Raw genomic sequence first — 763,113 nt, 5'->3', positions numbered from 1 at the left:
TTCAGAACGTCGTGAGACAGTTCGGTCCCTATCCGTCGTGGGCGCAGGAAATTTGAGAGGAGCTGTCCTTAGTACGAGAGGACCGGGATGGACGCACCGCTGGTGTACCAGTTGTCTTGCCAAAGGCATCGCTGGGTAGCTATGTGCGGAAGGGATAAGTGCTGAAAGCATCTAAGCATGAAGCCCCCCTCGAGATGAGATTTCCCATAGCGTCAAGCTAGTAAGATCCCTGAAAGATGATCAGGTTGATAGGTCAGAGGTGGAAGCGTGGCGACATGTGGAGCTGACTGATACTAATCGATCGAGGACTTAACCAAAACGAAAAGCGGAGGCGACTGTTCAACTTCGAGAGACGTTGGAGAGCCGTTCATTCAAATCCTGGTTTTGGGTTTGGAGGGACGGATCGAAACGGCCGAGAAGTTAGGAGCCGAAGCTAGACAAGTCATTGGTGAATACTCGGTAAATACTTCTTCATACATTATCTAGTTTTGAGGGAACGAAAAAAAGTAAATTTCCTCTTGAAAAATGATAAAAAGACGGTATAATAATACTTGTCTTTGAAAAATAGTCTGGTGGCGATGGCGAGAAGGTCACACCCGTTCCCATACCGAACACGGAAGTTAAGCTTCTCAGCGCCGATGGTAGTTAGGGGCTGTCCCCTTGTGAGAGTAGGACGCTGCCGGGCTGTTTTAAAAATACCACTTTTCCGCAGTAGCTCAGTGGTAGAGCATTCGGCTGTTAACCGAACGGTCGCAGGTTCGAATCCTGCCTGCGGAGCCAAAAATGGAGAGCTGTCCGAGTGGCCGAAGGAGCACGATTGGAAATCGTGTATACGCTAACCGCGTATCAAGGGTTCAAATCCCTTGCTCTCCGCCATATAAATTTCATATTGGCCCCTTGGTCAAGCGGTTAAGACACCGCCCTTTCACGGCGGTAACACGGGTTCGAATCCCGTAGGGGTCACCATTTTGGAGGATTAGCTCAGCTGGGAGAGCATCTGCCTTACAAGCAGAGGGTCGGCGGTTCGATCCCGTCATCCTCCACCATATTATTATCGCGGGGTGGAGCAGTCCGGTAGCTCGTCGGGCTCATAACCCGAAGGTCGCAGGTTCAAATCCTGCCCCCGCAATCTGGTCCGGTAGTTCAGTTGGTTAGAATGCCTGCCTGTCACGCAGGAGGTCGCGGGTTCGAGTCCCGTCCGGACCGCCATTTTTACAAAATTAATACAAAATGCCTCAGTAGCTCAGTCGGTAGAGGATTTTAAAAGAATGCAGCTGCGAAGCTTTTCATCATCGAATAGCATGCTTTTAAAATCTGCGACAAAGAACGCAGGGCTTTGAAGCACATGTGTTTAGATTTAGGGATATAATATTATTTTGGCTCAGTAGCTCAGTCGGTAGAGCAAAGGACTGAAAATCCTTGTGTCGGCGGTTCGATTCCGTCCTGAGCCACCTTTTAATTTGATTAGCCGGTGTAGCTCAATTGGTAGAGCAACTGACTTGTAATCAGTAGGTTGGGGGTTCAAGTCCTCTCGCCGGCACCATCTTTTCATGTTAATATGGAGGGGTAGCGAAGTGGCTAAACGCGGCGGACTGTAAATCCGCTCCTTCGGGTTCGGCAGTTCGAATCTGCCCCCCTCCACCATTTATATAGGGGTATAGTTTAATGGTAAAACGAAGGTCTCCAAAACCTTTGATGTGGGTTCGATTCCTACTACCCCTGCCAATATGATTATGGCGGCTGTGGCGAAGTGGTTAACGCATCGGATTGTGGCTCCGACACTCGTGGGTTCGATTCCCATCAGTCGCCCCATAATTTTTAGGAAACAGTACAAGGGTACTCTCATATAAATGTACTAAGAAATGATCATTGGGCTATAGCCAAGCGGTAAGGCACCGGACTTTGACTCCGTCACTCGCAGGTTCGAATCCTGCTAGCCCAGCCATTTTGCGGAAGTAGTTCAGTGGTAGAACATCACCTTGCCAAGGTGGGGGTCGCGGGTTCGAATCCCGTCTTCCGCTCCAGAATTTCTTATCTTTATGGCGGCATAGCCAAGTGGTAAGGCAGAGGTCTGCAAAACCTTTACCACCGGTTCGAATCCGGTTGCCGCCTCCATAATCTAAATCTTGATACGCTGATATACGCCGGGGTGGCGGAACTGGCAGACGCACAGGACTTAAAATCCTGCGGTAGGTGACTACCGTACCGGTTCGATTCCGGTCCTCGGCACCACAAGATTTAATTCATTTTAATATGCCGGTGTGGCGGAATTGGCAGACGCGCACGACTCAAAATCGTGTTCCTTCTGGAGTGTCGGTTCGACCCCGACCACCGGTAGTACCTATAAGGCTCAAAACCTTATGAAAAGAGACTTTCAACGTTCTGTTGAAGGTCTTTTTTTGTGTAGTTTACTAAGTAAAAATCGTGTGCCTTGAATCGTGTGCCTTGAGGTGAAATTATGGGTAAAAGACGAGGAACATTATCTGAGGAAGAATTAAATCTAATAAGAAACACAGATACTGAGGAAGAGGCATTTAAAGCATTCTTTCGTGATTGCCAACTTAGAAATTTGAGACCAGCAACCATTGTGTATTATCGAAGAGAAATTGAAGCTGCAAAGAAGAGAATGGGAAAGCCGTTAACATCCTGGAAAGAAAAAGATGTTGAAGAATTTATCCTGGCTAGTAAAAATACTACGAGTGTAACTTCTATTAATACTCGGCTGAGAGCGCTCCGTTCATTCTTTAATTTCGTACATAAAAAGAAAATCATCAAGAAGAATCCTATGAAGAACATTAAACTTTTAAGAGATCGAAAGAAGGAAATTGAAACGTTAGATAATAAAGAAATTGAACTATTGCTAAATACCATTAGAAAGAAGAAAACATTTGTTTCTTTTCGTGATGAAGTAATCCTTCTGGTCTTTCTTGATACAGGTGTTAGATTATCTGAACTTGTTGGAATTGAAGTTGATGATATTCAAGGAAATAAAATACGGATCAGAATGACAAAAAACTTATTTGAAAGAACTGTATACATATCTGAAATTACACAAGAGCAAATAAGTAAGTATTTGAAGCTGCGAGGGGAAGTTAATACAAATAAACTATTCATCAGTCAGGATGACAAGGTATTGAATCGACACAGTATTCAAACAAGGTTCCAAAAGTATGGAAAGGAAGCTAACATCGGAAAGCGAGTAAGTCCTCATACATTCCGGCATACCATGGCTAAACGAATGATTATGTCAGGGGTAGATGCATTCACATTAATGACCATATTAGGCCATAGTGACATGACAATCACTAAGAGATATGAAACCTATGGGGACCTGATATTGAGAAGAAACACAGGCAATATGGAGCTTTAAATGGATTGAAAATTTAAGGATAATATTACCAACTTATATTTTACGTTATTACTTTAAAGTGTTAAAATATAATTATAAATAAAAACCTTGTTCATTATAGAGCTGGAACTCTAGAACAAGGTCTATACATATACAGAAGAATGTTCTTCTACTTTTATAGTAGCAAGTTTCTTCTTCTGTGTCAAAAGGAGAAGAGGGGAAAAATGAACTTATTATCAATTCTTGGTGGTAACGCATTCGTGATGTTCAACAAAGAAGTAGCAAGAGAAGTATCAGTCAATGGAGCAATCATCTTTGGTCAACTATGCAGCAGCTATGAAAGTTTCGGAAGTAAGGATATGCTTACTATTCGTGATGGAAAAGAGTTCTTCTACTTAACAAGTGAAGTAATTGAAGAAGAAACAGCTCTATCTTACAAACAGCAAGTGAAAGCAATCAAGGATTTAGAAGAAGCTGGCTACATCGAGTCTGTAATCATGGGTACACCAGCGAGAAAGTACTTCCATATTACAAACAAAATTCTGAAGTTGTATCTTCCAAAAGAAAATAGCAGCTCTGACAAAAAGGAAGAACTGAACGAAGAACAAGAGCCTGAAAACATAGTAAAGGAGCAGCCTGCTGTTTTCTCCAGCTATGACCAAAGGGAAAACCTTGCGAGTAACAAAGGTCAAGACAAGCCTAACCAAAAGAGACAGGCATATAAAAATATAAATGAAAAAGAACAATTTAAAAATAAAAAGAATAATTTTGTTAACAAAGAAGGTAACAATCAAGATATTATCAATTCTTTAGTTCTTGAATTCATGGATAAAGGGCTCAGTAAATCTGTTTGTTTTCGAGTTTTAGACGAGATAGGAAATAAAGACGATATTTGGAATTTTGAATTATATTTTAGAAGCTGCTTACAAAATACGCTGTATCGTTCTAATGTTAAGCATGGAAGAATAAATCCTATTGAAAAGATTAAGAAAAATGCTGAAAGTAGTGGAATTTCATTCTATAACTGGCTTGAAGAATGAATTAGACCGTATAAACATTCACTTATTTTTAAATCAGGTTTAGGATATACTTCCATATTTTTCTTGAATATAAATTTGGAACTTGTTACCATAAAAATATGGAGGTATGTTTAACATGAAAAAAATTCTTCTTACTAGTCTATCTGTTGTCGTTGCTGGAACTGTTTGGTTTGGTGTAAGTAATCAAAAACCTTCCGAAGCTAATGCTGATGAAGAAGTAAATGAGCCACTTGTACTTACTGTAGCTGATGAAAATTTAGAAGAGAACGGAACTATCTCTGATGCAATTCATAACGCTTCAATCTTCTTAGATGGAGCAATTGCTACTGCTTCAAACTTCTCTGAGGTTCTAAATATTGAAGTTGTGGAAGAGTATTCTAATGATGCAGTTGAAGTTGCTGAGAATCGTTCGGCCCATCCAAAAGTATTGGATAAGCTAAAACAGTCAAAGGAGCTTGTTCAACAAGCTGTTGCAGATCAAGATCTTTCTAAACTTCAAAAAGCTAACCAACTTCTCTTAGGCCTTGACCTGGAGTTCAACTCTGATATATTTACCGACAAGATGATTGAAGATATTGAATCAAAACTTAAATAAGGGTGATGTTCTTGGAAGACAAGAAATGGACCGCAGAGAGAATATTGGATGATATCAAGCAGTTTCAAAAGGAAATGAATGAACGATTTGATAAAGTTGAAGAGAAGATTGACAGATTGGAAGAAGTCAACAAAGAGGAAGTAAAATCGACAGCGGAAGAAATTTTAAAATTGATCGAGACAATGGACAATTCTGAAAGATGGAAGCTGCTTAATGAACTTTATGATAAGCACTACAATGTAAGAAATCTTCCAAAAGCAAAGATTGATGAAGATTATTGATTTTTAATGTTTTCCTGAAGCCTAAAATCAGCCCAAGTTTAATTTTAAAAGAATATTAATAAATGAATTTTAATGTCATATGGGCTGATAGACACTAATGAACGACTGTCAGAAAAATTATGCTGAACAAAACCATATTATGATTTGCTGTTAAATTAATATGAAAGCTAAAATAAGATAAAAGGCTGGAATAAGTCTCCTTCTTCTTTGGAAAAACGATAAAGTTCTGTATCTGGATATTTTTCAGAAGGTTTTTTCATTTTTATATAGTCATTCATTTTAACACTTAATTCAACATACTTACTGTTCATAATTCCATTGGCGCAAGACCAAATGTAAGCTTGTCTCAAGTTGATAAAAGCAGCTACTTTTCTTTCTTGGTCTCCTTCTTTTTTGTAAAGGACGATCATATGTAATCACCTCATTGTACGTATCTTAATATTATAGCAGATTAGTAAATTTGTCGGGCATCTTAATGTCCGATTTTTTATTTATAAAATTCTCATTTTATACTATTTTTAGTGTAGTATACTTTTTATTCTAGAGTAGTATAAACTTTGGTCAAAAGTAGTATACGGATTATACTCTAACTAACTTTATTAAACTACCTTTATATATAACTGTGACTGCTAAACTAAAGTAGACAGTTTTTGCTAGATAAGATGAAACACTTATTTACCCTAATATACCAGTAAAATATATAGCTCCTCCATTGTATGATGATGGTTTGATTCTTAAATCATTGGAGGGCTGAGAAAAGGTGGATAAGTGGGAAATGTATATGGAAATTCAGCAGTTACTCAAGAAAGGTTTTAGTAAATCCAAAGTAGCAGATAAACTGGGGGTATCCAGGGCAACTGTATATCGGCATCTTAAGAGATCTCCTTCGGAGATGGCAGAATGGGTTGAATCTTTACAAACAAGAAAGAAAAAGTTGGATCCTTATAAAGAGTTAATCTTGAATTGGTTAAGGGAACATCCTGATCTTTCAGCAGCACAAGTAGAAGATTGGTTGATGGAAAGGTATAAGGAACAACTTGAAGTGGGTGAAAGCACAGTCCGTGCTTACGTAAGGGAGCTAAGAGTTGAATATAAAATAGCTAAGGAATCTTCACCAAGGGATTATGAAGCAATACCTGATTCACCAATGGGGGAACAGGTCCAAGTTGACTTTGGGCACACCAAGCAGAAAACGTCTGATAATAAAGAAGTAAAGCTGAACTTTATTGCCTTTGTGCTATCTAACTCGAGATACAAATATAAAGAGTGGTTAGATCGCCCCTTTACAACTCAAGATGTCATTCAAGCTCATGAAAATGCTTTTCAATGGTTTTGTGGGATCCCAGGAGAACTCGTGTATGATCAGGATAGCTTAATTGTGGTGAGCGAGAATGGCGGAGATCTCATTTTAACGAAAGAGTTTCAGCACTATAAGCAAACTCGAAATTTAAACCTTCGGGTTTGTAGGAAAGCCGATCCAGAAAGCAAAGGGAAAATAGAGAACGTTGTAGGATTTATTAAGTACAATTTCGCCAAGTATAGAGTGTTCAATAATATTGATTCTTGGAATGAGCAAGGATGGGAATGGCTAAATCGTACAGGTAATCGAAAAATCCACAACACAACAAAAAAAAGACCGGTCGAAGTGTTCTCCTTGGAAAAGCAACACTTAAGACCAGTCTCAGGAAACATTAATTTCCTAAACAATCATGAAAATAGTATAACAAGAAGCATCCATAAGGACAATACCATACGGTATTTATCCAATAGGTACTCCCTTCCACTTGGAACTTTTCATAAGCATGAAATGGTCTCAATAAAAGAAACAAAAGACAGAGAACTATTAATCTATAACTCTGAGACAGGAGAACTCCTGGCCAAACATCAGATTCCGGATGGTAAAGGACAATTAATTAAAGACAGAAAGCATACAAGAGATCGCTCAAAAGGAATCGATACATTTATTGATACTGTGGCAAAACGATTCGAAGAAACAGAAACGGCCTACGATTACTTGGATAAACTTCGTGAGAAGTACCCACGGTATATTCGTGATCAGTTACAAATGATACTAAAAGAAACAAAACAAAATAACGAGCAGCTTCTAACAGCAGCCCTCTCGGAATGTATCAAGAGAAACTTATATAGTGCAACAGATTTCAGCGATATCATTTTATACCTCAAGCGACAACGACAGGTTCATGATACAACAAACGACAAAGCTGAGACTGTTTCACCATTAAATAGCATATCCGGTTGGATAATAGAAACAGAAGCACAAAAGAGAAATGTAGATGCCTATACGGTTTTACTGGAAGAAGGTGATCAAAGTTGAATCAGCTTCAGGAGGTCCAAGATAAATTAAGGTCCCTTCGGTTAGCTGAAACAGCTGATCGATTGCCAGAGTTAATAAGAGAAGCTGAGAAAAGGGACTTGTCCTTTACTCAGTTTCTACTAGATGTAGTAACCTATGAACAAAAACGCAGAGATGAAAAGCAGCTGGAAAGGCGATTTAAGTGGGCGACGTTTCCCTTCCATAGTACTGTGGATGAGTATAATGTGAATGAGCAAAAGTCTTTGAGCAGTAAGAAGTTAAACCAGTTAAAAGATTTAACATGGATTGAGCAGCTATATAACATCATTTTTCTAGGACCGCCAGGTGTCGGTAAGACCCATCTTTCGATAGGTTTAGGAATAGAAGCTTTAAACCAGGGATATAAAGTGATCTTTACCACTATGGGAGATTTAATTCAGGCATTAAAGACTGAAGAAATAACGAGGAAATCCAAAACAAGAATGAAGCGAATAAGAGAGGCAGATTTGGTTATTATTGATGATTTGATGTTTATGGCAATGGATAAACAGGAAGCTAATATGTTCTTCCATCTCATTAACACCCTTTATAACCAAACCTCGATTATACTTACATCTAATAAAGGGCCTAAAGAATGGGGTGAGCTATTGGGCGACCAAGCCATCACGACAGCTATACTGGACCGGATCTTACATCGAGTGGAAATAGTTCATTTAAATGAAGATAGTTGGAGAATGAAACATCGAAAAACGATTTTTGGTGAACAAAGTGTCTCAAATTAATCAGCAAAAATTGTATCATTCTACTTGACGGTCACAATAACTTGATTTATTGCTCGAAAGCAAGCTTTCTCACAATAGCAAACAAGTATAAAAAATATACTACAAGTAGTTTACGTTTTATACACCCACGATATAAAAGAATTGTGAGTTAAATCACAATACAATATTCGGGGGAATTTAAAATGGAAAAAAAATCAAGCTACTTTGAAGTATATTATGAAATGTTCACAAATGAAAGAACAAAAGAATTAAAGTCCAATGGAATTATTCTTTACTCAATGATGGCAAATCAAGTCAGCCTTTCTAAGCGACCTGAGAACGTCAAAAAGTATACTAATGAAAATGGTCAAGTATTCATTCTTTTCACAGAACTTCATGCAAAAGAAAAACTAAATATAAGCAAGGGAACTTTCTTCAAATTAAAGAAGCAACTGAAAGACTTGGGATTGATAGATTATAAGGAGCAAGTTGAAAAGAAAAATGGAATCAGCACTCCGATCTATGTAACACCTTACGAGATTTGGAAAGATGGTCAAAGAAACCACGAGTATCCAGACATGAACTAAAATTCTAGCAGCCTCAATGGTTGCTATTTTTTTTATATTTTTATTGAAAAAATTTTTGAAATCTCATTTACGAATTAATTCTTCAAGATATAAATGTATTATAAATAACCAATAAATTGGAGGTTGTTATTATGTTCGTAACTATTGAAAACTATCAAAATACACCATCATTTGCTTCTATTCCAAGAATCATGATGACTAACGTTTATTATAAAGATCAATTAAATGCTAATGCTTTAATTCTATATACTTACATTCATGACCAAGTAAGAGCTGCTGCTTATCACGAGCAAGTTACTAAAAACGGAATTGCTTACATCAAAAGCTATCCAAAATCTTTTTCAACGATGTTAGGAATCTCAGTTCCAACAGTTAGAAGCTCTTTAGACAAACTAATCAAAGCAGAATTGATAGTTGAACAAAAAGGAAAGAAAATTTCTTCTGCGAAGTATGACCCAAGCATTTACTTTGTTAAGTATCCAAAGACTCAACAAGAAATAGATAAGCTTACAATTATTGAACCAGCAATATAAAAAATCGGAGGTAATGAAAATGGAAAAGAAATATTATGTCTACACTCATTCTATCAATGGAAAAGTATTTTATGTTGGTTCAAATTATAGAGCGGGCAATCCTTATAGAGCCTATGAAAAATCAGGTCGATCAAAAAAGTGGTATGAAATTGTTAATGAAAATAATGAAAATTATGATATAGAAATCATTCAGTATTTCGATACTTCAACAGAGGCGATTAATTACGAAAGGCAGCTGATACGTTATTATCACGATATCGGATTAGCTCAAGCAAGTGGGGAAGATTATCGGGGTGAACGTAATGGGATGTATGGGAAAGAAAACAAATGGGGGAAACATACTGAAGATTCAAAGAAGAAAATTTCTAAAGCTAATTCCGGAGAAAAAAATGGCATGTATAATGTAACCGGCAAAAATCATCCAATGTTCGATAAGGGTTATTTGCTATCTGGAGAAAACCACTGGCTGTACGGCAAAGGGGAATTAATCTCCGGAAAAAATAATCCGATGTATGGTAGAACTCATTCAGAGGAAGCTAAAAAGAAAATTGGTCAATCAAGTTCCAAAGAAATAATAGTATTTAAAGACGGAAAATTCTATGGAAAGTATTCTTCAAGCTTTGAGTTTGCAAAAGAGATGGGCTCACAATTTACTGATGACTCTGTAGGAAAAGCAGTTCATTCTCTTTCTAATGGTTGGGTTCCAACTAAAAGAAGTAAATGGCATGGATGGAAAGTTATTCGAGACATAACTACAAGAGCTAATTCACAGCAAGTTTCGCTATAAAATTATTGAATATTCTTACATTAAAGGGTTTTTAAGTATAATATTACTAGAGAGATAAAAAGTTGCAGAAAAGTGCAATTTTTCGTCTAGCAACTTCTTTTTGTATATATATAAATTAGAGAGAGTTATTCAGAAAGGTCCCTTCATTCCTGAGTTCGATAGCTCTCTCTTGAGAAACGCTTCAGCAACGTTTTTCTTTTAAGGCTTTTAGATCATTGTTGAGCACTTTATCAGAACTCAAATTTTTACCTTATTCCATGGGGTTCCTCCTTTTCTATTGAGTTCTGTAAAAGTGCTTGACCTCCTATTTTTATCATGTCCAGTAATGGGGCACCAAACAGTATCATAATTAGCTAACAACAATTCGTGGCAACACTCCTTATCAGTAGTTGGGTTATAAGATTCCCCCTTAATTAATGCAGGTTGTTGTTAGTAGAATGTTTTATTCAAGGCATAAAACATTCCTCCTTAGAAACCAGGTCCGTCATAGCCTGGTTTTTTCATTTTGAATTTAAGCAACTTATATAAATGAGTGCTGAAAAGCACTTACAATGAATACGAAATTAGATGACGTTTGACGTTCCTTTTCCTGAAGATTACATTCATCTCGATTCTTAAGTATTCGAATGGTTTTGGCACAGGTTCGAGGGTTGGGGCTCCCTCGAGCCACTACATAAGACAAATAATTAAAAGTAAATAAATAGCATCCGAAAAGATGCTCACATTTTATGTATGTTAAAAGAAGGGGAGACAGACAAGTTTTTCGTGAATTTTACTTGTCTGAAAAGTTTTGATCTAATACAACAGGACGAATACCAATTCTTGTAACGATTTCTCTTATCTGTCTTCGAATTTCAAAGTTGTATTTTACGGCGGAGAGAAAGTTGACTATTGTACTTAACTGAGCACAGGAAGTCGAACATGAGTCATACCTACGGGTATGGCTCTATTTTTTTTATCAATTAAAAGTTTTGCAGTTTTCTGCAACAAAATAAAGACTTTACAAGGAGGAAAGCTAATGGGACTTTTTACTTTTGGTAACACGTCTAAGGCTGCTACAAAAGATTATTTTTCTACTACTATTTTTTCTAGTAGACCGCCAGCTTTAATTGATGAAGACAAAGCTTTATCAATTCCAGCTGTAAAAGCTTCTGTTGAATTGATTTCTTCTTCTATTTCTCAACTACCGATCTATTTAAAAGTTGAAAAGGACGAAGGCATCAGTAATATCGAAGACAGCAGAGTTTCTGTCTTGAATCATGAAGCAAATTCTTTTGATTCAGCTCAAGTCATCAAGAAGAAGGTCGTTCAAGATTATTTACTTCGAGGAAAAGCTTATTTATACAACAAAGAAGATAAGCTTTATCATCTACCAGCTAAGAACGTTCAAGAAGAGTCTTATACAGAAGATAACATTACAATTGCTCAAAAGAAGTATATTTTTGAAGGCTTAGAAACAGTCGAGCTTGAAGAACATGAAGTAATTGAAATTGACTCCGGTACAAATGGACTTCTTCATGATGCAGGAAAGTTATTCAATACTGCTTATGAACAGCTAAACTATCAAGAAACATTGCTACAAAATGGAGCAATTCCAACAGGATTATTGAAAGCAACCTCCAGATTAACTGAGACAGCGATCAGCCGTCTTCGTTCAAGTTTTGAAAACTTGTATCAAGGAACAAGAAATTCTGGAAAGACAGTTATTCTGGAAGAAGGTCTTGATTACAAACAATTATCTCTTAAACCAGATGAGCTCGGTTTACATGAAGGAAATAAACATACTATTTCTGAGATTGCACGAGTGTTCAATATTCCTGAATCCATGATAAACAGCTCAGCCAATAAGTACGATAGTTTATCTCAAAACAGTGCCCAATACTTAAGAGCTACTCTTACTCCAATCATTACTTCTATTGAGGCATCATTTGATAAGAATTTACTATCTCGAGTCGAAAAAGACTTGGGTTTTTTCTTTAGATTCGATACTTCTGAACTCCTTCGAACCACCGAAGAAGAAAAAGTTAAAACGGTATCAGAAGAATTCAAGTCAGGTTTAATCAGCTTCAACGAAGCTCGATACAAACTTGATCTTCCTAAAGAAGAAAAAGATTTCCGACTTTTATCTATTGGAAATGTTGTTAATTATTCCGATGGCCAAATGGTTTTCTTAAATCTTGGGCCACAAGAAAACAAAGCGGAGGTGAAAGTTCCAAATGAGTAAGCAAAAAGAAATTGATGAACTGAAAAAAGAAGCTGAACAAGTTCTCAGCTATCTTAAAGAGCTTTCTGAAAAACGCTCAGGAAATATGAGCGAAAGATTTAAAGAACTTTATGATGAAAATTTGGCCAAAGGAAACAAACTTTTGGATCAGATTGAAAAATTACAAAAAGAAGAAAGAGGTAATCAAGATATGAAAAAGATGGAAACACGCACAATGGGAAATTTTGAAACAGAACTTCGTAATCTATCAACAACATCTAATGCTACAGCATTAATTCCTGAAAACGTTCAAGGTGAAATTATTAAAACAATGGAAGAAGTATCTCCTGCCTTCCAACACGCACGTAAACTTCCTTCAGTAAACGGAACTTTGAAAGTTGCTCGTGAAAATGATGGTGTACAAGCCGGTTTCTTTGGTGAAGGAGAAGAAATTCTTGAGAGCTCAATCAACTTCAAACATGTCGAGCTTAAACAGAAACGCTTAGGTGCAGCAGTAAGTCTCTCTAATCAATTAATGAACGATTCAGCAGTTGATATTGTTGCTTATGTAAATGAATTACTTGGCCGCCGCGTTGGTAAGACTGCTGAACACGCTATTTTCAACGGAGATGGAGATAAACAGTTTTCAGGGGTTATCGGTGATACTGAAGTAAAAAGTAAAGAAATTTCAGGAGCTGTCTCAGTTGATGGACTACTAGATTTATATACTGAACTTCATCCAGCATTCTTGGAAGATGCAGCATTTTATATGTCTCGTAGCTTCTTCAATAAAGTAGTTAAGCTTAAAGATGAGAACGGTCACTTCTATATGCAAAATGGAATTGTTAATGGAAAGCCAACTTACACTTTATTTGGTCGACCGGTATTTGTAACAGAAGCGCTCGATGCTGGCGAAGCTGCTGGTGAGACTCCTGCCGTATTTGCTAACATGAAGCAAGCATACAGCATTCTAGTGAAGAAAGAAATGTCAATCAAGCAAATCATTGATGGTCCTAATGCACTTCGTGGTTCTCAGCTGCTTGTTCTTGATGGTTATATGGATGGAGCAGTTACAAATCCACAAGCTGCCATTAAGTTAGTTGTCACTTCTGCTTAATTATACGCCTATATGTGAAAATGTTCACAAATTTTGGAGGTTAGAATATTTTTTCTGGCTTCCTTTTTTCTTTTAAATCTGAGAAATAAACGAAACGAGGTAATATACATGAGCAAGATCTCGGGCATGAAAGTAAAGCTATATATTCATGATGATACGTCAGGAAAGGTGCTCGCGGGGCAAAGGAACGCTACGCTCAATCGTTCAGCCGAATCAATTGACGCAACATCTAAAGACACAGAAGGTTTCTGGCAAGAATCTCTACAAGGCTTCAAATCGTTCAGTATTGATTGCGATGGAGCATTCGTTCAAGATGATGCTGCATACAAGATTCTAGAGGATAAGTTCTTGAATAGCGAGAACGTCAATGTTTATCTTGAAATGCCATCAGGTACGAAATATCGAGGAAATTGCACCATCACAGATTTTTCACTCGAATTTCCATACGATGATTTGGTAACATACAGCATTTCATTGCAAGGTAACGGTGCGTTAGTAGTCGAAACAGCAAACTAATATCTGAATTGAAGGCTAAGACTTCTCTTAGTCTTCTTCTTACTACATAGAAAGGAAGGATAGTAATGAAGGTAATTGAAATCAATCAACCATTGAGTAAAGAAGAGAAGATGGATGTTCTTCAAGAACTAAGAGGGGACATTGGGGAAAGTGCATTCAGACGAGCAATTGCAACAGTTCAATCGAAACATATCGTTGAATTGATGTACTACAAAGGAAAGAAGATCACAAGGATGGGTCTTTGTGACAAAGTGAATCTTACTTTACGTGACTTTGGATGTGAACCAATGTCATATTCTTATTTTCGGGATTGGTTGTAGTTGACGTACCCGCCTATCTTTTTTGAAAAAAAGCCTTTTTGTCTAGTAATAACGAGGGAGGTGTCTCTTTTACTACCTGCATTTTTTGTAAAAACTATTTTTATGTAAAAAATTGTAAACGGGAGGTCGCTCATGAAAGCTCCAGGGCATTTTAATGATACAGCTAAAAGATATTTTAACCATGTTGTAAATGAACTTGAGAAGATTGGAAAGGTTGATTCAACTAACCAAATCATAATTGAACGTTTAGCTTTCAATCTTGCAACCGTAGAAGCTTGTGAAGGTGAACTTCTTCAAGATGGCTATACAATAAAGGGTCCTCATGGAAAGAAGGAACATCCTTCAGTAAGTACAGCAATGAAAGCCCAGGCAAAAATAATAGAAAACTTTAAATTACTTGGATTGGATGCAACGCAGAAATTCAAAGAGGAACAAGCAAAACCTGTGGATTTAAGTGAAGATCCCCTCCTAAAGATTCTTGGTAGAGTCTAATATGGTCATATCCGATTAAAGGATGTGGCCATACTATTTTTTTTGCTTGTTTTATTGTAAACGAATTTTAAATTATCACTTTTGATTATATTTTACTATAATAGAGGGGAAACTATATCTTATGTCATTTATTAAAAAAATTAGATGGAGGGAGGATACTTTGATAACAAACAATATACGGAGTATTCTCTTATTGTTGAAACAATTTGGTTTTAGTGATAAGACATTACGAACAATTTACCAGAATGAAGAGTCAATTATTGATATCATTTTTAATCCAAATCACCCTTTTCACAATAAGTATTTAGATATTTATACATCAAAAGAAAAGGCACTTTCCGAAGACTATAAGTCCTTACTTGATTTTTCTGTAAAGTTTACAGAAAAAATGAAAAAGTATAAAAGTGATGGAGTCAAGATTTACTGTAGCTTAATGGAAGATTTTCCAAAACATTTGTTTGAATACAATAATGAGCCATTATTTCTGTATTGTTATGGGAATTTAGAGTTGTTGAAGCAAATAAATAAAAAAGTTGGCATTATAGGGACCAGGAATTCTTCATACAGAGCTGAAGCAAAGACGAGGGAGTATGTAAAAAAGTATGTTGATAAAGGTTGGATTACAGTAAGTGGTTTGGCGAAAGGGATTGACACAATTGTACATCAGGAAACAATAGTCCATAAAGGAAACACAATTGCTGTACTGCCAACCTCATTCGAAAAGATATATCCTGCAGAAAATAAAGGACTATTTAAAGATATTATAGAAAATAACGGATTAGCTGTCACAGTAACCGGCCCCTTTGAAAATACATACAAGTCAAATTTCACTGATAGAAATTCTATAGTGGCGAAAATGAGTGATGAAATATTTGTTATAGAAGCGTCAATTAAAAGTGGCACGCTAAATACTGTCCGTAAAGGTAATGAATATAATAAAAAAATTTATTATGATTCATCTCTGTTAACTGATGAAGTTATTGAATATATTGGTAGGTTTAATGCTATTGATGTTAATAACTAAGGGGGGACAAGAATGTATTATCTTTTAATTTCAAGAAATGTCTTTTTCGATAGTGATGATAATATAAGAAAAGAAATATTTGAATTAGCTGAATTAGTAAAAGAAAAGGATATTCAGATTGTTCTTGTTACAAGAAGCCAACAGAAGTACAAAGAGATAATAGAGGCAGATCTTCCTGGGGCTAGTATAAAATATGGACAGCGGGGGGAATTGTCCAGAAAATTTGTTGACAACCCTAAAAACATCATGTTAGTTGGGGCCGTTGATGAAGATATCAGGATTGCCGCAAATAATAAAATACTTTTGATCAATCCATTATGGTTATCCGATGTTGAAGCAAATATAGAAAAGTATGGATTCCAATTAAAGAGCTTTAAACAAATAATTCAGTGTATAGATATTTTACGCCTTGATACTGAGTTGTTTTATGATTTTAAAGTAGATGATTTCACGAGACTGATTGCTGTTTCTAATGCAAATAAATATTATGCAGTAAAAAATGAAGCTGAGATGATTGAAAAATATAAACGTACTCTTAAATATGGAAACGAAGATTACAAGTATGCAGTTTACTTTCACTATTTAACTATGATAATAGGAATAGAGGATTTCCATGATGTATATTATTGGATGAGTGTGCCTTCATCCAGCGGCTCTAATGACAATAATATATATGATATTGTTAAGCGGACTCGTTACCTGCTCAAAAATAGTAGAAAAGATGAGTTGTTTATTCGACACACACCTGCCGAAAAATCTACATATATGGATAGCAATGATAGGATTAGGCAGGGGGCCAAGAGACACTTTGACACGATAAGTTTGAACCCGAAATATAAAGGTAAATTGAAAGGAAAAAAAATATGCGTCATTGATGACTATGTTACCTATGGATCATCATTTGAATGTATAAGAAATCTGTTAATCAATGAAGGAGTTACCGAGATTATTCTTGTTGCAATTGGATCATTTAAAAAGCCATATTACAAAGAAGATTATACATTTTCCGGTAATGTTTTTGAACCAGGATATAAATATCAATTGGTAGATAAAAAGAGAATTCAGGTGGAAGCTAATGAAAAGTCATCTGACATAATTAATGAAATTCATAAAATTATAAAAAAATAAGCAGAAATCATTGCCCCTTTTCAGAAATGAGAAGGGGTTTTTGTGACAATAAAAAACCGAGGGGGATGCCCTCGGAAAAAACTGAAGTATAGACTCCGTTTTTATTTAATTATGCAGCGTGCATTCATACCCTCGGCTGAAGTGAAATTTATCCCTTGTACGAGATTAAATGATACTTTTGTACAACGAGTTGACGTCACATCTAGAGGACGGTTCGAAACAATTACATAAGTTGTTAGCACTACTGCGAGGGCAATAATAAAAAATACCCCAGTTATTACAGTTTTCTTAAACATATGTATCCACCTTCTTTATGAAAAAGAACAACACCACCTTTTCAGGTAGCCCCCATCGTGAATCCCCACATGGGTGATTCCGATCCCCTCTTGCTGCCGCCAGCGTTCAAATTCAAATTTGGTAGTCTACATATGTTGCAGGGAGGTTTTACTCCCCCATACATTTTATACCATGAAAAATTTCATAAATAAATAGGGGTATCACTGTTTTTTAGTAATTTTTTTTACAAATTATATAAGACTGATAGAAATGCACTAGGAGGTTGATATAACTTGTTACCAACTAAAAAAGAACTTGAGCAGCATCTATCAGATAAAATGACAAACCAAGACATAGCAAAGATTTATGGAACGAACTTTCAGAAAGTTCAACAGCTTATTAAGAAGTATAATCTGAAGCCGGATAAACTTAGAAAAGTTGATAAACAGACAGTTTACTTACATCTTAATGGAGAGGAAGTCATATACGTTGGAAGTGGTAATTGGTATAGATGTAGAAGGTATACTAATAGAAGAAACAAAGAACATAAACAGCTTCTGAAGGAAGGAAAAGTTGAATTTATGTTTGTAGAGGAATTTGATGATGTGAAAGAAGCAAGAGCTTATGAGGCAAAATTGATAAAGAAGTATAAAAGGCTAGGACAAGCAAAGTTTAATAAGCAGGTAAACATTTCTTGACTCTTAATAATAATCTGAGGCATAATTAAGGTAATCTTGTGCACCGATTTTATACGAAATTAATAGAACGTTGATATATCAGGTACTGGTAAGGAGTTTACCCAAAATGGTGACTCAAAATCGTGTTCCTTCTGGAGTGTCGGTTCGACCCCGACCACCGGTATCTAAAAAAAGGTTTCCCATTAGGGAAACCTTTTTTATTGTTTAATTTCTATCCTTGTGAATATTGGCGGAGATTGATCCTCATTAATGCAGCCAATTTCTTTACTGGGATATCAGTGTTCAACCAGAGTTTCGAACGTTTCAGAGGATGGTTTCGAAAGTGGGTTCTGAACTGTTCGGAAGTAAATTAAAATGGCATTTTCCTGTTTGGGCAGGAGTAATAAAAGGGATCACTTTTAAAAATGTCAGGTAAGCTAATGCATTAGAATAGAGCCCTTAAGTTTTGAGAAATGTCATGTGAACAGCCCTAATGCGACTGAATAGAGCTGTTCAGTTTCGGAAATCCCATGTAAACGGCACTAAAATTCAGCCGAAAAGAGCTATTCTGTTTTAAAAGTAACTGTTGATCTTTAGAAGTAAGTTTCATTCTGCACTGTAAACATCGAAGCAGCTTTAATTCCTCTGGTTCATACCGAATTTTTACTATCATAATTCACATCCTTATATTCAAGATAGTTTCATTTAATGCAAGGATTTTCATGAAAACAAGTTGCAGATTTTGAAAAAGTCAAAATATTACACCATCTAGTCAATTCAGTCACCTATATATGCAAACGGTTTCAAATATAATGTAAGAAAGCGTTTGCAGGAAATTAGGGGGCGGTGAAGAAAGTTGGAGACAAAGATCGAGATCGGGGAACCGGCAATTAAGTCAGAGGTTAAAGCAGTTCCCAGGAAAAAAGTAAATTTGAAAAAGATTTTAACGTACCTTGCTTTTGTAGGGCCAGCATTAATTTTTTTCCTGGTGATACAGATCATTCCTTTCCTGATGGGAATATATTATTCGTTTACATCCTGGAATGGAGTCAGTTCTGTGGTGGAGTGGGTTGGACTTGAGAATTATATGAAGATCTTTAGAAATGATCCTAAGTTTTTTGATTCCTTTATTTTTACCACTAAATTTATGTTAGCTTCTGTTATTATTAGTAATTTATTAGGGTTTGGACTTGCCTTATTATTGAATGCAGCCTTGAAGTCCAGGAATCTGCTGAGGACTGTGTTTTTCATTCCGAATGTTATTGGAGGTTTATTGCTTGGATTCATCTGGCAGTTTATCTTTGTCAAAGGGTTCGCTGCTATCGGTAATCTTACGGATCTTTCGGTTTTTAAGCTTCCGTGGCTTGGTGATGAGATAACAGCCTTTTGGGGAATTGTCATTGTGTTTGCCTGGCAGATCAGCGGTTATATGATGGTTATTTATATTGCAGCACTGCAGGGTGTTGATCAGTCGCTGCTGGAGGCAGCAAGAATCGATGGAGCATCAAGCTGGACACTCCTGTCAAAAATTATCGTTCCGCTCATATTACCGGCATTTACGATTTGTTTCTTTTTAACTATATCAATGGCATTTAAGATTTTTGACTTGAATATTTCGCTCACAGGCGGCGGACCATTTAACTCGACTCAATCGGTTGCGATTAATATTTATCAGGAAGCATTCCAGAATAACCGCTATGGTCTTGGTACCGCAAAATCGATTTTATTTTTTATTGTGGTAGCTATTTTTACAACTGTTCAGGTGATGATGACGAAGAAAAGGGAGGTTGAGGCCTAATGAATCCCAGATATACGAAGGTTACGTTTCTGCTGGAGATCATCGGAATCATATTAGGAATCATATTCCTCATTCCTTTTTACTTTGTGTTTATTAATTCAGTAAAGGGTTTTGCTGATATCTTGATTGATGCTGCAGCATGGCCAAAGGAGTTTTTATTCTCCAATTATATGAAGGTATGGGATATCATTAATTTCCCGCGCGCCTTCTGGAATTCTCTTATAATAACCGTAATCAGCAATATTGGACTGGTTATTATTAGTTCTATGGCTGCCTGGAAGATGGTCAGGACTCGGGGGAAATTCAGCAAAATCCTGTTTGTCTTATTTGTATCTGCAATGGTTATTCCATTTCAGACAGTCATGATTCCTCTGATGAAGCTCGGAGGCACACTGAATCTGACAAACAGCATACCTGGTCTCATCATTATGTATTTTGGTTTTGGTGTACCATTATCGCTTTTCCTTTATCATGGCTTTATAAAAACTGTTCCAATCGAAATAGAAGAATCTGCCCGAATTGATGGGTGCAGCCAGTTTGGCGTCTTTTGGAGAATTGTTTTTCCACTTCTGAAGCCAATTACTGTAACAGTTGTCATTTTAAATACATTGTGGATCTGGAATGACTATCTGCTGCCGCTTCTCGTGCTTCAGGATGCAGAGCTTAGGACGATTCCTCTGGCCACAAGCTCATTCTTTGCACAATATACAAAGCAGTGGGATATGGGACTGGCTGCCCTTGTGATGGGCATTACACCGGTCATCATTTTCTTCCTGTTCCTGCAGAGACACATTATTAAAGGCATTGCCCAGGGTTCCATAAAGTAGTTATAGAGACTTTTGCCGCCAAAAGGGCTGTGAAAGTTTATATAAAAAATTATCAGGGGGGAAACAAAATGAAACGCTTTGCTCTATTATTGCTGTCATTTGTTCTAATGGCAGGCATTATGGCAGGCTGTTCTTCTTCCAGCTCTTCAGGGGATGAAAAGCCTAAGGATGATTCAAAAAACGGGGATGAAGTGGTAACACTGAACATGTTCCAATTTAAAGTGGAGATTGCCGATCAGCTTCAGGAAATGATTGGCGAATTTGAAAAAGAGCATCCAAATATTAAAATAAAGCTTGAGTCAGTCGGAGGCGGAGCTGATTATGGTGCCGCATTAAAAGCGAAGTTTGCATCCGGTGAACAGCCTGACATTTTTAACAATGGAGGATTTAAGGAATTAGAGCTTTGGAAAGAGCATCTTGCTGACCTTTCAAATGAGCCGTGGGCAGAGCATGTGCTTCCTATTGGCAAGGTTCCAACCACCGATGCAGATGGCAAGCTTTATGGAATGCCAGTAAACCTGGAAGGCTATGGTTTCATTTATAACAAAGATTTATTTGAAGAGGCAGGAATTACTGAGCCGCCTAATACGATCTCTGAGTTAAAGGATGCTGCTAAAAAGCTCAAAGATAAAGGGATTACCCCTTTCTCAGCTGGTTACGGTGAGTGGTGGGTCATTGGGCAGCATTTGTTAAACATCCCATTTGCACAGCAGGAGGACCCTGTTGCATTTATTGAAGGCTTATACAGCGGGTCTGAAAAGTTAACTGGAAATGATAAATTTAAAGAATTTAAAGAAGTTCTGGATACTGAAATTAAATTTGGTAATGACAATCCTTTAACAACTGATTACAATACTCAAGTCACACTATTTGCTTCCGGCAAAACAGCTATGCTTCAGCAGGGTAACTGGACGGAGAACATGATTCTTGAAATCGACCCTGACATTAATATGGGATTCCTCCCGATTCCGATAACTGATGATGAAGCCGAAGCTGACCGTTTGCCAGTAGGCGTGCCAAACAACTGGGTTCTAAACAAAAACTCAGAGCATCTTGAAGAGGCTAAGTTATTCCTTGACTGGATGGTTTCCTCTGAAACAGGCAAGCGTTATATCACAGAAGAGTTTGCTTTCATTCCAGCCTTTGACAATATTGAGCCAACCGGTTTAGGGCCGCTTGGAAAGCACATTCTTGAGTATTCTAAGGAAGAGAAAACAATTCCTTGGACATGGTTCAGATGGCCGGATGGCGCCAATAAAGAATTTGCTGCAACAATCCAGGAATATGCTGCAGGAAAGATTGACTATGATACGGTCGTTGAACGCTTCCAGACATCCTGGGATAATTTGAAATAAATTTGGTGAAACGGGAAGCATGTCTGCGGAAGATATGCTTTCTGTTTTCTATTTTTATATCTATTAGATTCCACAGCAAAAAAGCCCCCCAAAAAAAAGGAAGTTACTTTATACTATTGTAAAAGAGAAAGCAGCGGGGGATGTACATGTTCAAAAAGAGTATCAGGAATAAACTGATCGTTCTATTAATGATAGCTACGATCGTTCCCTTTGGAGCGTCCATTATCATCACCTACTACCATACAGCGGAATCATTGAAAGATCAGGCCATTGAAGAAAACAGCAACCTATTATATCAAGGAAAAGTAAACCTGGAGGGGTATATAAATGAGTTGGACGGTTTGACACTTTCCCTCTACAATAACCCGGGTTTAATAAACTTTTTAAAAGATCCCAGGAAGGAAAATAATTATCAGGCTGTCGAAGCAGTAAGAAATGTAATTTCTACCATCCTGTATGCTGAGGAAAATATCAAACGAGTCAATATTGCTGTTGCAAAGGAAAATCGGCTCATAACTGCGTCCCGCCGCTCTACAGTTGTTTTTTCGAAGAGACTGCCAACTGCGAGCCAAAAATATTACGATAAAGCAAAAGAAAGTCCAAACAATATGTACCTTGAGCCCATCCATAAGATTAAGAATCCTGAAGATAAAAAGCCTGAAAATGTCATTACGCTTCACAGGTCTTTAATCAATATTCCGGCAGATGATATATTGGCCTATATTTCATTGGAGTTTTCGCCGGATCAAATAACCAATATCAGCCGTAATCTTTATTCGGGGGATAATGAAGAATTCTATATTATATCTCCTGAAGGGGACATAATTTATCGTTCAACGGATGATAAAGGAGATAAAGCGCCTGATTGGATGGATTGGGTAATACAAACAAATAAGGAAAATGGCACGGTTGAATGGAAGGAAGAAACGTTCAATGGTGTAATGATATATGATCAATTATCGCAAAATTCGGGCGGCTGGTATCTTGTAAAGCGAGTTCCATATGCCACTTTATATGAAAGTGCATTCAGTGTGGCGAAAATAAATATCATATTTGGCGTAATAGGGCTGTTCCTTGTTATCCTCGCCACGCTATTTATCTCTTTCAGAATTACCTCTCCCATCAGAATCCTCCTGAGTAATATCGATCAGGTTGAAAAGGGAAATCTTGATGTCCGCTTTAAATCTTTCGGCAATGATGAGATTGGTTATCTCGGTGATCGATTCAGGCAAATGATCGATAAAATTAATGATCTCATCAATAGGGAGTATAAACTTCAGCTTGAAAACAAGACCAATCAGCTTAAGGTTCTGCAGTCACAGGTTAATCCGCATTTTTTATATAATGCATTGCAGTCAATTGGAACAGCGGCTCTGAAAAATCAAGGTCCGCAAATATATTCTTCTGTTACCCGCCTATCAAAAATAATGAGATACAGCATGAATATGGAGGAGGGTATGGTCTCTCTTCAAAAAGAGATTGAACATACCAGGGCATACCTTTTACTGCAAAAGGAACGGTTCGATGATCAGCTTCAGTTCAATTTCCAGCTTGATGAAGAAGCATTGGGGTTTCCTGTTCCAAAAATGATTTTACAGCCTTTAGTGGAGAATTACTTTAAACATGGCTTTGATGCACGCGAAAAAACTGGAGAGATTAACATAACATGCAGACAGGATGAATTTTATCTTGATATTCTTATTGAAGATAATGGCACAGGGGTTTCGGAAAATCGGCTAAAGGAAATCCGGATGCATTTGATGAATGACAGGATAAGACAAAAGGGAGAGTTAATGAATATCGGCCTGAAGAATGTTTATGTCCGGTTAAAACTTTATTATGGCAGCCGCGCTTACCTGCAGCTTAAGAACCTTGAGCAGGGAGGGCTGCAGGTTTCTATTAAACTTCCAAAAAGGATGGAAGGTGGAAAAGATGAAAGCAATTATTGTGGATGATGAACAGCATGTTCGGGAAGGCTTAATGCTTCTGGGAGAGTGGAGCCGCTTTGGGATTGACACGATCATGGAGGCGGCAGATGGAAATGAGGCAATAAAGCTGATAAAAGAGCATCGCCCGGAAATCATATTCACAGATATGAGCATGCCAAAGAGAGATGGCATAAGCCTTTTAAAATGGATACATTCTTCGGACCTTTCCAGCAAGACGATTGTTGTCAGCGGATATGATGATTTTGATTATATGAGGAATGCCATTTGTTATAAAAGCTTTGATTATATCTTGAAGCCTATCGACCCTGATATACTGAATGAAATCCTGGAGAGAGCCATTAATGAATGGAATCAGCAAAATACTTCATTGGAATGCACGCAGGAGCAAAACAGGGAGTTGAATGTGATTCAGCAAATAGAACAATTTCTGCTGGAAAGCTATAACAAAGATATTAACCTCCAGGAAATTGCAGACAGATTTTATTTAAGCCGGGAGTACATTTCCAGGAAATTCAAACAGGAATATCAGGCTACTATTACAGACTTTATCACAAATGTCCGAATTAGCAAGGCAAAGGAGCTCTTGCTGAACCCTAAACTGAAAATCTATGAAATTGCTTTCCAGGTTGGTTATCAGGATGAAAAATATTTTAGCAAAGTGTTTAAAAAGACAGAGGGGATTTCCCCAAATGAATATAGAAGCATGCATTAAGAAGGAGGAAGATTCATGATTAACGTACTTGTCTGGAATGAGAACCGCCATGAACAAAAGGAGGAAAAGGTAAGGGCTGTCTATCCCAATGGTATACACGGTGCCATAGCCGATTTTTTAAATGGAGAAGAATTAAAAGTGAAGACAGCAACATTGGATGAGCCTGAACATGGACTGAGTGATGCCGTTTTACAGGAAACAGACGTACTAGTCTGGTGGGGGCATCTGGCACATGGAGAAGTTGAGGATTCAATCGTTGAAAAAGTTAAACAAAGAGTTCTCGATGGAATGGGATTGATTGTTCTTCATTCCGGGCATTTTTCTAAAATTTTCAAAGTGCTGATGGGAACCTCCTGTGATTTAAAGTGGAGAGAAGCGGATGAAAAGGAGCGAATTTGGATAGTAGACCCGAGCCATCCGATTACAGAAGGCCTTGGAGAATATATTGAACTTGAAAAAGAGGAAATGTACGGAGAACATTTTGATATTCCTGCACCGGATGAGCTTGTCATGCTGAGCTGGTTTGAAGGCGGGGAAGTTTTCCGGAGCGGCTGTACATACAAGCGCGGAAAAGGGAAAATCTTTTATTTCCGCCCGGGACATGAAACGTATCCAACCTATTATCATAAGGAGGTTCAGCAGGTTATAAAAAATGCTGTAAAGTGGGCTAAACAGGCTGATCTTCCGGTACCGGTCTATGGAAATGCGAAGCCGCTGGAGAAAATCAGTGTGAAACATGAAGGAGTGGTGAAGTAGGATGAGAAAACTCAAAATTGGAATAATTGGATGCGGAAGTATTGCCAGGCACAGGCATATGCCTGAATATCATGCCAGCAGCGGGGCTGTCATTGAAGCAGTTTGTGATATTAATGAAGAGCGTGCAAATGTGTTTGCTGACCTTTACGAGGCTAAGGCGTATACCGATTATAGCGAATTGTTGGCTGACAAGGAAATAGATGCAGTGAGTGTCTGCACCCCGAATTATCTGCATGCCCCTGTTTCGATTGCAGCATTGAACGAGGGCAAACATGTTTTATGTGAAAAGCCGATGGCCACTTCTAAGGAAGAAGCAGAGGAAATGATAGAAGCAGCGCGTAAAAGTGGAAAGCAATTAATGATTGCTCATAATCAGCGCTTCGTTCCGTCTCATAAAAAAGCAAAAGAATTAATTGCAAAGGGTGAAGCGGGAAAAATCTACAGTTTCCGGACTGCCTTTGGCCATGGCGGACCAGAAGGATGGAGTGCAGATGGCAAAGATAGCTGGTTCTTCAAGAAAGATCAGGCTTTTATTGGTGCTATGGGTGACCTTGGTGTCCATAAGACAGACCTCTTGCGCTATCTGCTGGGTGAAGAGTTTGCTGAGGTTGGGGCATTTGTTGAAACTAGTTCCAAAACGGATGCTGATGTCGATGATACAGCCGTATGTGTCTTGAAAACGGAAAGCGGTGTGATTGGTACTTTGGCTGCAAGCTGGTCTTATGTTTCTAAAGAAGACAATTCAACTATTATCTATGGTGAGAAAGCCATTTTAAGATTAGAAGATGATCCTTTGCACTCTCTCATTGTTCAGTATGCTAACGGTGAAACAGTGAAGTATGAGCTCGGCGGAATTCAGACTAATGAAGAAGGCGGGCAAAAGAGTTCAGGTGTCATTGACCATTTTGTTGAAAGTATACTAAAAGGCCAGGAGCCTGCCATCCCTGGATCTGAGGGGATGAAATCGCTCCAAGTGATTCTAGCTGCCCTTGAGTCAAGTGAAACAAAGCAGATTGTCAGAATTAATTGAGGTGTACCCCCATGATGAAACTTCGGATCGGAATTATCGGTGCTGGAGGAATTGCCCAATCCAGGCATATTCCAGTTTTATTAAAACTTTCGGATAGTGCTACCATAACAGCTATCTGTGATGTGAATGAGGATACAGCAAAGCTTGCTGCCAGGAAGTTTGGAATTAGCCGCGTTTTTACAGATTATAAGGAAGTATTCACTGAAACAGATGCCGTAGTCATTTGTACACCGAATAAATTTCATGCTGAAATTACCGTTGCTGCACTGGAGGCTGGGCTGCATGTTTTGTGTGAGAAGCCGATGGCGATGACAGCAGCCGAATGCAGGAAAATGATCGAGGCTAGAGACAGGTCCGGGAAGGTATTGGCCATTGCCTATCACTACCGGTTCATGAAAGAGGCACAGGCTGCCAAAAAGCTCATTACAGAAAATGAAATTGGCATTCCGTTTATAGCCAGAGCAAGAGCCATGAGAAGAAGAAAGGTGCCTGGCTGGGGTGTTTTTACCAATAAAGAACTCCAGGGCGGCGGAAGTTTGATAGATTACGGCTGCCATTTGCTTGACCTCTCGCTTTGGCTTCTTGGTAACCCGGCCGAAACGGAGGTATCCGGTACAGCATACAACACGTTAAGTAAAATGCCTGATCAGGTGAATCTATGGGGAAGCTTTGACCATCAATCCTTTGATGTAGATGATCATGTGACAGCTTACATAAAATTTGCGAATGGTGCTTCCCTGCTTTTTGAAACTTCCTGGTCTGCCAATATTGAAAAGGATGATGAAAGCCTCAGTCTTTCGGGGCAGCTTGGAGGAATTGATTTATTCCCCTTCCGTTTGAATCAATCTAAATATGGTATGCTCCTGAATACACGTTCAGAATGGCTCCCGGGAGAAGATGACTATGCATTAACACAGGCACGGAACTTTATTAAAAGCTGTTTGGGAAAGGAAGAGTTTATGGTTAAAGCAGAAGAAGCTCTGCAGACAACCAGAATTATTGATGCGATTTATAGCAGCAGCAAACAAGATAATAGTAGTAGCCAGGAGGGGATTTTGTGAAGCTCGGCGTATTTACAGTATTATTTGCTGACAAAAATTTTGAGGATATGCTCGATCATGTGAAAGCTGCAGGTCTTAAGGCTGTGGAAATCGGAACGGGTGCATATCCCGGCAACGCTCACTGCAGACTGCAGGAGCTATTGGGAAGCGATGAAGTCCGGGAGGATTACCTGAATAAGGTTTTATCGAGGGGGCTTGAAATCAGTGCATTCAGCTGCCATGGCAACCCGATTTCACCTGATAAAGCATTTGCTGAGGAATCTGATCGCGTACTATACGACACGATTAAGTTAGCCAGCTTAATGAATGTTCCAGTTGTGAACTGTTTTTCCGGGACTGCAGGTGACGGGGAAGAGGCCAGGCATCCGAATTGGCCGGTCGCTCCGTGGCCAAATGAGTATGGAGAAGTGCTTAAATGGCAATGGGAGGAGAAACTCATTCCTTATTGGAAAAAAGCCGGGCAGTTTGCCAAAGACCATAATGTGAAAATCGGGCTCGAGCTGCATGGTGGATTCCTTGTACACACTCCCTACACACTTTTAAAATTAAGGGAAGAAACATGTGACGCCATTGGGGCCAACCTGGACCCAAGCCATTTATGGTGGCAGGGCATTGACCCAGTTGCAGCCATAAAGATACTGGGAAAAGAAAATGCCATTCATCATTTTCATGCAAAAGACACCTATATTGACCAGGAAAATGTCAATATGTATGGGTTAACGGATATGCAGCCGTATGGCAACGTACAGACCAGGGCGTGGACCTTCAGGTCAGTAGGATGCGGACACAGCCTGCAGGAATGGTCTGATATGATGAGCGCACTGCGCACATTTGGTTATGACTACGTTGTCAGCATTGAGCACGAAGACCCGCTGATGTCCATTGAAGAAGGGTTTACAAGAGCCGTAAGGAACCTTAAGTCCATTTTAATCGAAGAACAGCCATCGGAAATGTGGTGGGTATAAACAGGGAGGGAAAACCCCTCTCTGTTTTTTCGACAATTTTTTTAAAAAAGGGGTTGACCATTTACGCTGAATTTAGTACTATTAAATAGTTGATTCGACACAATGTTTATTTTGCTGTAGAGAAAAATCGACATTCTATTTAATCATAATTACGTTAATGATTAAATATAAATAAACAAATGCGGGTGTAGTTTAGTGGTAAAACCTCAGCCACGAGCGATACTTCCATGAATCAGCTTCGAGTTGCCTCGACGCATAGGCTTCCTTGAAAAAGCTCTTAGAGGAAGAGGCATGAAAGTACGGGAAAAAATAAGCAGGCGGTAACTTCATAATAATGCGGGTGTAGTTTAGTGGTAAAACCTCAGCCTTCCAAGCTGATGATGAGGGTTCGATTCCCTTCACCCGCTCCATACATAGCCAACGCAGTGTTTCGTTCAACAAGAACGAGGTATTGCGTTTTTTCATTTTCATGGCTATATAAAAAATCGGGCGGCATCCGCAGATCCCACTCGATTTTTTATAGAAGTGTTTAACATCCAATGACCTTAAAGCTTCCTTCTCCCCCGTGCACTTGAGTGTACATGTTCATTAATGACTCAACCATTTTTTCGGCCATATTAGTTTCCAGAGAAGGGCGCAAATAAACAATTTGCACGGCATTTTTAGTCTGTTCCGTGACAGCTGTTCTTTCAGAGTCCACAAACGGACTGCCAAAGGGGCCTGCTATATCTTCACTGATTATTAAATTGGCAAGAGAATTGGGTCTTCCGTTTAAACCGTTATATTCTTCGCTTTCTTTGCCAAACCTGATAGTCAATGGACCTGAAAGCTTATCAGCATCATATACGCCGATTGGTATTTGATATTCCAGGGAAAAGAAGTTGTTAATATCTATGGAGCTGTTGACCGGCTGCAGGTAATTTTGTTTTTTTATTCTTCTGTACAGTGCTTCTGCAGAGTGGCGGTAACGATTTGGATCTTTGCCTGCTGTTTTGAAAATCTGTCTCCATTCATTGATTCCTTCCAGATCTGTAACACTCTTGTCCTCTAAGTCAAAATAAATGGATTCCTGAAATAACTGGAGTCGGCCCTTTACCATTTGAGGAGACTGTCCGACTTCTATATTTTTATATATAATAAATCCAATTTTAAATTGGGGAATTAACCTGCACAACTCGGGAGCAATTATAATTTCCAAGCTTTCCACCTCCAAAATTACTTTAAAATAGTTTATCATAATAAGCGGTGATTCAATAAATATTAGACTTTCAGGTACCTATCACCCGTGATGGGTGAATAAAAGGTATCTAACCAACGCTTTGACACCGTCTATTTTGACTTTCACCAAATAAAGGGCCCAAAACGAGCGCTCAGACGCACCATATATTCACTTTAGCGGAGTAAATGGTAACTAATCAGAAGTTTGACGCAGTTAATTTTCCAAAGCCGAAAAAAAGCAGTCTTACACGCATCTTATATCCCTTTTGTCCGAATAAAAGGTATCTGCCACCAACGTTAATACAGCACGTTTTCATATAAAATTTCATTTTCATACAGAAAGGAGGTTATCCAATGGACTTTACACAATTCAAGCAGGAAGTGATTGAGTACAGCAAGACAATTGGCATTGATAAAATCGGTTTTACAACAGCAGGCACTTTTGATGAAATGAAGAATAGACTGATTCGCCAGCAGGAGCTTCAATATCAGTCAGGGTTTGAAGAACCTGATATTGAGAAAAGGGTGAATCCCGGTCTGCTAATGGATAAGCCGAGATCCATTATCTCAATTGCGGTTGCTTATCCTTCCAAAATGAAGGTAAGGGTTGTCAGCAAAAGAGGTGAACGAAGGGGGATATTCTGCCGGGCTTCATGGGGAAAAGACTATCATCATATCCTTAGGGAACGTCTTCAGAAGCTTGAGGAGTTTATTCAGTCAAGAATTCCTGAGGCCATATGCAAATCCATGGTGGATACAGGAGAGCTGGTGGACCGGGCTGTAGCGCAGCGTGCCGGAATCGGCTGGAGCGGAAAAAACTGTTCCATCATCACACCGGAGTTCGGATCATATGTGTATCTCGGAGAAATGATAACAAATCTGCCTTTTGAGCCTGATATGCCATTGGAAGACAGATGCGGAAGCTGCAATAAATGTGTTGATGTCTGCCCGACTGGTGCTTTAATTCAGGGAGGTCAGCTTGATGCACAGAAATGCATCGCATTTTTAACACAGACAAAGGGCTTTCTTGCAGAGCCATATAGAGAAAAGCTGGGAAACAGGCTTTATGGGTGTGACACCTGTCAAACTGTTTGTCCTGAAAATAAAGGCAAGGATTTTCACCTGCATGATGAAATGGAGCCTGATCCGGAAGTGGCAAAGCCGCTTTTAAGGCCGCTGCTCTTTATCAGCAACCGTGATTTCAAAGAAAAGTACGGCCCGGTCTCAGGCTCCTGGAGAGGGAAAAAGCCGATCCAGCGAAATGCTATTATCGCCCTTGCTCATTACAAAGATGAGACAGCGGAAGAAGACCTGATCAAGGTTATGACAGAGGATCCGAGACCGGTGATCCGGGGTACGGCAGCTTGGGCACTCGGGAAAATAGGAGGAGAACAATCTCTTCCTGCATTAAGACAGGCATTGAAACAGGAGAAGGACGGAGAAGTCATTGCTGAAATCGAAAAAGGAATCAGCTTTTTTGAACAATGATGATGGGGGAGGAATCTCTCTCTTTTTTGTGGCTTTTTTTACCCGATGCCAGCAGAAAAACACTCTTGCGCCTGCTGAATGCGCGAAAAATTAAGCAACGTCCTCTGCTTCCTCTCATATGTATTGTATAGAGAGGAGTGAGGTGCGTGAGGGACCAGCTTCATGAGCTGTTAAAGAAAAGAGTGCAGCAGTGCGTTTCCCATTCAAGAAGTTCAATTCATACATGCCCTAAAATTGAAAAAAAGAAAGAATCTCTTTCCAGCCGCTCCGGTGAGATTGTGAAAGCACAGGCAACTGGAAAAGTGATCAATGTCGGCAGGGAGAAGGATGATGTGACTCCGGTTGAATATAAGGTTCACTTCAAATATTTGATTAAACAAAAAGGCGTCTTCTATATGGAAGAAGAGATCGAGGAGCGGACAGCCGACTTTTATAAAGGAGTATTTGTTGAAGACCGGGAGAAAAATCCTTTTAAAGATATAAAAAAAGAAGAAGTGTCTCTGGACCGGGAAATTGAAGAGGAAGAAAGATACGAGTATGAATATGACCGCATTAAGGCTGTTCAGTATGCAGAAAAGTGGTGGAACAGCTTTAATCCGGCTTATAAGAAATTTGATGTGGATTGCACCAATTATATTTCGCAGTGCCTTCATGCTGGCGGCAGCCCAATGAGGGGGTATCCCCACCGAGGAAAAGGCTGGTGGATGAGAAGCGGGAATTGGAGCTACAGCTGGACAGTTGCGAATTCAATGCGGTGGTATCTGCCAAGTTCAAAAACGGGGTTAAGGGCTCAGGAAGTCTCCAGTCCAGACCAGCTTTTAATTGGAGATGTCATTTGCTATGATTTCCAGGGAGACGGGCGATTTGACCATACAACGATCGTGACGGGCAAGGATGCATCGGGAATGCCCCTTGTCAACGCCCATACCTATAACAGCCGAATGCGCTATTGGGCGTATGAAGATTCTACAGCATATACACCCAATATAAAGTATAAATTTTTGACTATTACTGATGACCAGTAATTTGTATGGTGATTTCAAAGTGATATAATTACACATGCAGATTTAATTTAGAGGTGAAAAAATTGGGATTGCATGTAGTATTATATCAGCCGGAAATTCCGGCCAACACAGGCAATATAGCCCGCACCTGCGCGGCTACTGATACGACATTGCATATGATCAGGCCGCTCGGCTTCTCAACAGAGGATAAAAGGCTGAAGCGGGCAGGATTGGATTACTGGCAACATGTCAAAATCGTTTTTCATGATTCATTGGATGATTTCTTTAAAAGAACTGAAGACAGTGAATACTTCTATGTAACGAAGTATGGCACAAGCCCATATTCCGAATTTGACTATAGCAGCGTCGAGAAGGATTATTACTTTATTTTTGGCAAGGAAACATCCGGACTTCCAAAGGATTTAATTGAAAGAAGCAAAGAGCGCTTATTAAAGGTTCCAATTAATGATAATGTCCGTTCGCTTAACTTATCCAATACGGCTGCCATTCTTGTCTATGAAGCTCTGCGCCAGCAGGAGTACTTACATTTAAAATAGGAAAACAACACAAGGCCTGTGAGATGATCAGGTCTTTTTCTTTGGAGAAAACATTCTTCTCTGGGTAAAATGAAAAAGTACATATGGAAAGGATGAGATGTGATGAATGAAGTTACCAAATTGCTGATGGATCATCGTTCTGTCCGGAATTTTGAAGACAGGCCGCTGTCAAAAGAACAGGTTGAAACAATTGTACTTTCTGCTCAAGCTGCATCCACTTCAAGTTTTGTCCAGGCTTATTCAATTATCGGAGTGACAGATAAAGAAAAGAAAAAGAAGCTTGCTGAATTTGCGGGAAATCAGAATTATGTAGCTGAAAATGGCCATTTTTTCGTATTTTGTGCTGATCTGCATCGTCATGAAATCATCGGCCAGATGGAAAATAAAAATGTAATTCCATCAATCGAAAGCACAGAGAAGTTCATGGTGTCTGTTATTGATGCAGCATTAGCTGCGCAGAATGCTGCTATTTCGGCAGAATCGATGGGGCTTGGAATCTGTTATATTGGCGGAATAAGAAACAATCTTGAGGCAGTGGCAGAGCTTTTAAAAACACCTGATCGTGTGATTCCTTTGTTTGGAATGGCTGTTGGCTATCCTTCCAAAAAGAACGATAAAAAACCGCGGCTTCCTCTTCACCATATATATCATGAAAATGAATACAACCAGGATGAAGCATCTTACTGCGAAGAGCTGGAAGTTTATAATAAGATTATTTCCGAGTATTATGATGAGCGTACAGGCGGCAAGCGGAAGGACACGTGGACGAGTCAAATTGCCGGCATGCTAGAAAAGCAGACAAGGATGTATATGAAGGATTTTGTTCAGAGTAAAAAGATGGATTTAAGGTAGGATTAAATTGTAAATAAGAAAAAAGCTGCTGATAGGTTCAGCAGCTTATTTTTTGCTTATGCCTGGCTTGTCATCGTAACCAGCAGTGAAAATAGCAGCAAGGAAAGCAACCATTACACCGATAATAATAATTGTACCCATGTATATGTAATCCTCCTTTAGCGGTATCTCAATAGGCAAGCATGTAAATATAAGCTTATTATAGCCCAAAAATGTCTAACTGTGAATGAAAAGTATGGAGTTTTTTTTACAGCTGGATCCTGGCAGCGAAGTATTCCTAATAATTAATCCCCGTAAAAAGTACAAACCAAACTATTAATAGTTTACGCATGTTCGATTGCCGGTGCGCATAGAGTATATTAATCGTCTCTGATAATGCGACAGGGGGAGGTCCTTATGGATATTCTAAAAAAAATTGAGATGTACAGACACGAGGAAGAAAAGCTGAAATGGGAAGGGACTTTTGGGGAGTATTTAGAAATTGTTAAAGAGAAGCCTTGGGTTGCTCAGTCAGCACATTCACGGGTATATAATATGATTAAGGATGCCGGTGTCGAAGAAGTGAAGGGGCAAAAACGATATCAATTTTTCAGCAACCAGCTCTTTGGTTTAGAAGAAGCCTTGGAAAGACTCGTGGAAGAGTATTTTCATCCTGCTGCCAAACGGCTTGATGTCCGTAAAAGAATTCTTTTATTAATGGGACCTGTCAGCGGCGGTAAATCAACATTAGTGACAATGCTAAAGAGAGGTCTGGAGCAATATTCTCACTCAGAGAGGGGTGCGGTTTATGCTATTAAGGGCTGTCCGATGCATGAAGATCCGCTTCATTTGATTCCGCATCACCTCCGCAAAGACTTTTATGATGAGTATGGAATAAGAATTGAAGGAAACCTATCGCCTTTAAATAGTATGCGTCTCGAACAGGAGTATGGCGGCCGGATAGAAGATGTTCTAATTGAAAGAATCATTTTCTCGGAAGACCGCAGGGTGGGGATTGGAACCTTCAGCCCGTCAGATCCGAAATCACAGGATATTGCCGATCTGACTGGAAGCATTGATTTTTCAACTATTGCTGAATATGGTTCTGAATCAGATCCACGGGCCTATCGTTTCGATGGAGAGCTGAACAAAGCAAACCGCGGTATGATGGAATTTCAGGAAATGCTGAAGTGCGATGAGAAATTTTTATGGCATTTATTGTCACTCACTCAGGAAGGCAACTTTAAAGCCGGACGCTTCGCTCTTATTTCGGCAGATGAGCTAATTGTCGCTCATACGAATGAAACTGAGTATCGTTCATTCATTTCCAATAAAAAGAATGAAGCATTGCATTCCAGAATAATCGTCATGCCAATCCCATATAATTTAAAGGTTTCAGAGGAAGAGAAAATTTATGAAAAGATGATCCGTGAGAGCGATGTTTCCAACGTGCACATTGCACCGCATACTCTGAGAGTTGCAGCAATGTTTACGATTTTAACCCGTATGAAGGATCCGAAAAAGGGCGATATAGATTTAGTAAAGAAAATGCGTTTGTATGATGGAGAGAGCGTTGAAGGCTATAACAGAGCAGATGTGGAAGAATTGAAAAAAGAGCATGCAGATGAGGGCATGAGCGGAATTGACCCGCGGTATGTCATTAATAGGATTTCTTCTACAATTATCCGAAAAAATATTACAAGCATCAATGCGCTGGATGTACTGCGTTCACTTAAAGAAGGATTGGATCAGCATCCTTCGATTACTGCCGAACTGAAAGAAAGATACCTGAACTTTATTTCTCTGGCCAGAAAAGAGTACGATGATATTGCGAAGAAAGAAGTACAAAAGGCATTTGTTTACTCTTATGAAGAATCTGCGAAGACGCTTATGGAGAACTATCTTGATAATGTTGAAGCATACTGCAATAAAGCAAAGCTGCGCGATCCATTAACTGGTGAGGAAATCAGTCCTGATGAAAAGCTGATGCGTTCAATCGAAGAACAAATTGGAATTTCGGAGAATGCCAAGAAAGCATTCAGGGAGGAAATCCTTATCCGCATCTCAGCTTATGCAAGGAAAGGCAAACGCTTCGACTATAATTCGCATGACCGTCTGCGTGAAGCTATCCAGAAGAAGCTTTTCGCTGACCTGAAAGATGTCGTGAAGATTACAACATCATCAAAAACGCCTGATGAGCAGCAGCTGAAGAAGGTGAATGAAGTTGTTGCAAGATTAATTGACGAACATGGCTATAACTCAACATCAGCAAACGAACTGCTCCGCTATGTGGGAAGTTTGCTGAATCGATAAAAAAAGGGCCTGGCAGGAAAGCTGCCAGGCTCCTTTTTTTGATGGTCCACAGTCATGGAAAGATGGCGAAGAATTGGGAAGGCTCGAAAAAGCCCGGCCAAAATGCAGGCAGCCGGACACCAGCATAATTCGAAGGCGCATCAGCAAAGGACTGAGAGTCTGAACCCCAAATGGCCAAAGAACCAAAATAATAGATTTCTAAAATACCCAAATAAAAAAGAGGCTTCAAAAAAGCCTCTTCATCCATTTTTCTCTATTTTTAATGCTGGTTCCTTCTTTTTGTTCTGACATTCAGGACAGATTGGCTTGTTTTCAAGAAAAACGGTCCGCTCATACAAAGATAATTCACCGCACCAGCTGCAGCAAAGGATTTCGCTCATAAAATCCCCCCTTTGTATCATCCTATTTACGTTTGGCCATATTTATTCTGCAGATTCAGTATAAAGTTTGGATAAGCACAATTTCGGGTATAAATACAGCAGAGGTGATATTCATGAAAAAGAAAGAATTAGATAAGGATTATACACCGAGAAACAGCTCAATGGCCGAAAATATTGAAGAGATGGAAAACCTGGGCAAGCAGATGGAAAATTTGCGGACCAATAAAGAATTAAAAGAGGATTATAATAAATATCCGGATCCCATTCAGAATAAGGACAAAGACAAGAACCTTCGCTAATCGCGGGGGTTTATTTTTGTTTAATTAGGAATATCCCATATTAAAAAATGGGCTTGTCCAAAAGATACTACGAACGTCTTATTGTCAAAATTATTTGTAAATTATTTTGTCTTCTCGCATATGATAGAGTAATAAACACTTATTTATATTGGCTCATTAATAACAGAATGACTGCCGGAAAATGAGTCTATGAAAAGAAGGCAGACGGCTGAATTGGGGATGTTTCATCTTTTTTGACACTCGCGATATTGTATGTTGGAAAGCTGTAATGTGTGAGATTTAATTTAAAAGGAGGGGTTAACATGACGAATGTCAATAACCATCAGTTTGTGATTTCCCAAGAAGATTGGTCCCTCCATCGCAAAGGCTATGATGACCAGCAGCGTCATCAGGATAAAGTCCAGGAAGCAATCCGCAACAATTTGCCTGATTTAATAACGGAAGAAAACATTGTAATGTCGAACGGGCGTGAAGTGGTGAAGATACCGATTCGCTCATTGGATGAATACAAAATCCGTTATAACTATGATAAAAACAAACATGTCGGCCAAGGCGATGGAGATAGCCAGATTGGAGATGTAGTGGCGCGTGACGGATCCGGCAGCCAGAAAGGACCCGGAAAGGGGCAGGGGGCAGGCGACCAGGCAGGCGAGGATTATTTTGAAGCAGAAGTTTCATTGATGGAAATTGAAGAAGCTTTATTTAAACAATTGGAATTGCCTAATTTAAAGAGAAAAGAGCAGGATGAAAATATTATTGAGGATATTGAATTTAATGATATTAGAAAGACTGGATTAATGGGTAACATTGATAAGAAGAGGACCATGATGTCTGCATTCAAGCGCAATGCAATGAAGGGAAAGGCGGCATTCCACCCGATTTATAAAGAAGATTTGAAGTTTAAAACCTGGAATGAGATAATAAAACCTGATTCTAAGGCTGTCGTACTTGCAATGATGGATACGAGCGGCTCAATGGGGATCTGGGAAAAGTATATGGCCAGAAGCTTTTTCTTCTGGATGACGCGGTTCCTGAGAACCAAATATGAAACTGTCGAAATTGAATTTATTGCTCATCATACTGAAGCAAAGGTAGTTTCAGAGGAAGATTTCTTTTCCAAAGGAGAAAGCGGAGGAACGATTTGTTCATCTGCCTACCGAAAAGCGCTTGAATTGATTGATGCTAAGTATGACCCGCGCAAATACAATATTTACCCTTTCCACTTCTCAGACGGTGATAACCTGACCTCTGATAATGCACGCTGTGTCAAGCTGGTGGAAGAACTGATGAAGGTCTCCAATATGTTTGGATACGGTGAGGTCAACCAGTATAACCGCCACTCGACCCTGATGTCCGCCTATAAAAATATTAAGAATGAAGATTTCCGATATTATATTCTTAAGCAAAAAGCAGATGTATTCCATGCGATGAAGAGCTTCTTTAAAAGGGAAGAGGATAACAAGAAATATGCGTAAGAGAGGGGAAACCTCTCTTTTCGTTTCAGCAAAAAGCCCCCTTTTCAGGGGGCTATGCTATTTAAGCCTTTCCTTGGCAAGCTGCTCATCTCTATTTAATTCTGAGCTGATTTTTATCGCTGAATTAGTTGAAGTCTGAACACGATTATGATTCTCATTGACACAGCATGTACCTGCGGATTTATCTGCAAGTGTCTTGATATCCGATTCATGGACAGCCTCCCGGGCTGAAGCACTCTCCAAATATCCTTCAGAGTGTTCAGCATTGATCCTCTGATTGTCCTGAGGGGACCCAGGATATTGCCCATAATAGTCAGCGATTAAAACATATTTTCCATCAAAAACCATGCTTGCGTACTGATCCAGATCATGTTCATCAAACCGTGTACCATCTTTTTTATCAGGATCAATTCCGGAACTTGTGTCCGGGTCTTCCCCCATGAAAAGAGCTTTAACTGAATCAAGAAAACGCTGATTGCCCAGTTCCTGAGATCCGACTATTCGCAAGTTTACTCCGTAATTGTCTGCAAAGGCTTCAAGGTTTGCTCCATCCTTTGAGACGATCACAAGATTTTCCTTCTGATACCCATTTGACCCTGCGCCTTCAATGGCCTCTTTAAGCTCTTGCTGTGTATCGTATCCGCCTATTAATATATTCTTCTGCATATTTTTCACTCCCATTGTCATTTGATATTTTTTTATTTTCCCTGAATTGCAGGCGGGGAAACTTTCTTTTACTTTTGAAGGGCAGGGACCATTAATACAGCAGATGGGCCTTAATCTTTATATGGGACAAGCCGTATATATTAATAAAACGCAAAGAATACAGTATGATAAGGATATAAAAACTGAAATGTATTGCTGCTGGAGGTGGGCAGAAATGGAGATTGAGAAACTGGCTAAAAGGCTGAGGAACAGAACCCCCATCATTTTAGGGAGTGAGCGATATTCGAAATTCGCTATTTTGCTTCCGCTGGTTGAGATCAATAATGAGGTTCATGTCCTTTTTGAAGTGCGTTCATTAAAAATGAGAAGGCAGCCTGGGGAGGTATGTTTCCCCGGGGGAAGAATAGATCCGGAAGATAGGGATGAAGAGCATACGGCCATCCGTGAAACCTCTGAGGAACTCGGTGTGGATGAAGACAGCATCACAGATGTTTCCCCGCTGGATTACATGATTTCTTTTGGCCAGATTATTTACCCTTATGCAGGCATTATCCAAAACCCGGAGCAGATTGTGCCGAACCCTGATGAAGTAGAAGAGATCTTTACTGTCCCTCTTTCATTTTTAAAAAACGTAAAGCCGGAAACATATCACGTGAATTTTAAAGTAGAGCCGGAAGAAAATTTTCCTTTTGACTTGATTGCTGGAGGAGAAAATTACAATTGGCAGACAAGAAGAGCAGAAGAAGTATTTTATTATTTTCAGGATAAGGTCATCTGGGGGCTTACAGCCAGGATTCTTAAGCACTTTCTTGAAATCATAACGGATACCAGGGAAAGTGAAAGCGTTTGAAGAAAATAATTTATCAAAAAAAAGGTTGACGCAGTCCTTAAAAATGTTTATCATTCATATAAATTGAATACTTAGAAACTTCTTATCAAGAGAGGCGGAGGGACTGACCCTATGAAGCCTCGGCAACCAGCATTTATGCACGGTGCCAAATTCAGAGGAATACATTTTCCGAAGATAAGAAGGCGGAATGAACGGATAGTAAATTCAAACCCCTTCTTGTCTGTAATGGACGGAAGGGGTTTTTTGTTTTACGGCAGGCACGATAAATTGTATCCAGGGGGAATGAGAGATGTCAGTGATGACGATTGGGCTATTGGGGTTTGGAACAGTTGGAAAAGGAGTATATGAAACGATCAGCAAACATCAGGGAAGGCTACAGGCGGTGTTAGGGAAAGAAGTGAAGGTCGCAGCCATCCTTGTTAAAAATGTGAATAAGCATACTTTGCCTGATGATGAGGTGCTTTTAACAGATGACTTTCAAGATATCATTGAGCTTCCAAAGCTTGATGTCGTAATTGATGCCATTGTTGGCAGGGAACCGGGCTATACATATTTACGCCAGGCAATATCGAGAGGATGCCATGTCATTACAGCCAATAAGGAAATGTTTGCATTTCATGGAAGTGAGCTTTCGAGGCTTGCAAAAGAAAAGAATGTATCACTGGGATTTGAAGCAACTGTCGGCGGCGGAATTCCCATCATTCAGACCATCAAACAGCTGCTGAATGCCAACCGGATAGAACGAATTGAAGGAATATTAAATGGCACATCCAATTTCATTTTGACAAGTATGAGGGAGGAGAATTTATCATTTGAAGAAGCACTGAGAATAGCTCAGGAAAAAGGTTATGCAGAAGCCGATCCCAAAAATGATATCGAAGGATATGACGCCTTTTACAAAGCAGTTGTTCTAAGCGAGCTGGTATTTGGGAAAGCGCCGGCACAGGAATACTCTGTCAGAGAAGGTATTACTGATATTACGATTGAGCAAATTACTTTGGCTGATTCGCTGGGCCTGAAGTTCAAGCATGTAGCATCCATTCAGAAGGAAAAAGATTCTATCCGCTGTACAGTAAAGCCGGTCCTGACAGGAGAAGCACATCCTTTGTACAGAGTAGAAGGCGTGCAAAATGCCGTTTCCATCGATGCAGATATTGTCGGAAATATCAGCCTGCAGGGGCCAGGAGCAGGCATGTTCCCAACGGCAAGTGCAATTATTGAAGATTTAATTCATGCAGGAAAAGCCGATTTTCCTTCAGCATTTGAGGAAGCAGTATCGGAAGAGAACGTTGTTGAACAGCAGATCTGGGTTGTATTTGGTAATGTTGAGCAAACAGAGCTGCCAGAGGGAATTGAAATCATCAGCAAAGTGTCAAAAGAGGCTGTGATTGTTAAGGCATCTGCAGAAGCTGTGTCATTATTAGACAGATCTGATTGGAAGGCATATCAAGTGCTTGGAGATTATGCACATGATGCGGTGAAGCATAAGCAGGTTCAGCCGGTCTAAAAAACAGAAGGGGCAGCTTACGAGCTGCCCCTTCTGAAGTATAATTTGAGATGGTGGATACTAAGCCTGCTGTTTATTCAATAATGGATTATTTAATCCTGAATACAGGTCTTTAACATGAACTGTTACTATCTTAGCGCCAATCTGGACATGGACCATATTATCAAAAACGGCTGTTACCAGGCCGTTTAATGAAACATTTGCACCAATATTGAGATCTTTGCCGGGAGATTTAACATTTTTCTTGTTTGCCATCCGTAACACCATCCCATTCCAATTTATTGAAACTTATACATAGAATATTGCCTTTTTATAGTAAAATAAACGCTTTAATCAAAAATGTCCAGTAAAATTGCTTGTTTTTTTATCGACAAATTGTATTGAAATTAGACACTTATCTAAAAACTGTTGATGGTACATCGAACTGTCTCCATAGGAAGATGAAGAAAAGAATGGACAGCTCCCATGCTGCAGCTGGCCGCTTGAAATGCACCCAGAGGATAATAAACATAACAGCATTGAAAAGAATCGACCATTTTAAATTCCATCCATTATCATACTTTATCAATTTTAATTTGATGTCAACAATCTCATTAACCGTATAGAGAAGGACCCAGCCAGAGATATAGAGCAGTTTTTTAATAAGGTTGCCTGCAGGGAATCTATACAAATAGATTAAAATGGTGGCAGGATACTTTACAGCGATAATGGATAAACTGACATGGGTGTTTGTAAGATTCGCTTTCTCATCGATTCCCTGCGGGTCATAAGTCCACATCGGGTAGATATCTGAGAGCAGATATAAATATAAAAAGTCCCCTAATATGAAAAAAAGCATGGTGGGGTAATATATTTTCCAATTTCTCCAGTCACCCCACTTCCATAGAGCGAATATCCACAAAAAAGCATAAAGAGCATTCATTCCATTCACCTCTTCTCTGAATGTACATTTATTCCTATTATTTCCAGTCCGTGGAGAAACAATGTAATCCTTTGGTCATCAGGGTATACGGCTAAGACAAATTAAAAAAGCCGGAAAACCTCATGTGTCTGAAAAGGTTTTCCGGCAGTTGCTGTTATTTTCTGTTCCGTGAAACATAGGGACTTTCAGCACTCCAGAATCTCCAGGGATAATCCCGTGCTTCTCCGGAGTTATCAATCCCGATTCGCGGTCCCTGTTTGATTTCTCCGGGAGGGATTCCTTTAGCAATCATTAGAGGAGGGCTGGTAAAATGTCGTCCATAATCATCTATTGTAATACCGAGAGCTTTAGTTAATTTACCAGGTCCGTTGGTGAGATTTCTCAGGTCTTCCATCTTGCGTCTTTGCTTCATTAACTCAAGTCCGTCGACAGGTTCAACCCCTCTGATCAAAACAGCCTCCGGTTTTTCCTTTGGACCGCTCACCACATTAACGAGGCAATGGGTATGCATCACATAAGTATAGACAAAACCGGGTTCATTGAACATGACTTCTGTCCTTTTGGTTCGCCTGTTCCCAAAACTGTGTGCTGCTCTGTCCTCCGGGCCCATATAAGCTTCTGTCTCAACAATATAGCCCGAGGCAATTCCTTCTTCCGTTTCTTTGATCAATAAGCAGCCCAGAAGTGCTTCAGCCAGCAGAAGGGTCGGCTTTTGGTAAAAGCTTTCTGGAAGCGGGGCATATTGTATTATTTCCTTCATAGTCAATCTCTCCATTAAGTATTATTAGTGCTGCAGCTTCGTGTCCTATGTTTTTACCCTTTGCTATTTTTTCATAACCATACCTGCAGTATAATAGCAAAAGGAATAAAGAACAGGATGTGTACATGAATGAATAAAAATATCGGATTTATCGGATGCGGAAAAATGGCTCAGGCGATAATCGGGGGTATTATAAAATCTGATCTGGTGAATGCAAGGCAGATTATTGCATCAGCGAAAACGGAGAAGACGCTTGCTGACGTTAAAAGCAGATGGGATATACAAACACGTTTATCTAATAGGGAAGCAGCGGAGGAAGCAGATATCCTGTTTCTTGCAATTAAGCCTGATGCACATGCTGAGGTTATTGAGGAAATTAAAGATAGTATTCACTCCCACGCAATTATCATAACAATTGCGGCGGGCATAAGTCTTTCCTTCCTGGAAAAGTTATTTGATAGAAAAATAAAAGCAGTCCGCTCCATGCCGAATACTCCTTCTTTAGTTGGAGAAGGCATGAGTGTTCTTGCAGCGAATGAAGCATTATCTCATGAGGAGATGAAAGATGTAATCAGGATCTTTTCTTGTTTTGGAAGAGCAGCTGTTATGGAAGAAAAGAAGATGGATGCCATTCCAGCTATCAGTGGTTCTTCTCCCGCTTATGCTTATATGTTTATTGAAGCCTTGGCAGATGGCGGCGTAAAAGCAGGACTGCCCCGTGACCAGTCTTATGAGCTTGCAGCACAGGCTATATTGGGGGCAGCGAGAATGGTGCTGGAAACAGGGATGCATCCCGCGGAATTAAAGGATGAGGTTTGTACTCCGGGAGGTGCAACAATAGAAGCTGTTGCCGAACTGGAGAGAAAAGGATTCCGTGCAGCGGTGATGAGTGCAATGGATCAATGTTTTGAAAAGACAAAGGAACTATCTCTAAAAAATAATTAAACAAAAATATACTTACAACCAACCTGGCATTATATAATACTGTCGGGTTTTTGCCGCTAATTTGCGTAAAACTGGAACATCCACATCGAAATAGCATATATAATAAGAAAATTTAAATTTTAATTCCGACTTGACTCATAGGAATACATGAATTATAGTAAGTCATTATATAATATCTTTTGGGGAGGATCTGGTCCGATGAGTACAGGACTTATAATTTTAAATATCATCATTATGCTTCTGCTTTTAGGCGTATTATTTTTCATGCAAAAGAAGCATGTTTCATTTTCAAAGCGTGTGTTTACAGCGCTTGGTTTAGGAATCCTATTTGGTTTCGCGCTTCAGCTGATATATGGATCGGGTGCTGAGGTCATTGCCAAATCTGCAGACTGGTTTAATTTAGTTGGCGGAGGTTATGTCAAGTTCCTGCAAATGATCGTCATGCCGCTTGTCTTCATTTCGATTTTAGGTGCTTTTACTAAGCTTAAATTAACGAATAATATTGGAAGAATAAGTGTGCTTATTCTCGGTCTGCTGGTAGGCACGACCGCAGTTGCGGCTGCTGTCGGAATTGCAACTGCAGCAGGTTTTGACTTGGAGGCAGTCCAAATCAGCGAAGGCGATGCTGAGGCTGCCCGTGGTCAGCAGCTTGAAGAAACATATCAGGGCATTGAAGGAAGAACGTTCCCGCAGCAAATGCTTGATTTGCTTCCGGCCAATCCGTTCCTTGATTTTACTGGTGCAAGACCAACATCTACGATCTCGGTTGTTATTTTTGCAGCCTTTTTAGGAATTGCTTTTCTAGGTGTGAGAAGAAAATCACCAGAGCAGGCTGAACTCTTTGCAAAAATTGTGGATGCTTTCTACGCGATTATCATGCGTGTGGTTACGATTATATTACGATTAACACCATACGGGGTATTGGCAATTATGACGAAAACAGTTGCCATGAGTGACTTTAACTCTATTTTAAATTTAGGTAAATTTGTAATTGCTTCTTATGTGGCACTTGCCATTATGTTCCTGATTCACCTGATTCTTTTAACATTAAGCGGATTAAATCCAATCACTTATTTGAAAAAAGCATTCCCGGTTTTGACCTTTGCCTTTACGTCAAGAACAAGTGCCGGTGCATTGCCATTGAATATTAAAACGCAAAAGTCTCTAGGTGTTCCTGAAGGAATTGCTAACTTTGCAGGATCATTCGGCCTTTCCATCGGCCAAAATGGATGTGCGGGAATTTATCCGGCAATGCTGGCTGTAATGATTGCTCCAACTGTGGGTATTAACCCTCTATCACCAGGATTTATCTTTACACTCATTCTCATTGTGGCGATCAGCTCCTTTGGTGTGGCAGGGGTCGGCGGCGGTGCGACGTTCGCAGCGATCCTGGTCTTATCAGCCCTTGACCTGCCAATTGCGCTGGCAGGCTTACTGATTTCCATTGAACCGCTAATCGACATGGGACGTACAGCCCTTAATGTCAGCGGCTCCATGACTTCCGGTATCTTAACGAGCCGAATCACCGGTGAAATGGATGGAAACCTTTATAACAATATGAATGAAAAAATAGAAGCAGAAGCATAAAGAAAAATCGACAGGTGCCTGGCACCTGTCGATTTTTTTCATTTGACGCTCCTTTGAATAACTGTCAAGGATGTCATAGCACCAACAAAAGTTATGGTAATAAATGAATAAAGGAATTTTTCCATGCCGACTATTTTTAATCCGCTTAAAATGACCAGGCCATCAATTGCGAATATTAAAGCGCCAATGTTAATAGGAAGAAGCTTGGTCATCAGCTGTGCAAGAAGGTCTGTGCCCCCTGTGCTGGTTTCGTAACGGAGCATCAGGCCTATCCCAAAACCGACCAGACATCCGCCTAAAATGGCGCTGGGCAATACGGAAAGCTCAAATTGCCCCCGCAAAGCCGATAGTAAATCAATAATGAAGGATGAAATCAAAAGGCCGTGGAGGCTATAGAAGAAGTATTTCCTCTCAAAAAACCAGGCAAGTCCATATAAAGGAATGCTTAAGACAATCATGCTCAACCCAGTGGGAAGTTCATAATAATAATGGAGGATCAGCCCTATGCCGATAATGCCGCCGTCAAGTAAATGGTGGGGTACAAGGAAGCCGTTAATGCCAATGCCTAATAATAAACTTCCTATTAAAGTTACCAGTAGCTTTTCGATCATTTACCCACCTCCCTGACCTGTCCATTCTATATATATCTATAGAATATGAATGGTAAGCGATGAAATAGAAGCAGTTTAATGCAAAAAAAGCTTGTCCGGATTGGACAAGCTAATTTATAAGGTCAGTTTAGTGCGGCAGGAACGCCAGCTGATAAAAGAATAATACTGCGAATAAGTAAACAAGGGGATGAACTTCTCTCCATTTCCCTTTTACCACTTTCATAAGCGGATAAGCAATAAATCCTAGGGCGATTCCTGTTGCAATGCTGGATGTAAGAGGCATGCTTAAGATAATCAGGAATGCAGGAAATGCTTCATCCAGTTCATTCCATTTAATGTGAGAAATACTGCCCATCATCAGGCTTCCAACGATAATCAGTGCAGGTGCAGTAATGGCAGCAAGACCTGATACCGCACTGACAAGAGGCCCGAAGAAAGCTGACAGCAGGAACAAACCTGCAACAGTCAAGGTTGTTAATCCTGTTCTTCCTCCCACTGACACACCAGTAGAAGATTCGATATATGCAGAAGTCGGACTTGTACCAAACATAGCACCTACAGAAGTAGCGATGGAATCAGACAAAAGGGCCTCACGTGCTCTCGGCATCGTTTTGCCTTTCATTAATCCGGCCTGCTGGGCAACGCCGATCATCGTTCCAGTCGTATCAAAAATCGTTACAAGCAGGAAGGAGAAAACAACAGCGTATAAACTGTGCTGCATCACATCACCAATTGCTTCAAATGGATTTAAAATGATGATTCCATCGGGAAGCGAAGGCAGTGAAACAAACCCCTGGTCAAAAGAAAGCTGTCCTGTAAAGAAGGCTATAAGGGCAGTGATAATCATGCCGAAAAATAAAGCCCCATTTATCCCAAGCGTCATAAGAATTAAAGTTACTGCAAGGCCGACAAGGGCAAGAATAGATTGAGGAGAATGCAGGTCTCCCAGTGCAACAAGATTTGTTGGATGGCTTGTAATCAGCCCGGTTAACCGCAAGCCGATAAAGGCAATAAATAAACCGATTCCCGCAGTAATTCCGTGCTTTAAGTTATCCGGTATTGCTATGATCAGCTTTTCCCGGAAAGGGGTAAGTGACAATATAATGAAGATAATACCGGCAATAAATACAGCCGAGAATGCGGTCATGTAATCAATATTTCCATGAGTGCCGACAACAGAGTAGGCAAAATAGGCGTTCAGGCCCATTCCCGGGGCGATGGCAATTGGATAATTGGCGAATAGCGCCATCCATAGAGTACCTATGACAGTCGCAATTATGGTTGCGGAAAAGACTTGCTCAAAAGGTACACCTGCATCAGATAAAATAACAGGGTTTACCACCACAATATAAACCATAGTTAAGAACGTTGTGATGCCTGCCAAGACCTCGGTCTTAACGTTTGTTTGATTTTCTTTTAATTTGAACATAAAAAGTCCCCCATAAACTATAACTTCTTTCAGGTTATATGTGTTAATGATAAATACGAACATTTAAAAAGCACAAATAATATAATATTCGTTTTTGATATAAATTTCAAGACCTTACTGTTATTATTCTTTATCTTATCTGTTTCATCCTAATACACAGAAAAAAGCAGCACTATTTCTTTTGCGAGATTTCCTTTCCGCAATATAAAAATGTGTTGATTATCAATAGAGTATGCTTATACACTAGTGTCAAACGATAACGAAATGGGGTTGGCCTATGTATGCAAATCTTAAAACAATGAACCTGAGTCAGCAGGCCGAATATTTAACAAAGGCCCTTGTGCAGATGGAGAGCTATAACCATTCAGATGGAGAGGGGCATAAAGCTGACTATCTAAAGGAAGTAATTTGTTCGTATCCATCTTTTAAGGCTAATAATCATTTAGTATGGACCCAGGCAATCCCCGGAGATGAACTGGGCAGAAAGAATGTTTTCGCCTTACTCAAGGGTAAGGAGACCAAAAAGACCATTATATATCTGGCCCATCTGGACACGGTTGGAACAGAGGATTTTGGTCCGATTCAGGACATGGCCCATGATCCCGATAAGCTTAAGGCGTTTTTTGAACAATATGATTCTGATCCGGAACTGAAGGAAGATGCCCAGTCCAATGAGTGGCTTTTTGGAAGAGGGGCATTGGATATGCAGAGCGGCATTGCTGTCCACCTGGCCAATCTCCTGTTTTTCTCGGAAAATCCCGGTGAATTGGATGGAAATTTGCTTGTTATGTTCAATGCTGATGAGGAGGGGGAGCATAAAGGAAGCAGAGCAGCACTTTCCGAACTGCTGAGACTGAAAGAAGAAATGGGCTTGGAGTATATGGCTGCCATTAATAATGACTTTATCTCACCATTATATGATGGAGATAACACTAAGTATATCTATACGGGTACAGCTGGCAAAATATTGCCGTGTTTCTCCATTTTCGGAAGGGAGACTCACGCAGGTGAAAGTCTTGCGGGAATTGACCCTACATTAATTGCTGCGGAGCTGACTGCGCGTATCAGTCAGAATTTTCAGCTGACTGAAAAGCTGGAAGGAGAACTGGTGCTTCCACCCAGCTGTTTATATATGCGGGATGATAAAAAACGCTATGACGTTCAGACAGCAGTAGGATGCAGGGTTTATTTCAATTACTTTTTCTATGAGAAGCCTCTGAAGCAGCTTTCAAAAGAACTGAGAATGATTGCAGAAGATGCGGCCATTGCTGTAGAACACCGCCTGAAAGGGGCATATAAGGATTTTCGGACTGTTAATAAGCTGCCGGAAAGACAGCTGGACTGGGGAACAGAAGTGACGGCTTTAGATGACTTTCTTGTCTACCTTGAAGAAAAGGGCATCGATACAGTGAGTGTGATGGAAGAAGCAAAAAATAAAAGCTCCCATATTGAAACAGATGCCAGAATGATTGCTTTTGATATTGTAGAAGCTCTCCACCAATCAGACCCTGAGAAGAAACCAAGAGTGATTTTATTTTATGGTACCCCATTTCTTCCTGCCAACACGATTGATGTGGCTGCAGAAAGAGGCAAGTATTTGAAAAAATGTCTGGAAGAAGTGCTTGCTGAGGAGACAAAGAATACAGGCGAGACATTCAAAGTCCGCAAATATTTCCCTTACTTATCGGACGGAAGCTTTTTATCTTTTGACGGCTCTGACGAGGATATCCAATCTCTTAAAAAAAATTTTCCTGCCTTGAAAAGCCTTTTTCCCATTCCATTAAAGGCGATGAGAGACTTAAATATACCTGTAATTAACCTTGGAGTCTATGGGAAGGCTGGACACAAATGGACAGAACGTGTTTATAAACCATATACTTTTGAAATTTTGCCTGAGGTTATTCGAAAGCTTACAAAAAGAATACTTGAAAAGCCGAGAAATTAAGTTACGCGCCTAGGGGCAGAAGTAACTTTACCAGGAAAATAGCGTCTAATGTAAGGAGAGAATTCGGAGGAGGTGACAAAATGATAAAGGCTGTAATATTTGATTTTGATGGGACGATTGTAGACACAGAATCTTTATGGTATAAGGTCTTTAAACAAATCCTGATGGAAGATTACAAATTTGACCTTGGGCTGGAGGATTTTGCGAAGGGTATTGGCACAACAGATGATATTCTTTTTGATTATATAGATGATAAGTTAGGTCTAAAGGTTAATCGCAAATCTTTACAGGAAAAAACGGAAAGAGCATTCCAGAGCCAAAGGAATATTTTAATTTTGAGAGATGGGATTCAGGAGCTGATAGGCAAATGCAGTGAAAAAGGCCTTAAACTTGGAGTTGCATCCTCCTCAGGCAGAGAGTGGGTTAAGCATTATTTAAAACATTTTGGAATAGAGGATCATTTTCAAACGGTCAAAACAAAAGAGGATGTAGAAAAGGTAAAGCCCGATCCGGCTCTTTACATAAAGGCACTTGAAGTAATGGGCGTTGAACCGGAAGAAAGTCTGGCGATCGAAGATTCTGTAAATGGATCAATTGCTGCTGTCCGGGCAGGAATGCACTGTGCAGCTGTTCCTAATGATGTGACGCATTTTCTTTCCTTTCATGAAAAGGTTATGCGGTACAGGGCTTTTTCTGAAATACCGATTGATGAACTGATAATGAGGCAAAGCTGAATATAAAAAAGGAGCAGACTTAGTCTGCTCCTTTTAATCTTAAAAGATTGCATTCAAGATTAAGTAAACGACACCCGCTAATGTTGCGGATATCGGCAATGTTATTACCCATGTAATAAGCATTCTCTGTGCTGTTCCCCACTTAACCCCTTTAATTCTGTGGGCAGATCCCACACCCAGGATAGAAGACGAGATAACATGAGTAGTACTGACTGGCAAATGGATATATGTAGCGCCAAAGATGATCATTGCACCTGTTAAGTCTGCAGCAACTCCATTAATCGGACGGATCTTCATGATTTTTCCGCCAACTGTCTTGATGATTTTCCATCCTCCAACCGATGTTCCAAGCCCCATGGCTAATGCACAGGAAAACTGTACCCAAAATGGTATATCAGTTGAAGTGACATAGTTGTTTGCTATAAGTGCCATTGTAATAATACCCATAGCTTTCTGCGCATCATTTGTTCCATGTGTATATGATTGCAAAGCAGCTGTAAAAATCTGGATCAGTCTGAAATTCCGGTTTGTCTTAGTCAGGTTGTTATTTTTAAAAACAATCTTGAAAATGCTGTAAACGATAAAACCGACTGCAAAAGCAATTAACGGCGAAAAGATAAGTGCCTGAATAATTTTTAAAAACCCCTGATAATTAATAGACGAAAATCCAGCTGCCGCAATCGCTGCACCGGCAATCGATCCTATGATCGCATGGGAAGAGCTGCTCGGGATCCCATAATACCACGTCAGCAGATTCCAGAAAATCGCGGCAACTAAGGCAGCCAGAATGACAAGAGAACCATTCTGCAAAGTGAACGGATCCACTATATCCTTTGTGATGGTTTTGGCAACCCCAGTAAATGTCATGGCACCCACAAAGTTCATGACGGCAGCCATTATTATGGCATGCCTTGGTTTAAGAGCCTTAGTGGAGACAGCAGTAGCTATTGCGTTTGCCGTATCATGAAATCCATTGATAAAATCAAATGCCAGGGCTCCAATGACAATTAAAATTGTAATAATAAATACTGCATCCATTGTATTCGCCCCTTAAGCATTTTTCATGATGATGGTTTCAAGCGTATTGGCGACATTCTGGCAGCTGTCCGCAATATCTTCAAGTGTTTCATAAATTTCTTTATACTGAATAATCCGGATAGGATCTTTTTCAGTAGCAAAGAGATGCTTGATTGACTGACGGCGGACTCCATCACATTTCGATTCATAATCTTTAATCTTGATTGCATGCTCCCTGATCTGCAGTAATTTCTTAGTTGACAGAAGTTCCACGCACTTTTCAATTTCGATTGCACAATTCTTAATGGCATCCACGAACTTGAGCATAAATTCATCTGCCTGTGTCATTGAATACATTTCGAATAAATCAGCACATTCTTCAAACCCATCAAGCACATCATCCATGCTCATGGCAAGGTGAAGAATATCTTCTCTTTCGATCGGTGTAATAAAAGCGTTATTTAATTCCTTAATAACTTCATGAACATAGGAATCGCCTTTTGTTTCATAATCCTTCATAGTTTTTGAAAAAGTTTTTAAATCACTGACATTGTTGATCTTATAGTCGGCAAAGTAAATTGCACTATCTTTTAAATTTACAGAAATATTGCTTAACAATGTGTTAAACTTGTCCTTTTTCTTAAAAACCATTATTTTACCCCCAATATTTTAGGAAAACTTCAATCAAACGTTATTATTTTAAACGAAATCGACAAAATATGATAGTTTTTTTTATTAAAGTAATATTCCCTGCTTTAATGAGAATAAACGAAGAGCCGATTATTAGCTAAAAAAAACACCGCCTAACTCGGCGGTGCCTCTCAAATAGAGGGATGACAAACTATCCTTTCAGTCTCCCGATAAAATCATGCATTTTTTCAAGTGAATTCAAATTTGCATTGCATTTCTGACTGTCCTGGCAAATGTAATTCCCTTTTTTTGTATAGGTGCCTAACTGAGTCCCTTTGGTTTCAGTTAAGAACATACCAGTTTCCTCAAATTTGCTGCAGATGGCACAGATTCCTTTTTTGCCGAGCGGTTTAAATGTTCCAGATATGCCAGTGAGTTTGCCATCCAGCTGGCTGATCATATACTTCCTGTTTGTGCCTTTGTCGTCCCATCCCAAGTAGCTTATTTCCCTGAAATCGATATCTTCAAGTGCTGGAATCTTTAATTTTTTTACTTTAGGGAACAGCTTTTTGATGGATTGTTCCGTCAATGGTGCAAACGGTATTACATACTCCTTTATTTGATCCAGGAAGGCATCAGCCTGCTCTCTTTCTTTTATATTACTGACTGGGGATAAAAGCTGTTTTTGCTCTTCGCTAAGCTCCTCAAAAAGGCTTAACACCTTCTCAGCAGAAAGAGATTTCAGGGCATCCAGCACTCCTGTATCATTGACAGATGCATGGCCATTAATAAGCGCTTGCGTCTGTTGTTTAATAAAATTATATTGATCATTTCTTATGAAAGGTTCCAAGATACACACACCCCTACACATTCAGCACCTTTATATATCACTTTCACTTTAAAAGAATTACATAAAAATGTAAATGTATAAAATGATTAGGAAAAGAACTTGGCATATAAAAAAGCACTGAACAAAGTTCAGTGCAAAATTCATTTTTTATAAACTATTTTTTTTATTGTTTCAGCTGAAAGATAATATTCTTCAGCCAATTGGCTGATGGTTTTGCCTTTTTGGAAGGCACCTTTAATCGAAAGGTTCCTTTCATCAAGGGCTTTTCTCGCTCCGGAGCGTGATCCCCATTTTTGGTGGTCCTTTTCCGGCTTAGGGATATAAATTGCCTCACCTTGAACGTATTTTTGAATTTCTTCTATTAAATTTGCCGGTAAAACGGCATTCGCTTTTATATAACTCATTTCTGCCAGCTCCTTATTGATTTTTGACAAAAAAAATGAATAAGGTGCAAAGCCGATATCAGAAATGGTTCTAGCAGAAGGGGCGATAATAATTTAGTTCATTACCGCCTCATGCAAAGTATCGCCACCAATATCAGGCTTTGCATGAGACGCTGCATTATCAGGCACTGCAATTGCAATGGCCACTTTCATCACCTCCTAAAGAATGTATTTCTATATTATAAATTAACATGAGCGGCAATGACTGTAACACCCCAAAATCGGAAAAATCTAATCCGTCACTTTCTTCTATTGATTCTTGCAGACTTTTCTGATAATATATTCTTCCGCCCACGCGTTCGCTCATATGTATTTCTCCATTGCGGCTGAAAAAATTTGAAAGGAGAAACATATGCCATCTGAATTAGAACACCCCGATTTTCAAAAGGAAGTTCAGCGGCTTGAATTTACGAAACGTTATATTGATGTTGTGATTAAAACGTCGGAATCCAGCAAAGATCGGTTTCAGGAAAATATGAAAGAAGCCTTCGAAGACGTTGACTGGCTTGAATCCAGTTTAAGCTACTCTTCGCTCCTGACTAATGCCCGTTTTTTTGAAATGTCCAAAGATGAATTAACGCAGCTGAAGAAAGCCCGGAAAAAACCTTACTTTGCCAGAATCGATTTCTTAAGGGAAGATTTAAACGAAGAAGAGAAACTATACATAGGCAAAACTTCATTGTATTCAAGAGAAAATCAGGAGCAGATTATTGTTGACTGGCGTTCTCCGATAGCCAATTTATACTATGAAGGCAGGCTTGGAAAGGTACAATACCATTCTTATGAAGAAAGCTTTACAGGCCACCTGTCTTTAAAAAGGCAATATATGATTGAAGACGGGGTTCTGGATGAAATAAGGGATATTGATCTCACAACCACGGACGAATTGCTTCAGGAATCATTGTCAAAGAGTTCAAGCAACCGCCTCACTGAGATTATTTCAACCATACAGGAAGAACAGAACAAAATAATTCGTGCTGATTTGAATAAGCCCATTATAGTTCAGGGTGCTGCAGGAAGCGGAAAGACGACAATTGCCCTGCATCGAATTAGTTATTTCATTTATCAGTACAAAGAAAATTTTGCTCCCGAACAGCTTATGATACTGGCGCCGAGCAGGTTATTCATTGATTATATTTCAGAGGCACTTCCCGAGCTGGGGGTAGAAAGGGTGCGCCAGACAACCTACCAGGAATATGTGATGGCATGTCTTGGCGAGGATCTAAAAATGGCTGATGACAGTAAACTCGTGAACCTGCTTGAAGATCATGGAAGTGAAGAAGTAAAACTTGCAGCATGGGCATCATCGATTAAAGGTTCACCCGTTTTTCAAACAATCCTCAGCCATTATTTAAAGGAAATTTATAATAGCTTTCAGCCCAGTGATGATTTTATGGTAGATAAATTCAGGCTGTTCAGCCGAAAGAAATTCTTTCAGCTTTTTTTGGAGGATTACAATTACATGCCTCTGTATCGCAGACTCGAAAAATTAAAAGCTGTGCTTCAAAACGATCTTGCTAAGAAAAAGAAATATATCATTAAGAAAATCGAAACGTATTATGACGAGAGGATCGAGAGGGCCCTCTATAGAGGCAGGGACCCTGAGAAAAGAAGACAGTATGTTTCAGAGGCGCTTGATAAAAAAGCATCCAGACTGGAATACCTCAAGAAAAGCTTCAGGACAGCCGTTCCAAAATACATGAAGCAATTTCCGAAAAAAAGCCTGATCCGGTATTACAAAGACCTATATGAAGATCCTGTACGTCTTTCAAGATTATCAGGGGGAAAATTGTCAGTCAACCACGCAGAAACACTTTGTGAATATTGCCGTAAATTGTTCCGAAAAAAGGTTTATGAGAGGGAAGATTTAGCTTTGATGCTTTACCTCCAGGAAAGCCTATTTGGCATTCCTAAAGAGCTGAAGGCGAAAAACATCGTCATCGATGAAGCCCAGGACTACAGCTTCATGGAGCTTCTTTCTTTAAAGAAGTCACTAGATACAGATATGTTCACACTAGTAGGGGACCTTGCCCAGGGAATTCATTCCTACAGGGGGCTTACAGGCTGGCAGGAGGTGCTGGACTATATTTTTCCCCGTGCAACATATACAGAACTTCAGAAAAGCTATCGTACTACAGTGGAAATTATGGAAAAAGCAAATGAATTACTAAAGCTTCTTCCTTATTCATTCCCAAAAGTGGAGCCGGTTGTACGCCATGGGAACAGTCCTGAGTTTATCAAGAGAGAGAATGGAAGAAAACTGGTGAAACAGCTTGAGGAGCAGGTTATTTCATTGAAGAAAGAGGAGTACAAAACGTTTGCGGTGATCGGGAAAACGATGAAAGACTGCCAGCTACTGCATGCACTTTTTGAAAAGCATGCTAAGCTTCCCTTTAAACTGCTGCAGGAACAGGAAAGCATACCGAAGGATGAGATCGTTATCGTGCCATCTTACTTGGCCAAGGGACTTGAATTTGATGCCGTTATGATTCTGTCCATTGAAGAGGAGTTTTCCAGAAACTCAGAACTGGATATTAAATTGCTTTATGTCGCCATGACACGTCCTCTTCACCGATTATATTTTTATGGATTAAAAGAAGGCAATTTCATTGTGGCTTAAAACTTAAGCAGCTGAATTTATCAGCTGCTTATTTTTTTTGAGAAAACGATTCTGTCCTTTGTTTAGGACAGTTTTCAGCCGGGAAAATCATTTTTAGATGAGAAAAAATGGGAAGGGTGCCCTAATATAAAATCCCGGCAGCTGCCGTTTATATAGATGGGCGATTGCTTCTTAAAGGCAATCGCTTTTATTTTGGAGTGTAAGCAGCAAAGATAAATGAAGGAAATGTGCCATCTAAAAAGAATATCAGCCTAATGGAGTTGGAATCCTTCAATTCGGGAGATCACACAGAAAAATAGGATAAAGGCTTATTGAATCTCCAAAACCGAATAATGGTCATTCCAAAATCAGTGACTAAGGGAAAATGGAGATATTGATGATTTGTCTAACTGATGAAATGAACAAAGGAATGCATAAAATATAATTATCATTTTGGGGCCGCTAATCCAGATAATTATTGACCTTTAAACGGGTTTTTTTGTTATAAAATTTTTCCAGAAGAATAGTTTAACCATTTTTGGTTTTAGATAATGAATACTGGGTAATTTAATTATACAAGCAGATAGAATCACCAAAAGCTGCGCAGCTGCTGAATGAAATTCTTATCTGAGCAAAAGCTAAATCAAATTAAAAATGAGGAGTGATTTTCAATGTTAAGCTTTTTATGGGCATTAATTATAGGTGGTATTATAGGTTGGTTAGCAGGTATGATCGTGGGAAGAGATATTCCAGGCGGAGTTATTGGTAACATCATTGCTGGTTTCATTGGTGCATGGTTAGGTTCTTTAATTCTCGGTGATTGGGGTCCAGTCGTAGCTGACTTTGCTATTATTCCTGCTTTAATTGGTGCTATCGTGCTTGTATTCATCGTAGGCTTTATTATGAAGGCTATGCGTAAAACTCATGACTAATTAAATTTGTTTAAAGAAGTCCCATCTGGGGCTTCTTTTTTTTGTTGTATTTTGCTTATAGGGTAAAGTAAAGCTGCCCCAGAAAGGGCAGCTCTCTTTCATGTTTAAAAACGATACGGATCAATGGCCTTGAAAATCCCAGGATCATCCAGAAAAGGGGCATGACAGACTATGGCTTCCTCGGAGAATGGGTGAGGTATCTCCATTTTTACCGCATGCAGTGCCTGCCGTGCAAAAACAGGCTTCCCGCCATATAGAGTATCTCCAGCAAGAGGGTGTCCGATGCAGCTTAAGTGAACACGTATCTGATGTGTTCTGCCTGTATCCAAACGGCATTTAATAAGGGAAAGATTTTGTTTGCGAAAGTACTCAATTATTTCATAGTTAGTAGCAGCAGGCTGGCCGCCGGGGGATACTCTTCTTCTTGTTGGATGATGCCTGTCCCGTCCAATTGGTTCCCTGATGGTTCCTTTGTTCTTTGACATTTCGCCATGGACTAATGCCAAATATGTGCGTTTAATTCTTCTTTCTTGCAGCTCTTTATCCAAGATTGCTCCCGCTAATGCATGCTTCGCAAACAAAATGGCACCGGTTGTATCACGATCGAGACGATGTATATGTTTGATGGCTCTATATTCTCCCTGCATCTGCATATGAAAGGCTGCAGCGTTTGCCAGGGTATTCATTTGATCCGGCGAGTTAGGATGAGTATCCATGCCGGCAGGTTTATTCAAAACAAGCATATGGTCATCTTCAAAAAGAACATCAACCTCGTAATAGGAGGGGATAACGCCTGGATCTTCATCCACAAAAAAATGAAACTTTAATTTATCTCCTGCATGCACAGGGTTAGTCCAATTAGCAGGTTCATTATTGTATAGAACCTGTTTTTTCATTCTCATATTGTGTGTTTGTTTTTTGGGCGCTCCCCATAATGTCCGGAAAATATAATCAATTGAATATCCTTCCCAGCGGGCAGGTACCTCTATTTCACACCATTCACCAAACCTTTGTATTTTTACCATAAATTACTCCTTATCCCGGTTGAATAATTACACCTTTAGCACATATAAATTAATTACAATAATATTTTAGCCTTTAAAGACAGCTGATAAAAGAAATAGCCATCTCAAAAAATTATTGTAATATTTAAAATCATCTTTTGTTTTGCTGAAAATGGGGTTATTATAGAGCTTTAGAACTAATTATTTAGCATTATGCCTGTGCCATCTATTTCCGGAGGAGGAATAAATACCAACAAATCCCTTCTCCATGGGTATAATTACCACCCTAAAGGGCATTTAGAATATGATATTCTTATGTATATATATATTACGAACTGATTACAAGGATTACAAAGGTGGGTTATCAGTGAAGGTTGTATTTGCATCAACTCCTGATCAGGAACAAAAAATTCAAGAATTAATAGAAAAATTTTATTCAAATGTGTTTCCTCTTTATTTCTCGGACGATGATATAAGAGAATTTGAACAGCAGAAGATTTTACATACTTCTACCAGGCACTTTGAATACTTCGGAACATTAAAGGAGGCATATCAGGTTATTGCAGGGCTGCAGACGCTTATCGCTATTCTGGAATCTCGCCAAATCAGCAGTAAATATGAAACGATATTCTTTAAAAATGTACAAATACTTCAAGAATTCGGTTTATCATTTCCGTTTGACTACAGTCATTTTTGCGGAGAGAGAATGCCCCGAAATGATTTATTCAGTGTTTATACTAAAGCCGCAAATGAAATGCTTGTATAAAAAAACGCCTGCAGCTGCAGGCGTTTCAGACTGTCGACAAACTCAATGAAAATTGAGCTTGTCTGCAGTCTTTCTTACGATTAGTCAAGCACCTTTAAACCGTTAATTTATTTTCTGTATAAATGAATCCCCTTCAACGTTGTGTTTGAAGAGGGGCCAGATTTATAGGTATACCTAATAGGCCTAGTGATTTCGCGTTTTTTAACTAGACCTGCCTTTGTGGTATTATGTACTAAACTATGATTGGGTGGCTAACCGGAAGTCATAGTTCATATTGTGTGTAATAAGGTGGAAGATAATCTTCAAAAGCTTATTCACACAGGCAATGGATGCAACCTTATGGCACTTGTTATAGGGTTGCGTTTTTAATTTATCGTAATAATCAACAATATGGTTTTGACTGAAACGGCGTAGTTTAATCATGTTCTGGATAATGATAAAAAGGAGCTTACGTAAATGCTTATTGCCACGTTTATTAATCTTGTCCTTGTAAAAGGTCTTACCTGATTGGTAACGGCGAATATCAATACCAGCGTATGCGTTTAGCTGCTTATTGTTTTCAAAACGTCTAATATCCCCTATTTCTGCCATTAGACGTACTGCAGTGTTTGAGCCAATCCCCGGGAAACTGAGGAGAATATGGTATTCAGCCCGGCTTTCTGCTAGTTGCGCCATGTCCTCGATACACCTTTCTTTCATGGATAGGAGTTCCTGGTAACGCCTAGCGTAAGATATCAGCTGGCTACACAGGACATCGGTTGACGAAACGGCAGGAAATGATAAATGCGCTGCTTCAAGCAATTGAGTAGCTTTTTTTTCAGCCCTTGCGGTAGAAATATTCTTATCAGTGTTTGTCCGGATTTTGTTCTTTATAACCGTTTTTGAATGTTGGAGCACCAAGTCTGGATGTGGGTACAATTGAACAATATTGAGGAATAGCTCTGATTTGGTTGTAAAGATTTTTTCCAGTTCCGGAAAGGTTAGCTGAATAACTTTATGCATGCGGTTGCGTGTTACGGATAACTCGTCATCAAGTTCACTGTAAAATCGGGATAGCGACTTCAATTGGAGAAAAAGATCTTCTGTGCCATTTCGATTAGTCCTTTGCGTTGAAAAGTGGGTAAGGGCAAGTTGGTGGGCATCACTCTTATCCGTTTTGTGGATCCTCAAGGAGTCGCACTGGAGCTTAGCTTCCAGGGGATTCAAGGAACAATAGGAAAAACCATTTACATTCATAAACCGCTCCAATTGCCTGGAATAGACCCCAGTTGATTCAAATACAATATGTGGCTGTTCACCATAACCTTCTGTTAATCTGTCGATCCTCTTCTTTAAGTTTTCAAATTCAGGCCGTGAATGCTTGATTTCTCCTTCATAAATACACTTTTTTAGTGTGTTGTAAATTACCATGTAGCTTTTTCCCATACTTACATCAAATGCGATGACATGTTTCACGTTATTTCCCCCAAAAAAGTTTTGAAGTTCCCTCACTTACTCTTATCGACTCCCATTTCTTATACACGATCTCAAGGATCCAACATACTTAAACCTGATTCGAATAAGGTAAGTGAAGAAGGTCAGTTTTTTGTACGGATTCTAAGATCCTAAGACTGCAACGACCTATTCTTCACTTCTACTATATAAAAAAATAGTAGTGCCAACCAATGCCTTGGTCAGCACTACTAATCTTAGTATGTTTTTTGTTTTAAAATAGAAGTAATACGATACTTGAGGTGATTAAGATGCTTTCTAAACATAATCCAATTCAACGGGATCAAATCGAAATGATTGCATTAGATGAACTTGTCCCAGCGGACCATTTGGTTCGCAAAATTGAAGCGGCGATTGATTTTTCCTTTGTCTATGATTTGGTGAAAGATATGTATTCAGAAGTAGGACGCCCAAGTATTGACCCTGTTATCTTAATCAAACTCACATTCATTCAATATACCTTCGGTATTCGCTCCATGCGTCAAACAATTGAGGAATTGAAAACAAATATGGCCTATCGGTGGTTTTTAGGATACGGCTTCCACGATAAAGTTCCTCACTTCTCAACTTTCGGAAAAAACTATGAGCGCCGATTTAAAAATACCGATCTCTTTGAACAGATATTCTATCGAATTTTAAAAGCTGCAGCTGAAAAGAATTTAATAAGTGCAGAACATGTTTTTGTAGATTCTACTCATGTAAAAGCGAGTGCGAATAAACGGAAATTTGAAAAGAAAGTTGTTCGAAAAGAAACCCGTGCCTATCAACAACGCCTTCAAGAAGAAATTAATCGAGATCGTGAAGATCATGGAAAAAAGCCTTTTCCGCCAGATAAGTTTGATAAGGAAGAATTCAAAGAAACTAAGGAAAGTACAACTGACCCAGAGAGTGGATACTATGTAAAAGATGAGCGTACAAAACAGTTCGCCTATTCTTTTCACGCTGCCGCAGATCGCAACGGCTTTGTACTAGGCACAACTGTAACCCCTGGTAACACGCATGATAGTCATATTTTAGAGCCATTGGTAGAACAAGTCATTGAGAAAGTTAGTAAACCAGAAGCTGTTGCGGCCGACGCAGCCTATAAAACACCTGCTATCACGAGCTACTTATTGAAAAACGACATCACACCTGCTTTACCTTACACACGACCTCGCACAAAAGAGGGTTTCTTCAGAAAACATGAGTATGTTTATGATGAGCATTTTGACTGTTACATTTGCCCAGCTGGTGAGATATTAAAGTATAAAACGACTACAAAGGAAGGTTATCGTCAATATAAATCAGATCCGCGAATTTGTGCTGGATGCCCGTTCTTGTCTCAATGCACACAGAGTCAAGCGCACCAAAAGCTCATTCAACGTCATGTGTGGGAGGAACATTTGGAAGAGGCAGACCACCTTCGCCACCATCAAAACGTCAAAAAAATCTATGAGAAGCGAAAAGAAACAATTGAACGTGTTTTCGCAGATGCAAAAGAAAAGCATGGCATGCGTTGGACAACTTTAAGGGGACTTAAAAAATTGTCAATGCAGGCGATGCTTACTTTCGCTGCCATGAATTTAAAGAAAATGGCCAACTGGACTTGGCAAGGCCCAGTAATAGCCTAGAAGATGACCTCGGAGAGGTTTACAGTCATGAAAAAATGCTTTCAAGTCCAATAAAAAAGTAAAAAGGGTCCGGAATAAGGCTATTCCGAACCCCTTTTGTCTACAAACTGAAACGCCTGCAGCTGCAGGCGTTTTTAGTTATTTGGAATTTTCATTAAACCATTTTTCAAAAATCTCTTTTTCCTGATAACCGGTAATTCTGTTAACCTCTTTGCCGTCTTTGTATTGAATGATTGTTGGAGTTTCCACAATTCCGTATTTGTCCCAGCCGTCGTCAAATTCAAGCAGGTTAAATTGAACCATGTCAATGCCCATATCTTCTGTAAGTGGAGCCACCACAGGAGTTGTCTTTTGGCAATGCGGGCATGTCGGGCTATAAAAATAAACAGTTACATCGTCTTTATTATCTAATTTTTCATCCAATTCTTCAGGAAGAATCAGGTTTTGATAATTGGGGTCTTCAAGCTGTTTGACTGTTTCAGGATGAAGTGAATCCTTCCCATATGGATTGTTCTCTGACACCTTTTCTTCGTTTTGCATTTTAGTTAAGATTCCAACTGCTGCAAATAATGCAATGATAATGGCAAGAAAAATAATGACTTTTTTCATTATTCTGCTACCTCCTTCGTTTTCTTCCAGACAAGATAACTGCAAATAAAAATAATAATAAAAGCTGTTAATGCTAAAAACGGAATTGTAACAAATCCCAGCCAGTTAATATACTGCCCCGTACAGGGAACTCTTCCGCATGATGCTGCACGATCAGCCATAAATGAAATCTTCTGAATGGAGTAGTGGTAGATTGAAATGCCTCCTCCAATAGCAGATAACAGCATTGTATATAAGCTGATGCGATAATCCTTCTTTACTACAGCCAAGCCCAGTATGACAGCAAAGGGATACATGATAATCCTCTGATACCAGCAAAGCTCACAAGGTTCATATTGCCTGATTTCCGAAAAATAAAGGCTGCCGAACATAGCAAGAATGGAAGCTGCCCAGGCAATAAACAGTAAACTTTCCCGCAGGTCTGATTTTATTTTCTCCATAATAATCTCCTTATTGATATGTACTCTAAAATTATAAAGCTATAGGACATCCCTTGTAAATCTACATGTTCAAAGGAAATCGGGAAATAGGGAATCTGTAATATTGAAATGGCATTTCTAAAGAAAAAGGGGTGATAATTTAGGAGTTAAAAGATGATAATCATTCACCTATAGAGAAATATATATGAAGGAAAAGAAGCAAGATAACAAGAGGGATTTTGCATTGAGAATTCAGAGGGTTATGAAGGCAGCAAAAAAGGGAAAAGAGCTGTATATCACTGGAGAAGCCGAGTTTTCGGATCAGCTCCCGGGATAATTATTATTTTCCAAAAGGAGTGCACCACCATTGACAAAGCTTGATTTAAAGAAATTTGAGAAGAAAATGATTATCAGAAATACCCGGCATACAGATATAGATCATATCATTGCTCTTCAGGAGCTATGCTTTCCCGGCATGGTTCCCTGGAAGAAGGATCAGCTTGAAAGCCATTTGGACATTTTCCCTGAAGGTCAGTTTGTTGCAGAATATGACGGGGAAATTATTGGATCATGCTCGAGCCTTATTATCAACTTTGATGAATATGATGACCGTCATTCCTGGGATGACGTTACAGACAAAGGATACATATCGAATCATAACCCTGAAGGATATAACCTTTATGGTATAGAAGTAATGGTTCACCCTGACTACCGCAGAATGAAAATAGGTCATCGCCTGTATGAGGAAAGAAAGGAGCTTGTCAGGTCTTTAAATTTAAAAAGCATCATCATTGGCGGGCGTATTCCAAATTATCATAAGTACTCGGAAGAAATGAACCCCCGGGAGTATGTGAAAGAGGTTTCACTCCACAAAATTTATGATCCGGTGCTATCTTTTCAGCTGCTGAATGGATTTACGCTGATGAGGATTAATCCCAACTATTTGCCTGATGATGTGCAGTCAAATAAATATGCAACGCTGATGGAATGGAATAATGTCGATTACAGGCCAATGAGCAAACGGTTTTATAAAACAAGTTATCCTGTCCGCATATGCGTGGTTCAGTATTTAATGCGGCAGATAAAATCCTTCGATGAATTTGCCCATCAGGTGGAATACTTTACAGATGTTGCTTCTGACTCAGGGTCCGACTTTGCCGTTTTTCCCGAATTGTTTACCACCCAGCTAATGTCCTTTTTGGAGGAGCGTTCACCAAGCCTTGCGGTCAGGAAGCTCACAGAATACACTGAACAATACATCGAGTTATTTACAGACTTGGCAGTCAGATATAATATCAATATAATTGGCGGATCTCATTTTGTTAAGGAGGATGATGATGTAATTTATAATATTGCTTATCTTTTCCGCCGTGATGGAACGATTGAAAAGCAGTATAAGCTCCATATTACACCAAATGAGCGCAAATGGTGGGGGATCAGCCGCGGGGACGAAGTGAAGGTATTTGATACAGACTGCGGAAAAATAGCGATCCAAATCTGCTATGACATCGAATTTCCTGAACTGGCGAGAATTGCAACCGATAAAGGTGCGAAAATTATCTTTACCCCTTTCTGTACCGAAGATCGGCAGGGATATTTACGGGTGCGGTATTGTGCTCAGGCCCGTGCTGTTGAAAATCAGATATATACCGTTATTTCGGGGACGGTCGGCAACCTTCCGCAAACAGAGAATATGGATATTCAATATGCACAATCTGCCATATTTGCACCATCCGATTTTGAGTTTGCAAGGGATGGCATTGTCGGAGAAACCAATCCAAATATTGAAATGGTTCTGATTGGTGATGTTGACCTCGAAGTTCTCCGCCGACAAAGGCAGGATGGAACGGTACGCCAGCTAAAAGACCGCAGGCATGATATTTACACCATTAAATATAAAAAGTAATATATAGATGCAGCTTGAGCGCCTTATCACTTGGCGCTCAATGCATTTCATGTTGAAATACATAATTTAAGGGCGGATTTTGTCAAAATAACTCGGATATTATTAAGAGGAATATCCGCCTGGAACTCGAAAAGGATATGCAGAAGCTTTTTTTAGGAGGTCATACAATGGAATGGAAAACAGCAGCAGAACGATGGATAAACCATGAGTATCTTGACAGTGAATTATTAGAACAGCTAAAGGGTCTGCAGGGAAATGAAAAGCTCCTTGAAGAAGCATTCTATAAGGGACTGGAGTTCGGAACAGGCGGTATGCGCGGGGAGATTGGCCCTGGAACAAACCGAATGAATATCTATACTGTCCGTAAGGCATCTGCCGGATTAGCAGCATACATAGAAGAAAAAGGGCTGGAAGCAAAAAGCCGAGGGGTGGCAATTGCATATGATTCACGCCATATGTCCCCGGAATTTGCCATGGAGGCGGCTAAAACACTTGCCAGCAGGGGCATTCAGACATACATATTTGATGAACTTCGTCCAACGCCTGAACTCTCATTCGCAGTCCGCTACCTGCATGCATATGCAGGGATTGTCATTACAGCCAGCCATAACCCACCGGAATACAATGGTTATAAGGTGTATGGCTCGGATGGGGCTCAGCTGACTCCAGCTGAAGCAGATATTGTTATAAGCAAAGTAAATGAATTAGAAAACGAATTGCTGATAGAAGTAATGGATGAAGATGAGTTAAAGAAAAAGGGGCTTATTACCATGATCGGCAAAACAGTTGATCAGGCATATCAGAAGCAGCTCCTTACTATTTCCGAAAATCCGGGTGCAGCAAATGAAGCGGATATTAACGTAGTTTTTACACCGCTTCACGGTACAGCCAACAAGCCTGTCAGAGAAGCGCTGTCAGCAATGAGCTATGCCAATGTGCATGTGGTGAAGGAACAGGAGCTTCCGGATCCTGAGTTTTCAACAGTAAAAAGTCCAAATCCAGAGGAAAAGAGTGCGTTTGAGCTCGCAATGAGATATGGAAGAGAAACCAATGCTGACTTGTTAATTGCTACAGACCCGGACGCCGATCGCCTTGGCATTGCTGCGAGGAACCAGGAAGGTGAGTATGTTCTTTTGACAGGAAATCAGACAGGTGCGCTGCTGCTTCACTACATACTTTCTCAGAAGAATGAAAAGAATACACTGCCTGACAATGGCATCATGTTAAAAACGATTGTTACATCCGAATTTGGCCGCATTATTGCCTCTTCTTTTGGAGTCGAAACCATTGATGTTTTAACGGGCTTTAAATTCATTGCAGAAAAAATCAAAGAATATGAAGAGTCGGGCGAATACAGCTTCCTGTTTGGATATGAGGAAAGCTATGGATATCTTATCGGCGATTTTTCAAGGGATAAAGATGCTATCCAGGCAGCGCTGCTTGCAACAGAAATGGCTGCATATTATAAAAAGAAAGGCATGTCTCTTTATGATGCATTGCTAAGCTTATTTGAAGAGTTTGGCTATTTCCTTGAAGGATTAAAATCAATGACTCTAAAAGGAATTGAAGGTGCTGAAAAAATCCAGCAGACACTGGCATCCTTCCGCGCTAATCCAATAAAGGATCTTAAAGGCATGCAGGTAAAGGCTGTTGAAGATTATCTAACAGGAATCAGAACCGAAGCAGATGGAACTGAGAAGCATATCGACCTGCCCAAATCCAATGTTATTAAGTATTTCTTCGAAGATGGAGACTGGATTTGCCTGAGGCCGTCTGGTACAGAACCGAAGATTAAATTTTACTTTGGAGTCCAGGACTTATCATTAGCAGCCAGCAAGGAAAAACTTGAATCTGTCCAAAAAGCGTTCATGGACATCGTCGAAGAAAGAATGGGTATTTCAGTGTCAAAATAAATTTCTTGCACCCAGAAGGTATATACAGAAAGGAAGATTTGATGTTAAAGGGACAAACAGCAATTGTAACAGGTGCATCCAGAGGGATCGGCAAAGAAATCGCTGTTAAGCTAGCTCAGAAGGGCATGAAGCTAACCCTGATTGGAAGCTCAGAAGAAATACATCAGTCTGCAGAAGACATCATCAGTATGGGATTTTCAGAAGTACTGCCTATTCAGGCAGATATTTCAGATGAAGCACAAGTAAAGGCCGCAGTTGAAAATACTCTTAAAACCTACAAACAGCTTGATCTGCTCGTGAACAATGCTGGTATGGGCTTTTTCAAGCAGGTTGAAGAAACAACACTGGATGAATGGAAGAAGGTCTTTGAAGTCAATGTGCAGGGGGTTTTTCTCGGAAGCAGGGCAGTGCTGCCGCACATGAAAGAGCGAAAATCCGGTTCAATCATTACCATCTCTTCAGATGTAGCCAGGTATACGATTCCAAATGGATCAGCCTATACGGCAACAAAATATGCAGTTCAAGGCTTTTCAGGTTCTTTAGCTCAGGAAGTCAGAGAATATGGTATCCGTGTCGGAACCATAAATCCCGGAATGGTTGATACGTTTTTTGCAGAATCAAAGCAGGGACTTGAAGAGAAAAAAGATTGGCTGAAGGTCGAAGATATCGCCAATGCTGTCGTTTACATGGCATCTGCGCCGAAGCACATGCTGATAGATGAAATCGTCCTTCATCCGTTTGTTCAAGACTACCCAATAGCATAAATTTTGCACCGAAGAGGATTGCTCTTCGGTGTTTTTTGTAAGGGAACTTTTCTGTCTGCAACTTTAGTCGCAGGCTGCTTCCTCCTAAATGCCAAGGAAGTATGGGAAAAGAAGTTATATAATAAAAGTATATATATGACAAGGTCCAAGGAGGAACCGGGTGTTGGGGAAAAGAAGACAATCTGAAATCGTAATATTAAAGGAAATAGCAGAACTGTTGAATGAAGGAACTGAAATAGATTCGCTTCTTAGAGAGGTGCTCCAAAAATTGCTGGACGTTACAGGTCTCGAAACGGGATGGGTATTTCTGATCGATAGCCATGGGGAGTTCCGCCTGGCAGCGGAGGAGAAACTGCCCCCTGCCCTTTCGGAGGATAACTGCAGGCCGATGTGCCAGGGAGATTGCTGGTGCATTGACCGTTATAATGACGGCAGACTGAATAAAGCTTCTAATATAATCGAATGTAAAAGAATAGAAGATGCAATTGCCGGACACAGAAAAGATACCAACGGGCTAACCCATCATGCCTCCGTACCGCTGAGAGCAGGGGAGGAAAAGTTTGGAGTTCTTAATATTGGATCTCCTGCTAAAACTCATTTTTCACAGGAAGAATTGGCTTTGCTGGAATCAGTTGCTTTCCAAATCGGAACTGCCATAAAACGAATCAAGCTCACACAGCTGGAACAGGAGACGGCACTTGCTGCGGAAAGAAACAGACTTGCAAGGGATCTGCATGATTCAGTCAACCAGCTTTTATTCTCTTTAAGCTTAACGGCGAGAGGAGGAGCGGAAATGACTGATAACCCGGAAATGAAAGAAACCTTTTCCTACATGCAGGATCTTGCGCAGGAAGCTTTAAGCGAGATGAGAGCGCTTATCTGGCAGCTCAAACCGCGCGGCCTTGAAAATGGGATTATCTGTGCTATGCAGACATACAGTCAAATGCTTGGTCTGAAGCTAAATTCAAAAGTAAACGGTGTAATCTGCCTTCCGGGAAAAGTCGAAGAAACACTTTGGAGAATTGGCCAGGAAGCCCTGGCTAATTGTAAAAAACATTCTGGGGAATCAGCAGCAGATGTCGTGCTGAGAGTGAATGAAAAAACAGTTACAATGGTGATTTCCGATTGCGGCAGAGGATTTCATTATCGTGAAAACGATCTCCCTTCTCTCGGCCTCAAAAGCATGAAGAAAAGAACGGAAGCACTAAATGGTTTATTCAAATTAATAACAAAGCCAAACAAAGGAACAAATATTGAAATTATCATTCCTTTGGAAAAGGGGGGGAATTAAATGGCCATCAAGGTTTTAATAGCGGATGACCATCACGTTGTAAGAAGGGGACTTGTATTTTTTCTCAAAACGCAGCCAGAAATCGAAATTATCGGAGAAGTAAAAAACGGCCTTGAAGCTGTTGAGATGCTGCAAAAAATTCAGCCTGATGTTATTTTAATGGATTTGGATATGCCTGTAATGAATGGAATTGAAGCGACACGGCAAATTAAACTGAATTATCCTGATGTGAAAATCTTGATACTCACAAGCTTTTCAGATCAGGATCATGTAATACCCGCAATTGAGGCTGGCGCATCAGGATATCAGCTGAAGGATATTGAGCCGGATATCCTTGTTCAGGCAATTGTCCAGCTGATGAAAGGGGAGAATCAGCTTCATCCAAAAGCCACTTCTCACCTTCTCACACATTTAACGAATAAGAACAGTACAGAAAGACAGCCGCTTGAAGAGCTTACAAAGAGAGAGCTCGAGGTTCTGAGGGAGATTGCAAAAGGGAAAAGCAATAAAGAAATTGCTTCATCCCTGTTTATCACAGAAAAAACAGTCAAAACTCATGTTTCCAACCTGCTTTCCAAATTAGAGCTCTCAGACAGGACACAGGCAGCACTTTATGCAGTGCGCCATGGCATTGCTGAGTCAGATTAAAAAACTCATCCAAAAGTCTGAGGGAACATTTACTGAAATAGTACTAAATCCAGTTTAATAAAATTCAGCCATCCTGACGATGTGTAAAGGCACATGTTTCTATATACTAAAGAATATAGGAACATAAAGGAGAGTTAAAAATGAAACTTACAATTATTAATGGAAGTCCGCGAGCGAAGGGACGGACGGGTATAGCCTCCCGTTATATTGCAGAAAAATATAATGCTGAACTGATCGACTTAAGCCTTGGAGAAATTCCTTTATATAATGGAACTGAAGATCAATATGGGCTGCCAGCCATAAAGAAATTGCGACAGCAGATTGCAGACTCTGATGGAGTCATCCTTGCTTCCCCTGAGTATCACAGTGCCATGAGCGGAGCGTTAAAGAATGCGCTGGATTTTCTGGGCAGTGAGCAATTTGCCCATAAGCCAGTCGGCCTGCTGGTTGTAGCAGGAGGCGGAAAAGGCGGCATTAATGCGCTGAATAATTTAAGAATTGCCGGCAGGGGCGTATATGCCAATGTTATACCTAAACAGCTTGTTTTGGACCCGCACTGTTTTGATTATGAAAATGATGGCCTTTTTGAGGAACCGGCCAAACTGGTAGACGGTTTAATGAATGAACTACAGGTATATATGAAATCATATAATCAAATTAAGCAGGACTTAAAACAGTAAAAAACAAAAACACGGATTAAAAAATCCGTGTTTTATTATTGGTGGAATTCCTTTTTTAGGTTAGTTCATAAAATACAGTGTTTGGCAGCTGTTTTTCCGATAATTCGTTGGCGTGGTCAATATATCGCAGCAGTGAGTATAAATGTTTCTCAATGACAGAATAATCTTTTTCGAAATTGTAGGCATGAAGAAAATGTTCAATTTTCTTGGAAAGAAACTGATCTTCTGTTCTGACCATCAGGATCAGCAGGTTATCCCATTCAGACCTGTGTGTATAATATAACGCACGGTCATAATCCACTTTATTCATTTGTCCTCTCCTCCTCTTTCAGGAGTTGATTATAGTTTATGATGAAGCGGCATTTTATTTCACAGTAAATCTTGGACTTGTTGATTTATAAGGGTTTTCATCATTTTCCTGTATATATTGGCAGCATTCATTTATAAGGCAATTCCATACATAAAATTCTGGCCTGGGTCAAAAATATAATTAACGACATATGTTTTGGAGGCAAAAATGAAAAAGTTTTTATCCATGTTAATGCTGACTTGCTTATTAGCTGGGGGAGGCTCATTGGCAGGAGCTGTCCAGCAGCCGGATTATGAAAAATATGGGAGAATCGCTATCGCAGTTGTAAAAGAAGACTATCCTGGGGAAGAAGTAGTGGATTATCAATATGGAGGAAGAAAGAAAATTTCTGAAACAGATGTAACAGACACCTTCACTTTTACCGTAAAAGAGAATGGGAAGCCTGTGACCGTGCTAGTTAATGTCACACATAACCTTAAGGATAACAAAGCGGTTAGTCTTTCAGTAGAGAGAAAAGAACAGTAAGCTCCTTCGGGGGCTTTTTTCATTGTCTCCATCTTCAAAATAATGATTAAAACGTATCTTTCTGATAACCTTGAATTAAGAATCAAACTGACAATTATGGGGAGTGAGTTTTTTGAGGGAATCAATTCTTGTTGCAGAGGACGAAGCTAAAATCGCCAGGCTTCTGGAAATTGAACTTGAATTCGAAGGCTATCAAGTAACTAAGGCAATGGATGGTATTCAGGCAATGGAGTTATATCGGACTGGAAGCTGGGACTTGATTATTCTGGATATCATGCTTCCAGGATTTAGCGGAATTGAAATTCTGCGGAGAATTCGCTCCAAGGATAAACAGACTCCTATTTTGCTGCTGACGGCCAAAAGTTCAGTGGAAGATAAAGTATCAGGTTTGGATCTGGGAGCGAATGACTACATAACAAAACCTTTTCAGATTGAGGAACTGCTTGCAAGGATTCGGGCGGCCCTAAGGGTTAAATCAGCAGCTGCAGAAGAAACTCCTTCTATTGAATGCCTTGAAATGTCAGATTTAAAGCTCAATGAAAAAACAAGGGAAGTCAGCCGGGGAGATCAGTTCATTGAACTGACGCCCAGAGAATTTGATTTACTGGTGTATTTAATGACAAATAAAAAGCAGGTACTAACTAGGGAACAGATATTGGAGGCTGTCTGGGGATATGATTTTGTGGGAGACACAAATGTTGTTGATGTCTATATCAGGTATTTGCGCAGGAAAATAGACTTGCCTGAGATGCCCCCTCTTATTCACACCATCCGCGGAGTAGGATATGTTTTAAAGGAGACAAGATGAATCTTAGGAAGAAAATTTATTTATATACAACTGTTCTCTTTGCAGTAATGCTGCTTATTATGAACTTCACTGTGTATGCTGTTTTCAGCAAGTTAATATATGAAAATGAGCAGGCTTCCATTTCAAATGAAATGGCTAACATGACAAAGATTGCCCAAAGATCAATCGGAAAGGTTCCGGAAAGAGAACTGCTCAGGGCCTTTGTTCCTTCAAATGGAATGGTAAGACTTGTTCATCCGGATAAAAAGGCAGTAACTTCCACATCCCCGGATGAAAAGGAGCTCAGTAAAATCCCTGCAGAGTATTTCACCAGAGAAGTGATAAAAACAATGGAACTAGATAAGAGGGTCTATATGTTTGCATCTGCACCTGTAATATTGCCGGATGGTGAAATAGGAAGTTTTCAACTGACCAGAAGCATGGAAAGTGCGGAAGGAATATTAAAGACTCTCCGCTTCGTGCTTGGAATTGTAACGGTCGTGGCAATGATTCCGGTTTTAATTTCCAGTGCGTTCCTCAGCAAGTTTATTACAAAGCCTGTAGCGACAATGACAGCCACGATGAAAGAGATTAAAAACAGCGGTCAATTCAAGCGGATTGAAATGGAGGGGGAATCCCAGGATGAGCTTCATCAAATGGGAGAAACCTTCAACCATATGATAGATCTTCTTGAATCCAACTATGAAAAGCAAAAACTTTTTATATCAAATGCTTCCCATGAATTAAAAACTCCTTTAACAGTTATAGAAAGTTATTCAAGCCTGCTTAAGAGAAGAGGGCTGCAAGAACCTGATTTATTTAATGAATCCATTGAAGCCATTCACTCAGAGGCGTTAAGAATGAAGGAGATGACAGAACAGCTTCTTTTGCTTGCACAACACGATAACCACTGGATGATTGACTTGAAAATGATGGATATTAACAGGTTTTTATCCCAAGTAGTCAGGACATATGGAGATGCTTTTAAAAGGACTGTCCATTTGGAATCTGCTTTGCCTGAAAATACATCTATTCAATCTGATGAAAATAAATTGAAGCAGCTTCTGTTTATATTTCTGGATAATGCCAGGAAATACAGTGAAGAGGCCATAAAGGTTACAGCTGGAAAAGAGGAACATAATGTTTATATCCGGATTGAAGATCGAGGCATGGGTATACCTGTGAAAGATCTGCCAAGAGTATTTGACCGTTTTTACCGTGTTGATGAGGCCAGAAATAGAAAAACAGGGGGATCAGGGCTGGGACTGTCCCTTGCCAAAGAAATAGCAGATGCACTGGGAGTTGAAATCAGGCTAGAAAGTACTGAAGGAGCAGGAACTACAGCATCAATAAAAATCAAAGTGACATAACCATTCTCATCTTTTTCTCATTTTATTATTAGATAATGGGGAAATAAGAAAAATGGGAGGTGTAAAAATGAAGAAAAAACTTGTAATTGCAGGTTTTGTGCTTCTGCTGGCTGCGATCCTTGTATTTGCAGCAATACAATTTACAAATGTCTCTGCATCTGAATCAATTACTGAAGGGGAAGCCAGGGAACTAATAAAAGACCGATATCAGGGAGAAATACAGAATCTGAAAAAAGTGAACAGCAATTATATGATTGAAATGAAAAAAGGCGAAGCATTATATGAAATAATGCTGAGTGAAAACGGAGGAGATATTCTTTCGTTTGAAAAAAAGGAGCAGGATTCAATTGGCAAACAGAAGCAGCTTGATGAAGAAAAAATAAAGAAAATTATTCGGGCAGAAGAACCTGGTGAAGTACTATCTATGAAAAAAGTGACTCATAAAGAAAAGTCAGCATTTGAGGCAATAGTTCAGAAAGATGAAGACAAGATTAAGATTACGGTTGATGCTCAGACTGGAGAAGTTGTATCCCGTTATACCGAGGAAGTAAAGAGCCCTGTCAAAAATCTAACCGAGGAGGAAGCTATTCAAATTGCTTTGAAAAGTGAACCTGGGGAAGTGGATGATATCAGTTTTGAGGAATCAGAAAGAGGGTCTTACTATCTTGTAGAGATAGAAAAAGATGATGGCAGGGAGGCTGCTGTCGAAATTCATGCTATTACGGGAGAAGTGTTATCGGTTTCCTGGGATGATTAATCTTTTCTCATCAAATTTTAATTTTCTTATCCTTTTTCTCTCATTTTCACCGGTTATATTGAAAATGTAGAAAAGAAAAGGAGGAAAAATAACATGAACAAAAAATTTGCAGTTATTTCAATGGCAGGAGCTATATTACTGGGTGGAGCTGTTGCAGCAGGAGCTGCTGATACGAACGGAAAAGAAGCTGTACAGGATTTGATTTCTATTGAAGAGGCGAAGAAGATTGCTTTATCAGAAGCAGAGGGAAAAGTAGAGAGCATTGAGCTGGAAAGAGAAAAAGGCAAGCAGGTTTATGAAATTGATGTGGACAACGGAAAAGAAGATTTCGATATTAAAATTAACGCATTAGACGGTGAAGTCATTTCAGTTAAAAAAGAGCAAGATGATGATGATCAATCTGAAAAAGAGATAAATGCAGAAAATATAATCTCTGAACAAAAGGCTGTTGAAATAGCTGAACAAGAAGTTAATGGAACGATGAAGGAAATTGAATTAGATGAAGACGATGGACAAATCCTTTATGAAGTTGAACTGAAAACAAATAAAGGCGAAGCAGATGTTGATATAGATGCTGAATCCGGAAAAGTTTTAAAAGTCGAACTGGATGACTAATACCAAATAGAAAGCGGGGCGGATTGCTCCGCTTTTTGCTGTAATTTGTTACAAGCTTATGAAGAGACTACTCATCAATCCCCTTTTTGGTTCATAGATTATGGTAAGGACTAAAAGGGGGAGTGGCAATGCGGGAAGAAGAAAATAAATCATTGGAATATGCCATTCAGGAAATTACTGAAATTGCAAATGGATTTGGCTTGGATTATTACCCGATGAGGTATGAGATTTGCCCAGCCGAAATCATCTATACATTCGGCGCTTATGGCATGCCGACCCGGTTTTCGCATTGGAGCTTTGGAAAACAATTTCATAAAATGAAGCTGCACTATGATTTAGGATTATCAAAAATATATGAGCTTGTCATCAACTCAGATCCCTGCTACGCGTTTCTTCTGGATTCCAATTCACTCATCCAAAACAAATTAATCGTGGCGCATGTTTTAGCTCATTGTGATTTCTTCAAAAATAATGTCCGTTTTCAAAACACAAAAAGGGACATGGTAGAGAGCATGGCTGCCACTGCTGAAAGAATAAGGCGATATGAAATTGAGTTTGGGAAGAAGGAAGTGGAAACTTTCCTTGATGCAGTCCTGGCAATCGAGGAACATATTGATCCATCTCTTATGAGACCGAAGCTTGCGTGGAGTACGGAAGATGAGTATGAAAGCAGCGGGGATACAGTGGTTTCCAGTCCTTATGATGATTTATGGGATTTGGATGAAAGAAATAAGAAGCATGAACCAAAGAAGAAGAAAAAGAAATTCCCTCCTAAACCCGAAAAGGATTTACTGCTGTTTATTGAAAGCTACAGCAGGGAGCTAACCGACTGGCAGCGGGATATATTGACGATGATGCGGGAAGAAATGCTCTATTTTTGGCCGCAGCTGGAAACCAAAATTATGAACGAAGGCTGGGCATCGTATTGGCACCAGCGTATTTTGAGGGAAATGGATTTGACTTCAGCTGAAGCATTAGAATTTGCAAAATTGAATGCTGGTGTCGTGCAGCCATCCAGAACCGGAATTAATCCATATTATCTGGGTCTGAAAATTTTTGAAGATATTGAAGAAAGGTATAACAACCCTACAGAGGAAATGAAGAGGCGTGGTGTGGTACCAAATTCAGGCAGGGAGAAAATGTTCGAAGTTCGTGAAATTGAGTCAGATATATCCTTTTTAAGAAATTATTTAACAAAAGACCTTGTCATGAGAGAAGATATGTACCTGTTCCAGAAAAAGGGCAAGGATTATAAAATTGTGGATAAACAATGGGAGAATGTGCGCGATCAGCTTGTCAGCATGCGTGTAAATGGAGGATTCCCTTATTTAACGGTTAATGACGGCGATTATATGAAGAACGGAGAGCTTTACCTTAAGCACTGGTTTGAAGGAGTTGAGCTTGATCTTAAATATCTTGAAAAAGTACTCCCATACGTATACCAGCTGTGGGGAAGAGGAGTCCACATGGAAACCATTGTTGAAGGCAAAAATATGCTATTCACTTACGATGGAAAGAGCATCCACAGGAAGTATTTGTAAAAATAAAAGACGGACCACATATATTGTGGTTCGTCTTTTTGGTGTGGGGCTCCGAACAGGCTCTAAAATAATGGGCAGAATAAAACTAAATACTTTCCTTCCCAGGGAGTATTGCAGTACGATTAAGTGTACAGGCTGGGGTATATAGAAAAGTAAATGACCCATTTCTGATTTAACATATGAGAGGATGATGATCTTGAAAATTACAGATTCAGCTCGGGATCTATTGAAACAGGTTCTTCAAGAGAAGAATACTGGCGGAATTAGGGTTTATTTTGCAGGCTTTGGCTGAGGAGGCCCGCAAATTGGACTGGCTCTGGATGAGCCGGAATCAGACGATATAACCGAAACAATAAATGAAATCCAGGTGGCAATCGACCCTGAAATCAAGGAGCACACAGAAAGTATGGTCCTGGACTTTGATCAGGAAAATGAAAGAATAGTCTTGTTAGGCAATGAAAGTGACTGCTGCTAATGCCAATAAAAAACACCCTCTTGGGTGTTTTTTTATTTAATCCTAAAGTTGGAGTTCGAACATGGTGAAGGTTCAGACGCAGAAAGCGGAAAACCTGGAGTCAGAGTCCGAACTTGGATCAGGTTCAGACACAAAAAGGGGAAAACCTGGAGTCAGAGTCCGAACTTAGATCAGGTTCAGACACAAAAAGGGGAAAACCTGGAGTCAGAGTCCGAACTTGGATCAGGTTCAGACACAAAAAGGGGAAATGCTGGAGTCAGAGTCCGAACTTGGATCAGGTTCAGACACAAAAAGGGGAAATGCTGGAGTCAGAGTCCGAACTTGGATCAGGTTCAGACACAAAAAGGGGAAATGCTGGAGTCAGAGTCCGAACTTGGATCAGGTTCAGACACAAAAAGGGGAAATGCTGGAGTCAGAGTCCGAACTTGGATCAGGTCCAGACACAAAAAGGGGAAATGCTGGAGTCAGAGCCCGAACTTGGATCAACTTCAGACAGAAAAAGCAGAAAACCCGGATTTAGAGTCCGAACTAGAGCAGGCTCAGATAAAATCGGAGTCAGGGTTCGAGCTCGCTGCAACATCGGATATAAAAGCTTAAGGTATTGACAATATACCTAATGGGGTATATTGTTTAAGTTGTAAATCGAATAATTTACACAAAGGCTATATTTAAACCTTGCTTCTGCTTAGTTTCTCAATTTGTTAAGGCATTATCCTGGCAGTAGGATTATATCATTACATGCTGGGAGGTATGATGAACTGGAAGAGCCACTAGATTTTTGTTCTGCAACCGGCCAAGAAAATTAAGTTGACAGAAAGACAAATACACTCTAATATATACCCTATTGGGTATAAGGGTCACCCATAATTTTTTACTATAAATATACCCGGTATGGTAAAAAGGAGGATGAAAAATTGGAAAAGAAAAAAACAACAATTGTTTTATTCAGCGGAGATTATGACAAAGTGATGGCAGCTTATATCATCGCTAACGGTGCAGCTGCTTACGATCATGAGGTAACCATCTTTCACACTTTCTGGGGATTAAACGCTCTTAGAAAAGATGAACCGATTCAAGTCAAAAAAACATTCATGGAAAAAATGTTTGGCAAAATGATGCCAAGAGGCCCGGAAAAAATGGGCTTATCGAAAATGAATATGGCTGGAATGGGTCCTATGATGATAAAAGATATTATGAAAAAGCACAATACAATGCCAGTAAGCGACCTTATTGCAATGGCAAAAGTACAGGAAGTTAAGCTTGTAGCCTGCCAAATGACTGTTGATCTGCTTGGATTTAAGCACGATGAAATAATAGATGGTGTGGAATATGCAGGAGTAGCGGCTTATCTTGCAGATGCAGAAGACGGAAATGTTAACTTATTTATCTAAAGTCGTAAGGAGGAATTTCAAATGGATACTTTAAAGACAAATTCTTCAGTAGATGCAAAGGGGTTTGCCTGCCCAATGCCGATTGTAAAAACAAAAAAAGCAATTAATCATCTGAATCCTGGGGAGGTACTTGAGGTACTTGCAACAGATAAAGGTTCAAAAGCAGATATTCAGGCATGGGCAAAAAGCTCGGGACACCAATATCTTGGCACAATGGAAGATGGCGAAGTGCTTAAACACTATATACGAAAAGCAGGTGAAAATGAAGAGTGCGAAGCTTCAGCTTTTGAGCCTGTTGCCTCTAACGATGATCTTTTAAAAGAGATGGATTCCAATAATGATATCGTTATTCTCGATGTCAGGGAATCTGCTGAATATGCATTCGGCCATATTCCCAATGCTATTTCGATACCCTTCGGAGAATTGGAGGAGAGAATTAGTGAGCTCGACCCAAATGCAAAGATTTTTGTTGTATGCCGGACAGGTAGCCGAAGTGATATGGCATCCCAGGTATTAGCAGAAAAGGGCTTCTCAAACGTAATGAATGTTGTCCCGGGAATGTCTGAATGGAATGGTCCAAAAGAAACGAAGCTTAACTAAAAATTTTTATACAAAAATATACATTAGGGGGTATATAAACGATGAAAGCAATGACTGCTAAAGAAGTAACGAAAAAGGTTATTCATAATGAAGAACTATTTATACTTGATGTACGGAATGAAAACGACTTTAAGGATTGGAAGATTGAAGGCAAAAATTTCGAATACTTGAATGTTCCATACTTCGAACTTCTGGATGGAGTAGAACCTATTCTTGATAAAATTCCGGCTGATAAAGAGCTTTTAGTAGTGTGTGCAAAAGAAGGTTCTTCTGTAATGGTCGCAGAAATGCTTGAAGAAGCAGGACGCGATGCTTCATACCTTGCAGGCGGGATGAAATCATGGAGTGAATACCTCGAGCCGATTAAAGCTGGTGATCTGAAGGATGGCGGAGAAATATATCAATTCGTCCGCATCGGGAAAGGCTGCCTGTCCTACATGGTGATTTCAGATGGTGAAGCTGCAATTGTCGATGCAACAAGAATGACAGATGAATTTACTGAATTTGCTGCTGAAAAGAATGCAGTGATCAAGCATGTCTTTGATACTCATCTGCATGCAGATCATATTTCCGGCGGACGCAAAATAGCCGAAAAAACGGGTGCTTCCTACTGGCTTCCTCCTAAGGATGCAGAAGAAGTAACATTTGAATACAGCCGTCTTGAAGATGGAAACGAAGTCATGATCGGTTCTGTTAAAATCAGTATACGAGCTATTTACTCACCAGGCCACACGATTGGTTCGACATCATTTGTAGTGGACGATCGATACCTTCTTTCAGGTGATATTCTATTTATCGATTCAATCGGACGTCCGGACCTCGCCGGCAAGGCCAGTGATTGGGCTGGAGATTTAAGAGAAACACTTTATAAGCGCTATAAAGACCTATCGGACGAATTAGTTGTTTTGCCTGCACACTTCATGATTATTGAAGAATTAAATGAAGATGGCAGTGTATCCGAAAAACTTGGGACATTATTTGCAAGAAATCACGGGCTAAACATTGAAGACGAAGAGGAGTTCAGAAATTTAGTTTCTGAGAATCTTCCTCCTCAGCCAAATGCATATCAGGAAATCCGCGAAACAAATATGGGGAAAATCAGTCCGGATGAAGAAAAACAGCGTGAAATGGAAATCGGTCCAAATCGCTGTGCAGTAAGATAATCGGTTAGCAGAAATAATTAAAAATGGGAGGAATGGAACATGAACACAGCGAAAGTACTGGATGCGAAAGGGTTAGCTTGTCCGATGCCCATCGTCAAAACGAAGAAAGCAATAGGTGAAATCGAAACAGGGCAGGTGCTTGAGGTTCATACAACAGACAAAGGAGCAGTCAAAGATTTGGCTGCCTGGACAGAATCAACAGGACATGAGCTTTTAAAACATGAGGCTGATAATGAAGTGTTAAAGTTCTGGATAAAAAAAGGCTAATCCATTGAATAGATAAAAGGGGGTCTCCGCTCCCTTTTATTGCTTATAAGGAGGAGATAGCCACATGGATTTTACTTATTTGATTGTTATTTTTTTAATAGGTTTTATAGGGTCTTATATTTCCGGTATGGTAGGAATTGGCGGCTCAATCATAAAATACCCTATGCTTTTATACATTCCGCCATTATTTGGATTAGCAGCATTTTCTGCCCATGAAGTGTCCGGTATCAGTGCAATACAGGTGTTTTTTGCAACTATCGGAGGTGTATGGGCTTACAGGAAAGGCGGATATCTGAATAAAACACTTATTATTTATATGGGTTCAGCTGTACTGGCCGGAAGCCTAATCGGCAGCTACGGTTCGAGGTTTATGACTGAAGGCGGCATTAATTTTGTATATGGTGTTTTAGCTTTAATTGCTGCAATCATGATGTTTGTGCCTAAAAAGGGTTTGGATGACATACCTTTGGACAGGGTAAAGTTCAATAAATGGCTTGCAGCATTTTTTGCTATGATTGTCGGCATCGGGGCTGGTATCGTTGGTGCAGCAGGGGCGTTTTTACTGGTTCCCATTATGCTGGTTGTATTAAAGATTCCTACAAGGATGACGATTGCGACGTCACTTGCAATCACATTTATTTCATCGATTGGATCTGCAGCAGGTAAATTAGCAACCGGACAGGTAGACTATGTTCCGGCAGCCATTATGATTATTGCCAGCATAATTGCTTCTCCATTAGGAGCTGCTGCAGGAAAAGAAGTAAATACAAAAATTCTCCAAGTAATTCTGGCTGTACTAATCTTGGCCACATCCATTAAGATCTGGATAAATATATTATAATTCTCGGGAGGGGACAGCGGGTGCTGTTCCCTTTAACGCTTAACCTTTGGTTAAGCGGCAGCAATAATCTTGTGGGTCACTTAAGAGAGCAGATCAGAGACGATCACTTATCATCACAATCTATAATATAATCAGTTATCTTTTGAATTTGATTTGACTGGCGCATTCATCTTTTTTATGAACTGACTTAATGAATGGCTTTCTTTTTAAATCTCCCGCCCCTAACTTCCGCAATATCAGAAACTGCTAAAAAAGCACTGGGATCTATTTCTTCAACGATGGCTTTTAACTTTGCCTCTTCCAGTCTGGTGATAACACAAAAGATTACTTTTTTATCGTCCCCTGTATATGCACCTTCCCCATTTAAGTAGGTAACTCCTCTGCCCAGCCGGGCCAGAATCGCTTCGCCGATTACCTTATGCTTGTCGCTGATGATCCAGGCCGATTTTGATTCATCCAGCCCGCTGATAACAACATCAATCGTTTTAAAAGCTATGAAATAAGCAAGGATTGAATACATTGCCCGGTTCCAGCCGAAAACAAAGCCTGCCGTAGCAAAAATAAAAATATTGAAAAACATAATAATTTCGCCGACAGAGAACGGAAGTTTTTTATTTACCAGAATGGCCAAGATTTCAGTTCCATCTAAGGATCCCCCATACCGGATTACCATGCCGACCCCAACACCAAGAACCATGCCGCCAAATACAGTTGCTAACAGCAAGTCCTCTGTAAAAACAGGGACATCGTGCAAAAGGAGGGTAGTTGCTGATAATACGGCAATTCCTAGCAGCGTAGACAAAGCAAAGGTTTTCCCTATCTGTTTGTACCCTATGTAAAAAAATGGAATATTAAGGATGAAAATAAACCAGCCAAGTTTCCAGCCGGACAGGTGAGAGAGGATAATGGAGATGCCTACTATTCCGCCATCCAGTATTTTATTGGGCACAAGGAATTCCTCGATTCCCACGCCCATAAGTATGGCTCCAACTATGATGAAGAAAATCCTTTTTGCAAGCTTTCCTTTAGTTAATCCTTTATGTACATTTGCTTCAACAGCAGTTTCGAGTGAAACGTTCATAAATGACCCCCATTTTTTTATGATATCAGGCACCTTTATAAGCTATTAACATAATATGATAGCTTGTGCCTTTTTAGCTCAAAATAATATTCGGCAGAATGATAAGTGCTATATCTTATTATACCATTTCTTAATCAGATAAGTGATTCCGAAGTTAAATAACAAGCTTAGTAGTGTACTTCTATGCTTTTTTATGAACCTGATTGAATATTTTATGAAAATACGATTAGTTCAAACCTCTACGGGGAAATAAACACATACAAGCAATTAGCTGAATAAGGGAGGGGTAATTAGATGCAGAAGGTTATTCAATTTGGCAAGAAGCTCGGAAAGGAATTTAAGAATGATCGGGCAACCGGGCTTGCAGCTGAACAAGCGTATTATTATATGCTCTCCATTTTTCCTTTATTGATCCTGCTTATCTCCATCGTTCCATATCTATCACTGGATCCTCAAAAAGCATTATCCTATCTGCAGAGTGTAATGCCGTCTGATTCGTTTAGTATAATTGAGGAAAATGTAATTGATATCATTACAAAGCCGAACGGCGGACTTCTTACTTTTGGTATTATAGGTACATTATGGTCCGCTTCTAATGGAATGCAGGCTTTCATAAGGGCCATGAATGATGCGTTTGATGTAGAAGAATCGAGATCATTTATAAAATCAAGACTGGTTTCCATAGGTTTAACACTTGGACTGCTGGCAGCATTCATAGTAGCCATGGTTCTTCCCGTTTTCGGAAAAGTAATCTTGAATTTTATTGGAAACTTTATAAATATATCTGATGGGATGCAAATTCTGATCAATGTATTGAGATGGGCAGTTGCTTTTGTGATCATGGTTACAGTTCTGGCGATTCTTTATAAGGTCGCACCGAATAAACATTTTCCGTTCAAACAGGTATTGCCGGGTGCAATAGCCGCCACGGTAATGTGGCAGCTCATATCCTTTGGCTTATCCTATTATGTAAGCAATTTTGGAAATTATTCGGCCACATATGGAAGTCTTGGCGGAGTTATTGTATTAATGCTTTGGTTCTTTTTAACCGGTCTTGCACTTGTTATTGGCGGAGAAATAAGTGCACTCTACCACAGAAATAATACATTCAAGCCGGGCAGCGGGAAGAAGGACAATAATAAAGAAAACTCCAAAGTACAATCTGATGGAGAAGCGTATCGTACACTTTCAATTAAATAGGACAAAATAAAACGAGGGCTCAGCCCTCGTTTTATTTGATTTGATGGATAAAAGGAATTTTAATGTTCCACCACTTTTTTATTTTCTTCGGTGTTTCTTTTACAGCAGACACTGTATTATTAAATGTTTGTTTCTTATAATTGATATCCCTTTGGATTTCTTTCTGGGTTGCTGTCAATTCGTCAACCCCGGATTTCAATTGATCAGCTTTCAGCTGCATGACAGTGCTTATTGCTGTCAGTTTCTTAATTGCGGGTTTAGCATCTTTGTATGCTTTAAAAGCATAAATGCCCAGAAAAATCAGGGATGCTGCAATAAGAATCAAGCTTGCATATACAATGAACATTACGACCTGCCTCCTCATGCCGGGTTTTCTTATTATTTACCCACTAAAGCAAAAAATTAACGTTAAATCTTTTTAATCAACTTCAAGATAAAAGGGAATTCTCAGAATAAATTAAAGAATTGACGGCCATAATTGAGTTTGCTAGAATTGGCTTCATTATATCAATATATAATTTTTGTTGGTGCAGGTCACTGCACTTTACATCTTACCTGTATATGTTCAGAGATAGGGTCTGAGCGTTTCTACCGGGCTGCCGTAAATAGCTTGACTACAGGGGATATAGCTTGTTTGGAATTAGCATGCTATTTTCTTCTGTTTTTCTTTATGGCAGCTTCGCATATTGCGGAGCTTTTTTTATTTTCCACTAAAAAAGGAGGGAATGGCATGTCAGCTTTTTTCCGGTTTCATGAAAGAGAAACATCATATAAGCAGGAAACTATGGCAGGTATCACAACGTTTTTATCAATGGCGTATATCTTAATTGTAAATCCAATTATCCTTAGTCAGGCCGGAATGGATAAAGGGGCTGTTTTTACTGCTACAGCGCTCTCGGCGATTATTGGCTCTTTATTAATCGGCCTGCTGTCCAATTATCCGATTGGAATTGCACCAAGTATGGGCCTCAACTCTTTCTTCACTTTTTCAGTATGCATCGGAATGGATATTCCATGGCAAACAGCATTAACCGGTGTATTTATTTCAGGGATCTTATTTGTGATATTAAGTTTATTAAAAATACGCGAAAAAATTATTAACATTATACCGAAGGATTTAAAGCATGCAATTGCAGGCGGCATCGGATTCTTTATTGCTTTCATCGGATTGAAAAATGCAGGCCTTGTTGTAGGAAATGAAGCGACATTTGTTGCGATTGGCAATATTAAATCCCCAGTTACACTGCTTGCTGTATTCTGTTTTATATTAACAATCGTATTAATGGTAAGAGGTATTAAAGGGGCCATTTTTTATGGCATGGTCATTTCAGCTGCTGCCGGAATGTTAATTGGCCTAATTGATAAGCCGGAAAATATCGTGGGGGCCATTCCGAGCCTTGAGCCGACATTTGGGGAGGTTTTTCTGCATATTGATCAAGTTTTTACTCCTGAAATGCTGGCAGTAATATTTACTTTCTTATTTGTTGCCTTTTTTGATACAGCAGGAGCTTTAATTGCGATTGCGAGTCAAGCTGGCCTGATGAAAAATAATGAAATTCCTAATGCCGGCAAAGCGCTTCTGGCAGATTCCAGTGCTACTGTCGTAGGCTCTGTGCTTGGAACTTCTACAACTGCTTCCATGATTGAGTCCAGTTCAGGGATTGCGGCTGGAGGAAGAACAGGTTTTACTTCAGTGATTATCTCTGCATGCTTCGCGGTTGCACTATTCTTTTCTCCTTTGCTCAGTGTGATTACGGCTGAAGTAACATCGCCTGCACTGATTATTGTAGGAGCACTAATGGCCATGGAGGTAAAACATATTAATTGGAGTAAGTTGGAAATAGCTATCCCTGCTTTCGTGACCATTTTAATGATGCCTCTGACCTTCAGTGTAGCAACAGGGATTGCACTCGGTTTTATTTTATACCCAATTACTATGCTGGCACTTAAAAGGCCAAAAGAAATCCATCCGATCATGTATGGACTATGTATTGCATTTATGGGGTATTTTGTTTATCTTGCATAAAAGGAATAGGGCTGCCTGTATACTCAGGCAGCCCTTTTTTGACTTCACTTTGCTGTTGGTTTATTTAATTTCTTCATATGTTTGATTGTATTCATTTGGTCTAAATTAAAAAGGGAATACTAAAATAATTGAACAATAAGCCAAAGTCATACATAATATATATGAGCATATATTCATATAAAGGGGTGTATAAAATGGGACACAGTCATGGGCACGGACATTCACATGGTCACCATCACACTGGCAATAAAAAGGCTTTGATGTGGGCATTTATTTTAATTGCTGCATTTATGATTGTAGAGGTGATAGGAGGCATATGGACTAACAGCCTTGCGCTTCTGTCGGACGCCGGACATATGCTGAGTGATGCAGCTGCGCTTGGCTTAAGTTTTCTGGCTATCAAAATTGGCGAAAAAAAGGCGACGAACTCAAAAACATTTGGCTATAAACGATTTGAAATTATTGCTGCTTCAATCAATGGAATAACACTGCTCTTAATTTCTCTCTATATTTTCTATGAAGCCTATCACCGCATTCTTGAGCCTCCTGCGGTTCAAAGTATGGGGATGCTGGTAATTTCATCGATCGGGCTTCTCGTCAATATTGCAGCAGCATTCATATTAATGAGCGGGGATAAGGATCACAACTTAAATGTAAGGAGCGCTTTTCTGCATGTTCTTGGTGACCTGCTTGGTTCTGTTGGAGCTATTGCGGCAGCTCTTTTAATTTATTTTTTCGGATGGGGACTTGCTGATCCTATTGCAAGTGTAATCGTAGCAGTTCTTATCCTAATAAGCGGATGGAGAGTGGCAAAGGAGTCTTTCCACATATTAATGGAGGGAACACCTGCCCACCTGGATCCTGAGGAAATTAAAAGTGCGCTCCTCAGACTTACGCATGTCATAGATGTGCACGATCTTCATATTTGGACGATTACTTCCGGGTTTCCTTCTCTTAGCTGCCATCTTGTAATTGAATATGAAGGCGGCCACGATGCAGTCCTTCATGCTGCTCAATCGGTACTGCATGATGAATATGGGATTGAGCATAGCACGATACAAGTGGAAGGAGAAAGAAAGGGCTGTCCCGGCCATAATGAAAGCTGCAATTAATAAGGCCCAAAGGACAGCTTATTCATGAATGCTGGCTATGTTCAATTGCTTGGTTTAATAAACTTATGACATGTTCATCATCATGGCTGTAGAAGAGAGTAGTTCCTTCACGGCGGAATTTTACCAGACGCAGGTTTTTCAAAAAGCGGAGCTGGTGAGAAACCGTAGACTGGAGCAGGGATAAATTTTCGGCAATTTCATTAACAGAGTACTCTCCGTGAAATAATAAGTGAAGAATTCTAAGTCTGGTTGGGTCGGATAGAGCTTTGAAGGTCTGTGAGACCATGAATAAAGTTTCTTCATCCAGGTCATCTGGATACGCCGATTTATTATCTGTCATTTTGTTCACCTCTCTCTTTCATTATAAGATTGTTTTATATAAAACGAAACCGCAGAGATCTCTCTGCGGTTTCAGACCGTAGACAAACCCCAGTTTCATTTTGTGAAACTGGGGTTTTATCATATTTTTCAGTTGGCATACCTCAATAATTAAGCTGGACATGGTCCTCGCCATGTCCAATTTGCCAGTTTCTTAAGGTTCATAGCAGCGAAAGTAAGCATCGCCTGCATTGAAACTTTTTTAAGCCCTCTTAGGGTCGTCCAACGCATGCCATGCTTTTCTTTTGCATCCGCAAAGACACGTTCGATCGTTTCTTTGCGCTTTGCATATAACGTTTTATTCAGTTCGGTATGTCTCAGATGTTCCACTTCATCTATGTAACCCTGCCATAAATGCCGATGAATCATTTTAGTGTGATTTTGGCTTTGAGTACAACGTTCTAAAAGAGGGCATTCTTTACACTTTTGTGGATTTGAAGTGTACTGTTTGTAGCCATCTCTAGTCGTTGTGCGGTAAGGAAGGATTTGTCCTTCAGGACAAATATAGCAATCAAAATGTTCATCATATACGTAGTCGTACTTTTTAAGATATCCGTCTTTTGTTCTCGGACGAGTGTAGGGCATAACGGGTCTAATCTCTTGATCCATAAGGAATTTTGCTATGTGGGGTGTCTTATATCCAGCATCAACTGCGATAGATTCAGGCTTTCCAACTTTATCCCTGACTTGAGTGACGAGTTGGTCTAACATGCGACTATCATGAACATTTCCACCAGTGACAAGAGAACCTAAGATAAACCCACGAGAATCACATGCTGTATGAAATGAATAAGCAAATAATTTCTCCCGTTCATCTTTTACATAATAGCCACTTTCAGGATCTGTTGTACTGACCTTTATTTCTTTTGACTCTTCTTTATTCTGTGGGGGGAAGGGCTTTTTTCCGTGTTCCTCACGGTCGATATTAATTTCTTCATCTAGCTGAGCTTGGTAACTTCTTGTTTCAACACGAGCTATTTTCTTCTCAAACTTCTTTTTATTCGCATTCGCTTTTACATGGGTAGAATCAATAAAAGCAACTGATGGGTCGACCAATCCCTTTGTCATGGCTTCTTTTAAGATACGATAGAAGATTTGTTCAAAAAGGTCCGTATTGTGAAAGCGTCGTGCGTAGTTTTTACCGAAGGTTGAAAAATGAGGAACTTTCTCTGTGAACCCATACCCAATAAACCAACGATAGGCTACGTTGGTCTCAATCTCTTTAATTGTTTGACGCATCGAGCGTATGCCAAATAGATATTGAATGAACACCATTTTAACAAGGACAACAGGGTCAATACTAGGTCTCCCATTGTCTAAGCTATACTTATCTTTTACTAGGTCATAAATGAATTCAAAATTAATAGCTTGTTCGATCTTTCTAACCAGGTGATCTTCAGGCACTAATTGGTCAAGAGCGACCATTTCTATTTGATTTCTTCCATCTTCTACGTGTTTTGATAACATTTGAATCCCCCACAAAAAATCTTTTCAATCTAATTATACAAAAAAAGCTTGTAGACGTGGTCTGCAAAGCAGACTTTGTCTACAAGCTGAAACCGCAGAGATCTCTCTGCGGTTTTAACTTATTATTTTGTCTTTCTGATTTCCTTGTGAATTTCATCAATCAGTTTTTTCATTTCAGCATGAATTTGTTCTTTATCAAGATTTAATTCTGTTTTTATATTTAGCAATGACTTTCCTTGTTCCCTCATCTGGATTATTTCATCCAGATCCTTGTTTGCCGCTTTTGCCACGGCTGCACCTGAAACAAGGAAACGAAGAGGGACTCCTTTGTCAAGATAAGTCTGCAGCACTTGAGGGGATTTTCCGGAATACTCGGAGACCTTTTGCAGAACAGCTTCCTTATGAGTTTCAAGGAACTTTTCCATGTGATGGTGATGATGCTTTTTTATTTTCTCTATATCCACTCCATACTGCTTTGCTGTTTTTTCCCAGGAGGAATTATTTTTTTTGTAAAAGCTTAAAACGTCTTCAACCTTTTTATTTGAAAACTTTGCAATGTGTGCAGCTATAAAGATTTCCTTTTTTGTGAATCCTTGTTCCTGAAGGGATTTCATTAGGGATTCATCAATAATTCTGTGATGGTGCTCATGTTTTTCCTCTTGTGAAGGTGATTTTTCCCTTGGCGCTGTTTCAGCATTAACCGATAAAGCGGCCCCAGCTAAAAAAAGGCAAAATGATATTAGCAGTAGAAATTTTTTATTCATTCTTTATTGCGCTCCTTTCAAAATGATAACTCGTATTTAGCATTTCCCAAGATATTGCTAAACAATAAAAAATTTGGCTGACTTTTTATAGAAAAACACTATGGTCAGAGATATTAATTGTAAAAAAACACTCACTTCGATTACATTAAGAATAAAAGACTGTTCAGGGGCGGTGAAGGCAAAATGAAAATACTTGTTGTGGAAGATAATGAAAGTGTCTGTTCCATGCTGGAAATGTTCTTTATGAAAGAAGGGTATCAGGGTGTATTTGTTCATGATGGCCAGCGGGGGTTTGAGCATTTTAATAAAGAAAAGTGGGATTTGATTATCGTTGATTGGATGCTTCCGGTTATGGATGGTGTGACGCTTTGCCGGAAAATAAGGGAGCTGAGCAAGGTTCCAATTATCATGCTGACGGCTAAAGACAGCGAATCCGATCAGGTTCTGGGCCTTGAAATGGGCGCTGATGATTATGTGACTAAGCCATTCAGCCCGCTGACGCTGATGGCCAGAATTAAAGCTGTCACACGCAGATTTCGGGCTGAATCAGGAACGGATGAACACCACTACGTTGCCAGTGATTATTTTAAAATCAGTAAAGAATCCAGAGAGGCATATTATAATGGGCAGCTTTTAAAAAACTTGACACCAAAGGAATTTGACTTGCTGTATTATCTTGTAAAACATCCGAAGCAGGTTTTTACAAGAGAGCAGCTGCTCGATAGTGTATGGGGTTATCAGTTTTATGGAGATGAAAGAACGGTAGATGTACATATAAAAAGACTCCGGAAAAAAATTGGCACGGACGAGCAGCCATTTATCCATACTGTATGGGGTGTGGGCTATAAATTCGATGAAACGGCAGCGGAAAATGAAGGTTAAGTATTTTTATCAGCTGCTGATTAGTCATGTCAGCATTCTAATATTGGCATTCCTGTTATTAAGCCTTCTCTTCTCCCAGTTTGTGGAGAATTATATTTTTGAAAATAAAGTGGAAGAGCTTGATTCATATGGAGAGCAGATCCTGACAGACATAACAGTCAGGATAGAGGGGGATGAACAATTTTTGACAGAATACAGCCAGCTGCTTGATGCCAGAAATATCAAATATATCCTCTTTGATCATAAAGGGAGGGTCTTATACCCCGAACTTAAATCCGATCCGATGATTCAGCTGACAAAATCTGAGTGGAATGAAATTTCGAAAGGAAATAAAGTAACTGTAAAGCATGATATAGAGCGCTTTGGCCAGGAGGTAACATTGGTTGCCCTTCCATATATGCAGGGGGGCAGCCTTGTTGGCGGAGTCTTGCTTCTGTCTCCTATAACAGGGGCTATGGAGGTTGTCAGCCAATTAAACCGATTTTTATTATATACCATTTTTATTTCACTCTCTGCGACCATTCTCTTAAGTCTTGTTCTCTCCAAAAATCTGATCAAGAGAATAACGGAGCTCAGGAATGCTGCCTCCATGATTTCATCCGGGAACTATGACATTAACATTCCCTACACCTATATGGATGAAATTGGTGAATTGGCTAAAGACTTTAATAATATGGCAGCAAGACTGAGGGAATCTAATGAAGAAATTAAAAGGCTGGAAAATAGAAGAAGGAAATTTATTGCAGATGTCTCGCACGAGCTTCGAACTCCTTTGACCACTATCAGCGGCTTGGCTGAGGGCATTAAGGGAGGTTTGATCCCGGAGGAGGATACAGAAAAAGGGATGATCCTGATAGACAGGGAAGCAAAAAGGCTTATTCGGCTGGTGAATGAAAACTTGGATTATGAAAAGATCCGTTCCAATCAGCTGCAGCTGAATAAAATGGAGATTGATCTCATGGAAGCCTTTGAAATTGTGAAGGAACAGCTGGAAATGCAGGCAGTGGAAAAGGGTAATAAAATTTATTTAGAGGCTGAAGAAGGGACTTCTGTGTATGCGGATTACGACCGGTTAATTCAGATCCTAGTTAATATTGTAAAAAACAGCATTCAATTTACCGAGCAGGGCTCCATATTTTTAAGGGGTAAAGTAGGTCCGGATCAAACATTGATCGTAATAGAAGATACAGGTATAGGCATCGATCCGCAGGAAATTGAGTCGATCTGGCTCCGTTTTTATAAAGCTGATCTATCCCGGACCAATCATTCATTTGGTGAATTTGGCATTGGTCTCTCTATTGTTAAACAGCTTGTTCAGCTGCACAGCGGAGAAATTAATGTCAGCAGTGAAAAAGGGAAAGGGACCAAGTTTACGATTAGATTTCCACGGGAACAAATAGGCTAAAGAAAAGGAACAGCACTCCAGGAGGCTGTTCCTTTGGTTATTTATCGAAGTATAACAGGCAGATACGGTTTCACTTTAAGACAATACCTCTGTTTCAGTAAAAGGCACTTCTTTTGCAGGGGCAGGCTCTTCTGTTTCAGGTACTGCTGTTACTTCAATATACTTAATATGGTGATCCTCCATATCAAGAATTTTAAAACGATATTTTCCTTTTTCAATTATGTCGCCTTGTTTGGCTTCGTAATTTTCAGTCAATATCCATCCGCCAATGGTATCAATATCTTCATCATTTATATCGATACCCAGCAAGTCGTTAACTTCGCTGACAAGAACTTTTGAATCAATAATATATTGTCCCTCTTGCGTCTTTCTGACCATCGGCACTTCATCCATGTCGAACTCGTCACGGATCTCGCCTACAATCTCTTCGATGATATCCTCAACAGTCACTAGCCCTGAGGTACCGCCGTATTCATCCATTAAAATGGCCATGTGGATGCGGTCCTTTTGCATTTTAAGCAGCAGCTCATGGATAGGGATGCTGTCAATGACCCGGATAATGGGACGGATGTACGATTCAAGAGTGCTTGATGATAATTCCCGGTTCATTATGAAATCTGTCATGACTTCTTTAATATTGACCATGCCAATAATATGATCTTTATCTCCATCTATAATCGGATACCGAGTAAATTTCTCTTCTTGGACGATTTGAAGAAAATCCTCAAGTGTATCGTCTTTTGAAAGAGAAACTATTTCGGTACGCGGAACCATAATTTCTTTCGCGATACGATTATCAAATTCAAAGATTTTATTTACATACTTAAACTCAGATTGGTTAATTTCGCCGCTTTCATAGCTTTCTGATAAAATGATGCGAAGTTCTTCTTCAGAATGTGCTAAGTCGTGTTCAGAAGCAGGCTTTAATCCAAACATGCTGGTCAATAGGCGGGCAGAGCCATTCAGCGCCCAAATAATCGGATACATGACCCGGTAAAACCAGATTAAAGGACGTGTTGTTAAAAGTGTAACGGCTTCTGCTTTTTGTATTGCCAGAGTCTTTGGAGCCAATTCTCCCACCACTACATGCAGGAAGGTGATAAAAGCAAAAGCAATGCTGATTGAGATTACATGCGAAACGGATGATGGCAGGCCGAAACTGTAGATCACTGGCCGAAGCAGGTGTGCAATTGTCGGCTCACCCAGCCAGCCAAGACCAAGGGCTGTAATGGTAATTCCCAGCTGGCATGCTGATAGATATTCATCCAAATTCGATATTACTTTCTTAGCAGCTATTGCATTTTTATTGCCTTCTTCAATTAGCTGATCAATCCTGGAACTTCGTATTTTAACAATGGCAAATTCCGATGTTACGAAAAACGCCGTTAAAGCAATTAAAATGGCTATAAAAACCAAGTTTAATATGTCCAAATAAGTTCCCCTTCTCCCGCCTAAACGGGCAGGGTGTCACCTCCTGATTTTGTGAAAAATGGGACTAGCTGGTTAAGCCGGAAAGGGAACGGAGCAAAGCAGTACTTTCGGCAGTCAGCTTTCTGGAATAGCCATCTTTCTGCTCATCATCCATTGTATTAATAAGCGGCATGAGCACAGCTATTTCCTGCTGAAGCTGTTTCATCTGTAAAGTCACTGTGTTTATATGCTTTTCAACTTCCCCTGTCTGAATCTCCCTTTTCGTTTTCATTTCTAGTTTTCTTTTAATCTCTTCAAGCGGTAGATGCAGTTGTTTGCATTCCTCAATGAATCTTAAATCAGACAATACTTCTTCTGAATATATGCGATAATTTGATTTTGAGCGTTTCGCTTTTATTAGTCCAATGCTAGTGTAGTAGTCAATTGTTCTTTTAGAAACATTAGCAATATTGGCTAATTCGCCGATACGATAGTAAGCCCCATCATATCACCTCTGTTTTGAATACTTATATCTCCATAATAGTACTTTTCAACAAGAGATATAGTTAGAATTAATTATACGTTAGCGGAAACCATACAGTCAAACGTAGCAGTTTGGAAAAAAGGATTACACTTATTTTATGAAATTATTCATAAAATATGAAGTAAAAAGATTCGGAAAAAATAAAAAAATTCAGATGGGTTACATGAAGCAGCTTAAACTGTCTGCAGGCAAGAGAAACCAGAAGCTAAAGTATGCTTCTGGTCTTAAGTAATTCATTTTATTATTTTCACAACTTCAATATAAGAAATATGGTGTCCGTCCATTTCTTTGATCATAAATCTGTATCCATCTTCTTCTATAATGTCTCCCTGTGCAGCATCGTACTTTTGCGTCATGATCCAGCCGCCGATGGTGTCCACATCATCATGAGATAAAGCTGTGCCCAGGAGATCATTTGCTTCTGAAATCAGCAGTTTCGCATCAAGGATATAATGGTTTTCCCCTGACTTTTGAATAAGCGGAAGTTCATCGGCATCAAATTCGTCCCGGATTTCACCTACGATTTCTTCCAGGATATCTTCTGCAGTGACCAATCCGGCAGTTCCGCCATACTCATCAAGGAGAATAGCCATATGTGAACGCTCCTTTTGCATTCTAAGGAGCAAATCATGAATAGGGATGGTTTCAATAACTCTGATGACAGGTTTAATATATTGCAGTAATGGGCGTTCCTCTTCACATTTTTTTCTTACACAGTCAGTTAAGATTTCCTTAACATTCATGATCCCGAGAATATTATCCTTATCGCCAGCAGTGACCGGATAGCGTGTATATCGTTCATTTAATATGAGATCGAGGGTTTCTGCCAGTGATGAATCTTCCGGGATGGTAACAATCTCGGTCCGCGGAACCATAACTTCTTTGGCTATTCTATTGTCAAATTCAAATATTCGATCAACATACTGGTATTCGGATGGGTTAATTTCACCGCTCTTTAAGCTTTCAGATAGGATAATCCGAAGCTCTTCTTCTGAATGAGCCATCTCACTCTCTGAAACCGGCTTCAGTCCAAATAATCCTGTTACAACCCTGGCTGAACCATTTAAAATCCAAATGAACGGATACATTATCTTATAAAATATTATTAATGGCTTTGAAAAAGATAAAGTTATGGCCTCTGCCTTTTGAATGGCAAAGGTTTTTGGCGCAAGCTCCCCAATGACCACATGGAGAAAAGTCACCACAGCGAAAGCAATGACAAAGGAGAGGATATGAGTTAAGGAAGCCTGCAAGCTGAGACTTTCAAATATAGGCTGAAACAGTCTCTCGATAGTCGGTTCACCGAGCCAGCCAAGGCCCAGTGCGGTGATTGTAATTCCAAGCTGACAGGCAGATAAATATTCATCCAGGCTGCTTATCACTTGTTTCGCAGAATGGGCTTTAGGATTTCCTTCCAGGGTAAGCTGGTCAATTCGTGAAGTTCGTACTTTAACAATGGCAAATTCAGATGCAACAAAGAAAGCAGTTAATGCAATTAATAAAAATAGCAAGAATAGGTTAAGGGTGATCATATAAAACCCTTCCTGTAAAGGTAAGGGACCGCCACCTCCTTTATAACTACTTTTCCCTTATTCATAAATTTTACAAATAAATCATGAATAAAGGATACATTTTATATGAATTACCCTGAATTAAGAGATGTAATCAGGAGTAATAAATATTGCCGATCCTAAATGCAGGGGAAAATAAAAAAAGCCTGTTCGCAGGCTTTCTGTTAGGCTCTTTTCTCAAAGATTGTTGTTTTTCTTTATGAATTCTGCCCGTTGATTGCAGCAACCGCGGGGAAGAATGCGAGCCTCCTCGGCTTCGCCTGCGGGGTCTCACACTGCCCTCTCCTCCCGCAGGACATTTGATAAGCTACCTCTATCAGGCACCGAACGAAGGAAATGCGTCAGCATTTTCGAGGATCAAGTGCCCACATCGAAGATCAACTCAGCAAATTAAATTAGGTTATGAAAAAGCAACAAACTCTTTCAAAACAGCTTTTAGTTTAAATTCTCCATTCTCTTGCCAGAAGTCCATATACGGCAAGATCGTGATATCGATTATAAAGATACTCGCCATCCCTTATAATACCTTCCTGGCGAAAGCCAAGACGTTCAGGTATCGCTCGGCTTTTTTCATTTCTGATCCCGCAGCGGATTTCGATGCGGTTCAGTTTTAAATCAAAAAAAGCATAATTGATCATGGCCTGCACGCTTCGAGTCATAATTCCGCTTCCCTCAAAATCCTTTGCAAGGTAGTAGCCAATGCTGGTTTGTCTGTTGTTCCAGTCGATTTGGTGAAAACCTATAGAGCCTGCAAGATTTCCCTGATAACGGATTCCGGCATTAAAGCCGTTATTATCGGCAAACTGTTTCAGCCATAAAGGAATAATCGAATGATACTGAACTGGTGAAGCCATATTATCTACCCATGGAAGCCACTCTCTTAAGTGGATGCGGTTTCTGTCCACCAGGTCGAAAAGCTCTTCTGAATGATGAAGCTGGAACAATTGTAATTCTATTTCTTCATCTACTTTTAATGAAAACAAGTGATAAACCTCCTTCACCCAAACTGCAAATAATATTAATAATAATCTGGAAAAAAATAAAAGTATATGATTTTTTTGTAAAAAGGCTACTTTGAATGAAAGATGAAAAAGCTGCTCCCGGTTCGGAGTCAGCTCTTGTCTTTAGTCAGCTTTTCAGTTGGAAGAGTTATGCTGAACACGGTCCAGTCTGATTCGGTGTCGCAGGTCAGAGTCCCTTGGTGCTTTTCAATTATTTCTCTGCAAACAAATAGACCAAGCCCCGTTCCGAGTGTTTTGGTTGTAACAAATGGCTCAAATATAGAATTAACAAGATGATCCGGAATTCTCGGCCCATTGTTGGAAATATCCAGCTTAATCTGACCATCCGGAACCCATTTGCTCTTAATATGGATGACAGGGTCGCTCCGGTACTGTGTAAGCACATCAATAGCATTGAAGATAATATTGATGAAAACTTGACGGATTTCATCCGCATAGCCAACCAAATAGATATCTTCTTTCATATCCTGAAGAATCGTAACCTTTCCATCCAAAATACTGGGATACAAAAATATAAGGACTTCATCTATTAATTCATTTAAAGAGAAAGTGATTTTTTCTTTTCCAATCAGTTCCTTTTTAGATAGGAGCAAGAATTGTGAAATTCTAAAATTCAGCTGCTCCAGTTCATTTGAAATGATATCTAAATACTTCATGGAGGGATTTTCGGATTTTAACAGCTGAATAAACCCTTGTACAGACGTAAGCGGATTTCTGAATTCATGAATAAAGCTTGAAGTCATCTGGCCCAGCAGTGTTAATCTATCTTTATGGGTGGAATCGATAAATTGTGTTTTTTCCTTTATTATCTGATCCTTGGCGTCCGTATATCTGGACACAGCGTGATACAAGAATTTATCGAAACAATAACCGATTTTTTCGTACTGTCTCTGGAGATCATTAAAATGTATTTCAGAACGATTCAATATATTGAGAATGATCGTTCTTCCCAGATTGACATTATAAACAAAATCTCCAATATTAATATCTGCTTTTACTCGCTGTTCAGCGACAGAGTACGCCAGTTTCTGAATATAGTCTTCGAGTTCTTTCCCATCTTTCAGCAATATTTGAATCACCAATTGGTACATGGCGTCGCCATTATCTTTAATTTTATCTTTAAAAGGATCATCCCTATTTATGAGGATTTTATCGTTCCATTCCCTTAAAAGGTTTTCTCTTTCCGTCAGAAGCAGCTCCAAAATGGCATTATTTGTTTCAATCGTCATTTTATCCTCCACTTTTTTTTCATAGTAACACTTAACCCATAAATTTCGATAGAATTTTTTAAAATCCTCTGTTAATTTTATGGAAAATTACAGTAATTTTTACCCTGTAGATTATAGCTAACTCGTGACTAAATGCACAGTTATTTTTTTGATATAATTGGTATAGTTAAAGGAAAAGGTAGTTTTTAATTTGTAATATTGTCATTATTTCTTTTATAATATATAAAACAGGTGTAAATTTACACCAACAACAAAAAAGGAATGAAGCTGCATTGACTAGAGATGAAATTATACTGAAAGTTTCAGATAAGATACGTCTTATTCGGACAGAGGCAGGATACACACAGGATAAAATGGCGGAAATTATTGGTGTTTCAAAAAAGACCCTGGTTCAAATAGAGAAAGGGCGAGCGGAGGCAGGCTGGTCCACAGTGGTAGCTGTTTGTGCATTATTCAGAGAAACGGAAACAGTCCGGTTTTTGTTTGGAAATGAACCGCTTGAAGTCCTTGAGACTATTGCCAGAGAAGGAATCGATTATAGGAAGGAAAAGACTCTTGGCGGAAAGCTATGGTGGCGGGAAATAAAGAGAAGCAACGGTTTGATCCTTCAGCAAAACATCATCAGCCAGCACTACAGGATTATTGACCAGGACCATTTTAGGATTTACAGCAGTTTCGATGAATTGTCTTCTAAAGAACGGTTTGAGGAGCTCGCAGCAGAGAATAAAGACCTTCAGCAACAATAAAAAAGCAGCCGCCGGGCTGCTTTTCTATTTTACGGGATATTCCTTATCTTTAGCTATAAGAACCGGACAAGTGGCACTTTTGGCAATTTTTGTACTGGTGCTCCCAAGGAACATTTCTTTAATTCCGCCTTTGCCTGAGTTTCCCACAATGATTAAATCAGCGTTTTCGGCCGCTGCATATTCACATATGCTTTCTGCCGGGCCCCCCTCAAGAACTTCGAACTTTGCATTAATGCCATAAGGCTCAAGGATTTCCTTTGCATTATAAAAAGTATTGTCAACACTATGCTTTACTCTTGCGTGTGTATTGGACGAGGATTCATCATGATATACAGGAAGAGGAGGAATCTGAATTCCTTCCAGCAGATAGCCGTTTGTTCTAACAGGCTCTACCGCTTTTTTATTATTTATGGGGATATTTTCCACTGTTTCTTCAAAGACCTGAGCAACCAGGAGCTGAGCTTCAGGATTTTGTTTAACTAATCCGATTGCCATATTCAATGCCTGCCTGCTGCCATCCGAATCATCATAGCCCAATACAATTCTATTAATATTCATCAATGTTCACTCCTTCTTAAAATAAGGAAACTTATTGTTTATATACCCTTAGCTGTAAAGAGTAAATCATAAGAATCATCAGGGCTGGAAAACTTAGGCTATATTCGTAAAGTTGTTGTTTTTCATAACTTTAATTAAATCAACGGGCAGTATTCATATACAAAGAATAACAATCTTTGAAATAGAGCCAAAACTTTTAATACCCCCATAAAAAATGACCGGATTCCGTAAGGTCTAATGCATATTTTCAGCTGTGAAGAGTGACCTTGAAAATTTCAGGGTATATTTTATATGTCCAAAAGAAATTACCATGGAAATAAAATACTATATAAAAACATATTTTTTGAAGTTATGCTGTTATCGGTGTAATCTGAAGACTTCCGAACAAGTGCAAACTAATTTTCATCAAGACTAATGGAGGAAATATGAGAAAGAGAACTTCAGTTATTAAAAAGTTTCAGTTAACTTGGAATAAACTGCACCTGACACAGGTATCCATATTGTTTGCATCTACTTTGGTCCTGGCTTTCTTAAGCTTCGTCTATTTTTCATATAAGGATGCGGATATAAGTGCGCTTGAAGCAGGGCTTGCGCAATCAACAGTCATTTATGACGGAGATGGGGAAGTAGCCAGCAAGATCTCTGCAAATAAAAATGAAGGCATTTCCATTGATCAAATTCCAGATCATATGAAGAATGCTGTAATCGCGATTGAAGATCACCGTTTTTATGATCATGGCGGCATTGATTTAAAAGGAATTGGCAGGGCCTTTTTTACAAACGTGAAAGCAGGCGGAATAGTAGAGGGCGGGAGTACGCTTACCCAGCAGCTGACCAAAAATGCCTTATTATCTGCAGAAAAAACATATAAAAGAAAACTGGAAGAATTCTTCCTTGCGCTTGAAATCGAAAAGGAATACAGCAAAGACGAAATTCTTCAGATGTATCTAAACCAGGTTTATTTTGGGGAAGGCGCCTGGGGGATCAAACGGGCGGCGATGAAGTACTATGGAAAGGATGTTGAGGATCTGTCCATTAGCGAAGCCGCACTGCTGGCAGGGCTGGTTAAAGCCCCATCAGCCATCAATCCATACCAAGATGAAGAAAAGGCAATTGAAAGAAGGAATACCGTCCTTGATCGTATGAAGGAATATGGCTTTATTTCTGAAAAGGAATGGGAAAAAGCAAAAAATGAAAAGCTTGTCTTCGAAGACGGCGGCGGTGATCCCCTTAAAGGGAAATACCCTTATTATGTAGACGCTGTACTGGAAGAGGCGATGAAAAAATACAATATTTCGCTAGATGAGCTTTTAAGTGAAGGGTATCAAATATATACAGAGCTTGATCAGGATATGCAGAGCAGTGTAGAAGAAACCTATACAAATGATCAATTATTTCCTAAAGGTACTGGAGATCAGCCAGTACAAAGCGGAGCTGTACTTCTGGATCCGAAGAATGGCGGAATTCGCGCCCTTGCAGGCGGAAGAGGCGAACATACCCTTCTTGGACATAACCGTGCCGTTCATAAAGTGGGCCAGCCTGGATCGACAATGAAACCGATCGTGCCATATGCAGCCGCATTGGAATCGGGTTGGAAGATCACAGATGAACTTAAAGATGAAAAAATGACATTTGGCAAAGATTATGAGCCGAATAACTACAACGGACAGTTCCGGGGAAATGTGCCAATGTATGAAGCAGTCAAGGACTCATTGAATGTTCCTGCTGTATGGCTTTTGGATGAGGTTGGTGTGGAAAAAGGGGTAGATGCAGCATCAAGGTTTGGCATACCTGATGACGCCATCAATCGAAATCTTGCACTTGCTCTTGGGGGAACAAGTGAATGGGTGTCTCCATTGACCATGGCACAGGCATATGCTGTATTTGCAAATGGCGGCGAGAGGCCGGAAGCCCACTCCATTACAAAAATAGTCGATAAAGACGGAGTCACTGTAGCAGAGTGGAAAGGTGAGAATACAAAAGTCATTTCCAAGGATGTTGCAGACAATATAACAACCATGCTTCTTGGGGTGGTTCAGCATGGTACAGGGAAGGCTGCCCAAATACCAGGCAGAGAAGTTGCAGGGAAAACAGGAAGTACACAAATGACCATCGAAGGCATTGACGGAGTTAAAGACCAATGGTTTGTCGGCTACACACCACAGCTCGTAGGTGCTGTGTGGGTTGGCCATGATAATACAGATGCGAATAATTATCTTACAACTTCAAGCAGTGAAGGCACTGCTCCAATATTCCGGACAATCATGTCAGAAGCTTTGAAAAATCAGGAAGCTGAATCATTTAATGTCCCTCATATAGCCGGTCTGATGGAACAAAGACAAAAAGAGCTGCAAAGAAAAGCCTGGGAAGAAAAGATAAAGAAAGAAAAAGAAAAGATAAAAGATAAAATAGAAAAAGAAAAAGGAAAATGGAAAGAAAAATGGAATAAAGGGAAAGAAAAACGCAAAGAAAAAGAAAAAAAGAGAGATAAAAAGAAAGATAGAGAAAAGAAGCATGATTAATGAATTATATTTTACGAGTACAGTGAAAAACTGTACTCTTTTTTTAAAGGAGGCACCTAACATGGCAGAAAAATTCTATGATGCATTAGCGGAAGAGTATCACTTGATATTTGAGGATTGGGATCGATCCATTTCAAGGCAAGGTGATGTATTGGATAATCTTTTATCAGCAGAAGGCATAAAAAAAACATCATCCCTATTGGATTGTTCATGCGGAATAGGAACTCAGACATTAGCTCTGGCCAAAAAGGGATACAAAATAACCGCATCCGACATTAGCGGAAAATCTATAGGAAGAGCAAAAAGAGAAGCAGAACAGAGACAACTGGATATCCCATTTTTTCAGGCAGACATGAAGGAGTTATCATCTGTCCACAAGGAAACTTTCCGGGCCATCCTATCTATGGATAATGCCTTGCCCCATCTTATGGACGAAAAAGAATGTATCAAGGCACTTAAAGAGGTTTACAGTTTACTCAGCGGGAAAGGTATTTTTCTCTTTTCTATCAGGAATTATGATGAAATACTAAAAGAAAAGCCATCATCCACCTTGCCAGCAATAAGGGATCACACTATAACCTTTCAGCTTTGGGAGTGGAAGCAGCATTCCGATATGTATAATTTGAGGCATTTTACAATGGTGGAAAAGGATGGGGATTGGTCTGTGTCTGAGAGAAATTCTCAGTATAGGGCCTATCGAAGGGAAGACTTAAACCAGCTTCTGCACAAAGCCGGTTTTCGAGAGGTGAAATGGCTCCTCCCTGAAGAGTCAGGTTTTTATCAGCCAATTGCGGTTGCATATAAATAAAAAAAGGCCATCCGGCCTTTTCAGGCTGTCGAGAAACTCTCGACAGCTTTTATTTTTATCATTAACTTTATTAATTCACCGCGTTAATTTGATATAATATAATTAATTTTACTTAGGATGGTGGATGGCATGTTCAAACCGAAAAGAGAATCACAAAATGAAGCGGAATTTGTTTTTATTGAAGATTTAGTCCCTGAAGATCATCTTTTAAGAAAAGTTGATAAGTACATAGATTTTTCTTTTATCGGGGAGAAAGTCCGTCCCTTCTATTCAGAGAATAACGGGCGTCCTTCGGACCCCATTATGCTTTTTAAGATGATGTTCATTGGTTACTTTTATGGCATCCGTTCAGAACGACAATTAGAACGGGAAGTACAGATGAATGTGGCGTACCGATGGTTCCTTGGCTTGAAGCTCAATGATCCTGTTCCGGACCATTCAACCATCAGTTGGAACCGGCGAACTCGTTTTAAAGATACAAATATTTTTCAAGAGATCTTTGATGAAATTGTCCATCAAGCCATTAGTCATAAAATGGTCGGTGGAAGAGTTTTATTTACTGACTCCACTCACCTTAAAGCGAATGCAAACAAGCACAAATTCACTCGTGAAGAAGTAGAAATTGAAACTCGGGAATATATAGATGAACTTAATAAAGCTATTGAGGAAGACAGGTCAAACCACGGAAAAAAGCGCTAAAAGAAAGAGAGGAGGTGACAGAGACCAAGGAAATCCGAAAAAGTACAACCGATCCAGATTGCGGATTCATGTCCAGGGAAAATAAGCAGGAAATGTTCTGTTACTTAGACCACCGAACAACGGATATGAAGTTCAATATCATAACGGATGCCTATGTTACTCCTGGAAATGTCCATGACTCTATCCCTTATCTTTCTAGATTGGATCGTCAGATCGATCGTTTTGGATTTAAAGTAGAGGCAGTGGCACTCGACTCAGGTTATTTAACGAATCCCATTTGTAAAGGGCTTCACGACAGAAGCATTTTTGGTGTAATTGCCCATCGGAGATATCAGCCGACCAAAGGATTATTTCCAAAATGGAAGTTTACCTATCATAAAGAACAAGATATCTATGTTTGTCCAAATGGCCAGAAGCTAGTTTATCGCACAACAACAAGAGAAGGGTACAGAGAGTACAAGTCTGATTCTAAAAAGTGTTCAGAATGCCCACTCCTGAAGGAGTGCACAAGGTCAAAGAACAAACAAAAGGTCCTAACACGCCATGTGTGGGAAGAATTTAAAGAGAAAGTGCGCCTAAACAGACTCTCCCTCTCCGGAAAAATTCTTTATAAATATAGAAAAGAGAAAGTTGAGCGAAGCTTCGCAGATTCAAAAGAACTGCATGGGCTTCGCTATTGCCGGTTACGGGGATTGCACAATGCGAGTGAGCAAGTATTACTCACCGCAGCGTGCCAGAATATGAAAAAGATCGCCACTCACCTAGCCAAGCTAGGATAATTGTGGCGATCTATTGTTTTTCCATAAAAAAAGCCTATTTTTAAGTCAGTAATTGAGAAAATAAAAAAAGCTTGTGGAAAAATCATACCTTTCTCCACAAGCTGAAAAGGCCATCCGGCCTTTTTTTTAATAGTTATATTTTAGAATAACCAGTTGATTAGCGCTCCAATTACCACAATCGCTCCAACTACCATAAAAATTGTACGTATCATCTATTTTTCACTCCATTCTCTCTGCATTAAAATAGTCATTTTACAGCTGAATTGTTTCAGCTGCATTAATGAAACGTTTTTCTGACAGACGAACCTCAGAAACATGGTTGCTGCACATATCTTTAATGTGCTGCAGATGGTTCTGAACTTCTGTTCCTTCCACAATGATTTTCAGGCTTGTTTGCTGCTTCACTGTTAAAAGGAAGGAAACTAATTTAGAAAGGTTTGAGGCATCCACCGCTTTATGTTTGCTGTAGAGATAAGTGGTGCCATCAAATTGTTTTGACGCCTGGTAAATTTCAAGCATTTTCTTCATTGTGAACTTGTTTTGAACTAATACATTAGCAGAAATAATTTCTTTCATTTTAAAAATCTCCTTTTAATAAAGTATTTTATATTAATCGTTTAATGATGTGGTTGTATTATGGAATTACCCCGGTGATTACAACCGTAAACCACCTGGTTCAAAGTGTGAATAATTACCTTTTTACTTCATTCGATTTAGGGGTTTGAATCACTTTCAGTCTCAAGAAGGAGATTAAAACCATCATAAGCCGCTTTATCAAATGTTAGTCTCAATTTATATTTATGATATAAATCAGGGAAACTGAGGTAAAAGAGATGCAAAAATTCCGGGGTATTTTCCAAAATGCCAATTATGTAAAATTATTTTTCGCCAACTTCACTTCTCAGATGGGAAGTACGATTGGTTTAACTGCCTTTATGTTTTATTTGCTGGATCGTTTCTCAGAACAGCCTTTTTATGCCGCACTAACAGAATTGATGTTTTCTGTTCCAACTCTGGCGGTGTTTTTTTTAGTTGGAGTGTTTGCGGATAGGATGGATCGCCAAAAAATAGCTTATCATTGTGATTGGATTAGCGCGCTATTATCAATTGTGTTTTTGCTGACTGTTATTATTGGCTGGATGCCGCTGGTATTTGCAGTATTGTTCCTGAGGAGTGCTATTCAGAAATTCTTCTTTCCTGCTGAACATGGTATGATTCAAGGCATTTTGAAAAGTGAAGATTATACGACCGCTGCAGGCCTTAATCAGGTTGTGATGAGTCTTTTCATGCTGTTCGGAAACGGGCTTGGTATTCTTGCTTACTGGACAGTGGGAGTATACGGTGCAATTGCAGCTGATGCGCTTACCTTTATCATCAGTGCTTTATTAATAAAATCCTGCCGCATACCCGAAGAGGTCCGTCTGCCAAATGGCGCGCATGGGATTAGAGACTTGGATATACCGTTTGTCTTCAAGGACTTTATACAGGGGATCAAATATATTATCGAGCATAAATTATTATCTGCCTTGCTTGTTGGCTTTTTCGTTTTCGGTGTGGTAAATGGAGGTTTTTCAGTCATGCCTATTTTTATGCTGAAATATAAGCTCGAGCCGCAATCCTATGAGGAATATTCAGTCTTGCTCGGAATAACATTTGGGATTGGTGTTCTGATTGGAAGCTTTGTTGCTTCTTTGCTCACTCAAAAATTCAAGCTATATCAGCTCATCATTGCGGGACTGCTGTTAACCGGCAGCTTCATCATTGCTGCATCTTTTGCAGAGAACACGTTTATTTTCCTTTCTTTATTATTTGCTGCAGCGTTTGGCCTTCCTTTAGTGAACGTCGCAATTGGCGGCTGGATGCCAAGCATTGTGGATCCGAAGATGATGGGAAGAGTACAGGGATGGGTAAGTCCGCTGATGATGCTTTCACAATCTATAACACTCGGATTGATTGCTGTCAGCTTTCCAGGATTCCTAAGAGTGGAAATGCTATATTGGATGGTAGGCGGCTGTTTAGCACTTGTTGGTGTATTTTACAGACTCGTTCTCCCAGGATTAACGAAAAAAAACGAAAAAAGCGGTAAAGCACATTCTTTAGAACAGACTGGTGCAGTATAATGTAATAAAAGTCCCTATAATAGGGGCTTTTTATGTATGAAAAAATAATTTTCAATAAATAATGAACCTTTTCATCTCTTAAACGTCTTATGAGTGAAACAAACAGCTGATATGAGATGATAGAGTAGAGAGGAAAGAAGCTGATGGAGGAGAAAGACCTGATAGCTAGTGCCAAACGAGGCGATCAGCTCGCATTTGCCATACTTTTTAGAAATAATTATCCCTTTTTGGTTAAATACTTAATCAAAATTACCATGAATCCTGATACATCTGAAGAGCTTGCTCAGGAAACTATGGCTAAATGTGTTGAAAAAATCAGCCTGTTTAATGGCAAATCGAAGTTTTCCTCCTGGCTGATATCCATTGCTACGAATTTGTATATTGATCAGAAGCGAAAGTCGAAAAGAGAGAGGAACTGGAAAGCGCAGGAAGAAGCCCTCAGACGCATGAAGTGGCATCTTGAAAGCCGGAATGAAGAATGGAATGATACCTTGTCAGCTTTAGGAAAACTAAAAGACGAGATTAGGATACCTATCATACTTAAGCATTATTATGGCTATTCGTACGAGGAAATTGGAAACATGATGAACATATCTTCAGGCACTGTTAAATCAAGAGTGCACAATGGGATCATGTCTGTAAGAGAGGAGTTGAAGATTTATGGTGAACAGGAAAGTGCTGCAGCTGGAAAACGATCATAAAGATGAACATTTTTTGGCTGCAGTAAGGGAGATAGAAGACGGATTGAGGGGGCTGGACGAAAACGTTCCGGTATATACACCTGACCTGCAATACTTTGAAACCTTGGTTGCAGAGCAACAACATACAATGAAAAAGAAATTGATCAGGGAGTTAGCTATCTTCACTGTTGCAGCGCTCCTCATTGTAACTTCGATATTATTCATATTGTATCAGCTGCCAGCTGTATTCCTTTTGCTTCAAGGATTTGTCACTGTTTTTATTATGGTATACAGCACAGTCAGCTTTGTGAAACAGGTGAATGGCACATGAACAGCGAAGAAATTTCGCTTCCCTTATTGATTATAGTGGGAATCATCCTAATTGCACAGAGTACGTTCCTATTCCTGGATGCCAGAAAGCACGGTCATAATTATTGGCTTTGGGGAATAATTGGTTTAATACAGGCGCCAATGCCGACCTTGTTTTACTTGATTTTCATCAAAAAGACCTGGAAGAAAAAAGATTAATTGAGGGATGAAAGGATGAAAAGATTAAAACAGATTCTGCTTCTTGCAGCCACTGGCGGCCAGCTGCTCGGGATTGCCATGCTATTTATTAATATAAAGGCTGCAATTATGTTTTATATTTTATATGCATTATTGATCATTGCGTTATTCATTGTGCTAATAGCTGAGAGAAAAAAAGAAAAAGAGGAGGAAGAAAAAAATGATTATAGTGACTACTGATACCGTATACGGGAAAGAGATTAAAGAAATTAAAGGTTTTGTAAGGGGCAGTACAGTCCAGACAAAGCATATCGGTAAAGACATTCTGGCAGGATTGAAAACAATTGTAGGCGGAGAAATTGGAGAATATACTGAAATGATGGATGAAGCTAGACAGAAGGCAATTGGCAGAATGGTTGAAGATGCGAAAGCAAAAGGGGCTAACGCAATCATAGGAATGCGGCTTCAAACCTCAGCTGTTATGCAGAATGCCGCAGAAATTATAGCCTATGGGACTGCAGTCATAATTGAAGAATAAGAGGAGAAGAGCCAGCTGACGTAGATTAGCTGGTTTTTTTATGATCGGCGCTAACCTGGTGCCGCAGCATTTGACAGAAAGAGAAGGATCCGGAAGTGAGTCCCAACTTGGTGATATTTCGGACAGAAAAAGAAGAAATCCGGGAGTCAGAGTCCGAACACGGTACTCTCTAATTAAAAATGGAAAAAACCGGCCTATATCCGTTTCTTTAGGTTTCCCAATGCTCTATGTAGGGAAAGGAGTGTTGATGAATATTTGGCAGAAAATACTTAAAAAGAAACTGGAGGATTTTTTGGGATATTAAAAGCAATTTCCGCTGAAATCCTTTACAATAAAGTGAACCTTCTTAATTAACTATACTAAGAAAATGATACTAGAATGTGGATTGGAGTATATATGCTATATTACCGTACGTATGTGAAAGATGAATCCCTGCCATGGGTTACCTTTGTTCATGGTGCAGGGGGCAGCTCTGCAATTTGGTATAAACAAATGAGAGAATACAAAAAGCATTTCAATGTTCTGCTGGTAGATCTGCGGGGGCATGGTCAATCCGGAAGGGGCACCTGGGAAGAAGGTGATCATTTCTCTGAAGTATCTCAGGAAATAGTTGAGGTACTCGATCATCTAGATATCGCAGAATCTCACTTTGTCGGAATTTCGCTGGGGACTATCGTAATTCAGACGATCGCACAGGTTCATCCCGATAGAGTAGCTTCGATGATATTGGGCGGAGCCATTACTGAGCTGAACCGGCGCACAAGGTTTTTGATAGCCATTGCGAACCTGACTAAGTATATGCTTCCATATATGCTGCTTTATAAGCTTTTTGCCTGGATTATCATGCCAAAAAGACACCATCTTGAATCAAGACATGCCTTTGTAAGACAGGCAGCAAAAATGTGCCAAAAAGAATTCATCAATTGGCTGAGATTAACAAAATCAGTTAACCCGTACCTCGGAAAAATACAATCAAGCATTTCTCACATTCCAACCCTTTTCATCATGGGGCAGGAAGACCACTTGTTTATTAAGTCTGTAAAGAGCATTGCCCAAAAAGCAAAAACAGCTACAGTTAAAGTCATTAAAGGGGCAGGCCATGTATGCAATATTGATAAGCCTGATACCTTTAACCGGATAACCATTGACTTTATTAACAGGCAAAAAAGAAGATTGGCATCATAGAGGATCCTGATGGATCCTTTTTTTGGAGATGACAGAAAATTTTTAAAAGTAGGCAAAAGACTGATTGACTTTTACTGTAAGCGGTGATAATCTTACCAATATGGAAAAAAATGAAAAGGAGGGCTACAAAATGATCTTAATTCATCATCATCAAACAACAGCACATAAATTAATAACTGTAACCTCTCCTTTAAAACATATTAAACTCTAAACAGGATTTGCCTGCACTTTAAAGGAGCACAGGTTACATTAGGTAACGTGGGCTCTTTTGTCTCTAAAGACATATCGCATGCCGCGGTATGTCTTTTTTTCGTCCAATAATACAATAACCAACAGGAAATACAGGCACTGCCTGTTTCCATAAATGTAAGTTTTAATAGAGGCTGTTTTCGCAGCCAAATAAACAAGGAGGAACTTTTATGAATGCTGTAAGAATGAAAAGAAAAACAATTTTGCCGGAGGATCTGGATGGAGGCTAGTTATGAATTTGCTGCTGGTTTATGTATGAAAGCTCTCTTTAAACTTGAGCTTCATACCGGAAAGGGGAGAGATCGTTGTTTTCGATTTTAGGTAAATTAAGCTGGTTTTTTAAAGAAAACTGGAAAAGGTATACAAGTGCCATTACACTGCTGATCCTTGTAGGAATTCTTGATGTCATGCCTCCAAGGCTTGTCGGAATGGCGATTGATGACATCCATTTGGGTCAAATGAGCAGTGCTAAAATAGTGGAATACCTTGGAGTATTGGCAAGCATTACAATTGTATCCTATGCAATAACCTATATCTGGATGTATCAGCTCTTCGGAGGGGCATTCCTAGTTGAAAGAAAGCTGCGTTCACAGTTTATGGGCCACCTATTAAAAATGACTCCAACATTTTTTGAGAAAAACCGGACCGGTGATTTAATGGCCAGGGCAACAAATGATTTAAAAGCGATTTCGGTAACAGCCGGTTTTGGAATATTAACCCTCGTGGATTCCAGCGTTTTTATGCTGACAATATTGTTTACCATGGGATTTCTGGTTAGCTGGAAACTAACCTTTGCAGCAATATTGCCGCTGCCTATCATGGCTTATCTGATAAAAGTTTACGGGAAAAAGATTCATACACGGTTTATGAGTGCCCAGGATGCTTTCGGAGAACTAAATGACCGGGTACTTGAATCCGTTTCGGGAGTTCGGGTGGTGCGCGCTTATGTTCAGGAAAGAGCTGATCAGCAGCGTTTCCATGAACTCACTGAAGATGTTTACAGCAAAAATATTGAAGTGGCGAAAATTGATTCTCTTTTTGAACCGACGATAAAGGTGATTGTGGGCTTAAGCTATCTGATAGGACTTGGATATGGCGCTTACCTTGTTTTCCACCAAACCATCACTCTGGGCCAGCTTGTGTCTTTTAATGTGTACTTGGGCATGCTGATTTGGCCAATGTTTGCTATAGGAGAATTAATTAATATTATGCAAAGGGGAAATGCATCCCTTGACCGGGTGCAGGAAACTTTGTCAGCTAAGCAGGATATTGAGAATCCTGAAACCCCTTCTATGGTTGCAGTCCCTGCCAATGTTACCTTCGAGGATGTACATTTCCAGTATCCTTCCTCAAAAACGGCTAATCTCACAGGGATTAAGCTGCATATTGAACGCGGGGAAACACTCGGTATTGTAGGAAAAACAGGCAGCGGTAAGACCACTTTTATCAAGCAGCTATTAAGAGAATATCCGTCAGGGTCAGGGAAGCTTGCCATTGCAGGCGTTCCGATTGAAGAACAGGAGCTTGAAAGGACGAGGGGATGGATTGGTTATGTTCCTCAGGATCATGTTCTTTTCTCAAGGACTGTACGGGAAAACATCCTTTTTGGAAAAGAGGAAGCAACTGAAGAGGAAATGCAAAAAGCGATTGATTTGGCAGCTTTTCGAAAAGATCTTGAACTTCTGCCGGAAGGGCTTGGAACAATGGTCGGTGAAAAAGGAGTGGCCTTATCAGGAGGTCAAAAACAGCGGATTTCGATTGCTCGTGCACTTGTGAAGGATCCGGAAATTCTGATTCTTGATGACTCTCTTTCAGCCGTTGATGCTAAAACAGAGAAGAAAATTATTGAAAATATCCGGACTGAACGCAAAGGAAAAACAACAATCATTACGACACACAGGATGTCCGCAGTCCAGCATGCCGATCATATTATTGTCCTTGATGAAGGCAGGATAGCAGAAGAAGGCACTCATGAGGACTTGATGGCTATGGATGGATGGTACAAGGAACAATTTTTGAGGCAGCAGACTCAAACAACTGCTGAAGAGGAGGTGCTTTCGTGACTACAGGAAAGCGGTTATTCCAGTATGCACTTCATTATAAGAAAATAATTATTGCTGCCCTGCTGATGCTAACAGTAGCAGTAGCAGCAGATCTGGCAGGGCCTTTTATCGCAAAGAAGATGATTGATGACCATATCCTTGGCATAGAATCTGTCTGGTATCAGACAGAAGACAGAGAAGATGCCGTGGAGTATGATGGCCAGTTTTACAAAAAGGAGCAAAACCTAGATCAGGATGAGCGGAAAATAGATCAGGCCCGCATCCTGCAGGCTGGAAGCCAATTCATCTTTATCAGCGGTGACATTGCTTTTGATGGAGAGCGAACGTTCAAAGAGGATAAACTCTTTATTGAAAAAGGCGGCCAGACTGAAACATATGCAGGGAAGGCATTGTCTGTTGAAGAATTGATGCTATTTTATTCACCTGAGATTCCTAAAATTATTCAGCTTTTGGCTTTTTACTTTGGATTGCTGGTTGTCGCTGCATTTTTTCAGTACGGCCAGAGATTTTTTCTGCAAAAGTCAGCAAACAGGATTATCCAGCAAATGAGAAAGGATGTCTTCGGACAGATACAAAGGCTGCCAATTAGTTATTTTGATAATCTTCCGGCAGGCAAGGTGGTTGCCCGTATAACGAATGATACAGAAGCCATCCGTGAGCTTTATGTGACAGTATTGGCAACCTTTTTTACAAGTGCCATATATATTTCAGGTATTTATATCGCATTGTTTATTTTAAATGCCAAGCTTGCTGCGATATGTCTAATCCTGCTTCCGATTTTATATGTTTGGGCGATTGTGTATCGGAAGTATGCATCAAAATATAATCACGTGATCCGTTCAAGGGTGAGTGATATCAATGGAATAGTTAACGAATCGATACAGGGTATGAACATTATCCAGGCGTTTGGCCGCGAAAAAGATACACAGAAGGATTTTGAAAAGCTGAATACAGAGCATTTTACCTTCCAAAATAAACTCTTGAGCCTGAATTCACTTACATCGCATAATTTAGTGGGCGTGCTGAGGAATGTGGTTTTTGTAGCATTTATCTGGTACTTTGGAGGAGAATCGCTTAATGCTTCAGCTGTCATTTCACTTGGGATGTTATATGCGTTTGTAGACTATATTAACCGCCTGTTTCAGCCTGTGCAGGGCATTGTTAACCAATTGGCCAATCTTGAACAGGCATTGGTTGCCGGTGAACGAGTCTTCAGACTGCTTGATGAGGAAGGCATTGATATCAGTGATAATAAAATACCCCGCTATAAAGGGAATGTTACATTTGATCATGTGCACTTCGGCTACAAGGAGAAGGAATATGTGCTGAAGGATCTTAATTTTGAAGCAAAGCACGGTGAGACAGTTGCACTCGTAGGCCATACTGGCTCAGGGAAGAGTTCAATCATGAACCTGCTTTTCCGCTTTTATGATTGTCAGGAAGGCAAAATAATGATCGATGGAATGGATATTAAACAGATTCCAAGGCAGGAGCTTAGAAAGCATATGGGCATCGTCCTTCAGGATCCTTTTTTGTTCACAGGAACCATTGCTTCAAATGTCAGTCTTGATGACCCGGAAATATCAAGGGAGAAAGTGGAAAAGGCCCTGAAGGATGTCGGAGCAGATAAGATATTTCAGCATCTTGAAAAAGGCTTCGATGAGCCGGTTATCGAGAAGGGAAGTACGCTCTCCAGCGGGCAGAGACAGCTTATTTCATTTGCACGTGCCCTTGCTTTTGATCCTGCCATCCTTATACTGGATGAAGCAACATCAAGCATAGACACTGAGACAGAATTAATTATCCAGGAAGCGATGGACGTGCTCAAAAAAGGAAGAACCACCTTTATCATCGCCCATCGGCTTTCGACAATCCGCAATGCTGATCAAATCCTCGTTCTGGATAGAGGCAGAATCGTTGAAAAAGGAAACCATGAAGAGTTAATGGAGCGTAAGGGAAAATACTATCAGATGTATCAGCTCCAGCAGGGATCAACACTTGCAGGATAGGGGGAAGCGCCGGAGGGCGCTTTCTTTTATAATTAACACGCGGAAACACCGGTTATCGCGAATATCTTTTCCAAGCGACTTGTTCAAAAAGTATTCACATTCCCGACACAGAAAAGTGCCGAACAAGGAATTTCTGTTCAGTGAATTCATGATACTTTGATATTATCATGAATATCTGGAGGAGATTATATGGAGGAATTTTCTATTACATTGGTGATTGCAAGCATTATGGTCCTTGGCTATTTTATTGGGTACACAATAGTAAAAGCATAGCTGCCGGCTGACTACCCAGGCAGTTTTTTATACTGATTTTTATCATTAAATTTTGAAAATAAGGGAAAAGAATAAAAAGGAATCATAAAATTATATAAGGAGGTATGAAATTGGCTGATTTTAGGATTGAAAAAGATACACTCGGCGAAGTGAAGGTGCCTGCTGATAAATATTGGGGAGCCCAGACACAGCGGAGCAAGGACAATTTTAAAATTGGCATTGAAAAGATGCCGATGGAAGTAATTTATGCATTTGCCAAAGTAAAACGTTCTGCTGCAGTTGTCAACAACAGACTTGGGAAGCTTTCCCATGACAAAATGGAGGCTATCACAAGAGCCTGTGATGAAGTTCTTAACCATAAGTTTGACAGCCACTTTCCTCTGGCTGTATGGCAGACAGGAAGCGGCACACAATCAAATATGAATGTAAACGAGGTTGTCGCCAGAAGGGCGAATGAATGGCTGGAAGAGAAGGGGATTCGGGATACTAAAGTTCATCCCAATGATGATGTGAATATGTCTCAAAGCTCAAATGATACATTTCCGACTGCTATGCATATTGCGGCTTATACAGAGGCGGAGGAAAAACTGCTGCCATCATTAAAGGAAATGATAAAGACAGTTAAATCGAAAGAGGAAGCCTTTAAAACAATCGTTAAAATCGGCAGGACTCATCTGCAGGATGCAACCCCTCTTACATTGGGACAGGAAATCAGCGGCTGGCGTGCCATGCTTGAAAAAAATGAAAAAATGCTGATTGGCGCAAAGCAGTATCTGCTGGACTTAGCTATTGGCGGTACTGCAGTCGGAACGGGCATTAATGCAGATAAGTCATTTGGAACTGAAATGGCAAACGAAATATCCAGACTTACGGGCTATCCATTCCGTTCATCTGAAAATAAATTTCAGGCCCTGACCAGCCACAATGAAATTGTCCATTTTCATGGTACATTGAAGGGGCTTGCAGCGGATCTAATGAAGATAGCCAACGACATCCGCTGGCTTGCGAGCGGGCCGCGCAGCGGAATTGGAGAATTATCGATTCCTGCAAATGAACCAGGCAGCTCCATCATGCCAGGCAAAGTAAATCCGACACAAAGTGAAGCTCTTACGATGGTAGTTTGCCAGGTTTTTGGAAATGATGCCTCAATCGGATTCGCGGCAAGTCAGGGGAATTTTGAATTGAATGTGTTTAAGCCTGTTATTATTTATAATCTTCTTCAAAGCATCAGGATTCTTGCAGATGGAATGGCCTCTTTTAATGAGAAATGCATGATGGGACTGGAGGCTAACAAAGAAGTGATTAATGGCCATGTTGAGAGATCATTAATGCTTGTAACAGCGCTCAATCCGCATATTGGCTATGAAAAAGCGGCGGAAATTGCCAAACTCGCATTCAGAGAGAATTCGACCTTGAAAGAAGCAGCCTTAAAAACAGGCTATATTACAGAAGAACAATATGAGAAATGGGTTGTGCCTGAAAAGATGGTCTAAATAATAAGCAGTTTGAGGCAAAATAACAACTTATATAAAATGGCCCCCCTTTCAAGAAGGAGGGCCATAGCCATATTTATTCAATTGTTATCTTGCTATATTAGAAAGAACCGCCGCCAAGCTGTTGCTCAGCCATTTGTACAAGGCGTTTTGTAATTTCTCCCCCAACAGATCCATTAGCGCGGGAAGTTGTTTCTGCACCAAGGTTTACACCAAATTCAGTAGCGATTTCGTACTTCATTTGATCAAGTGCTTGAGCTACTCCTGGTACTAGTAATTGGTTTGAGGAATTGCTTCTGCTAGATGATTGGTTGTTCATGTGATTTCCTCCTCGAAATATAAGTGTATTGGTTTTTGGTTGGGTTAGCTGGAATTGCACCAGCGCAAGGATATGATCCTGCTCCACTGCCTGGCGTAACCCATCGTTTTTTAGTGCTGGTGCTTGATGACGCTGTGTTTACTCTCTATTATGTTTGATTTATAAAAGTTTATTCTTTCAGAAAATCGGGAATTTTTTCCTGAAAAAAACTTGTGATTAAGAGTTTTACATAACGAAGGTTAAACAGACAAATCATAATAAATATCAGTAAGGAAAACGAAAGTGAGAGGATTGGAATGGCTATTTGCCCAGTCTGCAACGGCTTTGAGAATATCGAAGCAGCCTGCAGCTCCTGCGGAAGCAAGATGGAGGACAGTGGAAGAGTAATGGACTTTTACGATGATTATAGTGCGTATATGCCAATTGACCAGATGAAAATGGAGGATGGCTATCCCCGGGATTACCAGCAGGAAGAGTGTCCGCATTTGCTGAAGTGTCCATCATGCGGCCATGATTCTGTAAAGTTTATCAAAGAGTAGAATGTACTCGTGGGGGCAGTAGAGCAGGACAGCATAAAATAACCCCGTCAGTTTTTGACGGGGCATTCAATGTTATTCTTTATCAGAACGAATTCTTCTTTCATGGTCTGCATCAAAGAAGTGCGCTTTGTTCATATCGAAAGCGAGTTCAAGGTTTTGGCCCGGCTGAATATCTGTGCGGGAATCGACGCGTGCAACGAAATCCTGGCCTTCGATGCTTGAGTAAATCATTGTTTCAGCACCAGTCAGTTCGGAAACGTCAATGCGGGTATTGATTTTTGAACCTGCAGATGCATCAATAAATACCGGTTCATCGTGAATATCTTCCGGTCGAATGCCGAGGATAATATTTTTTCCTGTATATCCCTGTTCACGAAGAACCTTCATTTTACCTTCCGGGACAGCTATCTGAGTTTTGCCAATGATAAATTTGCCCTCTTCAAGCTTTCCGTTAAAGAAGTTCATCGCGGGTGAACCGATAAATCCGCCTACAAATACGTTTTCAGGCTTTTCGTAAACCTCTTTTGGTGCACCAACCTGCTGAATTACTCCATCCTTCATAACAACCAGGCGGGTAGCCATTGTCATGGCCTCTGTCTGGTCATGTGTAACATAGATAGTTGTGGTCTGAAGACGCTGGTGCAGTTTGGCGATCTCTGCACGCATTTGAACACGAAGCTTTGCATCAAGGTTTGATAAAGGCTCATCCATCAGAAAGACCTTTGCATCTCGGACAATCGCACGGCCCAATGCTACACGCTGGCGCTGTCCGCCTGACAATGCTTTTGGCTTGCGGTCAAGATAAGGCTCAAGCCCAAGAATTTTTGCTGCCTCTTTTACACGGCGGTCGATTTCATCTTTTGGAAACTTACGAAGTTTAAGGCCGAAAGCCATATTATCATACACGGACATATGCGGATAAAGTGCATAGTTCTGGAAAACCATTGCAATATCACGATCTTTCGGAGGGACATCGTTGACACGCTTCTCGTCGATATAGAAGTCGCCTTTTGAAATTTCCTCAAGACCTGCAATCATACGAAGGGTTGTGGATTTACCGCAGCCGGAAGGACCGACAAAAACAATAAATTCCTTATCTTTAATATGAAGGTTAAAATCTTCTACAGCTGTTACTTTATTATCATAAATTTTATAAATATTATCGAGTTTTAATTCTGCCATCAGGGTAACCTCCCAATAATCTTATTCTTAATTATAGTTTAATGGATATGAGGGTTTTCCCATATGGCCAAACTGCACAAAAAAACTGAAAGCGTTTTTATGCAATGTGCTCAAATTATGTTTTCTCAATCAGCAGACAGGCTAAATAAACAGTCAGCGCGCTGTTAAAATCCTTCAATTGAATGCCGGTTTTCTCTGTGAACTTATCCAGCCTGTATTGCAGAGTATTACGGTGGATATACAATTTTTTCGCAGTTAATGAAACGTTGGAGCCGTTCTGTAAAAAGACTTTTATGGTGTGAAGGAGTTCAGCGTCATCTGCCAGTAAAGAAAGGCGGGAAAGCAGGCTCTTTTTTAAAGATGCATCCAGGTTCCCGGTGACAAGAGAGGGAAAAAGCTTCTCAAAATTCAGCACTCTTTCAGCCGGAAGCAAAGAGAGTGCTTGCTCGAATAGAAGCTGTTCATCCTTAAAAAGATTGTGCAAATGTGTTCCCGCCATATTCGGAATGCCAATATAAAAGGCTGTTTTCACAAAAAAGTCACTTTCCAATGCATTGGAAACAGCAAGGAATTCTTCTTCAGATAGAGAGTCGTTACTTTCCTCAATGATGACCCCTGTGGCTTCCCCGTTCCATAAAATCGTTATGTCCTTTTCAAAAAAGCCTCTAAATGCAGCTTCCATATCTTCTCGTATCCATTCGCCCTCAGAGATTTTAAATTGAACCAGCCTGTACGGAACATCTTTCGCGAATGACGGCTGTTCTCCATTTGAATATAAGTATTGAAACCAGGCTTGGGCAGCAGGGGCATGGTGAATGGAGCAGTCATGGAATTCAAACAAAGTTCTCAAGACCATCAGACTATCTTCAGTTACCTCTTGAGCTGAGATGCCAAGCCATTGGCCTGACTCTTCATGATGAAACCAATACTTATCAGATTTAAAGCTAAAATCAGGTTTTTTAAATCGAAGTTGAGATCCCGGATACCGGTCATGTAATTTGTTTAACATATCATTACCCTTAGTTTGATAAATTTTTGTGTTTCTTATATTATAGCAGTTATAATTTAATTGAAAAAATGAACTTAATCTGCTTCTATAAAGGGAAATGAGAGTGTGAGGGGTGAGACTCATGGAATATACACCTGAAATGAAAAACCGCTTAAAAAGGCTGGAAGGCCAGGTGCGGGGTGTAATCCGAATGATGGAAGAAGAGAAACACTGCAAGGATGTTGTTACACAATTATCTGCTGTCCGTTCTGCAGTTGACCGTGCAATGGGATATATTGTAGCTAAAAACCTGGAGGCATGCATTCGGGAAGCAGATAATGAAGGTAAAAATGCAGAGGATGCAATCCAGGAAGCGGTTAATATGATTGTGAAAAGCAGATGACCTGAAAAGCGGAGCTCCAGCAGCTGGACAGATCTTTCCTATAAAAGATGATAAGAGGCACCTGAATTCAGGTGCCTCTTAATTTTACTCTGCCTCAGATGGAGGTTCTTCCTTTTGGAGTTCCCTTGATTGTTCGATATTAACATCATCTCCGCGGCCATGGACGGAGCCTCCAGAAAGACCCTCGTTAATGATTCTGTCTATATCCATATAAGCTTTGTCCCTGCCTTCGTAATGGACGTCGTCTGAAACTTTGCGTTCTTTATCCATGTGTTAATCGCTCCTTTAAAAGAAAATATCCCGGCGGGATTATTTTTCCAAAAAGGTATTATCGGCATGCATGGATCTTCTAACTTTTTTATTATTCATATACATGAAATAACATCAATTCATGAATCTGGGATTTCAGGTCCTCCTCCTGGCCAGCAGGTTCTCCGGATGTCCATTCAATTTTCCCGTCAGGATGATAGATGCCGGTAATCTTTTGCTTTTTGAAGTAAAAAGAAAATGTCCAACCAGGCAATTGTTTGTTTTCATATAAAGGTTTGAATTGGAAATGTGTCAGCATTAGGATTCCTCCAGATGTCGTAGTATCCCGTTTAATGTTACTGAAAAGGGGAATGGAACAGATGTAGAAACATTTTAACATTAAAAGGAGGCAAAAGGATGAAAAGAAACAACAAATTTATGATGTCAGCCATGGCCCTTGGAGCAGCTTATTTAATGAGAAACCCGGAGACACGCCAAAAGCTTAAAGACCAGTTTAAATCTTTCGCCGGAAGTGCCTCAAAAAAAGATAGGGAAAAGACAGCGAAAAGCCCCGTAACGACATATTAGGACCACCCGTTAAGAATCGCATAAAAATAGCCGTGCACGCTGACGCTGTACGGCTATTTTTTATTAGTATGCTGGAACCCTGATAATGAGAAAAATAATCGGGTCAATTCTTCTATTCTTTTTTCTTCTATCCCCGCTTCATCAAAGCTCATCGGCTTTGAATTAATTTCATAAATCACATAGGTGCCCTGGTCAGTTAATCCTGCATCAATTGAGTATTCCCCATAAAACCCCTTCGTCCTCTCCAGAAGTTTTCCTGCCTCCGCTGCTGCAGTATTTATAAAAGCATCATGCTCTTTTGTACGGATCCATTCATATGGAATCATTATCCCGCCATTCGGTATGTGCGTTGTAATGTCCTGTTCCTGAGATTGCCTAATGCCAATCCCTGTAACCGAATAGCTGCCTTCACTGAAATGGGCTAAGATTCTAAAATCATACCGCTTGCCGTCTAATTTGGCAGGGCTGATTGCTTTCTGTGCTAAATAGGGTTTGTTCGTCAGGTGAGAGTTCCGCAGGTTCCAGAATTGTTCAAAATCATCGTAACTGAATGAATCGCGCATACCGTTCAAGGAGATGCCTTTTTTCAGCTGGCTTAATTGGTATATCCCTTTCCCCTTGGACCCATTTGCAGGCTTTAAGTAGATATTATGATATCTGCCGATAAAATCCTTTAGTGTCTTTGGCCCAGTGACACGAATAGTTTCCGGAATATATTCCTTTAATGGCGGATGGTCTCTTAATAGCTGGTAAACCTCAAATTTATCCAGAAAGCCCGGGTTGAAAAATGGAATGTCATGCTCTTTAAAAAAACGGCATGCTTTTTGAAAGGTTTCTGCCTTTTCTATTTTTCGGAAGGGCACCCTGTTGTAGACAAGATGAGGAAGAGGACAACAGGCTTCAATCCACCTATCATTCAAAGGGTTATATATATATCCGTTCACTGAATTCTCCTTCAAACCCTCTGGAGTAAATACATAGGAAAGCCCGCATTTTTGCAGGATGCTTTTCTGAAGGGCCTTAAATAAAGGACCATTGCCGGCAATAGACTGTTCCTTTCCTTTTCCCGTCAGAATGCCTATCACAGGTCCTGCATTACCGTCTTGCAAGGATAAAGAAAAGGAAAGCGAATCCCGTTCCGCCTGCGGGCTAATAATGCTTAAAGGCTGGTGATTGCTTCCCAAAGTACAGCTGCTGCTGCAGAACCAGGTCCTGCTGGCCCAGTCATAATAAATTTTCATCTCACTATTTCCTGAGGCTTCATAATCGATGCTTCGGCAAGGAAAACGGCGAATGACAGTGAAAGTTTGCGGGTAAGAAAGTCGAACTCCCTGAGCTGAGGGTGTTTGAATATAGATCTGCCCGGCTTTGAGTTTGCTTCAAACAGCCAAACATGGCCATTTCGGTCCAGTCCAAAGTCAAAGCCGATTTCACCGATAATTCCTTCCATGTTCCGTTCCAGTGCCTTGCTGATCGTTAGTGCCGCCTCACTTAACTTAGCCACTGCCTCAGTTTTTTCTGCATCCGATTCAAATACTTCATCAAGGGTTTTGATCTCACCTCCGCTTTTTACATGTGTTGTAACACTGCCAGGGCCCGCTATTTTTGCAGCTGCAGCAGTTACTTTCCATTCCCCATTCTCATCTTTATTCGTATGAACCCTGAAATCAACCGCTCTCTGTTCTTGGCGGAGCAAATGAATTCCCTGCTGAACAAGCATACGGTTTAAATTTCGTCCTGCAAAAACATTGCGCATTAAATTTTCCAAAGTGTTAAATCTTCTTAGCCTATTTTCGTCCCGGACTCTATATCGGCAATAATAATACCCATCTTTTTTATCAAAAATAATTTGATGAATCCCAAGCCCCAGGCTTCCATTGATAGGTTTGAGGTAAACATGGCCATAATCAGCCAGCATCCTTTCAATTACAGAGAAGGAAGAAAAAGGGTGGGTTTCCGGCAAGTAATAACTGCTATCATCATCATTCTGCAGTCTTTCATAAACATCTAATTTATTAAAGAAACCAGGATTATACCAGGGAATTAAATAGTCTTTCTGCATACGGCCGCGTACTTCCTTAAGCTCATTCCTTCTTTCGCTTCTTCGGTTGGGAAGCCGGTCATAAACAACATTTGGAAAAGGGACTTCAAATGTTTCCCAGCCCTCCTCATGATAAAAGAGCCCGTTGATGGTTTCTTTTTCCCAGTTGATTTGCTGATCACCGAATAAAAACGGGATTGCACCAACCGTTTTTTTAACTGAAAGCAGTTTGGCAAAAAACAGGGTCCGATCCCCAACTGGCCTTAAAGGAAAGGAGGTGAATCCTGATGTGAAGATACCAACGAGCGGGCCGAGGTATAGAATCCCCTTATTGGCAAACGCATGCAGAGGTATCTTGAGATCCGGGAAATGAAGTGCTTCTGCCACATCTTTACTTATTAAGATCGAGTTTTTCTTTGTTTTTTGAAGTATGAAAGAAGCATCTGCTGAATGAGTGCCAAATGCCAATCTCGTCAAATGAGTATGAAGGTTAAGCTCATTAGGTATATAAACTGTTTTGGAGGCGGAATCGGAAATTTCAATTTGATATTGTTTTCTCATGATTCGTTCTCCTTTCCATTTCGTTAGTGGCTGCCAGGAATTTGGCATAGAGAAGGGGAGCGGTATATAACTCTTCCTTCATTTCGGGCTGACTGTTCAGGATTGTTTTCCTGCCTGGTTTTGAGTTTATATCCAGTATCCAAATAGAGCCGTTAGTTTCTACTCCAATATCAATACCCATTTCAAATAGAGGGGGGAGCTTTCGTTCAAGGACAGCAGGAAGTGTATCGGTAATATCATTAAGTTCATCGGATAGAAAGCTCTTTAAAGAAGAAGGGTATTGAGCGATCCAATCTTCAAAAGAAATATTGCTGCCGCCGGCGCTTAAATTGGAGACGATGCCTCCTTCTCTGCCTGTGCGAATTCCCCGGCCCATCTCCTTCCATGCGCCAATTCTGTTTTTTTGAAGCAATATTCTTATGTCAAAGGGCTGACCGTCATTGTTTGATAGATTCACATATGGCTGGATGAGGTATTGCCGATCTGCGGTTAATTTATTTAGCCAGCCGGCTGCCTTTTTTTCAGTTTCAAAGCTTCGTGTTACCTGGCCATTCCTTTTATCTGTTTTAACAAGTATGATTTTGCCTGTTTTCTCAATATAATAGATTCCCTGGCCCTGAGAACCGCTTGCAGGTTTTAAAATACACGGCTGATCAGGTATGAGGCTGTTTAAGAAACTGTCAGCGCCTGTAAATCTGTCAGTTTTCAGCAAGTAGGGTGAGATGTTTGAGCGGGAGAGTATTTCATATAATTCAAGCTTATTAGGCAAGCCATAGCCAAGGAATTGGATATCATTTCTTGCCTTCAGCCAATTCACGATAGATATACATTGTTTTGAATGGGAGTCATTCCCGTAAAAACAGCGGTCATACAGGATCTCCGGGACTGTGAATTCTGCCGGCTCCCATTCTCTTGAAGAGGGGTTAAAGGTATCCCCCGCAATCCTTTCTGAAATAGGATTGATATCTGAAGGCACAAACCTGAAGCAATTAATGTTATATTCATTGGCTCTTTTGGCCAATTCCATAAAGTATGGCTGTTCACTCTGTTTGTTTAAAGTCATGATTCCGAATGAAAGCATGCTGTAATCCTCCTTTTTGCATAAATGATAAAGCCGTTGCATATTCGATAAGTGCTTTGGCAGAGGGTCTGACTCTTTTTTCTTTGTCTTCGAAGTTCTTGGAGGGTTTAGAATTCACTTCGATGATCCAAAGTTTTCCATTAGTGTCCAAACCAATATCAATCCCAAGCTCTCCGATTAGGCCTTCGCATTTTTGGCTTATGATTGTTGCTGTTTCAACTGCGAGCTCCTTCAGTAAAGCCAGCTGCTGAATCGCTGTTTTCTGATCAGAATGCATGGAGAAAATTCTGAGGGGCTTCATCATTTCCCCGCCTCTTGCTATATTGGAAACAAATTGCCGCTCTGCAGAAACCCTTGCCACTGCAGAAGTGGCCCTCCAGATATCCTGATGATTTTTATGGCAGAGCACCCGGAAGTCAAGCTGCCTGGCTTTATAGGTTTGCAGAGGTATGGCCTGCTGGGCCAAATAAATTGTTTTTTTTAGGTACTGTTTGAACCATAGTATAAAGCGGTCATAATTTTTGAATGTTAGCGTATTTTCCTTGCCGTTTCCGGTCGATTGTTCTGATATGATTTCTTCACCATTAATACTCAGCCTGATAATATTCCGTCCCTGGCTGCCGTGGATAGGCTTAAGGAATATCAGTCTGTGTCTGGCCAGCATTTCCTTGATGGTTTCTTCATCTGCAATGGCTGTATCAGGCAGATAGGGATGCATATGGTCTTCAGAAAAGAGGAGGGTATGAACTTCCTTTTTTGATAAAAAACGGTCATTAAACATTGGGATGTTATATTTTAGCATGCTATTTTTAAATGTTTGAAAAGCAGAACTTGCTTCAAGTATCCGGGAGTGAACCCGATTATAAATTACACTCGGCAAAGGAACGGGGCGTTTTATCCATTTTTCCTCACGCAGGCAGTATCCCTGCAGCTTTTCCTGAATGAAGTCCCGAAAATGAAAAACATAAAAATATCCATGCAGGCCGGAAACAGCCTCGTGCAATTCTTTGCAAAAAGAATGAATGGAGCGGAAGTCAGGATCTTCGCCACTTTCATTAAAATCTGTCATCAGCCCTATAACCGGTCCAGCAGTTATAGTAAAGTCCTTTCTTGAGTAACTGGCGACAAAATTAAGATCCTCCATTGGCAAGCAGCATTCCTGAAAAAGACGGTCACAGAAGAAAATTTCATCTTTCCTGATATTTGCTCCTTCAATGGTTATTTGAATGGTGTGCTTGCCGATCCGCAGCAAATGGGGCATTTGCAAATCAATATTCCAGTAATGTACGAGAGAATGGCTAATTTGAATGCGAAATTGATCTTCCTGAAACATTTTTACCGGAACAATCGTAATAGGCAATAAAGAAACTGACATGATCATTCCTCATTTGCTTATCTTTATTTGAGCCTATTTTGAACAACCTCAAGCAGCTTGCAAACTGAATGCAGATTTTTTACCTGCCGCAGAAAGTGCAAAACTCCCATTGATGAAGTTTTCACTGTATAATGAAAAAATAGGCAAAAGCTGATACCATATCGTATGTTCTGGGCAATTAAATGGTGCTTCTTAAGAGGAGCCTGTAACTTAAGGAAGGTAGAGATATCTATGGAAATAGCAATGACAATTATATTAATGATGATCATTGGGGCTCTTATTGGCGGGTTTACTAACTACCTGGCTATTAAAATGCTCTTTAAACCTTATAAGGCCGTGTACATAGGTAAATGGAAGGTTCCATTTACCCCTGGGCTGATTCCTAAACGAAGAGATGAAATGGCAGATCAGATGGGTAAGCTGGTTGTTAACCATCTTCTGACACCGGAAAGCATCAAGAAGAAGTTCATCAATGATCAATTTCAGCGTGATATGACCGGGCTTGTTCAGAAAGAGCTGGAAACTTTCCTGCAATCGGAAAAATCAGCAGAGAACATTCTGGCAGCGTTTGGAATCAAGGATGGCCAAGCGAAAGCGGAGAAACATATAAACTTATTAATTGAACAGAAATATGAAAACATTATAAGCAAATATAGAGGACTGCCCCTTAAAGAAGTTATTCCTCAGGGTCTTTTGGATAAAGCGGATGAAAAAATTCCAGCTATCAGTTCAATGATCCTTAAAAAAGGGGTTGATTATTTCTCCAGTATTGAAGGCAAAATGCGGATACAAAGAATGGCTGATGATTTTGTTCGTGAGCGAAGCGGTGTGCTCAGCAATATGCTGCAGATGTTCATGGGGAATATCAATCTTGCGGATAAAATTCAGCCGGAAATCATCAGGTTTTTAAGCAATGAGGGTACAGCCGACCTGGTTACAACCCTTTTACAAAAAGAGTGGAGCAAAATTCTTGAGATGGAAGCTGCAGTTATTGAAGAGCAGATCGAAAAGGAACAGATTCTTACAGTATTAAAGAATATTGCACACAGAGTCATTAATCTGGAGAATGTATTTCGAAAGCCTATTTCATCCTTTGTGGCCCCATACAGGACAGTACTGACAGATGAGCTGGCTCCTAAAAGTGTTCAGATGCTTACTGATTGGCTCTCAGGCAAGACAGAAATGGTTATGGAACGGCTTCGTCTCGCAGAAGTTGTCCGGGAACAGGTCAGCAATTTTTCAGTCGAAAGATTAGAAGATATGGTCTTTTCTATAATCAAAAGCGAGTTAGCCATGATTACAAATTTAGGTTTCCTGCTTGGGGGTATTATTGGTCTCGTACAGGGAATCATTGCTATATTGATTAATTAAAGGGTATCGCCTCGCGTTTACTGTCATAGTTTGTTATAGTGTAGTGGATGTTCGAAACGGAGAATGTATTGTCCATTTTGAACAAGTATCGGGAGGAGTGTTATTAATGGCAGTAAATTTATTTGATTCAGCCTACGAGTTAGAAAAAGCAGTGCGGGAGAGCGATGAATATAAAGCTCTAAAGCAAGCATATGATGATGTGAATGCAGATCCGTCTGCGAAAGCAATGTTTGATAACTTCCGCAAAATCCAGATGGAACTTCAGCAAAAGCAAATGATGGGCCAGGATATTACGCAGGAAGAAGTAGAACAGGCTCAAAAGACAGTCGCACTTGTACAGCAGCATGCCCAGATCTCAAAGCTTATGGAAGCAGAACAGCGCATGAGCATGATGATTGCAGAAATGAACAAAATCATCATGAAGCCTCTTGAAGAGCTTTATGGAGCGGCTGAATAATTTCATCAGAAAACTCCCGGATATTGATCCGGGAGTTTTTTTATAAGAAAAGATCATTTTTTCATATTAAACTAAACCAGGTTTGGGTACCTTTATGATAGATATTGATTAAAGAAGGGGGCAGTACATTGAATAAAGCCATTTTTCTTGACCGGGACGGCGTTTTGAATGAGGTTTTATCTGAAAGGGTAAAATTCGTTAACAAGCCTGAGCAGTTATATTTATTGGAAGGGGCAGCAGAAGCTGTGTCAGAACTGACCAAAGCCGGATATGAAATTTTCGTCGTGACCAATCAGGGCGGTGTGGGACTCGGCTTTCTGAAAGAAAGAGAGCTAAAGAAAATTCATGAAAGGCTGCAGGAGCTTGTTGCAGCCAAAGGCGGACATATTAAAGAGGTTGCCTATTGCCCTCATAAGCCGAAAGCAGGCTGTGAATGCCGGAAACCAAATGCAGGCATGCTTTTGGAATTGGCTGAAAGGCACCATCTTGATTTGGCTAAAAGCATTATGGTAGGCGATCATGAGCGGGACATTGAGGCAGGGAAGAAAGCCGGCTGTAAAACTGTTTTTATCGGCTCAGAGCAAACAAGTGCAGATATCCAGGCTTCATCACTTCTAGAGGCAGTAGAGGACATTTTAGAAATGCTTAAATAAAAGAGTAAAAGCCGCTTCCGCGAAAGGTGGAAACGGCTCTTAATTTTATTATGATTGTTTAGAAGATTAGCGTGCTCCGCCAAGCTGCTGCTCAGCCATTTGCACAAGGCGCTTCGTAATTTCTCCGCCTACAGATCCATTTGCTCTTGAAGATGTTTCCGGGCCAAGGTTCACACCGAATTCTGTTGCAATTTCATACTTCATTTGATCAATTGCCTGACTGACTCCTGATACTAAAAGCTGATTAGAATTGCTGTTTCTTGCCATGTAAATCATCTCCTTGGTGTAGTTTTCTTGTTTGTTACAATTATAGCTTTAGGAGAGCAAATAAGATTTATTCATAGTTGTTTATGGTACTTTATGGTAATTTTTTGAATCTGCAAATGCGGGTATGGGACTGTGCGCATATAAATACGGGCTATTCGCACAGAAAAAATTTGTTGCGCACATAAAATGGCTTCTTCCGCACACAAAAAGATTCTATCCGCACAGAAATCAAAATTGCCAGCTAAAGTTCGCCATTATAAAGCTGGAGAAACCCGAAAAGCCAAGAGATATAGGCACTGACCAATATTGCTCCTATAAAAATGGCCAAACAAGCCCAATCTTTCCAGGAAACAGAGACTTTATGATAAAAATCCCGGTTTTTATCTCCGGTAAACCCTTTTGATTCCATTGCCATGGCTGTCCTCTCAGCTTTACGGATCGCTCCGGCAAGCAGGGGAACTGTATACCTCTTAAGCTCTGCCATTTTTTCCGGGAGTGTCCTGGCTTTGGGTACTCCCCTGATCCGGTGTGAGCTTCTGATGATCTCGAATTCTTCTTTCATTAATGGCAGGAATCGATAGCCTGCCATGATTCCATATGCAAGCTTTGGAGAGAGCCGGCATTGCTGCATTAAACTGAGCAGAAATGCTGTCGGCTTTGTGGTTAAAATGAACAGAAGGGACAGAGAAGTAAAGCTTAACACCCTCATTCCAAGGGAAAGGGCACGCAGAAGGCCCTCCTCAGTCAATGTGAAGATCCCCCATGCCCATAATAGGGTTTCCCCTTCAATCGCTTTAGAAAAAATCAAAGCTGACCAAATATATATGACAGCCATGAAGATAAATGGCGAGAAAAGCAGAATCCATCTTTTGAATGAAACTCTTCCAAAAATAAAGGTGGCTGCTGCCGTTATCACTAAGGTCAGAAAAGGTGTAACCGGGTCAAAAAAAATCGATAGAAGTAATACACAGACTATCACAGTGAATGCTTTAATGCTTGGGTTTAATTCATGTAAGAACAAGTTTTTCCCTCCCTGCAATGGACCCGATATCATTCCTGAGTTTTTCAATGTATGGAACCTTTAAGGAAGCAGTCTTCAGAATGTCCTCTTTTTTCCATAATGCATCAGGCAAACCATCGTAAATCTTCTCTCCTTCTGAAAGAACAATCACTTTGTCCGCATATGAATGGATGATTTCCATGTCATGTGTGATCATCACCACGGATCCGCCGCTTTGGATCTTTGCTTCCATTAGCTTCATAAGCTCACCGCACGTCCTGGCATCCTGTCCAAAGGTCGGCTCATCGAGGAGGAGAAGATCCTGGTTATACACAAGCATCGATGCAACACTAAGCCGCCGTTTTTGCCCCTGGCTTAAGGAAAAGGGATGCATGTCAGCGCACTGCAGCAAGTCCACTTGAAGCAGTGCAGCCTGAACTGATTCTTTAATATCACCATCAGGAATCTGCTGTATTTTTAGACTGAATGCAATTTCATCATAGACAGAATCAGCAATAAATTGGTGTTCGGGGTTTTGAAAAACATAACCTAATTTCTGTCTTAGCTCCTGCTCCTTCCACTGGGAAAGGGGACTGTCATAAAAGAGAATATTGCCTTTGGAAGGAGTATAAAGTCCAGCCAAGAGTCTTGAAAGCGTTGTTTTTCCTGATCCATTTGAGCCGGCAATGGCCACAAATTCACCTTTTTTAACAGAAAAACTAATATCTTTTAGCAAATCTTTCCCAGCTTTATAAAAGGATAGATTCTCTGCGGATAGAATAATTTGTTCTTCAGGAGCTTGGTGATTTTTCTTCCTGTTATCTAAAACCTGAAGTGCACCAATGGGATTCTCAAATCCGGCGATTAATTTCTCATCAGTCAACGGAAGTTTTTCCCCTTTATAAATACCTGCTTTTTTCCCTGAAAGGCCTGCTTTTACCGAACTTGGCAGCCAGATGCCCTCAAGCAGAAATTCTTCTGCATATTGATTAAAGCATTCTTCAGTGCTTCCATTAAATAATAGTTCGCCTTCTCTGTTTAGGACTGCGCAGCGGTCGGTCAAATCAATCCAATCATCCAGCCTGTGTTCGATTATTAGAAGGGAGAATGATCTCTTCTCTTTAAGCTCTTTAATGATGCGGGTAAGTTCATAGCTTGAAGCCGGATCCAGGTTTGCTGTCGGTTCGTCTAAAATCAGGAGATCCGGTTTCAATGACAATACACATGCCAGTGCAAGCTTTTGCTTCTGGCCCCCGGAAAGGGTGTGAATTGGGGCATATTTATATGGCAAAAGATGAACAAGCTCCAATGCTTCATCAATCTTATTCCCGATTTCTTCATGCGGCGTTTTCAAATTCTCAAGTCCAAATGCCAGCTCATCCTCGACTGTGGTCATGCAAAATTGGCTTTCAGGGTCCTGAAACACAATTCCAATGTGCTGATTAATTTCACCAGGGCCGAATTCCTCCAGCCTCTTTCCTTTGAATGAAATGATCCCGTCCAATTCGCCATCTGCGGCCTCGGGATACAATTTATTTAAGCAGAAAGCAAGTGTGCTTTTTCCCGAGCCGCTGGGTCCCAATAATAGAACTGCTTCCCCTGCATTAAGGCTGAATTGCATATTTTTAAAAATGGGCTTTTTCACATCTTCATACCTGAATGTAAGCTGCTCTGTTTTTAATATGTTCTGTTTATGCTGTAATGCCATTTTCCGGTTTTCCCCTTTTCAGCTCTTTGCCAATAGGAAAGCTGTTTAATGCTCCGGTCTTTGCAAGGCTTTCGCTCAGCCATTTGCCCATCAAGCCTGCCAGTAAAGCACCGCTGACCATCCTTACACAAAACATAGCCATTACATAACCGGGTGAGAGGGCCGCATAGCCGGAAATGAAATAGCCCCAAATAAAGCTTGTAACAGAAGAGCCCATGCCGGCAGCAATTAAGACCCATGTCCGGTAATTATTCCATTTCGTGGCCGCAAAAACAGCTTCCGCTCCAATCCCCTGAATCATGCCCGACAGAATCAGGCGGGGACCGACAGCATTGCCGATCATGACTTCAATGGCTGCAGCGATGGTTTCCGATAAGAAAGCTGCCCCGGGTTTTCTGATTATGTACGCTGCGAGAATTGAAACAATAAACCAAATGCCAAAAATAAAATCATATCCAATTAAGCCGAATATTGCATATAGCACATTGCCAAATTGCATGAATATCAGGTATACAACTGCAAACACGACAGCGAGTACAGACAGGACAATGACTTCACGAAGCTTCCACTTTTCAAGCATATTATTCAGCCCCCTTTTTGGATGGGCTATTGGCAGACATATTCACCGTCATAACAATATGGGTGGAATTGCTTTTCTTACAGTTTTCAAAAGCGTCCTCCAGAGTTTTAAAAACAGAGTGTGCATCCCCGTCTAATCTTGAAGCATAATGCACCCCTTTTGTAAAAATTCCCTGATTCATTGCAAGCTCGACCTGATCCATAATGACATTCATGTATTCAGGAATCCCCATCGGATAAAGGGCGAACTGGACCGCAACTTCCTGGCTGATACCTGCTGCTGATTCTTCATTTGCCAATTCCTCATTCTCAGCAAGATAAGCATCTCCTGCAGTATCACCAGGACATCCATTTGAAAAAGTTCCGTTAAATACTACATGGTCACCATGCTTAACAGCTTGAAGATAAATAGCTTTAACCACATCGAAAACATGAATGGACCTGCCTCGCACACAGGTGCTAACATCATCTGTTTCCATCCAAACCTTGCTCGTATCCACTTCTTTTAAAGCTGATAAAATAATATCCGCAAACCTGTCAGTCATGGGATAAATTGAAAATCTGCACCCTGTAATTTCACTGGTTCCACATAAAAAATTTTCCTGCATTTTGCCATCCTCCTAGTATTAATGAAAAGTTTTTTTCGTAAGGTTTGCTGCTGTTTTTTGAATTACTTACTGTGTTGATAGTATCGACAGGTGCAAGGCTCCTTCGGGAGCATATGTGCAAGCACACCGCCTGCCCGCGATTCGCTGGGAAATCAACGACAATATACATGAGCCAAAAACAACAAATTTTACAAAAACAGCCTGGTTAAAATAAAAAAACTGCATTCCCAATAGGAAATGCAGTTGAATGTTATCAATACACTAAAATGATAGCCGTTCACCTGCACTTCCCCACGCTGGTATTATCCAGATCGGGTAATAAGAGTCAGAACGGATTGTTCTTCTCAGCCAAAAAGCTCCCCTAGTGCAAAACTTGGATATGCAGTTTTTAATGACTCCATCTTAATACGGAGAATCCAAATTGTAAATGACTATTTATAATTCTTTTATTCAAATAATCTATGAAAACAGTTAAACACCTTCACTAACACAGGCAATCAACGAAAAAATTTCTGCATTGTCCATGTCATGTTCTAATCCAGTCCCTCCCTTCATAAAAGTGTAATAGGACAATTTTACACCGAGAATAGGGGGCAAATCGGATGATATACAGAATGCTTGCTTTAAACATAGACGGAACACTACTCCAATCAAATGGAAGACTTCATAAATCAACAAAAGAAGCAATTGAATATGTGCAGCAAAAGGGAATTTATGTAACACTTGTCACATCCAGAAGCTTTCCTTCCGCGAAGAAAGTGGCTAAAGCATTGAAATCCAATTCTTTGCTGGTTACACACAGGGGGGCATATATTGCAGCTTCCCAGGAAAAGCCTATATTTGTAAAAAGGATTCAGGAAGATGAAACGTTTGAAATCGTGCGCCTGCTTGAAGGCTTTACCTGTCAAATCAGGCTGGTGCACGAAAAATATTCCCTTGCAAACAAAACGAAGCTTAATACCAATATGCTTGCAAAAACAGTTTTTACAACGGGTGATCCCATTTTTTATTCCCAGCAATTTGTGGATTCTTTAAGTGAGACTATTTTAGATGAGCCGGTTACGCCGCCGAAAATCGAAGTGTACTTTGAAGATAAGGAAGACCTTGAGGATGCTAAGACAGCCATTTGGGGCATGTTTGAAAATGTAGAAGTCTTAAAACTGAACGATCTGAGGATGGACATTGTTCCTGCAGGGGTCTCAAAACTGAATGGGCTTCTCTATTTATGTGAGCATCTTGGGATTTCCAGAAATCAAATGGTCGTCATAGGAGACTCTGAAGATGATCTGGAAATGATTGAAGCAGCAGGATTGGGTGTGGCAATGGGCAATGCTCCGGCAGAAGTAAAAAAAGCAGCGGACTGGCTGACGCGATCAAATGATCAGAACGGCGTAAGCTACATGGTTAAAGAACATTTCCGTAAACAGCATCCAATCGATTTCCTGAAGAAAATGAATCTATTAAAATAAAATTCAATGAATGAGAGCCCGATTAGTAATTCGGCTCTTTTTTTAGTTAGCGATAGTATAGAAACCATATCAGTAACCTATAGGATTCACTTTCCTGATATTGACCTTGTTTCCCCATTTATGTACACTAGAAGGAGTTTGCCAACATGAATAAATAGACTATGCAGCTGCCGTCATTGAGATAAAACACCGGCAGATTTATTATATTTTTAAAAAAAGGTGATCGATTTGAACATTTCAATTTTAGGCATACAGGATGAACGATTCCATCGGCCGCTTCGGCTGATAGGGAACCTCTTTTTTGAAGAATGTGAAGTGGTGCTTGGTGAGAATGATGCAGCAGATCTGATCATTTCTTTTCAAATTGAGCATGGAGAACGCATTAAAGCCGCTGCAGAGATTACTGATAAAAATAGCAATAAACTTACAGCTGATTTTGAAAAAGAGTTCATTCCGGCTGAGTCAGAAAAAGAGAATTTCAAACAAATCAAGAATGCAGTATCTCATGTATACCTGACTGTTTTGCAGGACTGGACGGGCATTACGCAGAAGTGGGGAATTCTGACTGGGGTACGTCCCACAAAATTGCTTCACCGTGCCATGCAGAATCAGACACCTCTTAAGGAAGCACATCAGCAGCTGAAGGAAGAGTACCTGATTACAGATGAGAAAATCCAGCTTATGCAGAATATTGTAGACCGGCAGCTCGCTGTCGTGCCGGATCTTTATGACTTGAAAAATGAGGTAAGCATATATATCGGCATTCCGTTCTGTCCGACAAAGTGCGCGTACTGTACTTTTCCTGCATATGCGATTAATGGCAGACAGGGTTCTGTCAACTCATTTCTTGGCGGCCTTCATTTTGAAATGCGCAAAATGGGAGAATGGCTGAAAGAATATAATGTAAAAATTACCACTGTCTATTATGGCGGAGGGACTCCAACAAGCATTACAGCTGAAGAGATGGATATGCTTTATGAGGAAATGTATGAATCTTTTCCAGATGTAGAAAACATTCGGGAGGTCACCGTGGAAGCAGGCCGTCCGGATACAATCACACCTGAAAAGCTTGAAGTGCTGAAAAAATGGAATATTGACAGAATCAGCATCAATCCCCAGTCCTATATTCAGGAGACACTGAAAGCTATTGGACGCCATCATACAGTGGAAGAAACCGTAGATAAGTTCCACCTTGCCCGCGATATGGGAATGAATAACATTAATATGGATCTGATTATCGGACTCCCTGGAGAAGGTGTACCGGAATTTGCACATACATTGGATGAAACAGAGAAATTAATGCCGGAATCCCTGACAGTTCATACTTTATCCTTTAAACGTGCTTCGGAAATGACGAAGAATAAGCAAAAATATAAAGTTGCTGAGCGGGAAGAAATTGAAAGAATGATGGACATGGCTGAGGATTGGACTAAAAAGCATAATTACCATCCCTATTACCTATACCGTCAGAAAAATATCCTTGGCAATCTTGAGAATGTCGGCTATGCTCTTCCGAATCAGGAAAGCATCTATAATATTATGATTATGGAAGAACAGCAGACAATCATCGGGCTTGGATGCGGGGCTTCCAGTAAGTTCATTGACCCAGAGACAGGAAAAATTACTCATTTTGCTAACCCGAAAGATCCAAAATCCTATAATGACAGTTTTAAGCATTATACAGATGAGAAATTGAAAATATTAAAAGAGTTATTTAATAAACACGAATCCCTTGCTGAATAGGCGGGGGTTTTTCTTATGGGGATATTTTAGAAAATTAAGAAAATATTAAAGGGATTTTGTGAAAATAAAGAGAATGAATTAGGTAAAAGATCATAGAACTCTATGATCTTAAATGTAAGCGTTTTCTAAAAGGGGGAATTGTAATGATGATGCAAACACCTTTGACTATGACGCAAATGATCAAGCGGGCAGAAAAGTATTTTCCAAAAAAAACGGTCGTTTCAAGAACGGCCGGCGGAATTCAGAGATTTACATATAAGGAGATTGCAGTACGAACCAGAAAGCTGGCAGAGAGTCTCCAAAAGCTGGGAGTGGAGAGAGGGGATAAGGTCGGGACACTGGCATGGAATCATCATCGCCACCTGGAAGCTTATTTTGCCATACCATGCAGCGGAGCCGTTCTGCACACAATTAATATTCGTCTGTCACCTCAGCATATTACATATATTATTAACCATGCCGAAGATAAAGTGCTGCTGATTGATCCTGATATTGTACCGCTAATTGAGAAGGTTAAGGATGAGTTAAAGACGGTCAAGGCATTCATTATTATGACAGATGAAGAAGAATTGCCTGAGACTTCTCTTTCGCCGGTATATCACTATGAAACGCTTATCAATGAAGCGGGCGGTAACTATGAATATCCTGATGATCTGGATGAAAATTCAGCAGCGGGAATGTGCTATACCTCAGCCACTACAGGCAACCCGAAAGGTGTCGTCTATTCCCATAGGGGCATTGTTCTTCACAGTATGGCACTGGGAATGGCAGATAGTGCTGCTGTAAGCGAGAGAGATATCGCCCTTCCAGTTGTGCCGATGTTCCATGTAAATGCATGGGGGCTGCCGTTTGCTGCTGTCTGGTTTGGAACTGCTCTTGTATTGCCGGGGCCATATTTTACACCGAAACTTCTGGCAGAGCTTATTCAATCCGAGAAGGTTACCATAACAGCCGGAGTACCGACAATCTGGCTCGGATTATTAAATGAACTGGATGAAAATAAATATGACATGAGTTCACTCCGATCGGTTCTGTGTGGAGGTTCGGCAGCGCCAAAAGGCATGATTAAAGCCTTCGAGCAAAAGCACAAAATACCATTCATGCATGCCTACGGAATGACTGAAACAAGTCCTCTTGTGGTTATTTCGACCTTAAAAAGCTACCATGAGGAGCTATCAGCAGAAGAAAAGCTTGATATAAAAGCCAAGCAGGGCATTCTTGTTCCAGGGCTCGAAATGAAGATTGCCGGCAAGGATGGCGAAGCAGTATGGGATGGAAAGGAAATGGGGGAACTCGCCATAAGGGGGCCATGGATTGCTTCTGAATATTATAAAGATGAGCGGACCAATGAGGCATTTCGTGATGGCTGGCTCTACACGGGAGATGTCGTAACCATTGATGAAGAAGGATATATGAAAATCGTTGACCGGACAAAAGACTTAATCAAAAGCGGAGGGGAGTGGATTTCTTCCGTTGATATCGAAAATGCCATAATGGCACATGAGTCGGTATTTGAGGCAGCAGTCGTTGCTGTACCACATAAACAATGGCAGGAGAGGCCTGTGGCATGTGTTGTTCTGAAAGAGCCATTTAAAGGGAAGACCACAAAAGAAGAACTCTATGAATATCTGAAACCGCAATTTGCAAAGTGGTGGCTTCCGGATGATATTCTATTCCTTGAGGAAATACCAAAAACGTCTGTAGGGAAATTCCTCAAAATGGCGTTGAGAGAACAGGTCCAAAAAGAATATACTGGTCAGGCAAAGTAAATAAGTTGAAAAAACAGCATCCTACTGAGGTTGCTGTTTTTTAATTTTTTAATTTAGTACCTTCCTTCCCCAGGATTTAGTGTCAAAGCAAGTGATAGATAGATACCGTTTTCTATTTAATTGTAATCGCAGGCATTATCGCAGACATAACAAAAAAGTGACAAAATTATAAATTTTTAGAAAAAACGCTTTTTAAATATAATAATACTCTTTATAATAAAAGAAGCATATTAAGGAGGAGAAGGATTTTGACAACTGATTTTGTAACTGATACTGTCAGCGTGCAGTTTGATGGGCGGGTAGCCACAGTTGAGATGAACAGGCCGGACTCGTTGAATGCATTAAATGTGGAAATGCTGACAGGGCTCATGAGTGCCATGAAAGATATTGGCCAAATGGATGAAATCGATACTGTTGTATTGAAAGGAAGAGGCCGCGCATTTTCATCAGGCGGGGATATTAAAACAATGCTTTTGGAAACAAATGAAAGCGGTTTTCCGGAGGTAATGGATTGCATCAGTGAGCTGGCTGTAACTCTTTATAGCATGCCGAAGCTGACCATAAGTGCTGTAACAGGAGCAGCTGCCGGTTTGGGCTTAAGCCTGGCTCTTGCCACTGATTATATATTGGCAGACAAGAACAGCAAGCTTGCCATGAATTTTATTGGAATCGGATTAATTCCTGATGGTGGGTCTCACTTCTTCCTGCAGCAGCGCATTGGCGAAGATAAAGCTAAGCACTTAATCTGGGAAGGAAAAGTGCTGACTGCTGATGAAGCTCTGCAAATGGGGCTGATACACGAAATAGCAGAAGATGATTTAAGCTCAGCAGTTGAAGCAAAATTGAAAAGATGGCTGAACAGCCCGACGGAAGCAATGATTAAGACAAAGAAAATTCTTGCTGATAAAAATCGGCCGCTGCTGCTGAAGGTGCTTGAGCTTGAAAAGCTCGGCCAGCATAAAATGCGGCAAACGGAAGATCATAAAGAAGGAATCCAGGCCTTTATTGAGAAAAGAAAGCCTGTGTTTAAGGGAAAATAAGATGTGACAGAAGAAAAGCATAGAGCCGAGCCCTTTGCTTTTCTTTGACACCTCATATAATTGTCAGGCTCCAGCGCCGCCCTCCGAAGGTGTTGGGGATGGGCAATGCGCTTCCGCTTTTCTTCCTACCTATGAAACAGTATTAGTTTGCCCGCAGGAGAAGTGCAGCGGTGAGTGTTTTCATCCAGTCCTTTTTCCTTAAGGAGATTTTCTCCCACATTCTTAGCTTCGTCATCGGAAGCTGCCTGGAATGCTTCATCCAGTATCTTTTTCCCGTCCTGTTCAAAAGCAGTAAGCTTATAAGTCTTCATTATAGGACCCCCTCTTATTGAAAAATTCAGATAGTTACTATTATTCTTGCATAATTTCCTATAATGTGCAAAGTATTTATTTATGAGAAATCCAGAAAATATTTACATAGAATAGGGAACTTTTTCCCTATTCTGTACGTATTGCATAATAAAAAGGGGGAAGTGGATATGGCTTTAGAGCTTAAACATGTAACAAAGCGCTTTGGTACGTTTACTGCAGTGGATGATTTGTCACTTTCAATTCCCGAAAGTGAGATGTTTGGATTTTTGGGGGCTAATGGCGCTGGTAAAACGACTACTTTCCGAATGATACTGGGGCTATTGGATCCCAGCGGAGGAAAGATTACCTGGAATGGAAATCCCATCGATTATTCAACCAGTCCGCTGATAGGCTATCTTCCTGAAGAAAGAGGCTTATATCCAAAGCTTAAGGTTAAGGATCAGGTTATCTATTTGGCTAAGCTGAGAGGAATGCAAAAGCATGACTGTCTAAAGGAATTAACTTATTGGCTTGAGCGATTCAAAGTTCCTGAATATGCGAATAAAAAAATTGAAGAGCTTTCAAAGGGAAATCAGCAGAAAATCCAGTTTATTACTGCAGTTATACATAAGCCAAAGCTTTTAATTCTGGATGAGCCATTCAGCGGGCTGGATCCGGTTAATGTAGAGCTGTTGAAGGATGCTGTTATGGATCTAAAGGAAAACGGTACAACCATTGTCTTTTCCTCACATAGGATGGAGCATGTTGAAGAACTTTGTGAGCATTTATGCATCATGCAAAGAGGTCGGCCGGTAGTCCACGGGTCTTTAAAGGAAATTAAACGGTCCTTTGGAAGAAAGAATCTTATAATCCATGCAGATTATGATTTAAGCTTTTTGAAGGATGTCAGTGGAGTGGTGAAAGCCAGACAGACAGCAGAGGGGATTCAGCTGCAGATTTCCGGTGAAGATGCTGCTGAAGTAATTTTCAGGGAAGTTGCAGAGAAGGGGTTTGTCCGTAAATTTGTTTTGGAAGAGCCGTCTCTGAATGATATTTTTATTGAAAAGGCAGGTGCTTCCTATGAATAACTTTATGACAATCCTTTTTCATACTTATTTAAGCAAGCTGAAGACCAAGTCGTTTATTGTTACAACTCTTATTACGGTGGCGATAGTTGCAGGGCTTGCCAACTTATCCGGAATTATTGATTATTTTAATAAGGATGATCAAGAACGAATAGCAGTAATCGATGAGACTGGTGTGCTGTTGGCCCCACTGCAGGAACAAATGGATACTTTAAATAGCAAAATATCTTTAATTGCATACAAAGGGTCAGAGTCAGAAGGGGAAAATGATGTTAAGGATGAAAAGTATCAAGGGCTTTTAGTTTTATCCTTTACTGAAGAAGTGCTGCCTGAAGCAGCTTATAAAGCAAGAAGCATAGCCGATTCAGCCATCCCATCCGAATTGCAGGGCGGACTGCAGCAGTTAAAAACACAGATGGCCGCCACTCAAATAAACCTTAGTCCGGAGCAATTAAGCAAACTATATGAGCCGGTGCCTTTTGATAAAACTGCTCTTGAAGAAAACGCTAAAACAGAAGAAGAACTTAATCAGGCAAGAGGACTTGTTTATGTTCTATTATTCATTATTTATTTTGCCGTCATCTTATACGCTAATATGATTGCCATGGAGGTAGCGACAGAAAAGTCTTCCCGTGTTATGGAAATTCTGATTTCCAGTGTCTCACCAATCAAGCAGATGTTCGCAAAAATATTGGGAATCGGGCTCCTAAGCATGACACAGATGCTACTAATTCTATTGGTTGGCTATTTTTCAGTCAAACCAAATCTTGATAAGATGGAAGGCGGCTTTTTTGAATTCTTTGGATTTGGAAACATTCCAGCTTCGACTATCACTTATGCACTCATCTTTTTCATACTTGGATATTTCCTATACGCCACCCTGGCAGCTTTTCTTGGCTCGCTGGTAAGCAGAATTGAAGATATCCAGCAGATGATTACACCGATGACCATGATGGTAGTTGCAGGCTTTATGATTGCTATGTTTGGCTTAGGCCAGCCGGAAGCTTCCTTTGTAACTATCACGTCATATATACCTTTCTTCACTCCGATGCTTATGTTCATGAGAGTAGGGATGCTGTCACTGCCGGTATGGGAGCCGGTTCTAGGGATCGCAATCCTTCTCATTACCATTATCGTGCTGGCTGTCTTTGGGGCGAGAGTCTACAGGGGCGGAGTATTAATGTATGGTAAATCCAATTCGTTTAAGGATATTAAAAAAGCATTACAGCTTACTAAAAATGAATAAACAGGATGTTTATCAAAATTTCATGGCTCTTAGACAGATAATCTGTTTAGCCAATGAGTGATTCAAAAGGAAGGTTCTTAATCCTCGAAAATGATACGCATACTCTTTGCGCACAGCTGTTTCAGGGAGTCAGGCAGGCCCACCGCACTCGCCGCGGAAAGAAAGTGCCAAAGTGGAATCCAACTTACAGATTCATTAGAACAATAATTGTCTTTAATAATGGGCCCTATTGAAAAAAGCTCCGTCTTTAAGAAACGGAGCTTTTTTCATGGAGTTTTTATGCAAACAATGCCTTCAATCCTTCAAATGCAAAATAAGCCCCAAATCCAATCAGCGATAATCCTGAAAGAATCGATATAATGATTATTCCTTTGCTGGTCAGGAATCGGCGAAACCCAGTGGTCAATCCTGCTACAAATATATCCCATAGCATGAGTCCCAGAAAAATCATGGTACTGTATAAAAAGAGCTCTGTTTTTCCATAGGATGCAGCTGTTTTTGCAAGGACAGATCCGTAAATGCCCAGCCAGAACAGAATAGAAAGAGGACTGGATATAGACATAATAAACCCGGAGAAAAAGCATTTAAACAATGAATCCTGGCTGCGCACATAGCTTATGGTAATTTTATTGGCATTTATAATACTCTCGATTCCCGTATATAAAAGAATAAATCCTCCAAAAAGCCACAGGAAAATCTGTATAAAAGGGGTATCCAAAAAATGGACGAGCCCAAGGTATACAACCAGCATATAAAACGCATCTGCAATCATTGAGCCCACTCCAACAATCCAAGCATGCCAAAATCCATTTTTTATCCCTTTTTCAAGCCTGACAGCATTTACAGGCCCAATTGGAGCTGCCAGAGACAGTCCGAGAAACACATAACTTAAATAAATTCCGATTCCCAATATACCACTCCGCCCTTAATAATTTCCTTGAGGTTATCTGCCAGTCCTCAAGGAAAGAGTCTTGTACATTTTTATGCACAAGCTTCCCGGTCTAAAACCGGAATAAGAAACCTGGGGGAATATTTCTTATTTAATTACGGATAGGAACGTGCATTCGATTTTTGGATAAGGTAAAATGAGAGAAAAGGAATGAAAGGAAGTTTACATGAAAAGGGTTACGTTTATTCATGCTGCAGATTTGCACCTGGATAGTCCAATGTCCGGTTTGAAGCATTTGCCTACTGCCATTTTTAAAAGGCTTCAGGAAAGCACTTTCGATGCATTTACCAAAATAATTGACTTAGCTATTTTCCATGCAGTGGACTTTGTCATTTTAGCCGGGGATTTATTTGACGGTGAAGACAGAAGCATAAAGGCCCAAACCCGTTTTCGGAAGGAGATGGAGCGGCTGGCCGAGAGCGGAATTGCGGTTTATGCAGTCCATGGGAATCATGATCATATGGATGGCCACTGGGCTCATTTGCCAATGCCGGAAAATGTCCATATTTTTTCCCCTGAGGTTGCAGTGATGCAGCATATTGCTGAAAATGGGACATCTGTTCATCTTTACGGTTTCAGCTATCCTAAACGGCATGTGCTGGAAAGAATGATCGATCAATATCGCAGGGAAGATGGCGCAGATCTGCATATTGGTATACTTCATGGCACTTTTGAAGGCAGCAGTGATCATGATCCATATGCGCCGTTCCGAATGAATGATTTGTTGGAAAAGGGTTTTGATTATTGGGCTCTCGGACATATACATAAACGGGAAATCATCGTTTCCCAGCCACCGGTCATTTATCCCGGTAATATACAGGGAAGAAACCGCAAAGAAACTGGTCCGAAAGGATGCTATTTAGTTGAACTTGATAGTTCCGGTGCAAAGACAAAGTTTCTGGAGACTGCTGCTGTTATCTGGGAAAATGCAGAAATAGATGCTTCCGGATTGGAAAACTATCAGGATGTATATGAGACTTGCATAAATCTGATGGAAGAAAAGCGCAAAAACAGGCTGGGAACAGTCATAAACCTGACACTTACCGGCGTAGCCATGCCTGATCACGAAGTAAGAAGCCTAACCAATGGGGAGCTCCTCGAAACCCTGCAGGAGGACGAGGCAGATGAGGAATCATTTGTATGGATTTCCGGTATTTCAGTGAATGAAAAAAGAATGTGGAATAAAGAAAAGCTGGCACAAGATTCAGAGTTTTTCAGTGAGCTTTTTAAAACAGCGGATCAGTTTGCTGAGCGCGGTGAAAATGCTTTGCCCCTGTATTCACATCCCCTGGCAAGGAGATTTATAGGGGAACTCACTAAGGATGAAAAACAGAGTATCGCAGAGGAAGCCGAAGCACTTCTTGTAGGCCTTTTATACAAATCTTAAAGACAATGAATGGAGGTGGCCCCTTGATAATCACAGACATACATATCTACGGTTATGGAAAGCTTACTGACTTTATGCTATCCGATATTCAATCCTTGCAGGTTATTTACGGAGAAAATGAGGCAGGCAAATCTACCATTATGTCTTTTATCCATAGTGTTCTTTATGGCTTTCCGGCCAAGACCCAATCGGAATTAAGGTATGAGCCTAAAGAAGGAGCCAAATATGGAGGCAGGCTTACCGCTGTTTTTCCTGATAGAGGGAAGGCTGTAATAGAGCGGGTTAAAGGCAAAGCATCGGGGGATGTGAATGTCCTGCTTGAAGATGGAACAAGGGGGGGAGAAGAACTTTTAAGTGAACTTCTTAACCATATAGACAAAAATCTGTATCAATCTATTTTCTCCTTTAATATTCATGGGCTGCAAAATGTGAATCAAATGAAGGGTGAAGATTTAGGAAGGTATTTGTTTTCGGCAGGCTCACTGGGTACGGATCATCTCGTTTCCGCTGAGAATATCCTTCAAAAGGAATTGGAAAGCCGCTTTAAGCCAAACGGAAAAAAGCCTACCATGAATATAAAGCTGAAAGAAATGAAGCAGCTGCATCGGGATTTGAAAAATGCTGAGAAGAATAACGAGCACTATTGGGTATTGCTGCAAGAAAAAGAGAGTATAGAGAATGATTTAAAGAGAATTCAGCATGAGCTGGAGGCGCAACGGCAGGAGTTATCCCGTCTGAGAGAATGGAAGGATTTCAATCCATTACTGGCAGAGGAGCAAGAGCTGATTAAAGAACGGGAAAAATTTACGGACATGACTTTTCCGGCAAATGGCCTTGCTCTTTTGGAGAAGCTGGAGAGCTTGATTAAGCCGCTGGAAGGGCGAAAAGCCAATCTGGAATCCAGAATAAGCATCCTGGAACAAGAGCTCGCAAAAAGTCAGCCTGATTATTTGCTTCTTAAGCATGAGCCGCAAATCAATTCAGCAGTTGAGGGGCTGCCGCTGCTGGATAAATTAATGCAAGAAGACAAAGAGTTATTAATAAAGCTGGATAATATTACAGAGGAAATTTTAAACCTTCAGGAAAGACTTCATCTTCATATTGACGAACAGCAGCTTGAACAAGCTGATACGAGTGTTTTTATGAAGGAAAAGATTAATACAGTAAATTTCCGGCGAAACCACCTTCAGGCAATGAAAATGGAGCTGGACGAAAGGTTTAACGATGAAAAGTCGGTGTTAGAGAAGACGGAACAGAAAATTGGCGAATTGAAGGAGCAGCTTCTTACAGAAGAAGAGCGGGCAGCAATTAAAGAAACACTAAGCGTCACCGCAAATAAAGATCATATCGAAAAAGAACTGCAGAATACACAGGAAAGGCTACAATTCCTTCTTAAAGCAGAAAAAAAGGAACAGGAAAAAAGCCAGCAAAAATCATATAGCGATAAAAGGCAGCTTCTGTTTTTGGGTATTCTTTTTGCAGCGTTTGCCGGCTGGGGAATCTTTAGTCAATTATGGGTTATTGCAGGCGCAGGAGTTATAGGCACAGCCTTTTGTTTTACTATGGCCAATAAAAAAGAGCCTAAGGGTCAGGACAGCTTTATTGAAGATGAAATAAAAGCCCTGAGGAAAAAAGAACAATCACTGCTGGACAAATTGAAGCATCCTGACATTCAGCATGCTGAGAGCCTCGAGGCGCAGCTAAAGGAAGACAGCGAACGGCAAAATCAGCTTATCCAATTACAGATTCATCTTGAACAGGCGAATGAAAAATACGAAAAGGTCATTAACTCTTTTGAAAAATGGGAAAAGGACTCTGCCGATCTTGAAGCTGAGCTCCTGCAGCTGGGGAAGCAGCTGTTACTTCCTTCTGAAATCGCCAAAAACTATTTAGGCGATGCATTTAGTCTAATTGAAAAACTGAAAGTCCTTAACAGAGAAAAGAAATATATCCTTGAACGAAAGGAAGCAGCAGAAAAGGGAATTAAAGAAAAGCTGCAAACTTTTCGAGAGCTAAAAGCTTTATTGGTTGGCGAGCCGGGAAGTGTTCAGGAAATCGTCTATCAGCTGAAAAACAGGCTAAAGGAAGAAACGGAAAAACAGATTAAGCAGGGTGAAAGAGAAAACAAACTTCAGGAGTTAAAGCTTGAGCTCGGCACAGTGCTGGCTGAACTTAGCCACTATCAAAAAGAATGCAGCCGCCTGTTCTCAAGCGCCGGCACTGATGGAGCTGAGGAATACCGGGAAAAAGCAGTACAAGCACAGAAATTATCAGAACTTGAAGAACAGCTAAAACAAGTCCGCAGGCAAATAAATCTTTACTCTTTTTCTCAGGAGGAAATCGGAAAATATTCCAGTGTGGCAAAACCGGAAGCAGAGATCCAAGCCATTAGCGAAAATGCTGCTCAGCTGAAGGAAAGTATTCCTGTTCTGCAAAGCAAACTTGCAGAAGTAAATCATGAAATTGGAATTCTCGAAGAGGGAGGAACATATGCTGAACTCCTGCATAAGTTCGCATTGCTGAAATCCGAGTTTGAAGCAGAAGCAAAGGAATGGGCAAAATATGCGGCTGCCAAGGATATTTTGGATCGAACGATTAACAGTTTTAAAAATGAGCGTTTGCCCAAAATGCTGGAAAAGGCAGAGCAATATCTCTCATATTTAACCAATGGCCGTTATGTACGGATTTTTCCTAAAGAGGAAGGAAGCGGTTTTCTGATAGAAAGCAGGACAGGAGCAGTTTTTGAAGCAAAAGAGCTAAGCCAGGCGACTGCAGAGCAGATATATGTATCCTTCAGGATTGCACTCGCCATGACGATATATGGCAAATACCCATTCCCTATTATTATTGATGATAGCTTCGTGAATTTTGATCATGTCCGAACGGAAAGAATGATTAATCTGTTAAAGAGCCTGACAAATCGGCAAATTTTATTTTTCACCTGTCATAAGCATCTTCTTCCGTATTTTCCTGAAGAACAGATACAGTCTGTTAAAAAAGAAAAGCTATCAGTCTAATTAGTATTCTTAAAGACATAACAGAGGACTTGCGGTTTTTTCTGAATAGAACATTACCCATTCATTAACATGTGAATGGGTTTTTGCGGCTGGCAAGTGACATGATATATTTAGGAGAGAGTCGTATCTGTATGGTATACTAGGTTAATAGAATTGCATGTTTAAAGAGGCTGCAAAAGATTTTTTTATTTCTGTTGCCCTGTTTAAACAACCTCGTGAAGGGAGCGTCGGCGCGCGTATGTCAAAAGGAATTGTTTATTATGAAGTAGGAGAACAAATCGAGCTTTTTCTGCTCATTAAAAGTGCAGCTAAAGGGATTGCAAGTAATGGAAAACCATTCTTAACCCTTATCTTCCAGGACCAAAGTGGTGAGATTGAAGCAAAGCTTTGGGATGTATCTGAAGAAGATGCCAAAAATTACAGTCCTGAAACCATTGTAAAAGTGGCAGGGGATATTTTAAATTATCGTGGACGCAATCAGTTAAGAATCCGCCAAATACGGCCGGCATCTCCAACTGATCCGGTGAAGCTCGCAGACTTTCTCGAAACAGCACCCTTAAGTACTGATGAAATGATGAGTAAAATCACTCAATATATATTTGAAATGAAAAATCCGAATATCCAAAGGATAACTCGGCACTTATTAAAGAAGCATCAAAAGGATTTTCTTGAATATCCGGCCGCTACTAAGAATCATCATGAGTTCGTGTCCGGCCTGGCTTATCATGTTGTATCCATGCTGGATTTGGCTAAAGTGATTTCCGGTTTGTATCCAAGCCTGGATAAGGACCTACTGTATGCTGGAGTCATCTTGCACGATTTAGGGAAAATAACTGAGCTGTCAGGACCGATATCAACATCCTACACAATAGAAGGAAACTTGCTTGGACATATAACCATTATGATCAATGAAATAGGAAAGGCAGCTGAGGAACTGGGAATCAGCGGTGAAGAAATTATGATTCTTCAGCATCTGGTCTTGTCCCATCACGGCAAAGCAGAATGGGGCAGTCCGAAGCCGCCGTTAATCAAGGAAGCAGAAATTCTACATTATATTGATAATATTGATGCAAAAATGAACATGCTTGATAGAGCGCTTGAAAGGGTAAAACCGGGAGAATTCTCAGAAAGGGTTTTTGCTCTGGAAAACCGTTCATTTTATAAGCCTAGTTTCCATAAATAACAAAAGCCATCCTTCCTTATTGGACAGGATGGCTTTTTTATTGCAGTATAACGGGCAGTTAAACCACCACTTCAAGACTCAGAGAAATTAGAGGAGGATCAGTGGGGGATAAAGAACCCCGTTGGTTGAAGTTTCATTTTATTGGCTGTCTATCATATTTTTCCTGGTCCAGCATACATTTTATAGTAATTGGACAACCATTATGAAAAGAAAGAGGGGAAATTGATGATTCCAATTTGGGTATATTTTGTGGCAGCCGGAATCGTTATAAGCGCATATATGGCGGTAAGGACAGGAAGAGAAGAGAAAAAAGTGGAGCATGACAGCATTGAACGCGAGGGTGAAATTTACATGAAGCGTCTTGAAAGGGAAAAAGAGGAGAGGAAATCTGCTCAGCAATCAGCAGGCTGATGATTTTATAGCACATTAAAATGGGGCTCCAGCATAGAGCCCCGTTTTATATTATTTTTCTTCAGTTCCAGCTTCACCTTCAGCTTCAGGCTTATCAAGAACTCCCTTAAGTTCCTTATCTTTAATATCTACATCGGCAGCCTCTAGTTCACGATCCATTGCCTGCTGTATTTTCTCGCCATCAAGCTTGGAGACTTTCACTTGATATTCCATTTCCTTTTTCATTTCATCAAATGACTTTTTCTCTTTTTTCTCAGTTACTTGAATGATATGGAAACCATGTTCTGATTTTACAGGAGCGCTGATTTCATTCACATCTAGAGCATAAGCTGCCTCTTCAAATTCAGGAACCATATTACCTGGTCCGAACCAGCCTAAATCTCCGCCATTTGCAGCAGACCCAGGGTCTTTAGAATATTCCTTGGCCAGATCTTCAAACTTTCCGCCTTCATCGAGCTTTTTCTTTACTTCTTTCGCCGTTTTTTCATCCTCTACCAGGATGTGGCGTGCTTTAATTTCCGGCTTGTAGTTATCGTAGTATTCTTTTACTTCTTTTTCCGTTACCTTAATATCTTTAATGGCTGCTTTTTCCTGAAGCAGGCCTGTTTTGAAGGTTTCCCTTAAATCTTCTTCATCCTTATAGCCATATTGCATAAGCGCCATCTCAAAGTTAGCGCCAAGCTGCTGTTTTAGTTCATCAATTTTTTCGTTAAGTTCCTTGTCTGTTACTTTGTATTTATCAGAAAGAACTTTTTCATAAATGAGCTCCTGTAGCGCCTGTTCGCCGTATTTTTCCTTCATTGCTTCATAAAGCTCGTCCTTCGTAATGTTTCCGCTCTTTGTTTCAACAACCACATCTCCTGATTCGCCGCCGGTGCTGCTGCATGCGCTTAATCCAATTACTCCGGCTGCAATGGAGAGCGATAGCATCCATTTCTTCATGTTGAACACTCCTAAATTAATTTTCAATTCTGCTCTGATGAGCTGGAATGCAGTCTTCTGCTGAATTTTTAAACTTTTAAAACCAGCATTTGCCTACACAGTACCTTTAATTATCACATTTTCTACTATACCATAAATGAAAAAAATAACAAAAGAAGAAAGTAATGCTTGGTCCATAAACCAGTGTTTTTTAAAAAATTTGGGTATCCGCCCATCCCATTCAGGACAATTGTACATATGATACATGGAACCCTCTGATGAGAGGTTTCAATCAGCCTAAAAAAAGTTTGGATAGCCGGGATACTAGCCTATCCGACGACAAAGGCAAATGAATAGGATATGGTAGCAGCCTGAAGGGGAGGTGTTATCCATGGGTGCAGGATACGGCGGAGGTTTCGCGTTAATCGTTGTATTGTTTATCTTGTTGATAATTGTAGGCGCAGCTTGGCTGTAAGCCTAGTTTGGGCATAGAGTCCGTCTGCTGGGCTCTGTGCCGCAAATCGAAAGGAGGATTCTAAATGTCCGGAGAAAGCGGATACGGCGGAGGTTTTGCGCTAATTGTCGTATTATTCATTTTGCTGATCATCATAGGAGCATCTTGGCTTTACTAAGATAAAAACCTTCACAATATATAAAAAGCGGCGGAAAATTTCCGCCGCTTTTGCTCATGGTAAGAGCGCTCAGGATAACCTAAGCATACAAGATTTCTACAAATGAAGAGATTAGCAATATGGTGATAAGAATGTTAATGGTTCTGAATACTTTGGGCTGCCGTTCCTCAGGAATCTCTTTTTGGAGACAAAGCGAATTTGTCATCTTGTTGATATAAAATAAAATAAAAACGGCAAAAATAATAAAGATGGAGATCATCCAAGATTCCCTCCTTGGGCAGTCATATGTTTACTCTAACTTGTTTTGTCTGTTATTTACAATAACAAAATTCACACAAAAAAGATAGTATTTAAGATTGCCTGTCCGGCAAGTAAAAGGTATCCTTTGCCAGGATACCCGGAATTTTTGCTAATGGTTTGAACGAAGTAAAATCTCAAATCCATCTTCATTTTCTTCCACATAAGAGTGATTTGGAGCATTAAGCACGTTTTTGGCGCAGATCATGTCAGAAAAAGACAGGCCTGCATGGAAAGCAAACAGGATGACAATATAATGTACATAATGAGGAAAAACAAAGCAAGCAGTCAGAAGCAGACTGTTTATTATGAACATAGGGGCCAGAGTGGCAGTAAGGAAAAGCCGTTTTGAAATTGGCTCCGTTATTCTAATATATATAATGGGCATAAAGCCATATTTAATGATCAGCTGTTTTTTAACGATAACACCTAGGTGTGCAATCGGGAGAAAGTGAAACAGCTTATGAACTGGATACATCAGCCATAATCCCGCTGCAAAGAAAATGAAATGATTATCGTAAAAGGAACCTGGCATAAACACATATGTTGCTGGAACATATGTAAATATGAAAGTAGCCAGCATAGTTAAGGAAGACAAAATAAAAAGTCTCTGTGATCCATATTGCTTGGTGAAGTTAATCGTCTTCCAGCAATTCATCATAAAAATACCTCCACAAGGAGTAAAATAGTATTCTTTCAAACTCACTTATGATACTTTACGATGAATATATAAAAAAATCAATAGGGAAAACAAGCAGATTTTGTCGGAAAAACCCTTTATTAAAATGAAACTTATGTGAAATGGTGAGCAACTATTTTTATAAATACAAAGCGAATGTATGCGATTCGCTTTGTAAGGGTTTACATTATATTGGGAGGAACTTTCTTTATTTATACAAGTTCCTTTTCAGCTGCTTGTTTTTTCTTTAATTTTCCCTCGTCTTCATCAAATTGGCTCTCAAGGTTTGCAAAGGACTTTTCAAAGATCTCCATGAAATCGTCACCATAGATATTGCGGACGATCGCCATAATTTCAATAATGTCAGGAAATTTCCCATAAAGCTCTCTTAGTGGCATTGCACCAGAGAACACAGCGTTTTTCTCCGGTGAATAGGTTTCCATTAGACTTAATAATACCTTTTCGCCATCCTCAGTCAATTTAATATAAGTATTTCTTTTATCGCTTTCTTTCTTAGAAAATTGGAGAAAACCCCGTTCTTCAAGCTTCTTGGAGAAATTGAATGCAGTAGAAACATGCATTACACCAAACTTGGCAACATCGGAAATCGATGCTCCGTTCAAATGGTAGGCAATCCATAAAATATGATGTTCATTAATATTTAAATCGTAGGGTTTTATCCATTGCTGCCAATCTTTTTCTATAGACTTCCACAGGGCTTTACTAAGCTGTGCCACTCGCTGGCTGAAAATCATTGCTTCCTTTATAGAAATTGCTTTATCCGACATTCAAAAGTTCACCTACTTTGTAAAATTAATTATTTCTGGCTATAAAGCCGGAAGTTCATTTTATGTTTATAGTATCATTATGCCAATAAAACAAAAATTAATAAAGATATAAATTTACAAAATTTTTAGAAATATAATTAAATATTCCTGTAAAAGGCTTAAGGTCAAGGCATAATAGCCAATATAAAGTTTTAAAAAAATTTGAAGCATTTTAATAATATATTAGTTTTCGTCCAAAAATAAAAAAATCCTCCTTTTTAACTAAAGAAAAAGAAGGAATGTTTATTTGCTATTTATTTATATTTGTTTCAAGTTCGTGCAGAGCTGCTTCAATTTCCTGCAATTCCCGCTGCAGTCTGTGCTGATGGGGAAGAATTTCGTTTTTCCAATTACTGATTGAATATTTAATGTCATTTGAGAATGCTTTAAAGGCTGTTTTGCCTTCCTTTGAAGCAAATGAAGCCGACTCCTTTATTGCCATCAATTCGGATTTTAATTCTAAAAGCTGCTCTTTCAGAAGGATTGTGTTTTCTTTTAACTGCTGTCTGGTATCCCTTCCTGAAGCAGGTGCAGTTAATAGGGTGGATATGCCGGCTGCAGCGCTTCCAGCTAATAGTCCAAGCAATAATGATTTGGCTTTCATTACCATCACCTCTAAGTCTTATTTATATGTCTATTTTACTACAATATTCGTTTTTCTAAAGCTGAAAATGAAAAGTGCTCTTCCCATATCTATATCACAAAACATGTAAGGGTAAACCATATCCTCATAGCTCCTGGCATACAGGCATACAATTCAGTAGAGGTATATGTTGCGAAAGGGGGAGGCAGGTTGTCCGGAGCGGCGGCTGGAATATTTGCATTAAGTGTGGTGCTGTTTTTAGGAGGTATTCATTTTTTCCTTTCTATAAAGAAACCCGGAGTCTATCCTCCGAAATATGTTCTGAAAAAAAGGGCAGCTGCTTTTGCAGCAGGAGGGGCGCTTTTGTTCCTGCTCGGTCTGATTGTCGGCAGTTTCTGAATAGTTTCCACATAAAAAGCCCGCTTATAAGCGGGCTTTTGTCTAATTTAATGGCTGATTGTCTGTTGAGTCAGCTTGGTTCTATTTGCAATTGATTGTGCTACAGGATACAGGATAACCATTGCTGCCGTGTTAACTGCAGCTGCAGGAAGTACAACTGCTGCAAATAAAGCTGTAAAAGGTCCTGGCAATCCGACAATTAAGTAAGCTGAAGTTAAGAATACAATTCCGGATACGATTGTTCCTGCGGCTGTTAAGACAGCTGCACTGACGATATTCTTCCTGAATTTCTTTAAGATCAGAAAAAAGGCGAAAAAGGTAAATGCAGTAACAGGCTTATCTATGATATTCGGGATTAATCCTCCGGGAAATGTGGTGGTTAATCCAGAAATCAGGCCAGTAACTAATCCTAAAAGCAAAACGCTCTTGGTATCTGGAAAAAGCATGATGCCTAAAAACATCATGGTAAGCATCATGTCGGGCTTCATTCCGAGAAAGAACCCCGGAACAACGGCATGAAGTACTGCGCCCATCCCAACCAATAGGGATAAGGCAACTAAATTTTTTGTATTCAATTCTCATCTCTCCTCTGCTATTCTCTGACTAAGCTCTGTCCGTCTCTCCTGCAGTGCACTCGTTGCCTGCAGCGAAAAACTTTAACCTATTATAACATATATTATTTGAATTCAAAGGTGTTAAATTTTTTTAATTTTTATCTTTAAAAGCTTTCATAAATGCAGCCAGCTTTTCAACATGATGCTCAGGTACAGCATTATAAATAGATGCCCGGCATCCTCCGATAGAACGGTGACCCCCAAGCCCTACAAATCCTGCTTCTTTTGCCTGTTTCAGGAATTCCCTTGAGAGTTCCTCGCTGTGAAGGTTAAAAGTGACATTCATATGGGACCTGCTGCTTTTATGGGCATGCCCTATGTAAAAACCTTCACTATCATCAATAATCTCATAAAGCATTCCAGACTTCTTCTCATTGGACATTTCAATCTGCTGAAGGCCACCGATCTGTTCTGCCCATTGGAGTACCAGCGACAGCAAATAGATTGAGAGAGTAGGAGGGGTATTATATAAAGAGTTATTATTGGCAAAAGTATTGTAATTCAGCATAACAGGGAGCGAGTCCGATGATCTTTTTAATAGTTCTTTTCTAATAATGACGACTGTTACACCGGAAGGGCCAAGGTTTTTCTGGGCTCCGGCATAAATTAGATCAAATTGCTCAATTTTCAATGGACGGCTTAGAATATCGCTGGACATATCTGCTACTAGCGGTATTTTATTATTTGAAGGAAAGCTTTTCCATTGTGTGCCGTATATTGTATTGTTGCTGGTAATATGAAGATAGGCAGCATTGTCCGGAATATCTTCTTGACTGTATTCAGGGATAAAGCTGTATTTATGATCCTTGCTGGAGGCAGCAATGACGGTTTCGCCAATTTTATCTGCTTCTTTTAAAGCTTTCTCCGACCAGGAACCGCTAAGGACATAATGGGCAGCCTGGTCTTTTCCCAGCAGGTTCATAGGCACCATGGAAAACTGGAGACTTGCCCCGCCCTGGATAAAGAGCACCTCATAATCATCCGGAATGGCCAGTAATTTTCTTAAACTTGAAATTGCCTGATCATGTACTTCCTGATATTCCTTGCTTCTATGGCTCAGCTCCATTATGCCCATTCCAGTATTTGCGAAGTTCAGTAAACTCTTTTCCGCTTCTTTTAATACCTCTTCCGGCAGGGCAGCGGGACCTGCATTAAAATTTAGAGCACGGTACATTTTTCTCCCTCCAAATAAATAATCAATTTACTATAACGCTGTGAAGAAATAAAGATAGTTAATATGTTAACAAAATTTATTGATTTGTACAGAGAAAAAAATGAACATTTTGAAAAATTTGAGATGATGAGGCAAATAAAAATTCCCCCTGCAGAAACAGGAGGAACAATAGGTTAAAGGTGCTTTTTTATGGCATCAGAGATATCCTTTAGATCTGAAGCTGAATAATCAGATTGATGTGATTTCCACACAACCCCTAAGCCATCGCCTTCACCATAGCGGGGAATAAGGTGGGAGTGGAAATGGAAAACGGTCTGTCCGGCGTGTTCACCGTTATTATTAATTAAATTTAAGCCAATTGGATCGAATTCGGCCTTGATCGCCCTTGCAATCTCCGGAACGGCTTCGAAGTAGTTCCGTGCAGTTTCTGCATCCATTTCATATAAGTTTTCTTTATGTACTTTCGGAATGACAAGTGTATGACCTTTTGTGACCTGGCTGATATCCAGAAATGCCATCACATGTTCGCTTTCATAAACCTTGGCTGAAGGAATCTCGCCATTGATTATCTTACAGAAGATACAATCGTTCATTATGTCAGCTCCTAACCAAATATCTTTTTCACAATTCTACCATATCCCCCAAAAAACCAAAAAGCAAAAGGAGGATTTTGCATTGTCTTATTTATAAAATAAGGCTGTTTTCGCAGAGGTTGCTGCTATTTGTATTAATTTTACTGGGGGGATTGTAGCGGAATGTGCGAGATCCTTGAAAATGCATTCGCACTTTCTTGCGGTGTGTACTCGAGGAAGCTTATTCAACGTCCTGCGGGAATAGCGGGACAGATGTGGCTCCGAGCAGGCATCACTGCCCGCCCCGCGTTCCTTTGAGCATCCCATCGCTAAACGAAAACAACAATAAAAGGCAGGATCCGCTTGGAATCCTGCCTTGTGAAGGGGTCGCTTCTATTAAAACGTTTCTGATTCAGGTTAAATTCTCTTTAACAAACACCTCATTTATGAATGAATTGTGTTCATATCTAGAGAAAATCGATCTTTGTTCAATCGGACCATCCCCTTATTTTCTTTATATGCTTTTATAGGCGTATAAAGCATGGATGATAGTCTTTAACAAACACCTCATTTAAAAAATGACTTAGTGACCACTTTCGGGTAAAGCGATCAAGTGTTTAAGATCTTCAGGTTGTGCAATGCAACCATCCCCTTATTAGGAACGTTAGGAAGCTTATACTGAAAGGAAACTGTCTGCGACAGACACCTCATTTCAAGTTTTGATCATCTGAATGATGTTCAAATGATTTGTTTCCCCTTCATAGATTAGAATGTCCAGCATCGTGATTTATATACAGGAATTTTTCCCGTACTGGACAATTTACTTTGGCTTTTTTTACAATGGACTTATATAGAGTAGGAAGGACGTTGAGAATGGCGCTGCTTGAAATTAAAAATGTTACCGGCGGCTATACGAGGAACCCGGTCTTAAAGGATGTCTCCTTTGAGGTGGGAGAAAATGAAATCGTTGGTCTGATTGGCCTCAATGGTGCCGGAAAAAGTACGACCATCAAACATGTAATTGGTTTAATGGAACCGAAGGATGGCGAAATAACAATCAATGGTATGCAATTCCTTAAGGATAAGGAAGGGTATCGCAAGCAATTCACATTTGTTCCGGAAACCCCGATTTTGTATGATGAACTGACACTTGAAGAGCATCTGCGTATTACAGCCATGGCATACGGTATGTCTGAAACAGAGTATAAACCAAGAGTGGAAACACTCCTGAAGGAATTCAGAATGGAAAAAAGACTGAAATGGTTTCCGTCTCACTTTTCTAAAGGGATGAAGCAGAAAGTAATGATTATGTGCGCTTTTTTGGTGCAGCCGTCATTATACATAGTCGATGAACCATTTGTAGGTTTAGACCCGCTTGGCATTCAGTCACTTCTTGATTTGATGAAAAAAATGAAAGAAAGCGGAGCCGGCATTCTTATGTCCACTCATATTCTTGCAACAGCTGAAAGGTATTGTGATCGCTTTGTAATCTTACATGAGGGCAAAGTACGGGCGAAGGGGACCTTAGCGGAGCTTCAGCAGCAATTTGCAATGCCGGGAGCAACCCTAGATGATTTATATATCCAGCTGACAAAGGAAGAAGATTATGTTTAATGAAAAACAATTATGGAAGGAAAGATTCGGGAGAACCTTTAAAGAGCTTTCACGCTATCTCCGTTATATTTTTAATGGCCATATTGTCATTGTCATGTTGTTTCTTCTGGGAACGGCCGCTTTTTATTATCAGGAGTGGATAAAAACCCTGCCCAATGATTTCCCTGCTGCCGTGATTATGGCCGCTATCTTAGCTCTTATTGTTACATACAGCCCGATTTATACCTTCTTTTCTGAGGCAGACAAAATTTTTCTGCTGCCGCTTGAAGACAGGCTTTCCGGTTATTTTATACGGTCATTGCTAGTCAGCTTTTTTGTGCATGCATATCTTCTTGTTTTGGGTCTGGGAGTTTTTATTCCCTTATATGCAGCGGTGAATGATGGCAATTTTAAATTATTTTTACCCTTTCTGATGATCCTTTTGACGTTAAAGATAATCAATTTGCTGATTCGCTGGAAGATACAATATTATATTGAAACAAGCGTGCACCTATTGGATGCATGCGTCCGTTATGCTGTAAATGCTGTGTTTTTATATTTCCTTTTCAGCGGCGCATCCACTATCTTTATATTGGCGCCTGGTGTGCTCTTAATCCTGCTGTATTTGTTCTTCAGCATGAAATCCAGGAATAAAGGATTAAAGTGGGAGTATTTGATTGAGCAGGAAGAGAGAAGAATGACGTCCTTCTACAGGCTGGCCAATATGTTTACAGATGTTCCAAAGCTGAAGGACCGCGTAAAAAGACGAAAGTGGCTTGATTGGCTGCTTTCAGGTATTCCTTTCAGGCAGGATGCAACTTTTAAAAACCTATATGTCCGTACATTTCTCCGTTCCGGTGATTATTTTGGTTTATTTATTCGTTTAACTCTAATTGGAGCTGGAGCCATTTATTTAATTTCATACGGAATGGGACAAATCGTGCTTGTTCCGCTGATCATGTATTTGACCGGCTTTCAGCTGGTGCCGTTATGGAATCACTATCAGGATAAGCTGTGGGTGAATTTATATCCAGTTAAAGCGGATATCAAGGAGAAGTCTTTTAAGCAGCTGCTGACAGGAATACTTTATGTGCAGGCACTCATATTATCGCTGGCTGTAATGGCAAAGGGCGGTTGGCTGGCTTCTCTGTTGGCTTTAGCCGCTGGAGTTTTATTTGCATACGTATATACTCATTTCTATATTCAGAAACGGCTGGCAGGCAGCTGAGAGTAAATTGAAACCATTACTGTCTTTCATGCGTATATAGAGTCATCCTGAAAAAAGGCAGGTTGTAAAAATGAGGGACTATGAATTAAAGGCATATTATGAGATTGAAGAATGGAAAAGACGGATTAACAAGCGATCCAGTCTGCTAAACCGCCTTTCAAAAAAAGCTCAAACAAAGGTGAATAGTATCATACCTGAAAAGGCTCATCAAATTATCACAGACAGCATAAAAAATATGGTAAAGGCAACATTGGTTGGATCAAATGCATTTACAAGAAAGAACCAATCTTCCGGCCGCAGCCTGGAAATGATGGATCACATGCTTGAAGAGAAGATTTCAGCCTACCGCAAAACAGCCGCTGTTGAAGGTGCCGGAACCGGGGCAGGGGGAATACTCCTGGGTCTTGCTGATTTTCCCTTGCTGCTGAGCATTAAGATGAAATTTCTTTTTGAATCTGCCTCCATATATGGATTTGATACTAATGATTATGAAGAGCGCCTGTTTCTCCTGCACGTCTTTCAGCTTGCATTTTCCAGTGATGAGAAAAGGAAAGAGACACTAAAGCTGATTGAAGAATGGGATGAGCGGAAAGAAGCACTGGCTGATATGGATTGGAAGGTATTTCAGCAGGAATACCGGGATTATATTGATTTTGTTAAAATGCTACAGCTAGTGCCGGGCATTGGTGCTGCTGTTGGGGCATATGCGAACTATAATTTGCTTGACCACTTAGGAGAAACCGCTAAAAATGCTTATCGTCTGCGGATATTAAAAACAGCCCCAAGGCCAGATTAGGCTTGGGGCTGTTTTTAATATTTTGCTTGAGATAAATGTGATTCATTACGCTAAACTTAAATCGGCTAATAAAGCAGGACCATAAAATGGGCCAGTCACCCGGCACACTCTCAAGCCTCTGGTTATTGTCCTATTTCAACAGAGTCCTTGCTTTCCTGATAGCTGTGATAATTTAAAGCTGCTGCTCCCAGTGTTTTGGCTGCGATTAACATGGCTTTTTCATCGATATCAAATTTTGGATGATGATGCGGGTAATTTTCTAATGTACCTTCAGGCCTTGCCCCGGTAAAGAAAAAGGTGCCTTTCACATGCTGCAGATAGTATGCGAAATCTTCACCGCCCATTTCAGGGTCTGTCTCTTCTATCCATTTGACTTCACCAATTTCACCTGCCAGTTCAGCCAGGTATTCGGTTTCTCTTTTATGGTTCACAACAGCAGGGTAGCCTCTATGGAACTGATACTCATAATTACTGTCTGCTGTATAGCATGTACCTTTGACTATGCGCTCGATTTCCTCTTCAATATTATTGCGGACTTCTTCATTAAATGTGCGGACAGTACCAATCAATTTTGCTCTATCTGCAATGACATTAAATGCGTTATCAGCCACAAAGGATCCAACTGTTACAACTGCAGAGTCAATTGGGTTTACTTTTCTGCTGACGATTTGCTGAAGGTTGACTACCAGCTGGGAAGCCGTTACAATCGCATCTTTAGTTTTATGAGGCTGTGCACCATGCCCGCCTTTTCCTTGGATGGTTACTTCAAACCTGTCTGCCGCCGCCATAAATGGACCAACCCGATATTGAATTTTTCCTGTTGGTTCTGATGCCCATAGGTGAGTACCAAAAATGGCATCGACACCTTCGAGGCAGCCATCTTCAATCATCGATTTCGCTCCGCCTGGGGCATATTCCTCGGCGTGCTGATGAATCATGATATATGTACCTTCTAAATCTTCCCGAAGTTCATTGAGCGCCTTCGCCAGTACAAGTAATGTGGCCGTGTGACCATCATGTCCACAGGCATGCATAACACCGGGTACAAGTGATTTATATGGGACATCCTTTTCATCCTGGATAGGCAGTGCATCAAAATCGGCTCTCAAAGCGATGGTCTTTCCGGGTTTACTCCCATGAATCCTGGCAACCACTCCATTTCCCCCTACATGCCCTCGAACCTCTATTCCCAGATTTTCATAATAGGTTTTGATATAGTGAGCCGTCTTTTCTTCCTTAAAGGATAGTTCAGGGTTTTGGTGAAGATAGCGCCTAATGGAAACCATTTCATCGTAATAGCTTTCCAGTTTTTTAAATAATGTTTCAGTCATTTTACCCGCTCCTATCGACGTAATTTTTTCATTATTATAACATTCTTTAATTGAATAAAGGGGAAAATGTTTAATCTGCAAACAAAACCTAATAAAAGGGAAGAAGAGGTAATACTATAAGTTAAGAAAAAAGTGGGGAGGTATCAGTAAGGTTGAAAATACATAAATCTAAGTGGGCATACTTTTTTCTGGCTGTATCCGCAATTGTTTTTCTTTATTTTCTTGTAGCCGTTACGAACGGGCAACCACTAGGCTTTGACCGTTATTTTTCAAAATTCTTTCCAGGTTTGTTTGGTGAAAGTGCTCATCCTATTTTCGAAGTCCTGGACAAAATGGGGAGTAAAATCGGTGTGGGGATTATTACATTGGCATTCCTATTGCTGCTTTGGCTTAAGTATAGGAACTATGAAGGGATGACAGTTCTTGTTTTTGCTGTTGCAGCAGGTAATGAAGTAAATAAGTGGGTGAAAGAGGCTGTTGGAAGGCCGCGCCCTAAACAGGAGCATCTGGTTGATGTGGCGAGTTTCAGTTTTCCGAGCGGACACGCGATGATTGGGATGATTTTATATACGTTAATTGCCTTTTTTATTATTAATGAGCTGAAGTCTTCGTCAGCGAAATGGATCACGGCGATTATAGCCGGCATTTGGATTTTTCTGATGGGAATCAGCAGGATTGTGCTGGGTGTACATTATCCATCTGATGTTGCAGCCGGATTTGCAGGAGGTTATATTTTGGTTGTCATGTCAATTTTTCTATACGCGGCATTACAATCAATGTTCAGAAGGAATTCATATGAGCAGGAATCAGTATAACAACAAAAGAGACTATCGCCCGATAGTCTCTTTACTCATTTAAATGAGGAAAATGGCTGCAATAGTTGTAACAATTAAGCCGATTGTGACCGGAAGCAGGTTCCTGCGGGCCAATTCAAAAGCATCTACATTACAGATTGCCGCTGCAGGAATAAGCGCCCAGGGAACCAGTGTACCACCGCCAACCCAGATGGCGGCTACCTGCCCGAGAGCCGTTAAGGTTGCAGCACCTGTGCCGATAGCTGTTGCAAATAGATTCGCAATGGAGCCAGCGAGTGAGATGCCGGAAAAACCGGATCCGTCAAGCCCCGTAATAGCTCCAACGGCAGTCAGCGTTAAGGCGCCTACCTCTTTGCTCAAAGGAACAACCGATGCCAGCCCCACACCAAGATCATTAACGATTCCATGAGAGTCCTTTGGCAGATAGTCTCCTATCATCTGAGAAAATCCGGCATCCCCGAGATAAAAGAAAGCTGCAATTGGAATGACAGGCCCAAATACTCTAAATCCAAACTGGAAGCCTTCAATCAGATATGCTGTTGTTTTTTCAAGGCCCTTATTACGATGGGCAGCGAGCGTAATCAGCAGAAGAATAAATATCGATGTCCCGCCGACCAAAGCAGTTGCGTCACCCCCCTGAAGATCCAATGCAAACATGGCTGCAACATCAGCAGCAAATAAGATTGGAATCAATAATGCAAAAAAGCGCTTTTGTTTAAGTGAAAGCAGATTTTTTTGACTGGCATCTTCCTGAAGTTCAGCTGGTGATTCCCCAGTTAGTCCCGTATCTGCAGTCAGCCTGCCGCTTTTCATATCTCTCTTGATAAGATAAAAAGCAGTAATAGTCGTGACTGCACCCATAATAATAACAAGCGGAACACTGGCTGATATGACTTCGCCTACAGGAAGACCAGCTGCGTCGGCTGTTAACTTCGGTGCAGCCTGGATTATATAATCTCCGGAAAGTGCGATTCCGTGACCGAACAGGTTCATGGCCATTGCTACACCCAAAGCAGGTAATCCTACCCGAATGGCTACGGGGAGCAGTACTGCCCCCATTAAGGCAACTGCAGGAGATGGCCAAAAAAACCAGGAGATAACCATCATCAATATCCCAATCGTCCAGTAGGCAAGTGCTGGTGTTCTGATTAATCTGGTAAAAGGAGAGATCATGACATCATTAATTCCGGTAGTAGTCAGTGTCCTGCTCATGGCGACTATAATTGAAATAACAAGTATAGTTGAAAGAAGTTCTGTTATCGCAAATATAAAACTGGTAAATATACTGCTTATCGAACCGCTTAAGGAGCCAGTAGCCGTAATGGCAATTAAAAAGATCCCCGCAATACAGACAAGCGTTGTATCTCTCTTCATAACCATAAAGCCGATGATGAAGAGAATAAAAAGAACATATATCCAATGGATGGCTGTCAATTCAACTCCCACTTGGTTTTCCCCCTTTCTAAATTCCATAAGAGAAGCGCCGATTTAGGCGAATCACCCGATTCGGAATGTAGTACAGAATATGACGGAAAGAAATAAATGGTGATATAAATTGAATCCGTCCTGAGGAGGAGGCTGAAACACACCGGGGAATGATTCCATATAATTGCTGACTGATAAAATGAATGTACAGGAGGAAAATGTTTCGGCATTAGCGAATAAAAGATGGGAGAAAAGAGGGAAGGGAAGCCTATGAGATACAGGTCAGTTAATCAAATAATCTTCGCGATCACTTTATCAGCTGTTGGAGTTTTGCTTCTTCTTATGAACATAGGTGTCATTTCCTTGGAAATAAAAGAGGTATTTGTCGTAATTTACCCCTTTATCCTACTGGCTGCAGGGTGTCATTACCTGCTGTCATACATACTGAATAAAAGCCGGAGCGGAATGTTTCCCGGGTTATTTCTAATCGTATTTTCATCTCTATTAATCCTTGATCGGTTCGGAGTAATTGAATTCAGGTTTTTGCAAATTTGGAAACTCTGGCCCCTGTTTCTTATTTTTATCGGGATTAATATTTTATTGAAAAAAGATCGTTTAAAAATACACTTTGAGCAGGATTTTCCGTCAGATATTTATGGGAAAGACAAGGTTTCAGAGGGGAAGAAAATTATTAATATCTCAAAATATGAAAGCCCTCAGCCACTTAAAAATATAAGAGGCTTTTCAATTGGAGATGTAGATTTTAAACAGCCGAATTGGTCTCTGGAGCCAATGGATTTATATACGATGATCGGTGATTATTTTATTGATTTCAGCAAAGCTTTTATCCCGGAGAAGGAGACTCCAGTCATTGTGAGAGGGTGGATTGGGGATGTGAAAATGATCATTCCCGAAAACATTCCGGTGATGATCCAGTCAAATATTAATATAGGAGACATCCGCATTTTTGATCAAAAGACAGGTGATATCCACCGCAGCCTTCGTTATAAGTCGCCTGGTTATGATGAAGCATCAAGAAAGCTGAAAATCGCTGTACAAGTAAAAATTGGATCCATTCGGATCGATAAGGTATAGGGGTAAAAGATGATGAAAACCGGAATTAGGTATTGGTTTGTCCAGAGCTTTATTATGATGGCCATTATAAGTTCATTAATCTTTTTTGTCGGATTGCAGGTGTATCTATTCTATAATTCTGAATCGCCAATGACAATTAAAAGCACCTTCTGGCTGTTTTTGTATGTCTTAACAGTATTACTGCTTACGGGTGCCTATTTTGGGCTCAAGGGCAGCTACTTAATAAAAGGGCGGCTTGGTGATATTTTATTATTTGTTTCGACACTAAGGAGCGGCAAGTATGTCGACCGGATGAGTTCTTATGAAAAAGATGAAATAGGATTAATATCAGATGAACTGAATCAGCTGGCCGAAAATATACAGGAGCAGGTTTTTTCCATGCAGCGGCTTGCTGATGAAAAGTCTGCACTGGCACAAACAGCCCATTCAGCAGCTGTAATGGAAGAAAGACAACGCCTGGCCAGGGATCTGCATGATGTGGTAAGCCAGCAGCTTTTCGCATTAAGCATGATGTCTTCAGCAGCCCTGAGGGTTTTTGATTTAGATAGTAATAAAGCAAGAGAGCAGTTAAATGAAATCTCTGAAATCGCTGCGAAAGCCCAGGGAGAAATGAGAGCGCTTCTCCTCCATCTCAGGCCTGTGCAGCTGAGTAATGACAGGCTATGTGATGGAATTATTAAGCTGATACAGGAGTTAAAAGCAAAAACAAACATTGAATTTCAGGCAAGCATTGATGAAATTGAGAACCTTTCAAAAGCTGCAGAAGAGCATTTGTTCCGGATTGTCCAGGAGGCTTTATCTAATGTGCTCCGTCATGCGGAAGCAGAAAAGATAACAGTAACCTTAACTGAAGAAGAAGACTACGTCTATCTATTTATTGCAGATAATGGAAAAGGGTTTAATCCTCATAAAGAGAGAATTACTTCTTATGGGCTTAAAACAATGAGGGAACGCTGCGAGGAAGTTGGCGGAATATTCAAAGTCCGATCCAAGGAAAACGAAGGTACTTATATAGATATAAAAATTCCGGCAAAAGGGGAGAAGCTGAAATGATCAGGGTAGCAGTTGTGGATGATCATGAAATGGTAAGAAGGGGAATTATTTCTTATTTGGCAACTGAATCTGGCATAGAGGTTATTGGGGAAGCAGGCAGTGGAAATGAAGCTGTAAAGCTTGTACTGAAAGAGCGGCCGGATATCGTATTAATGGATCTCCTGATGGAAAACGGGAATGGAATTGAAGCAACAAGGGAGATTTTGAAAAGCTTTCCCGAATGCAGGATTATTATCATAACCAGCTTTTACGACGATGAACAAGTTTTCCCGGCCATTGAAGCGGGTGCCTTCAGCTATATGCTGAAAACGGCCAATGCTGTTGAAGTTGTAAATGCCATTAAGAAAGCTGCACTGGGTGAACCTGTCATTGAATCAAAGGTTGCCGGAAAAATGGTAAGCCGTTTCAGGGAAAAAGAAAGGAAGCCTCATGACGATTTAACTGAAAGGGAGTTTGATGTCCTGCTCTGCATTGGGGAAGGGATGACAAACCAGGAAATCAGCGAAGAATTGTTCATTGGCATCAAAACAGTCAAAACCCACGTAAGCAATATCCTCAGCAAACTGGGTGTTACTGACCGTACACAGGCAGCCGTCTATGCCAACCGAAATGGAATCATAAAAAAGCAGGCGAAAAAAAGGTGAGCTATAAGGGCTCACCCTTTTTTACAAGGTAAGATGGAACTCCGGTAATTGCTATCTCCATCGCGTTTCTTATCATTCTTCTGCAGGGATATAATATTGGGTTACATACGAAGGACTGGAGAAGATATTCGGTGTCTTATCAATGCCGCTTTCTGTTCCGCGCTTTTCATGGGCTTTTTCATATGCATTGGAATTCTGCCAGTTTTTATAGGATTTTTCATCGCGCCATAATGTTAGAATGATGTAGGTGTTTGATTCAAGTGGCCGCAAAACCCGGATTGCTGCAAAACCGGGTTCCTTTTCGATCAGTCCGGCCCTGTTCTTAAACCGGTGCTCAAAAAGTGGTCTGCCTTCATCTGTAACAGGTATATTGTTCAGGACTGCAAATCCTGCATCAGTGAATGTTCCGGACGAATCAATGACGTCATAGGAACGGGGTTCTTTAAATACAGAGGATCCTGAAGTTTCATGAATTAATAAGGCACTATCAGTATTCTGCATTGTAACCATGATTTCTTCAGGGTGCTTTTCCTCAATACTCTTCAAGTAATCATAAGTTCCTCTGGCCATATATATCTTCATTTTTATCACTCCACTTAAATTAGTTTTATATTTTATCTTTGGGGCTAAATTTTAATAAACCTAAGTTATTAGCTCTGCTTTTTTAAATTATATTTAATTTGTGTTGACATTCTTAGGCAGTTTTCGAATGTTTTTCTGGTTTTTGCATCTTAATTTATAGAGTTGATTGAAGTGAGCATCACTTCGCTGCAATCAATGGGCAACATTAATAGGTGAAAAAATCGTTTTATACAAAAGGGCCTATCGCTACATCTCCAATTTCCCCTTATTTAGACAATTAAAAACGTCAATTTTTTGACATTTGGCATTCAAATCTATACAAAAACAGAGAAAAAAGGATATAGTCATAAAGGATAGAGATTCGAAATTTCTAATTTGGTTACATATATATTACAATAATACGCAGACAAGTCTTGAAAGGTGGATAATATTTAATGACTAACTCATTTAATGATACATTTCTGAAGGCAGCAAGGGGAGAACATACAGATTATGTTCCTGTATGGTATATGCGCCAGGCTGGACGCTCGCAGCCTGAGTATAGAGCAATTAAAGAAAAATACTCCCTATTTGAAATTACGCATCAGCCAGAACTTTGTGCTTATGTAACAAGGCTTCCGGTAGAGCAATATAACAATGATGCTGCCATTCTTTATAAGGACATTATGTCTCCGCTTCCTGCCATTGGGGTGGATGTGGAAATTAAATCTGGAATTGGCCCTGTTATATCAAATCCAATCCGTTCCAAAGCAGATGTTGAGAAACTCGGCGAAATCAATCCGGAAGAGGACGTTCCTTATGTCCTGGATACTATTAAGCTTCTTACTCAAGAGCAGCTGAATGTTCCTCTGATCGGTTTTGCAGGAGCTCCATTTACTCTTGCAAGTTACATGATTGAAGGCGGACCATCAAAGAATTACAATAAAACAAAAGCCTTCATGTATGCAGAACCTAAAGCCTGGTTTGCTTTAATGGATAAGCTTGGGGAAATGACTATTACATATGTGAAATCCCAGGTTAAAGCTGGTGCAAAAGCCATCCAAATTTTCGATTCATGGGTTGGAGCACTAAACGTAGAGGATTACCGCTATTTTATTAAGCCTGTAATGAATCGTATATTCTCTGCCTTAAAAGAAGAGAATGTTCCGCTGATTATGTTCGGTGTAGGCGCAAGCCATCTGGCTTTGGAGTGGCACGATCTGCCGCTGGATGTAGTGGGGCTTGATTGGAGACTTCCAATTCAGGAGGCAAGGGAAAATGGAATCACCAAAACTGTTCAGGGCAATCTTGACCCTGCAATTCTTCTTGCCCCTTGGGAGGTTATTGAGGAAAAAGCAAAAGCAATTCTTGATCAGGGCATGGCTCAGCCGGGTTATATATTTAACCTTGGGCATGGTGTTTTTCCGGAGGTCAACCCAGACACATTAAAGAAATTAACTGCTTTTATTCATGAATATTCCGCTTCTAAATTAAGCAGGTAGCTTCCCGCTTATTTTAAGCGAGAGCATGCTGCACTTGTATATTGCTCCTGAGCATTTAGTTTTGGTAAAAGATATGTTCTTTGGCACAATAAAAACTGGAGACAGTAAGAAATTGAGGTGGATGACATGAGTAAGAAGAGAATGGGTTTACTTGTAATGGCTTATGGAACTCCCTATAAGGAAGAAGACATTGAGCGTTACTATACACATATCCGCAGGGGAAGAAAGCCATCTGAGGAAATGCTTGAGGATTTAAGAAGCAGGTATGAAGCGATTGGCGGAATATCGCCGCTTGCGGAAATTACTAAAGATCAGGCTGAAAAACTTGAACAGCATTTAAATGAGATTCAGGATGTGTATGAATTCAAAATGTATATTGGATTAAAGCATATTGAACCTTTCATAGAAGATGCGGTTAAACAAATGCATGAGGATGGGATTGAGGAAGCTGTCAGCATTGTTCTTGCACCACATTTTTCAACTTTCAGCGTAAAATCATATAATGGCAGAGCTAAAGAAGAAGCCGAAAAGCTTGGCGGTCCTGAAATAAAATCTGTTGAAAGCTGGTACAAAGAGCCTAAGTTTATTAAATATTGGGCTGATCGGGTAAAGGAAACCTTTGCTAAAATGCCTGCTGACGAAAAACAATCAGCAGTGTTAATTGTTTCAGCACATAGTTTGCCCGAAAAGATTCTGCAGTCAGGAGATCCATATCCGCATCAGCTCCAGGAAACAGCTGACCTCATAGCAGAACAGGCAGGTGTCAAAAATTATGCTGTCGGCTGGCAAAGTGCAGGAAACACACCTGAGCCATGGCTTGGGCCTGATGTGCAGGATTTAACTAGAAATCTATATGAAAATAAAGGCTACAAGGCATTTGTTTACACACCAGTAGGCTTTGTGTCAGATCATCTTGAAGTGCTCTACGATAACGACTTTGAATGCAAAGTCGTCACTGATGAGCTGAAAGCAAGCTATTACCGCCCTGAAATGCCAAATTCTCAGCCTGAGTTCATTGATGCCATGGCAGATGCCATTTTTAAATTGCTTAATAGATAAAGTGAAGCATCACTCAGTGGTGGCTATCCCGCCACTGAGTGTTAGCTGAACCAATCGGGCAAAAAATTAGAAAAGAAGGCGATTTACCGTGCAGGGAGAGAAACAGAAAGTTATTGTAGCCGGAGGAGGAATTACGGGTCTTGCTGCAGCATACTATCTGCAGAAGGAAGCTAAAGTAAAAGGCCTGGCTTTGGATGTTAAGCTCATAGAGGCATCACATCGACTTGGCGGCAAGATTCAAACGATAATACGAGACGGTTTTGTGATTGAAAAAGGCCCGGATTCCTTTTTGGCCCGTAAGCAAAGTGCATCGCGTCTTGCAAGGGAAGCAGGCCTGGAAAAGGAACTTGTGAGAAATACATCCGGCAAGTCCTATGTGCTCGTCAGGCAGCGTTTATATCCAATGCCTGGCGGATCCATCATGGGCATCCCGACACAAATTGCTCCCTTTATTACAACGGGCTTATTCTCTCCCGCAGGAAAGGCAAGGGCTGCGGCGGATTTTGTGCTGCCGCGCTCCAATCCTTCCACTGATCAGTCTCTCGGTGCCTTTTTTAGAAGAAGGCTTGGTGACGAAGTTGTCGATAACTTGATTGAACCGCTTCTCTCTGGCATATATGCAGGCGATATTGATCAATTGAGCCTTATGGCCACTTTCCCGCAGTTTTATCAGGTTGAGCAGAAGTATAGAAGTTTAATTCTGGGAATGAAGAAGGCTGCAGGCCCTCGCCCGAAACCTGGAAACAGCAAGAGCAAAGAAGGAATGTTTCTTACTTTCAAATCCGGGCTTCAATCACTTGTCGATGCTCTTGAGAGCAAGCTTGAACCCGGGACTGTACTGAAGGGCCATCGCATAGAATCGGTTATTAAGAATGGCGAAAGCTATACCGTTGAAATGAATGGAGGAGAAAAGCTTAAGGCAGATTGCCTGGTTATGTCTGTTCCCCACCATTCTTTGTGCAGCATTTTCTCCGGCTGGGGACTTTTTGAGCAGTTTAAAGAAATGCCTTCCACTTCAGTAGCAACCGTAGCTCTTGCTTTTCCGGAGGAAGCGATTGAAAGGGATATAGACGGAACAGGATTTGTTGTCTCACGTCACAGTGATTACACCATTACTGCCTGTACCTGGACACATAAGAAATGGCCTCACTCTACCCCAAAAGGAAAAGTGCTTCTGCGCTGTTACGTTGGCAAAGATGGCGATGAAGCAGTTGTGGATCTGTCAGATGATCAAATTGTTAAAGTTGTGCTTGATGACTTAAATAAAACCATGAATATTACAATGAATCCTGATTTTAGTTATGTAACGAGATGGAAGGATTCAATGCCTCAGTATACTGTTGGACATAGAGAGCGCGTCCGATTAGCAAAGAAACAGGCGCAGGATAAGCTGCCGGGCATTTTTCTGGCAGGAAGTTCATTTGATGGTCTTGGTGTCCCTGACTGCATAGACCAGGCAGAAGAGGCAGCTACAAATATATTAGAATACTTGCAAAGCAATAAGCTAAAAGCTGTCCGTGTGTGACAGCTTTTTAAATTGGCCATTTAATTCAGGTTGCTTTTTAAAACAGAGTATGATAAATTACTTTTTGTACTAATGACCAAATTGTTCATTTAGTCATTATTAAGAGGTGAGTATATGTCAGCAGATCGGAAGCAGCAAATTCTTGAAGCAGCCACAAAATCATTTTCTCTTTTTGGATACAAAGCAACCACTATGGATCAGGTTGCAAAGCTTGCAAATGTTGGGAAAGGCACTATTTATAATTTCTTTAAAAATAAGGAAGAGCTGTTTGATGAAATTATCCAAACGCTCATTAAAGAAATGAAAAGTGCAGCAGATGAAGCGCTGGATCCTTCTTTGCCCTTTCATAAAAATGTTCATCGGGGATTGTATAAAATACTTGAATTTCGCATGAAGCATCAGCTGACAATTAAGCTTTTCCAGGAAGCGAAGGAAATGGGCACTCCTGCTGTTACAGATGTAATTGGGAAATTGGAGGATGCGATAATCAAGTATGTAAAAGACAAAGTTACGCTTGCCATTGAAAGAGGAGAAATCCGGGAATGCGACCCGGAATTGACTTCCTTTGTCATGCTTAAGCTGTATATTGCTCTTATTTTTGATTGGGAACAGCGTCATGAACCTTTGGAAAAAGAAAAAATAGCACTTCTGTTTGAGCAATACATTATGAAAGGATTATCGAACTAGATAGTCCTCTATTTTTTCAGAAAAATGACCAAATGAGAATAATAGTCATATAGTAATTTGGAGGGATTTACAATGAAAAACAAACTTTTATTTAGGGAGTTATCAGCTATTATAAAAAACAAAAAGCTGCTGATTCCGATTATCGCAGTGATGTTTATTCCGGTTTTATACAGCGGAATGTTTCTGTGGGCATTCTGGGATCCATACGATCAATTAAATGACCTTCCGGTTGCCATTGTTAATGAAGATGCAGGTGCTGTACTGGAAGGAAATGAATTGCAGCTGGGCAATGACCTTGTTGATAAGTTAATGGAAAGCAAGGACTTTAATTTTCAATTTGTTGAAAAAGGAGAAGCATACAAGGATCTAAATGATCAGCAATACTATATGCTGGTTGAAATTCCTAAGAACTTTTCCAAGAATGCAACAACTCTGCTGGAAGACAACCCGCAAAAAATGAATTTGATCTATGTTCCCAATGAGAGCTACAATTTTCTATCAGCTCAAATTGGAGAAACAGCTATAGAAAGAATAAAAGCGTCTCTATCAGAAAAAGTAACGGAGACATATGCCGAAACAATGTTTGATAAAATAGGGGAATTGGCAGATGGCATTGGGCAGGCTAGTGATGGTGCCCTTCAAATCAGTGAAGGAGCAGCTGATCTTAAGGACGGTTCCAGAACCTTGCATGAGAAGCTTGAGCTTTTAGCCGATAAATCGATTGAGTTCAATAACGGTGTAAGCTCAGCAAGCAAAGGCTCTGAAGAAATGGCAAAAGGAGCTAAATCTCTTTCAGAAGGTTTAGGCAAGCTGGCTGCAGCCCAGTCGGAATTGAGTAATGCGTCTGATCAGCTTAAATCTGGAAGTGAAAACCTCTCTGCTGGTGTTACACAAACAAAAGAAGGAACTTTAATGGTAAAAGAAAAACTTCCAGGTATGATTGATGGAACCAAACAGCTAGAAAATGGAGCAAATACATTATCTTCATCACTTGAGCAATGGCAAGCGGAAGCACAAAAACTCAGCGGAGGCACTGCCCTTTTAGAACAAAAGCTGCAGGGCATTTTATCACAGCTTCCAGAAGGTTCTCCTGAAAAGGCTGAACTTCAGACTGTTCTTGCACAGCTGAAGACTGGATCAGCCCAGCTTGCCGAATCAGCCGGTAAACTATCTGCTGGCGGAGCCGGACTGTCCCAAAAAATAGGTCAGCTAAATGCAGGACAAATGCAGCTCCAGCAAGGAATAAATCAGCTTGCCCAAGGAACATCCGAGCTCGAAAAAGGCTCTATTCAGCTGGTACAGGGCCATAAAGATTTCAGTTCCGGAATGGAAACATTTGCTCAGAAGTTTGGTGAAGCACAGGCAGGAGCTGACAGGCTTGCAGGAGGTGCATCAGATTTGTCAGGCGGTCTTGGCAAACTGACACAAGGTTCAGCAGCATTTGCAGATGGCACGAAACAGCTTGAAGATGGTGCAGGTAAGGTTGCTGAGGGTAATTCACAAATTTATGAAGGTTCGTCTGAATTAGCCAATAAATTAGCGGATGGCGCTGAAAATGCATCATCAGTATATGCCAGCGATAAAACTTTTAATATGATGGCAAATCCGGTAGAAATAGATAATGAGAAGATTACAGAAGTTCCAAACTACGGTACGGGGTTTGCACCATATTTTCTGTCTCTTGGTCTATTTGTTGGAGCTCTGCTGCTTTCTATTGTTTTCCCGCTTAGAGAACCGGCTGGCGTTCCACGCTCAGGATTCAGCTGGTTTGCAAGCAAGTTTGGAGTTTTAGCAGGAATAGGCATTATTCAGGGGCTCATTGCAGCGATGATACTATTACTGGGACTAGGCCTGGAAGTGCAGAGTGTACCATTGTTTCTTCTGTTTACTATCCTAACCAGCCTGACTTTCATAGCGCTTATTCAATTTTTTGTCACTGCCATGGGTGATCCGGGCAGGTTTGCTGCGATTATTATATTAATACTCCAGCTGACAACAAGTGCCGGTACTTTTCCGCTTGAGCTGATTCCTAATGCACTGCAGCCAATCAGTTCATATTTGCCAATGACCTATTCTGTTTCCGGTTTTAAGGCAGTTATTTCAAGCGGCAATTTTGATTTTATGTGGGAAAATGCGGTGATTCTCCTGAGCTTCGGAGCCTTGTTTATTGCAGGATCCTTTATATACTTTATTGCCATGCACAAAAAGAGATTTGCAGCTGCTTTTGAGCAGCAAAATTGATTATAGGTAAAAGCAAAGCCAGCCCTGCAGGGCTGGCTTTAAATATATTATTCTATAAATCTGTCATTCCCATGCATTTTTCACACTTGTTTCCGTAGCATTCATGCTGCTCTTCGATTGACTTCCCGCATTCTGAACATTGTTTTGCCGGCAGGTTTCTGAAAAACTCCATAATGTTTTGAATCATGTTGAAGCCTCCTAATTTGTGTTTTTGTTCTAAATAGTTCGATTATTTAAATCTATTGTATTATAACAGCGTTTTTATGTCAACGTCTGTTTCAATACAATTTTAAAAAAGTGAAAAAATAGGCATAATCTAGTATATTGGACATAGGAAAGCCAGGTTATCCAGTTATAGCGAATCCGTTTATGCTTTCTTTTAGGCTCTTTTCGAATAAACTGCTGTTTTTTCGGCTATCGATGTTATCTATTGATTTCCGCTAGAAGCTGCTCCAACGGTGTTTCGCAACTTCCGCTGCAATCAACTCAGTAAATAAATTATAAAAGCAACAAACTTTGCAAAAACAGCATTCATTCTATATAGCCCATAAATTCTGATGTTATTTATCTGTAATAGCTTCAGACGGCATTCACTTTTCTAATTAGGAGGAATTTGTGATGAAGTTAACTGTAATTGGCAGCTGGGGAGGTTACCCTAAAGCTGATGGGGCAAGTTCCGGGTATTTGCTCGAGCATGAAGGCTTTCATTTGCTGGTCGACTGCGGAAGCGGAGTGCTTTCGAAAATGCAGAATTTTATTCAGCCAGAAGAGTTAGACGCGGTGGTTATATCGCATTACCATCCAGATCATATTGCAGATATAGGAGTACTGCAGCATGCCAGGCTCATTCAGGGGTTCTTGGGCAGAAAAACAGATACTCTGCCGATTTACGGACATTCTTTCGACCAGCCCGAATTTGCCAAGCTTACATACAAGGATATTACTAAAGGTGTCGCCTATGATCCTGAAGCAATTCTCACAGCAGGACCGTTTCAAATTCGCTTTTTGAAAACCAATCATCCTGTGCCATGCTATGCAATGAGAATTGAAGCAGACGGCAGTTCCGTTATTTACACGGCAGATACCTCTTATAAGAAAGAGCTGGAGGCATTTAGCGAAAATGCAGATCTATTAATATGCGAGTGTAATTTTTATGGTCATCAAAACGGGAAGAACGCAGGGCACATGACAAGCTTGGATGCTGGAACATTGGCAAGCATTGCAAAGGTGAAAAATTTGCTGCTGACTCATTTGCCTCATTATGGTGAAGTGCGAAAGCTGAAGGAAGAGGCATCTACTAAATATGCCGGTCCAATTTCTTTAGCGGATTATCAATGGTCCCATATTTTTTAAGGAGGAAAACATATGCTTTTTATCGACAACCAGGGAATCACAGATCCCAGAATTAACCTTGCAATTGAGGAATATGCATTAAAAAATCTTGATATAGAAGAAACTTATTTGCTATTTTATATTAATGAACCCTCCATTATTATCGGGAAAAACCAGAATACAGTGGAAGAGATAAATACGGAGTACGTTGAGAATAATGGCATCCATGTTGTCAGAAGGCTATCTGGTGGCGGGGCTGTTTATCATGATTTAGGCAATTTGAACTTCAGCTTTATTACAAAAGATGATGGTGATAGCTTTCATAACTTCCGAAAATTTACCGAGCCAGTTACAGAAGCTTTGCAGAAGCTTGGTGTGAATGCTGAATTAAGCGGCCGGAATGATTTGATGGCAGAAGGCAGAAAAATATCGGGGAATGCCCAGTTTTCCACTAAAGGGAGAATGTTTAGCCATGGTACCCTTTTGTTTGATTCCGAAATAGAAAGTGTAGTTTCAGCGTTAAAGGTAAAGAAGGATAAAATTGAATCAAAGGGCATTAAATCAATTCGAAGCCGGGTTGCTAATATTTCGGAGTTTCTGGATGAAAAAATCACTGTTGAAGAATTTCGCTCTTTACTGCTAAAGAATATTTTTGGGGATTTAGATGAAATTCCTGAGTACAAGCTTACGGATGAAGATTGGGAAAAGATTCATCAGCTGTCCAGGGAGCGCTATCAAAACTGGGATTGGAATTATGGAAGATCGCCTAAATTTGATCTTCAGCATTCTCATCGCTTCCCTGTAGGGCAAATTGATATCAGACTAAATGTCACCAAAGGAAAAATTGAGGGATGCAAAATATATGGAGACTTCTTTGGGGTTGGTGATGTTAGTGAAATTGAAAACAAGCTAACAGGAATCCGCTATGAAAAGTCAGAGATTGAAAAGGCTCTTGAAGGAGTGGAAGTTAAGCATTACTTCGGAAATGTGACTAAAGAAGAATTTATCAACCTGGTGTATTAACGATTGAGAGCTGGCATAATGCCGGCTTTTCTTATTCGTATAAGTTTTGTGGAGCAGTTTGCCTGTAAAAAGATTCGCTTTCCTACTTGAATACAAAAATTTCTTTCAATATAATATATTTAGAAAATTTATTAAATAAAAATGAATGATCATTCATTCATATTAGGGGGAGTGTAAATGAATTTAACACAGCAGCTGCATGAAACGGGGACTAAGATGGGCGATAAGACTGCCTATTATTTTATGGACCAGTCAAGCACGTATGCGGAGCTTGATAGCGCTGTATCCAAATTTGCGGATGGGCTTTCAAAACTGGGATTGGAAAAAGGGGATCATGTTGCTCTTTTACTGGGGAACTCACCGCATTTTGTCATCGGCCTTCATGGGGCTTTGCGGCTGGGAGCAACTGTTATACCGATCAACCCTATTTATACACCTGATGAAATTGCCTACATTGTAAATAATGGTGATGTAAAAGCGATTGTCACGCTTGATCAATTAGTGCCTTTAATTGAAAAAATTCATGATGTGCTTCCAAAGGTGGAACATTTTATTATTTGTGACACTCCTCAGGGACAAGCATCAGAAAAGGATTTGTCAGCTTTATCGGCTTTCCCGAAAATGAAATCGTTTACAAATTTGATTGCTTCAGGAGATCCTGGGTTTAAAGGCCCTGAACTTGAAGAAGATGAAACAGCCGTTATCCTCTATACATCGGGTACGACCGGCAAGCCAAAAGGTGCCATGCTGACACATAAAAATCTATACAGCAATGCAAAGGATGTCAGTGACTATTTACACATGAACGAGAATGACCGGGTTATTACTACTTTGCCAATGTTCCATGTTTTCTGTTTAACGGTTGCTCTCAATGCGCCTCTTATGAATGGGGCTACTATTTTAATAGACCCTAAATTTAGTCCGAAAGAGATCTTTAGGCTCTCCCAAAAATATAAACCTACTGTTTTTGCGGGAGTTCCGACCATGTACAATTTCCTTCTTCAGTATGAAGATGGCAGCCCGGAAGATCTGAAATCGTTAAGGTTGTGTATATCAGGCGGTGCTGCAATGCCGGTGGCACTTCTTCATGGCTTTGAGAAAAAATTCAATGTCATTGTTTCGGAAGGATACGGCCTTTCAGAAGCTTCGCCGGTTACTTGCTTCAATCCGCTGGATAAACCGCGTAAAGCAGGCTCAATCGGGCAATCCATTATGAATGTCGAGAATAAAGTGGTAAATGAACTGGGAGAGGAAGTCTCTGTTGGCGAAGTAGGTGAATTGATTGTCCGCGGGCCTAACGTGATGAAGGGATACTACAAGCTGCCTGAAGAAACCGCAGCAACCATCCGCGAAGGCTGGCTTTATACAGGAGACCTTGCAAAAAGGGATGAGGAAGGCTATTTTTATATCGTTGACCGTAAAAAGGATCTTATTTTAGTCGGCGGCTATAATGTATATCCCCGGGAAGTCGAAGAGGTGCTCTATAATCATGGGGAGATCGTAGAAGCTGCTGTATTAGGGGTGCCAGATCCGAATCTGGGTGAAGCGGTAAAGTGCTATGCAGTAACTAGTAATCCCCGGCTGACAGAAGAATTGCTGCTCGCATACTGTGCAGAGCATCTGGCTAAATATAAAGTGCCGTCATCGATCGAGTTTTTAGAGGAGCTTCCAAAGAACACAACTGGAAAAATCTTGCGGAGGGCATTGAAGAATCAGGTTCTTCAGACTAAATAGGCTTTGAAGGACAGGCATAACTTATGTCTGTCCTTTTTTAATCTTCATTGGAAGTTGCTGAATTTGAAAGGGTTTTCGCGGAATTTATCGAATTATTAGATAGCAAAGGGAAGAGGAGAGATACATATGAATTCTATTGTGGTCGAAAAAAAGGATCATATTGCGGTCGTTACAATTAACCGCCCTGATGCATTAAATGCTTTTAATTATGAAACTTTGTCGGAACTTCAGGAATCAGTTGAGAAACTGCGCACCAGCCCTGATGTTCGCGTTGTGATTTTTACAGGGGCAGGAGCAAAAGCCTTCAGTGTAGGAGCCGATTTAAAAGAACGCAGGACACTATCTGATGAGGAAGTACGCAGAAATGTATATAAAATAGGTGAGGTTTTTTCGCTGGTTGATCAGCTCCCGCAGCCTACTATTGCAGCAATAAATGGTTTTGCGTTCGGAGGCGGGATGGAATTGGCATTATCCTGCGACTTCCGAATTGCAGTTACCGGAACTTCCATGGGACTTACAGAAACAAGTTTAGCCATAATACCAGGTGCAGGCGGTACACAAAGGCTGCCAAGACTGGTTGGCCAGGCTAAAGCCCTTGAACTAATCCTTACAGCCAAGAGGCTTACTTCTGAAGAAGCGCTTGCATATGGCATTCTTACTAAAGTGACCGAAAAGGATAATCTCTTGCATGATTGTTTTGAATTTGCCGGACAAATGCTTAATAACGGTCCGCTTGCTCTTCAGCAGGCTAAATTTGCTGTAAAGCATGGTATGGGTGTTGATTTGCAGACTGGGCTGCAGATTGAAAGGAAGGCGTACGAAGTCATTATCCCAACGGAAGATAGAGTAGAAGCCCTTACAGCTTTTGCCGAAAAAAGAAAGCCTGTGTTTAAGGGGAAATAGAATGAATAAACAGTTAGGGACACCGCAGCATTTTTTGCGGTGTTTTTTATTAATATAATAAATTTTTAGAAAATTATTAAAAAACTTCTTGAATCGTGCAACTATTGACTATATAATTTAGTGAATAAAAGCATAAAAGCATAAAAGTGATGAAGTAGAGATAAAAGGGGGATCATCAAGTATGTTAGAGAAAGTAAAAACAATTAAAGCTATAGCTGCAGCAGGTCTTATAGGAACTCTACTGCTAAGCGGCTGCGGAAGTGAAAGTACAAATGGGGAAGCCGGCTCTTCGGATAAAGAAAAGAAAGAGTCAATTAATATAGGAGTTACGCAGATCGTCGAACATCCTTCGTTAGATGCGGCACTTGAGGGCTTTAAAAAGGCATTAGAGGATTCTGGCATTGAAGCAAGCTATGATGTCCAGATTGCACAGGGGGACCAGAACAATAATCAGTCCATTGCCAATAACTTTGCAGGAGATGGGGTAGACCTGATCTTTGCCAACTCTACTCCAAGTGCATTAAGTGCACTTAATGCAACTAAGGATATACCAATTGTATTTACTTCGGTAACTGACCCAGTTGGGGCGCAATTAGTAAAATCAATGGATTCTCCAGAAGGAAATATAACTGGAACAACAGATACTCATCCTGATGCGATACCTAACATGGTTAAGTTTATAGATGAACAGTTTGAGGCTGAAACAGTGGGTGTTATTTTCAATTCCGGAGAACAAAATTCAGAGGTGCAGATTGAAAAGGTGAAAGAAGCTCTTTCAGGCACAGATATGAAATTGGCCGAAGCTACAGTATCCAATTCCTCTGAAGTGAAACAGGCTGCAGAATCACTTGTCGGAAAAGCAGATGCCATTTATATTATTACGGATAATACTGTTGTTTCGGCTTTGGAATCAGTTATACAGGTTTCAAACGACAATGATATTCCGCTTTTCGTGGGAGAGCTGGACTCTGTTAAACGCGGAGGATTCGCTGCATACGGATTTGACTATGAAGATATCGGATATGAGGCCGGGGAAATGGCAGCAAAAGTTTTAAAAGAAGGCAAGAAGCCATCCGAACTTCCAGTCCAATATCCGCAGAATCTAAAGCTGGTAATCAATAAAGAGGCTGCAGAAGAAATGGGCATTGACTTAAAAGATGAATGGAACGAGCTTGCTGAATTTGTGGAGTAATGTCAGCAAGTAAATAACGCTTTTTACATGATAAACAGTCTAGTTTCTGCGCCACCCCGCTCAAGGCCACAAGTCAAGGCAAAGGAAGCCTTTCCATGAATCTAAGTCTTGTGCTTGGGGCCTCTAGAATGGGGGTCATGCAGACGTTGCCACAAGACGCAGCGTTCTTAAACTGCGTTCCTTCGTGAGCATGGCGCTTGCGCTTTTCTAATAGAAAGGAAGATTACTATGCCAACTGCCATCTTTGGCTCCATTGAAGCAGGTGCGATTTATGCCTTAATGGCGCTGGGCGTTTACCTCTCATTCAGAATATTGGATTTCCCCGATTTGACGGTGGATGGAAGCTTTGTAACAGGTGCATCTGTTGCTGCTGTCATGATAACAGGAGGATATAATCCATTTTTGGCAACAATAACAGCACTACTTGCGGGTTTTGCAGCAGGCTGTATTACAGGCCTTCTTCATACCAAGGGAAAAATTAATGCCCTTTTGTCCGGAATATTAATGATGATAGCATTATACTCTATCAATCTCAGGATTATGGGTAAGTCAAATGTTCCTCTGCTTTCGGAGGAAACGGCTATCACAAAAATTACAGCGTTCTGGCAGGGACTTGGATTTGACCAGGCGATTCAAAGCCTGCTGGGAGCACTAGGGATGAGTTTTGTTCCTAAAACCTGGGGGATTCTTTTGCTGATGCTGGTTTTGGCATTTGCTGTAAAGATATTGATTGATCTTTTTTTAAAGACAGACATTGGATTGGCAATACGGGCAACAGGGGACAATGAGACGATGATCCGCAGCTTTTCTGCTGATACTGACCTCCTGAAGATAGCCGGCTTGGGTATTTCAAACGCACTGGTTGCTTTTTCAGGAGCATTAGTAGCACAGTATAATGGATTCAGTGATGTTGGAATGGGAATCGGAATGATAATCATTGGACTTGCATCCGTAATTATTGGAGAAGCAATCTTTGGTGCAAAAACAATTGTCAGAGCTACACTGGCTGTCATTGGAGGAGCCATTTTATATCGGATTATCGTAACTCTTGCATTGAGAGTGGAATTTCTTGAAACAGGAGATATGAAGCTGATTACAGCTGCAATTGTGATTGGTGCGCTGATTCTGCCCAAGCTTATTCAGCAGCAAAAGGAGAAGCAGAGAAAGCGACGGAGATTGGCAGAGGCGAAAAATACGAATGCTTACGGGAAAAGTGGTGAACAGTATGCTGCAATTAAATCAGATTCATAAAGTGTTTAATGAGGGAACTCCAGATGAAAAAACAGCTCTGCACAAAATCAATCTTCACCTGAAACCAGGCGACTTCATGACAGTCATCGGCAGTAACGGAGCGGGAAAATCAACTCTTATGAATATGATTTCAGGCAAATTGATGCCGGATATGGGAGAAGTGCTTGTAGATGGCAATGATGTCACTCTCGTGAAGGAACATAAAAGATCCAGGCTAATTGGACGTGTTTTCCAGGATCCGATGGCCGGAACAGCCCCTTCCATGACGATAGAAGAAAATCTGGCCATTGCTTATGCGAGAACTGCAGCCCGCGGACTTCGCCAAGGGGTATCAAAGAAACGCCGCGAATTTTTCCGGGAGAAGCTGGAGATGCTGCATCTAGGATTGGAAGACAGGCTTTCAGCAAAAGTCGGACTGCTGTCAGGAGGAGAGCGGCAGGCGCTATCCCTGTTAATGGCAACTTTCACAGAGCCTAAAATATTGCTACTGGACGAGCATACCGCTGCTTTAGACCCGTCTCGTGCAGAATTGATTACAAGCCTTACGAAAGAGATTGTGGAGAGTTATAATCTTACCACATTAATGGTGACCCACAATATGCAGCAGGCACTTGACCTGGGAAATAGGCTGATCATGATGGATAAGGGACAAATTATTTTTGAAACAAATGAAACTCAGAAGAAAGAACTGACAGTAGAAAAGCTTCTTGAAGAATTCCAGAAAATCCGCGGGGAGAAAATGAGCAGCGACAAGGCCATTCTTATTTAGACTTCCGGACCGGACAGGGTTTATGCCCTGTTCGTTTTTTTGTTAAATCACAATTTATTAGACTAAAGCTTGATGAACTAGTTATGGGGCGATAACAAATTCTTCTAATATTAAGTCTATTATAGTATAATTTTTAGAACCTTTTATTATCTTTTAGGCGGTGAGTATAATGGCAGAACTAGCAGTCGGCAAGCCTTCCGGTGAAGTTAGAAAAGGGGTGCAGTCGGGAATCAGCATCGCGATTGGATATGCCCCCATTGCTTTAACATTTGGGCTGCTTGCCAAAACAACCGGTCTTACGATTGGTGAAACAGCTTTAATGAGTCTGCTCGTATTTGCCGGGGCAGCACAGTACATATCCCTGAGTCTTCTTACATTGGGAACAGGCATATTTGAAATTGTTTTGACAACTTTTATCGTGAATATCCGGCACTTTTTAATGTCTACCTCTCTTAATGAAAAGTGGGATGATGAACAGGCTGCCAACAAAGTAATGTTATCATTTGGGATTACGGATGAAACCTTTTCAGTTGCAGCAGTTCGTGAAGAAAAGGTAACAAGCGGCTATATGCTTGGGCTCATATCGGTTTCATATGCAAGCTGGGTCATTTGCTCGGGCCTTGGGCATCTTATTGGGGCGAGCCTTCCGCAAACCTTGCAGGAAAGCATGTCTGTTGCACTTTATGCCATGTTTGTCGGCCTCCTTGTTCCATCTATGAAAAAGAGTGCAAAAGTTGTTTTTCTTGCCGCACTTGCAGCCTCTTTTAACACGATTTTCACTTTGACCAATACGCTATCGACAGGCTGGGCAATTGTTTTGTCCACGCTCTTATCGGCTGTAATAGTAGAATGGACTGAAAGTGTAAAAAGCAGGAACAGGGGGCAGGAGCATGAGTAGCCATATTGTGTGGATGATTGTTGGGATGGCAGCAGTTACCTATATCCCAAGGCTACTGCCTTTTGTGCTTTTTAAGGGGAAAGAACTTCCCGGCTTTGTTCAGGGGATATTAAAGAACGTACCTTATGCGACATTAGGGGCACTCATTGTTCCGGGTATTCTGTTTATAAATGAAGATATTTGGTTTGGGCTGCTTGGTGCAGCTGCAGCTTTTCTGGCAGCCTTTTTAGGCGCAAATGTGATTGTGGTCGTGCTTGGATCGATCGCTGTGTTATCTGTATATTCTTTTTTGTTTTAGAAAAGATAATGATGGATGTTCTTTAGCCGGTTCTTTCCTTGAACCGGCTTTTTCAATAGCACTGCTGGTGCAGAAAGAAATGATTGTCCCGTCAAAATAGTTCTATTTACAGATTTTTATACTAAACTAAATATAGAAAGGTTGTACCATAGGGGGGAAATTCGATGGCGCGGAAATTAGGTTTTTACGGGGCTCTGGCCTTTTTCGTATACGGCTTATTTTTTTATTGGTATTTATTCTATTTTGCTGACACTAATCTGCCTTTTGAATATGAAGGGTCACGGGCTGATCCGGCAACTTTCCTGAACGGCAGGGAGCTGATGCTCAGTGAGGAATATTCTAAAATTAGAAACCTGCTGTTTTTTATTTCTACACCTTTTGAGTGGATCTTTTATTTATTTATTCTTTTATTTGGTTTATCAAAGGCATTTAATAAATGGGCTGAACAGACAACGCCATATAAATTTCTGCAAACGGCAATTTATTTGATTTGGCTTTCTTTTTTCGCTTTTATTGCGACGATGCCATTAAGCTATATCAGTTTTTCGCTTTCTAAAACGTATAATATCTCAACTCAGAGCTTCAGCGGGTGGATGAAGGATGAACTCATTGATTTTTGGGTTAATTATGGGGGGATGCTTCTCATTGTGTGTGTTCTTTATTGGCTGATAAATAAGAGCAGGAAAAGATGGTGGCTTTATGCGTGGCTATTATCTGTTCCATTTACCTTATTTATGATGTTTCTGCAGCCGGTTGTCATTGACCCTCTGTATAATGACTTTTATCCTTTAAAAAATAAGGAACTTGAAACGAAAATTCTTGATTTGGCCGCTCAGGCTAAAATACCGGCTGAACATGTTTTTGAGGTCGATATGGCCGAGAAAACGAATGCGCTGAATGCCTATGTAACAGGGATCGGCTCGAATTCAAGAATTGTTCTTTGGGACACTACTTTGAATAAATTAACTGAAGATCAAATTCTGTTTATCATGGCACATGAAATGGCTCATTACGTTGAGAAGCATATTTACATTGGAATTGGAGGATACTTGCTGCTTTCATTGCTAGGACTTTATCTGACAGCCAAGTTAATGGAGAAGGCAGTTGATAAATGGGGAAGGGCCCTTAAAATTTCTGCTGTAAATGATATACGTTCCCTGCCGCTATTTCTGATGATCCTTTCAATGCTGCTCTTTATTTCAAGCCCTTTATCCAATCTTGTTTCGCGGTATCAGGAAACAAGGGCAGACCGGTATGCAATTGAAATGACAAAGGATTCAAAAGCCGCAATAGAAACATTTCAGGAGCTGACACGTGCCGGTTTAAGCCAGGTGAATCCGCCGCTTCTTGTGAAAATTTTCCGATATGGGCATCCAACGATGCTGGAGCGCATTTCTATGCTCGAAGAATTTGAAATCGAACAGAGGCAGAAGGAACGGGAGCAAACAGGGGACTGATTGCTAAACTAAAAAAGCAGGCCAAAAGGCTTGCTTTTTTAAGTTCTATTTTTATAAATATGTATGCTGCCCTCATTGTCAGCCCGAATTTCATTGTGAAAATAGATACCTGCATTATCGTCAATCCCATAACCAGTTGCGACATTGGTTTTTGATACAGCTGCCTTTAGATTTCCCCGTTCATTCCACTTTGTAAAATGGACACTTATGGCACAATCCCTGATTAACCCGAGTCCTTTCAAAAAGAGGTGCTGTCTTTTATATGTATCAATAGGAGGGATGATGCAATGCTCTGGGATAATGAGAGCGCCTGCCGAAAAGCCTGCTACAGGAATACCGTTCATATACATCCTTTTAATGCATTCTCCGGTTTCACTATCCACAATAAACCTTCTGTAACTTTCTGTATCACCGCCTCCAATTATGATGCCAGAACTGGATATCAATTCTTGAAGAAAGGATTCAGCCGGGTCAGCGGAAAGAGGCAAATAGCAGAAATTTTCGGCTCCATTCGGAATTAAGGCAGAAGTATACTTTTTCATATACACCTCCCAGCCTTCCCTTTCCAAAAAAAGTATAGCTATTTTGCCATCCGCACCACAGGCAAGCTTTGTAAACATCCTTCCAAACCTTTGACCGAATGGAGGACTTCCCCCCATTAAAAATAAATGCCTGCTGCTCATTTCCCGCCTTCCTCCCGAAAAAAATAAAATACCCCGCTGATTGGCGGGGGCAGACTGTCTTTTTAAGTGCCAAAACGCTTTGAAAGTTCTTTGTACTTCTTTGAATAATGCATAAATGCCGGTTTATTTCCTTCATCAATCGCCGCGTCTATCTTTTTCATCAGCTTTTCTTTTTCATTATTCAGCAGAACCTCCGAGATCAGCATATCAAGGTAAAGGTCTAATACAAAAGATTCCTTTTGGTTTTTCCTCTTAGATCCACTCATTTTCATTAATTCGGTGTATGATTTTTCCTTCATGGAAATCACCCCTGAGCTTTTTAATATTATATGGAATCACCTTTGAATATTCAACTAAATTTTTTAAATTTTTAGAAATTATTTCTCAAGACGTCATAATTGTGAACAATTTGGAAACTATTTAATTAATTAGTAATTTTTAGATAAATTGGTGGTAATATGGGAAAGTGAGCGCGAAAGAATAAAGGAGATGAGGATATATGAGCCAAAATATTCAAATAATCGATGAATATGAAATCAATCCAAATACGATGATTATTAAACCCCTTTCTTATGGGATAAAAGTTTTTTCGCAAATCTGGGAGCTTGAAGATGAAATAACTTCCCCTTTCAAGCCTTTCGAAATAATTAAAAGCAGCTGCAGCTATTTTGGATCAAGCTATGAAGGAAGAAAAGAGGGTACACGCCAATTAACTGGCTTCACCCATAAAGCTCCGATAACGATTGACCCCACCAATTACATTTACTTTTTCCCGACGGCTTCTCCATACAATCCGGAATGCATCTGGATTGCATTGGATCACATTGAATATTTCAAGCGGGCGGAAAACGCTCAAACTCAAGTGGTTTTTAAAAATAAGCAAAGCTTTATTATTCCAGTATCTTATACGACTCTTAATAACCAGGTGCTCAGAACAGCATTGCTTAAAACGACATTAATAAAAAGGATAAAAGATTCGGAGAGAAAGGCATTGTACTATGTGAATGGTTCTAAATTAATGAATGCTTCGGAGAGAAGTGGAGCCTACCAATAGAGAAGGAATTAGAACTGCAGGATAACTAAGAAGCATGCGGAATTTCATGCTTCTGTTTTCCGTGTATGTTATCTTATTTAGCTGCAGGCTCTTCTTATTACAAAATTAATTGGCCTTTAGATTTTTCCCTGATCCCGGCAAAGATCTTTTAAGGAGATAATAGGTCATTAGCTCCTGAACTTTATTGCGGATGCGGGGATTAAAATAATTATGGTGTTCCTCATATCCTTTATACAGGAACATAAACATAGTAAACGCCTCATCCCTTTTTATTTCCTGTACTTTTAACTGGTTTTTATTCATATAGCGTTTTACCTCAGAGAGTTCACTTTGAATGACCTTCATTGTTTCTTCAACCAAATCAAGATATGGCTGTTTTAGTTTAAACGGGCTTTTATTAATGACAATAGAGTCGCGGTATAAGACCGTCAGCACCATTGGCAGATAAATTGCCTGTTCCATGATATTACGGTCTTCCTCAGGAATTCTGGTCATATTGTTTTGCTCCCCTTAATTAATAATATCCTGTCAGTTGTAAGAACAAATGTTCTTGTTTAATTTTACAAAGGAATGTTTTATCTTGCAAGAGCCTATATTTGTCGAAATACTGTTATACTTCATCATTTCCAATAATTAAAAAAAATTTCAGCATGCAGCTTATTGGGCAGGGATTTTATTTCTGATGTCGAAATAAGGAGAACAGCACAGTTAGGAGGATAAAATAAATGACGCAAAAAAGGACAATTAAACCAGAAGATCTTTATCAATTAAAATCTGTAGCTGATCCGCAGCTTTCCAGGAATGGAAATGATCTGGCTTTTGTAGAGACCAGAATGCTTGAAGAAGAAAATACATATAGTTCAAATATCTTTTATATTAATACTGCTGAAAGCAATAAGCCTATTCAGTGGACTTACGGCAAACACCGAAATCATTCACCCCGCTGGTCTCCAGATGGGGAGTTAATTGCATTTGTTTCAGACAGGGGAGGCAAGCCGCAGATTTATGTGATGAGCAAAGCAGGAGGAGAAGCCAGACAGCTGACTCATTGTGCGAATGGTGCTTCAAATCCTGTTTGGTCCCCTGATGGAAAGAAGATTGCCTTCAATCTTTCAATAAAACCGGGTGAAGACGCGGAAACAATGGAAGAAAATCAAGAAAACAAGGAAGAAATGCCAACTCCGATTGAAATCGAAAAAATGAAACACAAATCCGATGCCCTGGGCTTTTGGAACGGAAGATACAGGCAGGTTGCATTCATCGATATAGAAACAGGCGAGGTGGAGCATGTAACAGCTGGCGAACATGATTTTCAGTTGCAGGACTGGTCACCAGATGGGAAATGGATTGCTGTTTCGGCAGATTTGAGTGAAGATAAGGATTTTTCTTTTTTAAGCGATGTGTATATCATCCATCTTGACACAAAAGACATAAAAAAAATTACAGATGGAAAAGGTTATTTTGGAAGCGCGTCATGGTCACCAGATGGAAAACAAATAGGATTGTTTGGACATGAAAGGGAATACGAAAACGCAACACATACCAAAGTATGGGTTTATAATCTCGAATTTGGAGAACTTCAGTGCCTGACGGCAGAATCTGACATATTGGCCGGTGATTATGCCATCGGAGATTTCCAGCAGGGTGCAGTAACACCGGGAATTCTTTGGGCGGAGGACAGCAGAAGCTTTTATTTCCTTGCAACTGATCATGGCAATACCGTTGTTTATTATGGCTCTTTAGAAGGGGAATTATATCCAGCTCTGCTGGATCAGCAGCATGTATATGGGCTGACGACAGGCGGGACTATCAATAAAGCGGTTGTAGCTATCAGCAAGCCGTCATCTCCCGGAGAGCTATTTTTACTTGATGTTCCGACAGGGGAATTGAAACAGCTGACAAGTGTCAATGAAGAATTCCTGAGCGGAGTGGAGCTGGCAGATGCAGCGCCAATTCAATTTAAATCTTCGGATGAGTGGGACCTGCATGGCTGGATCATGAAGCCTGCCGATCTGAAAGAAGGCCAAAAAGCGCCGCTTGTGCTTGAGATCCATGGCGGGCCACATGCTATGTATGCCAATTCTTATTTCCATGAATTCCAATGCCTCGCTGCAAAAGGATATGCGGTACTATATATCAACCCTCGGGGGAGCCATGGATATGGTCAGCATTTTGTAGATGCTGTCAGAGGAGATTACGGGGGCAAGGATTATGAGGATATTATGGATGCTGTCGATTATGCGCTCGAAAACTTCGATTTCATCGATAAAGAACGGCTTGGCGTAACGGGAGGAAGTTATGGAGGCTTTATGACCAACTGGATTATTGGACACACCAGCCGGTTCAAAGCAGCAGTCACTCAGCGCTCCATATCCAACTGGATCAGCTTTTATGGAGTAAGCGATATCGGTTACTATTTTACTGATTGGCAAATCAAAAGTGATATGAATGATATAGAGAAATTATGGAAACATTCTCCGCTTGCTTATGCGAATGAAATAAATACACCACTCCTGATTCTGCACAGCGAAAAAGACTATCGCTGTCCAATTGAACAGGCAGAGCAATTATTTATTGCCTTAAAGCATCGGAGGAAGACAGCAAAATTTGTCCGGTTCCCTGAAGCCAATCATGAGCTTTCAAGAAGCGGAAAACCGAATTTAAGAATCAGCCGTCTGAATTACATTGCCGGCTGGTTTGATGAATATCTCTAAATTGTAACCGCAGGCCTTAGGGTCTGCGTTTTTTTAATTAATGCTGTAAAGTAACATGAAAATCGCCGATATATCAATGAAGTCAGTTTTCATACAGAAGGCAGAAACTATTAAAAATAAATTGCAAAGAATTCAATTTATCTGCAGAATATAAGGGTATGCAGGATATACCAGCAATGATATCGAAACTTTTTTATAGAAACAGCAGTCGAATAAAGGTGAGGGTATTTCCCTGCCTGCGGCCGAATTTATAATTTTACTGCATAGAAAGGACTTATACTAATGAGATCAGATAGATATGAAAAGAAGAAAAAGAAAAGAAAATGGAAATCTGTCCTCCTGATTCTGTTTCTCTTGATTGCAGGAACCCTTGGCTATTCGTATTTTCAGTTCAAGCAAGGCGTCTCCCAGACAGAAGGAGAAGCAAATATACAGGCGGAAGAGTTTGAATTTAATGGCGAAAAAGATAAATATGGCGGGACGAATATCCTGATTCTTGGAAGTGACGCAAGGGGAAAAGAGAAATCACGGGCAGATACGATCATGGTTGCTCAATATCATCCTGATAAGGGAACATATAAGCTTATTTCCTTTATGAGAGATATGTATGTGGATATACCGGGCCATGGGCAAGACAGAATAAATGCAGCACTTGCTTATGGAGGACCTGAGTTATTGAGGCAGACACTAAAGGAGAACTTTGATATAGATATTAAATATTATTCCATTGTTGACTTTGAAGGCTTTGTCCATTTAATTGATGAAGCTTTTCCAAGAGGAGTGGAAATTGACGTGGAAAAGAGAATGTCAGCTAATATAGGTGTTACTCTGGAACCAGGCCTGCAGCGGCTTGATGGAGAGCATCTCCTAGGGTACGTCAGATTCAGGCAGGATGCAGTAGGGGATTTTGGAAGAGTGGAACGCCAGCAGAAAGTTATGAAAGAAGTAGCAAGCCAGTTTACAAGCCTACAGACCATTACGAAGCTTCCAAAATTAATCGGGGTGGTAACTCCTTTTGTTAATACCAATATGAACACAGGTGATATCCTGTATATGGGAAAAGATTTCTTATCGAAGGATAACAGGAATGTAGATACTCTTCGTGTTCCTGTTGATGGGACATTTGAAAACCAGAGAATAAATGGTGCTGCGGTATTGGGCATAGATAAGGAGGCGAATAAAGCGGCAATCCATGAATTTCTGTCTAAATAAAATAGGCAAAAACATTGTTTTTGGCGGATTAGGTGTACAATATAAGGGGAAATGGTAAAACTAGGGGAACCTTATTTTTTACCAAAACGATTTGACTAAGTTATTGCTGCATATTGGACAAGGAGATACTAATGGATTTTGAACTGCTCAAAGATTGGTTTACATTAGAGAATATAATGGATTTAATCCGGGAGTACCGTTCATTTGGGCCTCTTCCCGGTATTTTGCTTCCAATGCTAGAAGCATTTTTGCCCTTTCTGCCTCTGTTTTTGTTTGTAATGGCAAATGCGAGTGCATTTGGTCTCTGGCTGGGATTTTTATACTCCTGGGTCGGAGCTGTGGCAGGGGCCTTGTTTGTTTTCCTGCTGGTCAGAAAATATGGCCAGAAACGAATACTCCGTTTTTTGAAAAATCATAAGCAGGTACAGAAGCTTATGAAATGGGTTGAAAAGCATGGATTTGGGCCATTGTTCATCCTTCTTTGTTTTCCATTTACACCTTCAGCGGTTGTCAATATTGTAGCCGGGCTTTCAAATATCAGTATTGCTCAATATATGCTGGCAGTTCTGACTGGAAAAATAGTGATGATTTTTACAATAAGCTTTGTCGGATACGATATCAGATCCTTAATAACGCAGCCAATTCGGACTGCCATTGTTGCATTGGTCATTTTCATTCTTTGGTATGTCGGCAAAATTATTGAAATAAAGATGAATATGAGCGTAGAAAAAGGCCGCGGGAATAAAAAGCATTGAATGCGTAAGTACTAGGGGAGATGCATGGTGAAGGAAGGATTGAGAAAAGAAGGAGCGGAATGGCTGAAGGCTTTTGCAATTGGCATCATTATTTTTGCTTTTATACGGACTTTTTTCTTCTCCAATTACGTTGTAGAAGGTGAATCCATGATGCCTACTCTTCAGGATGGAAATAAGCTGATTGTCAATAAAATCGGCTATCAGGTCAGCGATTTAGAGCGCTTTGACGTAATAGTTTTCCATCATAATGATGAAGAGGATTTTGTAAAAAGAATAATAGGTATGCCAGGGGATGAAATTGCATACCGTAATGATGAATTATTTATTAATGGCAAGAAAGTGGATGAACCATACTTGGATAAATACCGGAAAGAAACCTCAGGAGGAAAACTTACAGGTGATTTTACACTGCTCGAGATGACGGGAACGGAAACAGTGCCGGAGGGCAAACTATTTGTTATGGGGGATAATCGCCTCGGAAGCTGGGACAGCCGGCATTTTGGATTTATATCAGTCAGCCAGGTTGTAGGAAAAGTAAACCTTCGCTATTGGCCGCTTGATGAAATGGATGCGTCATTCTAGCAGGTATTTCAGTAAAGGGACTCGATGATTAGTCGAGTCCTTTTTATTTTTGCAGGAATGACTAATTTTAGATAACATGCAAATTGGGGTTTTCTCTATATTCTGGTTCGCAGTTTACACAGACGTTCTCATCATAGTCAGTCATATTCACATCTTCACGATTGTATTCAATTCCGCAAAGGGAGCAGGCAGCCATTTTTTCTTCTTCCATTTCTTCCGGATGAATGGGTATAGCGTCATTAATATTAAAGGGTTCTACTGTAATTCCGCGTGATTTGGCCATTTCGGAATTTAAGTAATCCTTTGCTAATTCTTCACTTTCCCAAAATCCCAAGTCCCATAACAGCTCCTTTGCGTCTCCGTTTTGTGCCATCAATCCATAAACAACTTTCATTAAAATTGCCCCTTTCCAATTTGCTGTCTATTGTTTTTTATTTCTTAGCCTTTTTTGACTGCAGTTAAACCGATTCGAAAAATTCCCATCTTTTTTATTGAAAGGATCAGGATTTTTTACAAGGATGTTTTTGAATGGTTTGCTGCTTTTTTATAAATTATTTACTGAGCTGATTCTCCATTTTTCGTGCGGTGTTTAATCAAGGAAGCTTATTCAAAGCCCTGCGGGAGAAGACTCGACGCCGGCCTTGGGTTCGCTGAACAGCTTGAAAATAAAACGCGCACGGGATACAGGAGAATCTGCGGGCTTTGTCGAATAAAAGCTGATGTACATGTTTATTAATTTTGTTTTAGTCTTTAATATCCGAATAATCAAATATATAGAGGGGTGCATTTAATGAGGCTTAAGGGTAAAGTTGCCATTATTACAGGTGCTGCCAATGGGATTGGTCTCGCTGCAGCAGAAAGGTTTGCTGGTGAAGGAGCGACTGTAGCCATTGCAGATTATGATGAAGATATGGGAATCTCCAGGGCTCAAGAGCTTAAAGAAAAAGGCTTAAATGCAGAGTTTTTTCAGGTAAATGTAGCTGACAGGCATAGCATAGACAGTATGGCGGAAGCTGTAAAAGCCGCATTTGGAAAAATTGATATCCTTATCAATAATGCAGGAATAACAAGGGACGGTATGCTTGCAAAATTATCTAAGGACGATTTTCATGCGGTTATTGACGTGAATCTGGCAGGTGTCTTCCATTGTACACAAGCAGTGCTTCCTTTCATGCTGGAGCAGGGAAGCGGAAAAATTATCAATACATCTTCGGTTTCTGGGATCTATGGAAACATTGGACAGACAAACTACGCAGCAGCCAAAGCGGGTGTGGTGGGAATGACCAAAACATGGGCAAAAGAACTTGGCAGAAAAGGAATTAACGTAAATGCTGTTGCTCCGGGATTTATTTCTACAGGCATGACAGCAAAAGTGCCGGAAAAGGTCATTGGCCAAATGCAGGGCATGGTTCCACTGGGCAGGCTGGGAAAACCGGAGGATATTGCGAATGCATATCTTTTTCTTGCTTCAGATGAATCTGATTATGTGAATGGCACTGTCCTGCATGTAGATGGCGGTATTATGATGTAATAACCTGACTCTGAGCAGGTGCTCAGGTAATCAGATAATGAACGAGGTGGAAATAAGGATGAGAAATGTTGTAATTACATCAGCAGTCAGAACACCAGTAGGTACATTTGGAGGAGCTTTTAAAGATCTTCTGCCAACAGATTTAATTGTACCTGTATTAAAAGAGGCTGCGGAAAGAAGCGGTTTGCAAAGCAGTGAGGTGGATGAAGTCATTTTGGGACACTGCATCCAGCGTACAGATGAGCCGAATACGGCAAGAACAGCAGCATTGCTTGCGGGCTTTGACGATACGACAACAGGGTTTACAGTCCAGAGACAATGTGCATCTGGTATGCAGGCCATTATTTCTGCTGCGCTGCAAATACAATCAGGCATGTCAGACATCGTGATTGCAGGAGGAGTAGAAGCCATGAGCTCCAGTCCTTATGTATTAAAACAGCATCGCTGGGGCGCACGCATGCAGCATGGGCAGGTTACGGACACAGTATGGGAGATTCTTGAAGATCCAATCCATCATATTATGATGGGAGAAACGGCAGAAAACCTGGCAGAAATACATTCGATTACAAGGGAAGAGCAAGATGAAGTGGCATTGCTGAGCCATAAGAGAGCATTACACGCAATTCAAAACGGTTACTTTGATTCGCAAATCGTGCCAGTTACTATTAAAGGCAGGAAAGGGGAAGTAACCATTACAAAAGATGAAAACCCTCGTACAGATATAACATCGGAAAAGCTGAGCAGCTTGAAGCCGGTCTTTAGAAAAGGCGGATCGGTAACAGCGGGAAATTCATCAAGTCTGAATGACGGCGGAGCAGCACTTGTCCTAATGCCAGAAGACCTGGCTTTAGAAAAGGGACTGAAGCCGATGGCAAGGATTGCCGGCTTCTCTGTGGCGGGTGTAGATCCAAAGGTAATGGGAAGAGGGCCTGTTCCGGCAATTAAAAAGGGCCTGCCACATGTCAATTGGTCCCTTGAAGAAGCAGACTTGATTGAAGTGAATGAGGCTTTTGCAGCCCAATATTTGGCGGTTGAGAAAGAGCTTGGCTTAAATCGGGAAAAAGTAAATGTAAATGGAAGCGGTATCAGTCTTGGCCATCCCATTGGATGTACAGGTGCACGTCTTGTTGTGAGTCTAGTTCATGAGCTGAAGAGGAGAGGCGGCCATAAAGGAATAGCATCTCTATGTGTTGGAGGCGGAATGGGAGCCACAGTTTTTGTGGAAATGTACGAATAAAGAGTTCCTTCGGGGGCTCTTTCCTTTCCATATACTCCTTCTCCTAATAATTTTCCAGGGAGTGATACAAGTGTTAAGCAATACGATATTATCAGGGGACAATATTATTTTAGGGACATTTATTGACGAAGATATCCAAAAGATAATCGAGTGGCATTCGGACGAAAAAACCATGAGAAATCTGGATGCTCTTCCAGTCAAACCTAAACGGGAAACAGAAATTAAGAAGTGGCTTGATGAATGCCCCAAGGATACCTTCAGGTTTTCGCTCAGGTTAAAAGAGGCAAATGAATTGATCGGCTACGCAGAATTAAACGGTATTTTATGGCCGCACAGAACAGGCTGGCTTACCATAGCCATTCCAGATGGAACCAAATGGGGAAAAGGGTATGGAAAAGAAGCTATGCAATGCCTGATGCGCTATGCTTTCAGGGAACTGAATCTGCATAGACTGCAGCTGACAGTATTTTCGTATAATACTAGAGCCAGGACACTTTATGAAAGTCTTGGATTTCAGAGAGAAGGCTGTTACAGGGAATTTCTTGAAAGAGATGGAAAACGGCATGATATGTATCTATACGGTCTTCTCAGAAAGGAATGGAAAACGTGAAAAAGCGCGGATATGGGATATGGCTCCGCGCTCAGCCTATTATTATGATTGAAGATCAAAAGCTGTTTCTTTTGATAAAAAATAACAAAGAGCAAAATTTAGAAGGAAGAATGCAAGAAGCAAAAACAATATATGATGAAATTTAAGAAACATCGCCGCTGGAGGTGCAAGGCTTGCACCAGTCAATAGTATAAAAGAATAGAGAGATAGAGCTTTTGCACGGTACGCCCCTGCAAGCATGCCAATCAATGTGATAACTGTGGGAACAAGAAGGGATATGGATGCAACAAACAGGATGGAAATAGCCATCAGGGCATTTGTGCTGCTGAAGAAAAACATTTTAATAATGCTGACTGTCCCCAAAAATATACCAAGCTTCAATGTGGAGTAAGCCCCAATCCGTTCAATTAATTTTCCTGTAAAGAGTGACAAGAGTGCCCCAATCAAACCCACTGCCCTTATTGTGAATAAATCCTCCATCGTTCCCATGAAATTTCTGCCCATTGCATCATAGAAAGCTGCGAAGGAAAACAGAAGAGTAAAGGTAATAGCGTAGCATTTGAGCAGGCGTCCCTGTCTTATTAGTTTTTTCATAACAGCAAAAGTGGAAGTCTCCTTATTAAATGGACGGGAAGCAGGCGGAAGTATTTTATACGAGACAAGGAAAAGGATGAAATAGCAAACAGCAAAAAAATAAAAAGCATAGTTCCATTTATAATAAAAAGTAATTGCCGAACTGATCAGCTGCCCAAGTATGCCTGCAGCAAGAAACCCTGTGTTGATGAAAACCAGCAGAAGCGTACGGCTCCTTGGCTGAAAAAGGTCAAAAGAGTAAGCAAAGGCAACAGGGGCAAAACTGCCAAGGGTCACTCCCTGAATCGACCTGGTAATATAGAGCGCTTCTGGATTAGGAGAAAGCCCGACGGCATAGGTAGATATAGCAGAAGCAAGCAAACCTGCAATAATAACTCTGCGTCTGCCAAATGTATCGGAAGCAGGTCCGAAAAATAACAGGCCGGCAGCATAAAAAATGGCAAAAAGGCTTCCCCCTGCGACAATATGATTTTCATTTACTTTATATGAATCTGCAATTTCTCCGTAAATAGGAATCAGTGTATAAATATTACTGGCGACAAAAATACCTGTAACTGTCAAAATGACTGAAGTTGCAATCAAGACCGATTTTGAGTTCATCCATATCACCTGCCGCTATATTTTATGCACTGACCACAATAGCAGAAAGTTGTCACTTCCAGTATTTCGAAAAACTCCATTCAAAAAATTGAACAGCTTATATGATAAAATATGAAAGTAAGAGAGCTTTTTTAGGAGGAAAAATATGACCGTACGTTTATTGATAGGCCGTTCCGGAAGCGGGAAAACGGAATACTGCCTGAACGAAATCCGAGATGAACTGCGGTTTAATCCGGATGGAGATCCAATCATTTATTTAGTGCCGGAACAAATGACGTTCCTTTCAGAATATAAATTAATTACAACACCCGGCCTTGGCGGAATGATCCGCAGCCAGGTATACTCTTTCACGCGGCTCGCCTGGAGAATTCTTCAGGAAACAGGAGGCATGAGCAGATACCATCTTAATAGTGTAGGCATAAATATGCTAATCCGCAAAATCATTGAAGACAAAAAGGATGAGCTTAAACTTTTCCAAAGAGCTGCAGATAAAAATGGCTTTATTCAGCAAGTTGAACAAATAATGACTGAATTCAAACGTTATTGTGTAAATCCCGATGAACTGGCTGAAAGACAAAATCAGCTCTCGGAATACGGGAATGCAAATAAAGCACTCCAGGATAAACTGCATGATCTTGAGGTAATTTATAAAAAATTCGAAGAATCCCTTTCTGGCAAATATACAGATTCAGAGGATTATTTCCGATTGCTTGCAGAAAAAGCCTCTCATTCGGAGTACCTGAGAAATGCCGAGGTTTATATAGACGGTTTTTACAGCTTTACACCACAGGAATATGCAATTGTTGAACAGATGATGAAGCAATGCAGAAACGTCACAATCACTTTAACGCTTGACCAGCCGCATAGTGATGCTTCAGATGAGCTTCATTTGTTCAGAATGCCGGGAGAAAACTATCAGACAATCAAAGAAATGACTTCCCGCAACATGCTGGATGTGGAAGAAATACTCCTATCAGAACAAAAAAGATGGAGCATCCCTTCACTTAAACATCTTGAGGCACACTTTGACAGCAGACCTGCCGAGCCATTTTCAGGGGAAGCAGACATACACATTGGACAGGCTGTCAACAGGAGGGCCGAAATTGAAGGTCTAGCCAGAAAAATAAATAAGCTTGTTCGCACAGAGGGCTACCGCTATCGTGATATTGCCGTACTGGCAAGAAACGGGCATGAATATCATGACATAATTGAAACAGTGTTTCGGGACTATGATATCCCATTTTTTATTGACCAAAAAAGAACCATGATGAATCACCCCCTAGTTGAGTTAATTCGTTCAACACTAGAAATAATCAACGGGAATTGGCGCTATGAACCGATTTTCAGAGCTGTAAAAACGGAGCTGATATTTCCATCCCGGATAAGCCCGGGAAAACTTCGTGAGCAAATGGACAGACTTGAGAACTATGTTCTTGCATATGGAATTCAAGGCGATAAATGGACGAAAAAGAAAAGGTGGACTTATAGAAGAATCAGGGGGCTGGAGTTTGAAGCAGTTGCCCAGACTGATGCCGAGAAAAAAGTGGAAGATGAGTTAAATGATCTGCGCGAAATGATTACAGGCCCAATATTAAGGCTGCATAGGCGATTAAGAAAGGCTCTTGATGGCCGTGGCCTTTGTGAAGCATTATTTTTATACATGGAAGAATTGGATGTACCTGTGAAGATTGAAAAGTGGAAAACTGTCCAGGAGGAGAAAGGGAACCTTGTAAAGTCCAGGGAACATGGACAAGCGTGGAATTCCATTATGGAGCTATTGGATCAATATGTAGAAATGCTTGGTGACGAAGAAGTGACGCTTAAGCGATTTGCTTCCATACTCGATGCCGGACTGGAGTCGCTTCGCTTTACTCTTGTTCCGCCTGCAATCGACCAGGTTATGGCGGCGGATTTGGAAAGGTCAAGGCTAACCGATATTAAAGCTGCCTTTGTCATTGGACTGAATGAAGGGGTACTGCCTGGCAAATTCGCAGAGGACGGTGTGCTGGCGGATGACGACAGGGAGATACTTAACACGAGCGGTATGAAGCTGGCGCCAGGAAGCCGTACACGACTTCTTGATGAGGATTTTATAGCCTATAAAGCATTTGTTACTCCATCAGAAAAACTTTTTATCAGCTATCCACTGGCAAATGAAGAAGGGAAAGCACTTATGCCTTCACCTTATATTAAGAGATTGGGAGATTTATTTCCTGATTGCAGGCACCATTCCTTTATGACGGATCCGGCAGAGCTCCCGGAAACGGAGCAGCTGGAATATGCTGATAACCTTAATACAGCATTATCGTATTTGACTTCTCAGCTCCAGTTAAAAAAGCGCAGTTATCCAATTTATGACCTTTGGTGGGATGTTTATAACTTTTATCTAAAAAACGAGCAGTGGAGAAGGCCTGCATTAAAGGTGCTTTCCAGCCTGAATTATGAAAACAGGACACTTCAGCTAGGCGGAGAAGTCAGTAAAGAATTGTATGGCGATCATATTCAGGCGAGTGTTTCCAGAATGGAATTATTCCATAGCTGTCCATTCTCCCATTTTGCACAGCATGGACTAAGGCTGCGGGAAAGACAGGTATACCGGCTTGAAGCACCGGATATCGGGGATCTTTTCCATGCTGCTTTAAAATTTATTGCAGAAACAGTAATGACTCAGAAACTTTCATGGACAGATATGACAAGGGAGCAGTGTGAGATTCTTGCAAAAGAAGCAGTTGAAATGCTTGCACCTAAACTTCAAAATGAAATCCTCTTAAGCTCGAACAGGCATCATTATATTAAGAGAAAGCTTGAGCAAATTATCAGCCGGGCTTCCTATGTTATCAGCGAGCATGCAAAATCAAGCGGATTTTCGCCAGTAGGACTTGAATTGGGATTTGGTCCAAAAGGAGAGCTTCCTTCGCTTGCTTTTCCTCTTAAGAACGGGGCTAAAATGGAACTTGTCGGCAGAATTGACAGAGTAGACAAAGCCCAGGATGCGAACGGGACATTTTTACGGGTAATTGACTATAAATCCAGTTCTAAAGATCTGAATGTAAGTGAGGTTTACTATGGCATTGCCCTGCAGATGCTGACATATCTGGACATCATAATTGCTCATTCGAGCTCTTTAATCGGAACAAAAGCAGATCCGGCAGGAGTTCTTTACTTCCATGTCCATAATCCAATTGTAAGTACTTCAAAAATGCTGACACTGGAGGATATCGAGCAGGAACTTTATAAGAAATTCAAAATGAATGGCCTGCTTCTTGGAGATGAAAATGTTATCAGGTTAATGGATCAGACTCTTGAAACAGGCGACTCATCCATTATCTCAGCTGGCTTCAAAAAGGATGGCACCCTTTCAAAGCGCTCTAAAGTTGCAAGCAAGCAGGAGTTTGATTATTTGCGCAGCTATGTTAGAAAGATGTATAGAAATACAGGCAACAAGATTACAGAGGGCAATGTGGAGATTGCCCCATATAAAATGAAGGAAAAAACTCCTTGTACATTTTGTGCCTATAAATCTGTGTGCCAATTTGACGAATCTCTTGAAACCAATGATTACAGATTATTTACTCCTAAGCCAAAAGAAGACATGATAGAAATCATCAAGAAGGAGGTGGAGGGCGATGAGAATGGCGATACCGCCTAAGCCGGAAGATGCAACCTGGACTGATGACCAATGGAAAGCAATTATGGCCAAGGGCCAGGATATCCTGGTGGCTGCAGCGGCCGGATCAGGGAAAACGGCTGTTTTAGTTGAAAGGATTATCAATAAGATTATTGCAGATGAAGACCCTATTAATGTCGATGAACTGCTGGTTGTTACCTTCACAAACGCCTCGGCAGCAGAAATGAGGCACAGAATTGGTGAAGCTCTTGAAAAAGCTATTAATGTTAATCCGAGGTCTGCTCACCTCAGAAAACAGGTAAGCTTAATAAACAGAGCATCCATCTCGACTTTACACTCATTTTGTTTAGAAATGATCCGCAAATATTATTACATGACCGATATTGATCCGGGGTTTCGGATCGCCGATGAAACAGAAGCACAGCTATTGAGGGATGAAGTCCTCGAAGAGCTTTTTGAGGAGGAATACGGCAAAGAGGGAAATGAAGGATTCTTTGCGCTTGTCGACACTTTTACAAACGATAGAAGTGACACTGCCCTACAAGATATAATAAGGGACTTATACGATTTTGCCCGTTCCAACCCTTCACCAGACCAGTATCTTGATTCAATTGCAGAGATGTATAATGTGGACGGTGTCAGCAGCCTTGAGCAGCTGCCATTTGTCCGCTCGCTTTTGGAGGATATTGATCTTCAGCTGAAAGGAGCCAAACAGCTGCTTGAATATGGGCTAGAGCTGACAAAGCTTCCAGGGGGGCCGGCTCCGAGAGCTGAGAACTTTATCGCAGATCTGCACGTTGTAAATACACTTATTGAAGCGAAGAACAGTTCTTGGACGATGCTGTATGAGGCGATGCAATCATGGTCTTTTGGCAGAGCCAAAACGTGTAAGGGCGATGAATATGATGAAGGACTGGTCGAAAAGGCAAAAAAACTCAGGGATCAGGCCAAGAAAATCATAACCAGCCTGCAGGAAGAACTATTTTTCCGTAAACAGGAGAGCTTCATGCGTGATATGGCGGAAATGAAGCCGCATATCGATGAGCTTGTTTCGTTAGTTAGAGCATTTTCTCTTCGTTTTGAACAGGTTAAAACTGAAAAAGGGCTTGTTGACTTTGCTGATCTAGAACATTATTGCCTTGAAATCCTTTCTTCACAGGATGAGGAGGGAAGGCTTATGCCTTCAGAAGCTGCTCTTGTCTGCAGAAATCAGTTTAAGGAAGTTCTGGTTGATGAATATCAGGATACCAACATGGTTCAGGAAGCTATTTTGCAGCTGGTGACGGCAGACTCAGAAGAGAACGGGAATTTATTCATGGTAGGCGATGTTAAGCAGTCGATCTACCGTTTCCGTCTGGCAGAGCCTAATCTGTTTCTGGGCAAGTATACCAGGTTTGACAGGGACGGTGAAAAAGCAGGGCTTAGAATAGATCTGGCGAGGAATTTCAGAAGCCGAAAAGAAGTTCTGCATGGAACCAACTATATTTTTAAGCAGATTATGGGGACGGCTGTTGGTGAAATAGAATATGACCTGTCAGCTGAACTAGTTAAAGGAGCTCCCTATTCAGAGGATCAGGAGCAGCCTGTTGAGCTTGCTATTATTGACCTTGAAGGAAATGAGAAGAGTGAACCAGACTCTGAATCCATGGTTGAGGGTTTTGACAGTGAAGATTTAGCCCAGTCACAGCTAGAGGCCAGATATATGGCATCGAAAATAAAAGAAATCATTAAAAATCGAAAAGAAGTATTCAACACAAAGACCCAATCTGGACGTCCCGCCAGATACAGAGACATTGTTATACTGCTTCGGTCCATGACATGGGCTCCGCAGATTATGGAGGAATTCAAACAGCAGGGAATCCCGGTCTATGCCAATCTTTCCAGCGGTTATTTTGAAGCAACAGAAGTAGCGATTGTGATGTCACTTTTAAAAGTAATAGATAATCCGTATCAGGATATTCCGCTGGCATCGGTTCTTAGATCTCCTATTTTGGGGCTGACCGAAGAAGAGCTTGCACAAATCAGAATCCATAATAAAAGGGGTTCGTTTTATGAAGCATTAACTTCTTTTTGCCGGAATCACCCAACCCTTGAAATGGGAGAACTATATGAAAAAGTCCGGCCATTTTTTGATATTCTTGAAGAATGGCGTATAATGGCGCGTCAGGGTTCCCTTTCCGAACTGATTTGGCATCTGTATAGAGAAACCCGATTTTATGATTTTGTCGGCGGCATGCCGGGCGGAAAACAGAGGCAGGCAAACCTTCGTGCATTGTATGACAGAGCCAGACAATATGAAGCAACATCATTCAGAGGATTATTCCGCTTCTTAAGATTTATTGAACGAATGCGTGACAGAGGCGATGATCTAGGTGCTGCCCGCGCTTTGGGTGAGCAGGAAGATGTGGTCCGCCTTATGACGATCCACAGCAGTAAAGGTTTGGAATTTCCTTTTGTTTTTATTGCAGGGCTTGCCCGCAGCTTTAATACAATGGATCTGAAAAAGCCATATATGCTTGATAAGGAATTCGGGTTCGCAGCAAAATATGTCAATGCCGAGAAACGAATTTCATATCCCTCTTTGCCGCAGATTGCATTTAAACGAAAAAAGAAAATGGAAATGCTGGCAGAGGAAATGCGGGTTCTATATGTTGCTTTAACGAGGGCGAAGGAAAAGCTATATCTGGTTTCGTCTGTTAAAAGTGCAGATAAAAAATTGAATAAGTGGCTGCAGGCTTCAGAGCATAAAGACTGGCTCCTGAATGAGTATGACAGGGCTTCTGCAAACAGCTACCTGGACTGGATTGGCCCATCTCTTGTCCGGCATCGGGATTGTGAGGCATTAAGAGGGGAAATGCCGGTGCATCCTCTTGTTCCGGGTGACATACTTGAACACCCATCATGCTGGAATATATCCATAATAAAAAGTGAAGAAGCTGCTGTTCTCTCAGGAGAAGAGAAAGAGGGCGAAACAGATCTGCTGCAATTGGTTTATGAAGGAAAAGCTGTATCTGCTGAATCAGATTATAAAGATAAAGTTGAACAACAGCTTTCCTGGAAATATTCCTTTAAGCAGGCGGCTCACGCCCGATCTAAACAGTCTGTTTCGGAAGTGAAGCGGCAGCGGGAGATTTTTTCTGAAGAAGACAGCGGCACAGAGTTAATCCGTAAAATTAGTAAACCAATGCTCAGCAGGCCTCGATTTATGCAGGAAAAATCCCTTTCACCAGCTGAACGGGGTACTGCCATGCACGCTGTCATGCAGCATATTGATTTCAGCCGGCCAGCAACAGTGGAAGCTATATCCTCTAAAATGGATGAGATGGTTCACAGTGAATTGCTTACGGAAGAGCAGCGTGCCAGCATTGAGCCGGAGCTGATTACACAGTTTTTCGAGACCAAACTGGGACAGAGAATTGTTCAGGCGAAATTGGTTCGAAGAGAAATCCCATTCAGTTTATCTTTCCCGGCACGGGATATCTATTCTGATTGGGAAGGGGAAGATGAACCAGTTCTTATTCAGGGGATTGTGGACTGCGTATTTGAAGATGAGCAGGGTCTGGTGCTTCTGGATTATAAAACAGATGGAATTACAGGCCGCTTTAAGGGAGGTTTTGCTGAAGCCAAACCCGTTCTCGAAGGCAGGTACAAAATTCAGATTGACATGTACACCAGAGCATTGGAACAAATTTTAAAAAGGGAAGTTAATGAAAGATACCTGTTTTTCTTTGACGGAGCTCATACAATAAAGATATAGAAATAAGCCGGCAAGGGGACTTGCCGGCTTTTGTGTATTAGCAGGAGGGTTATTTATTGCGGATACCAGACGGAAAATGCGCGAAAAGGGTCCCGATGTAAACAAACACCCGAGGATTATGCCGCCTCAATGTAAAGGGTATTGTAATATAAAGGAGGCTAACAATGGGAAAAAAGCGCAAAGAAACCGGAACCTGTGAATTATGCTTGAGGAAGGAAACTGATGTAACAGTCCACCATTTAACTCCGAAAGAGTTGGGAGGGACCTTTCTGCCGACCGCTAAATTATGCATACCCTGTCATAAGCAGATTCATGCTTTATATACGAATGCCGAGCTGGCTGTTCGACTGCATTCAATCGAGTTATTGCAGCAGGATAATAAAATCCGTAAATATTTGAAATGGATCAGGAAGCAGCCTTCATCTAAGCTGACAAAAGCAAGAAAGTCGAATGAACGGAAATCAAAAGGACGATAACGGGGTGCCATCGTCCTGACTTACTGAAATTACATTAGTTATTGCCGACATTTGGCTGGTCAACCAGACTGGTATCCAGTACGTTACTGGCACTAAGTCCATTATTTGTGATGACAAAGCCGCCTGTGTTAGCGGCACCCTGTCCGGTTGTTGATTTGGAATTGTTTTTTGGAGAGATATAAAGGGAGTCTCCGAATTGAACAATCCCTCCGCTGACATTAATGATTTGTACCGGTCCGATTATAGCTGGCATGTAAAACATCCTTTATGAAAAATTTTCATCCTCAAGCTCTGATTGGGAAGTGCTGTTTTTGGAAGTAATCTGGCGGATATGCTTGACCCGGGCTTCCATTGATATATTTCCGCTGTTGCCGATATGAATGACAGATGAGGAGGAAACCCCGTTAATATTAATGTTTTGAACACGGATGATTGGATTGAGCTGTGTTGTCTGGATTGCTATGTCTTCATCAATTGGAATCAAATGAATGGGTTCCCTGAAAACAGGATAGACTGAAAAATTCCCTTCCTTTGCGTTAAAATACTCAACTTCACGCTGATCAGCAATAGCTCTGGAGTATCCTTTTATAAAGCATGAGTCCCCAATTTCAAATACAGAAGAAAAGGCGATAGTGTCAATATTAATTCTATCAACAGACGAAGTTCTTTGAAGCATAGGCTGCTTACTCCGGTGTAAGAGGCACAAATGGCCCTATCAGAAGTGATTCAGGCGGTGTATCGAAAGTGGATGCCAGCTGTATCGTTTGCGTATCTCCCACCATTAATACAGATGAACTGGATACACCCAGCACTCTTATGCTGCCAACACAAAGATCTCTGTTATATACCTGATAATTCATTCTTTATTCATTCCTTTCATATTCTCCGGCAAATGTGAGATAAAGGCATGGACCCCATTGTAAATTTCCTTTTTTATCATCTCTATTATCTCTTCGTTAGTAACATCCTTCTCTGAGCGATTAGAAGCCTGCTGCTGAAGGTAGAAATCAATCCGGTTGGGCAGCTGCTTTTTAATATCTTCTTTTATAAATCCAATATATGAGTCATCCACATTTACATTTAATTCCTTCTGAACAGAAGCTGTAATTTCCGGAAGTTCCCGTTCTAGATATTGATTAATGGCATCTTCAACTTCCATCGATCTCTTCATCAGGGTTTTAGGAGAAACAGGTGCTTTAATGTTTTTGTTATCTACGGCAAAATCTTCAATGTTTTGCAGCTCAGAAGGATTTAAGCCAATATTTAGCGTGCCTTCAAGAGACTCTACTTTAAGCTGGTCGAATTTGTATTCAATCCGATCCACTTGCATCGGCGGGCGGCTTCTCAGAAATTCAGTCTCTTCCTGTAGTTTTTTGACAGTGGCTTCCAGGCTCCGTATACGTTTTTCCTGTGACTCCACAAAAGCATGCAATTGCTGAAGGTAGATATTTAATTGCTGGTTCAAGCGCACCACCTCGCTTTATTAATAGATTGCTTATCGTTTCTGCGCTCTTGTAAGGGGTACAGCAGGCGCCGGAAAAGCACTTGCCCCAGCTGGCCCCGCAGGCGCCGGACCTTCCGCTTCAGGTGCAGGCTCAGTAAAGTTGCCAGTGTTATACAAATAGGAGGCCGGCTTAATAATGCCTGCACTTCCAATCTGCATGACAGAAGAATTTGAAATCCCGCCAATCTTTATGAAATTAATATGAATGGATTGCTGTATATAAAAATTCATAGTATCACCCGTTTTTAAGCATTGAAATAATTGCCCTGATCTACACCATCACAATCATAAGTGTTTGTTGTGCTCCGGTGATTGTGAATATTCAGGCCATCCCCGGTGTTAAACGATCCGGCACCTGAAAAGGTCTTGGCATTAGAAACTGGCATGATTTTATAGACGTCCCCGATATTGAAGACAGAACTGCTCCCGATGGATATGACCTGTGCGACTCCCACAATAGCTGGCATACATAACACCCTTTAAAATAATTTCTTGTATATCGTATGTGCCTAATTGATGGATGTGATTAATCAGCCCAATATTATCTCAGTTGTTCGGTAATTTGGGGCCCAGTAAAATGTTATATAACAGATAAATTTGGAGTGAAACTGTTTTTATTTTTGTGATAATATAGAAAATATAAAATTAACAAAATTTTCAGTGAGGTGACAGTGAAATGAATGTTCCATTAATACTTTCGCAGTTTTTAGATCGTGCTGTGTCCCTTTACGGCAATAAAAAAGCAATCATTGCAGATGACCGCACTTTTACATACGATGAATTGAACACTAGAGTTAACCAGCTTTCTCATGGATTAAGAGCTTCAGGTATTCAAAAAGGGGACAGGGTTGCTTACCTTGCACCCAATTCAGTTGAGATGCTGGAGGGGTTTTATGGAGTTTTTCAGCTGGGCGGAATAATGGTCCCTCTTAATATCAGACTGAATCCGGAAGACTATCTCTTTATATTAAATCACAGCGAATCCAAAATCTTATTCGTAGATCAGGAACTTTACCACCTCATCCTTCCTGTTAAAGATCAGCTGAAAACAGTTGAAAAGATTTTCGTGCATTCTAAAGAGGAAGATCTGAAAGAAACCGATTATGATTCATGGCTCCAAAGCCAGGACAGCAGTCCATATCGAAGGGAAGCCCTCGACGAAAATGACGTATGCAGCCTTTTATATACAAGCGGAACAACTGGCAACCCTAAAGGTGTCATGCTGACCCACCGCAATAATTACCTGCATGCATTGTCAACAATGCATCATTTAAGAGTAAGCGATCAGGATGTATTGCTGCATGTCCTGCCCATGTTTCATGTGAATGGATGGGGTTCGCCTTTTTATTACACAGCAAATGGCGCTTCTCAGGTATGTTTAAGAAAAGCCACACCGGAAAAGATATTTGAGGCTCTTCAGGAGCATAAAGTATCAATCATGCATATGGCCCCTACTGTACTGAATTCGCTGATGCAGCATTATGAACAAATTGCTCCTTCAGTTGATCAGGATGTCAGGGTAGTAATTGCTGGTTCGGCGCCTCCGCCAGCCTTTGTAACAAGAGTGGAAAAGGAGCTTGGATGGGAGTTCATACAGGTATATGGCATGACCGAATCATCTCCATTAAGCACAGTATCGACGATTCGTTCCCATCTTCAGGAACTCCCGCTTAACCAGCAGTACCGGATGAAAGCGAAGGCTGGACATCAGATGATAGGATGTGAGGTCAAGGTAATCAATGAAAATGGCGAAGAAGTGGCTCATAATGGCAATGAAATCGGTGAGGTAGTTGTCCGAAGCAACGGAGTCATGAAGGGCTATTGGAAAAATGAAGAGGCAACGATGGAAGCTATCAGGGAAGGCTGGCTTCATACCGGTGATATGGCAAATGTCGATGAATATGGCAATATCGATATAGTTGACCGTAAAAAGGATATCATTATCAGTGGAGGAGAAAACATCTCATCCATAGAAATAGAAGGGGCTTTATATGAACATCCTTCCATACTGGAAGCCGCTGTTATAGCTGTGCCTCATGAAAAATGGGGGGAAACCCCCCATGCCTTTGTAGTTCTGCGAAATGGGAAAACACTGACAGAGCAGGAGATTATCAGTTTTACCAGGGAGAAGCTTGCCCATTTTAAAGCTGTAACGGGAGTGACTTTTGTCGAAGAGCTGCCGAAGACGGCTTCAGGGAAAATTCAAAAAATCCACCTTAGGAACAACTATTGGGAGTCCAAAGGGAAAACAGGCCGTTTTGTAAATTAAATTAAAGACGTGACTTCAGAATCTTAACAAGGTTGATTACTGTCCAGCTCCAGCGCCTAGATACATGCGCTGGAGTATTTCTTTTCTGGACAAGAAGAACCTGGGAATCTATCATTAAGGTTAGACTTTTTTTACAAAGAAGGAGGCGCTTTATGAACAGGCAAGTCAGCCCGGTTCTGGAGAAGGATCGGATTATTTCACTGGATATTATGAGAGGATTTTCCATTCTTGGGATATTTTTGGTTAATATGCTTTCTTTCCATTCACCATATCTGTACATTAATCCTTATGAATGGTGGGATAGCCCGGCAGATAAAGGGACTTATGCGTTTATCGATATCTTTGTGCAGGCAAGCTTTTACCCGTTATTTTCAATGCTGTTCGGTTATGGGTTAGTCATTCTAAGGGAGAGGGTACTGGCCAAAGGTCTTGGTTTTGGAGGAATGGCTGCAAGGAGATTTTCCCTTTTGCTGGTTATAGGCATCATTCATGCTTCTCTTATATGGCATGGGGATATTTTAATAAACTATGCGATCTTTGGCTTCACCTTTTTATTATTTATAAAAATGTCCGGAAAAAATATGCTTTTAACGGGAATATTGCTTTATATTATACCCAATCTGCTTTTTGTCCTATTGTTATTTGCAACAGTTTTGTTTGTTCCTCCTGAGGAGCTGTCAATCTATGACAAGGAAGCAGCGCTAGCTTCCTTACAGGCCTATCAAAATGGAAGCTTTTCCGAGATTACTGCACAGCGTATCCAGGATTGGTCAGGTGTTAATAATCTTGCTTCACTGCCTGTCATGCTGTCATCTATTCTTCCTTTATTCTTAATAGGAGGAGGAGCAGCCAAGCTGAAATGGCTTGAGGAGCCTGAAAAAAACCGGGCATTTCTCATAAAAATTATGCTGGTTTCGCTGGCGGCAGGTTTATTGTTCAAATTTCTGCCTTATATAACGGAAAGTAACCTGGGACTGGATTACATGCAGGATTTATTTGGAGGACCGCTGCTGGCAATTGCTTATGCTTTAGGGATAGCGGTGATCCTGAAAAATAGTCAAAGACCTGGATTCCTGCTGCCGCTCTCATATGTTGGGAAACTGTCGCTCTCGAATTATCTTTTTCAGTCCATTATTTCAACTTATATTTTTTACAGCTATGGATTAGGTTTTTATGGGAAGGTCTCTGCATTTTGGGGAACACTGTTAGTTATGTTCATCTTCGTTTTTCAGGTCATCATCAGCCGCTTCTGGCTCACCCGCTATTATTATGGACCAGTCGAATGGCTCTGGAGGAGCTTTACATATTTGAAAATCCCTAATTGGAAGAGAAAGGGTTAAAATAGTCCAAAAATCTGAAAATTTATATTATACTAAAAAAGTGAATAATAGAATGAGGTGATTAGTTTGAAATTTGTTACTTTTAAGGATAGCAAAGGGTGTAAAGCTGGTTTGCTGGACAAGACTGGGACAAAGGTGGTTCCGCTAAAAGAAGCATTAGAAAAAATGGAGGGCAAAAGTGACTTGCCTGGGAGTCTGAAGGAATGTATTGCTTTAGGAGATAAATTTATTTCTAAAGTACATAGTTTAACAGATTGGCTAAGCAGCAATCCTGAAAGGCAAGATCTCTTTTACCCGCTTGCTTCCGTTACACTGGCAGCACCCATTCCGCGTCCGGATAAGAATATCTTTTGTGTAGGCAAGAATTATGCAGAGCACGCAATTGAGATGGGGAGTAAAGAAGATATTCCCGAGCACATAATGGTTTTCACGAAATCGCCAACAACAGTAATAGGGCCTGATGCAACTGTTTTAAATCACAAGAATGTCACTGCCGAGCTTGATTACGAGGGGGAGCTGGCAGTTGTAATCGGAAAAAAGGGACGGGCGATTCCAAAAGAAAAAGCTTTGGAACACATCTTTGGCTATACGATTATTAATGATGTGACAGCAAGGGATCTCCAGTCCCGCCATAAGCAATTTTTTATCGGCAAAAGCCTGGATGCAACGTGCCCGATGGGTCCATGGATTGTCCATGCCTCTGCTGTTGAAAACCCGAATAAGCTAGACATTCAAACAAGGGTAAACGGAGAGCTGAGACAAAGCTCAAATACTGAAAACTTTATCTTTCCAATAGATGAAATCATTTCGGTTCTCTCAAAGGGCATGACACTTGAGCCCGGTGACATTATCGCTACTGGAACTCCAGCCGGGGTAGGCAAGGGCTTTAAACCTCCGCGCTTTCTTAAGCCGGGAGATAAAGTGGAAATTACAGTAGAAAAAATAGGAACTCTGAAAAATTATATTGAGGAATAAGAAGGTAGCCTGTGTACAAATACACAGGCTTTTTAGTATTAATTTGTCAATGAGATATATCACATCTTGCCATAAATAGTTCATAAAGTTGCCTTTGTATAATCTTTTTTCGCATCATAACTTTAGGAATTTCAAAGCCAATATGGTATGATGATATCGAATTTTACATTAGGAGGCACTGGAATGATACATGCCCATATTACAACATGGTTTTTGGCACTAGTTTTATTTATTATTGCCCTTATTTTGCATAAAAGCGGCAAACAAAAAGGTTTAAAAGTAGTACAAATGATTTTGAGATTATTTTATCTGCTAATCATTGGAACAGGGGTATGGATTTTAAGCAGCCTAAACAGCATCGATCTTCTCTATGTTCTGAAGTCATTAGTAGGCATTTGGGTAATTGCTATGTTTGAAATGATTATCATCCGCACTGTCAAAGGGAAAAAGACTTCTATACTGTGGGGACAGTTTATTGTTGCATTAATCCTGGTATTATATTTAGGCTTTGTTAAATTGCCATTAACATTTATGACGTAAATATGGATATATAGAAAAGGCTTCCGAAAAGGCAGCTTTTTCTAATTTATCAAGTTATGACGTAACAATCTAAGGTGATTTAAAACTATAACCAGCTATGGCCAGAGATTTTGAGGGAGGCCCTTATTACCTTCAAACGCAAAGTCAGCTCAAAAAAAACAGCAGCACTGCCCTTATTGGGAGGCTGCTGTTTCTTCATGAGCTAAGATTCTGAAGTTTACGTTTTCTATGAAGAAATTTTTTCAATTACCATTCTTTTTCCGCTGTTTAAGGTGAATTCAAACCGGTCACTCATTTTTTCATAATAGCAGAAATGATGCTGTACATTGCATATATGATCCTGGTTATCAAATACGATGAAGTTAACACCGCTTTTCCTGTCTTTATCATTAAAAAATGCGAGCTGGTTGTAGCAATAAATGCAGTCATAGACCGAAAATTGCATGGAATTTAAAGTGGTTACAAATTGGTAAAAGGCATCATCATTCATTTCTTCCAATAATCTTTCGAGAGAAAAAACCAGATGCTTTCTAATGCGAATTGAATCCTGGTTCTTCAAGTGGAATATTTCATCATCAAAGACCACCTTGCCCTCCTCGAATAAAATGCCCTTTTTCCAGCGTTTAAAGCGGAACACTTCAATTTCCTGATGGAGGAATTCGTCCATTATGGATGCTTCATCTGTCTCATGGTCAAAAAATACCCATTGATCATTGATATACTCTACAGTGCCTTCTGTAAAAGCACGGGATTGATATTCGATAAGCTTTGTTCGCTGCTGTCTATTCATATAAAACCTCCATTAACTTCCTCAACTTCTTTTTAGACAGTTTTGGCGATTTTTATAACCGCATGAATGTGGACAATTAACTTTTTTCTAGGCCCAGCATACAATAGCATCATGAAAAATGCGCCCATGCGAATCCGCTTTGAAAGGATGATGTAAAATGTGTGGAATTACAGGCTGGATTGATTTCCAAAAGGATTTGAGAAAAGAATCCGCTGCAATTGGCAAAATGGCGGATACGCTGTCAAAGCGGGGACCCGATGAAACAAATATATGGACTGATGTGCATGCTGGTTTTGGCCATAAAAGGTTAATCGTTGTAGACCCGGCAGGCGGAAAACAGCCAATGACTAGGGAAAAACATCAAAACCGCTATACGATTTGCTATAATGGAGAGCTTTATAATACGGAAGATCTCCGTAAAGAACTCCTTATAAAAGGATATTCGTTTGAGGGGCATTCTGACACTGAGGTTTTGCTTACTTCTTATATAGAATGGGGAGAAAATTGCCTGCAATTTCTGAATGGCATCTATGCCTTCGCTGTTTGGGATAAAAAGAAAGAGCAGGTATTCATTGGAAGGGATCGTTTAGGGGTAAAGCCTTTATTTTATAAAGAAACGAAACAGGGTATTTTATTTGGTTCTGAATTGAAGGCTATCTTGTCCCATCCGGATGTTAAGGCAGAAGTGGACAGGGAAGGATTGGCTGAAGTCTTTGGGCTCGGGCCATCACGATCTCCTGGCTCAGGGGTTTTCAGAGGCATTGATGAATTAAGACCTGCTCATGCGCTGACCTTTTCGAGAAATGGTCTTAAGGTATGGCGTTATTGGAATGTGAAAAGCGATCATCATAAGGAAAATGTTGAAGAGACTGCTGAGCGGGTCAGAGAACTATTTACGGATGCTGTGACAAGGCAGCTGGTTTCGGATGTCCCGTTATGTACTTTCCTTTCCGGCGGCGTGGATTCAAGTGCGATTACAGCAATTGCTGCCAAAGCGTACGAAAAAGAAGGTAAGGGCCAACTGACCACATATTCGATAGATTACGAAGGAAATGATGAATTTTTCAAGGCGAATGAGTTTCAGCCTAACTCAGATGGCATATTTATCAAGAAAATGTCCCAGACCTTTAATACAAAACATAATAGCTGTATCATCACCCAAAAGCAGCTGGCAGAGGATTTAATCGAATCAGTGCATGTTAGAGATCTTCCGGGCATGGCTGATGTCGATTCTTCCCTGTTATGGTTTTGCCGGGAAATCAAAAAGGATTTTGTTGTAAGTCTATCAGGAGAATGTGCGGATGAAATATTTGGCGGCTATCCATGGTTTCATAGAGAGGATGACTTAAAGAGGAAGGGATTCCCTTGGATGAGGTCAATCCAAGCCAGGCAGGACCTTTTGAAAGAAAAGTGGAGGAAGAAACTGAAGCTTCAGGAGTATGCAATGGAAAAATATCATCAGGCAATCTCCGAAACTCCTGCATTAGACGGGGAGAGCAGGGAGGACGCAAGCAGGAGAGAGCTTTTCTATATCAATATGATTTACTTTATGACGACCTTATTGGATCGTAAAGACAGAATGAGTATGGGGGCCAGCCTTGAAGTACGGGTGCCTTTTGCTGACCATCGGCTTGTTGAGTATGTGTGGAATATTCCGTGGGAGATCAAGATGCATGGAAACCGTGAAAAAGGAATCCTTCGAAAAGCACTTGAAGGCATACTTCCGAATGAAGTGTTATACAGAAAGAAAAGCCCTTATCCCAAAACGCATAATCCAGAATATACAGCTGCAGTCCAGAAGATGCTAACCGGATACCTGGAGGACCGGTCATCCGTACTGTATGAATTTTTTGACAGCGGCCAGCTGAGGGATATTATAGAGTCGGGAGGTGACTCATTCCGGGAACCATGGTTTGGGCAGCTCATGACTGGTCCTCAGCTGTTAGCACATCTTGCACAGATTCATGTGTGGTTTAAGGATTATAATATAAATATAGCAGAGTAAAAAAGAAGCGGCAGCTGTAACTGCCGCTTTTCAGATTTTAAACTGCTTTTGAAGACACGAACGACTTACTCACCCAGACTCTGGATCTCCATCGCCATAACATGAGCAATCCTCTAAGCCATTCATCGGCAATAAAAGCGATCCAAATGCCGGCAAGGCCAAGACCAAAATAAATTCCCAGAACATAGGATAGGGTAACACTTACGCCCCACATGGACAGGATGCCCATATAAACTGGAAATTTTACATCGCCGGCTGCACGCAGGGAGTTAATGACGACTAAATTGAAAGATCTGCCCGGCTCCAGGAGAATGGTCAGGAGAATTAGAACACTGCCAACCTTTATGATATCTGGATTAGAAGTGAATATGCCCATTAATTTTTCTGAGAACAGGGAGAAAAGAACCGCAGTCCCGAATGAAATCAAGATGGCAAGGCGCAGGCTTTTCATACATCTTTTATAAGCTGCCTCGTAATCTTTTCCGCCTACCATATGTCCTATCAGGATTTGTGTGCCCTGGCTGATGGCGACACTGAAAAGGAATATGAACATCATGATATTCTGGGTATACACTTTTGCAGTTAAAGCCTCTGTTCCCAGAGCAGCGATAAATATAGTAATCACCATTTGCGATCCATTATAGGATAAATGTTCTCCTGCTGATGGAATCCCGATTTTAAGGAGATTTTTAATATGTTCCTTTGGAAAGCGGAAAAGTAATCGGAACGGAAGTGCTTTTTCCGTTCTTTTAAGCAGGACGGCGACAGTAGCAGCCAATCCTATTAATCTGCTTACGGCAGTAGAGATGGCCACTCCTTCTACGCCCAAAACCGGAAAGCCGAATGGGCCAAAAATAAATAAGTAATTTCCAATAACATTTAAAATGTTCATGCCGATCGTAATGTACATAACATCTCTTGTAAATCCGTAACTTCTGATGATGGCTCCTATTGTCATAATTAATGCCTGGACAAAGGAAAAGCCGCCAACAATGACTAAGTAAGAGTTTGCCTGGCTTAATAGCTCCTCAGGCAAATCCATCATGAGGAGCAGCGGTTTGCCTGTTGCGAATAGCAGGATACTGAGTAACACCCCAAATACAAGGTTTGCTCCCAGGGAGACAATCGAAATTTCAGCAGCCGTTTTATTTTTTTTTGCGCCAAGATTCTGGGCAATAAGAATAGCCGTACCAGTTGCAACAAATCCAAACATGACGATTACGAGAGAAAGGATCTGATTGGACACACCGACAGCAGCCACGGATTCATCCGAATATTGAGAGAGCATAAGGGTGTCAGCATTCCCCATAAGCATGTGGAGCAGTATTTCAATAAAAATCGGCCAGGTTAGTGCAAATAATGTCATTTTTTTCTGGTTCTTAGTCATGGTTATCCTCCCTGTTTGTAAAAGATTTTTATATAAATAGGAGGCACTTAAGAACTTTTCCTTATTTCAATCAGGGTTCCTATCTATTGAAGCCGGCTGGGAAGGAAAGAATAGCAAATCCCCAGCCATCAAGCTGAACTTTAAGGTTTTCTGCTTCTGCTGCAAACTCTTCTTTTGTAAGTATATTGGTTACCTTTATACCCTTGAGTGAATAAGGCAAAGCAAATTCAGCACTTTCATCCGCAGGGTTGGCGATAACAATGATTGTTTTTTTATCATCGTATTTTCGGTAGGCAACAATATTGGAATCAGTTTGAATAAATTCAAACTGGCCTTCATTTGCCAGCAGATTTTCTTCTTTTCGCAGCTTAATAAGCTTTTGAATATGAGAAAACAATTCAAGGTCCTGTTTCTCCTCATCCCACTCCATGCATTTTCTGCAGCCGGGATCCATAGCACCATTTAGTCCAATTTCATCCCCATAATATAGGCATGGTGAACCCATAAAGGTGAATAAAAGTGTGTATATTAGTTTAACTCTGTCTTTATTCTCTTCACATTCCGTTAAGATTCTCGGTGTATCATGGCTGCCGACCAGATTGAAAGCAGCTTCATAGACATTAGCCGGATAGCTGTGGATTTCAGCGGTCATATTATTGGAAAAATCAGCAGCGGTAATGGATTTCTTTGCAATTAAATTCAGCAGGTTAGTTGTAAAAGGATAATTCATGACAGCATCAAATTGGTCTCCGCGAAGCCATGGCATCGAATTGTGCCAGATTTCGCCGAGTATATAGAGATCTGGTTTAATGTCTTTTACAGTCTGCCTGAACTCACGCCAGAAATGATGATCAACTTCATTGGCCACATCCAGCCGCCATCCGTCGATATCAAACTCTTCAATCCAGTATTTGGCCACATTAAGCAAATACTTTTTTACCTCTGGATTTTTTGTATTCAGTTTTGGCATCTGCTCTACAAAAGCGAAGGTTTCATAATTAGGATAATCCCCGCCTTTTAGAGGGAAACTATGAGGATGAAACCAATCCTTGTATAGTGAATCTTCTCCCTTTTCAAGCACATCCTGAAATGGTGGGAAATAGTATCCGCTATGGTTGAAAACGGCATCGAGCATGACTTTAATGTCCCGGTTATGGCATTCCTTAACCAGTCTTTTTAAGGTTTCCTTTGAACCAAATTGGGGATCAATTTCCAGATAGTCTATTGTATCATATTTATGGTTGGAAAAGGCCTTAAAAACTGGTGTGAAATAGATTCCGGTAATGCCGAGGTTCTGCAGATAATCCAGATGCTCAATAACACCCTCAAAATCTCCGCCAAAAAAATTATCCTGAGAAGGCTCTTCACTGCCCCAGGGAAGCACACCCTTAGGATCGTTATCGGGATTTCCGTTAGCAAATCTTTCCGGGAATATCTGATACCAGACCGTTTCCTTCACCCAAGAGGGGGCTTGAAATACTTCTTCAGGATGCAGGTATGGAAAGTTGAAATAATAACCTGAATCAGCTGGAGCCTCCTCGTAAAAACCTTTTTCAGTCAAAAATAATTCATCTTCACCGGATTTTAAGTGAAAACCGTATCTGGATCTTCGAAATGCAGGGTTAATATAGGCATGCCAATAATCATGAATGCCATCTGAACCAGATTTCTTCATATTTGTTTTTTCATACTGCCATTTACCATCCGACCATAAATACTGATCACCGTGCAGTAATGTGACTTCGGAAATATCATCCTTCTTTGTTTGCAGTCTAATATGTAAGGTTTCCCTGCTGATAGGATAAACAAAATGATCAGCAGGATAGTGTATGATGGCTGCCTTTTCCATTAAAAATCCCCTTTCAAAGTGCAATCGCTTGCATTATACCATAGGAATGGAGAATAAATGTATAGTTTAAATGCCGGGGTTTTGTTTTTAAGTTTTTTCAAACAAAAATAATTTAGAAAAAGTAGTTGTAAAAGCCCAAAAAAATTGTATAATAAAAATTAGAAATTGTGCAATCGTTTTCATTAAGAGGTTCCATTGATTGATAGTTTTAGTGAACGCTGATTTTTTTAGAAATAGATTAAAGCGTTTATAATTTTGTGCAAACGGTTGTACTATTTATATTAAGCAGCAGATCTATTTAAAGGGGGCAATACCATGAAAAAGTCACTATCTTTCTTAATGATGCTGGTATTAGTAATCGGAATGCTGGCAGCTTGCGGTCCTCAGCGTGAGGCACAGCCGGAAAATACAGATAAAGATAACGGCACAGGTGACAACCAGGCTGAAGAACCGAAACCTGAAAAATTAGTAGTTTGGGAAGACACTGATAAAGGCATAGCATTAAAGCCTGCTATTGAGTCTTTTGAAAAAGAATATGGAATTAAAGTTGAATTTAAAGAATTGGGCATGGCTGATAAAATCCGTGACCAATTAAGACTGGATGGACCTGCAGGAAATGCACCTGACGTTGTGACACTGCCTCATGACCAAATAGGACAGGTTGTAACTGAAGGTCTCCTTCAGGAAATTAAAGTTGATGACAGCGTTCTTGATACTTTCACAGAATCGTCCATCAGTGCTCAAATGTATGACGGAAAGCTTTATGGTCTTCCAAAAGCTACTGAAACACCAGTTTTCATCTATAATAAAGCATTAATGGAAAAAGCTCCTGAAACAATGGATGAGCTTTATACTCAGGCTAAAGAATTAACGACTGGCGGACAGTATGGGTTCCTTGCATTATTCGATAACTTCTATTTCGCACACGGACCTATCGCTGGCATGGGCGGATATGTTTTCAATGAAAAGGATGGGGCATTAGACCGTGAAGATGTAGGTTTAAATAACGAAGGCGCTGTTGAAGGTGCTGAGTTCATTAAAAAATGGTACAGCGAAGGCTTATTCCCTAAAGGAATCATCGGGGAAAGCGGAGGAGCTGCAATGGATGGCCTATTCAATGAAGGCAAAGCTGCTTCTGTAATGAATGGCCCATGGGCACTTCAAGGCATGAAGGATGCAGGAATCGATGTTGGTGTTTCTGTTATGCCTAAGCTTTCAAACGGAGAGCCTGTTAAGACATTCATGGGTGTTAAGGGATGGAATGTAACTGCATTCACTAAAAATCCTTACTGGGCAACAAAGTTAGTTGAACATATTACAAACGAAGAGAATGCAAAAATCCGTTTCGAGAAAACTCAGGAAATCCCTCCTGTAAAATCTCTTATTGAAGATCCTGTAATCGCAGACAATGAAGCTGCAAAAGCTGTTGCTGAGCAATCCCAATATGCTGTTCCAATGCCAAACATTCCTGAAATGGCAGAAGTATGGGGGCCAATGGCTTCTGCACTTCAAACTATTGCTACAGGTAAAGCTGAGCCAAAAGCAGCGCTTGATGATGCAGTTAAAACGATCAAGACAAATATTGAAACAAATCACCCTGCCAAGTAAAGCTTGACAGACAAAAGGGCGGTACCTCCCCGGGGGTATTGCCCATACTTTTATGTAAAGGTAACAAAAAGAAGGTGAGTGAATGAGATAGTTCTCAGCTTATTCGCGTATCTTCAGTCAGAACCGGCAGAAAGCCGCTTTCATGTTCCGTTTAAGAGCAACCGTTTGCACAAAAACAATCGCTAATATATTTATAAATGATTTATAATAATAGAAAATAATTTCTCCTATAAGAAAGGGGAGGCAACAGCCGTATGGACACAAAAAAAACGTCATCCAATCATGGAAGAAATGCTGCTCTATTATCCATTCTGCCTGGATTTGGACAGTTTTATAATAAACAGTTCTTAAAAGGTGCCATCTTTTTAATTCTTACCGTTGCATTTTTTGCATCATTCTTTGACACACTGAATTGGGGATTCTGGGGACTTTTTACGCTAGGTGAAATTCCAGTACTTGACCATTCGATTTTTCTTTTGATCGACGGAATTATTGCATTGATTATAACCGCATTGGGGCTTATTATTTATGTCTTCAATATATATGATGCTTATAATAACGGGAAAAAACGTGATTTGGGAATGGAATTAAACAGTGTCAGAGAGCAGTATCACAATCTCCTTGATAATGGTTTTCCATACTTAATGATATCGCCGGGATTTTTTCTTTTGGTTTTCGTTGTAATTTTTCCGATCTTATTCGTAGTCCTTCTTGCATTTACTAACTATGATTTATATCATTCTCCGCCAGCAAAACTGGTAGATTGGGTTGGCATTCAGAACTTTATCGATATCTTCAAACTTGATTTGTGGAGAAAAACATTCTTTGGAGTACTGGGCTGGACAATTGTCTGGACTTTCGTTGCTACCACTTTGCAGGTAGCCCTTGGTATCTTCCTGGCAATTCTCGTAAACCAAAAGGATCTTAAAGGGAAAGCCATTATCCGGACAATCTTCATTCTTCCGTGGGCGGTGCCTGCATTTATATCAATCCTGATTTTCTCCGGCATGTTCAATGAAACTTTCGGTGTAATTAATAAAACGATCCTGGATGCATTTGGAATCGGTGCTATTCCGTGGATGACTGAGGAAAATTGGACACGTTTAGCGTTAATTTTCATCCAATCCTGGCTTGGATTCCCCTTCATTTTTGCTATGACAACAGGTGTGCTGCAGTCTATTCCGGATGAGCTTTATGAAGCTGCAACAGTTGATGGTGCAACAATTTTGCAGAAATTTACAAAGATTACGCTTCCTTTGGTTTTATTTGCAACGGCACCAATTATCATTACTCAGTATACGTTCAACTTTAATAACTTTAATGTTATCTTCTTGTTCAATGGCGGCGGACCGGCTATTCCGGGCCAAAATGCCGGGGGTTCGGATATTCTAATATCCTGGATTTATAAACTGACTATGACTTCTGCCCAATATGGCAAAGCAGCTGCAGTTACCATGATTCTGTCACTTATTGTCATCACTGTAGCACTATGGCAGTTTAGAAGAACAAAATCATTCCAAGAAGAGGATTTGATGTAGATATGAGCATGAAGAAAAATAAAACGATCCGGCTGACTCTTTCATATTTAATCATTGCCTTAATGAGCTTTATTGTTATTTATCCGCTTTTGTGGGTAGTAGGATCTTCATTAAATCCGGGCCAGAGCTTGTCGGGATCTTCAATGTTTCCCGAAAATCCGACATTGGCTCATTACAAATACCTATTTGATTTGGAGAAGTCCAATTATGTTAAATGGTACTGGAATTCATTGAAAATCAGCACGCTGACAATGATTCTTACGGTTATTACAGTATCATTGACTGCCTATTCGTTTTCAAGGTACCGATTTATCGGAAGGAAAAATGGACTGTTAACGTTCCTGATACTGCAGATGATACCTAACTTTGCAGCACTGATCGCCATTTTTGTATTAGCGACGAGAACTGGCCTAATTGATACACATCTAGGGTTGATTCTTGTGTATGTAGGCGGTCAGATTCCCATGAATACATGGCTGATGAAAGGCTATCTCGATACGATTCCGAAAGAACTTGATGAATCTGCGAAAATGGATGGTGCAAGCCATCTGCGTGTTTTCTGGCAAATTGTTATGCCGCTTGCCAAACCAATTGTTGCAGTTGTTGCGCTATTTTCATTCATTGCTCCTTTTGGAGACTTCATTCTTGCCAGAATTTTATTAAGAACAGATGAAAAGTTCACAATGGCAGTAGGACTGTATGAAATGGTTGCCAAGCAATTTGGAAATGAATTTACAAAGTTTGCAGCTGGCTCGGTTTTAATAGCGATACCGATTGCTGCACTTTTCCTTATGTTCCAAAAATACTTTGTATCAGGTTTGACGGCAGGGGGAACAAAAGGCTAATCTTAAAGGGCTGAAACTTTACTGGCCGCTTGTGGCTCTGAGCTGATTGGAGCCTCGGAGCGGCTTGAAAAATGAAGGAGGAGCGGCGATGAAAAAAGGAATCATAACCTTCATCTTAATCCCGTTTCTTCTTTTTTATGCCCTGCCGGCAGGAGCAGCTGAAAAAGAAGAGCGTAAATGGCAAGATGAATCAATTTATTTTTTAATGGTTGACCGATTTAGCAATGGAGATCCAAACAATGACTTTAAAGTTGATGTTAAGGACCCAAAGGCTTATCATGGCGGAGATTTCAAGGGCATTACAGAACGCCTTGATTATATTAAGGAAATGGGGTTTACGGCTATTTGGCTGACTCCGGTTTTCGATAATGAAGAGAAGGGCTATCACGGTTACTGGATCAAAGATTTTTACAATACTGAAGAACATTTTGGCACAATGGATGAGTTCAAGCAGTTAGTCAGGGAAGCCCACAAAAGAGATATGAAAGTGATATTGGACTTCGTTGTTAATCATGTAGGCTACAATCACGATTGGATCAATGATTCTGAAAAAAAAGAGTGGTTCCATGAAAAAAAGGATAATGTAAACTGGTCGAATCAGGCTGAAATTGAAAATGGCTGGATCTATGGGCTTCCTGATTTAAATCAGGAAAATCCTGATGTGGAAAAATATTTAATTGATGCAGCTAAGTGGTGGATCGAAGAAACAGATATCGACGGATATCGCCTTGATACTGTTAAACATGTACCAAAGTCTTTCTGGAGCGAATTCGCCCAAAGTGTAAAGTCAGTCAAAGAAGACTTTTATTTGCTTGGGGAAGTATGGTCGGAAGATCCCAATTATATCGCCCAATACGAAAAAACAGGGATAGACGGCTTTGTTGATTATCCTTTAAATGATCATCTAAGAACAGCTTTTGCAGAACCTGACAAACCGTTAAGCTGGCTTTTTACAAACTGGGACCGAAATAAAGCAATTTATGAAAATCCTTATCTGATGGGAAGTTTCATGGATAATCACGATACTGTCAGATTCACCCGTGATGCTATCTCAAAAAATCATCATCCGGGTCCAAGATGGAAGCTTGCATTAACATACATGTATACCTCACCTGGAATTCCAATTGTCTATTATGGAAGTGAAATAGCAATGGATGGCGGAGAGGATCCTGACAATCGCAGGCAAATGGATTTCCGTACAGACAAAGAATTAATAGACTATATCGCAAAACTTGGGGAAGTTAGGCAATTGCTGCCATCTTTAACTAGAGGCGACATGGAACTGCTGGAGGAAAAAGACGGTTTTGCTGTTTATAAACGGACATTCAAAGATGAAACAACAGTGATTGCCATTAATAATTCAACAAAGTCACAGAAAGCGGTACTTGACTCCAATCAATTGGAAGCCGGAGGAGAACTTCGCGGCATGATTTCTGATGATCTTATCCGCAGCAAAGACGATAAATATGAGTTAATCATTGATCGGGAAGAAGCTGAGGTATATGTTCTGGAAGAAAAATCAGGTTTGAACATTCCGCTGATTGGAGCTCTTGCAGCAGTTTATACAGCTTTTATGATTTTTATCTATCTTTTATGGAAGCGGTCAAAAAAGAAGAAATCCGAGTAACTTATTCTTAGTAAACCTCCCCTTCTTCCTAATTCTGGTGACTGTTTAAAATTGGAAAGAAAATCAAACCTGTATGGATTATAATATAAATAACAGAGACCTCAAGGAGAGGGTGATTTTATTGGCAGTCACAATTAAAGATGTTGCAAAGATGGCAAAAGTTGCACCTTCTACTGTTTCAAGGGTTATTGCCAACAATCCTCGCATCAGCGAGAAAACCAAGCAAAAAGTCAGAGAGGCAATGGAACAATTAGGATACCATCCGAATTTTATTGCCCGCAGTCTTGCAAGCCAGTCAACTCGCGCAATTGGACTGATAATGCCCAGCTCCACGGATGTTGTATTTCAAAACCCATTTTTTCCAACTGTCCTTAGAGGTCTGAGCGAGGGAGCACATGAAAGGCATTATGCCCTTCATATGACAACCGGAAAAACGGATGATGAAATCTATGAAGGTGTGATCCAGATGGTACAGGGCGGACGGGTGGATGGAGTTATTTTGCTTTATTCAAAAGTGGAGGACAAAGTGCTTGCCTTTTTAAAGGAAAGAGATTTCCCGTTTGTGGTTATAGGCAAGCCTTTTTCAGATGAAGAGGAAATTACTTACGTAGATAATAATAATTTCCGTGCAGCCAAAGAAGTAACGGAATATTTGATTAAGCTTGGGCATAAGCAAATTGCATTTGTCGGAGGAAATTTAAATTTAACCGTTACAGTAGAACGGCTTCTTGGCTATGAAAAGGCATTAAGGGATGCTTCAATTGAACTGGTCAATGAATATATTGTTCATGAGGAATTTCTTAAAGAAGGGGGACAGGAGGCTGTCAGGGGCCTCATATCCCTTGAAAAACCTCCAACTGCACTTGTAGTTGCGGATGACTTGATGGCATTGGGTGTCCTGAATACATTGGATGAATTGGGAATCAGAGTTCCTGAAGATATGTCTATCATCAGCTTTAATAATGTGCTGTTAGCTGAAATGTCCAGGCCGCCGCTGACTTCTGTCGATATCAATATATTCGATCTGGGATTTGAATCTGCCAGAAGCCTCATTTACAGAATTGAAAACCCGCGTGAGCCTGTAAAGCGGATTATTATTCCACACAAACTTGTAAAACGTTCTTCATGCAGCAGTCCTTTGCCTGAAGAGCCGGAGATTGTATCATAAAAAAGGGAAGCCTGCAGCAGGCTTCCCTTTCAATTTGTTTATCCATTTACAATTGTTCCGCCATTGATATGGATCATCTGGCCGCTAACATAAGATGAATCATCACTGGCAAGATATACATAGGCAGGAGCCAGTTCATAAGGCTGTCCTGCTCTGCCAATTGGAGTATTGGATCCAAATTTTGATACCTTATCTGCAGTGAATGTGGATGGAATAAGCGGTGTCCAGATAGGACCGGGAGCCACTCCATTTACGCGAATTCCCTGTGGAGCAAGAGATTTGGCTAATGAACGAGTAAACGACACAATTGCACCTTTGGTTGAAGAGTAGTCGATAAGCTGTTCGTTTCCTTCATAAGCGGTTATGGATGCTGTGTTGATAATAGAGCTTCCTCTTTTTAGATGAGGCAGTACTGCCTTAGTTAGATGAAAGAAGGAGAAAATGTTTGTCCTGAATGTTTTTTCAAGCTGTTCAGCAGTGATATCAAGCAGGCTTTTTTGCGGATGCTGCTCCGCTGCATTATTTACCAGTACATCGATTTGACCGAACTTATCAAGGGTTTTCCTGACAATATCCTTACAGAATGTTTCGCTGCCGATATCTCCTGAAATCAGCAAGCATTCCTGTCCTTCAGCCTGGATGGCCTCTTTTGTTTTTTCCGCATCTTCATGTTCATCTAAATAAACATTTACTACGCTGGCTCCTTCTTTGGCAAAATAAATGGCGGCTGATTTCCCAATGCCGCTGTCTCCGCCTGTGATTAAAACAACTTTTCCTTTTAATTTATCAGACCCCTTATAATTTGGATCGACTGATTGCGGCTCAGGCTGCATTGGCGCCTCTGTGCCGGGCTGATGATCCTGATGCTGGGGCGGAAATTCTGTTGGATTGTTATGAGAATCTGACATTAAAAAAATCCCTCCAAATCATTAATACTCTTTTCATTCCCATTTTATTATGGTGAAAAAACATGGAAATTATTTGAATTTATTTTTATAATGGATATAAAAAGAGCGGGGGAAGAAAATTGCAAATTCGCTTTGCTGAGAAAAAGGACGCCGCGGCAATTTTAAAGCATTGCAGGCAAGCTTTTGGCGAAAGTGATTTTTTATTGACCGAGCCGGAAGAATTTACGATGACTATACAAGAAGAGGAAATATGGATTGAAAAGAGTCTTCAATCGGGTGATCTGATCTTAATAGCGGAAATTGATCAGGAAGTGGTTGGGATGCTGAACTTTAGACGTTCAAAAAGCAAAAAGGTTAACCATTTGGGGTATTTCGGAATTTCAATACAGAAAAGGCATTGCAATCAGGGACTGGGGAGCAAAATGATGAAACTATTCCTGCAATGGGCTGAAGGAGAACCCGGCCTGGAAAAAATATGTCTTGAGGTGTTTGCGTTTAATGAGAGGGCCATCCGCCTTTACAAGCGATTTGGATTTGAGGAGGAAGGCCGTAAAATTAAGCATATAAAAAGAAAAGATGGGACCTACGCAGATGAATTACTGATGTATAGATTTGTTAAATAGCAGCAGCACAAACAAAAAAGCAAACGGAGTTTTCCGTTTGCTTTTTTAGCGATAGTTAACGAATTGAACATCAACAGTTAAATCTGCCTCTTTAACAGCAGCAATAATTTTCTGCAAGTCATCGCGGTTTTTGCCGGTTACCCGGACCTGATCATCCTGAACCTGGCTCTTCACCTTTAATCCGCTGTTTTTAATCAAAGTATTAATCTTCTTGGCATTTTCTTTATCGATACCCTGGACAAGCTTTGCTCTTTGACGGACAGTTCCACCTGATGCTCCCTCAATCTTGCTGTAATCAAGATTTTTTACAGGAATGCCCCGTTTGATTAATTTGCCCAATAAAACATCCTTAAGCTGCTCCAGCTTAAATTCATCATCAGAAAGAAGCACAAGCTCCTCTTTATCCAGCTTAATATCACTTTTGCTGCCTTTAAAGTCATAGCGGGTGGAAATTTCCTTCATAGCAATATTAATGGCATTCGTTACTTCAGAAAAGTCTACTTTGGATACAATATCAAATGAGCTTTCTTTAGACATGACAGCCTCCTTGGCGTTTACTATTTAAGTTTCACTTCTCGTCCTTATTATAGTAAAATATAGCAGTTCAAACAACTTTAGGAGTTATGTGATCTTTTTTGGGAAGGATTTAATATAATGAATATTTGCTGTTTAATGCTTAGAAGGAGGAAAATAGATGGCTATTGAAGAGTATTTGGGACGTGCTGTTAATCTGGTCGTTTCAAGGGAAGCGGCTTTTGGCTATTTTTTGACTGATGGAGAGGAGGATGTTCTTCTTCATCAGAACGAGACGGAAGAAAAGCTGGAGGAAGGGCAGGAGGTTGAAGCTTTCCTTTATATGGACTCACAGGGGAGAATTGCAGCAACAACTGTAATTCCTGAGGTCCAGGCAGGTACATATGGATGGGCCGAGGTAAGTGACGTAAAGCCCGGCATCGGTGTATTTATCAATATTGGCATTCAGAAGGACATGCTTCTCGGTGAGGAGGATCTTCCTGTACACGAAAATGTGTGGCCGATTGAGGGAGATAGATTATACATTACACTCCGGGTAAATAAGAATAACCGAATTTATGTGAAATTGGCTACTGATCCTGTCATTACTGATATTTCAATTAAAGCAGCCAAAAGTGACTTTAATAAAAATATTCATGGACATATTTATAGAACCGCAAAAGTTGGAAGCTGGATTTATACAGCTGAGGGATTTAAAGGCTTTATCCATGAGTCCCAGCGAAAAAGAGAGCCCCGTCTTGGAGAAAAGGTGGAAGGCCGCATAGTTGATGTGAAGGAAGATGGGACAGTAAATGTTTCTCTAATTCCAAGAAAGCATGAAGCACTTGATGAAGATTCCGAAAAAATCATTTCTTATCTTGAAAGCCGAAGCGGTGCGATGCCATATGGCGATAAAAGTGCCCCGGAAGATATCCAGGAGCGTTTTCAGTTAAGCAAAGCTTCTTTTAAAAGGGCGTTGGGCCGGCTTATGAAGGAAGGAAGGGTTTATCAGGAAGAGGGCTGGACATATCTTAAGAAAGATTAAATGCAATAAAAATTATAGGGTGTTTTAGTGAAAAAAACGGACAAGCCTAATGCTTGTCCGTTTTATTATTAAAGATGATCTGTCTTTTTAGAATATTGGTTTTTCCCGGCTTTGCGGTTTTTCTCGCGCATCATATTTTTTTCGTGGAGAAGCGCATTATTGTCCTTCGCTTTCTTATCATTATCGGAAGTATGCGGCATAATAAAAATACTCCTTTCATACTGATAGGTTTAGCCTTCAGGAATATAACTGAAGTACAGTCATATTGTCTGTCAGAATGAAATGGAGTATGTATCCTGCCGTTATGGTTTAAATTTGTTTATGATAGAAAATCGCAATTGATCCCGGGCCTGTATGTGCCCCGATTGCAGCGCCGATGGAGGTAATATAGACTTCTTTGGCATTAAGCTCGTCCAGTATCAGCTTTTGCACTTCAAGAGCAGTCTCTTCATCATCGGCATGGCTGATGCCGACAGTCTGCTTCTCAAAGGAGGACCCGTTTTCTTTCATCAGTTCAATAATGCGGCGGAGCAGCTTTTTCTTGCCGCGCAGTTTCTCAATTGGAACAAGTTTGCCATCTTCTACTGTTAAGAGAGGCTTAATATTCAAAAGTCCGCCAAGAAATGCCGAGGCTTTTGAAACGCGCCCGCCTTTAGCGAGGTATTCAAGATCATTTACAGTAAATAAGCTCTCGAGGTTCCGGCAGTGAAATTCGATTATTTTCTGGATGTCTTCCTTGGATGAGCCCGATTGCGAGGCAGCTGCAGCTGCCTTCACAATTAATCCATAACCTAAGGAAGCAGCCTTGGAATCGATAATGGTTAATTGGAAATCGGGGTGTTTCTCTTTTACTTGCTCAAGGATCATGATAGCTGTCTGGTATGTACCCGAAAGTTCGGAGGAAAAAGCAATATAAATGCCGTCCTCATTGTTTGCTGCCATTTTATTGAACGTTTCCTCAAAAAGAAGAGGCGATACCTGAGATGTTTTAGGCATCTGGCCTTCACGTATAGCTCTATAAACATCTTTAGGTTCTATGGTGATTAAATCTTCATATTCTCCATCATTCAGTTGAACCTGTAACGGAAAAAGTGTGACGCCATGTTCTTTATAAAAGCTAAGCGGCAAGTCACACGCACTGTCAGCTAGAATTTTTACTGACATTATCTTTCACCTGCTTTCAAACTATATGAATTAAGTTTATAGAAATCAAGGAGAAAAAACAATGAATTGTGTTGAAAATGCACCTTATTGGGGTAAAGAAATGATAAAAGATCAGGGGGTAAAAAATGGTTTGGCTAGAGACTAAGAAGGTATTTATTGTGTTGATTGGCGCGTTATTGAATGCAATCGCGATGAATTTTTTTCTCATACCGGCTAATGTATATGCAAGCGGTTTTACAGGAGTGGCACAGCTTCTTTCAAGCATTCTGGGTAATTTCGGATCAACAGGGATATTGCTGTTCATTCTAAATATTCCAGTAACCATATTGGCCTGGAAAAAGGTTGGCCGTTCGTTTACGATTTACAGTTTCCTAAGCGTATTCCTGATGTCTTTTTTTCTCGAAGTAATACCTGTCATTCACGTATCGAAGGATATTTTGCTTAATGCTGTTTTTGGGGGTGTTATAGCAGCTGTAGGTGTAGGGATTACACTTAAATGGGGGGCTTCTACAGGAGGAATGGATATTATCGCGATGGTCCTGTCCCGAATGAAAGACAAACCTGTCGGTACATATTTCTTCACTCTTAACGCCATTATTATTATAACTGCTGGTTTTTTATATGGCTGGGAAAAAGCACTATATACCCTTGTAACCCTTTATGCTTCTACAAGGGTTATTGATGCCATTCACACCAGACATGAAAAACTCACAGCTCTGATAATTACGAAAAAATCAGAGGAAATGAAAAAAGCGATCCATGACAAACTTGTCAGAGGAATAACAACTTTCCCTGCAAAGGGCGCTTTTACTAATGAAAATAAGGAAATGATGATGATTGTCATCACACGATACGAGTTATTTGACCTTGAAAGGATCATAAAAGAAGTGGATCCGAATGCTTTTACAAATATTGTTCAAACAGCCGGTGTATATGGTTTCTTCCGGAGGGATTAAAAAATTGGAGGGATGAAGGATGCTTCAGCTTTTGGCTGCTGCTATGATTTTCTTTACTATACCTTTGCAAAATTTTGAAGCTTCTATAAACGAAATGCCATTTGATTTCAAAGTAATGCCTCAAGCAGGAACGGAAAAAATGGAGATGGAATTAGTTCTGAAGAATACAGCCAATTATCCGCTGAGCTTTGAATTCATGAGTTCCCAATTTTACGAAGTAGAAATATTCAATCAAAAAGGCGAAAAGGTATATTCCTCCTCAGAAGGTAAAGCCTTTTTACAAGCTATTCAGACCATTGATGTCAAACCGGATGAAAGCAGGGTTTGGAAAGAGCATTGGGATTATCGGCAGAATGGCGAAAGAGTGGATGAGGGGGAATACACCGTAAAAGCCAGGCTTTTGGCATCAAACTTAAATGGAAAGAAACTGGTGAAAAAAGCAGAATCAAAAGATGCTGTTCATATCCCAGGAGAAAATCCAGTCTTTCGACAGGTTAAGGCTAATGGAGAGAATGGCTTATATTCGGTGGAAATTGAAGGACGTCCAAAAGGCGGAAAGGTATGGTATTCTGTTGAGGATGGCCATAATGAACTTCTGCCTGAAAAGGGAGTATCAGCCCAGTCAAATAACTGGGAGAATTTTTATATAGAAGTAAACATTTCTCCTGATAAACTGCCTGAAAGTGGTACAGTGCTTTTGCATTTATATGAAAAAGATAAGGCCGGAAATATCATGAATTCGTTTCCTGTTATTCTGGAAATAAGGTAAAAAAGAAGCCGGCGACCTCAATGGTCGCCGGCTTCTTTTATCGATTCTGCGAATATTGTTCAAGCTCCTCTTTGCATCTCACTCAGCTGTGCCTGTTCAGCCGCTGTGGAGTTGGCAAACGCGGAACTTAAAGCATTTTTCGCGCGGGAAACAGTTTCTTCGTCTGAAGAATTTTTAGCTATTTCCACATACTTTCTGGCTTCCTGAAATAATCTGTTACCCATCGCTATATTCCTCCGAGGGATGATTCTTTCACATTAGCTAATTTTTGGGCTTCCGCCTCAGCATAGGTCATGTGGTACGGGATACGCTCATCATGCTTACTAACAGTATCTTTACCCTGTTGAACGAAGCGTTTTGATTTATTACGTTTACCCATTCGAATCCCCTCCATGAAAAGAGTTTGAAGCCGCAATTGGGTCGCTTCATCTTTAGTATGCTCTAGAGGAAGGATTTAAAAAGGGGATTTTCCTGTTTCTATTTAATTCCTATTAATTGAACTGTTTATAGAGCTTTTAGGTTTAATAATTCATTTAGATAAATGCCAATGCCATCTTCCTCATTGGTTAAGGTGACTTCTCTGGCAATATTCTTCACCTGGTCAATAGCATTGCCCATGGCAATACCGTACCCAGCAAATTCAAGCATTTCAAGGTCATTGTCTTCATCGCCAAAAGCAATGATGCGCTCTGGCGGAATTTGAAAGTAATCAGTCGCTTTTTTAGGCCGACAGCTTTATTCAGCCCCGTTTTCACTATTTCAATGACGTGCCAGGGAGCCGCCCATCTGCGGTGGTCAATTACTTCTGCATGAACCTCGGAAAGATGATCTCTGATTGACTTTACATGCTCTTCATCAGTATGTATCAGCATGCTTGTCGGATTATCTTTTAAGTAATTGCGCAAATCACCAGTTGTAATATTCGGATTGCCAAAACCAAAGATGTCGAGTAGTTTTTCATCATGATAGTGCAAATAAACATCATCAATAACTTCTGCCACGATATTATGAATCGTATAGCTATTAACTGCCTCGACAATCTCTTTAGCTACGTTCATTTGCAGGGGTGTATGGTACACACCCCAATTATGGTCTTTAGGATGATGTATGTAAGCACCATTGAAATTGACAATCGGCGTAGTCAATTCCATTTCGCGATAATAAATTTCACTGGATCGAAATGGCCTTCCAGTGGCAATCATCACTTCATGTCCTTGTTCACGTGCCTTTTGAATAATCATTTTAGTTTTAGCCGAGATGGTTTTGTCATCTTTTAATAATGTGCCGTCCAAGTCCAATGCAATTAAATGTTTTTCTACCATAATATCTCCTTCTAAGCGCGCGAAGAATTTTTAATAAAAATGCGCCGCAGTCACCGGACTCCAGCCCATTGTTTATAATGAAGTATGCCCCGCTTTTCTTTTAAGTGTAAAGGTTTTGGAAAAGAAAAGTCCACATGTTAAACTGAAAATATAGAAAGAATTTACATCAAGACAGGAGCTTAAGCTTTTACAAAATCATTTTATACATATATGTTATCAATATTATTATAATTTTGTAAAAAAATTCACTTTGGTACAAAAGGTTTAGGAGGAAAAATTGTGGTTGTTATTGAACATAAGGTTATCAGAGAAATTCCTGTTCTTGAACTCGCCAGACAGGAAATAAAAGGGGAACTGTCGCCTTTTATCATTTTTGTTCATGGTTTTACGAGTGCCAAGGAACATAATCTGCATTATGCCTATCTGCTTGCAGAAAAGGGGTTTAGGGTAGTGCTTCCGGACACGTTATTTCATGGGGAAAGATCTCAGGGGTTATCTGGCGGCGATTTAAATTTCAAGCTATGGGATATTGTTCTGAATACAATTGCTGAATTGAATATAATCAAAAATGTTTATAAGGATTGGGACCTGATTGATCAGGAAAGAATAGGGCTTGTGGGTACCTCCATGGGTGGAATAGTCACTTTGGGCGCCTTGACCCAGTATGAATGGGTTAAAACTGCAGTTAGCCTGATGGGGATGCCGTATTATGAAAAGTTTGCTCAGCTTCAGCTCGACGAACTGAAGAAAAATAATATTAGGGTTCCTCTCACAAATGAAGAACTTGCAGATCTTCTGAGCAGTCTCAGGGAGCGTGATCTTAGCCTTCAGCCTGAAAAGCTTGGAGGAAGGCCGATTATGTTCTGGCATGGCAAAAAGGACCCGGTAGTGCCGTATTCCTATACATACCAATTTTATGAGACCATCCAGCCCATGTATAATGATTCACCTGAAAACCTCCTCTTTATAACAGATGAACAGGCAGGGCATAAAGTTAGCAGAGAAGGACTGCTCGAAACAGTTAGGTGGTTTGAGGAACATCTATAAACTGCGTTTTTTCATTTCAGTTAATTTTTTGTTAAGATAAAGATAGTAAATAATGAAGGAGTGCCGCAGATATGGATCAGGATTTAAAAGACAGCATTATGGGTGCACTTGAGCTTGTAGTAGACCCTGAGCTGGGGATAGACATTGTAAACCTAGGCCTGGTATATGATGTGAAAATGGAAGAGGAAGGAAAAGCCATAATTGATATGACACTTACTTCCATGGGGTCGCCCATTGGCAGGCACAATCGTTGAACAGGTTAAGTCAGCACTGGCAGATATCCCTGAAGTAAAAGACACTGAAGTCAACATTGTCTGGAACCCGCCTTGGTCCAAGGATAAAATGTCCCGCTATGCAAAAATTGCGCTTGGTGTTCGATAAGAGATTGAAGCATAAAACAGCAGGAGTATTTCCTGCTGTCAGCTTGTAGACAAAGTCTGCTTTGCAGACCACGTCTACAAGCTTTTTTTGTATAATTAGATTGAAAAGATTTTTTGTGGGGGATTCAAATGTTATCAAAACACGTAGAAGATGGAAGAAATCAAATAGAAATGGTCGCTCTTGACCAATTAGTGCCTGAAGATCACCTGGTTAGAAAGATCGAACAAGCTATTAATTTTGAATTCATTTATGACCTAGTAAAAGATAAGTATAGCTTAGACAATGGGAGACCTAGTATTGACCCTGTTGTCCTTGTTAAAATGGTGTTCATTCAATATCTATTTGGCATACGCTCGATGCGTCAAACAATTAAAGAGATTGAGACCAACGTAGCCTATCGTTGGTTTATTGGGTATGGGTTCACAGAGAAAGTTCCTCATTTTTCAACCTTCGGTAAAAACTACGCACGACGCTTTCACAATACGGACCTTTTTGAACAAATCTTCTATCGTATCTTAAAAGAAGCCATGACAAAGGGATTGGTCGACCCATCAGTTGCTTTTATTGATTCTACCCATGTAAAAGCGAATGCGAATAAAAAGAAGTTTGAGAAGAAAATAGCTCGTGTTGAAACAAGAAGTTACCAAGCTCAGCTAGATGAAGAAATTAATATCGACCGTGAGGAACACGGAAAAAAGCCCTTCCCCCACAGAATAAAGAAGAGTCAAAAGAAATAAAGGTCAGTACAACAGATCCTGAAAGTGGCTATTATGTAAAAGATGAACGGGAGAAATTATTTGCTTATTCATTTCATACAGCATGTGATTCTCGTGGGTTTATCTTAGGTTCTCTTGTCACTGGTGGAAATGTTCATGATAGTCGCATGTTAGACCAACTCGTCACTCAAGTCAGGGATAAAGTTGGAAAGCCTGAATCTATCGCAGTTGATGCTGGATATAAGACACCCCACATAGCAAAATTCCTTATGGATCAAGAGATTAGACCCGTTATGCCCTACACTCGTCCGAGAACAAAAGACGGATATCTTAAAAAGTACGACTACGTATATGATGAACATTTTGATTGCTATATTTGTCCTGAAGGACAAATCCTTCCTTACCGCACAACGACTAGAGATGGCTACAAACAGTACACTTCAAATCCACAAAAGTGTAAAGAATGCCCTCTTTTAGAACGTTGTACTCAAAGCCAAAATCACACTAAAATGATTCATCGGCATTTATGGCAGGGTTACATAGATGAAGTGGAACATCTGAGACATACCGAACTGAATAAAACGTTATATGCAAAGCGCAAAGAAACGATCGAACGTGTCTTTGCGGATGCAAAAGAAAAGCATGGCATGCGTTGGACGACCCTAAGAGGGCTTAAAAAAGTTTCAATGCAGGCGATGCTTACTTTCGCCGCTATGAACCTTAAGAAACTGGCAAATTGGACATGGCGAGGACCATGTCCAGCTTAATTATTGAGGTATGCCAACTGAAAAATATGATAAAACCCCAGTTTCACAAAATGAAACTGGGGTTTGTCTACGGTCTGACAGCAGGAGTATTTCCTGCTGTTTTTTTTTTGCCCTTGTGAGGTAGTTCACTTATTTCACATTCCGATTATCCTATAATAACAATGAAAAACAAAAAATAGTCTGCTTTGTTTTGACAAATGGCCGGGAGTGAGGCCGTCAAGGAGGCATCTTTAATGGGATTTAATAGAGATTTTAATAAAGACCCTTTTATTGTTATCTGGGAATTAACAAGGGCATGCCAGCTAAAATGTCTGCATTGCCGTGCTGAAGCGCAGTATAGGAGAGACCCGCGGGAGCTTTCCTTTGAAGAAGGAAAGGCCCTAATTGACCAAATCAGGGAAATGAACAACCCTATGCTTGTGTTTACAGGTGGAGACCCATTAATGAGGCAGGATGTATTCAACATTGCCGATTATGCCGTGAAAAAGGGCGTGCGTGTCTCCATGACCCCCAGTGCGACACCAAATGTAACTAAAGAAGCAATTGAAAAAGCCAAACAGGTCGGCCTGGCTCGATGGGCCTTTAGCCTTGATGGGCCAAATGCAGAAATTCACGACCATTTTAGGGGAACTTCAGGCTCCTTTGATTTAACGATTGAAAGGATAAAATATTTACACGAGCTTGAAATTCCGGTTCAGATTAATACAGTTATCTCGCGTTATAATATCGATTTCCTTGAGGAGATGGCCCAGGCTGTAGAAGAACTCAAATGTGTTCTTTGGAGTGTGTTCTTCCTCGTCCCAACAGGGAGAGGGCAGGAAAAAGATATGATCACACCGGTTGAGCATGAGAAGGTATTTACATGGCTTTATAATTTAAGCAAGAAGGTTTCCTTCGATATTAAGACCACTGCAGCCCAACATTACCGTCGAGTAGTCATTCAGCAAAAAATGAAGGAAGCAAAGGCTCAAAATGAGGATATTCACTATCTCAATGCACTTACACAGCAAGGGCTGACAGGTTCTATAGATGGTTTAGGAAGGGCGCCAAAGGGAGTAAATGATGGAAACGGCTTTGTATTCATTTCACACATTGGGGACGTTTATCCAAGCGGGCTGCTGCCTGTTAAAGCAGGGAATGTAAGGGAACAGCCGCTCGCTGAAATATACAGGGATTCACCTATTTTTAAAGATCTCAGAAATCCTGATAAATACAAAGGAAAATGCGGCCAATGTGAATTCCGTTATGTCTGCGGAGGATCAAGATCACGTGCATTTGCCATGACGGGAGATTATATGGAAAGTGAACCATTTTGTGTATATATTCCTAAGGCGCTTAGAAAGAAAACGGAAAAAGCATAAAAGGATACAGGGGTGCAGATTGACTGCACTCCTATTCAATGCTGCAGTATACGGCTGGGCAATTTTCACAGCCTATTTCATTTTTTAAGTATTGGAGATCATTAACTGTAATTTTTCCATTTATTATTGTAATAATGCCGTCCTTCTTCAGTTCACCCAGTATCCGATTGGTGCTTTCCCGGGAAGTGCCGCAGAAATTTCCAAGCTCCTGGTTCGTAAGGGGCAGATCAATGAGTATGCCGCCATTCACTTTTACTCCATAGCTGTTAGTCATTCTGATAAGAGTTGAATACAGGGCACCTTTTTTTCCATTAAGCACGAGGTCTCTGAATTTAGTTTGTGTATTGCGGAAATGGTCGCTCATCCATTTCATAAATTCATAGGCGAGAGTACTATTTTTAAAAATCTCTCTTTCCAGGACATCTTTTTTTATCACAGCTACTTCACCATCTTCCAGAACTAAAGCATTCAATAAATATTTTGGGTCACTGGTAAATAAGGTCAGCTCGCCAATGATTTCATTTTCTCCGCATAACCTGAAGGTGAGTTCCCTTCCATCTGCTGTTATCTTGCTGATTTGTATCTTGCCGGAAAGGATGATGTATAACTCATCAGCATCCATCCCTTCCTGAAAAATATAAGCTCCTTTCAGGGTTTTCATATGCCGGTCAGCGAAATGAAGAAGCTCTTTAATCTCAATGGAGTGTGTTTGTTTAATGGCTTTATGAGCCATGGGAATCCTCCTCATAAAACAACTGTCTTTTTTCACAATAATATCATTTGTATAGTGAAAACATGGCCGGCTTTTGTGTCTTTATTGTGGCATTTTCTATAGATATGGCTGAATGATAGCTAATAAGAAGCAATTCCCTATTAACATTGTATCGATTGTATGTTCTAATAGTAAAAGCCTTTAATTTGAGATACTGGGTTATTTCTGTTATTTTAAGGGAAAGGCTAAAATATACATCTGTATAGAAAGCTTAAACAAGTCACTCTTTATATGGAGTTGAACGGAATGGCTAAAACAATCGTTAAAGATAAATTAAATAGGCCTTTAAGAGACCTGAGAATTTCTGTTATTGACCGCTGTAATTTCCGCTGTCAATATTGCATGCCGGCAGAAATTTTCGGTCCTGATTTTTCTTTTCTTCCAAAAAGCGAGCTTCTCAGCTATGAAGAAATTGAAAGGCTGGCTAGAATTTTCGTAAGCCTTGGAGTGGAGAAGATCAGGTTGACAGGCGGGGAGCCCCTCATGAGAAAGGACATGCCTAAACTTGTCAAAATGCTATCAGACATTGAGGGATTAAAAGATATAGGACTGACCACGAATGGTGTCTTGCTTCCCAAACATGCGAAGGATTTAAAGGGGGCTGGATTGTTGAGGGTTAACATCAGTCTCGACAGTTTGGATGATGAGCTTTTTGGACAAATCAACGGACGCAATGTAGGTGTCAAGCCAGTCCTAAAAGGGATCGAAGCAGCAAAAGAAGCTGGACTTGGCGTGAAGATTAATATGGTTGTAAAAAAAGGCCTGAATGATTCTGAAATTGTTCCTATGGCTAAGTTCTGCAAGGATAATGGCTTACAGCTCCGTTTTATTGAATACATGGATGTCGGCAGCACAAACGGCTGGAAAATGGACGAGGTCGTTACGAAAAAAGAGATATATGACATCTTAAAGGAACACTATTTGCTGGAGCCGGTAGACCCGGATTATTTCGGAGAAGTGGCCAAGAGATACCGCTATAAAGACAGCGGTGTGGATGTCGGGTTTATTACATCTGTTTCTGAATCTTTCTGTTCAAGCTGCACTCGTTCAAGATTGTCAGCAAACGGCCAAATTTTCACGTGCCTATTTAATGGAGAAGGCCACGATATAAAGGAATTTATGAGAAAAGGCGCAACGGACGAAGAAATTACCGATCGGATTATCATGATTTGGAGCGGCAGAAAAGACAGATATTCAGACGAACGTACAGAGGAAACTGCTGCAAACAGGAAAAAGATTGAAATGTCCTATATTGGTGGATAAAGAAGCATGCTTTGCTGTGTCATGGGAAATGGCCATAGCAGGCAGGCTTTTATTTTTGCCGTTAACATAAAAACAATCTGCAGCCTGTAATGGCTGCAGATAAACAGGTTTAAATATATCGGGGGAATAGAATATTATTTTCCAGATGAACATGCATGAATGTCTGGCTTTCCAAATCTTCAAGGCGCTTATATACAAGACGGTAAGAACCGCATGCATCTGCTGGAGGAGTAAAATCAGCTGTAATCTCCCTCAATTCCTTTAAAATGGAACCTGCATGATCATGCTCCTTCTCAAGCTCCCGGATATAACTGATGATTTCTTCGCGATTCTTAACCTGAGGGTCTTCAAGCTTTAGCAGAAGCGGAAAAACTGACTCTTCTTCTTTGGAAGTATGTTCAAGAAGCTCGTGCTTCAATTCAAAGAATAATTGATGAACTTTAAGAAGCTCCTCATGGCTTTCACCATGAACTCTTGATACCTTTGTTACATATGGGCTTAATAGTGATAGTTCTTCTTCAAGAGGACGATGATACCGATAGATGACATGTTCAATAATGTCTTCTGAAGTACTGTCTGTCCAAACCTCTAAATCCTCGGTTGGGTTTTCCTTTTGAATGACTTCGTTTAATTCGTGAATTAAAACATCCATATCCGCTGACTGCTCTGAAACTGCACGCGCCAGCGGAATATTTCCGCCGCAGCAAAAATCAATGCGGTGACGTTTAAAAACATCGCTTGTCTTTGGAAATTCATTTACGATATCTTTTACCAGACGATCTTCTGAAATTTGTATAGCCATTGAAATTTCCTCCTTCTATCTTGTGAACTACCTAAAGAATAAACGATTATCTGCATCAACCTGGTGACGGACATCACACTTGCAGGCTTTTTATAAAATTTTTTGGTAAACCCAAAGGTATATGAAAACGGAAGTGTGACGATTGTCATGTTATGAATTTTCATGTACGTTTATAATAATCTAATTAGAAAAGTCCATAGGAGCTGATACCATGCTGGAAAAAAGAACTCCCATTCCTGTTGCTGAAGCAGTAAAAAAAGTCATGGCATATCATTTAAACGGGAGTGCAGAATGCATATCCATTAATGAAAGCAATGGCCGTTTTTTGGCAGAAGATTTAAAAGCGACACATGATGTCCCTCATTTTAATCGATCACCATATGATGGATTTGCTGTCCGATCTGCAGATACAAAGGAAGCTTCAATGGAAAATCCTGTCGTATTTGAGGTGGTAGACCACATTGGTGCGGGACACGTGACTTCTAAACAAATCGGCCCCTTCCAGGCTGTAAGAATCATGACAGGTGCGCAAATGCCTGAGGAGTGTGATGCTGTTGTAATGCTTGAACTGGCAAAAGCATATGAAGAAGATGGTAAGAAATTTATGTCCATTAAGCGCTCATATAAACCTGGAGACAATGTTTCCTTCAAGGGAGAAGATGCAAAAAAAGGAGATTCTTTAGTTAAGAAGGGGTCTAAGATCAATCCCGGAATTCAGGCCATTCTTGCAACCTTTGGTTATGCGGAAGTGCCTGTTGCCAAAAAGCCTGTTATTGGATTATTTGCAACAGGCACTGAACTATTGGAAGTCCACGAACCGCTGGAGCCGGGAAAAATCAGAAACAGCAATGCGCACATGATTAAAGCCCAAATTGAACGGGCAGGGGCGGAAGTTATTTATTATGGCAAGCTGCCTGACGAATTTAACACTTGTTTTAATGCTGTAAAAGATGCATTGGACGACGTGGATATGCTGATTACTACAGGCGGTGTATCCGTGGGTGATTTTGATTATCTGCCGGGAATTTATGAAAAGCTTCAGGCTGAGGTGCTTTTTAATAAAGTCGCCATGAGGCCAGGAAGTGTGACGACTGTTGCACAGTATGAAGGGAAGCTGCTGTTTGGACTTTCAGGAAATCCTTCTGCCTGCTATGTCGGCTTTGAGCTTTTTACAAGACCAATCATCCGAAAAATGCTTTTTTCTGAGAAACCGCATTTAAGGAAAGAAACGGCTGAGCTGGTCGCAGAATTTCCAAAAGCAAACCCATTTACACGATTTGTCAGGACATCTGTTAATTATTTGGAAGGACGGCTGGTGGCAGCACCAAGCGGAGTGGATAAATCAAACATTGTGATGAGTCTTGCCGGTGCGAATTCACTAATGATTCTGCCAGGCGGTACCAGGGGCTATGGCAAGGGGGACATCGTTGAGGTCCTATTGCTTGAGGACCATGAAGGAAGCGAATGGCCATGGTAAAGGAACCTGTTATCTTTCAGGTATCAGGCTATCAAAACAGCGGAAAAACAACTTTGATAAATAAATTAATTACAGGATTAAAAGAAAAGGGACTTTCTGTCATTACCATTAAACATCATGGCCATGGCGGCAAACCCGAAATCCCGGAAGGAAAGGATTCCAGCAGCCATATTGAATCAGGAGCTGCCGCTTCACTTGTTGAAGGGGGAGGCAGACTGCTTATGCATGCTGAAAAGAATAGCTGGAGCCTGGAGGAGCAAATTAAACTTGTACTGCACATGAAGCCGGATGTCGTGCTTATTGAAGGTCATAAAAAGGCATCATATTCTAAGGCACTCTTGCTTAGAAGTGATGAAGATATGCACCTTTTGAAGGAATTGACAAATATCTGTGCCGTTCTCATCTGGGATAATAAAGAAGTAAATGGAAATAATGTACCTCTTGAAGCCCCGTTTTTCGGTATTGGTGATCCCAAAGGCCCTGATTGGATTGTGGAGTTTTTAGTGAGCGAAAGAATGAAAAAAAATAGAAGCAAGAACAGCTCAATTTAATTTTGGGCTGTTTTTTTATTCTCTCAAAATTGAACGTTTTGTGGCGTTATGTGTGTCAGTGATAATCTTCACTTAAAATTTGCCGGGGAGATTATATATTAAAGACAGAAAGCAGCGGGGAGGTATTATAGATGAAGTTATTTATGCCGAAGCAGCATGGCGCCTGGGCTATGCTTATTCTGCCATTTTGGCTCGGAGCGGCTGCATCTGATATTATTTGGTCTCATATCCCGTTTTTTTTAGGTTGGATATTACTATATCTGGCCACATATCCGGGCCTTCTTCTTTTTAAAAGAAAAAGAATGGCTTTATATGCAAAATGGACGGCGATTTATCTTCTCCCGGCTATTTTGCTCCTTTTAATTCCTTTGCTGGATAGGCCGTCGATTATCATTTTCGGACTTCTTATGATTCCTTTTTTTATTATTAATGCGCTCTATTCTTCCAAAAACAGAGACAGAGCTTTAGGCAACGACTTTAGTGCTATCTGTGCCTTTTCAATAGCGGGTCTTGCGAGCAGCTATTTGCCGCATGGGGAAATATCAATGATGGCCTGGACTGTATTTACGGCATCTATTTTATTTTTTGCAGGAAGCACCTTTTATGTGAAATCCATGATAAGAGAAAAGAAAAATAGATCCTTTAAATGGATTTCCTGGATTTTTCATGCTGCGGTACCGATACTTTGGCTGCTGGCGGGAGGATGGATTATATCTGCTGCGTTTATTCCCAGCCTTTTCCGGTCGATTGCATTTTATGGGAGGTCATTTTCACCTAAAAAAATTGGCATTTATGAAATAGCTAATGCTTCGATATTCTTTTTAATGTTATTATTTTCCATACACACTTAAGAACCGGCTCTGAAAAGACCGGTTTTTTCAATTAATCCAGAAATGGTGAAAATAAATATTAGAAATCTTAAAAACTTCAGTAAAATAGGTTGCAATTTTTTTAACCAGTTTCTATAATAAGAGAAACATAAATTCATAAATATGTATATAAATGATTAAATATACAAGAGAGTGTGAAGGGAGCAGTTATGAACGTTTCAATTATCGGTACCACCGGTTATGGGGGAGCTGAATTGCTCCGTATCCTTAAGCAGCATCCGGAATTTAACATTAAATCTATTCATTCAACTAAAGATGATATTCCGATATGGCATGAATACCCGCATCTATACGGAATCTTAGAGAAGAATTTAGAGGGAATTGATTCAGCTCAAATAGCAGATCAGTCTGATATTGTGTTCCTGGCTACGCCATCTGGAATATCGGGAAAACTTGCAGAAGATTTTTCAGGTAAAGACATTAAGATAATTGACTTATCCGGCGATCTTCGGATACCAGCTCAAGATTACATGAAGTGGTATAAACACACTCCTGCAAACGAAACGCTAGTTGAAAAAGCAGTGTATGGGCTTTCTGAATGGCATCATGATGAAATAGCATCAGCCGAAATCATATCCAATCCGGGGTGCTATCCAACAGCTGCTCTGCTAAGTCTTGCACCTGTTGTAAATGAAAATTTAATTAAGCCGGATAGCATTGTCATCGATGCAAAATCAGGAGTGTCCGGGGCAGGAAGGGCGCTTACAAGAAATGCGAGCTATGCGGAGGCAAATGAAAATATGCGGGTATATAAGGTGAACCAGCATCAACATACCCCTGAAATTGAACAGCAGCTGATGAGATGGAATTCGGCCTTAATGCCGATCACATTCACAACCCATCTTCTGCCGATAACAAGAGGCATTATGACAACCAGCTACGTTCAGCTGACCAGCGAATACACTTCTTCTCAGATTCTTGAACTCTATCAATCAGTTTATGAAAATCACCCATTTATTCGAATTCGGCCTGAAAATACATTCCCTTCTATCAAAGAAGTGGCTGGCTCTAATTTTTGCGACATAGGTGTCCATGCAGATTCCAGAACGGGCAGACTGACAATCGTTTCAGTGATTGACAATTTAATGAAGGGTGCTGCCGGTCAGGCTGTACAAAATGCTAATATAATGAGCGGATGTGATGAAACAGCCGGACTTGGATTTGTTCCGCTCTATCCATAAGGAGGAAAAGATAAATGCAATTAGTATCTCAAGCTGAAATAACCGAACTGCCAGCCGGAAGCATCATCACACCAAAAGGCTTTACAGCAGCTGGTGTCCATGCAGGACTGCGCTATTCCAAAAAGGACTTGGGAATTATATTAAGCGATACGCCTGCACAATGTGCAGCTGTCTATACCACAAGCCACTTTCAGGCGGCCCCTCTAAAAGTGACGAAGGAAAGCATTGCTGCAGAAGGGCTCATTCAGGCTGTTATTGTAAATAGTGCGTGTGCCAATGCCTGTACTGGGGATCAGGGGCTAAAAGATGCCTATCAAATGAGAAAGTCTGCTGCTGATCAGTTTAAATTGAAGGAACATCATGTGGCAGTTGCCTCTACGGGTGTCATTGGAGAATATATGCAGATGGATAAGATTGAAAAGGGCATTAAGATGCTGAAGCCCGGCAATGAAGCATTACACTCGGAGGATTTTCAAACAGCCATATTAACAACAGATTTAGTAATGAAAAAGTGCTGCTACTCGGCAGATATTGATGGAAAAAAAGTCACGATGGGCGGGTCGGCTAAGGGTTCAGGAATGATTCATCCCAATATGGCAACCATGCTTGCCTTTATTACAACAGATGCCAATATAGAAAGCTATGATTTGCAAATGGCCTTAAAACAGGTTACCGACCGAACGTTCAATCAGATAACCGTTGATGGGGATACTTCAACAAATGATATGGTAATGGTTATGGCTAATGGAGTCAGCTCTGCCAACAAACTTTCACCAAAGCACCCGGAGTGGGATGTATTTATACAGATGCTTTCCAAAACGTGTGAGAGTCTTGCCAAACAGATAGCCAAAGATGGAGAAGGAGCAACAAAGCTGATCGAGGTGGAGGTGTCGGGAACCAAAAACGATGATGAGGCAAGAATAATTGCCAAGCAAATTGTCGGCTCAAACCTTGTAAAGACTGCCATATATGGAGCTGATGCCAACTGGGGGAGAATCATAGGAGCAATCGGACAGAGCCAGCCGGCTATTAATCCGTCTTCGGTGGATATCGCAATCGGACCTATAGTCATGCTGAAAAATAGTGTTCCACTGGCATTTTCTGAAGAAGAAGCAAAAGAGTACTTATCAAATTCCGTCATTCAAATTACTGTAGATCTTCATCAGGGAGCAGGTAAAGGAAAAGCCTGGGGATGTGACTTATCCTATGATTATGTCAAAATCAATGCAAGCTACCGTACCTGAAGGGGATGACTTATGAAAAGTATAGTGATTAAATGCGGCGGCAGTGTAATGGAAGAATTGGGAGAAGCTTTTTTTGATAGTCTTTTAGTTTTAAAAAAAGAAGGATACCAGATTGTTTTTGTTCATGGAGGAGGACCGGCAATTAACAGCTTGCTGGGACTTTATAATATTCAGCATGAATTTGTAAACGGGCTTAGAAAGACGACTCCGGAAGTTCTGAAGGTGGCAGAGATGGTTTTGGCAGGACAATCCAACCGCAAACTTACTTCGATGCTCGAACAGCATGGCTTGAGGGGCTTTGGAGTAAACGGCAGCGATGCCGGATTGCTAAAGGCAGAATGTATCAATCAGAATGAGCTTGGGCTGGTGGGGGAAATTACCTCTGTTGATCAGTCAGTACTAAAAATGTTATTTAATGAAGACCTGGTACCTGTTATTACTCCTATTGCTGCTTCAGAAGGAGGCACGAAGTTAAATATAAATGCCGACTATGCCGCTGCAGCTGTTGCCAATGCCATTAAAGCTGAACATTGCATCTTTGTAACGGATGTAAGAGGCATTTATATTGACGGAAACCTGGCTCAGCAGCTGGACGGGAAAGAAATTGAACAGCATATTAACGATAAAAAAATCACCGGAGGAATGATTCCAAAAGTTACGTCTGCATTGAACCTGATCAGCAGCGGGCTTAACAGCGTAATGATTGTATCAGGTAAAGATAAGTTTTATGAGGATGGCATATGGATCGGGACGAACATATCTGCCAAGAAGGAGGTCTTAACTTGAGTAATTTATTTCCAACGTATGCACGGTGGGAAGTGGAGCCGGAAAAAGCAGAAGGAAGTTATCTTTACGATAAAAATGGGAAGCGCTATCTGGACTTCACATCAGGAATTGGAGTATGCAATCTTGGTCACCGTCCGGAAGCTGTTCAAAAATCAATTAATGAACAGCTGAATAAATTCTGGCATGTTTCCAATTTATTTATACAGGATCAGCAGGAGACTGCTGCTAAAGCTCTCTCTGAAGCTGCTGGCATGGACCTTGTGTTCTTTTCCAACAGCGGTGCGGAAGCAAATGAAGCAGCGATTAAACTTGCAAGAAAAGCAACCGGACGTGAAAAAATCATTACTTTTCAGCAATCATTCCATGGGAGGACCTTCGCAACTATGGCTGCTACCGGCCAGGATAAAATAAAAAACGGCTATGGGTCCATGCTGGAAACATTTAAATATGTTCCCTTTAATGATATTCATGCATTGAGAGATGAAATGGATTCAGAAACCGCCGCAGTTATGCTGGAAATTGTACAGGGTGAAGGCGGTATTCACATTGGGAATCAGGAGTTTCTTGCAGAAATTGAACATCTTTGCAAAGAATACGGTGCGCTCCTGATAATTGATGAAATACAGACCGGCATTGGCAGAACGGGCAAAGCCTTCGGATTTCAGCATTTTAATCTAACTCCCGATATCGTAACCGCCGCTAAAGGACTGGGCAGCGGAATGCCTATCGGCGCGGTGATTGGAAAAAGAACATTAGAAGAGGTATTTGGACCAGGAAGCCATGGATCAACATTCGGCGGAAACCCGATCAGCATTGCAGCTGCTATTGCAACAATGAAGACAATATTTGATGATGACTTTTTACATGCTGTACAGGAAAAAAGTGCTTTACTTGCTGACAAATTGGCCGAATCGCTTGAACAGATACCAGCTGTTAAGGAAATTCGAAATCTTGGTTTGATGACTGGTATTGAATCTGATATTCCCCTTCCATCTTTGTTAAAAGAGTTAAGAAATAATGGTTTGCTGGCATTGCCTGCAGGAGATAATGTTTTACGGCTGCTTCCTCCCTTGACAGCCTCAAAATCTGAAATAGATACAGCGGTGCAAATTCTGCAATCCACATTTAAGGAATTATCAAAGTCAGCTGTTTAAGCTGTATTATTTTTCATATGAATGAATAAAAATTAATAAATTTATATAAATATACAGATAGCATCGAGGTGTTGAGAATGGAAGGATATCTTCATTTAAATAGCGGCCATTCCTATAAGGGCCAATGGCTGACGGATCAGCCTGAAAAGGATATAGAAGGGGAAATCGTTTTTTTTACAGGAATGACAGGTTATCAGGAAGTATTGACCGATCCTTCTTATAAAGACCAAATTATTGTATTCACATACCCTTTAATCGGAAATTACGGAATTAATGAATTCGATTTTGAGAGCAAAAAGCCTCATGCTGCTGGTGTTATTGTTTATGAAGGGAGCAGAAATCCATCACATTATAAATCCGCTTATTCACTTCAGGAATATTTGCAAAAATGGGATATTCCATTATTAGGGCATGTGGATACCCGCTCCATAGTAAAGAAAATCCGTTCCGAAGGCAGTATGCCGGCAAAAATGACCACCTCAAAAACAGCAGCTGCCGGATTGCTGCTGCCGAAGGATGATAAAGTCTGTAAAGTCTCATCCCAAGCTATAGAGAGCTTTGGAGAAGGAAACATTCATATAGTTGTCTATGATTTTGGTGCAAAAAAATCTATTGTGGACTCCCTGCTGAAAAGAGCGTGCAAGATTACATCAGTTCCTTACAATACAAGCTTCGCACAGATAAAAAATCTCAGCCCAGATGGTGTGGTGCTCTCAAACGGACCTGGAGATCCAAAAGAATTAATAAACATACTCCCGGAACTAAAAAAGGTGCTGGAGGTGTATCCGGCATTAGGAATTTGCCTTGGTCATCAGCTGGCAGCTTTAGCATTTGGAGGCAATACAAAGAAACTGTCATTTGGCCATAGGGGTGCCAACCACCCGATTGCTGATATGAAGAAGGGCACTGTCTTTATGTCATCACAAAATCACAGTTATGTGGTTGATGAAGAAAGCATCAAGGATACAGGGTTTAAAACACGTTATGTAAATCTTCATGACCAGTCAATTGAGGGACTTATGCATAAGGTCCTGCCAATCCATACGGTGCAGTTTCATCCGGAAGCTCGTCCGGGACCTGCGGATGGCGATTATATTTTTGATGAGTTTATGAACATGATTCAAGAGGAGAATAGGAGAGTTTTCGCTTATGCCTAAAGACACCAGCATCCAATCCATATTAGTTATTGGCTCAGGCCCGATTGTCATCGGGCAGGCAGCAGAATTTGATTATGCAGGAACACAGGCCTGCGCAGCATTAAAGGAAGAAGGTTATAAGGTTATTCTTGTTAATAACAACCCGGCTACCATCATGTCAGACAAAGCCTTTGCTGATCAAGTCTATTTCGAGCCAATGACTGCTGACAGCCTTGAAAAGATTATTAAGAAAGAACGTCCAGATGGCCTGCTTGCCACATTGGGAGGACAGACTGGATTGAATCTTGCTTTTAAATTGAGTGAATCAGGTGTGCTTGAACGGTATGGAGTGAAGCTTTTGGGCAGCAGTATTGAGTCCATTAAGAAAGGCGAAGACCGGGAAGCCTTTCGAAAACTGATGAACGAGCTTAACGAGCCTGTTCCTGAAAGCATTATTGTCCATGAAGTGGAAGAAGCTGTTCAATTTGCCCATGAAATTGGATTCCCCATTATCGTACGTCCAGCCTATACCCTTGGCGGAACAGGCGGGGGAATTGCAGGAGATTTTGATGAACTGACTTCTCTGGTGAAGGGAGGATTAAAAGAGAGTGCGATAAGCCAATGCCTGGTTGAGAAAAGCATAGCAGGATTTAAGGAAGTTGAGTACGAGGTTATGCGGGATTCACAGAATACGTGCATTACGATTTGCAATATGGAAAATATTGATCCCGTGGGAATTCATACCGGTGATTCAATTGTTGTCGCACCTTCCCAGACTTTAACTGATGATGAGTACCAGATGCTCCGGACGGCATCCATTAAAATCATTTCAGAACTGGGCATTATTGGAGGCTGCAACATTCAATTCGCCCTGGATCCGCATAGCAGAAATTATTACTTGATTGAAGTAAATCCAAGAGTCAGCAGGTCATCTGCCCTTGCTTCCAAAGCAACAGGCTATCCAATTGCCAGAATGGCAGCAAAGCTTGCAGTCGGGTATAACTTATCGGAGATCATTAATCCTGTAACAGGAGACACTTTCGCAAGCTTTGAACCAGCTCTCGATTATGTCATTGTTAAATTTCCAAAATGGCCTTTTGATAAATTTCCTTCTGCAGACCGCAGGCTCGGAACACAAATGAAAGCTACCGGTGAGGTAATGGGGATTGACCGGAATCTGGAGCGGGCTCTTTTAAAAGCCATTCATTCACTTGAAGTGAAGGGATATGATTTAAAATCCCCCGGCTTATCAGCTAAATCGATTGCTTCACTTGAGGAACTGCTGTTAAAGCAAACCGATGAGAGATTTTTTACCGTGATTGAATTACTCCGGAGAAATTACTCATTGGAAGATTTGCATACCATCACAAAAATAGATTATTTCTATCTCAATACACTTAATGAAATGGTAAAGATGGAAAGACAAATTGCTTCCTTAACACTTGATGAAGCAACAAAAGAGGAACTGCAGCTTTTTAAAGAAAAGGGCTTCAGTGATAAGTTTCTTGCCTTGGAATGGAAAGTGTCGGAGAAAGCAGTCAGGGAAAAACGGAAAGAAGCAGGCATTCTTCCTGCTTATAAAATGGTTGACACCTGTGCAGCTGAATTCGAAGCACAATCTAATTATTACTATTCCAGTTATTTTGGCGAAAATGAACAGGTGAAGAGTGATAAGAAAAAAGTTCTGATTATCGGAAGCGGCCCCATCAGGATTGGCCAGGGCATTGAATTTGATTATTGCTCCGTCCAAGGAGTCTTTGCGTTAAAGGATGAAGGCGTAGAGACAATCATGATCAACAATAATCCTGAAACGGTTAGTACGGATTATACAACAGCTGACAGACTTTATTTTGAACCGCTGATTCTTGAGGATATTCTGAATGTGATTGAAGCAGAAGGTATTTCAGAAGCCATTGTGCAGCTTGGAGGGCAGACAGCCCTGAATCTTGCGTCGGAACTGGAGGATTGTGGAGTTACCCTGCTCGGAACGGACTCAAAGACCATTGATGCATTAGAGGACCGCAAGCTCTTTTATCAGTTATTGGATGATTTAAATATCCCGAGGATAAAAGGTGATGTCGTCCACACAGAAGCAGAGTTAAAAGCAGCAGCCAAAAAGATTGGATTCCCGATTTTGGTCCGCCCATCGTATGTTATAGGCGGCAGAGGAATGGAACGTATTTCTTCTTCGTTCGAGCTGGAGCGCTATTTAAAGAAGGGGGATATCCCTTATCCTATATTAATTGATCAATTCGTCCATGCATTAGAAGCTGAACTTGATCTGGCAGCAGACGGAAACTATATCTGTGCACCTGCAATTATGGAGCATATTGAAAAAACTGGAGTGCACTCAGGAGACAGCATGTCAGTTCTCCCGCCTCAAAGTCTTTCAGAACAAGTAAAGAATAAAATGCTGGCCTATGCAAAAGCAATTGTGCAAAAGCTTCATTATAAAGGCCTTATGAATATTCAATTTATCGTGAATGGTGAAGAGGTATTAATACTGGAAATTAACCCGCGTGCAAGCAGAACGGTCCCTATTATCAGCAAGGTCACAGGCGTGCAGCTGGTGGAGATTGCGACAAAAATATTGCTTGGGAAATATAAATTGTCGAAAGATGAAATTCCGGCAGCAGGGAAACTCCCATTTGTATGTGTGAAATTCCCGGTCTTCTCGAATTATGCACTAAAGGGATTGGACAGCAAAGTGGGTCCTGAAATGAAATCTACAGGTGAGGGCATTTCGCTGGCACCAAATTATGAGGAAGCTGTCAGAAAGTCCTTCCATGCCAGCTTGAATGGTGTTAAGGGCAAATGTATTGTAATAGCAAATTCTTCAAATACAGACGAATTAACACATTATATTAATCAGGTGAAAGCTGTGCCGGTTCTTCTGACTCAAGACAATATGGACTGGAGTGCTCAGGAAACCTTTGCTTTATATAATCCCGGAATGAGTGAAGCAGATAAAAAAATGAGAGAAATGGGAACAAAAAACAGAATTTTGACTTTCAGTGAGAAGGAAACGCTTATTGCCTTATTAAAATCGATGACAGCAGGCGAGTGGGATGTTAATTCCATTGAAGATTGGCAGGGCGCAAAACATAATATGGGAGAAAAGGAAGTGGGCGTTATATGATTTCAATTCAGGAAGCGAAAAAGGGCTTAAATATAAAAGGAAAGGACCTTCTAACACTTGCCGACTTTACTGCAGACGAAATAAAGGGACTTTTGGAAAAAGCAAAGCAATTAAAGGAAGCTCATCTGCAAGGGGCAGAAACTTCTATCCTAAAAGGCAAAATTCTTGGCATGATTTTTGAAAAGTCATCTACCCGCACTAGAGTTTCCTTTGAAGCTGGAATGCTGCAGCTTGGGGGGCATGCCTTATATTTAAATAGCCAGGATCTGCAGCTTGGAAGAGGAGAAAGCATTGCGGATACAGCTAAAGTGCTTTCACAGTACGTTGATGCAATTATGATCCGAACGTTCTCCCATGATAAGATCCAGGAACTCGCATATCATGCAGACATTCCGGTTATTAACGGCCTAACAGATCTATATCATCCATGCCAGGCTCTTGCCGATCTCCTTACACTCGAAGAGAAAAATGGAGAGTTAAAAGGACAAAATCTGGTATATGTAGGTGATGGCAATAATGTGGCACATTCTCTAATGATTGCTTCTGCCAAGATGGGGGTAAATATCACGATTGCCTGTCCTGAAGGGTATGAGCCTGACCAAGGTGTGCTTAACCAATCATTGGAGTTTGCTGAATTAAGCGGTTCAAAGGTAATCATCACATCCAAACCTGAAGAAGCCTCTGCTAATGCTGATGCCATCTATACAGATGTATGGACGAGCATGGGCCAGGAAGCTGAAAATGACAAAAGGCTCAAAGACTTTGCTGATTTTCAGGTTAATGAATATCTTGTCCAAAAAGCCAAAAAAGATTATGTCTTTTTGCATTGTCTCCCTGCCCATCGCGGTGAGGAAGTTACAGCGGAGGTCATTGATGGAAAAAACTCTGCCGTGTTTCAGCAGGCTGGAAACAGACTTCACGTACAAAAAGCCATTCTTTCAGAGATATTATAATAATGAACAAGGCCTTCTCAGTTGTTGAGAAGGCCTTGTTAGTAAGATGAGAATAACACAAGAGGTCCAAAAGCATAACAATAAATCACAAAAATACTTCAGGATGACTTATCCATAATATTTACAATCCATTTCAGTGAAATGGGCGAAAAAGGCTGTGGTATACGTCAAGGCCTATTCAGGTTAGGATCCTATGCACCACCGCTTTGTATCAGCCTCACAATATACCCTATATAAGCCCGAATAAATGCTGGGCAATTTCCTGTGCCGGGTAGAAAAAGGATAGGCTCAGTAAGTTCCTGAATTTATCCCCAAATTCAGTATTTAGGAATGTCAGAAAATCAGCCGCAAATAAACCCGCACAATCCCTCCGTTTCAAATAAACATGAAGGCAGAATTCTTTTTCCATGCTTTAAATGACTGCCAATAGTTTCCCTCATGAGAGATGCAAGAGTGGAAATAATAATAAGTGATTTACGATTAAAGGAGGTATTGGGCATGGGGCAAAATAGACAATTTAAGCCTGGCCAGAAAGCGCCTAATAATGGAATTTATATAGAAATTGGCGAAACGGGAAGCAACGTCAATAATCCGCAAATGCTTAAAATGAGAGCTGGAGATCAATTCCCGGAAACATCCAATCATAACCGCATTTGGACATATAAAAGAAAGCCCTGATTCTGATTAATTAACTGGAAAATGGGGAAATAAGAAATAGAGCCATCCCATTTGCGGATGGCTTTTTGGATATGGTAATAGCTGAAAACTTTACATATGAAAAGATTGAATTATAATAAAATAAAAGGTCAAAAAAGGTCAAAAAGGGAGGTTCCATAATGGATATAAATCGGATGACAGAACGGCTTCAGGAAGGGTTAATGAATGCACAGTCCATAGCTGTCCGTGAGCAGCATCAGGAGGTGGATGAAGCCCATTTATTCCTGGCTTTACTGGAGCAGGAAAACAGCCTTGTTTCATTAATTCTGTCAAAAATGGAGATTCCGGCCGATTTCTTTCTTGATAAAATGCAGGAAGCAATGAGAAAGAAACCGCAAGTATCCGGTTCGGGAACGGAACAAGGAAAACTGTATATAACCGGTAAACTGCAGCGGCTGCTGGCAGAAGCAGAAAATAAAATGAAAATTTATCAGGATGATTTCATGTCAGTAGAGCATGTATTCCAAGCTGCTGCATCAGCGGATTCTGAAACTGCAGCTGTTTTAAAGACATACGGAATCAATCAGGAACAAGTGGAGCAGGCGATTAAGGAAATTAGGGGGAATCAGAGGGTGACATCGCAAAATCCGGAATCAACATATGAGGCTTTAAAAAAATATGGAAGAGATCTTGTTGCAGAGGTCAAGCAGGGAAAAGTAGATCCTGTAATAGGGCGGGATAGCGAAATCAGGCATGTCATTCGCATCCTTTCAAGAAAAACAAAAAATAATCCAGTGCTGATAGGGGAACCGGGGGTAGGCAAGACAGCTATTGTTGAAGGACTGGCACAGAGAATTGTACGTAAGGATGTACCTGAGGGCCTCAAGGATAAAACCATTTTTGCACTTGATATGAGCTCCTTGATTGCAGGGGCCAAATTCCGGGGGGAATTCGAAGAAAGACTAAAAGCTGTATTAAATGAGATAAAGAAAAGCGAAGGCAGAATTCTTCTTTTTATTGACGAGCTGCATACAATCGTGGGAGCGGGCAAGACAGAAGGAGCAATGGATGCTGGGAATATGCTGAAGCCTATGCTTGCAAGAGGCGAATTGCATTGTATTGGAGCTACCACACTTGAAGAGCATCGCAAATATATTGAAAAAGATCCTGCCCTCGAACGGCGTTTTCAGCAGGTATTAGTGCAGGAGCCGGATGCAGAGGATACAATCTCCATTCTCAGAGGACTGAAGGAGCGCTTTGAAATTCATCATGGAGTCAACATCCACGATCGTGCTTTAGTGGCTGCCGCAACATTATCAGACAGGTATATTACAGATAGATTCCTTCCCGATAAGGCTATTGACCTGGTGGACGAAGCCTGTGCAATGATAAGGACGGAGATTGATTCAATGCCATCCGAGCTTGATGAGGTTACAAGAAGGGTCATGCAGCTGGAAATAGAAGAAGCTGCACTAAGAAAAGAAAGTGATGAAGCAAGCAAGCAGAGACTAGGAGACCTCCAAAAAGAACTTGCCGAACTAAAAGATCAGGCAAATAGCATGAAAGCAAAATGGCAGCTTGAAAAAGAAGGAATCCAAAAAGTCCAGGAAAAGCGGGAGCAGCTGGAGATAATGCGCCGCGAACTGGATGAGGCCGAAAATAATTATGACTTGAATAAAGCTGCGGAACTTCGCCATGGAAGAATTCCTGCTATGGAAAAGGAATTGAAAGAGCTAGAACAAGCCGTTAATGAGAATCAAGGGGACAGGCTGCTGAGAGAGGAAGTCACAGAAGAAGAAATTGCTGGCATAGTGGCAAGATGGACTGGTATTCCCGTGGTTAAACTTGTTGAAGGAGAACGTGAAAAGCTCCTTCGCCTTGAAAGCATCCTTCAAGAACGAGTAATTGGCCAGGATGAGGCGGTACAGCTGGTGTCAGATGCTGTCCTGAGAGCCAGAGCAGGAATTAAAGATCCGAACCGCCCCATTGGTTCCTTTATCTTCCTGGGTCCAACCGGAGTGGGAAAGACAGAGTTAGCTAAGGCACTTGCACAGTCATTGTTCGATAGCGAAGAACAAATAATTAGAATTGATATGTCCGAATATATGGAAAAACACGCTGTATCAAGATTGATAGGCGCTCCTCCGGGGTATGTAGGTTATGAGGAAGGCGGTCAGCTGACAGAAGCTGTCAGAAGAAAGCCATATTCAGTAATCCTGCTTGATGAAATTGAGAAGGCTCACCCTGAAGTATTTAATATCCTGCTGCAGATGCTTGATGATGGAAGAATAACTGACTCACAGGGCCGCACGGTTGATTTTAAAAATACTGTTATCATAATGACTTCCAATATTGGCTCCCAATTCCTTCTGGAACGCTCTGCCAATGGGGCAGACATAACTGAAGAAACCAGAGACAATGTACTCGGACAGCTGAGAAGCCATTTCCGCCCGGAATTTTTAAATAGAGTGGACGAAATTATCTTGTTTAAGCCATTAACCCTCAATGAAATAAAGGGTATTGTACTAAAATTAATCACTCATCTTCAAGCAAGATTATCAGATCAGCATATTAAGTTAAGTATAAATGAGGATGCTAGAGAATATATTGCAGAAAACGGATTTGATCCTGTCTATGGCGCCCGGCCGCTCAAACGGTTTATCCAAAGGAACGTTGAAACGGGACTCGCCCGCAAAATAATTGCAGGAGAAATTAAAGATCACAGTGAAGTTATTATTTCCGCAGATAACGGCAAAATTGAACTGCTGGTAAAATAAGGACTTAAATGAAAAGAATCATCCTGAATAAACAGGATGACTCTTTTCATTTCCTGCAAAGGTGCAGATTAATGAATTCCCTCTTTTTCAACAGGACCTTCAGGAATGATGGAAGCGACAACAAAAATTAAAACAGTTGTTGCAACTGCCAAAATGGTGCCGGTTACAAAATCGTAAGACGTTCCAAGCATTGAGGAAACTACATACGTTAACATTTGAACAAGAAGGAAAGTCCAGAAAAATGTCCAAAAGAATCTCATCTATTTCACCTCTAACATAATTAATCCCTTTTCATATTAGCATAACCCATTAAAGAAATAAATTTATTTTTTCTCTTTTCAGCCCATTGATGAACTTGTCTAAAAGTAGGCAAATCTCCCTTTCATTTTAAGTTGGTATACATACAGTATATTATGAACAAACTTGCAAAGGAGTTTTACTATGGAAAGCCGGAACTTCCAGCTGGATACAGAATGGTGCATGATTCATTACCCAGATAAACCAAGTGGTTTCGGTATTCTGATTATTGGGGATGATCGGCACTTTGTTGACGCTAACTGCAGTTTTTGGACTCAAAATGAAGGGAAACATTCATTAATTAAGAAACTAAGACAAGATGGCTATACCATTTTTTATTCAAATCTATATGGAAGGCACTGGGGCAGTGATCGGGCTGTTGAGAAAGCTAAGTACTTGTATGAGCATATCCTGCGCACTGAAATTATAAACGAAAAGATTCATATTATTGCTGAGGGCATGGGAGCATTGGTTGCACTTAGATTATTGCATGAAATGGGTGATTTAATCCGTTCAGCCGTATTAATAAATCCTATTCTTTCATTAAAGCATCACCTTGAACAGGAAAGAGAGCATAAGTTCTTTTATAAGAAACTATTAAGAGAATTGGCAGTTTCATATGAGATAGAAACGGATAATATAGCGGATTTGCTCAGCAAACAAGAAAAAAACCTCACATCCGGCCTTAAAGTTCCCGTCAGAATCATTCAGGTTTTGGCCGGTGGCAGAGCTTACAAGCAATCGGATTATTTAAAGAAGCGATCAATTCAATGGGAAAATGAAAATTGCCCTATCTCTGTATTTTATATCCTCCCAGATAAAAAACAAAGAATATCCTCTCAAATGACAAGCTTCTTTAGAAAATATGAAAAAATCCTATGAAAATCTGCTGCAATTCAGTAAAGAAATAAGGACAATCCTTTGAGCATAGTATACAGTAATATGCTTCCGAGGAGGGGTGAAGATGGACAGGGCAGTCATCTTAGGAACATTTGAATTTATAGGGTTCAGCCTGTGCAAGTATCTTCTGGAACAGGGCTGCGAGATAGATGGAGTTCATTTTGGCAAAGAAGATGATGACGCTATAACTCACGAAAAACGGCTGACAATCGGACGGAATGCCAACTTTTATGAAATAAACTATAATGAATGGATCAAATCAGCAGAATTACAAAAAAGTGACACAATATTTATAGATATTTACGACTTATATATTAGGAATGGGATTGCTGCTTTAAGGGAGAAGGAGCTTATAGAAGGATTTCTTTTGAAAAACTTGGCTTTATTTCAAACCCTTCAGGTGAAAATTGCATTCCTGTTCCCTATTCAGTGGGTTAAAGACATGAGCAGAACACATAGCCGGCTGGAAGATGCTATTAAAGTCCTGAAAGAAAACGATATTTTCGTTTCCTCCTTTTACCTGCCTGTCATTTACGGTCCCTGGCAGCCTAAGGAATTTAGTTTTTACCAATCTATAGCGAAAGAAAGAGTAATAATAAGTGAGAGAGAATGGATACATGATGCGATTTTCATCGATGACCTCATTCTTTTTTTGTCAAGTGGTCCAGATAGGAATTCGGATGAGTCCTTTCTGCTAAAAAGCAATATCAAAGGGCACTGGCGTAAATGCGCTGATTATCTCTCCATTGACTATAATGAAAATGGGCGCAGTCCCGATTTGGCAATCGGAAAAGTAACTGAAAGGACGATTCATTGTTCAATTAATATCTCCGATGGTCTCGAAAAGCAAAGAAAACAATTTATTTCATTAGAGAGCCCGGATGGCTTGTAAATCGCAAAAAAATCTTTCCATTTAACATAAAGAAAAGGTAGAATTAAATTAGATTGGTAAATTAAACCGGTGATATGAAGTGAAAGACAGAGAGGCGGAGAAAAAGAAGATGCATAAGACATTAAAGAAATTAGGGATTCTTCTTTTGTGCCTTCTTTTATTGGCCTCCTGCAGACAGCCGATGTCTGCAGGGAAACTTGAGAAAGCTGGATTATTAGTACCCGATACTGTCAATGACCAGGTATGGGGGACCAAAGGCTATAAAGGCATGCTGAAGATTCAATCCCATTATGATATTGAGGTTTATTATAAAGAGGGTATGAATTCAGAGCTGGTTGTTGAAAGAGCTGTTAAAGAGTTAGACCAAAAAGGCGTGAACCTGATATTTGGACATGGCAATGAATACGCAGCATACTTTAATAATATTTCAAAAAAATATCCTGACATTCAATTCGTCAGCTTTAATGGCGATGCTCAAAATGAAAACACCACCAGTTTGAACTTTGAAGCATACGCTATGGGTTTCTTCGGAGGCATGGTTGCAGGGCATATGACGAAAACGAATAATATAGGAATATTGGCGGCTTTTGAATGGCAGCCGGAAGTAGAAGGTTTTTATGAAGGTGCAAACTATACTAATAAAAGCGTAAACGTGCAGATCCAATATGTCGGCAACTGGGATAATGATGATAAAGCCATCGCTCTTCTGGACAAGCTAATAGCCAATAAGACAGATGTTGTCTATCCGGCAGGAGATGGGTATAATGTTCCTGTCATCGAAAAGCTAAAAGAAGAAGGGCTGTACGCAATAGGCTATATTTCCGACCAGTCAGATCTGGGTGAATCGGTCGTCCTGACCAGTACAATTCAGCATGTTGATGTTTTATATGAACTTGTGGCAGAAAAATTTAACGAGGGTGAACTGGAATCAGGAAATCTGACATTTGATTTCGAGGATGATGTAATTTCACTTGGGAAATTCAGCCCTGACGTCGATGAAGAATTCAAAAAAGAACTCAATGCTGCCATTGAGCATTACAAAAAAACAGGGAAACTGCCTGAATAGTAATTACCATACATAGGAGGTACAGCAAGATGAACGAAAAAAACATGGAATTCATGCAAATAGCCATGAAATACCTGCCTGAAGCCAAACAGCAGCTCGATGAAGCAGGCATCGAATTATCCCTGGAAATGATCCAGCCATTCATGAACCTGTTCACAAAAGTCATGAACGAAGCCTACGAAATGGGCAAAGCGGATGCGTTAAATGGGAGTGAATAATAGGAAACCAGCCTTATTGGCTGGTTTTTGCTATTTATGACGTTAAGATAGGAAATCTTACAGAAGAGAGAGCTGAACTAAGAAGATCAGCGAGTAAACTTCTGGTTTATGATTTTAATATTACAAATAAAGAATACCGGGACTGCCGGTTAATGTACCTGTTAAAAAAGTAAAATCTGCGTATAAGGTATAATCCCGCCCCTACTTCTTCCAAAACATCTCCAGCAAAGGACCGGCTTTTTTCAGCAATGGCTTTAAATGATGGGCTGAGGTCATGATCGTATCAATGCTGACCATTAGTTCCTCTAAGTTTATGTTGTTCAGGATATTGTTGGCATAATCTTTATCGGAACTTTCACCTCCTTCATTAAATTCTCTGCGTTTTCCCCCAAGGAGCCAATCGTCAGCTTCATGAGCATTTCTACTTCTGCCTCCGAAAAGCCAGTCGTCTTTCCCCTGATTTTTTTCATCATCGCTGTCCAATTCAAAATTGCTTTCAGCTTGCTGATGGTTTTTCCTGACTCTTCCTCCAAATAAAAAATGTGTTAAAGGGTCTTCAGTATTTCCCATCTCTTTTTCATCCTTATCAAGCATGCAATTTACCTCCTTTCAGATGCCTATATTTCAGAATATGAAGAAAAATTCACTGGGTATAGACATTTGTGGAGTAATCATAAGGAAAGGTAAAAAGTGTTGCGTTTGTATATATTTATTTGATAAAATTAGTACCAAGTCATAATAATTGATATTAAATTTAGATAGAGACTGGATAAAGGACAGTAAAATTGAAAAGGGTGTGGGACTCCATGAATGCTGGAATTATAGGAATCGGAAGATATCTTCCTGAAAAAGTGGTTACAAATGCTGATTTGGAGAAAATAGTTGATACTTCTGACGAATGGATCCGGACAAGGACTGGAATTGAAGAGAGACGAATTGCAGATGACAGTGTAGAAACATCAGATATGGCCTATGAGTCAGCAATTAAGGCATTGGATAATGCAGGCATTGAAGCAGAGGAGTTAGACCTGATTTTAGTTGCAACGGTTACACCGGATAATCCCTTTCCATCTGTTGCCTGCATGCTTCAGGAGCGATTAAAAGCAAGTAAGGCGGCAGCAATGGATATTAGTGCTGCATGTGCAGGTTTCATGTATGGAATCATAACGGCAAAACAATTTATTGAAACTGGAACCTATAAAAACGTTTTAGTAGTAGGGGTAGAAAAGCTTTCAAAAATTACAGACTGGAATGACCGTAATACTGCGGTTTTATTTGGAGACGGTGCAGGTGCAGCTGTTATTGGGCCAGTCTCGGATGGCCGGGGAATATTATCATTTGAATTAGGAGCAGATGGCACAGGTGCAAAACATCTATACCAGGATGAATATATCATCATGAACGGGCGTGAAGTATTCAAATTTGCAGTTCGTCAAATGGGTGAGAGTTGCATCAACGTACTCGATAAAGCGGGATTATCCAAAGAAGACGTAGATTTTTTAATCCCTCATCAGGCGAATATCCGCATCATGGAGGCTTCCCGTCAAAGATTGGAACTCCCTGTTGAAAAAATGTCCAAAACAGTTGATAAATATGGAAATACGTCTGCTTCATCTATTCCAATTGCATTGGTGGAAGAGCTGGAAGCTGGTAAAATTAAAGATGGTGATTTGCTTGTGATGGTCGGCTTTGGCGGAGGGCTAACCTGGGGAGCCATTGCGATGCGTTGGGGAAGATAAGAACACCATTTAATATGGATGACTATTTATAAGGAGCTGCAATTATATGAATAAAAGAAGAGTTGTCGTTACAGGCATCGGAGCTGTATCACCGCTTGGAAATAATACAGAAACGACATGGAATAATATTAAGTCAGGTATTTCAGGGGTAGGACCGCTGACCAGATTGAATGCTGATGAGTACCCTGCTAAAGTAGCTGCTGAAGTAAAGGATTTTAATCCCGAAGATTTTTTTGATAAAAAAGATGCCAGAAAGATGGACCGCTTCACACATTACGCTGTTGCTGCATCCATGATGGCAGTTAAAGATGCAAACCTTCAGATTACAGATGATAATGCGCACCGCATCGGTGTTTGGATAGGTTCAGGCATCGGCGGAATGGAAACCTTTGAGAACCAATATGAAACATTTATGAAGCGAGGATACAGAAGAGTCAGCCCGTTCTTCGTGCCAATGATGATACCGGACATGGCAACCGGCCAAGTTTCGATTTATTTAGGTGCAAAAGGGTTTAACTCTTGTACAGTGACTGCATGTGCCACTGGTACAAACTCAATTGGTGATGCCTTTAAGGTTATTCAGCGAGGCGATGCCGATGCGATGATTTCCGGCGGAGCAGAAGCGCCAATCACAAAAATGTCTGTTGCAGGATTTTGTGCGAACACCGCGCTTTCAACAAACCCGGATCCTAAAACAGCAAGCCGTCCATTTGATCAAAATCGTGACGGGTTTGTTATCGGAGAAGGTGCGGGAATTGTAGTACTTGAAGAACTTGAACATGCACTTGCCCGCGGCGCAAAAATTTATGCAGAAATAGTAGGCTATGGTGCTACCGGGGATGCATATCATATCACTGCACCTGCTCCAGGCGGAGAAGGCGGGGCAAGAGCCATGAAAATGGCTATTGAAGATGGCGGCTTAAAGCCGGATGATATCGATTATATAAATGCTCATGGAACAAGTACCGATTATAACGACAAATTTGAAACATTGGCAATTAAAGAGGTGTTCGGAGAGCATGCCTATAAATTGGCAGTAAGCTCGACTAAATCAATGACAGGACATCTTTTAGGAGCTGCAGGCGGAATTGAAGCCATTTTCACAGTTCTGGCAATGAAGGAAGGGATCCTGCCTCCGACCATTAATCTCGAAAACCCAGATCCTGAATGTGATTTGGATTATGTTCCAAATGAGGCAAGGGAAAAAGAAATCAAAGCTGCAATGAGCAATTCACTGGGCTTTGGCGGTCACAATGCAACAATTGTCTTTAAAAAATATGAATAAAAATAACAAAAGCTGATTTAAGGGAATAACCTTTCCTTAAATCAGCTTTTTGTTTTGATCAACAAATTCCTTATATCTACATATTATCGAGTAAAGGGAGGTGCGGAAATGGGATAGTTAGAACAGATTTATGGCTCGAGGAAGATTTTAATGAACCGGTTAAAATGTGTGAAAAACTTACCGGACCCTTCAATGATGATAATCCCCAAAAAATATACGAGTACCTGGCGGATTTCGGCATGTATACACCTGCACGGTTCAGCAGGCATAATTTCCTGGAGCTTAAAAAGAAGAATGCGTGGGATCTGGCGAAAAAGATTCACGTAAAATATAGGAGGATGTGGGCAGGCCCAGATTGTGATATTTACATCTTCCCGTCTGCAGGCGGCGGACTTTTTTCACGGCAGCCGGGCAAATCAGGAGTTTCATTCGCAAAAATGCTGTTTCTATTTCTCCCTTCTAATATAGACGAAGCTGAACTGGAGGCTTTATTTGTGCATGAATATCACCATGTCTGCAGAATTAACTCCCAGAAAAAAAAACTGGAGGAATACACGCTTCTTGATTCCATCATATTGGAGGGGCTTGCCGAAAATGCAGTAGAAATAAACTGCGGCAAGAGGTTTAGAGGATCTTGGTGCAGCCGATATTCTAAAGAAGAAATCGGGGATTTCTGGGAAAAATTAATAAAACCGAACTTACAACTAAAAAAGAATAATAGGCTCCATCGAAAGATATTATATGGAGAGAGGCCATATCCTCCATTAGTTGGTTATGCTGCCGGCTACGAGATTGTAAGGGAATTCCGAGAGAAAAAACATTTTACTGCAAAAATATCTTTTAATGCTCCATCCGAATTTTTTGTGGATCAAACTTTATAGATACTGAATTCATATACACTTTAAAGTCCTAAAATGTGGGCTTTTTTTTTGAAAAACGATAATGAATATTAATAAAGTTTAAAAAAATCTTGCAATTGTAATAACTTTGTAATAATATTTTAGACAAATAGAATGAATTAACAGAATAATTAAAAAGGTTAGAGGTGTTCCTATGAGCTCAAGTCCCCGTCAACTTAAAGACGCACCTTTACTAGAGGTGAAGAATTTAGAAACTGCCTTTTCCATAGATGGTACATACTATAATGCAGTAGATAATGTTTCTTTTAGAGTTAAGTCCAGACAAATCGTTGGAATAGTGGGAGAGTCTGGCTGCGGAAAATCTGTAATGAGCCTCTCTGTTATGAAGCTCCTGCCTAAAGGCATTGGCAAAATCCGTAACGGCGAGATTATTTTTGACGGTGTACATCTGGAGAATATGACAGATTCAGAGATTAATAAAATCAGGGGAAAGGATATCGCTATGATCTTCCAGGAACCTATGACTTCTTTAAATCCTGTGTTCTCGATCGGGTTCCAGCTCCAGGAAGTATTATTCAATCATATGAAGATCTCAAAAAGGGAAGCGCGGTTAAAAAGTATTGCACTACTAAAAAGTGTAGGGATCTCAAGGCCTGAAAAAATTGTAGATGAATATCCGCATCAGCTTTCAGGCGGAATGAGGCAAAGGGTCATGATTGCCATCGCCATTGCCTGCCAGCCGAAGCTGCTGATCGCTGATGAGCCGACTACGGCACTGGATGTTACTGTACAAGCCCAAATTCTTGAACTTTTAAAAGAAATACAGGAAGTAAATGATATGTCAGTCATTCTAATTACCCATGACCTGGGTGTTGTGGCTGAGATGTGCGATGAAGTAATTGTAATGTATGCAGGGAAAATAGCTGAACGGACAGATGTCGATTCCCTATTCCACAATCCTAAGCATCCATATACCCAGCTTCTTATGGGAGCTATACCAAAAATGGATGTAGAAGTGGAAAAGCTAAGCACTATAAAGGGGATTGTGCCTTCATTAAAAAACATGCCAAAAACAGGTTGCAAATTTGCAGCGCGATGCCCTAAGGCAATGCCGGAATGCCATACAGTTACACCTCTTCTGGCAGAAAATGAAGAAGGACATGAGGTTGCCTGTCTGCTTTACAAGACAAGCCAGCCGAAACAAGAGGTGAACGCATAATGAGTACAGTGCATAATAATACAGCTGTTCTAAAAAAAGATAAAAGCCGCAGTGATGTACTATTAGAAGTTAAAAACCTAAAAACTTACTATCCGATAAAAGGCGGTATCCTTAGAAGGACTGTGGCTGTTGTTAAAGCTGTCGATGATATTTCCTTTGAAATTAAGAAAGGGGAGACATTAGGACTGGTTGGAGAGTCAGGCTGCGGAAAATCAACAGCTGGCCGAACGATCCTAAGACTTCTGGAACCGACAGATGGACAAATAATCTTTGATGGACAGGATATTACAAATGTAAGAGGGACCAGCTTGAGGAAAATCCGCCAGGACTTCCAAATGGTGTTCCAGGACCCATATGCATCATTAAATCCGACGATGATGGTTGGACACCTTGTGTCAGAGCCAATCAGAAATTACAGCAGTAAATCCGAAAAGGAACTGAAACCGGAAGTGATGGATCTTCTCGGAAAGGTTGGACTTCCTGAAGATGCTTACTATAAATATCCGCATGAGTTTTCCGGGGGACAAAGACAGCGTATCGGAATTGCAAGAGCACTGGCTTTAAGGCCTAAGCTTATCATTGCGGATGAACCTGTTTCTGCCCTTGACGTATCAGTCCAATCACAGGTATTGAACCTTTTGAAAGAGCTGCAGGATGAATTTGATCTTACTTTCTTATTTATTGCCCATGATTTAAGTGTTGTTAAACATATGAGTGACCGGATAGGTGTTATGTATCTGGGAGGCCTTGTAGAAGTCGCTGAAAAGGACAGTCTCTATGCAGAGCCTCTGCATCCTTATACTCAGGCTCTGATCTCTGCGATTCCTGAGCCGGATCCTCGCAAGAAAAAAGAAAGAATTATTTTAGAGGGCGATGTCCCAAGCCCGATTGATCCTCCAAAAGGATGTACTTTCCACCCGCGCTGCGCACATGCAATGCCGGAGTGCCAAAGTGTTAAACCGCAATTAAAGGAGGTGAAGCCTGGGCATAGGGTAGCTTGTCACTTATATAAATAGGGCTTTATCAAAAAAATACTTTTCGGGGGGAAAACAATGAAGAAATCAGCATTTTGGCTGCTTTCACTTCTGCTTGTCATGTCTGTATTCCTTGCAGCATGTTCTGGCGGCGGAGAGAAAGCCAGCACTGACAAGGAAAATAAAGATGATGGGAAAGCATCTGGAGAAGTAAAAGAAGGCGGCACAGTAACTTTCGGTTACACACAGCCATTCAAAGGCGTTTTATCATATGCTTATTATGAAGGTGAAGATGATGCAAATGCCCTTCAGTTTATACATGAAGGTTTACTTAAAGTAAATGATGAGCTTATTTCCGAGCCGAATTTGGCAGACTATGAGCTGTCTGAAGACAATACTAAATTAACTTTCAAACTTAAGCAGGGAGTTAAATGGCATGATGGTGAAGAATTAACAGCAGAGGATATGGAATTTGCATGGTATTTAATTGCAGATCCAACGTATGAGGGTGCGCGTTTTGCTAACGTTGCAATGATCAAAGGTGCTCAAGAATATAAAGACGGAAAAGCTGACAAAATTGAAGGTATCAAAGTAGTAGACGATTATACTATTGAGGTAACAGTAACTGAACCTTCTGTTAACTTATTGGAAAATATTTGGGTTTACCCTGAGCCAAAACACTACTATGGAGATATTTCTTCTAAAGAACTTCCGGACGCCGATCAAATCCGTAAAGCTCCAATCGGTGTAGGTCCTTTTAAAGTGAAAAATATCGTACCTGGTGAAATGATCGAATTTGAGCGTTTTGATGATTACTGGCAGGGACCAGCCAAATTGGATGGTGTGGTTTACAAAATCATTGATGGTTCCCTGGCGCAAGGTTTAGTGCAAAACGGAGAAATCGATGTAATTGAAGCTCCGAAAGATCAGTGGGAAGCTATTAAAGCCCTTGATAATGTAAATCCTGTTGAAGCAGATGCTATGTCCTACAGCTACATTGCTTTTGACTGGGGTCACTATGACACTAAAAAAGGCGTAGTAGTATCTGATAACAAGAAATTCCAGAACAAATCCCTTCGCCATGCAATGGCACATGCCATTGACCGTCAGGCATTTATCGATGGTTTTGCAAACGGCTTAGGTAAACCATTAAACACTCCTTTCCCTTCAGTATCATGGGCTAAGATTGACGATTCAGAAATCAATCAGTACGAATATGATCCGGAAAAAGCAAAGAAATTACTTGACGAAGCAGGCTATGTTGATAAAGACGGCGACGGCTTCCGTGAAGATCCAGAAGGAAAGCCATTCACAATCAACTTTGATGCAATGGCTGGTGCTGAAACTTCAGAAGCGCGTGCACAATTCATCCTTCAATCCTGGCAGGAAGTTGGCTTAAATGCAAAGCTTAACGGCGGTTCATTAAAAGACTTCAACCTGTTCTATGACACTATCGAAGCAGATGACCCATCTGTTGAAACATTCATGGGTGCATGGGGACTTGCTAACGACCCGGATCCAGCAGGCATCTGGCTGTCTACTGACAAATGGAACATGTGGAGATGGTATAGCGAAGAGTCTGACGCTCTAATCAAAAAAGGTGTATCATTCCCTGAAGACTCAAGCAAAGATGTTACTGAACACCGTAAGGAAGTCTATAACGAATGGCAAAAGCTTGTTAACGAAGAATTGCCAATCATTTTCTTCGAACAGCGTGTAGATCCATGGGCGATCAACAAGCGTGTGGGCGGAGTTAAAGTTACACCATTTGGAACTGATGAGTTCCACAAGTGGCACATTGTAGAGTAATAGAATAAAAGGAACCTGTATTCCTTGGTGGAGCTGCTCCTCCAAGGAATACAAGTTTAACCAGCGAATAAATCTTTGTTTGGTAAGGGGAATGGAAATGCTACAGTACACGATTCGACGACTCATAGGTATGATTCCAATAATTTTCCTTATCTCAGTAGTGGTTTTCACCCTGGCAAAGCTTATGCCCGGTGATGCACTGTCTGGAAAAATTGACCCATTAAACTCAGATCCGGAGTATATTGAAGAAATGCGTGAGCAGATGGGATTGAACGATCCTATTCCTGTACAGTATGTCCGCTGGATGAGTGGTGTGGTCCAAGGAGATTTTGGAGATTCATTTGTTCATAAGCGTCCGGTTATGGAGCTAATTGGTGACCGTTTGCCGAACACGATTATTTTAGGAATATCAGCTCTATTAATCACTTATTTTTTAGCTTTTTTAATGGGAAGGTACTCCGGGCGGTTTGCCTATAGTATAGGGGATTATTTAATATCAGCTTTTAACTATTTAGCACTTGCAATACCTAGCTTTGTTGCAGCTTTGGTTGCCATTTATGTCTTTGCCATCAATCTTGGATGGGTTCCTGCCAGTGGAAGTATCGGCAGCGGAGTAGAAGCAGGAACACTGGAATATTACTTAAGTAAAGCAAAACATACAGTATTGCCGGCTATTGTCCTGGGAGCCATGGCTACAGCCGCTTATACACAGTTCCTGAGAAATGATATGATCGAAAGCTCTCGCAAGGATTATGTTCGTACAGCAAGAGCGAAAGGTACGAAAGAATCTGCGATTTATAATAAGCACATTCTAAGAAACTCAATCATACCTATTGTTACTTTACTTGGATTCGATATTGCCAACCTATTTGGAGGGGCAATTATTACAGAAACCATTTTCACATACCCTGGCATCGGTTATTTATTCGTAGAATCAGTTAATTCACGGGATTATTCAGTCATGATGGCTATTGCCATGATGCTGACTATTTTAACGCTCATTGGAAATTTAATTGCTGATTTACTATATGGATTAGTAGATCCGCGTATTCGTTTAAGTTAGGTAGGTGAGAGTATGGAACCATCAATTTCACAGCAAACTTCGCCTGGTTTAGCAGAGCCTGTTAAACCTCCGAAGAGTCAATCACCATGGGCTCTCGCCCGCCGCAAGTTTTTGCGCAATAAAGCTGCGATGATCAGTCTTGTTTTCCTGCTGATCGTCTGTGTAATGTCCATATTGGCAGAGCCGCTGTCTATGCCGGTGGAGGAGACAGCGAAGATTAATTTAACACAGATGAGCAAAGAACCATCCGCAGATCACTACTTTGGCACAGACAAGTCTGGCCGAGATGTCTTTGCCAGAACACTGCACGGCGGTAAGACATCACTCCTGCTGGCATTCTCTATCACGCTCTCTGTTATTACCATTGGTACTATTGTTGGTGCTGCTGCCGGATATTTTGGGGGCTGGGTCGATAATGCTCTGATGAGATTCACAGACTTTATGATGAATTTTCCATTCCTGCTATTTGTTATCGTATTAAAATCCATTTTTATTGAATCCAGTACAGGAACACTCATTTTTGTAATAAGTGTACTTAGCTGGACAGGAACAGCACGTCTGGTACGAAGCAAGGTAATGGCTGAGAAGGAAAATGAATATATAATGAGTGCGGTATCCATTGGATGCTCAGCACCAAAAACTATTTTTAAACACTTGCTGCCTAATGTCATGTCGACCATTATTGTTCAGGCAACGATTACTCTGGCTGCGATGATTGTAGCTGAGACTGGCTTAAGCTTCCTCGGTTTTGGTGTACCAATTAACATTCCAACTTGGGGGAACATGCTTCAGGAAGCAAGGAGCCCGGATGTTTTAACAAGTAAATGGTGGATATGGATCCCGCCTGCTGCGATTCTTACATTAACCATCCTGTCTATCAACTTCATTGGAGAAGGCTTAAAAGATGCTTTCAATCCTAAATCAAACAGATAAGATAACAAAAAACGCCTGTATTCAGGCGTTTTTTGTTGTTTTCAGGCCTATAGCTTGTACATATCCAAACAAATGCTTTCATATACTTGTAAAAACAGGGACTGGGAGTGTGTTTATGGCAGCAGTAAAAACTTTTATGACTCACAAGTATAGAAAAGAACATGTTATTTAGGGCATTTTGGCTTCTAACAGGGTTTGGAGTCGCTGTTTCAGGAGGAGTCAGTGTCATAGGGTATTTAAACCTGCTTACAACTGGACATACATTCAAAGAATATATAAATTTTATCACCCATCGTCCAGAATGCTATTTGCTTCCGGCCGGAATCATTATTATAACCATGAGCATTTATATACCCCATTCAAACGAGGGTGAATAAAGGGCATTTCATTAATTATAAAGAATGGTTATTACAAAAAATGGATTGCAAGTGCAATATAGGAATAAATTTACTGCTTGATGCCCATACTGAGTGACAAATAGTTTGTTGAAGTGGGGGTTGAAAAATGTTGTATCTTCATGATGTTTGGGTGAATTGGTTTGAAGGAGAAGAAAATGGATACAATGTATGCCATTTTCATGAATGGAGAAAAGATGATGGTGTAGAACTGCTAGATCAGGTCCCTCTGCTGAAGATTGACCCGGTGCTTTTTAATTACATCGAAAATGATCTTTCTGAGCTGCCACAACAACTGCTGGATGACATTTATCAAAAAGCTTACTTAAGGAAAAATCATGAACGCATTCAATTGGAATATTGTTTTGTTGTATCAGATGGGACAGGCATATTGGCTGTAGATACAATCGGCTACAACATCCCTATCAGAAAAAGCAGGCTAATACCAAGGCAGGAGCAGCTTGCATATGAAATGCTTGAAAATCAGGAAACGGCAAATTACTCTTTTAATGATCAAACCGCTTTGAAGGAATTCCATATTCTTTCCCCGTCTCCGGATTTGATGGCAGGTTTGACAAGGAAAGAAAGGCAGCTTAAACAGCTGCTGTTTATGGCGCTGGACCAGCTTCATTCCTCTAAAAATGATGCTGAAATCCGTTATTGGTATACGGAGTGGAGTCCTGAGCGCTATAAGAAAATCCAATCAATGAATTTTGAGGAAGCCTGGTATGAATTATTTGATGAAAGTAAATACGGCTGGTCAAGTAAACATGAAAAGTTCTGTGAAAATTTAATTAAAGGACAGCCATTTTTCGAGAAGTTGTGGGAAATGGAGCATGGTCCAAAAGTAAATTAAAAAAAACAGCCCGAGGCTGTTTTTTTTATTTTCTTTTTCGGCCAAGTCCCATGGCGTTTTCCATTTTTTTAATCATTTTATTTGCGGCTCTATTAGCTTTTTCTGCTCCTTGATCAAGTACAAGATCAAGTTCTTCTGATTCCATTAGCGCATAATATCTATCCTGAATAGGCTTAAGTGCCCCAATAATAATATCAGACAGGCCGGCTTTAAAATCCCCGTATCCTTTGCCTTCGTATTCTCTTTCGATTTCCGCAATAGTTTTCCCTGAAAGGATTGAATTAATGGAAAGGAGATTTGATACTCCTGGTTTGTTTTCCTTATCATACTTAACAATGCCTTCAGAATCTGTTACGGCGCTTTTTATTTTCTTTTCGATTTGTTTTGGGTCATCTAATAAAGAAATAAACGCCTTTTTATTGAGATCAGATTTGCTCATCTTCTTTAATGGATCCTGAAGTGACATTACCCTTGCACCTTCCTGGGCGATTCTTACATCTGGAATAGTGAAAATATCATTGTACTTTTTATTGAATCTTTCAGCAAGATCACGGGTTAATTCCAGGTGCTGTTTTTGATCCTCTCCAACCGGAACCAAGTCAGTATTATATAGAAGGATATCTGCAGCCATCAAAGGAGGATAGGTCAGCAATCCTGCAGAAACCGCATCCTTGCCTTCTGATTTGTCTTTGAATTGAGTCATGCGCTCAAGTTCACCGATGTAAGAAACACATTGCATCATCCAGCCTGCCTGGGCATGGGCTGGAACTTCCGACTGAATGAATAGGGTGGATTTATCAGGATCGATTCCAACAGCCAAATATAAGGCAGCAAGACTTCGAATGTTCCTTCTCAATTCCAGTCTGTCCTGCGGAACAGTAATTGCGTGCTGATCAACAATACAAAAATAACAGTTGTAGTCATTCTGCAGTTCAACAAATTGTTTCATGGCACCAATGTAATTGCCTAGGGTAATAGTACCGCTTGGCTGGATGCCGGAAAATATAGTTTTCATGTTTTTCCTCCTTTAATCGGCACAAAAATTCATGAGCAGTCAGGCGCTGAAGGATGGGAATGCTTCCTGTAATCATAAAAAAGCATAAAAAAGAACCATTCATCCCTATAAAATAGGGACGAATGGTCCGCGTTGCCACCCTAATTACTCAAATACTGAGTCACTCTGCCCTATGCAGAAAATGCATAGGTCCCCGATAACGCAGGGAAGCGCCTGAGAAATTCAGAGGCTCAAAAGTCCATTCGATCTACCGGGCTGCCTGTTTGCACCTTCCACAGGCTCTCTGCTGAACCCTCGGTAAATGTACTACTCTTTTTTCATCGCCGACAAATAATTTAATTTAATTTTATTATATAATAAAATAAACTATCCGGATACAAAAAGCAAGTAAATAAAAAGCAATTAAAGGTCATTCATCTACATTGTTTTGAGAATGCATTTTACCAAAATGTGGGTGGAAACTCCTAGTAAAATAGTAAAATATATTAAAAAGAAAAATTTTTTTATTATCGCAAAAATCTTAATTTATAAGACTTTTTGACGAAAAATGTCATACCAGAGCGGATTGCACGTACAAAAAGCCACTTGCAATAAGTTTTTAAACTATTTATAATAAACGTAACAAACATAATCTTTACGAATTTGTTACATTTAAAACAAAACTATATCACTCTAGGTTTCAGGAATATAGTGCATATTGAGTAAGTTTATTGCTTACATATTATAGATTACTCTTTTTAATCTGAATTATCAGAATATAGGGATAATCTATCTTTAAGAGAATATAAACTTGCTTTTTTTGTTGCCTTTTAAATAGTCTGCAAATTTTTTAAATTTAATTAACAGACTATTTAAGCAATATATCTGGAGCGCACAGTTGTGTTTTTTATGATAGGCAAATGGTAAAGAGACTGTTTGAGGAAATTAATAGGGGGTTAATACCGTGAACAAAAGATTATCGATCTTTTTTAGCATGTTGCTTGTGCTAAGTATGTTCCTTGCTGCGTGCAGCGGCGGCGGAGACAATGCTGACGGCGACAAAAAAGGCGGAGATGACAGCGGAAAGTCTGATGTGCCGCAGGAGCTAAGAGTAAATATCAACACTGAACCACCATCTTTAAATCCAGGACTTGCAGAAGATTCAACTTCTGGAACTGTACTTCGTAACGTTTTAGAAGGTCTTACTCGCATCAATCAAGATGGTAAGCCTGAAAAAGCAATGGCAGAAGACATTAAAGTCTCTGAAGACGGAAAAACTTATACATTCACAATTCGCGATGCGGAATGGTCAAATGGTGATCCTGTAACCGCTAATGACTTTGAATATGCTTGGAAATGGGCATTAGATCCTGCAAATAACTCAACTTATGCATACCAGCTTTACTACATCGAAGGTGCAGAAGCATTCAACTCAGGCAAAGGTGAAAAGGATGCTGTTGGTGTTAAAGCTGTCGATGAAAAAACTTTAGAAGTTAAATTAGTAAACCCAACACCATATTTTGAAGAATTAACTGCTTTCTATACTTATCTTCCAGTTAACAGCAAGATTGCTGAAGCTAACCCAGATTGGGCAACAGACGCTGGTGATAATTTCACTACTAACGGTCCTTTCCATTTAGTTGAATGGGCTCACAGTGACAAGATTGTTCTTGAAAAGAGCGAAACATATTGGGATGCTGAAACAGTTAAGCTGGACAGCATTGAAATGATTATGATCAATGATCCTAACACTGAATTATCTATGTTTGATAACGGCGAACTAGATTGGGCTGGAGCTCCAACAGGTGCCCTTCCAACTGACGCTATGCAGGCTCTTAAAGAGGAAGGCCGCTTAGTTACTCAACCAATCGCAGGTATTTACAATTACAAGTTTAATACAACTGTAGAACCATTTAATAATGTCAATATCCGTAAGGCATTTGCACATGCTATCAACCGTCAGGAGCTTATTGATAACATCCTTCAGGGTGAGCAGCTTCCTGCAATGGCAATTGTTCCACCATCAATGTTTGAAGAAAACGAAAAGGGTTATTTCCCTGATAATGATGTAGAAAAAGCTAAAGAATATTTACAAAAAGGTCTTGAAGAACTTGGAATGAAAGATGCATCTGAACTTCCAGCTGTAACTCTTTCTTATAACACTTCTGAGGCGCACCAAAAGATTGCACAGGCAATCCAGGATATGTGGAAGCAAAATCTAGGTGTTGAAGTAACACTTGATAACGCTGAATGGAACGTATTCCTTGATAACGTAAACCAAATGGATTACCAAGTAGCACGTATGGGCTGGTTGGGTGACTTTAATGATGCAATCAACTTCTTAGAAATGTACCGTGACGCTGATGGCGGAAACAACAATACTGGATGGGAAAGCAAAGAGTTCCAGGATCTGCTTGCTAAATCTGCAACAGAAACTGACCCTGAAGCGCGCCAGCAGTTACTGAAAGATGCTGAAGCAATCTTCATGGAAGATATGCCAGTAGCTCCAGTCTATTTCTATACTAACAACTGGGTACAGGCTGAGAACCTAAAAGATGTTGCAGTATCCGGTCTAGGTGATGTCCAGTATAAGTGGGCACACTTCGAATAAAAATAGCTAACTTTACGAAAGGTATATGGGATTCTCAATCCCATATACCTTCGTTTCTGATTAAGGCATTGTAATAAAATGGAGGTGTTTGACAATGGCGAAATATATTGGAAAACGCTTGCTCTACATGATCCTGTCACTATGGATGATTGTAACAGCAACATTTTTCTTTATGCGCATTGCACCCGGAAACCCTTTTGCATCTGAGAAAAAACTTCCTCCCGAAATTGAAGCTAACCTGAATGCTCATTTTGGCTTGGACAAGCCTTGGTATGCACAATATTGGGAATATCTTGTTCGTATAGTAAATTGGGATTTCGGCCCGTCTTTTAAATATAAAAGCCAGACTGTTAACGACTTAATCAATGAAGGTTTCCCTGTCTCATTTCTTCTTGGGATGGAAGCCATCTTTATTGCCGTTGCAGTAGGAGTTCTTTTAGGAATTGTTGCAGCATTAAAACACAATAGATGGCCGGATTACACAGCTATGATTGTAGCTGTATTAGGCATCTCTGTACCTTCTTTTATCATGGCGTCATTCCTGCAATATTTCCTGGCAATAAAAATGGGTATCTTTCCTGTAGCACGTTGGGAATCTTTCATGCACAGCGTCCTGCCAGCCATTGCGTTGGCTTCAACACCAATGGCGTTTATCGCGAGGTTAACCCGTTCAAGCATGCTTGAAGTTCTGGCGAATGATTATATTAAGACTGCTAAATCAAAAGGTTTAAGCAGGGGAGTAATTACTGTAAAACATGCAATCCGTAATGCCCTATTACCAGTGGTAACATATATGGGGCCATTAACTGCAGGTATATTAACAGGAAGCTTCGTAATTGAAAGAATTTTCGGGATTCCTGGACTTGGTGCACACTTTGTAACTAGTATCAACAATCGTGACTATACGGTAATTATGGGTGTAACCGTTTTCTACAGTATTCTGTTGCTTGTATCTATTCTCCTTGTTGACATTGCATACGGAATCATCGACCCACGCATCAAACTTGCCGGCGGGAAGAAAGGAGAGTAATTATGCAGATTTCGAAAGATAAATTTAAGATAGTCGGGACACAGCTCGGCGAAGCTGAGAAAATTTCAAAACCAAGTCTTTCATTTTGGAAAGATGTATTTATCCGATTTCGAAAAAACAAGCTTGCCCTGTTTGGATTAGTATTATTAGCTCTGCTGATCTTCATGGCAATCTTTGGACCATATATGACTCCATATGATTATGCATCAAATGATCTTGGAAATAAAAATCAGCCACCTTCATCAGAACACTGGTTTGGTACGGATGATCTTGGCCGCGATATGTTTGCCCGTACTTGGGAAGGTGCAAGAATTTCTATTTTCATTGGAGTTGCTGCAGCAGTAATTGATTTGATTATTGGTGTACTTTGGGGCGGTATTGCCGGTTATAAAGGCGGACGCACAGATGAAGGTATGATGCGCTTTGCCGATATTTTATATGGTGTACCTTATCTATTATTAGTAATCTTGTTAATGGTTGTACTTGGGCAGGGATTGTCGACTATGATTATTGCCATGTCCATCACTGGGTGGATCAATATGTCGCGTATCGTCCGTGGACAGGTGTTATCTCTTAAAAATCAGGAATATGTCCTGGCTGCCAAAACGCTTGGTGCCAATACAAGCAGGATTATGGGTAAACACTTAATTCCAAATTCAATGGGACCTATTTTAGTCACAATGACTCTTACAATCCCTTCGGCCATTTTTACAGAAGCATTCCTAAGCTTTATTGGTCTGGGATTAACACCGCCGATTGCGAGCTGGGGAACGATGGCTAATGATGGACTTGCGGCTATGCGTTACTACCCATGGCGCTTATTCTTCCCTGCAATATTTATCTGCTTAACGATCTTTGCATTTAACGTGGTTGGCGACGGTTTGCGTGATGCTCTAGATCCTAGAATGCGTAAATAAGGAGTGAGAACATGGAAAAATTGCTTGAAGTTAAAAATTTAGAAGTCTCATTCCAAACATATGGAGGTACAGTAAAAGCAGTCCGCGGAGTCAGCTTTGACCTTCATAAGGGAGAGACGCTAGCGATTGTTGGCGAATCTGGGTCAGGAAAAAGTGTTACTTCCCAGTCTATTATGAAGCTAATACCTATGCCGCCGGGCCGTATTACTGGCGGACAGATTCTGTTGAGTGGTGACGACATCGTCCCAAAAACAGAAAAACAAATGGAAAAGATCCGTGGTAAAGAAATCAGTATGATCTTCCAGGATCCAATGACTTCATTAAATCCAACAATGAGAGTTGGAACACAGATAATGGAAGTGCTGATTAAACATCAGAATATGTCTAAGTCTGATGCCAAAAACAGAGCAATTGAATTACTGAGACTTGTAGGTATTCCGATACCTGAGAAAAGGGTAGATCAATATCCTCATGAATTTTCCGGAGGTATGAGGCAGCGTGCGATGATTGCGATTGCTCTTGCAGCCAATCCCAAACTGCTTATCGCGGATGAGCCGACAACAGCACTTGATGTTACCATTCAGGCGCAAATCCTGGAGCTTATGAAAGATCTGCAAAATAAAATGGATACGTCCATTATCTTTATCACACATGATCTGGGTGTCGTTGCAAATGTTGCTGACAGAGTAGCGGTAATGTATGCCGGGCAGATTGTTGAAATGGGTACAGTAGATGAAATTTTCTATGATCCCCGTCATCCTTATACATGGGGATTGCTTGCATCCATGCCAAGTTTAGAAAACGATGAGAAAGCCGATTTAGCTGCAATTCCAGGAACACCACCGGATCTGACAAATCCTCCAAAAGGAGACGCATTTGCTCCCAGAAATAAATATGCACTTGCAATTGACTTTGAAGAAGAGCCGCCAATGTTCCAAATCTCAGAAACACATTATGCCAAAACATGGCTTCTTCACCCGGATGCACCAAAGGTTGAGCCGCCAGAAGCAGTTAAAAAACGTATGCGCCAGCTATCCTCCACTTTTGATAAGCCTGTATTAGTGAAGGAGGGGAAATAATAATGGCGGAAAAGTTACTTGAGATTAAGAACTTAAAGCAGCATTTTAACGTTGGCCGTCCGAATATGGTAAAAGCAGTTGACGGGATTACTTTTGATATTTACAAGGGAGAGACCCTAGGATTAGTTGGTGAGTCTGGCTGCGGTAAATCAACTACTGGACGGACTATAATCAGATTATACGATGCAACCGATGGGCAGGTGCTTTTTGAAGGTGAAGATGTTCACGGCAAAAAATCTGCAAAAGAACTGAAAAAGTTTAATCGGAAAATGCAAATGATATTCCAGGATCCTTATGCTTCTTTAAACCCGCGTATGACAGTTGCTGATATTATTGCTGAAGGAATCGATATTCATGGTTTGGCAAAAAGCAAAAAAGAACGTATGGAAAGGGTTTACGAACTTTTGGACACTGTCGGTCTGAATAAAGAACATGCTAACCGTTACCCGCATGAATTCTCTGGAGGACAGAGACAGCGTATCGGGATAGCCCGCGCGCTTGCAGTTGACCCTGATTTCATTATTGCCGATGAGCCAATTTCAGCTTTAGACGTTTCCATTCAGGCTCAGGTAGTAAACCTGATGAAAAAGCTGCAGCGTGAAAAAGGATTAACCTACCTGTTTATCGCACATGACCTATCTATGGTTAAATACATCAGCGACCGCATCGGTGTTATGTACTTTGGTAAACTGGTTGAGCTTGCGCCAGCTGAAGACTTATACAATAACCCTATGCACCCTTATACACAATCACTGCTGTCAGCTATTCCGCTTCCAGATCCAGAAACAGAGCGTTCCCGCAGAAGAAAATCTTATGATCCATCAGTTCACAATTACGCTGATGATGAAAAGATGGAAATGCGTGAAATAACTCCTGGTCATTTTGTTTATTGCTCTGAAAAAGAATACAGAGAATTAAAAGCTAAATATGCCAAATAACAAAAAACGATCTCGAATGAGATCGTTTTTTACATCCTGGAAAAGTAAAGGTTAGCTATAAAGGAATTGCCAAGATGTAAATAACCCGATCAAATATTGAGATAGATTGGAAATTTCTCTTTAACACTTTTATTCACTAATGTGTGATTTTCTTTATAATACAACATTTTCCGGAATTTTACTATGAGAATTTTCAATTATTTATATTTTTCCGTCAATTTGGTTTTTTAACCACAATTTTGAGATTTTTTTAATAGAATTGGTTTAAAGAATACTTATAATGATAATTTAGTATAAAGATAGTACTTAATTCTTTGAAAAAAAATTATAATGTAGGTACCAATAGATTGCTAAGAAAAGGGGGCATAACATTTGAACAAGTCAATAAAATTAGCTGCTGCCTTCATGTTAGTATCAGCTTTATCCGTATCAGCCGATTCAGTTGGGGCAAAAGAACATGAAAATCAGGGATTAGGACAAAACCCTCAAAGGGAACATGTTTCCCTTGTTAAAACCCTTCCGGAAAAAGTAAACCGTTTTCAATTTGATTCCGGTTATCATTTTGAATATCCAGATGCTGTAAGGGGTATTTATGTTACCGGACATTCAGCAGGGGGAGCGAAGTTCAATAAATTAATGAAATTGATGGATGACACCGATTTAAATGCGATGGTTATCGATATAAAGGATGATTGGGGCAACCTTACATATGTTCCAGAAGACGATTCATCCTATAATGATATCGGCAAGCCTTACATAAAGGATCCAAAAAACATTTTGAAAGAAATGGAAGAAAAGCAAATTTATCCGATTGCACGGGTTGTCGTTTTCAAGGATTCCGTTCTGGCCAATAAAAAACCTGAATGGTCGTATAAGGAAGGAAATTCTGTATGGAAGAATGGCAGAGGTGAATCCTTTGTGAATCCATTCTTAAAAGAAGTTTGGGATTACAATATTGGAATTGCCATCGAAGCTGCAAAAATGGGATTTCAGGAAATTCAATTTGATTATGTCCGTTTTCCTGAAGGTTTTGAACAGCGTGATACCTCTTTGAAGTACAGTATGGGTGAATATGAAAATCTTAAGATTGAAAATGTACAAAAGCGTGTAAGTGCAGTTACCGACTTTGTCGAGTACGCGAGGAAGCAGCTTGAGCCATATGGTGTAAAGGTCTCGGTTGATATCTTTGGCTACACGGCTACCCTTCCTGAAGCACCTGGAATTGGCCAAAATTTTTCCAAGATCTCAGAACATGTTGATGTAATTTCTTCTATGATTTATCCAAGCCATTGGACATCTTATTTTGGCATAGCAAAGCCAGATCTGGAGCCATATAAGCTTGTTTCTGAATATGCTAAACTTGAGAAAGCGAAGCTGGGAGAATTGGATAGTCCGCCTGTATCAAGACCGTGGCTTCAGGACTTTACAGCCTCTTATTTAGGAGCCGGAAATTATAAGAATTATGGAAAATCAGAGGTGCAAGCTCAAATAAAGGCACTGAACGAACAGGGAATTAAGGAATTCCTTTTATGGAATGCAGGTAATTCATATACACCAAATGTTGATTATACACCATAAAAAGCCAGAAAGAGGCCGTTTATTTGGCCTCCTTCTGGCTTTGTTTATCAAGTCATTAAGTTACATATCATTTGACACTATTTTTGAATGCGGTATCATAGTATAAAGGCATAGGCTACTGCTTTTTCTTTCCGCCTACGCTTTTCCATCCAGTCTGCACCCTGGCAGATTGATCCACGAATTCGGATTTATTTTTACCGCCAAATACTTTTTCTCCAATACCATTAGTCAGTACACCTAATAAGGCAGTAAATCCAATTATGAGCAGAGCAACAATTGTTAAATCAGTTATGTAGCCAACCATGATAAATCCCCATCTTTCTTTTCACAGTTCCCTGTGATTAGTGTGTGAACATCCCTAATCTTATTTTATTCGAAATTTTCAAGTATTAAAAGGGGAAATTCCACGAATACTTAATCTGAATAGAAATATTAGCAGTCTAAGTATAATAGTAAGTGGAAAGGAAAGCTGGGAGCTTATCATGCTGGAATAAATATTCAAGCACTGCAGACAATAGGTTGTTTGTGGGCAAAAAAGGAGAAGATCCATGCATTGGTATGAAAAATTGAATCAATATTTCCCGATTGAAGAAATGAAATCAAGAGAACATATGGAAACCTTATTGAAGGAACGGTCAGACATTTATCATAAAGATGAAGGTCCACATCATGTACTTATGTATGTTGAACTGGATAACTTTGTGTTTATTGATTATCTGTTTGTTTCGAAGGAATCCAGAGGACAGGGACTTGGCCATAAATTACTTCAAAAACTAAAAAACAAAGGCAAACCGATCATATTGGAAGTTGAGCCGGTTGATTACGAAGACACTGATACTGAGAAGAGGCTCAAGTTCTATAAGAGAGAAGGGTTTGAGCACGCACAATCAATTGGTTACAGCCGCCGTTCTCTTGCGACTAATGAGATCAATACTATGGAAATTCTTTATTGGTCCCCTGAGAATCAAAGTGAAGAAATGATTTATGAGGCCATGAAGAAAACATATGAAATGATTCACACTTATAAGGATTCACATTTTTATGGGAAGTCATATCAGCCAGTAGATGAGGTTCTGACTTATGAAGAGAATAAAAGCGGGACAGATGTATTAGAGGATTTATAAGAATTTGGAAAAACACAGCCATTTATGTAAATGGCTGTGTTTTCATTTTCATTAATTAATTGAGAAAATATTCATAAGCATAATGGTTTATTTGAAATTAACTGGGGTATATATAGAATAATTTAATATGAACATTAATGAAATCATATATATATTTCCCTTAGGCTTGGGCCTAAGAAACTTTATGGAAGCAATTATAACAAAAAATATATATAAAAATGAAACTTTTTGCTTGTTCATTCGTCTTATTAAGTAGATTTTAATTCTTAATCTATTTGTTTAATGAATGTTTAATACTTTTATCATATTTATAAAAAGTTATACCAAATAGAAACTGTTTAGTGTATAATTAATAATATAAATTCCTTGATTAAAGTTATTTTAATCTAGAAGAATCTAGAAATAGTTGATTAAACAAATATAATCTCTGATAGTTTCATATATGTCTAAATTTAAGGAGTGTGAATTTGTAAAATGGTCACATTATACACTTCACCAAGTTGTACATCCTGCAGGAAAGCTAAATCATGGTTGGAAGAGCATGAAATTGCTTATAAAGAACGAAATATCTTTTCTGAACCGCTCTCGATTGATGAAATTAAGGAAATTCTTCGAATGACTGAAGATGGGACAGATGAAATCATTTCAACTCGCTCAAAGACATTTCAAAAGCTTGATGTAAACCTTGAATCAATGCCTCTCCAAGATTTATTTGAGCTAATCAAGGAAAACCCGGGGCTGCTCCGCCGTCCAATTATTCTTGATGAAAAACGTTTGCAGGTTGGATATAATGAGGACGAAATAAGACGTTTCCTTCCAAGAAAAGTCCGTACTTACCAGTTGCGTGAAGCGCAGCGTATGGTTAATTAACCAGTGCATTATTAATACTTAAAATTAAGAGGCCTTCTTTCTGTTAACAGAAGAAGGTCTTTTTGTCCATTATATGAAAAAGAAAAAGGAAAATGGACATAATAAGAGAATATTTAGTAAAGCCAATGAGATAAGATGTACCAACTGTGACAAGATAGGCATTTAACGGTTTTTTTAAACATATGACTTTTTAATTCCCTTTATGCTCAATTTGTCATAAAATAAAAGTACAAGGTACAAAATACATTTTACCTTAATTAATCGGGGATTAACCAAATGATATACGGGTAAATGGATAACACATGACTGCTGGGGGTATTTAGTCCCTTCAATCATAGCCAGAAGGGAGAGTTGCTGCATGGAAATCGAACGTATTAATGATCATACCGTTAAATTTTATATTTCTTATCTTGATATAGAAGAAAGAGGCTTTGACCGTGAAGAGATTTGGTACAATCGTGAACGGAGTGAGGAACTCTTTTGGGAAATGATGGATGAAGTCCATCAAGAGGAAGAATTTCTTGTTGAAGGCCCTTTATGGATCCAGGTTCAAGCATTGGATAAGGGTTTGGAGGTTCTTGTGACAAAAGCTCAGCTATCAAAGGATGGTCAAAAGTTTGAGCTTCCTGTCCCGGATGAAAAAGTGAAAGATTTGCCTGTGGATGAACAAATAGAGGAAATGCTTGATCATCATTTCCGTAAATCGGATGCAAATGACAGCGGATATGAGGGTGACCTTGAGTTCCTATTATCATTTAGAGATTTTGAAGACATTATTTCGTTATCAAAGCGGTCAATTCTTGACTCCATTACCACAAAGCTATATTCCTTTGAAGGGAAGTATTATTTATTCGCAGAGTTCCCTGAGGAGCTTTTTGAAGAGGATGACATAGATAACATGCTGAGCATTCTTCTTGAATACGGGCACGAAACAAGTACAACAATTCACCGTGTAATGGAATATGGTAAATTGATCATTGAAAACGATGTTTTTGAAAATCTTAGAAAACACTTTAAATAGTAAAGGAAAGTCGATTTCATTTTTGGAATCGGCTTTTTTGTATGCGGACTGTACATAGCAGCTATAAGAAAAACTGAGAGAATACCTCAGATAAAAAAGGAATTTAACCATAACTGATAGAACAATAAGGAGGAAAGGAGATGATCATTTGTTAGTTGCCTCAACAGAGAAAGGGGTGCGAATAAGCCTAGCAGGTTCACACAGTACCCAGGATTTACAGCATTTCAGGGAATCACACACCTTTTTCTGCCCGGAATGCAAAGAGAAAGTAATTATGAAAATCGGAATAAAGAGAATTCCGCATTTCAGCCACAGAAAGGGTTCTGAATGTCCGGAAAGGTATGAAAGGGAATCAGAATATCATATTTCAGGAAAGGTGTTATTGTTTCAGTGGCTGGAGAAAAAAGGTTTAAATCCAATTTTAGAACCATACTATCCGGAAATTTCACAAAGACCGGATATTGCTGTCCGTTATGAAGGTGTACAATATGCTCTTGAATATCAATGTTCCAGTATTTCGGAGGAGTTATTTATAAAGCGGACAGAAGCTTACTTTCAGGCAGGTATCGTTCCAATTTGGATACTCGCAGGAAAAAGCATTAAGCGGATTGGCAAAACAAAAATTTCTTTGTCTGGTTTTCAGTACCTGTTCCTTCGTCAAGCACCTTCAGGGCATTGGGTAATTCCCTCTTTTTGCCCCATTACAAAGTCTTTCATCAATATCCACCATATCCAGCCCCTCACTGTCAGAAATGCCTGGGCGCATTATGATGTAAAACCTATTTTCAAAGCAGAAACAGATATATTATTTGCCCCATATTTTAATAAAGATATAAATATACAGGAGTGGAAAAGGGAAGTCCGGAAAATTAAGAATTCCCTTTCTCGAAATAATGGTTCTGTTAAAAATAATTTTCTTCAGGATTTATACTCCCGCTCAATTGCTCCAGCGTTCCTCCCGCCTGAGATTGGCCTTCCTGTTCATCATTCTGTATTTATCGAAACCTCACCAGTACAGTGGCAGAGTTATTTGTTTTTGGATATAGTCTGCAAAGAAAGGCCGTTCTCACTTCTGCAAATGATTTCTGCCTTTCGCAATAGGGTAAAGAATAACGATATAAAAATCAGGTCAATCCCATTGGTTCAAAAAGGCTCCGAAATCATGGCAATAAGTGAATACCTTAATGTTCTTATTAGCTTAAACATTGTTAAGCATACAGGAAAAGGTTTGTATGAAAAAACCGCATTAAGCATTGATCCTGATTATTTCTCCCGTATTATCCAAATAGAGGAGGATTTTTACAAAGGCATCACTCAAAGGATTTTACTGGGTCATAAATGAAAAAGATGAAATTAACATAAAATAATCAAAGACTTCCACTTTTGTACTTTAAAAAAGCAGGAATTTTTTTCTTCAAAGAGAAGATAGTGTAATGGGATTTATGAATGGAGGATGATTGTATGGCTAATGAAACAGCTGTTAAGAAACTGCCGGCAAGAAGTGAGATTTCACCTGAAGATACCTGGCGTTTGGAGGATATTTTCCCTTCTGATGATGAGTGGAACAAGGAATATAGTGAGGTGCAGAAACTGATTCCTGATGCAGGAAAGTATCAGGGCAGGCTCGGGGAAAGTGCTGAAACATTATATACAGCGCTTCAGTTCCAGGATCATTTACTTTCGCGCCTTGGGAAGCTTTATACATATGCCCATATGCGTTATGACCAGGATACAACTAATTCATTTTATCAGGGAATGGATGATAAGATTAAAAACTTGTATTCTGAAGCTGCAAGTGCACTTGCCTATATTGTTCCTGAGCTGCTTGCTGAAGATGAAAAGAAGATTGAACGCTTTTTAACGGAAAAAAATGAGCTCCAATTATATAAACATTCACTTGAAGAAATTAATCTTCAAAGGCCTCATGTTTTATCAGCTGAACAGGAATCTTTGCTTGCACAAGCTTCCGAGGTGCTTGGGGCTTCCAGTAACACCTTTGGCATGCTGAATAATGCTGATTTGGAGTTTCCATCCATTAAAGATGAAAATGGAGAAGAGGTAGAAATTACTCATGGACGATTCATCCGTTTTCTCGAAAGTGATGATCAGCGTGTCAGACAGGATGCTTTCAAGGCAGTTTATAAGACTTATGGAAAGTTTCGCAATACATTTGCAAGCACATTAAGCGGAAACGTAAAAAAAGATAATTTCAATGCAAAGATCCGGAATTATGATTCGGCGCGCCATGCTGCCCTTTCCGCTAACAATATCCCTGAAAGTGTCTATGAAAATCTGGTTAATACCGTAAACGATAATCTGCATTTGCTGCATCGCTATGTCAAACTCCGCAAGAAGGTTCTTGGGGTTAAGGAGCTTCATATGTATGATCTTTATACTCCTTTAGTGAAGGAAGTTAAAATGGAGATCCCATATAATGAGGCAAAGGATCTGATTTTAAAAGGATTGAAGCCACTAGGCGATGACTATTTAAATATTCTAAAAGAAGGTTTTGAAAATAGGTGGGTGGATGTTCATGAGAATAAGGGCAAAAGAAGCGGTGCTTATTCTTCAGGTACATATGGCACCAACCCTTATATACTTATGAACTGGCAGGACAATGTGAACAACTTATTTACTCTGGCTCATGAATTTGGGCATTCTGTTCACAGCTATTACACAAGAAAATGTCAGCCATATCCTTATGGAAACTACTCAATTTTTGTTGCAGAGGTTGCCTCCACTTGTAATGAAGCCCTCTTAAATGATTATTTGCTAAAAACAATTGATGATGATAAGAAGCGGCTGTATCTCCTGAATCATTATCTTGAAGGCTTTAGAGGGACAGTTTTCCGCCAGACTATGTTTGCAGAGTTTGAACATCTCATTCATCAAAAGGCGCAAAACAATGAAGCTTTGACAGCGGATTCATTAACAAAAGAGTATTATGAACTTAATAAGAAGTATTTTGGGGAAGAAGACATCATAATTGATGAGGAAATCGGACTGGAATGGTCCAGAATCCCGCATTTCTACTATAATTATTATGTTTATCAATATGCTACAGGTTTCAGTGCTGCTACTGCATTAAGTAAGCAGATTCTTCAGGAAGGGCAGCCTGCAGTTGACAGATATATTGAATTTCTGAAATCCGGCAGCTCAGATTACCCTATTGAAGTCCTAAAGAAAGCTGGAGTTGATATGACGAGCAGCAAGCCGATTGAAGATGCCTGTAAAGTATTTGAAGAAAAACTTAATGAAATGGAAAGCTTGCTTTCTTAATGTAAAGGTGCCGGGCTAAATTGCCCGGCACCTTTTGTGATGGTTCAAAACCCTTTAAATCTCCTTCGGTCATTCAAATATAAACATAAGATCAGGATTGAAATAAATAGTATAGGTGAAGTAATGAAAAGGGGAATAAGCTTCATCAAGCCAAGAATATTTAAAATAAAGGAGAGCAAGATGAGCATCAGCATTAGAAATACAGGCAGCTTTTTCATATTGCAGCCTCCTCTTTGAGCCGCTTTATTTCTATTTTATGCGGTTGTCCAGAGTGTCATGACTTGATTTTGACAATATTGTGAATAAAAACACAAACTTATTGCTCTGTTCTTTTACCTCATGATATAGTACAGATGTTAAGTTGATCACATGCAAACATTTACCCCTTTTGTTTGGATGTGAGAATTTCTCCCATCCCCTTTGTTCGTAAAAAATAACCCCGAGAGAACCGTGCGAAAACTGCATGGTTTTTTCATGAAAAAAATAAAGCTGTGCAGCATGCACAGCTTTGATTAGCCTGAATATCTCCAGAAATTACCATATTTTGCAGGTACATATTCAGCGATTTGCTTAAGCTGAAGCTTTTTCATTTCCTTGTTCACTTCGCTGTCGGTCATATTGTATACGACAGCGATCTCCTTGCTGGCCACCAGCTTGAAATATTGTAAAAAATATTCCAGGGGGGGGAGAGGAGCACGTTCAGGTTTAGCAGGCAGCATTTCTTCCAAAATCTGTTCATATATTTCATAGGGATAATACCCTGTTACTTTGATGCCTTCATCTTCTATATTTTCATTGAAAAAGACGAGAGTGGGTATTTCTTGAACATCCATTTCAGAAGTTATTTTTAAATCGCATTGGAATGCTTTAGCTGCACTATCTGAGTGAATATCAGAAATAAATTCTACAACGTCAAGACCGACTTCCTTAGCACAATCCTTTAAAACTTCAAAATTTGACACATTCTGCTTTTCAAGAAATAAAACCTCCTGAAGCTTGCGCAAAAATTTGATGCCAGCTTTTCTCCCTTGTAATTCAGCCGCTTTAATGGCAACTGAAGCCAGATGAGGTGAAGAAATTGGATTTTCGAACCAAAGGTTTCCATCACATGACATTCCAGATCGGCTTGCTGTCTTTTCCCACAATTCAGCAATGTTTTCGTAGTTTTGTCTTTTCCCCATATTTAAAGTTGCAAGCCTGCCGCTTAATACATGCTTTATTGAAAAGTATCGGCCATATTCAATCAGGAGCTTTTTTAAGATTGGCTCCAGAGCCCAGCATTCAGGGCAAAGGGGGTCAACAAACATATAGACTTCTATGGGCTTTTTTTCACTGCCGTAGCAATGGGGTGATGTAAACTTGATTTCATTGGATTCTGGCATATTCACGGGTTATCACCTTTCACGCCGGCCTCAGGTGTATTGATCATATGCTGGGCAGTGAGCACAAGTCTGGAAAAAAAGTCTTCCCTCAATTGTCCATCGAGCCCGATCTCATCCATTGCTTCATTCATACATAAGAGCCAGGCCTTTGCCCGGGTTTCTGTTATAGGAAAAGGCATGTGCCGCGCACGGAGCATCGGATGTCCATGTTCTGATGTATATAATGGCGGCCCCCCTAAATACTGGGTCATAAATTGTTTTTGCTTTCTCGCTGTCTCTGTCAGGTCTTCTGGAAAAATAGGAACGAGATCAGGATGTTGTCCTACGCGCAGGTAAAAAGCGTCAATTAGCTGGTGAAGCTTTTCCTCACCGATAGCGTCGAAGGGAGTGTGCATTTTCTCGGCCATATTTAAAACTCCTTTTATGAGTTATCATTTGTAAAAATGTTTAATGTTAATTGCTGTGATCTCTTTATATTTTATCAATGAGGGGTTTATATCTCAAACAAATAGCTTACTTTCCGCTTTTACGTCTCCATCGCCAGCTTATTTATATAGTATGGATTAAGCCTGTCCTGTCAATCCGGAACATCTGCTGAAAAGGTACATGAAAAAACCGCCCAATAAGTCGGGCGGCAATAGATAGCTTAAGCCATAAACGATGTGGTAACTTTCTTTATGTAATTTAGGGTTTCTTTAAAAGGAGGGACCCCGCCGTATTTATCTACATTTCCCGGTCCGGCATTATAGGCTGCCAATGCCAGTTCTACATTATCCCCATATCTGTCCATCATTTGCCTTAAATATTTGACTCCTGCAAAAATATTCTCTGCAGGATCGAAGATATTTTTAACTCCAAGCCCCCTGGCTGTTTCGGGCATCAGCTGCATTAAGCCGGATGCACCTGCATGACTGACTGCATTCGGATTAAAGTTTGATTCCTGCTTAATGACTGACTTAATCAGGTTAACAGGTACATGAAACATTTCTGATGCTTTTTGAATAAGATCATCAAACTCACTTTTTGAGGATTCTGCGAACTTGGTTAGTTTAACAGGCGGGAGAGTGGCTGCCGAAAGAGAATCAGTTTGTAAAGCGATAATAAAAGGCTCCAAGGATGCAACTGCTCCAAGTCCGCCTGTGATTTGATTGGATGAACCGTTATTTTCCGAAACTAACCCTGAAAGCAGCTCATGAAACAGAGGGTTAGAATTGTTCGTTTGATTAGAGCTATTGAACCCCTGCAATGCCTGCAGCTCCATCATTAGTTTTAGCTGTTCTATGTTCATTGTATTGCTCCTTGGCAAAAGTCTGCTTTTATTAAGCCTTTTGCTGTCTGTATTTTTCGGTGTAAAACCTCTTAATTTTATTTTCGGTCTTTCTGACGGGAATGTTAAGCTGCTGAAGCAAATTATCGAAAGCCGATTTGCCTTCAACCCGATTATCCACTTCAAATTCAAGCTCATAATCTTCCTTATCTAAATAGAGGCTGTGGTCAAGAACAGCCAATCCTTTTTTATATTCCCTTTCAGCGCGTCTTGTGGTGAGAGTACCAAAGTATTGAAGTTTATCTGTCTTGATGCCAAGCTCTTCTACGGATTGTTTTAATTGTTCAACGGGAATGTTACCTGTCTGAATCATCATGGCAGCTTCAGACTCAGTAAGATTTTCATTGGTTTCCAGTAACCCATCAGGGTGGGGCTGTTTTAGTGTCAATTCAAATGAGCCACTTTTTTGCCTGATCCTTAATGCACTTCCCATTTTTTTTAATAAAAAATCAGGTGTATCGAAATAATGGTTCTCCTGTTCGATAAAATCTTCATTTCTTAATTTAAAAAAATTCTTTAAAGCAGTAAATTCATCTCTTGTGATCAAATTTTTAAATTCAATTTCAATATTTTTATTAGACAAGCCTGTACACCTCAGCAATAAGTAATTACCTGTATTATCTCCTTATTCCGTCTGGACATCAATCCTTTGAATATCTTTTTAGGCTTGTGATAAATTCATTCAGGAGAGTGGCTTACTGCCGCTGTAAAAAATGCAGCAGGGGTTTTACTGTCTATAAAAACTGCGATAGAATAAGTTATGACAATGGAGGTAGAAAAAATGAAACAGAAACTTACAGTTGTAAATGCAGAATGGATTGAAAATGAATTAATATTAGGAATAGAAACTGGAAAAGTCTCAGGGCTGACAGCCATGCAGCAAATATTGGCTGATTCCGACAATCTTTCATTTATTTACATAGCAGAGCAAAATGATGATTATACATATATTTCTCTTCCGGAAACAGTCTGGCCGGAATTAAAGAAGGCGCTTGATGGCCAGCTGCGGGTTTACGCTGCTGACAGTAATCATGATCGCATAGAGCTTTTAGGGTTTCATGAAGAATTAGGGGATTTATTAGAAAATATCCGTGGGAACAGCAATTACGGAAATGAAATGGTCGAAAAAGCAGAGAATGTATTCCAGCTGAATGTTTAAGCGGCATAATACTTGGCTATAGAGATAGGCTATGTATTTAACATAGAGAATATTGTTGATCTTCATGAACAAATAAGTGCCTGCCCAGCAGGTGCAGTAGGGTTGCTGTTTTTTTATTTCGGATATTTGGTGGTGTTGCAGGTGAAACATTGGGACTTATTTTTGGCGCCATATAAACAGGCGGTTGAAGAGCTTAAAATAAAGCTAAAAGGCATGAGAAGCCAATTTGAAATGGATTCTTCCCATTCTCCGATTGAATTTGTTACCGGGAGGGTAAAGCCTATTGCCAGCATTTTAGATAAGGCAAATCAAAAAGGCATACCACTCGACAGATTGGAATCGGAAATGCAGGATATAGCCGGTGTGAGAATGATGTGCCAGTTTGTTGATGATATTAAAAAAGTGGTTGAATTATTAAGACAAAGAAATGATTTTGAAATAGTTGAAGAAAGAGACTATATATCTCATAAAAAAGCAAGCGGTTACCGGTCTTACCATGTCGTGATCCGGTATCCTGTTCAGACAATCAAAGGAGAGAAGAAAATCCTTGCCGAGATACAGATCCGGACGCTTGCCATGAATTTCTGGGCCACGGTTGAACACTCCCTGAATTACAAATATAAGGGCCAATTCCCTGAAGATATTAAGATGAGGCTTCAGCGGGCGGCAGAAGCTGCTTTCAGGCTTGATGAAGAAATGTCTCTTATTCGCGGTGAAATACAGGATGCCCAGGCATTCTTTACAAGAAAAAAGGAAAAGCAGCAAAAGGGAGAAAACTAACAGTATAAAAAGAGGAGCTTGGATAAGATGAAATTTGCCATTACCTCAAAAGGAGATTCAAAATCAAATACACTCATGCACAAAATGAGAACCTATTTATTGGACTTCGAGCTTACATATGATGAAGAAGAGCCTGATATAGTCATATCGGTAGGCGGGGATGGCACTTTACTCTATGCCTTTCACCGATACAGCAGCCGCTTGGACAAGACCGCGTTTGTAGGCATACACACAGGTCACCTTGGCTTTTATGCTGACTGGGTGCCGGAGGAAATCGAAAAGCTTGTCATTGCAATTGCCAAAACCCCTTATCAGGTGATTGAATATCCGCTCCTGGAAGTGATTATCCGCTACCAGCATGGCGGGAAAGAAACCCGTTATCTTGCATTAAATGAATCTACGGTCAAGGCGGTAGAGGGTACCTTAGTTATGGATGTGGAAATACGCGGCCAGCATTTTGAGCGGTTCCGCGGAGATGGCCTGTGCGTTTCCACACCATCAGGAAGTACAGCTTATAATAAGGCGCTGGGAGGGGCTATTCTGCACCCTTCCTTGCCTGCCATCCAGCTGGCTGAAATGGCTTCCATTAATAATAAGGTATTCCGAACAGTGGGCTCCCCGCTTGTATTACCGGCCCATCATACATGCATGCTGAAGCCTGTGAATGAACCGGATTTTCAGATTACGATTGATCATTTGACGCTTCTTCATAAAGATGTAAAGTCAATACAATTCAGAGTGGCAGATGAGAAGATCCGTTTTGCCAGGTTCAGGCCATTTCCATTTTGGAAAAGGGTCCACGATTCTTTTGTTGCTGATTGAAGAAAGGTCACCAGCTGACAGAACAGGAGCCATAGCTCATGGAGCGTTTTGTATTACATTGGAAAATTACAGCCCGTCAGGCGGGCTTGTTAATCAGAGACTTTTTAAAAGACAATCATATTTCGAAAACTGCACTGACAGATATAAAATTCGCAGGCGGCTTCATTCGAGTGAATAGTCAGGAAGTCAATGTCCGATATGTGTTAAAGGAGGGGGATGACCTTCAGGTTGGATTCCCTGAAGAAGTTCCGAGTGAAGGCATGAAGGGGGAAAACTTGCCCCTGGATATTCGCTATGAAGATGATTATCTTCTTGTGGTAAATAAACCGGCAGGTGTGAGTTCCATTCCTTCCCGAGAACATCCTTCAGGAAGTCTGGCCAATGGGCTGATTGGATATTATCAGCGGATCGGCTTAAAGTCTGCAGCCCATATTGTGACACGTCTTGATAGAGATACATCAGGCCTGGTTCTGATTGCCAAACACAGGCATGTACATCATTTGTTCAGCTGGCAGCAGCGCTCACGAAAAATTCATCGCTTGTATGAAGCAATTGCAGAGGGTTCAATATGCCAGGATAAAGGAACAATAGAGCAGCCGATTGCCAGAAAAAAAGACAGTATAATTGAGCGGGAAGTCAGTGCGGAAGGCCAATATGCATGTACACATTATCAGGTCATCAGCCGGCATAATGAATTTACGCATGTAAAACTGAAACTTGATACCGGCAGAACTCATCAGATAAGAGTGCATTTGGCCTGGCTTGGTTACCCTCTTGCGGGTGACGAATTATATGGTGGAACAAGACTTTTCATCAAGAGGCAGGCACTGCACTGCTGCAGTCTTTCCTTCGAACATCCCTTCCTGGACAAAACCCTTGAATTTGAACAACAGCTTCCTGGAGACATGAATTGCCTTTTATAAAATGCCGGCCTTTGCCGGCCTTTTTTAGTTATACCATTCTGAATTTCTCTTCCACATAAGGCATGCGGGACTGGACAGATTGAAATTGCATTTCCGGATATCTAAGCGCGGTTAATTTATTGCCAAATACAGCACCAGTATCAATATTATAAGTGTTATTTACTATCCTAACTTCCTTAATGGGAGTATGGCCGTAGACGATTACGGAGTCACCCATATATTCCTTCGCCCAATCCCGTCTTACAGGTGTGCCGTCAGGATTTTCTTCTCCTGTAATATCACCATACAGTACAAAGGTTTTTACTTTTGACGAGTGTTTCCCAATATAGCTTTCTTTTATTCCAGCATGGGCGATTACCAGCTTGCCGTTATCGAGTACATGATATAAAGGTGCGTTTTCATATAGCTCCATAAATTTTTGTCTGACTTCCTCCTGTGAGCGGGAAGACAGCTTTTCATATTCAGCGACAGTCGTTTCAAGTCCGTGTGTAATTTGTACTTTATTTCCTAAAAAGAAGCGGTAGAGCTTATTGCAATGATTGCCTGGGACATAGTAACCCAAGTTGTTTACTGCAAGGTTATATACTGCTTCAATGACTGCAAGCGACTCCGGGCCTCTGTCAGTCAGGTCTCCCACAAAGGCCAGTTTTCTGCCGCTTGGATGGACAGGAAATCCTTTTTTCCAGCTATAGTCCAGTTTTAATGTAAGCTCTTTAAATTCAGCAAAGCAGCCATGGATATCACCGATAATATCTAGTCTCATTTTTAATGCTCCCTTTAAAGTTCTACTGTTATCATATCTATTTTCATAATATTTATCATATCGCATTATTTTTCAAGCAGGATATAAAGCTTTAACGATTTTAAAGTTCAAGAATGGGGAAATTAAATTTACAAAATGCTCAGAGACGACAAAAAAACAAAGTTTTGCTAGTATAGGGAAGTACATTTTCCTGTTATCCAACAGAGTATGGATGGCTAATGGAATGAGAGGAGGTTAATTAATTGGAAGGTCATACAGAGGAAAAATCAGCTTCCCACATCAATGCCAGTCTTTTAATCCAATCTTTACAAAATGAAGAAATTGATACCTTCAGGAATGAATTTCTTGATATGCACCCATATGATCAGGCTTCATTTTTTAAAGATCTGGATGAGGATATTCGTGCAAAAATTTATCTTTATCTATCTCCTGAAGAAATGGCAGCACTTTTTGAAAATCTGGAGATTGAAGAAGAAGATTATAAAGACGTACTTGCTGAGATGAGCCCCCATTATGCAGCAGATATGCTTTCAGAAATGTATGCCGATGATGCGGTTGATGTTTTAAATGAACTTGATAAAGATCAGGTTGTCAGCTATTTAACAATTATGGATGATGAATCGGCAAAAGAAATTAAGGATTTGCTTCATTACGAAGAATATACAGCAGGAAGTATTATGACAACAGAGTTTGTTTCACTTTCAGCCAATCAGACTGTTCGTTCTGCTATGTATATCTTAAAGAATGAAGCGCCAAGGGCAGAAACCATTTATTATGTATACGTTGTGAATGACGAAAAAAAGCTTATAGGCGTCATTTCATTAAGGGACTTAATAGTAAGTGACGATGATGTGATGATTTCGGAAATAACAAATGACAGAGTCGTTTCGGTTTCAGTGGGAGAAGATCAGGAAGAAGTTGCGAGAAAAATTAAGGACTATAACTTTCTGGCTGTTCCGGTTGTAGATTTTCAAAACCATTTGCTGGGCATTATCACCGTTGATGATGTCATGGATGTTATGGAAGAAGAAGCATCCGATGACTACTCTAAATTGGCTGCTGTTTCGGATATGGATCATATTGACCGGAATCCAATTTCCGCTGCGCGTAAACGGCTGCCCTGGCTTATCATTCTGCTGTTTTTGGGTATGTTAACTGCAAGCCTGATCGGCAGGTTTGAGGGCACTTTGAATAAGGTGGCCATACTGGCTGTATTCATTCCTCTTATTGCCGGGATGGCTGGTAATACCGGAACTCAGGCATTAGCTGTTGCTGTAAGGGGAATTGCGACAGGAGACCTGGAGAAAGAAAATAAATGGAAACTGGTGATTAGAGAAGCCGGTACTGGATTCATTAATGGAAGCATTTGCGGTATCCTGGTTACTTTCATTGTGTACTTCTGGAAAGGGAACTTCTTTCTGGGGGTTTTAGTTGGCATTTCAATTTTGTTTACATTAATCGTAGCGACCCTTGCCGGTGCGCTGATTCCTTTATTAATGCACAGGATGAAAATAGATCCGGCAGTAGCGTCAGGTCCATTTATTACTACCATCAACGATCTAATCAGTATTTTAATTTATTTTGGAATGGCGACATTATTTATGAGCTATTTAACAGGCTAAGGGGGTTATATTATGGAACATGGGGCATCGGTAGCATCGCTTGTCATCGTTATTCTAGCTGCTTTTATAACACCGATAATACTGCACCGTCTAAAGGTTAGTTTTATTCCCGTAGTGGTTGCTGAGATTCTTATTGGTTTAGTTATTGGTAAAAGCGGCTTTGATATTGTCCATGAGGATATGTGGCTGGAAACTCTTTCGACACTGGGATTCATATTTTTAATGTTCCTGAGCGGACTGGAGATTGACTTTACAGCTTTCTCTTCGGCAAAGAAGAGAGAAAAGCTTCCCAACGGTAAACTGGAACCAAATTCATTTGCGGTGTCATCAATTATTTTTGCAGGGATATTTTTTGTTTCATTAGGGCTTTCTTATTTATTTGTCTGGACAGGATTTATTGATAATGCCTTTTTAATGACTTTAATTATTTCAACCATATCTCTGGGAGTCGTGGTTCCGACACTCAAGGAAGCACATTTAATGAAAACAGTCATTGGCCAAATTATTCTATTAATCGCGGTTATTGCGGATTTGGCTACAATGATTCTTCTGGCTGTATTTGTTTCCTTAAATGATAAAGGGGGAGGAAATACATGGCTGCTTCTCATTTTATTTGGAGTAGGCGTATTGCTATACTTCCTGGGCAGAAGGTTTAAGAACCTTAATTTCCTAGAAGCGATGTCGACAGGGACTGTTCAGATTGGAACAAGAGCAGTATTTGCACTAATTATTTTCCTTGTGGCATTATCAGAAACAGTCGGGGCAGAGAATATATTAGGTGCATTCCTTGCCGGGGTTCTCGTGTCGCTGCTTGCTCCAAATCAGGAAATGATCCATAAGCTTGATTCTTTCGGATACGGCTTTCTTATCCCGATTTTCTTTGTAATGGTTGGGGTAGAGCTGGACGTATGGACTTTGTTTGGAGATCCGAAGATGCTTATGCTTATCCCATTGCTTCTGATTGCTCTTCTGCTGTCAAAGCTGATCCCGATTTATATTCTAAAGAAATGGTATGACATCAAAACAGTATTTGCCTCAGGCTTTCTGTTAACGTCAACTCTTTCTCTTGTTATTGCAGCAGCAACAATAGGTGAAAGAATGGGTGTTATAACTGCAGAAATGAGCGGTACATTGATCCTAGTTGCTGTCATCACAAGTATATTCACACCTGTTGTCTTTAAAAAGCTATTCCCTCAGGAAGCTGCCGAGGAGAAGAAGCTTAAAGTGGCATTTATTGGTGCTAACCAAATGACAATGCCGATCTATAATGAGCTTAAGTCATCCCTTTACGAGCCAGCTTTATATCATAAGAAGCAGGAAAAGGCGGAAAAGCAGATAGCTGACTCTCTGTTTGATATTATAGAAGTTGATGAATTTGATATGGAACATTTTGAAGGCACAGAGGTTTTTGATTCGGATATTGTTGTCATCTCAACAGGGGATGAAGAGACCAATGCTACACTTTCCATTGCTTTTAAAGATATGGGAGTGGAACGGGTCATTTGCCGAATGGAAAGCCCTGATATTGAAGAAACGCTTCGGGAGCATGACATTGAATTGTTTTCAACTATTCTTTCATCGAAGGCGCTCCTTCGTGCATTAATCGAGTCACCTAGTGTGGTGAACATCTTAACGAACCAGGAGACAGCTTTATATGAAATCCGATTAAAGAATGAGCAGTTCGAAGGCATGATGCTTCGGAGATTTCCGTTTACAGGGGATGTTATATTCGTCCGGATATTCAGGGGGAAAGATTCCATTGTTCCGCACGGAGATACTGAACTTCATGTAAATGACCGCTTGATTGTTACGGGATCTAAGGAATATGTTGATGAATTAAAACGGGAACTCGAATTTTGTGAATGGTGTTAGAGTCTGATTGCATATTCTTGCCGAAAAAACCCTACGATAACAATAGGATTTTTTCGGCTTTTCTTTTGAGCAGAATTGATGTACAATTAGCACTAGGTACTAATAACATGTAACAATAAATCAGGAGGATATATTATGACTCTTTCTTTAAATGGAAAAACATTCGTCGTAATGGGTGTAGCTAATAAAAGAAGCATTGCATGGGGAATTGCCAAATCCCTTCATGATGCTGGTGCGCGTTTAATCTTTACATATGCGGGCGAAAGACTGGAGAAAAGTGTACGTGAATTGGCTGAATCATTGGAGGATGCCCAATCATTGGTTCTTCCGTGTGATGTAACAAGCGATGAAGACATAGCGAAGTGTTTCAGCACAATTAAGGAGGAAGCCGGTGTAATTCATGGCATTGCCCATTGCATCGCCTTTGCCCATAAGGAAGAACTTCAGGGAGAATATATGAACACAACAAGAGATGGATTCCTGCTGGCTCATAATATCAGTTCTTATTCCCTGACGGCCATTGCAAAGGAAGCCAGGGGACTAATGACAGAAGGCGGAAGCATTGTGACTCTCACATACCTAGGCGGTGAAAAGGTTGTGAAAAATTATAATGTTATGGGTGTAGCAAAAGCCTCCCTTGATGCAAGCGTTAAATATTTGGCTAATGACCTTGGAAAGGATGGGATTAGGGTTAATTCTATTTCAGCCGGCCCAATCAGGACCCTTTCTGCTAAAGGCATAAGCGAATTTAATACGATCCTGAAGGAAATTGAGGAAAAAGCTCCGCTTCGCAAAACCACAACGCCTGAAGAAGTTGGAGATACTGCTCTGTTCTTATTCAGCAGCCTGTCCAGAGGAATAACGGGTGAAAATATTCATGTAGATTCCGGTTATCATATCCTTTAATGAAATTGTCCGCTCCAATGTGAGCGGGCTTTTTTATTTTCCTTAGAAACGAAAGCCCATTATCTGCATACATATAATACGACGAAACATTAAGATAGCGGAGGTGGCAAAAAGTGACGGAGAAGAGAGAAAGGGAGCCGTTATTCTATATACAGCAGCCGAATTTTCAAATTCCTGAAAACAGGATGCAAACAATCTATTCCAGCAGAAAAGCAGAGCAGGAACGCAAACAGAAACAAAATTCCAATTTATTGGAATTGGCTGGTCCTAAAGAGGAACAAAAAGTACCTCAAGAAGTAATTGAAAATACTGCAGAGCAAGCAGATGTGCAGGGAGCTATTGAAGAGTTTGAATCGGGGAGAGAAGAGAAAAAAGGTGTATCCTTTGCCTTTACGGCAGAAAAAAGAAAACCATTTTTTAATCGGGTAAAAAGGTTTAAGGAAATGGACACACTTGAACGCCTGGATTACTTAATTGATTTCCCAAAACAGCTTCCGCCCATACCATGCATATTTGAAACCGAGGAAAAGGCGATAAGAGGCTTTCTGATTTCAAAGAATGATGAATGGATCGAGGTCAAGTTATTTGATGACAGGGTTGAAAAATTAAATGTTCTATCCTTAAAGGCAGTCAAAATGATCGGCCTGAGAAGGTAGATTTGAATACGAAAGCAGGCAGGCAAAAAAATAGCCAGCCGAATGTTCGGCTGGCCTCGTTTAATTAGTCTTCGCAAATATCAAGGTCAACATCTGCAATACATTGAACTGCGCAGAAGCAAGTTAAGTCAACTGTTACACAGTCATCTGTACTGCGGAAGTAGTCAACTTCGCAAACCTTTTTCAAGTCGATGCAGCAGTCTTCAACAAGGTTTACTGTTTTATCAGGGCCAGATATTCTGTTAACTGGCTCAAGAACGCGAAGCACTGCACAGCAGTTATCAAAGACTTCTTCTACTCTAAAGAAGATTGATACACAAGCACAGTCATTTCCTGTAAAGAAAGCATGGAATGGTGACCCGTCCGCAGTTTTTAATGTGAATACGCGTGTATCTGGACGCTTATGGCGCTTTCTGCCAGAGGGAGATATAGTTCCAAGCGGCTCCAGGAAACAGTTTGAAGGGCATTCGCACACATCTTCTGCGTTATCTTGAATATCTTTTATAGCACGAAGTACTTCACATACACAGCTTTTGCCTTTGAAGTCGTCTTTTTTTCCACAACCCATTTTTGTTTTCCTCCTTGTTTGTTTCTTGTGGTCTACACTACTAACATATTGCCGAAGTGCCCTATGGGTTACGGACAAACGCCTTGTTTTTTCAAAAAATAGGCTATTTTTTAATAATTGAGGTGAAAAAAATGGACATAACACCTATGGAGCTGCTTATATTGGCTCTTGCGTCCTTTAGGCTGACCAGACTGATTGTGTATGATAAAATTACAGGATTTTTGCGCAGGCCTTTTCTAAAAGAAGTGGAAGAGACAAATGAAAACGGAGAAATAGAAGTTTATTGGGTAGTAAGAGAAGGAAGAGTCAGGAGCTTTTTTGGAGAGCTATTAAGCTGTTATTGGTGTACTGGTGTGTGGAGTGCCATATTTTTATATGCTTCCTATTACTTGTATGCAGCTTTTGCGGCTCCGGTGCTGGTTATTTTAGCGGTTGCAGGCCTTGCTGCCATTATAGAAACTTTTGTGCAAAAGCTGATTGATTAGCATATCTATTTATATTTTATGTGGGCATTTGTTTTACACAAGCTCCTGAGGCTCAGCATAAATTAATTTGAGGAAAATTACTGGTAATGGAGGGCCTCATCGATGTTAAATAAGCATAATAATCAGCCATCGGAAAAATCAGAGCCGGTCACCAAGAAAAAGAAAAAGAAAAAGGGATGCGGCTGCGGAAAAAAACGATAATATACTTGAAGCCGGTTTTTCCGGCTTTTTTTATTTGCTCTTTTTTGGGAAAAATAGGATGGATATTATTGTTCATAAAACCAAGACATTTCGAGACAATATAATTAAAGACTCTACATAGGAAGGGACTATTATGAAACAGAAACTGTTATTGTTTATTGTATTTTCAATGGTCTTATTGCCAGGCTGCAGCGGGGATGGAGAGGTAACGGAAAGTGACCTTGCACTCCTCAAAACGACTAATCCTCCTGCTGTATTAATTGATAAAAATACAAAAAAAAATTTGGATCTAGTCCAAAAAATTGAGCATGACGTGGAAAAAATGAAAGAACTTTATGATGTTGCAGTAGTTAAAAGCAATGGAGATACACTAGTTGCTTACAAAGTTAAGCACTTGCAGCGATTCCACATGAAGAAAATTGAGAAAGAGATGACAAAAATGCTTGAAGAAAAATACCCGGATGAAAACTTCATTGTTTCTAGCGATTATAAAATCTTTATAGAAGCAGTAGAACTTCAGGAAAAAATGAAAGATCCAAACTTTACAGATAAAAAAGCAAAAAAGAAACTTGATAAAATCATTAAACTTAAAAATGAAATGACATAGAAGGGAACATGGGTATGAGTAATAAGGCAAATAAAACACCGGAACAGATGAAATATGAGAAACTTGAGCAAAAACATGAGCTTAAACGCCCGGTACTGAAAAATTGCATCCATGCTTTCTGGGTGGGCGGGCTCATCTGTGTTGTTGGACAGGCAATAACGTATTTTTATATCTATTTCTTTAATTTCACCGAACAGACAGCCGGAAATCCAACTGTTGCTACCATGATTTTTATTTCTATGCTGCTGACAGGCTTTGGCGTATATGACCGTTTAGGCCAGTTTGCCGGTGCTGGCAGCGCGGTTCCTGTAACAGGTTTCGGAAATGCTGTGATTTCAGCTGCTATCGAGCATCGAACGGAAGGTTTTGTACTGGGTGTAGGCGGGAACATGTTTAAACTCGCTGGATCAGTTATTCTTTTTGGAGTCTTTGCGGCTTTTGTGGTAGCCCTGATAAAAACGCTATTAATTATATGGGGGGTTATTTAATGCTTAAGGGAAAACAATCCTGGGTCTTTCAAAATCTCCCGGTAATTGCAGCATCCGGTGTTTCAGGCGGGCCTTTTGAGGCAAATGGCAATTTATCGGAGGATTTTGATGTTCTCCATGATGACTTATGGATGGGCGAAGATTCTTATGAGAAAGCACACAGGGTCCTCTTGGAAGAAGCGGGACAAACGGCCTTAAATAAAGCAAATGTTCAAAAGGAAGATGTTCATTTTTATATTGCTGGAGATTTAATTAATCAGATAACTCCCTCTAGTTTAAGTGCAAGAACGATTCAAATCCCTTATTTTGGCGTTTTTGGAGCGTGTTCAACTTCAATGGAAGGACTTGCTCTTGCATCCTTTATTGTCAATTACGGAGGGGCTGATTACGTTTTAACAGGAGCTTCGAGTCATAATGCTGCTGTTGAAAAGCAATTTAGGTACCCGACAGAGTACGGAGGCCAAAAGCCTCCTACAGCCCAATGGACAGTAACTGGTGCAGGTGCCGCTCTGATATCCGCGAAAGCAGCTGGCCCCAATTTGCCGGTTACCACATCTGCTACAATTGGCAAAGTAATTGACATGGGTCTGACAGACCCTTTTAATATGGGAGGGGCCATGGCGCCAGCTGCAGCAGATACCATTACGGCACACTTCAAAGATATGCAGCTCGATCCATCACATTACGATCTGATTGTTACAGGAGATCTAGGAAGAATTGGCCAGGAAACTACCTATGAGCTGCTCTTAAATAATGGCCTGAAAATAGATAGAGAGAAATTTAAAGATTGCGGATTAATGATATATAAAGAAGATCAGCCGGTCCAATCTGGAGGGAGTGGTGCAGGGTGCTCAGCTGCTGTTCTTTACGGGCATCTTTTGAATCAAATGAAGCAGGGGGCTTACAGAAGAATCCTTGTGGTCGCTACAGGTGCGCTATTATCGCCTTTGACATTCCAGCAGAGTGAAAGTATTCCCTGCATTGCCCATGCTGTTTCTATAGAAATGACTTAGAGGAGGAATTTGTATGCTGCCTATGTTTTTTTGGGCGTTTGTAATTGGAGGCTTATTCTGTGTATTTGGCCAAATATTGTTTGATGTTTTTAAGCTGACCCCAGGCCATACACTAAGTCTTCTAGTAGTAATAGGAGCTGTTCTGGATGGTGTGGGGCTTTATGAGCCACTTGCGGACTTTGCCGGAGCTGGCGCGACCATACCGATAACCAGCTTTGGCAATTCCCTTGTCCATGGAGCCCTTCAGGAGGCTGACCAGCATGGACTTGTCGGCGTCTTGACCGGAATGTTCGAAGTAACCAGCTCCGGTATCTCAGCAGCAATTATTTTCGGCTTTATTGGTGCATTAATTTTCAAGCCAAAAGGCTAAATCATACAGGGAATTCTCTAAACTAATATGAACAAGCCCCTTATCCAATCCGAATGAATAAACCAAGCCTTTCTTGGGAGCTTGCCCATACACCATGCTTCTCTATCACATATTGTGTAAGGAGAAATTGAAGTGAGGTGAGAGGCATGGGCTATGGCTATGGAGGCTGCGGATATGGCGGGGGCTATGGTAATACGTTTGTTTTAATCGTCGTCCTATTCATTTTACTAATTATTGTCGGAGCAAGTTTCTACAACTAAATTGTAAAGAGCTGACTCAGAATCGGCAGCAGGTTTTGTGTCGGCTTTTTTGCATATCATGTACATAAATGACACGTTTTCCGCCCACCTTCATAAGATATAAAGGAGTAAATGAAGGAGCGTGATTGAGCAGGATGGATAACAACTTTTTTAAGAACCTCGAAAAGAAAACAGGTGTTAATATGAAGGATGTATTTGAACTGGCCGGCTCATTGCAGAATGCAAATTTCAAAGATGAAAAAACAGTAAGAAATGTAATCAAGAGAGTTTCGCAAATTGCAAATAAACCTGTTTCAAAAGATATGGAAGATAAGATTGTAAAATCCATCGTTGCTGATGGAAAACAGCTTGATTTCAATACAATTTCCCAGATGATGAATAAAAAATAACAGAAGGGCCTGGCCGGGTAAAAGCCAGGTCTTCTGTTTATTTTTTCCCTTTGCTCCTGCTGCTTCTTGTGATGGGGGCAAGAAACCTTGATGAATAAGCCTTCCGTCCACGCCTTTTTTCTGGCACGGATATATACAAGTCCTTTTTGGCCCTTGTTACGGCAACATACATTAACCTTCGTTCTTCCTCAAGCGGCGCCGACTCTCCAGAACGGTAAGCTTCCAGCGCATGATCATGCGGCAGGTTTCCTTCTACTGCACCAGCCACATATACCACATTATATTCCAGCCCTTTTGCACGGTGGATAGTGCTCAGTGTAACGGCATTATCATTATTTCTATTCAGGCGCTTAATCTCCTTGTTCATGGCTCTCATATGTTCAGTATGCTCCAGAAATTCTTTAAGAGACTGGAAATTACGGGCAGCGACCTTCAAATCTTTTATATCATCAGAGCCTTTATCCATTTTATTTCCTTCATTGCCCCGTTTTTTTAAAAAGTCCTGGAATCCCAATTCTTTTTCAACCGTTTCAATAGCGGCAATGGGACAATGACCTGAGATTGATCTAATAACAGGGATCGCTTTTTTTAATTTGCTTTCCTGAAAAGCAAAGCCTGTTTTAATAAACTTCAGGCTTTCAAGCAGTGAGCAATCCTGTAAGATACTTTCTGCTTTAATATCCTGAAGGACGGATTGCTTAACAAACAGAGATGGAAGCGCATCTTTTAAGCTATTCTGGTCCTCCTCATTTAACGATAGCTTTAGAAAAGCAAGCATGCTTCGAACAATAAAACGGTCATAAAATGATTCGGCATCATGATCTAACTTGAAAGGAAGGCTGGAGTTGGCCAGCCGCTCGAAAATGGCTCTGCTCCCGGTATGAGTACGGAATAAAACTGCAAAATCCCTCGGCTCATACCCTTCTTCAATTTTTTCCTGGATATCAGTCAGGATCATTGTAGCTTCTTCCTCCTCGTCATATGGAAAAAAGAGGAATGGATGCTGTCCACCGGAAAATTGAGCATTCATGCTCTTGGGACGCCTATATTTATTCTGAGAAATAATTTGATTTGCTGCTGAAACAATCTCATGAGCAGAGCGATAGTTCTGGCTTAATGTTATTACCTTAGCGCTAGGGAAGTCTTTTTCGAAATCTAAAAGATATTGGGGATCACTTCCCCTGAAGGCATAAATCGATTGATCATCGTCCCCAACTGCACAAACATTTTTTGTTTTGTCAGACAGCATTTTCATAAGCTCATATTGAACATTATTAATATCCTGGAACTCGTCAATTAGGAAATAATGAAAGCGATTTTGATATTGTTCCAAAACCCTAGGTTCGTTCAGAAAAAGGGCATGGCAGCCAGTGAGCATATCATCAAAATCAAATATTTCTCTTTTTCTTTTTATTTGTTCATACCTTTGATAAAGAATAGCTGCTTGTTCCTCCCATTCATTCTTTGGGTGAACTTTTCCAGGTGTGATAAGGGAATTTTTCCAAAAGCTGATTTGCTGGAGGGCAAGGTCAAAGGCAAATTCCTTTTCATCGAGCTTTAAGTCTCTGCTGGATTCTTTAATAATCTGTTCCCGCTGCCATTCTTTATTAAGGAGCTTGCCAGATGCCCATTTTTCCGGATTGTGGAAAGAAAGTATCCGATAAAATAAGCTGTGAAAAGTGCCTGAAACGATTTGCCTGACCTTTCGGGCGTCCATTCCGGGATATTGGGTAAGGCGCTCCTTCATTTCAGCTGCAGCCTTAGCTGTAAAGGTAACAAGCATAATTGACTTAGGATCGATATTTTTCTCGCGAAGCATGAATGCAGTTCGTGTTGTCAGCACACGGGTTTTGCCGCTGCCTGCACCTGCCAGAACAAGTAGTGGCCCATCCAGGTGAGACACTGCCGCTGCCTGCTGCTGATCCAAAAAGACCCCTGCTTCTGAAAGAGACTTTAGGTATTCATCAGGAAAATTGGGACTGTCAGTGCCTTCCTGGATATAGGGGGGGATATTTTTTACTTGCTGGGCCTTTTTAAAGGCTGAATGGGCTTCAATCACTTCAGCTGTAGCTATTGATCTTGATACAGGGATTTTAAATCCGTTTCTTTCTATATATTCTGCAGTCTCAGTCATGACTGGTTCCGGGTCAAGATGCATATCTTTGCACGTATTGCTGTCTTTCTGAATATGATAAAAATGAGGTTCATCAAGAATTCCCAAGTACAAACGGACAGCAGCGCCACAATCAGGGCAGTACAGCTTTCCTTTTTTTCCTTCTTCATAAATATGCTGAAAACTTTCTCTGTTCAATTGTTCTAGATTCACAGTTTTATTATGCAGCTTTGCTGTTTTCATTAAAAATACCCCATTATATATAAATTGCCGAGTTTAACAATATGACTTTTCTTTTTAAATAGCTTTTTTCGTATCGTTTGTTGCTATTTGTATTATATTTACTGAGTTGATTGTGGCAGGTGTGCGAGATCCTCGAAAATGCATGCGCATTTTCTTCGTGCGGTGTGTACTTAATGAAGCTTATCCAACGTCCTGCGGAAGTTGTGGGACAGGTGAGACCGCGCAGACGCATAGCATCGAGGAGGCTCACCGCCTGCCCAGGGAACGCTTGAGCATCCCTTCGCGCAATCAACGGGCACCATTGATAAGCGGAAATCAACAATTTATACGAAAAGAGCCTTTTAGATATAAGCCAAACTTAATCATAACAAACCGATTGAGGATTCTAAAGTGCTTTTCTGTTTAAAAATTCATGGAAACGGGTACATAAAATCCAATACAATTTCGTATCCTCTTAATAATTAGATAAAATACATAATCGAAAGGGGAGTTTTAATGGGCTACATTCTACCGGTAACTTCATATCAATATAAACAGTATGCAGAAAGAAAGAATAGCACAAAGTATGACCCATTTCGGTTCGTTCCAGTTGCCAGGATATCCGCACAATCTAATCCAAAAGCTTTCCATCAAGCACTTCCCCTGGATGTACAAAGAAGGTTTCCTAAATCAAATACTCAAGAACAGGCTGAAAAAACGCGGACTGATGGGAAAAAAGCAGACGATATATATGGAGACCTGACAGGAAAAGGTCGGTTTATTAGTGAATGTATATGAAAAAGGAGGGGCTTAGTACGTTTGCACGTGCAAAGCCTCTCCTTTTTTCCATTCGGCGTACAAAACATCTTTGATACCGTTCGCTCCGAATTTTTTTATTTCATTCTTTAGGATTGTTTCGTCCCAATTAATGCTTTTAAGATTATCCCAAACCACCTCTCCATCTAAAATTAATGTTACAGACAGTTCAGGATTATTTAGTGGAAGATTTAAATCTTGAATGGTTGGTGTCGAGTAGAGCGCTTTTTTTAAAGCGCTGATTGTTCCATCTGTTTCCAGAATGGCATATTCACATTCCCTTATTGAAAAAACATCCTTTGCCCGGAGGAGGTGCTGCAGCTGATTGATATCAAGGTGATTTTTCTTCAGTTCTTCAAAAATAATTTTCCCTTTTTTTATTACTATTGAAGGTTCACCCTCAAGTAGCTTGCGTGCCCGTTTAAATTTCTGGGTAAGCGTTTCTGTTGCGTAAATGAGGGTACCCCATACTGTAACAGCAAAGAAAATCTCGGGAATTCCAGTCTCCTGATCGTACAGAGCATTGCCAACGAGCTCACCTAATACGATGGCGGAGATAAAATCAAAAGGAGTAATCTGTGTGATCTGGGTTTTGCCCAGGAGTTTCGCCATTATAAATAAGAAAAAATAGCCTATCACAAGTACACTGAGGATATGTAAATATTCCATTCAAACCACTCCTTAGAATGCTGTATCCTGAATAGTGTTTGCAGAAAGTCCCTAAATTATTGCATGTAAGTTTTAAGTGCTTCTAACAATTCGGCCTGAGATTAGGCATTTAAAAAAGCTCCTGCCATCAGGGCAGGAGCTTGTCCGCTATATCGTCTTCTTCATTGTACGGTGGGGGATTCCTGCATCCATAAATTCTTCTGAGATTACCTGGTAGCCCAGCTTTTCATAAAAAGGAATGGCTTGGGTCTGGGCATTTAACTTTAAAGCAGGCAGTCCTTGTTTCCTGGCAAGTTCTTCAATTTTATCCATAATTGCTTTTCCGGATCCACTTTTGCGGTGCTCCTTCAATACACAAATTCTTTCTACTTTGCCATTGCCGTCAACGGTGCGAAACCTTCCGGCACCTGCGGGAATACCCTTATTATATAGTACAAAATGGACTGCTTCGTCCTCGAATTGATCGATCTCTTCTTCCAGGGGAACATTTTGCTCGCCGACAAAAACTTGTTTCCTTATTGAGAAGGCATCTTGCATTTCTTGTTCTGATGATACCACCTTAACTTCCATTACACTATTCCTTTCCTAGCCTGAATGTTTCATAAACGGTCCAAGATCCGTTTTCCAGCTGATACAGAAGATGAAAACGATCTACAATCTCCTCGTGATTTACAGGCTGCATTCTTAAGCTCCCATATACATCTGAATGCTCATCATTGGAGAGTTTTTGCCCAATGGTAATATGGGGAACAAAATTATACTCAGGTGTTTCTCCGCTAATATGATCATTCAGTTCTACATGTAACTCTTCGAGCTGGGATGAAGGTTCAATTTTGAAATAAATGACATTGTTGACTGGCTGGAATGAGCTGATTTTTGATGCGTTAATTTGAAACGGTTCGTGTTTTTTAGCTATTTCATAAAGTGTTTCTGTCAATTGCTTTATTTCTTCTTCAGTCGCTTCGAAGAGCGATCTTAAAGTTATATGCGGAGAAATTAAAGCATAATGAGGATCATACCGCTTTCTATAAGAATTGGCCAAATCCTGCAGCTTTTTTGACGGGAAAATAACGATGCCGTAATTAGTCTCCATACAACAACCTCCATGTTTCTTATTTTTAATAATCGGCAGGTTAAACAGAAAATGAAAAACACTTTGTTGAAGGCTGCTTTCGTAAAATTTGTTGCTTTCTCAAAACTAAATTTAATTTGCTGAGTTGATTGGAGCATAGAGCACTTGATCCTCGAAAATGCTGACGCTTTCCTTCGTGCGTTGTTTATTCGAGGAAGCTAATTCAATGTCCTGCGGGAGGTTCACATCCCTCCCCGCGGGTTCGCTGCGTGCCTTTCACTGCAATCAACGGGCAGAATTCATTAACAAAAAACAACAATCTTTTAAAAAACAGCTTTGTTGAATTATTATAGCAAATTTTCTAAATTCATTATATAATTATACCTTTTTTCACAATAAAAAGCAGTGAGCTCAGAGAATCTTTTTATTGAAGAAGAGTAGTTCTTTTCACTCAATTTCAGTTAAAACATAAACTTTAAGGCCCTTTTTAAATCCGGCTGCCAGTATGTCCAAGTATGATCCCCATCGAATTCCTCATAGAAGTAAGGAATTTGCTTCTGCTTTAACAAATTAGAAAGTTCCCGATTTGGAGTTAGAAAATCCTTCTCATCGCCGCCAGTAGTTACTACAGATGTCTCGCCTTTGCCGATAACATGATAAATATTAAGAAGGTGGGGCTGTGTAAATTCCTCTACTGCTTCTGTAACAGAATTATCAACATAAGGCGATTGGAGAATTAACCTTCCAAATGTATTAGGATATTGAACGGCTGCCATTAAGGAAACAGTGGCAGCAAGGGAATCTCCCATAAGGGCTCGTCCCATTCCCATTTGATAAGTAGGGAATTCACGGTCAAGGTATGGAACCAGTTCATGTGCAAGAAAACGGATATATGCATTATGCTGTTCACCGTCCGGATGATACTTCTTCCATCTGTCTTTTACGTTTTTATAAGGAACACCAACAATAATGATATTTTCGATTTCTTTTCCATCTAACAATTCATCTGCGACCCGACCGACCCTACCAAGCTGAAAGTAGTCTTTGCCGTCCTGGGCAATTACAACTGTGTATTTATATAAAGGTGAAAAGGAAGCTGGCAAATAAATGAGCAACTCAACTTCTTCACCCAGTTCTTTGCTTTGAATTGTAATATCCTGTATTGATCCTCTAGGGTAATCCATATTGGTTTTATCCTCCGTTTAGTCTTTATGTAAGAGTTTACATGATGATTTTATCATATATATATAGGAATTGCTTTTTACATGCATTCTCATGCATGGGTCTTCGCGCTTTATTGCTGAAAAAATTACGGAGAGTATGAATAGGGTGTAAATAGACAATTAGACAGGAATTTTTAAAAGTTGGAAGGGATCATTTGACAATTCTGATAAGTTTTATGTTAGTATAGAATAGAGAATTTTCATAAATAAAAAGGGGGAAATAGAATGAAAAAGAGAAGTATTTTCCTAGCCACAGCTCTGCTGTTAGCGCTTTCTATGGTTCTTGCAGCCTGCGGCGGCGGAAAAGATGAAGGCGGCGGTGATAAAGAAGGCGGCGCAGACAAGCCTAAATTCATGAGCATCGTGACTGGTGGAACAGGCGGTACATACTATCCGCTGGGCGGATCATTCGCTGAGATTATTTCAGATGCTACAGGCATTGATACAAATGCTGAAGTCTCAGGTGCATCTGCAGAGAACATGAACACACTGAAAGATGGCAATGCTGAGATTGCTTTCTCTCAAACAGATATTGCGTCATATGCGCAAGATGGAAAGTTAATGTTTGAAGGTGCAGCTGTGGATAATGTAAGTGCAATCGGCACACTTTATCCTGAAACGATCCAGATTGTTACTACTGCAAAATCTGGCATTAAATCTGTTGAAGACTTAAAAGGTAAAAAAGTTTCAATCGGAGCACCTGGTTCAGGAACTGCTGCGAATGCAGAACAGATCCTTGAAGTACATGGCATCAAATTGGATGACATTAAAAAGCAGGATCTTTCTTTTGATGAGTCAACTGCTGGAATCCAGGATGGCACGATTGATGCTGCATTCGTTACAGCAGGAACACCTACAGGTGCTGTAGAAGGACTTTCTGCAACTGAGGATGTTGTGATTGTTCCGATTGAACAGGATAAAATTGATGCATTAATTGAGAAATATCCATACTATGTACAGGATGAAGTGCCGTCTGGAACATACAAGCTTGCAGAAGCTGTGCCGACAGTAGCAGTACAGGCAATGCTTGTTGTTTCAAATGACCTTTCAGAAGATGTAGTTTACGATGTTACGAAAGCAATTTTTGAGAACCTTGATAAAGTTACACATGCCAAAGGAAAAATGATTAAGGCTGAAAATGCTGTTAAAGGAACTGGCATTGAACTGCATCCTGGTGCTAAAAAGTACTTTGATGAAAAAGGATTTAAAGCTGAATAATCTTTCATAACATAATCAAAAGATAAAATTTGACCGGCTGTAAAACCTGATAGGGTTATTGCGCCGGTCAATTAATTTTTTTTATAAAATGGAAATCAATTGTAAAGCGTGACAATATTTTTTAGGTGGAGGTTCCATGAACTTTAATAAGCCAGGGAATAAAAAAGCGCTCCTGGCAATCCTCGTTATCATAACCATCGCATTCATGTTTTTCATACCCCTTAAGCAGGCAGTTGTTTTTGAGTATCAAAACAAAGGAAAGGTGATTGCTTATTTCCCGATTAAAAAGGGCAGAACCTTTAAGATAAAGTATACACATTCCATCCATCTTACAGATGTGGTAGAAAGCTATACAATTACCGGGGATGGAAGTATTAAATTGTTTGAACTCATGTATGAGGATTTTGCCATCGGCATGCCTGAGAATGCTTCAGATGGAGAAACATTTGAACAAAAGGACGGCAAATATTATATTAAGAATATGGAAAGGGTATTCTCTTCATTTGACTTAAGACTGGGAAAGGTCAGAGCAAATCACAGATTGATTTTGCAAGGTGAAGAGTATGTTCTTTCAGATTATATCCAGCCTGGTACATGGGTGCGGATAAAGGCAAAAAAAATAAACTTAATCGAGGTGTTGAAAGGAGTGAATATCCTTGGAAAATAAAGGGGAAACATTATCTCTTGAGGAACAGCAGAAATTGCTGGAAAAGTATGATCCAGAGGCTGGTACAAGGAAATTAGGCGGAGCGTTAGGATGGATCGTCTTTTTTGGTCTATTAGCATTTTCGCTGTTCCATTTATATACAGGGGTTTTCGGAATGCTTACAGCCCAGCTGCAGCGTTCAATTCATTTAGGCTTTGCATTAGCTCTAATATTTCTGTTATTCCCTGCAAGGAAGAAAGACAGGGGGCGAAAGCATAAAGTTGCCTGGTACGATTTCATTTTAGCTTTACTGGGTATTGCTGTAGGTGCTTATTGGCCGCTTTTTATTGATGAAATTGTCATGAGGGCCGGCCGGCTGACCGAGATTGATTTTTATGTAGGCTTAATTGCAGTTCTCCTGGTTCTGGAAGCGACAAGGCGGGCAGTTGGACTTCCAATAACCATTATTGCCGTCATTTTTCTTGCCTATGCGATGTACGGACCATATATGCCTGCATTTTTGGCACACCGCGGGCTTGATTTAGAAAGATTGGTGCAGACCATGTTCTTTACGACCGAGGGGATCCTGGGTACTCCCTTAGGCGTATCTGCTACGTTTATTTTCTTATTCCTGTTATTTGGCTCATTCCTTGTAAAAACGGGGGTAGGGCAGTATTTTAATGATTTGGCTGTATCCATAGCTGGAAAGAGAACAGGCGGACCGGCAAAGGTTGCCATTTTCTCAAGTGCACTACAGGGAACAATAAGCGGAAGTTCTGTAGCTAACGTAGTAACATCAGGCTCTTTTACCATCCCGATGATGAAAAAGCTTGGCTATAAGAAGGAATTCGCTGGCGCAGTTGAAGCAACTGCATCAACCGGCGGCCAGATAATGCCTCCGATCATGGGTGCTGCTGCATTCCTAATGGTTGAGTTTATTGGCGGCGGTATTACATACTGGGATATTGCAAAGGCAGCTGCAATTCCGGCGCTTCTGTATTTTTCTGGGGTCTGGATCATGACTCACTTCGAAGCAAAACGTGTAGGTCTTAGAGGCCTGAAAGATGAAGAGATGCCTAACCGTAAAGAAGTATTAAAGAAGATTTATCTGCTGCTGCCGATCTTGGCCGTTATCATCCTGCTTATGAGCGGAATGAGTGTAATACGGGCTGCTCTCTGGTCAATTGTCATTACGGTTGCAGTCAGTATGATCAGCAAGGAAACGCGTATTGGTTTCAAAGATGCTATCGATGCTTTAGTTGATGGTGCACGCACTGCTTTGGGCGTTGCTGCAGCGACAGCTGCGGCAGGTATTATTGTTGGGGTAGTAGTAAAGACTGGTCTTGGATTAAAGATGGCGAATGGCCTGCTTGATCTTTCCGGCGGTTTGTTAATCCCAACTTTGATGCTGACCATGGTAGCAGCTATTATTCTTGGAATGGGATCACCAACAACGGCGAACTATGTTATTACATCGACAATAGCCGCACCGGCAATCATCCTTCTGGGCGTACCTGATTTATCTGCACACTTATTCGTGTTCTACTTCGGTATAGTGGCAGATGTCACACCTCCAGTTGCCCTGGCTGCATTTGCTGCAGCTGGTGTATCCGGTGGAGATCCGATAAAGACAGGAGTATCAGCATCAAAGCTTGCCATCGGGGCTTTTATTATCCCATACATGTTTGTCCTTTCACCGGAGTTATTGATGATTGATACCACCTGGTATTACTTAATCTGGGTAGTATTCACCGCTTTGGCAGGTATGATGGCCATAGGCGCTGGCGTAATAGGCTACTGGCTGCGAAAGTTGAATATTTTTGAAAGGCTGCTTGGACTTGCAGGAGGGCTGCTGCTTATTTACCCTGAAGGGGTTTCTGATATTGTAGGCTTGGGTATCTTTATCCTGTTGATTGTATTGCAGGTTTTCATAAAAAAAGATGATCAGGCCAAGCCGCAAACAGCTTAACCTAAAAAAAGCTAAAAGGCTGGAGCGGGGCAGTTCCCAATGTAATATAATATTATAGCAAAAAGGAAGGATGCTCCTATGAGCTCCTTCCTTATTACTTCTGGTATTGGTTTGTCAGGCACCTTGGTCGCTATGGCCGATAGAAAGTGTGGCACTGACGTAATTTTCTCCGCTGCTCGTTAATAGAACAGTGAAGGTACCTGGTTCATCCCCTTCATAGACTTTTTCACTAAGGGTTTCCTTTAATAGTTCGCTTTTATACTCAATGATTTCACTGTGATTGCTATCACCTTTAACTCTGTTAACTTCCTCAGCATCTTTCGGAATCCTTTTTTCGATAAATGCAAGAACCTCTTCATTATTCATTTCTTTTTCCATATCCTCAAATTGCAGTTCCACATTAACTGCACGATGGGTTTGAAACTCTACCAGCATACTGTCTCCATTAAAACGGGCTAATTCCTCGTTGTTTTTATTTTCCCCATAAGCTTCTGTGAAGAGATCCCGAGTGTCTCCTAAGCCAACTTCTTCAGTGATTCTTTTGTTTTCTTTTGGTGCTTCCTGCGTTTCTGCCCGCTGTTCTTCAGTAGAAGGGTTGTTTTTGTCTTCCTTCTCTACAATTTGCTCTTCATTCTGATTACAGCCTGCCAATAAAAGGGAGCCTGCAAACAAAGCAGTAATGAATGATTTTGATTTCATAAAATCCATCCTTTCCAAACCATGCAGAAATTTAGGGTCCAATCCCGGTTAGAGAATATATACCCCAAAGGGAGCAGGATAATCAGAAAGGGGGCATAATAAAAAGCCGTACTTCTTTTGTGAAATACAGCCTTGATGAATATATTGAATTGTCCTTTAGCTGATCTGGCGAGCCTTCTTTTCAGGTAAAATGGACATAATATGATTTAAATTAAAGATTCGCATTTGTTTTCTATATAAACAATAGGCTAAAATCGTGCTGCCTCGAAGTTCTTTGATTAATATTTTTCTTTGCGTAAAAGAATTGCGTTTGGAGAGGTAAATGATTTCCACAGGCTTTCTCTCTTCCATAGCTCGATAAAGAATTCCTTTCATAGAGAAATCCCTCCTTACTTTTATTTACATTATAAACGAACGTGCGTTCTTAATCAAGAGAAATACGAAAATTTGTTCGCTTAAAAAAAGACTTCACAAATGAAGTCTTTTAAATAATTTTTAATCCCTTATCTTTTAAGTGATTTAGAAAAGCAGTTCCATATTGTATGGCATAGCCTAAAAAGATGGCTACAATTAATGTACCCAATCCTACAGGGCCGCCTAAGAGAAGGCCAAGGGCTAATGCTAGAAATTCATTAATGATACGAGCTGATTTTATGCTGATATTGAGCCTTTTGGCAGTGGCGATCATTAAACCATCAATTGGGCCGCTGAATAATTGCGGTCGGATATAGATAGATACTCCGAAGCCCAGAAGAATAATACCAGTGAAGAAGGCAAATACCTGATAGGGAAATTGTGTAACTGTGAAGCCGCTAAAAACAATCTCCATCCAAAAATCAATCCCCAGACTCGCTAATATGGTACCAATGAATGATTTAAACTGCGGTTTTTCCCAGGTAAGTAAGGCATTGAAAAATATAAGGGATGCAGTAACCAGGAATGACCATGTTCCGATGGTCAGACCGAACTGATTAAAAAGTCCAACATAAACAGTGTCCCAGGCACCTGCACCAAGATTGGATAAAATGATTAATGAGACACCGAGAGTGAGAATTAAATAACCTGCAATTATTTGAATAAATGTAGTATGTTTTATCATGTTGATCCTCCCCAATACATATTACAGCATTTAAATAATTCCTCAAGGGGAAGATTACATCCATTAAGTGCCATTTGCATAGAAAAACAGCTCCCGATATAGGGAGCTGTTTAAATATATTTATACCTTAATATCAATTTTTGCATTTTTCTTCAACTCTTCTACATGCTTAACGAGCATTTCCTGCTGTTTTTGCTGTTCGAGATTCTGTTTGATCTGCGGCTTTACTTCTTCCAATTTAGGGGGCTCCTGACCTTCAGCACCACCCTGGCTGGCATATTCTTCATAGAACTTCTGAATTTCAGCATCTGTAACTTTCTCTGGCTTAATCTCGCCTTCGATGTATTTTGTATATTTAATATTATTGGAAATTTCCGTCTCTAATGAATCGGGATTAAGGCCAGCCTGTTTCATTGCTGTTTCAAATTCCTTGTCATCTTTGAATTGCCCTTTTGTTTCTTCTAGCTTTTTCTTAATTTCTTCATCTGAAGCTTTATAGCCTTTTTTATCAGCCTCCTGTAGAAGCAGGGTCTGTCCCACTAGACTGTCAAGTGTCTGTTTCTTAATTTCTTCTGCAGCATCTTTGCTAGTAGGATCTTGTCCCATTTGCTGATACATCATTTGTGATGATGTAAGCACGCTGTTATACTCGCGTCCAAGAATTTTCTGGTCATTCACAATGGCAACTGTCTTGTTTTCATCAAGCTTTTGCTTATCCATTTTCTTTTGCATTTCTTCCATTTGCTTTTGCTGGTCCTGCTGATCGGTTTCAGCTGTTTTTGCTTCTTCTTTTTTATCTGCCTTCTTGCTTTCGTCATCAGCTCCACAAGCAGCTAAAACGGCAGATATTAATACTAGTAAAAAGGGGTACATTAGCTTCTTCATTCAAATTCTCCTTCCGTAACCCTGCATAGATTGATTCAACTAAGAAAAGAATCATATAGAGGGCATTATAAAGCATATAATCTTAAAAAGATACCTAAAAGGTACAAATGCTGAATTTGTAAAGGGAATGTAATCTGGTTATAAAGTTACTAACCTGATAGTTTCTGGATGAAATATAGGTATTGACTTTTAGAATAAAAAGAAGTATATTTTATATTGTCCCAAGTAAAGGGGAATATTCATAACGATTCCGTAGCTCAGCTGGGAGAGCGCTACCTTGACAGGGTAGAGGTCGCTGGTTCGAACCCAGTCGGAATCATCAGTTAAAAGCCTAGAGCCTCAACGGTTCTAGGCTTTTTCTATATTCTTAAAAATATAGAGTAAACCCCAATTGTTGACGAATTGTTGACGAAATTTTTAAATGCTATTTTTTTGCCGTGTAAAAAGTGAGTCTAATTTGTTAGCTGCTTCCTGATCTGCAGTTTGTAAAGCATGACCGTATGTATCCATGGTTATACGGATATTTGAATGACCCAGTCTCTCTGAAATTATTTTTGCGTGAACACCCTGATTTATTAGTAGAGTTGCTGAAGTATGTCGCAGATCATGTAACCGGATAAATCGGACTCCAGCCCTGTTGGTAAATCGTCTCCACCAGGTAGTAGGGGTAGTGGGATAATAGTGTTTTCCGTTTTCATTGCAAAAGACAAATTCATGCTCATACTCAATCCACAAATCTCTCATCCGCATTTTTTCTTTTTTCCAGTGAATATGGTATTTTTTAAGCTCCTCGACCATCAGTGGCGGCAAAGAAATAACCCTTATTGAATTCCTTGATTTTGGACCTTTTAAAATCGGTCTTCCGCCTGTACCACGTGTTATAACCTGTTTAATTTGAACAATACCTTTCTCCAAGTCAATATGAGACCATTCCAGCCCTAATAATTCTCCACGTCTTAATCCAGCAGCAAGAGCAAGAGAAGTAAATACACGCCAATGTATCGGTTCTTCCTGAACGGCATCAAACAATATGGCTACTTCATTTTCATCATATACGTTGATTTCTTTCTCTAAAATACCTCGTAGGCTAGGTTTGCTGACATCTGCTGCAGGGTTATATTTTATAATCTTCCAATCTGCAGCTCGCTGTAGAATGTTTCTGAGGACACGATATACATATTGAGCAGTGGAGACAGCCATAGGACTGCCATCTACTTTTTTTAATTGAGATAAAAAGTTTACGATATGAATCGGCTTTATCTGATCTAGTCGCATATTGCCAAGAGTAGGGAGGATGTGGTTTTTAAAGTGGGTGAGGTACACATCCAATGTTTGTTCACTTAGACCGCCTTTTTCGGCGTATTTTTTCTGCCAGTCTTTTACGAACTCTGCAAGAATCATTTTTTCAGGAGAAATGTACTCGCCTGACTCAATTTCCATTTGGAACTTAACTAACTCTGACTGCAAGTAGTCATTTAATTTCTTTTTTGTTTTTAATAAAGACTGATCCTTAATTCGAATAGTTTTGGTTTTTTTCTTTCTTTTGCCTTTTGAATCATATCCGATCTCTACAACAAGCATAAAAGAGTTTGCTCCTCGTTTTTGAACGCTTCCCATTATTTTTTCCTCCTTATTAAATTCATCAAGATTTCCGAAAGGGAATGTATGTTCTGTTTTAAGTTGAAAAGAAAAGCCCAATAGGGCCTTTTCTTATCTTTCACATGCATATCCGTCCTTATCTCTATCCATCTTAGATTGGTAAGCTGCGTGCCCAGCAGGAACTCCGTTCGGATAGACATTTCTGAGCTCGGTGCAGTTTGCAAAGTTTTCACTTCCACTAGATTGACTTGAATTATTTGAAGAAGAAGCAGTGTTATTTGATGAACTGGACGAATTTGAACTTGCTGCTGTAGTTGTTGTGTTTTTACTTGCGAGTTGTGATTTCAAGCTACTAATTTCATTATTTAGTGACTTGTTTTTTGCCTCTAAATCCGTTATTTGATTATTAAGATCCTCTTTTTCTTTTTCGAATACAGATTTTTGGTTAGTTAATTCTTTTTCAGCCTTTTCGGCAGCTTCTACTTTAGTCGAGACTTCTTTAAAATCATTTTCTAATTTTTCGTTTGCTGTTGTTAATTCTTTAATATTTCCTTGAAGATCCTTAATCTCAGCTTTTAGTTTTTTGTTCTCTGCGGTTAATTTTTTATTATCTTCTATTGCTTCATCTAATTGCACCTGCACTCCTGTGTCCATATAGGACCCACCGATTATGAATAAGAGTAATCCTCCAATTAGTGATGGATAAAAAATCTTTTTAGAAAGTTTTCGACTTCGATCCTTGAGTTTTCGAATAAAATGAAAAGCTAAGTAAATCAAAGAAAATAAAAATATTAAGAAACCAATTAAAAATATAGCGGTCATCTAGTTCACTCCAATGTGTATTTTTTTGTTAAATTATCTTTCACATGCCCAGTTATCTTTGTCACGATCATGTTTAGATGCATATGCTGGATGATCGTTGGCACCCCATTCGGATATACTTTTCTTAATTCTGTGCAATTTTCTCTCCTATGAATTCAGTATCTTTTCTTTTTCTCTTTGAAATTCTTCTTCGGTTAATACTCCTTGGTCACGAAGTTTTGCGATTTGTGCTAATTGTTCATATTTACTTATTTGTGGAGGAGCTGATGGCTTAGTTTTTGCCTTTTTCGGTGCAGGTTTTCTTTTTGCTTCATTTATCTTATTTCTAACAATATTAATAAAATTTTTAAATTTATCATCATTTACGATATCATCAAATACTTTTCTGGAACGTCCATAATCAATAAGTAATTCTTTCTGCGTAAAACCATCAGCTGCTAAAGAAATTCCATTCATTTTGTGATACTCCAACACTTCAGAAAACTCCCCATGACCAATGCCGCTTGTAACAAAAACAAGTCGTTCACTGGTAGCAATTAACATTCCTTTAATTTCACGCTTTTTCGTTTTATCATACTCGGCTGGAATAGCTGCTAATACTTCCTCACTAGTACGTTTAATATTATTTTCAAAGTAATATATTGCTAGCTTATAAACAGAAAAATTCATTTTATTAAACATTCCGGAACTTTTGCCAAAATACTTTTCCATTAACTGCATTTCTGCAGCTTGTTTTTCTTGTTTTTGTCTTTGGGACACTTGTGATGCAGCTTCTTTCTGCCTTCGCTTTTCTTCTTTTTCAGCAAGTACCCTTGCTTTTTCTTCTGGGGGTAAATCTTCTTGGCCTAATAACTTCTTAAAAAAGCTCATTTTCCTTTAATACACTCCTTTTATATAAATTATGTATTTATGGGTTAAAAACCCAGTTATCTACGAAATAAAAACACGCTATAATACTCGGCGTGATCACTTTGTTTTATGTAATTATGCCTATTCACTGGTCAAAATTTTTTCAGATGAGCAAGTTCTCTTGGCACTCCATGTATTTCAGCAATTTCATATATGGAAAGATCCGAATTTTCATAATCTCTTAGACTCTCATCTGGAAGTAACAACTCTACCGCAAATTGACTAGCCTGTCTTTCGTATTTGCTTTCTGGAAAGAAAGTATTCTTCTTAAGAAATGAAGTATTATGTTTGGGGTGGAGAATCGCATGGCCTAATTCATGCCCCATGACAAAATTACGGACTTTGCCCAAGTTGTTATTTATGAAAATAAACTTATTTCTTCTCTCATATTTGTACATCCCCTGAACTTCATCCGTAAAATCCCATGGAACAACATGGACACCAAGACTCTCAGCAATTAGAAAAGGATCTCTTGTCTTGAATTTCTTAATTAATTTTTGAACTTCATCAACAATAAAATCCTTCATCTATATCAGTCCTGATTACCTCGATATTTTTTTGGAATATACTTTTTGTTGATTCTGGTAGCTTGTCTTATTGCATATTCCATAGCATCCATGATAGCTTCTTTTGCTTCCTCGCTAATTGGTTCCCCCATTAACATGTAGCCATCATCTTCAGAAAGGTCTTGACGAATTTTTTCCATTCTTTTTGCGATGTCTTTTTCGTCTTTTGTGGAAGATGTACTTTTTGTTGATGTTTCTTCCAAGTAACCTGCTACTTTCATTAATTGATCGTAATCCGTCTTTAGAGCTTCTGCAATTTTCTTTATAGTCGTCGGCTTTGGCACGCCTCTTTTTCCTGTCTCTATTCTCGATAATTGAGCTGCGCTGATCTCAGAGTAAAGAGCAACCTGATTTAAGGTTAAGTTTTTTGATTCTCTAATTTTCTTTATATGTGTTCCAAATTCAGTCATAAGAATCATCCATTCAAGATTAATAGCCATCGATAATATTATTTTAGAGTGTGTTATTACCAAAAGGCAATAAAGTTCGAGAAAATATGATAAAAAGTATTGCCTTTTGGTAAATTTGGTGTTATTTTATTACCATAAGGTAATAAATTTGGAGGAAAAGAGGTGAGAACGTGACTGATTCTACAGATATTATTGTGAGAACCGAATTCTTAAAAAAGTATTTACATGAAAAAAATATGTCCGAAAGCAAATTTGCAGAAACTATTGGTGTAGCTCATAGTACTGTTAATCGTGTCTTAAATGGTAAAAGAAATCCTGGAAGTAAGTTTATTGCTGGTGTTTTAAAGAACTTTCAGGAGTTAAGCTTTGAAGAAGTATTTTCTTATACACACGAATTACCAAAAGGTAATAAGGGGTGCACAGCCTAATGAAAGCAAGCCAGACTGACAATTTCACTTATGGAGGTGCAAGATATGAATTTAAAAAAACTAATAGCTCAGGACCATTTCAAAGTGCAACGAAGTACACTTACAGCTCAAGAAGTTGCTGATTATATTGGTGTCCATCCTGACACGATTTATACCATGGTCCGTGAAAAGCAAATCCCACATTTCAGAGTTAGACGAAGAATTTTCTTTTCTTTGGAATCGATCAATGCCTGGATGCGTGACCAAGAACAAAAAAGTCTGGAGGCGATGTAAATGAAACAATTACAGCCTATTTGCCAGAGAGGTAAGCGAGTATTAACTACCACACAGCTTGCAGAAGCTTTTGGTACAGAAGCAAAAATTATTAACCGTAACTTTCAAAGAAATTCTGACCGGTATGTTCAAGGCAAACATTATTTTGCATTATCGGGAGAAGAGTTACGTGAATTCAAAGGGTCACGTCAATTTGGCGATAGCCTTAAGTTTGCTTCTATCCTTTATCTTTGGACTGAAAAGGGAGCTTGGCTTCACGCTAAATCACTAAATACTGAGCAAGCATGGGATGCATATGAAAGGCTGGTCGATGAATACTACACGATTAAAGAAGACATGGTTCCTCTATCAAAAGATCAGGCTCTGGTAACGGTGCTGAGAACAACTGCAGATCTTATGGAGGATACTCAAACCATTAAAGCTGAACAACATAAAATCAGAAAGTTAGTCTATGAGATTGATCATAAAGTCGAAGAGCATATCACTCTATCCAGTGGCGAACAACGACGTGTGCAGAAAGGAATCGCTCAAAAGGTTTATGAGCTGGAAAGTAATCCAGAATTCCGTTCAAAGCTATTTAGGGAACTACATCGAGAATTAAAGGACCGTTTTGGTGTAGCAAGCTACAAAGACATTAAGAGAAAGGAGCTTCAATCAGCCCTCAGCTACATAGAAAACTGGTTTCCTAGAAAAGTTTCGTGAGCGAAGGCACCGAACGTAGCTGCCAGGCTCTAAAAGATTCGGTGCACTTCCTTTCATCTATTAATTTTAATAGCAATCTATTAATTTGTCGGTTCCATACTGGAACCTTTCCAAATTGGAACATAGAAGGGGGGGAAGAAGGATTGACTTTCGGCGCAGTATTGAAAGCATGCCGGGAGCGAGCAGGTCTTACACAGGAGGAAATCGCAGAGAAGCTTCATCGTTCACGGAGTTGTATTTCAAAATTTGAAACAGATAAAAAAACATTAGATGTCGCTACTTTAATCAAGTGGGCAGATGTTACCTCAGCTAAAGATGTGGCATGTGCCATTGTGACAGGGGTAGATCCAGTGATGATATTGCAGCAGTTAATGCCGTTGATAGGAGGAATAATCCAATGGTTCTAACCAGAAAAGAGAAGCTGGAACAATTGATTAAGAAATTAAAGAGCCAAGGAGTAAAGATTGATTGGGCAGTTAGAATCCGTACTTCAAAGGAGGGTTCTTAAGTGGACTTGGGCTATGTCCTAGCTATGATTTTTGGAACCTACTTTATTTTTATCATGGGAATTTTAATTGGAGATTTTACTTCAAATCAAAAAGAAAAGCAGTAAGCTCACCACAGCTCACTGCCACTAAATATCGATATGCTTATTCTACCACCACTAGAATAGGGCGGCAAGAATCTTTGTTCCTGCCGCGATAAGTCGGAACAAATATCTACCATTCCCCCATCATCTACGTTTCGGCTTATCGCGGTGTGAATAAAGCACCTAATACATAGAGAGGAGGATAAAAATGAATCATCCTATGATTGACCAAATAGAGAGGTCTGGATACCCGAATATGGTTGAACAACCTGAACACGTGGGGCTAGATTATTTTGGTGATGAAATTCTTTTTGGTGATGACATTGTTGAATATGATGGTGAAATCATTTTGAAGGACAACTTGGATCGGTTCTTAACAGAAGTAATGGAATTTGAATTTAGAACAGCATAAAAAATGACTCCTGTTGGCGCAGGAGTCCGTAATGATTGGCTAATTATTTTGTACCGTCATTTTAGCATATAGGCTCTTGACGGTAAAGGGGGGACTAGAATTGGCGTTAAACAATGCAGTTCCTACAAAGGATATGAGCCGGTACGAATGGTTGCAAGAACGGGCTAAAGGAATCGGCGGGAGTGACGCTGGAATCATTCTTGGAGTTAATAAATTTTGTACACCTTTTGAACTTTGGCTTGAAAAAACAGGCCAAGTCGAACCACTGGAAACTGATAATGAAGCAATTTACTGGGGAAATCAAATGGAAAATGTGGTTGCCAAGGAGTTTGAAAAGCGTACAGGTAAAAAGGTACGCCGAACAAATTTCATGTACAGCCATTCCAAGTATCCATTTATTAAAGCAAACGTTGACCGTTTAGTTGTTGGAGAATCAGCGGTTTTGGAATGCAAGGCAGCCAGTGCGTATCTCGCTAAAGAGTGGGAAGGCGAAGAAGTTCCGGCAAGCTACCTTGTGCAGCTCCAGCATTATCTAGGAGTGACTGAAAAGGAAAAGGGTTATATCGCTGTTCTTATCGGTGGCAACAAGTTCATCTGGAAGGAAGTAAAGCGAGACCAGGAGCTTATCGATATGATATTTAACGCTGAAAAGCACTTTTGGGAATATCACATTCTTCAAGGGCATGCTCCAGCGATAGACGGATCAAGCGCAGCTGAGAAGTATTTGAAAGAGAAGTACGATCGTGCTGAGAAGGATAAAGAAATTGTCCTTCCATCTGATTATAAAGATTTGCTGGTTCAATATGAGAAAGTGAAATCCGATGAAAAGCTGATTAAATCAGCTAAAACTGAAATTGAAAACAAATTAAAAGAAGTATTGAAGGATGCTGAAACAGGTATTACAGATCAATTTATAGTCACTTGGAAAAATCAGAATAGAAAAAGTGTGGATTCGAAAGCCCTGAAAGAGAAGTTTCCGGACATTTACAAAAAAGTTTTGAAAGAATCCTCTTTCCGAAAATTTGCTGTAAAGGAGATTAATTGATGGCGACCAATTCCGAATTGAAAAATCAATTAGCTAATAGGCAGGAGACAGCAGCAAAGCAAGTATCAGCTCAATCACTTGGACTTAAAAGTCTACTAAATACGCCAACAATGCAAAAGAAATTTGAGCAGGTTTTGGCCAATAAAGCTCCGCAATTTATGGCTTCCGTTCTTAATTTGTATAACGGAGATCCTGGCCTAAGAGAAGCTGAGCCTATGTCCATAGTGTCCAGTGCAATGGTTGCTGCATCTCTCGATTTACCAGTTGATAAAAACTTAGGTTACGCCTGGATTGTTGCTTTTTATGATTCTAAAAAGGGGTATAAGGCAGCACAGTTCCAGCTGGGATACAAAGGATACATTCAGCTGGCACTAAGAAGTGGCCAGTACAAGGCTATAAATGTAATACCGGTATATGAAGGAGAACTCCTAAAGTGGAATCGTCTAACGGAGGAAATTGACCTTGATTTGGACGCCAAGAAAAGTGATAAGGTTATCGGTTACTGTGGCTACTTTAAGTTGGTCAATGGCTTTGAAAAAACAGTTTATTGGACCCGGGACGAAGTAGAGGCACACAGGATTAAGCACAACAAGGCAAAAGACAAGAAATCTCTTAATAATGTTTGGCGTTCTGATTACGATGCCATGGCAATGAAAACAGTTCTTAGGAACATGTTAGGCAAATGGGGTATCTTGTCCATCGATATGCAAAAAGCATTCTCAGAAGACGAGCAGTGGCGTGAGGTAAAAGATATTACGGATGATGCTAATGAATATGAAGAGTCCATCCATTTTGATCCACCAAGCCAAGAAGATAAAGAATCAGCTGCCGAACCAGAAATTATTGATGTGGATCAAAAGAAGAAAAAGACAAAAAAGAAGATTTCTGCACAGGAATCATTGGACATAGATTTTGAAGATGCAGAGTAACGAAACAAATGTTCTCCTTCCAGCATGGATTTGGGAGGAGGCTAAAGATAAAGAACACTTGAAAATGCTTGTTTTAGAGTATATGCGAAGGTATCCAAATTACAAAGTAAAAGGGGTTAAAAAAGGATTTGCTGTATGTGAGAGGGAGTGAATCACATGTTTGTTAAGACCATTCGTATTCCAAATGGAGATGTATTTTCCAAGTATTTTATATTCAAATGTGAAACTATCGGGGAATCTGATATGCGTGCCATGTCATAAAAATGTCCATAGGAAGTAGGTGATACGGTGCCCGAAAGTTATCCATTTCCAACCTATTCAGGATTATTAGAGCCGAAACATTACAAAAAAATTGGATCAGCATTGTGGCTTTTTCTCTGGTGCGTCAGCTCCACTACAAAAGAAATTGAACGAGATGGGGTAACCTGGGGCATCGTGTTAGGAAATAAGCCATTGAAACGCTCAGAGTTGGCGGAACCTTTTGGAGTTAGCGAAAGAACTGTTCAAAGGTGGCTGGATGACCTGGAAACACATGGTTACATAAAGATCACTAGAGCACCTTATGGATATATTATAACTGTGAAAAACTCCAAAAAATACAGCAAAGAGAGAGTGGACAAAAATGTCCAGTCTGAAAGAGAGCGGACAAAAACGTCTAGTCTAGAGTGGACAGAAATGTCCTGTCATATGGACAAAAGTGTCCACTCTAATAAAGATATTACAAAGATAAATAATACTACTATTACTATTACTAAAGAAAATGACCCTGTAGATATTATTGCTGAAAGATTCATAGAGTTACGAACGATACAAGAAGGACGTTCTGTTTACCCAACAACAAAAGATTATGAAGCAATCGCCCGGATTGTCGCCCGTGGTATGCCGTTGCCACAAACAGTCAAATTGCTTGAACAGTGTTTTGCAGAATATAATAAACGTCAGCCAAATGGGGCTATTAAAGCATTTGGTTACTGTGAAAAGTACATCATGGATCATTATGAAGCCTTGGTAGCAAGAGAGCAGGCAAAAGAGGTAGCTAAAAATGTTAAGCCTTTTAAGAGCAGTAATTCTTATAGATCCAAGGGTATTCGGTCTAATCCAATACGTACTGAGATGCTCCCAGATTGGTTTGAACAAGATGAGCAACAGGAAAAGCCTAAACTTATTAAGAATGAGCAGCAGGACCTTGCTAAAAAGAAAGCAGATTTGAAGGAAAAGTTAAAACTTTTAAGGTCGGGGAGTTGATACTATGGGGATCCTTTATGAATCCGTTATGCAGCAGAAAAGGAATATCCTCATAAGGAAATTAGCAGATTTGAATATCTCTAAAGCTCAATCAGGAAAGAGTATCCATGATTGTGATTACGAGGAATTGAAATATGAACTTGTCCTTGCGTCTTTTCGTGATATTGACGCAGAGGCTACTGAAAACACCTGGTTTTGAAAGGAGAATAAACATGAGCGTAACTAATGTTAAGCCGGTTACCCGGTGCCCAATATGTTTGTCCAAGGGGACTGTGATTGGCCATCGACAAAACCTCTTATTACTTGAGTGCAGGGACTGCAACAAACGTTGGAATACTTACTCCAAGACTTGCAATATTTGTGGAAAGCCAAATTATTTTTACGTTGAAGGTCCCTGCGTTAAATGCTATTCGGAAAAGCACAACGCCATATGAAAATAAAAGCGGCGAACCTGAGCTTGTCTGCTAATTTTCCTCAAAAATAGACCTCTATAAAGAGGTTGTTTAGCTGACAAGCTTATTTAATGCGGGGATTAATTCATTAAAGTAAGGTTTTACAATAAAATCTTTAGCACCATAATTTAAAGCTTCCAAAATTAATTTAGATTGTCCCATTGCGGAACATATAACAACTTTTGCATTTGGATCAAGGTCCTTGATCTCTTTTAAAACAGCCATTCCATCTTTACATGACATTGTTAAGTCTAGTAATACGATATCCGGGGAAGACTTCTTGAAAAGTGATATAGCTTCGCAACCATCAGAGGCTTCAGCAATTACTTGATAATTACCTTCAGACAAGGTTCTTTTAAGTATTTGTCTCATAAACATAGAATCATCAGCAATTAGTACGTTATTAATCATATCAAACTCCCTTTTTTATAATTTGGCAAATTTATGAAAGGAGTTATAAGAGATTTACGAGATTGATAAATCTCGGGAACCCGGCTGCCTTAGCTTTTGTCTTAGGCCCGTGGCTTTGCGTCTTTTACTTTCGTAAAATTTGCCAATATAGGTATATTAACACAGTGAATATAGTAGAAAACGACAAAATGTGACAAAAAATTGATAATTTCGCGCATTATGGATTATGAATTTCGTTGGTGGTGAGGGAATGAAGCAGTTAGACTTGTTTTCCTTCGCAATTGAAGATCAGATAGCTGAACTAAAACAAGGCGAAGAGTTGGAGTTTAACAGAGGGAGGGAACGGCTACTGATCCGTAAACATAAAAATTACAAGGGTGCATACTTATATGAGGGTCCTGACTTCTCAGGATATGCACTTCATGTTAATGAAAAGGGTATATTTGGTGGATTTAATACCTTTGTAGCAAAAATCGTGCGATGGGTGAAAAACGGAAGTTGGAATGAAGCCAAATAAGTATTCTATTTCATTTACCTTTTTTCTCGGCTCTAAACGTCCAAGCAGTTGCTAAAAGCCAAATAGCTGCCAAAATACATGGAATTCCAATTGTTGCAAAATAAACATTTTTTAAAGTGTATTCATCAATAAACTTGAGCATTGTATCACCTGGCGATCTCTGGATAATAAGAGATTGGCCTTACTCCTTCTGAAAGTTTGTTTTATATATTCTGGACATAAGATGTGCAGAATTTAAGGTTTGGGAAAAAGGTAATTAAAATAGCTAGGGTTATTACCTAGGTATTAGATAAGTTATTTGTTTTTGGGTATATTTTTTCAATAACTTTTTGGAATCCAAAGTTAAGTAATGCATCTGCAAAGATTAAAAGAAAGAAATTAATGGATTTTACCTTGATATGAAAAACATTTAGCTTTTTTAATAGTGCTACCATTGGGAAAGCATAAATTAAATCGGCAACTAAATTGATAAAAGCGTATAAATAAAATTTCCCTTTCGATAAATACAGAACCCAAATCGTCAAAACTGTGTAGGGTCCAAATAAAAGTAAGAATGCTGTGCTTGTCTGACTTTTTTGCCCGCCTTTTAGTATCCATAACTTATGTATGGTAAAATAAAACATTTCACACGCTAAGGTCAAAGAAGAAAATAGCCAAACAGGTAGGTATTTAACAAACAATTCCTTCTTGTTAGGAAGAAAAATAAAAGATAGCCAAGAAATTAAAAACAGGGAAACTTTAATCGAGCCTAGACGCATTTTATCATTCCTTTATCTTTTTATATAGTTTGTTTAAAAACGGGAATTAATATTCTAAAGGTATTTATATAAAGAGGGTCCGAAGATTAATTGCAGGAAACGTATTTTACGAACAAAAACCCCCCTAAAGAAAGGGGGGAGGAAAATGCTTTTATGGTTAAAGAGAAAAAACAACTACTTACATTTGGACTGAAAACTAAAAATTAATTTGTCTAACAGCTGACTGCGTTTTATAGTTTCAGGATGTTTAAATCCTTTTTTCATTCCAGTGTCAATGAGTGCTTTTCTAAAAAATTGAATTTTATTGCTAAGCTCTTTACAGAAATTACACATTCTTTTGCTCCTTTAAATGAAAAAGTCCAGGAACCATTATTGCAGATAAAGGAAAAATATTAAATGATTTCGACAAAATTTGTAAATAAACGATAAATATTGGGTTTTGGTAGCCCAACTTAATGCGTAAAAAAACTGCTATATAATAGCAGTAATTGATAGTGCATTTAAGAGTAGAAGAATGTCTTGATGAATATTTTTTCGTACTTGGTCATCGATACAGTTATTATAATCAGTTTGTAAACGACCAAGTTCTCTAATAATTTGTAACCGTTCTGCCTTACTAAGCATAGTGTATTCGCTCCTTTACATAGGAAAAACACTATGTCAATTCAGAATATCACTATTACTTTATATATACAATCCATTTTATGTCACGACAAAAAAGAATGAAACAAAAGATAGAAGGTTTTAATTTACGTTCTTTCCAACAGGGAATGGCTAGTACTTCCCGAACTATATTACTAAGAAGTTATCTCAGTATTTTTTAAAAGGGGGAAGAGGTATGACCGAGAAAAAAACAAGGTATTTATTGTTTTGTTCTGAATGTGGTTTGCCTCGGCCAATCCCGCAATACATCATGGAAACTTACTTTATCAAAGGGGTTGAAGGAGTATATTGCAATAACTGTGGAAATAAGACAATCATTCCGGGATACCTGAAAAAAATAAAAAATGATTTGTAAACAAAAAAAAGCCAGGACTCCTCCTGACCTACCTAAGCAAATTATAACATGGGAGGGGTTCCTGGTGAAAACCAATATAGAAAAAATGACAACTGAAATCGATTTAATGAAAGATGCAGTGTATATCGTAAAAGATGGCCATCTTGTATTAGTCGATACCCCAACGAAGGGTTTCGGAAAACAAGTAATTTCCTGGCAAGCAGGGAAGCCTTCACACTATGAATTGAATTATTCGATTAAGTTATAGGTACAATTTATTTACCCCATAACTTACTAAGATTAATTGGCACAATTTCAGTACCGTTTATTTGTTTATGTATTATTGGGTTTGCAAAGGGATCGTGTGTGAAAGTCTTATCTAGTTCATTGCTGGAACGGGGGCGTACATCAACACCAAGGACACTTCGAATCATTTTGTGGTATGTCATAGCTGTTCATCTCCTTTGTATTTATTAGATTTATTATTTTTAATTGCTCAATAAAAAATACATAAAAAAACAAAATAAGTCTACTGGAACAACCAGGGGCACTGAATGGCGAATTAAGCGTTGTTTGGTGTCCATTTTTATTATATCCAAAGGAGTGTTTTTAATGAAAGAAGCTGCCAGCAAACAAATTGAATCCATTCTTAAGGATTATCATTGGATGATGAACTCTATAAAGATACTCAGGGACTCAATAAAAGATGCAGGGGAAGAGCTCACAGCTCAATATGGAGATGAGGCTGGGATGCCGAAAGCTAAAGGCATAACAAGTGATCCTGTGTATAGAGAGTGTGTACGCAGGGAGAGAAGATACTCAATTATTCAGAAGTACGAGGCTAAAATTTCAGTTATTCAGGATCGGATGCATCTTATAACAGATGAAAGAGAAATTGAGGTTCTACATTGGCTGCTTGAGGGGAAAAGTTTTCGTTGGATTGCTATGCATATGGGGCTGTCACATACCCACATCGGACGTATTAAAGATTCTATTGTTAAGAAAATGAGTGAATGTGTTCCAAATGTTAAAAATGGTACAAATGATACGAAGTTGCTAAAACATAAATCTGCTTGCTAAAATTGAAGGCAGGACGGGGAGGCAGGTAACAAGCTGCTTCCTCTATTTTTGTTCGTTGAGTCCCACCTTGCGGTTTATTTTTGGAGGGAAATATCTCCTTTAGTCGAATAGTGATGTAAAGGGGGGGTGTTAAAGATGCAAAAATTCAAAGTAAGATTTAGCTTCGACCATGAGAATTCTAAAACTTTAGAAATAGAAGGGGAATCTGCAGAACAATTGCTTAACAAGTTAACCAGTCATTCTGGTTGGTACATTGATAGTAAAGCAGAGACTGCAATCAACATGAACCTTGTGACAAGAATAAGCTTTGCAAAACCTGCAAGAGCCTCTGCAGCTAGTGGCTGGTAATCGTGGTGGATAGAAGCATCCTTCTGGGTGCTTTTTCTTTTGAAAAAAATTAGACAGGAGGTAGGTGCCATGTAATGAAATGGGATGAAATTAGAAAAGAATATGAGACCTCTAAGATCACATTAAAGGCACTTGCTGAGAAACACGATGTTAAAATCGGCACATTAAAGAGCAGGAAAAGCCGTGAAGGATGGTCAAGAGGATCTCTTAAAAAGGGTGCAACCAAAAGTAAAAAGGTTGCAACCCTAAAAAACGAGGATGCTCCAAGGAAAAGAAGTGGAAATCCTAACCCTCAGAATCTATTTACAAAACGGAACAAGGTTGCAGAGAAGCATGGCTTATTCTCAAAGTTCTTGCCAAGAGACACATTAGAGATAATAGAGAGTTTGAATGAACGTTCTCCAACTGATCTTCTATGGGACCAGATAGAGATTCAGTATGCTGCAATTATTCGAGCACAGAGAATCATGTTTGTTGAAAACAAAGACGATATTACAAAGGTTTTAAAAAAGAAAAAAGACTCAGATTCTGCTGAGGAAAGAGAGTGGGAGTATCAATTTGCTTGGGATAAGCATGCAAACTATTTAAATGCACAATCCAGGGCAATGGGGGAGCTGCGTTCCCTTATTAAGCAATTTGATGAGATGGCCCATATCGATGATGAGCGCAGGCTGAAACTTGAACTGATGCGGGCTAATATTGAGAAAACTAAAGCAGAAATCAAACAAGAGGGCGGAGATGCTAGCAAGGTTGTAATCGTTAATGACAAGGAAGCAATGAGGAAGGCGTTAGAAAATGACAGTCAAAACAATTAACGTCATGGACTTGATGAACGTCAATTTCTATTCCCTTTGGCTTGCTGAGCAGTCTCATATAGTAGCTAAAGGCGGACGTTCATCCATGAAGTCCTCAGTCATTAGTCTAAAGCTTGTGGTCGATTTTTTGGAAGATGACCTGGGCAATGTCGTTTGTCTAAGGAAAGTAGGAAAATATCTTTCCACTTCTATATACGAGCAAATTAAATGGGCCATATACATGCTGGGGGTAGAGGATGAGTTTTATTTCGGAAAGTCTCCCCTCATAATTCGTCATAAGGCCACGAATACTGCCTTTTATTTTTATGGCGTCGATGATCCAATGAAGATTAAGTCAGCCAAAATTGCAAAAGGCTATGTCATGGCACTGTGGTTTGAGGAAGCTGCTGAATTTGCTGGCGTCGAAGATATTGATATCGTTGAGGATACTTTTATCCGGCAGGAGATTGAAGGAAAAGAGGTTAAGGTCTACTTCTCCTACAATCCTCCCAGAAATCCATACAGCTGGATCAATGAGTGGTTGGATAGTAAGTCAGGAGATGATGATTATTTCATTCATCATTCTACCTACTTGGATGATAAAAAGGGATTTCTCTCAGAGCAGATGATCAGGAAAATTGAGAAGTACAAGGAAAATGATGAGGACTACTGGCGGTGGATGTATGCTGGTGAGGTTATTGGCCTTGGCGACATGGTGTACAATATGGACCACTTCCATGAAATTGAGGAGCTTCCTAAAGACGATGATTTAATAATTATCGATATAGCCATTGATACTGGGCACCAGGTTTCAGCAACAACCTTCCTGGCCTTGGGATTGACGAAAAAGAGGAATGTAATTCTACTTGATACCTTTTATTATAGCCCGGAAAATAAAGTGGTTAAAAAGGCTCCCAGCGAGCTCTCAAAGGATTTAAAAGAATGGATGGATAAAATCCAGCAAACCTATAATCGACACTTTGACAAGCAGACCATAGATTCTGCAGAAGGGGCTTTGCGGAACCAATTCTTTAAAGACTATGGAATCCGGCTTCATCCGGTTGCTAAGAAAAAGAAAATAGATATGATCGACAACGTCCAGGACTTATTAGCTCAAGGGCGTTTTTTTGTGCTTAAAACAGCAGCCAATGAGATTTTCCTGACAGAACATAAAAAATATCAATGGGATGCTGATACTTTACAGAGCGATGATCCTAAGGTCATAAAGATTGATGATCACACTGTCGATGCGTTCCAATATTATGTTCAGGATAATTTGAGGAAGCTTGGTTTGAAATATTAAGGCGGTGACAACCAATGTTCAAAAACATGCTGGTCCGCATAAGGCAGGTGATGTACAGAATGGGATTGATTAAAGGCATTAAGAAGCTGGCTGACCACAAGGATATCCAAATTAATGAGGATTTCTACAAGTATATTGGCAATTGGAAAGCTCTTTATAAAGGTTATTTTAGTGAATGGCATGATATCCGATATACAACGATTGCCGGACAGAAAAAACGCCGTATGGCTTCTCTGAACATGCCCAAAGTGGTTTCTCAAGAGCTAGCAACATTAATCTTTAACGAACGCTGCGAGATCAATATTTCTGACAAGACTTTATCCGAAAACCTACATGATGTCTTTAAGAATAATAATTTCGTTAAGAAATTCCAGGATTACTTAGAATACCAGTTTGCATTGGGTGGCATGGTGATCAAGCCTTATGTGGAGGATGGGTTATTAAAGCTCTCCTATGTAACAGCTGATTGTTTTATCCCGATTAGCTGGGACCATAACACCATTAAGAAGGCTATTTTCATTAATGAATTCTCTAAGAAAGGAAAGAAATACACTCACCTGGAATGGCACCTGTGGGATGGGGAGACCTATCTAATCCGGAATGAGGTCTATGAAAATAATACTGGCGAGGAATTAGGAGTTAAGGTTTCACTGAAGCAATTTTTCCCGAACCTTGAAGAGGAGATTAGGATTTCAAATTACAAGCGCCCAGGTTTTGTTTACTTTAAGCCAAATGTAGCTAATAACTTGGATACCACCAGCCCATTAGGAATCTCTATTTTTGCTAATGCGCTTGATACCCTGCATTCCTTGGATATTGCTTTTGACTCGTTTCAGCGAGAATTTAAGCTTGGGAAAAAGCGAATTTTAGTACCTGATACGGCGATTCAAACCGTTATTGATCCCCAAACAGGTCAGATGCATCGTTACTTTGATGCCGAAGATGAAGTTTACCAGGCGATGGCTCTTGGTGATATGGATGCCAATAAAATAGCTGATATTTCAGCATCACTTCGTGTGGAGGAACATATTTCAGCGATCAACTCCTTGCTCAATGTCTTGGCGATGCAAATAGGTTTCTCTTCCGGTGCTTTCACTTTTGATGGACAGGGAGTCAAGACAGCAACAGAGGTTGTCTCGGAAAACTCTAAGACCTTCCGTACTAAGCAAAGTCATGAAAACCTTATTGAAGCTGGCATTCAGGAACTTGTGGAATGTATCATCCAGGTTGCTGAGCTATATCAGTTATTTTCTCGCCCTGATGGTCAATATGAAGTCACCGTTGCTTTTGATGATTCGATAGCAGAAGACCAAAACGCGGAGATTGCAAAGCAAGTTCAGTTGGTTACTAATCAGCTGACTTCTAAGAAAAAAGCGATTATGAAAATTCATGGTTTTTCTGAAGAAGAAGCAGAACAATTGTTAAAAGAAATTGCGGAAGAAAATGCAACAGTAACTGCTGAAGCAATTGATTTCTTTGGACTAAATAAAAATAGACAAGACCAGGGTGAGACTTAATGGAACCCCTAAGGCAACAGCAATTAACAATGCCTGTTATCGAAGTCTTTCTATCCGTTGAGGAAGAAATTCTTCTGAACATAGCCAAGATCCTGAAACAAGGAAAAAGCCTGCTTGAAGAAGACGTGGAGAGGTGGCAAACCGAAAAGCTTGGTCAACTAGGAAAATTAACACAGCAAAATATTATAACTATCGCTAAATATGCGGAACTCTCGATTGAAACTGTAACAACTATGCTTGAAGAAGCCGGCTACGAAGCAATTACAGAAACGGAAATGGAATTGATAGAGGCTGTTACTCAAGGAATCTTGTTACAACCACCTTTACCTAAAGAAAGTCCCGATCTTGAAGCGGTCTTAGTGTCTTTTCAAAGGCAAGCAAGGGAAACTTTCAACCTAATTAATACGACGATGTTAGATCAGTCTCAGCAAATATATCTAAACATCTTGAATGAAACAACAGGAAAAATCTTAGCTGGCACAAAAACACCAAGACAAGCGCTGGCAGAAACAGCTGCACGATGGGCAGAACACGGTGTTCCTGCTCTAATACGTAAAGATGGGGCCAAAATGTCAACGGAAGCTTATGTTTCTATGGTTACAAGGTCAATTTCAAATAGTGTTGCTAATGAAATGCAATTTACTCGAATGGATGAATATGGAGCAGATTTAGTTGAAGTCAGTTCACATATGGGTGCAAGGCCAAAATGTGCAAAGTACCAGGGGAAAATCTTTTCAAGATCTGGAGGCAGTAATAAATACCCTCCTCTTTCATTAACTAGCTATGGCGAACCTGATGGACTAAGGGGGATTAATTGCCGGCATGTTTTTTACCCTTATATTGAAGGTTTTTCAAAGCGTGTCTACAGGCCATACCCAGCTGCAGAAAACAGGAAGATTTACGAAGAAAGCCAAAAGCAAAGGCACTTAGAAAGAGAAATCAGAAAAGCTAAAAGACAATTAGCCGTTGCAGAAGCCCTGGGTGAATCTGAAGCCATTGATGCTGCTAAAAAGAAAGTACGGCAACGACAAGCTACCATGAGAGCCTTTATTGACGATACTGGTCGAACACGGCGATATGACCGAGAAAAGGCTTATTGATAGTAGTGCGTCTTTTTAAAGGTTAGACGCCATAAAGAAACGGATCCTTTTGCGTGAGGTGTGACACGTTAAAAAACATTAAAAAGGAGATTAATATAGATGGATTTAAATGAATTACTTGGTGAAGAACTTTATAAGCAAGTCATGGAAAAAGCGGGAGATAACAAGATTGCGATTGTTTCTGATGGAAATTGGATCCCGAAAAGCAAGTTTGATGATGCTCTTGATAACGCAAAGGATCTTAAAAAACAGCTAAAAGATCGCGACTCTCAGCTTGAAGATCTTAAAGCCAAAGCCACGGGCAATGAGGAATTAACAGCCAAGATCCAAGAACTTACAGACTTGAATAAAAAGACTATTCAAGACTATCAAGCCAGGATCCAAGATCAGGCTTTTAATTTTGCCCTTAAAACGGCATTAACAGATGCTAAGGCCAAGAACCCTAAAGCAGTTGAAGCTCTATTAAATAAGGATTCTATCAAGCTTGATGGAGATAAGCTCCTTGGCTTGGAAGATCAGTTGAAAGCATTGCAGAAAAGCGATGCTTATTTATTTGAAACAGAGCAGCAAGCAAGTAAGCCAACATTTTCTCAAGGACAACACCAAACCACTTCTGGTGGTGAGCCTAGTACTCTTTTAGATGCACTAAATCAAAGGTTTTCAACAACCAATAATTAAGATTAGGAGATGATTGTTTATGCCAATTACTTTAGCACAAGCAAAGGTTGGAATGGCGGACCATATTGACCAGCAGGTTATCGATGAATTTCGTCGAGCTTCATTCCTTTTAGATCAGTTAACATTCGATAATGCCGTTTCACCAGGTACAGGTGGATCAACTTTAACTTATGGTTACACTCGTTTAAAAACTCCTTCAACTGCTGGATTCCGTGAAATCAACAGTGAATACACAGCAAATGAAGCAGACCGTGAGAATCAATATGTGAATCTTAAAATATTTGGGGGAGCATTTAAAATTGACCGTGTAATTCAGGATACTAGTGGTCAAATCAATGAAATGAACTTCCAAATGCAGCAAAAGATTAAAGGAGCGGCCAATCTGTTTCATCACACTGTGATTAATGGTGATTCAGCAGTCGATTCTAAAGCGTTTGATGGGTTAGATAAGGCTCTTGCTGGATCTAATACAGAATTAAATACGGAATCAGTAATTGATATTTCAGATGAAGCAGGATTAGAAAGTAAGAAGTTTGCTTTATTAGATGAGATCGATAATTTCCTTGCGGAATTAGATGGCCGGCCAACAATGTTAATGGGTAATAGCAAGTTAATCACAAAAATCAAATCGGTTGCCCGCCGGGCTGGTTATGCGACTAAGACAGAGGATGGATTTGGTCGCACCGTAACTGGTTATGATGGAATTCCTCTGGTTGATCTTGAATATTTCTATGACGGTACTTCAACAGTTCCTATTGTCCCAATCGTAAACCGTACGGTTGGCACAGAGCAAACGGGCTTAACTGATCTTTATGCTGTTTCCCTTGGCATGGATGGATTCCATGGTGTTTCCCCAACAGGTAATAAAATCATTCGCACTTTCTTGCCTGACTTCAACTCACCAGGAGCGGTTAAAACAGGTGAGGTTGAAATGGTGGCTGCTGTTGCCCTTAAAGCTACTAGAAAAGCCGGTGTTCTCCGTAATATTAAAGTTCAATAAAGGAGGGAGCATTTTTTATGGCTAAAATTAAAAGTCCTAATCCTAATTACAACGGTAATAGCGCATCCCTTCAATTTGTTAATGGAGAAGCTGAAACCGATAATAATTGGTTGATCGAATGGTTTAAGATTAAAGGTTATACAGTAGAGGAATCTAATGAGCATAAAAAGAAGAACCCCCGGAAAAACGAAGCGAAAGAGCCTGAAGCTAAAAAGGATGAGTAGCCATGACTTATATTGATCTGGCTTTTTATAATGATGTTTACAAAGGCAATCCAATAGATCCTGTTGACTTTGCCAAATTGGCAGCAAGAGCTTCAGATCTTATTGATATGGTGACGAATTACAGGCTTTTCGAGTTTGGTCTTTCGGATCAGCCTGAATTCATTCAAACCAATATTAAAAAAGCAGTAGCAGCCCAAATTGAATTTATGCACTTGGAAGGAGGGGAAACGTCTATTCATGGCGGTTCCCCTTCTTCAGTTAGCATAGGCGGGTTTAGCTATACGGAAGGATCTCACGCTTCAGGCGGTACGGCAGGGGTTCAAGTCCTTTCTGATATGTCCTACCGTTATCTATTCCCTACCGGGTTGCTTTATATGGGGGTTGGGGTTCGATGTTAAAGATCCGGCCTATCCCCAAACGGCTTTTAATTCATACAGCGGAATATGAACAGTTTGTGGAAAATGGGCGCTATCGAGAAGCGTATCTGCCAGCAATAACCCTTGAAAATATCAGAATTAACTTTGAAAGAAGCTTCAGCCGGGCTAGAGATACGGAAAGCAAGAGTGTTAAAGCCTTATTGTTCTTTGACCAAAGAAATTCAAGCGCCACAGGCGAATTTGAATTTAAGGAAAAATCAAAGGTGACATTTCAGGGAGTAACAATGCTTATTACCCGTATTAATCCCTTGTATACCGATACCCTTCATCATTACGAGATTGAATTATCATGATCAGATTTAACGTAAGGGCGGAACTCGGAGGGATCCGGGAAACCGTTAATAAAGCCATGAAAGCCGGGCAGAAGCAACTTGATCAGGAAGTTTTGAAAGGATCGAATTTTTTTATTCCCAAAGATACCGGGGAACTTGAAAGATCCGGGGTTAGGGCTTCCCAAATCGGAAAAGGCAAAATTGTTTGGGATACTCCATATGCAAGGCGCTTGTATTATAATCCGCAATACAATTTTTCAAAAGATGCAAACCCGAACGCTCAGGGGCTTTGGTTTGAAGCTGCAAAAGCCCGATTTACTAGTGATTGGGTACGAATGACACAACAGGCCATTGATCGGCACTTGTAAGAAAGGGGCGCTTCCCCTATGCCTTCAGATTTCATAGACGATATGGCAAATCATTTAGAAAGTAGGCTTTCTTTATTTGATGCCCTGACGGTTGATGTTCTGCCAGATGATCCGAATGCCATAACAATCAGGCGAACCCCTTCAGCACCCTTGGAGAGGTTTATAGACGGGTCCAAAGATTGGATTATTGCCTTTCAGATCCTTGTTAAACACAAGAATCAGGGCCAAGCCATTGACACCATGAATAACTTAGCGGTTTATCTTGATGAATTAGGGACTGATGCGGTTAAGCCTGCTGATGGATCCTATCAGTTTATCAAATCGGAAATATACACCATGCCTATTTTGATTGAAAAAGATAGCCGGGGCAGCTATATTTATTCGACTTTATTTAATGCTACTCTTACAAAACTTTAGGGGGTTTTTATATGTTTACTTTACAATCTGCTCACTCTTTCGAGATTGACACAGCGCAAAGCGCAGATGAAACAGCAGCAACTTTTGCATTATTAGCTAAAGGGATTTCCTCCTTTGATCCACAATGGAATGAAGAGATTGATCAAACTATGTATTTAGATGGAGATGGCTTTGCTTCCTCTGACGTAACAGGCGCACAGCTTGTTATTGCTTTTGAAGGACATAGAGCTTATGGAGATCCAGCGCAAGATTTCATTGCAAGCCTTCAAACAGAAACAGGAGAAGGACGGAAAACAAACTTCCGTTGGACAGAGCCGGACGGAGGATCCTTTTCAGGAAAAGTAACGGTTGCGAATATCGTTGGTGCTTCAGGTGCAGCCAATGAGAAAAGCACATTCAGCTTTGAGATCCACTTTAACGGAAAACCGACTTATACAGCGCCAGCAACAGGCGCTTAATTTATAACAAATAACCAAAGGGGAAAATTAATGGCAATCAAAATAGATGTTCAAAAGACATATGAAGAAGTGGAAATCCTTGATTCTATCTACCGTTTGGAATTGAATGACGAAAGTATGAATAGATACGATAAAGTTTTTCTTAAATTCCGCAAAGAATCCCTGAAAATGAGCGAAAGGGATTATTCTAAAATGACATCAAAAGAACAGAAAGCAGCAGAAAAAGAGAATCACGAAATGATGTTTGAAGTCACTGAAGCTTTATTAGGTGAAGGATCCTTTGAAAAGATATACAGCGAAACAGGCAAATCTTTACTTGTTATGGCTGATATTATCATGCAGCTGATGCAAGTTGTAGACAAACGCCTGAAAGTATTTAAGGAGAAGGAAAAAGCCTATTATTTAGGAAAGAAGTAAGCCAATGAAGTTAACAGATAGATTCACAGATGAAATAGAGTTTAACGGTCAAATATTCGCTTTGAATCTTGCTTTTGACAACGTTCTAAGAACTAATGAACTGTTGCAGAGTGATTCATTCGATGATTATGAAAAAATTGAAATTCTATTTGAAATGCTTGTTAAAAATGCCTATGAGTTCGATTTATCCATTGAGGATAAGGCCGAATTCATAGGCTTTCTTTTTGAAAAGGTGCTTTTCCCTAAAAGCCCAGAAAGCGGAGGGAAAGCCTATTACGACTTTGAACAGGATGCGGGCTTTATATATGCTTCTTTTCTCCAGGATTACAAAATGGATCTCTTTGATATGCAAGGAAAACTTCATTGGGAGAAGTTTAAAGCCTTATTGGATGGGCTTTCCGATGATACGAAATTCAAAGAGGTTGTGGCAATCCGGGCGCAAAAGATCCCCGCACCTACCAAATACAATCAGGAAGAACGCAAGCGTATTATCGAACTGAAGCGGGTTTATAGGCTGAAAAACGAAAAACCTTCCCTAGATGAAGCGGATGCGGCTTTAACGTCAATTGGTGAATCTCTTAAAAGATCCTACAAAAAGGGTAGGTGAGATTAAGTGGCTTCAGGTGATGGGCGCATAGTCATTAACACTGAAATAAATACAAATAATGTTGAATCCGGCCTGCAGCAAATCGAAAGACGGGTACAAGATGTTGCGGACAGAATGGGATCCATTGGCGAAAGAATGAACAAAGCTGTAACGGTTCCTCTTACTGCAATGGGCGCTGCTGGGGTTACTGCTGCAATGAATGTTGGAGAAGCCCAGACCAAATTAAGAAATAGTTTGGGGCTTACTGCTAAAGAAACAGAGAAGTTAACGCAGTATGCAAAGAATGTGTATACAGCGGGGTATGGTGAAAGCCTTGAAGATGTTACAAATGCCCTGATTGAAACAAAACAAAATATGAGGGGCCTAAATGATCAAGATCTTGAAAAGGCAACCAAATCGGCCTTGAATCTCGCGAATACCTTTGATGCTGATGTGAATGAGGTTACAAGGGCCGGGGGCAACCTTATGGAAGCGTTTGGGATTTCTTCAGACGAGGCCTTTGACCTTATGGCCCATGGAGCGCAGAACGGCTTAAACTTCTCCAAAGAAATGTTTGATAACCTCAGCGAATATTCTCCACTCTTTGGGGAAATGGGCTTTACAGCTGCCGAATACTTTCAGCTTTTAGAACAAGGCAGCAAAGCCGGGGTTTATAACCTTGATTACGTAAATGATGTTATGAAGGAATTCCAGATCCGGGTGAAAGACGGATCAAAAAGTACTTCTGATGCTATGAGTCAAATGTCTGAAAGCACTCAAAAGGTATGGAAGGACTTCTTAGCAGGGAAAGGAACTGTCAAAGACGTTCACAATGCAGTCATTAAAGAACTAAAGGACATGGATGATCAGGTAAAAGCTAATGAAATAGGCGTTGGGCTTTATGGTACTAAGTGGGAAGATCTTGAAGCTGATGCCATGTATGCCCTTGGTGGCATTGATGGCGGAATACAGGATGCTAAAGGATCCATGGAGGAAATGAACAAAGTAACAGAAGAATCCTTTGGCACGAAGTGGAAGCAGTTCACCAGAGAAGCTTTAATATCTTTGGAGCCTTTGGGTAAGGTGCTTTTAGATTTTGCCATGGTGGTACTTCCTTATGTTTCTGATGCCATTTCCTTTGTTGCGAATGCCTTTGGCTCCATGGATCCGGTTATGCAAGCAATCGTTGTTGGAATCGGAATGATTGCTGCAGCAATTGGCCCTTTTCTTACTGTATTGGGCGCAATGATCCCTCATATTACAACGGCTTTAAATTGGTTTACCAAACTTAAAGCCATATTTCCTTTGATCCGTACTGCAATGATGGCTTTGACCGGCCCGGTTGGAATCATTTCAGCTATTGTTGTAGCTTTAGCATTCCTAATATATCAAAATTGGGACGATATTAGTAAGTGGACAAAGGAAAAATGGGGGCAGCTGAAAACCTTCCTGTCTAATTTTTGGGATGCAACCAAACTTGTCTTTGAAAAAACGGTTCAATTTATAACCGATTTTGTAAAAAAATCATGGGAAGCCACCAAAAAGAAAACAGAAGAAATTTACAAGGGAATCAAAAATTTCTTTGTGAACACTTGGAATTCTATGAAAGATGCTGCCCAGAATACAGCTGAAAATATACGAAGCTATATCTCTAGTAAATGGCAGTCTATAAAGGACAAAACAACGTCAATTTACGATTCTATCAAGTCCAAGATACAAAACACCCTGACAAGTGCTTACAACCTTGTAAAGGACAAAGCACAGGCTATTTGGCAGGCAATGAAAGATCGTTTTTATGCCCTGAAAGATGTAGTCCAAGAAGGGATGAACCGGGTCAAAGAGACAGCCCAAAGATTATGGGGTTATGTTGAGGATTTCTTTAGAAGAATCGACTTGAAAAACATTGGCCGGAATATTATTCAGGGCCTTATCAATGGATTAACCGGGATGCTTGGAAGTTTAATGAGGACAGCCAGCAACATTGCAAACAGCATTAAAGACAAGATCAAAGGCGCTTTGAGGATCCACAGTCCGTCAAGGGTTGCAATTGAACTTGGTGGCTTCTTTACTGAAGGGCTTGAAGATGGCTTATTATCAAGGGCCAAACAGCTTATGAAGGCTTCAACCCAAATCGGGGAAACAGTTGCCGTTGGCACAAGGAAGCCTTTGAATGATGCAAGGCTAGACATAAGCAATCAAAAGATCAGAGCGGCCCAAGCTGCAAACCTGGTAACAAATACCGTTCATAAAACAATACAACTAATCATGCCGAATGTTCGGAATGAAAGAGATGCAACGGGAATTAGCCAAAGGCTAGCAAGCTTAGAAAACAGATCTTTACGAGTGGGAGGTGTCAGCGGGTGACATGGGGCTTAAAATATAGAGGCAGCCATTCAAGTACAAGGGGCCTCACAATAGCCAATATCGAAGGCCGGGACACACTCCCAGTGATCGACAGCAAAACTGCTGCAGCAGGCACAAAGCATGGAACCTATTATTTTGGGTACAGACTTGAAGAAAAGAGAATCATTGTAACAATCAGCCTTTTCCGGGATTCTCTTGCAAACTTTAGAAGCGCTATAAGGGATTTAGCTGCATGGCTGGATCCCCGGAATGGCCCAGGCGAATTAATTTTTGATGATGAACCCGACAAGAAATATTTTGCGGTAGTAACAGGAAATACAGATTTTGAAGGAATCTTTGCAAAGCGAACTGCTGAAATTGAGTTCCTTTGTTCGGATCCCTTTGCTTATTCCATAACAGAAAGTTCTGCAACGATTTCAAACGATTCTTCAACGATATATAACCCAGGAACGGCAGAAGCATTTCCTATAATCACAGTTGATTTTTTGGCTTCAGCTACTGAATTAAAGATTGAGAAAAGTACAAATGAATTTATACGGATTGTACGGGATTTTGTGGCGGGTGATGAAGTTGTGATTAATTGTCAAGTTGGCACAATTACTTATAACGGCATAAGTAGCTTAATTACTGCACTTGATATTAATTCGAATTTTTTCTCTTTGAATCCGGGAGATACAACTTTAACTGTTACGCCTAAAAGGGTTAGTGCGATAAGCCTTGTTTATGTAAGAAGGTGGCTATAAATGAACAAGCTTTTTATACTTGAAGGACAATCAGAGGGGCTTCTTGCAGTTTTGCAAAACGATAACAGCGGGAAATGCCCTTTTTTTGATGCCATTCACACAGAACAATTAAATAAAGATCATACTTTTGAATTTTCTGTTCCGGCAAATCACGCAGCAGCTGCACACGTTAAAGAAAATAATCTTGTCGTTTTTAAGGATGAAGATGGCGAATATCTACTATTCCAGATCTATAAAACCGAGGAAGAACACAACGGCTTAGAACTTGTGACAAGGGCCTATGCAGAGCATTCATTCTTTGAAATGAATGATGATATTATTGAGGATCTTAGAACGGTTAACGGCACAGCAAGCGATGCTATGGACGATGCCCTTTCAAAGAGCAGATTCAAGAAAGGAATCGTTGCGGATCTTGGTCTAAGAACGACAAACTTTTATTATGAATCTGCCGTTTCCTCTATCCAGAAGATCATTCAAACATGGGGCGGGGAACTGAAGAAGCGCGTAACCTTTGACGGAAATAAGATCACAGGCCGTTTTGTTGATCTCCTTGCAAGGCGCGGAGCGGACACAGGAAAGCGGTTTGAATACACAAAAGATCTTTTGAGTATAAAAAGAACTGTTGATGCTTCAAACGTCAAAACAGCTCTATATGGACGAGGAAAAGGGGAAGAAACGGAAACGGGTGGATATTCAAGGCGCTTAACTTTTGCTGACGAGGTTTGGAACGGATCCGGGTTAGATCCTGTTGATAAGCCTGCAGGGCAAGAATGGGTTGGGGATCCTGAAGCTTTAGAGCAGTTTGGCCGCATTGATCCTGAAACCGGGGAGAAAGTTCATAGGTTTGGAGTATTTGAAGATGGGCAGGAAACAGATGCCGCAGCTTTATTGCAAAAGACTTGGAATGCCCTTCAAGGGGTTAATGCTCCCAAAGTTACTTATGAAATGAATGTCCTTGATTTGGAAACGGTATCGGGCCTATCACATGAGAAAGTGAGGCTTGGGGATACCGTTTTTGTAATTGATAAGGAATTCACCCCGGAGTTACGAATTGAAGCAAGGGTAATTGAAATCAAGCGGGATCTTGCAAACCCTGAAAACACAGAAATTATCCTTGGCAACTTCCTACCGATGTTTACAGATTTAGCTTCAAAACTGAAGAACATTGAAAGCAAAGTAGACGGAAAAGAAGGGATATGGGACGAAGGTGCCGGAAACCTTGGCCCTATTGAGGACAAGGACTTTGCGGATATAACTCCGGCAAAACCTACTGTAACGGTTACAGGGGCATTCTCCAAAGTGATCATTGAATGGGATGCTGATACAAGCGCCTATCTGAAAGAATATGAAGTTTATGTTTCTACAATTCCGGGATTTACTCCTGATGCTTCAAATTTGGCGGCTCGGATTGTAACAAGTGTTTTTGCCTATGAAGGCGAACCAAACCAACAATATTATGTGAGGGTTCGGGGTGTAAACAGGGCAGGCACAGCAGGCCCATTTTCTGATGAAAAATCAGCCCAAACGGCCCGGATCGGAAGCGCGGATCTATCAGACTTGTTAATAACAGCAGAAAAGCTTGCAATAGGATCCATTACAAATGACAAGCTTGATAGAACATCATCAAACAAAATTGTGATCGATTCAGCGGATATTAAAAACGCTGCCGTTGGTTCTGCGGCAATTGCAAACTTGGCTGTAAATACAGGGCATATTCAAAACTTGGCTGTAACAAATGCCAAGATTGCTAATTTAGCGGTGGACACAGCGAAAATTGCTGATTTAGCTGTAACAAATGCCAAGATTGGCAATATAAGCGCAAAAAAAATCACTTCAGACTATTTAGACGTTGCCAGAATTGACGTAAGGGCGCAACTTGGGGCCAATATTGCAACTGCTGAAGAAGGTAAATATGGCTATATGATCCCTGTTACCTTTAACGGTCAAACGTGGTATCAGTATGCTTATTTGGATGATTGGATTTATCTCATGGAGGAAACGGATTCAACCAAATATAATAGGCCTTCCCCGGAAGAAGGGGATGAAATTGCCTTTGATTTCATGCTTTATGTAGAAGCAACGAAAACGCCTTCAATGCCTATGACTATTAATGTTTTTTTTGAAGATGGCACTTCATGGAGTGATAACTTTTTATTAACAAGCGTTGCTTCCATTCCTATTAATGCCGAAAAGCGGGTTAAATTTTCCCGGACGATTCCGCAGGGGGCTTACTCGGGAAAGGATCCCGTTCATTGGGAATGCTATTTTTACAATGGTGTTTCAGGTTCAAAGGTTTATGTAAGGAAAACAGACGTAAGAATCAGACTTAGAGGGAACTTAATCGTTCAAGGTGATATCGAAGCCAAGAACATAAAGGCTTGGGAAGGTTTGAACGTCAATGATCAATTTATTGTTGATTCAAACGGAAATGTCACTTTTGCCGGATCTTTAACTGCCGGAGTTGAAATTAATTCGCCAAATATCAATTCAGGTTCGATTGATCTTGTGGGGCTTGGTTCAGGGATTGAATGCAAGGATTATGCAATAGACACAGAAAATGAAACCATTGTGCGAAATGGGTATGTTAGTCAAACTATATACCTAATCCCCGGAGATTGGACAAAATCATACAGAGAAACATCAATGTTCAATGGGTCTTTCATTTCAAGTGTATCTGCCGATTTAGTAGCAAAGCCGAGAGATACTTTTTTCTATTATGATCTCCCGTATGAATACAAGTATTATCCTGAATCCACGACGATAATGCCGGGGTTGGTTGATAATGAAGGGGTTGACCTTTCCGGGATTGCAGCCGATACAGTTCCGAGATTAAACGGATCACATGATGAATCATTCAGAGCATATCCCTTTTATATAAGAGCCGACAGAGTAGGCATAGGGGATTTAAGCCCAATGAATCAAAATGGTCAGCTTATGCTTGATATAAGAGGGGCTTCAAGTGGGGATCAAAGAAATGTCGTGATTTCAGGACAAGATTCCATGCACTTCAGGCTAATAGGAACTGCTCCAAAGTATATTGATATGCACAATAAAACAAGGATTGTGGCTGATTCCGATATGCTTCAACTTGTCGGGGAAACTCATTGTTATATGGAGTTTTTCAAGGATGGAGATGGTTTCAGTCGCGCGGGATACTTTGGATTCGGAAGCCCTGCAAGTGATGAACTTGCTTTGGTAAACCAACAGGAAGGTGGCAATATATTCATTAGAACTTATATAGGGGCGCAATTAACTCTTTATGACAATAATGAACACAGAATGCCGAAGCTGTATAACCGAACAACAACAGGCGGAGCAAATCTTCATGTCAATTCTAATGGGTATATTTGGCGTTCTTCTTCTGCCCGGAAGTACAAGCTTCAGGAGCAGGATATAGAACTTGAAGAAGCTAAGAAGATCCTGAATGTTGATCCTAAAACCTGGTATGACAAGAGATCCACAGAAGGTTATGCGGATCTCCTAACCAAAGAAGCTGCGGGTGAAGAAATCAATTGGGATGATGCGAACGTTTCTGATATCAGGAGAATTCCGGGAGTAGTTGCAGAGGATATTGTCCAAGCGGGGCTTGAAAGATTCGTGGTTTATGGGCCGCCAAATGAAAAAGGAGAAAGGGAACTTGAAGAAGTTCAATATGACAGGTTGCCTGTTTTATATATCCCTTTAATCAGAGAATTGTTTAACAGAGTAGAAGAATTAGAAAGCAAACTTGAAAGGAATGGTTTTCAATGAGCGAACAAAAACAAAAAATTTCTATCGACCCTTATCTACAAACTGAACTTGGAAAACTCAAATACGAAAATATTATCTTGAAGGCACAGTTCGATAATGCGGTTTCTCAAAATCAAGAATTACTGAAAAAAATCCAGGAACTTGAAAACAAACTGGTTAACTCACACGAAGAAATTGATGGTGTAGAACCTCAAAATTAAGGATTCTTTTATTACTTCAAAGGAGGAATTCTTAGTGACGCAAGAGGAGGAGCCAATGAACGCATCTAATCAAGAAATTGCTGAATTGAAGGGTGAAATAAAGAATATCGAGCTTCGTGTTAACAAATTGGAACGAGTAACAGATCGGCATGATCAGCAAATTATTTCTATAAATGAAAAGCTCAATAAAATTGATGAAAATACTACATGGATCAAAAGAACAATTACAGGAGCCATTATTACAGCGATTTGCACCGGTATTATAGGAGGAGCAATCGCTATTTTTTATAACGTTTTAAGAGGAGGGCAATAAATTGATAAATTGGAAGGTACGCTTTAAAAATCCAATCTTCTTAGCCCAGCTATTTTTAGCATTTCTTGCACCAATACTTGGTTATTATGGATTAACCGCACAGGACCTCACTACATGGGGTTCTGTTTTTAATTTACTGGTCGAAGCTTTTTTAAATCCATATGTTTTATTGCTGATTGTGGTGAGTATGTGGAATGCCTTGAATGATCCTACAACGAAGGGAATCGAGGATAGTCAACAAGCTAAGCGTTATCAGTGGCCTAAATAAACTGCCCTTTTGGGTGGCTTTTCTTGTGCACTAAAAGGGGTGATTGGTATGTGAGAAGGGCAGTAGTACAATCTGTTAATAGATTTGTGAATAAAAATATTATTAGAGGTGATTAAATATGGTAAAACTTTTTATTGATCCAGGTCACGGCGGCACAGATCCAGGTGCAGTAGGAAATGGTCTTCAGGAAAAGAATTTAACACTTCAAATCGCCACACGTATAAAAGATATTTTAACCCTTGAATATGATAATGTTTCAATCCGCATGAGCCGAACTGGAGATCAAACAGTTTCCTTATCTGAGCGTACGAATGCTGCCAATGCATGGGGAGCTGATTTCTTCTTATCAGTCCACATTAACGCAGGCGGGGGAACAGGTTATGAAGATTACATTTATCCAGGAGTTGGAGCACCAACTACCACCTATCAAAACAATATCCATTCTGAAGTAATTAAGCTGGTAAATTTTAATGATCGCGGTAAAAAGCAGGCAAACTTCCATGTACTTCGTGAAACATCGATGCCTGCTTTGTTAACTGAAAATGGATTTATTGACAATGCCAATGATGCAGCTAAATTAAAATCAAGCACCTTTATTGAAAATCTCGCTCGCGGACATGTGAATGGAATTGTGAAAAGTTTTAATCTTCCTAAGAAGGATTCGGCAGTTTATCACACGGTTGTTTCTGGAGATACAGTTTATTCGTTAAGTAGAACCTATGGCAGCACAACTCAGCAGATCCGGGATTGGAACAATCTCGATGAAAACTATACTATTTATGTTGGACAGCGCTTACGTGTCAAGTGAGAGTGGTTCAGAAATAACACCCCTGAATGGCATTGCCTGTGACGGGGGAACACTTATATCATAAGAGAAAGTGAAAAATCGCCTTGGACGAATAGTCCAGGGCAATTTTTTTAGGAAAAAATATTGTTCCACTTTGGAACATCGTATTACTTCAAAAATCATTTGTGTTATTTTTAGCTCATAAATTGCTTAGAGAGGAGGATAGGAAATGTTAAAGCTTCTATATTCAGTTACGTGCTTTGCAGTTACATCATTTTTTGGCACTTTGGTGGGATATTTGATCTCTTTAGATGAGAATGGTGTTGCAGTGTTAGCTTCAATGGTATGGCTTGGGTTCATTGTTTGGTTTTTGACCTTGATTGAAATAGAAGTCAGGGAAAAGGATAGTTCGCAGTTAGGCCATCAGTTATAAAAGCCCTTCTCTATCGAGAGGGGCTATATTTTTCATTTGTATTTTTCAATGCTTTTATGACCTTAGTCATAAATTCTGGATTATTTACAACAAGCAACATGATTTGTTTTCTAGCGCGAGTAACAGATTGATAGAACATTCGCTCCGGATCATAATAATTTGCGTTTCTTACAGCAATACTATTTTGATCATTGTAATAAAAAGTAGAACCAACTAAAACAAGTACTTTATCAAATTCTTGTCCTAAAACACCATGTGCATTCAATCCTCTGTTTAGCATCATCTTTTGAATTGCTTGCCCATTAAAGTTTTGACCTGTATAGTCAATTATCTGCCATCCCTCTCGCTCCAGCCCTTCTGCAAATCCTCTTGCTTGGTTTATATCGCCAAAATAATGGATAGATATATTATCAGTGTTATTGCAATATTTCATATAATCTAAGTTGAACAAACCTTTGATGAAAGCTCCAAGCTCTTTGTTTGTTCTAATCTTTTTACTTAGCTTAAATAACTCACTATTTTTCAATGACTTGAGTTTGCTCAAATTATTATAGTTACGTTCATGAATTGAAAGTATTTGTTTTGGATCGATAGAAAAAAAGCCGACTATATTATTTTCTTTTATATATTCGATAATATACTTTAGCTGAGAAGGATACATTCTTTGAGTTTCATCAACAAAAATAAATTGAGGTTTAAGGTGTTCAATCTCTTTAACCTCTTTGATAGGGATGATTCTCCATTTGTATTGTTGGTTCAGTATTAAATGGCCAGTATTTAAAACTCCTGTATGAATTATAACTATTTCATGTGTTTCACTAAATTCTTTAGCTAAATCATAAAGTAATAAGGTTTTTCCGGTTCCTGGAAGTCCCTCTAATATAATGAATTGTGATGAGCTTTTTATAATTACGTCTTTAAACTCCTGTTGCTGTTTCGTCAAAAAATATGATCCATTATTGAATCTCTCACTATCATTAAAGGGAGATACCAAATAATCAGATGGGTCAAATAGATCATCTAAATTTGTATGGTGTTCTAATTTTTGACTCTCTAAAAGCTTTTCGAAAACAGCAAAATCTATTGGATAAAACGTTCCTTCATCTCCTAATTGATAAAAACTATTATCTTCTGAAATATAAGTAAATAATTTTAACTTTTTACCTAATGAAGATAAATAATATTTATTTTGCAATAACTGATTACGGGCGTCTTCTTCTTTTAAAATGGATTTTATTTCTACATTCAAAATATAATTTTCCCCAATTCTAAGTAGGTCAAATTCCTTATCAATTTGAGGTATTTTATAACCTACATAAAAATATCCAAGGTGTCTGTCTTCTACATTTAGGTTACTAATAAAAGCAGAAATCTGATTAATCTCTTCATTTCTAATAGTAAAATTGAAAAAACTCAGGATTCCTTCATAGATTTCCGCGGGTAAATCTTTGTAACTACTTACTAAAGAATTCAAATCAACGGGCTTTCTCAATATTTTCACCTGCATCTATAGATTTTTTACGTCTTTTCTTTAATACAATATAATTTATCATTAAAGGAAGTAGATATAGTAAAATCAATTATCTAATAATCTGGCCAGAATGATAAACACAAATTAAGTAGTTAAACTTAACTTTTATTTACTTTTAAAGTTAAAAAAATGAGGAGGCTTGTATTAGGTGTTGGATGATCATTTTATAAAGATTGCTTAACAATTTCCTTCAGTAATTTCCTCCACATTAACTCCATAAAAATTTGCAAGCTTTTCTAAATTGTCACTCTTGGGGGCATTTTTGTTATTTTCCCAGTAGCAAATAGTTTGATAGTACAGACCTAAACATTCAGCTACTTCTTGCTGAGTTAGATTCCTTTTCATCCGAAGTATCCTTAAATTAGTCCCAATTTTTTCATTCGCTTTTGTTCCAAAAATAATTTTGTGAACACGTTCAAACGGAACATTATACTCGTCGGCAAGTATTCTTATTATTTCTTTCGACTTTCCAACATACTTTGGATTTAAGCTAGCCATTTTGAATGTAATTTTTATTTCTTTAATTTCATGATTATTCAACCCCAAATTATCCACCTTCCCCTAATTATTAATTTAGATAAAATAGGGCAAAAGTCCTTGTGTCTAATTTGTGAAAATTTTTTCGGAATTATTAATTGGTAGTAATCTTGTTATTAGATTTGTAATGCTATAATAAACCTATAATAAACTTACAAAAAATAGGGGGATAGGATGACGATATTAGAAAAATTAATGGAACGAAATGAGTTTCCTATACTTTTTATTGGTTCTGGCATATCAAAAAGGTATCTTAGGGACTTTCAGAGTTGGGATGGTCTATTAGAGCATTTTTGGAATCAGGTTGAAGAAAGAGATTTTTATGGCCAACTAAATAATTTAAGAGATGATATAAAAAAAGAAAAAAGCAGTCTTCATGAAAAAGATGTGGAATATTTTAGTAATTTGAAAATGAGTTCGATTATTGAAGGAAAGTTTAATAGAAAGTTTAATAACGGGGAAATTCAAATAAATGGATTTTCTACAAGAGACGTATATTCAACGGGTATTTCCCCTTTCAAAATGGCTATTAGTGTAGCATTAAAAGATTATACAATTAAACAAGAAATGGATGAAGAGGTAACTTCATTTAAAAAGGCATTAACAAAGTCACAGATTATGATAACTACAAACTACGATACATTTATTGAAGACAGTTATAACTCTTCAAGTCAATACGGTGTAAAAACCTACATAGGTCAGAGCGGCTTTTTTGAACAAACTATAGGCTATGCAGAACTTTTTAAGATACATGGATCAATTGAAAGGCCAAAATCAATTGTAATTTCAGAAGAAGATTATGATGATTTTGATAAGAACTCTATACTAATAAGCGCAAAAATAATTTCAATGCTAATTCACTCACCAATAATTTTTTTGGGATATTCTTTAACGGATTTGAATGTTAGAAAGTTCATTAAAGATTTTGCATCTTCTTTAAGCTCAGAAGACCCAGTCTCATTAGAAGAAAGACTAATTATAGTTGACTGGAAAGAAGATGAACAAAAATTAATTGAAGAAGTGATACATGACCCAGAATTAAATTGCAGATTTACTGTTATAAAAACGGATAATTTTGAATTGGTTTATGAACATTTATATAAGATCGATCAAGGAGTCGCTCCTTCGGAAATTAGAAAATACCAGCAAATAATTAAGCAGCTAGTTATTGATACTGGTAAGGAAGGTGCATTGAGGTCTGTGCTTCTTTCACCAATTGAACTTGATGAAATAGATAAGAAGTTAAGTAAAGAAGGAACATTAAAAGAAAAAATTGTTGTTGCACTAGGGGATTCTACAGTTATTTTCAAAATCCCAAACAAACTAACATACTTAGAAGATTATATTTTTAATAAAAACGAGTTAACCTCAGATGTCATATTAAGGTTTTTGGCTAATGAGCCTGTTGCTGGACGATATCCTTTTATTAAGTATGTTTCAATGGAAAAAATAGAGGAATCCAACCTACACGATTATGAAAGAGAAAGACTAAGGCAAAGGTTAAGTAGTCAAGGGGATTTTAAAGCCCAACTGGATACCATAAACAAAACGTATAGACAAGTTTACACTGATATTAATGATATATTAGATGAAGATTATGTATCAGATAGGGAATATAATTTAATTGCTTTCAATATAGAGAGACTAGATTTTAACAAGGTTGAGGAATATGTTAAAGACAAGGTTAAAGAGCTTATAGAAGCAGGTGAAGGGAAAATAAATACCAATCTCAGGAGATTACTTTTATTGTATGATTTGTTAAAAAATAAAAGAAGTGACGCCTAACCAATACAGGTTGCCATCACTTCTTTGAGCTTTATAATAACATCTTATTCGAATTGAATAAAAATGTCTACAATAAAATTTACCCATTTTTAGCCCTTTTCATGTGAGAAGGGTTAAATTTTTCACCTTATTAAAAGGTAAATCATCCTTTACCATCGGCATAATCTGCTTCACTTCTTTAGTAATATCATCTACCTCATTCCAGGTACCATTTCAATAATCATAACCTTGCTGCCCACCCAATGATTTCTGCAGGAATAAAGTCAATTGTAAAAAAGTCTTTAAACATCCTCTAATGTTTGTTATATTATTCCTCTGAGGTGACTACATGGAATACAATTACGATAATATAGACCTTGAAAAGATCTATACTTATAGTGAATTACCTGACAAGCAAGCTGGACGCTGTGATAATTGCGGCAACTCACATTTTAAATCCAAAGTGGGAGATGGGGAATTTCTGAGAGAATGTAGCAATTGTAGAATGAAGAAGTCGATTTAATTATTGGCTTTTTTATTTTTCTAAAACGGAAGGTCATCCTTCACCATCGGACTAATCTGCTTTACATTTTCAGTAATATCATTTTCCTCATTCCAGGTAACCATATCAATAATCAAATCTCTGCAGCCAGATTCCCTCCATTGTTGCTGTATCCATTCGTAAGCAACAACTGCAACCGCAAAGTTTGGATCAACTTTAAAATCTTGGTCTCGAACAAAAAAATCTCCACGGCTTAAACCTCTAATTCCTTCAATATTAAGTTTTGTTTCAATTATTACCCTCATTTAGCGACTTCCTTTTTAGATTAATTATATACAAACAAATGTTCTATATTCAATAAACGGAGTAGAATTTCATTTAGCTGATTCGTTAATTTTATGGAATAGACTTGTTTTACCTATAGAAGACATGCTCATATATAGGCAACTTACGTATATTGTTAATACTACTTTTTAGGAGAGATGTATATTGTTCTATTATTATAATCAGCATCTAAACCACTTCATCAACGGTTATTACTATGGTGCGCAATCTCTTTATCCAAACACCGGAAGTCCAAAGTATTATAGAAATAATCGTTCGGGACCAAGAGTCAAATCTTTTTCAAAAGAAGAAGCAGCAGCAATTGCTTTATTACTAGGCATTGACTTTAGTCAAAGTAAGTTTGATTTAGATGAGTTTTGGATGGGAGTAAATATAGAGCTTGAACATGGAAAAATATCTAGCCAAACTAATGTTACGGGCGATGATCCAATTATTACTGGAAAAATTGCTCTTGCTCATCTTAATGAGTTTCCTGATTACTACAAAAGATTAAAGGTACTTGAGGAAGAAGCAAAAGCCTATTGGAATAAATAATTTAATTGAATATCTAAAGGTTAAAATAGCTTATATTTGAAAGTTAGTTTGTGAAAAATTGTTATTAACTTACGGGTGTAAGTGTTTAAGGTGAAGGTCGCGGGAGCGATCTTTTTTCTTAATTAACAAACGGGGCAGGTTTGTTCAATAAGAATTATTCATTCAATGAGAAATTATTAGTAATATGAAACAAAATTTATAAATAAACGTAGACGTATAAAGAGATGGAAAGGGATGAATAAAGATGATTCAGCTTTTCCTAATTGTTGGTTTAACTTGTATTGTTATATCAGGAGTTTTTATCGGAGCTTGGACGAATGGTCAACAGCATAGAGCAAATTATCATTCAGAAACAGATGGGCATAGAAACTTCAGAACCAGGATTGCAATGTATACTGGCCTTGCAGGAGTAATTTCATTAGGAATTGCAGGACTAATACACCTTTTATGAATTTAGGTTTTTTTACAAAGGATTCAAGAGTTAAAGTAGTGATTGCTGAGGCCGTCATTTTCTTGTTGTGCTAAAGGGGCAGGTTAGTTGAATAAGGAATAACAAATTAGGGATATTAAGGGATATAACTAAATAAGGGGTGAATTTTATTGGTTAAACAATACTTAATCTTATTGGGTATTTTTTTATTTGCTTTTACTCCTTTACAAATGGTTAAAGCAGAAACTATTCCAAAGCCAGAAGATATATATATGACAACTGAAAATATTGTTTCAGACCTTGTGTTTCCAACTATTGATAAAAGAGTAATTAAAGAGTATGGGGGCGATGCCCTTTTTGACTGGCAATGGCAAAGAATCGTCGGTATAAATTACAATGACAATCATTCTTATGATGTTGCCATAAGAATTCTCATTCCTTCTAAAAAAAATGATAATGATAAAGAAGATTTAGTTAAGGTAAGAGTATCCCCATCCTGTGACAGTGGAAAGCTTAATAAGCTGAAATGTAATCATGATTTTAAGATTGAAATATTAGATTACAAACATTTGTCTAAATAAGAGTTATTACCTTATTCTACAAACTGTGCATTACTTAAAGAACCAGCTGCCATCTCAGGCGGCTTTTCTTATTGTCCTAAAGGTGCGGGTTAATTTAAGAAGGATATTAAGTAAATATAGAGAAGAATATAGTTATTCCATTTGATGTACAGAAAGTCTTTTGAAAAGGAGTGTTTATTTGAAAATAAGAACAAATAAACCCTATGTTTACTTCTTCTTCGACCCAAACATAGTAATTGCACGAGAAATTCCAAACAAACCATATAAAAATATAGAGGAGTTTTGTTTGTGCCCTGGGTTTCATTACACGTATGAACTTAAGGATAACGAGAATTTTGAGTCTTTCCATCATAAAAAGAATAAACACTTAGAAGGAAAAGGTTATATAACAGACCAGGAGTCAACTTTCACTATGTTCAAGGTAATGAATGAACACTCAAAAGATAAACTAGACCTTGTTTAGCTTAAGCCTTAAAAAGGTGATTTGCTATAGAACTAAGGGTGCAGGAGCAAAAGTCTAAGCTTCATTTCGGCAGCTTTTTTCTTATTCAACCATTGGGGCAGCATTCCTGTAATAAGTTTGTGAGAAAATGTACTTAAACAAACGGGGGCTTTTTAGTTGAATAAGAAATCAAAATGATCACAAGTAATATAATAGATGTTGACGAATTGTTGACGAAAACCGTCAACAATGGTCCATTTTAAACCTAAAGGAACAAACTTAACTCCTTCTGAAGCCTTGATATGTAAGGGATATTCCATAATAACTTTATTGCTTCCATGACTGTTTGCCACTTTGACAGGGTAGAGGTCGCTGGTTCGAACCCAGTCGGAATCATACTTAAAGCGCTTGGCTAATAATGCCAAGCGTTTTTTTATGCGCCTGGGGATCGTCATTGTTGAACCGGGTTTCCTGTGAGGTTTTAACGAAACATTGATAGGGAATCAATAAAATATAAAAATTCGCAAAATAATTTTTATTGAAAATCCATGCTATAATTTTATTGTGAAATTACAAGAGTTAGGGGATATTTCTATGTTGAAAGATCTGTTTATAGGCCTTTCCCAAAACGAATTTCTGAATAACGCTGCAAAGAAATATGGTTTGAAATTGGGAGCGCAGAATGTAGTTGCGGGAACAAATTTAGATGAAGCAATTCAGAGTATAAAAGAGCTTAATGCTCATGGCATCTCTTGTACTGTCGATAATCTCGGGGAATTTGTATTTAAAAAAGAAGAGGCGGCAGAGGCGAAAAAACAAATAATAGAAGTAATAGAGGCAATTCATGAAAATCAGGTGGATGCACATATCTCTTTAAAGCCTTCTCAATTAGGCCTTGATATTGACTATTCTTTTTGCCTTGAAAATGTCAGGGAGATAGTAGAGAGAGCAAGCCGCTATGGTATTTTTGTGAATATGGATATGGAAGACTCCAAGCGTTTGCAGCCTTCCTTTGACATTTTGGATGAATTATCCAAAGAATACGACAACTTTGGTACTGTTATACAGGCATATTTCCATGCTGCTGAAGAAGACCTTAAGAAGTATCAGAATTTCCGGCTGCGAATTGTAAAAGGTGCTTACAAAGAGCCTGAAGAAATTGCTTATCAGGACAAAAATGACATTGACGCTAATTTCATAAAATTGATTGAATGGCATCTGCTGAATGGCAAATTTACCTCAATAGCAACACATGACCATAATGTAATTAACCATGTAAAAGATTTTGTAAGGGCTAACAATATTCCAAAAGATAAATTTGAATTCCAAATGCTCTATGGTTTCCGCAAGGATATGCAGCTGAAGCTTGCGGGTGAAGGCTATAATTTCTGCACATATGTTCCTTTTGGGCATGACTGGTACGGTTACTTCATGAGGCGCCTGGCAGAAAGGCCACAGAACTTAAACCTTGTTGCCAAACAGGTATTTACTAAGAAAACCAATACTGTGATTGGTGTAGCAGCAGGAGCTTTCCTATTAGGCAGATTGACAAAAAAGCGAAAAAAATAATAAGCAGGAGCCTCCCTTTGTTAAGATTTCAGGGAGGCTTTTTCTTTTCCAAAAGGTATGATCTCAATTGCGAATCTTATCTTAGTAAGCATTTTAGACTGAAAGGGCAGGGAAGGAAATGGACCTGCAGCTGAAACCTGTTACAGACAAAAATTTTTTTGAGATTATTAATTTGTAATGAGGAAGAGCAGGAAAAGAAGTTTCAGATCTTCGTAAGATTTGTCGGATCCAATGCTTTTTTCATTGCTCTTGCTTCAGTTAATGGCTGGACAAGCAAAGCCATATTTGACAAAGAGATTTTAATAGGGTTTACAACCCATGGACTGGACAGGGACCATGACCGGTATGAACTTGTGAGTCTGATGCTTGGACATCAATTCCAGGGAAAAGGATATGGTATCCCTGCTATTAAGCAAGCTTGTAATTGCTATCCGGGTCTATGAAAAGGTTGGCTTTCAGCCGACAGGTGAGATTTCCCAGGCTATTCACCCGGAACCAATATACAAATTAACAGTATAGTGGTATCCCTGACTGCATTGTCGGGGATTTTCTTTTGGATTTTTTATAATAAATTTTGTGATTAAACAAAAACATGCATCAGTTAAATACAAAAAACACAAGAGCCATTCTATAATGAAATCTTCTTCTCAATTCAGTAGATTGCGGAGAATTCCGCTGAATAAAAGAACAGCCAGGATGAATAAAGCGAAAAATCCGGTGTTATTTTTTATGTTCCATAATTCCTCTAATTGGGCAGCAATCATTATGGAGGTATGCATAATAACCAAAAAAGCTGCAGTAATTCCGATTGTAACATGATACTTCATCATCATCTTTGAAACCTTTGCATGTGAAACTTTAACCTTCCACAATTTCCTTTTTCTAATGAGAAGAAACACAAAATACTTACTCAGGTTTAGCAGGAATAAAGTTAATGCTGCCTGCGCTAAGCCTTTTCCAAATAGAATTTAGATTTGTATCGTAACCTTTTCAGAAGCTCCATAGAAGTATGATAAGAATTGTAAAAATACTAGGGCCGACCCATCTGGCAATCATGTTAAACCTCCAGTTTTTTTCTTAAAAAACGTAATTTGTAATTAACCCTTCTCTAAGTATTTTTGCATAAAAATAAATTTATTTAACTAAAAATGCATTTTTCTGTTGCTAAAGAAGTATTTCATCCTTTAAAATTCTCTTAAAGAAGGATTGCCTTCATGAAAATATAGATTTCTAAGCCAAAATAAATAAAATAATTGCGAATAGTAGAAAATTTTCTTGTTTAAGAAGCATTTCGTGCTTTATACTTTGAATAAGAAGTTTTTCCTTCACTATTCATGAGGAGCCGGCATGGATAAGAAAACAATTAGCCAGATGATTAAAGAAAACTATTCAACCCTCTCGCCAGGACAGCGGAAAGCAGCTGAATTTATTATGGAGCATGCTGATGAAGCAGTGTTGTTAACAGCATTTCAAGTTGGAAGAAAGGCAGGTGTCAGTGAGACAACCGTCATTCGGCTTGCGTATGCACTTGGATTCAGCGGTTATTCCCAAATGCAGGAACGAATCAGAAAAGACTGGCTTGCAGGGAAACAGCAGGCTGCAGCTGAAAATGATTCTTACATAGACAATGCAGCACATGAGAACTTATTTAAGAGAGTCATAGATCAAGAGAGGAAAATACTTCGGCAATTGCTTGATCAGGTAAATAATAATGACCTCTGGAAAGCGATTGATGCGCTGATCCAGGCAGACAGGATTTATATTGGGGGGTTTGGCAGTTCTTTTGCAGCGGCATACTGGTTCTACTACACACTTAAACAAATGAGGGGAAATGTTTATATCTCAGGCCCTCAAGGATTTCTTCCTGAGGATGTGTGTGATTGGACAGAACAGTCAGCAGTTGTCATTTTTTCTTTTCCCCGCTATCGAAAGGAAACTTTAAAGCTGGCTTCGTTTGCTGATAGAAAAGGCTCGAGGGTGATTGCCATCACAGACCGGCAGCTTTCGCCAATCGGGCAGATGGCTGAAGTCACACTTACTACTGATGAACTAATGGATACCGGACATCATTCAGTTGCTTCGGTTATTAGTCTGCTGGAGGTGCTGATAGCGGGTATCCATGAACAGGTTCGTGAAAGAATCGCGGGAAGACAGAAGGAACTGGAAATTTTAATTGCTGATCAGGAGTTATTTGTTGAATAAAGCTGAACAGCAGGGGAGTAAAAATAAAAAGGGGGCACAACGTATGAGCAGTCTTTCAAAGAAAATCATTCAGCAGGAGGAATCGGCTTCCTTTACAGCCGGGGACTATATTAAATTTTTAATACCATCTCTTGTTGGGATTTTACTATTTATGATACCCGTTCAAGGAGAAGGCGGGATTACGATTCCAGTTGCATATTTAGCAAATCAAATTAACGGATGGCTGGGATCTTCCATACCTGCTATTACTGTTACTATAATGGCTCTATCAGTAATTGGCTCTCTGATTGCAGTAATTTTCAAACCGGCCTTTATACTAAACAGCCCTTATTTGAATAAATTACTCAATGTAAGTAAATTTTGGGTCGCAGCCCGTTTGCTCGGAACAGTTTTTGCTATTATTACCTTATTTGAAATTGGTCTGGAACCAATATATTCAGAGAATACTGGCGCACTCTTAATCTATGATCTAATTCCAATTCTGTTTACTACATTTCTTCTGGCAGGTTTATTGCTGCCGCTTCTATTAAATTTTGGCCTGCTCGAATTTTTTGGAGCGTTATTGATTAAGGTGATGAGACCTGTTTTTAAGCTGCCGGGACGTTCTTCTCTAGATTGTCTGGCATCATGGGTAGGTGATGGGACGATTGGAGTCCTGTTAACAACTAAACAGTATGAAGAAGGATATTATACAAAACGGGAGGCGGCTGTTGTTGCCACTACCTTCTCGGTAGTTTCCATTACGTTTACGATTGTTATTATTCAATATTTAAATTTAGAACAATATTTTATACATTATTATATAACAATTATCCTTGCTGGTTTGGTGGCAGCTGTAGTAATGCCGCGGATTCCCCCATTATCCAGAAAAGCTGATACTGCTTATGAAGGGACTGTGATGAAGGAGGAAACCTCCATTCCTGCTCATACGACACCTGTTAAATGGGGATTAAATAATGCAATTAAAAAGGCGCGTACTAATAATAGTGCTGCAGCAGTTGTAAAAGAAGGCTTTGAGAATGTTTTGGACATGTGGATGGGTGTACTGCCAATTGTTATGGCGATTGGGACTGTTGCCCTTGTAATTGCAGAATTCACTCCTGCATTTACGATTCTTGGAAAGCCGTTTGAACCGATCCTGGCTCTCATGCTAATTCCGGAAGCTGCAGATGCGGCCCAGACAATGGTAGTTGGATTTGCTGATATGTTCCTTCCGGCTGTCATTGGGAGCGGCATAGAAAGTGAAATGACAAGATTTGTTATTGCTTGTGTCTCTGTAACACAGCTGGTTTATATGTCTGAAATGGGCGGTCTGCTTTTAGGGTCAAATCTTCCTGTCAGCATTAAGGATTTAATTCTTATTTTCCTTCTTCGCACGATTATTACGCTGCCGATTGTAGCTGTAGTAGCTCATATAATATTTTAAGTAATTAACTCAATTTTATCGGTTTTCCAGGAAAGGGGAAGGTTATGAAGCAAGAGGCATTAACATCACTGGTCATTAAAAACCTTCACACAGTTAAGGACCTTGAAGCGGTATACGAACTTGAAGCAAGAATATGGAGTGTAGAAGAAGCTGTGCCGGTTAATCATACAGTGGCGACGGTAAAAAATGGCGGGTTTGTGTTAGGCGCGTTTATTGGAGAGGAGCTGATTGGTTTTCAATACAGCTTTCCCGGCTTTGACGGCACAAAGGTATATCTTTGCTCCCACAGCCTTGGAATTCATCAGAAGTACCGGGCGTTTGGAATTGGAGAAAAGCTAAAAAATGCTCAAAAACAGACAGCGATTGAAAAAGGTTATGATCTCATTTCCTGGACATACGATCCTCTTGAAACCGTAAATGCCAATCTTAATCTCCATAAGCTCGGTGCTGTATGCACTCATTATATGGAGAATGCTTACGGTGAAATGTCGGACCAGATGAATGCCGGAATACCGTCTGACAGATTTCTGGTGGAGTGGCGAATACAAGACGTGTTTCCCGTGCGCCAAAGACCTGATGAGGTTCTGCCAAGGGCAATAGAAACAGAGGTCGCTGATGGTTTCAGAGTCCCTGTAAGCGTAAATTTGAACTGTAGAAATGAAAAGGTTTACATTCCGGTTCCTGGGAATTTTCAGGATATTAAAAAGCGGGATATTGAATTGGCTTTGAAATGGAGAAAAAGTACGAAAGAAGCGTTTGTTCAGTATCTAAGCAAAGGCTGGATTGCGACAGATCTTATAAAGGACGCAGATGCGAAAAACCAATACTTATATCTCTTGGAAAAGAGATAATGCCGGGAGAATGGGAATATGGAAATTAAAAGCATCGTTTTAAGGCACGTGAAAATGGAGCTGCTGAATCCGTTTACGACAAGTGTCGGAACAGAAGTGGATAAGGACTTTATTCTGGTAGAAGCAAAATCAAAAAGCGGGCAATCAGGATGGTCAGAGTCGGTTTCCATAATGGAGCCCATTTACAATGAAGAAACAGTAAAAACTAATTGGCATATGATGAGTGATCATTTAATACCGATCCTTTTTGCATCAGACATTCGGCACCCTGATGATGTTTCAGAGGCTTTCAGGCCAATCAGGGGAAATTTTAATGCCAAAGCAGCGCTGGAGTGTGCTGTCTGGGACCTTTATGCCAGGGAGAAAGGGGTCTCGCTCTCAAAAGCTCTGGGCGGAGAAAAGGAAAAAATAGAAGTGGGCGTTAGTGTCGGTATACAGGAGTCGGAAATAAAAATGCTTAAGCAAATTGAAGGATATCTAAACGATGGCTTTAAGCGGATTAAAGTAAAAATTAAGCCAGGGTGGGATGTGCAAATCTTAAAATCAATCCGTCGCCAGTTTCCTGATATTAAGCTTATGGCTGATGCTAATTGCGCCTATACGCTTAATGATATTGGCCACCTTCAGAAGATGGACGATTTTAATCTAATGATGATTGAACAGCCTTTGGATCATGACGATATTATCGATCATGCCAAGCTTCAAAGTCATTTGGAAACACCAATTTGCCTTGATGAAAGCATACATACATTTGAGGATGCCAGAAAGGCGATTGAGCTTGGAAGCTGCAGAATCATAAATTTGAAAATTGGCCGGGTTGGCGGGCTTACAGAGTCAAGGAAAATTCATGACCTTTGCAGAAATCATAACGTTCCGATGTGGTGTGGAGGAATGCTTGAAGCTGGAATAGGTCGTGCGCACAATATTGCCATTACTTCACTATCTAATTTTACGCTTCCTGGTGATACAGCCCCGTCTTCCCATTATTGGAAAGAAGATATAATTGAACCTGAAGTCACTATGGAAAATGGTTTTATTTTAGTGCCGCAGGGGCCGGGAATAGGGTATGAGCCTGATCGTTCTAAAATTGAGGATGTAACATTATATAGCCGGACTTTCTCAAAATCATAAAATAAGCCATGCTGCGCCAGAGGGAACTCTGGCGTTTTTATTGTGGGATTTGCATCTTGATTCCCTATTTTACCTATATTGTGACACATATCACCGAGGGTTTGTCCGGGTTTTGATAAACTGAATGTAAATTTCTAAATTTTGCGATACAAAGGGGTGTGTAGTATGAAGGTGAAGCGGCTGGCGTTCTTAACAATTATCCTTACCTATATTTTAATTGTATTTGGCGGGTATGTGGCATCTTCGGAATCTGGCATGGGGTGCGGGCCGGAATGGCCTTTATGCAATGGGCTTATGATTCCGGTATTAGAAGGAGATACCTTAATTGAATTTGCTCACAGAATTGTAGGTGCAGTACTTGCAATAATGACAGCTGTATTATACCTTAGCATTCAAAAATCAAACCAGGAACGGGAACTTGGCGGTGTTTCTAAGGCGCTGATGCTTCTTTTAATAATTCAAATTTTACTTGGAGCAGCTGTGGTTTGGTTAGACTTGCCGGCTATCATTGTGTCTGTTCACCTTCTGGTTGCAATGGCTTTTCTTGCTTTGCTAATCTGGATATGGAGACGTGCTGATGAACAGACATCTCGGACTAAAACAAGAAACGACCAGAGTATTCCAAACAAATTTAAAATCCTGCTTGTGTTGCTCCTTCTTACCTTATTTCTTGGTGCTTATATTAAGCACCAAACATTTGGATTAGCGTGCAGCTGGCTGGAATGTGCATATGGCATTTTGCCAGAAACCTATCCGGAAATGATACAGACCGGACACAGGCTGCTTGCGGGGATTTTGGCCATTTATATATTTATTCTTACATATATTTCAATAAAGAGTAAATGGGAGGCTGGATTGCAGAATCGGCTTATGGCTGCATCCGTACTGGTCTTAAGTCAAATTATTGTCGGAGTATTGACGATTATCAGTTATATTGAAATATCCTGGGCTGTTCTCCATCTTGCTTTTGGAACTGCCTTATTTGCAATTATTTGTGAGGCGTGGGTGTTTGCCTCCTCTTTCGGCAGGATCTGTAGACAAGGGGAAAAAAGCAGCAATCATTATTATGGATGATAGCAAAACAAAAAAAGGCAGTCAGGTGACATGCCTTTTTGTTTTGCTTCAGTTTATTTTTGGAGATCTTTTTTCGTAATTTCACTTCTGATATCTGCGTCTCTTGAGAACTCAGCATCCTGTTTTTTATTGTTGGGGTATTTGTTTTTTCTTTCGCGGTTGTCATTTTTGTTGGTCATAGGTCTGCCTCCGTTAGGTAAGTGTACGTATAGTGAAAGACCGGTCCTTTTCAGGACCGGTTGCCCAGCAAACATTATTACTGATTTTGCTGGTTTTTAAGCTGCTGCTCTGCCATTGCAACAAGGCGTTTTGTCATTTCCCCGCCGACAGAACCGTTTGCTCGTGCGGTCGTATCAGCACCAAGCTGAACTCCAAACTCATTGGCTATTTCCTGCTTCATTTGATCCAATACATTTCCTGCACCGGGTACCAATAGTTTGTTTCTTGCCATGATACATCACTCCCGACGATTATTTGAGCAAATAGTATGCTCGTTTTTAACTTAACCGATTAAGTAAAGACAGATGCAACAATAAAATTGCCAATAGAAACCTTTATGTAAGATTATCTTACATAAAAATTATAAATTTTCAAAAAATAGATTGACTTCTGCTGAAAACTGAGTAAAATAAAGATTAAATAAATTGATGTTAGATAATATGACATAAGATATCGCTATTATCTAACATCAAAATAAAAATCAGGGGGAATAACAAATGGACGCCATATTTTTAATGAACAGTCTATGGGTTATGCTGGGAGCTATTTTAGTTATTTTTATGCTTGGCGGATTTATTATGCTCGAAGCCGGTTCAACCAGAATGAAAAACGCTGGGCACATCGCAGGAAAAACAATTTTTACTTTTGGTTTATCATCATTGCTGTTTTGGGCGGTGGGCTTTGGCTTCATATTTGGCGATAATGCAAATATCATGGTTGGGCTTTCAAATTTCTTCTACTCAGGTGCTGAACTTGAAGGAATGGGGTTATCTTCTTCAGTTTTCTTCGTATTTCAGCTGGCATTTGCCGGTATTGCCATCACAATTGCGCTTGGCGGATTTGCTGAACGCGCAAAACTATCTGTTTACCTTATCTTCACCGTACTATTTTCCGCCATTGTTTATCCTGTCGTAGCACATTGGATTTGGGGAGGAGGATGGCTTGCAGAACATGGCAAGCAGGACTTTGCGGGTTCCACAGTTGTACACTTAACAGGTGCTATGGCAGCCTTGGCAGCTACTATCTTGCTTAGGCCCCGAATTGGAAAATTTAATAAAGATGGTTCCGCTAACAATATCTATGGTCATAACCAAGTATATACAGCTCTGGGTGTTCTGATCCTGTGGGTCGGCTGGTTCGGGTTCAACGCTGGCAGTACATTGACTGTGGAAGATGGTTTCTTTGGATTTGTCGCTCTTAACACAAATCTTGCCGCTGGAGCAGGTGCAGTATCGGCATTGATTATTTCATGGGTGGTTATGGGAAAATCCGATGTGCCGACAATGCTCAATGGTGCTCTTGCAGGTCTGGTCGCTATTACAGCTTCCTGTGCATTTGTGGATACATGGGCGGCGGCTGTCATAGGGTTTGTAGCGGGAATCCTGGTATTTTACAGTGTTCGTTTCTTTGAAAAGAGAAAAATCGATGATCCCATATTTGCGCTTTCTGTTCATGGTGCAGCTGGGGTTTGGGGAACATTATCCACTGGTTTCTTTGCAACACCAGAATTGGCAGCAGTCGGAAAGCCTGGATTATTTTATGGGGGAGGATTTGAACAGCTGGGAGTTCAGTTCATGGGTGTTGCTGTATCCGGTCTCTATGCTTTTGCTGCATCCTTTATTATTTTGGCAGCTGCCAAGAAAGTATTGGGAGGACTTCGGGTAACAGAAGAAGAAGAAATTATGGGGTTGGATTTAAGTGAACATGGAAGCTATGGGTATCCCGAAGTCTTCATGGCTGATGAAAACAAAAAGTTAAGCTCGTAAGAAGGCTCGAGCTTTCTTAAAGGAAGTGCCTCGATGGAAGCATCATTGAATTCTTACCAATCCCTAAAAGAGTGGAAAGAGGAACAGATTTTAACATACTGGTCAAATGTTAGTGCGCTGAATGAATTTCACGACACAATCATGAAGTCTGTTATCCGTATAGCGCTGAAGAGGATCAAAACTGAAAGACCATTCTCGTGGAAATTTGCCTGGTTCACAATGGGGAGCTCAGGGAGAAGGGAGCTGGGCTTTCTGAGTGACCAGGATCATGGATTGGTGTATGAACCCGCGGCTCCTGAAGCGGAAGCATATTTTTTAGAGCTTGGGGAGGAAATTTCAAAAGGTTTACAGACAGTGGGCTATCCATATTGCCAAGGAAATGTCATGAGTTCTAATCCGCTATGGTGCAAATCGCTTTCTCAATGGAAAGAACAAATCCTTTCATGGATGCATGAGGGGAGTCTCCAGACGATGAGAAATCTTCATATTTTTTATGACAGCAGAGTGCTGGCAGGCGAGGAAAAGTATATTGCTGAATTGAAATCCTTAATTTACGAGAATTTTCAAAAAAGCCCGCATCTGCTGACCAGAATGGTAGAGACCAGCATGCATATAAAAAAATCAGTTGGTCCATTTGGCCAGCTTCTGGCAGAAGAAAAGGGAAGGCATCAAGGGGAACTGGATCTAAAATATTCTGCATTTATTCCTTATGTAAATGCAGTGAGAATTCTTGCTCTGAAGGAAGGAATCCAGGACACATCAACGATTGCCCGACTGAATAAGATTATGAAAATTAATGGTTATGAGGGAATGTGGAAATATCAAAAGAATTTTGCTGTGTTGTTAAAATGGAGGCTTCACTCATACAGGCAGTCAGATTCTTATGAAGATACTCACTATATTCAGCCTAAAACTTTAACAATATCAGAACGAAATATACTGAAAGATATCTTAAAGGATGCCAAAAAACTACATCTCTTTGTGATTAAGTCCATTAAAAAGGGTGCAGGCTAATGAGATTCAATCCTTTTGTCCAATTTGTCAGAGGTATTCAGGGCAAACTTCAGACTAGTATGTTAGGTGGAATAAATGGTCATAATCCGAATCATGTAGCATTCATCAGGCAAATGCAGAGGGAGCTGCAGAATGCTGATTCAATGTCTGTTTCCTTAGGAAATTTGAATGTGGCTGTCTTTGATATTGAGACGACTGGATTTTATCCGGATAAAGGTGATCAAATTATTTCGATTGGTGCAGTTAAAATTATCAGCGGGAAAGTCAGTGACGACAGTTTTTATTCACTTGTTCAGTTTGATAAGCCTCTTCCTAGTGAAATAAAGGAGCTGACAAATTTATCAGAGACTGAATTAGAAAGTGCTCCACCCCTCTCAGAGGTATTCATTAGCTTTCTTGAATTTGTAAAGGGGTTGCCGCTTGTTGCCCATCATGCGAACCACGAAAAAAGCTTTATGCAGCACAGCAGCTGGAAGCTTTTTCGCACGCCATTCAAGCACAGGATATTAGATACTTCTTTCCTTTATAGGATAACTGATCGTCATAAAGTATTATGGAAATTAGAAGATATGTGTGAATTTTATAACATTCCTGTGAAGGATCGTCATCATGCTCTGGGTGATGCAAAGCTGACTGCTCTCCTTTGGTGCTGCCTGATCGAGGAAGTCCATAAAATAGGGTGCTCAAATTTAAAAGAAGTGTATGAGCGCCTCGCCAGATTAAAGTGAAAAAGGCGGCTTTGAACGGATGAAGATGAAGTCAGCAGAGCTAAACTTCGGACAGAACTGCAGTGATTAAGGCAGATAAAGTCAGAACCTGGAGTGTTTTCGGCTCAGCCTTCCTAGAGTTCTGCAGCACTGTACAAACTTCTAATCCTGAAAGTCACAAAAACACTGCGATTAAATCTTATTAAACAAATTAAAGCCCCAATCAATATGAGATTGGGGTGAATTTGGCATTCTTGATGCTCGGGGCAAGAGACTCTCTTAGAATTCCCCGTCAAATGGAGTAAAAGGGATGTTAAGTCTATTCTCAACAGTTCTTAGTCTTTGGTTTAAGCGATTAAGCCTTCGTGTATGGCGGTCAACAGTCTGGTTTAACATTCTAACCTGGTCAGTCAAATTGACCAGCTGCCTGTTAAGGCGGGTAATCTCTCTGGATTGATCCTGATTTTGCCTTTCCAGCGCAGTAACCCTTCTTTCGAGCTGCTGTGGCTGTCTATCAGTATCATATTGTTCGTAATGCTGAATTTCATATTCAGGGGTGAAGTGGGCTGCTGGCTGCGGAAGATAACCTTGATAATAGCCATATGGGTACATTGGGCACTCTCCTTTTATGCAAAAATCCAATAACTCCATATAATGTATGCATTAATGGGCGGAGAGACACGGCAAATGCCCATTTTAATTGGTGGCTGCTGCTTTGTGGTTGGTATTAACTTAGAAGGTTAGGTTTTATAACTGCCGCCGCTGTTTACATAAAAGGGGGGACTTTGCTGATTTCTGAAACAAGGGAAGCAAGTGACTGCATCTGCTGGTCATCGAGGTCAAAAGCAATTTTGATCTTGTTTTCCAGATCAGCTGTTACCCTTCTCTTACCCACCTCAACCAGAGCTATCAAAGAGAAGCTGCAGCTGACAACTCTTGCGAAATCACGCTGTGTCATGTTATAACTCTTTCTGATTAACTTAATAATTTCTTTGTTCATTCTTATTCATCCTTTAACAATTGACCCTTTTTCTCAGGGCACTGTTTATTTGTCTTATAGCTATTAAATTAGCATTGTGCCATATGTTTGTCAAAGTTATTTAATTACAATGGAAAAGCAGTTTAATAGATTGACAGGACGTATAATTATTAATATGAGGGGGTAAATAGAAATATAGAGGGGAGTTTTGCCTGGTGAATATACTTTGGGATTTTGATGGCACTTTAATGGATACATATCCCGCTTATACAGCGATCGTAAGAGAAGTGATGGGTGATAAGAAGGTTTCCGATGAAGAGATTTTTTGTCAGTTAAAAGTTTCATTCAGCGATGCTTTCCATCATTTTAAATTAAATGAGGAACAAATAAAAACGATCAGGATGAATGTGAGACAATTGCGACCAAATGATCTAAAGCCTTTTCCTGGTGTGGTGCAGGTATTAAAACAGGCTGATAAGAATGTGATTATGACTCACAAGGAAAGAGATGATGTTCTTTCTATATTAACCTTCCATAAGTTAGATAAATACTTTACCGATATGGTAGCAGGAGACGATGGCTATCCACGCAAGCCTCACACAGCTTCTTATGCATTTCTGCATGAAAAGCATAAGGTTGATTTAGCAATAGGAGACAGGGAGATAGACATTCTGCCGGCAAAACAACTTGGCATCAAGACCTGCCTTTTTCAGAATGAAGCCCCTGGAGCAGATTACTATCTGAATCATTACAGGGATTTTAATAAAATAATAAATCCATATTAAGAAAAAACGCCTGGCAATTTTTAGTGCCAGGCGTTTAATTTCCATATTTCTTTTTACTTGGCTCTTTTCGATTCATTAGTGATTTCTCTTAACAATGTTGTCCGTTAATTGCAGCGAAGGTATGCTCAAGCTTTCTGCGCGTGCGGGGTCTCACCTGTCCCGTTACTCCCGCAGACTTATGTTCTTGTTCCATCGTCATATTTATCGCCGAACAGCTTTTTCTTTTTTATTGTTTCAAAGTCTGCTTTGTACTTTTCCTCTGTAGATGAACTGCTTTTTATTTTTGATCCGTTTTTTTCTTCTTCATTTTCCTGTTTCAAGTCTTCCATTGGAATAGGATCAACATTCTTTTCGCTTTCATACTTATCAAATAAACTTGCCTTTTCGGTTTTATATTGCTCCGGGTTATCCATCTTTCCATCCTGCATGTTTTTGTCAGCCATATAAGTCCCTCTCCTTATTTTCGGTTTTCTTCCTGAGGCTTTTCAGGCTCTCTTTGGGGTTCGATATCTTTATCGTTCTCTTTCTTTTTGTTTTGTTCTATAGAATTATTTTTTTCTGAATTGGTTTTATCCGCCATAGTTAACCCCTCCTTAAACTGTTAGTATTCATTACCCTCTTAAATTAAAGCAAAACCTGAGTGATTGATTAGCAGAGCCGTGAAGAGAATGGACCAGTATGGATCAGCCATAAAAAAAATGCACCTTCACGCTTATGTGAGGTGCGCTTTAATGTATTAAGCAGCTTTTAGTTTGGAGTTATTCTTGTTCAGCTGCTTTTGTTTGACGATTTGAAAAACATACCAGCCAGTAATAAAGAGTGTAATGACTGATCCGATTATCATAGATAGTTGATAGTCCATTCGAAAGCCTTCAGGCGCATAGAAGATATAGGTGGATACCACCCCAGTCATAAACAATGCAGGAACACCGCAAATCCAATGGAATTTGTTATGTTTCAAAAGATACATAGTGGCTGTCCAAAGCATGACCGCTGCTGTAACCTGGTTTGTCCACCCGACATATCTCCAAAGGAATGAGTAATCGATTGTTGCAAGATATAAGGTAGGAAGAGCCACAGGTAAAGTGGTGATGACAAACTTCCATTTTCCATCCATTTTCAATAAAGATGAAAGTGATTCTGAAAGCATCATTCTTGAGGAACGAAGTGCTGTATCTCCTGTTGTAATCGGCAGGATGATTACACCCAGTATGGCAAGGATTCCTCCTAACGTTCCAAGGAGGCTGCCGGAAATTTCATTAACCACTCCCGCTGGACCACCAGCCGCTAATGCTTCTTGAAGCCCTCCTGTTCCGCCGAAAAAAGTCATGCCTGCAGCGGCCCAGATTAAGGCAATAATTCCTTCGCCGATCATGGCGCCATAGAAAACCTTTCGTCCATCACTTTCCTTTTTTAATGTGCGTGAAACAATCGGACTTTGTGTTGAGTGAAATCCTGAGATTGCTCCACATGAAACGGTAACCATCAGTAATGGCCAGATTGGAAGTTCACCGGGATGTAGATTGGACAGAGTTACATTCGGTATGGATTTTTCGCTGAAAAGCAGTGCGATTGCAATGGAAACTGCCATAAAAATTAATATAGCTCCAAATAGAGGATAAATTTTCCCGATAATACGGTTTACAGGCAAAACAGCTGCAAGGATAAAGTAACTAAAAATAATGAGCAATGAGGCCATAAAACTCAATGGAGATATGCTTGAAATCAGCTGTGCCGGCCCTGCAGTAAATGCTGCGGCAACCAAAATCATTAAAAGAATTGAGAATATATTTATGAACGTTTTGGCCGGTTTTCCTAAGTATCTGCCGACAATGTTTGGAAACTGCTCCCCATTATGCCTTAAAGAAAGCATTCCGGAAAAATAATCATGAACACCCCCGGCAAAAATGGAACCAGCCACGATCCAGATAAAAGCTGTCGGTCCGTATAATGCGCCCATAATTGCTCCGAATATGGGACCTAACCCTGCGATATTCAGAAGCTGAATTAAGCTGCCTTTCCACCAGCTCATCGGAACAAAGTCCATTCCATCTTTTTCTGTATATGCGGGTGTAGGGCTGCTGTCATTTATGCCAAAGATACGCTCTACTACTTTGGAGTAAATGGCATAGCCAGCAATCAGCAAAACAATCGAACCTAAAAAAGTAGCCATGAAAAAATCCCCCTGTTGTAAAATAATAATTATTATCTGAAACTTAAGAATATGTGGAATATTGTACAAGTAATGCATAATAAAATGCAAGCTTATTTCAGAAAAAAAGATATTTTCCGATAATAATTAACATGCTTGTGACAATTAAGGAAGGAAATAATGGAGGAACCCTCCTGCAAATGAAACCATAAGCTACTATAAGTTCATTTGAAGGGGGGAAGACAATGATTATCCTTTCGAATAATCAGAATAAACCGGGGCCATCCAGCTTTTTTGGAGTTCAGCGTGAAATTTATCTGGCGCTGGAGAGCAGCCCTGAGACTCATCAATACGATTCAATGCATGAACTGCTATTTGATATCCTTTTAAGGGAAAATATTATTAAAGCAGCCAGGCAGCTTCATGCGAGCCGTGTAGAGTTTGCACCCTTTAACACATCACGCTTCAATCCGCGCATATGGAGAAGAACAAGATATGGTTACCTGCTTGATCCATCTGTTTTACCGTCAGATGCGATCATGGATGTGTTCATGAACAGCTGGGAATATGCCTTTGAATGTACAACAGCCATTGTGCTGATTTTTTATAAAGCTGTATTGGACTCCATTTCTGTCAGCCGCTTCAATACATTATTTCAGGGACTTCTTGTCTGGGACTGGAATTATGACCATGACCTGTCGATTGTTACCAAAAGGGGCCGGAATTTCATACCTGGTGACGTTGTTTATTTTTATAATCCTGATTATGATCATCCAGTTTGGACAGGTGAGAATTCCGTTTATTTGGGCGGGGGCATGTTCTTTGGGCATGGGATAGGCATGGAAAATGAGGCAGGGATGATAAGAGCTCTAAATACGCTAAGAAAGCCAGGTGCTACAAGGGATGCTTATCTGATTTCACAGCATAGCCGATTGAACGTGAAATATCTATCACAGTTTGCCAAGAGGCCCTTGTCTTTAGTGTGAAATTCAAATAAGCCGACAATTCAATAGGGTGAATCGCTTATTTTTCAGAAGCGATTCACCCAGATTTATCCTTAGTTCTAGTATATAAAGACGAATTTCTCCAAACCCCTATATTTCTATCCCCAAGATGGCATATTTCCTGTGAATGAGGGAAAACAAAAGATAATGACTATACACCAAATTACTTGATGTTTATACATTAAAGGAGACAGAAAAATGAAATTATCCCAGGTTATAAATTGCCTTAAGGATAGCGGGGAGATGGGTGAGCCTTCAAACGATCCTAATATTACAGGGATTGAAATGGATTCACGAAAAGTGGGGAAAGGGAGCCTTTTTGTTGCTATTAAAGGCTTTCAGGCAGATGGACATGATTTTATTGGACAAGCTGTTGAAAATGGGGCGGCTGCTGTATTAGGAGAGGAAGCAATTGAATTAACTGTTCCCTACATACAAGTAACAGATAGCAGAATTTGTCTGGGGAAACTGGCGAGCTGTTTCTATGATCGCCCTTCAAGAAAGCATAAAATAATAGGCATAACAGGAACTAATGGGAAAACCACCACTGCCTATATTTTAAAGCATATTTTGGAGACTGCAGGCAGGACCTGCTCCCTCTTGGGAACTGTATCCAACATAATAAATAATAAGGAATATAGGACAAGCAATACGACGCCGGACGCCTTGCAGATTCAAAAAATGCTGAGTGAAAGCCATGATGAGTTTGTCGTTATGGAAATTTCTTCTCATGCACTGGAACAGTCAAGAACAGAAGGCCTGGAATTGGACTATGCACTATTTACTAATCTTGCTCATGACCATCTTGATTATCATGAAAATATGGATCAGTATTTTTATGATAAAAAGAAAATATTCACCTTGTTAAAAGAAGGCGGTAAAGGAGTTGTCAACCTTTATAATACATGGGGAGAAAAGATGGCAGAGCATTTGCAAAATGAAAAGATTCCTATGATTATGCTAGGTGAACAAAAGTGCTGTTCAATAAAAGACACCGCTATTAATGGGAAGACAGTTTTTACTCTGGAGGTGAGAGGTGAGTCTTATGAAATTGAATTTCCTCTTCCTGGCCACCATAATGTTTATAATGCAGCAATGGCTTTCCTGACAGGTTTTGATCTGGGGGTTGACCCAAAAGATATGATTAAGGCTTTGGCTTTATTTCCGGGTATACCTGGCCGTTTTGAAATGATAATTCATCCATCAGGAGCTAAGTTTGTCGTGGATTATGCCCACACAGTAGATGCATTTGAATATTGTCTTGATACAGCGAGACAGCAGGGAGCTCGAAGAATCTTTCAAATTTATGGATTCCGGGGCGGAAGAGATCAATCAAAGCGTGTGGATATGATTAAAGCTTCAGCAAAATACTGCCATAAATTTTATTTGACCGCTGATGACCTTAATGATGAATGTGAAAGTGAAATGTTAAGTCAATTAAATTCTCTGAATAAAGAGTATGGAGACGGTAAGGGTGAAGTGATCGCCGACCGGACATTGGCTATCCGGAAAGCTTGGGCAGAAGCAAAGGGAAATGACTGGATCTTTATAACTGGGAAGGGGCCTGAAGCTTATCAAAAGGCATTTGTTCTGCCGGCTAAAAATGATTTGGAAACCTTAAAGCTGCTGCTGGAAACTGGAAGTAAACAGGCTGTTTTATAAACAAAGGGTGCAGGCCATTATTCGGACTGCACCCTATTTTTGTCTATTCAATAAGATCTAGATAATCTGCAACAATGCCATCAAGTGGATAATGTTTCAATTTTTCTGCTTCTTTCTTTGAACGCACAGTCCAGGCGATTGCTTTCATGCCATTTGAATGAATCAGATCAATCAGGCGCTTATTAACCACAGTCCACTTTGGATTCAGGTAGCTTGCATATTCGGCAATATTTTTTATCTCTATTTTGTCTGGAGGATAGTTAATTAAGACGCCGACTGGGATTTCCGGCATCAGATCATGAAATAATCTCATGGAAGCTGTATCAAATGACTGCACGATAATATGGTCTTTACCTTTTGCATCAAGTTTTCTATTTTTAAGTTCCTCGGCGATCATCTTTTCAATGCCTGGATAGAGGGACGGTTTTTTAAATTCAATTAAAAGCCCGACACGATCGGCATATTTGTCTAAGACCTCTTCAAAAGAAGGGATACAGGCACCGCTGAATTTTGCAGAAAACCAGCTGCCGGCATCCATTTTTCTAAGCTCATCAAAGGTAAAGTCCGAGACTTTTCCTTTATGGTCAGTTGTACGGTCTACAAGGGAATCGTGAATCACGACAAGCTTTCCATCCTTGCTTAATTGAACATCAATTTCCAGATAATCTGCTCCCATTTCAATTGCACGGTCATATGAAGGAAAAGTGTTTTCCGGACAGTAGCCGGCAACTCCCCGGTGGCCTATTTTTTTTATCTTATGTGCAGTATTTGCCATTTTTTTAATGCCGAAAAATGAAATAACTGTAGCTAAAGCTGTAAAATAAATATTTTTCATTACCTTCAAAGTCATTTCTCCTCGCCATTTTTGCTCATCTTAAAGGATGTGAAAACATTTTGTCAAATGCAGAGAATTCCTTTGAAAACGAGTCTTATTTCCTGTTCATTCCCATTCCTCATAAACAATGGTACCGCCTGTTAAATCCAGAGTATTTCTTTCTCCTTTATAAAAAAGTTTTCCTTCTTCTTCAACAACAAGGTTTTCATATGTAAATACACTCTTTCCGGAAGGGAGCTTAATAATAATTTTCTCCCCCAGTTCTTTTTTGGGGGCTTCTATTGTAATGAGGCTTTGAGAATAAAAATATAATGCTGTAAAGGCAGCAGCTAAGCATCCCAATAGGAAAATTGACATTAGCATAATTTTGCTCCCGGGCTTCTCCTTATGCAATTCAGATCTTGTCATAATCCTATCCCTCCGCTAACAAGATATAGTGTTTATTCCACCATTTCTCTCGGTTTAATCCTAATGGGGATTTTAATCCTCAAATAAGGTATGCGGAAATAGTAAAGAAAATGACTAAAGTAGGCTGAAAGTCAGACAAGCTGAACAGCTAGCAGGATTAATATGGGAAAACTTTAGAAAAATGAAACAATTACAGGTCTCTGCCCGTATATAAATTAAACTGAAAAAGTAAAAGGGAAGGAGGCATGTGGTTAATAAACGGACAATAAAAATGGATAGGGTGCATGTTATGGAACTATTTGGTTTTCCTATTCAGACGGTTTATCTCAGCACACTTATTTTTTCTGGCATCTTAATTATTTTGTATGTATTTTTCGGAGATATGGCAGACGGAGCTGGTGAGAGCAGTTTTCTAAACCCAGTACTGATTCTGGCGTTTATCACTTTTCTATCCGCTGCAGGATACATTTTAGAAATGACAACCTCTCTTAATAACGTTGTCATTCTCTTGACAGCAGCTGTTATTGCTGTATTGCTGGATATATTACTGAATATCTTTGTTCTTATACCATTATCATCTGCGGAAGAATCTCTCGTTTATACAGATGAATCTTTAAGGGGAAGAGTAGGTACGGTATTAATCCCTATACCGGAGAATGGTTTCGGTGAGGTATTAATAGAAAATATAAGCGGGAGAATTTCCAAGCCTGCTTCAAGCTACGAAAATACGTCTATATCGGAAGGCAGCAAAGTGCTGATTGTTGAAGTTGCAAATGGAGTTATTAAAGTAATCGATTATAAAGAATTATAGATGAGGGGGACACAATATGTTGATGGTTTGGGTTGTCATTGGAATTGCAGCATTTTTGCTGATTGCACTTCTTGGTGTGTTCATTACAAAATATCGGACTGCAGGGCCTGATGAGGCGCTAATCGTTACAGGCAGTTATTTGGGCAGCAAAAATGTGCATGTAGACGAATCAGGAAACAAGATAAAAATAATCAGAGGCGGAGGAACTTTTGTACTTCCTGTCTTTCAGCAGGCCGAGCCACTTAGCCTCCTATCAAGCAAACTGGAGGTGACCACTCCGGAGGTATATACCGAACAGGGAGTTCCTGTTATGGCGGACGGAACTGCAATAATAAAAATTGGCGGAAGTATTGGGGAAATTGCTACTGCTGCAGAACAGTTCCTTGGAAAATCGAAGGAAGATCGTGAAAATGAAGCGAAAGAAGTACTTGAAGGGCATTTGCGATCAATTCTGGGATCTATGACTGTCGAAGAAATATATAAAAACAGGGATAAATTTTCCCAGGAGGTTCAAAGAGTAGCGTCACAGGATCTGGCAAAAATGGGCTTGATCATCGTTTCTTTCACAATCAAAGATGTCCGCGACAAAAATGGATATCTTGATTCACTGGGAAGGCCAAGAATTGCCCAGGTTAAGCGGGATGCAGATATTGCCACAGCTGAAGCTGAAAAGGAAACCCGGATTAAAAGGGCAGAAGCAGCTAAGGATGCCCAAAAGGCAGAACTTGAAAGAGCAACTGAAATAGCTGAAGCCGAGAAAGAAAATCAAATGAAAATGGCTGACTACAGAAGGGAACAGGATATTGCCAAAGCACGGGCTGACCAGGCATATGACCTTGAGACAGCCAGAGCCAAGCAGGAAGTCACGGAGCATGAAATGCAAATCAGAATTATAGAACGCCAAAAGCAAATTGAGCTTGAAGAAAAAGAAATATTAAGAAGAGAACGCCAATATGATTCCGAAGTGAAGAAAAAAGCAGACGCAGACAGGTATGCTGTTGAGCAGGCAGCAGAGGCAGAAAAGAAAAAACAAATTGCCGAAGCGGATGCTAACCAATACCGGATTGAATCACAGGCCCGCGCGGAAGCTGAAAGGGTTAGGGCAGATGGATTAGCCAAGGCTGATTCACAGCGCGCACAAGGTGAAACTGATGCGGAAATTATTCGCCTCAAAGGTCTGGCTGAAGCTGAGGCAAAGAGAAAAATCGCCGAGGCATTTGAACAGTACGGCCAGGCGGCTATAATGGATATGGTTATTAAAATGCTTCCGGAATATGCAAAACAGCTTGCAAGTCCGTTATCGAATATTGATAAGATTACAGTGGTTGATACAGGAAGCGACAGCAGTAATGGAGGTGCCAATAAAGTAACAGGCTATGCCACCAACCTGATGTCCACGATGCAGGAGAGCCTGAAAGCTTCTTCCGGCATTGACGTGAAAGAGCTTCTCCAAAACTTTTCGGGCAAAGGAAATGTCCGCCAAAGCCTGGAGCAGCTGACCGAGGAAATTAAACAGAAAGAACCAGTGGAGCAACCTAAAGATATCTAATCACACTCGATTATAAGAATTAATGAAAATGCCTATTTTTATCTGGGGAAATAACCTGGAAATACTGTTGTATCAACATAAATCTGAAGCCTTCACACGGAGGCTTCTTTTTTGTGGAGAAAACTGTGTATTCGTCTATCGCACAATCTGGGTGAATTGAATAGGATATATTGAATCAAACAAAGGAGGTAATTGACTATGTCAGACGGTTGCGGATACGGCGGCGGTTTCGCCCTTTTAGTTGTATTGTTTATTTTACTGATTATTATCGGTGCTTCTTGGGGTTACGGTGGATTCTACTAATAAAATAAGCAGACAGATTTAATCGGCAAGGGAGGGGATTTTATAATGTATGGCTATGGTTATGGCGGCTGTGGATACGGCGGTGCAGGATACGGCGGCGCAGGATACGGCGGCGGTTTTGCGCTAATTGTGGTTCTATTTATCCTGTTAATCATCGTAGGAGCTTCTTGCTTCAAATGGTAATAGATTTAAAGAAAAGCAGGGAGACCTGCTTTTCTTTTGTATTCATACATATTTCAAAATGTGCCAGACAGAAGGGGACTTGCCCGCAGACGGAGTGCTGGCCCCGCAAACCGGAAGAAACCTGGGTACTAAAGGGGTATTACTGCGGGAAAGTAGATCTCACCGCGAACTGCACTTCCATCATGTGTTTCCAAAGGTGCCAAATGGGGAAAAGAAGCAACATAAAAGAACTAGGAGGTTTGTAAATTGGATGAACTTAAAGCACAGGATCGGGAAAACACAATGATGGAAATATACTCCATTTTGGAGGGCGGACTTCAGCGGGAGATGCATCAAAGCGAGTATAAACTTGTTTCGGAATGGGTAAGCGGCTTTAATCTGGAGGAAAGAGCTGTGATATTAAATTTGCTGAAGGAGCTTACCAATAAGCATATCCGAATTGATTAATGATTTCCGGCAGATGCAAATATTGAATGGCCGAACGTGAGCCTATTGACAATAAAAGCCAGAAGCTTATATACTACAATCAAACAGGTTGAAAGGATGATTTAGGGGCATGAAGTTATAATCTTATTTTTTCTGGTATCTTTTTATATTTTAAAAAGTTTAACCCGGAGAACATAGGATTAGTGTGCCCTTTTTTAGTCATTCCTTATCGGAAGTAACATCTGCTTATTTGTCTGTAAGCTGATTAAATCTTTTTAGGCGCGCGTTTTTTATGTATTGCACCACATACAATAATGGGTGCACAGTCCTCTCCGGGTATGGGGGAGGTTTTTTTATGTGTGCAAATAAAATCAGCAGCTACAACAGCATACCGGTTATTATGGCAAGGGATCTTCAAAAATCATTCGGAGAAAAAACGGTTTTTTCTAATATAGGATTCGATATTTATCAGCAGGATCGTATTGGTCTTGTTGGCTTAAATGGCACAGGGAAAACTACATTGGCCAATATTTTATTCGGCAGTATTCAGGCGGATAAAGGCACAATTGAACGGATGAAGGATCCATATAGAATTGGCTATCTGCACCAGTCAGCAGATTATTCTGTCAGTGATATTCATGTTACTGATAAAAGTCCGGAAGAAGAAGTTCTTCATCAGGCAAGCAGATTAGGACTTTCAAAACTTCATGAATGGCAACCTGAAAGGTTTGATTCTTTAAGCGGGGGAGAAAGCTTGAAGCTCTCATTAGCTAAAATTTGGTCATCAAAGCCAGATATGCTGATTTTGGATGAACCAACCAATCATTTGGATTTACAGGGGATTGAGTGGCTTATTGGAGAAATTGGCCAATTCAGTGGCCCTGTTATGATCATTTCTCATGACCGTCATTTCCTTGATCAGGCTGTCGGCAGGATTTTTGAGCTCCAGGAAGGCATAATATCCATGTATAACGGAAATTACACAGCCTACCGGGAGCAAAAACAGAAAAATTATGATGATCAGCTTCATCAATTTGATGTACAGCAAAGAGAAATCGAACGGATTGAACATCAGATGGCCAATTTAAAAAAATGGTCGGAAAAGGCTCACAGGGAATCAACTAAAGGCGGGAGCCCATCCGAAAACAGACAGATGGGCTTTAAAGAATATCACAGGGTGAAAGCCAAAAAGATGGATCAGCAGGTTAAGTCAAAAATGAAAAGGCTTCAGCAGGAACTGGATAAAAATAAAATAGAGAAGCCGGCAGAAGAGGCGAAAGTTCACTTTCAATTTGATTCGTCCGGGAAAAGAGGGAAGAGGATCATCGAAGCAAAAAACCTTTCAAAAAGGTTTGGAGACCGGATTCTTTTTAAGGATAGCCAGTTTTATATAAAGCATGGTGAAAAAATAGGGATTCTTGGATCCAATGGGTCCGGCAAGACAACTTTAATCCGAATGCTGCTCGAAGAGGTATCGCCTTCTGATGGGGAACTCTGGATTAGCAGCACCTTAAAGATTGCCTATTTAAGCCAGGCTATTAATGATTTACCGTTAACAAAAAACGCCATGGAAGTACTTGACCTCAGCGAACGTGAGCAGATTTACAAGGCAAGGACTCTTTTAGCAAATCTGGGCATGAAGGAAGCGAAGCTGAATCAGCCGATTGGACAGCTTAGCATGGGGGAACGAATCAGGGTTAAGCTCACAGACATGCTTTTAAAGGAATATGACGTTCTTATCTTAGATGAACCTACCAATCACCTGGATTTGCCGAGCAGGGAGCAATTCGAAAAAACGCTAAAGGAGTTTACCGGAACACTCATCATTATTTCGCATGACTTATACTTTTTGGAGAAGCTGAGCACAAGATTGCTTGTTTTTGAAAATAATAAAATTACCAGATTTGAAATGAATCTGAAGGAATATCTTATGAAATCCAGAAGCGCCGAGCAGAAGAAAGATCATGATTCGATAAAGGAGCAGATTATGGTTATTGATAACCGTATTAATGCGGTACTTGGTGAACTCAGTCTGCTTACTCCTGGTGACAGCAAATATGCCCAATTGGATAAGGAGTTTAATGCCTTATTAAATGAAAAAAAGAACATTATTAAATAAATAATTGCAAAAAGGCAGGCCCCAATAAAATGGGCCTGCCTTTCCATCTGACATTTACTTCTTTTTAGTGCTGCTGTTATCCTTCTTTTTTGCATTAATCCATAGTTTGCCTTCTGCAGTCTTACGGGTTTCATTGCCGTAGTCATCGGTCACTTTCACTTCAATTTCGGCACCAGGCGCTTTTACATTTGAAGTGGCAGTATAGTAGCCGACATAATGGCCTGGGGAAGTTTCCATCATTGGAAGCTCAGTAGCGTTATTCAGCTTGCCGCCAGCATTTGTTAATGGCATTCTGATGACAAAGGTCGATTCTAACCCTGGTTCACTATCAAATTCGATTTTTACCGATTCGCCTTTTTTGAGTTCCTTGTCTTCTGCAGGAAGAAGATTTTCTATGGCTGGAGCGGTATATTTAGCATCGACTGTGATTGTTTTTTCTTCACTGTTTTTCGCTTTATCCTGTGCGGTTACCGTAATGGTGTTTTCACCTTCATCCAGCAGGATGCGAAGAGAGTATTCACCGTCTGTAACCTTTGCTGTCTGGCCGTTTACTTTTACCCAATCAAGGTTATCGTCAGAAACGGTTCCTTTAACAGTGACTGTTTCTTTATTTGTTTTTGATTTATCTGCAGGGCTTGTTATGGACAGTTCGGGTTTTGTCTTGTCATATATTACTTTTACAGGTTCAGAGGCATCAGTGGACCCTGACTCTGTTGATGCTTTGGCAGTAAGAGTGTTTTCCCCTTCAGTAAGTGAAACTTCTGCTGAGAAAGTGCCTTCGTCTGTACTCTCAGCCGATGCGACTTCCTCTCCATTATTAAATACTTTTACAGTAGTTGTAGGAGCGGAAGTACCTTCAACTGTAACTTTACCCTCATTCGTAAATGTTCCGTCCGCTGGAGAAGTAATGACAGGTGCTGTAACTTCATAATTCACTGTCGCGCGAATCATATAGTTTCCTTCATCCTCAGGCGCCGGTGACCATGCTCCGCCTACAAGCTGCCAGCTGCGTCCTGCATTCTCTCCATCTTCATCTGTGCCAAGGCCAGGAGCATTAGGATTTGGTGCTGATTGGATATATACCATATAGAAGTCGCCGTTTGCAACGATTCCTTCGTCACTGAGGTCTACATGTGTCCATTCACCGTTTCTTAATGCTGTTGCTTCAAATGGTCCAGCAAGTTTCTTGCCTGGGGCTCCATCCGGTCCGCTTGCATCATATACTTCCACTTTGAAGTCTGTACCGCCCGGAGTCGGCCAGCTGGTATCCCAGAAGCGGAATAAGCCGCCGGTAACCATTGCGCTGTCATGGCCTGATGCCAGAGACATCTTAACTGCCCAGCCATTGCCGGCATCGTAGAATGCACGTGCATTTTCAGCTGTACCATCATCATATCCAATTTCACCCGGATATCCGATAAATGGCTTCAGTCCAATATTTTGCTCTATTGAAGAACCGCCTTCGATCGTGATGCTCTGCTCGGTGCTATAGTAGGAAGGTGCCATTGCTTTTAATGTGTATGTTCCTTCGTATGCTGTTAGTGTATATTCACCGTTTTCATCAGTTGTTACCGGCTGTACTGCTGCGTCTTCTACTAAAAGAAGAGTAGTATTCGCAACAGGCTCGCCAGTTGCTTCGTTAGTCACAACACCTGTAACTGTTCCCTTTGGAATTTCTTCAAGGACAAAGTTAGCAGTTGCTTCTCCATCCTGTGGAATATTTACATTTTGTGTTTGAGAACGATATCCGTATGCTTCTGCCTTTACAGTGAAATCACCTGAAGCATGCGTCATTTCAAAAGATCCGTTTTGAGGATTAGTAAATACTGACCTGCCAGATTCCAGTACACTTACTTCAGCTGTAAGCGGTAATAATACTGGGGCTGGCTGCTGCTGTTTATTATCCTCTTTCGCAGGGACATCTTTCTTTGGAGCAATCTTATCAGGGTTCACTTTATCTTTCTTTAGTTCTGTGGAAGGTTTTTCTTTGCTGATGCCAAGCTTGGCTTTGCCTGCAGGTTGAGCAGGAGTATCAGATAATTGGACATCATCGATATACCAGCCTTGCTTTTGAACAGAACCATCTGTAGTCACATTGAAGGCTACATAGATTCTTTGTCCTGCATAAGCACTTAAATCAACTTCTGCATTACCCCAGTCTGTTGAAGTGCCGTTAACGCGAAGAGCCTGTTCCCAGTTTTCCATGTCAGTCGAAACGAATACATGGCCGTAATCATAATTATTTTCAAGCTCATGCCATTGCTTGAACTGAAGGTAGGCATTTCCTTCCGGCAGGTCAATTGGTGGCATTTGCAGGTTCATGTTTGCGCTATTTGCATAGTTGCCGTCAAGTTTTGTTGCATAAACTTTTTCACCGGATGCCGCATTGCCAGGACCTGAAGTTGGAACTCCCCACTCCCAGCTGTTTTCCGGTCCATATAAAGTCCAGCCGGCCGGCTGTGATTCAAAGTCCTGAGAATAGCCAATGCTGATTCCAGGTCTTACTGCCACTTCATAGGATTCCGTTTCAATTAAATTTCCGCCAAAATCATTAACCTTCCATTTATAAGTTACAGATGGTTCTGCGATGTCTTCTCCAGGAATTACTGCCTGGTAAGTACCATCTTTGTAGTTTCCAGCTGTTCTATTGGCCTCGATGGCGGCCCAGCTGCCGTCCGCTTTTAAGTATTCGAGATCCACTCTTGTGACACTTACATTATCGGATGCAGTCAAGTCAAGTGCGAGATCCATTCCTGCATATGTTTCCTGAGGTGCTTCATGATTGGCTTGAGGAGCTTCGGAGTCATCTCCTTCTTTTGCAACCTGGCCTTTAATTTTACCCAGGCCGGTCAATACGGAAGAAACCGCATCGAAGGCATTGACGAGTCCGTAACCAAAACCATTATTAGGTGTCTCAGGATAAGTACCATTTGTCAAAGGAGTAGAGGTTGTAAGAAGAATTTCCTCCATCTCTTCCACGGTCAGGCTTGAGTCTACCTGACGGAGCAATGCTGCAACTGCAGAAACATGCGGCCCGGCCATAGAGGTTCCATTCCAGCCGCCTTCATAACTGCTTCCTGGAACTGAGGAACGTATGTTAACTCCAGGTGCTGATACATCAGGCTTTACTTCCTGATACGGAGATGGACCTTGCAGTGAAAAGCTTGCTAAGCCGTTGTTTATATCAGTTGCACCAGTAGCAAATGATTCCGGGTAGTTTGCTGGTGTAGCAACTGAACCAGGTCCGCCTGGATTAAATATAGTAGTGTTTCCTGCGGAGAACTCAGGGAAAATCTCAGCTGCACGCCATGCCTGCACCATTGGACGATACCATTCATCCAATCCAGGTCCGCCGCCCCAAGAATTATTGACAACATCAGGCGCTTTTTCAGGATGAGGGTTTCCGTCTGCATCCTTTGGAGCAAGGATCCATTCACCGGCTTCGAGAAGATCTACATCAGTTCCGCCGCTTGCAGTAAAGGCTTTTACCGCGATCCATTTCGCACCAGGTGCAACTCCGATCTGATTGGCTCCATTTGGTTCGGATCCGACCATTGTTCCTGTTACATGTGTTCCGTGGCCTTGATCATCATAAGGAACTGATTGGCCTGCAGTGGCATCAAACCAGTTGTATTCATGTGATGGGGAATCTGGCTGTGCTGGGTTATAGCCCCGGTACTTTTCTTTTAATGCCGGGTGGTTCCACTGAACACCTGTATCAATGGAAGCAACGACTGTACCGGATCCGTCAATTCCCATTTCCCATACGGCAGGAGCTCCGACACGATCAATATTCCATTCGATCGAGCTGGTTTCTGCTTGTGTTTTAAGAGATTTTTTGGCCTCTTTTACCGGCTTGTGAAGCTGTCTTGTTTCATTTGGAAGAATTTTTTCTACTTCAGGAAATACTGCGATTTGCTCCATAACGTCCTTTGTGGCTGTTACTGCAATTGCATTGACGATATAGAAGGATTGAACATCTTTTGCTTTGCCGTCTTTTTCCTGTTTTTGAAGGAAATCGGCGACATGGCTTTGAGTTTCAATTGCTGTAGATCTTAGTGAGGAGAGTACTGCAGATCGTTTCATGTATTTTGATTTAGAGGCAGTCAATTTTTGAGTTGCAGCCTCTTTTGCAGCCTTCTTGGCTGCTGCTTGAGCATCAGCTTGTTCTTTGAATTTTATCAGGAATGTTACTTTATCTTCCTTATCAAATTGTTTTAGCAGAGAGCTGTTAATTTTGCTTTTTGCGGTTTGAGGCGCCGCTTTCTTCACTGAAGTATGCGGAGAGCTTTTGCTTTCTGCCGATCCCATGCCTGGGAACATCAGCGGCAAAATCAGAAAAGCTGTCAGCATCACATAAAGAATGCGATTAATTGTTTTCCTTTTTCTTTTCAAAAAATTCCCTCCTTGTTTTGGCAATTCATTAAAAATGCAGGTTGAAATTCAGAACACAACCACCTCCTGTGGGTATTTCCAAAAATGGAAAACCCTTCCGTTATCATGTACTTTAGCTAAATTAATGGGCGGAGATTGTCGAAAAACAGAGATTTTTGAAGCTGCTTTATTAAAATAGCTAATTGGTTTCATGATTCACTCAGGGTTACAGGCTTAAAGAATGAACTTTTTATGGTTATTTATAGATTAAAAGTATCGCTTTTCCATACAATCTTATTTTTCTTGGGAAAAATAAGGAAAAGGAGGGAGGCGGTAATTTTGCAGAATGTTAAAATAAATATAAGGGGCAAGCATTTAAAGGATACCAGTATCCGAAATTCCAAAATTGAAATATAAAGATGGGTAGTCTGGAGTGAAACTTTAGCTATTATTAACTGATAAAATGCGGGTGAAAAAAAGTTACAGTTAAAAAGGCACTTTCTCGTATTCACCCCAATATTGATACTAAATAATCATATTATTTTGAAATATAGGAAAAATGATCGGGATTTGGATTATGACTATCCTTAAAGAAATTCTAAAAATTTATTTAAACAATGGTAAAGTGTTTCTTTTCTGATTCTTATTCGTCTAATAATATGCGAGGGGGCGCCACTATGGAGAGAATATCGGCAGAAGTGTTTGAAGAAATATACAGCGAATACAGCGATCGAATCTATGGATACATATTTCTTCTCGTAAATGATAAGGAAGTGGCCGAAGATTTGACTCAAGACACATTTATTAAAGCTTACAAATATATGAATCAATTTAATGGAGAGTCCCAGATCTTTACTTGGCTTGTCCGGATATCAAGAAATGTAGCCATTGATTATTTGCGCAAAAAAAGCAGATTCAAATTTTTCTCAATTGAAAAATTCCAGCTCCAATCAGATGAAGCTACTCCTACAGAGATAATGATTAAGGGTGAAAAAGTTACACTCTTATATGAAGCAATACGCCGCTTGAAATTAAGCTACCAAGAAGTGCTGATTTTGAGAAAAATAAAGGAGTTTTCGATCAAGGAAACGGCCGAAATCTTGAATTGGACCGAAAACAAAGTGAAAATCACCACTTCCAGGGCACTCGCAGCGCTAAAAAAAGAATTGCAGAAAAGGGGGGAAATCCATGAAGAGCTCATTCGGATCCGATAATTCCTTTCGAGAATTAGGACATATTCCGCGGTCGCAAAAGCAAAAGCAGGAGAGTCTGCAAAAAATATTGAGCAGCATTGAAGAAAAACCTAAAAGAAAGAAAGATATTTTCCCGGGAATTTTATCTGCCGCCGCTGTTATGGCTGCTTGTGTGATGTTCGCTTTCATTATATTTTCAGAGGATTCTATGTCCAGAGGCAGCAGCAGTTCAGAGATTCTCGGAAATAGTATAATAAGCCAAACAATGATTGCTTTATCAGATGATGAGAAATCCTTCTCAGCGGATGGAAAATATACCGCTGAAACGGCGATTGTAAAAGATCCAAAGTGGGAAAACACGGCAAGAAATACCATAAACTCGGCCATTCCTGCAGAGACAGTCATTGAAGATGCCAGCCCTTCCTATGATATCCAATTTAATTTAAAGGGAAAAGAGCCAGTAAAGATAAAAGTCTGGAACGGGCAAGGGAAAACTTATTTCAAGCTAATGAACAGTGAAGACATTTATTCAGTTCCTTCTTCAGAAGGTGATATATTTATTGAATACTTAGAAGCAATCACACAAAGCCTTCATAACCCCCATTAATTTGACTCCTGTAAGGGGTCTTTTTTTTAGGGAGAAACGGCTGAGATTTGCCAAATATCGAGATATTTTTCAAATAAATGTTTTATTCCCGATTGGCAGGGTACTACATACTTAGTTAATGAATTTTAATTTGCCGGCCATTTTATTCCTGTGCGCAGGGAATAGGCTTACGCATGAAGCTGAAATTTATAAAAATTAGGGGGAGCATCATGAAAAAGGGACTTCTTTTTATTATTTCCGCATGCCTGCTTATTGGCACATTAGCAGGCTGTTCCGGAGAAAGTGCTCAGGCAGAAAAGACTAAGGATGGAAAGGTCGTTGTTGATTTTTGGAGTTTTTGGGGTTCAGAAACAAGAAGGCCAATCATTGAAAAAATTATAGATGATTTTAACAAATCACAGGATGAAGTTTTTGTTAAGCATACATATTTGCCTTGGGGAGATATTTGGACAAAGAACCTGGCATCCGTTGCTGCAGGTAATCCTGCAGATGTTATCATCAACGATATTAACACAGTCGCCCAGCGGGCAGACAATGGACAATCAGAAGATTTAAGCAAGTATATCGATGATTCGTTTAAAGACCAGTTTTATCCGCATTTATGGGAGTCGGTAATGTACGAAGACAAGCCTTATGCCGTTCCATTTAACACAGATACAAGATTGCTATTTTACAATAAAGATGCCTTTAAAGAAGCAGGCCTTGATCCGGAAAACCCCCCTGCGACATGGGATGAGCTGGAGGAGTATGCTGAGAAGCTGGATATTAAAGACGGAGATCGTTATGAGAGAGTTGGCTTTTATCCGCTCTGGGGCAGTATTGGTGCTGCCAGCTGGATGACAAGCGCTGATGGTGGAAAAGGATTTATTCAAGATGGCGAACTTTATATCAATACACCTAAAAAACAGGAAGCGTTACAGTGGCTGCTGGGATGGAAGGAGCGTCTAGGCGAAAAAACGGTTCAGTCTTTTGAAGCGGAATTTGGAAGTGAACAGTCCAATCCGTTCATTGCCGGCAAAGTGGCCATGTGGGTTGATATCGGTACATTTTACACACAAATTCGTGATTATGGAAATGATATAAATTTTGGTGTTGCGCCGATTCCTGCATTTGAAGAAGGTTCTGGGAACTGGAGTGATGGAGGCGGGTTCGTAGCTGAAATACCGAAAGGAGCCAAACATCCTGAGGAAGCTATGAAGTTTATCGAATATCTTACAGGTCCTGAGGCCCAAAAATACTGGGCTATGAAGAATTATGATAATGTCGCAAATATAGAAGCAGCAGAAGCCGTGGTTAAAGAGCTTAAAGGCGAAGATCAATATGTGTATGAGGCTACAGTGAAAAATCTGGATCAAACGCAAATGTTCCCTGTTCCGACAGAGTACCCTGATTACCAGAATCGCATTAATCCGCATATAGACAATGTTCTGCTTGGTAAAACCAAGCCAGAAAAAGCGCTGGAAAAAGCGGAAAACGATGTTGAAAAACTAAAGAAAAATTAGAACAAAGAGAGAAGGAGCCATCCTTCTCTCTTTATAAATGGCTGTTTTCGTAAAGGCTATTGCTATTTGTATTATATTTATTGAGTTGATTGTAGCGGAAGGTGAGAGATCCTCGAAAATGCATACGCATTTTCTTCGTGCGGTGTGTACTCAGGGAAACATATTCAATGTCCTGCGGGAGTAGCAGGACAGGTGAGACCCCGCAGACGCGTAGCGCCGAGGAGGCTCACCGCCTGCCCGCGTAAAGAGAGCATCCTCTCGCTGCAATCAACGGACAATATTGAAAAGTGAAAAACAACAATTTATACGAAAAGAGCCTTATAAATACAATAAAAAGAAGGTGTATGGGTTGAAATTATACGAAACAACGATTGAACGCCGGGGATCAGCTCTTGCAGAGAAACAGGAAAAAGGATCACACAAACGGCTGTCCCGCCAAACAAGAGACAATATCTTTGGATATCTCTTTATCAGCCCATGGATAATCGGGTTTCTGGGACTGACACTTGGGCCGCTATTATTTTCCTTATTCGCCAGTTTTACAGATTATAATATTACTTCAAGAATGAACTTTATCGGACTTGATAATTTTAAACGAATGTTTACAATTGATGACCTTTTTAAAACATCACTGTGGAATACTCTTTATTACGTTTTTTTCTCTGTCCCGCTGACCACTGCAGGGGCGATATTTCTGTCGGTTCTTTTGAATCAGAAAGTAAAAGGCATGAAATTTTTCCGCACACTTTATTATCTGCCTGCTATCCTCTCAGGTGTAGCGGTTTACTTTTTATGGATGCAGCTGCTGAGTCCATCAACAGGCCTGGTTAATACGTTCCTGGCATGGTTTGGGATTGAGGGGCCGGCATGGCTGTTTGACCCTGAGTGGACAAAGCCAGCTTTGCTATTGATGAAAATGTGGAGTGTCGGAGGAGGGATGCTTCTATATCTGGCAAGTCTGCAGGGGGTGTCTAATTCCCTTTATGAAGCAGCGGACCTGGATGGGGCAGGTGTAATTCAGAAATTCTTTTATATCACATTGCCGATGATCTCGCCGATTATTTTCTTTGATGTGCTGACAAGTACAATTGGTTCATTTCAAATCTTCCAGGAAGCTTATGTCATGACAGAGAATGGAAGTGGAGGACCTGGAAATTCACTTCTGTTTTATAATCTCCATATGTGGAATAATGCGTTTGAGGTGTTTGACATGGGTTACGCCTCTGCAATGGCCTGGCTATTGTTTATTGTCGTCATGATACTGACAATCATTAACATGAAAATCGGTAAAAGATGGGTTCATTATGAGGGGGGAGATAATAAATGAGAACAGCTGCCGCACCGAAGTTTTATGAGACGAAAAAGTTCAAAGATAAATTAAAGCAGACGTTTGTTTTCATCGTTTTGCTAGCAGGAAGTGTACTGGTAATATCGCCGCTGTGGTGGATGATATCAACTTCTCTGAAATCTCCTGCTGAGATAGCTCAATATCCGCCGACCTTTATGCCAAAAGAAATTCATTTTTCGAATTATGTGGAAGCATGGAAAACGGCACCTTTTACCCGGTGGGCTATGAATACATTCTTTATTGCTTTTTGCGGAATGGCGGGAAGCGTTATTGTCAATTCGCTGGTTGCTTATGCATTTGCGAAAATCCGTTTCAAAGGAAGAAATACCTTGTTTATAGTTGTGTTATCAACCATGCTGATACCAGGGTTTGTCACTATGGTGCCACAGTACATTTTATTCTCCAAACTTGGCTGGGGAAATACGTATCTGCCGCTGATTGTTCCGGCCTTTTTGGGGAGTGCCTTTTTCATCTTTCTGCTTCGGCAGTTTATGATGACCATTCCGAATGAACTGATTGAAGCTGCTGTTCTGGACGGCGCAAATCATATTCAGATCTGGTGGCATATTATGCTGCCGTTGACGAAGCCTGCGCTTATTACTGTAGCGATTTTCTCATTTAATGGCGCATGGAATGATTTACTTGGACCATTATTATATTTAAATGATGAGAGTCTTTACACGCTGCAAATTGGTCTTCAAACCTTTAAGGGAACTGTACAGACACAATGGCATTACCTGATGGCCATGTCAGTAATGGTATTACTGCCTGTGGTCCTGTTATTTTTCTTCTTTCAGAAACATTTTATAGAAGGTTCAAATATTGCATCTGGTACGAAAGGTTAACAAAACCGGCTAAGCGATTCGCTTAGCCGGTTTTGTTCATTGTATAGGGCAATAGGTTCTCCATTCTCCATCAACACACACCTTATGACGGGGGACATAGCATTCAATGACCACTGAATTCGGATTCAGCCCGTTTTGTTCAAGCTGCGATGATACTGAAGCTTCAGATTCAATATTAGCGGATGAACAGGGATAGCCGCCGCGCCATTCATACTTTGTGCAATAGTAGCATAGCTGGCCTGATGCTTCAGCCTTATCGGAAGTAACAGTATTAATCTGAGCCGCTTCTTTAATCAGCTGAGTTTTTTTCATTTCTACTTCTGTTAAATAATCAGTAAAGGCAACGTCTTTTGATATATCTATTTTGGTCTCTTCCTCAGACTTCAGGTCTTTTACATAAAATGCCTGATCCTCAATGAGCCTGCTGTAATCAACCAGCCGCACTTTTAATTCCTTTCCGGACTCTAATGAGAAAGAAAGGAGAGAGGAGAAATTTACGTGAGCTTTTTCATTTAGGAATATATTTTTTTCATTGTATTCAATTTCATATTGCACTGTCCAGCCATATTGCATTCCCTTATCATCGATAAGAGCTTTTGGCTTGGTAGCTGCATCTTTTAAGATAGAGGATTTGAATTCCTTATACTCATCAGATTTTAAAACGGCTTTCATGAAATCCTTCTCAGTCGAAATTGCCGATTTGCTTTTGGGCTGTGCAGAAACATTGCCCGAGAAAACTAGTAAAATAGTCAATAATAAGAAAATATACTTTTTCATCACATACCTCCTAAAAGTATTGTCCAATATAAGATTAACCCATATTTCCAAAATTAGGAATGGTGCGAAGTGATTATATTTATCTAGTATATTTTCTCTAAAAAAACCGTCTTATTGTAAATGTTTTAATCAATATTATAAAAGGCTTTTGTATTATCATTCAGCTTCTTAAGGGCACTGCTGAAAGTAATTTCTTTTAGTTCAGCAAAGACACTGATCGAATGGGCCATCATGGCCGGATGGGCAGGTTTGTTTTTAAAAGGGCCATCAAATTCCCATGGACCGTCTGTTTCGGCCATCAATTTATCGATAGGGAAATCCCGTACAAGGAGCTGTATTTCTTTTTCGTACACAATATCAGGTGTAAAGGAGATATAATATCCATTTGAAACCAGCCTGCTTATGGCTGCGGTGTCACCTTTAAACCAGTGGAAATGAGCCTTTTTAATTGAGTGCTTTTCCAATAAATTGCATACAGTCGGTGCATCATCATAAATTGCATGAAGGGCAATAGGCTTATCCCATTCTTTTGCAAGCTTAATGAATTCTTCGAGAAGTTCAATATACCCGCCAAGCTGCTTTACTCCTTCAGATTTTAAATAGTATGGAAGGCCAACCTCGCCAACAGCAGCCATTTGCTCTTTGTGAATCTTCATCCAGCTGAAAAGCTCTGAAATTTCATGATCACTGGGCAGTGCCTGTTCAGGATGAAAACCAAAGGCAGGTTTAACAAAAGGATAAATTTCCGAAAGAGCAAGGTTTCGTTTACAGGAGGCTAAATCGCTTGAAACTGTTACAAGGGATAGCTGAAATGGCAGCTCATTAAACATTCTTTCTAAATCCATATGACTATATTTATCAAGGTGAATATGGGAATCAATATATTTATCCATGCTCCTGCCTCCTAATGGTTTTTCAGCGCATGATGGATACTTCTTTTGCAGGCAAGGAATTCCTCATTGAGAAGAAGTTCCTCCACCCTTGGCCTGTTAAAGGGTACCACATATTCATTCATTACTTTAGCAGGCTTACTGCTCAGGACCAAAATTCGATCAGACAAGTAAAGGGCTTCTTCAATATTATGTGTTACAAACAGAATTGTCGGTTTATGCTCGTTCCAAATATCAAGAAGCCATTTTTGCATATCATGGCGGGTGAGCTCGTCTAAAGCTGAAAAAGGTTCATCCAGCAATATGATCGGCTGCGGGCTCAATAATGCCCGGATAAAGGCAGCCCTTTGTTTCATTCCTCCCGACAATTCATGAGGATATGCATTTTCATAGTCGCCGAGTCCTGCTTTTTGAAGCATGTTTCTGGCCGTTTCCGGATCGGCTTTTCCCATAATTTCCTGGCCAAGCATAACATTCTGGAGGATGGTTCTCCATGGCATCAGGGAAGGTGTCTGGGGCATATAGCTAATTGAACCGCGTTTTCCGCTGATTTCTGTATTCCCAAGCTTAATGGAACCTTCATCTGGCAGGAGCATACCGCCAATCAGGTTGAATATAGTGCTTTTTCCGCTGCCGGATGGACCAAGAATCGAAACAAATTCACCTTCATTTACTTGAAAGCTTAAATTGTTTAATACTTGATTGGAATCAAAACTTTTCGATATAGAATTAACCGATAATTGTATCATTTCCTGCCACTCTCCTGGGACTTCCATTTAATAAGCAAACGTTCAGCCAGTAAAATGGCTCCAAAAAGGAGCAAACTTAACAGCATAATCGCAAAAATGGCTACAAAAACACGGTCTGTCCGAAATGAGGAAGAGGCTAGGGTCATATAAACCCCTATTCCGGCTTTAGCTCCAAGCCATTCAGATATGACAGCACCCATCACACTATAGGTTGCAGAGATTTTTAGGCCTGAAAATAAAGATGGAAGGGAATGGGGGAGCTCCAGCTTCCAAAATAGCTGTCCGCTGCTCGCCCCTGCCATCAGCATATAATGCCTGAGTTCTCCCGGTGTTTGCCGAAAACCATCCAATGCTGCAACAGTAATCGGGAAGAAGCATACCAGCGTAATGACAATAAGCTTTGGCAGTATGCCAAATCCGAACCATACAACCAGTAAAGGAGCCAGAACAATTATTGGCACATTTTGAGAAAGGATAAGAAGCGGGTAAACAGACTCCCTAATAAAAGGCAATAAATGCAGTATCACAGCTGTTAGTAATCCAATGACAGTGCCTATGCCAAATCCCCATAGTGAAAGCAGGATTGTCGATTGAAGATGCAGGCGGAAGCCCTCCCAGCCTAAAAACGCCTCCTGAATAATGTCTGTCGGGGGAGGAAGCAGCCAAGATGGGACATCTGCCAGATTCACCGCCAGCTCCCAAAAAATGAATAAAAGAAGGAGAACCGCTGCCGGCCTCCATCCTTTTCTGACTGCACTGATCATGAACGGTACTTCTCCGTTAAATCACTCATTTGAATTCCAGCAGGCTGATATAGGATCTTAACCTGTGAAATGACATTGCTGCTTCCTTTTTCAATCATTTTTCTGTTCATGTCAGCAATGATTTTTAATAAATGTTCTAAATCGCCTTCCATCGTTGTTTCCAGGGGATGAACTTCGTATTTAACACCCGATTGCTGAATGACACTGATTGCTTCATCAACATATGGTATAACATTTTCCCCATCTTTTGTTTTTGGTATGATTTGAATGCTTACAAGTGCGTTTGCCATTTTATAAACTCCCCTTATTCCGGCAGGAAGTCATTTGTAAATGCTTTGCCGGCATCTAATTCTTTTTCTAAAAGACCATTTTCATGCATCCAGTGTGCATAGTTTTCCCAGACTTCAAGCTTTTGTTCTCCCCATCTGGAAGCATCATCCTGATAGCGCGGAGATAGCCACTCCTGGCTCTTTTTGACCAAGTCACTGTCAAGGTCAGGAGCATGCTTTAACAAAATATCAGCTGCTTCGCCAGGTTCGTTGATTGCAAATTCATATCCTTTGGCTGCTGCTTTTACAAATGCTTTGACAGTCTCCGGATCATCTGCAATCATTTTTTCACTAGTTGCCAGTACAGGCGTGTAGTAATCCAGTTTATCAGAGTAGTCTGTAAGGTAGACCATATTAATCTTTTCCCCTCGAAGCTCAGCTTCTACACCTGTCCATCCGTAATAAATCCATGCGAAGTCTATATCTCTTTTAACGGCTGTAAAAAAGTCTGCATCTCCCATGTTCACAATTGACACTTTATCGACATCAGCATTTTCCTTTTTCATTAGAGAGTCAATTACTGATTTTTCTACAGGTGCCCCCCAGCCGCCATAAGTTTTTCCTTCAAAATCTTTCGGCGATTTAATATTTTTTTCAGCAGGGGATGCAAAACCGGAAGTATTGTGCTGAATGACAGCAGCTATTGAAACCAGTGGCACACCCTGTACCCGCGCTTCCGTAATGCTTTCCTGATAGCTGACACCGAAATCTGCCTTGCCTGATGCGGTCAATTGATCTGCTCCTGCCTCACCTGGCATGATGATTTCGACATCAAGTCCTTCTTCTTTAAAATAGCCTTTTTCCTTTGCGGCGTATAAGCCGGTATGATTGGTATTGGGTGTCCAATCCAGAACGACAGTAACCTTTTTCAATTCTTGTTTGCTGCCTGCATCTTCTTTTCCAGTCTGGCCGCTGCCGGCACATCCGGTAAGCAGCAGAAGAAGCGCAGAAATAGCAGCTATACATTTTTTCATAATGAAACCTCCAAAAGCTTTTATGTAGTAAGGAAAGTGGGTATTAGTCTGCCCTGAAAATTAAAAAACGCCCCGGCATAATACCGGGACGCATATAAAAAAACATTTATGATGTTTAAGAATATGTTCCCTACGCCGGTATTAGCCAGATCAGGTTCAAAGGGTCAGCATCTTAAGGATGAAGTCTCAACCGGCACACCGGTTCCCCTACATTTCTTGCTATATAATTTTAACAGACATGAATACTTTCCATCATTATTATAGCAGACAATATAAAAAAGGACAGCATTTGAAATTTATTTCATTTCAATTGTCCTGCTGTCTTTCCAGGTTTTGAATTTCTCAAGCTCCCCTGATATTTGACTGACGGCAAAGCCCAGTACTGCTGCGTCATCCAAAATCCCCATTCCAATTAAAAAGTCTGGAACCAGGTCGATAGGGGAAACAAAGTATAGAATGGAAGCAATAATAAAGATAATTGATTTTTTGGAGATATGCCGGTAATCACCTTTTGACCATGCCCTGACTAAATCAATCAGCAGCTGAAACTTTTCCCATATATCATTTAATGAGGATTTGTTTTTATCTGCTTTAAGTGTCGCCTTTTTTAGCAGTCCTTTCGTTTTTTCGGGATCCTCTGCGTAGCGTTTTGCCCTGGAAGAAAATTTTTTATAGCCATCCTTATAGTCTTTCGTTTCTATTTCAGGCATAGCCATCACTCCTATATTGATAATTCGGGTAAACAGTTATAATCTATTATTTACCGCATACGTGACATGACATAAACATTTAACCTGAAGAAAAAAATGGAAATAAGCATTAAGCAGTATCAATATATTTAGTGGGAGCTGGTATTTATGATTGAAAAATGGCTGAAGGAATCAAAATATACAGTAATACTAGCTGGAGCAGGGATGTCAACGGAAAGCGGGCTGCCTGATTTCAGGTCAGCCAACAATGGATTATGGAACGGGAAAGATCCTGGAAAAATTGCCAGTACGGAAGCATTAAATCAAAATGTGAATGAATTTATAGATTTTTATCGGCACAGGGTAATCGGACTGAAAGAGTGTAATCCTCATAAAGGCCATTATATTCTTGCTGATTGGGAAAAGAGAGGCATGATAAAGAGTATTATAACTCAAAACGTTGATGGATTTCATCGGCTTGCTGGCAGTAAAAATGTATCAGAGCTTCATGGTAATCTGCAGACACTCCACTGCCAGGAATGTAAAGAAGTGTTCCCAAGCGAGGGTTATTTGCATGGGCATACTCAATGTAATTGCGGGGGAATGCTTCGTCCTTCAGTAGTTCTGTTTGGAGAAATGCTGCCGGAGCAGGCATTAGATTTTGCGGCAGATGAATCAGACAAGGCAGAACTATTTATTGTACTGGGATCATCCTTGACTGTGACCCCGGCAAATCAGTTTCCGCTGATAGCGAAACAAAACGGAGCAAAACTGGTGATAATTAATATGGAACCCACTGATTTTGACTTTTATGCAGATGAAGTAATCCATGACCGCAAAATTGGTGACGTACTCGAAGAACTAGATGGCCTTTTAACAGCGGGAGAATGAGTATCTTATAATAAGTCTCGTACTATGATTTTTTGAGCAAGTCCCCTATAATAGACAGTGAACATGATTACTACCGCTTCAAGCGATATGATATATAAGGAGTGTTCAGCATGTTATCAAACATCGGAATTCCAGGCTTAATTCTCATCCTCGTTCTGGCTCTTATTATTTTTGGGCCTAAAAAACTTCCCGAAATAGGGAGAGCATTCGGGGAAACTTTAAAAGAATTTAAGAAATCTACTCGTGATCTCACTAAAGATGATGACGATGATAAAAGAAAATAGCCTACCGGTTTAGAACCGGCTTTGCAGACGATTGGTCTCAAAGCCGGTTTTTCTTTTTTATGGCTTCCAAACGGTGTGAATGGGTATATAAAACAAGGAAAAGAAAAAACAGTTGACTGACATGTATATACAAGATAAAATGAAAGCGTAAACAGATCATGTATATACAAGTTGCTTTGGTTTATATTTATCAAAATTGAGGACCATAAATAAGCACCTTATAACTGTTTTTTTCTTTTATTTGAAAACGGTAACAGGAGGAGAGCGAAGAATGGCTACAAATAAAGAGTCAGCAGAGCAAATCGTAGAAGCTATCGGGGGCAAAGATAATATCGCTGCGGCCACTCATTGTGTAACACGGCTGCGTTTTGCCTTAAAAGATGAAGGCAAAGTCAATAAAGAAAAACTTGAAAATATTGATATAGTGAAAGGGTCCTTCTCCACCAATGGACAATTCCAGGTTGTAATCGGACAAGGCCTCGTTGATAAAGTATATAAAGAAATGACAGAGGCTACCGGAATTGGCGAATCGTCAAAGGAAGAGACCAAAAGTGCTGCTGCCGAAAACTTAAATCCCTTGCAGCGCGGCATTAAAACACTTGCCGATATTTTTATTCCTATCCTGCCAGCTATCGTAACAGCTGGTTTGCTGATGGGAATCAACAACATTATGACTGCGCCAGGTATTTTCTTTGATGAAAAGTCGTTTGTTGAAGTTTATACAAACTGGGCTGATCTGGCTGCGATCATTAACCTGATTGCCAATACTGCTTTCGTATTCCTACCCGGTTTGATTGGATGGAGTGCTGTTAACAGGTTTGGCGGAAGTCCGCTTCTGGGTATTGTGCTTGGTTTGATGCTCGTGCACCCGGATCTTTTAAATGCATGGGGCTATGGTGCTGCAGAGGAAGTTCCAAAGTGGAATTTATTTGGTTTTGAAATTGAGAAAGTAGGTTACCAGGGTCAGGTATTGCCGGTATTATTTGCTTCATATGTGTTGGCTAAGATAGAAGTATTCCTGAGAAAAAGAATTCCTGATGCTTTTCAGCTTCTGACTGTTGCACCGATTGCATTATTAGTAACAGGATTTCTTTCTTTTATTGCCATTGGACCAATTACTTTTACAATCGGCAGCTGGATTACAAATGGTGTTGTCGGAATCTTTGATGCTGTTCCGGCACTTGGAGGATTAATTTATGGGGGGTTATATGCACCGCTTGTAATCACTGGCATGCATCATACTTTCCTTGCTGTTGATTTGCAGTTAATCGGCAGCATTGGCGGCACGTTTTTATGGCCTATGGTTGCATTGTCTAATATTGCACAGGGTTCCGCAGCTTTTGCCATGATGCTGCTTAGCAGAGGAAATGAAAAGCTGAAAGGTCTTGCGCTTACATCTTCAATATCAGCATGGCTGGGCGTTACCGAGCCGGCTATGTTTGGGGTAAATCTTCGCTTTAAGTATCCGTTCTTTGCAGCGATTATTGGGTCGGCGATTGCTGGCATATTCATCACTATTAATGGAGTTAAGGCACCGTCAATAGGTGTAGGCGGATTGCCGGCGTTCTTCTCCATCTTTGCGGAAAATTGGATTCCTTTCTTTATTGGAATGGGAATTGCACTCATAGTTCCGTTTCTATTAACTTTAGCTTTCTCAAAATTTAAAAAAGCCGAATAAACTTGAAGATGCCATGGGGTTCTATGATTCCATGGTATCACCATTTTTAGGCTTTCTCGAAATTTTATTATACCGGAGGTCGCATTATGAAGAAGCATTGGTGGAAAGAAAGTGTAGTTTACCAAATCTACCCTCGGAGCTTCATGGACAGCAATGGAGATGGAATAGGAGATTTGCAGGGAATTATCTCAAGACTGGATTATTTGAAAGAGCTCGGAATTGATGTGGTCTGGCTATCACCGGTTTATAAATCGCCAAATGATGATAATGGCTACGATATCAGTGATTATCAGGATATTATGGAAGAGTTTGGCACCATGAAGGATTGGGAACTGCTTCTTGACGAGCTGCATAAAAGAGGCATTAAACTCATAATGGATCTGGTGGTAAACCATAGTTCAGATGAACATATCTGGTTTTCAGAAGCAAGGAAATCGAAGGATAATCCATATAGGGATTACTATATATGGCGTGAAGGAAAAGATGGAAAAGAGCCGAATAACTGGGGCAGTAATTTCGGCGGATCTGCCTGGGAGCTTGATGAAAGTACAGGAGAATATTATTTGCATCTGTTCTCAAAAAAACAGCCTGATCTAAACTGGGAGAATCAAAAATTAAGAGAAGAAATATACGACATGATGACCTGGTGGCTTGAGAAAGGGATTGATGGGTTCAGAATGGATGTAGTCAACTTTATTTCCAAAGTGGAGGGACTCCCTGATGATGAACCAAAGCCCGGGAAGAAGTATGCTTCTGGCAGCAAGTATTATCGAAATGGCCCAAAAATTCATGAATACCTGCAGGAGATGAATGAAAAGGCCTTATCGAAGTATGATGTTATGACTGTCGGCGAAATGCCTGGTGTTAATCCTGAGTGGGCAAGGCAGTATACAGGAGAATCACGCAATGAATTAAATATGGTTTTCCAGTTTGAACATGTTAGCCTGGATAACGGGCCAAACGGCAAATGGGACCTTAAACCCCTCAATCTGTTTGACTTAAAAACAAATCTGACCAAATGGCAAAATGAGCTGGATGAAATTGGCTGGAACAGTCTTTACTTTAATAATCATGACCAGCCACGCTCTGTTTCAAGATTAGGGAATGATGAAGAGTTTTGGGAGAAGTCGGCAAAGATGCTGGCAACATTGCTGCATATGATGAAAGGAACTCCTTATATTTATCAGGGCGAAGAAATTGGAATGACCAATGTCCGCTACTCAAGCATAGATGAATACAGAGATATAGAAACACTTAATTTTTATAATGAAGCTCTTGATGATGGCTGGACCGAGGAAAAGGCATTAGAAGCTATCTATGCAAAAGGGCGTGATAATGCGCGGACACCAATGCAATGGGATTCTTCTGAGCACGGAGGATTTACGGAAGGAACACCATGGATAAAAGTAAACCCTAACTATAAAGAGATTAATGTCGAAAAGGCCATGAAAAACCCTGACTCTGTTTTTCAGTATTATAAAAAGCTTATTGAACTCAGGAAGAAAAATGAGGTTATTGTTTACGGAAAGTATAACCTTATACTAGATGATCATCCCGAAGTCTATGCCTATACAAGAACACTTGGCAATCAGATACTCCTTGTTATGTGCAACTTCTATGTTGAAAACACTGAAGCAGTACTTCCTGCAGACATCCAGGATAAAAAATTCGAACAACTGATTGGAAATTATAAAGATGTACAAATCAGCAGAACAATCAAGCTTCGTCCTTATGAAGCTCAAGTGCTTCTATTTACTGCTGATAAAAGATAAGTTGATGAGCAGCATGGTTCACTCATGTTGTTAAATGTAATCCGGGGTGGCAGGTAAGGGACAGGACAGCTGAGCCTCCTCAGGCTAAGCCGAGGAGGCTCACATTACTTCCCGCGGGTTGGCTGCAAATCAACGGGCATAATTCAAAACAAAAAACAGCAAGCTTTGAAAAAAATTTCAAAAAAAATAAAACAGGGTGATTCTAAATGAAACAACCGTGGTGGAAAAAAGCAGTAGTCTATCAAATTTATCCGAAAAGCTTTAACGACACGACAGGAAATGGAGTTGGAGACATTCCTGGAATCATTGCCAAACTGGATTACTTAAAAGAATTAGGTGTGGATGTTGTCTGGCTGACACCGATTTATAAATCTCCACAGCGTGATAACGGGTATGACATCAGCGATTATTTCAGCATCCATGAAGAATATGGAACAATGGCAGACTTTGATAAGCTTCTTGAAGAAGCCCATAATCGTGACATAAAAATCATTATGGATATTGTTGTTAACCATACTTCCACTGAACATGAATGGTTCCAGGAAGCAAAAAAAGCAAAAAACAATCCATACCGGGATTTTTATATCTGGAAAGATCCTAAGGAGGATGGAAGCGAGCCGACAAACTGGGAATCCAAATTCGGCGGAAATGCATGGCAATATGATGAAGCAACTGGCCAATACTATCTTCACCTTTTTGATGTTACACAGGCAGATCTCAATTGGGAAAATGAAGACCTGCGCCGTAAAGTGTATGACATGATGGAATTTTGGTTTAAAAAAGGTGTAGATGGATTTAGACTTGATGTAATCAATCTAATTTCTAAAGATCAGGATTTTCCTGATGATGACGGTTCAGTCCCTCCGGGTGATGGCAGGAAGTTCTATACTGACGGCCCCCGTGTTCACGAATTCATGCACGAAATGAATGAAAAAGTATTCTCAAAGTACGGCAGTATGACGGTCGGGGAAATGTCATCCACTACAATTGATCATTGTATAAAATATTCAAACCCCGAGCGGGAAGAATTAAGCATGACGTTCAATTTCCATCATTTAAAAGTGGACTACCCCAATGGGGAGAAATGGGCACTCGCAGAATTTGATTTTAAGGCCTTAAAGCAGATATTATCGAAATGGCAAACAGAAATGCACAAGGGCGGAGGCTGGAATGCCTTGTTTTGGTGCAATCATGACCAGCCTCGGATTGTATCAAGATATGGTGATGACAAAGAATATCATCGGGAATCTGCAAAAATGCTGGCGACAGCCATTCATATGATGCAGGGGACTCCATATATTTACCAGGGTGAAGAGTTTGGCATGACGAACCCGGGCTTTGAGAGCATTGAGGACTACAGAGATGTGGAATCACTGAACGTTTATTCTATCCTTAAGGAAAAGGGAATGGATGAGGAAGAAATTATTAATATTCTCAAAAGCAAATCGCGCGATAACTCCCGGACGCCGGTTCAGTGGGATAGCTCTGAAAATGCCGGCTTCACCGATGGAACGCCTTGGATTCATGTTGCTTCCAATTACAGGGAAATCAACGCCGAAAAAGCCTTGAAGGACGAGAATTCTGTATTTTATCATTATAAAAAGCTGATTCAGCTTCGCAAGCAGTACGATATTATCACCTATGGCGACTATGAATTGATTTCAGAAGATCATCCTGATGTATTTGCTTATGTTCGAAATGGTGATAATGAAAAGCTGTTGGTCGTAAATAATTTTTATGGGAAAGAAACATCATTTCCCCTTCCTGAACATATTCACGCAAATGAATTTAAAGGAGAAATCTTACTGACCAACTACAAGCAGTCACCTTCAGCTGCTGAGACCATCCAGTTAAGGCCATACGAATCCGTTATCTATTACTTAAAGAAATAAAAGAAATCCTCCCGCTGAAGGGAGGATTTTTCATTTTCTTAGTTTTTTTAAAACAGCATTCCAGCTATTGAGGCACTTAACAAAGATGCTAAAGCGCCTGCAGCGACTGCCTTTAAGCCAAGACGTGCAATGTCCTGCCTGCGGTTTGGGGCTAAACCGCCAAGCCCTCCCAGAAGGATGCCTAATGAAGAGATATTGGCAAATCCGCAAAGGGCGAAGCTAATGATCGCCACTGTTTTATCAGATAAGGTTGGGATATCCGGCGCAAAAGCAGAATAAGCAACAAATTCATTCAAAATCAGCTTCTGGCCAATATAATTTCCTGCCTGTACGGCTTCCGACCATGGAACTCCTATAGCGAACGCGAGAGGTGAGAAAACATATCCAAGAATGATTTCGAGCGTTAAGCCTTCTAATCCAAATAATCCTCCAACCCATCCAAGTAGTCCGTTAATCAAAGCAACCAATGCAATAAAGGCCAGCAGCATGGCTCCGATATTTAAAGCGAGCTCCAATCCGACACTAGCTCCTTTTGCAGCAGCATCAATGACGTTAGCAGAATCGCTATCCACTTCCATATCAAATTCTTTAGGCTCTTCTTTTTCTTCGGTTTCAGGAATCATTACTTTGGCAAGGATCAGCCCAGCCGGTGCAGCCATGAAGCTTGCGGCCAGAAGATATTCGAGAGGCACTCCCAATAAGGAATAGCCAATCAAAACAGATCCTGCCACAGAAGCCAGGCCTCCAGTCATGACCGCAAATAACTCTGATTTTGTCATATTGGCGATATATGGGCGGACCACAAGTGGTGCCTCCGTTTGACCCACGAATATATTGGCTGCTGCCGACATCGATTCAGCTTTTCTGGTTCCGAGAAGCTTTGCAAGCCCCCCGCCGAGAATTTTAATAAAAAACTGCATAATCCTTAAGTAATAAAGGACAGAAATCAGTGATGAAAAAAAGATTACAACAGGCAAAACCTGAAGTGCGAAAACGAAAGTAATGCCCGATTCATCTGTAAACAAGCCGCCAAATAGAAAATTTATCCCCTGATTGGCGTAATTGATTATATCGTTTACCTTCATTGTGAGCCATTCTAATGCCTTTCTGCCGCCTTCCCACTTGAGAACGAGAAAGGCGAAAATCAGCTGAATGGCAAGACCTCCCGCTACTGTTCTTAAACTTATTGCCCTTCTATTGCTTGAAAGCAGGAAAGCAATTCCTAAAACAACAATAATACCGAAAATCCCCCAAATAAAGTTCATGTTAACACCTCTTCACTATGTAGTAGTTTCCCCCGGCCAAATCAGCGGGGAAAGTTCTGGCCAGTAATCCTATTCCCTTATGAAACTGCTTGTAAAGCTCAATACTTGTATTATGTGCAAAAGGAATAAATTCATGAAACCAGTATGCATGAAGAAAATAATGGGAATAAACGGAAAAAGATGAGCGCTGAGCTCATCTTTTAGCATTTTTTTCAATATATTCGAATAAAAATGACTGGCCGTTCCTGTAAAAACGGGGATCGTAGAGTCCGAGCCTTTCATCATCATCAACAAGTACAACAAATGGGGACCATTCATAAAGGGTTTTAGCTTCAGGAGCTTGTGAAAACAACTTGTCCAAATCAGCAGTTTCTTTCGATTTAAGCACATACCGGGTTTTCTTTTCGGTAAAAAGAGCATCTTTAAATATGGTCACTTCGTCATCTTTTTTTGTAATAACAGAGTAAGTCCATGGTATAAATTCTGCCGATAGAGCAACCTGCTCATAGTGATCATCATACTGCTTATAAATCAGGTATCCCTGTGTGCTTTGGATTACCACGTGCAGCAGCATAAAAGCCCATGCCATTTTAAAATAATAGGGTGATTTTGATTTATTCCTCTTTGTAAAGAAAAAGGCCGCTCCTATTATAATCCAAAACACTAAATCAACAATTGGAATCGTTCCAAAAGTTACCCTCATAGATGAAAATGGCTCTAAATAACCCGTTCCCCATGTATTGAATAAATCACTTGTATTATGTATGAAAACGGCAAGCCATCCCAGCAGAAAAAGCTTCTTATCCTTGACTCTGAAAAGCAGATAAGACAGCAGCAGAAACAGTATAGCCCACAGTGGAGTCAGGAAAACGGAATGGGTAATCCCTCTGTGCCACATTTGATAAAGTCCTTCTGTATCCCATAAGCGCGAAATGACATCAATATCCGGAATTTGGCTTGCCCCAACAGTGGTAAGTAAATACGCTCTTCTGGAGTTTTTATCCATCTTCTGCTTATCAACTGCACCATAAAGACTCAAGCCGAATAGAGTATGAGTAATTGTGTCCATGTTTTCACCTCTTTTTTACATTTAGTTTCCCTATTATAAGCCTCAAAAAGAGTAATAAAAAGAAATATGCAATCTTAAATGCGTTGCAAACTTTACATGAGAGAGATAAAATTGAAGGTATTGCAATAATTAAGTGACACATTGATTGCTAGATCAACAAATTTTCATATAAGTAAGTGAGGAACGACTATGTCCAAAAATTTTAAAGAAGAAGTTTTATCCCGCCGAACGTTTGCGATCATTTCCCACCCGGATGCCGGTAAAACCACGCTGACCGAAAAGCTCCTATTATTCGGGGGTGCCATTCGTGATGCAGGAACAGTTAAAGGGAAGAAGACAGGCAAATATGCGACTAGCGACTGGATGGAAATTGAAAAGCAGCGTGGTATCTCTGTTACCTCCAGTGTGATGCAGTTTGAATATGAGGGTGCACGCGTTAATATTCTTGATACGCCTGGTCACCAGGATTTCAGTGAAGATACGTACCGCACACTGACTGCCGTTGACAGTGCTGTTATGATCATCGACTCAGCAAAAGGTATTGAGGAGCAGACACTCAAATTATTCAAAGTCTGCCGAATGAGAGGAATTCCGATTTTTACTTTTATGAATAAGCTTGACCGCCAGGGGAAAGCACCTCTTGAGCTCCTAGCTGAATTAGAAGAAGTTATGGGAATTGAATCTTACCCAATGAACTGGCCAATTGGAATGGGGAAAGAATTCCTTGGAATCTATGACAGGTTTAATAATCGAATTGAGCAGTTCAGAGTAGAGGACGATGAGCGCTTTCTTCCCTTAAATCAGGACGGAGAAATAGAGGGAAGCCATTCGATTAAGGATACTGGGCTATATGATCAGACGCTTGAAGAGATTATGCTCTTAAATGAAGCAGGCAATGAGTTTTCAAGAGAGAAAATCGCAAATGGAGAACTGACCCCAGTGTTTTTCGGGAGTGCACTGACAAACTTTGGTGTACAGACTTTTCTTGAGTCTTATTTGCAATTTGCACCTCCGCCGCAGCCGAGAAATTCGACTGCAGGGGAAATTGATCCGCTATCAGAGGAATTTTCCGGATTTATATTTAAAATTCAGGCAAATATGAATCCTGCACATCGCGACCGGATAGCATTCTTAAGAATTTGTTCCGGCCAATTTGAGCGGGGCATGGCCGTGAATATTCCAAGAATCGGGAAGTCCATTAAGCTTGCGCAGTCCACTCAATTCATGGCTGATGACCGGAGTACAGTTGATTCGGCAGTAAGCGGGGATATCATCGGGATTTATGATCCGGGAACATACCAAATAGGCGATACATTAACAGTTGGCAAAAATAATTTTCAATATGAGCGTCTTCCTCAGTTTACACCTGAACTCTTTGTTAAAGTAACAGCTAAAAATGTCATGAAGCAAAAACATTTTCATAAGGGCATTCAGCAGCTGGTTCAGGAAGGAGCCATCCAGCTATTTAAGACTGTCAAAATGGAAGAATATCTCCTGGGTGCAGTGGGCCAGCTTCAGTTTGAAGTTTTTGAGCACCGAATGAAAAATGAATATAACACAGAAGTCTATATGGAAAGACAAGGCTCTAAGATTGCACGCTGGGTAGAAGGCGATGAGGTCAACGAAAACCTTTCCAGCGGAAGAAGTCTCCTGGTTAAAGACCGTTATGGCAAAAACGTTTTCTTATTTGAAAATGACTTTGCACTAAGATGGTTCCAGGAAAAAAATCCGGATGTAAATCTATATAACCCGATGGATTCGGAATAAAAATGGCGGCCCTTTAAGGGCCGTTTTAGCTATACATATATTCCTTACTCAATCCTATTGACATATTTATTAATAGATAATATAGTATTAACACATGCACTTTAACGCTAAAAAGCGTTTAAGTTTAAAAGCAGAAAGTGTAATCTCAACTGAAGAACTTGTCCGCAGCAAAAGTAGAGTAATTGCCGGCAGCAAACAGAAACTGGATGGCTGATGAAAATCCAGGCAGCAATGGTCGAAATACAACTGCAACCAAAATGGACAATATATTTTTAAGTGGGTAAGCAGCAATTGCTTATCAATTAGGGTGGTACCGCGGAGCTCCTTCGTCCCTATAGGCGAGAGGGCTCTTTTTGTTTGTATTAAATTACAGGCAACTTTAGGAGGAAAACGTTATGCATCAAGATAAGGCAGTATTAAATATAAAGCCCTTGGAGGCACTTATTGTCACTTTCATAATTTTAGGCGGAATCAGCTATTCAATTATTTTTGCCGGGGCAGTTCCCCATATTCCTGTTGTTTTCGCGATAATGGGATTAATAGCCTACGGTTTATTAAGAAAAGTATCTATAGCAGAGCTGGAAAAGGGGCTTATTGAAGGTGCTCAGTCCGGATTAGGAGCAATTTTTATCTTCTTTTTAATCGGGATGCTGATAAGCAGCTGGATGGCGAGCGGCACGATTCCTACATTTATCTACATGGCTCTGGAAGCTGTCAATGGAAAGTTCTTTTATGCCATTGTATTTATGGTAACATCTGTGATCGGAATGAGCATAGGAAGCTCACTTACAACAGCTGCAACATTGGGAGTGGCCTTTATGGGAGTCAGTTCCGCATTGGGCCTCTCGGATGCAATTACGGCTGGTGCAGTTATTTCAGGTGCATTTTTTGGTGATAAAATGTCGCCCCTATCCGACACAACCAACCTGGCATCATCGACAGTTAAGGTGGATTTATTTGAGCATATCAAGACGATGGCCTGGACAACCATTCCTTCGTTTATCATTTCACTGGCAATCTTTGCTTTTCTATCACCATCGGAAGCAGCGTCTGATTTCTCAAAGATTGCCCAATTGAAAAAAGTTTTACTGGATGAGGGATTAGTACATTGGTACTCCCTAATTCCCTTTGTGATTTTGGCTATATTGGCCCTGAAAAAAGTATCAGCTTTTATTACGCTGTCTGCTGGCATTATATCCGCATTAATTTTAGCTGTTATCGTCCAAAGCAGCTTTGGCATTGAAAAAGTTATGACATTGCTGTTTTCGGGATATGCTTCGACAAGCGGTTCAGAGGAAGTTGACGCCCTTTTATCAAGAGGCGGCATGGAAAGCATGATGTTTTCTATTTCTCTGGTATTGCTCGCGCTTTCTATGGGCGGTTTATTCTTTAAGCTTGGCATACTTCCAGCTCTGCTTGAAGGAATCAAACGGTTTTTGAATCGGGTGTCAACTCTAGTAGCGGCAGCAGCAGGAACAGCAGTCGGAATTAATTTCCTGCTAGGCGAGCAGTACCTTTCAATTCTTTTAACAGGAAATACTTTCAGGGAGCCCTTTGAAAAAGCCGGGCTTCATCCAAAGAATCTTTCCAGAATTCTTGAAGATGCAGGCACTGTTGTAAATCCATTAGTTCCTTGGAGTGTCTGCGGAGTATTTTTATCAGGAGTATTAGGTGTAGAAACAACAGCTTACCTTCCATTTGCCTTATTCTGTCTGCTCAGTCCTGTAATCACCTTAATCTATGGATTTACTGGCTTTAAGATTGAAAAATTACAAAGAAAAGCAGCTGATTAGGCTGCTCAGGCTGTCGAGAAACTCTCGGCAGCTTTTTTTATCATTAACCTCATCAATTCACCGCGGTAATTTATTATGATGAAGCGTTTTTTTTCTGGAGATAGAAATTCTGCAAATTGATTACTCATACAGCACACTGATTGCTTGCATCGCTGTACCTGCTTTAATATAGTTAGAATGTGTTATTCTACCAAATGCATAGGTCAGTTATCCATACAGTCATTGAAAGGAGCAGAAAAGTGTGCGAATAAGCGATTTTTCAATCAAAAGGCCAATTTTTACATTGGTTACCATGTTCTTAGTGCTTATTTTAGGGGTTGTCTCCCTCTTAAATATTCCATTAAAACTCATTCCAGACCTTAACCCTCCTGTAGGAGTTGTAGTAACTTCCTACCCTGGAGCAAGTCCCGATGAAGTGGTGGAAAAAGTAACTAAGCCGCTTGAGGAAAATCTGGCAACATTGCCGGGGATTAAAACATTGACCTCTACCTCGCAGGAAAGCGCAAACTTCATTTTAATGCAATTTTCATGGACTACAAATATTGATGAAATACAAAGTGAAGTAATTCAAAGACTGGATCAGACACAGCTTCCTGATGAAGCTGATAAACCGCGATTTATGAAATTTGATCCTGCCCAGTTTCCGATTATTCAATTATCCCTTAGTGGAGAAGAGGAACCTGAAGCATTAAGAAAGCTTGCAGACGAACTGAATCTCGAGCTGGCTAAAATTGAGGGAGTAGCAAGTGTTAACCTCTCCGGAACGGCCATTAAGGAAGTAAGAGTGGAGCTTGACCAGGATAAACTGAGGGACTTCAAATTAAGCCAGGCGGATGTAGTGGATGTAATTGAATCCAATAATATTTCGATGCCGGGTGATCCGGTTTTGACTGAGGGAAAAGAGCTGACAACCAGAATTATCAGTTCCATTGATTCTCTTGACACTCTGAAAAAGCTAACAGTAACAGTTGACCCCGCATCAGGAAATAAAGTAAGCCTTGACGACATCTCGGAGGTTCAGCTGACCAGCCAGGATGATCGCACTATTACACGCACAAACCAGGCTCCATCTGTCCTGCTTAGTGTTCTGCAGCAGTCAGATGCTAATACAGCAGAGGTTTCAGATCAATTTATAAAACAATTGGATACTCTTCTTGAAAAGGAACAGTTTAAAAATATTGAATCAGAAATACTTTTTGACCAGGGAGATTACATAAATCTTGCAATAGGAAATATCTCCAATTCATTGATTCTCGGCGGTATATTTGCCATGATTGTCCTGTTTTTCTTCTTGAAAAATGTTAAAAGTCCGCTCATCATTGGCATCTCTATTCCTTATTCAGTTATTTTTACATTTGTTTTAATGTATTTTTCCGATTTCACCTTAAACATTATGACTCTCGGAGGATTGGCACTTGGAATAGGAATGCTTGTGGATAATTCCATTGTTGTTATAGAGAATATTTACCGCCATTTATCAATGGGAAAAGATCCTAAAACGGCTGCAAGTGAAGGGGCAAAAGAAGTAGGAGGTGCAATTACTGCCTCCACACTTACGACAGTTGCAGTATTCCTTCCCGTAGTATTTATAACTGGCATCATTGGTGAATTGTTTAAGGAGTTTGCTCTGACCATTTCCTTTAGCTTATTTGCATCTCTGGCTGTTGCCCTGACAGTTGTCCCGATGCTTGCGGGCAGGCTGCTGAAGGCTCCAAAAACCAACATGGAAGCAAGAAGGCAGGAAACAGGCTCAATGCGTTCACTTGAAAAATCAATTAAGTGGGCTTTGCGGAATCGTGCAGCGGTCATAGCTATTACCATGCTGTTGCTGGCAGCGGGGAGCTATGGAATGACCACGGTAGGCACACAATTTCTCCCAAATGCAGATGAAGGCTTCTTTACGGTAAGAGTGGAGCTTGAGAACGGTACTGCACTTTCAGAAACAGAAAAGGTTATCTCGGCTTTAGAGGAAGTATTAAAGAATGAAGAGGATATTGATACATTTGTCAGCCTCATCGGAACTACACAGGAAGGATCCTTTCGTGGTTCGAAAAATGCCAATATCGCAGAAGTGTATATCAAGATGAAGGAGCTGGACAAGAGGGAAAGGTCTACGTTTGAATTTGCAGATGATGTAAAAAAAGATCTGGAAAGTGCTGCATCAAAGGTAAATACAACTGCAGAACTCTCGTTTAATACCCAATCAACAGCAGGTACATCGCCTAATACACTGACCTTCAGTGTGAGGGATACAGATCCAAACCGTTTAAAGGAAAATGTAGATAAAATTTATAATGCACTGAAAAACCTTGATGATGTAACCGAATTGTCGACTGATCTTATGGATACCATTGAAGAGATTCAAATTACTGTGGATCGTGATAAGGCTCTTGAGCAGGGGCTGGCTCCAGCCCAAGTGGCAATGGCAGTAAATGATGTTACCCGGGGCAATCGTGCTACACAAATGATAGATGAAGAATCCAATATATACGGCGTTTTTGTAGAGTACGATCGGGAAGTCACACAGGATATAGAGAATTTGAAGAAATTGCTTATTAAAAAGCCTGATGGCAATTACGCTGCTCTAAGTGATGTAACCAATATAGAGCGGGGAGAAGGACCGGTAAATATACAGCGCATTAATCAGCAGGATGCTGTCCAATTTACATTAAAGTACAAGTCTTCTACAAACATGGGTGCCATATCAAAAGAAGTGGATAAAGAAATTGCTGATCTGGACTTGCCGGACGAAACAGAGGTTGTTTTCAGCGGTGACCGGGAATTACTGGAATCATCAATTGATGATCTGATTCTCGCATTTGTACTGGCAATCGTATTTATCTATCTTGTCATGGCAGCTCAATTTGAATCGCTGAAGTATCCGTTAGTTATCATGGTTACTGTGCCGCTCATGGTGATAGGGGTGGCAATTGCTCTTACTATAACCCAAACACCGATCAGTTTAACAGCCATAATCGGGATAATTGTGCTTGCAGGAATTGTCGTTAATAATGCAATAGTTATTGTTGATTATATTAACCAAAAGAAAGAACAGGGTCTTAAAAGCTACGATGCCATAATTATTTCAGTTAAGGACCGTGCAAGGCCAATATTTATGACAGCCTTAACTACTATACTTGGACTGGTGCCTCTGGCTCTTGGTATTGGTGAAGGAACAGAAATTAACCAGCCGATGGGAATTACGCTGATTGGCGGGCTGATTAGCAGTACGTTTTTGACGCTATTTGTGATACCTGTTGTATATAGCTTTTTTGACAGGGATACACGGCGTTTAAATAAAATGTATGCCACACCGGATGGCCACTTAGTGCCTGCTTACCTGCTAGAAGAAAGAGTGGACAGAAACTGGAATAACGATAATGATGATGACAATAATCAGCTTCAATCCTCAGATGCTAAATCATACAGCAGAGAGGATCTGGCAGCTATTCTGGAGGACTTATTAAAAATTGTAAAAAGAGATGGCGAAGAAAAGAACACAGAAAAACGGAATGATAATTCCTAAAACCTTATGAAGGCTCCTTCCGATGAAGGAGTCCTTTTTCACTCCTATGAATGTGTATTAGGAAAAAAGCTGGAAAATTAATTGATAATTGGCCAATATTCGGAGCACAATAAAGTTATCGACTTGTAGCTGGTGGTAATGAAATGAAAAAACTCAGTAAACTAGAAGCAGTTTTTTGGAGTATTGCATTGCCAGGTTTTAGCCAATTATTGGTGGGGCAGCTGTGGAAGGGGACATTGTTTGTTGTCCTTGAATTTATCATTAATGTATACAGCCATTTTAATTCGGCTATCATGTTTAGTTTCATGGGAGAAATTGATAAAGCTGTTCATGTCCTTAATTATCAGTGGCTCATGTTTTATCCTTGTCTTTATATGTTTGCAATGTGGGATGCATACCGCAGTGCAATGCCGGAAAAGGAAGAATTATCATTCCTTCCTTTTGTATTCAGTGCCTATTTTGTCACTGTAGGACTTATGTACTCAACTAGGCTGAAATTGTTTGGGGTTTTTTTTGGTCCGGTCTTTCTTCCCATGCTCTTTGTTATTCCTGGTGTTGCAACTGGCCTGTTGGTCAGGTGGCTGATCCTAAAATTAAGAAAGCGGGCTGTTAGTACTTAAGTTAATTTAATGAAAAAGCTTTGACACACTGGTGCTTTAGTGATGTTAAGGCTTTTTTTTATATTTTCCTCCATTACCCCCACAAACCTGCTTCATGAATCCGTACAGTTGTAATGAACAAGCGGCCGCTATAACTTAAATCATGAGGTGAAATCTTATAGAGAATTAAAGCTTTTACAATACTTTTACAATAGCCCCTATCCATAATACGAATGGACACCGTATGATATAATGTTTTTTGAAAAGAGGTGGGGCTATTGCTGGGTTTATTGTTTATGCCGAAAAAGCGAAAAAAATCGCTCGAAGAAACGGTAGAGTTAATACAGCAGGGAAATGCAGCATTAAATAATGAGCTAATAGAATCATACAAGCCATTTATTGCAAAAACCGTATCATCAGTCTGCAAAAGGTATATTCATGAATCTGATGATGAATTTAGCATAGGCCTCATAGCTTTTAATGAAGCCATTCAAAAGTACAGTCCAGATAAGGGCAGTTCACTCATCAGTTTTTCTGAAGTTCTGATTAAAAGGCGCGTTATTGATTATATTCGTAAACAATCCAAATTTCAGAATCTCAGTTTTAATGGAGTTTCTAATCCTGAAGATGATGATACGGCCGGTTCGGCAATAGAAGACGAATTGTCCATTGAAGACTACAGAAAAAAAACAGATGAACAACTGAGGAAAGAAGAAATTATCCAGTTTACGCAAATTCTTCAGGAATTCGGCCTGACATTCAGTGATCTGATCGAACAGTCCCCCAAACATGCGGATGCACGAAAAAATGCCATGACAGTTGCTAAAATTCTGGTTGAAAATGAAGAACTTAAAAGTATTCTTTTGGATAAAAAAAAGCTGCCGATTAAGCAGCTGGAGGGTTATGTATCTTTAAGCAGAAAAACAATAGAGAGAAATAGAAAATATATAATTGCCATATCATTGATATTAACTGGCGATTATGTCTTTTTAAAGGATTATATCAAAGGGGTGTTAGAAACGTGAAAACAGGTATAATCATGGAAATTAACGAACGTTTTTTAACACTATTAACCCCGGAAGGAGAATTTCTGCGTGCCCGAAAACAAAATCGTGCTTACGCAATAGGCCAGGAAATTGTATTCTTCCCAATAGAACTGAAAAACGGAATGTTGTCGCGTCTATTACCTATCCTTAGTTTATCAAGAGGAAAAGGAATAATGGCAGCAGTATTTGCGATCATGCTCGCAATTGTGTCTTTTCTGCCCTTATTACAAAAGGACGAAGTTTACGCTTATATGTCAATAGACGTTAATCCAAGCATTGAATTAGGGGTCAATCAGGAATATCAGGTAGTGAAACTTGTTCCTTACAATGAAGAAGGAAAACGGATTATACAGAATATAAAGGACTGGAAAAAGAACAGTATTCATGAAGTAGCTGACAAAATTCTTCTCCAGATAAAGGAGCAGGGCTATTTTAAGGAAAACAAGGAAGTAGTCATTGCTGCCGTTTATACAGATCAGAATAATAAAGCGGATGAGCGTATTCAGAAAGAGTTAGCAGATATAAAACTAGCTGCACAAAAAGAGCAGCTTGAAGTAACTTTATTGGAAGCAAGCAAAGAGGAAAGAGACGAAGCTATTGATAAAGGACTGTCGCCTGGTTTATATAAAGAAAATAAAATAAAGGCTGACGGTGTCAATAAGAAAATATCTGAGCCGGTGAATCAAAATAAACAGGCTGATAAACCGTCAAATTCTCCAAAAAAGTCTGCTAAAACACAACAAAGCCAAATAAAAAAAGAAGAGCTTAGTGTAGAGAAAGAGAAGGAAAAAAAGCCAGCTGTTCCAGGGCAGAGTAAGAAATCCGAAAATCAGCACAATAACAAAGTTAAGAAAAACAGCGGAAAAAACAGCCAAATGAACGAAAATGGCAGTCACAATCAAAATAAGCATGAGTATAGACAAAATAATATAGATAAGAAACATCAGAAAGATTATAGGGGGAAAGCTCAAAATAATCAAAATCAATTTCGCCGCACGGCGCCGGATAATGAAAAAAGGGGTAAACCTGACAGAAATCATAAAGATGATAAAAAACAGTGGAATAAAAGTGGCGGAAACGGTCCTGAGGGAAAGCATCAAGAAAGGGACCAACGAAATAACCACGGCGGAAATAAACAAGGGAAACACCAGGAGAGAGGAAAACGATAAAAGAAAAGCAAAGTCCGGAGCATGCTCCGGACCTTTTCCATTTATATGAAGTTGTTATTGATTATTATGCCCGGACATTTGAGCCTGAGCTTGCTGGACAAGACGTTTAGTAATTTCTCCTCCAACAGACCCATTAGCCCGGGATACCGTATCAGAGCCTAATTGAACACCAAATTCCTGGGCAATTTCATATTTAACCTGGTCCATGTATTGTTCAATACCAGGAACTAAAAGTTTATTGCTGCTTCTTGCCATTGTATTCAACTCCTTTTAATTGGTCTTACAGAGTTACAATCCCTCTGTATTTCTAGTATGAATTAAAAAGGGGGTTTCATAAGTGGTAAAATTTCGGCATATGCAGCAGGTTTATTTTTCACTGGCAGCCTCTAACAGGATGTCTGCGATATGCACTGCTTTAATCTTATGCTGCAACCTTTCACGCTCGATCCCCAGCTTCATCTGAAGAAGACAGCCTGGATTAGAGGTTACAATCATTGCAGCATTTGCAGATTTGGCCTGAATCATTTTATGATCAAGTATTTGCATAGACATTTCAGATTCAACAATATTATAAATACCGGCAGAACCGCAGCATCTGTCTGCATCCTTCATTTCTCTGAATTCAACGCCCTCGATTGAATTCAGAAGGGTACGGGGTGCTATGGCGGTTTTCATGACATTGCGCAAATGGCATGAATCCTGATAGGTTACGATCTGTCCAGGCAGCTTAAGATAAACTTTTTTATGAAATTCAAGTTCATAAAGAATTTGGCTTATATCTTTAAGTTTTTCCGAAAACTTTACTGCTCTTTCATGCCATTCCCTGTCATCTTTAAGGAGGTGCCCGTAGTCAATAAGGAATGCCCCGCATCCGCCTGCATTTGTGATGATATAATCTGCTTCCAGTTTTTCAAAGGCTTCTATGTTCCTCTTAGCCAGATCTTTAGCTGTCTCTTTTTCGCCGCTATGACCGTGAAGAGCACCGCAGCAAGCTTGATTTCCAGGAATATGAATTTCACATCCGGCAAGCTGGAGAAGTTTTATTGTTGCATTATTTGTTTCCATGAACATCGTATCCATTAAGCACCCTGTAAAAAAGGCTACTTTCTTTACCGGCTTATCTGCTGAGAGATAGGATGGCCTGTTTTTCATTTCTTTTAATTTCGGTACTTGAGGAAGTACCTTTTCCATCGCGCTGAGATTTTCAGGAAGCCAATTCAGAATCCCAGATTTTCTGGCGGCTGCCTGCAGGCCTGAGCGCTGATAGAAACCAACAAGCCCAGCAGCTGCCCTCATTCTGTTCTGATGGGGGAAAAGGCCTTCAAAGACCAAATTGCGAACTGCTCTGACCGGCAGGGAGTGTTTCTTATTCTGATTAATGATATCCCTCGCATCTTCAAGTAAGTGTCCATACTTAACCCCAGAAGGACATACAGGCTCACATGCACGGCAGCCAAGACAAAGATCGAGTGATCTCTCTACATCTTCGTCCGGTTCAATCAAACCGTCAGCAACAGCTTTCATTAGCGCAATCCGCCCCCTTGGGGAGTGAGATTCTTTATAGCCGGATTCGACATAAGTGGGGCATGATGGGAGGCAGAAACCACAGCGCATGCAATTCAATAGCTCGTCTTCATCCATTCGCTTCGCAAATTCATCCTGAATAACTTTCTGCTCTTTTAATGTTGTCATCGTGTAACCACCACACGTTTCCTGTTGTCCTTGGCAAAAATTTTGCCTGGATTTAAAATATTATTAGGGTCTAAACTTGTTTTTACCGCTTTCATGGCATTAATTCCTGCCTGGCCAAGTTTCAGTTCAAGATAAGGCGCTTTCATGACCCCCACTCCATGTTCGCCTGTAATTGTTCCTCCCAGTTCTATCGCTTTAATAAAAATCTCTTCGAAGGCTTTTTCAACACGTTCCATTTCATTTTTATCCCTTGCATCTGCAGGGCATGTTGGATGCAGGTTGCCATCTCCGGCATGGCCAAAAGTACAGATTGAAAGATCGTACTTCTCGGAAATTTCATTGATGGCTTTTACCATATTGGCAATTTCAGATCTTGGCACTGTAGCATCTTCAAGAATGGTTGTCGGCTTTAGGCGAGCAAGAGCCGATAAGGCGGCACGTCTTGCAGTTCTTAAAGCTTCGGCTTCCTGTTCGGATTTTGCAAGCTGCACTGAAACAGCACCTTGCTCCTGACAGATTTCCGCCATTTTTTGCATATCCTTAACAACAACGTCAACCGGCCCATCCTGTTCGATAAGAAGAACAGCTTTAACATCGGTTGGCAATCCGATTTGAGCGAAGTCCTCTACTGCTTTTAGTGTAGGCTGATCTAAAAATTCCAGAGTGGCAGGAATGATTTTGCCCGCGATAATCTTTGAGACGGATTTTGCAGCTTGTTCCAGATCCTGAAAGAGAGCAAGCATTGTTTTTTTTGCTTCAGGAAGCGGGATTAATTTTAATGTGGCTTCTGTAATAATCCCTAAAGTTCCTTCAGACCCTACAAGCAGCCTGGTAAAATCATATCCTGCCACGTCTTTTGCAAGCTTGCCACCCGTTCTGATAATGTCTCCGTTTGCAAGTACAGCTTCCAGCCCCATCACATAGTCCCTTGTAACGCCATATTTCAATCCTCGGAGTCCGCCTGAATTTTCATTGATGTTTCCGCCGATTGTGCTTATTTTCATTGAACTTGGATCGGGAGGATAAAAAAGTCCTTTTGCTTCAACATGATTAATCATATCAAGTGTGATGACACCAGGCTGTACCGTAACTGTAAGGTTTTCCTGATCGATTTCAATAATTTTATTCATATGCTTAAACAGAAGTACAATTCCTCCTTCTGTAGGGCAGGTGCCTGCACATAAATTGGTGCCTGATCCTCTTGGTACGATTGGAATTCCCTTGCTGCTGCAAATTTTGAGAATTTTGGAAATTTCCTGTGCATTTCGCGGACTGATCACCGCATCGGGCATAGATTGGAAATTGGGGGTTGCATCATAAGAGTACACGAGCCGCCCAGCTTTTGAATCATCATAATTCTCTTCACCAACAACGGCAATTAATTTTTCTTTTATTTGAACGTCGATCAAGCAGATCCTCTCCTTTAATAGCAGGATAACAATATCTATTCTTTAAGTATAAAAAAAGCAGGGAATCCCCTGCTATGGATAATTATATAAATATTAAGGAATATCTTAATTAATTTTTGTGTTTTCCTCCAAAAGTTTTACAGCTATAAATAATTTCATTAAATCATTCAAATTTGAGATATAAAGTCCTGAAAGATCAGATATTTTCCTGAGCCTGTAATGAAGGGTGTTAATATGTATATGCAGAGCCTCAGCAGTATTTTTCAAAGAGTGATTTTGCCTGAACAGCTCCTTAAGTGTTTCCATAAGATCCTGTTCATTTAAAAATGTGCCAATCGTTCTTTCAATGAAGTCCTTCTTAGTTTCCGGTGAAAGGTCATCAAATATCATTTCAATGGTCAAATCCTGGTCAAATATGATAGTTTCGCGGTTTTTGGCGATTTTCAAAGCTCGTTCTGCCTGCATAAATGATTCCGACAAACTGAAGGGAGGTAAAGGTTTACCTGTGCCAATACTTACTTTGGCAGCGAGAAGGTCTTCCAGAAAACGATGGAAGCGTCTGACCTTTTCCCTTAAGCTCTGTTCTTTTTCTGCTGAAGAAACCCCGGCTAAAAGGACAATTCGATCATTGCCCCAGCGAATCAGGATATCATTCGGACCCGCTTCTTTCCAGGATAAAATTCTATTCCAAAGGTCACGATGAAGCAATTGTCCAGTTTGCCTGAATTCCGCGATAGAAACCTGTCTATCTTCTGAGAGATTTATTTTCAGCAAATGAGCCCGTTCTTTAAATGCGGGATCCCACTCTTTAGTCTGCAGCCAGTCAAACATAAAACTCTCCATTGCACGTGCCTGCCAATCGAGCTGCTCTGCAAAGTAACTTTCACTGATAAACAATTCTGTCAGTTTGCGAATGATTTCTGCAAACGGGGAAATTTCATCGGGATTTCCGGTAATGCCAATAACTCCAACTGTCTCTCCTTTAAAAAAGATCGGCAGGTTAATGCCCGCTTTTACCCCCTGCAGGCGTGATTGATCCTTCCTGGTGATAATCAGCTTTTCTTTATGTTTTATCGTAAGCAAAGCTCCTTCATGAAAATTGCCTATTCTGTCAGAGTCAGTACTTGCAATAATGACTCCTGAGGTATTGGCAACAATGATATCTTCTTGAAGGAACTGGCGAACTTCAGCAATGATCTTTTCAGCCAAATCAGGCAGCAGCATATTATATCTCCCTTTGGTTTTTGACTTTATTATATATAATTAAAGATTCTTTTCGTATAGATTGTTGTTTTTTGCTTGTCAATGTTATCTGCTGATTTCCGCTAAAGAAGGCTCAGCTCCTCAGCTGCTCCCCCGGAAGGTTAAATAAGCCTAATCGAAAAACAATGAACTCAGTAAAAATACAAACAACCTTCCCAAAATAGCCTTTTTTAAAAAACTTCCTGCAAATTTTCTAATATCTCTTTTAAAAAGAGGGTATATTCATTATGATAAGGGTTAGAAAATTTTAAAGGGGACAGGTAGGATATGTGGAAGGACATAAGACATTGGCTGGATAAACTAACACCTGCCCAAGTAATATCCGGATATTATTTATTGGCAGTATCTGTATCGGTACTTTTATTAAGTATACCGGCCGTACATAAGCCGGGTGTTGAGATTGCATTTATTGATACTGTCTTTACTGCAGTAAGTGCAGTCAGTGTAACCGGACTGACAGTAGTAAATATATCAGATACTTATAGTGTGTTTGGATATTTTGTTATTATGTTCATACTTCAGTTTGGCGGAATAGGGATCATGGCACTGGGCACTTTCTTTTGGCTTCTGCTGGGCCGCAGGATTGGATTAAGAGGGCGCCGCCTCATTATGGTGGATCATAATCAGTATTCTTTGTCAGGGCTTGTGCATTTAGTGAAAGAAATTATTAAAATAATATTGGTGATTGAAACGCTTGGTGCACTGATTCTTGGCTTTCATTTTCTTAAATATTATCCATCATGGGATGAGGCATTTCTGCATGCATTGTTCGCATCTGTCAGTGCCACAACTAATGGCGGCATGGATATTACAGGAGCATCGCTCAAACCATTTGCCGGCGATTATTTCGTGCAGCTGATCAATATTATCCTGATTACTTTAGGAGCTATAGGCTTTCCTGTTCTTATCGAATTAAAGGAATATCTATTCCGCAATAAATGGAATCAGGAACAATCCTTCAGATTTTCTTTATTTACAAAGCTGACAACTGTTACATATGCAGCTCTTCTTATTTTTGGGACTTTAATTTTGCTTATTATGGAATTCAATCAGTATTTTAAGAAAATGATCTGGCATGAAAGCCTTTTTTATGCGTTTTTCCAATCCGCAACTACCCGGAGCGGCGGTTTATCAACCATGGATGTAAATGAGTTTACAATGCCTACACTAATTATTATGAGTATTTTAATGTTCATTGGCGCATCCCCAAGCTCTGTCGGAGGAGGCATCAGGACAACGACATTTGCGGTAAATATCCTTTTCATTTATCATTTTGCAAAAGGAAATCGGGATATAAAAATATTTAAAAGGGAAATTCATGAAGATGATGTCTTGAAATCACTTGCTATCACTCTGCTTGCTATTGGAATGTGTTTCTTCTCTGTAGTCATTTTAAGCATTACAGAAAGGCATGCGGAGCTTGTTGAAATTATATTCGAGGTATGCTCAGCTTTTGGTACCACAGGATTATCTTTGGGAATTACACCTGAGCTGTCAACTATCGGCAAATGCATCATAATGGCCTTAATGTTTATTGGAAGAATAGGATTAACCTCTTTCTTATTCATAATAGGCGGCAAAGAGAAAAAGCCAAATTATCATTATCCAAAAGAGCGAGTTATTATAGGCTAAAAAAGCAGCCCGGAAAAGTTTTCCGGACTGCTTTTTTAAAGGGTATAGATAATTTGGATTAATTTGGACCTTTGCGTTACTAGAAGTCGTGGCAAATTCCTTTGCCGCTATTTCATTTTAATCCGTTCCGCGGCTGACATCCTTGGTAGGATGCATGAATGGGTAGGCTTGAGGCGGTTTTTTGCTTTCCAGGAGCTCTTTATTTTCCTCTGTATTCCATCCGATATCATTTGTCGGATGGATCCATTCGTCTCCAGCCATAACGGCAGGATCTGTTTCATCACTCCAGTTTTCCAGCGGAGAAATGTCTGAAGAATAATGACTGTCCCCAATGGTAACGCCAAAAGAATTCTTGAAAGGCGGCTGAAGTTTCATACCTGTGCCTTTGAAGCTCGGAGCTTCAATTTGATGCGGAAGTGTCTCGTCAATGCCAATGTTTTTATTTATCTTCTTTTCATTTGTCATAGAGGCTCAATCCTTTTTATTCTATTTTCTGCACTGAAGAAAAGTTTATGAATGCAAAATAAGGAAGTCTCAGTGAGGAATGAAACTGTGTATTTTACTTAAAATAAACCTGTGTTAAAGCTGAAAATAAATTTAACACCAAAAAAGTTCAGGAGGAGATGTGGATGGCTAAACGAAAGGCTGAGTATAATGCCGTTGAAAAATACAGCAAGACGCCTAAGAAAAACCTTCAGGAATCGGAGTTTTCTGCTGAATTCAGCCAGGGAGAAGATCCGATGAAAATGGCTAACCGCAACTCAAAGAATGGGAGAGAGGGTAGAGCCTAGTGGATCAAAATAAACCACGAAAAAAAGGCAGGCAGAATGGCGCTCAAAATGTTGAATTCGGGATGGAATTCGGTGATATAAATGCAGGGAAATTTTACGAACTTCCTTTTATGAACCGGGATAAAGATCAAAAGAAAAATAAAAATGAATGCTAAAAAACCGGCAGATCCTGCCGGTTTCTTAATTATTTTAAAGGTCCGGAAAAGACAGAGACTGTCTCAGAGCCTGAATCGAAATAGGCAAGAAGAACAGAGTCTTTCTTTTCAATTATTCCCTCGTTCATATACCTTTCAATATCAAAGGATAATTTTTCAATCAAGGTATGTTTGTATATTTCTTTTTCATTCAGCTGAAGATTTAAGAAGCTTTCTCCCAGCTGATTGGGGTTTTCGAGAAGAGACTGGTAAAGCTTTGATCTTTCGGATTTTTCAAAGGTTGGCTGCCACCATGGTTTTCTGGGCTTGTATTTTTGTTTTGAAATATAGTCATACTTCATCAGTCCTTCTGCTACATCCAGATCATCAATTTCAATGGATTGCAGAAATTCATATAGGCGTTTAAAGAGATCCTCAAGCTGATGCCCAATTCGGGACCAGCCCTTTTGCTCCCAATAGCTTCCAAATCTCTGGAAGAAATCAAAAGGAGTCGGAAAGACCTTAGTAACCAAATATTCGACAGTCGCATCCATCCTATGGTCATTCCAATATTTTTCCAGAACATCTTCAACCTGTTTAATGCGAATGATGTCATCGAAGGATAAAACATTATTTCCTAAGATTTCATATGGTGAATGGTCCATATATATATATTGATGATCTTCTGCTCTTAAGCGCAGGCCCGTACCTCTCAGCATTTTCAGAAAACCAAGCTGAAGCTCTTCCGGCCGCATTGCAAATACATCATTGAATGTTCTCTTGAATGAATCGTAATCCTCTTCAGGCAGACCGGCAATTAAGTCTAGATGCTGATCGATTTTTCCTCCATCCTTTACCATTGTGACTGTCCGGCAAAGCTTGTCAAAATTCTGCTTCCTCATGACCAATTCATTTGTATAGTCGTTTGTTGATTGAACTCCAATTTCAAAACGGAATAATCCTGCCGGGGCTTCCTTATTTAGAAATTCAATCACTTCAGGCCTCATAATATCTGCAGTGATTTCAAATTGAAATACAGTTCCCGGAAGATGTTCATCTATTAAAAACTGGAACATTTCCAATGCATAGCTGCGGCTAATATTGAAGGTGCGGTCCACAAATTTAAGGGTCTTTGCACCATTCTTCATTAAATACCGGATATCTTCCTTGATTTTTTCCCTGTCAAAGTAACGCACACCTACTTCAATGGAAGAAAGGCAAAATTGGCAGCTGAAAGGGCATCCCCGGCTGGTTTCTATATATGTGACCCGTTTTGAAAGGTGAGGAATATCTTCTTCAAAGCGGAACGGTGAAGGCAGGTCTCGCAAGTCCAGCTTATTCCGCTGAGGATTGATGCGAACCTGGTCATTTTCTCTGAAAGCAAGACCATGAACATTTTCCATATTCATGCTGCCCTTCAGCTCATGCAGCAGCTGTTTGAAGGTTTCCTCACCTTCCCCGATGACAATGTAATCAAATTCATTTACATTGTTCATCCAATCTGAGACATCATATGTCACTTCAGGCCCCCCGACGACAATATGAATGGAGGAATCTATCTTTTTGATCATCTTAATAACCTTTATTGTCTCTTCAATATTCCAAATATAACAGCTGAATCCGATCACCTCAGGTTTTTTGCGGATTAGGTCTGTAACAATATTCATTATTGGATCTTTAATAGTATATTCGGCTAATTCCACATCGAAATCAGGCTGAGCATATGCTTTTAAATAGCGGATCGCTATATTTGTATGAATGTATTTAGCGTTAAGCGTACTTGCGATAACTTTCATTTATTTCTGAACTCCCTTTTTAGCAACTTAAACATCATATAATTGTATCATATTTTTGACCGAAAAAAAGGAAGTAAAACATTGACATATGTTTTGCAGGAAAAACTATACAAATTATTATAATATTTATAAAAATACAACAATTCGCATTATAACTATAGTAAGATAGTAGAAAATAAATACTTAGCTGGGAGAGAGGACGAATGAAGGTAAGTCTTTTTGCAACATGTCTGGTGGATATGTTTCAGGGAAATGCGGGCAAATCTGCTGTTGAATTGCTTGAGCGCCTGGGATGTGAAATAGATTTTCCGGAAACACAGGTCTGCTGCGGCCAGCCTGCATACAACAGCGGCTATGTGAAGGAATCAAAGGAAGCCATGAAAAGGATGATCACAGCATTTGAACATGCAGACTATGTTGTATCTCCTTCCGGATCCTGCGCCTATATGTTTCATGAATATCCGCATGTTTTTAAAGGAGATTCATTATGGGAACCAAGAGCAAAGAAACTTGCAGAGAAGACATATGAACTTACTCAATTTATCGTTGAAGTCCTTAATGTGGACGATGTCGGGGCAAGGTTAACCGGAAAGGCCACCTATCATACATCCTGCCATATGACCAGGCTCCTTGGAGTAAAGGAAGCCCCTATGAGATTATTAAGGAATGTGAAGGGCCTTGAATTTGAAGAGCTGCCAGGAAAAGAGCAATGCTGCGGTTTTGGCGGAACATTCTCTGTGAAAATGGCTCAAATATCGGAACAAATGGTTGATGAGAAGGTTGGGCATGTAGAGGAGACCGAAGCAGAGATTCTGATTGGAGCAGACGCAGGGTGCCTGATGAATATTGGAGGCAGAATCGGAAGACAGGGAAAACCAATAAGGGTTATGCATATTGCTGAAGTGTTAAATTGCCGCTAAACCATAAATGGACATGCTTTCCTGCAAAGCTGGCAGGACAGTTTTGAAGTGTCTGGAGGAGAGCCTCCACACATTTCAAGAGGGATTGAGGAGCTTGCGTTTTTCTTAAGGGGGAATAAAAATGGCTATGAAAATAGGAACAAACGACTTTAAGGATCGAGTAGATTCCGGAATAAGCAATGCCTTTATGAGAGGGGCAGTTTCAGGGGCACAGGAAAGGCTTCAGACAAGAAGGCTTGATGCTGCAGCGGAGCTGGGAAACTGGGAAGAGTGGCGGTCGCTTTCTGAAGAAATTAGAAAGCATGTACTTGAAAATCTTGATTTTTACTTATACCAGCTCAGCGAAAATGTTGCTAATAGGGGAGGGCACGTCTTTTTTGCTGAAACTGCTGAAGAAGCCTCTGCATATATACGGGAAGTAATTGAAAAAAAGAATGCAAGAAAAGTGGTTAAATCAAAATCTATGGTAACCGAGGAGATACATTTAAATGCCTCGCTGGAAGAGGCAGGATGCCAGGTCATTGAAACTGATCTGGGAGAATACATTCTACAGGTGGATGACCATGATCCCCCATCACATATTGTGGCGCCTGCCCTTCATAAGAACAAGGAGCAGATTCGCGATGTATTTTCAGAAAAACTTAACTATCAAAACACAGAAAAGCCGGAAGAGCTTGCATGGCATGCGAGAGAAATGCTTCGCCACGAATACCTGACGGCCGATGTTGGCATAACCGGCTGCAATTTCGCTGTTGCAGAAACCGGTTCAATCACATTAGTGACTAATGAAGGCAATGCAGATCTTGTCACAGCACTTCCCAAGACACAAATTACAGTAATGGGCATGGAAAGGCTGGTCCCGACTTACGAGGAAATGGAAGTGCTGGTCAGCATGCTGACCAGGAGCGCGGTTGGGCAAAAGCTTACGAGTTATATAACTGTTTTGACTGGTCCAAGAGAAGAACTTGATGTTGATGGCCCTGAGGAATTTCACCTCGTCATTGTAGACAATGGCCGCTCATCAATTTTGGGAGGGGAGTTTCAATCCATCCTCCAATGTATCCGCTGTGCTGCATGTGTAAATGTCTGTCCCGTGTACAGGCATGTTGGAGGGCATTCTTATGGATCCATCTATTCTGGCCCGATTGGGGCGGTTCTGTCACCGCTATTAGGAGGCTATGATGATTATAAAGAATTGCCTTATGCATCCACACTTTGCGGAGCATGTACAGAGGCCTGTCCTGTCAAAATCCCTCTGCATGAGCTTCTTCACAAACACCGGCAGGTAATCGTAGAAAAAGAAGGAAGGGCTCCTATATCAGAAAAGATGACCATGAAGGCTTTTGGATTGGGGGCAGCTTCACCGTCCCTTTATAAATTGGGCTCTAAGCTTGCACCGGCAGCCATGAATCCATTTACAGCAGGGGACAAAATTACAAAGGGACCCGGACCGTTAAAGGCATGGACAGAAATAAGGGATTTTCCAGCTCCTAATAAAGAAAGATTTCGTGATTGGTTCAAAAACCGGCCAAAAGGAGGCGGACAGCAGTGAAGGGGACTATTCAGAATCGGGATGCTTTTATTACTAAAATTGCAGGGAGACTGGGCAGAGAAAAAAGAACTTTCGGAGTTGAAAAGCCAAAGTGGAGCTATAATCCTCAGGATGCAATCTTTAGAGAAGCAGATGCAGATGAACTTTTAGAAGCTTTAAAAACACAGTGTACGAAAATTCACACTGATCTCCTTGTGACAAAAGCCGCTGATTTGCCGGAAACTCTTAAAAGAATTACTGCCGAGTACGGAGGCGGCCCAATAGTAACCTGGAAAGATGACCGTTTTAGACAGTTTGGGCTCACTCAGCTATTTGAGGAAATTTGGCCAAAAGAGAATGTGAAAGTATATGAATGGGACTATTCTGCTGAAAATAAAAATATTGAATATGCGGAACAGGCGAATATCGGAATCACAATCAGTGAAATTACTCTGGCTGAATCCGGAACAGCGGTCTTGTTCAGCAGCAGAGATCATGGACGGGCTGTCAGTTTTCTGCCCGCTGCTTCCATTATTCTTATTCCGAAAACCACATTGGTTCCCCGCATGACACAGGCTGCGAGGATTATAAGGGAAAGAGTAAAATCAGGGGAGCTTGCTCCTTCCTGCATTAATTTTATTACCGGACCAAGCAATTCAGCAGATATTGAGATGAACCTCGTAGTTGGCGTGCATGGACCTGTTAAAGCTGCGTATATTGTTATTGATGATTTATAATGCGTGAGACGCTTGATATCATAGGTTAAAAAAACGCTAACATTTTGTTGGCGTTTTTTATCGTCCAGGCGGAGTCTTGCTTAAGAAACTTCAGGGAACGCGCGTTTGGAAGGTGAGTTTCGTCTTTGTATTGAGATAAACACGGAAACAAATTTATAGCCCTTCTCAAATTGAGAAGGGCTATAAAAATTAAATGGAAAACTGTATGACTACATAGTGCGGTTTTTCGCAATTTCAGAGTATAGTAATAACGCAAGTTTGGAGAAGTTTTATTTAGATTTAAAGAGTGACTGGGGATTGCAGCTTACCTGTTTTTCTCCCGGCATTAAGATTTATTATCATTCCCTGTTCGTTTTGCCCTAATTATTCCCGAGAAGTCATAGATTGCAAATAAAGCCGTTAAAATGATAATTGCCGTAAAACTGTGTTCACGCGGAACTGAAAAATAAGAAATAATAAGTGCTAGACCAAAGAATAACCAGCCAATGTAATGCCATTTATAATATGATATATCAATCCCTCCCAGGTAATCATTTTACTAAATTTGGTGTGGATGTAATATTATTCTACCAATTAGAGGGTGAAGCTTCAAAAGGTGTCACCTAAATATTTATTCCTTTTCTCGTAACTTACTAAAAGATAAAATAATGGAAATTTATTAACAATCATAGCTGTTAATTAACATAAGCTAAACTTATGGAAAATTATAAACTTTTTAAAATTTTCATATGATATTAAGCGAAGTATTATAGGAATAGGAAATATTCCAAACAAACAAGGGATGTCCGATGGGAATTGATTTTCATAATAAAAAAAGTCGTAAAACTTATACCACCAGAAATGCAGATCATTCATGGATCAGAGCTATAAAGGACCTTGTGCCAATCAAAAATATCTCATTGGCATTGGATATAGGCTGTGGCGGAGGTATTTATTCCAAGGCTCTATCCGATTTGGGGGTGCAATTTGTTACTGGCATCGATTTTTCCGAAACAATACTAGAAGGTGCTAAAGAAAACTGTAAAGAACATAAGAACATATCCTTTATAAAAGGTAATGCTTTGCAAACGGGCTTAGAAAGTAACAAATATGATTTTGTTCTTGAAAGAGCACTGATCCATCATATAGATGATTTACAGCAATGCTTTAACGAGGCATTTAGATTACTAAAGGATGATGGATACTATATTGTTCAGGACCGTACACCTGAAGATTGTTTATTAAAAGGGAATGAAAGTCATATTAGAGGGTATATATTTGATCTGTTCCCAAAGTTAATAACAAAAGAAATTAACCGCAGATACCAAAGCCAATTGGTTATAGATACACTTAAACAAGCAGGATTTAGTCAAATTGAAGAAGTTAAATTGTGGGAAACCAGAAAAGTATATGATTGCAAAGAGCAATTGATTAATGACTTAAACAGGAGAACAGGCAGGAGTATTTTACACGATTTAGACGATAAAGAATTAACATTATTGATAAATTATATAGATGAGTCAATTTCAGCTGATCATAGCATAGTTGAAAAAGATAGATGGACGATTTGGAAAGCAGTCAGATAGTTGAATAGATTAGGATTATTTATGTAATGATGAAGGAAGATGACGATCAGCACGCTGAAAACAGGTGTCTGACAATACTTAAAAATTCAATTTTTCAAGGAGAAACATAAATAAAAAAGCGCGAAACCTATGATATATATGGGTTTCGCGCTTTTTTTCTGTAGCGTCCCAGGCGAGATTCGAACTCACGACCTACAGCTTAGGAGGCTGTCGCTCTATCCAGCTGAGCTACTGGGACATGGTGGTATAATGAAATGAAATTGTTGCAATACAAATAAGATTGGCATATCCTGTTTCTTCCTCTGCAAGCCTATACAGGGAGTAAATGCGTCGAAACAAAGCTGCAGGGATGTACTTCAGTGAAGCTTACGCTTAGCTGAGCTACTGGGACATGATGGCATATCGCACAGCAAGTATTTATATTGGTAACACAGTTACTTATTATAATCCCTTCATCAAAATTGGTCAATGGTTATGCCTAAAGAAAAACCGGCCATTAGAAAATGACCGGTTTATGATCTAACTTGTAAGTTTATTTCGATAAAATCTGGCATATGCTTTTGATCTATCTTTCAGCTTTTTTAACTGTGATGTTCTAAGTTCGATGATTGGCTGTGCAAAGGAAGTAATCAGTTTGCTTGAGAGAAGCAAGGTCAGAATCAGCGATATACCGGCAAGCAGCAGGAAGTTTTCTGGTTTATTGAAAAAGTCCTGTAAGTGGCTTACTCTGAAAACCCGAACAAAGAACCCATGAAGCAGATAGACATAAAGTGTGTTTTTGCCTAAATTAGTAAAGAAATAGTGCTTGCGGGGCACGAAAGCAAAGAAGCTAAGCACCATTATTAAGCTTAAAATATAAAAGCCTAATCTCGTTAGAACAGCTCCAATGGAAGCTGCCCCCATTTCAGTGTATGGCTTCGAGCCAAGCAGCCATTTGTAATCCACTTCAGGGTAAAGATAGAAGCCGATAAAGACGACCGCAAAAATACCTAATGCACTAATTCTGAATTTTGGCTGGAATAAAGCATATAAATGTTCTTTCTTTAAATAATATCCCAATAAAAATAATGGGAAGAAAACAAAGGTTCTTGATAAACTTAAATAGTTTGAAATCCAATCAGCATATCCGACAGCAAGCCCTATGATCACGGCAGCTGCCAGGGAGTATTTCGCTTTATATTTTGCGAAGAGCAGAAGCATAATATTCCAGCAGAACATGCTTATCAGGAACCATAATGACCAATGAGGGTTAAAAGGATCCAGCTCAAAGGTTCCTTTATTATATAAAAAGTAATAAAAAACCGAATAAATAACCTGGAAAATGATATATGGCAGTATTAGCTTTTTGGCAATTTTCTTTATATATCCTTTTTTATAGAAGCCTTTGGCAAAAAAGCCGGATACCAATATAAATGCCGGCATATGGAACGTATAAATAACTTTATATACTGTATAAATTGTTTCATTATCTTCAATAAAAGAGCGGAGCAAATGCCCGAAAACGACAAAGAAGATCAAAATAAACTTGGCATTGTCGAAGTAATAGTCACGTTGTTTCATATGTCCTCCTCTATTAAAGACCCCCAAATAAATACTTTCTCTGTCTTTACCCACTGTAACATGAAGCAAACTTCTTTTCTCGTGTAAATAGAAGGTTATATTTACAGAAAAAGTTAATTATAAAAGATCCAATATGGCTGTAACATACTAAATGAAAAATCTGTTATATAAAAAGGGTGTTCAACCAACTCATATAATATAAGGGTTAGTATATTTTTATTAATCTGTTTCAAAAATATTGTATTGATTGTTATTTTTGTTTCAGATAAATGGTAGCAGTCCGATTAGTCTGCCAAGCTATAAAAAGACGATCTCCCCAGGAAAAAAATCATAAAGGAAAAGCACGGATAAATGCCGGGCTATAACAAATTGGAAAAATAATCTTCAAATGTTATTTTTGTTCTATTATAATGAATTGAAAGAATAGTAAAAAAGAATTAGAAGTGAACTGGTTCAATTGTTTGCATGCGGTTAAATCACAAAGGGGGAAGTAATTTGAAAGGGGCAAGAAAATACGAAGCAGGGAAGAAGGAACGTACTGTTTCCTTTAAGCCTAAAAAGCCTGATATAGGTAAGTTCTTTAATAAGATGGCCGGCACGCACTGGTGGAAGAATCTGAAGCTAGGCCAGAAATATGGGGTTGCGCTTTTTGTGACTATTGGTCTATTTACAGTTTCAACAGTCCTTACTTTTTTTCTGCTTACAATCGCCAGCTCAAAACTGGAGATTGTGAAGGATTCTGGGGAGAATGCCATTAAGATTACTGAATCGGCTGCTACATTTCACCATAAAGGAAGCACAATTGGAAACTTTATCATTGACTCCAATCCTAAACACTTAAAGACCTTTGACCAGCTGACAGAGGATTTTAATAAATTAAAGGAGGAAGTTTCTCCGGATTTGAGCAGTGCAAAATCGAAAGAACTTTTTAAGGAAATTGATGAAAATGATCAAAAAATCACCAGTTTATTTCATGAAGTCATTGAGCCAAAAGTAAAACTTCAGCATGAAAGAGAGTACAGGCTTGGGAAATTGCAGGCAGATAATATTATTTCTGAAACGGTTGAAAAATTGAATACCCTGAGCAGTATGATGAAAGAGGACCAGAACAAAGCTGTATCTTCTGCTAAAGCAAGTCTTATCTTAACTTTAATAACACTTGGTATTTCAATCATCGTTTCTGCTATTTTTGGAATAACAAGTATTGTTTTTATAGGCAGTATCATTACAAAAAAATTAAATTCGATCGTTACATTCTCAAATGAAATAGCAAATGGAAACCTCAACGCTGATTCAGTTGAATATGAGGGCAATGATGAAGTGGCACAGCTTAGCAGAGCTATGAATTCCATGAAAGTGAAACTGCAGGCTATGATTCAGGAAATTAATGCAGTTTCTGGATATGTAACAGAAAGAAGCGGAGAATTGAATATTGCTGCTAATGAAGTAAAAGCAGCCAGTCAGCAGGTTGCTTCTACTATGCAGGAGCTTTCAGGAGGAGCTGAGGATCAGTCTGGTTCAGCAACACGATTGTCATTATTGATGGACGAGTACCTGGAAAGAGTGAATGAAGCAGCAAGCAGCGGGAATAAAATCAAGAGTGCTTCCACAGAGGTGTTGTCGCTTACTGAGGATGGAAACAAGCTCATGAAAGAATCCCAGGAACAAATGGGATTAATTAATCAGATAATGAAATCATCTGTGAACAAGGTTAATGGGCTGGATGATCAGACCAAACAAATTTCAAGGCTAGTTAAGGTTATAAAGGAAATTGCTGACCAGACCAACCTGCTTGCATTAAATGCAGCAATTGAAGCTGCCAGAGCCGGTGAGCATGGAAGAGGGTTTGCAGTCGTTGCTGATGAGGTGAGGAAGCTTGCTGAACAGGTATCCTACTCTGTTTCGGATATCACCAAGATTGTCGGGGGGATTCAATCAGAGTCAAATAGTGTTGCCGTGTCACTTCAAACAGGCTATGCAGAAGTTGAAAAGGGAACTGAGCAAATTCAGTTGACAGGACAAACGTTTCAAAAAATTTACGAGGCAGTTAACTCAATGTCCACCAATGTTAGTGACATTTCCCGCAGCCTCGAGCAAGTATCAATTAACTCTTCGCATATGAACCAGTCCATTGGCAATATTGCCGCAGTATCTGAGGAATCTGCTGCAGGCATCGAGCAAACAAGTGCATCAATGGCTCAGACTAATCATTCAATGGAGGAAATCTCAGATAATGCACAATCTCTTTCGGAATTGGCTGAACAATTAAATGAGATGATCATAAAATTCAAACTGTAAATTTTTAGGTATACTCGTGAAAGGGTATGCCTTTTCTGTATTCTCCAAACGCATTAATATTAAAAATTATTTATGACAGTTTTCCCTGAGATTTAAAGGTTTTGGTCAAATTTTGTAGAAATATTTAATTAATTGCATACCCCAATAGGAGGAAATAGAGTGGTCATTATGAATCAGGAAATCAGGAGACTCTATGCCAGGATTGAGACTTTGGAAAAGGAAAATAATATTTTGGCCAATAATAATTCACTAGGATATAATCTTTTCTCACACTCAAAAGATGGAATTATAATATTTGACAGCGAGGAGAAAATAGTCGATGTCAATCCATCATTTATTGAAAGTATAAAAATGGATAAACAGCAGCTCATAGGCAATAGCCTGTATGAAATCGTACCGGAAAATAGGCATTTCAAGCTTGAAAAGCACATAGAGCTTCTGAGGAAGAATAAAAGTGCCAGAGGCATCCTGCCGGTATATACTGGCAGAAGTATTATTGAGTTTGATTTTACTGCCAGCATCCTAAATGATAGCGGCCTTTATATGTGTTTATTACGTGATGTAACGAGCAAGAGGCTCCTTGAGCGGAAAGTAAAAAAGAATGAAGAGCTTTATGCTGACTTATTTATCGAAGCACTTGATGGAATTATTTTTTGGGGTGGCGGCGGTGAAATCATCGATGCGAATGAAGCCGCTTGCCGAATATTTGAATGTACCCATGATGAGCTTCTCAATAAAAAGATAAAAGATTTTGTTTATGAAAAATCGGAAAGGTACAAAAGCATTGTAAAAGAGATGTTCGTTAAAGGAAGTATACGGGATGAGCTTGTTTTTCTGATGCCCAATGGCCAGTTTAAATCATTGGAGTTTACAGTGAAATTAAACTCCGTTGAAGGCTACCATATGACAATCTTCAGAAATGTAAGTGAGCGTCATGCCATGGAGAAAAGCTTAAGGGAAAGCGAACAAAAATTTCGCATGATATTTGAAGGAGCACTTGAAGGTATTCTTCTCTGGAACGATCAGTTTCAAATAGTTGATATTAATCAATCGGGCCAGAGAATGCTGCAGATGAAAAAGGATGATCTTATCGGAGCGTCACTTCATAGTATTTTGAATGACTGCAATATAACCGATGATGAATTAAAAGAGCAATTAAGAAACATACACACAGATGGCCAATCTGACGGGAATCTTTCCATTACTTTAAAATCAGGCAGAAAGAAATTCTTTGAGTTTTCCAACAAGCATAATATTTTTTCTAATATCAGTATGAGTACATTTAAAGATATAACTGAGAAGCTGGAAATGGAAGAACAGCTTCGGAAATCAGATACCTTGAATGTTATTGGAGAATTGGCTGCAGGGATTGCACATGAAATAAGAAATCCAATGACGGCTCTTAAAGGGTTTATACAGCTGTTGGAGAGCAGTGTAAAAGAAGATCATACGATGTATTTCAATGTAATCACCACTGAGCTCAGCAGGATTGATTCCATTATTAATGAATTTCTCATTCTCGCTAAGCCTCAAGCTGTCAAATTTATAGAAAAAGACATTTCACAAATCATGAAAGAAACAGTCGATCTCCTTAGTGCACAGGCTGTGCTTCATAATGTTCAATTCAGAACTTATTATGAACAAAATTTGCCCAAGGTTTTCTGCGAAACCAATCAAATGAAAAAGGTCTTTATCAACATCATTAAAAATGCAATTGAAGTCATGCCTAAAGGCGGTTATATTACCGTATCCGTTCAAAAGGGCCCTGGTCATAAAGTTCACATTACCATAAGGGATGAAGGAACAGGAATTCCTGCGCATAAAATAAAAAAGCTTGGTGAGCCTTTCTATACTACAAAAGAAAGAGGCACTGGACTTGGTTTAATGGTTACATATAAAATTATAGAAGAGCACAAGGGAACAATTGAAGTGGAAAGCAAATTGGGAAAAGGAACTGTTTTCCACATCTATTTGCCCTTATTATAAAGGCGGGAATTAATATGACAGGCAGAGTTTATTCTAAAAAAATGACACCGGTCGGAGATATTTACATCGTAGCAGAAAATGGAATTCTTTCGGCTATATACATGGGGGAAGATTTTATGGAAGGGGAAGAGGTATCATCATTGCAATTTGATCCTTCTAATACTTTAATCAGAAAGTGTACTCTCCAGCTTGAGGAATACTTTGACGGACATAGGAAGGAATTTGATATCCCTATAGAGCCCAATGGAACGGATTTTCAAAAAGCAGTATGGAAAGAGCTTTGCCTCATTCCATTTGGCGAAACAAGAAGCTATCAGGAAATCGCTGCCGGGATAGGGAAAGATAAAGCTGTGAGGGCTATTGGACAGGCAAACAAGGCCAATCGCCTTCCAATCATTATTCCTTGCCATCGTGTTATCGGCAAAAATAAATCTTTAACTGGCTATGCGGGAAGCAGGACAGAAATTAAAGAAATTTTATTATCCCTTGAAGGAGCCCATTATGCTAAATAGTTATCAAAATCACCCTTTCAAGGTGATTTTTTTGGTTTATTTAAATTCTATTGACGAAATGAACTAAATTCGATTACTATCTAATTAGATAAAAATCGAAATGGGGTACTTTACTTATGCAATTAAATCGTTTAGTAGCATTTTATAAGACAATGGGAGACCCTACCAGAATTCGGATTGTATTTCTCCTTGCCAAAGGGCCGCTGCATGGCCAGGCTATAGCCGGAAAGCTCGGCTTAACCCCGCCTACTATCACGCATCACCTGAATAAACTGCGGGAAATAAACCTTGTTTATCAAAGAAGAGATAAAAATTCTGTGTATTTTTATCTAAATGAATCCGTATTGAAACACCAATCAGGGGTTCTTGCAAAATTGGCAGACAAAGAGGAGGTTAAAAAAATGGAGGAACAAAATTCAGAAAACCAGAAGGTTATTGAAAATTTCTTTACCAGGGATGGAAAACTGAAGAATATTCCTGCCCAGAGAAAGAAGAAACTCATGGTTTTTGAACATTTAATTAAAGGCTTGAAAATGGGTAAAAAATATGAAGAAAAAGAGCTTAACGAATACATCAAACAGTTTCATGAAGATTATGCAACTATACGCAGAGAATTCATAATCAACCATTATATGTACCGCGAGAATGGGATTTACGAATTAAACCCTCCAGAAATGTGGGCAAAAATAGAAGGATAAGCAGGGGCCCTGACAGGGCCCTCTGCAACATTTTCAGCGGTAAAAATCCGTTTTGCGGTCATCAAAAATCGGAATTAAGCCGCGGACTTCCTTCACTTTATCCAGGTCAATTTCAGCATGCAGAATTTCTTCAGTTTCAGTGCCTTCAGCAAGCACATCCCCCCATGGATCAATAATCATTGAATGACCTGCAAAGACATTAGCAGGATCAGAGCCGGAACGGTTGCAGGCAATGACATAACACTGGTTTTCAATAGCACGTGCAATTAATAGCGCACGCCAATGAGCAAGCCGTGCCAATGGCCATTGAGCTACTACAAATATTGCTTCTGCACCATCTGCTGTATGGGTACGCAGCCATTCAGGAAAACGGATATCATAACAAATCATTCCTGCAAACTTCCTGTTGGCCAGGGAAAATCCTCCCCTTGCTGCCCCTCCTTTCAAATAGAGGTGCTCATTCATAAGCTTGAATAAGTGCAGCTTGCTGTATTCATGCAAAAGCTCACCATTATGGTCTACAATCAGCAGAGTATTGTAAATGCCATCAGTTGTTTTTTTGGCTACAGAACCGCCAATCAGGTAAACCTTATTTTTTTTTGCAATTTCTTTCAAAAATGCCAGTGAAAAAGCAGCATCCGGATCTGCTATTTCATCCAATCTGGTCAAATCATAGCCTGTCGTCCAAAGTTCAGGTAGTACTAAAACGTCTGGATCAGATTTAAGAGCTTTATTAATCATGGCTTCGGCCGCAATAAAATTCTTCTCTGGTTTTCCAAATGCAATATCCATTTGCAAACAAGCAATCCTTAATTTCACTTTACTCCCCCACAATCATCTTTTCCTTATGTTATGATTAGTCCGATAGATAAAAACTTTCTAAATTTTACTTTACAACTTACCATTTACGTTATATCATTTGGGACTATATTTTCAATCCTTTTTTTAAGCAGGTGAACAATTTGATTAATTATCCGCAATCTGAACTTTTAAAAAGTCTTCCTAAACAGTTTTTTGCTTCTTTGACTGTGAAGGTGGGAAAAAAACTTGAACAGGGCTATGATGTCATCAATTTGGGACAGGGAAATCCAGATCTGCCAACCCCGGATCATATTGTCAAAAGTCTTCAACGTGCAGCCGATAACCCTCAAAACCATAAGTACTCTCCTTTTCAGGGTTACCCGTATTTAAAAAAGGCAGCAGCTGACTTTTATAAAAGGGAATATGGTGTAGAATTAGACCCCGATACTGAAATAGCCATTCTTTTTGGAGGCAAAGCAGGGCTTGTTGAAATCCCCCAATGTCTTTTAAACCCTGGGGACAGGATATTGGTTCCAGACCCGGGATATCCTGATTATTGGTCAGGAGTTGCGCTGGCTAAAGCAGAAATGGTGACAATGCCTCTGAGGGAAGAAAATAACTTTTTGCCAGTATATAGTGACTTGCCGGCTGAGGAGCTTAAAGCAGCCAAGTTGATGTTTCTTAATTATCCAAATAACCCTACTGGAGCAATCGCAAACAAAGAATTTTTCCAGGAAACAGTTGAATTAAGCCGAAGGCATGAGATATGCGTAGTCCATGACTTTGCATATGGAGGAATTGGATTCGACGGAAAAAACCCTGTCAGTTTTCTTCAGGCAGAAGGAGCAAAAGAGGTTGGAATTGAAATTTATACTCTATCAAAGACCTTTAATATGGCTGGCTGGAGAGTAGGGTTTGCCGCTGGAAATGCAAGCGTTATCGCAGCATTGAACCTGATGCAGGATCATCTTTACGTCAGCTTGTTTGGAGCTGTTCAGGAAGCTGCAGCAGCTGCTCTGTCAGGCTCTCAGGATTGTGTAAAAGAGTTGAATTCGATCTACGAGTCTAGACGGAATACCCTCATTTCCGGTCTCAGGGAAATTGGGTGGGATGTACAAGCGCCAAAAGGCTCCTTTTTTGCATGGCTAAAGGTTCCTGAATCATTTACATCTGAAGAGTTTTCTGAGTATCTCCTTGAAAAAGCGCATATTGCAGTGGCACCCGGAAACGGCTTTGGCCCGTTTGGAGAAGGATTTGTAAGAGTCGGTTTGCTGACATCTGAAGAAAGACTTAGAGAAGCGGTGGAGCGAATACAAAAATTAAGCTTGTTTTAATTTTTTCAAAAATTCAATTGACAAAAGCATATAGCACTGTCATAATTTTAATTAAATTTCTAAATTAACTGAATACTCGATTTCGTTTTCTTATCAAGAGCAGGCGGAGGGACTAGCCCTATGAAGCCCGGCAACCGACTTAACAAAAGCACGGTGCTAAATCTTGCAGCTAATAGCTGAAAGATAAGGAGATGTTAGATTGTTATGCTAACCTCTTCTTATTTGAAGAGGTTTTTTTATTTTTTCCATTCTTTGAAATTGAAAGGAAGAAGATTAATGAGTGAGATTATTGCAGCGTATCTGATACATGATGAAAAACATAATCCCGAGAAAAAAGCAGAGGAGATTGCTTTAGGATTAACGGTGGGATCATGGACCCATTTGCCCGTGCTTGAAAAGCTTCAGCTGGAGAAGCATAAAGGCAGGGTCGTTTCTGTTGAAAGAGTGACAAAAAATACAGGAAGCAAGGAAACAGCTGCGATCATTAAGATCGCCTATCCTGCTGTTAATTTTAGTCCTGATTTACCGGCAATATTAACAACCGTTTTTGGAAAACTGTCATTGGACGGAAAGATAAAACTGCTGGATTTAGAGTTTTCCAATGAACTTAAAAGCTTTTTTCCAGGACCTCGATTTGGAATTGAAGGACTGAGAGAAAAATTAAATGTGTATGACAGACCTCTTTTGATGAGCATCTTCAAAGGAGTGCTCGGCAAAGATATGGATTTTTTGACTTCACAGCTGAGAGAACAGGCCTATGGGGGCATTGATCTTGTAAAAGATGACGAAATTTTATTTGAAAACAGCCTTACACCGTTTGAAGCCCGGATAGCAGAAGGAAAAAAGGTGTTAAGGCAAGTTTACGAGGAAACGGGCCATCAAACCCTTTATGCTGTGAATTTAACAGGCAGAACATTTGAATTAAAAGACAAGGCAAGGAAGGCAGCAAGTCTTGGTGCAGATCTTCTGCTGTTCAATGTATTTTCTTATGGACTCGATGTTTTGCAGTCCTTAAGAGAAGATAATGAAATTGAATTGCCTATCATGGCACATCCTGCAGTTAGCGGAGCTCTTTCAGCTTCAAGCCTTTATGGAATCTCTTATCCTTTACTTTTGGGCAAGCTGCTCAGATATTCGGGTGCTGACTTATCTTTATTCCCATCTCCTTATGGGTCTGTTGCTCTTGAAAAGACACAGGCAATATCCATTGCTGATAACCTGAATGCGGAAGATTCCTTCAAAAGATCTTTTCCGGTACCCTCAGCCGGCATTCATCCGGGTTTAGTGCCTTTGCTTTTCGAAGACTTCGGAATAGACAGTGTAATCAATGCCGGAGGCGGGATACACGGGCATCCAGATGGGGCAAGAGGAGGCGGTTTGGCATTCCGCCAGGCGATTGATTTGACTTTAAAGGGAGTTTCTTTGGCTGATGCTCCTTCAGACTTCACCGAATTAAAAAGCGCGATCGATTTGTGGGGATCAAAAGAGGCGGCTGTTAAGAATGGCTAAAATAGGGGTATTTTGCGACTTTGATGGAACTATTACCGAAAGTGATAACATCATCAATATTATGAAACATTTTGCTCCTCCCCAATGGGAAGGAATAAAAAATCAAGTTCTGAATCAGGAGATTTCTATTAAAGAGGGAGTAGGAAAGATGTTTTCCCTTCTCCCTAGCAATTTGAAAGGAGATCTCACAGATTTCATCCTGGAAAATGCAAAAATAAGAGATGGGTTTCAGCTTTTTGCCGATTACCTGGCACAAGAAAATATACCGCTTTATATAGTAAGCGGGGGGATAGATTTTTTTGTGACTCCTGTACTGGAGAAATATGGACCCTTTAAAGCAGTGTTCTGCAATAGTTCTGATTTTAGCGGCGATAAAATAAAAATCTTATGGCCCCACAGCTGTGATGAAAAATGTGAAAATAATTGCGGATGCTGCAAGCCCTCCATTATGAGGAGGCTGGAGGATGAGGACACGTTAAAAGTCGTTATCGGAGATTCAGTAACTGACCTTGAGGCTGCAAAACAGGCGGACTTTGTCATAGCAAGAGATCTGCTCCTGGAGAAAAGCAAAGAGATGAACCTTAATCACAATTCATTTGAAACGTTCTATGATTGCATAGAAGTTATAAAAAAATTAAATGAGGTGAGAGTATGAGCACACTTGAGGAAAAATGGAATGAGCTCGCCGATATTAAAGACGAGCTCGCAGCAAGGGACTGGTTTATGGGGACGAGCGGAAATCTGGCCATTAAGGTCAGTTCAAATCCGCTTCAATTCCTTGTAACTGCAAGCGGAAAGGATAAAAGAAAACGCACTTCCGAAGACTTCCTGCTAGTGGATGAATTTGGCCGTCCGGTGGAAGAAACTCATTTAAAGCCATCCGCTGAAACACTTCTGCATACGGAAATATACAGTAAAACAAAAGCTGAATGCAGTCTTCATGTACATACAATCGATAATAATGTTATCTCAGAAATATATGGAGATCAGGAGGCAGTAACATTTCAGGGGCAAGAGCTCATTAAAGCATTTAATAAATGGGAGGAGGATGCTGTCCTTAGAATTCCGATTATTCCAAATTATGCGCATATTCCTGCGCTGGCAAATTGTTTCTCTTCCCATGTACATGAAGATTCAGGTGCAATTTTAATTAGAAATCACGGAATTACTGTTTGGGGCAAAACCTCTTTTGAGGCTAAAAAGATCCTTGAAGCTTCAGAGTTTCTGTTCCGCTATCAGCTAAGGCTTCTGGAGCACAGACCCAATCAGCTATCCAGAGTTGTGTAAGGCACAAGATGCAGATTTAAATAAGAAAGATAACAGTAGAGAGGAATGATTAGCATGGCATATATCGTACTGAAAAATTCAAAAAAAGAAATCAGGAATCAGGAAGAAGTTGCTTCTTTTCTGGAAAAACAGGGGGTTATCTATGAGCAATGGGAAATAGATAAATTGCCAGAAAACCTTCAGGAGAGATATTTGCTTTCTGATGATGAAAAACAACAAATACTTGAGACATTTGCTGCAGAAATTAAGGATATTTCAGAAAGAAGAGGATACATGGCCCAGGATGTCATTTCTCTTTCGGAAAATACGCCGAATTTGGAACAGCTCCTTCAGAATTTTCAGCAGGAACACCATCATACAGACGATGAGGTAAGGTTTATTGTCAGTGGCCACGGAGTTTTTATTATACAAGGAAAAGATGGGGAATTTTTTGAGGTATACTTAAAACCCGGCGATTTAATTTCCGTGCCTGAAAATATCCGTCATTATTTCACTTTGCAGGATGACAGAAAGGTGGTAGCCATCAGAATTTTTGTATCTTCAGAAGGATGGGTGCCAATTTATGAGGAAAAGGAAGTTCATCAATAATACGTTGACCCATTGCTCCGGCATTGGGTTTTTTATTTTTCCACTATAGTAGTTGGATATTTTTTACAATCCTAACTTGCAAAAATTTTATCAAATACTGTTGATTCCTCATGTTTTAAGCAGCAGAAGTGTGTCGAAACCGTGTGAAGCCAAAGTGAAATTTGTGTCGATTAAAACAACTTTGGAAAAAGATTGTCTAATATTGCGAATCTATTTACATTTATAGAAATTCTTGTAATAATGCTTCAAGTAGACACATTAATATTGGATAAAAGGGATAGGATTAGGAGGAAAAAAGTTGCGCAATAAAAGAATACAGCTGCTGACTGAAATCCAGCAAAAAAGGGAAAAAATGATAGAAACGGCCAGGGAAAAGGGGATGGCTAGCCAGGAAACGGTTCTCTGCAGCCAGGAACTCGATCAATTGATTTTTGAATATCAATGCGCCATAAAACGGGAGAAGGAACAAAGAAATAGAATGAGAGTTTCATTCAGACAAATGATTCTATCCCTTAAGAAAGCAGTTGTATAATTATAATAACAAAGGATATTTAATGAGTATATAGAGGTAATCAAAAAGAATCCGTGGAGGGTTCTTTTTTTTGCAATCTTCTGCCATTCTAGTAATAAACATATTAATTCATTAAAGAAGTACTATGCCTGTATAGAGAATCATATATCGTAATACAAAGCTTTTTTTCACTTAAAGTTTTCAATACTCATACAAGCTTTAAGTAAGAGGAGGGAAAGAAGAAAATGCACATAGTTGTGTGTGTCAAGCAAGTGCCTGATACAAAAATCATTAAAATCAACCCCAAAACCAATACCTTGGACCGGCGCAGTGCTCCTGCCATATTAAATCCTTATGACGCCCATGCAGTTCAGGAAGCTGTGAGAATTACAAAGACAATTGGAAAAGGCACCATATCGGTCTTATCCATGGGGCCACCACAGGCTGTAGCGGTTATTAAGAAAAGTATCGAAATTGGGGCGGATAGGGGATATTTGATTTCTGACCGTGCATTTGCCGGTGCCGATACATTGGCTACCAGCTATGCCCTGTCTAAAGCATTAGAACGTATTTCAAAAGATATGCCTGTCGATTTAATTCTATGCGGAAAGCATGCTATTGATGGAGATACCGGCCAGGTTGGACCAGGAATCGCAAGGCGGCTGGATATCCCTCCAGTCACCAATGTGATCGAGATAGCGGAAGTTAATGAAAGTGAAAAAACGGTTTTAATAAAAAGGAAGATCACTGATGGATATGAATTAATCCAAGCTCAAATCCCTTGCCTGCTGACAGTTGAAAAAGAGATTAACAGCATAGAATATTCCCCTATGCCAAATATGATAAAAGCCGCCAGATATGAGCCGGTGGTCTGGTCTGTAAATGATCTTGAAGGTGTGGATCGGACCCAGCTTGGGCTGAAGGGATCTCCTACGATAGTGGGTAAAATGTTTACTCCTCCAAAGCCAGAAGGCGGAAAAAGGCTTGAAGGAAATTCAGATGAACAGATACAGCAGCTGATGGAGCTTCTTAATGATAAAAAAGAGCTGTTTGCAGGCAAATAGCTGTAATAAACAGGGGGGATTAACATGATGGATGAGTACCGTGGAGTATGGGTATTCATAGAACAAAATGATGGGAAAATTGAAGAGGTTTCCCTTGAATTGCTCGGAGCAGGCAGAAAGCTGGCTGATAAGCTTGAGGTACCTCTTTCCGGGGTGCTGCTTGGGTATGGAATAAAGTCTTTAAGCCGGGAGGTCATCACATATGGTGCTGATCTGGTCTATGTAATTGACCACGAAGTAATGAAAGATTACCGGACAGAATCTTATATGAAGGCTGTTATCAAGCTAGCTGAAAAATATAAGCCTGAAATATTTCTATATGGGGCCACCTCCAATGGGAAAGATTTAGCCAGTGCAGTTGCCACAGACCTAAGTACTGGATTGACAGCGGATACAACCATGCTGGATGTCGAGGTGGAAAAGAGACTTCTGGAAGCAAGCCGGCCGGCATTTGGAGGAAACATTATGGCAACCATCCTCTGCAAAAAACACCGGCCTCAGATGGCTACTGTCCGCCCTAAGGTTATGAAAGCAATGGAGCCTGATCCAAATAGGCAGGGTGAGATTATAGAAGAATCGATTACATTGAGAGAAGATGACATGCGCACAAAGGTGATTGAAATTGTGAAGGATGTCACAAAAAAAGTGAATTTAGCTGAAGCCCATGTTGTCGTTGCAGGCGGGAAAGGGATGGGCGATATCCAAAACTTTCAGATGATCCATGAGCTGGCTGACGCCATCGGAGCAACCGTAGGGGGAACAAGGGATGTTGTTGAGGCGGGATGGCTTCCGCATGAACAGCAGGTTGGACAGACCGGAGAAACCATTACTCCAAAGATCTATTTTGCTATTGGGATTTCAGGTGCCATTCAGCATGTTGTAGGCATGAAGAATTCAGAGCTTATTATTGCGATTAACAAAGATCCTGAAGCACCTATTTTCGATGTAGCCACTTACGGTATCGTAGGTGATGCACTTGATATTGTTCCGAAACTTATTGAAAAGTTCAAGGAAGCCAGCGAAAGAGGAGGTGAAATGAGCTATGTCTGAAAAGTTTGATGTTATTGTGGTCGGTGCAGGGCCTGCAGGAACTTCCTGTGCTTACACCTGCGCTAAAAACGGACTGAAAGTCCTGCAAATAGAAAGAGGAGAATATCCAGGCAGCAAAAATGTAATGGGCGGAGTACTATACCGTAAGCAAATGGAGGAAATCATCCCGGAGTTTTGGAAAGAAGCCCCACTCGAACGGCCTGTCATAGAACAGCGTTTCTGGATGATGGATAAAGAATCCGCAGTGAGTTTTGGCTACAAAGGTCTTGAGTGGGGAAAGGAACCATATAATAATTTTACGGTTCTGCGGGCGCGATTTGACCAATGGTTTGCTAAGAAAGGGGTAGAGCAGGGGGTTCTATTAATAAATGAAACCGTTGTACTTGAATGTTTGACTGAGAATGGGAAAGTGGTTGGTGTAAGAACTGACCGTCCGGATGGAGATATATATGCAGATGTAGTGGTTTTGGCAGATGGCGTGAATTCACTGCTGGCAAAACAGCTTGGCTACCATAAAGAATTCCGGCCTGATGAAGTGGCGCTGACAGTTATGGAAGTTATTAATCTTTCTAAAGATAAGATTAATGATCGTTTTAACCTGGAAGACAACCAGGGCTGCACGATAGAAATCTTCGGAGACTCCACTAAAGGCAATCTCGGAACAGCTTTCATCTACACCAATAAAGATAGTATCAATATTGGCGTGGGCACGACTCTTTCAAGCATGATTAAGGCAAAGCTTAAACCTTATGACCTGCTGGATTATTTAAAAACACACCCTATGGTTAGACCTTTAATAGAAGGAGGAGAATCCGCTGAATATCTGGCTCATCTTATTCCGGAAGGGGGCTACCACTCGGTGCCAAAAGTGGCCGGAAATGGAGTGCTTCTAGTTGGTGATGCGGCACAGCTTGTAAATGCCATTCATCGTGAAGGTTCTAATATGGCCATGGCTTCCGGAACAATGGCTGCTGAAACGATCATTGCCGCTAGAGAGCGGGGAGATTTTAGTGAAACCAGTTTGAATCAATACAGGGAGAAACTGTATCAAAGTTTTATTATTAAGGATCTGGAAAAATATAAAGATGCAACTCACACGTTTGAGAACTATCCGCAATATTTTAAGGAATATGTTCCGATGCTGAACAGGGCAGCGAACAAATTCTTCACTGTTGATGGAACTCCGAAGAAAGATAAGCAAAAAGAAATAATGAAGAGTTTCACCAGTGAACGAGGGACTATTCGTGTGCTTCAAGATATGTACAGAGCATGGAAGGCGGTGAAATAATGTCAACAAAAACGATCGAAGAAAAGCAATATTTGGTTCGTTTTAAGGCAGATACAAAATCACATCTTACCGTATTGGATCATGATATCTGTATGACAAAATGCCCTGATAAAATATGCACCATCTTCTGCCCGGCTGAGGTCTACAAATGGGAAGGATTAAGAATGCAGGTAGGCTACGAAGGGTGTCATGAATGCGGAAGCTGCAGAATAGGATGTCCGTATCAGAACATTAAATGGGAATATCCTAAAGGAGGTCATGGGATAGTATTCAGGCTAGCATAATTCAGCCCGCAGAACCATACAAAAAACCGGCCAACAAATTGGCCGGTTTTGAAAAGGGGGGATGAAAAAGGCTTTATCTTTCGGTACATGTACATTATAAATTTGAAATATTAATAAACTGTTAACAAGATATATAAAAACTATGAATTCTAAAGTGATTTTCCAAACTGACGCGTTAATGCTTTTTAGTAATAGTGCTTTAGTAACTTAACTTTTCAGACAGAATTTGTTAAACTGAAATTGGTCGAACTACTATAGTTGACCCCCTATAATCTGGAGAGCTTAGTTTATCTAGGCTCTTTTTTTATTTCATTATGGGATAAGGTTTTTTATTGGGTTTAAATTATACGTAGTATTTACCTATATGTATGTTATTTCACATGCGAGGGTAAAAAAAGATGGAGCGAAGGAGAAATAACTTTTTGAGGTTAGCTGATTTTTTCTTGATTATTTAAAAAACTGAACTTGGAGTCTTTGACATTGGCTTCAATTTCTCTGGCATGTTCAAAAGCTTTATGGATGCATTCATGAAGGGATGAAGAATATAGTACTTCATTCCATGAAAAGCTTCCTTCTGAATTAGATGGATAAATGGTTACTTTCCAGCAATAGAACTCTTTTTCCTGTTCTTTAAGCTGTCCTTCCATGGCGATTAGCCAATGTGTTTGCCCATTGGAAAGGAGTGAGTCAGCTGTTTTCGCCGGAATAAGGCATTTTTGATAAAACTCATAATAGGCTGGCAGATGCATTTTTTATCCCTCCTAACAATTTACAGGGTTTAGCTGCGCCGTTATAAAGATAACTTACCTTTATTATATGGCAAAAAAAGAGAATATTGCACACAATTATTTTAATTTTTTGAAAATTTTTAAGGATGTTCAAAGTGATAGGCATCACAACAATCAAACCTGCTATTTTTTATACTAAACCTATAACAGATAGGAGGGATTTAAGGATGGAAGGCTGTATGAGCTCCATGATGAGCAATGGTCCAGTCATTCTTAGCAAAGGACTGAATCAGCTTAAAGAGGAGCATCCTCCTCTTTTGGCAATGCTTGAAGAGCTGCTTAATATCACCATTAAAATGGAGGAATCTCCGGACAGAGCTCTGTTTGAGAAATTAACTGAAAATGTACAGAGTTTCTGCAGTCAGCTTGATCCTCATTCAGAAAGGGAGGAAGGCGTACTATTCCGCATAATGGAACGGTATTTGGGAAAAGGAACAGGCCCTATAGCTGTCATGGAGTATGAGCATGATCAGGCTAAAAGCTGTATTAATTCTTTCTTAAGAGCCGCTGAAGGAAAAGAGCATTTGACAGAAAAAGAAATGGCCGAACAAACCAGGCAAATTAAAAAGGCATACCACACTCTGACACAGCATTTTTCTAAAGAAGAAAACGTTCTTTTTCCTATGGCGGAAAATCTTCTTACTGAAGAAGAAAAAAATGAGCTTTATATGAAAATACAGCAAATATAAAGAGGAGGGAGCCCCTCCTCTTTTATAATTAGGCTATTATTGAAAGGTTTCCTTGATGCTTTTTGTTTACTGAGTTAATTGCAGCGGAAGGTGAGAGATCCTAGAAAATGCATACATTTTTTTCGTGCGGTGTGTACTCAAGTAAGCATATTCAATGTCCTGCGGGAGTAGCGGGACAGATGAGATCCAGCATACGAGTAGCGTCGAGGGGCTTAGGCGCCCGCCCCGCGATCATTGAGCATTCCTTTGCTGCAATCAACGGGAAAAAATGATAAGCAAAAGATAACATTTAAAGAGCCTTACAAAAAGAACCCTTAATTATTCCATTCAGAAACCCTTTCATCTGGGGGAAGCAATAAAGTCAGCAATCCCAAAACGGGAAGAAACCCTGTTAATATAATCATATTAACCAGACCAATAGTGTCGGCTATATAGCCCAAAGCAACGGAGCCTATTGCCCCCATGCCGAAAGCCAGCCCTACAGTCAGTCCAGCCATTGTGCCGATTTTGCCTGGGACGAGTTCCTGGGCGTATACAACAGTCACAGAAAAGCTTGACATAAGAATAAATCCGCCTGCCACCAGCATGATAAATGCAAGAGCGGAAGGCACTAATGGAATGAGAATTGAAAGAGGAACAGTCAGTATCATTGAAAGAAAAATAATCTGTTTCTTCCCAAACCGATCTGCAAGCGGGCCGCCAAAAAACGTACCCAGCGCCCCTGAGACTAAAAATGCAAATAAAAAGAGCTGTGCCTGACTAATTGTGAATGAATACTTCTCTATTGCATAAAAAGCATAGAAATTTGTCATCCCAGAGATATACCACGAACGGGCAAATATCAAAAAAAGAACCAATAGAAGGGCTCCCCACACCTTTTTAGAAATTCTTTTGTTTTGGTGTGCCCCTGAAGCTTTCCGAGGTTTTGTGACGGTCAGTTCCTTATGAAGCCGTCCTGTATACCAAAATGCAATATAAATAAGCAGTCCTACTGCAATTGCCGCAACTGCGGTAAACCATGCAGCCCCTATTTGTCCCAGGGGAACAAGTATGAGGGCTGTAATGATCGGAGCAAGTGCCTGTCCGGTATTTCCCCCAACTTGATAAATGGATTGAGCAAGTCCTCTGCGCTGGCCTGCTGCCATGTAGGCTACCCTTGAACCTTCAGGATGGAACACAGCTGAGCCCAACCCAATGAATAGAACTGAGAGAATGATCCATTTATAATCTGGTGCAAATGCCAGGCCTAATACACCAAATAAAGTTGAGGTAAGGCCTATTGGCAAGGCGAACGGGAAGGGTTTTTTATCAGTGGCCATCCCAATGACAGGCTGCATGATGGAAGAAACCATATTTAACGAAAAAGCAATCATGCCCAGCTGTGAATAGGTAAGTCCCATAGATTTTTCCAAAATGGGAAACATAGCCGGGATTACGGATTGGATAGAATCGTTCAACAGGTGGCAGAGCCCAATGATGAATAATATCCTGTAGGCTGTTTTCTGCTGCGGATCAGAATTTGGATTGATTGTAGCAGCGGTAGCACTCATAATGTAAGTCTCCTTCTTTCTGAACATTTCGTGAAGCTAAATATAGTGTACCTTATTCACAGGTCTATCAAAATAGCTATTTCGAAAATCTATTAAATATTATATAATTTACATTATTTAGAATAAAGGGAGAGCAGGGAAGCTAATGGAAAAAGCTGTTGATGCTTTAATGACGGACGAAATCCTCCATCATTTCTTAAGTATCTTTTCTTTGGATACCGTGAATTATAAAAAGCTGGGTGACTTTGAAAACTATGTCTATCAAACTTCAAAACATGGGGAAGAGCTTATTTTGAGAATTACCCATTCGTCCCATAGAAAGCTGCAGGAGCTATTATCAGAAGTTGACTGGATGAGCTTTTTAAGAGCAGAAGGTGTGAAGGTTCCGAGGGGTGTTCCTTCACAAGATGGAAATATGGTTGAAGCTTTGGAGGCTTATGACGGCTCTGTCTTTTATGCAAGTGTATTTTCCAAAGCAGAGGGAAAGCCAATCAGTGTTCATGCACCGGTATTCAATAAGGAGTTATTTTATGTGTGGGGAAGAGCAGTGGGGAAAATGCATACAGCCACAAAGTCATATGTTCCTTCTGCTGGCACTATCCCGCGCATGCAATGGCATGAAGAAGAATTGCTTAACGTTGAAAAATATATACCTGAAAAAGATCAATTAATCGTTCAGAATACAAAGGAATTATTGAATCTGCTTCAAACATTGCCAAAACATAAAAACAATTATGGGCTTATTCATACGGATATTCATTCAGGAAACTTTTTTTATGACGGAAAAGAGATACAAGTGTTTGATTTTGATGACTGCTGTTATCATTGGTTTGCATCTGATATCGCCATTCCCCTATATTACTCACTCTTATATAAGTTCAAGGAGGCAGATCAATCAGAAATAAATGGTTTTGGAAGGGGGTTCCTGGACTCCTTTTTGGATGGCTATCAGCTGGAAAATGAATTTCCCGGTGACTTGGAAAAACATCTGCCGTTATTCCTGAGGCTTAGGGATATCACTCTGTATTCTGTTCTCCATAAAAAAATCGCACCTGAGGACAGGACTCCTCAGCTTTTAAAAATGATGAAGTCAATAAAGGACCGGATTGAGAGAAACGTTCCGATCTATATAAGTTAAAAGGGAAGGTGCATACGTTCATGCACCTTCCCTTTTTATGTGTTTTTGACTGGCAGAAAGATATCTACATGAGTACCCTTCGATTCTTCGCTTGTAATAAATATTTCACCGCCGAAAGAATGGATAATGCGCCTGCATACCACTAGACCAAGACCTGTACCCATTTCCTTTGAAGTGTAAAAAGGATGAAATATCTTTTCTAATTCATTTTCTGGAATACCAGAGCCTGTATCCGCGATTTTAAGCTGGCATCTGGATTGCAATTTGGTTAGCTTTATTGTTAGTTTTCCGCCACTCTCCATTGATTCAAAAGCGTTTTTCATTAAATTCAGGATTACCTGTTTCATCTGATCTTTCGTACAGTCAACCATAACAGGCTCATCTGGAAGAACAGATTCGAAATTGACATTGTGTAAATTAGCTTCTGAAAGTATTAATGGCTCTAACTCCTTTACAATACCTCTTAAATCCATCGCTTCCGTTTTTAGCGCTGTAGGTTTACCCAGAATTAAAAACTCACTGACAATTTCATTAATTCTTCTTATCTCATCATTTATGACCGAGAAATAATACTGGTCCTGAGCATTCGTATATTTTTCGCTCAATAACTGTATAAGGCCTTTTATTCCCGTTAATGGGTTCCTGATTTCATGGGCTGTGCTGGCAGCCAGAGTGCCTACCAGTTCCAGCTTTTGCACCTCATTTTCCTTTTTTTCCTTTTCAGTCTGTTTTTTAAGCCTTAAATATTTAATAAAGAGAAATACAATATGCAATAAAATCGCTAAACCAAGGATTGCCCGGAAAGCATCCTTTATTATTTTCAGCATGTCTCTTGGCGGAAATTCCACTTTCACACTCCAAGGCAGCCTGTCAATCGGAATTGTAATGCTGTTTTGACTGGAAAAGGAGGAGTCTCCATTCATATTGATGTCCATGATTGTTTGCCTTTTAGAATTAAGAATACAAAGTCGGGCATCGGGAGTGAGAAGCCTCATAATATTTTGTACGTAATCCACCCTCATATGTGCCACAATAATAGCAATTACATCTCCATTGTCATTTACTACCGGCTTTGCTATCCCAACGACAGTTTGACCATTTGACAATGTTTCAGATGTATTTGAAATAACAATATCTTTCGTTAGCAAAACCTCTTTAAGATATTTCTTATCAGATAAATTTGAGTTTGCTAAAAATTGATTTGAGCCTGTAAGAACCATTCCGCTGGGGTTGAGAAGGTAAATCCCTCCATAACGCGGATCCATTTGATTGGCTTTTTGGAGCAGAGGCTCAAGCTTGTCCGTAGGCTTGTCAGCACTTCCCGCTGTCAGTGAAAGCATCTCAAGTGTGGTCACGGTCTCGGAAATAAATTGGTCCCAGCTTCGTTGATGTATGGAGCCAATCCATTTTGCTTCTTCCAGTCTTTCCATATCGTTTTGTTTAACAGAATCCATAAAGAAAAAGATGCTGCCGGCTAAAGTTGGAATAATAACTGCAAATAAATAAAGCAGGAAATTTCTGTTTCGGTTATTCATGAGGTTAGCTCCAGATTTATTAGGTTAATTTGTTCTTAGCTAGCTGACAATATCAATATTATACCATTTTGTGTTAAAAAAAGTGGTTTAATTCTTTCAAAGGAATGTTATTTTATATGTAAGGAGGGGTTTGATGAAATCCGAAGCTATACTCACAATTTTAGCTACAAGTGATATCCATGGACATGTTTATCCATATTTATATGGAACAGATGAAAATGCTGAGCATGGCCTGGGCAAGCTTGCAGCGTTAATAAAGAGAGAAAAGGAACAATCTGAAATCTCTATTCTTATTGATAATGGAGATTTGATACAGGGAACTCCTCTTACTTATTATTATTCCAGATACCTGAAAAACCAAAAAAATCCAATGATACAAATATTAAATAAACTTGAATATGATGCAGCTGTAATCGGAAATCATGAATTCAACTATGGAAAGAACATCCTTGCAAGAGCGGTCAGTGAATCAAATTTCCCTTGGCTTTCAGCTAATATCTTATTCAATTCAACAAAAGAAACTTATTTCGGGCTTCCTTATAAAATAAAAACCTTTGCAAATGGTTTGAAAACAGCCGTAATTGGTGTAACCACCCAGTATATTCCCAATTGGGAGAAAAGGCAGCATATTGAGCAGCTTTCCTTCGAGTCTGCGGTAGTTAGCTTGAAAAGGTGGGTTTCCTATATCCAGGAGGAAGAAAAGCCTGACTTAATTATCGTCTCTTATCATGGAGGCTTTGAAAAGGATCTTAGAACAGGAGAAATGACGGAAGAACAAACTGGAGAAAATGAAGCCTACAGAATCTGTACTGAGGTACCAGGAATTGATGTTTTGATTACCGGGCACCAGCACCGTTTTATCGAAGCGGAACAAGTGAATGGTGTATCTATTGTCCAGCCGGGGTTTAACGGTCAGGCGCTGGCAAAGATTACAGTCAAATTCAGAAAAAAACACAATGATTGGCTGATCGATGAAAAACATTCTTCTTTAATTTATCCCAATGGAATCATGCCTGATTGTGAGGTACTTCAGCTTGCCGGGTATTATGAATCTAAAACCCAAAATTGGCTGGATACGGTGATTGGTGAGATTGAAGGAGATATGGTGATTGATGATATTTTCAAAGCGCGCCTCACAGAGCATCCGCTGATTGAATTCATTAATAAAGTACAGATGGAAGCTGCAGGTTGTGATATTTCCTGTACTGCACTGTTTCATGAGGGAGCACCGGGCTTCAAATCTAAAGTAACGATGAGAGAAGTTGTTTCTAATTATATTTATCCGAATTCACTATGTGTGCTAAGAGTTTCAGGAAAGGACATTAAGGAGGCTTTGGAGCGGTCAGCATCTTATTTTGATTTGAACAGTGACGGGGAAATTGTTGTAAATCCTGAATTTTCACATCCAAAGCCCCAGCATTACAATTACGATATGTGGGAAGGAATTAAATATAAGATAGATGTTTCGCGCCAAAAGGGCAGCCGGATCACAAGTCTTCTTTATAAGGGAAATCCAGTCAGAGAGGATGAAGAGTACCGTGCAGTAATGAGCAATTACCGGGCTGCCGGAGGAGGAGGATATTATATGTTCAAGGGAAAACCAATAGAGAAAGAGATATTAACAGATATGACTGAATTGATTGCAGATTATTTTTCAGACAAGGGAAAGATAATTCCGACTCTGAACAGCAATTGGGAGGTAACTTCCGGCAAATGATTATAATCTGTTAAATTGACAGCTTTCTTCCTGTTTTCTATAATGGTTGAGAATTGATGTAAACGCTACTCATTAAAAGGTAAAGGGATTGGATAAAATGGGATCTGAACAAATTGACCAATCATTGAAATTATTTATTGTTCTGTCCAGGGCATACCGGGCTATAAATGAAAATGTTAATAAACTTATTCAAACTTACGGAGTAAATCCAACTGAATTTGCAGTTCTGGAGCTCCTGTACCATAAAGGTGACCAGCCTCTTCAGCAGATCGGCGGGAAAATACTATTGGCCAGCGGAAGCATTACGTATGTAGTGGACAAGCTTGAGCAGAAAGGTCTGTTAAAAAGGGTCGCCTGCCCTACCGACAGAAGAGTTACCTTTGCGCAAATAACAGATGAGGGAAAAGCATTTATCGAAAACATTTTTCCTGACCATGAAAAACATATACATTCACTTATGAACGAGCTGACTCCAGAAGAGAAAGGTACAGCCATTATATTATTAAAGAAATTGGGACTATCAATCTCCCATGATAAAAATAGCGGACTTGAATGACAGCCTTGACCGGCTGTTTTTTATTTTGGGCCAGATAAAGAATTGTTTAGAGGAGGAATCATCCAAATATTGTCGAATTAGTTTAGTGTTTCTTAATAAATCCATATACATAATACGAGGGGGCAATAATGTGAAATTTGAAGACTATACATATGTTCGTCCGAATCTTGAGAAGATAAAGGGACAATTTGAAGCAGCGCTTGAAAAGTTCGAAGGTGCAGCTTCCGCAGAACAGCAAACTCAGGCTATGAAAGAAATTAATGATATCCGCAATGATGTCGGTACGATGTTCAACCTGTGCTATATCCGGCACTCAGTAGATACGAATGATGAATTTTACAAAGCAGAGCAGGATTATATGGATGAGCTTCAGCCTGAAGTAGAAGGGTTGGTTACAAAGTATTATCAGGCTTTGGTTGATTCCAGGTTCAGGAGAGAGCTTGAAAAGCGCTGGGGAGATCAGCTGTTTTCGCTTGCAGAAGCACAATTGAAGGTGTTTTCGCCAGAGATTGTACCACTTTTGCAAAAAGAAAATAAACTTTCTTCGGAATATACGAAATTAATTGCTTCAGCGAAGATTGATTTTGAAGGTGAAGAACGCACTCTTGCCCAATTGGAGCCATTTACCCAATCTACAGAACGTGAAATGCGCAAAAAAGCAAGCGAGGCACGCTTTGGTTTTCTGGCTGAAAATGAATCTGAACTGGACCGTATTTATGATGAGCTTGTCAGTGTTAGAACAGAAATCGCCCATAAGCTTGGTTATAAGAATTTTGTTGAACTGGCGTACTTCCGTATGTACCGGACAGATTATAATGCCGAAATGGTTGCAAACTTCCGTAAACAGGTGAAGGATTTTATAGTTCCGATTGCGACAAGGCTAAAGGAGAGGCAAAGAGAGCGCATTGGCGTTGATAAACTGAAATACTACGATGAAGGATTTGAATTTAAAACAGGTAATGCCGTACCAAAAGGTAATCCTCTATGGATTATTGAAAACGGACAAAAAATGTATGATGAGTTATCCAGGGAAACAAGCGAATTTTTCTCATACATGAGGGAAAATAATTTAATGGATCTGGTGGCCAAAAAGGGAAAAGCTAGTGGCGGCTATTGCACTTACATTGAAAACTATAAATCCCCATTCATTTTCTCTAACTTCAATGGGACTTCAGGAGATATTGACGTGCTTACCCATGAAGCAGGCCATGCATTCCAGGTCTACTCAAGCAGTCATTTTGAAATACCTGAATATAACTGGCCAACCTATGAAGCAGCCGAAATTCATTCCATGAGCATGGAATTTTTTACATGGCCTTGGATGGAAGGCTTCTTTAAAGAGGATACTGAGAAATACAAGTTTTCACATTTAAGCGGAGGACTTCTTTTCCTGCCTTATGGCGTGTCAGTTGATGAATTCCAGCATTGGGTGTATGAAAACCCGCAAGCAACACCGGAGGAAAGAAAACAGGCATGGAGAGAGATCGAGAAGAAATACTTGCCGCATAAAGATTATGATGGCAACCAGTATTTAGAGAATGGAGGCTTCTGGCAGCGTCAGGGACATATCTACAATTCTCCATTCTATTATATTGATTATACGCTGGCCCAAATCTGCGCATTCCAGTTTTGGAAAAGGTCCAGGGAGAATCAGGAAGATGCATGGAAGGATTATTTAAAACTATGCCAGCTTGGCGGCAGCAAGCCTTTCACTGGACTTGTTAAAGAAGCTGGATTGATTTCTCCTTTTGAAGAGGGATGTGTAGAGTCGGTTATCGGGGAAATTGAGAAATGGCTGAATTCAGTGAATGATAAAGGTTTATAAAATAAAAGCTGTTTTCGGAATGTTTGCTGCTTTTTCATAACTTGTTTAATTTGCTGAGTTGATTATCAACGGACAGCATTGAAGCGAAAAACAATTAATTTATACGAAAAGGGCCTTAAAGAAGAGCCATAAAAAAAGAGAGCCGGTTATGAATTCCGGCTCTTTGTCATCTTATTTGCGTAGTGAATTAATCACAATTATTCCGTTTTCCAGCTCAGCCTGTAAATGACTATTACCGCCATGGTCAATGATGAAATCTGCAATTTTGTCCTCAAGCTCATCCTGGATAATTCTTCTCAATGGCCTTGCGCCAAAATCAGGGTGATACCCGTCTTCTGCTAATTTCTCCTTAACTTCCTGCGCAACAGTCAATTCAAGCTCCTGATCATTTAATGTTTTCTGCAGATCATTGAGCATGATATCGACTATTTCTAATAAATGTTCTTTTTCCAATGCTTTAAATTCAATAATGCCATCAAAACGATTCAAGAATTCCGGCTTAAAGAAGCTGCCGAGCGAATCCAGAATATTTGAATCTTTGACGGCATCAGCTGCGCCAAATCCAACATGGATTTCTTTATGCCCAACACCTGCGTTGCTTGTCATAATAATAACTGTATCTTTAAAGCTGACAGTACGGCCCTGGCTATCTGTCAGGCGCCCATCCTCCAGAATTTGAAGGAACATGTGCTGTACATCTGGATGTGCTTTTTCTATCTCATCAAGCAGGATAATGCTGTACGGATTTCTGCGGACCTTTTCTGTCAGCTGTCCTGCTTCTTCATGTCCAACATATCCGGGAGGGGAACCGATAATTTTAGACACGCTGTGCTTTTCCATATATTCACTCATATCAAGCCTGATCATGCTGTCTTTTGAGCCGAACAGCTCCTCCGCAAGTGTTTTGGTTAATTCAGTTTTCCCAACACCTGTCGGCCCGACAAATAGGAAAGATCCAATTGGGCGGTGCTTGGATTTAAGTCCTGCACGGCTTCTGCGGATGGCTTTTGCAACTTTACGAACTGCTTCCGGCTGTCCAATTACATTTTGAGCAAGATTTTCCTCAAGGTTTTTCATTTTTTTCTGTTCATTTTCGGCTAATTTGCCGACCGGAATTCCCGTTTTCTTCTCGATGATCTCCTGAATAAGACTAGTTTCAATAACTGGCCTTTCAGCTTTGTTTTCTCCGTTTAATGCCTGCTGGAGTTTTAGTTCCTCTTCACGGAGTTTTGCAGCTTCTTCATATTTTTCTTCTTTTAATACAAGTTCCTTCTGCCTGCTGATTTCATTCAGCTGTTTCTCAATATTTTCTGCCGGAATATATCCTGACTGAAGATTCATTTTTGAACCTGCTTCATCCATTAAATCAATGGCTTTATCAGGAAGGAATCTGTCCTGAATATAGCGGCTTGACAGCTGTACACACGCTCTTATGGCGTCTTCTGTAAAAGAAACATCATGATAATCCTCATATTTTTGTTTCAGCCCCATCAAGATGTCATAGGTCTCATCAGCAGTCGGCTCATTTACATGAACAGGCTGGAATCTGCGTTCGAGAGCTGGATCCTTTTCAATTTGGCGGTATTCTTTCAATGTTGTAGCTCCTACTACTTGCAGTTCTCCCCTTGCAAGGGCAGGCTTCAGTATATTGCCGGCATCCATTGAACCTTCAGCTGACCCCGCTCCGACTAGCAGATGGATTTCATCAATAAAGAGAATAATATTCTTCCTAGTCTGAAGCTCTGAAATCAGCTGCTTCATTCGTTCCTCGAATTGGCCGCGAATGCCGGTATTTGCAACCAGGGATGCCACATCAAGCAAATAAACCTCTTTATTTAGAAGTTTCTTCGGGACCCGCCCCTCGGCAATATTAACCGCCAGCCCTTCGGCAATAGCTGTTTTACCTACTCCCGGTTCACCTATTAAGACCGGATTATTTTTACTTCTTCTATTTAAAATTTCCGTCACACGATTTATTTCTTCGTCCCGTCCGATGACTGGGTCAATTAAACCAGCTTTTGCAAGCTGTGTAAGATTTCGTCCGAATTGATCGATAAATCCGCCGTTCCCCTGATTGTGTCCCGGCGCTTCTTTTAAAGGCTTGAAGTTTTCATTTCCTTGGGATGATGCCATTTTTTTAAAGAAATCCTCTAAAGGCATTTGGCCAAAACCTGAAAAGCCGCTCAAAGCAGGCCCAAAGGAAGTAAGACTTTTTTGCTTTTCAGTTTGATAACAACTTTGGCAAAGGTTAATGTTTCGTTCATTTCCATTCACATTCAGTCTTAATTGTACGTTTGCTTCTTTTGATTGACATTTTTGACAAAGCATTTTGCATACCTCCATTAAAAATTTGGTCTGACTTTGACTATATTTGACCTTATACCGATATTATAATTTGACCTTCTTTGACTTTCAAGAGATTTGTTTTGGAATTTGTATCCAAAATGTAGTTTGCGTTTAAATGCAAAAAAGCTCGTCTTTGTTTGTATCAGACTACATATATTGGAAAGGAAGGAGGAGATTAAGTGAAGACGAATTGGGGGGCAGCTTTTCAGATCGCTGCCGTTTATGTGGGAACCGTGGTAGGCGCGGGCTTTGCCACTGGCAGGGAGATTGTAGAGTTTTTTTCCCGATTTGGTTTTATCGGTTTAATTGGGATACTTATGAGCGGTTATATCTTTATATTTCTCGGTTCCAAGTTAATGAGAATCTCTGCACAGATAAAAGCAGCATCCTACCAGGAATTAAATGAATATTTATTTGGAAGATTTTTTGGTTCTGCCATTAATATACTAATGCTGTTTATGCTGCTTGGTGTATGTGCAGTTATGCTGTCAGGTGCAGGAGCAGTGTTTGAGGAACAGATTGGCATCAGCAAGACTGCAGGATTGCTCGTAACGATAGGGTTAACGATCATTACAATGATAGTGGGCATACGCGGATTATTTGCTGTAAATACATTCGTTGTTCCAATGATGATTGCATTTAGCTTTATTTTATTATTTATTAGCATGAAGCTTCCTAATTTTGCAGAACAGGTTCTGTTTATCCCATATGCTGAAGATGGGTGGAAGGCGGTTGTGGCTCCGTTTTCTTATACTGCTCTGAATTTAACATTGTCGCAGGCTGTCCTGGTGCCTGTGGCTTCTGAAATAAATGATGACCGGACAATAAAATGGGGCGGATACCTTGGTGGTGCCGCATTGACACTCATTCTGCTATCCAGCCATTTAACACTTATGATGCTGCCGAATCTAGAGGCATATGATATCCCGATGGCCGCTATTGTAAAGACATTGGCATCTTCATTCTATTGGATTTTTGTGTTTGTCATCTATGGAGAGATTTTCACTTCTGTTATTGGGAATGTATTTGGCATCGAGAGACAGGTAAAAAAGCACTTTTCGGTGCCGAGTATTTTTATAGTGGGCTTTATCTTTGTAGTTTGTTACTTTATCAGTTTGATCAATTATGGAACGTTGCTTTCCTATTTATATCCGGTTTTTGGATATGTAAGTTTGACATTTATCATTCTTCTATGGATGAAGCCATTTGATGATGGAAGTAAGGGCAGAAAAGCCTGATAATAACAAAAAAGAGATCCGCTTTACATGGATCTCTTTCAAATTCCTATTATTCCTGGGGCTTCTCTTTCATAATGGTTTTCGCCATCTGCAGGAATGCATCCTCATGGTCAGCATCTTCCTTATTGAATAGAGTGAGCTTAAGTGATAAATCATCGTTTTTCACAAGGTAGGCTGAAACCTTCTCACCGTTTCCTTCTGCTCTCATCACAGACGCATCTTTGTAAAAATCATCTGAAGGAGCATTTGATGTCTGCACATTTTCGCTGACAGCTTCAAGCTGTGCTTTGGTGTTCTCTTCAATCATGTCCCAGTCTGCATCATCCGGAAGAAGTTCAATCCTCATGAATACTTGATCATTTTCGGAAAGGTACAGCACATCCTTATTTGGTTCCTCGGCAGTTAATTCATATGCTGGCAGAACGTAAATCGAATAATTTTGATTATCACTGTGTTTCAGAAAGGCAGTGTCTTCCTTCGTTTCACCATTAGCGGAATAAGACATATTCTGTTCCATTATTCTGATAACATTACCTTCTTCATTATTGCCACCTTCTGATGGCTCCTCTTTTTCACTTTGTTCTTGTCCATCCTGTCGTTCCGAAGCTGTTTCTTCTTCATTTTTTCCAGGCTCCGCTCCATTGTCTGGATCATTTTGAGCTGTTCCGCATCCTGCCAGGACAGCAGCTACAATTCCCAGCATTAACATAAATTTTGCCATAGTTTTCATTATTGTTCCAACCTCCCGTTGCCTGCCTGCGCATTTGCCTAATTAGACGTAATTGAAATAAAAGAGTTACGTATAAATTCCTATTTAATTGTACATTACCATTTATGTAAAATATCGACAAGATTCACTAAAGAATAAAGGCTGTTTTCGCAAAGTTTGTTATTTGTATTATATTTACTGAGTTGATTGCAGCGGAAGGTGAGAGATCCTCGAAAATACATGGGTATTTTTGGGGTATGGTTTGTACTTAAGGAAGTTATTCAATATCCTGCGGGAATAGCGGTAAGGTGAGACTCGGCAGACGCACAGCGTCGAGGAGGCTCTGGCGCAAGCCCCGCAGCACGCTTGAGGATCCCTTCGCTGCAATCAGCGCACTGAATTCTAAATAATAACAACAATCTTTAGAAATGAGCCAATAAAAAAAGACAATTCATAAAGAATTGTCTCATCATCACTGCAGTATGTGGATGAACAACTATTTAAGGGGAAGAAGAACGAACAATAACAAGTCAAAAATCAGATGCGATACGATTACTAAGGGAATGCTTCTTTTCCAGGCATAAAGCCATCCCCAGAAGAGACCTGCGATTAATGCTGCAAAAGCGAGCATCCAGTATCCTGAATAAAAATGAACAGAAGTATAGAGCAGAGATGATATTATAATGCTTACCTTAACAGACGTATGTTTCATCAATCTTTTTTGAACGAATCCTCTCCAAAACACCTCTTCACCTGGAACGATGATTAAAATCAGCACAATATAGTGCCAGATAAACGAAGGTGAGAATCGGCCGTATAAATGTTCAACCTGATTAACGAAGGGGAGATTGAGCAAATCAAATAAATTGTATCCTGCCCAAAATAGTCCATACAATAGAAAACCGGAAAGGGTTCCGAAGGTAATATAAGTTCCAAAAGAAGCTTTGTCTTCCACTTCTTCCATGATAATTGAGTAACTGATTAGAAGCAGTAAAGTGGCTGAAAAGATGTACCAAAAAATTGATTTATCCTGAAATGTAAAATACATAAGCAGATGAGCAAGAACCAGACCGCCGATTAAGCGGACATCTGCAGCAATATTTTTCAAATTACTTAACTCCTTTCAAGCGAAAAAAATAACCAAACACTATTCTAACAAAAAACAAACATAAAAAGTAAGGAAAAGATTTCTTTGAAATCGTTAAGATAAATTAATGCAGAAATGCTAAACATAAGCCCATATGAAGGGAGGTATGTATAATGACAAAATCAAAAAGAGAAAAAGAGCGTGCCTGGACAGTTAGAAAGCAGGATCAGCATCCTCATGGAAAAGTGAAATCCTTCAAAGAGCTGTCAGGGGAAAAAGAATAAAGTTATGGCCTCCTGAAAGGAGGCCATAACTGTGGGATTTATAGTGCAGCTAAAAAATCCAGCTGGTATGGCCAAGGAAAAAAGACAAAAACAAAAAGCAGCAAAGGGAGCTGCTTTTAAAAGAATACGCTTTCATTTTTTCTTCTTTTATACTGCTGATTCTCTGACAACTTTATAATTTTTATGATTGACAACAGTTCTCTGATCTAATTCAAGATCACGGTAGTTATCCATGTACGTTAAATCCACAATCACGGAATTCTCATTTACTTTTTCTACAATTCCCTGTAGTCCATCACGAAATTCAATAATATTGCCAACCTCTGCTTTCTTCACAAATCATCTCTCCTTTTGTCCATTTCTTTCGCTGGTAGTAACAGTTTGCACTATATTTTAAAATGCGTAAAGAATTTTGCAATTTACTGCTGCTAAGGTAAAATGTTACATTCTTTAGGTTGGTAATATTATACCAGAAAAAATACTATTGTACATTAAAATTATTTAATATTCAGAAAAATAAGTCGTGTTTATATACTTCAAAATTGGCAGTACTTTATTTATGATTAAGAAAGAATGTAGAAAAAGGAGTTCTGGATAATGAATCATGAACAAATTCAGGAAGTGCTTGAACAATTAAAAAATGGAATCATCTCAGAGTATTATGTGTCAAAGGAGGACTTTCTTCCTTTTCGCAGTGTCATCGTACAAAGGGATGACTTTAAGCACTTCAGGGGAATTGCTCAAAGAGGCGGACATGTAATTTATCAATACTTAGATTCTCCACGAAGCTAATTAAGCGTTGAAAAAAATAGCACGCAGTAAAGACACTTGATCATTTCAGGTGTCTTTACTATGTGCATACAGTTTAATTGAAAAGAAATAAGGAAAATAAGCATTATGTCAACTTTGAAAGGATGAGCAAGTATGAACGACTTTAAAGGGAAAACAGTCATTGTTACCGGAGGAGCCAGCGGAATAGGTTTGAGTATTGCCGAGTCATTCGCGAGAAAAGAGGCAAATGTTGTTATCGCCGATATTGATGAAATGAATGGAAAACAATTAGAAGACCGTTTAAACAAGACAGGCCTTAATAGCCTATTCATTAAAACAGATGTTAAGAATGAAACTGATATTAAAGAACTAATTACAAAGTCATTTGAGACATTTGGATCCATAGATATCCTGATCAATAATGCAGGCATATCAAAATTTCATTCATTTTTTGAATTGAGTGTCGAAATGTGGGATGAGGTGATCAATACAAATCTTCGGAGTGTGTTCCTATGCAGCAGGGAGGCTGCCAAATTGATGAAGCAAGGTTCCAGTATAATCAACCTTTCTTCTACAAGAGCAATAATGTCAGAAAGCGGAACAGAAGCTTACTCAGCTTCTAAAGGAGGAATTAGGGCAATTACTCACGCGATGGCCAGTACACTCGCTGAAAAGGGGATCAGGGTTAATTGCATAAGCCCCGGCTGGATTGAAACAGGAGAATATGGAAATCTAAGGGAAATCGACCATAAACAGCATTTCTCAAACAGGGTTGGAAAGCCCGGGGATATTGCAAGGACTTGCTTATTTTTAGCCCATCCGAAAAATGACTTTATAACAGGTGAAAATATAACAGTGGACGGAGGCATGACAAGGAAAATGATTTATGAACAATAATTGTGATAGTAGGAAATTAAGTTAGAAATAGAAACAATTACCTTGTTCTAAATGGTTCTATAGGCTCATGTTCTATTAATGTTTTAGAACGATTTTAGGGAAGGGTTTAATGGGCATTACCATGATTAAGATTTCTTCCGAATACTTTGCCGTTGGGATTCTGCTGGGGTATTATATGTCCAGTACTCATTCTTATTTATTAGGGCCTGTTCATGTCCATATTAATTTACTTGGGTGGACGTCCTTGACTTTGGCAGGAATCCTATATTACCTATTTCCTGCTCTTGCAGTTGGGAAAGCTGGGATGTGGCATTTTTGGCTTCATAATATTGGCCTGCCAATCATGATGCTGTCACTGTCTTTAGTCCCGGTAACAGAGAATAATGCTTTTCTTTCGGGTACAGCTGTTGGAGCCACTTTTACGGCAGTCGCCATAATGAGTTTCGTATGGAACTTACTGAAAAACCTAAAAGCAGACTAGTAACTAAATGTATCGGATGGAAGAGTATTAACGGGTTCGGTTTTGAAGAGCAGAATTCAGATTAGCAGTGCTTTTCGCAGTTGAGTCAGCAGCCGCTTTAACAGAGAAATTAGCACAAAAAAGCTCGGAGTCAATATGCTCTGAGCTTTTTAGGCATCATATAGCTAAGATTAGATTTCATCTCTATTACGGCAAATAATCCCCATGATGATTAGGGGAATTTTCGCCAGACCAGAAAAGAAAACATATACATTATCACCTTTATATTTTAGGTTTTGCATAGGAAAGACTTCAGCATTATATCTTTTGTAAAAAATTAATTTTGCATTATTACCGTATATTCCGGTTTGATCAGTTCCCATTATACCAGCGTACTTTTTATGAAAAAAATAACCTATTATTAATTCAACAAATAATAATATAATCATTCCTATTGAATAATAAATTTTCGGCATTTCCTCCACCTCATTAATTCTAACGTTAAACTGCCTGAAAGATGACTGCCTCTTTAACATTTTAACATTTCCAATAGTTTTTTTACTTTTTCATAGTTTAATCTTGTTAAAATCCTGACTGGCCTTTGTGATAAAGAGTGAACCTAGAGGGGAAAAGGAAATTGTGAGCTGGTTCATCATGAACACTAATCGCTTCCTTTAGGAAATTAAGCTTACAGCATTTCACTCTTATGTCCCGCATATAATTGAGAAATTAATCAAAAAGGCGGGATAAAGAATGAAACTTGAAAAAGAAAAAGCATACAGAGTGAAAAGCTTATCTCAGGATATACTTGAGCACCTAATGGAAGATAACACTACTTATCATTATGAAGACCTGAAACATGTCATAGAATTGATGGCCCGGTCGGTCGCGGATCTTGCAGCACTGTATACAGACATGGAAGGCGATCATGAAACAGCCCTGAAGGGAACTATTTCAAAAATGAGAATAGGCTATAATATCCTTCAATACAAAGAAACTTCAAAGCATGTTAGAAGACAGGATAAGTATCATGTTGAAAACCTTGGAAAATGAAAGCGTTTTACTCAAAAAAATATGAACAAACGTTAAAAATTAAGGGTTTTTCATTGTCTAAATGAATGTGAAGTGCTATTCTTTTGTCTGAGATGTAAGTTGTCCGATGACTTAATTACAGCCCGGTAATCCTACCTGATTCTATAGAAGTGTTCGAAAAGCTGAATAGTTACCTGAAGAAGTTAATGAAGTAATTTTTCTCAGCCTTTTTGCACAACTATATACATGAATAATAGGGCATTGGAAAAAATAAAACAGCATATAGGACGGAATTTAATGGATTCATCCTGCTGCTGGTTTTGCTGAAAATTCCAGTTCCCGTCATTAAGTTCGTGAGGCAACGCCTTGCACATCTTAATTCATATTCAAAAATACGAAGGAGATTGATCCCATATGGTACAAAAACAATTTAAAGTAACTGCAGAAACAGGAATTCACGCTCGTCCAGCTACAATGCTTGTACAAGCTGCCAGCAAATTTGACTCAGAAATTCACCTTGAGTACAAGGAAAAGAAAGTAAACCTTAAATCAATCATGGGCGTTATGTCTTTAGGTGTTGGACAAGGTGCAGATATTACAATTATTGCTGAAGGCAGTGATGAACAGGATGCGCTTAACAGCCTTGAAGAAACATTGAAAAAAGAAGGATTGGCTGAATAATGAGCTTCTTAACTGGAATTGCGGCGTCAAGCGGTATTGCAATCGCTAAAGCTTACCGTTTGGTTGAGCCGGATCTCTCTTTTAATAAATTGACTGTAGAAAATGCTGAACAGGAAGTGGAACGCTTTCAAGCAGCATTAGCTGAATCTAAAGGAGAATTGGAAGTTATCCGCGATAATGCACATAAAGAGCTTGGTGCAGATAAAGCAGCTATTTTCGATGCTCATCTTCTAGTATTGAGTGATCCGGAATTAATTTCGCCAATTGAAGATAAAATCAAAACAGATAAAGTTAACGCTGAATCTGCTTTAAAAGAGACTGCGGATATGTTCATTACAATGTTTGAACAAATGGACAATGAATACATGAAAGAACGTGCAGCGGATATCCGTGATGTAACGAAGCGTGTACTTTCACATTTGCTTGGAGTGCAAATCGTAAATCCCAGCATGATTGCAGAAGAAGTTATCATAATTGCTGAAGACTTGACACCATCTGATACTGCTCAGCTAAATCGCCAGTACGTAAAAGGATTTACAACTGACATCGGCGGCAGAACATCTCACTCGGCTATTATGGCCCGTTCCATGGAAATTCCAGCAGTAGTGGGAACAAAAGAATCCACAAAGCAAATTAAAAATGGCGACCTGATTATCGTGGATGGATTAAAAGGTTTAGTACATATTAATCCGACCCCGGAGGCAATCGCCGAATACAAAGAAGAGCACCGTAAATTCGAGGAGCAAAAAGCTGAATGGGCCAAGCTTGTCAACGAAAAATCAGTTACAGCTGATGACCATCATGTGGAATTGGCAGCGAATATTGGTACTCCGAAAGATTTGAAGGGTGTAGTTGAAAATGGCGGAGAAGGCGTTGGCCTTTACCGTACGGAATTTTTATATATGGGAAGGGATCAGCTTCCAACAGAAGAGGAGCAGTTTGACTCCTATAAAGCTGTACTGGAAGGGATGAGCGGAAAACCAGTTGTAGTCCGCACACTGGATATCGGCGGTGATAAAGAGCTTCCATATCTGAACCTTCCAAAGGAAATGAACCCATTCCTTGGCTTCCGGGCGATTCGCCTATGTTTGGAAGAGCAGGGCATGTTTAGGACGCAATTAAGAGCTTTATTAAGAGCCAGCACTTATGGAAACCTAAAAATTATGTTCCCAATGATTGCCACGCTGGATGAATTCCGTCAGGGCAAAGCAATCCTTGAGGAAGAAAAGCAAAAACTTATTAGCGAGGGCGTACAGGTTGCCGACAACATTGAAATCGGAATTATGGTTAAAATTCCTTCAACGGCTGTTATGGCTGAGCAATTCGCTAAAGAAGTTGATTTCTTCAGTGTAGGCACTAATGATCTTATTCAGTACACAATGGCTGCAGATCGCATGAATGAACGTGTTTCTTACCTTTACCAGCCGTACAACCCTGCAATCCTGCGTTTAGTAAAAATGGTTATTGATGCAGCGCATAAAGAAGGAAAGTGGGCAGGAATGTGCGGTGAAATGGCTGGGGACGAAACGGCAATTCCATTACTGCTGGGATTAGGACTTGACGAGTTCTCCATGAGTGCTACTTCAATCCTTAAAGCTCGTTCTCAAATCAGCCGCCTGAACAAAAAGGACATGGAAGCACTGGCTGAAAGAGCGCTTCATATGAATACAGCTGAAGAAGTAGTCCAAGCTGTAAAAGAAACAGCTAAACTGTAATCTAACTGTAATAATTTGTGTGTTTTAAATATAATTTCCCGGGTAAATTAGAAGTAAGCACTTAGGTCAGACTTAATTAAGCTGATCATTCTCATTTTCCCCCCTTTTTTAAACCGGCCATTGCAGGCCGGTTTATTTTTTTGCTTTTCCGAAAGAGGTATCTGCTTTTTCTTATTGACTTGTAGAGGGATGCGTGAATTTCTTGTGTTCACGCTAGAAAGCTTATTCACCGTCCCGCAAAAGTGTGCAGTGCTCACAACGAAGCTCTACCCGGCCGCCCCGTGCAAGCGAGTCTATGGATCGCTATAAACATACAATTGTGGGAGACTTAAGGCCAGCATCTTATACGAAAACAGACTTTAAAATTAACCCGTTTTCAGTCTTAAGGATGACAAAGTTCCCATTTTATGGTTGTTATCGGAAATCCTAAACTCCTGCATAATAAAGCTACATTATTAAAAGGAGAGATAGAAAATGGTTACTATAATAATCAGCTTCTCTTTCATGATCGATATAGATGCATTAAAGAAAAACAGCAGAACGACTTATATGAGAAACAAAGCCCTTTTATCACCCGCGTATTACATTGAAGAAGCCTATGAAGGGCTTCTTTTATTTATTGCCTATAATATCTGTTCGATAAGGATTTAGTTGTGCAATTGGGGTTTATTGTCAGGCGTGAAAGGAAAAGGTAATGAAAAAGGAGGAATTCTTTGTGAATAAAAAAAGCATAAGCCTAATTTTTTTCACCATATTGGCATTCATTTTGACGGGGTGTATGCAGGGTAACCAGGATTCAATTGTCAATAGCCACGCAGAAGCCCTGCTGACTAAAAAAAATGAGCTGCAGTTCAGGTTTAAAATCAATGATAAAATTCTTTCAGAGGAGGAATTATACAAAGTAAAAGTTTCCATACATAATGAAAAACTGGCAGCTGCCCTTGGAACGGATGAGTTTATTTATGGGGAAGATACTATTATTGACGGGGAATATATAGAAGCCAATAATGAAAAGGGGAACTATATTTTTATGGATCCCATTCCTCTAACACAGGATCTGCATGTTTTCGAATTAGAAAAAATGATTGTGCAGGAAGATGCGGTTTCAGTCGAAATTTTAAATGAGGATGAAGTGATCGCGAGAGCATTCTTAAACAATTTTTCATCCCAGCTTTAAAGATAGGTAAATGTAAGAAAAGTGTTTTGTTTCTCCCAATATTGGGTATTATAAATTACACGCATAAAATTGGGGATGGACCAGGCGCCTGCCTGGTCTTTTGTCGTTCCTGGAATCCTAATATTTTTATAAAAACAAAAATAATGGTAGAATTGATATAAAAATTCAGATTATTTCAAGGGAGAGGGTACCATGATTTCACCTGAAAATACAGTTATAGGATTTGTAGGAACAGGGGTTATGGGCAAGAGTATGGCAGGACACTTATTGAATGCCGGTTATTCATTAGTACTGTATACAAGAACTAAAGAAAAAGCCTCTGAACTGTTAGAGAAAGGGGCGGAGTGGGCTGAGACGCCTTCAGCAGTTGCAAAGAAAGCAAATGTTATTATTACAATTGTTGGCTATCCGGCAGATGTAGAGGAAGTGTATCTCGGGGATCATGGTATTATAACAAATGGCAGAGAAAATACATATGTAATTGACATGACTACCTCAACACCTACATTGGCCAAAAAAATATACGAAGAAGCAGGCATATTAGGCATGCATGCATTAGATGCCCCGGTTTCCGGAGGAGATATAGGTGCGAGAGATGCCCGTCTTTCAATTATGGCAGGAGGAGACAGGGAAGCATTTTTGGCCGTAGAACCAATTCTCAATCTGCTCGGAACAAATATCGTCTATCAAGGGAAAGCAGGAGCCGGACAGCATACGAAAATGTGCAACCAAATTGCGATTGCCTCAAATATGATCGGGGTATGTGAAGCTGTCGTTTATGCTGAAAAAGCAGGTTTGGACCCGAAGACAGTGCTCCAAAGCATATCATCTGGTGCAGCTGGCAGCTGGTCTTTATCTAATCTGGCACCCAGAATGATTGAGGGGAACTTTGAACCGGGCTTTTACATTAAACATTTCATTAAGGATATGAATATTGCTTTAGATGAAGCAGAAGCAATGGGCATGATGACACCAGGGCTCTCCCTCGCAAAGAAAATGTATGCTGAGCTTGCTGAAAAGGGAGAAGAAAACAGCGGTACACAGGCATTGTATAAATATTGGGAAGATTAATAAGCCCCTTTTTATGAATAAACCCTCTTTTTTCACTTCAAACTAATTAAGAAAGTGAAAAGGGGGGTTAGACAAGTGGCAAAAAGAAACAAGAAAAATGATCCTCAGCAGAAGAATAAAAAAGGCTTCGATTCTGCTGTCATTGATTCTGAATTCTCCCATGAATTTGGAAGTGCTGATACAAATAAAATACACAAGGATAAAGCCAAAAAGGAAAAAGCACCAAAAAACAACGGAAAATATAAGGGTCAATAATCACAAGAAAGGGCAGGCTGGAGCTTGCCTTTTTTAAATGAAAAAAGCGCCAGTTCCTGAAAATGGGAATGGCGCCTTTAGTATAAACATTCTAGACCTTCAGAAACTTTTCAATTCTGTTAAGGCCTTCTTTCAAGGTTTCCATGGAATAAGCAAAAGAAATGCGGAAATAGCCTTCTCCATATGAGGAAAATGCGCTGCCCGGAACGACAGCTACTCCTGCTTTTTCTACAAGTGTAAGGGCAAATTCAAAGGATGTCATTGAATCATCCGGTATTTTTACAAAGAAATAAAAAGCTCCATCAGGTTTGACAACATCCAAATTCATTTTTACTAATCGCTCATAAACATAGTCGCGGCGTTTGGCATAGTCCTGTCTCATAGGCAGCGCGTCATCGATACCTGCTGTGAGTGCTTCAAGTGCTGCCATCTGGGAGACAGAAGCTGCACAAGTCACATTATACTGATGAACCTTCAGGATATGCTTTGCCAGATTTTCCGGTGCGTATAATAGCCCAATACGCCAGCCTGTCATTGAGTGTGACTTTGATAACCCATTAATTACAATCGTTTGCTCCCGTAAAAGGGAAGCAATCGAGTGATGGCTTTGATCATAGATCAGTTCGCTGTATATTTCATCAGCAAGGATAAAGATCTCTTTGCCTTTAACAAGTGCTGCAATTTGCTCAAGTTCCTCCACAGTAAGACTGACTCCTGTGGGATTCGAGGGGTATGGAAGAACTATGCATCTTGTTTTTTCACTTATATGTTTCTCAATTAATTCAGCAGTAAATCTAAACTTGTTTTTCGAAATATCAGCATGTACCGGAACTGCACCGCAAAGCTTTATGATTGGCTCATATCCGGGATAAACAGGACCTGGCAGGATTACTTCAGAGCCTTCGTCCAAAATGGTTCTAAAGGCAATATCAATTGCTTCACTCGCACCTGATGTCACAATAACTTCAGATTCAGGATTATATGTAAGATTATATTTTGTCTTTACAAAAGAAGCTGCAGCTTCACGCAAACGGATATCGCCTGCATTATGTGTATAGGAGGTAAAGTTATTGTCGATTGCCTGTTTAGCTGCTTCTTTCACATGCAATGGTGTAGGGAAGTCAGGCTGTCCAATTGTAAGAGAAATCATATCTTTGGTGCCGGCCACCATATTGAAAAATTTTCTGATTCCGGAAATTTCGATGTCCTTCACTCTTTGGTTGATTAAATGATCCAATGTATTCACCTCGCGTCATCATAATCTATATTCTAACACTTTGGCAGTTCGGCAAACAGTAAAAAATAAAACAGGCTCCGAGTTCTATTCAGAGCCTGCAAAAATATAATTAATATCCGTAATCCCAATCCACCTCATCTTCATGCCATAAAACAGGGGATACAGCCCCAAAGTCGATGACTTTATTTTCTATATGGCAATGGCAATGCTTATCGCCGCATTGATCTTTCATTTCCTCGAACACAGAATGCTCCACATTTTCCAAAATCGTAACTTTATGATCATCATGGTAAAGGATTGCTGTACCTTTCATGCCTGATTGCACCTCTTTTATAATTTATGTAAAACGTTACTTTCTGCTTTACAGTCTTATTTTATGCCTTGCCAAAGAGAGTGTCTACAGTGTTAGATGAGTGTTCACAGAATAGTCAAGATGAAAACGTTTAAAAAATATTCGATAAAAATTAATCTGTGTAAAATTTTACAAAGAGTTGAATATAATTCATTTAGAGATTAACATTAGTAGATAGTGGAAACTATAATTTTAGAATGTTAGTTTCCTGCTTATTTATTTTAAGGAGGTTTTTAAGTGGAGACATCTTTAGAGAAGCAGCCTTATGAAAGCACAAAGGAATATGGCGGATTCTGGCAACGGTTTGCGGCCTATTTAATTGATTCTATTATTATCGGAATCCCGCTTACTATTCTGAGCATTGTTATATTTATGATCTTCTTTGGCACTTCTGACGCTTTTAACATGATGATAAGCGACCCATCTTATATGGAAGCAGAGATGACAGATGCAGAAGCTCTTGCATTCATGGGATCCTATTTTGGCGCACTTGGAGTAACATTTCTTGTCAATCTTGTTGCTGCTGTTGCCTATTTTGCTGGCCTGCATGCATCCCCATGGCAGGGGACTGTGGGCAAAAAGCTGCTTGGATTAAAAGTGACTGATTTGAATGGTGATCGCATTTCTTTCTGGAGAGCACTTGGGAGATATTTTGCTATGGCAATCCTATCTGGAATTTTCCTAATCGGCTATATCATTGCTGCTTTTACAGAGAAAAAACAGGCATTGCATGATCTAATCGCGGGCACAGTTGTTTTAAAAAAATAACTCCAAAAAGAAGCTGTATGGCCTAGCTGCTATACAGTTTTTTTAGGATTTGCACTTAAAAGGATTTATTGGCTGCATGCAGAATATATTTTTAGAAAGGGAGGGTGAAAATGCAAAAGAATGAAATTATTACACACTATGAATCTTTTTCAGTGTGGCTTGAGTCTATAAAAGTGCTTGACCAGGAAACGTGGCTAAAACCTGTTAAAGCCGGGAAATGGCCAATTGCCGCAGTGGTTGCCCATCTGTTATTCTGGGATCGGTTTTCCCTTGAGAAGCGCTTCCCATTTTTTAAAAAGGGTGCAGAACTTGAGAGCTTTCCTGAGTTTCAGTATGTGAATGATGCTGCAGCAGAATATTCTCAAAAGCATGCACAAATAGAAATTATTGAAGAACTATTAGAAGTAAGAAAACAGTTCCTTGATATCCTGAAAGGGATGACTGAAGAAAACCTGAATACAGCATTTACAATTGGAGGTACTGCCTTAACTGTCCGTGATTATTTTGCAGATTTTATAAAACATGACATACACCATAAAAAGCAAATTAATCAGGCAGCCGGCATCAGGGTTTAATATGCTGGGCGGTGACAGTCTAACTGTTTTTTTAATGAAGGAGCTGATGGCATGGAAATAGAAAGAACGGAGCTTAAGAAACCGGGGAAATTCAATTCTCTGCGCCTGTATATGACCCTGCCAATCGTATCATGGGCACTATATGATTTTGCGAATACCATTTTTTCATCCAACATTAATACGATATTTTTTCCTTTTTACCTGCAGGAAGTAATAGGGGAGAACGAAGTTTTAAATCAGATTGCTAGTACTTTTATATCTTATTCTAATGCGTTGGCAAGCTTTTTTCTTGTCCTGTTTTCCCCCTTGTTCGGGGTTATGATAGACCGGACAGGAAGAAAAAAGAAATATATAGTTATATTCACTCTTATTACTGTCATGGCAACGATTTTTATGGGAGTTTTTGCATCCAGCCAATTTAGCGGGAAAGTATTTGGGCTGCCTGTTTATCTTGCACTGGTTATTATTTGTTTTGTTATTGCAAAGTTTTTTTTCCATTCCAGTCTGGTTTTTTACGATGCAATGATCTCAGACTTGGGAACAAAACAGGATATTCCGCTGATTTCGGGTTTCGGAGTAGCAGTCGGTTATATTGGAACCCTTGTAGGACTGACTGTTTATTTGTTTGTAGGTGATGATGGTTTTCACGAATCCTTCATACCAACTGCTATTTTATTTCTGGTGTTTTCATTGCCGCTATTTTTCTTTGTTAAAGATAAGCCCAGCCAGGTAAAAGAAAAACAAACATTTTTATCAGGCTATAAGGAAGTCTGGCAGACTTTTAAAGAAATGAAACATTATAAATCAATTTTCACTTTCATGATTGCTTATTTTTTCTTAAATGATGCAATAGCTACAACGATTGCGATGATGGCCGTTTATGCAAAAACGATAGTCGGTTTTACAACTGGCAAATTCATTTTGTTATATCTGGTTTCCACGGTTTCGAGTATAATTGGATCTTTTGTATTTGGCTATATAACCAAGGCGAAAGGAGCAAATAAAGCGGTAAAGTATGTTGGTATCCTTCTTCTTGTTGCATTGGCAATTGCGGTTGGCGCTGTCAATGAAGTCATGTTCTGGATTGCCGGCAGCATGTTTGGCGTTGCCCTGGGTTCGATGTGGGTAACCACAAGAACGTATATAGTGGAATTAACTCCTGAAGATAAAAGAGGACAGTTTTTTGGTTTGTTTGCCTTTTCAGGAAAAGTATCTTCTATTATTGGTCCGCTCATTTACGGAAGCATAACCCTGATCTTTGCAAGCTACGGAAACCTGGCAAGCAGACTGGCACTTGGCTCATTGATGATTTTGACTGTAATTGGACTGCTCGTTCATTCAAAAATTAAAGAAGAAAGCATTCCTGAATAAAGCAGTACATCTTGTTTAGATTCCATAAGCAGGCCGCTAAGGGCCTGCTTTTTAGTATTAACATTACTGACTGCTGCTGTATAAATCGGGACTTTTTACATGATATATCAAATTTGCATAAGAAATTTTATCCATTCATGGTATATTAATAGAGAAAAAGACTCAGATAGTAGCATGTGCTCTTCTTGAAGAGTTATTATTTGAAGGGCAGGATTTGAAATAGGCAGATGGAAAAGGAAGGACGAAAAGAAGTGGATCAGAATAAAGGCATTTTACTTGAAAGTGGAACAAATGAACTAGAAATTGTTGAATTTTCGATAGGCAGGAATAAATTCGGAATTAATGTGATCAAAGTGAAGGAAATTATAAACCCTGTGCAGGTCACTCCTGTCCCTCATTCACATAGAAATATTGAAGGAATCATTGAACTGAGAGGTGAGGTGCTTCCTGTGGTTGATGTAGCTTCTTCATTGAATATGGCTTCATCAGAAACCCCGCAGCAGGATAAGTTTATTGTGACAGAGTTTAATCAGCAGAAAATTGTTTTTCATGTTCATAATGTTTCGAAAATCCACCGAATTTCCTGGAACCAAATAGAAAAACCATCTGAAATGTACCAGGGGCAGGAAAGTCAGATTATCGGAATCATTAAACTAGGTGGAGAGATGGTCCTGATGCTTGATTTTGAAAAAATGGTCACAGAAATAAATCCGGATTCAGGGATCAGCATTCAAAAGGTGCAAAAACTTGGAAAGCGTGAAAGATCTAATAAGAAGCTGATTATAGCGGAGGATTCTCCATTATTAAGAAAGCTTTTGAACGATACATTGAATGAAGCGGGATTTTCCCGGATCAAATTTTTTGAAAACGGATTTGAAGCTTATACATATCTTCACTCATTAGCAGCGTCCGGACGGAATGTCACTGACGAAGTGCAGCTCATGATTACCGATATCGAAATGCCGCAAATGGATGGACATCATCTGACTAAAAAGGTGAAAGATGATCCGATACTTGCAAAACTTCCTGTAATCATTTTTTCTTCATTGATTACTGAAGATCTTCGCCATAAAGGACAGATGGTTGGAGCGGATGCACAGGTGAGCAAGCCGGAAATTGCAGAATTAGTGCTTTTAATTGATCAGCATGCTTTATAAGCAAACTAAAAAGCTGGATTTCTTCATTCCAGCTTTTTTAGTGTTAGGTATGAAAGTAAAACTGTAATCTTGATAACTGTTCAGCTCCAGCGTCTGCCTCCTTGAGTTCACAGGCTTGTCTAGGTTCGGCTTCCGGGGCAGCCGCCCTCTTCATTTCTCACCATATAAACTAAGCTTTTCATTGAGAACCTCTTTTTCTGCTTGCCGGGGGTGAGCTGGCACTAGTACTTTCAATGATTAAAAGTAACTTTCTCCTAATTTTTTAAATACTGGTTTTTGATAGCGCTGTTTTTTTTCATTCGGCGGGCTATTAAGCTCCTTTAGTCCTGTATATGACATTAGCAATTTTTTCGCTGCATTAAGTGATAAGGAGGACTTTGGATTTCGGACGAAGGAATCCAGCTTGCCCAAATGCGGAAGCTCTAAAAAATCCTCTTTAGATGGCGGGAGGTGAAAAGAATAATTCCCGCACTTTACAAGAACATCAGATTGCTGCTGGCTGTTTTTAGGATTACCTGAATAATGCAAGCCAGCTTTTTGGGCTTTACCTTCTTTGATCAGCTTGTGCAATGCATCATGCTTTAATTTATACAAAAATTTAGGATTTGGTGCTGTCTTTGCATGGCGGTTAACGGTGAAGATGGCTTGAGAGAGGTTTTCAACCGTTGGTTGCAGATGGGGATATTGTTTCTTGTCAGAATTCAATTTCCAATCTCCTTTCATATTTTAAAGGGGTATAAACGTATTATACCCCTTTTAGGCAATAAAACCAACATAGTATAGAGTTGAGACAATAAAAGCTTATGCGTCCAGCTGTTTACTGCTAACGGGCTGAAAATATCCAGATTTTTTCCATATAATTATAAGCATGGTGAGTCCCAATAATGTCGTAGCAAAGCCTGCGCCAATCATAACAAAAGAGGCGCCTAGCTTTTTTGCCAGAAGAGCACCTGCCGCAGGCGCAATAAGCATCGAAAAAGTCTGCAGGGACATAGCGGCAGCAGAAACCCTGCCCATCATTTGCTTTGGTGTTTCAGATTGAAGAACATAGCCGTAGGGAACAGATTCTCCTGCACCTAAGAGACCTAAAAGACATGCACCGATTATCCAGGCCAGTTGTGGCAAATTAAGAAAACCTAAACCTCCAAGTCCAACAGCTGCTATTAAGGTGCCGCTTAAGATGGCTGAAGAACTCATTAAATGGATGGGCTTCCGGTTCCACCCTGTCCATTGGCCCAGCAAAAGTGAACCGGCAACACTGCCTGCTCCCACTGCACTGATGAGCATACCAAAATTCCCCTCATTAAACCCAATCTGTTTTGCAATAAAGACAAACAGACCATCATAAAGGAAAATAATGAAAAAAGCTGCAGAAGAAAGAATAATCGAGATCTTCAAAAGAGGTGTACAGGAAATATGCCGAATTCCATCGGAAAAGTCTTTCCAAAAACTCCTTTTGTTTGCGTGTCCGCCATCCAAAATATTATCTGATTCTTCAAAGGACTTTAAGCTGGGAAGAAACAAGAGGAAAAAAACAGCTATAAGGAATCCTGCAGCTTCAAACAAAAAAGGGCTTTTAGGTCCAAAAACAGCTATTATTCCCCCTCCTAATGCCGGCCCGGCAATTTTCATCATGTTAACTGAAAGCTGGCTTAAAGTTACTGCTTCAGGCAGCATGTTTTCAGGTACAATCATCCGGATGACACTCTGCCTGGCCGGATCATAAAGTGCCGAAACGGTTCCTTTTAAAAACACAAATAAAAGCAGAATGTATAGATTAGGGGCGTAAAATAAGCCTGCTACAAAGACTACTCTTAAAAGGAGGCAAACGATCATAACTGCCTTTTTGGGCATTCTATCCACAAACACACTCGCAAATGGGCCAATGATGACCCAGGGAAGACCAAGAACGATAATAACTGAGGCAATGGCCGTTTCATCCAGCCCCCAGTGATAAGCGACAATAACCTGCAACGCAATAAAATCAAGCCAGTTCCCCAGGTCGGAAAATAACTGGGCACCAAAAAGTACGCGAAAGGATTTTAGTTTGAGCGGTTTAAAGATTCCTGGTTTCGCTGTCATTTTCCTTCATCCTTTCCGATGGCCATCCTCCGCCTGTTCAGCAGCTTTTCCGTATTGCCATAAGGGTCCTGGCCGTCCGGCAGATTATCTGTTTGTAGAGCTTCAATTGATTCCTCTATCCATTTAATTTCTGTTTCAAGCTTCATTTCGGCATATCGAATTGAGAGAGAGCCAAGCTTGCTGACATAGGAATACCCATTTCCAGGCCACTCCTTTACGAATTTAAGGATATCTGAAGCTTCCTCTTTTCTTTTTAATAAATGGCTGATTAGCACTTCATTATCCATATCTTCATGCCAGGTTGACATTTTCATTAGCAGTTCATCTTTAATAACAGGGAAAGCAGGAGGTGTCCTCAGCCAATTCTCAAACTCTTTCCAGCCTTTAGCTGTGAGTTCATACATTTTTTTTCTTCTTCCATCGTCTTCCTGTTCGAGTGTATAGATAAATCCTTCTTCTTCCAGCTTTTTTAATTTGGGATATATGCTCCCATAGCTCATTCCCCAATATAGGCCAGCAGCTTTGTGTTCAAATTCAGATTTGATTTTATATCCCGTGCTGGGCCAAAAGCTTAGTACAGCTAGGATGGTATGTTCTACAGACAAGGATAATTCTCCTTTCAATGTATCAGTATGATATATCAATATGATATGTTATGTTTATAAAAAAATCAACAAAAAATAAAAAACTTTCGCAATTTTTAAGCGAAAGCTTTTTTGAAGGAGGATGTTCTCTATGGCTGTATGATTACCCTTGTGCCATTTGGCACTATGCTTGCCAATTGCAGTACATCCTGGTTATACATGCGTATACAGCCTTTGGAAACAGATTGGCCGATTGAAGAAGGGTTATTGGTTCCGTGAATTCCATAGCCGTATTTAGATAGAGAAAGCCACATGGCCCCATATGGGCCGCCGGGGTCAGGTTCTCTGTTCACAATTACAAACTCTCCAATTGGGGTTAGCGTCAGCATTTTTCCTACTGCAATGGGATAGACTTTTTGCACGGTACCGTTAGATAAAAGAGTTAAGGTTTTTTTGCCTCTTGAAACTATAATTGTATATGGTATGGAATCCGGTTCAGGCAGTCCTGGTATTAAGACTCGCTGGCCAGGATAAATTAGCCCTGGATTAACAATGGCAGGGTTTGCCGCCAATAGCCTGCTTAGAGGGCGGCGGTAATTTTGCGCGATGACAGACATTGTTTCACCAGGCTTTACTATATGGTAAATAGCAACCACCTCATTCTTATAAGGTTTATTAATATATGCATGAGAAAATCATCTTGTAACTTATTGCTTGAATTATGTCCTGAATGCATTAAAAAAGGAAAGCAGCATAATTTGCTTTCCCATTACTTGCTGCTGTCTGATTGCAGGGTAAACACCGTCAGTTCCGGTCTGGACAAAAAGCGGAAGGGCAGTCTGGTTGTCCCAAGCCCTCTGTTTACATAAAGAGTTAAAGGGTTTTGACGGCCAATTTCATAAAAACCTTCATAGTATCTTTCAGCATGAGGAGGTTTAACTAAGGCTCCAAAGAATGGGAGTTTTATTTGGCCGCCATGACTATGGCCGCTCAACTGCAGGTTGATGCTGAAAGCAGAGGCTGCATCTGCTAAATCCGGTGCGTGGGACAATAAAATGTTATATGATGCCTCGTCCATATTTTCGCTGGCCAGCTTTATGTCTGGCCTTCCGAGCATAGCATCATCAATGCCTATAATCCCAATGCTGCTTCCGGAAAATTCGAGTTTGCGATTTTCATTCAGTAAAAGAGTAAATCCTGAATCTTCCATAATAGATTTATAGATATCTGAACCATAGCCCCCGTGATCATGATTCCCATAAATAGCAAATCTGCCAAGCGGTGCCTGAATTCTTTTCAGGATCGGTGCAATCTGGTCTGCCTCCTGATATTTATTTGGTTCATCCATCAGGTCACCTGTAAAGAATACAATATCAGGCTTCAGGCTGTTTATCTTTTCAATCAATTCTTCAAGCTGTTTCAGTTCATACTGAAATCCTAAATGGGTGTCGCTGAATTGGATAATTTTTTTATTATTGAATGCTTGGGGAATTGCACTGTCAGATATTTTGTAGTTTGTGATTTCCAGGAGCCGAGGCTCAATTTCCCGTGAATAATAATAACCGCCTGCACTAATACCACACACAGCAGCAAAAAAGCCGAGAGTTCTTTTTAGAAAAGATCTTCTGGACAATTTTTCCGGCATTGGACATACCAACCTATCTTTAAAAATTTTTACTGGAGTTTGTACGAGAAGAGAAAGAAGGCCTTCTCATTACAGTATCTTTAATACTATCAAACTATCCTATTAAAAAGAAGGAGTAACTATGCTTGTTTTTTATCCTTCATTTTCCTTAAATTGATTTAAGTATTTATTTATAAATAATAATTCGAAAATTCTATATTTAATGGTAAAATATAAATGAATGATCATTCATTTTTTGGAAGGGGAATTAGGATGAAAAATAAAACAGTCATTGTTACTGGCGGTTCCAGCGGCATGGGGAAATTTATGGCAAAGCGTTTTGCTGAAGCCGGTGCGAATGTGGTTATAACAGGCAGAAACGCCGAACGCCTCGAGACAGCCAAAGCTGAAATTGAAACATCAAAGGGACAAGTTTTGACCATTCAAATGGATGTCCGCGAGATTGAACATGTTAAATATATGCTTAAAGGAACGCTTAATACGTTTGGGCAGGTTGACTTCCTTGTCAATAATGCTGCAGGAAACTTCATATGCCCTGCTGAGGAGCTAAGTGCAAATGGCTGGAATTCTGTTATTAATATTGTGTTGAATGGAACCTTTTATTGTTCGAGCGAAGTCGGCAAATACTGGATTGAAAAGGGAATTAAGGGAAGCATAATCAATATGGTAGCTACATATGCATGGGACGCTGGAGCTGGAGTTATACACTCAGCTGCCGCAAAAGCTGGGGTGTTATCCATGACAAGAACATTGGCTGTCGAATGGGGAAGAAAATACGGTATCAGGGTAAATGCTATAGCTCCAGGTCCAATTGAAAGGACGGGAGGGGCAGACCGGCTGTGGGAATCGGAAAAGGCTGCACAAAGGACACTTCAAAGTGTGCCGCTGGGCAGGCTTGGAAAGCCGGAAGAAATTGCAGAATTGGCCTTCTTTCTATTCTCTGAGCATGCAGGTTATATTAATGGAGAGTGCATTACAATGGATGGCGGCCAGTGGCTGAACCAGTTTCCGTTCTAATGAATATAAAAGCCGGCTGAATATTTTCAGCCGGCTGACATAACCTATTGATAACTTACAGCTCTTGACTGCAATGCTTTCCATGAAGAGTTAAATCGCTCTTTTGAAACCTTCACCTGTTTTTTTCCTGAGAGGGGGTCGTTTAGAAAAACATAATGATCATCATATCCTACCAATACGACTGCATGAAGATCCAATGGAGTTTTAATGGTTTTGCCGGAGTGAGTCCACGATTCCCAGCGGTCAGGAAGCCTATAGTCACCTGTCGTCCAGACGACAGCAGGATATCCTTTGGAGACATGCATAAGAACTGCTTCAAAATCTTGGCCGGTTAAATTAACGGCTCTTCCAGGAAGGTATTTATTTACCAATTCTTCAATTGGTTTATCAAAAACTGCGTATCCGGCAGTTCTTCCTGTCATATCGCCTACAAATCCTTCTGCAGGATTACCCCATTTTAAAATATCACCTTTTGAGCGTATCAGCGGATCACTATCTTTTTTTACTTCATTGTATAAAACCATTTTCCCGACTTTGACACCTGCGTGCTGCAGAACCATTGTCAGGCTGGTTACTTCACATCCATACTTCAATTCCGGATTTTGTTTAATTAGTGGAACATCAATGATCACAGATCGTTTTTTTACAGCCGTAGCAGGTTCTGTCGATTGGACTTTTACTTTCGGCTGTTCCTTTTCTGCATTAACTGGTATTTGGGCATTCAGCTCTTTGGAAGTCATATCAGTCTCTTGGACAGGACTGGCCGGTTCTGAATGTCCGCAGCCAAGCAAAGGAATAAGAAGGGATATAAGCATGAAATTCCTCATAAAATACCCTCTTTCTTTTGATGTTCTGATATTAGGTTGTGGAAGACAGCACCGCAATATGCTGCTAAGCTTTTGCCAAACAATCATGTTTTATCAAGACGAGGGACCTATATTTTGAATAGTAAAGGTTTTAAGCAAATATGGTATAATAACTCATTAATCACAGTTTCATTTATATACATAGGGAGGCTAGGACATGGATGCATTGGATATCCTAACAGATTTGGATAATGTATTTCCCTATTTCCAGCCCATATTCAGTGCAGATGAGCATCGTGTCATTGGTTATGAGGTCTTAGGCCGATATAAAGGTACGGATGGGGTCGTCAGTCTTGGTCCATTCTTTCAGGATGAAAATATTCCTGAAGAATTTCGGATTGAGGTTGATTATGAAGTGTTAAAGAAGGCTTTAAGCAAGGCACAGCATCTTGATAAAGATGTTCTAATTTTTATCAATAGAGATGCTGACTTGCTCATGTATAATGATGGGGAACAATTTCTAAACACCCTCCAGGAATATGGAAAAAAAGGCATAAGCCTTGACCGGATTGTATTGGAAATTACCGAAAGGAATTATAAAGGCGATATTGACCATCTGGATCATCTTTTAAATTATTACCGGACATATGGAATCAAGTTAGCAATAGATAAACTTGGAAATGAAAGCAGTCATTTAGATCGGATAGGCCAATTGGCTCCGGACATTTTAAAGGTGGATCTAGAGTCAATGAAATCAAATGCAACTGCTTATAATTTTAATGATATACTCTATTCGTTATCCATGCTTGCCAGGAAAATCGGAGCAAGCATGCTTTTTGAAAATATTGAAATGGTTTACCAGCTTCAGTATGCATGGAAAAATGGCGGACGTTATTATCAGGGATATTATTTGCAAAAACCTGCAGAAAATTTCACTGACAGAGATATTTTAAAGGAAAAATTGCGAATTGAATGCCACCGATTTATTGTGCATGAAAAGAAAAAACTGGAGTCATTGTATCAGGTAACATCTGAGTTCAATGAAAAGCTGATTGATTATGTAAATAAAAACAAAAAGATTACAGTATATGAAGAAACCTTGGAACAGATCGCACTCCTTTTAGAGGGGGCAGCTTTTCGGCTGTATATTTGCGATGAAGACGGATTTCAGAAATCTGCCAATTACTTTAAAAGGGATGGAGGATGGCTTATTCAGAAGGAATATCTGCATAAAAATTGGAGCTGGCGACCGTATTTTCTTGAAAATATTATGAAAATGCGAATAAATAAAAAGGGAATACTCTCTGATTTATATACCGATATAGAGACAGGTGAAACAATAAGGACTTTTTCCTTCCCGCTTAATACTAATGATTACTTATTTGTTGATTTATCATACGATTTTTTATATGAACATGATGGGCTATTATAAGTTGAATTTTTTTGTATAACTATTCTTGATTTGAGGGAATGTAAGTGTAGAACTTTCCTCGAGGAGAGATTAACCATGAGCATGTTCGCATTAATCATATTACTGATTGGACTTGGAATACTTGTATATTCATTAGTTTACACTTTGGTGATTGGTAAAGAACGAAAGGCAGTTAAGGGAAATATCGATGCACAGCTGCCGGAGAATGTTCAAAAGCATACCTATATCAGGAATCCAATTTTTTTGGCATTTGCCATCTTCTTTGGAATCGTTATAGTTATGATTATTTATTTTTCACTTACCTGGACTTGGTAAAGGCCCTCCACTGGAGGGTTTTTTTAATTTTTAAAAACTCATTTTGAACAATTTACAATATTTACATCCAATTTTAATATATGCTTTTCCTTCTGCTGCGTTAATTCTTTGTCAATCCGGGTAGATTCTTAACAAGAAAAGAATTTTCCTGTCAGAATTTAAGGGAATTTAGAGAACGAAAGCTGGCATCAGGATATTTATTTATTGGTAAAATGAAGGGTACAAACTAAGAGATGGATAAAGAAAGGGAGAGTGGAATGTACAAGCATTTATCAGTTATTATTACAATTGCAGTAATGTTCGCATTGATTCCTTCTCAAACTTATGCCGAGAGAAATACTGATAAAGAAGAGGTATACGGGTTCCTGCAAAATGCTTTTCAGGCACAGATGGATCTTAGCGGGGAAGAGCGAAGCATGAACGAAGTAAATGAATTGCTAGACCCCTATTTTTCTGAAGAAGCTAAAAATCAGTTTCTCAAGGAAAACCTTGTTTCAGAAAATGGCAAATATTTTGCCCTTGGATCTGATTCGGCTGCATACTACGTTCCGTATTTTACTTATTCGGACAACACAAAAGTAGTTGAAGAAAGCGGTAATGTCTATGTGTATGAATATTTTCCGGAAAATCATGAGGGGCCTGTAGGCTATGAAAGTCATTATGAAGGTGTCATGCTTACGAAGTATGGGGAGGAAATAAAAGTCGCCAAATTCATGGGAGAAATTCCTGAGAAAATAATAAAGAAAGCTGAGGGCAAGCAAGAAGCGGCAGAACGAACCGCATTTAAAGCACCTGAAGCAAATTGGCTAAATACTCCTTCCTATCAATTTGGATTCCTGTTGAATCCATTTGAAGCCATGTTTCGTTCAGGAAGCATGCTCATAACTGACAGCCAAGGTATAAATGCTTTATTTGAAAAGAAGGAGCTGCATGGACAGCTGGCAGCCAATTAAAAGAGCTTAAAAGCTAAAAGGGCTTTTAAGCTCTTTTTTTATTTCATTCCTATCGCGGATATTAGTTTTTCCAGGTCAAATCCCCTAATGACAGTCTCCCCGATAACAACAGTGGGTGTAGAAAAGGATTTATACTTCCTGGTCAGCTCTTTATGTGCCTCCGCGTCTTTTTTTATATCTTTTATTGTAAAAGCATATCCATTCTCATTCAAAAACATCTTTGTAATTTCACAGGGCGGACAATCCGGCTGTGTATATAAAACAATCTCTTTCAATATTCGATCCTCCCGGCTTTTTGTATTCTATCTTAATGCAGGATGATCGAGCAGGCAATCAGTTTGCTTTATGCAGGTAATCAATCAAACCCATTGAGCAAACAGCGATATCGACAGCAAGAACCTCATATACAGGATGGTCAAGCGGAATGCCTTTACCCTTTAAATAACCTTTAACTTTTTCTTCAAGCAGTGCTTGTGCAGCCTGTGTCTGCTGACCCGTAGAGCCCCCACTGGAAAAGGCTGTTTCACCGGCATTCATGAATATCTTAAGCCAATCTTTGATTTGCCTGTAGACTTCTTTTGGGTTTGAACTCATGCCATAATGCCCAAAGAAAATAAATTCAAGGTTCATTTTTTCGTACATCTCAATGGATTTAAACATTTTGAATGGGTTAAATTGATTTGGTGAAGTTGAGGGCAAATATAATTCAATCCCATGTTCTTTTAGCCGCGGATAACATACACCCGCAGTATCTCCTGTAAACATTCCATTTAATGCAGGATGAAAAATACTGAAATGGTGATTCGCATGTCCGGGCGAATCATAAAATTTCAGCGTGCAATTTGGACCAATTTCAAGCTCTTCTTCATGCTCTTTTATAATAATTTTATCCTCGGGAACAGGAAGTATGGGATTAAACAATTCATCGAATTGATCTCCATAAACAGCTTTTGCACCGGTGATTAACCGTGAAGGGTCTGCTAAGTGCCTTGCACCTTTCGGGTGGACAATAACCTTTGCGTTTGGACAATGGGTTAATAATAAGCCTGCGCCGCCTGCATGATCAAGATGAATGTGTGTCACAATGATATACTCAATTTCCTCCGGAGTAATGTGAAGCTGTTTAAGGCCATCTAATAAATAGGGGATGGAGGGGCTGGCAGAGGTCTCAATTAGGGTCAGCTTTTCTTCTTTTAAGACATATGTACCGGTACGTTTTTCCATTGAGAGGTCAAAGTCATCAATTAAATATAGATTTTTCGCCAATTTTTCAGGTTTTGCCAAAAAAAATCACATCCTTTACAAAGCTTTTGCTTGTACAAATACCTGACAATATTTTATTCTGTTAATATTGGTATGTAAAGCAGTAAGCTTGAATATTCTGAATTTATTTCTTTAGGATAGAAACATGCCAAAAGAGAAACCTAAATGTGAATTATGGGTTTTGTTTTGGAAAGGAGAGAGAGCATGTCACAGCTTCAAGGTATATTAACACGCTTAAAAAGCTTACAGGAACAAGCAACAGGCGGAGAGCCGATGCAAAGATTTTTTGAGGTGAATGGTGAAAGGAAATGCCAGGTAACTTTTCATCCAAAAAATGAAACATTTGAATTGGAAGTATATAACGATAAAGAAAAGCCAAAAAGATATCAATTTGACAACATTGATATGATCACAATCGAAATTTTCGATTTGATTCAATAATTCAACACATACATAAGGGGCCTTTTTGGGCCTCTTTTCTTATTGCTGCTTAAAAAAATATTTTTCCCCGAGGTGAAAAATGGATTATCTGCTCACAATTTTGCTGTTCTTCACTGTTCTTCTTTTGCTTGCAGATGTAATCAATACAAAAAAAGAAGTAATCCGGATAAGGAAAACTCTTGAAGAAATGAAAGAAATTTTAAAAGATAACCGGGACTTGAAAAAATAGCCTTGAGAACAATAAATAGTATAAGACCCTACAATCACGAGGTGAAGCAGAATGATGCCAACTGTAATATGTCCGAGCTGCAAGAAGGAAAAAGAAATTGATGCTGTTTTAACTGCACAATCAAATCAAAATGTTATTTTTCACTGTCCTTACTGCAGCTATGAAGTTAAAGACATTCAAACCAGCAAAGGTTAATAGGCGCAAATTACCGGAGACTATGATAAAATGGTTAAGAAGCATAACTAATTTTTGAGGAGTTTTCGGTGATGATCAGTCTCCATAGCGAGGAATTTTTAGAATTTAATATCAGTGATTTCATGATTCCTTCTGAACGGGTAGCTCATGTACAAGTCGGCAACAACCTGGAGCATGCCCTCTTAGTACTAACGAAAAGCGGATATACAGCAATTCCTGTACTCGACCCGCAATATAAGCTGCAGGGCTTAATCAGCACACCTATTATCATGGATTCCATTCTTGGTCTTGAGCGGATTGAGTTTGAGCAGCTGGAGAAAAAAAGGGTTGAAGAAGCTATGAACACAAATATTCCACGGCTTGATGCTGCATCTTCTATACAGCAATCGATCGCGCTATTAGTTGACCATCCATTTGTTTGTGTTGAAAACAAGGAAGGCTACTTTGAGGGAATACTGACTCGCAGATCAGTATTAGATCAGCTAAATAAACATATCAGACGATTAAATAAACGATAGAAATCAGCTCCCCGCAGTGGGAGCTTGCTTTATTTTTCAATGGTGAGAATACAGGCGGTTTTATTGCCGTCATTTGCATGCGTTATTCATGTTTTTAATCATGGAGGGGAAACACTTGAGTCAAACTTTACATAAAAAAATGCCTCAAGGAAAGAGGAAAGTGACCAAAAAGCCATTTGTACTGGCTGCAGTAATGCTTGCCATGTTCATGGGGGCCATTGAGGCAACCATTGTATCAACTGCGATGCCTGCCATTGTTGGTGATTTAGGCGGATTTGCTTTATATAGCTGGGTCTTTTCAGCATACCTGTTGATGAATGCTGTAACTGTTTTGATTTACGGTAAGCTTTCAGACTTATTTGGGCGAAAGCCCGTTTTGACGTTTGGTATTATCATATTTTTAATTGGTTCCATCTTATGCGGCTTTGCTGAATCAATGACAGCGCTGATTATTTTTCGGTTAATCCAGGGTTTTGGTGCGGGTGCAGTAATGCCGATTGCCACAACCATTGTCGGGGATATTTACACAAAAGAGGAAAGGGCCCAGGTGCAGGGCTATTTATCAAGCGTTTGGGGAATTTCAGCTATTATGGGCCCGGCAATAGGGGGTCTTCTTGTTGAATTCGTCAGCTGGAGATATGTTTTTTGGGTTAACATTCCGCTTGGCATCCTGGCTATTGCAGGCTTGTGGCTTTTCCTCCATGAAAATGTGGAAAGGAAAAAGCATCAGATCGATTATGCAGGAGCTGTGCTATTAACGGTTTCCATTTCTTCTCTAATGGTTGTGCTTGTAGAGGGAGGAACAAATTGGGCCTGGAATTCCATTGAAGCAATCAGCCTTTTAGCAGTCAGCGTAATAGCCTTTTTCTTGTTTATCCTGCAGGAACAAAAAGCTGCAGAGCCAATGATGCCTTTTAATATATGGAAGGAGAAGCCGATATTAATTGCCAATTTGGCTTCATTAACAACCGGTGTAATGCTGATTGGAATTTCCAGTTTTCTTCCGGCATTTGTGCAGGGCGTCATGGAGAAATCTCCAATAGTAGCAGGCTTTACACTTACCACAATGTCGATTGGATGGCCGATAGCTTCTGCAGCGGCTGGGAAGCTGCTTTTGAAAATTGGTTTTAGAAGTACATCTGTAATAGGCGGAGTATTTTTGATTGCAGGCAGTATTATGTTTGTTACACTCACTCCTGAAGCGGGGCCAGTATGGGCAGCGGCAGGGAGCTTTTTGGTCGGGGCCGGTATGGGCTTGACCACTACAGCTTTTATTGTATCCATTCAGAGTACTGTGGAATGGAATCAAAGGGGAATTGCCACGGCAGCCAATATGTTTATGAGAAACCTTGGAAACACTATAGGAGCTGCCTTACTGGGAGGAATTCTGAACAGCCAGATTAAATCATATATACAGCAAAATGGCGAAGGCATAGATGACAGTTTATCTTTAGATTCCGCAAATGTACTTTTAAATGAAGAAGCCAGAAACAGCATGGATACTGGAATAAAGGAGATTCTGCAAAATGGTCTTACCGTTTCACTTCATTCTGTGTATTATGCAGTGCTGATATTTGCAGTGATAAGCTTCTTATTAGTTATCTCACTGCCAAAGCATGAAAAAGAAACAGCCGATTAAGCACTCCCTGAAATCTCTGCATTTAACGTGCAGGGATTTTTATATTTCTCCTCCAGAACATTATTGATGATAAAGAAATTCAAAAGTGTTTAAGATATACTATAAGAAAAAGTTATGAAGGGAAATGTTTATGTCTTCACTTACAGAATTTCATCTTTTATCAGTACTGGCACAGGAAATGAATATGAGGAAAGCCGCTGAGCGTTTATTTGTATCGCAGCCGGCTCTTTCACAGCGCCTTGTGAATATTGAAAAAGAATGGGGTAACAAGCTGTTCCTCCGCTCCCAAAAGGGTTTGTCAATGACTCCTGCGGGAGAAATTGTTATACAATTTGTCAATGAAGTGCTGGCAAAGGAAGAAAAAGTCAGGGAGTCAATTACTGCCCTGAATTCGGAGGTTCATGGCACATTAAAAATAGCAGTTGCCTCTATTGTCGGACAAAATTGGCTCCCTCAGGTTCTTAAAAAGTTTGTCAGCCGCTACCCCCAGGCCAAAATTTCTCTGATCACCGGATGGAGCAGTGAAATATTAAAATCTCTCTATGATGATCAGGTGCATATTGGAATTATCAGAGGTACTCCGGATTGGAAGGGAATTAAAATTCCTTTATTTAAGGATAGCCTTTATCTGGTTGATACAGAGATTACTAAACCTGAGCAGGTTCTTGAAACAGATCGGCCTTTTATTCAATTTAAAAGCGATTCCAACTATTATCAGGAAATTCAGGACTGGTGGCTGCGGCAATTCAAAACATCGCCAAAAAGAACAATAGTAGTTGACCAAATAGAAACATGCAAGCAAATGACTTTCAATGGAATAGGATACGCCATTCTCCCGGCCATTACACTCAATGGTGCTGAGAAAAATATTTTTAAGATCCCGCTCCTCGATGAAAATAATATGCCGATTAAGCGTGATACATGGCTGCTCGGATACGAATCTGCCTTCCAGCTCAAGCAGGTGCAGGCATTTGTTGAGTTAATAAAGGAGCATATAGAAGAAGAAAGACAATGATACTCCACTAGCAATCTATTTTCTTTTCAGACATTTATTTTTCTTGTTTTCAGCGCTTTTGTTTGTTAAAGTAATGCTAGTTGCAAAGTTATACATAGAGGAGGATTTTTAATATGAAAATGATGGATGCCAATGAGATTATTTCTTTTATCCAAAACAGCACAAAATCCACACCTGTAAAGGTTTATATTAAAGGTGATTTAGAAGAGATCAACTTCGGATCCTCAGCAAAGGTCTTTTTAAATGGCAGCACCGGGGTTGTGTTTGGTGAATGGACAGAAATTAGCCAGGCTATTGAAGAAAACCAGTCAAAAATAGAAGATTATGTGGTTGAAAATGACCGCAGAAACTCAGCGATTCCATTGCTTGATATGAAAAATATTAAAGCGCGCATTGAGCCGGGTGCCATCATCCGTGATCAGGTAGAAATCGGAGATAACGCAGTAATCATGATGGGTGCCTCCATTAATATCGGATCAGTAATAGGAGAAGGCACAATGATTGACATGAATGTTGTCCTTGGCGGAAGAGCTACAGTCGGAAAGAATTGCCATATTGGAGCGGGAACTGTATTGGCTGGCGTTATTGAGCCTCCTTCTGCTAAACCTGTGGTTGTAGAAGATGATGTAGTAATCGGAGCCAATGCTGTGGTTCTGGAAGGTGTAACTGTTGGTAAGGGAGCTGTAGTTGCTGCAGGCGCGATTGTTATTGATGATGTGCCTCCATATACAGTGGTAGCAGGAACACCAGCCCGTGTTATTAAGGAGATTGATGAAAAGACTAAGTCCAAAACAGAAATTAAGCAGGAGCTTCGCCAATTATAAGAGTTTAGAAAGCGTGGATCGCGATCCGCGCTTTTTCTAAAGGGATAAATCTCTGGTTATCCATTTCTATTATGCAGATTAAATATAAGATGCATTTTGAACAAGGGGGAAAATAGTTTTGGCCACTAACAATCCATTCGTTGCATTGCGGCGGGAGCTGCATAAAATCCCGGAGCTGGGGTTCCGGGAATTTAAAACGCAGCAGTTTCTATTAGATTACCTGAATTCTCTTCCTCAGGATAATATGGAAATTAAAACTTGGAAAACGGGTATTTTTGTGAAAATCAGCGGCAGGAATCCCTCCAGGATGATTGGGTATCGTGCTGATATAGATGGACTGCCAATCATTGAGGAAACTGGTTTGCCTTTTACTTCAGAACATAGTGAACAAATGCATGCCTGCGGACATGATTTTCATATGTCTATTGCACTTGGCCTAATAACCAAATTTATTGAAGAACGCATTAACGATGATTTACTGTTTATATTTCAGCCAGCTGAAGAAGGACCTGGCGGAGCTGAGCCTATGCTTAAATCTGAAATAATGAAGGAATGGATGCCGGATATGATATTAGCCCTCCATATTGCACCGGAATATTCTGTCGGAACCATCGCATTGAGGGAAGGCTTGCTCTTTGCGAATACCTCTGAACTTTTCATTGATTTAAAAGGAAAAGGGGGACATGCAGCATATCCGCATAATACCAATGATATGGTCGTGGCCGCATGTACGCTGGTCACCCAGCTTCAGTCCATCATTTCGAGGAACGTTGATCCCCTGGACAGCGCAGTTGTTACAATCGGAAAAATAACAGGTGGCACTGTTCAAAATATAATAGCTGAAAAAGCTAGGCTTGAAGGGACTATTCGTACCTTATCACCAGAATCAATGAAGAAAGTAAAAAGCAGAATTCAGGCACTTGTCAAAGGAATCGAAGTTGGGTATGAATGTGAAGCTTCTATCGACTACGGAAGCATGTATCATCAGGTTTACAATGAGGAAACTTTAACAAGGGAATTCATGGATTTTGTCCGAACCAATACAGACATTAATGTGGTTGAATGTCGGGAAGCCATGACTGGTGAGGATTTCGGCTATATGGTTGAAGAAATTCCGGGCTTCATGTTTTGGCTTGGCGTCGATTCAGAATATGGACTCCATCATGCAAGGCTGAACCCGGATGAAAGGGCAATCAATAAGGCAATTGAATTGATTTCAGGATATTTAAGATATAAAGGCTGATGCCCATAAATATAATAAAAAGCTGATTTCATATACTCCTTTTTAGGATCTGTGAAATCAGCTTTTTTGCTTTCTATTTATCCAGTGGAACTATCCCTTCCTGCCTGTTTTTGAATCAGCACCTGATGAGGGAATGGAATTTCAATCCCGCCAGCTTCCAAGGCCTCTTTAAGCGCTTTTCTAAGCTGCCGTTCGACAGCCCACTGTTCCATGTTTTCTGTCTTGGCTATGATTCTTAATACAACATCAGATGAGCCTAATGTTTGTACTCCGATAACGTTAGGTCCTTCAACAATCGCCTTGTTTTTTTCGGCGATCCTGTCGCAAGCTTCCTGAAGAACTGTGATGGCTTTATCAATATTGTCATTATAAGAGATTCCTATATCAACCAGTGCGCGCATATTGCCGCGCGAATGGTTGCTAAGACTGGTAATTTCCCGGTTGGGCAGATAATGTAAAGTTCCGTCAAATCCGCGGATTTGAGTGGTTTTTAATCCAATTTGTTCCACTATACCTGAGTAGTTTCCAGCTGTTACATAATCCCCTACATCAATTTGTCTTTCCAGCAAGATAAAAAATCCTGTTACTACATCGCTGACAAGTCCCTGTGCTCCAAATCCTACTGCTAAGCCAATTACTCCGGCACCGGCTAGAATAGCAGTTGCCTTTATTCCAAAAATCTGCAGAACCGTTACCGCGAAAATAAAAATAAGAACATATGAAAATATGTTTTCGGCAAGACTCAGCAATGTTTTCGATCTTCCGGGTGATATTCTATCCTTTTTTGAAATTCCCTCAAAGCTTTTTTGAATGATTTTATTCCCTGCTGATTTAACGATTAAAAATGCAAAATAGATAGCTGCCAGTTTTAAAAGAATTAGTCCTCCATTAATAAGAAGAGCTTCCCAATTAATTTGTGAAAAACTTAGATATTCCATTTATTCCTGTCCTCTCATAATTATTGGCTGTTTTAGCATGGTTTTCTGCTTTTTTAAGCTGATTTACTATGTTGAATCTGCCGAACAGCACGAGATCCCCGAAATGGACAAACCTTGGCAGACGGTGAAAGACAACAGAATATTTAAAAGAGCCTTATTATCAAAGTCATTATTTTATCGCAACAGTGTTCTATATGCAAACAGTTAGCATTTCAAGCATATGCAATCCGGGAGAACATAGGGATATAAACAGATGATTACTTATAAAAATTAATTTAAAAAAAGTGCGGAATCAAACAAAAAGGGGTGGAAAAATACTTCGAAACTCGATATATTTAATATTACGTTCTAACTTTTCAAATTTTTCCGCAAATTAAAAGGGGGGATGCAGATGGAAACATTTAAAAAGTTAAAGCAGTATTATTGGCCTTTTAAACATTACTTTATCTGGTCGATACTTTTTCTGTTTATTGTAACTGCGATAACGGTTGTATATCCAATGATCCTGCAGGTGACAATTGATGAAGTTGTCATTGGGGGCAATTATGGGTGGATTCCCTATTTGGCTATAGGCTTTATTGTCATAATGGCCGTCAAGGGGGCTGCAACTTATATCCATCAGTACACTGGTGATTTGTTTGGCATCACATCGGTCTATAAGCTTAGAAATGTACTTTATGAAAAACTGCAGTTCCTGCCTTTCAGATATTATGATAATGCAAAGACAGGGGATTTAATGTCCCGGCTTACTGCAGATGTTGAAGGGTTCCGTTTCTTTCTATCTTTTGGATTTTCTGAACTCATTCGTTTTTGTCTGTTGATCCTCATCAGTATGTCAGTCATGTTTTTTTATTCTGTTCCGCTTGCTATTGTCACACTTATTACACTGCCTTTCCTGGCGGTTGTCACTTTTAAATTCGATAAAGCTGTTCATCCGGCTTTCCGGGGCATACGGAAATCATTTGGGCGCCTGAATACAAAAGTTCAGGAGAATATAAGCGGTATTAATACTGTGAAGTCATTATCACGTGAAGATTTTGAGATCAATAAATTCAATGATTCTAACAGTGATTATAAAGATAAATATCTCTTTACATCGGATATATGGGCAAAATACTTTCCGTTAATGGAATTTCTGGGTAATTTAAGCGTTGTACTGCTTTTGGCTTATGGCGGTTATCTAGTTATGTCCGGCAGTCTGAAGCCAGGGGAACTTGTCGCTTTTTACAGTCTTGTATGGTATATAATGTGGCCAATTATGAACTTAGGCTTCATTGTTAATCTATTTTCACAGTCAAAAGCATCCGGTGAGCGGCTCATTGAGATTCTTGAAGCTGATAATGAGATTGAGGATGCCGATTCATGTGTTAAGGCAGAGCGTTTGCGGGGTGAGGTTGAATTCCAAAATGTTACACTTAAATATAACGAGGATGACAAGGACGCTATATCGAATATCTCTTTTCATGCTGAGCCGGGGAAAGTTATTGGATTAATCGGCTCTACGGGATCAGGAAAAACGAGCTTAACACAGCTTATGACAAGATTTTATGAGCCTGTTGAAGGTAAGGTGATGATTGACGGGATAAATGTGCAGGAATACTCTCTGAAGTCTCTGAGAAGTAATATCAGCTTTGTACTTCAGGAATCATTCTTGTTTTCTTCTTCGATTAAAGCGAATATTGCATTTGGAAAGCCTGATTCCACCATTGAAGAAATTATTGAAGCTGCCAAACGTGCACAGGCACATGAATTTATCATGGAGCTTCCAGATCAATACGATACCATTCTTGGCGAGAGGGGAATGGGGCTCTCAGGCGGCCAGAAGCAAAGGATATCGATAGCAAGGGCTATTTGTGCAAATCCCAGCATATTAATTTTGGATGATGCAACAAGTGCTGTGGATATGGAGACGGAATTCAGAATACAAAAAGCCTTGAAAGAAGTAATGGCTGATCGAACTACGTTTATCATTGCCCATCGGATTTCTTCCCTAAAACATGCAGATGAAATACTTGTTCTTGATAATGGGATAGTGGCTGAACGGGGCACCCATGAAAAGCTGCTTAAAAATAATGGTCCATATCAGAGGATTTACGATATTCAATATCAGGACCGGGATAAGGTTCTCCAATCAAATGCAGGCTAGGAGGTGCGTCCTTGAAAAAAACTAAATCGGAAAATAACAATGTGTTAAACAGGTTCCAATATTCTGCTGACGAAGTGATTGAGAAGCCATTTAATTGGAAGCAGATGCTCCGATTATTCAGTTATATGAAGCCTTACAGAAAAAATTTGGTTCCTCTATCGATTATTATGGTCTTAATAAATACGGCAGTCAGGCTTATTATTCCAATCCTGATCGGTGTATACACGTTAGATAAGGCGTTAATTGAAAAGGACGGCCCGCTGCTTGCGTTCCTGGTATCATTGATTGCTGCACTTTACACTATTTCATATGCTGCAAACTATTTCAGGATTAAATGGATGAATGAGCTAGGTCAAAGTGTTATTTATGATCTTCGAAAACATTTATTCACACACGTGCAGAAGCTATCACATCGTTTCTTTGATCAGCGTTCGGCAGGATCCATACTGGTGAGAATCATGAATGATATTAATTCTCTGCAGGAGCTTTTTACTAATGGTGTCATCAATCTGCTTATGGATTTAATCATGCTGGCAGGGATTTTTATTATTTTATTTACACTAAGTCCTGAGCTGACTCTGGCAATAATGGTCATCCTGCCTATAATGTTTTTTATTTCAACAAGTTTGCGCAGAAATATCCGCAGATCCTGGCAAACTGTCCGATTAAAACAATCCAAATTGAATTCTCACTTAAATGAAAGTATTCAGGGAATAAGGATTACCCAGTCTTTTACACAGGAAAAGGAGAATATGGCATTCTTTGATGGCGTGAATACGGAAAACTTTGAAAGCTGGAGGGCCGCCTCCCAGAAAAACGCAATGTTCAGGCCGCTGGTTGAATTGACCAATGCCCTGGGCACTGCTGTATTGATTTGGTTTGGGGCCAATCTGATTCAGAACGGTTCTATATCGATCGGCATATTCGTTTCTTTTGCCTTTTACTTAGGGATGTTCTGGGAGCCTATTTCCCGGCTTGGCATGGTTTACAACCAGCTGCTCATGGGCATGGCTTCCTCTGAAAGAATCTTTGAATTTCTTGATGAAAAGCCAATTGTATCAGAACGGAATAATGCTGTTAATTTGCAGGTGATAGAAGGCCGGATAGAATTCGAGAATGTCACTTTTTCTTACGATGAAAAAAGAACGGCCTTAAATGGAGTTTCACTGGAGATAAAAGCAGGACAGACAGCAGCGCTTGTCGGTCATACAGGATCAGGAAAAACAACGGTAGCAAACTTAATCAGCCGTTTTTATGATCCCTCAGGAGGTACTGTGAAAATAGATGGCTATGATTTAAAAGATGTTTCTTTATCAAGTTTGCGCAAACAAATCAGTGTCGTCCTGCAGGATACTTTTATATTCTCCGGCACAATCTGCGATAATATCCGTTTTGGAAGGCCAGATGCAACGGATGAAGAAGTAGTGAAAGCAGCGAAAGCTGTTGGTGCTCATGGATTTATTGAAAAGCTTCCAAATCGTTATGAAACTGAAGTGGAGGAGAGAGGGAATATATTATCAGTAGGGGAGAGACAACTGCTTTCGTTTGCCCGCGCTTTGCTTGCAGATCCGCGTATTCTTATACTTGATGAAGCTACAGCAAGTATCGATACCGAGACAGAGATGGAGATCCAGCAGGCATTAAAAACACTTTTAAAGGGCAGAACGGCCATAATTATTGCACATAGGCTGTCCACGATCCGGGAGTCTGATCAAATCTTTGTGCTTGATCATGGAAATATTTTAGAGCAAGGGAATCATGAGGAATTGATGAATGCGAAAGGTGAATATTTTCATTTGGTTAAGGCACAATTCAATATGCTTGAAGCAATTTAATGAACGAATTAAAACCTCCATGCGGAGGTTTTATTTTGTCAGAAGCAGTGTATATTGCTTGGGGTGCTATTATGGTATGATTGTCTATATTGCTAACTTTGCTGGGGGAAGATAGGATGAAGAAAGAATTTGCTGTTATCGGACTTGGACGTTTTGGAGGAAGCATATGCCATGCACTTGCTGAAGAAGGAATGGAAGTTATGGCGATTGATGTTAATGAAGATCGTGTTAACGAATTCGCGAGAGTTGCTTCGCACGCAGTAGTTGGTGATACTACGGATGAATCCGTCATCAAAAGTTTGGGAATACGAAACTTTGACCATGTTATTGTGGCGATTGGCGATAATATCCAGGCTTCTATCCTGACAACCTTAATTTTAAAAGAGGTAGGCGTTAATAAGATTACCGTAAAAGCGCAAAATGATTATCACGCTAAGGTGTTAAGGAAAATAGGCGCCGACCAGGTTGTTCATCCTGAAAGGGATATGGGCAGAAGGATTGCTCATAGTATTGTGTCAAATAATGTTCTCGATTATCTGGAACTTTCTGATGAGCATAGCATAGTAGAAATCGTTGCTAATGAAAAACTTGCAGGTCACAGCATTATAGATCTTGATATCCGGGCAAAATACGGAATCAACATTGTGGCAATTAAAAGAAAAAATGAAATTCTCGTTTCTCCGCAGGCAAATGAAAAAATACAATTTGATGATATTCTTATTGTTATTGGAGCAGACGTAGATATCAACCGATTTGAAAAGAAAGTGATGTCCTAATTTAAAAAAGGCTGTATCTCTCGTGTGAGCGATACAGCCTTTTTATTCGTATAAGTTTATACATAACATTCCGTGTCTATCCAAAACCGGAAATACGCCCGGAACTATTAAACTTCCATGATAATCGGCAAAATCATTGGACGGCGCTTTGTTTTTTCATAAAGAAATGGTGCAAGCGTGTCAGTGATTTCATTCTTGATTTCTGACCATTGAGTTGTTCTGCGTTCCATAACCTTGCTTAAGTGTTTTGTAATTAGTGCTTGAGCATCATTAATTAGATCCCCTGATTCCCTCATGTATACGAATCCGCGGGAAATTAAGTCAGGGCCGGCGGCAATTTTGAAGTCCTTCATATTGATGCTCACTACGACAACCACTAAACCTTCTTCAGAAAGTATGCGGCGGTCTCGTAAAACAATATTTCCGATATCACCGATTCCGCTTCCATCAATATAGACAGATCCAGACGGGATTTTTCCGGCTACCTGGGCAGAATCATCGCTGAGAGCCAGAACTTCACCATTATCCATGATAAAGCAGTTTTCTTCTTCCACTCCACAATCTACAGCCAATTTAGCATGCATTTTTTGCATTCTGTATTCTCCATGGATTGGCATGAAGAATTTTGGCTTTATTAAACGAAGCATTAATTTCTGTTCTTCCTGACCTCCATGGCCGGATGTATGAATATCACTTAATTTTCCATAAATGACTTCTGCACCTGCACGGGAAAGTCTGTCAATCGTTCTGCTGACACTGATTGTGTTCCCAGGAATAGGTGACGAAGAGAATACAACAGTGTCACCAGGGATGATCTGTATCTGGCGATGCGTTCCATTTGCAATTCTTGAAAGGGCCGCCATCGGCTCTCCCTGGCTTCCTGTACATAGAATCGTTACCTGGTTGGCTGGAAGTCTGTTAATTTGATGTGCATCAATAAAAGTATCTTTTGGTGCCTGAATATATCCTAATTCCTGTCCGATATTTATGGCTGCTTCCATACTTCTGCCAAAGACAGCAATTTTTCTGCCATTTGTAACGGCTGCTTCAGTCACCTGCTGAAGACGGTGGATATTAGAAGCGAAGGTGGCAAAGATGATTCTTCCTTCAACTTTGCGGAAGATGTCATGAATGCTGTCGCCAACCCGGCGTTCAGACATAGTGAATTCAGGTATTTCACTATTTGTGCTGTCAGAAAGCAGGCAAAGCACGCCTTCTTTACCGATTTCAGCCATTTTCGTCAGATTTGCCGGCTCTCCTACAGGAGTAAAATCAAACTTGAAATCTCCAGTATGAACAACTTGTCCTGGAGGTGTTTTGACAACGATACCATATGAATCAGGAATACTATGAGTTGTTCTGAAGAAAGTTACGGAAGTTTTTCTGAATTTAATGATATCGTCTTCCTTGATTTCATGTAGAGTGGTCTGTCTTAATAGTCCGTGTTCTTCAAGTTTATTTCTAAGTAGCCCCAGTGCAAGCTTTCCGCCGTAAACCGGGATGTTAACTTCTCTTAGAAGATATGGAATTCCTCCAATATGGTCTTCATGTCCGTGAGTGATAAATAACCCTTTTATCTTATCTTCGTTCTTAACCAAGTATGTGTAATCAGGAATAACATAATCGATTCCGAGAAGTTCATCCTCAGGAAATTTAATTCCTGCATCAATCAGGATAATTTCATCCTGAAATTGCACCGCGTAAGTGTTCTTTCCGATTTCCCCAAGTCCGCCCAGGGCGAAAACGGCTGTTTGATCATTTTTTACAAATTTCATAAATTACTCAATCTCCAATACTTTAAAGTCTTCACTTTGTTTTTCATATTCCAGGAATTCTCCTTGAACAGATGCTACAAATTCAATATTATAGTTGCGGTCAGCAAGCTTGTTGCGTACGTCTCTTTCAGACTCGCCTTCCACAAAAATAGATTTTGTTTTTTCTCTAACCGGTACCTCTGTCTTAGAATCCTGATAATATACCTTGAAAATCATTTCAATCTCTCCTTAATCCGATAAAAAACTTTTATCTAATATATAAAATAATAACATGTATTACATGTTTTTTCCTGCGGGATATGAATATTAATTCTTCTAATGCTAAAACGCTTCCGAATTTATGTAATAAGTATACTGATAACCAATTTACAATAAGGAAGGAGCCCTTCGCAAGTTTGAAGGGCTCAAATTTGTCAGGCAATAGATTTTTTTCGAAGCATTTCATTCCACTGTTTTAAAAGCTTCTTTCTCAGCTTCTTTAACATAGTGGATCAACTCCTTACTTTCTATTTTAAACGATCCTTGTCCAAAGTAAAGGCAGCAAGGACGTTTTAAGCAGATTTAGTAATTAAAATGGCTGCTTCTAATGCTGCCTGTCTTGATAGTAAACGCTTTGGCATTATGACCTAATGTCTTTTTCGTCCCCGATCCTTCGCAGGCAGGGAGATTCCGCTTTTCTTAATTATATTATATGGTAAATATAGTTGAATCTCTCGAGGATAAAAATGGAAACTCGAGTTGTTAATAACAATGAAATTGACTTTTTTACTTTATGGGTTTAGTGTTTTATTACGATAAAATATTTAATGGAAGCAAGTAGAATATCGCCTGAAAGGAAGTTTGTTTTAATGAAAAAGATTGTTTTCTTTGATATAGATGGGACCTTATTGGATCATGAAAAAAATTTGCCTGACAGTACGAAAGAGGCAATTGACAAACTGAAAAAGAATGGGACTTTCGTGGCGATTGCTACCGGCAGGGCGCCTTTTATGTATGAGAATTTGCGCAGTGAGCTTGATATTGATTCATTTGTAAGCTTTAACGGCCAATATGTCGTTTTTGAAAACGAGCCGATATACCGCAATCCCCTTAAGACGGCTGAAATTGAAAAACTGTACAGGCATGCACAATCAAACGGACATCCGTTAGTGTTTATGAATGAGAAAACAATGAAATCTTCGGTAACTCATCATCCGTTTATAGAGGAAAGCATGGGAAGCTTAAAGTTCCCGCACCCTGAGGAAGACCATGAGTTTTACACCGGTAGGGAATTATATCAATCACTGCTGTTCTGTGAGGAAAAAGATGAGGAAAAGTATATTTCATCAGCTGCATATCCTCATTTTGGGTTTATAAGATGGCATCCATATTCCGTTGATGTTTTGCCTGCTGGCGGGTCCAAAGCTGAAGGGATAAAGCAAATGATAAAAAGGCTTGGGTTTGATTTGAAGGATGTATATGCTTTTGGAGATGGGCTGAATGATATAGAGATGCTGAATGCTGTCGGAACGGGGATAGCCATGGGGAATGCAGAAGAAGTAGTTAAGAAGGCAGCAGACCGTGTAACATCTGGAGTCGATCAAGAAGGAATCTGGAAGGGATTAAAGGAACTTCAATTAATATAAGAACGCAAAGAAGCCTCCGATTCAGTAGACGGAGGCTTTCTTTTATGCTAGTACTGCATCTGCATTCTATCGCTCAATAGCAATGGCATTTTTAATTGGCTGAAACGGATTTTGTTTATTGATATGATCGTAAAACATAATTCCGTTCAAATGATCAATTTCATGCTGAAACACAATGGCAGGAAGCCCTTTTAGTTTAAGTTTTAGTTCATTGCCTTCCAGGTCAGTTCCTTTGACAGTTACCTTTGCATATCGGGGCACAAAACCTGGGATGGATTCATCAACAGACAGACAGCCTTCTCCTGCAGACAGATAAGAACGCTGCACAGAATGGCTGATGATCTTAGGGTTGAACAATGCATAACTAAACAGTTCGCCGCTATAGGCTACATGAACAGCAATCATCCTTTTGGAAACATTAATTTGAGGAGCAGCCAATCCAATTCCAGCCCTTAAACCATATTTTGTAGCAAGCTCAGGGTCTTGGCTGTTTTTAACATATTCTAACATTTCCTGCAGGACTTGTTTGTCTTCTGAAGATGGAGGCAAGTTAACTTCCGCAGCAATTTTCCTTAAAGTTGGGTGGCCATCGCGTATAATATCTTTCATGCTCAGCATGATTATCACTCCCGCTATGTAATAAAGAATAAAAAAATGGCTACATTATTGGCAAGAAGAACTAAATGGAAATGCCAAAAATATGCCAAACATACTTTATATTAGTATATTCAGTCTACCAGAGAGGAGCAAAAAAGTTAATATGAGAAGGTGCTTTTGGCACCTTCTCAAATAATTAAAACTTCCAGCAAGCGCAGCCAACAATGATTAAGAGAATGAATAATACTACAATTAACGCAAAACCTCTGCCGTAGCCGGCACCCGCTACTGGATAACCGCATCCATAACCGTATCCGCCATAACCGTACATGAAGGATAACCTCCCTAAAGTAAGATTATCGTCCATTTTTTTGACTTGCCGCATCGGACGATTAATATAGCCTATGTTTCATATGATGATTGGTGTAGGCCTTTGCCCAAGTTATAAAGGAAAAATGGAATGAATAGATTTTAAATACACCTGGAACAAGGACAAATTGTGAACAGGTGCGAAAAGTGTCAAACCAAAGGGCTATTGTCAAACAGGGCGGGTACCTTTATAGTTAAAAATGTTATAGTAAGGAGGTTTCAACGTGTCAATTTTGAACAATAGCAGACTGCTGCCTGTTTTTATTTTAGCGGCTATCTTACTCTCTGGCTGTATCAATGAGCAAAAACCAGAGGAAAAAGTGTATGATGTTCTGGAAAAGGTAGTTGAAAAAGAAAAGGATTTTGAAAAGCAGCAGGAACCGCTCGTTAAGCTGGAGACAAGAGAAAAGCAATTATACGATAAAATTATTAACCTGGGAATGAAGGATTTCGAGGAAATTAAGAAGCTGTCTGATGAGGCTTCTGCGATTGTAGTGCAGCGCAAAGAACACATGGAGAAAGAACAGAAAAGCATACTGGCATCAAAAAAGGAATTTGAATCATTGTCTCCGGTAATAGAGGAGATAGAGAGTCAAAAATTGAAGGATAGAGCAAAAGAATTGCAAGAAATTATGATGGATAGGTATAAGATACATGACACTCTATACCAGGATTATTCCAATGCGCTGCAATTAGATAAAGAACTGTATGCAATGTTTAAAAAGGAAGACCTTACTCTCGATCAGCTGGAAAATCAGATTAGCAAAATAAATGAAATGTACGAAAAGATTTTGTCTTCAAATAAGCAGTTTAACGAAAAAACAAAAGAGTATAATGAAGCAAAATTGGATTTCTATAAAGAAGCAGGGCTCGAAATAAATACAAAAGAATAAAGTATATGCCGGCATGTTAAATGCGCGGCATTTTTTTGTTTTTTGTCAATTATTGCTTAAGGAGACACCTGGCAGAATGAATCCGCTTTCTTCATTTTGAGCTGCTGTCTTTATTTTAAAGTAACTTTAGTGCAGTTTCTTTACTATAACACATTGAAATATAATAGTTTTTTATAGTACAGAATGTATATATGCGTTAATACAGTTTTAAAAGTTGATTTAAAGAATAAAAAGTATGATATCGATAAAAAAACAAGAAGCAAGGTAATTGACGAAGGTCATTCAGGTGTATTAAACTAATTCTCGTAAGTAATTCTGTATCAATTTTGTTGCAAAATAAACTAATACAGAATATGATAGTTAAAGATGAACAGAAAGACGTTTTTTTAGAAGTGATCTGTGGAACACTATTTAAAGTATGCATATGGCAGAAAAGAACGTTCTGCTATTTAGAGATGCTAATAAAAACACGCCTGAAAGAGGAACTTTTTTGCTAATTGAAAGAGTATCTAATATGGCTTCGTTTTGGGTAACCTAAATTTTGTGTATAAAAACTCTTAATTAACGTCTTTTTATGAAAGGAAAGGGTGACTGATATGGCTTCTAAAACAAAGAAGGCACAATTCGATGCGAAAAAGCAGCTCGAAACAGTTGAAGAACAGTTCCAAACTCTACAAATTCTAAATGAAGAAGGCAAGGTTGTTAATGATTCAGCAATGCCTGAATTAAGCGATGAGCAGCTTCAGGAATTAATGCGCCGCATGGTTTACACTCGTATTCTTGATCAGCGTTCTATTTCACTTAACAGACAAGGCCGTTTGGGCTTCTATGCACCAACTGCCGGACAGGAAGCTTCTCAGCTTGCATCTCAATTTGCACTGGAGAAGGAAGATTTCATTCTTCCAGGATATCGTGATGTGCCTCAAATTATTTGGCATGGCCTTCCGTTATACCAGGCTTTCCTTTGGTCACGCGGGCATTTTGAAGGCGGTAATATCCCTGAAGGTGTAAATGTTATTTCACCACAGATTATCATTGGTGCGCAATATATCCAGACTGCAGGGGTTGCCCTTGGCATGAAGAAGCGCGGCGAAAAGAAAGTTGCCATTACTTATACTGGCGACGGCGGAGCTTCACAAGGTGACTTCTATGAAGGCATCAACTTTGCAGGAGCATTCAAAGCACCTGCTATCTTTATTGTGCAAAATAACCGTTTTGCAATCTCTACGCCTGTTGAAAAACAGTCAGCAGCTAAAACAATCGCTCAAAAAGCAGTGGCAGCCGGTATTCCTGGAATTCAGGTGGATGGCATGGATCCGCTTGCTGTCTATGCAGCTGTTCGGGAAGCTCGTGAACGTGCACTGAATGGTGAAGGTCCAACATTGATTGAAACACTGACTTACCGTTACGGACCGCACACAATGGCTGGTGACGATCCAACACGTTACCGTACTTCTGACCTTGATAATGAATGGGAAAAGAAAGATCCTCTTGTTCGTTTCCGCAAGTTCCTTGAAGATAAGGGAATCTGGAATGAAGATATGGAAAACGAAGTAATTGAACAAGCAAAAGAAGATATTAAAGAAGCTATTAAAAAGGCTGATGACACACCTAAGCAAAAGGTTACTGACCTTATGAACATCATGTATGAAGAAATGCCTTACAACCTAAAAGAACAGTATGAAATATACAAAGAAAAGGAGTCGAAGTAAGCCATGGCGCAAATGACAATGATTCAGGCAATTACTGATGCTCTACGCACAGAATTGCGCAACGATCCGAATGTATTGGTATTCGGTGAAGATGTGGGCGTTAACGGCGGCGTTTTCCGTGCTACCGAAGGCCTTCAAAAAGAGTTTGGCGAAGAGCGTGTTTTTGATACACCTCTAGCTGAATCCGGAATCGGCGGTCTGGCAGTCGGTCTTGGTTTACAGGGCTTCCGTCCGGTACCTGAAATTCAATTCTTTGGATTCGTTTATGAAGTAATGGATTCTATTTCCGGCCAGCTTGCACGTATGCGTTACCGTTCCGGCGGAAGATATAATTCACCGGTTACAATCCGTTCACCATTCGGGGGAGGGGTACATACTCCTGAAATGCACGCTGACAGCCTTGAAGGTTTAATGGCTCAGCAGCCTGGATTAAAAGTTGTTATCCCTGCAACTCCTTATGATGCAAAGGGGCTGCTTATCTCAGCTATTCGCGATAACGATCCTGTTATTTTCCTTGAGCATATGAAATTGTATCGTTCTTTCCGCCAGGAAGTACCTGAAGAGGAATACACAATTCCGCTTGGCAAAGCAGAAGTTAAACGTGAAGGTTCTGACGTGACAATTGTAACTTACGGGGCAATGGTCCATGAATCTTTAAAAGCTGCTGAAGAGCTTGAAAAAGAAGGGAAATCTGCCGAAGTTATTGACTTGCGTACAGTTGCACCTCTTGATATTGAAACAATTATTGCTTCTGTTGAAAAGACAGGAAGAGCCATTGTTGTTCAGGAAGCTCAAAAGCAAGCTGGTATCGCAGCAAATGTTGTGGCAGAAATCAATGACCGTGCAATTCTTAGCCTGGAAGCACCGGTTCTCCGTGTAGCTGCACCGGATACGGTATTTGCTTTCCCGCAGGCTGAGACAGTATGGCTTCCAAACTATAAAGATGTAATTGAAACAGCTAAAAAAGTACTTGAATTTTAATTGAATAACTAATGACACAAGGGGGAAAATATCCCCCTGACGTGTTTTACTAGAACGATTGAAAAAATAGGAGGGTGAATTCCATTGGCATTCCAATTTAGATTGCCTGATATCGGTGAAGGTATCCATGAAGGTGAAATCGTCAAGTGGTTTGTAAAGCCGGGTGACGAAGTACAAGAAGATGACGTGCTTTGTGAGGTTCAAAATGATAAAGCGGTTGTAGAGATTCCTTCGCCAGTTAAAGGTAAAGTAGAAGAAGTCCTAGTTGAAGAAGGAACAGTTGCAACTGTAGGTCAAGTTTTGATCACTTTTGATGCTCCAGGATATGAAGATCTTAAATTCAAGGGAGACCATGAAGATGAGGCTCCTAAAGAAGAAAAAACAGAAGGTCAGGTACAGGCAACTGCCGAAGCTGGCCAGGATGTAAAGAAAGAGGAGGCTCCTGCTCAGGATACACGTAAAGAAGGCGTCGTTATTTCTGAAACGGATGTTGATCCTAACCGCCGTATTATTGCTATGCCTTCAGTAAGAAAATATGCACGGGACAAAGGTGTAGATATTCGCCAGGTAGCTGGAAGCGGCAAAAACGGGCGCATCCAGAAAGATGACATTGATGCATTCTTAAATGGCGGTGCCGAAGTTAAGGAAGCGCCAGCTAAGGAAGCTGCACCACAAACTGAAGCCAAAGAAACTGCACCTGCAGCTGCTCAGGCGATTCCTGCTGGACAATATCCGGAAACACGCGAGAAAATGAGCGGAATCCGCAAGGCAATTGCCAAAGCTATGGTAAACTCTAAGCATACTGCTCCACACGTTACATTAATGGATGAAATTGATGTAACGAAACTTGTTGCACACCGCAAGAAGTTTAAAGAAGTTGCAGCGAATAAAGGAATTAAGCTTACATTCCTTCCTTATGTGGTAAAAGCATTAACAAGTGCATTACGTGAATTCCCTGCACTGAACACTTCAATTGATGATGCAGCAGGTGAAATCATTCAAAAGCACTACTATAACATCGGTATTGCAGCAGACACTGAAAAAGGTCTTCTTGTACCAGTTGTTAAGGATGCAGATCGCAAATCTACATTTGCCATTTCAAATGAAATCAATGAACTGGCTGGTAAAGCACGTGACGGCAAGCTTGCTCCAGACGAAATGAAGGGTGCTTCATGCACAATCACAAATATCGGTTCTGCAGGTGGACAGTGGTTTACTCCTGTCATCAATCACCCAGAGGTTGCCATTCTTGGAATTGGCCGCATTGCTGAAAAGCCGGTAGTGAAAGATGGAGAAATTGTTGCTGCTCCAGTATTGGCTTTATCATTAAGCTTTGACCACAGAATTATTGATGGAGCTACTGCACAAAATGCATTGAATCACATCAAGCGTTTACTGAACGATCCAGAACTATTGCTAATGGAGGCGTAATTACAAATGGTAGTAGGAGATTTCCCAATCGAAACAGATACTATAGTCATCGGTGCGGGTCCAGGGGGATATGTTGCAGCAATTCGTGCAGCACAGCTTGGACAAAAAGTTACAATCGTAGAAAAAGCTAATATGGGCGGAGTGTGCTTAAACGTTGGATGTATTCCTTCAAAGGCTTTAATCGCAGCTGGCCACCGCTACGAAAATGCTAAGCACTCAGATGTAATGGGAATTACAGCTGAGAACGTAAAAGTTGACTTTACAAAAGTTCAAGAATTCAAATCCGGTGTAGTCAAGAAGCTTACAGGCGGAGTTGAAGGACTATTAAAGGGGAATAAAGTTGACATCGTACGCGGTGAAGCATACTTTGTTGATGGTAATACCCTTCGTGTAATGGATGAAAATTCAGCGCAAACTTACACGTTCAAAAATGCAATTATTGCAACAGGATCTCGTCCAATTGAATTGCCAACGTTCAAATTCTCTAAACGTGTTCTTGATTCAACAGGCGCTCTTGCCCTTCAGGAAATCCCTGAGAAAATCGTCGTAATCGGCGGTGGTGTTATCGGAATCGAGCTTGGAGGAGCATATGCTAACTTTGGTTCACAAGTAACGATTCTTGAAGGTGCAGATGATATTCTAATCGGCTTTGAGAAGCAAATGACATCTCTTGTTAAACGCAACCTTAAGAAAAAAGGCGTTGAATTCATTACGAAGGCACTTGCTAAGGGTGTTGAAGAGAATGAAAATGGGGTTACAGTTAAGTTTGAAGAAAAAGGCGAAGAGAAATCTCTTGATGCAGATTATGTATTTGTAATGGTCGGAAGACGTCCAAATACAGACGAACTTGGCTTAGAGCAAGCCGGTGTTAAGATGACTGAACGCGGTGTTATTGAAATTGATAAACAATGCCGTACTAGTGTGAGCAATATTTATGCGATCGGGGATATTGTTGCAGGTCCTCAATTAGCTCATAAAGCTTCTTACGAAGGTAAGATTGCTGCAGAAGCAATTGCTGGCCATAACGCAGAAATTGATTACTTAGCTATCCCTGCGGTTGTATTCTCTGAGCCTGAATTGGCTTCTGTAGGCTATACAGAGCAGCAGGCTAAAGAAGAAGGAATTGAAGTAACAGCAGCTAAGTTCCCATTTGCTGCCAATGGCCGTGCCCTTGCACTTGATTCCACTGATGGTTTCTTAAAGCTTGTGACACGCAAAGAGGATGGACTTGTAATTGGTGCGCAAATTGCCGGTGCAAGTGCATCAGACATGATTGCAGAGCTTGGTTTGGCTATTGAAGCAGGCATGACTGCAGAAGATCTTGCTATGACTATTCATGCTCATCCTACATTGGGTGAAATTACAATGGAAGCAGCAGAAGTTGCTATTGGAAGCCCAATTCACATCGTAAAATAATTCAAAAAATCCTTCCCTGTCAGGGAAGGATTTTTTTAGGTTATTATTGATCTTCGTTTTCTTCATCCATTGCTTGGGTGAGCGGATAAATGATTTTATCTTTAGATACAGTTCCTTTTATTTCTACTAAAACTTTGTCCTGATATACTAGCATTATGGCTGGGCAATTTTCTACCTTATAATTGCTTAAGTTACTGGCTTCAGCTTCTGTTATCACTTTCATATCTTTAATCAGGTCAGGATAGCTTTTTTTTAATTCGATGATGGCATCATAATAGGATATTTCCTGTTCATATTGTTTTTTATCAGTAAAAAAAATAAGCTGCTTAACACTGTCGTCAATCCTCAGCTCTTCTTTTACTTCCTTATGATTGCATGAAGAGGTGACAAGCAAGAGTGCAGTAATCAATATCAATGGCACACCTTTCATCCTTTTGCCCTCACTTTATAATAAATTCCACCTTACACAAAAGACTGATATAAAACAGGCTAGAAGTCTTTAGATTTTTCCATTCCATTGACAGAAGGTGAGAAATTCATAATAAGTTATGAGTATTTTATCATATAGCAAATGGAAATATTAGCTTGTCACTCAAATGTTATTGAAATGAAAAATAAGAATTTCCTTTTAAACATATATTACAAACACAAGTGTTTCTTCTATTAAAAAATCGGGTATTGATTAAAAAATTTGGTGGTGGAGTGTATGAAAATTTATACAGCTCTTTTGCTGCAGATGATAATCTGGAGCGGATATACTCTCATTGAGTGGCTTTCAAAATATGATCAGCTGGTTTATAAAGTTATTATGTTTTTTGTTTTTTTCTATCTTGCAATTAATATTGGGAATTGGGTGATTAAGTCAGCAAAAAAAACATTTATGGTTACTGTTATGAGCCTAGGTCTGTATGCTTCGTTCCATTTGGCGATGTCCTATATTACTCATGGGTAAATGGAAAAGATACAGGCAATAAAAAAACGGCACCTTTACAGGTGCCATTCAGACTGTCGACAAACTCAATGAAAATTGAGCTTGTCTGCAGTCTTTCTTACGATTAGTCAAGCACCTTTAAACCGTTAATTTATTTTCTGTATAAATGAATCCCCTTCAACGTTGTGTTTGAAGAGGGGCCAGATTTATAGGTATACCTAATAGGCCTAGTGATTTCGCGTTTTTTAACTAGACCTGCCTTTGTGGTATTATGTACTAAACTATGATTGGGTGGCTAACCGGAAGTCATAGTTCATATTGTGTGTAATAAGGTGGAAGATAATCTTCAAAAGCTTATTCACACAGGCAATGGATGCAACCTTATGGCACTTGTTATAGGGTTGCGTTTTTAATTTATCGTAATAATCAACAATATGGTTTTGACTGAAACGGCGTAGTTTAATCATGTTCTGGATAATGATAAAAAGGAGCTTACGTAAATGCTTATTGCCACGTTTATTAATCTTGTCCTTGTAAAAGGTTTTACCTGATTGGTAACGGCGAATATCAATACCAGCGTATGCGTTTAGCTGCTTATTGTTTTCAAAACGTCTAATATCCCCTATTTCTGCCATTAGACGTACTGCGGTGTTTGAGCCAATCCCCGGGAAACTGAGGAGAATATGGTATTCAGCCCGGCTTTCTGCTAGTTGCGCCATGTCCTCGATACACCTTTCTTTCATGGATAGGAGTTCCTGGTAACGCCTAGCGTAAGATATCAGCTGGCTACACAGGACATCGGTTGACGAAACGGCAGGAAATGATAAATGCGCTGCTTCAAGCAATTGAGTAGCTTTTTTTTCAGCCCTTGCGGTAGAAATATTCTTATCAGTGTTTGTCCGGATTTTGTTCTTTATAACCGTTTTTGAATGTTGGAGCACCAAGTCTGGATGTGGGTACAATTGAACAATATTGAGGAATAGCTCTGATTTGGTTGTAAAGATTTTTTCCAGTTCCGGAAAGGTTAGCTGAATAACTTTATGCATGCGGTTGCGTGTTACGGATAACTCGTCATCAAGTTCACTGTAAAATCGGGATAGCGACTTCAATTGGAGAAAAAGATCTTCTGTGCCATTTCGATTAGTCCTTTGCGTTGAAAAGTGGGTAAGGGCAAGTTGGTGGGCATCACTCTTATCCGTTTTGTGGATCCTCAAGGAGTCGCACTGGAGCTTAGCTTCCAGGGGATTCAAGGAACAATAGGAAAAACCATTTACATTCATAAACCGCTCCAATTGCCTGGAATAGACCCCAGTTGATTCAAATACAATATGTGGCTGTTCACCATAACCTTCTGTTAATCTGTCGATCCTCTTCTTTAAGTTTTCAAATTCAGGCCGTGAATGCTTGATTTCTCCTTCATAAATACACTTTTTTAGTGTGTTGTAAATTACCATGTAGCTTTTGCCCATACTTACATCAAATGCGATGACATGTTTCACGTTATTTCCCCCAAAAAAGTTTTGAAGTTCCCTCACTTACTCTTATCGACTCCCATTTCTTATACACGATCTCAAGGATCCAACATACTTAAACCTGATTCGAATAAGGTAAGTGAAGAAGGTCAGTTTTTTGTACGGATTCTAAGATCCTAAGACTGCAACGACCTATTCTTCACTTCTACTATATAAAAAAATAGTAGTGCCAACCAATGCCTTGGTCAGCACTACTAATCTTAGTATGTTTTTTGTTTTAAAATAGAAGTAATACGATACTTGAGGTGATTAAGATGCTTTCTAAACATAATCCAATTCAACGGGATCAAATCGAAATGATTGCATTAGATGAACTTGTCCCAGCGGACCATTTGGTTCGCAAAATTGAAGCGGCGATTGATTTTTCCTTTGTCTATGATTTGGTGAAAGATATGTATTCAGAAGTAGGACGCCCAAGTATTGACCCTGTTATCTTAATCAAACTCACATTCATTCAATATACCTTCGGTATTCGCTCCATGCGTCAAACAATTGAGGAATTGAAAACAAATATGGCCTATCGGTGGTTTTTAGGATACGGCTTCCACGATAAAGTTCCTCACTTCTCAACTTTCGGAAAAAACTATGAGCGCCGATTTAAAAATACCGATCTCTTTGAACAGATATTCTATCGAATTTTAAAAGCTGCAGCTGAAAAGAATTTAATAAGTGCAGAACATGTTTTTGTAGATTCTACTCATGTAAAAGCGAGTGCGAATAAACGGAAATTTGAAAAGAAAGTTGTTCGAAAAGAAACCCGTGCCTATCAACAACGCCTTCAAGAAGAAATTAATCGAGATCGTGAAGATCATGGAAAAAAGCCTTTTCCGCCAGATAAGTTTGATAAGGAAGAATTCAAAGAAACTAAGGAAAGTACAACTGACCCAGAGAGTGGATACTATGTAAAAGATGAGCGTACAAAACAGTTCGCCTATTCTTTTCACGCTGCCGCAGATCGCAACGGCTTTGTACTAGGCACAACTGTAACCCCTGGTAACACGCATGATAGTCATATTTTAGAGCCATTGGTAGAACAAGTCATTGAGAAAGTTAGTAAACCAGAAGCTGTTGCGGCCGACGCAGCCTATAAAACACCTGCTATCACGAGCTACTTATTGAAAAACGACATCACACCTGCTTTACCTTACACACGACCTCGCACAAAAGAGGGTTTCTTCAGAAAACATGAGTATGTTTATGATGAGCATTTTGACTGTTACATTTGCCCAGCTGGTGAGATATTAAAGTATAAAACGACTACAAAGGAAGGTTATCGTCAATATAAATCAGATCCGCGAATTTGTGCTGGATGCCCGTTCTTGTCTCAATGCACACAGAGTCAAGCGCACCAAAAGCTCATTCAACGTCATGTGTGGGAGGAACATTTGGAAGAGGCAGACCACCTTCGCCACCATCAAAACGTCAAAAAAATCTATGAGAAGCGAAAAGAAACAATTGAACGTGTTTTCGCAGATGCAAAAGAAAAGCATGGCATGCGTTGGACAACTTTAAGGGGACTTAAAAAATTGTCAATGCAGGCGATGCTTACTTTCGCTGCCATGAATTTAAAGAAAATGGCCAACTGGACTTGGCAAGGCCCAGTAATAGCCTAGAAGATGACCTCGGAGAGGTTTACAGTCATGAAAAAATGCTTTCAAGTCCAATAAAAAAGTAAAAAGGGTCCGGAATAAGGCTATTCCGAACCCCTTTTGTCTACAAACTGAACGGCACCTTTACAGGTGCCATTTTTTAGGCTTTTTAGCTGTTTTTTTTCGGTATGACTTCTTCTTTAAACGATTTAGCCAGCGATACGACGATTAAAAGCATAATGACGGTAAATGGCAGTGCAGCTATAATAGAAGCTCTCTGGAGTGCTTCCAGACCTCCTGTCCATAAGAGGATAGCTGCAGAAGCAGATTGGATAATGCCCCAGACAAATTTCACTTTGCCCGCAGGGTTCAAGCTTCCGTTTGTTGTCTGCATACCAAGAACAAATGTAGCTGAATCTGCAGAAGTAATAAAAAATGTGCTGATTAAAAATATTGCTAGTATGCTTAGAACAGTGCTGAAGGGGAAGTTGCCAAACACAGTGAATAATGCAACCTCCATTCCCTGCTGGTTAATTGTTTCCATAATAGGCTTGGACTCAAAGAATTCAAGGTATATGCCTGTTCCTCCGAAAACTGAGAACCAAAGGGCTCCAAAAATGGTTGGAACAGCAAGCACACCGACGATAAATTCTCTTACTGTCCTTCCGCGAGAGATTCGGGCTATGAATGTACCTACAAATGGCGCCCAGGCAATCCACCATGCCCAATAAAAAATTGTCCAATCCTGAAACCATGTAAGCTCCTGATCAAAAGGACTAAGCCTGAAGCTCATGGAAGGAAGATTTTGAAGATAAGAGCCAATCGTTGTCGTAAACAGATCCATAATAAAATTTGTAGGTCCTACAAATAGCAGAAACAATAATAACGAGATAGCTAAAATAATATTTAAATTACTTAAGTATTTTATCCCTTTGTTTAAACCGGTTTGTGCTGATACCATAAATAAAACCGTCACAATCACAATAATAATTAATTGAGTGGTAATATTATTGCCAACACCGGCAATTGTTGCAGATAGTCCGCCGGATATTTGAATGGCACCCAGTCCTAATGAAGTTGCAACACCAAAAACAGTTGCAAATACTGCTATAAAATCAATTAATACCCCAAGTGGACCATCTACTTTGTTCCCCAGGAGTGGCCTCAATATGGAGCTGATAACTCCCGCTGCCCCTTTTCGGAACTGGAAATACGCGAGTGCAAGCCCAATGACTGCATAGATAGCCCATGGATGAAGTCCCCAGTGAAAGAAAGAGTACCTCATCGCTGCTCTTGCAGCATCAGGTGTCTGTCCTTCAGAGAAAGGAGGCTCATAGTAGTGATACATAGGTTCCGCAACTCCCCAGAACACTAGGCCAATTCCCATCCCTGCGCTGAAAAGCATGGCAAACCAGCTTAAGTAGCTATATTCCGGCCTGTCTGCATCTTTTCCCAGACGAATATTTCCATACTTGCTGAATGCTAATAGGATAGAAAAAATTAAAAAGATAGATGCTGCTAAAAGGTAAAACCAGCCGAATTTTTCTAATATGAATCCCTGGACAGATGCTGTAACAGCATCAAGGTTGCCTTTCGGCAGTATAGTCTTTGGTATAAGTCCCCATAAAATAAATATTGCTGTGAATATGACTGAAACCGTAAAGACGGGTGTCAGTTTCTTCATCAAATCCCTCCAGTCTTAATAATATAAACCTTGATAAAGTAATAAATCTTACAATCCTAAAATGCAGGTGTTTAATTATCCCGCTTTCCTGACAGTTTCTGCTTGATTGTTTAAAGCAATTGGAGGCTCAGCAGGGGAGAGCAGCTTCCTGAACAAGGCCCATTGAGCAAAATTGAGAGTGAGCAGCAATCCAAACCGAACTCTCAATTTTACTACTGAATGTTAAAAAAGGACTTGTTTCTGGTAAAATCAGTAGGTAATGGTAAGGTTTCATAAGGGGAACTACATTTAAAATGGCCAAGTTACATACTAACATTAATAAAAGTGAGTTTAAAGAAATATGCACTAAGGAGGTCACAATGAGAATAACACGACTTATTATAGCTATTTATTCTTTATTAATTCTGATGGCTTGTACGGATTTTTCTGCGGTTGAAAGTAAGCGAACAGAATTGGAAAAAGAGGAGGAAAAACTGAAAGATTTAGATGTTCAAGAATCTAATTCGGATGCGAACCAGGCAGGGGCTGATGAAATGCCTGCAGAAGAAGAGGTATCCCTGACAGAGCCTCAATACAAAATAAATGCAAACAATTGGACAGTAGAACCAATTAATCAGGCAAATTCAAAAGTTGTACTACTAACTATTGACGACGCTCCTGATAAAAATGCATTGGAAATGGCCAGGATTTTAAAGAAACTTTCAGCTCCTGCAATCTTTTTTGTAAATGGGCATTTCATTGATACACCGGAAGAAGCTGAAGTATTGAAGGAAATTCATGAACTTGGCTTTGCAATTGGCAATCACACTTATAGCCACCTTAATCTGGCAAGTTTACCTGAAGCACAGCAGTATAAAGAGATAGTTGGTCTTAATGATCGAGTTGAAGAGATTATTGGAGAGAGGCCTAAATTCTTTCGGGCACCATTCGGGTCTAATACAGATTACAGCAGGAAAATTGCTGAAGGTGAAAACATGGTGCTCATGAATTGGACATACGGATATGACTGGGAGGAGGAATATCAATCAAAAGAAGCTTTAACAGATGTAATGGTTAATTCACCCTATTTAGTGAAAGGTGCAAACTTATTGATGCATGATAGGAAATGGACAAAAGAAGCCTTGGAGGATATTGTGAAGGGGCTCAAGAATAAAGGATTTACACCAGTCGACCCAGCTCTGATAAGTATTGAAAAAGAATGAGAACAGCAGTGGCTGTTCTCAATTTTATAGAATTATTTTCTTTTATAAAAATACATTACTCTTCCATTAAAAAGGTGTAATTCACCTTGAAGCTTTTTAGCGAGAAATTTGCAAAATTCATTTGCCTTGCCTTTATCTCCGAATGTTGCACCTTCCGGCAATGTAACTTGTATGTAAGACTGCTCACGCTCAGAACCATCTTCATCCTTCACTTTTTCTTTATCAATGCCAAGCAATATGGCGTTATATCGGTCATGTTGAGAATATAGGTAAAACCAGGTCCCTTTTGCTTCAGGCTTCTCTTTAATATCATAAGGAAAAGCAGCATCATCATATTCCCATTTAATCTGGCTGCCTGTTTTTCCCGTAATATCCTTATAATATAAAAAAAGTTCTTTAAGTTCTTCTGTTGAAATATTTTCCTTAGCTGATGAAGGAACCAGTTTGATAAAAGAATTAGCCGCCAATTTCTTTCCCCCCATTATCCCCATAATTATGGTAATGAACATCCTCTTTTATTCTAGCATTAGATAAAATCTTGTGACAACTTAAAATAGTATGGTTACTTTATATTACTTGTCAAAGAGCCTAAAATGAATTATAATAATATTCTAAATATTATTATAAATAAGGAGGAATCTTATGGAATTTTTTGAGAAGCTCTATGATGAGCATGAAAACGTGAATGTACGTTTTGTTGGCTTTACGACAGAATCAACACGTTATGATTTCGGGATTGTATATACAAACCTCTTCTTTTCCAAGCCTCTGGTTATTTGTATGCAGACAGGCCGCTCAACTCTCCTCGACCCTAAAGATCTCGATGACATCGAATATTTGCAAAAGGCATTTAAGCTCGATTTATATGAACAGGCTGCGGATTTAAGAGAATTTTTCCTCGAAGCAATCCCCGGTGCCCGTTTTGAAGAACAATACGATTAATTTTATGGACTGTTTTAGCTAGGTTAGGGGATTATTGTTGGTTCCAATGTTGATTGCAGCGTAAGTTGTGAGATCATTGGAAATGCATTCACATTTTCTTCGTACTGTGAAAGTCATCGGGAGAAGTGGTAGAGGGTGGATGAGTCCACACATAGTACTGAGAAGGTTCATCTCCAGCCTATTTGATAGCTGAGCAGCGTGGAGAGAATCAACAGGCTGCATTGATAGGCAATAAACAATATTAAACGAAAAGAGAACATGATAAAAAACAGGCCAAAATTGGTCTGTTTTTTATATTATGACATACTAATAATAATGGATTTCCTTTTGTGTAACCGTACTTACCAAGAAAAAACAATAAATATGTTATACAATTGGGCTTGATAAATTAATAATGTTATATTATTATAGATTTAAAGATAAAGCGCTTTCAAAAAAACTCATTGAAAAGGAGAATGAAAAGATGGGTACAATCGTATGCCAGGCTTGCAATTCAACTATTGATCACTTTGAGGATGAAAAAGTAACTGTGTTATATTCAAAAAAATGCAATTGCTGTGATGGAGAAAAATCAGAAAAGACAAACAAATAGTGGTTGAACATAAAAAGAGCCTTTCCTAAATGGAAGGCTCTTTTGCATTATCTTATGGCTTTGTGCTCTTCAATAACGCGAAGGTATTTGAAATCATAATCCTCCGGCCCTTGAACAGGCAGTCCAGCTTCCATATTTGTTCTTATATAACGCAGGTTTTCCCTTGTAATGATTTCTCCCGGAATAAAAATGGGTATACCAGGCGGATAAACCATAATAAATTCTGCAATTATTCTGCCTTCAGACTCGTCGAATGGGACAAGTTCAGTATCAGCATAAAATGCGTCACGAGGTGTAAGTGATAAAACGGGAATATCAGGTAGAAGAACCTGAGTTTCTAGCTTTTCAGTATTCCCACTGCGTTCATTTGCCAGTTCGGCAAGTGCTGAAACTAAAATATCTGCTTCCCTTTCAGTGTCGCCAGGGGTCACAATACAAAGGATATTATATAAATCAGACATTTCTACTTCAATATTATGATGTTCCCGAAGCCAATTCTCCACATCAAAACCATTCAAGCCAAGCTCTTTGACTGAAATAATCAATTTGGTTGGATCATAGTCATGTGCAGCTTTGGTTTCCAGGATTTCTTCACCGACACAATAGAGTCTGTCAATTTCATTGATGCGGCGGCGAATGGATTTTGCCAAATCAATTGTCTTTTGAATAAGTTCCTTTCCCTCTGTAGCCAGACGTTTTCTGGCAACATCCAGGGAAGCAAGCAATAAATAGGAAGTTGAAGTTGTTGTCAGCATACTTAAAATGGATTGAACCCTTTTGGCCGAAACAAGATTTCCTTTCATATTTAAAATTGAACTTTGCGTCATGGATCCCCCCAGCTTATGGACAGATGTTGCCGCTAAGTCAGCACCAGCCTGCATGGCGGATAAGGGGAGCTCATCATGAAAATGAATATGAACACCATGGGCTTCATCCACCAGTACAGGAACATTATATGAATGTGCTATTTCGACGATTTTTTTCAAATCTGCTGAAACACCGAAATAAGTAGGATTAATCACCAATACCCCTTTTGCGTCCGGATGCAGTTCCAGAGCTTTCGATACTGATTCAGTTGTAATCCCATGAGATATACCAAGGTTTTCATCTATTTCAGGATGTATAAAGATAGGGGTTGCTCCTGAAAAAACAATGGCAGACATGACTGATTTATGAACATTTCTCGGGACAATAATTTTATCCCCGGGACCGCAGACAGACATAACCATAGTCATAATAGCTCCGCTTGTTCCTTGTACTGAGAAGAATGTTTTGTCTGCCCCAAATGCCTCTGCAGCAAGATCCTGGGCTTCTTTAATAATGCCTTTTGGCTGATGGAGGTCATCAAGCGGACCAATATTAATCAGGTCGATGGCGAGTGCATTATCACCAATATATTCCCTGAAATCCGGATCAATCCCGGCTCCTTTTTTATGGCCGGGTATATGAAACTGTACCGGGTCCTTTTTTGCGTGTGCAAGCAAACCGCTGAATAACGGTGTTTTGTATTGAGACAACTTATTCCCACACCTCTTTAGTAGTAATATTTCAAAAAGCTCAAGCTGATATAAAACATTTGCATTATAGCATTATTCAATACCTTTGCATAGAAAGTTCTATGCTGATTCGTTCTGTTAAAGCCTGCTGTCTCCCGGCAATAGCTTCTACATTTCAGTTTCCGTTTAGTTTTAGAAGTTTACAGGAATTTAAACCATATAAATCGAAATAAAAGTTAGGAAGAAATGGAGGGTACTTAAATGAACTGGAATACACGTGTGACAGACTTACTGAAAATTAAATATCCAATTATACAGGGCGGCCTTGCCCATCTTGCCTATTCCGATTTGGCTGCAGCTGTTTCAAATGCAGGGGGGTTAGGTCAGGTTACCGCCATGTCTCTCAGCAGCCCTGAAAAATTAAGAGAAGAAATTCAAAAGGTTAAGAAATTGACAGATAAACCATTTGGGGTTAATTTTGCTATTGGGCAGCATGGAAGGCCATTCTCCGATTATCTGGATATAGCCATTGAAGAAGAAGTTCCCGTCATTTCTATGACAGGTGGAAATCCTGCACCTATTTTTGATCAATTAAAGGGTGTAAATGTGAAGAAGCTTGTCCTTGTGGCAGCAAAAAGGCAGGCAGTAAAGGCAGAGGAGCTTGGTGCGGACGCAGTGATGGTTGTAGGGCAGGAAGGCGGCGGGCATTTGGGCAGGGGAGATATTGGAACCTTCGTACTCGTTCCTCAGGTGGCTGATGCTGTTTCCATCCCTGTAATTGCCTCAGGAGGAATCGGAGACGGCAGGGGGCTTATGGCAGCATTAAGTCTTGGAGCAGAAGGTATTGAGATGGGCACCAGATTTGTCGCAACAAAGGAATGCGTCCATGCTTCTGAATTATATAAAAACCGTTTAGTCGAAGGAACAGAGAATGACACAGTTGTAATAAAAAGAACAATAGGTGCACCTGCAAGGGTGATTGCCAACTCATGGTCAGAAAAGATACTCGAAATTGAAAAACAAAACGGCGGCTATGAGGAGTTAAAAGATTACATCAGCGGGAATGCTAATAAGAAATATATATATGAAGGGAAAGATGATAAAGGATTTGCATGGGCTGGACAAGTTATGGGATTAATTAAGGATATTCCCTCTGTGGAAGAACTATTCAAGCGGATTATTATAGAAAGTGAATCGATCAGGGAGAAATGGACTCAATAGTGTAGAAATGCATCAGGAAGATCATAAATGAGGTGAATTGATAATGGAATATCAGTACCCAATTGACCAGGACTGGTCAACAGATGAAATAGTGGATGTTATTAAATATTTTGAAAGCATTGAAATGGCATACGAAAAAGGAATAGAGCGGGAACAATTCATGAATGCATATAGACGTTTCAAGGAAATTGTTCCTGGGAAAGCCCAGGAGAAAAACATCTGCGATGACTTTGAAGAACAAAGCGGTTATTCCTCCTACAGAACAGTAAAATTAGCTAAAGAACGCTCAGCCGGGGACAAATTAAAAATGCAGAAATAGTTTTTAAAAAAACAAAACCTTCAGGATGCTGAAGGTTTTGTTTTTTTACTGACAAATTCACGTTCAGCAAATTATGTTTATGACAATTTGTATAGGGGTAATAAATTTCTAAATACAGAATCAGCTTTTTCGATAAACTGATCAGGTGACATGCGAATGGCATCTTCTCGGGAAAGATGATAGCCGCAAAGAATTTCCGCCTTTTTAACATTCTGCAGACGCTGAAACATGGATTTTAATTCTTCCTTGTCCAATTGCTCATGCAGAGCAGCAGCAGGTTTTGTGTGATCGCCGGACCAGACATAATCATTGGGTATTTCTTTATATATCTTGTCCAGGCTGTTCTCAAAAGACTTGCCTGCAGCCATTTTATTAGGTGCTTCATAGATGATGGCAAACCAGATAAATACATGTGTTTCCCATAATCCTATCTGGAAATGGGGAAGCATTTTATACCCTCTCGCATTGCTTGCAAATGCGACCCAAGTATCATTTGGCGGATTTTTTGTTCTTCTCGCATGTTTGGCAACATGAGGAAACATTTCATCCCCTGACAGGTTTGAAAGTAAAGGTGCAAAATGGCGGCCCAATTCTTCTAATTTAGGCCTAATAACAGATTTTAATCTGTCCATTCTTTCATCCAATCCATCTATTGTAAAGACATCGAAATCTTCGTTTTTAAAACCGGAAAAAGACATAAGCTGACCTCCTGTATACTTTGTCAAATATTGTAGCATAACCGGAAATAATCCAAAAACTTAATGCTCTATAGAATGGGTGAAATAAAGTATTGGGTTATCGCACAAATTAGTTGCAACCGAGAATTGTCCTTCATATGATAAAAGTAAAAATAGTCAGAAAACTAAACACTTTTGGAAGGGGTGTACTGTCTAATGAAACAACTAATGAATACAGTGAAAAAGAAAAATGGTGATAGGGAAAGAACAGCTGTTTTAAGGCTTGAAATGGACTATGAGCTTGCTACTTTGTTTGATGCCATGTCAGAAAAGGATGAAGATCTTCAAAAACAATCTAAACTAAAGCTGGAAAAAATCAGGCAGGAACTTCTTAGATTAAAAGCACTTTAAGATGAATTGCCTATAAAGGAGAAAAGCCAGAAAAAATGCAAATAAAAAGGAAAAATTAGAAACGAACTCCATGAAGCTATTAGGAGTTCGTTTATTATTTTCAATGAACAAATGGCGGCTTTTCTTCAGTAAATAATTATTCTCCCGGAAATGATAATCCCTATCATGGGAGAGTATATAACTTGAAGAACCTTTCTAATTCATTTAATCTAATTGTATTTTAATGTTATCACTATGCGGAGGGCTGATCCATGACAAATTGGAATGAGATTCATACATATGCCAAAGCCTTAATTAAAGAGGCGGGCGAGAATATTAAAAATTCTTTCAGCAAAACTCTTACCATAACCACCAAGTCAAATGCGAATGATTTAGTAACTGATATAGATCAGGAAACAGAACAATTCTTTATAAAGAAAATTAATGAACAATACCCTGATCACCGGATCCTTGGTGAAGAAGGGTTTGGGAATAAGTTAAGCGACCTTGATGGAATCGTCTGGATAATTGATCCGATAGACGGAACGATGAATTTTGTTCACCAGCAGAGAAATTTCGCCATATCCGTCGGTATTTACGAAAATGGGAAGGGCAAAATCGGATTAATATATGATGTTGTTCATGATGAGTTATATCATTGCATGAAAGGGAATGGTGTTTTCATGAACGATTTGGAACTTCCTCCCTTAAAGGAAACGGATGTGTCAAAAGCTATCATTGGATTGAATGCCACGTGGGTTACTGAAAATAAAAGGATTGATCCAGCACTGCTTGCACCCCTTGTAAAAAATGCAAGAGGAACCCGGTCCTACGGTTCAGCCGCAATGGAAATGGCATATATAGCATCTGGGAGAGTTGATGCATACATAACCATGCGCCTGGCTCCATGGGATTTCGCTGCGGGTGTGATTATGATTGAAGAATTAGGAGGAATTGCGACAACTGTTAAAGGTGAAGAGCTGAACTATCTTGAAAACAATTCTGTATTTGTCTCTAAGCCAGGTCTGCATCAGGAAATAATGAAAGAATACTTAAAAAATGGAAATTGGTAACATATCAAGCGGCAAGATCACTGATGAAGATTTCCCGTTCTTTTTAGAAGTCATTAGGGATAGTGCAGATTGGGAAAAGGAAGAAAAGTTCGAAAATAACCTCAGCAATTATATGGCCAGGTATCGGGAGTTAAATGGGGAATGGAGGATATGGCGTGTAAAAGGAGAACGAATAGCTGTCACTTACCATCTGGATTTATCTCCTTCCAACCGGAAGCCATGGCTTGGTACCATCCTTGTTAAAAAAGAAATGAGAAGAAAAGGAATTGGAACAGAGGTTATCAAACTGCTGGCAGCTGAGCTGAAGAAAAAGGGTGAAAAGTCTTTCTTTGCAGGTGTCCCTGACTATCGGAACAGTTGGGTCAATTTTTTGGCTGATGCCGGGTTTGAGCAGTTTAAAATCGAGACTTCCGACAATGGCCAGATGTTTTTAATAATGGTCCTGCCATTAATATAAAGAAAGCTGCAGCCATCCGCTGCAGCTTTTCTTTATAACAAACCATCTTCCCTCATCTTCTTTTTAGTCTTAAAACCAAATCCCATGACAAGAATCAAAGCAATAATGGCGATGATGATCCCAATAATGCTTCTTTCACCTATCGCAACGCCAATGCCCATCATACATATAGCTGCTCCCAGTGCAAAGGCTAATAAAGGCCACTTGATCTTCTTCATAATTTCACTCCCATGAGGATTAATTTAGTTGAATAATGGTGAAAAATATGTAGAGAATATACTGCCCAGCAGTAGAATTTATCAGAAATAATCCTTCTCTGCATTATTTTACACAAAATTTTTTTAGGTTTCTACAGTAATTGTGATATAATGTATCAGTTGTGAAAAAATGTTGAAAAATGGATTTGATTCAGTTTTTATAAATAGGAGGAAATCTTTTGAAATTAAGAGAAGATATTCGAAATATTGCAATTATAGCCCACGTTGACCATGGTAAAACAACATTGGTTGACGAGCTTTTAAAACAGTCCGGGACTTTCCGTTCAAATGAGCACGTGGAAGAGCGTGCGATGGATTCAAACGATCTGGAAAGAGAACGCGGTATTACGATTTTAGCTAAAAACACTGCAGTTAAATATAAAGATACACGTATTAACATTCTAGATACGCCAGGGCACGCGGACTTTGGCGGTGAAGTAGAACGTATCATGAAAATGGTTGATGGTGTTTTATTAGTAGTTGATGCATATGAAGGATGTATGCCTCAAACGCGTTTTGTTCTTAAAAAGGCTTTGGAACAAAAGCTGACGCCAATCGTTGTTGTAAATAAAATAGACAAACCATCTGCCCGTCCAACTGAAGTTGTCGACGAAGTAATCGATTTGTTTATTGAACTGGGTGCAGATGAAGATCAGCTTGAATTCCCAGTAATATACGCGTCGGCTATTGCCGGTACTGCAAGCACAACTCCTGATAAACAGGATGATGATATGCATTCGGTTTATGAAGCAATTATTGACCATATACCGGCACCTAAGGATAATCGGGAAGAGCCGCTTCAATTCCAGGTTGCCCTTTTAGATTATAATGATTATGTAGGGAGAATTGGGATTGGCCGTGTATTCAGGGGAACCATTAAGGTTGGCCAGCAAGTTGCCCTAATGAAGCTTGATGGTTCGGTCAAACAATTCCGCGTTACTAAAATCTTTGGATTCTTCGGCTTAAAGCGCGAAGAGATTCAAGAAGCATATCCTGGAGATTTAATCGCTGTCTCCGGAATGGAAGACATCAACGTTGGGGAAACAATCTGCCCAGTCGAGCATCAGGAAGCACTTCCTGTTCTTAGAATAGATGAGCCAACATTGCAGATGACGTTCGTTGTTAATAACAGCCCTTTTGCAGGCAGGGAAGGCAAGTATATTACAGCCAGAAAAGTTGAAGAGAGATTACGTGCCCAGCTTGAGACAGATGTCAGCCTTCGTGTCGAAAATACAGATTCACCAGACGCTTGGGTTGTATCAGGACGTGGAGAACTTCATCTATCAATCCTGATCGAAAATATGCGCCGTGAAGGTTTTGAATTGCAGGTTTCCAAGCCTGAAGTAATTATTAGAGAAATTGATGGTGTTCGCTGTGAACCTGTAGAACGTGTTCAAATCGATGTGCCAGAAGATAATACCGGCGCAATCATTGAATCAATGGGTACACGTAAAGGTGAAATGCTTGACATGGTTAATAACGGAAATGGCCAAGTGCGTTTAACTTTCAATGTCCCAGCACGCGGACTAATCGGCTACTCCACGGAATTTATGACACTTACTCGGGGATATGGTATTATCAATCACACATTTGATAGCTACCAGCCTGAAATTAAAGGTCAAATTGGAGGCAGAAGCAAAGGTGTGCTTGTGTCCATGGAAAGCGGAAAGTCATCCACTTATGGTATTATGCAGGTAGAGGATAGAGGTACCATTTTCGTAGAACCAGGTACAGAGATTTATGAAGGAATGATTGTTGGAGAGCATACACGTGAAAATGACCTTACTGTCAATATCACTAAAGTAAAGCATGCAACAAACATCCGTTCCGCTAACAAGGATCAAACGAATGTAATTAAAAAGCCCCGCATCCTGACTCTGGAAGAAGCACTTGAATACTTAAATGATGATGAGCTGCTTGAAGTAACACCTGAGTCAATCAGATTGCGCAAGAAAATTCTTGATAAGAATGAACGTGAAAGAATGGCCAAGAAGAAGAAATACGCTGAAACTAACTAAGACTAAGAAGGGGGAGGAGAAAAGGATATGGATGTATCACAGCGCCTGTCTTTCTTTGCAGCTTTGTTCAAGGTCGATGAGAATCCCGCAACCGGAATGTGGCTTCTTTATATAACAATTGTTTTGCTTTCAATCTTGGTATTCAAACTGGGATTTGCCAAGAAACTCCCTATTTTAAAATCAGCTTTGATATACACTTTCTTGATTTTAGGCTGTACGGTGCTGACATTTCTTGGAGTTTTCCTTCCTGTGGCAGAAGGTCTTGTTGTGGCTGCATTAATCCTGATTATTTACAAAATCCGTCTTAACCAGGAAAAGAAGGAACAGGCAAAGGCGGAATAACAGGGAGAGGCTAAGATGAAATCTTTGCAGGATTCACTGTATAACTGGCTGACGATAAAAATTGTCTGTGATGATCGACCGGACGATACAGCGGCAGCAGACACTGAGAAAATGTTTCTGGAAATTCTTACGGAAGAGTATAATATTTCTGATTTGGAGTTTGAAAAAGATGACGTGATGTACTATGTACATTATACCAAGGGGGAAGAACGGAATAAGAGCCGTTTTCCCCGAGAATTAATAGAAGTAATGCTTAATCAGATTCAAAGTGAACCAGAAAAATATGTGAATTATCCGGAGGATTAAAGAAAGCCGCCCAGACTAATTTAGAGTGACCCAGTAAAATGAGACAAGGAAAAAACACCCCCTGAATCGTATTTAATATCTATACGATTTTTGGAGGTGTTTTTCTTATGGGGACAAGAGTTCATTATCCAGAAGAAATAAAGTGGGAAGCGATTAAGTTAAAGCAAAAGGGATTAAGCAATCAGGCAATTATGGAACAGCTCGGAATTAGAAATGTTTCACAAATCAAAACTTGGATGAAATGGCATAGAGAAGGTCAGGTTCACCGGTTTTCTCAGCCCGTAGGCAAACAATACACGTATGGTAAGGGGCCAGACGAATTAAGTGAAGTAGATGAATTAAGAAGGAAGAATAAACAATTGGAGATGCAGCTGGATATTTTAAAAAAGTACCAAGAGATAGAAAGGAGCTGGAGCCGCAAGTCGTGTTAAAAGTCGTAGAGGAGCTGTCTTCTGTGTATTCTATAATCAGTATTTTAGGTACCTTGGAAGTACCAAAAGCTACTTATTATCGGTGGAAGAAAAAGTATATTCACACCATAATGAGTCCATTAGAAGAGCTTATAGTACATCTTTGCGAGGAAAATCATTTTCGTTATGGTCACCGGAAAATTAAAGCTCTTCTCAAACGAAATCATCGGGTTGATGTTAATCGGAAGACAGTCCAAAGAATTATGCAAAAATACAAAGTGCAATGCCAGATAAAGGTGAAGCGACCTAAATACTTAAATGGAGAAACCAATATTATTGTTGAAAACTTATTAAATCGGCAATTTAGAGCAGATAAGCCGAATGAGAAGTGGGTCACAGATATTACATATCTGCCTTATGGTCCATCAATGGTCTATCTGTCGACAATTATGGATTTGTACAACAATGAAATTGTAGCGTTTAAGGTGAGCACAAGCCAGGAAACTCAATTGGTTTTAAGCACCCTTCGGGAAGCTCTAGAAAAAAGAAAACCAGCTGAAGGAATCATGATTCATACGGATCAGGGGGCTGTGTATACCTCCTATGCGTTTCAGAATATGGCAAAAGAAAACGGCATGATCACAAGCATGTCCCGAAAGGGAAACTGCCATGATAATGCCGTCATCGAATCCTTTCACTCCTCGCTAAAGTCGGAAGGATTCAAAGATCAAAAAAGATCTTCTCTTTCTCATTGTAAGTTAGTAAATATCGTAAATCAATATATGAGTTATTATAACGAAATACGCATTCAGGCAAAATTAAACTACCTGTCCCCTATTGAATATAGAGGACAGGCAGCATAGGTGTTTTTTCTAAGTCTCAAAACCGCGGGTCAGTCCAAATTGTTTGGGGCGGCTTTTTTTTGAATGTGTCCAGTTTACCATTCTTCCTCCTGGACTTTGCTCCGATATAGCTTGAAGTTTCCAGTATCAGCTCTTTTTTGTGTTCTTTCTGTAATTCTTGTTTCGCATGGTCTGCACATATATGTGTGAATTGGGCGGTTGCGGAGACGTTTAGCCTGTAGGGACTCGTTTTCAATGGATTCAATTTTATCGCATAATACACATTTTACTCGCATTGGACACCTCATATTGTTTTAACTGTTGTTAATACCATTATAGTATAAGTTAAGGCTCGATTCGAATGCTTTGCAGCAATTTAATTTTTAGATCAGACTGTATCGGTTATCATGTGTTGGTTTATATTATAAAGAAAGTGTAAAGGTTATAAGGATGAGAAGTTATAGGTTGAAAGAAAAGCTTCATCATACTATGATGAAGTAAATAAAGGAGGGAAAAGAATGGCAAATCAGGTAGAACCGAAATTAATTAAACCATTGTATGACGAACTGCAAAAGGAACGCTTCGTCACGCTTGCCACTGTTGATTTTGAAACTGGCGGACCTAATGTCAATGCGATTTCATGGGTACTGGCAAAAGATGAGGAAACATTATATTTTGCAGTTGATAACCGTTCGAGAATTGTTCAAAACATAAACAGCAATAACAAAGTTGTTCTGAATATTATCGCGAATGAATCTACATACTCCATAGCTGGTGAAGCTTCGGTTAAGGCTGAAAAAATGGAGGGAGTGCCTCTGAAGCTGGCGCTTATGGAAATCACTGTAAAGGAAGTCCGTGATGTCATGTTTTACGGCTCTAAAATCGTAGTAGAACCTCAATATGACAAAACATATGATAAAGACGCAGCGGCCCGTTTGGACAAACAGGTAATGGAAGCGATGAAAAAAGCTTAGTTCCCAAGGGAACTAAGCTTTTGCTGTTCGAATAGCGGCTTTTGACTATCCGTTAATGATAAATGCATCGGTTCAGACACATTTACTTATAGAAATTCGATTGTTTTTCCTGTTTTTGTTCAAGCTGTTTCTCCTGATCATTATCGAGTTTTTTCTTCGGAGTTTCGGTTGCGTTTTTCTCATTTTCCTTTTTAGGATCAACCAGATCGGCAGGGACTTCTGGCATTAGACGGCCGGCGATATCTGCCAGTTCATTCATGATTCCCTGCAGGGGCTCGCCGTTTTCAATGTCATCAGATATTTCCCGCAGTCTTGCGTTAATATCAGGATCTGCCACTACAATTGCTCTTGCACCATGAGGATCATTTTTAAGGGTTTCGGCAACTGAATATTTGATAGATCCGACATCAGAACGATCCAGGTTTTTATTTACATCTACTCCGACTACAGCAAAGCGTCCAAGAACAACTGCTGTGGCATCATTGACATTAGGAACTCGGGAAGCCAAATCGACGAGATGCCTGGAAACTTGCTGCCCAGTTTCTCTGTCAACTTCCTGTATGGTGCTATTTTTTACATTTACGGTGTTTGTAGTTTTCTGTTCCTGATCGTTCTGGGCCTGATTATTGTTCATGTTGCACCCTGTTAAAAGTAATCCTGTCATGCATATCAACAGCACTTTTTTCATATACGACACCTCCGGGACATCAAAATTCCCTGAAAATGAAAGCTTGAATTTTTTCAGGTTCAGGAATATTGAGGATTCTTAAATGTTATTGTGCAAAATTTCTTCTATCTTTATTCGGCATTACATATATTTTTACCAAGATAGATTTGTCCACATTGTATGAGAAGCATTTCTTCCTAATTAATCAACATCTTTTAAAGGCTGAATAATATAAAACAACAGGATAAGAATCCATCAGGATTGAAGGTAATCCTTTCATTAACTGCATATCTGCAGGCAGGGGACCTCGCTTTTGTAATTAGCTTTATAATGACACAAGAGGAGCAGGAGGCATCATATTGAGTAAAATTTACGTATTAGATACCAATGTCTTGTTGCAGGATCCTAATTCCATATTTTCGTTTGAAGATAATGAAGTAGTCATTCCGGCAGTAGTTCTGGAAGAGGTTGATTCTAAGAAAAGGTATATGGATGAAATTGGGAGGAACGCAAGGCAAGTATCCCGGCTGATTGACAGCATGAGGGAGACGGGTAAGCTCCATGAGAAAATACCTCTTGAAAATGGCGGAAGCCTGCGAATTGAATTAAATCACAGATCATTTCATGAACTTCAGGAGATTTTTGTTGAGAAAACGAATGATAATCGGATCTTGGCAGTTGCCAAAAACTTGTCCCTGGAAGAAGAGACAAAAGAAAATGGACGAACGGTAATTCTTGTAAGCAAAGATGCCCTTGTCAGAGTTAAAGCGGATGCTATAGGGTTAATTTCAGAGGACTTCTTAAGTGACCGTGTAGTGGAAAATGATCATTTATATCCAGGGTTTCTGGAAGTATATATAGGTCTCGATATTATGAACCGTTTTTATGAAAAAGGTGAGCTGCTGCTATCTGAAATAGCAAATCACCCTTTCTACCCGAATCAGTTTCTGGTTATGAAAGATGCACTTGGCTCCTCATCGTCTGCACTTGGCATTGTGGATAAAAGTGGAAGGAAAGTGAAAAAACTCATTTTTGACCATGACCATATTTGGGGAATTAAGCCCCGAAATGTGCAGCAGACAATGGCTCTTGAGCTATTGCTGAGAACTGATCTGCCGCTTGTAACGCTTATCGGCAAGGCTGGGACTGGAAAAACCCTTTTGGCGCTGGCATCCGGCTTAATGCAGACTGAAGATTATGGGAAGTACAAAAAATTGCTGGTCGCCCGCCCCATTGTGCCGGTAGGCAAGGATTTGGGATTCCTTCCGGGTGAAAAAGAGGAAAAGTTACGGCCGTGGATGCAGCCGATTTTTGATAATCTGGAATATCTGTTTAATGTCAAAAAGCCCGGCGAATTGGATGCCATATTGGCAGGTATGGGCTCAATTGAGGTTGAGGCTCTGACATATATCAGGGGCAGAAGCATACCTGATCAATTCATTATTATTGACGAAGCTCAAAACCTGACGAAGCATGAAGTGAAAACCATTTTAACCAGAGTGGGGGAAGGAAGTAAAATTGTCCTGATGGGGGACCCTGAGCAAATTGACCATCCCTACCTGGATGCTTATAACAACGGTCTCACCTATGTCGTGGAAAGATTTAAAGATCAGGTTATCTCAGGTCATGTCAAGCTGGTTAAAGGTGAGAGATCAGGCCTTGCCCAGCTTGCTGCAGACCTATTATAGCCTGCATGGCAGAGTTTATGAGTTCTGAGGATTTCATGCCGGGGAGGAGACTGCGAAAAAAGGGCGATTCATATCGCCCTCTCCGGTCATTCCACTCTAAATCCTTTCACTCTTTTTATAGGTGAATTTTGGTTGCTGCCGTCCCCGAAATAGGCATGAACTGGCCCATCCTCTTTTAATGGTTTCCCATCCTTTGAGAACCCCAATATTAATTCCTCGGCTTCAGAAAGAGACAACCGGGTTTCACCATATTCACTTTCAATTACAACAAATTCTGCTTTCTCTTCCGGCTCCGCGTTCATTAGGAATGGTTTAAAGGGTATACCGAATGTGCCTGTCAGAACCTTTTCTTTTTCGTATTTCTTTTCTGTTTTAAGTGTAGGAGGAAAAACTGCACCTTCCATGATTTCTCTATCCCAATGCTTTGAGACTGCTTTTGTATATTCCTCAAGTTCATTTTTTCTGAGATTTTCTTGGATAAAATATGTTGTTAAATCCACCCTCCGATCGTCGAATATCCAGACTCCCGGATCCAAGGTGATTTTATATTTTACATTTCCTTTAAAAGCAATTATATTTTCCATATTGAACCTCCTGGCAGCTCTATTCATGCTAAATATCTGTATAACTTAATTATACAGATGATTATGCCGCTTGTCATACAGTCATCCAGGAATGTAGATGGATAAAGTTATTTGAACTGAACGGATCAAATGATTGATGACACACTATATTAGCGGCGTTTTATCCTGCTGCCGATATCATTTCTCTATCAAATCCCTTATTATCCTTGCTTTTTTCCATGCTTAAGTATAAAATTTATAGATAGGATAATCGCTCGGAAATGGAGGGATTGAAAGTTGGCTTCTGACATGATTATTGATCACAAAGAAAAAGCAAATGCCCTATTAAAGGCAGATGCTGCTAAAATATTAAAGTTAATAAAGGTGCAAATGGATAATCTAACCATGCCTCAATGCCCTCTATATGAGGAAGTTCTTGATACCCAGATGTTTGGCTTATCCAGAGAAATTGATTTTGCTGTCCGTCTCGGATTAATCGAAGAGACCGAAGGCAAAGCTATTTTGGATGAATTGGAAAGGGAGCTGTCTATGCTCCACGAAGCTTCAGTAAAAAAATAATTTTAAAAAACTCAAACATCTTTTCAAAGATTGTTTGAGTTTTTTTATAACCGTAGCAGGTTAAAAAAGGATATACTGGCAAGGTTAATTGTTTTTGTATATTCTTAATGAGTTAATTGCGGCAAAAGGTGCGTTATTCCATAAAAGAAGTATGATTTTTCCGCGTGCAGTGTATGCCCAAGGAAGCATATTATATGTCCTGAGAAATTTACAGATAATTTTGCTTGGCGAAAATCAATAATAAATGCAAATAAAGCCTTTGAATAAAATTAGTATATCGAAAAGGGAAGAAAAAATAATATTGTATAACACAATTAAAAATTGGTATAACATAATTGTAGAATTATTTCCTTAGCTGTGTTACATTTAAATTAACTTTTCTTTTCTTCAAAGCAGGATATTTAATATTATAGTAGAATAAGTAATAAACTTAGAAGATAAGGGAAGAGGGCTGAATGTTAAAAAAAATATTAAAATCATATGATTATACCTTGATAATAGCTGTAGCCCTGTTATCTGTTTTTGGTCTCATTATGGTGTTCAGTGCAAGTATGGTAACAGCTGTGCAGATTTATGGCCAGGATAGCGACTTTTTTTATAATAAGCAAAAACTGAATTTAATTATCTCAGGCATTGTTTTCGTTTTTGTGGCTCTATTTCCATACAAAGCTATGCAAAGCAACAAATTTCTTGTTCCAATGGTGTTCTTTTCTTTATTAGGCCTGATTGCGTTATTTATATTTGGAAAAGTGGCGGGCGGGGCTATGAGCTGGTTTGAAATCGGCAAAAGAAGCCTGCAGCCTGCAGAGTTTGTTAAGCTATCAGTCATTATATACCTGGGTGCTGTCTACGCAAAAAAGCAGCCATATATTAATGAATTTAACAAAGGGGTTCTTCCCCCGCTTGCTTATCTGATTCTTGCCGTAATACTGGTTGCCGTCCAGCCTGATTTTGGTTCGGCCATAATCATTTTGCTTGTGGCTGGAGCAGTGATCTTTACATCAGGCATGAATTTCAAGAACATATTTAAACTGGGGCTTTTCGGAGTGCTGCTGGCTGCTCCTTTTATCCTCCTGTTAAAAGATAAGATTTTTGCACCTTATCGATTGGGGAGGGTAGAAGCATTTAGAGATCCCTTTGGTTCGGAATTCGGCTATCAGCTTTCGAATTCCTACATTGCCCTTGGAGCAGGCGGATTAAAAGGGCTCGGCCTAGGTGAGAGTATACAAAAACTTGGGTATCTTCCTGAAGCTCATACTGACTTCATTATGGCCGTAATTGCAGAGGAGCTTGGAGCATTTGGAGTAGGTTTTGTCATTCTGCTTCTTGGGTACATTGTCCTGAGGGGGATCTTTATCAGTTTAAAGTGTAAAGATGCTTTTGGCAGCTTACTTGCTATCGGCATTTCCGCCATGATAGGAATTCAGGCGTTCATTAATCTTGCAGGGATTTCGGGCGTTATGCCGCTTACCGGGGTTACACTTCCTTTTATAAGCTATGGAGGATCATCTCTGCTTCAGCTTTCGATTGCAATGGGGATTCTTGTAAATGTATCTATGTTCGTAAATTATGAAAAAAAATATAAAAATAAACATGAAGAAACAAATCCGGAATCCATAGAAATGGCCTCCGAAAAATCTTTTTCAATCCATAAATAAGCACACAGTTAACCTAACAGTGCTTTATTTATATATCAATCAGCATTTGCTGATTACATAAGTGCTTCCATCAGGAGGCAGCCAATCAAAGTTATAATGGCCGGACAGCGGAAAACCCGCCCGGCCTCAACTTAGATTTGGCAGAATATTGCCAAAAAATACATAAAGACGGGGTGTTTTATTTGAGCAGAAGAATTAACAAGGTGTTAGTAGCCAACAGAGGAGAAATCGCCATTCGTGTATTCCGTGCGTGCACAGAGCTGGATATTCGCACGGTAGCTGTCTATTCCAAAGAAGATTCCGGATCCTACCACCGCTATAAAGCGGATGAAGCTTATCTGGTAGGGGAAGGCAAAAAACCGATTGAAGCCTATCTTGATATTGAAGGAATCATTGATATAGCTAAAAGCAGTGATGTTGATGCAATTCACCCGGGCTACGGGTTTCTGTCTGAAAATATTGAATTTGCAAAACGGTGTGAGGAAGAAGGGATCATATTTATAGGCCCTACTTCGAAGCACCTGGATATGTTTGGAGATAAAGTAAAAGCAAGAACTCAAGCCCAGCTTGCTGAAATTCCGGTTATTCCAGGCAGTGATGGTCCGGTAGAGAGCCTGGATGATGTAATTAGCTTCGGAAAAAATTACGGCTTCCCGATTATCATTAAGGCTTCATTGGGCGGCGGCGGAAGAGGAATGCGTATCGTAAGGAGCCTTGAGGAAGTAAAGGAATCATATGAGCGTGCAAAATCAGAGGCAAAAGCAGCTTTTGGCAATGATGAGGTTTATGTTGAAAGATTCATAGAAAGACCAAAACATATTGAAGTTCAAATCATCGGTGACCAAGAAGGAAATATTGTTCATCTATATGAAAGAGATTGTTCAGTCCAAAGGCGCCATCAGAAGGTTGTTGAAGTTGCACCTTGCGTGTCCCTTGCTGAGAATCTGAGAGACGATATATGCCAAGCTGCTGTAAACCTGATGAAGAACGTAGATTATTTAAATGCAGGAACGGTCGAATTCCTTGTTTCAGGTGATCAGTTTTATTTCATAGAAGTAAATCCGCGTGTGCAAGTTGAGCATACGATCACCGAAATGGTAACAGGTGTTGATATCGTACAGACGCAAATCCTTGTGGCTGAAGGCTACTCGCTGCACAGCAAAGAAGTTGGTGTTCCTAAACAGGAAAATATTCATATACATGGCTATGCCATTCAATCACGTGTTACAACAGAGGATCCGTTAAATAACTTCATGCCTGATACAGGCAGATTAATGGCATACAGATCAGGCGGCGGTTTCGGCGTGAGACTTGATGCAGGAAATGGTTTCCAGGGAGCAGTGATCACACCATATTATGATTCACTGCTAGTTAAACTATCAACACACGCAATGACTTTTCAGCAGGCAGCTTCAAAAATGGTAAGGAACCTTCAGGAGTTCCGTATCCGGGGAATTAAAACAAATATTCCTTTCCTTGAGAATGTGGTAAAACATGAGAAATTCTTAATTGGTGAATATGATACATCATTTATTGATGAAACTCCTGAACTATTCCTTTTCTCGAAAAAGAAAGACCGCGGAACAAAGATGCTGAATTATATCGGGAACGTAACAGTAAATGGATTTCCGGGAATTGAAAAGAAAAAACGTCCGGTATTTGATGTGCCGCGAGTTCCGAAATTAAAATACAGCACAGATTACCGGGACGGGACCAAGCAAATTTTAGATAATCAAGGTCCTGAAGGGCTTGTTAAATGGATTAAAGAACAAAAAGAAGTCCTGATTACGGATACTACCTTCCGTGATGCGCATCAATCGCTGCTCGCGACAAGGGTAAGAACAAATGATCTGAAGCATATCGCAGAGCCGACAGCAAAATTGCTTCCGGATATGTTCTCTTTTGAGATGTGGGGCGGTGCAACTTTTGATGTTGCTTATAGATTCCTGAAAGAAGATCCTTGGGATAGGCTGCTGACTTTGCGGGAAAAGATGCCAAATGTTTTATTCCAGATGCTTCTTAGAGCTTCGAATGCGGTGGGATATAAGAACTATCCAGATAATGTCATAAGGGAATTCGTAGAAAAATCAGCCTACGCAGGAATCGATGTATTCCGTATTTTCGATAGCCTTAACTGGGTTAAAGGGATGGAAGTCGCAATCGATGCTGTCCGCCAGACAGGAAAAATTGCCGAAGCCGCTATGTGCTATACAGGTGATATTCTGGATCCAGCCAGAACGAAGTACAACCTTAAATACTATAAAGATTTGGCAAAAGAGCTGGAAAATCAGGGAGCTCATATTCTGGCCATCAAAGATATGGCTGGTTTACTGAAGCCGCAATCAGCATACACTCTTATTTCTGAATTGAAAGAAACAGTAGATATTCCAATTCATCTTCATACCCATGATACAAGCGGAAATGGAATTTACACATATGCAAAAGCTATTGAAGCTGGAGTGGATATTGTGGATACAGCTTTAAGCACAATGGCTGGCCTGACCTCTCAGCCAAGTGCTAATTCATTATATTACGCACTGCAGGGGAATGACAGGCAGCCAAATATTGATATCCAGTCGCTCGAGCAATTATCTTACTATTGGGAGGATGTCCGCAAATATTACGAGGACTTCGAAAGCGGCATGAAAGCCCCTCATTCAGAAGTCTACCAGCATGAGATGCCTGGAGGGCAATACAGTAATCTTCAGCAGCAGGCTAAAGCGGTAGGCCTGGGGGATAAGTGGGATGAAGTTAAGGACATGTACTCCAGAGTGAATCATATGTTTGGAGATATCGTTAAAGTTACACCTTCATCCAAGGTAGTCGGTGATATGGCATTGTTTATGGTCCAGAATCAGCTGACAGAGCAGGATGTTTTGAATAAAGGCAAATCTCTGGATTTTCCTGACTCAGTGGTAGAATTATTCGAGGGCTACTTAGGACAGCCATATGGAGGGTTCCCGGCGGACTTGCAGAAGGTCATATTGAAAGACAGGGAGCCAATCACTGTACGCCCGGGTGAGCTTCTAGAAGATGCCGACTTCGATGCAATAAAAGAAAAACTCTTTAAAGAATTGGGCAGACAGGTAACAAGCTTTGAGGCAATTGCCTATGCGCTGTATCCAAAAGTATTTATGGAATATATAAAGACCTGTGATCAATTTGGTGATATTTCCGTTCTTGATACCCCTACATTCCTATATGGTTTAAGACTGGGTGAGGAAGTGGAAATTGAAATTGAAACAGGTAAAACATTAATTGTTAAATTAGTTTCGATTGGCCAGCCTCAAGCAGATGGGACCAGAATTGTTTATTTCGAGCTAAATGGACAGCCGCGTGAAGTAAGCATAAAAGATGAAAGCATTAAAGATACAACAGCAGCCAAGGCAAAAGCTGATCCGCATAATGAAAGCCATATTGCAGCCAGCATGCCGGGAACTGTCATCAAGTTACTTGTAGAAAAAGGTGAAAAAGTCGAAAAAGGGGATCATTTAATGATTACCGAGGCTATGAAGATGGAAACCACTGTACAAGCACCATTCTCTGGAACGGTAAAGGATATTTTCGTCTCTAATGGAGAAGCAATTCAAACAGGAGATTTACTGATAGATTTATCTAAATAAATAGCTGTTTTCGTAAAGTCTATTGCTTCTCTAACTTAATTAAATTTGTTGAGTGAACTTCGCCGCGGCACTTGATCCTCGCAGGGGAGACTTGCATTCCTCCCCGCTGGTTTGCTGCGTGTCTGGAGCGGAAATCAACAGCAGAATTCATAACAAAAGAGCTTCGGCGAAGAATGCCGAAGCTCTTTTGTTTATTTAAATTAAGGGATAGAAGTAACGGTAGGAATTCCAGATTCTTCATTTTTCTCTTTTTCCTTAACTCCTGAAACAGCAAGCTCATTCTTTCTGCTTCGTGAAGTCAGGAGGATAAAATAGCTTAATACTCCAAATAAGCAGGAAATAAAGAAGGCGTGGGCAAGAGCTATATACAAGTTAAGTCTGGTTAAAACAACTAATGCACCTGCAGCAACCTGGAGCGATACTAAGATAAATGATATAATCCAGCCCCAGTAAATCACCTTCTGTTCCCGGTAATGTTTAACGGCTAGATAGGTAATATAAGCAATCCATATAAAAATTAATCCAGCAGCGGCCCGGTGCCCCATCTGTACCCATTCATACATATTGGCAGGAAGTGCGAAGGAATCATTTATGCATAATGGCCAGTCACGGCATACAAGGCTGGCATTTACATGGCGCACTAGAGCGCCGGTGTAAACAACTGCATAGCTGTATAACGAAACCCCAATAATATGTTTCCTCATTCTTTTATCGATAATAAGCTTCTCTGCCTCGAATTTTTTATCTACTTCAAAAATAAGCAAAGTCAGGAGCAGTACTGCAGCAAATGATATTAAAGATATCCCGAAATGAAGGGCGAGCACAAAATCAGATTGCCCCCAGACTACGGCGGCAGCTCCAATTAAAGCCTGCAGGATAAGGAAAAACAGAGAAGTCAGTGATAAAAACTTTGTTTCCCTAATATGACCTATTTTTCTCCATGTCCAAATCGATAATATAAGTACCATAAACCCGATAGAGCCTGAAACCAGTCTATGGGCCAGTTCAATAATCAGTTCAGGAGTAATATCGGTCGGAACCAGTTCGCCATTGCAAAGCGGCCACGATTTCCCGCACCCCATTCCTGATTCAGTTTTCGTAACCAGGGCACCGCCCAGCAAGACTAAAAGCATGCCGAATGATGTTAGAACGGCAAACCATTTTAAAGATCGTTGCAAAGCCTTTCACCTTCTTTATATATTCTGTGTTTATCAATAGTGTCTATAATTGAATTACTGCGTATTTATTCATTATATATCTTAACAGAGATCCTCTGAAAATCCATATATGAAGAGAGTCTAGTTACTTTTTCGATAGTACAGGAATAAAATGCTTTTTACAACAGTTATAAAAATTATAAAGTTAATTATAGTAAAAAAGGTTGAAACTTATAATAGAGTTTGCTAGAAATATAAAGGGGGTATAAAATGGTTGTCCCCTGTCGCGGAAAATAACCTAAAATACATAAAAGTGAGAATACTTTATCCTCCGTAGTTTTCTGAAGCAGCTTTATTATCTCAAAAATAAACCCTTTCTTTAAGTGAATTTAGGCTTTGACACAAATTAGTCATAAATTATTCTAAAAAAATTCACAAAAGAGTTTTAAAGTGTGATTTAATATACAGAGAAATGGTTTGGGTTCATTTAGATAGTAAACAGTTTAAATACATTATTAATGGTAGAAAACTATTAGTATGATTATTATTCATCCAGGGTTCACCCCTCGTTTTTTATCGTGAATATGGCATTCAGGGCATTTATACTTTATAGTAGGTGTAATGTTCGCGATAAGGGATTAAGGAGGAAAAGATATGTCTGACTCACGGGCTTTGAGTGATGCAGCTATTGAGAACACAGAGCGAAGCCTTCAAAAAGATCTGCCTGAGACTACAGTTTGGAAGGATTTCCTTGCTCTAATCAAAATTGGCATTGTGAATTCCAATCTAATTACAACTTTCACCGGTCTTTGGCTTGCACTGCATTTTTCCGGAAAAGGATTTTTCAATAATCTGGATTTAGTTCTTTATACAGTAATCGGCTCTTCACTGATTATTGCAGGCTCCTGCAGCTTAAATAATTTTATTGACCGCGACATTGATCCTTTAATGGAAAGGACAAAAGGGAGGCCAACTGTTACTGGGAAAGTGAACCCAGGCAAGGTGGCACTTTTGAGTTTTCTGCTTATTGGCCTTGGTACGGCCTTTTTAATGTTTACAACAGCAGCAGCGGTTGTAATTGGATTACTAGGTGTTTTCAGCTATGTTGTTCTATATACAATGTGGACGAAGCGCAGGTTTGTATCCAATACGATTGTAGGCAGCATTTCAGGGGCAGTTCCCCCGCTGATCGGGTGGGCAGCAGTGGATGGCAACCTTGATCCCATGGCCTGGGTACTGTTTGCTATCGTGTTCATCTGGCAGCCTCCTCACTTTTATGCACTTGCAATGAGAAGGGCAGAGGAATATAGGGCTGCGGGAGTTCCGATGCTTCCAGTAGTAAAAGGATTTAAAACAACTAAAAGGCATATTTATTTATGGGTTGCAGCACTATTGCCGCTGCCGTTTCTTATGCCATCATTAGGATTGCCTTTCTTAATACTTGCTGGTGCTTTAAATATTGGCTGGTTATTAACCGGGTTATACGCAAGAAAGTTTAATGATGATATTAAATGGGCTACATTAATGTTTGTATACTCCCTGCAATATCTGACCATTATGTTTGTAGCTATGGTAATCATCACACTTATTTAACTTAGTTAGGAAATTCCTTCTTTCGTTTATAACGGGAGGGGATTTATCCATATTTTTTGATCAAACAATTCAAAAAATGAAATCTTTACGAAAGAGGGGTTTGATTAAGCTATGAAAAGGCTTGCAAAGTGGCGTCTTTTTTCTCTGTTTGCAATGATGGCGCTCATTCTTTCCGCTTGCTCCGGCAAACCGTATTTATCAACGCTGAATCCTGCCGGCGAAGTGGCGCAGACACAATTTGATTTGATGGTGTTAAGTACTGTAATTATGGTAGGAGTAATTGCGGTCGTAACAGTAATCTTCTTTATTGTTGTATTTAAGTTCCGCCGAAAGGACGACAGAATTCCAAAACAAGTTGAAGGAAGCCACAAACTGGAAATCATTTGGACTGTTATTCCTATTCTTTTGCTTCTTATTCTTGCTGTACCGACAGTTTCAGCTACCTTTAAGCTTGCTGATGTAGGCCCAATGGAAAAGAAGAATGAAGAAGGCAAGACAGATGCACTTGTTGTAAATGTGCGTGCAAACTTATACTGGTGGGAATTTGAGTATCCAAACCAGGAAATCATCACTGGCCAGGAATTAGTTGTTCCAACGGATGAAAAAGTTTATTTCAATCTTATTGCTTCTGATGTAAAGCACTCCTTCTGGATTCCTGCTGTAGGCGGTAAGCTGGATACAAACACGGACAACGTGAATAAATTCTGGCTGAAGTTTGACAGTGAAAAGGCTGAAGAAGCAGATAATTTCTTCTACGGAAAGTGTGCTGAGCTTTGCGGTCCATCCCACGCATTAATGGATTTCAAAGTTAAAGCGGTTCCACGTGAAGAATTCGATCAATGGGCAACTGCTATGGCAGAAGTTAAGGAACCTAAAAAAGCGGAGACAGATCTGGCTCAAGCTGGTCAGGAAGTCTTCAACAACAGCTGTATCGGCTGTCATGCTGTAACACCGGCAAACACTGCTCCTGAAGCAGCTCGTTTAGCTCCAAACTTAACAAACTTCGGTGATCGTGACCGTATTGCAGGTATCCTTGATCATACTGAAGAGGACCTTAAGGATTGGTTAAGAGATCCTGAAACATTCAAGCCTGGCAATAAAATGACAGGTACTTATGGTGAATTGTCTGAAGAAGAGCTTGATGCCCTTGCTGAATATTTAATGGGCTTGAAAGTTATGGAACAATAGGGGATTTTTTGAAAAGGGAGGTAAAATTGTGAGTACCTTAGCACAAAAAAAAGGTTTCGGAGCGGTTTTATGGGACTACTTAACAACAGTTGACCATAAAAAAATCGCAATCCTTTATCTTATAGCTGGCGGATTTTTCTTCTTGCTTGGCGGATTGGAAGCCATGTTCATCCGTATCCAGCTTGCAGTACCAAATAATGATTTTGTAAGTGCCGGATTGTATAATGAAATTTTAACTATGCACGGTACAACGATGATCTTCTTGGCAGCTATGCCACTGATTTTTGCTTTTATGAATGCTGTTATGCCACTTCAGATAGGTGCGCGTGACGTTGCATTTCCATTCTTGAATTCTTTAGGATTCTGGCTGTTCTTCTTCGGAGGAGTTTTCTTGAACCTATCATGGTTCTTAGGCGGAGCTCCTGATGCCGGCTGGACTTCTTATGCTTCACTTTCAATTGCTTCTGAAGGGCATGGAATCGACTTCTATGCACTCGGACTGCAGATATCAGGTGCTGGTACGTTAATCGGGGGAATCAACTTCCTTGTTACCATTATTAACATGCGTGCTCCTGGTATGACCTACATGCGTATGCCTATGTTCACTTGGGCTACATTTGTTACATCAGCATTGATTTTATTTGCTTTTCCAGCTTTAACAGTAGGACTTTTTCTGTTAATTTTCGACCGTATGTTTGGATCTAACTTCTTTGATCCTGCTATGGGCGGTAATACAATTATCTGGGAGCACTTCTTCTGGATTTTTGGACACCCTGAAGTTTACATCTTGGTATTGCCGGCTTTCGGTATTTTCTCCGAGATTTTTGCGATTTTCTCAAGAAAGCGCCTTTTCGGATACTCTTCAATGGTATTCGCAACGGTTCTTATTGGTTTCTTAGGCTTCATGGTTTGGGCTCACCATATGTTTACAACTGGTATGGGTCCGATTGCAAACGCGATTTTTGCTGTAGCAACAATGGCAATTGCAGTACCGACTGGTATTAAGATCTTTAACTGGCTATTTACAATGTGGGGCGGAAGCATTACATTCACAACTCCGATGCTTTGGGCTATTGCCTTTATTCCTTCATTTGTAGCCGGTGGTGTTACTGGTGTAATGCTTGCATCTGCGGCACAGGATTACCAGTATCATGACAGCTACTTTGTAGTTGCTCACTTCCACTATGTTATCGTCGGCGGTGTTGTGTTTGCATTATTTGCTGGCGCACATCTATACTGGCCAAAAATGTTCGGTACAATGTTAAACGAATTCCTTGGAAAAATTACGTTCGTATTATTCTTTATTGGATTCCATTTAACATTCTTTATTCAGCATTTCCTCGGACTTTGGGGAATGCCTCGACGTATTTTCACTTTCCTTCCTGGACAGGGTTTCGAAACGTCGAACATGGTAAGTACTGTAGGTGCGTTCTTCATGGCAGCCGCAGTAATCATTATGTTAGTTAATATTGTTATTACAAGTGTTAAAAATGAAAAAGTCGGCAATGACCCTTGGGGAGATGGCCGTACATTAGAATGGGCTATTCCATCACCGCCTCCGTTCTATAACTTCAAGCAGCTTCCGCTTGTTCGCGGTCTGGATGCATATTGGCTTGAAAAAATGGAAGGCAAAAAAGGCATGTCACCTGCAGAGCCGCTTGGTGATATCCATATGCCTAATAACTCTTTCATCCCATTTGTGATTTCTTTAGGTCTATTTGTTGCCGCATTTGGTGCAATGTACCGCGCAGAACACAGCTGGGGTATCCCGGTACTAATCGTGGGTATGCTTATTACTCTGGGCTCTATGTTTGTACGTTCTGTCAAGGATGATCATGGATACCACATTCACAAAGAAGATTTGGAAGATAATAATGATAAGGGGGTTAAGGCATAATGGCTGCTGAACAAAAAATGACTTACGAAACATGGCCTGCGTCGCCTGAAAAGCAAACCCTCGAAGCCAAGAACAAATTCTTAGGTTTCTGGTTTTTCCTTGGGGGAGAGACAGTTTTATTCGCCTCCCTTTTCGCTACTTATCTTGCTTTAAAAGACAAAGTACCTAGCAGTGACATGGCTCTTGCGAAAGACTTGTTTGAAATTCCATTGGCATTCATTATGACAATGCTGTTACTAACAAGCTCGCTGACAAGTGTATATGCTATGTATCACATGAAGAATTTCGACTTCAAAAAAATGCAGCTATGGCTTGGAATTACTGTTTTACTTGGGCTTGGATTCCTCGGTTTGGAGATTTACGAGTTCAATCACTATGTGCATGAATTCCATCATAGCTTCACAAGCAGTGCCTTCGGTTCAGCCTTCTACACATTAGTTGGTTTCCATGGTGCTCACGTGGCATTCGGTTTACTTTGGATCACTACTTTGATGATCCGCAACAACAAAAGAGGATTGAGCCTATACAATGCTCCTAAGTTTTATGTGGCCAGCCTTTACTGGCACTTTATCGACGTTGTTTGGGTATTCATCTTCACAGTAGTATATTTAATGGGAATGGTGGGATAAACTGATGGCCAATCAACAACCAAACTCAGGTAACCCAAGAGTAGACATTGAATATAGACGCAAAAAAAGTGCAGATGAGATGAAACACCAGGTTATCACTTTTGCACTAATGATCTTCCTGACAATTGTTGCGTTCGTTGCAGCAGGTTATGAAGGTTTCTCTGGATGGTTTGTAGTGCCATTCATTCTGATTCTTGCTCTCGTGCAAGTAGTTTTTCAATTATATTATTTCATGCATATGAGTCATAAAGGTCATGAAGCACCGTCTTTGTTCTTATATTCGGGAGCATTTGTCGGATTCATTACAATCATTGCTTTCTTGACCGTTATTTGGTGGTAAGTTAAAAAGAAAATCGGCTGAAGGCCGATTTTCTTTTTATGTAAAGCAGAGTTTGTAATCATTACCCAAATTCGGGCTTATTGAGATTGCAGGCTGAAGAGGGTATAATAGTACTTGTCAATATAAGATTAGAATTGGTTACGTTCAAGGCAGGTTGAGCAATATTCAATGAGGTGATAGCATGTCTTTGGAAATATTCGGTTTCCGTGCTCTTTGGAGTCCATATTTCTTTTTATTTGTTGCATTAATTCTTGCAGGATACTATATGTTAACAGTCAAGTACCGTGGAAGGTTCAAAGATAGTGAGCCATTAACCAAAAGGCAGGGTGTGTATTTTACAATCGGTATGATTGTGTTATATGCGATCAAAGGTTCCCCGCTTGACCTAATGGGCCATTTAATGTTCTATGCTCATATGATTCAGATGGCTGTCCTGTATTTAGTTGTTCCTCCGCTTGTAGTTATGGGAATTCCCCAATGGGTGTGGAGAGCAGTGGTTAATCATAAAGCTATTAAACCTGTATTCAATATTTTTACAAAGCCATTAATAGCTATTATCCTGTTCAATGGAGTATTTTCAATCTACCACATACCAGATGTTTTTGATGTGGTTAAAACGGATATGATGCTTCATACTGTATACACATCTGGCCTGTTTCTGCTGGCAATCTTTATGTGGTGGCCAACTATTAATGAACTTCCTGAAATGGAGTCACTGGACGGTCTAAAGAAGGTAGGGTATATTTTTGCAAATGGTGTTTTATTGACTCCTGCATGTGCTCTAATCATTTTTTCAGATACTCCAATGTACAGTACCTATTCTGATCCGAATGCATGGGCGCAGGCCCTTCAGTTATGTGTACCTTCTGCGACACTGGCAAGCCTGAATCTTAGCGGGCCTGAAATGTTTAATTCAATGTCACTTATACACGATCAGCAGCTTGGCGGGGTCATCATGAAGATTATCCAGGAAATTGTATATGGCTTTATTCTTGCTCAAATCTTCTATGCATGGTACAAAAAAGAACAGGAAATTACTCCTTCAGAAGAAGAAACAATACTAAATCCTCATTTAGTAAAATAAATAAAAAATAAAAATCAACTCCAGTCAGAGGCTGGGGTTGATTTTTTCAATAAAGTAAAAATGTTGGCATATTGCATAATAATGATCACCGGGTTTTAAATAAATATTGAACATTTAAGGAACTTTTCCTTAAAGCCAAACAGTTTGTTGAAAAATATAGTACACTTTAATAAAATGATCTTTGTGAGAAAAAACGTGAATTAGATTTTTAAACTGTTATTTGGAGAAAGGAAGAATTTATGGAATACTCATTGCCTATACTCCCAACCATAAGCACAACCTTTATTGTTCTAAGTGCAATAACGGTTGCTATTGGCTGGGTGCAAATCAGTAAAAAGAAGCTTGAGGCTCATAAGAAAACAATGACTTTAGCAGCTGTGTTTGCTGTTATTTTCTTTATCATTTATGCCAGCAGGACAGTTTTTATTGGAAATACTGCTTTTGGCGGCCCTGATGATATAAAAATTTATTATACGATCTTTTTAATTTTCCATATTACACTGGCAACTGTGGGGGCAGTTTTAGGAATTTGTTCGCTATATACTGGCTATAAAAATAAAGTTGCTGCACATAGGAAATTGGGACCGATAACCAGTGTTGTCTGGTTTTTTACCGGCATAACAGGTGTTGCAGTCTATCTGCTGCTGTATGTTTTCTACCATGGAGGAGAAACTACCTCTGTAATAAAAGCAATCCTGGGTACGTAACAGGTTTAAGATGCCGCTAGCTGTTAGCGGTATTTTTTTATGCCTATAATATTATCCGCATATTATTTAAAAGGACATATTGGCTATATGGCGAATATTAATAATGATATTTTAATTGGGAGTGGATTTTGTGTCGGTAAGAAGATTAACTGAGAGCGAATTTAAAGAGGCCATAAAGCTTTCCATGTATGCCTTCCAGTACAATGTGCCTGAAGCTGACATCCCGGCCCGGATAGAACGTTTAAAAACTCATGACATTTTTGGTATTTGGGAAGAGGAAAGTTTGGCTGCCAAGCTTCACATCATCCCCCTTAAGGTTCATATTAATGGTTTTGATTGGGATATGGGAGGTGTTGCCGGGGTGGCGACATATCCTGAATATAGAAGAAAAGGCCATGTAAGTAAACTGATCAAGTACGCTTTAGCCGAAATGAATAATAAGGGTCAGTTATTTTCATTTTTGCATCCATTTGATATTTCGTTCTATCGAAAATACGGATGGGAGATATTCACAGAATATAAGAAAACGCATATTAAGAAAATTAATTTAAAAATGGCGGGGAAATCTTCAGGGGCCATTAAGCGGTTTACTAAGAATCAGCACACATTAACCATCGAAAAGATTTATCAAGAATTTATGCAGCGGTATTCAGGAGGGCTTGTAAGAGACACCTATTGGTGGGAGAACTTTGTGTATTCTGATTACCAGATTGCAGTGTACTTTGATGAATCAGGTGAGGGACAGGGCTATATCTTATTTAAGGTCCAAGACAATAAAATGGATATCGAAGGATTTGCAGCTCTAAACCAGGAAGCTAGAGTGAATTTATGGAATTTTATCTGTCAGCATGACTCAATGGTTGAGGAAGTAAAGATCACCACCTCTGTACATGACCCATTTCCTTATTATTTGAATCAGCCCAGTTTAAAAATGGAGGTTTTTCCGTACTTTATGGGAAGAATCGTTAATGCTGAAAAATGTCTTATGCAATATAAATTCCAGGACAATAGCGAAAATGTTTTTCTTCATATTGAGGACCACCATGCACCATGGAATCAAGGAAGCTACTTACTTTCTGAAAACGGCGTCAGACTGTTTAAAGAGAAGGAAGGAAGCCGATGTGCAAACCCTCCCGCAAAAGGTTTGCATATGTCTATTAATGCCCTTTCAGCAATAGTTATTGGCTACAAAAGGCCCATAGAGTTATATGAACTTGGCGAAATAAAGGGTCCCAGAAATGATTTGGAAATACTTGAAAGAAAAATTCCTGTGCAAAAGTCCTTTTTCTATGATTTCTTTTAAGGAAATAAAAGCGTCCAAGGTGGCGCTTTTTTTCTTTGGACAGTCAAATATTAGTCCTTATCAAGGCGGTGATAAATAGACTGTAACACTTTTAGTATTTTAAGCATTACATATTATAAAAATTAAATTAATGCATTTTCCCTGAGAGATTGTTGCCCTGTTTAAAAAATCGCACAGAAAGAAGTGAAATGAAGATGAATAACGATCATCTTAACTTCGAGACGATGCAGGCAGCCAGTGACATAATCTCCGCAATTGTAGAATCCAGCCTGGAGGAAAAAAAAAGTGTCATTCCGCTTAAGCATGAAAGATTCACATTCTTTAAGAAAAAAAACGAGCCGATTTCCATATTTTTCAGAAACACTGAAGTATATTTGAAAATAAAGCTTAACATAGTAAAAGGTAAAAATATCTTGGAGGAAACGCTCAGGATTCAGAAAGAAATAAAGGATGAAATTGTCCATTTAACGGGACTTGAGGTTAAAAGAGTAGATCTCTCAGTTCAAAAAATAATATCTGCAGAAAACGCTCTTTCTGAAAACTAAGTTATAAAGGCCCTATAAGCTAATATGAAAAAGACGCATGATATCCATGCGTCTTTTCTAATTCAGTAATCTTTAGAAAATAAAATTACTCAGCGAATTGGTCAATCTCTGCTTTTATCTCATTCAAAGTTTTTTCGCACTGGCTTACTAATGATTTAGGGAAGCTTTCGCCCTCACCATATTCTATCCCATGCGGATAATAATGTTTGCCAAGAAGCGGGGTCATAAGTTGAATAGTTGCTCTATGAGCTCCTACATCTCCTTCAACCGCATATCCAAATACACGAAGGTAAAAAACGCCCTCTTTTAATTCGAATTTACGGTCATATGTAACTCTTTCATAATCCCATTGCCCTTCACGGACCAGGCCGTGAGAAAGCATTACTTCATCTAAGCGGGTTAAGTCTGCTTTTTTATTTTCCAGACCTGTGTTTTCAAATTTCATATTTGTCCCTCCTGAAAACATCCATGGTTGTGTTGAACGATCCATGCATAATTTTAACAAGTTTATCTCAAATTTAATAATAGTAGAAAAAAGCGTAACTTGCAACGGATTCATGCAAGAAAACATCCGTCTGTCGAAGAACGATAACTGAAATGCCGAAAATTTACACCATGGCCGGCATATCTGGGACAACTGTACTCGCAGCAGCTAAACTGTGAAAGGGGAAGCGTCAATTGCATAAATACAAAGTCATCAGTATCTTCTTTTTGCTATTATTTATTACACCACTGTCTGCAGGTGCTGCAGCAGATTACAGAGTTGAGCAGCAGGATACACTTTGGGAAATTGCACTAAAATTTCAGAAAGACCTTCAGGACATTATTAACAGCAACCCTCAAATTGAAAATCCTGATTTGATTTTTCCTGGTGAAATTATTATCATTCCCAGCCGTGGAAAGTGGAATGATTTTCCTAAAATGGATGATAATGAAAATGAGCTAATGAGACTTACAAATGAAAAGCGAAAGGAATTAAGGTTAAAGCCGTTGTCAGTAGATGTAAAACTGAATATTGCCGCCAAAAAAAAATCGTCGGATATGATGAAACTACAATATGTTTCACATAATTCTCCTACTTATGGAAATCCTACAGAAATGCTGAGGAATCAGCAAATATCTTTTAAGACCGTAAAAGAGAATATCGGGGCAGGCTATAAAACAGCTGATGAAATGTTTAATGCCTGGATGAATTCTGCAGTCCTCCGGGAAAATATTCTAAGCAAAAAGGCAACTCATTTTGGCTCCGGATATAGTCAAGGAGGACTGCACGGTCATTACTGGACTATTTTCATTGTGGAAAAAAACGAAGGAGGATAAAAAGTGGAAAAAATCAGCGATATTATGACAGACCAGGTTGAAAGCTGTTCTTTATTAGACAATGTTTACGAAGTGGCAGTTAAGATGAAAGAATTAAACGTAGGAGCTATCCCAATCGTGGATAATGATAAGCTCGTGGGAATGATTACTGACCGGGATATCGTTCTGCGCTGTGTGGCAGAAAAACACCCTGCCTCATCTAAAGTAGAAGATATTATGAGCAGCCACTTAGTAACTGTTACGAGGGATACAGAGGCTCAGGAAGCAGCAAGATTGATGGCTGAACACCAAATTCGCAGGCTTCCTGTTGTGGAAGGGGACAGGCTAGTTGGAATAGTATCTTTGGGCGACTTTGCGGTACGTCATTTAACAGATGACCAGGCTGGTGAAGCCCTGACTGATATTTCAAAACATGAAACTGGAGCACAGCATTAAGAGGACACCACTCGGTGTTCTTTTTTTTTGTAGCAAAGATTGCTGAATTCGGAACTTATCGAAAATAATAGATAAACCATACGCCTAATGGTATGATAAATAGTATATATGCAATTATTCCATTTAGAATTCATTTAAAAGAAATCACAGTAAAATGCCTAAGAAACAGTGAGTAATCGAAGGGGGGAAGGTTCTCTGCGAGCGCTTTTCCGAATTTTAGTATTGATTTGCATTTTTCTGGCAGCAGGCTTTTACATCGATATTGATCGCAAAGAAAAAGGGGAAATACTTGTCAGTCAGGAAAGCACAATTAAAGATATAAATAATAAGGAAAATAACCTATCTTCCAATACGGGGTTTCCTGAAAAGGGTGTGGCAGCACTCATGGGGAAATCATCAGGGGAGCTCAAAGGAAGTTTGGGAGAGCCGTCCAGAATAGACCCGTCTTTTTTCGGCTACGATTGGTGGATTTATGATATAAGCAGCACGGAATATATTCAGGCTGGCGTCAGCAATAATAAAGTGGTCAGTTTGTTTGTGACAGGAGAAGACTCAGACATTTATCCTTTTAAAATTGGGCAGCCCATTGGTGAATTATATTCATCCGTCTTTTTTGAAACAGAATTCAGCCTTAAAGTAAAAGGCAGCTCATATCGCTTTGAATTATCAGAAGATGACCTCAATACAAGGCCGCTTGTAATGGTCGGAGATTTTTATTCGCAGCTGAATATAGACAGGTTTACAGGAACGCTATCCAGCGTGAGGTTAATGGATGCAGCCACTTTAATTAAGCTTCGCCCGTATGAAATGGTTTACCGTGGTGAATTATTGGAGTCTCCCTTGCCTTCCCCTGCCCTCGAAGAAGAAGTTGAGAGAGCGAAAGAGAAGCAAATTTTCGACATCACTAATGTTATAAGAGTCAGACATCATTTACAGCCGCTGAAATGGGATGATCAAACTGCATCAGCAGCATTAGATCACAGTAAAGATATGTACGAATCCAATGACTTTTCACATACTTCCAAAACTTATGGAGATTTGAAGGACCGGCTTCAAGCTAAAGAGGTGCTGTATGAGGCAGCTGGGGAAAACATTGCTGCAAATTATACGGATGCACCTGCTGTAGTTGAAGGATGGCTTAACAGTAAGGGCCATAGGGATAGTCTCCTGAAAGAAGAATTTACCCATCTTGGAGTTGGGGTTTATAAAAAGCATTATACGCAAAACTTCATAAAAAAAGCCGATGGCGAAAGCTAAAAGAGAAAAGAGCCTAAATTAAGGCTCTTTTCTGTTAGGAGTAATCTGAATCCTGCCAACCTGAAAAAAGTCATCCTTCCAATTTCCATACAAGTGAACATGGTCACCGATCTTGACGGAAGGAGTTTGGGTATTATACATTATTGGAGTTATTTTTTTAATATTTGAATATTTGAAGCTCTTTGTCTGGACGGTTAGTTCAAGGACATGCACATAGCGGCTGTAATGATACCGTTGCCTGCGCTCGCTTAGATGGACGATTTCACCTGTAATAATGGCCTCTTCAGGAACATCTGCCAGTTTCGCCCACCTCTCATAACCATCCCGCATTTCCTTTTTAGTCAGCCAAAAAAAATAAAGGCAAATTATTGGTATGACGATAGCAGTGACCATCTTCCCACCGCCTTTAATTATTTACATTTTTCTTTTCGATGATAAAAAAGCTGCCTGTTGCCTGTGCAATTTTTCTGCCATCCGAACGGATTACATCTGCAGATAATACCATGGTTTTTGTTCCCTTATGGTCAATAGCGGCACGGCAGGTTACGTATTCCCCTTTGCCGACAGCGAGATAATGAATATTCAACTGTGTCGTAACAGCAGCAAAACCTTCAGGAAGCAGGGAAGCCGCAAGTGTTCCCATGGCAGAGTCAACTATTGTTGCAGTTATTCCCCCATGGAGAATTCCGAGCGGATTATTGACAATCTCACTCAAAGGAACAGTCAGTATGCACACATCTTCAGTTATGTGCCGCTCCATATGAAGCATACCGCCTATATATGAGCTGTTTTGCCCGGTTTGTCTTTTTTGAAAACCTAAAAGCAGGGATTCTAAAGCTGTTATTTCATCGTCAGTCGCATTCTTTGTGCACTGATTGAATAACTCCATAAGATCTTTATTCATTATCGTTCACCTTTCAATATCTTTCTGCATTCATAATAGTAACATTAATGGCTGAATTTTTGAATTTAAATGGACCAATAAAGCAGCCATTTTTATTCACCTTTTTCATTCATTTTCATATGGTATTATAGGCATTTGCATCAGAACGAGGTGATATGGCATGTCCAAAACGAAGCTTCACCCCTCTGTTGAAAAGTTCAAAGAGTTTGTAAAACAGAATCCCCGGATCATCAAAGAAGTAAGGGATGGAAAAACAACATGGCAGGAATTATATGAGGATTGGTATTTGCTTGGTGAAGAAGATCCAAGGTGGGATTCCTTGAGAGAAAACAAAGATAATACACAAAAGAACATTGAGAAAAAAAGTGACTGGATGGGAAACATTATGGGTACTCTTAAGCAAATGGATGCAAATCAAATGCAGGGGTACATCACTAATCTCAGCCGGGCACTTTCAGCTGTGCAGGGGGTTATTTCACAATTTCAGGGCGGGGGCCAGATACCATCAGGAGGTTCAAAGCCAAGTGTGACAAAACCAAGCAGCCCTTTTACATTTAAAAAGGATTAAGGGGTTGAACAGATGAGAAAAGATATCGTCGAGTACCTTGAACAAAAGCAGGAGCTTAGGCAATTTATCCGTGAACAGCCTCACTGGTATAGAAAACTTAGCAGAAATCCGAATGAGATTCAATCTTTGGAAGTGGCAGCACTGCACTATTATAAAAAAACGATTCCCCATAAGGTTGAAAAAATTACGAATGGAGTTCAAATGGCCTCCATGATGATGAGCATGTTTCATGCCATGAATTCTCAATCCAATTAAAAAGCTTTCTCGAACAAGAGAGAGCTTTTTATTTGTTATGGAGTAAAAATAATCAGACGGGCAAACACTAACTTTATTAGATATTTACGGAATACATCCTAAAGGAGTGTTAAAATAATGAAAAGCCAAAAATACTTCTTAATATTGCTGGTTATTTTGGTTCTTACAGCGTGCCATAAAGATATTCCTGAGCCAGAAACAAAAATGGCGGCCAGTACTCCTGCAAATGAAGAAACAGCAGAACCATTAATGCCTGTTTCAGGGGTGGAAAGTGAAGCCAAGGATCCTTTTTATGTCAGGCATCAAATTAAGGGGAAAGATGTACTTGTTGAATGTATTGTGCAGGATGTGTCCTTTAGAAAACAAAGCAGCAAAGAAAAAGGGAAAATTATCCTGTATCTAAACGGAAAGAAGAAGGAGGAAATCCATTCAGCTGCTTTTATCATCAAAGGGCTTCCTTCAGGAAAACATCGAATTGGGCTGGAACTTGTTAAAGGAAAAAATGCCGATGTCTCTTTAAAAAGAGATTTTATTGTGGTGATCCCTTAGTCTACTTGCTTTAGCTTTAAACCGTTTCATGATAAAATAAGAAACGGAGGTGAGCTATTTTGCTTGCTACATTAGAAAGAGTGGCTATTTTGGACAAAGCTGACGAGCTTGCAGCGATGATTACAGAATCTGAAGAAGCGGAACAATACCGCAAAAGTTTATATAAATTAAAGAACAGCCGTGAAACCCAGCGGAAGATACAGGATTTTATCAAAATGAAAGAACTGTATGAAGAAGTTCAGCGATTTGGCAAATATCATCCGGAGTACAAAAGGGTGATGATGTCTATTAGGGAGCTAAAGCGAGACATGGACATGGATATTCATGTGGCAGAGTTCAGAAGAGCAGAGACTGAACTGCAAACCCTCCTGGATGAAGTGAGTACGCTGATAGGAAGGTCTGTGTCTGAACATATTAAAGTTCCCACTGGTAATCCTTTCTTTGAATCCAGCTGCGGAGGAGGCTGCGGTTCTGGAGGCAGCTGCGGGTGTTCATAGAAAAGCTTTCCCTAGAGTCAACCTTCAAAACAAAACCAGCTCAGGCTGGTTTTTCTTTTGGACAAAAAATGCAGTTTGTGAACCTTCCCATTGAAAACTATTATTTTTCTGTGCTAGACTAAATAAAACAAACGAATACCGAAGGGGAAAAATATATGCTTGGTCAAAGGCAAGGAATTGTTGTATGGCTTTATTCTTTAAAACAGGCAAAAATGTTAAGAAGATTTGGAAATGTTCATTATGTTTCAAAGCGGCTTAAATATGTAGTGCTATACTGTGATCTTGCCGATACGGAAACAATTATGGAGAAGATAAATTCATATTCTTTTGTAAAAAAAGTGGAACCCTCCTATAAGCCTTTCCTAAAAACGGAATTTGAAAATTCCAAACCGGACAAAGCGAAGGAATATGATTATAAGATGGGAATATAAAGGCGTGAGCAAAGCTCAAGCCTTTTTCTCGTTTAATGCAAAGGTGCAATAAAATGATTAAGCCTTAGAATTCCAATCAGATACTGATAATATAATTCCTTTTCATTAAAAATGGCAGAAGGTTTTACTGTCAGCTGAATTATCTCTTTATTCAGTTCCTTCGCAGCATTCTCGAAAAGATTATACCTCTTATTTGGAGTTGACTCTGGATTTGGTATTCCCTCACGGCAAATATATAAAGGCTGAAATTCTCCCGGATCTGTCGGCTTTAATATGACCGCCAGGGATGTCATTTCTTTATCATTGATGCTCGTATGGAAAGCGGCCATGTGTGATAATCGATGCTTGTTCGCCCGCGCTATTTCAATTAATTCATAAATGTCAGAGTAACCTTCGCCAATTTCTATAAAACGCTGTATCAAAATTTGAACCTCCTTAATACTCCAGGTATATGCTTTTTATATGAATTTCCCCATCAATACTATCATTCCCTGCATAAAAATAGAATGGAAAAAAACTATAAAATTTATAAAAATTAATGTGACTGATGTCCTTCCCTTTTGGTATTGTTAGGTTAAAAGAAAAAGGACTAAGAGGGCATAGTAATGTGGAAGGCATCTTTATTTATTTTTTTTATATTTACTGGAATTATTTCATGTATGATGCTGTGGCAGTGGCAGACTTATTCTGATCGCGCAAATTCACTGGAAAGTTCCGAGGCGATTACACAGGAACTAACAGTTGAAACGCATCTGAAAGAACTAAAAATCACCCAAAAGTTATACGGGCTTATGGCCCGTAAAGAATATAGACTTGATATCCCCGACACTCTATATAACTGGAATTGCAAAGATGGGAACGGAAAACCCTGTGATTCAGCAGACGAAATTCTTTATACATTTTTTTCTGGCGATGGTCAAATGATATTTGAATATACTGTACCGATAAATGAAAGAAGTAAGGCACTTTTATTAACTGATTGGTTTGTAAAAATCCCGGGTCTAAAGGCTGAGGGCTTGTCCATATCCATTTCGGATTCTATCAAAAGAGAGGGTTCATGGGCTGCAGGAATCAGGCTGAAAGCCAAAAAGAAATTAGATCATATCGATTATTATTTTTTCGAGGGCTCTGGAGAAATTCCATCCCTTTACTGGCAAGGGGAACCGCTATTGAAGACATCAATAAACAATATAGATGCATTCACAGCAGATAGTCAGGAGGCAAGCCTGGATTTTAAGAAACTAAATGATCTAGGGAAATTTCCATTTATGTCAATCATCCTTACCAATCTTTATCCAGAATATAGGGATGAACATATCCTGATTGCATCTCCTCATATTAAAACCAACGAACTGGAGAAAAAGCTTATTGCTTTGCAGCTTCACAGATTGTTTGCAGGTGATACTCCTGCCTGGATTATTGATGCTTTGACAGCAGGCGTATTAGATGCAAAACCTGAGTCAGCAAAAGCGGCAAAAGCCCTGAAGGAATTGCAGGGGGAGCTGACTGAAGATGAACAAAAGGATTTTCTTATAAATGTATTTCAGGTGGAATCTCTAAATGCGGAAAAGCTAGACAAGCTTTTAGGCAATGCTAAAGGACTGCACACCCAATTTTTCACCATGAATATCATAAGCGGAGGACAGCTTGTTCCACTGTATTTTCAGGATGACAAAAAGCTCTTGGTGTCAGGTGCTGATATGGGAAGCATTAATTTAATTTATAGGGATGGCTTAATTTTTCTTCCTTTTGCAGAAACGATGCAGGCATTGGGATATGATGTCAAGTTCTTATCCGGCGAAGATACGATCCTTTTGTCAAAAGGGAATAACAGTTATCGGTTTTATTTGGAAAAAAATGTTTTCATCTATAATGAAGAGGATTATGGATTGCTTATTAATCCGCTAACCAGGCAAAACGGAACTGTATGGATGGAGATCCAATGGTTAAAAAAACTCTTCAGAGTGACGGCTGAAGAAAAAGATGGCGGAATTCACCTGAATCCGTATTAGGACTAAATGAATACAAAATAAAAAGCCCTGCAGTTAACTGCAGGGTCCTTCTATATCCTTTTCAGGATAGAAGGCAAAGGGAGAGGAGAAACCGGAGGAAGAACTTATGGGGAAACGTAAGTCTTCTCCGCGGTTGGCAACAACATCCTTGAATAGATGCTGTTAACTACATTATTTCCACAATCCTCATGGATATACACTTAATACTATATTTTTTTCCAGATCATGATTTCGCTTTCAAGTTGCCGGTTGGCTACAAATTGTAAGGTATGGTAGGATAGGATAGAAAAAAACAGTTTTCCAATCTCAGCAGTCTGGGAAATTGAAATATTGCAGGTTAGTGGTGATCGAATGCGAGTGGTATCGGGAACTAGAAAAGGGAAAATATTAAAAGCTGTTCCGGGCAGCTCAACCCGTCCGACTACTGATAAAGTAAAAGAAGCTATTTTTAATATAATAGGGCCTTATTTTGACGGCGGCCAAGGGCTTGATCTGTTTGCTGGCAGCGGCGGCCTTGGCATTGAAGCTCTGAGCAGAGGAGCGGACAAGGTCATTTTTGTGGATAGGGACGGAAAGGCCATTCATACTATTCATGAAAATATTCGTACTTGCGGATTTGAAGATAAAGCAGAAATATATCGAAATGATGCAGATCGTGCTCTCAAGGCTATATTAAAAAGAGATCTGGTTTTTGATTATATATTTCTCGATCCTCCATATCGCAAGCAGCAGCTGCTAAAGCTTCTCACGATAATTGATGAGAATAATCTGCTCTCGGATCAGGGGACGATTTTATGCGAACATGGATCAGATGTGGAGCTCCCTGAAACCGTTGGAAGACTGGTTCAGCAGAAACACGAAAATTATGGGATCATTTCTATCTCTATCTACAGCTGGGCTGAATAATACATACTTGGAATTGTAATGGAAAAAATACATAATAAGAACATGACAGGGGGATAACAATGGGAGGCATTGCGGTTTGTCCAGGCAGCTTCGATCCAATTACTTATGGTCATCTGGATATTATTAAGAGAGCGGCAAAGGTATTTGAACAGGTCTATGTAGTTGTATTGAATAATTCTTCTAAAAAACCTCTTTTTAGTGTAGAAGAAAGAATTCAGCTGATAGAAGAAGTAACAAAGGATCTAAATAATGTTAAAGTCGATTCTTTTCAGGGGCTGCTGATGGATTATGCACAGTCAGTTAATGCGAATGCAGTTATACGAGGCCTTCGTGCAGTTTCTGATTTTGAATATGAAATGCAGATCACGTCCATGAACAGAGTCTTGAATGATGAAGTGGAAACCTTTTTTATTATGACCAATAATCAATATTCGTTTTTAAGCTCAAGCATTGTGAAAGAAGTGGCAAAATATAACGGGGACATATCAGAACTGGTTCCTGATATTGTAGAAAAAGCTCTTAAGAACAAATTTCAATAATTTATCAGCAGGAGTGTCCTTACCCGCTGATTGTATGACTTAACAAAACGGGTGCCGGCTGGTACCCGTTTTGCTGCTACTTTTGATCCAAACGCCTGGCGAGCAGAAGAGTATAAACAAAAAGTGCAAGGATAGTGATAAGCGGTCCGGAAGAGATGATTCCATCCATTAATCTGCCGAGGAACGAATATTTCTCAAAGAATCCGACCGGAATGGCATTGGATGGCTGCTCTGTATTGTAATAGCGTTCATAAATTGGCTGCCAAAGAATAAATGCATAAAAGGCAGACGCAAAGCCATGAATAATTCTTGCGAAGAAGAAAGGCTTGAAATCAATATCAGTTTGTGCCAGGATGCTCGCTACCTGAGCCTGCACGCTGAATCCGCTGAAAGCGAGTATGAAACTCACAATGATGACCTGGTTCATTAGCGTTGCCTGCTCAACCTGGCTTGTCAGCTGGCTGCCAAGTGTTATTTCAAACAATCCTGAAATGAACGGGATACTTAATTCTATTGGCAGACTGAAAATTGACAGTACGGCTTCTATGCCTTTAGCCAAAAATGCTGTGATTCCAATATGAAATAAGAGTTTGTTAATAACAGAAAATAAAATGATAAATCCGCCTATCATTAGAAGCGTTTGGATGGATGACATGACTGCATCTCCCAGGAGCTTGCCAATCGGACGGTTATCCTTTATTCTTGTCCGATGAAGAGCTGATAATGCTGCCCGCAAAGATGGTTTCAATTTCCTTTTGCCATGCGAAGGGTGCTTGGAGTTCTTTCCATAAAACCTCATGAATAATCCGACTGTAATATTGCCGAGATAATGTGACAGGGCCAATATCATACCAAGCTTGGCGTTATTAAAAAAACCAACTGATACTGCACCAAATATAAACAATGGATTTGAACAATTTGTAAAGGAAACGAGGCGCTCTGCTTCTGTTTTTGTTAGCTGTCCTTCCTGCCGTAATCTTGCTGTCAATTTTGCCCCGGCGGGAAAGCCTGAAGCCATCCCCATTGCCCAAACAAACCCGCCAACTCCTGGTACTCTGAATAATGGCCTCATCAAAGGTTCAAGGAGTACTCCAATGAATTTTACTACACCAAAGCCGATCAGCATTTCTGATACTATGAAAAAGGGCAGCAATGAAGGGAAGACAATCTCCCACCACATATTTAATCCCCTGATGGATGCATCAACCGATTCCTGGGGAAATGAGATTAATGAGATGGCCATTAAGGTTACAGAGAGTGCAAGAGTAACCGTTTTTACTTTCGAACGAAACACGGACAAGCCTCCCTCAAGTTGTACTGACTGTGAAACGATAATAAACAATGGTAAAATAAAGAAGCATTTGCATCTATTTTTTCTCAGGCCTTTTCATTTTTTTTCGAGATACGGAACAATGGTATACGGTGATTGAGCCTGCGCTGTCAAGTCTTGTCCCCATATAACCCAATATACTCATAGAACTTTAAAATAGACCATAGAATTAAGTACAGGCATGTGAATTTTTAGCTGAGGATTTTTATTGTATGCTTCTTTTGGAAATAAAAAGAATAGAATAAGGGTAAGTTTTCGAATCGGTCATTGGCATATTAGGGGGGAGTCTTTTGCAGCGTCCGAAAATAGGTTTGGCACTTGGTTCGGGAGGAGCTCGTGGATTCGCCCACCTGGGTGCTATCAAGGTCTTGAAGGAATCCGGCATCCCGATTGACTATATAGCCGGCAGCAGCATGGGTGCGATGGTAGGCTGCTTTTATGGGGCAGGTCTGGATGTTGATCGTTTATATAAGCTTTCCAAAGCGTTTAAAAGGAAGTATTATTTAGATTTTACAGTCCCTAAAATGGGTTTTGTGGCAGGGAAACGAGTAAAGGAATTAATCCGTATATTTACTCATGGAAAAAACCTTGAGGACCTGGATATTCCAGTTAATGTTGTGGCCACAGATTTAATGACTGGAGAGAAAATAGTCTTTAATAGCGGTCCCATATCTGATGCTGTAAGGGCAAGCATATCCATCCCGGGTATATTTGTGCCTGAAAGATTAAATGGCCGGCTTTTAGTGGACGGAGGAGTAGTGGATAGGGTTCCTGTGTCAGTTGTTAAGGAAATGGGAGCTGATATCATAATCGCTATCGATGTTTCACATGTTAAAACAAATGCAGAAATCACCTCAATCTATGACGTAATCATGCAAAGTCTGGATATCATGCAGATGGAGCTTGTCAGTCACCGGGAAATTGCTTCAGATTTCATGATCAGGCCCAGGGTGGAAATGTATAGCTCACGAGCCTTTACAAATATTGAAGAAATCATCAAAATTGGCGAAGAGGAAGCAAAAAAGCATATTGACAGCATTCATCGTTACATAACTAAATGGAAGGAGCCTCCTGACTCATGAGAAGCAAATTTTATACCCGTTCCTTCTTGATTTTGGCAGTTATCCTTGTGGCCAGTTCATTTTATTATCTGCCTTATTATGTATCAAAGCCGGGTATGGCAAAAGAACTCGAGCCGATTATTGAAGTGGATAATGGCTATGAAGAACAAGGGAGCTTCATGCTGACCACCGTAAGAATGGGACGTGCGAATATATATGCCTATTTGGCTGCCAAATTCAGCAAGTATCAGGAACTGTATCCAGTGGAAGAGATTCGGGCTGAAAATGAAACAGATGAAGAGTATAATGTACGTCAGCTTCATCTTATGGCAACTTCCAAACTGGCTGCTATTGAATCAGCCTATAAAAAAGCGGGCCTGCCCATTCATTATCATTATAACGGGGTATATGTCCTTAATGTGCTGCCTGATATGCCCGCTGACGGCAAGCTGAAGGCAGGTGACCGCATCTTTAAAGTGGATGGAATGGAGTTCAAATCATCTGATGAATTTATCAGCACGGTTTCCAGGAAACAGGAGGGCAGTGAAATAACACTGACTTTTGAACGCCAGGATAAAACTATGAAAACCTCGATTCCTTTAAAAAAGCTTGAGGAAACCGGAAAGCCGGGAGTGGGGATTACTCTTGTCGACGATAAAGAAATAGAGGTAGACCCGGCTGTGAATATTAACAGTGAAGAAATTGGCGGTCCCTCTGCCGGACTGATGTTTTCGCTTGAAATTTACAATCAGCTAATAAAAGAAGATTTAACGGGAGGCTATAAAATAGCGGGTACCGGAACAATCAATTCTGAAGGGACAGTTGGCAGAATAGGCGGGATCGAGCAGAAAGTAGTCGCAGCAGACAAAGCGGGAGCAGATATTTTCCTTGCGCCTAATGAAAATGGGGCAGAAGACTCCAATTATAAAGCTGCTGCTGCGACAGCCAGGGATATCAAGAGCGATATGAAAATTGTTCCAGTGAATACTTTTGATGATGCAGTTAAATATTTAAGAAACCTGGATTAATAATGACTTCAACCGGCAGCAAAAAGCCAGCGGCAATCGAGAATTGCCGCTGGCTTTTCTATTTTATCCGGCTTTGTTTTTCTTTAGCAAATACACAAACAGGATCTAGTCAACGATAATAGGAGGCTGGTTAAATTCCTGCTGCATAAGACTGGTGTCCCCGGCAGACTGTAGACCCATTGCATATACCCTGGAGGCTTTGATATCCAAATGCAGCTGCTCTGCAGCCTGGGATGAAATTCTTGATATCAGCGGAAGCTTTAAGTTGGACTTATTCGTGTTTAAATACTTCCTGCCATTCCCGGACATTCCGAGAAGGCGAAGATATTCCGCTTTTTTTGGTCTATTGGGCATCTCTGTTTTTTCTGTATTGGTTAGGATATGTACACAAGCCCTCTGCAGCCTTGTCCAGGTGTATCTTTTTGTTTTAATTTTTTCCATGAACTGCTGAAAGCTTTCCGCCTGAATGGCTGCAGACAAAAACCTATTTTCCAGGCCTTCTTCCATTTCATACATGTATCTTAACTTTTCCGGCTGAAGCTGTACCAGGCGGAATTTTAATAGAGGCCAGTAATGTTCCCAATGATGAAAAGCACCAAACTCTTCTTTATATTGAAGCAAACCCTGATAAGTAGACCTCGGAACATATTGGCGAATCCCTTCAACTTCTCCATTCCCGGTAAAAAGAGCTTTTCTAATGCTTGTCGCACTTGCTATAGATTCGGAAGCAAATTGCTCATCATGATATCCTGCACTTTTTCTTTCAACTGTAAAAAGCTGCATAGAAGAATTTAGCCTGCAGGCTGAATTTAAATATTGAAAGCCAAGGATGTTATTTGGTTTTGAAAGGTCAACCATTTCCTCATCAGGGTTCAGATCAAGGAATGCCATGGATGTTGCTTTTGGATAGCTGACCCCCCCTGCCAGATGCACTTTAACTCTTTCCTGGTAGGGAGCACGGTGTTTTTTGAGAAATGACAGCGTTCGGTGAAAGCTTTCTATATTTCCGGATTCACTCCCAAAGCATAAGCTGCTGCATCCGGCTGCTTCCAGAATGGATACTGCTCCGCTTGCGAAAATATCTGCCTGCTGAACAGCAAACTGGTAGGGTAGCTCAAATACAATATCTGCACCTGCTTTTAGCGCCATTTCTGCACGTTTCCATTTTGAAACTAATGCAGGTTCTCCTCTCTGCAGAAAGTTGCCGCTCATGACTGCAATAATGGTTTCAGCACCTGAAATATTTTTGGCCTGCTCCAAATGGAAGGCATGGCCATTATGAAAAGGATTATATTCTACAATTACACCTGTAGCATTCATATTTGACATACTCCTCGAAAAGGTTTAAAAAGATATGTATTGGAAAAAGTATTAAAAGAAAAGTGGAAGCGCCTTGCCCAGTAAACTCTAAATCCCGCAAAAACTTTTTACTAAAGAAGCCTTCAATAGTATGATATTAGCTACATTATAGTGTAAAGAAAAAATATTGACAAATAATTATAGGAAGGCTATAATTACCTTTGTTGCCTTGGGGTGATTCGTATGAAATGGACTTTAAGTCAGTTACAAAAATATCGAAGCAAGGATTTTCCCATTGATGAAACTGTCAATGTTGATGAGGTCATGAAATTGAATCCGGAAATACGCGGTGCTTCACCAATGCATGTGACAGGCCGTGCGGATATCGATTCTGCCAAAGTGACTTTTCATTTAATTATAAAGGGTCATTTAATACTGCCTTGTTCTCGTACTTTAGTTGACGTAAATTATCCAATTAATGTTGAAACAACTGAAACTTTCCTTTTAAAAGGTCTTGATTATGAGACTGAAGAGGAGGTTCACCAAGTAAAAGGGGATGTGATTGATTTAAATCCGATCCTTCATGAAATCCTTTTACTCGAAGTCCCAATGCAAGTTTTCTGCGAAGACAGCAGTGAAGAGGGAGCTCCTCAATCCGGTAAGGATTGGGAGGTCATTCAGGAGCAGGATAAACAGGATAAAGTAGATCCTCGTCTTGCCGGACTTGCTCAATTTTTTGATCAGAATGATCCTTCTTCCGATTCATAACGGAAGAAAAACAAGAAGCACTTGAAGACACCAGCTTGCTCTGGCCTTCATAACTTTCTTAATGGGTTTGTCCAATTCCTCTGGACATCCTCTAATACTCTTTAAGGAGGTGGGAAGAATGGCTGTACCTTTTAGAAGAACATCTAAAACTGCGAAGAGAAAACGTCGTACCCATTTTAAATTACAGGTTCCTGGTATGGTGGAATGCCCAAACTGTGGTGAAATGAAACTTGCTCACCGCGTTTGCAAAGCTTGCGGAACTTACAAAGGAAAAGAAGTAGTTAACGACTAATCCTTTAGATACAAAGCACAAGAACATAGTTCTTGTGCTTTTGTCGTTTTTTAGGATGATTTAATCTTAATACCTGCAAGCCTATCTGAATTTTTGCTAATATTAAAAATAGTTTAATCAAAATTTAAGGAGGCAGCCATGAAACCTTACATAATTGAAGAATATGAGAATGGACTGTTGATTTTCAGGATTAACAGGCCTGAAAAAAGAAATGCCATAAATTATGAGGTTATGGATGGTCTGGAGGCCGCAATTGATATGGCTGGAAAGAAATCAATTAAGGCGCTTGGGATTACTGGGGAGGGAGAACAGGCTTTTTGCTCAGGAGGAGATCTATCTTCCTTTCATAGTTTAAAGACAGAAGATGAAGCCTTTGGAATGCTGAGCAGAATGGCTGTTCTTTTAAAAAAATTACTATTCTTACGAAAACCGACTATCGCCATACTGAATGGAACAGCTGTCGGCGGCGGCTGTGAGCTGGCGTCTGCCTGTGATTACCGGATTGCAAAAGCAGGGATAAAAGCCGGTTTCATCCAGGGAACTTTAGCCATAACTACCGGCTGGGGCGGAGGCTCCATCATTATGGAAAAGATGCTTCCTGCCAACGCCTTGAAAATGCTGATGGAAGCAAAATTATATACAGATGGAGAATTAACAGAATTAGGTTTCATTCACTCAGTCTTTCATGGTGACTCGCTTGATGCGTGCCAGAGCTTTCTGGAAAGAATACTTAGACTTGAGAGTGAGGTATTGGAAGCTTTTAAAGATCTTCTTGTAAAAAAATGGGAGAAGGGTAGCTTAGAAGAGAGAATTGATCAGGAAGTGCGCGGCTGTTCGGTTTTATGGGAAGATGAAGCACATCATGCTAAAGTTGACAGTTTCCTGAATAAGCCATAAGCATATTCATTGCGGGGTGAATAAAGTTTCATTTTATCATATGATATCAGTCTATCTTTTCTAGCATTGGCATATGTATAAAGAAAAACACTAGGAGGGATATACTGATGTCTTCAACCCGTCAGGATGCTTGGTCTCAAGATGAAGATTTACTGCTTGCAGAAGTTGTGCTCCGTCATATACGCGAAGGAGGAACTCAGCTTCAGGCATTTGAAGAAGTTGGCAAACAGTTAAACAGAACCGCGGCTGCCTGCGGATTTCGGTGGAATTCTTATGTTAGAAAACAATATAAATCAGGTATTGAATTGGCAAAAAAACAGAGAAAAGAAATGAAGAAAAACCCGCAGGCTGCTGAAAGAGAACAAGAACTTCGTGCAGTTCCTGAGGAAAGGCAGGAAAAAAGAAACGAAAACGCAATTCAGGCAATTAATAGGACAATCGAATTTGATGAATTAGTTGGTTTTCTGAAAGACTTATATGATAATGCTCAGAAACCCCAGCTTACGGAAGATCCTTATGACAAAAAACGCTTTCAGGAGCTGGAGAAGCAAATGTACTATCTGGCAGCGGAAAATGAAAAATTAATTAAAGAGTTAAACACGCTGGAACAGGATTACAAAGCACTGGTAGAGATTATGGAAAGTGCAAGAAAGCTTGTTGGGCTCAAGGATGGCAGCCGCCACAAAAACTTGAATTTTACTGTAAATCCCGAAATAAAGCCTCAAAAGGTTGAGAAATAGAAATTGAAAATAAAATAAAAAAATAAGCGGACAAAATTTGCCCGCTTATTTTTATGCTTAAGCTGCAGAAGATAGCTGCTTAATGAGTTTGTTCTTTAACACCAGCCGGGAACCAGGCAAGCGGATTCTCTCCCAGATCACGTTCCATATCATAATGAACGGGTTCAAATCCCATCTTCTCCCAGAAGGCTTTTGATTTCACGCGTGGATTTGTTTTAATAGGAAGTCCAAACCCTTTTGCGAATTCTACTAGTGATTGTCCATAGCCCTTGTTTTGATAGTCAGGCAAAACTTCAAGCTTCCATAGCTCTAAATAATCCTGTGCGGGTTCGAAATAGCGGTCGAATCTTGCGTCGATCTGGTAAAGGCTCATTCGTGCCACAAGTTTATCCCCGAAATAAATACCATAAAAAGGCGATTCACTGTCATTTTCGATAATATTAGCTTCAAGGTCTTCAAGCATGGAAAGTTCCTGCAGTCCATACTCTTTAAATTTCTTAAACTCTTCCAGAGTTTTATAATTTACTTTTAATTTCTCAACCTTATAGTTCATAAAATCTCCCCCTTAGCCATCGGTGTGTAGGAATTCTGCGGTTGTAAACGCTTTATAATCCCTTCCTTAAAGTCGGAAGGTTTCTTCTATGTCTATTATTATATAACAAGTAAACAAAAAATTCTGCACATATGAAAAACTTAATATATTTTTAGTTTTTTAATAAAAATCAGAAAGCGTTTACAAAAATAGCAGGAAATAAGCAGAAGTTTGTAGAAATATTTATTATTGCAGGATTAATACAAGTAGAAAGGGGTCCGATTGTGCGAAAAATTTTGATTGCCAACAGGGGAGAAATCGCTTTAAGAATCATAAAAACCTGCCGTGAAATGGAAATAGAAACCGTTGCTATATATTCTGATGCAGATAAAGACCTGCCATTTGTTAAAGAGGCTACATATGCTTTCCGTATTGGAGAACCGCCTGTTAATAAGTCTTATTTAAAAACAGATGCAATTCTTGAGATTGCTAAAAGGGAAAAGGCAGATGGAATTCATCCTGGATACGGATTTTTATCAGAAAACGCCGGCTTTGCAAGAGCTGTAATTGATGCGGGCATTGCCTTTATTGGACCAGATCCGGAAACTATTGAACTGATGGGGGATAAAATTGTATCCCGTAAAACCATGAAGGAAGCAGGAGTGCCGGTTGTCCCGGGAAGCGGAGAGGGAACTTCGACCCTGGAGGAAGCATGCAGACTTGCTGATGATATGGGGTATCCCGTCATGCTCAAGGCCAGCGGTGGAGGCGGAGGAATTGGAATGGTGTGCTGTGAAAATGAGCAAGCGCTCGCTAAATCCTATAACTCAACAAAGGCCCGTGCTAAAGCCTATTTTGGTTCTGATGAGGTTTTTGTAGAAAAGTATATTGAGAATGCCAGACATGTTGAAATACAGGTGTTTGGTGACCATCATGGGAATAACGTCCACTTATTTGAAAGAGATTGCTCTATTCAGAGGAGACATCAGAAGGTAGTGGAGGAATCACCTTCTCCTTTTCTTTCAGATGAAACAAAACAAAAGATGTATGATACGGCATTGACTGCTGCTAAAGCAGTTAATTATAAAAATGCCGGAACAATTGAATTTATTGTGGATGAACAGGAGAACTTTTATTTCCTTGAAATGAATACAAGGCTTCAGGTTGAGCATCCCGTAACTGAGCAAGTAACAGGGCTTGATCTTGTAAAGTGGCAGATCATCTCAGCAAGAGGGGAAGAGCTTCCGCTTGAACAGAACAGCATAGAGCAGCAGGGCCATTCGATTGAGTTTAGACTTTATGCCGAGGATCCTGTAAGCTTCCTGCCTTCTCCAGGCAATTTGTCTAAATTTGAATGGGCAGACAATCCAGGTGTACGGGTTGATTACGGGTATGCTTCAAATACTGCTGTCAGCCCATTTTATGATCCAATGATCGCAAAATGCATTATATTTGGGCAGTCAAGAGATGAAGCAATAAAGAATGCACGGCAATTCTTTGATGGGCTTAAGATTGAAGGTATTAAAACGAATGCCCCATTATTTAAGGAAATTTTAAAAGACGATGATTTCTGCAAAGGGAATTATTCTACATCATATCTATCTCAGAAGGCTTTTGCCGTTAACTAAAGGAGGAAATTACAATGAAAGAAATAACATCATCAATGGCAGGTACTGTATTAAATGTGTTAGTCGAAGCGGGCCAGGAGGTAAATGCTGGCCAGGAAGTGCTTATGCTTGAATCCATGAAAATGGAAATTCCGGTTGAAAGTGAAGCTGCTGGGAAAGTTGCCGAAGTAAAGGTAAGTATAGGAGATTTTGTGAACGAAGGCGATGTACTAATCGTATTTGAATAAGAAGGCAGGGATACAGTTATTCAGTGAGGCATCGGGCTTCTTCTGCGCCCGTATGCTCCGTTTAACTCTCCACAAAAATCATTGCAATATGGGAATATATATTTGAGGAGGATGGGAATGACTACTGCAAAGACATTAACTGAGACGCTCCAGGAAAGAAGCGTGGTAATTGAAGCGGGCGGACATCCAAAATATCATGAAAAGAATGAAGCGCAAAACAAACTATTTGTCAGAAAACGGCTTGAGCTTTTGTTTGACGACGGATTTTATGAGGAAGACGGCAAATTTGCGAATTGCCAGGCAAATGATCTGCCTGCAGATGGAGTTGTAACTGCTGTTGGTAAGATTAACGGCCAGACTGTTTGCGTAATGGCAAATGATTCAACAGTAAAAGCTGGCTCATGGGGTGCAAGAACGGTAGAAAAGATCATCCGTATCCAGGAGACAGCAGAGAAGTTAAAAGTTCCGATTCTATATCTGGTTGACTCTGCCGGTGCCCGAATTACGGATCAGCTTGAGATGTTTCCAAATAGACGCGGAGCAGGAAGAATTTTTTATAATCAGGTAAAGCTCTCAGGCATGGTACCGCAGATTTGTCTTCTTTTTGGACCATCTGCTGCAGGAGGAGCGTATATTCCTGCGTTCTGTGATATCGTCATCATGGTAGACCAAAATGCTTCAATGTATCTGGGCTCGCCAAGGATGGCAGAAAAGGTTATCGGGGAAAAGGTTACACTGGAAGAAATGGGCGGCGCCCGCATGCATTGTTCTGTAAGCGGATGTGGCGATGTTCTTGCTTATAGTGAGGAAGAAGCCATTGAATCAGCAAGAAGATACTTGGCTTACTTCCCGGCAAGCTTCAAAGAAAAGCCTGTGAGGTCTGAGTTCATTATGCCAAAATCCGGCCGCGCCCTTGAAGAAATCATACCAAATAATCAGAATGCCCCATTTGACATGTATGAGTGCATAGATTCCTTAATCGATGAAGGCAGCTTTTTTGAAATTAAGAAGCTTTTTGCTGCTGAACTGATTACGGGGCTTGCCCGAATAGGGGGAAGGCCTGTAGGAATTATTGCCAACCAGCCAAAGGTTAAAGGCGGGGTTCTATTTGTAGATTCTGCAGATAAGGCAGCCAAGTTTATTCAGCTTTGTGATGCATTCCATATCCCGCTTTTATTTCTGGCGGATGTCCCTGGATTTATGATTGGAACGAAGGTGGAAAGGGCTGGCATTATCCGCCATGGTGCAAAGCTTATCGCTGCCATGAGTTCTGCAACAGTTCCGAAAATCTCTGTTGTTGTCAGAAAGGCATATGGAGCAGGACTGTATGCCATGGCTGGTCCCGCATTTGAACCTGATTGCTGCATAGCCTTGCCAACAGCACAAATTGCAGTAATGGGTCCTGAAGCCGCAGTAAATGCTGTTTATTCCAATAAAATCAATGCGATTGAAGACCCGAAAGAAAAGATCAAGTACGTTCAGGAAAAACAGCAGGAATATAAAGAAACTATTGAGATCTACAAACTGGCCTCTGAATTAATTGTAGACGATATAGTTGCCCCTTCAGATTTAAGAAATGTTTTAATTAACCGATTTAATCTGTATGAGACTAAAGAATTGACATTCAGTGTCCGTAAACATCCGGTATATCCGGTTTAATCCCAGCATTAAAAAATCCCTTTTTCGATTTTCGAAAAAGGGATTTTTTTAAAGGATTTAGCAGATGAAAAATGGAATTTAAAAATAATCATTAAATTTCAAGTTAGAAATATTTCTTTTTACCCATGAATTTATCTTATTTTGTTAAAATATGTTTAAAAAGTAAAAAATGGTGGTCTTTTATGAAAATAGCTATTATCGGAGGAGGAGCAGTCGGCCTTCTGTTTGCCCATTACTTAAATGAAAATCATGAAGTCATTGTCTATGTGAGAAACAGCAGCCAGCTGGAAAAACTGTGCAAAAATGGTCTTACGCTCGAGAGAGAGGGATTCCACAGTAATACCCGGGTTAAGACTTACCATTTTAAAGAATGGAAGGGGGAGGAGGATTTAACTATTATTGCAGTTAAGCAATATAGTATTCCTGAATTGACAGGGGATTTATTGAGGATGAATGCTGGCAAATCCGGGTCATTTTTGTTTCTGCAAAATGGGATGGGGCATTTGAAGTGGGCTGAAAAGCTGGAAGCTGATAACTTATTTGCGGGCAGTGTTGAGCATGGTGCTTTAAAAACAGAGCCTGACACTGTGCTTCATACCGGGATTGGAGTCACAAAAGTGGCAGCTATAAAGGGGGATATTAGTTTTCTGGAGAAATTATCCTGTTCGGCATCTGGTTATTTTCCTTTTGTTTTTGTCAGGGATCATCTGGAAATGCTCATTCAAAAATTAATCGTAAACAGTCTGATAAACCCTCTCACAGCAGTTCTTCGTGTTAGAAATGGGGAACTCCTTACGAATAAATACTATTATCGGCTATTTTTGAAATTGTTTGACGAGGTAAGTGCCATTTTAAATATAAAGGATAAAGCAAGTGCGTTAAACCATGTTAAAAGAGTCTGTAAAGAAACCGGGGAAAACAAATCCTCAATGCTTAAGGATATCGAAGAAGGCCGGGAAACAGAGATAGATGCTATTTTAGGCTATATCGTAAACGAAGCAGAAATGAAGAAGATGTCTGCTCCGTATACAGAAAGTCTTTATTGTCAGATCAAAGGCAGGGAGAGGGGGAAATAAGTTGAACACTGTGTTCTCAAGCCTGATTGCAACGCTGGTGACCATACCGCTGCTTGGATATCTGGCTGTTTTTATTATCAGCAAACAAATTACAAAAAAACATAAAAGATCTGTACATATTGCCTTGGATGTCAGCACTTTTTTATTTATATTGTCTGTTCATTATTTAATTATTGTAATTTGGGATAAATCTTATTTATGGATGATCTTCCTATGCCTTCTAATTACAGCGGTTGTTTTTATAATCATACATTGGAGAATTAAACAGGAAATCAATATGCGTATCTTATTCAAAGGGTTTTGGCGATTTAATTTCTTGCTGTATTTCACCGCTTATATCATTCTGATCCTGGTAGGGGTTGTTCAAAGGGTAACTTCAGTGGTTTTCATTCCTTAGTAAAAGTTTGTTAACAATATGATTTATTATTTGAATTGAAGCTTTTAGGCAAGCAAAGTTTTTTTCTTTTCAATTAAGACAATGCTATACTCATAAGATGAAAATTAAAATTGATCAGCTATGAGAAAGGAAGTTCATTAATGGAGATTCTTAATCTCTCATTACCGGCAACAAACCGGTTTGCAACAGATTATATTGCACAAACAGATGAAATTATGCAGTTTTTTCACTATCGCTATAATTCGGATTCTGATTATAAAGCAAGGTTAGCGGAGCTTAGAGGCCGGTCGTTTATGAGAAATGAACTTTCTCTATATATTGCAGAGTTTATGGATCGTTTACCTTCTTCCCCGGCAGTTCATGACTCACTAAACAAGCTGAAGCAAGAAAATAGCGCAGTGATTATCGGAGGGCAGCAGGCAGGGATTTTGACGGGACCGCTTTATACAATACATAAAATCATCTCAATCATTCATCTTGCAAAACAGCAGGAAAGTGAGCTTGGCATTCCTGTTGTACCTGTTTTCTGGATTGCTGGGGAAGATCATGACTATCAGGAAGTAAATCATATTTTCATTGAGAAGAATCATAAAATGGAAAAAGTGACATATCCTGAAAAAGTCTTAGAGAAGAAAATGGTATCAAATATCCCGCTGAATCGTGAAACGTGCAGGGCATGGGTGGAAGGAATCATTGAAGCTCTAGGGGAGACCGAACATACAAAAAATCTCATTTTGATATTGGAAGAAATAATAATGCAATCGCAAACCTATGTGGAGTTCTTTGCCGGTATTATCATGCACTTATTTAAAGAAACTGGGCTGCTTCTGGTTGATTCCGGTGACCTAAAACTCCGGAAACTTGAAAGCAGTATTTTTGCCAAACAGATCAAAGGGGTTCAAGAAATCACAAATCGTGTGAAAAGCCAGCAGCATAGCCTGAAGAATGCCGGTTTTCCAAATACCATTGATATAAGTGAAAATGCTGCCAACCTGTTTTATTATGATGAAAAGCATAAAGAAAGAATTCTTCTCGAATTCAATCCGGAGAAAAAGGTATTTACGGGAAAAGAATCCTTCCATGAGTTTACCATGAATGAGCTTCTGGAGATTGCTGAAAATCATCCAGAAAGACTGAGCAATAATGTGGTGACAAGACCCCTCACTCAGGAATGCCTGTTTCCGGTTCTTGCCTTTATAGCCGGACCTGGAGAAATTGCCTATTGGGCTGAGCTTAAGATGGCATTTGAATGGTTTGGAATGAAAATGCCTCCTATCATGCCCCGTTTAAATATTACCTTTTTAGAAAGGTTTACAGAGAGTGATTTGGACGATTTAGAACTTGATTTGCAGGCAGTGCTCGTTTCAGGAACCGAAGCAGTAAAGGATGTTTATTTAAAGAGTATTAAAAATGAAAACGTAGAAGGCCAGTTCCAAAAAACAAAAGATCAATTAAAACAAAACTATGAGTTTATTGAAGAACTTACATTAAAAGAGGTTAGTGCCCTTCTTCCCATGTTGAAGAAAAATGAAGAACTGTTGTTAAAGCAAATAGATTTCATGGAGAATAAAATCCAGAAATCCATACAGCAAAAATATGAAGTGGTCATAAAAAAATATGAAAGAGCTGATAACTCCCTGAGACCTGGCGGGATTCCGCAGGAAAGAGTATGGAATATTCTTTATTACCTTAATAAATATGGTATAGATTTTCTGGAGGAATTACTCCATCTCCCATTTGATTTTGATGGGACACATAAAGTCATAAAAATTTAATATTCGCCATATTCTTCGGGCCTTATCCATTCGGATAAGGTCTTTTTCTATGTGAAAAAGAGGGTGAAACTCTTTTATCCTATGTGATTTCCCATTTAAAAAAACATGTGAAAAAACAGTAAAGAGTTTAAAGAAAATGTAATAAAAAGACGAACAGAAAATGGGTGAATACCTTATGAGAAGCAGGATTTTAAAAGCAGTGGTAGAATAATTAAAAACATGTGGAGGAAAGTGGGGGATTGTGGTACATTTGAGTTAGAAAGTGGGTGCAGCGGGTATGTTCATGGGTGAGTTCCATCACAACGTTGATAATAAAGGCCGTCTCATCGTGCCATCCAAGTTTCGTGATAACTTAGGTGAAACCTTTATATTGACACGCGGACTTGATCAATGTTTGTTTGGCTATCCCATGGATGAGTGGAGGCAGCTTGAAGAGAAATTAAAAAGTCTTCCGCTTACTAAAAAGGATGCCCGTGCATTTACCCGTTTTTTCTTTTCAGGTGCCACTGAATGTGAAATAGATAAACAAGGAAGAATAAATATTGCTTCCCCGCTTCTGCAATATGCAAAATTGGAAAAAGAATGTGTAGTGCTGGGCGTTTCCAATCGGATCGAGATATGGAGCAAAAATCTTTGGGAAGATTATTTTGCAGAATCAGAGGAATCTTTTGCTGATATTGCGGAAAATATGATTGGGTTTGATATATAATGGGAATGTTTTAGTAATATAATTTCCCATGAAACAAAGATACTTGTTTAGCTCCGGATGCTTTAATTGCGTCTTGTGCTTCTCTGATTGGAAAGGTGGATTCATTCAACAATGTTTGAACATACAACAGTACTATTAAAAGAAACAGTAGAAGGCTTAAACATTCATCCTGATGGTGTGTATGTGGATTGTACCCTAGGCGGCGCAGGCCACAGTAAATTAATTCTTTCCCAGCTGTCTGAAAAGGGGAAGCTATACGCATTTGACCAGGATGATACAGCGATTGAACATGCAAAAGAAAAACTTGCTGAATATGGTGACAGAATCACGATTATTAAAAGTAATTTTAAGTATCTTAAGGAAGAGCTTGAAAACCTTGGTGTTTTTAAAGTTGATGGTGTTTTATATGATCTTGGCGTTTCATCACCGCAGCTGGATACACCTGAAAGAGGATTCAGCTATCATAATGATGCCCCGCTTGATATGAGAATGGATACCGGCGCTGATATTTCCGCCTATGATGTGGTAAACAGCTGGGAATATAGCGAACTTGTGAAAATCTTCTTCAGATACGGAGAAGAGAAATTTTCAAAGCAAATTGCGAGAAAAATTGAGGCCGCCAGGGACGTTTCTCCAATAGAAACAACTGGCCAGCTGGTTGAAATTATTAAAGAGGCCATACCAGCACCTGCGAGGCGTAAAGGCGGACATCCCGCCAAGCGTGTTTTTCAGGCAATTAGAATAGCTGTGAATGATGAACTGGGTGTATTTGAGGATTCTCTTCACCAGGCTATTGACATATTAAATCCCAATGGAAGAATTAGTGTCATTACGTTTCACTCACTGGAGGACCGGATTTGTAAAGCTGCCTTTAAAAAAGCAAGTGAAACACCAAATCTGCCTCCCGGCCTGCCTATTATTCCGGACGAATATAAGCCAACTTTAAAGCTAATTAACAGAAAGCCGATTCTGCCTTCAGAGGAAGAACTGGAACACAATAATCGTGCAAGGTCCGCTAAGCTAAGAATAGCAGAGAAGCTTTAATCGAATACCGATATAGAGAATAAAAAATTACAGGAGGGGAATTATGAGCAATTTAGCCCGAAAAATTCAGGAAGAAAAACAATTTGATGTTCAAACCCAGCCCGTACAGGCCCCTAAGAAAAAAATAAAAACAAGAAAGTCCTGGCTTTCCCCCGGGGAGAAAATACTGGGACTCGCCTTTACTGGAATTGTTTGCTTTGGCGCAGTGCAAATGGTTTCAAATCAGTCGGCCATTTACGAAATAAACAAAGAAATTCAGCAAACAGAAGAAGCAATCCAGACGCAGAACAAAGTGAATACAGATCTCAAAATGCAGGTGAGCGAATTAAGTACATACGAGCGCATTAAAGCAAAAGCTGAAGAAATGGGTCTTAAATTCAGCGGAAATAATGTCAAGGTCGTGGAAGATTAATGAAGAAACAGCCAAATATCAATTTGGGAGCAGCGATATTATTTTTAATATTCAGCCTGCTCTTTTTTGTATTAATTTTTCGCTTTGTTTCCATTCAGGCAACGGGCGAAGCAGCGGGCCACGCACTGGCGGCTAAGGCTCAGCAAAAATATGAACGCGAAAAAACAATACAGGCCAAAAGGGGCACTATTTATGACCGCAACGGGGAAGTGATTGCAGAGGATACGATATCTTATAAACTTGTAGCAATCCTTGACAAAAGCATGAAACCAGATTATGTGAAAGACCCCGGAAAAACAGCTGCAGCGCTTTCGAAAGCTATTGATCTGGAAGAGTCGGAGATTTATAGGATTTTGACAAAGAAAACAAAAGATGGAGATAAGCCATTCCAGGTTGAATTTGGAAAAGAGGGCCGTGATCTTCCGCTAAAGACAAAAAGAGAAATAGAAGATATGAAATTGCCAGGGATTACATTTATAACAGATTCCAAACGGTTTTATCCAAATGGAGTCTTTGCCTCACATTTAGTCGGGTATGTTGAAAAGAAAAAAACGAAAACAAATACAACTGATACAGTAGGGATGCTGGGTCTTGAGCAGAGTTTGAATAAAGCGCTCACAGGAAAAGATGGAAAGTTCAGCTATGAAAGTGATATATGGGGCTATCTGCTTCCTAATGGAGATCAAAAAATCCAGCCTGCTCAAAATGGCAAAGATGTGTATCTGACAATCGATAAAAAGATTCAGACCTTTCTCGAAGATTCCATGAATAAAGTAGACGAGGAATATAAGCCCAAAAAGATGGTCGCAGTAGTCGCTGATGCTAAAACTGGTGAAATTCTGGCTATGGGACAGAGGCCGTCATTTCATCCGAAAACAAAGGAAGGCATCGAAGACACTTGGCATAATGAAGTGATTGAAAACTCATTTGAGCCCGGATCAACCATGAAAATCTTTACTTTGGCAGCTGCCATTGAGGAGGGCAAGTTTGATCCGAATGAATGGTATAAATCTGGAAGTTATAAAGTAACGGAAAATTCACCGGCAATCCGCGACCATAATCAAGGACGCGGCTGGGGTTCCATTACTTACCTTGAAGGTGTTCAGCGTTCGTCGAATGTGGCTTTTGCGAAAATAGTAAAAGAAAAGCTCGGGTATGAAAAGTACAGGGAATATTTAACGAAATTTGGATTTGAAAATCCCACGGGAATTGACCTGCCGAATGAAACTGGCGGAAAAATCGCATATGAGTGGCCGCTTGATAAGGTAACTACCGGGTTTGGCCAGGGTACAGCCATTACGCCTATTCAGCAGATACAGGCTGCTACTGCCATTGCAAATGATGGCAAAATGATGCAGCCGCATGTCATCAGCAGTATTGTTAATAGTGATAAAAATGAAGTCGTGAATAAAACGGAGCCGAAGGTGAAGGGAAAGCCCATTTCAGCAGAAACAGCAAAGAAAGCCAGAGATATCCTTGGAACGGTTGTGTCTTCTGAAAACGGGACTGGCTATAAAAGGTATAATATCGAAGGGTACGAGGTAGCCGGAAAAACGGGGACTGCTCAAATACCTGATCCAAATGGCGGTGGATATTTAACCGGTCATGAAAATTTTATCTTCTCGTTTTTAGGAATGGCTCCAAAAGATGATCCTGAACTGATCATCTATGTAGCAGTCCAGCAGCCGGATATCGACCTCAGTACAAATGGTGCAGAACCTGTAGCTAAGATTTTTACACCAGTTATGAAAAGCAGTCTCCAATATTTAAATATAGAACCGGCAAAAGAACTAAAGGCAAACTCTGAACAAGCACCAGAAGTAGAAGGGAAAACAGTTGAGGAAGCTAAGGCAGAATTGAAAAAATCCGGATTTGAAGCAATTGTGCTTGGAAAGGGCAGCAAGGTGCAGAGACAAGTTCCAGGAAATATGTACAATTTGCTTGAAGGCGAACGGGTGATCTTAAAGACGGATGGCGAATTAACAGTGCCTGATATGGATGGATGGTCACTAAGAGACGTCATGAAGGTGGCCAAGATTGCTGACTTAAAGCTTAATACTGTTGGAAGCGGATATGTGGCGAAGCAAAATCTAAAAGCCGGTTCTGCGCTTAGGAAAGGTGACTATTTAATAGTCGAACTTGAGCAGCCTGCTGAGAAATATAACAAGGAGAACGATCAATCTGAAGTTCAGCAGGAAGAAGAAGAAGCGGTGCTGGATTAGATGAAGAACGTACTGCCGGATGTGCGGCAGTGCGTTCTATTCATTTTGGTACAAGCATATATTGGAACGAGCCATAATTTAAGGAGGTTCGTCCATACATGCGTGTTTCAAATGTGACCGTTCGAAAACGGCTGACTGCTGCGTTGTTTGTTGGTGTTCTCATTTTTTTTATTATTGATTTGCGTCTTGGATATGTTCAATTTTTCCTGGGGAATATGCTTACAGATGGTGCTAAGGAGCTCTGGAGCAGAGATATCCCCTTCGAACCGGAAAGAGGAGAAATCGTCGACCGCAACGGTGTGCCGCTGGCTACGAACGTCAGTGCCCCAACTGTCTATGTTGTACCCAGACAAATCAAAGATCCTGCTGATGCGGCAGAGAAATTGGCTGCAGTACTGAATATGCCAAAAGAAAAAGCCTATGAGCTTATCACCAAAAAGGCATCAAGTGTGAAAATTCCTCAAGGCAGAAAGATCTCCCATGAAAAAGCGAAAGAAATCCGTGCCCTGGGAATTGAAGGAATCTACATCGGGGAAGATTCAAAACGCCACTACCCCTTCGGTAACTATCTATCACATGTTCTCGGATTTGCGGGAATTGATAATCAGGGTTTAATGGGCCTCGAATTATATTATGATGAAGAACTAAAAGGAAAAAAGGGATCAGTAAAGTTTTATGCGAATGCAAAGGGAGAACGGATGAACGATATGGCGGATGATTATAAGCCGCCGGTTGATGGAATGGACCTTAAGCTTACCATCGATTCAAAGATACAGACTATTGTAGAAAGGGAACTGGACATAGCTCAGGCGGAATATAATCCTGATGGAATAATAGCAATTGCCATGAATCCAAATAACGGAGAGGTCCTTGCCATGGCCAGCAGACCGGATTTTGACCCTGCGAATTTTAAAAATGTGCCTCCGGAAATTTACAACCGCAATCTGCCGATATGGAGTACATACGAGCCAGGTTCCACATTTAAAATCATTACTCTGGCAGCTGCATTAGAAGAGGGAAAGGTAAACTTGGAAAAGGATCATTTCCACGACCCGGGATCTGTTGAAGTGGGCGGTGCCAGACTGAGATGCTGGAAGAAGGGCGGACATGGCAGCCAGACTTATCTTGAAGTTGTACAGAATTCCTGCAACCCGGGATTTGTAGAGCTGGGTGAGAGATTAGGCAAAGAGGCACTATTTAAATATATCCGCGACTTCGGGTTTGGCGAGAAGACCGGCATCGACCTGCAGGGCGAGGGAAAGGGGATTCTATTTAACCTCGATCGTGTTGGTCCTGTTGAGCAGGCAACTACTGCTTTTGGACAGGGGGTTTCCGTTACCCCGATCCAGCAGGTAGCGGCCATTTCTGCTGCAGTTAATGGCGGGACATTATACACACCATATATAGCGAAAGAGCTTATAAATCCTGCTACAGGTGAAGTTTTGATGAAAAAATCGCCGGATGCAAAAAGGAAAGTAATTTCAAAGGAAACATCAGATGAAATCCGCAAAGCGCTTGAATCGGTTGTGGCAAAAGGATCAGGAAAAAAAGCGTTCGTTGACGGATATCGTGTTGGGGGAAAAACAGGAACTGCGCAAAAAGCGCAAAATGGCCGGTACCTTGAAAATAACCATATCGTATCATTTATTGGATTTGCACCTGCTGATGATCCTCAGCTCGTCGTGTATGTGGCTGTGGATAATCCAAAAGGAACCGTTCAATTTGGCGGCGTGGTTGCTGCTCCAATCGTTGGAGAAATCATGGGTGACAGCCTGCGTGCGATGGGTGTAAAGCCCCGCAAAAATCAAATTGAAAAAGAGCTTACCTGGATGGATTCCCCAATGATTGAGGTGCCGGATATGGTAGGTCTGACAAAGAAAGATCTTGGTGAACTCTATCTGAACCTTAAAATAGATGCAAGCGGGACAGGAAATACGGTGGTGAAGCAAACGCCTCAGCCGGGCATAAAGTTAAAAGAAGGTTCAACGATCCGCCTGTATTTTGATGATAAATAAGAAGAGGGATGAGGGCGGCGTCCTCCTGGGCCGCCTGATTTTTTTGTTTGTAAGGAAACTGTAACATACTTTCCAGGTTTGGCTCCTATATATTAAATAGCTAAAAAAGCAATTATCCTGTACAATATATATCGCCATCATTTAGAATGTTATTTTGATTATATTTATTTACATTGACCAGCTTCACTAAAAAGAGGAATAGTTTGCTCTGTTTAACATGAGAGGAATGGTAAAGATGGAATTACATAAACTGCTGCGATTTTTACAGCCTTATACGACTTATAAAGGGGAAGACCTGGAAATAACAGCAATTGTTAACGATAACCGGAAAGTTACACCTGGAAGTTTGTTTGTTTGCATTGAGGGCTATACGGTTGATGGCCATGACTTTGCAGGTTCTGCTGCTGAAAAAGGTGCAGCTGCAGTAGTTGCCCAAAAAGAGCTGGACTTGGATATCCCGGTTATAGTAGTTAAAAATACTAAACGGGCTCTGGCGGTTCTTGCTGATGCTTTTTATGAACAGCCAAGCAAGCAGCTTCATTTGATTGGAATAACAGGGACTAATGGCAAAACAACAACAAGCCATTTGATTGAAAAAATTCTTGCGGATGCAGGAAGGAAAACCGGCTTAATTGGCACGATGTATACAAAGATAAATGATGAAATCTTTGAAGTGAAAAATACAACTCCTGAAAGCTTGACTCTGCAAAGCACATTTAGAAAAATGGCAGATGCAGGTGTAGATTCAGCTGTAATGGAAGTGTCTTCACATGCACTTGTTGAAGGCCGCGTTCATGGATGTGATTTTAATATAGCCGTGTTTACGAATCTGTCACAGGATCATTTGGATTATCATAAAACAATGGATGAATATAGGAGAGCAAAAGGGCTGTTGTTTGCCCAGCTTGGAAGTGCCTATAATCATGTAGAACCGAAATATGCCATTTTAAATTCAGATGACCCTGCTTCAGCAGAGTATGAAACATCGACATCTGCTCATGTCATTTCCTATGGTATTGACCAGGAAGCTGATCTGAGGGCCATTAATATTCAGATGACTGCTGCCGGCACGGAATTTGATTTGATCTCTCCTTTCGGGAAGTATAAAGTTTCCTTAAAAATGATAGGCAAGTTCAGCATTTATAATGTCCTTGCCAGTATTGGAGCCGGGATCGCTGCGGGGATACCAATCTCTCAAATCATTAAATCTGCGGAAGAAGTTAAAGGTGTAGCCGGCAGATTTGAGACCGTGGATGCGGGTCAGAACTTTTCTGTGATCGTTGATTATTCTCATACACCCGACAGCCTGAAAAATGCTCTGGAAACGGTAAAGCAATTTGCACGGAAGCGCATCTTTGCCATCGTGGGATGCGGAGGAGACAGAGACAGATCCAAACGGCCGCTTATGGCTGAAATTGCATGCCAGTACAGTACAGACCCAATCTTTACTTCAGATAATCCGAGAAGTGAAGACCCAGTTCAAATCCTGAAGGATATGGAAGAGGGAGTAAAAGAGGAAAGTTACAAAGTTTTCGTCGATCGAAAAGAGGCCATTCACTATGCGGTGAAAAATGCCGATGAAGGAGACGTAATCTTAATAGCAGGAAAGGGTCATGAGACATATCAGATTGTAGGCAGCCATGTTTTTGATTTTGATGACCGTCTTGTGGCAAAAGAGGCAATAGAGGAGCGATAAAATGTATTTGACGTATCAGGATTTAGCGGAATTGTTTCCGGCTGTAAAAGGGATAAAGGATCATAAGCTGGAATTTCATACCGTCGCTTCGTCCTCGACTGACCAACAGCCAAAAGGAATCTATATTCCTTACAGGGAAGCCGGCAATCTGAAGGAAGCTATTGAAAAAGGGGCTATTGCTGCAATCTGGAATGAGGATACAGAAACGCCGTCATACACCCCAAATCATTTTCCTATTTTTTATACAAACGACTTAACGAAAGGCTTAAAGGATATCATGGAATTATATTTAAATAAATTAAGTAAAGCAGAAGAAAGTGTGAACACAACTAATTTCCTTATTTCGGATGAAGAAAGTCTTAAAGAAAACGAATCAACATATGATATTGCTGTAATGGCTGAAAGATTAGCGGAAGCTGCTGAAATTGGCAAGCAGGAAAGGAGGGGATAAGTATGATGGAGCAAGTTATTTTTTTCACAATATTGGCGGGCTTTTTAATTACGGTATTGCTGTCTCCCATATTCATTCCCTTTCTGAGAAGATTGAAATTTGGCCAAAGCATCCGTGAAGAAGGCCCCAAATCACATCAGAAGAAGACAGGTACTCCGACAATGGGGGGGATTATGATTCTCCTTTCCGTTACGGTGACCACTTTATTTATGACAGGTAAATTTTCAGAACCTACAGTAGAAACATATCTGCTGCTTCTGGTTACCCTGGGTTTTGGACTCCTCGGTTTTCTGGATGATTTTATCAAAGTGGTTTTAAAGCGGAATCTTGGCCTGACTTCAAAACAGAAGCTTCTTGGCCAGATTATTATTTCAGTGATTTTTTACTTTGTTTTCAAGCAGAATGACTTTTCTACAGAAGTACATATTCCGCTGACAGATGTTTCGATTGATTTGGGATGGGGGTATGTTTTATTTATTATATTCTGGCTGGTGGGATTCTCTAATGCTGTCAATCTGACAGATGGACTCGATGGTCTTGTTTCAGGGACTGCTGCAATCGCATTTGGAGCATTTGCAGTATTGGCCTGGAATCAGTCACAATTTGATGTAGCCATTTTTTCAGTGGCTGTAGTGGGAGCGGTATTGGGTTTTCTTGTCTTTAACGCCCATCCTGCAAAGGTGTTTATGGGAGACACCGGTTCATTAGCTCTTGGCGGCGCCATTGCGACTATAGCTATTCTGACAAAACTTGAAATCATCCTGATTATTATCGGCGGTGTTTTTGTTATTGAAACATTATCTGTTATTTTACAGGTGGCCTCTTTTAAAACCACCGGCAGACGGATTTTTCGTATGAGCCCGCTCCATCATCATTATGAATTGGTGGGCTGGTCAGAATGGCGGGTTGTTGTTACGTTCTGGACGGTTGGGTTATTATTTGCAATCTTAGGAATTTATATTGAGGTGTGGGTGTAAGTGAAAGAAGTCAATCGCTATCAACATAAAAAAATATTAGTACTGGGGCTGGCCAAAAGCGGAGTGAGTGCAACTTCCCTTTTACATAACCTTGGAGCATTTGTGACTGTTAATGATTATAAGCCGCTCTCAGAAAATCCTGAAGCACAGGGACTGCTTGAGCAGGGGATTACGGTTATTTGCGGTGGCCATCCTATTGAACTTCTTGAAGAGGGGTTCGAGCTGATTGTAAAGAATCCTGGTATTCCTTATCATAACCCAATGATAAAAGGAGCCCTCGAAAAGGGCATACCGGTTATTACAGAAGTGGAGCTTGCCTATCAGGTTTCTGAAGCTCCTTTTATTGGGATTACAGGTACAAATGGAAAAACTACAACTACTACACTTGTGTTTGAAATGCTCCAGGCAGGAAGAAAAATGCCGCTGATTGCAGGAAATATTGGTACAGTGGCTTCCGAAGTTGCCCAGGATGCCGGGGAAGAAAACAATATCGTGATTGAGCTTTCATCGTTTCAGCTGATGGGAATTCAGGATTTCAGGCCGAGAATTGCCATTTTAACAAATTTATATGATGCCCATTTGGACTACCATGGCACAAGAGAAGAATACCATGCAGCCAAGGAAAACATTACGATGAATCAGACTGAACAGGACTATTTCATTGTCAATGCTGATCAAGATAAAGTAATGGAAGCGGCTGCCCGGTCAAAGGCTCGCATAATTCCTTTTTCAACCTCCAAAGTGCTGTCTGAAGGTGCATATGTGAAAGATGACTGGATTTATTTTAATGATGAACAAGTGATGAAAAGAAAAGATGTTTCATTGCCAGGGGAGCATAACCTTGAGAATATACTTTCCTCAATGGCAGCTGCAAAGCTGGCCGGTGTAGGCAACGAAGCCATCCGCCAGGTTCTAAGTTCGTTTACGGGAGTCAAACACCGCCTTCAGTATGTTGGAGAATATCAGAACAGGAAATTTTATAATGATTCAAAGGCAACAAACATCCTGGCAACGAAGAATGCAGTCTCAGCATTTGCCCAGCCTGTTATTCTTCTTGCGGGCGGTCTGGACCGCGGCAATGGCTTTGAAGAACTCATTCCATCTCTAAAAAAGGTAAAGGCTCTGGTAACCTTCGGGGAAACAGCTGAAAAGATTGAAAGTGCAGCATTGGAAGCGGGAATAAAAACCATTGAGCGTGTCGATAATGTGGAAAAAGCCGTACCTGCTGCCTTTAAGCTTTCAGAGCCTGGAGATGTCATTCTGCTTTCTCCTGCTTGCGCTAGCTGGGACCAATATAAAACTTTTGAGGTTCGGGGAGACATGTTTATAGATGCGGTGCATAAACTTAGTTAAGGGCTTGTCTGCGGGACCAGGAAACTTTCATCAAAGGAATTCATCTTCCTCGCGTGACATTTAGAGCTTTAAAAAGGAATAAAATCCTGCCGGAGAGATGTAAGCTTTTAACGGCAGAGCAGATTATTCTCTTTAATAGCCCTAAAACTTGCATTCGAGGTGTTTTCGTTGCCGGCAAAAAAAACCACTCCCGATTTTATATTAATGATCGTCACTTTAATGCTGCTTGCTGTTGGGCTGACTATGGTTTACAGTGCAAGTGCAATTTGGGCAGATTATAAATTTGCCGATTCTTTCTTTTTTGCGAAAAGGCAAATGCTTTTTGCTGGAGTTGGAATAATTGCGATGTTTTTTATTATGAATGTGGATTATTGGACCTGGAGAACATGGGCAAAAGTCTTGATCATCATCTGTTTTGTGCTTTTGCTTCTGGTGCTGGTTCCGGGTGTTGGCAATGTGCGAAACGGTTCCAGGAGCTGGATTGGCGTTGGTGCCTTTTCTGTACAGCCTTCGGAGTTTATGAAGCTGGCCATGATTGTGTTTATGGCAAAATTCCTCTCCGAAAAGCAGAAGCTGATCACTTCTTTCCGAAAAGGACTTGTACCATCTCTGGGGCTTGTGTTTTTAGCATTTGGATTAATTATGCTGCAGCCTGATTTAGGGACCGGAACAGTAATGGTGGGTACTTGTGTTGTCATGATCTTCATAGCAGGGGCCAGAATCAGCCACTTTGTCTGGTTCGCCGCTGCAGGGGTGGCCGGATTTGTGGCACTGGTTCTGTCAGCGCCTTACAGGATAAAGCGAATAACATCCTTTCTAGACCCATGGGAGGATCCGCTGGGCAGCGGATTCCAGATTATACAATCCTTATATGCAATAGGTCCAGGAGGGCTGTTTGGCCTTGGTCTGGGACAGAGCAGACAAAAGTTTTTCTATCTTCCTGAACCGCAGACAGACTTTATTTTTGCCATTTTAGCTGAGGAACTTGGATTTATCGGCGGATCTTTTGTCATATTGTTATTTGCGCTTCTTTTATGGCGCGGCATCCGCATCGCTCTTGGCGCCCCTGATTTGTATGGCAGTTTTTTGGCTGTTGGCATTATTGCAATGGTCGCAATTCAGGTAATGATTAACATCGGGGTTGTAACTGGTCTGATGCCTGTTACGGGGATAACACTCCCATTTCTGAGCTATGGGGGATCATCCCTGACACTGATGCTAATGGCTATAGGGGTTCTGCTTAATATCAGCAGATATGCAAGGTACTAGCGCATTTATAACATGCATTTTAGGAAACCCTGTAAAGCAGGGTTTCCTTTTTTGAAAGAAATCATTTATCGGGACGCAGAATTATCAAACTTCTTTGCAATTTTGCACATTATTACATTTCTTTAACATTATGATGTTCGTTCCTATCTATTTGTTTTGAATATAGTAGAATAGGGAAATGAGGGAGTGTTTTCACACCAGCCCACTGCGGCCATCTTAAATCTTCTTGGATGGCATAACAAATGAAAATTTTATAGATTATTACTCTTTTATGAGGTGAAAGAATGAAAATTGCTGTTAGCGGCGGAGGAACTGGCGGTCATATATACCCCGCACTTGCGCTCATAAGACAAATTCAGAAAGAACATAAGAATGCTGAATTTTTATATATTGGGACTGAAAAGGGGCTTGAAAACACGATTGTGAATCGGGAAAATATCCCTTTTAAATCAATACATATAACCGGTTTTAAAAGAAAAATCTCCGTGGATAATGTAAAAACTGTATTAAGGTTCCTGAAAGGTGTTCGCGACAGTAAAAAGATGCTCAAGGAATTTAAGGCGGATGTTGTCATCGGTACAGGAGGATATGTATGCGGTCCTGTTGTTTATGCTGCATCAAAGCTGGGCATTCCAACTGTTATTCATGAGCAAAACAGCGTTCCCGGATTAACCAATAAATTTTTAAGCAGATATGTAGATAAAATCGCTGTTTGCTTTGAAGAAGCTAAGGCTTTCTTTCCGGAAACTAAAACCGTCCTGACAGGGAACCCGCGTGCCTCAGAGGTGCTTGGACAGGATGGAATCAAAGGAAGGCTGTCAGCTGGATTAAAGACAGGCGTTCCGGCTGTGTTGATATTTGGCGGCAGCAGAGGAGCAAGGCCAATAAATGATGCAGTGTTAAAAACACTGGCAGAGCTGGGTGAAAAGCCATATCAGGTTCTTTATATTACAGGGGATGTTCATTATGATGATGTGCAAAAAGAAGTAGAACTTGTGGGAAGCCCTGAAAATGTAATAATCAAACCGTTTATTCACAATATGCCTGAAGTGCTGGCCGGAGCAAGCCTTGTTGTATCACGTGCTGGGGCCACTACTTTAGCAGAGATAACTTCTTTAGGCATTCCAAGCATTTTAATCCCAAGTCCGTATGTCACAAATAACCACCAGGAGAAAAATGCAAGAGCGCTTAGTGACCATGGTGCTGCAGAGCTATTGCTTGAGAAAGAATTAACAGGTAAAAAGCTTATAGATAGCATTGATCGGATTATCCTCGATAAGGATAAAGTGGATAGCATGAAGGAAGCTTCAAAAAAGCTGGGAATCCGGGATGCATCAAATAGACTATATAAATTAATGGCAGAATTGGTTTCAAAAAGCGGGAAGTAGCCATGACTTCTATATTTGCATAAAATAAATAAATTTAGGCAGAAATCAATAGAAAGGGAGGTAAATATGGACGAATTTATCAGCAAACTTAGAGATTTAAACATTGGAACAATTAAAGAGAATGAACCGATGGCTAATCATACAACAATGAAGATTGGCGGTCCCGCCGATTTGTTTATTGAGCCTTCATCCATAGAAAGCCTGGCAAAAGCGATGGAACTGATCCGTCAATATGAAGTGAACTGGAGAGCAATTGGAAGAGGGTCGAATCTGCTCGTTTCGGATGGCGGAATAGAAGGTGTGGTCATTAAATTGGGCCGCGGCTTGGATCACTTGGATCTTAATGGAACGGAGCTAAGAGCAGGCGGCGGTTATTCACTTGTAGCCCTCTCCACGATAATCAGTAAAAAAGGGCTGTCAGGACTCGAGTTTGCCAGTGGTATACCCGGATCAGTAGGCGGAGCAGTTTATATGAACGCTGGAGCTCACGGATCGGATATTTCGCAAATCCTGACCAGAGCTCATGTTCTTTTTGAGGATGGAAAGATGGGCTGGCTCACAAACGATGAGATGGAGTTTTCATATAGAACCTCTGTTCTCCAAAAGAAACGGCCAGGGATTGTTCTTGAAGCCGTTTTTCAACTTGCCGAGGGAGACAGGGAAAAGATATCCTCTGCAATGCAAAAGAATAAGGATTACAGGAAGGAAACTCAGCCTTGGAACTTCCCATGTGCAGGAAGTATTTTCCGAAACCCGCTTCCTGAATATGCCGGTAATCTCATAGAAAAAGCCGGCTTGAAAGGCCACTCCATTGGAGGTGCTCAAATTTCCAATATGCATGGGAACTTCATCGTGAATGCAGGAGATGCAAAAGCGGAAGATGTCCTTGCACTTATTCAGCATATTAAGGATACAATTTTTGATAAGTACGGGGTAAAGATGGAGACAGAAGTGGAAATAATCGGTCGAAAGTAACGGGAAATAATACCTCGCAGATACCATTTATTGTGATATAATGATTAATTAGATAACAGTAAATGCAGTGTAAACGGCATGTTTCGCATGCCGTTCTCTTCCCTAATTTATTAATTGCATAAATTGTGCTGGACAAGCCACTTGATTGTTTAAATTTATTGTCCTTGCGCTTTTCTTGATGGGGTGATAAATGTGGAGAAAAGTAAGGTTGTCTCGCTTGAGGATCGAATCCCGAAGCTTAAACAGCAAAGAAAAAAGAAAGCAAATAGAAGACTGATCTTTTTGCTGCTGCTTTTTTTCTCACTGATTGTTTTAGTTATCTACTTTCAATCGCCCTTAAGCCATATTAAACAAATTAAAGTCACCGGCAATTCAATTTATGATAAAGAAGAAATTATTCAAATCAGCGGTGTTACTGAAAAAACAAATATTTGGAAGGTTGACGAAGAGGGAATGAAGGGTAAGCTTAAAGAGCTGCCTGAAATAAAATCTTCAACTGTTAAGGTTCAGCTGCCAAGCACAATCATAATCAAGGTTGATGAACTAAAGCGCATTGCCTACATAGCGAAAGAGAAGCACTACCTTCCTGTTATGGAGAATGGGAGCATATTAAAGGATGTAAAGGCAGCAGAGATCCCTGTTAACGCACCAATCCTAAATGGCTTTTCTGAGGGAGCCATTCTTGATATGATGATCGGAGAACTTGAAACACTGCCTGAAGAGGTATTAAATTCAATTTCCGAAGTCCATCACACTCCCAAAAAAACAGATTCCAATCATATTACTTTGTATATGAATGATGGTTTTGAAGTCAGTGCTACATTAAGAAGCTTTTCAGAAAAAATGGCACACTACCCTTCTATCATAAGCCAGCTGGATCCCGAGAAAAAGGGAATTATTGACTTGGAAGTAGGCTCTTATTTCAAAGCTTATGAAAAAGAGGGAGCTGAAGAGGTTGAAGAAGAAAATGAAGGTGAAGGGTAATCATGTAATATTCTCCCTGGTCTTTCTCGTGCTGGGTTACATGATGGCTTTTTCCTATCACCTTACACAGGGAGAAGAAGAAAAGCCGGCATTGAGCGGGAAACAGTGGGAAAGAGACCTAGAGCTCCGCAATCAGCTTGTTGAGCTTGAGGAAAAAAACAGAGCTCTTCAAAAAGAATTAAATCAAAAGCAGGAAAACGTTCTTGATATTGAAAAGGAGCTTTCACAGGAAGCCCAGGTTTATTTTAATCTTGCAGAGGATGCTGAGAAGTACAGGATGCATCTTGGAAAAGTTAAAGTTAAGGGACCAGGTGTGGAAGTTACTCTTGCAGATGGCGATTACAATCCGGATGAAGATAACATTAATAATTATATTGTACATGAACACCATGTCTTTAAAGTGATTAATGAGCTATATATATCCGGTGCTTCTGCAGTTGCCATAAACGGGCAGAGGCTGTCCCACAGTTCATATATTGTATGCAATGGACCTGTGATAGAAGTAGACGGGTACCAGCATCCTGCACCTTTTGTCATCACTGCCATTGGTGACGCCGAAGTGCTTTCGTCAGCTCTCAATCTGACAGGCGGCGTGAAAGATTCATTGGTAGATGAAAATATCCAATTCACTTTAGAGAAAAAGGGCGAAATTATCATTGAACCATTACTGGGTTCGTAAAGCCAAACCAGCTTTTGTATTAAATTTGTCCACAGAATAATTTATTCGGGAAAGCAAGGTGGAATTTAAGTGGACAGCAAAAAGAAGCTCAGCTTTACCTTTATAACAGCTGTAATTGGCTTTATGATTGCCATACAGTTTCAAACAGTTAAGGAACCTGCTGTCCGGGATACAAGAGATACCTGGGAGCTTAGAGCTGACATCCTTAAAGAAAAGGAACTGCAATTAAAACTTTTGCGTGAAATCAGTTCAAATGAAGAAAAAATTGCCCAATATGAAACAAAGCGCAAACAAAGCAAAGAACAAGTGCTCCGTGAGACGCTGGAGGAATTAAAAATGGAAGCCGGATTAAGTGAAGTGACGGGACCAGGCATAATCTTAACCATTGAACCAGTACATGAGGAGCTGCTCCTCGGAAAGCAGGCTGAGTCAGTTTCCCCTGATTTGCTTAAGCGACTGGTCAACGAGTTAAATATGTATGATGCCATGCACATTTCCATTGGAGGCAGAAGGATCATCAACACTACTGTCATTAGGGATATTAACAGGGAGACCATGATTGACGGCTACGCCTTAAAATCCCTGCCTATTGAAGTGAAAGTAATCACTGAGAATTTTCAATCTGCCGAGAAGCTTTTTAACCGCATGCAGGTATCAAAATCTGCTGAAGAATTCTTTATTGACAATCTTCGGATAACGGTAGAAAAGGCTGTGGAGCCTATCACGGTTCCTGCATATGACGAGGCATTGAGAATCAGATATATGGAGCCTGTGAAACCTGATGAAGGAGGCAAATCATAATGTGGCTTCCTGTTTTAGGATTAATCATAGGTGTGATACTTGGACTTATGACAGACATAAAAGTGCCGGATGAATACTCGAATTATTTGTCCATTGCTGTTCTTGCTGCATTGGATACTCTATTCGGCGGGATTCGGGCACAGCTTCAAAACATCTATGATGAAAAAGTTTTCGTTTCCGGCTTCTTTTTTAACATCCTGCTGGCAGCAAGTTTAGCTTTTCTGGGTGTGCATCTTGGTGTAGACTTGTATTTAGCAGCAGTATTTGCTTTTGGGGTCCGGCTATTTCAGAATATAGCGGTCATCAGAAGAATTTTAATCGCAAAATGGTCTCAAAACAGAGAAAAAATAGAAAAAAATGATATTTAAAAAAGGGAAAATATTAGTTTTGACGAATAATTTTATAGATAAACTAACTTATTAAAATTAACAACAGCAAAATTAATTGTTGTTCAATAATCGGAATAGCAAAAAAAAAAGGAGGTGCCAGAGAATGAACAGCAATGAAATATATGTTAGTCTTGACATCGGTACATCCAGTGTAAAAGTAATCATTGGGGAAATGGTCAATGACTCTTTAAATATTATTGGTGTTGGCAATGTACATTCAGAGGGGTTACGCAAGGGCTCAATTGTAGATATAGACGAAACCGTTCATTCTATTAAAAAGGCAATCGAACAGGCTGAGAGAATGATAGGAATGGAAATAAAAAATGTGATTGTGGGAATAACTGGCAATCATGTTATGCTTCAGCCATCCCATGGCGTTGTCGCAGTCTCGAGTGAAAATAGGGAAATTACAGATGAAGATGTTGCTAGAGTTATAGATGCGGCACAAGTTGTATCAATTCCGCCGGAAAGGGATATCATTGATGTTATTCCAAAACAGTTTATTGTCGACGGCTTAGACGAGATCAGTGATCCCCGTGGAATGATTGGTGTGCGTCTGGAAATGGAAGGCACGATTATTACTGGATCAAAAACAATTTTACATAACACACTGCGCTGTGTGGAACGCGCCGGACTCGAAATCATGGATATTACACTTCAGCCTCTGGCGGCAGGTGCATTCGCATTATCCAAGGATGAAAAAAATCTTGGCGTGGCACTTGTTGATATTGGCGGCGGCTCCACAACCATTGCTTTATTCGAAAATGGTTTTTTAAAGGCAACAAGTGTGCTTCCTGTAGGAGGAGACCACATTACAAAAGACTTGTCAATCGGACTCCGTACTTCTACAGAAGATGCAGAAAAAATTAAAACAAAGTATGGCTACGCATTCTATGACCATGCATCTGAAGATGAAGTGTTCAGTGTGCCCATCATCGGAAGTGATCAGCATCAGCAATTTAATCAGCTGGAAATCTCAGATATCATAGAAGCTCGAATGGAAGAAATTTTTGATCTTATCCAGCACGAAGTGAAGCGTCTGGGTGCAAAAGATCTTCCTGGCGGCTATGTTTTATCTGGTGGCGTAGCGAACACTCAGGGAATCCTTGAACTTGCCCAGGATGTTTTCCAAAACAGAGTACGCATCGCAATTCCAGATTATATTGGAGTAAGGGAACCTCAGTACACAACTGCTGTTGGATTGATTAAGTTCGCATATAAGAATGCTAAAATACAGGGCAGAAAAATGGAACAGCCAGTGACTGTCCCTGAAACAAAAGAAAACAGAGTACAAAAACCGCAATCGCAGCCGCAACCGCAACCAAAAACAAAGCCGGAAAAACAGCCGGAAGAAAAGATCACATCAAGAGTTAAAAAGTTCCTCGGATACTTTTTCGAATAACTTGATTTGATTCGCAAGGGTTAGGGAAACGGAATTGATAGCCATACGGCGGAAGAAAAAAGCACTGTTACCCCCATTCGGGAAGTGCGTTAAAGCGAATCAAAAAAGGTGTTCTTAGGAATGTCGACGAATTAGGAGGATTAGTCATGTTGGAATTTGATACAAATTTGGATTCATTAGCAACGATAAAAGTCATCGGCGTTGGAGGCGGCGGTAACAATGCAGTAAACAGAATGATTGAGCACGGTGTTCAGGGTGTTGAGTTTATTGCAGTGAACACGGATGCACAGGCGCTGAATTTATCAAAAGCAGAAGTGAAAATGCAAATCGGAGGCAAGCTAACAAGGGGGCTTGGGGCTGGTGCCAACCCTGAGGTAGGAAAAAAAGCAGCAGAAGAAAGTAAAGAGCAGGTAGAAGAAGCACTTAAAGGTGCGGATATGGTATTCGTTACTGCAGGAATGGGAGGAGGAACTGGAACGGGAGCGGCTCCGGTTATTGCCCAGATTGCACGCGATTTAGGAGCTCTTACAGTCGGTGTTGTTACGCGCCCATTCACGTTTGAGGGCCGAAAGCGCTCCACTCAGGCAGCCGGCGGAATTGCTGCTATGAAGGAAGCGGTTGATACATTAATCGTTATTCCAAATGACAGGCTATTAGAAATCGTTGATAAAAGCACTCCAATGCTTGAAGCATTCCGCGAAGCGGATAATGTTCTTCGCCAGGGTGTTCAGGGTATTTCCGATTTAATCGCTGTCCCAGGTTTAATTAACCTTGACTTTGCAGATGTGAAGACAATCATGTCCAATAAAGGTTCAGCACTAATGGGAATTGGTGTGGCTGCAGGAGAAAACCGCGCAGCAGAAGCAGCGAAAAAGGCTATTTCATCTCCTTTACTTGAGACATCCATTGATGGTGCACAAGGTGTCTTAATGAACATTACGGGAGGGTCGAACCTAAGCCTGTATGAAGTACAAGAAGCTGCTGATATTGTTGCTTCAGCATCAGATCAGGACGTAAATATGATCTTTGGTTCCGTTATAAATGAAAATCTTAAAGATGAGATCGTTGTGACGGTCATTGCAACGGGTTTTAATGAAGAAGTGATCCAGCCAAAGCCTATGAGGCCAACATTTGGACAGCCTAAATCTGCTCCAAGCATGGGCACGGGTGCCAAGCGTGAGCCGAAGAGAGAGGAAGCTCCACAGGAAACTGTAAGAAGCAGCCAATCTCATCAGCCGGATGAAACGCTGGATATCCCAACGTTCCTGCGCAATCGTAATCGCAGAAGATAATATATATGTAAAAAGCACCTGGAATCAGCTTGATTCCAGGTGCTTTTATTATTATCATTTAAGTTTTTAAATATAAAAGCATGACCCAAAATATGAGCCATGCTTAATTTGTTTATACTGATTGAGTTTCCTTTAATTGCATTGCTGGCCCGAAGAATTCATAGCGAATGTTTTCCTTTTTGAAGCCTGCATCAAGCAACACTTCATACATAGCCTGCATAAAAGGAACTGGTCCACACATATAAATCATGCTGTCTTTATTTGGCACGATTGTTTTTAGCCACTCAGAGGTAATATAGCCTTCTTTGCTGTAAACTTTGTCAGCTTTATCTTTATCTGTTGGTTTTTCAAAGCAGAAATATGGTTTAACTAATGGGTTATTCTTTGCAATCTCCTGAACCTCGTTGGCAAATGCCTGTACATTTCCATTGAGTGCAGCATGAACAAAAATAGTTTCATGATTTACTCCAGTGGCATCAAGATGACGCAGCATACTGTGCATTGGTGTAATGCCTACCCCGCCGCTAAGAAGAACCACAGGCTTATCTGCATTCTCAAGAACGAAATCGCCTGCTGGGGCACTGATTTCTATAAGGTCGCCTTCGTTAATATTGTTGTGCAGATAGCTGGAAACCTTTCCGTCCGGCTTCTCAGAGTTGCCCTCTTCTTTCTTTACAGAAATTCGATAATATGATTTTTCCGGGGAATCGGACAGGCTATATTGGCGAATATGAGTGTATTCTTCTCCGGGAATCGATAATTTCACACTAATATATTGACCCGGAAGGAAGCTGGAAATTTTTCCTCCATCACACGGTGTGAAGTAGAATGATGTAATCACATTACTTTCTTTTACCTTTTTGGCTACAGTGAAAGCTCTGAAGTCATTCCAGCCTCCTGGCTTATGTGCTGCATCCTCGTACAGACTCTTTTCTAATCCGATAAATGCATCAGCTATCACACCATATGCTTTAACCCATGCTTCAATAATTTCTTCAGTAGCAGCCTCCTGCAATACTTCCTTGATGGCAAGAATTAAATGTTCTCCTACAATAGGATAATGTTCAGGTTTGATTCCTAATGATCTGTGTTTATGTGCGATTTGAGTGACAACCAGAATAATAGCTTCTAGATTATCAATATATTTTGCTGCAGCATATACAGAGTTTGCAAGTGCTTTTTGCTGACGCCCCTGCTTTTGATTAGCATGATTGAAAATGTTCAGCAGTTCTGGGTGATTTGTAAACATGAGTTTATAGAATGCTTTTGTAATAGCTTCACCATGTTTTTCAAGTACAGGTACAGTGCTTTTAATAATTTCAATTGTCTTTGTGTCTAGCATATCAGCAAAACTCCTTTTTCTTATTTTCACTGTCATTATAGTTGATAATGAAAATAAAAAATGTGATATAAATCACACCCATTGAAAATAGGAAGGAAAATCAATAGAAAAATAATGACAAATTCCGTTGGGAATAGGGAAAATTTCTATCTTTTTGCATACAGAAAGCGACACACTTCCATTACTTAAATGCGCTATACTTTTTTCTAACAGAATCATCGCACTTTACCTATATGAGAGAATAGTTACCTCACGTCAATCTATCAGATTCTGATTTAATAAGGGAGGAAGATAATTGACGATCTATTTGGATGTTATCTGGGCATTAAATTTAATGTTTGACAGCCTTCTCCTTTATTTAACAGCCATAATTCTAAAAAGAGAAATCAGACTTTGGAGAATACTTGCGGGCGGCTTCATAGGTTCGATCATCATTTTATTAGTATTTACACCATTTAATGAATATTCAGGGCATCCCTTCACTAAGCTATTATTCTCGATTGCAATGGTAATAGCTGTTTTCGGCTTTAAGCGATTGCGTTATTTTGTAAAAGGTCTTATGACTTTTTATTTTGCTACTTTTTTAGTTGGAGGCGCCTTAATAGGCATTCATTATTTTATCAATTTTGATTTTAAGCTTTCTTCATCTGTCATGCTGGCAAGTGTTAAAGGTTTTGGTGATCCAATCAGCTGGCTGTTCGTCCTTCTTGGATTTCCCCTAGCCTGGCACTTTTCTAAGAAAAATGTTGAAGGTATTGAGATGACAAAAATTCAATATGACTCATTAATTCTCGTGCGGGTGGTAATCAATGAAACAGAATATTGCTTCAAAGGACTGATTGACAGCGGCAACCAGTTATACGACCCCATTTCGAAAATGCCTGTTATGTTCATATCGATTAAAGACAGGCTAGATGAGTTTCCTTCTGAAATTTGTAAAATGGCAGGTAACCCGGAGGATATTATCATGGGGAGCGAGTCAATTGGAGAGGATTGGGAGCATAAAATGAGGGTCATCCCATGTAAGGTTGTTGGACAAGAGCATCAATTAATCATAGGGTTTAAGCCTGACCGGATTCTCCTTGAGAAAGAGAATGAAATTATTGAGGCGGAACGCGGGTTAATATCATTTTCGATGCAGCAGCTTTCAGCTGACGATGCGTTTCAGTGCATCGTACACCCCAAAATGCTTACAGGTAAAAGTACATTGAAGCCGGATGCAAAAGTAAGTTAATATACTATACTCTGCACGAACTTAATTTAGAAGGAGGACAATTCATGAAAAAGTTAAAACTTCGCTTATCCTACTATTGGTATAAATTGTTGATTAAGCTGGGGATTAAAACAGATGAAGTATATTATATAGGCGGAAGCGAAGCACTACCTCCTCCACTCAGTAAGGAAGAAGAAGAAATGCTCCTGATCAAGCTTCCAAAAGGAGATAAAGCGGCAAGATCCATTTTAATCGAAAGAAATCTGCGTCTTGTTGTGTATATTGCGAGAAAGTTTGAAAATACAGGCATAAATATAGAGGACTTAATCAGCATTGGAACGATTGGGCTTATTAAAGCAGTAAATACTTTTAATCCCGAGAAAAAAATCAAGCTGGCTACATATGCATCCCGCTGTATTGAGAATGAAATTCTAATGTATTTAAGAAGGAATAATAAAATACGTTCTGAAGTTTCCTTTGATGAACCACTAAATATTGATTGGGATGGCAATGAGCTCCTTCTTTCAGATGTACTCGGCACTGAAGATGACATTATTACCAAGGATCTTGAAGCAAATGTTGATAAGAAGCTCCTTTTAAAAGCATTACATCAGCTTTCAGATCGTGAAAAACAGATAATGGAGCTCAGATTCGGACTCGGATCTGGTGAAGAAAAAACTCAAAAGGACGTGGCAGATATGCTGGGGATTTCCCAGTCTTATATTTCCCGTCTGGAAAAAAGAATAATAAAAAGACTAAAAAAAGAATTTAACAAGATGGTTTAGAAGTTTAATCCAGGAATATTTTTTACAAAATTTTGCAAGGCGAAACCTAGTATTTATGATGCTTTGACCGTTTTCCCATCCGGCAGGCTGATTAGAAGGTGCATATTTTTCCTTCCCGAGGAGATACTGTTTTTTGTACAGCAGCTCCTGTGAGGAGGGAAATGGATTGACTCGAAATAAAGTAGAAATTTGCGGTGTTGATACTTCAAAGCTTCCAGTTTTAAAAAACGAAGAAATGAGAGAGCTCTTCAAGCAAATGCATAAGGGGGATATAACCGCACGGGAAAAACTCGTCAACGGCAATTTGCGCCTCGTATTGAGTGTGATTCAGCGTTTTAATAACAGAGGCGAATTTGTTGATGACCTTTTCCAGGTCGGCTGTATCGGTCTGATGAAATCTATTGATAATTTTGATCTAAGTCAAAACGTTAAGTTTTCCACCTATGCCGTTCCGATGATTATTGGGGAAATACGCAGGTATCTGCGTGATAATAATCCGATCCGTGTCTCTCGTTCTTTAAGGGATATCGCTTATAAAGCTTTGCAAGTAAGAGAACGCCTGATGAGTAAAACATCCAAAGAGCCAACAGCAGAGGAAATAGCTAAAGAGCTGGATGTGCCTCATGAAGAAATTGTTTTTGCACTGGATGCCATCCAGGATCCTGTTTCATTATTTGAGCCGATTTATAATGATGGCGGAGATCCGATTTATGTGATGGATCAGCTTAGCGATGAACGGAACAAAGATATTCAATGGATTGAAGAAATAGCGCTCAAAGAGGGAATGAGGAGACTGAATGAACGGGAAAAACTGATTCTCAGAAAACGCTTCTTCCAGGGCAAAACCCAAATGGAAGTGGCGGAGGAAATCGGTATTTCCCAGGCACAAGTTTCAAGGCTTGAAAAAGCGGCTATCAAACAAATGAATAAAAATATTCAAAGCTAGCAGCCAATTTGGCTGCTTTTTATATTTACCAAACATTTTTCTTATAGAGTCAAACATATATTGAATAAGAAAATAAATTGGGAGTGAAGTGTCGATGGTGAAAATATCTGAATTCCAAATGAAGGATGTTGTAAATGTAGCTGACGGCAGAAAGCTTGGAAATATTGGGGATATAGATATTAATATAAATACAGGGAAAATTGAATCTGTAATTATCGGAGGAGCGGGGAAAATGTTAGGTTTCTTTGGCAGAGACGCAGAAATTGTCATTCCATGGAGAAATATTTTAAAAATTGGTGAAGATGTCATACTTGTCCGTTATCAAGATGGGATTGAGCCAAAATATATAGAAGGTGAAGCATAAGAGTTGTAAATGGTGTCATCACTGCCTTCCTTGTGGTAAACTATAGAAAAATAAAATGGGGTTAATCGTATGGAACCATTTTCTTTAAAAACGGAAGAGTATTTTGTCATAAAAGAGTGGGCGGATCGTTTTCCAAATATAATGGCTGGTTTTACAACTAAAAATGGCGGTTTTGGCCGTAACGCATATGAAACGCTTAATGTTGGATTGCATGTGAATGACAGCTATGAAGCAGTCAGTCAAAATCGGCAGCATGTGGCTGACTTGCTTGGATTTTCTCTTGGAGATTGGGTTGGCGCTGAACAAACTCACGGAGTGAATATACAGAAAGTTACCCGGAGTGATAGTGGAAAAGGTGCTCTTGTTTACAAGGATTCCTTAGCGGATACTGACGGCTTTTTCACTTATTCTAAAGGCGTCATGCTGACCCTGTGTTATGCAGATTGTGTACCCCTTTATTTCCTGCATGAAAAGACAGGAGCCATAGGAATTGCCCATGCAGGCTGGAAAGGGACTGTTGGGGGAATTGGAAGGAATATGGCTGAACTATTTGCAGGTGAAGGAATAAACTTAAATGAGATCCAGGCTGTGATTGGGCCTTCCATTTGTGCAAATTGTTATATTGTTGATAATCATGTTATTTCGAAAGTGCAAAAAATACTAGAAGATGTCGATACAAAGCCATATAATCAAATTAGTGACAATCAATTCCAGCTTGATCTTAAAGAATTAAATAGGAAAATTCTTGTTAACGCAGGGATACCAAATGAAAATATCATGAATACTGATTTTTGCACTAGCTGTCATACTGACTATTTTTTCTCCCACCGAAGAGATAAGGGAAATACCGGCAGGATGATGAGCTTTATTGGCTGGAAGGAGGAAGCAGGAACTTAAATGAGAGTAGAAGAAAATTTAAAGGAAATAGAGACAGCCATCAGCGAAGCATGTATAAAGGCTAACCGTAAGCCCGAAGAAATTACCGTAATTGCGGTAACTAAGTATGTTTCGGCTGAAAGGGCACAGGAAGCGCTTGAAGCAGGTATTCATCACCTAGGCGAGAACAGGGATGATGGCCTTCTTGCAAAATGGGAAGTGTTAAAAGACCGGCCGTCCTGGCATTTTATCGGAACACTGCAAACGCGCAAAGTGAAAAATATTATTGATAAAGTTGACTATATACATTCACTGGACAGGCTATCCCTCGCCAAAGAAATTGACAAGCGGGCGAATCGAAAGATAAATTGCTTTGTTCAGGTTAATGTATCAGGAGAAACCTCCAAACAGGGGATAAACCCTGATGAGGCAGCTGACTTTATTTCAAGTCTGGCCGATTATAAAAATCTCAATATCATTGGTCTAATGACGATGGCACCACTTACAGAAGACAAGGATATTCTTCGTGCCTGTTTCCGCAGGCTTAAGGACCTTCAAAATAAGGTAAAAGAGCTAGGTTTAGATTTTGCTCCCTGTACCGAGCTTTCAATGGGCATGTCCAATGATTTTACTCTGGCAATTGAAGAAGGAGCCACCATGGTTAGGATTGGGACAGCTTTAGTAGGCCAAGAGGGTCAGGAGGTTTAATAAAATGAGTATAAAATCAAAATTTAAAACATTTTTCTTCCTGGATGATGAATATGACTATAAGGAAGAGGAAAACATCGAAGAAGAAAGAGAGCCGGTGAAGCAGGTGCAGAAACAGCAGCAGCCAGTTCAAAAACAAAACATTGTCAGTCTGCAAAGTGTGCAGAAGTCTTCTAAAGTAGTTCTTGTTGAACCGCGGGTATATGCAGAAGCACAGGATATTGCGGATCAGCTGAAAAACAGAAGAGCTGTTGTAGTCAATCTGCAGAGGATAGAAAAAGATCAGGCAAAGCGCATTGTCGACTTCCTAAGCGGAACAGTTTATGCCATTGGAGGAGATATTCAAAAGATTGGAACTGATATTTTTCTATGTACACCTGACAATGTTGAAGTATCAGGAAACATTTCTCAGCTGATGAAAGAACAAGAATTAGAAAATACGAGGTGGTAGCACTTAATGGAATTAGTATTTGGAATATTATCATCGGCAATTTATTATTACTCATGGGCACTAATTATTTATATTCTGCTGTCCTGGTTTCCTAATGCCAGGGAATCAGCCTTTGGCCAATTTCTGGCAAGAATTTGTGAACCGTATCTTGAGCCGTTCCGCAAAATTATTCCTCCGCTTGGGATGATTGATATTTCTCCAATTGTGGCTATCTTAGTTTTGCGATTTGCCACAGGAGGTTTGCACCAGCTTCTATATTGGATTTCATAAGACTAACAAACAGGGCTATATTGATGGCCCTTTTTTATTTGTTTAAAAGGAGGTTCACCAAATATGAATATATATCAGCATTTTCGGCCGGAGGAAAGAGAATTTATTGACCAGGTTCTTAACTGGAAAAACATTGTAGAAAATACATACGCACCAAAGCTTACTGATTTTCTTGATCCAAGAGAGCAGCAAATTCTAAAAAGCGTTATAGGACAGGATTCGGGAATCTTATTTGCTTTATTTGGCGGGACGCCAAGTGCTGAGAGAAAAAGGGCACTGATATTTCCTGATTATTATGAAAGCAATGATGGTGATTTCCATATTCAGCTTTTTGAATTGGAATACCCCAAAAAGTTTGTTACCATAGAACACCCTCAAGTCCTCGGCAGTCTGATGTCAATGGGCCTAAAAAGAGGAAAATTTGGTGATATCCTATTTGAAGGTGACAGAATTCAATTCTTTGCTGCACAAGAAATTGAGGAATATATTAGCCTGCAGCTGCAGTCAATTGGCAGAGCGTCAGTAACATTAAAAAAACAGCCCTTTTCTCAGGCGATCCAATCGGCAGAAGTGTGGAAAGAAAGCTCCGTTACCACTTCATCCCTTAGATTGGACACCGTAATGTCAGCTATCTACAACATCTCGAGACAAAAATCCCAGTTATATATCCAACAGGGGATTGTCAAAGTCAATTGGATGCAAATAGAAAATCCTTCATTTGAATGCCAGCAAAGCGATATCATCTCAGTCAGGGGGCAGGGCCGCTCCAAAATCATAGAAATAGACGGGAAAACAAAAAAGGACAAATGGAGGATAGTTGCCGGGAGACAGAGATAGCTAAATGGCTGATTAATTTCCTCCAGCATGATTATGTATGGGTGATCCGTAAGATGTTTAATCAAACTGTGATAATGTACTGATTAGAGTGGAGGGTGTAATACCCTAAAAATGCTTTTACATTTCTTCCCGATGAGTGCCTGAAGAGAAAATCAGCACCTCCAAACAGATATAATTTTTTATTATCTTGAAGGATTTTGAAACAACCTGTCGAATAAATAATCAAAAGACAGCCGAGTCTGCTATAATTAAATAGAACCAGCAGGCTCAAACCAATTTACATAAGATCAACAGACCTGGGAGGTGGCACTTATGCCATTAACACCGTTAGATATTCATAACAAGGAATTCAGCAAAGGGTTCCGCGGTTATGATGAAGATGAAGTGAACGAATTCCTCGACCAAATCATAAAGGACTACGAAATCCTGATCAGGGAAAAAAAAGAGCTGGAAGAAAAGCTAAATGAAACAAATGACCGCATTGGCCACTTTACCACAATAGAAGAAACACTGAATAAATCTATTGTGGTTGCACAGGAAGCAGCAGAAGAAGTGAAACGCAATGCTCACAAAGAAGCAAAGCTAATTATCAAGGAAGCAGAAAAAAATGCTGACAGGATTGTAAACGAGTCCTTATCCAAAGCAAGAAAAATTGCGCTGGATATTGAAGATTTAAAGAAACAGTCCAAAGTATTCCGAACACGCTTCAAAATGCTTGTTGAAGCACAGCTTGACATGCTGAATAACGATGATTGGGATCATTTGATGGAATATAAGCTGGATTCCACTGAACTAAAATCATTAAGAGAAGAAGAAGAATCACTGGCTTGACGAAATCGGGAAATATCGCATATAATTTTAAAACAAAGTAAATACAATGTTTATCAACAATGAGAGGGACAGTACAGTCTTTTCAATAGCTTATATACAGAGTGGATACTCACTCTGTAAGCGAGCCGGGGATGGTGGAAGCCCGGGAATAAGCAAAAGCTGGAAAATCACCCTTGAGTTCCTTGCCGAACTTTCATCAATCAGTAGGCCAAGGCGAATCATTCACGTTAAGAATGCTTTGAGCGGATGAAATTTCATTTTATTTCATCTACAAGGGTGGTACCGCGGGAGAATAGAACCTTCTCGTCCCTTTTCGGGATGAGAGGGTTTTTTGTATTTTCCTGAGGTTTTTCTAAGCCCTCATTGGCTATCATGGTATTTAATGAGATACAAACAGGAGGAAAAGGAATGGATTACAAAGATAGTTTATTAATGCCAAAGACAGAATTCCCAATGCGCGGCAATCTTCCAAAGCGCGAACCAGAAATTCAGGCAAAATGGGAAGAGATGAATATTTATGAAAAAGTCCAGGAACGGACAAAAGGGCGTCCGATGTTTGTACTGCATGATGGTCCTCCATATGCAAATGGCGACATTCACATCGGCCATGCGCTGAACAAGATTTTAAAGGATTTTATCGTACGGTCCAAGTCGATGACTGGCTATAATGCTCCTTATGTTCCCGGCTGGGATACACATGGTCTGCCAATTGAGCAGGCGCTGACAAACAAGGGTGTAAAGCGTAAAGAAATGAGTGTTGCAGAGTTCCGCGAACTATGTGAAGAATACGCATATGGGCAGATCGACAGCCAGCGCGAACAATTTAAGCGCTTAGGTGTACGCGGTGATTGGGAGAACCCATACATCACACTTAAGCCGGAGTATGAAGCCCAGCAAATAAAAGTCTTTGGGGAGATGGCGAAAAAAGGCTATATTTATAAAGGCAAAAAGCCTGTTTATTGGTCTCCATCATCTGAATCTGCTTTGGCAGAGGCAGAAATTGAATATAAAGATAAACGTTCGCCATCCATTTATGTAGCTTTTAAAGTAAAAGATGGCAAAGAAGTATTGGATCAAGATACTCATATCGTCATTTGGACTACAACTCCATGGACCATTCCGGCAAACCTTGGAATTTCAGTTCATCCGGATCTCTCCTATACCGTAGTGGAAGTAAACGGCAAAAAGTTTATGGTAGCAGAAGATTTATTGACTGCTGTGGCTAAAGAGTTCGAATGGGAAGGTTATCAAGTTGTTCAAACGGTAAAAGGAACTGACCTTGAGTATATTACTGCCGAACATCCGATTTATGGCCGTGATTCACTTGTCATGCTAGGTGAACATGTAACAACCGATGCCGGTACTGGATGTGTTCATACTGCTCCTGGCCATGGGGAAGATGATTTCCAGGTCGGCATGAAGTACGGGCTTGATGTATTATGCCCGGTAGATGATAAAGGAAACATGACAAATGAAGCTCCAGGTTTTGAAGGATTATTCTATGATGCAGCCAATAAACCGGTTACTGAGAAACTCGAGGAAGCGGGCGCTTTATTAAAACTGTCATTCATTACTCACTCTTATCCACATGACTGGAGAACGAAAAAGCCTGTTATTTTCCGTGCTACTGCCCAATGGTTTGCATCCATTAAAGATTTCCGCAATGAACTTATGGAAGCTGTTAAGGAAACAAATTGGTATCCGGCATGGGGAGAGACCAGACTATTTAATATGGTCAGGGATCGCGGTGATTGGTGTATCTCCCGCCAGCGTGTATGGGGAGTGCCTATTCCGGTCTTTTATGCGGAAAGTGGCGAAGAAATTATCACAGATGAAACTATTGATCATGTATCGAATCTTTTCCGCGAACATGGTTCAAATATCTGGTTTGAGAGAGAAGCAAAAGAATTGCTGCCTGAAGGGTTTACGCATTCCGGAAGCCCTAATGGCCAGTTTACAAAAGAAACGGATATCATGGATGTTTGGTTTGATTCAGGTTCTTCCCACCAGGCAGTTCTTATAGAGCGTGACGATTTACAGCGTCCTGCTGATTTATACCTTGAAGGATCTGATCAATACCGAGGCTGGTTTAACTCTTCCCTTTCAACTGCTGTAGCTGTAACGGGGAAAGCGCCTTACAAAGGGGTGCTGAGCCACGGTTTTACTCTTGATGGTGAAGGAAGAAAAATGAGTAAATCCATTGGAAACGTAGTTGTTCCGGCAAAAGTCATGAACCAGCTTGGTGCTGATATTTTGCGCCTATGGGTAGCTTCGGTTGACTATCAGGCTGATGTCCGGGTATCTGACGCTATTCTAAAACAGGTGGCCGAAGTTTATAGAAAGATCCGTAATACTTTCCGCTTCCTGCTTGGAAATCTGAATGATTTCGACCCGGCAACAGATTCGGTTTCATTTGAAAACCTGCGCGAAGTTGACCAGTTTATGCTGGTTAAGCTAAATAAGCTGATCAAGAATGTCCGCGAGTCTTATGACCGCTATGAATTCGCCAGCATCTATCATGCTGTGAATAATTTCTGTACTTTAGATTTGAGTGCATTCTATTTGGATTTTGCGAAAGACGTCCTTTACATTGAAGCGAAAGATAATGCAGAACGCCGTGCAATCCAAACGGTTCTATATGAAAGCCTGATTGCTCTGACAAAATTAGTTGCACCTATCCTTTCACATACATCAGATGAAGTTTGGAACTTTATTCCAAATGTGAAGGAAGAAAGTGTACAATTGACGGATATGCCAGAATATCAAGAGCTTCCTAATGCAAATAAGCTGGAAGAAAAGTGGACTGCATTTATGAAGCTGCGCAATGACGTTCTTAAAGCATTGGAAGAGGCGCGTAATGAAAAGGTGATCGGCAAATCTCTGACTGCAAAAGTAACCCTTTATGTAAATGATCAAACAAAGAGCCTTCTTGATTCAATTCAGGAAAATCTTCAGCAGATCTTTATCGTATCTGGATTCGAAGTAGCAGGCAGCCTTTCCGATGCTCCTGACCATGCTATAAAGTTTGAAAACACCGCAATTGTAGTTTCCAAGGCAGAAGGCGAAACATGCGACCGCTGCTGGACAGTCACTCCGGAAGTTGGCCAGAAGGAAGGTTATGATGCCCTCTGCCCTCGCTGTGCTGATGTTGTAAAAAATAATTATAGCCATTTGGTTTAATTACCTGCAGTCCCTCAAATATTGGGGGACTGTTTTTTTGCCGTTTTCGCAAGGCTTGCTGTTTTTTGTATCAAATTTGCTGAGTTGATTGCAGCGGAAGGAGCAAGATCCTCGAAAATGCCTGCGCATTTTCTTTGTGCGGTGTATATTCAAGGAAGCTAATTCAATGTCCAGCAGGAGCAGCGGGACAGTGCAGAACGCTTGGCATCCCTTTGCTGCAATCACGGACAACATTGCTTAGCGAAAAACAACAATTTATACGAAAAGAGCCTATTATAAATAATTCCACCTTCACTAAATGTTGTGCCGTTTGCTAAAAGTTTATCCGTGTCTGAAATTCGTTCGAAGAAAATAATAAAGTAAACATCACAGAACGGAGGAAAAAGCATGGATGCAAAAGCAGAAGGGCTATATACTGAACTCCGTAATACAAGACAGGAAATATTGGAAAGACTCATGGAAGGCAACAGTTCCGCGCTGATAAAGCCTATTTTATTGGAAGAGCTGCATGATATTGAACAAACACTCAGCAAAATTGAATCGGGAAATTTCGGCAAGTGTGAAATTTCCGGCGAACTGCTGCCCGAAAATTTGCTGGAGATGATTCCTACCTTAAAATCATTGGAGGATTGCAGCAGGCTGGAGAAATTCTATAGAAAATCTATTTTCCACTGAGCTGGGTGTGTGCTGTGTTTTTTATTCAGTTTGTGCTAAAATGCAAAGGTAATGATATGAGATTTGGGGGTTGCCTTTGTGTTTTATTACATAATTGCATTGTTCGTAATTTTACTTGATCAGTTTACGAAGTGGCTGATTGTTAAGAACTTTGAATTAGGTGAAAGTGTTAAAGTTATTGAGGACTTTCTTTATATAACATCTCACCGCAACCGGGGCGCTGCATGGGGCATCCTGCAGGGGCAAATGTGGTTCTTCTACGTAATAACCGTGATTGTCATTCTTGGGATTATTTATTACATTCAAAAAGCAGCAAAAGGCAAATTGCTTCTTGGAGTTTCTTTAGGCTTGATGCTGGGCGGAGCGATTGGGAACTTTATTGACAGGGTATATCGAAAAGAAGTTGTGGATTTTATCAACACTTATATTTTTGGCTATGACTTTCCCGTTTTCAATATTGCTGACTCGGCGCTGGTTATCGGTGTAGGGCTATTGATGATTCAGATGCTGCTTGAAGAGAGAGAAGCAAAGAAGAAGGAGAAATCTTATGGAGAAAATGGAACACATCATTCCTGATGAACAGGCAGGAGAAAGAATAGATAAAGTATTATCCTCATTAAATGCAGATTGGTCAAGAACTCAGGTACAGCAATGGATCAAGGAAGGCAATGTTTTAGTGAATGGCCAAACGCCTAAAACCAATTACAAATGTTCAGCAGACGATAAAATTGAAATATCAATTCCTGAACCAGAAGAACTCGATGTAGTGCCTGAAAAAATGGACTTGGATATTTATTATGAAGACCAGGATGTACTTGTTGTAAATAAACCAAAAGGAATGGTTGTCCATCCTGCTGCCGGGCATGGAACAGGAACACTTGTAAATGGTCTTATGGCTCATTGCAAGGATTTATCAGGAATTAATGGAGTCATGAGGCCAGGAATCGTTCACAGAATCGATAAAGATACATCAGGTCTTCTCATGGTTGCAAAGAATGATATGGCACATGAAAGTCTTGTGAACCAGCTAATGAACAAAACGGTTACACGTAAGTACCGGGCCATTGTCCATGGAATTATTCCACACGATTACGGTACTATTGATGCGCCAATCGCCCGCGATCCTAAAGACCGTCAGAGCATGAGTGTTGTGGACAACGGGAAACATGCTGTTACGCATTTTCAGGTCCTTGAGCGCTTCAAGGATTTTACACTGGTGGAATGCCAGTTGGAAACGGGAAGAACACATCAAATCAGGGTTCATATGAAATACATTGGCTTTCCTTTGGCAGGAGATCCTAAATATGGTCCTAGAAAGACTCTCGATATTGGGGGACAAGCACTACATGCAGGCGTCCTTGGCTTTAAACATCCGCGTTCCGGCGAGTACCTTGAGTTTGAAGCACCTGCACCGGATTATTTTAAGGAACTAGTCGATAATCTTGCAAATAATCGTTGACATTTGTCCAATTGTGCTATAAGATGACTATAGTTGAATAAGTCCTTTAAAACAGTCCCGTGAGGCTGGGAAGGAAACGGATTGAATAAGGAGTACTGTGTCCTTATTCTGCTGAAAGAATCGTTTACCCTCTCGCCTAATCGGTGAGAGGGTTTTTTGTTAAAATATTTGACAATAGGAGTGATCATGATGCCGCAGCAAAAAGCAATTGTTTTGGATGACCAGGCAATCAGGAGAGCGCTGACAAGGATTGCTCATGAAATCATTGAGAAAAATAAAGGGATTGAAAATTGCGTTCTTATTGGTATCCGAACAAGGGGGATTTACCTTGCGAACCGCCTTGCTGAGCGGATTGAACAAATAGAAGGTGCCAAAATTGATGTTGGCGAGCTTGATATCACTTTGTATAGAGATGATCTTACGAAAAAGACTGAAAATCAGGAGCCGCTTGTCAAAGGGTCAGAGGTTCCAAAAGATATAAATGATCAGAAAGTGATACTGATCGATGATGTTCTTTATACAGGAAGAACAGTTAGAGCTGCCCTTGATGCACTGATTGACATCGGACGGCCCTCGCAAATCCAGCTGGCAGTCCTTGTGGACCGTGGCCATAGGGAGCTTCCGATTAGAGCTGATTATGTCGGGAAAAACATTCCAACCTCCAGTTCGGAAAAAATTGTTGTCGAGCTGAAGGAAGTAGATGAGAACGACCAGGTAAGTATATACGAAAATTAAATAGCCCTTTTAAATGCAGTCCAGAGAGGCTGGCAAAGGGGAACACAGCAGAATCGGTCTGTCATTTGCTGTGCTCTTGCACCCTCTTTGCACCCATGCAAAGAGGGTTTTTTACTAAAAAGCAGAGGAGAGATCGCAATGAACAAACCTATTTTAGATATAAAAGATGTTCCAAAACCAGTCCACTGGCTGACATTAAGTATACAGCACTTATTCGCAATGTTTGGAGCCACCATACTTGTACCTTATCTAGTTGGATTGAATCCTGCCATTGCTTTAATATCAAGCGGACTTGCAACAATAGCATTTCTCATCATAACGAAATGGCAGGTGCCGGCTTACCTAGGGTCATCCTTCGCATTCATTGCCCCAATCATCGCAGCAAAAGCTGCCGGGGGCCCTGGTGCTGCCATGATCGGCAGCTTTATGGCTGGACTTGTGTATGGAGCAGTTGCCTTGATAATCAAAAAAGCAGGCTACCGCTGGATTATGAAACTGCTCCCGCCAATTGTAGTCGGTCCTGTAATCATTGTAATCGGGCTGGCATTAGCAGGAACAGCAGTTGGAATGGCTATGAACAATCCTGAAACTGGAGAATACAGCATGCTGCATTTCTCAGCAGCGCTTATCACTTTAAGTGCAACAATCATCTTCTCCATATATGCAAAAGGAATACTCAATATGGTTCCGATTCTTGCGGGTATCATCATCGGTTATGTTTACTCTCTAGCCATTGGCCTGATCGACTTCTCGCTTGTACAGCAGGCAGCTTGGTTTGAAATGCCGGAATTCCTGATTCCATTTGCAGACTATAAAGTGAGGGTAACGCTTGATTTGGCACTTCTAATGATTCCGGTGGCTGTGGTGACAATATCTGAGCATATCGGCCATCAGCTTGTCCTTGGAAAAGTAGTTGGAAAAGATTACATTAAAGAACCGGGTCTTCACCGCTCCATCCTTGCTGACGGAACTGGAACAATGATTTCAGCACTCATTGGCGGACCGCCAAAGACAACGTACGGTGAAAATATCGGTGTACTCGCCATTACGAAAATATACAGTGTCTATGTACTTGCCGGTGCTGCAGTCATCGCCATTATCTTCGGGTTCATTGGGAAGGTTACCGCACTGATCAGCTCCATTCCTACTCCAGTAATGGGTGGCGTGTCCATCCTGCTGTTTGGAATCATCGCTTCATCAGGCTTAAGAATGCTGGTTGACAGCAAGGTTGATTTTGGAAACAACCGCAACCTGGTCATCGCATCAGTTATCCTTGTACTGGGAATTGGCGGAGCTCATATAGAAATCTGGGCATTTAAGCTTGAAGGAATGGCCCTGGCGGCGATCAGCGGAGTTCTGCTGAACCTTATTCTTCCTGGCAGGGAAGAGGCGAAGGAAGACATGTTTGAAACTGAAAATGAAAAAAAAAATAATGTAGCTTAACGCTTTTTAACTAAGCCCAGCGAGGCTTAAAAGGGTGTTTGGGGCAAACTGGCTATACGGTATAAAAGTGTATCCGTATATCTGTCTGCCTCAACTTTGCAGCACCCTGACCAAATTGGCAGGGTGTTTTTTACTGAAAGAGGAGGTTAATAATGAACCATTTGCTCACTACCTCAGAGTTAGAAATTAATGAAATCAATGAAATTCTTGAAGATGCACAATACTTTTTAAACGGCGGAATATGGTCACCTGAACAAAAGATTTTTGTCGCCAACCTCTTTTTTGAGAATAGCACAAGAACAAAATGCAGCTTTGAAGTGGCGGAAAGGCGGCTTGGACTGGACATCATTCCATTTGAAGTCAGCACATCAAGCGTATCCAAGGGTGAATCATTATACGATACAGTCAAAACCCTGGAAGCAATCGGTGTTCACGCAGTTGTCATCCGCCATAGCCAGGATCGCTATTTTGATGAATTGGCAGGTAGATCTGGTGTTTCCATCCTGAATGCAGGGGACGGCTGCGGGCACCATCCAACACAATCACTGCTGGATCTCTTGACAATTAAACAGGAATTCGGCTCCTTTGACGGATTAAAAGTAGCGATAATCGGAGATATAGCACATAGCCGCGTCGCGAGATCCAATGCAGATGCGCTTGTAAGGCTCGGTGCAAAGGTTGTCTTTTCAGGTCCTGAAGAATGGTTTAATGAAGAATTGCTTGAAAATGGTATGTATGAAAATGTAGACACAGCCATAGAAACTTCTGATGTTGTAATGCTGCTGAGAATTCAGCATGAGCGGCATGAATCGAAGACCAATCAAACTGCTGAAGAATACCACCTGGCATACGGACTTACAGAAGATCGTGAAAAAACAATGAAGCCAAACAGCATTATCATGCATCCGGCGCCAGTAAATCGCGGTGTGGAAATTGCGGATTGCCTAGTGGAATGCGAGCGTTCCAGAATCTTTAAGCAAATGCAAAATGGTGTGTACATCCGAATGGCTGTATTAAAAAGATCGATTAAACATATTGAAGGGGGAGCTAAACATGTCAATGTTAATAAAAAATGGCCAGTTGCTTACTAAAGAAGGAAAACTTGAAAAAACTGACATTTATATAAAGTCAGGGAAAATCGCTGAGATCGGTGCAGGCGTCGGAAATGAAGCGCAGGAAGTGATTGATGCAGAAGGGTTGCTGATCGCACCCGGTTTTATAGACCTGCACATACACTTGCGTGAACCCGGCGGTGAAAAGAAAGAAACCATTGAAACTGGCACAAAGGCAGCTGCTAAAGGCGGTTTCACAACGGTTGCTGCGATGCCAAATACTCGTCCAGTACCTGATACAAAAGAACAGCTTGAAAAATTGAACAGCCGAATTGAAGAGAATGCAGCGGTCAAAGTTTTGCCGTATGCATCGATTACAATCCGTGAGCTGGGCCAGGAATTAACCGATTTTAAAGCCCTGAAAGAAGCTGGAGCGTTTGCTTTTACAGATGATGGAGTTGGGGTACAATCAGCAGCAATGATGCTGCAGGCAATGAAAAATGCAGCAGAGATCGACATGCCGATTGTGGCCCACTGCGAAGAAAATACCCTCATTAACAAAGGTTCTGTACATGATGGAGTTTTTGCTAAAGAGAATGGTTTAAATGGTATTCCTTCCGTCTGTGAATCAGTACAAATCGCAAGGGATGTGCTTCTTGCCGAAGCAGCTGGCTGCCACTACCATGTGTGCCATATCAGCACAAAAGAGTCCGTCAGAGTGGTGAGAGATGCAAAGCGTGCAGGCATTAAAGTAACGGCTGAAGTGACGCCTCATCACCTCCTTCTTTGTGAAGAGGATATTCCTGGCCTTGATGCCAACTTTAAAATGAATCCTCCTTTAAGAGGAGCAGACGACAGATCTGCCTTAATTGAAGGTTTGCTGGACGGAACGATTGATTTCATCGCAACTGACCATGCACCTCACACAGCAGCAGAAAAAGAAGAAGGAATGGAGCTTGCTCCTTTCGGGATTGTCGGCCTTGAGACAGCCTTTCCGCTTCTTTACACACATTTCGTAGAAAAAGGGATATTCACGCTAAAACAGCTGATTGAATTTTTAACCATCAAGCCTGCACAGGCATTCGGCCTGCAATCTGGAAAATTGCAAGCAGGAGAAATCGCTGACCTTGTCCTGCTTGATCTAAAACAGCATGAAAAAATTGACCCTGCAAAGTTCTTATCGAAAGGGAAGAATACGCCATTTGCCGGCTGGGATTGTAAAGGCTGGCCAGTAGTGACGATAGAAGGCGGAAAAATTGTTTGGAACAGAGGGAGTGTAAAAGCATGAAAAAACAGCTGATTCTGGAAGACGGAACAATTTTTATTGGAAAAGGATTTGGAAGTGATACAGCATCGATTGGAGAGGTAGTATTCAATACAGGAATGACGGGATACCAGGAAATTCTCTCTGACCCTTCCTACTGCGGGCAGATAGTAACATTGACATATCCTTTAATCGGAAATTACGGAATAAATCGGGATGATTTTGAATCAATTTCTCCAGCAATCGCCGGGTTCATTGTTAAAGAAGCAAGCGATTTTCCTTCAAACTGGAGAAATGAACAATCTATCGCTGATTATTTTAAGATGAAAAACATCCCCGGAATTGCTGGGATTGATACTAGAAAATTAACAAGAATTATCAGGCAGCATGGGACGCTGAAAGGTGCTATCTGCAGCATGAGTGAAAGCCCTGAAGTAATCATTGAAAAACTTCGGGCAACCAATCTGCGCAATGATCAGGTAAAGCAAGTTTCCACTAAGACACCTTATCCAAGCCCCGGCCGCGGCAGAAGGGTTGTACTGGTTGATTTCGGCATGAAACACGGGATTTTAAGAGAGCTAAACAAACGGGATTGTGATGTAATAGTTGTGCCATATAATACATCGGCTGAAGAAATACTCAGCATGAGCCCGGATGGAGTAATGCTTTCCAATGGCCCTGGAGACCCAAAAGATGTTCCGGAGGCCATCACAATGATTAGAGGTCTTTTGGGTAAAGTACCGATTTTCGGAATTTGCCTGGGACATCAGCTTTTTGCCCTGGCTTGCGGTGCCAATACAGAAAAACTGAAATTCGGCCATCGCGGTTCAAACCATCCGGTAAAAGATCTGCAAACCGGAAAAGTCGCTTTAACATCTCAAAACCATGGATACTCAGTAGAAGAGAATTCCATTACAGGAACTCCGCTTGAAGTAACACATATCGCCTTAAACGATGGGACAATCGAAGGCTTAAAGCATAAACAGGCCCCTGCATTCACTGTGCAATATCATCCTGAAGCTTCGCCGGGACCTGAAGACGCAAACGGGCTATTTGAACAATTCATGCAATTGATTGAATCACATAAAGAGGAAGGTGCTGCAGCATGCCAAAGCGTACAGATATAAAAAGCATTTTAGTAATCGGATCAGGACCAATCGTCATCGGGCAGGCAGCAGAGTTTGATTATGCTGGAACACAAGCCTGCATTGCATTGAAAGAAGAAGGCTACCGCGTCATTCTAGTAAACTCAAATCCTGCCACGATTATGACAGATACTGAGATTGCTGACGCAGTATATATAGAGCCGCTTACGCTGGAATTCGTCAGCCGGATTATCCGAAAAGAACGCCCTGATGCACTCGTTCCAACCCTGGGGGGACAGACAGGATTAAACCTGGCAGTAGAACTTGCCGAATCAGGTGTACTGGAAGAATGCGGAGTTGAGATCCTCGGTACAAAGTTATCTGCTATCCAAAAAGCGGAAGATAGGGATCTTTTCAGAAACCTGATGAATGAACTAGGCGAGCCGGTGCCTGAAAGTGATATTATTCATAACTTGGATGAAGCATTTGAATTTGTAAACAGAATTGGCTATCCGGTAATTGTACGCCCTGCTTTCACATTGGGGGGAACGGGCGGCGGAATCTGCCACGATGATGAAGAATTAACCGAAATTGTGACAAGCGGCTTAAAGAACAGCCCAGTTACACAGTGCCTGCTTGAAAAGAGCATTGCGGGATACAAAGAAATTGAGTATGAAGTGATGCGGGACTCCAATGACAATGCGATTGTTGTCTGCAATATGGAAAACTTCGATCCAGTAGGTGTCCATACAGGTGATTCAATTGTGGTAGCTCCAAGCCAAACTTTGAGTGATCGTGAGTATCAGCTGCTTAGAAACACTTCATTAAAAATCATCCGAGCCCTCGAGATTGAAGGAGGATGCAATGTCCAGCTGGCACTTGATCCGGAAAGCTTCAATTATTACATCATTGAGGTTAACCCGCGTGTCAGCCGTTCATCAGCGCTGGCATCCAAGGCAACAGGTTATCCGATTGCCAAGCTGGCAGCCAAGATAGCGGTGGGGCTGACACTTGATGAAATGATGAATCCTGTGACAGGAAAAACATATGCCTGCTTTGAACCGGCATTGGATTATATTGTCTCAAAAATCCCGCGCTGGCCGTTTGATAAGTTCGAATCAGCGAACCGTTCGCTTGGCACCCAAATGAAGGCTACAGGAGAAGTAATGGCGATAGGACGAACTTTTGAAGAATCTCTCCTGAAAGCAGTCCGCTCACTTGAAGCCAACATTTATCACCTTGAGCTGAAGGATGCCGGCCAAATTTCTGATGAATTAATCGAAAAGCGGATCCGGAAAGCTGGAGATGAACGTCTGTTTTATATCGGGGAAGCCATCAGAAGAGGAGTCACGATCGAGACGATCCATGAATGGAGCAAAATTGATTTATTCTTCCTTCATAAGATTAAGAAAATCATAGATTTTGAGAGTGTATTAACTGAAAATCCATTTGACCCTGAAACAGGGAAAGCTGCAAAGGAAATGGGCTTTGCCGATCAAGTAATTGCTAGAATGTGGAATTCGAGTGAGAAAGAAGTATACAGCTGGAGACAAGAAAATGCGATTGTACCGGTTTATAAAATGGTTGATACTTGTGCAGCAGAATTTGAATCGGAAACTCCGTATTTCTATGGAACTTATGAAGATGAGAACGAATCGGAAGTAACTGACCGCAAAAGTGTTGTCGTCCTCGGCTCAGGGCCAATCCGTATCGGGCAGGGAGTAGAGTTTGATTACTCAACAGTACACGCAGTTTGGGCCATTAAGGAAGCAGGATACGAAGCAATCATCATTAATAATAATCCTGAAACAGTCTCTACTGACTTTAGCATCTCCGATAAGTTATATTTTGAGCCGCTTACAATAGAAGATGTCATGCATATCATCGATCTTGAGAAGCCGGAAGGTGTAGTTGTGCAATTTGGAGGACAAACGGCGATTAACCTTGCAGCAGATCTGGTAGAAAGAGGCGTAAAAATTCTGGGAACGTCTCTCGAAAGCTTAGACCGGGCAGAAGACCGGGATAAATTTGAACATGCTCTTACAGAGCTTGGCATTCCAATGCCAAAGGGAAAGACTGCCCTATCTGTGGAGCAGGCAGTCGCAATTGCCAGTGAAATAGGATATCCGGTGGTTGTCCGTCCATCATATGTACTTGGCGGAAGAGCCATGGAGATCGTCTATAAAGAAGATGAGCTTCTGTACTATATGGAAAACGCTGTAAAAGTGAATCCGGAACACCCGGTATTAATCGACCGATATTTAACTGGGAAGGAAATTGAAGTGGACGCTATCTCGGATGGTGAAAATGTCCTTATACCCGGCATCATGGAGCATATAGAAAGAGCTGGAGTTCACTCAGGTGATTCCATTGCGGTCTATCCTCCTCAAAATATTTCAGAAGCTATTAAAGACAAGCTTGTCGAGTATACCGGAAAGATGGCCAAAGGCCTTGGCATTATAGGTCTTCTGAATATCCAGTATGTAGTGGCTAAAGGGGAAGTATATGTCTTGGAAGTCAACCCGCGTTCAAGCCGGACAGTGCCGTTCCTGAGCAAGATTACGAATGTGCCGATGGCCAAAATTGCCACAAAGGTTATCATGGGTCAAACTCTTGCAGAGCAGGGCTTTGGTTCCGGCCTTCTTCCGGAGAGAAAAGGCGTGTACGTAAAAGTGCCGGTGTTCTCCTTCGCAAAATTAAGAAGGGTAGACATCACTTTAGGACCTGAAATGAAGTCGACCGGTGAAGTTATGGGGAAAGATTCCACGCTTGAAAAAGCCCTTTATAAAGGCCTTGTTGCTTCCGGCATGAAAATCCAGCCGTATGGCACTGTGCTCATGACTGTCGCTGACAAGGATAAAGAAGAAGCTTTGCAGCTGGCAAAAAGATTTGTATCCATCGGCTACAGGCTAATGGCGACAAGCGGAACGGCTCTATACCTGCAATCTGAAGGCATACCTGTAAAAGTGACCGGGAAAATTGGCTCGGAAGGTACTAACCTTCTGGATGTTATAAAAAATGGCGAAGCACAATTTGTTATTAATACACTAACAAAAGGGAAACAGCCTGCAAGAGATGGTTTCCGCATCCGCCGCGAATCAGTGGAAAATGGCGTGCCGTGCCTAACCTCACTTGATACGGCAGAAGCAATTCTTCAAGTAGTGGAATCAATGAATTTTTCAGCAGACGCGATGGATAAACCAGAAGAAGTCCGGGAGGCGGTTTTATCTTGATCAGACAGGAACAATGTAAAGTAATATCACAAATAAAACTGGCCGAAAACATTTACGAGCTCACCCTTCAAGGTGAGCTTGTTCATGAAATGAAAGAACCTGGGCAGTTTGTCCATTTGAAAATATCTGAGGGCTATGACCCCATGCTGAGAAGGCCAATCAGCATAGCCGAAATTTTACCTGATCAAAGCCAGTTTAAGATGATTTATCGTGCTGAAGGCAGAGGAACAACATTACTTTCAGAAAAAAGGCCTGGTGATTACGCTGATGTATTGGGACCGCTTGGTAATGGATTTCCAATCAGTGAAGCTGGCCTGGGAGATACAGCACTGCTTGTAGGGGGAGGAATCGGAGTACCCCCTTTATATGAACTATCTAAGAAGCTTGTAAACCGCGGCGTTAAGGTAATTCATGTTCTGGGCTTCCAAGCAGCCGATGCAGTTTTCTATGAAGAAAAGTTTGCACTGCTGGGCCAGACCTATCTGGCTACAGCTGATGGCAGTGCAGGAACGAAAGGCTTTGTTACAGATGTTATTAATGGGATGAATATTGATTTCGATGTTTTATATTCCTGCGGCCCGACACCGATGCTGAAGGCGCTTGAATATCAATACCCGCATAAAAAGGTATTCCTGTCATTGGAAGAAAGAATGGGATGCGGCATTGGGGCGTGCTTTGCATGTGTCTGCCATACCGGGGATGACCCGGAAGGATACAGTTATAAAAAAGTCTGCAGTGACGGACCGGTCTTTAAAGCAGGGGAGGTAGTTCTATGAATTCATTAAGCGTCAATTTGCCTGGACTGAAATTGAAAAATCCAATCATGCCTGCATCAGGGTGCTTTGGCTTCGGAAGAGAATTCAGCCAGCTGTATGATTTGAGCCAATTAGGCGCAATCATGATCAAGGCGACGACTTTAGAGCCCCGATTTGGAAATCCAACACCAAGAGTGGCTGAGACATCTGCAGGGATGCTTAATGCAATAGGGCTGCAGAATCCCGGCCTTGAAAAAGTGGTAAATGAAGAATTAGTATGGCTGGAACAATTTGATGTTCCGATCATTGCCAATGTAGCCGGTTCGCAGGAAGAGGATTATATAGCGGTTGCCAGGAAAATTTCTGCAAGCCCGAATGTACATGCGCTTGAACTCAACATCTCCTGCCCGAATGTGAAGACAGGCGGAATAGCATTCGGCACTATTCCGGAAATTGCTAAGAATTTAACGAAAAAAGTAAAAGAGGTATCTGAGGTACCTGTCTATGTGAAGCTATCACCAAATGTCACAAATATTGTAGAAATGGCTAAAGCAGTTGAAGATGGGGGAGCAGACGGTTTAACGATGATCAACACGCTTGTTGGCATGAGAATCGATCTAAAAACCGGAAATCCAATTCTGGCAAATAAATCAGGCGGGCTTTCAGGACCGGCCATTAAGCCAGTCGCGCTGCGGATGATATATGAAGTGAGCCAGCAGGTATCTCTTCCGATTATTGGCATGGGAGGAATCGAATCTGCAGAGGATGTCATTGAATACTTCTATGCAGGTGCAAGTGCGGTAGCGGTTGGAACAGCTAACTTCGTAAATCCTTTTGTCTGTCCAAACATTATTGGTGAGCTGCCGGAACTTATTGGAAAACTCGGGTATGATCATATTGCAGAATGCACAGGAAGGAGCTGGAAGAAACATGAAAAAGCCGCTCATTATTGCTCTTGATTTTCCAGGGAAACAGGAAGTTCATCATTTTCTGCAAAACTTTGAAAATGAAAAGTTATTTCTAAAGGTTGGCATGGAGTTATTTTACCAGGAGGGGCCTTCCATTGTTTACGAGTTAAAGGAACAGGGGCATGATATATTCCTTGATCTCAAGCTTCATGATATTCCTAATACAGTTAAAAGTGCCATGAAGCGGCTTGCGGGGCTTGGCTGCGATATGGTCAATGTGCATGCTGCAGGAGGAAAAGCGATGATGGAAGCTGCACGTGAAGGACTTGATGCAGGCAGTACAGGGAAAAGGCCATCTTGTATTGCTGTGACGCAGCTGACAAGCACGTCCGAACAGCAAATGAAGTCTGACCAATTAATCGCTGTTTCATTAAACGAATCTGTTCTGCATTATGCTAATCTTGCCAAAGAAGCAGGGCTTGATGGTGTAGTATGTTCAAGCTTTGAGTCAAGGGCGATAGCTTCGCAAATAGGCTCTGCCTTTTTGACTGTAACACCGGGAATACGCCTGTCACCTGACGATAAAGGTGACCAAATAAGAGTGGCCACACCTGAATTCGCAAGAAAAGAAGGGGCTTCTGCCATTGTGGTGGGAAGGTCGATTACCAGAGCAGAAAATCCATTCGAAAAGTATATTCAATGCAAACAATCCTGGGAGGGTGTTCTGAATGAAGCATAAAATAGCAGAAAAATTACTGGATATTAAAGCTGTAGCATTAAACCCAAACGAGCCGTTTACATGGTCTTCAGGGCTGCGTTCCCCAATCTATTGTGATAACCGTCTGACACTGTCTCATCCTGAAGTCAGAAAAGAAATTGCTGCCGGCCTTCAGGCTATCATCCTTGATAAATTTCCTGAAGCAGAACTAATTGCAGGGACAGCCACGGCAGGCATTCCGCATGCAGCCTGGGTCAGTGACAAGATGGAACTGCCAATGTGCTATGTCCGCTCTAAGGCAAAGGGGCATGGAAAAGGAAAACAAATTGAAGGTCAAGCAGTCAAGGGCCAAAAGGTTGTTGTTGTTGAAGACCTCATCTCAACAGGAGGAAGTGCCATAACTGCTGTCAAAGCTTTAAGGGAAGCAGGCTGTGAAGTGCTGGGTGTGGCTGCAATCTTCACCTACCAGCTTGAAAAAGGAAAACAAATGCTCGCCGAAGAGGAAATTGAAGCATATACACTGACTGATATTGAAGCTCTGACAGAAGTAGCAGTTGAAAAGGGCTTTATCCAGGAAGAAGATATGAAAAAGCTGATTGAATGGCGAAAAGACCCTGCTGAGTGGGGAAAAATCTCTCAGTTTTAGTCAAATGAAAAAAGCAAGCATCAGAGCTTGCTTTTTTCAATTATTTAAAGATTTTGTTTCAAAGACAACACCAGTTCTTCATCAGGGGTAACATAAACCGTCTGCTGATTGTCATATATGACAAATCCAGGTTTTCCTCCGCTTGGTTTCTTCACATGTCTGACTTGGGTGAAGTCAACAGGTACGGAACTGGAATTCCGTGCTTTGCTGAAGTAAGCTGCAAGTGATGCTGCTTCAAGAATTGTATTTTCTGCCGGTTCCTTGCTTCGGATCACCACATGTGAACCGGGGATATCTTTTGTATGCAGCCAGATTTCATCCCTTGCGGCTAATTTGTTCGTTAAGTAATCATTCTGTTTGTTGTTTTTACCCACTAGAATTTCCGTTCCGCCGCTGGAAATATAACGGTCAAGAACAGGCTTAAGATTCTGCTGTTTCTTATTTCCCCGTTTCTGCCTTTCACGAATATAACCGCCTTCAGTGAGTTCTTCTCTTATTTCGGCAATGTCTCTTGTTGATGCCGTTTCTACTTGCTGAAGGAGAGACTCAAAGTATGCCGCTTCTTCTTCTGCTTTTTTAATTTGCTCTTTAACTGCTATTACGGCATTTTTTGCTTTTTGGTATCTTGTAAAATACTTTTGTGCATTTTCTGAAGGTGTCTTCTGAGGATCTAAAGGAATCACAACTGAAGCTCCATTTTCATCGTAATAATTGATGACTTCCGCTTCTTTCATTCCCTTTTGAATCGCATAAATATTTGCTGTGATCAATTCCCCGTATAGTTGATGTTTATCGGCACTTTCAGCTTCATGAAGGGTTTTTTTCAATTTCTCAATTTTTTTCTCATTCTTTTCTTTCTCATTTACGATGAACCGTTCAAGATCATTGGATTGCTGTTTTACGCGGTCTCTTTCGGCTTTACCGAAATAAAATCTGTCCAGCATTTTACTCAGGGAACTGAATAGACTGCTTTGGCCTTTTATATGCTGGAGGGGAAATAGATAAAAGCTTTCTTTGTTTTCCCCTGCTGTAATGGCCGGCCTTATGCTATGGTCTTTAAGCAAATCAATAAAATACTGGAAGCTCTTAGGAAGAGTTGTCCTGTTAACAAGACCGGCATGGTGAATCACTTCTTTTGCAAAGAGCGGTGAGATTCCGGAGAAACCTGCCACAAGCTGTTTATCAACTTTCCCGCTGTTAAAATCAATTCTGCGCAGTAAAGCTTCTTCATCCGCTTCAAAAGGATTCATTTTGTCCTGAGACGGAGGGAGAATATACTCCTGTCCCGGCAAAATCGCACGATGGCTATTAACGGCAAAGGAAACATGTTTGATGCTGTCGAGAATGATGTTGCGGGATTTATCCACCAGCGTAATATTGCTGTGCCGGCCCATAATTTCAACAATCAGCTGTTTATAGGATGTATCGCCAATCTCATTCCTGCCTTTTACCTCAAACACCATAATACGGTCTAGCCCGTTTTGATGTACATCTTCAAGTATGTAGCCTTCCAGGTGCTTTCTTAAAAGCATGCAGAACATAGGAGGCTCTGAAGGGTTTTCATGTGATTCATTTGTAAGCTGGACTCTCGCATAGCTTGGATGGGCAGACAGCAAAAGCCTGTGATTTTTACCATTTGCCCTCACAACTAAAATGATTTCATTTTTATATGGCTGCTGAATCTTATTGATTCTCCCGCCCTTTATAGTATCTATAAGCTCTTTCGTCATAGCTCTTGTGAACAAACCATCAAATGACATATTGAAACACTCTCTTCTTTTTAAAATAACTAGATATACATTATTCTTTCATTTATTGAATTAAATCAAGTTTTAATGCTTACTTTTTGCAAGAGCTACCGTTTTTCTGAAGCTGTCTGCCTCCTATGCCTATGCCCCCTCGAGGTAACAAGGTGGGATGATGAAGGTCATGCAGACGTTGCCGCAGGACAAGGATAGCTGCGGCAGCGATACATCGCACGACCAAAAGCGGCAGCTATTGGTCGTGGCGTTTTTAGTCTGCATTCCTTCGTGGGCAAGGCGCTTCCGCTTTTCTAATAGGGCTAAAATTATGTCTTTGTACTTCGATAATTGTCTAGCTCCAGCGCCTACCCCTTCGAGGTCACAAGCCGGATCTTCCAAAAAGGCAAAGGACGCCTTTTCGGCAGCCCCGTCTTGTGCTTGTCGGGGGTGGGCAAGGCGCTTCCGCTTTTCTAATAGGGCTAAAATTATGTCTTTGTACTTCGATAATTGTCTAGCTCCAGCGCCTACCCCTTCGAGGTCACAAGCCGGATCTTCCAAAAAGGCAAAGGACGCCTTTTCGGCAGCCCCGTCTTGTGCTTGTCGGGGGTGGGCAAGGCGCTTCCGCTTTTCTAATAGGGCTAAAATTATGTCTTTGTACTTCGATAATTGTCTAGCTCCAGCGCCTACCCCTTCGAGGTCACAAGCCGGATCTTCCAAAAAGGCAAAGGACGCCTTTTCGGCAGCCCCGTCTTGTGCTTGTCGGGGGTGGGCAAGGCGCTTCCGCTTTTCTAATAATAATAGCATTTTTTTGGACAGGGATGAATATGCTTTCTTTAGAGTGAGATTGGACAACTCTGCCTTGATTTAGCAGAAAAGGATAGTCTGCCATTTGGCGGATTCTCTGAAAGTCTGGCTGTGAGTGCTTCCGGGATTTTTTCGGTTCTTAATCCCTGCACCGGAGGCTTTTATGGCTTTTCTCAAACCACAAAGGAGGAAGTGTGATGTCCGGATGAAGTTCCATGAAATGAACGAAAGGGAGGTTGAGCAAGCCTTAAATACAGACATTAAGGCAGGCTTAACTGAAGAAGATGTAAAAAAACGCCACAAGCAATATGGCTTAAATGAATTGAAAGAGGGAGAAAAGCAGTCTGCTTTGCTCTTATTTTTTAGTCAATTTAAGGATTTCATGGTTCTTGTTTTATTAGCTGCCACCTTGATTTCGGGGCTGCTTGGTGAATATATTGATGCGATTGCCATTATTGCAATTGTAATCATAAATGGGTTTCTGGGCTTTTTTCAGGAAAGGAAAGCAGAAAAGTCACTAAGTGCACTAAAAGAGTTATCTGCTCCACAGGTCCTTGCGCTTCGAGATGGGGAATGGAGGAAGATTCCCTCAAGAGAAGTAGCTGTTGGGGATCTGCTGAAATTTTCCACTGGTGACAGAGTGGGAGCTGATGTAAGAATAGTAGAATCCAATAGCCTTGAAATTGAGGAATCTGCCTTAACGGGAGAGTCACTGCCTGTTCAAAAGAGGACCGGCTCTCTGAAAACACCTAACCTTGCTATTGGCGATATGGAAAATATGGCATTTATGGGTACAATGGTGACCCGCGGCAACGGATTGGGTGTGGTTGTCGGAACAGGGATGAATACCGCTATGGGCCAAATTGCAGATTTGCTGCAAAATGCAGAAACCATGACAACACCGCTTCAGCGGAGGCTGGAACAGCTCGGTAAAATTCTCATTACGGCAGCGATTTTTCTAACCGTTCTCGTTGTTGCAGCAGGTGTAATGCAGGGACAGGAATTATATACAATGTTCCTTGCAGGTGTCTCATTGGCTGTTGCGGCAATTCCCGAAGGGCTGCCGGCCATTGTGACGGTGGCGCTCTCACTTGGTGTTCAAAGGATGATAAGGAAAAAGGCAATCGTACGGAAGCTGCCTGCCGTCGAAACACTTGGCTGTGCGTCTGTTATTTGTTCAGACAAAACCGGAACCATGACCCAGAATAAAATGACCGTCACCCATCTCTGGAGCGGAGGGAAAGAATGGAGAGTAGATGGTGTCGGGTATGAGCCGCAGGGGCAGTTTTATAGAAATGACAGCCAAATTGATCCGAAAAGTGATAAAGCGCTGCAGCAGATGCTTATGTTTGGCATGCTGTGCAACCATGCGGAAATACAGCAGAAAAATAGTGAGTTTGTGATTGATGGTGATCCGACTGAAGGTGCTCTCCTTGTAGCTGCCATGAAAGGCGGCTATAACAGGAGCAGTCTGCTAAATCAATTTCAGATTATTAATGAGTTTCCGTTTGACTCTGCCAGAAAAATGATGAGTGTTGTGGTGAAGGACCATAATGGCAGGCAATTCATTGTTACTAAAGGTGCTCCTGATGTCTTAGTCGGGAAAAGTGAAGCAGTTCTTTGGGAGGGAAGGCGGCAGATTCTTTCGAGGGAGCTTTCAGGTGAAATTCAGGCAGCCATAGAAGACCTGGCATCACAGGCATTAAGAACAATCGCGATAGGCTATAAAGAAATCCCGTCAAAAAATGTCATTCTGGATGAAAAAGAGGCGGAGAAGGGATTAACTTTTATCGGGCTCCAGGGGATGATTGACCCGCCGAGGCCGGAGGTTAAAGAAGCAGTAAAGGAATGCAGGGAAGCAGGAATCAAAACGATCATGATCACAGGAGATCATGTGATTACAGCACAAGCCATTGCAAAACAATTAGGTATTTTAACAGAAGGCTCCAAAGTACTTCAAGGCAAAGACCTGGCAGAGATGTCTGTAGAAAACCTTGAAGATGTAGTTGAGGATGTTGCTGTATTTGCCAGAGTATCGCCTGAACATAAATTGAAAATTGTCAAGGCTCTTCAAAATAGAGGTCATATCGTCGCCATGACAGGTGATGGTGTTAATGATGCGCCAGCAATTAAAGCAGCAGATATCGGCATTTCAATGGGCATCACAGGCACAGATGTTGCTAAAGAGGCATCTGCACTTGTATTGCTGGATGATAATTTTGCTACTATAAAAGCCGCGATAAAAGAAGGAAGAAATATCTACGAAAATATCCGCAAGTTTATCAGGTATTTGCTTGCATCAAATGTTGGTGAGATTCTGGTAATGCTGTTTGCTATGCTTCTAGCCCTTCCGCTGCCATTAGTTCCAATTCAGATTCTCTGGGTGAATCTTGTTACAGATGGACTTCCGGCAATGGCCCTGGGCCTTGATCAGCCCGAGGAGAATGTGATGAAAAGAAAGCCAAGGAGCCCTAAGGAAGGCGTCTTTTCAAGAGGGCTTGGCTGGAAAGTGGTTTCAAGAGGCTTTTTAATCGGACTTGTGACATTACTTGCGTTTATTTTTGCCTACCGGGCCAATCCGGATCATCTTGCGTATGCACAGACAGTGGCGTTTGCCACATTGGTAATGGCTCAGCTGATTCATGTATTTGATTGCCGAAGTGAAAAGTCTGTGTTCTCAAGAAATCCATTTGGCAATAAATATTTAGTCTGGGCAGTCATCTCTTCCCTGGCTTTAGTGCTGGTTGTCATATACTATCCTCCTCTTCAGCCAATATTTCACACAGTCCCTATAGAATTCCGCGACTGGTTTATGATTACAGGGCTCTCAGCCATTCCAACATTTTTACTGGCTGGCACATTTTTGGCAAGAAAAACAAAATAAAATATGTTATAATCCTTTAGGTAGTAGAGAAGATCTCTATTACCTTTCTTTTTTGCGCAAACATATAAATCTCCATCACTACTTGATTTTTATACATAAACTGCACAGGCACCATGCCGCTGACTGAAAGTAAGTGCTTTTTACGAGCTGTGCTTTTCCCAAAAGGAAGTGTGAAAAATGGCAGTAAGCATGACTGGTTATGGCAGAAGCAAGAAAGATTCCGGGCAATGCTCCATTACGGTTGAAATAAAAACTGTAAATCATCGCTTTTCCGAATTTCAGATAAGAATGCCCAGACAGCTGATGCATATTGAAGACAAAATAAAGAAAAAGCTTAACAGGCATATCAAAAGAGGGAGAATTGAGGTTTTTATCACTATTGACGGCGATGGCCTGGCCAGCCGAAAAGTAAATGTTGACTGGGAACTATTAGATGAATATTATCAATACATAACTGCAATTCAAGCAAAGTATCAAATTCAAACGGACCTCTCCATCGGGGATGTCATACGTGAAGAATTAATTGGGATTGAAGAAAAAGAGGCCGGCAATGAGGAATTGAGCCAGCTGGTCCTTTCTGCTGCTGAAGAGGCATGCCTGCAGTTAATGCAGATGAGGAAAGCAGAGGGAGATGAGCTGGAAAAAGATCTTCGCAGCCATCTAAGTCTTTTAAGCAATCGGGTCATCAAACTGAAAGAGTATGCACCAACCGTTGCAAAGCTTTACCAGGAAAGATTGCAGAGGCGCATGAAGGAATTTCTGGATGGTCAGGTGGATGAACCGAGAATTTTGACAGAGGTAGCGGTATTCGCTGATAAAGCTGATATCAGTGAAGAACTAATAAGACTGCAAAGCCACATAAGTCAATTTGAGCATACACTTCAGCTAACAGAACCAGCCGGAAGAAAGCTTGACTTTATTCTGCAGGAAATGAACCGTGAAGCGAATACAATCGGCTCCAAGGCAAATAGTGCAGAAATAGCTGCCGAAGTTGTTGAAATAAAGAGTTTATTGGAAAAAATGAAGGAACAGGTTCAAAATATTGAATAGCAGTTGTTTAGATTCCGTCTCTGCGGGTCAAACTAAATAACTGATGATTGGAGGACCCAAATGTCAATTAAACTGATCAATATCGGTTTTGGCAATATTGTATCAGCCAACCGGATTATATCAATAGTCAGTCCCGAATCTGCCCCGATTAAACGGATTATTCAGGACGCGCGGGACCGGGGCTCTTTAATAGATGCTACATATGGCAGGCGCACACGGGCTGTTATCGTTATGGACAGTGACCATGTTATTTTGTCTGCGGTCCAGCCGGAAACCGTCGCGCACCGATTAAATGACCGTGATGAAATTATTGAGGAAGGGTAGGATTTTATAAATGAAAGAAAAAGGGTTATTGATCGTTCTATCCGGACCCTCAGGTGTAGGAAAAGGAACAGTAAGAAAAGAAATATTTGCTCAGTCTGATACTGCTTTTGAATATTCTATTTCAATGACAACGAGATCCCCAAGAGAGGGAGAGGTCAATGGAGTTGATTATTTTTTCAAAACGCGTGAGGAGTTTGAAGAGCTCATCCGGCAGGATAAGCTGCTGGAATATGCGGAGTTTGTGGGGAACTACTATGGAACTCCAGTTGATTATGTAAGAGAAACACTTGACCGCGGAAAAGATGTTTTCCTTGAAATTGAAGTTCAGGGTGCCCGACAGGTACGCGAGAAATTTCCGGACGGCCTGTTCATTTTCCTGGTTCCCCCTAGTTTATCAGAGCTTAAGAACCGTATCGTGACGAGAGGGACAGAGACAGAAGATATTATCAACAATCGCATGAATGCAGCAAAAGAAGAGATTGAAATGATGAATTTATACGATTATGTTGTAGAGAATGATCAAATCGATCTGGCCTGTGAAAGAATAAAAGCCATTGTAGTAGCTGAACACTGCCGCAGGGAACGTGTAGAACCTAAATATAAAAAAATGCTGGAGGTAGAATAAATATGCTTTATCCATCTATTGATTCTCTAATGACAAAGATTGACTCCAAATATTCACTTGTTTCAGTTGCGGCCAAGCGTGCCCGCAAGCTTCAGCTTAATGCCAGACCTCAGCTTGAAAAATATAAATCACATAAAAATGTGGGCAAGGCACTTGAGGAAATACATGCAGACCAGCTTCATTACCGCCTGGGCGAAAAAACTGCCAATGAATCATACGAGTGAAATCGCTGAATAACAACCTTTCCAAAGGTTGTTATTTTTGTTTGAGGTTTTATTAGATGAAAATTCACTGCTCTTCTTGCATAATTGAACTATCATGAAAGGTAATTGCTATTAATGGCCAGGCTTTAAATAGAAATAGATAGCCAGGCTGTTTTTCATAGAGAAGAATTATTTTTTAGATTGGTGGGGTCATATAATGCTGACTGGAAAGAAAATATTATTATGTGTAACCGGTGGAATTGCTGTTTATAAAGCTGCAGCCTTAACGAGCAAGCTGACACAGGGCGGGGCACAGGTAAAAGTTATCCTAAGTGAATCGGCTGCTAAGTTTGTTGCACCATTAACTTTTCAGGCCCTTTCAAGACATGATGTTTACACCGACACTTTTGATGAAAAAGACTCGAAAGTAATTGCACACATCGACCTGGCTGATTGGGCCGATTTAATTCTTGTTGCTCCGGCTACAGCAAATGTTATCGGGAAGCTTGCCAATGGAATTGCAGATAATATGATTACAACCACTCTCTTGGCTGCAACATCACCTATCTGGATTGCACCTGCAATGAATGTGCATATGTACAGCCATCCTGCTGTCCAAAAAAATATTGAAACCCTATATTGCTTTGGCTGTAGATTCATAGAGCCTTCAGAAGGGTACCTTGCCTGCGGCTATGTTGGAAAAGGCAGACTTGAAGAGCCGGAAAAAATCACAGAAACAATTAGTGAATTTTTCAAGCCTGCCAGATTTAAGTTTACTGGCCGAAAAGTGGTCATAACTGCAGGCCCGACGAGGGAAAAAATCGATCCAGTCCGGTATATTACGAACCATTCTTCGGGGAAAATGGGCTATGCAATCGCGGAAGCTGCGGTCTCTGCAGGTGCTGAAGTTGTCTTAATATCCGGCCCGGTTTCAATCGATGCGCCTGCCGGCTTAACACTGATAAAGGTGGAATCAGCTGAAGAAATGTATCAGGCGGCAATAAATGAATTTGAAAATGCCGATATTGTCGTAAAGACCGCTGCCGTCTCAGATTATCGTCCAAAGAAGACCTCTGCGCATAAAATGAAGAAAAAGCCTGGGGATGAAGTTTTGGAGCTTGAAAGGACGAAGGATATATTGTTCGAGCTGGGACAAAGAAAGAGGAAGCAAATCCTGATAGGGTTTGCCGCTGAAACCGAACAGGTCGAAGAGTATGCAAAGAGCAAGTTAATGAAGAAAAATGCCGATATGATCGTTGCCAATAATGTAACTGCTGAAGGTGCAGGCTTTGGAACGGACACTAATATAGTTACCTTTTATAAAAAGGATGGGTCATCGGAAAAACTTCCGCTTATGTCCAAGAAGGATGTTGCCGAAAAAATTCTTGAAGAAGCTGCGAAGCTGCTAAAGGATGAGCAAGAATGAATATAGCTAGTGTTATTGTCGATGTTCCTGCCAAACAGACTGACCGGGCGTTTGATTATAAAATACCCTCTCATCTGATAGGTGTTATTCTCCCTGGCATGAGGGTGGTTGTTCCATTTGGGCCGAGAAAAATACAGGGGTTTGTTACAGGATTAAAGGAAGAGTCGGATTTTCATCAGTTAAAATCCATAGCAGAGCCGATGGATTTAAATCCAGTCCTCAACCAGGAGCTTTTGACTCTTGGGGAATGGCTGACAGAAAAAACATTATGCTATAAAGTGTCTGCCTTCCAGGCTATGCTGCCTGCAGCATTAAAGGCTAAATATGAAAAGAAACTTGTAATGTCCGAAAAGGCAGATCGAAAGCTTCTTCCGGAAAAAGTATGGGCAATCTTCCGGAATGCCGATGAAATTACCTGGGATGATGCTGTAAAAGGCGGAGCTTTATCACTTCTTCAAAAGGAAGCATCCAAAGGAAATATTGAAATTATCTATCAGGTTAAAGAACGGGTGAAAAAGAAAAAAACCAAGCAAGTGTTTGCTGCGGCTCCCTCTGAGGAGCTTGCTGATTACCTACAAAAGCTGCCAGGAAATGCAACTAAACAAAAGGAAGTGCTTGAGTATTTTCTTCAGGAAGAGGGAACGGTCGATCAGAAAGAGTTATTTTCCATGTTTGGCATCACCTCTTCTACAATAAAAGGTCTTATGCAAAAAGGGCTGATTGGCCGAAAGGACGTAGAAATTTACCGTAATCCTTTTGGAGACCGTAAATTCGAAAGAACCGATCCGCTCTCTTTGACCGATGAACAAAGAAAAGCCATTATCCCTATCCTTAATTCTATTGAATACAATCGTCATGAAACCTTTTTACTTTATGGGGTAACAGGGAGCGGAAAAACGGAGGTTTATCTGCAATCCATCCAGCGGGTGCTGGAGGAAGGCAAAGAAGCCATTGTCCTTGTTCCTGAAATCTCTTTAACTCCACAGATGGTTAAACGTTTTAAAGGAAGGTTTGGCGATCAGGTGGCTGTTATGCACAGCGGTCTTTCAGCAGGAGAAAAGTATGATGAATGGAGAAAAATACAGCGGAAGGAAGTCAAGGTTGTTGTCGGAGCCCGTTCGGCAATCTTTGCACCTTTTGAAAACCTTGGAATCATTATAATTGATGAAGAACACGAAACCAGCTATAAACAGGAAGAAAACCCAAGATACCATGCAAGGGACGTCGCCATCCAAAGAGCGGGAAATCACAAATGTCCTGTGGTGCTCGGCAGTGCAACTCCCTCATTGGAATCTTTTGCACGGGCACAAAAAGGAGTTTACCATCTCCTCACTCTCGAAAAAAGAATGAACAATCAGGCTCTCCCTTCTGTTGATATTATTGATATGAGGGAAGAGCTGCGCGAAGGAAACCGGTCAATGTTCTCAAGGAAGCTCCTTGAAAAAGTAAAAGACCGCCTGGAAAAAAAAGAACAGATCGTATTATTTCTAAATAAAAGAGGTCACTCATCATTTGTTATGTGCAGGGACTGCGGTTATGTCCTTAATTGCCCGCATTGTGATATATCTTTGACGTATCATCGTTATAGCCAGCAGATGAAATGTCATTACTGCGGCCATGAGGCAGCGGTTCCAAATACATGCCCGGAATGTGAAAGTGAGCATATCCGTTATTTTGGGACGGGTACTCAGAAAGTGGAAGAGGAATTGACAAAGATTCTTCCCGAAGCGAAGGTAATCCGGATGGATGTTGACACAACCAGCCGGAAGGGTGCACATGAAAAACTCCTCGATCAATTTCAGGAAGGGCATGCAGATATTCTCCTTGGGACTCAGATGATTGCAAAAGGCCTTGATTTTCCCAATATTACGTTAGTAGGTGTCCTATCGGCAGATACCATGCTGCACCTGCCTGATTTCCGCTCTTCAGAAAAAACCTTTCAGCTGCTGACACAGGTAAGCGGACGGGCCGGGAGGCACCAATTGGAGGGTGAGGTAATCATTCAGACCTATACTCCTGAACATTATAGTATAGAGCTGGCTGGGGATCAGGATTACAATAAATTCTATGATAGAGAAATGATGGTCCGCAAAATCCATAGATATCCTCCTTTCTTCTATATTTCCCTTGTCACTGTCAGTCATGAGGAATTAATGAAGGCTGTTTCGGTAACCGAGAAGATCACGCAGTACATTCAGTCAAAATTATCTGCAGAGAGCATAGTTCTTGGTCCGGTTGCTTCCCCGATACCGCGGATCAATGATAGATATCGGTATCAATGTCTGATAAAATACAAGCGGGAGCCGGAACTTGGCCAAATATTGAAGAAAATCCTGGATAATTACCAGCAGGAAATTTCTTCAGGGGGCCTAACCGTTTCTATTGATCTGAATCCATATATTTTAATGTAGTACCAAAAGATTCATCTTTTAGAAGAAATCCCCCAAGTCCCTTACGGGGCTTCTGCTTTTTTGGTTATATATAAACCCACATTGGTTGAAAATAGATAAAAATGGAGGAAATGTTTTGGCGGTAAAAAAAATTGTTACTTATCCGGCTGAAATTCTGGAGGCTGAGTGCGAACCAGTTAAAGTGTTTGATAAGAAGCTTGGCAAATTATTAAATGATATGTATGATACGATGCTTGAATTCGATGGTGTCGGTCTCGCTGCTCCGCAAATTGGGCAAAAGCAGCAAATTGCCATTGTTGATATAGATGATGAGTTTGGAACAATTGAAATGATCAATCCGGTAATCCTTGAAATAGATGGCGAGCAGACAGGCCCTGAGGGGTGCTTGAGTTTTCCGGGATTGTATGGTGAAGTAGCAAGGCCAATCTATGTCAAAATAAAGGCACAGGACCGAAAAGGGAAATATTATACCCTTGAGGCTGAAGGTTTCCTGGCAAGAGCGATTCTACATGAAATTGATCATTTGCATGGAGTACTATTTACCTCAAAAGTATCAAGATACTTGACCGAAGAAGAGTTGGAAGGATTGGAAGCTGAATGACAAAAATAGTTTTTATGGGCACACCGGATTTTTCAGTGCCGGTATTAAAGCAAGTAATAGAGGACGGATATGAAGTAATCGGGGTGGTTACACAGCCTGACAGACCAGTTGGAAGAAGAAAGGTCCTTACTCCCCCGCCTGTAAAAGTTGAAGCTGAAAAACAGGGGATCCCTGTATATCAGCCCGAAAAAATCCGCCAGCCGGAAGAGCTGGAGAAAGTTCTGGCTCTTAAGCCTGACCTGATCGTCACAGCTGCGTTTGGACAAATTTTGCCGAAAGATCTCTTGGAAGCGCCTAAGTTTGGCTGTATAAATGTACATGCATCATTGCTTCCGGAATTGCGGGGCGGTGCACCTATTCATTACGCCATTCTTCAGGGGAAAGAAAAAACTGGAATCACGATTATGTATATGGCCGAAAAGCTGGATGCCGGGGATATTTTAACACAAGTTGAGGTGCCGATTACAGAAACAGATACAGTCGGCACTCTTCACGATAAACTCAGCGAGGCGGGATCCAAACTTTTATCAGATACCCTGCCAAAGCTTCTGAATGGTGAATTGAATCCCATCAGGCAAAATGAAGAAGAAGCTACTTTTGCATATAACATCAAAAGAGAACAGGAAAAAATCGACTGGAGCAATACCGGCGAAGAAATTTATAACCACATAAGAGGGTTAAACCCATGGCCGGTTGCTTATACAACATTTGAAGGCAAAGTAATTAAAATCTGGAATTCAAAGAAGATCAGACATGCTGAAAACCATGACCCGGGAACAATCATCAGGCTTGAAGAAGACGGAATCGTTGTGGCAGCAGGGAATGAAACAGCGGTTAAAATTACTGAACTACAGCCATCAGGTAAGAAAAAGATGCCAGCAGAACAATTTTTAAGAGGTGCAGGGTCCAATCTTACAGACGGCAGCCGTTTTGGAGACACCGAATGAAAAAACTAAAGACGAAAAATGTAAGAGAAACTGCATTAGAGCTTCTCGAGGCCATTGAAAAAAACCAGTCTTACAGCAATCTTTTATTGAATAACGCTATCAAAAAGAATGAAATAGAACAGAAGGACATTGGGCTTCTTACCGAACTGACATATGGTACTCTCCAGCGCCGGATGACACTCGATTTTTACCTGAAGCCCTTTTTGGCAGGCAATAAAAAAGTCGAAAGCTGGGTCAATCAGCTCTTAAGGCTAACTCTGTATCAGATGGTTTATCTGGACAAAATTCCTGACCGCGCAGCCATTTTTGAAGCAGTAGAAATAGCAAAACGAAGAGGGCATAAAGGAATTTCCGGCATGGTCAACGGTGTGTTAAGAAATATTCAGAGGAAGGGGCTTCCGGATCTCGAACAAATTGAAGACAGTGTGGAGCGTCTCTCAATTGAAACGAGTCATCCCGAATGGCTAGTTAAAAGATGGGTCGATCAGCTTGGATTTGAAGAAGCAAAGAAAATGTGTGAAATAAACTTAACAGCCCCTCTGCAGACGGCAAGGGTAAATGAGGTAAAGACTTCCAGGGAGGAGTGCCTGTCACTTCTGGAGGAAGAAGGTTATAAAGTCGAACCAAGCCCATTTATACCAGTTGCCATAAAATGTTTAAGAGGCAACCTGGCCAATTCCCGTGTATTCAAAGATGGGCTGATTACCATTCAGGATGAAAGCTCCATGCTTGCTGCTTATGCCCTTGGAGGAAATCAAGATGAAAGAATCCTGGATACATGTGCAGCACCAGGAGGAAAAACCACACATATAGCAGAAAAACTGCAAAATACCGGACAGGTTATATCACTGGACCTTCACGAGCATAAGGTAAGGCTGATCAATGATAATGCTGATAGGCTGGGACTTTCAAATATTAGGACAAATGCCCTTGACAGCAGAAAAGTCCAGGAGCATTATGAAAAAGAATCTTTTGACCGTATTTTAGTGGATGCTCCTTGTTCAGGACTTGGAGTCATGAGAAGAAAGCCTGATATGAAATACACGAAAAAAGAAGAAGATTTATATCATCTCCATAAGATTCAGAGAGATCTATTGGATGCCGTTTCACCTTTAGTGAAAAAAGGTGGTATTCTTGTATATAGTACGTGTACAGTGGACAAAGAAGAAAATCAGCATGTTGTTCACGCGTTTTTAAAGGACAATGCGGAATTTGAGGGAGATCCATCTGTTCAGGAGCGGATGCCTAATGCGATTACTCCATTAATAAATGGATTTGAAATGCAGATTTTACCGCAGGATATTGGTTCGGACGGGTTTTATATTGCCTGTCTGAGAAAGAAGGTGCAATAAATGGAACAAAATACAGCAGAGAAAATGACAGCAGAACAAAAAACATCCATTTATACTTTACAGCTCCATGAGCTGAAGGAATGGCTTAAAGAAAATAATGAGAAAGCCTTCAGGGCTGAGCAAATATTTGATTGGCTTTATACAAAGAGAGTCACATCATTTGAGGATATGACAAATCTGTCAAAAGGGCTGCGGGATACCTTATCAGCAAATTTTTCGCTGACAACCCTTAAAACGATCATCCAGCAGGAGTCAGCTGATGGGACGATTAAGTTTTTATTTGAACTTCATGACGGCTATTCGATTGAAACTGTACTGATGAGACATGACTACGGGAATTCAGTATGTGTTACCACTCAGGTGGGCTGCCGGATCGGATGCACATTCTGTGCTTCCACATTAGGCGGTTTAAAACGTAATCTTGAAGCAGGAGAAATTGTTGCTCAAGTCGTAAAAGTACAACAGGCACTTGATGAGACAGATGAACGGGTCAGTTCAGTTGTTATTATGGGAATTGGTGAGCCATTTGATAATTATGACAGCATGCTCTCATTCCTTAAAATTATCAACCATGATAAAGGACTGAACATCGGCGCACGCCATATCACTGTATCGACAAGCGGAATCATTCCAAAAATCTATAAATTTGCAGATGAAAATATGCAGATTAATTTCGCGATTTCCTTACATGCTCCAAACACCGAAATCAGAAGCCGCCTTATGCCAATAAATAGAGCATATAAGCTGCCGGACCTTATGGATTCAATCAGGTATTATATTAATAAGACAGGCAGGCGTGTAAGCTTCGAATATGGCTTATTTGGAGGGGTAAATGATCAGGTGGAACATGCAGAAGAGCTTGCTAAGTTAATAAAAAATGTTAAGTGCCATGTTAACCTGATTCCAGTAAACTATGTGCCGGAGCGGGATTATGTAAGAACACCCAAGGATCAGATTTTTGCATTTGAAAAGACACTCAAGAATCACGGCATTAATGTAACCATTCGCAGGGAGCACGGTCATGATATAGATGCAGCATGCGGACAACTTCGTGCAAAGGAGCGAAAAGAGGAGACGAGGTGACAGAATGAAAGCTGTTTTTATGACAGATAGAGGCAAAGTCAGGCAGCATAATGAAGATAATGGCGGCATCTATATTAACAGCGGGGGACAGCGCCTTGCCATCGTAGCAGATGGCATGGGCGGCCACCGTGCTGGTGATGTGGCAAGCGAAATGACTTTAACGAGTTTAAAAGGATTCTGGGATCAAACAGATTACTTTCAGACGGCCGATGAGGCTGAAGGGTGGCTGCAGAAGCATATTGCAGAGGTCAACACCATTCTGTATGAACATTCGAAAGTGAATGAACAGTGCGAGGGTATGGGGACTACTGTTGTTGCTGCGATTTGTACCGACCGTTTTGCGACTATTGCAAATATCGGAGACAGCAGATGTTATATTTTAAATGAATCAGGTTTTCAGCAGCTGACGGAAGATCATTCCCTGGTGAATGAACTTGTAAGGTCAGGGCAGATTACAAAGGAAGATGCCGAGCATCACCCAAGAAAAAACGTTCTGCTGAGAGCATTGGGAACTGAAGCAGCTGTTGAGATGGATATTAAAACCATTACATTCGAAGAAGGCGACTTATTATTATTATGCTCTGACGGATTATCTAACAAGGTGGCTGTGCCTGATATGAGTGAAATTCTCAATAGCGGAGGTACACTGGAAGAAAAAGCCTCAGTGCTGATAGAAAAAGCCAATGATAATGGCGGAGAAGATAATATTACGCTCGTGATTGCTGAGTATTATGAAAGCAATGAGAGCGGGATGATAAATGATGATTAAGGGAAAAAGATTAAGCGGCCGCTATAAGATTATTGAAATGATTGGCGGAGGAGGCATGGCAAATGTCTATCTGGCCCATGATATGATTCTTGATCGTGATGTAGCCGTGAAAGTGCTTCGGATGGACTTTGCCGAAGATGAAGAATTTATCCGCCGTTTTCATCGTGAAGCCCAGTCTGCTACCAGCCTAGCCCACCCGAATATCGTCAATATCTATGATGTTGGCGAGGAGGATACAATCTATTATATTGTGATGGAATATGTAGATGGACAAACGTTAAAGCAATACATACAGCAAAACAGCCCTATTCCCATAGATGATGCTTTGGAAATTTTGAAACAGCTGACCTCAGCCATCTCTCATGCACATCAGAACCATATCATCCATAGGGATATTAAACCGCATAATATTTTGATAGACAGGCATGGTAATGTTAAGATTACTGACTTTGGAATTGCAATGGCTTTAAGTGCAACCAGCATAACCCAGACCAATTCGGTGTTAGGCTCTGTTCATTATCTTTCTCCTGAACAGGCAAGAGGGGGAATGGCCAATAGAAAGTCTGATATCTATTCCCTTGGCATTGTTATGTTTGAGCTGCTGACAGGCAGACTTCCTTTCTCAGGTGAATCTGCTGTATCAATAGCACTTAAACATCTGCAGTCGGAGACGCCTTCGCTTAAGAGATGGAATCCCTCCATTCCGCAAAGTGTTGAAAATATCGTTTTAAAAGCAACCGCCAAAGATCCTTTTCACAGGTATGATTCTGTTGAAGAAATGGAAGAAGATATCAGAACAGCTCTAGAGCCCGAAAGGCTGCATGAAAAGAAATTTATAGTGCCGATTGACGATGATGCAACCAAAGCTATCCCTGTTATTACAGATGACGGCTCATTTCAGAGTATGGACGAAACCCTTGTGCATGCAAAGGATCCAAAGGGTGACACGCAGCCTGCAGCAAAACCTCTCCCTGAAAAGAATAAGAAGGAGAAAAAGAAGAAAAAAAAGAAAAAGAAATGGCCAATCATACTTGTATCAGTCTTTATGTTTTTGATTGTGACAGCAATCCTGGCTATAACCGTTTTCCCTGATCTTTTGGAGCCAAAGGATGTTCAGGTTCCGGATGTGTCCGGCAAAGAGGTGGAAGATGCAGTGGCAGAGCTAATTGCCGCAGGATTTACGGTTAGGGATACAAAGCCGATCAGTGACCCTGATGTTGAAGAAGGCCTGGTTGTTAAAACAGATCCAAAAGCAGGCAGGACTGTCAAAGAGGGAACTGCCATTGATATCTATGAAAGCTCAGGCAAGGAAAAATTTGAATTAGCAGATTACCAGGGAAGGCAATTTGATGATGTTGTCCGCCTTCTTGAAAGCAAAAATTTTAAAAGTATTGAAAAAAACGAAGAAACTAATGATAGTGAGCCGGCCGGGACCATCTTGGATCAAAACCTATCAGAAGGTGATCTCGTCGTTCCGGAGGATACGGAATTGATTTTCACTGTCAGCAAAGGCCCAGCGCCGATTGCATTAAAAGATTTACGCGGCTATAACGAAAAAGGTCTGCAGGAGTACGAAGAATCTTCCGGATTGAAAGTTGATTATGGGGAAGAAGAGTATCATGAGGAAGTCCCTGAAGGGCTTGTTATCAAACAGGATCCGGCTCCAGGAACTAATCTGACGAGGGGACAGAAGGTGACAGTGGTTCTTTCGAAGGGAAAAAAAGAGCTCCTTCCTAAGACTGAAAATATTGAGATCAGTGTTCCATATGAGCCTGCCTCCGAAGGTGAGCCAAACGAAGTTCAGATTATCATTAAAGATATGAATAATACAGGTTCTGAACCCATGCATACAGAGCTGATATATGAAGATGTGGTAATACCAATCGATCTGACAATAGCCCCTGGACAGAATGCCTCCTATAAGGTTCTGCGGGATGGCCAGGTTTTTGAGGAAAAGGAAATACCTTATCCGGATGAAGAATCATAAGCAAGGAGTGTTGCTATGCCTGAGGGCAAAATCATTAAAGCCTTAGCCGGGTTTTATTATGTATTAAGCGGCAATGAAGTCATTCAGTGCCGCGGACGCGGAGTTTTTAGGAAAAATAAAGTTACACCGCTTGTCGGTGATGAAGTTGTATTTCAGGCTGAAAGTAATACAGAAGGATACATCTTAGAAGTAAAGGAACGGAAAAATGAGCTGATTCGTCCGCCGATTGCCAATGTTGATCAGGCCATTCTAGTATTCTCAGCTGTTGAACCGGGCTTTAGCACTTCTCTTTTAGATCGTTTCCTGGTTCTGGTTGAATTTAATCATATTAAGCCGCTCATCTGCATTACTAAAATTGACCTGGCGGACGAGGATGAGTATAGGGAAATTCAGCAATATGCAGCGGATTACCGCAAAGCAGGCTATGATGTCTTGCTGACCTCCTCTGAAACAGAAGAAGGCGTTAAAGATCTTATGCCCTATCTGGAAGGTGAGATATCTGTTTTTGCCGGACAGTCAGGGGTAGGGAAATCTTCTTTGTTAAATGTTTTAAGACCGGACCTGGAGCTGAAAACAAATGATATTTCTTCACATTTGGGCCGGGGGAAGCATACGACCAGACATGTAGAGCTGATCGAGGTTGGAAAAGGGCTTGTTGCTGATACACCGGGTTTCAGCTCACTTGAATTCACAGATATTGAACTGGAGGATCTCAATTATTGCTTTCCGGAAATACAGGAAAAAAGCGAACTTTGCAAATTTAGAGGATGCCTGCACATGGCTGAGCCTAAATGTGCTGTAAAGGCCGACTGTGAAAAAGGTGAAATACCAGCCTACAGGTATGAACATTATAAAACCTTTCTGCAGGAAATCAAAGATAGAAAGCCGAGGTATTAATTTATGATAAAAATAGCACCTTCTATTTTATCGGCAGACTTTTCTAAATTGGGAGAAGAGATTAAAGATGTTGAACGCGGCGGCGCCGATTATATTCATGTGGATGTAATGGACGGCCATTTTGTGCCGAATATCACAATCGGTCCATTAATAGTTGATGCCATCCGTCCTGTTACCAAGCTGCCCCTTGACGTTCATTTGATGATAGAAGATCCGGATAGCTATATTGAAGCATTTGCTAATGCGGGGGCAGATTACATCACTGTTCATGCAGAAGCATGCAAGCACCTTCACAGAACGGTTCATTTTATTAAATCCTTAGGTGTCAAGGCAGGAGTGGTTCTAAATCCAGCTACACCAGTTAATATGTTAGAGCATGTTATCGAAGATATTGATATGGTATTGCTTATGACTGTTAATCCCGGTTTTGGAGGGCAAAAATTCATTCCAGCTGTTCTTCCGAAGATTTCAGCCGTTAAGGAATTGGCTGACTCAAAAGGTCTAAACATCGAAATTGAAGTGGACGGCGGAGTTAATGAAGAAACAGCCCAATTGTGTATTGAAGCTGGAGCGAACGTGCTGGTTGCTGGGTCAGCAATTTATAATCAAAAAGACAGAGCTGCGGCGATTGCTGCTTTAAAGGGTTCGCATTAATAAAAGCCAGCTGGAATACAGCTGGCTTTTTGTCATTTAAGATACATAAAATGAATGGAGCAATGTATAATGATTATCAATATTTTAGCCGGCGGCCCTGATGACCTGCTGCCTGATCTGAGTTCGTTAAATGATACTGCTGTTATTTGGGTCGGGGTAGACAGAGGGGTACTTACTCTAATTCAAAGAGGGATTCAGCCGCAAAAGGCATTTGGTGATTTTGATTCGGTGTCAACAGACGAGCTTCTTATCATTGAAGAAAATGTAAAAGAGCTGAACAGGTTCAAGCCGGAGAAGGACGAAACGGACATGGAGCTTGCCCTGAATTGGGCACTCGGCCAAAAACCTGAAAAAGTCCGTTTACTTGGTGCAACTGGCGGCAGGCTGGACCACTTGTTTGCAAATATTCAGCTGCTAATAAAGCCCGCACTTGCGGAATTCTTAGTTCCTGTTGAAATTATTGACAAAACGAATATGGTTTATATTAAGACTCCGGGGCAGTACAGCATAAAGAAATATTCAGAATTTAAATACATTTCTTTTGTTCCGATCACAATGGAAATTAAAGGCCTCACCCTAAGAAATTTCAAGTATCCGCTGACAGATCGCACCGTATTTGCCGGTTCTACTCTTTGTATCAGCAATGAACTTATTGATGATTGTGGTACTTTTTCTTTTACTGAAGGCATATTAATGGTTGTAAGAAGCAAGGATTAAATGCCGGGCAGATGCTGCCCAGCAGGATGCAGGAAGCTGGATAAATGTCTTAGCATGAATTGCTTTCTGATCATTTTTTGTAATCATGAGTACTCATCTTTCATTATTTGAATAAGATGGTAAAGACCATTTAAGGACAGAATGGATGCGTAAGATCGTGAGGAGGGACACGAGTAATGAGATTTTATACAATCAAACTTCCTAAATTTCTAGGAGGCATTGTGCGTGCCATGTTAGGGACCTTCAAAAAAGGGTAGACACCCATAAATTAAAAAGAAAATAGCATCTAAACTTGGCACCTCATTGGGGTGCTTTTATTTTTTGCCTTAATGGGAGAGAATGTTAAGGGGTCATAGAAGGAAAATAAAAAAGGACATCCAAAAGGGATGTCCCTGAGCATGTTAGACGCGCTCAACTTTACCTGATTTAAGTGCTCTTGCAGAAACCCAAACACGTTTAGGTTTACCGTCTACAAGAATACGTACCTTCTGAAGGTTAGCACCCCAAGTGCGCTTGTTAGCGTTCATTGCGTGAGAACGTGCGTTACCTGAAGTTGTTTTTTTACCAGTTACTACACATTTGCGTGGCATGTATGTTTCCCTCCTTACTAAAAGCATAAGCTGAAACTATTTTTCAATGCTTTCATTTGCAATAGTCAGATTCATCCATCTGAATTAATGCGGAATCCCTTTGCGGGTTTCGGCATTAAAAGATACTTTAATAATTTATCATACAACCCTTCTGATTGCAATAGTTTGCTTTCAAGAAAATTTCCTTGACATAGGGGGCTGGAGCATGAGCTATAATAGGGATAAAGAAGTATGACTTTCAATATCAAAGCTCATATAGTAGAATATTATAAGGTATGCTTTAAGCTTGGAGTTAGAAAGACCGCTGCCCGGCTAGAAAGAGAATGGTATCTTGCCGGCAGGCTAAGCCTCGGGAGGGTTCAATTCAGGCCAGCACTATCGTTAGGCGGGAGTGCTTGAAGAAACTTTTATGTAAAGCAATTTCTAAAGGGGGAACGAACCATGTCCATTGAATTAAAAACAAATTTCGGGCAAATTGATATCTCTAATGATGTAATTGCAACAATAGCGGGTGGTGCAGCAGTGGACTGCTACGGCATCGTAGGAATGGCCTCTAAAAATCAAATTAAGGATGGCCTTACAGATATCCTGCGAAAAGAAAATTTTACCCGTGGTGTAATTGTGCGTCAGGAAGAAGATGAAGTACATATTGATATGTATATTATTGTTAGTTACGGAACGAAAATTTCCGAGGTTGCCCATAATGTGCAATCTAAAGTGAAATACACCCTTGATAAAACAGTTGGGCTTAGCACTGACTCGGTTAATATTTACGTTCAGGGAGTTCGAGTAACGAACCCGTAGTGAGGAGGAAAGACTTGTGTCAAAAAAAGATTTAGATGGGAAGCTTTTTGCAGAAATGGTCATACAAGGAGCGAACCATTTATCTGCTAATGCAAAATTAGTGGATGCCTTAAATGTTTTCCCTGTTCCTGATGGAGACACAGGAACCAACATGAATTTGTCAATGACTTCCGGAGCAAAGGAAGTAAAAGCTAATATCCAGGAACATATTGGAAAGGTAGGCTCTGCTCTTTCTAAAGGATTGCTGATGGGAGCACGGGGAAACTCGGGAGTAATCCTCTCCCAGCTGTTTCGGGGCTTTTCAAAAGCGATTGAACAAAAAGCAACCATCAATGGAAAAGAGTTTGCCGACGCCTTGAATGCTGGGGTAGAAACGGCCTATAAGGCTGTAATGAAGCCGGTTGAAGGAACAATCCTTACCGTTGCTAAAGATTCCGCCAAGAAAGCGGTCCAGGCTGCGGATCATGAAGATGATATCATCGTGATTATGGAGGAAGTTCTGAAGGAAGCCAAGGCTTCCCTAAACCGCACTCCTGATCTTCTTCCTGTTTTAAAAGAAGTTGGAGTTGTAGACAGCGGCGGCCAGGGCCTTGTTTTTGTGTATGAAGGATTTCTTGCCGAGTTAAAAGGCGAAAAACTTCCTGATACACCGGCAGCCCTTCCGAAGATGGATGACCTGGTAAGTGCAGAACACCATAAAAATGTTCATAGCTTTATGAACACCGAGGATATTGAGTTTGGCTATTGCACTGAATTTATGGTTAAATTCGAAGATGAAAAGCTTGCTGCCAATCCTTTCTCAGAAGACAGGTTCCGCCAGGATTTAAGTCAATATGGCGATTCCCTGTTAGTAATTGCTGATGAGCAGCTTGTTAAAGTACATATCCACTCTGAACAGCCTGGTGATTGCCTGACATACGGACAGCGCTATGGCAGCTTAATCAATATGAAGATTGAAAATATGCGCCAGCAGCACACCAACCTGGTCGAAGACGTCCCTACCCCTTTAGCAGCTCAAGCTAAGCCTAAAGAAAAACAGGAGTACGGTATTGTGACTGTATCAATGGGCAGCGGCATCGCAGATCTTTTCCGAAGCATCGGCGCACATGCGGTCATTGAGGGCGGGCAGACAATGAATCCGAGCACGGAAGATATCGTAAAAGCCATTAAAGAGGTAAATGCAAAAAAAGTAATCATTTTGCCAAATAATAAAAATATCATTATGGCTGCACAGCAGGCTGCAGAAGTGACAGAAGAAGAGGCAGTAGTTGTTCCTTCAAAAACTGTTCCTCAGGGAATGGCTGCACTTCTTGCTTTTAACCCAAGTGCTGAACTTGCAGAAAACGAAGAAGGCATGACAGATGCCCTTCAGCATGTGAAAACAGGCCAAATAACATTTGCTGTCCGTGATACAAGCATCGATGGCCTTGAGATTGAAAAAGACGATTTCATGGGTATTGCAGACGGGAAAATTGTTGTGAAAAACAAGGATAGAGTCCAGGCTGCTAAAGATCTTCTGGAAGGAATGATCGACGCTGACTCTGAAATCCTTACCGTCTTAAAGGGTGAAGATGCATCAGAAGAGGATGTAGACTCACTTATCAGCTATATAGAAGATAAATATGAAGATATTGAAGTCGAGATCCACGATGGCAAACAGCCACTATACTCTTTCATTTTCTCAATTGAATAACCAATAAATAAAGCGGGGGCCCAGCCTTCGCTTTTATCCATTTCAGCCTATTTTTAATGCTTGTAAAACATAAATTTTTATTGGCCATTAAAGTATCTTTCTTGCATATTCAAATCATAATGTGCTAGTTATAAAGCAGGTGCTTCATAAGCCTGTAAGAAAAAGTAACGGAACAGGGAGGGGTGGCGGACTGTCTGAAAGAAAAATAAAATTGGCAGCCGTTCAATTAATGTGAATCCAAATTTAATCCAGTCTGTTACAGCTGTAAAAGGCATCGGAGAGGAATCGGCTGAATTACTCGCTGATATGAATATACACACTGTAAAAGACTTGCTCGAATATTTACCATATAGATATGAAGATTACAGGCTCAAGGACCTGGCAGAAATAAAGCATGATGAAAGAGTAACCGTTGAAGGAAAGGTCCACAGTGAACCTTCACTTGCTTATTACGGCAGGAAACGCTCCAGGCTGACAGTTCGAGTGCTTGTAGGACGATATCTCATACAAGTGATCCTATTCAATCAGCCTTATTTGAAGAATAAAATAGTATTAAACGAAACTGTTACAGTTACTGGAAAATGGGATCAGCATCGGCAGGTCATTACAGCCAGTGAACTGAAAATTGGAAATGCTTCTAACAATAAGGATTTTGAGCCGGTATACGCAGTAAAAGGGAATATCACAGTTAAAGGAATAAGGCGGTTTATTAAACTGGCTTTCTCACAGTATGGGAATGAAATATTGGAAACTTTGCCTGAAAAATATCTAATGCAATATAGACTTTTAAATAGGCAGGATGCTATAAGATCGCTTCACTTTCCTGCAAATGATCAGGAACTCAAGCAGGGCAGACGGCGTTTTGTTTATGAGGAGTTTTTCTATTTTCAATTAAAAATGCAGGCACTAAGAAAGATTGAAAGAGAGCATTCAAAAGGGATTGCGCAGGCATATGATCTTTCAAGATTAATGGAGTTTATTGACTCACTGCCATTTGCTTTAACCGGAGCACAAAAAAGGGTAGTTAATGAGATCCTGACTGATCTGAAATCTCCATACCGGATGAACAGGCTATTACAGGGGGATGTTGGCTCCGGCAAAACAGCAGTTGCGGCGATTGCTCTTTTTGCCAGCAGGACAGCAGGCTTTCAGGGAGCCTTAATGGTCCCGACTGAAATCCTGGCAGAACAGCATGCGGAATCATTAAATACGATGCTGGTGCCGTTTGGGCTGCGGTGTGAACTCCTGACAAGCTCTGTAAAAGGAAAGCGCAGAAGAGAAATTCTCCAGCACCTGAAGGATGGAGAAATTGATGTTCTCATTGGCACGCATGCACTTATTCAGGAAGAAGTGGAATTTAATAATCTGGGGCTTGTCATTACGGATGAGCAGCATAGATTCGGGGTCGGGCAGCGGCGTATACTCAGGGAGAAAGGTGAAAATCCTGATGTTCTGTTCATGACTGCAACGCCGATCCCAAGAACATTGGCTATAACAGTCTTTGGTGAAATGGATGTATCCATAATAGATGAAATGCCGGCAGGACGAAAAGCAATTGAAACCTATTGGGCAAAACCTGAAATGCTTGACAGGGTACTTGGTTTTATGGAAAAGGAACTCTCAGCAGGTCAGCAGGTATATGTGATCTGTCCCCTTATTGAGGAGTCAGACAAACTGGATGTTCAAAACGCAATAGATGTCCATGCAACATTGATGCATCATTTTCATGGCCGTTATAATGTCGGTCTCATGCATGGCAGGCTTCATCCGGATGAAAAGGAAAATGTTATGAAAGCCTTCAGCCGAAATGAAAGCCAGATTCTTGTTTCCACCACGGTGGTTGAGGTCGGTGTAAATGTTCCGAATGCAACGATGATGGTGATCTATGATGCGGAGCGGTTTGGGCTTGCCCAGCTGCATCAGTTGAGGGGCAGAGTAGGTAGAGGAGATAAACAATCCTATTGTGTACTTCTGGCTGATCCTAAATCGGAAGTTGGAAAAGAACGCATGAAAATCATGACAGAAACAAATGATGGTTTTGCTCTAAGTGAGAAAGATCTTGAACTGAGAGGTCCTGGAGACTTTTTCGGAAGAAAACAAAGCGGGCTGCCGGAATTTAAAGTCGCCGACATGGTCCATGATTACCGCGCACTCGAAACCGCCAGAAACGATGCAGCATCTCTAGTGGAATCGAATGAATTCTGGCATGCAGATGAGTATCTGCCTTTGCGGCAATATTTAAAGGAAACAGGAGTACTGGAAGGGGAAAAACTCGACTAGAAAAAATTTGATGAGAGCAGATTGCAGAAAAGTTCTTTCTTGCAATCTGCTTTTTTTGATTATATACTACTATTAGTACCTAGTCTTAATATCTCGGACGGTGGGATTTTAATGAAAAGAAATAAAAAAGAACGCCAAGCATTATTAACGGACACAATAAAAGAAAATCCTTTTGTCACGGACGAGGAACTTGCAGAAAAATTTTCAGTTAGCGTCCAGACAATCAGACTCGATCGGCTGGAATTATCGATTCCCGAATTGCGTGAGCGAATCAAGCATGTTGCCGAAAAAAGTTTTGAGGATGAAGTGAGATCTTTACCAATAGAAGAAATAATCGGTGAAATAATAGATATAGAATTGGATAAAACGGCAATATCCATTTTCGATGTGAAAAATGAACATGTCTTTAAGCGTAATGGAATTGCCAGGGGCCATCACCTTTTTGCACAGGCCAATTCACTGGCAGTTGCTGTAATAAATGATGAGCTGGCATTAACGGCAAAAGCCAATATTCAATTTACCAGGCCAGTGAGATTAAATGAGCGTGTCATTGCAAAAGCAAAGGTCCTTACAATTGACATTGACAGCGGAAGAACGATAGTTGAAGTCAATAGCTTTGTGAATAACGAGCAAGTATTTAAAGGCGAATTTGACATGTTCAGAAAAAAATAATCACTAAAGGATGAAGCATCATGAAAATTGCCATAGACGCAATGGGAGGCGACAATGCCCCAAAGGAAATTGTCCTTGGGGCAATGAAAGCTGCCGCAGAATTTAAAGATGTACATATTACCCTTGTAGGCGATCAGTCAAAAATAAACCAATACCTTACTTCAAATGAGCGGATTGACATTTTACATACAGAAGAAGTCATCTTGCCGGATGATGAGCCGGTAAGAGCTGTCCGCAGAAAGAAAAAGGCATCAATGGTACTTGCAGCGCAGCTTGTAACAGATGGTAAGGCGGATGCCTGCATTTCGGCAGGAAACACGGGTGCTCTTATGGCAGCAGGCCTTTTTGTTGTTGGAAGGATTGAGGGCATTGAACGCCCGGCATTATCCCCGACTCTTCCAACAATTGGGGGAGAAGGATTCCTTTTGCTCGATGTAGGGGCAAATGTGGACGCGAAACCTGAGCATCTTCTTCAATATGCCATTATGGGTTCTATATATACCGAAAAGGTCCGCGGAGTTTCCAACCCAAGAGTAGGCCTTCTAAATATCGGAACAGAAGAGAAAAAAGGCAATGAGCTGGCAAAAAATACATTTGATCTGCTGAAGAAGGCAGATATCAATTTTATCGGAAATGTAGAGGCGCGCGATTTGCTTGAAGGAGCTGCGGATGTAGTAGTGACGGATGGCTTTACAGGCAATATGGTGCTTAAGACAATTGAAGGTACTGCTTTATCAGTATTTAAAATGCTGAAAACAGCTCTGACCAGCAGCTTAAAAACTAAATTGGCAGCAGCAGCCTTAAAGCCTGATTTATACCAGCTGAAATCTCAAATGGATTATTCTGAATACGGCGGTGCAGGTTTATTTGGATTAAAGGCGCCGGTTATTAAAGCGCATGGTTCTTCTGATGCAACAGCTTTATTCAGTGCAGTGAGGCAGACCAGGAACATGGTCGAAAACAATGTTGCTGATACGATTAAGGAAGCAGTTGAAAAAGAAGCCCAAAAACCAGCTCTTAAATAAACAACTTAAACTTGGGGGGAAGCACGATGGGTAAAATCGCATTTATATTCCCTGGGCAGGGATCCCAGGCCGCAGGGATGGGAAAAGCCTTAGCTGCACAGGATGATAAAGTAAAATCATTTTTCGAAAGAGCCGATCAAAAACTTGGATTTTCATTATCGTCCCTTATTTTTGAAGGGCCTCAGGAGCAATTGACTTTGACAACAAATGCACAGCCTGCACTGTTGACTACTGGCATTGCCATTCTCGATTATTTTAAAAGATCTGGAATAACACCTGATTTTGTGGCGGGTCATAGCCTTGGGGAGTATACAGCACTGGTAGCTGCGGAAGCTATTTCCTTTGAGGATGGAGTGTATGCTGTGCGTAAGCGTGGGGAATTCATGGAAGAAGCAGTTCCTAATGGCGAGGGAACAATGGCTGCTGTATTGGGCCTTGACAGGGACAAGCTTACTGCAGTTACAGAAGAGGTTTCTGCAGGTGGAAATCCGGTTCAGCTTGCAAATTTGAATTGTCCTGGACAAATTGTCATTTCAGGTTCAAAAGCAGGAGTGGAACTTGCTTCTGTGAAGGCTAAAGAAGAAGGTGCCAAGCGTGTGCTTCCACTGGAGGTAAGCGGCCCGTTTCATTCCCAATTAATGAAGCCTGCTGCGGAGAAGTTCAGGGGAATCCTTGACGAAATTGAGATTAAAGATGCAAAGGTTCCAGTCATTGCCAATGTAACCGCATCTGATATGACTTCCGCTTCAGAAATAAATGGCAGATTAATTGAACAGCTGTATTCTCCTGTACTCTGGGAGGATTCAATACGCAGGATGATTAAGCTTGGAGTAGATACATTTATAGAAATTGGGCCAGGAAAAGTACTGTCAGGCTTAGTGAAAAAGGTAGATCGTTCCCTTAAAACGTATGCCGTTTCAGATGCGGAATCATGCAAGGCAGTTACTGAATCCTTGAAGGAGGAATTGAGATGAAGCTAGAAGGAAAAGCCGCTTTAGTAACAGGTGCTTCCCGAGGAATTGGAAGAGAAATCGCTTTGGGTCTTGCCAGGCAAGGTGCAGATATTGCGGTTAACTACTCCGGAAGTGAGGCAAGGGCAAACGAAGTTGTTGACGAAATTAAAGCATTAGGCCGAAATGCATTCGCTATTCAATGTGATGTGTCGAACAGTGATTCTGTTGCCGGCATGGTGAAAGAAACCGTTGAAAAATTCGGGAAGCTGGATATTCTGGTTAATAATGCAGGGATTACAAAGGACAATCTGCTTATGAGAATGAAGGAAGACGAATGGGATGATGTTATTAACATTAACCTGAAAGGTGTTTTCCTGTGTACAAAAGCTGTTACCAGACAGATGATGAAACAGCGCAGCGGCCGCATTATCAATATTTCATCCATTGTGGGTGTCAGCGGAAATCCTGGACAGGCTAACTATGTCGCTGCCAAATCGGGGGTAATCGGCCTGACAAAAACCTCAGCAAAGGAACTTGCATCGAGAGGGATTACAGTCAATGCCATTGCACCGGGCTTTATCACAACTGATATGACGGATAAGCTGAACGAGGATGTAAGGGAGCAAATGCTGAAGCAAATTCCATTGGCACGCTTCGGGGAACCTGAAGATATTGCAAATGTGGCAGTGTTTCTTGCTTCAGAGGACAGCCGTTATATGACTGGCCAAACCCTGCATGTTGATGGCGGAATGGTCATGTAAAATTGTAACAGGCTTGTAATGCAAATTTTTTTATAAAACCTTTCAATAAAGACTAAAAATAATCTATAATACTTGAGGGGAGGTGAACAAGCATGGCAGAAGTATTAGAACGTGTAACAAAGATCATCGTGGACCGTCTTGGTGTTGAAGAGTCTGAAGTGAAATTAGAGGCTTCTTTCAAAGATGATCTAGGTGCTGATTCCCTTGATGTAGTAGAATTAGTAATGGAATTAGAAGATGAGTTCGACATGGAAATTTCTGACGATGATGCTGAGAAAATCGCAACAGTCGGTGACGCTGTAAATTACATAAAAGCTAGCCAATAATCGTTAGTAGGACCACTCTGCAGTGAGGGAATCCCCCTCACTGCAGCAATTTTTATCAGCAGATGTTTATTGTCCGGTGTTACCTGCAGCATTGAAAGGCACCATAGAATTAAGCTTCCGGTCTGCACCAGGTGACTGTGGACAGTAAATATGTTTCTCAAAAGCTCCGTTTGATAACGGGGCTTTCTTCTGTGAAAATGGCCGTGCCATATGAAACATAAATAGCTTTATATAGAAGTTTTTTTGCGTTTTTCCTCTTTATTACGTAAACTTAGGGAAGAACAATTAATTAAAATTTTTGAATGTATATTTACTTAAACCTTATGACTTTGGGGCTGGAATTTTTTTCATTGAGTTGATTGGGGCGAAAGGTGCGAGATCCTCGAAAATGATTGTTTATTTTTTTCCGGACCCTGTTCTTTCAAGGAGGATCTCGAACAGCCCATTGGCTTGCTTAGGACAGTGTAAATCAAGGTCTAGTTATTTTTAATGGCTGTTTTCGTAAAGTTTGTTGCTTTTTCATAACCTAGTTTACTTTGCTGAGTTGATTGGTGCGGAAGGCACTTGACTCCAGCGGGAGGAGAGGGAAGTGTGAGACCCCGCAGGCGAAGCCGAGGAGGCTCGCATTCCTCCCCGCGGGTTCGCTGCGTGCCTTTCGCTGCAATCAACGGACAGAATTCACAAACCAGAACAACAATCTTTCAGAAAAGGGCCTTTTTAATCGAGAATAAAACTTAAAGAATATTAATATTAGCAAGGTGGATGCATTATGCGCAGCAATAAAGATAAAGAAAGAAAATCATTTCGCGCAATCGAAAAACAATTTAAAGAATTCCAGACGGAAATCGGAATTCAATTTGAAAATGAAAAATTACTAAAGCAGGCTTTTACCCATTCATCATATGTGAATGAGCATCGGAGAAAGCCTTATGAAGACAATGAAAGACTGGAGTTTTTGGGTGATGCCGTCCTCGAACTGACTGTTTCAAAATTCCTTTACCTCAAATATCCAATGATGAGCGAGGGTGAGTTAACGAAGCTGAGGGCTGCAGTTGTCTGCGAACCATCCCTGGTCTCATTTGCCCACGAATTGTCATTTGGCAGACTGGTACTCCTCGGTAAAGGTGAGGAAATGACAGGAGGAAGAACCCGACCGGCTCTGCTTGCTGATGTATTCGAGGCCTTTATTGGTGCATTATACCTGGACAAAGGATTGGATACAGTTGTTGGCTTTTTGGAAAAAGTTGTTTTTCCAAAGATTGATTCTGGTGCTTTTTCGCATGTGATGGATTTTAAAAGCCAGCTGCAGGAGCTTGTGCAGCGGGATGGTGCAGGTGCAATTGAATATAAGATCCTTCAGGAAAAGGGGCCTGCCCACAATCGGGAATTTGTTTCCACTGTTTCTCTAAATGGCAGAGAACTTGGGACAGGCACCGGCCGATCCAAGAAAGAAGCGGAACAGCATGCGGCCCAAATGGCTCTTGAAGTATTAAAAAACCATATAAAGTAAAACATCAAAGAGCAGATACATGAGGTGACAGAGGAGGACCAAGGTTGTTTTTAAAAAGGCTTGATGTAATTGGATTTAAGTCGTTTGCTGAGCGGATAACGGTTGATTTTGTTCCTGGGGTCACAGCGGTTGTCGGTCCGAATGGCAGCGGGAAAAGCAATATAACTGATGCCATCCGCTGGGTTTTGGGGGAACAATCAGCTAAGTCCCTTCGCGGTGCAAAAATGGAGGATGTCATTTTTGCAGGCAGCGATTCCCGGAGAGCGCAGAATTTTGCAGAGGTGACGCTTACTCTTGATAACGCCGATCAGGGTCTGCCGATCGAATATAGCGAAGTCAGTGTTACAAGAAGAGTCTACCGGTCAGGTGACAGTGAATACCTGATCAATAAGCAAACATGCAGACTTAAAGATATCGTAGATTTATTTATGGATTCAGGCCTTGGCAGGGAAGCCTTCTCAATCATAAGCCAGGGCAGAGTTGAAGAAATTCTAAACAGTAAAGCTGAAGAGCGCCGGACAATATTTGAAGAAGCTGCTGGCGTGCTTAAATACAAGATAAGAAAGAAAAAGGCGGAAGGCAAGCTTTCCGAAACCCAGGATAATTTAAACAGGGTAAACGATATACTTCATGAACTGGAAACTCAGGTAGAGCCGTTAAAAATACAGGCCTCTATTGCAAAAGACTATTTGCAGCAGAAGGAAGCACTTGAGAAGATAGAGGTTGCCCTCACAGTTTATGAGATAGAGGAGCTCCATTCAAAATGGGAGCAGCTTTCACGCCAGCTCGAGCAGCATACAGAAGATGAAATGAAGCTCTCGGCAGTAATCCAGAACAAGGAAGCGAAAGTCGAAGAGTTAAAGGATCAGATTGCTGCAATTGATGAATCAGTAAATGATCTGCATGATGTTCTCCTTTATGCAAGTGAAGAGCTGGAAAAATTGGAAGGCAGAAAAGAAGTTCTCAAAGAGCGGAAGAAAAATGCCAGCCAGAATAAAGACCAGCTCCATAGAAACATGAGAGAACTTACAATGAAGATTGCTGAGTTAAAAGAGCAGGAAGAAAAGCACTCTGCTCTTAAGAAAGAAGTGAAGTCAGAAGCAGTCAGGCTTCAAAAAGCATTAAAGGAAAAGCAGGAGCAGCTAAAGCAATATAGTGAAAACACAGAAGAGAAAATTGAGTCGCTGAAAAGTGATTATATTGAAGTGCTGAACAGCCAGGCAGCCTCAAGAAATGAATTGCAGAATATTAATCAGCAGCTGAACCAGCAGGATCAGCGCAGTTCAAGGCTTGAAACGGATAATGAAAAATATATTGCTGACCGCAAGAAAAACGAAGAGAAAAAACAAAAGATACAAATAGATCTTGAAAACTTGCAAAAGGAAATAGAAAATCAAGTACATGTTTTCCGCAATGAAAGCCGCAAGCTTGAATCATTAAAGACCAATTACCAAAAACAAGAAAAAACCTTGTATCAGGCTTATCAATATTTGCAGCAGGCAAAATCCCGTCAGGAAATGCTTGATGAAATGGAAGAGGATTTTTCGGGTTTTTTCCAAGGTGTAAAGGAAGTCTTGAAAGCAAGAGGCGGCAAGCTGCAGGGAATTGAAGGAGCCGTAGCTGAATTAATACAGGTGCCAAAAGAGTATGAAATTGCGATTGAAACAGCTCTTGGCGGTGCTATGCAGCATATCATCGTACAAAATGAACAGGATGGGAGAAATGCCATTCAATTCCTGAAAAAAAATTCTTACGGCAGAGCCACTTTCCTTCCGTTAAGTGTAGTGAAAGGGAAGAAGCTGGGTACCGGGCAATTGAAAACGGTTCAGGGGCACCCTGCTTTTATCGGTGAAGCAGCTTCACTGATACAATTTGATGGAAGACACCAGCATGCTATTGAGAACTTGCTTGGCAATGTGGTTATTGCCCGGGATCTCAAAGGTGCCAATGAACTTGCGAAGCTTCTTCAATACCGTGTGAGACTCGTAACAATTGACGGAGATGTGGTTAATCCCGGCGGTTCCATGACCGGTGGAGCGGTGAAACAGAAAAGTACTTCAATTCTCTCCCGTAAAGGTGAACTTGAAGAGCTTAAGTCCAGAATTGTGGATATGGAATCCAAAACAGCAAATCTCGAAAAGCAAGTAAAACTGCAAAAAAGCGAAATTCAAAAACAGGAATTACACATAGAACAGCTTAAAAAAACAGGTGAAGAGCTTCGGCTGAAGGAACAGAAGGTAAAAGGAGAGCTCTTAGAAGCTGAGTTCGAAGAAAAAAGCATTAATGAGCGCCTATCCCTTTATGATATGGATAAAGCACAGTTTTCTCAAGATATTGAAAGGCTGCTGGCAAGAAAGGGAGAGCTTGCAGCTTTATTAGATCAGCAGCAAAAGCAGATAGCCAGCCTTGATAATGAGATAAAAGCATTAACAGAAAGAAAAAACACCCAGCAGACTTCAAAGGAAACTGTTGTATCTGAAATTAATGAGCTAAAAATCAGCTTCGCTTCCAAGAGTGAGCAGCTGAACCATGCTGAGGACAAGCTTGCTGCTATAAATTCTGAGCTTGCTGTGACCCAAGAGAAGCAGAAAACCGTTAAAGAAGATTTAGAGCTCCTTTCATCCGAAATGACAAACAGCTCTTCAGGTGAACAACATTTGGAAGAAGCAGCACAGAAAAAACTGAAGGAAAAGAATGAAACGCTTGAACTGATTTCTTCAAGAAGGAATGAGCGTTTAAAGCTCCAAGCTTCTTTAGAGGACCAGGAGCTTGAGGCGAAAGAATTGAAACGCCAGCATAAAGGCCTTGTAGAAGTTTTAAAGGATGAGGAAGTTAAGCAGAATCGGCTGGATGTTGAGCTTGAGAATAGGCTGAATCACTTAAGGGAAGAATACCTGCTGTCTTTTGAAGCGGCTAAAGAAGAATTCCAGCTTCAGATTGATGTTGACGAAGCCAGAAAGCGTGTAAAACTCATAAAGCTGTCTATTGAGGAACTTGGAGCTGTAAATCTTGGAGCAATCGAGGAGTATGAAAGAGTATCGGAACGCTATGAATTCCTGCTTGAGCAAAAAACAGACCTTCAGGAAGCAAAAGATACACTATTCCAGGTTATTGATGAAATGGATGTTGAAATGAAAAGGCGATTTGAAGAAACGTTCGAAGGGATCCGTTTTCATTTTGAGTCGGTTTTCCAATCTTTATTTGGCGGAGGCAGAGCAGATCTGCGCTTGACCCAGCCTGATGATTTATTGAATACAGGTGTGGAAATTGTCGCGCAGCCTCCAGGAAAGAAATTGCAAAACCTCGGATTATTATCCGGGGGAGAAAGAGCACTTACAGCAATTGCATTATTGTTTTCCATTTTGAAAGTAAGGCCTGTTCCATTCTGTATACTTGATGAGGTTGAGGCTGCTTTGGATGAAGCGAATGTACAAAGATTCAGCCAATACTTAAAGAGATACAGTGCTGAAACCCAATTTATTGTGATCACCCACAGAAAAGGAACAATGGAAGAAGCGGATGTCCTTTACGGTGTTACCATGCAGGAATCCGGTGTCTCCAAACTGGTTTCTGTGCGGCTGGAGGAAACAAGGGAATTAATTACTCAATAGGATCTTTAAGGCGGGACGGTTATAACACTGTTCCGCTGCTATACATAAAGGAAGTTTTGTAATTTAGCTGATCCGAATAAGTTGTTTTACTGAATTGATTAAAGCGGAAGATGCGAGACTCATTCGGAACAAACAGCATGCAGCAAAAAGCTATTAAAAGGAAGTGAAAACATGAGTTTCTTTAAAAAACTAAAAGAAAAAATCACAAAACAGACAGATAGTGTTACAGAAAAGTTTAAAGACGGACTAACCAAAACCCGCGATAATTTTTCAAATAAGGTAAATGACCTTGTTTCAAGATACCGGAAAGTAGATGAGGAATTTTTTGAGGAACTGGAAGAAATCTTAATTGGAGCGGATGTCGGTTTTGACACTGTCATGGAACTGGTTGATGAACTGAGAAAAGAAGTGAAGCGCAAGAATATTCAGGATCCGCGCGAGGTTCAGGCAGTTATTTCTGAGAAGCTTGTAGATATTTATGACAGTGCAGGAGAAACTTCTACAGAATTAAACATTCAAAAAGATGGACTTACAGTAATCCTGTTTGTAGGTGTTAATGGTGTCGGAAAAACTACGACAATCGGAAAACTTGCCCATAAGTTCAAGAGTGAAGGAAAAAGTGTCCTGCTTGCGGCAGGTGATACTTTCCGTGCGGGAGCAATTGAACAGCTAGAGGTATGGGGTGAACGTGTCGGTGTAGATGTCATTAAGCAGGGAGCCGGCTCTGACCCTGCAGCTGTCATGTATGATGCTGTCCAGTCTGCCAAGTCCCGCAAGGCTGATATTTTAATATGTGATACAGCAGGGCGCCTTCAGAACAAAGTTAATCTAATGAAAGAATTGGAAAAGGTCAAGCGCGTAATTGAAAGAGAAGTACCTGGTGCCCCTCACGAAGTATTGCTTGTTCTTGACGCTACAACTGGACAAAATGCCATGATACAGGCAAAGACCTTCAAAGAAGCAACGGATGTTTCCGGGATTGTTCTTACAAAGCTGGATGGTACTGCAAAAGGCGGCATCGTTCTGGCAATCAGAAATGAGCTGGAAATACCGGTGAAATTTGTAGGTTTAGGTGAAAAAATGGATGACCTTCAGGAATTTAATGCAGAACAATATGTGTATGGCCTTTTTGCCGACATTGTCGAAAAAGAAGCAGATGCAGAAGAAGAGGAAGAATAAAAAATATCCTGACAAAACAGCCTGAGAACATTCTCAGGCTGTTTTTTTACGGTATTTAAATAAAAAACAGTTTGAAAATTACATTTATTAGTGTAAAATTACACTATGTAGTACTCTTCCTTGTTTTTGTCTGAAAGACAAATAATTTTATATTCTCAGGAACTTTTTGTCATTAGTCTGCGTCTATAAAATGGAAGAAGTTATCAGAATGAGAAAAATTTATAGTCGTTAAGGAAGTCTATAAATATTAAAAGCAGATACTTAAGGTATTAAAAGGGGAGATTGGGTTGCGCAGAAAAATAAAAGTTATTATTATGGCTTTCTTCTGCTTTGTATTTATGTTTCATCCATTTCAATCAGCAGAAGCTGCCTCAGGCATTAAAGTTAGTCTGGATGAGGGCTTTGGCGGAAAAGTAAAAAGAGGTGAGGGATTCCCTCTTAGGATTAAGATGGAAAATACAGGTGAGGCATTCAGCGGGAATTTGCTGATAAGTTACCATCCTTCTTACAATACCAGCGGTGCAGTAACTGTAAAAGTAGAGCTGCCGGCCGGTTCAGCAAAGGAATATCTGGTTACGGTACCTGGAATAACGGAGGATCATCCCTCCATGTATCAGAACATTCCCTTGCTGACTCTTTATGAAGGAGATTGGAAAGATGGGAAAAAAGTCAGTTTTACTGGTGAAAAAACATTAAAGCCGAAATTTATAGATATGGCAACTGAAGTAATTGGCGTTCTTAGTGAAAACTATGATCGAGTAAAAGAGCTGAGGACACTGCCATCTAAATCGATGCTTGAGCTTAAAAGGGAAGATTTGCCCGATGACGCCACAGGATTGGAAACGCTCGATTATCTGATTATTGATGAATTCAAGATTTCCCAGCTTAGTGACCAACAGCAAAAAGCGATAAAGGACTGGGTTTTCCGCGGTGGAACTTTGATTGCAGGAGGAGGACCGGATGCAGGCGGCACATATGGAGAGCTGTATTCTCTGCTGCCGATGAAATTAGAAAATGAATCATCCGCTGCTGTCAAATTCCTGCAGCCGGCAAAGGGAGAAGAGCCGGAATTTCAAGAGCTCAACTTTTTTACTGGCCCGGTTGAAAAGAGTGCAGAAGTTATTGCTAAAAGCGGTGATCTCCCTGCAGCATTGAAGAAGGAGTATGGAAGCGGGACGATTTTACAGACGGCTTTTTCATTGGGGGATGAGCCTTTATCTTCATGGCAGGGGTATGACACATGGTTTGATGGCTATATTAAACAGGCATCAGGTGCAGGCACTGGTTCAAGCCCCTATTCACAGGATTATCTGGACCAGCTTTATTGGGAATTTGCAGAAGTAAATGAATTCTTTCCTGCATCCAATTTTTCAGTCGGACAGCTTATTGGACTTTTCGCCGGCTATATTATTCTCATAGTGCCTGTGCTTTATTTTGTGTTAAGAAAGCTTGATAAACGGGAGCATTCCTGGTGGATCATTCCTTCTATAGCCATACTGATGGGGGCAGCTGTCTTTGGAATGGGAGCAAAAGACAGAATTTCTCAGCCGCAGCTGAATCAGATGGGGATATATAAGTTGAATAACAATCTGCTTACCGGATACCAGGCTTCAACCCTGCTGTCAAATAAAAGCGGTGAATATATCCTCTCAATGCCAAAAGGTGAATTTAATGCTGTGGTTTATTCTAACAATTCAACGTCTTCTGATCCTCTAAGAGGCGGAATCATGGCTGAAAAAGTAAAATACAATGAGATTATTTTCCCTGAGGTGGGGTATTGGTCATCCAAAACCATCTACGGAAAAGCTCAAACGGAAATAAATGGGGAATTAAAAGCGGACCTGACTCTTAAAGAAAAAAAATTAACCGGAACTATCAAAAATGAGAGTGACTTTAATTTTGAAGAATTATATATTTGGTCAGGCAATGATGCAATAAAACTGGGTTCAATCAAAAAAGGTGAGACAATTAAAGTAGATAAAACGATAAAACAGTCCCTCTTGAGCAGACCGTACGGCGGAACATTTAATGGAGCATCCCCTGCCAATGGACAGAATGACATTAATAGGTTAAGAAAAGAAAGGCTTGAAAGTGCCTCTTCTACGTTCCTGCTCGGAGATGCATCTCAGCCGGTCCTGGCAGGTATTACAAGAGAATCTGTCATTGATGTAGCAATGAAAGGAAAGAAAGCCAAACAGAATAATACCAATTTGATTCTTCAGCCATTTGAGGCTAAAAATGAGTTTTCCGGCTCATTTACATTGAAGGAAAGTATGATGGCAGCTGATTGGCATGTGTCTAAGGGCCAAATTTATGAAAAAGGCATAGGCAGCACAAGTGGTGAAATGATGCTTGAAGACGGAGAATATGAATATTCTTTAAGTCTTCCGAAGCAGATGAAAGAGAAAAGCTATAGTCTCGAAGAAATTTCCTTAAAGATTAATAGCCAAAGCGTTCAGTATTCAATTAAAAACCATAAATCAGGTGAATGGCTGCCGATTGAACCGGATCAAAGGAGCTTAAAGCTGACAAGTAAAGATGACTTATCACAGTATGTTTCAAAAGATGGCCGATTTATTTTGAAGCTTATTAAGTCTTCACAGGGAGATCCTTTCGTTCAATTACCTGCTGTAACAATTAAAGGGGAGGTGGCAAAATGATCGAAATAATAGATTTAACGAAACGGTATGGAAAATTCACAGCACTTGATTCCTTAAACCTTAATATTGAAAAAGGCAGTGTTTTTGGCTTTGTCGGACAGAATGGTGCAGGAAAATCAACAACCTTCTCGATTTTGGCAACCCTGCTTGCCCCAACTTCGGGATCGGCTTTTGTCAACGGGTATGATGTGCAAAAGGAGCCTAAGCTTGTGAGAAAGCAAATAGGCTATATGCCGGACTTTTTCGGGGTTTATGATCAGCTAAAGGCTGATGAATATCTGCACTTTTACGGAGCAAGTTACGGAATTCCATTTGCAGAACGCGAGAAGCTGATTCCGCAGCTGCTCGACCTTGTTAACTTATCACATAAAAGAGAGTCATATGTGGACCTTCTATCAAGAGGCATGAAACAGCGCCTCTGTCTTGCCAGATGCCTAATTCATGATCCCGAAGTCCTGATCCTGGATGAGCCGGCATCAGGACTTGACCCAAGAGCAAGGGTTGAAATGAGGGAGATATTAAAAGAATTGAAAAGTATGGGCAAAACGATTTTAATATCTTCACATATTCTGCCAGAGCTTGCAGAGATGTGCGATACCATCGGCATTATTGATCAGGGTAAACTGGTGGCTCAGGGGTCGGTTGCTGATATCCAGGCACAGCTCAGAGGAGAACGGCTGATTCTTGTAAAAGTTCTTGGAAATGTGGAAACTGCCATTTCCTTTTTTGAAGATGATCCTAAAATTTCCAAATTATCATTGCATGAAGAAGGGGCATCTATCCAGTTTATTTATAAAGGGACTGCTGAAGAGCAAAAAGAGCTTCTTAAAAGGGCCATTTTGAATAATCTGGCAATCACCAGCTTTGCTGAAGTGGAAACAGATCTGGAGGATGTCTTTATGGAAATTACAAAGGGAGTTGAGCTGACATGAAGAATTTAATCGTGAATCCAGTACTTAATAAAGAATTCAAGCTCCGCTTCCGAAGCTTTAAAAGCTACCTTGGTGTCCTTTTTTACCTATTGGCATTAGGGATTATCATTGTTGGTTTTATTATTATTGAATCACTGTCAAACAACATGCCGGGATTTTTTAAACCGGATCAGAGCCGGACAATGTTTATGGTTTTATCTATACTGCAGCTTGGCCTGATTCTGTTTATAACCCCGGGATTAACAGCAGGGGTTATCAGCAGCGAAAGAGAGAGGCAGACCTTAAATATCATGCTAACGACCACCCAAAGCTCTTCAAGCATCATATTAAGCAAGCTAATTTCCTCCATTTCATATTTAATTTTGCTGATTGCGGCAAGTTTGCCTCTTTATAGCTTTGTGTTTTTATTTGGAGGTATTTCTCCAGGACAGCTCCTCATCACAATGGGATTTTATTTGTTTACGATCCTGGTTTATGGAAGCATTGGAGTTTTATTTTCGACACTGATTAGAAAAACCATTGTCTCGATGGTTACCACCTATGGGGTTACACTATTTTTAGCAGGCGGAACGGCATTCCTAACTTTGATTTTTATGCAATTAACAAATGCCTACGGGTATTCAGGGACTCAGCCGACAAATCCTTTGCCATATTTCCCGGCTATGCTCAATCCGGTCATTATTCTGATGAGTACCTTTGAGCCTGAAATGACCAATGAAATAACAAGATCAACAGGCATTGAATTTCCTTTGTGGATTTCATACTTAATTTCTTACACATTGATTTTCATTGGAGCTGTGCTGCTTAGCATAAAGAAACTTCGTCCCAATATGAAAAAGGGTTAGCAGTTTATTCGGGCAAATCCCAAGGGGACGGGTTTGCCCGAAATTCATAATAAGGGAATGATATCGGTGGAAGACCGCAATCAATATGTTAGACTCTTAAAACCGGTAAAAAGACAGCTCCTGTTTCAGCTGGTTGTTAAGGAATTTCAGGTTTTCCTTTTAACAGCTGCTGTCCTGGCCTTTTTTCTTATGATTGCAGCAAGATTTTTTGTTATCCCGTACCTGCAAAACTATTTCCTGATGATTATATTACTCTCAGCACTTTTCGCTATTTTTAAAATTTGGAAGAAACGGCCGGACATAACTCAGGCGGCATTACTGTTCAATAGGTTTGTAGCCGACGACAGAGTCATTACTGCCCATTCTTTCCTTGAAAATGATGATATTCTCGCAAGATTGCAGCTGGCGGATGCAGTCAAACATATGAAAAAGGTTCACCATCAGGTTTTAGGCAGGAAGAAGGTTTTCATTCTTCCCAAGCATCTTTTAATTTGTTTGGCTTTATTTGGGATGGCGATGTTTTTATACATGCTGCCGGGAGAGAAAATGGAATTGGCCCAAAAGCGGGAGAAGGAAATGGAGATAGTTAAAGAAGCCAGAGAGGAACTTGAGAAAAAAGCCGAGAAGGAAAAGAATCCTCAAGTAAAAAAAGCATTACAGGAAGCAACAGAGAAGATTGCAGGAAAAAAGTCAGCTGAGGAAGCTTTGAAAGAATTAGAGAAACAAACAAAAAGCTTTGAGTTAAAAGCAATTAAAGAAAAAGAGAAATCATTAGCCCTGGAAACTATGAAAAACAATCTTGAAAAGAACGGGTTAGAACAATTAAGCCAAATGCTGAAAGATAAAGATCTGGCTTCATTTGGAAAAGAGTTGTCTAAGCTCAACAAACAGAATGCGAAACTTAATGAAGATCAGAAACAGGCCTTGAAGGAGCTTACTGGCAGTGAAACACAAATATCCGAAGAAGAGCTTTCAAAACTTCTTGAACAGCTGGAAAAAGCTATGCATTCAGAAGAGCTTTTAAATCAGCTGGCTGCAGCACAAGATGCACTTCAGAGTTCAGGACTATCATTACAGCAGCAAATGGCAGCGAATGGAATGCCGCCTGGCCAGCTTGCATTCGCTCCGCCTGGACAGCCGGGCAGCTCTGGTAACACTTCCAATATGCCTCAGCAAGGACAGCAGAATAATTCAAATCAGCAAAATAATCAAAATCAGCCTGGAACTAGCTCAAATAACGGAAATAGCAGCGGGTCAGGAACAGGAACCGGGAATGGCAGCGGTTCAGGCTCCGGCTCCGGAAATGGTTCAGGCTCCGGCTCCGGAAATGGTTCGGGATCTGGTGCAGGGACAGGTTCAGGCACAGGCACAGGTACGGGAAGCGGTCTTGGAGGAGGTGCAGGACACGGACAGGGATCCAGGGATCTGCTTACCATTCCATCAGGAATGGAAGGAAAGAAAAATATTGAAAATGATAACGGCAGTCTTGGACAGGGGACTTCTGGCCAGCAGTTTGAAGGGGATGGCCCTGTTTTAAAAGGAACGATCAGACCTTACAGTGAAGTGTTTGGGAATTATCAGAATTCATATAGACAGAGCACAGACCGGTATAAGCTGCCGGCTGATTTAGAGGAAATTGTTAAAAATTATTTTACAAGTATTGATCCGGATAAGGAGTGACTTCAATGTCCGCAACACAGGAAAAAGTGCAGCAATTCGCACAAGCAGCAGATATTATTGCGAAAGTGAAGGATGAGATTCAATCATTTATAGTGGGACAGGAAGAGGTAGTCGAACAAGTATTATGGAGCATTATCTCCGGCGGTCATGTATTGCTTGAAGGATTGCCGGGTCTTGGTAAAACGATGCTCATTAAGACTATTGCAGAAGTGCTGGATCTGAAATTCTCCCGCATTCAATTTACACCTGATATTATGCCATCAGATATAACGGGAACCATGCTGCTTCAGCCAGACGATGCAGGCAGGCAAACATTCAGTTTTCATAAAGGGCCGATATTCGCCAATATTATCCTGGCAGATGAAATTAACAGGGCCACACCTAAAACACAAAGTGCACTGCTTGAGGCAATGGGAGAAAAAACAGTTACCATTATGGGTGAAACAAAAAGGATGGAAAATCCATTTTTTGTTCTTGCAACTCAGAACCCAATTGATATGGAAGGAACTTACCCTCTGCCGGAGGCTCAAACGGACCGGTTTCTATGTAAAATAAATGTAGCTTATCCGACGCAAGCTGAATTAAAAGAAATTGCCCGGAGAACGACTGGTGTACTAAAAACTCATTTAAATAAAGCAGCTGGACTGAATGATGTAATTGTTCTTCAGGAACTTGGAAGAGAAATCCTCGTTTCAGAGGAGATCCTGGATTATGCTGTATGGCTGATCACAGCCACACACCCGGATTCAGAGTATGCACCCGAAACTGTTAAAGAAAACGTCCAATATGGCAGCGGTCCCCGCGGCCTTCAGAGTCTCATAAATATGGCAAAGGCAAGGGCATTGTGCTCAGGCAGGTACAATGTTTCAATAGGCGACCTAAAAAGTGTTGCCTATCCGGTTTTACGCCATCGTCTCATCTTAAACTTTGAAGGAGAAGCAGCGGGGATTACAGCAGATTCGATTATAGAAGCTCTGATAAAAGAAAATTTCCGGGGAGCTAATAGCTGATGAACAGCCATCAAATCCTTCTTGGAAAGCTGCAGAAGCGTAAAATTTCTGTAAAGACCAGGAAAAGAGGGTTTCATTCAGGTTCCAGACAATCACATAAATTCGGATCTTCCATGGAATTTTCTGACTTCAGGGCATATCAGCCTGGAGACGATATCCGGCAAATAGATTGGAATGTCTTTGGCAGGACACAAAAACATTATATTAAACGTTTCCTGGATGAGCAGGAACTATCTATTGCTGTTTATCTGGATGCCACTTCATCCATGACCAAATTGGAAGAAAAATGGGAATATGCCAAAGCGCTGGCTGCTGCTTTGAGTTTTATGATTCTTTCCGGGGAAGACCGTCTCCTGTTTTCACCGGTTTCTTCTTCCGGCTCACAGCCTATCAAAAGAAAAGGGTCTATATACAGCAGGCGAACATTCATGGAGATCCAGAAAATAGAACTATCAGCCCTTTCAAGTAACTTTCTGGGCAATCTAAAAGGCACTCTTTCAAGACATCAGCAGCTTGCTGTAATAATAGCCGATGGCTTTGAACCGCTTCAGGAATGGGAAATCCTGTTTAGGAAGTTAAGAGGGCTGAAACAGGAGTTCTGGCTATTTCAGGTCCAGGCCAAAGAAGAAATAAAACCGTCATATTCTGGAGACGTAAAGTTAATTGATAGTGAAAGGGGGGCCGCTGTAAATGTGAGTATGAGTCCTTCCGTATTGGCCGAATACGAAAAGCGTTTAAAAGAACATAATGAACAGCTTGAGATTCTATGCAAACGGTATGGCGGCCAATATATCTATGCCCCTGAAACAAGAGATCTTCAGACAGTTCTTTTCAGGGATCTGTATGCGAAGGGGCTGGTCAGGTGAGAACAAAATGCAATTCTTAAATCCTGTATATTTTGTTTTATCCATTTTTATCGGAGCGGTTGTCCTATTTTATTTCTTTCGGAAACAGTATACAGAAAAGACCATTTCCTCCAATTTGCTCTGGGAACAGGTGCTGAATGAGTGGCAGGCTTCCCCTTGGCTTAAAAAACTTCAGCAGAATCTGTTATTTTGGCTGCAATTATTGGCACTGCTATTATTGATGCTGGCTCTTGTGCGTCCGTTTTGGCTTGAAGATTCATTAAAAGGAGAACACATAATCATCATTATAGATCCATCTGCCTCTATGTCGGCTGACAGCGGAGGGAAAAGCCGTTTTGAAATCGCAAAAGAGGAAATGCTTGGCCTTGCGGGAAAGCTTAATGGCCAGCAAGTAAGCTTGATTCAAGCAGGAGAGAAAAGTGAGATTCTCTTAAGCAGGGAAGATGATTCAAATGCTATTCGAAGAACTATTAAGAAGCTGGAGCTTACTTATGAACATGAAAATATGGAAAAAGCCATCTTATTGGCAGAATCCCTATCTTCAGGAAAGGACACCGCTCTTCATGTTTTTTCAGATTCGGCTGCCAAAAAAGATTTTATGAAGGAATCGGGCGGTCTATACACGGTGGTACATAATATTGGAGAGAACGCAGCAAATGTGTCGCTGCAGTCATTCGGGACAGCGGCCGAGGGTGATCGTATTTCAGCAGTTGCAGTGATAGAAAACCAGTCTTCTGAAAATATAGAGACAGGCGTTACAGTAAAATCTGAGGAAGAAGTACTGTTTGAACAGAATGTATCATTAAAAGCAAAAGAGGATATAACCGTTCAAATTAAAGATCTGCCGGTAAAACCTTATTACGAGGCAGCTATCACCATTAGCGATGGCTATAGTGCAGATAACTCAGCAGCCTCTATTTACACTGACCCAAAACCAAAGGTTTACACTATGGGAGATGTAAATCCATTTGCAGTGAAAGGCTTTCAAACTATTGGTGCCGAACTGCTGCAGACAGATCCGTCTGCCCTCAAAGGCTTGGAAATGAAAGGTGTCGTTGTAGCTGAAGGAAGCACATTATCGAAACTTCCAGAGCTGCCGATGATCTTTTTCAATACAAGCAAAAATAGAATAAAACTTGATGAAGCAATTACAGGTGATGATGATCGGCTTTTGGAATATGCAAATTTTGAGAAGGTATATATCAGTTCTGCATCCGCCGTTCTGAAAGGGGAATGGGAGACTGTATTGAAAAGCGGGGATATTCCTTTAATTCAGAAGGGAATGCATAATGGGCAGCCAATAATTATCGTCAATTTTGATCTGGCTGACACAGATTGGCCTCTCCTGCCGGGTTTTCCAATCTTTCTATATAACTCTTACCAGTGGCTATCCCAGCAATCAGAATTCCTTGGGTATTTCAGCTCCGGAGAAGAGAGATGGATTAATATAGGCAATGGAACTGGAAGCTGGGAAATTTTCAATAATAAAGACGAAAATCTATACTCTCTAGATCTAAACGAGGAAACCTTTAAAGCTCCTATAGCCCCCGGAACTTACCAGGCGGTATCAGGGAATCAGATTTATTATTTTTCCGTCCTTCTGGATGAAAGAGAGAAAAGTGCAGGAACAGAAGAATCCTTTACACTGAATGCAAAATCATCTGAAAAAAACAGCATGACCCAAAGGCCAAATGAAAGTTTCTGGTTTTGGCTTTCTTTAATAGCTTTAATATTGATTGCTATCGAATGGGAGGTATATCGCCGTGGGTATAGAGGTTAAATATCCCTTCCTGTTACTGCTCCTGATCCCTGCTGTTATTATCGTCTTTTTATTTATTCGAAATCAAAGGGGACAAGGAAGTGAAAAGTTTTGGATTGCCGGTCTAAGGCTGGTTATTTTCTCTTTAATCATTATTGCACTGACCATTCCCCAAGTACTCCTTCCCGTCAAAGGGCAGACTGTCATATTTCTGGCTGACCGTTCTGCAAGCATTGGCTCAAATGAGGAAGCACTGGCCTGGATAGAAAACAGCACCGGCTACAGGAAAAAGGATGATCAATTTGCCGTTGCGGCTTTTGGAAAAAATGCAGTGCTTGAACAAAATTTGGGCAGAAACCGTGAAGTTATATCCGAATTTAATGGGATGGCTGACAACTCTCAATCGAACCTGGAAGCGGGCCTGCAATTTGCCGCTTCTCTCATTCCGAGGGAGTCTTCCGGCAGAATTGTCTTGATGTCGGACGGGAATGAAACGGAAGGAGAAAGCCTGGCAGCAGCTGCAATATTAAAAAATCGGAGTATCGAGATTGACCATGTTCCACTAAGAACAGCAGCAGGTGAAGATGTTTCAATCTCAGAATTAGACGTTCCTCCTTCACTATATTTAGGGGAAGAGGCTCCGATTACAATAGAAGTTACCAGCAATATTGCCAAGGAAGCTGAAATCAGACTTTCTGTAAATCATAAAGAAGTTTTAAAGGAGACTGTTCAAGTAAACGAAGGGAAAAACATTTATACGTTTACCCACAAAGCGGATACCGCAGGGTTAACAGCTTATAAAGCAGAGATAGCAGCAGACCGGGATGCCTATACTGAAAATAATACCCTTCACTCGATAGTGAATGTGAAAGGAACTCCTAAAGTTCTGATTGTACAAGGAGAGGACGCCGGTGATATTTCAAATCTGTTAAAAGGTTCTGGCCTGGAGACAGATACGGTTATTCCAGAGAAGCTTCCGACCGTTCTGTCGGGCTATTTGCAATATCAGTCGATCATTTTTAATAATGTCCCCGCAACAGTTATTTCAGCGCGGCAAATGACACTGATGGAGAAGGCGGTGAAGGAATTCGGCACTGGTTTTATCATGTTTGGCGGTGAAGAAAGCTTCGGTCTGGGAGGCTATTTTAAAACGCCGATTGAGAAATTGCTTCCGGTGGATATGGATATCAAAGGGAAGAAAGAAATGCCCTCCTTGGGTCTTGTGTTAGTTATGGACCGTTCCGGAAGCATGGCAGGAAATAAAATCGAATTGGCAAAAGAGGCGGCTGCCCGCTCTGTTGAACTGCTTCGTGAAGAAGATACACTCGGATTTATTGCATTTGATGACCGCCCATGGGAAATCCTTGAAACCAAGCCTCTCAAGGATAAGAAGAAGGCCATTGAAAAAATCAAATCCATTACACCCGGCGGGGGAACAGAAATCTTTACCTCTCTTGAACAGGCTTATAGTGAGCTTGAAGATTTAAAGCTGCAGAGGAAGCATATCATTTTGCTGACAGATGGACAATCAGCCGCAAATGGAGACTACGAGTTTCTAATCAAAAACGGGAAAGAGAAGAATATTACTCTCTCAACTGTTGCACTTGGTCAGGATGCTGATAGAGGGCTTCTTGAAGAACTTGCGGGGATGGGATCAGGGCGTTTTTATGATGTTACTGACTCTTCCGTCATACCTAGCATTTTATCTCGTGAAACCGTAATGGCTACAAGAACTTATATCGAAGACAACCCATTTTACCCAAATATACAGCCTTACCCTGACTGGTCCTCTCTTTTTGAAAATGGTGTGCCGAAGATGAATGCCTATATAGCTGCAACGGCCAAGCCGCGGGCACAGGTGCCATTGTTAAGTGAAAAAAAAGACCCTATACTTGCTGAATGGCAATATGGAATAGGGCGGACAGCGGCTTTTACATCCGATATTTCGGGTAAGTGGTCGGGAGAATGGGCCAGCTGGGAAAAGTGGCTGTCCTTTATTAATCAGCTTGTTACTAAAACCCTGCCGCAATATGAAAGTGAACCATATAGAGTTGATGTCGAGAACAAGGATGGTAAAACAGTGCTCACCCTGGAGTCTGCGGGAAGCATTTCTTTGCCCATCGAGACATCCATCGTGTCAGAAACGGGTGAACAGGTAGAAGCTAATATGAGACTTACAGCTCCAGGTAAATATGAAGCGCAGATGCCTGAAAGGGAGGGAATGTATTTTTTAAATATTAAACAGACTGATGAGAATGGAAAAGTTCAGGTTCATCAAACCGGATTTACCGTTCCCTATTCTGAAGAGTATCTGCAAAAGGGAACAAATAAAGAGCATTTGAAGTCACTCTCAAATATGACTGGAGGCAATGAGCTGGCGAACGGTGAAGAAGCATTCCTGCCGCTGAAAAAAAAGGCAAGCACCAAACAGCCGATCAGTGAATGGCTGCTTCTGGCTGCATTCCTGCTATTTTTCTTAGAAATTGCAGTAAGGCGCTTTGGGCTTACTGGACTCGCAGCGGGAATTTTGAAGAAAAACAGAAAAGTGATAGAAAAGCCTGTGAAGATACCAAAACTTAAAGCTTCCGGAAATAAACCGTCTCCTGCCGATCAGGAGTCAGTTAGTCTTCAAAGGGAACTACCTGTAAAGGAAACACCTGAAAAAATAAAAACAAGGAAGCCAAACCGGACAAGGCCAGCAGCAGAACCCTCGCCTCAGGAAAGAGAAGAGCGGATGAAAAGACTGCTGGATGCAAAAAACAGGAAAAAATAAGTGGAATCAAAGTTGAAGGATGCCTGCTGCGATCACCCGGACGCATTACTGCCAGTACTGTAAAGATATTTTCTTGACATGCTGTGAAATTCTATGTAAACTTACTTTGTAAAGGCTTTTCACTTAACAAGGGGGAATAGGGATGCTCGAAAAGACAACGAGGATGAACTACCTTTATGATTTCTATCAATCGTTGTTAACTCCTAAGCAGAGAAGCTATATGTCCCTTTACTACCTGGATGATTTTTCGCTTGGAGAGATTGCCGAAGAATATGATATAAGCCGGCAAGCGGTTTATGACAACATAAAGAGAACGGAAGCAATGCTTGAAGAGTATGAAGAAAAGCTATTATTATTTCATAAATTTCAAGAGCGCAGCAAGCTGATTGCAGAAATAAAAGAGATGCTTCAGGAAGGTTCTCCTTCCCGAGAGGCATTGAAAGAGGCAGTGGCAGAGCTTGAGAAATTAGATTAGGAGGCGGCATAAATGGCATTTGAAGGATTGGCCGACCGACTGCAAAATACAATTCAGAAGATCCGCGGAAAGGGCAAAATCAATGAAGCGGATGTAAAAGAAATGATGCGAGAAGTTCGTCTCGCTCTTTTAGAAGCGGACGTTAACTTCAAAGTTGTCAAGGAGTTCGTCAAAAAAGTCAGTGAACGCGCTGTCGGGCAGGAAGTATTAAAGAGCCTGACGCCGGGACAGCAGGTAATAAAGGTTGTTAAAGAAGAATTAACGGAACTGATGGGCGGAGAACAAAGCAAAATTGCTGTTTCCAAACGCCCGCCGACTGTCATTATGATGGTTGGTCTTCAGGGTGCCGGTAAAACGACTACAACCGGAAAGCTTGCGAACCTGCTCCGTAAAAAGTATAACCGCAACCCGCTGCTGGTTGCTGCAGACATCTACCGTCCTGCGGCGATTAAACAGCTCGAAACGCTTGGCAAACAGCTTAATATGCCTGTCTTCTCCCTTGGCGATCAAGTCAGTCCTGTTGAAATTGCAAAACAGGCCATCGCAAAGGCAAAAGAGGACCATAACGATTATGTTCTAATCGATACAGCAGGAAGACTGCATGTGGATGAAGCTCTAATGGATGAGCTAAAGCAAATCAAAGAGCTTTCCAATCCAGATGAAATTTTCCTTGTTGTAGATGCCATGACTGGTCAGGATGCGGTTAACGTAGCACAAAGCTTCAATGATCTGCTGGGTCTTACAGGAGTTGTCCTGACAAAGCTGGATGGCGATACTCGAGGCGGTGCGGCTCTATCAATTAGATCCGTAACAAACACGCCGATTAAATTTGTCGGTCTTGGCGAAAAGCTGGACGCCCTTGAAGCGTTCCATCCGGAACGGATGGCTTCCCGTATTTTAGGTATGGGGGATGTCTTATCCCTAATTGAAAAAGCACAGGCTAATGTGGATGAAGAAAAGGCAAAAGAGCTTGAGCAGAAAATGCGCACTGCTTCTTTCACATTTGATGACTTTTTGGATCAGCTCGGTCAGGTCCGCCAAATGGGACCTCTAGATGAGCTTTTGAAAATGATGCCTGGCGCCAACAAAATCAAAGGCTTGAATAATATGCAAATCGATGAGAAGCAAATCACTCACGTTGAGGCCATTATTAAGTCGATGACTAAGGAAGAGAAAACTCATCCGGAAATCATCAATTCAAGCCGCCGCAAACGGATTGCCAAGGGAAGCGGAAGAACCGTCCCAGAAGTTAACCGTCTGCTGAAGCAATTTGAAGATATGAAAAAGATGATGAAGCAAATGGCCGGCATGCAGCAAAAAGGCAAGAAAAAAGGCGGATTTAAGCTTCCTTTTAACCCTTTCTAAGCCGCTATTTAAGCTTTTCATAACATGTAAAGAAAAAAACCTTTACAAACTAATTAACTATCTGATATTATACTATCTTGTGTGAAACTATTCGGAGGTGCTTATTTAAAATGGCAGTAAAAATTCGTTTAAAGCGTATGGGTGCTCATAAAAACCCTTTCTATCGTATCGTTGTAGCTGATTCTCGTTCTCCTCGTGACGGACGTTTCATTGAAACAGTAGGAACTTACAATCCGGTTGCTCAACCAGCGATCGTTGAAATCAATGAAGAGTTGGCTCTTAAATGGCTTCAGACAGGTGCTAAGCCATCTGATACAGTACGTAACCTTTTCTCTAAGCAAGGCATTATGGAAAAATTCCATAACGCTAAAAACGGTAAGTAATTCATTATAAGATGAAAGAGCTTATCGAAACGATTGTTAAGCCCCTTGTTGATTTTCCGGAAGATGTTCAAGTGAATGTCCAAGAAGAGGATCAGCGCGTAACCTATCAGCTTTCTGTCAACAAGAATGACATGGGGAAAGTAATTGGGAAGCAAGGGCGCGTTGCGAAAGCAATTCGGACCGTTGTTTATGCAGCAGGTTCAACAGAACAAAAGAAGATCTTTTTAGAGATCATCGAATAATTATCCTGCAGTAAGCGGGTATTACCAAAAAAGGAGGGGATTCCCCTCCTTTTTTTACAATCTATAAATATAATCATCGCCAACTAAGAATGTGACAGCAGTGTCAGTAACGCCGTTTTTTCATCCGGATTATGATTTGGGAGGCGCTGAACATGAACATTATTCAAACTGTTACAGTTAAGCAAGTGCTGACAGAGAATAGCAAGCAAGAACTGCTGGAAGGCTACGTGGCCAAAAAAAAGCAGCTGCAGAAAGAAAGTGATCAGCTAAGGTTTGAACTAAAAAAACTGGAAAAAACCAAGAAGCTGCATCCGGCCAATCTGAAGCAGCACTTTGAAAAGGAAATTCAACTGAGGCAGGAAAAAGTTCAGCTGCTGGATTTTCAAATAGAACAATTACATATGCTACCTTTAGGAAGCGAATTAAAAGAAAAAGAAGTCCAGGCGATTATCGAGGTTAAAAAGGGTACCCCCTGGGAAGACATAGAAAAAGGGAAAACAATCATCATAAAGGATGGAATTGTTGATGAAATACGCTAGAGGTGATAATACATGCAGAAGTGGTTTAACGTAGGGAAAATTGTGAACACCCACGGCATAAAAGGGGAAGCGAGAGTCATTTCCAAAACAGATTTTGCAGAAGAAAGATATAAGTCGGGAAATAAACTGTACTTGTTCATGCCGGAGGCAAAAGGAGAGCCTGTTGAGCTGACAGTAAAAGCACACCGCACTCATAAATCATTTGATCTGCTTACCTTTGAAGGATACGAAAATATCAATCAGATTGAAAAAATGAAGGGCGGCATTCTTAAAATTTCAGAAGATCAGCTTGGCGATCTTGAAGAGGATGAATTTTACTACCATGAAATTATCGGGTGTACGGTTGAAACACTTGATGGAGAAGAAATAGGAAAAATCAAAGAAATTCTGTCTCCCGGAGCAAATGATGTATGGGTAGTTAAAGCAAAAGGCGCTAAGGAGATTCTGATTCCGTATATTGGAGATGTTGTTAAGGAAGTTAATGTGGAAGATAAACTTGTGAAAATTAATGCGATTGAGGGATTGCTTTAATGATGAATATTGATGTGCTCACTCTGTTTCCGGAAATGTTTGAAGGGGTCTTGGGACATTCAATATTAAAAAAAGCGGCAGAAAACCAAGCGGTAACGTACAATGTTGTCAACTTCAGGGAGTATGCCGACAATAAGCATAAAACGGTTGATGATTATCCATATGGCGGAGGAGCAGGGATGGTTTTAAAGCCTCAGCCAATATTTGATGCGGTTGAGGATCTGCGCAGTAAGAGCGGGGCATCTCCAAGGGTTATTCTGCTGTGTCCTCAGGGGGAGCGCTATACGCAAAGAAAAGCTGAAGAGCTGGCAGAAGCAGATCACCTGATTTTTGTATGCGGCCATTATGAGGGATATGATGAAAGGATACGGGAGCATGTTGTGACAGATGAAATTTCAATTGGTGATTTTGTGCTGACTGGCGGCGAGCTTGGAGCGATGGTTGTCATCGACAGTGTCGTCCGATTGCTTCCTGATGTGTTAGGCAACCAGGAATCTCATATGAAAGATTCCTTCAGCACAGGTTTTCTTGAACATCCTCATTATACACGTCCAGCAGAATTCAGGGGCCTTAAAGTGCCGGATGTCCTCATGTCAGGCAATCATCGCCTTGTTGAAGAATGGAGAGCTAAAGAATCGTTGAGAAGAACGTATTTAAGGCGTCCTGACCTTCTTAGTGATGCAGATTTAACAAAAGAACAGCAAAAATGGCTGGATGACATAAAAAAAGAAGATAAATAACATTGAAGTTGCCGTCCAAATATGTTATGATACTTTTTGTGACTTAGGCTGAACTTGTTCAGCTTTCGTCTGATAAAGATGTTCCGCTGCAAACACAGGTTGTGCATGAGCGTCTGTTGAGAGGAGTTGAAAACGATGCAAAAACTTATTGAAGAAATCACAAAAGAACAGCTTCGTACTGACCTTCCGTCTTTCCGTCCTGGTGATACTGTACGTGTACACGTAAGTATTGTTGAGGGAACTCGTGAGCGTGTTCAGGTATATGAAGGTGTTGTGATTAAGCGTCGTGGTGGTGGAATCAGCGAAACTTTCACAGTTCGTAAGATTTCTTACGGTGTAGGCGTTGAGCGTACATTCCCTGTGCACACACCTAAGATTGCGAAGCTTGAAGTTATCCGCCGCGGTAAAGTCCGCCGTGCGAAACTTTACTACCTGCGTAACCTTCGCGGTAAAAAAGCTCGTATCAAAGAAATTCGATAATAAAGAAAAGAAGGAGCTTGTTCAATCAAGCTCCTTTTTCTTTCATGAAAGAGTAAAGTACAAATAATATTACATAAATGTTAAATAATATAAAAATAAGATTCCCATCGTGTTTATTAAGAAGAATTTTTGTAAAATAAGTAAGACAACACTTTCCATGGCAGGTTAGTTATGGGTTAGAAGAATGGTGGGGGATTAAATGGCAAAAAAGAAAAATGAATTGTGGGAATGGACAAAAGCTCTTGTAATTGCAGTTCTGTTAGCGGCAGTCATCAGATATTTCCTGTTTGCTCCAATTGTGGTTGACGGCTTGTCCATGATGCCAACATTGCATGACCAGGACCGGATGATTGTAAATAAATTCAGTTATAAAATTGGCGAGCCGGAGCGCTTTGATATTATTGTTTTCCATGCACCTGAAAACAAAGATTACATTAAACGGGTAATAGGGCTTCCGGGAGACAAGATTGAATATAAAGATGATACTCTGTTTGTTAACGGAAAACCGTATGATGAGCCTTACCTGGATGAATATAAGAAGCAGGTAATTGATGGGCCTCTGACAGAGCCATTTACTTTAAAAGAGAAGATCGGACAGGAAACAGTTCCTGAAGGGCATTTGTTTGTAATGGGTGACAACCGCCGCTTCAGCAAGGATAGCCGACACATTGGCCCTGTTGCAATGGAAGAGGTACTGGGCGATGCCGGAGTAATATACTGGCCAATTGAGGATATTCGCATCGTTGATTGACGATTATCTGCTATATAAATATATATTGGATGGAGGTGCCGGCTGTGACGATTCAGTGGTTTCCCGGCCATATGGCAAAAGCCAGAAGGCAGGTTACAGAAAAATTAAAACTTGTTGATATCATCTTTGAGCTCGTTGATGCCAGGATTCCTTATTCATCAAGAAACCCGATGATCGATGAAATCATTCAGCACAAACCCCGGCTTGTTTTATTGAATAAAGCTGACATGGCTGATAAAGAAGCAACAAAGAAGTGGATCAGACATTTTGAAAATAAGGGCATAAGAGCTCTTGCGATAAACTCCCAGGCCGGACAAGGCATGAAAGAAATTGTCTCCGCATCTCAGGAAATTCTTCAGGAGAAATTCGATCGAATGAAAGCCAAAGGTGTAAAGCCGAGGGCAATCCGGGCAATGATTGTCGGTATTCCAAATGCCGGCAAATCCACACTAATAAATCGCCTGGCCAAAAAGAATATTGCAAGGACAGGAAATACTCCCGGCGTTACGAAAGCCCAGCAGTGGATAAAGGTAGGGAAAGAGCTGGAGCTGCTCGATACCCCTGGAATTTTGTGGCCAAAATTTGAGGATCAGGAAGTGGGACTTAAGCTTGCTCTGACAGGCGCAATCAAGGATACTATATTAAATCTCCAGGATGTAGCAGTATATGCACTGCGCTTTCTGGGTGAAAGATATCCGGATCGCCTGAAAGAACGTTACCAGATCGAAGAAATCCCGGAGGAAATTGTTGAAGTCTTTGATAAAATCGGCAGGCTGCGAGGCTGTCTGATGGGCGGCGGCGAAATTGATTATGATAAGGTAACAGAACTGGTAATCAGGGAATTCCGTTCTGAAAAAATGGGGCCAATTACATTGGAGCTGCCGGAGGAAATGGCAGTCCGAAATGAAGCTGAATAATAATTATTAAGACCTTCTGTTCGCAGGAGGCCTTTATTTTTTGGAAGAAATGACGATACATAGATTAGCATAAAAAGGAGAAAACATGGAAAAGTTAACCATTCGCCAAATAGAAGAAAAGATAAAAACAATTGAATCAGAGGATGACCCATTCCTTCACTCAATTAAACAGGATGACAGAAAAGGTGTGCAGCAAGTTTTGGCAAAATGGCATTCCCGTATGTTGTTCCAAAAGAAAATACATGAGAAGCATAAAGAAATGACACGTTATGAGCGTCAGTACAGAAGCCGTGGTTTTGAATGTATTGCCGGAATAGATGAAGTCGGCAGAGGGCCGCTTGCGGGGCCGGTGGTAGCTGCAGCAGTTATATTGCCTGAAGACTTTTACCTGCCGGGATTAGATGATTCAAAGAAAGTGCCTGAACGAAAAAGAGAAGAATATTTTGACATGATAAACACTAAGGCTGTAGCTGTCAGTGTGGGGATCATTGAACCCGCGGAAATCGACCGAATTAATATATTTGAAGCAACAAAAAAGGCAATGCTATCAGCAATTGAAGGCCTGAATCCAAAACCGGATTTCCTGCTTGTAGATGCGGTAAAACTTTTAACACCTTATCCAATGGAAGCTATCATAAAGGGAGATGGCAAAAGCGTAACGATTGCTGCAGCCTCTATCATTGCAAAAGTCACAAGAGACAGAATGATGGCTGAAATAGGCAAGGAGTTTCCCCGATATGGATTTGGGAAAAACATGGGCTATGGGACGAAGGAGCATCTTGAAGCGATATCAATTCATGGAATTACGCCTTATCACCGGAAAAGCTTTGCACCGATAAAAGATTCTTATAATTAATAGAGTAGAAGGTGAAGGTATGAAGCCGTCTGAATTAATTCAAAAAATTATAAGGCATGAGCAAAGCAATGCAGGAAAAGCGGCTTCATTCAGGCCTGGGCAAATTGTCAGCGGTAAAGTAGCGAAGTTATTTCCGAATCAGACGGCAGAGGTGCAGATCGGGGTACATAAAGTGATTGCACAGCTGGAAACCCCTTTGTCTGCTGACTATAGATATTGGTTTAGAGTCGAGCCGGGTGAAGGGCTGCTGCATTTAAGAGTTATGGATTCTGTAAAAGGCCAAAGCAAAGGAGCTGAGGCAGAAAGCCTTCTAAGACAGCTTGGAATGCAGGTGTCCCCGGAAAATAAAACCCTCATTCAATATTTTCTTAAGGAGCAGCTTCCGATTACTGGTGAAACATTAAGGATGGCATCGGAATGGATTTATGAAAGCATATCTGCTGCCGAAGTCCTGAGGACTGTTAAAGAGCTGATCATAAGGCAGCTTCCCTTTTCGAAGAATGTTTATTCAGCGCTCTCCTCAGTCTTAAACGGGGACCCATTATCTTCACTAATAGGAGAATTGCGGGATGAGTTAAAGGGAGTTGATTTATCATCCAAAGGAAAGCAAATATACTCTATACTTGAGAATTTGACAATGGCTTCAAGAGACAAACTGGGCCAGCAGGCAGTTGTAAGACTGTTTTCAGAGTGGCTGAATGCAGAAGGTCTGGCTAGTTCCCGAACAGCTTTCGAGCTTTTGAAAACAGTGGGGATGTTACCTGGTGAAGCTGGCGAGGATGCTGCCGTAAAACAGCTTATTGAGGAAGGCGTGCAAAACAAACCGATTTTTCAAACACTGACTGCTCTTTTGAAAATAAGCAAATCAGGGAGCAGGCGTGAATTCATTTTAAATTTGGCCAAACTTAATGGTTTTTTTGCACAAAGGTCTGAAAGCAGCAGACAGAGTCAAGCTTTACAAACAATACTTAATGATTTTCGGAATGGAAAATTATCTTTTCCTCCAGAAAAAAATGTACTTAACACTCTTTTGAAATCAGCTCTATCTCTTACCATAAATGATGATTCTGGACATTTATTAGATGGGGAAAAATTCAAGCAGGCTGCTGTCCAGGCAGGGAGATTATTGGGAGGTGAAAAGCTTTCCGGTGCAGCTGCTCTCACACCTCAGGAAAATACAATGCTGGCAGAACTGAAAACAAGCCTTCGTCCCGAATCTCCTCTGCCATATGACCAGCGTCATATTCATAGTGAATTAAAGAGAATAATCAAAACACTGGGATTTTCTCATGAACATCATGTCCAAAATTTATTAAAACAGCAAGGTGGTGGAGGCGACGAAAATCTGGACACCCTCAAACCGCTCCTGATGGACTTCTTAAACGAAGAACCTGTGCATGCAGCTAAGAATGCAGCGGAAAGGCTTCTGCATAAAATAACCGGCTTTCAGGCGCTCTCGCAGGAATCCGGACCATTGCAGCACTACATCTTTCAGCTGCCGGTTTCTTTATGGGGAAAGGTCACCGATTTGACAATGCAGTGGAGCGGGAGGAGAACAGAAGACGGAAACATTGATCCCAGCCATTGCCGGGTTATCTTTTATTTGGATTTAGAGCATCTGAATGAAACGATTATCGATCTGCAGGTCCAAAACAGAATCATCAGCATTACAGTTATAAATGAGCATACTGAGATGAAAAGTTTAACTTCCCCGTTTGCAGCTGAACTAAAAGCAAATCTATTTACATTAAATTATAAGCTGTCTTCGGTTTCTTTTCAGAAGCCGGAGCCTGCCGGAGATTCACTTTCAGCAGGACAAGCAATGACTTCAATAGTACCTGCCAAATCATTCAGCGGAGTAGATATAAGAATATGAAAAAAAATCCCAATGTAAAAAGGAAAGAAGCGGTAGCGTTAAACTATGATCCTGAGAGTAATGGGGCACCAAAGATATCTGCAAAGGGGAAGGGCCTGACAGCTGAAAATATCCTTGCAAAGGCTAAGGAACATGGTATTCCGGTTCAGGAGGATCCTGCACTTGTTGAGCTTCTTGCCAGGCTTAATATCAATGAAGGAATTCCAGAAGAGCTTTATCAGGCCGTTGCAGAGGTATTTGCATTCATCTACAGAGCAGATCAGGAAGCTGGAAAGAGGGGAAATAGGAATTAATCTATTCTGGTAAACCAATATGTTTCTCTCACACTAATCATTTTTAGAAGCAAGGAGCGGTATTATACTTATATTCAAGTAGAATCGAAAGCTATCGACTGACAGTTTTCTTTATTTTAATAAAATATTTTTTCCATAAAATTAGGGTCTAATCCTCTTTAATACCAGGGTTTATGAACTATCCAATATTTATAATTTTTAAAGAAATATAATATTTTAGAGTAAATGGTAGACAAGGGTTGTGTCATTTAATAAAATGAAAGCGCAGTCTATTTTTTGAAGAGTTCGATAGGAGGATGGGAAATGAATATACATGAGTATCAAGGTAAAGAAGTCCTCAGACAATACGGGGTTGCCGTTCCAAATGGAAAAGTGGCATTTACAGTAGAAGAAGCTGTTGAAGCTGCTAAAGAGCTTGGCACTGAGGTATGTGTGGTTAAAGCGCAAATCCACGCCGGAGGACGCGGAAAAGCTGGCGGTGTAAAAGTTGCCAAAAATCTTGACGAAGTTCGTACATATGCAGGTGAAATCTTAGGAAAAACACTTGTTACACATCAAACAGGCCCGGAAGGCAAAGAAGTAAAGCGTTTACTGATTGAAGAGGGCTGTGACATTCAGAAGGAATATTATGTGGGTCTTGTCCTGGACCGCGCCACATCCCGTGTTGTTTTAATGGCATCGGAAGAAGGCGGCACAGAAATCGAAGAAGTGGCTGAAAAAACGCCTGAAAAAATCTTCAAGGAAGAAATCGATCCGGTTCTAGGTTTAACAGCATTCCAGGCTCGCAGAATCGCATTTAATATCAATATTCCATCAAAACTTGTCGGACAAGCTGTTAAATTTATGATGGGCTTATACAGAGCATATATTGAGAAAGATTGCTCTATTGCTGAAATCAATCCATTAGTTGTAACTGGAGACGGCAAAGTTATGGCTCTGGATGCTAAGCTGAACTTTGATGCAAATGCACTTTACCGTCAAAAAGACATCCTGGATCTTCGTGACCTTGAAGAAGAGGATGCAAAGGAAATCGAAGCATCAAAATACGACCTGAGCTACATTTCCCTTGATGGAAACATAGGCTGCATGGTTAATGGTGCAGGATTAGCGATGGCTACTATGGATATCGTTAAGCATTATGGCGGAGACCCGGCCAATTTCCTAGATGTTGGGGGCGGAGCAACAGCTGAGAAAGTAACTGAAGCTTTCAAAATCATCCTTTCTGATAAAAACGTAAAAGGAATTTTTGTTAATATCTTCGGCGGAATCATGAAGTGCGACATCATCGCCACTGGTGTAGTGGAAGCAGCAAAGCAAGTAGGCCTGAATGTGCCATTAGTTGTTCGTCTTGAAGGCACGAATGTTGAAATGGGCAAGAAGATTCTTGCAGAATCCGATATCGATATCATCGCTGCTGAGTCCATGGCTGACGGTGCACAAAAAATCGTTTCTTTAGTAGGCTAAGAATCAAAAATGAGCGGCCGTTCAGTATTAAAGGCATATAGCGGAATCAAAGGATTTTACTTAACGTCTTTATGCGCAGGATGGCTCTCTTTAGACCAGAAAGGAGAATTAACGTGAGCGTATTTATTAATAAAGATACTAAAGTTATAGTTCAAGGGATTACTGGTTCAACAGCCCTTTTCCATACAAAGCAAATGCTTGAATACGGAACGCAAATTGTCGGCGGTGTAACTCCGGGTAAAGGCGGTACTGAAGTAGAAGGTGTTCCTGTTTTCAATACAGTGGAGGAAGCAGTTAAGGCGACAGGTGCCAACGCCTCCGTTATCTATGTTCCCGCTCCATTTGCTGCAGATGCGATCCTTGAAGCTGTTGATGCTGAATTGGATCTTGCTATCTGTATCACTGAGCATATTCCTGTATTGGATATGGTTAAAGTTAAGCGTTATATGGAAGGCAAGAAGACCCGCCTTGTAGGTCCTAACTGCCCGGGTGTTATCACTCCTGAAGAGTGTAAGATCGGCATTATGCCAGGCTACATCCACACTAAAGGACATGTTGGGGTTGTTTCCCGTTCAGGCACATTGACTTATGAAGCTGTACATCAGCTGACACAGGCAGGTATCGGCCAATCAACTGCAGTTGGAATCGGCGGAGATCCAGTTAACGGAACAAACTTCATTGATGTTTTAAAAGCATTCAATGAAGACCCTGAAACTTATGCTGTCATCATGATTGGTGAAATCGGAGGAACTGCTGAAGAAGAAGCTGCAGAATGGGTTAAAGAAAACATGACTAAACCTGTTGTAGGCTTCATCGGCGGACGCACTGCACCTCCAGGAAAGCGTATGGGTCATGCTGGCGCAATCATCTCAGGAGGTAAAGGAACAGCTGATGAAAAAATCCGTGTAATGAATGAGTGCGGTATTCAGGTAGCTGACACTCCATCTGTAATGGGTGAAACACTGATAAAGGTTCTGAAAGAAAAAGGCCTTTATGACCAGTGTAAAACACACTAATCTTTTCAAATAACTTAAGAATAGTCCCTCTTTTTGAGGGACTATTTCTGCTTTGCCATTTTCCCCGCACACACCCCTTCATTAAAAAACAATACAGGAGGCTTCCATGAATGAATTTAATATGAGGCTCACCCATCTCCATCACTGCAGAGGAATGAGCTGGAAGATGATTTATTATATTCTTAAGAAAGATCCAGAATTAAAATTTTTGTATAATGATGCACCCTATCGAATAATACCCCCGGTAAACTCCACTAAGGAATCTCTCTCCAATGTATTCCAGGATCTGCATTCTGATCGAATCCATGAACAAATTCGCCAATACTCACCAAATGGCATTAAAGCCATTACTATTTTTGACGAGGAATATCCCATTCTTTTAAAAGAAACATACCAGCCGCCTTGGGTTTTATATGCCCGGGGCGATACCAGTCTTTTGAATAGCAGGGTACACCTGGCTGTTGTTGGTTCCAGACAGGCAACAGAGTATGGCGAAAAAGCCATTCAGTCCATTTTTCCGAAGCTTATTGAGCAGGGGATTATTATTGTAAGCGGGCTGGCAGCCGGTATAGATGCGATTGCACATAAGGAAGCAATTAAAAATAAAGGAAAAACAATCGGTGTCATAGCAGGTGGCCTGTTTCATATTTATCCACAGGCAAACCAGAAGCTTGCTTATGAAATGATGAAAAATCATCTGGTAATATCTGAATATCCGCCGGACACAAGGCCCTCAAGATGGCAGTTTCCAATGAGGAACCGAATCATAAGCGGGATTTGCAGAGGGACACTGATAATTCAGGCGAAAAGCAAAAGCGGCTCTCTTATTACAGCCAATTATGCTGTGCAGGAAGGACGGGAAGTGTTTGCAGTACCAGGGAATATTTTTAGCCCATTCTCAGCCGGAACAAATGAACTAATTCAGCAAGGTGCCAAACTGGTAAAATCGGCTGAAGAAATCTTGGAAGAGTTTGCTTACTGATCAGTTAAAAATGAAAAATGGAGCCTTGATAAATTAGAGGCTCTTCTCTTACATCCCTGATTTTAAATTTGTTTATTTAAAGGATTTTTTACAAAAAGGTTGAAATTCTATTAAAACTGTTATACATTTTGCAACAGGTATTAAGGAAATTAAGACTATGCTATTTAGTTATTATAGGGATTTATCTTGGAAACGGTTGCGGAAATAATCTGATTAAGTTTGACAAACTTGAATAGAATGTAGAATAATAATGAATATTTCAGTACACACGCAGTTAATGAGACTGCTTTAATGGTAATAAATAATAAATACAGGCAGTTTAGCAGGTGAAAATACCGCATTCCATAAAGGTTTTGCCTGGATGTATAAAATTCCCTCTCAAGGAGGACTATTGATGTCAGAGTTTCTTGTTATCGTTGAGTCACCTGCAAAGGCAAAAACGATTGAACGCTATTTAGGAAAAAAATATAAAGTAAAAGCTTCTATGGGACATGTCAGAGATCTTCCCAAAAGCCAAATGGGCATAGATGTGGAAAATAATTTCGAACCCAAATACATAACCATTCGCGGAAAAGGTCCTGTTCTAAAAGAGCTTAAGACTGCGGCAAAAAAAGCTAAGAAAATTTATCTCGCGGCTGACCCCGACAGAGAAGGGGAAGCTATTGCCTGGCATTTGGCACATAGCCTGGATATGGATATTAATTCGAATTGCCGTGTTGTCTTTAACGAAATTACAAAAGATGCCATAAAAGAATCCTTCAAGCATCCAAGGCCAATCAATATGGATCTTGTTGATGCACAACAGGCTAGAAGGATGCTGGATAGACTGGTCGGCTATAATATCAGCCCTTTACTATGGAAGAAAGTGAAAAAAGGGTTAAGTGCAGGAAGAGTGCAGTCTGTTGCAGTCCGATTGATCATCGACCGCGAAAAGGAAATCAAGGACTTCATCCCAGAAGAGTACTGGTCCATTGACGGAGAGTTCCTTAAAGGGAAAACAGCCTTCGATGCATCATTTTACGGATTTAAGAATGAGAAAGTTGAATTGAAGTCGGAAAGCGATGTTCAGAATATTTTAAGTAAAATGAAGGGCAATAAATTCAAGGTGGAGTCAGTCACCAAGAAGGAAAGAAAGCGGAATCCAGCAGCCCCTTTTACTACTTCATCACTTCAGCAGGAAGCTGCAAGAAAATTAAATTTCCGTGCCAAGAAAACGATGATGCTTGCACAGCAGCTTTATGAAGGAATTGAGCTCGGCAAAGAAGGTACTGTCGGTTTAATTACTTATATGAGAACTGACTCAACACGCATATCTGAAATTGCCCAAAGTGAAGCTGCAGACTATATCCAAAACTCTTACGGGAAAGAATTCCTTCAGAGTGAAAAGAAAAAAGAAAAGAAAAACAGTAATGCCCAAGATGCCCATGAGGCCATCCGCCCGACAAGTACGCTAAGGTCGCCTGCAAGTTTAAAAGAATACTTGTCGCGTGATCAGCTTCGATTATACAGGCTTATCTGGGAACGCTTTGTTGCAAGCCAAATGGCACCAGCGGTTATGGACACTATGAGTGTTGATTTAAAAAATGGAGAAGTGATTTTTCGGGCAACAGGCTCTAAAGTGAAATTTCCAGGTTTCATGAAAGTGTATGTTGAAGGCACTGATGATCAGTCTGAGGAAAAAGATAATATGCTCCCTGATCTTCAGGAAGGAGATGAAGTCCTTAAAAAAGACATCGAACCTAAACAGCACTTCACACAGCCTCCTCCAAGGTATACTGAGGCAAGACTGGTGAAAACACTTGAAGAACAGGGGATTGGGAGGCCATCTACGTTCGCTCCGACACTTGATACAATTCAAAAACGCGGATATGTTGCTCTGGACAATAAACGTTTTATTCCGACCGAACTTGGTGAAATCGTTCTTGAATTAATCATGGAATTCTTCCCTGAGATTCTTGATATCGAGTTTACCGCAAAGATGGAAAAAGACCTGGACTATGTAGAAGAGGGCAAAGTCAATTGGGTAAAGATCATAGATGATTTTTATGGAGACTTTGAAAAGAATCTTAAAATAGCGGAAAAGGAAATGCAGGAAGTAGAAATTAAGGATGAACCTGCCGGTGAGGACTGTGAACAATGCGGAAATCCTATGGTGTTCAAGATGGGACGTTATGGAAAGTTCATGGCCTGCAGTAATTTCCCTGACTGCCGCAATACCAAACCGATTGTTAAGGACATCGGTGTGAAATGTCCAAAGTGCAATGAAGGAAATATAATTGAAAGAAAAAGCAAAAAGCGGCGGATCTTCTACGGCTGTGACAGCTTCCCTGAGTGTGACTTTATTTCTTGGGATAAGCCGCTGCCGAGAAGCTGTCCAAAATGCGAAAACCTTCTGGTTGAGAAAAAACTCAAAAAAGGCGTTCAGGTTCAGTGTGTTGAATGCGACTATAAGGAAGAAAAGCAAAGTTAAGGGTGAGCTTAAATGCTCACTCTTTTCTATTGATGGGTTCAGTATCCAAAATAATTCCAGCCCGCCTGGCTTTTTCAGCGAAATTAGGACATGAAACTTTTTTATTTTTAAATCGTATTGTAAAATGGCAAAATGAATAAGAACAGGGTAAAGTAAGAAAGACTGTTCCTAAAAATATTAATTATTCATGACATCGTCATCATAGGATATATGGAGGTTTAATTAATGAAAGATACAGCAGTGAATGTAATTGGCGCAGGTCTTGCAGGCAGTGAGGCAGCTTGGCAGCTTGCGAGCAGAGGGATCAAGGTAAGGCTCTACGAAATGAGGCCGGTAAGGCAGACTCCTGCTCATCACACTGATAAATTTGCAGAACTTGTCTGCAGCAATTCCCTGCGTGCAAATACTTTAACAAATGCAGTCGGGGTATTAAAGGAAGAAATGAGAAAGCTGAATTCTGTTATCATCCATTCAGCTGACAGCAGTGCAGTTCCAGCAGGCGGAGCACTGGCAGTTGACCGCCATGATTTTGCAGCCCGTGTAACTGAACAAGTTAAAAACCATCCGAATGTAACGGTCATTAACGAAGAAGTGAAGGATATTCCGGAAGGGCCAACTATTATCGCTACTGGACCGCTAACAAGTGAAGCTTTATCAGCAAAATTAAAAGAGCTGTCCGGGGAAGATTATTTATATTTCTATGATGCAGCAGCTCCAATTATCGAAAAAGATTCAATTGATATGAATAAAGTTTATTTGAAATCACGTTATGACAAAGGAGAGGCGGCGTATCTCAATTGTCCAATGACGGAGGAAGAATTTGACCGCTTTTACGAGGCTCTTACCTCCGCGGAAACAGTTCCGCTAAAGGAATTTGAAAAGGAAATCTTTTTTGAGGGCTGTATGCCAATAGAAGTGATGGCAAACAGAGGAAAGAAAACAATGCTTTTCGGACCGATGAAGCCAGTAGGTTTAGAAGACCCTAAAACAGGAAAAAGGCCATATGCAGTTGTCCAGCTCCGCCAGGATGATGCAGCAGGAACGCTTTATAATATTGTAGGTTTTCAGACACATTTGAAATGGGGTCCACAAAAAGAGGTAATCCGCTTGATTCCTGGCCTTGAAAATGCAGAGATAGTAAGATATGGTGTTATGCACCGGAATACATTTATCAATTCTCCAAAAGTCCTTCGTGCAACATATCAGTTCAGGAATAGGGATGATTTATTCTTTGCAGGGCAAATGACCGGAGTTGAAGGGTATGTTGAATCGGCAGCCAGCGGACTTGTGGCAGGCATTAATGCTGCAAGGATTGTATTAGGCGAAGATCCAATAGAGTTTCCTCATGAGACAGCGATAGGAAGCATGGCACGTTATATTACCACAGCAAACCCGAAGAGTTTCCAGCCTATGAATGCTAATTTTGGTTTATTCCCTGAACTTCCCGAAAAAATAAGAGGAAAAAAAGAAAGAAATGAAAAGCATGCTGAAAGAGCATTAGGAACAATTCAGAACTTTATGAAAAATTTGTAAATTATGTTGCATTGGGCTGCTGAGTTGTGATAATATTTAGTAGCCCATGCGAGGTGAACATTTAATGTCTGAAAATGTGAACGTTTCTTTAAAGTTGTTTATTGAATATTTACAAATTGAGAAAAATTATTCACAATATACTATTGAACATTACCAGTATGATATTAGTGAGTTTTTTATGTTCATGTCTGAACAAGCGATTCCAGACTTAACAAAGGTCGAGTATCAGGATGTCAGGATATATCTCACTGATCTTTTCGAAAAAAAGATGTCGCGCAAGTCAGTTGCGAGAAAAATATCAAGCCTAAGGAGCTTTTTTAAATTTTTGCTGAGAGAAGAGATAGTTGCTGAGAATCCATTCGCACTTGTTTCCATTCCGAAAGCACAGAAAAAGCTGCCGGAATTTTTCTATGAAAAAGAAATGAAACAGCTTTTTGATGCTTGTGAATCAGCCACTCCTCTGGGGCAAAGAAATAAAGCCCTTCTTGAAATATTATATGCAACCGGCATCCGCGTTAGTGAATGCAGTCAAATCCGCTTAAAGGACCTGGATATGCATTTATCAACGGTTCTTGTAAGGGGAAAGGGCAGCAAAGAAAGGTATGTCCCTTTCGGAAGCTTCGCCCAGGACGCAATTGAAACATACATAAACCATGGACGTAAAGAATTGCTTGGAAATGGGAATGTGCAGGAAAATTTGTTTCTGAATGCCCGGGGCGGTCCTCTTACAGCAAGAGGAATCAGGACCATTCTTGACCGGATGATAGAGAAATCATCCTTAACAGGCAAAATCCACCCCCATATGCTTCGCCACACATTTGCGACGCATCTAATGGCTAATGGGGCTGATATGAGAACAGTCCAGGAATTGCTTGGACACGCATTTCTATCTTCAACCCAGGTATATACACATGTTACGAATGAATACTTGAAAAAAACTTATTTGGCCCATCATCCGCGAGCATAGCGGAAAAAGCCAATAACGAATAGTCTGCAGAAAAATCTAAAGGCAATATGCTCCAAAGGAGGAGTCTTTCATGTCCGAATTTCATGCAACAACAATATTTGCTGTGCATCATAATGGAGAATGTGCAATGTCCGGCGACGGCCAGGTTACTTTTGGAAATGCAGTTGTAATGAAGCACACTGCAAAAAAAGTCAGAAAGCTGTTCAACGGGAAGGTGCTTGCAGGATTCGCAGGCTCAGTTGCTGATGCATTTACGTTATTTGAAATGTTTGAAGGAAAGCTTGAAGAGTATAATGGAAACCTTGAGAGAGCAGCTGTAGAGCTTGCAAAAGAATGGAGAAGCGATAAGGTTCTGCGCAAGCTTGAAGCAATGCTTATTGTAATGAATAGTGATAGTCTGCTGCTCATCTCCGGTACAGGTGAAGTTATTGAGCCGGATGATGGGATTCTGGCTATTGGATCAGGAGGCAATTATGCTCTTGCAGCTGGACGTTCCCTAAAAAGATTTGCAGGTGAACACTTGTCAGCAAGAGAAATCGCCAAGGCCTCTCTGGAAATGGCTGCCGAAATATGTGTATATACAAACCACAACATTATAGTGGAAGAACTCTAATAAAAGGAGTGCTGTTACATGGGTAAAGGAACAAGTTTAACTCCACGCCAAATTGTTGAGCGCCTGGATCAATATATTATCGGTCAAAAAGATGCAAAAAAAGCGGTTGCTATAGCTCTTAGAAATCGCTATCGCCGCAGCTTGCTTGAAGAAAAACTGCGGGAAGAAATAAATCCTAAAAATATATTGATGATCGGCCCAACTGGAGTAGGAAAGACTGAAATTGCGCGCAGAATGGCTAAATTGGTGGGTGCACCATTTGTTAAGGTGGAGGCAACTAAATTCACTGAAGTTGGTTATGTCGGCAGAGATGTTGAATCCATGGTAAGGGATCTTGTGGAAACATCAGTCCGTCTTGTAAAAGAAGAAAAGATGGCCAGTGTAAAGGAAAGAGCAGAAGAGAATGCCAATCGCCGCATACTTGAACTGCTAGTACCTGGTGCCAAAAAAACAGCTAATTATAAAAATCCACTTGAAATGCTATTTGGCGGAGGTAATGATCAGCAGCAGGATACGTATCAGACAGAAGATTTAAACCTCCAGGAAAAGCGCAAGATTGTAAAAGAAAAGCTTGCACTTGGCGAATTGGAAAATGAAGTTATTACCGTTGAAGTGGAGGAGCAGCAGCCTTCCATGTTTGACATGCTTCAGGGCTCAGGAATGGAGCAAATGGGCATGAATATGCAGGATGCCCTAAGCAATCTTATGCCTAAGAAAAGGAAAAAAAGAAAACTGACTGTAAGAGAAGCCAGAAAGATCTTAACAAATGAAGAAGCCCAAAAGCTGATTGATATGGATGAAGTCGGCCAAGAGGCTGTTTTCCGTGCTGAACAGTCAGGAATAATATTTATTGATGAAATCGATAAAATTGCCAGCAAAAATAGTGGCGGTTCATCTGCAGATGTCTCAAGGGAAGGGGTTCAAAGAGATATTTTGCCGGTGGTTGAAGGTTCAACAGTAGTAACAAAATACGGATCTGTAAAAACCGACCATGTATTGTTTATTGCTGCAGGTGCTTTCCATATGGCAAAGCCTTCTGACCTGATTCCGGAATTACAGGGACGTTTTCCGATCCGTGTGGAGCTGACTAAGCTGACTGTGGAAGATTTCTACAAGATACTTGTGGAGCCCGATAATGCATTAATTAAACAATATGAAGCATTATTGGTAACAGAAGGTATACAAATTGAATTTTCTGACGATGCTATTCATAGGATTGCTCAATTTGCTTTCGAAGTTAACCAGAATACGGATAATATTGGTGCAAGGCGTCTTCATACAATCATGGAAAAACTTCTTGAAGATTTATCATTTGAAGCACCGGACATCACCATGGAAAAAATCACAATTACCCCTCAATATGTTGAGGAGAAACTCGGTGCCATTTCCCGCAATAAGGATTTAAGCCAGTTTATACTGTGACCTTATTGTTTAAAGAACAAAGGCAAAGGGTATGGAAAAATGAATACTGAAAAAAGTCAACAACAGCAATAACTTATTTAATTTTAACAAAATATATGTTTATGGGTTGCAGCAAATAGGAGGAAATACAATGGATTTATTAACAAAAACTAGAAAAATTAATGCAATGCTTCAAAGAGCAGCCGGGAAGCCGGTTAATTTCAAAGAAATGTCAGAAACACTAAGCGATGTAATCGAAGCAAATATCTTCGTAGTAAGCCGCAGAGGCAAACTGCTTGGGTTTGCTGTAAATCAGCAAATCGAAAACGAGCGTATGAAACAAATGCTTGAAGATCGTCAGTTCCCTGAAGAATATACGAAGAATTTATTTAACATCCAGGAAACTTCTTCTAATCTGGATATGGAGAGTGAATATACTGCATTTCCAGTAGAAAATAAAGAACTTTTTGCCAGTGGCTTGACTACGATTGTTCCGATCATTGGCGGCGGGGAGCGTCTTGGCACACTAATTCTTGCAAGATTACAGGAACAGTTCCATGATGATGATTTAATTCTTGCTGAATATGGTGCGACAGTAGTTGGCATGGAAATTCTGCGTGAAAAAGCGGAAGAAATAGAAGAAGAAGCGCGCAGCAAAGCGGTTGTACAAATGGCAATCAGTTCACTTTCTTACAGTGAGCTTGAAGCGATTGAGCATATCTTTGAAGAGCTTAACGGCAATGAAGGACTTCTTGTTGCATCAAAAATTGCGGATCGTGTAGGCATTACCCGCTCTGTAATCGTTAATGCTCTAAGAAAACTGGAAAGTGCAGGAGTCATTGAGTCCCGTTCTTTAGGAATGAAGGGTACTTATATCAAAGTCCTAAATGACAAATTCCTGTTTGAATTGGAAAAGCTGAAATCAAACTAATAAATTTCTTTAAACCCGACCCTCAGTGGCGGGTTTTTTTTGTTACAAATTCATTACATTTAATGCTGGTAAATTTATGTATTTTAAACATTTTTTATAAGTTCATTGGTCATGTGTTATATAAATTTCAAATATATCAATCAGTTATATAGGTTAAAAGATCTACTATAGTGGATGTCAATAAAATTCGGAAGGAATCAGGTGCGGAGTAATTATGGTAAATACATCCAATTACCTTATGTAACTTTCAGCATATTTTAAAGATTTGTCGAAAATAGGCCAAAAGTATTAGTAAAATTACTCTTATGTACATAGACATATTATTTCGTATTCATTACAATAATGTTTATGATGACATATTTTGTCCATTATCAACAAATTTCTACAATTATTACCATATAAAAATGTTTTTATTCGAGGTGTTTTGATTGAAGCTGTTTTCTGGCACTCTATCTACATTAGAACAAGCACTTAATTATTCATCGCTCAAACAAAAAGTAATATCACAAAATATTGCAAATGCTGATACACCAAACTATAAAGCAAAAGATGCAAGCTTTAAAGCAGCTTTCAAAAGTGTTTTAAATGATTCAATGGAAGCAAACAAAAGTGATTTCAGACATTACGAGTTTAAAAACGCTTCATCTCCAGGGCAAGGTATAGTAACAAAACCTGATTCTTCCTACAACCATAACGGCAATAGCGTTGATTTGGATAAGGAAATGGCGGATCTGGCTTCAAATCAGATTTACTATAATGCAGTTATTGAACGAGTAAGCGGCAAGTTTTCCAGTCTGCAGAATGTATTGCGGGGAGGCAAATAGTAATGTCTATGTTTCATAGTATGAATAATACAGCATCGGCGCTAACTGCCCAAAGGCTCCGGATGGATGTAATTTCTTCTAATATGGCTAATGCTGATTCTACAAGAAGTATAAATGGAGCCGGACCCTATAGAAGGAAGTCAGTGGTACTGGAACCGAAAGAAGGGCAATTTTCATCTTTCTTGAATATGGCCATAAGCCAAAAGGGGAGAAATTCTGCAGGGAACGGGGTAAAGGTGTCCAGAATTGTAGAAGATCGGGTAACCCCAACTAAAATGGTTTATGATCCTTCGCATGTTGATGCTAATGAAGATGGATATGTTGAAATGCCAAATGTGGATCCTTTAAGAGAAATGGCAGATCTTATTAGTGCAACAAGATCCTATGAAGCTAATGTTACGGTTTTTAATGCCTCTAAAGGCATGATGATGAAAGCATTGGAAATCGGCAAATAAGGAGAACCTTTAAATGAGAAATATCATGTTTATGCCAGTGAATACAATAAAGCCCGCTGAAAACCAAAAGACTCATACATATACATCATTCGATGCTCAGCAAAGTTTTTCGTCGGTTTTAAAGCAATCAATTGAAAAAATAAATAATGCACAGATTCTGTCAGACGCTATGACTGAAAAGCTTGCAAAGGGAGAAAATATCGATCTTCACCAGGTGATGATTACTTCACAGAAAGCGAGCATCACGATGCAGGCAGCTCTCGAAATCAGAAATAAAGTAATAGAAGCTTATCAGGAAGCGATGAGAATGCAGGTTTAATACTAAGGCACTTCCATTGAAAAACTTAGAAAATTGAAAGAATCCTCTGATAGGTGGGGTTTTTTCAATTTTTTAATGAAAGAAAATGATTAAAGCTAAAAACTAGTTATGGCGGTTATTAGCTAAGACAGAATAACCGGAGGATTGGGATGAAAGAGACGCTACAGATATATATAAGCAATTTGAAAGCCTACTGGGTGAGCAGGTCAAAAAAGCAAAAAACTATAATGATTGGTGCAGCTGCATTATGTATACTGCTGATTGCAGCTGCTGCTATCCTCAGTACCAGAACGAATCTCGTTCCTCTATACAGCAACCTGACACCTTCTGAAACTGGAACGATAAAAGAAAGTCTTGATACGAGAGGAATTGTATCTGAAATAGCAGATGGCGGAACAACAATTAAAGTACCTGAAGAATCAGTAGATACTCTGAAAGTAGAGCTGGCTGCAGAAGGTATTCCGAAGTCGGGCAGCATTGATTATTCATTTTTTAGCCAAAATGCAGGAATTGGCATGACTGAAAATGAGTTCAATGTTCTGAAGCTGGAAGCAATGCAGACTGAGCTTGCAAATTTAATGAAAGGGATCGAAGGTGTCAATGATGCCAAGGTAATGATTAACCTTCCGGCAAAAGGCATCTTTGTTAATGATCCATCAGAGGAAGCCTCTGCTTCAATTGTTCTTAACACAAAACCAGGACACCAATTTGAAGAATCGCAAATTCAGGCGCTTTACCACTTGGCTTCGAAAAGTATACCAAACCTTCCCACTGATAATATCGTCATTACCAACCAGTTTTTTGAGTATTTTGATTTGAAAAATGAACAAAATTCTTCACCTAAAAGCACATTTGCGGCACAGCATGAAATCAAGAAAGAAATCGAGCGGGATGTACAGCGCCAGGTGCAGAACATGCTGGGGACTTTAATGGGCCAGGATAAAGTGGTTGTATCAGTAACAGCCGATATTGACTTTACCCAGGAAAACAGGGAAGAGAACCTTGTTGCACCTGTTGATGAAGAAAATATGGAAGGGCTGGCGATCAGTGCTCAAAAGATAACGGAAACGTTTACTGGAAACGGTGATGCTGCAGGCGGATTTACTCCTGCTGGAGGAAACGACGAGCCTGCCGGTACTGTTGCAGGTTCTTACCAAGAAATTGGAAATTCAAACGGGGATTATGAACGAATAGAAGAGACTATTAATAATGAAGTTAATAAAATTCGCAAAGAAATAGTTGAAAGTCCATATAAAGTCAGGGATTTAGGGATCCAGGTAATGGTGGAACCCCCGACTGCGGATGATCCTGCATCACTTCCGCAGGAAAGAATTAATGATATTACAAAAATTCTTGGGACTGTGGTCCGCACAACAATTAATAAGGATGCTGCAGTTGAAGAGGAATTAACAGACGACGCGATTCAGGAAAAAATCGCTGTTTCTGTACAGCCGTTCAATGGTAAAGTTGAATTCCCTAATGAGACAAGCACCAAGATTCCCTGGTGGATTTATGCAATTGGGGGAATGCTTCTTTTAATAATTGCTCTATTAATCTTCCTTTTTATAAAAGCCAGAAAGAACCATATACAAGAAAAAGAGATAGAATCACATGCATTGGACACAGTCAACATACCGGATGTTAATGAAGAGCATGAAACGGAAAGTACAATGAGGCGTAAACAGCTGGAGAAAATGGCAAAAGAAAAGCCTGAAGACTTTGCAAAGCTGCTGCGTACATGGATCGCAGAAGATTAAGGGGGATAAAAAATGCCAAAAAAAGAACAAAGAGAACTAACAGGTAAGCAAAAAGCGGCAATTCTTCTTATTTCACTCGGTCCTGATGTTGCATCCTCTATTTATAAACATTTAAGTGAAGAAGAAATAGAAAAATTAACCCTGGAAATCTCCGGGGTCAGAAAAGTTGATTCGTTCGCTAAAGAAGAAATTCTCGAAGAATTCCATCAAATTGCCCTGGCACAGGACTATATAACACAGGGCGGCATTGGCTATGCAAAAACAGTTCTCGAGAAGGCACTTGGTACTGAGCAGGCTTCAGCCATTATAAACAGGCTGACGTCTTCTCTTCAGGTAAGACCTTTCGATTTTGCGAGGAAGGCTGACCCTGCACAAATTCTAAATTTTATTCAAAATGAACACCCGCAAACCATCTCCTTGATATTGTCTTATCTGGATCCTGCACAGGCCGGGCAAATTCTGTCAGAGCTGCCGCAGGAAATGCAGGCGGATATTGCAAGAAGGATTGCTGTAATGGATAGTACATCTCCTGAGATCATTAATGAAGTTGAACAGATACTTGAAAGAAAACTGTCTTCTACTGTAACTCAGGATTATACTCAGACCGGCGGGATTGAATCGGTGGTTGATGTCCTTAATGGAGTTGACCGTGCAACAGAAAGGACAATTCTGGATGCACTGGAGATTCAGGATCCAGAGCTTGCTGAGGAAATTAAGAAGAGAATGTTTGTGTTTGAAGATATCGTTACCCTAGACAGCCGCGCAATACAGCGTGTCATCCGTGATTGTGAAAGTGAAGACCTCATGCTATCGCTGAAAGTATCGAGTGATGAAGTTAAAGAAATTGTCTTTAAAAACATGTCTTCCAGAATGGTTGAAACCTTCAAGGATGAAATGGAATACATGGGTCCTGTGAGACTAAGAGATGTTGAAGAGGCACAATCAAGAATCGTTGGCATTATAAGAAGATTGGAAGAATCAGGGGAAATTATCGTCGCCCGCGGCGGAGGAGAGGATATTATTGTCTAGGCTAATAAAATCATACTCACCTGCAGTGCCAATTGAAGAAAAAAAAGTCATTTCGATCAGACATCTGCACAGCCATTTAAACCACAATGAAGAGGAAGTGGAGCAGTGTTCAGTGAGACCCTATGAAGAGGTTCAAGCCATGCTGAACAAGGCCCATGAGGAAGCTGAATGGATTGTCAATACTGCAAGAATAGATTCAGAAAATTTGGCCCGGCAAATGGAAGAGCAGCGAGGGGTGCTTGAACAGGAAAAACAAAAAGTTTTTGAAGAAGCCAGAACACATGGATTTGCTGCTGGAGCAGAAGAAGGCAGACAAAGTGCTCTTACGGAATACACTGACCTGATTCAGATGGCAAGAGAAGTGGTAGACTCCGCCAAACATGATTATCAGCAGCACATTGAATCATCAGAACGGACCATTCTGGATCTTGGATTAAAGGTTGCAGGGAAAATACTTGGTGAAGTTCTAGAACAGGACAGTGACCAATTTCTTTCTATTGTAAAAAGGGCTCTAAAGGAAGCAAGAGAATACACAGAGATACAGCTTCATGTGCACCCAGTGCATTATGACTTGGTTCTATCTCATAAGGAAGAACTAATCCGCGTTTTTCCTAAAGAGACAGATTTATATATTTATCCAGATGAGGAATTAAGCAATACAAGCTGCGTCATTGAATCAGCAAACGGAAGAATTGAAGCCAGTGTTGACAGCCAGCTTGAAGAAATAAAAAGTAAACTCTTTGAGATGCTGGAGAGTGAATCAAATTGAAGCTTGAACAGCTGATCAGCGAGATTGAAAAAGTAGATAGCTTTAAGCGTTTTGGCAGGGTAAAAAGAGTAGTGGGTCTGATGATTGAGTCACAAGGACCGGAAAGTTCAATCGGGGATGTCTGCATTATCCATATCGGTAATGGGCGCACAAGAAAGATCCAGGCGGAAGTAGTCGGGTTTAAGAATGAGAATGTGATCCTTATGCCTTATACAGATGTACAGGACATATCACCAGGATCTCTTGTCGAAACAACCGCTAGACCTCTTGAGGTGAAGATAGGCCCAGCTCTTATCGGACAGGCAATAGACTCACTCGGACAGCCTCTCGATGGGTCTATGCTCCCAAAAGGGCTGAAGCCAGTTCTAACGGAACAAACTCCTCCTAATCCGCTGAAAAGGCCGCCGATCTCTGAGCCTATTGAAGTAGGTGTAAGAATGATCGACAGCCTGCTTACTGTAGGAATCGGTCAGCGAGTCGGGATTTTTGCAGGAAGCGGTGTCGGGAAAAGCACACTTCTTGGAATGATAGCCCGTAATACAAATGCCGATTTAAATGTGATTGCTCTTATTGGGGAGAGAGGCAGAGAAGTCAGGGGATTTATTGAGAGGGACTTAGGCCCGGAAGGTTTGAAAAGATCCATCGTGGTGGTTGCTACTTCTGATCAGCCGGCACTCATGAGAATTAAAGGGGCATATACAGCCACTGCTATTGCTGAATATTTCAGGGACAAGGGCTTAAATGTCATGCTAATGATGGATTCGGTAACACGGGTGGCAATGGCTCAGCGTGAAGTAGGCCTTGCAGTCGGAGAACCGCCAACAACGAAAGGGTATACCCCATCTGTCTTTGCTGTATTGCCTAAACTTCTGGAAAGAACCGGAACAAATGAATATGGCTCTATAACGGCATTTTATACCGTGCTGGTGGACGGGGATGATATGAATGAGCCGATTGCAGATACAGTCAGGGGAATACTGGATGGACACTTTGTTCTGGACAGATCGCTAGCAAATAAGGGGCAATATCCAGCTATAAATGTCCTAAAAAGCGTAAGCCGGGTAATGAATCATATTACAGATTCCTTTCATATTAAGTCAGCAGAAAAAGTGAGAGAGATGTTAAGCACATATATCAATGCAGAGGATTTAATTAATATTGGAGCTTACAAACGGGGTTCATCGATGGAAATAGACGAAGCTATACAGTTGTATCCTTCGATAATCTCTTTTTTAAAACAAGAAACGAATGAAAAAATTTCTATCTTGGAAAGCATCAGCCAATTAAAGAGATTAGCTGGTAAAGGGGAATAAAAAATGCAGTACCAATTTAAATTCAATAAAATCCTGAAGATCAAAGAAAAAGAAAAAGATCAGGCGTTCGATATATACAATCAGGCTGTAAAACGATTCGAAGAAACTGCTAAGAAACTATACGATCTGCTGAAAAAGAAAGAAGATCTGGAAGAATATCAGCAATCAAGACTGGAAAATGGACTTCCGGTCCAGGAAATCAGGCATCACCAGCATTTTGTGAGCAGCCTTGAGAAGACGATTGATCATTATCAAAAGATGGTGGCGAATGCAAGAAACCAAATGAATTTTCAGCAGGAAAAACTAATGGAAAAAAACATTGAAGTAAAAAAGTATGAAAAAATGCAGGAAAAAGATTTAGCATTTTTTCTGGAAGGCATGAAGCAAGCAGAAGGAAGGCAAATGGATGAGATCTCGATTCAGCTGTTTATGAATCGGGGAGATTAGGTGGTTAAATGAAAAAAATGCAGGAAGAACAAGAGACTCCCAAAACAAGCAGGTTTCAATGGTTTATATATGCATTCTTAATCCCCATCCTTTTCGGAATAACCGTAGCCCTGCTGATTTTTACAATAACAGGAAACAACATTTTTGATACAGCTAAAGAATTTACCCAGAAGGTGCCTTTTATAGCTGAGGTTTTTGATGATACAAAATCCCGTTCACAGGAAGTGATGGAGGAGCAGCTCATTAGCCTGCGGGCAGAAGTAAAAGATCGTGAAGCAAGGATTTTCCAGCTGGAAAGCGAGCTTGACAGCAAAGAGGTTGAAATAGAAAGAGCAGGACTGGAAAAGCAAAGGCTGGAGGAAGAAATCAGCGAGCTTACGGCTATTAAGGAAGAAAACAAGCGAGCGTTTAAAGACATCGTAAGGACTTATGAAAGAATTTCTGCTAAAAAAGCAGCACCTATTTTAACTGAAATGAAGGATGAAGAAGCTGTAAAAATATTATCAACAGTTAATTCTGACACGCTGGCCGCCATTATGGAGAAGATGGAACCTAAAGACGCTGCACGATATACAGCACTTTTAACAGCTGCCAAAGAAAAGAACAGATCCAGTAATTAAAATCTTGAGAGGAGGTGAATTGAGTGCAAATTGGAGGATTGGGATTTATTCAGTCGCAATTTTCATCCGAAGATAAATTATCTCTGCAAGATACAGGCAGCACTGATTTTGGAAATCTTTTCTCTGCTTTAATCGGTAACGCCAAACCACAAGGAGAAAACTTTTTGTCTGCCAATGAGAATAATATTAATCAGTTAGCAGCAGATGAGGATCATATCGAAAAGTTAAACGAAACTATTCGAATTCTTAAAGTAAATGACATCTCCGAATTGGAAAATGGAAGCGAACTTCTGGAGATGATCACCTTTCAAAATGAAACTGACATAGCTGAGATCATATCAGAGCAGCTAAATCTTTCGCAGGAAGAATTAGTCCAGATGCTTGAGGGTTTTATTGAACAGGTTCTGCCGGAAGTAAAGCTTAAGGAAGTATATCCTATAGGAAATATAGATGCAGAAAACAAATTCGGTTTATTAATTTCAGTACTCTCCGATTTTGGTCAAATAGAAGGCATCAACCTGCAGGGGAAAGATTTTAACGGGGCATTAAAAGCTCTGAAACTGTATGATATTCTGTCTGCGAAACAGGACTTTTACACTAGTACACCAAACCTGAAAGATTTCCTGAATAATATTCAGGTAAAAGTAGAAAGTCTGATAAACAATAGAGAGGGAATTTTACAGAAGCACTTTATCCCGCTTGCAAACGAACTAAACTCTGTAAAACAGCCAAATAATGCTGCAAATGAACCTGCGCTTCAGGCTGGTGCAAATAGCATACATAGGTCAGAAGCGGGTTTCCAGGGATTTATTCAGGTTCAATCCTTTACAAAGCCTGAACAGATGGCTCTTCTGAATCATCAGGGAAGGGCAGTAAGTGCAGACCAGCTTATGCAGCAATTTGAAAACATATTATCCAAAAGCAGTTTCCTCAAAACAGGCGGGACACAAAAGTTATTTATCAAGCTGAACCCTGACCATCTTGGAGGGCTGCGCATAGAGCTTATTCAAAAGGACTCAGCGATGATTGCCAGGATACTTACTGCCTCTGGAGCGGCTAAGGAAATTCTGGATTCACATATTAACGGATTGAAGCAGGCCTTTAGTTCCCAAAACATCCAGATTGAAAGAATAGAAATTTCCCAGCAATTGACGCAGCAGGATCGGTCTTTTAACAAGGATTCCCAGCAGCAGGAACAAAGGCAGCAACAGAACAGGGATGACCAAAATAAACAGCCTGAGAGAGAATTTAACAGCTCTTTTGAAGAAGCGCTTCTTCATACAGAAGCATAGGAGTGAGATAGTTGGCAAATACAATAGATTCATCTTTAATGCTATCAAACTACAAAAGCCAAACCCGAAAAACCGGCTCTGATATTTTAGGCAAAGATGATTTCCTGAAAATTTTAATGACGCAGCTGCAAAACCAGGATCCAATGAATCCGATGCAGGACAAGGATTTCATTGCACAAATGGCAACCTTTTCGTCCTTGGAGCAGATGACTAATATGAATAAGACGATGGAGAAGTTATTGGTTTTTCAGGAGCAGAACCAGCTGATGACATACAATAATTTTTTAGGGAAAAATGTAATCTGGCATAAATTGACCGAATCAAGCGAACCTAACCAGGCTCCAAGTATAGAAGAAGGAACTGGTAGAGTAGTTTCTATCCAGTATAAGAATAATACAGCAATATTTATCTTGGATGATGGAACGGAGCTTGAACCGGCAAATATTTCTCAATTAAATGAGTAAAAGGAAGTGAGCGGTTGGATAAACTTATTTATCGTCCGATCCACACCCAGCCGGTAATTACACCTAAAGGGAATGCTGTTCAAACATCAAAGCAATCGAAAAATCCTTTTTCAGCCCACCTCCAGACGGCCTTACAGACTGAGAGTAATTTAATTGTCAGCAAGCACGCTCAACAGAGACTGCAACAAAGAGGCATACAAATAAGCGGAGAGCGTTGGGGGCAAATTGAAGAGAAAGTTCGGGAGGCCAAGCAAATGGGTGTTAAAGATTCCCTTGTATTGCTTGAAGAAGCAGCACTTATAGTAAGTGCAAAGAATAATACTGTGATTACTGCGATGGATCGTAAAGAAGCTCAAACCCAAATCTTCACAAATATCAATGGAACCATAATTCTGGATAATAACTAGGCTGGACCATATAAGGGGGCCAAAGCTGCGGACTGACAGAAGCAGCATAATGAGAGGAGCAACTAACTAATGTTACGTTCAATGTATTCAGGTATAAGCGGTATGAAAAACTTTCAGACAAAGCTGGATGTAATCGGGAATAATATTGCGAATGTTAATACTTTTGGATATAAAAAGGGTCGGGTAAATTTTAAAGATATGGTGAGCCAGACAATTTCGGGCGCAACAGGAAGTGGAGACAATTCGGGCGGTATCAATCCAAAGCAAGTAGGTCTTGGTTCGCAATTATCCTCCATAGATACAATTGATACCCAGGGAAGTCTTCAAACCACTGGCCGTGTTTTGGATATAGGGATTCAAGGTGATGGCTATTTGATGGTGCAGCGAGGAAACAACACCTATTATACCCGTGCCGGGAATTTGTATCTTGATGATAATGCAAATCTTGTTACTGCATCAGGAGATAAAGTTAAAGGATCTGATGGTGCAGCAATCCAATTAAACGGCGGGGATGCAACTGTTATAAAAAGTTTAAGCATTTCGAATGACGGAACTATAAACTTTTTAATAGACGGGAATGATACCCTGCAGACTACCGGGCCAATTGGAATAGCCCGCTTTAATAATAATGGCGGCCTTGAAAAGATTGGAGACAATCTTTATAAGGACACTGTAAACTCAGGAGACGCAGTCCCATTAACCCCGGGAGAAAATGGTGCTGGAGTACTCGTTTCTGGGACCCTGGAAATGTCAAACGTAGACCTGTCTGAAGAATTCACTGAAATGATCACGGCTCAGCGCGGTTTCCAGGCGAACACCCGCATCATTACAACATCAGATGAAATCCTGCAGGAGCTTGTTAATCTAAAACGTTAATTTAAAGGAGGGTCAGGGCTGAAGGCACAGGATCTTTAGCCCTGAAATTGAACATTGATAAAAGTATCTCGCCTGAACGGCAAAACTTTTGTATTAAACGCTCTGTACATAGAAACAGTAGAGTCCTTTCCAGATACAACAATTACGCTCACGAATGGGAAGAAGTATGTCGTAAAGGAATCTGAAGATCGAGTCATGCAATCGATTTTAGGATTCTATCAATCTGTTAATCTTCTGGGGCAGCAGCTGGCGGAGGGAAATGAAAATGAAGAACAATAAGCTATTAATGATAATGTTAACTATGCTAGTAGCGATCACACTTATTGGAGCAATCGCCCTGGTGATTGTGATGAAGTTTTCGGGTGGTGAAGAAACAAAAGAGCCGACGATTGATGAAGTGCTCGAGGCCTCTGTGGATATTCCTCAAGTTACATCCAATTTAGCGAGTGATGATTATATCAGGATTTCTTTTAAAATCCAGACTGAAAACAAAAAAGCTAAAGAGGAATTGCAGAAAAGAGATTTTCAGGTGAAGAATCTAATCATTCAGGAATTATCTGAAATGAAGGCAGAGGATATTCAGGGGAAAGAAGGCCAAATTAAGCTGCAGGAAGATTTAAAGACCAAGATTAACGGTTTAATGCAAGAGGGAAAGATCGTTCAGGTGTACATAACCGAGTCTCTCCTCCAGTGATTACCGAATTTATAAACGCAATAGATGGAGGTGAGGATTGATGCCAGGTGAGGTTTTATCGCAAAGCGAGATTGATGCCCTGCTCTCAGCTATCTCAACTGGAGAAATGGATGCTGAAGAGCTAAAAAAGGAACAGACAGAGAAAAAAGTGAAAGTTTATGATTTTAAGAGAGCTTTAAGATTCTCTAAAGATCAAATACGGAGTTTAACAAGAATTCATGAGAATTTTGCCCGGCTTCTAACCACCTTTTTTTCTGCCCAGCTAAGGACCTATGTGCAAATTTCAGTTGCATCTGCAGATCAAATTCCATACGAAGAATTTATCCGGTCCATTCCGAAAATGACAATCTTGAATGTAATTGAAGTGCCCCCGCTGGATGGAAGAATTCTTATGGAAGTGAACCCAAACGTAGCATATGCCATGATGGACAGGCTGATGGGCGGACGAGGGACAAGCATCAATAAAATTGAAAATTTAACAGAAATTGAAACAAAAATCATGTCAGCCACATTTGAAAGGGCATTTGAAAATCTAAGGGAAGCCTGGAGTACAATCGCTGATATTGATCCGATATTGTCTGATTTTGAGGTTAACCCGCAATTTCTGCAAATGGTCTCTCCAAATGAAACAGTCGTCGTTATATCACTAAATACGACAATTGGAGAAACGAGCGGGATGATTAATATTTGTATACCTCACGTCGTACTTGAACCCATTATTCCTAAGCTGTCAGTGCATTATTGGATGCAGACGGATAAAAAGGAAAGGGAGCCGGAGGTCATTGCCCGGCTTGAGCAAAACATTCATAAAGCGGAAGTTCCAGTTATTTGTGAACTCGGCACTTCTGACATTGCCATTCAGGATTTCTTAACCCTTGATATTGGAGATGTCATTGAGTTAAATCAGAGAATTGATCATGCACTTACTATAAAAGTAGGCAATATTCCAAAATTCATCGGCCAGCCCGGAAAAATGATTAAAAAGATGGCCGTGCAAATTTTAGACACTGTGAAAGGGGGAGATGAGGATGATGAGTGATGATATGCTTTCGCAAGATGAAATTGATGCTCTATTAAGGGGAGCCGCTGACGATAGCGACGAAACAGATTATAATGAAGCTTTTTTTCAAACCGAGGATTATTTGTCCCATATGGAGCAGGATGCATTAGGTGAAATCGGCAATATTTCTTTTGGCAGCTCTGCAACTGCATTGTCCACGTTATTGAATCAAAAAGTTGAAATCACAACTCCAGCTGTATCAGTTGTTTTGCGAAAGAAATTAGCCGATGAATTCCCGCATCCTTATGTAGCAATTCAGGTGAGTTACACGGAAGGTTTTTTCGGAAGCAACCTGCTTGTCATACAGCAATCGGATGCAGCCATCATAGCTGACTTAATGCTTGGGGGAGATGGAACCAGCCCAGCTGAATTAATGGGGGAAATTCAGTTAAGCGCTGTTCAGGAGGCAATGAACCAGATGATGGGTTCTGCAGCCACTTCAATGTCAACGATATTTGGAAAAAAGGTTGATATTTCACCGCCTGCAATCGATATTCTTGATTTGCCACAGGGGGAAGGCGCCGATAGAGTACCGGCAGATGACATGCTGGTAAGGATTTCGTTCCGATTGAAAATAGGCAGTCTGATCGACTCAAATATTATGCAGCTGCTTCCGCTGGAATTTGGCAAAAGTCTTGTGAATGAATTATTAAATCCGGTGCAGGAACTTCCCGAAAATAACTCTGTTTCTGTAGAAAAGTCTGCGGCTCAGGCACAGGCTGATAATCAGGAAAGCCGGCATTCAAATGATAATAAGCCTGAAGCACATACAGGCGGATTGGATCAGCCTTACACTCAAACTGCTTATTCCGGAGAGCAGCCGGCATTTTCACAGTCGGTTATGAATCAGGCATCTAACCCAGGCTATACACCTGCTCAAACCCAGGCGCAGTATAACGGGCCGCAGCATTTCGGAGGCTTTTATGCAAATGGAGTGCAGCCGAATGTACAGCCTGCAGCTTTTTTGAGCTTTGAACCATTCCAAATGCAGGAGCAGGAAACAAAGAATTTAAATATGCTTCTGGATATACCGCTTCAGGTAACAGTCGAGCTTGGAAGGACCAAACGTTCCGTTAAGGAAATACTTGAACTGTCTTCAGGATCAATTATTGAGCTGGATAAACTGGCTGGTGAACCTGTTGACATTCTGGTAAATAACCGGTTAATTGCGCAGGGTGAAGTGGTTGTCATTGATGAGAACTTTGGTGTGAGGGTTACAGATATTATCAGCCAGAGTGACCGTATTAAAAAATTAAGATAATAAGTGGGGGTTATTAGATTGGCACATAAAATTTTAATAGTTGATGATGCAGCTTTTATGCGAATGATGATAAAAGATATTTTATCTAAGAACGGATATGACGTAGTAGGCGAAGCCGCTGACGGTGCACAGGCTGTCGAAAAATATAAGGAAACACAGCCGGACCTTGTCACAATGGATATAACTATGCCGGAAATGGACGGAATTACAGCCTTGAAAGAAATTAAAAAAATTAATCCAAGTGCAAAAGTTATTATGTGTTCTGCAATGGGCCAGCAGGCGATGGTTATTGATGCCATTCAGGCTGGAGCGAAGGATTTTATCGTAAAACCGTTCCAGGCTGATAGAGTACTGGAAGCGATCGGCAAAACTTTGGGCTAGTGATTATTCTTTTTAGAGGGTGCAAAATAGTGTGGGATGTAAAGAAAGTGATTTCTTTGCTGCTGTTGTTTTCAATTGTTCTGCTGGGCGTGCAGCCGCTGGCCCAGGCAGAGCAATTGAATAATAGTGTTAAAGAATGTATGGAAAGTACTGAGGAATGCGGGAAACAGGAATTAAAAGAATCAAAGGATTTGAAATCAGCTGAAGGACAGGCTCAACAGAGTGAAAGCGGTAAAATCGGCCTTACCTTCTGGGATTTTATAAAGATGATTTTAGCTACAGGCTTCACTATCGGATTACTATATACTCTCCTAAAATTCATCAATAAAAAAAGTAAGGTATATAACAGGTCACAATTAGTTGAAAACCTGGGTGGTACCGCATTAGGTGCAAACAGGTCAGTTCAGCTGATAAAAGTGGGAAAGCGCATTTTTGTAGTAGGGGTAGGAGAAAATATTCAGCTGTTAAAAGAAATAGACAACTCAGAAGAATGCAGCCAGATCATCAAAGAGCATAATGACAAATTGGAACAGCTTATCCGTCCAAGCGATATTGTGACAAAGGTGATGAAAAGAACACAGCAAACAGAGGAAAACAAAGAAGGCAGCCAAAACTTCGCTGCACTGCTCGGGACTCAGCTGGCTGAAATGAAAAAGGGCAGAAAAAAACTGTTTGATGAGTTAGAAAGAAAGGGCCAGAAGAAAGATGAATGAATTCATGGAGTTTTTTAATAGCAGTTCTCCAGAAAATGTTTCTGCATCTGTGAAGCTTTTTTTATTGCTGACGGTACTTTCTCTCGCGCCGAGTATTCTAATATTAATGACATGCTTTACAAGGATTGTCATCGTTCTTTCCTTTGTCAGAACGGCGCTTGCTACTCAGCAAATGCCGCCAAACCAGGTAATCATCGGCTTATCTTTGTTCCTGACATTCTTTATAATGGCTCCGACAATGCAGGAAGTAAACGAACAGGCATTAACACCATTATTCAATGAAGAAATAAATCTGGAACAAGCTTATGAAAAAGCTTCAATCCCTTTTAAAGAATTTATGAGTACCCACACAAGGCAAAAGGATTTGGCATTATTTCTTGAATACTCAGGAGCAGAAGCACCTGCTTCTGTTGAAGATATTCCGCTTACCAGTCTTGTCCCTGCATTTGCCATAAGTGAAATAAAAACAGCTTTTCAAATTGGTTTTATGATTTTTATTCCTTTTCTGGTTATCGACATGGTTGTTGCCAGTGTATTGATGTCCATGGGGATGATGATGCTTCCTCCCGTTATGATTTCGCTTCCGTTCAAAATATTATTATTTGTACTGGTGGACGGATGGTATTTAGTAGTTAAATCCCTTTTACAAAGCTTTTAAGCAGGTGAACATTCAGAATGACTCCAGAAACAGTTATATCCATTGCAGAAAGAGGGATCATTACCGTTTTAATGATTTGCGGTCCCTTGTTAATTCTGGCACTAGTAGTAGGCTTGGTTGTCAGCATCTTTCAGGCTACAACTCAAATTCAGGAACAGACGCTGGCATTTGTTCCTAAGATTGTTGCGGTCCTTGTCGGTGTCGTTTTTTTTGGACCCTGGATGCTTAGCCATATGCTCTCGTATGCAAATGAGATTTTTTCTAATTTGACCAGGTTTGTAGGCTGATAGCATGATAGATTTTCTGCCTTCTTTTCCTGCATTTTTACTTGTTTTTGTCAGGGTGACATCTTTCTTTTTAATGATGCCCCTTTTTTCATACAGATCCATCCCGGCATCACACAAAATTGGCCTTGGCTTCTTTTTGGCATGGATTATGTTCCTCGGCATGGATGTACCGGCACTTGAAATTGACGGCACTTATTTTCTATTAATCATAAAAGAAGCATTGGTTGGACTTATGGTTGGATTTATAGCTTATTTGATCCTTTCAGCCATTCAAATTGCCGGTGGGTTTATAGATTTTCAGATGGGTTTTGCCATTGCGAATGTTATTGATCCGCAGACAGGTGCCCAGAGCCCATTAATGGGACAGTATTTGTATACGATCGCTCTCTTCTTATTATTAACTGTCAATGGCCACCATCTTATGCTTGATGGGGTGTTTAACAGCTATAATTTTATCCCGCTTGATCAGGCATGGATTTCTTTCGGGAATGAAAATATTGCTGAATTTGTCATTAAAGCCATGAATACAATGTTCGTTATTGCCTTCCAGATGTCCATCCCAGTTGTCGGCAGTTTGTTTCTTGTAGATGTCGCTTTAGGGATTGTCGCCAGGACAGTTCCTCAGCTAAATGTCTTTGTCGTGGGGCTGCCGTTAAAAATAGGCGTCAGTTTTATCATCCTGATCATTGTTATGAGTGTACTGATATATGCTTTTTCCCTTGCAATAGAAACGATGCTGCAGACAATGAGAGGGCTTATGGAGCTAATGGGAGGTTCATAGAATGAAGTTATTGCTTTCTTTAGATCTGCAGCTGTTTTCCGGAGAAAAAACAGAAAAAGCCACTCCGAAAAAAAGGCAGGATTCCAGGAAAAAAGGACAAGTAGCCAAAAGTCAGGATGTTAATACAGCCATCGTCCTCTTAGCGGTGTTTCTGTTTTTGATGTTTGCCGGATCGCATTTGAAGAATATCATTCTTTATATTTTTACGCATTCATTTAATGATTATATGATGATGCCGCTGACAGAGGAAAATGTTCAGATGATTTTTCTTGATGTCTTAAAGGAACTGGTGCTTTTTTTAGGTCCGATTATGCTGATTGCTATGCTTGCGGGCGTGCTCTCAAACTTCATGCAGGTAGGTACTCTTTTGTCAACAGAAGCAATTCAGCCTAAATTGGAGAAACTGGATCCGATAAAAGGCTTTAAGCGCATTTTTTCTATGAGGGCGATTGTTGAGCTGCTAAAGTCCATGCTCAAGATTGCATTTGTGGGTGCCGCAGCGTTTGCGGTTTTATGGTTTAGAATAGATGAAATATTAATTCTTTCTCAAAAGTCAGTTGGCACGGCGATGGCCACCATCGCCAGCCTTACCGTTCAAATGGGGTTAATTGCATCAGCTGCACTGCTATTTTTATCCGTTCTTGATTATCTGTATCAAAAATACGATTTTGAAAAGAACATCCGCATGTCTAAACAGGATATTAAGGATGAACACAAAAACATTGAAGGGGATCCGTTAATTAAATCCAAGATTAAACAAAGACAGAGGGAAATGGCAATGAGAAGGATGATGCAGGAAGTCCCTAATGCGGATGTGGTTATCACCAACCCAACACATTTTGCCATAGCCCTGAGCTATGACGAAGCAAAAAGTGATGCTCCCGTTGTAGTGGCAAAAGGTGTGGACTTTGTTGCCCAAAAGATTAAATTAATTGCTAAGGAGCATGATGTAATTGCTGTTGAAAACAGGCCGCTTGCCAGGGCTCTTTATAGTCAGGCTGAAATAGGCCAGGCTATTCCAGAAGAATTCTTCAAAGCTGTTGCAGAGATTTTAGCTTATGTGTATAGAACTAAAAACAAAATTTAACCAGAGAAATATGAAATAGCTGGCGGTTCCGTTTTTTAAAGAATATCAAAGTCTTGATATTTGAACAGAGATAACCGGCCAGCTCCGGCGCCTGCCCCATTGAGTGCGGAGAATTGCTGGGCGCTTCGCTTTTCTTGTAAGGAGAGAGTATCGATGCAAGCAAGAGACTTATCAGTATTGATGAGTGTAATTTTAATAGTAGCCATGCTTATCATTCCTTTTCCGCCCTGGCTTTTAAGTGTATTGATAATCATTAATATTGCGCTTGCACTCATGGTATTGCTGACGGCCATGAATATGAAGGAAGCGCTCGAATTTTCCATTTTCCCTTCCTTAATACTGTTAATGACATTATTCAGACTGGGATTGAATGTTTCTACTACCAGATCCATCTTATCCGAAGGGGAAGCAGGCAAAGTCGTTGAAACATTTGGTTCATTCGTAACCGGAGGCAATGTCATAGTCGGACTCGTAGTATTCCTGATACTCATTATTATTCAGTTTATCGTCATTACCAAAGGATCTGAGAGGGTTTCCGAAGTGGCGGCGCGTTTTACACTTGATGCAATGCCTGGTAAACAGATGAGTATCGATGCAGACTTAAATGCAGGTATGATTTCTGAGCATGAAGCCCGGGAACGCCGTGAAAAAATCAGCCGTGAATCAGATTTCTACGGTTCTATGGACGGTGCGAGCAAATTTGTAAAAGGTGATGCCATAGCGGGAATCATTATCACACTGATTAATCTATTATTTGGTATTGTCATTGGGATGATGCAGCTGGGGCTTCCGTTTGCAGAGGCTGCGATGAGGTATTCAACGCTGACAGTTGGGGACGGAATTGTCAGTCAAATCCCGGCACTGCTAATCTCTACTGCAACCGGTATTGTTGTAACAAGGGCGGCATCAGATGGAAATATTGGCAAAGATATTACTTCCCAGCTGTTTGCTTATCCGAAAATGTTATATGTTACTGGCGGAACTATCATTCTGCTGGGGGTGCTGACACCAATAGGCCTTATTTTAACACTGCCGATTGGCGGTTTGATGATTTTTGGCGGATATACGATAGCTAAGACTCCACAGCCGGATAAAGAGCAGCTGCTGGAGATGGAAGAAGAAATTGAAACAGATGAAATGAAAAGTCCTGAAAGCGTGGTTAACCTATTAAATGTAGATCCGATAGAATTCGAGTTTGGTTACGGGTTAATACCTCTTGCAGATACAAATCAAGGCGGGGATCTTCTGGACAGGATTGTAATGATCAGAAGACAGCTGGCAATTGAAATGGGATTGGTTATTCCGGTAGTTAGAATACGTGATAATATTCAGCTCCAGCCAAATGAATACAGATTGAAGATTAAAGGAAATGAAATGGCTCGCGGAGAGCTTCTTCTCGATCATTATTTGGCAATGAGTCCAGGTATAGAAGATGATAGCATCGAAGGAATTGATACAATTGAGCCTTCCTTCGGCCTGCCTGCAAAATGGATTACAGAAGAAATGAAGGAACAGGCGGAAATTTTCGGTTATACAGTCGTTGACCCGCCATCCGTTGTCTCTACTCATATTACAGAAGTAATAAAAAACAATGCTCATGAGTTATTAGGCCGCCAGGAAACAAAACAGCTAATTGACCATGTTAAGGAAAGCTATCCGATTCTTATTGAAGAAGTTACACCAAATCCATTGTCTGTTGGTGAAGTTCAAAAGGTACTTGCAAAATTATTGAGGGAAAATGTTTCGATCCGGAATTTGCCGGTTATTTTTGAAACACTTGCCGATTTTGCAAAATCTACAAGTGATACAGATTTGCTTACAGAATATGCCCGCCAGGCTTTGGCCAGACAAATTACCAACCAGATTTCACAGCAGGGTGACTCTATAAAAGTTGTGACCCTTTCAGGGAGAGTAGAGAAAATGGTTGCAGAAGGTGTTCAGCAGACAGAACATGGCAATTATTTATCAATGGATCCAACAGTATCGCAGAATATTCTTGAATCCATTGCTTCCCAGGTTGAACAGCTTTCATTGATGGAACAGACGCCAATTGTCCTTTGTTCTCCAGCTGTCAGAATGTATGTCAGGCAGTTAACAGAAAGGTATTTTCCGCAAATACCGATCCTTTCCTATAACGAGCTGGAAGCGAATGCGGAAGTTCAAAGTGTCGGGGTGGTGAATATAGATTGAAGGTAAAAAAATTCATGGCAGCTTCCATGCCTGATGCAATGAAAAAAATACGCGCGGAACTGGGTAAAGACGCTGTAATATTAAATTCACGTGTAGTATATACCGGCGGGGTTTTAGGCTTTTTTAAAAAAAGAAATATAGAAGTGATGGCAGCAGCAGAACCAAATCAGGAAATAGAGCATAAACCTGCTGTTAAGCCTGTGTCAACTCCTGCTGCTCCAAGTTATTTCAAGGAAAACGTTGATAAATCGCAATTTCCAGGATCGGGGACATCAGATGAGCTGATTAGAGAGATAAGCAGCCTAAAACAAATGATGTCCTCATTGACCGGAGAACAGCAGATACCTGCTGTTTACCCTGAAGAGATAAGAAAAGTCATGCACTTTATTAATGAACAGGAAATTGACAAGTCTATTCAGGATCAGCTGCTTCAAGTATTGCTGGAAAAATGGTACCTGAGCGGTGCCAAAGCAAGAGCTGCTGAAGTAGAAGCCTGGCTGCATGAAGAACTTAAGAAGCAAATTGAGGGTATTCAATTCAGCGGGATATCATTCACCAGTAAATATGTTAATGTAGCAGGTCCCACTGGCGTAGGGAAAACAACTACTCTGGCGAAGATGGCAGCAGAGTGTGTGATTAAACATAAAAAAAAGGCTGCATTTATCACAGCCGACACCTACAGGATAGCGGCGATCGATCAATTAAAAACATATGCAGGCATCCTGGATATGCCTTTGGAAGTTTGCTATACAATAGATGACTTCAGACAGGCAGCAGAGAAGCTGAAGGAATATGACATTCTATTAATAGATACAGCCGGACGGAATTTCAGGAACCGGCATTATGTAGAGGATCTAAAGAATGTCATTGATTTTGAGAAGGAAATGGAAACCTTTTTAGTGCTTTCCCTAACAGCGAAACAAAAGGATATGGAAGAAATATATAATCAGTTTTCAATAATAGACATTGATAAGCTAATCTTCACAAAGGCAGATGAAACGTCAACTTACGGAGCCATGTACAACATAATTCATAAATACAAAAAAGGCGCAGCTTATATTACAAATGGCCAGGATGTTCCTGATGATATCCTTGTGGCAAGCCCGGAAGTTATTGTAAAACAACTAATGGGGAATAAGAAATGAACGATCAGGCAGAAAGATTAAGAGCCAGGCTGAAAGAAGAAGACAGCCAAAGTTATCAATCTAAAACAATTGCAGTAGTAAGCGGAAAAGGGGGAGTAGGAAAATCAAATTTTTCATTGAATTTTTCTATTTCCCTATGCCAAACGGGCCACAGAGTATTGTTATTTGATTTGGATATCGGGATGGGGAATGTCGAGATTCTAATGGGAAGATCAGCTCAATATTCTATTGCCGACTTTTTAGAAGAGGATATACCTTTAAAAAATATTATTTCACAAGGACCCTTTGGACTGGATTATATTGGCGGCGGGACCGGCCTTTCACATATATTGATACTCGATGATATGCAAATCTCAAGATTTACCGCAGAACTATCCAGGCTTATCCAAAACTATGATTATATAATCCTTGATATGGGTGCAGGAATTACAGAAGAATCGGCAAAGTTTATACTCTCAGTTCAGGAGATTGCGGTCATTACTACACCTGAGCCTACGTCTATTACTGATGCATACTCAGTAATGAAGCATATACATCGATTGGATGATAAGATTCCATTTCATTTGGTTATTAACCGGGCTGAAGGAGAGAGAGAAGGGCAGGAAACATATAAGAGGATTGCTGCTGCCGCAGATAGGTTTTTAGGCAGGGATACCGATCTCTTAGGAATTATTCCGGATGATTGCAGCATACAGCGGGCTGTAAAACGGCAAATCCCTTTCATTATTTTTCAGGGAAATTCAGCTGCTTCAAGAGCGATTCGGACTATGGCTGAGAAAGCAGGCGGCAGGCCTGGCGTGCAAGCTGGTGAACACTATCCTTCCCAATTTATTTCAAAGCTTAAAAAATTTCTTTTTAATAGGGGGTGAATCAGCATGAACATTGTTAAAGTGCTTGTAATAGATGATTCAGCCTTTATGAGGAAACTGATTGCGGATCTCCTGTCTCAAGATGAAAGAATTCGAGTTATTGGGACAGCGAGAAACGGTGAAGAGGGCTTAAGGAAGATTAAGGAATTAAATCCTGATGCAGTAACCTTGGATGTTGAAATGCCTGTCCTAAACGGACTGGAAGCTCTCAAAATAATTATGAAAACTATGCCTGTTCCTGTAGTGATGCTTTCAAGCACAACTAAGGAAGGTGCTGAAAACACCTTTACAGCTATGGAATATGGGGCAGTAGATTTTATAGCGAAGCCATCTGGGCCAATCTCCCTTGACCTGCATAAGATAAAAACTGAATTAACAGATAAAGTTGTGCAGGCAAGCAAAGTGAATATTAAAGTGCTGGCTGATTTTTCAAGTATTGGGAAAAAAACTGCCGAACTAAAGTTTAATTATAGTAAAATAGAACCATTCCAATCTATTCAGACCAATCGTTTTGCTGATGAATCAAACCTCAATGTCAAACAGCTTATCTGTGTAGGAACTTCCACTGGAGGACCCCGAGCGCTTCAAAAAGTGCTTGTTGACCTTCCTGGTAATCTGGATGCACCAATTCTGATTGTACAGCATATGCCTGCCGGATTTACAAAGTCGCTGGCAAGCAGGCTTAACGGGTTATCGGCGTTATCGGTTAAGGAAGCCCAAGAAGGGGATATACTTGAAAACGGTACAGCCTATATTGCTCCTGGCGGCTTTCATGTAACTGCAGAAAGGTCAGGAAGAGATCTTGTTATTCATCTGGATGAATCACCGCCGAGGAACGGGCACAGACCTTCGGTTGATGTGATGTTTGAGTCTATAGGTGAAATTAAAGGAGTCAGAAAAATTGCTGTCATAATGACAGGAATGGGAGCAGATGGCAGAAATGGCTTAATGGCAATGAAAAAAAGCGGTGAAGTAAAAGTTATTGCTGAATCAAAAGAATCATCAATTGTATTTGGAATGCCAAGAGCAGTGATTGAGTCTGGCCTGGCAGATGATGTGCAGAAAATTGAACGTATAGCAAAATCCATATTGAAATTTGTTTAAAGCCGAGGGGTGCAGGCACATGGAGATGAACCAATATTTAGAGGTATTTATCGAAGAAAGCAAAGAACATTTGCAATCATGTAATGAACAGCTTCTTGAATTAGAGAAAAATCCTGATGATATAAAAATAATTAATGAGATATTCAGGTCAGCTCATACGCTGAAAGGCATGTCTGCCACCATGGGGTATGAAGATCTGGCGAATCTGACTCATCAAATGGAAAATGTTCTTGATGCAATCAGAAATCAGAAGATTAAGGTAAATACTGAAATTCTTGATGTCGTTTTTCTTGCTGTTGATGATCTTGAAGCAATGGTCCAATCAATTGCACAAGGCGGAGACGGCAAAAGGGATGTTTCAACATCTGTTGAAAAATTAATTCTCATTGAAAAAGGGGAGAGCCCTGCACAGTCGCAAGCAAGAGCCGAAGCGGCTGCAGCTGTTGCTGAACCCGAGGTACCGGTTAAGAGTTCATATGATGATTTCGAGTGGACCGTGATACAGCAATCCAAGGAGCAGGGCTTTGATGCCTATGAAATTTCAATAGCTTTGCGGGCAGATTGTCTGCTGAAAGCAGCCAGAATTTATATGATTTTTGAGGTCCTTGAGAAAAGCGGAGAAGTGATCAAAGCCACTCCTTCTGTCGAGCAGCTTGAAGAAGAGCAATTTGATCAGGAATTCTCTGTAACAATTGTGACCCGGGAGCAACCAGATGTTATCCGTCAGAAACTTTTGAAGGTTTCAGAAGTGGATAGAATAGATGTGCTTCAGGTTTCAACACGGGATTGCAGCTCAGTGGAAGCTGTGACTGATGAGGACGCTTTGCAGCCAGATGGAGATAATAAGGCAGATAGCGTTTCAGAGATGCCAAAAGAGGAAAAGAAGGCGACTGCATCAAAACAAGTCAGCAATAAAACCATTAGAGTGAATATTGAGAGACTGGATATCCTTATGAACCTGTTTGAAGAATTGGTGATTGACAGAGGCAGACTTGAACAAATATCCAAGGAACTAAACAATCAGGAGCTTCATGAAACGGTTGAGCATATGTCAAGGATCTCAGGAGACCTGCAGAATATTATTCTGAACATGCGCATGGTGCCAATAGAAACAGTATTCAATCGTTTTCCAAGAATGGTAAGACAATTAGCAAGAGATTTAAATAAAAAGATCAATCTCGAAATCGTCGGTGCAGATACTGAACTGGACCGAACGGTTATAGATGAAATTGGGGATCCGCTTGTTCACTTAATCCGAAATGCATTAGACCATGGTGTGGAAACACCAGAAGTCCGTAAAGCAAATGGTAAAAGTGAAGAAGGAAATGTCATTTTAAAGGCTTATCACAGCGGCAATCATGTTTTCATTGAAATTGAGGATGATGGGGCAGGCATAAACAAAGATAAGGTTATAAAGAAAGCATTAAAAAATGGCATCATTACAGAGCAAACAGCTTCAGCACTTACGGACAAGCAGGCCTATGAGCTTATTTTTGCCTCAGGATTTTCAACTGCAGATAAAATATCTGATGTTTCCGGACGGGGTGTAGGGCTGGACGTAGTCAAGAATACAATTGAGTCATTGGGAGGATCAGTTTCTATTGATTCAAAATTTGGACAGGGTTCCATTTTCTCCATACAGCTGCCATTAACTTTATCTATTATTTCTGTCATGCTCGTCGAAATAGAGAAGGAAAAATACGCAATTCCTCTATCTTCTATTATTGAAACAGCCATTATCAGGAAAGACGGCGTCTTAAGTGCACATAACCAAAAGGTGATTGATTTCAGGGGCAAGGTTGTTCCGCTCCTTTCATTAAAGGAAATCTTTGATGTGCCATCAGACAATCACGAAGATGATTTCCTTTCCGTTGTCATTGTCAGAAAAGGGGAAAAGATGGCCGGGCTGGTGGTAGATTCCTTTATCGGACAACAGGAAGTCGTACTAAAATCACTTGGAAACTACTTAACAAGCGTGTTTGCCATTTCCGGCGCAACTATATTGGGAGATGGCCAGGTTGCCCTGATAGTGGACTGCAATGCATTAATAAAATAATAAATTTTAAAGAGGAGTGACATGATGAGTGAGACAGCAGCCGCAGATTTAAAATTGATTGTATTTCAGCTGAAGGATAAGGAATATGCGATTCCGGTTAATCAAGTGCGATCCATTGAAAAGGTTGATCATATTACCAGGGTTCCGCGAACAGCTGGTTTTGTTAAAGGAGTGATCAATTTACGGGGGGTTGTGACACCTATCATCAGTCTCAGAAGCAGATTTAATCTTGAAGAGGCTGAATATAATGAGCATTCACGAGTCATCATTGCAGTATTGAATGATATGGAAGTCGGATTAATTGTAGATTCTGCAAATGATGTGATTGATGTGGCTCCTGAATCAATTGAACCCCCTCCTGAGGTAATTGGTTCAGAAGAGGCAGATTTCATCAAGGGTGTTACAAAAATCGGGAAACGGTTATTTATACTAATAGATTTGGAAAAAATCCTGAACCCGGAAGTATTGTCTGCTCATGATGGAAAAGGATTAGCGTGATGAATTTTTCAGAAAAAAATATCACCGGCATGCAGTTGGATATTTTAAAAGAAATCGGGAATATCGGTGCGGGTCATGCGGCTACTGCATTATCAGCGCTGCTAAATAAAAAAATCGATATGTCTGTCCCGGATGTGAAAATTGTTTCTTTTGACGAAATGATCGATATGGCCGGAGGTCCGGAAAATGTTGTGGCAGGGGTGTTTCTAAGGATTGAAGGAGACTCTCCTGGCAGCATGTTTTTTGTCCTGCCGCTTGCACAGGCTGAAATTTTTATTCGTGAATTGCCTGGAAACATTCCTTTCTGTGCAGATGAGCTGCCATATGATGAAATTACTCTATCTGCACTCCAGGAGCTTGGCAACATTTTATCAGGATCCTATTTATCTTCATTATCGGATTTTACTAAGCTATCACTCTTTCCTTCAGTGCCGATGCTTAGCATTGATATGGTGGGTGCAATTATCGGAACGGGACTTCTGGAAATTTCGCAGGTGAGCGATTACGCCATTGTTATTGATACAGCTTTAAATGATGAACTGCAAAAAACGGATGCTGTTAATGGACATTTCTTTCTGCTTCCTGATCCGGAATCATTTAAAATAATCTTTAAGGCATTGGGAGTACCGGATTATGAATAGTCTTCTGGAAATTGTAAAAGTTGGCATAGCAGATATGAATATAGTTAAGACTCCCGGTTTAATCAGGACGTCAGGTCTTGGTTCATGTGTCGGTGTGGTGATTTATGATCTTAGTGCAGAAATTGGCGGGCTGGTACATATAATGCTCCCGGATTCATCTTTGGCAAAGGGAGCAAGATTTAATTCAGCTAAATATGCTGATACAGCAATCCGGGACTTAGTGAGAATTATGCTGCAAAGCGGTGCCAAATCATCACGGTTAAATGCCAAGATTGCCGGCGGAGCTCAAATGTTCCAATATTCCTCCGGGAGTGATTTAATGAGGATTGGCCCAAGGAATGTTGAAGCTGTTAAAAAAGAATTATCTTCACTGAGAATTGCTATTTTAGGTGAAGATGTTGGCGGCCATAGCGGCAGAACAATAGAATTCAATCCGCAAACAGGGGAATTGATGGTTCGAACAGTTAATAAAGGCCAGGTTGTTATATAGGATCCTGCCTAAATCAGGAACAGTTACAAATGAATCAGCTTTATACAGAACTGCTTAAAATCATACGCTTCAGGGCAGTAATTTCCAGGCATAAAAGCTGATTTTCACTCCGGCTTATTTATTGCTCTCTCCAACTATTTCCTCGAAGGCAATGCCCCTTATTTTTATGGATAAGAACTGAGCACATTGGATGAAGTTAATATTTTTACAGGAAATATTTTGATATACTAACAGTGATTAATAGAAATGGAAACGTTTGAGGGGGATGACCATGGCAGACACGATAACTGAAGAAAGTACATACTGGGCTAAATGGGTCGACTCTCGTGATGCTCAAGCGGGGAATTTTCTTGTAAAAAAATATTTGCCTCTTGTAAGCTATCATGTTCAGCGGATATCCGCTGCCCTTCCGAAAAATGTTTCAAGAGATGATATACGAAGTCTTGGACTAATAGGTTTATACGATGCCCTGGAAAAGTTCGAGCCTGCAAGAGATTTGAAATTTGATACGTATGCTTCCTTTCGAATAAGGGGTGCAATTTTAGATGGATTAAGAAAGGAAGACTGGCTCCCCCGAAGTACTAGGGATAAAGCGAAAAAAATTGAAGCTGCCATTGAGAAGCTGGAGCAGCGGCTGATGCGCAATGCAGCAGTGCATGAAATTGCTGAAGAAACAGGAATGCAGGAAGACGAAGTGTATTCTGTTATGAACGAACACTTTTACGCAAACATCCTTTCAATTGATGAGCAGCCAGATTCAGAAGAAAAAGATTCGAGTTATTCAATCAAGGATGAAAAAGCAATAATTCCGGAAGAAAAGGTATTAAAGAATGAAATTTTGGAAGAAATGGCTGAAAAAATCTTACAATTGAATGAAAAAGAGCAGCTTGTACTAAGTTTATTTTACAAAGAGGAATTAACCCTTACAGAAATTGGCGAAGTAATGGGCCTGTCAACATCCCGCATTTCCCAGATCCATTCAAAGTCAATATTTAAGCTGAGACAGCTGCTGGAAAAAGCCATATAGTTTTGCCATTACTTTCTGCAAAGGAAGGAATCAGCATGGAAAACCATTTTCAACTTTTAGTTGATGCCAGCGGTTTAACCGCATTGATACAGCCGTTAGATTTTGATGAATTGGATGGCGCCGTCCAGCCTGAAGACTTGCATAAACTGCTTGCTGACGAAAAAATCACTTTTGGTGTGAGCGAAGAAATAATCCAGAGAATCTGCAAAGATCCGCTCTCAGTGGAATACCCCACACTAATAGCAAAGGGAATCCCTGCAGACCATGGCGGTGATGCATATCTCTTAAATGAAGTCTCTTTTGACCCGAGAACAGGGAGAAAAGGATTTAATTTTAGAGATGTTCTCCAGATTCCTTCTGTTACGCAGGGACAGCTTCTTGCATCTGTTATTCCTGCTACTCCTGGAACTTCCGGAAAAAACATTTTTGGCAAGGTGATACCCGGAAAGAATGGTAAGCCATTAAGGGTAAGGGCAGGGAAAAATGTATTTGTAAATGGAGGCAAATACTATTCGCTATTAGATGGCCAGGTCAGTTTCACCAAGAACAGCATTTCTGTGAATCCGGTGTTTGAGGTTAATGGGGACCTTGACCTGAAGACTGGGAATATAGATTTTGTCGGGAATGTTGTGATTCGTGGGAATGTTCCTGCAGGATATGAGATTAAGGCAGGGGGCGATATCATTGTTGCCGGTCTGGTTGAAGGCTCATTTCTGCAGGCAGATAATAACGTGCTTATTACTGGCGGAAATTCCGGCAGTCATAAAGGTTCAGTTATATCAGGGGGGTCTGTTCAGGCAGCCTATCTAAATCAGGCAAATGTGAAGGCAGAACAGGACGTTATAATACAAAAATCAATCCTGCACAGCCATGTTCAGGCTGGCGGAGCCATCAGGTGCAGCGGCGCATTGGTCATTGGAGGCAAGCTTCAGGCAGGTTCTGACATTGAGATAAAAGAACTGGGCAATCACTTATTTACTAAGACAGAGCTATTTGCCGGCATGGACTCCCATTTGGATAGCGCTGAAATGAATCTATTAAATGAAACAGCGCAGCTTCAGGAAACAATCAAAAAGCTTGATAGTATTGAAGGAAGACTAACAGAAATGGCAAGGCTAACAGGAAAGCTGACAGATGAACAAAGAACCATTATTCTCAAGCAAAGGGCTACAAAAGCGCATTTGATGAATAAATTGCACAAAATAAATGAAGACTTGGCTGAATTGGAAAAAGAAAAGGAAGAAAAAATGAATGCTTCAATCCTTATTTATGGGCAGCTCTATCCCAACACTTCCATTCATTTTGGAAAGTTTTCTAAAGTGATTCGAAAAACTGTTAAATCTTTAAAGTTCCATTGTTCAAAAGGGGAAATAAGAAGTGAGCCGTTATTAAGGATGTGATCCGGGATGAGTCTGAAATCATTAGAAATGCAGGTCGCACTGCCAAGAACGTTCGAAGCGGGTAAAATTCAGGAACAGCTTCAGCAGAGAGGACAGACAATCAGCGGGCTAGCTGCCGACAGTACACAGGAAAATGCTGAAAAACAGCGGATAACTGTGATAAAACAGGAGAATAAACAAAATGTTAATCTTGGCAATGATGATAGCAGAGGACAAACAGAGAACGAGGGAAATGATCGGAAAGAAGACCGGAAAAAAGACAGCAATGACAAACTGAACCATCCTTACAAAGGGAAGGTTATTGACTACACCGGATAGAGGGATATCATGACAGCTTTTCTATTAGCGATAAGCATGCTATTAAATATTGTGGCCTTATTAGCCATTATTCTGCTCTATATGCGTCAGAACAAATTAATGGATACAGAGAAAAGACAGGAAAAAGTGCTTGTTGAAATGGAAGAGGTTATATCATCTTACCTTATACAAATGAAAGAAGAAAACGATGATTTTATTAGCAAATTTTCGAAGATCAATGAAAAAAGCGATCCTTCTGTAAATGAGAAAAGTATTCCGGTACATATGGATAGGAAAAAGGATCAGGATACAGCTAAAGCGGATGAGAAAACAATGCGGGCAGCCAGAGTGTCCATCCACCAGGCAACTAAAGCCTACAAACAGAATTCGAGGGTGCCTGAGGAAAAATTGATAGAAAAAGAAAGCTTATCATCCTTATTGGAAGAAGCTGAATCTGTCAAACCGACAGATAGCAGCCAGTCATACAAGGAAGAGATTCCTCCATCAATAAATGATCAAGTGTTAATTCTGAATAAAAAGGGAATGAGCGCGGAGGATATTGCCAAAAAACTAGGAAAAGGGAAGACGGAAGTTGAGTTATTGCTTAAATTTCGTCAAAATCAGCAAGAATAGCTTGATTGTGAAAAGCACTTATGCTATATTAACAAATGGTGTTAATACACACGCTTATGGATTTAGCCGGATGGTGCTGTTTACATGCAGTTGCCGGCTGAAAATGATATAGGCGGAGGAAATAAAAACCATTAGGAGGAAACACAAATGTCAGTAATTTCAATGAAGCAATTGCTTGAAGCTGGTGTACACTTCGGACACCAAACACGCCGATGGAACCCTAAGATGAAGAAATATATCTTCACTGAGCGTAACGGCATCTACATCATCGACCTTCAAAAGACTGTTAAGAAGGTAGAAGAAGCTTACAACTTCGTTAAGGAGCTTGCTGGAAACGGCGGTACAATCCTTTTCGTAGGAACTAAGAAACAAGCACAAGATTCTGTTAAAGAAGAAGCTATCCGTTCTGGTATGTACTATGTTAACCAGCGCTGGTTGGGCGGTACTTTAACAAACTTTGAAACAATCCAAAAGCGTATTTCTCGTTTGAAGGATATTGAAAGAATGTCTGAAGATGGAACTTTCGAAGTTCTTCCTAAAAAAGAAGTTGTTCAATTGAAGAAAGAGCAAGAGCGCTTAGAGAAATTCTTGGGCGGAATTAAAGACATGAAGAGCCTTCCAGATGCTCTATTCATCATTGACCCTCGCAAAGAGCGCATTGCTGTTGCAGAAGCACATAAATTAAACATCCCTATCGTTGGTATCGTTGATACTAACTGTGATCCGGATGAAATTGATGTTGTAATCCCTGCAAACGATGATGCTATCCGTGCTGTTAAATTGTTAACAGGCAAAATGGCAGATGCTATCCTTGAAGCTAAACAAGGTGAAGAAGTTACAACTGCTTAATAGAAAAGTAGAAGCGCTCTTGGGCGCTGGAGCTTTAGAGCTCTAAATTGCTTTTTCTTGATTTAAAGAAGGTGATAAGAGGGAGCACCCTTTATCACCTTTTTTTAAAGAAAAGGCAAAGTTTAGTTTTCTATACAGCAATAAATGGTAAAGATATTATTACATAACTCATTAAGGAGGATCTCATAATGGCAATTACTGCTCAAATGGTTAAAGAACTACGTGAAAAAACAGGCGCAGGCATGATGGACTGCAAAAAAGCACTTCAGGAAACTGAAGGTGATATGGATAAAGCAATCGACTTCCTTCGTGAAAAAGGAATCGCTAAAGCTGCTAAAAAAGGCGACCGTATCGCTGCGGAAGGTCTTACTACTGTAAAGGTTAACGGAAATGAAGCAGTTATCCTTGAAGTAAACTCTGAAACAGATTTCGTTGCTAAAAACGAAGGATTCCAAACTCTTGTTAAAGAAATCGCTGAGCATATACTTTCAGCGAAGCCGGCTTCTGTAGAAGAAGCAGCTGGCCAGACAATGGCTAACGGCGCTACTTTAGAATCTCACATTAACAGTGCGATTGCTAAAATCGGAGAAAAGCTTTCTCTTCGCCGATTCGAAATCAAAACAAAAACTGACAGCGATGCATTTGGTGCATACCTTCATATGGGCGGCCGCATCGGTGTGTTAACAGTTCTTGAAGGAACAACCGACGAAAATGCAGCGAAAGATGTGGCAATGCATATCGCTGCCCTAAACCCTAAATATGTATCCCGTGATGAAGTATCACAGGACGAAGTAGAGCGCGAGCGCCAAGTATTGACTCAGCAAGCTCTTAATGAAGGCAAGCCAGAGAACATCGTTGCTAAGATGGTTGAAGGCCGCCTTGGCAAGTATTTCGAAGATGTTTGCGTAAACGACCAGGCTTTTGTTAAAAATCCTGATCAAAAAGTTGGCAAATTCGTTGAATCTAAAGGCGGAAAAATCCGTGAGTTCGTTCGCTATGAAGTTGGAGAAGGCATCGAAAAGCGTGAAGACAATTTCGCTGAAGAAGTAATGAGCCAAGTTAAGAAGTAATTTCGAATAGTATTAATCAGGCTATGACTCAGGGAACACTTTGTGTTCCCTGTTTTTCAAGAATGAGATGAAATTGTAAATCCAGTAATAGCGCTTTTAAAGCGCATGAGCTTTTTATACTACATATGGAGGTTCTTATGAGCAGCCCAAAATTCAAACGCGTGGTCTTGAAATTAAGTGGAGAAGCTTTAGCAGGAGAGCAAGGCTTCGGAATTAATCCTTCAGTGATTAAATCAATTGCTGAACAGGTTAAGGATCTGGCTGAACTAGGTGTTGAAGTTGCTGTTGTTGTCGGCGGCGGAAACATCTGGAGGGGTAAGATCGGAGAAGAAATGGGTATGGACAGAGCAAACGCCGACTATATGGGCATGCTTGCAACCGTCATGAACTCATTGGCATTACAGGATAGCCTTGAGAATCTTGGAGTGGAGACAAGGGTTCAAACCTCAATTGAGATGAGACAGGTTGCTGAACCGTACATCCGCAGAAGAGCCATCCGCCATCTTGAGAAAAAGCGGGTTGTAATCTTTGCTGCAGGAACCGGAAATCCTTACTTCTCTACTGATACTACAGCAGCATTGCGAGCAGCAGAAATTGAAGCAGAAGTAATTCTTATGGCGAAAAACAATGTGGATGGCGTCTATTCGGCTGATCCACGCGTTGATAAAAACGCAAAAAAATATGATGAACTTTCCTATCTTGATGTATTGAAAGAAGGATTGGCTGTAATGGATTCTACAGCATCTTCTTTATGCATGGATAACAATATTCCATTAATAGTCTTTTCAATCATGGAAAAAGGCAATATTAATCGCGCCGTAATGGGTGAAACAATCGGAACAATCGTTAGGGGGAAAAAATAATGCCAAAACAAGTTATTGCAGATGCAAAAGAAAGAATGACTAAAGCAATTTCAGCTTATACGAGAGAGCTTGCGAGCATCCGTGCAGGTAAAGCCAATGCTTCTTTGCTTGATCGCATCACTGTTGATTACTATGGTGCGCCGACACCTGTTAACCAGCTTGCCGGGGTATCTGCTCCTGAAGCACGCCTTTTAGTCATAACTCCTTATGACAAATCAATTTTGGGCGAAATTGAAAAGGCCATCCTGAAATCTGATATCGGCTTAAACCCCTCAAATGACGGAAGTGTAATCAGACTTGCTATTCCACAGCTTACAGAAGAACGCCGTAAAGAGCTTGTTAAGGTGGTTAAAAAAGAATCAGAAGAAGCAAAAGTAGCCATCCGAAATGTTCGTCGCGATGCCAATGATGACCTGAAAAAACTTGAGAAAAATGGAGAAATCACTGAAGATGATCTTCGCGGTTTTTCTGATGATATTCAAAAACTTACTGATGACCACATCAGCCAGATTGACGAATTGACAAAGGAAAAAGAAAAAGAAATCCTTGCAGTCTAATTGATGCTATAGTTAGAACCCTCTATCAATAGGGGGTTCTTTTACTCTTTGGGAAAGCATACATAATCTGATCAGGCGTTTAGGCGTTTACTCTGCTGAAATATGCTATGAAGGCAATTTCCTGACCTGAATTAACTTCTGGCAACATACTCTTTTATAGAGATATATTTAATTATTTTTGGTATGATATTATCATGCGGAAAGAGGCAATCATTTTACCATTAGAATAATCTCTAAAAGATACTATGACTGAATCACAACTATCAATAAGCGGGAAAAGTCCCTTGCTAATTGAAGTTTCACACTTTGTCTTTTATCGGAGGATTAACCTATTTTAAAGGAGCAGACTTATGTTTGATAAAATGAAGTTATGGAAGTCCCAAAACAGTTCTTCCGATCTCCGAGAGAGAGTTAAAAAAATAAAAGAATTGCAAATTCCTGAGCATGTTGCCATCATTATGGATGGGAATGGCCGATGGGCAAAGAAGCGGGCGCTTCCAAGAGTAGCCGGCCACCATGAAGGAATGAAGGTTGTCCGAAAGATCACCAGATTTGCAAGTGATATAGGGGTGAAGACCCTAACTTTATACGCATTCTCAACTGAGAATTGGAAAAGGCCTAAGATGGAAGTGGACTTTCTTATGAAGCTGCCAGAAGAATTTCTGGGAACTTTCCTTCCAGAACTGATAGAAGAGAATGTACAAGTAAAAATGATTGGTTATTTCGATCACCTGCCTGCCCATACGCGCAAAGCAGTTTCCAAAGCGATGGAAGAGACAAAAAATAACACCGGCCTGGTGCTGAACTTTGCACTTAATTATGGAAGCAGAGCCGAGATACTCGAAGCCGTCAAGCATGTCTTAAATGATTGCAAAAGTGGTATAATGGATGAAAATGAATTAAATGAAGAAAAATTTTCATCCTACTTAATGACGGGCGGGCTTAAGGATCCCGATCTGCTGATTCGCACAAGCGGTGAGATCAGACTAAGCAATTTTATGCTTTGGCAGCTTGCATACACAGAATTCTGGTTTACGGATGTATTATGGCCGGATTTCAATGAAGAGCAAATGCTTGAAGCAATCGAAGTATTCCAAAGCCGCCAAAGGCGTTTTGGAGGAGTACAATAAAGGTGTTGAACTATTGAATGAAGCAGCGTATTATCACAGCAATTATTTTTGGTGCAATCCTCCTGCCAGTCATAATCTATGGGGGCATGCCAATCATTATCCTGGCATACTTGCTGGCATCCATTGCACTATATGAATTATTAAAAATGAGGAATTTAAGTTTATTCTCGATATCAGGTATTATTTCTTTACTTTTACTGTGGGTTTTCCTTCTGCCTAAAGAATATCAGTCAGTCCTGGACGACTTGAATTATACAAAAATTGAGGTAGCTCTCTTTGGGGTGCTTCTTTTCTTAACGTATACTGTAGCTACAAAAAATAAATTTACATTTGATGATGTGGCTTTTTCGATTATGTCTACTCTATACGTTGGCATTGGTTTCTACTACTTTATGGAGACCCGCTTCGCAGACCAGGGTCTGACCTATCTCTTTTTTGCATTATTCCTTATATGGGCGACAGATTCAGGTGCCTATTTTATAGGAAAAGCTATGGGAAAGAAAAAGCTTTGGCCTGAAATCAGCCCAAATAAGACTGTCGAAGGTTCACTTGGCGGTGTAGCCTGTGCGCTTCTGGTTGCAGTATTATTTATTATTTTTACAGATATTGATGAATCTCTGCTGGGGCTTTTGGTAATTACAGCCATCCTGTCCGTGTTTGGGCAAATAGGGGATTTAGTGGAATCAGCCTTAAAGCGTCATTATAATGTAAAAGACTCAGGAAATATTCTGCCTGGCCATGGGGGAATTCTGGACCGTTTTGACAGTTTGTTATTCGTCCTGCCATTGCTGCACTTTTTTCACCTGCTGTAAACTTAAAGAGCAGGACCTTTTGGACACTAGATAATTGTTAGGCTCCAGCGTCTGCCGCCTCAAAAGACATAAGCCGTTGCTCCAGAAAGGCAAAGATCGCTTTTCACTGATGCTTGACTTGTGCTTTTCAGGGGTGAGCGAGGCGCTTCCGCTTTTCTTATTAGGAGGAGACTATGAAACATATCAGTTTGATGGGGGCTACAGGGTCTATTGGTACGCAGACTCTCGATATAATTAAGGAGCACCCGGAGGAATTTAAGCTGGCAGCCATGTCTGCCGGCAGGAATATAGATCTTGCCAGGAAGATTATCTCTGACTTTCAGCCAGAACTTGTCTCACTAACAGAAAAAAGTTCTGCAGATATTCTTAAAGCGGAGTTTCCCGGCATAACATTTACATATGGACATGATGGTTTGGTGGAAGTCGCTGTTTACGAAAAATCAGAGGTACTGGTTAATGCTGTATTAGGCAGTGTTGGCCTTAACCCCACCATGCAGGCGATTGAGGAAAAGAAAACAATTGCCATCGCGAATAAGGAAACGCTTGTAACGGCCGGCCATCTGGTCATGGAAGCAGCAAAGCGAAATGGTGTAGCTCTCCTGCCTGTAGACAGTGAACACTCTGCAATTTTTCAATCCCTCCAGGGGGAAAAAGAAAAAAATATTGAAAGGCTCATTTTAACAGCTTCGGGAGGCAGTTTCAGAGACCGCTCCCGCAAGGAACTGGAGAATGTGACTGTTGAAGAGGCGCTTAATCATCCGAATTGGTCAATGGGAGCAAAGATCACCATCGATTCTGCCACTATGATGAATAAGGGACTTGAAGTTATTGAAGCGCATTGGCTTTTCTCCATTGATTACAGTAAAATAGATGTCCTTCTTCATAAAGAAAGCATTATCCATTCCATGGTGGAATATCATGACAGCAGTGTAATCGCACAGCTAGGCACGCCTGATATGAGAGTGCCTATACAATATGCTTTAACATATCCTGACAGGCTTCCGCTGCGGACAGCAAAACGGCTGAATCTTGCTGAGATTGGCAAGCTGCATTTTACAGAAATGGATTTTAATCGTTTTCGCTGCCTGAAATTTGCCTATGAAGCTGGAAAAGCTGGCGGTTCAATGCCAGCCGTATTAAATGCAGCGAATGAAGCTGCTGTTGCTGCATTCCTGGATGGAAAGATAACATTCCTGCAAATAGAAGATTTCATCGAAAGAGCACTGGACAGCCATGATATTATCTCAAATCCAAGTCTGAATGAAATTATGGAAACAGATTTGGAAACGAGAAAATATGTCAGCTCACTTTTATAAGCTCGTGTTCAAGTGCTGAAGAGTGTGTAACAGAATTTAACTTTAGGCTGTTTTCGCAAAGTTTGCTGTTATTTGAATTATATTTATTGAGCTGATTACAGCGAGCATCCCTTCGCTGCAAGCAACAGACGGCATTGACAAGCGAAAAAACAATTTAGACGAAAGTGCCTAACTTTATGCACTTACCAGCGGCATTTGAGCAACCTCTAAAAAAAAGGTGGTTAAAACTTGAGTACAGTAATAGCCTTTATTATTATTTTCGGGGCACTGGTATTTTTTCATGAACTCGGACATTTAATATTTGCAAAAAGAGCAGGAATACTCTGCCGGGAATTTGCAATTGGATTCGGGCCAAAGGTGTTTTCCTTTAAAAAAGCTGAGACAGTATACACAATTCGTCTTCTGCCAATCGGCGGGTTTGTACGTATGGCCGGTGAAGATCCTGAAATGGTGGAAATCAAGCCCGGCTATCGCATTGGCTTAATCCTTGATAAAAATGAGGAAGTCAGCAAAATTATTTTAAACAACAAAGATAAATATCCTGATGCAAGAATTGTTGAAGTTGAAGATGCTGATACAGAGCATGACTTAATAATAAAAGGTTATGTTGAGGGCGAAGAGGATGAGTCAATCCAAAACTTTAAAATTAGCCGTTCAGCTGTACTGGTTGAGGATGGTGCCGAAACGCTCATTGCTCCGTATGACCGTCAGTTTGCATCAAAGACCTTAGGTCAGCGAACAATGGCGATTTTTGCAGGCCCAATGATGAATTTTGTTTTGGCTTTTATCGTTTTTGTACTAATAGCCTTATTGCAGGGGATTCCAACAAATGAACCTGCCCTTGGCAAGCTGACTCCTGATGGTGCAGCATATGAAGCTGGCCTTAAGGAAGGCGATGTAGTTCAAAGTGTGGATGGAGCCGAGATATCAAGCTGGTCAGATGTAGTGGAAATCATTAGAAAGAATCCAAGTGAAGAACTGGAATTTCTAGTGGAAAGAAACGGCCAGGAGCATACCATTTCGGTTACACCAAAGGTTCAGGATGTAGAAGGTGAAAAAATAGGAATAATTGGTGTTTATAGCCCGATGGAAAAGTCTCCATTAAAGGCAATTACCTACGGAGCCAAGGAAACCTATTTCTGGACGAAAGAAATTTTTGTTATGCTTGGCAAACTTGTCACGGGCCAGTTTTCAATTGATGCATTATCAGGTCCGGTAGGTATCTATGTTTCAACAGATACTGTGGCCAAATCCGGTATTTACTATCTGATGAAATGGGCAGGAATTCTAAGTATTAATCTTGGAATAATGAACCTGCTTCCAATTCCTGCGCTTGATGGCGGAAGATTAATGTTCTTTGCAGTTGAGGCTGTAAGAGGAAAGCCAATTGACCGTCACAAAGAAGGAATGGTCCATTTTATTGGTTTTGCTCTATTAATGCTATTAATGCTGGTGGTCACTTGGAACGATATTCAGAGATTTTTCCTGTAAAAAGTGAATCCAGGATTACTGCATAAAAAATGTGTATGATCCTCTAAGTCAGACGAAAAAACGGGTTCCAAAATGGAATCCGTTTTTTCAATCACTACATGAAGCGATATGTTATAATTAAGTCCGTCTGTTTTTTATTGCACATAAAATTTAACTTAAAAATAGAAACCAAGATTAATGGATGGGAGAGAGAAAGATGAGCGAACCTTCTAAATTTCAGCTCTTGCTCCAGCAGATGCAGCTAACTGAGGATGCCTTTGTTCAGCACTTTCATGATGCCCAGATCGAAAGGGTCATAGTCGAAAGACAGTCACGGAAATGGCACTTTTATTTTGCTTTTCCAAAGATAATGCCCTGCAGTGTATATAGCCGTTTCACAAATCAGCTTGAAAAGACATTTTCCCACATCGCAGAAGTTTCATATAGCATCTCTGTGAGAAATCAAGATTTTACTGAACAGCTTGTACTTGAATACTGGCATAACTGCATTAAAGAAATGGATGGAATGGCACCGCCGCTTTTAAAGCTACTGAATGAACAGGTTCCTTCTGTACAGGGCAACAAACTTATCATTAAAGTCCGTAATGATTTAGAAGGATTATCTATTAAGAAAAAATATGCCGGCATTATTTCAGATGTTTTCCAAGTTTTTGGCTTTCCTGCCCTAACAGTGGACACTGAAGTAGCCGCTGATGGTTCCAATGAAGAATATGAAAAATTTATGGAAGCCAAACGCAAAGAAGATCAAGAGCGTGGTCTCCAGGCAGCAATCGAGATGCAGAAGAAAGAAGCGGAAGCTGAATCTGCAGATCACACTGCACCACAGGGGCCGCTAACAATCGGTCTTACCATTAAGGACGATGCAGATTACCGCAAATTGATTGATATTATAGATGAAGAGCGCCGAGTAGCTATTGAGGGCTACGTGTTTGCTGCTGAAACAAGAGAGCTCCGCAGCGGCCGGACACTATTAACTTTTAAAATTACGGATTATACCAGCTCCATCCTGGTAAAAATGTTCTCCCGTGATAAAGAGGATGCCGCTCTATACCAGCATATTCAAAAAGGAATGTGGCTAAAGGTCCGAGGAAGCATTCAGAACGATACTTTTGTCCGTGACCTGGTTATGATCGGCAACGATATTAATGAAATCAAACCAATTCAAAGGCAGGATACATCGCCTGCTGACGAAAAAAGGGTTGAACTGCATCTTCATACACCAATGAGTCAAATGGATGCAGTTTCATCAGTCAGTGCACTGGTTTCCCAGGCGAAGAAATGGGGCCATAAAGCAGTCGCCATTACAGACCATGCTGTTGCCCAATCATTCCCTGAAGCCTATGGTGCCGGGAAAAAGAATGATATTAAGATTTTGTATGGAATTGAAGCAAACCTTGTAGATGATGGTGTGCCGATTGCATATAATGATGCGCATCGCAAGCTTGCTGATGACACCTTTGTTGTATTTGATGTTGAAACAACCGGCTTATCAGCTGTATATGATACGATTATTGAACTTGCAGCAGTTAAAATTCATGATGGCGAAATCATTGACCGATTTGAATCATTTGCAAACCCTCATCACCCTTTATCCGCAACTACCATTAATCTGACTGGAATAACAGATGATTTGGTGGAAAATGCACCGGAAGTGGAAGATGTTCTAAAGAAATTTCATGAATGGACAGGAGATGCTATTTTAGTAGCTCATAATGCTTCTTTCGACATGGGCTTTTTGAATGTGGGCTATAAAAAGATCGGTATTGGAAAAGCGCCTAATCCTGTAATAGATACTCTTGAACTCGCACGTTTTTTATTTCCCGACATGAAAAACCACCGTCTGAATACCCTTGCCAAGAAATTCGATGTAGAACTCACCCAGCATCACCGTGCTATATACGATGCGGAAGCAACAGGCTATCTGCTTCTTAAGATGCTAAAAGGCGCAGAGGGAAAAGGGATCGAATATCATGATCAATTCAATGATAATATGGGTCAGGGAAATGCTTATCAGCGTGCAAGGCCGGCCCATTGCACCCTGCTGGCACAAACGGAAGCCGGTCTGAAAAATCTTTTTAAACTCGTATCCATCTCTCATATGGAATACTTTTACAGAGTGCCGCGGATTCCCAGGTCAGTTCTTCAAAAACATCGCGAAGGAATACTGGTAGGTTCCGGATGTGATAAAGGGGAAGTTTTTGAAGGCATGATGCAGAAATCTCCAGATGAAGTAGAAGATACAGCACAATTCTATGATTATCTTGAAGTGCATCCAAAAGCCGTTTATGCACACCTTTTAGAGCTTGAACTTGTAAGAGATGAAAAAGCGCTGGAAGAAATCATCAGCAATATTGTAAAGCTGGGGGACAAGCTTGGCTTGCCGGTAGTCGCGACAGGCAATGTCCATTACCTGAATCCAAATGATAAAATCTATCGGAAAATCCTTGTTAATTCACAGGGCGGAGCGAATCCGCTGAATCGCCATCAGCTTCCGGATGTTCATTTCAGGACTACCAATGAAATGCTTGACGCTTTTTCATTTCTGGGCAAAGAAAAAGCGAAGGAAATTGTTGTTGAGAATACGAACAAAATTGCTGATATGATTGAAGAAATAAAGCCGATAAAAGATGATTTGTATACGCCAAAAATCGAAGGCGCAGATGAAGAGATGCGCAGCATGAGTTACGGAATGGCAAGAAAGATTTATGGTGATCCACTTCCTGAGATCGTGGAAGCACGCTTAGAAAAAGAACTTAAAAGTATTATTGGACATGGTTTCGCGGTTATCTATCTGATTTCTCATAAGCTGGTAAAAAAATCATTGGATGACGGCTATCTGGTTGGTTCCCGTGGTTCTGTCGGCTCATCATTTGTTGCGACGATGACCGAGATCACGGAGGTAAACCCGCTGCCGCCGCATTACGTTTGCCCTGAATGCAAAACATCTGAGTTTTTCAATGATGGGTCAGTGGGCTCCGGCTTTGACTTGCCTGATAAAAATTGTCCTGGCTGCGGAGCTAAATATAAAAAAGATGGACATGATATTCCGTTCGAAACGTTCCTTGGTTTTAAGGGGGATAAGGTTCCCGATATTGACTTGAATTTCTCTGGTGAATACCAGCCTAGAGCCCATAACTATACAAAGGTGCTATTCGGCGAGGATTATGTATATCGCGCAGGAACAATCGGTACTGTTGCCGATAAAACGGCTTATGGCTACGTCAAAGCGTATCAGAACGATAATAATCTGCAAATAAGAGGTGCGGAGATTGACAGGCTGGCTTCCGGATGTACAGGGGTAAAGCGAACTACCGGACAGCATCCGGGCGGTATCATTGTTGTGCCGGATTACATGGATATTTACGACTTTTCGCCAATTCAGTTCCCTGCAGATGACAGGACATCGGAATGGAAAACAACCCATTTTGACTTCCATTCTATTCACGATAATCTGTTAAAACTTGATATACTGGGTCACGATGATCCGACCGTTATAAGGATGCTTCAGGACCTGAGCGGAATTGACCCAAAAACTATTCCCACAGATGATCCGGAAGTAATGAAAATTTTCAGCGGGCCTGAATCACTTGGTGTGACCGAAGACCAAATCATGTGTAAAACAGGAACGCTTGGCATTCCCGAATTTGGTACGCGATTTGTCCGCCAGATGCTCGAAGATACCAAGCCGACCACTTTCTCAGAACTTGTTCAGATTTCCGGCCTTTCTCATGGTACGGATGTCTGGCTCGGAAATGCCCAGGAATTAATTCATAATAACATTTGTAATCTTAGCGAAGTAATCGGCTGCCGTGATGATATAATGGTTTATTTAATTTATCAGGGCCTCGAACCTGCTTTTGCTTTCAAAATAATGGAATCTGTCCGTAAGGGTAAAGGCCTGAGCGATGAGATGGAAGCCGAAATGAGAAAGAACGAGGTCCCTGAATGGTATATTGATTCCTGTAAAAAGATTAAATACATGTTCCCCAAAGCCCATGCGGCTGCTTATGTATTAATGGCTGTCCGGATTGCGTACTTCAAAGTGCACCATCCGCTCCTTTACTATGCAGCATATTTTACAGTCCGCGCAGAGGACTTTGACGTGGATGCAATGGTTAAAGGATCACAGGCAATACGTGCTCGAATCGAAGAAATCAATGCAAAGGGACTTGAAGCTTCAACGAAAGAAAAGAATCTTTTAACTGTAATGGAACTGGCATTGGAAATGAACGAAAGGGGCTTTAACTTCCAGAAGGTGGACTTGTACCGCTCAAGTGCAAGTGAGTTTATCATTGAAGGCAATTCTTTGATCCCGCCGTTTAATTCCATTCCGGGTCTGGGTACAAACGCAGCATTCAATATAGTTAAAGCAAGAGAAGAAGGGGAATTCCTATCGAAGGAAGACCTGCAGCAGCGCGGAAAAGTATCTAAGACGATAATCGAGTATCTCGATAATCATGGCTGCCTGGAATCCCTTCCGGAACAAAATCAGCTGTCCCTATTCTAAAAAAAAGACCAGCAAAGGGTCCAAACCCTTCTGCTGACAGCTATTCCATTTGCATAAAAAAATTGGTTATGGTATAGTTTTATTGGAAATACTAAGAATAACTCTCGCAAAAGGAAGAGTGGGGCAACCCACTCTTTCGTGTTGTGTACGGTTTTTTCCTTAGATCGGATCTATGTTAAAACTATATGTTAATTAAAGTTTAGCAGAGCCAATATCTAATTGATTGAATGGAAAACACGCTTTAGAATTCAGTAAAAAGGAGGGATATGAATGAGCAAAGTGACTGAAACGGTGGAACAACTGGTCACCCCTATTGTGGATGAACTTAATTTAGAATTAGTCGACATTGAATATGTTAAAGAAGGGAAAGACTGGTTCCTTCGCGTATTTATTGATAAAGAAACTGGTGTTGATATCGAGGAATGCGGAATGGTCAGTGAAAGACTAAGCGAAAAGCTTGATGCTGAAGATCCGATTCCATACAACTATTTCTTGGAAGTTTCATCGCCGGGAGCTGAACGCCCTCTTAAAAAAGACAGTGATTTTGTAAAAGCAGTCGGCAAGAATGTTTTTATTAAAACTTACGAGCCAATTGACGGCGAAAAAACGTTCGAAGGTGTGTTAACCCAATTTGACGGCGAAACCGTTACGGTGGAAGTCAAAATTAAAACAAGGAAGAAAAATATTGAAATTCCTTATGAGAAGGTAGCGAATGCCCGTTTAGCCGTTGTTTTTTAATACCGGCTGATTGCGGGCTTGCTTATTAAGAAAAGCGGAGGCGCCTTGCCGGTAATGGAACGCAGTCTGAGAATTTCATAGCCTGTGGCAGCGTCGGCATGAGCCCCATCTGGTGTCTCACCTTAAAGGGGATAGGCGGCTTTTAGCTGTACGTGTATTGATGTCAAAAATCAATACTTGTCTTTCAGAAAAGCAAATTGCTGCTTTAGAGTTGATTATTTTTATAAGAGAAATAAAGGGGGATATAAATCTCATGAGCAGTGAACTTTTGGATGCTCTGACATTGCTTGAGAAAGAAAAAGGCATTTCTCGCGATGTGATTATCGAAGCCATTGAAGCAGCATTGGTGTCAGCCTATCGCAGAAACTTTAACCAGGCACAAAATGTGCGCATTGATTTAAACCTAGGGAACGGAACGATGAGAGTCTTTGCCCGCAAAGAAGTAGTGGATGAAGTATTTGATCCGCGTCTTGAGATCTCTGTTGAGGATGCTCAAAAAATCAATCCGAACTACCAGGTGGAAGATGTCGTTGAAATGGAAGTAACACCTAAGGATTTTGGCCGCATTGCTGCCCAGACAGCGAAACAGGTTGTTACCCAGCGTGTCCGTGAAGCGGAGAGAGGCATCATATATTCTGAATTTATCGACCGTGAAGAAGATATCATGACGGGAATTGTTCAGCGTACAGATCCTAAGTTCATCTATGTGAGCCTTGGAAAGATTGAAGCGATCCTTCCGGCGAACGAACAAATGCCAAATGAGCGTTATCAGCCCCATGACCGGATTAAAGTTTTTATTACAAAAGTAGAAAAGACTACAAAAGGACCACAAATTTTTGTTAGCAGAACCCATCCTGGCCTTCTGAAGAGATTATTTGAAATTGAAGTTCCTGAAATCTATGATGGAACTGTAGAAATTAAATCTGTTGCACGTGAGGCAGGAGACCGTTCCAAGATTTCGGTTCATTCAGACAATGAAGAAGTTGATCCGGTAGGTTCATGTGTAGGTCCTAAGGGCACACGTGTACAGGCGATAGTCAATGAGCTGAAGGGCGAAAAAATTGATATTGTAAAATGGTCTTCAGATCCGGTCGTATTCGTTGCAAATGCACTAAGTCCTTCAAAAGTGCTTGACGTAATCGTAAATGAAGAAGACAAAGCAACAACTGTTGTAGTTCCTGATTATCAGCTTTCACTGGCAATCGGAAAACGCGGTCAGAATGCGAGGCTTGCAGCAAAGCTTACAGGCTGGAAAATAGATATCAAATCAGAAACAGATGCCCGTGAAGCCGGAATTTATCCGAGGGATGAAAAACTGTTGAACTTTGATAATGATGATTATGAAAACGAAGAATACGAAAATGATGCAGACTTCGAATTTAATGATGAGCTTTTAGAGGAAAAAGAATAGGGAAGAGGTGAATGATCGTGAACAATCGTAAAAAAGTTCCTTTGCGAAAATGTGTCGCTACCGGTGAAATGAGGCCGAAAAAAGAACTCGTTCGCATCGTTCGCTCCAAAGACGGCGAAGTATCTGTTGACCCTACCGGAAAAAAATCAGGGCGCGGGGCTTATCTTTCCAAAGAAAAGGAAGCAGTTTTGTTAGCAAAGAAAAAGAATATCTTAGCCAATCATTTAGAAGTTTCCATAGATGATGCTATCTATGAAGAACTCTTGGAGTTAATAGAGAAGGAGAAACGGCAATCCAAATGAACTCAAATCAATGGATGTCATTGCTTGGCTTAGCCAATCGGGCACGGAAAATTACTTCGGGAGAAGAGCTTGCTGTTAAAGAGATTAGAAACGGCAAAGCAAAGCTTGTTTTGCTGTCTGCAGATGCATCCGCAAATACGGCAAAAAAAGTTACAGATAAATGTAAATCATATGGGGTTCCTTATAAGCTGATTCAAAATCGGGAAATACTCGGCAAGGCTATAGGGAAGGAAGCCCGCGTTGTAGTGGCAGTGTTAGATGCCGGATTTGCAAAAAAGCTGTTAACGTTGCTCGATTAATACTAGCGGGGGTGAAAGTATGAGTAAAATGCGCGTATATGAATATGCGAAAAAACATAACATTTCAAGCAAGGATGTTATTACAAAATTAAAAGACATGAATATTGAGGTTTCAAATCATATGACTACGATTGAGCCGGCGGCAGTCCAAAAGCTTGACGGTATTTTTATCAAGAATGGCAGCCAGGCTCAAAACCAGAGCAGCTCTCAAAACCAGCAGAGGCCTCAGGGAAATCAAAAACCGGCTTCAAATTCTAATGCTGGCAATTCGGCAGCTGCGAAAAGTAAGCCTCAGAATAGACCTGGTGAAAACAGAAGCCAGGGGCAGGGAAGCCAGGCCGGCAAAAACTTCTCCGGCAATAATAGGGGAAATAATGCCAACAGAAACAATAACAATAGAAACAATAACAATAACCGCAACAACAATAAGAATAAAAACAACAAAGGCAGACAGCAGCAGACGCATGTGGCTCCAGCTCCTAAAAAAGTGAAGGAACTGCCTTCAAAAATTACTTTCAGCGAATCACTGACTGTAGCAGAATTGGCAAAGAAGCTTCACCGCGAGCCATCTGAAATCATTAAAAAGTTATTTATGCTTGGTGTTATGGCAACCATTAACCAGGACCTTGACAAAGATGCCATTGAGCTGATCGCTGGGGAATATGGTGTAGAAGTAGAAGAAGAGGTATTAATTGATACAACCGATCTTGAAGTATACTTCGCAGAGGATGAAAATGCCGAACTAGTGGAACGCCCATCTGTTGTAACCATCATGGGACACGTTGACCATGGTAAAACAACATTGCTTGACTCCATCCGCAACACGAAAGTAACAGCTGGTGAGGCTGGTGGAATCACACAGCATATCGGAGCTTATCAAGTTGAAGAAAACGGCAAAAAGATTACATTCCTTGATACTCCAGGTCACGCAGCGTTTACGACTATGCGTGCCCGTGGAGCGAGTATCACAGATATTACAATTCTTGTTGTTGCAGCAGATGATGGTGTTATGCCGCAAACGGTTGAAGCGATCAACCATGCAAAAGCAGCAGAAGTTCCGATTATTGTGGCGGTAAACAAAATGGATAAGGAAGCAGCAAATCCTGACCGTGTAATGCAAGAATTGACTGAACATGGACTGGTTCCAGAGGCATGGGGCGGAGACACTATATTTGTTCCTATCTCAGCTATTAAAGGCGAAGGAATTGATGAGCTGCTTGAAATGATTCTTCTTGTAGGTGAAGTGGAAGAATACAAAGCAAATCCTAACCGCAATGCCGTTGGTACGGTTATCGAAGCACAGCTTGACAAAGGGCGAGGTTCAGTGGCAACCCTACTAGTGCAAAACGGTACATTGAAGGTAGGAGATCCAATTGTTGTCGGTAATACATTTGGACGTGTTCGTGCAATGGTTAACGATCTTGGCCGCCGTGTGAAAAATGCAGGACCATCTACACCAGTTGAAATTACAGGACTTAACGATGTTCCTCAAGCAGGTGACCGCTTCGCTGTTCTTGATGATGAAAAGACAGCACGCCAGATTGGTGAAGCTCGAGCACAGCAGGCATTGCAGGCTCAAAGAAATGAAAAAACCCGTGTAAGTCTGGATAACTTGTTTGAGCATATGAAACAGGGGGAAATGAAAGACTTAAACATCGTTGTGAAAGCGGACGTTCAAGGTTCAGCGGAAGCATTAACTGCTGCTCTTCATAAAATTGATGTAGAAGGTGTTAATGTACGTATTCTTCATACAGGTGTAGGTGCCATTAACGAGTCTGACATCACTTTAGCTGCTGCTTTCAATGCTATTGTGATTGGATTTAATGTACGTCCTGACAATAACGCGAAACGTGCAGCAGATGCAGAAAATGTTGACATCCGTCTGCACCGCATCATCTACAAAGTAATCGAGGAAATTGAATTGGCGATGCAGGGTATGCTTGATCCTGAGTTCCAGGAGAAAATTATCGGGCAGGCTGAAGTGCGCCAGACATTCAAAGTTTCCAAAATCGGTACCATTGCAGGTTCTTATGTTACGGACGGAAAAATCACCCGTGACAGCGGCGTGCGTTTAATCCGCGACGGAGTTGTAATTTTTGAAGGCGAAGTTGACGCTCTTAAGCGATTCAAAGATGACGCTAAAGAAGTAGCCCAAGGCTATGAGTGCGGTATTACCATCAAAAACTTCAATGACGTTAAAGAAGGCGACGTAATCGAAGCATATATTATGGAAGAAGTGGAACGTTAATGATAATTGGGCTCGCTGCCTGTGAATGTATCATTTATGACACACATTCTTTGAAAGAAAAACGGGCTGTTTTGCAGCGTATTCTAACCCGGCTGAAACAAAGATACAATGTTTCTGTATCTGAGGTGGACTACCAGGACCTATGGCAGCGGACTAAAATTGCCATTGTGGCCGTTTCGTCCACCCAGGTTTCAACTGAGCACGAGCTGCAAAATGCGCTGAAATTGATTGATTCGTTCCCGGAAATTGAACGGACAATTACAGATTTAGAGTGGCTTTAAGAAGAGGTGAAATAGAATGAGCCTTAGAGCAAATCGAGTTGGAGAACAGATGAAAAAAGAACTGGGCGAAATCATCAGTCGAAAAATCAAAGACCCGCGGGTTGGTTTTGTAACAGTCACTGATGTTCAAGTTACCGGGGATCTCCAGCAGGCAACCGTGTTTATCTCCGTTCTGGGTGATGAGGAACAGAGGGAAAATACGCTTCGCGGGCTGGCTAAAGCAAAAGGCTTTATCCGATCTGAAATCGGTCAGCGAATCCGGCTGCGGAAAACACCGGAAATTCTATTCGAGTTTGATGAATCAATCGACTACGGCAACCGTATTGAATCATTGCTACATCAAATTCAGGACGAAGACCGTTCCAAAGATGAGGAAAGCTCCAAAGAAGAAGAATAATGGAATGGATAGACATTGTGTCTATCCATTTTTTTCTAAACACAAACAGACAAGGTGGTACATAATATGGAAGGAATTTTGCCGCTTTTTAAACCTAAGGGTATGACATCCCATGATTGTGTTTTCAGGCTTCGGAAGATTTTGCGAATGAAAAAAATCGGACATACCGGAACACTGGACCCAGATGTGACAGGAGTACTTCCTATCTGCCTTGGGAGGGCAACAAAGGTGGCTGAATATATAACAGATGCAGGGAAGTCATATGAGGGAGAAGTCACAATCGGCTACTCTACGACAACAGAAGATGCCTCAGGTGACGTCGTGCAGAGAAAAGATGTTTCAGAACCTATTTCCAGAAAACAAGTAATGAAAGTACTTCAAAGCCTGACTGGGGAAATTACACAGACTCCTCCCCTGTATTCAGCAGTAAAGGTAAATGGGAAGCGCCTCTATGAATATGCAAGGCAGGGAATAGAGGTGGAACGGCCGACCCGGAAAGTCACAATCTATTCAATCGAGCTTCTCGATGACAGAGAGATGTTCGAGGGTGAGAATATTACCTTCCGTTTCCGTGTAGCCTGCAGCAAAGGTACATACATCCGTACGCTTGCTGTCATGATTGGATATGAGTTGGGATACCCCGCCCATATGTCTGACCTGATAAGGATCCAGTCGGCCTCACTGACACTTGAGGATTGCCTGACATTTGAAGAAATAGAAGAAAGAGCTGAGAAGGGGACAATGGCCGAAGTTCTTCGGCCTATGGAAGTAGCGCTTTCTCATTTGCCGAAATTTCAAATAAGTGATAAAGTAGCAGAGAAAGTTAAAAATGGGGCTGTATTAACTATTCCAGATCAATTGCTTGACACTAAAGGCCCAATCGCAGTAGAGGAAAAAGAGGGTCTTGTTCTGGCAATTTATGAGCATCACCCCAGCAAACCAGGGTTAATGAAGCCAGTAAAGGTGTTAAGGAATGATCAATAAGGAACTTGTTAAAAGCTGCACATTTATATAGGTCCAGAGAAAAGGTGAAATATTAATATGGAAGTTATTCATATACATCATCCCCATCGAATGGATAGTAACGAAATGCCTGAATTGGCAATAGCACTTGGATATTTTGATGGAGTTCATCTGGGTCACCAGAAAGTGATCCGTGAAGCAAAGTCAATAGCTGAACAAAAAGGATTAAAAAGTGCTGTCATGACATTCGATCCGCATCCCTCGGTTGTTTTGGGAAAAAGCATTCAGCATGTGGAGTATATTACACCCCTTGAGGATAAAATTGCAATAATGGCTGATCTCGGTATAGATTATTTGTTTATTATCAATTTTACACGGGAATTTGCTAATCTTCTGCCTCAGGAGTTTGTGGACCAATACCTAATTGGTCTTAATGCCAAGCATGTGGTGGCAGGCTTTGATTATTCCTATGGACGGATGGGACGCGGCACAATGGAAACTTTGCTGTTCCATTCGAGGGATCAATTTGATTATTCAGTAGTTGCAAAACTGGCAAAAGAAGACGAAAAAATCAGCTCTACGCGAGTAAGAAAATATATCCGTGAAGGGAAAACTGCTGAGCTGCCAGGCCTTTTAGGAAGATTTTATAGAACATCCGGAATCGTTATCCATGGTGATAAGAGAGGTCGTACAATTGGATTTCCCACAGCGAATGTGGACGTTTCTGAAGACAGTATCATCCCGCCGCCTGGCGTATATGCTGTAAGACTAGAAGTAGATGGCAGCTGGTATGAAGGTGTCTGCAATGTTGGCTACAAACCTACTTTTAATCAGGAAAAAGGGGACAGGCCATCTGTTGAGGTGCATATTTTTGATTTCTCTTCAGATATTTATGGCAGAAAGGTTACAGTTGAATGGCATAATCGCCTTAGAAGCGAAAGGAAATTTGCCGGCATTCAGGAGTTGATTGCCCAGATTGAAAAGGATAAACAGCAGACTGAGCAATATTTTGAGAAAAACAGGGTTTAGCCTTGCTTTTTGTCATAAAAAGTTGTATTCTAAGTAACGTACCAAATGAACCTTTGCTTGGCAAGTCGAGTCACCGACGCTTGCTCAGTAACAGGGGATTGAAAATTTAGGAGGTGAACCGGATGGCAATCACTAAAGAACGTAAAAATGAGCTAATCAATGAGTTCAAAACTCATGAAAGCGACACTGGATCTCCAGAAGTTCAAATCGCTGTCCTTACTGAAGAAATCAACAATTTGAACGACCATTTACGTACTCACAAGAAAGACCACCATTCACGTCGCGGTCTTTTGAAAATGGTTGGTAAGCGCCGTAACCTATTAACTTACCTTCGCAACAAAGACGTTGCACGTTACCGTGAGTTAATCAATAAGCTTGGCTTACGTCGATAATCAACAGAAGCGGGATTTTTTCCCGCTTTTTTATTAGCTTTAAAAACTTGAATTTTCTTCCTGATCATGTACATACATAACTTATTCTATTTTAGCAGACGGGAAAATTGTGCATACTATAGAATGCCTAATTTTATTATGATTAATGAGCATTTCATGCTTTTATATAAAACTGGACTGCTAACAGGCAAGGCTCATTAGCTTCTGCTTCTGTTACCGCAGGAATGCATGTTGAATATGCAGGATAATGAAAAATTAAACGGATCAGGCGGAAAAGAAGCCTGTCCTTAAGTGAATGCAGAGAGGGGTACAATTATGGGACAAGATAAACATGTCTACAGCCTTGATTGGGCTGGGCGCAAATTGACCGTAGAGATTGGCCAGCTGGCTAAACAGGCTAACGGTGCAGTTTTAGTGCGCTATGGTGATACTGTAGTTTTAAGTACAGCTACAGCATCAAAAGAACCGAAAAATCTGGATTTCTTTCCGCTGACAGTTAACTATGAAGAACGACTGTATGCTGTCGGAAAAATTCCTGGCGGTTTTATTAAGAGAGAGGGCCGTCCAAGTGAAAAAGCGATTTTGGCAAGCCGTTTAATTGACAGGCCAATTCGTCCATTATTCGCTGATGGTTTCAGAAATGATGTACAGGTTGTAAGCATGGTGATGAGTGTGGATCAAAATTGCTCATCAGAAATGGCTGCAATGTTCGGATCATCATTAGCCCTTTCTGTGTCAGATATTCCATTTGGCGGACCAATTGCGGGAGTCAGCGTAGGCCGCATCGATGGAGAATTCATCATTAATCCATCTGTAGAACAGGCTGAAAAAAGCGATATCAGCCTTGTTGTAGCGGGTACAAAAGATGCGATTAACATGGTTGAAGCAGGTGCAGAGGAAGTGCCTGAAGAAACAATGCTTGAAGCTATTATGTTTGGTCATGAGGAAATTAAACGCCTTATTGCTTTCCAGGAGGAAATTGCTTCTGAAATCGGGAAAGAAAAAATGGAGGTTGTTTTATACCAGGTTGACCAGGATTTAGAGGCTGAAGTTCGCGGCATCTGTGAAAAGGATATGATTAAAGCTATCCAGGTGCAGGAGAAACATGCCCGTGAAGCTGCCATTAAAGCAGTAAAAGAAGAAATCACAGCTAAATATGAAGCTGAAGAAGCAGATGACGACAAGCTGAAGCAAATCAAACAGATCCTAGATAAAATTGTTAAAGCTGAAGTGCGCCGCTTAATTACAGAAGATAAAGTGCGTCCGGATGGCCGCGGCTTGGATGTTATCCGCCCGCTGTCCTCAGAAGTAAATCTTCTGCCGCGCACACATGGTTCAGGTTTATTTACACGCGGTCAAACTCAGGCACTGAGCATTTGTACATTGGGAGCTCTTGGAGATGTACAGATTCTGGACGGGCTTGGAATTGAAGAAGAAAAAAGATTTATGCACCATTACAACTTCCCTAACTTCAGTGTAGGTGAAACTGGGCCAATCAGAGGGCCGGGCCGCCGTGAAATTGGGCATGGAGCTCTTGGAGAACGTGCTCTTGAGCCGATTATTCCTTCTGAGAAGGATTTCCCTTATACGATTCGCCTTGTATCTGAGGTGCTGGAATCAAATGGTTCAACATCACAGGCAAGTATTTGTGCAAGTACTTTGGCTATGATGGATGCAGGTGTGCCAATTAAAGCCCCAGTTGCCGGTATAGCAATGGGACTGATTAAATCAGGTGAACATTATTCAATTTTAACAGACATTCAGGGCATGGAAGATCACCTTGGCGACATGGACTTCAAAGTTGCAGGTACTTCTAAGGGAGTTACAGCTCTGCAAATGGATATTAAAATTGAAGGCTTGTCACGTGAGATTCTGGAGGAAGCATTGCAGCAGGCGAAGAAAGGCCGCATGCAGATTCTTGAGTCAATGCTGAGCACTATTGAACAGCCAAGAAAAGAGCTGTCTGAATACGCTCCTAAGATTCTGATGATGTCAATCAACCCTGATAAAATTCGTGATGTTATTGGGCCAAGCGGAAAGCAGATCAATAAGATCATCGAAGAAACAGGCGTTAAGATTGATATTGAACAAGATGGAACAGTATTCATTTCATCTGTAAATGAAGAGATGAATCAAAAAGCGAAGAAAATTATTGAAGATATCGTACGTGAAGTAGAAGTTGGACAAATGTATCTGGGTAAGGTAAAACGGATTGAAAAATTCGGTGCATTCGTTGAAATCTTCTCAGGTAAAGATGGATTAGTCCACATTTCTGAGCTTGCTGAAGAGCGTGTAGGGAAAGTGGAGGATGTTCTTTCAATTGGAGACGAACTTCTGGTAAAAGTTACTGAAATCGATAAGCAAGGCCGCGTAAATCTTTCCCGCAAAGCCGTATTGCGTGAACAGCGTGAGCAAAAGGAAAAAGCACAGCAATAATACTAACTTCTATTTAAAAGGAGAAGCATTTTTGCGGGCGATCTTTCCTAAAAGCCAGGGGAAACCCTGGCTTTTTACATATGTGAATTACTATAGGCTTTTGCCTTAACCTGCATACTTGATATGTGGTTCCGTTCTACCTTGTCCCTTCGAATCATACTATGAATTGAAGGAGGCATGAAGAATGAGAAAGTTTATCCATATTACTATCATGTTTGTGATGGCACTTTTTTTTATCAATAATCCTTTTACTGATCAGTATGTAACAGGCCTTAAACCAGAAACAGATGCCGTAACTGTTTCTAAGCCGAAGGATTCACTATATGAAGAAATAACAGTAAAAAAAGAGGAATACAGTATTCCTGCACAGGATGCAATAATAGACCCTGTATGGAAAGCGATTCCCGGTCTTAACGGGATGGAAGTAGATGTCGAGGCATCATATAAAAAAATGAAGCCGGGTAAAAAGTTCAATGAGGATAAGCTTGTATTTAAAAAAATTGAACCGAAGGTGAGGTTAAAGGATCTGCCTCCGTCACCTGTCTATAAAGGCCATCCAGATAAACCGATGGTCAGCTTCGTCATTAATGTGGCATGGGGGAATGAATATTTGTCCGATATGCTGGCTACTTTAAAGAAACATAATGTGTCTGCAAGTTTTTTTCTTGAAGGAAGATGGGTAAAGAATAATCCGGAACTTGCCAGAATGATTATCGATGCAGGCCACGAAGTAGGCAACCATTCGTACACTCACCCGGATATGAAAGTGATTTCTTCAGCCAGGACAAGGGAAGAAATACAAAAGACAAATGATGTGATTGAAGCCACAATGGATGAGAAACTCAGTAAGCCTATTACGTGGTTTGCTCCTCCAAGCGGCAGCTATAGAGATGAAACAGTTAAGATTGCTGCCGAGAAAAACCTTGGCACTGTCATGTGGACTGTAGATACAGTGGATTGGAGGAAGCCCTCGCCGGATGAGCTGATAAACAGAGTGTTATCAAAAGTTCATAATGGAGCACTAATTCTAATGCATCCTACAGAATCCACCGAAAGGTCACTTGATAGACTTATAACAGGACTTAAGCAGATGAACCTCGAGATTGGAACCGTATCCGAGCTGTTAAGCGAAGAGAGAATCCAAAATAATAATCAGGATTTTGGAAAAAATAACAATAATAATATAAACTAATGTAAGCAGATGTCTTAGTGTTTCAGAACAGGAGGAATTTATTTGATCAAGAAATATACATGCCAAAACGGAGTAAGAGTCGTACTGGAAAATATTCCAACCGTCCGTTCTGTAGCGATAGGAGTATGGATTGGAACAGGTTCACGAAATGAGATTCCCGAAAATAATGGGATATCTCATTTCCTTGAGCATATGTTCTTCAAAGGAACGAAAACAAGATCAGCCCGGGAAATTGCCGAAAGCTTTGATAGCATTGGCGGGCAGGTGAATGCATTCACTTCAAAAGAATATACATGTTACTACGCAAAAGTACTGGATACCCATTCTGATTTTGCTCTTGAAGTGCTTTCTGATATGTTTTTTAACTCCACATTTGTGGATGAGGAATTGAACAAAGAAAAGAATGTTGTGTACGAAGAAATTAAAATGTATGAAGATACGCCTGATGATATCGTTCATGACCTTTTGAGCAAAGCTATCTACGAAGACCACTCACTTGGTTATCCGATTCTTGGCACTGAAGGAACGCTTGCCACGTTTAATGGTGAAACATTAAAGCAGTATATGAATGAAACATACACACCTGAAAATGTCGTGATTTCCATTGCCGGAAATATCGAGGAATCTTTCATTAAGGAAGTTGAAAAATACTTTGGCTCCTACGAAGGCGGTAAGAGAGAACGAACAGAGCAGAAGCCTGAGTTTCATTCGAACCATCTTGCCCGTAAAAAGGATACCGAGCAGGCTCACCTTTGCTTAGGGTTCGAGGGATTGCAGGTAGGGCATGAGGATATCTACAATCTGATTGTTTTAAACAATATTTTGGGCGGAAGCATGAGCAGCCGTCTATTCCAGGATGTCAGGGAACAAAAAGGACTGGCTTATTCTGTTTTCTCCTATCATTCTGCCTTCCAGGATAGCGGTATTGTGACGCTTTACGGCGGAACAGGTGCTAAACAGCTGGATGTTCTTTTTGATACGATTCAGGAAACTCTTGCCACTCTGAAAAAAGAAGGCATCACAGATAAAGAGCTGAATAACAGTAAAGAACAGCTCAAAGGTAGCTTAATGCTAAGCCTTGAAAGCACAAACAGCAGGATGAGCCGAAATGGCAAAAATGAACTGCTTCTTGGCCGCCATCGGTCTATGGATGAAATTGTCGATGAAATCGATGCAGTTACCATGGAGGGCGTAAATAATATGGCAAATTCCATTTTCACAGATCGTTATTCTGTGGCTTTAATTAGCCCGGAAGGTGAACTTCCGAAAAATCTTTAATATTGAGGTATGATTGCAAATTTAGGGAAACAGCCTGCTCGAGCAGGCTGTTTCATTTTTATATATAACTTTCCTGCTCCAGCCCCTGCCATTCGAGGTCATAATCCTGTCTAGCTGCGGCTCCCAGGACTCGGGGGCATATGCCGTTTCCTTTCAGAAGGAAAAACGCCTGCTTAAAGGAACGGTTTTTGCCTGGCGCCCCTGGGCGAGTCGCTTCCACTTTTCGAGCAAGCTTCCTATAAAAACAATGAATGTATTTCCGGTAAGATTTTTTTGTGTTTGGCCCTATGACCGGCATCCAGCCGTTGCCACGGGACATGGAAAGCTGAGGCATACGGCAGCGATATATCAAACGACCAAAAGGGGCAGCTTTTGGTCCCAGTTTTCGTTCCTTCGTTAACTGGGCGCTTTCGCTTTTCTTTGTCCAGGACTTCTAAAACTTCCGGCTAAGCGATAAAAATATAGAGAAGGAGAAAAGGAGGGCGGATAATGAGGTTAAGTGAACTGAGCGGAAAGGAAATTGTGGATGTGAAGCGTGCCGAGCGGCTGGGGGTACTTGGGCAGACAGACCTTGAGATAAATGAAAAAAATGGACAGATTCAGGCATTGCTCATCCCCTCATTAAAGTGGTTCGGTTTCATGCGCCAGGGAGACGAAATCCGGGTTTCATGGCAGCATATCAAGAAGATTGGCAATGACATGATCATTATTGATATTCCTGAATCGGAAGAAGATCAGGATTAATTTAAACGAAAGGGCCTAGTCAGGTCCTTTTTGTATGGCTGTTTTCGGAAGGTTTGGTGCTTTTTGTATCTTATTTACAGATTTTATTGCAGCGGAAGGTCCTGAGATCCTCGAAAATGCATGCGCATTTTCTTCGTTCAGTGTGCTTTCGAGGAAGTTTCAACCTCCAGCGGCTTAGCGGGACAGATAAAACCCGTCAGGCGCGAAGTTGTCAGAGAGGCTCACCGCCCGCCCATCCGCGGTTCGCTGAGCAGCCCGGGAAAAACAAAGGTCAGCATTTAGAGGCGAAATGCAGCAATTGATACGTCAAGAGCCTCTTGTTTCTATCAGTTTGTATACTTCCCTCCTCCCCTTGAACTTCCTTTAAACCCCATCCCCCTTTGACCATTTTCTTTTAAGTGGAAAACTCACCTATTGCTCCTTTCATACATAAGATGTTGAAGTAGTTCAATACAACAATTCCCTTACGATTATTAATTGAATTGCCGGCTAAAAAATAACGCCACATTTCGTTTAAAGATAAATCTGCTTGCAATTGCTGTCTTGTGCAACTGTTTAGTTTAGCGGCGTTGCCGGTGCGAAGATACTTTTTACCAGAAGTCATGCAGTTTATGGCTTCAAAAATAAATGCTTTCTAAAAAGAAAGAAAAAAGAAGGTGAGTGTTGCATGCTGACAGGAACCCAAATTGCAGTTATCGGCGGTGATGCAAGGCAGCTTGAAATCATCCGTAAACTGACCGAGCTTGATGCCAAGCTCGCATTAATTGGTTTTGAGCAGCTCGATCATGCGTTCTCTGGTGCGGTAAAAGAAAAAATTGATGAAGTGGACTTTTCCAATATAGACGCGATTATTCTGCCAGTTCCCGGTACGGGGCTGGAGGGTCAGATTGATACCATTTTCTCCAATGAAAAAGTGATTTTTGAAGAGGAAATTCTTTCCCAGACTCCACCACACTGTACAGTGTATTCCGGCATTACCAATTCATATTTAACCGGAATTACGAAATCGGCAGACCGGCGTCTTGTTCAGTTATTTGAAAGGGATGATGTAGCTATTTATAATTCCATCCCAACAGTTGAAGGAACCATCATGATGGCGATCCAGCATACAGATTTCACCATTCATGGTTCTAATATTGCCGTAATCGGCCTTGGCAGGGTTGGAATGAGTGTAGCAAGAACCTTTCATGCACTAGGGGCAAAAGTGAAGGTGGGTGCAAGAAAAAGTGAGCACATCGCCAGGATAACGGAAATGGGCCTAACCCCATTTAACCTGAAAGAGATTGAGGATGCAGTAAAAGATGTTGATATTTGCATAAACACAGCTCCCCATTTAGTGGTGACAGCGTCCGTCATATCAAAGATGCCGACACATACGCTCATCATTGATCTGGCTTCAAAGCCCGGAGGAACCGATTTTCGATACGCAGAAAAACGGGGTGTAAAAGCACTGCTTGCCCCTGGGCTGCCAGGAATCGTTGCTCCGAAAACAGCCGGACAAATACTGGCGAATGTTCTTTCTCAACTGATTAAGGAAGATTTGCAAAAGAGAAAGGGGAATAAAATATGAGCTTGAAAGGAAAAAGAATCGGATTCGGATTAACGGGATCGCACTGCACTTATGATGCAGTGTTCCCTGAAATAGAGAGACTTGTTCTTGCAGGAGCAGAAGTTCTTCCAGTCGTTACCTTTACGGTAAAGAGCACTGAGACCAGATTCGGAAAAGGGGAGGACTGGGTTCAAAGAATTGAGGATTTGACCGGGCATAAAGTGATTGATTCCATAGTGAAAGCGGAACCGCTGGGACCTAAGATCCCGCTTGATTGCATGGTGATTGCCCCGCTTACCGGAAATTCGATGAGCAAATTCGCGAATGCCATGACTGATTCTCCTGTGCTGATGGCAGCAAAGGCAACTCTAAGAAACGGAAAACCAGTCGTCCTGGGAATATCCACAAATGATGCATTGGGTTTAAACGGAGTAAACTTAATGAGACTAATGGCTACGAAAAATATTTATTTTATTCCATATGGCCAGGATGATCCAGTTAAAAAGCCAAATTCGATGGTGGCAAGAATGACAGCATTATCTGATACAGTGCTTCATGCCATTGAGGGCAAACAGATTCAGCCGGTTTTAGTGGAAAGATATAAAGACGATATTTAGCCCCCCCTATTTTTTCTAGCAAAAATTTTAGTCCTTTAGTGAACGAATATGTTAGAATAAAGATTACTAAGATAACCAACCTCCAAGCTATGTTTAAAAAATTATTAACCACTTGGAGTATTGACAATATGCTGATAATATAAATGGAAGCCTGCCATCTTTATAATCAGGCAGGAAACGGCTGCCAATTGACTTTGGCTGCCGTTCTATTGAATTTTGGGCTATTGGTTTTCACTAAAAATTAATTTTGCTAGAAAAATATAATGGTACTGGAAGGGGAAAAGAAATTTGGAACAGAAAAAAGGATTTCATGTAGCGGTAGTTGGAGCAACTGGTGCAGTTGGCCAGCAAATGATTCAAACGCTGGAAAATAGAGATTTTCCAATCTCTCAATTAACCCTTTTATCATCAGCCCGTTCTGCCGGATCAAAGGTAGCATTCAAGGGCCAGGAGTATACGGTTCAGGAAGCAAAGCCAGAGAGCTTTAAAGGCGTAGACATCGCCCTATTCAGCGCGGGAGGAAGCGTTTCACTGGATTTGGCTCCGCATGCAGTGGAACATGGTGCCATTGTGGTAGATAATACAAGTGCTTTCCGAATGGATCCTAATGTGCCTCTTGTCGTACCTGAAGTAAATGAAGACGACCTTCATACGCATAATGGCATTATCGCCAATCCAAACTGTTCAACAATTCAAATGGTTGTAGCACTAAAGCCGGTTAAAGAAAAATTCGGCTTGAAAAAAGTGATTGTTTCTACTTACCAGGCTGTATCAGGTTCAGGGGCAGCTGCAGTTGAAGAACTGAATGAGCAGACAAAAGCCATAATTAATAATGAGCCATATGAGCCTGCAATTCTTCCTGTTAAAAGCGATAAAAAACACTATCAGATTGCTTTCAATGCGATTCCGCAAATTGATAAGTTTCAGGAAAATGGCTACACGTTTGAGGAAATGAAAATGATCAATGAGACAAAGAAAATCATGCATATGCCTGAGCTGCAAGTAGCTGCTACATGCGTGCGTCTCCCAGTGGCAACCGGACACTCAGAGTCCCTATATTTTGAAGTGGAATCAGACGGCGTTTCTGCAAATGAAGTAAAGAGCCTGCTTGAAAATGCTCCAGGTGTTGTCCTGCAGGATGACCCGGAAAATCAGATTTACCCTATGCCTGCTGATTGTGTCGGAAAAAACGATGTATTTGTGGGACGGATCCGCAAAGATCTTGACGAGGATAAAGGCTTCCATATGTGGGTAGTTTCTGATAATCTTCTTAAAGGAGCAGCATGGAATTCCGTGCAAATCGCCGAAAGTCTAATTAATCTAGGAATAGTAAAATAAAATAGGTATCGTATTCTCTTCATGTTGAGAGGTTAGAGGTGTTTTAATGAATATCATCGTTCAAAAATTTGGAGGCACATCAGTACGCGACGAGAGCAGCCGCAAGCATGCTATGACACATATAAAAAAAGCGCTGGCAGATGGATACAAGGTTGTTGTTGTTGTTTCGGCAATGGGCCGAAAAGGAGATCCATATGCAACCGACACAATGCTTTCGCTTGTAGAAGGCAATAATGCCAAAATCAGCAGACGAGAAACAGATCTTCTGTTATCATGCGGTGAGGTCATTTCAAGTGTTGTATTTTCAAACATGCTGAATGTACATGGAATCCCTGCAGCAGCTCTGACCGGGGCACAGGCAGGATTTAGAACAAATAATGATCATACTAACGCAAAAATCATTGATATGAAATGTGACAGACTTTTAAAAGAGCTTGAAAATCATGATGTTATCGTAGTAGCAGGATTTCAGGGATCTTCTAAAACCGGTGATGTCACAACAATTGGGAGGGGTGGCAGTGACACCTCTGCTGCGGCTCTAGGAGCAGCCCTAAATGCGGAGTGGATAGATATCTTTACGGATGTGGAAGGCATCATGACCGCAGATCCGCGTATTGCAGAAAATGCCCGCCCATTATCTGTGGTCACTTACACAGAGGTCTGCAATATGGCTTATCAGGGGGCTAAGGTCATTCACCCCCGCGCAGTCGAAATTGCCATGCAGGCTAAAATTCCGATCAGAATCCGCTCAACATACTCCGACAGTCTTGGAACGCTTGTTACAACATTAAATAAGAACAGACGCGGAACTGATATTAAAGAACGTTCGGTAACTGGAATAGCCCATGTTTCCAATGTGACACAAATAAAGGTACTTGCGAAAAAAGACCAATATGATCTTCAGTCTGAAGTCTTTAAAGCCATGGCAAACCATGGGATCAGTGTTGACTTTATCAATATCTATCCGAATGGCGTCAATTATACAGTTACGGAAGAAATGACCGATAAAGCCATTAGTATATTAAAGGGCCTTGGTCATGATCCGCTGGTTGAAAGAGAGTGTGCAAAAGTTTCGGTTGTGGGTGCTGGAATGCAGGGCGTACCCGGTGTGGCCTCACAGATCGTTACGGCATTGTCTGAGCAGGGAATCCGTATCCTGCAATCTGCAGACAGTCATACAACAATCTGGGTACTGGTCAAACAGGCAGATTTGATAAAGTCTGTTAATGCATTGCACGATGCTTTCCGCCTGGAAGAAGATTTATCGGAATATGAGAGAACAGATATTTAATATTAGAAAATAACATGTTTAAAAAAAGGAAAAAGAACCACTCAGCGGTTAACGTCGGATTTGCATCCTAATCGGCAGATCCGCCCGTTTTTTCCAATCTTTTAAACATCTGCAAGGAGTGTAAATATGGTTCTATTTGGCAGAGTGTCAACAGCAATGGTAACCCCTTTCGATAATAAAGGACATATTGATTTTCCCAAGACCACACAGCTTATTAATCATCTGATTGAAAACGGTACAGATTCATTGGTCGTTGCCGGGACAACCGGAGAATCGCCAACTTTAACAAAAGAGGAAAAGCTGGCATTATTCAAACACGCAGTGAAAGTAGCTGACAAACGTGTACCTGTAATTGCCGGCACTGGAAGCAATAATACGTATGAATCCATTGAGTTAACGAAAAAGGCAGAACAATTGGGTGTAGATGCCATCATGATCGTGGCACCGTATTACAATAAGCCAAACCAGGAAGGGCTTTACCAGCATTTCAAGGCAATTGCGGAAAGCACAAACCTCCCGGTAATGGTTTATAATATTCCGGGACGGTCTTCAGTGAATATTCTGCCTGAGACAATCATACGCCTGTCGGAAATCTCTAACATCGCAGCAGTGAAAGAAGCAAGCGGAGATCTGAATGCAATGGCAAAGATTATTGCTAATACGGATGAGAGCTTCATGGTTTACAGCGGTGATGACGGGCTTACTCTTCCGTGCATGGCAATAGGCGGGACTGGAATTGTTTCTGTTGCTTCCCATGTAATAGGAAATGAAATGCAGGAAATGGTCACAGCTTACCTGAATGGCGAGAATGAGAAAGCTGCAAAAATTCATCAAAAAATTCTTCCGATTATGGAAGGGCTTTTTGCTGCACCAAGCCCAGTGCCAGTTAAAACAGCGCTGCAGCTTAAAGGACTTGATGTCGGATCAGTCCGTCTTCCAATGGTTCCGTTAACAGAACAGGAACGCAGTGCAGTTGCTGCCTTATTTAAATAATAGCAGGAATGCCAACCAGTGTTTTGCTGGTTGGCATTTATTTTTTTATTTGGGGAATTTATGACTTCCAAAATCAAAGGCCTTAAAAGAAAAAAGTCGCTAAAAAGCTATCATGGCGACCAAACTCAACGGCTATAAAATAAAAAAGATAGACATAGAGCTGTCTTAACCTCCAGAAACAGAGACAATAATTTTTAAACACCTCAGAACACGCAAATAATGCCCATGTATAAATTTGGTTGTCATGGTTTTACGACTTCAAGTATAATATGGATAACTGATCTTGATCGGCTGAACATGCATGGGAGGATAATACATTGAAAAAGAGACAGAATGAAAGCATCAAGGTGGCAGCACTCGGAGGAGTCGGAGAACTTGGAAAGAACATGTATTTGGCAGAGGTGGACGAGGATATTTATGTTATCGACGCCGGATTAATGTTTCCTGAAAACGAAATGCTCGGAATTGACATAGTGATACCGGATGTTACATATTTAGTTCAAAATAAGGAAAGGGTAAAAGGGATTTTTCTGACACATGGACACGAGGATCACATCGGGGCCCTGTCTTATGTGCTTGCAAAGGTCAATGTTCCTGTTTACGGAACAAAGCTGACTCTGGCGCTGGCTAAAGCCAAAATGAAGGAACAGGAATACAAAGGAAAAACGCAGTTTATTGAGATTAATTCAGATACCAAGGTTGAATTTGATTCGGCAGATGTAACTTTCTTTAGGACGAGCCATAGCATACCTGACAGTGTCGGAGTGGCGATACATACTTCAGAGGGTGCAATTGTGTATACCGGCGACTTTAAATTCGATCAGGCAGCTGCTGACTTATACAAACCTGAAATCGGCAAGATGGCGCGCTTAGGTGAAGAGGGGGTTCTTTGCCTTCTATCTGACAGTACAGAAGCAGAAAAACCTGGCTACACCAACTCTGAATCTATAGTAGCCAGAGAGATGACAGCTGCATTTTATGCTGCTAAGGGGAGAGTCATTGCAGCTTCATTTGCATCTGACTTAATTCGAATACAGCATATTTTTGATGCGGCGATCGAAACAGGGAGAAAAATGGCAGTGGTCGGCAAAAGTCTGCAGAGAATCTATGATATTGCTCTGCAGCTCGGGTATTTGCAGGTAGGAGAAGATGTAATTATTCCTGTCACTGAGATAGGCAAATACAGTGATGATCAAATCGTTGTTCTTACTACGGGTACACAGGGTGAGCCGATCGAGGCCCTTCAAAAAATGGCGAAGCAGTCCCACAGACAGGTCAATATTAAACAGGGTGATACGGTATTACTTGCAGCATCACCATTAAGAGGTACAGAGGTATTTATTTTTAAAACGATTGATATGCTGTTTAGAGCGGGTGCTGAGGTGATCCCAGGAAAGGGTACCTTTAATACCTCCAGCCATGGCAGCCAGGAAGAGCTTAAATTTATGATTAATCTGATGAGTCCCAAATTGTTCATCCCGGTTCATGGGGAGTACCGAATGCTGAAAGCCCATGCAAAGGTTGCTATGGAATGCGGATTATCTAGCGAACAAATTTACATCCCGGATAAAGGCGATGTAGCAGAAATTACGGAAGGTTCAATCGTTTCCGGAGGAAAAATCCCATCAGGCAATGTGCTGATTGACGGGATCGGTGTCGGTGATGTCGGGAATATTGTCTTAAGAGACCGAAAGCTCCTTTCTCAGGATGGCGTTTTATTAGTGGTGGTTACTCTTAATAAAAAGGAAAAGACAATATCTGCAGGCCCTGAAATCATAACAAGAGGATTTGTATATGTCAGGGAATCAGAAAAGCTTCTTGAGGAAGCTGTAAGAATAGTAAAAGAAGCGGTAGAACAGAACCTTGCCAGAGAAGCATTTGACTGGTCAGGCATTAAGCAGGATATGCGTGACAGCCTTAATCAGTATCTTTATGAAAAAACAAAACGCAGACCAATGATCCTTCCTATTCTTATGGAGGGATAACAATTAGAGCACAGCCCGCATCAATTGCCGGACTGTGCTTTTTGCTCTCTCCCCTCACGCAATTTAGCGCATGAAAAATGATCTCGCGTTCATACTAACAATATATTGCTTGAAGGGAGAAATAAGGATGGAAAACGATATGAAAAATAACCGCAATGAGAGCGGTGAAGGGCAAGAACAGACGAAAGAGGATAAACCTTCTGCCCTTATGGAGAAAATTCAGCAGCTTGGCCAAACAAATGTGCCGCAGCTTTCTCAGGATTCCAAAATTCACTGCTTGACCATTGTTGGACAGATCGAAGGGCATCTTCAGCTTCCGCCGCAAAATAAAACGACAAAATATGAGCACTTAATTCCTCAGATCGTAGCGATTGAGCAAAACCCAAAAATAGAAGGTCTTTTGGTCATCTTGAATACTGTTGGCGGAGATGTGGAAGCCGGGCTGGCAATATCAGAGATGCTTGCTTCTTTATCTAAGCCAACAGTCTCCATTGTCCTCGGAGGAGGGCATTCCATCGGTGTGCCTATTGCGGTATCATGCGATTATTCCTTTATTGCAGAGACGGCTACGATGACCATTCACCCTATCAGACTGACCGGACTGGTAATCGGTGTGCCGCAAACGTTTGAGTATATGGATAAAATGCAGGATCGGGTAATTAATTTTGTAACGAAGCATTCTAATATCTCCGAACAAAAATTTAAAGACCTTATGTTTGATAAAGGCAACCTGACCAGGGATATTGGGACGAATGTGGTCGGCAGGGATGCTGTTGAATATGGACTGATTGATGAAGTAGGCGGGGTCGGGCCTGCGCTTGCAAAGCTGAATGAGCTGATTGATATAAATAAACCAAAAGAAGAAGTGATTGTACAATGATCCTTTATACAATGATGCCGCAAGAGCTCATTTATCAAAGTGAGCAGGACGATTTTGGCAGGCAGAAGATTGTCTCATATGAAGGAATCCCTCTATTGGTTGAAATGAATGCAGGACAGGAGTGCCGAATTTTAAGAATCATGAGCAGCGATCCTACCCATTATATGGATGAAAGATGTACTCCCGGGTCCATGATCACTTTAACGCAGTTAAGCTGATAATTCCTTACAAAAAACAACTTAATTAAGGAGCGTTATGATATAATAAAAGTAACGTTAGAAGCAGCCAAAAAATGGCTGCTTCTTCTTTCATAACAGACCTGAAGTATTACATAATGCAATTTTGATGAAGATGTTAATAAGAACAATGATAAGGTGATAATATGGCCAAGAGAAAGAAAAGAAAGTCTAAAAAGAACGAAACATTGAAACGGACGATGAAATTTGAACTAATTGCCCTGATTTTACTGGCACTTGCGGTAATATCAATTGCTAAGCTTGGAGCAGTCGGCAATGCAACGGTACTTTTTTTCCGGTTCTTTATGGGAGAATGGTACATGCTTAGCCTCATTGGGCTCGTTATCTTTTCAGGTTACCTGATGTGGAAGAGGGCACTTCCCTATTTATTCCACACTAAACTAATCGGTATTTATCTTATCATCAGCTCCCTTCTGCTGTTGAGTCATGTAACATTATTTCAGCTTCTCTCAAATGGAGGGAAGTTTGATGATCCGAGTGTAATAGCCAATACATGGGAACTATTCCGGATGGAAGTCAGGGGTGAAACAAGCACAACCGACTTAGGGGGCGGAATGCTTGGAGCTATCTTTTTTGCTCTCTTTTATTATCTTTTTGATGAAGCAGGTTCAAAAATTGTAGCCTTTTTATTAATAATAATAGGCTTTGTACTTATTACAGGAAAAACATTCGGAGATGCTGCAGGGAAAATGATGGCCGCAATTCTGAATTTCTGCAAGAAACAATGGACTGCATTTATAGATGATATGAAAGAATGGATACAAAAAGGCAGAGAAAGACGAGAAGAGAGGCAGGCAAGAAGAGAGGAAGCACAGCAGGATTCTCAGGAGGAAGAAGAACCTGAAACAGTAATAACAATCAATAATTCTGCTGAAGCGCTATCTGAGCCAGCTCCCGAACCAATTATTTCAAGCTTTGCTGAAAGAGCTTATCAGGATGATGTTCTCGAAGCACCTTCTAATCAGCCACAGGAAAAGGCAGTCACAGAGCCGGAGGATGAGAATGCACCTCCAATCACGTTTACAGAAGTGGAAAATAAAGATTACGAGCTGCCGCCTATCAGACTCTTAAAACTGCCAAGGCAAACTGATCAAAGCGGTGAATATGAGCTTATCCACGCGAATGCTGCTAAGCTTGAAAGAACATTTCAGAGTTTTGGAGTAAAAGCAAGGGTGACACAGGTTCATTTAGGACCGGCTGTTACAAAATATGAGGTACATCCCGATGTAGGGGTTAAGGTAAGCAAAATAGTCAGTCTGAATGATGATTTGGCACTCGCGCTGGCAGCTAAGGATATCCGGATTGAAGCGCCAATCCCGGGTAAATCAGCTATTGGGATTGAAGTCCCTAACTCTGAAGTGGCAATGGTTTCTCTGCGGGAAGTAATTGAATCCAAACAAAATGACAGACCGGACTCCAAGCTTATGATCGGACTTGGCCGTGATATCACCGGAGAAGCTGTCCTGGCAGAACTAAACAAAATGCCCCATCTTCTTGTTGCCGGCGCGACAGGAAGCGGGAAGAGTGTTTGTATTAACGGAATTATTACCAGCATTCTAATGAGGGCAAAACCACATGAAGTAAAATTAATGATGATTGACCCTAAAATGGTTGAATTGAATGTTTATAATGGGGTGCCTCACTTATTGGCGCCGGTAGTGACAAATCCGAAGAAAGCGGCGCAGGCTCTTCAAAAAGTCGTCAGCGAAATGGAAAGGCGATATGAGCTCTTTTCCCATACTGGCACAAGGAATATCGAAGGCTACAATGAGTATGTAAAGAGGCATAATGCCGAGGAGGAAGCACAGCAGCCTCTCCTGCCGTATATTGTTGTGATAGTGGACGAGCTTGCAGACTTAATGATGGTGGCATCCTCCGATGTTGAGGATGCAATCACGCGCCTTGCTCAAATGGCACGGGCAGCAGGCATTCATTTAATCATCGCAACCCAGCGTCCGTCAGTGGATGTTATCACAGGTGTAATTAAGGCAAATATTCCTTCAAGGATAGCGTTTGCTGTTTCATCGATGACTGATTCAAGAACTATCCTGGATATGGGAGGAGCGGAAAAACTTCTAGGAAGAGGAGATATGCTCTTTCTGCCTGTAGGTGCTTCCAAGCCAGTCCGTGTACAGGGTGCCTTTCTGTCAGACGAAGAAGTTGAAGAAATAGTGGACTTCGTTATTGGCCAGCAAAAGGCGCAATATCAGGAAGAAATGATTCCGGAGGATATCCCGGAAGCTGCAGGTGAAGTGGATGATGATCTATATGAAGAAGCCGTTGAATTAATATTGGAAATGCAGACGGCATCTGTATCCATGCTTCAGAGAAGATTCAGGATAGGTTATACGAGAGCGGCAAGGCTTATTGATGAAATGGAAGCAAGGGGCATTGTCGGACCCTATGAAGGCAGTAAGCCAAGGGCTGTGCTGCAGGGCAAGCCTTCGGAAGAAGCAAGCTCTTAAAATTTATAAGTATGACATATTAAAAAATGGCCAGTCTCCGGACGGCCATTTTTTTTATGTATAAAGAACTTACTTGCCTGAAAAACGAGGACAATAAAAAATATACTTGAATAAGCCATACTACTAAAAGCGCTTACATAAAATGAAAGAGGTATGGTACTTTCATCTCATCATGAAATAGTATTAATTGAGAGGTGCATTTATGGATGGGGAGTAAATGTAACCGTTTTCAATATGGTATTATACCAGAAAAAAAGAATTGGTACAGAGGGATTCATAAACATTTTTGTTCTTTTCACCTTTTTTCGACAAATTGATAAATTTCTATTTCTTTATTGGGTAAAAAGTGTTATAGTATTTTCGATTAGTAGGAATGATTGAACATCAGAGGTCTGATGTCTTGAGAACTGAAGTTGGAGGAACCCTGCATGTCTATTAAGTCAGATAACCGGCATTTATATTTGCAAGTCATCGATCGATTAAAACAAGACATTGAAGATGGAGTGTATAAAGAAAAAGAAAAACTTCCTTCCGAATTTGATCTTGCCAAACAGCTTGGTGTCAGCAGAGCTACACTGCGGGAGGCGCTGCGCATTCTTGAAGAAGAAAACGTCATCATCCGCCGTCATGGTGTAGGCACCTTTGTCAATGCAAAGCCGCTATTTACATCCGGCATCGAACAGCTTAATAGTGTCACAAATATGATTTTACAGGCAGGGATGAAGCCTGGAACCGTTTTCTTGAGTTCTGTAACAATGGGACCTACAGAAGATGATATCCGCAGATTCTCATGTGCTTCAGACCAGGAAATTGCTGTGATTGAGCGGGTTAGAACGGCAAATGGTGAACCGGTCGTTTATTGTGTGGATAAAGTTCCTGAGAATATTCTCCCGGACACATTTTCCCACGAGCAGGAGTCGATTTTCAACATGCTTGAAGAAGAGGCTAACCGGAAAATCACTTATGCTGTTGCCCAAATCGAGCCTATTGGCTATCACGAGAAAATTTCGCCTATTCTGGAATGTGACCCGGAAACTGCACTGCTTGTACTTAAGCAGATGCATTTCGATGAAGCGGATACTCCGATTCTATATTCGGTCAATTATTTCAGAGCTGATAAGTTCAGTTTCCATGTCCTCAGAAAAAGAATCTAGCTTTTGAGGATGCGTGAAAATACAATCATTCATTCCGCTAATGCAAAAACAATTTCTTAGGGGGTACCAACCTTGAAAAAGCGTAAATTTGGATTGGCGCTATCTTTAGTTCTTGCTGCTGGAACAATTCTGGGTGCTTGCGGCAAAAGTGAGGAAAAAGGCGGAGAAACAGCTGGCGGAGACGATAAAGAAAAAGCATTCTCTGTAGCGATGGTAACAGATGTCGGCGGTGTAGATGATAAATCATTTAACCAATCTGCTTGGGAAGGTTTAAAAGCATTTGGTGAAGAAAATGAACTTGAAAAAGGAAAAGGCGGATTTGACTATCTTCAATCGCAGTCAGATGCTGACTATTCTACAAACCTGAATACATTAGCACGTCAGGACTTTGATCTTGTTTTTGGAATCGGTTTCTTAATGGAAGGTGCAATCAATGAGATTGCCCAGCAGCAAAAAGATTCTCATTTCGGTATCGTTGACGCGGTCGTAGATCAGCCGAACGTAGCAAGCATTATGTTTAAAGAGCAGGAAGCTGCTTTCCTTGCAGGTGTAGCTGCAGCAAATGCAACTAAAGAAAACAAAATTGGTTTCATCGGCGGTATGGAAATTCCGGTAATCGAGCGTTTTGAATCTGGTTTCCTTGCTGGTGTTCAAGCGGTAAACCCTGATATTAAAGTAGAAGTACAATATGCTGGAGCATTTGATAAAGCTGAATTAGGTCAGACAATTGCTTCTAAAATGTACTCTTCTGGCGTAGATGTAATCTTCCACGCTGCCGGCGGAACTGGGAACGGTCTTTTCAAGGAAGCTCGTGACCTTAAAAAGAAAGACCCGGCAAGAGAAATTTGGGCAATTGGTGTTGACTCAGATCAGACAGCTGAAGGTGTAGTTGAAATCGATGGGAAAGAGCACAATGTAATTCTTACATCTGCTCTAAAGCGTGTAGATAATGCTGTTAAGGACCTTTCTACTAAAGCTAAAGACGGCAATTTCCCTGGCGGAGAAACAACTACTTACGGATTGGCTGAAGATGGTGTAGGCCTTGCTCCTATCAACCCTGAAGTATCTACAAAAGCAGAAATTGAAGGTGCAGTTAAAGAATGGCAGGACAAGATTAAGAATGGTGACCTGACTGTTCCATCTTCAAAAGATGAACTGGCTTCTTTCTCAGTTGAATAAATAAAATTAAGGAATAAGCAGGTTGCACTGCGGCCTCTTATTCCTTTTTTATAGAAATTAAAAGTTTAATTGAAGGACAGAACAGATTCTGTATTTCACTTAGATTTTTAATGCATTAATTATTTTTTATATTATTTAGGAGCTTGGCCTTTCGGCCGGGTTTTTCTAAGAAATCCCAAGGTCTGACCTCTTACTACTAATGATTTCCTTATATTTTGAGCAAGGAGTGAAACGAATGGATTATATTATTGAAATGCTCAACATTCGCAAGGAGTTTCCTGGAATCGTTGCGAATGATAATATCACGCTTCAGCTGAAACCAGGTGAAATTCATGCGCTGCTTGGCGAAAATGGTGCAGGCAAGTCAACGTTGATGAACGTCCTTTTTGGCCTATATCAGCCTGAAAAGGGTGAAATCAAAGTTAAAGGAAAACCGGTGCGCATCACAGATCCTAATATAGCAAACGAGTTGGGCATCGGTATGGTCCACCAGCATTTCATGCTTGTAGACCGTTTCACTGTCACTGAAAATATTATTCTAGGAAAAGAAACAACCAAAGGCGGAAAAATAGATATTAAAAAGGCTGAAAAAGAAGTGAGGGAGATATCCGAGCGATATGGACTTGCTGTTGACCCTCAGGCTAAAATTTCAGATATTTCAGTAGGAATGCAGCAGCGGGTGGAGATCTTAAAGACTCTCTATCGGGGTGCTGAAATCCTTATTTTTGATGAACCTACTGCTGTTCTGACTCCGCAGGAAATTAAAGAGTTAATCCAAATTATGAAAACGCTGATTCAGGAAGGCAAATCTATTATTCTGATCACTCACAAGCTGAAAGAAATAATGGAAGTGTGTGATCGGGTAACAGTTATCCGCAAAGGAGTTGGAATTGGAACAGTAAATGTCACTGAAACCAACCCGAATGAACTTGCCAGCTTAATGGTGGGAAGGGAAGTTACTTTTAAAACAGATAAATCAGACTCTAACCCGCAGGATCAGGTGCTTGAGATTCAAGGATTAAATGTGAAAGATTCACGGGGACTGGGTGTAGTTAATAATCTAAACCTTAATGTGCGCGCAGGTGAAATTGTCGGTATTGCCGGTGTAGACGGAAATGGACAGTCAGAGTTAATTGAAGCGATTACCGGTTTGAGGAAGTCTGAAAGCGGTTCAATTAAATTGAATGGCAAAGAAATCGCGAATATGCCTCCTCGTAAAGTTACGGAGACAGGTGTAGGGCATATTCCTCAGGACCGCCATAAACATGGACTAGTTCTCGATTTTCCTATCGGAGAAAATATGGTTTTGCAATCTTATTATAAAGCTCCATTCTCTAATAAGGGAGTTCTCAACTTTAAAGAAATATACAGCAAAGCAAAAAAGCTGATAAAAGAATTCGATGTCAGAACTCCGAGTGAATTTACTCTTGCCAGGGCACTTTCCGGCGGTAATCAGCAAAAAGCCATAATCGGGCGTGAAATTGACCGCAATCCGGATCTTCTGATTGCTGCTCAGCCGACACGTGGCCTTGACGTTGGTGCAATTGAATATATTCACAGGCGTCTGATTGAACAGCGCGACCAGGGGAAAGCAGTGCTGCTTATTTCATTTGAATTAGATGAAATTATGAATGTCAGCGACCGGATTGCTGTTATTTATGAGGGTGAAATTGTAGCGGTAGTTGACCCGACACAAACAACAGAACAAGAATTAGGTTTATTGATGGCCGGTTCTAAACGGAAGGAAGCGGGTGGCGAAAACCATGTCTAATCGCATGAAGAATATTGTCGTACCTCTAGTTGCCGTTCTCCTCGGGGTATTAGTAGGGACAATCATTATGATAGCAACAGGGTATAATGCCGGATCTGCATTTATTGCCCTATGGAACGGTGCTTTCGGAGAAATCTACTACACTGGTGAAGTAATCAGACAGGTGACTCCTTATATTCTTGCCGGTTTGGCGGTTGCATTTGCTTTCCGTACTGGCTTATTTAACATCGGTGTTGAAGGACAGCTGATCGTCGGGTGGCTTGCAGCTGTTTGGGTAGGGGTTGCATTTGAACTTCCAAAATTCATTCATCTGCCGCTTGCGGTTCTCGCAGCAGCTGCGGCTGGTGCGCTGTGGGCATTCATACCGGGCCTTTTGAAAGCCAAGTTTAAAGTGCATGAAGTAATTGTCACGATTATGATGAACTATGTGGCCTTGCATGTAACGAACTATATTATCCGTACGGTTCTTTCAGAAAAAAGTGACCGGACAGAAATGATTGCAGAATCTGCATCATTGCGTTCCCCGTTTCTAGAGGGATTAACTGATTATTCCCGTCTGCACTGGGGAATTTTAATTGCTTTAGCTTGTGTGTTTATTATGTGGTTCCTTTTGGAAAAAACAACAAAGGGTTACGAATTGCGCGCTGTAGGCTTTAACCAGCATGCATCTGAATATGCAGGCATGAGTGTCAGCAGAAATATCATCCTGTCAATGGTAATCTCAGGAGCATTTGCAGGTCTTGCGGGTGCGATGGAAGCGTTGGGGACATTCGGCTATGCAGCTATTAAGGGCGGATTTACCGGAGTAGGCTTTGATGGTATTGCGGTAGCATTATTAGGCGGCAATGGCCCAATTGGAATTATTTTTGCAGCATTGCTATTCGGAAGCTTGAAGGTTGGCGCCTTGAACATGCCGCTTGAGGCTGGAGTTCCAAATGAACTGGTTGATATTATCATTGCTCTTATTGTTTTCTTTGTTGCAGCAAGTTATATGATTCGCATCTTAATTGACCGTATCAGCAAAAAGGGGGTGAAGTAAGTGGGCTTAATGGAGATCTTATTAATTATTATTCCATCAACCTTGCTTTGGGCAGCCCCGCTTATATTCACTGGTTTGGGCGGAAACTTTTCAGAAAGCTCCGGTGTTGTAAATATCGGTTTAGAGGGCTTGATGGTAATTGGAGCATTCACTGCCATTGTTTTTAACCTGACATTTGTTGATGTATTTGGCAGTATGACTCCGTGGGTTGCATTACTTGCAGCTATGGTTGTGGGCGCTTTACTATCCATCCTGCATGCTGTTGCTTCTATTACGTTTAGAGCAGACCAGGTTGTGTCAGGGGTTGCGATTAACCTTCTTGCAATTGGTGCAGCACTGTTCCTGGTTAAATACATTTATGGAAAAGGGCAGACAGATATCATTCAAAAAGGATTCAGCAAAGTGGATATCCCATTTTTGAGTGACATACCTGTTATCGGCAAGTTGTTTTTTTCAAACACGTATTATACGTCATTCGCTGCCATCGCCGTTGCATTCCTGGCCTGGTTTGTGATGTTTAAAACCCCATTCGGGCTAAGGCTTCGGGCGGTTGGTGAACATCCAATGGCTGCCGATACAATGGGTATCAATGTAACAAGGATGAGATATATTGGGGTATTAATCTCCGGAGCACTTGCAGGAATAGGCGGCGGGGTGTACGCACAATCGATTTCTTCAGATTTCGGGCATGCGACCATCAGCGGACAGGGCTTTATGGCTCTGGCGGCATTGATCTTTGGTAAGTGGCATCCGCTTGGTGTTATGGGTGCGGCTTTATTCTTCGGATTTGCGCAAAGCTTGAGCATCATCGGCTCCAGCCTTCCATTCCTTGAGAATATTCCAAATGTATATCTTCTCATTGCACCATATGTATTAACGATTCTGGCATTAACAGGTTTCATCGGACGTGCCGATGCTCCAAAAGCATCTGGTACTCCTTATATAAAAGGAAAGCGTTAAAAAGCAAAGCCTCATTTCTTCTCGGAAATGGGGTTTTTTTGCTCAGATTTATTGTGGGAGTTCGCTCACTCATGTACAAGCCGCTAGCGCTTATCATATATATATAAACCTTCCAATACAGCCAATAACTTGAAATAAAGAAATAGGGCAAGGTATAGTAAGAATATGATTTATTACAAAGGATATTATAGAAGATAGCAGCAAAGTGTTTACATATAGGGGATGTTCCCTCTTTTTACTATTGAATGAACTTTGGACTCATTAATTAACTGACAGGAGGAAAAGACATGGCCGTAATCTCTGAATCCGTAAAACCCATGAATGGCTATAAGCTTCACGTGGTTAAAACAGAGAAATATAAAACCAATACCCTGGTTTGGAAAATGAAAGCCCCGCTGGAAAAGAGTACTGTTACATTAAGATCCCTTTTGCCTCATGTATTGCAGAGCAGCAGCTCGTCCTACCCTGCGACTGGAAAACTGCGCGCATACCTTGATGAATTATATGGTGCAACGCTTTTCGTAGATCTGGCCAAAAAGGGCGAGTATCATGTCATTACCATTTCAGTTGAAATTGCAAACGAAAAATTTCTTTCAGATCCAACTCCTCTTTTGAAAAAAGCGTTCCAATTTTTAGCGGAAATCTTGACAAAGCCAAATGTGCATGAAGGCGCTTTTGACCCGGATACCGTTGAAAAAGAAAAAAGGACGCTTAAACAGAGAATTCAATCCGTTTACGATGATAAAATGCGCTATTCCAATTTTCGGCTGGTTCAGGAAATGTGCAAAAATGAGCCATATGCTCTGCATGTGCATGGCGAGAAGGATGATGTGGACAATATCACTCCTCAAAGCCTCTATGAATATTATCAGCAGGCCTTGGCGCAGGATGAACTCGATTTATATGTTATTGGTGATGTGGAAGAGGCAGATGCCGAAGCCTATGCAGGTGAACTTTTAACTTTTGAGAAGAGAACACCACAGGCAGCCCCTTCATCCCCTGTTAATACCAAGGAATCTGTAAACGAAGTCAGGGAAGAACAGGATGTGAAGCAGGGGAAACTAAATATCGGCTACCGGACAAATGTCGTTTACGGTGACCCGGAATATTATGCTCTTCAGGTATTCAATGGAATCTTCGGTGGTTTTTCTCACTCAAAACTGTTTTTGAACGTCAGGGAAAAAGCCAGTCTCGCTTACTACGTAGCCAGCCGTCTGGAAAGCCATAAAGGATTAATGATGGTAATGTCAGGGATCGATAACAATAACTATGATCAGGCAGTGAGTATCATTAAAGAACAACTGGAAGCCATGCAAAACGGTGACTTTACTGAACAGGAAATGGAACAGACCAAAGCAGTGATTAAAAATCAGCTTCTGGAGACTGTTGATACAGCACGCGGGATTGTCGAAGTCCTTTACCATAATGTTGTTTCAGGAAAAGAAATTACCCTTCAAACCTGGATGGATGAAATGGATAAGGTAACAAAAGAGGAAATTGCCCTAACAGCCAAGAAGGTCAGTTTGGATACTGTGTATTTTCTGACAGGAAAGGAGGCAGGCAAGTAATGGAAAAAATCACTTTCGACCAGCTTCAGGAAGCATTGTATTATGAAAAGCTTGATAATGGTCTCGATGTATATATTTTGCCGAAAAAGGGATTTAACAAGACCTATGCCACCTTTACGACAAAGTACGGATCAATTGACAACCATTTCCTGCCCCCCGGAAAAGAGGAGTTTATAAAGGTTCCGGATGGGATTGCTCATTTTTTGGAGCATAAGCTCTTTGAAAAAGAGGACGGTGATGTGTTTCAGCAATTCAGCAAGCAGGGAGCATCAGCTAATGCTTTTACATCTTTTACAAGGACAGCTTATCTATTTTCCAGCACGTCAAATGTAGAGTTGAATCTTGAAACGCTTATAGATTTTGTGCAGGACCCATATTTTACAGAGAAGACTGTTGAAAAAGAGAAAGGCATCATTGGCCAGGAAATCACCATGTATGATGACAATCCTGACTGGCGCTTATATTTTGGATTAATAGAAAATATGTTCAAAAACCATCCTGTTAAAATCGATATCGCAGGTACGATTGAGTCCATTTCCGATATCACAAAAGATATGCTGTATGAATGCTATGAAACGTTCTACCACCCAAGCAACATGCTGCTGTTCATCGTTGGACCAGTTGATCCGGATCAGATTATGTCTCAGGTGAAGAATAATCAAAGCAAAAAGGATTATAAAGAGATGCCGGAAATCAAACGCCAATTCGAGGAAGAGCCGCCTGAAACGGCTGAAAAGAAAAAAGTTCTAGAGATGAATGTCCAGACCTCTAAGTGCCTGGTTGGGATCAAGAGCAGTACGGCAAATCAGTCTGGCAAAGAAATGCTTTTAAATGAACTGAGTCTGAATGTGCTGCTGGATATTTTATTTGGTAAAAGTTCTGAGCATTACAGCACACTGTATAATGAAGGGTTAATTGATGACACATTCTCCTATGATTATACACAGGAGCAGGGCTTTGGCTTTGCCATGGTAGGCGGAGACACAAATAATCCTGACCGTTTGGCTGAAACGCTGCAAAAGATGCTGCTCGATTCAAGGGAAAAGGGAGCAATTTCACAGGAAACACTTGATCGGACAAAGAAGAAGAAAATAGGTGCATTCCTGCGGGCTGTCAATTCACCGGAATATATCGCCAACCAATTTACCCGGTATGCTTTTAATGATATGGATTTATTCGATGTTGTGCCGACCCTTGAAAGCATCACGCTTGAGGATGTGGAAAATGCGGCTGGAAACTTAATAAGCGAAGAAAGGTTTACGGTTTGCCAGGTTGTCCCTAAGAAATAAGAAGCAGTTGCTGCAGAGCGCCATTAAATGGCGCTTTGCTTTTTTCGGGAGGAATTGAAATGAGGAAATTTGCATTAGTAACTGGAGCAAGCGGAGGAATCGGCCAGGCAGTCAGCGTCAAACTGGCAGAAGAAGGCTATTCGCTTTATTTGCATTACAATCAAAATAAAGAGGAGATCAACAGGCTCCTCGACCGCCTGCAAAGGATTGGCGGAGAATATATTCCGATCCAGGCAGACCTTTCTGTGCCAGGCGGTTATAAAAAAATTAGCTCTAACATATTTTCGCTTGATGCCATTATCCATAATAGCGGAACCGCTCAATATGGACTACTTACTGAAATAAATCAAACCGAATTGGAAGCTCTAATGAACCTTCATGTGAACTCGCCGCTTCTTTTGACCAAAGAGCTTCTGCCAAAACTTTTGTCAAAGGGGAGCGGAAATATTATAGTGGTTTCCTCAATATGGGGCCAAACAGGTGCTGCTTGTGAAGTTGCTTACTCAGCTGCAAAGGGTGCACAAATTGCTTTTGCAAAATCTTTAAGCAAGGAGGTTGCCCTGAACGGGGTGAGGGTTAATGCTATAGCCCCTGGTGCAGTTGAGACAGCCATGCTGAATGATTTTACTGAAGAAGAGCTTGAAACTGTAAAAAGTGAAATTCCTATGGGCAGGCTTGCCTTGCCTGCTGATATAGCCAACGCCATTGCCTTTCTTCTTTCAGATAAGGCCTCGTATATTACCGGGCAGGTCATGGCAGTAAACGGCGGCTGGTATACGTAACTGCAAATCGCTAAAAGAAGTGTCATTTATTTTTAAGAGTCATTTCCATGTGCATGCATATTTTATTCAGCTCCTAAGCACAATATAATTGTACAACATTTAAAGGAGGCAAAATCATGTCTGTACTAGATAACTGGCAGCAATGGAAAGATTTCCTTGGCGATCGTCTTCATCAGGGAATGGATCAGGGAATGAATAAAGAAACAGTAAATGACCTTGCTTTTCAAATCGGCGATTATTTAGCTAAGCAAGTTGAGCCTAAGAATGACCAGGAAAAAATCCTGGCTGATCTTTGGTCTGTAGCAAGTCCTGAAGAGCAGCATGCGATTGCCAATATGATGGTAAAGCTAGTTCAAAACGACGGTACTCGCTAAGAAAATTATAGAAATCAGGGAAAAGAGAGGCTTGGCCTCTCTTTTCGATTTTTACCCCAAAACATTTCCTCCCCGGCCAAACGGGTTTTTCCTTTCATATTGGCAAAAAATCATATATTATAGAATCTAGATGAAAATTTAGGATAAGTTTAATAAAATTTTACATACAAAAAAAGTTCATTTATATATAAAATGCGCTTGTAAGCGCATCATGCAGGAGGAGGTTTTCCGGTGGAGAAAACAGAATGGTATTTGGAGTATGAAATCCAAAAAAATCGTCCCGGCTTGCTTGGTGACATTTCTTCCCTGCTGGGTATGCTATCCATTAACATTGTCACGATTAATGGCGTGGATGAAGGCCGCAGAGGCTTGCTGATTTTGGCTAAAGACCATGAACAGATTGAACGCCTAAAGTCCATTCTTAATACGATGGACACAATTAAAGTGATTAAGCTTAGGGAGCCTAAGCTGAGGGACCGGCTTGCAGTGCGTCATGGAAGATATATTCAAAGGGATGCCGACGATAAGAAAACCTTTAGGTTTGTCAGGGACGAGCTTGGGCTCTTAGTGGATTTCATGGCTGAATTATTTAAGCAGGAAGGGCACAAGTTAATAGGGATCAGAGGAATGCCAAGGGTTGGAAAAACAGAATCCATAGTCGCTTCAAGTGTCTGTGCGAACAAACGCTGGCTATTTGTATCATCCACACTGCTGAAGCAGACGATACGAAATCAGCTGATCGAGGATGAATATAATGAAAATAATTTGTTCATAATAGACGGAATTGTCTCAACCCGGCGTGCCAACGAACGGCACTGGCAGCTGGTCAGGGAAATTATGCGCCTCCCAGCAGTTAAAGTAGTGGAGCATCCGGATATTTTTGTGCAAAACACTGAGTACTCTCTTAATGATTTTGATTATATTATTGAGCTTCGCCACGACCCTGAGGAAGAGATAACCTATGATGTGGTTGAGAAGAACAACATGTTCTCTGAATCAGATTTTGGAGGCTTTGATTTTTAGTAAGTTGGAAGGTGTTGTAAATTGACAGAATTAGGCAATCGATTAAAAGAAGCACGGCTGGCTAAAGATATGAGCCTTGACGATCTGCAAAAGGTTACAAAAATACAAAAGCGCTATCTGGTTGGAATTGAAGAGGGCGATTATAGCATGATGCCCGGAAAGTTTTATGTCAGGGCATTTATAAAACAGTATGCTGAAGCAGTTGGAATAGAGCCGGAAGAAATTTTCGAACAGTATAAAAATGATATTCCAGCACAGATGAATGATGATATTCCGGAAAAGCTTTCGCGTGTTCAATCCAGGAAGGATCTTTCGGGAAGGACTTCAAAATTGTTCGATATTCTACCAAAGATTCTTATTGGAGTTTTCATTGTTGGTCTCATTGCGGTCCTATACAATTTTCTGGGGGCGAAAGATCAGGCGGATAAGGAAGAGAAGCCCTCAGATCTGACTGATGAACAGACAGTTATTGAAGAGTCAGAAAACCTGGCAGAAAATAAAAAAGATGAATCAGCAGAAAAGAAAGAAGAATCTGCCGATAAAGATGCTAATGATGTTAATGAAAAGGACAAGGACCAAGAAACCGAGGAAGCTCCAAAGCAGGAGGTTGCTGTGGTTCAATCCAGCGGAAATGAAACGGTTTATGAATTGAAAAATGCTGATAAGTTTGAACTGGAGGTTTTGTCTACAGGAGAAACTTGGGTGAATATCAAGAACGGCAAAGGGGATTCCCTCTTTCAGGGAATGCTGACAGCGGATGGCACGAAAAGCCAGAAGGTTGACTTTTCAAAGGAAACCGAAGCTTCAATTGTAGTTGGAAATTCGACGCAGACAGAAATTTATGTAAACGGCGAAAAAATTGAGTATAAGGTGCCGCCTTCAAAATCCGTCAGGCAGGATATTACCATTAAGTACGCGCCGAAGACCGAATAGTCATCTTTAGATGACTATTTTCGCTTTTTATGTAAAAATTATCAGTAAAAGGATTGCAGTAAATGTGTTAGACTTTTTCTGCAAGAAGCCTCATTTATCGCAGTCTAACGGGCAGTAGGACCACCGCTTCAAGGCTCAGTGGAATCAAAGGGGTATTAAATGGGGGGCAAACTGCCCGTAAAGGCCCGAAAGAAGGACAAAGACTAAAACGCCACATCCCGTGGCAACGTCTTTGAGGCCCACTTCCTGAGGGCCTCAACTAACAATCAGTGGGAAATAAAGCCCCCACTGATCGAAGTTTCACTTTATTATACTTGGAGGTAAAACATGAATCTGCCAAATAAAATTACAGTGTCCCGTATCTTGCTTATACCAATATTTCTGCTCGTCATGCTAGTCCCTCTTTCATGGGGAAATGTAGAGTTATTAGGGGCTAAAATGCCCGTTACCCATCTGATTGGAGCACTAATTTTTATTATTGCTTCGGTTACCGATTGGGTAGACGGCTATTTTGCCCGCAAGTACAATCTGGTTACAAACCTGGGCAAGTTTCTTGATCCGCTTGCTGATAAGCTCCTCGTCTCAGCAGCATTAATTGTACTGGTTGATCTTGGTCTGGCTCCATCATGGATTGTCATTATTATAATCAGCCGGGAATTTGCTGTAACAGGTTTAAGGCTTGTTCTGGCGGGGGAAGGAGAAGTAGTCGCAGCGAATCAGCTTGGCAAAATTAAAACTTGGGCTCAAATTGTAGCCATTTCTGCACTGCTTTTACATAACATTGTTTTTGAAATGGTTTCAATCCGGTTTGACCTGATAGCCCTATGGATTGCGATGTTCTTTACAATCTGGTCCGGCTGGGACTATTTTGCTAAAAACAAGCAAGCCTTCATTAACTCAAAATAATTACTCTACCCAGGAAGGGGGCTTTTGAATGAATGCTGAAATTATTGCTGTCGGGTCTGAGCTATTACTTGGACAAATCGTTAATACAAATGCCCGCTTTCTTTCCCGGCAGCTTGCTGAACTGGGCATTAACGTTTTTTACCATACAGTGGTTGGAGATAACCCTGAGCGCCTGAAATCAGTGATCAAAATTGCCGAAGGCCGTTCAGAGCTGATCATCTTCACGGGCGGACTTGGACCGACAAAGGATGACTTAACGAAAGAAACGATCGCCCGCCATCTTGGCAAAGAGCTCATCATGGACGAACAGGCTCTTGAATCAATACAGCTTTATTTTAAACGCACCAACAGAGAGATGACGGAGAATAACAAAAAGCAGGCTCTTGTTCTTGAGGATTCACAGGTGCTTCCTAATGAGCATGGTATGGCACCTGGAATGATGATCGATAGTAGCCGGCATGTTTTTATGCTTCTTCCGGGGCCGCCAAATGAGATGGAGCCCATGTTCCTCAAACATGCTTTTCCAGCCCTGCAATCAAAACTCGGCACAGATGGCGTGATTGTTTCCCGGGTGCTTCATTTCTTCGGGATTGGAGAAGCCATGCTTGAAACGGAAATTGAAGATATTATTGATGCGCAGAGTAATCCAACCATTGCTCCGCTTGCTTCTGATGGTGAAGTTACTCTGAGGCTCACAGCAAAGCACAGGCAGCCTGACACGGCTATGATGCTGATTGATGAAGCGGAGTCTAAAATCCTTGATCGTGTCGGTGAATACTTCTATGGCTATGATGATACTTCCCTTATGTATGAGCTTACCAAGCTGATTAAGGAGAGCAGCATGACAATTTCCGCTGCGGAGAGCTTAACCGGCGGCATGTTCCAGGAGAAGTTTACATCTATTCCGGGTGCCGGCAGCCTTTTAAAGGGCGGTGTGGTCTGCTATACAAACGAAGTTAAGGCGAAAGTATTAAATGTCCGCAAAGAGACGATTGATAACGATGGGGTCGTCAGTGCACAGTGTGCAGCCGAGCTTGCAGAGAATGTCGCGAGTCTGACAAATGCCGATATTGGAATCAGCTTCACAGGTGTCGCCGGTCCGGATGAATTGGAAGGCAACCCGGTCGGGACCGTATATTTAGGCATCTGGATTAAAGGAAGGCCGGTTCAGACTGAAAAGCTGAACCTTGGAGGAACCCGTGCAGCCAATCGGGTTCGTACAGTAAAATACGGCTGCCATTTTCTTATTAAGGCATTAAAAGAAACTCAGAACGCCTGAAAATGCGTTCTGAGTTTTTAGTAGCCGGAATAATAGTCAGACTACTTGCTTAAATGCGATTTCATATACTGATTGACCCCTGAAAAACCTCACTTTTCCCGGCAGTCTTGATATTTTCGGGCAAAATAACCCGGCAAAAAAATCGAATGGATGTTCGATTTTTTGCTCGACAAATGCAATGAAAAGGTTTATAGTAGAGTTAGGTTTTGAGATGAGACAAAACGAATCTAATCAAAAGATAGATTCGTCTATATAAAAGGAGGAACTATTAGTGAGTGATCGTCAAGCAGCTCTTGAAATGGCGTTAAAACAAATAGAAAAGCAATTTGGTAAAGGTTCTATCATGAAGCTCGGGGAACAGAGTGACCGCAAAATTTCCACTGTACCAAGCGGGTCTCTTGCTCTTGATGCAGCTCTAGGGGTAGGCGGCTATCCAAGAGGACGTATTATTGAAGTCTATGGACCGGAGAGCTCCGGTAAAACAACAGTTGCCCTGCATGCTATTGCAGAAGTCCAGGCAAGCGGAGGTCAAGCTGCGTTTATCGATGCTGAACACGCTTTAGACCCTGTTTATGCACAAAAGCTTGGTGTAAATATTGACGAGCTTCTTCTTTCCCAGCCGGATACCGGAGAGCAGGCGCTTGAAATTGCAGAAGCCCTTGTTCGAAGCGGTGCTATTGATATTCTCGTAGTTGACTCTGTGGCAGCCCTTGTTCCCAAGGCTGAAATTGAAGGAGAAATGGGTGACTCCCATGTGGGTCTGCAGGCCCGCCTAATGTCACAGGCACTTCGTAAGCTATCAGGCGCAATCAATAAATCAAAGACAATCGCGATTTTCATTAACCAAATCCGTGAAAAAATCGGAATTATGTTTGGAAACCCTGAGACGACTCCTGGGGGGCGCGCATTGAAGTTCTATTCTTCCATCCGACTTGAAGTGCGCCGCGCAGAAACTCTTAAACAAGGCAATGAAATGGTTGGTAATAAAACAAAGATTAAAATTGTTAAAAATAAAGTCGCTCCTCCATTCCGAGTGGCGGAAGTTGACATCATGTACGGTGAAGGAATCTCCAAGGAAGGTGAAATCATCGATCTTGGCTCTGAGCTCGATATTGTCCAAAAGAGCGGATCATGGTACTCATTCAATGAGGAACGCCTGGGACAAGGCCGTGAAAACGCCAAAGTATTCCTAAAAGAAAACCCTGAAATCCGCCTGACTATCCAAAAACAAATCCGTGAACACTACGGGCTTGATGAAGAAAAAGTAGCCAGCGGTGACGAAGAGCAGGAAGAATTCGAGCTGATCGATTAATACAAAGGAAAAGCAAAGTCCTGAGCGGCTTTGCTTTTTTTAAAGGCTGTTTTTTCGCAAAGATTGCTGCTAAGTATTATATATAGTGAGTTGATTGCAGCGGGAGGTGCGAGATCCTCGAAAATACATTCGCATTTTCTTCGTGCGGCAGTATCCTCAAGGAAGCTTATTCAACGTCGGGACAGGTGAGACCCCGCAGACGCTTAGAGTCGGGGGAGCTTAGGCGCCCGCCTCGCGGAAAAGCTTGAGCATCCCTTCGCTGCAATCAACGGACAACATTGATAAACGACAAACAACAATTTATAAGAAAAGAGCCTTTTCAGAAGTGTTCAAACCAATCGAAATATTAAGAAAAGCCTTTAAGACAAACCCTTGACAATAAAATTCCACAGCTTTACAATTAAAAATGTATATTTTACATTTTATATGTAAAGAAATTCTTATTGAGTCAGACATTGTCTGGCTTTAGGCTCCATTGGCTTTTCATACGTTAATTAACTAGCCAGCCGTCAAATGGATGCCCAGTGCTTTTTTAAGATTGAAACGTTTAAAAGCCTTAGTGCTGTATATTGAATTGGACAATGTACATGCCAACACTTTAAAAAACGTAACACAAACAAGTTCATAGCAAGAGGAGGTGAAATGATGGATCTAGTAACAGCAATCATCTCCATTTTGCTTGGCCTAATCGTCGGTGCTTTTGTTGGCTATTTTGTTCGCAAATCAATTGCCGAAGCTAAAATTGCAGGAGCTAAAGATGCTGCTGAGCAGATTTTGGAAGACGCAAAGCGAGAAGCTGAGGCTACTAAGAAGGAAGCCCTGCTTGAAGCGAAAGATGGAATTCACAAACTCCGCACTGAAGCGGAAGGTGAAGTTCGTGATCGAAGAAATGAACTGCAAAAACAAGAAAATCGCTTAATGCAAAAAGAAGAGAACCTTGATCGCAAAGATGAAACGTTAGATAAACGTGAAGCGCTTTTAGAAAAGAGGGACGATTCTCTTAGCAAAAGACAACAGCATATTGAAGAGATGGAAAGCAAAGTGGAAGAGATGATTAAAGAGCAGCAAGCTGAGCTGGAACGCATCTCAGGCTTGACTCGTGAAGAGGCAAAATCCATCATTTTAGAGCGCACGGAGCAGGAAGTGGCTCACGATGTCGCCATTATGGTAAAAGAGAGCGAGACTAGAGCGAAAGAAGACGCGGATAAAAAAGCAAAGGAAATCCTGTCACTGGCTATCCAAAGATGTGCAGCTGATCATGTAGCAGAAACTACTGTATCAGTTGTCAACCTGCCAAATGATGAGATGAAAGGGCGCATTATTGGCCGCGAAGGCCGTAATATCCGTACTCTGGAAACTCTTACCGGAATTGATCTGATTATTGATGATACACCGGAAGCGGTTATTTTATCCGGCTTTGATCCAATTCGCCGGGAGACTGCACGCTTAGCTTTAGACAAATTGGTACAGGACGGTCGCATCCATCCAGCCCGAATTGAGGAAATGGTTGATAAGGCCCGCCGTGAAGTGGATGAACACATCCGTGAAATCGGTGAACAAACCACTTTCGAGGTTGGTGTTCACGGCCTGCATCCAGATTTAATCAAAATTCTTGGCCGATTAAAATTCCGTACAAGTTATGGCCAGAATGTTTTAAAGCACTCAATGGAAGTCGCTCAGCTTTCAGGACTGCTGGCTGCCGAATTGGGACAAGACGAAACGTTGGCCCGCCGGGCAGGATTGCTTCATGATATCGGTAAAGCAATCGACCATGAGGTGGAAGGAAGCCATGTTGAAATCGGTGTGGAACTTGCCACTAAGTATAAGGAGCACCCTGTTGTTATAAACAGTATCGCTTCCCATCATGGTGACACAGAGCCAACATCAATCATTGCCGTACTTGTCGCTGCAGCTGATGCATTATCAGCAGCAAGACCTGGAGCAAGAAGAGAAACGCTTGAGAATTATATTCGCCGTCTGGAAAAGCTGGAAGAGATCTCCGAGTCCTATGATGGTGTTGAAAAATCATTCGCCATTCAAGCTGGACGCGAAATCCGCATTATGGTGAAGCCCGAGCAAATTGATGATCTTGAAGCTCATCGTCTGGCAAGGGATATCCGTAAAAAGATTGAAGAGGAACTTGATTATCCAGGCCATATCAAGGTCACGGTTATCCGTGAAACGAGGGCCGTTGAATATGCTAAATAAAGCGATGCGCATGCATCGCTTTATTTCTTTTCCAAGCTGTGCTTTAAGTTAAGGGGGGCAATTGTGTTACACTAATAAAAAGGATTGGAAAAGCATACATATATCTTTAAAAACAGAAAGGGATAGGACATGAATATATTGTTTGTCGGAGATGTAGTGGGATCCCAGGGCCGGGATATGATCACTGAATATGTACCGAAGCTTAAAGAAAAATACCGGCCGCATATTACGATTATTAATGGGGAAAATGCAGCAGGAGGAAAGGGGATTACGGAAAAGATTTATCGGGGTTTTCTGGAGGCTGGTGCTCAGGCGGTAACTCTCGGGAATCACACGTGGGATAACCGGGAAATTTTTGAATTTATTGACCGGGCAAAATACATGGTTCGTCCGGCCAATTTTCCTTCTAATAATCCTGGCAAAGGCATGGTGTTCTTAAAGTTTAATACAGAGGAAGTAGCAGTTATCAGCCTTCAGGGCAGAACATTTATGAATACAAGTGACTGTCCTTTCCAAAAGGCGGATGAACTGATAAAAGAAGCCCGTGAAAGAACTCCATTCATTTTCGTTGATTTTCATGCAGAAGCAACAAGTGAAAAGCAGGCCATGGGATGGTACCTGGATGGAAAAGTATCAGCAGTCGTAGGTACGCATACCCATGTCCAGACAGCTGATAACCGCATTTTGCCTGGCGGGACTGCCTTTATGTCTGATGTGGGTATGACAGGTCCTTATGACGGTATTCTTGGTGTTGAAAAAGAAGCTGTAATCAAAAGGTTTCTCTCCGGACTCCCGGTTCGATTTGAAGTTCCGAAAGAAGGCAGGACTCAGTTAAGCGCAG

General features: G+C 40.4%; 760 protein-coding genes, 19 tRNA genes, 2 rRNA genes, 5 pseudogenes, 6 riboswitches and 2 other annotated features (2 of these 794 only partly in view). Of the genes and pseudogenes, 600 read left to right on the top strand and 186 right to left on the bottom strand.

All coding sequences use genetic code 11. The features are described 5' to 3' along the window. The 22 genes from NSQ49_RS07055 to NSQ49_RS06950 form a co-directional block, all read left to right on the top strand. Positions 1–317, top strand: a 23S ribosomal RNA gene (locus NSQ49_RS07055); it begins 2,619 nt to the left of the window's first position. A gap of 251 nt (positions 318–568) precedes the next feature. After that, a 5S ribosomal RNA gene (gene rrf / locus NSQ49_RS07050) occupies positions 569–685 on the top strand. A gap of 20 nt (positions 686–705) precedes the next feature. After that, a tRNA-Asn gene (locus NSQ49_RS07045) sits at positions 706–780 on the top strand. Positions 781–785: 5 nt separating this feature from the next. After that, positions 786–876 (top strand) — tRNA-Ser (locus tag NSQ49_RS07040). 15 nt (positions 877–891) lie between these two features. Beyond that, a tRNA-Glu gene (locus NSQ49_RS07035) sits at positions 892–966 on the top strand. A gap of 4 nt (positions 967–970) precedes the next feature. Next, positions 971–1,046 (top strand) — tRNA-Val (locus tag NSQ49_RS07030). Between the two features lie 9 nt (positions 1,047–1,055). Next, positions 1,056–1,129 (top strand) — tRNA-Met (locus tag NSQ49_RS07025). Between the two features lie 3 nt (positions 1,130–1,132). Continuing rightward, positions 1,133–1,209: transfer RNA gene (locus NSQ49_RS07020), tRNA-Asp, on the top strand. A gap of 169 nt (positions 1,210–1,378) precedes the next feature. Further along, a tRNA-Phe gene (locus NSQ49_RS07015) sits at positions 1,379–1,451 on the top strand. Positions 1,452–1,467: 16 nt separating this feature from the next. Then, positions 1,468–1,543, top strand: a tRNA-Thr gene (locus tag NSQ49_RS07010). Between the two features lie 17 nt (positions 1,544–1,560). Further along, positions 1,561–1,644, top strand: a tRNA-Tyr gene (locus NSQ49_RS07005). 7 nt (positions 1,645–1,651) lie between these two features. Beyond that, a tRNA-Trp gene (locus NSQ49_RS07000) sits at positions 1,652–1,725 on the top strand. An 11-nt stretch (positions 1,726–1,736) separates the two neighbouring features. Next, positions 1,737–1,812: transfer RNA gene (locus NSQ49_RS06995), tRNA-His, on the top strand. A 58-nt stretch (positions 1,813–1,870) separates the two neighbouring features. Continuing rightward, positions 1,871–1,945, top strand: a tRNA-Gln gene (locus NSQ49_RS06990). A gap of 4 nt (positions 1,946–1,949) precedes the next feature. Next, a tRNA-Gly gene (locus NSQ49_RS06985) sits at positions 1,950–2,024 on the top strand. Positions 2,025–2,041: 17 nt separating this feature from the next. Next, positions 2,042–2,115: transfer RNA gene (locus NSQ49_RS06980), tRNA-Cys, on the top strand. A 28-nt stretch (positions 2,116–2,143) separates the two neighbouring features. Beyond that, a tRNA-Leu gene (locus NSQ49_RS06975) sits at positions 2,144–2,232 on the top strand. A 23-nt stretch (positions 2,233–2,255) separates the two neighbouring features. Continuing rightward, positions 2,256–2,337, top strand: a tRNA-Leu gene (locus NSQ49_RS06970). A gap of 121 nt (positions 2,338–2,458) precedes the next feature. After that, positions 2,459–3,370, top strand: coding sequence for a tyrosine-type recombinase/integrase (locus NSQ49_RS06965; protein ID WP_251284745.1), 912 nt, complete (start codon positions 2,459–2,461; stop codon positions 3,368–3,370). A 203-nt stretch (positions 3,371–3,573) separates the two neighbouring features. Continuing rightward, positions 3,574–4,389, top strand: coding sequence for a hypothetical protein (locus NSQ49_RS06960; protein WP_251284746.1), 816 nt, complete (start codon positions 3,574–3,576; stop codon positions 4,387–4,389). Between the two features lie 115 nt (positions 4,390–4,504). Next, complete coding sequence (locus tag NSQ49_RS06955) at positions 4,505–4,984, top strand: hypothetical protein (protein ID WP_251284747.1); 480 nt, start codon at positions 4,505–4,507, stop codon at positions 4,982–4,984. Positions 4,985–4,995: 11 nt separating this feature from the next. Then, on the top strand, positions 4,996–5,265 hold the full coding sequence (locus NSQ49_RS06950) for a TipAS antibiotic-recognition domain-containing protein (RefSeq protein WP_251284748.1): 270 nt from the start codon (positions 4,996–4,998) through the stop codon (positions 5,263–5,265). Positions 5,266–5,432: 167 nt separating this feature from the next. Here the strand turns inward: NSQ49_RS06950 and NSQ49_RS06945 are convergent, their stop codons facing one another. After that, entirely contained in the window at positions 5,433–5,675 is a 243-nt protein-coding gene (locus tag NSQ49_RS06945) for a hypothetical protein (protein WP_251284749.1), read from the bottom strand. A gap of 350 nt (positions 5,676–6,025) precedes the next feature. Between NSQ49_RS06945 and istA the strand changes: the two genes are divergently transcribed. The 23 genes from istA (at position 6,026) to NSQ49_RS06830 (ending at position 28,863) form a co-directional block, all read left to right on the top strand. Beyond that, positions 6,026–7,600: an IS21 family transposase gene (istA, locus tag NSQ49_RS06940; RefSeq protein ID WP_174752390.1), complete on the top strand. Its 1,575-nt coding sequence runs from the start codon at positions 6,026–6,028 to the stop codon at positions 7,598–7,600. Continuing rightward, complete coding sequence (istB, locus tag NSQ49_RS06935) at positions 7,597–8,361, top strand: IS21-like element helper ATPase IstB (RefSeq protein WP_174752389.1); 765 nt, start codon at positions 7,597–7,599, stop codon at positions 8,359–8,361. The genes istA and istB overlap by 4 nt, the downstream gene beginning before the upstream one ends. Before the next feature lie 182 nt (positions 8,362–8,543). Further along, positions 8,544–8,927 (top strand): replication initiator protein A, encoded by a 384-nt coding sequence (locus NSQ49_RS06930; protein ID WP_251284750.1) that lies wholly within the window; start codon positions 8,544–8,546, stop codon positions 8,925–8,927. A 131-nt stretch (positions 8,928–9,058) separates the two neighbouring features. Next, positions 9,059–9,460 carry a hypothetical protein gene (locus NSQ49_RS06925; protein ID WP_251284751.1) on the top strand — a complete coding sequence of 134 codons (402 nt, stop codon included), beginning with the start codon at positions 9,059–9,061 and terminating at the stop codon, positions 9,458–9,460. A 19-nt stretch (positions 9,461–9,479) separates the two neighbouring features. After that, positions 9,480–10,247: an NUMOD3 domain-containing DNA-binding protein gene (locus NSQ49_RS06920; RefSeq protein ID WP_251284752.1), complete on the top strand. Its 768-nt coding sequence runs from the start codon at positions 9,480–9,482 to the stop codon at positions 10,245–10,247. Positions 10,248–11,265: 1,018 nt separating this feature from the next. Continuing rightward, the gene (locus NSQ49_RS06915; RefSeq protein ID WP_251284753.1) at positions 11,266–12,471 is read left to right on the top strand and encodes a phage portal protein; all 1,206 of its coding nucleotides are present in this window, start codon (positions 11,266–11,268) and stop codon (positions 12,469–12,471) included. After that, positions 12,464–13,567 carry a phage major capsid protein gene (locus tag NSQ49_RS06910; protein ID WP_251284754.1) on the top strand — a complete coding sequence of 368 codons (1,104 nt, stop codon included), beginning with the start codon at positions 12,464–12,466 and terminating at the stop codon, positions 13,565–13,567. The genes NSQ49_RS06915 and NSQ49_RS06910 overlap by 8 nt, the downstream gene beginning before the upstream one ends. A gap of 108 nt (positions 13,568–13,675) precedes the next feature. Continuing rightward, complete coding sequence (locus NSQ49_RS06905; RefSeq protein WP_251284755.1) at positions 13,676–14,083, top strand: phage major tail protein, TP901-1 family; 408 nt, start codon at positions 13,676–13,678, stop codon at positions 14,081–14,083. A gap of 65 nt (positions 14,084–14,148) precedes the next feature. Beyond that, positions 14,149–14,403, top strand: coding sequence for a hypothetical protein (locus tag NSQ49_RS06900; protein ID WP_251284756.1), 255 nt, complete (start codon positions 14,149–14,151; stop codon positions 14,401–14,403). Between the two features lie 132 nt (positions 14,404–14,535). After that, entirely contained in the window at positions 14,536–14,895 is a 360-nt protein-coding gene (locus NSQ49_RS06895; protein ID WP_251284757.1) for a P27 family phage terminase small subunit, read from the top strand. 193 nt (positions 14,896–15,088) lie between these two features. After that, positions 15,089–15,919, top strand: a complete 831-nt coding sequence (locus NSQ49_RS06890; RefSeq protein WP_251284758.1) for a DNA-processing protein DprA — start codon at positions 15,089–15,091, stop codon at positions 15,917–15,919. A gap of 12 nt (positions 15,920–15,931) precedes the next feature. Beyond that, positions 15,932–17,047 carry a hypothetical protein gene (locus tag NSQ49_RS06885; protein WP_251284759.1) on the top strand — a complete coding sequence of 372 codons (1,116 nt, stop codon included), beginning with the start codon at positions 15,932–15,934 and terminating at the stop codon, positions 17,045–17,047. A 569-nt stretch (positions 17,048–17,616) separates the two neighbouring features. Then, complete coding sequence (locus tag NSQ49_RS06880) at positions 17,617–18,021, top strand: GIY-YIG nuclease family protein (protein WP_251284760.1); 405 nt, start codon at positions 17,617–17,619, stop codon at positions 18,019–18,021. 835 nt (positions 18,022–18,856) lie between these two features. Continuing rightward, a complete protein-coding gene (locus NSQ49_RS06875; RefSeq protein WP_159871557.1) occupies positions 18,857–19,798 on the top strand; it encodes a carbohydrate ABC transporter permease in 942 nt (313 codons plus the stop codon). Next, positions 19,798–20,625, top strand: coding sequence for a carbohydrate ABC transporter permease (locus NSQ49_RS06870; RefSeq protein WP_251284761.1), 828 nt, complete (start codon positions 19,798–19,800; stop codon positions 20,623–20,625). The genes NSQ49_RS06875 and NSQ49_RS06870 overlap by 1 nt, the downstream gene beginning before the upstream one ends. Before the next feature lie 68 nt (positions 20,626–20,693). Then, positions 20,694–21,980, top strand: coding sequence for an ABC transporter substrate-binding protein (locus tag NSQ49_RS06865; protein WP_251284762.1), 1,287 nt, complete (start codon positions 20,694–20,696; stop codon positions 21,978–21,980). Between the two features lie 146 nt (positions 21,981–22,126). Then, positions 22,127–23,935: a sensor histidine kinase gene (locus tag NSQ49_RS06860; protein ID WP_251284763.1), complete on the top strand. Its 1,809-nt coding sequence runs from the start codon at positions 22,127–22,129 to the stop codon at positions 23,933–23,935. Next, a complete protein-coding gene (locus NSQ49_RS06855) occupies positions 23,913–24,641 on the top strand; it encodes a response regulator transcription factor (protein WP_159871545.1) in 729 nt (242 codons plus the stop codon). The genes NSQ49_RS06860 and NSQ49_RS06855 overlap by 23 nt, the downstream gene beginning before the upstream one ends. Before the next feature lie 15 nt (positions 24,642–24,656). Next, on the top strand, positions 24,657–25,397 hold the full coding sequence (locus NSQ49_RS06850; protein WP_159871543.1) for a ThuA domain-containing protein: 741 nt from the start codon (positions 24,657–24,659) through the stop codon (positions 25,395–25,397). Position 25,398: 1 nt separating this feature from the next. Then, a complete protein-coding gene (locus NSQ49_RS06845) occupies positions 25,399–26,427 on the top strand; it encodes a Gfo/Idh/MocA family protein (protein WP_159871540.1) in 1,029 nt (342 codons plus the stop codon). 11 nt (positions 26,428–26,438) lie between these two features. Continuing rightward, positions 26,439–27,488 (top strand): Gfo/Idh/MocA family protein, encoded by a 1,050-nt coding sequence (locus NSQ49_RS06840; protein ID WP_251284764.1) that lies wholly within the window; start codon positions 26,439–26,441, stop codon positions 27,486–27,488. Then, a complete protein-coding gene (locus tag NSQ49_RS06835; protein ID WP_251284765.1) occupies positions 27,485–28,453 on the top strand; it encodes a sugar phosphate isomerase/epimerase family protein in 969 nt (322 codons plus the stop codon). Before NSQ49_RS06840 ends, NSQ49_RS06835 begins: the two co-directional genes overlap by 4 nt. 336 nt (positions 28,454–28,789) lie before the next feature. Further along, positions 28,790–28,863: transfer RNA gene (locus NSQ49_RS06830), tRNA-Gly, on the top strand. Between the two features lie 119 nt (positions 28,864–28,982). Here NSQ49_RS06830 and NSQ49_RS06825 read toward each other — a convergent pair. Then, positions 28,983–29,651 (bottom strand): B3/B4 domain-containing protein, encoded by a 669-nt coding sequence (locus tag NSQ49_RS06825; protein ID WP_251284766.1) that lies wholly within the window; start codon positions 29,649–29,651, stop codon positions 28,983–28,985. A 374-nt stretch (positions 29,652–30,025) separates the two neighbouring features. On the opposite strand from NSQ49_RS06825, the gene queG reads away from it, so the two are divergent. The 5 genes from queG (at position 30,026) to NSQ49_RS06800 (ending at position 35,864) form a co-directional block, all read left to right on the top strand. Next, positions 30,026–31,159: a tRNA epoxyqueuosine(34) reductase QueG gene (gene queG / locus NSQ49_RS06820; protein WP_159871528.1), complete on the top strand. Its 1,134-nt coding sequence runs from the start codon at positions 30,026–30,028 to the stop codon at positions 31,157–31,159. Positions 31,160–31,305: 146 nt separating this feature from the next. Then, the gene (locus tag NSQ49_RS06815) at positions 31,306–32,184 is read left to right on the top strand and encodes an amidase domain-containing protein (protein WP_251284767.1); all 879 of its coding nucleotides are present in this window, start codon (positions 31,306–31,308) and stop codon (positions 32,182–32,184) included. A gap of 62 nt (positions 32,185–32,246) precedes the next feature. Next, positions 32,247–32,720 (top strand): tRNA (uridine(34)/cytosine(34)/5-carboxymethylaminomethyluridine(34)-2'-O)-methyltransferase TrmL, encoded by a 474-nt coding sequence (trmL, locus tag NSQ49_RS06810; RefSeq protein WP_251284768.1) that lies wholly within the window; start codon positions 32,247–32,249, stop codon positions 32,718–32,720. 102 nt (positions 32,721–32,822) lie between these two features. Then, complete coding sequence (gene nfsA, locus NSQ49_RS06805; RefSeq protein WP_251284769.1) at positions 32,823–33,572, top strand: oxygen-insensitive NADPH nitroreductase; 750 nt, start codon at positions 32,823–32,825, stop codon at positions 33,570–33,572. A gap of 396 nt (positions 33,573–33,968) precedes the next feature. Next, on the top strand, positions 33,969–35,864 hold the full coding sequence (locus NSQ49_RS06800; RefSeq protein ID WP_251284770.1) for a PrkA family serine protein kinase: 1,896 nt from the start codon (positions 33,969–33,971) through the stop codon (positions 35,862–35,864). 239 nt (positions 35,865–36,103) lie between these two features. Here the strand turns inward: NSQ49_RS06800 and NSQ49_RS06795 are convergent, their stop codons facing one another. Further along, positions 36,104–36,244 (bottom strand): hypothetical protein, encoded by a 141-nt coding sequence (locus NSQ49_RS06795; protein ID WP_159871798.1) that lies wholly within the window; start codon positions 36,242–36,244, stop codon positions 36,104–36,106. A gap of 113 nt (positions 36,245–36,357) precedes the next feature. Here NSQ49_RS06795 and NSQ49_RS06790 point away from each other — a divergent pair, with 113 nt between their 5' ends. Together NSQ49_RS06790 and yhbH are read left to right on the top strand one after the other, a co-directional pair. Beyond that, positions 36,358–36,543, top strand: coding sequence for a hypothetical protein (locus tag NSQ49_RS06790; RefSeq protein WP_159871795.1), 186 nt, complete (start codon positions 36,358–36,360; stop codon positions 36,541–36,543). 302 nt (positions 36,544–36,845) lie between these two features. Then, positions 36,846–38,018 (top strand): sporulation protein YhbH, encoded by a 1,173-nt coding sequence (gene yhbH / locus NSQ49_RS06785; protein ID WP_159871792.1) that lies wholly within the window; start codon positions 36,846–36,848, stop codon positions 38,016–38,018. 57 nt (positions 38,019–38,075) lie between these two features. Here yhbH and NSQ49_RS06780 read toward each other — a convergent pair whose 3' ends face one another. After that, positions 38,076–38,684 carry a general stress protein gene (locus tag NSQ49_RS06780; RefSeq protein WP_251284772.1) on the bottom strand — a complete coding sequence of 203 codons (609 nt, stop codon included), beginning with the start codon at positions 38,682–38,684 and terminating at the stop codon, positions 38,076–38,078. A 214-nt stretch (positions 38,685–38,898) separates the two neighbouring features. On the opposite strand from NSQ49_RS06780, the gene NSQ49_RS06775 reads away from it, so the two are divergent. Together NSQ49_RS06775 and NSQ49_RS06770 are read left to right on the top strand one after the other, a co-directional pair. Next, positions 38,899–39,534 (top strand): NUDIX hydrolase, encoded by a 636-nt coding sequence (locus NSQ49_RS06775; protein ID WP_159871786.1) that lies wholly within the window; start codon positions 38,899–38,901, stop codon positions 39,532–39,534. Between the two features lie 79 nt (positions 39,535–39,613). Further along, a riboswitch (SAM riboswitch) is annotated at positions 39,614–39,715 on the top strand. 108 nt (positions 39,716–39,823) lie between these two features. After that, a complete protein-coding gene (locus NSQ49_RS06770) occupies positions 39,824–41,041 on the top strand; it encodes a homoserine dehydrogenase (RefSeq protein WP_251284773.1) in 1,218 nt (405 codons plus the stop codon). A 60-nt stretch (positions 41,042–41,101) separates the two neighbouring features. On the opposite strand, the gene NSQ49_RS06765 is transcribed toward NSQ49_RS06770, so the two are convergent. From NSQ49_RS06765 to NSQ49_RS06755, 3 genes are all read right to left on the bottom strand, one after another. Further along, a complete protein-coding gene (locus tag NSQ49_RS06765; RefSeq protein WP_159871780.1) occupies positions 41,102–41,296 on the bottom strand; it encodes a hypothetical protein in 195 nt (64 codons plus the stop codon). 139 nt (positions 41,297–41,435) lie between these two features. Next, on the bottom strand, positions 41,436–41,963 hold the full coding sequence (locus NSQ49_RS06760; RefSeq protein ID WP_251284774.1) for a CBO0543 family protein: 528 nt from the start codon (positions 41,961–41,963) through the stop codon (positions 41,436–41,438). 154 nt (positions 41,964–42,117) lie between these two features. Then, positions 42,118–42,723, bottom strand: a complete 606-nt coding sequence (locus NSQ49_RS06755) for a DNA-3-methyladenine glycosylase (RefSeq protein ID WP_159871774.1) — start codon at positions 42,721–42,723, stop codon at positions 42,118–42,120. A gap of 129 nt (positions 42,724–42,852) precedes the next feature. Between NSQ49_RS06755 and proC the strand changes: the two genes are divergently transcribed. Further along, on the top strand, positions 42,853–43,668 hold the full coding sequence (proC, locus tag NSQ49_RS06750; protein WP_251284775.1) for a pyrroline-5-carboxylate reductase: 816 nt from the start codon (positions 42,853–42,855) through the stop codon (positions 43,666–43,668). 198 nt (positions 43,669–43,866) lie between these two features. Then, positions 43,867–45,255 (top strand): L-cystine transporter, encoded by a 1,389-nt coding sequence (locus tag NSQ49_RS06745; protein ID WP_159871768.1) that lies wholly within the window; start codon positions 43,867–43,869, stop codon positions 45,253–45,255. Between the two features lie 38 nt (positions 45,256–45,293). Here NSQ49_RS06745 and NSQ49_RS06740 read toward each other — a convergent pair whose 3' ends face one another. Next, complete coding sequence (locus NSQ49_RS06740; RefSeq protein ID WP_251284776.1) at positions 45,294–45,866, bottom strand: YitT family protein; 573 nt, start codon at positions 45,864–45,866, stop codon at positions 45,294–45,296. A gap of 127 nt (positions 45,867–45,993) precedes the next feature. Then, on the bottom strand, positions 45,994–47,295 hold the full coding sequence (locus NSQ49_RS06735; protein WP_159871762.1) for an NCS2 family permease: 1,302 nt from the start codon (positions 47,293–47,295) through the stop codon (positions 45,994–45,996). Between the two features lie 277 nt (positions 47,296–47,572). Between NSQ49_RS06735 and NSQ49_RS06730 the strand changes: the two genes are divergently transcribed. Both NSQ49_RS06730 and NSQ49_RS06725 read left to right on the top strand, forming a co-directional pair. Continuing rightward, positions 47,573–49,240, top strand: a complete 1,668-nt coding sequence (locus NSQ49_RS06730) for a M20/M25/M40 family metallo-hydrolase (RefSeq protein WP_251284777.1) — start codon at positions 47,573–47,575, stop codon at positions 49,238–49,240. 80 nt (positions 49,241–49,320) lie between these two features. Continuing rightward, on the top strand, positions 49,321–49,974 hold the full coding sequence (locus NSQ49_RS06725) for an HAD family hydrolase (protein WP_251284778.1): 654 nt from the start codon (positions 49,321–49,323) through the stop codon (positions 49,972–49,974). A gap of 39 nt (positions 49,975–50,013) precedes the next feature. Here NSQ49_RS06725 and NSQ49_RS06720 read toward each other — a convergent pair whose 3' ends face one another. The 4 genes from NSQ49_RS06720 to NSQ49_RS06705 form a co-directional block, all read right to left on the bottom strand. Further along, complete coding sequence (locus NSQ49_RS06720; protein WP_159871623.1) at positions 50,014–51,012, bottom strand: inorganic phosphate transporter; 999 nt, start codon at positions 51,010–51,012, stop codon at positions 50,014–50,016. 12 nt (positions 51,013–51,024) lie between these two features. After that, positions 51,025–51,642, bottom strand: coding sequence for a DUF47 domain-containing protein (locus NSQ49_RS06715; RefSeq protein ID WP_009331529.1), 618 nt, complete (start codon positions 51,640–51,642; stop codon positions 51,025–51,027). Positions 51,643–51,832: 190 nt separating this feature from the next. Next, positions 51,833–52,471 carry a FusB/FusC family EF-G-binding protein gene (locus NSQ49_RS06710; RefSeq protein ID WP_159871626.1) on the bottom strand — a complete coding sequence of 213 codons (639 nt, stop codon included), beginning with the start codon at positions 52,469–52,471 and terminating at the stop codon, positions 51,833–51,835. A gap of 140 nt (positions 52,472–52,611) precedes the next feature. Further along, a complete protein-coding gene (locus NSQ49_RS06705; protein WP_159871629.1) occupies positions 52,612–52,875 on the bottom strand; it encodes a CD3324 family protein in 264 nt (87 codons plus the stop codon). 391 nt (positions 52,876–53,266) lie between these two features. Here NSQ49_RS06705 and helD point away from each other — a divergent pair, with 391 nt between their 5' ends. Beyond that, positions 53,267–55,534 (top strand): RNA polymerase recycling motor HelD, encoded by a 2,268-nt coding sequence (helD, locus tag NSQ49_RS06700; RefSeq protein WP_159871632.1) that lies wholly within the window; start codon positions 53,267–53,269, stop codon positions 55,532–55,534. 650 nt (positions 55,535–56,184) lie between these two features. Further along, a complete protein-coding gene (locus NSQ49_RS06695; protein WP_159871635.1) occupies positions 56,185–56,445 on the top strand; it encodes a GlsB/YeaQ/YmgE family stress response membrane protein in 261 nt (86 codons plus the stop codon). Positions 56,446–56,549: 104 nt separating this feature from the next. On the opposite strand, the gene NSQ49_RS06690 is transcribed toward NSQ49_RS06695, so the two are convergent. Next, positions 56,550–57,470: an RluA family pseudouridine synthase gene (locus tag NSQ49_RS06690; RefSeq protein WP_159871638.1), complete on the bottom strand. Its 921-nt coding sequence runs from the start codon at positions 57,468–57,470 to the stop codon at positions 56,550–56,552. Between the two features lie 346 nt (positions 57,471–57,816). On the opposite strand from NSQ49_RS06690, the gene NSQ49_RS06685 reads away from it, so the two are divergent. Next, entirely contained in the window at positions 57,817–58,215 is a 399-nt protein-coding gene (locus NSQ49_RS06685) for a YhcU family protein (RefSeq protein WP_159871641.1), read from the top strand. A 237-nt stretch (positions 58,216–58,452) separates the two neighbouring features. Here NSQ49_RS06685 and NSQ49_RS06680 read toward each other — a convergent pair whose 3' ends face one another. After that, complete coding sequence (locus tag NSQ49_RS06680) at positions 58,453–59,670, bottom strand: IS110 family transposase (RefSeq protein WP_159871966.1); 1,218 nt, start codon at positions 59,668–59,670, stop codon at positions 58,453–58,455. Positions 59,671–59,957: 287 nt separating this feature from the next. On the opposite strand from NSQ49_RS06680, the gene NSQ49_RS06675 reads away from it, so the two are divergent. After that, positions 59,958–61,316, top strand: coding sequence for an IS1182 family transposase (locus NSQ49_RS06675; protein ID WP_159871981.1), 1,359 nt, complete (start codon positions 59,958–59,960; stop codon positions 61,314–61,316). A gap of 138 nt (positions 61,317–61,454) precedes the next feature. Here NSQ49_RS06675 and NSQ49_RS06670 read toward each other — a convergent pair whose 3' ends face one another. Continuing rightward, positions 61,455–61,925, bottom strand: a complete 471-nt coding sequence (locus tag NSQ49_RS06670) for a thioredoxin family protein (protein ID WP_251284930.1) — start codon at positions 61,923–61,925, stop codon at positions 61,455–61,457. Next, positions 61,925–62,365 (bottom strand): disulfide oxidoreductase, encoded by a 441-nt coding sequence (locus NSQ49_RS06665; protein WP_251284929.1) that lies wholly within the window; start codon positions 62,363–62,365, stop codon positions 61,925–61,927. The genes NSQ49_RS06670 and NSQ49_RS06665 overlap by 1 nt, the downstream gene beginning before the upstream one ends. Positions 62,366–62,549: 184 nt before the next feature. Here NSQ49_RS06665 and NSQ49_RS06660 point away from each other — a divergent pair, with 184 nt between their 5' ends. The 7 genes from NSQ49_RS06660 (at position 62,550) to NSQ49_RS06630 (ending at position 69,546) form a co-directional block, all read left to right on the top strand. After that, positions 62,550–62,681 carry a hypothetical protein gene (locus NSQ49_RS06660; protein ID WP_268891695.1) on the top strand — a complete coding sequence of 44 codons (132 nt, stop codon included), beginning with the start codon at positions 62,550–62,552 and terminating at the stop codon, positions 62,679–62,681. A gap of 66 nt (positions 62,682–62,747) precedes the next feature. Next, positions 62,748–64,250: a bifunctional GNAT family N-acetyltransferase/carbon-nitrogen hydrolase family protein gene (locus NSQ49_RS06655; protein WP_159871665.1), complete on the top strand. Its 1,503-nt coding sequence runs from the start codon at positions 62,748–62,750 to the stop codon at positions 64,248–64,250. A 167-nt stretch (positions 64,251–64,417) separates the two neighbouring features. Further along, on the top strand, positions 64,418–66,163 hold the full coding sequence (locus tag NSQ49_RS06650) for a phospho-sugar mutase (RefSeq protein WP_251284928.1): 1,746 nt from the start codon (positions 64,418–64,420) through the stop codon (positions 66,161–66,163). A 41-nt stretch (positions 66,164–66,204) separates the two neighbouring features. After that, positions 66,205–66,927, top strand: a complete 723-nt coding sequence (locus NSQ49_RS06645) for an SDR family oxidoreductase (RefSeq protein ID WP_159871653.1) — start codon at positions 66,205–66,207, stop codon at positions 66,925–66,927. Between the two features lie 160 nt (positions 66,928–67,087). Beyond that, on the top strand, positions 67,088–68,218 hold the full coding sequence (locus NSQ49_RS06640) for a histidine kinase (RefSeq protein WP_159871656.1): 1,131 nt from the start codon (positions 67,088–67,090) through the stop codon (positions 68,216–68,218). Further along, a complete protein-coding gene (locus NSQ49_RS06635; protein WP_251284927.1) occupies positions 68,219–68,866 on the top strand; it encodes a response regulator in 648 nt (215 codons plus the stop codon). It begins immediately after the preceding gene. Between the two features lie 140 nt (positions 68,867–69,006). Next, complete coding sequence (locus tag NSQ49_RS06630; protein WP_251284926.1) at positions 69,007–69,546, top strand: NADPH-dependent FMN reductase; 540 nt, start codon at positions 69,007–69,009, stop codon at positions 69,544–69,546. Between the two features lie 55 nt (positions 69,547–69,601). Here the strand turns inward: NSQ49_RS06630 and NSQ49_RS06625 are convergent, their stop codons facing one another. Beyond that, a complete protein-coding gene (locus NSQ49_RS06625) occupies positions 69,602–69,856 on the bottom strand; it encodes a YhdB family protein (protein WP_035326734.1) in 255 nt (84 codons plus the stop codon). 207 nt (positions 69,857–70,063) lie between these two features. On the opposite strand from NSQ49_RS06625, the gene NSQ49_RS06620 reads away from it, so the two are divergent. The 11 genes from NSQ49_RS06620 to NSQ49_RS06570 all read left to right on the top strand — a co-directional run bounded on the left by NSQ49_RS06620 (position 70,064) and on the right by NSQ49_RS06570 (position 80,188). After that, positions 70,064–70,381 carry a DUF3889 domain-containing protein gene (locus NSQ49_RS06620; protein ID WP_251284925.1) on the top strand — a complete coding sequence of 106 codons (318 nt, stop codon included), beginning with the start codon at positions 70,064–70,066 and terminating at the stop codon, positions 70,379–70,381. A gap of 112 nt (positions 70,382–70,493) precedes the next feature. Further along, positions 70,494–71,189 carry a response regulator transcription factor gene (locus NSQ49_RS06615; RefSeq protein WP_159865844.1) on the top strand — a complete coding sequence of 232 codons (696 nt, stop codon included), beginning with the start codon at positions 70,494–70,496 and terminating at the stop codon, positions 71,187–71,189. After that, positions 71,186–72,538, top strand: a complete 1,353-nt coding sequence (locus tag NSQ49_RS06610) for a HAMP domain-containing histidine kinase (protein ID WP_251284924.1) — start codon at positions 71,186–71,188, stop codon at positions 72,536–72,538. Before NSQ49_RS06615 ends, NSQ49_RS06610 begins: the two co-directional genes overlap by 4 nt. A gap of 67 nt (positions 72,539–72,605) precedes the next feature. Next, complete coding sequence (locus tag NSQ49_RS06605) at positions 72,606–73,295, top strand: PepSY domain-containing protein (protein WP_159865850.1); 690 nt, start codon at positions 72,606–72,608, stop codon at positions 73,293–73,295. Between the two features lie 93 nt (positions 73,296–73,388). Further along, on the top strand, positions 73,389–73,910 hold the full coding sequence (locus NSQ49_RS06600; RefSeq protein WP_251284922.1) for a PepSY domain-containing protein: 522 nt from the start codon (positions 73,389–73,391) through the stop codon (positions 73,908–73,910). 128 nt (positions 73,911–74,038) lie between these two features. Further along, complete coding sequence (locus NSQ49_RS06595) at positions 74,039–75,451, top strand: SpoVR family protein (protein ID WP_251284921.1); 1,413 nt, start codon at positions 74,039–74,041, stop codon at positions 75,449–75,451. Positions 75,452–76,840: 1,389 nt separating this feature from the next. Beyond that, entirely contained in the window at positions 76,841–77,317 is a 477-nt protein-coding gene (locus NSQ49_RS06590) for a DsrE/DsrF/DrsH-like family protein (protein ID WP_285871371.1), read from the top strand. A 21-nt stretch (positions 77,318–77,338) separates the two neighbouring features. Further along, positions 77,339–77,917, top strand: coding sequence for a sulfurtransferase TusA family protein (locus NSQ49_RS06585; protein WP_251284920.1), 579 nt, complete (start codon positions 77,339–77,341; stop codon positions 77,915–77,917). A 41-nt stretch (positions 77,918–77,958) separates the two neighbouring features. Further along, positions 77,959–79,080, top strand: a complete 1,122-nt coding sequence (locus NSQ49_RS06580) for an MBL fold metallo-hydrolase (protein ID WP_251284919.1) — start codon at positions 77,959–77,961, stop codon at positions 79,078–79,080. Positions 79,081–79,119: 39 nt separating this feature from the next. After that, positions 79,120–79,347: a sulfurtransferase TusA family protein gene (locus tag NSQ49_RS06575; protein WP_159865868.1), complete on the top strand. Its 228-nt coding sequence runs from the start codon at positions 79,120–79,122 to the stop codon at positions 79,345–79,347. Positions 79,348–79,411: 64 nt separating this feature from the next. Then, positions 79,412–80,188 carry a sulfite exporter TauE/SafE family protein gene (locus tag NSQ49_RS06570; RefSeq protein ID WP_251284918.1) on the top strand — a complete coding sequence of 259 codons (777 nt, stop codon included), beginning with the start codon at positions 79,412–79,414 and terminating at the stop codon, positions 80,186–80,188. 187 nt (positions 80,189–80,375) lie between these two features. Here the strand turns inward: NSQ49_RS06570 and NSQ49_RS06565 are convergent, their stop codons facing one another. Next, the gene (locus NSQ49_RS06565; RefSeq protein ID WP_159865874.1) at positions 80,376–81,269 is read right to left on the bottom strand and encodes a YitT family protein; all 894 of its coding nucleotides are present in this window, start codon (positions 81,267–81,269) and stop codon (positions 80,376–80,378) included. A gap of 294 nt (positions 81,270–81,563) precedes the next feature. Here NSQ49_RS06565 and NSQ49_RS06560 point away from each other — a divergent pair, with 294 nt between their 5' ends. Next, the gene (locus NSQ49_RS06560) at positions 81,564–82,469 is read left to right on the top strand and encodes a YihY/virulence factor BrkB family protein (protein ID WP_251284917.1); all 906 of its coding nucleotides are present in this window, start codon (positions 81,564–81,566) and stop codon (positions 82,467–82,469) included. Between the two features lie 31 nt (positions 82,470–82,500). Here the strand turns inward: NSQ49_RS06560 and NSQ49_RS06555 are convergent, their stop codons facing one another. Continuing rightward, on the bottom strand, positions 82,501–82,815 hold the full coding sequence (locus tag NSQ49_RS06555; protein WP_159865879.1) for a DUF948 domain-containing protein: 315 nt from the start codon (positions 82,813–82,815) through the stop codon (positions 82,501–82,503). 189 nt (positions 82,816–83,004) lie between these two features. Beyond that, a riboswitch (purine riboswitch) is annotated at positions 83,005–83,106 on the top strand. A 93-nt stretch (positions 83,107–83,199) separates the two neighbouring features. On the opposite strand from NSQ49_RS06555, the gene NSQ49_RS06550 reads away from it, so the two are divergent. Both NSQ49_RS06550 and NSQ49_RS06545 read left to right on the top strand, forming a co-directional pair. Next, complete coding sequence (locus NSQ49_RS06550; RefSeq protein WP_251284916.1) at positions 83,200–84,495, top strand: NCS2 family permease; 1,296 nt, start codon at positions 83,200–83,202, stop codon at positions 84,493–84,495. Positions 84,496–84,689: 194 nt separating this feature from the next. After that, positions 84,690–85,607, top strand: a complete 918-nt coding sequence (locus tag NSQ49_RS06545; RefSeq protein ID WP_251284915.1) for a cation diffusion facilitator family transporter — start codon at positions 84,690–84,692, stop codon at positions 85,605–85,607. A gap of 22 nt (positions 85,608–85,629) precedes the next feature. Here the strand turns inward: NSQ49_RS06545 and NSQ49_RS06540 are convergent, their stop codons facing one another. The 3 genes from NSQ49_RS06540 to NSQ49_RS06530 all read right to left on the bottom strand — a co-directional run bounded on the left by NSQ49_RS06540 (position 85,630) and on the right by NSQ49_RS06530 (position 88,216). Further along, positions 85,630–85,947, bottom strand: a complete 318-nt coding sequence (locus NSQ49_RS06540; RefSeq protein ID WP_159865888.1) for an ArsR/SmtB family transcription factor — start codon at positions 85,945–85,947, stop codon at positions 85,630–85,632. Positions 85,948–86,096: 149 nt separating this feature from the next. After that, entirely contained in the window at positions 86,097–87,452 is a 1,356-nt protein-coding gene (locus tag NSQ49_RS06535; RefSeq protein WP_251285007.1) for an IS1182 family transposase, read from the bottom strand. A 122-nt stretch (positions 87,453–87,574) separates the two neighbouring features. Continuing rightward, entirely contained in the window at positions 87,575–88,216 is a 642-nt protein-coding gene (locus NSQ49_RS06530; RefSeq protein ID WP_251284974.1) for a hypothetical protein, read from the bottom strand. A 183-nt stretch (positions 88,217–88,399) separates the two neighbouring features. Here NSQ49_RS06530 and NSQ49_RS06525 point away from each other — a divergent pair, with 183 nt between their 5' ends. Both NSQ49_RS06525 and NSQ49_RS06520 read left to right on the top strand, forming a co-directional pair. Continuing rightward, positions 88,400–89,098, top strand: a complete 699-nt coding sequence (locus tag NSQ49_RS06525) for a response regulator transcription factor (RefSeq protein ID WP_159865894.1) — start codon at positions 88,400–88,402, stop codon at positions 89,096–89,098. After that, on the top strand, positions 89,088–90,503 hold the full coding sequence (locus tag NSQ49_RS06520; protein WP_251284973.1) for a sensor histidine kinase: 1,416 nt from the start codon (positions 89,088–89,090) through the stop codon (positions 90,501–90,503). The genes NSQ49_RS06525 and NSQ49_RS06520 overlap by 11 nt, the downstream gene beginning before the upstream one ends. Positions 90,504–90,578: 75 nt before the next feature. On the opposite strand, the gene NSQ49_RS06515 is transcribed toward NSQ49_RS06520, so the two are convergent. The 5 genes from NSQ49_RS06515 to NSQ49_RS06495 form a co-directional block, all read right to left on the bottom strand. Continuing rightward, positions 90,579–91,934 (bottom strand): hemolysin family protein, encoded by a 1,356-nt coding sequence (locus tag NSQ49_RS06515; protein WP_159865900.1) that lies wholly within the window; start codon positions 91,932–91,934, stop codon positions 90,579–90,581. 64 nt (positions 91,935–91,998) lie between these two features. Next, on the bottom strand, positions 91,999–92,400 hold the full coding sequence (locus NSQ49_RS06510; protein WP_159866235.1) for a MerR family transcriptional regulator: 402 nt from the start codon (positions 92,398–92,400) through the stop codon (positions 91,999–92,001). Positions 92,401–92,690: 290 nt separating this feature from the next. Then, positions 92,691–93,989 (bottom strand): hemolysin family protein, encoded by a 1,299-nt coding sequence (locus NSQ49_RS06505; RefSeq protein ID WP_251284971.1) that lies wholly within the window; start codon positions 93,987–93,989, stop codon positions 92,691–92,693. A gap of 479 nt (positions 93,990–94,468) precedes the next feature. Next, entirely contained in the window at positions 94,469–95,011 is a 543-nt protein-coding gene (locus NSQ49_RS06500) for a GNAT family N-acetyltransferase (RefSeq protein WP_251284970.1), read from the bottom strand. 128 nt (positions 95,012–95,139) lie between these two features. After that, positions 95,140–96,279, bottom strand: a complete 1,140-nt coding sequence (locus NSQ49_RS06495) for a histidine kinase N-terminal domain-containing protein (RefSeq protein WP_159865909.1) — start codon at positions 96,277–96,279, stop codon at positions 95,140–95,142. Positions 96,280–96,551: 272 nt separating this feature from the next. On the opposite strand from NSQ49_RS06495, the gene NSQ49_RS06490 reads away from it, so the two are divergent. Then, positions 96,552–97,025 carry a helix-turn-helix transcriptional regulator gene (locus tag NSQ49_RS06490; RefSeq protein ID WP_159865912.1) on the top strand — a complete coding sequence of 158 codons (474 nt, stop codon included), beginning with the start codon at positions 96,552–96,554 and terminating at the stop codon, positions 97,023–97,025. Between the two features lie 24 nt (positions 97,026–97,049). Here NSQ49_RS06490 and NSQ49_RS06485 read toward each other — a convergent pair whose 3' ends face one another. Beyond that, complete coding sequence (locus NSQ49_RS06485) at positions 97,050–97,583, bottom strand: universal stress protein (protein WP_159865915.1); 534 nt, start codon at positions 97,581–97,583, stop codon at positions 97,050–97,052. 425 nt (positions 97,584–98,008) lie between these two features. Between NSQ49_RS06485 and NSQ49_RS06480 the strand changes: the two genes are divergently transcribed. The 3 genes from NSQ49_RS06480 to NSQ49_RS06470 all read left to right on the top strand — a co-directional run bounded on the left by NSQ49_RS06480 (position 98,009) and on the right by NSQ49_RS06470 (position 102,391). Next, positions 98,009–100,105, top strand: coding sequence for a transglycosylase domain-containing protein (locus NSQ49_RS06480; protein WP_159865918.1), 2,097 nt, complete (start codon positions 98,009–98,011; stop codon positions 100,103–100,105). A gap of 61 nt (positions 100,106–100,166) precedes the next feature. Next, a complete protein-coding gene (locus NSQ49_RS06475; protein ID WP_251284969.1) occupies positions 100,167–100,913 on the top strand; it encodes a class I SAM-dependent methyltransferase in 747 nt (248 codons plus the stop codon). A gap of 129 nt (positions 100,914–101,042) precedes the next feature. Then, positions 101,043–102,391, top strand: a protein-coding gene (locus tag NSQ49_RS06470; RefSeq protein ID WP_159871978.1) for an IS1182 family transposase whose coding sequence is annotated in 2 segments (ribosomal slippage) — positions 101,043–101,607 and positions 101,607–102,391 — 1,350 coding nt in all. Because the reading frame shifts where the segments join, the coding sequence is not laid out codon by codon here. Positions 102,392–102,643: 252 nt separating this feature from the next. Here NSQ49_RS06470 and NSQ49_RS06465 read toward each other — a convergent pair. Further along, positions 102,644–102,967 (bottom strand): HPr family phosphocarrier protein, encoded by a 324-nt coding sequence (locus NSQ49_RS06465; RefSeq protein ID WP_159865924.1) that lies wholly within the window; start codon positions 102,965–102,967, stop codon positions 102,644–102,646. A gap of 257 nt (positions 102,968–103,224) precedes the next feature. Between NSQ49_RS06465 and NSQ49_RS06460 the strand changes: the two genes are divergently transcribed. The 10 genes from NSQ49_RS06460 to fumC all read left to right on the top strand — a co-directional run bounded on the left by NSQ49_RS06460 (position 103,225) and on the right by fumC (position 113,508). Continuing rightward, complete coding sequence (locus NSQ49_RS06460; RefSeq protein WP_251284054.1) at positions 103,225–104,511, top strand: MFS transporter; 1,287 nt, start codon at positions 103,225–103,227, stop codon at positions 104,509–104,511. 143 nt (positions 104,512–104,654) lie between these two features. Continuing rightward, a complete protein-coding gene (gene sigY, locus NSQ49_RS06455; RefSeq protein ID WP_251284053.1) occupies positions 104,655–105,212 on the top strand; it encodes an RNA polymerase sigma factor SigY in 558 nt (185 codons plus the stop codon). Then, positions 105,172–105,522 (top strand): YxlC family protein, encoded by a 351-nt coding sequence (locus NSQ49_RS06450; RefSeq protein ID WP_159865933.1) that lies wholly within the window; start codon positions 105,172–105,174, stop codon positions 105,520–105,522. The genes sigY and NSQ49_RS06450 overlap by 41 nt, the downstream gene beginning before the upstream one ends. Beyond that, the gene (locus tag NSQ49_RS06445; protein ID WP_159865936.1) at positions 105,519–105,719 is read left to right on the top strand and encodes a sigma-Y antisigma factor component; all 201 of its coding nucleotides are present in this window, start codon (positions 105,519–105,521) and stop codon (positions 105,717–105,719) included. Before NSQ49_RS06450 ends, NSQ49_RS06445 begins: the two co-directional genes overlap by 4 nt. A gap of 15 nt (positions 105,720–105,734) precedes the next feature. Continuing rightward, positions 105,735–105,938: a hypothetical protein gene (locus tag NSQ49_RS06440; protein ID WP_159865939.1), complete on the top strand. Its 204-nt coding sequence runs from the start codon at positions 105,735–105,737 to the stop codon at positions 105,936–105,938. Further along, positions 105,919–106,236: a YbjQ family protein gene (locus tag NSQ49_RS06435; RefSeq protein WP_159865942.1), complete on the top strand. Its 318-nt coding sequence runs from the start codon at positions 105,919–105,921 to the stop codon at positions 106,234–106,236. Before NSQ49_RS06440 ends, NSQ49_RS06435 begins: the two co-directional genes overlap by 20 nt. Before the next feature lie 396 nt (positions 106,237–106,632). Next, the gene (locus NSQ49_RS06430; protein WP_251284058.1) at positions 106,633–107,421 is read left to right on the top strand and encodes an alpha/beta fold hydrolase; all 789 of its coding nucleotides are present in this window, start codon (positions 106,633–106,635) and stop codon (positions 107,419–107,421) included. Between the two features lie 554 nt (positions 107,422–107,975). Continuing rightward, positions 107,976–109,733, top strand: a complete 1,758-nt coding sequence (locus tag NSQ49_RS06425; protein WP_251284051.1) for an ABC transporter ATP-binding protein — start codon at positions 107,976–107,978, stop codon at positions 109,731–109,733. After that, a complete protein-coding gene (locus NSQ49_RS06420) occupies positions 109,730–111,742 on the top strand; it encodes an ABC transporter ATP-binding protein (protein WP_251284050.1) in 2,013 nt (670 codons plus the stop codon). Before NSQ49_RS06425 ends, NSQ49_RS06420 begins: the two co-directional genes overlap by 4 nt. 383 nt (positions 111,743–112,125) lie before the next feature. Beyond that, positions 112,126–113,508, top strand: a complete 1,383-nt coding sequence (gene fumC / locus NSQ49_RS06415) for a class II fumarate hydratase (protein WP_251284049.1) — start codon at positions 112,126–112,128, stop codon at positions 113,506–113,508. A gap of 100 nt (positions 113,509–113,608) precedes the next feature. On the opposite strand, the gene NSQ49_RS06410 is transcribed toward fumC, so the two are convergent. Continuing rightward, a complete protein-coding gene (locus NSQ49_RS06410; RefSeq protein WP_035326833.1) occupies positions 113,609–113,827 on the bottom strand; it encodes an alpha/beta-type small acid-soluble spore protein in 219 nt (72 codons plus the stop codon). 296 nt (positions 113,828–114,123) lie between these two features. Between NSQ49_RS06410 and NSQ49_RS06405 the strand changes: the two genes are divergently transcribed. Continuing rightward, complete coding sequence (locus tag NSQ49_RS06405; protein WP_251284048.1) at positions 114,124–114,366, top strand: hypothetical protein; 243 nt, start codon at positions 114,124–114,126, stop codon at positions 114,364–114,366. 72 nt (positions 114,367–114,438) lie between these two features. Here the strand turns inward: NSQ49_RS06405 and NSQ49_RS06400 are convergent, their stop codons facing one another. After that, complete coding sequence (locus NSQ49_RS06400) at positions 114,439–115,548, bottom strand: ABC transporter ATP-binding protein (protein WP_159865960.1); 1,110 nt, start codon at positions 115,546–115,548, stop codon at positions 114,439–114,441. A 115-nt stretch (positions 115,549–115,663) separates the two neighbouring features. Next, positions 115,664–116,557, bottom strand: coding sequence for a PucR family transcriptional regulator (locus tag NSQ49_RS06395; RefSeq protein WP_251284047.1), 894 nt, complete (start codon positions 116,555–116,557; stop codon positions 115,664–115,666). Positions 116,558–116,678: 121 nt separating this feature from the next. Between NSQ49_RS06395 and NSQ49_RS06390 the strand changes: the two genes are divergently transcribed. After that, positions 116,679–116,939 (top strand): metal-sensitive transcriptional regulator, encoded by a 261-nt coding sequence (locus NSQ49_RS06390; RefSeq protein ID WP_159865966.1) that lies wholly within the window; start codon positions 116,679–116,681, stop codon positions 116,937–116,939. A gap of 84 nt (positions 116,940–117,023) precedes the next feature. On the opposite strand, the gene NSQ49_RS06385 is transcribed toward NSQ49_RS06390, so the two are convergent. Together NSQ49_RS06385 and NSQ49_RS06380 are read right to left on the bottom strand one after the other, a co-directional pair. Beyond that, positions 117,024–117,209, bottom strand: a complete 186-nt coding sequence (locus NSQ49_RS06385) for a hypothetical protein (protein WP_159865969.1) — start codon at positions 117,207–117,209, stop codon at positions 117,024–117,026. Positions 117,210–117,300: 91 nt separating this feature from the next. Beyond that, complete coding sequence (locus NSQ49_RS06380) at positions 117,301–117,507, bottom strand: YheE family protein (RefSeq protein WP_159865972.1); 207 nt, start codon at positions 117,505–117,507, stop codon at positions 117,301–117,303. A 98-nt stretch (positions 117,508–117,605) separates the two neighbouring features. On the opposite strand from NSQ49_RS06380, the gene NSQ49_RS06375 reads away from it, so the two are divergent. Further along, positions 117,606–117,776, top strand: coding sequence for a hypothetical protein (locus NSQ49_RS06375; protein ID WP_201306550.1), 171 nt, complete (start codon positions 117,606–117,608; stop codon positions 117,774–117,776). Positions 117,777–117,829: 53 nt separating this feature from the next. Here NSQ49_RS06375 and NSQ49_RS06370 read toward each other — a convergent pair whose 3' ends face one another. The 4 genes from NSQ49_RS06370 to NSQ49_RS06355 are packed head-to-tail and all read right to left on the bottom strand — an operon-like array spanning position 117,830 to position 122,834. Further along, positions 117,830–119,017 (bottom strand): YheC/YheD family endospore coat-associated protein, encoded by a 1,188-nt coding sequence (locus tag NSQ49_RS06370; RefSeq protein WP_251284046.1) that lies wholly within the window; start codon positions 119,015–119,017, stop codon positions 117,830–117,832. Continuing rightward, on the bottom strand, positions 119,014–120,378 hold the full coding sequence (locus tag NSQ49_RS06365) for a YheC/YheD family endospore coat-associated protein (protein ID WP_251284045.1): 1,365 nt from the start codon (positions 120,376–120,378) through the stop codon (positions 119,014–119,016). Before NSQ49_RS06365 ends, NSQ49_RS06370 begins: the two co-directional genes overlap by 4 nt. Continuing rightward, positions 120,356–121,459, bottom strand: a complete 1,104-nt coding sequence (locus NSQ49_RS06360) for a YheC/YheD family endospore coat-associated protein (protein ID WP_159865981.1) — start codon at positions 121,457–121,459, stop codon at positions 120,356–120,358. The genes NSQ49_RS06365 and NSQ49_RS06360 overlap by 23 nt, the downstream gene beginning before the upstream one ends. After that, entirely contained in the window at positions 121,419–122,834 is a 1,416-nt protein-coding gene (locus tag NSQ49_RS06355) for a YheC/YheD family endospore coat-associated protein (protein ID WP_251284044.1), read from the bottom strand. The genes NSQ49_RS06360 and NSQ49_RS06355 overlap by 41 nt, the downstream gene beginning before the upstream one ends. A gap of 231 nt (positions 122,835–123,065) precedes the next feature. Between NSQ49_RS06355 and NSQ49_RS06350 the strand changes: the two genes are divergently transcribed. From NSQ49_RS06350 to NSQ49_RS06340, 3 genes are all read left to right on the top strand, one after another. After that, entirely contained in the window at positions 123,066–124,205 is a 1,140-nt protein-coding gene (locus NSQ49_RS06350; protein WP_251284043.1) for a DUF445 domain-containing protein, read from the top strand. Positions 124,206–124,311: 106 nt separating this feature from the next. Continuing rightward, complete coding sequence (locus NSQ49_RS06345) at positions 124,312–124,662, top strand: YlbF family regulator (RefSeq protein ID WP_159865990.1); 351 nt, start codon at positions 124,312–124,314, stop codon at positions 124,660–124,662. 128 nt (positions 124,663–124,790) lie between these two features. Continuing rightward, entirely contained in the window at positions 124,791–125,315 is a 525-nt protein-coding gene (locus tag NSQ49_RS06340) for a D-glycero-alpha-D-manno-heptose-1,7-bisphosphate 7-phosphatase (RefSeq protein WP_251284042.1), read from the top strand. A gap of 66 nt (positions 125,316–125,381) precedes the next feature. Here the strand turns inward: NSQ49_RS06340 and NSQ49_RS06335 are convergent, their stop codons facing one another. The 5 genes from NSQ49_RS06335 to NSQ49_RS06315 form a co-directional block, all read right to left on the bottom strand. After that, positions 125,382–125,582: an alpha/beta-type small acid-soluble spore protein gene (locus tag NSQ49_RS06335; RefSeq protein ID WP_009331452.1), complete on the bottom strand. Its 201-nt coding sequence runs from the start codon at positions 125,580–125,582 to the stop codon at positions 125,382–125,384. A gap of 241 nt (positions 125,583–125,823) precedes the next feature. Then, entirely contained in the window at positions 125,824–126,603 is a 780-nt protein-coding gene (locus NSQ49_RS06330; RefSeq protein WP_251284041.1) for an energy-coupling factor transporter transmembrane component T family protein, read from the bottom strand. Further along, complete coding sequence (locus tag NSQ49_RS06325) at positions 126,590–128,290, bottom strand: ABC transporter ATP-binding protein (protein WP_251284040.1); 1,701 nt, start codon at positions 128,288–128,290, stop codon at positions 126,590–126,592. Before NSQ49_RS06325 ends, NSQ49_RS06330 begins: the two co-directional genes overlap by 14 nt. Next, the gene (locus NSQ49_RS06320) at positions 128,274–128,870 is read right to left on the bottom strand and encodes an ECF transporter S component (RefSeq protein WP_251284039.1); all 597 of its coding nucleotides are present in this window, start codon (positions 128,868–128,870) and stop codon (positions 128,274–128,276) included. Before NSQ49_RS06320 ends, NSQ49_RS06325 begins: the two co-directional genes overlap by 17 nt. Position 128,871: 1 nt before the next feature. After that, positions 128,872–129,477: a Ykof family thiamine-binding protein gene (locus NSQ49_RS06315; RefSeq protein ID WP_251284038.1), complete on the bottom strand. Its 606-nt coding sequence runs from the start codon at positions 129,475–129,477 to the stop codon at positions 128,872–128,874. A 271-nt stretch (positions 129,478–129,748) separates the two neighbouring features. Then, a riboswitch (TPP riboswitch) is annotated at positions 129,749–129,850 on the bottom strand. A 229-nt stretch (positions 129,851–130,079) separates the two neighbouring features. Between NSQ49_RS06315 and NSQ49_RS06310 the strand changes: the two genes are divergently transcribed. From NSQ49_RS06310 to NSQ49_RS06295, 4 genes are all read left to right on the top strand, one after another. Then, positions 130,080–130,946, top strand: a complete 867-nt coding sequence (locus NSQ49_RS06310) for a Cof-type HAD-IIB family hydrolase (RefSeq protein ID WP_159866010.1) — start codon at positions 130,080–130,082, stop codon at positions 130,944–130,946. Between the two features lie 228 nt (positions 130,947–131,174). After that, complete coding sequence (locus tag NSQ49_RS06305; protein ID WP_251284037.1) at positions 131,175–132,689, top strand: coproporphyrinogen III oxidase; 1,515 nt, start codon at positions 131,175–131,177, stop codon at positions 132,687–132,689. A gap of 146 nt (positions 132,690–132,835) precedes the next feature. Then, positions 132,836–134,458: a long-chain fatty acid--CoA ligase gene (locus tag NSQ49_RS06300; RefSeq protein WP_251284057.1), complete on the top strand. Its 1,623-nt coding sequence runs from the start codon at positions 132,836–132,838 to the stop codon at positions 134,456–134,458. 248 nt (positions 134,459–134,706) lie between these two features. Next, the gene (locus tag NSQ49_RS06295; protein ID WP_251284036.1) at positions 134,707–135,498 is read left to right on the top strand and encodes an enoyl-CoA hydratase; all 792 of its coding nucleotides are present in this window, start codon (positions 134,707–134,709) and stop codon (positions 135,496–135,498) included. A 125-nt stretch (positions 135,499–135,623) separates the two neighbouring features. On the opposite strand, the gene NSQ49_RS06290 is transcribed toward NSQ49_RS06295, so the two are convergent. Then, positions 135,624–135,809, bottom strand: a complete 186-nt coding sequence (locus NSQ49_RS06290; RefSeq protein ID WP_159866022.1) for a YhzD family protein — start codon at positions 135,807–135,809, stop codon at positions 135,624–135,626. A gap of 168 nt (positions 135,810–135,977) precedes the next feature. Between NSQ49_RS06290 and NSQ49_RS06285 the strand changes: the two genes are divergently transcribed. Further along, positions 135,978–136,877 (top strand): ABC transporter ATP-binding protein, encoded by a 900-nt coding sequence (locus NSQ49_RS06285; RefSeq protein WP_251284035.1) that lies wholly within the window; start codon positions 135,978–135,980, stop codon positions 136,875–136,877. After that, positions 136,870–138,120, top strand: a complete 1,251-nt coding sequence (locus NSQ49_RS06280) for an ABC transporter permease (protein WP_251284034.1) — start codon at positions 136,870–136,872, stop codon at positions 138,118–138,120. The genes NSQ49_RS06285 and NSQ49_RS06280 overlap by 8 nt, the downstream gene beginning before the upstream one ends. Positions 138,121–138,397: 277 nt before the next feature. On the opposite strand, the gene NSQ49_RS06275 is transcribed toward NSQ49_RS06280, so the two are convergent. Next, positions 138,398–139,030 carry a LysE family transporter gene (locus tag NSQ49_RS06275; RefSeq protein ID WP_251284033.1) on the bottom strand — a complete coding sequence of 211 codons (633 nt, stop codon included), beginning with the start codon at positions 139,028–139,030 and terminating at the stop codon, positions 138,398–138,400. A gap of 205 nt (positions 139,031–139,235) precedes the next feature. Here NSQ49_RS06275 and NSQ49_RS06270 point away from each other — a divergent pair, with 205 nt between their 5' ends. The 4 genes from NSQ49_RS06270 to NSQ49_RS06255 all read left to right on the top strand — a co-directional run bounded on the left by NSQ49_RS06270 (position 139,236) and on the right by NSQ49_RS06255 (position 145,067). Then, entirely contained in the window at positions 139,236–140,456 is a 1,221-nt protein-coding gene (locus tag NSQ49_RS06270) for a metallophosphoesterase family protein (protein ID WP_159866034.1), read from the top strand. 23 nt (positions 140,457–140,479) lie between these two features. Beyond that, positions 140,480–143,473: an ATP-binding protein gene (locus NSQ49_RS06265; RefSeq protein WP_251284032.1), complete on the top strand. Its 2,994-nt coding sequence runs from the start codon at positions 140,480–140,482 to the stop codon at positions 143,471–143,473. A 238-nt stretch (positions 143,474–143,711) separates the two neighbouring features. Next, positions 143,712–144,656, top strand: a complete 945-nt coding sequence (gene yhaM / locus NSQ49_RS06260; protein WP_159866040.1) for a 3'-5' exoribonuclease YhaM — start codon at positions 143,712–143,714, stop codon at positions 144,654–144,656. Positions 144,657–144,881: 225 nt separating this feature from the next. Continuing rightward, entirely contained in the window at positions 144,882–145,067 is a 186-nt protein-coding gene (locus NSQ49_RS06255; protein ID WP_035326924.1) for a sporulation YhaL family protein, read from the top strand. Between the two features lie 51 nt (positions 145,068–145,118). On the opposite strand, the gene NSQ49_RS06250 is transcribed toward NSQ49_RS06255, so the two are convergent. Next, on the bottom strand, positions 145,119–146,009 hold the full coding sequence (locus NSQ49_RS06250; protein ID WP_159866043.1) for a peptidylprolyl isomerase: 891 nt from the start codon (positions 146,007–146,009) through the stop codon (positions 145,119–145,121). A gap of 370 nt (positions 146,010–146,379) precedes the next feature. On the opposite strand from NSQ49_RS06250, the gene NSQ49_RS06245 reads away from it, so the two are divergent. Together NSQ49_RS06245 and NSQ49_RS06240 are read left to right on the top strand one after the other, a co-directional pair. After that, entirely contained in the window at positions 146,380–146,463 is an 84-nt protein-coding gene (locus NSQ49_RS06245; RefSeq protein WP_064503397.1) for a YjcZ family sporulation protein, read from the top strand. A 64-nt stretch (positions 146,464–146,527) separates the two neighbouring features. Next, entirely contained in the window at positions 146,528–146,620 is a 93-nt protein-coding gene (locus tag NSQ49_RS06240; protein ID WP_251284031.1) for a YjcZ family sporulation protein, read from the top strand. 79 nt (positions 146,621–146,699) lie between these two features. Here NSQ49_RS06240 and NSQ49_RS06235 read toward each other — a convergent pair whose 3' ends face one another. The 4 genes from NSQ49_RS06235 to NSQ49_RS06220 form a co-directional block, all read right to left on the bottom strand. Next, entirely contained in the window at positions 146,700–146,879 is a 180-nt protein-coding gene (locus tag NSQ49_RS06235; RefSeq protein WP_009331432.1) for a hypothetical protein, read from the bottom strand. Positions 146,880–147,029: 150 nt separating this feature from the next. After that, positions 147,030–147,578: a DUF3267 domain-containing protein gene (locus NSQ49_RS06230; RefSeq protein WP_159866046.1), complete on the bottom strand. Its 549-nt coding sequence runs from the start codon at positions 147,576–147,578 to the stop codon at positions 147,030–147,032. Positions 147,579–147,808: 230 nt separating this feature from the next. After that, a complete protein-coding gene (locus tag NSQ49_RS06225) occupies positions 147,809–148,384 on the bottom strand; it encodes an HTH-type transcriptional regulator Hpr (RefSeq protein WP_159866049.1) in 576 nt (191 codons plus the stop codon). Positions 148,385–148,673: 289 nt separating this feature from the next. After that, positions 148,674–149,027: a YtxH domain-containing protein gene (locus NSQ49_RS06220; RefSeq protein ID WP_159866051.1), complete on the bottom strand. Its 354-nt coding sequence runs from the start codon at positions 149,025–149,027 to the stop codon at positions 148,674–148,676. Between the two features lie 189 nt (positions 149,028–149,216). Here NSQ49_RS06220 and NSQ49_RS06215 point away from each other — a divergent pair, with 189 nt between their 5' ends. After that, the gene (locus NSQ49_RS06215) at positions 149,217–149,405 is read left to right on the top strand and encodes a hypothetical protein (RefSeq protein WP_159866054.1); all 189 of its coding nucleotides are present in this window, start codon (positions 149,217–149,219) and stop codon (positions 149,403–149,405) included. 47 nt (positions 149,406–149,452) lie between these two features. Here NSQ49_RS06215 and NSQ49_RS06210 read toward each other — a convergent pair whose 3' ends face one another. The 3 genes from NSQ49_RS06210 to NSQ49_RS06200 all read right to left on the bottom strand — a co-directional run bounded on the left by NSQ49_RS06210 (position 149,453) and on the right by NSQ49_RS06200 (position 151,786). After that, positions 149,453–149,980 (bottom strand): tryptophan transporter, encoded by a 528-nt coding sequence (locus NSQ49_RS06210; protein WP_159866057.1) that lies wholly within the window; start codon positions 149,978–149,980, stop codon positions 149,453–149,455. 130 nt (positions 149,981–150,110) lie between these two features. Beyond that, on the bottom strand, positions 150,111–151,193 hold the full coding sequence (gene serC / locus NSQ49_RS06205; protein WP_251284030.1) for a 3-phosphoserine/phosphohydroxythreonine transaminase: 1,083 nt from the start codon (positions 151,191–151,193) through the stop codon (positions 150,111–150,113). Positions 151,194–151,366: 173 nt separating this feature from the next. Further along, positions 151,367–151,786, bottom strand: coding sequence for an HIT family protein (locus NSQ49_RS06200; protein WP_159866063.1), 420 nt, complete (start codon positions 151,784–151,786; stop codon positions 151,367–151,369). An 852-nt stretch (positions 151,787–152,638) separates the two neighbouring features. Between NSQ49_RS06200 and NSQ49_RS06195 the strand changes: the two genes are divergently transcribed. From NSQ49_RS06195 to NSQ49_RS06185, 3 genes are all read left to right on the top strand, one after another. After that, positions 152,639–153,379, top strand: coding sequence for an ABC transporter ATP-binding protein (locus tag NSQ49_RS06195; protein WP_159866066.1), 741 nt, complete (start codon positions 152,639–152,641; stop codon positions 153,377–153,379). Next, positions 153,372–154,586 carry an ABC transporter permease gene (locus NSQ49_RS06190; RefSeq protein ID WP_159866069.1) on the top strand — a complete coding sequence of 405 codons (1,215 nt, stop codon included), beginning with the start codon at positions 153,372–153,374 and terminating at the stop codon, positions 154,584–154,586. Before NSQ49_RS06195 ends, NSQ49_RS06190 begins: the two co-directional genes overlap by 8 nt. A gap of 70 nt (positions 154,587–154,656) precedes the next feature. Continuing rightward, the gene (locus tag NSQ49_RS06185; RefSeq protein WP_159866072.1) at positions 154,657–155,382 is read left to right on the top strand and encodes an EcsC family protein; all 726 of its coding nucleotides are present in this window, start codon (positions 154,657–154,659) and stop codon (positions 155,380–155,382) included. A gap of 122 nt (positions 155,383–155,504) precedes the next feature. Here NSQ49_RS06185 and NSQ49_RS06180 read toward each other — a convergent pair whose 3' ends face one another. Next, the gene (locus NSQ49_RS06180) at positions 155,505–156,713 is read right to left on the bottom strand and encodes a M20 family metallopeptidase (RefSeq protein WP_159866075.1); all 1,209 of its coding nucleotides are present in this window, start codon (positions 156,711–156,713) and stop codon (positions 155,505–155,507) included. A gap of 152 nt (positions 156,714–156,865) precedes the next feature. Here NSQ49_RS06180 and NSQ49_RS06175 point away from each other — a divergent pair, with 152 nt between their 5' ends. After that, positions 156,866–157,528 (top strand): phosphatase PAP2 family protein, encoded by a 663-nt coding sequence (locus NSQ49_RS06175; protein ID WP_159866078.1) that lies wholly within the window; start codon positions 156,866–156,868, stop codon positions 157,526–157,528. Between the two features lie 39 nt (positions 157,529–157,567). Here the strand turns inward: NSQ49_RS06175 and NSQ49_RS06170 are convergent, their stop codons facing one another. After that, complete coding sequence (locus tag NSQ49_RS06170; RefSeq protein WP_251284029.1) at positions 157,568–158,974, bottom strand: hypothetical protein; 1,407 nt, start codon at positions 158,972–158,974, stop codon at positions 157,568–157,570. A 249-nt stretch (positions 158,975–159,223) separates the two neighbouring features. Here NSQ49_RS06170 and liaF point away from each other — a divergent pair, with 249 nt between their 5' ends. From liaF to NSQ49_RS06155, 3 genes are read left to right on the top strand one after another with little or no spacing between them, the layout of a single operon-like run. Next, a complete protein-coding gene (liaF, locus tag NSQ49_RS06165) occupies positions 159,224–160,048 on the top strand; it encodes a cell wall-active antibiotics response protein LiaF (protein WP_159866084.1) in 825 nt (274 codons plus the stop codon). Between the two features lie 9 nt (positions 160,049–160,057). Continuing rightward, the gene (locus NSQ49_RS06160; RefSeq protein WP_251284028.1) at positions 160,058–161,101 is read left to right on the top strand and encodes a sensor histidine kinase; all 1,044 of its coding nucleotides are present in this window, start codon (positions 160,058–160,060) and stop codon (positions 161,099–161,101) included. Beyond that, complete coding sequence (locus NSQ49_RS06155; protein ID WP_159866090.1) at positions 161,098–161,745, top strand: response regulator transcription factor; 648 nt, start codon at positions 161,098–161,100, stop codon at positions 161,743–161,745. The genes NSQ49_RS06160 and NSQ49_RS06155 overlap by 4 nt, the downstream gene beginning before the upstream one ends. A 72-nt stretch (positions 161,746–161,817) precedes the next feature. On the opposite strand, the gene NSQ49_RS06150 is transcribed toward NSQ49_RS06155, so the two are convergent. Beyond that, the gene (locus NSQ49_RS06150) at positions 161,818–162,327 is read right to left on the bottom strand and encodes an antibiotic biosynthesis monooxygenase family protein (RefSeq protein WP_159866093.1); all 510 of its coding nucleotides are present in this window, start codon (positions 162,325–162,327) and stop codon (positions 161,818–161,820) included. A gap of 434 nt (positions 162,328–162,761) precedes the next feature. Here NSQ49_RS06150 and hemE point away from each other — a divergent pair, with 434 nt between their 5' ends. From hemE to NSQ49_RS06125, 5 genes are all read left to right on the top strand, one after another. Beyond that, positions 162,762–163,808, top strand: coding sequence for a uroporphyrinogen decarboxylase (gene hemE / locus NSQ49_RS06145; protein WP_251284027.1), 1,047 nt, complete (start codon positions 162,762–162,764; stop codon positions 163,806–163,808). 126 nt (positions 163,809–163,934) lie between these two features. Continuing rightward, the gene (gene hemH, locus NSQ49_RS06140) at positions 163,935–164,867 is read left to right on the top strand and encodes a ferrochelatase (protein WP_159866099.1); all 933 of its coding nucleotides are present in this window, start codon (positions 163,935–163,937) and stop codon (positions 164,865–164,867) included. Positions 164,868–164,955: 88 nt separating this feature from the next. After that, positions 164,956–166,392: a protoporphyrinogen oxidase gene (gene hemY, locus NSQ49_RS06135; RefSeq protein ID WP_159866101.1), complete on the top strand. Its 1,437-nt coding sequence runs from the start codon at positions 164,956–164,958 to the stop codon at positions 166,390–166,392. A 114-nt stretch (positions 166,393–166,506) separates the two neighbouring features. After that, complete coding sequence (locus NSQ49_RS06130) at positions 166,507–167,079, top strand: TetR/AcrR family transcriptional regulator (RefSeq protein WP_159866103.1); 573 nt, start codon at positions 166,507–166,509, stop codon at positions 167,077–167,079. A gap of 72 nt (positions 167,080–167,151) precedes the next feature. Next, positions 167,152–169,320: a YhgE/Pip family protein gene (locus NSQ49_RS06125; protein ID WP_251284026.1), complete on the top strand. Its 2,169-nt coding sequence runs from the start codon at positions 167,152–167,154 to the stop codon at positions 169,318–169,320. 52 nt (positions 169,321–169,372) lie between these two features. Here NSQ49_RS06125 and yhfH read toward each other — a convergent pair whose 3' ends face one another. After that, positions 169,373–169,507: a protein YhfH gene (yhfH, locus tag NSQ49_RS06120; RefSeq protein WP_076261153.1), complete on the bottom strand. Its 135-nt coding sequence runs from the start codon at positions 169,505–169,507 to the stop codon at positions 169,373–169,375. A 431-nt stretch (positions 169,508–169,938) separates the two neighbouring features. On the opposite strand from yhfH, the gene NSQ49_RS06115 reads away from it, so the two are divergent. The 10 genes from NSQ49_RS06115 to NSQ49_RS06070 all read left to right on the top strand — a co-directional run bounded on the left by NSQ49_RS06115 (position 169,939) and on the right by NSQ49_RS06070 (position 180,177). Beyond that, positions 169,939–170,673 carry an MBL fold metallo-hydrolase gene (locus NSQ49_RS06115; RefSeq protein WP_159866107.1) on the top strand — a complete coding sequence of 245 codons (735 nt, stop codon included), beginning with the start codon at positions 169,939–169,941 and terminating at the stop codon, positions 170,671–170,673. A gap of 12 nt (positions 170,674–170,685) precedes the next feature. Next, the gene (locus NSQ49_RS06110; protein WP_159866109.1) at positions 170,686–171,675 is read left to right on the top strand and encodes a lipoate--protein ligase; all 990 of its coding nucleotides are present in this window, start codon (positions 170,686–170,688) and stop codon (positions 171,673–171,675) included. Between the two features lie 177 nt (positions 171,676–171,852). Continuing rightward, a complete protein-coding gene (locus NSQ49_RS06105) occupies positions 171,853–173,409 on the top strand; it encodes a fatty acid--CoA ligase family protein (RefSeq protein ID WP_251284025.1) in 1,557 nt (518 codons plus the stop codon). 126 nt (positions 173,410–173,535) lie between these two features. Continuing rightward, positions 173,536–174,312, top strand: coding sequence for an enoyl-CoA hydratase-related protein (locus NSQ49_RS06100; RefSeq protein WP_159866113.1), 777 nt, complete (start codon positions 173,536–173,538; stop codon positions 174,310–174,312). A 181-nt stretch (positions 174,313–174,493) separates the two neighbouring features. After that, positions 174,494–175,504: an ABC transporter substrate-binding protein gene (locus NSQ49_RS06095; protein WP_159866115.1), complete on the top strand. Its 1,011-nt coding sequence runs from the start codon at positions 174,494–174,496 to the stop codon at positions 175,502–175,504. A 228-nt stretch (positions 175,505–175,732) separates the two neighbouring features. Further along, complete coding sequence (locus tag NSQ49_RS06090) at positions 175,733–176,755, top strand: ABC transporter permease (RefSeq protein ID WP_251284024.1); 1,023 nt, start codon at positions 175,733–175,735, stop codon at positions 176,753–176,755. Beyond that, a complete protein-coding gene (locus tag NSQ49_RS06085) occupies positions 176,730–177,524 on the top strand; it encodes an ABC transporter ATP-binding protein (RefSeq protein ID WP_251284056.1) in 795 nt (264 codons plus the stop codon). The genes NSQ49_RS06090 and NSQ49_RS06085 overlap by 26 nt, the downstream gene beginning before the upstream one ends. Positions 177,525–177,693: 169 nt before the next feature. Beyond that, the gene (locus NSQ49_RS06080) at positions 177,694–178,422 is read left to right on the top strand and encodes an AzlC family ABC transporter permease (protein ID WP_159866121.1); all 729 of its coding nucleotides are present in this window, start codon (positions 177,694–177,696) and stop codon (positions 178,420–178,422) included. Further along, positions 178,415–178,720, top strand: coding sequence for an AzlD domain-containing protein (locus NSQ49_RS06075; RefSeq protein ID WP_251284023.1), 306 nt, complete (start codon positions 178,415–178,417; stop codon positions 178,718–178,720). Before NSQ49_RS06080 ends, NSQ49_RS06075 begins: the two co-directional genes overlap by 8 nt. A gap of 164 nt (positions 178,721–178,884) precedes the next feature. Beyond that, the gene (locus tag NSQ49_RS06070; protein WP_159866123.1) at positions 178,885–180,177 is read left to right on the top strand and encodes a M48 family metallopeptidase; all 1,293 of its coding nucleotides are present in this window, start codon (positions 178,885–178,887) and stop codon (positions 180,175–180,177) included. Positions 180,178–180,215: 38 nt separating this feature from the next. On the opposite strand, the gene NSQ49_RS06065 is transcribed toward NSQ49_RS06070, so the two are convergent. Next, a complete protein-coding gene (locus tag NSQ49_RS06065; RefSeq protein WP_159866125.1) occupies positions 180,216–180,860 on the bottom strand; it encodes a Type 1 glutamine amidotransferase-like domain-containing protein in 645 nt (214 codons plus the stop codon). Positions 180,861–180,922: 62 nt separating this feature from the next. Beyond that, positions 180,923–181,159, bottom strand: coding sequence for an IDEAL domain-containing protein (locus tag NSQ49_RS06060; RefSeq protein WP_159866126.1), 237 nt, complete (start codon positions 181,157–181,159; stop codon positions 180,923–180,925). A 200-nt stretch (positions 181,160–181,359) separates the two neighbouring features. On the opposite strand from NSQ49_RS06060, the gene NSQ49_RS06055 reads away from it, so the two are divergent. Then, a complete protein-coding gene (locus NSQ49_RS06055) occupies positions 181,360–181,914 on the top strand; it encodes a competence protein ComK (RefSeq protein ID WP_159866128.1) in 555 nt (184 codons plus the stop codon). Positions 181,915–182,019: 105 nt separating this feature from the next. On the opposite strand, the gene NSQ49_RS06050 is transcribed toward NSQ49_RS06055, so the two are convergent. Further along, positions 182,020–182,409 (bottom strand): hypothetical protein, encoded by a 390-nt coding sequence (locus NSQ49_RS06050; RefSeq protein ID WP_251284022.1) that lies wholly within the window; start codon positions 182,407–182,409, stop codon positions 182,020–182,022. 230 nt (positions 182,410–182,639) lie between these two features. On the opposite strand from NSQ49_RS06050, the gene NSQ49_RS06045 reads away from it, so the two are divergent. From NSQ49_RS06045 to lepB (NSQ49_RS06030), 4 genes are all read left to right on the top strand, one after another. Further along, the gene (locus NSQ49_RS06045; RefSeq protein WP_251284021.1) at positions 182,640–184,628 is read left to right on the top strand and encodes a S9 family peptidase; all 1,989 of its coding nucleotides are present in this window, start codon (positions 182,640–182,642) and stop codon (positions 184,626–184,628) included. A gap of 282 nt (positions 184,629–184,910) precedes the next feature. Then, the gene (locus NSQ49_RS06040) at positions 184,911–185,840 is read left to right on the top strand and encodes an LCP family protein (protein ID WP_201306551.1); all 930 of its coding nucleotides are present in this window, start codon (positions 184,911–184,913) and stop codon (positions 185,838–185,840) included. Positions 185,841–185,971: 131 nt separating this feature from the next. Next, positions 185,972–186,595: a TVP38/TMEM64 family protein gene (locus tag NSQ49_RS06035; RefSeq protein WP_159866134.1), complete on the top strand. Its 624-nt coding sequence runs from the start codon at positions 185,972–185,974 to the stop codon at positions 186,593–186,595. Positions 186,596–186,622: 27 nt separating this feature from the next. After that, positions 186,623–187,177: a signal peptidase I gene (lepB, locus tag NSQ49_RS06030; RefSeq protein ID WP_159866238.1), complete on the top strand. Its 555-nt coding sequence runs from the start codon at positions 186,623–186,625 to the stop codon at positions 187,175–187,177. Between the two features lie 67 nt (positions 187,178–187,244). On the opposite strand, the gene NSQ49_RS06025 is transcribed toward lepB (NSQ49_RS06030), so the two are convergent. Next, positions 187,245–187,571 (bottom strand): hypothetical protein, encoded by a 327-nt coding sequence (locus NSQ49_RS06025; protein ID WP_159866136.1) that lies wholly within the window; start codon positions 187,569–187,571, stop codon positions 187,245–187,247. Positions 187,572–187,967: 396 nt separating this feature from the next. Here NSQ49_RS06025 and fabG (NSQ49_RS06020) point away from each other — a divergent pair, with 396 nt between their 5' ends. The 3 genes from fabG (NSQ49_RS06020) to NSQ49_RS06010 all read left to right on the top strand — a co-directional run bounded on the left by fabG (NSQ49_RS06020) (position 187,968) and on the right by NSQ49_RS06010 (position 190,555). After that, positions 187,968–188,708, top strand: a complete 741-nt coding sequence (gene fabG / locus NSQ49_RS06020) for a 3-oxoacyl-ACP reductase FabG (protein ID WP_159866138.1) — start codon at positions 187,968–187,970, stop codon at positions 188,706–188,708. A gap of 58 nt (positions 188,709–188,766) precedes the next feature. Then, positions 188,767–189,945 (top strand): thiolase family protein, encoded by a 1,179-nt coding sequence (locus NSQ49_RS06015; RefSeq protein ID WP_251284020.1) that lies wholly within the window; start codon positions 188,767–188,769, stop codon positions 189,943–189,945. A 70-nt stretch (positions 189,946–190,015) separates the two neighbouring features. Continuing rightward, the gene (locus NSQ49_RS06010; protein ID WP_159866142.1) at positions 190,016–190,555 is read left to right on the top strand and encodes a GNAT family N-acetyltransferase; all 540 of its coding nucleotides are present in this window, start codon (positions 190,016–190,018) and stop codon (positions 190,553–190,555) included. 42 nt (positions 190,556–190,597) lie between these two features. Here NSQ49_RS06010 and NSQ49_RS06005 read toward each other — a convergent pair whose 3' ends face one another. Continuing rightward, positions 190,598–191,749, bottom strand: coding sequence for an MFS transporter (locus tag NSQ49_RS06005; RefSeq protein ID WP_159866144.1), 1,152 nt, complete (start codon positions 191,747–191,749; stop codon positions 190,598–190,600). A 145-nt stretch (positions 191,750–191,894) separates the two neighbouring features. On the opposite strand from NSQ49_RS06005, the gene addB reads away from it, so the two are divergent. The 3 genes from addB to NSQ49_RS05990 all read left to right on the top strand — a co-directional run bounded on the left by addB (position 191,895) and on the right by NSQ49_RS05990 (position 199,610). After that, positions 191,895–195,398 (top strand): helicase-exonuclease AddAB subunit AddB, encoded by a 3,504-nt coding sequence (gene addB, locus NSQ49_RS06000; RefSeq protein WP_159866146.1) that lies wholly within the window; start codon positions 191,895–191,897, stop codon positions 195,396–195,398. Then, a complete protein-coding gene (gene addA, locus NSQ49_RS05995) occupies positions 195,376–199,134 on the top strand; it encodes a helicase-exonuclease AddAB subunit AddA (RefSeq protein ID WP_251284019.1) in 3,759 nt (1,252 codons plus the stop codon). Before addB ends, addA begins: the two co-directional genes overlap by 23 nt. 164 nt (positions 199,135–199,298) lie before the next feature. Further along, positions 199,299–199,610, top strand: a complete 312-nt coding sequence (locus NSQ49_RS05990) for an HNH endonuclease (protein WP_159866150.1) — start codon at positions 199,299–199,301, stop codon at positions 199,608–199,610. A 34-nt stretch (positions 199,611–199,644) separates the two neighbouring features. On the opposite strand, the gene NSQ49_RS05985 is transcribed toward NSQ49_RS05990, so the two are convergent. Genes NSQ49_RS05985 through NSQ49_RS05960 form a run of 6 tightly spaced genes read right to left on the bottom strand, consistent with a single transcriptional unit; the run spans position 199,645 to position 201,581 of the window. Further along, positions 199,645–199,863 carry a spore germination protein gene (locus tag NSQ49_RS05985; protein ID WP_035327074.1) on the bottom strand — a complete coding sequence of 73 codons (219 nt, stop codon included), beginning with the start codon at positions 199,861–199,863 and terminating at the stop codon, positions 199,645–199,647. 12 nt (positions 199,864–199,875) lie between these two features. Beyond that, positions 199,876–200,286, bottom strand: coding sequence for a spore germination protein GerPE (locus NSQ49_RS05980; protein ID WP_159866152.1), 411 nt, complete (start codon positions 200,284–200,286; stop codon positions 199,876–199,878). Between the two features lie 7 nt (positions 200,287–200,293). Then, on the bottom strand, positions 200,294–200,470 hold the full coding sequence (locus NSQ49_RS05975; protein WP_251284018.1) for a spore gernimation protein GerPD: 177 nt from the start codon (positions 200,468–200,470) through the stop codon (positions 200,294–200,296). Next, on the bottom strand, positions 200,467–201,081 hold the full coding sequence (gene gerPC, locus NSQ49_RS05970) for a spore germination protein GerPC (RefSeq protein ID WP_311315929.1): 615 nt from the start codon (positions 201,079–201,081) through the stop codon (positions 200,467–200,469). The genes NSQ49_RS05975 and gerPC overlap by 4 nt, the downstream gene beginning before the upstream one ends. A gap of 24 nt (positions 201,082–201,105) precedes the next feature. Continuing rightward, on the bottom strand, positions 201,106–201,345 hold the full coding sequence (locus tag NSQ49_RS05965) for a spore germination protein GerPB (protein ID WP_159866158.1): 240 nt from the start codon (positions 201,343–201,345) through the stop codon (positions 201,106–201,108). 14 nt (positions 201,346–201,359) lie between these two features. Beyond that, positions 201,360–201,581: a spore germination protein gene (locus NSQ49_RS05960; protein ID WP_159866160.1), complete on the bottom strand. Its 222-nt coding sequence runs from the start codon at positions 201,579–201,581 to the stop codon at positions 201,360–201,362. Positions 201,582–201,790: 209 nt separating this feature from the next. Between NSQ49_RS05960 and NSQ49_RS05955 the strand changes: the two genes are divergently transcribed. The 4 genes from NSQ49_RS05955 to NSQ49_RS05940 all read left to right on the top strand — a co-directional run bounded on the left by NSQ49_RS05955 (position 201,791) and on the right by NSQ49_RS05940 (position 206,238). Then, entirely contained in the window at positions 201,791–203,383 is a 1,593-nt protein-coding gene (locus NSQ49_RS05955; RefSeq protein WP_159866163.1) for a long-chain-fatty-acid--CoA ligase, read from the top strand. Positions 203,384–203,535: 152 nt separating this feature from the next. After that, positions 203,536–204,723 carry a DUF418 domain-containing protein gene (locus tag NSQ49_RS05950; RefSeq protein ID WP_251284017.1) on the top strand — a complete coding sequence of 396 codons (1,188 nt, stop codon included), beginning with the start codon at positions 203,536–203,538 and terminating at the stop codon, positions 204,721–204,723. Positions 204,724–204,789: 66 nt separating this feature from the next. Next, positions 204,790–205,698, top strand: a complete 909-nt coding sequence (locus NSQ49_RS05945) for a fumarylacetoacetate hydrolase family protein (protein WP_251284016.1) — start codon at positions 204,790–204,792, stop codon at positions 205,696–205,698. A gap of 183 nt (positions 205,699–205,881) precedes the next feature. Beyond that, a complete protein-coding gene (locus tag NSQ49_RS05940) occupies positions 205,882–206,238 on the top strand; it encodes a YisL family protein (protein WP_159866172.1) in 357 nt (118 codons plus the stop codon). Between the two features lie 226 nt (positions 206,239–206,464). Here the strand turns inward: NSQ49_RS05940 and NSQ49_RS05935 are convergent, their stop codons facing one another. Continuing rightward, positions 206,465–207,028 (bottom strand): DUF2777 domain-containing protein, encoded by a 564-nt coding sequence (locus tag NSQ49_RS05935; RefSeq protein WP_159866175.1) that lies wholly within the window; start codon positions 207,026–207,028, stop codon positions 206,465–206,467. Positions 207,029–207,185: 157 nt separating this feature from the next. Here NSQ49_RS05935 and asnB point away from each other — a divergent pair, with 157 nt between their 5' ends. After that, positions 207,186–209,033, top strand: a complete 1,848-nt coding sequence (asnB, locus tag NSQ49_RS05930) for an asparagine synthase (glutamine-hydrolyzing) (protein WP_159866178.1) — start codon at positions 207,186–207,188, stop codon at positions 209,031–209,033. A gap of 37 nt (positions 209,034–209,070) precedes the next feature. On the opposite strand, the gene NSQ49_RS05925 is transcribed toward asnB, so the two are convergent. Both NSQ49_RS05925 and NSQ49_RS05920 read right to left on the bottom strand, forming a co-directional pair. Further along, complete coding sequence (locus NSQ49_RS05925) at positions 209,071–210,420, bottom strand: MATE family efflux transporter (RefSeq protein WP_159866181.1); 1,350 nt, start codon at positions 210,418–210,420, stop codon at positions 209,071–209,073. A gap of 79 nt (positions 210,421–210,499) precedes the next feature. Next, the gene (locus NSQ49_RS05920) at positions 210,500–212,269 is read right to left on the bottom strand and encodes an alpha-glycosidase (protein WP_159866184.1); all 1,770 of its coding nucleotides are present in this window, start codon (positions 212,267–212,269) and stop codon (positions 210,500–210,502) included. Between the two features lie 315 nt (positions 212,270–212,584). Here NSQ49_RS05920 and NSQ49_RS05915 point away from each other — a divergent pair, with 315 nt between their 5' ends. From NSQ49_RS05915 to NSQ49_RS05895, 5 genes are all read left to right on the top strand, one after another. Next, complete coding sequence (locus NSQ49_RS05915) at positions 212,585–213,877, top strand: extracellular solute-binding protein (RefSeq protein WP_159866187.1); 1,293 nt, start codon at positions 212,585–212,587, stop codon at positions 213,875–213,877. Between the two features lie 254 nt (positions 213,878–214,131). Then, a complete protein-coding gene (locus NSQ49_RS05910; RefSeq protein WP_159866190.1) occupies positions 214,132–215,415 on the top strand; it encodes a carbohydrate ABC transporter permease in 1,284 nt (427 codons plus the stop codon). A 2-nt stretch (positions 215,416–215,417) separates the two neighbouring features. Next, the gene (locus NSQ49_RS05905) at positions 215,418–216,260 is read left to right on the top strand and encodes a sugar ABC transporter permease (protein ID WP_159866193.1); all 843 of its coding nucleotides are present in this window, start codon (positions 215,418–215,420) and stop codon (positions 216,258–216,260) included. 88 nt (positions 216,261–216,348) lie between these two features. Continuing rightward, entirely contained in the window at positions 216,349–217,887 is a 1,539-nt protein-coding gene (locus NSQ49_RS05900; protein WP_159866196.1) for an alpha-amylase family glycosyl hydrolase, read from the top strand. A gap of 121 nt (positions 217,888–218,008) precedes the next feature. Further along, positions 218,009–219,055 carry a LacI family DNA-binding transcriptional regulator gene (locus NSQ49_RS05895; protein ID WP_159866199.1) on the top strand — a complete coding sequence of 349 codons (1,047 nt, stop codon included), beginning with the start codon at positions 218,009–218,011 and terminating at the stop codon, positions 219,053–219,055. A 38-nt stretch (positions 219,056–219,093) separates the two neighbouring features. On the opposite strand, the gene NSQ49_RS05890 is transcribed toward NSQ49_RS05895, so the two are convergent. Beyond that, entirely contained in the window at positions 219,094–219,963 is an 870-nt protein-coding gene (locus tag NSQ49_RS05890; protein ID WP_159866202.1) for an SDR family oxidoreductase, read from the bottom strand. 119 nt (positions 219,964–220,082) lie between these two features. Between NSQ49_RS05890 and NSQ49_RS05885 the strand changes: the two genes are divergently transcribed. Then, positions 220,083–220,586, top strand: a complete 504-nt coding sequence (locus NSQ49_RS05885) for a GNAT family N-acetyltransferase (protein ID WP_159866205.1) — start codon at positions 220,083–220,085, stop codon at positions 220,584–220,586. Between the two features lie 45 nt (positions 220,587–220,631). Here NSQ49_RS05885 and NSQ49_RS05880 read toward each other — a convergent pair whose 3' ends face one another. Then, entirely contained in the window at positions 220,632–221,123 is a 492-nt protein-coding gene (locus tag NSQ49_RS05880; RefSeq protein WP_159866208.1) for a YajQ family cyclic di-GMP-binding protein, read from the bottom strand. A gap of 157 nt (positions 221,124–221,280) precedes the next feature. On the opposite strand from NSQ49_RS05880, the gene NSQ49_RS05875 reads away from it, so the two are divergent. Further along, positions 221,281–222,144, top strand: coding sequence for a CvfB family protein (locus tag NSQ49_RS05875; protein ID WP_251284015.1), 864 nt, complete (start codon positions 221,281–221,283; stop codon positions 222,142–222,144). A 68-nt stretch (positions 222,145–222,212) separates the two neighbouring features. Here the strand turns inward: NSQ49_RS05875 and NSQ49_RS05870 are convergent, their stop codons facing one another. Both NSQ49_RS05870 and NSQ49_RS05865 read right to left on the bottom strand, forming a co-directional pair. Beyond that, on the bottom strand, positions 222,213–222,344 hold the full coding sequence (locus tag NSQ49_RS05870) for a DUF3941 domain-containing protein (protein ID WP_009331260.1): 132 nt from the start codon (positions 222,342–222,344) through the stop codon (positions 222,213–222,215). A 109-nt stretch (positions 222,345–222,453) separates the two neighbouring features. Beyond that, the gene (locus NSQ49_RS05865; protein WP_159866214.1) at positions 222,454–223,308 is read right to left on the bottom strand and encodes a DegV family protein; all 855 of its coding nucleotides are present in this window, start codon (positions 223,306–223,308) and stop codon (positions 222,454–222,456) included. Between the two features lie 125 nt (positions 223,309–223,433). On the opposite strand from NSQ49_RS05865, the gene NSQ49_RS05860 reads away from it, so the two are divergent. Then, positions 223,434–224,264, top strand: a complete 831-nt coding sequence (locus NSQ49_RS05860) for a YitT family protein (protein WP_159866217.1) — start codon at positions 223,434–223,436, stop codon at positions 224,262–224,264. A 19-nt stretch (positions 224,265–224,283) separates the two neighbouring features. After that, positions 224,284–225,033, top strand: coding sequence for a BsuPI-related putative proteinase inhibitor (locus NSQ49_RS05855; protein ID WP_159866220.1), 750 nt, complete (start codon positions 224,284–224,286; stop codon positions 225,031–225,033). A 59-nt stretch (positions 225,034–225,092) separates the two neighbouring features. Here NSQ49_RS05855 and NSQ49_RS05850 read toward each other — a convergent pair whose 3' ends face one another. The 3 genes and pseudogenes from NSQ49_RS05850 to NSQ49_RS05840 all read right to left on the bottom strand — a co-directional run bounded on the left by NSQ49_RS05850 (position 225,093) and on the right by NSQ49_RS05840 (position 226,355). Continuing rightward, positions 225,093–225,257, bottom strand: a complete 165-nt coding sequence (locus tag NSQ49_RS05850; protein WP_341070542.1) for a DUF3813 domain-containing protein — start codon at positions 225,255–225,257, stop codon at positions 225,093–225,095. Positions 225,258–225,259: 2 nt separating this feature from the next. Next, entirely contained in the window at positions 225,260–225,412 is a 153-nt protein-coding gene (locus NSQ49_RS05845) for a hypothetical protein (RefSeq protein WP_201306552.1), read from the bottom strand. 125 nt (positions 225,413–225,537) lie between these two features. After that, positions 225,538–226,355, bottom strand: a pseudogene (locus tag NSQ49_RS05840) (Cof-type HAD-IIB family hydrolase). A 279-nt stretch (positions 226,356–226,634) separates the two neighbouring features. On the opposite strand from NSQ49_RS05840, the gene NSQ49_RS05835 reads away from it, so the two are divergent. The 4 genes and pseudogenes from NSQ49_RS05835 (at position 226,635) to NSQ49_RS05820 (ending at position 230,627) form a co-directional block, all read left to right on the top strand. Continuing rightward, a complete protein-coding gene (locus NSQ49_RS05835; protein ID WP_341070540.1) occupies positions 226,635–227,402 on the top strand; it encodes an alpha/beta fold hydrolase in 768 nt (255 codons plus the stop codon). A gap of 71 nt (positions 227,403–227,473) precedes the next feature. Further along, a pseudogene (locus tag NSQ49_RS05830) lies at positions 227,474–227,783 on the top strand (metal-sulfur cluster assembly factor). Between the two features lie 128 nt (positions 227,784–227,911). Next, a pseudogene (locus NSQ49_RS05825) lies at positions 227,912–229,266 on the top strand (IS1182 family transposase). A 233-nt stretch (positions 229,267–229,499) separates the two neighbouring features. Then, the gene (locus NSQ49_RS05820) at positions 229,500–230,627 is read left to right on the top strand and encodes a TIGR04053 family radical SAM/SPASM domain-containing protein (RefSeq protein ID WP_251283052.1); all 1,128 of its coding nucleotides are present in this window, start codon (positions 229,500–229,502) and stop codon (positions 230,625–230,627) included. 31 nt (positions 230,628–230,658) lie between these two features. On the opposite strand, the gene NSQ49_RS05815 is transcribed toward NSQ49_RS05820, so the two are convergent. Continuing rightward, positions 230,659–231,360: a Crp/Fnr family transcriptional regulator gene (locus NSQ49_RS05815; RefSeq protein WP_251283053.1), complete on the bottom strand. Its 702-nt coding sequence runs from the start codon at positions 231,358–231,360 to the stop codon at positions 230,659–230,661. 285 nt (positions 231,361–231,645) lie between these two features. On the opposite strand from NSQ49_RS05815, the gene moaA reads away from it, so the two are divergent. Beyond that, entirely contained in the window at positions 231,646–232,662 is a 1,017-nt protein-coding gene (moaA, locus tag NSQ49_RS05810) for a GTP 3',8-cyclase MoaA (protein WP_251283054.1), read from the top strand. Positions 232,663–232,771: 109 nt separating this feature from the next. On the opposite strand, the gene ric is transcribed toward moaA, so the two are convergent. Then, the gene (ric, locus tag NSQ49_RS05805) at positions 232,772–233,464 is read right to left on the bottom strand and encodes an iron-sulfur cluster repair di-iron protein (RefSeq protein WP_159868853.1); all 693 of its coding nucleotides are present in this window, start codon (positions 233,462–233,464) and stop codon (positions 232,772–232,774) included. Positions 233,465–233,675: 211 nt separating this feature from the next. Here ric and NSQ49_RS05800 point away from each other — a divergent pair, with 211 nt between their 5' ends. From NSQ49_RS05800 to clpB, 12 genes are all read left to right on the top strand, one after another. After that, on the top strand, positions 233,676–234,941 hold the full coding sequence (locus NSQ49_RS05800) for a molybdopterin molybdotransferase MoeA (RefSeq protein ID WP_159868850.1): 1,266 nt from the start codon (positions 233,676–233,678) through the stop codon (positions 234,939–234,941). Continuing rightward, on the top strand, positions 234,929–235,492 hold the full coding sequence (mobB, locus tag NSQ49_RS05795) for a molybdopterin-guanine dinucleotide biosynthesis protein B (RefSeq protein WP_341070533.1): 564 nt from the start codon (positions 234,929–234,931) through the stop codon (positions 235,490–235,492). Before NSQ49_RS05800 ends, mobB begins: the two co-directional genes overlap by 13 nt. A gap of 131 nt (positions 235,493–235,623) precedes the next feature. Further along, complete coding sequence (locus tag NSQ49_RS05790) at positions 235,624–236,343, top strand: YwiC-like family protein (protein ID WP_159868844.1); 720 nt, start codon at positions 235,624–235,626, stop codon at positions 236,341–236,343. A 188-nt stretch (positions 236,344–236,531) separates the two neighbouring features. Further along, on the top strand, positions 236,532–237,563 hold the full coding sequence (gene argC / locus NSQ49_RS05785; protein ID WP_159868841.1) for an N-acetyl-gamma-glutamyl-phosphate reductase: 1,032 nt from the start codon (positions 236,532–236,534) through the stop codon (positions 237,561–237,563). A 14-nt stretch (positions 237,564–237,577) separates the two neighbouring features. Continuing rightward, on the top strand, positions 237,578–238,807 hold the full coding sequence (argJ, locus tag NSQ49_RS05780) for a bifunctional ornithine acetyltransferase/N-acetylglutamate synthase (protein ID WP_251283056.1): 1,230 nt from the start codon (positions 237,578–237,580) through the stop codon (positions 238,805–238,807). 12 nt (positions 238,808–238,819) lie between these two features. Further along, a complete protein-coding gene (gene argB, locus NSQ49_RS05775) occupies positions 238,820–239,593 on the top strand; it encodes an acetylglutamate kinase (RefSeq protein ID WP_159868835.1) in 774 nt (257 codons plus the stop codon). Next, a complete protein-coding gene (locus NSQ49_RS05770; RefSeq protein ID WP_159868832.1) occupies positions 239,590–240,747 on the top strand; it encodes an acetylornithine transaminase in 1,158 nt (385 codons plus the stop codon). Before argB ends, NSQ49_RS05770 begins: the two co-directional genes overlap by 4 nt. A gap of 77 nt (positions 240,748–240,824) precedes the next feature. Continuing rightward, complete coding sequence (locus tag NSQ49_RS05765; RefSeq protein ID WP_159868829.1) at positions 240,825–241,904, top strand: carbamoyl phosphate synthase small subunit; 1,080 nt, start codon at positions 240,825–240,827, stop codon at positions 241,902–241,904. Next, positions 241,897–245,022, top strand: coding sequence for a carbamoyl phosphate synthase large subunit (locus tag NSQ49_RS05760; RefSeq protein WP_251283057.1), 3,126 nt, complete (start codon positions 241,897–241,899; stop codon positions 245,020–245,022). Before NSQ49_RS05765 ends, NSQ49_RS05760 begins: the two co-directional genes overlap by 8 nt. Next, positions 245,019–245,975 carry an ornithine carbamoyltransferase gene (gene argF, locus NSQ49_RS05755; protein ID WP_251283058.1) on the top strand — a complete coding sequence of 319 codons (957 nt, stop codon included), beginning with the start codon at positions 245,019–245,021 and terminating at the stop codon, positions 245,973–245,975. Before NSQ49_RS05760 ends, argF begins: the two co-directional genes overlap by 4 nt. Before the next feature lie 498 nt (positions 245,976–246,473). After that, positions 246,474–246,653 (top strand): YjzC family protein, encoded by a 180-nt coding sequence (locus NSQ49_RS05750; protein ID WP_048010977.1) that lies wholly within the window; start codon positions 246,474–246,476, stop codon positions 246,651–246,653. A gap of 158 nt (positions 246,654–246,811) precedes the next feature. Next, a complete protein-coding gene (gene clpB / locus NSQ49_RS05745) occupies positions 246,812–249,409 on the top strand; it encodes an ATP-dependent chaperone ClpB (RefSeq protein ID WP_159868821.1) in 2,598 nt (865 codons plus the stop codon). A 68-nt stretch (positions 249,410–249,477) separates the two neighbouring features. On the opposite strand, the gene NSQ49_RS05740 is transcribed toward clpB, so the two are convergent. Further along, positions 249,478–249,669, bottom strand: coding sequence for a DUF2929 family protein (locus tag NSQ49_RS05740; RefSeq protein ID WP_159868818.1), 192 nt, complete (start codon positions 249,667–249,669; stop codon positions 249,478–249,480). 181 nt (positions 249,670–249,850) lie between these two features. Here NSQ49_RS05740 and NSQ49_RS05735 point away from each other — a divergent pair, with 181 nt between their 5' ends. From NSQ49_RS05735 to NSQ49_RS05720, 4 genes are all read left to right on the top strand, one after another. Then, complete coding sequence (locus NSQ49_RS05735; protein WP_159868815.1) at positions 249,851–250,588, top strand: serine aminopeptidase domain-containing protein; 738 nt, start codon at positions 249,851–249,853, stop codon at positions 250,586–250,588. Between the two features lie 82 nt (positions 250,589–250,670). After that, positions 250,671–251,498 carry a hypothetical protein gene (locus tag NSQ49_RS05730; RefSeq protein WP_251283059.1) on the top strand — a complete coding sequence of 276 codons (828 nt, stop codon included), beginning with the start codon at positions 250,671–250,673 and terminating at the stop codon, positions 251,496–251,498. A gap of 109 nt (positions 251,499–251,607) precedes the next feature. Continuing rightward, a complete protein-coding gene (locus NSQ49_RS05725) occupies positions 251,608–252,564 on the top strand; it encodes a BMP family ABC transporter substrate-binding protein (RefSeq protein ID WP_159868809.1) in 957 nt (318 codons plus the stop codon). 29 nt (positions 252,565–252,593) lie between these two features. Continuing rightward, positions 252,594–252,782 carry a ComZ family protein gene (locus tag NSQ49_RS05720; protein ID WP_159868806.1) on the top strand — a complete coding sequence of 63 codons (189 nt, stop codon included), beginning with the start codon at positions 252,594–252,596 and terminating at the stop codon, positions 252,780–252,782. Positions 252,783–252,983: 201 nt separating this feature from the next. Here the strand turns inward: NSQ49_RS05720 and NSQ49_RS05715 are convergent, their stop codons facing one another. Next, positions 252,984–253,376: a hypothetical protein gene (locus NSQ49_RS05715; RefSeq protein ID WP_251283060.1), complete on the bottom strand. Its 393-nt coding sequence runs from the start codon at positions 253,374–253,376 to the stop codon at positions 252,984–252,986. A 212-nt stretch (positions 253,377–253,588) separates the two neighbouring features. Between NSQ49_RS05715 and NSQ49_RS05710 the strand changes: the two genes are divergently transcribed. The 9 genes from NSQ49_RS05710 (at position 253,589) to NSQ49_RS05670 (ending at position 263,915) form a co-directional block, all read left to right on the top strand. Next, the gene (locus tag NSQ49_RS05710; RefSeq protein ID WP_251283061.1) at positions 253,589–254,521 is read left to right on the top strand and encodes a beta-ketoacyl-ACP synthase III; all 933 of its coding nucleotides are present in this window, start codon (positions 253,589–253,591) and stop codon (positions 254,519–254,521) included. Positions 254,522–254,567: 46 nt separating this feature from the next. Then, positions 254,568–255,806, top strand: a complete 1,239-nt coding sequence (gene fabF, locus NSQ49_RS05705; RefSeq protein ID WP_251283062.1) for a beta-ketoacyl-ACP synthase II — start codon at positions 254,568–254,570, stop codon at positions 255,804–255,806. 239 nt (positions 255,807–256,045) lie between these two features. Further along, the gene (locus tag NSQ49_RS05700; RefSeq protein ID WP_159868794.1) at positions 256,046–256,687 is read left to right on the top strand and encodes a DUF2268 domain-containing putative Zn-dependent protease; all 642 of its coding nucleotides are present in this window, start codon (positions 256,046–256,048) and stop codon (positions 256,685–256,687) included. 172 nt (positions 256,688–256,859) lie between these two features. Beyond that, the gene (locus tag NSQ49_RS05695; RefSeq protein WP_251283064.1) at positions 256,860–257,885 is read left to right on the top strand and encodes an ABC transporter ATP-binding protein; all 1,026 of its coding nucleotides are present in this window, start codon (positions 256,860–256,862) and stop codon (positions 257,883–257,885) included. Further along, positions 257,885–258,901, top strand: coding sequence for an ABC transporter ATP-binding protein (locus NSQ49_RS05690; RefSeq protein WP_251283065.1), 1,017 nt, complete (start codon positions 257,885–257,887; stop codon positions 258,899–258,901). The genes NSQ49_RS05695 and NSQ49_RS05690 overlap by 1 nt, the downstream gene beginning before the upstream one ends. Positions 258,902–258,937: 36 nt before the next feature. Continuing rightward, positions 258,938–260,668: an oligopeptide ABC transporter substrate-binding protein gene (gene opp4A, locus NSQ49_RS05685; RefSeq protein WP_251283066.1), complete on the top strand. Its 1,731-nt coding sequence runs from the start codon at positions 258,938–258,940 to the stop codon at positions 260,666–260,668. A gap of 97 nt (positions 260,669–260,765) precedes the next feature. Beyond that, a complete protein-coding gene (opp4B, locus tag NSQ49_RS05680; protein ID WP_159868782.1) occupies positions 260,766–261,731 on the top strand; it encodes an oligopeptide ABC transporter permease in 966 nt (321 codons plus the stop codon). Between the two features lie 12 nt (positions 261,732–261,743). Beyond that, positions 261,744–262,664, top strand: a complete 921-nt coding sequence (gene opp4C, locus NSQ49_RS05675) for an oligopeptide ABC transporter permease (RefSeq protein ID WP_159868779.1) — start codon at positions 261,744–261,746, stop codon at positions 262,662–262,664. Positions 262,665–263,168: 504 nt separating this feature from the next. Further along, on the top strand, positions 263,169–263,915 hold the full coding sequence (locus tag NSQ49_RS05670) for a YjbA family protein (protein ID WP_159868776.1): 747 nt from the start codon (positions 263,169–263,171) through the stop codon (positions 263,913–263,915). Positions 263,916–263,940: 25 nt separating this feature from the next. Here the strand turns inward: NSQ49_RS05670 and trpS are convergent, their stop codons facing one another. Beyond that, a complete protein-coding gene (gene trpS, locus NSQ49_RS05665) occupies positions 263,941–264,930 on the bottom strand; it encodes a tryptophan--tRNA ligase (protein WP_159868773.1) in 990 nt (329 codons plus the stop codon). Positions 264,931–265,041: 111 nt separating this feature from the next. Continuing rightward, positions 265,042–265,260 (bottom strand) — a binding site (T-box leader). Between the two features lie 613 nt (positions 265,261–265,873). On the opposite strand from trpS, the gene NSQ49_RS05660 reads away from it, so the two are divergent. The 6 genes from NSQ49_RS05660 to NSQ49_RS05635 all read left to right on the top strand — a co-directional run bounded on the left by NSQ49_RS05660 (position 265,874) and on the right by NSQ49_RS05635 (position 273,062). Further along, a complete protein-coding gene (locus NSQ49_RS05660) occupies positions 265,874–267,520 on the top strand; it encodes a peptide ABC transporter substrate-binding protein (protein ID WP_251283067.1) in 1,647 nt (548 codons plus the stop codon). 94 nt (positions 267,521–267,614) lie between these two features. Further along, a complete protein-coding gene (locus tag NSQ49_RS05655; protein WP_251283068.1) occupies positions 267,615–268,550 on the top strand; it encodes an ABC transporter permease in 936 nt (311 codons plus the stop codon). Next, complete coding sequence (locus tag NSQ49_RS05650) at positions 268,550–269,467, top strand: ABC transporter permease (RefSeq protein WP_396398259.1); 918 nt, start codon at positions 268,550–268,552, stop codon at positions 269,465–269,467. The genes NSQ49_RS05655 and NSQ49_RS05650 overlap by 1 nt, the downstream gene beginning before the upstream one ends. An 11-nt stretch (positions 269,468–269,478) precedes the next feature. Then, positions 269,479–270,546, top strand: a complete 1,068-nt coding sequence (locus tag NSQ49_RS05645; RefSeq protein ID WP_251283070.1) for an ABC transporter ATP-binding protein — start codon at positions 269,479–269,481, stop codon at positions 270,544–270,546. 2 nt (positions 270,547–270,548) lie between these two features. Beyond that, positions 270,549–271,484, top strand: a complete 936-nt coding sequence (locus tag NSQ49_RS05640) for an ABC transporter ATP-binding protein (protein ID WP_251283071.1) — start codon at positions 270,549–270,551, stop codon at positions 271,482–271,484. 405 nt (positions 271,485–271,889) lie between these two features. Further along, positions 271,890–273,062 (top strand): putative glycoside hydrolase, encoded by a 1,173-nt coding sequence (locus NSQ49_RS05635; protein ID WP_201306587.1) that lies wholly within the window; start codon positions 271,890–271,892, stop codon positions 273,060–273,062. 115 nt (positions 273,063–273,177) lie between these two features. Here the strand turns inward: NSQ49_RS05635 and NSQ49_RS05630 are convergent, their stop codons facing one another. Continuing rightward, the gene (locus NSQ49_RS05630) at positions 273,178–273,366 is read right to left on the bottom strand and encodes a hypothetical protein (RefSeq protein ID WP_159868752.1); all 189 of its coding nucleotides are present in this window, start codon (positions 273,364–273,366) and stop codon (positions 273,178–273,180) included. Positions 273,367–273,610: 244 nt separating this feature from the next. On the opposite strand from NSQ49_RS05630, the gene NSQ49_RS05625 reads away from it, so the two are divergent. From NSQ49_RS05625 to pepF, 5 genes are all read left to right on the top strand, one after another. Then, positions 273,611–274,186, top strand: coding sequence for a GNAT family N-acetyltransferase (locus NSQ49_RS05625; protein WP_159868749.1), 576 nt, complete (start codon positions 273,611–273,613; stop codon positions 274,184–274,186). Positions 274,187–274,660: 474 nt separating this feature from the next. Further along, the gene (spxA, locus tag NSQ49_RS05620; RefSeq protein ID WP_009331204.1) at positions 274,661–275,056 is read left to right on the top strand and encodes a transcriptional regulator SpxA; all 396 of its coding nucleotides are present in this window, start codon (positions 274,661–274,663) and stop codon (positions 275,054–275,056) included. Between the two features lie 358 nt (positions 275,057–275,414). Beyond that, a complete protein-coding gene (gene mecA, locus NSQ49_RS05615) occupies positions 275,415–276,077 on the top strand; it encodes an adaptor protein MecA (RefSeq protein WP_159868746.1) in 663 nt (220 codons plus the stop codon). 175 nt (positions 276,078–276,252) lie between these two features. Beyond that, a complete protein-coding gene (locus NSQ49_RS05610; protein WP_236566299.1) occupies positions 276,253–277,419 on the top strand; it encodes a competence protein CoiA family protein in 1,167 nt (388 codons plus the stop codon). A gap of 119 nt (positions 277,420–277,538) precedes the next feature. Next, the gene (pepF, locus tag NSQ49_RS05605) at positions 277,539–279,356 is read left to right on the top strand and encodes an oligoendopeptidase F (RefSeq protein WP_159868740.1); all 1,818 of its coding nucleotides are present in this window, start codon (positions 277,539–277,541) and stop codon (positions 279,354–279,356) included. A 512-nt stretch (positions 279,357–279,868) separates the two neighbouring features. Here the strand turns inward: pepF and NSQ49_RS05600 are convergent. The 4 genes from NSQ49_RS05600 to NSQ49_RS05585 all read right to left on the bottom strand — a co-directional run bounded on the left by NSQ49_RS05600 (position 279,869) and on the right by NSQ49_RS05585 (position 282,648). Beyond that, positions 279,869–280,738, bottom strand: a complete 870-nt coding sequence (locus tag NSQ49_RS05600) for a ClpXP adapter SpxH family protein (protein WP_159868875.1) — start codon at positions 280,736–280,738, stop codon at positions 279,869–279,871. Between the two features lie 2 nt (positions 280,739–280,740). Next, on the bottom strand, positions 280,741–281,145 hold the full coding sequence (locus NSQ49_RS05595; RefSeq protein WP_159868737.1) for a globin domain-containing protein: 405 nt from the start codon (positions 281,143–281,145) through the stop codon (positions 280,741–280,743). A 239-nt stretch (positions 281,146–281,384) separates the two neighbouring features. Then, positions 281,385–282,026, bottom strand: a complete 642-nt coding sequence (locus NSQ49_RS05590) for a lytic transglycosylase domain-containing protein (protein WP_159868734.1) — start codon at positions 282,024–282,026, stop codon at positions 281,385–281,387. A 31-nt stretch (positions 282,027–282,057) separates the two neighbouring features. Beyond that, complete coding sequence (locus tag NSQ49_RS05585) at positions 282,058–282,648, bottom strand: CYTH domain-containing protein (protein WP_159868731.1); 591 nt, start codon at positions 282,646–282,648, stop codon at positions 282,058–282,060. 198 nt (positions 282,649–282,846) lie between these two features. Between NSQ49_RS05585 and NSQ49_RS05580 the strand changes: the two genes are divergently transcribed. The 4 genes from NSQ49_RS05580 to NSQ49_RS05565 all read left to right on the top strand — a co-directional run bounded on the left by NSQ49_RS05580 (position 282,847) and on the right by NSQ49_RS05565 (position 285,749). Continuing rightward, positions 282,847–283,224 carry a UPF0738 family protein gene (locus NSQ49_RS05580; RefSeq protein ID WP_159868728.1) on the top strand — a complete coding sequence of 126 codons (378 nt, stop codon included), beginning with the start codon at positions 282,847–282,849 and terminating at the stop codon, positions 283,222–283,224. Positions 283,225–283,365: 141 nt separating this feature from the next. Further along, positions 283,366–284,004: a GTP pyrophosphokinase gene (locus NSQ49_RS05575; RefSeq protein WP_159868872.1), complete on the top strand. Its 639-nt coding sequence runs from the start codon at positions 283,366–283,368 to the stop codon at positions 284,002–284,004. Between the two features lie 27 nt (positions 284,005–284,031). Further along, complete coding sequence (locus NSQ49_RS05570) at positions 284,032–284,826, top strand: NAD kinase (protein WP_009331194.1); 795 nt, start codon at positions 284,032–284,034, stop codon at positions 284,824–284,826. 38 nt (positions 284,827–284,864) lie between these two features. After that, positions 284,865–285,749 carry an RluA family pseudouridine synthase gene (locus NSQ49_RS05565; RefSeq protein WP_251283072.1) on the top strand — a complete coding sequence of 295 codons (885 nt, stop codon included), beginning with the start codon at positions 284,865–284,867 and terminating at the stop codon, positions 285,747–285,749. A 28-nt stretch (positions 285,750–285,777) separates the two neighbouring features. Here the strand turns inward: NSQ49_RS05565 and prpE are convergent, their stop codons facing one another. Next, entirely contained in the window at positions 285,778–286,512 is a 735-nt protein-coding gene (prpE, locus tag NSQ49_RS05560) for a bis(5'-nucleosyl)-tetraphosphatase PrpE (protein WP_251283073.1), read from the bottom strand. 242 nt (positions 286,513–286,754) lie between these two features. On the opposite strand from prpE, the gene mgtE reads away from it, so the two are divergent. The 4 genes from mgtE (at position 286,755) to NSQ49_RS05540 (ending at position 291,568) form a co-directional block, all read left to right on the top strand. Beyond that, positions 286,755–288,134: a magnesium transporter gene (gene mgtE / locus NSQ49_RS05555; protein WP_159868719.1), complete on the top strand. Its 1,380-nt coding sequence runs from the start codon at positions 286,755–286,757 to the stop codon at positions 288,132–288,134. A 12-nt stretch (positions 288,135–288,146) separates the two neighbouring features. Next, a complete protein-coding gene (locus NSQ49_RS05550; RefSeq protein WP_251283074.1) occupies positions 288,147–290,006 on the top strand; it encodes a monovalent cation:proton antiporter family protein in 1,860 nt (619 codons plus the stop codon). 135 nt (positions 290,007–290,141) lie between these two features. After that, positions 290,142–290,912, top strand: a complete 771-nt coding sequence (gene fabI, locus NSQ49_RS05545; protein WP_159868713.1) for an enoyl-ACP reductase FabI — start codon at positions 290,142–290,144, stop codon at positions 290,910–290,912. A 113-nt stretch (positions 290,913–291,025) separates the two neighbouring features. Continuing rightward, complete coding sequence (locus NSQ49_RS05540) at positions 291,026–291,568, top strand: CotO family spore coat protein (RefSeq protein WP_251283075.1); 543 nt, start codon at positions 291,026–291,028, stop codon at positions 291,566–291,568. A gap of 64 nt (positions 291,569–291,632) precedes the next feature. Here the strand turns inward: NSQ49_RS05540 and NSQ49_RS05535 are convergent, their stop codons facing one another. After that, complete coding sequence (locus NSQ49_RS05535; RefSeq protein ID WP_159868707.1) at positions 291,633–292,136, bottom strand: CotY/CotZ family spore coat protein; 504 nt, start codon at positions 292,134–292,136, stop codon at positions 291,633–291,635. Positions 292,137–292,267: 131 nt separating this feature from the next. Here NSQ49_RS05535 and NSQ49_RS05530 point away from each other — a divergent pair, with 131 nt between their 5' ends. From NSQ49_RS05530 to NSQ49_RS05500, 7 genes are all read left to right on the top strand, one after another. Continuing rightward, positions 292,268–292,621, top strand: coding sequence for a DUF1360 domain-containing protein (locus NSQ49_RS05530; RefSeq protein ID WP_159868704.1), 354 nt, complete (start codon positions 292,268–292,270; stop codon positions 292,619–292,621). A gap of 334 nt (positions 292,622–292,955) precedes the next feature. Continuing rightward, complete coding sequence (locus NSQ49_RS05525; RefSeq protein ID WP_159868701.1) at positions 292,956–293,429, top strand: YhcN/YlaJ family sporulation lipoprotein; 474 nt, start codon at positions 292,956–292,958, stop codon at positions 293,427–293,429. Positions 293,430–293,443: 14 nt separating this feature from the next. Continuing rightward, the gene (gene spoVAC, locus NSQ49_RS05520; protein ID WP_159868698.1) at positions 293,444–293,917 is read left to right on the top strand and encodes a stage V sporulation protein AC; all 474 of its coding nucleotides are present in this window, start codon (positions 293,444–293,446) and stop codon (positions 293,915–293,917) included. Next, the gene (spoVAD, locus tag NSQ49_RS05515; protein ID WP_159868695.1) at positions 293,917–294,930 is read left to right on the top strand and encodes a stage V sporulation protein AD; all 1,014 of its coding nucleotides are present in this window, start codon (positions 293,917–293,919) and stop codon (positions 294,928–294,930) included. Before spoVAC ends, spoVAD begins: the two co-directional genes overlap by 1 nt. 13 nt (positions 294,931–294,943) lie before the next feature. Then, complete coding sequence (spoVAE, locus tag NSQ49_RS05510) at positions 294,944–295,300, top strand: stage V sporulation protein AE (RefSeq protein WP_159868692.1); 357 nt, start codon at positions 294,944–294,946, stop codon at positions 295,298–295,300. Between the two features lie 146 nt (positions 295,301–295,446). Further along, positions 295,447–295,560: a YjcZ family sporulation protein gene (locus tag NSQ49_RS05505; protein WP_019381501.1), complete on the top strand. Its 114-nt coding sequence runs from the start codon at positions 295,447–295,449 to the stop codon at positions 295,558–295,560. A 134-nt stretch (positions 295,561–295,694) separates the two neighbouring features. Further along, positions 295,695–295,949 carry a stage VI sporulation protein F gene (locus NSQ49_RS05500; RefSeq protein WP_159868869.1) on the top strand — a complete coding sequence of 85 codons (255 nt, stop codon included), beginning with the start codon at positions 295,695–295,697 and terminating at the stop codon, positions 295,947–295,949. A 37-nt stretch (positions 295,950–295,986) separates the two neighbouring features. On the opposite strand, the gene NSQ49_RS05495 is transcribed toward NSQ49_RS05500, so the two are convergent. Beyond that, positions 295,987–298,305 (bottom strand): UvrD-helicase domain-containing protein, encoded by a 2,319-nt coding sequence (locus NSQ49_RS05495; RefSeq protein ID WP_251283076.1) that lies wholly within the window; start codon positions 298,303–298,305, stop codon positions 295,987–295,989. A gap of 495 nt (positions 298,306–298,800) precedes the next feature. On the opposite strand from NSQ49_RS05495, the gene NSQ49_RS05490 reads away from it, so the two are divergent. Then, the gene (locus NSQ49_RS05490) at positions 298,801–299,082 is read left to right on the top strand and encodes a hypothetical protein (RefSeq protein ID WP_159868686.1); all 282 of its coding nucleotides are present in this window, start codon (positions 298,801–298,803) and stop codon (positions 299,080–299,082) included. A 12-nt stretch (positions 299,083–299,094) separates the two neighbouring features. On the opposite strand, the gene NSQ49_RS05485 is transcribed toward NSQ49_RS05490, so the two are convergent. The 4 genes from NSQ49_RS05485 to NSQ49_RS05470 form a co-directional block, all read right to left on the bottom strand. Next, a complete protein-coding gene (locus NSQ49_RS05485; protein WP_159868683.1) occupies positions 299,095–299,769 on the bottom strand; it encodes a DUF421 domain-containing protein in 675 nt (224 codons plus the stop codon). A gap of 147 nt (positions 299,770–299,916) precedes the next feature. Next, positions 299,917–300,339 carry a GNAT family N-acetyltransferase gene (locus tag NSQ49_RS05480; protein ID WP_159868680.1) on the bottom strand — a complete coding sequence of 141 codons (423 nt, stop codon included), beginning with the start codon at positions 300,337–300,339 and terminating at the stop codon, positions 299,917–299,919. A 4-nt stretch (positions 300,340–300,343) separates the two neighbouring features. Then, on the bottom strand, positions 300,344–300,862 hold the full coding sequence (locus NSQ49_RS05475; RefSeq protein WP_159868677.1) for a YjcG family protein: 519 nt from the start codon (positions 300,860–300,862) through the stop codon (positions 300,344–300,346). Between the two features lie 440 nt (positions 300,863–301,302). Then, a complete protein-coding gene (locus tag NSQ49_RS05470) occupies positions 301,303–302,025 on the bottom strand; it encodes an alpha/beta hydrolase (protein ID WP_159868674.1) in 723 nt (240 codons plus the stop codon). A 264-nt stretch (positions 302,026–302,289) separates the two neighbouring features. Between NSQ49_RS05470 and NSQ49_RS05465 the strand changes: the two genes are divergently transcribed. The 3 genes from NSQ49_RS05465 to NSQ49_RS05455 all read left to right on the top strand — a co-directional run bounded on the left by NSQ49_RS05465 (position 302,290) and on the right by NSQ49_RS05455 (position 305,897). Further along, complete coding sequence (locus tag NSQ49_RS05465; RefSeq protein ID WP_251283077.1) at positions 302,290–303,282, top strand: TAXI family TRAP transporter solute-binding subunit; 993 nt, start codon at positions 302,290–302,292, stop codon at positions 303,280–303,282. Between the two features lie 136 nt (positions 303,283–303,418). Further along, positions 303,419–303,949 (top strand): DUF1850 domain-containing protein, encoded by a 531-nt coding sequence (locus NSQ49_RS05460; RefSeq protein ID WP_251283078.1) that lies wholly within the window; start codon positions 303,419–303,421, stop codon positions 303,947–303,949. Then, positions 303,939–305,897, top strand: a complete 1,959-nt coding sequence (locus NSQ49_RS05455) for a TRAP transporter permease (protein WP_159868666.1) — start codon at positions 303,939–303,941, stop codon at positions 305,895–305,897. Before NSQ49_RS05460 ends, NSQ49_RS05455 begins: the two co-directional genes overlap by 11 nt. A 114-nt stretch (positions 305,898–306,011) precedes the next feature. Here the strand turns inward: NSQ49_RS05455 and NSQ49_RS05450 are convergent, their stop codons facing one another. The 4 genes from NSQ49_RS05450 to NSQ49_RS05435 form a co-directional block, all read right to left on the bottom strand. Beyond that, on the bottom strand, positions 306,012–306,596 hold the full coding sequence (locus NSQ49_RS05450) for a hypothetical protein (RefSeq protein WP_159868664.1): 585 nt from the start codon (positions 306,594–306,596) through the stop codon (positions 306,012–306,014). Positions 306,597–306,752: 156 nt separating this feature from the next. Continuing rightward, positions 306,753–306,971, bottom strand: a complete 219-nt coding sequence (locus NSQ49_RS05445) for a hypothetical protein (protein ID WP_035327332.1) — start codon at positions 306,969–306,971, stop codon at positions 306,753–306,755. Positions 306,972–307,080: 109 nt separating this feature from the next. Further along, entirely contained in the window at positions 307,081–307,695 is a 615-nt protein-coding gene (locus NSQ49_RS05440) for a YczE/YyaS/YitT family protein (RefSeq protein ID WP_159869624.1), read from the bottom strand. Between the two features lie 120 nt (positions 307,696–307,815). Beyond that, positions 307,816–308,580, bottom strand: coding sequence for a SurA N-terminal domain-containing protein (locus NSQ49_RS05435; protein ID WP_159869621.1), 765 nt, complete (start codon positions 308,578–308,580; stop codon positions 307,816–307,818). A 246-nt stretch (positions 308,581–308,826) separates the two neighbouring features. Between NSQ49_RS05435 and NSQ49_RS05430 the strand changes: the two genes are divergently transcribed. Beyond that, positions 308,827–308,899: transfer RNA gene (locus NSQ49_RS05430), tRNA-Val, on the top strand. A gap of 98 nt (positions 308,900–308,997) precedes the next feature. On the opposite strand, the gene NSQ49_RS05425 is transcribed toward NSQ49_RS05430, so the two are convergent. From NSQ49_RS05425 to NSQ49_RS05400, 6 genes and pseudogenes are all read right to left on the bottom strand, one after another. Next, the gene (locus NSQ49_RS05425; RefSeq protein WP_251283079.1) at positions 308,998–310,197 is read right to left on the bottom strand and encodes a tyrosine-type recombinase/integrase; all 1,200 of its coding nucleotides are present in this window, start codon (positions 310,195–310,197) and stop codon (positions 308,998–309,000) included. A 93-nt stretch (positions 310,198–310,290) separates the two neighbouring features. After that, positions 310,291–310,416: pseudogene (locus NSQ49_RS26715) on the bottom strand (excalibur calcium-binding domain-containing protein); the annotation flags it as partial. Between the two features lie 618 nt (positions 310,417–311,034). Continuing rightward, positions 311,035–311,144, bottom strand: a pseudogene (locus NSQ49_RS05415) (excalibur calcium-binding domain-containing protein); the annotation flags it as partial. 4 nt (positions 311,145–311,148) lie between these two features. Continuing rightward, on the bottom strand, positions 311,149–311,871 hold the full coding sequence (locus NSQ49_RS05410; protein ID WP_251283081.1) for an SHOCT domain-containing protein: 723 nt from the start codon (positions 311,869–311,871) through the stop codon (positions 311,149–311,151). A 131-nt stretch (positions 311,872–312,002) separates the two neighbouring features. Further along, positions 312,003–312,437, bottom strand: coding sequence for an ImmA/IrrE family metallo-endopeptidase (locus NSQ49_RS05405; protein ID WP_251283082.1), 435 nt, complete (start codon positions 312,435–312,437; stop codon positions 312,003–312,005). A 5-nt stretch (positions 312,438–312,442) separates the two neighbouring features. Next, entirely contained in the window at positions 312,443–312,886 is a 444-nt protein-coding gene (locus NSQ49_RS05400) for a helix-turn-helix domain-containing protein (RefSeq protein WP_285868705.1), read from the bottom strand. Positions 312,887–313,056: 170 nt separating this feature from the next. Between NSQ49_RS05400 and NSQ49_RS05395 the strand changes: the two genes are divergently transcribed. From NSQ49_RS05395 to NSQ49_RS05350, 10 genes are all read left to right on the top strand, one after another. After that, positions 313,057–313,314, top strand: a complete 258-nt coding sequence (locus NSQ49_RS05395; RefSeq protein WP_251283083.1) for a helix-turn-helix domain-containing protein — start codon at positions 313,057–313,059, stop codon at positions 313,312–313,314. 84 nt (positions 313,315–313,398) lie between these two features. Then, positions 313,399–313,587 (top strand): helix-turn-helix domain-containing protein, encoded by a 189-nt coding sequence (locus NSQ49_RS05390; RefSeq protein ID WP_251283172.1) that lies wholly within the window; start codon positions 313,399–313,401, stop codon positions 313,585–313,587. Further along, on the top strand, positions 313,588–314,289 hold the full coding sequence (locus tag NSQ49_RS05385) for an ORF6N domain-containing protein (protein WP_251283084.1): 702 nt from the start codon (positions 313,588–313,590) through the stop codon (positions 314,287–314,289). A 143-nt stretch (positions 314,290–314,432) separates the two neighbouring features. Next, on the top strand, positions 314,433–314,696 hold the full coding sequence (locus NSQ49_RS05380; RefSeq protein WP_009330644.1) for a helix-turn-helix domain-containing protein: 264 nt from the start codon (positions 314,433–314,435) through the stop codon (positions 314,694–314,696). A gap of 372 nt (positions 314,697–315,068) precedes the next feature. Then, positions 315,069–315,290: a YqaI family protein gene (locus tag NSQ49_RS05375; RefSeq protein WP_309246163.1), complete on the top strand. Its 222-nt coding sequence runs from the start codon at positions 315,069–315,071 to the stop codon at positions 315,288–315,290. Between the two features lie 133 nt (positions 315,291–315,423). Next, entirely contained in the window at positions 315,424–316,335 is a 912-nt protein-coding gene (locus tag NSQ49_RS05370) for a YqaJ viral recombinase family protein (RefSeq protein ID WP_396398263.1), read from the top strand. Continuing rightward, positions 316,335–317,264, top strand: coding sequence for a recombinase RecT (locus NSQ49_RS05365; RefSeq protein WP_251283086.1), 930 nt, complete (start codon positions 316,335–316,337; stop codon positions 317,262–317,264). The genes NSQ49_RS05370 and NSQ49_RS05365 overlap by 1 nt, the downstream gene beginning before the upstream one ends. 288 nt (positions 317,265–317,552) lie before the next feature. Then, positions 317,553–318,509 (top strand): HTH domain-containing protein, encoded by a 957-nt coding sequence (locus NSQ49_RS05360; RefSeq protein WP_341070503.1) that lies wholly within the window; start codon positions 317,553–317,555, stop codon positions 318,507–318,509. A gap of 4 nt (positions 318,510–318,513) precedes the next feature. After that, positions 318,514–318,708, top strand: coding sequence for a hypothetical protein (locus NSQ49_RS05355; protein WP_251283088.1), 195 nt, complete (start codon positions 318,514–318,516; stop codon positions 318,706–318,708). A gap of 77 nt (positions 318,709–318,785) precedes the next feature. Next, positions 318,786–318,977 carry a hypothetical protein gene (locus NSQ49_RS05350; protein WP_251283089.1) on the top strand — a complete coding sequence of 64 codons (192 nt, stop codon included), beginning with the start codon at positions 318,786–318,788 and terminating at the stop codon, positions 318,975–318,977. Between the two features lie 35 nt (positions 318,978–319,012). Here the strand turns inward: NSQ49_RS05350 and NSQ49_RS05345 are convergent, their stop codons facing one another. Next, a complete protein-coding gene (locus NSQ49_RS05345; RefSeq protein WP_251283090.1) occupies positions 319,013–319,372 on the bottom strand; it encodes a response regulator in 360 nt (119 codons plus the stop codon). A 71-nt stretch (positions 319,373–319,443) separates the two neighbouring features. After that, positions 319,444–319,526: riboswitch (cyclic di-GMP riboswitch) on the bottom strand. A 96-nt stretch (positions 319,527–319,622) separates the two neighbouring features. Here NSQ49_RS05345 and NSQ49_RS05340 point away from each other — a divergent pair. Then, positions 319,623–319,889: a hypothetical protein gene (locus tag NSQ49_RS05340; RefSeq protein WP_251283091.1), complete on the top strand. Its 267-nt coding sequence runs from the start codon at positions 319,623–319,625 to the stop codon at positions 319,887–319,889. A gap of 278 nt (positions 319,890–320,167) precedes the next feature. Here NSQ49_RS05340 and NSQ49_RS05335 read toward each other — a convergent pair whose 3' ends face one another. Continuing rightward, entirely contained in the window at positions 320,168–320,647 is a 480-nt protein-coding gene (locus tag NSQ49_RS05335) for a hypothetical protein (RefSeq protein WP_251283092.1), read from the bottom strand. Positions 320,648–320,821: 174 nt separating this feature from the next. Beyond that, positions 320,822–320,980 (bottom strand): aspartyl-phosphate phosphatase Spo0E family protein, encoded by a 159-nt coding sequence (locus NSQ49_RS05330; RefSeq protein ID WP_285868714.1) that lies wholly within the window; start codon positions 320,978–320,980, stop codon positions 320,822–320,824. Positions 320,981–321,485: 505 nt separating this feature from the next. Between NSQ49_RS05330 and NSQ49_RS05325 the strand changes: the two genes are divergently transcribed. From NSQ49_RS05325 to NSQ49_RS05200, 26 genes are all read left to right on the top strand, one after another. Further along, positions 321,486–321,665, top strand: a complete 180-nt coding sequence (locus NSQ49_RS05325; protein WP_251283093.1) for a hypothetical protein — start codon at positions 321,486–321,488, stop codon at positions 321,663–321,665. 64 nt (positions 321,666–321,729) lie between these two features. Beyond that, a complete protein-coding gene (locus NSQ49_RS05320) occupies positions 321,730–321,912 on the top strand; it encodes a DUF3954 domain-containing protein (RefSeq protein WP_251283094.1) in 183 nt (60 codons plus the stop codon). A 344-nt stretch (positions 321,913–322,256) separates the two neighbouring features. Beyond that, positions 322,257–322,724 carry a LuxR C-terminal-related transcriptional regulator gene (locus NSQ49_RS05315; RefSeq protein WP_251283095.1) on the top strand — a complete coding sequence of 156 codons (468 nt, stop codon included), beginning with the start codon at positions 322,257–322,259 and terminating at the stop codon, positions 322,722–322,724. A gap of 135 nt (positions 322,725–322,859) precedes the next feature. Further along, the gene (locus tag NSQ49_RS05310; protein WP_251263787.1) at positions 322,860–323,072 is read left to right on the top strand and encodes a hypothetical protein; all 213 of its coding nucleotides are present in this window, start codon (positions 322,860–322,862) and stop codon (positions 323,070–323,072) included. A gap of 74 nt (positions 323,073–323,146) precedes the next feature. Continuing rightward, positions 323,147–323,887: a phage terminase small subunit gene (gene terS / locus NSQ49_RS05305; RefSeq protein ID WP_251263788.1), complete on the top strand. Its 741-nt coding sequence runs from the start codon at positions 323,147–323,149 to the stop codon at positions 323,885–323,887. Beyond that, positions 323,868–325,169: a PBSX family phage terminase large subunit gene (locus tag NSQ49_RS05300; protein ID WP_251283096.1), complete on the top strand. Its 1,302-nt coding sequence runs from the start codon at positions 323,868–323,870 to the stop codon at positions 325,167–325,169. Before terS ends, NSQ49_RS05300 begins: the two co-directional genes overlap by 20 nt. A gap of 14 nt (positions 325,170–325,183) precedes the next feature. Beyond that, complete coding sequence (locus NSQ49_RS05295) at positions 325,184–326,686, top strand: phage portal protein (RefSeq protein ID WP_251283097.1); 1,503 nt, start codon at positions 325,184–325,186, stop codon at positions 326,684–326,686. Beyond that, positions 326,686–327,786, top strand: a complete 1,101-nt coding sequence (locus tag NSQ49_RS05290; RefSeq protein WP_251283098.1) for a phage minor capsid protein — start codon at positions 326,686–326,688, stop codon at positions 327,784–327,786. Before NSQ49_RS05295 ends, NSQ49_RS05290 begins: the two co-directional genes overlap by 1 nt. Positions 327,787–327,885: 99 nt before the next feature. Next, complete coding sequence (locus NSQ49_RS05285) at positions 327,886–328,464, top strand: phage scaffolding protein (protein WP_251283099.1); 579 nt, start codon at positions 327,886–327,888, stop codon at positions 328,462–328,464. 19 nt (positions 328,465–328,483) lie between these two features. Next, positions 328,484–329,464: a major capsid protein gene (locus NSQ49_RS05280; RefSeq protein WP_251283100.1), complete on the top strand. Its 981-nt coding sequence runs from the start codon at positions 328,484–328,486 to the stop codon at positions 329,462–329,464. 17 nt (positions 329,465–329,481) lie between these two features. Continuing rightward, on the top strand, positions 329,482–329,688 hold the full coding sequence (locus NSQ49_RS05275; protein ID WP_251283101.1) for a hypothetical protein: 207 nt from the start codon (positions 329,482–329,484) through the stop codon (positions 329,686–329,688). A 2-nt stretch (positions 329,689–329,690) separates the two neighbouring features. Then, complete coding sequence (locus NSQ49_RS05270) at positions 329,691–330,086, top strand: hypothetical protein (RefSeq protein ID WP_251283102.1); 396 nt, start codon at positions 329,691–329,693, stop codon at positions 330,084–330,086. After that, entirely contained in the window at positions 330,080–330,418 is a 339-nt protein-coding gene (locus NSQ49_RS05265; RefSeq protein ID WP_251283103.1) for a putative minor capsid protein, read from the top strand. The genes NSQ49_RS05270 and NSQ49_RS05265 overlap by 7 nt, the downstream gene beginning before the upstream one ends. Next, positions 330,415–330,765 (top strand): minor capsid protein, encoded by a 351-nt coding sequence (locus tag NSQ49_RS05260; protein ID WP_251283104.1) that lies wholly within the window; start codon positions 330,415–330,417, stop codon positions 330,763–330,765. The genes NSQ49_RS05265 and NSQ49_RS05260 overlap by 4 nt, the downstream gene beginning before the upstream one ends. Before the next feature lie 18 nt (positions 330,766–330,783). Beyond that, entirely contained in the window at positions 330,784–331,182 is a 399-nt protein-coding gene (locus NSQ49_RS05255) for a minor capsid protein (RefSeq protein WP_251283105.1), read from the top strand. An 11-nt stretch (positions 331,183–331,193) separates the two neighbouring features. Then, positions 331,194–331,640 (top strand): phage tail tube protein, encoded by a 447-nt coding sequence (locus tag NSQ49_RS05250; protein WP_251283106.1) that lies wholly within the window; start codon positions 331,194–331,196, stop codon positions 331,638–331,640. A 30-nt stretch (positions 331,641–331,670) separates the two neighbouring features. Continuing rightward, positions 331,671–332,057, top strand: a complete 387-nt coding sequence (locus tag NSQ49_RS05245; protein ID WP_251283107.1) for a hypothetical protein — start codon at positions 331,671–331,673, stop codon at positions 332,055–332,057. A 4-nt stretch (positions 332,058–332,061) separates the two neighbouring features. After that, complete coding sequence (locus NSQ49_RS05240; RefSeq protein WP_251283108.1) at positions 332,062–332,664, top strand: Gp15 family bacteriophage protein; 603 nt, start codon at positions 332,062–332,064, stop codon at positions 332,662–332,664. Positions 332,665–332,670: 6 nt separating this feature from the next. Next, complete coding sequence (locus tag NSQ49_RS05235) at positions 332,671–335,007, top strand: phage tail tape measure protein (RefSeq protein WP_251283109.1); 2,337 nt, start codon at positions 332,671–332,673, stop codon at positions 335,005–335,007. Further along, complete coding sequence (locus NSQ49_RS05230; RefSeq protein ID WP_251283110.1) at positions 335,004–335,750, top strand: distal tail protein Dit; 747 nt, start codon at positions 335,004–335,006, stop codon at positions 335,748–335,750. The genes NSQ49_RS05235 and NSQ49_RS05230 overlap by 4 nt, the downstream gene beginning before the upstream one ends. Next, positions 335,751–339,500 carry a phage tail spike protein gene (locus NSQ49_RS05225; RefSeq protein WP_251283111.1) on the top strand — a complete coding sequence of 1,250 codons (3,750 nt, stop codon included), beginning with the start codon at positions 335,751–335,753 and terminating at the stop codon, positions 339,498–339,500. It abuts the gene before it with no gap. Then, entirely contained in the window at positions 339,497–339,700 is a 204-nt protein-coding gene (locus NSQ49_RS05220; protein WP_251283112.1) for a hypothetical protein, read from the top strand. The genes NSQ49_RS05225 and NSQ49_RS05220 overlap by 4 nt, the downstream gene beginning before the upstream one ends. A 55-nt stretch (positions 339,701–339,755) precedes the next feature. After that, positions 339,756–340,013 carry a hemolysin XhlA family protein gene (locus NSQ49_RS05215; RefSeq protein WP_251283173.1) on the top strand — a complete coding sequence of 86 codons (258 nt, stop codon included), beginning with the start codon at positions 339,756–339,758 and terminating at the stop codon, positions 340,011–340,013. Between the two features lies 1 nt (position 340,014). Next, positions 340,015–340,281, top strand: coding sequence for a phage holin (locus NSQ49_RS05210; protein ID WP_251283113.1), 267 nt, complete (start codon positions 340,015–340,017; stop codon positions 340,279–340,281). Between the two features lie 118 nt (positions 340,282–340,399). Then, entirely contained in the window at positions 340,400–341,089 is a 690-nt protein-coding gene (locus tag NSQ49_RS05205) for an N-acetylmuramoyl-L-alanine amidase (protein ID WP_251283114.1), read from the top strand. Positions 341,090–341,297: 208 nt separating this feature from the next. Further along, positions 341,298–341,501: a hypothetical protein gene (locus NSQ49_RS05200; RefSeq protein WP_251283115.1), complete on the top strand. Its 204-nt coding sequence runs from the start codon at positions 341,298–341,300 to the stop codon at positions 341,499–341,501. A 10-nt stretch (positions 341,502–341,511) separates the two neighbouring features. Here the strand turns inward: NSQ49_RS05200 and NSQ49_RS05195 are convergent, their stop codons facing one another. Together NSQ49_RS05195 and NSQ49_RS05190 are read right to left on the bottom strand one after the other, a co-directional pair. Next, complete coding sequence (locus NSQ49_RS05195; RefSeq protein WP_285868729.1) at positions 341,512–342,993, bottom strand: DNA/RNA helicase domain-containing protein; 1,482 nt, start codon at positions 342,991–342,993, stop codon at positions 341,512–341,514. Between the two features lie 216 nt (positions 342,994–343,209). Next, positions 343,210–343,572: a helix-turn-helix domain-containing protein gene (locus tag NSQ49_RS05190; RefSeq protein WP_251283116.1), complete on the bottom strand. Its 363-nt coding sequence runs from the start codon at positions 343,570–343,572 to the stop codon at positions 343,210–343,212. 171 nt (positions 343,573–343,743) lie between these two features. Here NSQ49_RS05190 and NSQ49_RS05185 point away from each other — a divergent pair, with 171 nt between their 5' ends. Further along, on the top strand, positions 343,744–345,354 hold the full coding sequence (locus NSQ49_RS05185) for an SIR2 family protein (protein WP_251283117.1): 1,611 nt from the start codon (positions 343,744–343,746) through the stop codon (positions 345,352–345,354). 522 nt (positions 345,355–345,876) lie between these two features. Here the strand turns inward: NSQ49_RS05185 and NSQ49_RS05180 are convergent. After that, on the bottom strand, positions 345,877–346,140 hold the full coding sequence (locus NSQ49_RS05180) for a hypothetical protein (protein ID WP_251283118.1): 264 nt from the start codon (positions 346,138–346,140) through the stop codon (positions 345,877–345,879). A 184-nt stretch (positions 346,141–346,324) separates the two neighbouring features. Here NSQ49_RS05180 and NSQ49_RS05175 point away from each other — a divergent pair, with 184 nt between their 5' ends. The 6 genes from NSQ49_RS05175 to NSQ49_RS05150 all read left to right on the top strand — a co-directional run bounded on the left by NSQ49_RS05175 (position 346,325) and on the right by NSQ49_RS05150 (position 350,179). After that, positions 346,325–346,714, top strand: coding sequence for a DUF5661 family protein (locus NSQ49_RS05175; RefSeq protein ID WP_251283119.1), 390 nt, complete (start codon positions 346,325–346,327; stop codon positions 346,712–346,714). A 244-nt stretch (positions 346,715–346,958) separates the two neighbouring features. Then, a complete protein-coding gene (locus NSQ49_RS05170) occupies positions 346,959–347,165 on the top strand; it encodes a DUF5316 family protein (protein ID WP_251283120.1) in 207 nt (68 codons plus the stop codon). Between the two features lie 149 nt (positions 347,166–347,314). Then, on the top strand, positions 347,315–347,725 hold the full coding sequence (locus NSQ49_RS05165; protein ID WP_251283121.1) for a hypothetical protein: 411 nt from the start codon (positions 347,315–347,317) through the stop codon (positions 347,723–347,725). A 178-nt stretch (positions 347,726–347,903) separates the two neighbouring features. Beyond that, positions 347,904–348,188, top strand: coding sequence for a hypothetical protein (locus NSQ49_RS05160; protein WP_251283122.1), 285 nt, complete (start codon positions 347,904–347,906; stop codon positions 348,186–348,188). Between the two features lie 573 nt (positions 348,189–348,761). Next, entirely contained in the window at positions 348,762–349,736 is a 975-nt protein-coding gene (locus tag NSQ49_RS05155) for a proline dehydrogenase family protein (RefSeq protein ID WP_159869571.1), read from the top strand. Positions 349,737–349,894: 158 nt separating this feature from the next. Continuing rightward, positions 349,895–350,179, top strand: a complete 285-nt coding sequence (locus NSQ49_RS05150; RefSeq protein WP_236566313.1) for a hypothetical protein — start codon at positions 349,895–349,897, stop codon at positions 350,177–350,179. 204 nt (positions 350,180–350,383) lie between these two features. Here NSQ49_RS05150 and NSQ49_RS05145 read toward each other — a convergent pair whose 3' ends face one another. Continuing rightward, positions 350,384–350,608, bottom strand: coding sequence for a hypothetical protein (locus NSQ49_RS05145; protein WP_159869568.1), 225 nt, complete (start codon positions 350,606–350,608; stop codon positions 350,384–350,386). Between the two features lie 475 nt (positions 350,609–351,083). On the opposite strand from NSQ49_RS05145, the gene NSQ49_RS05140 reads away from it, so the two are divergent. From NSQ49_RS05140 to NSQ49_RS05120, 5 genes are all read left to right on the top strand, one after another. Then, a complete protein-coding gene (locus tag NSQ49_RS05140; RefSeq protein WP_159869565.1) occupies positions 351,084–351,938 on the top strand; it encodes a MurR/RpiR family transcriptional regulator in 855 nt (284 codons plus the stop codon). Between the two features lie 43 nt (positions 351,939–351,981). After that, on the top strand, positions 351,982–353,364 hold the full coding sequence (locus NSQ49_RS05135; RefSeq protein WP_251283124.1) for a YjiH family protein: 1,383 nt from the start codon (positions 351,982–351,984) through the stop codon (positions 353,362–353,364). 44 nt (positions 353,365–353,408) lie between these two features. After that, complete coding sequence (locus NSQ49_RS05130; RefSeq protein WP_159869559.1) at positions 353,409–354,215, top strand: GNAT family N-acetyltransferase; 807 nt, start codon at positions 353,409–353,411, stop codon at positions 354,213–354,215. A gap of 18 nt (positions 354,216–354,233) precedes the next feature. Continuing rightward, positions 354,234–355,346 (top strand): o-succinylbenzoate synthase, encoded by a 1,113-nt coding sequence (gene menC / locus NSQ49_RS05125; protein ID WP_251283125.1) that lies wholly within the window; start codon positions 354,234–354,236, stop codon positions 355,344–355,346. 165 nt (positions 355,347–355,511) lie between these two features. Next, positions 355,512–356,420, top strand: coding sequence for a COX15/CtaA family protein (locus tag NSQ49_RS05120; RefSeq protein WP_251283126.1), 909 nt, complete (start codon positions 355,512–355,514; stop codon positions 356,418–356,420). A 53-nt stretch (positions 356,421–356,473) separates the two neighbouring features. Here NSQ49_RS05120 and NSQ49_RS05115 read toward each other — a convergent pair whose 3' ends face one another. Further along, positions 356,474–356,599, bottom strand: a complete 126-nt coding sequence (locus NSQ49_RS05115; RefSeq protein WP_268891682.1) for a hypothetical protein — start codon at positions 356,597–356,599, stop codon at positions 356,474–356,476. A gap of 77 nt (positions 356,600–356,676) precedes the next feature. After that, on the bottom strand, positions 356,677–356,871 hold the full coding sequence (locus NSQ49_RS05110; protein WP_009331132.1) for an alpha/beta-type small acid-soluble spore protein: 195 nt from the start codon (positions 356,869–356,871) through the stop codon (positions 356,677–356,679). A 265-nt stretch (positions 356,872–357,136) separates the two neighbouring features. Between NSQ49_RS05110 and NSQ49_RS05105 the strand changes: the two genes are divergently transcribed. From NSQ49_RS05105 to NSQ49_RS05095, 3 genes are read left to right on the top strand one after another with little or no spacing between them, the layout of a single operon-like run. After that, complete coding sequence (locus tag NSQ49_RS05105) at positions 357,137–358,405, top strand: ammonium transporter (RefSeq protein ID WP_251283127.1); 1,269 nt, start codon at positions 357,137–357,139, stop codon at positions 358,403–358,405. A 33-nt stretch (positions 358,406–358,438) separates the two neighbouring features. Then, positions 358,439–359,419, top strand: a complete 981-nt coding sequence (locus tag NSQ49_RS05100; protein ID WP_251283128.1) for a DUF294 nucleotidyltransferase-like domain-containing protein — start codon at positions 358,439–358,441, stop codon at positions 359,417–359,419. Further along, on the top strand, positions 359,419–360,147 hold the full coding sequence (locus NSQ49_RS05095; RefSeq protein WP_251283129.1) for an exonuclease domain-containing protein: 729 nt from the start codon (positions 359,419–359,421) through the stop codon (positions 360,145–360,147). Before NSQ49_RS05100 ends, NSQ49_RS05095 begins: the two co-directional genes overlap by 1 nt. Positions 360,148–360,405: 258 nt before the next feature. On the opposite strand, the gene NSQ49_RS05090 is transcribed toward NSQ49_RS05095, so the two are convergent. After that, entirely contained in the window at positions 360,406–360,738 is a 333-nt protein-coding gene (locus tag NSQ49_RS05090; RefSeq protein WP_159869541.1) for a hypothetical protein, read from the bottom strand. A gap of 154 nt (positions 360,739–360,892) precedes the next feature. Next, positions 360,893–361,126, bottom strand: coding sequence for a helix-turn-helix domain-containing protein (locus tag NSQ49_RS05085; protein WP_076256850.1), 234 nt, complete (start codon positions 361,124–361,126; stop codon positions 360,893–360,895). Positions 361,127–361,320: 194 nt separating this feature from the next. Between NSQ49_RS05085 and NSQ49_RS05080 the strand changes: the two genes are divergently transcribed. After that, positions 361,321–361,890 (top strand): HAD-IA family hydrolase, encoded by a 570-nt coding sequence (locus tag NSQ49_RS05080; protein WP_251283130.1) that lies wholly within the window; start codon positions 361,321–361,323, stop codon positions 361,888–361,890. Between the two features lie 176 nt (positions 361,891–362,066). Here the strand turns inward: NSQ49_RS05080 and NSQ49_RS05075 are convergent, their stop codons facing one another. From NSQ49_RS05075 to NSQ49_RS05065, 3 genes are all read right to left on the bottom strand, one after another. Then, positions 362,067–362,333 (bottom strand): hypothetical protein, encoded by a 267-nt coding sequence (locus tag NSQ49_RS05075; RefSeq protein ID WP_159869535.1) that lies wholly within the window; start codon positions 362,331–362,333, stop codon positions 362,067–362,069. A 14-nt stretch (positions 362,334–362,347) separates the two neighbouring features. Next, positions 362,348–362,470, bottom strand: coding sequence for a 3-methyladenine DNA glycosylase (locus NSQ49_RS05070; protein WP_159869532.1), 123 nt, complete (start codon positions 362,468–362,470; stop codon positions 362,348–362,350). 156 nt (positions 362,471–362,626) lie between these two features. After that, positions 362,627–364,063 carry a carbon starvation CstA family protein gene (locus NSQ49_RS05065; protein WP_251283131.1) on the bottom strand — a complete coding sequence of 479 codons (1,437 nt, stop codon included), beginning with the start codon at positions 364,061–364,063 and terminating at the stop codon, positions 362,627–362,629. Positions 364,064–364,287: 224 nt separating this feature from the next. On the opposite strand from NSQ49_RS05065, the gene NSQ49_RS05060 reads away from it, so the two are divergent. Continuing rightward, positions 364,288–365,028: a protein-glutamine gamma-glutamyltransferase gene (locus tag NSQ49_RS05060; RefSeq protein ID WP_159869527.1), complete on the top strand. Its 741-nt coding sequence runs from the start codon at positions 364,288–364,290 to the stop codon at positions 365,026–365,028. A 216-nt stretch (positions 365,029–365,244) separates the two neighbouring features. Further along, a complete protein-coding gene (locus tag NSQ49_RS05055; RefSeq protein WP_251283132.1) occupies positions 365,245–366,708 on the top strand; it encodes a UDP-N-acetylmuramoyl-L-alanyl-D-glutamate--2,6-diaminopimelate ligase in 1,464 nt (487 codons plus the stop codon). Between the two features lie 43 nt (positions 366,709–366,751). Here NSQ49_RS05055 and NSQ49_RS05050 read toward each other — a convergent pair whose 3' ends face one another. Together NSQ49_RS05050 and NSQ49_RS05045 are read right to left on the bottom strand one after the other, a co-directional pair. Continuing rightward, complete coding sequence (locus NSQ49_RS05050; protein WP_236566312.1) at positions 366,752–367,558, bottom strand: glycerophosphodiester phosphodiesterase; 807 nt, start codon at positions 367,556–367,558, stop codon at positions 366,752–366,754. Positions 367,559–367,648: 90 nt separating this feature from the next. Further along, positions 367,649–367,951, bottom strand: coding sequence for a hypothetical protein (locus NSQ49_RS05045; protein WP_159869518.1), 303 nt, complete (start codon positions 367,949–367,951; stop codon positions 367,649–367,651). Positions 367,952–368,240: 289 nt separating this feature from the next. On the opposite strand from NSQ49_RS05045, the gene NSQ49_RS05040 reads away from it, so the two are divergent. The 6 genes from NSQ49_RS05040 to abc-f all read left to right on the top strand — a co-directional run bounded on the left by NSQ49_RS05040 (position 368,241) and on the right by abc-f (position 373,342). Beyond that, on the top strand, positions 368,241–368,762 hold the full coding sequence (locus tag NSQ49_RS05040) for a hypothetical protein (RefSeq protein WP_159869627.1): 522 nt from the start codon (positions 368,241–368,243) through the stop codon (positions 368,760–368,762). Positions 368,763–368,778: 16 nt separating this feature from the next. Continuing rightward, on the top strand, positions 368,779–370,311 hold the full coding sequence (locus NSQ49_RS05035; protein ID WP_159869515.1) for a flotillin family protein: 1,533 nt from the start codon (positions 368,779–368,781) through the stop codon (positions 370,309–370,311). A 198-nt stretch (positions 370,312–370,509) separates the two neighbouring features. After that, complete coding sequence (locus tag NSQ49_RS05030) at positions 370,510–370,614, top strand: YjcZ family sporulation protein (RefSeq protein WP_076256869.1); 105 nt, start codon at positions 370,510–370,512, stop codon at positions 370,612–370,614. Between the two features lie 45 nt (positions 370,615–370,659). Further along, a complete protein-coding gene (locus NSQ49_RS05025) occupies positions 370,660–370,797 on the top strand; it encodes a YjcZ family sporulation protein (RefSeq protein ID WP_019381584.1) in 138 nt (45 codons plus the stop codon). 246 nt (positions 370,798–371,043) lie between these two features. Beyond that, positions 371,044–371,244, top strand: a complete 201-nt coding sequence (locus NSQ49_RS05020; RefSeq protein WP_159869512.1) for a hypothetical protein — start codon at positions 371,044–371,046, stop codon at positions 371,242–371,244. 334 nt (positions 371,245–371,578) lie between these two features. After that, entirely contained in the window at positions 371,579–373,342 is a 1,764-nt protein-coding gene (gene abc-f, locus NSQ49_RS05015) for a ribosomal protection-like ABC-F family protein (protein ID WP_251283133.1), read from the top strand. Positions 373,343–373,396: 54 nt separating this feature from the next. On the opposite strand, the gene NSQ49_RS05010 is transcribed toward abc-f, so the two are convergent. After that, positions 373,397–377,695: a S8 family peptidase gene (locus NSQ49_RS05010; protein ID WP_201306599.1), complete on the bottom strand. Its 4,299-nt coding sequence runs from the start codon at positions 377,693–377,695 to the stop codon at positions 373,397–373,399. Between the two features lie 698 nt (positions 377,696–378,393). Here NSQ49_RS05010 and NSQ49_RS05005 point away from each other — a divergent pair. The 5 genes from NSQ49_RS05005 to NSQ49_RS04985 all read left to right on the top strand — a co-directional run bounded on the left by NSQ49_RS05005 (position 378,394) and on the right by NSQ49_RS04985 (position 383,211). Beyond that, the gene (locus NSQ49_RS05005; protein WP_159869503.1) at positions 378,394–378,930 is read left to right on the top strand and encodes an RNA polymerase sigma factor; all 537 of its coding nucleotides are present in this window, start codon (positions 378,394–378,396) and stop codon (positions 378,928–378,930) included. Further along, entirely contained in the window at positions 378,905–379,516 is a 612-nt protein-coding gene (locus NSQ49_RS05000; RefSeq protein WP_159869500.1) for a hypothetical protein, read from the top strand. The genes NSQ49_RS05005 and NSQ49_RS05000 overlap by 26 nt, the downstream gene beginning before the upstream one ends. Before the next feature lie 209 nt (positions 379,517–379,725). Continuing rightward, the gene (locus NSQ49_RS04995; protein WP_251283134.1) at positions 379,726–381,018 is read left to right on the top strand and encodes an ABC transporter substrate-binding protein; all 1,293 of its coding nucleotides are present in this window, start codon (positions 379,726–379,728) and stop codon (positions 381,016–381,018) included. Between the two features lie 349 nt (positions 381,019–381,367). Beyond that, complete coding sequence (locus NSQ49_RS04990; RefSeq protein WP_159869494.1) at positions 381,368–382,345, top strand: carbohydrate ABC transporter permease; 978 nt, start codon at positions 381,368–381,370, stop codon at positions 382,343–382,345. Beyond that, a complete protein-coding gene (locus NSQ49_RS04985; RefSeq protein WP_159869491.1) occupies positions 382,342–383,211 on the top strand; it encodes a carbohydrate ABC transporter permease in 870 nt (289 codons plus the stop codon). The genes NSQ49_RS04990 and NSQ49_RS04985 overlap by 4 nt, the downstream gene beginning before the upstream one ends. Positions 383,212–383,247: 36 nt before the next feature. On the opposite strand, the gene NSQ49_RS04980 is transcribed toward NSQ49_RS04985, so the two are convergent. The 7 genes from NSQ49_RS04980 to NSQ49_RS04950 form a co-directional block, all read right to left on the bottom strand. Beyond that, complete coding sequence (locus NSQ49_RS04980; protein WP_159869488.1) at positions 383,248–383,988, bottom strand: hypothetical protein; 741 nt, start codon at positions 383,986–383,988, stop codon at positions 383,248–383,250. A 125-nt stretch (positions 383,989–384,113) separates the two neighbouring features. Further along, positions 384,114–384,881 carry a TatD family hydrolase gene (locus NSQ49_RS04975; RefSeq protein ID WP_159869485.1) on the bottom strand — a complete coding sequence of 256 codons (768 nt, stop codon included), beginning with the start codon at positions 384,879–384,881 and terminating at the stop codon, positions 384,114–384,116. An 11-nt stretch (positions 384,882–384,892) separates the two neighbouring features. Beyond that, a complete protein-coding gene (locus tag NSQ49_RS04970; protein ID WP_159869482.1) occupies positions 384,893–385,627 on the bottom strand; it encodes an ABC transporter ATP-binding protein in 735 nt (244 codons plus the stop codon). Beyond that, positions 385,624–386,391, bottom strand: coding sequence for an ABC transporter permease (locus NSQ49_RS04965; RefSeq protein ID WP_159869479.1), 768 nt, complete (start codon positions 386,389–386,391; stop codon positions 385,624–385,626). The genes NSQ49_RS04970 and NSQ49_RS04965 overlap by 4 nt, the downstream gene beginning before the upstream one ends. Next, complete coding sequence (locus tag NSQ49_RS04960) at positions 386,388–386,681, bottom strand: thiamine-binding protein (protein ID WP_159869476.1); 294 nt, start codon at positions 386,679–386,681, stop codon at positions 386,388–386,390. The genes NSQ49_RS04965 and NSQ49_RS04960 overlap by 4 nt, the downstream gene beginning before the upstream one ends. Positions 386,682–386,695: 14 nt before the next feature. After that, the gene (locus NSQ49_RS04955; RefSeq protein ID WP_159869473.1) at positions 386,696–387,694 is read right to left on the bottom strand and encodes an ABC transporter substrate-binding protein; all 999 of its coding nucleotides are present in this window, start codon (positions 387,692–387,694) and stop codon (positions 386,696–386,698) included. Between the two features lie 110 nt (positions 387,695–387,804). Continuing rightward, positions 387,805–387,913: riboswitch (TPP riboswitch) on the bottom strand. A gap of 77 nt (positions 387,914–387,990) precedes the next feature. Further along, positions 387,991–388,404 carry a YkvA family protein gene (locus tag NSQ49_RS04950; RefSeq protein ID WP_159869470.1) on the bottom strand — a complete coding sequence of 138 codons (414 nt, stop codon included), beginning with the start codon at positions 388,402–388,404 and terminating at the stop codon, positions 387,991–387,993. A 147-nt stretch (positions 388,405–388,551) separates the two neighbouring features. Between NSQ49_RS04950 and NSQ49_RS04945 the strand changes: the two genes are divergently transcribed. The 5 genes from NSQ49_RS04945 (at position 388,552) to treC (ending at position 394,900) form a co-directional block, all read left to right on the top strand. Further along, positions 388,552–389,274: an NAD-dependent deacylase gene (locus NSQ49_RS04945; RefSeq protein WP_251283135.1), complete on the top strand. Its 723-nt coding sequence runs from the start codon at positions 388,552–388,554 to the stop codon at positions 389,272–389,274. A gap of 110 nt (positions 389,275–389,384) precedes the next feature. Then, complete coding sequence (tatA, locus tag NSQ49_RS04940; protein WP_035327434.1) at positions 389,385–389,558, top strand: twin-arginine translocase TatA/TatE family subunit; 174 nt, start codon at positions 389,385–389,387, stop codon at positions 389,556–389,558. Between the two features lie 271 nt (positions 389,559–389,829). Further along, the gene (treP, locus tag NSQ49_RS04935) at positions 389,830–391,236 is read left to right on the top strand and encodes a PTS system trehalose-specific EIIBC component (RefSeq protein ID WP_159869464.1); all 1,407 of its coding nucleotides are present in this window, start codon (positions 389,830–389,832) and stop codon (positions 391,234–391,236) included. 86 nt (positions 391,237–391,322) lie between these two features. Further along, positions 391,323–393,008, top strand: coding sequence for a glycoside hydrolase family 13 protein (locus NSQ49_RS04930; RefSeq protein ID WP_159869461.1), 1,686 nt, complete (start codon positions 391,323–391,325; stop codon positions 393,006–393,008). A 206-nt stretch (positions 393,009–393,214) separates the two neighbouring features. Continuing rightward, positions 393,215–394,900: an alpha,alpha-phosphotrehalase gene (gene treC / locus NSQ49_RS04925; RefSeq protein ID WP_159869458.1), complete on the top strand. Its 1,686-nt coding sequence runs from the start codon at positions 393,215–393,217 to the stop codon at positions 394,898–394,900. Between the two features lie 47 nt (positions 394,901–394,947). Here the strand turns inward: treC and NSQ49_RS04920 are convergent, their stop codons facing one another. Both NSQ49_RS04920 and NSQ49_RS04915 read right to left on the bottom strand, forming a co-directional pair. Next, complete coding sequence (locus NSQ49_RS04920) at positions 394,948–396,165, bottom strand: NupC/NupG family nucleoside CNT transporter (protein WP_159869455.1); 1,218 nt, start codon at positions 396,163–396,165, stop codon at positions 394,948–394,950. Positions 396,166–396,358: 193 nt separating this feature from the next. Continuing rightward, positions 396,359–397,234: a metal-dependent hydrolase gene (locus NSQ49_RS04915; protein ID WP_159869452.1), complete on the bottom strand. Its 876-nt coding sequence runs from the start codon at positions 397,232–397,234 to the stop codon at positions 396,359–396,361. 189 nt (positions 397,235–397,423) lie between these two features. Between NSQ49_RS04915 and NSQ49_RS04910 the strand changes: the two genes are divergently transcribed. The 6 genes from NSQ49_RS04910 (at position 397,424) to NSQ49_RS04885 (ending at position 407,134) form a co-directional block, all read left to right on the top strand. Beyond that, positions 397,424–399,001, top strand: a complete 1,578-nt coding sequence (locus tag NSQ49_RS04910) for a peptide chain release factor 3 (RefSeq protein WP_159869449.1) — start codon at positions 397,424–397,426, stop codon at positions 398,999–399,001. A gap of 395 nt (positions 399,002–399,396) precedes the next feature. Further along, a complete protein-coding gene (gene nhaC, locus NSQ49_RS04905; protein ID WP_159870336.1) occupies positions 399,397–400,794 on the top strand; it encodes a Na+/H+ antiporter NhaC in 1,398 nt (465 codons plus the stop codon). 241 nt (positions 400,795–401,035) lie between these two features. Next, positions 401,036–404,320, top strand: coding sequence for an efflux RND transporter permease subunit (locus NSQ49_RS04900; RefSeq protein WP_251283136.1), 3,285 nt, complete (start codon positions 401,036–401,038; stop codon positions 404,318–404,320). A 143-nt stretch (positions 404,321–404,463) separates the two neighbouring features. Then, a complete protein-coding gene (locus NSQ49_RS04895) occupies positions 404,464–404,940 on the top strand; it encodes a hypothetical protein (protein WP_251283137.1) in 477 nt (158 codons plus the stop codon). A gap of 257 nt (positions 404,941–405,197) precedes the next feature. Then, entirely contained in the window at positions 405,198–405,944 is a 747-nt protein-coding gene (sigI, locus tag NSQ49_RS04890) for an RNA polymerase sigma factor SigI (RefSeq protein ID WP_159870372.1), read from the top strand. Then, positions 405,941–407,134 (top strand): anti-sigma-I factor RsgI family protein, encoded by a 1,194-nt coding sequence (locus tag NSQ49_RS04885; protein ID WP_251283138.1) that lies wholly within the window; start codon positions 405,941–405,943, stop codon positions 407,132–407,134. The genes sigI and NSQ49_RS04885 overlap by 4 nt, the downstream gene beginning before the upstream one ends. A 54-nt stretch (positions 407,135–407,188) precedes the next feature. On the opposite strand, the gene NSQ49_RS04880 is transcribed toward NSQ49_RS04885, so the two are convergent. From NSQ49_RS04880 to NSQ49_RS04865, 4 genes are all read right to left on the bottom strand, one after another. After that, a complete protein-coding gene (locus tag NSQ49_RS04880) occupies positions 407,189–407,389 on the bottom strand; it encodes an alpha/beta-type small acid-soluble spore protein (RefSeq protein ID WP_159870378.1) in 201 nt (66 codons plus the stop codon). Positions 407,390–407,500: 111 nt separating this feature from the next. Then, positions 407,501–408,826 carry a (Fe-S)-binding protein gene (locus tag NSQ49_RS04875; RefSeq protein WP_159870380.1) on the bottom strand — a complete coding sequence of 442 codons (1,326 nt, stop codon included), beginning with the start codon at positions 408,824–408,826 and terminating at the stop codon, positions 407,501–407,503. Further along, positions 408,823–410,235, bottom strand: a complete 1,413-nt coding sequence (gene glcD / locus NSQ49_RS04870) for a glycolate oxidase subunit GlcD (protein WP_251283139.1) — start codon at positions 410,233–410,235, stop codon at positions 408,823–408,825. Before glcD ends, NSQ49_RS04875 begins: the two co-directional genes overlap by 4 nt. Before the next feature lie 105 nt (positions 410,236–410,340). Further along, entirely contained in the window at positions 410,341–411,459 is a 1,119-nt protein-coding gene (locus NSQ49_RS04865; protein ID WP_159870384.1) for a CdaR family transcriptional regulator, read from the bottom strand. 306 nt (positions 411,460–411,765) lie between these two features. On the opposite strand from NSQ49_RS04865, the gene NSQ49_RS04860 reads away from it, so the two are divergent. Continuing rightward, positions 411,766–413,130 (top strand): TrkH family potassium uptake protein, encoded by a 1,365-nt coding sequence (locus NSQ49_RS04860; RefSeq protein WP_159870386.1) that lies wholly within the window; start codon positions 411,766–411,768, stop codon positions 413,128–413,130. A gap of 117 nt (positions 413,131–413,247) precedes the next feature. On the opposite strand, the gene NSQ49_RS04855 is transcribed toward NSQ49_RS04860, so the two are convergent. Next, positions 413,248–413,595 carry a DUF3905 domain-containing protein gene (locus tag NSQ49_RS04855; protein ID WP_159870388.1) on the bottom strand — a complete coding sequence of 116 codons (348 nt, stop codon included), beginning with the start codon at positions 413,593–413,595 and terminating at the stop codon, positions 413,248–413,250. 164 nt (positions 413,596–413,759) lie between these two features. Here NSQ49_RS04855 and NSQ49_RS04850 point away from each other — a divergent pair, with 164 nt between their 5' ends. Then, the gene (locus NSQ49_RS04850) at positions 413,760–413,921 is read left to right on the top strand and encodes a hypothetical protein (protein WP_201306611.1); all 162 of its coding nucleotides are present in this window, start codon (positions 413,760–413,762) and stop codon (positions 413,919–413,921) included. Further along, positions 413,921–414,076, top strand: a complete 156-nt coding sequence (locus NSQ49_RS04845; RefSeq protein WP_201306612.1) for a hypothetical protein — start codon at positions 413,921–413,923, stop codon at positions 414,074–414,076. The genes NSQ49_RS04850 and NSQ49_RS04845 overlap by 1 nt, the downstream gene beginning before the upstream one ends. Before the next feature lie 29 nt (positions 414,077–414,105). Here NSQ49_RS04845 and NSQ49_RS04840 read toward each other — a convergent pair whose 3' ends face one another. Next, positions 414,106–415,851, bottom strand: coding sequence for a B12-binding domain-containing radical SAM protein (locus NSQ49_RS04840; protein WP_251283140.1), 1,746 nt, complete (start codon positions 415,849–415,851; stop codon positions 414,106–414,108). A 203-nt stretch (positions 415,852–416,054) separates the two neighbouring features. On the opposite strand from NSQ49_RS04840, the gene NSQ49_RS04835 reads away from it, so the two are divergent. The 4 genes from NSQ49_RS04835 (at position 416,055) to NSQ49_RS04820 (ending at position 420,604) form a co-directional block, all read left to right on the top strand. Beyond that, entirely contained in the window at positions 416,055–416,771 is a 717-nt protein-coding gene (locus NSQ49_RS04835) for a (Fe-S)-binding protein (protein WP_159870392.1), read from the top strand. A 121-nt stretch (positions 416,772–416,892) separates the two neighbouring features. Next, positions 416,893–418,323, top strand: coding sequence for a LutB/LldF family L-lactate oxidation iron-sulfur protein (locus NSQ49_RS04830; RefSeq protein WP_159870394.1), 1,431 nt, complete (start codon positions 416,893–416,895; stop codon positions 418,321–418,323). After that, complete coding sequence (locus NSQ49_RS04825) at positions 418,320–419,039, top strand: LutC/YkgG family protein (RefSeq protein ID WP_159870397.1); 720 nt, start codon at positions 418,320–418,322, stop codon at positions 419,037–419,039. The genes NSQ49_RS04830 and NSQ49_RS04825 overlap by 4 nt, the downstream gene beginning before the upstream one ends. A 788-nt stretch (positions 419,040–419,827) precedes the next feature. Further along, on the top strand, positions 419,828–420,604 hold the full coding sequence (locus NSQ49_RS04820) for a class I SAM-dependent methyltransferase (protein WP_251283141.1): 777 nt from the start codon (positions 419,828–419,830) through the stop codon (positions 420,602–420,604). A 164-nt stretch (positions 420,605–420,768) separates the two neighbouring features. On the opposite strand, the gene NSQ49_RS04815 is transcribed toward NSQ49_RS04820, so the two are convergent. Further along, positions 420,769–420,842 (bottom strand) — tRNA-Arg (locus NSQ49_RS04815). Positions 420,843–421,123: 281 nt separating this feature from the next. After that, positions 421,124–422,164: an acyltransferase family protein gene (locus NSQ49_RS04810; protein WP_251283142.1), complete on the bottom strand. Its 1,041-nt coding sequence runs from the start codon at positions 422,162–422,164 to the stop codon at positions 421,124–421,126. A gap of 495 nt (positions 422,165–422,659) precedes the next feature. Here NSQ49_RS04810 and NSQ49_RS04805 point away from each other — a divergent pair, with 495 nt between their 5' ends. The 4 genes from NSQ49_RS04805 to NSQ49_RS04790 all read left to right on the top strand — a co-directional run bounded on the left by NSQ49_RS04805 (position 422,660) and on the right by NSQ49_RS04790 (position 427,658). Continuing rightward, positions 422,660–424,462 carry a methyl-accepting chemotaxis protein gene (locus NSQ49_RS04805; RefSeq protein WP_251283143.1) on the top strand — a complete coding sequence of 601 codons (1,803 nt, stop codon included), beginning with the start codon at positions 422,660–422,662 and terminating at the stop codon, positions 424,460–424,462. 168 nt (positions 424,463–424,630) lie between these two features. Next, complete coding sequence (locus NSQ49_RS04800; RefSeq protein WP_236566334.1) at positions 424,631–426,448, top strand: PAS domain-containing sensor histidine kinase; 1,818 nt, start codon at positions 424,631–424,633, stop codon at positions 426,446–426,448. Positions 426,449–426,462: 14 nt separating this feature from the next. After that, complete coding sequence (locus NSQ49_RS04795; protein WP_251283144.1) at positions 426,463–426,960, top strand: methylated-DNA--[protein]-cysteine S-methyltransferase; 498 nt, start codon at positions 426,463–426,465, stop codon at positions 426,958–426,960. A gap of 116 nt (positions 426,961–427,076) precedes the next feature. Then, entirely contained in the window at positions 427,077–427,658 is a 582-nt protein-coding gene (locus tag NSQ49_RS04790; protein ID WP_251283145.1) for a DUF2087 domain-containing protein, read from the top strand. Between the two features lie 33 nt (positions 427,659–427,691). Here NSQ49_RS04790 and NSQ49_RS04785 read toward each other — a convergent pair whose 3' ends face one another. Continuing rightward, positions 427,692–428,477, bottom strand: a complete 786-nt coding sequence (locus NSQ49_RS04785; protein ID WP_159870418.1) for a carbon-nitrogen family hydrolase — start codon at positions 428,475–428,477, stop codon at positions 427,692–427,694. A gap of 143 nt (positions 428,478–428,620) precedes the next feature. Between NSQ49_RS04785 and NSQ49_RS04780 the strand changes: the two genes are divergently transcribed. From NSQ49_RS04780 to NSQ49_RS04735, 10 genes are all read left to right on the top strand, one after another. Beyond that, a complete protein-coding gene (locus tag NSQ49_RS04780) occupies positions 428,621–429,793 on the top strand; it encodes a pyridoxal phosphate-dependent aminotransferase (protein ID WP_285868792.1) in 1,173 nt (390 codons plus the stop codon). An 87-nt stretch (positions 429,794–429,880) separates the two neighbouring features. Continuing rightward, a riboswitch (SAM riboswitch) is annotated at positions 429,881–429,983 on the top strand. 86 nt (positions 429,984–430,069) lie between these two features. Beyond that, on the top strand, positions 430,070–431,302 hold the full coding sequence (locus NSQ49_RS04775) for a 2,3-diketo-5-methylthiopentyl-1-phosphate enolase (protein ID WP_251283146.1): 1,233 nt from the start codon (positions 430,070–430,072) through the stop codon (positions 431,300–431,302). After that, on the top strand, positions 431,295–431,957 hold the full coding sequence (locus NSQ49_RS04770) for a 2-hydroxy-3-keto-5-methylthiopentenyl-1-phosphate phosphatase (protein ID WP_159870427.1): 663 nt from the start codon (positions 431,295–431,297) through the stop codon (positions 431,955–431,957). Before NSQ49_RS04775 ends, NSQ49_RS04770 begins: the two co-directional genes overlap by 8 nt. After that, positions 431,954–432,589 (top strand): methylthioribulose 1-phosphate dehydratase, encoded by a 636-nt coding sequence (locus NSQ49_RS04765; protein ID WP_159870430.1) that lies wholly within the window; start codon positions 431,954–431,956, stop codon positions 432,587–432,589. Before NSQ49_RS04770 ends, NSQ49_RS04765 begins: the two co-directional genes overlap by 4 nt. Before the next feature lie 54 nt (positions 432,590–432,643). Next, positions 432,644–433,177, top strand: coding sequence for a 1,2-dihydroxy-3-keto-5-methylthiopentene dioxygenase (locus tag NSQ49_RS04760; protein WP_251283147.1), 534 nt, complete (start codon positions 432,644–432,646; stop codon positions 433,175–433,177). A 298-nt stretch (positions 433,178–433,475) separates the two neighbouring features. Further along, a complete protein-coding gene (locus tag NSQ49_RS04755; protein WP_159870436.1) occupies positions 433,476–433,709 on the top strand; it encodes an aspartyl-phosphate phosphatase Spo0E family protein in 234 nt (77 codons plus the stop codon). Between the two features lie 224 nt (positions 433,710–433,933). Then, positions 433,934–434,752 (top strand): electron transfer flavoprotein subunit beta/FixA family protein, encoded by an 819-nt coding sequence (locus NSQ49_RS04750; RefSeq protein ID WP_159870439.1) that lies wholly within the window; start codon positions 433,934–433,936, stop codon positions 434,750–434,752. 24 nt (positions 434,753–434,776) lie between these two features. Continuing rightward, complete coding sequence (locus tag NSQ49_RS04745; protein WP_159870442.1) at positions 434,777–435,802, top strand: electron transfer flavoprotein subunit alpha/FixB family protein; 1,026 nt, start codon at positions 434,777–434,779, stop codon at positions 435,800–435,802. Beyond that, positions 435,795–437,090, top strand: coding sequence for an FAD-dependent oxidoreductase (locus NSQ49_RS04740; RefSeq protein ID WP_251283148.1), 1,296 nt, complete (start codon positions 435,795–435,797; stop codon positions 437,088–437,090). The genes NSQ49_RS04745 and NSQ49_RS04740 overlap by 8 nt, the downstream gene beginning before the upstream one ends. After that, positions 437,090–437,374, top strand: a complete 285-nt coding sequence (locus tag NSQ49_RS04735; protein ID WP_019381639.1) for a ferredoxin family protein — start codon at positions 437,090–437,092, stop codon at positions 437,372–437,374. Before NSQ49_RS04740 ends, NSQ49_RS04735 begins: the two co-directional genes overlap by 1 nt. A gap of 428 nt (positions 437,375–437,802) precedes the next feature. Here NSQ49_RS04735 and NSQ49_RS04730 read toward each other — a convergent pair whose 3' ends face one another. Next, entirely contained in the window at positions 437,803–438,123 is a 321-nt protein-coding gene (locus tag NSQ49_RS04730; protein ID WP_159870448.1) for a hypothetical protein, read from the bottom strand. A gap of 206 nt (positions 438,124–438,329) precedes the next feature. Between NSQ49_RS04730 and NSQ49_RS04725 the strand changes: the two genes are divergently transcribed. After that, positions 438,330–438,851 carry a hemerythrin domain-containing protein gene (locus tag NSQ49_RS04725; protein ID WP_251283149.1) on the top strand — a complete coding sequence of 174 codons (522 nt, stop codon included), beginning with the start codon at positions 438,330–438,332 and terminating at the stop codon, positions 438,849–438,851. A 314-nt stretch (positions 438,852–439,165) separates the two neighbouring features. Here the strand turns inward: NSQ49_RS04725 and NSQ49_RS04720 are convergent, their stop codons facing one another. Next, entirely contained in the window at positions 439,166–440,401 is a 1,236-nt protein-coding gene (locus NSQ49_RS04720) for an MFS transporter (protein ID WP_159862458.1), read from the bottom strand. A 145-nt stretch (positions 440,402–440,546) separates the two neighbouring features. On the opposite strand from NSQ49_RS04720, the gene NSQ49_RS04715 reads away from it, so the two are divergent. Continuing rightward, positions 440,547–441,539: a phosphotransferase enzyme family protein gene (locus NSQ49_RS04715; protein ID WP_251283150.1), complete on the top strand. Its 993-nt coding sequence runs from the start codon at positions 440,547–440,549 to the stop codon at positions 441,537–441,539. A gap of 35 nt (positions 441,540–441,574) precedes the next feature. Here NSQ49_RS04715 and NSQ49_RS04710 read toward each other — a convergent pair whose 3' ends face one another. Continuing rightward, positions 441,575–443,074: a PAS domain-containing sensor histidine kinase gene (locus NSQ49_RS04710; protein ID WP_251283151.1), complete on the bottom strand. Its 1,500-nt coding sequence runs from the start codon at positions 443,072–443,074 to the stop codon at positions 441,575–441,577. A gap of 133 nt (positions 443,075–443,207) precedes the next feature. On the opposite strand from NSQ49_RS04710, the gene NSQ49_RS04705 reads away from it, so the two are divergent. From NSQ49_RS04705 to NSQ49_RS04695, 3 genes are all read left to right on the top strand, one after another. After that, complete coding sequence (locus tag NSQ49_RS04705; RefSeq protein ID WP_251283152.1) at positions 443,208–444,791, top strand: bifunctional metallophosphatase/5'-nucleotidase; 1,584 nt, start codon at positions 443,208–443,210, stop codon at positions 444,789–444,791. 97 nt (positions 444,792–444,888) lie between these two features. Continuing rightward, positions 444,889–445,347, top strand: coding sequence for a MarR family winged helix-turn-helix transcriptional regulator (locus NSQ49_RS04700; RefSeq protein WP_159862462.1), 459 nt, complete (start codon positions 444,889–444,891; stop codon positions 445,345–445,347). A 130-nt stretch (positions 445,348–445,477) separates the two neighbouring features. Continuing rightward, positions 445,478–447,172, top strand: coding sequence for a M3 family oligoendopeptidase (locus NSQ49_RS04695; protein WP_159862463.1), 1,695 nt, complete (start codon positions 445,478–445,480; stop codon positions 447,170–447,172). A 171-nt stretch (positions 447,173–447,343) separates the two neighbouring features. Here the strand turns inward: NSQ49_RS04695 and NSQ49_RS04690 are convergent, their stop codons facing one another. Further along, positions 447,344–449,500, bottom strand: coding sequence for an ATP-dependent Clp protease ATP-binding subunit (locus NSQ49_RS04690; protein ID WP_251283153.1), 2,157 nt, complete (start codon positions 449,498–449,500; stop codon positions 447,344–447,346). A 197-nt stretch (positions 449,501–449,697) separates the two neighbouring features. Here NSQ49_RS04690 and NSQ49_RS04685 point away from each other — a divergent pair, with 197 nt between their 5' ends. Continuing rightward, positions 449,698–450,756, top strand: coding sequence for a YkvI family membrane protein (locus NSQ49_RS04685; RefSeq protein WP_159862465.1), 1,059 nt, complete (start codon positions 449,698–449,700; stop codon positions 450,754–450,756). 49 nt (positions 450,757–450,805) lie between these two features. On the opposite strand, the gene NSQ49_RS04680 is transcribed toward NSQ49_RS04685, so the two are convergent. Together NSQ49_RS04680 and NSQ49_RS04675 are read right to left on the bottom strand one after the other, a co-directional pair. Further along, the gene (locus tag NSQ49_RS04680; protein ID WP_159862466.1) at positions 450,806–451,486 is read right to left on the bottom strand and encodes a hypothetical protein; all 681 of its coding nucleotides are present in this window, start codon (positions 451,484–451,486) and stop codon (positions 450,806–450,808) included. Between the two features lie 475 nt (positions 451,487–451,961). After that, positions 451,962–452,573, bottom strand: a complete 612-nt coding sequence (locus tag NSQ49_RS04675) for a CPBP family intramembrane glutamic endopeptidase (protein ID WP_159862467.1) — start codon at positions 452,571–452,573, stop codon at positions 451,962–451,964. A gap of 152 nt (positions 452,574–452,725) precedes the next feature. Here NSQ49_RS04675 and NSQ49_RS04670 point away from each other — a divergent pair, with 152 nt between their 5' ends. Beyond that, a complete protein-coding gene (locus NSQ49_RS04670) occupies positions 452,726–452,836 on the top strand; it encodes a DUF6254 family protein (RefSeq protein ID WP_236566134.1) in 111 nt (36 codons plus the stop codon). Between the two features lie 147 nt (positions 452,837–452,983). On the opposite strand, the gene NSQ49_RS04665 is transcribed toward NSQ49_RS04670, so the two are convergent. Further along, on the bottom strand, positions 452,984–453,172 hold the full coding sequence (locus NSQ49_RS04665) for a YkvS family protein (protein ID WP_009331029.1): 189 nt from the start codon (positions 453,170–453,172) through the stop codon (positions 452,984–452,986). A 261-nt stretch (positions 453,173–453,433) separates the two neighbouring features. Between NSQ49_RS04665 and NSQ49_RS04660 the strand changes: the two genes are divergently transcribed. From NSQ49_RS04660 to NSQ49_RS04650, 3 genes are all read left to right on the top strand, one after another. Next, complete coding sequence (locus NSQ49_RS04660; RefSeq protein ID WP_159862468.1) at positions 453,434–453,628, top strand: hypothetical protein; 195 nt, start codon at positions 453,434–453,436, stop codon at positions 453,626–453,628. 132 nt (positions 453,629–453,760) lie between these two features. Continuing rightward, positions 453,761–454,504 carry an SDR family NAD(P)-dependent oxidoreductase gene (locus tag NSQ49_RS04655; RefSeq protein ID WP_251283154.1) on the top strand — a complete coding sequence of 248 codons (744 nt, stop codon included), beginning with the start codon at positions 453,761–453,763 and terminating at the stop codon, positions 454,502–454,504. A 109-nt stretch (positions 454,505–454,613) separates the two neighbouring features. Then, positions 454,614–454,985 (top strand): cytochrome-c oxidase, encoded by a 372-nt coding sequence (locus NSQ49_RS04650; RefSeq protein WP_159862470.1) that lies wholly within the window; start codon positions 454,614–454,616, stop codon positions 454,983–454,985. Positions 454,986–455,155: 170 nt separating this feature from the next. On the opposite strand, the gene NSQ49_RS04645 is transcribed toward NSQ49_RS04650, so the two are convergent. Then, complete coding sequence (locus tag NSQ49_RS04645) at positions 455,156–455,440, bottom strand: hypothetical protein (protein ID WP_251283155.1); 285 nt, start codon at positions 455,438–455,440, stop codon at positions 455,156–455,158. A gap of 277 nt (positions 455,441–455,717) precedes the next feature. Between NSQ49_RS04645 and NSQ49_RS04640 the strand changes: the two genes are divergently transcribed. The 7 genes from NSQ49_RS04640 to NSQ49_RS04610 all read left to right on the top strand — a co-directional run bounded on the left by NSQ49_RS04640 (position 455,718) and on the right by NSQ49_RS04610 (position 460,895). Continuing rightward, positions 455,718–456,017 carry a hypothetical protein gene (locus NSQ49_RS04640; RefSeq protein WP_159862472.1) on the top strand — a complete coding sequence of 100 codons (300 nt, stop codon included), beginning with the start codon at positions 455,718–455,720 and terminating at the stop codon, positions 456,015–456,017. A gap of 393 nt (positions 456,018–456,410) precedes the next feature. Then, positions 456,411–456,677, top strand: a complete 267-nt coding sequence (locus NSQ49_RS04635) for a phosphocarrier protein HPr (protein WP_035328512.1) — start codon at positions 456,411–456,413, stop codon at positions 456,675–456,677. Continuing rightward, positions 456,677–458,392 (top strand): phosphoenolpyruvate--protein phosphotransferase, encoded by a 1,716-nt coding sequence (gene ptsP / locus NSQ49_RS04630; RefSeq protein WP_341070452.1) that lies wholly within the window; start codon positions 456,677–456,679, stop codon positions 458,390–458,392. The genes NSQ49_RS04635 and ptsP overlap by 1 nt, the downstream gene beginning before the upstream one ends. Before the next feature lie 474 nt (positions 458,393–458,866). Continuing rightward, positions 458,867–459,043 (top strand): hypothetical protein, encoded by a 177-nt coding sequence (locus NSQ49_RS04625; RefSeq protein WP_251283156.1) that lies wholly within the window; start codon positions 458,867–458,869, stop codon positions 459,041–459,043. Positions 459,044–459,107: 64 nt separating this feature from the next. Then, entirely contained in the window at positions 459,108–459,569 is a 462-nt protein-coding gene (locus tag NSQ49_RS04620) for a hypothetical protein (RefSeq protein WP_251283157.1), read from the top strand. Positions 459,570–459,761: 192 nt separating this feature from the next. After that, entirely contained in the window at positions 459,762–460,640 is an 879-nt protein-coding gene (locus NSQ49_RS04615; RefSeq protein WP_251283158.1) for an NAD(P)-dependent oxidoreductase, read from the top strand. Between the two features lie 75 nt (positions 460,641–460,715). Continuing rightward, on the top strand, positions 460,716–460,895 hold the full coding sequence (locus NSQ49_RS04610; RefSeq protein ID WP_061793969.1) for a hypothetical protein: 180 nt from the start codon (positions 460,716–460,718) through the stop codon (positions 460,893–460,895). Positions 460,896–460,986: 91 nt separating this feature from the next. Here NSQ49_RS04610 and NSQ49_RS04605 read toward each other — a convergent pair whose 3' ends face one another. After that, on the bottom strand, positions 460,987–462,132 hold the full coding sequence (locus NSQ49_RS04605) for an aminotransferase A (protein WP_251283176.1): 1,146 nt from the start codon (positions 462,130–462,132) through the stop codon (positions 460,987–460,989). A 109-nt stretch (positions 462,133–462,241) separates the two neighbouring features. Then, complete coding sequence (locus NSQ49_RS04600) at positions 462,242–462,445, bottom strand: hypothetical protein (RefSeq protein ID WP_061793971.1); 204 nt, start codon at positions 462,443–462,445, stop codon at positions 462,242–462,244. A 276-nt stretch (positions 462,446–462,721) separates the two neighbouring features. On the opposite strand from NSQ49_RS04600, the gene NSQ49_RS04595 reads away from it, so the two are divergent. The 4 genes from NSQ49_RS04595 to NSQ49_RS04580 all read left to right on the top strand — a co-directional run bounded on the left by NSQ49_RS04595 (position 462,722) and on the right by NSQ49_RS04580 (position 466,355). Then, the gene (locus NSQ49_RS04595) at positions 462,722–463,252 is read left to right on the top strand and encodes an RDD family protein (RefSeq protein ID WP_159862478.1); all 531 of its coding nucleotides are present in this window, start codon (positions 462,722–462,724) and stop codon (positions 463,250–463,252) included. A 110-nt stretch (positions 463,253–463,362) separates the two neighbouring features. Next, positions 463,363–463,827, top strand: coding sequence for a DinB family protein (locus NSQ49_RS04590; RefSeq protein ID WP_159862479.1), 465 nt, complete (start codon positions 463,363–463,365; stop codon positions 463,825–463,827). Between the two features lie 51 nt (positions 463,828–463,878). Further along, entirely contained in the window at positions 463,879–465,198 is a 1,320-nt protein-coding gene (locus NSQ49_RS04585) for an MFS transporter (RefSeq protein ID WP_251283159.1), read from the top strand. Positions 465,199–465,449: 251 nt separating this feature from the next. Beyond that, on the top strand, positions 465,450–466,355 hold the full coding sequence (locus NSQ49_RS04580) for a chemotaxis protein (protein ID WP_159862481.1): 906 nt from the start codon (positions 465,450–465,452) through the stop codon (positions 466,353–466,355). 237 nt (positions 466,356–466,592) lie between these two features. Here NSQ49_RS04580 and NSQ49_RS04575 read toward each other — a convergent pair whose 3' ends face one another. The 5 genes from NSQ49_RS04575 to NSQ49_RS04555 all read right to left on the bottom strand — a co-directional run bounded on the left by NSQ49_RS04575 (position 466,593) and on the right by NSQ49_RS04555 (position 470,666). Beyond that, on the bottom strand, positions 466,593–467,078 hold the full coding sequence (locus NSQ49_RS04575) for a YkyB family protein (RefSeq protein ID WP_201306472.1): 486 nt from the start codon (positions 467,076–467,078) through the stop codon (positions 466,593–466,595). Positions 467,079–467,156: 78 nt separating this feature from the next. Further along, positions 467,157–468,437: an MFS transporter gene (locus tag NSQ49_RS04570; RefSeq protein WP_251283160.1), complete on the bottom strand. Its 1,281-nt coding sequence runs from the start codon at positions 468,435–468,437 to the stop codon at positions 467,157–467,159. After that, positions 468,434–469,042, bottom strand: coding sequence for a PadR family transcriptional regulator (locus tag NSQ49_RS04565; protein ID WP_159862484.1), 609 nt, complete (start codon positions 469,040–469,042; stop codon positions 468,434–468,436). The genes NSQ49_RS04570 and NSQ49_RS04565 overlap by 4 nt, the downstream gene beginning before the upstream one ends. A gap of 128 nt (positions 469,043–469,170) precedes the next feature. Further along, positions 469,171–469,668: a L,D-transpeptidase family protein gene (locus NSQ49_RS04560; protein WP_159862747.1), complete on the bottom strand. Its 498-nt coding sequence runs from the start codon at positions 469,666–469,668 to the stop codon at positions 469,171–469,173. A gap of 122 nt (positions 469,669–469,790) precedes the next feature. Further along, positions 469,791–470,666, bottom strand: coding sequence for a metallophosphoesterase (locus NSQ49_RS04555; protein WP_251283161.1), 876 nt, complete (start codon positions 470,664–470,666; stop codon positions 469,791–469,793). Positions 470,667–470,918: 252 nt separating this feature from the next. On the opposite strand from NSQ49_RS04555, the gene fadH reads away from it, so the two are divergent. Then, positions 470,919–471,683 (top strand): 2,4-dienoyl-CoA reductase, encoded by a 765-nt coding sequence (gene fadH, locus NSQ49_RS04550; RefSeq protein WP_159862486.1) that lies wholly within the window; start codon positions 470,919–470,921, stop codon positions 471,681–471,683. 44 nt (positions 471,684–471,727) lie between these two features. Here fadH and NSQ49_RS04545 read toward each other — a convergent pair whose 3' ends face one another. Further along, positions 471,728–472,510 (bottom strand): C39 family peptidase, encoded by a 783-nt coding sequence (locus NSQ49_RS04545; protein ID WP_251283162.1) that lies wholly within the window; start codon positions 472,508–472,510, stop codon positions 471,728–471,730. A gap of 196 nt (positions 472,511–472,706) precedes the next feature. On the opposite strand from NSQ49_RS04545, the gene NSQ49_RS04540 reads away from it, so the two are divergent. The 3 genes from NSQ49_RS04540 (at position 472,707) to NSQ49_RS04530 (ending at position 475,189) form a co-directional block, all read left to right on the top strand. Continuing rightward, positions 472,707–473,921, top strand: coding sequence for an EAL domain-containing protein (locus NSQ49_RS04540; RefSeq protein WP_251283163.1), 1,215 nt, complete (start codon positions 472,707–472,709; stop codon positions 473,919–473,921). A 75-nt stretch (positions 473,922–473,996) separates the two neighbouring features. Continuing rightward, a complete protein-coding gene (locus tag NSQ49_RS04535; protein WP_251283164.1) occupies positions 473,997–474,236 on the top strand; it encodes a hypothetical protein in 240 nt (79 codons plus the stop codon). Between the two features lie 257 nt (positions 474,237–474,493). Continuing rightward, positions 474,494–475,189, top strand: coding sequence for a DUF3993 domain-containing protein (locus tag NSQ49_RS04530; protein ID WP_251283165.1), 696 nt, complete (start codon positions 474,494–474,496; stop codon positions 475,187–475,189). 38 nt (positions 475,190–475,227) lie between these two features. Here NSQ49_RS04530 and NSQ49_RS04525 read toward each other — a convergent pair whose 3' ends face one another. Both NSQ49_RS04525 and NSQ49_RS04520 read right to left on the bottom strand, forming a co-directional pair. Further along, on the bottom strand, positions 475,228–475,464 hold the full coding sequence (locus NSQ49_RS04525) for a glutaredoxin family protein (RefSeq protein WP_251283166.1): 237 nt from the start codon (positions 475,462–475,464) through the stop codon (positions 475,228–475,230). 58 nt (positions 475,465–475,522) lie between these two features. After that, entirely contained in the window at positions 475,523–476,473 is a 951-nt protein-coding gene (locus NSQ49_RS04520) for an MBL fold metallo-hydrolase (RefSeq protein ID WP_251283167.1), read from the bottom strand. A 183-nt stretch (positions 476,474–476,656) separates the two neighbouring features. On the opposite strand from NSQ49_RS04520, the gene NSQ49_RS04515 reads away from it, so the two are divergent. The 8 genes from NSQ49_RS04515 (at position 476,657) to NSQ49_RS04480 (ending at position 482,556) form a co-directional block, all read left to right on the top strand. Then, entirely contained in the window at positions 476,657–476,893 is a 237-nt protein-coding gene (locus NSQ49_RS04515; protein WP_035328567.1) for a YkuJ family protein, read from the top strand. A gap of 79 nt (positions 476,894–476,972) precedes the next feature. Then, the gene (locus NSQ49_RS04510; protein WP_159862493.1) at positions 476,973–477,122 is read left to right on the top strand and encodes a hypothetical protein; all 150 of its coding nucleotides are present in this window, start codon (positions 476,973–476,975) and stop codon (positions 477,120–477,122) included. A gap of 51 nt (positions 477,123–477,173) precedes the next feature. Further along, complete coding sequence (locus NSQ49_RS04505; protein ID WP_201306473.1) at positions 477,174–477,317, top strand: hypothetical protein; 144 nt, start codon at positions 477,174–477,176, stop codon at positions 477,315–477,317. A 71-nt stretch (positions 477,318–477,388) separates the two neighbouring features. Then, positions 477,389–477,835, top strand: coding sequence for a cyclic-di-AMP-binding protein CbpB (gene cbpB / locus NSQ49_RS04500; RefSeq protein WP_251283168.1), 447 nt, complete (start codon positions 477,389–477,391; stop codon positions 477,833–477,835). Between the two features lie 139 nt (positions 477,836–477,974). Beyond that, positions 477,975–479,474, top strand: coding sequence for an MDR family MFS transporter (locus NSQ49_RS04495; RefSeq protein WP_159862748.1), 1,500 nt, complete (start codon positions 477,975–477,977; stop codon positions 479,472–479,474). Between the two features lie 130 nt (positions 479,475–479,604). Then, entirely contained in the window at positions 479,605–480,489 is an 885-nt protein-coding gene (locus NSQ49_RS04490; RefSeq protein ID WP_159862495.1) for a LysR family transcriptional regulator, read from the top strand. A 113-nt stretch (positions 480,490–480,602) separates the two neighbouring features. Further along, a complete protein-coding gene (dapD, locus tag NSQ49_RS04485) occupies positions 480,603–481,313 on the top strand; it encodes a 2,3,4,5-tetrahydropyridine-2,6-dicarboxylate N-acetyltransferase (protein WP_159862496.1) in 711 nt (236 codons plus the stop codon). A 118-nt stretch (positions 481,314–481,431) separates the two neighbouring features. Beyond that, on the top strand, positions 481,432–482,556 hold the full coding sequence (locus tag NSQ49_RS04480; protein WP_159862497.1) for an N-acetyldiaminopimelate deacetylase: 1,125 nt from the start codon (positions 481,432–481,434) through the stop codon (positions 482,554–482,556). A gap of 77 nt (positions 482,557–482,633) precedes the next feature. Here the strand turns inward: NSQ49_RS04480 and NSQ49_RS04475 are convergent, their stop codons facing one another. Continuing rightward, the gene (locus NSQ49_RS04475) at positions 482,634–483,494 is read right to left on the bottom strand and encodes a mechanosensitive ion channel family protein (protein ID WP_159862498.1); all 861 of its coding nucleotides are present in this window, start codon (positions 483,492–483,494) and stop codon (positions 482,634–482,636) included. A 391-nt stretch (positions 483,495–483,885) separates the two neighbouring features. Here NSQ49_RS04475 and NSQ49_RS04470 point away from each other — a divergent pair, with 391 nt between their 5' ends. The 3 genes from NSQ49_RS04470 (at position 483,886) to NSQ49_RS04460 (ending at position 488,251) form a co-directional block, all read left to right on the top strand. Continuing rightward, a complete protein-coding gene (locus NSQ49_RS04470; protein ID WP_159862499.1) occupies positions 483,886–485,640 on the top strand; it encodes an ABC transporter ATP-binding protein in 1,755 nt (584 codons plus the stop codon). Positions 485,641–485,651: 11 nt separating this feature from the next. Further along, positions 485,652–487,475, top strand: coding sequence for an ABC transporter ATP-binding protein (locus NSQ49_RS04465; protein ID WP_159862500.1), 1,824 nt, complete (start codon positions 485,652–485,654; stop codon positions 487,473–487,475). A 116-nt stretch (positions 487,476–487,591) separates the two neighbouring features. Next, entirely contained in the window at positions 487,592–488,251 is a 660-nt protein-coding gene (locus NSQ49_RS04460) for a potassium channel family protein (protein WP_159862501.1), read from the top strand. Positions 488,252–488,358: 107 nt separating this feature from the next. On the opposite strand, the gene rnjA is transcribed toward NSQ49_RS04460, so the two are convergent. Together rnjA and NSQ49_RS04450 are read right to left on the bottom strand one after the other, a co-directional pair. Further along, positions 488,359–490,026, bottom strand: a complete 1,668-nt coding sequence (gene rnjA / locus NSQ49_RS04455; RefSeq protein WP_159862502.1) for a ribonuclease J1 — start codon at positions 490,024–490,026, stop codon at positions 488,359–488,361. Between the two features lie 3 nt (positions 490,027–490,029). Then, the gene (locus NSQ49_RS04450; protein WP_251283169.1) at positions 490,030–490,242 is read right to left on the bottom strand and encodes a DNA-dependent RNA polymerase subunit epsilon; all 213 of its coding nucleotides are present in this window, start codon (positions 490,240–490,242) and stop codon (positions 490,030–490,032) included. Positions 490,243–490,874: 632 nt separating this feature from the next. Here NSQ49_RS04450 and NSQ49_RS04445 point away from each other — a divergent pair. After that, positions 490,875–491,651, top strand: a complete 777-nt coding sequence (locus tag NSQ49_RS04445) for a Cof-type HAD-IIB family hydrolase (protein ID WP_159862504.1) — start codon at positions 490,875–490,877, stop codon at positions 491,649–491,651. Positions 491,652–491,717: 66 nt separating this feature from the next. Here the strand turns inward: NSQ49_RS04445 and def (NSQ49_RS04440) are convergent, their stop codons facing one another. Next, the gene (gene def / locus NSQ49_RS04440; protein WP_251283170.1) at positions 491,718–492,269 is read right to left on the bottom strand and encodes a peptide deformylase; all 552 of its coding nucleotides are present in this window, start codon (positions 492,267–492,269) and stop codon (positions 491,718–491,720) included. A gap of 175 nt (positions 492,270–492,444) precedes the next feature. Beyond that, positions 492,445–492,579 (bottom strand): YjcZ family sporulation protein, encoded by a 135-nt coding sequence (locus NSQ49_RS04435; protein ID WP_159862506.1) that lies wholly within the window; start codon positions 492,577–492,579, stop codon positions 492,445–492,447. Between the two features lie 262 nt (positions 492,580–492,841). Between NSQ49_RS04435 and NSQ49_RS04430 the strand changes: the two genes are divergently transcribed. The 5 genes from NSQ49_RS04430 (at position 492,842) to lpdA (ending at position 499,050) form a co-directional block, all read left to right on the top strand. Beyond that, the gene (locus tag NSQ49_RS04430; RefSeq protein ID WP_159862507.1) at positions 492,842–493,510 is read left to right on the top strand and encodes a YkyA family protein; all 669 of its coding nucleotides are present in this window, start codon (positions 492,842–492,844) and stop codon (positions 493,508–493,510) included. Between the two features lie 596 nt (positions 493,511–494,106). Beyond that, positions 494,107–495,222, top strand: coding sequence for a pyruvate dehydrogenase (acetyl-transferring) E1 component subunit alpha (pdhA, locus tag NSQ49_RS04425; RefSeq protein WP_159862508.1), 1,116 nt, complete (start codon positions 494,107–494,109; stop codon positions 495,220–495,222). A gap of 3 nt (positions 495,223–495,225) precedes the next feature. Continuing rightward, positions 495,226–496,203, top strand: coding sequence for an alpha-ketoacid dehydrogenase subunit beta (locus tag NSQ49_RS04420; RefSeq protein WP_159344888.1), 978 nt, complete (start codon positions 495,226–495,228; stop codon positions 496,201–496,203). Between the two features lie 84 nt (positions 496,204–496,287). Continuing rightward, entirely contained in the window at positions 496,288–497,634 is a 1,347-nt protein-coding gene (locus tag NSQ49_RS04415; RefSeq protein WP_159862509.1) for a dihydrolipoamide acetyltransferase family protein, read from the top strand. Between the two features lie 6 nt (positions 497,635–497,640). Next, positions 497,641–499,050 (top strand): dihydrolipoyl dehydrogenase, encoded by a 1,410-nt coding sequence (lpdA, locus tag NSQ49_RS04410; protein ID WP_076261605.1) that lies wholly within the window; start codon positions 497,641–497,643, stop codon positions 499,048–499,050. A 43-nt stretch (positions 499,051–499,093) separates the two neighbouring features. Here the strand turns inward: lpdA and NSQ49_RS04405 are convergent, their stop codons facing one another. Next, positions 499,094–499,480: a small peptidoglycan-associated lipoprotein gene (locus NSQ49_RS04405; protein WP_159862510.1), complete on the bottom strand. Its 387-nt coding sequence runs from the start codon at positions 499,478–499,480 to the stop codon at positions 499,094–499,096. Between the two features lie 276 nt (positions 499,481–499,756). On the opposite strand from NSQ49_RS04405, the gene NSQ49_RS04400 reads away from it, so the two are divergent. Then, positions 499,757–500,002 carry a hypothetical protein gene (locus NSQ49_RS04400; protein ID WP_159862511.1) on the top strand — a complete coding sequence of 82 codons (246 nt, stop codon included), beginning with the start codon at positions 499,757–499,759 and terminating at the stop codon, positions 500,000–500,002. Between the two features lie 260 nt (positions 500,003–500,262). Here NSQ49_RS04400 and NSQ49_RS04395 read toward each other — a convergent pair whose 3' ends face one another. Next, positions 500,263–501,480 carry an IS110 family transposase gene (locus tag NSQ49_RS04395; protein WP_159871966.1) on the bottom strand — a complete coding sequence of 406 codons (1,218 nt, stop codon included), beginning with the start codon at positions 501,478–501,480 and terminating at the stop codon, positions 500,263–500,265. Positions 501,481–501,767: 287 nt separating this feature from the next. On the opposite strand from NSQ49_RS04395, the gene NSQ49_RS04390 reads away from it, so the two are divergent. After that, a complete protein-coding gene (locus NSQ49_RS04390) occupies positions 501,768–503,126 on the top strand; it encodes an IS1182 family transposase (RefSeq protein ID WP_159871981.1) in 1,359 nt (452 codons plus the stop codon). Positions 503,127–503,271: 145 nt separating this feature from the next. Here NSQ49_RS04390 and NSQ49_RS04385 read toward each other — a convergent pair whose 3' ends face one another. Next, a complete protein-coding gene (locus NSQ49_RS04385; protein ID WP_159862512.1) occupies positions 503,272–504,786 on the bottom strand; it encodes a glycine betaine uptake BCCT transporter in 1,515 nt (504 codons plus the stop codon). Positions 504,787–505,145: 359 nt separating this feature from the next. Here NSQ49_RS04385 and NSQ49_RS04380 point away from each other — a divergent pair, with 359 nt between their 5' ends. After that, positions 505,146–505,988, top strand: a complete 843-nt coding sequence (locus NSQ49_RS04380; protein ID WP_251284975.1) for a polysaccharide deacetylase family protein — start codon at positions 505,146–505,148, stop codon at positions 505,986–505,988. Between the two features lie 32 nt (positions 505,989–506,020). On the opposite strand, the gene NSQ49_RS04375 is transcribed toward NSQ49_RS04380, so the two are convergent. Then, entirely contained in the window at positions 506,021–506,455 is a 435-nt protein-coding gene (locus NSQ49_RS04375) for a DUF1885 family protein (protein WP_251284976.1), read from the bottom strand. 175 nt (positions 506,456–506,630) lie between these two features. Between NSQ49_RS04375 and NSQ49_RS04370 the strand changes: the two genes are divergently transcribed. Together NSQ49_RS04370 and NSQ49_RS04365 are read left to right on the top strand one after the other, a co-directional pair. Further along, on the top strand, positions 506,631–506,930 hold the full coding sequence (locus NSQ49_RS04370) for a DUF3055 domain-containing protein (protein WP_159862514.1): 300 nt from the start codon (positions 506,631–506,633) through the stop codon (positions 506,928–506,930). Between the two features lie 463 nt (positions 506,931–507,393). After that, positions 507,394–507,522 carry a GapA-binding peptide SR1P gene (locus tag NSQ49_RS04365; protein WP_061793428.1) on the top strand — a complete coding sequence of 43 codons (129 nt, stop codon included), beginning with the start codon at positions 507,394–507,396 and terminating at the stop codon, positions 507,520–507,522. A gap of 47 nt (positions 507,523–507,569) precedes the next feature. Here NSQ49_RS04365 and NSQ49_RS04360 read toward each other — a convergent pair whose 3' ends face one another. Further along, positions 507,570–509,039: an aminotransferase class I/II-fold pyridoxal phosphate-dependent enzyme gene (locus tag NSQ49_RS04360; RefSeq protein ID WP_159862516.1), complete on the bottom strand. Its 1,470-nt coding sequence runs from the start codon at positions 509,037–509,039 to the stop codon at positions 507,570–507,572. A gap of 240 nt (positions 509,040–509,279) precedes the next feature. On the opposite strand from NSQ49_RS04360, the gene NSQ49_RS04355 reads away from it, so the two are divergent. Both NSQ49_RS04355 and NSQ49_RS04350 read left to right on the top strand, forming a co-directional pair. Continuing rightward, a complete protein-coding gene (locus NSQ49_RS04355; RefSeq protein ID WP_251284977.1) occupies positions 509,280–510,239 on the top strand; it encodes an NAD(P)H-dependent flavin oxidoreductase in 960 nt (319 codons plus the stop codon). 43 nt (positions 510,240–510,282) lie between these two features. Next, the gene (locus tag NSQ49_RS04350; protein WP_159862518.1) at positions 510,283–510,558 is read left to right on the top strand and encodes a UPF0223 family protein; all 276 of its coding nucleotides are present in this window, start codon (positions 510,283–510,285) and stop codon (positions 510,556–510,558) included. Between the two features lie 77 nt (positions 510,559–510,635). Here the strand turns inward: NSQ49_RS04350 and NSQ49_RS04345 are convergent, their stop codons facing one another. Then, complete coding sequence (locus tag NSQ49_RS04345) at positions 510,636–511,256, bottom strand: YktB family protein (RefSeq protein ID WP_251284978.1); 621 nt, start codon at positions 511,254–511,256, stop codon at positions 510,636–510,638. 195 nt (positions 511,257–511,451) lie between these two features. Here NSQ49_RS04345 and NSQ49_RS04340 point away from each other — a divergent pair, with 195 nt between their 5' ends. From NSQ49_RS04340 to NSQ49_RS04330, 3 genes are all read left to right on the top strand, one after another. Continuing rightward, the gene (locus tag NSQ49_RS04340) at positions 511,452–511,646 is read left to right on the top strand and encodes a hypothetical protein (protein WP_159862520.1); all 195 of its coding nucleotides are present in this window, start codon (positions 511,452–511,454) and stop codon (positions 511,644–511,646) included. Between the two features lie 251 nt (positions 511,647–511,897). Further along, the gene (locus NSQ49_RS04335; protein WP_251284979.1) at positions 511,898–512,698 is read left to right on the top strand and encodes an inositol monophosphatase family protein; all 801 of its coding nucleotides are present in this window, start codon (positions 511,898–511,900) and stop codon (positions 512,696–512,698) included. Further along, on the top strand, positions 512,685–513,155 hold the full coding sequence (locus NSQ49_RS04330; RefSeq protein ID WP_251284980.1) for a GNAT family N-acetyltransferase: 471 nt from the start codon (positions 512,685–512,687) through the stop codon (positions 513,153–513,155). Before NSQ49_RS04335 ends, NSQ49_RS04330 begins: the two co-directional genes overlap by 14 nt. A 32-nt stretch (positions 513,156–513,187) precedes the next feature. Here the strand turns inward: NSQ49_RS04330 and NSQ49_RS04325 are convergent, their stop codons facing one another. After that, positions 513,188–513,373, bottom strand: coding sequence for a YlaF family protein (locus NSQ49_RS04325; RefSeq protein WP_159862523.1), 186 nt, complete (start codon positions 513,371–513,373; stop codon positions 513,188–513,190). A gap of 218 nt (positions 513,374–513,591) precedes the next feature. Here NSQ49_RS04325 and typA point away from each other — a divergent pair, with 218 nt between their 5' ends. The 4 genes from typA to NSQ49_RS04305 all read left to right on the top strand — a co-directional run bounded on the left by typA (position 513,592) and on the right by NSQ49_RS04305 (position 517,351). Next, the gene (gene typA, locus NSQ49_RS04320) at positions 513,592–515,430 is read left to right on the top strand and encodes a translational GTPase TypA (protein ID WP_251284981.1); all 1,839 of its coding nucleotides are present in this window, start codon (positions 513,592–513,594) and stop codon (positions 515,428–515,430) included. 27 nt (positions 515,431–515,457) lie between these two features. Beyond that, positions 515,458–515,772 (top strand): YlaH-like family protein, encoded by a 315-nt coding sequence (locus tag NSQ49_RS04315; protein ID WP_159862525.1) that lies wholly within the window; start codon positions 515,458–515,460, stop codon positions 515,770–515,772. A gap of 15 nt (positions 515,773–515,787) precedes the next feature. After that, positions 515,788–516,078 (top strand): hypothetical protein, encoded by a 291-nt coding sequence (locus NSQ49_RS04310; RefSeq protein ID WP_159862526.1) that lies wholly within the window; start codon positions 515,788–515,790, stop codon positions 516,076–516,078. Between the two features lie 107 nt (positions 516,079–516,185). Next, positions 516,186–517,351, top strand: a protein-coding gene (locus NSQ49_RS04305) for an IS3 family transposase (RefSeq protein WP_341070436.1) whose coding sequence is annotated in 2 segments (ribosomal slippage) — positions 516,186–516,462 and positions 516,462–517,351 — 1,167 coding nt in all. Because the reading frame shifts where the segments join, the coding sequence is not laid out codon by codon here. Between the two features lie 74 nt (positions 517,352–517,425). On the opposite strand, the gene NSQ49_RS04300 is transcribed toward NSQ49_RS04305, so the two are convergent. Beyond that, the gene (locus NSQ49_RS04300; RefSeq protein ID WP_159862527.1) at positions 517,426–517,626 is read right to left on the bottom strand and encodes a YlaI family protein; all 201 of its coding nucleotides are present in this window, start codon (positions 517,624–517,626) and stop codon (positions 517,426–517,428) included. 222 nt (positions 517,627–517,848) lie between these two features. On the opposite strand from NSQ49_RS04300, the gene NSQ49_RS04295 reads away from it, so the two are divergent. After that, positions 517,849–518,304 (top strand): pyridoxamine 5'-phosphate oxidase family protein, encoded by a 456-nt coding sequence (locus NSQ49_RS04295; RefSeq protein WP_251282764.1) that lies wholly within the window; start codon positions 517,849–517,851, stop codon positions 518,302–518,304. 82 nt (positions 518,305–518,386) lie between these two features. Here NSQ49_RS04295 and NSQ49_RS04290 read toward each other — a convergent pair whose 3' ends face one another. Then, entirely contained in the window at positions 518,387–518,992 is a 606-nt protein-coding gene (locus tag NSQ49_RS04290; protein ID WP_159862529.1) for a YhcN/YlaJ family sporulation lipoprotein, read from the bottom strand. Between the two features lie 335 nt (positions 518,993–519,327). Between NSQ49_RS04290 and NSQ49_RS04285 the strand changes: the two genes are divergently transcribed. After that, positions 519,328–520,659 carry a PhoH family protein gene (locus NSQ49_RS04285; protein ID WP_251282911.1) on the top strand — a complete coding sequence of 444 codons (1,332 nt, stop codon included), beginning with the start codon at positions 519,328–519,330 and terminating at the stop codon, positions 520,657–520,659. Between the two features lie 86 nt (positions 520,660–520,745). Here the strand turns inward: NSQ49_RS04285 and NSQ49_RS04280 are convergent, their stop codons facing one another. Then, complete coding sequence (locus NSQ49_RS04280) at positions 520,746–521,243, bottom strand: peptidyl-prolyl cis-trans isomerase (protein WP_159862531.1); 498 nt, start codon at positions 521,241–521,243, stop codon at positions 520,746–520,748. Between the two features lie 276 nt (positions 521,244–521,519). Here NSQ49_RS04280 and NSQ49_RS04275 point away from each other — a divergent pair, with 276 nt between their 5' ends. The 3 genes from NSQ49_RS04275 to pyc all read left to right on the top strand — a co-directional run bounded on the left by NSQ49_RS04275 (position 521,520) and on the right by pyc (position 527,082). Next, positions 521,520–521,801 (top strand): YlaN family protein, encoded by a 282-nt coding sequence (locus tag NSQ49_RS04275; RefSeq protein WP_061793419.1) that lies wholly within the window; start codon positions 521,520–521,522, stop codon positions 521,799–521,801. 455 nt (positions 521,802–522,256) lie between these two features. Then, entirely contained in the window at positions 522,257–523,459 is a 1,203-nt protein-coding gene (locus NSQ49_RS04270) for an FtsW/RodA/SpoVE family cell cycle protein (RefSeq protein WP_159862532.1), read from the top strand. Between the two features lie 182 nt (positions 523,460–523,641). Beyond that, complete coding sequence (pyc, locus tag NSQ49_RS04265; protein ID WP_251282765.1) at positions 523,642–527,082, top strand: pyruvate carboxylase; 3,441 nt, start codon at positions 523,642–523,644, stop codon at positions 527,080–527,082. 200 nt (positions 527,083–527,282) lie between these two features. On the opposite strand, the gene NSQ49_RS04260 is transcribed toward pyc, so the two are convergent. Next, entirely contained in the window at positions 527,283–528,260 is a 978-nt protein-coding gene (locus NSQ49_RS04260; RefSeq protein WP_159862534.1) for a COX15/CtaA family protein, read from the bottom strand. A gap of 633 nt (positions 528,261–528,893) precedes the next feature. Here NSQ49_RS04260 and cyoE point away from each other — a divergent pair. The 9 genes from cyoE (at position 528,894) to NSQ49_RS04215 (ending at position 537,525) form a co-directional block, all read left to right on the top strand. Continuing rightward, positions 528,894–529,832: a heme o synthase gene (gene cyoE, locus NSQ49_RS04255; protein WP_159862535.1), complete on the top strand. Its 939-nt coding sequence runs from the start codon at positions 528,894–528,896 to the stop codon at positions 529,830–529,832. A 111-nt stretch (positions 529,833–529,943) separates the two neighbouring features. Continuing rightward, entirely contained in the window at positions 529,944–531,020 is a 1,077-nt protein-coding gene (gene coxB / locus NSQ49_RS04250) for a cytochrome c oxidase subunit II (RefSeq protein ID WP_159862536.1), read from the top strand. 28 nt (positions 531,021–531,048) lie between these two features. After that, positions 531,049–532,917, top strand: a complete 1,869-nt coding sequence (gene ctaD, locus NSQ49_RS04245) for a cytochrome c oxidase subunit I (RefSeq protein ID WP_159862537.1) — start codon at positions 531,049–531,051, stop codon at positions 532,915–532,917. Next, positions 532,917–533,546, top strand: a complete 630-nt coding sequence (locus NSQ49_RS04240; RefSeq protein WP_251282767.1) for a cytochrome (ubi)quinol oxidase subunit III — start codon at positions 532,917–532,919, stop codon at positions 533,544–533,546. Before ctaD ends, NSQ49_RS04240 begins: the two co-directional genes overlap by 1 nt. Positions 533,547–533,550: 4 nt before the next feature. Then, entirely contained in the window at positions 533,551–533,886 is a 336-nt protein-coding gene (gene ctaF / locus NSQ49_RS04235) for a cytochrome c oxidase subunit IVB (RefSeq protein WP_159862539.1), read from the top strand. Positions 533,887–534,067: 181 nt separating this feature from the next. Continuing rightward, positions 534,068–534,970, top strand: a complete 903-nt coding sequence (ctaG, locus tag NSQ49_RS04230; RefSeq protein ID WP_159862540.1) for a cytochrome c oxidase assembly factor CtaG — start codon at positions 534,068–534,070, stop codon at positions 534,968–534,970. A 239-nt stretch (positions 534,971–535,209) separates the two neighbouring features. After that, complete coding sequence (locus tag NSQ49_RS04225; protein WP_159862541.1) at positions 535,210–535,677, top strand: DUF420 domain-containing protein; 468 nt, start codon at positions 535,210–535,212, stop codon at positions 535,675–535,677. Between the two features lie 130 nt (positions 535,678–535,807). After that, positions 535,808–536,980: a GNAT family N-acetyltransferase gene (locus NSQ49_RS04220; protein ID WP_251282768.1), complete on the top strand. Its 1,173-nt coding sequence runs from the start codon at positions 535,808–535,810 to the stop codon at positions 536,978–536,980. Between the two features lie 188 nt (positions 536,981–537,168). Further along, entirely contained in the window at positions 537,169–537,525 is a 357-nt protein-coding gene (locus NSQ49_RS04215; protein ID WP_236566135.1) for an Asp23/Gls24 family envelope stress response protein, read from the top strand. A gap of 85 nt (positions 537,526–537,610) precedes the next feature. Here the strand turns inward: NSQ49_RS04215 and NSQ49_RS04210 are convergent, their stop codons facing one another. Beyond that, on the bottom strand, positions 537,611–537,970 hold the full coding sequence (locus NSQ49_RS04210) for a YugN family protein (RefSeq protein ID WP_159862543.1): 360 nt from the start codon (positions 537,968–537,970) through the stop codon (positions 537,611–537,613). 233 nt (positions 537,971–538,203) lie between these two features. Here NSQ49_RS04210 and NSQ49_RS04205 point away from each other — a divergent pair, with 233 nt between their 5' ends. From NSQ49_RS04205 to NSQ49_RS04195, 3 genes are all read left to right on the top strand, one after another. After that, a complete protein-coding gene (locus NSQ49_RS04205; RefSeq protein ID WP_251282769.1) occupies positions 538,204–538,845 on the top strand; it encodes a CAP domain-containing protein in 642 nt (213 codons plus the stop codon). Between the two features lie 3 nt (positions 538,846–538,848). Continuing rightward, on the top strand, positions 538,849–539,280 hold the full coding sequence (locus NSQ49_RS04200; protein WP_159862545.1) for a CBS domain-containing protein: 432 nt from the start codon (positions 538,849–538,851) through the stop codon (positions 539,278–539,280). Between the two features lie 222 nt (positions 539,281–539,502). After that, positions 539,503–540,537 carry a CAP domain-containing protein gene (locus NSQ49_RS04195; RefSeq protein WP_251282770.1) on the top strand — a complete coding sequence of 345 codons (1,035 nt, stop codon included), beginning with the start codon at positions 539,503–539,505 and terminating at the stop codon, positions 540,535–540,537. Between the two features lie 18 nt (positions 540,538–540,555). Here NSQ49_RS04195 and NSQ49_RS04190 read toward each other — a convergent pair whose 3' ends face one another. Further along, on the bottom strand, positions 540,556–540,930 hold the full coding sequence (locus tag NSQ49_RS04190) for a hypothetical protein (protein WP_159862547.1): 375 nt from the start codon (positions 540,928–540,930) through the stop codon (positions 540,556–540,558). Between the two features lie 13 nt (positions 540,931–540,943). Beyond that, positions 540,944–541,441 (bottom strand): PaaI family thioesterase, encoded by a 498-nt coding sequence (locus NSQ49_RS04185; protein WP_159862548.1) that lies wholly within the window; start codon positions 541,439–541,441, stop codon positions 540,944–540,946. Between the two features lie 160 nt (positions 541,442–541,601). Here NSQ49_RS04185 and NSQ49_RS04180 point away from each other — a divergent pair, with 160 nt between their 5' ends. The 5 genes from NSQ49_RS04180 to NSQ49_RS04160 all read left to right on the top strand — a co-directional run bounded on the left by NSQ49_RS04180 (position 541,602) and on the right by NSQ49_RS04160 (position 543,741). Further along, positions 541,602–542,009: a YlbD family protein gene (locus NSQ49_RS04180; RefSeq protein ID WP_251282771.1), complete on the top strand. Its 408-nt coding sequence runs from the start codon at positions 541,602–541,604 to the stop codon at positions 542,007–542,009. A gap of 12 nt (positions 542,010–542,021) precedes the next feature. Next, positions 542,022–542,264, top strand: coding sequence for a YlbE-like family protein (locus NSQ49_RS04175; protein ID WP_251282772.1), 243 nt, complete (start codon positions 542,022–542,024; stop codon positions 542,262–542,264). Positions 542,265–542,381: 117 nt separating this feature from the next. Further along, positions 542,382–542,813, top strand: coding sequence for a hypothetical protein (locus NSQ49_RS04170; RefSeq protein ID WP_159862551.1), 432 nt, complete (start codon positions 542,382–542,384; stop codon positions 542,811–542,813). 59 nt (positions 542,814–542,872) lie between these two features. Next, complete coding sequence (locus tag NSQ49_RS04165; protein WP_251282774.1) at positions 542,873–543,310, top strand: YlbF family regulator; 438 nt, start codon at positions 542,873–542,875, stop codon at positions 543,308–543,310. A gap of 155 nt (positions 543,311–543,465) precedes the next feature. Continuing rightward, a complete protein-coding gene (locus tag NSQ49_RS04160) occupies positions 543,466–543,741 on the top strand; it encodes a YlbG family protein (RefSeq protein WP_159862553.1) in 276 nt (91 codons plus the stop codon). A 32-nt stretch (positions 543,742–543,773) separates the two neighbouring features. On the opposite strand, the gene NSQ49_RS04155 is transcribed toward NSQ49_RS04160, so the two are convergent. Then, positions 543,774–544,163, bottom strand: a complete 390-nt coding sequence (locus tag NSQ49_RS04155) for a DUF7147 family protein (protein WP_159862554.1) — start codon at positions 544,161–544,163, stop codon at positions 543,774–543,776. A gap of 183 nt (positions 544,164–544,346) precedes the next feature. On the opposite strand from NSQ49_RS04155, the gene NSQ49_RS04150 reads away from it, so the two are divergent. From NSQ49_RS04150 to coaD, 3 genes are all read left to right on the top strand, one after another. After that, on the top strand, positions 544,347–545,753 hold the full coding sequence (locus tag NSQ49_RS04150; protein ID WP_159862555.1) for a stalk domain-containing protein: 1,407 nt from the start codon (positions 544,347–544,349) through the stop codon (positions 545,751–545,753). A 351-nt stretch (positions 545,754–546,104) separates the two neighbouring features. After that, on the top strand, positions 546,105–546,659 hold the full coding sequence (rsmD, locus tag NSQ49_RS04145) for a 16S rRNA (guanine(966)-N(2))-methyltransferase RsmD (protein WP_159862556.1): 555 nt from the start codon (positions 546,105–546,107) through the stop codon (positions 546,657–546,659). A gap of 59 nt (positions 546,660–546,718) precedes the next feature. Continuing rightward, positions 546,719–547,198 carry a pantetheine-phosphate adenylyltransferase gene (coaD, locus tag NSQ49_RS04140; RefSeq protein WP_159862557.1) on the top strand — a complete coding sequence of 160 codons (480 nt, stop codon included), beginning with the start codon at positions 546,719–546,721 and terminating at the stop codon, positions 547,196–547,198. Between the two features lie 76 nt (positions 547,199–547,274). On the opposite strand, the gene ylbJ is transcribed toward coaD, so the two are convergent. Continuing rightward, positions 547,275–548,492 (bottom strand): sporulation integral membrane protein YlbJ, encoded by a 1,218-nt coding sequence (ylbJ, locus tag NSQ49_RS04135; protein WP_159862558.1) that lies wholly within the window; start codon positions 548,490–548,492, stop codon positions 547,275–547,277. A gap of 326 nt (positions 548,493–548,818) precedes the next feature. Between ylbJ and NSQ49_RS04130 the strand changes: the two genes are divergently transcribed. Beyond that, positions 548,819–549,610, top strand: a complete 792-nt coding sequence (locus NSQ49_RS04130) for a patatin-like phospholipase family protein (protein WP_159862559.1) — start codon at positions 548,819–548,821, stop codon at positions 549,608–549,610. Then, positions 549,607–550,617, top strand: a complete 1,011-nt coding sequence (locus NSQ49_RS04125; RefSeq protein ID WP_159862560.1) for a SepM family pheromone-processing serine protease — start codon at positions 549,607–549,609, stop codon at positions 550,615–550,617. The genes NSQ49_RS04130 and NSQ49_RS04125 overlap by 4 nt, the downstream gene beginning before the upstream one ends. Before the next feature lie 105 nt (positions 550,618–550,722). Here the strand turns inward: NSQ49_RS04125 and NSQ49_RS04120 are convergent, their stop codons facing one another. Beyond that, the gene (locus NSQ49_RS04120; protein WP_251282776.1) at positions 550,723–551,937 is read right to left on the bottom strand and encodes a nucleotidyltransferase; all 1,215 of its coding nucleotides are present in this window, start codon (positions 551,935–551,937) and stop codon (positions 550,723–550,725) included. Positions 551,938–552,159: 222 nt separating this feature from the next. Between NSQ49_RS04120 and NSQ49_RS04115 the strand changes: the two genes are divergently transcribed. The 4 genes from NSQ49_RS04115 (at position 552,160) to NSQ49_RS04100 (ending at position 554,613) form a co-directional block, all read left to right on the top strand. Then, positions 552,160–552,684: a YceD family protein gene (locus NSQ49_RS04115; RefSeq protein WP_159862562.1), complete on the top strand. Its 525-nt coding sequence runs from the start codon at positions 552,160–552,162 to the stop codon at positions 552,682–552,684. Between the two features lie 118 nt (positions 552,685–552,802). Then, positions 552,803–552,976, top strand: a complete 174-nt coding sequence (gene rpmF / locus NSQ49_RS04110) for a 50S ribosomal protein L32 (RefSeq protein WP_009791160.1) — start codon at positions 552,803–552,805, stop codon at positions 552,974–552,976. A gap of 138 nt (positions 552,977–553,114) precedes the next feature. Next, complete coding sequence (locus NSQ49_RS04105) at positions 553,115–553,873, top strand: enoyl-CoA hydratase/isomerase family protein (RefSeq protein ID WP_159862564.1); 759 nt, start codon at positions 553,115–553,117, stop codon at positions 553,871–553,873. Between the two features lie 107 nt (positions 553,874–553,980). Beyond that, positions 553,981–554,613, top strand: a complete 633-nt coding sequence (locus NSQ49_RS04100; protein ID WP_251282777.1) for an RsfA family transcriptional regulator — start codon at positions 553,981–553,983, stop codon at positions 554,611–554,613. Between the two features lie 79 nt (positions 554,614–554,692). On the opposite strand, the gene NSQ49_RS04095 is transcribed toward NSQ49_RS04100, so the two are convergent. Then, on the bottom strand, positions 554,693–555,166 hold the full coding sequence (locus NSQ49_RS04095; protein ID WP_159862566.1) for an N-acetyltransferase: 474 nt from the start codon (positions 555,164–555,166) through the stop codon (positions 554,693–554,695). 263 nt (positions 555,167–555,429) lie between these two features. Here NSQ49_RS04095 and NSQ49_RS04090 point away from each other — a divergent pair, with 263 nt between their 5' ends. The 24 genes from NSQ49_RS04090 to ftsZ all read left to right on the top strand — a co-directional run bounded on the left by NSQ49_RS04090 (position 555,430) and on the right by ftsZ (position 581,965). Continuing rightward, positions 555,430–556,773, top strand: coding sequence for an acetyl-CoA carboxylase biotin carboxylase subunit (locus NSQ49_RS04090; RefSeq protein WP_159862567.1), 1,344 nt, complete (start codon positions 555,430–555,432; stop codon positions 556,771–556,773). 14 nt (positions 556,774–556,787) lie between these two features. Beyond that, positions 556,788–557,000: an acetyl-CoA carboxylase biotin carboxyl carrier protein subunit gene (locus tag NSQ49_RS04085; RefSeq protein ID WP_009330910.1), complete on the top strand. Its 213-nt coding sequence runs from the start codon at positions 556,788–556,790 to the stop codon at positions 556,998–557,000. Between the two features lie 117 nt (positions 557,001–557,117). Then, positions 557,118–558,659, top strand: a complete 1,542-nt coding sequence (locus NSQ49_RS04080; RefSeq protein WP_251282778.1) for an acyl-CoA carboxylase subunit beta — start codon at positions 557,118–557,120, stop codon at positions 558,657–558,659. Positions 558,660–558,841: 182 nt separating this feature from the next. Then, positions 558,842–559,735 (top strand): 2-dehydropantoate 2-reductase, encoded by an 894-nt coding sequence (locus NSQ49_RS04075; protein ID WP_251282780.1) that lies wholly within the window; start codon positions 558,842–558,844, stop codon positions 559,733–559,735. A gap of 10 nt (positions 559,736–559,745) precedes the next feature. Beyond that, on the top strand, positions 559,746–560,132 hold the full coding sequence (locus NSQ49_RS04070; RefSeq protein WP_311315877.1) for a DUF3397 domain-containing protein: 387 nt from the start codon (positions 559,746–559,748) through the stop codon (positions 560,130–560,132). A 140-nt stretch (positions 560,133–560,272) separates the two neighbouring features. Then, positions 560,273–561,907, top strand: coding sequence for a bacillithiol biosynthesis cysteine-adding enzyme BshC (gene bshC, locus NSQ49_RS04065; RefSeq protein WP_251282781.1), 1,635 nt, complete (start codon positions 560,273–560,275; stop codon positions 561,905–561,907). A gap of 277 nt (positions 561,908–562,184) precedes the next feature. Then, complete coding sequence (mraZ, locus tag NSQ49_RS04060) at positions 562,185–562,616, top strand: division/cell wall cluster transcriptional repressor MraZ (RefSeq protein ID WP_251282912.1); 432 nt, start codon at positions 562,185–562,187, stop codon at positions 562,614–562,616. 111 nt (positions 562,617–562,727) lie between these two features. Continuing rightward, complete coding sequence (gene rsmH / locus NSQ49_RS04055; protein ID WP_251282782.1) at positions 562,728–563,660, top strand: 16S rRNA (cytosine(1402)-N(4))-methyltransferase RsmH; 933 nt, start codon at positions 562,728–562,730, stop codon at positions 563,658–563,660. 43 nt (positions 563,661–563,703) lie between these two features. Further along, positions 563,704–564,072, top strand: a complete 369-nt coding sequence (gene ftsL, locus NSQ49_RS04050) for a cell division protein FtsL (RefSeq protein ID WP_159862574.1) — start codon at positions 563,704–563,706, stop codon at positions 564,070–564,072. Continuing rightward, positions 564,072–566,294 (top strand): penicillin-binding protein, encoded by a 2,223-nt coding sequence (locus tag NSQ49_RS04045; RefSeq protein WP_341070411.1) that lies wholly within the window; start codon positions 564,072–564,074, stop codon positions 566,292–566,294. The genes ftsL and NSQ49_RS04045 overlap by 1 nt, the downstream gene beginning before the upstream one ends. A gap of 98 nt (positions 566,295–566,392) precedes the next feature. After that, positions 566,393–568,309, top strand: coding sequence for a stage V sporulation protein D (locus NSQ49_RS04040; RefSeq protein WP_159862576.1), 1,917 nt, complete (start codon positions 566,393–566,395; stop codon positions 568,307–568,309). A 235-nt stretch (positions 568,310–568,544) separates the two neighbouring features. Further along, positions 568,545–570,005 carry a UDP-N-acetylmuramoyl-L-alanyl-D-glutamate--2,6-diaminopimelate ligase gene (locus tag NSQ49_RS04035; RefSeq protein WP_159862577.1) on the top strand — a complete coding sequence of 487 codons (1,461 nt, stop codon included), beginning with the start codon at positions 568,545–568,547 and terminating at the stop codon, positions 570,003–570,005. 1 nt (position 570,006) lies between these two features. After that, a complete protein-coding gene (locus NSQ49_RS04030; RefSeq protein ID WP_251282784.1) occupies positions 570,007–570,456 on the top strand; it encodes a hypothetical protein in 450 nt (149 codons plus the stop codon). 2 nt (positions 570,457–570,458) lie between these two features. Continuing rightward, positions 570,459–571,433, top strand: a complete 975-nt coding sequence (gene mraY / locus NSQ49_RS04025) for a phospho-N-acetylmuramoyl-pentapeptide-transferase (RefSeq protein ID WP_251282785.1) — start codon at positions 570,459–570,461, stop codon at positions 571,431–571,433. Beyond that, entirely contained in the window at positions 571,434–572,786 is a 1,353-nt protein-coding gene (gene murD, locus NSQ49_RS04020) for a UDP-N-acetylmuramoyl-L-alanine--D-glutamate ligase (RefSeq protein ID WP_251282786.1), read from the top strand. 168 nt (positions 572,787–572,954) lie between these two features. Next, positions 572,955–574,055, top strand: a complete 1,101-nt coding sequence (gene spoVE / locus NSQ49_RS04015; RefSeq protein ID WP_159862581.1) for a stage V sporulation protein E — start codon at positions 572,955–572,957, stop codon at positions 574,053–574,055. A 284-nt stretch (positions 574,056–574,339) separates the two neighbouring features. Beyond that, positions 574,340–575,443, top strand: a complete 1,104-nt coding sequence (gene murG / locus NSQ49_RS04010; RefSeq protein ID WP_251282787.1) for an undecaprenyldiphospho-muramoylpentapeptide beta-N-acetylglucosaminyltransferase — start codon at positions 574,340–574,342, stop codon at positions 575,441–575,443. A gap of 66 nt (positions 575,444–575,509) precedes the next feature. Next, the gene (murB, locus tag NSQ49_RS04005; protein ID WP_159862583.1) at positions 575,510–576,418 is read left to right on the top strand and encodes a UDP-N-acetylmuramate dehydrogenase; all 909 of its coding nucleotides are present in this window, start codon (positions 575,510–575,512) and stop codon (positions 576,416–576,418) included. A 192-nt stretch (positions 576,419–576,610) separates the two neighbouring features. Next, entirely contained in the window at positions 576,611–577,402 is a 792-nt protein-coding gene (locus tag NSQ49_RS04000) for a cell division protein FtsQ/DivIB (RefSeq protein ID WP_251282788.1), read from the top strand. After that, positions 577,350–578,081 carry a DUF881 domain-containing protein gene (locus NSQ49_RS03995; protein WP_159862585.1) on the top strand — a complete coding sequence of 244 codons (732 nt, stop codon included), beginning with the start codon at positions 577,350–577,352 and terminating at the stop codon, positions 578,079–578,081. Before NSQ49_RS04000 ends, NSQ49_RS03995 begins: the two co-directional genes overlap by 53 nt. A gap of 69 nt (positions 578,082–578,150) precedes the next feature. After that, positions 578,151–578,882, top strand: coding sequence for a DUF881 domain-containing protein (locus tag NSQ49_RS03990; protein ID WP_251282789.1), 732 nt, complete (start codon positions 578,151–578,153; stop codon positions 578,880–578,882). Then, on the top strand, positions 578,882–579,250 hold the full coding sequence (locus NSQ49_RS03985) for a small basic family protein (RefSeq protein ID WP_159862587.1): 369 nt from the start codon (positions 578,882–578,884) through the stop codon (positions 579,248–579,250). The genes NSQ49_RS03990 and NSQ49_RS03985 overlap by 1 nt, the downstream gene beginning before the upstream one ends. Positions 579,251–579,374: 124 nt before the next feature. Beyond that, positions 579,375–580,673 (top strand): cell division protein FtsA, encoded by a 1,299-nt coding sequence (gene ftsA, locus NSQ49_RS03980; protein ID WP_159862588.1) that lies wholly within the window; start codon positions 579,375–579,377, stop codon positions 580,671–580,673. Between the two features lie 146 nt (positions 580,674–580,819). Then, entirely contained in the window at positions 580,820–581,965 is a 1,146-nt protein-coding gene (gene ftsZ, locus NSQ49_RS03975) for a cell division protein FtsZ (protein ID WP_159862589.1), read from the top strand. Between the two features lie 112 nt (positions 581,966–582,077). Here ftsZ and hmpA read toward each other — a convergent pair whose 3' ends face one another. Next, complete coding sequence (hmpA, locus tag NSQ49_RS03970) at positions 582,078–583,307, bottom strand: NO-inducible flavohemoprotein (RefSeq protein ID WP_251282791.1); 1,230 nt, start codon at positions 583,305–583,307, stop codon at positions 582,078–582,080. 295 nt (positions 583,308–583,602) lie between these two features. On the opposite strand from hmpA, the gene spoIIGA reads away from it, so the two are divergent. From spoIIGA to pyrE, 24 genes are all read left to right on the top strand, one after another. Further along, positions 583,603–584,541 (top strand): sigma-E processing peptidase SpoIIGA, encoded by a 939-nt coding sequence (gene spoIIGA, locus NSQ49_RS03965; RefSeq protein WP_159862591.1) that lies wholly within the window; start codon positions 583,603–583,605, stop codon positions 584,539–584,541. Between the two features lie 44 nt (positions 584,542–584,585). After that, on the top strand, positions 584,586–585,305 hold the full coding sequence (sigE, locus tag NSQ49_RS03960) for an RNA polymerase sporulation sigma factor SigE (RefSeq protein ID WP_009330857.1): 720 nt from the start codon (positions 584,586–584,588) through the stop codon (positions 585,303–585,305). Between the two features lie 166 nt (positions 585,306–585,471). Next, on the top strand, positions 585,472–586,251 hold the full coding sequence (gene sigG, locus NSQ49_RS03955; RefSeq protein WP_159862592.1) for an RNA polymerase sporulation sigma factor SigG: 780 nt from the start codon (positions 585,472–585,474) through the stop codon (positions 586,249–586,251). A 94-nt stretch (positions 586,252–586,345) separates the two neighbouring features. Next, a complete protein-coding gene (locus tag NSQ49_RS03950; protein ID WP_251282793.1) occupies positions 586,346–586,615 on the top strand; it encodes a YlmC/YmxH family sporulation protein in 270 nt (89 codons plus the stop codon). A 69-nt stretch (positions 586,616–586,684) separates the two neighbouring features. Beyond that, a complete protein-coding gene (gene pgeF / locus NSQ49_RS03945) occupies positions 586,685–587,512 on the top strand; it encodes a peptidoglycan editing factor PgeF (RefSeq protein WP_159862594.1) in 828 nt (275 codons plus the stop codon). Continuing rightward, the gene (locus tag NSQ49_RS03940) at positions 587,513–588,199 is read left to right on the top strand and encodes a YggS family pyridoxal phosphate-dependent enzyme (RefSeq protein ID WP_251282794.1); all 687 of its coding nucleotides are present in this window, start codon (positions 587,513–587,515) and stop codon (positions 588,197–588,199) included. It abuts the gene before it with no gap. Between the two features lie 4 nt (positions 588,200–588,203). Next, entirely contained in the window at positions 588,204–588,650 is a 447-nt protein-coding gene (locus tag NSQ49_RS03935) for a cell division protein SepF (RefSeq protein ID WP_061790943.1), read from the top strand. 6 nt (positions 588,651–588,656) lie between these two features. Further along, a complete protein-coding gene (locus tag NSQ49_RS03930; protein WP_159862596.1) occupies positions 588,657–588,920 on the top strand; it encodes a YggT family protein in 264 nt (87 codons plus the stop codon). 63 nt (positions 588,921–588,983) lie between these two features. After that, the gene (locus NSQ49_RS03925) at positions 588,984–589,757 is read left to right on the top strand and encodes a YlmH family RNA-binding protein (RefSeq protein ID WP_251282796.1); all 774 of its coding nucleotides are present in this window, start codon (positions 588,984–588,986) and stop codon (positions 589,755–589,757) included. Positions 589,758–590,069: 312 nt separating this feature from the next. After that, a complete protein-coding gene (locus tag NSQ49_RS03920; protein ID WP_048007906.1) occupies positions 590,070–590,588 on the top strand; it encodes a DivIVA domain-containing protein in 519 nt (172 codons plus the stop codon). A gap of 50 nt (positions 590,589–590,638) precedes the next feature. Continuing rightward, positions 590,639–590,902 (top strand) — a binding site (T-box leader). A gap of 94 nt (positions 590,903–590,996) precedes the next feature. Beyond that, positions 590,997–593,768 carry an isoleucine--tRNA ligase gene (ileS, locus tag NSQ49_RS03915; RefSeq protein ID WP_251282797.1) on the top strand — a complete coding sequence of 924 codons (2,772 nt, stop codon included), beginning with the start codon at positions 590,997–590,999 and terminating at the stop codon, positions 593,766–593,768. A 387-nt stretch (positions 593,769–594,155) separates the two neighbouring features. Next, positions 594,156–594,443 (top strand): hypothetical protein, encoded by a 288-nt coding sequence (locus NSQ49_RS03910; RefSeq protein ID WP_159862599.1) that lies wholly within the window; start codon positions 594,156–594,158, stop codon positions 594,441–594,443. Positions 594,444–594,521: 78 nt separating this feature from the next. Then, positions 594,522–595,019, top strand: coding sequence for a signal peptidase II (gene lspA / locus NSQ49_RS03905; RefSeq protein ID WP_159862600.1), 498 nt, complete (start codon positions 594,522–594,524; stop codon positions 595,017–595,019). After that, positions 594,991–595,902, top strand: coding sequence for an RluA family pseudouridine synthase (locus NSQ49_RS03900; RefSeq protein WP_159862601.1), 912 nt, complete (start codon positions 594,991–594,993; stop codon positions 595,900–595,902). Before lspA ends, NSQ49_RS03900 begins: the two co-directional genes overlap by 29 nt. A 189-nt stretch (positions 595,903–596,091) precedes the next feature. Continuing rightward, a complete protein-coding gene (pyrR, locus tag NSQ49_RS03895) occupies positions 596,092–596,637 on the top strand; it encodes a bifunctional pyr operon transcriptional regulator/uracil phosphoribosyltransferase PyrR (protein ID WP_159862751.1) in 546 nt (181 codons plus the stop codon). Between the two features lie 138 nt (positions 596,638–596,775). Continuing rightward, the gene (locus NSQ49_RS03890) at positions 596,776–598,080 is read left to right on the top strand and encodes a solute carrier family 23 protein (protein ID WP_251282798.1); all 1,305 of its coding nucleotides are present in this window, start codon (positions 596,776–596,778) and stop codon (positions 598,078–598,080) included. A 152-nt stretch (positions 598,081–598,232) separates the two neighbouring features. Further along, complete coding sequence (locus tag NSQ49_RS03885; protein WP_251282800.1) at positions 598,233–599,171, top strand: aspartate carbamoyltransferase catalytic subunit; 939 nt, start codon at positions 598,233–598,235, stop codon at positions 599,169–599,171. Next, positions 599,134–600,420, top strand: coding sequence for a dihydroorotase (locus NSQ49_RS03880; RefSeq protein ID WP_251282801.1), 1,287 nt, complete (start codon positions 599,134–599,136; stop codon positions 600,418–600,420). Before NSQ49_RS03885 ends, NSQ49_RS03880 begins: the two co-directional genes overlap by 38 nt. Then, positions 600,417–601,523, top strand: coding sequence for a carbamoyl phosphate synthase small subunit (locus NSQ49_RS03875; protein WP_159862605.1), 1,107 nt, complete (start codon positions 600,417–600,419; stop codon positions 601,521–601,523). Before NSQ49_RS03880 ends, NSQ49_RS03875 begins: the two co-directional genes overlap by 4 nt. Continuing rightward, the gene (carB, locus tag NSQ49_RS03870; RefSeq protein WP_251282805.1) at positions 601,502–604,714 is read left to right on the top strand and encodes a carbamoyl-phosphate synthase large subunit; all 3,213 of its coding nucleotides are present in this window, start codon (positions 601,502–601,504) and stop codon (positions 604,712–604,714) included. Before NSQ49_RS03875 ends, carB begins: the two co-directional genes overlap by 22 nt. Then, positions 604,711–605,490, top strand: coding sequence for a dihydroorotate dehydrogenase electron transfer subunit (locus NSQ49_RS03865; protein WP_251282806.1), 780 nt, complete (start codon positions 604,711–604,713; stop codon positions 605,488–605,490). Before carB ends, NSQ49_RS03865 begins: the two co-directional genes overlap by 4 nt. Next, positions 605,487–606,428 (top strand): dihydroorotate dehydrogenase, encoded by a 942-nt coding sequence (locus tag NSQ49_RS03860; RefSeq protein ID WP_159862608.1) that lies wholly within the window; start codon positions 605,487–605,489, stop codon positions 606,426–606,428. Before NSQ49_RS03865 ends, NSQ49_RS03860 begins: the two co-directional genes overlap by 4 nt. Next, positions 606,400–607,116: an orotidine-5'-phosphate decarboxylase gene (pyrF, locus tag NSQ49_RS03855; protein ID WP_251282807.1), complete on the top strand. Its 717-nt coding sequence runs from the start codon at positions 606,400–606,402 to the stop codon at positions 607,114–607,116. Before NSQ49_RS03860 ends, pyrF begins: the two co-directional genes overlap by 29 nt. Beyond that, positions 607,106–607,741 (top strand): orotate phosphoribosyltransferase, encoded by a 636-nt coding sequence (gene pyrE / locus NSQ49_RS03850; RefSeq protein ID WP_251282808.1) that lies wholly within the window; start codon positions 607,106–607,108, stop codon positions 607,739–607,741. Before pyrF ends, pyrE begins: the two co-directional genes overlap by 11 nt. Before the next feature lie 44 nt (positions 607,742–607,785). On the opposite strand, the gene NSQ49_RS03845 is transcribed toward pyrE, so the two are convergent. Continuing rightward, a complete protein-coding gene (locus NSQ49_RS03845) occupies positions 607,786–609,501 on the bottom strand; it encodes an Rqc2 family fibronectin-binding protein (RefSeq protein ID WP_341070392.1) in 1,716 nt (571 codons plus the stop codon). A 129-nt stretch (positions 609,502–609,630) separates the two neighbouring features. Then, positions 609,631–610,335, bottom strand: a complete 705-nt coding sequence (locus NSQ49_RS03840; protein ID WP_341070391.1) for a hypothetical protein — start codon at positions 610,333–610,335, stop codon at positions 609,631–609,633. 157 nt (positions 610,336–610,492) lie between these two features. Here NSQ49_RS03840 and NSQ49_RS03835 point away from each other — a divergent pair, with 157 nt between their 5' ends. The 17 genes from NSQ49_RS03835 to spoVM all read left to right on the top strand — a co-directional run bounded on the left by NSQ49_RS03835 (position 610,493) and on the right by spoVM (position 628,474). Continuing rightward, positions 610,493–613,171: a calcium-translocating P-type ATPase, SERCA-type gene (locus NSQ49_RS03835; protein ID WP_251282811.1), complete on the top strand. Its 2,679-nt coding sequence runs from the start codon at positions 610,493–610,495 to the stop codon at positions 613,169–613,171. Positions 613,172–613,348: 177 nt separating this feature from the next. Next, the gene (locus NSQ49_RS03830) at positions 613,349–614,221 is read left to right on the top strand and encodes a YicC/YloC family endoribonuclease (protein WP_159862612.1); all 873 of its coding nucleotides are present in this window, start codon (positions 613,349–613,351) and stop codon (positions 614,219–614,221) included. Between the two features lie 60 nt (positions 614,222–614,281). Further along, positions 614,282–614,545 (top strand): extracellular matrix/biofilm regulator RemA, encoded by a 264-nt coding sequence (gene remA / locus NSQ49_RS03825; protein ID WP_026585597.1) that lies wholly within the window; start codon positions 614,282–614,284, stop codon positions 614,543–614,545. 10 nt (positions 614,546–614,555) lie between these two features. Then, positions 614,556–615,170 carry a guanylate kinase gene (gene gmk / locus NSQ49_RS03820; RefSeq protein ID WP_159862613.1) on the top strand — a complete coding sequence of 205 codons (615 nt, stop codon included), beginning with the start codon at positions 614,556–614,558 and terminating at the stop codon, positions 615,168–615,170. Between the two features lie 2 nt (positions 615,171–615,172). After that, positions 615,173–615,394, top strand: coding sequence for a DNA-directed RNA polymerase subunit omega (gene rpoZ / locus NSQ49_RS03815; protein WP_048007924.1), 222 nt, complete (start codon positions 615,173–615,175; stop codon positions 615,392–615,394). A 196-nt stretch (positions 615,395–615,590) separates the two neighbouring features. Further along, positions 615,591–616,799, top strand: coding sequence for a bifunctional phosphopantothenoylcysteine decarboxylase/phosphopantothenate--cysteine ligase CoaBC (gene coaBC, locus NSQ49_RS03810; protein ID WP_251282812.1), 1,209 nt, complete (start codon positions 615,591–615,593; stop codon positions 616,797–616,799). Further along, positions 616,796–619,210 carry a primosomal protein N' gene (priA, locus tag NSQ49_RS03805; protein WP_251282813.1) on the top strand — a complete coding sequence of 805 codons (2,415 nt, stop codon included), beginning with the start codon at positions 616,796–616,798 and terminating at the stop codon, positions 619,208–619,210. Before coaBC ends, priA begins: the two co-directional genes overlap by 4 nt. A 115-nt stretch (positions 619,211–619,325) precedes the next feature. Beyond that, positions 619,326–619,811: a peptide deformylase gene (def, locus tag NSQ49_RS03800; protein ID WP_159862616.1), complete on the top strand. Its 486-nt coding sequence runs from the start codon at positions 619,326–619,328 to the stop codon at positions 619,809–619,811. Further along, a complete protein-coding gene (gene fmt, locus NSQ49_RS03795) occupies positions 619,808–620,758 on the top strand; it encodes a methionyl-tRNA formyltransferase (protein WP_159862617.1) in 951 nt (316 codons plus the stop codon). Before def (NSQ49_RS03800) ends, fmt begins: the two co-directional genes overlap by 4 nt. Next, on the top strand, positions 620,755–622,110 hold the full coding sequence (gene rsmB, locus NSQ49_RS03790; RefSeq protein WP_159862618.1) for a 16S rRNA (cytosine(967)-C(5))-methyltransferase RsmB: 1,356 nt from the start codon (positions 620,755–620,757) through the stop codon (positions 622,108–622,110). The genes fmt and rsmB overlap by 4 nt, the downstream gene beginning before the upstream one ends. Continuing rightward, positions 622,111–623,193 carry a 23S rRNA (adenine(2503)-C(2))-methyltransferase RlmN gene (rlmN, locus tag NSQ49_RS03785; RefSeq protein ID WP_159862619.1) on the top strand — a complete coding sequence of 361 codons (1,083 nt, stop codon included), beginning with the start codon at positions 622,111–622,113 and terminating at the stop codon, positions 623,191–623,193. 4 nt (positions 623,194–623,197) lie between these two features. Continuing rightward, positions 623,198–623,962 (top strand): Stp1/IreP family PP2C-type Ser/Thr phosphatase, encoded by a 765-nt coding sequence (locus NSQ49_RS03780; RefSeq protein ID WP_159862620.1) that lies wholly within the window; start codon positions 623,198–623,200, stop codon positions 623,960–623,962. Beyond that, positions 623,955–625,949, top strand: a complete 1,995-nt coding sequence (gene pknB / locus NSQ49_RS03775; RefSeq protein WP_159862753.1) for a Stk1 family PASTA domain-containing Ser/Thr kinase — start codon at positions 623,955–623,957, stop codon at positions 625,947–625,949. Before NSQ49_RS03780 ends, pknB begins: the two co-directional genes overlap by 8 nt. A gap of 15 nt (positions 625,950–625,964) precedes the next feature. After that, positions 625,965–626,846 carry a ribosome small subunit-dependent GTPase A gene (gene rsgA, locus NSQ49_RS03770; RefSeq protein ID WP_159862621.1) on the top strand — a complete coding sequence of 294 codons (882 nt, stop codon included), beginning with the start codon at positions 625,965–625,967 and terminating at the stop codon, positions 626,844–626,846. A gap of 3 nt (positions 626,847–626,849) precedes the next feature. Then, on the top strand, positions 626,850–627,500 hold the full coding sequence (gene rpe, locus NSQ49_RS03765; protein ID WP_251282814.1) for a ribulose-phosphate 3-epimerase: 651 nt from the start codon (positions 626,850–626,852) through the stop codon (positions 627,498–627,500). A 69-nt stretch (positions 627,501–627,569) separates the two neighbouring features. Beyond that, complete coding sequence (locus NSQ49_RS03760) at positions 627,570–628,217, top strand: thiamine diphosphokinase (protein WP_159862623.1); 648 nt, start codon at positions 627,570–627,572, stop codon at positions 628,215–628,217. Between the two features lie 176 nt (positions 628,218–628,393). Further along, the gene (gene spoVM / locus NSQ49_RS03755; protein WP_019381739.1) at positions 628,394–628,474 is read left to right on the top strand and encodes a stage V sporulation protein SpoVM; all 81 of its coding nucleotides are present in this window, start codon (positions 628,394–628,396) and stop codon (positions 628,472–628,474) included. Between the two features lie 144 nt (positions 628,475–628,618). Here spoVM and rpmB read toward each other — a convergent pair whose 3' ends face one another. Then, complete coding sequence (gene rpmB, locus NSQ49_RS03750) at positions 628,619–628,807, bottom strand: 50S ribosomal protein L28 (protein ID WP_019381740.1); 189 nt, start codon at positions 628,805–628,807, stop codon at positions 628,619–628,621. A gap of 441 nt (positions 628,808–629,248) precedes the next feature. On the opposite strand from rpmB, the gene NSQ49_RS03745 reads away from it, so the two are divergent. The 124 genes from NSQ49_RS03745 to NSQ49_RS03130 form a co-directional block, all read left to right on the top strand. Further along, complete coding sequence (locus NSQ49_RS03745) at positions 629,249–629,611, top strand: Asp23/Gls24 family envelope stress response protein (protein ID WP_009330806.1); 363 nt, start codon at positions 629,249–629,251, stop codon at positions 629,609–629,611. A gap of 16 nt (positions 629,612–629,627) precedes the next feature. After that, positions 629,628–631,304 (top strand): DAK2 domain-containing protein, encoded by a 1,677-nt coding sequence (locus tag NSQ49_RS03740; RefSeq protein WP_159862624.1) that lies wholly within the window; start codon positions 629,628–629,630, stop codon positions 631,302–631,304. Positions 631,305–631,535: 231 nt separating this feature from the next. Then, a complete protein-coding gene (gene recG, locus NSQ49_RS03735) occupies positions 631,536–633,584 on the top strand; it encodes an ATP-dependent DNA helicase RecG (RefSeq protein ID WP_251282815.1) in 2,049 nt (682 codons plus the stop codon). Between the two features lie 111 nt (positions 633,585–633,695). After that, on the top strand, positions 633,696–634,256 hold the full coding sequence (fapR, locus tag NSQ49_RS03730; protein WP_159862626.1) for a transcription factor FapR: 561 nt from the start codon (positions 633,696–633,698) through the stop codon (positions 634,254–634,256). A gap of 20 nt (positions 634,257–634,276) precedes the next feature. After that, the gene (gene plsX / locus NSQ49_RS03725; protein WP_159862627.1) at positions 634,277–635,281 is read left to right on the top strand and encodes a phosphate acyltransferase PlsX; all 1,005 of its coding nucleotides are present in this window, start codon (positions 634,277–634,279) and stop codon (positions 635,279–635,281) included. Positions 635,282–635,307: 26 nt separating this feature from the next. Continuing rightward, positions 635,308–636,255, top strand: coding sequence for an ACP S-malonyltransferase (gene fabD, locus NSQ49_RS03720; RefSeq protein WP_251282816.1), 948 nt, complete (start codon positions 635,308–635,310; stop codon positions 636,253–636,255). Continuing rightward, on the top strand, positions 636,252–636,995 hold the full coding sequence (gene fabG, locus NSQ49_RS03715; RefSeq protein ID WP_159862629.1) for a 3-oxoacyl-[acyl-carrier-protein] reductase: 744 nt from the start codon (positions 636,252–636,254) through the stop codon (positions 636,993–636,995). The genes fabD and fabG (NSQ49_RS03715) overlap by 4 nt, the downstream gene beginning before the upstream one ends. Before the next feature lie 92 nt (positions 636,996–637,087). Continuing rightward, positions 637,088–637,321, top strand: coding sequence for an acyl carrier protein (locus NSQ49_RS03710; protein ID WP_009330799.1), 234 nt, complete (start codon positions 637,088–637,090; stop codon positions 637,319–637,321). A gap of 769 nt (positions 637,322–638,090) precedes the next feature. After that, complete coding sequence (gene rnc / locus NSQ49_RS03705; RefSeq protein ID WP_159862630.1) at positions 638,091–638,831, top strand: ribonuclease III; 741 nt, start codon at positions 638,091–638,093, stop codon at positions 638,829–638,831. Between the two features lie 44 nt (positions 638,832–638,875). Then, positions 638,876–642,442: a chromosome segregation protein SMC gene (smc, locus tag NSQ49_RS03700; RefSeq protein WP_251282817.1), complete on the top strand. Its 3,567-nt coding sequence runs from the start codon at positions 638,876–638,878 to the stop codon at positions 642,440–642,442. 171 nt (positions 642,443–642,613) lie between these two features. Then, positions 642,614–643,621, top strand: a complete 1,008-nt coding sequence (ftsY, locus tag NSQ49_RS03695) for a signal recognition particle-docking protein FtsY (RefSeq protein WP_159862632.1) — start codon at positions 642,614–642,616, stop codon at positions 643,619–643,621. Between the two features lie 287 nt (positions 643,622–643,908). Further along, positions 643,909–646,281, top strand: a complete 2,373-nt coding sequence (locus NSQ49_RS03690) for a hypothetical protein (RefSeq protein WP_251282818.1) — start codon at positions 643,909–643,911, stop codon at positions 646,279–646,281. Further along, positions 646,278–647,213 (top strand): ABC transporter ATP-binding protein, encoded by a 936-nt coding sequence (locus tag NSQ49_RS03685; RefSeq protein WP_159862634.1) that lies wholly within the window; start codon positions 646,278–646,280, stop codon positions 647,211–647,213. The genes NSQ49_RS03690 and NSQ49_RS03685 overlap by 4 nt, the downstream gene beginning before the upstream one ends. Then, positions 647,210–648,058, top strand: coding sequence for an ABC transporter permease (locus tag NSQ49_RS03680; RefSeq protein ID WP_159862635.1), 849 nt, complete (start codon positions 647,210–647,212; stop codon positions 648,056–648,058). Before NSQ49_RS03685 ends, NSQ49_RS03680 begins: the two co-directional genes overlap by 4 nt. Before the next feature lie 33 nt (positions 648,059–648,091). Then, positions 648,092–649,738: a hypothetical protein gene (locus NSQ49_RS03675; RefSeq protein WP_159862636.1), complete on the top strand. Its 1,647-nt coding sequence runs from the start codon at positions 648,092–648,094 to the stop codon at positions 649,736–649,738. A gap of 5 nt (positions 649,739–649,743) precedes the next feature. Next, a complete protein-coding gene (locus NSQ49_RS03670) occupies positions 649,744–650,748 on the top strand; it encodes an AAA family ATPase (RefSeq protein WP_251282820.1) in 1,005 nt (334 codons plus the stop codon). After that, entirely contained in the window at positions 650,748–651,614 is an 867-nt protein-coding gene (locus NSQ49_RS03665) for a DUF58 domain-containing protein (RefSeq protein ID WP_159862638.1), read from the top strand. Before NSQ49_RS03670 ends, NSQ49_RS03665 begins: the two co-directional genes overlap by 1 nt. A gap of 7 nt (positions 651,615–651,621) precedes the next feature. Beyond that, on the top strand, positions 651,622–653,394 hold the full coding sequence (locus NSQ49_RS03660) for a vWA domain-containing protein (RefSeq protein ID WP_159862639.1): 1,773 nt from the start codon (positions 651,622–651,624) through the stop codon (positions 653,392–653,394). Further along, entirely contained in the window at positions 653,378–656,146 is a 2,769-nt protein-coding gene (locus NSQ49_RS03655; protein WP_159862640.1) for a VWA domain-containing protein, read from the top strand. The genes NSQ49_RS03660 and NSQ49_RS03655 overlap by 17 nt, the downstream gene beginning before the upstream one ends. A gap of 142 nt (positions 656,147–656,288) precedes the next feature. Then, positions 656,289–656,621: a putative DNA-binding protein gene (locus NSQ49_RS03650; RefSeq protein WP_159862641.1), complete on the top strand. Its 333-nt coding sequence runs from the start codon at positions 656,289–656,291 to the stop codon at positions 656,619–656,621. Positions 656,622–656,633: 12 nt separating this feature from the next. Then, positions 656,634–657,986: a signal recognition particle protein gene (gene ffh, locus NSQ49_RS03645; RefSeq protein ID WP_159862642.1), complete on the top strand. Its 1,353-nt coding sequence runs from the start codon at positions 656,634–656,636 to the stop codon at positions 657,984–657,986. 110 nt (positions 657,987–658,096) lie between these two features. After that, the gene (rpsP, locus tag NSQ49_RS03640) at positions 658,097–658,369 is read left to right on the top strand and encodes a 30S ribosomal protein S16 (protein WP_009330784.1); all 273 of its coding nucleotides are present in this window, start codon (positions 658,097–658,099) and stop codon (positions 658,367–658,369) included. 11 nt (positions 658,370–658,380) lie between these two features. Next, on the top strand, positions 658,381–658,611 hold the full coding sequence (locus NSQ49_RS03635) for a KH domain-containing protein (RefSeq protein ID WP_159862643.1): 231 nt from the start codon (positions 658,381–658,383) through the stop codon (positions 658,609–658,611). A 152-nt stretch (positions 658,612–658,763) separates the two neighbouring features. After that, entirely contained in the window at positions 658,764–659,150 is a 387-nt protein-coding gene (locus NSQ49_RS03630) for a YlqD family protein (protein ID WP_159862644.1), read from the top strand. Between the two features lie 12 nt (positions 659,151–659,162). Beyond that, positions 659,163–659,681, top strand: a complete 519-nt coding sequence (rimM, locus tag NSQ49_RS03625) for a ribosome maturation factor RimM (RefSeq protein WP_159862645.1) — start codon at positions 659,163–659,165, stop codon at positions 659,679–659,681. 2 nt (positions 659,682–659,683) lie between these two features. After that, positions 659,684–660,421: a tRNA (guanosine(37)-N1)-methyltransferase TrmD gene (trmD, locus tag NSQ49_RS03620; RefSeq protein WP_201306477.1), complete on the top strand. Its 738-nt coding sequence runs from the start codon at positions 659,684–659,686 to the stop codon at positions 660,419–660,421. 135 nt (positions 660,422–660,556) lie between these two features. Further along, the gene (gene rplS / locus NSQ49_RS03615) at positions 660,557–660,901 is read left to right on the top strand and encodes a 50S ribosomal protein L19 (RefSeq protein ID WP_009330779.1); all 345 of its coding nucleotides are present in this window, start codon (positions 660,557–660,559) and stop codon (positions 660,899–660,901) included. A 199-nt stretch (positions 660,902–661,100) separates the two neighbouring features. Then, the gene (gene lepB, locus NSQ49_RS03610) at positions 661,101–661,652 is read left to right on the top strand and encodes a signal peptidase I (protein WP_159862647.1); all 552 of its coding nucleotides are present in this window, start codon (positions 661,101–661,103) and stop codon (positions 661,650–661,652) included. Positions 661,653–661,696: 44 nt separating this feature from the next. After that, positions 661,697–662,569, top strand: coding sequence for a ribosome biogenesis GTPase YlqF (gene ylqF, locus NSQ49_RS03605; protein ID WP_159862648.1), 873 nt, complete (start codon positions 661,697–661,699; stop codon positions 662,567–662,569). An 85-nt stretch (positions 662,570–662,654) separates the two neighbouring features. Next, positions 662,655–663,425 (top strand): ribonuclease HII, encoded by a 771-nt coding sequence (locus NSQ49_RS03600; protein WP_159862649.1) that lies wholly within the window; start codon positions 662,655–662,657, stop codon positions 663,423–663,425. 19 nt (positions 663,426–663,444) lie between these two features. Beyond that, the gene (locus NSQ49_RS03595; protein ID WP_159862650.1) at positions 663,445–665,301 is read left to right on the top strand and encodes a hypothetical protein; all 1,857 of its coding nucleotides are present in this window, start codon (positions 663,445–663,447) and stop codon (positions 665,299–665,301) included. Beyond that, positions 665,298–665,594, top strand: coding sequence for an EscU/YscU/HrcU family type III secretion system export apparatus switch protein (locus tag NSQ49_RS03590; RefSeq protein WP_251282821.1), 297 nt, complete (start codon positions 665,298–665,300; stop codon positions 665,592–665,594). Before NSQ49_RS03595 ends, NSQ49_RS03590 begins: the two co-directional genes overlap by 4 nt. Positions 665,595–665,897: 303 nt before the next feature. Continuing rightward, positions 665,898–667,058, top strand: a complete 1,161-nt coding sequence (gene sucC / locus NSQ49_RS03585; protein ID WP_159862651.1) for an ADP-forming succinate--CoA ligase subunit beta — start codon at positions 665,898–665,900, stop codon at positions 667,056–667,058. 113 nt (positions 667,059–667,171) lie between these two features. Further along, on the top strand, positions 667,172–668,074 hold the full coding sequence (gene sucD, locus NSQ49_RS03580; RefSeq protein WP_159862652.1) for a succinate--CoA ligase subunit alpha: 903 nt from the start codon (positions 667,172–667,174) through the stop codon (positions 668,072–668,074). Between the two features lie 106 nt (positions 668,075–668,180). After that, positions 668,181–669,056 (top strand): DNA-processing protein DprA, encoded by an 876-nt coding sequence (dprA, locus tag NSQ49_RS03575; RefSeq protein WP_251282822.1) that lies wholly within the window; start codon positions 668,181–668,183, stop codon positions 669,054–669,056. Between the two features lie 394 nt (positions 669,057–669,450). Continuing rightward, the gene (gene topA, locus NSQ49_RS03570; RefSeq protein ID WP_251282823.1) at positions 669,451–671,526 is read left to right on the top strand and encodes a type I DNA topoisomerase; all 2,076 of its coding nucleotides are present in this window, start codon (positions 669,451–669,453) and stop codon (positions 671,524–671,526) included. A gap of 225 nt (positions 671,527–671,751) precedes the next feature. After that, positions 671,752–673,059 carry an FADH(2)-oxidizing methylenetetrahydrofolate--tRNA-(uracil(54)-C(5))-methyltransferase TrmFO gene (trmFO, locus tag NSQ49_RS03565; protein WP_159862655.1) on the top strand — a complete coding sequence of 436 codons (1,308 nt, stop codon included), beginning with the start codon at positions 671,752–671,754 and terminating at the stop codon, positions 673,057–673,059. A gap of 64 nt (positions 673,060–673,123) precedes the next feature. Continuing rightward, complete coding sequence (xerC, locus tag NSQ49_RS03560; protein WP_159862656.1) at positions 673,124–674,026, top strand: tyrosine recombinase XerC; 903 nt, start codon at positions 673,124–673,126, stop codon at positions 674,024–674,026. Positions 674,027–674,096: 70 nt separating this feature from the next. Beyond that, the gene (gene hslV, locus NSQ49_RS03555; RefSeq protein ID WP_159862657.1) at positions 674,097–674,639 is read left to right on the top strand and encodes an ATP-dependent protease subunit HslV; all 543 of its coding nucleotides are present in this window, start codon (positions 674,097–674,099) and stop codon (positions 674,637–674,639) included. 18 nt (positions 674,640–674,657) lie between these two features. Then, positions 674,658–676,061 (top strand): HslU--HslV peptidase ATPase subunit, encoded by a 1,404-nt coding sequence (gene hslU, locus NSQ49_RS03550; RefSeq protein WP_159862658.1) that lies wholly within the window; start codon positions 674,658–674,660, stop codon positions 676,059–676,061. Positions 676,062–676,191: 130 nt separating this feature from the next. Then, positions 676,192–676,971 (top strand): GTP-sensing pleiotropic transcriptional regulator CodY, encoded by a 780-nt coding sequence (gene codY / locus NSQ49_RS03545; RefSeq protein WP_159862659.1) that lies wholly within the window; start codon positions 676,192–676,194, stop codon positions 676,969–676,971. Between the two features lie 428 nt (positions 676,972–677,399). After that, the gene (gene flgB / locus NSQ49_RS03540; RefSeq protein ID WP_159862660.1) at positions 677,400–677,795 is read left to right on the top strand and encodes a flagellar basal body rod protein FlgB; all 396 of its coding nucleotides are present in this window, start codon (positions 677,400–677,402) and stop codon (positions 677,793–677,795) included. Between the two features lie 2 nt (positions 677,796–677,797). Beyond that, complete coding sequence (gene flgC, locus NSQ49_RS03535; RefSeq protein WP_159862661.1) at positions 677,798–678,250, top strand: flagellar basal body rod protein FlgC; 453 nt, start codon at positions 677,798–677,800, stop codon at positions 678,248–678,250. Positions 678,251–678,263: 13 nt separating this feature from the next. Further along, positions 678,264–678,569, top strand: coding sequence for a flagellar hook-basal body complex protein FliE (fliE, locus tag NSQ49_RS03530; protein WP_159862662.1), 306 nt, complete (start codon positions 678,264–678,266; stop codon positions 678,567–678,569). A gap of 149 nt (positions 678,570–678,718) precedes the next feature. Beyond that, positions 678,719–680,326 (top strand): flagellar basal-body MS-ring/collar protein FliF, encoded by a 1,608-nt coding sequence (fliF, locus tag NSQ49_RS03525; protein ID WP_159862663.1) that lies wholly within the window; start codon positions 678,719–678,721, stop codon positions 680,324–680,326. Between the two features lie 12 nt (positions 680,327–680,338). After that, positions 680,339–681,355, top strand: a complete 1,017-nt coding sequence (gene fliG, locus NSQ49_RS03520) for a flagellar motor switch protein FliG (RefSeq protein ID WP_251282824.1) — start codon at positions 680,339–680,341, stop codon at positions 681,353–681,355. After that, complete coding sequence (gene fliH / locus NSQ49_RS03515) at positions 681,348–682,124, top strand: flagellar assembly protein FliH (RefSeq protein WP_159862665.1); 777 nt, start codon at positions 681,348–681,350, stop codon at positions 682,122–682,124. Before fliG ends, fliH begins: the two co-directional genes overlap by 8 nt. Beyond that, the gene (gene fliI / locus NSQ49_RS03510; RefSeq protein WP_159862666.1) at positions 682,121–683,437 is read left to right on the top strand and encodes a flagellar protein export ATPase FliI; all 1,317 of its coding nucleotides are present in this window, start codon (positions 682,121–682,123) and stop codon (positions 683,435–683,437) included. The genes fliH and fliI overlap by 4 nt, the downstream gene beginning before the upstream one ends. A gap of 3 nt (positions 683,438–683,440) precedes the next feature. Further along, a complete protein-coding gene (gene fliJ, locus NSQ49_RS03505) occupies positions 683,441–683,884 on the top strand; it encodes a flagellar export protein FliJ (protein ID WP_159862667.1) in 444 nt (147 codons plus the stop codon). 8 nt (positions 683,885–683,892) lie between these two features. Next, positions 683,893–684,504 carry a MotE family protein gene (locus NSQ49_RS03500; protein WP_159862668.1) on the top strand — a complete coding sequence of 204 codons (612 nt, stop codon included), beginning with the start codon at positions 683,893–683,895 and terminating at the stop codon, positions 684,502–684,504. A 23-nt stretch (positions 684,505–684,527) separates the two neighbouring features. Next, positions 684,528–685,796 (top strand): flagellar hook-length control protein FliK, encoded by a 1,269-nt coding sequence (locus tag NSQ49_RS03495; RefSeq protein WP_159862669.1) that lies wholly within the window; start codon positions 684,528–684,530, stop codon positions 685,794–685,796. An 11-nt stretch (positions 685,797–685,807) separates the two neighbouring features. Continuing rightward, positions 685,808–686,260: a flagellar hook assembly protein FlgD gene (gene flgD / locus NSQ49_RS03490; RefSeq protein ID WP_159862670.1), complete on the top strand. Its 453-nt coding sequence runs from the start codon at positions 685,808–685,810 to the stop codon at positions 686,258–686,260. A 14-nt stretch (positions 686,261–686,274) separates the two neighbouring features. Continuing rightward, the gene (locus NSQ49_RS03485) at positions 686,275–686,667 is read left to right on the top strand and encodes a TIGR02530 family flagellar biosynthesis protein (protein WP_159862671.1); all 393 of its coding nucleotides are present in this window, start codon (positions 686,275–686,277) and stop codon (positions 686,665–686,667) included. Between the two features lie 69 nt (positions 686,668–686,736). Further along, positions 686,737–687,543, top strand: coding sequence for a flagellar basal body rod protein FlgG (flgG, locus tag NSQ49_RS03480; RefSeq protein ID WP_159862672.1), 807 nt, complete (start codon positions 686,737–686,739; stop codon positions 687,541–687,543). A gap of 54 nt (positions 687,544–687,597) precedes the next feature. Continuing rightward, positions 687,598–687,822, top strand: coding sequence for a flagellar FlbD family protein (locus NSQ49_RS03475; RefSeq protein WP_095242360.1), 225 nt, complete (start codon positions 687,598–687,600; stop codon positions 687,820–687,822). Further along, positions 687,809–688,237 (top strand): flagellar basal body-associated protein FliL, encoded by a 429-nt coding sequence (fliL, locus tag NSQ49_RS03470; protein ID WP_159862673.1) that lies wholly within the window; start codon positions 687,809–687,811, stop codon positions 688,235–688,237. Before NSQ49_RS03475 ends, fliL begins: the two co-directional genes overlap by 14 nt. A gap of 40 nt (positions 688,238–688,277) precedes the next feature. After that, the gene (gene fliM / locus NSQ49_RS03465; protein WP_251282913.1) at positions 688,278–689,276 is read left to right on the top strand and encodes a flagellar motor switch protein FliM; all 999 of its coding nucleotides are present in this window, start codon (positions 688,278–688,280) and stop codon (positions 689,274–689,276) included. Next, positions 689,266–690,558, top strand: a complete 1,293-nt coding sequence (gene fliY / locus NSQ49_RS03460) for a flagellar motor switch phosphatase FliY (RefSeq protein ID WP_251282825.1) — start codon at positions 689,266–689,268, stop codon at positions 690,556–690,558. The genes fliM and fliY overlap by 11 nt, the downstream gene beginning before the upstream one ends. Positions 690,559–690,576: 18 nt before the next feature. Next, positions 690,577–690,939, top strand: coding sequence for a response regulator (locus tag NSQ49_RS03455; protein ID WP_159862675.1), 363 nt, complete (start codon positions 690,577–690,579; stop codon positions 690,937–690,939). Between the two features lie 29 nt (positions 690,940–690,968). Further along, a complete protein-coding gene (locus NSQ49_RS03450; protein WP_251282826.1) occupies positions 690,969–691,652 on the top strand; it encodes a flagellar biosynthetic protein FliO in 684 nt (227 codons plus the stop codon). After that, positions 691,645–692,310, top strand: a complete 666-nt coding sequence (gene fliP, locus NSQ49_RS03445) for a flagellar type III secretion system pore protein FliP (RefSeq protein WP_159862676.1) — start codon at positions 691,645–691,647, stop codon at positions 692,308–692,310. The genes NSQ49_RS03450 and fliP overlap by 8 nt, the downstream gene beginning before the upstream one ends. A gap of 17 nt (positions 692,311–692,327) precedes the next feature. Next, positions 692,328–692,597, top strand: a complete 270-nt coding sequence (gene fliQ, locus NSQ49_RS03440) for a flagellar biosynthesis protein FliQ (RefSeq protein WP_159862677.1) — start codon at positions 692,328–692,330, stop codon at positions 692,595–692,597. 4 nt (positions 692,598–692,601) lie between these two features. After that, on the top strand, positions 692,602–693,378 hold the full coding sequence (gene fliR / locus NSQ49_RS03435; protein WP_159862678.1) for a flagellar biosynthetic protein FliR: 777 nt from the start codon (positions 692,602–692,604) through the stop codon (positions 693,376–693,378). Position 693,379: 1 nt separating this feature from the next. After that, the gene (flhB, locus tag NSQ49_RS03430; protein WP_159862679.1) at positions 693,380–694,465 is read left to right on the top strand and encodes a flagellar biosynthesis protein FlhB; all 1,086 of its coding nucleotides are present in this window, start codon (positions 693,380–693,382) and stop codon (positions 694,463–694,465) included. 153 nt (positions 694,466–694,618) lie between these two features. Next, positions 694,619–696,655, top strand: coding sequence for a flagellar biosynthesis protein FlhA (gene flhA / locus NSQ49_RS03425; RefSeq protein ID WP_251282827.1), 2,037 nt, complete (start codon positions 694,619–694,621; stop codon positions 696,653–696,655). Continuing rightward, entirely contained in the window at positions 696,652–697,800 is a 1,149-nt protein-coding gene (flhF, locus tag NSQ49_RS03420) for a flagellar biosynthesis protein FlhF (RefSeq protein WP_251282828.1), read from the top strand. The genes flhA and flhF overlap by 4 nt, the downstream gene beginning before the upstream one ends. After that, the gene (locus NSQ49_RS03415) at positions 697,797–698,669 is read left to right on the top strand and encodes a MinD/ParA family protein (protein ID WP_159862681.1); all 873 of its coding nucleotides are present in this window, start codon (positions 697,797–697,799) and stop codon (positions 698,667–698,669) included. The genes flhF and NSQ49_RS03415 overlap by 4 nt, the downstream gene beginning before the upstream one ends. Positions 698,670–698,675: 6 nt before the next feature. Then, complete coding sequence (locus NSQ49_RS03410; protein ID WP_159862682.1) at positions 698,676–699,773, top strand: protein-glutamate methylesterase/protein-glutamine glutaminase; 1,098 nt, start codon at positions 698,676–698,678, stop codon at positions 699,771–699,773. Between the two features lie 19 nt (positions 699,774–699,792). Further along, entirely contained in the window at positions 699,793–701,829 is a 2,037-nt protein-coding gene (locus NSQ49_RS03405) for a chemotaxis protein CheA (protein ID WP_251282829.1), read from the top strand. A 24-nt stretch (positions 701,830–701,853) separates the two neighbouring features. Continuing rightward, positions 701,854–702,327: a chemotaxis protein CheW gene (locus tag NSQ49_RS03400; protein WP_159862757.1), complete on the top strand. Its 474-nt coding sequence runs from the start codon at positions 701,854–701,856 to the stop codon at positions 702,325–702,327. Continuing rightward, positions 702,327–702,968, top strand: coding sequence for a chemotaxis protein CheC (locus tag NSQ49_RS03395; protein ID WP_251282830.1), 642 nt, complete (start codon positions 702,327–702,329; stop codon positions 702,966–702,968). The genes NSQ49_RS03400 and NSQ49_RS03395 overlap by 1 nt, the downstream gene beginning before the upstream one ends. After that, positions 702,961–703,458, top strand: a complete 498-nt coding sequence (locus NSQ49_RS03390; protein ID WP_159862685.1) for a chemotaxis protein CheD — start codon at positions 702,961–702,963, stop codon at positions 703,456–703,458. Before NSQ49_RS03395 ends, NSQ49_RS03390 begins: the two co-directional genes overlap by 8 nt. A gap of 271 nt (positions 703,459–703,729) precedes the next feature. After that, complete coding sequence (locus NSQ49_RS03385) at positions 703,730–704,485, top strand: FliA/WhiG family RNA polymerase sigma factor (RefSeq protein WP_159862686.1); 756 nt, start codon at positions 703,730–703,732, stop codon at positions 704,483–704,485. A gap of 35 nt (positions 704,486–704,520) precedes the next feature. Further along, entirely contained in the window at positions 704,521–705,885 is a 1,365-nt protein-coding gene (locus tag NSQ49_RS03380) for a DUF342 domain-containing protein (protein WP_341070375.1), read from the top strand. Between the two features lie 6 nt (positions 705,886–705,891). Next, positions 705,892–706,203: a hypothetical protein gene (locus NSQ49_RS03375; protein WP_251282832.1), complete on the top strand. Its 312-nt coding sequence runs from the start codon at positions 705,892–705,894 to the stop codon at positions 706,201–706,203. 9 nt (positions 706,204–706,212) lie between these two features. Then, complete coding sequence (locus NSQ49_RS03370) at positions 706,213–706,815, top strand: hypothetical protein (RefSeq protein ID WP_159862689.1); 603 nt, start codon at positions 706,213–706,215, stop codon at positions 706,813–706,815. Positions 706,816–706,962: 147 nt separating this feature from the next. Continuing rightward, positions 706,963–707,664: a 30S ribosomal protein S2 gene (gene rpsB / locus NSQ49_RS03365; protein ID WP_061791040.1), complete on the top strand. Its 702-nt coding sequence runs from the start codon at positions 706,963–706,965 to the stop codon at positions 707,662–707,664. Positions 707,665–707,852: 188 nt separating this feature from the next. Further along, on the top strand, positions 707,853–708,734 hold the full coding sequence (gene tsf, locus NSQ49_RS03360) for a translation elongation factor Ts (protein WP_159862690.1): 882 nt from the start codon (positions 707,853–707,855) through the stop codon (positions 708,732–708,734). Between the two features lie 137 nt (positions 708,735–708,871). Continuing rightward, positions 708,872–709,597: a UMP kinase gene (gene pyrH, locus NSQ49_RS03355; RefSeq protein WP_159862691.1), complete on the top strand. Its 726-nt coding sequence runs from the start codon at positions 708,872–708,874 to the stop codon at positions 709,595–709,597. Then, complete coding sequence (gene frr, locus NSQ49_RS03350; RefSeq protein ID WP_159862692.1) at positions 709,597–710,154, top strand: ribosome recycling factor; 558 nt, start codon at positions 709,597–709,599, stop codon at positions 710,152–710,154. The genes pyrH and frr overlap by 1 nt, the downstream gene beginning before the upstream one ends. A gap of 350 nt (positions 710,155–710,504) precedes the next feature. Then, the gene (locus tag NSQ49_RS03345) at positions 710,505–711,284 is read left to right on the top strand and encodes an isoprenyl transferase (RefSeq protein ID WP_159862693.1); all 780 of its coding nucleotides are present in this window, start codon (positions 710,505–710,507) and stop codon (positions 711,282–711,284) included. A gap of 17 nt (positions 711,285–711,301) precedes the next feature. After that, a complete protein-coding gene (locus tag NSQ49_RS03340; protein WP_251282833.1) occupies positions 711,302–712,096 on the top strand; it encodes a phosphatidate cytidylyltransferase in 795 nt (264 codons plus the stop codon). Between the two features lie 173 nt (positions 712,097–712,269). After that, positions 712,270–713,412 carry a 1-deoxy-D-xylulose-5-phosphate reductoisomerase gene (locus NSQ49_RS03335; protein ID WP_251282834.1) on the top strand — a complete coding sequence of 381 codons (1,143 nt, stop codon included), beginning with the start codon at positions 712,270–712,272 and terminating at the stop codon, positions 713,410–713,412. A gap of 228 nt (positions 713,413–713,640) precedes the next feature. Then, positions 713,641–714,903: an RIP metalloprotease RseP gene (gene rseP, locus NSQ49_RS03330; protein ID WP_251282835.1), complete on the top strand. Its 1,263-nt coding sequence runs from the start codon at positions 713,641–713,643 to the stop codon at positions 714,901–714,903. A 196-nt stretch (positions 714,904–715,099) separates the two neighbouring features. Beyond that, positions 715,100–719,410 carry a PolC-type DNA polymerase III gene (locus tag NSQ49_RS03325; RefSeq protein ID WP_251282836.1) on the top strand — a complete coding sequence of 1,437 codons (4,311 nt, stop codon included), beginning with the start codon at positions 715,100–715,102 and terminating at the stop codon, positions 719,408–719,410. 270 nt (positions 719,411–719,680) lie between these two features. Then, positions 719,681–720,148, top strand: a complete 468-nt coding sequence (rimP, locus tag NSQ49_RS03320) for a ribosome maturation factor RimP (protein WP_159862698.1) — start codon at positions 719,681–719,683, stop codon at positions 720,146–720,148. Between the two features lie 253 nt (positions 720,149–720,401). Beyond that, the gene (gene nusA / locus NSQ49_RS03315) at positions 720,402–721,559 is read left to right on the top strand and encodes a transcription termination factor NusA (protein ID WP_159862699.1); all 1,158 of its coding nucleotides are present in this window, start codon (positions 720,402–720,404) and stop codon (positions 721,557–721,559) included. Positions 721,560–721,576: 17 nt separating this feature from the next. Continuing rightward, the gene (gene rnpM / locus NSQ49_RS03310) at positions 721,577–721,861 is read left to right on the top strand and encodes an RNase P modulator RnpM (RefSeq protein ID WP_159862700.1); all 285 of its coding nucleotides are present in this window, start codon (positions 721,577–721,579) and stop codon (positions 721,859–721,861) included. Then, on the top strand, positions 721,858–722,160 hold the full coding sequence (locus NSQ49_RS03305; RefSeq protein WP_159862701.1) for a YlxQ family RNA-binding protein: 303 nt from the start codon (positions 721,858–721,860) through the stop codon (positions 722,158–722,160). Before rnpM ends, NSQ49_RS03305 begins: the two co-directional genes overlap by 4 nt. 19 nt (positions 722,161–722,179) lie before the next feature. Beyond that, on the top strand, positions 722,180–724,408 hold the full coding sequence (gene infB / locus NSQ49_RS03300; protein ID WP_159862702.1) for a translation initiation factor IF-2: 2,229 nt from the start codon (positions 722,180–722,182) through the stop codon (positions 724,406–724,408). Beyond that, entirely contained in the window at positions 724,408–724,689 is a 282-nt protein-coding gene (locus NSQ49_RS03295; RefSeq protein WP_061791030.1) for a DUF503 domain-containing protein, read from the top strand. The genes infB and NSQ49_RS03295 overlap by 1 nt, the downstream gene beginning before the upstream one ends. 16 nt (positions 724,690–724,705) lie before the next feature. After that, positions 724,706–725,086, top strand: coding sequence for a 30S ribosome-binding factor RbfA (gene rbfA / locus NSQ49_RS03290; protein WP_159862703.1), 381 nt, complete (start codon positions 724,706–724,708; stop codon positions 725,084–725,086). A 66-nt stretch (positions 725,087–725,152) separates the two neighbouring features. Further along, positions 725,153–726,070 carry a tRNA pseudouridine(55) synthase TruB gene (truB, locus tag NSQ49_RS03285; protein ID WP_251282837.1) on the top strand — a complete coding sequence of 306 codons (918 nt, stop codon included), beginning with the start codon at positions 725,153–725,155 and terminating at the stop codon, positions 726,068–726,070. Between the two features lie 57 nt (positions 726,071–726,127). Next, complete coding sequence (ribF, locus tag NSQ49_RS03280; protein ID WP_159862705.1) at positions 726,128–727,078, top strand: bifunctional riboflavin kinase/FAD synthetase; 951 nt, start codon at positions 726,128–726,130, stop codon at positions 727,076–727,078. Positions 727,079–727,200: 122 nt separating this feature from the next. Beyond that, positions 727,201–727,470 carry a 30S ribosomal protein S15 gene (gene rpsO / locus NSQ49_RS03275; protein WP_009330698.1) on the top strand — a complete coding sequence of 90 codons (270 nt, stop codon included), beginning with the start codon at positions 727,201–727,203 and terminating at the stop codon, positions 727,468–727,470. Between the two features lie 315 nt (positions 727,471–727,785). Further along, positions 727,786–729,906, top strand: a complete 2,121-nt coding sequence (pnp, locus tag NSQ49_RS03270) for a polyribonucleotide nucleotidyltransferase (RefSeq protein WP_159862706.1) — start codon at positions 727,786–727,788, stop codon at positions 729,904–729,906. A 184-nt stretch (positions 729,907–730,090) separates the two neighbouring features. Next, on the top strand, positions 730,091–731,098 hold the full coding sequence (locus NSQ49_RS03265; RefSeq protein ID WP_159862707.1) for a polysaccharide deacetylase family protein: 1,008 nt from the start codon (positions 730,091–730,093) through the stop codon (positions 731,096–731,098). A 42-nt stretch (positions 731,099–731,140) separates the two neighbouring features. Beyond that, positions 731,141–732,376, top strand: a complete 1,236-nt coding sequence (locus NSQ49_RS03260; RefSeq protein WP_159862708.1) for a M16 family metallopeptidase — start codon at positions 731,141–731,143, stop codon at positions 732,374–732,376. 489 nt (positions 732,377–732,865) lie between these two features. Continuing rightward, the gene (locus tag NSQ49_RS03255) at positions 732,866–733,120 is read left to right on the top strand and encodes a YlmC/YmxH family sporulation protein (protein ID WP_159862709.1); all 255 of its coding nucleotides are present in this window, start codon (positions 732,866–732,868) and stop codon (positions 733,118–733,120) included. Between the two features lie 667 nt (positions 733,121–733,787). Continuing rightward, positions 733,788–734,690 (top strand): dipicolinic acid synthetase subunit A, encoded by a 903-nt coding sequence (dpaA, locus tag NSQ49_RS03250; protein WP_159862710.1) that lies wholly within the window; start codon positions 733,788–733,790, stop codon positions 734,688–734,690. Continuing rightward, entirely contained in the window at positions 734,687–735,286 is a 600-nt protein-coding gene (gene dpaB, locus NSQ49_RS03245) for a dipicolinate synthase subunit B (protein ID WP_159862711.1), read from the top strand. The genes dpaA and dpaB overlap by 4 nt, the downstream gene beginning before the upstream one ends. Positions 735,287–735,574: 288 nt before the next feature. Next, entirely contained in the window at positions 735,575–736,624 is a 1,050-nt protein-coding gene (gene asd / locus NSQ49_RS03240; RefSeq protein WP_159862712.1) for an aspartate-semialdehyde dehydrogenase, read from the top strand. A gap of 46 nt (positions 736,625–736,670) precedes the next feature. Beyond that, complete coding sequence (gene dapG / locus NSQ49_RS03235; RefSeq protein ID WP_251282839.1) at positions 736,671–737,915, top strand: aspartate kinase; 1,245 nt, start codon at positions 736,671–736,673, stop codon at positions 737,913–737,915. 126 nt (positions 737,916–738,041) lie between these two features. Then, on the top strand, positions 738,042–738,908 hold the full coding sequence (dapA, locus tag NSQ49_RS03230; RefSeq protein WP_159862714.1) for a 4-hydroxy-tetrahydrodipicolinate synthase: 867 nt from the start codon (positions 738,042–738,044) through the stop codon (positions 738,906–738,908). Positions 738,909–739,225: 317 nt separating this feature from the next. Then, on the top strand, positions 739,226–740,893 hold the full coding sequence (locus NSQ49_RS03225; RefSeq protein WP_251282840.1) for a ribonuclease J: 1,668 nt from the start codon (positions 739,226–739,228) through the stop codon (positions 740,891–740,893). Between the two features lie 139 nt (positions 740,894–741,032). Continuing rightward, positions 741,033–741,773, top strand: a complete 741-nt coding sequence (locus NSQ49_RS03220) for a ClpP family protease (protein ID WP_159862758.1) — start codon at positions 741,033–741,035, stop codon at positions 741,771–741,773. Next, on the top strand, positions 741,770–741,991 hold the full coding sequence (locus NSQ49_RS03215) for a YlzJ-like family protein (RefSeq protein ID WP_159862716.1): 222 nt from the start codon (positions 741,770–741,772) through the stop codon (positions 741,989–741,991). The genes NSQ49_RS03220 and NSQ49_RS03215 overlap by 4 nt, the downstream gene beginning before the upstream one ends. 164 nt (positions 741,992–742,155) lie before the next feature. Further along, a complete protein-coding gene (locus NSQ49_RS03210; protein ID WP_251282841.1) occupies positions 742,156–744,495 on the top strand; it encodes a DNA translocase FtsK in 2,340 nt (779 codons plus the stop codon). Between the two features lie 428 nt (positions 744,496–744,923). Further along, positions 744,924–745,649, top strand: a complete 726-nt coding sequence (locus NSQ49_RS03205; protein ID WP_159862718.1) for a GntR family transcriptional regulator — start codon at positions 744,924–744,926, stop codon at positions 745,647–745,649. Positions 745,650–745,721: 72 nt separating this feature from the next. Beyond that, positions 745,722–746,828, top strand: a complete 1,107-nt coding sequence (locus NSQ49_RS03200) for a BMP family lipoprotein (protein WP_159862719.1) — start codon at positions 745,722–745,724, stop codon at positions 746,826–746,828. A 235-nt stretch (positions 746,829–747,063) separates the two neighbouring features. Further along, positions 747,064–748,599, top strand: a complete 1,536-nt coding sequence (locus NSQ49_RS03195) for an ABC transporter ATP-binding protein (RefSeq protein WP_251282842.1) — start codon at positions 747,064–747,066, stop codon at positions 748,597–748,599. Beyond that, positions 748,592–749,638 (top strand): ABC transporter permease, encoded by a 1,047-nt coding sequence (locus NSQ49_RS03190; RefSeq protein ID WP_159862721.1) that lies wholly within the window; start codon positions 748,592–748,594, stop codon positions 749,636–749,638. Before NSQ49_RS03195 ends, NSQ49_RS03190 begins: the two co-directional genes overlap by 8 nt. Continuing rightward, positions 749,639–750,598, top strand: coding sequence for an ABC transporter permease (locus NSQ49_RS03185; RefSeq protein WP_159862722.1), 960 nt, complete (start codon positions 749,639–749,641; stop codon positions 750,596–750,598). A 287-nt stretch (positions 750,599–750,885) separates the two neighbouring features. After that, a complete protein-coding gene (yfmF, locus tag NSQ49_RS03180; protein ID WP_251282843.1) occupies positions 750,886–752,166 on the top strand; it encodes an EF-P 5-aminopentanol modification-associated protein YfmF in 1,281 nt (426 codons plus the stop codon). Further along, entirely contained in the window at positions 752,166–753,455 is a 1,290-nt protein-coding gene (yfmH, locus tag NSQ49_RS03175; RefSeq protein ID WP_251282844.1) for an EF-P 5-aminopentanol modification-associated protein YfmH, read from the top strand. The genes yfmF and yfmH overlap by 1 nt, the downstream gene beginning before the upstream one ends. Positions 753,456–753,514: 59 nt before the next feature. Beyond that, positions 753,515–754,237 (top strand): elongation factor P 5-aminopentanone reductase, encoded by a 723-nt coding sequence (gene ymfI, locus NSQ49_RS03170; protein ID WP_159862725.1) that lies wholly within the window; start codon positions 753,515–753,517, stop codon positions 754,235–754,237. Positions 754,238–754,353: 116 nt separating this feature from the next. Beyond that, positions 754,354–754,611, top strand: coding sequence for a DUF3243 domain-containing protein (locus NSQ49_RS03165; RefSeq protein WP_159862726.1), 258 nt, complete (start codon positions 754,354–754,356; stop codon positions 754,609–754,611). Between the two features lie 231 nt (positions 754,612–754,842). Continuing rightward, on the top strand, positions 754,843–755,634 hold the full coding sequence (locus NSQ49_RS03160; RefSeq protein ID WP_159862727.1) for a YmfK family protein: 792 nt from the start codon (positions 754,843–754,845) through the stop codon (positions 755,632–755,634). 21 nt (positions 755,635–755,655) lie between these two features. Beyond that, positions 755,656–756,567 (top strand): helix-turn-helix domain-containing protein, encoded by a 912-nt coding sequence (locus tag NSQ49_RS03155; protein ID WP_159862728.1) that lies wholly within the window; start codon positions 755,656–755,658, stop codon positions 756,565–756,567. A 327-nt stretch (positions 756,568–756,894) separates the two neighbouring features. Further along, positions 756,895–757,473 carry a CDP-diacylglycerol--glycerol-3-phosphate 3-phosphatidyltransferase gene (gene pgsA / locus NSQ49_RS03150; RefSeq protein WP_159862729.1) on the top strand — a complete coding sequence of 193 codons (579 nt, stop codon included), beginning with the start codon at positions 756,895–756,897 and terminating at the stop codon, positions 757,471–757,473. A 28-nt stretch (positions 757,474–757,501) separates the two neighbouring features. Beyond that, complete coding sequence (locus tag NSQ49_RS03145; RefSeq protein WP_159862730.1) at positions 757,502–758,752, top strand: competence/damage-inducible protein A; 1,251 nt, start codon at positions 757,502–757,504, stop codon at positions 758,750–758,752. Positions 758,753–759,023: 271 nt separating this feature from the next. After that, positions 759,024–760,064: a recombinase RecA gene (gene recA, locus NSQ49_RS03140; protein ID WP_159862731.1), complete on the top strand. Its 1,041-nt coding sequence runs from the start codon at positions 759,024–759,026 to the stop codon at positions 760,062–760,064. A gap of 642 nt (positions 760,065–760,706) precedes the next feature. Continuing rightward, complete coding sequence (rny, locus tag NSQ49_RS03135) at positions 760,707–762,272, top strand: ribonuclease Y (RefSeq protein ID WP_396398013.1); 1,566 nt, start codon at positions 760,707–760,709, stop codon at positions 762,270–762,272. Between the two features lie 129 nt (positions 762,273–762,401). Then, positions 762,402–763,113 carry the 5' portion of a TIGR00282 family metallophosphoesterase gene (locus tag NSQ49_RS03130; protein ID WP_159862732.1) on the top strand. Its footprint extends 86 nt past the window's final position, so only the first 712 of its 798 coding nucleotides appear in the window; it begins with the start codon at positions 762,402–762,404; its stop codon lies off the right edge, out of view.

Source organism: Cytobacillus sp. FSL R5-0377 (genome assembly GCF_038004385.1).
In the GTDB taxonomy this organism is placed as follows: Bacteria; Bacillota; Bacilli; order Bacillales; family Cytobacillaceae; genus Cytobacillus.
The sequence above is the reverse complement of the archived record's forward strand: the minus strand, read 5'-3'. Positions and strand labels throughout refer to the sequence as shown.

What these genes read in the sequence shown, in the direction of transcription:
- NSQ49_RS04330 (WP_251284980.1), top strand. Translation starts at nt 512,685, where the DNA reads ATGGAAATTGGTAACATATCAAGCGGCAAGATCACTGATGAAGATTTC.
- NSQ49_RS06370 (WP_251284046.1), bottom strand. Translation starts at nt 119,017, where the DNA reads ATGAAAATTTATTATGACTGGGCCAGCAGGACCTGGTTCTGCAGCAGC.
- NSQ49_RS05250 (WP_251283106.1), top strand. Translation starts at nt 331,194, where the DNA reads ATGTTTACTTTACAATCTGCTCACTCTTTCGAGATTGACACAGCGCAA.
- NSQ49_RS04045 (WP_341070411.1), top strand. Translation starts at nt 564,072, where the DNA reads ATGAAGAAACAGCCAAATATCAATTTGGGAGCAGCGATATTATTTTTA.
- NSQ49_RS05640 (WP_251283071.1), top strand. Translation starts at nt 270,549, where the DNA reads ATGGCGGAAAAGTTACTTGAGATTAAGAACTTAAAGCAGCATTTTAAC.
- pdhA (WP_159862508.1), top strand. Translation starts at nt 494,107, where the DNA reads ATGGCTTCTAAAACAAAGAAGGCACAATTCGATGCGAAAAAGCAGCTC.
- NSQ49_RS03415 (WP_159862681.1), top strand. Translation starts at nt 697,797, where the DNA reads ATGAACGATCAGGCAGAAAGATTAAGAGCCAGGCTGAAAGAAGAAGAC.
- ymfI (WP_159862725.1), top strand. Translation starts at nt 753,515, where the DNA reads ATGAGGAAATTTGCATTAGTAACTGGAGCAAGCGGAGGAATCGGCCAG.
- NSQ49_RS03265 (WP_159862707.1), top strand. Translation starts at nt 730,091, where the DNA reads ATGAGAAAGTTTATCCATATTACTATCATGTTTGTGATGGCACTTTTT.
- NSQ49_RS04570 (WP_251283160.1), bottom strand. Translation starts at nt 468,437, where the DNA reads ATGACAGCGAAACCAGGAATCTTTAAACCGCTCAAACTAAAATCCTTT.
- NSQ49_RS05135 (WP_251283124.1), top strand. Translation starts at nt 351,982, where the DNA reads ATGAGCAGTCTTTCAAAGAAAATCATTCAGCAGGAGGAATCGGCTTCC.
- NSQ49_RS05490 (WP_159868686.1), top strand. Translation starts at nt 298,801, where the DNA reads ATGGGCTACATTCTACCGGTAACTTCATATCAATATAAACAGTATGCA.
- NSQ49_RS04295 (WP_251282764.1), top strand. Translation starts at nt 517,849, where the DNA reads ATGGCAAATCAGGTAGAACCGAAATTAATTAAACCATTGTATGACGAA.
- NSQ49_RS04965 (WP_159869479.1), bottom strand. Translation starts at nt 386,391, where the DNA reads ATGATCAGTGCAGTCAGAAAAGGATGGAGGCCGGCAGCGGTTCTCCTT.
- rsgA (WP_159862621.1), top strand. Translation starts at nt 625,965, where the DNA reads ATGCCTGAGGGCAAAATCATTAAAGCCTTAGCCGGGTTTTATTATGTA.
- rnjA (WP_159862502.1), bottom strand. Translation starts at nt 490,026, where the DNA reads ATGAAATTTGTAAAAAATGATCAAACAGCCGTTTTCGCCCTGGGCGGA.
- NSQ49_RS04980 (WP_159869488.1), bottom strand. Translation starts at nt 383,988, where the DNA reads ATGAAAAAGTATATTTTCTTATTATTGACTATTTTACTAGTTTTCTCG.
- ptsP (WP_341070452.1), top strand. Translation starts at nt 456,677, where the DNA reads ATGAGCTTCTTAACTGGAATTGCGGCGTCAAGCGGTATTGCAATCGCT.
- fabI (WP_159868713.1), top strand. Translation starts at nt 290,142, where the DNA reads ATGACTCTTTCTTTAAATGGAAAAACATTCGTCGTAATGGGTGTAGCT.
- NSQ49_RS04640 (WP_159862472.1), top strand. Translation starts at nt 455,718, where the DNA reads ATGAAACTTGAAAAAGAAAAAGCATACAGAGTGAAAAGCTTATCTCAG.
- NSQ49_RS05670 (WP_159868776.1), top strand. Translation starts at nt 263,169, where the DNA reads ATGTTGTATCTTCATGATGTTTGGGTGAATTGGTTTGAAGGAGAAGAA.
- NSQ49_RS04725 (WP_251283149.1), top strand. Translation starts at nt 438,330, where the DNA reads ATGGAAGGCTGTATGAGCTCCATGATGAGCAATGGTCCAGTCATTCTT.
- NSQ49_RS04710 (WP_251283151.1), bottom strand. Translation starts at nt 443,074, where the DNA reads ATGAATAACCGAAACAGAAATTTCCTGCTTTATTTATTTGCAGTTATT.
- hemE (WP_251284027.1), top strand. Translation starts at nt 162,762, where the DNA reads ATGACTAACTCATTTAATGATACATTTCTGAAGGCAGCAAGGGGAGAA.
- NSQ49_RS05715 (WP_251283060.1), bottom strand. Translation starts at nt 253,376, where the DNA reads ATGCTTGATAAGGATGAAAAAGAGATGGGAAATACTGAAGACCCTTTA.
- NSQ49_RS06365 (WP_251284045.1), bottom strand. Translation starts at nt 120,378, where the DNA reads ATGAGAAAACAATATCAAATTGAAATTTCCGATTCCGCCTCCAAAACA.
- ric (WP_159868853.1), bottom strand. Translation starts at nt 233,464, where the DNA reads ATGGCTATACAAATTTCAGAAGATCGTCTGGTAAAAGATATCGTAAAT.
- NSQ49_RS06345 (WP_159865990.1), top strand. Translation starts at nt 124,312, where the DNA reads ATGGCAGTAAATTTATTTGATTCAGCCTACGAGTTAGAAAAAGCAGTG.
- NSQ49_RS06235 (WP_009331432.1), bottom strand. Translation starts at nt 146,879, where the DNA reads ATGATCTCCATCTTTATTATTTTTGCCGTTTTTATTTTATTTTATATC.
- NSQ49_RS03950 (WP_251282793.1), top strand. Translation starts at nt 586,346, where the DNA reads ATGGTGAAAATATCTGAATTCCAAATGAAGGATGTTGTAAATGTAGCT.
- NSQ49_RS04370 (WP_159862514.1), top strand. Translation starts at nt 506,631, where the DNA reads ATGGAATTTTTTGAGAAGCTCTATGATGAGCATGAAAACGTGAATGTA.
- NSQ49_RS05440 (WP_159869624.1), bottom strand. Translation starts at nt 307,695, where the DNA reads ATGATAAAACATACTACATTTATTCAAATAATTGCAGGTTATTTAATT.
- NSQ49_RS05870 (WP_009331260.1), bottom strand. Translation starts at nt 222,344, where the DNA reads ATGCCGCATACTTCCGATAATGATAAGAAAGCGAAGGACAATAATGCG.
- NSQ49_RS03685 (WP_159862634.1), top strand. Translation starts at nt 646,278, where the DNA reads ATGATCGAAATAATAGATTTAACGAAACGGTATGGAAAATTCACAGCA.
- fliQ (WP_159862677.1), top strand. Translation starts at nt 692,328, where the DNA reads ATGACTCCAGAAACAGTTATATCCATTGCAGAAAGAGGGATCATTACC.
- rsmH (WP_251282782.1), top strand. Translation starts at nt 562,728, where the DNA reads ATGTTTGAACATACAACAGTACTATTAAAAGAAACAGTAGAAGGCTTA.
- NSQ49_RS05950 (WP_251284017.1), top strand. Translation starts at nt 203,536, where the DNA reads ATGAACAGGCAAGTCAGCCCGGTTCTGGAGAAGGATCGGATTATTTCA.
- NSQ49_RS05285 (WP_251283099.1), top strand. Translation starts at nt 327,886, where the DNA reads ATGGATTTAAATGAATTACTTGGTGAAGAACTTTATAAGCAAGTCATG.
- NSQ49_RS06450 (WP_159865933.1), top strand. Translation starts at nt 105,172, where the DNA reads ATGGTGAACAGGAAAGTGCTGCAGCTGGAAAACGATCATAAAGATGAA.
- argB (WP_159868835.1), top strand. Translation starts at nt 238,820, where the DNA reads ATGAAAAGTATAGTGATTAAATGCGGCGGCAGTGTAATGGAAGAATTG.
- NSQ49_RS05425 (WP_251283079.1), bottom strand. Translation starts at nt 310,197, where the DNA reads ATGGGAAGCGTTCAAAAACGAGGAGCAAACTCTTTTATGCTTGTTGTA.
- NSQ49_RS05820 (WP_251283052.1), top strand. Translation starts at nt 229,500, where the DNA reads ATGGGATTTAATAGAGATTTTAATAAAGACCCTTTTATTGTTATCTGG.
- NSQ49_RS06855 (WP_159871545.1), top strand. Translation starts at nt 23,913, where the DNA reads ATGAAAGCAATTATTGTGGATGATGAACAGCATGTTCGGGAAGGCTTA.
- fabD (WP_251282816.1), top strand. Translation starts at nt 635,308, where the DNA reads ATGGGTAAAATCGCATTTATATTCCCTGGGCAGGGATCCCAGGCCGCA.
- NSQ49_RS06925 (WP_251284751.1), top strand. Translation starts at nt 9,059, where the DNA reads ATGTTCGTAACTATTGAAAACTATCAAAATACACCATCATTTGCTTCT.
- NSQ49_RS04690 (WP_251283153.1), bottom strand. Translation starts at nt 449,500, where the DNA reads ATGCTTTGTCAAAAATGTCAATCAAAAGAAGCAAACGTACAATTAAGA.
- NSQ49_RS06480 (WP_159865918.1), top strand. Translation starts at nt 98,009, where the DNA reads ATGAGAAAGAGAACTTCAGTTATTAAAAAGTTTCAGTTAACTTGGAAT.
- pyrH (WP_159862691.1), top strand. Translation starts at nt 708,872, where the DNA reads ATGAGCAGCCCAAAATTCAAACGCGTGGTCTTGAAATTAAGTGGAGAA.
- NSQ49_RS05900 (WP_159866196.1), top strand. Translation starts at nt 216,349, where the DNA reads ATGAAAAAAGGAATCATAACCTTCATCTTAATCCCGTTTCTTCTTTTT.
- NSQ49_RS04930 (WP_159869461.1), top strand. Translation starts at nt 391,323, where the DNA reads ATGAAGAAGCATTGGTGGAAAGAAAGTGTAGTTTACCAAATCTACCCT.
- NSQ49_RS04880 (WP_159870378.1), bottom strand. Translation starts at nt 407,389, where the DNA reads ATGGCAAGAAGCAGCAATAAACTTTTAGTTCCTGGTATTGAACAATAC.
- NSQ49_RS06025 (WP_159866136.1), bottom strand. Translation starts at nt 187,571, where the DNA reads ATGAAAGTTGTTTATGGATTGATGGCACAAAACGGAGACGCAAAGGAG.
- NSQ49_RS04515 (WP_035328567.1), top strand. Translation starts at nt 476,657, where the DNA reads ATGTCACAGCTTCAAGGTATATTAACACGCTTAAAAAGCTTACAGGAA.
- NSQ49_RS03590 (WP_251282821.1), top strand. Translation starts at nt 665,298, where the DNA reads ATGAAAAAAAATCCCAATGTAAAAAGGAAAGAAGCGGTAGCGTTAAAC.
- NSQ49_RS04670 (WP_236566134.1), top strand. Translation starts at nt 452,726, where the DNA reads ATGACAAAATCAAAAAGAGAAAAAGAGCGTGCCTGGACAGTTAGAAAG.
- NSQ49_RS03745 (WP_009330806.1), top strand. Translation starts at nt 629,249, where the DNA reads ATGTCCATTGAATTAAAAACAAATTTCGGGCAAATTGATATCTCTAAT.
- NSQ49_RS05225 (WP_251283111.1), top strand. Translation starts at nt 335,751, where the DNA reads ATGAACAAGCTTTTTATACTTGAAGGACAATCAGAGGGGCTTCTTGCA.
- NSQ49_RS05500 (WP_159868869.1), top strand. Translation starts at nt 295,695, where the DNA reads ATGGATAACAACTTTTTTAAGAACCTCGAAAAGAAAACAGGTGTTAAT.
- NSQ49_RS05655 (WP_251283068.1), top strand. Translation starts at nt 267,615, where the DNA reads ATGGCGAAATATATTGGAAAACGCTTGCTCTACATGATCCTGTCACTA.
- menC (WP_251283125.1), top strand. Translation starts at nt 354,234, where the DNA reads ATGGAAATTAAAAGCATCGTTTTAAGGCACGTGAAAATGGAGCTGCTG.
- NSQ49_RS05725 (WP_159868809.1), top strand. Translation starts at nt 251,608, where the DNA reads ATGCATAAGACATTAAAGAAATTAGGGATTCTTCTTTTGTGCCTTCTT.
- NSQ49_RS06595 (WP_251284921.1), top strand. Translation starts at nt 74,039, where the DNA reads ATGCGGGAAGAAGAAAATAAATCATTGGAATATGCCATTCAGGAAATT.
- NSQ49_RS05290 (WP_251283098.1), top strand. Translation starts at nt 326,686, where the DNA reads ATGGAACCCCTAAGGCAACAGCAATTAACAATGCCTGTTATCGAAGTC.
- NSQ49_RS04920 (WP_159869455.1), bottom strand. Translation starts at nt 396,165, where the DNA reads ATGAACTTTATTTGGGGGATTTTCGGTATTATTGTTGTTTTAGGAATT.
- sigE (WP_009330857.1), top strand. Translation starts at nt 584,586, where the DNA reads ATGAAAAAGTTAAAACTTCGCTTATCCTACTATTGGTATAAATTGTTG.
- NSQ49_RS06115 (WP_159866107.1), top strand. Translation starts at nt 169,939, where the DNA reads ATGAAGTTAACTGTAATTGGCAGCTGGGGAGGTTACCCTAAAGCTGAT.
- NSQ49_RS06730 (WP_251284777.1), top strand. Translation starts at nt 47,573, where the DNA reads ATGTATGCAAATCTTAAAACAATGAACCTGAGTCAGCAGGCCGAATAT.
- NSQ49_RS06350 (WP_251284043.1), top strand. Translation starts at nt 123,066, where the DNA reads ATGGAAATAGCAATGACAATTATATTAATGATGATCATTGGGGCTCTT.
- terS (WP_251263788.1), top strand. Translation starts at nt 323,147, where the DNA reads ATGAAATGGGATGAAATTAGAAAAGAATATGAGACCTCTAAGATCACA.
- NSQ49_RS04865 (WP_159870384.1), bottom strand. Translation starts at nt 411,459, where the DNA reads ATGCTGCTGCCTGATTTGGCTGAAAAGATCATTGCTGAAGTTCGCCAG.
- NSQ49_RS03305 (WP_159862701.1), top strand. Translation starts at nt 721,858, where the DNA reads ATGAACTCAAATCAATGGATGTCATTGCTTGGCTTAGCCAATCGGGCA.
- ftsY (WP_159862632.1), top strand. Translation starts at nt 642,614, where the DNA reads ATGAGTTTCTTTAAAAAACTAAAAGAAAAAATCACAAAACAGACAGAT.
- trpS (WP_159868773.1), bottom strand. Translation starts at nt 264,930, where the DNA reads ATGAAAACTATATTTTCCGGCATCCAGCCAAGCGGTACTATTACCCTA.
- serC (WP_251284030.1), bottom strand. Translation starts at nt 151,193, where the DNA reads ATGTACCGTGCTCTAAATTTTAATGCAGGTCCCGCTGCCCTGCCGGAA.
- NSQ49_RS06565 (WP_159865874.1), bottom strand. Translation starts at nt 81,269, where the DNA reads ATGAACGTTTCACTCGAAACTGCTGTTGAAGCAAATGTACATAAAGGA.
- NSQ49_RS06725 (WP_251284778.1), top strand. Translation starts at nt 49,321, where the DNA reads ATGATAAAGGCTGTAATATTTGATTTTGATGGGACGATTGTAGACACA.
- yfmF (WP_251282843.1), top strand. Translation starts at nt 750,886, where the DNA reads ATGGCCGTAATCTCTGAATCCGTAAAACCCATGAATGGCTATAAGCTT.
- NSQ49_RS06715 (WP_009331529.1), bottom strand. Translation starts at nt 51,642, where the DNA reads ATGGTTTTTAAGAAAAAGGACAAGTTTAACACATTGTTAAGCAATATT.
- flhA (WP_251282827.1), top strand. Translation starts at nt 694,619, where the DNA reads ATGCAAGCAAGAGACTTATCAGTATTGATGAGTGTAATTTTAATAGTA.
- hslU (WP_159862658.1), top strand. Translation starts at nt 674,658, where the DNA reads ATGGGTAAAGGAACAAGTTTAACTCCACGCCAAATTGTTGAGCGCCTG.
- NSQ49_RS06035 (WP_159866134.1), top strand. Translation starts at nt 185,972, where the DNA reads ATGGATTTTGAACTGCTCAAAGATTGGTTTACATTAGAGAATATAATG.
- NSQ49_RS04750 (WP_159870439.1), top strand. Translation starts at nt 433,934, where the DNA reads ATGCACATAGTTGTGTGTGTCAAGCAAGTGCCTGATACAAAAATCATT.
- spoVM (WP_019381739.1), top strand. Translation starts at nt 628,394, where the DNA reads ATGAGATTTTATACAATCAAACTTCCTAAATTTCTAGGAGGCATTGTG.
- NSQ49_RS03370 (WP_159862689.1), top strand. Translation starts at nt 706,213, where the DNA reads ATGACAGCTTTTCTATTAGCGATAAGCATGCTATTAAATATTGTGGCC.
- NSQ49_RS06400 (WP_159865960.1), bottom strand. Translation starts at nt 115,548, where the DNA reads ATGGCAGAATTAAAACTCGATAATATTTATAAAATTTATGATAATAAA.
- NSQ49_RS06125 (WP_251284026.1), top strand. Translation starts at nt 167,152, where the DNA reads ATGAAAAACAAACTTTTATTTAGGGAGTTATCAGCTATTATAAAAAAC.
- nfsA (WP_251284769.1), top strand. Translation starts at nt 32,823, where the DNA reads ATGAATGAAGTTACCAAATTGCTGATGGATCATCGTTCTGTCCGGAAT.
- NSQ49_RS06150 (WP_159866093.1), bottom strand. Translation starts at nt 162,327, where the DNA reads ATGAAGATATATATGGCCAGAGGAACTTATGATTACTTGAAGAGTATT.
- NSQ49_RS04770 (WP_159870427.1), top strand. Translation starts at nt 431,295, where the DNA reads ATGGCTAAAATAGGGGTATTTTGCGACTTTGATGGAACTATTACCGAA.
- NSQ49_RS05735 (WP_159868815.1), top strand. Translation starts at nt 249,851, where the DNA reads ATGGAAAGCCGGAACTTCCAGCTGGATACAGAATGGTGCATGATTCAT.
- bshC (WP_251282781.1), top strand. Translation starts at nt 560,273, where the DNA reads ATGGAGATTCTTAATCTCTCATTACCGGCAACAAACCGGTTTGCAACA.
- NSQ49_RS05445 (WP_035327332.1), bottom strand. Translation starts at nt 306,971, where the DNA reads ATGAAAGGAATTCTTTATCGAGCTATGGAAGAGAGAAAGCCTGTGGAA.
- NSQ49_RS03650 (WP_159862641.1), top strand. Translation starts at nt 656,289, where the DNA reads ATGCTCGAAAAGACAACGAGGATGAACTACCTTTATGATTTCTATCAA.
- fliG (WP_251282824.1), top strand. Translation starts at nt 680,339, where the DNA reads ATGCCAAAAAAAGAACAAAGAGAACTAACAGGTAAGCAAAAAGCGGCA.
- NSQ49_RS03925 (WP_251282796.1), top strand. Translation starts at nt 588,984, where the DNA reads ATGAATATATATCAGCATTTTCGGCCGGAGGAAAGAGAATTTATTGAC.
- NSQ49_RS04635 (WP_035328512.1), top strand. Translation starts at nt 456,411, where the DNA reads ATGGTACAAAAACAATTTAAAGTAACTGCAGAAACAGGAATTCACGCT.
- rsmD (WP_159862556.1), top strand. Translation starts at nt 546,105, where the DNA reads ATGCGAGTGGTATCGGGAACTAGAAAAGGGAAAATATTAAAAGCTGTT.
- NSQ49_RS04035 (WP_159862577.1), top strand. Translation starts at nt 568,545, where the DNA reads ATGGAATTACATAAACTGCTGCGATTTTTACAGCCTTATACGACTTAT.
- NSQ49_RS06065 (WP_159866125.1), bottom strand. Translation starts at nt 180,860, where the DNA reads ATGAGCAGCAGGCATTTATTTTTAATGGGGGGAAGTCCTCCATTCGGT.
- rimM (WP_159862645.1), top strand. Translation starts at nt 659,163, where the DNA reads ATGCAGAAGTGGTTTAACGTAGGGAAAATTGTGAACACCCACGGCATA.
- NSQ49_RS03295 (WP_061791030.1), top strand. Translation starts at nt 724,408, where the DNA reads ATGATAATTGGGCTCGCTGCCTGTGAATGTATCATTTATGACACACAT.
- NSQ49_RS06160 (WP_251284028.1), top strand. Translation starts at nt 160,058, where the DNA reads ATGATGAAAACCGGAATTAGGTATTGGTTTGTCCAGAGCTTTATTATG.
- NSQ49_RS05525 (WP_159868701.1), top strand. Translation starts at nt 292,956, where the DNA reads ATGAAACAGAAACTGTTATTGTTTATTGTATTTTCAATGGTCTTATTG.
- NSQ49_RS03195 (WP_251282842.1), top strand. Translation starts at nt 747,064, where the DNA reads ATGGATTATATTATTGAAATGCTCAACATTCGCAAGGAGTTTCCTGGA.
- NSQ49_RS06755 (WP_159871774.1), bottom strand. Translation starts at nt 42,723, where the DNA reads ATGAAGGAAATAATACAATATGCCCCGCTTCCAGAAAGCTTTTACCAA.
- NSQ49_RS06220 (WP_159866051.1), bottom strand. Translation starts at nt 149,027, where the DNA reads ATGAAAGCCAAATCATTATTGCTTGGACTATTAGCTGGAAGCGCTGCA.
- NSQ49_RS05085 (WP_076256850.1), bottom strand. Translation starts at nt 361,126, where the DNA reads ATGAACAAAGAAATTATTAAGTTAATCAGAAAGAGTTATAACATGACA.
- NSQ49_RS04075 (WP_251282780.1), top strand. Translation starts at nt 558,842, where the DNA reads ATGAAAATAGCTATTATCGGAGGAGGAGCAGTCGGCCTTCTGTTTGCC.
- NSQ49_RS05035 (WP_159869515.1), top strand. Translation starts at nt 368,779, where the DNA reads ATGTTGATGGTTTGGGTTGTCATTGGAATTGCAGCATTTTTGCTGATT.
- spoVAD (WP_159868695.1), top strand. Translation starts at nt 293,917, where the DNA reads ATGCTTAAGGGAAAACAATCCTGGGTCTTTCAAAATCTCCCGGTAATT.
- NSQ49_RS06550 (WP_251284916.1), top strand. Translation starts at nt 83,200, where the DNA reads ATGTCAGCTTTTTTCCGGTTTCATGAAAGAGAAACATCATATAAGCAG.
- argF (WP_251283058.1), top strand. Translation starts at nt 245,019, where the DNA reads ATGATTTCAATTCAGGAAGCGAAAAAGGGCTTAAATATAAAAGGAAAG.
- NSQ49_RS05905 (WP_159866193.1), top strand. Translation starts at nt 215,418, where the DNA reads ATGAGCATGAAGAAAAATAAAACGATCCGGCTGACTCTTTCATATTTA.
- NSQ49_RS06240 (WP_251284031.1), top strand. Translation starts at nt 146,528, where the DNA reads ATGTCCGGAGAAAGCGGATACGGCGGAGGTTTTGCGCTAATTGTCGTA.
- NSQ49_RS05270 (WP_251283102.1), top strand. Translation starts at nt 329,691, where the DNA reads ATGACTTATATTGATCTGGCTTTTTATAATGATGTTTACAAAGGCAAT.
- NSQ49_RS05700 (WP_159868794.1), top strand. Translation starts at nt 256,046, where the DNA reads ATGTATACACCTGCACGGTTCAGCAGGCATAATTTCCTGGAGCTTAAA.
- NSQ49_RS05600 (WP_159868875.1), bottom strand. Translation starts at nt 280,738, where the DNA reads ATGCCAGAATCCAATGAAATCAAGTTTACATCACCCCATTGCTACGGC.
- NSQ49_RS03215 (WP_159862716.1), top strand. Translation starts at nt 741,770, where the DNA reads ATGATCCTTTATACAATGATGCCGCAAGAGCTCATTTATCAAAGTGAG.
- NSQ49_RS04975 (WP_159869485.1), bottom strand. Translation starts at nt 384,881, where the DNA reads ATGGATAAATATATTGATTCCCATATTCACCTTGATAAATATAGTCAT.
- murG (WP_251282787.1), top strand. Translation starts at nt 574,340, where the DNA reads ATGAAAATTGCTGTTAGCGGCGGAGGAACTGGCGGTCATATATACCCC.
- NSQ49_RS05170 (WP_251283120.1), top strand. Translation starts at nt 346,959, where the DNA reads ATGATTCAGCTTTTCCTAATTGTTGGTTTAACTTGTATTGTTATATCA.
- NSQ49_RS05815 (WP_251283053.1), bottom strand. Translation starts at nt 231,360, where the DNA reads ATGGCTCATAAAGCCATTAAACAAACACACTCCATTGAGATTAAAGAG.
- NSQ49_RS03660 (WP_159862639.1), top strand. Translation starts at nt 651,622, where the DNA reads ATGCAATTCTTAAATCCTGTATATTTTGTTTTATCCATTTTTATCGGA.
- NSQ49_RS05315 (WP_251283095.1), top strand. Translation starts at nt 322,257, where the DNA reads ATGAAAGAAGCTGCCAGCAAACAAATTGAATCCATTCTTAAGGATTAT.
- NSQ49_RS03940 (WP_251282794.1), top strand. Translation starts at nt 587,513, where the DNA reads ATGAGAGTAGAAGAAAATTTAAAGGAAATAGAGACAGCCATCAGCGAA.
- NSQ49_RS05630 (WP_159868752.1), bottom strand. Translation starts at nt 273,366, where the DNA reads ATGGTTGGCTACATAACTGATTTAACAATTGTTGCTCTGCTCATAATT.
- NSQ49_RS04720 (WP_159862458.1), bottom strand. Translation starts at nt 440,401, where the DNA reads ATGAGTGCTACCGCTGCTACAATCAATCCAAATTCTGATCCGCAGCAG.
- argC (WP_159868841.1), top strand. Translation starts at nt 236,532, where the DNA reads ATGAACGTTTCAATTATCGGTACCACCGGTTATGGGGGAGCTGAATTG.
- NSQ49_RS06015 (WP_251284020.1), top strand. Translation starts at nt 188,767, where the DNA reads ATGAGAAATGTTGTAATTACATCAGCAGTCAGAACACCAGTAGGTACA.
- NSQ49_RS04820 (WP_251283141.1), top strand. Translation starts at nt 419,828, where the DNA reads ATGGGAATTGATTTTCATAATAAAAAAAGTCGTAAAACTTATACCACC.
- clpB (WP_159868821.1), top strand. Translation starts at nt 246,812, where the DNA reads ATGGATATAAATCGGATGACAGAACGGCTTCAGGAAGGGTTAATGAAT.
- NSQ49_RS03400 (WP_159862757.1), top strand. Translation starts at nt 701,854, where the DNA reads ATGAGTGAGACAGCAGCCGCAGATTTAAAATTGATTGTATTTCAGCTG.
- NSQ49_RS05435 (WP_159869621.1), bottom strand. Translation starts at nt 308,580, where the DNA reads ATGAAGAAGCTAATGTACCCCTTTTTACTAGTATTAATATCTGCCGTT.
- NSQ49_RS06100 (WP_159866113.1), top strand. Translation starts at nt 173,536, where the DNA reads ATGAATTCTATTGTGGTCGAAAAAAAGGATCATATTGCGGTCGTTACA.
- NSQ49_RS04505 (WP_201306473.1), top strand. Translation starts at nt 477,174, where the DNA reads ATGATGCCAACTGTAATATGTCCGAGCTGCAAGAAGGAAAAAGAAATT.
- NSQ49_RS06655 (WP_159871665.1), top strand. Translation starts at nt 62,748, where the DNA reads ATGATTATCAGAAATACCCGGCATACAGATATAGATCATATCATTGCT.
- proC (WP_251284775.1), top strand. Translation starts at nt 42,853, where the DNA reads ATGAATAAAAATATCGGATTTATCGGATGCGGAAAAATGGCTCAGGCG.
- NSQ49_RS05155 (WP_159869571.1), top strand. Translation starts at nt 348,762, where the DNA reads ATGTTGAAAGATCTGTTTATAGGCCTTTCCCAAAACGAATTTCTGAAT.
- NSQ49_RS05625 (WP_159868749.1), top strand. Translation starts at nt 273,611, where the DNA reads ATGCATTGGTATGAAAAATTGAATCAATATTTCCCGATTGAAGAAATG.
- argJ (WP_251283056.1), top strand. Translation starts at nt 237,578, where the DNA reads ATGCAATTAGTATCTCAAGCTGAAATAACCGAACTGCCAGCCGGAAGC.
- rpsB (WP_061791040.1), top strand. Translation starts at nt 706,963, where the DNA reads ATGTCAGTAATTTCAATGAAGCAATTGCTTGAAGCTGGTGTACACTTC.
- NSQ49_RS03885 (WP_251282800.1), top strand. Translation starts at nt 598,233, where the DNA reads ATGAACCATTTGCTCACTACCTCAGAGTTAGAAATTAATGAAATCAAT.
- NSQ49_RS04350 (WP_159862518.1), top strand. Translation starts at nt 510,283, where the DNA reads ATGGAATATCAGTACCCAATTGACCAGGACTGGTCAACAGATGAAATA.
- NSQ49_RS04790 (WP_251283145.1), top strand. Translation starts at nt 427,077, where the DNA reads ATGCAATTAAATCGTTTAGTAGCATTTTATAAGACAATGGGAGACCCT.
- NSQ49_RS04445 (WP_159862504.1), top strand. Translation starts at nt 490,875, where the DNA reads ATGAAAAAGATTGTTTTCTTTGATATAGATGGGACCTTATTGGATCAT.
- fliP (WP_159862676.1), top strand. Translation starts at nt 691,645, where the DNA reads ATGAATGAATTCATGGAGTTTTTTAATAGCAGTTCTCCAGAAAATGTT.
- def (WP_251283170.1), bottom strand. Translation starts at nt 492,269, where the DNA reads ATGCTGAGCATGAAAGATATTATACGCGATGGCCACCCAACTTTAAGG.
- NSQ49_RS03325 (WP_251282836.1), top strand. Translation starts at nt 715,100, where the DNA reads ATGAGCGAACCTTCTAAATTTCAGCTCTTGCTCCAGCAGATGCAGCTA.
- NSQ49_RS03165 (WP_159862726.1), top strand. Translation starts at nt 754,354, where the DNA reads ATGTCTGTACTAGATAACTGGCAGCAATGGAAAGATTTCCTTGGCGAT.
- NSQ49_RS06375 (WP_201306550.1), top strand. Translation starts at nt 117,606, where the DNA reads ATGAAAAGAAACAACAAATTTATGATGTCAGCCATGGCCCTTGGAGCA.
- NSQ49_RS06430 (WP_251284058.1), top strand. Translation starts at nt 106,633, where the DNA reads ATGCTATATTACCGTACGTATGTGAAAGATGAATCCCTGCCATGGGTT.
- NSQ49_RS05470 (WP_159868674.1), bottom strand. Translation starts at nt 302,025, where the DNA reads ATGGATTACCCTAGAGGATCAATACAGGATATTACAATTCAAAGCAAA.
- NSQ49_RS03935 (WP_061790943.1), top strand. Translation starts at nt 588,204, where the DNA reads ATGAGTATAAAATCAAAATTTAAAACATTTTTCTTCCTGGATGATGAA.
- ftsA (WP_159862588.1), top strand. Translation starts at nt 579,375, where the DNA reads ATGAACAGCAATGAAATATATGTTAGTCTTGACATCGGTACATCCAGT.
- NSQ49_RS05495 (WP_251283076.1), bottom strand. Translation starts at nt 298,305, where the DNA reads ATGAAAACAGCAAAGCTGCATAATAAAACTGTGAATCTAGAACAATTG.
- xerC (WP_159862656.1), top strand. Translation starts at nt 673,124, where the DNA reads ATGTCTGAAAATGTGAACGTTTCTTTAAAGTTGTTTATTGAATATTTA.
- spxA (WP_009331204.1), top strand. Translation starts at nt 274,661, where the DNA reads ATGGTCACATTATACACTTCACCAAGTTGTACATCCTGCAGGAAAGCT.
- NSQ49_RS06325 (WP_251284040.1), bottom strand. Translation starts at nt 128,290, where the DNA reads ATGGCATTACAGCATAAACAGAACATATTAAAAACAGAGCAGCTTACA.
- NSQ49_RS04085 (WP_009330910.1), top strand. Translation starts at nt 556,788, where the DNA reads ATGAAAGAAATAACATCATCAATGGCAGGTACTGTATTAAATGTGTTA.
- rbfA (WP_159862703.1), top strand. Translation starts at nt 724,706, where the DNA reads ATGAGCCTTAGAGCAAATCGAGTTGGAGAACAGATGAAAAAAGAACTG.
- NSQ49_RS06105 (WP_251284025.1), top strand. Translation starts at nt 171,853, where the DNA reads ATGAATTTAACACAGCAGCTGCATGAAACGGGGACTAAGATGGGCGAT.
- yhbH (WP_159871792.1), top strand. Translation starts at nt 36,846, where the DNA reads ATGACGAATGTCAATAACCATCAGTTTGTGATTTCCCAAGAAGATTGG.
- NSQ49_RS04315 (WP_159862525.1), top strand. Translation starts at nt 515,458, where the DNA reads ATGGATGTATCACAGCGCCTGTCTTTCTTTGCAGCTTTGTTCAAGGTC.
- NSQ49_RS06385 (WP_159865969.1), bottom strand. Translation starts at nt 117,209, where the DNA reads ATGGATAAAGAACGCAAAGTTTCAGACGACGTCCATTACGAAGGCAGG.
- NSQ49_RS06390 (WP_159865966.1), top strand. Translation starts at nt 116,679, where the DNA reads ATGGAATATACACCTGAAATGAAAAACCGCTTAAAAAGGCTGGAAGGC.
- NSQ49_RS04995 (WP_251283134.1), top strand. Translation starts at nt 379,726, where the DNA reads ATGAAAAAGGGACTTCTTTTTATTATTTCCGCATGCCTGCTTATTGGC.
- addA (WP_251284019.1), top strand. Translation starts at nt 195,376, where the DNA reads ATGAGAATGGCGATACCGCCTAAGCCGGAAGATGCAACCTGGACTGAT.
- carB (WP_251282805.1), top strand. Translation starts at nt 601,502, where the DNA reads ATGCCAAAGCGTACAGATATAAAAAGCATTTTAGTAATCGGATCAGGA.
- NSQ49_RS05450 (WP_159868664.1), bottom strand. Translation starts at nt 306,596, where the DNA reads ATGAAATCAAAATCATTCATTACTGCTTTGTTTGCAGGCTCCCTTTTA.
- NSQ49_RS04680 (WP_159862466.1), bottom strand. Translation starts at nt 451,486, where the DNA reads ATGAAAACTATGGCAAAATTTATGTTAATGCTGGGAATTGTAGCTGCT.
- NSQ49_RS06920 (WP_251284752.1), top strand. Translation starts at nt 9,480, where the DNA reads ATGGAAAAGAAATATTATGTCTACACTCATTCTATCAATGGAAAAGTA.
- NSQ49_RS04170 (WP_159862551.1), top strand. Translation starts at nt 542,382, where the DNA reads ATGAAAAGCCAAAAATACTTCTTAATATTGCTGGTTATTTTGGTTCTT.
- NSQ49_RS06840 (WP_251284764.1), top strand. Translation starts at nt 26,439, where the DNA reads ATGATGAAACTTCGGATCGGAATTATCGGTGCTGGAGGAATTGCCCAA.
- NSQ49_RS04390 (WP_159871981.1), top strand. Translation starts at nt 501,768, where the DNA reads ATGCTTTCTAAACATAATCCAATTCAACGGGATCAAATCGAAATGATT.
- NSQ49_RS06560 (WP_251284917.1), top strand. Translation starts at nt 81,564, where the DNA reads ATGCAGAAGGTTATTCAATTTGGCAAGAAGCTCGGAAAGGAATTTAAG.
- NSQ49_RS04405 (WP_159862510.1), bottom strand. Translation starts at nt 499,480, where the DNA reads ATGAAAGGTGTGCCATTGATATTGATTACTGCACTCTTGCTTGTCACC.
- NSQ49_RS04575 (WP_201306472.1), bottom strand. Translation starts at nt 467,078, where the DNA reads ATGAAAGGAGATTGGAAATTGAATTCTGACAAGAAACAATATCCCCAT.
- NSQ49_RS05990 (WP_159866150.1), top strand. Translation starts at nt 199,299, where the DNA reads ATGGGAAAAAAGCGCAAAGAAACCGGAACCTGTGAATTATGCTTGAGG.
- NSQ49_RS06320 (WP_251284039.1), bottom strand. Translation starts at nt 128,870, where the DNA reads ATGCTTGAAAAGTGGAAGCTTCGTGAAGTCATTGTCCTGTCTGTACTC.
- NSQ49_RS05910 (WP_159866190.1), top strand. Translation starts at nt 214,132, where the DNA reads ATGGACACAAAAAAAACGTCATCCAATCATGGAAGAAATGCTGCTCTA.
- NSQ49_RS04530 (WP_251283165.1), top strand. Translation starts at nt 474,494, where the DNA reads ATGTACAAGCATTTATCAGTTATTATTACAATTGCAGTAATGTTCGCA.
- NSQ49_RS06770 (WP_251284773.1), top strand. Translation starts at nt 39,824, where the DNA reads ATGTCAGTGATGACGATTGGGCTATTGGGGTTTGGAACAGTTGGAAAA.
- NSQ49_RS06665 (WP_251284929.1), bottom strand. Translation starts at nt 62,365, where the DNA reads ATGGAGAAAATAAAATCAGACCTGCGGGAAAGTTTACTGTTTATTGCC.
- nusA (WP_159862699.1), top strand. Translation starts at nt 720,402, where the DNA reads ATGAGCAGTGAACTTTTGGATGCTCTGACATTGCTTGAGAAAGAAAAA.
- dpaA (WP_159862710.1), top strand. Translation starts at nt 733,788, where the DNA reads ATGCTGACAGGAACCCAAATTGCAGTTATCGGCGGTGATGCAAGGCAG.
- helD (WP_159871632.1), top strand. Translation starts at nt 53,267, where the DNA reads ATGCCATCTGAATTAGAACACCCCGATTTTCAAAAGGAAGTTCAGCGG.
- NSQ49_RS03780 (WP_159862620.1), top strand. Translation starts at nt 623,198, where the DNA reads ATGAAAGCTGTTTTTATGACAGATAGAGGCAAAGTCAGGCAGCATAAT.
- NSQ49_RS05565 (WP_251283072.1), top strand. Translation starts at nt 284,865, where the DNA reads ATGGAGCGTTTTGTATTACATTGGAAAATTACAGCCCGTCAGGCGGGC.
- remA (WP_026585597.1), top strand. Translation starts at nt 614,282, where the DNA reads ATGTCAATTAAACTGATCAATATCGGTTTTGGCAATATTGTATCAGCC.
- NSQ49_RS04495 (WP_159862748.1), top strand. Translation starts at nt 477,975, where the DNA reads ATGCCTCAAGGAAAGAGGAAAGTGACCAAAAAGCCATTTGTACTGGCT.
- NSQ49_RS05255 (WP_251283105.1), top strand. Translation starts at nt 330,784, where the DNA reads ATGCCTTCAGATTTCATAGACGATATGGCAAATCATTTAGAAAGTAGG.
- NSQ49_RS05980 (WP_159866152.1), bottom strand. Translation starts at nt 200,286, where the DNA reads ATGCTTCAAAGAACTTCGTCTGTTGATAGAATTAATATTGACACTATC.
- NSQ49_RS04810 (WP_251283142.1), bottom strand. Translation starts at nt 422,164, where the DNA reads ATGAAACAACGTGACTATTACTTCGACAATGCCAAGTTTATTTTGATC.
- NSQ49_RS06670 (WP_251284930.1), bottom strand. Translation starts at nt 61,925, where the DNA reads ATGAAAAAAGTCATTATTTTTCTTGCCATTATCATTGCATTATTTGCA.
- NSQ49_RS06080 (WP_159866121.1), top strand. Translation starts at nt 177,694, where the DNA reads ATGGCAGAACTAGCAGTCGGCAAGCCTTCCGGTGAAGTTAGAAAAGGG.
- fliR (WP_159862678.1), top strand. Translation starts at nt 692,602, where the DNA reads ATGATAGATTTTCTGCCTTCTTTTCCTGCATTTTTACTTGTTTTTGTC.
- NSQ49_RS06495 (WP_159865909.1), bottom strand. Translation starts at nt 96,279, where the DNA reads ATGACGATTGAAACAAATAATGCCATTTTGGAGCTGCTTCTGACGGAA.
- NSQ49_RS06530 (WP_251284974.1), bottom strand. Translation starts at nt 88,216, where the DNA reads ATGAATAAAAAATTTCTACTGCTAATATCATTTTGCCTTTTTTTAGCT.
- NSQ49_RS06055 (WP_159866128.1), top strand. Translation starts at nt 181,360, where the DNA reads ATGAGCCAAAATATTCAAATAATCGATGAATATGAAATCAATCCAAAT.
- NSQ49_RS03930 (WP_159862596.1), top strand. Translation starts at nt 588,657, where the DNA reads ATGGAATTAGTATTTGGAATATTATCATCGGCAATTTATTATTACTCA.
- NSQ49_RS03680 (WP_159862635.1), top strand. Translation starts at nt 647,210, where the DNA reads ATGAAGAATTTAATCGTGAATCCAGTACTTAATAAAGAATTCAAGCTC.
- NSQ49_RS06650 (WP_251284928.1), top strand. Translation starts at nt 64,418, where the DNA reads ATGGAATGGAAAACAGCAGCAGAACGATGGATAAACCATGAGTATCTT.
- NSQ49_RS05030 (WP_076256869.1), top strand. Translation starts at nt 370,510, where the DNA reads ATGTCAGACGGTTGCGGATACGGCGGCGGTTTCGCCCTTTTAGTTGTA.
- fmt (WP_159862617.1), top strand. Translation starts at nt 619,808, where the DNA reads ATGACAAAAATAGTTTTTATGGGCACACCGGATTTTTCAGTGCCGGTA.
- NSQ49_RS06130 (WP_159866103.1), top strand. Translation starts at nt 166,507, where the DNA reads ATGTCAGCAGATCGGAAGCAGCAAATTCTTGAAGCAGCCACAAAATCA.
- NSQ49_RS04210 (WP_159862543.1), bottom strand. Translation starts at nt 537,970, where the DNA reads ATGAAATTTGAAAACACAGGTCTGGAAAATAAAAAAGCAGACTTAACC.
- NSQ49_RS04490 (WP_159862495.1), top strand. Translation starts at nt 479,605, where the DNA reads ATGTCTTCACTTACAGAATTTCATCTTTTATCAGTACTGGCACAGGAA.
- treP (WP_159869464.1), top strand. Translation starts at nt 389,830, where the DNA reads ATGGCTACAAATAAAGAGTCAGCAGAGCAAATCGTAGAAGCTATCGGG.
- NSQ49_RS05750 (WP_048010977.1), top strand. Translation starts at nt 246,474, where the DNA reads ATGGGGCAAAATAGACAATTTAAGCCTGGCCAGAAAGCGCCTAATAAT.
- NSQ49_RS05790 (WP_159868844.1), top strand. Translation starts at nt 235,624, where the DNA reads ATGAAGTTATTTATGCCGAAGCAGCATGGCGCCTGGGCTATGCTTATT.
- flgG (WP_159862672.1), top strand. Translation starts at nt 686,737, where the DNA reads ATGTTACGTTCAATGTATTCAGGTATAAGCGGTATGAAAAACTTTCAG.
- NSQ49_RS05695 (WP_251283064.1), top strand. Translation starts at nt 256,860, where the DNA reads ATGAGCTCAAGTCCCCGTCAACTTAAAGACGCACCTTTACTAGAGGTG.
- NSQ49_RS05925 (WP_159866181.1), bottom strand. Translation starts at nt 210,420, where the DNA reads ATGACTAAGAACCAGAAAAAAATGACATTATTTGCACTAACCTGGCCG.
- NSQ49_RS04840 (WP_251283140.1), bottom strand. Translation starts at nt 415,851, where the DNA reads ATGAAAGTTATCGCAAGTACGCTTAACGCTAAATACATTCATACAAAT.
- fliL (WP_159862673.1), top strand. Translation starts at nt 687,809, where the DNA reads ATGAAGAACAATAAGCTATTAATGATAATGTTAACTATGCTAGTAGCG.
- NSQ49_RS05855 (WP_159866220.1), top strand. Translation starts at nt 224,284, where the DNA reads ATGCTTCAGCTTTTGGCTGCTGCTATGATTTTCTTTACTATACCTTTG.
- fliM (WP_251282913.1), top strand. Translation starts at nt 688,278, where the DNA reads ATGCCAGGTGAGGTTTTATCGCAAAGCGAGATTGATGCCCTGCTCTCA.
- fabF (WP_251283062.1), top strand. Translation starts at nt 254,568, where the DNA reads ATGAATAAAAGAAGAGTTGTCGTTACAGGCATCGGAGCTGTATCACCG.
- NSQ49_RS05580 (WP_159868728.1), top strand. Translation starts at nt 282,847, where the DNA reads ATGAAACAGAAACTTACAGTTGTAAATGCAGAATGGATTGAAAATGAA.
- NSQ49_RS04340 (WP_159862520.1), top strand. Translation starts at nt 511,452, where the DNA reads ATGAAACAACTAATGAATACAGTGAAAAAGAAAAATGGTGATAGGGAA.
- NSQ49_RS05760 (WP_251283057.1), top strand. Translation starts at nt 241,897, where the DNA reads ATGCCTAAAGACACCAGCATCCAATCCATATTAGTTATTGGCTCAGGC.
- ctaG (WP_159862540.1), top strand. Translation starts at nt 534,068, where the DNA reads ATGTCTTTGGAAATATTCGGTTTCCGTGCTCTTTGGAGTCCATATTTC.
- NSQ49_RS05965 (WP_159866158.1), bottom strand. Translation starts at nt 201,345, where the DNA reads ATGAATTTTTATATACAGCAATCCATTCATATTAATTTCATAAAGATT.
- truB (WP_251282837.1), top strand. Translation starts at nt 725,153, where the DNA reads ATGGAAGGAATTTTGCCGCTTTTTAAACCTAAGGGTATGACATCCCAT.
- NSQ49_RS05880 (WP_159866208.1), bottom strand. Translation starts at nt 221,123, where the DNA reads ATGTCTAAAGAAAGCTCATTTGATATTGTATCCAAAGTAGACTTTTCT.
- NSQ49_RS06660 (WP_268891695.1), top strand. Translation starts at nt 62,550, where the DNA reads ATGAAGGAAAAGAAGCAAGATAACAAGAGGGATTTTGCATTGAGAATT.
- NSQ49_RS06850 (WP_159871543.1), top strand. Translation starts at nt 24,657, where the DNA reads ATGATTAACGTACTTGTCTGGAATGAGAACCGCCATGAACAAAAGGAG.
- dprA (WP_251282822.1), top strand. Translation starts at nt 668,181, where the DNA reads ATGAATGAATTTAATATGAGGCTCACCCATCTCCATCACTGCAGAGGA.
- NSQ49_RS03635 (WP_159862643.1), top strand. Translation starts at nt 658,381, where the DNA reads ATGAAAGAGCTTATCGAAACGATTGTTAAGCCCCTTGTTGATTTTCCG.
- rnc (WP_159862630.1), top strand. Translation starts at nt 638,091, where the DNA reads ATGCGCAGCAATAAAGATAAAGAAAGAAAATCATTTCGCGCAATCGAA.
- NSQ49_RS05860 (WP_159866217.1), top strand. Translation starts at nt 223,434, where the DNA reads ATGGTTTGGCTAGAGACTAAGAAGGTATTTATTGTGTTGATTGGCGCG.
- fliJ (WP_159862667.1), top strand. Translation starts at nt 683,441, where the DNA reads ATGCAGTACCAATTTAAATTCAATAAAATCCTGAAGATCAAAGAAAAA.
- NSQ49_RS03600 (WP_159862649.1), top strand. Translation starts at nt 662,655, where the DNA reads ATGGAAAAGTTAACCATTCGCCAAATAGAAGAAAAGATAAAAACAATT.
- NSQ49_RS06440 (WP_159865939.1), top strand. Translation starts at nt 105,735, where the DNA reads ATGAAAAGATTAAAACAGATTCTGCTTCTTGCAGCCACTGGCGGCCAG.
- treC (WP_159869458.1), top strand. Translation starts at nt 393,215, where the DNA reads ATGAAACAACCGTGGTGGAAAAAAGCAGTAGTCTATCAAATTTATCCG.
- NSQ49_RS06790 (WP_159871795.1), top strand. Translation starts at nt 36,358, where the DNA reads ATGAAAAAGAAAGAATTAGATAAGGATTATACACCGAGAAACAGCTCA.
- opp4B (WP_159868782.1), top strand. Translation starts at nt 260,766, where the DNA reads ATGCTACAGTACACGATTCGACGACTCATAGGTATGATTCCAATAATT.
- NSQ49_RS06070 (WP_159866123.1), top strand. Translation starts at nt 178,885, where the DNA reads ATGGCGCGGAAATTAGGTTTTTACGGGGCTCTGGCCTTTTTCGTATAC.
- NSQ49_RS04270 (WP_159862532.1), top strand. Translation starts at nt 522,257, where the DNA reads ATGTTAAAAAAAATATTAAAATCATATGATTATACCTTGATAATAGCT.
- NSQ49_RS03670 (WP_251282820.1), top strand. Translation starts at nt 649,744, where the DNA reads ATGTCCGCAACACAGGAAAAAGTGCAGCAATTCGCACAAGCAGCAGAT.
- NSQ49_RS04475 (WP_159862498.1), bottom strand. Translation starts at nt 483,494, where the DNA reads ATGGAATATCTAAGTTTTTCACAAATTAATTGGGAAGCTCTTCTTATT.
- NSQ49_RS03875 (WP_159862605.1), top strand. Translation starts at nt 600,417, where the DNA reads ATGAAAAAACAGCTGATTCTGGAAGACGGAACAATTTTTATTGGAAAA.
- NSQ49_RS06255 (WP_035326924.1), top strand. Translation starts at nt 144,882, where the DNA reads ATGATTCCAATTTGGGTATATTTTGTGGCAGCCGGAATCGTTATAAGC.
- NSQ49_RS06800 (WP_251284770.1), top strand. Translation starts at nt 33,969, where the DNA reads ATGGATATTCTAAAAAAAATTGAGATGTACAGACACGAGGAAGAAAAG.
- NSQ49_RS06635 (WP_251284927.1), top strand. Translation starts at nt 68,219, where the DNA reads ATGGCCATCAAGGTTTTAATAGCGGATGACCATCACGTTGTAAGAAGG.
- NSQ49_RS06245 (WP_064503397.1), top strand. Translation starts at nt 146,380, where the DNA reads ATGGGTGCAGGATACGGCGGAGGTTTCGCGTTAATCGTTGTATTGTTT.
- NSQ49_RS06445 (WP_159865936.1), top strand. Translation starts at nt 105,519, where the DNA reads ATGAACAGCGAAGAAATTTCGCTTCCCTTATTGATTATAGTGGGAATC.
- NSQ49_RS05505 (WP_019381501.1), top strand. Translation starts at nt 295,447, where the DNA reads ATGGGCTATGGCTATGGAGGCTGCGGATATGGCGGGGGCTATGGTAAT.
- NSQ49_RS04950 (WP_159869470.1), bottom strand. Translation starts at nt 388,404, where the DNA reads ATGCCTGAAATAGAAACGAAAGACTATAAGGATGGCTATAAAAAATTT.
- NSQ49_RS06520 (WP_251284973.1), top strand. Translation starts at nt 89,088, where the DNA reads ATGAAGGTTAAGTATTTTTATCAGCTGCTGATTAGTCATGTCAGCATT.
- NSQ49_RS06605 (WP_159865850.1), top strand. Translation starts at nt 72,606, where the DNA reads ATGAAGAAAAAACTTGTAATTGCAGGTTTTGTGCTTCTGCTGGCTGCG.
- NSQ49_RS06960 (WP_251284746.1), top strand. Translation starts at nt 3,574, where the DNA reads ATGAACTTATTATCAATTCTTGGTGGTAACGCATTCGTGATGTTCAAC.
- NSQ49_RS03860 (WP_159862608.1), top strand. Translation starts at nt 605,487, where the DNA reads ATGAATTCATTAAGCGTCAATTTGCCTGGACTGAAATTGAAAAATCCA.
- NSQ49_RS05335 (WP_251283092.1), bottom strand. Translation starts at nt 320,647, where the DNA reads ATGCGTCTAGGCTCGATTAAAGTTTCCCTGTTTTTAATTTCTTGGCTA.
- NSQ49_RS05465 (WP_251283077.1), top strand. Translation starts at nt 302,290, where the DNA reads ATGAAAAAGAGAAGTATTTTCCTAGCCACAGCTCTGCTGTTAGCGCTT.
- NSQ49_RS04910 (WP_159869449.1), top strand. Translation starts at nt 397,424, where the DNA reads ATGTCCAAAAATTTTAAAGAAGAAGTTTTATCCCGCCGAACGTTTGCG.
- cbpB (WP_251283168.1), top strand. Translation starts at nt 477,389, where the DNA reads ATGATCAGTCTCCATAGCGAGGAATTTTTAGAATTTAATATCAGTGAT.
- sigY (WP_251284053.1), top strand. Translation starts at nt 104,655, where the DNA reads ATGGAGGAGAAAGACCTGATAGCTAGTGCCAAACGAGGCGATCAGCTC.
- topA (WP_251282823.1), top strand. Translation starts at nt 669,451, where the DNA reads ATGTCAGAGTTTCTTGTTATCGTTGAGTCACCTGCAAAGGCAAAAACG.
- NSQ49_RS03845 (WP_341070392.1), bottom strand. Translation starts at nt 609,501, where the DNA reads ATGTCATTTGATGGTTTGTTCACAAGAGCTATGACGAAAGAGCTTATA.
- NSQ49_RS06555 (WP_159865879.1), bottom strand. Translation starts at nt 82,815, where the DNA reads ATGTTCATTGTATATGCAAGCTTGATTCTTATTGCAGCATCCCTGATT.
- NSQ49_RS06060 (WP_159866126.1), bottom strand. Translation starts at nt 181,159, where the DNA reads ATGAAGGAAAAATCATACACCGAATTAATGAAAATGAGTGGATCTAAG.
- NSQ49_RS05720 (WP_159868806.1), top strand. Translation starts at nt 252,594, where the DNA reads ATGAACGAAAAAAACATGGAATTCATGCAAATAGCCATGAAATACCTG.
- NSQ49_RS05915 (WP_159866187.1), top strand. Translation starts at nt 212,585, where the DNA reads ATGAAAAAGTCACTATCTTTCTTAATGATGCTGGTATTAGTAATCGGA.
- NSQ49_RS06040 (WP_201306551.1), top strand. Translation starts at nt 184,911, where the DNA reads ATGAGATCAGATAGATATGAAAAGAAGAAAAAGAAAAGAAAATGGAAA.
- NSQ49_RS05330 (WP_285868714.1), bottom strand. Translation starts at nt 320,980, where the DNA reads ATGTGTAATTTCTGTAAAGAGCTTAGCAATAAAATTCAATTTTTTAGA.
- NSQ49_RS04775 (WP_251283146.1), top strand. Translation starts at nt 430,070, where the DNA reads ATGAGTGAGATTATTGCAGCGTATCTGATACATGATGAAAAACATAAT.
- NSQ49_RS06465 (WP_159865924.1), bottom strand. Translation starts at nt 102,967, where the DNA reads ATGAAAGAAATTATTTCTGCTAATGTATTAGTTCAAAACAAGTTCACA.
- NSQ49_RS06085 (WP_251284056.1), top strand. Translation starts at nt 176,730, where the DNA reads ATGCTGCAATTAAATCAGATTCATAAAGTGTTTAATGAGGGAACTCCA.
- fabG (WP_159866138.1), top strand. Translation starts at nt 187,968, where the DNA reads ATGAGGCTTAAGGGTAAAGTTGCCATTATTACAGGTGCTGCCAATGGG.
- NSQ49_RS04745 (WP_159870442.1), top strand. Translation starts at nt 434,777, where the DNA reads ATGATGGATGAGTACCGTGGAGTATGGGTATTCATAGAACAAAATGAT.
- NSQ49_RS06570 (WP_251284918.1), top strand. Translation starts at nt 79,412, where the DNA reads ATGGATTTTACTTATTTGATTGTTATTTTTTTAATAGGTTTTATAGGG.
- NSQ49_RS04185 (WP_159862548.1), bottom strand. Translation starts at nt 541,441, where the DNA reads ATGAATAAAGATCTTATGGAGTTATTCAATCAGTGCACAAAGAATGCG.
- NSQ49_RS04300 (WP_159862527.1), bottom strand. Translation starts at nt 517,626, where the DNA reads ATGCGAGTAAAATGTGTATTATGCGATAAAATTGAATCCATTGAAAAC.
- NSQ49_RS04835 (WP_159870392.1), top strand. Translation starts at nt 416,055, where the DNA reads ATGAAGGTAAGTCTTTTTGCAACATGTCTGGTGGATATGTTTCAGGGA.
- NSQ49_RS06620 (WP_251284925.1), top strand. Translation starts at nt 70,064, where the DNA reads ATGAAAAAGTTTTTATCCATGTTAATGCTGACTTGCTTATTAGCTGGG.
- NSQ49_RS03390 (WP_159862685.1), top strand. Translation starts at nt 702,961, where the DNA reads ATGAATAGTCTTCTGGAAATTGTAAAAGTTGGCATAGCAGATATGAAT.
- lpdA (WP_076261605.1), top strand. Translation starts at nt 497,641, where the DNA reads ATGGTAGTAGGAGATTTCCCAATCGAAACAGATACTATAGTCATCGGT.
- NSQ49_RS05485 (WP_159868683.1), bottom strand. Translation starts at nt 299,769, where the DNA reads ATGGAATATTTACATATCCTCAGTGTACTTGTGATAGGCTATTTTTTC.
- NSQ49_RS05975 (WP_251284018.1), bottom strand. Translation starts at nt 200,470, where the DNA reads ATGAATTATCAGGTATATAACAGAGATCTTTGTGTTGGCAGCATAAGA.
- NSQ49_RS04850 (WP_201306611.1), top strand. Translation starts at nt 413,760, where the DNA reads ATGGCTAAACGAAAGGCTGAGTATAATGCCGTTGAAAAATACAGCAAG.
- NSQ49_RS06905 (WP_251284755.1), top strand. Translation starts at nt 13,676, where the DNA reads ATGAGCAAGATCTCGGGCATGAAAGTAAAGCTATATATTCATGATGAT.
- NSQ49_RS04590 (WP_159862479.1), top strand. Translation starts at nt 463,363, where the DNA reads ATGCAAAAGAATGAAATTATTACACACTATGAATCTTTTTCAGTGTGG.
- NSQ49_RS04960 (WP_159869476.1), bottom strand. Translation starts at nt 386,681, where the DNA reads ATGGCAAACGCACTTGTAAGCATTCAAATCATACCAAAAACAAAAGAT.
- NSQ49_RS05180 (WP_251283118.1), bottom strand. Translation starts at nt 346,140, where the DNA reads ATGAGGGTAATAATTGAAACAAAACTTAATATTGAAGGAATTAGAGGT.
- NSQ49_RS05960 (WP_159866160.1), bottom strand. Translation starts at nt 201,581, where the DNA reads ATGCCAGCTATTGTGGGAGTCGCACAGGTCATATCCATCGGGAGCAGT.
- rpmB (WP_019381740.1), bottom strand. Translation starts at nt 628,807, where the DNA reads ATGCCACGCAAATGTGTAGTAACTGGTAAAAAAACAACTTCAGGTAAC.
- ffh (WP_159862642.1), top strand. Translation starts at nt 656,634, where the DNA reads ATGGCATTTGAAGGATTGGCCGACCGACTGCAAAATACAATTCAGAAG.
- NSQ49_RS05025 (WP_019381584.1), top strand. Translation starts at nt 370,660, where the DNA reads ATGTATGGCTATGGTTATGGCGGCTGTGGATACGGCGGTGCAGGATAC.
- NSQ49_RS03985 (WP_159862587.1), top strand. Translation starts at nt 578,882, where the DNA reads ATGTGGCTTCCTGTTTTAGGATTAATCATAGGTGTGATACTTGGACTT.
- NSQ49_RS04240 (WP_251282767.1), top strand. Translation starts at nt 532,917, where the DNA reads ATGGCTGCTGAACAAAAAATGACTTACGAAACATGGCCTGCGTCGCCT.
- NSQ49_RS05890 (WP_159866202.1), bottom strand. Translation starts at nt 219,963, where the DNA reads ATGTCAGATTCTCATAACAATCCAACAGAATTTCCGCCCCAGCATCAG.
- ribF (WP_159862705.1), top strand. Translation starts at nt 726,128, where the DNA reads ATGGAAGTTATTCATATACATCATCCCCATCGAATGGATAGTAACGAA.
- NSQ49_RS05105 (WP_251283127.1), top strand. Translation starts at nt 357,137, where the DNA reads ATGGACGCCATATTTTTAATGAACAGTCTATGGGTTATGCTGGGAGCT.
- NSQ49_RS03220 (WP_159862758.1), top strand. Translation starts at nt 741,033, where the DNA reads ATGAAAAATAACCGCAATGAGAGCGGTGAAGGGCAAGAACAGACGAAA.
- fliF (WP_159862663.1), top strand. Translation starts at nt 678,719, where the DNA reads ATGAAAGAGACGCTACAGATATATATAAGCAATTTGAAAGCCTACTGG.
- NSQ49_RS06230 (WP_159866046.1), bottom strand. Translation starts at nt 147,578, where the DNA reads ATGATGAATTGCTGGAAGACGATTAACTTCACCAAGCAATATGGATCA.
- NSQ49_RS06285 (WP_251284035.1), top strand. Translation starts at nt 135,978, where the DNA reads ATGGCTTTAGAGCTTAAACATGTAACAAAGCGCTTTGGTACGTTTACT.
- NSQ49_RS04860 (WP_159870386.1), top strand. Translation starts at nt 411,766, where the DNA reads ATGTGGAAGGACATAAGACATTGGCTGGATAAACTAACACCTGCCCAA.
- dapA (WP_159862714.1), top strand. Translation starts at nt 738,042, where the DNA reads ATGGTTCTATTTGGCAGAGTGTCAACAGCAATGGTAACCCCTTTCGAT.
- pnp (WP_159862706.1), top strand. Translation starts at nt 727,786, where the DNA reads ATGGGACAAGATAAACATGTCTACAGCCTTGATTGGGCTGGGCGCAAA.
- NSQ49_RS03595 (WP_159862650.1), top strand. Translation starts at nt 663,445, where the DNA reads ATGAAGCCGTCTGAATTAATTCAAAAAATTATAAGGCATGAGCAAAGC.
- NSQ49_RS04100 (WP_251282777.1), top strand. Translation starts at nt 553,981, where the DNA reads ATGTCTTCAACCCGTCAGGATGCTTGGTCTCAAGATGAAGATTTACTG.
- NSQ49_RS05310 (WP_251263787.1), top strand. Translation starts at nt 322,860, where the DNA reads ATGCAAAAATTCAAAGTAAGATTTAGCTTCGACCATGAGAATTCTAAA.
- NSQ49_RS06045 (WP_251284021.1), top strand. Translation starts at nt 182,640, where the DNA reads ATGACGCAAAAAAGGACAATTAAACCAGAAGATCTTTATCAATTAAAA.
- rimP (WP_159862698.1), top strand. Translation starts at nt 719,681, where the DNA reads ATGAGCAAAGTGACTGAAACGGTGGAACAACTGGTCACCCCTATTGTG.
- NSQ49_RS05045 (WP_159869518.1), bottom strand. Translation starts at nt 367,951, where the DNA reads ATGACAAGATCTGAATTGCATAAGGAGAAGCCCGGGAGCAAAATTATG.
- NSQ49_RS05060 (WP_159869527.1), top strand. Translation starts at nt 364,288, where the DNA reads ATGATTATCCTTTCGAATAATCAGAATAAACCGGGGCCATCCAGCTTT.
- NSQ49_RS04380 (WP_251284975.1), top strand. Translation starts at nt 505,146, where the DNA reads ATGAGAATAACACGACTTATTATAGCTATTTATTCTTTATTAATTCTG.
- NSQ49_RS06690 (WP_159871638.1), bottom strand. Translation starts at nt 57,470, where the DNA reads ATGGTAAAAATACAAAGGTTTGGTGAATGGTGTGAAATAGAGGTACCT.
- NSQ49_RS04625 (WP_251283156.1), top strand. Translation starts at nt 458,867, where the DNA reads ATGGTTACTATAATAATCAGCTTCTCTTTCATGATCGATATAGATGCA.
- NSQ49_RS06545 (WP_251284915.1), top strand. Translation starts at nt 84,690, where the DNA reads ATGGGACACAGTCATGGGCACGGACATTCACATGGTCACCATCACACT.
- NSQ49_RS06155 (WP_159866090.1), top strand. Translation starts at nt 161,098, where the DNA reads ATGATCAGGGTAGCAGTTGTGGATGATCATGAAATGGTAAGAAGGGGA.
- NSQ49_RS06600 (WP_251284922.1), top strand. Translation starts at nt 73,389, where the DNA reads ATGAACAAAAAATTTGCAGTTATTTCAATGGCAGGAGCTATATTACTG.
- pyrR (WP_159862751.1), top strand. Translation starts at nt 596,092, where the DNA reads ATGCCGCAGCAAAAAGCAATTGTTTTGGATGACCAGGCAATCAGGAGA.
- NSQ49_RS04875 (WP_159870380.1), bottom strand. Translation starts at nt 408,826, where the DNA reads ATGACAACATTAAAAGAGCAGAAAGTTATTCAGGATGAATTTGCGAAG.
- NSQ49_RS06195 (WP_159866066.1), top strand. Translation starts at nt 152,639, where the DNA reads ATGGCGCTGCTTGAAATTAAAAATGTTACCGGCGGCTATACGAGGAAC.
- NSQ49_RS04655 (WP_251283154.1), top strand. Translation starts at nt 453,761, where the DNA reads ATGAACGACTTTAAAGGGAAAACAGTCATTGTTACCGGAGGAGCCAGC.
- NSQ49_RS05845 (WP_201306552.1), bottom strand. Translation starts at nt 225,412, where the DNA reads ATGGGTAAACGTAATAAATCAAAACGCTTCGTTCAACAGGGTAAAGAT.
- NSQ49_RS05940 (WP_159866172.1), top strand. Translation starts at nt 205,882, where the DNA reads ATGATACATGCCCATATTACAACATGGTTTTTGGCACTAGTTTTATTT.
- NSQ49_RS04730 (WP_159870448.1), bottom strand. Translation starts at nt 438,123, where the DNA reads ATGCATCTGCCAGCCTATTATGAGTTTTATCAAAAATGCCTTATTCCG.
- NSQ49_RS05115 (WP_268891682.1), bottom strand. Translation starts at nt 356,599, where the DNA reads ATGACCAACAAAAATGACAACCGCGAAAGAAAAAACAAATACCCCAAC.
- NSQ49_RS04365 (WP_061793428.1), top strand. Translation starts at nt 507,394, where the DNA reads ATGGGTACAATCGTATGCCAGGCTTGCAATTCAACTATTGATCACTTT.
- NSQ49_RS04125 (WP_159862560.1), top strand. Translation starts at nt 549,607, where the DNA reads ATGAGAAGCAAATTTTATACCCGTTCCTTCTTGATTTTGGCAGTTATC.
- NSQ49_RS04290 (WP_159862529.1), bottom strand. Translation starts at nt 518,992, where the DNA reads ATGAAAAAAGTGCTGTTGATATGCATGACAGGATTACTTTTAACAGGG.
- spoVAE (WP_159868692.1), top strand. Translation starts at nt 294,944, where the DNA reads ATGCTGCCTATGTTTTTTTGGGCGTTTGTAATTGGAGGCTTATTCTGT.
- dapG (WP_251282839.1), top strand. Translation starts at nt 736,671, where the DNA reads ATGAATATCATCGTTCAAAAATTTGGAGGCACATCAGTACGCGACGAG.
- rpsO (WP_009330698.1), top strand. Translation starts at nt 727,201, where the DNA reads ATGGCAATCACTAAAGAACGTAAAAATGAGCTAATCAATGAGTTCAAA.
- NSQ49_RS05000 (WP_159869500.1), top strand. Translation starts at nt 378,905, where the DNA reads ATGAAGAGCTCATTCGGATCCGATAATTCCTTTCGAGAATTAGGACAT.
- NSQ49_RS04310 (WP_159862526.1), top strand. Translation starts at nt 515,788, where the DNA reads ATGAAATCTTTGCAGGATTCACTGTATAACTGGCTGACGATAAAAATT.
- NSQ49_RS06860 (WP_251284763.1), top strand. Translation starts at nt 22,127, where the DNA reads ATGTTCAAAAAGAGTATCAGGAATAAACTGATCGTTCTATTAATGATA.
- NSQ49_RS06900 (WP_251284756.1), top strand. Translation starts at nt 14,149, where the DNA reads ATGAAGGTAATTGAAATCAATCAACCATTGAGTAAAGAAGAGAAGATG.
- addB (WP_159866146.1), top strand. Translation starts at nt 191,895, where the DNA reads ATGACCGTACGTTTATTGATAGGCCGTTCCGGAAGCGGGAAAACGGAA.
- NSQ49_RS06775 (WP_159871786.1), top strand. Translation starts at nt 38,899, where the DNA reads ATGGAGATTGAGAAACTGGCTAAAAGGCTGAGGAACAGAACCCCCATC.
- NSQ49_RS06180 (WP_159866075.1), bottom strand. Translation starts at nt 156,713, where the DNA reads ATGACTGAAACATTATTTAAAAAACTGGAAAGCTATTACGATGAAATG.
- NSQ49_RS05200 (WP_251283115.1), top strand. Translation starts at nt 341,298, where the DNA reads ATGTTAAAGCTTCTATATTCAGTTACGTGCTTTGCAGTTACATCATTT.
- NSQ49_RS06910 (WP_251284754.1), top strand. Translation starts at nt 12,464, where the DNA reads ATGAGTAAGCAAAAAGAAATTGATGAACTGAAAAAAGAAGCTGAACAA.
- NSQ49_RS04080 (WP_251282778.1), top strand. Translation starts at nt 557,118, where the DNA reads ATGACTACTGCAAAGACATTAACTGAGACGCTCCAGGAAAGAAGCGTG.
- NSQ49_RS06540 (WP_159865888.1), bottom strand. Translation starts at nt 85,947, where the DNA reads ATGACAGATAATAAATCGGCGTATCCAGATGACCTGGATGAAGAAACT.
- NSQ49_RS04190 (WP_159862547.1), bottom strand. Translation starts at nt 540,930, where the DNA reads ATGGTCACTGCTATCGTCATACCAATAATTTGCCTTTATTTTTTTTGG.
- asnB (WP_159866178.1), top strand. Translation starts at nt 207,186, where the DNA reads ATGTGTGGAATTACAGGCTGGATTGATTTCCAAAAGGATTTGAGAAAA.
- mecA (WP_159868746.1), top strand. Translation starts at nt 275,415, where the DNA reads ATGGAAATCGAACGTATTAATGATCATACCGTTAAATTTTATATTTCT.
- NSQ49_RS05265 (WP_251283103.1), top strand. Translation starts at nt 330,080, where the DNA reads ATGTTAAAGATCCGGCCTATCCCCAAACGGCTTTTAATTCATACAGCG.
- NSQ49_RS04915 (WP_159869452.1), bottom strand. Translation starts at nt 397,234, where the DNA reads ATGGACACAATTACTCATACTCTATTCGGCTTGAGTCTTTATGGTGCA.
- abc-f (WP_251283133.1), top strand. Translation starts at nt 371,579, where the DNA reads ATGTGTGCAAATAAAATCAGCAGCTACAACAGCATACCGGTTATTATG.
- NSQ49_RS04795 (WP_251283144.1), top strand. Translation starts at nt 426,463, where the DNA reads ATGACAGGCAGAGTTTATTCTAAAAAAATGACACCGGTCGGAGATATT.
- NSQ49_RS05850 (WP_341070542.1), bottom strand. Translation starts at nt 225,257, where the DNA reads ATGGGTAACAGATTATTTCAGGAAGCCAGAAAGTATGTGGAAATAGCT.
- hmpA (WP_251282791.1), bottom strand. Translation starts at nt 583,307, where the DNA reads ATGCTAGACACAAAGACAATTGAAATTATTAAAAGCACTGTACCTGTA.
- NSQ49_RS03375 (WP_251282832.1), top strand. Translation starts at nt 705,892, where the DNA reads ATGAGTCTGAAATCATTAGAAATGCAGGTCGCACTGCCAAGAACGTTC.
- NSQ49_RS05765 (WP_159868829.1), top strand. Translation starts at nt 240,825, where the DNA reads ATGGAAGGATATCTTCATTTAAATAGCGGCCATTCCTATAAGGGCCAA.
- NSQ49_RS04450 (WP_251283169.1), bottom strand. Translation starts at nt 490,242, where the DNA reads ATGATTTTCAAGGTATATTATCAGGATTCTAAGACAGAGGTACCGGTT.
- NSQ49_RS05370 (WP_396398263.1), top strand. Translation starts at nt 315,424, where the DNA reads ATGAGCCGGTACGAATGGTTGCAAGAACGGGCTAAAGGAATCGGCGGG.
- NSQ49_RS06760 (WP_251284774.1), bottom strand. Translation starts at nt 41,963, where the DNA reads ATGAATGCTCTTTATGCTTTTTTGTGGATATTCGCTCTATGGAAGTGG.
- NSQ49_RS04660 (WP_159862468.1), top strand. Translation starts at nt 453,434, where the DNA reads ATGAATCATGAACAAATTCAGGAAGTGCTTGAACAATTAAAAAATGGA.
- NSQ49_RS04335 (WP_251284979.1), top strand. Translation starts at nt 511,898, where the DNA reads ATGACAAATTGGAATGAGATTCATACATATGCCAAAGCCTTAATTAAA.
- NSQ49_RS04325 (WP_159862523.1), bottom strand. Translation starts at nt 513,373, where the DNA reads ATGAAGAAGATCAAGTGGCCTTTATTAGCCTTTGCACTGGGAGCAGCT.
- cyoE (WP_159862535.1), top strand. Translation starts at nt 528,894, where the DNA reads ATGTCTGACTCACGGGCTTTGAGTGATGCAGCTATTGAGAACACAGAG.
- mraZ (WP_251282912.1), top strand. Translation starts at nt 562,185, where the DNA reads ATGTTCATGGGTGAGTTCCATCACAACGTTGATAATAAAGGCCGTCTC.
- NSQ49_RS04180 (WP_251282771.1), top strand. Translation starts at nt 541,602, where the DNA reads ATGTCCAAAACGAAGCTTCACCCCTCTGTTGAAAAGTTCAAAGAGTTT.
- NSQ49_RS06315 (WP_251284038.1), bottom strand. Translation starts at nt 129,477, where the DNA reads ATGCAGGAAAATTTTTTATGTGGAACCAGTGAAATTACAGGGTGCAGA.
- NSQ49_RS06290 (WP_159866022.1), bottom strand. Translation starts at nt 135,809, where the DNA reads ATGAAGACTTATAAGCTTACTGCTTTTGAACAGGACGGGAAAAAGATA.
- NSQ49_RS04985 (WP_159869491.1), top strand. Translation starts at nt 382,342, where the DNA reads ATGAGAACAGCTGCCGCACCGAAGTTTTATGAGACGAAAAAGTTCAAA.
- NSQ49_RS03900 (WP_159862601.1), top strand. Translation starts at nt 594,991, where the DNA reads ATGGAGAAAATGGAACACATCATTCCTGATGAACAGGCAGGAGAAAGA.
- NSQ49_RS06795 (WP_159871798.1), bottom strand. Translation starts at nt 36,244, where the DNA reads ATGAGCGAAATCCTTTGCTGCAGCTGGTGCGGTGAATTATCTTTGTAT.
- NSQ49_RS05095 (WP_251283129.1), top strand. Translation starts at nt 359,419, where the DNA reads ATGAGATTCAATCCTTTTGTCCAATTTGTCAGAGGTATTCAGGGCAAA.
- mobB (WP_341070533.1), top strand. Translation starts at nt 234,929, where the DNA reads ATGGCCATGGTAAAGGAACCTGTTATCTTTCAGGTATCAGGCTATCAA.
- NSQ49_RS06610 (WP_251284924.1), top strand. Translation starts at nt 71,186, where the DNA reads ATGAATCTTAGGAAGAAAATTTATTTATATACAACTGTTCTCTTTGCA.
- NSQ49_RS04460 (WP_159862501.1), top strand. Translation starts at nt 487,592, where the DNA reads ATGAAGAAAGAATTTGCTGTTATCGGACTTGGACGTTTTGGAGGAAGC.
- pyrE (WP_251282808.1), top strand. Translation starts at nt 607,106, where the DNA reads ATGAAGCATAAAATAGCAGAAAAATTACTGGATATTAAAGCTGTAGCA.
- NSQ49_RS04540 (WP_251283163.1), top strand. Translation starts at nt 472,707, where the DNA reads ATGGATGCATTGGATATCCTAACAGATTTGGATAATGTATTTCCCTAT.
- hemH (WP_159866099.1), top strand. Translation starts at nt 163,935, where the DNA reads ATGAGTAAGAAGAGAATGGGTTTACTTGTAATGGCTTATGGAACTCCC.
- NSQ49_RS03145 (WP_159862730.1), top strand. Translation starts at nt 757,502, where the DNA reads ATGAATGCTGAAATTATTGCTGTCGGGTCTGAGCTATTACTTGGACAA.
- NSQ49_RS06460 (WP_251284054.1), top strand. Translation starts at nt 103,225, where the DNA reads ATGCAAAAATTCCGGGGTATTTTCCAAAATGCCAATTATGTAAAATTA.
- infB (WP_159862702.1), top strand. Translation starts at nt 722,180, where the DNA reads ATGAGTAAAATGCGCGTATATGAATATGCGAAAAAACATAACATTTCA.
- flgC (WP_159862661.1), top strand. Translation starts at nt 677,798, where the DNA reads ATGTCTATGTTTCATAGTATGAATAATACAGCATCGGCGCTAACTGCC.
- NSQ49_RS06380 (WP_159865972.1), bottom strand. Translation starts at nt 117,507, where the DNA reads ATGCTGACACATTTCCAATTCAAACCTTTATATGAAAACAAACAATTG.
- NSQ49_RS05690 (WP_251283065.1), top strand. Translation starts at nt 257,885, where the DNA reads ATGAGTACAGTGCATAATAATACAGCTGTTCTAAAAAAAGATAAAAGC.
- NSQ49_RS05570 (WP_009331194.1), top strand. Translation starts at nt 284,032, where the DNA reads ATGAAATTTGCCATTACCTCAAAAGGAGATTCAAAATCAAATACACTC.
- NSQ49_RS05220 (WP_251283112.1), top strand. Translation starts at nt 339,497, where the DNA reads ATGAGCGAACAAAAACAAAAAATTTCTATCGACCCTTATCTACAAACT.
- rplS (WP_009330779.1), top strand. Translation starts at nt 660,557, where the DNA reads ATGCAAAAACTTATTGAAGAAATCACAAAAGAACAGCTTCGTACTGAC.
- NSQ49_RS04040 (WP_159862576.1), top strand. Translation starts at nt 566,393, where the DNA reads ATGCGTGTTTCAAATGTGACCGTTCGAAAACGGCTGACTGCTGCGTTG.
- NSQ49_RS06535 (WP_251285007.1), bottom strand. Translation starts at nt 87,452, where the DNA reads ATGTTATCAAAACACGTAGAAGATGGAAGAAATCAAATAGAAATGGTC.
- trmFO (WP_159862655.1), top strand. Translation starts at nt 671,752, where the DNA reads ATGAAAGATACAGCAGTGAATGTAATTGGCGCAGGTCTTGCAGGCAGT.
- NSQ49_RS06005 (WP_159866144.1), bottom strand. Translation starts at nt 191,749, where the DNA reads ATGAACTCAAAATCGGTCTTGATTGCAACTTCAGTCATTTTGACAGTT.
- NSQ49_RS04095 (WP_159862566.1), bottom strand. Translation starts at nt 555,166, where the DNA reads ATGAACTATAAGGTTGAGAAATTAAAAGTAAATTATAAAACTCTGGAA.
- NSQ49_RS06575 (WP_159865868.1), top strand. Translation starts at nt 79,120, where the DNA reads ATGAACACAGCGAAAGTACTGGATGCGAAAGGGTTAGCTTGTCCGATG.
- NSQ49_RS06200 (WP_159866063.1), bottom strand. Translation starts at nt 151,786, where the DNA reads ATGAACGATTGTATCTTCTGTAAGATAATCAATGGCGAGATTCCTTCA.
- prpE (WP_251283073.1), bottom strand. Translation starts at nt 286,512, where the DNA reads ATGAGACTAGATATTATCGGTGATATCCATGGCTGCTTTGCTGAATTT.
- lepB (WP_159862647.1), top strand. Translation starts at nt 661,101, where the DNA reads ATGGCAAAAAAGAAAAATGAATTGTGGGAATGGACAAAAGCTCTTGTA.
- NSQ49_RS05595 (WP_159868737.1), bottom strand. Translation starts at nt 281,145, where the DNA reads ATGGCCGAGAAAATGCACACTCCCTTCGACGCTATCGGTGAGGAAAAG.
- NSQ49_RS04355 (WP_251284977.1), top strand. Translation starts at nt 509,280, where the DNA reads ATGAACTGGAATACACGTGTGACAGACTTACTGAAAATTAAATATCCA.
- fadH (WP_159862486.1), top strand. Translation starts at nt 470,919, where the DNA reads ATGAAAAATAAAACAGTCATTGTTACTGGCGGTTCCAGCGGCATGGGG.
- pgeF (WP_159862594.1), top strand. Translation starts at nt 586,685, where the DNA reads ATGGAACCATTTTCTTTAAAAACGGAAGAGTATTTTGTCATAAAAGAG.
- NSQ49_RS05280 (WP_251283100.1), top strand. Translation starts at nt 328,484, where the DNA reads ATGCCAATTACTTTAGCACAAGCAAAGGTTGGAATGGCGGACCATATT.
- NSQ49_RS03410 (WP_159862682.1), top strand. Translation starts at nt 698,676, where the DNA reads ATGAACATTGTTAAAGTGCTTGTAATAGATGATTCAGCCTTTATGAGG.
- NSQ49_RS05110 (WP_009331132.1), bottom strand. Translation starts at nt 356,871, where the DNA reads ATGGCAAGAAACAAACTATTGGTACCCGGTGCAGGAAATGTATTGGAT.
- NSQ49_RS04470 (WP_159862499.1), top strand. Translation starts at nt 483,886, where the DNA reads ATGGAAACATTTAAAAAGTTAAAGCAGTATTATTGGCCTTTTAAACAT.
- NSQ49_RS04535 (WP_251283164.1), top strand. Translation starts at nt 473,997, where the DNA reads ATGAGCATGTTCGCATTAATCATATTACTGATTGGACTTGGAATACTT.
- NSQ49_RS04160 (WP_159862553.1), top strand. Translation starts at nt 543,466, where the DNA reads ATGCTTGGTCAAAGGCAAGGAATTGTTGTATGGCTTTATTCTTTAAAA.
- NSQ49_RS04760 (WP_251283147.1), top strand. Translation starts at nt 432,644, where the DNA reads ATGGCATATATCGTACTGAAAAATTCAAAAAAAGAAATCAGGAATCAG.
- NSQ49_RS03665 (WP_159862638.1), top strand. Translation starts at nt 650,748, where the DNA reads ATGAACAGCCATCAAATCCTTCTTGGAAAGCTGCAGAAGCGTAAAATT.
- NSQ49_RS03205 (WP_159862718.1), top strand. Translation starts at nt 744,924, where the DNA reads ATGTCTATTAAGTCAGATAACCGGCATTTATATTTGCAAGTCATCGAT.
- NSQ49_RS05400 (WP_285868705.1), bottom strand. Translation starts at nt 312,886, where the DNA reads ATGACTGAATTTGGAACACATATAAAGAAAATTAGAGAATCAAAAAAC.
- rpoZ (WP_048007924.1), top strand. Translation starts at nt 615,173, where the DNA reads ATGCTTTATCCATCTATTGATTCTCTAATGACAAAGATTGACTCCAAA.
- sucC (WP_159862651.1), top strand. Translation starts at nt 665,898, where the DNA reads ATGAATATACATGAGTATCAAGGTAAAGAAGTCCTCAGACAATACGGG.
- NSQ49_RS03405 (WP_251282829.1), top strand. Translation starts at nt 699,793, where the DNA reads ATGGAGATGAACCAATATTTAGAGGTATTTATCGAAGAAAGCAAAGAA.
- NSQ49_RS05240 (WP_251283108.1), top strand. Translation starts at nt 332,062, where the DNA reads ATGAAGTTAACAGATAGATTCACAGATGAAATAGAGTTTAACGGTCAA.
- NSQ49_RS04280 (WP_159862531.1), bottom strand. Translation starts at nt 521,243, where the DNA reads ATGGAAAATATAATTGCTTTTAAAGGAAATGTAAAATATAAAATCACC.
- NSQ49_RS03920 (WP_048007906.1), top strand. Translation starts at nt 590,070, where the DNA reads ATGCCATTAACACCGTTAGATATTCATAACAAGGAATTCAGCAAAGGG.
- NSQ49_RS04435 (WP_159862506.1), bottom strand. Translation starts at nt 492,579, where the DNA reads ATGTACGGTTATGGCGGATACGGTTATGGATGCGGTTATCCAGTAGCG.
- NSQ49_RS03395 (WP_251282830.1), top strand. Translation starts at nt 702,327, where the DNA reads ATGAATTTTTCAGAAAAAAATATCACCGGCATGCAGTTGGATATTTTA.
- NSQ49_RS05090 (WP_159869541.1), bottom strand. Translation starts at nt 360,738, where the DNA reads ATGTACCCATATGGCTATTATCAAGGTTATCTTCCGCAGCCAGCAGCC.
- pgsA (WP_159862729.1), top strand. Translation starts at nt 756,895, where the DNA reads ATGAATCTGCCAAATAAAATTACAGTGTCCCGTATCTTGCTTATACCA.
- yfmH (WP_251282844.1), top strand. Translation starts at nt 752,166, where the DNA reads ATGGAAAAAATCACTTTCGACCAGCTTCAGGAAGCATTGTATTATGAA.
- NSQ49_RS04650 (WP_159862470.1), top strand. Translation starts at nt 454,614, where the DNA reads ATGGGCATTACCATGATTAAGATTTCTTCCGAATACTTTGCCGTTGGG.
- NSQ49_RS03340 (WP_251282833.1), top strand. Translation starts at nt 711,302, where the DNA reads ATGAAGCAGCGTATTATCACAGCAATTATTTTTGGTGCAATCCTCCTG.
- NSQ49_RS05345 (WP_251283090.1), bottom strand. Translation starts at nt 319,372, where the DNA reads ATGATTAATAACGTACTAATTGCTGATGATTCTATGTTTATGAGACAA.
- NSQ49_RS05710 (WP_251283061.1), top strand. Translation starts at nt 253,589, where the DNA reads ATGAATGCTGGAATTATAGGAATCGGAAGATATCTTCCTGAAAAAGTG.
- pknB (WP_159862753.1), top strand. Translation starts at nt 623,955, where the DNA reads ATGATTAAGGGAAAAAGATTAAGCGGCCGCTATAAGATTATTGAAATG.
- NSQ49_RS05365 (WP_251283086.1), top strand. Translation starts at nt 316,335, where the DNA reads ATGGCGACCAATTCCGAATTGAAAAATCAATTAGCTAATAGGCAGGAG.
- NSQ49_RS04600 (WP_061793971.1), bottom strand. Translation starts at nt 462,445, where the DNA reads ATGAAAGGTACAGCAATCCTTTACCATGATGATCATAAAGTTACGATT.
- NSQ49_RS05475 (WP_159868677.1), bottom strand. Translation starts at nt 300,862, where the DNA reads ATGGAGACTAATTACGGCATCGTTATTTTCCCGTCAAAAAAGCTGCAG.
- NSQ49_RS06780 (WP_251284772.1), bottom strand. Translation starts at nt 38,684, where the DNA reads ATGCAGAAGAATATATTAATAGGCGGATACGATACACAGCAAGAGCTT.
- NSQ49_RS05130 (WP_159869559.1), top strand. Translation starts at nt 353,409, where the DNA reads ATGAAGCAAGAGGCATTAACATCACTGGTCATTAAAAACCTTCACACA.
- ileS (WP_251282797.1), top strand. Translation starts at nt 590,997, where the DNA reads ATGGATTACAAAGATAGTTTATTAATGCCAAAGACAGAATTCCCAATG.
- NSQ49_RS05275 (WP_251283101.1), top strand. Translation starts at nt 329,482, where the DNA reads ATGGCTAAAATTAAAAGTCCTAATCCTAATTACAACGGTAATAGCGCA.
- NSQ49_RS03760 (WP_159862623.1), top strand. Translation starts at nt 627,570, where the DNA reads ATGATTATCAATATTTTAGCCGGCGGCCCTGATGACCTGCTGCCTGAT.
- NSQ49_RS06580 (WP_251284919.1), top strand. Translation starts at nt 77,959, where the DNA reads ATGAAAGCAATGACTGCTAAAGAAGTAACGAAAAAGGTTATTCATAAT.
- NSQ49_RS06740 (WP_251284776.1), bottom strand. Translation starts at nt 45,866, where the DNA reads ATGATCGAAAAGCTACTGGTAACTTTAATAGGAAGTTTATTATTAGGC.
- NSQ49_RS06075 (WP_251284023.1), top strand. Translation starts at nt 178,415, where the DNA reads ATGAGTAGCCATATTGTGTGGATGATTGTTGGGATGGCAGCAGTTACC.
- NSQ49_RS05245 (WP_251283107.1), top strand. Translation starts at nt 331,671, where the DNA reads ATGGCAATCAAAATAGATGTTCAAAAGACATATGAAGAAGTGGAAATC.
- NSQ49_RS06965 (WP_251284745.1), top strand. Translation starts at nt 2,459, where the DNA reads ATGGGTAAAAGACGAGGAACATTATCTGAGGAAGAATTAAATCTAATA.
- NSQ49_RS04215 (WP_236566135.1), top strand. Translation starts at nt 537,169, where the DNA reads ATGAAGATGAATAACGATCATCTTAACTTCGAGACGATGCAGGCAGCC.
- NSQ49_RS06505 (WP_251284971.1), bottom strand. Translation starts at nt 93,989, where the DNA reads ATGATCACCCTTAACCTATTCTTGCTATTTTTATTAATTGCATTAACT.
- NSQ49_RS04510 (WP_159862493.1), top strand. Translation starts at nt 476,973, where the DNA reads ATGGATTATCTGCTCACAATTTTGCTGTTCTTCACTGTTCTTCTTTTG.
- NSQ49_RS03385 (WP_159862686.1), top strand. Translation starts at nt 703,730, where the DNA reads ATGGCAGACACGATAACTGAAGAAAGTACATACTGGGCTAAATGGGTC.
- NSQ49_RS06110 (WP_159866109.1), top strand. Translation starts at nt 170,686, where the DNA reads ATGCTTTTTATCGACAACCAGGGAATCACAGATCCCAGAATTAACCTT.
- NSQ49_RS04830 (WP_159870394.1), top strand. Translation starts at nt 416,893, where the DNA reads ATGGCTATGAAAATAGGAACAAACGACTTTAAGGATCGAGTAGATTCC.
- pepF (WP_159868740.1), top strand. Translation starts at nt 277,539, where the DNA reads ATGGCTAATGAAACAGCTGTTAAGAAACTGCCGGCAAGAAGTGAGATT.
- codY (WP_159862659.1), top strand. Translation starts at nt 676,192, where the DNA reads ATGGATTTATTAACAAAAACTAGAAAAATTAATGCAATGCTTCAAAGA.
- coaD (WP_159862557.1), top strand. Translation starts at nt 546,719, where the DNA reads ATGGGAGGCATTGCGGTTTGTCCAGGCAGCTTCGATCCAATTACTTAT.
- tsf (WP_159862690.1), top strand. Translation starts at nt 707,853, where the DNA reads ATGGCAATTACTGCTCAAATGGTTAAAGAACTACGTGAAAAAACAGGC.
- NSQ49_RS06475 (WP_251284969.1), top strand. Translation starts at nt 100,167, where the DNA reads ATGGCAGAAAAATTCTATGATGCATTAGCGGAAGAGTATCACTTGATA.
- NSQ49_RS06735 (WP_159871762.1), bottom strand. Translation starts at nt 47,295, where the DNA reads ATGTTCAAATTAAAAGAAAATCAAACAAACGTTAAGACCGAGGTCTTG.
- NSQ49_RS05385 (WP_251283084.1), top strand. Translation starts at nt 313,588, where the DNA reads ATGAAACAATTACAGCCTATTTGCCAGAGAGGTAAGCGAGTATTAACT.
- NSQ49_RS04120 (WP_251282776.1), bottom strand. Translation starts at nt 551,937, where the DNA reads ATGAATGCTACAGGTGTAATTGTAGAATATAATCCTTTTCATAATGGC.
- NSQ49_RS06630 (WP_251284926.1), top strand. Translation starts at nt 69,007, where the DNA reads ATGAAACTTACAATTATTAATGGAAGTCCGCGAGCGAAGGGACGGACG.
- NSQ49_RS05340 (WP_251283091.1), top strand. Translation starts at nt 319,623, where the DNA reads ATGAAGCAGTTAGACTTGTTTTCCTTCGCAATTGAAGATCAGATAGCT.
- NSQ49_RS06945 (WP_251284749.1), bottom strand. Translation starts at nt 5,675, where the DNA reads ATGATCGTCCTTTACAAAAAAGAAGGAGACCAAGAAAGAAAAGTAGCT.
- NSQ49_RS04385 (WP_159862512.1), bottom strand. Translation starts at nt 504,786, where the DNA reads ATGAAGAAACTGACACCCGTCTTTACGGTTTCAGTCATATTCACAGCA.
- NSQ49_RS05955 (WP_159866163.1), top strand. Translation starts at nt 201,791, where the DNA reads ATGAATGTTCCATTAATACTTTCGCAGTTTTTAGATCGTGCTGTGTCC.
- NSQ49_RS05300 (WP_251283096.1), top strand. Translation starts at nt 323,868, where the DNA reads ATGACAGTCAAAACAATTAACGTCATGGACTTGATGAACGTCAATTTC.
- NSQ49_RS03995 (WP_159862585.1), top strand. Translation starts at nt 577,350, where the DNA reads ATGAAAAAGAGGGAGCTGAAGAGGTTGAAGAAGAAAATGAAGGTGAAG.
- NSQ49_RS06645 (WP_159871653.1), top strand. Translation starts at nt 66,205, where the DNA reads ATGTTAAAGGGACAAACAGCAATTGTAACAGGTGCATCCAGAGGGATC.
- NSQ49_RS04150 (WP_159862555.1), top strand. Translation starts at nt 544,347, where the DNA reads ATGTGGAAGGCATCTTTATTTATTTTTTTTATATTTACTGGAATTATT.
- NSQ49_RS05205 (WP_251283114.1), top strand. Translation starts at nt 340,400, where the DNA reads ATGGTAAAACTTTTTATTGATCCAGGTCACGGCGGCACAGATCCAGGT.
- NSQ49_RS04225 (WP_159862541.1), top strand. Translation starts at nt 535,210, where the DNA reads ATGGAATACTCATTGCCTATACTCCCAACCATAAGCACAACCTTTATT.
- NSQ49_RS04585 (WP_251283159.1), top strand. Translation starts at nt 463,879, where the DNA reads ATGGAAATAGAAAGAACGGAGCTTAAGAAACCGGGGAAATTCAATTCT.
- coxB (WP_159862536.1), top strand. Translation starts at nt 529,944, where the DNA reads ATGAAAAGGCTTGCAAAGTGGCGTCTTTTTTCTCTGTTTGCAATGATG.
- rsmB (WP_159862618.1), top strand. Translation starts at nt 620,755, where the DNA reads ATGAAAAAACTAAAGACGAAAAATGTAAGAGAAACTGCATTAGAGCTT.
- NSQ49_RS05985 (WP_035327074.1), bottom strand. Translation starts at nt 199,863, where the DNA reads ATGCCAGCTATAATCGGACCGGTACAAATCATTAATGTCAGCGGAGGG.
- NSQ49_RS05055 (WP_251283132.1), top strand. Translation starts at nt 365,245, where the DNA reads ATGAAATTATCCCAGGTTATAAATTGCCTTAAGGATAGCGGGGAGATG.
- coaBC (WP_251282812.1), top strand. Translation starts at nt 615,591, where the DNA reads ATGCTGACTGGAAAGAAAATATTATTATGTGTAACCGGTGGAATTGCT.
- NSQ49_RS06270 (WP_159866034.1), top strand. Translation starts at nt 139,236, where the DNA reads ATGAAAAGGGTTACGTTTATTCATGCTGCAGATTTGCACCTGGATAGT.
- NSQ49_RS04115 (WP_159862562.1), top strand. Translation starts at nt 552,160, where the DNA reads ATGAAATGGACTTTAAGTCAGTTACAAAAATATCGAAGCAAGGATTTT.
- NSQ49_RS04765 (WP_159870430.1), top strand. Translation starts at nt 431,954, where the DNA reads ATGAGCACACTTGAGGAAAAATGGAATGAGCTCGCCGATATTAAAGAC.
- NSQ49_RS05185 (WP_251283117.1), top strand. Translation starts at nt 343,744, where the DNA reads ATGACGATATTAGAAAAATTAATGGAACGAAATGAGTTTCCTATACTT.
- NSQ49_RS03910 (WP_159862599.1), top strand. Translation starts at nt 594,156, where the DNA reads ATGGATGCAAAAGCAGAAGGGCTATATACTGAACTCCGTAATACAAGA.
- NSQ49_RS04645 (WP_251283155.1), bottom strand. Translation starts at nt 455,440, where the DNA reads ATGCCGAAAATTTATTATTCAATAGGAATGATTATATTATTATTTGTT.
- mraY (WP_251282785.1), top strand. Translation starts at nt 570,459, where the DNA reads ATGATGGAGCAAGTTATTTTTTTCACAATATTGGCGGGCTTTTTAATT.
- NSQ49_RS05460 (WP_251283078.1), top strand. Translation starts at nt 303,419, where the DNA reads ATGAACTTTAATAAGCCAGGGAATAAAAAAGCGCTCCTGGCAATCCTC.
- NSQ49_RS04705 (WP_251283152.1), top strand. Translation starts at nt 443,208, where the DNA reads ATGAAATCCGAAGCTATACTCACAATTTTAGCTACAAGTGATATCCAT.
- NSQ49_RS05535 (WP_159868707.1), bottom strand. Translation starts at nt 292,136, where the DNA reads ATGGGTTGTGGAAAAAAAGACGACTTCAAAGGCAAAAGCTGTGTATGT.
- NSQ49_RS04700 (WP_159862462.1), top strand. Translation starts at nt 444,889, where the DNA reads ATGGGATCTGAACAAATTGACCAATCATTGAAATTATTTATTGTTCTG.
- NSQ49_RS03890 (WP_251282798.1), top strand. Translation starts at nt 596,776, where the DNA reads ATGAACAAACCTATTTTAGATATAAAAGATGTTCCAAAACCAGTCCAC.
- NSQ49_RS05050 (WP_236566312.1), bottom strand. Translation starts at nt 367,558, where the DNA reads ATGACTTTGAAGGTAATGAAAAATATTTATTTTACAGCTTTAGCTACA.
- NSQ49_RS06185 (WP_159866072.1), top strand. Translation starts at nt 154,657, where the DNA reads ATGAGGGACTATGAATTAAAGGCATATTATGAGATTGAAGAATGGAAA.
- NSQ49_RS06865 (WP_251284762.1), top strand. Translation starts at nt 20,694, where the DNA reads ATGAAACGCTTTGCTCTATTATTGCTGTCATTTGTTCTAATGGCAGGC.
- rpmF (WP_009791160.1), top strand. Translation starts at nt 552,803, where the DNA reads ATGGCTGTACCTTTTAGAAGAACATCTAAAACTGCGAAGAGAAAACGT.
- NSQ49_RS06585 (WP_251284920.1), top strand. Translation starts at nt 77,339, where the DNA reads ATGGATACTTTAAAGACAAATTCTTCAGTAGATGCAAAGGGGTTTGCC.
- NSQ49_RS05935 (WP_159866175.1), bottom strand. Translation starts at nt 207,028, where the DNA reads ATGAATAGACAGCAGCGAACAAAGCTTATCGAATATCAATCCCGTGCT.
- NSQ49_RS06955 (WP_251284747.1), top strand. Translation starts at nt 4,505, where the DNA reads ATGAAAAAAATTCTTCTTACTAGTCTATCTGTTGTCGTTGCTGGAACT.
- dpaB (WP_159862711.1), top strand. Translation starts at nt 734,687, where the DNA reads ATGAGCTTGAAAGGAAAAAGAATCGGATTCGGATTAACGGGATCGCAC.
- NSQ49_RS04855 (WP_159870388.1), bottom strand. Translation starts at nt 413,595, where the DNA reads ATGACAAATGAAAAGAAGATAAATAAAAACATTGGCATTGACGAGACA.
- NSQ49_RS04400 (WP_159862511.1), top strand. Translation starts at nt 499,757, where the DNA reads ATGAAAATTTATACAGCTCTTTTGCTGCAGATGATAATCTGGAGCGGA.
- NSQ49_RS04715 (WP_251283150.1), top strand. Translation starts at nt 440,547, where the DNA reads ATGGAAAAAGCTGTTGATGCTTTAATGACGGACGAAATCCTCCATCAT.
- NSQ49_RS04105 (WP_159862564.1), top strand. Translation starts at nt 553,115, where the DNA reads ATGAAACCTTACATAATTGAAGAATATGAGAATGGACTGTTGATTTTC.
- NSQ49_RS05120 (WP_251283126.1), top strand. Translation starts at nt 355,512, where the DNA reads ATGAAGGTGAAGCGGCTGGCGTTCTTAACAATTATCCTTACCTATATT.
- NSQ49_RS05325 (WP_251283093.1), top strand. Translation starts at nt 321,486, where the DNA reads ATGACCGAGAAAAAAACAAGGTATTTATTGTTTTGTTCTGAATGTGGT.
- NSQ49_RS06300 (WP_251284057.1), top strand. Translation starts at nt 132,836, where the DNA reads ATGATGCAAACACCTTTGACTATGACGCAAATGATCAAGCGGGCAGAA.
- priA (WP_251282813.1), top strand. Translation starts at nt 616,796, where the DNA reads ATGAATATAGCTAGTGTTATTGTCGATGTTCCTGCCAAACAGACTGAC.
- NSQ49_RS06695 (WP_159871635.1), top strand. Translation starts at nt 56,185, where the DNA reads ATGTTAAGCTTTTTATGGGCATTAATTATAGGTGGTATTATAGGTTGG.
- NSQ49_RS06675 (WP_159871981.1), top strand. Translation starts at nt 59,958, where the DNA reads ATGCTTTCTAAACATAATCCAATTCAACGGGATCAAATCGAAATGATT.
- NSQ49_RS05530 (WP_159868704.1), top strand. Translation starts at nt 292,268, where the DNA reads ATGGACATAACACCTATGGAGCTGCTTATATTGGCTCTTGCGTCCTTT.
- NSQ49_RS06395 (WP_251284047.1), bottom strand. Translation starts at nt 116,557, where the DNA reads ATGTTAAACAAATTACATGACCGGTATCCGGGATCTCAACTTCGATTT.
- fliE (WP_159862662.1), top strand. Translation starts at nt 678,264, where the DNA reads ATGAGAAATATCATGTTTATGCCAGTGAATACAATAAAGCCCGCTGAA.
- NSQ49_RS06765 (WP_159871780.1), bottom strand. Translation starts at nt 41,296, where the DNA reads ATGGCAAACAAGAAAAATGTTAAATCTCCCGGCAAAGATCTCAATATT.
- NSQ49_RS05355 (WP_251283088.1), top strand. Translation starts at nt 318,514, where the DNA reads ATGGGGATCCTTTATGAATCCGTTATGCAGCAGAAAAGGAATATCCTC.
- ctaF (WP_159862539.1), top strand. Translation starts at nt 533,551, where the DNA reads ATGGCCAATCAACAACCAAACTCAGGTAACCCAAGAGTAGACATTGAA.
- dapD (WP_159862496.1), top strand. Translation starts at nt 480,603, where the DNA reads ATGAAAATGATGGATGCCAATGAGATTATTTCTTTTATCCAAAACAGC.
- NSQ49_RS06355 (WP_251284044.1), bottom strand. Translation starts at nt 122,834, where the DNA reads ATGTCAGTTTCTTTATTGCCTATTACGATTGTTCCGGTAAAAATGTTT.
- NSQ49_RS06225 (WP_159866049.1), bottom strand. Translation starts at nt 148,384, where the DNA reads ATGTCGGATAAAGCAATTTCTATAAAGGAAGCAATGATTTTCAGCCAG.
- NSQ49_RS05730 (WP_251283059.1), top strand. Translation starts at nt 250,671, where the DNA reads ATGGACAGGGCAGTCATCTTAGGAACATTTGAATTTATAGGGTTCAGC.
- trmD (WP_201306477.1), top strand. Translation starts at nt 659,684, where the DNA reads ATGAATATTGATGTGCTCACTCTGTTTCCGGAAATGTTTGAAGGGGTC.
- NSQ49_RS04555 (WP_251283161.1), bottom strand. Translation starts at nt 470,666, where the DNA reads ATGCCGGAAAAATTGTCCAGAAGATCTTTTCTAAAAAGAACTCTCGGC.
- rpsP (WP_009330784.1), top strand. Translation starts at nt 658,097, where the DNA reads ATGGCAGTAAAAATTCGTTTAAAGCGTATGGGTGCTCATAAAAACCCT.
- NSQ49_RS03500 (WP_159862668.1), top strand. Translation starts at nt 683,893, where the DNA reads ATGAAAAAAATGCAGGAAGAACAAGAGACTCCCAAAACAAGCAGGTTT.
- NSQ49_RS04970 (WP_159869482.1), bottom strand. Translation starts at nt 385,627, where the DNA reads ATGATACAATTATCGGTTAATTCTATATCGAAAAGTTTTGATTCCAAT.
- NSQ49_RS05260 (WP_251283104.1), top strand. Translation starts at nt 330,415, where the DNA reads ATGATCAGATTTAACGTAAGGGCGGAACTCGGAGGGATCCGGGAAACC.
- NSQ49_RS06870 (WP_251284761.1), top strand. Translation starts at nt 19,798, where the DNA reads ATGAATCCCAGATATACGAAGGTTACGTTTCTGCTGGAGATCATCGGA.
- NSQ49_RS06930 (WP_251284750.1), top strand. Translation starts at nt 8,544, where the DNA reads ATGGAAAAAAAATCAAGCTACTTTGAAGTATATTATGAAATGTTCACA.
- NSQ49_RS04895 (WP_251283137.1), top strand. Translation starts at nt 404,464, where the DNA reads ATGAAAAAACTCAGTAAACTAGAAGCAGTTTTTTGGAGTATTGCATTG.
- NSQ49_RS05405 (WP_251283082.1), bottom strand. Translation starts at nt 312,437, where the DNA reads ATGAAGGATTTTATTGTTGATGAAGTTCAAAAATTAATTAAGAAATTC.
- NSQ49_RS04420 (WP_159344888.1), top strand. Translation starts at nt 495,226, where the DNA reads ATGGCGCAAATGACAATGATTCAGGCAATTACTGATGCTCTACGCACA.
- NSQ49_RS03830 (WP_159862612.1), top strand. Translation starts at nt 613,349, where the DNA reads ATGGCAGTAAGCATGACTGGTTATGGCAGAAGCAAGAAAGATTCCGGG.
- NSQ49_RS05070 (WP_159869532.1), bottom strand. Translation starts at nt 362,470, where the DNA reads ATGGCGGATAAAACCAATTCAGAAAAAAATAATTCTATAGAACAAAAC.
- NSQ49_RS05065 (WP_251283131.1), bottom strand. Translation starts at nt 364,063, where the DNA reads ATGGCTACTTTTTTAGGTTCGATTGTTTTGCTGATTGCTGGCTATGCC.
- liaF (WP_159866084.1), top strand. Translation starts at nt 159,224, where the DNA reads ATGAGATACAGGTCAGTTAATCAAATAATCTTCGCGATCACTTTATCA.
- NSQ49_RS04800 (WP_236566334.1), top strand. Translation starts at nt 424,631, where the DNA reads ATGAATCAGGAAATCAGGAGACTCTATGCCAGGATTGAGACTTTGGAA.
- NSQ49_RS06525 (WP_159865894.1), top strand. Translation starts at nt 88,400, where the DNA reads ATGAAAATACTTGTTGTGGAAGATAATGAAAGTGTCTGTTCCATGCTG.
- NSQ49_RS06250 (WP_159866043.1), bottom strand. Translation starts at nt 146,009, where the DNA reads ATGAAGAAATGGATGCTATCGCTCTCCATTGCAGCCGGAGTAATTGGA.
- NSQ49_RS06410 (WP_035326833.1), bottom strand. Translation starts at nt 113,827, where the DNA reads ATGAACAACCAATCATCTAGCAGAAGCAATTCCTCAAACCAATTACTA.
- NSQ49_RS06885 (WP_251284759.1), top strand. Translation starts at nt 15,932, where the DNA reads ATGTATTATCTTTTAATTTCAAGAAATGTCTTTTTCGATAGTGATGAT.
- fabG (WP_159862629.1), top strand. Translation starts at nt 636,252, where the DNA reads ATGAAGCTAGAAGGAAAAGCCGCTTTAGTAACAGGTGCTTCCCGAGGA.
- queG (WP_159871528.1), top strand. Translation starts at nt 30,026, where the DNA reads ATGGACTTTACACAATTCAAGCAGGAAGTGATTGAGTACAGCAAGACA.
- NSQ49_RS06190 (WP_159866069.1), top strand. Translation starts at nt 153,372, where the DNA reads ATGTTTAATGAAAAACAATTATGGAAGGAAAGATTCGGGAGAACCTTT.
- NSQ49_RS03255 (WP_159862709.1), top strand. Translation starts at nt 732,866, where the DNA reads ATGAGGTTAAGTGAACTGAGCGGAAAGGAAATTGTGGATGTGAAGCGT.
- NSQ49_RS05865 (WP_159866214.1), bottom strand. Translation starts at nt 223,308, where the DNA reads ATGTCAGTAAAAATTCTAGCTGACAGTGCGTGTGACTTGCCGCTTAGC.
- NSQ49_RS03630 (WP_159862644.1), top strand. Translation starts at nt 658,764, where the DNA reads ATGAACATTATTCAAACTGTTACAGTTAAGCAAGTGCTGACAGAGAAT.
- NSQ49_RS06915 (WP_251284753.1), top strand. Translation starts at nt 11,266, where the DNA reads ATGGGACTTTTTACTTTTGGTAACACGTCTAAGGCTGCTACAAAAGAT.
- NSQ49_RS05800 (WP_159868850.1), top strand. Translation starts at nt 233,676, where the DNA reads ATGCTGGAAAAAAGAACTCCCATTCCTGTTGCTGAAGCAGTAAAAAAA.
- NSQ49_RS04735 (WP_019381639.1), top strand. Translation starts at nt 437,090, where the DNA reads ATGTCAACAAAAACGATCGAAGAAAAGCAATATTTGGTTCGTTTTAAG.
- NSQ49_RS06895 (WP_251284757.1), top strand. Translation starts at nt 14,536, where the DNA reads ATGAAAGCTCCAGGGCATTTTAATGATACAGCTAAAAGATATTTTAAC.
- pyrF (WP_251282807.1), top strand. Translation starts at nt 606,400, where the DNA reads ATGAAAAAGCCGCTCATTATTGCTCTTGATTTTCCAGGGAAACAGGAA.
- plsX (WP_159862627.1), top strand. Translation starts at nt 634,277, where the DNA reads ATGAAAATTGCCATAGACGCAATGGGAGGCGACAATGCCCCAAAGGAA.
- yhfH (WP_076261153.1), bottom strand. Translation starts at nt 169,507, where the DNA reads ATGATTCAAAACATTATGGAGTTTTTCAGAAACCTGCCGGCAAAACAA.
- NSQ49_RS05215 (WP_251283173.1), top strand. Translation starts at nt 339,756, where the DNA reads ATGAACGCATCTAATCAAGAAATTGCTGAATTGAAGGGTGAAATAAAG.
- NSQ49_RS03335 (WP_251282834.1), top strand. Translation starts at nt 712,270, where the DNA reads ATGAAACATATCAGTTTGATGGGGGCTACAGGGTCTATTGGTACGCAG.
- NSQ49_RS06095 (WP_159866115.1), top strand. Translation starts at nt 174,494, where the DNA reads ATGTTAGAGAAAGTAAAAACAATTAAAGCTATAGCTGCAGCAGGTCTT.
- gmk (WP_159862613.1), top strand. Translation starts at nt 614,556, where the DNA reads ATGAAAGAAAAAGGGTTATTGATCGTTCTATCCGGACCCTCAGGTGTA.
- NSQ49_RS06090 (WP_251284024.1), top strand. Translation starts at nt 175,733, where the DNA reads ATGCCAACTGCCATCTTTGGCTCCATTGAAGCAGGTGCGATTTATGCC.
- tatA (WP_035327434.1), top strand. Translation starts at nt 389,385, where the DNA reads ATGTTATCAAACATCGGAATTCCAGGCTTAATTCTCATCCTCGTTCTG.
- NSQ49_RS05295 (WP_251283097.1), top strand. Translation starts at nt 325,184, where the DNA reads ATGTTCAAAAACATGCTGGTCCGCATAAGGCAGGTGATGTACAGAATG.
- NSQ49_RS04175 (WP_251282772.1), top strand. Translation starts at nt 542,022, where the DNA reads ATGAGAAAAGATATCGTCGAGTACCTTGAACAAAAGCAGGAGCTTAGG.
- NSQ49_RS06485 (WP_159865915.1), bottom strand. Translation starts at nt 97,583, where the DNA reads ATGAATATTAATAGAATTGTATTGGGCTATGATGATTCGGATGGCAGC.
- NSQ49_RS06745 (WP_159871768.1), top strand. Translation starts at nt 43,867, where the DNA reads ATGAGTACAGGACTTATAATTTTAAATATCATCATTATGCTTCTGCTT.
- NSQ49_RS06705 (WP_159871629.1), bottom strand. Translation starts at nt 52,875, where the DNA reads ATGAGTTATATAAAAGCGAATGCCGTTTTACCGGCAAATTTAATAGAA.
- NSQ49_RS06435 (WP_159865942.1), top strand. Translation starts at nt 105,919, where the DNA reads ATGATTATAGTGACTACTGATACCGTATACGGGAAAGAGATTAAAGAA.
- fliY (WP_251282825.1), top strand. Translation starts at nt 689,266, where the DNA reads ATGATGAGTGATGATATGCTTTCGCAAGATGAAATTGATGCTCTATTA.
- NSQ49_RS06360 (WP_159865981.1), bottom strand. Translation starts at nt 121,459, where the DNA reads ATGCTTTCATTCGGAATCATGACTTTAAACAAACAGAGTGAACAGCCA.
- NSQ49_RS06335 (WP_009331452.1), bottom strand. Translation starts at nt 125,582, where the DNA reads ATGGCAAGAAACAGCAATTCTAATCAGCTTTTAGTATCAGGAGTCAGT.
- frr (WP_159862692.1), top strand. Translation starts at nt 709,597, where the DNA reads ATGCCAAAACAAGTTATTGCAGATGCAAAAGAAAGAATGACTAAAGCA.
- NSQ49_RS03345 (WP_159862693.1), top strand. Translation starts at nt 710,505, where the DNA reads ATGTTTGATAAAATGAAGTTATGGAAGTCCCAAAACAGTTCTTCCGAT.
- NSQ49_RS05635 (WP_201306587.1), top strand. Translation starts at nt 271,890, where the DNA reads ATGTTAGTATCAGCTTTATCCGTATCAGCCGATTCAGTTGGGGCAAAA.
- NSQ49_RS03210 (WP_251282841.1), top strand. Translation starts at nt 742,156, where the DNA reads ATGGCCAAGAGAAAGAAAAGAAAGTCTAAAAAGAACGAAACATTGAAA.
- NSQ49_RS05075 (WP_159869535.1), bottom strand. Translation starts at nt 362,333, where the DNA reads ATGGCTGACAAAAACATGCAGGATGGAAAGATGGATAACCCGGAGCAA.
- NSQ49_RS06845 (WP_159871540.1), top strand. Translation starts at nt 25,399, where the DNA reads ATGAGAAAACTCAAAATTGGAATAATTGGATGCGGAAGTATTGCCAGG.
- ftsZ (WP_159862589.1), top strand. Translation starts at nt 580,820, where the DNA reads ATGTTGGAATTTGATACAAATTTGGATTCATTAGCAACGATAAAAGTC.
- NSQ49_RS05740 (WP_159868818.1), bottom strand. Translation starts at nt 249,669, where the DNA reads ATGAGATTCTTTTGGACATTTTTCTGGACTTTCCTTCTTGTTCAAATG.
- rlmN (WP_159862619.1), top strand. Translation starts at nt 622,111, where the DNA reads ATGGAACAAAATACAGCAGAGAAAATGACAGCAGAACAAAAAACATCC.
- NSQ49_RS04030 (WP_251282784.1), top strand. Translation starts at nt 570,007, where the DNA reads ATGTATTTGACGTATCAGGATTTAGCGGAATTGTTTCCGGCTGTAAAA.
- NSQ49_RS05410 (WP_251283081.1), bottom strand. Translation starts at nt 311,871, where the DNA reads ATGAGCTTTTTTAAGAAGTTATTAGGCCAAGAAGATTTACCCCCAGAA.
- NSQ49_RS05875 (WP_251284015.1), top strand. Translation starts at nt 221,281, where the DNA reads ATGGCTATTGAAGAGTATTTGGGACGTGCTGTTAATCTGGTCGTTTCA.
- ftsL (WP_159862574.1), top strand. Translation starts at nt 563,704, where the DNA reads ATGAGCAATTTAGCCCGAAAAATTCAGGAAGAAAAACAATTTGATGTT.
- NSQ49_RS03880 (WP_251282801.1), top strand. Translation starts at nt 599,134, where the DNA reads ATGTCAATGTTAATAAAAAATGGCCAGTTGCTTACTAAAGAAGGAAAA.
- NSQ49_RS03190 (WP_159862721.1), top strand. Translation starts at nt 748,592, where the DNA reads ATGTCTAATCGCATGAAGAATATTGTCGTACCTCTAGTTGCCGTTCTC.
- yhaM (WP_159866040.1), top strand. Translation starts at nt 143,712, where the DNA reads ATGTCAAAAGGAATTGTTTATTATGAAGTAGGAGAACAAATCGAGCTT.
- NSQ49_RS06720 (WP_159871623.1), bottom strand. Translation starts at nt 51,012, where the DNA reads ATGGATGCAGTATTTATTATTACAATTTTAATTGTCATTGGAGCCCTG.
- NSQ49_RS03835 (WP_251282811.1), top strand. Translation starts at nt 610,493, where the DNA reads ATGAAGTTCCATGAAATGAACGAAAGGGAGGTTGAGCAAGCCTTAAAT.
- NSQ49_RS06280 (WP_251284034.1), top strand. Translation starts at nt 136,870, where the DNA reads ATGAATAACTTTATGACAATCCTTTTTCATACTTATTTAAGCAAGCTG.
- NSQ49_RS05010 (WP_201306599.1), bottom strand. Translation starts at nt 377,695, where the DNA reads ATGCTGACAGCTTTTCTGATTTTGCCGCTGATGTTCCCAGGCATGGGA.
- NSQ49_RS04955 (WP_159869473.1), bottom strand. Translation starts at nt 387,694, where the DNA reads ATGAAAAAATGTATAGCTGCTATTTCTGCGCTTCTTCTGCTGCTTACC.
- nhaC (WP_159870336.1), top strand. Translation starts at nt 399,397, where the DNA reads ATGCATCAAGATAAGGCAGTATTAAATATAAAGCCCTTGGAGGCACTT.
- murB (WP_159862583.1), top strand. Translation starts at nt 575,510, where the DNA reads ATGGACGAATTTATCAGCAAACTTAGAGATTTAAACATTGGAACAATT.
- NSQ49_RS06050 (WP_251284022.1), bottom strand. Translation starts at nt 182,409, where the DNA reads ATGACCAGAATTCCTGAGGAAGACCGTAATATCATGGAACAGGCAATT.
- NSQ49_RS04545 (WP_251283162.1), bottom strand. Translation starts at nt 472,510, where the DNA reads ATGAGGAATTTCATGCTTATATCCCTTCTTATTCCTTTGCTTGGCTGC.
- NSQ49_RS04740 (WP_251283148.1), top strand. Translation starts at nt 435,795, where the DNA reads ATGTCTGAAAAGTTTGATGTTATTGTGGTCGGTGCAGGGCCTGCAGGA.
- NSQ49_RS06405 (WP_251284048.1), top strand. Translation starts at nt 114,124, where the DNA reads ATGGCTATTTGCCCAGTCTGCAACGGCTTTGAGAATATCGAAGCAGCC.
- NSQ49_RS05590 (WP_159868734.1), bottom strand. Translation starts at nt 282,026, where the DNA reads ATGAACATAGAACAGCTAAAACTAATGATGGAGCTGCAGGCATTGCAG.
- NSQ49_RS03380 (WP_341070375.1), top strand. Translation starts at nt 704,521, where the DNA reads ATGGAAAACCATTTTCAACTTTTAGTTGATGCCAGCGGTTTAACCGCA.
- NSQ49_RS05480 (WP_159868680.1), bottom strand. Translation starts at nt 300,339, where the DNA reads ATGGAAGTTAAGGTGGTATCATCAGAACAAGAAATGCAAGATGCCTTC.
- rny (WP_396398013.1), top strand. Translation starts at nt 760,707, where the DNA reads ATGATGGATCTAGTAACAGCAATCATCTCCATTTTGCTTGGCCTAATC.
- NSQ49_RS05920 (WP_159866184.1), bottom strand. Translation starts at nt 212,269, where the DNA reads ATGGAAAAGGCAGCCATCATACACTATCCTGCTGATCATTTTGTTTAT.
- opp4C (WP_159868779.1), top strand. Translation starts at nt 261,744, where the DNA reads ATGGAACCATCAATTTCACAGCAAACTTCGCCTGGTTTAGCAGAGCCT.
- fapR (WP_159862626.1), top strand. Translation starts at nt 633,696, where the DNA reads ATGAAAAGAAATAAAAAAGAACGCCAAGCATTATTAACGGACACAATA.
- NSQ49_RS04615 (WP_251283158.1), top strand. Translation starts at nt 459,762, where the DNA reads ATGATTTCACCTGAAAATACAGTTATAGGATTTGTAGGAACAGGGGTT.
- NSQ49_RS05040 (WP_159869627.1), top strand. Translation starts at nt 368,241, where the DNA reads ATGGAACTATTTGGTTTTCCTATTCAGACGGTTTATCTCAGCACACTT.
- spoVAC (WP_159868698.1), top strand. Translation starts at nt 293,444, where the DNA reads ATGAGTAATAAGGCAAATAAAACACCGGAACAGATGAAATATGAGAAA.
- NSQ49_RS04345 (WP_251284978.1), bottom strand. Translation starts at nt 511,256, where the DNA reads ATGTCTTTTTCCGGTTTTAAAAACGAAGATTTCGATGTCTTTACAATA.
- NSQ49_RS05100 (WP_251283128.1), top strand. Translation starts at nt 358,439, where the DNA reads ATGGAAGCATCATTGAATTCTTACCAATCCCTAAAAGAGTGGAAAGAG.
- NSQ49_RS05140 (WP_159869565.1), top strand. Translation starts at nt 351,084, where the DNA reads ATGGATAAGAAAACAATTAGCCAGATGATTAAAGAAAACTATTCAACC.
- NSQ49_RS05645 (WP_251283070.1), top strand. Translation starts at nt 269,479, where the DNA reads ATGGAAAAATTGCTTGAAGTTAAAAATTTAGAAGTCTCATTCCAAACA.
- rpe (WP_251282814.1), top strand. Translation starts at nt 626,850, where the DNA reads ATGATAAAAATAGCACCTTCTATTTTATCGGCAGACTTTTCTAAATTG.
- NSQ49_RS05005 (WP_159869503.1), top strand. Translation starts at nt 378,394, where the DNA reads ATGGAGAGAATATCGGCAGAAGTGTTTGAAGAAATATACAGCGAATAC.
- hslV (WP_159862657.1), top strand. Translation starts at nt 674,097, where the DNA reads ATGTCCGAATTTCATGCAACAACAATATTTGCTGTGCATCATAATGGA.
- NSQ49_RS04945 (WP_251283135.1), top strand. Translation starts at nt 388,552, where the DNA reads ATGATTGAAAAATGGCTGAAGGAATCAAAATATACAGTAATACTAGCT.
- NSQ49_RS06625 (WP_035326734.1), bottom strand. Translation starts at nt 69,856, where the DNA reads ATGAATAAAGTGGATTATGACCGTGCGTTATATTATACACACAGGTCT.
- NSQ49_RS06310 (WP_159866010.1), top strand. Translation starts at nt 130,080, where the DNA reads ATGATATACAGAATGCTTGCTTTAAACATAGACGGAACACTACTCCAA.
- NSQ49_RS05550 (WP_251283074.1), top strand. Translation starts at nt 288,147, where the DNA reads ATGGAACATGGGGCATCGGTAGCATCGCTTGTCATCGTTATTCTAGCT.
- moaA (WP_251283054.1), top strand. Translation starts at nt 231,646, where the DNA reads ATGGCTAAAACAATCGTTAAAGATAAATTAAATAGGCCTTTAAGAGAC.
- NSQ49_RS03710 (WP_009330799.1), top strand. Translation starts at nt 637,088, where the DNA reads ATGGCAGAAGTATTAGAACGTGTAACAAAGATCATCGTGGACCGTCTT.
- flhB (WP_159862679.1), top strand. Translation starts at nt 693,380, where the DNA reads ATGAAGTTATTGCTTTCTTTAGATCTGCAGCTGTTTTCCGGAGAAAAA.
- opp4A (WP_251283066.1), top strand. Translation starts at nt 258,938, where the DNA reads ATGAAGAAATCAGCATTTTGGCTGCTTTCACTTCTGCTTGTCATGTCT.